815 protein-coding genes, 21 tRNA genes, 12 rRNA genes, 1 other RNA gene, 5 pseudogenes and 1 riboswitch (1 of these 855 only partly in view) are annotated in these 896,646 nt (G+C 62.4%); of the genes and pseudogenes, 350 read left to right on the top strand and 504 right to left on the bottom strand.

What is annotated here, in order from left to right:
• The 4 genes from trmD to ffh all read right to left on the bottom strand — a co-directional run.
• Nucleotides 1-710, bottom strand: the 5' portion of a protein-coding gene (gene trmD / locus PVT67_RS04270) for a tRNA (guanosine(37)-N1)-methyltransferase TrmD (protein WP_301498158.1). 37 nt of this gene lie to the left of the window's left edge; 710 of the gene's 747 nt are visible here — the first part of the coding sequence; the start codon lies at nucleotides 708-710; its stop codon lies off the left edge, out of view.
• Entirely contained in the window at nucleotides 710-1,228 is a 519-nt protein-coding gene (gene rimM / locus PVT67_RS04265; RefSeq protein WP_301498157.1) for a ribosome maturation factor RimM, read from the bottom strand. Before rimM ends, trmD begins: the two co-directional genes overlap by 1 nt.
• Nucleotides 1,229-1,262: 34 nt before the next feature.
• Complete coding sequence (gene rpsP / locus PVT67_RS04260) at nucleotides 1,263-1,505, bottom strand: 30S ribosomal protein S16 (RefSeq protein ID WP_301498156.1); 243 nt, start codon at nucleotides 1,503-1,505, stop codon at nucleotides 1,263-1,265.
• A 176-nt stretch (nucleotides 1,506-1,681) separates the two neighbouring features.
• Entirely contained in the window at nucleotides 1,682-3,049 is a 1,368-nt protein-coding gene (gene ffh / locus PVT67_RS04255; protein ID WP_301498155.1) for a signal recognition particle protein, read from the bottom strand.
• Nucleotides 3,050-3,179: 130 nt separating this feature from the next.
• Between ffh and PVT67_RS04250 the strand changes: the two genes are divergently transcribed.
• Together PVT67_RS04250 and PVT67_RS04245 are read left to right on the top strand one after the other, a co-directional pair.
• The gene (locus PVT67_RS04250) at nucleotides 3,180-3,980 is read left to right on the top strand and encodes a cytochrome C assembly family protein (RefSeq protein ID WP_301498154.1); all 801 of its coding nucleotides are present in this window, start codon (nucleotides 3,180-3,182) and stop codon (nucleotides 3,978-3,980) included.
• Nucleotides 3,981-4,040: 60 nt separating this feature from the next.
• Nucleotides 4,041-5,309, top strand: a complete 1,269-nt coding sequence (locus PVT67_RS04245) for an HlyC/CorC family transporter (RefSeq protein WP_301498153.1) — start codon at nucleotides 4,041-4,043, stop codon at nucleotides 5,307-5,309.
• A 30-nt stretch (nucleotides 5,310-5,339) separates the two neighbouring features.
• Here the strand turns inward: PVT67_RS04245 and PVT67_RS04240 are convergent, their stop codons facing one another.
• Nucleotides 5,340-5,939, bottom strand: coding sequence for a transglycosylase SLT domain-containing protein (locus PVT67_RS04240; protein WP_301498152.1), 600 nt, complete (start codon nucleotides 5,937-5,939; stop codon nucleotides 5,340-5,342).
• A gap of 304 nt (nucleotides 5,940-6,243) precedes the next feature.
• Between PVT67_RS04240 and PVT67_RS04235 the strand changes: the two genes are divergently transcribed.
• Nucleotides 6,244-7,371 (top strand): aminotransferase class I/II-fold pyridoxal phosphate-dependent enzyme, encoded by a 1,128-nt coding sequence (locus PVT67_RS04235; protein ID WP_301498151.1) that lies wholly within the window; start codon nucleotides 6,244-6,246, stop codon nucleotides 7,369-7,371.
• A gap of 30 nt (nucleotides 7,372-7,401) precedes the next feature.
• Here PVT67_RS04235 and gshA read toward each other — a convergent pair whose 3' ends face one another.
• Complete coding sequence (gene gshA / locus PVT67_RS04230; protein ID WP_301498150.1) at nucleotides 7,402-8,958, bottom strand: glutamate--cysteine ligase; 1,557 nt, start codon at nucleotides 8,956-8,958, stop codon at nucleotides 7,402-7,404.
• Between the two features lie 302 nt (nucleotides 8,959-9,260).
• Here gshA and PVT67_RS04225 point away from each other — a divergent pair, with 302 nt between their 5' ends.
• Nucleotides 9,261-9,437: a hypothetical protein gene (locus PVT67_RS04225; RefSeq protein WP_301498148.1), complete on the top strand. Its 177-nt coding sequence runs from the start codon at nucleotides 9,261-9,263 to the stop codon at nucleotides 9,435-9,437.
• A gap of 714 nt (nucleotides 9,438-10,151) precedes the next feature.
• Here the strand turns inward: PVT67_RS04225 and PVT67_RS04220 are convergent.
• The 12 genes and pseudogenes from PVT67_RS04220 to PVT67_RS04170 form a co-directional block, all read right to left on the bottom strand.
• Nucleotides 10,152-10,228 (bottom strand) — tRNA-Arg (locus tag PVT67_RS04220).
• 24 nt (nucleotides 10,229-10,252) lie between these two features.
• Nucleotides 10,253-10,329, bottom strand: a tRNA-Arg gene (locus PVT67_RS04215).
• Between the two features lie 56 nt (nucleotides 10,330-10,385).
• A tRNA-Arg gene (locus tag PVT67_RS04210) sits at nucleotides 10,386-10,462 on the bottom strand.
• Nucleotides 10,463-10,478: 16 nt separating this feature from the next.
• A tRNA-Ser gene (locus PVT67_RS04205) sits at nucleotides 10,479-10,569 on the bottom strand.
• 154 nt (nucleotides 10,570-10,723) lie between these two features.
• Nucleotides 10,724-10,918, bottom strand: coding sequence for a carbon storage regulator CsrA (gene csrA / locus PVT67_RS04200; RefSeq protein ID WP_301498146.1), 195 nt, complete (start codon nucleotides 10,916-10,918; stop codon nucleotides 10,724-10,726).
• Nucleotides 10,919-11,026: 108 nt separating this feature from the next.
• Nucleotides 11,027-12,235 carry an aspartate kinase gene (locus tag PVT67_RS04195; RefSeq protein WP_301498144.1) on the bottom strand — a complete coding sequence of 403 codons (1,209 nt, stop codon included), beginning with the start codon at nucleotides 12,233-12,235 and terminating at the stop codon, nucleotides 11,027-11,029.
• A complete protein-coding gene (alaS, locus tag PVT67_RS04190; protein ID WP_301498141.1) occupies nucleotides 12,236-14,857 on the bottom strand; it encodes an alanine--tRNA ligase in 2,622 nt (873 codons plus the stop codon).
• A 36-nt stretch (nucleotides 14,858-14,893) separates the two neighbouring features.
• Nucleotides 14,894-15,163: a regulatory protein RecX gene (locus PVT67_RS04185; protein ID WP_419181026.1), complete on the bottom strand. Its 270-nt coding sequence runs from the start codon at nucleotides 15,161-15,163 to the stop codon at nucleotides 14,894-14,896.
• 99 nt (nucleotides 15,164-15,262) lie between these two features.
• Nucleotides 15,263-15,307: pseudogene (locus PVT67_RS18815) on the bottom strand (hypothetical protein); the annotation flags it as partial.
• Nucleotides 15,308-15,336: 29 nt separating this feature from the next.
• Nucleotides 15,337-16,386 (bottom strand): recombinase RecA, encoded by a 1,050-nt coding sequence (recA, locus tag PVT67_RS04180; protein ID WP_301498139.1) that lies wholly within the window; start codon nucleotides 16,384-16,386, stop codon nucleotides 15,337-15,339.
• Between the two features lie 75 nt (nucleotides 16,387-16,461).
• Nucleotides 16,462-16,956 (bottom strand): CinA family protein, encoded by a 495-nt coding sequence (locus PVT67_RS04175; RefSeq protein WP_301498137.1) that lies wholly within the window; start codon nucleotides 16,954-16,956, stop codon nucleotides 16,462-16,464.
• Nucleotides 16,957-17,020: 64 nt separating this feature from the next.
• Nucleotides 17,021-18,889: a putative bifunctional diguanylate cyclase/phosphodiesterase gene (locus tag PVT67_RS04170; RefSeq protein WP_336407801.1), complete on the bottom strand. Its 1,869-nt coding sequence runs from the start codon at nucleotides 18,887-18,889 to the stop codon at nucleotides 17,021-17,023.
• A gap of 219 nt (nucleotides 18,890-19,108) precedes the next feature.
• Between PVT67_RS04170 and mutS the strand changes: the two genes are divergently transcribed.
• Entirely contained in the window at nucleotides 19,109-21,661 is a 2,553-nt protein-coding gene (mutS, locus tag PVT67_RS04165; RefSeq protein ID WP_301498135.1) for a DNA mismatch repair protein MutS, read from the top strand.
• On the opposite strand, the gene rpoS is transcribed toward mutS, so the two are convergent.
• From rpoS to rlmD, 17 genes are all read right to left on the bottom strand, one after another.
• Complete coding sequence (gene rpoS, locus PVT67_RS04160; RefSeq protein WP_336407835.1) at nucleotides 21,658-22,587, bottom strand: RNA polymerase sigma factor RpoS; 930 nt, start codon at nucleotides 22,585-22,587, stop codon at nucleotides 21,658-21,660. The genes mutS and rpoS overlap by 4 nt on opposite strands.
• 90 nt (nucleotides 22,588-22,677) lie before the next feature.
• Nucleotides 22,678-23,472, bottom strand: coding sequence for a peptidoglycan DD-metalloendopeptidase family protein (locus tag PVT67_RS04155; RefSeq protein ID WP_301498131.1), 795 nt, complete (start codon nucleotides 23,470-23,472; stop codon nucleotides 22,678-22,680).
• Between the two features lie 58 nt (nucleotides 23,473-23,530).
• Nucleotides 23,531-24,109, bottom strand: a complete 579-nt coding sequence (locus tag PVT67_RS04150; RefSeq protein WP_301498129.1) for a YqaA family protein — start codon at nucleotides 24,107-24,109, stop codon at nucleotides 23,531-23,533.
• On the bottom strand, nucleotides 24,106-24,744 hold the full coding sequence (locus PVT67_RS04145; RefSeq protein ID WP_301498127.1) for a protein-L-isoaspartate(D-aspartate) O-methyltransferase: 639 nt from the start codon (nucleotides 24,742-24,744) through the stop codon (nucleotides 24,106-24,108). Before PVT67_RS04145 ends, PVT67_RS04150 begins: the two co-directional genes overlap by 4 nt.
• Nucleotides 24,745-24,766: 22 nt before the next feature.
• Complete coding sequence (gene surE / locus PVT67_RS04140; protein WP_301498125.1) at nucleotides 24,767-25,522, bottom strand: 5'/3'-nucleotidase SurE; 756 nt, start codon at nucleotides 25,520-25,522, stop codon at nucleotides 24,767-24,769.
• Complete coding sequence (truD, locus tag PVT67_RS04135) at nucleotides 25,519-26,520, bottom strand: tRNA pseudouridine(13) synthase TruD (RefSeq protein ID WP_301498123.1); 1,002 nt, start codon at nucleotides 26,518-26,520, stop codon at nucleotides 25,519-25,521. The genes surE and truD overlap by 4 nt, the downstream gene beginning before the upstream one ends.
• Complete coding sequence (ispF, locus tag PVT67_RS04130; protein WP_301498121.1) at nucleotides 26,517-26,993, bottom strand: 2-C-methyl-D-erythritol 2,4-cyclodiphosphate synthase; 477 nt, start codon at nucleotides 26,991-26,993, stop codon at nucleotides 26,517-26,519. The genes truD and ispF overlap by 4 nt, the downstream gene beginning before the upstream one ends.
• Nucleotides 26,993-27,685, bottom strand: a complete 693-nt coding sequence (ispD, locus tag PVT67_RS04125) for a 2-C-methyl-D-erythritol 4-phosphate cytidylyltransferase (RefSeq protein WP_301498119.1) — start codon at nucleotides 27,683-27,685, stop codon at nucleotides 26,993-26,995. Before ispD ends, ispF begins: the two co-directional genes overlap by 1 nt.
• A complete protein-coding gene (gene ftsB, locus PVT67_RS04120) occupies nucleotides 27,678-27,986 on the bottom strand; it encodes a cell division protein FtsB (RefSeq protein ID WP_301498117.1) in 309 nt (102 codons plus the stop codon). Before ftsB ends, ispD begins: the two co-directional genes overlap by 8 nt.
• A 68-nt stretch (nucleotides 27,987-28,054) precedes the next feature.
• Entirely contained in the window at nucleotides 28,055-28,726 is a 672-nt protein-coding gene (locus tag PVT67_RS04115) for a glutathione S-transferase family protein (protein ID WP_301498115.1), read from the bottom strand.
• A 12-nt stretch (nucleotides 28,727-28,738) separates the two neighbouring features.
• A complete protein-coding gene (locus PVT67_RS04110) occupies nucleotides 28,739-29,767 on the bottom strand; it encodes a GGDEF domain-containing protein (RefSeq protein WP_301498113.1) in 1,029 nt (342 codons plus the stop codon).
• Between the two features lie 79 nt (nucleotides 29,768-29,846).
• The gene (locus PVT67_RS04105) at nucleotides 29,847-30,509 is read right to left on the bottom strand and encodes a hypothetical protein (RefSeq protein ID WP_301498111.1); all 663 of its coding nucleotides are present in this window, start codon (nucleotides 30,507-30,509) and stop codon (nucleotides 29,847-29,849) included.
• A gap of 45 nt (nucleotides 30,510-30,554) precedes the next feature.
• A complete protein-coding gene (gene eno, locus PVT67_RS04100) occupies nucleotides 30,555-31,850 on the bottom strand; it encodes a phosphopyruvate hydratase (RefSeq protein WP_301498109.1) in 1,296 nt (431 codons plus the stop codon).
• A gap of 63 nt (nucleotides 31,851-31,913) precedes the next feature.
• Nucleotides 31,914-33,551, bottom strand: a complete 1,638-nt coding sequence (locus PVT67_RS04095) for a CTP synthase (protein WP_301498107.1) — start codon at nucleotides 33,549-33,551, stop codon at nucleotides 31,914-31,916.
• 81 nt (nucleotides 33,552-33,632) lie between these two features.
• Nucleotides 33,633-34,412, bottom strand: coding sequence for a nucleoside triphosphate pyrophosphohydrolase (gene mazG, locus PVT67_RS04090; protein ID WP_301498105.1), 780 nt, complete (start codon nucleotides 34,410-34,412; stop codon nucleotides 33,633-33,635).
• 55 nt (nucleotides 34,413-34,467) lie between these two features.
• Nucleotides 34,468-36,645, bottom strand: a complete 2,178-nt coding sequence (relA, locus tag PVT67_RS04085) for a GTP diphosphokinase (RefSeq protein WP_301498103.1) — start codon at nucleotides 36,643-36,645, stop codon at nucleotides 34,468-34,470.
• A complete protein-coding gene (gene rlmD, locus PVT67_RS04080) occupies nucleotides 36,645-37,964 on the bottom strand; it encodes a 23S rRNA (uracil(1939)-C(5))-methyltransferase RlmD (RefSeq protein ID WP_301498101.1) in 1,320 nt (439 codons plus the stop codon). The genes relA and rlmD overlap by 1 nt, the downstream gene beginning before the upstream one ends.
• Nucleotides 37,965-38,051: 87 nt before the next feature.
• Between rlmD and barA the strand changes: the two genes are divergently transcribed.
• Nucleotides 38,052-40,742 carry a two-component sensor histidine kinase BarA gene (barA, locus tag PVT67_RS04075; RefSeq protein WP_301498099.1) on the top strand — a complete coding sequence of 897 codons (2,691 nt, stop codon included), beginning with the start codon at nucleotides 38,052-38,054 and terminating at the stop codon, nucleotides 40,740-40,742.
• Nucleotides 40,743-41,300: 558 nt separating this feature from the next.
• Complete coding sequence (locus tag PVT67_RS04070) at nucleotides 41,301-41,867, top strand: SRA domain-containing endonuclease (protein WP_301498097.1); 567 nt, start codon at nucleotides 41,301-41,303, stop codon at nucleotides 41,865-41,867.
• Here PVT67_RS04070 and PVT67_RS04065 read toward each other — a convergent pair.
• On the bottom strand, nucleotides 41,860-42,774 hold the full coding sequence (locus PVT67_RS04065; protein ID WP_301494219.1) for an IS5 family transposase: 915 nt from the start codon (nucleotides 42,772-42,774) through the stop codon (nucleotides 41,860-41,862). The genes PVT67_RS04070 and PVT67_RS04065 overlap by 8 nt on opposite strands.
• A gap of 117 nt (nucleotides 42,775-42,891) precedes the next feature.
• Here PVT67_RS04065 and PVT67_RS04060 point away from each other — a divergent pair, with 117 nt between their 5' ends.
• From PVT67_RS04060 to PVT67_RS04050, 3 genes are all read left to right on the top strand, one after another.
• Nucleotides 42,892-43,251, top strand: coding sequence for an HNH endonuclease (locus tag PVT67_RS04060; RefSeq protein ID WP_301498095.1), 360 nt, complete (start codon nucleotides 42,892-42,894; stop codon nucleotides 43,249-43,251).
• Complete coding sequence (locus tag PVT67_RS04055) at nucleotides 43,223-43,672, top strand: hypothetical protein (protein ID WP_301498093.1); 450 nt, start codon at nucleotides 43,223-43,225, stop codon at nucleotides 43,670-43,672. Before PVT67_RS04060 ends, PVT67_RS04055 begins: the two co-directional genes overlap by 29 nt.
• A gap of 1,102 nt (nucleotides 43,673-44,774) precedes the next feature.
• Nucleotides 44,775-45,191 (top strand): hypothetical protein, encoded by a 417-nt coding sequence (locus PVT67_RS04050; RefSeq protein WP_301498091.1) that lies wholly within the window; start codon nucleotides 44,775-44,777, stop codon nucleotides 45,189-45,191.
• Between the two features lie 14 nt (nucleotides 45,192-45,205).
• Here PVT67_RS04050 and PVT67_RS04045 read toward each other — a convergent pair whose 3' ends face one another.
• Entirely contained in the window at nucleotides 45,206-46,117 is a 912-nt protein-coding gene (locus PVT67_RS04045) for a LysR family transcriptional regulator (protein WP_301498089.1), read from the bottom strand.
• 104 nt (nucleotides 46,118-46,221) lie between these two features.
• Between PVT67_RS04045 and PVT67_RS04040 the strand changes: the two genes are divergently transcribed.
• The 3 genes from PVT67_RS04040 (at nucleotide 46,222) to PVT67_RS04030 (ending at nucleotide 48,222) form a co-directional block, all read left to right on the top strand.
• On the top strand, nucleotides 46,222-46,761 hold the full coding sequence (locus tag PVT67_RS04040; RefSeq protein WP_301498087.1) for a VOC family protein: 540 nt from the start codon (nucleotides 46,222-46,224) through the stop codon (nucleotides 46,759-46,761).
• A 171-nt stretch (nucleotides 46,762-46,932) separates the two neighbouring features.
• Nucleotides 46,933-47,484 (top strand): hypothetical protein, encoded by a 552-nt coding sequence (locus PVT67_RS04035; RefSeq protein WP_301498085.1) that lies wholly within the window; start codon nucleotides 46,933-46,935, stop codon nucleotides 47,482-47,484.
• Between the two features lie 183 nt (nucleotides 47,485-47,667).
• Entirely contained in the window at nucleotides 47,668-48,222 is a 555-nt protein-coding gene (locus PVT67_RS04030; protein ID WP_301498083.1) for a hypothetical protein, read from the top strand.
• 198 nt (nucleotides 48,223-48,420) lie between these two features.
• Here the strand turns inward: PVT67_RS04030 and PVT67_RS04025 are convergent, their stop codons facing one another.
• Complete coding sequence (locus tag PVT67_RS04025) at nucleotides 48,421-49,263, bottom strand: TIGR02285 family protein (protein WP_301499638.1); 843 nt, start codon at nucleotides 49,261-49,263, stop codon at nucleotides 48,421-48,423.
• 352 nt (nucleotides 49,264-49,615) lie between these two features.
• Here PVT67_RS04025 and PVT67_RS04020 point away from each other — a divergent pair, with 352 nt between their 5' ends.
• Complete coding sequence (locus PVT67_RS04020; protein WP_301498081.1) at nucleotides 49,616-50,446, top strand: undecaprenyl-diphosphate phosphatase; 831 nt, start codon at nucleotides 49,616-49,618, stop codon at nucleotides 50,444-50,446.
• Nucleotides 50,447-50,846: 400 nt separating this feature from the next.
• On the opposite strand, the gene acpS is transcribed toward PVT67_RS04020, so the two are convergent.
• The 12 genes from acpS to rpoE form a co-directional block, all read right to left on the bottom strand.
• Nucleotides 50,847-51,212, bottom strand: a complete 366-nt coding sequence (gene acpS, locus PVT67_RS04015) for a holo-ACP synthase (RefSeq protein ID WP_301498079.1) — start codon at nucleotides 51,210-51,212, stop codon at nucleotides 50,847-50,849.
• On the bottom strand, nucleotides 51,209-51,934 hold the full coding sequence (pdxJ, locus tag PVT67_RS04010) for a pyridoxine 5'-phosphate synthase (protein WP_301498077.1): 726 nt from the start codon (nucleotides 51,932-51,934) through the stop codon (nucleotides 51,209-51,211). The genes acpS and pdxJ overlap by 4 nt, the downstream gene beginning before the upstream one ends.
• Nucleotides 51,931-52,608 carry a DNA repair protein RecO gene (recO, locus tag PVT67_RS04005; RefSeq protein ID WP_301498075.1) on the bottom strand — a complete coding sequence of 226 codons (678 nt, stop codon included), beginning with the start codon at nucleotides 52,606-52,608 and terminating at the stop codon, nucleotides 51,931-51,933. The genes pdxJ and recO overlap by 4 nt, the downstream gene beginning before the upstream one ends.
• On the bottom strand, nucleotides 52,608-53,501 hold the full coding sequence (gene era, locus PVT67_RS04000) for a GTPase Era (RefSeq protein WP_301498073.1): 894 nt from the start codon (nucleotides 53,499-53,501) through the stop codon (nucleotides 52,608-52,610). The genes recO and era overlap by 1 nt, the downstream gene beginning before the upstream one ends.
• Entirely contained in the window at nucleotides 53,494-54,168 is a 675-nt protein-coding gene (gene rnc, locus PVT67_RS03995) for a ribonuclease III (RefSeq protein ID WP_301498071.1), read from the bottom strand. The genes era and rnc overlap by 8 nt, the downstream gene beginning before the upstream one ends.
• Nucleotides 54,169-54,213: 45 nt before the next feature.
• The gene (gene lepB, locus PVT67_RS03990) at nucleotides 54,214-55,128 is read right to left on the bottom strand and encodes a signal peptidase I (RefSeq protein WP_301498069.1); all 915 of its coding nucleotides are present in this window, start codon (nucleotides 55,126-55,128) and stop codon (nucleotides 54,214-54,216) included.
• Nucleotides 55,129-55,194: 66 nt separating this feature from the next.
• Nucleotides 55,195-56,115: a signal peptidase I gene (gene lepB / locus PVT67_RS03985; RefSeq protein WP_301498067.1), complete on the bottom strand. Its 921-nt coding sequence runs from the start codon at nucleotides 56,113-56,115 to the stop codon at nucleotides 55,195-55,197.
• Between the two features lie 9 nt (nucleotides 56,116-56,124).
• Complete coding sequence (gene lepA / locus PVT67_RS03980; protein ID WP_301498065.1) at nucleotides 56,125-57,915, bottom strand: translation elongation factor 4; 1,791 nt, start codon at nucleotides 57,913-57,915, stop codon at nucleotides 56,125-56,127.
• Nucleotides 57,916-57,985: 70 nt separating this feature from the next.
• A complete protein-coding gene (locus PVT67_RS03975; RefSeq protein ID WP_301498063.1) occupies nucleotides 57,986-58,456 on the bottom strand; it encodes a SoxR reducing system RseC family protein in 471 nt (156 codons plus the stop codon).
• Nucleotides 58,453-59,442, bottom strand: a complete 990-nt coding sequence (locus tag PVT67_RS03970; protein WP_301498061.1) for a MucB/RseB C-terminal domain-containing protein — start codon at nucleotides 59,440-59,442, stop codon at nucleotides 58,453-58,455. Before PVT67_RS03970 ends, PVT67_RS03975 begins: the two co-directional genes overlap by 4 nt.
• Nucleotides 59,439-60,020 (bottom strand): sigma-E factor negative regulatory protein, encoded by a 582-nt coding sequence (locus PVT67_RS03965; protein WP_301498059.1) that lies wholly within the window; start codon nucleotides 60,018-60,020, stop codon nucleotides 59,439-59,441. Before PVT67_RS03965 ends, PVT67_RS03970 begins: the two co-directional genes overlap by 4 nt.
• Nucleotides 60,021-60,031: 11 nt before the next feature.
• Nucleotides 60,032-60,616 carry an RNA polymerase sigma factor RpoE gene (rpoE, locus tag PVT67_RS03960; RefSeq protein ID WP_301498057.1) on the bottom strand — a complete coding sequence of 195 codons (585 nt, stop codon included), beginning with the start codon at nucleotides 60,614-60,616 and terminating at the stop codon, nucleotides 60,032-60,034.
• 178 nt (nucleotides 60,617-60,794) lie between these two features.
• Between rpoE and nadB the strand changes: the two genes are divergently transcribed.
• Complete coding sequence (gene nadB, locus PVT67_RS03955) at nucleotides 60,795-62,402, top strand: L-aspartate oxidase (protein ID WP_301498055.1); 1,608 nt, start codon at nucleotides 60,795-60,797, stop codon at nucleotides 62,400-62,402.
• Nucleotides 62,403-62,424: 22 nt separating this feature from the next.
• Here the strand turns inward: nadB and PVT67_RS03950 are convergent, their stop codons facing one another.
• Nucleotides 62,425-62,649 (bottom strand): hypothetical protein, encoded by a 225-nt coding sequence (locus PVT67_RS03950; protein WP_301498053.1) that lies wholly within the window; start codon nucleotides 62,647-62,649, stop codon nucleotides 62,425-62,427.
• Nucleotides 62,650-62,746: 97 nt separating this feature from the next.
• Complete coding sequence (locus PVT67_RS03945; protein WP_301498051.1) at nucleotides 62,747-63,010, bottom strand: FAD assembly factor SdhE; 264 nt, start codon at nucleotides 63,008-63,010, stop codon at nucleotides 62,747-62,749.
• Between the two features lie 115 nt (nucleotides 63,011-63,125).
• On the opposite strand from PVT67_RS03945, the gene ygfZ reads away from it, so the two are divergent.
• From ygfZ to PVT67_RS03900, 9 genes are all read left to right on the top strand, one after another.
• Nucleotides 63,126-64,088 (top strand): tRNA-modifying protein YgfZ, encoded by a 963-nt coding sequence (gene ygfZ / locus PVT67_RS03940; RefSeq protein ID WP_301498049.1) that lies wholly within the window; start codon nucleotides 63,126-63,128, stop codon nucleotides 64,086-64,088.
• Nucleotides 64,089-64,349: 261 nt separating this feature from the next.
• Nucleotides 64,350-64,709 carry a DUF3718 domain-containing protein gene (locus tag PVT67_RS03935; protein ID WP_301498047.1) on the top strand — a complete coding sequence of 120 codons (360 nt, stop codon included), beginning with the start codon at nucleotides 64,350-64,352 and terminating at the stop codon, nucleotides 64,707-64,709.
• Nucleotides 64,710-64,925: 216 nt separating this feature from the next.
• A complete protein-coding gene (locus PVT67_RS03930) occupies nucleotides 64,926-66,182 on the top strand; it encodes an NAD(P)/FAD-dependent oxidoreductase (protein WP_301498045.1) in 1,257 nt (418 codons plus the stop codon).
• Nucleotides 66,183-66,318: 136 nt separating this feature from the next.
• Nucleotides 66,319-67,365 (top strand): metalloprotease, encoded by a 1,047-nt coding sequence (locus PVT67_RS03925; protein ID WP_301498043.1) that lies wholly within the window; start codon nucleotides 66,319-66,321, stop codon nucleotides 67,363-67,365.
• A gap of 27 nt (nucleotides 67,366-67,392) precedes the next feature.
• The gene (locus PVT67_RS03920) at nucleotides 67,393-68,421 is read left to right on the top strand and encodes a sensor domain-containing diguanylate cyclase (RefSeq protein ID WP_301498041.1); all 1,029 of its coding nucleotides are present in this window, start codon (nucleotides 67,393-67,395) and stop codon (nucleotides 68,419-68,421) included.
• 403 nt (nucleotides 68,422-68,824) lie between these two features.
• Entirely contained in the window at nucleotides 68,825-69,235 is a 411-nt protein-coding gene (locus PVT67_RS03915) for a hypothetical protein (protein ID WP_301498039.1), read from the top strand.
• A 92-nt stretch (nucleotides 69,236-69,327) separates the two neighbouring features.
• The gene (locus PVT67_RS03910; protein ID WP_301498037.1) at nucleotides 69,328-70,143 is read left to right on the top strand and encodes a DUF2726 domain-containing protein; all 816 of its coding nucleotides are present in this window, start codon (nucleotides 69,328-69,330) and stop codon (nucleotides 70,141-70,143) included.
• A 142-nt stretch (nucleotides 70,144-70,285) separates the two neighbouring features.
• Nucleotides 70,286-71,863 (top strand): ABC-F family ATPase, encoded by a 1,578-nt coding sequence (locus PVT67_RS03905; protein WP_419181031.1) that lies wholly within the window; start codon nucleotides 70,286-70,288, stop codon nucleotides 71,861-71,863.
• A gap of 40 nt (nucleotides 71,864-71,903) precedes the next feature.
• Nucleotides 71,904-72,983, top strand: a complete 1,080-nt coding sequence (locus PVT67_RS03900) for a CapA family protein (protein WP_301498033.1) — start codon at nucleotides 71,904-71,906, stop codon at nucleotides 72,981-72,983.
• Here PVT67_RS03900 and PVT67_RS03895 read toward each other — a convergent pair.
• Nucleotides 72,980-73,339: a thiol-disulfide oxidoreductase DCC family protein gene (locus tag PVT67_RS03895; protein ID WP_301498031.1), complete on the bottom strand. Its 360-nt coding sequence runs from the start codon at nucleotides 73,337-73,339 to the stop codon at nucleotides 72,980-72,982. The genes PVT67_RS03900 and PVT67_RS03895 overlap by 4 nt on opposite strands.
• Before the next feature lie 125 nt (nucleotides 73,340-73,464).
• Here PVT67_RS03895 and PVT67_RS03890 point away from each other — a divergent pair, with 125 nt between their 5' ends.
• From PVT67_RS03890 to PVT67_RS03865, 6 genes are all read left to right on the top strand, one after another.
• Nucleotides 73,465-74,295, top strand: coding sequence for a tetratricopeptide repeat protein (locus PVT67_RS03890; protein WP_301498029.1), 831 nt, complete (start codon nucleotides 73,465-73,467; stop codon nucleotides 74,293-74,295).
• Between the two features lie 89 nt (nucleotides 74,296-74,384).
• Nucleotides 74,385-74,756 carry a GntR family transcriptional regulator gene (locus PVT67_RS03885; protein WP_301498026.1) on the top strand — a complete coding sequence of 124 codons (372 nt, stop codon included), beginning with the start codon at nucleotides 74,385-74,387 and terminating at the stop codon, nucleotides 74,754-74,756.
• Entirely contained in the window at nucleotides 74,749-75,492 is a 744-nt protein-coding gene (locus PVT67_RS03880; RefSeq protein WP_301498024.1) for an ABC transporter ATP-binding protein, read from the top strand. Before PVT67_RS03885 ends, PVT67_RS03880 begins: the two co-directional genes overlap by 8 nt.
• Nucleotides 75,489-76,805 carry a hypothetical protein gene (locus PVT67_RS03875; protein ID WP_301498022.1) on the top strand — a complete coding sequence of 439 codons (1,317 nt, stop codon included), beginning with the start codon at nucleotides 75,489-75,491 and terminating at the stop codon, nucleotides 76,803-76,805. Before PVT67_RS03880 ends, PVT67_RS03875 begins: the two co-directional genes overlap by 4 nt.
• On the top strand, nucleotides 76,805-77,251 hold the full coding sequence (locus tag PVT67_RS03870) for a hypothetical protein (RefSeq protein WP_301498020.1): 447 nt from the start codon (nucleotides 76,805-76,807) through the stop codon (nucleotides 77,249-77,251). Before PVT67_RS03875 ends, PVT67_RS03870 begins: the two co-directional genes overlap by 1 nt.
• A 33-nt stretch (nucleotides 77,252-77,284) precedes the next feature.
• Entirely contained in the window at nucleotides 77,285-77,443 is a 159-nt protein-coding gene (locus PVT67_RS03865; protein WP_301498018.1) for a hypothetical protein, read from the top strand.
• Here PVT67_RS03865 and PVT67_RS03860 read toward each other — a convergent pair.
• Nucleotides 77,440-79,764 (bottom strand): DNA polymerase II, encoded by a 2,325-nt coding sequence (locus PVT67_RS03860; RefSeq protein WP_301498016.1) that lies wholly within the window; start codon nucleotides 79,762-79,764, stop codon nucleotides 77,440-77,442. The two genes, PVT67_RS03865 and PVT67_RS03860, sit on opposite strands and share 4 nt — an antisense overlap.
• 169 nt (nucleotides 79,765-79,933) lie before the next feature.
• Between PVT67_RS03860 and PVT67_RS03855 the strand changes: the two genes are divergently transcribed.
• On the top strand, nucleotides 79,934-81,067 hold the full coding sequence (locus tag PVT67_RS03855; protein ID WP_301498014.1) for a sensor domain-containing diguanylate cyclase: 1,134 nt from the start codon (nucleotides 79,934-79,936) through the stop codon (nucleotides 81,065-81,067).
• Nucleotides 81,068-81,092: 25 nt separating this feature from the next.
• Here PVT67_RS03855 and PVT67_RS03850 read toward each other — a convergent pair whose 3' ends face one another.
• Nucleotides 81,093-83,012, bottom strand: a complete 1,920-nt coding sequence (locus PVT67_RS03850) for a methyl-accepting chemotaxis protein (protein ID WP_301498012.1) — start codon at nucleotides 83,010-83,012, stop codon at nucleotides 81,093-81,095.
• A gap of 133 nt (nucleotides 83,013-83,145) precedes the next feature.
• Nucleotides 83,146-84,138 (bottom strand): hypothetical protein, encoded by a 993-nt coding sequence (locus PVT67_RS03845; RefSeq protein WP_301498010.1) that lies wholly within the window; start codon nucleotides 84,136-84,138, stop codon nucleotides 83,146-83,148.
• Nucleotides 84,139-84,281: 143 nt separating this feature from the next.
• Between PVT67_RS03845 and PVT67_RS03840 the strand changes: the two genes are divergently transcribed.
• Entirely contained in the window at nucleotides 84,282-84,743 is a 462-nt protein-coding gene (locus PVT67_RS03840) for an Lrp/AsnC family transcriptional regulator (protein ID WP_301498008.1), read from the top strand.
• Here the strand turns inward: PVT67_RS03840 and PVT67_RS03835 are convergent, their stop codons facing one another.
• Complete coding sequence (locus PVT67_RS03835) at nucleotides 84,744-85,391, bottom strand: glutathione S-transferase family protein (RefSeq protein ID WP_301498006.1); 648 nt, start codon at nucleotides 85,389-85,391, stop codon at nucleotides 84,744-84,746.
• Between the two features lie 130 nt (nucleotides 85,392-85,521).
• Here PVT67_RS03835 and PVT67_RS03830 point away from each other — a divergent pair, with 130 nt between their 5' ends.
• From PVT67_RS03830 to PVT67_RS03820, 3 genes are all read left to right on the top strand, one after another.
• Nucleotides 85,522-86,004: a VOC family protein gene (locus tag PVT67_RS03830; protein WP_301498004.1), complete on the top strand. Its 483-nt coding sequence runs from the start codon at nucleotides 85,522-85,524 to the stop codon at nucleotides 86,002-86,004.
• 152 nt (nucleotides 86,005-86,156) lie between these two features.
• Nucleotides 86,157-87,998: a LodA/GoxA family CTQ-dependent oxidase gene (locus PVT67_RS03825; RefSeq protein ID WP_301498002.1), complete on the top strand. Its 1,842-nt coding sequence runs from the start codon at nucleotides 86,157-86,159 to the stop codon at nucleotides 87,996-87,998.
• A complete protein-coding gene (locus tag PVT67_RS03820) occupies nucleotides 87,998-89,086 on the top strand; it encodes an NAD(P)/FAD-dependent oxidoreductase (protein WP_301498000.1) in 1,089 nt (362 codons plus the stop codon). Before PVT67_RS03825 ends, PVT67_RS03820 begins: the two co-directional genes overlap by 1 nt.
• Before the next feature lie 64 nt (nucleotides 89,087-89,150).
• On the opposite strand, the gene PVT67_RS03815 is transcribed toward PVT67_RS03820, so the two are convergent.
• The 6 genes from PVT67_RS03815 to PVT67_RS03790 form a co-directional block, all read right to left on the bottom strand.
• Entirely contained in the window at nucleotides 89,151-89,591 is a 441-nt protein-coding gene (locus PVT67_RS03815) for a nuclear transport factor 2 family protein (protein WP_301497998.1), read from the bottom strand.
• Complete coding sequence (locus PVT67_RS03810; protein ID WP_301497996.1) at nucleotides 89,573-90,529, bottom strand: hypothetical protein; 957 nt, start codon at nucleotides 90,527-90,529, stop codon at nucleotides 89,573-89,575. The genes PVT67_RS03815 and PVT67_RS03810 overlap by 19 nt, the downstream gene beginning before the upstream one ends.
• A 219-nt stretch (nucleotides 90,530-90,748) precedes the next feature.
• Complete coding sequence (locus tag PVT67_RS03805) at nucleotides 90,749-91,084, bottom strand: nuclear transport factor 2 family protein (protein ID WP_301497993.1); 336 nt, start codon at nucleotides 91,082-91,084, stop codon at nucleotides 90,749-90,751.
• A 92-nt stretch (nucleotides 91,085-91,176) separates the two neighbouring features.
• The gene (locus PVT67_RS03800) at nucleotides 91,177-92,109 is read right to left on the bottom strand and encodes a hypothetical protein (RefSeq protein ID WP_301497990.1); all 933 of its coding nucleotides are present in this window, start codon (nucleotides 92,107-92,109) and stop codon (nucleotides 91,177-91,179) included.
• Nucleotides 92,110-92,373: 264 nt separating this feature from the next.
• Complete coding sequence (locus PVT67_RS03795) at nucleotides 92,374-92,784, bottom strand: nuclear transport factor 2 family protein (RefSeq protein ID WP_301497989.1); 411 nt, start codon at nucleotides 92,782-92,784, stop codon at nucleotides 92,374-92,376.
• Between the two features lie 14 nt (nucleotides 92,785-92,798).
• Nucleotides 92,799-93,749, bottom strand: coding sequence for a hypothetical protein (locus tag PVT67_RS03790; protein WP_301497986.1), 951 nt, complete (start codon nucleotides 93,747-93,749; stop codon nucleotides 92,799-92,801).
• Nucleotides 93,750-93,951: 202 nt separating this feature from the next.
• Between PVT67_RS03790 and PVT67_RS03785 the strand changes: the two genes are divergently transcribed.
• Entirely contained in the window at nucleotides 93,952-94,179 is a 228-nt protein-coding gene (locus tag PVT67_RS03785; RefSeq protein WP_301497984.1) for a hypothetical protein, read from the top strand.
• 897 nt (nucleotides 94,180-95,076) lie between these two features.
• Here the strand turns inward: PVT67_RS03785 and msrA are convergent.
• From msrA to xerD, 7 genes are all read right to left on the bottom strand, one after another.
• On the bottom strand, nucleotides 95,077-95,580 hold the full coding sequence (gene msrA, locus PVT67_RS03780) for a peptide-methionine (S)-S-oxide reductase MsrA (RefSeq protein ID WP_301497982.1): 504 nt from the start codon (nucleotides 95,578-95,580) through the stop codon (nucleotides 95,077-95,079).
• Between the two features lie 188 nt (nucleotides 95,581-95,768).
• Nucleotides 95,769-97,304 (bottom strand): FAD-dependent monooxygenase, encoded by a 1,536-nt coding sequence (locus PVT67_RS03775; RefSeq protein ID WP_301497980.1) that lies wholly within the window; start codon nucleotides 97,302-97,304, stop codon nucleotides 95,769-95,771.
• A gap of 317 nt (nucleotides 97,305-97,621) precedes the next feature.
• Nucleotides 97,622-99,130, bottom strand: coding sequence for a lysine--tRNA ligase (lysS, locus tag PVT67_RS03770; protein WP_301497978.1), 1,509 nt, complete (start codon nucleotides 99,128-99,130; stop codon nucleotides 97,622-97,624).
• Nucleotides 99,131-99,186: 56 nt separating this feature from the next.
• Nucleotides 99,187-100,285, bottom strand: a protein-coding gene (gene prfB / locus PVT67_RS03765) for a peptide chain release factor 2 (protein ID WP_301497976.1) whose coding sequence is annotated in 2 segments (ribosomal slippage) — nucleotides 99,187-100,209 and nucleotides 100,211-100,285 — 1,098 coding nt in all. Because the reading frame shifts where the segments join, the coding sequence is not laid out codon by codon here.
• Between the two features lie 211 nt (nucleotides 100,286-100,496).
• Entirely contained in the window at nucleotides 100,497-102,221 is a 1,725-nt protein-coding gene (gene recJ / locus PVT67_RS03760) for a single-stranded-DNA-specific exonuclease RecJ (RefSeq protein ID WP_301497974.1), read from the bottom strand.
• A gap of 173 nt (nucleotides 102,222-102,394) precedes the next feature.
• Complete coding sequence (dsbC, locus tag PVT67_RS03755) at nucleotides 102,395-103,102, bottom strand: bifunctional protein-disulfide isomerase/oxidoreductase DsbC (RefSeq protein WP_301497972.1); 708 nt, start codon at nucleotides 103,100-103,102, stop codon at nucleotides 102,395-102,397.
• Between the two features lie 90 nt (nucleotides 103,103-103,192).
• The gene (gene xerD, locus PVT67_RS03750; protein WP_419181030.1) at nucleotides 103,193-104,080 is read right to left on the bottom strand and encodes a site-specific tyrosine recombinase XerD; all 888 of its coding nucleotides are present in this window, start codon (nucleotides 104,078-104,080) and stop codon (nucleotides 103,193-103,195) included.
• 34 nt (nucleotides 104,081-104,114) lie between these two features.
• Here xerD and fldB point away from each other — a divergent pair, with 34 nt between their 5' ends.
• Nucleotides 104,115-104,636 carry a flavodoxin FldB gene (gene fldB / locus PVT67_RS03745; protein ID WP_301497968.1) on the top strand — a complete coding sequence of 174 codons (522 nt, stop codon included), beginning with the start codon at nucleotides 104,115-104,117 and terminating at the stop codon, nucleotides 104,634-104,636.
• Between the two features lie 43 nt (nucleotides 104,637-104,679).
• On the opposite strand, the gene brnQ is transcribed toward fldB, so the two are convergent.
• Both brnQ and PVT67_RS03735 read right to left on the bottom strand, forming a co-directional pair.
• Nucleotides 104,680-105,999, bottom strand: a complete 1,320-nt coding sequence (brnQ, locus tag PVT67_RS03740; RefSeq protein ID WP_301497966.1) for a branched-chain amino acid transport system II carrier protein — start codon at nucleotides 105,997-105,999, stop codon at nucleotides 104,680-104,682.
• A gap of 102 nt (nucleotides 106,000-106,101) precedes the next feature.
• Entirely contained in the window at nucleotides 106,102-106,800 is a 699-nt protein-coding gene (locus tag PVT67_RS03735; RefSeq protein ID WP_301497964.1) for a tRNA1(Val) (adenine(37)-N6)-methyltransferase, read from the bottom strand.
• 87 nt (nucleotides 106,801-106,887) lie between these two features.
• Here PVT67_RS03735 and srmB point away from each other — a divergent pair, with 87 nt between their 5' ends.
• On the top strand, nucleotides 106,888-108,228 hold the full coding sequence (gene srmB / locus PVT67_RS03730; protein WP_301497962.1) for an ATP-dependent RNA helicase SrmB: 1,341 nt from the start codon (nucleotides 106,888-106,890) through the stop codon (nucleotides 108,226-108,228).
• Between the two features lie 28 nt (nucleotides 108,229-108,256).
• On the opposite strand, the gene PVT67_RS03725 is transcribed toward srmB, so the two are convergent.
• The gene (locus PVT67_RS03725) at nucleotides 108,257-108,616 is read right to left on the bottom strand and encodes a YkgJ family cysteine cluster protein (protein ID WP_301497960.1); all 360 of its coding nucleotides are present in this window, start codon (nucleotides 108,614-108,616) and stop codon (nucleotides 108,257-108,259) included.
• 216 nt (nucleotides 108,617-108,832) lie between these two features.
• On the opposite strand from PVT67_RS03725, the gene PVT67_RS03720 reads away from it, so the two are divergent.
• Nucleotides 108,833-109,204 (top strand): DUF6491 family protein, encoded by a 372-nt coding sequence (locus tag PVT67_RS03720; RefSeq protein WP_301497958.1) that lies wholly within the window; start codon nucleotides 108,833-108,835, stop codon nucleotides 109,202-109,204.
• A gap of 5 nt (nucleotides 109,205-109,209) precedes the next feature.
• Here PVT67_RS03720 and PVT67_RS03715 read toward each other — a convergent pair whose 3' ends face one another.
• Nucleotides 109,210-111,144, bottom strand: a complete 1,935-nt coding sequence (locus tag PVT67_RS03715) for a bifunctional 2',3'-cyclic-nucleotide 2'-phosphodiesterase/3'-nucleotidase (protein WP_301497956.1) — start codon at nucleotides 111,142-111,144, stop codon at nucleotides 109,210-109,212.
• Nucleotides 111,145-111,351: 207 nt separating this feature from the next.
• On the opposite strand from PVT67_RS03715, the gene PVT67_RS03710 reads away from it, so the two are divergent.
• The gene (locus PVT67_RS03710) at nucleotides 111,352-112,938 is read left to right on the top strand and encodes an endonuclease (RefSeq protein ID WP_301497954.1); all 1,587 of its coding nucleotides are present in this window, start codon (nucleotides 111,352-111,354) and stop codon (nucleotides 112,936-112,938) included.
• Nucleotides 112,939-112,969: 31 nt separating this feature from the next.
• Here the strand turns inward: PVT67_RS03710 and yaaA are convergent, their stop codons facing one another.
• Nucleotides 112,970-113,746: a peroxide stress protein YaaA gene (gene yaaA / locus PVT67_RS03705; protein ID WP_301497952.1), complete on the bottom strand. Its 777-nt coding sequence runs from the start codon at nucleotides 113,744-113,746 to the stop codon at nucleotides 112,970-112,972.
• Nucleotides 113,747-113,831: 85 nt separating this feature from the next.
• Nucleotides 113,832-115,298 (bottom strand): alanine/glycine:cation symporter family protein, encoded by a 1,467-nt coding sequence (locus PVT67_RS03700; RefSeq protein WP_301497950.1) that lies wholly within the window; start codon nucleotides 115,296-115,298, stop codon nucleotides 113,832-113,834.
• A gap of 184 nt (nucleotides 115,299-115,482) precedes the next feature.
• Here PVT67_RS03700 and rdgC point away from each other — a divergent pair, with 184 nt between their 5' ends.
• On the top strand, nucleotides 115,483-116,394 hold the full coding sequence (gene rdgC, locus PVT67_RS03695) for a recombination-associated protein RdgC (RefSeq protein WP_301497948.1): 912 nt from the start codon (nucleotides 115,483-115,485) through the stop codon (nucleotides 116,392-116,394).
• A gap of 51 nt (nucleotides 116,395-116,445) precedes the next feature.
• Here rdgC and PVT67_RS03690 read toward each other — a convergent pair whose 3' ends face one another.
• Nucleotides 116,446-117,300, bottom strand: coding sequence for an HDOD domain-containing protein (locus tag PVT67_RS03690; RefSeq protein WP_301497946.1), 855 nt, complete (start codon nucleotides 117,298-117,300; stop codon nucleotides 116,446-116,448).
• Nucleotides 117,301-117,418: 118 nt separating this feature from the next.
• On the opposite strand from PVT67_RS03690, the gene trhP reads away from it, so the two are divergent.
• The 7 genes from trhP to PVT67_RS03655 all read left to right on the top strand — a co-directional run bounded on the left by trhP (nucleotide 117,419) and on the right by PVT67_RS03655 (nucleotide 124,425).
• Nucleotides 117,419-118,693 carry a prephenate-dependent tRNA uridine(34) hydroxylase TrhP gene (trhP, locus tag PVT67_RS03685; RefSeq protein ID WP_301497944.1) on the top strand — a complete coding sequence of 425 codons (1,275 nt, stop codon included), beginning with the start codon at nucleotides 117,419-117,421 and terminating at the stop codon, nucleotides 118,691-118,693.
• A 1-nt stretch (nucleotide 118,694) separates the two neighbouring features.
• Nucleotides 118,695-118,895 (top strand): YfhL family 4Fe-4S dicluster ferredoxin, encoded by a 201-nt coding sequence (locus PVT67_RS03680; protein ID WP_301497942.1) that lies wholly within the window; start codon nucleotides 118,695-118,697, stop codon nucleotides 118,893-118,895.
• A gap of 86 nt (nucleotides 118,896-118,981) precedes the next feature.
• Complete coding sequence (locus tag PVT67_RS03675) at nucleotides 118,982-120,361, top strand: YjiH family protein (RefSeq protein ID WP_301497940.1); 1,380 nt, start codon at nucleotides 118,982-118,984, stop codon at nucleotides 120,359-120,361.
• Nucleotides 120,362-120,432: 71 nt separating this feature from the next.
• Nucleotides 120,433-121,377 (top strand): hypothetical protein, encoded by a 945-nt coding sequence (locus PVT67_RS03670; protein ID WP_301497938.1) that lies wholly within the window; start codon nucleotides 120,433-120,435, stop codon nucleotides 121,375-121,377.
• Nucleotides 121,378-121,453: 76 nt separating this feature from the next.
• A complete protein-coding gene (locus tag PVT67_RS03665) occupies nucleotides 121,454-122,008 on the top strand; it encodes a lipid-binding SYLF domain-containing protein (protein WP_301497936.1) in 555 nt (184 codons plus the stop codon).
• A gap of 140 nt (nucleotides 122,009-122,148) precedes the next feature.
• Nucleotides 122,149-123,690: a methyl-accepting chemotaxis protein gene (locus tag PVT67_RS03660; RefSeq protein WP_301497934.1), complete on the top strand. Its 1,542-nt coding sequence runs from the start codon at nucleotides 122,149-122,151 to the stop codon at nucleotides 123,688-123,690.
• A gap of 81 nt (nucleotides 123,691-123,771) precedes the next feature.
• Nucleotides 123,772-124,425: an HAD family hydrolase gene (locus PVT67_RS03655; protein WP_301497932.1), complete on the top strand. Its 654-nt coding sequence runs from the start codon at nucleotides 123,772-123,774 to the stop codon at nucleotides 124,423-124,425.
• Between the two features lie 45 nt (nucleotides 124,426-124,470).
• Here PVT67_RS03655 and gpt read toward each other — a convergent pair whose 3' ends face one another.
• From gpt to pstS, 6 genes are all read right to left on the bottom strand, one after another.
• Complete coding sequence (gene gpt / locus PVT67_RS03650) at nucleotides 124,471-124,941, bottom strand: xanthine phosphoribosyltransferase (protein WP_301497930.1); 471 nt, start codon at nucleotides 124,939-124,941, stop codon at nucleotides 124,471-124,473.
• A 4-nt stretch (nucleotides 124,942-124,945) separates the two neighbouring features.
• The gene (locus PVT67_RS03645; RefSeq protein ID WP_301497928.1) at nucleotides 124,946-126,238 is read right to left on the bottom strand and encodes an NCS2 family permease; all 1,293 of its coding nucleotides are present in this window, start codon (nucleotides 126,236-126,238) and stop codon (nucleotides 124,946-124,948) included.
• 130 nt (nucleotides 126,239-126,368) lie between these two features.
• Nucleotides 126,369-127,157 carry a phosphate ABC transporter ATP-binding protein PstB gene (gene pstB, locus PVT67_RS03640; RefSeq protein ID WP_336407833.1) on the bottom strand — a complete coding sequence of 263 codons (789 nt, stop codon included), beginning with the start codon at nucleotides 127,155-127,157 and terminating at the stop codon, nucleotides 126,369-126,371.
• A gap of 14 nt (nucleotides 127,158-127,171) precedes the next feature.
• Nucleotides 127,172-128,014: a phosphate ABC transporter permease PstA gene (pstA, locus tag PVT67_RS03635; RefSeq protein ID WP_336407800.1), complete on the bottom strand. Its 843-nt coding sequence runs from the start codon at nucleotides 128,012-128,014 to the stop codon at nucleotides 127,172-127,174.
• A complete protein-coding gene (gene pstC / locus PVT67_RS03630; protein WP_301497923.1) occupies nucleotides 128,011-128,934 on the bottom strand; it encodes a phosphate ABC transporter permease subunit PstC in 924 nt (307 codons plus the stop codon). The genes pstA and pstC overlap by 4 nt, the downstream gene beginning before the upstream one ends.
• Nucleotides 128,935-129,018: 84 nt before the next feature.
• The gene (pstS, locus tag PVT67_RS03625) at nucleotides 129,019-130,068 is read right to left on the bottom strand and encodes a phosphate ABC transporter substrate-binding protein PstS (protein ID WP_301497920.1); all 1,050 of its coding nucleotides are present in this window, start codon (nucleotides 130,066-130,068) and stop codon (nucleotides 129,019-129,021) included.
• Between the two features lie 303 nt (nucleotides 130,069-130,371).
• Between pstS and PVT67_RS03620 the strand changes: the two genes are divergently transcribed.
• A complete protein-coding gene (locus tag PVT67_RS03620; RefSeq protein ID WP_301497918.1) occupies nucleotides 130,372-131,007 on the top strand; it encodes an RT0821/Lpp0805 family surface protein in 636 nt (211 codons plus the stop codon).
• Nucleotides 131,008-131,061: 54 nt separating this feature from the next.
• Here PVT67_RS03620 and PVT67_RS03615 read toward each other — a convergent pair whose 3' ends face one another.
• Entirely contained in the window at nucleotides 131,062-132,603 is a 1,542-nt protein-coding gene (locus tag PVT67_RS03615) for a M17 family metallopeptidase (RefSeq protein WP_301497916.1), read from the bottom strand.
• A gap of 92 nt (nucleotides 132,604-132,695) precedes the next feature.
• Nucleotides 132,696-133,748 (bottom strand): DNA polymerase IV, encoded by a 1,053-nt coding sequence (dinB, locus tag PVT67_RS03610; RefSeq protein ID WP_301499636.1) that lies wholly within the window; start codon nucleotides 133,746-133,748, stop codon nucleotides 132,696-132,698.
• Nucleotides 133,749-133,896: 148 nt separating this feature from the next.
• Here dinB and PVT67_RS03605 point away from each other — a divergent pair, with 148 nt between their 5' ends.
• On the top strand, nucleotides 133,897-134,637 hold the full coding sequence (locus PVT67_RS03605; protein ID WP_301497914.1) for an outer membrane protein OmpK: 741 nt from the start codon (nucleotides 133,897-133,899) through the stop codon (nucleotides 134,635-134,637).
• A 24-nt stretch (nucleotides 134,638-134,661) separates the two neighbouring features.
• Here the strand turns inward: PVT67_RS03605 and PVT67_RS03600 are convergent, their stop codons facing one another.
• The gene (locus tag PVT67_RS03600; RefSeq protein ID WP_301497912.1) at nucleotides 134,662-134,889 is read right to left on the bottom strand and encodes a hypothetical protein; all 228 of its coding nucleotides are present in this window, start codon (nucleotides 134,887-134,889) and stop codon (nucleotides 134,662-134,664) included.
• Between the two features lie 110 nt (nucleotides 134,890-134,999).
• Between PVT67_RS03600 and PVT67_RS03595 the strand changes: the two genes are divergently transcribed.
• The 5 genes from PVT67_RS03595 (at nucleotide 135,000) to PVT67_RS03575 (ending at nucleotide 141,714) form a co-directional block, all read left to right on the top strand.
• Complete coding sequence (locus PVT67_RS03595; protein WP_301497910.1) at nucleotides 135,000-137,219, top strand: heavy metal translocating P-type ATPase; 2,220 nt, start codon at nucleotides 135,000-135,002, stop codon at nucleotides 137,217-137,219.
• The gene (locus PVT67_RS03590; protein ID WP_301497908.1) at nucleotides 137,216-137,860 is read left to right on the top strand and encodes a class I SAM-dependent methyltransferase; all 645 of its coding nucleotides are present in this window, start codon (nucleotides 137,216-137,218) and stop codon (nucleotides 137,858-137,860) included. Before PVT67_RS03595 ends, PVT67_RS03590 begins: the two co-directional genes overlap by 4 nt.
• Nucleotides 137,854-138,210 carry a cupredoxin domain-containing protein gene (locus PVT67_RS03585; RefSeq protein ID WP_301497905.1) on the top strand — a complete coding sequence of 119 codons (357 nt, stop codon included), beginning with the start codon at nucleotides 137,854-137,856 and terminating at the stop codon, nucleotides 138,208-138,210. Before PVT67_RS03590 ends, PVT67_RS03585 begins: the two co-directional genes overlap by 7 nt.
• 137 nt (nucleotides 138,211-138,347) lie before the next feature.
• Nucleotides 138,348-140,819, top strand: coding sequence for a TonB-dependent receptor plug domain-containing protein (locus tag PVT67_RS03580; protein WP_301497903.1), 2,472 nt, complete (start codon nucleotides 138,348-138,350; stop codon nucleotides 140,817-140,819).
• A gap of 160 nt (nucleotides 140,820-140,979) precedes the next feature.
• Nucleotides 140,980-141,714 carry an EF-hand domain-containing protein gene (locus PVT67_RS03575; protein ID WP_301497901.1) on the top strand — a complete coding sequence of 245 codons (735 nt, stop codon included), beginning with the start codon at nucleotides 140,980-140,982 and terminating at the stop codon, nucleotides 141,712-141,714.
• 69 nt (nucleotides 141,715-141,783) lie between these two features.
• On the opposite strand, the gene PVT67_RS03570 is transcribed toward PVT67_RS03575, so the two are convergent.
• The 4 genes from PVT67_RS03570 to PVT67_RS03555 all read right to left on the bottom strand — a co-directional run bounded on the left by PVT67_RS03570 (nucleotide 141,784) and on the right by PVT67_RS03555 (nucleotide 148,075).
• Nucleotides 141,784-142,788, bottom strand: coding sequence for a hypothetical protein (locus PVT67_RS03570; RefSeq protein WP_301497899.1), 1,005 nt, complete (start codon nucleotides 142,786-142,788; stop codon nucleotides 141,784-141,786).
• A gap of 668 nt (nucleotides 142,789-143,456) precedes the next feature.
• Entirely contained in the window at nucleotides 143,457-144,146 is a 690-nt protein-coding gene (locus tag PVT67_RS03565) for a response regulator (protein ID WP_301497897.1), read from the bottom strand.
• Nucleotides 144,143-145,420, bottom strand: coding sequence for a sensor histidine kinase (locus PVT67_RS03560; RefSeq protein WP_301497895.1), 1,278 nt, complete (start codon nucleotides 145,418-145,420; stop codon nucleotides 144,143-144,145). Before PVT67_RS03560 ends, PVT67_RS03565 begins: the two co-directional genes overlap by 4 nt.
• Before the next feature lie 285 nt (nucleotides 145,421-145,705).
• A complete protein-coding gene (locus tag PVT67_RS03555; protein ID WP_301497892.1) occupies nucleotides 145,706-148,075 on the bottom strand; it encodes an ImpA family metalloprotease in 2,370 nt (789 codons plus the stop codon).
• Nucleotides 148,076-149,662: 1,587 nt separating this feature from the next.
• Here PVT67_RS03555 and PVT67_RS03550 point away from each other — a divergent pair.
• The 4 genes from PVT67_RS03550 (at nucleotide 149,663) to PVT67_RS18810 (ending at nucleotide 152,016) form a co-directional block, all read left to right on the top strand.
• On the top strand, nucleotides 149,663-150,235 hold the full coding sequence (locus tag PVT67_RS03550; RefSeq protein WP_301497890.1) for a hypothetical protein: 573 nt from the start codon (nucleotides 149,663-149,665) through the stop codon (nucleotides 150,233-150,235).
• Nucleotides 150,236-150,319: 84 nt separating this feature from the next.
• Nucleotides 150,320-150,682, top strand: a complete 363-nt coding sequence (locus tag PVT67_RS03545; RefSeq protein ID WP_301497888.1) for a transposase — start codon at nucleotides 150,320-150,322, stop codon at nucleotides 150,680-150,682.
• Complete coding sequence (locus tag PVT67_RS03540) at nucleotides 150,607-151,491, top strand: IS3 family transposase (RefSeq protein ID WP_301497885.1); 885 nt, start codon at nucleotides 150,607-150,609, stop codon at nucleotides 151,489-151,491. Before PVT67_RS03545 ends, PVT67_RS03540 begins: the two co-directional genes overlap by 76 nt.
• Nucleotides 151,492-151,566: 75 nt before the next feature.
• A complete protein-coding gene (locus tag PVT67_RS18810; RefSeq protein WP_301499635.1) occupies nucleotides 151,567-152,016 on the top strand; it encodes a GNAT family N-acetyltransferase in 450 nt (149 codons plus the stop codon).
• A gap of 183 nt (nucleotides 152,017-152,199) precedes the next feature.
• Here the strand turns inward: PVT67_RS18810 and PVT67_RS03530 are convergent, their stop codons facing one another.
• Entirely contained in the window at nucleotides 152,200-152,856 is a 657-nt protein-coding gene (locus tag PVT67_RS03530) for an FMN-dependent NADH-azoreductase (RefSeq protein ID WP_301497883.1), read from the bottom strand.
• Nucleotides 152,857-152,914: 58 nt separating this feature from the next.
• Here PVT67_RS03530 and PVT67_RS03525 point away from each other — a divergent pair, with 58 nt between their 5' ends.
• The 4 genes from PVT67_RS03525 (at nucleotide 152,915) to PVT67_RS03510 (ending at nucleotide 156,531) form a co-directional block, all read left to right on the top strand.
• Entirely contained in the window at nucleotides 152,915-153,892 is a 978-nt protein-coding gene (locus PVT67_RS03525) for a LysR substrate-binding domain-containing protein (RefSeq protein WP_301497881.1), read from the top strand.
• A gap of 458 nt (nucleotides 153,893-154,350) precedes the next feature.
• Complete coding sequence (locus PVT67_RS03520; RefSeq protein ID WP_301497879.1) at nucleotides 154,351-155,238, top strand: class I SAM-dependent methyltransferase; 888 nt, start codon at nucleotides 154,351-154,353, stop codon at nucleotides 155,236-155,238.
• A gap of 31 nt (nucleotides 155,239-155,269) precedes the next feature.
• Nucleotides 155,270-156,142 carry an N-acyl amino acid synthase FeeM domain-containing protein gene (locus PVT67_RS03515; RefSeq protein ID WP_301497877.1) on the top strand — a complete coding sequence of 291 codons (873 nt, stop codon included), beginning with the start codon at nucleotides 155,270-155,272 and terminating at the stop codon, nucleotides 156,140-156,142.
• Between the two features lie 215 nt (nucleotides 156,143-156,357).
• Nucleotides 156,358-156,531: a hypothetical protein gene (locus PVT67_RS03510; protein WP_301497875.1), complete on the top strand. Its 174-nt coding sequence runs from the start codon at nucleotides 156,358-156,360 to the stop codon at nucleotides 156,529-156,531.
• 32 nt (nucleotides 156,532-156,563) lie between these two features.
• Here the strand turns inward: PVT67_RS03510 and PVT67_RS03505 are convergent, their stop codons facing one another.
• Nucleotides 156,564-156,632, bottom strand: coding sequence for a hypothetical protein (locus PVT67_RS03505; RefSeq protein ID WP_301499634.1), 69 nt, complete (start codon nucleotides 156,630-156,632; stop codon nucleotides 156,564-156,566).
• 95 nt (nucleotides 156,633-156,727) lie between these two features.
• Between PVT67_RS03505 and PVT67_RS03500 the strand changes: the two genes are divergently transcribed.
• The 7 genes from PVT67_RS03500 (at nucleotide 156,728) to PVT67_RS03470 (ending at nucleotide 164,902) form a co-directional block, all read left to right on the top strand.
• Nucleotides 156,728-158,587, top strand: a complete 1,860-nt coding sequence (locus tag PVT67_RS03500) for a M48 family metallopeptidase (RefSeq protein ID WP_301497873.1) — start codon at nucleotides 156,728-156,730, stop codon at nucleotides 158,585-158,587.
• Nucleotides 158,588-158,669: 82 nt separating this feature from the next.
• The gene (locus tag PVT67_RS03495) at nucleotides 158,670-159,191 is read left to right on the top strand and encodes a hypothetical protein (protein ID WP_301497871.1); all 522 of its coding nucleotides are present in this window, start codon (nucleotides 158,670-158,672) and stop codon (nucleotides 159,189-159,191) included.
• Nucleotides 159,192-159,466: 275 nt separating this feature from the next.
• Nucleotides 159,467-160,390, top strand: coding sequence for a CHASE domain-containing protein (locus PVT67_RS03490; RefSeq protein WP_301497869.1), 924 nt, complete (start codon nucleotides 159,467-159,469; stop codon nucleotides 160,388-160,390).
• A 120-nt stretch (nucleotides 160,391-160,510) separates the two neighbouring features.
• Entirely contained in the window at nucleotides 160,511-161,422 is a 912-nt protein-coding gene (locus PVT67_RS03485; protein WP_301497868.1) for an N-acetylmuramoyl-L-alanine amidase, read from the top strand.
• Nucleotides 161,423-161,489: 67 nt separating this feature from the next.
• Nucleotides 161,490-161,915: a MarR family winged helix-turn-helix transcriptional regulator gene (locus PVT67_RS03480; protein ID WP_301497866.1), complete on the top strand. Its 426-nt coding sequence runs from the start codon at nucleotides 161,490-161,492 to the stop codon at nucleotides 161,913-161,915.
• 46 nt (nucleotides 161,916-161,961) lie between these two features.
• Nucleotides 161,962-163,329: an MATE family efflux transporter gene (locus tag PVT67_RS03475; protein WP_301497863.1), complete on the top strand. Its 1,368-nt coding sequence runs from the start codon at nucleotides 161,962-161,964 to the stop codon at nucleotides 163,327-163,329.
• A gap of 208 nt (nucleotides 163,330-163,537) precedes the next feature.
• On the top strand, nucleotides 163,538-164,902 hold the full coding sequence (locus PVT67_RS03470) for a C2 family cysteine protease (protein ID WP_301497861.1): 1,365 nt from the start codon (nucleotides 163,538-163,540) through the stop codon (nucleotides 164,900-164,902).
• A gap of 194 nt (nucleotides 164,903-165,096) precedes the next feature.
• Here the strand turns inward: PVT67_RS03470 and erpA are convergent, their stop codons facing one another.
• From erpA to clcA, 3 genes are read right to left on the bottom strand one after another with little or no spacing between them, the layout of a single operon-like run.
• The gene (gene erpA, locus PVT67_RS03465) at nucleotides 165,097-165,438 is read right to left on the bottom strand and encodes an iron-sulfur cluster insertion protein ErpA (protein WP_301497859.1); all 342 of its coding nucleotides are present in this window, start codon (nucleotides 165,436-165,438) and stop codon (nucleotides 165,097-165,099) included.
• Between the two features lie 30 nt (nucleotides 165,439-165,468).
• Entirely contained in the window at nucleotides 165,469-166,104 is a 636-nt protein-coding gene (locus PVT67_RS03460) for a DUF6776 family protein (RefSeq protein WP_301497857.1), read from the bottom strand.
• Nucleotides 166,091-167,485: a H(+)/Cl(-) exchange transporter ClcA gene (clcA, locus tag PVT67_RS03455; protein ID WP_301497854.1), complete on the bottom strand. Its 1,395-nt coding sequence runs from the start codon at nucleotides 167,483-167,485 to the stop codon at nucleotides 166,091-166,093. The genes PVT67_RS03460 and clcA overlap by 14 nt, the downstream gene beginning before the upstream one ends.
• Before the next feature lie 162 nt (nucleotides 167,486-167,647).
• On the opposite strand from clcA, the gene PVT67_RS03450 reads away from it, so the two are divergent.
• The 4 genes from PVT67_RS03450 to PVT67_RS03435 all read left to right on the top strand — a co-directional run bounded on the left by PVT67_RS03450 (nucleotide 167,648) and on the right by PVT67_RS03435 (nucleotide 172,933).
• Nucleotides 167,648-168,667: an aspartate carbamoyltransferase gene (locus PVT67_RS03450; RefSeq protein ID WP_301497852.1), complete on the top strand. Its 1,020-nt coding sequence runs from the start codon at nucleotides 167,648-167,650 to the stop codon at nucleotides 168,665-168,667.
• A gap of 12 nt (nucleotides 168,668-168,679) precedes the next feature.
• Nucleotides 168,680-169,960 (top strand): glutamate-1-semialdehyde 2,1-aminomutase, encoded by a 1,281-nt coding sequence (gene hemL / locus PVT67_RS03445; RefSeq protein ID WP_301497849.1) that lies wholly within the window; start codon nucleotides 168,680-168,682, stop codon nucleotides 169,958-169,960.
• Nucleotides 169,961-170,051: 91 nt separating this feature from the next.
• Nucleotides 170,052-171,098, top strand: a complete 1,047-nt coding sequence (locus PVT67_RS03440) for an FIST N-terminal domain-containing protein (RefSeq protein ID WP_301497847.1) — start codon at nucleotides 170,052-170,054, stop codon at nucleotides 171,096-171,098.
• Entirely contained in the window at nucleotides 171,092-172,933 is a 1,842-nt protein-coding gene (locus PVT67_RS03435) for a putative bifunctional diguanylate cyclase/phosphodiesterase (RefSeq protein ID WP_301497845.1), read from the top strand. Before PVT67_RS03440 ends, PVT67_RS03435 begins: the two co-directional genes overlap by 7 nt.
• Nucleotides 172,934-172,985: 52 nt before the next feature.
• On the opposite strand, the gene mrcB is transcribed toward PVT67_RS03435, so the two are convergent.
• Both mrcB and hrpB read right to left on the bottom strand, forming a co-directional pair.
• On the bottom strand, nucleotides 172,986-175,283 hold the full coding sequence (mrcB, locus tag PVT67_RS03430; RefSeq protein ID WP_301497843.1) for a penicillin-binding protein 1B: 2,298 nt from the start codon (nucleotides 175,281-175,283) through the stop codon (nucleotides 172,986-172,988).
• Nucleotides 175,280-177,715, bottom strand: a complete 2,436-nt coding sequence (gene hrpB, locus PVT67_RS03425) for an ATP-dependent helicase HrpB (RefSeq protein WP_301497841.1) — start codon at nucleotides 177,713-177,715, stop codon at nucleotides 175,280-175,282. Before hrpB ends, mrcB begins: the two co-directional genes overlap by 4 nt.
• 41 nt (nucleotides 177,716-177,756) lie before the next feature.
• On the opposite strand from hrpB, the gene thpR reads away from it, so the two are divergent.
• Nucleotides 177,757-178,275 (top strand): RNA 2',3'-cyclic phosphodiesterase, encoded by a 519-nt coding sequence (gene thpR / locus PVT67_RS03420; protein WP_301497839.1) that lies wholly within the window; start codon nucleotides 177,757-177,759, stop codon nucleotides 178,273-178,275.
• A 30-nt stretch (nucleotides 178,276-178,305) separates the two neighbouring features.
• Here the strand turns inward: thpR and PVT67_RS03415 are convergent, their stop codons facing one another.
• Both PVT67_RS03415 and pepB read right to left on the bottom strand, forming a co-directional pair.
• The gene (locus PVT67_RS03415) at nucleotides 178,306-180,252 is read right to left on the bottom strand and encodes an alpha/beta hydrolase family protein (protein ID WP_301497837.1); all 1,947 of its coding nucleotides are present in this window, start codon (nucleotides 180,250-180,252) and stop codon (nucleotides 178,306-178,308) included.
• Between the two features lie 79 nt (nucleotides 180,253-180,331).
• Nucleotides 180,332-181,600 (bottom strand): aminopeptidase PepB, encoded by a 1,269-nt coding sequence (gene pepB / locus PVT67_RS03410; RefSeq protein ID WP_336407799.1) that lies wholly within the window; start codon nucleotides 181,598-181,600, stop codon nucleotides 180,332-180,334.
• Nucleotides 181,601-181,687: 87 nt separating this feature from the next.
• Between pepB and sfsA the strand changes: the two genes are divergently transcribed.
• The 8 genes from sfsA to panD all read left to right on the top strand — a co-directional run bounded on the left by sfsA (nucleotide 181,688) and on the right by panD (nucleotide 187,870).
• Nucleotides 181,688-182,383 carry a DNA/RNA nuclease SfsA gene (gene sfsA / locus PVT67_RS03405; RefSeq protein WP_301497835.1) on the top strand — a complete coding sequence of 232 codons (696 nt, stop codon included), beginning with the start codon at nucleotides 181,688-181,690 and terminating at the stop codon, nucleotides 182,381-182,383.
• An 88-nt stretch (nucleotides 182,384-182,471) separates the two neighbouring features.
• Entirely contained in the window at nucleotides 182,472-182,921 is a 450-nt protein-coding gene (gene dksA / locus PVT67_RS03400; RefSeq protein ID WP_419181025.1) for an RNA polymerase-binding protein DksA, read from the top strand.
• The gene (gene gluQRS / locus PVT67_RS03395; RefSeq protein WP_301497833.1) at nucleotides 182,921-183,778 is read left to right on the top strand and encodes a tRNA glutamyl-Q(34) synthetase GluQRS; all 858 of its coding nucleotides are present in this window, start codon (nucleotides 182,921-182,923) and stop codon (nucleotides 183,776-183,778) included. The genes dksA and gluQRS overlap by 1 nt, the downstream gene beginning before the upstream one ends.
• Nucleotides 183,779-183,818: 40 nt before the next feature.
• On the top strand, nucleotides 183,819-185,168 hold the full coding sequence (gene pcnB / locus PVT67_RS03390; protein ID WP_336407832.1) for a polynucleotide adenylyltransferase PcnB: 1,350 nt from the start codon (nucleotides 183,819-183,821) through the stop codon (nucleotides 185,166-185,168).
• On the top strand, nucleotides 185,165-185,650 hold the full coding sequence (gene folK / locus PVT67_RS03385; protein ID WP_301497832.1) for a 2-amino-4-hydroxy-6-hydroxymethyldihydropteridine diphosphokinase: 486 nt from the start codon (nucleotides 185,165-185,167) through the stop codon (nucleotides 185,648-185,650). The genes pcnB and folK overlap by 4 nt, the downstream gene beginning before the upstream one ends.
• Nucleotides 185,651-185,706: 56 nt before the next feature.
• On the top strand, nucleotides 185,707-186,528 hold the full coding sequence (gene panB / locus PVT67_RS03380) for a 3-methyl-2-oxobutanoate hydroxymethyltransferase (RefSeq protein WP_301497829.1): 822 nt from the start codon (nucleotides 185,707-185,709) through the stop codon (nucleotides 186,526-186,528).
• A 12-nt stretch (nucleotides 186,529-186,540) separates the two neighbouring features.
• The gene (panC, locus tag PVT67_RS03375; RefSeq protein WP_301497825.1) at nucleotides 186,541-187,395 is read left to right on the top strand and encodes a pantoate--beta-alanine ligase; all 855 of its coding nucleotides are present in this window, start codon (nucleotides 186,541-186,543) and stop codon (nucleotides 187,393-187,395) included.
• 94 nt (nucleotides 187,396-187,489) lie between these two features.
• On the top strand, nucleotides 187,490-187,870 hold the full coding sequence (panD, locus tag PVT67_RS03370) for an aspartate 1-decarboxylase (RefSeq protein ID WP_301497821.1): 381 nt from the start codon (nucleotides 187,490-187,492) through the stop codon (nucleotides 187,868-187,870).
• 175 nt (nucleotides 187,871-188,045) lie between these two features.
• Here panD and trmB (PVT67_RS03365) read toward each other — a convergent pair whose 3' ends face one another.
• From trmB (PVT67_RS03365) to PVT67_RS03350, 4 genes are all read right to left on the bottom strand, one after another.
• Nucleotides 188,046-188,696: a tRNA (guanine(46)-N(7))-methyltransferase TrmB gene (gene trmB, locus PVT67_RS03365; protein WP_301497818.1), complete on the bottom strand. Its 651-nt coding sequence runs from the start codon at nucleotides 188,694-188,696 to the stop codon at nucleotides 188,046-188,048.
• Nucleotides 188,696-189,466 carry an ABC transporter permease gene (locus PVT67_RS03360; protein WP_301497817.1) on the bottom strand — a complete coding sequence of 257 codons (771 nt, stop codon included), beginning with the start codon at nucleotides 189,464-189,466 and terminating at the stop codon, nucleotides 188,696-188,698. Before PVT67_RS03360 ends, trmB (PVT67_RS03365) begins: the two co-directional genes overlap by 1 nt.
• Nucleotides 189,463-190,401 carry an ABC transporter ATP-binding protein gene (locus PVT67_RS03355; protein WP_301497814.1) on the bottom strand — a complete coding sequence of 313 codons (939 nt, stop codon included), beginning with the start codon at nucleotides 190,399-190,401 and terminating at the stop codon, nucleotides 189,463-189,465. Before PVT67_RS03355 ends, PVT67_RS03360 begins: the two co-directional genes overlap by 4 nt.
• Before the next feature lie 110 nt (nucleotides 190,402-190,511).
• Complete coding sequence (locus PVT67_RS03350) at nucleotides 190,512-193,253, bottom strand: EAL domain-containing protein (protein ID WP_301497812.1); 2,742 nt, start codon at nucleotides 193,251-193,253, stop codon at nucleotides 190,512-190,514.
• A 328-nt stretch (nucleotides 193,254-193,581) separates the two neighbouring features.
• On the opposite strand from PVT67_RS03350, the gene PVT67_RS03345 reads away from it, so the two are divergent.
• Entirely contained in the window at nucleotides 193,582-193,851 is a 270-nt protein-coding gene (locus tag PVT67_RS03345) for an RNA recognition motif domain-containing protein (RefSeq protein WP_301497810.1), read from the top strand.
• 112 nt (nucleotides 193,852-193,963) lie between these two features.
• Nucleotides 193,964-194,611: a carbonic anhydrase gene (locus tag PVT67_RS03340; RefSeq protein WP_301497808.1), complete on the top strand. Its 648-nt coding sequence runs from the start codon at nucleotides 193,964-193,966 to the stop codon at nucleotides 194,609-194,611.
• A gap of 39 nt (nucleotides 194,612-194,650) precedes the next feature.
• Here PVT67_RS03340 and hpt read toward each other — a convergent pair whose 3' ends face one another.
• The 3 genes from hpt to mpl are packed head-to-tail and all read right to left on the bottom strand — an operon-like array spanning nucleotide 194,651 to nucleotide 197,201.
• On the bottom strand, nucleotides 194,651-195,181 hold the full coding sequence (gene hpt / locus PVT67_RS03335; protein ID WP_301497806.1) for a hypoxanthine phosphoribosyltransferase: 531 nt from the start codon (nucleotides 195,179-195,181) through the stop codon (nucleotides 194,651-194,653).
• A 60-nt stretch (nucleotides 195,182-195,241) separates the two neighbouring features.
• Nucleotides 195,242-195,856 (bottom strand): flavin prenyltransferase UbiX, encoded by a 615-nt coding sequence (locus tag PVT67_RS03330; protein WP_301497804.1) that lies wholly within the window; start codon nucleotides 195,854-195,856, stop codon nucleotides 195,242-195,244.
• Nucleotides 195,849-197,201: a UDP-N-acetylmuramate:L-alanyl-gamma-D-glutamyl-meso-diaminopimelate ligase gene (mpl, locus tag PVT67_RS03325; RefSeq protein ID WP_301497802.1), complete on the bottom strand. Its 1,353-nt coding sequence runs from the start codon at nucleotides 197,199-197,201 to the stop codon at nucleotides 195,849-195,851. Before mpl ends, PVT67_RS03330 begins: the two co-directional genes overlap by 8 nt.
• A gap of 148 nt (nucleotides 197,202-197,349) precedes the next feature.
• On the opposite strand from mpl, the gene PVT67_RS03320 reads away from it, so the two are divergent.
• The 4 genes from PVT67_RS03320 (at nucleotide 197,350) to PVT67_RS03305 (ending at nucleotide 199,843) form a co-directional block, all read left to right on the top strand.
• Nucleotides 197,350-198,321, top strand: coding sequence for a class 1 fructose-bisphosphatase (locus PVT67_RS03320; protein WP_301497800.1), 972 nt, complete (start codon nucleotides 197,350-197,352; stop codon nucleotides 198,319-198,321).
• Between the two features lie 76 nt (nucleotides 198,322-198,397).
• Entirely contained in the window at nucleotides 198,398-198,928 is a 531-nt protein-coding gene (gene ppa, locus PVT67_RS03315) for an inorganic diphosphatase (RefSeq protein ID WP_301497798.1), read from the top strand.
• Nucleotides 198,929-199,044: 116 nt separating this feature from the next.
• Nucleotides 199,045-199,308: a hypothetical protein gene (locus tag PVT67_RS03310; protein WP_301497795.1), complete on the top strand. Its 264-nt coding sequence runs from the start codon at nucleotides 199,045-199,047 to the stop codon at nucleotides 199,306-199,308.
• Between the two features lie 97 nt (nucleotides 199,309-199,405).
• Nucleotides 199,406-199,843, top strand: a complete 438-nt coding sequence (locus PVT67_RS03305; protein ID WP_301497793.1) for an excinuclease ABC subunit A — start codon at nucleotides 199,406-199,408, stop codon at nucleotides 199,841-199,843.
• 24 nt (nucleotides 199,844-199,867) lie between these two features.
• On the opposite strand, the gene PVT67_RS03300 is transcribed toward PVT67_RS03305, so the two are convergent.
• The 5 genes from PVT67_RS03300 to PVT67_RS03280 all read right to left on the bottom strand — a co-directional run bounded on the left by PVT67_RS03300 (nucleotide 199,868) and on the right by PVT67_RS03280 (nucleotide 203,892).
• Nucleotides 199,868-201,016 (bottom strand): glutathionylspermidine synthase family protein, encoded by a 1,149-nt coding sequence (locus PVT67_RS03300; RefSeq protein WP_301497791.1) that lies wholly within the window; start codon nucleotides 201,014-201,016, stop codon nucleotides 199,868-199,870.
• Entirely contained in the window at nucleotides 201,016-201,555 is a 540-nt protein-coding gene (locus PVT67_RS03295; RefSeq protein ID WP_301497789.1) for a DUF1190 domain-containing protein, read from the bottom strand. The genes PVT67_RS03300 and PVT67_RS03295 overlap by 1 nt, the downstream gene beginning before the upstream one ends.
• Nucleotides 201,556-201,567: 12 nt before the next feature.
• Entirely contained in the window at nucleotides 201,568-201,978 is a 411-nt protein-coding gene (locus tag PVT67_RS03290; protein ID WP_301497787.1) for a DUF350 domain-containing protein, read from the bottom strand.
• Between the two features lie 3 nt (nucleotides 201,979-201,981).
• On the bottom strand, nucleotides 201,982-202,263 hold the full coding sequence (yfaE, locus tag PVT67_RS03285; RefSeq protein ID WP_301497785.1) for a class I ribonucleotide reductase maintenance protein YfaE: 282 nt from the start codon (nucleotides 202,261-202,263) through the stop codon (nucleotides 201,982-201,984).
• A gap of 81 nt (nucleotides 202,264-202,344) precedes the next feature.
• Nucleotides 202,345-203,892 (bottom strand): methyl-accepting chemotaxis protein, encoded by a 1,548-nt coding sequence (locus PVT67_RS03280; protein WP_301497783.1) that lies wholly within the window; start codon nucleotides 203,890-203,892, stop codon nucleotides 202,345-202,347.
• Nucleotides 203,893-204,084: 192 nt separating this feature from the next.
• On the opposite strand from PVT67_RS03280, the gene PVT67_RS03275 reads away from it, so the two are divergent.
• The gene (locus tag PVT67_RS03275) at nucleotides 204,085-205,035 is read left to right on the top strand and encodes a hypothetical protein (RefSeq protein ID WP_301497781.1); all 951 of its coding nucleotides are present in this window, start codon (nucleotides 204,085-204,087) and stop codon (nucleotides 205,033-205,035) included.
• 38 nt (nucleotides 205,036-205,073) lie between these two features.
• Here the strand turns inward: PVT67_RS03275 and PVT67_RS03270 are convergent, their stop codons facing one another.
• The 3 genes from PVT67_RS03270 to PVT67_RS03260 form a co-directional block, all read right to left on the bottom strand.
• Nucleotides 205,074-205,286 carry a hypothetical protein gene (locus PVT67_RS03270; RefSeq protein WP_301497779.1) on the bottom strand — a complete coding sequence of 71 codons (213 nt, stop codon included), beginning with the start codon at nucleotides 205,284-205,286 and terminating at the stop codon, nucleotides 205,074-205,076.
• A gap of 66 nt (nucleotides 205,287-205,352) precedes the next feature.
• A complete protein-coding gene (locus PVT67_RS03265) occupies nucleotides 205,353-207,083 on the bottom strand; it encodes a M24B family metallopeptidase (protein ID WP_301497776.1) in 1,731 nt (576 codons plus the stop codon).
• A gap of 10 nt (nucleotides 207,084-207,093) precedes the next feature.
• Nucleotides 207,094-209,346 carry a zinc-dependent metalloprotease gene (locus PVT67_RS03260; RefSeq protein ID WP_301497774.1) on the bottom strand — a complete coding sequence of 751 codons (2,253 nt, stop codon included), beginning with the start codon at nucleotides 209,344-209,346 and terminating at the stop codon, nucleotides 207,094-207,096.
• Nucleotides 209,347-209,492: 146 nt separating this feature from the next.
• Between PVT67_RS03260 and PVT67_RS03255 the strand changes: the two genes are divergently transcribed.
• On the top strand, nucleotides 209,493-210,047 hold the full coding sequence (locus tag PVT67_RS03255) for a YtfJ family protein (protein ID WP_301497772.1): 555 nt from the start codon (nucleotides 209,493-209,495) through the stop codon (nucleotides 210,045-210,047).
• 49 nt (nucleotides 210,048-210,096) lie between these two features.
• Here the strand turns inward: PVT67_RS03255 and mepK are convergent, their stop codons facing one another.
• On the bottom strand, nucleotides 210,097-210,645 hold the full coding sequence (gene mepK / locus PVT67_RS03250) for a peptidoglycan L,D-endopeptidase MepK (protein ID WP_301497770.1): 549 nt from the start codon (nucleotides 210,643-210,645) through the stop codon (nucleotides 210,097-210,099).
• Nucleotides 210,646-210,720: 75 nt separating this feature from the next.
• Nucleotides 210,721-211,827, bottom strand: a complete 1,107-nt coding sequence (locus PVT67_RS03245; protein WP_301497768.1) for a L,D-transpeptidase family protein — start codon at nucleotides 211,825-211,827, stop codon at nucleotides 210,721-210,723.
• Nucleotides 211,828-211,925: 98 nt separating this feature from the next.
• On the opposite strand from PVT67_RS03245, the gene PVT67_RS03240 reads away from it, so the two are divergent.
• Complete coding sequence (locus PVT67_RS03240; protein WP_301497766.1) at nucleotides 211,926-212,726, top strand: TIGR03899 family protein; 801 nt, start codon at nucleotides 211,926-211,928, stop codon at nucleotides 212,724-212,726.
• 22 nt (nucleotides 212,727-212,748) lie between these two features.
• On the opposite strand, the gene PVT67_RS03235 is transcribed toward PVT67_RS03240, so the two are convergent.
• From PVT67_RS03235 to PVT67_RS03195, 9 genes are read right to left on the bottom strand one after another with little or no spacing between them, the layout of a single operon-like run.
• A complete protein-coding gene (locus PVT67_RS03235) occupies nucleotides 212,749-213,063 on the bottom strand; it encodes a hypothetical protein (RefSeq protein WP_301497764.1) in 315 nt (104 codons plus the stop codon).
• Between the two features lie 37 nt (nucleotides 213,064-213,100).
• Nucleotides 213,101-213,841 carry a 3'(2'),5'-bisphosphate nucleotidase CysQ gene (cysQ, locus tag PVT67_RS03230; RefSeq protein ID WP_301497762.1) on the bottom strand — a complete coding sequence of 247 codons (741 nt, stop codon included), beginning with the start codon at nucleotides 213,839-213,841 and terminating at the stop codon, nucleotides 213,101-213,103.
• Nucleotides 213,825-214,430: an adenylyl-sulfate kinase gene (cysC, locus tag PVT67_RS03225; protein WP_301497760.1), complete on the bottom strand. Its 606-nt coding sequence runs from the start codon at nucleotides 214,428-214,430 to the stop codon at nucleotides 213,825-213,827. The genes cysQ (PVT67_RS03230) and cysC overlap by 17 nt, the downstream gene beginning before the upstream one ends.
• Nucleotides 214,430-215,758 carry a sulfate adenylyltransferase subunit 1 gene (locus PVT67_RS03220; protein ID WP_301497757.1) on the bottom strand — a complete coding sequence of 443 codons (1,329 nt, stop codon included), beginning with the start codon at nucleotides 215,756-215,758 and terminating at the stop codon, nucleotides 214,430-214,432. The genes cysC and PVT67_RS03220 overlap by 1 nt, the downstream gene beginning before the upstream one ends.
• Nucleotides 215,758-216,645: a sulfate adenylyltransferase subunit CysD gene (gene cysD, locus PVT67_RS03215; protein WP_301497755.1), complete on the bottom strand. Its 888-nt coding sequence runs from the start codon at nucleotides 216,643-216,645 to the stop codon at nucleotides 215,758-215,760. The genes PVT67_RS03220 and cysD overlap by 1 nt, the downstream gene beginning before the upstream one ends.
• The gene (gene cysG / locus PVT67_RS03210) at nucleotides 216,642-217,994 is read right to left on the bottom strand and encodes a siroheme synthase CysG (protein WP_301497753.1); all 1,353 of its coding nucleotides are present in this window, start codon (nucleotides 217,992-217,994) and stop codon (nucleotides 216,642-216,644) included. Before cysG ends, cysD begins: the two co-directional genes overlap by 4 nt.
• A 5-nt stretch (nucleotides 217,995-217,999) precedes the next feature.
• The gene (locus PVT67_RS03205) at nucleotides 218,000-218,689 is read right to left on the bottom strand and encodes a phosphoadenylyl-sulfate reductase (RefSeq protein ID WP_301497751.1); all 690 of its coding nucleotides are present in this window, start codon (nucleotides 218,687-218,689) and stop codon (nucleotides 218,000-218,002) included.
• Nucleotides 218,664-220,331, bottom strand: a complete 1,668-nt coding sequence (gene cysI, locus PVT67_RS03200) for an assimilatory sulfite reductase (NADPH) hemoprotein subunit (RefSeq protein ID WP_301497748.1) — start codon at nucleotides 220,329-220,331, stop codon at nucleotides 218,664-218,666. The genes PVT67_RS03205 and cysI overlap by 26 nt, the downstream gene beginning before the upstream one ends.
• Nucleotides 220,331-222,013 (bottom strand): diflavin oxidoreductase, encoded by a 1,683-nt coding sequence (locus tag PVT67_RS03195; protein WP_301497746.1) that lies wholly within the window; start codon nucleotides 222,011-222,013, stop codon nucleotides 220,331-220,333. The genes cysI and PVT67_RS03195 overlap by 1 nt, the downstream gene beginning before the upstream one ends.
• A gap of 168 nt (nucleotides 222,014-222,181) precedes the next feature.
• Between PVT67_RS03195 and PVT67_RS03190 the strand changes: the two genes are divergently transcribed.
• Entirely contained in the window at nucleotides 222,182-222,862 is a 681-nt protein-coding gene (locus tag PVT67_RS03190; protein ID WP_301497744.1) for a GAF domain-containing protein, read from the top strand.
• Nucleotides 222,863-222,921: 59 nt separating this feature from the next.
• On the opposite strand, the gene PVT67_RS03185 is transcribed toward PVT67_RS03190, so the two are convergent.
• The 3 genes from PVT67_RS03185 to PVT67_RS03175 form a co-directional block, all read right to left on the bottom strand.
• Complete coding sequence (locus PVT67_RS03185) at nucleotides 222,922-223,671, bottom strand: TIGR04219 family outer membrane beta-barrel protein (protein ID WP_301497742.1); 750 nt, start codon at nucleotides 223,669-223,671, stop codon at nucleotides 222,922-222,924.
• 158 nt (nucleotides 223,672-223,829) lie between these two features.
• Nucleotides 223,830-224,789 (bottom strand): DUF2333 family protein, encoded by a 960-nt coding sequence (locus PVT67_RS03180; protein WP_301497740.1) that lies wholly within the window; start codon nucleotides 224,787-224,789, stop codon nucleotides 223,830-223,832.
• Nucleotides 224,790-224,798: 9 nt separating this feature from the next.
• Nucleotides 224,799-225,242: a copper chaperone PCu(A)C gene (locus PVT67_RS03175; RefSeq protein WP_301497738.1), complete on the bottom strand. Its 444-nt coding sequence runs from the start codon at nucleotides 225,240-225,242 to the stop codon at nucleotides 224,799-224,801.
• 71 nt (nucleotides 225,243-225,313) lie between these two features.
• Between PVT67_RS03175 and PVT67_RS03170 the strand changes: the two genes are divergently transcribed.
• Entirely contained in the window at nucleotides 225,314-226,057 is a 744-nt protein-coding gene (locus PVT67_RS03170; RefSeq protein ID WP_301497735.1) for an enoyl-CoA hydratase-related protein, read from the top strand.
• Here the strand turns inward: PVT67_RS03170 and PVT67_RS03165 are convergent.
• From PVT67_RS03165 to dusA, 4 genes are all read right to left on the bottom strand, one after another.
• On the bottom strand, nucleotides 226,044-226,379 hold the full coding sequence (locus tag PVT67_RS03165) for a hypothetical protein (RefSeq protein WP_301497733.1): 336 nt from the start codon (nucleotides 226,377-226,379) through the stop codon (nucleotides 226,044-226,046). The two genes, PVT67_RS03170 and PVT67_RS03165, sit on opposite strands and share 14 nt — an antisense overlap.
• Nucleotides 226,361-226,579, bottom strand: a complete 219-nt coding sequence (locus tag PVT67_RS03160) for a PspC domain-containing protein (protein ID WP_301497730.1) — start codon at nucleotides 226,577-226,579, stop codon at nucleotides 226,361-226,363. The genes PVT67_RS03165 and PVT67_RS03160 overlap by 19 nt, the downstream gene beginning before the upstream one ends.
• Nucleotides 226,580-226,672: 93 nt before the next feature.
• Entirely contained in the window at nucleotides 226,673-226,948 is a 276-nt protein-coding gene (locus PVT67_RS03155) for a hypothetical protein (protein ID WP_301497728.1), read from the bottom strand.
• A gap of 173 nt (nucleotides 226,949-227,121) precedes the next feature.
• Nucleotides 227,122-228,099, bottom strand: a complete 978-nt coding sequence (gene dusA / locus PVT67_RS03150) for a tRNA dihydrouridine(20/20a) synthase DusA (RefSeq protein ID WP_301497726.1) — start codon at nucleotides 228,097-228,099, stop codon at nucleotides 227,122-227,124.
• Nucleotides 228,100-229,633: 1,534 nt separating this feature from the next.
• Here dusA and PVT67_RS03145 point away from each other — a divergent pair.
• Nucleotides 229,634-230,128, top strand: a complete 495-nt coding sequence (locus tag PVT67_RS03145; RefSeq protein WP_301497724.1) for an ImmA/IrrE family metallo-endopeptidase — start codon at nucleotides 229,634-229,636, stop codon at nucleotides 230,126-230,128.
• Nucleotides 230,128-230,487 carry a hypothetical protein gene (locus PVT67_RS03140; RefSeq protein WP_301497722.1) on the top strand — a complete coding sequence of 120 codons (360 nt, stop codon included), beginning with the start codon at nucleotides 230,128-230,130 and terminating at the stop codon, nucleotides 230,485-230,487. Before PVT67_RS03145 ends, PVT67_RS03140 begins: the two co-directional genes overlap by 1 nt.
• Nucleotides 230,488-230,823: 336 nt before the next feature.
• On the opposite strand, the gene PVT67_RS03135 is transcribed toward PVT67_RS03140, so the two are convergent.
• Both PVT67_RS03135 and PVT67_RS03130 read right to left on the bottom strand, forming a co-directional pair.
• A complete protein-coding gene (locus PVT67_RS03135) occupies nucleotides 230,824-231,351 on the bottom strand; it encodes a hypothetical protein (protein WP_301497720.1) in 528 nt (175 codons plus the stop codon).
• Nucleotides 231,352-231,549: 198 nt separating this feature from the next.
• Nucleotides 231,550-232,155 (bottom strand): TetR/AcrR family transcriptional regulator, encoded by a 606-nt coding sequence (locus PVT67_RS03130; protein WP_301497718.1) that lies wholly within the window; start codon nucleotides 232,153-232,155, stop codon nucleotides 231,550-231,552.
• A gap of 98 nt (nucleotides 232,156-232,253) precedes the next feature.
• Here PVT67_RS03130 and PVT67_RS03125 point away from each other — a divergent pair, with 98 nt between their 5' ends.
• Nucleotides 232,254-233,303, top strand: a complete 1,050-nt coding sequence (locus PVT67_RS03125; RefSeq protein ID WP_301497716.1) for an MBL fold metallo-hydrolase — start codon at nucleotides 232,254-232,256, stop codon at nucleotides 233,301-233,303.
• A 4-nt stretch (nucleotides 233,304-233,307) separates the two neighbouring features.
• Here the strand turns inward: PVT67_RS03125 and PVT67_RS03120 are convergent, their stop codons facing one another.
• Complete coding sequence (locus PVT67_RS03120) at nucleotides 233,308-233,826, bottom strand: hypothetical protein (protein WP_301497714.1); 519 nt, start codon at nucleotides 233,824-233,826, stop codon at nucleotides 233,308-233,310.
• A 318-nt stretch (nucleotides 233,827-234,144) separates the two neighbouring features.
• On the opposite strand from PVT67_RS03120, the gene PVT67_RS03115 reads away from it, so the two are divergent.
• The 3 genes from PVT67_RS03115 to PVT67_RS03105 all read left to right on the top strand — a co-directional run bounded on the left by PVT67_RS03115 (nucleotide 234,145) and on the right by PVT67_RS03105 (nucleotide 238,886).
• Entirely contained in the window at nucleotides 234,145-235,059 is a 915-nt protein-coding gene (locus tag PVT67_RS03115; protein ID WP_301494219.1) for an IS5 family transposase, read from the top strand.
• Between the two features lie 114 nt (nucleotides 235,060-235,173).
• On the top strand, nucleotides 235,174-238,437 hold the full coding sequence (locus tag PVT67_RS03110; RefSeq protein ID WP_301497711.1) for an nSTAND1 domain-containing NTPase: 3,264 nt from the start codon (nucleotides 235,174-235,176) through the stop codon (nucleotides 238,435-238,437).
• A gap of 2 nt (nucleotides 238,438-238,439) precedes the next feature.
• Nucleotides 238,440-238,886: a DP-EP family protein gene (locus PVT67_RS03105; RefSeq protein WP_301497709.1), complete on the top strand. Its 447-nt coding sequence runs from the start codon at nucleotides 238,440-238,442 to the stop codon at nucleotides 238,884-238,886.
• Between the two features lie 57 nt (nucleotides 238,887-238,943).
• Here PVT67_RS03105 and PVT67_RS03100 read toward each other — a convergent pair whose 3' ends face one another.
• The gene (locus PVT67_RS03100) at nucleotides 238,944-240,986 is read right to left on the bottom strand and encodes a TonB-dependent receptor (protein WP_301497707.1); all 2,043 of its coding nucleotides are present in this window, start codon (nucleotides 240,984-240,986) and stop codon (nucleotides 238,944-238,946) included.
• A gap of 265 nt (nucleotides 240,987-241,251) precedes the next feature.
• Between PVT67_RS03100 and PVT67_RS03095 the strand changes: the two genes are divergently transcribed.
• Nucleotides 241,252-242,202, top strand: coding sequence for a sensor domain-containing diguanylate cyclase (locus tag PVT67_RS03095; RefSeq protein WP_301497705.1), 951 nt, complete (start codon nucleotides 241,252-241,254; stop codon nucleotides 242,200-242,202).
• A 114-nt stretch (nucleotides 242,203-242,316) separates the two neighbouring features.
• A complete protein-coding gene (locus PVT67_RS03090; RefSeq protein ID WP_301497702.1) occupies nucleotides 242,317-243,078 on the top strand; it encodes a fascin domain-containing protein in 762 nt (253 codons plus the stop codon).
• Between the two features lie 45 nt (nucleotides 243,079-243,123).
• On the opposite strand, the gene PVT67_RS03085 is transcribed toward PVT67_RS03090, so the two are convergent.
• The 4 genes from PVT67_RS03085 to PVT67_RS03070 all read right to left on the bottom strand — a co-directional run bounded on the left by PVT67_RS03085 (nucleotide 243,124) and on the right by PVT67_RS03070 (nucleotide 247,196).
• Nucleotides 243,124-244,119, bottom strand: a complete 996-nt coding sequence (locus PVT67_RS03085) for an LLM class flavin-dependent oxidoreductase (protein WP_301497701.1) — start codon at nucleotides 244,117-244,119, stop codon at nucleotides 243,124-243,126.
• Nucleotides 244,120-244,263: 144 nt separating this feature from the next.
• On the bottom strand, nucleotides 244,264-245,547 hold the full coding sequence (gene dctM, locus PVT67_RS03080) for a C4-dicarboxylate TRAP transporter large permease protein DctM (protein WP_301497699.1): 1,284 nt from the start codon (nucleotides 245,545-245,547) through the stop codon (nucleotides 244,264-244,266).
• Complete coding sequence (locus PVT67_RS03075) at nucleotides 245,544-246,191, bottom strand: TRAP transporter small permease (RefSeq protein WP_301497697.1); 648 nt, start codon at nucleotides 246,189-246,191, stop codon at nucleotides 245,544-245,546. Before PVT67_RS03075 ends, dctM begins: the two co-directional genes overlap by 4 nt.
• 9 nt (nucleotides 246,192-246,200) lie before the next feature.
• Nucleotides 246,201-247,196, bottom strand: coding sequence for a TRAP transporter substrate-binding protein (locus tag PVT67_RS03070; protein WP_301497694.1), 996 nt, complete (start codon nucleotides 247,194-247,196; stop codon nucleotides 246,201-246,203).
• Nucleotides 247,197-247,368: 172 nt separating this feature from the next.
• On the opposite strand from PVT67_RS03070, the gene PVT67_RS03065 reads away from it, so the two are divergent.
• The 6 genes from PVT67_RS03065 (at nucleotide 247,369) to PVT67_RS03040 (ending at nucleotide 252,261) form a co-directional block, all read left to right on the top strand.
• The gene (locus PVT67_RS03065; RefSeq protein WP_301497691.1) at nucleotides 247,369-247,731 is read left to right on the top strand and encodes a winged helix-turn-helix transcriptional regulator; all 363 of its coding nucleotides are present in this window, start codon (nucleotides 247,369-247,371) and stop codon (nucleotides 247,729-247,731) included.
• Entirely contained in the window at nucleotides 247,731-248,150 is a 420-nt protein-coding gene (locus PVT67_RS03060) for a secondary thiamine-phosphate synthase enzyme YjbQ (RefSeq protein WP_301497689.1), read from the top strand. The genes PVT67_RS03065 and PVT67_RS03060 overlap by 1 nt, the downstream gene beginning before the upstream one ends.
• On the top strand, nucleotides 248,150-248,350 hold the full coding sequence (locus PVT67_RS03055) for a hypothetical protein (RefSeq protein ID WP_301497686.1): 201 nt from the start codon (nucleotides 248,150-248,152) through the stop codon (nucleotides 248,348-248,350). Before PVT67_RS03060 ends, PVT67_RS03055 begins: the two co-directional genes overlap by 1 nt.
• Nucleotides 248,351-248,460: 110 nt before the next feature.
• Nucleotides 248,461-250,191 carry a diguanylate cyclase gene (locus PVT67_RS03050; protein WP_301497684.1) on the top strand — a complete coding sequence of 577 codons (1,731 nt, stop codon included), beginning with the start codon at nucleotides 248,461-248,463 and terminating at the stop codon, nucleotides 250,189-250,191.
• Nucleotides 250,191-251,777 carry an EAL domain-containing protein gene (locus tag PVT67_RS03045; RefSeq protein WP_301497682.1) on the top strand — a complete coding sequence of 529 codons (1,587 nt, stop codon included), beginning with the start codon at nucleotides 250,191-250,193 and terminating at the stop codon, nucleotides 251,775-251,777. Before PVT67_RS03050 ends, PVT67_RS03045 begins: the two co-directional genes overlap by 1 nt.
• Before the next feature lie 76 nt (nucleotides 251,778-251,853).
• Complete coding sequence (locus tag PVT67_RS03040; RefSeq protein ID WP_301497680.1) at nucleotides 251,854-252,261, top strand: VOC family protein; 408 nt, start codon at nucleotides 251,854-251,856, stop codon at nucleotides 252,259-252,261.
• A 34-nt stretch (nucleotides 252,262-252,295) separates the two neighbouring features.
• Here the strand turns inward: PVT67_RS03040 and alr are convergent, their stop codons facing one another.
• Together alr and PVT67_RS03030 are read right to left on the bottom strand one after the other, a co-directional pair.
• The gene (gene alr, locus PVT67_RS03035; RefSeq protein ID WP_301497679.1) at nucleotides 252,296-253,369 is read right to left on the bottom strand and encodes an alanine racemase; all 1,074 of its coding nucleotides are present in this window, start codon (nucleotides 253,367-253,369) and stop codon (nucleotides 252,296-252,298) included.
• Between the two features lie 6 nt (nucleotides 253,370-253,375).
• Complete coding sequence (locus PVT67_RS03030; RefSeq protein ID WP_301497677.1) at nucleotides 253,376-254,776, bottom strand: replicative DNA helicase; 1,401 nt, start codon at nucleotides 254,774-254,776, stop codon at nucleotides 253,376-253,378.
• A gap of 77 nt (nucleotides 254,777-254,853) precedes the next feature.
• On the opposite strand from PVT67_RS03030, the gene PVT67_RS03025 reads away from it, so the two are divergent.
• The 3 genes from PVT67_RS03025 (at nucleotide 254,854) to PVT67_RS03015 (ending at nucleotide 259,658) form a co-directional block, all read left to right on the top strand.
• Nucleotides 254,854-255,801 (top strand): phospholipase A, encoded by a 948-nt coding sequence (locus PVT67_RS03025; protein ID WP_301497675.1) that lies wholly within the window; start codon nucleotides 254,854-254,856, stop codon nucleotides 255,799-255,801.
• A 126-nt stretch (nucleotides 255,802-255,927) separates the two neighbouring features.
• Nucleotides 255,928-257,976, top strand: a complete 2,049-nt coding sequence (locus PVT67_RS03020) for an AsmA family protein (protein WP_301497672.1) — start codon at nucleotides 255,928-255,930, stop codon at nucleotides 257,974-257,976.
• A 188-nt stretch (nucleotides 257,977-258,164) separates the two neighbouring features.
• The gene (locus tag PVT67_RS03015; protein WP_301497670.1) at nucleotides 258,165-259,658 is read left to right on the top strand and encodes a M4 family metallopeptidase; all 1,494 of its coding nucleotides are present in this window, start codon (nucleotides 258,165-258,167) and stop codon (nucleotides 259,656-259,658) included.
• Between the two features lie 44 nt (nucleotides 259,659-259,702).
• Here PVT67_RS03015 and PVT67_RS03010 read toward each other — a convergent pair whose 3' ends face one another.
• Complete coding sequence (locus PVT67_RS03010; protein WP_301497668.1) at nucleotides 259,703-260,938, bottom strand: SO_0444 family Cu/Zn efflux transporter; 1,236 nt, start codon at nucleotides 260,936-260,938, stop codon at nucleotides 259,703-259,705.
• Between the two features lie 163 nt (nucleotides 260,939-261,101).
• Here PVT67_RS03010 and purH point away from each other — a divergent pair, with 163 nt between their 5' ends.
• Together purH and purD are read left to right on the top strand one after the other, a co-directional pair.
• Nucleotides 261,102-262,664 carry a bifunctional phosphoribosylaminoimidazolecarboxamide formyltransferase/IMP cyclohydrolase gene (purH, locus tag PVT67_RS03005; RefSeq protein ID WP_301497666.1) on the top strand — a complete coding sequence of 521 codons (1,563 nt, stop codon included), beginning with the start codon at nucleotides 261,102-261,104 and terminating at the stop codon, nucleotides 262,662-262,664.
• 9 nt (nucleotides 262,665-262,673) lie between these two features.
• The gene (gene purD / locus PVT67_RS03000) at nucleotides 262,674-263,951 is read left to right on the top strand and encodes a phosphoribosylamine--glycine ligase (protein WP_301497664.1); all 1,278 of its coding nucleotides are present in this window, start codon (nucleotides 262,674-262,676) and stop codon (nucleotides 263,949-263,951) included.
• 44 nt (nucleotides 263,952-263,995) lie between these two features.
• Here purD and PVT67_RS02995 read toward each other — a convergent pair whose 3' ends face one another.
• A complete protein-coding gene (locus PVT67_RS02995; RefSeq protein WP_301497662.1) occupies nucleotides 263,996-264,973 on the bottom strand; it encodes a quinone oxidoreductase family protein in 978 nt (325 codons plus the stop codon).
• 136 nt (nucleotides 264,974-265,109) lie between these two features.
• Nucleotides 265,110-268,070: an FG-GAP-like repeat-containing protein gene (locus PVT67_RS02990; RefSeq protein WP_301497660.1), complete on the bottom strand. Its 2,961-nt coding sequence runs from the start codon at nucleotides 268,068-268,070 to the stop codon at nucleotides 265,110-265,112.
• A 332-nt stretch (nucleotides 268,071-268,402) separates the two neighbouring features.
• Between PVT67_RS02990 and PVT67_RS02985 the strand changes: the two genes are divergently transcribed.
• The gene (locus PVT67_RS02985) at nucleotides 268,403-269,095 is read left to right on the top strand and encodes a YebC/PmpR family DNA-binding transcriptional regulator (protein WP_301497658.1); all 693 of its coding nucleotides are present in this window, start codon (nucleotides 268,403-268,405) and stop codon (nucleotides 269,093-269,095) included.
• A 38-nt stretch (nucleotides 269,096-269,133) separates the two neighbouring features.
• Here the strand turns inward: PVT67_RS02985 and PVT67_RS02980 are convergent, their stop codons facing one another.
• From PVT67_RS02980 to PVT67_RS02970, 3 genes are all read right to left on the bottom strand, one after another.
• On the bottom strand, nucleotides 269,134-269,997 hold the full coding sequence (locus PVT67_RS02980) for a lipase secretion chaperone (protein ID WP_301497656.1): 864 nt from the start codon (nucleotides 269,995-269,997) through the stop codon (nucleotides 269,134-269,136).
• Nucleotides 269,997-270,932, bottom strand: a complete 936-nt coding sequence (locus PVT67_RS02975) for an esterase/lipase family protein (RefSeq protein ID WP_301497654.1) — start codon at nucleotides 270,930-270,932, stop codon at nucleotides 269,997-269,999. The genes PVT67_RS02980 and PVT67_RS02975 overlap by 1 nt, the downstream gene beginning before the upstream one ends.
• 140 nt (nucleotides 270,933-271,072) lie before the next feature.
• Complete coding sequence (locus PVT67_RS02970) at nucleotides 271,073-271,486, bottom strand: hypothetical protein (protein WP_301497652.1); 414 nt, start codon at nucleotides 271,484-271,486, stop codon at nucleotides 271,073-271,075.
• Between the two features lie 117 nt (nucleotides 271,487-271,603).
• Here PVT67_RS02970 and recC point away from each other — a divergent pair, with 117 nt between their 5' ends.
• Genes recC through recD form a run of 3 tightly spaced genes read left to right on the top strand, consistent with a single transcriptional unit; the run spans nucleotide 271,604 to nucleotide 280,489 of the window.
• On the top strand, nucleotides 271,604-274,975 hold the full coding sequence (recC, locus tag PVT67_RS02965; RefSeq protein ID WP_301497650.1) for an exodeoxyribonuclease V subunit gamma: 3,372 nt from the start codon (nucleotides 271,604-271,606) through the stop codon (nucleotides 274,973-274,975).
• Entirely contained in the window at nucleotides 274,972-278,595 is a 3,624-nt protein-coding gene (gene recB, locus PVT67_RS02960; protein ID WP_301497648.1) for an exodeoxyribonuclease V subunit beta, read from the top strand. The genes recC and recB overlap by 4 nt, the downstream gene beginning before the upstream one ends.
• Nucleotides 278,582-280,489 carry an exodeoxyribonuclease V subunit alpha gene (gene recD, locus PVT67_RS02955; RefSeq protein WP_301497647.1) on the top strand — a complete coding sequence of 636 codons (1,908 nt, stop codon included), beginning with the start codon at nucleotides 278,582-278,584 and terminating at the stop codon, nucleotides 280,487-280,489. The genes recB and recD overlap by 14 nt, the downstream gene beginning before the upstream one ends.
• A gap of 229 nt (nucleotides 280,490-280,718) precedes the next feature.
• Here the strand turns inward: recD and PVT67_RS02950 are convergent, their stop codons facing one another.
• The 7 genes from PVT67_RS02950 to PVT67_RS02920 all read right to left on the bottom strand — a co-directional run bounded on the left by PVT67_RS02950 (nucleotide 280,719) and on the right by PVT67_RS02920 (nucleotide 288,872).
• Entirely contained in the window at nucleotides 280,719-281,423 is a 705-nt protein-coding gene (locus tag PVT67_RS02950) for a hypothetical protein (RefSeq protein ID WP_301497645.1), read from the bottom strand.
• Nucleotides 281,424-282,215: 792 nt separating this feature from the next.
• A complete protein-coding gene (locus PVT67_RS02945; protein ID WP_301497643.1) occupies nucleotides 282,216-283,349 on the bottom strand; it encodes an acyltransferase family protein in 1,134 nt (377 codons plus the stop codon).
• Between the two features lie 559 nt (nucleotides 283,350-283,908).
• Nucleotides 283,909-284,646, bottom strand: coding sequence for an SIMPL domain-containing protein (locus PVT67_RS02940; RefSeq protein ID WP_301497641.1), 738 nt, complete (start codon nucleotides 284,644-284,646; stop codon nucleotides 283,909-283,911).
• Between the two features lie 604 nt (nucleotides 284,647-285,250).
• Nucleotides 285,251-285,757: a DUF4411 family protein gene (locus PVT67_RS02935; protein WP_301497639.1), complete on the bottom strand. Its 507-nt coding sequence runs from the start codon at nucleotides 285,755-285,757 to the stop codon at nucleotides 285,251-285,253.
• A 10-nt stretch (nucleotides 285,758-285,767) separates the two neighbouring features.
• Nucleotides 285,768-286,934: a helix-turn-helix domain-containing protein gene (locus tag PVT67_RS02930; RefSeq protein ID WP_301497637.1), complete on the bottom strand. Its 1,167-nt coding sequence runs from the start codon at nucleotides 286,932-286,934 to the stop codon at nucleotides 285,768-285,770.
• 225 nt (nucleotides 286,935-287,159) lie between these two features.
• Nucleotides 287,160-287,882 (bottom strand): phospholipase D family protein, encoded by a 723-nt coding sequence (locus PVT67_RS02925; RefSeq protein ID WP_301497634.1) that lies wholly within the window; start codon nucleotides 287,880-287,882, stop codon nucleotides 287,160-287,162.
• Nucleotides 287,883-288,428: 546 nt separating this feature from the next.
• Nucleotides 288,429-288,872, bottom strand: coding sequence for a hypothetical protein (locus PVT67_RS02920; protein ID WP_301497632.1), 444 nt, complete (start codon nucleotides 288,870-288,872; stop codon nucleotides 288,429-288,431).
• A 276-nt stretch (nucleotides 288,873-289,148) separates the two neighbouring features.
• On the opposite strand from PVT67_RS02920, the gene PVT67_RS02915 reads away from it, so the two are divergent.
• Nucleotides 289,149-289,712, top strand: a complete 564-nt coding sequence (locus tag PVT67_RS02915; RefSeq protein ID WP_301497630.1) for a hypothetical protein — start codon at nucleotides 289,149-289,151, stop codon at nucleotides 289,710-289,712.
• A 24-nt stretch (nucleotides 289,713-289,736) separates the two neighbouring features.
• The gene (locus PVT67_RS02910; protein WP_301497628.1) at nucleotides 289,737-290,435 is read left to right on the top strand and encodes a hypothetical protein; all 699 of its coding nucleotides are present in this window, start codon (nucleotides 289,737-289,739) and stop codon (nucleotides 290,433-290,435) included.
• A gap of 732 nt (nucleotides 290,436-291,167) precedes the next feature.
• Here the strand turns inward: PVT67_RS02910 and PVT67_RS02905 are convergent.
• On the bottom strand, nucleotides 291,168-291,530 hold the full coding sequence (locus PVT67_RS02905; protein WP_301497626.1) for a hypothetical protein: 363 nt from the start codon (nucleotides 291,528-291,530) through the stop codon (nucleotides 291,168-291,170).
• 301 nt (nucleotides 291,531-291,831) lie between these two features.
• Here PVT67_RS02905 and PVT67_RS02900 point away from each other — a divergent pair, with 301 nt between their 5' ends.
• Both PVT67_RS02900 and PVT67_RS02895 read left to right on the top strand, forming a co-directional pair.
• On the top strand, nucleotides 291,832-292,599 hold the full coding sequence (locus PVT67_RS02900) for a glycoside hydrolase family protein (protein ID WP_301497625.1): 768 nt from the start codon (nucleotides 291,832-291,834) through the stop codon (nucleotides 292,597-292,599).
• The gene (locus tag PVT67_RS02895; RefSeq protein ID WP_301497623.1) at nucleotides 292,593-293,042 is read left to right on the top strand and encodes a lysozyme inhibitor LprI family protein; all 450 of its coding nucleotides are present in this window, start codon (nucleotides 292,593-292,595) and stop codon (nucleotides 293,040-293,042) included. Before PVT67_RS02900 ends, PVT67_RS02895 begins: the two co-directional genes overlap by 7 nt.
• Before the next feature lie 40 nt (nucleotides 293,043-293,082).
• Here PVT67_RS02895 and PVT67_RS02890 read toward each other — a convergent pair whose 3' ends face one another.
• From PVT67_RS02890 to PVT67_RS02880, 3 genes are all read right to left on the bottom strand, one after another.
• Nucleotides 293,083-293,427, bottom strand: a complete 345-nt coding sequence (locus PVT67_RS02890) for a hypothetical protein (protein ID WP_301497621.1) — start codon at nucleotides 293,425-293,427, stop codon at nucleotides 293,083-293,085.
• A gap of 79 nt (nucleotides 293,428-293,506) precedes the next feature.
• Complete coding sequence (locus PVT67_RS02885) at nucleotides 293,507-294,049, bottom strand: hypothetical protein (RefSeq protein WP_301497620.1); 543 nt, start codon at nucleotides 294,047-294,049, stop codon at nucleotides 293,507-293,509.
• 321 nt (nucleotides 294,050-294,370) lie between these two features.
• Complete coding sequence (locus PVT67_RS02880) at nucleotides 294,371-294,703, bottom strand: hypothetical protein (protein ID WP_301497619.1); 333 nt, start codon at nucleotides 294,701-294,703, stop codon at nucleotides 294,371-294,373.
• Nucleotides 294,704-295,100: 397 nt separating this feature from the next.
• On the opposite strand from PVT67_RS02880, the gene PVT67_RS02875 reads away from it, so the two are divergent.
• The gene (locus PVT67_RS02875) at nucleotides 295,101-295,454 is read left to right on the top strand and encodes a hypothetical protein (protein ID WP_301497618.1); all 354 of its coding nucleotides are present in this window, start codon (nucleotides 295,101-295,103) and stop codon (nucleotides 295,452-295,454) included.
• 384 nt (nucleotides 295,455-295,838) lie between these two features.
• On the opposite strand, the gene PVT67_RS02870 is transcribed toward PVT67_RS02875, so the two are convergent.
• Nucleotides 295,839-297,167: a YHYH protein gene (locus PVT67_RS02870; protein WP_301497616.1), complete on the bottom strand. Its 1,329-nt coding sequence runs from the start codon at nucleotides 297,165-297,167 to the stop codon at nucleotides 295,839-295,841.
• A 240-nt stretch (nucleotides 297,168-297,407) separates the two neighbouring features.
• Here PVT67_RS02870 and PVT67_RS02865 point away from each other — a divergent pair, with 240 nt between their 5' ends.
• Nucleotides 297,408-297,908, top strand: coding sequence for a YgjP-like metallopeptidase domain-containing protein (locus PVT67_RS02865; RefSeq protein ID WP_301497613.1), 501 nt, complete (start codon nucleotides 297,408-297,410; stop codon nucleotides 297,906-297,908).
• Nucleotides 297,909-298,112: 204 nt separating this feature from the next.
• On the opposite strand, the gene PVT67_RS02860 is transcribed toward PVT67_RS02865, so the two are convergent.
• Entirely contained in the window at nucleotides 298,113-298,745 is a 633-nt protein-coding gene (locus PVT67_RS02860) for a thioredoxin domain-containing protein (RefSeq protein ID WP_301497611.1), read from the bottom strand.
• Between the two features lie 14 nt (nucleotides 298,746-298,759).
• On the opposite strand from PVT67_RS02860, the gene PVT67_RS02855 reads away from it, so the two are divergent.
• The 4 genes from PVT67_RS02855 to PVT67_RS02840 all read left to right on the top strand — a co-directional run bounded on the left by PVT67_RS02855 (nucleotide 298,760) and on the right by PVT67_RS02840 (nucleotide 301,288).
• The gene (locus PVT67_RS02855) at nucleotides 298,760-299,176 is read left to right on the top strand and encodes a GFA family protein (RefSeq protein WP_301497609.1); all 417 of its coding nucleotides are present in this window, start codon (nucleotides 298,760-298,762) and stop codon (nucleotides 299,174-299,176) included.
• A 108-nt stretch (nucleotides 299,177-299,284) separates the two neighbouring features.
• Nucleotides 299,285-300,667: an ATP-dependent RNA helicase DbpA gene (gene dbpA, locus PVT67_RS02850; RefSeq protein ID WP_301497607.1), complete on the top strand. Its 1,383-nt coding sequence runs from the start codon at nucleotides 299,285-299,287 to the stop codon at nucleotides 300,665-300,667.
• A gap of 74 nt (nucleotides 300,668-300,741) precedes the next feature.
• A complete protein-coding gene (locus PVT67_RS02845) occupies nucleotides 300,742-300,921 on the top strand; it encodes a hypothetical protein (RefSeq protein WP_301497605.1) in 180 nt (59 codons plus the stop codon).
• A gap of 115 nt (nucleotides 300,922-301,036) precedes the next feature.
• Nucleotides 301,037-301,288: a hypothetical protein gene (locus tag PVT67_RS02840; RefSeq protein ID WP_301497602.1), complete on the top strand. Its 252-nt coding sequence runs from the start codon at nucleotides 301,037-301,039 to the stop codon at nucleotides 301,286-301,288.
• A gap of 43 nt (nucleotides 301,289-301,331) precedes the next feature.
• Here the strand turns inward: PVT67_RS02840 and PVT67_RS02835 are convergent, their stop codons facing one another.
• A complete protein-coding gene (locus tag PVT67_RS02835; protein ID WP_301497600.1) occupies nucleotides 301,332-302,909 on the bottom strand; it encodes a DEAD/DEAH box helicase in 1,578 nt (525 codons plus the stop codon).
• A 131-nt stretch (nucleotides 302,910-303,040) separates the two neighbouring features.
• On the opposite strand from PVT67_RS02835, the gene PVT67_RS02830 reads away from it, so the two are divergent.
• A complete protein-coding gene (locus tag PVT67_RS02830) occupies nucleotides 303,041-303,553 on the top strand; it encodes a hypothetical protein (RefSeq protein ID WP_301497598.1) in 513 nt (170 codons plus the stop codon).
• A gap of 43 nt (nucleotides 303,554-303,596) precedes the next feature.
• Here the strand turns inward: PVT67_RS02830 and tpx are convergent, their stop codons facing one another.
• On the bottom strand, nucleotides 303,597-304,094 hold the full coding sequence (gene tpx / locus PVT67_RS02825) for a thiol peroxidase (RefSeq protein WP_301497596.1): 498 nt from the start codon (nucleotides 304,092-304,094) through the stop codon (nucleotides 303,597-303,599).
• A gap of 119 nt (nucleotides 304,095-304,213) precedes the next feature.
• On the opposite strand from tpx, the gene PVT67_RS02820 reads away from it, so the two are divergent.
• Complete coding sequence (locus PVT67_RS02820; RefSeq protein ID WP_301497594.1) at nucleotides 304,214-304,594, top strand: VOC family protein; 381 nt, start codon at nucleotides 304,214-304,216, stop codon at nucleotides 304,592-304,594.
• Here PVT67_RS02820 and sbcC read toward each other — a convergent pair.
• Both sbcC and sbcD read right to left on the bottom strand, forming a co-directional pair.
• Nucleotides 304,585-307,917, bottom strand: a complete 3,333-nt coding sequence (gene sbcC / locus PVT67_RS02815) for an exonuclease subunit SbcC (RefSeq protein WP_301497592.1) — start codon at nucleotides 307,915-307,917, stop codon at nucleotides 304,585-304,587. The two genes, PVT67_RS02820 and sbcC, sit on opposite strands and share 10 nt — an antisense overlap.
• Complete coding sequence (gene sbcD, locus PVT67_RS02810; protein ID WP_301497590.1) at nucleotides 307,914-309,110, bottom strand: exonuclease subunit SbcD; 1,197 nt, start codon at nucleotides 309,108-309,110, stop codon at nucleotides 307,914-307,916. Before sbcD ends, sbcC begins: the two co-directional genes overlap by 4 nt.
• 252 nt (nucleotides 309,111-309,362) lie before the next feature.
• On the opposite strand from sbcD, the gene PVT67_RS02805 reads away from it, so the two are divergent.
• Nucleotides 309,363-309,557 carry a heavy-metal-associated domain-containing protein gene (locus PVT67_RS02805; protein ID WP_301497588.1) on the top strand — a complete coding sequence of 65 codons (195 nt, stop codon included), beginning with the start codon at nucleotides 309,363-309,365 and terminating at the stop codon, nucleotides 309,555-309,557.
• A gap of 165 nt (nucleotides 309,558-309,722) precedes the next feature.
• The gene (locus PVT67_RS02800; protein ID WP_301497586.1) at nucleotides 309,723-310,520 is read left to right on the top strand and encodes a response regulator; all 798 of its coding nucleotides are present in this window, start codon (nucleotides 309,723-309,725) and stop codon (nucleotides 310,518-310,520) included.
• Between the two features lie 268 nt (nucleotides 310,521-310,788).
• On the opposite strand, the gene PVT67_RS02785 is transcribed toward PVT67_RS02800, so the two are convergent.
• The 3 genes from PVT67_RS02785 to PVT67_RS02775 form a co-directional block, all read right to left on the bottom strand.
• Nucleotides 310,789-311,361: a DUF922 domain-containing protein gene (locus tag PVT67_RS02785; RefSeq protein ID WP_301497584.1), complete on the bottom strand. Its 573-nt coding sequence runs from the start codon at nucleotides 311,359-311,361 to the stop codon at nucleotides 310,789-310,791.
• Between the two features lie 65 nt (nucleotides 311,362-311,426).
• The gene (gene fghA / locus PVT67_RS02780; protein ID WP_301497582.1) at nucleotides 311,427-312,251 is read right to left on the bottom strand and encodes an S-formylglutathione hydrolase; all 825 of its coding nucleotides are present in this window, start codon (nucleotides 312,249-312,251) and stop codon (nucleotides 311,427-311,429) included.
• Nucleotides 312,252-312,261: 10 nt separating this feature from the next.
• The gene (locus PVT67_RS02775; protein ID WP_301497580.1) at nucleotides 312,262-313,380 is read right to left on the bottom strand and encodes an S-(hydroxymethyl)glutathione dehydrogenase/class III alcohol dehydrogenase; all 1,119 of its coding nucleotides are present in this window, start codon (nucleotides 313,378-313,380) and stop codon (nucleotides 312,262-312,264) included.
• Nucleotides 313,381-313,467: 87 nt separating this feature from the next.
• Between PVT67_RS02775 and PVT67_RS02770 the strand changes: the two genes are divergently transcribed.
• Nucleotides 313,468-314,340 (top strand): LysR substrate-binding domain-containing protein, encoded by an 873-nt coding sequence (locus tag PVT67_RS02770; RefSeq protein WP_301497578.1) that lies wholly within the window; start codon nucleotides 313,468-313,470, stop codon nucleotides 314,338-314,340.
• Here PVT67_RS02770 and PVT67_RS02765 read toward each other — a convergent pair.
• On the bottom strand, nucleotides 314,337-314,927 hold the full coding sequence (locus PVT67_RS02765) for a hypothetical protein (protein WP_301497576.1): 591 nt from the start codon (nucleotides 314,925-314,927) through the stop codon (nucleotides 314,337-314,339). The genes PVT67_RS02770 and PVT67_RS02765 overlap by 4 nt on opposite strands.
• A complete protein-coding gene (locus tag PVT67_RS02760; protein ID WP_301497574.1) occupies nucleotides 314,924-315,088 on the bottom strand; it encodes a hypothetical protein in 165 nt (54 codons plus the stop codon). Before PVT67_RS02760 ends, PVT67_RS02765 begins: the two co-directional genes overlap by 4 nt.
• Between PVT67_RS02760 and PVT67_RS02755 the strand changes: the two genes are divergently transcribed.
• The 5 genes from PVT67_RS02755 (at nucleotide 315,078) to ruvX (ending at nucleotide 318,539) form a co-directional block, all read left to right on the top strand.
• Nucleotides 315,078-315,779 (top strand): endonuclease, encoded by a 702-nt coding sequence (locus tag PVT67_RS02755; protein ID WP_301497572.1) that lies wholly within the window; start codon nucleotides 315,078-315,080, stop codon nucleotides 315,777-315,779. The genes PVT67_RS02760 and PVT67_RS02755 overlap by 11 nt on opposite strands.
• Nucleotides 315,779-316,507, top strand: coding sequence for a 16S rRNA (uracil(1498)-N(3))-methyltransferase (gene rsmE / locus PVT67_RS02750; RefSeq protein ID WP_301497570.1), 729 nt, complete (start codon nucleotides 315,779-315,781; stop codon nucleotides 316,505-316,507). Before PVT67_RS02755 ends, rsmE begins: the two co-directional genes overlap by 1 nt.
• Before the next feature lie 9 nt (nucleotides 316,508-316,516).
• Nucleotides 316,517-317,449, top strand: coding sequence for a glutathione synthase (gene gshB, locus PVT67_RS02745; RefSeq protein ID WP_301497568.1), 933 nt, complete (start codon nucleotides 316,517-316,519; stop codon nucleotides 317,447-317,449).
• Between the two features lie 98 nt (nucleotides 317,450-317,547).
• Nucleotides 317,548-318,123 carry a YqgE/AlgH family protein gene (locus PVT67_RS02740; RefSeq protein ID WP_301497565.1) on the top strand — a complete coding sequence of 192 codons (576 nt, stop codon included), beginning with the start codon at nucleotides 317,548-317,550 and terminating at the stop codon, nucleotides 318,121-318,123.
• A complete protein-coding gene (gene ruvX, locus PVT67_RS02735; protein ID WP_419181024.1) occupies nucleotides 318,123-318,539 on the top strand; it encodes a Holliday junction resolvase RuvX in 417 nt (138 codons plus the stop codon). The genes PVT67_RS02740 and ruvX overlap by 1 nt, the downstream gene beginning before the upstream one ends.
• 47 nt (nucleotides 318,540-318,586) lie before the next feature.
• On the opposite strand, the gene PVT67_RS02730 is transcribed toward ruvX, so the two are convergent.
• Together PVT67_RS02730 and PVT67_RS02725 are read right to left on the bottom strand one after the other, a co-directional pair.
• Nucleotides 318,587-319,699 (bottom strand): PilT/PilU family type 4a pilus ATPase, encoded by a 1,113-nt coding sequence (locus PVT67_RS02730; RefSeq protein WP_301497563.1) that lies wholly within the window; start codon nucleotides 319,697-319,699, stop codon nucleotides 318,587-318,589.
• Between the two features lie 10 nt (nucleotides 319,700-319,709).
• Nucleotides 319,710-320,744 carry a type IV pilus twitching motility protein PilT gene (locus PVT67_RS02725; protein WP_301497560.1) on the bottom strand — a complete coding sequence of 345 codons (1,035 nt, stop codon included), beginning with the start codon at nucleotides 320,742-320,744 and terminating at the stop codon, nucleotides 319,710-319,712.
• Nucleotides 320,745-320,776: 32 nt separating this feature from the next.
• On the opposite strand from PVT67_RS02725, the gene PVT67_RS02720 reads away from it, so the two are divergent.
• From PVT67_RS02720 to chrA, 11 genes are all read left to right on the top strand, one after another.
• Entirely contained in the window at nucleotides 320,777-321,475 is a 699-nt protein-coding gene (locus tag PVT67_RS02720; protein WP_301497558.1) for a YggS family pyridoxal phosphate-dependent enzyme, read from the top strand.
• Between the two features lie 11 nt (nucleotides 321,476-321,486).
• On the top strand, nucleotides 321,487-322,302 hold the full coding sequence (gene proC, locus PVT67_RS02715; RefSeq protein WP_301497556.1) for a pyrroline-5-carboxylate reductase: 816 nt from the start codon (nucleotides 321,487-321,489) through the stop codon (nucleotides 322,300-322,302).
• The gene (locus PVT67_RS02710) at nucleotides 322,302-322,850 is read left to right on the top strand and encodes a YggT family protein (RefSeq protein ID WP_301497554.1); all 549 of its coding nucleotides are present in this window, start codon (nucleotides 322,302-322,304) and stop codon (nucleotides 322,848-322,850) included. Before proC ends, PVT67_RS02710 begins: the two co-directional genes overlap by 1 nt.
• Nucleotides 322,847-323,134 carry a DUF167 family protein YggU gene (gene yggU, locus PVT67_RS02705; protein WP_301497552.1) on the top strand — a complete coding sequence of 96 codons (288 nt, stop codon included), beginning with the start codon at nucleotides 322,847-322,849 and terminating at the stop codon, nucleotides 323,132-323,134. The genes PVT67_RS02710 and yggU overlap by 4 nt, the downstream gene beginning before the upstream one ends.
• A 63-nt stretch (nucleotides 323,135-323,197) precedes the next feature.
• Entirely contained in the window at nucleotides 323,198-323,629 is a 432-nt protein-coding gene (locus PVT67_RS02700; protein WP_301497550.1) for a DUF4426 domain-containing protein, read from the top strand.
• 52 nt (nucleotides 323,630-323,681) lie between these two features.
• Nucleotides 323,682-324,272 carry an XTP/dITP diphosphatase gene (locus PVT67_RS02695; protein ID WP_301497548.1) on the top strand — a complete coding sequence of 197 codons (591 nt, stop codon included), beginning with the start codon at nucleotides 323,682-323,684 and terminating at the stop codon, nucleotides 324,270-324,272.
• Nucleotides 324,273-324,276: 4 nt separating this feature from the next.
• The gene (gene hemW, locus PVT67_RS02690; protein ID WP_301499630.1) at nucleotides 324,277-325,404 is read left to right on the top strand and encodes a radical SAM family heme chaperone HemW; all 1,128 of its coding nucleotides are present in this window, start codon (nucleotides 324,277-324,279) and stop codon (nucleotides 325,402-325,404) included.
• 80 nt (nucleotides 325,405-325,484) lie between these two features.
• The gene (locus PVT67_RS02685; protein ID WP_301497545.1) at nucleotides 325,485-327,305 is read left to right on the top strand and encodes a DUF885 domain-containing protein; all 1,821 of its coding nucleotides are present in this window, start codon (nucleotides 325,485-325,487) and stop codon (nucleotides 327,303-327,305) included.
• A 131-nt stretch (nucleotides 327,306-327,436) separates the two neighbouring features.
• Nucleotides 327,437-327,991, top strand: coding sequence for a hypothetical protein (locus PVT67_RS02680; protein ID WP_301497543.1), 555 nt, complete (start codon nucleotides 327,437-327,439; stop codon nucleotides 327,989-327,991).
• Between the two features lie 58 nt (nucleotides 327,992-328,049).
• A complete protein-coding gene (locus PVT67_RS02675; RefSeq protein WP_301497541.1) occupies nucleotides 328,050-328,541 on the top strand; it encodes a hypothetical protein in 492 nt (163 codons plus the stop codon).
• A complete protein-coding gene (chrA, locus tag PVT67_RS02670; RefSeq protein WP_301497538.1) occupies nucleotides 328,522-329,649 on the top strand; it encodes a chromate efflux transporter in 1,128 nt (375 codons plus the stop codon). Before PVT67_RS02675 ends, chrA begins: the two co-directional genes overlap by 20 nt.
• Here chrA and PVT67_RS02665 read toward each other — a convergent pair.
• Nucleotides 329,642-330,421 carry a DUF2884 family protein gene (locus PVT67_RS02665; RefSeq protein ID WP_301497536.1) on the bottom strand — a complete coding sequence of 260 codons (780 nt, stop codon included), beginning with the start codon at nucleotides 330,419-330,421 and terminating at the stop codon, nucleotides 329,642-329,644. The two genes, chrA and PVT67_RS02665, sit on opposite strands and share 8 nt — an antisense overlap.
• 159 nt (nucleotides 330,422-330,580) lie before the next feature.
• Complete coding sequence (gene trmB, locus PVT67_RS02660) at nucleotides 330,581-331,285, bottom strand: tRNA (guanosine(46)-N7)-methyltransferase TrmB (RefSeq protein WP_301497534.1); 705 nt, start codon at nucleotides 331,283-331,285, stop codon at nucleotides 330,581-330,583.
• 71 nt (nucleotides 331,286-331,356) lie between these two features.
• On the opposite strand from trmB (PVT67_RS02660), the gene mutY reads away from it, so the two are divergent.
• From mutY to PVT67_RS02635, 5 genes are all read left to right on the top strand, one after another.
• Nucleotides 331,357-332,394: an A/G-specific adenine glycosylase gene (gene mutY / locus PVT67_RS02655; RefSeq protein ID WP_301497531.1), complete on the top strand. Its 1,038-nt coding sequence runs from the start codon at nucleotides 331,357-331,359 to the stop codon at nucleotides 332,392-332,394.
• Complete coding sequence (locus PVT67_RS02650; RefSeq protein WP_301497529.1) at nucleotides 332,391-332,663, top strand: oxidative damage protection protein; 273 nt, start codon at nucleotides 332,391-332,393, stop codon at nucleotides 332,661-332,663. The genes mutY and PVT67_RS02650 overlap by 4 nt, the downstream gene beginning before the upstream one ends.
• Nucleotides 332,664-332,761: 98 nt before the next feature.
• Nucleotides 332,762-332,837, top strand: a tRNA-Phe gene (locus tag PVT67_RS02645).
• A gap of 86 nt (nucleotides 332,838-332,923) precedes the next feature.
• A tRNA-Thr gene (locus tag PVT67_RS02640) sits at nucleotides 332,924-332,999 on the top strand.
• 10 nt (nucleotides 333,000-333,009) lie between these two features.
• Nucleotides 333,010-333,085, top strand: a tRNA-Phe gene (locus PVT67_RS02635).
• A 206-nt stretch (nucleotides 333,086-333,291) separates the two neighbouring features.
• Here PVT67_RS02635 and PVT67_RS02630 read toward each other — a convergent pair.
• Together PVT67_RS02630 and PVT67_RS02625 are read right to left on the bottom strand one after the other, a co-directional pair.
• Complete coding sequence (locus PVT67_RS02630) at nucleotides 333,292-334,053, bottom strand: slipin family protein (protein WP_301497527.1); 762 nt, start codon at nucleotides 334,051-334,053, stop codon at nucleotides 333,292-333,294.
• Complete coding sequence (locus tag PVT67_RS02625) at nucleotides 334,050-335,357, bottom strand: NfeD family protein (RefSeq protein WP_301497524.1); 1,308 nt, start codon at nucleotides 335,355-335,357, stop codon at nucleotides 334,050-334,052. Before PVT67_RS02625 ends, PVT67_RS02630 begins: the two co-directional genes overlap by 4 nt.
• 142 nt (nucleotides 335,358-335,499) lie before the next feature.
• Between PVT67_RS02625 and PVT67_RS02620 the strand changes: the two genes are divergently transcribed.
• From PVT67_RS02620 to PVT67_RS02600, 5 genes are all read left to right on the top strand, one after another.
• Nucleotides 335,500-336,516: a LacI family DNA-binding transcriptional regulator gene (locus tag PVT67_RS02620; protein WP_301497522.1), complete on the top strand. Its 1,017-nt coding sequence runs from the start codon at nucleotides 335,500-335,502 to the stop codon at nucleotides 336,514-336,516.
• A gap of 175 nt (nucleotides 336,517-336,691) precedes the next feature.
• Nucleotides 336,692-339,316, top strand: coding sequence for a TonB-dependent receptor (locus PVT67_RS02615; RefSeq protein ID WP_301497520.1), 2,625 nt, complete (start codon nucleotides 336,692-336,694; stop codon nucleotides 339,314-339,316).
• 99 nt (nucleotides 339,317-339,415) lie between these two features.
• Nucleotides 339,416-340,144, top strand: coding sequence for a SapC family protein (locus PVT67_RS02610; protein ID WP_301497518.1), 729 nt, complete (start codon nucleotides 339,416-339,418; stop codon nucleotides 340,142-340,144).
• Nucleotides 340,145-340,149: 5 nt separating this feature from the next.
• Nucleotides 340,150-341,697: a tryptophan halogenase family protein gene (locus tag PVT67_RS02605; protein ID WP_301497516.1), complete on the top strand. Its 1,548-nt coding sequence runs from the start codon at nucleotides 340,150-340,152 to the stop codon at nucleotides 341,695-341,697.
• Between the two features lie 15 nt (nucleotides 341,698-341,712).
• Complete coding sequence (locus PVT67_RS02600; protein WP_301497514.1) at nucleotides 341,713-343,221, top strand: tryptophan halogenase family protein; 1,509 nt, start codon at nucleotides 341,713-341,715, stop codon at nucleotides 343,219-343,221.
• Here the strand turns inward: PVT67_RS02600 and PVT67_RS02595 are convergent.
• Nucleotides 343,218-344,744, bottom strand: coding sequence for a tetratricopeptide repeat-containing sulfotransferase family protein (locus tag PVT67_RS02595; RefSeq protein ID WP_301497512.1), 1,527 nt, complete (start codon nucleotides 344,742-344,744; stop codon nucleotides 343,218-343,220). The two genes, PVT67_RS02600 and PVT67_RS02595, sit on opposite strands and share 4 nt — an antisense overlap.
• A 147-nt stretch (nucleotides 344,745-344,891) precedes the next feature.
• Here PVT67_RS02595 and PVT67_RS02590 point away from each other — a divergent pair, with 147 nt between their 5' ends.
• The 5 genes from PVT67_RS02590 (at nucleotide 344,892) to PVT67_RS02570 (ending at nucleotide 352,003) form a co-directional block, all read left to right on the top strand.
• Nucleotides 344,892-347,465, top strand: coding sequence for a family 20 glycosylhydrolase (locus PVT67_RS02590; protein ID WP_301497510.1), 2,574 nt, complete (start codon nucleotides 344,892-344,894; stop codon nucleotides 347,463-347,465).
• Nucleotides 347,466-347,635: 170 nt separating this feature from the next.
• Nucleotides 347,636-348,526 (top strand): N-acetylglucosamine kinase, encoded by an 891-nt coding sequence (gene nagK / locus PVT67_RS02585; RefSeq protein WP_336407797.1) that lies wholly within the window; start codon nucleotides 347,636-347,638, stop codon nucleotides 348,524-348,526.
• Nucleotides 348,523-349,515, top strand: a complete 993-nt coding sequence (nagB-II, locus tag PVT67_RS02580; protein WP_301497506.1) for a glucosamine-6-phosphate deaminase NagB-II — start codon at nucleotides 348,523-348,525, stop codon at nucleotides 349,513-349,515. Before nagK ends, nagB-II begins: the two co-directional genes overlap by 4 nt.
• Nucleotides 349,515-350,630, top strand: coding sequence for an N-acetylglucosamine-6-phosphate deacetylase (gene nagA, locus PVT67_RS02575; RefSeq protein WP_301497504.1), 1,116 nt, complete (start codon nucleotides 349,515-349,517; stop codon nucleotides 350,628-350,630). Before nagB-II ends, nagA (PVT67_RS02575) begins: the two co-directional genes overlap by 1 nt.
• 50 nt (nucleotides 350,631-350,680) lie before the next feature.
• A complete protein-coding gene (locus tag PVT67_RS02570; RefSeq protein ID WP_301497502.1) occupies nucleotides 350,681-352,003 on the top strand; it encodes a sugar MFS transporter in 1,323 nt (440 codons plus the stop codon).
• A gap of 161 nt (nucleotides 352,004-352,164) precedes the next feature.
• On the opposite strand, the gene PVT67_RS02565 is transcribed toward PVT67_RS02570, so the two are convergent.
• Entirely contained in the window at nucleotides 352,165-354,546 is a 2,382-nt protein-coding gene (locus tag PVT67_RS02565) for a putative bifunctional diguanylate cyclase/phosphodiesterase (protein ID WP_301497500.1), read from the bottom strand.
• A gap of 95 nt (nucleotides 354,547-354,641) precedes the next feature.
• Here PVT67_RS02565 and PVT67_RS02560 point away from each other — a divergent pair, with 95 nt between their 5' ends.
• From PVT67_RS02560 to PVT67_RS02545, 4 genes are all read left to right on the top strand, one after another.
• A complete protein-coding gene (locus tag PVT67_RS02560) occupies nucleotides 354,642-355,664 on the top strand; it encodes a methyltransferase (protein ID WP_301497498.1) in 1,023 nt (340 codons plus the stop codon).
• 46 nt (nucleotides 355,665-355,710) lie between these two features.
• Nucleotides 355,711-355,796: transfer RNA gene (locus PVT67_RS02555), tRNA-Leu, on the top strand.
• 163 nt (nucleotides 355,797-355,959) lie between these two features.
• A tRNA-Leu gene (locus PVT67_RS02550) sits at nucleotides 355,960-356,045 on the top strand.
• A 70-nt stretch (nucleotides 356,046-356,115) separates the two neighbouring features.
• Nucleotides 356,116-356,201: transfer RNA gene (locus tag PVT67_RS02545), tRNA-Leu, on the top strand.
• Nucleotides 356,202-356,244: 43 nt separating this feature from the next.
• On the opposite strand, the gene PVT67_RS02540 is transcribed toward PVT67_RS02545, so the two are convergent.
• Nucleotides 356,245-357,258: a GGDEF domain-containing protein gene (locus tag PVT67_RS02540; protein ID WP_301497496.1), complete on the bottom strand. Its 1,014-nt coding sequence runs from the start codon at nucleotides 357,256-357,258 to the stop codon at nucleotides 356,245-356,247.
• 82 nt (nucleotides 357,259-357,340) lie between these two features.
• On the opposite strand from PVT67_RS02540, the gene PVT67_RS02535 reads away from it, so the two are divergent.
• Complete coding sequence (locus PVT67_RS02535; protein ID WP_336407796.1) at nucleotides 357,341-357,559, top strand: DUF1289 domain-containing protein; 219 nt, start codon at nucleotides 357,341-357,343, stop codon at nucleotides 357,557-357,559.
• An 8-nt stretch (nucleotides 357,560-357,567) separates the two neighbouring features.
• Here the strand turns inward: PVT67_RS02535 and PVT67_RS02530 are convergent, their stop codons facing one another.
• A complete protein-coding gene (locus PVT67_RS02530; protein WP_301497494.1) occupies nucleotides 357,568-358,950 on the bottom strand; it encodes a PhoH family protein in 1,383 nt (460 codons plus the stop codon).
• 166 nt (nucleotides 358,951-359,116) lie between these two features.
• Here PVT67_RS02530 and rapA point away from each other — a divergent pair, with 166 nt between their 5' ends.
• Both rapA and PVT67_RS02520 read left to right on the top strand, forming a co-directional pair.
• On the top strand, nucleotides 359,117-361,987 hold the full coding sequence (rapA, locus tag PVT67_RS02525) for an RNA polymerase-associated protein RapA (RefSeq protein WP_301497492.1): 2,871 nt from the start codon (nucleotides 359,117-359,119) through the stop codon (nucleotides 361,985-361,987).
• A gap of 15 nt (nucleotides 361,988-362,002) precedes the next feature.
• Complete coding sequence (locus PVT67_RS02520) at nucleotides 362,003-362,563, top strand: hypothetical protein (RefSeq protein ID WP_301497490.1); 561 nt, start codon at nucleotides 362,003-362,005, stop codon at nucleotides 362,561-362,563.
• A gap of 29 nt (nucleotides 362,564-362,592) precedes the next feature.
• On the opposite strand, the gene djlA is transcribed toward PVT67_RS02520, so the two are convergent.
• Genes djlA through PVT67_RS02505 form a run of 3 tightly spaced genes read right to left on the bottom strand, consistent with a single transcriptional unit; the run spans nucleotide 362,593 to nucleotide 364,978 of the window.
• The gene (gene djlA / locus PVT67_RS02515; RefSeq protein ID WP_301497488.1) at nucleotides 362,593-363,393 is read right to left on the bottom strand and encodes a co-chaperone DjlA; all 801 of its coding nucleotides are present in this window, start codon (nucleotides 363,391-363,393) and stop codon (nucleotides 362,593-362,595) included.
• Nucleotides 363,393-364,049 carry an N-acetylmuramate alpha-1-phosphate uridylyltransferase MurU gene (gene murU / locus PVT67_RS02510; protein WP_301497486.1) on the bottom strand — a complete coding sequence of 219 codons (657 nt, stop codon included), beginning with the start codon at nucleotides 364,047-364,049 and terminating at the stop codon, nucleotides 363,393-363,395. Before murU ends, djlA begins: the two co-directional genes overlap by 1 nt.
• On the bottom strand, nucleotides 364,046-364,978 hold the full coding sequence (locus tag PVT67_RS02505) for an aminoglycoside phosphotransferase family protein (RefSeq protein WP_301497484.1): 933 nt from the start codon (nucleotides 364,976-364,978) through the stop codon (nucleotides 364,046-364,048). Before PVT67_RS02505 ends, murU begins: the two co-directional genes overlap by 4 nt.
• Nucleotides 364,979-365,090: 112 nt before the next feature.
• Here PVT67_RS02505 and lptD point away from each other — a divergent pair, with 112 nt between their 5' ends.
• The 8 genes from lptD (at nucleotide 365,091) to PVT67_RS02465 (ending at nucleotide 374,233) form a co-directional block, all read left to right on the top strand.
• Nucleotides 365,091-367,349, top strand: coding sequence for an LPS assembly protein LptD (gene lptD, locus PVT67_RS02500; RefSeq protein WP_301497482.1), 2,259 nt, complete (start codon nucleotides 365,091-365,093; stop codon nucleotides 367,347-367,349).
• 5 nt (nucleotides 367,350-367,354) lie between these two features.
• Nucleotides 367,355-368,653 carry a peptidylprolyl isomerase SurA gene (gene surA, locus PVT67_RS02495; RefSeq protein WP_336407795.1) on the top strand — a complete coding sequence of 433 codons (1,299 nt, stop codon included), beginning with the start codon at nucleotides 367,355-367,357 and terminating at the stop codon, nucleotides 368,651-368,653.
• Nucleotides 368,650-369,627: a 4-hydroxythreonine-4-phosphate dehydrogenase PdxA gene (gene pdxA / locus PVT67_RS02490; protein WP_301497479.1), complete on the top strand. Its 978-nt coding sequence runs from the start codon at nucleotides 368,650-368,652 to the stop codon at nucleotides 369,625-369,627. Before surA ends, pdxA begins: the two co-directional genes overlap by 4 nt.
• A 4-nt stretch (nucleotides 369,628-369,631) precedes the next feature.
• Nucleotides 369,632-370,432, top strand: a complete 801-nt coding sequence (gene rsmA / locus PVT67_RS02485) for a 16S rRNA (adenine(1518)-N(6)/adenine(1519)-N(6))-dimethyltransferase RsmA (RefSeq protein ID WP_301497477.1) — start codon at nucleotides 369,632-369,634, stop codon at nucleotides 370,430-370,432.
• Nucleotides 370,433-370,434: 2 nt separating this feature from the next.
• Nucleotides 370,435-370,803 carry a Co2+/Mg2+ efflux protein ApaG gene (gene apaG, locus PVT67_RS02480; protein WP_301497475.1) on the top strand — a complete coding sequence of 123 codons (369 nt, stop codon included), beginning with the start codon at nucleotides 370,435-370,437 and terminating at the stop codon, nucleotides 370,801-370,803.
• On the top strand, nucleotides 370,803-371,609 hold the full coding sequence (locus PVT67_RS02475; protein ID WP_301497473.1) for a symmetrical bis(5'-nucleosyl)-tetraphosphatase: 807 nt from the start codon (nucleotides 370,803-370,805) through the stop codon (nucleotides 371,607-371,609). Before apaG ends, PVT67_RS02475 begins: the two co-directional genes overlap by 1 nt.
• 150 nt (nucleotides 371,610-371,759) lie before the next feature.
• A complete protein-coding gene (locus tag PVT67_RS02470; protein WP_301497471.1) occupies nucleotides 371,760-373,763 on the top strand; it encodes a methyl-accepting chemotaxis protein in 2,004 nt (667 codons plus the stop codon).
• A gap of 56 nt (nucleotides 373,764-373,819) precedes the next feature.
• Nucleotides 373,820-374,233, top strand: a complete 414-nt coding sequence (locus PVT67_RS02465; protein ID WP_301497469.1) for a hypothetical protein — start codon at nucleotides 373,820-373,822, stop codon at nucleotides 374,231-374,233.
• Between the two features lie 44 nt (nucleotides 374,234-374,277).
• On the opposite strand, the gene PVT67_RS02460 is transcribed toward PVT67_RS02465, so the two are convergent.
• The 5 genes from PVT67_RS02460 to rplU all read right to left on the bottom strand — a co-directional run bounded on the left by PVT67_RS02460 (nucleotide 374,278) and on the right by rplU (nucleotide 377,154).
• A complete protein-coding gene (locus tag PVT67_RS02460; RefSeq protein ID WP_301497466.1) occupies nucleotides 374,278-374,661 on the bottom strand; it encodes a DUF3718 domain-containing protein in 384 nt (127 codons plus the stop codon).
• Nucleotides 374,662-374,758: 97 nt separating this feature from the next.
• Nucleotides 374,759-375,244 carry a type 3 dihydrofolate reductase gene (folA, locus tag PVT67_RS02455; RefSeq protein WP_301497464.1) on the bottom strand — a complete coding sequence of 162 codons (486 nt, stop codon included), beginning with the start codon at nucleotides 375,242-375,244 and terminating at the stop codon, nucleotides 374,759-374,761.
• Nucleotides 375,245-375,311: 67 nt separating this feature from the next.
• Nucleotides 375,312-376,478, bottom strand: coding sequence for an Obg family GTPase CgtA (gene cgtA / locus PVT67_RS02450; protein WP_301497461.1), 1,167 nt, complete (start codon nucleotides 376,476-376,478; stop codon nucleotides 375,312-375,314).
• A 91-nt stretch (nucleotides 376,479-376,569) separates the two neighbouring features.
• Complete coding sequence (rpmA, locus tag PVT67_RS02445) at nucleotides 376,570-376,827, bottom strand: 50S ribosomal protein L27 (RefSeq protein WP_301497459.1); 258 nt, start codon at nucleotides 376,825-376,827, stop codon at nucleotides 376,570-376,572.
• A 15-nt stretch (nucleotides 376,828-376,842) separates the two neighbouring features.
• The gene (rplU, locus tag PVT67_RS02440; RefSeq protein ID WP_301497457.1) at nucleotides 376,843-377,154 is read right to left on the bottom strand and encodes a 50S ribosomal protein L21; all 312 of its coding nucleotides are present in this window, start codon (nucleotides 377,152-377,154) and stop codon (nucleotides 376,843-376,845) included.
• Nucleotides 377,155-377,389: 235 nt separating this feature from the next.
• On the opposite strand from rplU, the gene ispB reads away from it, so the two are divergent.
• The 3 genes from ispB to PVT67_RS02425 all read left to right on the top strand — a co-directional run bounded on the left by ispB (nucleotide 377,390) and on the right by PVT67_RS02425 (nucleotide 379,544).
• Nucleotides 377,390-378,358 (top strand): octaprenyl diphosphate synthase, encoded by a 969-nt coding sequence (gene ispB, locus PVT67_RS02435; RefSeq protein ID WP_301497455.1) that lies wholly within the window; start codon nucleotides 377,390-377,392, stop codon nucleotides 378,356-378,358.
• Between the two features lie 49 nt (nucleotides 378,359-378,407).
• The gene (locus PVT67_RS02430; protein WP_301497454.1) at nucleotides 378,408-379,100 is read left to right on the top strand and encodes a helix-turn-helix transcriptional regulator; all 693 of its coding nucleotides are present in this window, start codon (nucleotides 378,408-378,410) and stop codon (nucleotides 379,098-379,100) included.
• Between the two features lie 75 nt (nucleotides 379,101-379,175).
• Nucleotides 379,176-379,544 (top strand): VOC family protein, encoded by a 369-nt coding sequence (locus PVT67_RS02425; RefSeq protein ID WP_301497452.1) that lies wholly within the window; start codon nucleotides 379,176-379,178, stop codon nucleotides 379,542-379,544.
• A 46-nt stretch (nucleotides 379,545-379,590) separates the two neighbouring features.
• Here PVT67_RS02425 and mdh read toward each other — a convergent pair whose 3' ends face one another.
• Both mdh and PVT67_RS02415 read right to left on the bottom strand, forming a co-directional pair.
• Nucleotides 379,591-380,532: a malate dehydrogenase gene (gene mdh, locus PVT67_RS02420; RefSeq protein ID WP_301497450.1), complete on the bottom strand. Its 942-nt coding sequence runs from the start codon at nucleotides 380,530-380,532 to the stop codon at nucleotides 379,591-379,593.
• A 121-nt stretch (nucleotides 380,533-380,653) separates the two neighbouring features.
• Nucleotides 380,654-381,322: a transporter substrate-binding domain-containing protein gene (locus PVT67_RS02415; protein WP_301497448.1), complete on the bottom strand. Its 669-nt coding sequence runs from the start codon at nucleotides 381,320-381,322 to the stop codon at nucleotides 380,654-380,656.
• 238 nt (nucleotides 381,323-381,560) lie between these two features.
• Between PVT67_RS02415 and argR the strand changes: the two genes are divergently transcribed.
• Nucleotides 381,561-382,019: a transcriptional regulator ArgR gene (argR, locus tag PVT67_RS02410; RefSeq protein WP_301497445.1), complete on the top strand. Its 459-nt coding sequence runs from the start codon at nucleotides 381,561-381,563 to the stop codon at nucleotides 382,017-382,019.
• Between the two features lie 42 nt (nucleotides 382,020-382,061).
• On the opposite strand, the gene PVT67_RS02405 is transcribed toward argR, so the two are convergent.
• The 9 genes from PVT67_RS02405 to PVT67_RS02365 form a co-directional block, all read right to left on the bottom strand.
• Nucleotides 382,062-383,318 (bottom strand): ammonium transporter, encoded by a 1,257-nt coding sequence (locus PVT67_RS02405; RefSeq protein ID WP_301497443.1) that lies wholly within the window; start codon nucleotides 383,316-383,318, stop codon nucleotides 382,062-382,064.
• A gap of 31 nt (nucleotides 383,319-383,349) precedes the next feature.
• Entirely contained in the window at nucleotides 383,350-383,688 is a 339-nt protein-coding gene (locus PVT67_RS02400) for a P-II family nitrogen regulator (RefSeq protein ID WP_301497441.1), read from the bottom strand.
• A 136-nt stretch (nucleotides 383,689-383,824) separates the two neighbouring features.
• Nucleotides 383,825-384,175 (bottom strand): YacL family protein, encoded by a 351-nt coding sequence (locus PVT67_RS02395; RefSeq protein ID WP_301497440.1) that lies wholly within the window; start codon nucleotides 384,173-384,175, stop codon nucleotides 383,825-383,827.
• Nucleotides 384,176-384,308: 133 nt separating this feature from the next.
• A complete protein-coding gene (acnB, locus tag PVT67_RS02390) occupies nucleotides 384,309-386,906 on the bottom strand; it encodes a bifunctional aconitate hydratase 2/2-methylisocitrate dehydratase (protein ID WP_301497438.1) in 2,598 nt (865 codons plus the stop codon).
• 172 nt (nucleotides 386,907-387,078) lie between these two features.
• Nucleotides 387,079-389,514, bottom strand: a complete 2,436-nt coding sequence (locus tag PVT67_RS02385; protein WP_301497436.1) for a prolyl oligopeptidase family serine peptidase — start codon at nucleotides 389,512-389,514, stop codon at nucleotides 387,079-387,081.
• A gap of 85 nt (nucleotides 389,515-389,599) precedes the next feature.
• A complete protein-coding gene (locus PVT67_RS02380; protein ID WP_301497433.1) occupies nucleotides 389,600-391,669 on the bottom strand; it encodes a M13 family metallopeptidase in 2,070 nt (689 codons plus the stop codon).
• Nucleotides 391,670-391,782: 113 nt separating this feature from the next.
• Nucleotides 391,783-396,132: an EAL domain-containing protein gene (locus tag PVT67_RS02375; RefSeq protein WP_336407794.1), complete on the bottom strand. Its 4,350-nt coding sequence runs from the start codon at nucleotides 396,130-396,132 to the stop codon at nucleotides 391,783-391,785.
• 118 nt (nucleotides 396,133-396,250) lie between these two features.
• Nucleotides 396,251-398,467 (bottom strand): patatin-like phospholipase family protein, encoded by a 2,217-nt coding sequence (locus tag PVT67_RS02370; RefSeq protein ID WP_301497430.1) that lies wholly within the window; start codon nucleotides 398,465-398,467, stop codon nucleotides 396,251-396,253.
• A gap of 62 nt (nucleotides 398,468-398,529) precedes the next feature.
• Nucleotides 398,530-399,438 (bottom strand): VirK/YbjX family protein, encoded by a 909-nt coding sequence (locus PVT67_RS02365; protein WP_301497429.1) that lies wholly within the window; start codon nucleotides 399,436-399,438, stop codon nucleotides 398,530-398,532.
• Between the two features lie 188 nt (nucleotides 399,439-399,626).
• Here PVT67_RS02365 and purE point away from each other — a divergent pair, with 188 nt between their 5' ends.
• Both purE and PVT67_RS02355 read left to right on the top strand, forming a co-directional pair.
• Entirely contained in the window at nucleotides 399,627-400,115 is a 489-nt protein-coding gene (gene purE / locus PVT67_RS02360) for a 5-(carboxyamino)imidazole ribonucleotide mutase (protein WP_301497428.1), read from the top strand.
• Complete coding sequence (locus tag PVT67_RS02355) at nucleotides 400,112-401,074, top strand: ATP-grasp domain-containing protein (RefSeq protein WP_301497426.1); 963 nt, start codon at nucleotides 400,112-400,114, stop codon at nucleotides 401,072-401,074. The genes purE and PVT67_RS02355 overlap by 4 nt, the downstream gene beginning before the upstream one ends.
• Before the next feature lie 145 nt (nucleotides 401,075-401,219).
• Here PVT67_RS02355 and lpdA read toward each other — a convergent pair whose 3' ends face one another.
• The 13 genes from lpdA to PVT67_RS02290 all read right to left on the bottom strand — a co-directional run bounded on the left by lpdA (nucleotide 401,220) and on the right by PVT67_RS02290 (nucleotide 415,553).
• On the bottom strand, nucleotides 401,220-402,641 hold the full coding sequence (gene lpdA / locus PVT67_RS02350) for a dihydrolipoyl dehydrogenase (RefSeq protein ID WP_301497424.1): 1,422 nt from the start codon (nucleotides 402,639-402,641) through the stop codon (nucleotides 401,220-401,222).
• 94 nt (nucleotides 402,642-402,735) lie between these two features.
• The gene (gene aceF, locus PVT67_RS02345; RefSeq protein ID WP_301497422.1) at nucleotides 402,736-404,652 is read right to left on the bottom strand and encodes a pyruvate dehydrogenase complex dihydrolipoyllysine-residue acetyltransferase; all 1,917 of its coding nucleotides are present in this window, start codon (nucleotides 404,650-404,652) and stop codon (nucleotides 402,736-402,738) included.
• Between the two features lie 10 nt (nucleotides 404,653-404,662).
• On the bottom strand, nucleotides 404,663-407,329 hold the full coding sequence (gene aceE, locus PVT67_RS02340) for a pyruvate dehydrogenase (acetyl-transferring), homodimeric type (RefSeq protein WP_301497419.1): 2,667 nt from the start codon (nucleotides 407,327-407,329) through the stop codon (nucleotides 404,663-404,665).
• 63 nt (nucleotides 407,330-407,392) lie between these two features.
• Nucleotides 407,393-408,172 (bottom strand): pyruvate dehydrogenase complex transcriptional repressor PdhR, encoded by a 780-nt coding sequence (gene pdhR / locus PVT67_RS02335; protein WP_301497417.1) that lies wholly within the window; start codon nucleotides 408,170-408,172, stop codon nucleotides 407,393-407,395.
• Between the two features lie 133 nt (nucleotides 408,173-408,305).
• On the bottom strand, nucleotides 408,306-409,106 hold the full coding sequence (ampE, locus tag PVT67_RS02330) for a regulatory signaling modulator protein AmpE (RefSeq protein ID WP_301497414.1): 801 nt from the start codon (nucleotides 409,104-409,106) through the stop codon (nucleotides 408,306-408,308).
• Complete coding sequence (gene ampD / locus PVT67_RS02325; RefSeq protein WP_301497412.1) at nucleotides 409,103-409,645, bottom strand: 1,6-anhydro-N-acetylmuramyl-L-alanine amidase AmpD; 543 nt, start codon at nucleotides 409,643-409,645, stop codon at nucleotides 409,103-409,105. The genes ampE and ampD overlap by 4 nt, the downstream gene beginning before the upstream one ends.
• A 59-nt stretch (nucleotides 409,646-409,704) precedes the next feature.
• The gene (gene yacG, locus PVT67_RS02320) at nucleotides 409,705-409,878 is read right to left on the bottom strand and encodes a DNA gyrase inhibitor YacG (protein ID WP_301497410.1); all 174 of its coding nucleotides are present in this window, start codon (nucleotides 409,876-409,878) and stop codon (nucleotides 409,705-409,707) included.
• Nucleotides 409,879-409,887: 9 nt separating this feature from the next.
• Nucleotides 409,888-410,625, bottom strand: coding sequence for a cell division protein ZapD (gene zapD / locus PVT67_RS02315; protein ID WP_301497408.1), 738 nt, complete (start codon nucleotides 410,623-410,625; stop codon nucleotides 409,888-409,890).
• 31 nt (nucleotides 410,626-410,656) lie between these two features.
• A complete protein-coding gene (gene coaE / locus PVT67_RS02310) occupies nucleotides 410,657-411,259 on the bottom strand; it encodes a dephospho-CoA kinase (RefSeq protein WP_301497406.1) in 603 nt (200 codons plus the stop codon).
• A complete protein-coding gene (locus PVT67_RS02305) occupies nucleotides 411,256-412,119 on the bottom strand; it encodes a prepilin peptidase (protein ID WP_301497404.1) in 864 nt (287 codons plus the stop codon). Before PVT67_RS02305 ends, coaE begins: the two co-directional genes overlap by 4 nt.
• Before the next feature lie 5 nt (nucleotides 412,120-412,124).
• Nucleotides 412,125-413,366, bottom strand: coding sequence for a type II secretion system F family protein (locus PVT67_RS02300; RefSeq protein ID WP_301497402.1), 1,242 nt, complete (start codon nucleotides 413,364-413,366; stop codon nucleotides 412,125-412,127).
• Between the two features lie 9 nt (nucleotides 413,367-413,375).
• The gene (gene pilB / locus PVT67_RS02295) at nucleotides 413,376-415,091 is read right to left on the bottom strand and encodes a type IV-A pilus assembly ATPase PilB (protein ID WP_301497400.1); all 1,716 of its coding nucleotides are present in this window, start codon (nucleotides 415,089-415,091) and stop codon (nucleotides 413,376-413,378) included.
• Nucleotides 415,092-415,148: 57 nt separating this feature from the next.
• Nucleotides 415,149-415,553 carry a pilin gene (locus tag PVT67_RS02290; RefSeq protein WP_301497398.1) on the bottom strand — a complete coding sequence of 135 codons (405 nt, stop codon included), beginning with the start codon at nucleotides 415,551-415,553 and terminating at the stop codon, nucleotides 415,149-415,151.
• 254 nt (nucleotides 415,554-415,807) lie between these two features.
• Between PVT67_RS02290 and nadC the strand changes: the two genes are divergently transcribed.
• Nucleotides 415,808-416,683, top strand: a complete 876-nt coding sequence (gene nadC / locus PVT67_RS02285) for a carboxylating nicotinate-nucleotide diphosphorylase (RefSeq protein ID WP_336407793.1) — start codon at nucleotides 415,808-415,810, stop codon at nucleotides 416,681-416,683.
• Between the two features lie 170 nt (nucleotides 416,684-416,853).
• On the opposite strand, the gene PVT67_RS02280 is transcribed toward nadC, so the two are convergent.
• The 7 genes from PVT67_RS02280 to PVT67_RS02250 all read right to left on the bottom strand — a co-directional run bounded on the left by PVT67_RS02280 (nucleotide 416,854) and on the right by PVT67_RS02250 (nucleotide 424,304).
• Nucleotides 416,854-417,702, bottom strand: a complete 849-nt coding sequence (locus tag PVT67_RS02280) for a universal stress protein (protein WP_301497394.1) — start codon at nucleotides 417,700-417,702, stop codon at nucleotides 416,854-416,856.
• A 10-nt stretch (nucleotides 417,703-417,712) separates the two neighbouring features.
• Entirely contained in the window at nucleotides 417,713-419,185 is a 1,473-nt protein-coding gene (locus tag PVT67_RS02275) for a SulP family inorganic anion transporter (protein ID WP_301497392.1), read from the bottom strand.
• Nucleotides 419,186-419,268: 83 nt separating this feature from the next.
• Complete coding sequence (locus tag PVT67_RS02270; protein ID WP_301497390.1) at nucleotides 419,269-419,793, bottom strand: cytochrome b; 525 nt, start codon at nucleotides 419,791-419,793, stop codon at nucleotides 419,269-419,271.
• Between the two features lie 53 nt (nucleotides 419,794-419,846).
• Complete coding sequence (trxC, locus tag PVT67_RS02265; RefSeq protein ID WP_301497388.1) at nucleotides 419,847-420,272, bottom strand: thioredoxin TrxC; 426 nt, start codon at nucleotides 420,270-420,272, stop codon at nucleotides 419,847-419,849.
• A gap of 27 nt (nucleotides 420,273-420,299) precedes the next feature.
• Complete coding sequence (gene mutT / locus PVT67_RS02260) at nucleotides 420,300-420,695, bottom strand: 8-oxo-dGTP diphosphatase MutT (protein ID WP_301497386.1); 396 nt, start codon at nucleotides 420,693-420,695, stop codon at nucleotides 420,300-420,302.
• A 60-nt stretch (nucleotides 420,696-420,755) separates the two neighbouring features.
• Nucleotides 420,756-423,464, bottom strand: coding sequence for a preprotein translocase subunit SecA (gene secA, locus PVT67_RS02255; protein ID WP_301497383.1), 2,709 nt, complete (start codon nucleotides 423,462-423,464; stop codon nucleotides 420,756-420,758).
• Between the two features lie 51 nt (nucleotides 423,465-423,515).
• Complete coding sequence (locus tag PVT67_RS02250; protein ID WP_301497381.1) at nucleotides 423,516-424,304, bottom strand: M23 family metallopeptidase; 789 nt, start codon at nucleotides 424,302-424,304, stop codon at nucleotides 423,516-423,518.
• Between PVT67_RS02250 and PVT67_RS02245 the strand changes: the two genes are divergently transcribed.
• Nucleotides 424,293-424,766: a DUF721 domain-containing protein gene (locus tag PVT67_RS02245; protein ID WP_301497378.1), complete on the top strand. Its 474-nt coding sequence runs from the start codon at nucleotides 424,293-424,295 to the stop codon at nucleotides 424,764-424,766. The genes PVT67_RS02250 and PVT67_RS02245 overlap by 12 nt on opposite strands.
• On the opposite strand, the gene lpxC is transcribed toward PVT67_RS02245, so the two are convergent.
• The 18 genes and pseudogenes from lpxC to rsmI form a co-directional block, all read right to left on the bottom strand.
• Nucleotides 424,763-425,683 carry a UDP-3-O-acyl-N-acetylglucosamine deacetylase gene (gene lpxC, locus PVT67_RS02240; RefSeq protein WP_301497376.1) on the bottom strand — a complete coding sequence of 307 codons (921 nt, stop codon included), beginning with the start codon at nucleotides 425,681-425,683 and terminating at the stop codon, nucleotides 424,763-424,765. The two genes, PVT67_RS02245 and lpxC, sit on opposite strands and share 4 nt — an antisense overlap.
• Before the next feature lie 161 nt (nucleotides 425,684-425,844).
• Nucleotides 425,845-427,038 carry a cell division protein FtsZ gene (gene ftsZ, locus PVT67_RS02235; protein ID WP_301497374.1) on the bottom strand — a complete coding sequence of 398 codons (1,194 nt, stop codon included), beginning with the start codon at nucleotides 427,036-427,038 and terminating at the stop codon, nucleotides 425,845-425,847.
• Nucleotides 427,039-427,071: 33 nt separating this feature from the next.
• A complete protein-coding gene (ftsA, locus tag PVT67_RS02230; RefSeq protein WP_301497372.1) occupies nucleotides 427,072-428,310 on the bottom strand; it encodes a cell division protein FtsA in 1,239 nt (412 codons plus the stop codon).
• Nucleotides 428,307-429,029, bottom strand: a complete 723-nt coding sequence (locus tag PVT67_RS02225) for a cell division protein FtsQ/DivIB (protein WP_301497370.1) — start codon at nucleotides 429,027-429,029, stop codon at nucleotides 428,307-428,309. The genes ftsA and PVT67_RS02225 overlap by 4 nt, the downstream gene beginning before the upstream one ends.
• 9 nt (nucleotides 429,030-429,038) lie before the next feature.
• On the bottom strand, nucleotides 429,039-429,938 hold the full coding sequence (locus PVT67_RS02220) for a D-alanine--D-alanine ligase (RefSeq protein WP_301497368.1): 900 nt from the start codon (nucleotides 429,936-429,938) through the stop codon (nucleotides 429,039-429,041).
• On the bottom strand, nucleotides 429,935-431,332 hold the full coding sequence (gene murC, locus PVT67_RS02215) for a UDP-N-acetylmuramate--L-alanine ligase (RefSeq protein WP_301497366.1): 1,398 nt from the start codon (nucleotides 431,330-431,332) through the stop codon (nucleotides 429,935-429,937). The genes PVT67_RS02220 and murC overlap by 4 nt, the downstream gene beginning before the upstream one ends.
• A 14-nt stretch (nucleotides 431,333-431,346) precedes the next feature.
• Complete coding sequence (murG, locus tag PVT67_RS02210) at nucleotides 431,347-432,411, bottom strand: undecaprenyldiphospho-muramoylpentapeptide beta-N-acetylglucosaminyltransferase (protein ID WP_301497364.1); 1,065 nt, start codon at nucleotides 432,409-432,411, stop codon at nucleotides 431,347-431,349.
• A 79-nt stretch (nucleotides 432,412-432,490) separates the two neighbouring features.
• Nucleotides 432,491-433,606: pseudogene (gene ftsW / locus PVT67_RS02205) on the bottom strand (cell division protein FtsW); the annotation flags it as partial.
• A 47-nt stretch (nucleotides 433,607-433,653) separates the two neighbouring features.
• Complete coding sequence (gene murD / locus PVT67_RS02200) at nucleotides 433,654-434,901, bottom strand: UDP-N-acetylmuramoyl-L-alanine--D-glutamate ligase (RefSeq protein ID WP_301497360.1); 1,248 nt, start codon at nucleotides 434,899-434,901, stop codon at nucleotides 433,654-433,656.
• Complete coding sequence (gene mraY / locus PVT67_RS02195; RefSeq protein ID WP_301497358.1) at nucleotides 434,901-435,980, bottom strand: phospho-N-acetylmuramoyl-pentapeptide-transferase; 1,080 nt, start codon at nucleotides 435,978-435,980, stop codon at nucleotides 434,901-434,903. Before mraY ends, murD begins: the two co-directional genes overlap by 1 nt.
• Nucleotides 435,974-437,383, bottom strand: coding sequence for a UDP-N-acetylmuramoyl-tripeptide--D-alanyl-D-alanine ligase (locus PVT67_RS02190; protein ID WP_301497355.1), 1,410 nt, complete (start codon nucleotides 437,381-437,383; stop codon nucleotides 435,974-435,976). The genes mraY and PVT67_RS02190 overlap by 7 nt, the downstream gene beginning before the upstream one ends.
• Nucleotides 437,377-438,858: a UDP-N-acetylmuramoyl-L-alanyl-D-glutamate--2,6-diaminopimelate ligase gene (locus PVT67_RS02185; protein ID WP_301497353.1), complete on the bottom strand. Its 1,482-nt coding sequence runs from the start codon at nucleotides 438,856-438,858 to the stop codon at nucleotides 437,377-437,379. The genes PVT67_RS02190 and PVT67_RS02185 overlap by 7 nt, the downstream gene beginning before the upstream one ends.
• Nucleotides 438,851-440,599, bottom strand: coding sequence for a peptidoglycan D,D-transpeptidase FtsI family protein (locus PVT67_RS02180; protein ID WP_301497351.1), 1,749 nt, complete (start codon nucleotides 440,597-440,599; stop codon nucleotides 438,851-438,853). Before PVT67_RS02180 ends, PVT67_RS02185 begins: the two co-directional genes overlap by 8 nt.
• On the bottom strand, nucleotides 440,596-440,910 hold the full coding sequence (gene ftsL / locus PVT67_RS02175; RefSeq protein ID WP_301497349.1) for a cell division protein FtsL: 315 nt from the start codon (nucleotides 440,908-440,910) through the stop codon (nucleotides 440,596-440,598). The genes PVT67_RS02180 and ftsL overlap by 4 nt, the downstream gene beginning before the upstream one ends.
• A complete protein-coding gene (rsmH, locus tag PVT67_RS02170; protein ID WP_301497346.1) occupies nucleotides 440,903-441,841 on the bottom strand; it encodes a 16S rRNA (cytosine(1402)-N(4))-methyltransferase RsmH in 939 nt (312 codons plus the stop codon). The genes ftsL and rsmH overlap by 8 nt, the downstream gene beginning before the upstream one ends.
• Complete coding sequence (gene mraZ / locus PVT67_RS02165) at nucleotides 441,838-442,299, bottom strand: division/cell wall cluster transcriptional repressor MraZ (protein ID WP_301497344.1); 462 nt, start codon at nucleotides 442,297-442,299, stop codon at nucleotides 441,838-441,840. The genes rsmH and mraZ overlap by 4 nt, the downstream gene beginning before the upstream one ends.
• 462 nt (nucleotides 442,300-442,761) lie before the next feature.
• Nucleotides 442,762-443,112: RNase P RNA component class A (gene rnpB / locus PVT67_RS02160), an RNA gene on the bottom strand.
• 28 nt (nucleotides 443,113-443,140) lie between these two features.
• Nucleotides 443,141-443,974: a 16S rRNA (cytidine(1402)-2'-O)-methyltransferase gene (gene rsmI, locus PVT67_RS02155; RefSeq protein WP_301497342.1), complete on the bottom strand. Its 834-nt coding sequence runs from the start codon at nucleotides 443,972-443,974 to the stop codon at nucleotides 443,141-443,143.
• Nucleotides 443,975-444,083: 109 nt separating this feature from the next.
• On the opposite strand from rsmI, the gene PVT67_RS02150 reads away from it, so the two are divergent.
• Genes PVT67_RS02150 through dolP form a run of 4 tightly spaced genes read left to right on the top strand, consistent with a single transcriptional unit; the run spans nucleotide 444,084 to nucleotide 447,361 of the window.
• Nucleotides 444,084-445,874: a penicillin-binding protein activator gene (locus tag PVT67_RS02150; protein ID WP_301497340.1), complete on the top strand. Its 1,791-nt coding sequence runs from the start codon at nucleotides 444,084-444,086 to the stop codon at nucleotides 445,872-445,874.
• Complete coding sequence (locus PVT67_RS02145; RefSeq protein ID WP_301497338.1) at nucleotides 445,825-446,196, top strand: YraN family protein; 372 nt, start codon at nucleotides 445,825-445,827, stop codon at nucleotides 446,194-446,196. The genes PVT67_RS02150 and PVT67_RS02145 overlap by 50 nt, the downstream gene beginning before the upstream one ends.
• A gap of 8 nt (nucleotides 446,197-446,204) precedes the next feature.
• Complete coding sequence (locus PVT67_RS02140) at nucleotides 446,205-446,792, top strand: D-sedoheptulose-7-phosphate isomerase (protein ID WP_301497336.1); 588 nt, start codon at nucleotides 446,205-446,207, stop codon at nucleotides 446,790-446,792.
• A 2-nt stretch (nucleotides 446,793-446,794) separates the two neighbouring features.
• Nucleotides 446,795-447,361 (top strand): division/outer membrane stress-associated lipid-binding lipoprotein, encoded by a 567-nt coding sequence (gene dolP, locus PVT67_RS02135; RefSeq protein WP_301497334.1) that lies wholly within the window; start codon nucleotides 446,795-446,797, stop codon nucleotides 447,359-447,361.
• Between the two features lie 39 nt (nucleotides 447,362-447,400).
• Here dolP and PVT67_RS02130 read toward each other — a convergent pair whose 3' ends face one another.
• The 8 genes from PVT67_RS02130 to zapE all read right to left on the bottom strand — a co-directional run bounded on the left by PVT67_RS02130 (nucleotide 447,401) and on the right by zapE (nucleotide 453,443).
• On the bottom strand, nucleotides 447,401-447,841 hold the full coding sequence (locus PVT67_RS02130) for a ClpXP protease specificity-enhancing factor (protein WP_301497332.1): 441 nt from the start codon (nucleotides 447,839-447,841) through the stop codon (nucleotides 447,401-447,403).
• A complete protein-coding gene (gene sspA / locus PVT67_RS02125) occupies nucleotides 447,831-448,460 on the bottom strand; it encodes a stringent starvation protein SspA (RefSeq protein WP_301497330.1) in 630 nt (209 codons plus the stop codon). Before sspA ends, PVT67_RS02130 begins: the two co-directional genes overlap by 11 nt.
• Nucleotides 448,461-448,530: 70 nt before the next feature.
• Nucleotides 448,531-449,265, bottom strand: a complete 735-nt coding sequence (locus PVT67_RS02120) for a cytochrome c1 (protein ID WP_301497327.1) — start codon at nucleotides 449,263-449,265, stop codon at nucleotides 448,531-448,533.
• Nucleotides 449,262-450,473: a cytochrome b gene (locus PVT67_RS02115; RefSeq protein ID WP_301497325.1), complete on the bottom strand. Its 1,212-nt coding sequence runs from the start codon at nucleotides 450,471-450,473 to the stop codon at nucleotides 449,262-449,264. Before PVT67_RS02115 ends, PVT67_RS02120 begins: the two co-directional genes overlap by 4 nt.
• Entirely contained in the window at nucleotides 450,470-451,066 is a 597-nt protein-coding gene (gene petA / locus PVT67_RS02110) for a ubiquinol-cytochrome c reductase iron-sulfur subunit (protein WP_301497322.1), read from the bottom strand. Before petA ends, PVT67_RS02115 begins: the two co-directional genes overlap by 4 nt.
• A 246-nt stretch (nucleotides 451,067-451,312) precedes the next feature.
• Nucleotides 451,313-451,705: a 30S ribosomal protein S9 gene (rpsI, locus tag PVT67_RS02105; RefSeq protein WP_301497320.1), complete on the bottom strand. Its 393-nt coding sequence runs from the start codon at nucleotides 451,703-451,705 to the stop codon at nucleotides 451,313-451,315.
• A 15-nt stretch (nucleotides 451,706-451,720) separates the two neighbouring features.
• Nucleotides 451,721-452,149 carry a 50S ribosomal protein L13 gene (rplM, locus tag PVT67_RS02100; protein WP_301497317.1) on the bottom strand — a complete coding sequence of 143 codons (429 nt, stop codon included), beginning with the start codon at nucleotides 452,147-452,149 and terminating at the stop codon, nucleotides 451,721-451,723.
• 196 nt (nucleotides 452,150-452,345) lie between these two features.
• Nucleotides 452,346-453,443 (bottom strand): cell division protein ZapE, encoded by a 1,098-nt coding sequence (gene zapE / locus PVT67_RS02095; RefSeq protein WP_301497315.1) that lies wholly within the window; start codon nucleotides 453,441-453,443, stop codon nucleotides 452,346-452,348.
• A 106-nt stretch (nucleotides 453,444-453,549) separates the two neighbouring features.
• Here zapE and PVT67_RS02090 point away from each other — a divergent pair, with 106 nt between their 5' ends.
• The 3 genes from PVT67_RS02090 to degS all read left to right on the top strand — a co-directional run bounded on the left by PVT67_RS02090 (nucleotide 453,550) and on the right by degS (nucleotide 456,526).
• A complete protein-coding gene (locus PVT67_RS02090; protein ID WP_301497313.1) occupies nucleotides 453,550-453,924 on the top strand; it encodes a Z-ring associated ZapG family protein in 375 nt (124 codons plus the stop codon).
• 85 nt (nucleotides 453,925-454,009) lie between these two features.
• Nucleotides 454,010-455,365 (top strand): Do family serine endopeptidase, encoded by a 1,356-nt coding sequence (locus PVT67_RS02085; RefSeq protein WP_301497311.1) that lies wholly within the window; start codon nucleotides 454,010-454,012, stop codon nucleotides 455,363-455,365.
• 99 nt (nucleotides 455,366-455,464) lie between these two features.
• On the top strand, nucleotides 455,465-456,526 hold the full coding sequence (gene degS, locus PVT67_RS02080) for an outer membrane-stress sensor serine endopeptidase DegS (RefSeq protein ID WP_301497309.1): 1,062 nt from the start codon (nucleotides 455,465-455,467) through the stop codon (nucleotides 456,524-456,526).
• Nucleotides 456,527-456,557: 31 nt separating this feature from the next.
• Here the strand turns inward: degS and murA are convergent, their stop codons facing one another.
• From murA to mlaF, 7 genes are read right to left on the bottom strand one after another with little or no spacing between them, the layout of a single operon-like run.
• Nucleotides 456,558-457,820, bottom strand: coding sequence for a UDP-N-acetylglucosamine 1-carboxyvinyltransferase (gene murA, locus PVT67_RS02075; RefSeq protein ID WP_301497307.1), 1,263 nt, complete (start codon nucleotides 457,818-457,820; stop codon nucleotides 456,558-456,560).
• Between the two features lie 11 nt (nucleotides 457,821-457,831).
• On the bottom strand, nucleotides 457,832-458,092 hold the full coding sequence (locus PVT67_RS02070) for a BolA family protein (protein ID WP_301497305.1): 261 nt from the start codon (nucleotides 458,090-458,092) through the stop codon (nucleotides 457,832-457,834).
• Nucleotides 458,089-458,367, bottom strand: a complete 279-nt coding sequence (locus PVT67_RS02065) for an STAS domain-containing protein (protein ID WP_301497303.1) — start codon at nucleotides 458,365-458,367, stop codon at nucleotides 458,089-458,091. The genes PVT67_RS02070 and PVT67_RS02065 overlap by 4 nt, the downstream gene beginning before the upstream one ends.
• Nucleotides 458,364-459,023 (bottom strand): ABC transporter substrate-binding protein, encoded by a 660-nt coding sequence (locus tag PVT67_RS02060; protein WP_301497300.1) that lies wholly within the window; start codon nucleotides 459,021-459,023, stop codon nucleotides 458,364-458,366. Before PVT67_RS02060 ends, PVT67_RS02065 begins: the two co-directional genes overlap by 4 nt.
• Before the next feature lie 9 nt (nucleotides 459,024-459,032).
• Nucleotides 459,033-459,503 carry an outer membrane lipid asymmetry maintenance protein MlaD gene (gene mlaD, locus PVT67_RS02055; protein ID WP_301497298.1) on the bottom strand — a complete coding sequence of 157 codons (471 nt, stop codon included), beginning with the start codon at nucleotides 459,501-459,503 and terminating at the stop codon, nucleotides 459,033-459,035.
• A gap of 2 nt (nucleotides 459,504-459,505) precedes the next feature.
• Complete coding sequence (mlaE, locus tag PVT67_RS02050) at nucleotides 459,506-460,282, bottom strand: lipid asymmetry maintenance ABC transporter permease subunit MlaE (protein ID WP_419181023.1); 777 nt, start codon at nucleotides 460,280-460,282, stop codon at nucleotides 459,506-459,508.
• Nucleotides 460,282-461,091 (bottom strand): phospholipid ABC transporter ATP-binding protein MlaF, encoded by an 810-nt coding sequence (mlaF, locus tag PVT67_RS02045; RefSeq protein WP_301497296.1) that lies wholly within the window; start codon nucleotides 461,089-461,091, stop codon nucleotides 460,282-460,284. The genes mlaE and mlaF overlap by 1 nt, the downstream gene beginning before the upstream one ends.
• A 313-nt stretch (nucleotides 461,092-461,404) precedes the next feature.
• On the opposite strand from mlaF, the gene PVT67_RS02040 reads away from it, so the two are divergent.
• The 11 genes from PVT67_RS02040 (at nucleotide 461,405) to mgtE (ending at nucleotide 469,820) form a co-directional block, all read left to right on the top strand.
• Nucleotides 461,405-462,376, top strand: a complete 972-nt coding sequence (locus PVT67_RS02040; RefSeq protein WP_301497294.1) for a KpsF/GutQ family sugar-phosphate isomerase — start codon at nucleotides 461,405-461,407, stop codon at nucleotides 462,374-462,376.
• Complete coding sequence (gene kdsC / locus PVT67_RS02035) at nucleotides 462,376-462,924, top strand: 3-deoxy-manno-octulosonate-8-phosphatase KdsC (RefSeq protein WP_301497292.1); 549 nt, start codon at nucleotides 462,376-462,378, stop codon at nucleotides 462,922-462,924. Before PVT67_RS02040 ends, kdsC begins: the two co-directional genes overlap by 1 nt.
• Nucleotides 462,921-463,478 carry an LPS export ABC transporter periplasmic protein LptC gene (gene lptC, locus PVT67_RS02030; RefSeq protein WP_301497290.1) on the top strand — a complete coding sequence of 186 codons (558 nt, stop codon included), beginning with the start codon at nucleotides 462,921-462,923 and terminating at the stop codon, nucleotides 463,476-463,478. Before kdsC ends, lptC begins: the two co-directional genes overlap by 4 nt.
• On the top strand, nucleotides 463,465-464,271 hold the full coding sequence (gene lptA / locus PVT67_RS02025; RefSeq protein ID WP_301497288.1) for a lipopolysaccharide transport periplasmic protein LptA: 807 nt from the start codon (nucleotides 463,465-463,467) through the stop codon (nucleotides 464,269-464,271). Before lptC ends, lptA begins: the two co-directional genes overlap by 14 nt.
• Nucleotides 464,271-464,996, top strand: a complete 726-nt coding sequence (lptB, locus tag PVT67_RS02020) for an LPS export ABC transporter ATP-binding protein (RefSeq protein WP_301497286.1) — start codon at nucleotides 464,271-464,273, stop codon at nucleotides 464,994-464,996. The genes lptA and lptB overlap by 1 nt, the downstream gene beginning before the upstream one ends.
• A gap of 52 nt (nucleotides 464,997-465,048) precedes the next feature.
• A complete protein-coding gene (locus tag PVT67_RS02015) occupies nucleotides 465,049-466,518 on the top strand; it encodes an RNA polymerase factor sigma-54 (protein WP_301499627.1) in 1,470 nt (489 codons plus the stop codon).
• Between the two features lie 24 nt (nucleotides 466,519-466,542).
• A complete protein-coding gene (gene hpf / locus PVT67_RS02010; RefSeq protein WP_301497284.1) occupies nucleotides 466,543-466,830 on the top strand; it encodes a ribosome hibernation promoting factor in 288 nt (95 codons plus the stop codon).
• Nucleotides 466,831-467,283 carry a PTS IIA-like nitrogen regulatory protein PtsN gene (gene ptsN, locus PVT67_RS02005; RefSeq protein ID WP_301497282.1) on the top strand — a complete coding sequence of 151 codons (453 nt, stop codon included), beginning with the start codon at nucleotides 466,831-466,833 and terminating at the stop codon, nucleotides 467,281-467,283.
• On the top strand, nucleotides 467,280-468,131 hold the full coding sequence (gene rapZ / locus PVT67_RS02000; protein WP_301497280.1) for an RNase adapter RapZ: 852 nt from the start codon (nucleotides 467,280-467,282) through the stop codon (nucleotides 468,129-468,131). Before ptsN ends, rapZ begins: the two co-directional genes overlap by 4 nt.
• Nucleotides 468,128-468,403: an HPr family phosphocarrier protein gene (locus PVT67_RS01995; RefSeq protein ID WP_301497278.1), complete on the top strand. Its 276-nt coding sequence runs from the start codon at nucleotides 468,128-468,130 to the stop codon at nucleotides 468,401-468,403. The genes rapZ and PVT67_RS01995 overlap by 4 nt, the downstream gene beginning before the upstream one ends.
• A gap of 67 nt (nucleotides 468,404-468,470) precedes the next feature.
• Nucleotides 468,471-469,820, top strand: coding sequence for a magnesium transporter (gene mgtE, locus PVT67_RS01990; protein ID WP_301497276.1), 1,350 nt, complete (start codon nucleotides 468,471-468,473; stop codon nucleotides 469,818-469,820).
• A 139-nt stretch (nucleotides 469,821-469,959) separates the two neighbouring features.
• Here mgtE and pmbA read toward each other — a convergent pair whose 3' ends face one another.
• Complete coding sequence (gene pmbA, locus PVT67_RS01985; RefSeq protein ID WP_301497274.1) at nucleotides 469,960-471,294, bottom strand: metalloprotease PmbA; 1,335 nt, start codon at nucleotides 471,292-471,294, stop codon at nucleotides 469,960-469,962.
• Between the two features lie 110 nt (nucleotides 471,295-471,404).
• On the opposite strand from pmbA, the gene yjgA reads away from it, so the two are divergent.
• Nucleotides 471,405-471,917, top strand: coding sequence for a ribosome biogenesis factor YjgA (yjgA, locus tag PVT67_RS01980; RefSeq protein ID WP_301497271.1), 513 nt, complete (start codon nucleotides 471,405-471,407; stop codon nucleotides 471,915-471,917).
• A 25-nt stretch (nucleotides 471,918-471,942) separates the two neighbouring features.
• Here the strand turns inward: yjgA and PVT67_RS01975 are convergent, their stop codons facing one another.
• Nucleotides 471,943-472,359: a helix-turn-helix domain-containing protein gene (locus tag PVT67_RS01975; RefSeq protein WP_301497269.1), complete on the bottom strand. Its 417-nt coding sequence runs from the start codon at nucleotides 472,357-472,359 to the stop codon at nucleotides 471,943-471,945.
• A gap of 106 nt (nucleotides 472,360-472,465) precedes the next feature.
• Between PVT67_RS01975 and tmpT the strand changes: the two genes are divergently transcribed.
• A complete protein-coding gene (tmpT, locus tag PVT67_RS01970) occupies nucleotides 472,466-473,107 on the top strand; it encodes a thiopurine S-methyltransferase (protein ID WP_301497267.1) in 642 nt (213 codons plus the stop codon).
• A gap of 575 nt (nucleotides 473,108-473,682) precedes the next feature.
• Here tmpT and PVT67_RS01965 read toward each other — a convergent pair.
• Nucleotides 473,683-474,279 (bottom strand): hypothetical protein, encoded by a 597-nt coding sequence (locus tag PVT67_RS01965; protein ID WP_301497265.1) that lies wholly within the window; start codon nucleotides 474,277-474,279, stop codon nucleotides 473,683-473,685.
• Between the two features lie 557 nt (nucleotides 474,280-474,836).
• Between PVT67_RS01965 and PVT67_RS01960 the strand changes: the two genes are divergently transcribed.
• From PVT67_RS01960 to PVT67_RS01950, 3 genes are all read left to right on the top strand, one after another.
• Entirely contained in the window at nucleotides 474,837-475,028 is a 192-nt protein-coding gene (locus PVT67_RS01960) for a hypothetical protein (RefSeq protein ID WP_301497262.1), read from the top strand.
• A 412-nt stretch (nucleotides 475,029-475,440) separates the two neighbouring features.
• Nucleotides 475,441-475,632: a hypothetical protein gene (locus PVT67_RS01955; RefSeq protein ID WP_301497262.1), complete on the top strand. Its 192-nt coding sequence runs from the start codon at nucleotides 475,441-475,443 to the stop codon at nucleotides 475,630-475,632.
• 422 nt (nucleotides 475,633-476,054) lie between these two features.
• Nucleotides 476,055-476,243, top strand: coding sequence for a hypothetical protein (locus PVT67_RS01950; RefSeq protein WP_301497261.1), 189 nt, complete (start codon nucleotides 476,055-476,057; stop codon nucleotides 476,241-476,243).
• 44 nt (nucleotides 476,244-476,287) lie between these two features.
• Here PVT67_RS01950 and tldD read toward each other — a convergent pair whose 3' ends face one another.
• The 25 genes from tldD to PVT67_RS01825 all read right to left on the bottom strand — a co-directional run bounded on the left by tldD (nucleotide 476,288) and on the right by PVT67_RS01825 (nucleotide 503,799).
• Nucleotides 476,288-477,736: a metalloprotease TldD gene (gene tldD / locus PVT67_RS01945; protein WP_301497259.1), complete on the bottom strand. Its 1,449-nt coding sequence runs from the start codon at nucleotides 477,734-477,736 to the stop codon at nucleotides 476,288-476,290.
• Nucleotides 477,736-478,566, bottom strand: coding sequence for a carbon-nitrogen hydrolase family protein (locus PVT67_RS01940; protein ID WP_301497257.1), 831 nt, complete (start codon nucleotides 478,564-478,566; stop codon nucleotides 477,736-477,738). The genes tldD and PVT67_RS01940 overlap by 1 nt, the downstream gene beginning before the upstream one ends.
• The gene (locus PVT67_RS01935; RefSeq protein ID WP_301497255.1) at nucleotides 478,566-482,474 is read right to left on the bottom strand and encodes a YhdP family protein; all 3,909 of its coding nucleotides are present in this window, start codon (nucleotides 482,472-482,474) and stop codon (nucleotides 478,566-478,568) included. Before PVT67_RS01935 ends, PVT67_RS01940 begins: the two co-directional genes overlap by 1 nt.
• Nucleotides 482,474-483,943 carry a ribonuclease G gene (rng, locus tag PVT67_RS01930; RefSeq protein ID WP_301497253.1) on the bottom strand — a complete coding sequence of 490 codons (1,470 nt, stop codon included), beginning with the start codon at nucleotides 483,941-483,943 and terminating at the stop codon, nucleotides 482,474-482,476. Before rng ends, PVT67_RS01935 begins: the two co-directional genes overlap by 1 nt.
• Nucleotides 483,940-484,521 (bottom strand): Maf family protein, encoded by a 582-nt coding sequence (locus PVT67_RS01925; protein ID WP_301497251.1) that lies wholly within the window; start codon nucleotides 484,519-484,521, stop codon nucleotides 483,940-483,942. The genes rng and PVT67_RS01925 overlap by 4 nt, the downstream gene beginning before the upstream one ends.
• A complete protein-coding gene (mreD, locus tag PVT67_RS01920; RefSeq protein WP_301497249.1) occupies nucleotides 484,521-484,991 on the bottom strand; it encodes a rod shape-determining protein MreD in 471 nt (156 codons plus the stop codon). Before mreD ends, PVT67_RS01925 begins: the two co-directional genes overlap by 1 nt.
• Nucleotides 484,988-485,854, bottom strand: a complete 867-nt coding sequence (gene mreC / locus PVT67_RS01915) for a rod shape-determining protein MreC (RefSeq protein ID WP_301497247.1) — start codon at nucleotides 485,852-485,854, stop codon at nucleotides 484,988-484,990. Before mreC ends, mreD begins: the two co-directional genes overlap by 4 nt.
• Before the next feature lie 34 nt (nucleotides 485,855-485,888).
• The gene (locus tag PVT67_RS01910; RefSeq protein WP_301497245.1) at nucleotides 485,889-486,932 is read right to left on the bottom strand and encodes a rod shape-determining protein; all 1,044 of its coding nucleotides are present in this window, start codon (nucleotides 486,930-486,932) and stop codon (nucleotides 485,889-485,891) included.
• Between the two features lie 145 nt (nucleotides 486,933-487,077).
• Nucleotides 487,078-490,689 (bottom strand): DUF6701 domain-containing protein, encoded by a 3,612-nt coding sequence (locus PVT67_RS01905; RefSeq protein WP_301497243.1) that lies wholly within the window; start codon nucleotides 490,687-490,689, stop codon nucleotides 487,078-487,080.
• The gene (locus tag PVT67_RS01900) at nucleotides 490,686-491,099 is read right to left on the bottom strand and encodes a type II secretory pathway component (protein WP_301497240.1); all 414 of its coding nucleotides are present in this window, start codon (nucleotides 491,097-491,099) and stop codon (nucleotides 490,686-490,688) included. The genes PVT67_RS01905 and PVT67_RS01900 overlap by 4 nt, the downstream gene beginning before the upstream one ends.
• On the bottom strand, nucleotides 491,089-491,916 hold the full coding sequence (locus tag PVT67_RS01895; protein ID WP_301497238.1) for a type II secretion system protein: 828 nt from the start codon (nucleotides 491,914-491,916) through the stop codon (nucleotides 491,089-491,091). Before PVT67_RS01895 ends, PVT67_RS01900 begins: the two co-directional genes overlap by 11 nt.
• The gene (locus PVT67_RS01890) at nucleotides 491,913-492,491 is read right to left on the bottom strand and encodes a type IV pilus modification PilV family protein (RefSeq protein ID WP_301497236.1); all 579 of its coding nucleotides are present in this window, start codon (nucleotides 492,489-492,491) and stop codon (nucleotides 491,913-491,915) included. Before PVT67_RS01890 ends, PVT67_RS01895 begins: the two co-directional genes overlap by 4 nt.
• Nucleotides 492,485-492,919 carry a hypothetical protein gene (locus PVT67_RS01885; protein WP_301497233.1) on the bottom strand — a complete coding sequence of 145 codons (435 nt, stop codon included), beginning with the start codon at nucleotides 492,917-492,919 and terminating at the stop codon, nucleotides 492,485-492,487. The genes PVT67_RS01890 and PVT67_RS01885 overlap by 7 nt, the downstream gene beginning before the upstream one ends.
• Nucleotides 492,920-492,986: 67 nt before the next feature.
• Nucleotides 492,987-493,427, bottom strand: a complete 441-nt coding sequence (locus tag PVT67_RS01880; RefSeq protein ID WP_301497231.1) for a type II secretion system protein — start codon at nucleotides 493,425-493,427, stop codon at nucleotides 492,987-492,989.
• 35 nt (nucleotides 493,428-493,462) lie between these two features.
• A complete protein-coding gene (locus PVT67_RS01875; RefSeq protein WP_301497229.1) occupies nucleotides 493,463-494,038 on the bottom strand; it encodes a type II secretion system protein in 576 nt (191 codons plus the stop codon).
• Nucleotides 494,035-494,445: a hypothetical protein gene (locus tag PVT67_RS01870; protein ID WP_301497227.1), complete on the bottom strand. Its 411-nt coding sequence runs from the start codon at nucleotides 494,443-494,445 to the stop codon at nucleotides 494,035-494,037. Before PVT67_RS01870 ends, PVT67_RS01875 begins: the two co-directional genes overlap by 4 nt.
• Before the next feature lie 497 nt (nucleotides 494,446-494,942).
• Complete coding sequence (locus PVT67_RS01865; protein WP_301497225.1) at nucleotides 494,943-496,154, bottom strand: type II secretion system F family protein; 1,212 nt, start codon at nucleotides 496,152-496,154, stop codon at nucleotides 494,943-494,945.
• Entirely contained in the window at nucleotides 496,151-497,872 is a 1,722-nt protein-coding gene (locus PVT67_RS01860; RefSeq protein ID WP_301497223.1) for a GspE/PulE family protein, read from the bottom strand. The genes PVT67_RS01865 and PVT67_RS01860 overlap by 4 nt, the downstream gene beginning before the upstream one ends.
• Complete coding sequence (locus tag PVT67_RS01855; RefSeq protein WP_301497221.1) at nucleotides 497,869-498,981, bottom strand: tetratricopeptide repeat protein; 1,113 nt, start codon at nucleotides 498,979-498,981, stop codon at nucleotides 497,869-497,871. Before PVT67_RS01855 ends, PVT67_RS01860 begins: the two co-directional genes overlap by 4 nt.
• Nucleotides 498,978-499,811 (bottom strand): ExeA family protein, encoded by an 834-nt coding sequence (locus PVT67_RS01850; RefSeq protein WP_336407792.1) that lies wholly within the window; start codon nucleotides 499,809-499,811, stop codon nucleotides 498,978-498,980. Before PVT67_RS01850 ends, PVT67_RS01855 begins: the two co-directional genes overlap by 4 nt.
• A complete protein-coding gene (mshL, locus tag PVT67_RS01845) occupies nucleotides 499,808-501,466 on the bottom strand; it encodes a pilus (MSHA type) biogenesis protein MshL (RefSeq protein WP_301497219.1) in 1,659 nt (552 codons plus the stop codon). Before mshL ends, PVT67_RS01850 begins: the two co-directional genes overlap by 4 nt.
• A gap of 8 nt (nucleotides 501,467-501,474) precedes the next feature.
• Nucleotides 501,475-501,774, bottom strand: a complete 300-nt coding sequence (locus PVT67_RS01840; protein ID WP_301497217.1) for an MSHA biogenesis protein MshK — start codon at nucleotides 501,772-501,774, stop codon at nucleotides 501,475-501,477.
• On the bottom strand, nucleotides 501,764-502,390 hold the full coding sequence (locus PVT67_RS01835; protein ID WP_301497214.1) for a hypothetical protein: 627 nt from the start codon (nucleotides 502,388-502,390) through the stop codon (nucleotides 501,764-501,766). The genes PVT67_RS01840 and PVT67_RS01835 overlap by 11 nt, the downstream gene beginning before the upstream one ends.
• Nucleotides 502,377-502,976 (bottom strand): hypothetical protein, encoded by a 600-nt coding sequence (locus PVT67_RS01830; RefSeq protein ID WP_301497212.1) that lies wholly within the window; start codon nucleotides 502,974-502,976, stop codon nucleotides 502,377-502,379. The genes PVT67_RS01835 and PVT67_RS01830 overlap by 14 nt, the downstream gene beginning before the upstream one ends.
• Entirely contained in the window at nucleotides 502,960-503,799 is an 840-nt protein-coding gene (locus PVT67_RS01825; RefSeq protein ID WP_301497210.1) for a hypothetical protein, read from the bottom strand. Before PVT67_RS01825 ends, PVT67_RS01830 begins: the two co-directional genes overlap by 17 nt.
• 84 nt (nucleotides 503,800-503,883) lie before the next feature.
• On the opposite strand from PVT67_RS01825, the gene PVT67_RS01820 reads away from it, so the two are divergent.
• Nucleotides 503,884-504,783, top strand: a complete 900-nt coding sequence (locus tag PVT67_RS01820; protein ID WP_301497208.1) for a 1-aminocyclopropane-1-carboxylate deaminase/D-cysteine desulfhydrase — start codon at nucleotides 503,884-503,886, stop codon at nucleotides 504,781-504,783.
• Here the strand turns inward: PVT67_RS01820 and PVT67_RS01815 are convergent.
• The 3 genes from PVT67_RS01815 to PVT67_RS01805 all read right to left on the bottom strand — a co-directional run bounded on the left by PVT67_RS01815 (nucleotide 504,780) and on the right by PVT67_RS01805 (nucleotide 508,846).
• Nucleotides 504,780-506,618, bottom strand: coding sequence for an EAL domain-containing protein (locus PVT67_RS01815; protein WP_301497206.1), 1,839 nt, complete (start codon nucleotides 506,616-506,618; stop codon nucleotides 504,780-504,782). The two genes, PVT67_RS01820 and PVT67_RS01815, sit on opposite strands and share 4 nt — an antisense overlap.
• 177 nt (nucleotides 506,619-506,795) lie before the next feature.
• Nucleotides 506,796-507,470 carry a single-stranded DNA-binding protein gene (gene ssb, locus PVT67_RS01810; RefSeq protein ID WP_301497204.1) on the bottom strand — a complete coding sequence of 225 codons (675 nt, stop codon included), beginning with the start codon at nucleotides 507,468-507,470 and terminating at the stop codon, nucleotides 506,796-506,798.
• An 8-nt stretch (nucleotides 507,471-507,478) separates the two neighbouring features.
• Nucleotides 507,479-508,846: an MFS transporter gene (locus tag PVT67_RS01805; RefSeq protein ID WP_301497202.1), complete on the bottom strand. Its 1,368-nt coding sequence runs from the start codon at nucleotides 508,844-508,846 to the stop codon at nucleotides 507,479-507,481.
• Nucleotides 508,847-508,955: 109 nt separating this feature from the next.
• Here PVT67_RS01805 and uvrA point away from each other — a divergent pair, with 109 nt between their 5' ends.
• Together uvrA and PVT67_RS01795 are read left to right on the top strand one after the other, a co-directional pair.
• Nucleotides 508,956-511,772 (top strand): excinuclease ABC subunit UvrA, encoded by a 2,817-nt coding sequence (gene uvrA / locus PVT67_RS01800; RefSeq protein WP_301497200.1) that lies wholly within the window; start codon nucleotides 508,956-508,958, stop codon nucleotides 511,770-511,772.
• Nucleotides 511,773-511,868: 96 nt separating this feature from the next.
• Nucleotides 511,869-512,501, top strand: coding sequence for an energy transducer TonB (locus tag PVT67_RS01795; RefSeq protein ID WP_301497198.1), 633 nt, complete (start codon nucleotides 511,869-511,871; stop codon nucleotides 512,499-512,501).
• 44 nt (nucleotides 512,502-512,545) lie between these two features.
• Here PVT67_RS01795 and PVT67_RS01790 read toward each other — a convergent pair whose 3' ends face one another.
• From PVT67_RS01790 to PVT67_RS01780, 3 genes are all read right to left on the bottom strand, one after another.
• Nucleotides 512,546-513,337 carry a putative porin gene (locus PVT67_RS01790; protein WP_301497196.1) on the bottom strand — a complete coding sequence of 264 codons (792 nt, stop codon included), beginning with the start codon at nucleotides 513,335-513,337 and terminating at the stop codon, nucleotides 512,546-512,548.
• 225 nt (nucleotides 513,338-513,562) lie between these two features.
• Nucleotides 513,563-514,228, bottom strand: coding sequence for a putative porin (locus tag PVT67_RS01785; protein WP_301497193.1), 666 nt, complete (start codon nucleotides 514,226-514,228; stop codon nucleotides 513,563-513,565).
• Nucleotides 514,229-514,381: 153 nt separating this feature from the next.
• A complete protein-coding gene (locus tag PVT67_RS01780) occupies nucleotides 514,382-514,768 on the bottom strand; it encodes an acyl-CoA thioesterase (protein ID WP_301497191.1) in 387 nt (128 codons plus the stop codon).
• 122 nt (nucleotides 514,769-514,890) lie between these two features.
• Between PVT67_RS01780 and PVT67_RS01775 the strand changes: the two genes are divergently transcribed.
• On the top strand, nucleotides 514,891-516,690 hold the full coding sequence (locus tag PVT67_RS01775) for a cation:proton antiporter (RefSeq protein WP_301497189.1): 1,800 nt from the start codon (nucleotides 514,891-514,893) through the stop codon (nucleotides 516,688-516,690).
• Between the two features lie 62 nt (nucleotides 516,691-516,752).
• On the opposite strand, the gene PVT67_RS01770 is transcribed toward PVT67_RS01775, so the two are convergent.
• Nucleotides 516,753-521,753: a S8 family serine peptidase gene (locus PVT67_RS01770; RefSeq protein WP_301497187.1), complete on the bottom strand. Its 5,001-nt coding sequence runs from the start codon at nucleotides 521,751-521,753 to the stop codon at nucleotides 516,753-516,755.
• An 883-nt stretch (nucleotides 521,754-522,636) separates the two neighbouring features.
• On the opposite strand from PVT67_RS01770, the gene PVT67_RS01765 reads away from it, so the two are divergent.
• Nucleotides 522,637-522,825, top strand: coding sequence for a hypothetical protein (locus PVT67_RS01765; RefSeq protein WP_301497185.1), 189 nt, complete (start codon nucleotides 522,637-522,639; stop codon nucleotides 522,823-522,825).
• Nucleotides 522,826-523,041: 216 nt separating this feature from the next.
• Here PVT67_RS01765 and rrf (PVT67_RS01760) read toward each other — a convergent pair.
• The 6 genes from rrf (PVT67_RS01760) to PVT67_RS01735 all read right to left on the bottom strand — a co-directional run bounded on the left by rrf (PVT67_RS01760) (nucleotide 523,042) and on the right by PVT67_RS01735 (nucleotide 528,327).
• Nucleotides 523,042-523,156 (bottom strand): 5S ribosomal RNA (rrf, locus tag PVT67_RS01760).
• A gap of 114 nt (nucleotides 523,157-523,270) precedes the next feature.
• A 23S ribosomal RNA gene (locus tag PVT67_RS01755) occupies nucleotides 523,271-526,162 on the bottom strand.
• Nucleotides 526,163-526,476: 314 nt separating this feature from the next.
• Nucleotides 526,477-526,552, bottom strand: a tRNA-Glu gene (locus PVT67_RS01750).
• Nucleotides 526,553-526,560: 8 nt separating this feature from the next.
• Nucleotides 526,561-526,636 (bottom strand) — tRNA-Ala (locus PVT67_RS01745).
• Nucleotides 526,637-526,644: 8 nt separating this feature from the next.
• Nucleotides 526,645-526,721 (bottom strand) — tRNA-Ile (locus PVT67_RS01740).
• Nucleotides 526,722-526,790: 69 nt separating this feature from the next.
• Nucleotides 526,791-528,327, bottom strand: a 16S ribosomal RNA gene (locus PVT67_RS01735).
• Together the 16S, 23S and 5S rRNA genes with 3 tRNA genes alongside form the textbook arrangement of a ribosomal RNA operon.
• 482 nt (nucleotides 528,328-528,809) lie before the next feature.
• On the opposite strand from PVT67_RS01735, the gene PVT67_RS01730 reads away from it, so the two are divergent.
• Complete coding sequence (locus PVT67_RS01730; protein ID WP_301497183.1) at nucleotides 528,810-529,403, top strand: hypothetical protein; 594 nt, start codon at nucleotides 528,810-528,812, stop codon at nucleotides 529,401-529,403.
• Between the two features lie 59 nt (nucleotides 529,404-529,462).
• On the opposite strand, the gene rplQ is transcribed toward PVT67_RS01730, so the two are convergent.
• From rplQ to PVT67_RS01455, 55 genes are all read right to left on the bottom strand, one after another.
• A complete protein-coding gene (gene rplQ / locus PVT67_RS01725; RefSeq protein ID WP_008486793.1) occupies nucleotides 529,463-529,861 on the bottom strand; it encodes a 50S ribosomal protein L17 in 399 nt (132 codons plus the stop codon).
• 42 nt (nucleotides 529,862-529,903) lie between these two features.
• Complete coding sequence (locus PVT67_RS01720; protein ID WP_301497180.1) at nucleotides 529,904-530,893, bottom strand: DNA-directed RNA polymerase subunit alpha; 990 nt, start codon at nucleotides 530,891-530,893, stop codon at nucleotides 529,904-529,906.
• A 25-nt stretch (nucleotides 530,894-530,918) separates the two neighbouring features.
• Nucleotides 530,919-531,539 (bottom strand): 30S ribosomal protein S4, encoded by a 621-nt coding sequence (gene rpsD, locus PVT67_RS01715; protein WP_301497178.1) that lies wholly within the window; start codon nucleotides 531,537-531,539, stop codon nucleotides 530,919-530,921.
• A 31-nt stretch (nucleotides 531,540-531,570) separates the two neighbouring features.
• Nucleotides 531,571-531,960: a 30S ribosomal protein S11 gene (gene rpsK / locus PVT67_RS01710; RefSeq protein WP_008486796.1), complete on the bottom strand. Its 390-nt coding sequence runs from the start codon at nucleotides 531,958-531,960 to the stop codon at nucleotides 531,571-531,573.
• A gap of 15 nt (nucleotides 531,961-531,975) precedes the next feature.
• Nucleotides 531,976-532,332, bottom strand: a complete 357-nt coding sequence (gene rpsM, locus PVT67_RS01705) for a 30S ribosomal protein S13 (protein WP_301497174.1) — start codon at nucleotides 532,330-532,332, stop codon at nucleotides 531,976-531,978.
• A 111-nt stretch (nucleotides 532,333-532,443) separates the two neighbouring features.
• The gene (gene rpmJ / locus PVT67_RS01700; RefSeq protein WP_301497172.1) at nucleotides 532,444-532,557 is read right to left on the bottom strand and encodes a 50S ribosomal protein L36; all 114 of its coding nucleotides are present in this window, start codon (nucleotides 532,555-532,557) and stop codon (nucleotides 532,444-532,446) included.
• 37 nt (nucleotides 532,558-532,594) lie between these two features.
• Nucleotides 532,595-533,917, bottom strand: a complete 1,323-nt coding sequence (gene secY / locus PVT67_RS01695; protein ID WP_301497170.1) for a preprotein translocase subunit SecY — start codon at nucleotides 533,915-533,917, stop codon at nucleotides 532,595-532,597.
• A 6-nt stretch (nucleotides 533,918-533,923) separates the two neighbouring features.
• Nucleotides 533,924-534,358 (bottom strand): 50S ribosomal protein L15, encoded by a 435-nt coding sequence (gene rplO, locus PVT67_RS01690; RefSeq protein ID WP_301497168.1) that lies wholly within the window; start codon nucleotides 534,356-534,358, stop codon nucleotides 533,924-533,926.
• Nucleotides 534,359-534,362: 4 nt separating this feature from the next.
• Nucleotides 534,363-534,545: a 50S ribosomal protein L30 gene (gene rpmD, locus PVT67_RS01685; protein WP_008486801.1), complete on the bottom strand. Its 183-nt coding sequence runs from the start codon at nucleotides 534,543-534,545 to the stop codon at nucleotides 534,363-534,365.
• Nucleotides 534,546-534,550: 5 nt separating this feature from the next.
• On the bottom strand, nucleotides 534,551-535,051 hold the full coding sequence (gene rpsE, locus PVT67_RS01680; protein ID WP_301497166.1) for a 30S ribosomal protein S5: 501 nt from the start codon (nucleotides 535,049-535,051) through the stop codon (nucleotides 534,551-534,553).
• Nucleotides 535,052-535,060: 9 nt separating this feature from the next.
• The gene (gene rplR, locus PVT67_RS01675) at nucleotides 535,061-535,414 is read right to left on the bottom strand and encodes a 50S ribosomal protein L18 (protein WP_301497163.1); all 354 of its coding nucleotides are present in this window, start codon (nucleotides 535,412-535,414) and stop codon (nucleotides 535,061-535,063) included.
• 9 nt (nucleotides 535,415-535,423) lie between these two features.
• Nucleotides 535,424-535,954: a 50S ribosomal protein L6 gene (gene rplF / locus PVT67_RS01670; protein WP_301497161.1), complete on the bottom strand. Its 531-nt coding sequence runs from the start codon at nucleotides 535,952-535,954 to the stop codon at nucleotides 535,424-535,426.
• Between the two features lie 12 nt (nucleotides 535,955-535,966).
• Nucleotides 535,967-536,359 (bottom strand): 30S ribosomal protein S8, encoded by a 393-nt coding sequence (gene rpsH, locus PVT67_RS01665; RefSeq protein WP_301497159.1) that lies wholly within the window; start codon nucleotides 536,357-536,359, stop codon nucleotides 535,967-535,969.
• 23 nt (nucleotides 536,360-536,382) lie between these two features.
• On the bottom strand, nucleotides 536,383-536,688 hold the full coding sequence (gene rpsN, locus PVT67_RS01660) for a 30S ribosomal protein S14 (RefSeq protein WP_301497157.1): 306 nt from the start codon (nucleotides 536,686-536,688) through the stop codon (nucleotides 536,383-536,385).
• Nucleotides 536,689-536,700: 12 nt separating this feature from the next.
• Entirely contained in the window at nucleotides 536,701-537,240 is a 540-nt protein-coding gene (gene rplE, locus PVT67_RS01655) for a 50S ribosomal protein L5 (RefSeq protein WP_301497155.1), read from the bottom strand.
• A 15-nt stretch (nucleotides 537,241-537,255) separates the two neighbouring features.
• Nucleotides 537,256-537,570: a 50S ribosomal protein L24 gene (rplX, locus tag PVT67_RS01650; protein ID WP_301497153.1), complete on the bottom strand. Its 315-nt coding sequence runs from the start codon at nucleotides 537,568-537,570 to the stop codon at nucleotides 537,256-537,258.
• Between the two features lie 11 nt (nucleotides 537,571-537,581).
• Nucleotides 537,582-537,950 carry a 50S ribosomal protein L14 gene (rplN, locus tag PVT67_RS01645; protein ID WP_008486809.1) on the bottom strand — a complete coding sequence of 123 codons (369 nt, stop codon included), beginning with the start codon at nucleotides 537,948-537,950 and terminating at the stop codon, nucleotides 537,582-537,584.
• A 175-nt stretch (nucleotides 537,951-538,125) separates the two neighbouring features.
• On the bottom strand, nucleotides 538,126-538,386 hold the full coding sequence (gene rpsQ / locus PVT67_RS01640; protein ID WP_301497150.1) for a 30S ribosomal protein S17: 261 nt from the start codon (nucleotides 538,384-538,386) through the stop codon (nucleotides 538,126-538,128).
• Nucleotides 538,386-538,577 carry a 50S ribosomal protein L29 gene (gene rpmC, locus PVT67_RS01635; protein ID WP_301497148.1) on the bottom strand — a complete coding sequence of 64 codons (192 nt, stop codon included), beginning with the start codon at nucleotides 538,575-538,577 and terminating at the stop codon, nucleotides 538,386-538,388. The genes rpsQ and rpmC overlap by 1 nt, the downstream gene beginning before the upstream one ends.
• A complete protein-coding gene (gene rplP, locus PVT67_RS01630) occupies nucleotides 538,577-538,990 on the bottom strand; it encodes a 50S ribosomal protein L16 (RefSeq protein ID WP_301497146.1) in 414 nt (137 codons plus the stop codon). Before rplP ends, rpmC begins: the two co-directional genes overlap by 1 nt.
• Nucleotides 538,991-539,002: 12 nt before the next feature.
• A complete protein-coding gene (gene rpsC, locus PVT67_RS01625) occupies nucleotides 539,003-539,689 on the bottom strand; it encodes a 30S ribosomal protein S3 (RefSeq protein WP_301497144.1) in 687 nt (228 codons plus the stop codon).
• 17 nt (nucleotides 539,690-539,706) lie between these two features.
• Complete coding sequence (gene rplV, locus PVT67_RS01620) at nucleotides 539,707-540,039, bottom strand: 50S ribosomal protein L22 (protein WP_301497142.1); 333 nt, start codon at nucleotides 540,037-540,039, stop codon at nucleotides 539,707-539,709.
• A gap of 10 nt (nucleotides 540,040-540,049) precedes the next feature.
• Nucleotides 540,050-540,328: a 30S ribosomal protein S19 gene (rpsS, locus tag PVT67_RS01615; protein WP_008486816.1), complete on the bottom strand. Its 279-nt coding sequence runs from the start codon at nucleotides 540,326-540,328 to the stop codon at nucleotides 540,050-540,052.
• A 19-nt stretch (nucleotides 540,329-540,347) separates the two neighbouring features.
• On the bottom strand, nucleotides 540,348-541,172 hold the full coding sequence (gene rplB / locus PVT67_RS01610; protein ID WP_301497137.1) for a 50S ribosomal protein L2: 825 nt from the start codon (nucleotides 541,170-541,172) through the stop codon (nucleotides 540,348-540,350).
• A gap of 17 nt (nucleotides 541,173-541,189) precedes the next feature.
• Nucleotides 541,190-541,489 carry a 50S ribosomal protein L23 gene (gene rplW, locus PVT67_RS01605; RefSeq protein ID WP_301497135.1) on the bottom strand — a complete coding sequence of 100 codons (300 nt, stop codon included), beginning with the start codon at nucleotides 541,487-541,489 and terminating at the stop codon, nucleotides 541,190-541,192.
• Nucleotides 541,486-542,091: a 50S ribosomal protein L4 gene (gene rplD, locus PVT67_RS01600; protein WP_301497133.1), complete on the bottom strand. Its 606-nt coding sequence runs from the start codon at nucleotides 542,089-542,091 to the stop codon at nucleotides 541,486-541,488. The genes rplW and rplD overlap by 4 nt, the downstream gene beginning before the upstream one ends.
• Nucleotides 542,092-542,109: 18 nt before the next feature.
• Nucleotides 542,110-542,748 (bottom strand): 50S ribosomal protein L3, encoded by a 639-nt coding sequence (rplC, locus tag PVT67_RS01595; RefSeq protein ID WP_301497131.1) that lies wholly within the window; start codon nucleotides 542,746-542,748, stop codon nucleotides 542,110-542,112.
• A gap of 42 nt (nucleotides 542,749-542,790) precedes the next feature.
• The gene (rpsJ, locus tag PVT67_RS01590; RefSeq protein ID WP_008486823.1) at nucleotides 542,791-543,102 is read right to left on the bottom strand and encodes a 30S ribosomal protein S10; all 312 of its coding nucleotides are present in this window, start codon (nucleotides 543,100-543,102) and stop codon (nucleotides 542,791-542,793) included.
• A 295-nt stretch (nucleotides 543,103-543,397) separates the two neighbouring features.
• Nucleotides 543,398-544,582: an elongation factor Tu gene (tuf, locus tag PVT67_RS01585; protein WP_301497127.1), complete on the bottom strand. Its 1,185-nt coding sequence runs from the start codon at nucleotides 544,580-544,582 to the stop codon at nucleotides 543,398-543,400.
• A gap of 61 nt (nucleotides 544,583-544,643) precedes the next feature.
• Nucleotides 544,644-546,746: an elongation factor G gene (gene fusA / locus PVT67_RS01580; RefSeq protein ID WP_301497125.1), complete on the bottom strand. Its 2,103-nt coding sequence runs from the start codon at nucleotides 546,744-546,746 to the stop codon at nucleotides 544,644-544,646.
• Between the two features lie 72 nt (nucleotides 546,747-546,818).
• Nucleotides 546,819-547,289: a 30S ribosomal protein S7 gene (gene rpsG, locus PVT67_RS01575; RefSeq protein ID WP_301497123.1), complete on the bottom strand. Its 471-nt coding sequence runs from the start codon at nucleotides 547,287-547,289 to the stop codon at nucleotides 546,819-546,821.
• A gap of 80 nt (nucleotides 547,290-547,369) precedes the next feature.
• The gene (rpsL, locus tag PVT67_RS01570) at nucleotides 547,370-547,744 is read right to left on the bottom strand and encodes a 30S ribosomal protein S12 (protein ID WP_008486781.1); all 375 of its coding nucleotides are present in this window, start codon (nucleotides 547,742-547,744) and stop codon (nucleotides 547,370-547,372) included.
• 153 nt (nucleotides 547,745-547,897) lie between these two features.
• A complete protein-coding gene (gene rpoC / locus PVT67_RS01565) occupies nucleotides 547,898-552,112 on the bottom strand; it encodes a DNA-directed RNA polymerase subunit beta' (RefSeq protein ID WP_301497120.1) in 4,215 nt (1,404 codons plus the stop codon).
• A gap of 82 nt (nucleotides 552,113-552,194) precedes the next feature.
• Nucleotides 552,195-556,223 (bottom strand): DNA-directed RNA polymerase subunit beta, encoded by a 4,029-nt coding sequence (gene rpoB / locus PVT67_RS01560; RefSeq protein ID WP_301497118.1) that lies wholly within the window; start codon nucleotides 556,221-556,223, stop codon nucleotides 552,195-552,197.
• A gap of 213 nt (nucleotides 556,224-556,436) precedes the next feature.
• The gene (gene rplL, locus PVT67_RS01555; RefSeq protein ID WP_301497116.1) at nucleotides 556,437-556,802 is read right to left on the bottom strand and encodes a 50S ribosomal protein L7/L12; all 366 of its coding nucleotides are present in this window, start codon (nucleotides 556,800-556,802) and stop codon (nucleotides 556,437-556,439) included.
• 47 nt (nucleotides 556,803-556,849) lie between these two features.
• Nucleotides 556,850-557,353: a 50S ribosomal protein L10 gene (gene rplJ / locus PVT67_RS01550; RefSeq protein ID WP_301497114.1), complete on the bottom strand. Its 504-nt coding sequence runs from the start codon at nucleotides 557,351-557,353 to the stop codon at nucleotides 556,850-556,852.
• Between the two features lie 250 nt (nucleotides 557,354-557,603).
• A complete protein-coding gene (gene rplA / locus PVT67_RS01545) occupies nucleotides 557,604-558,302 on the bottom strand; it encodes a 50S ribosomal protein L1 (RefSeq protein ID WP_301497112.1) in 699 nt (232 codons plus the stop codon).
• A 3-nt stretch (nucleotides 558,303-558,305) separates the two neighbouring features.
• Entirely contained in the window at nucleotides 558,306-558,734 is a 429-nt protein-coding gene (rplK, locus tag PVT67_RS01540) for a 50S ribosomal protein L11 (RefSeq protein WP_301497109.1), read from the bottom strand.
• A 127-nt stretch (nucleotides 558,735-558,861) separates the two neighbouring features.
• Entirely contained in the window at nucleotides 558,862-559,404 is a 543-nt protein-coding gene (gene nusG / locus PVT67_RS01535; RefSeq protein ID WP_301497107.1) for a transcription termination/antitermination protein NusG, read from the bottom strand.
• Between the two features lie 3 nt (nucleotides 559,405-559,407).
• Nucleotides 559,408-559,797, bottom strand: a complete 390-nt coding sequence (gene secE / locus PVT67_RS01530) for a preprotein translocase subunit SecE (RefSeq protein ID WP_301499625.1) — start codon at nucleotides 559,795-559,797, stop codon at nucleotides 559,408-559,410.
• A gap of 65 nt (nucleotides 559,798-559,862) precedes the next feature.
• Nucleotides 559,863-559,938: transfer RNA gene (locus PVT67_RS01525), tRNA-Trp, on the bottom strand.
• Between the two features lie 150 nt (nucleotides 559,939-560,088).
• Nucleotides 560,089-561,273, bottom strand: a complete 1,185-nt coding sequence (gene tuf / locus PVT67_RS01520; RefSeq protein ID WP_301497104.1) for an elongation factor Tu — start codon at nucleotides 561,271-561,273, stop codon at nucleotides 560,089-560,091.
• A 98-nt stretch (nucleotides 561,274-561,371) separates the two neighbouring features.
• Nucleotides 561,372-561,447, bottom strand: a tRNA-Thr gene (locus PVT67_RS01515).
• A gap of 14 nt (nucleotides 561,448-561,461) precedes the next feature.
• Nucleotides 561,462-561,536 (bottom strand) — tRNA-Gly (locus PVT67_RS01510).
• A gap of 37 nt (nucleotides 561,537-561,573) precedes the next feature.
• Nucleotides 561,574-561,658: transfer RNA gene (locus PVT67_RS01505), tRNA-Tyr, on the bottom strand.
• A gap of 151 nt (nucleotides 561,659-561,809) precedes the next feature.
• Nucleotides 561,810-562,538: a type III pantothenate kinase gene (locus PVT67_RS01500; RefSeq protein WP_301497102.1), complete on the bottom strand. Its 729-nt coding sequence runs from the start codon at nucleotides 562,536-562,538 to the stop codon at nucleotides 561,810-561,812.
• Nucleotides 562,519-563,493, bottom strand: coding sequence for a bifunctional biotin--[acetyl-CoA-carboxylase] ligase/biotin operon repressor BirA (birA, locus tag PVT67_RS01495; RefSeq protein WP_301497100.1), 975 nt, complete (start codon nucleotides 563,491-563,493; stop codon nucleotides 562,519-562,521). The genes PVT67_RS01500 and birA overlap by 20 nt, the downstream gene beginning before the upstream one ends.
• Before the next feature lie 17 nt (nucleotides 563,494-563,510).
• A complete protein-coding gene (gene murB, locus PVT67_RS01490; protein WP_301497098.1) occupies nucleotides 563,511-564,533 on the bottom strand; it encodes a UDP-N-acetylmuramate dehydrogenase in 1,023 nt (340 codons plus the stop codon).
• 89 nt (nucleotides 564,534-564,622) lie between these two features.
• Nucleotides 564,623-564,698 (bottom strand) — tRNA-Thr (locus PVT67_RS01485).
• A gap of 14 nt (nucleotides 564,699-564,712) precedes the next feature.
• Nucleotides 564,713-564,827, bottom strand: a 5S ribosomal RNA gene (gene rrf, locus PVT67_RS01480).
• Nucleotides 564,828-564,941: 114 nt separating this feature from the next.
• Nucleotides 564,942-567,830 (bottom strand): 23S ribosomal RNA (locus PVT67_RS01475).
• Between the two features lie 314 nt (nucleotides 567,831-568,144).
• Nucleotides 568,145-568,220, bottom strand: a tRNA-Glu gene (locus PVT67_RS01470).
• Between the two features lie 8 nt (nucleotides 568,221-568,228).
• Nucleotides 568,229-568,304: transfer RNA gene (locus PVT67_RS01465), tRNA-Ala, on the bottom strand.
• 8 nt (nucleotides 568,305-568,312) lie between these two features.
• A tRNA-OTHER gene (locus tag PVT67_RS01460) sits at nucleotides 568,313-568,388 on the bottom strand.
• Nucleotides 568,389-568,457: 69 nt separating this feature from the next.
• Nucleotides 568,458-569,994, bottom strand: a 16S ribosomal RNA gene (locus PVT67_RS01455).
• A gap of 512 nt (nucleotides 569,995-570,506) precedes the next feature.
• Here PVT67_RS01455 and PVT67_RS01450 point away from each other — a divergent pair.
• Nucleotides 570,507-570,947 (top strand): RNA recognition motif domain-containing protein, encoded by a 441-nt coding sequence (locus PVT67_RS01450; RefSeq protein WP_301497096.1) that lies wholly within the window; start codon nucleotides 570,507-570,509, stop codon nucleotides 570,945-570,947.
• On the opposite strand, the gene murI is transcribed toward PVT67_RS01450, so the two are convergent.
• Nucleotides 570,944-571,726, bottom strand: a complete 783-nt coding sequence (gene murI / locus PVT67_RS01445; RefSeq protein WP_301497094.1) for a glutamate racemase — start codon at nucleotides 571,724-571,726, stop codon at nucleotides 570,944-570,946. The genes PVT67_RS01450 and murI overlap by 4 nt on opposite strands.
• A 102-nt stretch (nucleotides 571,727-571,828) precedes the next feature.
• Here murI and trmA point away from each other — a divergent pair, with 102 nt between their 5' ends.
• The 3 genes from trmA (at nucleotide 571,829) to PVT67_RS01430 (ending at nucleotide 575,344) form a co-directional block, all read left to right on the top strand.
• Nucleotides 571,829-572,929, top strand: a complete 1,101-nt coding sequence (gene trmA, locus PVT67_RS01440; RefSeq protein ID WP_301497092.1) for a tRNA (uridine(54)-C5)-methyltransferase TrmA — start codon at nucleotides 571,829-571,831, stop codon at nucleotides 572,927-572,929.
• A gap of 99 nt (nucleotides 572,930-573,028) precedes the next feature.
• The gene (locus PVT67_RS01435; RefSeq protein WP_301497091.1) at nucleotides 573,029-573,649 is read left to right on the top strand and encodes an OB-fold-containig protein; all 621 of its coding nucleotides are present in this window, start codon (nucleotides 573,029-573,031) and stop codon (nucleotides 573,647-573,649) included.
• Nucleotides 573,650-573,664: 15 nt separating this feature from the next.
• Nucleotides 573,665-575,344 (top strand): flotillin domain-containing protein, encoded by a 1,680-nt coding sequence (locus PVT67_RS01430; protein WP_301497089.1) that lies wholly within the window; start codon nucleotides 573,665-573,667, stop codon nucleotides 575,342-575,344.
• Between the two features lie 30 nt (nucleotides 575,345-575,374).
• Here PVT67_RS01430 and fabR read toward each other — a convergent pair whose 3' ends face one another.
• Nucleotides 575,375-575,986, bottom strand: coding sequence for an HTH-type transcriptional repressor FabR (gene fabR, locus PVT67_RS01425; protein WP_301497086.1), 612 nt, complete (start codon nucleotides 575,984-575,986; stop codon nucleotides 575,375-575,377).
• A gap of 175 nt (nucleotides 575,987-576,161) precedes the next feature.
• Here fabR and PVT67_RS01420 point away from each other — a divergent pair, with 175 nt between their 5' ends.
• The 3 genes from PVT67_RS01420 to mnmH are packed head-to-tail and all read left to right on the top strand — an operon-like array spanning nucleotide 576,162 to nucleotide 579,452.
• A complete protein-coding gene (locus tag PVT67_RS01420) occupies nucleotides 576,162-577,271 on the top strand; it encodes a fatty acid desaturase (RefSeq protein ID WP_301497084.1) in 1,110 nt (369 codons plus the stop codon).
• Between the two features lie 58 nt (nucleotides 577,272-577,329).
• Nucleotides 577,330-578,358 carry a selenide, water dikinase SelD gene (gene selD, locus PVT67_RS01415; RefSeq protein WP_301497082.1) on the top strand — a complete coding sequence of 343 codons (1,029 nt, stop codon included), beginning with the start codon at nucleotides 577,330-577,332 and terminating at the stop codon, nucleotides 578,356-578,358.
• Nucleotides 578,343-579,452: a tRNA 2-selenouridine(34) synthase MnmH gene (gene mnmH / locus PVT67_RS01410; RefSeq protein ID WP_301497080.1), complete on the top strand. Its 1,110-nt coding sequence runs from the start codon at nucleotides 578,343-578,345 to the stop codon at nucleotides 579,450-579,452. Before selD ends, mnmH begins: the two co-directional genes overlap by 16 nt.
• Nucleotides 579,453-579,456: 4 nt before the next feature.
• Here the strand turns inward: mnmH and PVT67_RS01405 are convergent, their stop codons facing one another.
• Complete coding sequence (locus PVT67_RS01405; RefSeq protein ID WP_301497078.1) at nucleotides 579,457-580,626, bottom strand: multidrug effflux MFS transporter; 1,170 nt, start codon at nucleotides 580,624-580,626, stop codon at nucleotides 579,457-579,459.
• A gap of 94 nt (nucleotides 580,627-580,720) precedes the next feature.
• Between PVT67_RS01405 and PVT67_RS01400 the strand changes: the two genes are divergently transcribed.
• The 4 genes from PVT67_RS01400 to PVT67_RS01385 all read left to right on the top strand — a co-directional run bounded on the left by PVT67_RS01400 (nucleotide 580,721) and on the right by PVT67_RS01385 (nucleotide 586,083).
• A complete protein-coding gene (locus tag PVT67_RS01400) occupies nucleotides 580,721-581,650 on the top strand; it encodes a LysR family transcriptional regulator (RefSeq protein ID WP_301497076.1) in 930 nt (309 codons plus the stop codon).
• Between the two features lie 23 nt (nucleotides 581,651-581,673).
• The gene (sthA, locus tag PVT67_RS01395) at nucleotides 581,674-583,074 is read left to right on the top strand and encodes a Si-specific NAD(P)(+) transhydrogenase (RefSeq protein WP_301497074.1); all 1,401 of its coding nucleotides are present in this window, start codon (nucleotides 581,674-581,676) and stop codon (nucleotides 583,072-583,074) included.
• 9 nt (nucleotides 583,075-583,083) lie between these two features.
• Nucleotides 583,084-583,575, top strand: coding sequence for a TIGR00645 family protein (locus PVT67_RS01390; protein ID WP_301497071.1), 492 nt, complete (start codon nucleotides 583,084-583,086; stop codon nucleotides 583,573-583,575).
• A gap of 132 nt (nucleotides 583,576-583,707) precedes the next feature.
• On the top strand, nucleotides 583,708-586,083 hold the full coding sequence (locus PVT67_RS01385; RefSeq protein ID WP_301497068.1) for a TonB-dependent receptor plug domain-containing protein: 2,376 nt from the start codon (nucleotides 583,708-583,710) through the stop codon (nucleotides 586,081-586,083).
• A gap of 32 nt (nucleotides 586,084-586,115) precedes the next feature.
• Here PVT67_RS01385 and PVT67_RS01380 read toward each other — a convergent pair whose 3' ends face one another.
• The 3 genes from PVT67_RS01380 to PVT67_RS01370 form a co-directional block, all read right to left on the bottom strand.
• On the bottom strand, nucleotides 586,116-587,453 hold the full coding sequence (locus tag PVT67_RS01380; RefSeq protein ID WP_301497066.1) for an SH3 domain-containing protein: 1,338 nt from the start codon (nucleotides 587,451-587,453) through the stop codon (nucleotides 586,116-586,118).
• Nucleotides 587,454-587,538: 85 nt separating this feature from the next.
• Nucleotides 587,539-588,657 carry a S41 family peptidase gene (locus PVT67_RS01375; protein ID WP_301497064.1) on the bottom strand — a complete coding sequence of 373 codons (1,119 nt, stop codon included), beginning with the start codon at nucleotides 588,655-588,657 and terminating at the stop codon, nucleotides 587,539-587,541.
• A 106-nt stretch (nucleotides 588,658-588,763) separates the two neighbouring features.
• Complete coding sequence (locus PVT67_RS01370) at nucleotides 588,764-589,276, bottom strand: cysteine hydrolase family protein (protein ID WP_301497062.1); 513 nt, start codon at nucleotides 589,274-589,276, stop codon at nucleotides 588,764-588,766.
• A gap of 105 nt (nucleotides 589,277-589,381) precedes the next feature.
• Between PVT67_RS01370 and PVT67_RS01365 the strand changes: the two genes are divergently transcribed.
• Entirely contained in the window at nucleotides 589,382-590,320 is a 939-nt protein-coding gene (locus tag PVT67_RS01365; RefSeq protein ID WP_301497060.1) for a helix-turn-helix domain-containing protein, read from the top strand.
• Nucleotides 590,321-590,355: 35 nt separating this feature from the next.
• Here the strand turns inward: PVT67_RS01365 and PVT67_RS01360 are convergent, their stop codons facing one another.
• Both PVT67_RS01360 and PVT67_RS01355 read right to left on the bottom strand, forming a co-directional pair.
• Nucleotides 590,356-590,607 carry a hypothetical protein gene (locus tag PVT67_RS01360; RefSeq protein ID WP_301497058.1) on the bottom strand — a complete coding sequence of 84 codons (252 nt, stop codon included), beginning with the start codon at nucleotides 590,605-590,607 and terminating at the stop codon, nucleotides 590,356-590,358.
• Between the two features lie 15 nt (nucleotides 590,608-590,622).
• Nucleotides 590,623-591,966, bottom strand: coding sequence for a Na+/H+ antiporter NhaC family protein (locus PVT67_RS01355; RefSeq protein WP_336407791.1), 1,344 nt, complete (start codon nucleotides 591,964-591,966; stop codon nucleotides 590,623-590,625).
• A gap of 163 nt (nucleotides 591,967-592,129) precedes the next feature.
• Between PVT67_RS01355 and PVT67_RS01350 the strand changes: the two genes are divergently transcribed.
• Nucleotides 592,130-592,849 carry a L,D-transpeptidase family protein gene (locus PVT67_RS01350; RefSeq protein WP_301497053.1) on the top strand — a complete coding sequence of 240 codons (720 nt, stop codon included), beginning with the start codon at nucleotides 592,130-592,132 and terminating at the stop codon, nucleotides 592,847-592,849.
• A gap of 67 nt (nucleotides 592,850-592,916) precedes the next feature.
• On the top strand, nucleotides 592,917-594,644 hold the full coding sequence (locus tag PVT67_RS01345) for a potassium/proton antiporter (RefSeq protein ID WP_301499624.1): 1,728 nt from the start codon (nucleotides 592,917-592,919) through the stop codon (nucleotides 594,642-594,644).
• A gap of 40 nt (nucleotides 594,645-594,684) precedes the next feature.
• On the opposite strand, the gene PVT67_RS01340 is transcribed toward PVT67_RS01345, so the two are convergent.
• From PVT67_RS01340 to PVT67_RS01325, 4 genes are all read right to left on the bottom strand, one after another.
• Nucleotides 594,685-604,482, bottom strand: a complete 9,798-nt coding sequence (locus tag PVT67_RS01340; protein WP_301497051.1) for an Ig-like domain-containing protein — start codon at nucleotides 604,480-604,482, stop codon at nucleotides 594,685-594,687.
• A gap of 108 nt (nucleotides 604,483-604,590) precedes the next feature.
• The gene (locus PVT67_RS01335) at nucleotides 604,591-605,127 is read right to left on the bottom strand and encodes a phage tail protein (protein ID WP_301497049.1); all 537 of its coding nucleotides are present in this window, start codon (nucleotides 605,125-605,127) and stop codon (nucleotides 604,591-604,593) included.
• An 11-nt stretch (nucleotides 605,128-605,138) separates the two neighbouring features.
• Nucleotides 605,139-605,639 (bottom strand): phage tail protein, encoded by a 501-nt coding sequence (locus PVT67_RS01330; protein ID WP_301497047.1) that lies wholly within the window; start codon nucleotides 605,637-605,639, stop codon nucleotides 605,139-605,141.
• Between the two features lie 12 nt (nucleotides 605,640-605,651).
• Nucleotides 605,652-606,164 carry a phage tail protein gene (locus PVT67_RS01325; RefSeq protein ID WP_301497044.1) on the bottom strand — a complete coding sequence of 171 codons (513 nt, stop codon included), beginning with the start codon at nucleotides 606,162-606,164 and terminating at the stop codon, nucleotides 605,652-605,654.
• Nucleotides 606,165-606,228: 64 nt separating this feature from the next.
• On the opposite strand from PVT67_RS01325, the gene PVT67_RS01320 reads away from it, so the two are divergent.
• The gene (locus PVT67_RS01320) at nucleotides 606,229-606,714 is read left to right on the top strand and encodes a GNAT family N-acetyltransferase (protein ID WP_301497042.1); all 486 of its coding nucleotides are present in this window, start codon (nucleotides 606,229-606,231) and stop codon (nucleotides 606,712-606,714) included.
• On the opposite strand, the gene PVT67_RS01315 is transcribed toward PVT67_RS01320, so the two are convergent.
• From PVT67_RS01315 to nudE, 4 genes are all read right to left on the bottom strand, one after another.
• A complete protein-coding gene (locus tag PVT67_RS01315; protein ID WP_301497040.1) occupies nucleotides 606,687-607,010 on the bottom strand; it encodes a DUF6916 family protein in 324 nt (107 codons plus the stop codon). The two genes, PVT67_RS01320 and PVT67_RS01315, sit on opposite strands and share 28 nt — an antisense overlap.
• Nucleotides 607,011-607,195: 185 nt before the next feature.
• Nucleotides 607,196-607,522, bottom strand: a complete 327-nt coding sequence (locus tag PVT67_RS01310) for a hypothetical protein (RefSeq protein WP_301497038.1) — start codon at nucleotides 607,520-607,522, stop codon at nucleotides 607,196-607,198.
• A gap of 79 nt (nucleotides 607,523-607,601) precedes the next feature.
• Complete coding sequence (gene cysQ / locus PVT67_RS01305; protein WP_301497035.1) at nucleotides 607,602-608,375, bottom strand: 3'(2'),5'-bisphosphate nucleotidase CysQ; 774 nt, start codon at nucleotides 608,373-608,375, stop codon at nucleotides 607,602-607,604.
• On the bottom strand, nucleotides 608,372-608,935 hold the full coding sequence (gene nudE, locus PVT67_RS01300; RefSeq protein WP_301497033.1) for an ADP compounds hydrolase NudE: 564 nt from the start codon (nucleotides 608,933-608,935) through the stop codon (nucleotides 608,372-608,374). Before nudE ends, cysQ (PVT67_RS01305) begins: the two co-directional genes overlap by 4 nt.
• Nucleotides 608,936-608,996: 61 nt before the next feature.
• Here nudE and yrfG point away from each other — a divergent pair, with 61 nt between their 5' ends.
• Nucleotides 608,997-609,680, top strand: a complete 684-nt coding sequence (yrfG, locus tag PVT67_RS01295; RefSeq protein WP_301497031.1) for a GMP/IMP nucleotidase — start codon at nucleotides 608,997-608,999, stop codon at nucleotides 609,678-609,680.
• Between the two features lie 28 nt (nucleotides 609,681-609,708).
• Here yrfG and PVT67_RS01290 read toward each other — a convergent pair whose 3' ends face one another.
• The 12 genes from PVT67_RS01290 to gspC all read right to left on the bottom strand — a co-directional run bounded on the left by PVT67_RS01290 (nucleotide 609,709) and on the right by gspC (nucleotide 621,137).
• On the bottom strand, nucleotides 609,709-610,461 hold the full coding sequence (locus PVT67_RS01290; protein WP_301497029.1) for a type II secretion system protein N: 753 nt from the start codon (nucleotides 610,459-610,461) through the stop codon (nucleotides 609,709-609,711).
• Complete coding sequence (locus tag PVT67_RS01285; protein ID WP_301497027.1) at nucleotides 610,461-610,931, bottom strand: type II secretion system protein GspM; 471 nt, start codon at nucleotides 610,929-610,931, stop codon at nucleotides 610,461-610,463. Before PVT67_RS01285 ends, PVT67_RS01290 begins: the two co-directional genes overlap by 1 nt.
• Entirely contained in the window at nucleotides 610,928-612,112 is a 1,185-nt protein-coding gene (gene gspL, locus PVT67_RS01280) for a type II secretion system protein GspL (protein WP_301497025.1), read from the bottom strand. The genes PVT67_RS01285 and gspL overlap by 4 nt, the downstream gene beginning before the upstream one ends.
• A complete protein-coding gene (gspK, locus tag PVT67_RS01275; protein WP_301497023.1) occupies nucleotides 612,109-613,071 on the bottom strand; it encodes a type II secretion system minor pseudopilin GspK in 963 nt (320 codons plus the stop codon). Before gspK ends, gspL begins: the two co-directional genes overlap by 4 nt.
• On the bottom strand, nucleotides 613,068-613,802 hold the full coding sequence (gene gspJ, locus PVT67_RS01270; RefSeq protein ID WP_301497021.1) for a type II secretion system minor pseudopilin GspJ: 735 nt from the start codon (nucleotides 613,800-613,802) through the stop codon (nucleotides 613,068-613,070). Before gspJ ends, gspK begins: the two co-directional genes overlap by 4 nt.
• Nucleotides 613,799-614,155 carry a type II secretion system minor pseudopilin GspI gene (gene gspI, locus PVT67_RS01265; protein ID WP_301497018.1) on the bottom strand — a complete coding sequence of 119 codons (357 nt, stop codon included), beginning with the start codon at nucleotides 614,153-614,155 and terminating at the stop codon, nucleotides 613,799-613,801. The genes gspJ and gspI overlap by 4 nt, the downstream gene beginning before the upstream one ends.
• Nucleotides 614,152-614,838, bottom strand: a complete 687-nt coding sequence (gene gspH, locus PVT67_RS01260) for a type II secretion system minor pseudopilin GspH (protein WP_301497016.1) — start codon at nucleotides 614,836-614,838, stop codon at nucleotides 614,152-614,154. The genes gspI and gspH overlap by 4 nt, the downstream gene beginning before the upstream one ends.
• A gap of 2 nt (nucleotides 614,839-614,840) precedes the next feature.
• Nucleotides 614,841-615,275, bottom strand: coding sequence for a type II secretion system major pseudopilin GspG (gene gspG, locus PVT67_RS01255; protein WP_301497014.1), 435 nt, complete (start codon nucleotides 615,273-615,275; stop codon nucleotides 614,841-614,843).
• A 17-nt stretch (nucleotides 615,276-615,292) separates the two neighbouring features.
• The gene (gspF, locus tag PVT67_RS01250) at nucleotides 615,293-616,513 is read right to left on the bottom strand and encodes a type II secretion system inner membrane protein GspF (protein ID WP_301497011.1); all 1,221 of its coding nucleotides are present in this window, start codon (nucleotides 616,511-616,513) and stop codon (nucleotides 615,293-615,295) included.
• A 79-nt stretch (nucleotides 616,514-616,592) separates the two neighbouring features.
• Nucleotides 616,593-618,128, bottom strand: coding sequence for a type II secretion system ATPase GspE (gene gspE / locus PVT67_RS01245; protein ID WP_301497009.1), 1,536 nt, complete (start codon nucleotides 618,126-618,128; stop codon nucleotides 616,593-616,595).
• A complete protein-coding gene (gspD, locus tag PVT67_RS01240) occupies nucleotides 618,121-620,202 on the bottom strand; it encodes a type II secretion system secretin GspD (protein ID WP_301497007.1) in 2,082 nt (693 codons plus the stop codon). The genes gspE and gspD overlap by 8 nt, the downstream gene beginning before the upstream one ends.
• Before the next feature lie 26 nt (nucleotides 620,203-620,228).
• Nucleotides 620,229-621,137 carry a type II secretion system protein GspC gene (gene gspC / locus PVT67_RS01235; protein ID WP_301497005.1) on the bottom strand — a complete coding sequence of 303 codons (909 nt, stop codon included), beginning with the start codon at nucleotides 621,135-621,137 and terminating at the stop codon, nucleotides 620,229-620,231.
• A 292-nt stretch (nucleotides 621,138-621,429) separates the two neighbouring features.
• On the opposite strand from gspC, the gene hslR reads away from it, so the two are divergent.
• From hslR to PVT67_RS01190, 9 genes are all read left to right on the top strand, one after another.
• A complete protein-coding gene (gene hslR / locus PVT67_RS01230; protein WP_301497003.1) occupies nucleotides 621,430-621,828 on the top strand; it encodes a ribosome-associated heat shock protein Hsp15 in 399 nt (132 codons plus the stop codon).
• A 3-nt stretch (nucleotides 621,829-621,831) separates the two neighbouring features.
• The gene (hslO, locus tag PVT67_RS01225) at nucleotides 621,832-622,692 is read left to right on the top strand and encodes an Hsp33 family molecular chaperone HslO (protein WP_301497001.1); all 861 of its coding nucleotides are present in this window, start codon (nucleotides 621,832-621,834) and stop codon (nucleotides 622,690-622,692) included.
• A 235-nt stretch (nucleotides 622,693-622,927) separates the two neighbouring features.
• Nucleotides 622,928-624,178, top strand: a complete 1,251-nt coding sequence (locus PVT67_RS01220) for an HlyD family secretion protein (RefSeq protein ID WP_301496999.1) — start codon at nucleotides 622,928-622,930, stop codon at nucleotides 624,176-624,178.
• Nucleotides 624,179-624,243: 65 nt separating this feature from the next.
• The gene (locus tag PVT67_RS01215; protein ID WP_301496997.1) at nucleotides 624,244-624,435 is read left to right on the top strand and encodes a hypothetical protein; all 192 of its coding nucleotides are present in this window, start codon (nucleotides 624,244-624,246) and stop codon (nucleotides 624,433-624,435) included.
• A gap of 10 nt (nucleotides 624,436-624,445) precedes the next feature.
• On the top strand, nucleotides 624,446-624,640 hold the full coding sequence (locus PVT67_RS01210) for a hypothetical protein (RefSeq protein WP_301496995.1): 195 nt from the start codon (nucleotides 624,446-624,448) through the stop codon (nucleotides 624,638-624,640).
• A 404-nt stretch (nucleotides 624,641-625,044) separates the two neighbouring features.
• Nucleotides 625,045-627,084 carry a peptidase domain-containing ABC transporter gene (locus PVT67_RS01205; RefSeq protein WP_301496993.1) on the top strand — a complete coding sequence of 680 codons (2,040 nt, stop codon included), beginning with the start codon at nucleotides 625,045-625,047 and terminating at the stop codon, nucleotides 627,082-627,084.
• A gap of 10 nt (nucleotides 627,085-627,094) precedes the next feature.
• Nucleotides 627,095-627,997: an ATP-grasp domain-containing protein gene (locus tag PVT67_RS01200; RefSeq protein WP_301496990.1), complete on the top strand. Its 903-nt coding sequence runs from the start codon at nucleotides 627,095-627,097 to the stop codon at nucleotides 627,995-627,997.
• Nucleotides 627,998-628,033: 36 nt separating this feature from the next.
• Nucleotides 628,034-628,237 carry a hypothetical protein gene (locus PVT67_RS01195; RefSeq protein WP_301496989.1) on the top strand — a complete coding sequence of 68 codons (204 nt, stop codon included), beginning with the start codon at nucleotides 628,034-628,036 and terminating at the stop codon, nucleotides 628,235-628,237.
• 263 nt (nucleotides 628,238-628,500) lie between these two features.
• Nucleotides 628,501-628,692 carry a hypothetical protein gene (locus PVT67_RS01190; RefSeq protein WP_301496987.1) on the top strand — a complete coding sequence of 64 codons (192 nt, stop codon included), beginning with the start codon at nucleotides 628,501-628,503 and terminating at the stop codon, nucleotides 628,690-628,692.
• A gap of 159 nt (nucleotides 628,693-628,851) precedes the next feature.
• Here the strand turns inward: PVT67_RS01190 and PVT67_RS01185 are convergent, their stop codons facing one another.
• Nucleotides 628,852-632,478 carry a S8 family serine peptidase gene (locus PVT67_RS01185; protein ID WP_301496985.1) on the bottom strand — a complete coding sequence of 1,209 codons (3,627 nt, stop codon included), beginning with the start codon at nucleotides 632,476-632,478 and terminating at the stop codon, nucleotides 628,852-628,854.
• A 303-nt stretch (nucleotides 632,479-632,781) separates the two neighbouring features.
• Here PVT67_RS01185 and pckA point away from each other — a divergent pair, with 303 nt between their 5' ends.
• A complete protein-coding gene (gene pckA, locus PVT67_RS01180; protein ID WP_301496983.1) occupies nucleotides 632,782-634,383 on the top strand; it encodes a phosphoenolpyruvate carboxykinase (ATP) in 1,602 nt (533 codons plus the stop codon).
• Nucleotides 634,384-634,460: 77 nt separating this feature from the next.
• Here the strand turns inward: pckA and PVT67_RS01175 are convergent, their stop codons facing one another.
• The 6 genes from PVT67_RS01175 to PVT67_RS01150 all read right to left on the bottom strand — a co-directional run bounded on the left by PVT67_RS01175 (nucleotide 634,461) and on the right by PVT67_RS01150 (nucleotide 642,476).
• Nucleotides 634,461-635,702 (bottom strand): sensor histidine kinase, encoded by a 1,242-nt coding sequence (locus PVT67_RS01175; RefSeq protein ID WP_301496980.1) that lies wholly within the window; start codon nucleotides 635,700-635,702, stop codon nucleotides 634,461-634,463.
• The gene (locus PVT67_RS01170) at nucleotides 635,686-637,023 is read right to left on the bottom strand and encodes a sigma-54-dependent transcriptional regulator (RefSeq protein WP_301496978.1); all 1,338 of its coding nucleotides are present in this window, start codon (nucleotides 637,021-637,023) and stop codon (nucleotides 635,686-635,688) included. The genes PVT67_RS01175 and PVT67_RS01170 overlap by 17 nt, the downstream gene beginning before the upstream one ends.
• 7 nt (nucleotides 637,024-637,030) lie before the next feature.
• Entirely contained in the window at nucleotides 637,031-639,448 is a 2,418-nt protein-coding gene (locus tag PVT67_RS01165) for an ABC transporter permease (protein WP_301496976.1), read from the bottom strand.
• 9 nt (nucleotides 639,449-639,457) lie between these two features.
• Complete coding sequence (locus PVT67_RS01160) at nucleotides 639,458-640,144, bottom strand: ABC transporter ATP-binding protein (protein WP_301496973.1); 687 nt, start codon at nucleotides 640,142-640,144, stop codon at nucleotides 639,458-639,460.
• Nucleotides 640,145-640,161: 17 nt separating this feature from the next.
• Nucleotides 640,162-641,406, bottom strand: coding sequence for an efflux RND transporter periplasmic adaptor subunit (locus PVT67_RS01155; RefSeq protein ID WP_301496971.1), 1,245 nt, complete (start codon nucleotides 641,404-641,406; stop codon nucleotides 640,162-640,164).
• 182 nt (nucleotides 641,407-641,588) lie between these two features.
• The gene (locus PVT67_RS01150) at nucleotides 641,589-642,476 is read right to left on the bottom strand and encodes a LysR family transcriptional regulator (protein ID WP_301496969.1); all 888 of its coding nucleotides are present in this window, start codon (nucleotides 642,474-642,476) and stop codon (nucleotides 641,589-641,591) included.
• 108 nt (nucleotides 642,477-642,584) lie between these two features.
• On the opposite strand from PVT67_RS01150, the gene PVT67_RS01145 reads away from it, so the two are divergent.
• Nucleotides 642,585-643,226 (top strand): NAD(P)-dependent oxidoreductase, encoded by a 642-nt coding sequence (locus tag PVT67_RS01145; protein ID WP_301496961.1) that lies wholly within the window; start codon nucleotides 642,585-642,587, stop codon nucleotides 643,224-643,226.
• 41 nt (nucleotides 643,227-643,267) lie between these two features.
• Here PVT67_RS01145 and envZ read toward each other — a convergent pair whose 3' ends face one another.
• The 11 genes from envZ to agaR all read right to left on the bottom strand — a co-directional run bounded on the left by envZ (nucleotide 643,268) and on the right by agaR (nucleotide 657,161).
• Entirely contained in the window at nucleotides 643,268-644,596 is a 1,329-nt protein-coding gene (envZ, locus tag PVT67_RS01140; RefSeq protein WP_301496959.1) for a two-component system sensor histidine kinase EnvZ, read from the bottom strand.
• On the bottom strand, nucleotides 644,593-645,318 hold the full coding sequence (gene ompR / locus PVT67_RS01135) for an osmolarity response regulator transcription factor OmpR (protein ID WP_301496956.1): 726 nt from the start codon (nucleotides 645,316-645,318) through the stop codon (nucleotides 644,593-644,595). Before ompR ends, envZ begins: the two co-directional genes overlap by 4 nt.
• Nucleotides 645,319-645,383: 65 nt before the next feature.
• On the bottom strand, nucleotides 645,384-645,869 hold the full coding sequence (gene greB, locus PVT67_RS01130; RefSeq protein ID WP_301496954.1) for a transcription elongation factor GreB: 486 nt from the start codon (nucleotides 645,867-645,869) through the stop codon (nucleotides 645,384-645,386).
• Between the two features lie 64 nt (nucleotides 645,870-645,933).
• The gene (locus PVT67_RS01125) at nucleotides 645,934-647,223 is read right to left on the bottom strand and encodes an NAD(P)/FAD-dependent oxidoreductase (RefSeq protein WP_301496952.1); all 1,290 of its coding nucleotides are present in this window, start codon (nucleotides 647,221-647,223) and stop codon (nucleotides 645,934-645,936) included.
• A 109-nt stretch (nucleotides 647,224-647,332) separates the two neighbouring features.
• Nucleotides 647,333-648,652 carry a sugar MFS transporter gene (locus tag PVT67_RS01120; RefSeq protein ID WP_301496950.1) on the bottom strand — a complete coding sequence of 440 codons (1,320 nt, stop codon included), beginning with the start codon at nucleotides 648,650-648,652 and terminating at the stop codon, nucleotides 647,333-647,335.
• On the bottom strand, nucleotides 648,652-651,930 hold the full coding sequence (locus PVT67_RS01115; protein WP_301496948.1) for a TIM-barrel domain-containing protein: 3,279 nt from the start codon (nucleotides 651,928-651,930) through the stop codon (nucleotides 648,652-648,654). The genes PVT67_RS01120 and PVT67_RS01115 overlap by 1 nt, the downstream gene beginning before the upstream one ends.
• 16 nt (nucleotides 651,931-651,946) lie before the next feature.
• Nucleotides 651,947-653,119, bottom strand: coding sequence for an N-acetylglucosamine-6-phosphate deacetylase (gene nagA / locus PVT67_RS01110; RefSeq protein ID WP_301496946.1), 1,173 nt, complete (start codon nucleotides 653,117-653,119; stop codon nucleotides 651,947-651,949).
• Nucleotides 653,112-654,011, bottom strand: a complete 900-nt coding sequence (locus tag PVT67_RS01105) for an ROK family protein (RefSeq protein WP_301496944.1) — start codon at nucleotides 654,009-654,011, stop codon at nucleotides 653,112-653,114. Before PVT67_RS01105 ends, nagA (PVT67_RS01110) begins: the two co-directional genes overlap by 8 nt.
• 3 nt (nucleotides 654,012-654,014) lie before the next feature.
• Nucleotides 654,015-655,106, bottom strand: coding sequence for an SIS domain-containing protein (locus PVT67_RS01100; protein ID WP_301496941.1), 1,092 nt, complete (start codon nucleotides 655,104-655,106; stop codon nucleotides 654,015-654,017).
• A gap of 4 nt (nucleotides 655,107-655,110) precedes the next feature.
• Nucleotides 655,111-656,385, bottom strand: a complete 1,275-nt coding sequence (locus PVT67_RS01095) for a D-tagatose-bisphosphate aldolase, class II, non-catalytic subunit (RefSeq protein ID WP_301496938.1) — start codon at nucleotides 656,383-656,385, stop codon at nucleotides 655,111-655,113.
• Between the two features lie 8 nt (nucleotides 656,386-656,393).
• Nucleotides 656,394-657,161, bottom strand: coding sequence for a transcriptional repressor AgaR (gene agaR / locus PVT67_RS01090; RefSeq protein ID WP_301496936.1), 768 nt, complete (start codon nucleotides 657,159-657,161; stop codon nucleotides 656,394-656,396).
• A gap of 328 nt (nucleotides 657,162-657,489) precedes the next feature.
• Between agaR and PVT67_RS01085 the strand changes: the two genes are divergently transcribed.
• Together PVT67_RS01085 and PVT67_RS01080 are read left to right on the top strand one after the other, a co-directional pair.
• Entirely contained in the window at nucleotides 657,490-660,360 is a 2,871-nt protein-coding gene (locus PVT67_RS01085; protein ID WP_301496934.1) for a TonB-dependent receptor, read from the top strand.
• Nucleotides 660,361-660,473: 113 nt separating this feature from the next.
• Complete coding sequence (locus PVT67_RS01080) at nucleotides 660,474-662,774, top strand: Tex family protein (RefSeq protein ID WP_301496932.1); 2,301 nt, start codon at nucleotides 660,474-660,476, stop codon at nucleotides 662,772-662,774.
• Between the two features lie 29 nt (nucleotides 662,775-662,803).
• Here the strand turns inward: PVT67_RS01080 and PVT67_RS01075 are convergent, their stop codons facing one another.
• The gene (locus PVT67_RS01075; protein WP_301496930.1) at nucleotides 662,804-663,637 is read right to left on the bottom strand and encodes a LytTR family DNA-binding domain-containing protein; all 834 of its coding nucleotides are present in this window, start codon (nucleotides 663,635-663,637) and stop codon (nucleotides 662,804-662,806) included.
• 218 nt (nucleotides 663,638-663,855) lie between these two features.
• Here PVT67_RS01075 and PVT67_RS01070 point away from each other — a divergent pair, with 218 nt between their 5' ends.
• Nucleotides 663,856-665,094: an acyltransferase family protein gene (locus PVT67_RS01070; protein WP_301496928.1), complete on the top strand. Its 1,239-nt coding sequence runs from the start codon at nucleotides 663,856-663,858 to the stop codon at nucleotides 665,092-665,094.
• Nucleotides 665,095-665,145: 51 nt separating this feature from the next.
• On the opposite strand, the gene creD is transcribed toward PVT67_RS01070, so the two are convergent.
• Nucleotides 665,146-666,429, bottom strand: coding sequence for a cell envelope integrity protein CreD (gene creD, locus PVT67_RS01065; protein ID WP_301496926.1), 1,284 nt, complete (start codon nucleotides 666,427-666,429; stop codon nucleotides 665,146-665,148).
• Between the two features lie 72 nt (nucleotides 666,430-666,501).
• Complete coding sequence (locus tag PVT67_RS01060; RefSeq protein WP_301496924.1) at nucleotides 666,502-666,771, bottom strand: hypothetical protein; 270 nt, start codon at nucleotides 666,769-666,771, stop codon at nucleotides 666,502-666,504.
• A gap of 68 nt (nucleotides 666,772-666,839) precedes the next feature.
• On the opposite strand from PVT67_RS01060, the gene PVT67_RS01055 reads away from it, so the two are divergent.
• Complete coding sequence (locus tag PVT67_RS01055; protein WP_301496922.1) at nucleotides 666,840-667,163, top strand: PKD domain-containing protein; 324 nt, start codon at nucleotides 666,840-666,842, stop codon at nucleotides 667,161-667,163.
• Nucleotides 667,164-667,204: 41 nt separating this feature from the next.
• Here PVT67_RS01055 and PVT67_RS01050 read toward each other — a convergent pair whose 3' ends face one another.
• The 4 genes from PVT67_RS01050 to bioH form a co-directional block, all read right to left on the bottom strand.
• The gene (locus tag PVT67_RS01050; protein WP_301496920.1) at nucleotides 667,205-667,555 is read right to left on the bottom strand and encodes a hypothetical protein; all 351 of its coding nucleotides are present in this window, start codon (nucleotides 667,553-667,555) and stop codon (nucleotides 667,205-667,207) included.
• A 158-nt stretch (nucleotides 667,556-667,713) separates the two neighbouring features.
• The gene (dauA, locus tag PVT67_RS01045; protein WP_301496917.1) at nucleotides 667,714-669,423 is read right to left on the bottom strand and encodes a C4-dicarboxylic acid transporter DauA; all 1,710 of its coding nucleotides are present in this window, start codon (nucleotides 669,421-669,423) and stop codon (nucleotides 667,714-667,716) included.
• A 128-nt stretch (nucleotides 669,424-669,551) separates the two neighbouring features.
• Nucleotides 669,552-669,764 carry a flagellar biosynthesis protein FlgE gene (locus PVT67_RS01040; RefSeq protein ID WP_301496915.1) on the bottom strand — a complete coding sequence of 71 codons (213 nt, stop codon included), beginning with the start codon at nucleotides 669,762-669,764 and terminating at the stop codon, nucleotides 669,552-669,554.
• 70 nt (nucleotides 669,765-669,834) lie between these two features.
• Complete coding sequence (bioH, locus tag PVT67_RS01035; protein ID WP_301496913.1) at nucleotides 669,835-670,575, bottom strand: pimeloyl-ACP methyl ester esterase BioH; 741 nt, start codon at nucleotides 670,573-670,575, stop codon at nucleotides 669,835-669,837.
• Here bioH and PVT67_RS01030 point away from each other — a divergent pair, their 5' ends adjacent.
• Nucleotides 670,576-671,259 carry a ComF family protein gene (locus PVT67_RS01030; RefSeq protein ID WP_301496911.1) on the top strand — a complete coding sequence of 228 codons (684 nt, stop codon included), beginning with the start codon at nucleotides 670,576-670,578 and terminating at the stop codon, nucleotides 671,257-671,259.
• A gap of 54 nt (nucleotides 671,260-671,313) precedes the next feature.
• On the top strand, nucleotides 671,314-671,541 hold the full coding sequence (locus PVT67_RS01025) for a hypothetical protein (protein WP_301496909.1): 228 nt from the start codon (nucleotides 671,314-671,316) through the stop codon (nucleotides 671,539-671,541).
• Nucleotides 671,542-671,572: 31 nt separating this feature from the next.
• On the opposite strand, the gene PVT67_RS01020 is transcribed toward PVT67_RS01025, so the two are convergent.
• Nucleotides 671,573-674,065 (bottom strand): M14 family zinc carboxypeptidase, encoded by a 2,493-nt coding sequence (locus tag PVT67_RS01020; RefSeq protein ID WP_301496907.1) that lies wholly within the window; start codon nucleotides 674,063-674,065, stop codon nucleotides 671,573-671,575.
• Between the two features lie 172 nt (nucleotides 674,066-674,237).
• Between PVT67_RS01020 and nfuA the strand changes: the two genes are divergently transcribed.
• On the top strand, nucleotides 674,238-674,816 hold the full coding sequence (gene nfuA / locus PVT67_RS01015) for a Fe-S biogenesis protein NfuA (protein ID WP_301496905.1): 579 nt from the start codon (nucleotides 674,238-674,240) through the stop codon (nucleotides 674,814-674,816).
• Complete coding sequence (locus tag PVT67_RS01010; RefSeq protein ID WP_301496903.1) at nucleotides 674,816-675,046, top strand: hypothetical protein; 231 nt, start codon at nucleotides 674,816-674,818, stop codon at nucleotides 675,044-675,046. Before nfuA ends, PVT67_RS01010 begins: the two co-directional genes overlap by 1 nt.
• On the opposite strand, the gene dinF is transcribed toward PVT67_RS01010, so the two are convergent.
• Nucleotides 675,024-676,328, bottom strand: coding sequence for an MATE family efflux transporter DinF (gene dinF / locus PVT67_RS01005; RefSeq protein WP_301496901.1), 1,305 nt, complete (start codon nucleotides 676,326-676,328; stop codon nucleotides 675,024-675,026). The genes PVT67_RS01010 and dinF overlap by 23 nt on opposite strands.
• Before the next feature lie 94 nt (nucleotides 676,329-676,422).
• Between dinF and PVT67_RS01000 the strand changes: the two genes are divergently transcribed.
• The 3 genes from PVT67_RS01000 (at nucleotide 676,423) to PVT67_RS00990 (ending at nucleotide 679,872) form a co-directional block, all read left to right on the top strand.
• On the top strand, nucleotides 676,423-678,234 hold the full coding sequence (locus PVT67_RS01000) for a M1 family metallopeptidase (RefSeq protein ID WP_301496899.1): 1,812 nt from the start codon (nucleotides 676,423-676,425) through the stop codon (nucleotides 678,232-678,234).
• A gap of 46 nt (nucleotides 678,235-678,280) precedes the next feature.
• On the top strand, nucleotides 678,281-679,237 hold the full coding sequence (locus PVT67_RS00995; protein WP_301496897.1) for a polysaccharide deacetylase family protein: 957 nt from the start codon (nucleotides 678,281-678,283) through the stop codon (nucleotides 679,235-679,237).
• 269 nt (nucleotides 679,238-679,506) lie between these two features.
• Nucleotides 679,507-679,872: a Rieske (2Fe-2S) protein gene (locus PVT67_RS00990; RefSeq protein ID WP_301496895.1), complete on the top strand. Its 366-nt coding sequence runs from the start codon at nucleotides 679,507-679,509 to the stop codon at nucleotides 679,870-679,872.
• Nucleotides 679,873-679,897: 25 nt separating this feature from the next.
• Here PVT67_RS00990 and PVT67_RS00985 read toward each other — a convergent pair whose 3' ends face one another.
• The 13 genes from PVT67_RS00985 to PVT67_RS00925 form a co-directional block, all read right to left on the bottom strand.
• Nucleotides 679,898-680,212: a hypothetical protein gene (locus tag PVT67_RS00985; RefSeq protein ID WP_301496893.1), complete on the bottom strand. Its 315-nt coding sequence runs from the start codon at nucleotides 680,210-680,212 to the stop codon at nucleotides 679,898-679,900.
• A gap of 38 nt (nucleotides 680,213-680,250) precedes the next feature.
• On the bottom strand, nucleotides 680,251-681,030 hold the full coding sequence (locus PVT67_RS00980) for an SDR family NAD(P)-dependent oxidoreductase (protein WP_301496891.1): 780 nt from the start codon (nucleotides 681,028-681,030) through the stop codon (nucleotides 680,251-680,253).
• A 133-nt stretch (nucleotides 681,031-681,163) separates the two neighbouring features.
• On the bottom strand, nucleotides 681,164-682,600 hold the full coding sequence (locus PVT67_RS00975) for a patatin-like phospholipase family protein (protein WP_301496889.1): 1,437 nt from the start codon (nucleotides 682,598-682,600) through the stop codon (nucleotides 681,164-681,166).
• Nucleotides 682,597-682,812 carry a hypothetical protein gene (locus PVT67_RS00970; protein WP_301496887.1) on the bottom strand — a complete coding sequence of 72 codons (216 nt, stop codon included), beginning with the start codon at nucleotides 682,810-682,812 and terminating at the stop codon, nucleotides 682,597-682,599. The genes PVT67_RS00975 and PVT67_RS00970 overlap by 4 nt, the downstream gene beginning before the upstream one ends.
• Nucleotides 682,813-682,885: 73 nt before the next feature.
• The gene (locus tag PVT67_RS00965) at nucleotides 682,886-683,722 is read right to left on the bottom strand and encodes an alpha/beta hydrolase (RefSeq protein WP_301496884.1); all 837 of its coding nucleotides are present in this window, start codon (nucleotides 683,720-683,722) and stop codon (nucleotides 682,886-682,888) included.
• A 68-nt stretch (nucleotides 683,723-683,790) separates the two neighbouring features.
• The gene (locus PVT67_RS00960) at nucleotides 683,791-684,336 is read right to left on the bottom strand and encodes a DUF6624 domain-containing protein (RefSeq protein WP_301496882.1); all 546 of its coding nucleotides are present in this window, start codon (nucleotides 684,334-684,336) and stop codon (nucleotides 683,791-683,793) included.
• A gap of 31 nt (nucleotides 684,337-684,367) precedes the next feature.
• Nucleotides 684,368-684,748: a TonB-dependent receptor gene (locus PVT67_RS00955; protein ID WP_301496880.1), complete on the bottom strand. Its 381-nt coding sequence runs from the start codon at nucleotides 684,746-684,748 to the stop codon at nucleotides 684,368-684,370.
• Nucleotides 684,749-684,835: 87 nt separating this feature from the next.
• Nucleotides 684,836-685,636 carry a metal ABC transporter permease gene (locus tag PVT67_RS00950; RefSeq protein WP_301496878.1) on the bottom strand — a complete coding sequence of 267 codons (801 nt, stop codon included), beginning with the start codon at nucleotides 685,634-685,636 and terminating at the stop codon, nucleotides 684,836-684,838.
• Complete coding sequence (locus tag PVT67_RS00945) at nucleotides 685,633-686,535, bottom strand: metal ABC transporter substrate-binding protein (protein ID WP_301496875.1); 903 nt, start codon at nucleotides 686,533-686,535, stop codon at nucleotides 685,633-685,635. The genes PVT67_RS00950 and PVT67_RS00945 overlap by 4 nt, the downstream gene beginning before the upstream one ends.
• A gap of 12 nt (nucleotides 686,536-686,547) precedes the next feature.
• Nucleotides 686,548-687,879 (bottom strand): hypothetical protein, encoded by a 1,332-nt coding sequence (locus tag PVT67_RS00940; protein ID WP_301496873.1) that lies wholly within the window; start codon nucleotides 687,877-687,879, stop codon nucleotides 686,548-686,550.
• Nucleotides 687,880-687,954: 75 nt separating this feature from the next.
• Nucleotides 687,955-688,227, bottom strand: coding sequence for a hypothetical protein (locus PVT67_RS00935; RefSeq protein WP_301496871.1), 273 nt, complete (start codon nucleotides 688,225-688,227; stop codon nucleotides 687,955-687,957).
• 122 nt (nucleotides 688,228-688,349) lie between these two features.
• Nucleotides 688,350-689,312 (bottom strand): GGDEF domain-containing protein, encoded by a 963-nt coding sequence (locus tag PVT67_RS00930; protein ID WP_301496869.1) that lies wholly within the window; start codon nucleotides 689,310-689,312, stop codon nucleotides 688,350-688,352.
• Between the two features lie 194 nt (nucleotides 689,313-689,506).
• A complete protein-coding gene (locus tag PVT67_RS00925) occupies nucleotides 689,507-694,795 on the bottom strand; it encodes a S8 family serine peptidase (protein WP_301496867.1) in 5,289 nt (1,762 codons plus the stop codon).
• Between the two features lie 397 nt (nucleotides 694,796-695,192).
• Between PVT67_RS00925 and PVT67_RS00920 the strand changes: the two genes are divergently transcribed.
• From PVT67_RS00920 to PVT67_RS00890, 7 genes are all read left to right on the top strand, one after another.
• Nucleotides 695,193-696,044, top strand: coding sequence for a MipA/OmpV family protein (locus PVT67_RS00920; protein WP_301496865.1), 852 nt, complete (start codon nucleotides 695,193-695,195; stop codon nucleotides 696,042-696,044).
• A gap of 23 nt (nucleotides 696,045-696,067) precedes the next feature.
• Nucleotides 696,068-696,418 carry a DUF3019 domain-containing protein gene (locus PVT67_RS00915; RefSeq protein WP_301496863.1) on the top strand — a complete coding sequence of 117 codons (351 nt, stop codon included), beginning with the start codon at nucleotides 696,068-696,070 and terminating at the stop codon, nucleotides 696,416-696,418.
• Nucleotides 696,415-697,113, top strand: a complete 699-nt coding sequence (locus PVT67_RS00910) for a response regulator transcription factor (RefSeq protein ID WP_301496861.1) — start codon at nucleotides 696,415-696,417, stop codon at nucleotides 697,111-697,113. Before PVT67_RS00915 ends, PVT67_RS00910 begins: the two co-directional genes overlap by 4 nt.
• Nucleotides 697,091-698,356 carry a sensor histidine kinase gene (locus PVT67_RS00905; RefSeq protein ID WP_301496859.1) on the top strand — a complete coding sequence of 422 codons (1,266 nt, stop codon included), beginning with the start codon at nucleotides 697,091-697,093 and terminating at the stop codon, nucleotides 698,354-698,356. Before PVT67_RS00910 ends, PVT67_RS00905 begins: the two co-directional genes overlap by 23 nt.
• A 32-nt stretch (nucleotides 698,357-698,388) precedes the next feature.
• Complete coding sequence (purU, locus tag PVT67_RS00900) at nucleotides 698,389-699,225, top strand: formyltetrahydrofolate deformylase (protein WP_301496857.1); 837 nt, start codon at nucleotides 698,389-698,391, stop codon at nucleotides 699,223-699,225.
• Entirely contained in the window at nucleotides 699,222-699,611 is a 390-nt protein-coding gene (gloA2, locus tag PVT67_RS00895; RefSeq protein WP_301496855.1) for an SMU1112c/YaeR family gloxylase I-like metalloprotein, read from the top strand. The genes purU and gloA2 overlap by 4 nt, the downstream gene beginning before the upstream one ends.
• Nucleotides 699,612-699,777: 166 nt before the next feature.
• Nucleotides 699,778-701,289, top strand: coding sequence for a peptide MFS transporter (locus PVT67_RS00890; RefSeq protein WP_301496853.1), 1,512 nt, complete (start codon nucleotides 699,778-699,780; stop codon nucleotides 701,287-701,289).
• Nucleotides 701,290-701,336: 47 nt separating this feature from the next.
• Here PVT67_RS00890 and hmpA read toward each other — a convergent pair whose 3' ends face one another.
• Entirely contained in the window at nucleotides 701,337-702,521 is a 1,185-nt protein-coding gene (hmpA, locus tag PVT67_RS00885; protein ID WP_301496851.1) for an NO-inducible flavohemoprotein, read from the bottom strand.
• A 167-nt stretch (nucleotides 702,522-702,688) separates the two neighbouring features.
• On the opposite strand from hmpA, the gene norR reads away from it, so the two are divergent.
• Nucleotides 702,689-704,242: a nitric oxide reductase transcriptional regulator NorR gene (norR, locus tag PVT67_RS00880; protein ID WP_336407831.1), complete on the top strand. Its 1,554-nt coding sequence runs from the start codon at nucleotides 702,689-702,691 to the stop codon at nucleotides 704,240-704,242.
• A gap of 65 nt (nucleotides 704,243-704,307) precedes the next feature.
• On the opposite strand, the gene PVT67_RS00875 is transcribed toward norR, so the two are convergent.
• Genes PVT67_RS00875 through PVT67_RS00855 form a run of 5 tightly spaced genes read right to left on the bottom strand, consistent with a single transcriptional unit; the run spans nucleotide 704,308 to nucleotide 707,984 of the window.
• The gene (locus tag PVT67_RS00875) at nucleotides 704,308-704,919 is read right to left on the bottom strand and encodes an SCO family protein (protein WP_301496849.1); all 612 of its coding nucleotides are present in this window, start codon (nucleotides 704,917-704,919) and stop codon (nucleotides 704,308-704,310) included.
• A complete protein-coding gene (gene cyoE, locus PVT67_RS00870) occupies nucleotides 704,916-705,809 on the bottom strand; it encodes a heme o synthase (protein WP_301496847.1) in 894 nt (297 codons plus the stop codon). The genes PVT67_RS00875 and cyoE overlap by 4 nt, the downstream gene beginning before the upstream one ends.
• Nucleotides 705,806-706,789, bottom strand: coding sequence for a COX15/CtaA family protein (locus PVT67_RS00865; RefSeq protein ID WP_301496845.1), 984 nt, complete (start codon nucleotides 706,787-706,789; stop codon nucleotides 705,806-705,808). Before PVT67_RS00865 ends, cyoE begins: the two co-directional genes overlap by 4 nt.
• Nucleotides 706,790-706,794: 5 nt before the next feature.
• Entirely contained in the window at nucleotides 706,795-707,319 is a 525-nt protein-coding gene (locus PVT67_RS00860; protein ID WP_301496843.1) for a hypothetical protein, read from the bottom strand.
• Entirely contained in the window at nucleotides 707,316-707,984 is a 669-nt protein-coding gene (locus tag PVT67_RS00855; RefSeq protein ID WP_301496841.1) for an SURF1 family protein, read from the bottom strand. The genes PVT67_RS00860 and PVT67_RS00855 overlap by 4 nt, the downstream gene beginning before the upstream one ends.
• An 18-nt stretch (nucleotides 707,985-708,002) precedes the next feature.
• Here PVT67_RS00855 and PVT67_RS00850 point away from each other — a divergent pair, with 18 nt between their 5' ends.
• Entirely contained in the window at nucleotides 708,003-708,209 is a 207-nt protein-coding gene (locus PVT67_RS00850; RefSeq protein WP_301496839.1) for a DUF2909 family protein, read from the top strand.
• Between the two features lie 46 nt (nucleotides 708,210-708,255).
• Here PVT67_RS00850 and PVT67_RS00845 read toward each other — a convergent pair whose 3' ends face one another.
• The 6 genes from PVT67_RS00845 to yvcK form a co-directional block, all read right to left on the bottom strand.
• The gene (locus tag PVT67_RS00845; RefSeq protein ID WP_301496837.1) at nucleotides 708,256-709,128 is read right to left on the bottom strand and encodes a cytochrome c oxidase subunit 3; all 873 of its coding nucleotides are present in this window, start codon (nucleotides 709,126-709,128) and stop codon (nucleotides 708,256-708,258) included.
• The gene (locus PVT67_RS00840) at nucleotides 709,125-709,661 is read right to left on the bottom strand and encodes a cytochrome c oxidase assembly protein (protein ID WP_301496835.1); all 537 of its coding nucleotides are present in this window, start codon (nucleotides 709,659-709,661) and stop codon (nucleotides 709,125-709,127) included. The genes PVT67_RS00845 and PVT67_RS00840 overlap by 4 nt, the downstream gene beginning before the upstream one ends.
• Nucleotides 709,661-711,274 (bottom strand): cytochrome c oxidase subunit I, encoded by a 1,614-nt coding sequence (gene ctaD / locus PVT67_RS00835; RefSeq protein ID WP_336407790.1) that lies wholly within the window; start codon nucleotides 711,272-711,274, stop codon nucleotides 709,661-709,663. The genes PVT67_RS00840 and ctaD overlap by 1 nt, the downstream gene beginning before the upstream one ends.
• An 8-nt stretch (nucleotides 711,275-711,282) precedes the next feature.
• A complete protein-coding gene (coxB, locus tag PVT67_RS00830) occupies nucleotides 711,283-712,425 on the bottom strand; it encodes a cytochrome c oxidase subunit II (protein WP_336407789.1) in 1,143 nt (380 codons plus the stop codon).
• Between the two features lie 301 nt (nucleotides 712,426-712,726).
• Nucleotides 712,727-713,344 carry a transcriptional repressor LexA gene (gene lexA / locus PVT67_RS00825; RefSeq protein ID WP_301496833.1) on the bottom strand — a complete coding sequence of 206 codons (618 nt, stop codon included), beginning with the start codon at nucleotides 713,342-713,344 and terminating at the stop codon, nucleotides 712,727-712,729.
• Nucleotides 713,345-713,462: 118 nt separating this feature from the next.
• Complete coding sequence (gene yvcK, locus PVT67_RS00820; protein ID WP_301496830.1) at nucleotides 713,463-714,383, bottom strand: uridine diphosphate-N-acetylglucosamine-binding protein YvcK; 921 nt, start codon at nucleotides 714,381-714,383, stop codon at nucleotides 713,463-713,465.
• 122 nt (nucleotides 714,384-714,505) lie between these two features.
• Between yvcK and plsB the strand changes: the two genes are divergently transcribed.
• Nucleotides 714,506-716,968 (top strand): glycerol-3-phosphate 1-O-acyltransferase PlsB, encoded by a 2,463-nt coding sequence (plsB, locus tag PVT67_RS00815; RefSeq protein WP_301496828.1) that lies wholly within the window; start codon nucleotides 714,506-714,508, stop codon nucleotides 716,966-716,968.
• Nucleotides 716,969-717,082: 114 nt separating this feature from the next.
• Here plsB and PVT67_RS00810 read toward each other — a convergent pair whose 3' ends face one another.
• The 3 genes from PVT67_RS00810 to PVT67_RS00800 form a co-directional block, all read right to left on the bottom strand.
• Nucleotides 717,083-717,685, bottom strand: a complete 603-nt coding sequence (locus PVT67_RS00810) for a 2OG-Fe(II) oxygenase (protein WP_301496826.1) — start codon at nucleotides 717,683-717,685, stop codon at nucleotides 717,083-717,085.
• Nucleotides 717,686-717,776: 91 nt separating this feature from the next.
• On the bottom strand, nucleotides 717,777-718,634 hold the full coding sequence (gene ubiA, locus PVT67_RS00805) for a 4-hydroxybenzoate octaprenyltransferase (RefSeq protein ID WP_301496824.1): 858 nt from the start codon (nucleotides 718,632-718,634) through the stop codon (nucleotides 717,777-717,779).
• Nucleotides 718,635-718,641: 7 nt separating this feature from the next.
• Complete coding sequence (locus PVT67_RS00800) at nucleotides 718,642-719,148, bottom strand: chorismate--pyruvate lyase family protein (protein WP_301496822.1); 507 nt, start codon at nucleotides 719,146-719,148, stop codon at nucleotides 718,642-718,644.
• Between the two features lie 106 nt (nucleotides 719,149-719,254).
• On the opposite strand from PVT67_RS00800, the gene PVT67_RS00795 reads away from it, so the two are divergent.
• Entirely contained in the window at nucleotides 719,255-719,656 is a 402-nt protein-coding gene (locus PVT67_RS00795; RefSeq protein ID WP_301496820.1) for a flagellar basal body-associated protein FliL, read from the top strand.
• Here PVT67_RS00795 and glpG read toward each other — a convergent pair.
• A complete protein-coding gene (gene glpG / locus PVT67_RS00790) occupies nucleotides 719,650-720,468 on the bottom strand; it encodes a rhomboid family intramembrane serine protease GlpG (RefSeq protein WP_301496818.1) in 819 nt (272 codons plus the stop codon). The two genes, PVT67_RS00795 and glpG, sit on opposite strands and share 7 nt — an antisense overlap.
• Entirely contained in the window at nucleotides 720,434-720,772 is a 339-nt protein-coding gene (gene glpE, locus PVT67_RS00785; protein WP_301496815.1) for a thiosulfate sulfurtransferase GlpE, read from the bottom strand. Before glpE ends, glpG begins: the two co-directional genes overlap by 35 nt.
• A 110-nt stretch (nucleotides 720,773-720,882) precedes the next feature.
• Here glpE and PVT67_RS00780 point away from each other — a divergent pair, with 110 nt between their 5' ends.
• Nucleotides 720,883-721,887, top strand: coding sequence for a substrate-binding domain-containing protein (locus PVT67_RS00780; RefSeq protein ID WP_301496813.1), 1,005 nt, complete (start codon nucleotides 720,883-720,885; stop codon nucleotides 721,885-721,887).
• A gap of 110 nt (nucleotides 721,888-721,997) precedes the next feature.
• Here the strand turns inward: PVT67_RS00780 and PVT67_RS00775 are convergent, their stop codons facing one another.
• Nucleotides 721,998-722,993 carry a diguanylate cyclase domain-containing protein gene (locus PVT67_RS00775; protein ID WP_301496811.1) on the bottom strand — a complete coding sequence of 332 codons (996 nt, stop codon included), beginning with the start codon at nucleotides 722,991-722,993 and terminating at the stop codon, nucleotides 721,998-722,000.
• A 298-nt stretch (nucleotides 722,994-723,291) separates the two neighbouring features.
• Between PVT67_RS00775 and PVT67_RS00770 the strand changes: the two genes are divergently transcribed.
• From PVT67_RS00770 to PVT67_RS00760, 3 genes are all read left to right on the top strand, one after another.
• The gene (locus PVT67_RS00770; RefSeq protein ID WP_301496809.1) at nucleotides 723,292-723,465 is read left to right on the top strand and encodes a hypothetical protein; all 174 of its coding nucleotides are present in this window, start codon (nucleotides 723,292-723,294) and stop codon (nucleotides 723,463-723,465) included.
• Nucleotides 723,466-723,601: 136 nt separating this feature from the next.
• The gene (locus PVT67_RS00765; protein ID WP_301496807.1) at nucleotides 723,602-725,302 is read left to right on the top strand and encodes a TonB family protein; all 1,701 of its coding nucleotides are present in this window, start codon (nucleotides 723,602-723,604) and stop codon (nucleotides 725,300-725,302) included.
• Nucleotides 725,303-725,436: 134 nt separating this feature from the next.
• Complete coding sequence (locus tag PVT67_RS00760) at nucleotides 725,437-727,125, top strand: TonB family protein (protein ID WP_301496805.1); 1,689 nt, start codon at nucleotides 725,437-725,439, stop codon at nucleotides 727,123-727,125.
• Nucleotides 727,126-727,158: 33 nt separating this feature from the next.
• Here the strand turns inward: PVT67_RS00760 and PVT67_RS00755 are convergent, their stop codons facing one another.
• From PVT67_RS00755 to PVT67_RS00740, 4 genes are all read right to left on the bottom strand, one after another.
• On the bottom strand, nucleotides 727,159-727,911 hold the full coding sequence (locus tag PVT67_RS00755) for a MipA/OmpV family protein (RefSeq protein WP_301496803.1): 753 nt from the start codon (nucleotides 727,909-727,911) through the stop codon (nucleotides 727,159-727,161).
• Between the two features lie 84 nt (nucleotides 727,912-727,995).
• Nucleotides 727,996-729,021: an L-threonine 3-dehydrogenase gene (tdh, locus tag PVT67_RS00750; protein WP_301496801.1), complete on the bottom strand. Its 1,026-nt coding sequence runs from the start codon at nucleotides 729,019-729,021 to the stop codon at nucleotides 727,996-727,998.
• 36 nt (nucleotides 729,022-729,057) lie between these two features.
• On the bottom strand, nucleotides 729,058-730,248 hold the full coding sequence (locus tag PVT67_RS00745; protein ID WP_301496799.1) for a glycine C-acetyltransferase: 1,191 nt from the start codon (nucleotides 730,246-730,248) through the stop codon (nucleotides 729,058-729,060).
• A 99-nt stretch (nucleotides 730,249-730,347) separates the two neighbouring features.
• Nucleotides 730,348-730,989, bottom strand: a complete 642-nt coding sequence (locus PVT67_RS00740) for a TetR/AcrR family transcriptional regulator (RefSeq protein WP_301496797.1) — start codon at nucleotides 730,987-730,989, stop codon at nucleotides 730,348-730,350.
• A 77-nt stretch (nucleotides 730,990-731,066) separates the two neighbouring features.
• On the opposite strand from PVT67_RS00740, the gene rfaD reads away from it, so the two are divergent.
• Genes rfaD through PVT67_RS00725 form a run of 3 tightly spaced genes read left to right on the top strand, consistent with a single transcriptional unit; the run spans nucleotide 731,067 to nucleotide 733,770 of the window.
• Nucleotides 731,067-732,014, top strand: a complete 948-nt coding sequence (gene rfaD, locus PVT67_RS00735) for an ADP-glyceromanno-heptose 6-epimerase (protein ID WP_301496796.1) — start codon at nucleotides 731,067-731,069, stop codon at nucleotides 732,012-732,014.
• Complete coding sequence (waaF, locus tag PVT67_RS00730) at nucleotides 732,011-733,024, top strand: lipopolysaccharide heptosyltransferase II (protein WP_301496795.1); 1,014 nt, start codon at nucleotides 732,011-732,013, stop codon at nucleotides 733,022-733,024. The genes rfaD and waaF overlap by 4 nt, the downstream gene beginning before the upstream one ends.
• On the top strand, nucleotides 733,021-733,770 hold the full coding sequence (locus PVT67_RS00725) for a glycosyltransferase family 2 protein (RefSeq protein WP_301496794.1): 750 nt from the start codon (nucleotides 733,021-733,023) through the stop codon (nucleotides 733,768-733,770). The genes waaF and PVT67_RS00725 overlap by 4 nt, the downstream gene beginning before the upstream one ends.
• On the opposite strand, the gene PVT67_RS00720 is transcribed toward PVT67_RS00725, so the two are convergent.
• Complete coding sequence (locus tag PVT67_RS00720; protein ID WP_301496792.1) at nucleotides 733,754-734,848, bottom strand: glycosyltransferase; 1,095 nt, start codon at nucleotides 734,846-734,848, stop codon at nucleotides 733,754-733,756. The genes PVT67_RS00725 and PVT67_RS00720 overlap by 17 nt on opposite strands.
• A gap of 84 nt (nucleotides 734,849-734,932) precedes the next feature.
• On the opposite strand from PVT67_RS00720, the gene PVT67_RS00715 reads away from it, so the two are divergent.
• The 4 genes from PVT67_RS00715 (at nucleotide 734,933) to PVT67_RS00700 (ending at nucleotide 738,480) form a co-directional block, all read left to right on the top strand.
• On the top strand, nucleotides 734,933-735,958 hold the full coding sequence (locus tag PVT67_RS00715) for a glycosyltransferase family 4 protein (protein WP_301496790.1): 1,026 nt from the start codon (nucleotides 734,933-734,935) through the stop codon (nucleotides 735,956-735,958).
• 79 nt (nucleotides 735,959-736,037) lie between these two features.
• A complete protein-coding gene (coaD, locus tag PVT67_RS00710; protein WP_301496788.1) occupies nucleotides 736,038-736,529 on the top strand; it encodes a pantetheine-phosphate adenylyltransferase in 492 nt (163 codons plus the stop codon).
• 4 nt (nucleotides 736,530-736,533) lie between these two features.
• Nucleotides 736,534-737,952, top strand: coding sequence for a capsule assembly Wzi family protein (locus tag PVT67_RS00705; RefSeq protein WP_301496785.1), 1,419 nt, complete (start codon nucleotides 736,534-736,536; stop codon nucleotides 737,950-737,952).
• 9 nt (nucleotides 737,953-737,961) lie between these two features.
• Entirely contained in the window at nucleotides 737,962-738,480 is a 519-nt protein-coding gene (locus tag PVT67_RS00700; protein WP_301496783.1) for a hypothetical protein, read from the top strand.
• On the opposite strand, the gene PVT67_RS00695 is transcribed toward PVT67_RS00700, so the two are convergent.
• The 6 genes from PVT67_RS00695 to radC all read right to left on the bottom strand — a co-directional run bounded on the left by PVT67_RS00695 (nucleotide 738,468) and on the right by radC (nucleotide 742,538).
• On the bottom strand, nucleotides 738,468-739,424 hold the full coding sequence (locus PVT67_RS00695; RefSeq protein ID WP_301496781.1) for a glycosyltransferase family 4 protein: 957 nt from the start codon (nucleotides 739,422-739,424) through the stop codon (nucleotides 738,468-738,470). The genes PVT67_RS00700 and PVT67_RS00695 overlap by 13 nt on opposite strands.
• A 113-nt stretch (nucleotides 739,425-739,537) precedes the next feature.
• Nucleotides 739,538-740,347, bottom strand: a complete 810-nt coding sequence (gene mutM / locus PVT67_RS00690; RefSeq protein ID WP_301496779.1) for a bifunctional DNA-formamidopyrimidine glycosylase/DNA-(apurinic or apyrimidinic site) lyase — start codon at nucleotides 740,345-740,347, stop codon at nucleotides 739,538-739,540.
• 9 nt (nucleotides 740,348-740,356) lie between these two features.
• Entirely contained in the window at nucleotides 740,357-741,040 is a 684-nt protein-coding gene (locus tag PVT67_RS00685) for a glutathione S-transferase family protein (protein WP_301496777.1), read from the bottom strand.
• A 298-nt stretch (nucleotides 741,041-741,338) separates the two neighbouring features.
• Nucleotides 741,339-741,506, bottom strand: coding sequence for a 50S ribosomal protein L33 (gene rpmG / locus PVT67_RS00680; protein WP_050658901.1), 168 nt, complete (start codon nucleotides 741,504-741,506; stop codon nucleotides 741,339-741,341).
• A 10-nt stretch (nucleotides 741,507-741,516) separates the two neighbouring features.
• Nucleotides 741,517-741,753, bottom strand: coding sequence for a 50S ribosomal protein L28 (gene rpmB / locus PVT67_RS00675; protein ID WP_008482453.1), 237 nt, complete (start codon nucleotides 741,751-741,753; stop codon nucleotides 741,517-741,519).
• 110 nt (nucleotides 741,754-741,863) lie between these two features.
• Nucleotides 741,864-742,538: a RadC family protein gene (gene radC, locus PVT67_RS00670; RefSeq protein WP_301496765.1), complete on the bottom strand. Its 675-nt coding sequence runs from the start codon at nucleotides 742,536-742,538 to the stop codon at nucleotides 741,864-741,866.
• Nucleotides 742,539-742,633: 95 nt separating this feature from the next.
• Between radC and coaBC the strand changes: the two genes are divergently transcribed.
• The 4 genes from coaBC to PVT67_RS00650 all read left to right on the top strand — a co-directional run bounded on the left by coaBC (nucleotide 742,634) and on the right by PVT67_RS00650 (nucleotide 745,384).
• Nucleotides 742,634-743,833: a bifunctional phosphopantothenoylcysteine decarboxylase/phosphopantothenate--cysteine ligase CoaBC gene (coaBC, locus tag PVT67_RS00665; RefSeq protein WP_301496763.1), complete on the top strand. Its 1,200-nt coding sequence runs from the start codon at nucleotides 742,634-742,636 to the stop codon at nucleotides 743,831-743,833.
• Nucleotides 743,830-744,288, top strand: coding sequence for a dUTP diphosphatase (dut, locus tag PVT67_RS00660; protein ID WP_301496761.1), 459 nt, complete (start codon nucleotides 743,830-743,832; stop codon nucleotides 744,286-744,288). Before coaBC ends, dut begins: the two co-directional genes overlap by 4 nt.
• A 98-nt stretch (nucleotides 744,289-744,386) precedes the next feature.
• Complete coding sequence (gene slmA / locus PVT67_RS00655) at nucleotides 744,387-744,971, top strand: nucleoid occlusion factor SlmA (RefSeq protein WP_301496759.1); 585 nt, start codon at nucleotides 744,387-744,389, stop codon at nucleotides 744,969-744,971.
• Nucleotides 744,972-745,012: 41 nt separating this feature from the next.
• Nucleotides 745,013-745,384, top strand: a complete 372-nt coding sequence (locus tag PVT67_RS00650) for a DUF5362 domain-containing protein (protein ID WP_301496757.1) — start codon at nucleotides 745,013-745,015, stop codon at nucleotides 745,382-745,384.
• 28 nt (nucleotides 745,385-745,412) lie between these two features.
• Here the strand turns inward: PVT67_RS00650 and PVT67_RS00645 are convergent, their stop codons facing one another.
• From PVT67_RS00645 to rph, 3 genes are all read right to left on the bottom strand, one after another.
• On the bottom strand, nucleotides 745,413-747,476 hold the full coding sequence (locus PVT67_RS00645; protein WP_301496755.1) for a TonB-dependent siderophore receptor: 2,064 nt from the start codon (nucleotides 747,474-747,476) through the stop codon (nucleotides 745,413-745,415).
• 184 nt (nucleotides 747,477-747,660) lie between these two features.
• Entirely contained in the window at nucleotides 747,661-748,302 is a 642-nt protein-coding gene (gene pyrE, locus PVT67_RS00640; RefSeq protein ID WP_301496753.1) for an orotate phosphoribosyltransferase, read from the bottom strand.
• Nucleotides 748,303-748,348: 46 nt separating this feature from the next.
• Nucleotides 748,349-749,062 (bottom strand): ribonuclease PH, encoded by a 714-nt coding sequence (rph, locus tag PVT67_RS00635; protein WP_301496751.1) that lies wholly within the window; start codon nucleotides 749,060-749,062, stop codon nucleotides 748,349-748,351.
• Between the two features lie 125 nt (nucleotides 749,063-749,187).
• Here rph and PVT67_RS00630 point away from each other — a divergent pair, with 125 nt between their 5' ends.
• Nucleotides 749,188-750,051 (top strand): YicC/YloC family endoribonuclease, encoded by an 864-nt coding sequence (locus PVT67_RS00630; RefSeq protein ID WP_301496749.1) that lies wholly within the window; start codon nucleotides 749,188-749,190, stop codon nucleotides 750,049-750,051.
• Nucleotides 750,052-750,643: 592 nt separating this feature from the next.
• On the top strand, nucleotides 750,644-751,849 hold the full coding sequence (locus PVT67_RS00625) for a tyrosine-type recombinase/integrase (RefSeq protein WP_301496746.1): 1,206 nt from the start codon (nucleotides 750,644-750,646) through the stop codon (nucleotides 751,847-751,849).
• A gap of 9 nt (nucleotides 751,850-751,858) precedes the next feature.
• Here the strand turns inward: PVT67_RS00625 and PVT67_RS00620 are convergent, their stop codons facing one another.
• Nucleotides 751,859-752,131 carry a helix-turn-helix domain-containing protein gene (locus tag PVT67_RS00620; protein WP_301496744.1) on the bottom strand — a complete coding sequence of 91 codons (273 nt, stop codon included), beginning with the start codon at nucleotides 752,129-752,131 and terminating at the stop codon, nucleotides 751,859-751,861.
• Between the two features lie 141 nt (nucleotides 752,132-752,272).
• On the opposite strand from PVT67_RS00620, the gene PVT67_RS00615 reads away from it, so the two are divergent.
• From PVT67_RS00615 to PVT67_RS00595, 5 genes are all read left to right on the top strand, one after another.
• Entirely contained in the window at nucleotides 752,273-753,394 is a 1,122-nt protein-coding gene (locus tag PVT67_RS00615; protein ID WP_301496742.1) for a hypothetical protein, read from the top strand.
• Between the two features lie 10 nt (nucleotides 753,395-753,404).
• Nucleotides 753,405-753,920 carry a hypothetical protein gene (locus PVT67_RS00610; protein WP_301496740.1) on the top strand — a complete coding sequence of 172 codons (516 nt, stop codon included), beginning with the start codon at nucleotides 753,405-753,407 and terminating at the stop codon, nucleotides 753,918-753,920.
• An 89-nt stretch (nucleotides 753,921-754,009) separates the two neighbouring features.
• Nucleotides 754,010-755,389, top strand: a complete 1,380-nt coding sequence (locus PVT67_RS00605) for a hypothetical protein (protein ID WP_301496739.1) — start codon at nucleotides 754,010-754,012, stop codon at nucleotides 755,387-755,389.
• 51 nt (nucleotides 755,390-755,440) lie between these two features.
• Nucleotides 755,441-756,076 (top strand): hypothetical protein, encoded by a 636-nt coding sequence (locus PVT67_RS00600; RefSeq protein ID WP_301496737.1) that lies wholly within the window; start codon nucleotides 755,441-755,443, stop codon nucleotides 756,074-756,076.
• Between the two features lie 163 nt (nucleotides 756,077-756,239).
• On the top strand, nucleotides 756,240-756,425 hold the full coding sequence (locus PVT67_RS00595) for a helix-turn-helix transcriptional regulator (RefSeq protein ID WP_301496735.1): 186 nt from the start codon (nucleotides 756,240-756,242) through the stop codon (nucleotides 756,423-756,425).
• 236 nt (nucleotides 756,426-756,661) lie between these two features.
• On the opposite strand, the gene PVT67_RS00590 is transcribed toward PVT67_RS00595, so the two are convergent.
• The 9 genes and pseudogenes from PVT67_RS00590 to PVT67_RS00550 form a co-directional block, all read right to left on the bottom strand.
• The gene (locus PVT67_RS00590; protein WP_301496734.1) at nucleotides 756,662-757,492 is read right to left on the bottom strand and encodes a phospholipase D family protein; all 831 of its coding nucleotides are present in this window, start codon (nucleotides 757,490-757,492) and stop codon (nucleotides 756,662-756,664) included.
• Entirely contained in the window at nucleotides 757,458-759,728 is a 2,271-nt protein-coding gene (locus PVT67_RS00585; protein ID WP_301496733.1) for a hypothetical protein, read from the bottom strand. Before PVT67_RS00585 ends, PVT67_RS00590 begins: the two co-directional genes overlap by 35 nt.
• A gap of 35 nt (nucleotides 759,729-759,763) precedes the next feature.
• Complete coding sequence (locus PVT67_RS00580; RefSeq protein WP_301496731.1) at nucleotides 759,764-763,867, bottom strand: helicase-related protein; 4,104 nt, start codon at nucleotides 763,865-763,867, stop codon at nucleotides 759,764-759,766.
• The gene (locus tag PVT67_RS00575) at nucleotides 763,860-766,409 is read right to left on the bottom strand and encodes a hypothetical protein (RefSeq protein WP_301496730.1); all 2,550 of its coding nucleotides are present in this window, start codon (nucleotides 766,407-766,409) and stop codon (nucleotides 763,860-763,862) included. Before PVT67_RS00575 ends, PVT67_RS00580 begins: the two co-directional genes overlap by 8 nt.
• Nucleotides 766,406-768,067 (bottom strand): Eco57I restriction-modification methylase domain-containing protein, encoded by a 1,662-nt coding sequence (locus tag PVT67_RS00570; RefSeq protein ID WP_301496729.1) that lies wholly within the window; start codon nucleotides 768,065-768,067, stop codon nucleotides 766,406-766,408. The genes PVT67_RS00575 and PVT67_RS00570 overlap by 4 nt, the downstream gene beginning before the upstream one ends.
• Nucleotides 768,068-768,339: 272 nt before the next feature.
• Nucleotides 768,340-769,203: pseudogene (locus tag PVT67_RS00565) on the bottom strand (IS5 family transposase).
• Nucleotides 769,204-769,853: 650 nt separating this feature from the next.
• Nucleotides 769,854-773,018 carry an N-6 DNA methylase gene (locus PVT67_RS00560; protein ID WP_301496727.1) on the bottom strand — a complete coding sequence of 1,055 codons (3,165 nt, stop codon included), beginning with the start codon at nucleotides 773,016-773,018 and terminating at the stop codon, nucleotides 769,854-769,856.
• 4 nt (nucleotides 773,019-773,022) lie between these two features.
• Nucleotides 773,023-773,241, bottom strand: coding sequence for a DUF6471 domain-containing protein (locus PVT67_RS00555; RefSeq protein ID WP_301496725.1), 219 nt, complete (start codon nucleotides 773,239-773,241; stop codon nucleotides 773,023-773,025).
• A gap of 437 nt (nucleotides 773,242-773,678) precedes the next feature.
• Entirely contained in the window at nucleotides 773,679-774,536 is an 858-nt protein-coding gene (locus PVT67_RS00550; RefSeq protein WP_301496723.1) for a transglycosylase SLT domain-containing protein, read from the bottom strand.
• A gap of 261 nt (nucleotides 774,537-774,797) precedes the next feature.
• Between PVT67_RS00550 and PVT67_RS00545 the strand changes: the two genes are divergently transcribed.
• The 6 genes from PVT67_RS00545 (at nucleotide 774,798) to recG (ending at nucleotide 782,269) form a co-directional block, all read left to right on the top strand.
• Nucleotides 774,798-776,267: a peptide MFS transporter gene (locus PVT67_RS00545; RefSeq protein ID WP_301496722.1), complete on the top strand. Its 1,470-nt coding sequence runs from the start codon at nucleotides 774,798-774,800 to the stop codon at nucleotides 776,265-776,267.
• Nucleotides 776,268-776,411: 144 nt separating this feature from the next.
• Entirely contained in the window at nucleotides 776,412-777,041 is a 630-nt protein-coding gene (gene gmk, locus PVT67_RS00540; protein ID WP_301496721.1) for a guanylate kinase, read from the top strand.
• 49 nt (nucleotides 777,042-777,090) lie between these two features.
• Nucleotides 777,091-777,369: a DNA-directed RNA polymerase subunit omega gene (rpoZ, locus tag PVT67_RS00535; RefSeq protein ID WP_301496720.1), complete on the top strand. Its 279-nt coding sequence runs from the start codon at nucleotides 777,091-777,093 to the stop codon at nucleotides 777,367-777,369.
• A gap of 21 nt (nucleotides 777,370-777,390) precedes the next feature.
• The gene (spoT, locus tag PVT67_RS00530) at nucleotides 777,391-779,502 is read left to right on the top strand and encodes a bifunctional GTP diphosphokinase/guanosine-3',5'-bis pyrophosphate 3'-pyrophosphohydrolase (RefSeq protein WP_301496718.1); all 2,112 of its coding nucleotides are present in this window, start codon (nucleotides 777,391-777,393) and stop codon (nucleotides 779,500-779,502) included.
• Nucleotides 779,499-780,191, top strand: coding sequence for a tRNA (guanosine(18)-2'-O)-methyltransferase TrmH (gene trmH, locus PVT67_RS00525; protein WP_301496716.1), 693 nt, complete (start codon nucleotides 779,499-779,501; stop codon nucleotides 780,189-780,191). Before spoT ends, trmH begins: the two co-directional genes overlap by 4 nt.
• Nucleotides 780,191-782,269 carry an ATP-dependent DNA helicase RecG gene (gene recG / locus PVT67_RS00520; protein ID WP_301496713.1) on the top strand — a complete coding sequence of 693 codons (2,079 nt, stop codon included), beginning with the start codon at nucleotides 780,191-780,193 and terminating at the stop codon, nucleotides 782,267-782,269. The genes trmH and recG overlap by 1 nt, the downstream gene beginning before the upstream one ends.
• A 51-nt stretch (nucleotides 782,270-782,320) precedes the next feature.
• On the opposite strand, the gene PVT67_RS00515 is transcribed toward recG, so the two are convergent.
• Entirely contained in the window at nucleotides 782,321-785,161 is a 2,841-nt protein-coding gene (locus tag PVT67_RS00515) for an insulinase family protein (protein ID WP_301496711.1), read from the bottom strand.
• 127 nt (nucleotides 785,162-785,288) lie between these two features.
• On the opposite strand from PVT67_RS00515, the gene nfsA reads away from it, so the two are divergent.
• The 3 genes and pseudogenes from nfsA (at nucleotide 785,289) to PVT67_RS00500 (ending at nucleotide 787,439) form a co-directional block, all read left to right on the top strand.
• A complete protein-coding gene (gene nfsA, locus PVT67_RS00510) occupies nucleotides 785,289-786,014 on the top strand; it encodes an oxygen-insensitive NADPH nitroreductase (protein WP_301496709.1) in 726 nt (241 codons plus the stop codon).
• Nucleotides 786,015-786,090: 76 nt separating this feature from the next.
• Nucleotides 786,091-786,900: pseudogene (locus PVT67_RS18790) on the top strand (peptidoglycan DD-metalloendopeptidase family protein); the annotation flags it as partial.
• A gap of 167 nt (nucleotides 786,901-787,067) precedes the next feature.
• Nucleotides 787,068-787,439, top strand: coding sequence for a bactofilin family protein (locus PVT67_RS00500; protein ID WP_301496707.1), 372 nt, complete (start codon nucleotides 787,068-787,070; stop codon nucleotides 787,437-787,439).
• Nucleotide 787,440: 1 nt separating this feature from the next.
• Here the strand turns inward: PVT67_RS00500 and PVT67_RS00495 are convergent, their stop codons facing one another.
• The gene (locus PVT67_RS00495) at nucleotides 787,441-787,587 is read right to left on the bottom strand and encodes a hypothetical protein (protein ID WP_301496705.1); all 147 of its coding nucleotides are present in this window, start codon (nucleotides 787,585-787,587) and stop codon (nucleotides 787,441-787,443) included.
• A 99-nt stretch (nucleotides 787,588-787,686) separates the two neighbouring features.
• Here PVT67_RS00495 and PVT67_RS00490 point away from each other — a divergent pair, with 99 nt between their 5' ends.
• Nucleotides 787,687-788,601, top strand: coding sequence for a LysR family transcriptional regulator (locus tag PVT67_RS00490; protein WP_301496703.1), 915 nt, complete (start codon nucleotides 787,687-787,689; stop codon nucleotides 788,599-788,601).
• A 74-nt stretch (nucleotides 788,602-788,675) separates the two neighbouring features.
• On the top strand, nucleotides 788,676-789,263 hold the full coding sequence (locus PVT67_RS00485; protein WP_301496701.1) for a DUF2238 domain-containing protein: 588 nt from the start codon (nucleotides 788,676-788,678) through the stop codon (nucleotides 789,261-789,263).
• On the opposite strand, the gene PVT67_RS00480 is transcribed toward PVT67_RS00485, so the two are convergent.
• Complete coding sequence (locus tag PVT67_RS00480) at nucleotides 789,260-790,561, bottom strand: amidohydrolase (RefSeq protein ID WP_301496699.1); 1,302 nt, start codon at nucleotides 790,559-790,561, stop codon at nucleotides 789,260-789,262. The genes PVT67_RS00485 and PVT67_RS00480 overlap by 4 nt on opposite strands.
• A gap of 212 nt (nucleotides 790,562-790,773) precedes the next feature.
• Here PVT67_RS00480 and PVT67_RS00475 point away from each other — a divergent pair, with 212 nt between their 5' ends.
• On the top strand, nucleotides 790,774-793,026 hold the full coding sequence (locus PVT67_RS00475) for a TonB-dependent receptor (RefSeq protein WP_301496697.1): 2,253 nt from the start codon (nucleotides 790,774-790,776) through the stop codon (nucleotides 793,024-793,026).
• A 51-nt stretch (nucleotides 793,027-793,077) separates the two neighbouring features.
• On the opposite strand, the gene PVT67_RS00470 is transcribed toward PVT67_RS00475, so the two are convergent.
• Both PVT67_RS00470 and PVT67_RS00465 read right to left on the bottom strand, forming a co-directional pair.
• Nucleotides 793,078-793,563: a methylated-DNA--[protein]-cysteine S-methyltransferase gene (locus tag PVT67_RS00470; protein ID WP_301496694.1), complete on the bottom strand. Its 486-nt coding sequence runs from the start codon at nucleotides 793,561-793,563 to the stop codon at nucleotides 793,078-793,080.
• Nucleotides 793,564-793,630: 67 nt separating this feature from the next.
• The gene (locus PVT67_RS00465) at nucleotides 793,631-794,818 is read right to left on the bottom strand and encodes a BaiN/RdsA family NAD(P)/FAD-dependent oxidoreductase (protein WP_301496692.1); all 1,188 of its coding nucleotides are present in this window, start codon (nucleotides 794,816-794,818) and stop codon (nucleotides 793,631-793,633) included.
• A gap of 209 nt (nucleotides 794,819-795,027) precedes the next feature.
• Here PVT67_RS00465 and PVT67_RS00460 point away from each other — a divergent pair, with 209 nt between their 5' ends.
• Genes PVT67_RS00460 through PVT67_RS00450 form a run of 3 tightly spaced genes read left to right on the top strand, consistent with a single transcriptional unit; the run spans nucleotide 795,028 to nucleotide 797,939 of the window.
• A complete protein-coding gene (locus tag PVT67_RS00460) occupies nucleotides 795,028-795,786 on the top strand; it encodes a sensor histidine kinase (protein ID WP_301496690.1) in 759 nt (252 codons plus the stop codon).
• Nucleotides 795,783-796,199 (top strand): response regulator, encoded by a 417-nt coding sequence (locus PVT67_RS00455; protein ID WP_301496688.1) that lies wholly within the window; start codon nucleotides 795,783-795,785, stop codon nucleotides 796,197-796,199. The genes PVT67_RS00460 and PVT67_RS00455 overlap by 4 nt, the downstream gene beginning before the upstream one ends.
• A 12-nt stretch (nucleotides 796,200-796,211) precedes the next feature.
• Nucleotides 796,212-797,939 (top strand): putative bifunctional diguanylate cyclase/phosphodiesterase, encoded by a 1,728-nt coding sequence (locus PVT67_RS00450; protein WP_301496686.1) that lies wholly within the window; start codon nucleotides 796,212-796,214, stop codon nucleotides 797,937-797,939.
• A 31-nt stretch (nucleotides 797,940-797,970) separates the two neighbouring features.
• Here PVT67_RS00450 and PVT67_RS00445 read toward each other — a convergent pair whose 3' ends face one another.
• The 3 genes from PVT67_RS00445 to PVT67_RS00435 all read right to left on the bottom strand — a co-directional run bounded on the left by PVT67_RS00445 (nucleotide 797,971) and on the right by PVT67_RS00435 (nucleotide 800,340).
• Nucleotides 797,971-799,059, bottom strand: coding sequence for a mechanosensitive ion channel family protein (locus tag PVT67_RS00445; protein ID WP_301496684.1), 1,089 nt, complete (start codon nucleotides 799,057-799,059; stop codon nucleotides 797,971-797,973).
• Nucleotides 799,059-799,532 (bottom strand): peroxiredoxin, encoded by a 474-nt coding sequence (locus tag PVT67_RS00440; protein WP_301496682.1) that lies wholly within the window; start codon nucleotides 799,530-799,532, stop codon nucleotides 799,059-799,061. The genes PVT67_RS00445 and PVT67_RS00440 overlap by 1 nt, the downstream gene beginning before the upstream one ends.
• A 73-nt stretch (nucleotides 799,533-799,605) precedes the next feature.
• Nucleotides 799,606-800,340: a class I SAM-dependent methyltransferase gene (locus tag PVT67_RS00435; protein WP_301496680.1), complete on the bottom strand. Its 735-nt coding sequence runs from the start codon at nucleotides 800,338-800,340 to the stop codon at nucleotides 799,606-799,608.
• 146 nt (nucleotides 800,341-800,486) lie between these two features.
• Here PVT67_RS00435 and PVT67_RS00430 point away from each other — a divergent pair, with 146 nt between their 5' ends.
• Both PVT67_RS00430 and PVT67_RS00425 read left to right on the top strand, forming a co-directional pair.
• Complete coding sequence (locus PVT67_RS00430) at nucleotides 800,487-800,927, top strand: VOC family protein (RefSeq protein WP_301496678.1); 441 nt, start codon at nucleotides 800,487-800,489, stop codon at nucleotides 800,925-800,927.
• Nucleotides 800,928-801,023: 96 nt separating this feature from the next.
• Nucleotides 801,024-801,515, top strand: coding sequence for a flavodoxin family protein (locus PVT67_RS00425; RefSeq protein WP_301496675.1), 492 nt, complete (start codon nucleotides 801,024-801,026; stop codon nucleotides 801,513-801,515).
• Nucleotides 801,516-801,664: 149 nt separating this feature from the next.
• Here PVT67_RS00425 and PVT67_RS00420 read toward each other — a convergent pair whose 3' ends face one another.
• The 6 genes from PVT67_RS00420 to PVT67_RS00395 all read right to left on the bottom strand — a co-directional run bounded on the left by PVT67_RS00420 (nucleotide 801,665) and on the right by PVT67_RS00395 (nucleotide 806,992).
• The gene (locus PVT67_RS00420) at nucleotides 801,665-802,132 is read right to left on the bottom strand and encodes a hypothetical protein (protein ID WP_301496673.1); all 468 of its coding nucleotides are present in this window, start codon (nucleotides 802,130-802,132) and stop codon (nucleotides 801,665-801,667) included.
• Between the two features lie 233 nt (nucleotides 802,133-802,365).
• Entirely contained in the window at nucleotides 802,366-803,199 is an 834-nt protein-coding gene (locus PVT67_RS00415) for an immunity 49 family protein (protein WP_301496671.1), read from the bottom strand.
• A gap of 170 nt (nucleotides 803,200-803,369) precedes the next feature.
• Nucleotides 803,370-803,834 carry a hypothetical protein gene (locus PVT67_RS00410; protein WP_301496669.1) on the bottom strand — a complete coding sequence of 155 codons (465 nt, stop codon included), beginning with the start codon at nucleotides 803,832-803,834 and terminating at the stop codon, nucleotides 803,370-803,372.
• 47 nt (nucleotides 803,835-803,881) lie between these two features.
• On the bottom strand, nucleotides 803,882-804,250 hold the full coding sequence (locus PVT67_RS00405; protein ID WP_301496667.1) for a hypothetical protein: 369 nt from the start codon (nucleotides 804,248-804,250) through the stop codon (nucleotides 803,882-803,884).
• The gene (locus PVT67_RS00400) at nucleotides 804,247-805,029 is read right to left on the bottom strand and encodes a TNT domain-containing protein (RefSeq protein WP_301496665.1); all 783 of its coding nucleotides are present in this window, start codon (nucleotides 805,027-805,029) and stop codon (nucleotides 804,247-804,249) included. The genes PVT67_RS00405 and PVT67_RS00400 overlap by 4 nt, the downstream gene beginning before the upstream one ends.
• A 16-nt stretch (nucleotides 805,030-805,045) precedes the next feature.
• Nucleotides 805,046-806,992: a serine/threonine-protein kinase gene (locus tag PVT67_RS00395; protein WP_301496663.1), complete on the bottom strand. Its 1,947-nt coding sequence runs from the start codon at nucleotides 806,990-806,992 to the stop codon at nucleotides 805,046-805,048.
• 231 nt (nucleotides 806,993-807,223) lie between these two features.
• Here PVT67_RS00395 and tagH (PVT67_RS18805) point away from each other — a divergent pair.
• The 23 genes and pseudogenes from tagH (PVT67_RS18805) to PVT67_RS00285 form a co-directional block, all read left to right on the top strand.
• A pseudogene (gene tagH / locus PVT67_RS18805) lies at nucleotides 807,224-807,517 on the top strand (type VI secretion system-associated FHA domain protein TagH); the annotation flags it as partial.
• Between the two features lie 132 nt (nucleotides 807,518-807,649).
• Nucleotides 807,650-808,363: a type VI secretion system-associated FHA domain protein TagH gene (gene tagH / locus PVT67_RS00390; protein ID WP_301496661.1), complete on the top strand. Its 714-nt coding sequence runs from the start codon at nucleotides 807,650-807,652 to the stop codon at nucleotides 808,361-808,363.
• A gap of 8 nt (nucleotides 808,364-808,371) precedes the next feature.
• Nucleotides 808,372-808,833, top strand: a complete 462-nt coding sequence (gene tssJ, locus PVT67_RS00385; RefSeq protein WP_301496659.1) for a type VI secretion system lipoprotein TssJ — start codon at nucleotides 808,372-808,374, stop codon at nucleotides 808,831-808,833.
• A gap of 4 nt (nucleotides 808,834-808,837) precedes the next feature.
• Complete coding sequence (gene tssK, locus PVT67_RS00380; protein ID WP_301496657.1) at nucleotides 808,838-810,160, top strand: type VI secretion system baseplate subunit TssK; 1,323 nt, start codon at nucleotides 808,838-808,840, stop codon at nucleotides 810,158-810,160.
• Between the two features lie 26 nt (nucleotides 810,161-810,186).
• On the top strand, nucleotides 810,187-811,479 hold the full coding sequence (tssL, locus tag PVT67_RS00375; protein ID WP_301496655.1) for a type VI secretion system protein TssL, long form: 1,293 nt from the start codon (nucleotides 810,187-810,189) through the stop codon (nucleotides 811,477-811,479).
• 22 nt (nucleotides 811,480-811,501) lie between these two features.
• A complete protein-coding gene (gene tssM / locus PVT67_RS00370; protein ID WP_301496653.1) occupies nucleotides 811,502-815,011 on the top strand; it encodes a type VI secretion system membrane subunit TssM in 3,510 nt (1,169 codons plus the stop codon).
• Nucleotides 815,011-815,679 carry a type VI secretion system-associated protein TagF gene (tagF, locus tag PVT67_RS00365; protein WP_301496650.1) on the top strand — a complete coding sequence of 223 codons (669 nt, stop codon included), beginning with the start codon at nucleotides 815,011-815,013 and terminating at the stop codon, nucleotides 815,677-815,679. The genes tssM and tagF overlap by 1 nt, the downstream gene beginning before the upstream one ends.
• Before the next feature lie 4 nt (nucleotides 815,680-815,683).
• Nucleotides 815,684-816,463, top strand: coding sequence for a PP2C family protein-serine/threonine phosphatase (locus PVT67_RS00360; RefSeq protein ID WP_301496648.1), 780 nt, complete (start codon nucleotides 815,684-815,686; stop codon nucleotides 816,461-816,463).
• A gap of 30 nt (nucleotides 816,464-816,493) precedes the next feature.
• A complete protein-coding gene (gene tssA, locus PVT67_RS00355) occupies nucleotides 816,494-817,627 on the top strand; it encodes a type VI secretion system protein TssA (protein ID WP_301496645.1) in 1,134 nt (377 codons plus the stop codon).
• A gap of 38 nt (nucleotides 817,628-817,665) precedes the next feature.
• Complete coding sequence (gene tssB / locus PVT67_RS00350; RefSeq protein WP_301496643.1) at nucleotides 817,666-818,175, top strand: type VI secretion system contractile sheath small subunit; 510 nt, start codon at nucleotides 817,666-817,668, stop codon at nucleotides 818,173-818,175.
• Nucleotides 818,172-819,668, top strand: a complete 1,497-nt coding sequence (gene tssC / locus PVT67_RS00345) for a type VI secretion system contractile sheath large subunit (protein WP_301496640.1) — start codon at nucleotides 818,172-818,174, stop codon at nucleotides 819,666-819,668. Before tssB ends, tssC (PVT67_RS00345) begins: the two co-directional genes overlap by 4 nt.
• A 14-nt stretch (nucleotides 819,669-819,682) precedes the next feature.
• Nucleotides 819,683-821,182, top strand: coding sequence for a type VI secretion system contractile sheath large subunit (tssC, locus tag PVT67_RS00340; RefSeq protein ID WP_301496638.1), 1,500 nt, complete (start codon nucleotides 819,683-819,685; stop codon nucleotides 821,180-821,182).
• A gap of 10 nt (nucleotides 821,183-821,192) precedes the next feature.
• Nucleotides 821,193-821,993, top strand: coding sequence for a type VI secretion system accessory protein TagJ (locus PVT67_RS00335; protein WP_301496636.1), 801 nt, complete (start codon nucleotides 821,193-821,195; stop codon nucleotides 821,991-821,993).
• Nucleotides 821,983-822,441 (top strand): type VI secretion system baseplate subunit TssE, encoded by a 459-nt coding sequence (gene tssE / locus PVT67_RS00330; RefSeq protein ID WP_301496633.1) that lies wholly within the window; start codon nucleotides 821,983-821,985, stop codon nucleotides 822,439-822,441. The genes PVT67_RS00335 and tssE overlap by 11 nt, the downstream gene beginning before the upstream one ends.
• A complete protein-coding gene (tssF, locus tag PVT67_RS00325; RefSeq protein WP_301496631.1) occupies nucleotides 822,438-824,261 on the top strand; it encodes a type VI secretion system baseplate subunit TssF in 1,824 nt (607 codons plus the stop codon). The genes tssE and tssF overlap by 4 nt, the downstream gene beginning before the upstream one ends.
• Nucleotides 824,258-825,235 carry a type VI secretion system baseplate subunit TssG gene (tssG, locus tag PVT67_RS00320; RefSeq protein WP_301496629.1) on the top strand — a complete coding sequence of 326 codons (978 nt, stop codon included), beginning with the start codon at nucleotides 824,258-824,260 and terminating at the stop codon, nucleotides 825,233-825,235. Before tssF ends, tssG begins: the two co-directional genes overlap by 4 nt.
• The gene (tssH, locus tag PVT67_RS00315) at nucleotides 825,232-827,817 is read left to right on the top strand and encodes a type VI secretion system ATPase TssH (protein WP_336407788.1); all 2,586 of its coding nucleotides are present in this window, start codon (nucleotides 825,232-825,234) and stop codon (nucleotides 827,815-827,817) included. Before tssG ends, tssH begins: the two co-directional genes overlap by 4 nt.
• Nucleotides 827,818-827,902: 85 nt before the next feature.
• Nucleotides 827,903-828,382 (top strand): Hcp family type VI secretion system effector, encoded by a 480-nt coding sequence (locus tag PVT67_RS00310; RefSeq protein ID WP_301496626.1) that lies wholly within the window; start codon nucleotides 827,903-827,905, stop codon nucleotides 828,380-828,382.
• 66 nt (nucleotides 828,383-828,448) lie between these two features.
• Nucleotides 828,449-830,251, top strand: a complete 1,803-nt coding sequence (locus PVT67_RS00305; RefSeq protein ID WP_301496624.1) for a type VI secretion system Vgr family protein — start codon at nucleotides 828,449-828,451, stop codon at nucleotides 830,249-830,251.
• 3 nt (nucleotides 830,252-830,254) lie between these two features.
• The gene (locus tag PVT67_RS00300) at nucleotides 830,255-831,073 is read left to right on the top strand and encodes a hypothetical protein (protein ID WP_301496621.1); all 819 of its coding nucleotides are present in this window, start codon (nucleotides 830,255-830,257) and stop codon (nucleotides 831,071-831,073) included.
• Complete coding sequence (locus tag PVT67_RS00295; RefSeq protein ID WP_301496617.1) at nucleotides 831,058-831,768, top strand: hypothetical protein; 711 nt, start codon at nucleotides 831,058-831,060, stop codon at nucleotides 831,766-831,768. Before PVT67_RS00300 ends, PVT67_RS00295 begins: the two co-directional genes overlap by 16 nt.
• Nucleotides 831,765-835,709, top strand: coding sequence for an RHS repeat-associated core domain-containing protein (locus PVT67_RS00290; RefSeq protein WP_301496614.1), 3,945 nt, complete (start codon nucleotides 831,765-831,767; stop codon nucleotides 835,707-835,709). The genes PVT67_RS00295 and PVT67_RS00290 overlap by 4 nt, the downstream gene beginning before the upstream one ends.
• A 2-nt stretch (nucleotides 835,710-835,711) precedes the next feature.
• Nucleotides 835,712-836,056, top strand: a complete 345-nt coding sequence (locus tag PVT67_RS00285; protein WP_301496612.1) for a hypothetical protein — start codon at nucleotides 835,712-835,714, stop codon at nucleotides 836,054-836,056.
• Between the two features lie 122 nt (nucleotides 836,057-836,178).
• Here the strand turns inward: PVT67_RS00285 and PVT67_RS00280 are convergent, their stop codons facing one another.
• From PVT67_RS00280 to PVT67_RS00240, 9 genes are all read right to left on the bottom strand, one after another.
• Nucleotides 836,179-836,469, bottom strand: a complete 291-nt coding sequence (locus PVT67_RS00280; protein ID WP_301496609.1) for a PAAR domain-containing protein — start codon at nucleotides 836,467-836,469, stop codon at nucleotides 836,179-836,181.
• An 80-nt stretch (nucleotides 836,470-836,549) separates the two neighbouring features.
• Nucleotides 836,550-837,254 carry a DNA-3-methyladenine glycosylase I gene (locus PVT67_RS00275; protein ID WP_301496606.1) on the bottom strand — a complete coding sequence of 235 codons (705 nt, stop codon included), beginning with the start codon at nucleotides 837,252-837,254 and terminating at the stop codon, nucleotides 836,550-836,552.
• On the bottom strand, nucleotides 837,254-839,284 hold the full coding sequence (gene prlC, locus PVT67_RS00270) for an oligopeptidase A (protein WP_301496604.1): 2,031 nt from the start codon (nucleotides 839,282-839,284) through the stop codon (nucleotides 837,254-837,256). The genes PVT67_RS00275 and prlC overlap by 1 nt, the downstream gene beginning before the upstream one ends.
• Nucleotides 839,285-839,401: 117 nt before the next feature.
• On the bottom strand, nucleotides 839,402-839,611 hold the full coding sequence (locus tag PVT67_RS00265) for a hypothetical protein (protein ID WP_301496601.1): 210 nt from the start codon (nucleotides 839,609-839,611) through the stop codon (nucleotides 839,402-839,404).
• Nucleotides 839,612-839,683: 72 nt separating this feature from the next.
• Nucleotides 839,684-841,039: a glutathione-disulfide reductase gene (gene gorA, locus PVT67_RS00260; RefSeq protein ID WP_301496599.1), complete on the bottom strand. Its 1,356-nt coding sequence runs from the start codon at nucleotides 841,037-841,039 to the stop codon at nucleotides 839,684-839,686.
• Nucleotides 841,040-841,137: 98 nt separating this feature from the next.
• The gene (locus PVT67_RS00255) at nucleotides 841,138-841,836 is read right to left on the bottom strand and encodes a 2OG-Fe(II) oxygenase (RefSeq protein WP_301496597.1); all 699 of its coding nucleotides are present in this window, start codon (nucleotides 841,834-841,836) and stop codon (nucleotides 841,138-841,140) included.
• Between the two features lie 92 nt (nucleotides 841,837-841,928).
• On the bottom strand, nucleotides 841,929-842,762 hold the full coding sequence (locus PVT67_RS00250; protein ID WP_301496594.1) for a PDZ domain-containing protein: 834 nt from the start codon (nucleotides 842,760-842,762) through the stop codon (nucleotides 841,929-841,931).
• The gene (locus PVT67_RS00245) at nucleotides 842,759-843,103 is read right to left on the bottom strand and encodes a hypothetical protein (RefSeq protein WP_301496591.1); all 345 of its coding nucleotides are present in this window, start codon (nucleotides 843,101-843,103) and stop codon (nucleotides 842,759-842,761) included. The genes PVT67_RS00250 and PVT67_RS00245 overlap by 4 nt, the downstream gene beginning before the upstream one ends.
• A complete protein-coding gene (locus PVT67_RS00240) occupies nucleotides 843,093-843,647 on the bottom strand; it encodes an RNA polymerase sigma factor (RefSeq protein WP_301496587.1) in 555 nt (184 codons plus the stop codon). The genes PVT67_RS00245 and PVT67_RS00240 overlap by 11 nt, the downstream gene beginning before the upstream one ends.
• Nucleotides 843,648-843,783: 136 nt before the next feature.
• On the opposite strand from PVT67_RS00240, the gene PVT67_RS00235 reads away from it, so the two are divergent.
• Nucleotides 843,784-844,092: a hypothetical protein gene (locus PVT67_RS00235; protein WP_301496583.1), complete on the top strand. Its 309-nt coding sequence runs from the start codon at nucleotides 843,784-843,786 to the stop codon at nucleotides 844,090-844,092.
• Between the two features lie 155 nt (nucleotides 844,093-844,247).
• Nucleotides 844,248-844,736 carry a hypothetical protein gene (locus tag PVT67_RS00230; protein ID WP_301496578.1) on the top strand — a complete coding sequence of 163 codons (489 nt, stop codon included), beginning with the start codon at nucleotides 844,248-844,250 and terminating at the stop codon, nucleotides 844,734-844,736.
• A 635-nt stretch (nucleotides 844,737-845,371) separates the two neighbouring features.
• On the opposite strand, the gene rrf (PVT67_RS00225) is transcribed toward PVT67_RS00230, so the two are convergent.
• From rrf (PVT67_RS00225) to PVT67_RS00215, 3 genes are all read right to left on the bottom strand, one after another.
• Nucleotides 845,372-845,486, bottom strand: a 5S ribosomal RNA gene (gene rrf / locus PVT67_RS00225).
• A 114-nt stretch (nucleotides 845,487-845,600) separates the two neighbouring features.
• Nucleotides 845,601-848,493 (bottom strand): 23S ribosomal RNA (locus tag PVT67_RS00220).
• A 331-nt stretch (nucleotides 848,494-848,824) separates the two neighbouring features.
• Nucleotides 848,825-850,360, bottom strand: a 16S ribosomal RNA gene (locus PVT67_RS00215).
• A gap of 488 nt (nucleotides 850,361-850,848) precedes the next feature.
• A riboswitch (TPP riboswitch) is annotated at nucleotides 850,849-850,951 on the top strand.
• Nucleotides 850,952-851,048: 97 nt separating this feature from the next.
• On the opposite strand from PVT67_RS00215, the gene thiC reads away from it, so the two are divergent.
• Genes thiC through PVT67_RS00185 form a run of 6 tightly spaced genes read left to right on the top strand, consistent with a single transcriptional unit; the run spans nucleotide 851,049 to nucleotide 856,284 of the window.
• Entirely contained in the window at nucleotides 851,049-852,848 is a 1,800-nt protein-coding gene (gene thiC, locus PVT67_RS00210; RefSeq protein ID WP_301496574.1) for a phosphomethylpyrimidine synthase ThiC, read from the top strand.
• A complete protein-coding gene (locus PVT67_RS00205) occupies nucleotides 852,832-853,788 on the top strand; it encodes an FAD-dependent oxidoreductase (RefSeq protein ID WP_301496571.1) in 957 nt (318 codons plus the stop codon). The genes thiC and PVT67_RS00205 overlap by 17 nt, the downstream gene beginning before the upstream one ends.
• The gene (gene thiS, locus PVT67_RS00200) at nucleotides 853,778-853,975 is read left to right on the top strand and encodes a sulfur carrier protein ThiS (protein WP_301496569.1); all 198 of its coding nucleotides are present in this window, start codon (nucleotides 853,778-853,780) and stop codon (nucleotides 853,973-853,975) included. The genes PVT67_RS00205 and thiS overlap by 11 nt, the downstream gene beginning before the upstream one ends.
• The gene (locus PVT67_RS00195; RefSeq protein WP_301496567.1) at nucleotides 853,975-854,736 is read left to right on the top strand and encodes a thiazole synthase; all 762 of its coding nucleotides are present in this window, start codon (nucleotides 853,975-853,977) and stop codon (nucleotides 854,734-854,736) included. The genes thiS and PVT67_RS00195 overlap by 1 nt, the downstream gene beginning before the upstream one ends.
• An 8-nt stretch (nucleotides 854,737-854,744) precedes the next feature.
• Nucleotides 854,745-855,581, top strand: coding sequence for a thiamine phosphate synthase (gene thiE, locus PVT67_RS00190; RefSeq protein ID WP_301496564.1), 837 nt, complete (start codon nucleotides 854,745-854,747; stop codon nucleotides 855,579-855,581).
• A 1-nt stretch (nucleotide 855,582) separates the two neighbouring features.
• The gene (locus tag PVT67_RS00185) at nucleotides 855,583-856,284 is read left to right on the top strand and encodes a HesA/MoeB/ThiF family protein (RefSeq protein WP_301496562.1); all 702 of its coding nucleotides are present in this window, start codon (nucleotides 855,583-855,585) and stop codon (nucleotides 856,282-856,284) included.
• A gap of 312 nt (nucleotides 856,285-856,596) precedes the next feature.
• Here the strand turns inward: PVT67_RS00185 and crcB are convergent, their stop codons facing one another.
• Together crcB and yjeH are read right to left on the bottom strand one after the other, a co-directional pair.
• Nucleotides 856,597-856,989: a fluoride efflux transporter CrcB gene (gene crcB / locus PVT67_RS00180; protein WP_301496560.1), complete on the bottom strand. Its 393-nt coding sequence runs from the start codon at nucleotides 856,987-856,989 to the stop codon at nucleotides 856,597-856,599.
• Between the two features lie 91 nt (nucleotides 856,990-857,080).
• Nucleotides 857,081-858,343, bottom strand: a complete 1,263-nt coding sequence (gene yjeH, locus PVT67_RS00175) for an L-methionine/branched-chain amino acid transporter (protein ID WP_301496558.1) — start codon at nucleotides 858,341-858,343, stop codon at nucleotides 857,081-857,083.
• Nucleotides 858,344-858,539: 196 nt separating this feature from the next.
• Between yjeH and PVT67_RS00170 the strand changes: the two genes are divergently transcribed.
• Entirely contained in the window at nucleotides 858,540-858,959 is a 420-nt protein-coding gene (locus PVT67_RS00170; protein WP_301496555.1) for an Lrp/AsnC family transcriptional regulator, read from the top strand.
• A gap of 52 nt (nucleotides 858,960-859,011) precedes the next feature.
• Nucleotides 859,012-859,626: a hypothetical protein gene (locus tag PVT67_RS00165; protein WP_301496553.1), complete on the top strand. Its 615-nt coding sequence runs from the start codon at nucleotides 859,012-859,014 to the stop codon at nucleotides 859,624-859,626.
• Between the two features lie 605 nt (nucleotides 859,627-860,231).
• On the opposite strand, the gene rrf (PVT67_RS00160) is transcribed toward PVT67_RS00165, so the two are convergent.
• The 3 genes from rrf (PVT67_RS00160) to PVT67_RS00150 form a co-directional block, all read right to left on the bottom strand.
• Nucleotides 860,232-860,346, bottom strand: a 5S ribosomal RNA gene (gene rrf, locus PVT67_RS00160).
• 114 nt (nucleotides 860,347-860,460) lie between these two features.
• Nucleotides 860,461-863,350, bottom strand: a 23S ribosomal RNA gene (locus PVT67_RS00155).
• 336 nt (nucleotides 863,351-863,686) lie between these two features.
• Nucleotides 863,687-865,223: ribosomal RNA gene (locus PVT67_RS00150) — 16S ribosomal RNA — on the bottom strand.
• Nucleotides 865,224-865,624: 401 nt separating this feature from the next.
• Here PVT67_RS00150 and PVT67_RS00145 point away from each other — a divergent pair.
• The gene (locus PVT67_RS00145; RefSeq protein ID WP_301496550.1) at nucleotides 865,625-866,152 is read left to right on the top strand and encodes a gamma carbonic anhydrase family protein; all 528 of its coding nucleotides are present in this window, start codon (nucleotides 865,625-865,627) and stop codon (nucleotides 866,150-866,152) included.
• On the opposite strand, the gene PVT67_RS00140 is transcribed toward PVT67_RS00145, so the two are convergent.
• Nucleotides 866,149-866,400, bottom strand: a complete 252-nt coding sequence (locus PVT67_RS00140) for a hypothetical protein (protein ID WP_301496548.1) — start codon at nucleotides 866,398-866,400, stop codon at nucleotides 866,149-866,151. The two genes, PVT67_RS00145 and PVT67_RS00140, sit on opposite strands and share 4 nt — an antisense overlap.
• The gene (gene aroE / locus PVT67_RS00135) at nucleotides 866,397-867,200 is read right to left on the bottom strand and encodes a shikimate dehydrogenase (RefSeq protein WP_301496546.1); all 804 of its coding nucleotides are present in this window, start codon (nucleotides 867,198-867,200) and stop codon (nucleotides 866,397-866,399) included. The genes PVT67_RS00140 and aroE overlap by 4 nt, the downstream gene beginning before the upstream one ends.
• A 32-nt stretch (nucleotides 867,201-867,232) precedes the next feature.
• Here aroE and PVT67_RS00130 point away from each other — a divergent pair, with 32 nt between their 5' ends.
• On the top strand, nucleotides 867,233-867,634 hold the full coding sequence (locus PVT67_RS00130) for a group II truncated hemoglobin (protein ID WP_301496544.1): 402 nt from the start codon (nucleotides 867,233-867,235) through the stop codon (nucleotides 867,632-867,634).
• Nucleotides 867,635-867,667: 33 nt separating this feature from the next.
• Here the strand turns inward: PVT67_RS00130 and hemF are convergent, their stop codons facing one another.
• The 3 genes from hemF to PVT67_RS00115 are packed head-to-tail and all read right to left on the bottom strand — an operon-like array spanning nucleotide 867,668 to nucleotide 869,756.
• A complete protein-coding gene (gene hemF / locus PVT67_RS00125; RefSeq protein WP_301496542.1) occupies nucleotides 867,668-868,579 on the bottom strand; it encodes an oxygen-dependent coproporphyrinogen oxidase in 912 nt (303 codons plus the stop codon).
• Nucleotide 868,580: 1 nt separating this feature from the next.
• Nucleotides 868,581-869,135 (bottom strand): L-threonylcarbamoyladenylate synthase type 1 TsaC, encoded by a 555-nt coding sequence (gene tsaC, locus PVT67_RS00120; protein ID WP_301496540.1) that lies wholly within the window; start codon nucleotides 869,133-869,135, stop codon nucleotides 868,581-868,583.
• A gap of 54 nt (nucleotides 869,136-869,189) precedes the next feature.
• Nucleotides 869,190-869,756 (bottom strand): DNA topoisomerase family protein, encoded by a 567-nt coding sequence (locus tag PVT67_RS00115; protein ID WP_301496538.1) that lies wholly within the window; start codon nucleotides 869,754-869,756, stop codon nucleotides 869,190-869,192.
• A gap of 69 nt (nucleotides 869,757-869,825) precedes the next feature.
• Between PVT67_RS00115 and PVT67_RS00110 the strand changes: the two genes are divergently transcribed.
• On the top strand, nucleotides 869,826-870,923 hold the full coding sequence (locus PVT67_RS00110; protein ID WP_301496535.1) for a 2OG-Fe(II) oxygenase: 1,098 nt from the start codon (nucleotides 869,826-869,828) through the stop codon (nucleotides 870,921-870,923).
• On the opposite strand, the gene PVT67_RS00105 is transcribed toward PVT67_RS00110, so the two are convergent.
• The 3 genes from PVT67_RS00105 to PVT67_RS00095 are packed head-to-tail and all read right to left on the bottom strand — an operon-like array spanning nucleotide 870,915 to nucleotide 873,560.
• Complete coding sequence (locus tag PVT67_RS00105; RefSeq protein WP_301496533.1) at nucleotides 870,915-871,388, bottom strand: DUF494 family protein; 474 nt, start codon at nucleotides 871,386-871,388, stop codon at nucleotides 870,915-870,917. The two genes, PVT67_RS00110 and PVT67_RS00105, sit on opposite strands and share 9 nt — an antisense overlap.
• The gene (dprA, locus tag PVT67_RS00100) at nucleotides 871,381-872,457 is read right to left on the bottom strand and encodes a DNA-processing protein DprA (RefSeq protein WP_301496531.1); all 1,077 of its coding nucleotides are present in this window, start codon (nucleotides 872,455-872,457) and stop codon (nucleotides 871,381-871,383) included. The genes PVT67_RS00105 and dprA overlap by 8 nt, the downstream gene beginning before the upstream one ends.
• Before the next feature lie 2 nt (nucleotides 872,458-872,459).
• Nucleotides 872,460-873,560, bottom strand: a complete 1,101-nt coding sequence (locus PVT67_RS00095; protein ID WP_301496529.1) for a LysM peptidoglycan-binding domain-containing protein — start codon at nucleotides 873,558-873,560, stop codon at nucleotides 872,460-872,462.
• Nucleotides 873,561-873,703: 143 nt separating this feature from the next.
• Between PVT67_RS00095 and def the strand changes: the two genes are divergently transcribed.
• The 5 genes from def to PVT67_RS00070 are packed head-to-tail and all read left to right on the top strand — an operon-like array spanning nucleotide 873,704 to nucleotide 879,330.
• Nucleotides 873,704-874,225, top strand: a complete 522-nt coding sequence (gene def, locus PVT67_RS00090) for a peptide deformylase (protein ID WP_301496527.1) — start codon at nucleotides 873,704-873,706, stop codon at nucleotides 874,223-874,225.
• Nucleotides 874,226-874,234: 9 nt separating this feature from the next.
• Nucleotides 874,235-875,173: a methionyl-tRNA formyltransferase gene (fmt, locus tag PVT67_RS00085; protein WP_301496525.1), complete on the top strand. Its 939-nt coding sequence runs from the start codon at nucleotides 874,235-874,237 to the stop codon at nucleotides 875,171-875,173.
• Nucleotides 875,170-876,465 carry a 16S rRNA (cytosine(967)-C(5))-methyltransferase RsmB gene (gene rsmB / locus PVT67_RS00080; protein WP_301496522.1) on the top strand — a complete coding sequence of 432 codons (1,296 nt, stop codon included), beginning with the start codon at nucleotides 875,170-875,172 and terminating at the stop codon, nucleotides 876,463-876,465. Before fmt ends, rsmB begins: the two co-directional genes overlap by 4 nt.
• Before the next feature lie 38 nt (nucleotides 876,466-876,503).
• The gene (gene trkA / locus PVT67_RS00075) at nucleotides 876,504-877,880 is read left to right on the top strand and encodes a Trk system potassium transporter TrkA (protein ID WP_301496520.1); all 1,377 of its coding nucleotides are present in this window, start codon (nucleotides 876,504-876,506) and stop codon (nucleotides 877,878-877,880) included.
• A 7-nt stretch (nucleotides 877,881-877,887) separates the two neighbouring features.
• Entirely contained in the window at nucleotides 877,888-879,330 is a 1,443-nt protein-coding gene (locus PVT67_RS00070) for a TrkH family potassium uptake protein (protein ID WP_301496518.1), read from the top strand.
• On the opposite strand, the gene hemG is transcribed toward PVT67_RS00070, so the two are convergent.
• From hemG to pepQ, 3 genes are read right to left on the bottom strand one after another with little or no spacing between them, the layout of a single operon-like run.
• Complete coding sequence (gene hemG / locus PVT67_RS00065) at nucleotides 879,305-879,850, bottom strand: menaquinone-dependent protoporphyrinogen IX dehydrogenase (RefSeq protein WP_301496516.1); 546 nt, start codon at nucleotides 879,848-879,850, stop codon at nucleotides 879,305-879,307. The genes PVT67_RS00070 and hemG overlap by 26 nt on opposite strands.
• A gap of 11 nt (nucleotides 879,851-879,861) precedes the next feature.
• Nucleotides 879,862-880,467 (bottom strand): YigZ family protein, encoded by a 606-nt coding sequence (locus PVT67_RS00060; RefSeq protein WP_419181043.1) that lies wholly within the window; start codon nucleotides 880,465-880,467, stop codon nucleotides 879,862-879,864.
• 40 nt (nucleotides 880,468-880,507) lie between these two features.
• A complete protein-coding gene (gene pepQ / locus PVT67_RS00055) occupies nucleotides 880,508-881,827 on the bottom strand; it encodes a Xaa-Pro dipeptidase (RefSeq protein WP_301496512.1) in 1,320 nt (439 codons plus the stop codon).
• 224 nt (nucleotides 881,828-882,051) lie between these two features.
• On the opposite strand from pepQ, the gene fadB reads away from it, so the two are divergent.
• The 6 genes from fadB (at nucleotide 882,052) to PVT67_RS00025 (ending at nucleotide 890,539) form a co-directional block, all read left to right on the top strand.
• A complete protein-coding gene (gene fadB / locus PVT67_RS00050) occupies nucleotides 882,052-884,202 on the top strand; it encodes a fatty acid oxidation complex subunit alpha FadB (protein WP_301496510.1) in 2,151 nt (716 codons plus the stop codon).
• Between the two features lie 18 nt (nucleotides 884,203-884,220).
• On the top strand, nucleotides 884,221-885,384 hold the full coding sequence (gene fadA / locus PVT67_RS00045; RefSeq protein WP_301499737.1) for an acetyl-CoA C-acyltransferase FadA: 1,164 nt from the start codon (nucleotides 884,221-884,223) through the stop codon (nucleotides 885,382-885,384).
• An 84-nt stretch (nucleotides 885,385-885,468) separates the two neighbouring features.
• On the top strand, nucleotides 885,469-885,711 hold the full coding sequence (gene tusA / locus PVT67_RS00040; protein ID WP_301496508.1) for a sulfurtransferase TusA: 243 nt from the start codon (nucleotides 885,469-885,471) through the stop codon (nucleotides 885,709-885,711).
• A 133-nt stretch (nucleotides 885,712-885,844) separates the two neighbouring features.
• Nucleotides 885,845-886,756 (top strand): glycine--tRNA ligase subunit alpha, encoded by a 912-nt coding sequence (gene glyQ, locus PVT67_RS00035; RefSeq protein ID WP_336407786.1) that lies wholly within the window; start codon nucleotides 885,845-885,847, stop codon nucleotides 886,754-886,756.
• The gene (gene glyS, locus PVT67_RS00030) at nucleotides 886,753-888,822 is read left to right on the top strand and encodes a glycine--tRNA ligase subunit beta (RefSeq protein WP_301499735.1); all 2,070 of its coding nucleotides are present in this window, start codon (nucleotides 886,753-886,755) and stop codon (nucleotides 888,820-888,822) included. The genes glyQ and glyS overlap by 4 nt, the downstream gene beginning before the upstream one ends.
• Nucleotides 888,823-889,021: 199 nt before the next feature.
• Complete coding sequence (locus PVT67_RS00025; RefSeq protein WP_301496505.1) at nucleotides 889,022-890,539, top strand: dipeptidase; 1,518 nt, start codon at nucleotides 889,022-889,024, stop codon at nucleotides 890,537-890,539.
• Nucleotides 890,540-890,598: 59 nt separating this feature from the next.
• Here the strand turns inward: PVT67_RS00025 and gyrB are convergent, their stop codons facing one another.
• The 4 genes from gyrB to dnaA are packed head-to-tail and all read right to left on the bottom strand — an operon-like array spanning nucleotide 890,599 to nucleotide 896,646.
• The gene (gyrB, locus tag PVT67_RS00020) at nucleotides 890,599-893,010 is read right to left on the bottom strand and encodes a DNA topoisomerase (ATP-hydrolyzing) subunit B (RefSeq protein WP_301496501.1); all 2,412 of its coding nucleotides are present in this window, start codon (nucleotides 893,008-893,010) and stop codon (nucleotides 890,599-890,601) included.
• Between the two features lie 15 nt (nucleotides 893,011-893,025).
• Entirely contained in the window at nucleotides 893,026-894,117 is a 1,092-nt protein-coding gene (gene recF / locus PVT67_RS00015; RefSeq protein ID WP_301496499.1) for a DNA replication/repair protein RecF, read from the bottom strand.
• A 12-nt stretch (nucleotides 894,118-894,129) separates the two neighbouring features.
• Nucleotides 894,130-895,233 (bottom strand): DNA polymerase III subunit beta, encoded by a 1,104-nt coding sequence (gene dnaN / locus PVT67_RS00010; protein WP_301496496.1) that lies wholly within the window; start codon nucleotides 895,231-895,233, stop codon nucleotides 894,130-894,132.
• A gap of 15 nt (nucleotides 895,234-895,248) precedes the next feature.
• Nucleotides 895,249-896,646: a chromosomal replication initiator protein DnaA gene (dnaA, locus tag PVT67_RS00005; RefSeq protein WP_301496494.1), complete on the bottom strand. Its 1,398-nt coding sequence runs from the start codon at nucleotides 896,644-896,646 to the stop codon at nucleotides 895,249-895,251.

The following is an 896,646-nucleotide window of genomic DNA, read 5'->3' as shown; positions in this document are numbered from 1 at the left end:
AGAAGTAGTTCCTGCTCGTCAGTCAGAGCTAGGTTGTCCAGCAGATCCGGACGCCTTTGCCAAGTCCGGCCCAGTGACGCCTTGAGGCGCCAACGGCGGATGGCCTGGTGATCACCGCTCAGAAGGACTTCTGGTACCGTCATGCCGTCGAGTACCTCAGGCCGCGTATAGTGGGGGCAGTCGAGCAGCCCCGTCGCGAAAGAGTCCTCTTCGGCTGACTGATCATGACCCAGTACTCCCGGCACCAGCCGGGCGACAGCGTCAATCAGCACCATGGCAGGGAGTTCCCCGCCGGACAGCACGTAATCACCTATAGACCATTCTTCGTCTACCAGCGACGTTATCACGCGCTCGTCTATGCCTTCGTAACGGCCGCACACCAATACCAAGGCTTCGGCCTTGGCCAGGGTTCGGACGCCTTGTTGGTCCAGCCTTCGGCCCTGGGGCGAAAGGTAAACCACCTTAGCCTGCGCACCTGCTGCGGCCTTGGCTACAGCAATGGCGTCTTGCAGCGGCTCGACCTTCATCAGCATGCCGGGACCACCGCCGTAAGGCCTGTCGTCCACGGTGCGATGCTTGTCGGTGGTGAAATCACGGGGATTCACGCACTCAAGCCGCAATAAACCCTTGTCTATGGCTCGCCCCATCACCCCGTGTTCGGTCAATGCCCGGAACATGTCGGGGAAAAGGGTGACAACCGCCAGCTTCATCAGAAGCTGGGATCCCAGTCCACCTCGATGACACCACCAGGGATGTCGACCTTCTTGATGAACTGTTCTGTGACGAAGGGGATCAATCGTTCACGTTGACCAAAACTGTCTCGGCTGTTGGCCTTGACCACCAGCACGTCGTTGGAACCGGTCTCCATCAGGTGGTCCACCTGGCCCAGGTCATAGCCCTGGAGGTTGACCACGCGAAGCCCTTCCAGGTCGCGCCAGTAGTAGTCGCCATCAGCAAGCTCCGGCAGTTGAGAGGCTTCGACTGCGATGTCCATGCCATTCAACAGCTCGGCGCCGTTGCGATCGGTAACTTGGTCCAAGAGCACTACCAGGCCCTTGTTGTGGCGTCGCCATTTGACGATGCCTCTCTCCTGCCAGTCCCCATCACGGCCCAAGAGCCAGGGTTGGTAGGAGAAGATGTTTTCCGGATCGTCGGTAAAGGAATTCACCTTGACCCAGCCACGGATACCGTAAGGGGCGCCGAGTCGGCCAACAGTGATCTTTTCCATGAAAAGCCTTTACCTCTGGGAAAACGGTGGCTAATTAAGCCTTGTTGCTCTTGACCAGTTGAGCTACGCGATCGGTCATGGCCGCACCCTGGGAAACCCAGTGGTTGATGCGATCCACGTCCAGGCGCAGTTTCTCTTCCTGGCCACGGGCGACGGGGTTGAAGAAGCCAACGCGCTCGATGAAACGCCCGTCACGGGAGTTACGGCTGTCAGCAACGACAACTTGATAGAACGGACGCTTTTTAGCGCCGCCACGTGCCAAACGAATGGTAACCATACCGTCCTCTTGGTTGATACAAGTGAATGGCGGGCCCGGAGGGGGCCCATGCTGTAAAGCCCGGCAATTTTACTCAGATTGCACTTGAATGCAAGAAAAGGCGGCGGCGGGATAGACAATAGTAGAGGCGGCCCGGGCCGCCTCTCAAAACGCGCAGAGAAAAGGAAGGGATTAGCTCAGAGCTTGGGCATGCCGCCAGGGGGCATCATGCCCTTCATGGAGCGCATCATCTTCATCATGCCGCCCTTGCCGGACATCTTCTTCATCATCTTCTGCATCTGGGTGAACTGCTTGAGCAGCTTGTTCACTTCATGCACCTCGACACCGGCGCCCATGGCGATGCGGCGCTTGCGCGAGCCCTTGATGACCTCGGGCTGGCGGCGCTCACCGGGGGTCATGGAGCTGATGATGGCCCCCATGCGCTTGGTGAGTTTGTCGTCCATCTGGCCTTTGATCTGCTCGGAGATCTGGCCCATGCCTGGCAGCTTGGTGAGCAGGCCCATCATGCCGCCCATGTTGTTCATCTGCTCAAGCTGCTCGCGGAAGTCTTCGAGGTCGAAGCCTTTGCCCTTCTTGACCTTGTCGGCCAGCTTGGCGGCTTTTTCCTTGTCGACGGTGCGCTCCACTTCCTCGATGAGGGACAGCACGTCACCCATGCCGAGGATGCGGGACGCCACCCGGTCGGGGTGGAAGGGCTCCAGGGCGTCGGTCTTCTCGCCCATACCCAAGAACTTGATGGGCTTGCCGGTGATGGCGCGGATGGACAGGGCGGCACCGCCGCGAGCATCACCGTCGACCTTGGTGAGGATGACGCCGGTCAGCGGCAGGGCCTCGTGGAAGGCCTTGGCGGTGTTGGCGGCGTCCTGGCCGGTCATGGCGTCCACCACGAACAGGGTTTCCACCGGCTTGACGGCGCCGTGCAGGCGCTGGATCTCGGCCATCATGTCGCCGTCGATGTGCAGGCGGCCGGCGGTGTCCAGCAGCAGCACGTCATAGAAGCCTTTCTTGGCGGCGTCGATGGCACCCTGGGCTATGGCAACCGGGTCCTGGGAGATGTCGGAAGGATGGAAGCTGACCCCCACCTCGCCGGCCAGGGTCTCGAGCTGCTTGATGGCCGCCGGACGGTAGATGTCGGCACTGACCACCATCACCTTTTTCTTGTGGCGTTCCTTGAGGAAACGGGCCAGCTTGGCGACGGAGGTGGTCTTACCGGCGCCCTGCAGGCCCGCCATCAACACCACGGCCGGCGGCTGGGCCGCCAGGTTCAGGGCCTCGTTGGCCTCGCCCATGGCCGCTTCCAGCTCGTCGCGTACTATCTTGATAAAGACCTGGCCCGGAGTCAGGGACTTGGTGACCTCGGCCCCCAGGGCCCGCTCCTTGACCTTGGCCACGAAGTCGCGCACCACCGGCAAGGCCACGTCGGCCTCCAGCAGGGCCATGCGGACTTCGCGCAGGGTGTCCTTGATGTTGTCTTCGGTCAGGCGCCCACGGCCGCTGATATTTTTCAGGGTACGCGTCAGCCTGTCGCTCAGATTTTCGAACATCTGTCTTTATCTCTGGATATCGGGTTGCAGGCAGTATACCCCAAAGAGGGGGGCGCCCCGAAAGACCGCTATTCACTTTTGCAAAAGCCTGCCCTTAGAATGGGGCAACTCCAAGGACGCCCCAGGACCCATGCTGACCTCTATCTTCTCCCTCGCCGCCACCTTGCTCTACGCCCTGTCCGCCGTGCTGGCGGCCGGCCGCCTGTTCAAGCACGAGGGGCCGAACCGGGTACAGACGGTGTCCCTGGGCTTTGCCGCCGCCGGCGCCCATTTGGCCAGCCTGATGGTGCTGGTGATGACAGGGGACGGCGAGAACCTCGGGGTGCTGAACGTGGCGTCCATGTCGGCCTGGGTGGTGGTGATGCTGATGACGACGGCGGCCATGCGCCTGCCGGTGCTGCAGCTGATGCCCATAGTCCACGGCTTTGCCGCCCTGGTGGTGCTGGTGGCCTGGCAGGTGCCGGTCAAATGGGTGCTGCACCTCAACGCCGAGCCCGAGGTGGTGATCCACATCACCCTGAGCCTCATCGCCTACGCCGTGATGGTGATAGCGGCCATCTATGCCCTGGAGCTGGCCTTCATCAACCGCCAGCTCAAACACCGCCGGCTGTCCGCCCTGCCCGCCTTCCTCCCGCCGCTGATGACGGTGGAGCGCCAGTTGTTCCAGCTGATGCTGGTGGGCCTTATCGTGCTGAGCCTGGCCCTGGCCTCCGGCTTCGTGTTCGTGGACGGCATGTTCGCCCGGGCCCAGATCCACAAAACGGTCTTTTCTCTGCTGGCCTGGCTGGTCTACGCCCTGGCCCTCTACGCCCATTACCGCCATGGCTGGCGGGGCCGCGGCGCCGTTTGGGCCAGCCTCGGCGGGGCCGTATTGCTGACCTTGGCCTATTTCGGCAGCAGATTCGTCCAGGAAGTCATACTGCGGTCTTGATCACAGCCCCCCCTTCGCGTAGTAAAATGGGGATTCCTATTTTGATAAAGGACGCCCCTTTTGGACGACATATCGACGAGTACCTTATGGATAGCCTTGCTGGTACTCATCATCCTCTCGGCCTTCTTCTCCAGTTCCGAGACCGCCATGATGTCGCTGAACCGTTACCGGCTTCGACATCTCACCAAGGAAGGACACAAGGGCGCCCGACGCGCCAGTGACCTTCTGGACCGCACCGACCGCCTTATCGGCCTGATCCTTATTGGCAACAACCTGGCCAATAACGCCGCCGCCACCATCGCCTCCATCATAGGCCTGCGCCTGCTGGGCGACCTGGGCGTGGCCCTGACTCCCTTCGTGCTGACCCTGGGCATGCTGCTGCTGGCCGAGGTCACTCCCAAGACCCTGGCGGCCCTCTACCCCGAGAAGGTGGCCTTCCCTTCGGCCTGGTTCCTCAAGGGGCTGATGAAAGTCTTCTACCCCGTGGTCTGGGTGGTGAACGGCATCACCAACGGCCTGCTGGCCCTGCTGCACATCAAGCCGGAAAGCAGCGGCGCTGACGCCCTATCCAGCGAAGAGCTGCGCACTGTGGTGGCCGAGGCCGGGGCCATGATCCCGCGCCGCCACAAGGACATGCTGGTCTCTATCCTGGATCTGGAAAAGGTGCAGGTGGAGGACGTCATGACCCCCAGATCCGACATCAAGGGCATCGACATCAACGACGACTGGAGCGATATCGTCAAGCAGCTGACCCATGCCCAGCACACCCGGCTGCTGCTGTACCGGGACAACATCGACGACGCCGTCGGTTTCGTCCATGCCCGCGATGCCCTGCGCCTGCTGTCCAAAAACCAGTTCACCAAGTCGGCGCTGCTGCGGGCGGTGCGGGAGATCTACTTCATCCCCGAAGGCACGCCCCTCAACGTCCAGCTGCTGAAGTTCCAGCGCAACAAGGAGCGTATCGGCCTGGTAGTGGACGAATACGGCGACATCCAAGGCCTGGTGACCCTGGAAGACATCCTCGAAGAGATAGTGGGTGACTTCACCACAGACCAGGCGCCGGCCCCCCACGAGGAGATCGTGCCCCAGCCGGATGGCTCCTACCTGGTGGAAGGTTCCATCTCGCTGCGCGAACTCAACAAGGAGATGAGCTGGGACTTCCCCACCGACGGGCCCAAGACCCTCAACGGCCTGATCCTCGAGCACCTGGAGGAGATCCCCGAGGCCAACATCTCCATCCGCCTGGCCGGCTACCCGCTGGAGATCATCGACGTCAAAGACAACATGGTGAAGACGGCGCGGATACTGCCGCAGTACAAGAAGGATTAAAAAAGGCCGCGCAAGCGGCCTTTTTCTTGGCTAGAACCAGTCCCAGAAGCCCTTGTCCAGGTCGTCCTTGCAGCCTTTGTACTGCTTGGAGAAGGCCCAGGCCCGGCTCTGCACCTTCTTGGCCACCTGCTTCAGCCAGGGCTTCCTCTCGTAGCTCTTCTGGCGGTAGCCGCCCCAGCCCTCGTGGTAGTTGAGGTAAAGGCCATAGGCGTCCCACTTGGAGACGCCGTTGAGCTTGTGGGTCTTGGCGATGTACCAGCCCATGAAGTCCAGGGCGTCGTCGAAGTCGTCGCGGTCGGCGCCCCAGTTGTCGGTCTCGCGCATATAGTCTTCCCAGGTATCGTCCTTGGCCTGGGCGTAGCCGTAAGCGCTGGAGACCCGGCCCCAGGGAATGAAACCCAGCAGGTAGTCACGGGGTGGCAAGGCGTCATGGTGGAAGCTCGATTCCTGGTAGAGGATGGCGAAAGGTACCTGCACCGGCACGCCCCACTTCTTCTGCACGTCCAGGGCCGCCTGGTACCAGTCGTCCTTCTCCTTGAAGATGGCGCAGAGGTTATCAGGGTCCTTGGGAGGCGCCGTAGCACAGCCGGCCAGCCAAAGGGCCGGAAGCAAAAAAAGAATTCGCATCATTTACAACATCTTCCGTCATCCACGCCACAAAAGTGCCAGAGCCTGTGAACTTTCACAAGGCGCCCCCCTCTAATCTTTCGCAAGCAGCAAGACTTTTCATGTCACATCCCTGTATGGGGAGGCCTCCAAAGCCTCCCCTTTTTTTATCCGCTTTTCAGTCACCTGGAACTATTCATCGACCTTGCTCTCGAAGAGTAGCGTGCAGCGACGGCTGCCGCCCATCCGAAGACGTCAGACTCCCAAAGGAGGCCCTTGGCCTCCTCTTTTTTTGCCCTAAGCTTGGGACAGGAAAAAGGAGGGCATCATGCGCAAGAAAACCCGCCTGCTCCACGGCGCCGGCAGCACGGATCAGGCCAGCGGCGCCCTGGCCGTGCCCATCTACCAGGTCAGTACCTTCGACCAACGGGAAAAGCGGCCTTACCAGTACAGCCGCGCCGCCAACCCCACCCGCAGCGCCCTGGAGGCGCGGATAGCCGAGCTGGAAGGCGGCTGCCGCGGCTTTGCCTTCGCCTCCGGCATGGCCGCCATCACCACTGTGATGATGCTGCTGAGCCCAGGGGACAAGGTGCTGATGACGGCCGATCTCTACGGCGGCACCTACCGGCTGGTCAGCCAGGTATTGAAGCGCTTCCAGATAGCGGTGCAGTTCGTCGACAGCAGCGACAGCCAGGCCGTGGCCGCCGCCCTGGGGCCCGACATCGCCATGCTCTACGTGGAAACCCCGGCCAACCCCCTGCTCAGCGTCACGGACCTGCGGGCCATGGCCGGCCTGGCCCAGGCGTCCGGCGCCCTGCTGGTGGTGGACAACACCTTCGCCACCCCCTACTGGCAGAATCCCCTGGCCCTGGGGGCCGACCTGGTGCTGCACAGCGCCACCAAGTACATCGGCGGCCATTCCGACGTATTGGCCGGCCTGGCGGTGGTGCGGGATGAAAGCCTTGGCCACCGGTTGCACCGGCTTCAGGCCAGCACCGGCGCCGTGCTGGGGCCCCAGGACAGCTTCCTGCTGCTGCGCGGCCTCAAGACACTGGGAGTACGAATGGAGGCCATAGAAGAAACGACCGAGATCCTGGCCGGTTGGCTAAACCAACACCCGGCCGTGCAGCGCCTCTATTACCCGGGCCTGGCGGTGCCTACCCAGCGCGCCGTGCACGACAGCCAGTGCGGCGGCTACGGCGGCATCATCAGCCTGGAGCTGGGGGACGCGGCCAGGGCCCAGGCCCTGGCCAGGAATTGCCGCTATTTCACCCTGGCGGACAGCCTGGGGGCCGTGGAGAGCCTGGTCAACCTGCCGGCCAGCATGAGCCACGGCGCCTTGCCGGCCGAACTCAGGGCCCGTCTCGGCATCACCGACAGCCTGGTCCGCTTGTCCATCGGCCTGGAGGACGTGGAAGACCTGCGGGAGGATTTGGCCCAGGCCCTGGGTGGATAAAACAAACCCCGGCAAGCCGGGGTTTGTCATTCAGGCGGCGCCGGCCTTGGCCGGGGCGAAATAATCCACCAGGAAGTCGTCAAAGCTTTGCTCGTCGGCCGCTTCCCCTGCCGCCTGGGCGGCCAGGGAGCGTGCCGCTTCGGCCTCGAAGAAGTGGCTGTCCCAGCGCCGGTAGGGGGTTTCCAGCAAGGCCTGGCGATGCCGGGCTGCCAGTTGCTGGCCCAGCTTGCCTGTGCCCTGGTCCTCGCTAAGGGCGGCCAAAACGCGCGCCGAAGGGGTCAAACTGGGGTCCGCTACCTTGGCGGCCTGGACCGCCAGGCTCTGCTGGTAGCTGTCCCCGCCCTGCTGGGCATCCAGGCCCTCGGCGATGCGCTGCCAGACCGGCATCAGTTCGGCAAACCAGTCGACCATGGCGACGGCCTGGCCCTGTCGGCTCAGCATCAGGCCCGGCTTGCGCCCTTCCAATACCGTGGCTTGGAAGTTCTTGAGATTCTCGCTCCACTGGACGTCGTCCAGCACAGGGGCATCCAACAGCAGGCAGGACAGCAGGAAGACGTCCATGAAGCGGGCCGTGTCCACCGAGAGCCCCAGGGGGCTGAAGGGGTCCACGTCCAGGGCCCTGACTTCCACGTACTGAACGCCACCGCGCTCCAGGGCATCGGTGGGCTTCTCGCCGCTCAGGGTGACCCGCTTGGGCCTGATGGGAGCGTAGAGCTCGTTCTCGATCTGCAGGAGGTTGGCGTTGAGCTGGCGGTATTGACCGTCCACCTTGACGCCTATCTTGGCGAAATCACTGCTGGGGGTGGCGATCACCTCGCGCAGGTCGCGGATATAGTGCCCTATGCTGTTGTGGTCGATGCGCAGTCCGGCCTGAGCCGAGCTGGTGTAACCGAGGTCCGAGAGCCGCAGCGAGGTGGCGTGGGGCAGGTAGAGGGTCTTGCCCAGCCTCTCGAAGGGCAAGTGGTGCTCCTTACCACAGAGGAAGGAGCCACAGAGGGCCGGGGAGGCGCCGAACAGGTAGGGCAGCACCCAGACCAGGCGCCGATAGTTGCGCAGCAACCCCATGTAGGCGCTGGAGGCGTCCCCTTCCGGCCAATGGGCCCAGATAGCCTCGGGCAGGGAGAAGTTGTAATGGACGCCGGCGATGAGCTGCATGATGGCGCCGTAGCGGTTCTTGAGCCCCTCCCGGTAGACCCGCTTCATACGGCCTATGTTGGAGGTGCCGTAGTAGGCCAGGGGGACCTTGTCCGGATCGGCGACATAGCAAGGCATGGACAGGGGCCAAAGGCTCTCCCCGTCCAGGTGCTTGAGGCTGAACACGTGGATATCCGACAAGGAGGCCATCAGCTCCTCGGCAGAGGCCGTGACTGGCGTGATGAACTCCAGCAGGTTCTCGGCGAAATCCGTGGTGATGAATTCGTGGGTAAGGGTCGAGCCCAGGGCCCTGGGGTGAGGCGTCATCGCCATCTGGCCGTCGGCTGTGATGCGTAGCGCTTCGCGTTCGACCCCCCGCAGCGGATGGAACAATAAAGGCAATGCGTTCTGGGCCGCCAAAGCATCGAGGCGGCGTTGCAACTGGTTCAGCAAAGAAAACCCTTCCCTTCCAAGCCGGGGGACCTGACCAATCTAGTCGAGGGCGACAGCCCCTGGCAAACCCGGCATGCCTTGACCAAGGAGCTAAGCGTAATGGCTGAGCGGGGATGGATGCAAAAACTTTGTGATTTAGATCACTGATGAGGTTCATTACCGCCACCGCCTTCACCGCCATTGGCGCCCCCGGACAGCCGGGCCTAGACCCCTTTTGTTGCACCAGCTCGGCACTTCCCTGGCGACACCGGAAATAGGGCTGTAAGCTGTTGTGCAACCGACCTTATTTGCGGCCAAGGACAATGAGCAGACTCTTTCTCCTCCCCCTGGTGCTGTGCCTGCTGTGGTGGCTGGCCATCAACTACTTCCGCATTCCCCTCAGCCGTGGCAAGGTCGGCTTCTACTGGATCCTCGGCCTCTCCGCCTTACTGATCGCCTTCATGTCGCTGATGCTGTGGGTGACGAGTTACCAACAGTAGCCAGCCCAGGCAGGCCAATTGGGCCCAAACGCAAAAAGCCCGCTCGATAAGCGGGCTTTTCCATCGATGGTGCGGCTTAAAGCGGCTTTGCCCTGCACGAAGGGTCGCAGGCAGCCTAAAACGAGAAAGGCCCGCTATGAAAGCGGGCCTTTGACATATGGCGCGACCGGGAGGGCGAACCTCGAAGTCAAGGCGCTGCCTTGACGCCGGTGAGCGGCCGCCTCTGGATGGGCGGCCTGGACGTTCCACCAGGGAAGGTCTCCCCACCATCCTCTCCGAGCATGGGACTGGCCTGCCTGACCGCTAGGAGCGGACTAAGGCCAATCGCCATGGGAAACCGGATCTCAACATCAAAGCAAAGCGAAGAGTGCCCAGAGGGATCTGCAATGGGCCCTAGAACGAGAAAGGCCCGCTATGAAAGCGGGCCTTTGATATATGGCGCGACCGGGAGGGCGAACCTCGAAGTCAAGGCGCTGCCTTGACGCCGGTGAGCGGCCGCCTCTGGATGGGTGGCCTGGACGTTCCACCAGGGAAGGTCTCCCCACCATCCTCTCCGAGCATGGGACCGGCCTGCCTGACCGCTAGGGGCGGACTAAGGCCAATCGCCATGGGAAACCGGATCTCAACATCAAAGCAAAGCGAAGAGTGCCCAGAGGGATCTGCAATGGGCCCTAGAACGAGAAAGGCCCGCTATGAAAGCGGGCCTTTGATATATGGCGCGACCGGGAGGACTCGAACCTCCAACCGCCTGGTTCGTAGCCAGGTACTCTATCCAGTTGAGCTACGGTCGCAGATGTCGGATTGTGTTGTCTGAATGGCGCGACCAGGAGGACTCGAACCTCCAACCGCCTGGTTCGTAGCCAGGTACTCTATCCAGTTGAGCTATGGTCGCAGTCTTCAGACAAAAAACGCTTACCAATGGTAAGCGCTATTCGACACATTTCAAGATGGCGCGACCAGGAGGACTCGAACCTCCAACCGCCTGGTTCGTAGCCAGGTACTCTATCCAGTTGAGCTATGGTCGCATCTTGAAAGTGTCGATGGCGGTGAGGGGGGGATTCGAACCCCCGATGGGCTTTTGACCCATACTCCCTTAGCAGGGGAGCGCCTTCAGCCTCTCGGCCACCTCACCTCGACGGATGCGAATACTACCGGAACGACTTGGCAAGTCAAACACTTTTTCCAGGCAGACCGGCCAGTTGCACAGCCTTTAAACAGACCGTATAGAAAAGCGGCAACCTGGGTCACAGGTTGCCGCTTCAGGGAATCGACTATCCGGAAAACGATCAGTAGTTGCCGTCGAGATCGTTGGGATCTTTCTCAGCCTGGATACGCTGGTAGATCTCTTCACGGTGGACCGAGACTTCCTTGGGTGCGTTGACGCCTATACGCACCTGGTTGCCTTTCACGCCCAGGACGGTAACGGTGACTTCATCTCCGATCATCAGGGTTTCGCCGACACGGCGGGTCAGAATCAGCATCGCTTTGCTCCTTGCAATGAAAGCCGCTCAATAGCTTCATTTTCAGCTTAGTATAAAGCCAACCCCTTGAAGCTCAAGAAAATTGGCCGAATATTCGCCCGCAGGCCATCAGGCTGTTATTTCCGGTATCAGGGCGCGGTGCAAAAGCCGCACGCTTTGCTCCATCTCATCCCTCGCCACCAGCAGCGAAAAACGCCGCGGCGAGGTGTGAAAAAGCCGCATCCCAATCCCTTCTTCGCCCAGTACCTGCGAGATCTTGGACGCTATGTCGGCATGGCTGTCGAAGCCCATGCCGATCACTGAAACCTTGGCCAGCCCCTGGTCGCACCTGACCCTGGCGTTACCAAGGTCGATGGCGCTGGCGTTTACCATGGGTAACACCTGGCCGAGGTCGCCCAAGGGTACCGTAAATGAAAGTTTTTTGCCCGGCTCATTGGCGTCGCTCAGCAGATCGGCATCGATGCCGGCGTCTTGGAGAGGAGACAACAGCCTGGCCGAGGCCCCCAGGAGATGCTCCCCATCCACCTCGATGAAGGCCGACTGGGCGCAACAGGCCACGCCGCAGACACCGAGAGGATCCTGGCCTTCGCCGTAGGTGATGAGGGTGCCCTCCCCTTCATGGAAGCTGGACAACACCCGCAGCGGCACCCGAAACTGGCCGGCGAACTCCACGGAGCGCACCTGCAGCACCTTGGCGCCCTGGGCGGCCAGGGCCAGCATGGACTCGAAACCGATCTGGCCCAGCTTGCGGGCCTTGGGCTCGATACGCGGGTCCGTGGTGTAGATGCCGTCCACGTCGGTGAAGATCTGACACTCGGCGGCCTTCAAGGCCGCAGCCAGGGCCACGGCCGTGGTGTCGGAGCCGCCCCTGCCCAGGGTGGTGATGGCGTTGTCCGGCCCCCTGCCCTGGAAACCGGCCACCACCACTACCTGGCCCCGGGCAAGGGCCTGGTCCAGCATGGTGGTGTCGACTTTGAGGATACGGGCCCGGCCGTGGCGATGGTCGGTGTGGATACGCACCTGATCGCCGGTCAGGGACAGAGCCGGCTGGCCCCGCTTTTTCAAGGCCATGGCCAGCAGGGCTATGGTGGTCTGCTCGCCGGTGGCCAGCAGCACGTCCAGCTCCCTGGGGTCGGGCTCCGGCGTCAGAGCCCTGGCCAGGGCGATAAGGCGATTGGTTTCTCCAGCCATGGCGGAGACCACCACCACCACGTCGTGGCCGGCCTTGCGGGTCGCGATGATGCGATCGGCGACAGCCTCGATACGGGGGAGATCCCCCACAGAGGTGCCGCCGTACTTCTGGACGACAAGGGCCATTTAGAGGCGGGCCTGCACCCAATCCTTGACGGAGGCCAGGGCCCCCTTGAGGGCCGCCACGTCACTGCCGCCGGCCTGGGCCATGTCGGGGCGACCGCCGCCCTTGCCGCCGACCTGGGCGGCGACCATGCCGATCAGTTCACCGGCCTTGACCTTGGCGGTAAGGTTCTTGGAGACACCGGCGATCAGGCTGACCTTGTCGTCACCGGGCACACCCAGCACCACCACGGCCTCGCCCAGCTTGTCCTTGAGCTTGTCCACCAGTTCCCGTAGGGACTTGGGATCGGCACCAGGCAGCTCAGCCACCAGCAGCTTGACGCCGCCAAGGTCCTCGGCCTGCTCGGCCAGGGCGCTGCCGGCCTGGGCCGCCAGTTGGGCCTTGGCCTTCTCCAGTTCTTTTTCCAACTGCTTGGTGCGGTCCAGCTGCTGGCCGAAGCGTTCGCTAAGGCCGGCCACGTCGGTCTTGAGGCTGCCGGCCAACTCACACAGCAGCTGCTCACGGCCCTGCAGCCAAGCCAGGGCGGCTTCGCCGGTCACGGCTTCGATACGGCGCACGCCGGCGGCGATGCCGCCTTCGGACACTACCTTGAACAGGCCTATGTCACCGGTCCTGCCCACGTGGGTACCGCCGCAGAGCTCGACGGAGAAATCCCCCATCTGCACCACCCGTACCTCGTCGTCGTACTTCTCACCGAACAGGGCCATGGCGCCGGCTTCCTTGGCCTGGTCGATCTGCATCAGGCGGGTGCCGACGGCGTTGTTGGCGCGGATCTCGCTGTTGACCAGGCGCTCAATCTCGGCCAGCTCGGCGGCCTTGATGCCTTCGAAGTGGGAGAAGTCGAAACGCAGGCGTTCGCTATCCACCAGGGAGCCCTTCTGGCTCACGTGCTCGCCAAGCACCTTGCGCAGGGCGGCGTGGAGCAGGTGGGTGGCGCTGTGGTTGAGGCGGATGGCGTCACGGCGGACCTTGTCCACCTCGGCTTTGAGCTTGTCACCGACCTTGACGCTGCCGCTGAGCACCTTGGCGTGGTGGACGAAAGCATCGCCACTCTTGGTGGTGTTGTGGACCCGGATCTGGACGCCGTCGGCGCTCAGCTCGCCGGTGTCTCCCACCTGGCCGCCGGACTCGCCGTAGAAGGGGGTGCGTTCCAGCACCACCAGCACCTCGTCGCCGGCCAGGGCCTCTTCAATGGCGTCGCCGCCCTTGAACAGGGCCACCACCGGGGACACGTCGCGGACACCGTCGTAGCCGGAGAACTGGGTCTGGCTGTCGATCTCCAGGCGGGTGTTGTAGTCGGCACCGAAGTTGGAGGCCTGCTTGGCGCGCTGGCGCTGGGCTTCCATGGCGGCTTCGAAGCCGGCGTGATCGACGCTCAGCATGCGCTCGCGGGCCACGTCGGCGGTGAGATCGGCGGGGAAGCCGTAGGTGTCATAGAGCTTGAACACCAGCTCGCCAGGGATGAGATCTGTCTTGAGGCCGGCCAGCTCTTCATCCAACAGCTTGAGGCCGCGCTCCAAGGTCTTGCGGAACTGTTCCTCTTCCAGCAGCAACGCCTTCTCGATGATGGCCTGCTTGTCCTTGAGCTCGGGGTAGGCTTCGCCCATCACGTCGATGAGGGCGACCACCAGCTTGTGGAAGAAGGGTTCGCTTGCGCCCAGCTGGGCACCGTGGCGCACGGCGCGGCGGATGATGCGGCGCAGCACATAGCCACGGCCTTCGTTGGAAGGCATGACGCCGTCCACCACCAGGAAGGAGCAGGAACGGATATGGTCCGCCACCACCCGCAGGGACTTGTTGTCGAGGTCGTCGGTGCCGATGGCGGCGGCGGCGGCCTTGATCAGGTGCTGGAAGATGTCGATTTCGTAGTTGGAATGGACGTGCTGCAGTATGGCGCTGATGCGCTCCAGGCCCATGCCGGTGTCGACGCTGGGCTTGGGCAGCGGCTCCATGCGGCCGTCGGCGTGACGGTTGAACTGCATGAAGACGATGTTCCAGATCTCGATGTAGCGGTCGCCGTCTTCTTCGGGGCTGCCCGGAGGACCACCCCAGATGTCGGCGCCGTGATCGTAGAAGATCTCGGTGCAGGGGCCGCAGGGGCCGGTATCGCCCATGGACCAGAAGTTGTCTGAGGCGTAAGGCGCGCCCTTGTTGTCACCGATGCGGATGATGCGCTCGCTCGGCACGCCCATGTCCTTGGCCCAGATGTCGTAGGCTTCGTCGTCGGTCTCGTAGACGGTGACCCAGAGCTTCTCGGCCGGCAGCTTGACCACTTGGGTCAGGAATTCCCAGGCGTACTTGATGGCCCCTTCCTTGAAGTAGTCGCCGAAGCTGAAGTTGCCCAGCATCTCGAAGAAGGTGTGGTGACGGGCGGTGTAGCCGACGTTTTCCAGGTCGTTGTGCTTGCCGCCGGCACGGACGCAGCGCTGGGAGCTGGCGGCGCGGCTGTAGGCGCGCTTGTCAGAGCCAAGGAACACATCCTTGAATTGCACCATACCCGCGTTGGTGAACAGCAGGGTCGGGTCGTTGCCCGGGATCAGGGAACTGGAGGGCACAATCTGGTGGCCCTTGTCCTTGAAGTAATTCAAGAAGGCGTCACGTATGTCAGCGCTGGTCATGCTCATGGAAAATCCTGTGGTTGTCGTCCTGGGTGCGGCGGTTCAGGGGCGGTCGGCTTTGGCCAGCACGGCGCGGATCTGCGCAGGTTCGAAGCCCCTGCTGGCCAGATACCTTGCCCGCTTGGCCCAGTCATTCTTGTCCTGGATGGCGGCGTCACGGAATCGCCTATTATAGGCATTTTGCGCCTGCTCCAACCAGTCGGGGGCAGCCTCTTCGAGCGCCGCCTTGCCGACGGGGCCGGGAATGCCTTTCTGGCCCAGTTCCGCCTGGATGCGCAGAGGGCCGTAGCCCTTGTGCAATAAGCGCCGCACGGCACTTTCGGCATAACGGTAATGATCCAGCCAGCCTTGCGCAAGCAGCTTGTCTATCAGGGGCTGAATTTCAGATGAAGAAAAGCCCCGGCGGGCCAGCTTGTCGGCTAACTCGCGGGGGCTGTGTTCACGAAGGGCAAGCAGCCTCAGGGCTGCTTGCTTTAACTCATCGCTCAGAACTCGTCTCCCTCGGCCAGGGCCTCGGGCTGTTCTGCGTCGTTACCGGCAGGGGCACCGCTCACCAGCAGTATGTCCCGCAGCTTGGTTTCCAGCTCGCCGGCCACGTCCTTGTTTTCCAGCAGGAACTTGACGGCGTTGGCCTTGCCCTGGCCGATCTTGTCGCCCTGGTAGCTGTACCAGGCGCCGGCCTTGTCCACCAGCTTCTGGGCCACGCCCAGGTCGATGAGCTCGGCTTCCTTGGAGGTGCCCTGGCCGTACATGATCTGGAACTCGGCCTGTTTGAAGGGCGGGGCCACCTTGTTCTTGACCACCTTGACGCGGGTCTCGTTGCCCACCACTTCGTCCCCTTCCTTGACGGCGCCGGTACGGCGGATGTCCAGGCGCACTGAGGCGTAGAACTTGAGGGCGTTACCGCCGGTGGTGGTCTCGGGGTTGCCGAACATGACGCCGATCTTCATGCGGATCTGGTTGATGAAGATGCAGAGGGTGTTGGACTTCTTGATGTTGGCGGTGAGCTTACGCAGGGCCTGGGACATCAGGCGGGCCTGCAGGCCCACGTGGGAGTCGCCCATCTCGCCTTCGATCTCGGCCTTGGGGGTCAGGGCGGCGACGGAGTCGACGATGACCACGTCAACGGCGCCGGAGCGCACCAGCATGTCGCAGATCTCCAGGGCCTGCTCGCCTGTGTCGGGCTGGGACACCAGCAGGTCGTCCACGTTGACACCCAGCTTGCGGGCATAGATGGGGTCCAGGGCGTGTTCGGCGTCGATGAAGGCACAGGTCTTGCCTTTCTTCTGGGCCTCGGCGATCACCTGCAACGTCAGGGTGGTCTTACCGGAGGATTCAGGGCCGAAGATCTCGACGATACGGCCGAAGGGCAGGCCGCCGATGCCAAGGGCGATGTCCAAGCCCAAGGAGCCGGTGGACACTGAGTCGATGCTCAGCACCTGGGAATCACCCATGCGCATGATGGAACCCTTGCCAAACTGGCGCTCGATTTGACCCAGTGCTGCCGCAAGGGCTTTCTGTTTGTTGTCGTCCATTGTCGGCTCCTGCCACGAATTCTGAAATAAGATGCTGGAAGTATACTGTATGGTCGTACAGTATCAACCCCTGGATCAGGGGATTTTTTGCAAAAGACCCTCGAGGGCGGTGAAAACGGCCTGCAGCCTGACGTCCTGGCGGTCACCCTGGAAATGGACGCAGCGGGCCTGGGTGCCGTCCGGGCCGGCCCAGGCCAGCCAGACGGTGCCCACCGGCTTCTCTGGACTACCGCCGTCGGGGCCAGCGATGCCGCTGCTGGCAACGGCCAGGTCGGCGCCACTGGCCACCCTGGCCCCTTCAGCCATCTCGCGGACCACGGCCTCGGAGACGGCGCCGAAGCGCGCCAGGCTCTCTTCACTCACCCCCAGGCGGCGCATCTTGGCGGCATTGGCGTAGGTGATGAAGGCCTCGTCGAACCAGTTGGAACTGCCGGCGATCTCGGTGATGGCGCCGGCAATAAGGCCGCCAGTGCAGGACTCGGCGCTGGACAGCCGCAGCCCTGCGGCCTTGGCCTTGGCACCGAGTTCGGCGGCAAGGGTGCGGATGGCATCCCAATCCGGGTTGGTCATGATGGCTCGCAGCTGTGAATGGCTCTCCATTATGCAAAGCCAGGCGGCCAGCGGCCAGAGCCACTTAGCCTTTTTGGCAGCAGCAGTGCCTGGCGTCTTCCCGCCAGGCCGACACGAAGTCCTCCGGGGCCATGGCCTGGGCGAAATAAAAGCCCTGACCTTCGTCGCAGCCCTGGCGGCACAGGAAGTCCAGCTGCTCCCGGGTCTCCACCCCTTCTGCCGTGATCCTCAGGTTGAGGCTGTGCCCCATGTTGATGATGGCATCCACCAGGGCGGCGTCGTTGCTGTCGGTACTGATATCCCGGACAAAGGACTGGTCGATCTTCAGGGCGTCGACCGAGAAGCGCTTGAGGTAGCTCAAGCTGGAATAGCCGGTGCCGAAGTCGTCTATGGCGAGCCGGACTCCCATCTCCTTGAGGGTCTGCAATATGGACAGGGTCGAAGCCACGTCCAGCATCAGCACCCGTTCGGTGATCTCCAGCTCAAGGCTGTGGGGCGCCAGCCCCGTCTCGGCCAGCACCGCCTTGATATTGTCCACGAAGTGCTTGTGCCGAAACTCGACGGCGGAGATGTTGACCGCCATCGTCAGCAGGGGCAGCCCGGCGTCCTGCCAGGCCCTTGCCTGTTGGCAGGCCTGGTGCAGCACCCAGCGGCTGATGGGGACTATCAGGCCGCTGTCCTCAGCTATGGGAACAAACTGGGCCGGCGAGATGAACCCCCGCTCGGGCTGCCGCCACCTCAGCAATGCCTCGGCACCGATCAAGGCGCCTGTGGCCAGTTCGATCTTGGGCTGGTAGTAGACGACAAGCTCACTCTGCAACAGGGCGTGGTGCAGCGCCGATTCGATGGACTGCATCTCCCTGGCCTGCTGGTTGATGCCGGTGATGAAGTAGCGGAACAGGTCAGGGCCCTGCACCTTGGCGCTGTGCATGGCCACTTCTGACTTTTTCAGCAGTACATCGACCTCCTCGCCGTCGTCGGGGTAGATGCTGATCCCCAGGCTTGCCGTGACGCTCAGACTGTGGCCCGCCACATCCTGGGGCTCCCTGAAGGCCTTGAGCAGCTTCTCCGCTATGACGGTGGTCTGCTTGGGGTGGCTGACGTCGGTCAGCAGCAACACGAAGACGTCGGAGCCGACCCTGAACAGGGAATCCGATCGGCGAATAGTCCCTTGCAGTTGCTGGGCGATCAGCTTGAGAAGCTCGTTGCTGGTGGCACTGCCGAGGGCATGGCTGATGCGGTCGAAGCGGTCCAGGCCGGCGAAGACCACGGCCAGTTGCTTGCGGTGACGGCGGGCCGTGGCTATGGCCTGGGACAGTCGGTCAGGGATCAACGAGCTGTTGGGCAGATCGGTCAGGGGATCGTGCTGAAGCAGGTGGGACATCTCCACCAGTTCTTTGGCCCTGTCCTCCACTGCCTGCTCCAGGCTGTGAATGCGGGAGAGGCTGTCTTCCGTCATCTGCCACTTGGCTGCCAGGGTGCAGGCCATCTGGTGTGCTTCGATGGCGTCGAAGGGTTTCCTCAGGATCAACAGGCGGTCGGGCCTTTCCAGGTACCTTGCTATATCGCTCCAACGGGCATCCAGGGAGGTGATGCAAAGCACCACCTGCAACCGCTGATCACATTGCCAGAGGCGGCGGATGGTCTCCAAGCCGTCCCAGCCGGGAGGCAGGCGCAGGTCGATAAAGGCCACCGCATAAGGCCTGTCCTCATCCAAGGCGCGCTGCAGCATGGCCAGCGCCTGCTGCCCATGAGAGGCCGCATCCAACTCGAACGGGGGGCTGGGCCACAGGCTTTGCTCGTTAGCAAAGGCGGCGCTGAAGTCCTGATGGACGTCGGGGTTGTCGTCGACGATGAGGATACGCCTGTTGACAGCACCTTCCTTCTGGTAGGGCAGCCGTTGCGCCTTCATTTCCTCTGCCGGCATATCCATATGCTGATCCTTTGCGGGTGGCCTTTCCTGACTCGTATCCAAAGAGAGGCGCCCACAGGCGCCTCTTTCCGGGGAGTTCCGCTTCCCAGTATAGGCACTAAGCCCCCCCGCCGCCCCTGGCCAAGGCGCCCAGCAGCACATAAGATCCCGCCCCTGATGAATGCCGGGCCCGGCTGTGGTGAAATAGCCGCGTCGTCCGAAGAGAAGAAGAGATCCCCCATGGAAAACCTCGACCTGTCTGCACACACCCCCATGATGCAGCAGTACCTGCGTATCAAGGCCCAGCACCCGGAAGTGCTGCTCTTCTATCGGATGGGGGATTTTTACGAGCTCTTCTATGACGATGCCAAGAAGGCTTCTCAGCTGCTGGACATCTCCCTGACCGCCCGCGGCCAAAGCGGCGGCGACAAGATCCCCATGGCCGGGGTGCCCTACCACGCCGTTGAAGGCTACCTGGCCAAGCTGGTGGCCCTCGGCGAATCCGTGGCCATCTGCGAACAGATAGGGGATCCGGCCACCAGCAAGGGCCCTGTGGAACGCAAGGTGGTGCGCATCGTCACCCCCGGCACCATCAGCGACGAGGCGCTGCTGGCCGAGAAGCGCGACAACCTGCTGGCCACCGTCTTTGGCAAGGACGGCCGCTTCGGCTACGCCACCCTGGATATCGGCTCGGGCCGCTTCCTGGTGTCCGAGCCCCAGGGCGTGGAGGCCTTGAAGGCGGAGCTGCAACGCACCAACCCGGCGGAGCTGCTCTACCCCGAGGACTTCGACCTGGCCCTGCTGGGGGACCGTAAGGGCCTGCGCCGCCGCCCCTTGTGGGAGTTCGATCTCGACACGGCCAGGCGCACCCTCACCCAGCAGTTCGGCACCCGTGACCTCATCGGCTTCGGGGTAGAACAGGCCAAGCAGGCCCTCTGCGCCGCCGGCTGCCTGCTCCAGTACCTTAAAGACACCCAGCGCACCGCCCTGCCCCACATCAAGGCCATCAAGCTGGAGGCCGAAGACGAAGCCGTGGTGCTGGACGCCGCCACCCGCCGCAACCTGGAGCTGACCCAGAGCCTGGCCGGCGGCACCGACAACACCCTTTACTCGGTGCTGGACAACTGCGCCACCCCCATGGGCTCGCGCCTGCTGGCCCGCTGGATCCACAGACCGCTGCGGGATATCCCCGTTCTGGAAGGCCGCCTCGATGCCATAGACCAGCTGGCAGGCGCCATGCTGGAGGCCAGCCTGAGCGAGCAGATGAAGCAAGTGGGGGATCTGGAGCGGGTCATGGCTCGGGTGGCGCTGCGCTCGGCAAGGCCGCGGGACCTGGTGCGGCTGCGCAGCGCCCTGGCGGTGCTGCCGGCGCTGGATGCCCTGCTGACGGATCGCCAAGGCCGGCTCGCCGAACTGCGCTCAGCCTGTGCCCCCCGCCCTGCCCTGCACCAGTTGCTTTGCGATGCCATCATCGACAACCCGCCGGTGCTCATTCGCGACGGCGGCGTGATCCGCCCCGGTTACAACGCCGAGCTGGACGAATACAGGGCCCTGTCCAAGGGCGCCACCGACTTCCTGGAGCACATAGAGGCGCGGGAGCGCCAGCGCACCGGCATCAGCACCCTCAAGGTCGGCTTCAACAGGGTCCACGGCTACTTCATCGAGCTGACCCGGGCCCAGTCCCACCTGGCCCCCAGCGATTACCAGCGCCGCCAGACCCTGAAGAACACAGAGCGCTACATCATCCCCGAACTCAAGGAGTACGAGGACAAGGTGCTGACCAGCCAGGGCAAGGCCCTGGCCCTGGAAAAGCAGCTCTTCGACGCCCTCTTCGACGCCCTGCATCCGGAACTGGACGCCCTGCTGCAACTGGCGGCGGCCTGCGCCGAGCTGGATCTGCTGGCCAACCTCTGCGAGCGCAGCCAGAGCCTCGGCTACTGCCGCCCGACCCTTAGCGAGCAGCGCGGCATCCGCATCGACGGCGGCCGCCACCCTGTGGTGGAAGTGGTGCTGGACGCCCCCTTTATCGCCAACCCGGTGGCCCTCAGCGACCAGCACCAGATGCTGATGGTCACGGGCCCCAACATGGGCGGTAAGTCCACCTACATGCGCCAGACGGCCCTCATCACCCTGATGGCCCACATGGGCTGCCCGGTGCCGGCCGAAAGCGCCGAGATAGGCCTGGTAGACCGCATTTTCACCCGCATCGGCGCCGCAGACGATCTCGCCTCCGGCCGCTCCACCTTCATGGTGGAGATGACCGAGACGGCCACCATACTCAACAACGCCACAGACCGCAGCCTGGTGCTGATGGACGAGATAGGCCGCGGCACCTCCACCTACGACGGCCTGTCCCTGGCCTGGGCCGTGGCCGAGTTCCTCGCGCGCCAAAGCCGCAGCCTGACCCTCTTCGCCACCCACTACTTCGAACTGACGGCCCTGGCCGAGCAGCTCGAGGGTGTGGATAACGTCCACCTGGACGCCGTGGAGCACGGCGATACCGTCACCTTCATGCACGCCGTGCAGAGCGGACCGGCCAGCAAGAGCTTCGGCCTGCAGGTGGCGCTGCTGGCTGGTGTTCCCAAGGCGGTGGTCAAGGCGGCAAGGCAAAAGCTGCACGAACTGGAAGGCCAGGCCCCGAGCCCGGCGCCGGTGGCCGAACGGCAGATGAGCCTGAGCCTCAATGAAGAGCCGGCTGTGGTCAGCCGGCTCAAGTCACTGGATGTGGATGCCCTTAGTCCCCGCGAGGCGCTGCTGCTGCTCTATCGCCTCAAGGAGGAAGCGGGGCTTTAATCGCTGAACAGGGATTCGGCGTTCAGCCCTTCCTGGAAGAGCCGTTCTTTGAGGCGGCGCAGGGCTTCCACCTGGATCTGCCTGACCCGTTCGCGGGTCAGGCCAATCTCGTGGCCCACCTCTTCGAGGGTGGCAGGCTCGTAGCCCAGCAGGCCAAAGCGCCTGGCCAGCACTTCCCGCTGCTTGTCGGACAGTTCGTCCAGCCACTTCATCAGGCTGGAGCGGATGTCGTCGTCCTGCAGCTCGAACTCGGGGCCCATCTCCTTCTCATCGGCGATGACGTCCAGCAACGCCTTGTCGGAGTCGCCGCCGATGGGAGTGTCCACCGAGCTGATGCGTTCGTTGAGCCTCAGCATCTTGGCCACGTCGTCCACCGGCTTGTCCAGCTTGGTGGCGATCTCTTCCACCGTCGGCTCATGGTCCAGCTTGTGGGCCAGCTCGCGGGCGGTGCGCAGGTAGACGTTGAGTTCCTTGACCACGTGGATGGGCAGGCGGATGGTGCGGGTCTGGTTCATGATGGCCCGCTCTATGGTCTGGCGGATCCACCAGGTGGCATAGGTGGAGAAGCGGAAACCCCGTTCGGGATCGAATTTTTCGACGGCGCGGATCAGGCCCAGGTTGCCTTCTTCGATGAGATCGAGGAGGGCCAGGCCCCTGTTGTTGTAGCGGCGGGCTATCTTGACCACAAGGCGGAGGTTGCTTTCGATCATGCGCTTGCGGGAGGCGGCGCAGCCCCGGAGGGCTTTGCGGGAGTAGAAGACTTCTTCCTCGGCACTCAAGAGAGGAGAGAAACCAATCTCGCTCAAGTACATCTGGGTGGCATCAAGGCTTTTCTGGAAATCATCCCCCAGGGTGATTTCTTCCTGCTGGCTTTCAGCCTCAGCCTCGACCGCCTGCATTTCCTTGTCCATGTCTTGTGATTCCATGTCAAGGACGTCGTCGTTGTCACCTTTTTTGCGGGCCATAGAGCCTCCTGTCAACTTGTAGTAGACACTCCGCTTACACAGTCATTCTTGTTATCCTCGCTTGGGTAGCTTCAAGAGCGGGTTGATGGCCTCACCCCGGCGGCGGATCTCAAAATGGAGCTTCACACCGTTACTGCCGGAATCCCCCTTGCGGGCGATCAATTGGCCTGCCTTCACCCACTGCTGCTCCTTGACCAGCAATTCCGCGTTGTGTGCATAGGCACTGAGGTATTGGTCATCATGCTTGATGATGATGAGCTTCCCGTAGCCCCTCAGCGCACTGCCCGCGTAAACCACCTTTCCCGGAGCCGCTGCAACAACAGAGTCCCCCCTGTCGCCACCTATGTCTAGCCCTTTGTTTCCATTTTGGTTTGCTGAAAAGCCCAATAATACCGGGCCCTGCGTCGGCCATTGCCAGGCATAATCCTGGCTGCCAGAAGTTGATGTAACATTTTTGTTAACGAATACACCCTTGTTTTGACTGTACTGCGACGCCTCAGCCTTGGCAATCGTTTTCTCGCCAATTTTTTGACGAGGCCTCACAGTTTTCGATTCCACCCTAGTGGGGACAGATGACAACTTGATGATTTGCCCGGGGTAGATGGTGAAAGGGGGTCGGAGGTGGTTGCGGCTGGCCAGCTCCCGGTAGTCCCAGCCGGCACGGAAGGCGATGGCATAGAGGGTGTCGCCCTTGTGCACCCGGTAACGGCTGCCCTTGATGGGCTCGTAATCCACCACGGGAACAACGGGGCTGTTGCTGGACAGGGAGATCACCGGGGCCGGCCTGTCGGCCGTACAGGCCGACAGCAGCAGTACCAATAACGAGGTTACCAGCCGTCCCTTCATCATCCTCTCTTGGCGCCCAGCCACCTTGCGAAGGCGCACCCCTTTATCTATCAAACCTTTAGCGCAGCATCCAGTAGGCCGCCACCGCCAGCAGCACAGTCGCCCAGCCCAGCCAGTCGATGGAGCTGCGCAGTTTCTCCGCCATGGGGGCGCCGCCCAGGCGCATCAGGCCGGCCACCAGGAAGAAACGGGCGGCCCGCCCCACCAAGGACACCGCCATGAAGGGCAGGAACAGCATCTGCATCACCCCGGCGGTGACGGTGAACACCTTGTAGGGCAGGGGCGAGAAGCTGGCCAGCAGCACCACCCAGATGCCGTAATGATCGAACCAGCTCTTGGCCGTCTCCATCTGGTGCTGATAGCCCATGAAGTCGACGAAGGGCATCACCACCGGCTCGAACAGCAACCAACCCAGGGCAAAACCCACGGCGCCGCCCAGCACCGAGGCCAGGGTCGCGAAGAGGGCGAAACGCCAGGCCTGGCGGGGCTGGGTCAGGGCCATGGGGGCCAGCATCACGTCGGTGGGGATCGGCCAGAAGATGGACTCGGCAAAGCTCATGGCCACCAGGTAACGGGGGGCATGGGGGTGCACGGCCCAGCGCAGCACCTTGTCGTAAAAGGGGGAAAAGATCTTCACAGCAAACTTCCTGCAACCAGGGGTACGAACCGTACCCACTCCACATCCTCGACCCTGTAGGTCATGCCTTGGCGTTCTATCACTTTCAGTACCTGTTGTTCTTCCCCGACCGGGATCACCATGATGCCGCCGTCCGCCAACTGGCCCAGCAGGGCATCGGGGATGGCAGCCGGGGCCGCCGTCACCACTATGGCGTCGAAGGGTCCCTTGCTGGCCCAGCCCTGCCAACCGTCGCCGTGCTTCATCTGCACGTTGTGCAGATCCAGCCGCTGCAGCCGGCGCCGCGCCTGATATTGCAGGTTCTTGATCCGCTCCACGCTGAACACCTGGCCACAAAGTTGCGCCAGCACCGCCGTCTGGTAGCCGGAACCTGTGCCGATCTCCAGCACCTTGGCAGGGCTGCACCCGCGCAGCAGCAGCTCCGTCATGCGTGCCACTATGTAGGGCTGGGAGATGGTCTGGCCCTCCCCTATGGGCAGGGCCGTGTTGTCATAGGCCTTATGGCCCAGGACGTCGTCCACGAACCAGTGCCTGGGCACGGCACCCATGGCCGCCAGTACCCTTTCGTTACTGATCCCTTCCTGCCGCAGCTGAGCGATGAGGCGGGATCGCTGTCCAGTGCCGTCGATGGCCATAGTCTCCCTTTCTTCTGTTTCGCTAGGGTTGCAGGTTTTCCAACCAGCCGGCAAGGGGGGCCAGCATGCGGTGGGCGGTGAGATCGATCTGCAGCGGCGTGACCGACACCCGGCCCTGGCCGACGGCATGGAAATCGGTGCCGGGGCCGGCGTCAGCTTCCTTGCCCACTGGGCCCAGCCAGTAGATGGGACGGCCTGCCGGATCTGTCGTCGCCACCATGCTCTCGGCCCTGTGCCTGTTGCCGAGGCGGGTCACTTCCACGCCCTTGAGCGCTTCCCGCGGCAGGTCCGGCACATTGATGTTGAGGATATGCAGCGGCGGCAGCGGGTGATCCTTGAGGCCGGCGACGATCTCGGCGGCCACTTCGGCCGCCGCCTGGTAATGCTTGAGGCTGCGCCCCACCAGGCTGACGGCGACGGCCGGCAGGCCCAGGTGACGCCCTTCGGTGGCGGCCGCCACTGTGCCGGAATAGAGCACGTCATCCCCCAGGTTGGCGCCGGCGTTGACCCCGGCCACCACCAGGTCGGGGTGCCAATCGTCCCAGAGGCCATTGATGGCGAGATGCACGCAGTCGGTGGGGGTGCCTTTGACGGCGTAGAAGCCGTTCTCCAGCTGCTGGACCCGCAGCGGGTTCTCCAGCGTCAGGCTGTTGGAGGCGCCGGAGCAGTTACGGTCCGGCGCCACCACCCGTACCTCGCCGAGGCCGGAAAGGGCCTGAGCCAGGGCCGCTATGCCGGGGGCATGGACGCCGTCGTCGTTGCTGACCAGTATCTTCATGCCTGGGCCTCGCTGAACCTGTCCGGCTCTACCAGCTCGGCCAGGTTGCCGAGCAGGGCAGTGGCGAAACTGCCGGTGGGCAGGGTGAATTCGAGCAGCAGGTCGCCACCGTCCCAGTGCCACTGGATCTCCGGCTTAAGCCAGAGGGGGCGGCGGGCGCCGTTGGCCAGCTTCTCGAGGCCGGCACAGCGCTCGCCCTCAGCGGCCACGGCCGCCAGTTCCAAGGCCAGTGCGTCACCTTGCGGGCCGACCCCCCCCTTGCCCCAGAGGGGGCCTGTGAGCTGGACATCACCTTCGGCAAGGCGTTGCTGCAGGCTGTCGAGTTCCGCTTCTTCTGCGACGAAAACGGAGTGGGAGCCGGCCAGCATCAGCACGTCGCCGGGCAGCACCTGCCTCATCAGCCCCTGGGTTTGACGATGCTCGGCCACCCGATTGAACAGGTGGGAGCGGGCCGCCGAGATGGCCATGGCCTGGCGCGGTTTCTTCATGCGCTTGCCGGCCAGCACGGCGTCGAAGATCTCCAGGTTGCGTTCCCCCTGGCCGAAGCGCTGATCGCCGAAGATATTGGCAAAGCCCTCGGCGGCGACTTTTTGCAGCCGCTCTTCCACCAGGGCCGGCTCGCTGACCTCGCGCAGGCGGATGCGAAAGCCGTTGGCCTTGTGGGTGCCGATACGCAGCTTGCGGTTGTGGCGGCGGGCCTTGAGGATGTGCAGATCAATGCTTTCGAGGCCGGCCAGATCCGGGGTCTCCTTGCCCGGCAGCCAGACCGACAGCCACTGGCGGGTGACGGCGTGGCGGTCCTTGAGGCCGGAGTGGGAGACATCCCGCTCCTTGACGCCACAGGCCTCGCCCAGCAGCTTGGCGGCCCACTGGGTATTCATGCCGCGCTTTTCGATATGGACGAAGAGGTGCTCCCCTTCGCCCTCGGGTTCGAAGCCCAGCACTTCCTCGACGAAGAAGTCCTCAGGCTGGGTCTTGAACAGGGCCTTGGCCGTCATGCATTTTTCTCCAGCAGTACTACGGCTTCCACCGCTATGCCCTCTTCCCGGCCTACGAAGCCGAGCCGCTCCGTGGTGGTGGCCTTGACGTTGATGCGCTCCAGTTCGCTCTCGAGATCCGCTGCCAGGTTTTCCACCATGGCCGCCACATGGGGGGCCATCTTGGGGGCCTGGGCCATGATGGTCACGTCTAGGTTGCCGAGGCGGTAGCCCTTGGCCTTGACCAGGGCAAAGCCATGGCGCAGCAGGGCACGGCTGTCGGCGTCCTTGAAGGCCGGATCGTTGTCGGGGAAATGGCGGCCTATGTCACCGAGGGCGACGGCGCCCAGCAGGGCGTCGGTGACGGCATGCAGCACCACGTCGCCGTCGGAATGGGCGATAAGGCCACTGTGGTGGGGTACCACCACGCCGCCGAGGATAAGGTCGCGCTCGGCGCCAAACTTGTGTACGTCAAAGCCGTGGCCGATGCGCATCAGCTTATCTCCTGTTGGCTCAGGAGCCAGCGGGCCAAGGGAAGGTCCGCAGGCTCGGTGATCTTGATGTTGTCGGCCCTGCCCTTGACCAGCGCCACCTTGAGGCCGAGGCGCTCCATGGCGGAGGCCTCGTCGGTGATGGCGGCGCCCTCCATCAGGGCCTCGGCCAGGGCCTGGCGCAGCAGGGCCGTGGGGAAGCACTGGGGGGTCAGGGCCCGCCACAAATGCTGGCGCGGCACCGTCTCTTCGATGCTGCGGCCGTCGCCGGACCATTTGACGGTGTCCACCAGGGGCGCCGCCAATATGGCGCCCTGCCCGGCCTTGGCCGCCTTGACCAGGGCCTGGACGTCCCCCTCGGTAATGAGGGGCCGGGCGGCGTCATGCACCAGCACCCAGGGGGCTATGTCGGGATTGACGGCATTGAGGCAGGCCAGCACCGAATCGGCCCGCTCCTCGCCGCCGACGACGGTGCGCAGGCGCGGGTGATGGGACTCGGCCATGGCGAAGAAATAGGGGTCGTCCTCGGCCAGGGCCACCACCACCTCGCTGACGGTCTCCATGGCCAGCAGCCGGCTGAGGGTCTCGCCGAGGATGCTCTTGTCGGTCAGAGTCAGGTATTGCTTGGGCTTGTCGCCGCCCATGCGGCGGCCAATGCCGGCCGCCGGTACCAGGGCAACCAGTTTGTCAGTCATTGCTTGATGCCGGTTCGTTCTTGTCGTCGCGGGAGCCGATCACCCTGAAGAAGGTCTCGCCGTCACGGATCAGGCCCAGCTCGTTGCGGGCCCGCTCTTCGACGGCGGCGCCGCCCTTGCGTAGATCCTTGACGTCGGCATACATCAGGGCGTTGCGCTTCTTGAGCTGGGCGTTCTGGGCCTTGATCCGCGCTATGTCGGCATGCAGTTGCCAGTGGTCCCTGAGGGCGTTGTCACCGAACCAGAGACGGTATTGCAACGACCCCAGCAGCACCAGCAGCACTATCATCACACGTGCCATGCTGTCTCCCGTCTGTCTTGGGGTCCTATTATGGTGGGGCGGGCGCCCTTTGGGAATGCCCTTGCCGCCTAGGCTCCGACTTTCATGCCGCGTTGACTGGCCGGGCGGGCCATGCAGCGTTCGAACCAGGCCATGACGGCGGGAAAATCGTCCAGCGCCACCACCTGGTAACCGTCGTAGTGCCAGCCCAGGCAATCGATCCAGGGGAAGGTGGCGATGTCGGCGATGCTGTAGTCGTCCCCCATCAGGTAAAGGCTGCCCTCAAGGCGCTGCTCCAGCACCGCCAGCAGGCGCCGCACTTCCTTGCGGTAGCGCTCCTTGGGATAGGGGTCCAGGCACTGGTCGGCGGCGTAGCGGTGGAAATGGCCGAACTGGCCGAACATGGGGCCGACATTGGCCATCTGGAAGAAGAGCCACTGGATGCACTCGATACGCCTGGCCGGGTCGGCGGGCAACAGCTGGCCTGTCTTCTCGGCGAGGTACCAAAGGATGGCGCCCGACTCGAACAGCTTGAGTTCCCCTTGTGGGCCATTGGGGTCCACTATGGCCGGGATCTTGTTGTTGGGGTTGATGGCCAGGAACTCAGGCGAATGCTGCTGGCCGTCCCTGAAGCTGACGCAGTGGACTTCGTAGGGGATCCCCAGCTCCTCCAGGGCCACAGAGACCTTCTGGCCGTTGGGGGTGTCGAGGGTATAGAGCTGCAGGCGCTCCGGGTACTGGATGGGCCAAAGTGATGCCATGTCGACTCCTTTCTAGGCCACCACAAAACCGTTGCGGCCTCCATTTTTTGCCTGGTAGAGGGCTTGATCGGCCCGCAGCAGCAGGCTGCGGCGATCGTCCTCCGTCCTGGCCAGGGTAACACCGACGCTGACACTGACAAAGCCGCCCCCGGGGTGGGGCAGCCTGAGGGCGCGGGCCTGGTCCACCAGCCGCTGCCCCAGTCGCTCGGCGCTGCCCTCCCCGCTCGGCGTCATCCAGGCCACCAGCTCCTCGCCGCCGTAGCGGGCCAGGTGCCCCTCCATCGCCTCGCTAAGGCCATAAGCCAGCTGCTGCAGGCAGCGGTCCCCTTCCAGATGGCCAGCCAAATCATTGAAGCCCTTGAAGTTGTCGATGTCGATCAGGGCCAGCAGCAAAGGCTTGCCGTCGGCCAGCAGCTGGTCCAGGCGGCGCTCGAAGGCGTAGCGGTTGTCGATGCCGGTGAGGGCGTCCGTCTCCGACAGGGCCCGCAGCCGCCGGGTCTGCTCCACTATGGCGTGGTGCATGGCGTCCTGCTGGCGGGCCGACAAGGTGCCCACCCCCACCAGAATGCCGAGGTAGATGAGCTGGCTGTTCCAGTCCGGGTGGCCTATCCAGGCGGCCAGCCCCAATTGGGTGGCGGTGACGATAAGGCCGGCGGCCAGCTTCTTGCGCCAGGGCAGCTGGGTCAGGAAGAAGCCGTAGAGCATCAGGATGAACTGGCCCTTGGCGGTCAGCGGCGCCAGGCTGTAGAAGGTCGGCAGTATGGAAATGATGGCGTTGCCGAGCCCCACCATCACCCAGGCCCACCAGAGCCAGCGGTGGAACTGGCGCACCGAGACCTCCCTGATGGTCTCCACCAGCAACACCAGCACCGGCAGCCATTGCAGCAGGGCGCGGGTGACCAGCATCGGGTAGAGCAGCGGATGATCCAGCCCCAGCCAGGCGATGTCCCAGAGGCTGAAGATGGCCAGCACCAGGAGGGCGGCCAGTACCACGTTGCGGCGCATGCGCCAGGAGGCCTGTAGGGGCAGTGAAATATCCATAGGGCAGCAGTTTCGGGACAGTCTCTTGATCTTAGGCTTTGTTCCCCAACAATGCCTGACCGCCCAGAGGGCGTCTACCCTAGTCCCGCTGCTGGCGCTTCTTGATGAAGTCGCGGAAATCCGGACCTTTTTCCTGGCAGAGGCTGGTACTGAGCCAACGGGTTTCCTTGCCCTGCAGGCCGTCCACCTCCTGGAGCAAGGCGCACTCGCCGTTGGGGCCATGGTAAAGCCGCTGGCCGCCACCGAGATCGATCATCTCCTCGTGGTGGGGCTGGGCCTTGGGCCTGGGCAGGGCATCGGTGCCGGCGCTGCGGCTGTCCAGCCACTGCTGCTGGCGCCGGGCGTTGAGCCTGTCCAGGCTCTGCTGCAGGGCGCTGCCGAGATCCCGGGCCGGGGCGGGATTGGGGCTCTCCACTAGGGTGCCCGGCGCCTTGGGGGCAGGCTTGGCCTGGCCTTGGGGCTGGGTCTTGGTGCCTTGCCGGGGTTCGGGCTTGTCTGCCGGTTTGTCGGGCAGCACCTCGGCCTTGCTGCCGGCATTGCTGCTCTGGGGCTGCGGCTTGGGCCTGGCGTAGAAGAGGTGGGCCTTGAGAGGCGGCGGCGCCTTGATGGCCTTGGGGATATGGACCCCCAGGCCTAGCTGCCACAACAGCAGGGCGTGCAGCGCCAGCACCAGGCCACCCCAGAAGAGGTAACGGTGCTGTTGGTTCGGCTTGTTGTCCGGAAGTTCTGCTGCCTGCATCATGAAAAAAGCCGCCCTGGCGGGCGGCTTGTCAGTCCTTTGAGGGGATCAGCCCTGGCCCTTGATTTCGCTCAGACCACGGTAAACCGCTTTTTCTCCCAGCTGTTCTTCGATGCGCAGCAGCTGGTTGTACTTGGCGACGCGATCGGAGCGGCACAGGGAGCCGGTCTTGATCTGGCCGGCGGCGGTGCCCACGGCCAGATCGGCGATGGTGGCGTCCTCGGTCTCGCCACTGCGGTGGGAGATGACGGCGGTGTAACCGGCGGCCTTGGCCATGGCGATGGCCTCCAGGGTCTCGGTCAGGGAGCCGATCTGGTTGAACTTGATCAGTATGCTGTTGCCGATGCCCTTGTCGATGCCTTCCTTGAGGATCTTGGTGTTGGTGACGAAGAGGTCGTCGCCCACCAGCTGCAGCTTGGTGCCCAGCTTGTCGGTCAGCACCTTCCAGCCGGCCCAGTCGGACTCGTCCAGGCCGTCTTCGATGGAGACGATGGGGTACTGGGCGGCAAGGCCGGCCAGGTAGTCGGCGAAGCCTTCTGAGCTGAAGGACTTGCCTTCACCGCCCAGCACGTACTGGCCGTCCTTGTAGAACTCGGAGGCGGCGCAGTCCAGGGCCAGGGTCACGTCCTTGCCAAGCTCGTAGCCGGCGGCGGCAACGGCTTCTTTGATGACGGCCAGGGCGTCGGCGTTGGACGCCAGGTTGGGGGCGAAACCGCCTTCGTCACCGACGGCAGTGCTCAGGCCCTTGGCCTGCAGCACTTTCTTCAGGCTGTGGAAGATTTCGGCGCCCATGCGCAACGCTTCACGGAAGCTCGGCGCTGAGACGGGCTGAACCATGAACTCCTGGATGTCGACGTTGTTGTCGGCATGCTCGCCACCGTTGAGGATGTTCATCATCGGCACCGGCATGGAGTAGACACCAGGGGTGCCGTTGAGCTCGGCTATCCAGACGTAGAGCGGCTTCTTCTGGCTGGCGGCGGCGGCCTTGGCGTTGGCCAGGGACACGGCCAGTATGGCGTTGGCGCCCAACTTGGCCTTGTTGTCGGTGCCGTCCAGTTCGATCATGACGGCGTCGATGGCCTTCTGATCCAGGGCGCTCTTGCCCACCAGGGCGGCCTTGATGGGGCCGTTGATGTTGGCAACGGCAGTCAGTACGCCTTTACCCAGGTAGCGGGCCTTGTCGCCGTCGCGCAGTTCCAGGGCCTCGCGGGTGCCGGTGGAAGCGCCGGAGGGGGCGCAGGCCAGGGCGACGGTGCCGTCGGCCAGGTGAACTTCGGCTTCGACTGTGGGGTTGCCGCGAGAATCCAGGACTTCGCGACCAATGATGTTGGCAATGGTGGTCATGGCTTTACTGTTCCTTCTCGTAAAAACAAAGGCCGTGCCCCAGGGGCACGGCCAATTTCCAAATCAGGCTTTCTGCTTGTGCCCTTCCCAGGCCGCCTTCACGAAGCCGCCGAAGAGGGGGTGGCCGTCACGGGGCGTGGAGGTGAACTCGGGGTGGAACTGCCCGGCCACGAACCAGGGATGGCTGGGGATCTCGACGATCTCCACCAGCTTCTTGTCGGCGGAGAGGCCGGTGAAGGCCATGCCGGCCTTTTCCAACGCCGGGCGGTATTTGTTGTTGACCTCGTAGCGATGGCGGTGACGCTCGAAGATGGTGTCGGCGCCGTAGAGGTCATGGGCCTTGGAGCCGGGGATCAGGTGGCAGAGCTGGCTGCCCAGGCGCATGGTGCCGCCAAGGTCGGAGGCCTCGGAGCGCACTTCCACTTCCCCTTCTTCGTCCACCCACTCGGTGATGAGGCCCACCACGGGATCGGCGGCGTCCTTCTTGAATTCGGTGGAATGGGCGCCGGGCAGGCCGGCGACGTTGCGGGCGAACTCGATCAGCGCCACCTGCATGCCGAGGCAGATACCCAGGTAAGGCACCTTGTGCTCACGGGCGTACTGGGCGGCCAGGATCTTGCCTTCCACGCCGCGCTCGCCGAAGCCGCCGGGCACCAGTATGCCGTCGACGTTTTCCAGCAGCTCAGTGCCTTTGGTCTCGATGTCCTGGGAATCGATGTACTTGATGTGGACTGTGACGCGGTTCTTGAGACCGGCGTGTTTGAGGGCCTCATTGACGGACTTGTAGGCGTCCGGCAGTTCCACGTACTTGCCGACCATGGCGATGGTGATCTCGCCCTGGGGGTTGGCTTCTTCGTAGACCACCTGTTCCCACTCGGACAGGTCGGCCTCGGGGCAGCTCAGGCCAAAGCGCTTGACGATCAGCTCGTCCAGGCCCTGGGACTTGAGCAGGGCCGGGATCTTGTAGATGGAGTCCACGTCCTTGAGGCTGATGACGGCCTTCTCTTCGACGTTGGTGAACAGCGCGATCTTGGAGCGCTCGGACGCCGGCAGGGCGGCACGGTCGGTACGGCAGATGAGGATGTCGGGCTGGATACCGATGGAGCGCAGTTCCTTGACGGAGTGCTGGGTCGGCTTGGTCTTGACCTCGCCGGACGCGCCCAGGTAGGGCACCAGGGTCAGGTGCATGAACATGGCATGGTCGCGGCCCACTTCGGTACCCATCTGGCGGATGGCTTCCAGGAAGGGCTGGGACTCGATGTCGCCGACGGTGCCGCCGATCTCGACGATGGCCACGTCATGGCCAGCGGCGCCGGCGATGACCCGCTCTTTGATCTCGTTGGTGATATGGGGGATCACCTGGATGGTGGCGCCCAGGTAGTCGCCACGGCGCTCCTTGCGCAGCACGTCGGCGTAGATGCGGCCCGTGGTGAAGTTGTTGCGGCGGGTCATCTTGGTGCGGATGAAACGCTCGTAGTGACCCAGGTCCAGGTCGGTCTCGGCGCCGTCTTCGGTGACGAAGACTTCCCCGTGCTGGTAGGGGCTCATGGTGCCGGGGTCGACGTTGATGTAGGGGTCGAGCTTCATCATGGTCACTTTCAGACCACGGGCTTCAAGGATGGCAGCCAGGGAAGCAGCAGCAATACCCTTACCGAGGGAGGATACAACACCACCCGTCACAAAGATGTAATTTGTCGTCATGTAGGACCTGAGCGCGTTAAGAAATGGGGATCTTAGGACGGGAAGACATTATAGAGGAAAAGCCCCCATTCCCACAACGCGCTATTCGTCCTCTTTGACCGCCTGCCAGTGGGCCTCCAGTTTGTCAAGCCCTTGCTCGGCCAGCACTTCGCCCGCATCGCTGACCCTTTTCTCGATGGCGCGAAAACGCCGCTCGAACTTGTGGTTGGCGCGGCGCAAGGCCGCCTCCGGGTCCACGTCCAGGTGGCGGGCCAGGTTGCTGACGGCGAACAGCAGATCCCCCATCTCGTCTTCCAGCCGGGCCGCATCGCCCCCCGCCACCTCGGCTTTGACCTCGTCGATCTCCTCGTGGATCTTGTCGAACACCGGGGTCAGCTCGTCCCAGTCGAAGCCGACCCGGGCGGCCCGCTTCTGCAGCTTGATGGCGCGGATCAGCGCCGGCAGCGCCAAGGGCAGATCGGCCAGCACCGAAACGTCGGCATCCTTGTGGGCCCGCTCGGCGGCCTTGATGGCTTCCCAGTTGGCCTTGAGCCGCTCCGGGTCTGACTCCTCTGACTCGCCGAAGACATGGGGATGGCGGTGCACCAGCTTGTCGCTGATGGCGCGGGCGATGTCGTTGAGGTCGAAGGCCCCTTCCTCCTTGCCCAGTTGGGCATAGAAGACCACCTGGAACAGCAGATCCCCCACCTCGTTCTTGATGGCTTCCCTGTCGCCCCCTTCGATGGCGTCCGCCACCTCGTAGGCCTCCTCCAGGGTGTGGGGCACTATGGTCTGGAAGTTCTGGGCCAGATCCCAGGGACAGCCGTTTTGCGGGTCCCGCAGCCGGCTCATGATGCCGACCAGGCGTTCGAGTTCTTTCATCTCCACAGTCTCCTTTTGACGGCACCGAAGTCCCTTGTCCACTGGCGCTGGGCCGTCATTTCTGGGTGATCCGCTTGGCCTCGAAGACGTCCGCTATCTGGTTGATGCGGGCCAGCACCTTGCCCAGGGTATCGAGCTTTTGCAGGCTGACCTGCACCTCTATGGTGGCCACGTTGTTCGAGTAGTCGGTGTGGCTGCGCATGGCCTCCACGTTGACCCGCTCGTTGGCGAGGATGGCGGTGATGTCCCGCAGCAGGCCGTTGCGGTCGGCGGCCTGGATGCGCAAGGTGGCGCCGAAGCTCTGGCCCGGGGTCTCGCCCCAGTCCACTTCCACCACCCGCTCGCCATGCTTGCGGGCCAGCTTCAGCAGTTCCTCGCAGTCGGTGCGGTGCACCGAGATGCCGCGGCCCTGGGTGATGAAGCCGACGATGTCGTCCCCCGGCACCGGCTGGCAGCAGCCGGCGATGTTGGTGAGCAGGTTGCCCACCCCCTGCACCACGAAGGGGCTCTTGCCGGACTTGCGGGCTGTGCTTGATTTCTGGCTGATGAGCTCGGCCACCGCCTCGTCGTCGCTCACTTCCCGCTTGAAGTAGTGGCTGTTGAGGTAGTTGACCACCTGGTTGAGCTTGATGTCGCCGCCGCCGATGGCCGCCAGCAGGTCGTCCAGGGTGCCCATGTTGAACTTGTCCACCGCCACCTGGGCCTGGGACAGGTCCAGATCCAGGCGGGCCAGCTCCCGCTCCAGCATCTCCCGGCCGGCGGCCAGGTTCTTGTCGCGGTCCAGCTGCTTGAACCAGTGCTGCACCTTGGCGCGGGCCCGGCTGGAGCGCACATAGCCCAGGTGCGGGTTCAGCCAGTCACGGCTGGGATTGGGCTCCTTGCCGGTGAGGATCTCCACCTGGTCGCCGGTCTGCAGCTGGTAGGTGAAGGGCACTATGCGCCCGGAGATCTTGGCGCCGATGCAGCGGTGGCCGACCATGGAATGGATGTTGTAGGCAAAATCCAGGGGCGTGGCGCCGGCGGGCAAGTCCACCACGTCGCCCTTGGGGGTGAAGACGTAGACGCGGTCTTCCACCACCTGGTGCTTGAGCTCCTCGACGAGATCGCCGGCGTCGGCCATCTCCTCCTGCCATTGCAGTATCTTCCTGAGCCAGGCCACCTTGCCTTCGAGGCCGGCGTCCTTGCCGCCGGCGCCCCCTTCCTTGTAGGCCCAGTGCGCCGCCACCCCCAGTTCGGCCTCGTCGTGCATGGCCTGGGTGCGGATCTGGATCTCCACCGTCTTGCCCTTGGGCCCCACCACCACCGTATGGATGGAGCGGTAACCGTTGGGCTTGGGGTTGGCCACGTAGTCGTCGAATTCCTTGGGGATGTGGTGATACTGGGTATGCACCACCCCCAGGGCCCCGTAACAGTCCTGCAGGCGCGGCACTATGATGCGCACCGCCCGCACGTCGAACAGCTCGTCGAAGGCCAGGTGCTTGCGGCTCATCTTCTTCCAGATGGAATAAATGTGCTTGGGCCTGCCGTAGACCTGGGCGTCCACGCCCTCGGCCTTGAGGGCCTGTCGGAGGTTGGCCACGAAGTCGCGGATATAGTCTTCGCGGTCGATGCGGCGCTCGTCCAGCAGCTTGGCGATGCGCTTGTAGGTGTCGGGATGCAGGTAGCGGAAGGCGAGGTCTTCCAGCTCCCACTTGAGCTGGCCTATGCCGAGGCGGTTGGCGAGCGGCGCATAGAGGTTGGCGGCGGCCTTGGCCACCAGCACCCGGGTTTCCTCGTCGGCGTCCTTGACGGCGCGCAGCTCCACTATGGCCTCGGCCAGTTTGATCACCACGGCCCGCACGTCGTTGACCATGGACAGCACCATGCGCCTGACCCTGTCCACCTGGGTGCTGGAAGCGGCCCCCTGGTGCAGGGTGCGGATGGCGTCCATGTCGACGACAGAATCCAGCAGCGCCGCCAGGGTGGTGCCGTACTGGTCAACCACCTGGTCGCGGGGCAGGGTCTTGCGGCGGTAAGGCTGGAGCAGCAGCGCCGTCAGCAGGGTGTCGCCGTCCATGGCGAGATCGACGAGGATCTCCACCATCTCCTGGGCCTGGGCCCTGTCCTGCCCGGCCAGCGCCTCACAGGCCTGGGCCAGGCGCGGAATGTCCTGCTCGCGGACCTTGAGGCCCGCCAGCCATGTCTGGGTGTCCAAGGCCCCTTGCCCCTGGTGCGTACCGCGGATGGAAACCATCACCCCTCCCGGATAAAAAGTGCCATCAGTTCCACGTGGGCTGTCTGGCTGAACATGTCCATCAGCCCCAGACGCGCCAGGGAATAGCCGCCCGCCACCAGCAGTGCGGCGTCCCTTTTCCAGGTGGAAGGATTACAGGATACATAGAGCACCCGGCTCGGACCAGCCTTGCCCTGACCCGCCTTGCCGGCCAGGGCCTGGCAGAGCGCCTCGGCGCCGGGGCGGGCCGGGTCCAGCAGCACGGCGTCAGGCCTCTGGGCCAGCAGCGCCGCCACCGCCTGCTCGTCGTCGAGATCCAGGGTGCGGGCCTCCAGGTTGGCGATGCCGTTGGCGGCGGCGTTGGCGAGGTTACGCTCGCTCATGGCCGCCACCCCTTCGGCGGCCAGCACGGCCCTGGCCCTCTTGGCCAGCGGCAGGCTGAAGTTGCCGAGGCCGGCGTAGGCGTCCAGCACCAGCTCTTCGGCCTTTGGCGCCAGCCAGGCCAGGGCCTGGTCCACCATGGCGGCGTTGACGGTGCCGTTGACCTGAATGAAGTCGGCCGGCCCGACGGTGAATTCAAGGCCGTCCAGCTCGTAGCCCAACTGCACGGCCTCTTGTGGCCAGTGCTGGTGGATGCCGTCCTGCTGGGTAAAGAGCGCCACCTGCTGCGCCTCGGCCCAATGGATGAGCTTGGCCAGATCGCCCTTGGGCAAGGGCCCGGTCAGGCGCCACAGCGCCGCCCTATGGGGCGGCAGGTGCAGGAGCTCCAGGTGGCCCAGCAGCCGCTGGCCCTTGAGGCTCGGCAGCAGTGCCTGCAATGACGGCAGCAGCTTTGACAGCTCGGGTTCGGCAACGGCGCAATGGCTGATGGGGATGATGTTCTGGGAGCCGACGGCGCGAAAGCCGAGCTTGCCCTCATGGATGGCCAGGCGCAAGGTGCGGCGGTAGCCGAAGGCCGGGCCTTTGATGGCCGGCGCCCACTGGGCAGGGCTGATGCCGGCCCTTTCGAGATCGGCCTTGAGGGCCGCTTCCTTGTAATGAAGCTGGCGCTCCCGCTCCAGGTGCTGGAGCTGGCAGCCGCCGCAGCGGCCCACGTATTCGCAGCGGGGCGCTATGCGCTCGGGGCTCGCTTCCAGCACCTTCTGCAGCCGCCCCTGGGCCAGCTTGCCTTTGGCCACCAGCTTGGCCCGCACCTTCTCGCCGGGCAGGGCGCCGGGCACGAAGCAGACCAGGCCCTGGCTGCGCCCCACCCCCTGGCCGTGGAGATCCAGGTCCTGGATGCTAAGGTCTTGAACGGCGGACTGTTGCTGGCGTTGCTTGGGCTTGTATATCTGAACCATGGGAGACCTTGGGGATCGGCAAAAGGCTGTGCCATTATAGCGGCGGGAAAAGGACGCTCTACTGAACAGGGGACGCTAGTCACCGGCATGACCAAATTTGGCCTTCGCGCCTGGGTACTGATACTGACACTGGCACCAACGTTGCTCATCGGCACCTTGTTGGGCGGGTATTTTACCCTGCAACGTTACCAAGAGGTACTGCAACACCTCAAAGATCAGGGGCTTGCCGTCATAGCGCCGCTGACGGTGGCGGCCGAGCCCGGCCTGGTGCTGGAAGACCGCGAGCAGCTCAAGCGCCTGGTCAGCGCCGTGCACAGGCGTAATACCGAAGCCATCCGCAACATCGCCGTCTACGACAAGCAGGGCACCCCCATGGTGTCCTCCACCTTCCACCGCGATTTCCCGCTGATGAAGCTGCCCCCGGGCGAGCCCATACCCCAGATCCCCACCTTCGCCTATGTCGAAGGGCGGCTGATGCTGCGGGCGCCGATCATGGCCGACACCAGCTTCTACGCCAGTTACCGCGACAAGATCGATCCCAAGGATCCGGTGCTGGGCTATGTGGCCATCCAGCTCAACCAGGATTCCACCATAGTGGCCCAGCACGAGGCCCTGTTCCGCACCTTGCTGATCGTCTTCATCGGCGTCATGGTGCACCTGCTCTTCACCTGGCGCCTGCTCAAGCACGTCACCGACCCCATCTCCAACATGGTGCACGCGGTGGACCGCATCCGCGAAGGCAAGCTGGACACCCGGGTCCAAGGCATCCTCATCGGCGAGCTCGACACCCTCAAGAGCGGCATCAACGCCATGGCCAAGTCCCTGGACGAATACCATGCCGACATGCAGCACAACATCGACCAGGCCACCTACGACCTGCGCATGACCTTGGAGCAGGTGGAGATCCAGAACATCGAACTGGACAAGGCCCGCAAGCGCGCCCAGGAGGCCAGCCAGGTCAAATCCGAATTCCTGGCCAACATGAGCCACGAGCTGCGCACCCCGCTCAACGGCGTGCTGGGCTTTGCCCGCCAGCTGATGAAGACCCAGCTCACCCCCAGCCAGACCGACTACCTGCAGACCATAGAGCGCTCGGCCCAGCACCTGCTGGCGATCATCAACGACGTGCTGGACTTCTCCAAGCTCGAGGCCGGCAAGCTCAAGCTGGACAACACCCCCTACAGCTTCCACGACGCCCTCTACGAGGTAGTGGACATGATGGGGGCCAACGCCCGCGACAAGGGCCTGGAGCTGTGCCTGCACCTGCCCCCCGACACCCCCGACTCCCTGATGGGCGACGCCTTGCGCCTTAAGCAGGTGCTCACCAATCTGGTGGGTAACGCCGTCAAGTTCACCCAGGCCGGCGGCGTCGACATCATCGTCAGCCACGACTGCCAGGAAGACGAGGGCTGCGAGATCCGCGTCACCGTCACCGACACCGGGGTCGGCATCGATCCCAAGCAGCAGCAGTACCTCTTCAGCGCCTTCGCCCAGGCCGACGCCTCCATCACCCGCCGCTTCGGCGGCACCGGCCTCGGCCTCATCATCTCCAAGACCTTGGTCAACCAGATGAAGGGCCAGATGGACATGGAGAGCCAGGTGGGCAAGGGCTCCACCTTCTGGTTCAGCCTGCCGGTGAAAAAGGCCGCCATGGTCTTCCACGACCCCTTGCCCATGGCCCCCCTGGAAGGCAAGACGGTGGCGCTGGTGGGCGGCAGCCGCCGCACCCGCCGCATGCTGACCTTGCTGATGGAAAGCTGGCCCTTCAGCCTCCAGACCACCGAGGATCCGGCCCTGATGCCCGAGGCCGACTTCGTGCTGCTGGACCAGCTTGAGCAGCAGGATCTGACCGCCCTGCTGGCCCGCCTCGACAAGCCCGCAGAGGCCAGGATCATCGGCCTGTCCAACCACGCCGATCCCCAGGTGCGGGAACGGATGCTGGCCCAGGGCCTGGACATCTGCCTGGTCAAGCCCTTGACGGCGCCGCGCCTCTACCGGGCCCTGGTGGGAGAGCAGCCCAGCCAGCAGTTGCCGGCGCTGCGCCATCCCAGCGCCCTGCCCCCCCTGCCGCCGGGGCGCATCCTGGTGGTGGACGACAACAGCCCCAACCTCAAGCTGATGAGCGCCCTGCTGGAAGACAGCCCCTGCGAGGTCCATTGCGCCAACAGCGGCCTCCAGGCCCTGGAAGCGGTGGAGAAGTGGCCCTTCGACGCCATCTTCATGGATATCCAGATGCCGGGCATGGACGGGGTCACGGCCATGGGCCATATCCGCGAGCGCCTCGGCCAGGGCTGCCCGCCCATCATCGCCGTCACCGCCCACGCCATGGCCGGGGAGCGGGAGAAGCTGCTGGAAAAGGGCATGGACGACTACCTCACCAAGCCCATCGACGAGCGCACCCTGCACGCCACCCTGCTGCGCTGGCTGAAAAAGCCGGTGGTGCTGGACTGGGACCAGGCCCTGCGCCAGGCCGGCGGCCGCGAGGCCCTGGCCAAGGACATGGTCAAGATGCTCATCGACAGCCTGCCCCAGACCCGGGAGGGCCTGGAAAAGGCCCTGGCCGAGGCCGACTTTGATGCCCTCTACCAGGCGGTGCACAAGTTCAACGGCGCCCTGGCCTATACCGGTACGCCCCGCCTCAAGAACCTCGCCCACGAGATAGAGACCCAACTCAAGAAAGGCGCCGCCACCTCGGACGTCGAGCCCGAGGTGTTTGAGCTGATCGACGAGATGGATAAGTTGGATGAAGAGGTTGGGCGGCAAGGGCTGGTGGGGTGAGGCTCGAAGTGAAAGCACGGCTTTCGCGCAGCCGAACGCGAGCACACAGGACGTGCGAGCCGGAATGCGCCGCCAGGATGGCTTCACTCTGCGGACCCATTTAGCTCTTTTGCTGCCGCAGGCTTTGGCTTTCTTCTTAACCTTGGGTGGTTAACCGCTAATTCCTTTATACGCAGGGGGGCGCCCCTGCACGCGCCCTACTTTTGAGGTCAAAAGTAGGCAAAACCCTTGCCCACGTTTCGCTTTTTCTTCGCCTCTGGTCGTTCCCAGTGCACCGGTTCATACGCGTATCCCGACGCGTACTCACCTGCCTCGACATCCCTGTCTCGGCTGCCCCTCCACTCCCGCCAGCTCAGCGCTGCACTTAACGGGCGGAAGAGCAGCATCACTCAGCACTATTGGTAACCCAATCCCACCAGCTTCGTTGTTGCTAGCTGCTGGGAATAGAGCGTCAGGGGATTCTATGGAGATCAACCCCAAGAAAATTAACCTTTACTTATCATCGCCTTATGCCTCAAATTAGTACTCAGGAGATGGCTAAACAAACTGAGACAAGGGATGTTTACCGTAGGGCAGATCTACAAACGCAAGGAAGAAATACACGGTCGTTTTGGTGGCCAAACACAAGGCGGGATAAGCACACCCAAGGCCCACCCTTGCGTATTCCTCTTTACCAGCGACTCAGGCGCCAGCTATGGCTACAGCGATAGGTTCAATGAGGAAGATGGCACCTTCTGGTATACAGGAGAAGGCCAATCAGGAGATATGCAGCTGGTTAAAGGCAACTTGGCTATTCAAAATCACCAAGAAAACGGCAAGACACTGCATCTCTTTGAATACGTCAGGCGAGGCCACGTCTGCTATCAAGGGCAAGCGATCTGCGTTGGTTCACACAAAGAGCAACGCCCAGATAAAGACAACGAACTGAGAGAAGTCATCATCTTTCACCTCGCTTTACAGTCGAGCTCAGATACCTCAGTTCATGAGCCCAGCGGCACACTGGATAGCTTCTATAAACCAACCTCTAAGACATCATTAAAAGATCTTCGACACCTCGCACTGGCGTTGTTGATCAAATCAGAGCCTGGAAAGCCTGCTCCTAAAGGGCTTGCTGCCCTTAACTGACCTGGCGAACAGGCATGCCGAGGCCCAGCATTTTGTTCATCACCTTCACCCCAGCCAAAGCCTCTGCCACTTGGCCGTTGTAGTCGCGCAGACTCAGCTTCGGGCTGATGAGCTGCTTGTATCGCGACATAGCCGTTTCCGCTTTTGAGCGTTGGTGATAGCCGCTTTCCCTTTTCCACTCGGCCAGTTGCCCGGCTTTCAGCGCCGCCACTGCCTCGTTCCTTGGGTGACCTTGCTCCCAGTACCCCGCTGTCTTGCGAGGCGGGATGCTGGCTTTGGCGCCTTTTCTTTGCAGTAGCCGGTGGCAGGCTCTGCTGTCGTAAGCCCCGTCGGCGCTGACTTGGTCGATACGGCGGCGCAGAGGATTGAGCAGGCCGGGCAGTACCTCGCTATCACCGACGTTTTCCAGGCTGACTTCGGCGGCGATAGCCTCATGGGTCTGCGCATCGACGGCCAGGTGTAGCTTGCGCCAGACACGGCGCTTCTCCTTGCCGTACTTGCGTTGCTTCCACTCGCCTTCGCCATAGACCTTGAGCCCGGTGGCGTCGATAACCAGGTGGGCAACTGGGCCCTTGCTGGGCAGGCGGTAGCGGATGTTGACCGTCTTGGCGCGCTTGCTGATGCAGCTGTAACTGGGCGAGGTCAACGGCAGTTCCATCAACTGGAATAGCGAGTTGATAAAGCCTTCCAAGGCACGCAGCGGCAGGTCGAACAGGCCCTTGAGCATCAGCGCTGTCTCGATGGCGGTGTCGCTGTATTCGAAACCACGACCCCGACCGCCGTGATGCTGTTGGCAATGCCAATGGCGGGTAGCCGCTTCATCCATCCAGAAGGTTAATGAGCCTCGGTTAACCAAGGCGCGGTTGTAGTCTGCCCAATTGGTGATAGTGCGTTTAGCCTGACCCATCTGCTGTTCCCCATCGATACGTCGGGGATCGGATCACAGTCAGGCGGATTGGTTCACCGGATTTGGGAAACAACGCCCCTCGCACTGCAATCCAGCACCACAAGTAACAAAGCGGCAGTGCTTCGTAACACTAGTCTTAGGGCTACAGCCATTCGACTCTACGCCCTTAAAAGAGCCAATGGTCGTTGTGAGGGATGTGAAAAGCCCGCTCCTTTCGATGGGAAGTTTGGACCCTTTCTCGAGGTTCATCACTTGCACCGATTAGGTGATGGCGGACCGGACCATCCAGGAAATGTCATTGCTCTTTGTCCGAACTGTCATAGGGAAGTGCATTTCGGAAAGAAAGGACAAAAGTACAACCTAGCTCTAACTGAAAGAATCATGCGACTGGAAAACGAACAATTCTATTACACACAGGAAAGACCAGCTTTCATTCTAGGGCCGGTTGATGAAGACCCGAGAGCGCCAGAGGCTTAGAAAAAGAGACGCAGCTTTTAGGAGGAATAAATCAATAATGCTTGTATATGAATATTATCCCTACGTGGCTCCGGTTATCTTTCTGAGTTCGTTACTTGTCCTGCTGATCGGGCAATACAGGACAACTGACACAGAACGGTTCAAGAAGATCTCACTCTCCCTGTTTGTCTTTATCATGTTGAGCAACTTGGGGGAGATCACAGAGATCACCAACCCTTATGTCTACCACTGGTTTGATTGCCTAGGTGGTGTCCTCATCATCCTGACCGCCTGGTCTCTGGCGGTGATGACCGCAAGGTACATAGATTCAAAATACGTCAGAGCACTCTACGTCCCCTGCATCCTCATCACCTTCATTTACGTCTTTAACGTCCTGCATCACAACTTAGGTCTGAACCTCATTTCAGCTTGGATACGCTAGAGGCAGATATAGGGCGCCCCTAAAGATGGAAGGGTTTATTTAAAAAGGAGCAAAAAAAATCATCTACCTACAAGAGAAGGAAAAAGCAAAAGCCATTCAGGGCATCAACAACTCCATCCTCAATTTAGGAAGACCATTTTTTCAACTTGAGATAGAGGTATATCCAAGAGACATTGCCAGCATTGCATAGAACAAGGCCATTTCCTTCTTATGAGGAAATGACAATTCGACACACAACCACATTATTAATCTGGAAATCTTTGTTCTTTCATCAAGGAAGTAAGCCGAGGTAAAAATGATGCTAACAATGAAAAGTATGTATTCCCCATGAAAGTCGGCTGATTTCCTAATTGGGATAGTGCCACTATCCTTAATTAAAAAGGTCATGCAGGCTGTAACAATGAAGAAGAGTAAAAAATTAATCAGCTTCCTTTTACCCATTTAATTCGCCTCCACTGCGTAAAAATTGATCTACTGACGACTCCAAATACTCTGAAGTCATTGACCTAATGGCCTTCAAACAGGTCGAGGTCAACTATTCATAGGTTAAAGCTACTGTAACCATCATCCGCTTCCACAACAAGGAACCCAGACCTGCTGGTGAGACCCCGGAGCCCGTTAAGTGGAGCGCTGAGGCGACGGGGTGAGCGCGTTAAGAAATCAGTCCAGTGGACTGATTTTAGCTGGCGAGCGAGAGCGGCTTGCCGCGAACTGATTGGGTGAGCGGGCGCGAGGCAGGGAGGCCGAGCGAGCGGAAGAAGGGCAGGATGCCCGCGACCAGAGGCGAAGGAGAAGCGACAAAATCGCAGGACGCGATTTTGAACATCGATGCCTGTGACGATGGCCCGTAGGGCGAGGACCAGGGAGGGGCCGAGTAAACGTGGGCGGTGCCTTTGCCTACTTTGTGCGACAAAATGGTCTGGAACCATTTTGAACATCGGAGCTTGCGACGATGGCCCGTTGGGCGAGGACCAGGGAAGGTCCGAGTAAAACAAAGTAGGCCGCCCGCCGGTGCGGGAACCGGCATTTAAAGGAATGAATGGTTAACCACCCAAGGTTAAGATGAAGACCTAACCTACGGCGGCGAAGCCAAGGAACCGTTATGTTGGATTGGACAATAACAATGGCAACTCTGGTACTGGGGATCCTGGCCTTCCTGGGATTAAGGGACAACGGCCTACCCAAGGCCTACCAGGATAGGAACTGCCAAGGTGCCCAGTGGCGGCAGGCTTTCCCGCAGGCGTCTAAGGACGCCATCCGCCGCTTCCTCGGCTTGTTCACGGATGCCTTCGCCATCGGCGCCGGGCAGGGGCTGAAACTCAGCCCGGAGGACCCACTGCTCGCCATCTACCGCGCCCGCTACCCGTCCCGGATGACGCCAGATGTCATGGAGTTCGAGACCCTGGCAGCGGATCTCGCCAGGCACCATGGCCTGCAACTCTCTGCTCTTTGGCATGAAGGCCTGACCCTGGGAGAGCTGTTCCAGGCAACGAGACCCAAGGGTGTTGGCAAGCGTTAAATTCAACCGCCCCCTCAAATCGCCGGATAGCGCGTCGCGAAATACCCTTTCAAGAAGGCCACCAGCGCCGCCAACTTGCGCGACTGGGTGGCCCCAGGCGGGTAGACGGCGTAGATCTGGATAACGGGCAGGCGGTAGTCCGGCAGCAGCTCCACCAACTCGCCCCTGGCCAACTGCTCCCTGACCACATAACCGGGCAGGCGGCCCAGGCCTTCGCCGGCCAGGACGAAGGCGGTGCGGGCCGCGGCGTTGTCGGTTTCCACCATGCCGCTCATCTTGATACGCCACTGGCGGCCCCCCTTCTCCAGGAGCAGCTGGGGCGACGTCCGCTTGTAGAGCACCCACTGGTGCCCTTCGAGATCGTCGGGGGTGCGGGGCTGGCCGTGGCGGGCAAGATAGGCAGGGGAGGCGCAGATGATGGGGCGCAGCTCCGTGAGGGGGGTGGCGATGAGGCTGGAGTCCGGCAGCTGCCCCTGGGTGCCGCGAATGGCCAGGTCCAGGCCCTGCTCCACCAGATCCAGCACCTCGTCGGTCAGCGAAAAGGTGATGCCGATCTTCGGGTAGCGGCGGCGGAACTCGCTGAGGGCCGGCACTATGAAGTCGCTGCCGAGGTGGGTGGGGGCCGAGAGGCGAAGCTGCCCCTGGGGCTCGTCGCGCAGCTGCTCCAGCCGCCACTGGGCCAGATCCGCCTCCTCGGCGATGCGCTGGCAGCTCTCGAAGAACTGCGTCCCCACCTCGGTGAGGCTCAGGGAACGGGTGGTCCTGTTCAGCAGCCGCACCGCCAGCTGCGCCTCCAGGCGCTTGACGTGGTAGCTGACCACGGCCCTGGACAGGCCCAGCTGCCTGGCCGCCTCGGCAAAGCTGCCCGCCTTGACCACGGCCGAGAAGACCATCATGTTCTTCAGCTGTTCGAAGGAAAGGGTCATGGCTTTGTCAAAGTTATTGGTTCAGTGAGTTGGAATAGTACCTTATTGTCAAATCCACTCAAGGTCCCTAGAGTGGGGCCTCCCAGATCAACAAGGACCAAGGGATGACCCAGACCGGCACTGCCCCCCTGCCCACATTGCGCCTCGGCCATATCGAACTGCTGGCCACCGACATCGACGCCATGGAGGCCTTCTACCGCCTGGTGCTTGGGCTGGTGGTCACCGACAGGGGCAACGGCATGGTGTTCCTGAGCCGGCACCCCGACGAGCACCACCAGATAGTGCTGAGCCCGGGGGCCGGGACCAGGGGCGCCGACAGCCCCCTCGACCATATCGCCTTCAGGGTCGACTCCCTGGCCCAGCTCCGCCAGTACCACGGCGGCCTGGTGGCCGCCGGCCAGGCCTTCAGCGCCGTCTCCCACGGCAACAGCTGGTCCCTCTACTTCCTGGACCCCGAAGGCAACCGCCTGGAGATCTACTGCCCCACCCCCTGGCATGTCAGCCAGCCCTGCCGCTTCCCCATCGACCTCAGCCTGGACGACACTCAGCTGCTGGCCTACTGCCGGGCCAAGGTGCAGGACCTGCCCGGCTTCACCGAGCTGGCGCGCTGGGCCGGGCCGCACCAGGCACTGCTGGAAAGCTGAATGGCGCGCTGAACTTTAACAATGGACCTCAATCCCCTATGGCGTCCGCATCACCAGAAAACATTACCACTTGATTAGTAAGTTACTTCTTAAATTTATTTGTCCTACAGCATTTCTAAGCAGCTATGCTAGCCTGACCTTGAAAGATGATTGAGAGATAAGGAGATCCTCATGCCGAGCCTGCCTAAAATAGCCGACTTACCCTATCACCTGCCGACTGACGCCAAAGGACAACTGCGTGAGTTGGCTAAAATTATCAGCATTCCCCAACCAGTGATTGAAAGTAGTGGCCCAGAAGCCATTGATGCTATCTGCGCCACCATACTGTATCGCCATCTCGGCCAAGCACAACGTCAAGAAGCCATGGCATTGATCCGAGCACTTCCCAATAGGCAATTGACAGGTATCCTTATCACCAGGGCCTTGGATACCACTTTCGTCAACCCACAATGGGGAATGTGGTCTTTGACCAATAAAGAGCTACTTGAAGAAGAGGCCTTTCACAGCACCATTGATGACTATGCGTCCTATCTAGGTATCAGCGTGTCGGCACTTGGCGCAAAAGATTTCCTTCAAACTTTATGGAAACAGCGAAAGGTTACAAGGGGAGGCATAGCGACACTGGTCATTTGGGTTGCTATTGCGGCTAACAAGAGCCACCTCAATGAGATCAGAGAAGAGAAAGACCGACGTTCGCAACTTAAAGGCTCTTCCTTTTACTAATGACACGAGCAAGAATTATCAACCTTATTGTCTACCTTGGCATTTTTTCCGCCGTCATATGGCGGTGGGAAACTGCCAGTCCTAGGTTGCAGGAGAACATATTCTTCGTGCTAATACCTGTCGTCTTCAGTCAAGGCCTATATCTTCGACATCGCTATGCCAAGCTAAAGGAGGGTAAGAACCATGAAAATGGCTAATGCTGTCATGATAGCGCTAGTCTCTCTGGTCTATATCCCTTGGGCTGAAGCCAATGAGTTAGCCTGTACTGTCAATAGCCTATCCTTTGATGATGCCTATGTAAGCCACAGTCGTATCGATAACGTGGACAAGTTCAACTACAGCTTTACCTACAAGGGAGGGTATTGGACAGCAGTGGTATATATTTTCAATCACTTACCAAGTAAAAGCCCACTACTTCACGGTATCCATGTTAACGAAGATATTCATCAACTGGCCAAAAAGCTCTATACCAATACAAAAAGGGCTTTATTGCAGGAAAAGGTAACAAGTCATGTCGACGCCCCAAACTACTTAAAATACAAGGATGGGGAAGTCGTTTTCTTTACTACGGGCTCTTCCTTTGGCAAGGATGGGTACAGCCTAATGGGGAAAAAAGATAAGCAAGGGCTGACTATCTACCGCACTTACTACATTCCAGAGAAGCCAGGAAAAATCACAGTGAACGGTCAAGATTTCAAGGCCGTCACTCAGGCATTAGTCGAAAGTTGTAGTCCATGAGTAGGAAGTTTTTAGGCACGGCACTTTATGTAGGCATTTATCTCGTGGCAGTGTTGCTTTGGTTTGGGATGGGCTCTCACTTTAGGAGCGAAATTTTCTATCTCGTTTTCATCATTTCATTTTCCTACAACGCCTATCTAGGCCACCAATGCGCTAAGCTAGAGGATCCCGACTGAATCCGTATTTTCACTTCAGATATCACTCCTTGATAAAGACCTCGTCGTAGGCCTGGCGGACCACCTGCTGCTCGTCCGGGGTCAACCAGGTTTCCAGCATGCGCCGGTAGGCCTCGCTGCCGCGGTCGGCCAGGATGATGGCGTCGATACGCGCGATCATCTGCTGCCCCCAGGCCGTCTTGGGGCAGGCCACATGCACCACCTGGATGGGCGGGGCTTCGCTGGCCGCCAGGCTGAGGGTGCTGCCTTCCTTGCCCAGCAGTCGCTCGAAATAGGCCGCCACATGGGGGTACTCGATGATGTAGTCGAGGCGGCCGGCTTCGAGCATGCGGAACAGGGACAGGCCCAGATCGCCGCCGCTCTGGGCGTAGAGATTGGCCTTGGGATGGTCGCGGAGCACGGCGTCCAGCTCCTTGCCGTAGGAGCGCTGGCTGATGATGCCGCCCTTGAGCTGGGGGTTGTCCAGCAAGGTCGCCAGGGACAAGGGACCGGCCAAGCCCAGGGCCGCCGCCCTGTCCTTTAGCATCACCACATGGTTGGACAGCACCAGGCCGTCGGGCAGGGAGAAATAGGCGAAACGCTCACGGGCCGGGGTCTGGACAGAGCCCACGTAGCAGAAGTGCTCGCCGCTCTTGAGGTAATCCCAGAAGCGCCTGGTGTTGGCCACCACCACTTGGTGCTGGTAGCCGGGCAGCCGCTGCTGGAAGTGCTGCATCACCTTGTCGAAGGTGCCCTGCCCTTTTTCGGGCCCCGCCACTATGTGCATGGGCGGCCAGTCGAAGACGCCCCATTTCACGGTTTCCTCGGCCGAGGCCTTGGGCCCGGCGCTCAGCAGGAACAGCAACAGGACGGCAACAGCCTTCATCACCAGTACACCTCGGTAAAGCACTTCAGACCCTAGCTATAACCTCCCCTGGGCAGGAAAGGAACCTTAGTTGGGCACTCCAGCGGCTTGGGTGTTGCATCCATGATCCAGATCCCATCCCAGGCCCGGCGACGCCTTGGCTGCTGGCGACGGCCTGGCCAGCGGTATCAAGCCGATCCGGCGCCACTGGCTGAACCTCAGCCAAGACAGCGGGAAAAAAATCCCTCGATAAGGCCATCCTGAAGGTAAAAAAATCCCGAAACTTTGTTAGCATCTGCGCTCTAACACTGGGCCCCAAACCGCGGGCAACAAGAACTATGACAGCAGCGGCTTGTCCGCCTTAGGAGTACGGATGGAACTGTGGGTTGCCTTTCAGGCATTTATCCTGGGTCTGGTGGAAGGGGTGACGGAGTTCCTGCCCATCTCCAGCACAGGGCACCAGATCATCGTCGCCGACCTCATCGACTTCACCGGCGACAGGGCCATGGCCTTCAACATCATCATCCAGCTTGGCGCCATACTGGCGGTGATCTGGGAATACAGAGTGACTGTGCTGAGCGTCATCACGGGCCTGCCGACCCGCAAGCCGGCCCAGCGCTTTACCGCCAACCTGCTGGTGGCCTTCTTCCCGGCCGTGATCCTGGGCCTGGCCTTCGCCGACGACATCCACAAGTACCTGTTCAACCCCATTACCGTCGCCACCGCCCTGGTGATCGGCGGCTTCGTGATGCTCTGGGCCGAGAAGCGCGACCATAAGATCAGCGCCCACAGCGTCGACGACATGACCTGGCAGCAGGCCCTCAAGGTCGGCCTGGCCCAGTGCCTGGCGCTGATCCCCGGCACCTCCCGCTCCGGCTCCACCATCATCGGCGGCCTGCTGTTCGGCATGTCCCGCAAGGCAGCGACCGAGTTCTCCTTCTTCCTGGCCATGCCCACCATGACCGGCGCCGCCGTCTACTCGGCCTACAAGTACCGCCACCTCTTCCAGATGAGCGACCTGCCGGTCTTCGCCCTGGGTTTCCTGTTCTCCTTCATCTTCGCCATGATAGCGGTGAAGGCGCTGCTGAAATTCATCGGCAACCACAGCTACGCCGTCTTCGCCTGGTACCGCATCGGCTTCGGCGCCCTGATCCTGCTCAGCTGGCAGCTGAACTGGGTGGACTGGAGCACGGCCCAGCCTTAAACAATCCCACTAAAAAAGGGGCCGCAAGGCCCCTTTTTTAGTGGCTGGATGAAATCACAGGATCTTACTCCAGCCCGATGTTGATGAAGCAAAAGACCCCTTCCCCCTTGGAGCCGCCGAGCCGCAGAGAGTGGGAGCAGGCTCGAGGCAGGGATGCCGAGAGAGCTGAGTACGTGGTTGGACCCGCGTACGAAGCGGTCTGCGGCAAACGAACGGAGGTGAGGGTACCGCGAAGCGGCGGCGGAACCGGGGGTGCACTCTTTGGCCTTGGTGGCCCCGTCCTTTCTCTTGCACAGAGAGAAAGTAACCCGCCTGCCGGGGCGGGACCCGGCATTTAAAGGCAATGGTCATGGTTGCATGGCTGGCTGGAAAACCCAGATCGTAACCGCAGTGACACCAGTCAGGATTCGAGGATAACCGTCGCCATGGCGTAGTCCCGTTCGTCGGACAGCGCCAGGTGGCAGTGCGTCACGCCCATGGCCTTGGCCAGCTCCAGGGCCCGGCCGGACAGGGCCAGGGAGGGCTTGCCGGCGCCGTTGTTGCTTATCTCGAAGTCCTGGAAGGTGACGCCGTCGGCTATGCCGGTGCCCAGCGCCTTGGCCGCCGCTTCCTTGGCGGCCCAGCGCTTGGCGAGGAAGGACAGGGGCTTGCCCCTGTGCTCAAACTGGGCCAGCTCCGCCGGGGTCAGCACCCGCTTGGCAAAGCCGGCGGCGGCCTTGCCGAAGCGCTCTATGCGGACCAGGTCGTTGCCGAGGCCGAGGATCACCTGGCGGCCACCATCAGCGCCTTCATGTCGCGCACCGCCTTGTCCAGGCCGTCGAACAGGGCCCGGGCGATGAGGGCGTGGCCGATGTTGAGCTCGTGGATCTGCGGCATGGCGGCGATGGGCTGGACGTTGTGGTAGTGCAGGCCGTGGCCGGCGTTGACGATGATGCCGGCATTAAAGGCCAGCTCGACGCCGGCGCGGATCCGCTCCAGCTCCTTGAGCTGGGCCCGGCCGTGGCTCTCGGCGTAGTGGCCGGTGTGGATCTCGATATAAGGGGCCTGGCACTGAGCGGCCGCCTCTATCTGGCGCGGGTCGGCGTCGATGAACAGCGACACCGCTATGCCGAGGTTGGCCATGCGCTCACAGGCGGCCTTGATGCGGGGCAGCTGGCCGGCCACGTCCAGGCCGCCTTCGGTGGTCAGCTCCTCGCGCTTCTCGGGCACCAGGCAGACGAAGGCGGGGCGTACCTTTTCGGCGATGCCCAGCATCTCCTCGGTGACGGCCATCTCCAGGTTCATGCGGGTCTGGATGGTGTCTTTCAAGAGGAAGACGTCGCGGTCCCGGATGTGGCGGCGGTCTTCGCGCAGGTGCACCGTGATGCCGTCGGCGCCGGCCCGCTCGGCCACGAAGGCCGCTTCCACAGGGTCGGGGTACTGGCTGCCGCGGGCGTTACGCACTGTCGCTATGTGGTCGATGTTGACGCCGAGATAGATGGGGTTCATTGGACTCCTCCTGCGAGTCGGAAAAGCTCCCTGCTCTTCAATGGCTTGTCCCCCAACAAGGGGGCCAGCAGGGCGCGGCAGAATTGTTTGGCGGTGCGGCGTACGGCCTCCTCCTGCCAGTGGTCCTGGGCCATGGCCAGCAGCTGCTGGCCGGCATAGGGACCCTTGAGGTCGGCCACCAGCCCCAGCTCCGGCTGCAACTGGTAGCGGCCTTCGGGGGTCAGGGGCCTGCCTTCGCTGTCACGCCACAAGTCTATGCCATAGCCGAGGCGATGGCAGAGGCTGAGTTCGAAACGGCGCAGCACCGGCTCCACCTCCCCTGTGGCCAGGGCCAGCAAGGTCTGTTGGTAGAGGGCGAAGAGGCCGTCGGTGTCCGCGCCTCTCGGCACCAGCCGCACCAGCAGCTCGTTGATGTAGAAGCCGGCGTAGAGGGCGTTGCCGGCCAGCCCATGGGGGCGCTTGACCTCGATGGCGCGGGCGTTCTTGAGATCCCCCTGGCCTGCCAGGCTCAGTTCCAGCAGCACAAAGGGCTGCATGGCAGCCCTCTTATGACTCTTCTTGGCGGCCATGCCCCGCACCACGGCCCCGGCCCTGCTGTCGTCGTCCAGCAGCAGTTCGGCAAGGGCCGCATCGTCCAGGTAGGGACGGCGGTGCAGCACATAGGCCAGGGCCATCAATCGTCCCCGTAACCCAGGGAACGCAGGGCCCGTTCGTCGTCGGCCCAGCCGGACTTGACCTTGACCCACAGCTCCAGGTGCACCGGGTAGTTGAAGAGGCGCTGCATGTCCTGGCGGGCGTCGGTGCCGATACGCTTGAGCTTCTCGCCCTTGTGGCCTATGACCATCTTCTTCTGGCCTTCCCGCTCGACCAGGATGAGGCCGTTGATGTGGAAGCGGCCCTCTTCTTCCTTGAACTGCTCGATTTCCACCGTCACCGAATAAGGCACCTCGTCACCGAGGTTGCGCATCAGCTTCTCGCGGATGATCTCGGCGGCCATGAAGCGGCTGGATCTGTCGGTGATGTGGTCGTCGGGGAAGATGTGCTCGCATTCGGGGATGCGCTTTTCCACCTCGCTGCGCAGGGCCTCCACCTGGGTGCCCTTCTCGGCGCTGATCGGCACTATGGCGGCGAAGTCATGCTGCTTGGACAGCCATTCCAGGTGCGGGAAGAGGCTGTTCTTGTCCTTGACGTTGTCGACCTTGTTGACGGCCAGGATCACCGGCTTCTTCTCGGCCTTGAGCTTGTCCAGCACCATCTGGTCGTCGTCGGTCCAATGGCTGCCTTCGACCACGAAGATCACCGCTTCCACGTCCCCCAGGGAGCTGGCGGCGGCGCGGTTCATCAGGCGGTTGATGGCGCGCTTCTCGTCCTTGTGCAGGCCGGGGGTGTCCACGTAGATCACCTGCAGCTGGTCCTGGGTGTCGATGCCGAGGATGCGGTGGCGGGTGGTCTGGGCCTTCTTGGAGGTGATGGACACCTTCTGGCCCAGCAGTTTGTTCAGCAACGTGGACTTGCCGACGTTAGGGCGGCCCACTATGGCCACGAAACCGCAGCGTTGTTCAGTCATTGAGATGCTCCAGAGCTTGCTCGGCGGCGGCCTGCTCTGCCTTGCGGCGGCTGGAGCCTACGCCCATAAAGGGGTTTTCCAGGCCTTCCACCAGGCAGGAAACGGTGAAGGTCTGCTGGTGGGCTTCCCCTTCCACTTTTTCCACCTGGTAGTGCGGCAGGGGTTGGCGCTTGCCCTGCAGGTGTTCCTGCAGGCGGGTCTTGGGATCCTTCTGGGCCACGCCGGGCTGGATGGCGCCCAGGCGCTTCTCATACCACTTGAGGATGAGGTCGCGGATGCTGGCCAAGTCCGAGTCCAGGTAGATGGCGCCGATCAGCGCCTCGACGCCGTCGGCGAGGATGGATTCGCGGCGAAAGCCCCCGGATTTCAATTCACCCGGGCCCAGGCGCAGGAAGTCGCCGAGGCCAAATTCCGCGCCCAGCTCCGCCAGCGTCTTGCCCTTGACCAGGGTGGCGCGCATCCGCGACATGTCCCCTTCGTTGGCCTTGGGGAAGCGGTGGTAGAGGGCGTCGGCAATGACGAAGCTCAAAATGGAGTCGCCCAGGTATTCCAGCCGCTCGTTGTGCTGGGAGCCGGCACTGCGGTGGGTCAGGGCCTGGCGCACCTGCTTTTCGTCATTGAAGCTGTAGCCGAGGCGGCGATACAGGGTCTCAAGGGAATAGGTCATCTGTCTTCCAATAAAGAGGGCGGTCAATCCGCCCTGCTCGAATACTTATTTTATGGGACCCAGGCGTCCAAATCTAACCCCGGTTGGTACCCAACTGGGTAACCAGCTGTCAGGGCCGCGGTCCATCTTGAAACTCATCCAGATGAAAACGGCCCTGCCCTCCAGGCTCTGTTCGGGCACGAAGCCCCAGTAGCGCGAGTCGCTGCTGTTGTCGCGGTTGTCGCCCATGGCGAAATAATGCCCCGCCGGCACTATCCATTCGTCCGCCTGCCCGCCGGGGTGGGGATAGTAACTCCCCACCTGGTCGAGGAAGACGGGGCTGCGCAGTATGTCGTGCTTGACACCGCCCAGCACCTCGCTGCGCCTCTCCAAAGGTACCTGGCCCATGGAATAGGGGCTCTTGCCTTCACTGACGCTGGCCACCTCTTCCAGGCCAGGGCAGGGGCTTTGCCCTTGCTTGCAGGCCGGCTGGATGTAGAGGTGCTTGTTGCGGTAGACAATCTTGTCCCCCGGCAAACCCACCACCCTCTTGATCATGTCGATCTCGGGGTGCTGGGGGTGCTTGAACACGAACACCTGGCCCCGCTTGGGTTCCCCCGTGGCCAGGAACTTCTTGCGAAAGAGCGGCTCCTTGAGGCCGTAGGCGAACTTCTCCACCAGGATGAAGTCCCCCTTCAGCAGGGTCGGCATCATGGAGCCGGACGGGATCTGGAAGGGCTCGAAGATAAAGGAGCGCAGTACCAGCACCGCCGCTATCACCGGGAAGGCGCCGCGGCAGCTTTCCACCCAGCCAGGCCCCGCCAGCAGCTTGTCGCGGCTGTCCTGGTCCAGGCCGCCGGCCGCGCCGGCCTCGGCCAGGGCCTCCTTGCGCCGGGGTGCCAGCTTCCACCTGTCCAGGGCCCAGACCAGGCCCGTGGCCAAGGTGATCATCACCAGCACTATGGAAAAATACTGCGCCACCTATCCTCCTTGATCCCGTGATGCGAAGGGAGCGCCAGGCGCTCCCTCAATGTTCCATCGTTGTTGTCAGTGGATGGGCCCCAGGCGGCCGAAGCGCACCCCGGTCGGCACCCAGTTGGGCAGCCAGCTGTCGGGGCTGCGATCCATGTCGAAGCTCATCCAGATGAATACCGCCTTGCCCACCAGGTTGGCCTCGGGCACGAAGCCCCAGAAGCGAGAGTCCCGGCTGTTGTCGCGGTTGTCGCCCATGGCGAAGTAATGGCCGGCTGGCACTATCCATTCGTCAGGGCGGGTGCCCGGTTGGTTGTAGTAGTCGCCAACCCTGTCCGGGAAAACGGGGGCCAGCAGTATGTCGTGCTTGACGTCGCCCAGGGTCTCGGTGCGCCTGTCCTGGGGGAAGTTGCCCAGGCTGAACTCGCCCCGGCCCTTGTCGACGCTGCCCACCTCGGTCAGGCCCGGGCAGGGGCTTTGCCCTTCCTGACAGGCCGGCTGGATATAGAGGTGCTTGTTGCGGTAGATGATGCGGTCGCCAGGCAGGCCCACCACCCGCTTGATGTAGTCGACGCTGGGATCTTCGGGGTACTTGAAGACGAAGATGTCGCCGCGCTTGGGCTCACCTGTCTTCAGGAACTTCTTGGCGAAGACCGGATCCTTGAGGCCGTAGGCGAATTTCTCCACCAAGATGAAGTCCCCTACCAGCAGGGTCGGCATCATGGAGCCGGACGGGATCTGGAAGGGCTCGAAAATAAAGGAGCGCAGTACCAGCACCGCCGCTATCACCGGGAAGGCGCCGCGGCAGCTCTCCACCCAGCCGGGTTCGGCCAGCAGCTTGTTGCGGCTGGCCTGGTCCAGGTCACCGCCGGCACTGGCCTCGGCACGGGCCAGGGCGGCCCGGCGCCTGGGGGCCAGCAGCCACCTGTCCAGGGCCCAAACCAGGCCGGTACCCAGGGTGATCAGTACCAGGAGGATGGAGAAATACTGCGCCATGAATAGTCCTTATTTTCCTACTTTCAAGATGGCGAGGAAGGCTTCCTGGGGCACTTCCACGTTCCCCAGCTGCTTCATCCGCTTCTTACCTTCCTTCTGTTTCTGAAGGAGTTTCTTCTTACGGCTGACGTCACCACCGTAGCACTTGGCCGTTACGTCCTTACGCAGCGCCTTGACGGTGCTGCGGGCTATGACGTGGTTGCCGATGGCGGCCTGGATGGCGATATCGAACATCTGGCGGGGGATCAGCTCTTTCATCTTCTCCACCAGTTCGCGGCCCCGGTACTGGGCGTTGTCCTTGTGGGTGATGATGGCCAGGGCGTCGACCCGGTCGCCGTTGATCATCACGTCCAGGCGCACCATGTCGGCGGTCTGGAAGCGTTTGAAGTTGTAGTCCAGGGAGGCGTAGCCGCGGCTGGTGGATTTGAGGCGGTCAAAGAAATCCAGCACCACTTCGGCCATGGGCAGCTCATAGGTCAGGGCCACCTGCTTGCCGTGGTAGACCATGTTGGTCTGCATGCCACGCTTCTCGATACAGAGGGTGATGACGTTGCCGAGATAGTCGGCGGGCACCAGTATGTGGGCCTCGACTATGGGCTCGCCTATCTCTTCGATGTTCTGGATCGGCGGCAGGGCCGAGGGGTTGTCCACCAGTATGGTTTCGCCGTCGGTCTTCTTGACCTCGTAGACCACGGTCGGGGCCGTGGTGATGAGGTCCAGATCGTACTCCCGCTCCAGGCGCTCCTGGATGATCTCCATGTGCAGCATGCCGAGGAAGCCGAGGCGGAAGCCGAAGCCCAGCGCCGTTGAGGTCTCGGGCTCGTAGAAGAGGGAGGCGTCGTTCAAGGACAGCTTGCCGAGGGCGTCACGGAAGGACTCGTAGTCGTCGGAGCTGATCGGGAAGAGGCCGGCATAGACCTGGGGCTTGACCTTCTTGAAGCCCGGCAGGGGCTTGTCGGCGCCGTGCTTGGCCAACGTCAGGGTGTCGCCCACGGGGGCGCCGTGGATGTCCTTGATGCCGCACACTACCCAACCCACCTCGCCGCATTGCAGGCCGGCGGTGTCCTTCTGCTTGGGGGTGAAGATGCCGAGGCGGTCCACGTCCCAGTTCTGGCCTGTGCTCATCACCTTGATCTTGTCGCCCTTCTTGAGGGAACCGTTCTTGATGCGCACCAGGGAGACGACACCGAGGTAGGAGTCGAACCAGGAGTCGATGATCAGGGCCTGCAAGGGGGCGTCAGGGTCGCCGACCGGAGCCGGTATGGCCTGGACTATGCGCTCCAGCACTTCATCGACGCCGATGCCGGTCTTGGCGGAGCAGCGCACAGCGTCTATGGCCTCGATGCCGACGATGTCTTCGATCTCTTCGGCGACGCGCTCGGGCTCGGCCTGGGGCAGGTCAATCTTGTTGAGGACAGGCACCACTTCCAGGTTCATGTCCAGGGCCGTGTAGCAGTTGGCCAGGGTCTGGGCTTCCACCCCTTGGCCGGCGTCCACCACCAGCAGGGCACCCTCACAGGCGGCCAGGGAGCGGGACACCTCGTAGGAGAAATCCACGTGTCCGGGAGTGTCGATGAAGTTGAGCTGGTAGGTCTCGCCGTCCTGGGCTTTGTAATTGAGGGTGACGCTCTGGGCCTTGATGGTGATGCCGCGCTCGCGCTCCAAGTCCATGGAGTCCAGCACCTGCTGTTGCATTTCGCGGTCGGTCAGGCCACCACACACCTGGATCAGGCGGTCGGACAGGGTAGATTTGCCGTGGTCGATGTGGGCAATGATGGAGAAGTTACGAATATGCTTCATGAGGCTTGGGATGATCCAATTGACTGCTGGGTCGCAAATGCGGGGATTTTACGCTAAAGCGCAAGGCAAATCATCCGCCGGAAACAGCGACGCTCAAACGCTCCTTTTCACGGCTCAGCACCTTGATGAGCTTCGGCTCTTCCACCAGTGAGGTGGCCAGGTGGCCGGCCCACTTGAAACCGCCATAGCCGCCGGCAACCAGGGCCGGCAAGACCCAGAGTTCGGAGAGCTGCCAGGCGTCCACCAGGCTGGAAGCCAGCAGGGCGGCGCCGATAAGGCAGAGCAGCGGCAAGAGGTAGAGCACCAGGGTGCCCCGCACCAGGCTCTGCTCGGAAATGCCGACCCGCACGAAATCGCCCTTGGCCACAGGTTCGAAGCAGCTCAGCTCCAGTCTTTCCAGGCGGTTGCTCAGCGCCTTGGACAGCTGGCCTGAGCCGCAGTCGTCCTGGTTGTGGCAGCCGTCACAGCTGGACTGGCGGCGGAACTGCACCTGGATGCGCTCCTTGGCCACCGCCACCACTTCCACGTCCCGCTCTATCATGGCCGCACCAGGGTGACCTGGCTGGCCACCCGCTCCAGGGCTTCGGTGGGCACAGTGCCTACCGCCATCACTTCGACGCCGCCGTGGTTGATGCCCACCAGGTTGTAGAAACCGCTCTGGCGCATGGTCAGCTCCTGGGAAGGGGCGCTGGGATTGATGTAGACGGCGATCTCGGCGAGGCCGTCGGAATAAAGCCAGTAGTCCACCCCTTCCCCCAACTGGGCCAGGCGGTGGTAGTTGGCCACCACGGGGTGGAAGCCGGGGGGCAGCCAGGTGACCTTGCCGAGGGTCAGGGGCCTGGCCTGGGGGTTGAGGCTGGGGGCCGGGAACTGCACGGCGGCGACCCGCTGCAGGTGATCGGACGGCGCCTTGAGCTCGTCGAGATCCACCACCATCAGCTGTTCCACCACGGCGGCGTCCTGGGCGACCCTGTCCACCCGCAGCGGCAGGTGGCTGTCCTTGTCTATCCAGATCCAGTAGCCGTGACGGTAGTTGTCCTTGGGCACTATGCGCAGCAGCTGGGCAGGGTGGCCGGCGATGCGGGAAATACCGGCCAGCACCAGGTCGTAGTGCTGGGCAAGATCAGCCGGCGGCGACAAGAGGGCGTCGGGAATGGGGCCGCGGATGCTGTCGGCCTTGTAGGAAAAGGGGCTGTGCTCCATGTCCAGCAGGGTGACCACGCCGCCCTTGCGCACCACTTCACGGGGCGGGCCGTTGAGGAACACCAGGTGTTCCACTTCCTGGCCGTCGATGACGCCGTGTTCGTAGCGGAAGGGTTGGACCCGGCCTTCCTGGACCTTGACCAGGGACAAGACGTAGTTGCCTTGGGTCAGGGCCTTGGACAGGTCACTGAGCCAGTCCATGGCCTGTTGGCTGTCGGCGCTGGCCTCCTGGGCGGGAGGCTGGGCGCCGGGGTCTTGCGGGCTGGCGGCTGGGCTGGCAGGGGTGGCTGTCAGTGCCGCCAGCACCAACCAGGTCGACATCATTGCGGATTGGCCTCGCTGGCTTGCTGTTGGGCCTCTTCTTCGTCCTGCAGCCTCAGCTGCTGGGCGTGATCCTGCAGGTAGGCGTTGACCCTGCGCTGCTGCTCGGCCTGTACCAGACGGCCCTGCTGCTGGCCGCCGCGGGGAGCCGCTTCCAGGCTGACAGGGGCGGCGGTGCCGAGGGCCGGCAGGGTGGACAGCACTGGGCTGGCCGGCTGGGGCAGGTCGTCCTTGCCACTGAACTGCTGGACGCCGACGACGGCGACCAGGGCCACGGAGGCGGCCACCGCCAGCTGCGCCACTGGGCGCCAGAAGCCCTGCAGGCCTCGGGGCTTGGCCTTCTCGACTGCCTTGGGTGCCAGCAGGGCCGGCTCCTCGTCCAGGGCGGCAGCCACCTTGGCAGTGATGTCGAAGGACAACTGGCCGGGCAGCTCGCCGCGCAGGGCGTCACCGATCAGGTGATAGCGGTGCCAGCGCGCCTGCGCCTCGGGATCCGTCTTGAGTTCTTCCAACAGGTGGTCGTCCAGCCCATGCTGGTTGTCGACCAATGCCGAGAAGAGTTCGTCACGATGCTGTGCCATAGTCATTACCCTTAACGCCTAAGCAAAGGTTGCAGCCTTTTGTCGATAGCCTCACGAGCCCTGAAGATACGGGACCTTACCGTCCCCACCGGACATTCCATCACGGTGGCGATCTCCTCGTAGCTGAGCCCTTCCATCTCGCGCAGTGTAATGGCGGAACGCAAATCGTCCGGCAAGGACTCAATGGTTTCGAACACCACCCGCTTTATTTCCTCGGACAGCAACATCCTCTCGGGGCTGTCCACTTCCCGCAGCGCGTCGGCACCGTCGTAGAATTCCGCTTCGTCGGCATCCACGTCGTTGGCCGGCGGCCGGCGGCCCTGGGCCACCAAATAATTCTTGGCGCTGTTGACGGCGATGCGGTACAGCCAAGTGTAGAAGGCGCTCTCCCCACGGAAGTTGGGCAGCGCCCTGTAGGCCTTGATAAAGGCCTCCTGGACCACATCGGGGACGTCCCCGGCATTTTTCACGTAACGGCCCACCAAATTGGCCAGCCGGTGCTGATACTTGGCAACCAGCAGATTGAACGCCTGTTTGTCGCCACGCTGCACGCGTTCGACCAATGCCAGGTCGTTATCCACGGTCTGCTCAGTCATCCGAGCCTGTTCTCCCAACATGTTTTTCTCAAATCTGCGTTGTGACTCGGTACAAGCGCCACCTCTATGACGCAGCGATGCAAGGGAAGTTCAACGACTCTCCAAGTTTTTGACTCTGCCCGAGCTTGGAGGGATACTGCGCCGCACCTGACACTTGCCCTGCCCGCCATCATACTGTATGCACGCAGACACTGACCATCTCTGTGACGTCCTCGTCATCGGCAGCGGCGCTGCCGGCCTGACCCTGGCCCTGAAACTGGCCGACCATGCCCAAGTGATGGTGCTGGCCAAGGGTCCCCTCAAGGAAGGCTCCACCTACTATGCCCAGGGTGGCATAGCGGCCGTCTTCGACGAGACCGACACCATCGAATCCCATGTGGACGACACCCTGGTAGCCGGCGGCGGCATCTGCGACGTCGAAGCGGTGCGCTTTACCGCCAGCCACGCCAAGGAAGCCCTGGAGTGGCTGATCTCGCTGGGCGTGCCCTTCGACAAGGAAGAAGGGGAAGACGGCGAGCCCCGCTACCACCTGACCCGCGAAGGGGGCCACAGCCACCGCCGCATTCTCCACGCCGCCGACGCCACGGGCCGGGCCGTGCAGCTGACCTTGGTGGAGCAGGTGCGCCGCCACCCCAACATCCAGTTGCTGGAAGCCCATAACGCCGTGGACTTGCTGACCGGTCGCAAGTTCGGCCTGGACACCGAGCGCTGCTTCGGCGCCTATGTCTGGAACCGCAACCAGGCCAGGGTGGAAACGGTGCGAGCCAAGGCGGTGGTGCTGGCCACTGGCGGCGCTTCCAAGGTCTACCAGTACACCTCCAACCCGGACGTGGCCTCGGGCGACGGCATCGCCATGGCCTGGCGGGCCGGCTGCCGGGTCGCCAACATGGAATTCAACCAGTTCCACCCCACCTGTCTCTACCACCCCCAGGCCAGGAACTTCCTGGTCACCGAGGCCTTGCGCGGCGAAGGCGCCGTGCTGCGCCGCCCCGACGGCAGCCGCTTCATGGACCAGTACCACGAGATGGGGGAACTGGCGCCGCGGGACGTGGTGGCCCGCGCCATAGACCATGAGATGAAAAAACTGGGGGCCGACTGCGTCTATCTGGACATTTCCCACAAGGACGCCGATTTCGTCACCAAGCACTTCCCCACCATCCATGAGAAGCTGCTGGGCCTCGGCATCGACATCACCAAAGAGCCCATACCCGTGGTGCCGGCCGCCCACTACACCTGTGGCGGCGTGGTGACCGATCTCAACGGCCAGACCGACCTACCCGGCCTCTACGCCATAGGCGAGGTGGCCTACACAGGCTTGCACGGCGCCAACCGCATGGCGTCCAATTCCCTGCTGGAATGCCTGGTATTCGGCAACGCCGCCGCCGACAAGATCCGAGGCGAGCTGGCCAGCCTCGGCGACCTGCCAAGGGCCCCGGCCTGGGACGAATCCAAGGTCACAGACTCGGACGAGGAAGTGGTGATAGCCCACAACTGGCATGAGCTCAGGCTCTTCATGTGGGACTACGTGGGGATAGTGCGCACCAACAAGCGCCTGGAGCGGGCCCTGCACCGCATCGAGCTGCTCAAGCAGGAAATCCAGGATTACTACGCCAATTTCCGGGTGTCCAACAACCTGCTGGAACTGCGCAACCTGGTGCTGGTGTCCGAGCTTATCGTGCGCTGCGCCATGGAAAGGAAGGAGTCCCGTGGCCTGCACTACAACCTGGACTACCCGGACCAACTGCCCCAGTCCGGCCCCACAGTGCTGAACCCGGACAAGCCCTGAAGCCCCAGCGCCAGGGCCGGCGCTACCTCAGGCAACGTTTGAGGCGGCGCCAGTCCGCCTCGGCAAACTCCGCCCGGTAGAGCCAGTACCAGCGCCCGCCCGCCTTGAGCATCACCAGCAGCGGGCTTTTCATCACCCTCTGCGCTGTCAGGACCTGGCCGTCCAGGCGCAGGCAGCCCGCCTCGTCGACCCAGATAAGTCTGGGGAGCGGCGGTAACCTGACCCACCAGAGGGGAATGAGCAGCAACAGCGCCCGCCAGCCCAGCCAGGGGATGGCGGGCAAGAAAAGCAGCAGCGGCGCCCTCTCCAACCAGGGGCGCCAGCGCCAGGGATGGGGCTGAAGGTTATGACTGGATGCGGGCGTGGACACGGTCGACGATGAACTTGACCATGGCGGCCAGCTCGGGATCCGGGCAGATCTGGTGGCCCATGACCCAGGCGAAGAGATCCGGGTCGTCCTGGGTCAGCAGGCGCTCGAAGGTGGCCTTGTCCTGATCGTTGAGATCGTCATAGGCCTCGTCCACGAAGGGCTCGAACAGCACGTCCAGCTCCAGCATGCCGCGGCGGCAGGCCCATTTGAGACGCGCCTTGTGAATGCGATCTGTCATCAGGCAAATACTCCGGGGAATTTAACTGGCGGCAAGTTTACCCCCTTTCGCGTCGCTATTCAGCCTCCGCGCCTCCTTGCAGTATCATGTAGGCAACGATTTTAGGAGCTTATCGATGTCATCCTGGCAATCCATCCTCGGCACTCTTCCCAGCAAGGCCCTGCCAAAGGCCCTGCCGCCCCTGGCCCTGATCCCCCTTACCGAGCTGGGCCTGGTGCGCCTGGCCGGTATAGAGGCGGCCAAGTTCCTGCAAGGCCAGATCACGGCCGACATCCAGGCCCTGGCCAAAGACAGGGCCAGCCTCGCCGCCCAGTGCGACCCCAAGGGCAAGATGCTGGGCCTGTTCACGGCACTGTGGCAAGGCGAGGATCTGCTACTGCTCCAGGCAAGGGACGCCATCCCCCAGCAACTGCCCGGCATGGCCAAGTACGCCGTCTTCAACAAGGTCACCCTGAGCGACGCCTCCGAGGAGCTGTTGCTGCTGGGCCTGGCAGGCAGCCAGGCAAGCGCGGCCCTGACGGCAGCCGGCGTTCCAGTGCCCCAGGAGGTAATGGAGGTCACCCAGCTGGAGAATGGCCTGGTGCTGAACCAGGGGGGCCGCTACCTGCTGGCCCTGCCCTTAGAGGCCATGCAGGCCCTGGTGGCCAAGCTGGACGGAGCCTGGTTCGAGCCCGCCGCCTGGCAAGGCCTGGACGTACTGGCCGGCCAGCCATGGCTGCCGGCCGCCTTGCAAGGGGAATACATACCCCAGCAGCTGAACCTCGACGGCCTCGGCGGCATCAGCTTCGAAAAAGGCTGCTACACGGGCCAGGAAGTGGTGGCTCGCATGCATTACCGTGGCGGCAACAAGCGTACCCTCTGGCACCTGGCCGGCAAAGCCGCAACCAGCCCCAAGGCCAGTGACGAGCTGGAGCTGAAACTGGGGGACAGCTATCGCCGCGGTGGTGTTGTGGTGGCCGCCTACCGCTTTGCCGAAGGCGAGCTGCACCTGCTCGCCGTGGCGGCCAACGACCTTGAGCCAGACAGCCAGTTCCGCCTCAAGGGCGACGAGGCCAGCCAACTGGCCCTGGCCCCCTGAAAAAGCCCGCCGCCAGGCGGGCTTTTTGTAAGGAAATATGGCTAGCAGTCTCTCGCCTTTAACGGGCCAACGGCTTTTTCCGCCCGGATTTCAGAGATCTGCCTTTACCTTTTCTGCCCCCTGCCAACCTTGCACCCCTTCCCAGTCATGCCCTGTTACATTCGTTGTACCTTGCCCGCTAAAGCGTGGGCCCAGACTGTGATTTAGCCTTGGCTACGACTGGCCAGGCAGTCTCATCCAAAAAGAACCAAGGAGTCGACCATGACCAGAGTATCCATTGCTACGGTCGCCCTGTTACTGGCGGCCGCGCTGCCCAGCCAGGCCACCACTTACAAGGCCGGCGACAACAGCGAGGCCACCCGGATCTGCATGAGCACCCTCTCCAACAGCCCGGCACGGGTGCTGATGGCCGCCCGTGGCAGCGGCCTCGGCTACAACTTCATCGCCAACTACATCAGCTGCAATAACATGCCCATATCCCACTTCGCCCTGATGGTGGGCAGCGACAAGGTCGCCTTCCAGTTGCAAAGGCGCTTCCACCAGAGGACCCGCGTCGAGATCCGCGACCTTGGCTACCAGCCGAAGAAAGACGGTACCATCTTGGTAGCGGGCAGTTTTTGACCCCGCCCAGCTCCACTGACAAGGCGTCCCAGGGCGCCTTGATTTTTTCCGGCCAGACCACACAAAAACCGGGCCCCTTGAGGCTACATTTTCTCCACCTTTACGCCAGGCCGACAACAGCCTCGATACAGCTTTCAACCCACATTAACAGACCATTTTTCCCTCACTGACAAGGACTTGGCTTTGGTAAAGTAGCGGGCAGTCTAAGGAGGATTTATGAAGCGTATCGTCATTGTCGGCGGCGGCGCCGGGGGCCTGGAGCTTGCCTGCCGCCTGGGCCGCAGCTTGGGCAGGAAACACCTGGCCCAGGTGCTGCTCATCGACCAGCACCGACAGCATGTATGGAAGCCGCTCTTGCACGAGGTCGCCACCGGCGCCTTCAACCCCGAGCTGGGCGGCGCCGACTACCTGAACCTGGCCCGCCTCAACGGCTTCCAGTTCGTCCAGGGCCGGCTCACCGAGCTGGACAAGGAACAGCGCCAGCTGACCCTGGCCCCCAGCCGCGACGGCAAGGGCCGCTTCCTGTCCAGCAACCAGCACCTGACCTATGACCAACTGGTACTGGCGGTGGGTAGCCAGAGCGCCGACTTCGGCACCAAGGGGGTGGCGGAGCACGCCTTCTTCCTGGATAGCCCCGAACAGGCCAACGTCTTCCACGACCACCTGCTGGCCCGGATCCAGGCCCAGACCCTCACCGAAAAGCCGGAGCGGCTGCGCATCGCCATCGTCGGTGCCGGTGCCACCGGCGTCGAACTCTCGGCCGAGCTCAACAGCGCCGAACGGGTCTTCCGCCGCTACGGCGCCCATCACCTGAGCCTGGATCTGACCCTGCTGGAGGCGGGCCCGCGCATTTTGCCGGCCCTCAACGAGAAGATCGCCGCCAAGGCCCAGCGCGAACTCAACAAGTTGGGGGTCAAGGTACGCACCAGCGCCAAGGTGGTGGAAGCCACCAAGGATGCCTTCATCCTGGACGGCGACGAGCGCCTGGAGGCGGGTCTGCTGGTCTGGGCCGCCGGCATCAAGGGCGCCGACTGGCTGACTACCCTGGGTCTGGAAACCTCCAGGCGCAACCAGTTCGTGGTGAACGAGCAGCTGCGCACCTCCGACGAGCATATCTATGCCCTCGGCGACTGCTGCGACGCCGCCCCGCCCCGGGCCCAGGCAGCCAACCAGCAGGCCATCTACCTGGACAAGCTGCTGAGCGCCCTGACCAAAAGCGAGGCCTTCGACCACCCCTTCCAATACAAGGACTACGGTTCCCTGGTGTCCCTGGCCGAACACAGCGCCGTGGGCGGCCTGATGGGTAGCCTTGCCAAGGGCACCCTCTTCGTGGAAGGCCACCTGGCCCGTTGGATGTACATCTCCCTCTACCGCAAGCACCAGTTGGCCCTGTTCGGCTTCTGGCGCACCCTGGGGCTGATGATCGCCGACAAGCTCAACGGCTGGGTCAGGCCCCGCCTCAAGCTGCACTGAGCCCAGTGCCAGCCACCAAGACGCCAGGCCTGCCTGGCGTCTTGCATTTTAGGCCCGTGATTTCTTTGCTCTGGTATTGGCCGGGCAAGGCCGTTAGCCTGCCCTTAACACCCCGACAGCGAGTCCCCTTTTCACCATGGAACTGACTTTTCAATGCGGCCCTTATCATTTCAGCCTGAGCCGCCAGGGTGGCAGCGAACAGCTGCGGGTCGATCACAAGCCCGTCAGCGTCCGCGCCGCCCAGGGCAACCTCAGCGAGCACCGCTTCCTGCTGGACGGCCAGGACTGGCAGCTGCAATTGAGCCTGCACCCGGAGCAAGGCCACTTCCGCTACCGGCTGCTGTCGGGGGATGCCCTGGCCGGTGAAGGCCAGGCGCCGCTGGCCATGGCCCAGCCTCAGGGTGAAGCTGAATCCCACACCGAGCGCCACGGCAAGGGTTTTGGCTGGCTGGCCCTGGGCCTCAAGCTGTTCAAGAGCGCCAGCGCCATCAAGGTAGTGCTGGCCGGGGCCAGCTTTGCCTCCTACGCCTACCTCTTCAACTGGAAGCTGGCCCTGGTGCTGATCGCCATACTGGTGTTCCACGAGTACGGCCACTTGCGTGCCATGCAGCGCTTCAATATCCCCACCAAAGGCATCTACCTGATCCCCTTCTTCGGCGGCGCCGCCGTCTCGTCGGAGCGGTTCAAGACCCAGTGGCAGGAAGTTTTCGTGGCCATGGCCGGCCCGACGGCGGGGCTCTTGATGTGCCTGCTGGCCTGGGTCGGCTGGCGCCTGTCCGCCAGCCCCTGGCTGGGGGCAGTGGTGTCTTTGGGGGCCTTCTTGAACCTCTTCAACCTGCTGCCCATCCACCCTTTGGACGGCGGCCGGGTGCTGAAGGCGGTGATGGCCTCCAGCCGCAACCCTATCGCCTTTTACGCCGTGCTGGCCCTGTCGGCCCTGGGGTTTGCCCTGAGCCTCTATTTCGGCTTCATGCTGCTGGCGATACTGCTGGTGGCGGGCCTTGCCGATCTGTTGGGGGAGCGCAACAACCCGAGCCAACAGTTGGCCATGAACAAATGGGGTATGATGGTGAGTGGCGCCTGGTACCTGGCGGTGTTCCTGGCCCTGCTGGGGCTGGTTGTGCTGATGGCCAACAGCGGCCTGCCGGGAACCGAGATCCCCCATCTGCTATTGTCATCCTGAAGGCTCCCCGACAGAGGCAAGGCCCCTATGCAGGTACCGCCCAGGCCCGAGATAGAGACCCAAAGGCTCCATGCCCTGGGCAAGTCCCTGATGATGAACAGCGAGCGGGATCCGCGCTTCGACCGCATCGTCAAGCTGGCCAGCCGTATCTTTGCCACCCCCGTGGCCTTTGTCTCCCTGATCAGCGATGACAGCCAGTGGTTCAAGGCCACAGTCGGCCTGGAGCTCACCAGCACACCCAGGACCGTCTCCTTCTGCGGCCATGCCGTGGCTGCCCGCCAGCCGCTGATCGTCACCGACGCCGGCAAGGATCCCCGCTTCTTCGACAACCCCCTGGTGCTGGGCCCGCCCTTCCTCCGCTTCTACGCCGGCTATCCCCTCTTCTTCGACAACCAGGCCATAGGCACCCTCTGTATCTCCGCCGACAAACCCAGGAGCTTTGACGAAGAAGATCTGGAGACCCTGGCCAGCCTGGCGGCCTGGGCCGAGAACGAGGTCAGGCTGCACGTCCTGACCCACCGCCACCAGGAGCTGATGAGCAAGCTCGACCAAGCCCGCCAGGAAGCCCTGACCGACCCCCTGACCGGCGCCTGGACCCGGCGCATCATCGACGAACAGCTGGCCAGGGATCTGGCCCGCCACCAGGCAGCCGGCCAGGAAAGCTCGGTGCTGCTGGTGGACATGGACCATTTCAAGGCAGTCAACGACCAGTTCGGCCACGACGTGGGGGACGCCGTGCTGATCGAGCTGGTCCAGCGCATGAACCACAGCCTGAGGCCAAACGATCTGGTGATCCGGCTGGGGGGCGACGAATTCCTGGTCTACCTCGGCGCCTGTAGCGCCGAGGATGCCGAGAAGCTGGCAGAGCGCCTGCTGGAGGCGGCCAGGAGCCAAGCCTATGTCAGCCCCCAGGGGCAAAGCCTGCCACTGGGCCTGACCATAGGGGTGGGCACCGCCAATCACCTCGACATGGAGCAACTGATGGCCCTGGCCGACGACGCCCTCTACGACGGCAAGGCCGCCGGCCGCGGCTGCTGGGCCAGCCGGCGAGGTTGACAAGGCAAGAGCCAGGCCAGCCCATCGCCATCCGCTCTTTTTCCCTGCACATAGCCTCCCTATGCTGAAGGCGTTTCGTTCCTTGATTGGGCAGGGACGCCTTCTTTTCGAAACACCCGACTTTACCAGGAGCCGGCCCAGCACCGGCGGTGCCACTGCCGATCAGGCAAAAACCACATTGACAAACAAAGAGTTGCCCATTGACAGCTCAGTTTTTGAACGGCAATCTGGACAATTCAGAGGCCTCTGATACAGCCATTGCTGTAGGAAAAGGCCGACAACAGGGCCCTGGCGCCGTTTGCCAACGAGACCCGATCACTCCGGCCACTGAGGGCCGGGAGAAGAAAGAGTGAGCCGTCTTGTCCGGCAGGGGCGAGGGGGCCAAGGTTGGAAGAATCGACTTATGCGCACTTTCAAAGGCTCGGACAAACTCTATGTCAGTCAGGCCGCCGGCACCCTGGCATTGGTCGCCAGCGCCCTTATCCTTCGTAACCAGGACTTCAGCCTCAACGGTGGCCTCTGGCTACTGGCCGGGCTGCTGGGCCTGTTCCTGCTGGCCCGCTGGTTCCTCGACGAGCGGGTCCATGGCCTGTCCTTCGACGAGGACGGCCTGGAGATCCAGTACCGCCGCCGCCGTGTCAGGCTCAAGGCAGAGCAGATACAGCGCATCGAGTCGGTGGGCAGCGTCAAAGTGCCAGCCTGGTTCGTCTATGCCGACAACCAGCGCTATCTGGTGCAGACCCAAAGCTTTCCCCATTGGATCCGCCTGCAGATCCTCGACCAGATGCAGAAATTCCGCACCCGCCTGGGCTGAAGCCTTGCCGACGGGGTGGCGCTGTGTTTTGCTCAGCTAATTGACAGCCAGGGCCGGCTAGAGTCGGCCCAAGCCCATCGGAATGCCATCCCATGCCCAGTGACGACCTGCAATTCCTGCTGCCCTTTATCCTGGCCGGTGCCGGCCTGCTGCTGCTGTCCCTGCTGATCTGGCTGCTGAGCCTGCTGCGGCTGCGCCGCCCCTATGAACGCCAGCCGCTGTTGACCGAAGCCGAGATGGCCTTCCTGCCCCTGCTGGATGCCGCCTGCGACCCCGACTACCGCGTCTTCACCAAGGTACGCTGGGCCGATGTCATAGGGGTGCAGCCCAGGTTCAAGGGCAGCGATCACCGCCGCGCCTTCGAGAAGATCTGCGCCAAGCGCCTCGACTTCGTGCTCTGCCGCCGCAGTGATCTGGCCGTCAGCCTGGTGCTGGAGCTGGCCCCCCAAGATAAGGTCAGCCGCGCCCGCAAACAGCGCGACAAGCAACTGGCCCGGATCTGCCAACAGATAGGCCTGCCGCTGCTGGTGGTGAAAAGCGACAGCGCCCTCACCGCCCTGCACCTGCGCGAGCGTATCGAAAAGACCCTGCGTGGCCAGCCTTTGCCCGCCTCCCCGGCGGCGGCGCTGCAAGCTCAGGAAACACCCGATCCCGGGCTGCCCAGCCTGAGCGCCGTCGAGGCGCCGGTTGCCGGCGGCAAGCACTGTCCCAAATGCGACGCCCTGATGAGCCAACGCCAGGTCAGTAAAGGCAAATACGCCGGCCAGCGCTTCTGGACCTGCTCCGCCTACCCGCTGTGTAAGACGGTGCTGCCCCTGGACGAGCCTCGGCCCCAGGCGCAGCCCGAAGCCAAGCCGCGAGCCGAGGTGGTCCAGGAAGGCCTCTTCACCCTCAAGGCCAGCCGCTGAGCCAAAAGAAAAAGGCGCTCCAGGCGCCTTTTTTCATGGCGAAAATTCCGCCAGCCCCATTGCCTCCGCCAGGCAAAGCCAGTAGGCTTGCCCCCCTCATAACCCAGGGGGCCCCAAGGTGCTGTCTACCGCCAATATCACCATGCAGTTCGGCGATAAGCCGCTTTTCGAAAACATCTCCGTCAAGTTCGGCGAGGGCAATCGCTACGGCCTCATCGGCGCCAACGGCTGCGGCAAGTCCACCTTCATGAAGATCCTCAACGGCGAGCTGGAACCCAGCGCCGGCAACGTCTTCCTGCCCCCCCACACCCGCATGGCCAAATTGGGCCAGGACCAGTTCGCCTTCGAAGAATATTCCGTGGTCGACACCGTCGTGATGGGCCATGCCGAGCTGTGGGCGGTCAAGTCCGAGCGCGACCGCATCTATGCCCTGCCGGAGATGAGCGAAGACGACGGCATGAAGGTGGCTGACCTGGAAGTGCAGTTCGCCGAGATGGACGGCTACAGCGCCGAGGCCCGCGCCGGCGAGCTGCTGCTGGGCTTGGGCATACCCCAGGAACAGCACTACGGCCCCATGGCCGCCGTGGCCCCCGGCCTCAAGGTGCGGGTGCTGCTGGCCCAGGTGCTGTTCTCAGACCCGGACGTGATGCTGCTGGACGAACCCACCAACAACCTGGACATCCACACCATCCGCTGGCTGGAAGGGGTGCTGACCGAACGGGGCAGCACCATGATCATCATCTCCCACGACCGTCACTTCCTGAACGCCGTCTGTACCCACATGGCCGACCTTGACTACGGCGAGCTGCGCCTCTTCCCGGGGAACTACGACGAGTACATGACGGCCGCCACCCAGGCCCGCGAGCGCCTCCTGGCCGACAACGCCAAGAAGAAGGCCCAGATAGCCGAGCTGCAGACCTTCGTCAGCCGCTTCTCCGCCAACGCCTCCAAGGCCAAACAGGCCACCAGCCGCGCCAAGCTGATCGACAAGATCCAGCTGGAAGAGGTCAAGCCCTCTTCCCGCCAGAGCCCCTTCATCCGCTTCGAGCAGGCCAAGCAGCTCTACCGCCAGGCCCTGGAAGTCACAGATCTGGCCCAAGGCTACGACGACGACCTGCTGTTCAAGGGTTTCAAGCTCAACGTGGAAGTGGGTGAGCGCATCGCCATCATCGGCGCCAACGGCGTCGGCAAGTCCACGTTGCTCAACACCCTGGCCGGGGTGATGGAGCCCAAGGACGGCAACGTCAAGTGGTCCGAGAATTCCAACATCGGCTTCTACGCCCAGGACCATGCCGACGACTTCGCCATGGACCTCAACCTGATGGATTGGATGGCCCAATGGCAGCAGGAAGGGGACGACGAGCAGACGCTGCGCTCCATCCTCGGCCGCATGCTGTTCAGCCAGAACGACATCAAGAAGAAGGTCAAAGTGCTGTCGGGTGGTGAGCAGGGCCGGATGCTGATCGGCAAGATCATGATGCACAAGCCCAACATCCTCTTGATGGACGAGCCCACCAACCACATGGACATGGAGTCCATCGAGGCACTGAACCTGGCGCTCGAGCACTACAAGGGCACCTTGCTGTTCGTGTCCCACGACCGCCAGTTCGTCAGCTCCCTGGCCACCCGTATCATCGAAGTGACCCCCACCGGTATCAACGACTACCTGGGCAGTTACGACGACTACCTCAAGGCCCAGGGCGTAGTGGAAATGCACTGACAGCTGCCACGCTTCAGGGAGGCCCTCTGGAGCATGGCTTATGTTGCGCCTCTTCCTCGCCGGCGATCTCATGCTGGGGCGGGGCATTGATCAGATACTGCCCCACCCCTGCCCGCCCGGCCTCTTCGAGCCCTGGGTCAAGGACGCCCGCGACTACCTGCGCCTGATGGAACGCCGCCAGGGCCCCTTGGCCCTGCCGGTTTCCCCTGCCTATCCCTGGGGCTTCACCCTCAAGCTGCTCTCCCGCCTCAAGCCCCAACTGCGCCTTGCCAACCTGGAGACGGCCGTCACTGCCAGGGGCAGCCCCTGGCCCGGCAAGGACATCCACTACCGCCTCAATACCGCCAACCTGGCCGTGCTCCAGGCCGCCAGGCCCAGCGCCCTGACCCTGGCCAACAACCATGTGCTGGACTGGGGCCTGCTAGGCCTCGAGGACAGTCTGGCCGCCCTGAAGAAAGCCGGGATCCCGGCCTTGGGTGCCGGCGAGGATCTGGCCCAGGCCCAGGCGCCGGCCATCTTCCCCCTGGAGCAAGGGCGGCTGCTCTGCTTCGGCTGCGCTCTGGCCGACAGCGGTGTGCCGCAAGACTGGGCCGCCACCGACAGCAGGCCAGGCGTCTGGCGCCTGCCCAGCCTGGATACCGCCAGCCTGGCAGAAGTGACAGGGGCGATCGGCGCCTGGCGGCGCCCGGGAGATCGGGTGCTGCTGTCCATCCATTGGGGCGGCAACTGGGGCTATGGAATAGAGCCGGCGCAGCGGAACTTCGCCCATGGCCTGGTGGAGGCCGGGGTAGATCTGGTCCACGGCCATTCCAGCCACCACCCCAAGGCCATGGAGCTTTACCAGGGCCGGCTCATCCTCTACGGCTGTGGCGACCTCATCAACGACTACGAGGGCATAACGACTGGCCTGCCCTACAGGGACGACCTGGGGCTGCTCTATTTCCCCGAGTTGGCTGCCGATGGCCGGCTGAGCGCCCTGCTGGCGGTGCCGACCAGGCTCAGGCGCTTCCAACTACAGCCGGCCAGCAAGGCGGAGAGCCAGTTCCTGCAAGGCATAGTGGAAGGCCAAGGCCTCAGGTTCCGGACGGGCGCCAAGGGCTGGCTACGGCTCTTGCCTTAACCCCTGCCCTGCCGGCAGAGGCGCCTGTCCACCCAACGCCGGTACCAGGCCGTCAGCAGGGGCTTGATGCCCGGCAGGGTGATCAGCCAGCCCAGGGGCCTTAGCCACCAGACATGCCGCATCAGCAGGGCATAGGCGTCCATGCCCTGATGGAGCAGACCATCAGGCATGCGCACGTGGAGGCTGCGCAAGGCAAGGCCAGGGTCAACGCCCTCTGCACTCAGCGCTTCCTCTTGGCCAGTGATGTCGAACCAGGTAACCGGCGCCCTCGGCGCCCAGCGCTCGAAGCGGGCCTTGTCGGCCCGGCAGAGGGGGCAGGCACCGTCGTAGTAAACGATCAGGGGGCCAGACTTCATGGCATTCTCCTCCTCCCGCTTCAGTGCGGCGCCATTAAAGTCGCCTTATCTCATTATTACAATTTGGTACAAATTCGGTTAAAGTCTGCGCCCTCCGGTACGTCGCGAGGTACCGGGCATGACGCATGGACCAACTCACCGGGATAGTGATGATGTTTAAGAAGGCTTTTCTCGCCCTCAATTGTGCCCTTGTTGCCGGCTGCGCCAGCCACGTCGCCCCCCAACAGGCCCTCCTTGGCGACTACCACTCGACCCAGCCCCAGGCGATCAGGGGAAGGTCATTGCCCGATGCCGATCCCGGCCTGAACAAGGCGATACAGGTACTGAAGGCGCAGGCCGCCCTGCAGGCCCGTACCCAAGAGGCAAGGCTAGGGGACGCCGCCACCCGGGCCAGGCTGGCCCGGGATCTCAGCCAAGGCCAGGCCCCCCTCAACCAGGACTTCCAGTTGGCCGCCTACTGGGCCGGCCTTGCGGCCAGCCAGGGGGATGCCTCTGGTCAATACCAGTTGGCCTACCTCTATGAAAACGGCATGGGGTTGCGCCTGGATCTCGACAAGGCCGCCTTCTGGTACAAAGCCGCCGCCGAGCAAGGACTGGTGGAGGCCCAGTTACGCCTGGGCCATCTCTATGAGGCCGGTCAATGGCAACACCAGGATCCGGCTCAAGCCGCCCACTGGTACGGCCTTGCCGCCAACGCCGGGGATGCCCGCGCCCAACTGGCCCTGGGCCGCCTCTATGCCAGGGGCCAGGGACTGGAAAGAGACGACCAGCAAGCAGCCCACTGGTTCGAAGCGGCCGCCGAGGCAGGCCTGGCGGAAGCCCAGTACCGCCTGGCCAGCCTCTACCACCAACAGCAAGGCCTGCCCTGGAATGACCCCAAGCCGCTCTATTGGCTGAAAAAAGCCGCCGCCCAGCGCAACGTCCAGGCCATGGACGCCCTCTCCACCCTGCTCTGAGAAAAGGCCGCCCAGCGGCCTTTTTCTTTACTGTTGCCGGCTCGCTCAAAGTGTATTAGTGTAAATATACACTCATATGGAGAGCGGCCTTGTTCAGCCTCAACCCACAATCGGGTATCCCCCTCTACCGCCAGTTGGTCGACCAGGTGAAGCTGTTGGTGGCAGGCGGCCAACTCAAGGCAGGGGCTCCCCTGCCCTCGGTACGGGAGCTGGCCGATAAGCACGCCGTCAACCCCATGACCATCTCCAAGGCTTACAGCCTGTTGGAGGCGGAAGGGGTGCTGCTGCGCCAACGGGGCAAACCCATGACGGTGGCGGCCCACAACCGCCAAGGTCCAGAGGCCCAGATCCTGCTGGCCCCCCTTATCCATCAATTGATCCAAAGCGCCCGCCAACTGGCGCTCGGCGACGACGACATCATCCAGGCAGTACGCCAAGGACTGGAGCAACACCATGACTGAGACATTGGTAAGGCTGGACCATCTGTGCCAGCAATTCGGCAAGGAACTGGTGCTGGACAGCATCAACGCAGAGGTAAAAAAAGGGGACGTCATAGGCCTCTTGGGCCTGAACGGCGCCGGCAAGACCACTTTGCTGGAGACCCTGCTGGGCTTTGCCCTGCCAAGCCGCGGCCACAGCCTGTTGTTCGGCGAACCGGCTAGCCAGCTCAATGACCAAGGCAAGGCCCGCATCGGTTTCGTGCCCCAACAGGACGAACTGCTGGCCAACCTGACCGGCCAGCAGAACCTGGACCTGCTCTCTGCCTTCTACCCCGACTGGGACAAGGCCAAGGTGGCGGAGCTCGCCAAGGACTGGGACATCCCCCTCAACAAAAGGGTGCAGGCCCTCTCCCTTGGCCAGCGCCAGAAGCTGTCCATACTGGCCGCCCTGGCCCACAACCCCGACTTTTTGATCCTCGACGAGCCCGTGGCCAGCCTGGATCCCCTGGCCCGCCGCCGCTTCCTGCAGACCCTGGTGGAGCTCATCGGCGATAGGGGCTGCACCCTCATCTTCTCCACCCATATCGTCTCGGATCTGGAGCGCATCGCCGACCGCATCTGGATCCTCAAAGAAGGCCGGCTGGTGGTGGACAGCACCCTGGATGAGCTCAAGGAAAGCGCCTTGCAAGGCAATGGCACAGACGGCTTTCAACAACCCAAGGGCCTGGAAGAGATCTTCCTGGAACTCCACGCATGAAAGCCTATTTCACTGTTCTTAAACATTATTTCGCCTCGGTGCCGCTGCAGCGCTGGATAAGCTACCTGGGGTTGGCGCTGCTTGCCGCCAGCCTGCTGCCTTTTGATGGGGCCCGGGTGATCAGAATAGCGGGCATGGAAGTACTGTTTTTCATCCCTGTCATTATGGGGGGTTACCTCTTCCGCCAACTGGTCAGCAATCCCCGCCTTACCCTGGCCCCCAACGCCAGGCAGGCGTCGCTCTTGGCCCTGGTGACTGTCGCCCTGCTGGCCGCCTTGGCGGCGACTTGGTTGAAACCCCAGGCCGCCGTCTTCGGCTGGAGTTTGCTGGCCATCAGCTCCTACCTGCTGCTGAGCCAGTGGGCTATCTGCTACCGCTTCGGCTCCTTACTATTCTTCTGGGCAATGATGTTTGTATCCCACCTGCTGCCAGACAAGCAGGACCCACAGCTACAGGCGCTTTTCCATGACGGCTGGCCTTTAGCGCTGCTGCTGGCCCTGGCCGCCTGGACTTGGCTGTACTGGTGGCTGCCGAGGCAAAGAAAGCTGCGCCAGCCCTTAGCCTTCAAGGGCGGCCTGGCACAGGCCATGACCAAAGATAAAGACGCTAAGGCCGTCAGCAGCTACGGCGATCCCGTGCTGGTGATGCTGCTTGGCGGCAAGGCCGGCCTTGGCCGAGCCTTCTTCATCTATACCCTGCTTTTCTTCGGCTTCCCGGCGTTCTTGGGGCTAGTTCTTTGCCTGCAGAGCTGGAGCCTGGCACCGGTCCTTGAGCTGCTGCGGGATCCCGACGGCGTCTTTATGTTCTTGCTCTACGGCGTGCTGATGGCGCCCATGGTCAGCCTGGATCCGGTTGCCAGGCTGCGCTACCTCTGGCTGCGGTTGCCGGGCGATAGACACAGCCTCTGGCAGAGGCTGGATGACCTCCTCCGGCGCCAAGCCCTGATCGGCTCTGTGTTGCTGGCAGCGGCCACCTTCGTTATCGGCCTCAGCGTGCAGGCGGCACCGAGGACGCTATTGATCATGGCGCTGTGCGGCTGCAGCTACCTCTGGGCCATGCAACTACTGGTGTGCTGGCTGCGCCAGCGCCATTGGCCAGGCCTCGCCGCAGTGTTGGCCGGATTGACCTTGATGGGGCTCTCCTTGGGACTGGGTATCCACTGGTACATTACCGGCACCCAGGCCTGGCTGGCGCCGACCTACAACCTGCTGCTGGGGCTCCTGGCCCGCCAGGGCGTCAAGCACAGCCTGCTGGGCCAGGACTGGATCCGCCTCAAGCCGCGAAGGCTGCAACAATGGCAAAGGGGTTTCTGATGCTGAGCTATCGCTGGCAACGCTATTGGCTGCCCGCCTTTCTCATTGCCCTGCTGGAAACGGGGCTCTGCCTCTGGTGGGGACGCTCTGCTTTATTCGCCGCCCTGATGGCCATAAACCTCGGCGCCTGGACCTTTTTCAGCTGGCGGGGAGCCGATCCCAGGTCACGCATCCAAGTTAAAGAAGGGGTGCTCTGGATGGCAGGTAAGGCGACAGTGCCCCTGAGTGAACTCAATGCCGTGGTGGTGAGCAAGGGCTACTTCTCGCTCCATGACCGTTATGTCGACGGCCGGGTGCCGGAACTGCGTTTCGATCCTCTCCACGACCAGGATCTGATCGCCCACCTGCAAACCATCAAGCCGGGGCTCAGGATCATCAACAGCCTGGTGCCGGTGCCGCTCAAGACCTTGAGCGCCGCCAAGGACGGGCAGGAAAAGCCGCAATAAAAAACGCCAGTTAAACGCCTAGAAGGAGGCAATATGAGTCCAACCAAACCTAGCAAGTACAGTGCCTACCTGGCCATCGGCATCGGCTGTGGGCTCGCCATAGGTGCTGCCAACGGCCATATCGGGGCAGGCCTCGCTTTCGGTATCGCCTTTGGCGTGATCCTGGCCCAGGTCAAAAGCCGCAAGGGCTAGAAAAGCCCCAACTGGCCGCCCACCAGCCGCTCGAACTCCAGGTCCACGAAAGGCAATATGGCCTCGGCCACCGGCTTTAACTGGCGGTCTATGTAGTGCTGATAGTCGATGGGGCTCTGGCGGTACTCGAGGGGCTCAGGGCCGGACAGGGTCATCAGGTAGCTGATACTGCCCTTGCCCTGGTACTTGAGGGTTTTGCCGGCCTTCTTGTTGTGTTCGTCGGCCAGGCGCGCCGCCCGCACATGGGGCGGCACGTTCTTGACGTACTGGTCGAGCCGCCTCCTGAGGCGTTTGCGGTAGACCAGCTCCTCATCCCGCTGGCCGGCCAGGGTTTCTTCCACAGTCCGGCGCACGAAGTCGGACGGGTCCTGATCCTCGAACACCAGCCGGTAGAGCTCGGTCTGGAAATGCTTGGCCAGGGGCGTCCAGTCGGTGCGCACCGTCTCCAGCCCTTTGAATACAAGCTCGCCGCCGGCCTTCATGCCGGCATAGCGCTTCTTGGAGCCGGCCTCTGAGCCACGGATGGTGGGCATCAGGAAGCGCTGGTAATGGGTCTCGTATTCCAGCTCCAAGAAGCAGTCCAAGTCGAACTCCTCCCTGAGCTTTTGGCGCCAGCGCTCGTTGATGTCGGCGGCCAGGGCCCTCCCTATGGCGTCGGCCTCATCGCTGCCGAGGTTTTCGTCCAGCAGCACGAAGGTGGAGTCGGTGTCGCCGTAGATCACCTGGTGGCCGGCGTCCCTCACCCACTGGGCCGTCTGCTGCATGATGGCGTGGCCGCGCAAGGTGATGGAGCTGGCAAGGCGGGTGTCGTAGAAGCGGCAGCCTCCCGAGCCCAGCACCCCGTAGAAGGAGTTCATCAGGATCTTGATGGCCTGGGAGCGGGGGCCGTCCTGCTGGCGCTTGGCCTGGTCCCTGGCCTGCCAGAGCTCGGTGATGATGGCCGGCAGGAAGTGCTGGGCGCGGGAGAACTTGGCCTCGCGAAAGCCGGGGATGGCGTCCTCTTCTTCCAGGCCCGTGATAAGGCCGAGGGGATCGATCTTGAAGGTACGGATGATGCTGGGATAGAGGCTCTTAAAATCCAGCACCAGCACGTTGCGGTACAGGCCGGGCCTGGAGTCCATCACGTAACCGCCGGGGCTCGCCAGGCCGCCGCCGGCCGGCAGGTTGGGGGCCACGAAACCGGCCCTGTGCAGCCTTGGCAGGTAGAGGTTGGTGAAGGCCGCCACTGAGCCGCCGGCCCTGTCCAGCTCCAGGCCGGTGAGCTGGCTGCGCAGCACCAGGAAGTCCAGCAGCTTGGTGTGGGCGAAGATGTCCCAGACCAGGACGCAGTCCTCCAGGTTGTAGGCCGCCAGTTTGGGCTTGTCATGACGGAAGTCGTGCTCTATCTGGGCCAGGCGGTTGTCCACGTCCTCGGTCTTCTTGCCGCGGCCCAGCAGCGCCTGGGAGACGGACTCGAGGCTGAAGCTTTCGAAGTTGTAGGTGGCTATCTTGAGGCCGTCGATGCCGTCTATGGCCACCCGGCCCGGCAGGGAGGCAAAGGCCTGGCCGTCTCCAGTGCCGTCACGAAGCCAGAGCGGCTCACCGCCGCGGCCCAGGCGCAGTGTCAGGCCGTGGCGTTCGGCCCGCTTGGCCAGCAGCCGGATGTCGAAGGCCACTAGGGACCAGCCGATGAGGATGTCCGGATCCAGGCGGGCGATCTCCACCTCCAGGCGCCTGAGCAGCGCCTTCTCGTCTTCCACCCAGAGGATGTCCAGCTCGGCTTCCTGGGGCTGGCCCACCATGATGACGCTGGCCACGCCGTGGCCATAAAGGCCGGCGCTGTAGAGCTCACCCTTGGCGGAGCATTCCAGATCCAGGCTCAGCACCTTGAGTTTGGGGTGGTAATCGCAGCCCTTGAGGCGCACCTGGCGCCACTCGGTATAGCCGGGCTTCTGAATAGGCTGGCCCTCGAAGGCGATGCCGCCGCGGGCGAAGCGCTCCATCAGGAAGCGGTCCTGGAGCTTGATGTCCGCCTCCAGCACCTCCAGGCCATTGCTGGTGAGGATGGCCTGGCCCTGCTTGTGAGCCTCCAGGGTCGGGAAATAAAGCATGGCGACGCCCTGCCGACCGAAGTCCTTGAACCCCAGGTCCCGGCTTTCGACCAGCAAGTTGCCGAGCAGGGCCTTGGCCTTTTCCAGCTTGGCGGCGGCCACCATCAGCACCGGCCGCTCGCCTTCGATCACCAGCCTGGCCGGGCCCTGATCTGTGCTGAGCCAGAGCACTATCTCGGTGGCGCCCTGCTGGTCGCGGCTGTGGCGGCTAAGTAGAAAACCCTGGGGCACCCTGTATTCCTCTTGCTGGCATGGCCACAGTGTACTGTTTAAATAACCAGTACACCAAGTTCTGCTAAAAAGAGATTGTTGCCCCCCTTCAGGGCAATGTTAGTCTTTGGTTAAGTAAGGTGACGCTTGGAGCCGGCCCGGTTTGGGCCAAGAACAGAAGGCGAGGCAGGTGACAGCGCTACAGACGACCCTCTTCGAAGTCCTGATCCTGCTCTGCGCCACCGCCGTGCTGGGTTGGCTGGTGCTGGCCCTGGTCATGAAACTGGTGCCGGCGGCCTCCTGGCGCTTCGCCCTGGGCAACAGCAGCCTGATGGTAGGCGTGATGATGCTGTTGCTGCGAGGCGGCGACCCCAGTCCCTGGCTCTGGCTTTGCAGCGACTTCCTGGTGATCAGTGCCTTCGTGCTGGTACGCAGCGGCGTCCAGGCCTTGTTCGCTTTGCCTGCCAGCCGCCTCGAGCATAGCCTGGTGCTGGGCCTCTACGGCCTGGGGCTACTGGTGCTTGGCGCCGGCCCAAGGCAGCAGATCCCCCTGGGGGTTTGGTTCAGCCTGGCCGCTTTTTATGTCTTTACCCGCCTATTGATGGAGATCTTCCAGGCCAGCCGCCAATGGTTCAAGCCCGGCATCGCCCTCTGGATCAACTGGCCCTTCGTGATGCTCTGCCTGTTCATGCTGGTACGGCTGCTGATGCTGCTGACAGCGGGTCGCCCTGGCCAGCCACCGCCGGACGACACCAGCAGCACCTGGTTCTACCTGCTGCTGTTCCTGCTGCTCAACCTCAGCCTTATCGGCTGCGCCATGGGCCAGCTTCTTAGCCGTATCCGTATGCTGGCCGACCAGGATCCCCTGACCGGCCTCGCCAACAGGCGGGTCTTCAACCAGCATTTCCAGGCCCAACAAGGAGGGGATTTTGCACTTATCCTCTTCGATCTGGACGACTTCAAACTGCTCAACGACAACCATGGCCACCAGCTGGGGGACCTGGCCCTGGAACACGTGGCCAGGCTGCTGGAAGGGGAGCTGCGCCACCAGGACACCTTTACCCGCCAGGGCGGCGAGGAATTCGCCATCTTGCTGCCGGGCCTGGGACTGGAGGAAGGGCGGCGGGTGGCGGAGCGGCTCAAGGACAAGCTGAAGGCGCATCCGCTCAATCACGCAGGGCAGCCTATCCCGGTGACCGCCAGTTTCGGGGTGGTATCAAGCAGGGACGCCCCCTTTCCCCACCTCTACCACCTGGCCGACCAGGCCATGTACAGGGCCAAGCAAGCGGGAAAATGCCAGGTGGCGGCCAAGCTGGCGCCATAAACAAGGCAGCCTCGGGCCGCCCTCTTTAAATCTTGAACCTGGCCACCAGGCCCTGCAATTCGCCACCGAGGCCTGCCAGGCCCTCGGTGGCATTGGCCGTTTCCTCCGAGGCGGCCGCCGCCTGCTCGGCGATCTCCCGTACCCGCACCACGCTTTGGTTGATGTCCTCGGCCACCGTGCTCTGCTCTTCGGCGGCGGTGGCGATCTGGTGGTTCATGTCCTGGATCCGCGACACGGCGTTGGCGATCTCGCCGAGCATGGTGCCGGCCTCCTGGGCCAGGGCCACAGTGTCTTCTGAGATGCCACGGCTCTTCTCCATCATCAGCAAGGAGGACTGGCTGCCTTGCTGCAGGTTGGCGATCAGGGCTTCGATCTCCTGGGTGGATTGCTGGGTACGGCCCGCCAGGCCACGGACCTCGTCGGCCACCACCGCGAAGCCACGCCCGGCCTCGCCGGCCCTGGCCGCCTCTATGGCGGCGTTGAGGGCCAGCAGGTTGGTCTGCTCGGCCACCGCCTTGATCACGTCCAGCACCTTGCCGATGCTGTCGGTCTCGCTCTTGAGCTGCTCCATGGACTGGGCAGAGCTCCCCACCTCCCTGGCCAGCAACTCTATCTGCTGGACGGCCCTGGCCACCACCTGGTTGCCCTGCTGGGTGGTGTGGTCGGCTTCGCTGGCGGCCACGGCGGCCAGTTCGGCGTTGCGGGCCACTTCCTGGACTGTGGCGGTCATTTCGTTGATGGCGGTCGCCACTTGATCGGTCTCGCTGCGCTGGCGCTGCATGCCGGCGCTGTTCTGCTCGGCCACCGCCGACAACTGCCCGGCGGAAGCCGCCAGTTGGGAGACGCTGGCGCCGATCTGACCCATCAGCTCGCGCAGGGTGTCGTTCATGTGGGCCATGGCCAGCATCAGCTCACCCAGTTCGTCCTTGCGCTGGCTGTGGATACGGGTGGCCAGGTTGCCGTCCGCTATGGTCTGGGCCACCTTCACCGTCTCGCGCAGCGGCCGCACTATCTGGCGGCTGATGCTCCAGGCGGCAAAGACGCCAAGCAGCAAGGCGGCCAGGCTCACCCCCAACAGCAGCCAGGTGGCCTGCCGGCCGTCGGCCAGGCGCTTTTGCGACTGCCCCTGGACCAACTCGTCCATCTGCTCGGTCAACTGCTTGGCGTCGCCGTCAAGGCGCCGGTGCAGCTCGGCCATCTGGTCCACCACCTTGTTGAGCCGCTTCACATGGTCGCGATAACCGGACAGGGCCTGCAGGGCCTGGTCCAGGGTGGCCTGATCACCGCCGCCGATGTTGAGGGTGGCGGCCGACTTCTCGATGGCGGCCATGGTGCTGACGGCGGCGTCCAGGTTCTTGGCGCTGCCGTCGAAGATGTAGCCGCGCATGTGGTAGCGCAGCATGGCGACCTGCTGGTTGATCTGGCCGGCGATAAGGGCGTTGCGGACCAGGGCCTCGTCGGCGGTAAGTTCGGCCATCTGGCTGAGACTGGCATTGAGGTCGTTGAGCTTGCCGACCATGGTGTTGCCCACCTTGACCCAACTGCCGCGGATGGCCGCCTTGTCCTTGAACAGCTGCTTGAGCTGGCCGAAATCCTGGCGGTATTGGCCGGCCAGCTTGTCGACGGCGGCCAGGCGGGCCTTGTCTTGGGGAACGCTGAAGAGCCCGGCCTTGGCGTCCACTTCCTGCTTGATACGCGTCACGGCACCGTCAAGGCGGTCGGCGTCTTCCTGGCTGCCCGACACAAGGAAGTCGCGGCGGCTGAGTTCGGCGTCCATCAACATCTTGTTGAGCTGGCCGCCGATCCCCACTTTTTCGCTGCGATCCATGACGGCGCCCAGGCCCCGGCTACCGGCCCCGGCCACCACTATGGTCAGCAGCAGCACTATGCCGAAGCCCCAGCCCAACTTGGCCGCGACCGACAGGTTTTCCAAAAAACGGCTCATGTGCTTTGCCCAAATCGAAGAGGGATCCTGTCAACAAGAGTCGGCCACATCGGGCGTTTCTTGAAATAAAAGAGACAAAATGCCGCTCCGGCCAGCCCAGGGGCGCGCGCTTAACAGCCTGGCAAAACCAGCATCACCCTTCGCTTTCAAGCTTAACGGGACTGTCCAATTCGGCGGATGCGGGCACCCGGCGCCGTCCCGGCCAAGGCAGCCTGGCCAGCAGGCTGACCACCAGCACAGCAAAGGCCAGCCTGGCCCAGAGGATGCCGCTGAGATCGGCCCCCACCAGCAGCACCAGCAGGGTGTCTTCGATGACGCTGTGGCAAAGCCCCAGGAAGGCCAAGGTCAGCATGACGTCGCGCCGGCTCAGTTTGCCGGAACGGGCCTCCTCGATCAGCATGCCGGCACCGTAGGTCAGCCCCAGGGTCACCCCGACTATGGTGACATTGGCCGCCGCCCGGCCTATGCCCATCAGCCGCAACAGCGGGAACAGCAGCCAATGGATGGCCTTCTCTATGCCCAAGAGATGAAGCAGCCGAAGCAGGGTCAGCAGCGCCGCTATGGTGGGCAATATCCACAGCAGGGTTTTGAGCTGACCCAGCCCCCAGGCCACCAGGCCCGCCTCGCCGCCGTCCCGGAAGGGCCAAAGCACGGTGCCCGGCTCCTGCAGCCAACCGGTGGCGGAATAAAGGGCGTTGAGCAGGCTGCCGAGCAACAGGGCGCCGCCGATGCGCAGCATCAGGGTCAGGTGCCAGGGCACGCCGGCGCGCCTGGCCACGGCCCCTTCCACCGGCAGGAAGTGGGCCAGCAGCATCAGGCTGCCCAGCACTGTGAGTTGGGCCGTGGTCAAAGGCTCGCTGCCCGCCACTTGGAAGAACACCACCATGGCGGTGTAGATGTTGGTGAGCATGACAGTGGCCCAGACCACACCCAGGCTGTCGGGCAGGCCCATCAGCTGCATCAGCGGCGACAGTAGCCAGGCCAGCCACTGGGTGCATCCCAGCAGATCCAGGGCCTTGATGATCACCAGGGCCGGCACCATGATCTTCAGCAGCATCAGGTAGAGGCTGGCGGCACGGCGCCCTATGGCGAAGGCTTCTGAGAACACGGACTTGAGCAGGGGCATGGGATCTTCCTAGTGGCAGCCAGGGGCCTGGGAGAGATCGCTATTCTAGGAAGGAGGCCGAAAAATATGTCGTCAAAAACGCCCTTCCCTTTTTCTTAAATTCTTTTATAAAGACAAAAAAGAAACTTTATTAACCCACTCCTATGCCATTGGACCGTATCGACAAAGCCATCCTCAGCAGCCTGCAAAGCGACTGCAGCCAGACCAACCTGCAACTGGCCCAGCAGGTGGGGCTGTCGCCGCCGGCCTGCCTGAAGCGGGTGAAACGCCTTAAGGCTCAGGGCTATATCCAGAAAGAGGTGGCACTGTTGGTGCCGGAGAAGTTCGGGCCCTACCTGCACATGGTGGTGGAGGTGGAGATGGAGCGGGACAACAAGGCCATGAACCAGCGCTTCTTGCAGCGGGCCCTGGCCTCCCCCGAGGTCAAGCAATGCTACCAGGTCACGGGGGAGGTGGATTTCGTGCTGATCTGCATGGTGCCGGACATGCCTTCCTACGAGGCCTTCTGCGACAGGGTGCTGTACGCCGAGGCCAACCTCAAGAAGTTCCGCACCCTGATCTCCTTGAAAAGGGAGAAGTTCGACACCCGCATCAACACCGGCTGATCAGGCCATGGCGAAGGCCTGGGCCTCCAGCTCCATCTGCGCCTGCATCAAGGGCAGGGCCCAGAGGCGGGCCTTGAAGTCCGCCAGCTTGGGCCAGCGGGCCGGGCTGATGTCGTAGTCGCAGTAGTGGAGGTTGGCCAGGTTGGAGGCCAGGGCCAGATCGGCCACGCTGAGTTCGTCCCCCACCAGCCAGGCCCCTTGCCTGAGTTGGGACTCCATGTAGTCCAGCACCGCCGGCACCAGCTTTTCGCTCAGCTCCCTGACCCGCTCCGGATCCGTCGTATGGCCGAAGTAGGCCGGGCCTATGACCTTCTGGAAGTAGAGCCCGCCGGTGGCCTCCATCATCCTGGTGTCGCCGTATTCTTCCAGCCAGAGGGCCCAGGCATAGTCGTTGGCCGCCGCCGGATAGAGGCTGTTGTTGCTGTTCGTCTTCTCCAGGTAGGCGATGATCACCGAAGAGTCGGCAAAGCCGAAACCGTCGTCGGTACGGAACGCCGGCACCTTGCCGAGGGGGCTGGCCTCCCGGAAGTCAGCATCGTCACTGCCGGGAATGGCGGGCTGGAAGCGGTAGGAAATGCCTTTATGGGTCAGGGCCAGCATGGCCTTGCGCACAAAGGATGACATGGGTACACCGTAAAGAATGGGCATGGTCTCGTCCTTGTGGTTGGAAAGCCACCCCAGCATAGCCAAAAGCGAGCGGGCCAGGGATGGCATCTGCGCACCGCACTGTTTCTTTTCTGCGCTACCCTTAAATGCCCGCTTTGAGAAAGGAACTCCCATGGCACAGCTCCAATCCATAGTCCCCTGCCTCTGGTTCGATGATCAGGCCGAAACGGCCGCCCGCTTCTACTGCAGCGTCTTTCCCAATGCCGCCCTGACTGCCATTACCCGTTATCCCGACGCAGGCCAGGAGATCCACCACAGGCCAGCAGGGAGTGTCATGACAGTTGCCTTTGAACTGGACGGCCAGGCCTTTACGGCGCTGAACGGCGGGCCCGCCTTCAAACTCAACGAGGCCATTTCCCTGCAGCTGTGCTGCGACACCCAGCAGGAGATCGATTATTTCTGGGAGGCCCTTGGCCAGGATGGCCCTGTTGAGTCCCAACAATGTGGCTGGCTGAAGGACCGCTTCGGACTCAGCTGGCAGGTGGTGCCGAGGCGCCTACCGGAACTGATGGCGGACCCCACCCGGGCCCCCAGGGTGATGCAGGCCCTGCTGCAAATGAAGAAGCTCGACATCGCCGGGCTGGAACAGGCTTGAAATACGGATAGACAAGACTTTGTTTTATCGTATCTTTTTATAAAACCCACCTCTGAACCGTCAGGCTGTCGCTTTCAGGGATGACCAGGGCTTAGGCCTGTGCCCGCAGGGCCAAGGCCAAGCCGGAAACCACCAGGACAAAGGAGTGACAGATGGGCGAAATAGCCTACGCCAAGATCCACCCCGCTATCGGCATAGCCCGGGTCGGCAATTCCAAGGACACCAACGGCTTCTACCTGGGCCCCCAAGTTACGGAGCCCTACCCCCAGGAGCCCGGTTTCTATCGGGACGCCAGCGGTGCACTCAAGCGCGAGGTGGCCCAGTTCCGCATCTACGGCTACGACGGCCAAGGCAAGGTGGTGCGGGAACTGACCATGGACGAGTCCACCCAGATCACCTGGTCGGTGGAACTGGCCAACCACAAGGCCGCCTGGTACAACTTCGAACTGGCCTTGGATATCCCGGAGGCAGCGGCGGCGGCCCCCTCCACCCGCCGTAACGCCAAGATCCCGCTGCCAGAAAGGCACCAGCTGGCCATCACCCCAGGCCCGCGCAGCATCAACATGGCCTCCGACATGGGCCCCGAATACCTGTTCAACGGTGGCACCTTCATGGGCACCGAAGTGCCCCTGGGGGAGCTGCGCACCGACCCCCAGGGCCGGCTGCTGGTTTTCGGCGGCCACGGCAAGTCCGCCTCTTATCTGGGCCAGGCCCCCACCACTTTCGCCAACAACGACGGCTGGTATGACGACACCAGCGACGGCCCTGTGACGGCCAAGGTGGTGGTGGATGGCCGGACACTGGAAGTGGCTCCTGCCTGGGTAGTAGTAGCCCCTCCCAACTACGGCCCCCAGCAGAAATCGGTGCGCACCCTCTATGCGCTGATGACGGACGTCGCCATCCAGGCCGGCCAGCTGCCGGCCCCGGTCAGGCCCTCCTTCACCGACGACATCCTTCCCATCCTCAAGGCCATGTGCGATCTGCAGTGGATGAACGCCGGTTTCAACGCCGGCTTCGGGTACGGCATGCCCCAGCATTTCCTCGAGCCCCGCTACCTCCACCAGTTGGCCGAGCCGGGGGATAACTATGCCGAATTGCGGCGCACCGTCGCCAACAGCTTCCGCAACCCGGACGATGGCGACATCTCCATGAAGCCCTGGCCCTGGGTCTACGGCGATGCCATGAACATCCCCATGCCGCCGGTGCCGGCCGCCATGAACGCCCTCACCCGCACCCAGTTGGCCCTCTTGGACAAGTGGGCAGAAGGGGACTTTGAGGCGGACTACGACCCCAACCACCAGCCGCCGCACAGCATCGATCAGGTGCCCTTGGCCGAGCAGCCGGCCATGCTGGACAAGGCGGCCCTGGAATTCTGCATCGCCGACGCCTTCCACCCCGGCTGCGAGATGACCTGGCCGGTGCGGCACAGCACCCTGTACATGGAACCCTACCGGCTGCGCCACCGCGACGGCCGTGACCCTGAGCCGGATTATGGCACCACCCTGACCCCGGCCATGGCCCTGTCCTATAACGGCCCGCTGTACGGCCAGTCGCCGGGCTCCATCACCCGTTGGATGGCCATCCCCTGGCAGACCGATACCGCCAGCTGCCGCTCCGGCTACGACAGGGAATACGACCCCTACCTGCCCACCTTCTGGCCGGCCCGGGTGCCCAACCAGGTGCTGAGCGAACAGAACTACCTCAAGGTGATCGACAGTTCGCTGCCGCGAGCCGAGCGCCTGGCGGCCTACCAACAAAGGGCCGACTGGGACCGCACCCTGGGGGTGGGCTACCAGAACCAGCTCGCCAACATGGTGGCCCACTTCGACGACATGGGGGTGGTGGAAGTACGTCCCGGGGTGCAGGGCGACCCCGACTTCCCGCCGGTGATGCAGGTGGAAGACAGGGGCGGCCAGGCCATGACAGCCCAGGAACGCCATGACACCGACAAGGGCATGCGCAAGCTGCTGATCAACCAGCGGCGCCGCGATTGATGGCAGGCCAAGGCCACTTCGACGCCATCATCGTCGGGGCTGGCCCGGCCGGCCTGGCCCTGGCCACCATGCTCAGGCCGGAGCTGCGGGTGCTGGTGCTGGAGCGCCGCGCCCAGCCGGCCAAGGCCCCGCCCATCGGCGAATCCCTGCCCGGCGCCACGGCCGTGCTGTTGCAGCGCCTGCAACTCTGGGAGCGCTTCCAGCAGGCGGGGCACAGGGAAAGGGGCGGCGCCGTTGCCGTCTGGGACCAGGAGAGCCCGGTGTGGCAGGACGCCATCCGCGACCCGGCCGGCCCAGGCTGGCACCTGGACAGGGGCCGTTTCGAAGCCATGCTGCGCCAACGGGCCCTGGAGGCCGGTGCTGACTTGTTGGAAGGCTGCGCCCCGAGCGACATCCGCCACCACCAGGGCCTATGGCAACTGGCAACACCCCAAGGCCGGTTCCAGGCCCCAGTGCTGGTGGACGCCACCGGCCGCAGCGGCAGCCTGGGGCGCCAGCTGGGGCTCAAGCGCCAGTCAGGGGATCCCCTGCTCTGCCTCTACAGCTTCCTGGAGCAAGGATCTCAACGCCAGGACAGCACCCTGCGCCTCCAGGCCGATGCCCAGGGCTGGTGGTACACAGTGCCCCTGCCACAAGGGCAACGGGTGCTGGCCTACCACCTGGACGGGGATGATCCCCAAGGCCGCCAGTTGCGCCGCCCCGAGGCCTTCCTCGCCAAGGCCAGGCAGCACCCGCTGCTGGCCGAGGTGCTGGCAGATCTCCCCCCGGCCCAGCTGCGCTGCCGGGCAGCTGGCACTTCCCTGTTGCCGGTAGAGGAATTGCCCAAGGCTGGGCCCGGTTTTTTGGCCATAGGAGATGCGCTGTTGGCCTTCGACCCCATCGCCTCCCAGGGGATCTTCCACTCCCTCGCGTCGGCGGCCAGCGCCACTAAGGCGATCAAGGCCGGCCTGGATCATCCCGACCTTGGCCTCGGCGCCTACCAACAGGAGATGCAGGCGGTAACCCAGCGCTACCTCTGGCACCTCAAGGCCAGCTACCAGGGCCCCAGGCGATTCAGCCAGGAGCCCTTCTGGCAACGCCGGCAGTAAAGCCCAACAGCAAAAGCCAGTAAAAAAGGACCCAAGGGTCCTTTTTTCAATGCTGCCCCCCGCCTCACGGGGACTCGAAGCGTACCCGCAGCTGCCAGTCCTTACCCTTGGGCACCCAGACATCCACCAGGTGGCGGTCGCTGGCGTCGCGGGCGGACAGGGTCAGGTAGGCGATGGCATTGGGCCCCACCTCGTACACCTTGAGGCTGGAGAGGCTCCATTGGTGCTGGCTCTGCTGTTTCAGCATCTCGGGCCTGTACAGCGTGGCGCCGCTGGCGAAGTTGGCCTCGAAGAGCGGGTCCAGCAGCTGGCCGAGATGCTCACCGTCGCCAGACAGTTGCGCGGCCAGCAGGCGGTTTTCCAGCTCACCGAAGACTTTCATGTAGCGGGTCATCACATTGACCCCCTTCCCACCGGGAAGGGGATCGCTTTGAGCCAGGGCGGCAGGCCCCAAAAGGCAGGCCGCCAACAGCAGCGGCTTGGTTATCAGTAGGACAGTGCGCATAGGCCTCCATTGGCATTGACCCAGTTGCGCTGCAACAGCCAGTCACGGTTACCCAAACTGACGTTGGCTGTGGCGCCATTGCTGGTGGTGTAGGTGCTGCCAAAGGTCCAGGCGCACTTGTCGGCGTTCTCATAGCCGCGCCTGTCGTACCAGGCGTTCAATTCGGGGTCTGTGACCGCCTCTGAGAGCTCATGGAAGATGACGCTGGCCATGGCATCGGCGCCGCCATCACCGTTCGGCGACGGACTATTCACACCGCAGCCGGAGGGCGCCTGGGTTACGGGGTTGCCCACGAAGGAATACTTGATGGTTTTGCCCTTGATGGTACCTCTGGTGTGCCAGCCGCAGTACTGGGTGCCGAAGCCGCTGGTTTCCTTCACATCGGGCGCCGTCAGCACGAAGTAAACGCCGCTGGTATCCAGAGGCAACCCCAGGTTATTGATGGCATTGGCTACTATGGTCTGGATGTCGGCATCTCCCAGCACAGCCCCCAGGGAGCCGCTGTCAGTCACCTGCCCGGCCAGGGTGACCTGGTTGGACACATTTTGATTGTTGCCGTCGTAATAAGTGGTGTTGATGTTGTAGATGGGCGAGCCGGACAACCCTGTGATGAGGTCGGGCAGTATGCCTTCTGCCGCACTGTAGTTACTCCAGTTGCCATACCAGATGTAGTAGACATGGTTGGTGCCCAGCATCACGGGTCCACCGTGGTAGAAGATGCCGTTGTTGCTACCGCCGCCACCGCCACTGTGCTTGCCCCCTTTGGCATAACCGGCTTGGCTATGAAGCGCACTGGGGGGTACCAGCTCTCCCCAGCCTTTCCCCGTGGGGCGATAAACGGAATTGGCGTCGGTTTTGACAACGCCGGCCTGGCCGGCAAACGCCAGGCAAGTTCCCAAGGCAAGGAGAACCGCTTTCAGGACATTCTGCTTATTCATGACGAGATCCCACTGTTTATGGTTATGCCGGTGCTGCAGCACGGCTAAGGAGAGGCATTGGCTACTATTGCAGCAAATGCGAGCAATGCCTTAGGCATAGCAGCGAACCTTGGGTGGGTAAAGTTGGTCCCACCGTGTTGCGGGCCAGGTCAACAATCGACTGCGGGAGGGAGACAGAACGGGTCTGGGATACCAACAAAAAAGGACCGGTCCTTTCTCTCAATGGGATTCGAAGCGCACGCGCAATTGCCAGTCCTTGCCATGGGGAACCCAGACATCCACCAGGTGGCGGTCACTGGCGTCACGGGCTGAAAGCGTCAGGTAGGCGATGGCATTGGGGCCGACCTCATAGACCTTGAGGCTGGAGAGGCTCCACTGCCGGGTGCCGGCTTTTTGCTTCAGCATGTCAGGCTTGTGCAGGGAAGGCGCTCCGCTGGTGAAATTGGCCTCGAAGAGGGGATCCAGAAGTTGGCCGATACGCTGACTGTCGCCAGACAGCTGGGCGGCCAGCAGGGTGTTTTCCAGCTCGCCGAAGACCTTCATGTAGCGGGTCATCACATTGACCCCCTTCCCGGCGGGAAGGGGATCAGTTTGTGCCATGGCAGCCGGCCCCATCAGGCAGGCTGCCAACAGCAGACGCCTACCTGTCAGTAGGACAGGGTGCATAGGCCTCCATTGGCGTTCAGCCAGTTCTGTTGCAGCAGCCAGTCGCGGCCGCCCAGGTTGACGTTGGCGGTGGCGCCGTTGCCGGTGGTGTAAGTGCTGCCGAAGGTCCAGGCACACTTGTCGGCGTTCTCGTAGCCGCGGGTATCATACCAGGCGTTCAGCTCGGGGTCGGTCACCGCCTCGGACAACTCGTGGAAAATGACGCTGGCCATGGCATCGGCGCCGCCGTCACCGTTGGGCGAAGGATTGTTGACGCCGCAGCCGCTCGGTGCCTGGGTCACGGCGTCGCCCACGAAGGAGTACTTAATGGTCTGGCCGTTGATGGTGCCCTTGGTGTGCCAACCGCAGTACTGGCTACCGAAGCCGCTGGTTTCCTGGACGTCAGGGGCTGTCAGTACGAAGTAGACGGCGTTGGTGTCTTGAGGCAGACCCAGGTTGTTGATGGCATTGGCCACTATCGCCTGGATGTCAGAATCCCCCAGCACTGTGCCCCTGGAGCCGCTGTCATTCACCTGGCCGGCCAGGTTGACGCTGTTGGACACATGGTTGTTGTTGCCGTCGTAATAGCTGTTGTTGATGTTGTAGATGGATGACCCGTTCAGGCCGGTGATGAGGTCGGGCAGTATGTTCTTGGCGCTGTTGTAGCCGCTCCAGTTGCCGTACCAGATGTAGTAGGCGTTGACTGTCCCCAGCATCACGGGGCCGCCGTGGTAGGAGATGCCGTTACCGCTGCCACCACCGCCGTGCTTGCCCCCTCTGGCCTTCCCGGATTGGCTATGGATGACACTGGGAGGTACCAGTTCCCCCCAACCCTTACCTGTGGGGCGATAAACGGAATTGCTGTCGCTCTTGACGACGCCGGCGTAGCTGGAGAGAGCCAGGCCGCAGCCCAGAGCGAGGAGTACTGCGTTCATAACGTTCTGCTTCTTCATGGAGTGAGTCCACCCTTGAATATTTTGAGATTGGTTTGGTTCGAAATGAACAGCTATTCGAGAGGTATCACAACAGCAGCTCGTGCTTGCGATGCACTAGGCATAGCAGCGAACTTCAGAAGGGGATAGTCGGGCTTACAGAGTTGCAAGACAGGTCAAAAAATCACCATTAGACAAGCAATTACGGCATTAGACAAACAATTACGGCATTAGAAAAGGACCTCAAGGGTCCTTTTCTACCTCCCCTCATGGGGACTCAAACCTCAGCCTCAGCTGCCAATCCTTGCCATGGGGAACCCAGACATCCACCAGGTGACGGTCGCTGGCGTCGCGGGCAGAGAGGGTCAGGTAGGCGATGGCGTTGGGCCCGACCTCATAGACCTTGAGGCTGGAGAGGCTCCACTGCCGGGCGCTGGCTTTTTGCTTCAGCATGTCAGGCTTGTGCAGGGACGGCGCTCCGCTGGTGAAATTGGCCTCGAAGAGGGGATCCAGCAGTTGGCCGATACGCTGACTGTCGCCAGACAGCTGGGCGGCCAGCAGGGTGTTTTCCAGCTCGCCGAAGACTTTCATGTAGCGCGTCATGATGTTGATCCCCTTCCCAGCGGGAAGGGGATCTGCCTGGGTGGTGGCAGCCAGCAACAGGCTGGCTGCCAACATCAGACGCCTACCTATTAGTAGGACAGGACGCATGAACCACCGTTAGCGTTCAGCCAGTTCTGCTGCAGCAGCCAGTCGCGGCCGCCCAGGTTGACGTTGGCTTTGGCGCCGTTGCTGGTGGTGTAAGTGGTACCGAAGGTCCAAGCACACTTGTCAGCGTTTTCGTTGCCGCGGGTGTCATACCAGGCGTTCAGCTCGGGATCGGTAACCGTTTCGGACAGCTCGTGGAACATGATACTGGCCATGGCGTCAGCGCCGGCGTCGCCGTTCGGGGAGGGATTGTTCGCGCCGCAACCAGAGGGAGCCTGGGTAACGGGGTTGCCCACGAAGGAGTACTTGACAGTCTGGCCGTTGATGGTGCCCTTGGTGTGCCAGCCGCAATACTGAGAACCGAAGCCGCTGGTTTCCTGGACGTCAGGAGCGGTCAGCACGAAGTAGAGGGCGTTGGTGTCCATGGGCAAGCCCAGGTTGTTGATGGCGTTGGCCACGATGGTCTGGACGGCATTGTCATCCAGCACTGTGCCCTGGGAGCCGCTGTCGCTTACCTGGCTGACCAGGTTGACGCTGTTGGCTACGTGGTTGTTGTTGCCATCGTAGTAGCTGGTGTTGATGTTGAAGATCGGAGAGCCGGACAGGCCAGGCATCAGATCAGGCAGTATGGTCTTGGCAGCGCTGTAACCGCTCCAGTTGCCGTACCAGATGTAGTAGATGTTGGTGGTGCCCAGCATCACGGGGCCACCGTGGTAAGAGATGCCGTTGGTTGTACCACCACCGCCATGCTTGGAGGCACGGGCCTGGGAGGCTTCGTTGTGGAGATAGTTGGGGGGAACCAGCTCGCCCCAGCCTTTACCGGTCGGCTTGTAGGTAGAGTTGGCGTCGGCCTTGATGGCACCAGCGTAGCTGGACATGGCAAGGCCGCAGCCCAAAGCGAGGAGAACTGCGTTCAAGACGTTCTTCTTATTCATGGAGTTAATCCACCCTTAATGTTTTCTTAATGTTGTTTTGATTCGGAAGAACTGCTATCCGATAGTGGTCGCAACTGCAGCGCACTTCGCTTACGACGGCAATATGGATAGCACCGAACTTTTAACAGGTAAAGATCAATTTATTTTCATAACCCAATGAAGATGATCCGCATTTTTTGACGAAAGTCACATTTGAACGATATTGAAAAAGACCCCAAAATCCTGCTCAAAAGCCAACGACAAACGCAGCAACGGCAAGGCCAAAAGCCTTTTAAAAGCCCCCGCAAAAACCCGCCCCCAAGATAAAACCAAAAATAACAAAATGGAACATAAAAACAAAAAAAACTTCAAAAAAGTTCTAAACAAATACACACCAAGCAGCCAGCACGGCAACAACCAAGCAAATCAGCAATCACTTAATAAAGTATAAGCCAATAAAAATCACTTGGAATACAACAACTAAACAGTCATCAACACTACCACCCTCTAGTTGATGAGGGTAAGGCCAGCCAACCCCATCGCCAGGATGAAGATGGGAGGATCAAGCAGTCGCAGAACAAACACCACCTTGATTTAAAAATAAAGGCCCTATTATCTATAGAGAATTTGACGACAAAAAGGCCAATGAAATTTACAAGAATTAAAATCCGCATCGAGGAAAATAAAAGAAAGTCGATATAGAAACGATACCTGATACACTGGTCATACTAGTGACGTCATTCGTCAGACAAATGAAACATGGCAAATATAATAAAAAGATATTCTTTAACTTTTAAATCAGGCGACTCTTCTAAACGAGAACAGCGAAATAAATGTAAGTCACTGTTTATAAAGGATAAGCAAAATCCCTTTCCGCTATCAGAAAAAATACACCCCCACTAAACCTCCAAGGCACGCCGCCCGGAGCGAGCCGGAAGCACTCCAGCCTCCAGACGCTCAGGGAATACCTCCAGCTAGCCAAGGAAAAACCTTACCGATGGAGGACGGCACAGTCAAAAGACACAAAACAGCAACATAACAGCATCAGTGACGGTACAAATTCATACAAATAATTCATTGCGTATCTCGGCACTACGCTAGCCAATGACCCAGCCGTTCTTTTGATGAGTGAAGCCTCGGCCCCCTAATAAGTACTTATCAGGCCAATGGGCGACCGGGCGCAGGCAATAAAAAAGGCCCCAAAGGGGCCCCCTTCCGGCATGCACTGGCGCCGGTGTGGGCACAGCATCGACAGTTGGCTGATGCCGAGAGTCAAGCCCGCTATCGGCTGCAGCTCCGGTACAGACCGATGGCCAGGCCCACCCTGGCCAAGCCAAGGCAGAGGTGGTTAACGTTTGGGCAGCACCCATCCAGGTCTCACGAAATGGCATGTATAGCCATTAGGAATGCGCTCCAGGTAATCCTGGTGCTCTGGTTCGGCTTCCCAGAAATCCCCCGCTGGCGCCACCTCTGTCATCGCCTTGCCCGGCCAAAGGCCGGAGGCGTCCACGTCCGCTATGGTGTCTTCGGCAATGGCCTGCTGCTCATCGCTCAGGTAGAAAATCGCGGAGCGGTAACTGGTGCCGACGTCATTGCCCTGGCGGTTGAGGGTACTGGGATCGTGGATCTGGAAGAAAAACTCCAGCAGTTGGCGAAAGCTGAGCTGGCTGGGGTCGAAGATCACTTCGATGGCCTCGGCATGGCTGCCGTGGTTGCGGTAGGTGGCATTGGGTATGTCACCACCACTGTAGCCCACCCGGGTGGAGATCACCCCGGGATAGCGGCGAAGCAGATCCTGCATGCCCCAGAAGCAGCCGCCGGCCAGAATGGCCCTCTCTGCTTGTACTGTCATCATCACTCCCCATTTCGTACTCTTCTCTACAGGCCCTACTCTAGCAGCCTGCCGAGAGCACAGCGACAGCCTGCAATAGGGGCGCGTCAACCCTGGGCTAGTGGCACTTCGCAATGGGCCATCCGCTGTTATTGGCGCACCCACACAGCCCCGGATAGGCCACAAAAAAGGGCCCTGAGGCCCTTTTCTTAGCTGAGACATGCCGCTTGCTGCCAGGCCTCCCGTAATACCCTGACCGCATCGGCAGGCATCTCTCGGCAGCGCCAGGCGATGATACCGTCGGGGCGCACCAGAGCGGCGCCGCTTTCAAGGCCAAAGGCCTTACCAAGCGCCGCCTTGTCATCACTGCCTAGTTCAGTCCCTTGAACCGGCAATGCCAACCGCAATTGCCGGGCAGCGGTGTCGCCAATGTCGCGCCAACGGCCATCCGGCGCCACCAGTACAAAGCCATATCCAAACCAGTCGAGACTGGACTGGTTATTGCCAAGCCACAGGTGCGGCGCCCTGACGCCGGGCTGGCCGGCCCAATCCTGAGGATGCTGCGCAGCCGGCAGCTCGTCACCGGCCCCAAGGACCACGGCCGAGCGATACAATTGGCCCAGCTCCATGGCCTTCTCGCCCAGCAGGGGGCAATGGAGAGGTTGGGCCAGATACCTGGCATAGTCGGGGCGGGCGAAGGTCTGCTGATGGCGCAGCCAACCTATAGGCTGCCGCTCTGGGTTGTAGCTGTCCAGCAGCGCCGGCGACGACCGGCCGGCCAGCACCCAGGCCAGCTTCCAGCTCAAGTTGGCCACGTCCTCGATGCCGGTATTGGCACCAAAGCCGCCACGGGTCGGCGGCAACTGGTGGGCGGCGTCACCGGCCAAAAACACCCTTCCCTGCTGATAGCTGTCGGCGATAAGCCCCGCAAGCTGCCATTGGCCTGTGGTGATGATGCTAAAGGGCACTGCCTTGCCCAGGGCTCTGGCTATGGCGTCGGTCAGCTCGGCGTCGTTGCGAGCCTTGTCGTCGGTGAACATCAGCACCCAGCGGCCATCACCGTAGGACGTCAGAAAGGCGTCGAGCCCCGGTTGGCTGATATCAAACTGCTGCACGCCTTTGGCCAGCATGGCGTCGGCTGCCGGGCAGGAAAAGATCACACTGCGCACCTTTTGCAAGGCACCGCAGCCTTGGCGCCCTATACCCAGCGCCTCACGCACCGCGCTTTTGGCGCCGTCGGCGGCGATCAGGTAGGCCCCCCGGATGGACTGCACCTCGCCGCTGCCGGCCTTGCGCACCCGCAAGGTGACCTGGTCCTGGCCTTGCTGAAAATCCAGCATCTCCCAGCCCAGCCACAGCTCGCTACCCAGCTCCACGGCACGCTCACGCAACAGGGGTTCCAGCTTGTCCTGAGCGATGGCGGCACCGGTACAGGGCGACAGTGATTCTGTGACCACGGCCTGCCCAGGTGTCCACAGGCTTTCCTGGTGCCAGGAGCCAAAGAGGCTTTCGGCCTTGACCCTTCTGAGCCTGGCATCGGCCGGTATCTGAGGCACCTCGTCGGCCAAGCCGACCATGCGAAAGTACTCCAGAGTTCGCTCGGTAAAGCCCATGGCCCTGGGGTGGGCCAGGCTGGCCCCGTGCTTTTCAATCACCACATTGGCCACGCCGCGCCAGGATAAAAACACCGAGGCACAGAGCCCGACCAGGCTGCCGCCGAGGATAATGACAGGGACTTCTTTCATGTTCGCTCCGTTCAATCACAAGAATGAAAGGCGCGTCGTACAGGAGCTGAAGGGGTCTTGGGGATGGCCACAGCCCGACAGAAAAACGACAAACGCCCGTTTTCTGTCGTGGTCCGCGGCCCGGGAAAGGGCTGGAATTGAAGTAGCACCGGAAGTGCTGCTTTGACCGGGGCTCACCACGCCGGTCCACCTTTTTCGACGCTGCCGTTATACCACAGCACCGAGCAGGCCCCAAGCGGTGCCTTGTCAGCGTTGCGCTGAGACGCGGCCAACAAAAAAGCCCCTTTCGGGGCTTTTTGTCATTCACACCATGGCACTTACTTGTGGCGCATGTGCGGGAAGAGCAGCACATCGCGGATGGAGGCACTGTCGGTCAGCAGCATCACCAGGCGGTCGATGCCGATGCCCTCACCGGCCGTCGGCGGCAGGCCGTGCTCCAGGGCGGTGACGTAGTCGGCGTCGTAGAACATGGCCTCGTCGTCACCCGCTTCCTTGGCTTCCACCTGGGAGCGGAAACGCTCGGCCTGGTCTTCGGCGTCGTTAAGCTCGCTGAAACCGTTGGCCAACTCACGGCCGCCCACGAAGAACTCGAAGCGGTCGGTGATGAAGGGGTTGTCGTCGTTGCGGCGTGCCAGCGGGCTCACCTCAGCCGGGTAGGCGGTGATGAAGGTCGGCTGGATCAGCTGGGCTTCGGCCACTTCTTCGAAGATGTAGGTCTGCAGCTTGCCGAGGCCGTCGGTCTTGCTGACCTTCATGCCCAGGGATTGTGCGATGGCCTTGGCCTTGTCGAAGTCACCCAGGTCCGCTTCCGTGATGTCGGGGCGGTACTTGATGATGGCCTGGGTCATGGTCAGGCGCTCGAAGGGTTTGGCGAAGTCGTAGTCCACGCCTTGGCTGTGGAAGGCGGTGGTGCCCAGCACATCTTCAGCCACGTGACGCAGCAGCGCCTCGGTGAAGTCCATCAGGTCCTGGTAGTCCGCGTAGGCCCAGTAGAACTCCATCATGGTGAACTCGGGGTTGTGGCGGGTGGACAGGCCTTCGTTACGGAAGTTGCGGTTGATCTCGAACACCTTCTCGAAACCACCGACCACCAGGCGCTTGAGGTAGAGCTCGGGCGCGATGCGCAGGAAGAGCTCCATGTCCAGGGCGTTGTGGTGGGTGACGAAGGGCCGGGCAGAGGCACCACCGGGGATGGTGTGCATCATGGGGGTTTCCACTTCCAGGAACTCGCTGCCGGTCATGAAGTTGCGGATGGCATTGATGATCTTGGAGCGCACCATGAAGGTCCTGCGGGACTCTTCGTTGGCGATGAGATCCAGGTAACGCTGGCGGTAGCGGGTCTCCTGGTCGGACAGGCCGTGGAACTTGTCCGGCAGGGGGCGCAGGGCCTTGGTCAGCAGCTCTATGTGGTCCACCTGGATGGACAGCTCGCCGGTGTTGGTCTTGAAGAGGGTACCCTCGGCGCCGATGATGTCGCCCAGATCCCACTTCTTGAACTCGTCGTTGTAGAAGCCTTCGGGCAGGTTGTCGCGGGCCACATAGACCTGGATCTTGCCGCTGCCGTCCTGGATGGTGGCGAAGCTCGCCTTGCCCATGATACGGCGAGTCATGATCCGGCCAGCCACTTTGACCCGCACCGGCTCGGCTTCGGCCAGGGCTTCCTTGGAAACCTCACCGTATTTGTCCTGCAGGGCCTGGGCGTGGCTGTCCTTGCGGAAGCGGTTGGGGAAGGCGTTGCCCTTGGCGCGCAGGGCGTCGAGCTTTTCCTTGCGCACTTTGAGCTGTTCGTTGAGGTCCAGTTCCGGGCTTTGGTTCTGTTCGGTCATGACTGTTCAAACCATATGAAAGGCTAAAAGGGGGGAGCGCGGCTCCCCACCCAAATTTAGAGGCCGGCCTTGAGGCTGGCTTCGATAAAACGATCCAGGTCGCCGTCCAACACCGCCTGGGTGTTGCGGGTTTCCACACCGGTACGCAGGTCCTTGATGCGGGAGTCGTCCAGCACGTAGGAGCGGATCTGGCTGCCCCAGCCGATGTCGGACTTGGACTCTTCCAGCTTCTGCTGCTCGGCCATGCGCTTCTGCATCTCCAGCTCGTAGAGCTTGGCCTTGAGCTGCTTCATGGCGTAGTCCTTGTTCTGGTGCTGGGACCGGCCCTGCTGGCACGCCACTACGGTGTTGGTGGGCAAGTGGGTGATCCGCACCGCCGACTCGGTCCTGTTGACGTGCTGACCACCGGCACCGGAGGCGCGGTAGACGTCGATCCGCAGGTCCGCCGGGTTGATCTCGATATTCACCGAGTCATCCACTTCCGGGCTCAGGAACACGGACGCAAAAGACGTATGGCGGCGGCCGCCGGAGTCGAAGGGGGATTTGCGCACCAGGCGATGCACGCCGATCTCGGTACGCAGCCAACCGAAGGCGTAGTCGCCCTGCACATGGATGGTGGCGGACTTGATGCCGGCCACGTCCCCTTCGGACAGTTCGGTGATCTCGGCCTTGAAGCCGTGGGCGTCGGCCCAGCGCAGGTACATGCGCAGCATGATGTTGGCCCAGTCCTGGGCTTCGGTACCGCCGGAGCCGGCCTGGATGTCGAGATAGGCGTTGGACGGGTCCATCTCGCCGGAGAACATGCGGCGGAATTCCAGGGCTTCGAGCTTCTTGGTCAGCTCGTCCAGCTCCGGCTGAATTTCGTTGAAGGTGTCTTCGTCTTCGGCTTCGACGGCCAGCTCCAACAGGCCCAGCACGTCTTCCAGGCCTTGGGTCATGGTGTCGATGGTTTCCACCACCATTTCCAGGGCGGCGCGTTCCTTACCCAGGGCCTGGGCTTTTTCCGGATCGTTCCAGATGCCGGGCTGTTCCAGTTCGGCGTTGACCTCTTCTAGACGCTCTTTCTTGGCGTCGTAGTCAAAGGTACCCCCTAAGAACAGCTGTCCGCTCAGACAGGTCCTGCACTTGGGTCTTGATCGGGTTCACTTCAAACATGGCGTTTGGGTTCTCTTCAAATCAACCGTCGCAAAAGAGGCAGAATTTTAGCCTATTTGTGGCCTCTGTTCCTAGGTCTAAAGGCTTTGCTCTCACACCGAACAGGATTTGGCCGCCCCCCAAAAGTGCGCGGCCAAGGCGGCAACCGCTGGCCCTAGTCGGTCTATAGCCAAGGCCGCCAACGCCGGCAGCGAATTTTTGGGGGCGCGGCCTAGGCCTGTTCCAGGTGATCCACCAATAACTGCACCGACTGGCGGCCCTTGTACTCGTTGATGTCCAGCTTGAAGGCCGCCCGTACCCATTGGATAGCCGGATTGGGCCAGAGGTTCAGGTCGGCGTTGAAGTGGATGGCGTCCAGCATGGGCTCGCCGCCACTCGGGCTCAGCACCAGTTTCAAATGCTTCTGGCCCACCAGCCGCTGGCTCACCACCTTGAAGTGGCCATCGAACACCGGCTCGGGGAAGGCCTGGCCCCAGGGGCCACCGTCACGCAGCAGCTGGGCCGTCTCCAGGTTGAACTCGGTGGGCAACAGCTCGCCGTCGGAGAGGATCTCGCCGGTCAGCATATGGGGCTCGAGTTTGAGCTCAGCCACGGCCTGGAAGGCAGCGTTGAAGCGCTCGAAATCAGTCGGCCTGATGGAGAGCCCCGCCGCCATGGCATGGCCGCCGAACTTCAAGATAAGGCCGGGGTTGGCGGTGTCCAGCTCGTCCAGCAAGTCACGCAGGTGCAGGCCGGGAATGGAGCGGCCAGAGCCCTTGAGCTCGGTATCATTTGCCGGGGCGAAGGCGAACACGGGCCTGTGGAAGCGTTCCTTGATGCGGGACGCCAAAATGCCGATCACTCCCTGGTGCCAGTCCTCCCGGTAGAGGGCGATGCCGGCCGGCACCTCGCCCAGCTCTATCTTGCCGAGCTCGGCCAGGGCCTCCTGCTGCATGGACGACTCTATCTCCCGGCGCTCGCGGTTGAGGCTGTCGAGGCGGGCGGCGATGAGCCTGGCCTGATGCAGATCGTCGGTGGCCAGCAGGCTGACCCCCAGGGACATCTCGTCCAGGCGGCCGGCGGCGTTGAGGCGCGGCCCCAGGAAAAAGCCGAGATCGCTGGCCACCAGCCGGGCCGGCTCACGGCCCGCCACTTCGCACAGCGCCAAGATGCCCGGGCGGCAGCGGCGGGCACGGATACGGTTCAGGCCCTGGTGCACCAGGATGCGGTTGTTGGCGTCGAGCGGCACCACGTCCGCCACTGTACCCAGCGCCACTATGTCCAGCAGCTCCGCCAGGTTGGGCTCGGTACGGCCGGGCGCGGCACCGTCGGCAAACCAGCCGCTCTCCCGCAGCTTGGCCCGCAGGGCCAGCATCAGGTAGAAGGCCACCCCGACCCCGGCCAGGGCCTTGGAGGGGAAGGCGCAGCCTTCGAGGTTGGGGTTGACCATGGCGTCGGCGTCCGGCAGCCGTTCCCCGGGCAGGTGGTGGTCTGTGACCAGCACCGCCATGCCTGCGGCCTTGGCCGCCGCCACCCCCTCTATGCTGGAGATGCCGTTGTCCACGGTGATGAGCAGCTCGGCGCCCCGTTCCACCGCCACCGCCACTATCTCGGGGGACAGGCCGTAGCCGTATTCGAAGCGGTTGGGCACCAGGAAGTCCACCTGCTCTGCCCCCAGGGCCTTGAGTGCCAGCAGGCAGAGGGCCGAACTGGTGGCGCCGTCGGCGTCGAAATCGCCGACGATGAGGATACGCTTCTGGGCTTCCAAGGCGGCGGCCAGCAGCCTGACCGCTTCGGCCATGCCCTTGAGGCTGTCAAAGGGGGCCAAGGCCTTGGCCCCTTTTTCCAGCTCGGCCAGGCTCTGAACGCCCCGGCTCCGGTAGATACGAGCCAGCAACGGCGGCAAGGGCCAATCGGTCGGCGCTGCCTCTATGATTCTTCTGGTGATTTTTGGCATGGACAAAAAAGGGCGGCTTGCGCCGCCCCTTTGCTTCGTTCTCGATGGCCACAGTCTAAGCAAAGTGGCCCGCTATCTCTAGCCGTTATTGATTGCCCGGCGAGGCTTTCAGGCCAGCGCTGCCAATAACAAGGGGCACCGAAGGTGCCCCTTGCGAGTATGAGACCAGGGCCTTACTCGTGGTCCAGGGCCTGCTCCAGGCGCTGGGGATCCAGGTAACCGGGCACCATGGCGCCGTTGTCGAGGATCAGGGCCGGGGTGCCGTTGACGTTCAGTTCGCGGCCCAGCTTGTAGTGGGCCGGCACAGGGTTGTTGGCGCACTGCAGGGGCGGTACCTGGTGGCGGGTCTTGGCCATGTTCATGGCGGCCTGCTGGTCCTTGGCGCACCAGACGGACTCAAGCTTGTCGGCCGAGCTGGAGTTCAGGCCGGCACGGGGGAAGGCCAGGTAACGCACGGTAATGCCCAGATCGTTGTACTCCTTCATGTGGGAGTGCAGGCGCTGGCAGTAGCCGCAGTCGGTGTCGGTAAAGACGGTGACCACGTGCTTCTGTTTCTTGGCCGGGAAGACGATCATGGATTTTTCAAAGGGCTTGATGGCCGCCAGGCGGATGTCGTCCAGGCGCTGCTGGGTCAGGCTGGTGACCTGCTTGCCCTTGAGGCTGAACAGGCTGCCCGACAGCACATAGTTGCCGTCTTCGGAGGCATAGATGACGTTGTTGGCCGCCACCACCTCAAAGAGACCCTTGACCGGGGTGGCCTTGACGCTCTCCACCTTGACCCCCAGGCCTTCCTCGACCTTCTTCTTGATGTCGGCGTCGGATGCAGAGGCCCCTGTTGCCACCAGGGCCAGCAGCAGGGCGCCCCACTTCAGCTTGTTCATAATGATTCCTTAGCTTGGGTCCAGGTGATTAGACCCGAACAACTGCTCAAAAGTTACAAAGAGCATGGCGCAAGTGCAACAGCATTGCGACTAACCGCGGGGATGATGCTGCTCATGAAAGCGCTTGAGCCGTTCCCGGGCCACCTGGGTGTAGATCTGGGTGGTGGAGAGGTCGGCATGGCCCAGCAACATCTGCACCACCCGCAGGTCGGCGCCGTGGTTGACGAGGTGGGTGGCAAAGGCGTGGCGCAGGGTGTGGGGCGACAAGTCGGACTTGAGCCCGGCGACCTGGCCGTGGAGCTTGATGCGGTGCCAGAAGGTCTGGCGGGTCATCTGCTGGCCGCGCTGGGAAGGAAAGAGCACGTCGCCGTCCCGGATAAGCTCGGGCCTGCCGTATTTGAGGTATTGGTCCAGCCAATGGAGGGCTTCCTCCCCCATGGGCACTATGCGCTCCTTGTCGCCCTTGCCGATGACCCGCACCAGGCCCTGGCGCAGGTTGACGCAATCACGGCTCAGCCCCACCAGTTCACTGATGCGAAGGCCGGCGGCATAGAGCAGCTCCAGCATGGCCTTGTCCCTAAGGCCCAGGGGGTCTTCGAGGTTGGGAGCCGCCAGCAGCGCCTCCACGTCGGCCTCGCTGATGCTCTTGGGCAATGGCCTTGCCAGGCGGGGCCGCAGCAGCGGCGCCGTGGGGTCGTCGCCGCGCTGCTTTTCCTGGAGCAGGAAGCCGTAGTAACGCTTGGCCGCCGTCATCAGCCTGGCGGTGGATGATGCCTTGTAACCGGCGCTGGCCCGCCAGTCCAGGTGGCAGCGCAGCGCCTCCGTATCCAGCTGCTCCAGGGCCAGACCCTGGCCTTGGGCCCAGTCGTTGAGGGCCTTGAGATCCCGGCCGTAGGAGTCGATGGTGCGGGCCGACAGCCTTTCCACCAGCAGCAGGTGGTCCAGAAAGGGCTGATACGGGGGGAGGCTTTTTGCTATGCTGCCCTCCTCTTTTTGCTTGCCGGTTTTTGTCATGCGTATCGGCCTTTTTTACGGCTCCACCAATTGCCACACCGAGATGGTCGCAGAAAAGATCCGCGACGTCATCGGCGCGGAGCTGGTGGAACTCAACAACCTCAAAGACGTGCCCGTCGCCCTGATGGCCGATTACGATCTGCTGATCCTCGGCATTCCCACCTGGGATTTCGGCCAGCTCCAGGAAGACTGGGAAGATCAGTGGGACGCCCTGGACAGCGTCGAGCTGGACGGCAAGGTCATAGCCCTCTTCGGCATGGGCGACCAGCTCGGCTACGGCGACTGGTTCCTGGACGCCATGGGCATACTCAAGGAAAAGCTGGCCCAGCACCAGGTGAGCTTCATCGGTGCCTGGCCCAACCAGGGCTACGACTTCGAGGCGTCCAAGGCCCTCAATGAGGACGGCAGCCAGTTCGTGGGCCTGGCCCTGGACGACGACAACCAGTGGAAGGAAACGGACCCGCGGCTCCAGGCCTGGTGCGTGCAGATACTGGAAGAATACGCGGCCCAGATTGGCTAAGCGGACAACGACAAAAAAGGCGCCCTGGGGCGCCTTTTCTTTTTTAGCCTTCCACCGCTTCGGCCAAGGCCTGGCCGCGATTGCGGCCAAGGGCCATCACCACCAGGGCGGCGCTGGCCGGCAGCAGCCAGCCCATGCCGGCGTCGAACAACGGCAAGCTGGACAACAGGGCCGGCATGGTGACGCCGGCCGCCTTGAGGCCGTCGAAGAGGGCGAAGGCGGCCGTCACCGCCACCACCAGCTGTTGGCCCCAGCGCTGCTGGCCCACCGGCCCCGCCAAGAGGCGCAGCGCCACCAGGGCGATGGCCACGGGATAGACGAAAAAGAGCACAGGCACCGAGATGGCGATCAGCTGGGCCAGGCCGACGTTGGCCACCAGCGCCGAACCGGCCGCCACCACGGCCGCCACCTGGACATGGCCAAGGCGCGGGAAGGTCAGGGAGAAGTACTCGGCGCAGGCCGAGGTCAGGCCCACGGCCGTGGTCAGGCAGGCCAGGGTCACGACGGCGGCCAGCACATAGAGGCCGGCGGCGCCGAACAGGGCCTGGATGGCGGGCACCAGCACGTCGCTGCCGGCCTTGGGGTTGCTGACCAGGGAGCCGCTGTCGGCCCCCAGGTGGAAGAGGGTGACGTAGACCAGGGCCAGGCCGGTGGCGGCGATCCCCCCTGCCATGCACAGGTAGCGGAACTGGTCACGGCGGTCCTCGACCCCCTTGGCCTTGAGGGCGTTGACGATCACCAGGCCGAACAGCAGGGCGCCCAGGGTATCCATGGTCATGTAGCCTTCCAGGAAGCCCTTGGCGAAGGGCGCCTGGTGCCAGGCCTCAACGCTGGCGCCGGCAACGCCCGGGGGCGCCACCATCAGCGTCAGGGCTATGGCCCCCAAGAGCAGCAGCAGCACAGGGGTGATCACCTTGCCCACCACCGCCAGCAACTTGCCGGGGCGGATGGCCAGGTAAAAGGTCAGGCCGAAGAAGGCCAGGCTGTAGAGAGCCTGGGCCAGGGGGCCGGGGGCGCTGATGAAGGGGGCAAAGCCCAGCTCATAGGCCACCAGGGCGGTACGAGGAGTGGCGAAGAAGGGGCCCAGGATCAGGTAGAGGGCCACGCACAGCAGCAGTGCCAGCCCCTTGGGCAGCACCCGCGCCAGGGCTTCCAGGCCGCCGCCGGCCAGGGCCACGGCGATGATGGTCAGCAGCGGCAGGCCCACGGCGGTAAGCAGGAAGCCGATGGTGGCAAGGCCAAGATCCCCAGCCGCCTGCAGTCCCGCCAGAGGCGGAAATATCATGTTGCCCGCCCCCAGGAAGAAGGCGAAGGTCATGAACCCCAGGGCCAGTATGTCGGCCCCTTTCAATTTTGTCGTCACGGCACACCCCGATGGCACGCTCTTGGGCGCGCGCTTTGTTTTGGTTCAAAGGATACAAAGGCCAAAGGGGTAACACGTCGGGCGCCCAGGCTCAACCCCTGATCAGAAGTGCAGGTAGAAATCCCGGCCCAACGCACGGAACTGCGCCGTCCATTGCCCGTCCTGGTCCCGCAGCACCAGTTGGCTTTCCTCGAAAGGCTTTGGCTCCTTGCTCCATTGCAGCAAGGCCCGCACCGGGCTGGGTTTGCCGGCCACCGAATAGAGGGCGCAGCGCCGGTAAAGCCGGTAGCCCAGGGCTTCCAGAGGCTCTGCCCAGAGCTGCTGCCCCTCCCAGGGCAGCACCAGCGCCACTTCCCTGGCTTGGACGCGGGCGCAGGCCGCCGCCAGTTCTTCCGGAGGCAGGGCCGCCACGTGCCGGGCCTGGTGGCGCCTGGGGTCTGGGGAGTGCACGTCCGGGGTAAAAAAGGGCGGGTTGCTGACCACCAGCTCGAAGGGGCCGCCGTCGAAGTGGCAGGCATCGCCGCCCTGGAGCTGGATGCGGTCGCTAAAGGGGCTGGCTGCCAGGTTCTGCCGGGCCTGGGCCAGGGCGGCGGCGTCCAGCTCCAGGGCCTGGACGGCGAGATCTGGCCCGCGCTGGGCCAGCATCAAGGCGATAAGGCCGGTACCGGTGCCGAGATCCAGCACCCTGCCCCGCCCCGGCAGCGCCGCCCAGAGGCCCAGCACCACGCCGTCCGTGCCCACTTTCATGGCACAGCCCTGGTGGCCGACGAAAAATTGTTTGAACTGGAAACCCTTACTCATAGGTGACAGATTGTACCTCAGGGCCACTTTGCCTAAAATCACCGCCCCCCCAAGTCCCGCTGGTCGGGCAAACCCTGAGGAAAGTTCATGGCTTTTAGCAAACTGGAACTGGACCCGGCCCTGTTGGCTGCGGTGAACGAACTAGGCTACACCAAGCCCACCGCCATACAGAGCCAGGCCATACCGGCGGCCATGGACGGTCACGACCTGCTGGCCATGAGCCCCACCGGCACCGGCAAGACCGCCGCCTTCCTGCTGCCGGCCCTGCAGCACCTGCTGGACTACCCCAAGAAGCGCAAAGAGCCACCCAGGGTGCTGATCCTCACCCCCACCCGTGAGCTGGCCCTGCAGATAGAGGCGGACGCCAAGGCCCTGGCCGGCAAGACCCCGGTCGGCATCGGCTCCATCACCGGCGGCGTGGACTACAAGGTGCACGGCAAGGCCCTGGGGGGCGAGGTGGATCTGGTGGTGGCCACCCCGGGCCGCCTGGTGGAGTACATAGAGCGGGAGCTGTTCGACTGCATCGCCGTCGAGATCCTGGTGCTGGACGAAGCCGACCGCATGCTGGAGATGGGCTTCCAGAAGGACATGGAGCTGATCCTCGAGAAATGCGAACAGCGCCGCCAGACCCTGCTGTTCTCCGCCACCCTGGAAGGCCACAACCTGGAGCAGTTTGCCGAGAAGGCGCTGACCGATCCGGTCGAACTCAGTGCCGATCCGTCCCGGCGCGAGCGCAAGAAGATCCACCAGTGGGCCTACTTCTGCGACGACAAGCCCCACAAGGTCAAGCTGCTGCTGGCCCACCTGCGCCACCCCGAGACCGAGAAGGCCCTGGTGTTCGTGCGCACCCGCGAGAAGCTGGCCGAGCTGCGCGACCAACTGGCCTCGGAGAAGATCAACTGCGTCTGGCTCCAGGGTGAGATGGCCCAGGACAAGCGCAACAACGCCGTCGCCCGCTTCAAGGACGGCCGCGCCAAGGTGCTGATCGCCACCGACGTGGCGGCCCGTGGCCTGCACATCGATGACATCAGCCACGTCATCAACTTCGACATGCCCCGCACCGCCGACATCTATGTGCACCGTATCGGCCGCACCGGCCGGGCCGGCGCCAAGGGCACCGCCATCAACCTGGTGGAAGCCCATGACCTGCCGCTGCTGCGCCGCATCGAGCGCTACCAGGGCGAGCCGATCAAGGTGCGGGTCGTCGACGAGCTGAGGCCCAAGTCCAAGTTCAAGGAGCCGGTGAAGAAGAAAAAGGACAAGGACAAGAAGAAGCCCAGCGCCAAGAAGGCCCAGGCCCAGAAGAAGGCCAAGGACGACGCCAAGGCCAAAAAGCAGGCCGACCGCAAGAAGCTGCGCCACCGCGATACCAAGAACAAGGGCGCTCCAAGGCGCAAACCCCGCGAAGAAGGGGCGGCAACGGAATAAAGAAAAGGGCAGCCCAGGCTGCCCTTTTTCATGCCGCCGGCTCCACCCAGATGATGGGCAGGGCCGCCAGGCCGTGATGGGCCCTGGCCTTGTCGCAGTCCGGGTTGGGCACGCCAAGGTAGCCCGAATACTCGAACTCCCGGCAGGGGCTGGGCCGCTTTTCGTACATGGAGCAGGCGGTGGCCTGCCCTATCTCGCCGGACAGCGCCACGCAACGGCAACCGTTGCGGCTTTCTGTCCCCTTCATGCAACTCAGATGAGGGTTGACCTGGGAGGTCAGTTCATCGGGCACCAGGCCGCCGCCCACTTCCGCTTCGGCCCAATAGAAGGACACCCGGAAATAGGCACAGCAGGCACCACAGGTAATGCACGGATTAGCCACAGTCATGCTGCAAAAGCTCCGCACCTGATAAGGTAAGATTCTGAAATTGTTGAGAACACAAAAGACATGGCCGGACGGCCAGCCTGGCGCCGAGGAACGGCGAAAGGCGCGCCATTATCACCTGGCGGATAATGGCCGGGAAGCACCCCCAGAAAATATTTTTGTCACGGCAGGCGGGCCTGCCACGTCACCAATGCAGGCTCCAAATCCCGGGAGGACGCCATGAGAATACTCAGCCTAGGCCTGACCCTGCTGCTGGCCGCCTGCGCCAGCCAGGGGGACAAGGCCACCATCGACTGGCAGCACTATGCCCAGGCCGACACCCTGGATATCTTCAGCCCCAGCTTCAGCCACTTCGAGGTGGTGAACCCGGACCAGGTAGTGCTCTGGCAAAGCCCCAACCGCGCCGTGCTGGTGACGGTGATCGGCGCCTGCTTCTTCAACGACAGCAGCCCGGTGCTGCGCTTCACCTCCGGCATGAGCCAGGTAAGGCGCGACCATGACGCCATCCTCTACGACAACCAGCGCTGCCCCATCAGCCGCATCCAGCCCCTGGACATCCGCAAGATGAAAAAGGATGGCGTCCTCAAGTAACAGGGCTAGAAGCGGTAGCGGTAGCGGCCGTAGCCTTTGTCGTTGACCTCGCCCCTGGGCTCCAGGTGACCGCTGCGCTGGGCCGCCGCCCTGGCTTTGGGATCGGCCGAGGACCAGAACCTCAGATCCGGCTTGGCGCCGCCGGCGCTGAGCTGCCAGTTACCGTCCGCCTCGGGCTGGTAACCGGGGTGGCTCTGCAAGAAGTCGGTGAGGATCTGGCGGTTCTCGTCGGGACTGGCCATCACCAGGTGACGGCTGTCCGCCCCCGGGAAGTGGCCGCCGCCTCCGGCGCGATAGTTGTTGGTGATCAGCAGGAAGTGCTGCCGCGGATCAATTGGCTTGCCCTTGAAGCTCAAGGCCTGGATGCGATGGGCATCGGGCGCCACCAGCTTGCCGTCCAGGTCGTAGCGGCTGGGCTGGCTGAGGTCGATGCGGTAGCTGACACCGTCGATGACATCGAAGTTGAAGCTGGGGTAGCGGGGGTCGAGCAGCTCCTGGGGGGCCAGCTTGGCACCGTCCACCTGGTTGAAGAGCCCGGCCGAGCGCTCCAACCATTCCCGGACCTCGGCGCCGCTCAGCTCCAGCACCGCCGCCGTGTTGGGGTAGAGGTAGAGATCGGCCACGTTGCGGTAGGCGATGTCCCCCTTGGGCACGAAGCTGTAGTCGTTGGGCCCGCTGCTGCCGGCCCGGAAAGGGGCCGCCGCCGACAGTATGGGCAACCCGGCCAGCTTGCCACCCTTGAGCTGGCGCGCCAGGTACCAACGCTGGGCGTCATTGACCAGCTGCACCGCAGGGGAATCCTGGACCAACGCGAAGTAGCTCTGGATATCGCCGTCGACATGGCTTAAGGGCTGTGCCACCCAGGCCTGGGTGGCGGCATGCACCTTGGCCACCGCCTGGGCCACCGCCTTGTCTTCCGGTACCAGGCAGACCAGCTCACCCTGTTCGCGCCGGGAAATGGCCCGCAGGGAAGACTGGCTGTCCAGCACCCGCCAGCCTTGCGGGCCCTTGTCCAGGGTCAGGTCCAGCACCCCCAGATGATTGCCCCAGAAGCCCGGCATCACCGCCGCCACCCCGTTGATGGTGCCCTTGACCATGTCCACACCGGGCAGCCCGGCATAACGCGGCCCTGGGAAGTCGGCATGGGCGTGGCCCAGCAGCAGGGCGTCGATACCCGGCACCTGGCTGAGGTAGTAACCGGCGTTCTCGTCCAGGCCCTGGCGGGGAGCGGCATTGAGGCCGGCATGGGGAATGGCGATGATGATGTCGGCGCCTTGTGCCTTCATCTTCGGCACCAGTTCCCTGGCCACGTCCACCATGTCCCGCACTTCGACCTTGCCTTTGAGGTTGGCGGCGTCCCACTGCAGGATCTGCGGCGGCACGAAGCCGATGAAGCCCACCTTGAGGTGCTGGGGCTGGCCCGCCTCGTCGATAAAGGCGTAGTCCTTGATCAGGTATTGGCGCAGCAGCGGCTTGTCGTTGGCCGGGTTGCCGTCGCCGTCGTCCACAAAGAGGTTGGCGCTAATGTAGGGAAAATTGGCCCCCCTGAGGCTTTGCAGGAGGAAAGGCAGGCCGAAATTGAAGTCGTGGTTACCGAGGTTGCCCACCTGGTAGTCCAGCAGGTTGAGGGCCTTGAAGACGGGATGTACTTCTCCCGGTTTGAGCCCCGCCACCTTGGCCACGTAATCGCCAAGGGCAGTGCCTTGCAGCAGGTCGCCATTTTCCACCAGGAGGCTGTTCTTGGCCTCGGCCCTGGCACGGCGAATGAGGGTCGCCGTCTTGACGAAGCCCAGGGTGTCGTCTGTCTCACCCGTGAAGTAATTGAAATTCATCATGTTGGCGTGGAGATCGGCTGTCTCCAGCAGGCGCAGCTTGAGGGTTTCTCCCTGGGCCGAGCAAGCCAACAACAGAGCCAGTGCCCCTGTCAGGGTCTTATTCATATGCTGGTTCCTGTTCCAAAAGCCCCTCAATGTTAACACCGGCCTAAGGCCCCAAAGCCCCCTGTTCGCCCCCCTTTTATGAATTTTTGAAGATCCTTCACGCAAAATTGCCTAAAAAGGTCCCCGTGCTCTTGCCGAAAGGTTAACAACTGGTTATCAAGTGCCCCCGGTGCATAAGCACCTGAGGACATAACAGGAACTAAGACAATGAAAACAAAATGGCTTTTGGGAATGAGCCTGGGGCTGCTGGCAAGCGCGGCCCAGGCACAACTGATGCTGAGCGAAGTGCTCTACGACGCTCCGAACAACGACAATACCGAGGAATTCGTTGAGCTCTTCAACAGCGGCTGCAGCGATATCGACCTGAGTGCCTACGCCCTTAGGGACAACAACACCACCTTCGCCCTGGGCGGCACCCTGGCCCCCGGCGCCTACCTGACCGTAGCCCGTGACAGTGCCGGCTTCGCCGCCCTCTTCGGCCAGCAGCCGGACATCAGCGGCATGACCCTGGCGCTCGGCAACTCCGGCGACTATGTGCAGCTGCTGCAAGGCAGCGCCGTAGTGGATCAGGTGGCCTGGGAAGGCGGCCTCTCCGGCTGGACCCTCAACGCGACCAACGTCGCCCTCTACCGCAGCCAGTTCACGGCCGCCAGCACCCAGAGTGACTGGCAAGTGGCCAGCAACGCCGGCAGCCCCGGCACAGGCCCCCTGGCCAGCGACTGCGGCGGTAGCGGCCAGCAGTCAGGCCAGGCCCTGGACAACGGCGTGGCCAAGACAAACCTGGCCGCCAGCACAGGCCAAAGCCTGAGCTTCTATATCGACGTGACCCAGGCCCCGGTGACCATCACCAGCAGTGGCGGCAGCGGCGATGCCGACCTTTACGTCAAGGCCGGCTCCGCCCCCACCACCAACGACTATGACTGCCGCTCCATCTCCGACACCACCAACGAGAGCTGCCAGGTCAACGCTACCGGCCGTGTCTATGTCGAGCTCTACTCCTATGCCAGCTACAGTGGCGTGAGCCTCACCGCCAGCTTCGATGCCGGCAGCACTGGTGGCAGCACTGGCGGAACCGGTGGCAGCACCGACGACTACTACGCTCCCGTGCTCGGCAAGACCGGCAACGATCTGCGCGTCGCCCTGAATGCCCTGCTGCAACAGAACCAGGTGCATTTCACCTACACCCAGGTCTGGGACCAGCTGGAATACACCGACGAGGATCCCAACAACACCAACAACGTCATACTGCTCTACTCCGGTCGCTCCGAGCCCAAGAGCATGCGCGCCGGCCAAAGCAATGACCCCGACGCCTGGAACCGCGAACACGTCTGGGCCAAGAGCCACGGCTTCCCCGATTCCAGTCAATGGGCCTACACCGACATCAACCACCTGCGCCCGGCCGACGTCACCATCAACAGCGCCCGCTCCAACAAGGACTTCGACATGGGCGGCACGCCGCTCGCCGAATCCCCCAGCAACAAGACCGACGACGACAGCTTCGAGCCGTCCGACAACGTCAAGGGCGACGTGGCGCGGATGCTGTTCTACATGGACGTGCGCTATGAGGGTAACGACGGCTCCGGGGTTCCGGATCTGACCCTGGTAGACCACACCGGCACCAGCGGCGCCGAACTGGGCAAGCTCTGCACCCTGGTGCAGTGGGCCGCCCAGGATCCGGTCTCCGATTGGGAGCGCCGCCGCAACGCCCGCGTCTTCGAGCGCCAGCACAACCGCAACCCCTTCATCGACCACCCCGAGTGGATCCAAAGCATCTTCGGGGCCAGCTGCCCCTGAGTACAAAAAAGCCGGCTGATGCCGGCTTTTTTTAATCCTGCTGGTGCCGCAGGAAGACCCAGGTGTCGCCCTTGGACTGCTCCGGGCTGTAGCAGTAGCCGCCGTAGTCGAAGGCCTTGAGCGCCTCGGCCTGCTGGACGTTGTTGTCGGCGGCGTAGCGCACCATCATGCCCCTCGCCTTCTTGGCGTAGAAGCTGATGATCTTATACTTCCCGTTCTTCTCGTCCTTGAACACTGGGGTGATAAGCCTGCCCTGCACCTGCCTGGGTTTGACCGACTTGAAGTACTCGGTGGAGGCCAGGTTCACCAGCTCAATGTTGCCGCTCTGGGCCAAAGCCTCGTTGACCTTGGCGGTGATCAGCTCGCCCCAGAAGGCATAGAGATCCTTGCCGCGGGGGTTTTTGAGGCTGGTGCCCATCTCCAGGCGGTAGGCCTGGATGAGGTCCAGAGGCTTCAAGAGCCCGTAGAGGCCGGAGAGGATGCGCAGGTGTTTCTGCACATAGGCCTGGCCCTTGTCGTCGAGGCTACCTGCGTCCAGGCCGGTGTAGACGTCGCCGGTGAAGGCCAGCATGGCCTGCTTGGCGTTGGCCGGGGTGAAGGGCAGCTGCCAGTCGGCGAAGCGGGCGGCGTTGAGGCCGGCCAGCTTGTCGGAGATGCTCATCAGGCTGGAGAGCTGGGCCGGGGTCAGGGTACGGCAGACCTCGATCAATGCCTGCGAATGGTCCAGCAGCTCGGGCTGGCTGGCATGATCGGTGGTGGGGGGCGTCTCGAAATCCAGGGACTTGGCCGGGGATACCAGCATCAACATGGGGCAACTCCGTTGAAAACAGCGCTGGCACTATAACAAAAAAGGCGGCCCATCATGGGCCGCCTTTGTCGATTGCCGCCTTCGCTCAGGGCTTTTCCTGTTCCCAGACACCGGGAGCCAGGCGGCTCTTGAGCTCGGGGAACTTGCGCACGTCGAAGAAGGGGGTCTTGCCGGCGGCGCGCTGGCAGTTGTAGTCCCGGGCCAGTTTGAAGGCGATGCCGGACAGCAGCAGTATGGCCACCAGGTTGACGATGGCCATCAGCGCCATGGCCACGTCCGCCATGGCCCAGACGATGGGCAGCTCGCCGATGGCGCCGAACATCACCATCCCCAGGGCCAGGAAACGGTAGACGCGGATGGCGTTGTCGGAGCCGGGGGCCAGGAAGCTGACGTTGATCTCGGCGTAGTAGTAGTTGGCCATGATCGAGGTGAAGGCGAAGAAGAACAGCGCCACGGCCACGAAGCCGTTGCCCCAGTTGCCCACCTGGGAACTCAGGGCCGTCTGGGTCAGGGTCACCCCTTCCATGCCGCCGCTGATATCCACCCCGGAGGTGAGGATGATGGCGGCGGTGGCGGTGCAGATCACCAGGGTGTCGACGAAGACCCCCAGCATCTGTACATAGCCCTGGGAGGCCGGGTGCGGTGGTGTCGGGCTGGCGGTGGCGGCAGCGTTGGGAGCGGAACCCATGCCCGCCTCGTTGGAAAAGAGGCCGCGCTTCATGCCCTGCATCATGGCCTGGGCCATGCCGTAACCGGCTGCGCCGGCCGTCGCTTCCTTGAGGCCGAAGGCGGACTTGATGATGAGGCTGAACACCGCCGGCACTTCATGGATGTTCATGGCCACCACCACCAGGGCCACGGCCAGGTAGCCGAAGGCCATGAAGGGCACCACTATCTCGGCGACGCCGGCGATGGTGCGCAGGCCGCCGAAGATCACCAAGGCGGTCAGGGCCACCACGGCCACGCCCACGGCCCAGCGGGGCATGTCGAAGGCGGCGTGGGCGGCCTGGGCTATGGAGTTGGACTGGACGGCGCAGAACACCAGGCCGAAGGCCAGGATCAGGCAGAAGGCGAAGAGCACGCCCATCCAGCGGGCCTTGAGGCCGCGCTCCATGTAGTAGGCGGGGCCGCCGCGGAAGGCGCCGTGGCTGTCCTTCTGTTTGAACAGCTGGGCCAGGGTGCTTTCCACAAAGCTGGTGCTCATGCCGATGAAGGCGATCAGCCACATCCAGAAGATGGCGCCGGGGCCGCCCAGGGTCAGGGCCACGGCCACGCCGGCCAGGTTGCCGGTGCCGACCCGGGCCGCCAGGGAGGTGCAGAGGGCCTGGAAGGAGGAGACGCCGTTCTTGTCGCCGTGGCGGGAGTGGCGCAGCACCGAGAACATGTGGCCGAAATGGCGCAGCTGGATGAACTTGAGGCGCAGGGTGAAGTAGAGGCCGACACCGATCAGCAGGTAGATCAGTACAGAGCCCCAGAGCAGGCCGTTGAGCCAGTCGATGGCGCTGCTGAGGTAGGAAAACGCCGACGTCAGCAGATCGTGATTCTTGTCCATGGCTGTCATGCTTGTTGTCAAAGAAGCCGCGCGCCGCCAGGGACGGCGCAAAGGGCGGCAGTCTAGCACCGGCCGCCGGGCAGCCAAACCGCAAAAATGTGACCTGCATGGCATTTAGAAACGCTTTTACCCGGCAGTCCCCTTCCCTATACTCAGGCCCTTCGCCCCCAGCCAAGGACAAGCCATGTGGTTTAAGAATCTGCTGTTGTACCGTCTCACCAAGCCCCTGGCCCTGGACGGCGGCTTTCCCGACCAGCTCGCCGCCAACCGCTTCAGCCCCTGCGGTAGCCAGGACATCGCCCGCTACGGCTTCGTGAACCCGGTCAACCGCCGCGAGAACGGCGAGCTGGCCCACTTTGGGGACGGCAGCTGGCTGATCTGCGTGCGCCAGGAAGAAAAACTGCTGCCCGGCGGCGTGGTCAAGGAAGCCCTGGACGAGAAGGTGGCCGAGATAGAGCAGGCCCAGGGCCGCCCCGTGGGCCGCAAGGAAAAGCAGGCCATGAAGGAAGAGATCATGACCAGCCTGCTGCCGCGGGCCTTCGTGCGCTCCCGCTTCACCTATGCCTATATCAGCGAGAAGCTGGGCCTGGTGGTGGTGGACAGCTCCGCCGCCGCCCGCGCCGAGGAAGTGCTGGGACTGCTGCGCAAGTCCATCGGCTCCCTGCCGGTCACCCCGCTCGCCGCCGCCACGCCTGTGGCCGCCAGCCTCACCGACTGGCTCAAGACCCAGGCCCCGGCCCCCTTCGAGGTGGAAGACGAGGCCGAGTTCAAGTCCCTGCTGGAAGAAGGCGGGGTGATCCGCACCAAGAAGCAGGCCCTCAATGACGAGGAGATCAGCACCATCCTCGACAACCAGCGGCTGGTGTCCAAGCTGGCCCTGTCCTACCCGGACAAGCTGTCCTTCGTGCTGGACGAGAACCTGGCCATCAAGAGGGTGAAGTTCGCCGACCTGCTGCGGGAAGAGAACGACGACATCGACGGCGCTGACAAGGCTGCCCGCCTCGACGCCGACTTCCTGCTGATGACCCGCACCTTCGAGGAATTCATCCCGGAATTGATCAATGCCCTGGGCGGCGAAGCCGACCAATTGGCGTAAGGCGGGCCTTGCTCCAGTGACAAGAAACGCGGCCTGGGCCGCGTTTTTTATTTAGAGGTCGAAGGCTTCCTTCAACTCGTTGAAGGGCTCGGTGAAGGCCGGCTCGTCGAAGTAGGTCTCGCTGCGCAGCAACCCCTTGGCCACGGCGTCCTTGGTCAGGGCTTCGGTATCCAGGCCATGGCGCTGCAAGAGGCCACAGGCCAGGGCGCCGAGGCGCACGAAGCTGGCATAGTCGGGTTCGCTGGCGTCGTAGGCCCCGTCCTTCCAGTATTTCACCACCTTGAGCTGGTCTTCGCCGAAGCCCCAGTTGCGCAGTATGTTGAGCCCCAGGGGCTGGGCCAGGCGGTTGAGCACCTTCTTGAGCAGGTAGGGGCTGGTGATGGCGTCCGGCATCTCCTCGGCTTCCGCCAGTATCGGCAGCACCCCTATGTTATGGATAAGGCCGGACAGCTGGGCGCCGTCCACCGTCAGGTTCCTGGGGTTGGCGCCGCCGCGGGCCAGGTAGTCCTTGAGCAGCAGGCAGGCAGCTGAGGAGACGCAGACGCTCTCCTCCCACTCGCCCATCATCACATCCTCGATGATGGGGTGGGTGCAGATGAAGAGCTGCTGCATGGCCGCCGCCGTCACCAGGGAACGGATCTGCTGCATGCCGATGCGCGCCAGGGCGCCTTGGATGGAATCCACCGGCATGGCGCGGCGGTAATGGGCGCTGTTGGCGACCTTGATCACGCGGGCGGCCAGGGCCGGATCCTGGCGGATGATGTCCGCCAGCTCTTCCATGGAGATCTCGTTTTTCTCGGTGGCAGTGCGTACCTGCAGGGCCACTTCCGGCAGTGTGGGGAGTATCAGGGCATTCTTCTTGATCTTGTCGATCAAGGATGCAAGCAAGTCATTTTCGTTGGCCATGGGTCCATGCCAGTGGGTTTTTGGATGCCATCTCACTATACCTTAAGGCAGATCAAATGCACTTCCCTTGGGCGGCGCTAGCATCCGCCCTCTTTAATTTTCCTGCCCTTTTTTTGCCATGACAGCCCCGGAACTGCTCTGCCCCGCCGGCAGCCTCAAACACCTGGAATACGCCTTCGCCTATGGCGCCGACGCCGTCTATGCCGGCCTGCCCCGCTATTCGCTGCGGGTGCGCAACAACAGCTTCAACGCCCACAACCTAAAGGCCGGCATCGACCGCGCCCATGAACTTGGCAAGAAGTTCTACCTGGTGGCCAACATCCAGCCCCACAACGCCAAGGTCGACAGCTTCCTCAAGGACATGGCACCCCTCATCGAGATGGGCCCGGACGCCCTCATCATGTCCGACCCCGGCCTCATCATGCTGGTGCGCGAAGCCTTCCCCGAGATGCCAATCCACCTCTCGGTGCAGGCCAACGCCATCAACCATGCCAGCGTCCGCTTCTGGGCCAGGCAAGGCATAGAGCGGGTGATACTGTCGCGGGAGCTGTCCCTGAACGAGATAGCCGTCATCCGCGAGCGCTGCCCCGATGTGGAGCTGGAGGTCTTCGTCCACGGCGCCCTGTGCATGGCCTTTTCCGGGCGCTGCCTGCTGTCGGGCTACATCAACAGGCGCGACCCCAACCAGGGGGCCTGCACCAACGCCTGCCGCTGGCAGTACCAGGCCGCCCCGGCCAGCGAGGACGGCTGCGGCCAGGCGGTGCAGCTGGCCGAGCCCCGGCTGATGCTGCTGGAAGAAAAGAGCCGCCCCGGCGAGCTGATGGCCGCCGAAGAGGACGAGCACGGCAGCTACATCTTCAACTCCAAGGATCTGCGGGCCGTGCAGCACGTGGCGGCCCTCACCGCCATGGGCGTCCATTCCCTGAAGATAGAGGGCCGCACCAAGAGCCACTATTATGTGGCCCGCACCGCCCAGATCTACCGCCGCGCCATCGACGACGCCGTCGCCGGCCTGCCCTTCGACGACCAGTACCTACAAGATCTTGAGCACCTGGCCAACCGCGGCTATACGGAAGGCTTCTTGAACCGCCACGGCGACGCCGCCATGCAGAACTACCAGAGCGGCGCCCCCAGCTCCCCCCACCAGTTCGTCGGGGAAGTGACAAGCGACGAAGGCGGTTGGCTGCAAATAGCCGTCAAGAACCGCTTCGCCCTCGGCGACCAGCTGCTGCTGGTGACCCCCAAGGGCAACCACGGCTTCATTCTGGAGACTCTGCAGAACCACAAGGGCGAGCCCATGGCCGTGGCACCGGGGGACGGCCACCAGGTGCAGATCCCAAGGCCCGAAGGAGCCGACGGCCAGATGGGCCTGCTGGTGCGGCTGGAGGCCTGAGATGGCGCTGCGCATCACAATGGAGTGCATCAACTGCGAGATGTGCGAGCCCGAATGCCCCAACGGCGCCATCACATTGGGCGAGAGCATCTTCGAGATAGACCCGGCCCTCTGCACCCGCTGCGAGGGCTATTATGCCGAGCCACAGTGCATCAGGGTCTGCCCTTTGGACTGCATCGAGGAAGCAGCGGCAGATCCGTGATCCAGGCCCCAAGGCTGCTATTGCCAGGCCGCCTGGGCCGTGCTTCACTTGCGCCCTTTCTTTTCGGGACCCGCAGGTAAAGCCCCATGGAAAACGCCATCACAGCCGCAGCCCAGGCGCCCCAGCGCTCGCGGCTTCGCAACTATTTGATGTTCCTCGTCCCTTCCCTGATCGGCATCAGCCTCTTCATGACGCCGCTCCGTTACCAGGGGGACATCACCATCGCCATCGCCGTGGTGGCCAAGAGCTTCAAGGCCCTGCTGGCCGCCATCATGCCGCAACTGCTGACGACGGTGATCAGCCTGTCGGCCGTGCTGACCCTGGTCTTTTCCCTGGCGAAACCGGCCAAAGTCATGGCCTCGCCTTTCCTCAGGGGCCTCTTCTGCCCCAGTTGGCCCTGGGTGCTGATCCGGCTCTTGGGCGCCGTCTTCGCGGTGCTCATCTTTACCGGCACCGGTCCTGCGGCCCTGCTCAGCGACAGCACCGGCGGCCTGGTGTTCGGCGACCTGCTGCCCACCCTCTTCTCGGTGTTCATCTTCGCCGGCCTGCTGCTGCCGCTGCTGCTGGATTTTGGCCTGCTGGAGTTCGTCGGCACCCTGATGACCAAGATCATGAGGCCGGTGTTCCAGCTGCCGGGGCGCAGCGCCGTGGACTGCTTCGCCTCCTGGCTGGGTGACGGCTCAGTCGGCATATTACTCACCGGCAAGCAGTACGAAGGCGGCTTCTACACCCAGAAGGAAGCGGCCATCATAGGCACCACCTTCTCCGCCGTCTCCATCACCTTCTCCCTGGTGGTGCTGGCCCAGGTCAAGCTGGAGAGCTACTTCCTGCCCTTCTACGGCGCCATCTGCCTGGCGGGCGTGGTAGCGGCCATCATCATTCCCCGGCTGCCCCCCCTGCGCGGCAAGCAGGACCACTTCATCTGCGGCACCCCCCGCACCGGCGAGGAAGAGAGTATCCCCGGCCACCACGGCGTCTTCAGCTTCGGCCTGGAAAGGGCTTTGCACCGGGCCGACAACATCGACAGCCTCAAGAAACCGCTGACCGACGGCATCAAGAACGCCGTAGACATGCTGCTGGGGGTCTTGCCGGTGGTGATGGCCGTGGGCACAGTGGCGCTGCTGATCGCCGAGTACAGCCCCGTCTTCGAATACCTGGGCAAGCCCTTCGTGCCCTACCTCAAGCTGCTGGGCATACCGGAAGCGGTGGAAGCCTCCAAGACGGTGATGGTGGGCTTTGCCGACATGTTCATCCCCTCGGTGCTGATAACGGGCGTGGACAACGACATGACCCGCTTCGTGGTGGCGGCCATGTCGGTGACCCAGCTCATCTACCTGTCCGAGGTGGGCGCCCTGCTGCTGGGCAGCCGCATCCCGGTCAACTTCATCGAGCTGCTGGCGATCTTCATCCTTCGCACCCTGGTCACCCTGCCGGTCATCGCCGGCGTCGCCCACCTGGTGTTCTGACGGCGCTGGCATTTACGTCGAGGCGCCCCTATCATGGGGCGCTTTTTTATTCTCAGGAAAAGGACTTCAGCATGAAGAAAATCCTCGTCGGCACCGCCGTGGTCGCCGTCCTCGCCGCCGGTGGCCTTTATGGCGCCAACCACTACGCCACCGCCAAGCTCGAGGCGCAGCTGGACAAGAGCCGCCCCGACCTCCAGGCCCAGGGCATGGACTTCCAGTACCAGGGCGCCTCCGTCAACCTGCTGACCCACAGCTGGCAGCTCAAGGGGCTGACCGTCACCAGCCATGAACAGGGTGAACTGGTCCATATCCAGAGCGTCAGCAGCGACAACTTCGACTTCGACAAGCTGCCCGCCGACAGCACCATGGAATTGAAAGGCCTGACCCTGGGCCAGGCCATGCTGGACGCGGCCCCTGCCGAGCTCCAAGACAAGCTGGCCAGGCTCAAGGTCGACGCCCACTCCGAAAGCCATTTCGACAAGGCCAAAGGCACCCTGGTCGCCGACAGCCTGATCCAGGCCCCGGAGTTCGGCGAGTTCCAGATGAGTTTCGACACCGCCGGCGCCACCCCCTTCCTGGAGTGGGTCCAGCAGTACAGCAAGGAAAACCGCGAACATCCCAAAACCATGGACGCCGCCACCGAGCAGGCCTTGATGCAGGAAGTGATGCCCAAGTTCCAGCAGCTGCAGATCCAGGGCCTGACCCTGCGCTTCAAGGACCAGGGCCTGCTGGACAGCCTCTACGGCCTCAAGGCCAAGCTCACCGGCATGGACAAGGCCAAGCAACAGGCCCAGCTGCTGCAGGCGGTGAACGGCAACCCGCTGCTGAGCGACGCCCACCGCCAGGCCCTGGCGGACTTCATCCATGGCGGCCACCAGCTGCTGGTCAAGGCGGCCCCTACCGAGAAGCTGTCCTTTGGCGACATGATGACCCCGGCCTTCCAAAACCGGGTCCGGGATCCCAAGGCCCTGCTGGCCTACCTGGGCGTGACCTTGAACGGCCAGGGCTTCAACTGAGCAGAAGGCGCCGCGAGGCGCCTTTTTTCTTGGCCTCCATCTATAGTGAAGGGCGGACTCCCCAAGGAGGCATGCCATGCAAGCCCTCAAGCCCTTCCTGCTGTGCCTGTTGCTGGCCGCCTGCACCAGCACCGGCAACACCCCGGCCGAGAAACGCCACTCGGTGCTGGCCATGCGCGACCAGACCCTGACCCGGCTCTACCAGGCCCATCCGGCCGCCCGCGCCAAGGTGGCCGCCGCCTACGGCTACGGCGTCTTCGACCTGGCCAACCAGAACCTGATCCTGCTCTCCACCTCCGGCGGTTACGGGGTCCTCACCGACAGGGCCGGCCACCACACCTACATGCGCATGGCGGCAGGCGGTATCGGCCTGGGTCTCGGCATCAAGGACTACCGGCAAGTGCTGATCTTCAAGAAACAGAAGGACTTCGAGTGGTTCCGCGACCACGGCTGGGACGCCAGCGCCCAGGCCGAGGCCACCGCCAAGGCCAACAACAGCGGCGGCGAGGCGGCCGCCAACCAGTCGGTGGATCTCGACGTCACCAGCTACCAGCTCACCGATTCCGGCGTCGCCCTCCAAGCCACCATAGGGGCCGCCAAGTACTGGCGCTGGGACGAACTCAACCAATAAGCGGTGGCCCCGTCCGGGCGGCGCCCTGGCGCGCCGTCTTTCAAAGGCCAGGGCATTTCCCTTATCCTTATGAACCCTAAGGCTAAAGGGTGCGGACCTTTGGCCGATAACAAAGCACCAATGGACAGGGACCTTGCCCCATGCGTAGAAATTTGCCTGTTGTCGACAGTGAAGTCCTTTTCTCCGATCACGAAGAACTGGTATCGACGACAGACCTCCGCGGCATCATCACCTATGCCAACGACGTCTTCATCAAGGTTGCCGGCTTCAGCGAAGAAGAATTGCTGGGCCAGCCCCACAACCTGGTGCGCCATCCCGACATGCCGGAAGCGGCCTTCCAGGATCTTTGGACCAAACTCAAGGCGGGTCGCCCCTGGCGCGGCCTGGTCAAGAACCGCTGCAAGGATGGCCGTTTCTACTGGGTGGACGCCTATGTCACCCCCATCATGGAAGGCAAGCATTGCGTCGGCTACCAGTCGGTGCGCCGCAAGCCCAGCCGCCACTTGGTGGAGAAGGCCGAGAAGGCCTATGCCCGCATCAACAAGGGTGAAACCGTCAAGCGCCTGGTGGATCTGCGCGGCTACCTCTACGGCGGCCTGCCGGTAGCGGCCCTGAGCCTCATTGCCCTGCTGGCCTTCGGTTGGACGGCCGCCATCGCTACAGGCCTGGGCGGCCTGGTCGCCTCCCTCGGCATCTTCGCCTGGCTGCGCCCCCTGTGGAAACTGGACGAACAGGCCAGCGCCTACCATGACCTCAAGCTGTCCCAGGCCATCTACGTCGGCAACGGCTTCGGCAGCGGCATGCGCTTCGACGCCATGATGAACTGGTCCCGCAACGGCGCCGTGCTGGGCCGCACCAAGGACGCCACCCATGCCCTGACCCAGGTCTCAGACGACCTGGTGCGCCACGTCACTCATACCCGCGGCGAGGTGCAGGCCCAGGAGGATGAGGCCAACAAGATGGCGGTGGCCATCAACCAGCTCACCACCACCATCCAGGAGATAGCCCGCTCCAGCCAGAACACCTCTGACGAGGTGCGCGACACCCACCAGCAGTGCCACACGGCCCGCAGCGCCCTCAAGGACTCCTCCGGCCGCATCAACAAGCTGCAGAGCGACGTGGAAGAATCCGCCCGCGCCGCCCTGGCGTTGCAGAAGGAGACCGAGAAGGTCACCGCCATCATGGGCGAGATCGAAGGCATCGCCGACCAGACCAACCTGCTGGCCCTCAACGCCGCCATAGAGGCGGCCAGGGCCGGCGAGCACGGCCGCGGCTTCGCGGTGGTGGCCGACGAAGTGCGGGCCCTGTCCTCCCGCACCCAGCAGTCCGCCGGCGACATCCGCACCAGCCTCACCGGCATGCGCCGCATGCTCGACTCCTGGCGTGACCTGATGGACCGCAACCGCGAGCACGCCCAGAGCTGCGTGGATGGCACCCAGGAGGTGACCCTGACCCTGGACGACATCTTCAAGCGGGTGGCCGACATCAACGACCTGGCCGCCCAGATCGCCACCGCCGCCGAGGAACAGGGCGCCGTGGCCACAGAGGTCAACGACAACATACTGCGCCTCAAGGAACTGGCGGAAAGCACCTCCAGCGCCATGGACGAGTTGGAGCAGAGCGGCCTGCAACTCAGCCAGAACACGGCCCGCATCGAAGGCCTGGCCAAGACCTTCGGCTGACGGAAAAGGCGGGCCTGGCCCGCCTTTTCTTTTGCCCCTGCCAAGTTAAGATGGGGCCCCTTACCTTCACGGAGCCGTTGCGTGAACCAAGCCAACAGGGTCGCCGTCTTCGACCTGGACCACACCCTTATCGACACCGACAGCGCCAATGGTTTCGGCCTCTGGGCCCACCGCCAGGGCCTCTGGCAGGTGGCTGACCTGGAGGGTCAGCTCGCCCATTGGCACCGCCTCTACGTGGCCGGCGCCCTGCCGGTGGCCCAGTATCTCGAGTTCATCATCAGCCCCCTGGCCGGCAAGTCGGTGGCCGAGGTGGCGGCCTGGGTCGAGGCCTTCGCCAGGGAAGAGGTGCTGCCCAAGGTCAGGCCCCAGGCCATGGCGGCCCTGGAGGCGCACCGGGCGGCCGGGGAGCGGGTGCTGGTGGCCTCGGCCACCATAGCCCCCATAGTGGCCGGCATCTGCGCCCTGCTGGGAGTGGAAGAGCTGATCGCCACAGAGCTGGCGGTGATGGACGGCCGCTACACGGGCCAGGGCATGGGCGTACCCAGCATAGGGCCGGGCAAGGCCTGGCGCCTCGGCCAGCTGCTCGGTGGCAAGCCGGCCTTCCTCACCGCCTATTCCGACTCCATCAACGATCTGGCCCTGCTCAGCCTGGCCGACAGCCCCCAGGTGGTGACCCCGGACGCCCGCCTGGCCGCCGTGGCCGAGGTCAACGGCTGGCCCGTCCATCATTGGTAGGCAAAGCCCAGGCATGAAAAAACCGGCCCTTGGGCCGGTTTTTTATCAGTCGCGCCCGGACAGGGGCGGCTGGAAGGCGGGAGCCATGTCCCAGGGCTGCTCTATCCAGGTGTCCTGGGCGATGTCGATGACGTACTCGTCCACCAGGGGTTTGCCCTGGGGTTTGGCGAAGACGGTCACCAGCTTGGCCTTGGGGAACAGCTCACGCAGCGCCCTGGCGGTGTCGCCGCTGTCCACCAGATCGTCCACCACCAGGTAACCTTCACCGTCGCCGACGCCCTTGTCGGCGTCCTTGAGCACCCGCAGGGACCGCTGCTGGTCGTGGTCGTAGGACGAGATGCAGATGGTGTCGATATGGTGGATGCCGAGCTCACGGGCCAGCACCAGGGCCGGGGCCATGCCGCCCCGGGTCACGGCGATGATGCCCTTCCACTGTTCGGCCGGCAGTTGCCGGGCCGCCAGTTCACGGGCGGCGGAGTGGAAGGCTTCCCAGGTCACCAGGTATTTCTTAGTCATAGCATCATCCCGCAAAAGCAAATTTCACAACGAAGAGCGTCGCCAGCACCCAGACGGCGGGGCTCACTTCCCGGAAACGGCCGGCCAGGGCCTTGACCAGGGCGTAACTGATAAAGCCAAAAGCAATACCAGAAGCGATGGAAAAAGTCAGGGGCATCATCACCAGCACCACGACGGCAGGCACAGTTTCGGTGATGTCTTTCCAGTCCAGGTGCTTGAGGCTGCCCATCATCAGCACAGCTACGTAGACCAGGGCGCCGGCGGTGGCGAAGGCCGGCACCATGCCGGCCAGGGGCGCGAAGAAGAGCGCCGCCAGGAAGAGGATGCCCACCACCACAGCGGTCAGGCCGCTGCGGCCACCGGCGGCGACACCGGCGGTGCTTTCCACGTAGGAGGTGGTGGTGCTGGTGCCGAGGGTAGCGCCGACGATGGTGGCGGTGCTGTCGGCCAGCAGGGCACGGCTCAGGCGCGGCAGGTTGCCCTTCCTATCCAGCAGATCCGCTTCCTGGGCCACCGCCAGCAGGGTGCCGGAGGTGTCGAAGAGATCCACGAACAGGAAGGCGAAGATGACGGACAGCATGCCGATGCTCAGCGCCCCTTCGAGGTCCATCTGGGCCAGGGTCGGCAACAGCGAAGGCGGCGCAGAGACGATACCGTGATACTGACTTTGGCCTGTCACCAGGCCCAGGGCGGTGATCAGCAAGATGGCGATCAGCACCCCGCCCTTCACCTTGCGGGCCTCCAGGGCGACGATCAGGAAGAAGCCGAGGATGGCCAGCAGCACCGGCAGGCTGGTCACCTTACCCAGGGTCACCAGGGTGGCGGTGCTGCCCACCACCAGGCCGGCGTTCTTGAGGCCGATCAGGGCCAGGAAGAGGCCGATACCGGCGGCGATGCCGATCTTGAGGGCACCGGGGATGGCGTTGATGATCCATTCCCGGATCTTGAACAGGGACAGGCAGACGAAGATGCAGCCGCTGAAGAAAACGGCGCCGAGGGCCGCCTGCCAGCTGTAGCCGTCGCCCAGCACCACCGTGTAGGTGAAGAAGGCGTTGAGGCCCATGCCGGGGGCCAGGGCTATGGGGTAGTTGGCCCAGAGGCCCATCACCAGGCAGCCGAAGGCGGCGGCCATGCAGGTAGCCACGAAGACGGCGCCGTGGTCCATGCCGGCCTGGGCCAGGACGGAAGGGTTGACGAAGATGATGTAGGCCATGGTCAGGAAGGTGGTGAGACCTGCCACCACTTCCTGGCGCACATTGGTGCCCAGCTCCTGGAGCTTGAACAGTTTTTCCAGCATGGGAAGCCACTCGACAAGGGGGAATGGCGCGCGATTATCCCGGCAGGGAAAACGTTTTGCAAGGCGGGATACCCGACTTTGGGGCCCTAATCCAGATATGAAAAAGGCCGCTTACGCGGCCTTTACCTTTTTAACCGAAAGTACCCTGGACGTAGTCCTTGGTACGCTGGTTCTGGGGCTGGTTGAAGACCTTGTAGGTCTCTTCGAACTCCACCAGTTCGCCCAGGTACATGAAGGCGGTGTAGTCGGAGATCCGCGACGCCTGCTGCATGTTGTGGGTGACGATGACGATGGTGTACTGCTTGCGCAGTTCCATGATCAGCTCTTCGATACCCTGGGTAGCGATGGGATCCAGGGCCGAGGTCGGCTCATCCATCAGGATCACTTCGGGCTTGAGGGCTATGGTACGGGCGATGCAAAGGCGCTGCTGCTGGCCACCGGACAGGCCGGAAGCGTCGCTGTGCAGCTTGTCCTTGACCTCGTTCCACAGCTGGGCCTGCTCCAGGGCTTCCTGTACCCGCTTGTCCATCTCCTTCTTGTTCAGCTTCTCGTAGAGCTTGATGCCGAAGGCGATGTTGTCATAGATGGTCATGGGGAAAGGGGTCGGCTTCTGGAACACCATGCCCACCTTGGCCCGCAGGTCATTGAGGTCCATCTTGTTGGTCAGCACGCACTCGCCGTCCAGCAGGATCTCGCCCTCGGCGCGCTGGCCGGGGTAGAGCTCATAGATGCGGTTCAGGCAGCGCAGCAGGGTGGACTTGCCACAGCCGGAAGGCCCTATCATCGCCGTTACCCTGTTCTGGTAGATGGGCATGTTGATGTTGGTCAGGGCCTGCTTGTCCTTGCCGTAGAAGAAGTTCAGCCCTTTGACATCCATGCGGTGGACCAGGGGAGTGGGATCTGTCTTGTAGGCTTTCATATGGGCGACCTGGTTCATGCGGACCTCCGCTTTTTCAGACGGGGCAGAACCCGTGACAAAACATTAAGAATCAAAATAGACATGGTGATCAGCAGAGCGCCGGACCAGGCCAACTGGTTCCAGGACTCATAGGGGCTCATGGCGAACTGGTAAATGGTTACCGGCAGGTTGGCCATGGGCTCGTTGGGATTGGTGGTCATGAAGCTGGAGTTCAGCGCCGTGAACAGCAAAGGCGCCGTCTCGCCGCTGATACGGGCCACCGACAGCAGTATACCAGTAATGATACCGGTACCCACAGCGCGGTAGCTCAGCTTGACGGTGACCTTCCAGCGCGGCGTGCCGAGGCCGGCACCGGCCTCACGCAGGCTGGTGGGCACCAGTTTGAGCATCTCTTCGGTGGTGCTGATGATCACCGGCAGGGCGATGATGGCCAGGGCGATGCTGCCGGCCCAGCCGGAGAAGTGACCCATGGTCACCACCACCATCTGGTAGACGAAGAGGCCGATCAGGATGGAAGGGGCGCTCATCAGCATGCCGTTGAGGAAGCGGATGGTATCGGCCGTCTTGGATTGCTGGCCGTATTCCGCCAGCCAGGTACCGGCCAGTACGCCGATGGGGGTGGCGATCAGGATACCCAGCAAGGTCATCATGACGCTGCCCACTATGGCATTGGCCAGGCCACCGCCTTGGGCATCAGGGCCTGGGGTGACTTCGGTGAACAGGGCCCAGTTGAGGCCGGCCAGGCCCTTCTGGAAGAGGGTGAAAAGGATCACTACCAGTATGCCCACCCCCAACAGGGTGGCGGCCAGGCAGAGCCCCTTGAAAATGCCGTTCTTCAGCTTGCGGGTCGCGATCATTTACGGTTCCTCCGCAACAGCACGCGGGCCGTACCCATCACCACGAAGGTGATCATGAACAGCACCAGGCCGAGGCCGATCAGGGAAGAGATATGCAGTTGGCCCGTGGCCTCGTTGAACTGCTCGGCAATGGTAGCCGAAATCGAGGTGGCCGGCATGAAAAGTGACGTCTCTATGGTCTGGGCACCGCCGATCACGAAGGTGATGGCCATGGTTTCACCCAGGGCCCGGCCCAGGGCCAGGATCAGGGCGCCGAAGATGGGGCCCTTGACGGCAGGCAACAGCACCTTGGCGATGACTTCGAACTGGGTGGCACCGATGCCGTAAGTGGCCTCGCGCAGCACGTTGGGCACAGTGCTCAGGGCTTCCTTGATGAGGGAAGTGAGGATCGGCAGGATCATGAATGCCAGTATGATGCCGGAGGTCAGCAGGCCCACGCCCATGGGCGGCCCCTGGAACAGGGTGCCCACCACCGGCAGGTCCGCCAGGTGGTCGCTGGCCCAGACCTGGAAGCTCTCGCCGAACCAGGGGGCGAACACGAACAGGCCCCACATGCCGTAGATGATGCTGGGCACGGCGGCCAGCAGCTCTATGGCGATGGACAGAGGCCGGGACAGCCACTGGGGGCAGAGTTCGGACAGGAAGATGGACACCGCCAGGCCGACCGGCAGGGCCAGCAAGACAGCGATGAAGGAGGACACCAGGGTGCCGTAAAGGGCATTGGCGGCGCCGAACTGTTCGGTGACGGGGTTCCAATCGTCGCTGAAGAAGAATCCTGGGCCGAACTTATGCAGGGCCGGCCAGGCACCTACCACCAGTGACGCCATCAAGGCGAACATCAACACGGAGATGAGGCCTGCGCTGGCAAAGCTGGCGCGGCGGAAGAAGTTGTCCCCGTCCCTTGGTAGGGCCCTGAGCATTAGTGCTTTCATAGTCAAAACTGCAAGTTCCACAAACGACTAAGCCCCTGCGCACTGCAGGGGCTGGATTTTTCGGCTTGGCGCTTATTGATAAACGGCCTGGCCTTTGTCGGACTTGATGTCACCGCGCCACATGTCTTCAACCATTTTGACGACGTTGTCGGGCATGGGTACATATTCCAGCTCGGAAGCCAGGTTGTCACCCTTCTCGTAGCCCCACTTGAAGAACTTCAGAACTTCTTTAGCGGTGGCGGGGTTAGCCTGCTCTTTGTGCATCAGGATGAAGGTAGCGGCAGTCATGGGCCAGGAAGCGGCACCAGGCTGGTCGTTCAGAATCAGCTTGAAGCCAGGAGCGTGGGCCCAGTCGGCGTTGGCAGCGGCAGCCATGAAGGCTTCCATGGTCGGCATGACGAAGGCGCCGGCCTTGTTCTGCATCTGGGTGTAGGTCAGGTTGTTGGTCTTGGCGTAAGCGAACTCAACGTAACCGATGGCACCCTTGGTGCGCTTGACGAAGTTGGCTACACCGGCGTTGCCTTTGCCGCCCAGCTGGTGAGCTTCTTTCGGCCAGGCCACTTCTTTACCGGTACCTACGGTCTTACTCCAGTCGGCGCTGACGCGGGTCAGGTAGTCGGAGAAGTTGTAGGTGGTGCCGGAACCGTCAGAGCGGTGAACGGCGTAGATGGGGGTGTGGGGCAGCTTCAGGCCAGCGTTCAGCTTGGCGATTTCAGCGGCGTCCCAGAACTTCACTTTGCCCATGTAGATGTCAGCCAGCACGGAACCGGACAGCTTCATCTCACCGGCTTTGATGCCTTGCAGGTTGACGACGGGTACGATGGAACCCATGACGGCCGGGAACTGTACCAGGCCTTCCTTGTCCAGTTGGGCCTTGTCCAGGGGGGCGTCGGAGGCGCCGAAATCAACGGTGTTGGCAACGATCTGCTTGATACCACCGCCGGAACCGATAGCTTGGTAGTTCAGTTTGACGCCGGTTTCCTTGTTGTATTGCTCAGCCCATTTGGCGTAAACGGGGTAAGGGAAAGTAGCACCGGCACCGTTGATTACAGTGTCTGCCATAGCAGCGCCAGAACCGACAACCGCACAGCTCAGCACAACACCTTTAAGCAATTGCTTCATACTGAATTCCTAAGTTTTTGTCAGGAGGGCGAGGCGGCGCCAAGCCCTTGTTCATCAGGTCGAGGCATTTTTTAGCACCGCAAGATGACGCCAATGTTACAGGGCAAAATCCACCGCGAAAAAATCCCGCCGCCTAGCGCAGCCCCCTGCCACAGTCCCCTTTCAAGCCCCTGTTTGTATAGGCTTTATTAGCATTTCCTGCCAGTCGGAATGCGGGCAAAAAAAATTTGCCCTGCAAGGCGCTTTTTTTCGCTTGCTGCGTCCTACCTATACTTTTGTGACAGCATCTCAAGGAGAACACCGATGAACAGCGTCCCCTACCCCCGCCTGGCCGCCGTCGCCCTGCTGGGCCTGGCGCTGGCCAGCCAAGGGGCCCTGGCCGGCCCTGGCCCGGCCAACGAAAGGTCAAAAGAGGTCCACAAGGAACACAAGGAGAAGAAGGAACACAAGGACAACAGGGCCTATCCCAGGCCCATCTACCGCCACGACGACAGGGACGGCCACCAGGACCGCGACCGCCACGACTGGCCGGCCCACCCCGACCGCTACCGCCGTTACCATCACATCACCATAGTGCGCCCCTACGGGCCCTGGTACCTGGGCTACGGCCACTACCACAGCGACGGCGACGCCTGGAAATGGCTGGCCTTCACCGCCATCACCTTGGCGATACTGGACAGCCTCAACGAGGCCCAGGTCCGCGCCCACGAAGAAGCGCAGATCCGCGCCACCACGGCCCCCATCAACGAGTCCATCCAGTGGAGCCAGGGCAACGCCTCGGGATCTGTGACCCCCATTCGCGAGGGCACCAGCACCAGTGGCCGCTACTGCCGTGAATTCCAGCAGCAGGTGCAGGTGGGGGGGCGTAGCCAACAGGCCTACGGCACCGCCTGCCGCAATGCCGACGGCTCCTGGGAGATCGTCTCCACCGGCAATTGACTGCCCAAAAGAAAAAGCCCGCCAAAAAGGCGGGCTTCTTTTTTATCACTTGGCTCAGAGCAGGTAGCTGGCGGCCAGGGTGATCACAGGGGCCGCCGAAGGGCTGCCGTGTTGCCAGTCGCCCCCTTCCACGCCGGAGCCTGCGATATCCAGATGGCTGTAGGGGATGGGCTTGGCGCTGTCCAGGCCGTGCTTGTCGAGGCCCGCCGCCACGTCCAGGAAGGCCATGGGGAACTGGTGACCACGGGGAGTCACGGAGGAAGGCGCGTTGTTGCAGCTCAGCACGTCGTCAGCCTTGGTGCGCGGGGCTATGAAGTCGTAGTCCTCGCGGCGTACCCGGGAGATCTCGAAGGGATCGCCGTAGCGGTCGCCAAGCATGCTGAAGGTGGCGCCGGTACGCAGCTCGCGGGCCGGGCCGTTTTCCACGACGGCGGTGTAGGGGCCGACGGCGCGGGCGGCGTGGCCGGTGAGGGTGGCGATGGAGAAGATCTCCGGCTCCACGGCGTCCACGGCGTCCTCACGCAGGTGGGAGAGCAGGTCGGCCAGCACCAGGCGGCCTTCGGCGTCGGTGTTGCCGATGCGGACCCGCACCCCGGCGTGGCTGGGGATGATCTCGTCCGGCACGAAGCTGTCGGAGCCGATGGAGTTGCGCACTGCGCCTATCTCGGCGATGGCCTTGATGCCCTTGGGCTTGAGCAGCGCCAGTGTCTTCATGAAGCCGGCCACGGCGGCGGCGCCGCCCTTGTCACGGCTCATGCCGGCCATGTGGCCGCCCACCTTGAGGTCGGCACCGCCGGTGTCGTAGGTCAGGCCCTTGCCGGCGAACAGCAGGGTCTTCTCGATCTCCCCCTCCCCTTCGTATTCGAGGCGAATGACGCAGGGCACGTGACGCTCCACCACCAGGGAGGCGCGGGCCACGGCCATCAGCAGCGGGTAGTCGCGCTTGAGGCGGTCGGTGTCACGCAGCACCGAGACCTTGACGTCGGTGCCGGCGAACAGCTGCTCACAGTATTCGGCGAACTTGAGGGGTGCCATGCGCTCCGGCTCGGTGCCGCAGAGGTCGCGGCCGGCGCGGCGGCCCGCCTCTATGGCGGCGGCGGCGTCGATGTCCAAGCTCTCGGACAGCACGCCCACCAGGGCCACCGGCTCCACGGCTTCTTCGCCCAGGGCTTCGCGGGCTTCCAGAGGCTGCCAGAGGCCCTGGTAGAAGCCCAACAGGGCCACCAGTTCGGCCTGCTCGTAGCGCGCCTCGGCAGGGATGCCAGCTACCAGCAGCAGCGGCTTAGTGGCACCTGCGTCGCGGGCCAGGGCGGCGGCTTTCTTGCCGGCGTCGTAGAAACGGCGCACGTCGTCAAAGTCGCGCTTCAGAGAACCGGTGGCGGCGGCCACCAGGCGGCCACCGGGGGCGGCCTGGGTCGGGATCAGCAGGCAGCCGGAGGCCAGGCGCGCATCCAGGCGGCCGTAGTCAGCCAGGGCCTCGGCCAGGCTGCCCGGCAGCTCGGCGCCAGGGCCATGGATAAGGATAAGGGCGTCATACTGGCCGCTCTCGAGGGCGGCTTGGAAGTCGGTTTCACGTTGGGGTTTGGCAAAGGCCATGTCATTGTCCTGTTTAGGTAGGATGGGGTCATTCTAGGCCAGGGGCGCCTTGCCACCAAGTCGGCTGGCAGCCACCACTGGTCCGCTCAGCCTCAGTCGCCGTCCTCGAACGGCAGGGCCAGTTGGCAGGCCTGGCGCGGCGGCGCCAGCCCCACGAAGAGCCCAACCAGCCGCACGCCGCGGCCCTGGCCGCGCTGGTAAGCCCCTTCCAGCAGCACCTCGAAGAGGCCCTGCTCCAGGGCCGGGCTGATGTGCTCCATGGTGGTCTGGGTAAAGTCGGCGAACTTGAGTTTGACCCCCAGCTTGGCGATGGGCCTGTCCCCCAGGCGCCGCTCCAGCTCGGGCCTCAGCTCGGCGGCAAGGGCCCTCACCTCGGCCAGGCTCAAGAGATCCTTGGGCACTGTGGTCTCCACCCCCACCGACTTGCGCTCCCGGCTCAGCACCAGGGGCCGCTCGTCCCGGCCGAAGGCCCGCTCATAGAGGGCGGCGCCGAACTTGCCGGTCTGCTTGAGGAACCAGTCACGGTCACAGGCCTGGATGTCGGCGCAGCTCTTGAGGCCGAGGCTGGCCAGCTGCGCCTCTGTGGCGGGGCCGACGCCTGGGATCTTGCGAAGGGGCAATTCCCGCACGAAGTCCGCCACCTGTTCGGGACGGATCACGAAGAGGCCGTCCGGCTTGTTCTCTTCGGACGCTATCTTGGCCAGGAACTTGTTGGGAGCCACCCCGGCCGAGGCGGTCAGATCCAGCTCGCGGCGGATGTCGGCGCGGATGGCCTCGGCGATCAGCGAGGCCGAGCCGCGGCAATGGGGGCTGTCGGTGACGTCCAGGTAGGCTTCGTCCAGGGACAAAGGCTCGATAAGGTCGGTATAGCGGGCAAAGATGGCGCGGATCTGCTGGCTGACCGTCTTGTAGAGGGCCATGCGCCCCGGCAACAGCACCAGCTGCGGGCAGAGCTGCTGCGCCTTGTGGGTACTCATGGCCGAGCGCACCCCGTACTTGCGGGCCTCGTAGTTACAGGTGGCGATGACACCACGGCGCTCCGCCGCCCCCCCTATGGCCAGGGGCACAGTCTTGAGGGCCGGGTTGTCCCGCATCTCCACGGCAGCGAAGAAGCAGTCCATGTCCACATGAATGATCTTGCGCACCACAAACCTGTATGGATAACCAGTACAAGAGCCATTCTAGCGCCGCTGATGTGATCCGGGGAAGACTTGTATGGAAAGGTTCTGGAAATCGATTGCCTTTTCAGGCGCCATCAATAGACTTAGCGCCGTTTTCACTGAGGAGAGATCCATGCGCAAACTGCTTCTGGCCGGCCTGGTGGCCGCCCCGGCAATGGCCGGCCCCCTGCAATGGCAGGACAACAGCCTGAGCTACCTCTACGGGCAAAACTATAAGGTCACCCCCGGCACCCAGCAGACCCTGACCGTCGAGCACGCCTCCGGCTGGAACTTCGGCGATCTCTTCTTCTTTACCGACTTCACCCATTTCAACGGCACCAGCGGCGACAGCAACACCTATTACGGTGAATTCAGCCCCCGCTTCAGCGCCGGCAAGCTGCTGGGCAAGGACCTCGCCTTCGGCCCCGTCACCGACGTACTGCTGGCCACCACCTACGAGTTCGGCGAAGGCAACGTGGAAACCCTGCTGGCCGGCCCCGGCTTCGATCTCAAGCTGCCCGGTTTCGATTTCTTCCAACTGAACTTCTACCAGCGCATGCCCCGCAACGGCCGTGACGGCCACACCGTGCAGGTGACTCCGGTATGGAAGATGCGCTTCCCGGTGGGCGACAGCCAGGTCGTCTTCGACGGCTTCATGGACTGGGTCGTGAACAGCGACGGCGTCTACCACGCCAACCTGCACTTCAACCCCCAGCTCAAGTACGACCTGGGCCCGGCCCTTGGCCTGCACAAGGACAAGCTGTTCGTCGGTCTCGAGTACGATTACTGGAAGAACCGCTTCGGTATCAAGGACAGCCCGGCCTTCCGTACCAACCAGAACACCGCCAGCCTGCTGGTCAAATACCACTTCTGAAAAAGGGCCCACCAGGGCCCTTTTTTATCGGCACAGCCGCACCAGCCCCAGGCTCAGCCAGGGCAACAGCAGCCAGCTCAGCAGCAGCCACCAGCTCCCCTGGGGCGCCAACTCCAGCCAGAGCCCGGTCAGGGCCAAAAGCGCCATCACAAACAGCCAGGGTCTGTCCCCCTGCTCTCGCCGCCGGCATCCCTGGTGCAGCGGCAAAAGCCAGCAGCCCAGCAACAAAAAACGCAGTGCTATCCAAAACATAAGCCCTCCTTGGCCGGCCACAAGGCTACCCAAGTGCGGGGCTTTGCTCAATGCCTTGACCTTGAAGTAACTCCAGGGTTTAGCCTATAGACAGCAACCAAGGAGGAACCATGAGCCAAGCCGTACATCTTGCCTTGCTGGGGGTCAGTTGCGCCGGTTGTGTGCGCAGCATCGAAAAAGCCCTGGGCACTGTCGAAGGAGTCGAGAAGGCCAGCGTCAACCTGGCCGATCGCAGCGCCCATATCGAAGGCAGCGCCGAACCCCAGGCCATGATCGAGGCCATCCAGGCCGCCGGCTACGACGCCCGGCTGCTGAGCGGTGACGACGAGAGCGATCTCGACACCCAACAGGCCGCCGAAAACGCCCACCTCAAGAAACTCTGGTGGCAGAGCGCCGCCGGCCTGGCCCTGGGCGTACCGCTGATGGCCTGGGGCCTGCTCGGTGGCGAGATGATGGTCACTACTCCCGGCTCCCGCCTGGCCTGGGCGGCGGTGGCGCTGCTCTGCCTGGCTGTTATGGTGCTGGCCGGCGGCCACTTCTACCGTGGCGCCGCCAAGGCCCTCGGCCACCACCAGGCCAACATGGACAGCCTCATCGCCCTGGGCACCGGCGCCGCCTGGCTCTATTCGGTGGCGGTGCTGGCCTTCCCCGCCCTCTTCCCCGCCAATGCCCGCCATCTCTATTTCGAGGCCGGCGTCATGATCATCGGCCTCATCAACCTGGGCCAGGCCCTGGAAGTGCGGGCCAGGGGCAAGACCTCCCTGGCGCTGCGCCGGCTGCTGGACCTCAAGCCCAAGACGGCCAGGGTGCTGAGGAAGGGCAAGGAGTGGGACATACCGGCAGCGGCGGTGCTGCTGGACGATCAGATCCGGGTCCGTCCCGGCGAGACCTTGGCGGTGGACGGCAAGGTATTGGAAGGCACAGGCCTCGTCGACGAGAGCATGCTCACCGGCGAGCCTGTCCCCGTAGCCAAGGCCGAGGGTGACAAGCTGCACGCCGGTACCTTGCTGCAACAGGGCAGCCTCATCTTCGAAGCCACAGGCGTGGGCAAGGACACGGCCCTGGCCCGCATCATAGCCCAGGTGAAAAAGGCCCAGGGCTCCAAGCCCCCCATAGGCCGGCTGGCCGACAACATCGCCGCCGTCTTCGTGCCGGCCGTGATGGTAGTCGCCTTGGTGGCGGCCCTCGTCTGGTACAACCTGGGGCCGGCCCCGGCCGTCAGCCACATGCTGGTGGTGGCCACCTCGGTGCTGATCATCGCCTGCCCCTGCGCCCTGGGCCTGGCCACCCCCATCTCCATCATGGTGGGGGTGGGCAAGGCTGCCGAGGCAGGGGTGCTGATCCGTAGCGGTAGCGCCCTGCAAAAGCTCTGCGAAGTGGACACCCTGGTGCTGGACAAGACCGGCACCCTGACCCAGGGCAAGCCCAAGGTAGTGGACGCCAAGTTGCTGTTGGAAGGGGAGATCAAGGCCTGGGTCAAGGCCCTGGAACAGGGCTCTGAGCACCCCTTGGCGGCCGCTTTGCTGGACTGGGCAGGTAGCTCCGCCCCCGCCCCCATCACCGGCTTCGACACCCTCGCCGGCCACGGCGTCAAGGCGATGCTGGACGGCGAGCCCCTGCTGCTGGGCAACCAGCGGCTGATGGCGGAGCAAGGCATAGACCTGGCCGCCGTAGAGACCGACAGCGAAGCCCTGATGGCCAAGGGCGCCACCCCAGTTTACCTCGCCAAGGGCGGGCAGCTGGCCGCCCTCTTCGCCCTGGCCGACCCCCTCAAGCCCGACAGCGCCGCCGCCGTGGCCGCCCTCAAGAAGCAGGGGCTGCGCCTGGTGCTGCTGTCCGGCGATCGCCAGCAAACGGTCCAGGCCCTGGCCGACGAACTGGGCATAGCCGAGGTCATCGCCGAGGTGCTGCCGGAGCAGAAGGCCGAGGTGATCCGCCGCCTCCAGTCCCAGGGCCGCCAGGTGGCCATGGTGGGAGACGGCATCAACGACGCCCCGGCCCTGGCCGCCGCCGACGTCGGCCTCGCCATGGGTGGCGGCACCGACGTGGCCATGGAGGCGGCCGACCTGACCCTGATGCGCGGCTCCCTGGCCGTCGTCGAGGACGCCATGGCCCTGTCCAGGGCCACCATCGCCAACATCAAGCAGAACCTGGCCGGCGCCTTCCTCTACAACAGCCTCGGCATTCCGGTGGCGGCCGGGGTCCTCTACCCCTTCACCGGCTGGCTGCTGAGCCCCATCATCGCCGGCCTGGCCATGGCCCTGTCCTCGGTAACCGTGGTCAGCAACGCCAACCGGCTGCGCTTCTTCAAGCCAGGAGGCAAGGCATGAGCGTGGATTTCCTGGAGCTAGGCCGCCAGCTCAGGACCCCCAGCGGCGCCTTTGGGCTCAAGGTGGCCGAGGTCATGAACGAGAACAACGCCACCCACATCGGCTATTGCCTGGAGGCCCTGGCCCTGGCCGGCGGCGAATCCTTGCTGGAAGTGGGGCCGGGCAACGGCCGCCATGTGCCGGCCCTGCTGCAAGGCCGCCCCCAGGCCCGCTACCTGGGGCTGGACCTGTCCCCAGACATGGTGGCGGCGGCCCGCGCCCTCTTGGTGCCCGGCGCCGACTTTCGCCAGGGGAACCTACTGGACTTCGACGCCGAGACTCCCTTCGACAAGGCCCTGGCCGTCAACGTCGCCTACTTCTGGCAGCCCTTGGCACCGGCCCTGGCGCGGCTGCACCAAACTTTGAAAGTGGGCGGCACCCTGGTGCTGGGGGTGCGCTCCAAGCGGGTCATGGCCGGCCTGCCCCAGTTTGCCAAGGGCTTCAACTTCTTCGAAGGCCCCGAGCTGGCCAAGGCCCTGGAGGACGCCGGCTTCGGCTCGGTGCGCTGGCAGCGCCGGCCCGAGCCCAGCCTGATGGTGCTGGGCCAGTCGATGGAATTGGAAAGCCTTATCTTCACCGCCATTAAGGAGGACGCATGTTAGTCAATCTGCTGGGCCTGGTGCTGATCGCCCTGGTGATCTACTGGTTCTGGCCCCGCCACCCCAAGGCCACCAAGGCCACCAAGGCCAGCGGCGAGCAGACCATAGTGGTGGACGGCGGCGTCTACGAGCCCGAAAGGCCGGTGCGCCCCGCCGGCCAGCCGATCCGCCTGACCTTCCTGCGCCAGGATCCTTCCCCCTGCGCCCAATGGGTGCAGTTCGAGGGTCTCGACGTCGCCGCCGAGCTGCCGGTGGACAAGGCCTTCACCTTGGAACTGCCGCCCCTGGCGCCGGGAGAATACCCCTTCCACTGCCAGATGAAGATGTACCGCGGCACCCTGGTCGTAAATTAGCCAAAGGCGAAATAAAAAAGCAAAAAGTTCGGCCTGCTCTCCCGCAGGCCGACGAGCCCCCGCTAGATTGTTAATCGTATGTTTTACGCCAGTGAAAAATACCCATAACAAAACGAGCGATCATTCAGGGGGACACCATGTCATATCGGCTTTCCAGCCTGGCCTTGGCCAGCCTCGGCATACTGCTGAACCCACAGGCCCTGGCCGAGGGGAACAAGGACAAGAAAAACGCCGACCAGGACGTTGAACACATCGTCACCGTCGGCTCGCGCTTCTCCACCCGCACCGCCACCGAGACACCGGCCCCCGTGGATCTGCTTTCCGCGGATGACCTCAAGAAAACCGGCGCCACCGAACTGGGCAAGGCCTTGCAGGCCCTGGCCCCCAGCTTCAACTTCTCCTCCACCACCGTCTCCGACGGCTCCGACATCATCCGCCCGGCCACCTTGCGCGGCCTGGGGCCTGACCAGGTACTGGTGCTGGTCAACGGCAAGCGCCGCCACCAGCAGGCCCTGGTCAACGTCCAGGAGACCATCGGCAAGGGCAGCGCCGGTTATGACATCAACGCCATTCCCATGAGCGCCGTCTCCCGCATCGAGATACTGCGCGACGGCGCCGCCGCCCAGTACGGCTCAGACGCTATCGCCGGCGTCATCAACATAGTGCTCAAGGACGGCGTGGACCGCACCGAAGTGGGCCTGGAGACGGGCCAGACCTACAAGGGCGACGGCGAGACCCAGGTGGCCTCGGTCAACCACGGCATCGACATCGGCGGCAAGGGCTTTATCAACCTCACCGCCGAGTACCGCCACAGGGGCGACACCAACCGCGCCTCCCCCGCCACCTTGGAGTCCACCGGCGGCGAGCTGATCGGCAAGTGGTGGGACGAGAACAACCAGCCGGTGACAAGGCTTCGCATCGGCGACGCCGACAGCAAGAACAAGTACCTATGGGCCAACGCCGGCTACAACCTGGGCCAGGATCTCGACTTCTACGCCTTCGGCGGCTGGTCCAAGCGTGAAGGCCAGAGCTATGGCTTCTACCGCGGTGTGGGCCACCCCCGCGTCATCCCCGAGCTCTATCCCCAGGGCTTCCTGCCCCAGCTCAACACCGAGGTGACGGACGCCTCCCTGGCCGTCGGCATCAAGGGCGGTATCGGCACCGAGTGGACCTGGGACACCTCCCTGGTGCGCGGCCAGTCCCAGTTCCGCTTCAACTCCGCCAATTCCGCCAACGTCTCCTGGTACTACGAGCCCAAGCAAGGCGGCGGCATCTATGGTGAGACCCCCACCAGCGCCTTCGACGGCGAGCTCAAGTTCACCCAGACCACCTTCAACCTGGATCTGGCCGGCCCCGTCGACATCGGCGCCACCAACCCGCTGATGCTGGCCATGGGCCTGGAGGCCAGGCGCGACAACTACCAGATCAAGAAAGGGGATCTCTGGTCCTACGCTTACGGCCGTACCGACGATGGCAGCATCGATATCGTCAACACCGACGTCGGCGGCACAGCCGATCCCGGTATTCAGGGCTTCCCCGGCTTCAAGCCCAGCACCGAAGTGGACGCCAACCGCGACAGTTACGGCCTCTACCTGGACAGCCAGTACGACGTCAACGACGACTGGCTGGTGGCCGGCGCCCTGCGCTTCGAGCATTACGACATCGCCGGCGACAACCTCACCTACAAGCTGTCCAGCCGCTACGCCATCAACGACAAGCTGTCGCTGCGCGGCACCCTATCCAGCGGCTTCCGCGCCCCAGGCGTGCAGCAGATCTACTACAGCCAGGTGCTCACCAATCTGGTCAACGGCACCCTGGTGGAAACCGGCACCGTCGCCAACAATTCCCAGCTGGCCCGTGACTTCGGCATAGACCAGCTCAAGGAAGAGACCTCCAAGGATCTCAGCCTGGGCCTGGTGGCCAGCCCCCTGGACGGCCTCAACATCACCCTCGATGCTTACCGCATCAAGATCAACGACCGCATAGTGCTGTCCGAGGCCATCAGCGGCGGCAGCGCCGCCATCAACCAGCTGCTGGCCGACAACCGCCTGGGGGCCGCCCAGTTCTTCACCAACGCCATCGACACCACCACCAAGGGAGTGGATCTGGTCACCGACTACAGCAAGGACCTGGACGGGGGTGACCGCTGGAACCTCAACCTGGCCCTGAGCTGGGTGGACACCAGCGTCGGCGCCGTCCACTCCACCTCCTCGCTGATCCCAGCCGACCAGCTCTACTCCGACACCCAGAAACTGCGGATCGAGAAGGGCCAGCCCAGCAAGACGGCGACCATCACCAACAACTACAGCCACGACGACTGGGACTTCAACCTGGCTTTCCACTACTACGGCCCCGTGTCGGGCTCGGCCTTTACCGGCATCAAGAAGACCTGGGGCGGCAAGTGGCTCACCGATCTCTATATCCGCTACCACTTCACCAACGACCTGTCGCTGACCGTCGGCGCCAACAACCTCTTCGACCAGTACCCGGACAAATGGGGTGAGGAAGGGGGCGTCTTCGCCGAGGCCGGCTTCCAGTACGGCTGGGAAACCCTGCCCTTCGGCATCAACGGCGGTTACTACTACGGCCGCCTCAACTGGACCTTCTAAGGCAAAAGCCCGGCAAGCGCCGGGCTTTTTCTTGCAAGACGTTAAACCGGCCAGCGCTTTTGGCAACAAAGCGCAAATCTTGGCCTATGCTCTTGAATGCACAATCTTTTGCCGACCCAACAAGCAGCCAGGGCCGGTACCACACCAAGAGGAAAACCCGATGAAGATGCGTTATTCCCTGATAGCCCTGGCCCTGCTGGCGGCTCCCGCTGTCATGGCCAAAGGCTGGTCCTTCAAGGACTACGACAAGGACGGCAACGGCATGATCAGCCAAGCCGAGTACGACGCCATGCAACAGATGCACATGGCCGGCAAGGACAAGGAAGGCAAGATGAAGCAGGGTTGGATGATGCCCAGCTTCCAGGAGATGGACAAAAACGGCGACGGCAACCTCAGCAAGGAAGAGTTCGCTGCCGGCCGCAAGATGATGCACGACCAGAAGGCCAAGGATAAGGGCAAGATGAAGGGCGATATGAAGGACAAGGGCCAGATGATGGAAAAAGGCCAGATGTCCGGCGGCATGATGGAGAAGGACAAGATGCATGAGCGCATGCAGGACAAGGACAAGACGATGGAAAAAGGCCAGATGTCCGGCGGCATGATGGAGAAGGACAAGATGCATGAGCGCATGCAGGACAAGGACAAGGACAAGATGATGAAGGGCAAGCGCGGCATGCCCTCCTTCGCCGCCTTCGACAAGGACGGCAACGGCATGATCTCCCGTGACGAGTTCAACATGGCCCACGCCAGCAAGAAAAAGGTGAGCGAAGACAAGGCCAAGATGATGGAGAAGCAGCAGGACGAGCGCTTCAAGGCCATGGACAGCAACGGCGACGGCCAGATCTCCAAGGAAGAGTTCGAGGCCTACCACGCCCAGAAGGGCAAGAAGTGGTGAGCGGCCCCTTTCACCAAAAGCCCCGGCAACTGCCGGGGCTTTTTCTTGGGCAAAGCTCTGGGCCTGTGACTAGCGCCGTACTATATCGCCGCGGAAATAGATCTCCAGGCGCAGCTTGATCTCCCAACTGGGGTCGAAGTTGACCTCCCTCGGGAAATGCAGAGAGGGCGCCACGTCCACATAGAGGAAGCCGTGATGGATGTTGCGCCGGTACAGCGCCTCCAGGTAGTAGTCGTCGATCTGCGGGTTGTGGGCCCCCTCTCCCAGCAGCACGGCCGAGTAGCGCATGGCGCTGCGCCTGCCCAGCAGCTGGTTGTATTCGGCCCTTTGGTAGAACTCCAGCCGGTCGTAGTCCTCCTGCCACTGGAACTGGGTCACGAAACGCAGGAAGCGCTTGTCGTTCAGGGGCCGGCCCAGGTCCCACAGGGTCCGCGCCGAGTAGCCCTTGGAATTGAACCAGGACAGGCGGTTGTCCACCTCCAAGGTCCAGGGAGAGTTGCCCAGTTGCCAGAGCCGCTCGTTGGTGAAACGCACATAGGGGTCTACAGGCAGGTGCAGTTTGATACCGCCGGACAGCCGGTTCTCCCAGCCCATCGTCTTGTCGTTGGCGCCCTTGCCCTCCAGGCCGATAACGGCCCCCTTGGCGCCGTCGAAGCGGCCGGTGCGAAAGTCCTGGGCTGCCTGCTGTTCCAGGGTGCCCAGGCCCTCTTCGGGATCACTCTCGATGATCAGCTTGAGCCTTTCCTGGGTGGTGGGCAGTTGCAGCTTGTAGCGGATCCCCAGGTCGTTCTCGTCGGAGCGGTGCTGGCGTAGCACCAATTCCTCGCTGAGCCGCAGGTAGGAATGGTTCTCCACCTTGAGGTAATCGTCCGAGCCGAAGTAGCTGTCGATATTGCGGGATACGTCATTCACCCAGCCTGAGACCGTGTCGACCACAGGGGTGATCTTGTCGATGGCCCAGGGCGGCAGGTCCGAGTCCTTGTCACCCTGGTCGTCCGTCCCCCCCTCCGCCAGGGCCGGCGCCGCCAGCAGCAGTATGAGCCACAACAACCAACGCTTGAGGGATGGGGACATGGCGAGGCTCACGATAAGTGTCTGATTACCAGATTATTGCACCTGTCTGGCGCCCTGGCCTGATTGGGATCACATTGGTGGCGGATATTTTTGCCGAGGGGCCTGCGAGGCCAGTAACGGCCTATTCCCTTAGTTTTCCCTAATGCTTTGCCTCTTGAGATCAGGGCTTATGGTGGGTAGCAGTTTGACTGCTAGTGGGTAAGCCTTGAGGCTAAAGCACTGCTTTGACGCAGGCGAACGCGAACAGCCGGTTCCCGCACCGGCGGGCGGGTTCCTTTCTTGCTTGGCCAAAGAAAGGAACCGAAAGAAGGCCACCCCAGCGTTACGCTCGATCCGTGCTGTAAGCCGCTTACCGGGTACCAGCTCGTACGCGTGTCCCGACACGTACTCGCCTGTTTCGCCATCCTTGGCTCAACTGCCCTCTCGCGACTTCCATCCCGGCGCTTCACTTAAAGGGGCCCCAAGAGCAAGCCCCCGACAAGTTCGGCTGGTTGTGAAAAGGTCGCCGACGCCGTTCAGAGTTTCGGAAGGGCATAGAGCGTATCTATCGGTTCCGGTCATTCGGGAGCTTTGTGACAGCCAGCAGTGCCTGCTTTGTCCGATCTGACCAGTTATAAGAGACTGCCCCCGTTACCCCGAATGCGGCTTTTGCTTCCCCGACGCTCATGTCACACCAACTCAAGCTTGTATCCCACCCCATATACAGACTGGATCGGATTCATGTCTTCGGGCAGGTGCTTGCTTATCTTCTTGCGCAGATTCTTGATATGCGTATCGATGGCCCGGTCGCCGACGTCTCGGCCGGCTTCATGCACGGCGCCGAGCAGTTCATCCCGGGAATAGACGCGGCCCGGTGAGCGGGCCAGGTGATGCAGCAGACGGAATTCAAGCGGCGTGAGATCCAGTTCCTGGCCGTTCACCGAGGCGCGGTAGCGTTCGCCGTCGATCTGCAGTGCCTTGTTCTGCGCATCAAAGCCGTCCGGCAAGGTTCGGCGCAGCACGGCTTTGACGCGGGCAACCACTTCACGCGGGCGGACCGGTTTGCAGATGTAGTCGTCGGCACCGATCTCCAACCCCAGCAGGCGGTCAATCTCTTCCACCCGTGCGGTGATCATGATGATGGGCACAGTGGAGAACGCACGCACCTTGCGGCAGAGGGTGAGGCCGTCAACGCCGGGCAACATCAGGTCGAGTAAGACCATCTGCGGCGGCCGTTCGCGGATGGCCTCGACGACGCCATCGCCGCTGTGGCGCATTTCCACTTCGCAGCCTTCGTGCACCAGGTAATCGCGCAGCAGTTCGGCCAGTTCGACTTCGTCCTCGACCAGTAGCACGCGCACAGTGTCGAGCCGCTTCATGACAGTACTCCCGCATGCCGGTGTAGGGGTAAGGTGAGCCGGATCTCGAGGCCGCCCTCCATGGCGCGAACCGCTTCGACGCTGCCGCCCTGGGCTTCCGTGAAGGCCTTGACCAGCGACAGGCCCAGGCCGGCGCCGCCGGATTTGCGGCTTCTCGACGCCTCGGCACGGTAGAAGCGGTCAAACAGCATGTCTTTGATCTGGTCATCGACGCCGGGACCGTCGTCGCTGACGACAAGACGTGCCTGCCGGCTGGTGGTGGTCAGGGAAATATTCACACTGCAGCCGGCAGGACAGTAGCGAAGGCAATTACCGAGCAGGTTGTCCAGGGTCTGGCGCAGGCGTTTTTCATCACCGAGCACCATGACCTTGTCTTCGAGATTGACCTGCAGCGCCAGCGCTTTTTCCCGGAATTGTTCGCGGCTGGCCTCAATCGATTCGAACACTGTATCTGTCCAGTTGACCGGTTCGCTGCCGCAATGCAAGGCGCCGGCGTCGGCCAGGGTGAGTTGGTAAAGATCGTCGACTAGGCCGTTGAGGTGCTCCATGGAGCGCGACAGTTTTTCAAACTGGGCGTCATCACGTGGCCGTATCCCTTCGCGCATGGCTTCCGCCTGGGCCAGTAGCATGGCCAGTGGCGTGCGCAGCTCGTGTGACACGCTGGCCATACCCTCACGGCGGAGCTGTTCGCGTTGTGATAATTGCTGCTGCTGGACACTGACGATGCGCATGAAAATGGCGGAGAAAAGGCTGACCGCGATCAGCGTCACGGTAAAGCGAATGGCGAGGCCGGGCTCGATCAGCAGCCAGGCACTGGGGAGCATGGCACATAGCAGGATCAGGTTGGCGCCCCACGCCTGGCGTTCACTCAGCATGAAGTAAAAAGCCAATACGGCCGGATAACACCAGAAGGCGGCGACCAGCCCCTGGCGCAGAAAGGCGGTAACAAAAAACGCCACTATGGCAGGGATCAGTACGAACAGGGTGATCGCCGGGTAATGACGTCCGCGCCCGGCAGTCCAGGCGTTGATGCCAAGGATCACACCAATCACCACCGAGAGCACACCGACCAGGGTTCGCCCCTGAACGAAATTGTTTACCGCAAAGGGCGTGATCAGGACGATGGTGGCAATGGCCAGAGCCTGGGTCGCTTTCGTCTGAACTGACGAAATGCTTTGCCCGGACAGTATTGTCTGCCGGACCGGGCCGTCAGTGACTGCGGGGTGGGGCCTGGCCTGTGAGTCGGGGGAGCGCATAGTGGTTTGTTCTGTCATGTCTGGCCGCGCCTGCCTGGCCGGGGCCGCCAATGCCGGCCCTCTCCCTGTCCGGCGATTCAATATGGAATATACCAACAAGGGGGCCAAGGATGACATCGGGATAACGTCGAGGACGCCATGCCATCGGCACCCACCATGAAGGTTCCCTTCGGCATTGGCGCGGGCCGCAACACCTTGCTGGTAGCGAAAATCGCTCAACATCCCGTGCTGGTGTTCGGCTCGAAGTAAAGCGGCAAACACGATTTCGATGACCCCGCCCGCCCTTGTAGTGGATGCCACCCACTACAAGGGCCAGGCCGATACCCCATCGATGGCGACGCTGGGGGCGGCGAAGGTATCGCACGATTGCTGGTTGCTCAGGGCGTAGTACACCAGCGGCGCCTCCGCATAACCCAGAGAGCCGACCAGCGTCTTCGCCGTATCACTGAGCTGAACTCCCCAAATTTCCAGCCACGCCGACAGATCCCGGTTCTCGACTTTCGACAGCATGATCAGCAGCAGGTCGTTGTCGGAAAGGGCGGCGGCATCGCTGCGTGACAGGGTGCCGAACCCCAGTGCCGCAGCCTTTTCTGCCCACAGCGCATCAGAGGTGACGGCGCCGTCGTATTCACGCTCGACGATCTGCCATTCCGGCAGCATGTCCCAACCATCCGCCAGGGTGCCTTCGTTCTGTGCCATGGCCATCAGCTGCTGGAACACCATCAGGCCATGCACGTCATTGGACTGGATATCCGCGCGCATGGTGGCACCGGGGTCGGCGTCGCCGCGGCTGGCCTGGACCAGATTGAACAGGCCCTGGTAGTCGTAGGAGTAGCAACCATAGACGGCGCCCACGCCGCTGTCCCGGGTGCGGTACTCGGTGTAGTTGCCGTACAGATCCGTGGTGGCGTGCAGGTACGACCCGGCGAAGCGGCGCTCCGGTTCAATCGAATGCCCCAGCTCATGAATATCGGTGGTGACGCCGTAGGGGTCGAATGAGGCATCAAGGTCGATGAGAGGGCCGCCACAGGCGGAACTGCACGCGGCCTGATCGGCGTTCAGGTGCTGCACCCGGTCGAAAGGTGTCACCGTCAGGCCGTTGTTGCCGGCAAAGGTCTGTACCTCGGCGATGGTGCCGATGCGCTCGTCCTGGTAGCCGGCCAGCATCAGCGGGTAGTACAGGTAGCTGTTGACGATCCTGTCGTACAGGGTATCCGGGTCGCCGGTCCAGGGTTTACCCAGGGTGACCTGCATGTAATTGGTCGGCGTATGCAGTTCGAAATCCGGGGTCACGAATTCGGCCCAGTCGTACTGATCTGCGGCCAGGGCGGCGAGGAAGGTGGCGGTATCGGCCGGGCCGCTCCAGAAGGGATGGTGGCCAATATGGCTGAACGTCAGGGCCACCGGCTGGTCGTTGCTGTCGAACGAGACTTCTACCGGACCGCCGTAGGGGGACGTGATGCGAATGGTTTCGCCGGGATCGATCTCGATCCACGGAGACTGCAGGTACTTGGGACGGTTGTAGCCGCGCTTGCCGGCGCGATCAAGGGTGGCGAATTCGCGCACGGCGAGGGAGCGCACCGAGTTGATACCGATTTTCACCGTCACCGGGGCGGCGTCGTGGCGGGTGATCTCCAGGGTTTGCCCGGGCAGGGCGTAGACGCCGGCTGCGCGGAACGGCTTGCGGCTGCTGATATTGACGTCGGCGCTGCTGGGCGTGATGGCGCTGAAGTCCGAGCGGCTGAAGTTGCCGAGGTCGGGCTGGGCGGGGTTGATGTCACGGTAGACATGCACCAGATGGTCGGCGAACTCGGCACGCAGGAAGTCGTGCTGGTTGCCGATCGATACCGGCAGGCTGATGGTCGAGCGGATATGGTCGGCCAGCAACAGCACCAGCTTCTGGTAGCGCGGTGCGTCGGCATGGGCGAACAGGTCGTATTTGGCGGTATCGTAGCCGTCGAAAATCGTTTTCAACCAGCTGACAGTGTTGCCGAATTCGCTGCGGTAAGTGGCATCGGTACAGCTGTTGCCGTCGCGGCCAATGCCGTAGCAGGCCGAGACCAGATCGAAGCTGAAGGTGTCATTCTCGAGGTTTTTCACCAGCGTCTTGACCGCCAGTTCGTTGGCGCCATAGCCGCTGCTGGCAACGCCGGTGTCGATGGCGTCGTACAGCGCCTGCACATAGACGCTTTCGTCCGTTTCGAAGCGGTGATCCCCGGTCAGGACGGCCTCTTCGAGAGCATTGGTGGCGGTGACGATGCTGTACTTGGTGGTGACGGTATTGGTGCCGTCACTGACGGTGAAGCTGATATCGGTGTAGACGCCCTGGTCGGCTGCGGTGGGCGTGCCGGAGAACTGGCCGCTGGCGGTGTCGAAAGCGAGCCAGCCGGGCAGGTTGGCGGCGGAAAAGGTCAGCGCATCCCCTTCCGGGTCGACCACGGTCGGTGTGAAGGTGAAGAGGGAGTCGGCCTGGGCAAACGCCGGCGTGCCTGTGATGGTTGGCGGAAGGTTCGTGCTGCCGCCGGAGCCGCCTGTGGAGCCGCCGCCTGAACCTGTCCCGGTACTGCCCCCGGAAGGGTCGGAGGCCGTCGGGGCCGTTTGGCCGGAGCCCCCGCCACCGCATGCCGTCAGGAGCAAGACAAGAACCAGAATAAACCCGTTACGACCCTTCATGGCAGATACCGCTCGTTATTGTTGTGGCGAGACTGTAGCGGTTTGGCACCGCTATTCACCAGGCAGGATGGCAGATAAATGTGAGGGAAATATGAGCCTCGGTGAGTCGACGCATCTGCTGTACCGCTGCGGTCGACGGCAGCAAGCTGAAGCCTTCCTCTATGGACTAGTCAGGGTAAGAGCGTGAAGAATAGGCCCGTGAACCGTTTTAAGCTGAGGACCGCCAGGGAGGGGTAAAACTCGAAGCGGAAGCACTGCTTTCGCGCAGTTTTACGCGACAAAATCGTCTGGAACGGTTGGGGCCGCCGAGGCTTGAACATCGGAGCTTGCGACGATGGCCCGTAGGGTGAAGACCATGGAAGGTCTGAGTATCACCGGATGGCCGAGCCGGAAGGCCCACCAGGGATGGGTCATAAGTCGGGATCTGTTGAGGAACTTGTCCAGGGAGTCAGACAACAAGGACTGTTAGGGAGTGGAGGCCCGTCATCTCAAGGGCGGTAGCGTGTCTTGATGGTGCCTGCGGCACGGCTTTTTGTTTGCGGGGGGCGCCCCGCTGGCGCGGTACTTTTGCGGCAAAAGTACCCAAAACCCGGCCCCACGCTGCGCTTGTTCTTCGCCTCTGGTCGCTTGCCGCTGACCGCTGCATACGCGGGTCCAACCACGTATTCCGCTCGCTCGGCGTCCCTAGTTACTCGGACCTTCCTGGTCCTCGCCCTAACGGGCCATCGTCGCAGGTTCCGATGTTCAAATTTGCTCCCGGCAAATTTGTCGCGCCAGCTCACGCTCCCGGCGCCTCAGCGCTGCGCTTAACGGGGCGAAAGCGCCATCACCATTGGCTTAAGCTTCTGGCCTGAGGTCCCGCAACTCCGTTCGTGCTTCTGCACAACGCAAGGAAGAAACAAGAGCCCAGTACAGCTAACCGAGCTGGCAGGTGAGACCCCGGAGCCCCTTTTAAGTGGAGCGCCTTACCGCCGGGAGTGAAAGGCCAGCCGAGACAGGACGGCAGGGGGCCGCCCAGGTGCAGGCGAATACGTGCCGGGAGCGCGTATGAGCCGGTGGCCTCCGAGCGACCAGAGGTAAGGACATCGCGTAACGCCAGGGGCGGTGCCTTTGGATGGGCAGCCCCGCTGACTTTGTGCGAAAACAAAGTATCCCGCCCGCCGGGGCGGGACCCGGCAAGCAATAAGCCATGCCGCATGGCATATCATCCGCCCTTTTGGCTAAGTCAAGACGGCTTGCCACGGTTGGCCGTTGGACAGCGGCCAGCTCCCTTCAGGTTTTATGGATGGGCATACAGTATGAACGGCATTGTAGGCAGGCGGATGCGTACTATCCTTCCCGACCAATGCGCGTTTTCACACCTCCAACCAGTAGCAAGTGGTTCATGCGGCGGGTTTTATCGTGATCCGATGAGTAGATAGTCGAGCCGGGGATGGAATGATAACGCGCATGCTCGTTTTCATCCTTGGACATATTATGACAATAGAGAAATGTAATGGGAGATCAGTACCTTGCTTGAAGTTTATGGTGCTGGTCTAATGAGACAAAGCGAGCATGCGCACTATTACACTGTTATAAGCCAGAAGCATGAATGCAGCCCACCTTATCGAACTGAGCCACTCTGAAAGCTTTCTTAGCAATGCGCTTGCTCAGTCGCTACGAGTCAGTGTCGATATTTTGGAATTCAGAACCGCAGACGAGGGTCTGTGCTCGGTAAACTTATTTGCCTGCAGCAAAAATGAAGTTCCAAATGAGGCCGTAGCATTTTTTACACTCTTAAATCATGCGCTTCATTTCTATGAGGAATGGCCCATGAACGAGACAAGCGCTAGTGACCTTAAGTTAATAGCCAACAAGTGGCTTACACCAGAAGTCCAAAAAGCCCAAGACACGTCACATAGCGATGCATTAATTCAAATTGAAGACATAACATCTTCAATCCATTCTCGCATCAAAGAAAAAATCAACTCTAGCCGAATGTACAACCCTGATCGCTGGGGAGTATTTTTAAATGGAGAGAAGTTATCAGCCCCTCATGAGGCCTGGACGCCCTTGCCGAACTGTAATGTCATTGCTTTGGCAAACGAGTGGAACGAGATGGAGTTTTTGTACGAAGCTTCAAACCACTTCATTCTGTTCTCATGGGGCACAGGTGCATAATGGCTCATAACAATTGGTTCAAGCCGTTCGTGGACCTCACCCGCTTTAACGGACACGCATCGCTAACTCACTGAGAGGAAGTCGATGCCCGCTTACAAGACCGGAAAACGGACCCCGCAGTACAGCCTTGAGTTCAAGGTCAAGGCCGTGCTGTGGAGCCATGAGTCCCATCGCAGTGTCAAGGACGTGGCCGAGGCGCTGGACATTCACCCCTTCATGTTGTCTCGTTGGCGCAAGGAATTTCGTGAAGGTAAGTACGGCATGGCCAACAAGACGTCCAAGCCCGAGGGCAAGCTCAAAGAGCAGGATGAAGTCAAACAGCTCAAGAAGCGCATTGCCGAACTGGAGATGGAGAACGACATCCTAAAAAAGTGGCAACGTTTCCAGGCGGAGGAACGGCGCAACGGTATCGCTTCATCCAGCGGCACCAAGGGCCAATCCCGGTAAAGGCACTGTGCGCCAGGCTGAAGGTGTCGCGCAGCGGCTACTACGACTGGCTCAAACGCCAACCGAGCCAACGCCAGCAGCAGGACCAGGCCTTACTGGTCGATGTCCGCCGCCTGTTTGCGCAGGCCAAGTCACGCTATGGCAGCCCTAAAATCCATCGCGCCCTGCGCCTGGAAGGCATCCGAGTTGGCGTAAAACGGGTGGCGAGGTTGATGCGTGAAGCTGGCCTCAAGGCCCGTGTTGAACGGGTTTACCGGCGCATGAATAAGCGCCGTGCCGAGCTGAAAGTGCTGCCCAATCATCGTCTGGACATGGCCAAGCCAAGTGGCGCCAACCAGCAATGGTCCAGCGACGTCACCTACATCCGCTTTGGCCGTCGGCATGTGTTTCTGGCCGTAATAGTGGACCTGTGGTCACGGAAAATCGTCGGCTGGGCACTGCATGAAACCCTCAATGCCGAACTGACCACGGTGGCGCTCTACAAAGCGCTAAAGCATCGCAAGCCCAAGCCAGGGCTGATACTGCACACAGACCGGGGTGTGGAGTTCCGGGCCAAAGCCATGCAGAAATGGCTGACGAAATACGGCATACGCCACAGCATGAATCGCCCAGGGCAATGTACGGATAATGCGGAAGTGGAGTCGTTCTTCAAGACGCTAAAAGCCGAACTGATCCACGACAGCCACTTCGGTACTGTCGATTCACTGCGCCAGCAGGTTGGCCATTACATCCAGCATTTTTACAACAAGGTGCGGCTGCACAGTAGCCTCGATTACGTATCGCCGATACAGTACGAGCAAGCCGCTTAACAACAACGCGTGTCCGATTTATCGGGTGAACATCACGCGGTAACGCGCCGCTGCTTTGGGCGCTATGTGAACGGTATGAAATTCAGACACAGAAAAGTTGAAGCAAATAATTGTGACTTTTTGTCCTTAGTGCAAGAGTTGAATTATTCTCTTAACCAGATAACCAGTGATTCTGGTGAAAGTTCGTTTTCATCTGAGACTTTTGACTCTTCTTTAGACGGTTGTATTGTGGTTTATTCAAATCGGATCCCTGTAGCATGCGGGATATTTAGATATCACGCTAATGAGGTTTGCGAATTGAAGCGCATGTATTCAAATTTACCCGGCGCAGGAACATACCTTATAAAACAACTTGAACTGTATGCGATTACAAAAGGGTACCGAAAAGCAGTGTTATCTACGCGTAGAGTTAACTCAAAAGCAGTACGTTTTTACGAGCGCCATTCTTACTTAGAATCCGAGGCGTATGGTAAGTACCTTGGTGTGGAAAGGTCAATTTGCTTTAGCAAGGTGTTAACCACATAACAAGGCCGGTCCGTCTCACCCACGATGTGGGCTGCCGCTGCTGGCGGCGTTATGTCTTAAGGTAATATTTTGAAAGCCGGTATTATCATAAGCTTGGATCAGGTCCCAGCAGCCAAAGGATTCGCGTTGGTTTTGGTGTTTAAGGTGCTTTGCGCGTTGCGTGCCTGCCCCCTTGAGGTGGCGTTAGGTGTAGCCAAGCCTTGCAGTCACTTGGTTGATCACGCCAGGAATTGCCTCATAAGCTATTTCCAGGGATCGTTCATGCCGAGCATCACCGAACTCTTGATATTCGACTCTGACTTCGTACATCTCATCTACTCCAAGGTACTTGCTCACCGTCCGAAGATGGGGGCCAAGATGATTCATATCTTGTCTTGTTTCATTTTCTCCGAAGCCAAATTCGCCAGAGGATGTTAAGAGCACGAGTGACTTTCCCGACATGGTTGGCTCCAATGGAAAATCACCACGACTCAAGTCAAAAGTAAATGTTTTATTCACTCTGACAACCTGATCAATCCATGCTTTCAGTGCTGCAGGCATGCCGTAATTGTACATCGGGGAGGATATGATAATGATGTCGGCTTCAGAAAGTTCCTCGATCAACAAATCAGACAATGTCAATAGTGATTTTTGTTCATTCGTTCTTCTTTCTTCGCGGGTAAAAACTGCCGCGATCCAATTCTCAGAGATAAAGTCTGGTGGTGCACTACCGACATCTCTATATATGAATTTATCCCCTGGCTTTATCGAGCGCCATTGGCTCTTAAATGCCTCACCCAAGGCCCTTGAAATAGAGCGTTCCTTTCGTGCACTTGCATCGATATGCAGTAAGACCGTCATATAGTTCTCCTTAAATTTAACCTCTCTACGCAGGAAACTATTCGGCAAAGCAGACTCCTTGACAAATGGTAAAAAATCACTCATAGATGAAAAATCATCATCTATGAGCGATAGGTATATGTTTTCTCGCTTACCTCAACTAAGCCAAATCCGAGGGTTTGAGGCTGCAGCACGATTAGGCAGCTTTAAGGCAGCGGGAGAGGAATTAAACATCTCTCCAACAGCAATATCTCACCAAATATCCAATTTAGAGGATAAACTAGGGGTATTGCTATTCGAGCGAAAAACGCGTTCAGTGAGCCTAACTCAGGAAGGTCACAGGCTCGCCCAGGCTGCTCATCAAGCGTTGAAGCAATTGACAACTGCAGTTGAAGAAATGTCTGACACGCAATCTGTCTTGAGAGTTTCCACAACCGCATCTTTTGCAGCAATGTGGCTTATCCCAAGTCTGTCGCGTTTTCAAAACAAACATCCAGAAATCAAAACAGAGATAATAACAAGCGAAGAAGTCATCGATATAAATCGAGATCGACGCGTTGATCTCGCAATCAGATATGGCTGTCATGATGAGAATAATAAAAACAAAACAGTGTTGATAAATGAGAGTTTTTCCGCCTACGCAACGGAGGATTACCTAGACAGATTGAAGGATTTGAAAGACGCAGTATTTATTGAGACGAAGTGGAAGAACAAGAATTTGCCTTCGGTAGCATTGAGCCATTACTTGCAGAAAATAAATAAAGATATTTCTGCTCCTAGAATATGCAGTTTTGACCAAGAGCACCATGTTATTCAGGCTGCTTTAGCTGGCCAAGGCATTGCGTTTGTCAGTTCTGTGTTGGCTGACATGGCCTTGCAGAAAGGTTGGTTGAAACCTTTGGATGAGAGTTTCTCTTTGCCGGGTCTTACGTACTCTTTACTGGTGTCTCCATTTAGCGAGGGCTTGCGAAAAGTTGCTGTCTTTAAAGAGTGGATAGCCGAAGAACTATCAAAATACCCGAGCAAACACATCGAAAATAGAATGCGCTCCACATGATAATCCAGTTTATAAGGTAGCGCTGACCAGGACGCGCAACCCGAGCGCACCCGTAACGAGACATTAAATTCAAGAAATTTCCAATGACATCACAACAGATATCAAGCTACTTTGACGCTTCGGAATTCAGGGACACTCGTGACGATGGAACATAGAAAATCTGGAAAGGCGCCTGGCGGCAGTCAGCACGGCTGGCACCTTTACTCGGTAGTTGCGCAAAAGAAATTGAACAAAGCAATACGCACGACAGGTGTGTGATGGGAGCGTTGTCGGACAAGGCCGTTGGGGCATGGGCCATGTCATTGACGCCGCCAATCACAGCGTCGGCTTTGCCGGGTACAACAGGGGCTGGATAGCGCCGCCATCTCCGACCACTGAAAACTCTCGGATAAAGTTCACAACAACAGGCTTACAATGGCGCCCGCCGCATTGAGGGAATGCGTAAGCCTGAGAAAAATATGAAGAAAAACAGCGCAAGTTCAACGGCCTATACGGTACTGCAAGGGTTGCTGCACACCGCTGGGCAGGAAAGGTTCAAGACCTTCATCGACGAAGAAACCAAAGAGACGGCCAAGCTGATACTGGCCAACACCGAGGAAGGCCGGCGGCGGCTCAGGCAGTTGGCCAACCCCGCCTCCCTGCTGCTGTTGAAGACCATGGAAAAGGCGATGCTGCCGGGGATCAGCGCCCACTACGCCTTGCGCAAGCACTTCATCGAGCGCCAGGTCATCAACAGGCTCACCGAGGGCACCACCCAGATCGTCAACCTGGGGGCGGGCTTCGACACCCTGGCTTGGCGCCTGCACAGGCGCTACCCGGGTGTCACCTTTATCGAGATAGACCACCCGGCCACCAACGCTGAAAAGCGCGACGCCCTAAGCCAGGCGGGGCAGCCCGCTGCCAACCTCCATCTGATCGCCGCAGACCTTGCCGAGCAGAGCCTGGCCGAGGTGCTGGGCGACTTTGCCGGTTTCGAGCGGGCGCGGGAGACCCTGTTCATCTGCGAGGGGGTGCTGATGTACCTGGAGGCCGATGCCGTCCAGAGCCTCTTCGCCAGCCTGAAGGCGCTGACGGACAGCAAGCCCCACCTGGTCTTCACGGCGGCGGCGCCCTTCGCCTCGGCCGAGAGCCAGGTAGGCTGGCTGCTGAAGCTGTACCTGAAAGTCCGTGGCGAACCCCTGAAGTGGAGCATCAGCAAGGCGGACATAGGCCCCTTCCTGCAGGATCAGGGTTATGAACTGGCGGATCTCGCCGACGGGCCGGAAATGAACACCCGCTTCCTGGACCAGCCCCTGGCCAATCCCCACCGCGGCGAGTTTGCCGTGGCCTGCCGGGTCTCCCCATGATGGCTGGCCGCACTTCGGTAAAGGACGCCCCATGCCCCTCATCATAAAGACTGCTGACAGCCCCGAGTTGCTGGACGAGATATACCGGCTGCGCCACAGGGTGTTCTGCGAAGAAGAAGGCTGCATGGAGGCCACTGCGGATGGGCGGATCCAGGATCGCTTCGACGCCTCGCCCTTTTCCCACCAACTGGTGGTGTTGGTAGGCGGCAAGGTGGTGGGCGCCATGCGCATCACCGAGGACTCGCCGGCCGGCATGCCGGCGGACGATTACTTCCCTTTCCGCGCGTTGGTGCCACAAGGCAGCATCCTCGTCAGCGGCGGCATGCTGTGCATAGAGCGGGCCTTCCGCGGCCCCCGAACAGCCATCGGCCTCACCCTGATGTCCACCTACCTGGCGGTGTCCAAGGGGATGGACCATATCGCCGCCCCCATCAATCCGGCCGCAGCAAGGTTTTTCAAGAGGATAGGCTTCAGGCAACTGGGAGAAGCCACCTTTGCCCCCCACATGAAGGGCCCCTTCCTGCCCATGCTGCTGGCCCGGGATGAGCTCAACGACTTCGTCAAAGGCTTCATCCGGCTAAACGAACGCCATAATCCCTTGGGCTCCACCGAGTGCCACTTCTATACCGACGGCGATCCCATAGCGCTGCGCGCTGAAACACCCGGCAGGGCCTGGCTGGTCGTGGACGGGGCGGTGGCACTGCTGGACGCAGCCGGTCGCCACACCGCCACCTTGGGCGCAGGAGAGCGCATCGGCGGCCAGGCCGACAGCCTGCTGGCGAAAGGGGAAACCAAACTGATGGTCATCAAGGACGCCATGCAGCCGCACCCCGCCGAACGCCCTAAAGGAGCTGCCAACAAAGAGGCTTTGGCCAAGGAGCTGTCTGCGGCGGAGATGGTTTAACGGCTTACTGCCTGTCCTAGCACTTGGCCAGGAGAGCTTGGCTGGCCCTTGTCCTAGGCCCCTATAGTTAGGGTCCAGAGCCAGGCTGAAAAGAGGAAAGCGTGAACCAATGGTATTGCTTCGATCTCGGTGATGCCCTTCTGGCAGGGCCCAGGTTGGCAGAATTGGGGCGGCGCCTTTCGGCGCTTTATGAGCAGGCAGGAAAGCCGGCCGAAATGACGGCATGTTACCGCCATGACTCCCAGGGCCTGCACTGCCAGCTGATGCTCTTCCTGACCGCCGAACTCCAAGCCTTGGCGCAACTGGAAGGGGCCAAGGCTTGCAGCCCGCCTTCGCCGAGCGGCTTGGGGTTCCTGGTAGGAGAAAAGGCCTGCCTGAGGGAGCCTTGATACTTTCTGGGGCAGCAGGCAAGAAAAGAGGCCTAACCGCACACCACCCTGTTGCGGCCTGCCTGCTTGGCTTGGTAGAGGGCCTGGTCGGCGCGGCCGATCAGGCTTTCCAGGCTGTCATCCTGCCGCTCCCTTGTCTTTTACGCCCTCCCCTGGCAGCCTTTGGCGTTTTGGAGCCGCAGCAAGGACAGCCTCTATGACCGCCTTCAAGGAAGAAACCTTTGTCGCCCTGGTCGAACGCTCGGAAAAGGACGCAGCCCGAGACATCAAGGCCTACCGGCTCAAGCTGGCCGCTTTTGCGCTGCTGGGCTACGGGGTCATCTTTTCCCTGGTGGCGCTGCTGGTGCTGTTGCTGGGCGGCACCCTCTGGGTTGCCTTCCTCAGTTCCGGCCTCTTCCTGCTGCTGCTCAGCAAGAAGATCATCTTCCTCATAGCGGCGGCCATCTGGACGCTGCTGCGGGCCCTCTGGGTTCCCTTCGATGCCCCTTCCGGCTACCGCCTGGAGCGCCGGCATTTTCCCAAACTTTTTGCCCAGATAGATGAACTGGCCACCACACTGAGCGCCCTCAGGATCCATCAGGTGATACTGGAGGACAGCCTCAACGCCGCCGTGGTCCAGCACCCCAGGTTCGGCCTCTTGGGCGGGCAGCGCAACAGCCTCATATTGGGGCTGCAACTGCTGCTGGTGCTGTCGCCGCAGGAGATGCGCTCCGTGCTGGCCCATGAATTCGGCCACCTCTCAGGAAACCACAGCCGCTTCAACGCCTGGATCTACAGGGTCAGGCTGAGCTGGCAGCGCATCATGGACGGCTTCGAGGAACAGGGCGCCTGGGGGGCCAAGCTGCTGCGCCGCTTCTTCGATTGGTACAGCCCCACCTTTTCCGCCTATTCCTTTGCCCTGGCCAGGCGTAACGAGTACGAGTCGGATCAGGTGGCGGCCCAGCTGACCTCGGCCGAGACCGCCGCCAAGGCCCTGCTGCGAAGCTACACCACGGCCAGTTTCCTCGAGGAGCGCTATTGGCAGCCCTTCCACGACCAGGCCGACTTGGAGCCCCAGCCGCCAGTGCCGCCTTTCCGGGGCCTGGCGGACTTTCTCAAGACCTCACCGCCGCCGGCGGAGGAACTGTCGGCCAGGACGGCCGGCGAACTGGCCCAGCAAACCCATTACGCCGACACCCATCCCGCCCTCAAGGACAGGCTGGCGGCCCTGGTGCCGGCGCCGCCCCCCCTGGCGGCCAGCGGCCAGAGCGCGGCCGAGGCCTGGCTGGGAGAGCGGTTCGACGCCCTGATCGCCCACTTCGACGAACAATGGCAACGGGCCTACCTGCCCCATTGGCAGCGGCGGCACCAGCGGGTCCAGGAGGCCAAGGTGAAGCTGGCCGAGCTGAGGCAACAGGCGCCTCAGGCCCTGTCCGACGATCAGTTCTGGGATTTGGCCACCGCCACCAACGAGTTGGAAGGCGACGCGGCCGCCCAGCCCCTCTACCTGTCTTACCTGGAGCGGGACCCGGGCAGCATAGGCGCGGCCTACCAACTGGGCCGGATCCTGGCGGCAGAGGGGGATGAAGCGGCCCTGCCCTACCTGGAGAAGGCCTTTGACCACCCCCATACCCTCGGCGACGCGGCTCGCTGGGGCTACCAGTTGCTGCTGGACAAGGGCAAGGAAGAAGAAGCGCAGCTGTGGTGGGCCAAGGCCCTCGGCAAGGAAGAACAGCAACAAGCCGCTGCCGAGGCCGCCGCCAGCCTCAGCCTGGACGACGCCCTGGAAGCCCCCAGCCTCAGCGCCCCGCAGTTGGCTCAGCTGCGCCAGATCCTCAGTGAGTACCGGCATTTGGGGCCTATCTGGCTGGCCCAGAAGCCGGTACCAGGCCAGGCCTACCCGACCTTGGTCTTCGCCTATGGCCGCAAGGGACTGTTCGGGCGGGCGGAAAAGCTGTTGGACTACCTGGTCCAGCGCCTCGACTGGGACGCCCAGTTCTTCATGGTGGGCCTGTGGAGCAAAGGCCGCCGCCTGGCCAAACGCGTGCGGGAGGCCGGGATCCAGGTGCTTGATTGAGCACCCAATACGTTGACTAAAGAGTGAATTTCACCCACATTACCGGACTGCGAAGGAACGCCATCCCAGACAAGGAGATCCCATGGCCCCCGTTTCCAAAACGCTGCTTTTCACCACCCTGCTGCTCGCCTCCCAGGCCGGCAAGGCCGCCGAGTTCCACTTTTCCATCGGCGGGGGCTTCCCCTACCTGGCGGTGCCGGAAGTCTCCCTCGCCAACGGCGACAGCCAGCGCTGGTACGCCAACTACAAGCTGGGGGTGGACGACGGCTTTTCTCTTGGCTTCGAGCAGGGCCTGGGCGAGGATGACCACCACGCCCTGGGGCTCTTTGCCGGTGCCGTCGGCATCCGTCATAACGACCCCGACATCTGCAAGGAACCCAGCTCCGGTGACCTGGGCCAGGATCTCGGCAATGCCCTCAGCTGCGCCTATGCCTCCGGCTTCAGCTGGGAGACGGTCAACGGCGTCGGCCTGAGCTACAGCTACAACCGCCACGGCCTCAACCAGCGCGGCTTTCGCATCCGCTTTGAGTTCGGCTACGGTGAAGGCCACCGCAGCCACAACAAAAAGGCCGCCGGCAACCTGATGTTCAGCTACCAGTTCTAAAAAGCCGCCCCTGGCCATGGTGCTACAATACGCCATGGCCTGGATGCCACCATGCCCTAAGGGCCTGAAACCCTGGCTAAAGTCCGCACCCCTGCCGCTGCAGCGACACTTTGATACATTCCGCCGCCATGCCGTCACGTTAAAATTTTGTTTCCAGGGCACCAGCCCCAGCAAGGTTCCGGAGGTCACCCCCTTGCCAAGCCAGCCCCTACAGTCGAAACAAGGAACCAGCCTTGGGCGCCCAGGCCCAGGGCTGATTGCGGCCCTTTGACACCATGCCCCTGCTCGCCCCCCTGAAGCGGCTGCAGAATTCCAGGTCCCAGGCAGCCCTGGTTTTCCTCGGCATGCTGGCCCTCACCAGCTATGGCCTCTACAGCAACAGCCAGCGTGTCAAACAGGAGCAGGAATTGCTGCTGGGCAGGCTGGCCAGGGCCCAGGCCTCCGCCATCGAAAGGCGCATCAACCAGTCCCTGTCCACCACCTATGCCCTGGCCCAGGAACTGCAGCGTAAAGGCGGCACCCTGGAGGACTTTCCCGCCTTCGCCAAGCAACTGATCGCCTCCACCGGCCTGGTCAACAACCTGCAGTTGGCTCCCCAGGGGGTGGTTACCGAGATCTATCCCCTGGCTGGCAATGAGCCGGCCATCGGCTTCCACATCTTCGACGACAGAAGCCGCTGGAACGAGGCGCACTTGGCCGTCACGCGAAGAAGCCTAGCCCTGATCGGCCCCTTCGACCTGATCCAGGGCGGCGGCATGGCGGTGATAGGCCATTACCCCGTCTTCCTGAAAAGCCAGGAAGGCGAGCGCTTCTGGGGCTTCACGTCCGCCGTGATCATGCTGGCCGACCTCGTCAAGGTGACCGAGCTGGACCGGCTCGAAGGCCAAGGCTACGCCTACCGCCTGAGCCGGGTCAGGCCAGATGACGGCAAGAAACAGGTGTTCAGCCGCTCTGAGGCCGAACTCGGCCAGCCGGTGGTGTCCGAGAACATCCACCTGCCCAACGCCACCTGGACCCTCAGCCTCGGCCTGGTCAAGACCTCCCCCTGGCGGCATGGGCTCTTCAACCTGCTGCTGGAACTGGCCATCCTCTCCCTGGCCTCTGTCCTGCTGGTGCGCATCCTCCGCGAACCAGAGCGGCTGCAGCAGCTGGCGCCATGGCCCTTTCCTCATTCCACCAGGTCTCGACTCTCAGGCTAAAGGGTCAGGTGGGGAAGCTGTGGCCGGCAAGGTGTGGCCGGCGACGTGCAACCGATGAAAGAGCACGGCTGCGGCTTTTCTCTACACTGGGAAAATAAGGCGCGGAAAAGGCAGGACTTCATGTCGAGGTTCAGGTACTGGCTGCTGGCCCTGTTGCTGGCCGGTTGCTCCAAGCTGCCGCTGGAGCAGCTGCCGTCGGCCAACCACAACGACAGGGTGCAGTTCCTGGTGCTGCATTTCACCGCCGAGGACTTCGCCACCTCCGTGGCCATATTGGTCAAAGGCAACCAGGTCAGCAGCCATTACCTCATCCCCCAGGACGGCGATCCCAGCTATCCCTACCGGCAACTCAAGGTGTTCCAACTGGTGGACGAGCAGCAACGGGCCTGGCACGCCGGCGCCAGCTACTGGCAGGGCCGGCGCAACCTCAACGACATCTCGGTGGGGGTGGAGCTGGTCAACCTGCCCCGCTGCCAGCCGCCCCCCTACCCCGACGGCCGCCGCCAGTGCCAGTATCCTGACTTCGACCCAGCGCAGATCAGTCTGCTGGTCCGCCTGGCCAAGGCCATATTGGCCCGTCACCCCGACATAGGCCCCACCCAAGTGGTGGGCCATGGCGACGTAGCCCCCAGCCGCAAGGACGATCCCGGCCCCCGCTTCCCCTGGCAGCAACTGGCCGAGGCCGGCATAGGCGCCTGGTACGACGAAGAGGTGGTCGGCCGTTACCAGCAGGCCTTTGCGCAGCAGCCACCCAGCCTGGCCCTGGTGCAGGCCGCCCTGGGCGCTTACGGCTACGGGGTCTTGGAGACGGGGCTGGTGGACCGCCAGACCGAGGATACCCTGCTGGCCTTCCAGCGCCATTTCCTGCCCCAAGAGTTGGGAAGCGGCCCCAGCCCCAGGACGGTAGCGGTACTCTTCGCCCTCCTGGAGAGATACTTTCCGGACCAGGGCAGCGCCCTCTGGGCCCGTTACCAGCAGGGGGAGCCCCAGGCCGTGCCGCAACAAGATTGCAGCTGCGCGCAGAAAAAATAGCCAAGGCCGTTGACAAGGCCCTCGGCCCGATCAATTATTTGCGCACTCAAACATAATTCAAACACCAATGAACCAGAACCAGACACTGCTACTCAGCCTCTTCGCCCTGCAAGGCCAGCTCACCAAGAAGCTGGAGCGGCGCCTCAGCCTCCATGGCCTGAGCTTTACCGAACTGCAGGTGATGCTGCACCTGGCCCAAGCCCCGCAGCAGAGCCTGAGGCGCATCGACCTGGCCGAACTGGCGGGCCTCAGCGCGTCGGGCGTCACCCGGCTGCTGCTGCCCATGGAAAAACTGCACCTGGTGGAGCGGGAAGCCAACCCCAGGGACGCCAGGGTCAGCCTGGTCAAGCTGTCGGAGGCCGGCGCAGAGCGCCTGACCGAAGCCATGGCCACCTTCGAACTGGCCGCCGACGAGCTGCTGGCGCCCCTGGCGCCGGCGCAACAAGCACAGCTCCAGGCGCTGACCGAGCGTCTGCTGCAAGGCACCAACTGAATCGACCAACCATGAACAAGGGCCCGCAGGCCCAGGCGAGGAAGCCATGCGCGATTTAACACAAGGATCCATCAGCGGCCATGTCATCAAGATGGCCATCCCCATCATGGTCGGCATGCTGGTGCAAACCCTCTACCTGATGGTGGATCTCTACTTCGTCTCCCGGCTCGGCAGCGACGCCCTGGCCGGGGTCAACGCCGCCGCCAACGCCGCCATGCTGGTGATGGCCCTGACCCAGATGCTGAGCGTCGGCACTGTGGCGCTGCTGTCCCATGCGGTGGGGGCCAAACAGACTGAACAGGCCAACCTGGTGTTCAACCAGGCCATGACCATAGCCCTGGCCCTGATGTTGGGCACCCTGGTGGTGGGTTACGCCGCCGTGGGCCATTACATGGGAACACTGGCCGCCGACCAGGCCAGCCGGGATGCCGGCATCCTCTACCTGCACTGGTACCTGCCGGGCCTGGCGCTGCAGTTCGTCATCGCCGCCATAGCAGCCGCCCTGCGCGGCACCGGCATCGTCAAGCCCACCATGACGGTGCAACTGTTCACAGTGCTGGTGAACATGGTGCTGACCCCCATCATGACCGCCGGCTGGCTCACCGGCCATCCTCTGGGGGTCAAGGGCGCCGCCCTGTCCAGCACCATCGCCGTGGTGGTGGGCACCCTGATGCTGGCCTGGTATTTCCTGCGCCTGGAGCACCTGGTCAAGGTTCAGCCCAGCCTGATGAAACCCCATTGGCTGACCTGGCGGAAGCTGTTCAACATCGGGCTGCCGTCCGGCGGTGAGTTCATCATGCTGTTCCTGTCCGCCGCCCTCGCCTACTGGGCCATCAGGGGCTTCGGCGCCGAGGCCCAGGCGGCTCTCGGCATCGGCGGCAGGGTGATGCAGCTCTTCTTCCTGCCGGCTTTGGCCATGTCCTTCGCCCTGCCGGCCATCGCCGGCCAGAACCTCGGCGCCCGCCAGGGGCAGCGGATCCGTGAGAGCTTCAAGGTGACCCTGGTGATGGAGCTGGGGCTGATGCTGGTGATGATGCTGCTGTGCCGCTGGAAGCCGGAATTGCTGCTGCCCTGGTTCAGCCAGGACGCCGCCGTGCTGGATTTCGCCAGCCAGTACCTGGCCATCGCCTCCTTCACCTTCCTGGCCAGCGGCGTGATCTTCACCTGCTCCGCCCTCTTCCAGGGCCTGGGCAATACCTGGCCGGCGCTGCTGAGCTCTGCAGCCAAGCTGGTGGTCTACGCCATGGGGGTCTTCTACCTGGTGGGCCTGGGGCACTTCGAACTGGCCCAGCTCTGGTACTGGATGGTGGCGGTGAACATTGCCCAGGCCCTGTTCAGCTTTTACCTGGTGCGCCGGGAAATGGGCCGCAAGCTGGGCGCCCTGGCCCCTGTTCCGGAGGTGGAGCCGGCCTGAGGGCCCTGCCCTTGACGCCAAACTGAACCGGCCCGCCATTTCCCCAGAGGCCGGTTCGACCTTGCCTATACTCACTCCGCATTTGGCCCGCGCACAGGAGCACAAGCGCCGGGCCAGGTGCTTCCCAGCCTCAGGGCACCCCGCCGTTTTTTTGCCGTCAGCCTGGAGCCCTGGGTCTACCCCAACCTCTTGATTCAGGAGTCTCGCTATGGACGCTAGACAATTGAAATCCAATCCCGAAGCTGCCCAGAAGACCGGTGTCATCAACCCCTACGCCCTGGCCGAATACCTGTCGGGCCGCAAGATCAACTGGCAGCAGGTGGAGAACATCCCGGAACTGCTGGAGAACATCCTCCAGACCCCCTACCAGGAACTCTTCGATCCCAAGCACGAAGGCCCCCTCTACACCGGCCTCAAGCTGACCAGCAAGGGCACCCTGGACAGGTTCCACTCCCCCATCTTCTCTGCCAAGGTGGAGATGGCCAAGGACGACCTGGACATTCCCATAGAGCATCTGGACAAGGTGCAGATGCTGGGGGATCTGGGCAGCCGCTTCCAGGTGGAAGACGTCGCCAAGATCCAGGTACAGCGGGCCGAGCTGTGCAACCCGAACCTCATCACCCTCCATATCCGCCTGCCGGAGAAAGACCGCATCCAGACCCTGGCCAGGGTCTTCACGCCGGAGATGGCCCGCTCCATCGCCCTGGACCCGGAACTGGGCACCAGCAACCAGGACTGGACCCCCACCAACGCCAGTTGGCAGGACAAGGGCCGCTTCTTCAACGAAGCCACAGAGTTCTTCGACCCCGTCCAGGGGGCCGTGGCCAACTGCTACTTCATCGCCGCCCTCTCCGCCGTGGCCTGGTCCAAACCCTACGACATCGCCAACATGACCAGATCCAAGGGCGTCGGCCAGCAGCAGTTCACCAATATGGTGCAGTTCTACAAGCCCGACAGTAACGGCCAGGTGGACAAGCAGATAGAAGTGACCGACACGGTGCCGGTCAACAACGTGTCCGGCAACTTCATCTACTGCCGCTCCAGCGAGGATGGCGAACTCTGGCCCGCCCTCTATGAGAAGGCCTTCGCCAAGCTGGTGACAGGCACCAGCACCGACCATCCGCAGATCACCGCCACCGCCTACGGCGATCCCGTTCATGCCACTGCCCTGCTCACCGGCAAGCATTGCCATTACTATGGCAACACCAGCCTGAGCGCCGATCAGATCTGGGATCTGGTACGCAGCAACTCCCTGAGCCGGAGCACCATGAATCCCATGACCTGCTGGACCTACGGCACGGCCCCCGATGGCCTGAGCTACAGCGACGCCAACATCGTAGGCAACCACGCCTATACGGTGCTGGGTTGGGACTATTACTGCGGCAAGAAGTACCTGGTGCTGCGCAACCCCTGGGGCGTCAAGGACGCCACAGTCCACACCCACGGCGGCACCCTCTACATGAGGGACGTGGATTGGTGGCGGCCCATACTGCTGACCAAGCCCGACGGCGTCTTCGCCATAGAGGCGGCCACCTTCAAGCAGTATTTCGCCGGCTTCGGCGTCGTCAAATAAGGCCGAACGCCCATCTATTCCTGGCAATAAAAAAGCAGGCCCTTGGGCCTGCTTTTTTCTGGATAACTGCGGTGCTTAGATGGAAAAGCTGGAACCGCAGGTGGTGGTGGCGTTGGCGATACATGAGCACACCCCTGGTGGAACAAAAAAGCAGGCTTCGATGGCCTGCTTTTTTTATGGGGCAACGACAATGCTTAGATGGAGAAGCTGGAACCGCAGCCGCAGGTGGTGGTGGCGTTGGGGTTCTCCACCAGGAAACGGGAACCCTGCAGGCCTTCGGTGTAGTCGACGGTGCCGCCCACCAGGTACTGGAGGCTCATGGGGTCCACCACCAGGGTCACCCCTTCCTTCTCGATCAGGGTGTCGCCTTCGTTGGCCTTCTCGTCGAAGGTGAAGCCGTACTGGAAACCGGAGCAGCCGCCACCAGTCACATAGACCCGCAGCTTCAGCTCGGGGTTCTGCTCTTCCTCGATCAACACCCGGACCTTCTTGGCCGCGGCGTCGGTGAAGTTGATGGGCAGGGGTGCGTCGCTCATGGATGGCTCCAAACTACAGGGGAGTAAGCATTATCCCCCTGTGCCGGGCTCCTGTGCAAGTTCCGCCCAAGGGTAGTGGCGCAGGCTCTCGCTCATGCCCTTGACCTTGAGGCGCAGGTCCAGGGTCTGGGGGACGAAGCCGTCCGGCAGCCAGAAGCGGCCGGAGAGGGTGTCGAGGTTACGCAGGGTGAAGTCCTGCCAGTCGGTGCCTTTCTTGCCGTTGTCGCCCTGGGCCGCTTCCACCAGGTCCAGGCTGAACGGCAGGCCGTTGAGGGTGCCGGAAAGCAACAGCCCCAGTTTGCCCTTGAGGTCGCGGCCCCCTATGCCCATCAGCTCCAGCTCGTAGCGCCAGGCCCCCTGGCCTTCCGGCACCATGTGCAGGGACTGCACCTTGACCAGGGCGTCCTGGGGGCTCAGGGCCTGGTTGAGACGGTCGAGATCCTCGGCCAGGCGCTGGTGTTTCTCGATGCTGGCCGCCAGCTGCTGGCGCAGGACCTGGTTGGTGGCCTGCTGGGCCTCGCTGCTGGCCTGGGCCAGGGCGCTTTCGGTGCGGGCCTTGCCGAGGGCCGCCACCAGCTCGGGGTTGCTGAGCTTGCTGAGGCGGCCAAAGGCGAAACCCATCACCAGGCAGAGCCCGGCGGCTATCCAGGGTTCATGCCGTTTCACACTGGGCCTCTGCCTCGCGTTTGGCGTCGGCCTCGCGCTTGGCCTGGGCGTCCGCCGCCAGGGTGCGGCCCAGCAATTGGCCGTAGAGCGGTTGGCCCCCCAGGGCCTGGGCCACCATGGTGGCGCCCAGACAGGTGATCAGCAGCGGCAGGATCAGCAGGTAGTTGTTGGTCATCTCTATGACCAGGATGATGCCGGTCAGCGGCGCCCGCACAGTGGCGGCAAAGAGGGCCCCCATGCCGGCGATGGCGAAGGTGCCGGGCTGGATGGCCATGCCCGGCAACAATGCCTGGCAGAGCACGCCAAAGCCCATGCCGAAGAGGGTACCGAGGGCCAGCATGGGCGCGAAGATCCCCCCAGGCGCGCCTGAGCCGAAGCACAGCAATGTGGTGAGCACCCGGCCCACGAACAAGAGCAGCAGGGCGCCGACGGTATAGCTGCCGACGGTGACGGCCGGGATCAGCTCGATGCCGCCACCGGTGAGATCGGGCCCGTAGACGGTCATCAGCCCCAGCGCCGCCCCCAAAATGCCTCCGATCACCAGGCGCCGGTCAAGGCGCCCCTGGTGGTAGTTGGCGTACCAGTCCTGGGTCTTGAGGATCGCTTTGTTGAAGAGGATGCCGAAGGCGCCGAAGAGGCCGCCCAGCAGCAGGTAGAGGGCCAGGCTGTCGAGCTCAGGCGGGCTGTAGCTGGGCATTTCGATGGAGGCGTCCTGGCCGATGAAGGTGCGGTAGACCACGTTGGCCACCACTGTGCCGATGAAGACGCACTTGATGGAGATAAGGCCGTAACGGAACTGGGGCCGCATCTCCTCGATGACGAACATGACCCCGGCCAGGGGGGCGTTGAAGGCCGCCGAGAGGCCGCCGGCGGCGCCGGCCGCCAGCAGCGCATGGGCGTTGTCCTTGGAGACCCTGAAGAGATCGGCCACCATCTTGCCGGCGGCGCCGCCCAGTTGCACCGTCGGGCCTTCACGGCCCAGCACCAGGCCGCCGCCCTGGGCCAGGAAGCCGCCGAAGATCTTCACCGGCAGCACCCGCCACCAGCGCACCGGCCGCAGGTTGTCCAGGGCCCCTTCGATCTCGGGGATGCCGGAGCCCGCCGCCTCGGGGGCGAAACGAAAGGTCATCCAGAGGGAGAGCACCGTCATCACCGCCGTCACCAGCATGGCCAGCAGCCAGCGAGGCAGGCCCCATTGGGCCCAGTGGCTGAGCCCTTCGACCCGCCAGGCCAGGATCTGGTGCAGCCCGAATTGGAAGCCGGTGGCCAGCATACCGGCCACTACCCCCACGACGGCGGAGAGCGTTAACAGCCATAGCGGTACCTTGTCGGCTGCGAGGAATAGCCGGACCAGGCTGCTTGACTGTGCTCTCGATTGCATGGCGTTGGAAGACAGTGAGTTACGAAGGCCTGGCAGTATAACAAAAGTGCTGAAAAAGTTGGCTTTTGTGTGGGCACCTTAGCCTCTATAATGTCGGTCCAGCCAGGCCAGTCCCTTCCCAAGGCTGGACGGCGCCCTTCCCCCCTGCCAATGAGGACGCCCATGAACTTCACCGGAGCCAATATCCTTTCCGTCAAACAGCTGGACAGAGACGCCATCGGCGAGATCTTTGCAGTGGCGGACCGGATGGAACCCTATGCCCACCGCCGCAAGCGCACCACTGTGCTGGACGGCGCCATCCTCGGCAACCTCTTCTTCGAACCCAGCACTCGCACCCGGGTCAGCTTCGGCTGCGCCTTCAACCTGCTGGGCGGCATGGTGCGGGAAACCGTCGGCCTGGCCAGCTCGTCCCTCTCCAAGGGCGAGAGCCTCTTCGACACGGCCCGGGTGCTGTCGAGCTACTCCGACGTCATCGCCATGCGCCACCCGGACGCCGGCTCCGTAGCCGAGTTCGCCAAGGGCTCCAGGGTGCCTGTCATCAACGGCGGCGACGGCGCCAACGAACACCCCACCCAGGCGCTGCTGGACCTCTACACCATAGAGAAGGAGCTGCAGGGCCGGGGCCAGGGCATAGACGGCATGCACATCGCCATGGTCGGCGACCTCAAGCACGGCCGCACCGTCCATTCACTGGCGAAACTGCTGCGCCTCTACAAGCACATCCGTTTCACCCTGGTGTCGCCGCCCGAGCTGGCCATGCCCGACGAGGTGCTGGCCATCCTCGACGACGCAGGCCACAGCTTCACCATCACCGACCGTCTGGAAGGCAGCCTGTCGGACGCCGACATCTGCTACCTGACCCGCATCCAGGAGGAGCGCTTCCCCTCCCTGGAAGACGCCCGCCAATACCGCGGCCGTTTCCGCCTCAACCAGGCCATCTACACCCAGCACGCCAAGTCCAATACCGTCATCATGCACCCCCTGCCTAGGGATTCCAGGGCCGAGGCCAACGAGCTGGACAACGACCTCAACGAGCACCCCAGCCTCGCCATCTTCCGCCAGGCCGACAACGGCGTGCTCATTCGCATGGCCCTGTTCGCCCTGACGTTGGGGGTCGACCACCTGCTGGAAAAATACGACGCCCCCGTGCTCTGGCACTCCACCAAGGCCGAGGGCCTTTGAGAAGGAAATCCCATGTCCCGTTCTGACGATCTCTTCAGCAAAGCCCGCCGCCTGATCCCCGGCGGCGTCAACTCGCCGGTGCGCGCCTTCAACGGCGTCGGCGGCACCCCGCTCTTCATCGAGCACGCCGAAGGCGCCTACATCTATGATGCCGACGGCAAGCGCTACATCGACTACGTGGGCTCCTGGGGCCCCATGATCCTGGGCCACAACCACAGCGCCATCCGCGACGCCGTGATCCAGGCCGCCCAGAAGGGCCTCTCCTTCGGCGCTCCTACCGAACTGGAAGTGGCCATGGCCGAGAAGGTCTGCGCCCTGGTGCCCAGCATGGACATGGTGCGCATGGTCAACTCCGGCACCGAAGCCACCATGAGCGCCATCCGCCTGGCCCGCGGCTACACGGGCCGCAACAAGATACTGAAGTTCGAAGGCAACTATCACGGCCATGCCGACACCCTGCTGGTCAAGGCCGGCTCCGGCATGCTGACCATGGGCGTGCCCACCTCCCCCGGCGTGCCGGCCGAGTTCGCCCAGCACACCCTGACCGCCACCTATAACGACCTCGACTCGGTCAAGGCCATCTTCGAGGAAGTCGGCGAGGACATGGCGGCCATCATAGTGGAGCCGGTGGCGGGTAACATGAACTGCATCCCACCCCAGCCGGGCTTCCTGGAAGGGCTGCGCGCCATCTGTGACAGGTACGGCAGCGTGCTGATCTTCGACGAAGTCATGACCGGCTTTAGGGTAGCCCTGGGCGGTGCCCAGGCGTATTACGGCGTCAAACCGGATCTCACCACCCTCGGCAAGGTCATAGGCGGCGGCATGCCGGTGGGCGCCTTCGGCGGCAAGCGCGCCATCATGGAATTCCTGGCCCCCATAGGCCCCGTCTACCAGGCCGGCACTTTGTCCGGCAACCCTGTGGCCATGTCCGCCGGCCTCGCCGCCTTGGGCGCTTTGGACCAACCCGGTAACGAAGAGAAGCTGGCCAAGCTCACCGAGCAGCTGGCCCTGGGCCTCAAGGCCGCCGCCGACAAGGCCGGTGTGCCCCTCACCGTCAACTATGCCGGCGGCATGTTCGGCTTCTTCTTCACCGCAGAAAAGCAGGTGACCAACTTCGCCCAGGCCTGCGGCTGTGACGTGGACAAGTTCAAGCGCTTCTTCCACCTGATGCTGGACAAGGGCGTTTATCTGGCCCCCAGCGCCTTCGAGGCGGGCTTCCTGTCCCTGGCCCATTCCGAGGCCGACATAGAGGCGACCCTGGCCGCCGCCACTGAGGCCTTCGCCGCACTTTGATGAAGACCCCAAAGGGGCTGTTGCTACAGCCCCTTTACATTTCCCCTGGCCAGGGTCTAGATTGGCCTCTCCTAATCCTATCCATCTGGTCATGTTTCACACGAGCTGGAGTTTGGCACCGGACAGTCGTCTGGCCGCCGTTGAATTGGTCCGGTATCAGCCGGAAAGCCACAAGGCCCAGTGGGGACTGCTCTTTGCCAGCGGTTTTCACCAGCCTGACGGTCTCTTGGCGGAAACCCGCCGCCAGTTGGGCGGCATTCCCCTCTTCGGCGGCAGCTGCTGCGGCATCATCACCCCGGCCGGTGTGGAGTACGGCGGCTTCGAAGCCTTGCTGATGCTGTTCGACAGCCCCCCTGACAGCCTCTGCCTGGACCAGGCGAGCCCCGAACCCCTGGCGCCCTGGCTGGGCCGGGACCATGCCCTCTGCTTCTTCGATCTGCTGGGCAGCCCCCTGCCCCTGGAAACCCTGGTACCGGACGGCCGCCTGCACGGCGCCGCCCTGCTGGGGGACTTCGGCCTGGAAAACAGCTTCGTGTTCTGTGGCGATCAGGTGACCAGGAACCAACTGGTGGCGGTGAAGGTGCCGGCACCGGCATTGAGCGGCATCAGCCACGGCGCCCTGCCGATCAGCGATCCCCTGACCGTCACCCAGGCCAGTGGCCAGCAGGTGCTGACGTTGGACGGCGAGCCGGCCCTGGACAAACTCATGGCCATCACCGGCCTCGACGAGGCCCAGCTCAAAGGCAGCATGCTGCGCCAACTGTCCTTGGGCCTGCCCTGGGGAGAGCGCTATTCCAGCCACATCATGGTGGCCACCGATAGCCAGGCACGCAGCCTGACCCTGGCCACCGGTCAGTTCCTTGAGGGCCAGCCGGTGGTGCTGATGAGCCGCAGCACCGACAGCACCTTCGAGGACATGGCCAACCAGCTTGAGCATTTCACCAAGGACAGACCCAGCTTCTACATCAACTGTGCCGGCCGCGCAGGCGCCTTCAGCTGCGCCATCCGCGAGGAAGCCCAGTTGGTACGCCAGCACCAGGGCAAGGCCCTGGCCGGCATCTTCTCCGGCGCCGAGCTGGCCGGCACCCAGGCCGGCCTGCGGCTGATGAACTGGACCGGGGTACTGCTGCAATGGTAGAGCAGGGCCTGCGCCAACAGTTGGCCGCCGCCTTGGCAGCCCAGACGGAGCTGACCCGGGAAGTCCGCTATTCCCGGGTGCTGGCGCTGTTGGTACGGGAAGGCTACCGGGGGGCGGCCGAAGCCGAGGAAGAATCGGCCCTCATTCGCAACCTGCTGCACCTCTTGCTCAAGAGCGGCCTGCTGGATGGCGCCGCCCTCTTTCGCAACCTGGCCGGGCGCTGGCGCTGCGCCGGCCAGCTGGGCCATTGGCAAGGGGGCCTGCCGCCCCTGGAAGGTGGCAACGCCAGCCACTGCTGGCAGCAGGGCGAGCCCCTGCCGCCCACCCTGACGCCCCTGGCCGGGCAAGACAACTTCAAGCGCCTGATGTTCCTCGGCAGCGGCGACTGGGCCCTGCTGCTGGGCCTGCGCAGCAACGAAGGCTCGGGCCTGCGCCTGGCCCTGGACGACCTGCCCTTCGTGGAGGCGGCCCTGTCGCTGTTCTCGGAGCTTATCCATCGCTTTCGCTTAGGCCAGAGCCTCAAGGAACAGACCACCCAGGATCCCCTGACCGGCCTGCCCAACCGCCTGCTGGCCTTCGACCGCCTGCAGCAGGCCCTGGTGGCCCACGAGGACCGCGACGGCCATGTCATGGTGCTGTTCGCCGACATCGACAGGTTCAAGGACATCAACGACAGCTACGGCCACTGGCTGGGGGATCACCTGCTGGCCGCCGTGGCCGGGCGCTGGCGGGCCGTGCTGCGCCCCGCCGACACCCTGGCGCGCCTCGCCTCGGACCAGTTTCTGATCATCCTGGAGCGGGCCTCCAAGGCCAAGACCGCCGAAGTGGTGGCCGAGAAGCTGCTGGCCTGCCTGGACCAGCCCTTCCAGCTCCAGGGCAAGCTGCTCAAGGTGGATGCCCATGTCGGCATCGCCATGTACCCCGAAGACGGCGCCGACCCCTCTGTGCTGATCCGCAACGCCGACGCCGCCCGCATCCAGGCCCGGGATCTCGGCGACAGCCGCTACCGCTTCTTCACCGCCGCCCTCAACGAATCCCTGTCGCGGCGCCTGGCCATGGAGAGCGCCCTGCGCCGGGCCCTGGAAAGAAACGAGTTCGAGCTGCTCTACCAGCCCCAGGTGCGGCTGCCGGGCAATGAGCTGGTGGGGGTGGAGGCGCTGCTGCGCTGGCACAACCCCCGCCTGGGCTCGGTGCCGCCAGACCAGTTCATCCCCCTGGCCGAGGAAGACGGCCAGATCCTGCCCATAGGCCACTGGGTGCTGGAGCAGGCCTGCAAGCAGCTGGCCGATTGGCAGACCAGGGGTTTCAGGCCCAGCATGGCGGTCAACATCTCGGCCCGCCAGCTGCGCGCCGCCGATTTCGTGCCCCAACTGGCCGGGTTGCTGGAACAATACGCCCTGGCCCCCGGCCAGCTGGAGCTGGAGCTGACCGAGCGGGTGGCCCTGGACGAAGCCAACCCTCAGATGCGCGCCTCGCTGCTGGCCCTCCAGCAGTTGGGTGTCCGCCTGGCCCTGGACGACTTCGGCACCGGTTATTCGTCATTGCGTTACCTCTCAGACCACCCTTTCGGGGTGTTGAAGATAGACAAGAGCTTCGTCCAGGCCCTCCCTTCCCGCGGCAAGGAATACACCCTGGTCGCCTCCCTGATCGCCGTGGGCCAGAAGCTGGGCCTGGAGGTGGTGGCCGAAGGGGTGGAGACGGCCGAGCAGCTGGAGTTGGTGGCCGGCCTGCAATGCCAGCTGGTGCAGGGTTACTACTTCAGCAAGCCCCTGGCGGCGGACGAGTTGAGCGCCCGCCTCAGCCGCCAGGACGGCCACTGGCAACTGCATTCCTGACACATAAAAAAACCGGCGCCGAGGCGCCGGTTTTGCTTAGCCAATCTCAGCCTTAGCCCCCGAAGAGCCTGTCCAGGAAACCTTTCAAGCCGTCGCATTTCACGTCGGGCAGGTTGCGGCTGTCGGCGGGCAGCAGCCGGCCGCCGTGGCCGCAATCTCCCAGGTATTGGCCATCGGCGTCGAACTGGGCGTCCACCACATCCTTGGGCGGGCGCAGCCGCAGGCTGATCGGGTGGCGGTAGTCCAGGTAGCGGCTGTAGAGGCGCAGGGCGCCGCTGGAGCCGGTAAGGCCTGAGCTGCCGTTGTCGTCCTGGCCCACCCAGAAGGTAGCCACGTCGCGGGCGTCGAAGCCGGAAAACCAGGAGTCGCGCAGATCGTCTGTGGTCCCCGTTTTACCGGCCAGTACCTTGTCCGGGAAGCGCCGGCCCAGGCTCTTGGCGGTGCCGCTGCTCACCACCTGGGTCAGGGCGTAGTCCACCAGGTAGGCCGCTTGGGGACTGACATTCTGCACCGCCTTGTCGCTGCGCTGCCAAAGCAGCTTGCCGTCGCCGCCGGTCACCTCGGACACCGCCGCCAGGGGCACCTCGGCGCCGCCCTTGGCCAGGCTCAGGTACATCTGGTTGACCTGCCAGGGCGACAAGGCCGCCGTGCCCAGGAACAGCGACGGATAAGGCGGCAGGTCGCCTGTCACCCCCAGGGCGCGGAAGCTGTCCTGCACCGCCGGCACCCCCAGCTTCATGCCGAGGTTGACGGTCGGCACGTTCAGGGACTGGGCCAGGGCGTCCATCAGGGCCACCTGGCCACGGAACTGGTGGTCGTAGTTCTGGGGTTCCCAGTCGTCACCGTTGCTCGATTGCAGCTTGATGGGCTGGTCCGGCAAGGGGGTGGCCAGGTTGAAGTCGGGCTCGGACAGGGCCGTCAGGTAGACGGCGGGCTTGGCCAGGGAGCCGATTTGGCGCCGGGCGTCCAGGGCCCTGTTGAAGCCGGCAAAATCCACCGTCTTGCCGCCGGCCATGGCCTTGGCGAGGCCGGTACGGGGGTCTGAGATCACCGCGGCCATCTCCAGGGGCTTGTTGCCGGCCACTTCCGGGAAGCCCACCGCTATGGCCTTCTCCAGGGCCTTCTGGGCCAAGGGTTCGAGGCCGGTGAAGACCCGCACCCCCTGCTGGTCGGCGATGAAGGGCTGGATGGTGCCGGCCAGCTCGCGGCGCACCTCCTGCATGTAGGCCGGCACTGTGGTGCTGAGCACCGATTTTTCCTTGGTCACCCCCAGGGGCGCCGAGACGGCGCGCTGGTAGACACCTTGATCGATAAGGCCCTGTTCCAGCATCACCTTGAGCACCAGGTCGCGGCGCTCACGGGCCCGCTCGGGGTGGCGGCGCGGATCATAATAGGAGGGGCCCTTGATGATGCCCACCAGCAGGGCGACCTGCTCGGGGGTCAGCTCGGAAACGGGGCGGGCGAAATAGAAGCGGGACGCCAGGCCCATGCCGTGCACCGCCTGGGCGCTGGCCTGGCCCAGGAAGATCTCGTTGAGATAGGCCTCGAGGATGCGGTCCTTGTCGTAGCGCAGGTCGATGATGAGGGCCATCAAGGCCTCGTTGGCCTTGCGCCACAGGCTCTTTTCCCGGGTCAGGAAGAAGTTCTTGGCCAGCTGCTGGGTCAGGGTGGAGCCGCCCTGGACGGCGTGGCCGGCCTTGAGATTGGTCCAGAAGGCCCGGGCTATGGACAGCGGCGCTATGCCGATGTGGTCGTAGAACTTGCGGTCTTCCACCTGGATCAAGGTCTTGGGCAGTAGCGGCGGCATGCCTTCCAGGGGGACGAAGATGCGCTCCTCGTCGTCGCTGCCCTGGCTCAGCAGCTCCACCAGGGCCGGCTCCACCCGTTCCACCGCCAGGGGCTGGCGGCTCTGGCTGTCGTAGACCTCGTCGATACGGTCGCCGTCGAAGGCCACCAGGATGCGCCTGGCCTGCTCCTGGCCTTCGGGGAAGAGGAAGGCGCGGCGGTACAGCTCCACCTTGGTGGCGGAGGCGGAAAACTCGCCGGGCTGGTCGGGGTTGGCCACCTTGCGGTACTTGAGCAGCTTGAGCTCTTCGATGAGCTGGTCACGGCTCAGCGGCGCCCCGGCATAGAGCGGCAGGGGGCGGGCGTAGATCTGGGCCGGCAGCTGGAAGGTCTGGCCTTCGAAGCGGTGGCGAACCACGCCGTCCAAGTAGACGCAGTAAAGGCCCAGGGCCGCCAACAGGGCCAGGCTCAGCTTGAGCAGGGTCGGCCAGAGGCGGCGCTTACCGCTGCCGGCCTTGGGCTTGGCGGTCTTCTTGGGGGCGGGCTGGCCTTTCTTCCTAGTCACTGGTTCTCACTCTGTTGCCGTTTCTTGGTGAAGCGGGTCGGTTTGGCATTGGCCGGATCTTCGGGCCAGTCGTGTTTGGGATAGCGGCCCCGCATCTCCTTGCGTACCTCGCTGTAACTGCCGGCCCAGAAGCCGGCCAGGTCCCTGGTCACCTGCAAGGGCCGGCGCGCCGGGGACAGCAAGGCGCAGGTGACGGTCACGGCCCCGTCGCAGAGGGTGGGAGAGGCCAATTGACCATAAAGGGCCTGAATCGGCACTGACAGTACCGGCGGCTCGTCCGGCCTGTACTCCAGGGCGAAGTGCTGGCCGGTGGGCACCAGCAGCTTGGAGGGCAGCTTGTCGTCCAGCAGCTTGGGCAGCGGCCAAGGCAAGAGCCCCCGCAGGGCCTGGGCCAGGTCCAGCTTGGCCAGGGCCCCCTTGCTGCGGATCTCCCCAAGGTAAGGGCCCAGCCAGTCCTCCAGGGCGGCCATCAGGCTGTCGTCGTCCACCAAGGGCCAGGGCTCCCCCGGCAACCACAGGGCGGCGCACTGGATACGCAGCTGCAGCTGGCGGGCGCCCTCGTCCCAGGGCAGGGACTGGCTGCCCTGGCGGCGCAGCCAGTCACAAAGGGCCTTGACCTTGTCCTCGCGGCTCAGATCCGCCAGCGGTTTGCTGGCCAGCACCAGGGCACCGTAACGCTCTTCCTGCTGGGCCACCAGCCTTTCGCCTTCCCAGTCGAGGCGCGGCTGCCAGCGGATGTGGCGCTCGTGCAGCGCCCGCCAGTCGTCCTCGTCGACGGGGGCGGCCAGGCGAATGAGGGCATCGCCCTTGTCGCCGCTCATCTGCGCCACCACCAGCCAGGGGCAGCCCCAGAGCCTGTCCCCTTCGGCCAGCACGGCGCCCCGGCCCATGGCCAGGCGGTAGCGGCCCGGCGCCACCTGGCGGGCGATGCGCTCCGGGTAGGCCAGGCTCAGCATGGCCCCCAGGGACCAGTCGGCGTCCCCCTGGGCCTTGAGCTGGCGCTGGTAGCGCTCGGCCTGGCGGGCTATGGCATGCTTGCCCAGCATCGGCAGGCGGCTGGCGATGTCGCTGTCCCAGCTGGCGAAGGGATCCCGCTCTTCCAGCAAAGCGGCCAGCAGGCAGGCTTCCTTGAGGTCCCTAGCCGCCTCCTGGGCGACCTGGGTCAGCATGTGGGCAAGGCGGGGGTGGCAGCCGAGGCGGGCCATGGCCCTGCCGGCCGCCGTAATCTTGCCGGCCTCCAAGGCGTCGAGCTGGTCCAGCAGCTGCTGGGCCTCGCGCCAGGGCTTGGCCGGGGGGCTGTCCAGCCAATGGAGCTGGCCGGGCTCCGTGCCCCATTGGGCCAGCTCCAGGGCCAGGGGCCCCAGATCCGCCTCCAGTATCTCCGGCGGGCTATGCTGGGCCAGGCTCTGCTGCTGGCTCTCGCCCCAGAGGCGGATGGCGATGCCGGGTTCGAGGCGGCCGGCCCGGCCGGCCCTCTGGGTGGCCGAAGCCTGGCTGATGCGGCAGAGCTTCAACTGGCTCATGCCGGTGGCGCCGTCGAGCATGGGCCTGCGGCACCAGCCCGCGTCCACCACCAGGCGGATCCCTTCGATGGTCAGGGAGGTCTCGGCGATGGGGGTGGCCAGCACCAGTTTGCGCCGGCCAGGCTTGGGCGGCGCTATGGCGGCGTCCTGCAGGCCCTTGTCCAAGTCGCCGTAGAGGGGGTAGCAGTCGATGTCCTCTGCCAGCCGGCCCTCGAGGTTCTGGGCCAGGCGGCGGATCTCGCCGCCCCCCGGCAGGAACACCAGCATGGAGCCGGGCTCTGCTGCCAGGGTGTTGAGCACCACCGACTCGCAAAGCCCCAGCCAGGGCTGGTTGGGCTTTGGGGCCTGGTAGCGGATATCGACGGGGAAGCTGCGGCCCTGGCTCTGCACCCGGGCGCAGGGTTCGAGGAAGCGGCGCAGCCGCTCCCCTTCCAGGGTCGCGGACATCACCAGCAGCTTGAGATCGTCCCGCAGCCCTTCCTGTACGTCCAGGGCCAGGGCCAGGGCCAGGTCGCCGACCAGGTTGCGCTCATGGAATTCGTCGAAGATGACCAGGGAGATGCCGTCCAGCTCGGGATCGTTTTGCAGGCGGCGCACCAGTATGCCTTCGGTGACGATCTCCAGGCGGGTGCCCGGTCCCACGGCGCTGTCGGTACGGGTGCGGTAGCCGATGGTCTGGCCGGGCTTTTCCCCCAGCCTTGATGCCAGGTAGCGGGCCAAGCTGCGGGCCGCCAGCCGCCGGGGTTCGAGCATCAGGATGCGGCCAGGGAGCTTTGGCAGCAGGAACAAGGGCACCTGGGTGGACTTGCCGGCACCGGGAGGCGCCTCCAGTATCACCCTGTTGCCTCCCTCAAGGGCGGCCCAGAGCTCGGGCAGGACTTCATCGACAGGCAGGGATAGCAATGCCAAAGTCTTCCAATAACCAGTGATGGAGGCATTGTAACACGGTGATGAAGCGACTCTTCTTCGGCCTGAGCCTCGGCGAGGCGGACAAGACGGCCCTGGCCCAGTGGCGGGAACAAGCCCTGCCGGCCATCCGCAAGCCGGTGCCGGTGGCCAACTTCCACCTGACCCTGGCCTTCGTCGGCGGCCTCTCACCAGCGGCCATGGCCGGGGCCCTGGCATTGGCCGCCGCCTTGCCCTTCGCCCCTTTCGACCTGGTGCTGGACAGCTTCGGCCAGTGGCCAAGGTCCGGCATCGCCTTCCTAGCCCCCAGCCAGCCACCGGAGGCACTGATGGCCTTGGCGGCCGAGCTGCAGGCCATATCCAATAACGTGGGGGGCTTTGCCGACCATCGCCGCTACCAGCCCCACCTGACCCTGGCCAGGGGCGCCCACAGGCCCATGGAACCGCTGCTGCCCCCGCCGGCTTTGCACCTCAGGGCTGAGCACTTTGCCCTCTTCGAGTCTGCCGCCGGTCGCTACCAGGAGATCGCCAGCTTGCCACAAGCACAAAAAAAGGAGGGTTGACGCCCTCCTTTTCGCATCATGGACAGAGGCTTAGTGGCCGATGTTCTTGTCCAAGAAGGCCAATACCTTCTTGAACAGCTTTTCCCTGTGCTCCGGCAGGTAGAAACCATGGCCTTCGGTGGGCTCTTCATACCACTCGAAGGGCTTGCCGGCCGCCTTCATGGCATCCCTCAGCTCTTCGGCATGATCTATGGGGGCTATATCGTCCTGACCGCCGGCGATGATCAACACCGGCCCCTTGAGCCTGTCCACCAGATGGATGGGTGATTGCGCCTTGAGGGCGGCCTCATCCTCACCCAGCACTTTCTTGCGGTAGTTCTCGGCGCCCTGGCCGGTGAAGAGGCCGGGGTTGTCGAACAGCAGCGGCAGATCGTAGATGCCCACATAGCCGATGGCGCAACGGTAGAGCTCCGGCTCCCTTTCCGCGCTCATCACAGCCGCATAGCCGCCGAAGGAGCCCCCCAGGCTGCAGACCCTGGAGCCGTCCACGGTACCGTCCTTGATGAGCTGGCGGACACCGTCTGTCATGTCGTCTATGACCAGGCTGCCCCAATGACGGTAACCCGCCTGCTGGAAAGCCTTGCCATAACCACCTGAGCCGCGGAAGTTGGGCTGGAAGACGGCATAACCTCGGCTGGCCAGTACCTGCACCATGCTGTTGTAACCCCAGCCGACTCTCACCTCGTCTGGGCCACCATGGGCCATCAGCACCAGAGGCAGCGCCTTGTCCTCGCCTTTGGGCAGGGTCAGGTAGCCTTGTATCTCCTGGCCATCACGGGCCCGATAATGGATGAGACGGGTCTTGGCCAACTGCCCTGCCTCAAGCCAGGGTCTGGCGCTGAGCAGGAAGCTGACCTCCTTGGCCTTGCGTTCGAAGAGGTAGAAGTCCCCTGGCGTCCTGTCCCCGCTCACCGCCACCACCAGCACCTGGCCGTCCCGGGTGGCCGAGGTGATATCCACCCGGCTGCCAGGAAAGGCAGCCATCAAAGCATCGAGGTCCCGGGCGTAATCGCTATTACCGCCGCCGTCGAAGAAGACCACTTGGGGGAGCTTATCCTCCACCCTGGCCCCTATAACCCCACCTGGCAGGCTGCCCTGGAAGTCGAACAGCGGTTCGGCATCCACCTTGGGGTTGCGGTAGAGCAACTGCTCCTTGCCGGTGGCGGGGTCGTAGATCACCAGACCCCGGGTCTGGGCGCCCCTGTCGGACAAGCCCAGCACCCGCTTGTCATCGGCCATGAAGCGCAGGGGGATAAAGCCCCCTTCGGCCTCGTTGAAGGACACCAGCCTCTGCCATTCATCGCCGTTCTTGTCCCGGTAAGCCACCAGGGTTTCATTGTCATGGGCCAGGTCGGCCCCCACGGCGAAGCGCACGTTGCCCTGGTGGTCGGCCACCAGGTGGGTGCCCTTGACCGGGGGCCGGGTCACCTGGATCTGGCGTCCTGAATAGATGTTGAGGCGGTAGACGGTGGGATAGGACAGATCCCCTGTCTTGAAGGGCTGGGCTGCTACCAGTATCTGTTCGGGATCCTTGGGCAACCAGTCGATGATCTCGGCCCAGGCCTTCAGCGGTTGGCGGGGAGCGCGTTCCCCAAAGAGCATCAGCCGCCGGGAGCCGTCGGCATTCATGGCGTAGATCTCACCCGTCTCCAAGGGCCTGTCCAGGGAACCGTCCGCATGGGTTAAGGTCATCACCAGGCGTTCGTCGTTGGCCCAGTAGAAATGGGCCAGGGAATCCCGGCCGTTGAAGTCCAGGCGAGACAACACCTTCCTGGGTTCCTTGCGGGTCAGCACCACCAGGCCGACGGTACCGTCGTCCTTCTCCATGGCGGCGGCCAGGTATTGGCCCCCTGGGGAGATCTTGATGTTCTGGAATCGGGCTTGACGGGCAAAGTCGCCCAAACTGGGAGGCGGCGCTGCTGGCGCCGCCAATACGGCAGGGCACAGCAACGCCAAAAACAGCAGCATCCTTGTCATGAATTTTTCCCTGTAAAACAACAACTCAGGGAAATTAACAAAAACAAGGGAAACAATCCCTTGTTTTTTAACAACTCAATCAAGCGAGATCCAGCAGGCTGCGGGCGACTGTCCTGATCCCCCGGGCGGTGGCGCCGGCGGCCCAGAGGCCGTTCTCGTTGTTGTTGAAGCAAGCTGCCAGATCCAGGTGCACCCAGCCCTTGCCGCCATTGGGTACGAAGCGGGACAGGAAGCCGGCGGCATTGGAGGCCCCACCGGCGCCGCCCCCCTTGACCGGGCGGCTGTTGGCGGTGTCGGCGTAGTTGCTGGGGCACTCGTTCTGGTGGAAGGGCTCCAGGGGCAGGGGCCAGGCCGGCTCGGCTTCGCCGCTGGCGATGGCCAGCACCTTGCCGGCAACCTCCTGGTCCAGGGCAAAGAGGGCGTTGTAGTTGCTGCCGACGGCGGTCATGGCGGCGCCGGTCAGGGTGGCGGCATCCATGATCAGTGGCGCGCCGGACTCGCCGGCCATCAGCAGGCCGTCCGCCAGCACCAAACGGCCTTCTGCGTCGGTGTTGACTATCTCGACAGTGGTGCCGTTCTTGTAGGTGAAGATGTCACCCAGCTTGTAGGCGTGGCCGGAAATGAGGTTCTCGGCGCAGCAGAGGATGAGCCGCACCCGCTTGTCCAGACCGCGCAGGATCGACAGGGCCAGGCCACCGGTGACCATGGCGGCGCCGCCCATGTCGGCCTTCATGTTGAGCATGCCCTCGGAGGCCTTGATGGAGTAGCCGCCGGAGTCGAAGGTGATGCCTTTACCCACCAGGGCGGCGGCCACGGGAGCTTCTTCACCGCCGGGATTGTAATCCAGCACCAGCATCACCGGCGGGCGCACAGAGCCGCGGCCCACGTTGTAAAGGCCTGTCCAGCCGGCGTCCTTGAGGGCCTCGCCGGAGATCATCTTGTAGCTGACCTTGTCGCCGCCCAGGGCGCTGATAAAGGAAGCGGCCTCGGAAGCCAGCACCTGGGGAGACTTCTGCTCAGGGCCCTTGTTGGTGATGTCCCTTACCCAGCGGGCCACCTTGAGGCGGGCGTCCAGTTCGGCATCGTCGCCGGCCCAGCGGATCTGCTCGCCACCCAGGGTGGACATGAAGCCTTCGGCGAAGGCCCACTGCAGTTCCTGGTCGAAGCCCTCCCCCAGCTGTACCTGGGTGATGCCCTGGCTGCGCAGACGGCGGCCGGCCTGCTGGACGCGGCGGCGCTCGGTGGCATGCACAGTGGCGGTATTGCCGGTAAAGCTCAGCAGCGCCTTGTCGCCCCAGTGGGCTTCGGCAGCATCTTTGGTCAGGTTAACCTTCAACCAGTCACTCATCGGGTTACTCCTTCTGGACGGCGAACGGGGTAAATAGGAAGGGCAAAGATAATACACTAGCGGCAAAGACGAACCCAGAGAGGCCACATGAAGTTTCAGCCCCCCCTGGAAAGGGCCACACTGCAAAAGCGCTACAAGCGCTTCCTGGCCGACATCGACGGCGAACGTGGCCAGCTCACCATCCACTGCGCCAACACCGGCGCCATGACCGGCTGCGGCGAAACGGGCGACACCATCTGGTATCGCCATGACCCCAGCCCCAGAAAGAAGCTGCCGGGCAGCTGGGAGCTGACCGAAAAGGATGGCGACCTGATTTGCATCAACACGGCCCGGGCCAACGCCTTGGTAAAAGAAGCCTTGCAGGCGGGTCGCATCAAGGAGCTGGCCTGGGCCGAGCGTATCCTGCCCGAACAGCCCGACGGCGCCGGCAGCCGGGTCGACTTTCTATTGGAAGGCCAAAGCCGGCGCCTCTGGCTGGAAGTCAAAAGCGTAACCCTGCATCTGGGCGACGGCATGGGCGCCTTTCCCGACGCCGTCAGCCAGCGCGCCCTCAAGCATCTGGACGCCCTGGCCGCCAAGGTAGAGGCAGGGGAAGAAGCGGCACTTTTGTTTACGGTGATGCACACCGGTATTACCCAGGTCAGGGCGGCTGAACATATCGATCCGGTCTATGCTCAAAGGCTTAAGGAGGTGATACAGAGAGGCGTTAAGGTGCTGGCATACAAGGCGAGGATCACCACCGAAGGCATGGACCTTGACAAAGCGGTTAAAGTCGTCGTCTAGGCGTTGTCCTGACGGTGACTATCTGTTATAGATAGCCGCCTTAAACGAGCTGAAGGCTCACATCATCCTGATGATTAGGAGAGTCAGCATGGCTGAAACCAAGAAGAAAAGCTCCCTGGGGGTCCTGTCGATCGCCGGTGTAGAGCCTTATCAAGAGAAGCCAGGCGAAGAGTACATGGGCGAGGCTCAACTTGCGCATTTCCGCAAGATCCTCGAAGCATGGCGTCGCCAGCTCAGGGAAGAAGTGGATCGCACCGTGACCCACATGAAGGATGAAGCAGCCAACTTCGCCGATCCGGCCGATCGTGCCTCCCAGGAAGAAGAGTTCAGCCTGGAGCTGCGCACCCGCGACCGCGAGCGCAAGCTGATCAAGAAGATCGAGAAGACACTGCAAATCATCGAAGACGGTGACTACGGCTTCTGCGAATCCTGTGGCGTCGAGATCGGCATCCGCCGCCTTGAAGCCCGTCCCACCGCCGAGCTGTGCATCGACTGCAAGACCCTGGCGGAGATCCGCGAGAAACAGATGGCCGGTTGATGACCGGCTATGTGGGGCGTTTCGCCCCCAGCCCCTCAGGGCCGCTGCACCTGGGTTCCCTGGTCGCGGCCCTTGGTTCTTTTCTGGATGCCCGCGCCCATGGCGGCCGCTGGCTGGTCCGCATCGAAGACATAGATCCTCCCCGCGAAATGCCCGGCGCCAGCAGCGCCATACTCCGCACCCTTGAGGCCTTCGGCCTGCACTGGGACGGCGAGGTGCGCTACCAGAGCCGCCACCATCAGGACTACGACGCCCTCTTGGCCAGGCTCGGCAGCCAGGGGCACCTCTACCGCTGCGCCTGCACCCGTAAACAGCTCAAGGAGCAGGGCCTGCACCTGCGTGCCACCTGCAACCCACCGGCTCAAGGCGCGCCCGCCGCCCTGCGTTTTCGCAACGACGCCCCTATCACCGGCTTCTGGGACAGAGCCCAGGGTCAGGTGACGGTGCCACAGGCACTGGCCGCCGAGGACTTCATCATCCACCGCAAGGACGGCCTTTATGCCTATCAGTTGGCGGTGGTGGCGGACGACATCGACCAGGGCATGACCCACATAGTGCGGGGCAGCGATCTGGTGGAAGCCTCCGTCTGGCAGCTGCAACTGTATCGGGCCCTTGGGGCCGCCCCCTGTAGCTACCTGCACCTGCCATTGGTGCTGGGAGAAGACGGCCAGAAGCTCTCCAAGCAGAACCACGCCGCCCCCATAGACGACGCCAACCCCCTGCCGGCCCTGCGCCAGGCCCTTTGGCATTTGGGGCAACAGGTGCCGCAAGCCGACAGCGTCGAAGACCTGCTCAAGGCCGCCGTCACACAATGGTCGCACCTGGATGATTCTCAACCGGCCCAGGCTCGGGTATGATTTGCGGCCTGAATATCAGGTTCCACGTTAGGTGAACGCCATTATTTCCCGAGTGATAGACTTTTGCCGCCGTATGGTCGGGGGCAAGGAAAGCGAGCCCAGTGCCGTCATTCCCCGCGACGAGCACAACATCAGCCGCAAGGACATCAGCGACAACGCCCTCAAGGTGCTCTACCGCCTCAACAAGGCCGGTTACGAGGCCTACCTGGTGGGCGGCGGTGTGCGCGACCTGCTGCTGGGGCTGCACCCCAAAGATTTCGACATCGTCACCAATGCCCACCCCGACGATATCAAGAAACTGTTCCGCAACTGCCGCCTGGTGGGCCGCCGCTTCCGCCTGGCCCATATCCTCTTCGGCCGTGACGTCATCGAAGTCGCCACCTTCCGCGGCAGCCTCACCGACAACCCGGACGCCGCCCGCTCCGAAGAAGGCATGCTGCTGCGGGACAACGCCTACAGCGACTCGGTGGAAGAAGACGCCCTGCGCCGCGACTTTTCCATCAACGCCCTCTACTACAACATCGCCGACTACAGCATCGTCGATTTCGCCGGCGGCATGCAGGCCCTGGAAGAACGCCGTATCGAGCTGATCGGCGATCCGGCCACCCGCTACCGTGAAGATCCGGTGCGGATGCTGAGGGCCGTGCGCTTCGCCACCAAGCTGGACATGGACATAGCCCCGGATACGGCCAACCCCATCCGCGAGCTGGCGCCACTGCTGGACGACATCCCCGCCGCCCGCCTCTTCGAGGAGTGCCTCAAGCTGTTCATGGCCGGCCATGGCCTGGACAACTTCCGCATGCTGGCCGACTACGGCCTGCTGCAACGGCTCTTCCCGAGCCTGGCCCCCTACCTGGACGATGCCAAGGCCCGCCGCCTCATGGAACTGGCCCTGGACAACACCGATCAGCGGGTCCGCACCGACCAGAAGAGCACCCCGGCCTTCCTCTTTGCCGCCCTGCTCTGGCCTGTGCTGGACATCCGCGCCCAGGACATACTGCTGGAATCCGGCCTGCCCAGTAACGACGCTTACCAGTTGGCCATGAACGAGGTGCTGGACGACCAGTGCCGGCGCATCGCCATACCGCGCCGCTTCACCACTACCATCCGCGAGATCTGGACACTGCAGCTGCGCCTGGACAAGCGCGCCGGCCGCCGTGCCGAACGGCTCTTCGAACACCCACGCTTTCGCGCCGCCTTCGACTTCCTGGAGATGCGCGGCGAGGTGGAAGGCAAGGAGATCAAGGCCCTGGCCCAGTGGTGGCAGCAGTACCAGCTTGAGGATGAGTCCGGCCGCCGCCACCTGGTATCCGGCCTCTTCGAGGCCAAGGGACCCAAGCGCCGCAAGCCCCGCAAACGCCGCCCCAGGGCTCCCCAGACCCAGGCATGAGTAGCCTCGCTTTTATCGGGCTGGGGGCCAACTTGGACGCCCCGGCCCGCCAGCTCTGGCAGGCCTTGCACCACCTGGCGGCCCTGCCACAAAGCCGCCTGCTCCAATGCTCCAGTTTCTATGCCTCCAAGCCCATGGGCCCCCAGGACCAACCCGATTACGTCAACGCCGTGGCAGTCCTGGAAACCGGGCTGGAGCCTCTGGCCCTGCTGGACGCCCTGCAGGCCATAGAAGAGCGCCAAGGCCGGGTGCGCCAGCGCCGCTGGGGGGAACGCACCCTGGATCTGGACCTGCTGCTCTTCGGCGACCAACGGCTCGATCTGCCCAGGCTCCAAGTGCCACACTATGGGCTCAAGGACAGGGACTTCGTGCTGCTGCCGCTCTGGGAACTGGCTCCCGAACTGGTACTACCAGATGGACAACCCTTGGCAGCCCTGGTGCCCGAAGCCGAGGCCCTGGCCAAGGTCGCCGAGCCCCTTTGACAAGGGGACGCCTTGGGTTAGAGTAATCGCCCTAATTTCGCTCTGAAGGTCATGTCATGAGCAAAGTCAACGAAGCCGCGCTGCGAAAGCGCATCTCCACCGCCAGCCTCCTGAAGATGAAGGAGAAGGGGGAGAAGTTCTCCAGCCTCACCGCCTACGACGCCAGCTTCGCCAAACTCTTCGACGAACAGGGTGTGCAGGTGCTGCTGGTCGGCGACTCCCTGGGCAACGTCATCCAGGGCAAGGACGACACCCTCGGCGTCACCATCGAGGAGCTGGCCTACCACACCCGCTGCGTGCGCGCCGCCAGCCAGAGCGCGCTGCTGGTTACCGACATGCCCTTCATGAGCTACGCCACCCCTCAGCAGGCCTGCGAGAACGCCGCCACCCTGATGCGCGCCGGCGCCCAGATGGTCAAGCTGGAAGGGGGCGAGTGGCTCTGTGACACCATCAAAACCCTGGTGGAGCGCAGCGTCCCTGTCTGTGCCCATATCGGCCTGATGCCCCAGTCCGTACACCTGATGGGCGGCTACAAGGTGCAGGGCAAGACGGTGGAAGATGCCGAGCGCATATTGCGTGAAGCCAAGGCCCTGGAAGCGGCCGGCGCCCAGCTGCTGGTCATAGAGTGTGTCAGCCAGAAGGTGGCAAAGGCCGTGACCCAGGCCCTGCGGATCCCGGTGATCGGCATAGGCGCCGGCCCCGATACCGACGGCCAGGTGCTGGTGATGCACGACCTCTTCGGCATCAGCGCCGGCCATATTCCCAAGTTCTCCAAGAATTTCCTGATCGAAACCGGTGACATGCAAAGCGCCGTCAGCCGTTTCGTCACCGACGTGGCCGAGGGGCGTTTCCCTGCGGCCGAGCATTCGTTTGATTGAGGTAGCCGTCGAATGCGCACAGTGCATTCCGTTAAGGATCTGCGCGCCCAGGTAAAGGCCTGGCGCCAGAAAGGTGAGCGAGTCGCCCTGGTCCCCACCATGGGCAACCTCCACGAAGGCCACCTGACCCTGGTCAGGGAAGCCAAGCTCCAGGCCGACCGGGTGGTGGTCTCCATCTTCGTCAACCCCCTGCAGTTTGGGGCCGGTGAAGATCTGTCCTCCTATCCCCGCACCCCGGAGGAAGACAGCGCCGCCCTCTTCGAAGAGGGGGTCGACCTGCTGTTCATGCCCGGTGTCGAGGTGCTCTACCCCCATGGCATGGACGGCCACACCAAGGTGGAAGTGCCCGGGATCTCCGAACTGTACTGTGGCCAGACCCGTCCCGGCCATTTCCGCGGCGTGGCCACCGTCGTCTGCAAGCTGCTCAACCTGGTCCAACCCGACATCGCCTGCTTCGGCATGAAGGACTACCAGCAGCTGGCCGTCATCCGCCACATGGTGGACGACCTGGCCATGCCGGTGGACATAGTGGGTGTGCCGACGGTACGGGCCGACAGCGGCCTGGCCCTGAGCTCCCGCAACGGTTACCTGACCGCCGAAGAGCTGGCCAAGGCTCCGGCCCTCTACGCCACCCTGGAAGGCCTTGGCGCCAGCCTGGCCGACGGGAACAAGGATTTTGCCGCCCTGGTCGCCCAGGGCCGTGAAAAGCTGGAGCAGGCCGGCCTCAAGCCGGACTACCTCCATATCCTCAATGCCGACTCCCTGGCCCCTGCCGATACGCAGGACCAGACACTGGTGATACTGGTGGCCGCCTATCTGGGCAAGGCCCGTCTCATCGACAACCTGCTGGTGGATTTGCAGGCATAAGGCATTTGGTTTATATTGCGCCGACTTTCTGGCAAGCGTGGTAAAATGGTCACGTTTTAGCCAAGGGCGCGATGAGAAATAGGGTTTTGAAGCCATGCAAAGAGTGATGCTGCAAGGCAAGCTGCACCAGGCCCGGGTTACCCACTCGGTACTGGAATACGAAGGGTCCTGCGCCATCGACCAGGACTTTTTGGACGCTGCCGGCATTCTGGAATACGAAGAGATCCAGATCTACAACATCGACAACGGTGAGCGCTTTACCACCTACGCCATCAGCGGCGAGCGTGGCTCCAAGGTGATCTCCGTCAACGGTGCCGCCGCCCACAAGGCCAAGCAGGGTGACCGAGTCATCATCTGTGCCTACGTGCGCCTGGACACCGACGAAGCGCTGAAGCACAAGCCCAGCCTGGTCTACCTGGACGCCCAGAACAACATAGTGCGGACCAGCAAGGACATCCCCGTCCAAGTCGCCTGATAAGGGCCCTGGACCATGAAAAACGCCGGCTTCCTGCCGGCGTTTTTTATTATTCCATCATGGCCCAGAGATAGACCCCCTCCAAGGCCAGCAATACCGAGATCCCCCAAAACAGGACCAGGATCTTCACTTTTATCAAGTCTTTCATAGTGCCTCCCCTGTTCTTACCCCAAGGCTAGCCTCGGGACAGGTCGGCGTCCAATCGCCAGCACTGCTGGCCAGCCGCCAGGTATTTGCGCTCGAAGGGAGTGATGGGTGCCTCCAGCACCTCCGACAGCCGGCTGGCGATGCCGGCCAGCTCGAGGGCGGCGGCGAACTCCTCCACGTAGAGGAGCCAGTTGGAGCGCAGCTGCAACTGACCACCCAGGGCCAGCAACGCCGGGAAGCCGGGGCCGCCATGCCAACGCCTTTGCAAATGGGCGGCCTTGGGCCAGGGATTGGGATAGAGCAGGTAGTGGTGGGAGGGCCTGACGCCCTCCTCGGCCAGCAGCCGCCAGAGATCGTTGAGATCGGCCCTCAGCAGCAACAGGTCGCCCTCATCCCCGCCATGGCGGTGCTTGGCCAGGCGGTGGGCGGACTTGTCCACCCCCAGCACCTGTGCCCCTGGATGACGAGCCGCCAGCAGGGCCGTGCTCTCCCCTACCCCGCAGCAGCTGTCCAGCACCAGTGGCCGGGTTGGATCCCGCCAGGCTCTGAAAGCCGCCAGGGCCGCCAGGCTGTGCTGGGCAAAGGGTTTTTGAAAGGGCGTATCCAGGTGGCGGCGCACCAGCTCCAGCAGCCGTTCATGCAGGCTCTGCTGGTTGCTGGTGACCGCCCGGGCCGGCATCAGTGACGAAGTCCGACGCCGTTCTTGATCAGGTAGTGGGCCAGGGCATACATGGCCACTATCATCACCCCCAGCACCGAGAAGGCCTGCCAGAGGGCGATATCGGCGGTGCCGAGAAAGCCGTAACGGAAGGCGTTGACCATGTAGAGGATGGGGTTGATGTGGCTCAGGCCCTGCCAGAAGGCCGGCAGCAGGCTGATGGAATAGAAGACGCCGCCCAGGTAGGTCAGGGGCGTCAGGATGAAGGTGGGCACTATGGAGATGTCGTCGAAGCTCTTGGCGAAGACGGCGTTGAGCAGCCCTCCCAGGGAGAACAGCAAGGAGGTGAGGATGACGGTGATCACCACCACCAGCGGATGCTGGATCTGGATGTGGGCGAAGAACAGCGACACCATTGTCACTATGGCCCCCACCAGCAAACCACGGGCCATGCCGCCGGCCACGAAGCCGAGAATGATGATGCTGTTGGGCACAGGTGCCACCAGCATCTCCTCGATGAAGCGCTGGAACTTGGCGGAGAAGAAGCTCGACGCCACATTGGAATAGGAGTTGGTGATCACCGACATCATGATGAGGCCGGGCACTATGAACTCCATGTAGTCATAACCGCCCATCTTGCCCACCCGGCTGCCGATCAGGCTGCCGAAGATGATGAAGTAGAGGGTCATGGTGATGGCCGGCGGCACCAGGGTCTGCACCCAGATGCGCATGAAGCGGTTGATTTCCTTGTAGACGATGGACGTAAGGGCGATACGGTTGCGGCTGTTCATGCCTGACCTCCACTGCGGCCGTTCTCGACCAGGCTGACAAAGAGTTCTTCGAGGCGATTGGCCTTGTTACGCATGGAAAGCACTTCCACCCCCTGGGCCGAGAGCTGCGCAAAGAGGGGGTTGAGGCCGGCGCTCTTCTCCACCTGCACCTCCAGGGTGTGGTCATCCAGCAGCTTGGCTTCGAAACCTTCCAGCTTGGGCGCGGCTTCAACCTGAGCCAGATCCAGGATGAAGGTCTCGGTGTTGAGCTTGGACAAGAGCCCTTTCATGCTGGTGTTCTCGATGATACGGCCGTGATCGATGATGGCGATGTTGCGGCACAGCATCTCGGCTTCTTCGAGGTAATGGGTGGTGAGGATGATGGTCAGCCCTTCCTCGTTGAGCTGGCGCAGGTAACGCCACATGGAGCGGCGGATCTCGATGTCGACGCCGGCGGTGGGCTCGTCGAGGATCAGCAGCTTGGGCTCGTGGACCAGGGCCCTGGCTATCATCAGCCGGCGCTTCATGCCGCCGGACAGTTCGCGGGTGCGGGCGTCCTTCTTGCCCCAGAGATCCAGCTCCTTGAGCAGCTGCTCGGCCTTGGCCAGCGCCTTAGCGCGGGGCACACCGTAGTAGCCGGCCTGGTTGACCACCACCTGCAGCACCGTCTCGAACTGGTTGAAGTTGAATTCCTGGGGCACCAGGCCCAGGGCGCTCTTGGCCGAGACGGGGTCCTGGACCAGATCATGGCCGAAGATGTGCACCTGGCCCTCTGTCTTGTTGACCAGGGATGCCAGTATGCCGATGGTGGTGGACTTGCCGGCACCGTTGGGGCCCAGCAGGGCGAAGAAGTCCCCCTGGTTCACCTTGAGATCGATGCCCTTGAGGGCCTGGGTGCCGCTCTTGTAGGTCTTTTTGAGGCCGCTGATATCCAGCGCAATGGGACTTGAAGACATGGTTCCTCCCGATTGAATGCGGCCATTATACGCATATCTATCGATGAAAGGAGGCAAGGGAAAGCGACGCCGACAAGGGCCGGCCCAAGGTACACCATACCAGTTTGCCCCTATTGCAATGCCGGCAGGGGCAGCAACTGGCTGGCAAGTAGTTCACTGAGAGCCTCGGCCGCCATGGGCCTGCCCAGCAGGTAGCCCTGGGCCACATCGACCTTCTCGGCTTTGAGAATAGCCAGTTGTTCCTTGGTCTCCACCCCTTCGGCCACCACTTGCAGGTCCAGGCTGTGGGCCATCTGGACTATGGCCCTGACCAGGGAACGGGCCTGGCCCTCATCGGAGAGGCCCTTGATGAAACTCTGGTCGATCTTGAGGTTGTCCACGGCAAAGCGCTTGAGGTAGCTCAGGCTGGAATAACCGGTGCCGAAGTCGTCGATGGAGAGGGTGACATCCAGGGCCTTGAGCCGGCGCACCACCTCCAGGCTGGCCTCCACGTTGTCCATCATCAGGCTCTCGGTCAGTTCCAGCTCCAGGCGGTCGGCAGGGAGGCCACTCTGGGCCAGGGCCGCCTCCAGCAGGTCGAAGAAATCGGGACGGATCAACTGGCGCACCGAGATGTTGACGGCCATGGTGCCGTCAAAGCCCTGCAAGCGCCAGGTGGCCAGCTGCCGGCAGGCTTCCTGCAACGACCAGGCCCCCAGGGGCATGATGAGGCCGGTGTCTTCGGCAAGGGGGATGAACTTGGCGGGGGATACCTGGCCCAGGGTGGGGCTGTTCCAGCGCATCAGCGCCTCGACGCCGATGATCTGGCCGCTGGCGATGTGGATCTGCGGCTGGTAGTGGAGACACAGCTGGTCGGTGCCTATGGCGTCCTTGAGGGCGGACTCCAACTGCAGCCGGTCGGAAAGATCCTTGTCCATGTCCCGGGTGAAGAAGCTGAAAGTACTGCGGCCGCTGTCCTTGGCATGGTAGAGGGCGGTGTCGGCCTTGCGCAGCAGTTGCGAGACGTTGTCCCCATCGTCCGGGTAGACGGCGACCCCGATGGAGGTGCTGATCCAGAGCCGGTGGCCACCGACGAGGAAAGGCTCGCTCATGGCCGCCAGGATCCGCTCCACCACCAGTTCCACCTGGCTGGTTTCATTGATGCGCGGCAGCAACAGCAGGAACTCATCCCCCCCTTGGCGAGAGAGGGTGTCCCCGTCCCGGCACAACGGCTGGATGCGCGCAACCACCTCATTCAACAGGGTGTCCCCAATGTCATGGCCCAGGCTGTCGTTGACGGCCTTGAACCTGTCCAGATCCAGGTAGATGAGGGCCAGGCAATGGCCGTCCCTTTTGGCCTGCAGCAAGGCCTGTTCGCACCTGTCCACCAGCAGGGTCCTGTTGGGCAGGCCGGTCAGGGGGTCATGGAAGGCCAGGAAGGCGATGCGGTCCTCGGCCGCCTTGCGATCGCTGAGATCCGAGAAGACCCCCACATAATGCAGCACCTCGCCCTGGTCGTCCTTGACGGCCCTGATGCTCAGCCATTGGGGATAGACGTCACCCGACTTGCGCTTGTTCCAGATCTCCCCTTGCCAGAGCCCATCCAGGTTAATCTTTTCCCACATGGTCTGGTAAAAGGCCTGGTCCTGGATGCCGGAATTGAGGATGTTCGGCAGTTGGCCTATGACCTCCTCGGGGGCGTAGCCGGTGATGCAGCTGAAGGCGCTGTTGACCGCCAATATGTGCTGGTTGGCGTCGGTGATCATGACCCCGTCCAGGCTCACCTCCACCACCTGGGCCAGGAGCCGCAGATCCCGCTCCTTGCGCAGCCGCTCGCCGATGTCCCGAAAGGACAACAACAGGTAAGACTCCCCCTGCTCCTCGAAGACACAGCCAGAGGCCTCCACCTCGACCAAGTCCCCCCAGCGGTTCAGGAAATTGAACCTGCAGCTTTGCATGAGCTTGTCCTTGAGCTGCAACATCAGCTGCTGGCGCTCGGCCGGGCTCCGCCAGAGCCCCAGCGCCAGGGTGGTATGGCCCAAGGCCTCTTCCCGGCGCCAGCCTGTCACCTGTTCCCAGCGCTCGTTGACGTTGATAAGGCGGCCATCGGAAAGGCGGGTGATGGAGACCAAGTCCGGCATGATCTTGAAAATGCGCCTGAACAGTATCTCCTGTTCCTCGCTTTGCAGCCTGATCTGCTGCAACCTGTTCTCGACCTCCTGCTCCTCTTCCAGCACCTTGTCCAGCCACAACCCCAGCAGGCCCAGCTCCCCCTCCTCCAGGGCACCGACCCTGGCATCATGGTCCCCCGCCACCCGTCGGTGTAGGGTCTCCAACAGCTTTTCGAGGGGTTGGAACAAGGTCCTGCGCAGGCTGATGAGCATGACCAACGCCGCCAGCAGGCTGACGCCGGCGACGATAGACAGTAAGGAGGCGGTGCCGCGCTCGGCCAGGGGCGCCGTATCCGTCCACAGCAGCAGGCTGACGCCGGCCGCCAAGGGCCTCACGAAGAGGGATTGGTTATCCAGGTGAAAGGTCTTGGCACCGGCCTGGGGCAAGGATGGCAGTGGGCCCAGCCCCTCGGGCAACTGGTCCAGCGCCTGGCCTTGAAGGTTGCCTTGCAGGCTGGCCAGCACCAGGCCGTTCTTGACCAGCAACGCCTGGCGGGCCGTGCCGCCGGCCGCGTTCAAGGCCTGCTGGTATTGCCTTGGAGACAGTGCCAGGACTTTATCTACGGCCAAGGCGACCAGGTCGGCCACCTGCTCGCCATGGCGCTGGCTGGTCTTTTGTTCCAAGCGGAGGTCGGCGTGGTGCTGTAGCCAGGCGGTGAGCAGGGAAATGGCAAAGGCCAGCAGCAGCAACGGCAATACCAATCTGGTTTTCGTCTGCCGCTGTAGCCGCGTGCCTACCATGGCCTTACCTCCGTGGTGAAATGAAACTGGTACGGCTGTACCTGTCAACCGGCTGAGCCAAGCATAGCATCTACCCCAAAAGCCGCCGGGAATGCCCACAGGACGGGGCCTGGCGCGCCGCGGCCCGGACCCCAAATATTCATTTTGACGGCCTGATATTTGAGCTATATTAGGCCTGACGCCGCCGCCCCAGGGCCTTGGCGGTGTTCATCCTTTCCGGACATTGGCGTGCTATTGGTCGGGACTGCGATGGTACAGATGCAATAGCGCGACTTTGTGAGATTGATCGATGAACCTGTTCGTATCCAACCTGTCCTTCCGCGTGGAAGCCGACGCCCTGGCTCAACTTTTCAGCCAGTACGGTGAAGTACAGCGTGCCCATATCGTGAAAGACAAGGAAACCGGCCGCTCCCGTGGTTTCGGTTTCGTAGAAATGGCCGACAAAGCCATGGGCGAAGCTGCCATCAAGGCCCTCAACGGCCAGGAATTCGAAGGCCGCAGCCTGGTGGTCAACGAAGCCAAGCCCCGCGAGCAACAAAGTCGCCCCCGCCGTTTCTGATGATCCCTGTTCGGGCGCCCTAGGCGCCCGACTGTTGTAAATAGCACTGCTCGGCTTTGTTCGATGGCGTCCTGTCAGTACACTGGCCCGACCGTGCTGACGAGAGATCCCGATGAAAGATCCACAAACCCTGCTTGCCAACAACAGGGAATGGGCGCACCAGATGCGCCAGAGCGACCCCGCTTTCTTCGAACGCCTGGCTGAACGTCAGAATCCCCATCTGCTGTGGATAGGCTGCGCCGACTCTCGCGTGCCTGCCGAACAGCTGACCGGCCTGCTGCCGGGCGAGCTTTTCGTGCACCGCAACGTGGCCAACCAGGTGCTGACCACCGACATCAACTGCCAGGCGGTGATCGACTTTGCCGTCGGCGCCCTCAAGGTCAGCAACGTGATCGTCTGTGGCCACTACGGCTGTGGTGGCGTCATGGCCGCCCTGCAAGGCGGCGCCGAAGGTAGCCTCGGCCAGTGGCTGCTGGATCTCAAGGAAGTGGCCGAGCGCCACAGTGCCCTGCTGGAAGGCCTGACCTTGGCCGAACAGGCCAACCGGCTCTGCGAGCTGAATGTGCTGGAAGCGGTGTGCCGCGTCGCCCGCTCACCGGCGGTGCAAAAGGCCTGGTCCGAAGGCCAGAAGCTGTCGGTTCACGGCTGGATCTATGGCGTGGCAGACGGCGAGCTGGCGGAGCTTGGCCTGACCATCAAGAGCCAGGACGACATAGTGCCGGCCCGCGACAAGGTGCTGGGCAGCTACTTCAGCGAGTAAGCCCCCATAAGAAAAGGCCGCTCGATGAGCGGCCTTTTTTCATTCCAGCAGGGTAACCATGCCGATATAGGGCAGGTTCCGGTATTTCTGGGCCCAGTCGATGCCGTAGCCCACCACGAACTGGTCGGGGATGGAGAAACCGATGAAGTCCACCGGCACTTCCACCTCGCGGCGGGAAGGTTTGTCCAGCAGGGTACAGAGCCGGATGCTCTTGGGATCGCGGGTCTGAAGCACCTTGACCACCTTGGACAACGTGTTGCCGGTGTCGATGATGTCCTCGACGATCAGCACATGGCGGCCGGCGATGTCTTCGTCCAGATCCTTCTTGATCTTGACGTCGCGGCTGGACTCCATGGAACTGCCGTAGCTGGACACCGTCATGAAATCGAATTCGCAGGGGAGCTTCAGTTCGCGGGCCAAGTCCGCCAGGAATACCACAGAGCCGCGCAGCAGCCCCACCAGCAGTATCTCTTCGTCCGGGCCGTAGCAGGCTTCAATTTCCCTGGCCATGGCCACAACGCGGGCCTTGACGTCCGCTTCGCTGATAAGCCTTTCCAACCTGTGTTTCATCTCTGTCTCCCAAGGTTCGGGGGCGGCAAGGATACGCCAATGCGGGCCGCCACCAAAGCCCTATTGCCCGTGGCCGTAGCCCCAGCGGGGCACCAGCCCCTGTTCTATGCCGATGTGATCGAGGATCCTGGCCACCATGAAATCCACCAGATCCTTGATCTCCTTGGGCTCATGGTAGAAACCGGGCGCCGCCGGCATGATGCAGACCCCCAGCCTGGCCAGTTTGAGCATGTTCTCCAGGTGGATGGCGGACAGGGGCGTTTCCCTCGGCACCAGGATCAGCTTGCCCTGCTCCTTGAGCACCACGTCGGCGGCCCGCTCGATGAGGTTGTCCGAAGCGCCCTGGGCTATGGCAGAGAGGGTGCCGGTGGAACAGGGCAGCACCACCATCTGTTTTGGCGCCGCCGAGCCCGAGGCCACGGGGGAGAACCAGTCGTCCTTGCCATAGACCTTGAGCTGGCCGGGCCGGGCCTGGAAATGCTCGGTCAGGAAGGCCTCAGCGCCTTCGGGCTTGGCCGGGATCTTGAGATCGGTCTCGGTGGCCAGCACCACCTTGGCCGCCGACGAGATCAAGAGGTGCAGCTGCCAGCCGGCGGCCAGCACGCACTCGATGAGGCGCAGCGCATAGGGTGCCCCCGAGGCACCGGTGATGGCCAACGTCAGGGCCTTAGTCATGGCCGGCCTCCAGGGCGTCGAGCAGTTTCTGGTGGATGCCGCCGAAGCCGCCGTTGCTCATCACCAGTATGTGGTCCCCTGCCCTGGCTTCCCGCACCAGCATGGCCACCAGTTCGTCGACGCTGTCGCTGTAGCTGGCCGGCACCTGGGAGTCACGGCAGAGATCCTTGATGGACCATTTGAGGCCCTGGGGCTCGAACCAGAACACCCTGTCGGCGGCCTTGACGGCGGCGTTGAGCTGGTCGGCATGGACCCCGGCCTTCATGGTGTTGGAGCGCGGCTCCAGCACCGCCAGAATGCGCTGGCCCCCCACCTTGCGGCGCAGGCCATCGAGGGTGGTGGCGATGGCGGTGGGGTGGTGGGCGAAATCATCAAAAACGCTGACCCCGGCCCGCTCGCCGCGCAGCTCCAGGCGCCGGGCCACGTTCTCAAAGCGCCCCAGGCTCTCGGCCGCCACCTTGAGCGGCACCCCGGCATGGCGGGCCGCGGCCAGGGCCGCCAGGGCGTTATGGACGTTGTGCATGCCCACCAGTTCCCACTGCACTTCCACCCGCTCCTCGCCGCCCAGCACTGTGAACTGGCTACCGTCGCCCTTGATCAGCTCGGCCTTGAGGTCTTCCCCCAGCTTGAGGAAGGGGGTCCAGCAGCCTTGGGCCAGGGTGTCGGCCAGGTTGGCGTCGTCCGCCGGCCCTATCACCAGGCCCTGGCCCGGCACCATCCGCAGCAGGTGGTTGAACTGGCGCTGGATGGCGGCCAAATCCGGGAATATGTCGGCGTGGTCGAATTCCAGGTTGTTGATGATGAGGGTGCGGGGCCTGTAGTGGACGAACTTGGATCTTTTGTCGAAGAAGGCGGTGTCGTACTCGTCCGCCTCCACCACGAAGAAGGGAGCGTCGCCGAGGCGAGCAGAGAAGCCGAAGTTGGCCGGCACCCCGCCCACCAGGAAGCCGGGCTTGAGGCCGGCTTCTTCCAGTATCCAGGCCAGCATGGAGGTGGTGGTGGTCTTGCCGTGGGTGCCGCTCACGGCCAGCACCCAGCGGTCCTTGAGCACCGCCTCATAGAGCCACTGGGGGCCTGACACATAGGGGATACCCTTGTTGAGCACCGCCTCCACACAGGGGTTGCCGCGGCTCATGGCGTTGCCGATCACCACCAGGTCCGGGGCCGGCTCGAGCTGGGCCACGTCATAACCTTCGGTGAGGCTGATGCCGGCCGCCTCCAGTTGGGTGCTCATGGGGGGATAGACGTTCTGGTCAGAGCCTGTGACCTTGTGGCCCAGCTCCCTGGCCAGTTGCGCCAGGCCGCCCATGAAGGTGCCGCAGATCCCGAGGATATGTATGTGCATGCTGCTTTTCGACAAAGGAAGACTGGCGCTTAGTGTACCAGCAAGGGGCTTGGGGGGAAGCTGAACCACCACCGCAAGGCCCACCCTGTGAGGGGCAAACGAAATCGTTTATCATGGCCGCGCCTCAATTCAGCCTGAGAATCTGTCCATGCAACGTTTGGTTAGCGTCCTCCGCCAGGACGGCGTCGATAAAGACCTCATCCACCTGGTCAACGTACTGGGTGCCGCCTGCAAAGAGATCAACTTCCGCCTGCACCAGGGCGCCCTGGCCGGGGTGCTGGGCTCCACCCAGGACGAGAACGTCCAAGGGGAAGTGCAGAAGAAGCTGGACGTCATCTCCAACACCCTGCTCAAGGATCTGTTGCTGGACAGCGGCCTGGTCCGGGCCCTGGCCTCCGAAGAGGAAGACGACATAGTCCCTGGCCCCGAGAGTGGCCAGTTCCTGGTGTCCTTCGACCCCCTGGACGGCTCTTCCAACATCGACATCAACGCCATGGTCGGCACCATCTTCTCCATCTACAAGGCAGAAGCCGGTGAAGTGAGCCAGCAGAGCTTCCTGCGCCCCGGCCGCGAGCAGGTCGCCGCCGGCTACGTCGTCTACGGCCCCGCCACCCTGATGGTGCTGACCACGGGCCAAGGCGTGAAGATGTACACCCTGGACCAGACCATAGGCGAGTACCTGCTGACGGTGCCCCACGTCAAGATCAACAGCGACACCCAGGAATTCGCCATCAACATGTCCAACCAAAGGCACTGGGCCAAGCCCATGCAGGACTACATCGACGACCTGCTCCAGGGCGCCGAAGGCCCCCGCGGCAAGAACTTCAACATGCGCTGGGTGGCGGCCATGGTGGCCGACGTGCACCGCATCCTCTGCCGCGGCGGCATCTTCACCTACCCCTGGGACAGGCGCGCCCCGGAAAAAGCGGGCAAGCTGCGGCTGATGTACGAGGCCAACCCCATGGCCCTGCTGATCGAGCAGGCCGGCGGCAAGGCCAGCACCGGCACAGAGCGCATCCTCGACATCCAGCCCGAACAGATCCACCAGCGGGTGGCCGTGGTACTGGGCGCCGCCAACGAGGTGGACACCGTCGAGCAATACTATCGCCACCAACGCTAAGGCGACGCTAGTCACTGCGGGTCAGGCCGCTATAATAGGCGCCTGACCCAATCCTAGAGCTGAAAGGACTGTCCCAATGAGCCTGAACCAGGTACCTGCTGGCAAGAACCTGCCGGAAGAGATCAACGTCATCATCGAGATCCCGGCCAACGCCAGCCCCATCAAATACGAAGTGGACAAGGACAGCGGGGCCATCTTCGTGGACCGTTTCATGTCCACCCCCATGTTCTACCCCTGCAACTACGGCTACGTGAACCACACCCTGAGCCTGGACGGCGACCCCGTGGACGTACTGGTGCCCACCCCCTACCCGCTGATCCCCGGCGCCGTGATCCGCTGCCGCCCCGTAGGCGTGCTGAAGATGACCGACGAGTCCGGTGAAGACGCCAAGGTTGTTGCAGTACCCGTTTCCAAGCTCACCAAGATCTACGACGACGTCAAAGACGTGACCGATCTGCCCGAGCTGCTGAAGAACCAGATCACCCACTTCTTCGAGCGTTACAAAGAACTCGAACCCGGCAAATGGGTGAAAGTGGAAGGCTGGGCCGACGCCGCCGCCGCCAAGGCCGAGATCCAAAGCTCCTTCGAGCGCGCCCAGCAAAAATAAGGCGCCTCGAGAGCCATAAAAAACCCGCCGGCCGGCGGGTTTTTTATTGCCGGCATGCCAGGCATGGGTCTGGTGGGGCTGTTGCTTATACTTTCAAGGTAAGCCGAGGAGGTTTCATGAATATCGAACAAGCCCTTCAGAACCCGAGCGGCGCCTTCAGGAAACCTGACGATGTGCTGGCCGAGCCTGGTCTGAGCCGGGCCCAGAAGATCCAGGTATTGCGGCGCTGGGAATACGACGCCCGGGAGCTGGAGGTGGCAGAGGAAGAGAACATGGGCGGCGGCCCAGAGAGCCAACTGGCGGAGGTCATTGAAGCCCTGCACCGCCTGGGTGAAAGCCCGGATCTGCGCCACGGCAGTGGCAAGCAGGGTGGGCATTGAGGGAGTAAAGGTTTGCGAAACAATACCTTGTTACTTAGAGTGGGCATCTTTGGCCAAGCCGCCGCTGGCTACCGGCCCACATCAGCAAGGAAGACACATGTTCAAGAAAGCCAGCTTCGCCACCCTGGCCCTGGTGCTGCTCAGCCCCCCGGCCCTGGCCCGCAATACCATAGCCGACCACGCCATCAAGAATGCCCTGGCCCATCCCAAGGCAGAGCAGGTGCTGGGCCACGACATCAAGTTCTTCTTCGGCAAGCAGCCCCACGGCAAGGTCGCCAAGGATATCGGCAATTTCCGAACCAACCAGAAGACCAACGCTTTCGGCAAGAGTGACGAAGCCGCCTGCCAATGGGCCTTCCTGTCCGCCATGAAATCCCTGCGCCAAAGGGCCGAAGCCGAAGGCGGCAATGCCGTCATCAACATCAGGTCCAACTACCAGAACAGTCTGAGCACCAGTGAAGACAGCTACAAGTGCGGCGCCGGCACAGTGATGGCTGGAGTCGCCTTGGTCGGGGACGTGGTCGTCATCAAATAAAAAAGCGGGCCCAGGCCCGCTTTTTCAATCCAGCAGTATATGGGGCAAGAAGCGGGCGCTGTCCTTGGTGATGGGGCCGCTGTCCTCGCGGATCCCCATGCCGCAGGCCTGATCCCCCACCACCCAGCTGCCGACGAGGACATGGTTGCCGTCGAACACCGGTAAGGGCGCCAAGGCCTGGCGCACGAAACGGCCACCGCCGTAGGGGCCCGGCTCGACCAGGGCACTGCCGTTCGGCAGCACCAGCTCCACATTGGCCCCTTCCCTTGAAAACAATGGCTTGCGCGCCCAGCCAGGCTTGAGGCTGCTGCCATCGTCGAAGCAGGCCTCCAGCAGGTTGGGGTGGCCGGGATGGGCCTGCCACAGCAGCGGCAATATGCCCTTGTTGGCCAACACCAGCTTCCAGGGCGGCTCCAGCCAACGGGTGGGGCTGCCGGGAATGAAGCGGGCAAACTCTTCCTCCAACATGAACTCCCAGGGGTAGAGCTTGAAGAGCGCCTCTATGGGGGTGTCGTCCCTGTCCAGGAACTGGCCGTCCAGGAAGCCTATCTGCTCCATGGGCACATAGGCCGTCTCCAGGCCCGCCTGGGCGGCGATGTCTTGGAGGTAGCGCACTGTGCCCAGATCCTCGTCGCTGTGCCAGACGCTGGCAAAGTGCAGCCTGGAACCCAAGTTCAAAGCCCTGAAACGGCTCTCCAGCTGCTCCTGGATGCCGTTGTACTGGTCGGCCCCTGCCGGCACCATGTCGTGCCGCAGGGCATCCTCCAGCCAGAGCCACTGGAAGAACCCGGACTCGTAAAGGGAGGTGGGGGTGTCGTAGTTGAGCTCCAGCAGCTTGGCAGGCCCGGCGCCGCCGTAGGAAAAGTCCAGGCGGCCGTAGAGATGGGGCTCCCTGTTTTTCCAGCTCTGGCTGACCAGATCCCAATAGGCCTCGGGAATGTCCAGCAGGGCCAGCTTCTCCTCGCTGGCCACCACCTGGTCCACCAGATCCAGGGCCATGGCGTGGAGCTCTGCCGTGGGATCTTCGATCCGGGTTTCGACCTCTTCCAGGCTGAAACTGTAGTAGGCGGACTCGTCCCAGTACTTCTCACCCTCTATGGTGTGGAACTGGAAGCCCAGCTCCTCGGCCTGCTCACGCCACCAGGGGCGCTCTTCGATACGCACCCTCTCCATCAGCCGCCCCAGCTCGAACGGCGGGCCGCCGCTGCCCCGAAACCGCCGCGGCGCACAGTGCCGACCGGTGCCACCTTGACGGCAGAGGGGCGAACCTTGACCAGGCCTTCGCCCCGGCTCACCGGCACGTTCTGGGCGGTGCGGTAGGTGTTGGGGTCGTCCTTGGAGCGGTAGAGGGGCTGGGTCTGCACGTTACGGCTCCCCCCCAGCATCTGGCCGGCCATGAAGCCCATCATCATCGGCATGAAGGAGCCGCCGCTGTGGTACTGCTGCTGTTGCTGCTGATCCGGGGTGGCGCAATGGCCGGCGCCGAAATCGGCTTCGCAGGCGGCCAGGCTGGTGTAGCGGGGTGCCGTCTGTTCACTGACCTTCTCGGCCTGTTTGAACTGCTGTTCGCAGTTGCTGCGGTCGTAGTAACCGGCGCATTGGTCGACGCTCTTGAAGACGGCGGCGTCCACCGGCGGCTCACTGCAACCGGCCACGAAGAGGACGCTGACGGGGGCCATCAGGGTCAGAGCCACCTTACTGCTGCGTTTCATCAATCTTCCTTCTTAATAAGTCATACAGGCGGCGTTGAGCAGGCCCACCGCCACCGACGCCAGGCCCACGAAGAGGCCGGGAGCCATTTCGTCCCTGGTGATGCGCGCCGAGAGCTCCCCCAGCAGCCATTGCAGGGCCTTGAAGGTCAGCAGCTGCACCAGCAGCGCCACCAGCCCCCAGGCAGCGGCATCCAGCCAGTTCATGGAGTTGGCCACGGCGCTGGCCATGGGCAGGGCAAAACCCAGCAGGGCACCACCGAAGGCCAAGCTGGCGGCGATATTGTTCTGGCGGATAAGGGCCAGCTCGTCATGAGGGGTGACCCAGGTGTAGATGAGGCAGAACAGCCACAACAACCCTATGGCCAGGGCGAAATAGCCGGCGAAGGCCCCCAGGTATTGGGCGTGGAGGGGAAAGCTGTCCAAGGGTCACTCCTTCTTGAGGTAATCGGCTTCCAGCTCGACGATGCTGCTAGCCGGCACTGTGCAACAGGTCAGCACCTCCCCTTCACTCAAGTAGGCGATGGGGCTTTCCAGGTAGCGGACCTCGCCGCTCTTGAGGTTCATCCGGCAGGCGCCACAGAAGCCGGCCCGGCACTGATATTCCACGGGAATACCGCGCAGCAGCAGCTGGTCGAGAATGGGCTGGTCGGGCGCCGCCGGTATGATGTGGTCCCCTACCACCAGGGCGCGTTTGGTGCTGTCCACCATGGCATCCGTATCGAGAGAAATTCCGGCCCCGACTATAACCCAAAGCAGGGCGGCAAGGGACAGAAAGCGGCGGCGCCCCGCTCAGCCACCGTCGCTGAACTGGGCGATCAACTGCAGCTGCCGCTGCCCCTGTTGCTCCAGCTCGGCGGTGGCCTCCCCGGCGCGCTGCATGTTGTCCTCCAGCACCACGGCGCTGGCCTGGAGCTGGGCCATGCCCTGGGCTATGGCCGTCATGGCCACGGCCTGTTGTTCGGAAAGGGCCGCCATCTCGTCGCTGCCGCCGCTCAGGTCGGCCATGCCCCGGCGCACCGTATCCAGGCATTGCAGGGCCTCCTCCATCACCTGGCGAAGGGCGTCGCTGGTATCCCTGGTGCTGTCGGTTTTGGTCAGCAGCAGCGCCATTTCCTTGTTGATCTCGCCGATGATGCCCTGGATCCGCTGGGTCGAACTGGCCGTGCTGCTGGCCAGGGCCCTGACCTCCTCGGCCACCACCGCAAAGCCCCGCCCCTTGTCGCCGGCGCGGGCGGCCTCGACGGCCGCGTTCAGCGACAGCAGGTTGGTGCGCTCGGCGACGCTGGAGATGAAATCCAGCACTTCATTGATCTGGTCGCAACGCCGGTGCAGCCCCGCCATGTCCTGGTGCAGTGCCACTGTGGCCTGGTTCAGGTCGCGCAGCGCGGCCATGCCGCCGGTAACCAGGATCATGGCGTGCTGCATCTGGGCGTTGACCCCCTGCATCTGCTCCGCGGCCAGCTGCAACTGCTGGCTGACGTGGTGGTTGGCGGCTTCACCCTCGTCCAGCCCCTGGCGCTGGCTGTCCAGCTCCCGGCGCTGGCGGCTCAGCTCCTGGTTGGCATGGTGTTGCAGGCTGAAGGCGCTGTTGATCTGGGTCATCAGGATCTTCGCCGAGTCCTGGACCCTGGCCAGCACCGCCACCAGCTCGGCCTGGCGGTAGAGGCGCCCCGTGGCCTGAATGGCCAGGTCGTCGCGGCCCGCCTGGTAGAGGTAAGGCGACAGGGCCGGCAGGGGCACCTGCTCCCCATGGCGCAGCGGCTGCAACCTGCGGTGCAGGCTGAAGGCGGCCAGGCCCATGCCCAGGCAGGCCACCACCACCCCGGCCGAGGCCGACACCACGGTCGCGGCCAGGGTGCTGAGCAGCAGCGGCGTGAAGAGGCGGACGGCCACAGGCGTACCTTGACGGCGAAAGCGCCTGGGCAGTCGGTCGTCGAGCAGCTGCCGGTAGAGGGACTCGGCCCTGGCGATCTGCTCCCTGTTGGCCATGGTGCGCACCGACTGGTACTCCACCACCTGGCCCCCTTCGCGGATCGGCGTCACGAAGGCATTGACCCAGTAGTAGCCGCCATCCTTGCGGCGGTTTTTGACCAGCCCCATCCAGGGACGCCCCGCCTTGAGGTGCTGCCAGAGATCGGCAAAGAGCGCCGGCGGCATGTCAGGATGGCGGATCAGGTTGTGGGGCTTGCCCAGCAGCTCTTCCTCGGAGAAGCCGCAGAGGCGACAGAACTCCTGGTTGACGTAGGTGATCCGCCCCTTGAGATCGGTGGTGGAGATCAACCGCTGTTGCGGCTCCAACTCGGTTTCGGCCTGGGTGACCGGATGATTGACGCGCATGAGGCTCCCTGCCCTCAAGAAAGACCAGGGGAGTTTCCTTAAAAAGGGGTTGGTTAATTTTGACGCAAATCAAGCCTGCTCCGGATCCCTGGAGGCACCGCCTTGAGCAGTAATGGCGGGACATCTTGCAGTGGGCCATCCCCGTCCCTACAATCGCACCGGGACCCAAGTTGTTCAAAAAAAGCTAAGAAAATGAAAAACAAGACTCTGTTATTGCTTGCAAGCCTGCTGATCCTCGGCTGTCAGACCACCAAACGCCAGGCCCTGGCGCCACAAGACAACGCCAACCTCAAGGACAGCATCGTCATCCAGGACCAGGATGCCAACCTGCTGGGAGCCCGCTACGGCGGCGACACCACAGAAACAGCGGCCATCCAGACCCTGGCCCCGGTGCAAGGCGCCCTCAAGGACTTCATGTTCCAGACCAGCTTCAAACACAAGCTGCGCCAGGCCTTCTGGGACCATGAACAGCTGCGGGGCAACCGCATCATCGAAGTGGAGGACAGCCACCAGCTGGAAGACCTCTACTCGGTGCCCGGCACCGAAGGGCACCAGGTGCTCAAGCTGACCCCCAGCTACACTTTGAGCAGCGACCGCCACCACCTGCAACTGCGCCTGCAGGCCCAGTACTACGCACCGCCCGCCAAGAAAGGGGCCAAGCCCAAGCTGCTCTATCGCAACAGCTTCTTCTACCAGTCCCCGGCGCTGGACTTCAGCCCTCGCCTGGAGCGCAACGCCGACGAGTTGGCCGCGGAACGCAAGGTGGTGGAAGAGAAGTATTACAAGCTGATGGATCAGGCCACCGATGGCTACCAGCGGCTGCAGCTGACCAAGGAAAAGGCACAGAAGCTCCAGGATATCCCCAGCATGCAGGACCAGGCCGGCATCAGCCGCCAGTACGCCGACTTCCTGCAGGGTCAAAAGCAGTGGCTGATGGACCAGGCCAACCAGGGCATGGCCGAAGTCATCGACATGCTGCTCTATGACATCAACACCCCGGCCCTGCCGGACATGGACGAGGCCAGCCACTTCCCGGCCCCCCAAGGGCGCCAGTGGCAGCGGCTCAGCAAGCGCGAAGGCCGCAAACTGTTGTCCGTGGCCCAAGGCGACAGTTACGACTGGGGCGACCTGGCCCAGGAATGAAAAAAGGCGCGGGGAACCGCGCCTTTTTTATTGGGGCTTCAGCCTTGTGCCGTCCTGCGGGCCCGGATGCCAGTGACCACCATGAAACCCAAGAACCCCAGCCAGGAAGCGAAGAGGCAGGCCAGGACCCAGAGGACCTTTTCTGTGCCTTGGCTGCGGCGGGAAACGAGGACCAGCAAGGCCGGCAACAACACAAAAAGGACCAGGGCGACAAAGGCCCCCATCCCTATCAAGGTGGCGTTAATGCTCACGAGTTTTCCTTAACATCTTGTCGTTAGAGGCAGCCTGGACGGCCGCCTCCCTCTTGCCAACAGGCGTCAGAGTGGCGCACAGGCCGTTTCCAGCCAGGCCAGGCTTTCCCCTTCCAGCCTGGGGCCTATCTTTTCCAGCACCTCGCCGTGGTAGCGGTTCCACCATCCCTTCTCTTCTTCGCTCAGCAGGCTGAGATCCAGCAGGCGGCGGTCCATGGGGATGAAGGTGAGGTTGTCGAAGCCGTAGACGGGCCTGTCACCCTCTGCCTGGCGCTCGCTGACCACCACCAGGTTCTCGACGCGGATCCCGAAGGCCCCTTCCCGGTAGTAGCCCGGCTCGTTGGACAGCACCATGCCCGGCAGCAGCGGGTGGTTGTTGGCCGCCTTGCCGATGCGCTGTGGCCCTTCGTGGACGCTCAGGCACTGGCCGACGCCATGGCCGGTGCCGTGGTCGTAGTCGTAACCCTGGGCCCAGAGCGGTGCCCTAGCCAGCAGGTCCAACTGGTGCCCGCAGGTGCCTTTGACGAAACGGGCGCTCCCCAGGGCGATATGGCCCTTGAGCACCAGGGTGAAGAGCCGCTTCTGCTCCGCCGTCACCTGGCCTATGGCCAGCGTCCGGGTGACGTCCGTGGTGCCAAGCGGATACTGGCCGCCGGAATCCACCAGGTAGAGGCCGTCCTGCGGCAGCGGCGCCGGAGCGCCGTTGCGGAAGTTGTAATGGGGCAACGCGGCGTTGGCGCCGGCGGCGGAGATGGTGTCGAAGCTCGGCTCCAGGTAGTCGGCCTGGGCCAGGCGGAAGCTCTCCAGCTTGTCGGCCAGGGTCGATTCGTCCGGGCGCTGGCCTTTGGCGACTATGGCGTCCAGCCAACAGAGGAACTGGCTGACGGCGGCGCCGTCGCGCAGGTGCGCCTCACGCATGCCGGCCAGTTCTTCGGCGTTCTTGCAGGCCTTGGGTACCAGGGTCGGCTCCAGGCCCTTGACGATGACGGCGCCCGCGTCCTTGAGGGCCAGCGCCAGGGCGGCCGGGGTCAGGGCCTCGTCCACCAGCACCTTCTGGCCCTTGAGGGCCGCCAGCTCGTAGTGGAGGGTATCGGGGGCCAGCACTTCTACGCCGTCACCCAGTTCGGCCTCGGCGGGCAGCCGGGCCTGGTCGACGAAGAGCTTGAGGCGGCCATCCTTGTGCAGCAGGCCACGCATCAGCAGTACCGGCAGCCGCGGCACGTCGCCGCCGCGCAGGTTGGTGAGCCAGCCCAGGCTGTCGGGCTGGGCCAGCAGGGCCCAGTCGGCACGGGCGGCAAAGGCCTGGCCCAGGGCTTGGCGCTTGTCCTGGCAGCTCCGGCCTGTGATGGCCACGGGCAAGGCAAAGCCGGGGCTGTGGGGCAAGGCCGGGCGGCCTTCCCAGAGGGCATCCACCAGGTTGGCCTGGTGGACGAACTCGACCTGGGGCGCCGCTTCCTGCCAGGCCGCCAGTTGACGGGCGCTGACGCAGAAGCTGTCGAAACCGATGCGGGCCCCTTGCGGCAGGGCCGAGAAGTAGTCGCCGATAGGCTCCTCCACCAGGTGGTGGATCTGGGTGCCGGCCGGCACCTGGCTGCGCACCTGCACCCTGTAGCGGCCGTCCACCCAGATGTGGAGGGCCTCTTGGGTCACCAGGGCGATACCGGCCGAGCCGGTGAAGCCGGTCACATGGGCCAGGCGCTCGTTGGCGGCAGGCAGGTATTCGTTGAGGTAGTCGTCGTCATGGGGCAGGAGCCAGCCGTGCAGCTCCCCCAGTTTGGCTTGTATGGCGCTTATCACCGACATCTCCTTAAATGGGTGAACCCGGCGGAATGGTGCTCTGGGCCGGCAGTGGCGTCTTGGGATCGGCCAGGAAGGCCGTCAACCAGAGCCCGGCTTCACGCTGCTGGCGTGGCCAGTTGGCATCCCCTCGGCGGCCCTGCAGCCAGCTCGCCGCCTGGCGCAGCTCGCTGCGCAAAAGGGCGCCGGCCGGGGCTGAGAGCTTGGGCAGGGTCTTGGCGATTTCTGCCAGGCCCTGCCAGGCCACCGCCTGCTGCGCTTGGCTCTGCTCGCCTTGGCGCCAGCGGTTGAGCACCAGCGTATTGATGACCTCCAGCATATCAGGGCCCTTGGCCTGCTGATAGAGGCGCTCCAGCCGCGCCGGCGCCAGGGCCGGGGCCAGCACCAGTTGCGCCGCCGCTTCCTCGGATGCCTGAGGGTCGAACAAGAGGCCAAGGCGGCTGGGTAGCCATTCGGCTTTAAGCTCCAGGTCCTGCCCGGATGGCGGCATGGCCCGCACCAGGCTCTGGGGCAAGTCCAGCACGGCGTCATCCAGCAAGCCGTCCAGGGCCTTGAGGGCCGCCTGCTGACGCTCGGCGGAGATGGGCTGGGCACCGAGATCGGCCTCCCCCTGGCGGCCGTAGCGGTAACTGACGCCGCCAAGTAACCTGGCCACGGCTTCGGCCTGGTAGCGGTGCAGCAGGTAGAGGGGGCTGAGCTTGCGCTGCCAGTCGTCGCCGCGCTCGCCGTCACCGACGGCCTCCTTGGCGAAGTGGGCCAGGGCCAACTTGCGCACGGCCAGCAACTGGTCCAGGGCTTTCAGGGGATCGCTGCCGAAATCCCAGAGGTTGGCACTGCCTTCGGCGCTGGCAAAGCCGCGGGCCCCTTCGTCGGAGATGTAGGCCAGGGACTGGTTGTCCTCGATGAGTTTGGCCCTTTCGGCATCGTCCTTGGCGTAGGCGTAGTGCACCACATAGTGGTCCCAGTGGCCGACGCCGACGGCATAGGCGTCAGCCAGGCTCACCTGGCCGTCCTTGAGGTGCACCTTGGGATGGGGATAGTCCATCACGGACGCGTCCCCCTGGGTGCTGGCGGCGAAGTTGTGCTGGAAGCCAAGGGTATGGCCCACCTCGTGGGCGGCCAACTGGCGCAGCCTGGCCAGGGCCATCTGCAAGGCCTCTTGCTTGTGGGCCTTGCCCACCAGGGCCTCGGCGATGCGCAGATCCTGGCGCACCCGCAAGGAGCCCAGGCTCACCTGGCCCTTCAAGATCTCGCCGGTGCGCGGGTCGGCCACGGCGGCGCCGTAGGACCAGCCCCTTGTCGCCCTGTGCACCCAGTTGATGACGTTGTAACGGATGTCCATGGGATCGGCGTCTTCGGGCAGCACCTTGACCTCGAAGTCGATACCCACTTCTTTGAAGGCGGCGCTCCACCAGCGGGCACCGTCCAGCAAGGCCGAACGCACCGGCTCAGGGGTGCCGTTGTCCAAGTAATAGATGATGGGCTTGTCAGGCCCTGCCCTGTGGCGCAGCTGGTAGGCCTTCTCGATGGGCTGGTCCAGGGGGGTGGCGTAGTCCTGGAAGCTGATGGAAAAGGCGCCGCTCCTGGGGTGGTAGGGCAGCGGCCGGTAGCCGTCGTCCGGCAGGCGGATAAGGGAGATGCGCTGCACCAGGGTCAGGTGCTTGGGATCCGGCACGGCCCAGCGGATGGCGTCACCCGCCGGCTCACCGCTGAAGGTGAGGATGGCCTGCAACTCGGTGTTGTCCGGGAAGCTCTTGTTGCTCTGCCAGTCCATGGCCGAGAGGCCGCCGTCCAGGCTGTAGCTGCCCTGCCCTGCGCCCTTGATGCGCTGGGCAAGGTCCTGGCGGTCGCTCAGCACCAGGGAGCTGACGTCCAGGTACTTGCCGTCTTTGAGCTGCCCCTGCCAGATCACCGAGCGGGCGAAGGCTTCCTCGACGGAGCGGCGCTCGTCGGCCGAGCCTTCAGGGGCCCGGAAGTTGAGGTTGTCCCTGACCAGCTGCACCTGGTTGCCCTGGCGGGAGAAGTGCACCAGTACGGCTTCGGTCACCTGGTTGCGGTCCAGCCCCACCTCGTTGGCCCCCAGGCCCCAGGGCAGGCTGGCATGGAGCAGGAAAGGCTCGTCGAAGCGGGGCGCCAGCCAAAGCACCCCCTTGGCGGGGTCGGGGTAAAGGGTATAGAACCCCTTGCGGGCGGTCAGGCCGTCCACCACGGCGGCCTGGGCCAGGCCCATCCATAGGACGGCCAGCAAGGCGATGAAACGCATGGGCTGAGACTCCATTGTTGTAAAAAGCGGCAACTGTGATCATTGCGCCTTTTTTAACAGCCTGTTGCAACCGGCATCAGCTTGAACGCCTGACAAGTCCGACAAGTTACTGCACAATGGTTGGACCACATAAGAGGAGCAGCACCATGCAAGTACGTACCCTGGCTCTGGCCGCCCTGCTGGCCTTCCCGGCCCTGGCCCACAATATCCAGACCAATGCCCCGGTACCGGAAGTCGCCATCCAGAAGGACGGCGCCATCACCCTGGAAGGCAAGAAGTTCGGCTACCAGCCTTTCAACACCGACAGCCTCACCGGCAAGGTCAGGGTGATCCAGCACTTCGCCGGCCGCACCAGCGCCAAGGAGATCAACGAGCCGCTGATCGACGCCATCAAGGCCGCCCACCTGCCGGCAGACAAGTACCAGACGGTGACCATCATCAACGTCGACGACGCCATCTGGGGTACCGGTGGCTTCGTGCGCAGCTCCGCCAAGGACGCCAAGAAAGACTACCCCTGGTCCGAGATAGTGCTGGACGAGAATGGCCTGGTGAAAAAGGCCTGGGATCTCCAGCCCAAGAGCTCCGCCATCGTCGTGGTCGACCCCAGCGGCAAGGTCCGCTTCGCCAAAGACGGCAAGCTGAGCAGCGACGAGGTCAAGCAGGTGATGACCCTGGTAAAGCAGCTGCTGGCCAGCGCCTGAAAGTAAGAATGACCGAATCAAAAAAGGCGCCTCAGGGCGCCTTTTTCGTTCAACCGTTCCAGCGCCTTACCGGCCCGGTGTCGATATGGATGAAGTTGTCGTGGGGATAGTAGCCCACGCCGCCGGCCTTCATGGACAGGGCCGCCCTGTGGGCGTCGGCCAGCTTGATGCCGGGCAGGCGGATGTCGATGGCCCGGCCCATGGTGTGGAAGGAATGGGTCGCCACATGGTGGCCGGCCTTCTTCATGGCGGCGTTGGACGCGGGGGAACGGTAGCCGGAGATGACCTGGATGGTGCCCTCGAAACCCAGTTTGCCGGTGAGGTGGGTCAGCTGATCGAAGAGCACCGGATCCATGTGGGTGACATCGCCGCTGCGGTGGTCTTTGAGAACCTGGTTGAAGCTTTGCAGCGTATCCTGCTGGTAAAGGCCGTTTTGCCAGTAAATGCCGTCGGCCTGGTCGCCGGTATGGAGGTTGACCAGGCTCAGGGCCCGCTTGTGGCCTACGCTGGCCATGGCCTTACCGGGAATGACGCTGGCGGCTGCCAGGGCGCCGACACCAAACAGAAAATGGCGACGAGAGAGCACTTTCCCCTGCATTTCACCTCCTACGGCTGGGTGTTTCGGGTATTTGTCGTCAAACGGTCACCAAACTACAGGCTGCGCAAAAAATGTTCAATCCTTATGCAGCGCAAATTGTGAACCTGGCCCCAGATCCAGGCCGTAGAGGTCGTCCCGCAGCTGCAGCTGGCCCTGGTCGTCCACCCAGGCGGTCCAGTACACCAGGGCTATGGGCAGGGGTTTGTCGAGGAAGATCTTCTGGCGCTCGCCGCTTTCCACCTGTTGCTGCCAGTCCGGGTGACCCATCAGCAACTGGTCGGCCAGGTTGTAGGCCATCTGTACCCGCACGCAGCCCGAGCTGTAAGCCCTTCTCGCCCTGTGGAAGAGCTCCGGCTGGTTGGTGTCGTGCAGGTAGACGGCATGGTTGTTGGGCAAGATGAACTTGATACGGCCGAGGGCGTTGTATACACCGGCGCGCTGGCGCAACCGCCAGGTCGGTGGCCAGGGGGACGGCAGCTGCTCCGGCATGGGGATCACCTGGGTCTGGCTGCCGTAGCCTTCCACTATGTCGATATGGTGGCGCAGCAGCTCTTCCACCCCCAGGCGCCTGACCTTGGGCAGGTAGTCCTTGCGAAAGATGCTGTAGGGCACGTTCCAGTAAGGGTTGAGCTCCACGGCCACCAGCTCGCTCTCGAACTGGGGCGTGGGCCTCGATGGCCTGCCCACCACTATCTTGGAGCTGAGCCGTACCTGGTCGCCGTCGAACCAGGTCAGGGTGAAGGCGGGGATATTGACCACCAGTTGCTCGGGGGCCGGGCTGAAGTCGGCCATCCGCGCCAGGGTGGCCTGGATCTGCTGGAGCCGCTGGGCAGGTTTGACGTTGAGGGCGGCGCGGGTGGCCTTGCCCACCACGCCGTCGGCATCCAGGCCGAGGCGCTGCTGGAAGCGCTTCACCGCCGCCACCAGGGCAGGGTCTAAGACATCGCTCCGGCCTTGTTCGGGGAGATCGCCGGTCAGCCACAGCATCTCCCGCAGCTCGGCCACGGCCGGGGCCTTGTCGCCCGGGCGCAACGTGTCGCTGTCGAGCTGCGGCCAGCGCCCCATCTGCGCCAGCATCTCCATCTGCTGGGCGGCCTGGGTCAGGGCCTGGCGCTGCTGGGCCAGCCAGTCGGCGTTGGCCGGCGAGCCCCACAGCAGCAACAACAGCAACATCCACCTCATGCCAAGGCACCTCCCTTACCTAGTATGGTTACTACGCCGGCGACAGTCACAGGGATTTGGGCTAGGCTGGTGCCAACTTCTATCTAGGCAGTACGGACATGGACAAGACCCAACCCCTGGAACGCCTCGGCTACAGCCCCCAGGACAGGCTGCGCCAGTTGGCCCAGCAACAGGGCCTGGAAGGATCCCTCTACAGCGAGGAGAAAGGCGACGCCCTGGACAGGGCCCGCCGCCGCGCCGCCATAGGGGTGACCCGCCGCCAGAAGAACCTGGAAGCCATCTTGAGGCGCGCCCTGTTGCAGTCCGATAACAGCACGGCGGTGGATGAGCTGGACGGCGACTGGTTCTATCACTTCAGCCGCCTCTCTGAGAACATCGGCAACAACCGCATGCAGGGCCTCTGGGCCAACATTCTGCTCAAGGAACTGGAACAGCCGGGCAGCTTTTCGCGCCGGGCCCTGGAGACCCTGGAAAAGCTGTCGGTGAAGGAAACCATGCTCTTCGCCAAGGCGGTGAACATGGCCATGCAGGTGGGCAGCGAATACCGGCTGGTGATAGGGCTCTACCGACGCCACACCCTGGGGGGCAGCCAGACCCGCCTGCTGCCCCTGGGCCAGTTCGGCCTGCCCTACTCGGCCCTGGCCAGCCTGATGGAGGTGGGCCTGCTGCAAAGCTCAGAGCTGGTCAGCGCCGACCTGCGCCAGCACCCTGTCCATTTCAGCATGGGCGGCCACAGAGGCCTTTTGGCCGGCACCCGGCGGCGGGTGCACCTCACCTATTACCGCTTCAGCGCCATCGGCGACGAACTGGCCCGGCTGGTGGCCACCGAGCCGGACAACAAATTCGAGACCGAACTCACTAAGCTGGCCGAAGGGGAGCTGAGCCTAAGCTGGCAATAAAGGTCCCCGGCGGCGGTGCGACTCACGCCTGCCACCCATCCAGCCGCTTCAGCGCCATCGGCGACGAACTGGCCCGGCTGGTGGCCACCGAGCCGGACAACAAATTCGAGACCGAACTCACTAAGCTGGCCGAAGGGGAGCTGAGCCTGAGCTGGCAATAAAGGTCCCCGGCGGCGGTGCGACTCACGCCTGCCACCCATCCAGCCGCTTCAGCGCCATCGGCGACGAACTGGCCCGGCTGGTGGCCACCGAGCCGGACAACAAATTCGAGACCGAACTGAAAAAGCTGGCCGAAGGGGAGCTGAGCCTGAGCTGGCAATAAGGCGTTCTTTACCAAAAAAAAGCCCGGCGCTCGGCCGGGCTTTTTGTTGCCGTCAGGGCAATGGCAGGGCCCCGGCGCTGGCGATAAAGGCCGGGTTGCGCAGCGCTTCCCTGTGGTAGCTCAAAGGCTCGCCATCCAGGGTCAGCACCTGGCCACCGGCCGCTTCCAGCACCGCCTGGCCCGCCGCCGTGTCCCACATCATGGTGGGGTTGAAGCGGGGATAAAGCTGGGCCTGGCCTTCGGCTATGGCGCAGAACTTGAGGCTGGAGCCGCGGTTGGCCAACTGGTGCTCGCCAAGCGCCGCCAGCCAGGGCACCAGCTCAGGGACAGGGTGGGAGCGGGAGGCCAGCACCACGGGCGGCGTCGCCTCGCGCACCGCTATGGCGCGGCGCTGCCCCGCCACTTCCACGTAAGCCCCCTTGCCTTGCTCGCCCACGTAGAGGTGATCCGTGGCCGGCACATAGACCAGCCCCAGCACGGGCCTGCCCTTGTCGATCAGGGCGACATTGACGGTGAACTCGTCCCGGCCGGCCAGGAATTCCTTGGTGCCGTCCAGGGGATCCACCAGCCAGTAGCGGCCCCAGTGCCGGCGCACCGCCCAGGGGGTATGGGCCCCTTCCTCGGAGAGCACAGGGTAGTCCCGCGCCTCCAGGGCCGCCATCAGGATCTGGTGGGCGGCGCGGTCGGCCAGGGTGACAGGAGAGCCGTCCGCCTTGTCTTCGCTTCTTACCTTTCCTTGGTAACTCAGGGCCTTAAGGCCTGCGGCCTTGACCGCCTCAATCAGTTGCTGCATCCAGTCCCACCTTGTCCACCAGCCAGATCAGTACCCTGGCCACCGCCTCGTCCGGCGACAGTTGCTGGGTGTTGATCACCAGATCGGGATTCTCTGGCACCTCGAAGGGGGAGTCCAGCCCTGTCATCCGCTTGATCTCGCCGCGACGGGCCTTGGCGTAGAGGCCCTTGGGATCCCGGGCCTCGCAGGTGGAGAGATCCGCGTCCACATGGATCTCGAAAAAGCGCTCCCCAAGACGGTCCCGCAGCAACTGGCGGTCCGCCTTGAAGGGGGAAACGAAGGCCGCCAGCACGATGAGGCCGGCGTCCAGCATCAGGGCCGCCACCTCGCCGACCCGGCGCAGGTTCTCGGTGCGATCGCCGTCGCTGAAACCGAGATCCTTGCAGAGGCCATGGCGGACATTGTCGCCGTCCAGCAAAAAGGCGTGCTTACCCAGCTCCGCCAGGGCCTGCTCGACGCCGTTGGCCAGGGTCGACTTACCGGCCCCGGACAGGCCGGTGAACCAGAGCACCAGCGGCTTCTGCTTGAGGGCCTTGGCGCGGCTTTGGGCATCCACGGCGTGGTGGTGCCAGGTCAGGTTGCTCGTCATCACCAGTCGCTCAGGTCCAGGGCCTGCCAATGGGGGTAGTGGCGGCGGATATAGGCGTTCAGCTCCTTCTCTACGGCGCTGACGGCCGGCCTGTTGGCAGCGCTCTCCTCGACCGCTTCCTCGGCCATGAAAGCCGCCACCGTCTGCTGGGTGTCAGGGTCCACCAGCAACAGGCTGCCGGTGTGGCGGCTGTTGCTGTAGTGGTCCAGGGCCTGGGCTTCCTCCAGCTGCAGCGTCACCTGGCCTATGGCGTTGGTGTCCAGGGCCGTCTCGCCACTGATGGAAAGGTCATCCACGTTGAGCTGGCCAGAAACCTCGGCCACAGTGCCCCAGGTCCAGCGGCTGGCCGCCTTGATTCTGTAGCGCTTGCCCAGCTGGTGGGCGGCATCGTCCAGCCACACCAGCCAGCCTTTCCACTGGCGGCTATTGGTCACGGGGCCATTGGTCAGCCAGTCGCCACGGCTGATGTCCAGCTCGCGGTCCAGCTGCACCGAGACGGCCTCACCGGCCTGGACCTTGTCCACGGCGGCGCCGCTCCTCCACAGCTGCTGGACCACGGCCTCCTTGCCGGACGGCCAGTGGTAGAGGTGCTCGCCCTGGGTGATGTTGCCGGCAAAGAGGGTACCGGCGAAGGCACGCAGATCCTGGTTGGGGCGGATCACCAGCTGCACCGGCAGCCGGGTGCCGACCGCTTCAGGGCGGCTCACTTCGGCCTCCTCCAAGGCGGCAAGCAGGGTCGGCCCCTGGTACCAGGGCATCTTGGCAGAATGCTGGGCCAGGTTGTCGCCCTTGAGGGCGGACACCGGCAGCAGCTGGATGTTGGCCCCCGGCATGCGCTGGGCCAGGGCCCGGTACTGGGTCTCGATATCCCTGAACACCGCCTCGTCATAACCCACGGCGTCCATCTTGTTCACCGCCACCACGAACTGGCGGATGCCGAGCAGGTGGCAGAGGAAGCTGTGGCGCCGGGTCTGGCGGATGATGCCCTTGCGGGCGTCCACCAGGATGATCGCCAGGTCGCAGTGGGAGGCCCCCGTCACCATGTTGCGGGTGTACTGCTCGTGGCCCGGGGTGTCGGCGATGATGAGGTGGCGGCGGCCCGCCTCGGCGAAGCGCCAGGCCACGTCTATGGTGATGCCCTGGCTGCGCTCGGCCTCCAGGCCGTCCAGCAGGTTGGCGAAGGGCAGCTCGCCGTTCTCATCGGGCTCGCCCAGGGCCTTGAGCTGATCGGCATAGAGTTGGCCCGTCTCGAACAGGAAGCGGCCGATCAGGGTGGACTTGCCGTCGTCCACCGAGCCGCAGGTGAGGAGTTTCAAAGTCTGCTGCATCAGAAGTACCCCTGGCGTTTCTTACGTTCCATGGCGGCGGCCTGGTCTTTGTCGATGAGGCGGCCGGAGCGCTCGCTGGCCCCCAGCTGGCCCAGCTCCTCCAGTACCTGCTCCAAGGTTTCGGCCTCGGATTCGATGGCGGCGGTCAGCGGGTAGCAGCCCAAAGTGCGGAAGCGCACCTTGCGCCTTTCGATCACCTCGCCGGGCTCGAGGCGGAAACGGGCGTCGTCCACCATGAACAACTGGCCGTCCCGCTTTACCACGGGCCGCTCGGCGGCGAAGTAGAGGGGCACCAGCTCTATGTCTTCGGCCTGGATGTAGGCCCAGATGTCCCGCTCCGTCCAGTTGGACAGGGGGAAGACCCTCATGCTTTCGTCCTTGGCCAGGGCGCTGTTGACGTGGCTCCACAGCTCGGGCCGCTGACGGCGCGGCTCCCAGCGCTGGAAGGCGTCGCGGTGGGAGAAGACCCGCTCCTTGGCACGGGAGGCCTCCTCGTCGCGGCGGGCCCCGCCGAAGGCGGCGTCGTACTTGCCGCGGGCCAGCTCCCCTTTCAGGGCCTCGGTCTTCATCACGTCTGTGTAGCGGCTGCCGTGCTCGAAGGGATTGAGCCTGTCCGGGTGCTGCACCACTTTCAGATCCAGGCCGAATTTCTGGGCCTGCTTGTCGCGGAACTCGTACATGGCCTGGAACTTCCAGCCGGTGTCGATGTGCAGCACTGGGAAAGGCACTGGCCCCGGCAGGAAGGCCTTGCGGATCAGGTGCAGCAGCACGCTCGAGTCCTTGCCGATGGAATAGAGCATCAGCGGCCTTTCAAACTCGGCGGCCGTCTCCCTGATGATGTGCAGGGACTCGGCTTCCAGGGCCTGGAGATGGGGGCTGAGGGTCATGATGCCTCCTGATACAAGGTCACTGTGTCTCCGACGATCAGCAGTGCAGGTGACTGTACCTGTGCTGTCGCTATGGTGTCACTCAAGCCCTGGAGATCGGTGCGAAAGCGCCGCTCCTGTGGCCTGGTGCCGTTCTCCACCACCAACACAGGGGTGCGGGGGGAGAGGCCGCCCGCCACCAGCTCGGCGGCGATATGGCTGCTCTGGGTCAGGCCCATGTAGACGGCCAGGGTGCTCTGCGCCCTGGCCAGGGCGCGCCAGTCCGGCTCATCGCCGCCCGGCTGGCAGTGGCCCGTGACCAGGGTCATCTGGTTGGCAAGGCCCCTGTGGGTCAGCGGCACCTGGCTGCTGGCCGAACAGGCCGCCGCCGCCGTGATGCCGGGCACCACTTCGGCGCCGATGCCGGCGGCGCGGGCGGCCAGCACTTCCTCGCCGCCGCGGCCGAACACGAAGGGGTCACCGCCCTTGAGGCGCACTACCCGCTGGCCGGCCAGGGCCTCGCGGACCAGGATCGCCTCTATCTCGGATTGGGGCACCGAATGGCAGCCCTTCTCCTTGCCCACCGGTATAAAGCGGGCGTCGCGCCGGGCCAAATCCAGCACCGCCTCGGACACCAGCCGGTCATAGACCACCACGTCGGCGGCCTGCAGGGCCTGCAAGGCCTTGAGGGTCAGGAGATCCGGGTCCCCCGGGCCTGCCCCCACCAGCTTCAGCCAACCGGGCTGGACGGCGCCCTGTTCCAGCTGGACCAAGGCCTTGGCTTCGGCCTTGCCGGCGTCGTTGGCGGCGAGATCCTGGCTGACATCGCTGTCCAGCAAGGCCTCATAGAAGCGGCGGCGCTCGTCGAAGGAAACGAAGCGCTGGGCCACCTTGTCGCGCAGCCGGCCCAGCAAGGCCGCCAGGGCGCCCGTCCACTGGGGCGTTTGCGCCTCCAGCTGTTCACGGATGCGCCTGGCCAGCACCGGGGCCTGGCCGTCGGAGGAGATGGCGATGGTCACGGGCTTGCGGTCCACTACGGCCGGCACTATGGCCGAGCAGAGCTCGCGCTGGTCCACCACGTTGACCCAGAGGCGCCGCTCGTTGGCGGCCTGGGCCACAGTGGCGTTCAGTTCGCCGTCGTCGGTGGCCGCTATGGCCAGCCAGACATCGTCCAGCTGGGCCGGATCGAAGGCCTCGGCGAGGTGGGCGGCGCCGCTGGCCGCCAGCTCGGGGCAGAGTTCGAGGGCAACCACCCGCACCTCGGCGCCGGCCTTGTGCAGGGCCTGGACCTTTCGCCAGGCCACCTGGCCACCGCCCACCACCAGTACGGCCTTGCCGTGCAGATCTAAAAACAACGGAAAATCGTGCATGGCGTTCACCCGTGCAGGCCGCATTCGCGCTTGAGGCCGCCGAAGCGGGTGTCTTCCTCCAGCATGCCTTCGGACAGCGGCACTGTGGAGTGCCAGTCCCCCACCGACACATAGCCCTGTTCCCAGAGCGGGTGGTAGGGCAAGCCGTTGGCCGTCAGGTACTGGTGCACGTCGCGGTTGCTCCAGTCGATGAGCGGATAGACCTTGGTGCGGCCGTCCTGTACCTCCAGCACGGCGCGCTCGGCGCGACTGCCGGACTGCTGGCGCCGCAGGCCGGCGAACCAGTTTTGCACCTGCAGTTCATCCAGGGCCCGCTGCATGGGCTCGACCTTGTTGTCCTGGTTGTAAGCCTCGATGCCGGCGAGATCCTGCTCCCAGCGCTTGCCGAAACGGACCTCCTGCCAGGCGGCGGAGGTCCTGGGGCCGTAGACCTTGAGGTTGAGGCCGAGCCGCTCTGTGAGCCGGTCCACGAAGCCGTAGGTCTCTGGAAAGTGGTAGCCGGTGTCGATGAAGATCACCGGTATCCCCGGCGCCTCTGTGCTGACCAGGTGCAGCATGACGGCGCTCTGGATGCCGAAGCTGGAGCTCAGGGCGAAGTGGCCGTCGAGGTTGTCCAGCGCCCAGCGCACCCGGCCCCTGGCGTCCAGGGACTCGAGCAGCGCCTGGTCGTCAGGCGTGAAAATCGACTTGGGCATCTCTCACCTCTTTGACTATGCCGCCGCGGACCACGAAGTCGCCGAAGCGCTCCGCCTCCAGGCCCTCTGCCTTGTAACGGGCCAGCACCGGTTTGAGTTCGGCCAGGATCTCGGCCTCGGTCTGGTTCTCGCGGTACAGCTTGTTGACCCTCAGGCCGCGGCCATCGGCGCCCAGGTACAGGTTGTAGCGGCCGGGGGCCTTGCCCACCAGGCCTATTTCGGCCAGGAAGGGCCTGGCGCAGCCGTTGGGGCAGCCGGTGATGCGGGTGACGATGTCCTGGTCCCCCAGCCCCACTTCGTCCAGCAGTGTCTGCACCTTGGCCACGAAGTCCTCAAGGTAACGCTCGGCCTCGGCCATGGCCAGGCCGCAGGTGGGCAGGGCCACACAGGCCATGGCGTTTTCACGCAGGCGGCTGGTGGGCACCTTGAGGCCATATTCGGCCACCAGGGCGTCAATCTGGGCTTTTTGCGCCTGGGGGACGCCGGCGATGATGAGGTTCTGGTTGGCGGTCATGCGGAAATCGCCCTGGTGCACCTGGGCTATGGCCCTCAGCCCTTCCAGCCAGCGCTGCTCGCCCTTGTCGATGAGACGGCCTTCGGGCACGAAGAGGGTCAGGTGTTCCTTGCCGTCTATGCCCTGCACCCAGCCGAACCTGTCACCCTGCTGGGTGAAGACAACAGGCACCTCCGGCAGGAAGGTGACGCCGCTGCGCTTTTCCACCTCGGCCCTGAAGGCATCGACGCCCAGGCGGTCCAAGGTGTACTTGAGGCGGGCGTTCTTGCGGTCGTCACGGTTGCCGAAATCGCGCTGGGTGGTGAGCACGGCTTCGGCCACTACGTTCATCTGCTCCGGGCTGATGAAGCCCAGGGCGCTGGCGGCACGGGGGTAAGTGGCGGTGTCGCCATGGGTGGTGCCCATGCCGCCGCCCACCAGCACGTTGTAGCCGCGCAGCTTGCCGTTCTCGGCGATGGCCACGAAGCCCAGATCGTTGGCATAGACGTCCACGTCGTTGTGGGGCGGTATGGCCACGGCCGTCTTGAACTTGCGGGGCAGGTAGGTATCGCCGTAGATGGGCTCTTCCGAATGGGCCACCTTCTCCTCGTCCAGCCAGATCTCATGGTAGGCGCGGGTGCCCGGCAGCAGGTGCTCGGACAGCAAAACAGTCTGGCGGTAGACCTCGGCGTGCAGGCTGGAGTCCACGGGGTTGGTGTTGCAGAGCACGTTGCGGTTGACGTCGCCGCAGGCGGCGATGGAGTCCAGCAAGGCGCTGTGCAGCCCCTGGATCAAGGGCTTGAGGCCTTCCTTCAAAATGCCGTGGTACTGGAAGGTCTGGCGGGTGGTCAGGCGCACGCTGCCGCCACTGAGCTCCCGGCCGAGGCGGTCGATGACAAGCCACTGCTGTGGGGTGACCACGCCGCCCGGCACCCTTGCACGCAGCATGAAGCTGTAGAGGGGCTCGAGCTTGCGCTTGGCCCGCTCGGCGCGGACGTCGCGGTCGTCCTGCTGGTAGAAGCCGTGGAACTTGGACAGCTGGGTGTCGTTAGCGCGCAGGGCGCCGGTGTGGCCGTCACCCAGGCTCTCGGCCAGGGTGCCACGCAGGTGCTGGCTGTCTTTCTTGATACGTTCGTTGGGAGAGGCCATCAGTAAACATCCCTCAGGTAGCGGCCCTGGGCGCGCAGTTCATTCAAATAGGTTTCGCCATCGGTCTTGCCGTGGGTCTCGATGAGTTCGGCCAGGGCCTTGTGCACGTCCTTGGCCATGGGGTCGGCGCTGCCGCACACGTAGAGGTGGGCTCCCTGCTCCAGCCATTGCCAGAGCTCGCTTCCCTCTTCCTTGAGGCGCTGCTGGACATAGATCTTCTCGGCCTGGTCGCGGCTGAAGGCCAGGCTCAGGCGGCTCAGCTGCCCCTCTGCCAGCCAGCGCTGCCACTCGGTCTGGTAGAGGAAGTCCTTGCGCAGGTAGCGGCTGCCGAAGAAGAGCCAGTTACGGCCTGTGGCCTCAGCCGCTTCCCGCTCCTGCAGGAAGGCGCGGAAGGGGGCCACGCCGGTGCCGGGCCCTATCATGATCACGTCTTTATCGGCGGCCGGCAGGCGGAATCGGTTGTTGGCCTGCACATAGACCCGCACCACATCGCCAGGCTGCAGGCGGGAGACGAAACCGGAGGCGGCGCCGAAGCGGCTCTGGCCATCGGCGTCGAAGGCCACCAGGGCCACGGTCAGGTGCACTTCCTCACCCACTTCGCGCTGGGCGGAGGCGATGGAATAGAGGCGCGGCACCAGGGGCTTCAAGGCGTCGATGAGTTGCTGGGCGCTCAGGGACTCGCTGCGGGTGCGGATACGCTCCGGCAGCTGGCCCTGCCCTTCGCTGAGCCCCAGGGCCTTGACGGTCTGGGGATGCAGCTCGGTCAGCTCCTTGAGCTTGAGGGCGTCGAAGAGGCGCAGCTGTTTGCCGTCCAGGCTGACCGGCTCGTCGGCGCCGAGCTGGGTGGCGGCCAGCACCGCTTCCACCAGGGCCTCGCTCTGCTCGGGCCAGATACCCAAGGCGTCGCCGGGCTGGTATTGCAGGCCGGGAGCGTCCAGCTCCAGGTGGAAGACCTCGTGGCCGGCGTCCAGGGTCAGGGGATGCACGGCCAACACCTCGGCCAGCAGCGGATTGGACCTCGTCGGCTGGGCGGCGGCCTGCACGGCAGGGGCGGCGGTCACGGCAGCAGCCTGGGCGGGAGCCGCCAGCAGCTTGCTGAGCAGGGCTTCCTGGAAGGCCTGGGCAGAAGCGGCGAACTCCACATCGGCGTCGATGCGAGCGAAGAGGCGCTGGCCACCGGCGGCGGCCAGACGCTCGTCGAAGTCCTTGCCGGTCTGGCAGAACAGCGGGTAGGAGCTGTCCCCCAGGGCCAGCACGGCGAAGCGCGCCTGGCTCAGGTCCGGAGCCCGCTTGGAGCCCAGCAGTTGGTGCAGCTCATGGGCGTCGTCCGGCGCCTCGCCGTCGCCGTGGGTGGACACCACCAGGGCCATGTCCTGGGCACCGGCCAGTTTCTTGGCCTTGAAGCCGGCCATGGAAGCCAGGGTCACCTCGATGCCGGCCGCTTCTGCGGCGGCGGCCAGGGCCTGGGCTATGCCTTCGGCGTTGCCGGTCTGGGAGCCGTAGAGCACCAGCAGCGGGCGGCGGGAGGCGGCCGGGGCTGCGACTTGGGCCACTTGGCCGGCGGGGGCCTTGGCGTCGGCCAGGCCGGCCAGGTAGCCGCTCAGCCAGCGCAGATCGTCGCTGCCGAGCTGGGTCAATTGTTCCCTGAGCGCCTGGCTCAGCAAGGTCAGTGTTTGGGTCATGGGCACACAATGCTGGACTATGATGATGGCCGCATAGTAGGCGGCTGGACGTCCAAACCGAAAGATTAAAATTGGCTTTTGTATGCCATTACGGAATAAGCGGTTCGTTGTGATGTGTGAAAGCGGCGCAGTAGAATGCCTGCCTCTGCCATCTTCGAGGAGCGTGCCATGAATGCCGCCCGTTATGCCGAACTGTCCGGCCTGAGCCTGGGTGCCGCCGGCCTGGCCGCCGCCGAGGCGACCGCCGCCGCCCTGGACATCTTGGCGCCCCTGGCCCCGGCCGAGCCCCTGGGCCATTACCGCTACCAGATTCCCGAGCTGGGGGAAGGCGGTGCCTGCTCCCTGTTCGGCCAACTGGCCGAGGAACCTTACGACCTGCGCCCCATCCTCGGCGGCCAGACTGACGCCAATGACGCCCTGCTGGCCCGCCTCAACGCCGCCGTCGAGGCCATCACCGGCCAGACCCAGGTCGACTGGCTGGGTCTCTACCCCGCCAAGGTCAATCCGGCCGGTGAAAAGGTGCTGGTCAAGTTCGCCTACCGCGGCGCCCCTTCCCGCCCTGAATTTCCCCTGACGCCCGAGTTCGCCGCCATCTCCAACAACGCCACCGTCGGCCTGAGTGGCAAGGGCCGCCTGATCCAGGACGTGGCCGCCTACCTGAAAGAAGGTGGCGAGTACTACACCTGCGATCCCAAGGTGCAGGCCGAGCTCTGCATCCCCCTCTATGACGAGGCGGGTAACACCATCGGCATCCTGGACGCCGAGGCCTTCAGCCCCCACTACTTCGACGACGAGAAGCTCGGCGTCTTCGTGGGCCTGGCGCTGTGGACGGCAACCCAGGTTGGCTGAGGCACAACCCCAAAACAAAAAACCGGCCAGTTGGCCGGTTTTTTCATGCCTGAAAAGGCTTAGAAGTGCATGGTGACGTTGGCGAAGGCGCCATCCAGCTTGACGTCGGCGTCGAAGTCGCCGATGTCCTTGAGTTTCAGTTCAAGGGCGCGGTAGCCCAGCTGCACGCCCACATCCACTGGGCCTGTGATGTCGAAGTCATAGCCGACGAAGGCGCTGAAGTCGGTCAGGCGGTTGCCGCTGTAGGTGATGCCGTTGCCCTGGGCGCCGGCGTAGAAGCCGGTCATGGGCAGGTCGATACGGGCGTTGACGTAGACCAGGGGCACCCATTGGTCCACCTTCTCTTCACCGCTGCCCACCAGGTCGTTGGACAGCCTGGCGTGGCCGTTCATGCGACGGGCGGTCAGGCCCAGGTCCAGGTCGCCGCCTGTGTCCCAGAGCTCGTAGTAGAAGGTGGCGTCGGTCATCTTGATCTGCAGATCGCTGCCGATCTGGGTGCCGGCGGGATAGGTGTTGCCGTCGAAATCGACGTTCTGGGTCAGCTGGCCGTTGCCGCTCTCGGAAATGTTGCTGTAGGCCAGGCGCAGGTTGGGCAGCACCGGCACTGGGTGTTCGATGTTGACGTACCACTGGGTGAGGTCGGCGCTCTTGAGGCCAAGCTCATCCTTGACGCTGACCTGCTCGGACAGCAGGTTGCCGGAGAAGTTGTTCTGCCACTGGCCGATGCCGGCGTAGATGCCGACGTTGTCGGCGAAGGCGGGCACGGAAAGGCTGCCCAGCAGGGCCGTTGCAAGCAGTATTTTTTTCATTGTTGTCTCTCTCCTCGGAAACTGAGTTCCCTGAGGGTAGCCTCTGGCCAGGATGGCGGGCAAGACATGTCATGATGATTCCTTGATTCCCGGCCGCGGCCGCCGCTTTTTTGGCCGGGAGTCAGGCAAAGAAAAGGCCGCCCAAGGCGACCTCGCTTTTAGCCGTTGTCCAGCAGCTGTTCCAGGTCCACCACGGCGGCGTTGGCCCTGGAGATGTAGTTGGCCATCACCAGGGAATGGTTGGCCAGCAGGCCGAAGCCGGAACCGTTGAGGATAATAGGGCTCCACACCGTCTGCTGGGTGGATTCCAGCTCACGGATGATCTGGCGCAGGCTCACCTCGGCATGCTTGTTCTCGAGGATGGGCGCGAAATCCACCTCGGCGGCCTTGAGGATATGTAGCAGGCCCCAGCTGTAACCGCGGGCCTCGTAAAAGACGTCGTCCAGCTGCCACCAGGAAGTCCGCACCCTGTCGGCGCCCTTGGGGTCGCTGCCTTCCGGCACGTCCAGGCTTTCCTGGCCCACGGAGGCGGCCAGGCGCTGGCTGTAGCTACCCAGGCGTTTTTCCACCAGGCGCAGCAGTTCCTTGAGGTTGTCGGCGCGGGCGTAGAACTCGGCCTTGTCGGGGCCCTGCTTGCCGAGGCGGGCGCGGTAGGCCACCAGGTGGTTGATGCCGTTCTGGTAGGCGCTTTCGGCCCTCGGCATGACCCAGGAGCGGCGGTCCACGTTGAACAGCGGCTGGGCTTCCTTGAGATCCTTGTCCTCGCTGGACTGGGACTGGGAGCGGGACAGCTCGTTACGCATCACCAGGGTGGTGTCGCGCAGCAACTCCAAGTTGCCAAATTCCCAGGCCGGCATGTTGTCCAGGAAGACGTAAGGGGGCAGGACGTCGTTGGAGATGAAGCCACCGGGCTTGTCCAGCAAGGTCTGGGCTATGGTGATGACGGTGGTGGTAAGGGTGCTGCCGGTCTGGTCGGGCAGGTTATCCTTGGCCAGGGCCTGGCTGGTCACCGCCTTGACGTCGAAACGGTCAGGCTCCATGGACCAGTAAACCCCCAGCAGGTAACCCACCAACAGCAGGCCGACGATACTCCAGGTGACGATTCTTCCTCTCGCCATAACGACTCCTTATTGAGGTGCACGGGGCTCGGCCAGGATCTGCTGGCTCTGCCCGTCCGAATAATACAGGGTGAGGGTCAGGGGCTGACCTTCACTCAGGCCGTGGGTGAGGCCCATCAGCATCAGGTGCAGGGCGCCGGGTTCCAGGCTGACCACCTCGCCAGGGGCCAGGGTCAGGCTGTCCATGGGCACCATGTGCAGCTTGTCACCGTCGTTGCGGTAACCGTGCAGCATCACCTTGCCGGCATCCGTGCTTTCCACTTTCTGGATGGTAACCGCTTTGCTGCCCTGGTTGCGCAGTTTCATGTAGGCCGCGGTCGTGGCCACGCCGGGAGGCATCAGCCGTACCCAGGGGTTTTCCACTTCCAGCTCGCCAGCCCAGAGGGCCGTAGAGGCTGTCACCGAGGCCGTCGCCAAGGCCAGCCACAGCAGCGTCGAGATTGCGTATTTCACCCACCCCTCCTTGCTTTACTGGTTGTACCAGTCTAACGTACCGAAGCCATTACAAGATACAGGAAATCCAGATGACTGAATTCGTCACTACTGCGCTGGAAGACGGCGTCCTGGTGGTCAAACTGGCCAGGGCCGACAAGAAAAACGCCCTGACCCAGGCCATGTACAGTGCCCTGACCGACGCCCTAAGCCAAGCCGAGTCCGACCTGGCTGTCAAAGCCGTGCTGCTGCAGGGTAACGATCAGGTGTTCTGCGCCGGCAACGATCTGGAAGATTTCCTGAGCCTCAAGGATCTGGGGCAGGACAGCCCCATACTGCGTTTCCTGACCACCCTGGTGCGCTTCAAGAAACCGCTGCTGGCCGCCGTCGCAGGCCCTGCCGTCGGCATAGGCACCACAGTGCTGCTGCACTGCGATCTGGTCGTGGCCCAGCAGGGCGCCCGCTTCCAGCTGCCCTTCGTGGCCCTGGGGCTCTGCGCCGAAGCCGGCTCCAGTGTGCTGCTGGCCCAGCGTGTCGGCCAGGCCAAGGCCAACGAGTGGCTGCTGACCGGCAAGGCCTACAGCAGCGAAGAGGCCCTGGCCCAGGGCCTTATCAACCAGGTAGTGGAAAAGGACGTCTGCGCTACCGGCCTTGCCATGGCCAAGCAGCTGGCCCAGCTGCCCAGCGACGCCCTGGTCACCACCAAGGCGTTGATCCGCGCCCCTTTCCAGGCCGAGGCGGAAAAGGCCATCTTCGACGAGGCCCGTGAATTCGTGCGCCTGCTGCAAGGGGATGAGTGCAAGGGCGCCATCCGCGCCTTCTTCAGCCGGCGCTAGGCCTGCCCGGCCGCACCAGCAGCCAAAGCACCAGGATCGGGAGCCAGACCGGCACGGACACGAAGGCCAGTCCAAGGAAGAGGCTCCCGCCTATCAATGCCAGCAGGACCAGGACGCCCAGCAGGGTACCCCCTACCGTCAACAGCGCCACCGCCAGCACCAGGCCTACTACGACCAAGGCGCCCAGATGGGAATTCGAATGCCAGGCCCAGTCGTCACCGCTCAGCATCACCACCTGGTGGTGCCAATGGCCGGTGAAGGCGAAGAGGCACCAGGCGATGACCAGCAGCACCAGGCCGGCTGTCAGGATTTTCTTTGCCATTCGCCCTCCAGGTAGGGTTTGACCGGCAGCAGCCAGACGGCAACGCCGTAGATGACGACCGTGGTCAGAGGGGAGATCAGCAGCGCCACCAGGGCGGCCAGCCTGACCCAGGCCTTGTCCAGGCCAATTACAGGTGCCAGGCCGGCACAGACGCCGAACAGCAATTTCTGGGTAGTATCCCTATACCAGCGCTCACGCATGGTCGCCTCCTATCAGGGTGATAACGGCGCCGCCCAGGACTACCACCAAGGGCGGCAACAACCAGTACAGCAGCAGTACGCTCATGCTCAACATCAGTGCTGGTCCTTGTCCTGCGTGGCAGGGGCATCGACCTTGGCAGGGGCCTGAGGCGCGTCTTCAGCGACATCCATGCTGAAGCTCATGTTGGCCATGGCGGCATCCAGTTTCTTGGACAGCTCATCGCTCAACTTGGCCTGGATGGTATCCAGGGCCTTGGCACTTTGCTCCACCACCATGTTGGTGACGGTATTGGTCAGATCTTCTTGGGCGGCAACAGGTGTAGACAACGTAACAACACCGGCCAGAACAACGATACTCAGGGTTTTCATGGCCAACTCCTTGTTGGGGTCATCGAATACACCTGGGTTATTACAAGGCCCGTGCCAACCCGACAGATATTTTTATCTCATTGATTTTTAATGATTTAAACAAAAAGACCACCCTGAAGGTGGCCTGATATGGGGACAGGGGTGAGCAAATGCGCCACCCCTTGTGGCGAATTTCACCACTCCTCTTCGACGCGCTCGGTCAGGGCCAGGGCGGCTTCCACCACCTCCAAGCCGGCACCGGGCTTATGGGCATTCTCCGACAGGTAACGGCGCCAACGGCGGCCGCCGGTCTGGCCGTTGAAGAGCCCCAGCATGTGGCGGCTGATATGGCCAAGGCGGGCGCCGGCGGCCAGCTCCCGCTCTATATAGGGGAAGAGGGATTCCACAACCTGGCGGCGGCTGGGGGCCTGGTGGCTGGCGTCGTAGAGGGCGGCGTCCACTTCGGCCAGCAGGTAAGGGTTTTGGTAGGCCTCGCGCCCCACCATCACGGAGTCGATGTGCGCCAGGTGGCCCTTCATCTCGTCCAAGGTCTTGATGCCGCCGTTGATACCTATGTGCAGCGCCGGGAAGTCCTGCTTGAGCTGGTAGACACGGGGGTAGTCCAGGGGCGGGATCTCACGGTTTTCCTTGGGGCTCAGGCCGTTGAGCCAGGCCTTGCGGGCGTGGATCACGAAGGTGTCGCAGCCAGCGGCGCTGACCTTTTCCACGAAATCCACCAGGAAGCCGTAGCTGTCCTGGTCGTCGATACCGATGCGGGTCTTGACCGTCACCGGTATGGAGACCACATCCTTCATGGCCTTGACGCAATCCGCCACCAGGGCCGGCTCGGCCATCAGGCAGGCGCCGAAGCGGCCGTTCTGCACCCGGTCCGAGGGGCAGCCGACGTTGATGTTCACCTCGTCGTAGCCCCGTTCCTCGGCCAGTTTCGCGCAGTGGGCCAGATCGGCCGGGTTGGCGCCCCCCAGCTGCAGCGCCACCGGGTGCTCCTCCTCGCTGAAGGCCAGGTAGTCACCCTTGCCGTGGATGATGGCGCCCGTGGTCACCATCTCGGTATAGAGCAGGGCATGGCGGCTCAGCTGCCGGGCAAAGACCCGGTAGTGGCGGTCAGTCCAATCGAGCATGGGGGCAACGGAGAAGGTACGGTCCAGCATGGGGCGCTCTTACATCTAGGGGGCGCAAAGTTTACTCAATGGCCGCCCCAGCGGCAAACCTTAGGCTTGTAGTCGGCAATGGCGCTACGGCACCGTCACCCTCCTGTTTCGGCATATAACAACGGAGCTTATCGAAGCTGCCCGTTTTTGGAGCCCCTGTAAGTGGAGCGCCTCCGGGAGCCTGAGCTGGCGCGGCAAATTTGCCTGGAGCAAATTTGAATATCGGAGTGTGCGAAGATCACCCGTTAGGGCGAGGGCCATGGATGGCCCGAGTCGACAGGGATGTCGGCGACCGGTTAGGTAGCGAGCGGAGGACGCGTCGGGGCGAAGCTTGCGCATCAAAGCACTGCTTTGATGCTGCTGGGCGCGAGCACAGGATGTGCGAGCCGGTCACAACCACCAGGGAGGGTTCCAAAGGCCCTCGTCTACCTATTGCACGGAACGACCAGAGGTAAGGACATCGCGTAACGTCGGGGCGATTCTTTTGGTTACTTTTGCCGACAAAATCGTCTGGAACGGTTTTGAACATCGGAGCATAGCGACGATGACCCGGAGGGCGAGGACCAGGAAAGGTCCAAGTAAAAAAAAGTAACCCGGCTGCCGGGACGGGACCCGGCAAGTGAAAAGCTTGCCCTGGATTTAAGAGCCTTCCGACGCCCTAACGGGCACCGGGTCACTTTCTCTCTACGCAAGAGAAAGTAACCAAAGAGTGCACCCCCTGGACGCCGCCCCTGCGGGGTTCCCGCTCGTCCAACTGCTTACCGAGAACCGGTTCGTACGCGTGTCCAGACACGTACTCACCTGTCTCGGCATCCCTGCCTCGACTTCTCTCACGCAGTTTCCCTCCCGGCGGCTTTAAGGGGGCAACAGAGCAGCTCTGCTCCGACTCCAGCTTCCCAACTGATAATCCGCAACTTTCAAGAGCCCAGAGAAAAGCTGATCACACAGGATCCAATCGAAGCTGCCCGTTTTGGGAGCCCCTTTAAGTGGAGCGCCTTACCGCCGGGAGCCTGAGCTGGCGCGAGACAGGGATGTCGAGCGAGCGGAGGACGCGTCGGGAACCGTACGCAGCGGTCAGCGGCAAGCGACCAGAGGTAAGGACATCGCGAAACGTCGGGGCGGTGCTTTTGGTTACTTTGTGCGAAAACAAAGTAACCCGGCTGCCGGGCCGGGACCCGGCGAATAAAGTAGCCTGAAAGAAAATCAGGAAATAAAAACACCGCTTCAGCCACAAGATACTGCAACCTCCAGCTTTCCCAAGCAGTGCTGTATGCATAGCTGCCCGCGGTGATCAGCCCGGACCTGCCGACCAAGGTGGAGGTGTTCAAGATGGAGATAGACGAGGCAAAAAGGACGCTGCCCGCGTGGTACACAGCATCACCGACGGCAGCTACACCAACCAGGTGGAACTGGAAGTAAACGTTTAGGAGTTTACACGGCAGTGTTGCCTTTACACTATGTTATAAGACACACTGGCGTTGCAGCGGGGCTTTACTTAGGTATAAGCTCCGCGCACTTTTTCAGGGGGGGCATAATGCAACTCAATCCAGAAGCAGAAGCAGGAAAAGTCCTGGCAAACGTGTGGCAAAACCGGGGGTTTCCGGTCGATCCTGTCACCATTGCCAAAGCTTTGGGCCTTCAGGTGCTCGACACCGAATTGCCAGAGATGATATCTGGGGCCCTGATCAAGGAAGCGGGGAAAGATCCGATAATCGCGCTGCATCACGCTGACCACCCCAACCGCAAGCGTTTCTCGTGCGCTCATGAGCTGGGCCACTACGTTTCTAGAGTCGAGTCTATGGACCCAGACCAGGAATATGAGTATGTGGATCTGCGCGGGCCTTCTGCGTCTATGGGAACTGACCCTGAAGAACGCTTTGCAAATGCTTTTGCAGCCAGTCTGCTGATGCCTCAATTTGCTGTCATGGATTTGGTTGAAAGTGACATGCCAATTTTCCAGATTTCGAGATTTTTTGGCGTATCTAATGAAGCGTTGAAGAATAGGTTGAGAAGCTTGGGCCTGGCTTAATGGAAGATAGAACCACTTTATTTAAGGGAAACGCTACCAAGCTTTTAGATGAAGAGCTAAAGAAGATTAAAGCTAATCTTCAAGACAAAAGCTTAACGTCACCAACTCATCCCATGCTAAATCAGCAAGTGCTAGATGCTGAAGCAGACCGTAAATTAAAGAAGAGCTACGCCAACTGGTTCATCGGCATTTTGATTTGCCAGTTAATCATGATGAATATCACTTTTTTCTGCGTTGGATTGGGAAAGCTAAAATTTTCAGAGTGGTCACTCAACCTCTATATGGGCGGAACGCTCGCGGAGGTATTCGGCGTTATCCTGGTTATCACCAAGAACCTTTTCCCGAAGAAATCGGGGTGACAAAGCTCAGCGCATTAAAAATTCCATCCGGGCCTTTTTTATATCCAGCAATAGGTAAAAGCTTCTTGTACTCGGGATAATTGTCCAGCATGAAGCCCAAGACTGGCGGAACACTTCACAGCCCCAAAGCAGCGAGGAGCCAGTCCCAAGCACCAGACAACATCCCGTAAACCAGAGCAGCGATTGCCAACAAACCAACCACCAGTCCAATCAAGGACACACCGGGATTTTTAACACCACAGTGCGGACACTTATCGGCGCTGGTAGAGACCTAATTGCCACACTCTTTGCAAGTGGTCAGGGCCATTTTTTAGCCTCCTTGTTTTGTCGTTACGTCTAAGCCGAAAGGGTCTCAGCGGTGTAGTGGAACTCATCATCATGCTCGGGGATCTCGCCGGTCTCCAGCATGGCACGGAACTGGCTTTCGCTTAGGATCAGCACCCCGGCCAGCCGAGATTTCTCCAGCTTGACCGGCCCGGCATTGACACCGCAGCACAGGAAACTGAGCTGGCCAGAAACGCCCGTCCGCAACGCCAAGCCATTGCCTTCTGCCAGGTCTGAGAGTTCTGCTTTGATATCCTTCTTAAAGCCGGTGAAGCAGATGGTGGGGCTTCGCTCTTCCCAGGGAACACCAGTGGCTTTCGGTGCTGCTGCGTCTTCCGGGAGTATGAAGTGGGTGGGAATATTGGCCTCGGCATCGGCCAAGGTGTCGAAGTATTGGATCACCCTGTCCTTGCGGAAAGTGCGAATGCCGCCACCGCTGGCTAGAAAGCCTTGGTAGTGGGCTTCCGTCTCGGAGAAGTTGCCAAGCTCGTAGGCACCGATATGCCCGCGGGCATTGCAGTAGGTAAAAGCCTTTTTCACTTTGCCGCCTCCTTGCTTTGCTGTCCTTACCGCATCCTGCGTCTGAACTTCCGGTGTTCCACCATGATGGTGATGGGGACACCTCAGAACTGATAATGGTGTACCTGTCGCTGAATGGCACCAGTTCGGATACTACAGCGCCGCCGGCGACATCTACCAAACTATAGGGAAAACAGACGAGGGCCAAGTCGATATTCGTCAACTTTCATAGCACGCCAAAAACATATCCAAGGCGCCATCCACCACCTTGTCGGCTTCGGCCGGGCTTAAAACCCCCTGGCCCAAGGTCAGCTGCGGCCAGAAGGCGAAGGCCTTGATCATGCCCATCAGCTGTTGGGCGGCGAATTCCGGCTCTACTTCCTTGAGGCGGCCGTCGGCTTTGGCGGCGGCCAGCCATTGACCCAGGCCCTGCTCCTTTTCCCCCAGGCGCGCCACCATGTCCCTGGCCCTTTGCGGCGAGTGGATGGTTTCGGCCAGCAGCACCCTGGCCAGGCTCAGGAAATTGGGGTCGGCCAGCATGGTCATCTTGGCCGCCAGCAGCGCCTTGAGCTGGGGGCGCAGCGGCTGGTCCCGGCGGTAGCCCCGCTCCTCACTGGGCTGGCAGCTTTGCCAGAGCTGGTCGAGGATCTCGGCGAACAGCAGATCCTTACCGGCAAAGTGGTTGTATAAGGTACGTTTGGAGACCCCGGCCCTGGCCGCGACGGCGTCCATGCTGGTGGCATCGAAGCCGTTCTCGCGGAATTCGTCGATGGCGGCCTGGATGATGGCATGGCGTTTGAGGTCGGTGAGGCGGGTCTTGGTCATGGGGGCTCCGGGCTAGATAAGTAAATTTTACACTCACCAGTTTACTTTCCACAAATCGAAAACTACACTGTGCAGTGTAATTTATGGAGGAGCCGTCCATGTCCCACAATGCCCCCTTGCCAGATGACCTGCCCCGCTACCGCCGCCAGGGCAAGCAGTACCGCAACGCCGCCCCCATGCCCAAGGCCGGCCTCGGCAAGACCCTCAAGATCTTCTGGGACTTCTTCTTCAACAAACCCCGCCATACCCAGCCGGCCAGGGGTTTCGAGGTGGAAAAGCTGAGCCAGGCGCAGCTGCTGGCGGCGCCGGATCACAGCCTCTGGCGCCTGGGCCACTCCACGGTGCTGCTGAAATTGCACGGTCTGTTCTGGCTCACCGATCCGGTCTTTTCCGAACGGGCCTCGCCGGTGCAATGGCTGGGGCCCAAGCGCTTCCACCAGGTGCCCATCGGCATCAACGAGCTGCCGCCCATCGAGGCGGTGATCCTCTCCCACGATCATTACGATCACCTGGACAAGGCCGCGGTGCTGGCCCTGGAAGCCAAGACCAAGCACTTCCTGACCCCGACCGGAGTCGGTGACCTGCTGGTGGCATGGGGGCTGCCGGCGGGGAAGATCCGGCAGTTGGACTGGTGGCAGCAGACCCAGGTGGGGGACGTCAGCCTGGTGGCCACCCCCAGCCAGCATTTCTCGGGCCGGGGCCTTGGTGACGGCAACAGCCGGCTCTGGTGTTCCTGGGTCATCGACAGCGGCCGGCAACGGCTCTTCTTCAGCGGCGACTCGGGCTATTTCGACGGCTTCAAGGCCATAGGGGAGCAGTACGGCCCCTTCGACCTGACCCTGATGGAGACCGGCGCCTACGACGCCAACTGGCCCGGCGTGCATATGCAGCCCAGGGAGAGCCTGCAGGCCCACTTGGATCTCCAGGGCCACTGGCTGCTGCCCATCCACAACGGCACTTTCGACCTGGCCATGCACGCCTGGTACGACCCTTTCGAGCAGATCCAGGCCCTGGGATTGGCCAAGGGGGTGCCGGTGAGTACCCCGGCCATGTCGGAGCGGCTGGAGCTGGCCAGCCCCCACCGCGGCTCCGCCTGGTGGCGGGAGCTGGCCGAGGTTGAACCGGCCTGGGAAGCCAGTTCGGGCTGAGTGCTCAGCCCCCCATCAGGCATGCCGGCAGTTTGCCGCCATTCCTCTTGAGCTGCTCACGGGCCAGCTTCATCTGGTGGCTGTGCAGCTCATCCTTGTGCTGGCGGTAAAAAGCCAGGTTCTGGGGGCTGACGGCGGGACCGTCGTCATCGGTCTCCATCATGCCGGGATGCTGGGCTGCCATGTCCTTCATAGCCGCCCCCATCAGGGCCGACATGCCGAGGATGGCCTCGCGGGCCGTCAGGCCGACTTTGGACAAGGCCGCATGGACGCCGGGCTTGGCGTCGAAAGCGCCGATGGCCTGGTCCAGGCTTTGGGCCTCGTCCTGGTCCTTGAGCAGCACCATGGGCGAGAGCTGGCAAGGCTTTTCGGCCGCCAGCTCCTGGTAGCTTTCCCATTTCTTGAGGAAATCACCGGTCAGCTTGAAGTGGCTGACGGCGGCCATATCAGCGGGGCCTGCGGCGCCGGCACCGGCGTTGACGGAAGCCAGCAGCATGCTGGCGAAGAAGGTAGCGATGCGCATCTTTCTCACTCCTTGAAAGGTGGATGGCGATCTGTGGCCTAGCCTTTATCCCCTTGTCCTGCCGGGGCGACAGCCAGCTTCACCGGCCTTGAAGGCCAGCGCGCAACCATTGTTCACCTCTCGGGCAGCAACAGCAAGAGCAAGCCTCTTGATAAGCTGGGCTGCAGCCGTTCAACTGGGCTTTTACATTTCACACAAATAAATGGTTGCCTAGTAACAAGGCTAAGGTAGGCTGGAAACCGGCGTTGTTTCCCAAATCCGGTGAACCAATCCGCCTGACTGTGATCCGATCCCCGACGTATCGATGGGGAACAGCAGATGGGTCAGGCTAAACGCACTATCACCAATTGGGCAGACTACAACCGCGCCTTGGTTAACCGAGGCTCATTAACCTTCTGGATGGATGAAGCGGCTACCCGCCATTGGCATTGCCAACAGCATCACGGCGGTCGGGGTCGTGGTTTCGAATACAGCGACACCGCCATCGAGACAGCGCTGATGCTCAAGGGCCTGTTCGACCTGCCGCTGCGTGCCTTGGAAGGCTTTATCAACTCGCTATTCCAGTTGATGGAACTGCCGTTGACCTCGCCCAGTTACAGCTGCATCAGCAAGCGCGCCAAGACGGTCAACATCCGCTACCGCCTGCCCAGCAAGGGCCCAGTTGCCCACCTGGTTATCGACGCCACCGGGCTCAAGGTCTATGGCGAAGGCGAGTGGAAGCAACGCAAGTACGGCAAGGAGAAGCGCCGTGTCTGGCGCAAGCTACACCTGGCCGTCGATGCGCAGACCCATGAGGCTATCGCCGCCGAAGTCAGCCTGGAAAACGTCGGTGATAGCGAGGTACTGCCCGGCCTGCTCAATCCTCTGCGCCGCCGTATCGACCAAGTCAGCGCCGACGGGGCTTACGACAGCAGAGCCTGCCACCGGCTACTGCAAAGAAAAGGCGCCAAAGCCAGCATCCCGCCTCGCAAGACAGCGGGGTACTGGGAGCAAGGTCACCCAAGGAACGAGGCAGTGGCGGCGCTGAAAGCCGGGCAACTGGCCGAGTGGAAAAGGGAAAGCGGCTATCACCAACGCTCAAAAGCGGAAACGGCTATGTCGCGATACAAGCAGCTCATCAGCCCGAAGCTGAGTCTGCGCGACTACAACGGCCAAGTGGCAGAGGCTTTGGCTGGGGTGAAGGTGATGAACAAAATGCTGGGCCTCGGCATGCCTGTTCGCCAGGTCAGTTAAGGGCAGCAAGCCCTTTAGGAGCAGGCTTTCCAGGCTCTGATTTGATCAACAACGCCGTAACAAGGCTAAGGTAGGCTGGAAACCAAGACGGAAAACAACAAGCGCTCCAGGATCATGGGCAACAACCACTTTTTCTTCGGGGACTGGCAGGTTACCCCCAAGGCCAACAGCCTGCGCCAAGGCCAGCGCGTCAAGCAGCTGGAGCCCAAGGCCATGGACGTGCTGCTCTACCTCTGCCGCCACCCCGGCCAGGTGGTGGGCAGCGAGGAGCTGCTGGCCAAGTGCTGGCCGAACATAGAGACCGGCGACAACCCCCTGCACAAGACCATCACCCAGTTGCGCGCCGCCCTGGGCGACAAGGCCACGGCCCCCCGCTATATCGAGACCATCCGCAAGCGCGGTTACCGTACCCTGGCCGACGTGCGCTTCCCCCTGGGCGACGAGAAGGCTGCCGAGGTGGCGAACTGGCAGGGCGGCTCCCCCTTCCCCGGCCTGCAGCCCTACGACGCCAAGCATGCCGGCGTCTTCTATGGCCGCGGCAACCAGATCCATACCCTGCTGGAGCGCATCCACCACCAGGTGAAATTCGGCCGCGACTTCTGCCTGGTGCTGGGCCCCAGCGGCTGCGGCAAGTCCTCCCTTATCCAGGCCGGCATCATCCCCAACCTCACCACGCCCCAGGGCTACAACGGCCTGGGCCTGGTCAGCGACACCAGCCTGGACTTGGCCGACGTCAGCCAGGGCCTGCTGCTGCCATCCCTGGCCAGCGCCTTGCTGGATTGGGAGCTGGGTGGCCAGCCGCTCTTCGAGAACGAGAGCGCCGAGAGCCTCGCCGCCAAGCTGGCGGCCGAGCCCGACGCCCTGCTGGCCGGGCTCAAGGCCGCCCTGCCCCAGGGCCCTTATGCCCTGCCCCGCTACTGCCTCTTTATCGACCGCCTGGAAGTGCTGCTGTCCTCGCCGCTCTTTGGCGAGGCCGAGCGCCAGGGCTTTATCGCCTTGCTGGACGCCTTTGCCCGCAGCAACGCCGTACTGGTGCTGGCGGCCTGCCGCAACGACTTCTACCCCCAGTTGGTGAGCCACCCCAGCCTGATGGCCGGCAAGCAGAGTGGCGCCCATTTCGACCTGGAGCCCCCTGGGCGCAGCGAGCTGCTGCAGATGATCCGGCTGCCGGCCCAGGCCGCTGGCCTGACGTTCGAGCAGGACCCAGACAGCGCCCAGCCCCTGGACGAGCTGCTCTGCTTCGACGCCGCCGCCAACCCCGACGTGCTGCCCATGCTGCAATACATGTTGCAGCAGCTCTACCTGGCCCGGAGCGAAGCGGGCCTGCTGAAGGTCGCCGTCTACCGCGGCCTTGGCGGCATCGAAGGGGCCATAGGCCGGGCCGCCGAAGAAGCCCTTGGCCAGCTCAGCCAGGGCCAGCGCGACGCCCTGCCCAGGGTGCTCTCCTTGTTGGTCACCCTGCGGGAGGACGAGCAGTCCATCACCAGCCGCAGCGCCCGCCTCTCCCAGCTCGGCAGCGCCGAGGAAAGGGCCCTGGTACAGGCCATGGTGGAGAAAAGGCTCTTCGTCTCCCATCTGCAACAGGGGGAGCCCAGCTTCGGCATAGCCCACGAGGCCCTGCTGCGCCGCTGGCCCAGGGCCAGCCAATGGATAGCCGACCACAAGGACAGCCTGGCCCAGCAGGCCCGCCTGGGGCACCAGGCCAGGCGCTGGCAGCAGGAAGCCAAGGCCCCCGCCTACCTGCTGCCCGAGGGCAAACCCCTGGCCCAGGCCCAGGCCCTGGCAACCAACCCCCTGTTCAGCCTCGAGGAGTCGGAAAAGGCGCTGATCGCAGCTTCTGCCAAGAAGGCCAGGGGCCGCCGCGCCCTCAAGACGGGCACAGTGCTGCTGCTGGGCTGCCTGGCCCTGGTGGCCAGCCTGATGAGCCTGCGCAGCGTCCAGGCCGAGAAGCAGGCCACGGAGCGGCGGCTGGCGGCGGAAAAGCTGCTGGGTTTCATGGTGGGGGATTTCGCCGACAAACTGAGGGGCATAGGCCGCATGGATCTGCTGGACGGCATCTCCAGCAAGGCCCTGGAATACTTCACCAGTACCGGTAGTGACGACGACAACCTCGGCTTCGACGGCCGCTTCCAGCACGGCCAGACCCTGGAGGCCATGGCCGAAGTGGCCTATTCCCGGGGCAAGACGGAGGAAGCCAAGAGCGCCCTGCTGGCCGCCCAGAAAGAACTGCTACCGCTACAAAAAAGCCAGCCCCATAACCTGGAACTGCTGAAGTCCCTGGGGGCCAATGCCTACTGGCTGGGCCAGCTCCGCTACGATCAGGCCGACTGGCCGGGGGCCGCCGGCTGGTTCAGCCAGTACCTGACCTACAGCCAGGCCATGTTCGACCAGGCCCCCCAGGACGGCAACGCCCTGATGGAGCTGTCCTACGCCCTTAACAGCCTGGGCTCGGTGCAGATGAAGGAGCAGAACTTCGGCGAGGCGCGCCAACACTTCGAACGTTCCCTGGCCCTTAAGGAGCAGGCCCTGAAGCAGGACCCCACCAATGTCCAGCGGATGGCCGATGTGGTCGATACCCGCTCCTGGCTGGCCAGCGCAAATAGCGCTGAAGGTAGGGTCAAAGAAGCCCTGATCATCTATGAAAAAAATCGGCAGGAATTTAGCACTGAACATTTTTTGACAAATGGTTACATGCTGCATCGATTGGAAGCAACATTAAGACAACAAGCATTGCTGCTTTCTGGTTCAGGAAACAATGCTGAAGCAATAAGTGTGATAAAAGAAGCGTTAAAAGCAACACATGCAGCTCTGTCGCAAGACAAAAAAAATAAAACATGGAAAACACAAGAGCTATTGGCTCGCCTTTACTTATTTAATTTTTGCACTATCAGTTCATGTAGCAGCAATTACGACACACCACAATCATTACATAGATCAATTTTAGATTTCGCAAAAGATTCAAACGAACAACGCTCAACAGAATTGCTTTCAATTTTTTATAAGACGATCGCGCTCTATAGTCTCAATAATCATCCAGAGCTTGCTGATAATAACATAAGTATGGCTATTGAGCTTTATGAAAAACGTTATAAAGCAGAAAACAAAAAAGTAGCAGTATCGCTCGGATTAGCAGAAAGCTACTTAACAAGGAGTTCCATCCACCTCAATTTAGGCGAAAAGCTGCTGTCTAGTCACGACTGCAAAAAGGCTTTGTCTCTTCTATATCCTTTAGTGGCAAATAATAAATCACCAAGCATTATCACTCCCTACGCAAGAGCATTGGACTGCGTTGGAAAGTTATCAAATGAACAAGCGCTCTTACTCTTACTTAAGCAAGAGAACATACCAGCCAACTTTTACACCATGACAAGGAAATAGCAATGTCAATATCAGAAACCAACCCCAATTACCCGACCAAGCAGATCAACGTCATTATCAGCGGTGACGAGCAGAACGGCTTTAATTTTATTTACGAGGCCGAAGGCCAAAGCTGCGAATGCGTGATCGCAACTGGCCCTTGCTACCTGGAATATACCATCGTAGACAACGCCACCCAGCGGGACTACGGCTTTGCCTTTAACGGCGTCGCCTTCAGCAACCCCTTCAACAACGTGATCACCGAGGCCCAGATCATTAACGGCGGCCAGACCCTGGTGCTGACCAACCCCTATGACGTCAGCAAGGCCACTTCTGACCAATACAGCGTCGGCTTCCAGTTCGGCTTCAGCTTTAAAAACGCCCCTGGCGGCAGCAAGGCCAAGAACCTGTTGCTATTGAGTGCCGATCCGCAGGTCATCAATGACGACGAGGCAACTCTTCCTGGTTAATATCCTTGCCTAAAAAAAGGCGCCCTTAGGCGCCTTTTTTCTTTCCACTAGCCGTCCTTAAAACGCATACCTCAGCCCCAGGTCCACGGAGCGGCCTTGGCCTTTAAGCTGGCTAAAGCCCTGGCTCTTGTCCTGCTTGTACTGGGCGATGTTGACGCCGCCGAGCGGCAGTTGGTAGTCCCGGTCCAGCAGGTTGGTGACGGCGAGGCTCAGGGTCAGGGCCTTGGCCTGCCACTGGCTGGAGAGGTTCAGCAGGCCGTAGCCGGCCGTCTCGTTTTCCAGGCGCCGGGCGTCCACCCTATGCTTGCGGCCGGACCAGGCCCACTCGAGCTTGTTGGTCCAACTCCCAAACTGCTGGCTCAGGGCCAGGCTGCCCTGGATAGGGGCCAACTGGTAGAGGGCGCCGCCGCCGTCGCGCTCGCCGTGGCGGTAGCCGGCCTTGGCGGGCAGCTGCCACTGGCCAAGGGCCTGGCTGCTGGCCAGGGTCAGGGCGGCGGCGGCGTCCAGGCCGTAGAGGCGGGCATCGACATTGGTGAACTGCAACTGGTGACGGGTGGCGGCGCCGCTACCCAGGGTGCCTATGACGTCGGCGTCGATAAAGTCCTGAACCCGGGTGTAGTAAGGGCTCAGGCTCGCCTGCCAGTCGGCCCCCTGGTACTGGTACTTGAGGCTGGCGGTGTAGGCCGTTTCCGGCTTGAGGTTTATGTCGCCCACATAGCCGTTGCCGTCGCCGAACCAGCCGATCATGGTGCTGGCCATGGGGCTGCGGCCCCAGGAATAGCGCTCGTAGAGGTTGGGGGCGCGGTTCTTGCGGGCCAGGCCCAGTTGCAGCTGCTGCTCGCCGTCCAGCTGAACGCTTGCCAGCAGGCTAGCGTCCAATAGGTTGTCCGTCTTGCTGCGGTCGCGGCCGTTGAAGGCTTGGGCGGCGGCGCTGTCCATGGCCATCATCATGGAGCCGTAACCCTGCACTGGCCCTGTGTCGGTATGCACCTGTTCGAAGCGCAGACCGTAGTTGAGCTGCCAGGCGGCAAGGGCCAGTTCCTGCTCGGCGAAGGCGGCGATGCGCTGGCGCTTGCCGCCGTTGATGTTGAGGTAGTCGTTGGGGCCCATCATCATCGAGCCCGGCACGGCCGGCCAGCCGTCGTCGAGGCGAAAATCAAAGTACTCCTGGCCCAGCTTCAGGGTGCCGCCGCCGGCCAGGGGCTGGGTCCAGTGCAGCTGGTAGCCGCGATCAATGCCTTTGGTCTCCATGGGCATGGTGCCGGGTTTTTCCGCTGTGAAGAAGCCCATCTCGTGCTTGACCCCGTGCCAGTTGAGGCGCGCCTCCAGCTCCCCCGCCGCGAAGCGGCGCCGGTAGAGGGCGTTGGCCCCGAAGCTGCGGTTCTTGGTCATGTCCATGTACTGGTTGGGGAAGCCCTGGAAGGGGATATATTGGTGGCTGAGCTTGAGGGCCAGCAGCTGCTTTTCGCCTCTGTAGGCGGCGGTCAGGGCATGGTTCTGGGCCCGGTAGAGGGTGTCCAGCACCTTGTCGCCTTTGCCGTCATGGTAGCTGTCGGCGTCTTCGAAGGCGCCGTCGTACTTGAGGCTGAGGTCCTGGCTGGCAAGCTCGGCACCCAGGCCCAGGGTCTTGGTGCTGCTCACACTCTTGAAGCCGCCGCTCAGATAGCCCTGCCGCCAGCCGAGGCTGTCGCCACCGCCGAAATGGGGGTCGAGGGTGGTGACATTGATGACACCGGCGATGTTGTCGCCCCCCAGGCTCACCGGCGAGACCCCGGCCAGCACCTGGGCGCTGCCGATCTGGTTGCCGGACACATAGGAAAGCGGCGGGTTCATCTGGTTGGCGCAGGCGCTGCTGATGTCGGCGCCGTCCAGCTGCACCTTGACCCTGTCCCCCATCAGGCCGTTCAGCACCGGCAAGGCGGAGACGCCGCCGGCGGCGGAAAAATCTACCCCTTGCCCCAGCAGCTGGTCAAAGGTCGAGCCGCTCTGCTGGCCGGGCTGCTGGCCGTGGACTTCGATGATTTCGACGTCGTCTGCGAAGGCGGCGGTGGACAGGAGGGTGGCGATCAGCAGGGCCAGGGGCTTGGGGGAAAGAGGCATGGGCCGGGGTTCCTTCAGGGCAAAAATCTGGCGCGAGTATAGGGATGCGCGCCTGTCCTTGGGATGCGGCAAATTGTCGCACCCCAGCCTCGGCGGGGCCGCCCAGGGCGCTGCGAAGCGTCGAAAGGGCTGCGGCGAAGCCCCGGAAGGCAGAAGAATAACCCTTTAAAAACAAAGGATTGAACCGAAAGGTTAGCAGAAGGCAATAAAGAGGCCCGGCTTATAAGGTTATTGCCAACAACGGAACTGCCTGACGGATATAACAATGACAACCCGGCCTCCCCTCGGTACCGCCCTGCCGGCTGACGTCCTCGACGCGCCCGCCTCCAGCGCCGCCAACGAGGACGATCTGCTGGCGCTGATGCTGGAGCAGATGCAAGACCCCATGCTGCGCCTGGATCTGGCCGGCCAGGTCAATTTCGCCAACAGCGCCGCCCTGGCCTTGCTTGGCAGCGACATGGACGCGCTGCTGGAGAGGCCCTGGCAAGACTGGCTGACGCCGCCCTGGCAGGCCGACTTCAATGAGCGCCTGGCGGCCGGCCCCAGGGCCTTGGTCCAGGGCCCCACCGAGATGCTGGTAAAGCACTGGGGGGAGCACCTGCTGCCGGCCAACGTCTCGGTGTCCTACATGCCGGCCGGCACCCCCTGCCTGGTGGTCGGCATCCAGGACCTCAGCGCCCAGAAGGCCGAGATCAAGGCGCTCCAGCAACTGGCCGCCACCGACTGCCTGACCGGCCTTGCCAACCGCCGCACCTTCGCCGCCGCCCTGGACGAGCAGTGGGCCCAATGCACCAGCAAGCGCCGCCCCATCAGCCTGCTGGTGATAGACGTGGACTACTTCAAGCTCTTCAACGACCAGTACGGCCACATGCAGGGCGACAAGTGCCTGAAAAGGGTGGCCCAGCAGATAGCGGCGGCCCTGCCCGGCGGCCATTGCCTGGCCGCCCGCTACGGCGGCGAGGAGTTCGCGGTGCTGCTGCCCGGCTGCAACGGCGAGATGGCCAGGAGCGTGGCCGAGGTGATACGCCGCCACATCAACGACCTGGAGTTCCAGGGAGAAGGCCTGCCCTTTGAGGTGCGAGTCAGCGTCAGCCAGGGCATCGCCACCGAGGCCAGCGGCCAGTTCCGCACCGCCGAAGCCCTTTTGTTCGCCGCCGACACCGCCCTCTATAGGGCCAAGACCGACGGCAGGGACAGGATCAAGGTCTCCTGCTGAGCCGGGCTGCTTGCAACAGCCACCTCAGCGGGGACCGCCTTATCGAGCGGGGTTCCCGGCTCCCCCCAAAAGCCGGACGACTCACCAGCAGGGAAACACAAAGGGGAAAGGAAAATGACGACACCAAACGGCTTTAACCTGGAATCCACCCAGTTTGTCGACAACTACCTGAGGACGGACGGCAATATCGTCAATTGCCAATTCAAGGCGGGGCCCTGGGAAAGGTGGCAGTTCCTGCCCCAGGCCGGCGGCACCAGCTACCTGATGGAGTCGGTGCAGTTTCCCGGCACCTTCCTGACGGTGATGGCGGGCAAGGTGGGCACAGTCCACGCCCAGGCCGAGGCGACGCTCTTCCAACTGGAGGTCTGCGACGTCAGCGACACCCGCAGGGTCGCCTTGCGGGCACCGTCCGGCGACTACGTCACCATCACCAGCGGCATGGACGCGCCCTACGGCCCCGGCGGCGGCCAGGTGCAGTTGCAGCCCTACTCCAGCAAGTCGGTGTTCATCCTGATGCCCGCCTACGCCGGGGACCAGCCGGAAGTGGTGCAGGTGGACGTCAGCGAGCACCCGGCCATGCCCAGCGACCTCAAGGCCAGCTTCCTGGTGGGCCCGGACAACCTGGAAAGCGCCAGCCGCTGCGACGTCATCAAGTACAACGAGCTGACCTACTGGGCCTACTCCTACATCGACAACAGGGTGGGCATGGCCATAGTCGCCTACGACGCCAAGGGCCAGCAGGTCAAACGCTGGGACATGAGCGGCGCCCGCTACCAGTGGAAGATCACCACCGACGCCCAGGCCAAGACGGTGACCTTCCTGGGCCAGGCCTCCAACAGCATCACCATGAGCTGGGCCCAACTTGCCGACACCTGAGCCCCATGGCCGATAACAAAGCCGCCCACCAGGGCGGCTTTTTGTTCAGTCCTTCACCGACATCAGCAGCGCCAGGGCCCGCAGGCGCTGGCCTTCGTCATAGAGGTCATTGGTGAACATCAGCTCGTCCACCTCCAGCTCCCTGACCAGGGCCTCCAGGCGGGCCTTGAGGCTGGCCGGGCCGCCCGCCACTTTCAGCCCCAGGAAGGCGTTGACCGAGGCCTGTTCGGCCGGGCTCCAAAGGCCGTCCATGCTCTGCACCGGCGGCTTGAGCCAAAGCGGCTCGCCGCGCATCAGCGCCAGGATCCGCTGCAAGGAACTGGTGCCGATGAAGGCCGCCTCTTCGTCCGTTTCGGCGGCGACCAGGGGCAGCCCCAGCATCACATAGGGCTTGGCCAACGCGGCGCTGGGCTGGAACTGGCTGCGGTAGAGGCGGACGGCGTCATAGACGAAACGGGGGGCGAAGTGGCCGGCAAAGGCGTAGGGCAGGCCCCTGGCCGCCGCCAGCTGGGCGGAAAAGAGGCTGGAGCCCAGCAGCCAGATGGGCAGGCCGCTGCCCTCCCCCGGTATGGCCCTGACCTTCTTGGCCGGGTCCCTCGGGCCCAGCAGCCGCTGCAACTCGGCCACTTCCTCGGGAAACTGCTCGGCGCGCCGCTCGTCCCGGCGCAGGGCGCGGGCGGTCAAGGGGTCCGAACCCGGCGCCCGGCCCAGGCCCAGGTCGATACGGCCGGGGTAGAGGGCGTCCAGGGTGCCGAACTGCTCGGCCACCACCAGCGGCGGGTGGTTGGGCAGCATGATGCCGCCGGAGCCGACCCGGATGCGCGCCGTGCCGCCGGCGATATGGCCGATCAGCACGGCGGTGGCGGCGCTGGCGATGCCTTCCATGTTGTGGTGTTCGGCCAGCCAGAAGCGGTTGAAGCCGAGGCGTTCCGCCTCCTGGGCGTAGCGCAGGCTGTGGGCCAGGGTGGCGCCGACAGTGCCGCCCTGGCGCACCGGCGCCAGCTCCAGCAACGAAAAGGGGGTATCAGCGAGCAACGACATAAGGCCTCCTGTTCAGTGGCGCCAGTCTAAGCCGCTGGGGGCCGCCGCAACAGTAGGCACGCTTTGGGGAGCTGGGCACCAAAAGGTGACTTTTGCCAAAAACAAAAGCCGCCCGCAGGCGGCTTTCTTTGGCGACTTTATGCCTCAGGGCATGCCCAGGTAGTTGGGCAGCCAGAGGGACACGGCCGGCACATAGGTGACGATCATCAGGAAGCCCAGCAGCAGCACCAGCCAGGGCAAGGCCGCCCTGATGGTCTGGCCAAGGGGCATGCCGGTCACCGCCGAAGTGACGAAGAGGTTGAGGCCCACAGGCGGGGTGATGAGGCCTATCTCCATGTTCACCACCATCACCACCCCCAGGTGGATGGGATCTATGCCCATCTGGATGGCGATGGGGAAGAGGATGGGGGCCAGGATCAGGATGATGGCCGAGGGCTCCATGAAGTTGCCCGCTACCAGCAGCACCAGGTTGACGATCAGCAGGAACATCCAGGGTGACAGCCCCAGGCCCGCCACCCAGGCGGCTATGGTCTGGGGGATCTGCTCCGTGGTCAGCACGAAGGCGAAGACCATGGCGTTGGCGATGATGAACATCAGCATGATGGTCAGCTTGCCCGCCTCCAGCAGCACCTCGGGGCATTCCCTGACCTTCATGTCCTTGTAGACGAAGAGCGCCACGAAGCCGGCGTAGACGGCCGCCACCGCCGCCGCCTCGGTGGGGGTGAACATGCCCGAATAGATGCCGCCGAGGATGATCACCATCAGCAGCAGGCCCCAGATGGCCTGGCGGCCGCTCCCCAGCCATTGGCGCAGGGTGGCCCTGGGCATGGCCGGCAGCTGTTTCTTGCGGGCCACCAGGTAGATGGCCACCATCAGCAGCAGGCCCAGCAAGGCCCCAGGTACCACGCCGGCCATGAACAGCTTGCCCACCGAGCTGTCGGTGGCGGCGGCATAGACCACCATGACGATGGAGGGCGGGATCAGGATGCCCAGGGTGCCGGCGTTGCAGACGATACCGGCGCCGAATTCCTTGGGGTAGCCGGAGCGCACCATGCCGGCGATGGCGATGGAGCCCACCGCCGCCACCGTCGCCGGCGAGGAGCCGGACAGGGCCGCGAACAGCATACAGGCCAGCACCGCCGCTATGGCGAGGCCGCCTCGTATATGGCCGACGGTGGCGTTGGCGAAGTCGATGAGGCGCCGCGCCACGCCGCCGCTGGTCATGAAGGCCCCGGACAGCAGGAAGAAGGGGATGGCCAGCAGGGTGTAATGCTCCGAGGTCTCGAACAGCTTGATCACCAAAGAGCGCACCGAATCCTGGCTGAAGAAGAAAATGGTCAAGGCCCCTGACAGCCCCAGGGAGATGGCGATGGGCACGCCGATCAGCATCAGCAGGAACAGCATGAAGAAGAGGAAGAGGATGGTCATTGGTGGTGCTCCCCGTCCATCATGTGCTTGAGGGCGTCACCGGCCTCGTCGGCCAGGCCCAGGCCCGTTTGCAGGCCGCGGATGATGCGGATGAACACCTCCACGAAGCGCAGGGTCAGCAAGGCAAAGCCCACAGGCACCACGGCGCCTATGGCCCAGAGCTTGATGCCCACCTTCTCCAGATCTTCGGCATAGACGCCGGCCCTGTAGAGGGTGGCCACCCAGTCGTAGCTGGCGTAGCAGAGCATCAGGCCGTAGAGCAGGCAGGCCAGGCAGGCGATGATGCCGATCACCTTCTGCAGCGGCTTGTTGAAGAGCCTGACCACCACATCAACGCCGATATGACCGGCGGTGCGCACCCCGTAAGCCATGCCCAGGAAGATGAGCCAGGCGAAGAGCGCCTTGGTCAGGGCCGTGCTCCAGGTCATGGCCTGGGCCAGGCCGATGAAGAAGTCCCCTATCTTCAGGCAGAAATCGCTGCTGCCCTGCCAGCCCTTGTCCGCCAGCCAGTCCGACAGGTCGTAGAAGGGGGTGTAGAGGTTGTTGAGCATCACGTAGACGAAAGTCACCAGGGTCATCAAGGCCAAAAGGAAGGCGATGACGCCTTCCTCCAGCTTGGCCCAAACCCGCATCAGTACTGCCATGCTGGGCCCTTATTGCGCTTCGTTGGCGGCCAGGGCGGCTTTGATGAGGTCGGGGCCTATCTGGGCCTCAAACTTGCTCCACACCGGCTTCATGGCCTTGACCCAGTCGGCGCGCTGGGCCGGGGTCAGTTCGATGATCTCGGAGGTCTTGGCGTCGATCACCTTCTGCTTGGCCTCCTGGTTCAGGGCCCAGGCGTGCTCGTTCACCTTGGTGGTCACTTCCTCGAGGATGGACTCGAGCTGGCTGCGGATGTCGGGGGGCAGGCCGTTCCAGAACTTGGTGTTGGTGATCACCATGTAGTCCAGCACGCCGTGGTTGGACTCTGTGATGTACTTCTGCACCTCGTTGAATTTCTGGGAATAAATGTTGGACCAGGGGTTCTCGGCACCGTTGACCACGCCGGTCTGCAGGCCCTGGTAGACCTCGGCGAAGCTCATCTTGCGGGGGTTGGCCCGCACGGCCTTGAACTGCTCTTCCAGCACGTCCGAGGCCTGCACCCTGAACTTGAGGCCGCGGGCGTCACGGGGCTCGCGCAGTGGCTTGTTGGCGGAGAGCTGCTTCATGCCGTTATGCCAGTAGGCCAGGCCGGTGATGTTGTTGTTTTCCATGGTTTTGAGCAGGCCTTTGCCGGCCGGGCTGTGCTGGAAGCGGTCCACGGCCTTGATGTCCTTGAACAGGAAAGGCAGGTCGAAGATCTGCAGCTTCTTGGTGTACTGGCCGAACTTGGCCAGGGAGGGGGCTATCATCTGCACGTCCCCCAGCAGCAGGGCCTCCATCTCCTTGCCGTCACCATAGAGGGAGGAGTTGGAGTAGACCTGCACCTCCACCTTGCCCTTGAGGCGCTCATCCACCAGCTTCTTGAAGAGCAGGGCGCCCTGACCCTTGGGCGTGCTGTCCGCCACCACATGGGAAAACTTGATGACGATGGGCTCGGCCGCCTGGGCCAGGCCGGCAAGGCCGATGGACAAGGCACAGAGCAGCGCTTTGGCAGTGAACTTGAGCATGTGGAACCCTCATGAATGGTGGTAGCCCTGGACGGGAAAAGGAACAGCTTTCAAAGATTAACAACAGCGTAGCAGTTGTATCACAGGGCCGACATTCGACCTTCGGCTGAGGCATTTGCACGGCGGGGCTTTTCGCAGTTCAATAGGCCCAAGAGCCGCCCCGGATAGCCCCATGCCACAGGAAAAACCCTTCGTCTTCATCGAGACCTGCACCCCCAGGCGGGTGCTGGAACTGTTCAGCACCAAGTGGACCTCCATGGTGCTCTACGCCCTCAAGTGCGGCAGGCTGCGCACCGGCGAGCTGCAGCGCTGCCTGCCGGGGATCAGCAAGAAGATGCTGACCCAGACCCTGCGCGAGCTGGAGGCGGACGGCCTTATCCTGCGCACCGTCTACCCCCAGGTGCCCCCCAAGGTGGAGTACCAGCTCACCGACAACGGCGCCCTGCTGATCGAACCCATAGAGATGCTCTACGACTGGGGCCGCCGCCACAGCGAGCTGTTGGCCAGCCTCAAGTTGCGCCGGGGGAAAGACTGATGTGGCAGCAAAGCACCCTGACCCTGGCGCCAAGGCCAAGGGGTTTCCACCTGATAACAGACGAGGTGCTGGCCGCCCTGCCCCAGCTCAAGGCGGTGCAGACCGGGCTGCTCCATGTCTTCATCCAGCACACGTCGGCCAGCCTCACCCTCAACGAGAACGCCGACCCTACGGTGCGCGGCGACATGGAAAGGCACTTCAACATGGCCGTGCCCCAAGGGGCCCCTTACTACCGGCACGACTACGAGGGGGACGACGACATGCCGGCCCATATCAAGGCGTCCCTGCTGGGGGCCAGCCTGAGCCTCCCCGTCACCAATGGGCGTCTGGCCCTTGGCACCTGGCAGGGGATCTGGCTCGGGGAACACCGTGACCAGGGCGGCAGCCGCCGCCTGGTGCTGACGTTGATGGGGGAATGATGGATTTTTCCAGGCTCAACAAGGCGAGCGCCAAGTCCTTCAACGACCAGAAGGCGCTGATCAAGAAGCTGATGCAGGGCCGCACCGTGCCCTGCCCCCACTGCGGCCAGCCGTTGCAGCTGCACCTGCCGGGCTCAGGCCAGCCCCCCGGGATCCGCTGTAAAAAAGGTTGCACCGATATTGCGCTGGAATTCGACTAAAGTCGCCGAAAGGCCGTGGATGTAACGCTGTTGTTACGTTATGCTGCTAGGCTGTCAGAGTGGCACAGGGACGGGGCCACGGAACGCCAACAATAACTAGAGAAACGGCCTTGCAGATAACCCGAGCCTCCCTTGCCATCTTCGTTTGCCTGCTCTGCCTGCTCGCCCCCAGAGCCCAGGCCGCTGCGCCTGTTGCCCAGGTAAGCAACCAGACAGGGGAACTCAACCTGGTTCCCTACCTGGAACTGTTGGACGACAAGGACGCCAGCCAGAGCTTCCAGCAGATCCTCAAACCGGCCTTCAATTCCCGCTTCGAGCCTTTGGGGGGCTCCCCCAACTTCGGTTTCACCACCTCGGCCTGGTGGGTCAAGGTGACCTTGGGCAACAGCACCGACAAACCGGCCCACCTGGTGCTGCGCCAGGACTATCCCCTTATCGATCACCTGGACTTCTGGTCACCGGACGGCAAAGGCGGCTGGCAGCATATCGCCACGGGCGACAGGACCCCCTTCCATAGCCGCCCCCTGAACCACAGGTTGTTCCTCTTCCCCGTCCAGTTGCCGCCGGACAGCCAGCAGAGCTTCTACTTCCGCTTCCAGACCCAGGGTGCGCTCAACATAGGCCTCTTCGCCCACGGCACCAGCAACATGATGGAGCTGGCCAGCGAGGAATACCTGGCGCTCGGCATCTACTACGGCGGCTTCATGGTGCTGCTGGTCTACAACTTCATCATGTTCCTGTCGGTGCGGGAAAAGACCTTCGCCTATTACCTGCTGTACCTGCTCTCCTACGGCCTCTACATGTCGGTGCACAACGGCCTGAGCTTCCAGTACCTCTGGCCCGACAACCCCTGGCTGGCCAACCAGAGCCTGCTGGTGCTGCTGGCCTCTTCCCTCTACTGGGCGCTGCGCTTTACCCGCACCATCCTCTCCAGCGCCACCGTTTCCCCCAGGGCCGACAAGGTGGCCCAGTGGCTGGAATGGCTGATGCTGGCCTGCCTGGTGCTGTCCCCCTTCATGGCCTACCACCAGTTGATACTGCCGCTGGCGGTACTGACCCTGGTGATCTGCTCCCATTTCATGGTGATGGCGGTACTGGCGCTGCTGCGCGGCTCCGGCTCGGCCCGCTACTACATGGTGGCCTTCTCGACGCTGCTGCTGGGAGTGGTGGTCTACATGCTGAAAAGCTTCGGGATACTGCCCCACAACTTCTATACCCAGAACGCCTTCCAGATAGGCTCGTTGATCGAGATGGTGCTGCTGAGCCTGGCCGTGGCCAGCCGCCTGGCCGAGCTGAAGAGGAGCTCCTACGCCGACGCCCTGACCCGTCTCTACAACAGGCGTTTCTTCGACGAGCGCATGGTGGTGGAATTCCACAAGGCCAAGGTCCAGGGCCTGCCCCTGTCCCTGGTGGTGATAGACGTGGATCTGTTCAAGGCCTTCAACGACCAGCACGGCCATGCCAAGGGCGATAACGCCCTCAAGGCAGTGGCCAATATCCTGAGCGCCACGGTGCGCAGGCCCAATTACCCCTGCCGCTACGGCGGTGAAGAGTTCGTGCTGGTCTTGCCCGGTACCGACCAGGCCGCCGCCGCCGTGCTGGCCGAGCGGATCCGCGCCAAGGTCGCCAAGGACACGGCCGCCACCTTCAAGCTGACCGTCAGCCTGGGCCATGCCACCCTGGAAAGCGGCAACTTCGAATGCCCTGAAGATCTCTTCGAGGCCGCCGACTTCGCCCTCTACCAGGCCAAGCAGCAAGGCCGCAACAGGGTGACCCCCTTCCAGCCCGACGAGGCCCTCCAACAGGAAAAACGCGGCCTGCCACTCCAGGCGGGCGGCTGATGCAGCTCGGCAACGGCGTCCGCCTGGTCCGGCGCCACCACCGGCTGCTGTTGCTGCTGGCGGTGCTGGTGCTGGCGGCCGCCCCCACCCTGAGCGCCTTCTACTTCGCCAACCAGCAGGGCCTGGAAGCGGAGCGTGACCAGGTGCTGCACTACGCCCGGGAAGCGCTGCGCCGCTCCGACGCCATCGCCGACCAGATCTACCAGGCCACCGACAAACTGGAGGCCGCGGGGGCAACCGAGCCCTGCTCCGCCGCCAACCTGGCCCTGATGCGCAAACTGGATCTCGCCGCCAGCTATATCCAGGCCCTGGGCTTTGTGGCCGACGACCAGCTCAAATGCTCCTCCCTGGGTGGCCAGGAGATGGCCCTGCCCCTGGGGCCGGCGGCCGTGGTCACCTCCACAGGATCGGCCATCCGTTACCATGTGCTGCTACCCCAGGCGCCAGGCACCCGCTTTACGGTGGTGCAGCGGGGCCTCTATGCGGCCCTGGTCCACAGCGACATCGCCATCGACACCGACGACGACGAACCCGGCCTGGCCCTGGCCATCTTCACCCCGGACGACCACAGGCTGCGGACCTCCCGTGGCCAGGTCAGCCCAGGCTGGCCGGAACGGCTGACCCTGGCGCCGCAACAGAGCTTCATCGACCAGGGTTATCTGGTGGCCCTGGTCCGCTCGCCCCGCTACGCCACCGTCGCCCTGGCCGCCTTGCCCCTGTCCTATGCCCAGGCACGGAGCCGGGATTTCATGAAGATGCTGCTGCCCATCAGCCTGGTGGCCGGTTTCCTGCTGGTGATGGCCACCCTCTACCTGGCCCGCCAGCAGCTGTCGCTGCAAGGGCTGCTGCGGGCAGCGCTGAAACGCAGGGAATTCTTCCTGCAATACCAGCCGGTGGTGGAACTGGAGACGGGCCGGGTGGTGGGCGCCGAGGCCCTGGTGCGCTGGCGCCGGCCCAACGGCGACTTCATGGCACCCCATATCTTCATACCGGCGGCGGAGGCCATGGGCCTGATCCACAGGATCACGGCGCAGGTGATGGAGCAGGTGGCCGAAGACGCCGAGGGGCTCTTCAGGGGCCATCCCGACTTCCACCTGGCCATCAACCTCTCTTCCCAGGATCTGCACCGGCCTGAAACCCTGGAAAGGCTCAAGGAGCTGGTGGAAGCCACAGGGGCCAGCCCCGGCAATCTGGTGGTGGAAGCCACGGAGAGCGGCTTCCTCAACGCCGACCAGGTCCGTCAGCTGGTGCAGCAGATCCGTGAGCAGGGCATACAGGTGGCCATCGACGACTTCGGCACCGGCTATTCGAGCCTGGCCTACCTGGAGCGCTTCGACATCGACAGCCTCAAGATAGACAAGTCCTTCGTCGAGACCATAGGCACAGAAGCCCCCACCAGCCAGGTGGTGACCCATATCATCGACATGGCCAAGGCCCTCAAGCTGGAGATGGTGGCCGAAGGGGTGGAGAGCCAGGCCCAGGCGGACTTCCTCAAGGCCAAGGGGGTGCGGCTGGCCCAGGGCTGGCTGTTCGGCAAGCCCATGGCCTTCAAGGAACTGCTGGCGCTGCTGGAGCGCCGCGACTAAGTCCCCTTCCTGTTGCACCTGCCGGCCTTTCCCATTAGCTTGAATGCCTTTCGCCCTTTCTATGACAGGAGTCTCTATGTTCAAGATCCGCCAGATCGATCACCTGGTGCTGAGGGTGGTCGACGTCCAGGCCATGATGGCCTTCTATCAGCAGGTGCTGGGTTGCGGCCTGGAAAAGGTCCAGGAAGGGATAGGCCTCTACCAGCTGAGGGCCGGCAGCTCCCTCATCGACCTGGTGCCGGTGGACGGCAAGCTGGGTAAGGCAGGCGGCGCCGCGCCAGGCAGGGAGGGCCGCAACCTGGACCACCTCTGCCTGCGCATAGAGCCTTTCGACGGCGACGCCCTCATCGCCTACCTCAAGGCCAAGGGCTGTGAGCCCAGCCAGGTGGAATCCCGCTACGGCGCCGAAGGGGAAGGCCCCTCCGTCTACGTCACAGACCCAGAAGGCAATGTGGTGGAGCTGAAGGGGCCGCCCGACGCCTGAACCAGAAAAAAGGCCGCTTGATGCGGCCTTTTCTTCAGATGAATTCGTACCTGACCCGCTGGGCGATATTGCACAGCAGCTCGTAAGAGATGGTGTCGGCGCATTGTGCCACCTGCTCCACCGGCACCTGGGTGCCCCAGAGTTCCACCTCGTCCCCCACCTGGTCGGTCGCGTCCGGCCCCAGATCCACCGTCACCATGTCCATGGACACCCGGCCCACCAGGGGCACGATACGGCCGTTGACGAAGACCGGCGTGCCGGCGCGGGCATGGCGGGGGTAGCCGTCACCATAGCCCATGGCCACCACCCCGATCTGGGTATCCTGCCGGGCCTGCCAGATGGCGCCGTAGCCCACCGTCTCCCCCTGCTTGACCTGCTTGACCGAGATGAGGCTGGAGACCAGGCGCATGGCGGGCTTGAGGTCGTAGTCGGCACCGACCTGGCCGACCATGGGGCAGGAGCCATAGAGCATCAGGCCGGGGCGCACCCAGTCGAAATGGGCCGCCGGCAGGCTCAGCACGGCGGCGGAGTTGGACATGGACACGGGGCCCTGCCAGGCCGCCGCCAGGGGCGCGAAACGCGCGAGCTGCGCCTGGTTGAGGGGGTGGCCAGGCTCGTCGGCACAGGCGAAATGGCTGATAAGACCCACCTCCTCCTCCACCTTGCCGGTGGCCTTGAGGGCGGCCAGGTAGTCAGGCACCGCCGCCGGCGCCAGGCCGATGCGGTGCATGCCGGTGTCCACCTTCACCCAGGCCTTGATGGGCTTGGGCATGGCCACGGCCTGGAGCATGGCCAGCTGCTCCTGAGTGTGGAAGATGGCCTGCACCCCAGAGCTGGCCATCACCGCCAGGTCGGAGGCGTTGAAGCAACCTTCCAGCATCACCAGCGGCTGGGTGATGCCGGCGGAGCGCAGGGCCAGGGCCTCGTTGAGGCGGGCCACGGCGAAGGCGTCGGCCCCGGCCAGGGCCTTGGCCACTTCCACCTGGTTGTGGCCGTAGGCGTTGGCCTTGAGCACGGCCATCACCTGGGCGCCGGGGGCGTGGCGGCGTACCACCGCCAGGTTGTGCTTGAGGGCCTTGGTGTCTATTACTGCGGTTGCGACTTTCATGGCGCCTTAGTATTCGTCGTCGTAGGCCGGGCCTGCGTAGTTGTCGAAGCGGGAGAAATGGCCCTGGAAGGTCAGCCGCACCCTGCCTATGGGGCCGTTACGCTGCTTGCCGATGATGATCTCCGCCACCCCCTTGTCCGCCGTCTCCGGGTGATAGACCTCGTCCCGGTAGATGAACATGATGAGGTCGGCGTCCTGCTCGATGGAGCCCGATTCCCTAAGGTCGGAGTTGACGGGCCTCTTGTCGGCCCGCTGTTCCAGTGAACGGTTGAGCTGGGACAGGGCGATGACGGGACATTGCAGCTCCTTGGCCAGGGCCTTGAGGGAGCGGGAGATCTCGGCGATCTCCAAGGTCCTGTTGTCCTGCATGCCGGGCACCGTCATCAGCTGCAGGTAGTCCACCATGATAAGGGAAATGCCGCCGTGCTCACGGGCGATACGCCGGGCGCGGGAGCGCACTTCGGTGGGGGTCAGGCCCGAGGCGTCGTCGATGTACATCTGGCCCTTTTCCATCAGCAGCCCCATGGTGGAGCTCAGGCGGGCCCAATCGTCGTCGTCCAGCTGGCCGGTCCGGATCTTGGTCTGGTCGATGCGGCCCAGGGAGGCCAGCATACGCATCATGATCTGTTCCGAGGGCATCTCCAGGCTGTAGATCAGCACCGGCTTGTCCTGGGTCATGGCCGCGTATTCGGCCAGGTTCATGGCGAAGGTCGTCTTACCCATGGAGGGACGGGCCGCCACTATGATGAGGTCCGAGCCTTGCAGGCCGGCCGTCATCTTGTCGAGATCGTTGAAGCCGGTGGACACCCCCGTGACGCCGTCATGGGGCTGGCCGAACAGCTTCTCGATGCGGTCCACCGTCTTTTCCAGCACGTTTTTGATGTTCTGGGGGCCTTCGTTGGCGCTGGAGCGGCTCTCGGCGATGTTGAAGACCTTGCTCTCGGCCATATCCAGCAGCTCGGCGGAGCTGCGGCCCTGAGGGTCGAAGCAGGCCTCGGCTATCTCGTTGGCGGTGCCCAGCAGCTCCCGCACCACGGCCCGCTCGCGGACTATCTCGGCGTAGGCGTGGATGTTGGCGGCGCTGGGGGTGTTGCGGGCGATTTCGCCGAGGTAGGCGAAGCCGCCGGCCTCTTCCAACTGGTTGTCCCGCTCCAGTTGCTCGGAGACGGTGATCAAGTCCAGCGGCTTGTTGGCGGCGGCCAGTATGGTCATGCCCTTGAAGATGAGCCGGTGCGCACGGGAGTAGAAGTCCTGCTCCACCACCTTTTCCGCCACCCTGTCCCAGGCCTGGTTGTCCAGCAGCAGGCCGCCCAGCACGCTTTGCTCGGCTTCCAGGGAATGGGGGGGAACTTTCAGGGCGGCGACCTTGCTGTCACCTTCTTTGCTGGCTTTGCGCTTTTCCGCCATGAGGTCAGTATCGGTTCAAATAAAGGCCCACTATTATGGGGCTAAAGTCTCATAAGCTGAAGGATCACGGAAGAACCATGACAAGAGCCTGTCTGACACTGCTGTTTTTGGCCCTGCCGGCCCTGGCAGCCGACCCAACAGAGCAAAAAAAGACCGAACCCACCCAGAGCGAGGCCAGCGTCGAACCGCCGGCGCCCCAGAGCATCGAGGGCCGCGCCGCCAAGGACAAGGGCCTGGTGGAGCAGCGGGTGAACCGGGAGCTGTCCACCACCGAGAACCCCTTCGTCATCACACCGCACCTGCCCAACTACGTGTTGCCGGTCAACTACAGCTCCAACCTGGACGCCGCCAGCTATGCCGACAAGCTCGAACCGGGGGAGACCCTCGACCATGTGGAAGTGAAGTTCCAGGTCAGCCTCAAGTTTCCCCTGGCCTTCAATCTCTTCGGCGGCAAGAACAGCATCTGGATGGCCTACAGCCAGCAATCCTTCTGGCAGGCCTACAACTCCGGGCTCTCCTCCCCCTTCAGGGAGACCAACTACGAGCCGGAGGTGTTCATGGCCTTCGACGTCAGCCACGACTGGTTCGGCATCAAGCCCAAGTACGTGACCCTGGGGCTGATCCACCAGTCCAACGGCCGCTCCGACCCCTACTCCCGTTCCTGGAACAGGGCCTACCTGGATCTCATCTTCGAGGCCGGCAACGCCGTCTTCCAGGTCAAGCCCTGGTACCGCATTCCCGAAGCCAGAAGCGACGACAACAACCCCGACATCGAGAAGTACCTGGGCTACGGCGAGCTGACCGGCGTCTACGTCATGGGCAACACCAGCCTGGACTTCATGCTCAGGAACAACCTGCGCTCAAACGGCAACAAGGGCGCCTTGCAACTGGGCTTTACCTTCCCACTCTGGGGCAAGCTGCGCGGCTATGTGCAGTACTTCAACGGCTACGGCGAGTCCCTCATCGACTATAACCACAGCACCCAGAGCCTGGGCTTAGGCATCATGCTGACAAACTGGCTCTGAAATGGCCTTGCTTTAATGAGAAGATAATAAGGTCTTGATTCAGCCTGCTTTTGGCGGCCTGAGTTGCTAACTTTGAGAATGAGTTGATTGCCTAACCCGGCCCGGCCGGGTGCACAAGGAGACAGCATGAAAGCAGGCAAAATCCTGGCCATAGTCCTTGGCCTGGTGGTGCTGGTGATAGCGGGGCTGGTCGCCTTCGTCCTCACCATAGACCCCAACAGCTACAAGGGCGAGATCCAGAAAGTGGTGGCCGACAACACAGGCCGCGAACTGCGCCTGGACGGCGACCTCGGCTGGACCTTCTTCCCCTCGGTCGGCCTGTCCATCCAGCGGGCGGCCCTGTCCGAACCCAAGGGCTTCGCCAACGGCACCACCGCCGAGATAGGTGACGCCAAGGTGTCGGTGAAACTGATGCCGCTGCTCTCCGGCAAAGCCGAGGTGGACGGCGTCGCCTTGAGCAACGTGGTGGTCAACCTCAAGCCGGGGGCCGAACCGCCGGCCGGCCAGAAGGCGCCTGAAGGTGCCCCAGCCGGCGCCCCCGACCTCAGCGGCCTGCAGAAGCTGGATCTCGGCAGCATCAGCCTCAACAACATCCAGGTCAACCTCCTGGACAAGGCCGGCAAGACCAGCCAGCAACTGGTGCTGGACGAGCTGACATTGGACGGCTTCGGCGCCGGCAAGACCTCCACCCTGCACAGCCGGCTGCACAGCACCGGCGCCCAGCAGGCGGTGGCCACCCTGGACGCCCAGCTCAAGTTTGACGATCAGCTGGCCCATATCGACCTGCCCCGCCTGGCCGTCACCGCCAAGCTGCAAGGCCAGGGTTTCGCCAAACCCATGGAACTGGAGCTGGCCGCCAAGGGCAACACCGACCTCAAGGCCGCCACCCTGGATCTGGACAGCCTGCAGCTGGACATCGCCAACATGGTGCTCAAGGGCCAACTGGCCGCCAAACAGCTGTTCACGGCCCCTACCGCCAGCGGCCAGCTCAGCATCGAGAAGACCGATCTGCGCGGCCTGGCCGACCGCCTTGGCATGGTACTGCCGGCACGGGCCGACCAGAACACCCTGGCCGCCTTCGAGCTGGGCTTTGACTGGCAGTACGGCGACAACAAGGCCAGCCTCACCAACCTCAAAGGCAAGCTGGACGACACCCAGCTGAGCGGCAGCGCCGCCCTGGCCCTGGGGGCGGTGCCGGATCTGGACCTGACCCTGGCGCTGGACAAGTTCGACGCCGACCGCTACCTGCCGCCCAAGAGCGACAAGCCCCAGGCCGCCGCCGACGAGCAGGCCGCCGGCCCTGAGCTGGAGCCGGATCTCTCCGCCCTCAAGGGCTTCAGGGCCAAGGCGGACCTCAGCCTCGGCTGGCTGCGCCTCAGCCACCTGGTGATGGAGAAGATAGCCGTCAAGGCCAGCAACGATCGCGGCCAGATCGCCCTGGCCCCCTTCAGCGCCAACCTCTACCAGGGCAACGTCAAGCTCAACGCCCAGGTCGACGCCCGCAAGCAGCCGGCCCGATTGGCGGTTCAGGAAGACATGGCAGGGGTGCAGATAGAGCCGCTGCTCAAGGACTTCATGCAGTCCGACAAGCCGCTGCTGGCCGGTACCACCAGCGCCAAGGCGGACATCACCGCCACAGGCCTGACCCCCACCAGCCTCACCGACAGCCTCAATGGCACCGCCAACTTCCAGTTCCGTGACGGCGCCGTCTACGGCGTCAACATCGCCCACGAACTGCGCAAGGCCGGCGCCATCCTCAAGGGCGAGAGCGCCCCGGCCGAGGACGTCAAGAAGACCGACTTCGCCGAGCTCTCCGGCTCCGCCACCTTCAAGGACGGCCTGATGCACAACCCCGACCTGCTGCTGGCCTCGCCACTGCTGCGAGTCACGGGGGAAGGGGATATCAACCTGGCCAAGAAGGAGCTGGACTACAAGGTGGCCGCCAAGGTGGTGGGTTCCCTCACCGGCCAGGACGGCAAGCCCATGGACCAGCTGAACGGCGTCACCCTGCCCATCAAGATCAGCGGCCCCTTCAGCGATCCCAAGGTACGTCCGGACATGGACGCCCTGCTCAAGGGCAAGGCCCAGGAGAAGCTGGACAAGGAGAAGGACAAGCTCAAAGACAAGCTGAAGAACAAGCTGGGCGACCTCTTCAAGAAGAAGACCGGCAATTGAACAAGAGGCCCCGTCAGGGGCCTTTTTTACGTCTGGCAACCCCTGCCGAAGAGCCATTTCCCAGCTTGTGCGCCCCGTCACAAAGGATAGAAATGAAAAACAATTGTTAATTCATTGTTTAAATTTTTCAGGTAAAAATGGCCCCGGCCTCAGAGCCATAGACCTATTAAAAATAACGGGACCACATAATGAAAAAATCCACTTTGACTCTGCTGCTGGGCGGCTGCCTGGCAGTTGGGGGGACACAAGCCGCCAACCTGCAACACGTCGACAAGGCCATGAACAACCAGGGCCTGGGCAAGGCCCTGGGCCTGAACAAGGATTACGGCTTCAAAGAAGGCCGGGCCATGAAGACCGCCAAGGGCACCACCAAGGTCCGCGCCCAGCAGCTCTACCAGGGCATCCCCGTCTTCGGCCAACACCTGGTGGTCGAGAAGGACGCCCAGGGCCGCAGCCTGCATGCCCAAGGCCGTATCGCCAAGGATCTGCACATCGACACCACTCCCGGCATCAGCGCCGCCCAGGCCCTGACCCTGGTCCAGGCCCACTTCGGTGACGCCCTGGTGATGAAAGACGCCCAGGCCGTGCAGCGCAGCGCCGTCAGCCTGATGATCCTCGGCGACCGCCTGGCCTACCAGGTGGACTACCTGGTGGAAGGTGACAAGGGCGCCAGCCGCCCCAATGCCTTCGTCGACGCCCACACCGGCGAGCTGCTCAAGAGCTGGGACGCCCTGGCCTTCAGAGGCAAGCCCGGCAGCGGCGGCTCCTCCGGCGGCACCCCCTTCGACGCTACAGGCCCAGGCGGTAACCAGAAGACCGGCATCTACTACTACGGCACCGACTACGGTCCGCTGAAAGTCACCGCCAGCTCCAACACCTGTTCCATGGAGAACGCCGACGTCCGCACCCTGGACATGGGTGGCAGCACCCGCCGCGGCACCCTCTACAGCTTCACCTGCCCGGAAAACACCGACCAGCCCGTCAACGGTGCCTACTCCCCGATCAACGACGCCCATTTCTTCGGTGGCGTGATCGTGGACATGTACCGCAACTGGTTCGGGGTCAATCCCATCAGCCAGAAGCTGGAGATGCGCGTCCACTACGGCCGCAACTACGAGAACGCCTTCTGGGACGGTTCTGCCATGAACTTCGGCGACGGTGCCAGCACCTTCTATCCGCTGGTGAGCCTGGACGTGTCCGCCCACGAAGTCTCCCACGGGGTGACAGAGCAGAACTCCGGCCTGACCTACTCAGGCATGAGCGGTGGCATGAACGAGGCCTTCTCCGACATGGCCGGCGAGGCTGCCGAGTTCTACAGCCGTGGCCACAACGACTGGCAGGTGGGTGCGGAGATCTTCAAGTCCAGCGGCGCCCTGCGTTACATGGACGACCCGACCCGCGACGGTCGCTCCATCGCCAACGCCGCCGACTACAGCTCCAGCCTGGACGTACACTACAGCTCCGGCGTCTATAACAAGGCCTTCTACCTGCTGGCCACCACCACCGGCTGGGACACCCACAAGGCCTTCGAAGCCTTCTACCGCGCCAACGTCCTCTACTGGAGCGCCGACGCCACCTTCAACAGCGGCGCCTGCGGTGTAGAACAGGCCGCCAACGACCTGGGTTACGACTTCACCGCCGTGACCAACGCCTTCTCCAAGGTCGGCGTCCACTGCCAATAAGCCTGGCAACCTGAAGCGAAAAGGCCCTCAACCGAGGGCCTTTTTTAATGAGCATGCACCGGCACCGGCCGCAAGCTTCGGTAGAAACTGGCCAACATCAACCCCGCCAGCAGCAGCGCCGACACCAGCTCCAGCCACAACGGCAGCAGCTCGTGGGCGCCACCGGCCGCCGCTATGCCGCCAGGCCAGAGCCCGGCCAAGTAGTTGGTGAGGTAGCCAAAGGCGATGGCCGTCACTATGACGCCGGCGAGATAGGCCAGCAGCGCCCTGCCCCCCAGTTCCTTGCGCACCAGCCCCAGGGCGGCGGCGTGGGTGGCGGGGCCCGCCAACAGGAACACCAGCACGGCGCCGGGGGACACGCCACCCAGCAGCAGCCCCGCCGCGATCGGGGTGCTGGCGGTGGCGCAGATGTACATGGGAATGCCGATAAGGATCATCACCAGCATCGCCGCCAGGCCGCCGCCCCACTGGGCCAGGAAGCCGGCCGGCACATAGGCCGCCACCAGGGCCGCGAAGAAGAGGCCGATCAGCAGCCACTTGGCCGAGTCGTCCACCAGATCCTTGACCGCAAAGTCCCAGCCCTGGCGCCACTTGCTGCGGCCTTTTGGCGCCGGGGCGCAGCAGGAGGACGCCTCAGCGCAACCGCCTTGGGGTTCCGGTGCCTTGGCCTCGCTACCACAACAACTGGTCGCAGGGGCCGTTTTCACCTCGCCGGCACAGCAGCTGGACGCCGCCACAGGCGCTTCACTGGCGCAGCAGCTCTCCACCTTGGGCGCAGCTTCTGCGGCGCAGCAAGAACTCTCGGCTTTGACGGTTTCACTACCGCAACAGCCGGCCTCCGCTTTGGCCGCCAGTACACCTCTTTCGGCCTCGGCCTGATGCCCCGCCTGGCGCCCCGCCAGCAGCCCCGCCGCCATGGCCGAGACCAGGGCCGCCACCGGCCGGACTATGGCCATCAGCGGCCCCAGCAGGCCGTAGGACACGGCCACAGAGTCCACCCCCGTCTCGGGAGTGGAGACCAGGAAGGAAATGGTCGCGCCCTTGGAGGCTCCGGCCCTGCGCAGGCCCATGGCCGCCGGCAACACGCCGCAGGAACAGAGCGGCAGCGGCGCCCCGAACAGCGCCGCCTTGGCCACGGCCCCAGGGCCTTCGCTGCCCAGATGTCTGGCCAGCCAATCGGCCGGCAGCCAGACCTTGATCAGCGCCGCCGCCAGGTAGCCCAGCAGCAGCCAGGGGGCCGCTTCCATGAAGAGGACGATAAAATGGCTCAAGAAGCTCAAAACAGGACTCCGTCTGGACTTTGGGCCAAGCCTAACCCTGGAGCCCTATCCAGGGTCAAGATGGGGGCCGCAAAATCGGGTGCCCGCGCTCCCTTCGGAAACGTTTTCGTGTAGAATACGGCCCGCTTTTTCCGATCCACTTGCCAGCCATAGAGACCAACTGATGCAAGCTGCCCGCCCCATCCGCCGCGCCCTTATCAGCGTGTCCGACAAGACCGGTATCACCGACTTCGCCCAGGCCCTCACCCAGCGCGGTGTGGAGCTGCTGTCCACCGGCGGTACCTACCGCCTGCTCAAAGACAACGGCATCCCCGTCACCGAAGTGTCCGACTACACCGGTTTCCCCGAGATGATGGACGGCCGGGTCAAGACCCTGCACCCCAAGGTCCACGGTGGCATCCTCGGCCGCCGCGGCACTGACGACGCCATCATGGGCGAGCACGGCATCCAGCCCATCGACATGGTGGTGGTGAACCTCTACCCCTTCGCGGCGACCGTGGCCAAGCCCGACTGCAGCATGGAAGACGCCGTCGAGAACATCGACATCGGCGGCCCCACCATGGTCCGCTCCGCCGCCAAGAACCACAAAGACGTGGCTATAGTGGTGAGCGCCCATGACTATGGCCGCGTTATCGAAGAAATGGACAAGCACCAAGGCGGCCTGACCTTCGAGACCCGCTTCGACTTGGCCATCCGCGCCTTCGAGCACACCGCCGGCTACGACGGCATGATCGCCAACCACTTCGGCGCCATGTTTGCCGACAGCAAGTTCCCCCGCACCTTCAACACCCAGTTTGTGAAGAAGCAGGATCTGCGCTACGGCGAGAACAGCCACCAGCAGGCCGCCTTCTACATTGATGCCGAGCCCAAGGAAGCGTCCATCGCCACCGCCACCCAGCTGCAGGGCAAGGAACTGTCCTACAACAACATCGCCGACACCGATGCGGCCCTGGAGTGCGTCAAGGAATTCAGCGAGCCGGCCTGCGTCATCGTCAAGCACGCCAACCCCTGCGGCGTGGCCGTGGGCGCCAGCATCCTCGAAGCCTATGACCGCGCCTTCAAGACGGACCCCACCAGCGCCTTCGGCGGCATCATCGCCTTCAACCAGGAGCTGGACGGCGACACCGCCAAGGCCATCATAGAGCGCCAGTTCGTGGAAGTGATCATCGCCCCCAGCGTGTCCCAGGGCGCCCGCGAAGTCTGTAGCGCCAAGGCCAATGTGCGCCTGCTGGAATGCGGCTTCTGGTCCGAGCGCCCCGCGGCTCTCGACTACAAGCGCGTCAACGGCGGCCTGCTGGTCCAGGACAAGGACCAGGGCATGGTTTCTGAGGGCGACCTCAAGGTGGTCACCCAGCGCGCCCCGACAGCAGAGGAAATGAAGGATCTGCTGTTCGCCTGGAAGGTGGCCAAGTTCGTCAAGTCCAACGCCATCGTCTACGTCAAGAACGAGATGACCATTGGCGTCGGCGCCGGCCAGATGAGCCGCGTCTACAGCGCCAAGATAGCCGGCATCAAGGCCGAGGACGAAGGCCTGGAAGTGCCCGGCTCCGTCATGGCCTCCGACGCCTTCTTCCCCTTCCGTGACGGCATCGACGCCGCAGCCAAGGCCGGCATCACCGCCGTCATCCAACCCGGTGGTTCCATCCGCGACGACGAAGTCATCAAGGCCGCCGACGAAGCCGGCATCGCCATGGTCTTCACCAACATGCGTCACTTCCGCCACTAAGGAGCAGCCATGAAAGTCCTGGTTATCGGCGGCGGCGGCCGCGAACATGCCCTGGCCTGGAAGGCCGCCCAGAGCCCCGACGTGGAACTGGTCTACGTGGCCCCCGGCAACGCCGGCACCGCCCTTGAACCCAAGCTGGAGAACGTCGCCGTTTCTGGCAACGAGGCCCTGGTGGCCTTCGCCAAGGAAAAGGGCGTGGCGCTGACCATAGTGGGCCCGGAAGCGCCATTGGTGGAGGGCGTCGTCGACGCCTTCCAGGCAGCGGGCCTCCCCATCTTCGGCCCCAAGGCGGCAGCGGCCCAGTTGGAAGGCTCCAAGGCCTTCGCCAAGGACTTCCTGGCCCGCCACGCCATCCCCACGGCCCAGTACCGCACCTTCTCACAGGTTGACGAGGCCCTCGCCTACCTCGACGAGCGCGGCGCCCCTATCGTCATCAAGGCCGACGGCCTGGCCGCCGGCAAGGGCGTCATAGTCGCCATGACGCTCAAAGAGGCCAAGGACGCCGTCAACGACATGCTGTCCGGCAACGCCTTCGGCGACGCCGGCGCCCGCGTCGTCATCGAGGACTTCCTGGAAGGGGAAGAGGCCAGCTTCATCGTCATGGTGGACGGCAACAACGTCCTCTCCATGGCCACCAGCCAGGACCACAAGCGGGTCGGCGACGGCGACACTGGCCCCAACACCGGCGGCATGGGCGCCTACAGCCCGGCTCCCGTGGTCACGAGCGAGATCCACCAGCGCATCATGGACGAGGTCATCTACCCGACGGTCAACGGCATGAAGGCCGACGGTGTGCCCTACACCGGCTTCCTCTACGCCGGCCTGATGATAGACGGCAGCGGCGCCCCCAAGGTCATCGAGTTCAATTGCCGTTTCGGCGACCCCGAGACCCAGCCGATCATGATGCGCCTGCAGTCCGACCTGGTGGCCCTCTGCCTGGCCGCCACCCGTGGCGAGCTGGACAAGGTGGAAGCGAAGTGGGACCCCCGCCCCGCCGTCGGCGTGGTGATGGCCGCCGCCAACTACCCCGGTACGCCCCAGAAGGGTGACGCCATCGAGGGCCTGGACGCCGTGCCCCAAGGGGTCAAGGTGTTCCACGCCGGCACCAAGGAGAAGGACGGCCAGGTGGTCACCTCCGGCGGCCGGGTGCTCTGCGTCACGGCGCTGGGTGAGACCGTCTCCCAGGCCCAAAAGGCTGCTTATGAAGGGGTCAAGGCCATCGCCTGGGACGGCGCCTTCTACCGCACCGACATCGCCTACAGGGCCATAGCCCGCGAAGCGAAGTAAGAAAACCAGCGAGAAAAAAGCCGCCCTTGGGGCGGCTTTTTTGTTCAGGGGATCAGGACAGTGGAGCCCGTGGTCTGGCGGCTGGCCAGGGCCTGGTGGGCCTTGGCGGCGTCCTTCAAGGCGAAGCGCTGGCCTATGTTGATCCGTACCTGGCCGCTTTGCACCACCTCGAAGAGGTCGGTGGCCATCATCTGCAGCCGTTCCGGGGTGTCGGCGTAGCCGTTGAGGCTGGGGCGGGTCACGAACAGGGAGCCTTTCTGGTTGAGGATGCCGAGGTTGACCCCTGTCACCGGGCCCGAGGCGTTGCCGAAGCTCACCATCAGGCCGCGGGGCTTGAGGCAGTCCAGGGACGTCTCCCAGGTGTCCTTGCCCACCGAATCGAAGACGACGTCGCACATCTTGCCGCCGGTCAGCTCGCGGACCCTTTCCACCACGTTCTCATGGCTGTAGTTGACGGTGGCCCAGGCGCCATTGGCGCGGGCCAGTGCCGCCTTTTCGTCTGTGCTGACGGTGCCGATCAGTTTCACCCCCAGGGCCTTGGCCCACTGGCAGGCGATGGAGCCGACGCCGCCGGCGGCGGCGTGGAAGAGGATGACATCCCTGGCCTTGAGCTGGGCCGTCTGGCGAAGCAGGTACTGCACCGTCAAGCCCTTGAGCATCATGGCGGCGGCGGTGTCGAAGCCGATGGCCTCAGGCAGGGCCACCAGCTTGCTGGCCGGCAGCACATGGTACTCGCCGTAGGCGCCCAGGGGCCCCTGGGCATAGGCGACGCGGTCCCCCACCTTGAAGCCGGTTACCCCTTCCCCCACCGCATCCACCTGGCCTGCCCCTTCGGTGCCCAGGCTGGTGGGGAAGGCCGGCACGGGGTAGAGGCCGTCCCGGAAGTAGATGTCGATGAAATTGACGCCGACGGCCTTGTTGTGGACCCGCACCTCGCCCGGGCCGGGCTCGGCCTTGGCCACCTCCACCCACTGCAGGACCTCGGGTCCGCCGTTCTTCTCAATCTGAATGCGCTTGGCCATGGCTGGCTCCTTATTGGCAATGCCCCAGTATATCCAGCCTGCACACTGCTGGGCATTGCGACCAAGGTCTTAATGCCCCGAGACAGGCACAAAAAAGGCCTGGATATCCCAGGCCTTGGTTATTCAGTTGGCGTGCTCAATGGCGACGGCGCAGACCCGCCAGTGCCAGCAATGCCAGGGCGCCGAAGCCCAGGCTACCGCCACCGGACTTGGACTTGCCTTTGATGTCTATGGATACCGTCTGGGGCGCCGAGCTGGCGAACTTATCCTTGGCTACATAGCTGAAGCTGATCTTCTGATCACCTTCGCCAGCAGGCTGGTAGGTGAAGAGGCCAGTATCGCTTTCCAGCGACACCTTGCCTGCAGAGGGCTGGCTGACCAGTTCATAACTGATGGCGTCGCCATCGGCATCGGTACCTTTCAGCCTGCCGTTGACCGGCGTCTCATAGGAAGAGGTGTAGCTGAGCGCCTGGGCCAGTGGAGCCTGGTTGGTCAAGGTGATGGTCACGTTCTTGACCTCGGTCTCATCCAGGCTGTCTTTGGCGCTGAAGCTGAAAGACACCGCATCCATGCTGTCACCGCCTGGCACAAAGCTCACCTTACCTGTGGCCGCATCCAGCAAAGTAACATGACCATGGGCAGGCTGGCTGTAAAGTTTAAAGGCCAAGGGCTCCTGGTCCGCATCTGTTGCCGGCAGGGTGATCTCCACAGGCGTGTTCCAGGGGGTGCTCACAGAAAGATTGTCAGCAACCGGGGCCTGGTTGGTCACATCAAGGGTCAGATCTGTCAGGGGAGATACAGATGCGCCTTTGACAGCATAGAACTGCACCTTTTCGGTACCCACTGTGCCATTGGGCTGGTAAGTAAAGGTGCCTGTCTTGCGATCAGTGAAACTAAAACGCCCATACTGTGGCTGTCCTTCAAGCACCACATAGTCCACATCTTGATCCAGTTGCAGCGTTTCGGTCAGCGGCTTCAGCACATGGGTCGTGAAGGACTGGGCGGCTGGTTGCAGCAGGGGCGAGGCGGCGGCACTGGAGTAGACGGTGACCTTGTCTCCTCCCGCCATGTAGAAATCGGCCCCGCCTAGAGTCGAAAGAATAGGAGCGCTGGTAACATGACTAAGCTCCTTAAAAAACTGTTGCGCCTGGCTATCCAGATCGTACTCACCGAAGCCGCTGCCGCAGCTGTAAAGCAGACGGCCGCCAGACGCTGATTTCAAATCCACAAAACTACTGTCGCAGAGCTTGCCCAAGGCAGTCGCGGAACCATCCAGCCCCAACTGGTAAAGGTTGCCGCTGTTGTCCCCGGCAAGCAGCGTCTTTTCGCCGTTGATGGTCGCGGCAGTCAAGGCGCTAAAGTAGGTACCGAAACTGTAGCTCTTGACGATATTGTTGGCATAGTCATAGCTGTAGACTTTGCCGTTCATCAAGCCAAAGATATCCAAGGCTGAAGTCTCGGGCAGATCAAAAACCGTCAACCCTTTGAGACCATTCCAATCGCTCCCCAAGCTGGGGGATGTTTTCAGCACCTCGCCGGTACGGCCGTTCAACACCTTGAAAACGGTCCCAGCTGACATCGAAGAAAGCGTTTTGTTGCCAACCACCAGCTCTTGGTAACCGTCGCCGTCCAAGTCAACCGGCAATATATCGGTAATGGCATCACCATTTCCCAGCAGGGTGCTGTAACGCTCTGTACCGTCTTTACCGTTGAGTACCCTGAGCTGAGGTTTGTCAATCTTGGTATCACCTACGATGATATCTGGCTGACCATCCTTATCTAAATCAGCCGTTTTCAAGATCACTGTCCCACCCCAGTTATCTGGATTCGTGGCTTCCCACAGTTGCGCTTTGCTCTCAGGATCAACGGCTTTGATCACGGTACTGCTTGAGATGACATTGGCGTACAAAGCTTCAAGCTTGCCATCGCCATTGATATCCGCCAATCCGACCGCATTGACGGGGAAGCCAACATTCTTGCTGACCCATTTGGCGGTTTGACTGGCAACATCGTAAACGTGGTAATTTTCGTTATCTGAAAAACTGCCGCCCCAGCCGATGTCCAGCTTGCCGTCGCTGTCCAGATCGGCCACGACCAGACTGCTAACCCCATAGCCTGAGCTGGCAAGACTCCAGAATTCGTCACCTGTGGTCAGAGCCAGCCCATGGAGGCTTCCCCCCCATTGGCCATCGCCATAAACGACATCCAGTTTTCCATCACCGTTCAGGTCGAAAACCTGCAGGGCGCTGATATTCTGACCCGGTGTATGTGACCAAAGAATAGAATCCGTTGCCGGGCTTATCATGCTGATGGTTGTCCAGCCGCTCGACGTGACAACTTCGTCCAGCCCATCGCCATCCATATCGACAACTTGGCTATATGTCCCAATGGGAGAGGCAATGGTCTTCTGCAGTGTCAGCCATCCAGAGGTAAATCGGTAGATTTGGCCGTTGTCGAGCAGGAGTTCATGGACTCCTTTCTCGGTAAAGGAGCCTGCAAGCAGATGATTGCTTGAAATACCGCTGAAGGTTCTTTGCAATGCTCCGGTTACGGCATCATAAACTTGGATATAGCCGCCAGAGGTCTCAACCAACAATTGCGGCTGACTGTCATCGCTGGTCTGGGCAACCAGAAGCGTCCTGGCGCTGTCGATCCCAGTCAAGGTCTCTACAGTACGAGTGATTAAGTTAATGCGGGATACTTTTCCGTCTGAGCTCGCCACAAAGAGGTAATGACCATCGGCCTTAAGATCATGAAAATAGGCCGTAGATGAAACCCCCACCTTGAAGTTGAACTGGCTTACAGGCTCAAATTTCCCGCCTTTGATTTGTACGATACTGACATTGTTGTATTGTGCCAGTACCAGCTCTTTATTGCCGTCGCCATTGTAGTCGCCGCTGTAAGCACCATAGCGCCCAACATTGTTTCCCATGGAAAACAAGTCCAGGACCGGCGTCAGCGTTTTACCTTGACTGGCCTGCATGACAATCACATTGCCTGCATTGCTTTTAACGAATTGATTTGGTGTCTGGGTAGCAGCAGTGGCTTGCCAGGCACAGAGTCCCAGCAACGCCAGCGGCTTGAGTTTGAATTGCATAGGAATCCTTTTCCTTTCATTCCAATGAAGTGAGGGCCCCTCAACCGTCGTCAGCACCGAAGGCATACAAAGGGGGGTAGCTTAAATATCAGACCAGTCATTGCAAGGCAAGGTGATTGGCAATATGCCTAGTCATGAACTGACTGGGGCACCTCGATTAATGCCGAACAAGGTCTCTCGCATATTCTTGGCATCACACTCAGTGCCTGAACGCATCAAAACGTAGCCACTATCCGCAAGGGAATAGCAGCTGACTGGTCACCACCTCAGCACCTATAATCGCCCCAATCCAGGCCCTTAGGGCCCCAACACAGATAAGAGCGAGCAGAGCCATGGGCGCACAGTGGAAGGCCAAGCACAAGACGGCGGCGGCCAATGCCAAGGGTAAGATCTTCACCAAACTGACCCGCGAGATCATGGTGGCGGCCCGCGCCGGCGCCGATCCGGACATGAATGCCCGGCTGCGCCTGGCCATCGAAGCGGCCAAGAAGGCCTCCATGCCCAAAGACACCCTGGAGCGGGCCATCAAGAAGGGCGCCGGCCTGCTGGACGAGGTGATCCACTACGAGCTGGTGACCTACGAGGGCTTCGGCCCCCACCAGGTGCCCGTCATCGTCGAGTGCCTGACCGACAACAAGAACCGCACCTTCTCCGAGATGCGGGTCGGCTTTCGCGGCGGCCAGCTGGGCAATTCCGGTTCGGTGTCCTGGGATTTTGACTACCTGGGCTTTATCGAGGCGGTGGGCACCGCCAATGCCGAGGAAGCGGCCATCGAAGCCGGCGCCCAGGATCTCGAAGAGGGCGAGGACGGCCTGGTGACCTTCTACACCGATCCCAAGGATCTCGACGCCGTCAGCCGCGCCCTGCCAGGCTTCGGCTTCGAGGTGCAGTCCGCCAAGCTGGGCTACAAGCCCAAGAACCCGGTGAGCCTGGACGGCACGGCCCTCGAAGAAGTGGAAGCCTTCCTGGAAAAGCTGGACGCCGTCGACGACGTCCAGGAGATCTACGTCGGCCTGGCCGGTTAAGCGCTGCCAAAGAAAAAGCCGCCCTAGGGCGGCTTTTTTCATTTCAGGCCGCTGCGCAGCCAGGCGTCCAGGCGCCGCCCCTCCAGAGCCGTGAAGTGGCCGGCCCTGTATTGAGCCAGGGCCTGGTCCCGCTGCTCGGGGGGCAGTTCCGCCAGGCGGTTGGCCTCGGCGCGGTAGGCCGCCACCTTGTCCTTCCAGCCCTGCTCCCTGGCCTTGGCCGCCTCCAACCGGTCCGCCGCTTCGTCCCCGAAACGGGCCGCCAACTGGTCGCGGCTGGCGCCGGCCATCTGATCCAGCCTGTCCAGCTGCTGGCTGGGGGCAAAGGCCTTCTGCACCTCGGGCGGCGCCTTGGCCAGTTCGTCGTCCAGCCAGTCGGCCCGTTCGGCGGGGCTCAGGCCCAGCTCGTTGATCTCCAGGCGCCTCAGGGTGAATTCCTCCAGGGCCTTGTCCTGGCCCCAGAGGGCCTGGCGCTCGGCCTCGGAAAAATAACGGGCCCGTACCGCGTCCCGCTCGGCCCAGGCGGCCTTGAGGTCGGCGGCCTTGGCCGAGGCGGGCTTGGCGACCTGGGCCAAGGCCTTGAGGTACCCCTGGTAGCGGCCGAAGGCGGCCAGGGCCGCCTGGATGTCGCCATCACGCCAGCCGTCGGCCTTGAGGGAGTCCGCCAACTTGGCCTTGAGGGCTTCGTCCGGCAGCTCGCCCCTGGCGCTCAGCCAATAGTCGAAGCGCTCCATCAGGGCCTGGTCCAGGGCGAAGCCTTGGCCGAGGGCGCCGTCGGCCTGGGTCTTGGCCAGGCTCGCCGGCTTGGCTTCCACCGACGTAACCGCCTGATGCTGAGCTGGCCAGAAGCCGTAGCCGAGGGCCGCCCCCAACAGCAAGGGGGGCAGCCAGTAGCGGAACTTCATCAAAGCCCCAGGTTTTTCAGGCGGTTGGCCTGGGCCCGGTAGAGGGTCTTGGGGTTGGTCTCGAAGAGGTTCACCAAGCCGAAGGCCTGGTTCACTTCGTCCAGGTGGTTCATGCCGTAGTTGTCACGGATCACCATGCCCAGGTGGCTGGAACAGCTGGAGACCAGGCCGTCGTTGGGCTCGTTGAAGACCAAGGAGGTGGCCAGCAGGCCGGCGTCGCTGACGTCCAGCAGGTTGGTGACCTTGCTGGCGCCGCTCCAGGAGAAGTAGTAGACGCCGTTGCTGGCCTTCATGGGGCCCTGGCCGCAGTAATGGTCGGGCATGCCCTCGGGGTAGAGGCCGTTGAAGCGCACAGTGTCGGCCGTGGTCAGGGAGTTCAGGGCCGCTATCGAGTCGCTGGGGTCGGCCGGGCTGCCGGACAGGAACTCGATGATGGACGAGAAGCCGTTGGCGGCGCCGGCCACTATGTCTTCGGCCAGCGAGCCTTCAGGCAGGGTGCCGCGCACGGCGTCGGCAAAGCGCGAGCCCCAGTTGACGCCCCCCACGGAGGTGACGGAAGCCACCAGATCCGGCCGCATGGAGGCGGCATAGCGGGCGGTGGGGCCGCCGTGGGAATGGCCGATGAGGTTTACCTTCTTGGCGCCGGTCAGGGCCAGGATCGATTGGATCTGGTCCAGCAGCTGCTCACCCCGCACTTCGGTGCTGTTGGCGGCGGACACATTGACCACATAGACCTGGGCGCCGTCTTTGCTGAGCGCCGAGGGTATGCCGTACCAGTAGTCCACCCCGGCCAGGGAATCGAAGCCGAAGAGGCCGTGCACCAGCACTATGGGATACTGGGTCTGGGTGTAGCCGCTGCCCGTGGCCTGGGCTTCCTGGCTGACGCTTGCGGTGCCCAGCAGTGCCAGGCCCAATACCATTGCGTTGAGTTTCATATCTCCCCCTTGTCTGTGAGTTGGCTGGCGGGCCTTATCAACTGGCCCGTCCAGTTAACAAAAATTACACATCAGACCAGTATCGGCAACAGCAAAAGTGAAGTTTGCTGTTGTTTATTTGCCAACCAATTGAAAAGGGGTCAGTGATCGGGGTGGATGATGGCCTCGCGGCCGTAGCGGTGGCGGATCCAGTTCACCGCCTTGAACACAGCGTCCTGGCGGATCACGGCTTTCTCCAGCTGGTACTTGCCGGGGAAGTCCGACACCACCAGGGAGATGAGGATGGTCAGCAGCCCCTGGCCGGGCAGGAACAGCATCAGGAAGCCGGCGGCGAAGAGCACCAGGGCCAGCAGGTTGCGCAGCAGCCACCAACTGGCGGTGAAGGCCGTCCAGTGCCTGGGCCTGTACTCACGCACGAAGTAAGTGGCGGGCATGCGCAGGATAAGCCAGGGGATCACCAGCATGGAGGCCAGCACCATGACGGCGCCGACCACGGCTATGGCCGGCAGGTAGGGTTCGAGAAGGGTGCCAAGCTGCTGCAACCATTCCGGCATAAAGGCCACTCCTTGAGGTGATGGGCCCAGTTGACGGCATTTTCGCTTTTCAGGCAAGGGCTTCGCCCAGTCTCCCTTCGCCGTTAAGATAGGGCAAAACCCCTCGTCAGGACGACCATGCAAGGCCTTTCCGTTATTCATGCCAACAAGCTCGAGGATCTGCGGGACCTGCTGCTCCAGTTTCTCAAGGCCAATCCCTTGCCGGTGCTGGAAAACGAGACCTTCCTGGTCCAGTCCAACGGCATGGCCCAGTGGCTCAAGCTGGCCCTGGCCCACGACGAAGGGCTGGGTGTCTGCGCCGCCGTGGACATGCAGATGCCGGGCCGCTTCCTGTGGCAGGCCTACAGGGCCGTGCTGGGTGCCGATGCAGTGCCGCCCAGCTCCGCCTACGACAAGCCCAGGCTGCGCTGGCGGCTGCTGCGGCTGCTGCCCGGTCTCCTTGCCGACCCCGATTTCGCCCCGCTGCGCCGCTTCCTGGCCGAGGACGACGATTGCCGCAAGCGCTGGCAGCTGGCCGAGAAGCTGGCCGACCTCTTCGACCAGTACCAGGTCTACAGGGCCGACTGGCTGAACGCCTGGGCCAGGGGGGAGGATGTCATCCTCGGCGCCAGGGGCCAGGCCAGGCCCCTGGATGCCGACCAGCGCTGGCAGGCCAAGCTGTGGCGGACCCTGGAAGCGGACCTGCCGGCACAGCTTCGCAGCACCAGCAGGGCCGGCCTGCACCAGGGCTTCCTGGACGCCTGCGCCGCCCTAACCGAGCGCCCCGCCGCCCTGCCCCGCCGGGTGCTGGTGTTCGGGATCTCCTCCCTGCCCAAGCAGGTGCTGGAGATGCTGAGCGCCATCAGCCGCCACTGCCAGGTGCTGCTGCTGGTCAACAACCCCTGCCGCCACTACTGGGGCGACATCATCGACGGCCGCGAGCTGCTGCGCATCGAGAGGCGCCGCCACCAGGACAAGCCCGGCCTGCCGATGGGCGAAGCGCTGCACAGCCAGACCAACCCGCTGCTGGCCTCCTGGGGCAAGCAGGGCCGGGACTACATAGGCCTGCTCTACCAATACGACGAGCCCGAGTCCTACCAGGACAACTTCCAGAAGATCGATCTCTTCGACGACTACCAGGGCCGGCACCTGCTGGCCCAGCTGCAGCAGGACATCCTCGACCTGGAGCCACTGCCGGTCGCGCCCAGATCCTTGGCGGACGACGACCGGTCGCTGCAGTTCCACGTCGCCCACAGCCGCCAGCGGGAGCTGGAGGTGCTGCACGACCAGTTGCTGGCGCTCTTCGAGGCCTACCAGGCCAGGGGCGAGCCGCTGCGGCCGCGGGACGTCATCGTCATGGTGCCGGACATAGCCCAGTACGCGCCCCATGTGGAGGCGGTCTTCGGCCAACTGGACAGGCGCGATCCCCGCTTCATCCCCTATACGTTGTCGGACCGCACCGAGCGCAGCTTCAACCCCATGCTGCTGGCCCTGGAAAAGCTGATGGAGCTGCCCCGCTGGCGCTTCGGGGTCTCGGAGATCCTCGACTTGCTGGACGTGCCGGCGGTGCGGGCCCGCTTCGACCTGGCCGAGAGCCAGCTGCCGCTGCTGCGCCAATGGGTGGAGGGGGCTGGGGTCCGCTGGGGCCTCAGCGGCGAGCAGCGGGCGGCCCTGGCCCTGCCCGCCTGGGAGGAGAACGGCTGGCTGTTTGGCCTCAAGCGCATGCTGCTGGGCTACGCCGTGGGCGACAGCGCCCCGCTGGCCGGCATAGAGCCCTACGACGAAGTGGCCGGCCTGGACGCCGCCCTGGTGGGCTCGCTTTCCGACCTCTTGGCCGTGCTGCAAAGGCACTGGCAGGCCCTGGCCGAACCGGCTCCAGTGGCGGACTGGTGCCAGCGGCTCAAGGCCCTGCTGGCCGACTGCTTCGTCCCCCAGTCCGACCAGGATCGCCATACCCACGCCAGGCTGCTGGAACTGCTGGAAGACTGGCAGGCCGACTGCGACCAGGCCGGACTCACCGAGGCCCTGCCGTTGAACGTGGTGCGCGAGGCCTGGCTGGCCGGCCTGGACGACAGTGGCCTCAGCCAGCGTTTCCTGGCCGGGGCCGTCAACTTCGCCACCCTGATGCCGATGCGGGCCATCCCCTTCAAGGTGGTCTGCCTGCTGGGCCTCAACGACGGCGACTACCCCCGCAGCCAGCAGCCGGTGGATTTCGACCTGATGCACCTGCCCGGCCAGTACAGGCCAGGGGACAGATCCCGCCGCGAGGACGACCGCTACCTCTTCCTGGAAGCCCTGCTCTCGGCCAGGGACTGCCTCTACCTCTCCTGGCTCGGCCGCAGCGAGCAGGACAACACGGAACGGCCGCCCTCTGTGCTGCTGGGCCAGCTGCGCGACCATGTCCAGGCCGGCTGGCAGCATCCCGAAGGGGTGCTGGCGAGGCTGACCCAGGAGCACCCTCTGCAGCCCTTCAGCCGCCGCTACTTCGACGGCTCTGGCCCCTTCACCTATGCCGCCGAATGGCGGGCCCAGCTGGAGGCCCAGGCCGCTGAAGGCCAGGAGCGACTGGCAGCCCAGGCACTCACCACCCAGGCACTGACCGAGCCCCTGACCCTCAAGGCCCTCGGCGCTTTCCTGCGCCAACCGGTCAGGCTCTTCTTCAACGAGCGGCTGAAGATCTGGTTCGAAGACATGGACCAGGGCCACGGCGACGAAGAGCCCTTCGCCCTGGACGGCCTGGCCCGCTACCAGCTGATGGACGAGTTGCTGGCCGAGGCCCTGGACGCCGGCCAGGAGGCCATAGGCACCACCCTGGCCCGCCAGCGCCGCCGCGGCCAGCTGCCTGCCGCCGCCTTCGCCGAGCTGGCCATGGAGGCCCTGGCCGAACCTGCCGCCGAGGCCCATGGCAACGCCAGCGCCCTGCTGGCCCGCTTTGACCAGGCGGTGCCGGCCCTGGAGCTGGACCTGGAGCTGGGCGACGGCCTCAAGCTTGAGGACTGGCAGGGGGAGCTGCGCAAAGACAATAGCGGCCGGCTGGCCCAGCTGCTGCTGCGCCCAGGGGAGCTGGCCCCCAAGGGCAAGGTAAAATACCACCACCTGGTCCGCCCCTGGGTCCGCCACCTGGCCCTCTGCGCCGCCGGCCACCCGGTGACGACCCTGGTCAGCGGCGCCGACACTGTGCTGAACATCCAGCCCCTGGCCCAGGGCCTGGCCCTGGGCCACCTCCAGGCCTTGGCCAAGGCCTACCAGGACGGCCTGAACGCCCCCCTGCCCCTGCCCCAGGCCGCCGCCTTCGCCTTCCTCGAAGCCCTGCCCAAAGGCGAGGAAGAGGCCCTGACCAAGGCCGCCGCCCGCTATGACGGCAGCGACTTCCAGGCCGGCGAAAAGGGTCAGGACCCTTACCTGACCAGGGCCTTCCCCACCTTCGCGCAGCTGGACCAAGGCGCCTTCCAGGCCCTGGCCCGGGCCCTTTACCAACCCCTTTTCGACGCCATGGAGGCCCAGCAGTGAAATTCCAGCAGCTCGACCCCCTGGCTTTTCCCCTGCACGGCAGCCGCCTCATCGAGGCCAGCGCCGGCACCGGCAAGACCTACACCATAGCCGCCCTCTACCTGCGGCTGGTGCTGGGCTCCCCCGACGGCCAGGAGGCGCCCCTGACACCGCCGCAGATCCTGGTGGTGACCTTCACCGAGGCCGCCACCCAGGAGCTCAAGGATCGCATCCGCGCCCGCCTCACTGAGGCGGGCGCCGTCTTCGCCGGCGCCGGCACCGACGACGCCCTGCTGCAGAGCCTCAAGGCCGGCTTTGCCGAGCCGCACTGGCCGGGCTGCGCCCATCGCCTGGCCCTGGCCGCCCAGTGGATGGACGAGGCCGCCATCCACACCATCCACGGCTGGTGCAACCGCATGCTGAGGGCCCACGCCTTCGCCAGCGGCAGCCTCTTCGACCTCCGCCTGGAAACGGATCTCTCGGCGCTGCTGGATCAGGCCGTCAAGGACTATTGGCGCCGCCATTACTATCCGTTGCCCTCCCGGCAGCTGCTGGGGGTGTTGGACCATTGGCCCGGCCCCGAGGCCCTCAAGGCCAAGATCAAGCCCTGGCTGGAGCTGGCCGAGCCCCAAAGCGGCGACCTGGGCCAGTTGCTGGCCGAGCAGCAGGCCCAGCGCCTGGCGGCCCTGGCGCCGCTCAAGGCCCAGTGGCGCCAGTGGCTGCCGGAGCTGGCCGAACTGCTGACCCAGGCCCTGGACGCCAAGGTGCTCTCCGGCACCTATGTCAAAAGGCCCACCCTGGAGAAGTTCCTGAACGGCCTCGGCGACTGGCTGGCCGACGAGCCGCAGCTGGCGCCGGAGCTCCCCGACAGCGCCTGGAGCCGCTTCACCCCAGAGGGCCTGGCCGGCGCCGTCGCCAAGGGCAAGGCCCCGCCCCAGCACCCGGCCTTCGCCGCCCTGGCCCAGTTGCCCGCCCAACTGGCGGCCCTGCCCCAGGACAGGGAGCTGCTGATCCGCCACGCCGCCACTTGGATACAGCAGCGCCTGGAGCAGGAGAAGCACCAGAGCGCCACCCTCGGCTTCGACGACCTGCTGGGCCGCCTCAAGGCCGCCCTCGACGGCGACCAGGGCCCAACACTGGCCCAGGTGATCCGCGGCGAATACCCGGTGGCGCTGATCGACGAATTCCAGGACACGGACCCCACCCAGTACGGCATCTTCGCCAAGGTCTACGGCCTGGGCCAGGAGCAACCTGAGCCGGCGGCCAACGCCGTATCGGCGAGCGCAGCAGGCAGAACTGGGGTCTTTTTGATCGGCGACCCCAAACAGGCCATCTACGCCTTCCGCGGCGCCGACATCTACACCTATCTGCAGGCCAAGCAGGACACCGCCGGCCGCCACTACACCCTCGGCAAGAACTACCGCTCCACAAAGGAGCTGGTGGCCGCCGTCAACGGCCTCTTCCTGCAAGGGGAGCAGCAGCCGGAGGGCGCCTTCCTGTTCAAGGACGCCATCCCCTTTATCGAGGTGGAGGCCAACGGCCGCAAAGAGGTCCTGCGCATCGACGGCCAGCCCCAGGCGCCGCTCACCTGCTGGCAGCTGCAGAGCGACAAGCCGGTTTCGACCGGCGGCTACAGGGCCGCCCTGGCCGAGGCCTGCGCCAGCGAGATGGTGCGGCTGCTGAACCTCGGCCAGCAAGGCAAGGCCGGCTTCGAGAAGGACGGCCAGCTGGAAGCACTGCGGCCGGAACACATGGCGGTGCTGGTGCGCGCCAAGGCCGAGGCCGACGCCATCCGCGCCGCCCTCGCCAGGCGCGGCGTCCAGTCTGTCTACCTCTCCGACAAGGAATCTGTCTACGCCAGCGCCGAGGCGGCCGATCTGCTGGCCTGGCTGAGGGCCAGCGCCGAGCCGGAAAACCACCGGCTGCTGCGGGCCGCCCTGGCCAGCCCCAGCCTGAGCCTGGGCTGGGCTGAGCTGGACAGGCTCAACCATGACGAGCTGGCCCTGGAAGCGGAAGTGGAGCGGCTCAAGGGCTACCAGCAGCTGTGGCGCCGCCAGGGGCCTTTGCCCCTGGTCAGGGCCTGGCTCAAGGACTTCCGGCTGCCGGCCCGGCTGCTGGCCGGGGTCAACGGTGAGCGGGCGCTGACCAACCTGCTGCACCTGGCCGAGCTGCTGCAGCAGGCCGCCACCGGCCTGGACGGCGAGCAGGCGCTGATCCGCCACCTGGAAGGGCACCTGGGCGGCAACGGCGGCGAGGAGCAGATACTGCGCCTCGAATCCGACGCCGACCTGGTCAAGGTGGTCACCATCCACAAGTCCAAGGGCCTGGAATACCCCCTGGTGTTCCTGCCCTTCATCTGCAGCTTCCGCCCCGAAGAGGGCAAGGGCGAGTACGTCAGCTACCACCAAGACGGCAAGCGCCGCCTGGACCCCGACAAGCAGCCCAGCAGCATCGAGAAGGCGGACAGGGAACGGCTGGCCGAGGATCTGCGCCTGCTCTACGTGGCCCTGACCCGGCCCCGCCACGCCTGCTGGCTGGGCCTGGCCGCCATCAAGAAGGGCAACGCCAGGGACAGCAACCTGCACCGCAGCGCCATAGGCCAGCTCCTTGGCGGCGGCGAGCCCCTGAGTGCCGAGGCCCTGACCGGGCGCCTGCAGGCCTGGCAGGCCGCCATCCCCGGCCTCGAGGTACTGCCGTTGCCAGAGGCCACGGACGACAGCTACCGCCCGGCCGGCCAGGAAGAGCCCCTGGGCCAGGCCCGCCATTTCAAGGGCCCTGTGGCCGAGGCCTGGTGGATCTCCTCCTACTCGGCCCTCAAGCTGGCGGAGGGGGAGCGCATCGCCGCCGACACGGCCCAGGGCGACCAGCTGCAGGAGGACAGGGAAGAGCCCCAGAGCCGCCCCAGCGCCAGGGCCGGCGCCGGCATGCACCACTTCCCCCGCGGACCCGAGCCCGGCACCTTCCTGCACGGCCTGCTGGAGTGGGCCGCCGGCCAGGGCTTCAAGCCGGACCCAGCTGAGCTGGCCGAGCTGCTGGCCCGCCGCTGCAACCTGCGTGGCTGGGGCGACTGGGCCCCCAGGCTGGGCCTGTGGCTGCAGGAACTGCTGGCCGCCCCCCTGACCCTGCCGGTGGGCGAGCCTGTGGCGCTCAGCGCCCTGGACGGCCACCAGGCGGAGATGGAGTTCTGGTTCGACGCCCACCAGGTGCCCCTTGGCGCGCTGGACCACCTGGTCGCCGGCGCCGTGCTGCCCGGCCGGCCTCGGCCGGCCCTGACCCCTGGGCTGCTCAACGGCATGCTCAAGGGCTTTATCGACCTGGTGTTCGAGCACCAGGGCCGCTTCTACCTGGCCGACTACAAGTCCAACTGGCTGGGGGAGAACGACGGCGCCTACAGCCGCGAGGCCATGGAGCAGGTGGTGCTGGAAAAGCGCTACGACCTCCAGTACCTGCTCTACTGCCTGGCCCTGCACCGGCTGCTGAAGGCCCGCCTGGGCCAAGGCTATGACCACGAGCGCCACTTCGGCGGCGCCCTCTACCTCTTCCTGCGCGGCCAAGGCTGCTTCACCGACAGGCCCTCCAGGGCACTGCTGGAGCGCCTGGACGCCCTCTTCGCCAAGGAGGCCGGCGATGCCGCTCGATAACCTGGAACCCCTGCTGGACGCCTGGGTGGAAAGGGGCTGGCTGCGCCGCCTGGACAGGGCCCTTGGCCGCTTCCTCGGCGAGCTGCTGCCAGGCGCCGATCCCCGGGTGCTGCTGGCCGCCTGCCTCTGCTCCCACCAACTGGGCAGGGGCCATATCTGCCTGGACTTGGCCGCCACCCTGGCCGACCCCGACGGCGCCCTCAGCCTGCCCCCGGAGGGGGACTTTGGCGAGGAGCTGCCCGCCCTGCCCTCGGCGCTGCTGGCCGGCCTGAGCCTGGACGCCTGGCTGGCGGCCCTGGCCGCCTCCCCCCTGGTGGACCAGGGCCCCGGGGAGCAGCCCCTGGTGCTGGGCGGCGGCCGCCTCTACCTGCGCCGCTACTGGCAGTACGAGCAGCAGCTGGCCGGGCAGATCCGCGCCCGCCTGGCCCAGCGCCTGGCCTTACCTTCAGATCTCGGCCCCCGCCTGGACGCCCTCTTCCCGGCCGGCAAGGGGCCGGACTGGCAGCGCATCGCCTGCGCCCTGGCGGTGAGGGGCAACTTCACGGTGATCACGGGGGGCCCAGGCACCGGCAAGACCACCACAGTGGTGCGCCTGCTGGGCCTGCTGCAACAGCTGGCCATGGACGGCGGCCAGAAGCTGCGCATCCAGCTGGCCGCCCCCACCGGCAAGGCCGCCGCCCGCCTCACCGAATCCATCGGCGGCGCCCTGGCGCAGCTGGCGGTGCCACAGGCGGTGCGCGCCGCCATCCCCACCCAGGTCAGCACTGTGCACCGCCTCCTTGGCAGCATCCCCGGCAGCCGCCATTTCCGCCACGACGCCGCCAGCCCCCTGCACCTGGACCTGCTGGTGGTGGACGAGGCCTCCATGGTGGACCTGGAGCTGATGGCCCAGCTGCTGGACGCCCTGCCCGGCCAGGCTCGGCTGATCCTGCTGGGAGACAAGGACCAGCTGGCCTCGGTGGAAGCCGGCGCCGTGCTTGGCGATCTCTGTGAAGGGGCCGAGGCCGGCGGCTACGACGCCGAGACCCTGGCCTGGCTGGCGCCCCTGGCCGGCGCCGATCTGGGCGACTTCGGCAGCGCCGGCACGGCCCTGGCCCAGCACAGGGCCATGCTCAGGCAGAGCCACCGCTTCGGCGAGCACTCCGGCATAGGCCAGCTGGCCAGGGCCGTCAACGCCGGCGAGCCCGATCAGGTGCGCGCCGTGCTGGCCGCCGGCTATGGCGACCTGGCCCGCCTCGACCTCACCAAACCCCAGGCCCTGGCAAGGCTGGTGGTCTCAGGCCACAACGGCGGCCAGGGCCATGGCCATTACCTTGAGGTGCTGCGCCAGCACCCCAAGGACGACAAAGACGCCTGGGCCAAGGCGGTGCTGGCCGCCTTCGCCAGCTTCCAGTTGCTGAGCGCCCTGCGCAAGGGCCCATGGGGGGTGGAAGGGCTCAACGCCCTGGCCGCCGAGGCGTTGCACGGCGCCGGCCTTATCCCCGCCACCCAGGGTTGGTACCAGGGCAGGCCAGTGCTGGTCAGCCGCAACGACTACCACCTGGGGCTGATGAACGGCGACATCGGCATCTGCCTGGAGCTGGAGGGGGCCCTGAGGGTGGCTTTCCTGATGCCGGACGGCAGCGTCAAATGGGTGCTGCCCTCAAGGCTTTCCGACGTGGACAGCGTCTACGCCATGACGGTGCACAAGTCCCAGGGCTCGGAGTTCGCCCACTGCGCCCTGGTGCTGCCCGAGTCCCTGAATCCTGTGCTGACCCGGGAGCTGGTCTATACGGGCATCACCCGCGCCCGCGAGCGCTTTACCCTGGTGGCGCCCGTGCCCGGCCTCTTGGCCGCCGCCGTGGAGCGGCGGGTGCTGCGGTCTTCGGGGTTGAGGGAGGCGCTCAGGGACTGAGCGCGCCAGCCTGGCTGCGGCTTTCTTCGCTCGGCCTTCAGCCTTTGCCGTTGCCCAGATGGATACCCTGATGGACAACGATAACGACAAGCGTCAGGAAAAAGGGCAATGGGCAGGCTCAAGCCTAATGTTGAGAAAGTCGCCGTCTATTTGGAAGCGGCTAAAATCCAGAGCGAAAATGCACGAAACGCCATTGCGGAACCGAACCAATCTAAAACCCTGTGACGGATCAAAACCAGGCCCGACAGAATTTCCACGCGCTTCTAAGCAGTTGTTTCATTGATACGGGAATAATGACAAAGAGGGCGACGCCCGAGTGGAAATCCGGGTTGAGGCGGCAATAACAGGCGATCTCCGGCTTGGCACTGCTTTTAAGGGCGTTCAATGCCGTCTCGTCATAGGCGGTGAAACGCCCGGTATCCACAAGACAGAGCGCCTTATAGTGCGGCGAGATGCGGCCGTCCGGGTTGAACGTCTCGAACAGTCCGGCGGTAGCTGCGTCCGGTTCGGGTGAGTGCGGTGACGGGTAGGCGATCGCCGTGTGTTTTACGATGGCGCGGTACATGGCCGGGCTCAACATGGTGTCTGCGTAATAGAGCCTTTCGAACGGGTGGCGAAGCCAGTAGCCGAATGCCCTTGTCAGCGAAAAACCCAGGGTGCGACCGCCCTTGCGATATTCGGGTAGAAAGGCTGCCGAGGCGCCAATCACGACCAGGCTTTTGCCGCCAAGCTCCCTTCGGGTAAAGGTCAGCAGGCAATAGCCGACGCAACTGCCCTCCGCAAAATAGAGCCTCAGCGTGCGTGCGAAGGGGCCGTCGGCGAGAAAATATTTCGTCAGGTAGGCCCTTGCATCTACGCCGCCGAAACTCGCCGCTATAACCCGGACAAGTTGTGCCTGGAGCCCGGGGGAGAGCCAGTCCTTTTCCTGGTTCATGTCCACTATCTCAAGCTTTGACACCAACCCCGTCCTTTCTTGTTGTCTTTACGAATAACTCATTAGACCAGTTTGAAAGAACATTATCCAGCCGGCTTAACGCCTTGCCCGATAGCGGCCAGCACTTAACGGACAGGGATAAAAAACAGCGAAGATAAAACTCCATTTTCGAATACGGATAAGATCAACGGCTCAAAACCGGATAAATTAAAATTATTTTCCCTTGTTGCCGAAGGTGGCGGACAAAGGGGGATATTGACCGCGGCTATACAGGAGCCGTTTCTCGACGGCGGAAACGGATATTTGCAGGGGGCGCCTGCATGCTCATTCTTTTAGTTTCGACGCTAAGGTGAGCCCCGCAGCCCGAAGCACTGCTTTGAGCGCAGGCGAACACTAGACCCAGGACGGCCGAACCGTAATGGTGAGCGCGTCAAGGAAAGAGTCCGGTGGACCCTTTTCAGCAGGCGAACGAGAGCAGCTTGACTGCGAACTGTATGCACCAGGGACTAGGGATCTCAACGAGGCTTCGTCTTTTTTTAAATGCAGGGGGGCGCCCCTGCATGCGCCCTACTTTCTTGATGGCCAAGAAAGTAGGCAAAGAAGCCACCCCCTGGACGCCGCCGCTGCGCGGTCCCCTCGTTGCGAGCTGCTTACCGGGCATCGAGTCGTACGTGTGTCCCGACGAATACTCCTCTACCTCGGCATCCTTGCCGAGGTTACCCTCTCACAGCTCTCCACTCGGCGGCTTTAAGGGGGGAAAGCAGGCAGCTTCGTTCGGGTTTTGACTTGAGCCTAACAGCCGATCAGCAGGCGGCTTTTCTTACCCAAGCGGGGTTTAAGCCAGCGGATCAGCAGCACTGTGCCGTAGAGCTGGAAGAGGAAGAGGCCGAGGGACAGGGCCAGGCTCTCACCGAGGCCGTGGCCGAACTGGACCAGGCCCTGGTGGGCCAGGAAATACTTGGTGTTGCCCCAGATCATCCCCACCAGGGGGTGCAGGAAGAAGAGGCCGAAGCTGATCTCGGCCAGCATGCACAGCTGCCGCGACAGGGCCGGCCACACGGCCTGGCCGCAGGCCCCCACCAGCACTATGCAGAGCCCCACCTTCTGGATGAACTGCAGATCGATGCCGCCCCACTGGAAGGGGTGCTTGTGGTAGTTGCCGACATGGACGAAGACCTCGGACTGCAACCACACCGTCAGCACCACGGCCACCAGGGCCGGCCAGAAGAAGGCGTTGTAATGTTCCCGCAGCCAGGGCAGGTACTGGGAGTAGAGGATGCCCATCAGGTAGAAAGGGCTGAAGTAGATAAGGGATTGCAGCGGATCCTGGACCCCCATGGGCCTTTGCATCAGCACCGCCACCAGGCAGGAGCCCAGCAGCAGCGCCAGTTGGCTGCCGAGCCCCAGGCGGATATAGGCCCTGTGCAGCGGCGAGCAGAGGAAGGTCAGCATGATGAAGGGGATATACCAGTGGGGGAAGAGCACATAGCCCCCCTTGACCAGCTCCCAGCCGTTGCCGAGGGCCTTGGCCCAGCCGTCGCCGTCGATAAGGCGCCAGCCCAGCAGCTTGACGGCCAGCCCCACCGCCGACACCACAATGAAGGGCAGGAAGACGTTGGCCAGCTTCTTCCCCATGAAGGCCTTGAAGTCGAAGTTCCGGTAGAAGATGCGGTGGAAGAAGAAGCCGGAGATGAACACGAAGACCCCGGTGCCGCCCCGCAGCAGGTTCTCCAGCCAGAGCGGGAAGCCGGCGTTGGAGTTGACGATGGAATGGCCCAGCAGGATCAGGGCTATGGCGACGCCCCGCAGGTGGTCGAACTCCAGCATCCGCTCACCCCTGGTCGAGGCCATGGCTTCGCCGACCTGGACCGAAGGGTTGCTGCTGTGGGTTTTTGCCAGGGTGATGGCGCCGTCGGGGCTGGACATGGGGCGGGATCCCGCGCAATGAGATGGCTCATCTTACTGCAATGGTTGGGGCTCGCAAGGGCCTCTGACGGGTTTATCAGGGTTTGTTTAACTTGTTGATTTTGTTTGTCTAAACCTAGGATTTGACTGCGAGTTTTGGCCCTTGGTTTGGCGCCAGTCGCCTGGAGCTGGGAGCGGTGTTCTTTTTGGGGTGGGTGATTGCATCAAGCTGGTTTGAATGCCGGTTCCCGCACCGGCGGGCGGGTTACTTTGTTTTCGCACAAAGTAACCAAAAGCATCGCCCTGCGCTCCGCTCCATCCTCGCCTCTGGTCGCTTGCCGCTGACCGCTGCGTACGGTTCCCGACGCGTCCTCCGCTCGCTCGACATCCCTATCGACTCGGACCATCCGTGGCCCTCGCCCTTCGGGTAATCGTCGCAAGCTCCGATATTCAAATTTGCTCCAGGCAAATTTGTCGCGCCAGCTAGCCCTCCCGACGGCTCGGCGCTGCGCTTAACGGGCTGAAGAGCGGGCCGCTTCGATAGGGTTAGGGCCCTCGTTGAAGAGCGGGTCCACTAGGCTCATTTAACCGTCAAGGTGAAGACGGCGTCGACCGTGGCGGTGAAGGTGACTGTGGCTTGCAGGTAGCGGCCTGGGGCCAGGTCGTCGGGGTCGATGCGCGAACCTGTTACCTCGATCCGTTCGATGCCTCCACTCCGGTACCCGTATCCCTGGAACCCGTAATGACGGGAGCTGGAGGAGGAATTGATGCTGTAGACCTTGCCCAGATCGGCGCCGAAAGCCGCCGCCAGGGACTGGCCCTGATCCTTGGCATCTTTCACCGCCAACAGGGTCGCCTTGTGCTGCATCTCGTCCGCCTTGGACGACTGCAAGGTGATGTCCTTGACCTCGTTGATGCCGACACCCAAGGCGAAATTGATGAAGTCGTTCAGATGGCTGATGCCATTCAGGGTGACGGTCAGGGTGCGGGTCGCCACATAGCCGTCTTTGACATCTTTGCCGTCGCTATCGAAGACATTGGGCTCGGTCAGCAGGTTCGACGCCATGACCCCATGGTCGCCGACACCATAGTCAGAGACCCCTTTCAGCAAGGCGTTGACCTCCTTATCCACTTCCTTCTTGGCCGCCAAGGCATCGGGCTTGATGCTCTTCACTTCCAGCCTCACCTCGGCGATATCCGGCTTGGCGGTAACGGACGCCTCGCCCCTCACCACGATATGAGGCCCATCTGGCAAGCTCCCCTCGGCCCAACCCAGGCAGGGAATTGCCAACACCAGCAACGTAACCAGAGACTTCATCCTAACTCCTTGTCATACAACTAAAACCCAGTCCAGTAACGCCAACTATCGCATAGCTTGGAGGAATGTAAATGCCGTGCTTTGAAGGTTTCGCCTTGACGAGGCGGGGGGGCTTTAAGAAGGTTTCAGCTCTTAACTGAAGGTTGCTTTGAATGCAGGGGGGCGCCCCTGCACGCGCAGTCCTTTTGTTTACTCAGGCCATCCCTGTCCTTCGCCCTGTGGGCCATCGCCGCAAGCGCCGATGTTCAACCTTGTTCCAGACAATGTTGTCGGCAAAAGGACTCAAAACCATTCCCCCTGGACACCGCCGCTGCGCGGTTCCCTCATTTCCAGTCGCTTGCCGGTCACCGGCTCATACGCGCTCCAGGCACGTATTCACCTGCACCTGGGCGGCCCCCTGCCATCCTTGTCTCGGCTGACCTCCCACTCCCTGCAATTCGGCGGCTTTAAGGGAGGGGGGGAATTGGCAGCTTCGATAAGGCTGTCTTTAAGGTTTAATGCTGCAGTTATCTGCAAAAATGATAACTTACCACCTTTTAAATTGCTTGTTGGTAGGGGAATTTATAATTATAAGACGCAAAGAAAAGTACGCTTATGTACCTCATCATTTCAAATGAAATGATGCATTGAATTGTCGTAAAAGGTTGAAGGTGTCAATGTAAGATACCCCAAAATGTTCACACAAACTCGCCATTGGAACGCTTTTTTTTGTATTAGCTGGTTTAGGCTTTTCAAGCGTGACTATTGTATCACCACTTACCATTCCGTGAGCGATAAGCCAAGGGTCAGCTACTTCTTCACGAAAAAAGTCATCCAAGGCAGCAGGCATGTAGCCCTGTGACATTACATACTCTTGCACTTCTCTAAATTTTTCTATTACATGAAAGTCATCAGACTCAGCAAACCAATGGTTTTGCTTTTTTTCCCTCAACCATACTGCCAAAGTGTCTTTCTTTTGCTTTTCTAACTCTCGCTTTACCAGATCAATACTTTTTATTTTAGACGAGTTGAATGAGTACTCCATCCATTCCCAAAAACCCGGGCAAATAGATGGATCATAGTAAAAATTTTTCGCTGTTATGAGAACGTTGGAGTCTATAAGGTAGCTCATAAGTAATCCTTTACAATCTAGAAGCCAGTTGCATCATTGTTGGCACAGAACAGCCTAACAATCGAGATGCAGACTGAAGCAATGTTTCACCGCTAACAGCACTATTTACTATGCATTTAGTGAAGACCTTCCCATACCTTGACGGCACAGTTTTGTAAGGTGAAGGTCCACCATCATTTCCCTTCAACTTGTCCTTTGCCTGCTTCCATCTTTCTTTTTCAGAAGCGTAGAAAACAAAGAATTCATTCCTAGATACCAACCCACAATCCAACAGCCTACGTGCGATTACGATGGGACTCACATGGAAGTGTCTTCTTAAATTATTTACCGTACTGAATATGTCAACAACTTTACCTGATAAGTCTCTCAGCTCCTCCTCGGGAACAAGAATTTCAGCAGCTATTGCATTACATAGCTTTTCTAATCTAGAATCCGTCATGGATGATTCCGGGTTTAAACTAGGATTAGATATTCCGGACTCTCCAATCCAGATATGAACAAGCTCATGAGCGAGAGTAAATAACTGAGCCCCTTTGGCATCGGCAGAGTTTACAAAAATTGTCGGTAATATTTCATCACTAATAGCAAATCCGCGAAACTCATCAACATCCAATGGTCGTCGATTATTACTCCGAACATAGCTACTTTTGACAATCCAAACACCCGCAGTTTCTAGTTTACTAGAAAATCCATTTAGGTATTCATCTTGATATGAAAAAGAGGTTCTAAACTTCAAACCAATATCAAAAAAGTCAGAGATAGACTTTGCAATATCTCTAACACTCCCATCAGCTTGAATTTTCTGAGAAGAAAATGACGGTACAATACCGTTGTCTATCCTAAACTGTTTATACCAGTCATGTTTTCTTTGGATATCATAAATTGTCTCCCTCAGATCAACACTTATAGATCTTGGGGGCATATCTTCCTTTGTTCTAAAATCAGGAAGAGGCAATTCCTCTTCGGGAGGATTCTCTAAAAAAAGATAACCGAACGGAACATGAAGCACATGACTTAATTTTAAGAGCTGATTAAACGTTGGCTGCTTATCTCCCTGCTCCCAACCTAGATACCTTTCCAGGTCCACAGGAACCTTCTCTGCAACTTCCTGCTCATCAAGTGCGGCCCTTACTCTTGCCCACTTTATAAGCTCTGGTTGAACTTTTACTTTGCTCATCGCTTAATCCCTTACATTCCCTGTAAACTCATATGGTTATTATTCTTAGCATGTACTTCTAGTCTAGCTCACGCTAGCTTGAGCAGAGCATTGTAAGCGAACGTCGTAATCCCATCTACTAACCTACCAAGTAGAAACATTTGGATTCGCCATTTCATTCTACTTATCAGCATCTTACGGTATTTATGCTTTGTTCCACACCATGAACAACCAAGACTGCATTCTTCATCCTAACGAAACATCCTCTGGCCACAGGAAGTAGCCACCAAAGCGTTTACTCATGCGGAATTCGCCGCCGGCTTCTTTGCCTTTTTCGGTGAGGTAGTGCTTGTCGGCTTTGAATTCGAGGTAACCGACGGTTACCAGCTTGTCGAGGAGTTCGGCGGTGCGCAGGCCGTGCTTTTGGGCCAGCTTGGAGGTGGTGAGCTTGGTGTGCTCTTCCTCTTCACCTTCTTCGCTGCCCTCTTCCACCTTGTCGGCCTTGGGCTGGTCCTGGGCTACTATCTTCTCCAATGACATCCGCACTTCGTCGCTGATGCGGATGATGCGCTGGGCTTCTTCGTAGGCGTCCTTGAACAACTCGGCGTCGTCGTCCCGTTCGATAAGGATGCCCATTTCGTTGTTGTTGATCTGGCTGAACTCGTAGAGGTTGAGGCTGGTGACGATGCACATCTGCTCGTTGAGGTAGCACTTGGCGTGCAGGTTCTTGCAGAAGCTGGTACGCACAAAGTCCAGCTTGTTGAGCCAGCTGATCTCTTCGGGCTGGAGTTCCACCTTGCCGTAGACGATACGCACATCGATCTTGAGCCGGTTCTTGTCTTCCAGCAGTTCCTTGATGCGGTCGTTGAGCTTGAGGTAGGGGCTGATCAGGATCAGGCGATCACGGGCCGTCTTGATCAGTTCTTCCAGGAAGTAGTTGGTCGCGCTGGTATTGAGGAATTTGGCCATGGCATCTCTCGGATACAGGCCAGGGAGGGGGGTGATTACTGCTGCCGGTCCCTGGCAAACGATTGCTAGGCACTAGTATTGGCAAGACTTCGGCGAAAAGGCAAGCAAGAGCTTATACAGCAAGGGACAGCGGCACTAGGCACGGCTAGAAGCCCAAGCAACAACGAAGCTGCCCGCTCTCCCCCCTAAAGCCGCCGAGGTGCAGGGAGTGGGAGCGGACTCGACAAATCTGTCTGGAACAGATTTGAACATCGGAGTTTACGACGATGGCCCGTCAGGGTGAGGACCAAGGATGGCCCGAGTAACCAGGGATGCCGAGAGAGCTGAGTACGTGGTCGGACACGCGTACGAACCGGTGCCCAGGAACGACCAGAGGCGAGGATCGAGCGAAGCGCAGGGCGATGGTTTTGACCACTTTTGCCGAAACAAAAGTGGGACGCCCGCCGGTGCGGGAACCGGCTTCAAAAGGACTATGGAAACACTCCGGGCTCGAAAAGAACTCTGCGCCAGCAGCACAAAAAAATCACTACCGTCCGCCAAGACAACCTACTCCGCCTTCCCAACACCCCAAATCTCATGGACCTCCGCCGGTCCGGCGATCGGCGTCCATTCCTCCAGACGCCCAAGATAGTGGAGGCTGTAGGAAACAGGGTAACGGGGCTCTTCGGGTTCACTCCACACCAAGAAGTCGCAGGCACAGGGCATATAATCGACCGGCACCAGTTCCGCGATTTTGGGCTCCCGGTTCCGACCGGTATTAGCCTTCTCCAAACGCCCCAACAGCGACGCCGTCATGGCATCCGCCTGCCGCGCCATGGCCTGCTGGGCATCATCCAATCCGGCAGCCGACAACGGCCACGCAACTGCCGCCAGCAAGACAGCACCCAAGAAGAAGGAGTATTGCTTAAGCATCTGGTCTTCCTTGAAAAGCCTGCCCCAATAAAGCAACAGCGGCCAGAGCTGGTCAAGCCCTGTCGACTTCCAGCTCAAGCAAAACGAAGCTACCTGCGATTGTGCCCGTTAAGCGCAACGCCGAGCCGCCGGGAGCGTTAGCTGACGCGACAAATTTGCCTGGAGCAAATTTGAATATCGGAGCTTGCGACGATTACCCGAAGGGCGAGGGCCATGGATGGTCCGAGTCGATAGGGATACCTAGCGAGCGAATGCTAATCGCCTTGCAATCTGGCCAGCACTCCGCCCCTTCGGTACCATGAACGGCGCCGTCTTTTGGCGGCCATCAAAACCCTTGAAGTTGAAGGAACGACAATGAAAAAAATAATTCTCCCCCTCGCCAGCCTGCTGCTGAGCGCCTGCGCCATGGACCGCGTGGACTACGCCAAGACCACCCCCATAGCCAACGGCGCCACACTAGAACTGATGTCCGAAGGGATGCGCGATTACCATGAAGTGCCCCTCTTCTATGTGCGCCAGATGCACGTGGATCTCTTTTCCGAGAAAGGAGCCTGCCCCGACTTTGCCGAGCGTAAGCACGGCTACCTGTTCAGCGACGACCTGACCAAGGTTGACTGGAAAAAATCCGTCCAGATCCCGCAAGGCCAGGAAGTCTATGTGCTGTTCAACCATGTGGTGAACAACTACACCTACAGCTCAGGCCTCAAGTTCGTACCCGAGCAGGGCAAGACCTACAGGGTCAATATCCAGCCCAAGCGTGAAAGGGGCTATGACAAGAAATTCGATTTCGATTTCTTCGTCGTCACAGGCGATCAGAAGGTGGTCCCCGCCAAGTACAAGCCCGTCGCCATAGAGCAAAGTACTGAGTTTGGTACTCACCCGGAAGGCCGAATAGCCGCCGCCAGCTGCCAGTTCTAAGGCCCCAGACAAGGACGTCATAAAATGCTGAAAAAAATAGCGATACTGGCCCTCGCCCTCAGCACCCCGCTCCATGCCGAGCTGTTTGAGGCCATCGACTGCGCCTCAAATCAGGCTCTCAGCATGGAGCCAAACAAGAGACATCAGCTGCCCAAAGTTGATTTCCACTACGACAAAAGCGGTTACACCGCTTTTATGGCGAAGTTCGGCGATGATGCCAGGATAAGGCGGGTTGAAATTCACATCACAGATACCGCAACGGGCAGCTATCAAGTCACCCAAGTCCACATGCCTCCCTACGATTATTCCGTAAAGGAGTTGGAGCACTACAGCGTCACCCCTTTCGTGACCTTGCGTCTTGGCAACATCCTGCTGACTGGAGCCAATTTCGGGGAAAAGGGGGGAGAGTTGATGTGGCTAAGTGACACAGGGCAAGCAAGGCGCCTGGCTGAGATGCGAGTAGACGATATCTATCAGATGCCTTTCGGCGTTGTCGTGACCAGCAGCGACCCAGGCATACGCTCTGATAAGGGCGATATCTGGCTACTCGATAAGGACTTCCTGCTAACGCCACTGTTCAGCCTGCTTGGCCCCCCTCTTGATAGCCACCTGCTGCCCACTGGTGACCTCTTGATACATGGCGACCATGACAGCTACCAAGTTCTAACCAAGAGTGGAATGCTGAAAAGAGTGACCTGCGCCAACCAAAACAAAGTGAACTGAACGAAGCTACCCGCTCTTGTGCCCGTTAAGCGCAGCGCCGAGCCGCCGGGAGAGGCTACGAGGGGCAACGTGGTAAAGCGGAAGACGAGGCAGGGCGAAGCTTGCACATGGAAGCACTGCTTTCATGCTGCTTCGCGCGAGGCCTTGGACGGCCGAGCCGGAACGCGCCGCCAGGGAAGGCTTCACCAGCAGGACTGACTTATGTGGCCGGGTTGAGGCGAGGATCGAGCGAAGCGCAGGGCGATGGTTTTGACCACTTTTGCCGAAACAAAAGTGGGACGCCCGCCGGTGCGGGAACCGGCTTCAAAAGAACTATGGAAACACTCCGTGCTCGAAAAGAACCCAGCGCCAGCAGCACAAAACCACTGACCAGGACAAGCTACTCCGCCTTGCCAACGCTCCAGATCTCACTGACCTGGGTTTTCCCCTCCAAAGGCGTGAACTCCTCCAAGCGACCCAGATACTGGACTGTGTAGGAAACCGGATAGCGGGGCGGCTCGGGTGTTCTGAGGCATGGGCAACCACAGTCATCGTTGGACAACCTAAAGTCCAGGGGCAACAGCATTGGCAGAGACGGCCCCTGAGCGCTGCTGGCATTCATCTTCTCCAACTGCCCCAACAGCGACGCCGTCATGGCGTCCGCCTTCGATGCCATAACCGCCTGGGCCCCACCCACCCCAGCCGCCAACGACGGCCACGAAACCAGGGCACAGAGCACCAAGAGGTAAAGCCTCAAACCGCAGTCCCCATGATCAGGGCCGGCAGGAAGATCCCCAGGGAAAGCAAGGAACCGGTCAGGAAGGTGGCGAAGAGGCAACAGGCGACATGGCCGAGATAGACGGGGGGCCGCGCCAGTTGGGAATGCCCCAAGGCCAGGCGCAGTACCTCAAGCCGTGGCCCCAGCCTGGTAGCGAGGGTGGCCAAGAGCGGGCCCAGCTGCACGGCGAAGGCCAGGAACAAGAGATCCATGCCGCCGAGCTGGCCGAGGTAAGCCAGCTCAGGGAGCATGATGGCGGCGACCAGGAAGATGAGGCCGAGAACCAGCTTCTGCCAGCGCGGCAGCTTTTGCCAACTGGTGGCGATGCGGTGTTGCACTTTGCGTTACTCCGTCCTTGGGTGGACTCCTAATAAAGCAAAGTTTCCTCAGCCAAATCAATCTATTTGTGGACAGCAGTAAAAGGCCCAACGAGACAGGAGTCCTGTTGTAGCCATCTTGCTAGGCAATCTCTAAACCAGAATAAGGCACACAATCAAATGGCGAATCCTGCGAAGCCAAAGCATCAGGCTGTTCAGTAACGTATTTTATTGATGCGCCATAATGCACAGCTAAGCCCAAGCCTAAAGAGTAAGCAGTAGGCGAACTGGCCACGTACCACAACTACAGGGAAGTTTGATCATGAAGATCTCCGCATCAGTTGGCCGCAGTGGAGCCAACCGTCCAATGGACGTAAAAACCGTCCAAAATGCACTTAATGCCTGGAACAAGTCCTCCGCAAGCAAGCTAAAGGAGGACGGTCTGATTGGGCCTCTGACTATCCAACGGATAGAGCAATTCCAGAGAGACCAGCTCAAGATGCACCGCCCCGACGGTCGTATCGATCCTAACGGCAGGACCGCCAGCAAACTTGCCGGTGGTAATGCCAACGCCACCAAGCCATCTTCAGGCAAGCATTTCCAACCGAGCCCTCAGGCCCTGGCCTTGCTCAAGGGAATAGAACAGCTGGCACTGCGCCCCTACGATGACCAGACTGGCAACGACATTACAGCCTGGGTCGAAGGCGCAACCATAGGTTATGGTCATCTAATCGCAAAGGCTGAATGGGATAAGTTCAAGAATGGTATTACAGAGGTCGAAGCGGGAACCCTCTTCCAGCGAGATCTGACCCCTTACAGCCTTGCGGTGAACCAAAAAGTGACAGGCAGCCTCACCCAAAGCCAGTTCGACGCCATGGTCATACTGGCCTTTAACATAGGTCTCGACAGTTTCAGTAAGTCTTCGGTGTTGAAATTGATTAACGATCCTAAGGCGGTTACTTCATACCCCAGCCTGGAGGCGGCATGGAAATCCTGGAACAAATCACAGGGTAAGGTTAACAACGGTCTTATCAACAGGCGTAATGCCGAATGGAAGATCTATTCACAAGGGAAATATGAGAGATGGTAACCCGCAACAAGGGCTTAGTTACCCTATTGTCGTCAGTCGTACTGGTATTTTCACTGAACGCCTGCGCCATAGATAACCCCGACAGCCCAGACTACCTTGGCCAGTTCCAGGAAAAGGTGGCTCAGTATGAAGAGCAGGGCCAAAACCTCACCGGCAACAGGGAGATGGCCCAGTACTATAGTCGGTACCTGGCGTTCTTGGATGAAGAACTCAACGACGCCTACAAGGAACTGATCCCACACCTGGGAAGCGAAGAAAAAGAGAAATTGAAGAAGTCGCAACTGGCTTGGATTAAATACCGGGATGCCGAATTCGCCTTCGTGGACCAGAACTGGAACAGGGCCAACTTCGGCAGCTCCTACCTGCTATCAAGAGGGGGCTACAAGGCCTCTATCATCAAGGAAAGGGTAAAGACCCTGCTCTACTACCTCAAAAATTACTGAAAAATGGGCCTGATGGCCCTTTTTCATGCCCGCAGCAACCTCACCAAAGTATCCCCAGCACCACCAGGAAGAGAGTGAAGAACAGCAGCTGCAGCACCATCAGCGCCTTGTCGAAGGCCGTCACTTTGCCCTGCAGGTAGCGGGGGTCGAAAAGCCTCTCCCTGCGCCCTGCCTTTGCGAAATGGGCCGGCCAGAAGCCGGCCCACATATAGAGCCCCACCCTGCCCCAGCGGATATCAAAGCTGGCCGGGCTGTTGCCATGCTCTTCCAGCACCCTGTCTATCTTACGCACCGTCAGCAGCCAGTAGAGAAGATGGAAGATCCCCGTCAGCGCCAAGCTGGCCAGCATCAGGGAGCAAGCAAAAATAAATTGGTTATCCGTCACCAGTCGGCCCCCTGCCAAGACACTTCCCCCTGAATTCATGGGTGGAAGAACGGTCAATATGGGTAAATCGAGAAACGGCCTATTGCCTAGCTTGCTTCTCTATATATTGATTGGCTTCATCAATCTCTTGGTGACTGCCGCGCGTCAATATTCTTACGACGTCAGGGTCGTCACAATAGTAAATATCTTTGGCCCACGCAGTGTAGTGGAGGCGGTTCACAAGCAACGTCATGGATGGGCAGCGCTGGTATCCGGCCTTTTGAGCTCGTACTTCCCAATAATGAGTCACCCCCCAAGGCCCCCAGAAAAGAGATGACAGAGATAATAAACATGCGAATACCATAAGCTTATTTAAAGCATTTGCAGTTTTTCCATCGTCTCGACCTTTCAGCTTGAAATAAGCATTTCCGGGAACAAAGATCAAACCCGGCGCGAATAGTAGGAACGCTGCCACACAATAACCTGTGGTACTGTCAATAACAATCAACGATGCCTTTTTTTCCAAAAGTGAGTTGACGTAAGCACTATCATAAAAAGAATACCATAAACAAAAGGCAAGCAAGATGGAGAAAGCTATGAACAAAGCAATCGACGAAAATATCAACTTCAGGCCTTTACTCATCGTAAAAGCACTCCATTATTCAGTCTAGACAAGAATCCATTTATATAACAAGAAATAGCCCAAGAAAGCTCCTTCCTAACAGCTTTCGCGAAAGAATCAACCATATACTCTATTTTCTTTCCAATGTCTCGTTTCTTTCCAGCTTCATAGTCATTCAACTTGGCTATAAGAGATGGCGTAACGCCATAACAATTATCTATTACACTAGAAAAAACCAACAGCCTCTCCTACGAAAATGGAAACTGTCGTGGGAATTATGGCCACCGCTGTAACTATTCTCGCCAGATCTCGATGTTGACCACTTGGATATAAAATAGAATCCTATAGCGATGACATTAACTCTTCAGCATCTTTGGCCAATTGCTCGCAGCCCTCTCTGGAAAGCAGTGGATCGTCCATGCTCTTTATTCCCCGTTCCTGATATTTTTCAATCGCTCTATCGAAGGAGTTATAGAAATAATCTTTTAAGCCTGGCTTTTTCATCACCTCACCCTTCATTTTCGACGCCAAGAGCAAGTACTTATCAGACCTTTCTACGTCCTTTCTCACTTCGGCTTCGACATTGACACACAAATTCAAATGAAGGTAGGTCGAGGCATATCTATCATCAATAGCATCACCAATGCCCAAAGCTAAATAAACAAGAGCTAACATTGAATCAATCCTTGAACATTGTTTGACATCACACTTTATTTTGATAGTTTACCATCTAACCTCACCTTAGCAACAAGGATAGTGCTATGAATAATCTCAAATAAGCCACCGACAGATACGTTACAACAGATTTAAAGAACACACCCGTCCTAGCGCTAGCGGACCTGATGGGGCTGGGCTCGTATAAGAAAATCATTTCATCTTCTATAGACACTTATGCGCCTATACTTACCGGCATAGCCCTATATCGTCATCTACCTCGCTTGGAAAGGCCCTCTGTTAACAGAAGCATACTTGAACTGAAAGGAAGCCCGTTGCAATCTAGATTGATGGGGTTACTTGCTGATTTAAGTGTTCACCTTATTGGTATATGTGGAGTCTGTCTAATGACGAGCTGATGGAATTTTTTAGCTTCAACAGTAAAGTAGAATCAGCAACAGGACAGTTTAATCCACTTTCCTTTGCTGATATCAACGTTGCAAACGTCGCACTCGCCACTTACTCGGTATCCAGACTAGGCCTAGCTGGGGCGCTCAAACATTCCCTGGCGGAGACGGCTAATGCCGTTATCAAGTCGGATCTCCTTTCGGCGGTAGCAGGGAAACTTGGACTAAGCCCGGCAGCACTGGGAAGAGCCTCATTGGCAGCATTGGTAGTAATATCAGGAATCAATATCATGGCTAAGTACAGCTCTGAGCAGGCCAAAAAGGAACTCCTTGCTCGTGGCTTACTTGCCTATTCAGAGATCTAACCTTGTTTATCAGCATCCTTATTTCAGCAGCAGGTTTTTTCATTATATGGGTAGCTCTAAAAGAGCTACCCAAAAGTTATGCTGAGGGAAAATTTAGACGGTCCCCACGAAGCTGGTTTGATCGCGTTTTACTGCTCAGCATCTTTGCAACATCTTGTTCATCCACTTTGATCTACTTTTTAATAAGTCCTCCTTCAAGGTTAGAGGTAAGCCTTATTGGCTTTGCGTTCCTTGTGATATTCGATGGCATATATCGAGGTGTCACTAGGGAGAAAAAAAGCTGATGAATTTTAGATAGAAAGCCGTTTAATAATTCTGCGAACTCTCGAGCAATATCCTGCCGGCCGCAGGCCAAAGAAAAGGCCCCTTTTGGGGCCTTGGCATTCAGTGGTCATCGTCGTCGTTGAGGCCGGCGACATGCTGCTGGCCGTAGCCGAGCCCGTGGCCGTGCAGGCGGTTGGCGAGGGCGGCGCCCGTCTTGGTGAAGGAGCTGTCGGGGGTGCCCTTGAAGCAGTTCATCACGTAGGGGAAGCCCTGGCTGATGTAGTAGCCGTACTGGCCGTCCACCGTCATGCCGTTGCATTCGTCCAGGTCCCCGGCGCCGGCCACATATTCGTAGTCGTCGCGGTAGGTGCCGTCATAGCTGCCGCCCGGACCCTCGCTGCCGCCTGGCCTGGTGCCGGCCTTGAGCTGGTAGCTGGAGCGCACCGCCACTATCTGGCCGTTCTTCTCGATATAGGGGCCGAAGACGGGGAAGCCGTCGGCGGCGAAGCCGATCAGGGGCGATGGGGCGTCCCCCGCCTCGCCGTAGAGGGCCCTGGGATCGCCGTGGTAGTGGTAGGTGCCGTTGGGCTGGGCGTGGGCGTGGTGGCTGTCGGTGCCGAAGTCGGCCAGGGGGTTGTCGGGGTCGTAGCGCCAGGGGGTGGCGTCGTCGTTGCAGCCTATCTTGCCGTCCCCCACGCCCCAGCAGGCCGCCGGCAGCAGGTCGACGACGGCGCCGTTGAGCAGCATGGCGTTGGTGGTCTCCAGCGTCAGGGCCGTGGTGCTGGCGGCGAAGGCCGGGTGCCTGGGCACCGCATACTGGTCGTCCTGGGCGCTGACGTTGTTGGCGAAGGCGCGGTCGCCGTCGTCGAAGTCGTGGTTGGGGATGACGTTGGTGGCGAAGTGGCATTTGTCGGCGTCGGCGCTGATGGTCAGGCTGGCCGTGAAGTCCAGGCTGCGGTGGAAGTCCTGGACATGGGCCGTATAGCTGCCGGCATAGCTGGCGCAGTCGGCGTCCCTGCTGGTGAGTATGGCATTGGTCAGATCCACGGGGCCCGAGGCCGGGCTGCTGGCCGTGACCAGCACCTCGTCGGGGCTCGAATCCAGCTGGCCGTCGCTCACCACCAGGGTCAGCTGGTAGTCCCCGGCCAGGTCGGCCACGAAGCTGGCGCTGACGCTGCCGGCCCCGGCCAGGGTCGCGGTGCTGCCGGCCGGCTTCTGGCTCAGCTGCCAGTGGTAGCTCAGGGCGTCACCGTCCGGGTCATGGCTGGCGGCGCCGGAAAGCTGGGCCGTGGCGCCTGTGGTCAGGCTCTGGTCGCTGCCGGCATCGGCGACGGGGGCCTGGTTGGGACCGGGATCAGGGCTGGCAACGGCGCTGTCCGAGCCGCCGCCACCGCCGCAGCCGGCCAGCAGCAAAGGCAGCAGCAGGCAGGCAAGGGCCTTGTTGTCCATCTTCTTCTCCTTTTTTCCACTTTGACTGCCTCTTTATAACCAAGGGGCGGCAAAGCAACGTAAAGGCAAGGTAAAGCTATGTCTGGCCCGGCCAGTAGCGCCTTCATCTCCCTGACACCGCACCGTCAACCGAGTCAGAGGAAGCCAGCTCCACCTGGGTCAACTTCTAAAGACAAAGGGGCGGGCAACCGCCCCTTCTTTCCCCTCCCCTTGGCCGCCGCCAGCCCTTACAATGGCGCCATGCAGGACCTCAAATATCTCAGCGGCTACCCCGAACATATCCTGGCCCAGGTGCGCGATCTCATCGCCAGCGGCCGGCTGGGGGCCTATCTCGACAACAAATACCCCCACCGCCACCCAATCCAGAGTGACAAGGCCTTGTTCCAGGAGGCCAAGAGCCTCAAGGAACGGCACATGCGCAATGCCCCGCCCCTGGCGTCGGCCCGTTATGACGCCAAGCTGAGCCCGGTCAAGCACACATTGGGGCTGCACAGCTACAAGGCACAGGTGCAGGGGGCCAAGCTGAAGATGAAGAACAGCCTGACCATAGCGGCGCTGTTCCGCGAAGGGCCGCCGGAGTTCCTGCGCATGATCCTGGCCCACGAGCTGGCCCACTTCCAGGAGAAGGACCACAACAAGCGCTTCTACCAGCTGTGCTGCCACATAGAGCCCGCCTACCACCAGCTGGAGCTGGACACCCGACTCTGGCTGACGTGGCGGGAGCTGGGTGATAAGGAATAACCGGCCACAGCTGGAGCTGCCAAATAGCCGACTCTGGCTGACGTGGCGGGAGCTGGGTGACAAGGAATAACCGGCCACAGCTGGCGCTGCCAAATAGCCGGCCCTGGCTGACGTGGCGGGAGCTGGGTGACAAGGAATGACCGGCTACAGCTGGCGCTGCTAAATAGCCAGGATTGAAAAAGGCGCCCAAGGGCGCCTTTTTTTTCAGGAGCTGGCTTTGGCCAGCAGGTAGTCGATCAGGGCAAAGTAGCGCTTGGCCTGGTCCTCTTTGCCTTCGTGGGGCGCCAGCACCAGGTACTTGCCCGCCACTACAATGGTCGGCACCAGGTGCACCCCTATGGTCTCTTCGTCCTTGAGGTCCCGCTCCAGCTTGGCCATGGTGGCGTCGCTGTCCATGGCCTTGACGAAGGCCTGGCTGTCGACGCCGTGCTTGTCCAGGTAGTCCTTGATGTCGTCGAGATCCGGCAGCTTCTTGTCCGCCAGGCGCTTGGCCTTGTAGAAGTCGAGGAAGTCGTTGAACAGGCTGCCGTGGCCCGTTTCCATCAGGGCGTAGAAGACGTGGGCGTCCCAGACCCAGCGCGGCCCCCCTATGGCGGGCCTGTGGATGACGCGGGTGCCGGGATGGGCCTTTTCGAAGTCCATCATCAGGGGATTGAGGGCCTGGCAGTGGGGGCAGCCCAGCCAGAAGTACTCGATGAGAAAAGGCTGCTTACCCTTGACCACTATGGGCTCGGCCAGGGTCTTGTAATCCTTGCCTTCGCTGAAACCTTGGCTGGCCGAAAAGGCCTGGCCGCACAGGGCCAGCAGGAAGCCAGCCAGCAAGAGCTTGAGTTTCATGGTGAAATCCCTTGATGAAAAAGCCTATGCTGCCCAAAGCCGCCCCCAGGGGCAAGAGCCAGGAGACCAGGATGACAACCCAGTACCAGGGCCGCTGCCATTGCGGCGCCGTGCGCTTTTCCCTCTATTGCGCCCCCATCAGCCAGGCCCTGCAGTGCAACTGCTCCCTGTGCATCCGCCGCAACGCCATCATGTCCGAGCCCTATTTCGGCCCTGACGCCTTCCAGCTGCTGCAAGGCCAGGAGGCCCTGCACTGCTACCAATGGAACGACCTTGTGATAAGCAACTGGTTTTGCCGCCACTGCGGCATCTACGTCTTTCACGAGCTGGTGCAGAAGCCGGGGCACGTCAGGCTCAATCTCGGCTGTATCGAGGGCCTCGATCCCAGGGCCCTGGCCATCCGGCACTTCGACGGCGCCACCTTGATCTGAATTGGCGACTTGGGCCCGTTCTGGGCCCAGTTCCTTTGACAAAGGCGCAAAGCTGTATATTATTCGCGCTCCCCGCCGGGGCCCCTTCAGCAGCAGTAGGATCTTCCCTTGAGCCAGACCGCCTTCTCCACCTTGCCCCTGGGCGACGCCCTGGTGGCCAACCTCGCCAGCCTCGGCTACCACAGCATGACCCCCATCCAGGCCCAGAGCCTGCCGTTGATGCTGGCCGGCAAGGACGTCATAGCCCAGGGCAAGACCGGCTCCGGCAAGACAGCCGCCTTCGGCCTCGGCCTGCTGCACCGCCTGGAAGTGAAGAAATTCCGCATCCAGGCCCTGGTGCTCTGCCCCACCCGGGAGCTGGCCGACCAGGTGGCCACCGAGATCCGCAAGCTGGCCCGCGCCGTCCACAACATCAAGGTGTTGACGCTCTGCGGCGGCATGCCCTTCGGGCCCCAGGTCGGCTCCCTGGAACACGGCGCCCATATCATAGTGGGCACCCCGGGCCGGGTGGCGGACCACCTGGACAGGGGCACGATGCGCCTCGACCACCTCAACTGCCTGGTGCTGGACGAGGCGGACCGCATGCTCGACATGGGCTTCCAGGACGTCATCGACGGCATCATCCAGCGCGCCCCAGGTAACCGCCAGACCTTGCTGTTCTCCGCCACCTTCCCCGACCAGATCGAAGCGGTGGCCAGGCGCATCCTGGTGGACCCGGTGCGGGTGACCGTCGAAGGCGGCCACAGCCAGGCCAGCATAGCCCAGCGTTTCCATCTGGTGGCCGACGACGCCCAGCGCCGCCAGGCGGTGCAACTGCTGCTGCAACAGTACCAGCCGGAATCGGCGGTGGTGTTCTGCAACACCAAGCGCGAAACCCAGGACCTGGCCGACAGCCTGGCGGCCAAGGGCTTCAGCGCCCTGGCCTTGCACGGCGACCTGGAGCAGAAGGACCGCGACCAGACGCTGGTCAGCTTCGCCAACCGCAGCACCACAGTGCTGGTGGCCACGGACGTGGCGGCCAGGGGCCTGGACATCGACGCCCTGGACCTGGTGGTGAACTACCAGCTAGCCCATGACCCCGAAGTGCATGTGCACCGCATCGGCCGTACCGGCCGCGCCGGCAGCAAGGGCCTGGCCTGCACCTTGTTCAGCCCCAAGGACGGCCAGCGGCTGCTGGCGTTGGAGGAATACCTCCAGCTGCGGGTTGAAGAAAACCCCCTGCCGCCCCAATCCCTGCTACTCCAGGCGCCCTACCAGGCGGTGATGAGCACCTTGCAGATCGACGCCGGCAAGCGCCAGAAGCTGCGCCCCGGCGACATCCTCGGCGCCCTCACCGCCAAGGGTGGCCTGGAAGGCAACCAGGTGGGCAAGATCCAGATCGCCGAAGACTGGGCCTTCGTGGCCGTCAGCAAGGAAGCGGCGCAGCGGGCCCTCAAGCAGCTGGGCCAGGGCATCAAGGGCCGCAACTTCCGGGCCCGCTTGTTGAGGTAAGACTTTTTTAAGCAGGCTGTACCACACTTACGGCTGGCACCAATGCCGGTGCCAAAGAGCAATGGGTAAGCCTTATGAACGTCAACTCAGCAAGCTCCATCCTGGCCCAGCAGGCGGCCGTCCAGGCCAGCCAGGCCAGGGATCAGGTGGAAGGCAACAAACCGGACGGCGACGGCGACAAGGACGACGGCGTCCAAGTCAGCACCGCCAAACCCCAGGGGCCGCTGGGCAATAACATCGACACCCAGGCCTGAAAAAGAGCGGCGCTAGCGCCGCTTTTTCATGCCCGGCCGGCGCCCTCGGCTGTTGACCTGCCCTGTGGGCTGCCATTAAGGTCGGAGTCCTTCCAGGCTGATTAGGGAAAGATCGATGAAAGACAAAGTGCTACTGGCCCTGGCCGCCCTGGCGCTGGCCGGCTGCGCCGAAATGCCCGAGAGCGCCAACCAGGGCCTGGGCCCCGCCACCGACAACTGCACCCCGGTACAGCCTTCTTCCAAGCCCACCGCCAGGGGCACGGACCCGGCCGCCGTGCCCTGCCCCGAACCCAAGCTGGAGATGGTCATATATCCCCCGGAAGACGGCATAGTGCCACCCCAGCTGCCGAAGAAGAGCCAGCCATAAGAAAAGGCGCCCTGGGGCGCCTTTTTGCTGTCTGGGGTTTGGCTCAACGGTTGCCGTTGACGTCGCCGCGGTTGCCGCCCTGACGGTTGCCGCTGCGCTGGCCACCTTGGCGCTGGCCGCCACTGTTACCGCTGCGCTGGCCGCCCTGGCGCTGGCCGCTGCGGTTACCCTCGGCACTGCGGCGGTCGCCATCGCGGTTACCGTCACGCTGGCCCTGACCTTCGCCGCGGCGTTGGCCCTGACCCTGGCGGCGGCCTTCACCGCCCTGGCGTTCGCCCTGGCGCCCCTCGGTGCGGCGCTGGCCTTCGCCGCGGCCTTGGCCTTGGCCCTGGCGGCGGCCTTCGCCGTCCTGGCCGCTGTGACGGCCCTGGGAGGGGCCGTCGTGGGCAGGGGCACGCTGGCCATCCAGGTGTTGCTTGGGCTTCTTGGGTTTCTTGGGCTTGGCAGGCCTGTTGTCCGGGGTCGATTCCCCCAGGTCGTTGACCGGCTCGAAGCCCGGCTCCTGGACCCGCGGCAACTGCAGGCGGATCAGCCGCTCTATGCCGCGCAGTTCCTTGTCTTCGTCGGCGCAGACCAGGGAGATGGCCTTGCCGCTGGCTCCGGCCCGGCCGGTACGGCCGATGCGGTGCACATAGTCCTCGGCCACATGGGGCAGCTCGAAGTTCACCACCTGGGGCAGCTGGTCGATGTCGAGGCCGCGAGCGGCGATGTCGGTGGCCACCAGTACCCGGATGGCGCCGCTCTTGAAGTCGGCCAGGGCCTTGGTGCGGGCACCCTGGCTCTTGTTGCCGTGGATGGCGGCGGCGGTGATGCCGTCGTCTTCCAACTGGCGGCTCAGCTTGTTGGCGCCGTGCTTGGTCTTGGTGAACACCAGCACCTGCTGCCAGTCGTTGTCATGGATGAGCTTGCACAGCAGTGCCGGCTTGCGCTTCTTGTCCACCGGGTAGATGGCCTGCTCGACCCGTTCGGCGGTGCTGTTGGGCGGCGTCACAGAGACTTCGACAGGATCGTGGATCAGGCCCTTGGCCAGGGCGCGGATCTCGTCGCTGAAGGTGGCGCTGAACAGCAGGTTCTGGCGCTTGGGCGGCAGGACCGCCAGCACCTTCTTGATGTCGTGGATAAAGCCCATGTCCAGCATGCGGTCGGCTTCGTCCAGCACCAGCACTTCGAGCTGGCTGAAACGGACGGCGTTCTGCTGGTAGAGGTCCAGCAGGCGGCCGGGGGTGGCCACCAGCACGTCGGCGCCGCGGCGCAGGCCCATCATCTGGGGATTGATCTTGACGCCCCCGAACACCACCTGGCAGCGCAGGGGCAGGTTCTTACCGTAAGTGGTGACGCTCTCGGCCACCTGGGCCGCCAGTTCGCGGGTGGGGGTCAGCACCAGGGCCCTGACCTGATTGCCCTGGACCTTGGGGCCGCCGCTCAGGCGCTGCAGCAAAGGCAGGGTGAAGCCGGCGGTCTTGCCGGTGCCGGTCTGGGCGGCAGCCATGACGTCACGGCCTTCCAACACCGCCGGTATGGCCTGGGCCTGGATGGGAGAGGGGTGCTCATAGCCCTGTTCGGCAACGGCGTCCAGCAAAGCCTTGCTGAGGCCGAGATCGGCGAAGGTGGTGTCGGTCATGGTGGGGCCCTAATTCAGAAGAGGGCGGATAGTAGCATCAGTGCAGGGTCGCTGGGAAAGCCAATCGGCCAGTCTTGCGTCAGCCAAGAGCCCCGTGCCATCCTGGCCAGCCATCGACAAGGAGGTCAAAGATGCAACAACATCCTTCCAGCGGCCGCGCCAAGGGCGCCCTGATCATGGCCCTGTTCGGCAGCGCCTGGCTGCTGCTCGCTTGCAACCAGCTCGGGGAACTCGGCCTACCGGCCCTGGCCGCCGTCGCCGCCGTCACCCTGTTGCTGCTGGCCGGCCCCTTAAAAACCCTTCGTGCCGGTGCCAACAGGCCCATGGACGCCGACGCCCGCCGCGGCTTCCTCTGGGTCAACCTGGTGCAATGGCTGGCGCTGGTGGTAGGAGGCAACCTGCTGAGCCTCGGCGGCCACCCCCAATGGCTGGTGCCCTTCGCCCTGCTGGTGATAGGGCTGCATTTCCTGCCCCTGGCGCGGCTGCTGCGCTACAGGCCCCATTACCTGACCGGCGCCGCCCTGGTGCTGCTGGCCCTGCTGGTGCCGGTGCTGGCCGGCCCGGCCAGCCCCCTGGCTTCCCTGGGCGCCGGCCTGGTGCTCTGGCTGAGCGCCCTCGGCGCCGGTGCCAAGGCCAGCGCATGAAAAAAGGCAGCCCAGTGGCTGCCTTTTTTGAGCTTGTTTGCCCTTAGAGCACGGCCAGGGCGGCGGCGTAGTCGGGCTCGTTGGCTATTTCCGGCACCAGCTCGCTGTGCAACACCTTGTCGTGCTCGTCCAGCACCACAACGGCGCGGGCGGCCAGGCCCACCAGGGGGCCGTCGGCGATGGCCACGCCGTAGTCCTTGAGGAAGCTGCTGCCGCGCATCATCGACAGGTTGGTGACCCCTTCGATGCCTTCGGCGCCGCAGAAGCGGGCCTGGGCGAACGGCAGGTCGGCGCTGATGCAGAGCACCACAGTGTTGTTGAGGGCAGCGGCCTGCTCGTTGAACTTGCGCACCGAGGCGGCGCAGGTGGGGGTGTCGACGCTGGGGAAGATGTTGAGGATCTTGCGCTTACCGGCGAAGTCCTCAAGCCCGAGGTCGGCCAGGTTGCCGGCCACCAGGCGGAAGGCGGGGGCCTGCTGGCCCTTGGTGGGCAGTTCGCCCTCGACGGTGACGGGGTTGCCCTGGAGGCTTACTGTTGCCATCTGTACTCCTTGTGTCGGGTCCATGCCCGTGGGAAAGTCGTTGCCCGGCCCATGCCGGGTCAGCCCAGAGTCTGGCCCAGGGCGGCCCCGGGGGCAAGGCGGGAGAGAGGAGCCTATAGATGGAAATCAGCCATTTGGATCACCTGGTGCTGACGGTGGCCGACATCGACGCCAGCTGCACCTTCTACCGGCGCGTGCTGGGCTTCGAGGTGGTCACCTTCAAAGGAGACCGCAAGGCCCTGGCCTTCGGCCAACAGAAGATCAACCTCCACCAGGCCGGTCGGGAATTCGAACCCAAGGCCAAGGCCCCCACGCCGGGCTCGGCGGACCTCTGTTTCATCACCAGCACGCCCCTGGCCCAGGTGCAGGCGGAGCTGGCCGCCCTCGGCGTCGCCCTGGAAGAAGGGCCTGTGGCGCGCACCGGCGCTACTGGCCCCCTGCTGTCCCTCTACATCCGCGACCCGGACCAGAACCTCATCGAGCTAGCCAATCAGGGCTGAGCCATGGCAAAGCGCCCGTCCAGGCGCGAATAGCCCATGCCGGCGCCCTTGTGCACCTTGACCTGCACCGGGATCCGCTCCTTGAGGGCCTCGACGTGGCTGATCACGCCGATCATCTTGCCGCTGGCGTTGAGGTTGTCCAGGGCGTCCAGGGCCACCTCCAGGGTGTCGGCGTCCAGGGTGCCGAAGCCCTCGTCCAGGAACAAGGAATCGATGGCGGTCTTCTGGCTGACCAGGTCCGACAGGGCCAAGGCCAGGGCCAGACTGACCAGGAAGCTCTCGCCGCCGGACAGGGTGCGGGTGTCCCTGGCCACGTCCGCCTGCCAGCAGTCCCGCACCTCCAGTTCCAGCTCGGCTCCTTCCTTGCGGGCCAGCTGGTAACGGCCGTGCAGCCGCTGCAGTTGGCGGTTGGCCAGCAGGATCAGGTGATCCAAGGTCAGGCCCTGGGCGAAGCGGCGGAAGTTGTCGCCGCTGCGCGATCCTATCAGGCCGTTGAGGTGCTGTTGCAGGGCCAGTTCGCCCCGCCTGGCTTCCAGCTCCTGGCCCAGCTCACCCAGGGCGGCCCTGGCCTCGGCATCGGCCTTGAGGCGGGTGTCCAGGGCGCCGTCCTGGCTGGCCAGGGCGCGCAGCTGTTCGCGCAGCCCCTGTTCCCTGGCCTTGAGTTCGTCCAGGCTCGCCTCCCCTTGGCGGTCTCGGCCCAGCAGTTGAACCCTGGCCTTGAGATCCGCCGCCCGGCTCTGGGCGGCGACCAGGGCATCGTGGAGGCGCTGCTCCAGCTCGGCCAGGCGTTGCTGCTCCTCGATGGGCAGCAGGGCGTCGTGGAAGGCGGCCTCGTCCTTGAAGGGGCTGGCCTTGAGCTCTTGCTGCCACTGGCCCAGGGCCTGGCTTTGCTGCTCGGCCAGCTCTGCTGAGCGCTGGCGGCGCGCCTTGAGTTCGGCCCTCCCTTCCTTGAGGGCGTCGCCGGCCTCGCTGAAGCGCCGCTCCAGTTCCTCCAACGCCAACCCGGGCACTTCCTGCTGCCAGGGGGCCAGTTCCCCCAGGCGCTGGCGCCACAGCTCACGCTGCTGCTGCCAGCGCTCCAGGTGGTGGCCGCCCAACTCCAACGCCTTGTCCAGCTCCGCCAGCCGCTGCTGGGCGCCCTGGTGGGCCTGAATACGGGCCTGGCACTGGGCTTGCCAGTCCTCGCCTGCCTGCAAACCAAAGGCGGCCAGGGCGTCATTGAAGTGCTGCTCGGCGGCCACCAGCTGTTCGGCCAGTTGGCCCTGGCGCTCACCGGCCTCGGCCAATTGGCGCCGCTGCTCGGCCAGCTGCTGCTGGCCGAAGGCGGCCTTGTCCCTGGCCTTCTCGGCGTCGAAGTGGGCCCGCTGCCAATCCTGTTGTTGCTGGTCACGGGCCTTGGCGGCCGCCTCTATGGCGGCCATGGTCTCTTCCAAGCGGCCCAGCTCCGCCAGCAAGGCCTGGTAGCTTTTGCCGGCCAGTTGCTGGCCGCGCTCGGCCATGGCCGCCGCCAGCTGCTGCTGCTCCTGGCGGTATTGGCCAAGCAGCTTGCCGTATTCCTCGATGCGTACCCCCAGGCTGGTGCCCTGGGACTCGATGGCGGCCAGCTCCTCGGTCAGCCGCGCCAGGGCCTCCTCGGTGCCGCTGCTGTCCAGGGACTCATAGTCCCTGATGCCGGGATGCTCGGCGGCGCCGCACAAGGGGCAGGGCTCGCCGGGCTTGAGGCGGCTGCGGTAGTGGGCCAGCTCAAAGATGGTCTTTTCCTGGGCCAGCAGCCTTTCCTTGTCCTTTTGCTGCTCGCGCAGCAGCTTGAAGCGCTCCCGCAGGGCCAGGCGCTGTTGTTCGAGCTCCCGGATGGCCTGCTCCGTCTGGCCCTGGGTGGCGGCCAGCTCTCCCTGGCGGTCTTCGGCCTGCTGCTGGGCCTGGGCCAGGGGCAGCAGCTTCTGCTGCCCCTGCCAATGACTGCGCCAGTCGTCGAGGCTGTGGCCGTCCAGCAAGGCGCCGAGTTGTTGCTCGGCCTGCTGGAGGCGCTGCTCGGCCTGGCGGGCCTCGCCCTGGGCCAGATTGGCCTGCTGCTCCAGCCTGGCCAGGCCCTGCTGGGCCTCGGTAAGACTGTCCAGCAGGCGCTGGCGGCGCGCCTCTTCCTGCTGGCCGCTGCGGCGCTCGGCCTCCAATTGGCGCTGCCACTGCTGCCAACCGCTGAGCTGGGCCGCCAGCTCGCCGTCCTGCTGGTGCTGGGCCAGCCACTGCTGGCGCTCAGTCCTTTCGCCCTGCTGGCGCTGAAGTTCGGCCCGGAGCTGCTGGTGTTGGGTCCTGGCCAGGGCCTCCCCCTGGCGGGCCGCCTCTCCCTGGCGGGCCTCGAGTTCGGCCAGGCGCGTGGCCAGCACCGTCTCGGCCTGGTGGTTGGTGGCCAGTTCCTCCCCCAGCTGCTGCCAGCGGCGGTAGAGGGGGCGCAACGCTTCGGCGGGCTTGGCGGCCTTGAGCCTCTTCAACTGGGGCTCGGCCTGTTGCCAGTGCTGGCTGGCTTCGGCCAGCTGGGCCTCTGCGGCCTTGAGTTCCTGGCCGGCCGCGTCCAGCTGCCGGCGCCAGTCGAGCTGGGTGGCGACCTTGAGCAACTGGTCGTTGAGGGTCTTTTCCTCGGCGCGCAGCGCCTCCAGCTGCGTGGCCAGATCCGCCCGCTCCTCGTCCGGCAGCACCGCTATCTGACCGGCCTTGGCCTCCAGCACCTTGACGACCTGCTCCAGGTTGCGGGTGTCTTCGAAGACCCTTTGGGAGATCTGGCCGTAGATCTCGGTGCCGGTCAGCTCTTCGAGCAGTTCGGCGCGCTTGTTGGCGTCGGCGTTGAGGAAGGCGGCGAAGCCCCCCTGGGCCAGCAGCATGGACATGGTGAAGCGGCCGAAGTCGAGGCCGGTCAGCTCCTCGGTGAGCCTGAGCTTGTCGTTGATCTTGTCGGTGAGGATCTCACCGTCCAGCCGCGCCAGCTCCACCCTGGGAGGCTGGAGCTTGCCGTCGGCCTTGTCGCGGGCCCGGCGCTGCTGCCAGAAGGCGCGGTAGCCCTGGCCCTTGACCTCGAATTCCACCTCGGCCAGGGCCTCGCTGGTGTGGCGGGTCATGAGTTCGTTGCTGGACTGGGACACCGTCTTCATGCGCGGCGTCTCGTGGTAGAGGGCCAGGCAGATGGCGTCCAGCAGCGTGGTCTTGCCGGCCCCGGTGGCACCTGTGATGGCGAAGAGGCCGTTGTCCCTGAAGGGGGGCTGGCGAAAATCGATATGCCACTCCCCCTTGAGGGAGTTGAGGTTCTTGAGGCGCAGGCTGAGGATCTTCATTGCCCTTCCTCCAGGCTGGCCAGGGTCTGGCGGTAGAGGCCGGTGAGGCTGTCGGCCAGGGCCGGTTCCAGTTCCTCGCAGGCCAGGCGCCGGGCGAAGACGTCCAGGGGGTCCAGCTCGTCCAGGGTTTCGCCGGCCTCCCGGCCCAGGGCGGCACCCTGGTTGCTGCGCACCCGGCGCAGCCGCAGCAGTTCCACCGGCAGCCCTTCCAGCTGCTCGGCCACCCTGGCCTGCAGATCGGCGAGGTGCTCTTCCCCTTCCAGCTGCACTTCCAGCCAGAGGCTGTCGATACCTTCGCAGAGGGCCGCCACCTGGGCCCGCAGCTCCTCCAGGCGGCCCCGCACGCTGGCCAGGGCCTGGAAGCTCGGCACGGGCAGGGAGCTCACCTGGCACTGGCCGGGGGCCAGCTCCACCAGCAGCACTTCTTTTTGCTGGCGGGCCTCGTCGAAGCTCAGGGGGATGGGGGAGCCGCTGTAGCGGACATGGTCCTGGCCGCCGACCTTCTGGGGCCTGTGGATATGGCCGAGGGCGATGTAGTCCGCCGGCGGGAAGCCGTTGCTGGGATAGGCCTCCAGGCTGCCCACGTAGATCTCGCGCACCGACTCGGAGGCGCTGGCCCCGACAGTGGTGAGGTGGCCGGTCATGACGATGGGCAACTCCAAACCCAGCTCGGCCCGGCGGGCCAGGGCCCGCTGGTAGAGATGCTGGTAATGGTCCTGGATGGCCTGCTGCAGGCCGCGCTGCTTGTCTTCCTGGCTCTGGCCGGCCTCGCTTTGCAGCAAGTCCCGGGCCCGCAGGAAGGGAATGGCGCAGAGGATGGCCCCCGGCTGGCCCTGGCCGTCTTTGAGCACCAGCAGCTGGTCGTCCCCCGGGCTTGCCACCACCAGGGTGTCCAGGGCCCCCAGCAGCGCTTTGGACTCCTCCAGCATGGCCACAGAATCGTGGTTGCCGGCCAACACCACCAGCTGAACGCCGGCGCCCTTCAGGGCCAGCACCAGACGGTTGTAAAGCTCCCTGGCGTAGCTGGGCGGGGTGCCGGTATCGAAGATGTCGCCGGCCAGCAGCACGGCGTCCACCTGCTGGGCCTGGGCCTCGGCCAGCAGCCAGTCGATCAGGGCCTGGTGTTCGGCCTGGCGGGTCTTGCCCATGAAGTGCTGGCCCAGGTGCCAGTCGGAGCTGTGGAGGATGCGCATGAGAATCGGGGCTGTGCGGTTTGAGGCTACTTTACTTGGCTTTGGCCGGGCTTGCAGCCCTTGAGCACCGAGGCCCCGAGGCGCCGCCGGGCCATCAATAAGCCATTGGTTTTCATAAAGTTGTGACCGATGTCAGCCTTGCCGGCCTGAATAATTCATTAGAAACCAAATAAAAAATTAGAGTCTTAGCTTGAATTTACGTCAACGAACGGCTGAAATAGATAGGGCACTAACAAACTAAGGAGCCTTGTTTTGTACCACTTCCAAGTACGCAACATCCTTGGCGATCATTGCGTCTCACGGATCCAGCAGGCGGTATTGACCCGCGACGCCGAAGCTTTGCTGCGCGTCGACCGCGATCACAACCAGATCACCATCATCAGTGACCAGAGTCGCCAGGCCTTCAGCCAGGTGCTCGAAGACAGCGGTTACCCCGCACTCAACTGAAGTGAGAGCTATGGTTAGTCTTCTGGCAAATCGTTAGAAGCCTGACAATAGCTGTTACGGCCGCCCCTGGGGCGGCTTTTTTGTGGCCGCCGAAACCCCTTGCCAAGGTGGCCTAAAAGGCGACAATGCCTGTTAGTAGTTTGTGATGAAAAAGAAGAATAAAAGATGGTATCCCTGTCCCCCGCCGATCTGTCCCTGCTGCTGGTAGAGCCCTCCGAGACCCAGAGAAGGGTGATACTGCGCCACCTCAATGACGAAGGCATAGCCCAGGTGGACGGGGCCGACGGCGTCCAGAGCGCCCTGGATTACCTGCGCAGCCGCCGCCCCGACCTGGTGCTGAGCGCCCTGCATTTCACCGACGGCACCGCCCTGGAACTGGTCCAGGCCCTGCGCGGCGACCCTCTCCTCAAGGACACCCCCTTCGTGCTGGTGTCCAGCGAGCGCCGCCCCACAGAGCTGGAGGCCTTCAAGCAGTCCGGGGTGGCCGCCATCTTGCCCAAGCCTTTTTCCCGCGATCAGCTGGGCCTGGCCATCAATGCCACCCTGGATCTGCTCTCTCCCCAGGAACTGGAGCTGAGCCATTTCGACGCCCGCGCCCTGCGGGTGCTGGTGGTGGACGACAGCCGCATGGCCAGGCGTCACATAGTGCGGGTGCTGGAAAACCTCGGCATCACCCAGCTCACAGAGGCGGCCGACGGCGACCAGGCCATAGCCCTGCTGCAGGAGCAGATGTTCGACCTGGTGGTCACCGACTACAACATGCCCAACATCAACGGCCGGGAGCTGACCGAGTACATCCGCCAGCACTCGGTGCAGTCCCATATCCCCGTGCTGATGGTGACCAGCGAGGCCAGCGGCGCCCACCTGGCCAACATCGCCCAGTCGGGTGTGGATGCCATCTGTGACAAGCCCTTCGAGCCCGCCGAAGTCAGGGCCATGCTCTACCGGCTGCTGGAGCAATAAGGCCAGGGCCAATATCGCACCTAAACCCGGCGTCGACGCCATCTGCGACAAGCCCTTCGAGCCCGCCGAAGTCAGGGCCATGCTCTACCGGCTGCTGGAGCAATAAGGCCGGGGCCAATATCGCACCTAAACCCGGCGTCGACGCCATCTGCGACAAGCCCTTCGAGCCCGCCGAAGTCAGGGCCATGCTCTACCGGCTGCTGGAGCAATAAGGCCGGGGCCAAGAGCACCCAACAAAAAGCCCGCCATTTGGCGGGCTTTTCGCTGCTTAGCGGCGGTGCCGCTGCTCCGCTTCCTGCCAGAGCCTGTCCTGGCGATCGAGGATGCGGTCGTCCTGGTCACGCCGGGCATCCTCGGCGGCCCTGATGCGCTGGTAGCCGGCCTTGAGGCGGTCGCAGTCGGCGGCTTCCGGCAGCGCCAGGACCTTGCGGCGCAGCCGCTTTACCATCTCGATGACGTTCTGGCGGTGGCTGAGTTCATGGCGCAGTATGTGGTCGCTGTAGAGGTGCCAGCGGTTTTTCAGGGCCTGGGGGGGGTTGTCCCAGAGCGGCAGGGTGATCACCAGTTTCAGCTTGACCTCCATGCCCACCAGGCGGCAATGGTCTGTGCCATAGGCGAAGTTGAGCCGGTAGTGGGCGTCCCAATGGGTCTGGGCCCAGGCGTGTTCACCCTTGCCGGGGCGGCGCAGCAAGGCGGCCCGCAACTGGGCCCAGCTGTTGGCCTGGATGTGGTAGTAGTCGCGGCTTTCAATGAACTGCACGGCCGGATCGGCAAAGGGGGAGTCGGCCCGCAGCGGCAGGCAGAGCAACAGGAACGGCAGGGCGAGCAGGAGCTTGGCCATAAGCCAAAGATAGCCTCGAAAATGGGCCGCAAAAGCGGCCCTCGAGTGCATTAAGGCAAAGGGTGTCAGCGCCCCAGGTGGCGGGCGTGGAAGCGCAGCTGTTCTTCCATGAAGCTGGCCACGAAGAAGTAGGAGTGGTCGTAACCGGCGTGGCGGCTGAGCTCCAGGGCAGAACCGCTTTGCAGGGCCGCCCGCTCCAGGGTTTCCGGCTTGAGCTGCTCGGCCAGGAAGTTGTCGGCCAGGCCGATGTCGACCCGGATCGGCCAGGGGGCGGTGCGGCCCGCCAGCAGCAGGCTGGCGTCATGGTTGCGCCAGGCCTCTGGCTCCTCCCCCAGGTAGGCGCCCAGGGCCTTCTGGCCCCAGGGGCAGTCGCTGGGGTGGGCTATGGGGGAGAAGGCCGACACCGACTGGTAGAGCTCGGGGTAGCGCAGGGCCAGCACCAGGGCGCCGTGGCCGCCCATGGAATGGCCGAAGATGCCGCGCTGTTCGCCGAGGCCAAGGCCGACCACCAGCTCGGGCAGTTCCCGCACCACGTAGTCTTCCATGTGGTAATGGCTGGCCCAGGGAGCCTGGGTGGCGTTGACGTAGAAGCCGGCGCCCTGGCCCAGGTCATAGCCCTCGTCGTCTGCCACCCCCATGCCGCGGGGGCTGGTGTCCGGTGCCACCAGGGCCAGGCCAAGCTCGGCGGCGATACGCTGAGCCCCCGCCTTCTGCACGAAGTTTTCGTCGGTGCAGGTCAGCCCCGACAGCCAGTAGAGCACAGGGGTATCCCTGCCGGCGTCCGGGGGCAGGAACACCGAGAAGTGCATGGTGCAGCCCAGCACCTGGGAGTGGTGCCTGTAGCGGCGCTGCTCGCCGCCGAAGCAGAGATGGTTTTCAACCAGTTCCATGGGCCTGCCCTCAATAGATGATCACCGAGCGGATGCTCTTGCCTTCGTGCATCAGGTCGAAGGCCTCGTTGATGTCCTCGAGACCCATGGTGTGGGTGACGAAGTCGTCCATGGGGATCTCGCCCTTGAGGTAGCGCTCGACGTAGCCCGGCAGCTGACTGCGGCCCTTGACGCCACCGAAGGCGCTGCCCCGCCAGACCCGGCCCGTGACCAGTTGGAAGGGTCTGGTGCGGATCTCCTGGCCGGCGCCGGCCACACCGATGATCACCGACTCGCCCCAGCCCTTATGGCAGCACTCCAGGGCGCTGCGCATAACGTCGACGTTGCCGATGCACTCGAAGGAGTAATCGACGCCGCCGTCGGTGAGATCCACTATCACCTGTTGGATGGGGTCGGCATAGTCCTTGGGGTTGATGCAGTCGGTGGCGCCCAATTTCTTGGCCATCTCGAACTTGGACTCGTTGATGTCGATGCCGATGATGCGCCCGGCACCGGCCATCTTGGCGCCGATGATGGCGCTAAGGCCGATGCCGCCGAGGCCGAAGATGGCGACGGTGCTGCCCGGCTCCACCTTGGCGGTGTTCATCACGGCGCCTATGCCGGTGGTGACGCCACAGCCCAGCAGGCAGACCTTGTCGAGCGGCGCCTCCTTGCTGATCACCGCCACTGCGATTTCCGGCAGCACTGTGTATTCGCTGAAGGTGGAGGTGCCCATGTAGTGGAACAGCGGCTTGCCGTCCAGGCTGAAGCGGCTGGTGCCGTCCGGCATCAGGCCTTGGCCCTGGGTGGCACGGATGGCCTGGCAGAGGTTGGTCTTGCCGGACAGGCAGAATTTGCACTTGCCGCATTCGGGGGTGTAGAGCGGAATGACGTGATCCCCCACCTTCACCGAGGTCACCCCAGGGCCCACGGCCTCCACTACCCCTGCCCCTTCATGGCCGAGGATGGCCGGGAACAGGCCTTCGGGATCGGCGCCGGAAAGGGTATAAGCGTCGGTGTGGCAGACCCCGGTCGCCACCAGCCGTACCAGCACTTCCCCTTCTTTGGGCGGCGCCACGTCCACCAGGGCTATCTCCAGGGGTTTGCCGGCGGCCACGGCCACCGCTGCACGGGACTTGATCATCTCCATCTCCTTACTGATTTTTCAGCCATTGTATTGTGGCCGAAGCCGGGGATAATCACTCAATATGCAAAACAGCTTTTCATAAAGGTAAAGATGAGCCGCTTCGACGGTATGGAGGCCCTGGTGGCCGTGGTGGAGCAGCGCAGCCTGTCTGGGGCCGCCCTGGCGCTTGGGGTGTCGGTGGCCCATGTCAGCCGCCAGCTCAAGGCCCTGGAACAGCGCCTGGGCAGCCAGCTCATCAAGCGCAGCACCCGCCAGCTCAACGTCACCGACTCCGGCGAGCTCTATTACCGCCACGCCCGGGCCCTGCTGGACGGCCTGGCCCAGGCCGAAGACGCCGTGGCCACCCTCGAAGGGCGCCTACAGGGCCGGCTGCGGGTGACGGCGGCCACCGCCTTCGGCGAACGCTACGTGGCCCCGGCCCTGATGGACTTCCTGGCCCTGCACCCGGCCCTGAAGGTGGACCTCATCCTCAGCAACGCCAACCTGGACCTGGTGGCGGACGGCATCGATCTGGCCATCCGTCTCGGCCGCCTGGAGGATTCCAGCCTCATCGCCCGCAAGCTGGCCCCCCGGCGCCTCTACATCTGCGCCTCGCCGGCCTACCTGCAAAGGGCAGGGGTGCCGGCCAGCCTCAACGACCTCAAGGAACACAGCTGCCTGCTGGGCACCCAGGACCATTGGCTGGGCAAGGGCGGTCCTATCAGGCCAGACGCCAGGCTGAGGATGAACTCGGGGGAACTGCTGCTCAAGGCGGCCCTGGACGGCCTGGGGCTGGTGCAGTTGCCGGACTACTACGTGCTGGAGCACCTGCAAAGCGGCGCCCTGGTTGAGGTGCTGGCCGAGCTGCGGCCCCCAGACAGCGCCGTCTGGGCCCTCTACCCTGCCCGCCTGCAACAGGCCCCCAGGGTGGCCAGGCTGGTGGAACATCTCCAGGCCCACCTGGACCAGCACCTGCCCCGCTAGGCGGGATTCTTGCGGTGGTGGCGCACGTAGGAGCGCAGCAGCAAGGTCTCGCAGGCCACCAGCACCCCCAGGTTGAGGTGGAAGAGGCTGTTGGCCTGATCTTGTGGCAGGGCCGGCAACAGCGGCAGCAGGGTCATGAACCCCAGGGACAGCACCGTCAGGTAGAAGGGGCCCATGTTGGGGTAGTTCAGCATCTGCTTGCCCACCAACGCCATCAGCAGCACCGACACCGACTCGGTGAGCAGCGGCAGGCCCAGGGCCAGGTTGATAAGGCCGGCCCCGCCCAGCACCAGGATCAGGTAGCGCATGTCCTGCTTTCGGGCATTGAACTGCCAGGCCAGCAGCGCCACCAGCAGCACCATGGCCAGGCGCTTGGCCAGGAACAGCATGTCACCGTAATAAGGCACCAGGCTGTCGTAGCCGGAGAAGCAGAGCAGGCCGAAACAGGCGGTCAGCACCAGCAGCAGCAAGGTCAGCAGGAACAACTGGCGCACCCCCCTGCGCAGCGGCTGGCGGTAGAGCGCCAGTATGCACAGCAGCAGTATGGCGACCAACAGCAGTTCGGACAGCAAGGAGTAGAGTTTCATCCGGCGCGGGGCTTCTTATCAGCCAGTCCAAGGCTCTTGCCCTCAGTGTAGGCAAAAGCGGCCGCCTTGCCGCCGGGCCACGAAACACTTGAGCCGAGCCGGCCAGTTACCGACAATGGCCCCATCATAACCATGACAAGTTCGTAGTAGATGCGCTTCAAATACCTGCTCCTGTTGCTGGCCCTGGCCAGCAACGCCAGCTGGGCCGTGGACAGCTTCCGCCAGGCCAAGGTGCTGGCGGCCAAACTGTACCAAGAACACCCCAACACCTTCTATTGCGGCTGCGCCATCGACTGGCACGGCAAGAAAGGGGTACCGGACCTCAAGAGTTGCGGCTACCAGGTGCGCAAACAGCAACGCCGCGCCAACCGCATCGAATGGGAACACATAATGCCGGCCTGGGAATTCGGCCACCAACTGCAATGCTGGCAGAAGGGCGGCCGCAAGCAATGCACCAAGGACAAGACCTTCGAGCGCATGGAAGGGGATCTGCACAACCTGGCCCCGGCCATAGGGGAAGTGAACGGCGACAGGTCCAACTTCCGTTACTCGGCCCTCACCGACAAGCCGCACCAGTACGGCCAGTGCGCCATGGTGGTGGACTTCAAGGCCAACCGCGCCATGCCCCCGGAACGGGCCCGCGGCACCATAGCCCGCACCTATTTCTACATGGAGAAGCAATACGGTATCCGCATCTCCCGCCAGCAACGCCAGTTGTTCACCGCCTGGGACAGGCTCTACCCTGTTACCAGTTGGGAATGTCAGCGTAACGACAAGATCAAGGGCCTGCAGGGCAACGACAACCCCTTTGTGACCCAGGCCTGCCTCAAGCTGGCCCGGAAGGAGCATTGATGCGAAACCCCAGGATTTTCGAACCCCAGCCCCTGACCAAGGGCCAGGAACTCAACCTGAGCGAAGACGGCGCCAACCACGTGGGCCGGGTGCTGCGCATGCAGCCCGGCCAGACCCTGCGCCTCTTCAACGGTGACGGCCACGACTATGACGCCGAGATCCTCGAGGCCGGCAAGAAGCAGGTCAGAGTCGGCATCACAGCCGCCAACACCCTCGGCAACGAGTCGCCCCTGGCCATCCACCTCGGCCAGGTGATCTCCCGCGGCGAGCGCATGGAATTCGTGATCCAGAAGGCGGTGGAGCTGGGGGTCACTGAAATCACCCCGCTCTTCTCCGAGCGCTGCGGCGTCAAGCTCCAGGGGGAACGGCTGGACAAGAAGGTGGGCCAATGGCAGAAGATCGCCATCAGCGCCTGCGAACAATGCGGCCGCGCCTTGGTGCCCAAGGTCAACGAGGTGGCCCTGCTGGCCGACTGGGTGCAGTTGCCTTTTGCCGGCCACAGCCTGACCCTGAGCCCCTACGCCGACGGCGGCATCAGCAGCCTGGCCAAGGTGGATGCCGCCCGCCTGCTGATCGGCCCCGAAGGGGGCTTTACCGACGACGAAGTGAAGCTTGCCAGCCAGGCAGGCTTCAAGGATGTACTCTTGGGCCCCAGGGTGCTGCGCACCGAAACCGCCGCCCTGGCCGCCATTACCGCCCTGCAGCTGAGCCTGGGCGATCTCGGATAAGGAGAGAGGATGAAAGTCGGCATAGTGATGGACCCCATAACGGCCATCAACACCAAGAAAGACACCAGCTTCGCCCTGGCCCTGGAAGCCCAGCGCCGCGGCCATCAGCTCTACTACCTGGAAATGCAGGACCTGATGCTGGAAGACGGCGAGCCCCTGGGGCACATGGCCGAACTGACGGTGCGCGACGATCCCAAGGACTACTTCAGCCTGGAAAAGGCCCAGACGGTGCCCCTCAAGGAGCTGGACATCATCTTGATGCGCAAGGATCCGCCCTTCGACGGCGAGTTCCTCTACGCCACCCAGATCCTCGAACTGGCCGAGCGCCATGGGGTCAGGGTGATCAACAAGCCCCAGAGCCTGCGCGACTGCAACGAGAAGCTGTTCACCGCCTGGTTCCCCCAGTTCACGCCGCCAACCCTGGTGACCCGCCGCAGCGACCGGCTGCGCGCCTTCCACGCCGAACACGGCGACGTCATCTTCAAGCCCCTGGACGGCATGGGCGGCGCCTCCATCTTCCGCTTGAAGCCAGACGAGGCCAACCTGGGGGTCATCATCGAGACCCTGACCCAGCACGGCAGCCGCTACTGCATGGCCCAGCAATACCTGCCGGCCATCAAGGACGGCGACAAGCGGGTGCTGGTGGTGGCCGGCAAGCCGGTGGAACATGTGCTGGCCCGCATTCCCCAGGGCGGCGAGAGCCGCGGCAATCTGGCCGCCGGCGGCCGGGGCGAAGTGCGGCCCATAAGCCCTGCCGAGCGCCAGATCGCCGAAACGGTGGGCCCTGAGCTGATGAAGCGCGGCCTCTACTTCGTGGGCCTGGATGTCATCGGCGACAAGCTCACCGAGATCAACGTCACCTCCCCCACCTGCGTGCGGGAGATCGAAGCGGCCACCGGCATCAACATCTGTGCCCGCCTCTTCGACGCCCTCGGGGCCTGAGCCTGGGCCCGGCCTTGAAAAAGGCCGGGCCAGTCCCCACATTTCACACATCAGCCGTTCTTGCCATAATTGGGGAAACGCCACCTTCGGTGCCGCTTATGCGTAGTCTGCAAAATCACTTCCTGATAGCGACTCCCGCCATGCGGGATCCTTTCTTCGCCCGCAGTGTCACCTACCTGTGCGAACACAACGACGAGGGCGCCATGGGCCTGGTGGTCAACCACCCGGTCAACATCACCCTCGTCGAGATGCTGCGCCAGCTGCAACTGGTGGACGAGCAGGAGGAGCCAGAACAGCTCCATGGCCGCTACGTCTATTCGGGCGGGCCCGTGAATCCCGAGAGGGGTTTCGTGATCCACAGTCCCAAGCGCGGCTTCAACGCCAGCCTGGAACTGGGGGGCGACATCATGGTCACCACCTCGGTGGACATCCTCTCCACCCTGGGCGGCGACCAGGGCCCAGAGCGCTTCATGGTGACCCTGGGCTACGCCGGCTGGGAGCCGGGCCAGTTGGAGAAGGAGCTGAACGACAATTCCTGGCTGTTGGTGCCGGCCGAACCGGGTTTTGCCCAGGAACTGCTGTTCAATACCCCGCCCTCCAAGCGCTGGGAGAAAGCCTGTGAGGAGCTGGGTTTCGACATCTGGCACCTTTCCAACGACGTAGGTCACGCCTGATGCCAAAGACCCTTATCGCCTTCGATCACGGTGCCAAGAGCATAGGTGTCGCCGTGGGCCAGGACATCACCGCCTCGGCCCAGCCCCTGGCCGCCCTCAAGGCCACTGACGGCCAGCCCAATTGGGAACAGGTGGAGAAAGTGCTCAAGGAATGGCAGCCGGACCTGCTGGTGGTGGGCCTGCCGCTGAACATGGACGGCACCGAGCAGAACACCACGGCCGCCGCCCGCAAGTTCGCCGGCCGCCTCCATGGCCGCTTCGGCCTGCCGGTAGAGACCCAGGACGAACGCTTGACCACGGCCTCGGCCCGGGAATGGCTGTTCGAGAACGGCGGCTTCCAGGCCCTGGAAAAAGGCAAGGTGGACTCGGTGTCGGCCTGTTTGATCCTCGAGTCCTGGTTCGAAAGCCAGTATTGAAAAAGCACTACTGAATGAGAAAGGGCGCCGGATGGCGCCCTTTTTGTTCAACGCTTGTCGATGGTGACGTTGTCGAGGGAGGTGGTCTTGCCGGTCTCGTTCTGGCTGAGCTTGATCATCAGGCGCAGATCGTTGGGGGAGTCGGCATAGTGCAGGGCGTCGGCATAGGTGATATCGCCGTGGGCATAGAGCTCGAACAGGCTGCGGTCGAAGGTCATCATGCCCAGCTCACGGGAACGCTCCATGGTGTCCTTGAGGAGATGGATGTCGCCCTTGCGGATCTGCTCAGACACCAGGGGCGAATGCAGCAGTACCTCTGTAGCCACCACCCGGCCTGTGCCGTCCCTTTTCGGGATCAACTGCTGGGCCACCACCGCCTTGAGGTTGAGGCTCATGTCGAACAGGAACTGGTCGTGCTTTTCCTTGGGCACCAGGTGCAACACCCGCTCCAACGCCTGGTTGGCGTTGTTGGCGTGCAGTGTGGCCATACAGAGGTGGCCCGTCTCGGCGAAGGCCAGGGCGAACTCCATGGTCTCCTGGCTGCGGATCTCCCCCAGCAGTATCACGTCAGGGGCCTGGCGCAGGCTGTTCTTCAGGGCCACATCGAAGGAGTCACAGTCGATGCCCACCTCCCTTTGGGTGATGATGCTGCGCTTGTGCTCATGGACGAATTCGATGGGGTCCTCGATGGTGACGATGTGGCCGCGGCTGTTCTCGTTGCGATAGCCGATCATGGCCGCCAGGGAGGTGGACTTACCCGTACCTGTGGCCCCCACCATCAACACCAGGCCGCGCTTGGTCATGACGATGTCCTTGAGGATGGGGGGCAGCCCCAGTTCCTCTATGGTGGGGATCTGGGTCTGGATGCGGCGCAGCACCATGCCGTCAGCGTCACGCTGGACGAAGGCCGACACCCGGAAGCGGCCTATGCCCTTGGCGGCGATGGCGAAGTTGGCGTCCTTGTGTTCATGGTATTGCGCCAGCTGCTTCTCGTTCATGACGCTCTCCACCATGGCCTTGGCCTCGGCCGCCGTCAGGCGCTGGTCCGCCACCGGGCGGATCTCGCCGTTGACCTTGACGCAGGGCGGCAGCCCAGAGGTGATGAAGAGATCCGAAGCGTTCAGTTCGCAGACGCGTTGCAGCAGGCTTTTCATGTCCATGGCCGGATCCTCAGAAGGCGTTCTTGTCTACCGCCTTGGCGCGGGCATCCAAGCGGTTGATCTGGTTGCGGCTGACCAGTTCCTTGAGGCACTGGTCCAGGGTCTGCATGCCGTGGGTCATACCGGTCTGGATGGCGGAATACATCTGGGCCACCTTGTCCTCGCGGATAAGGTTACGGATGGCCGGGGTGCCGATCATGATCTCGTGGGCCGCGATCCGGCCGCCGCCGGTCTTCTTCAGCAGCGTCTGGGAGATGACCGCCTGCAGGGATTCGGACAGCATGGAACGAACCATGGATTTCTCACCGGCAGGGAAGACGTCGATGATACGGTCGATGGTCTTGGCCGCGGAACTGGTGTGCAGGGTGCCGAACACCAGGTGGCCGGTTTCGGCGGCGGTCAGGGCCAGGCGGATGGTTTCCAAGTCCCGCATTTCACCGACTAGCACCACGTCCGGGTCTTCACGGAGCGCCGAGCGCAGGGCGTTGGAGAAGCTGTGGGTGTCGCGGTGTACTTCCCGCTGGTTGATCAGGCACTTCTTGTTTTCATGCACGAATTCGATGGGATCCTCGATGGTGAGGATATGGTCGTGGCGGTTGTCGTTGACATAGTCGATCATGGCCGCCAGGGTGGTGGACTTACCGGAGCCGGTGGGGCCCGTCACCAGCACCAGGCCACGCGGCTTGGTGACGATGTCCTTGAAGATGGCCGGGGCGCCCAGTTGGTCCAGCGTCAGCACCTTGGAAGGGATGGTCCTGAACACGGCGGCGGCGCCGCGGTTCTGGTTGTAGGCGTTGACACGGAAACGGGCCACGCCGGGGACTTCGAAGGAGAAGTCCACTTCCAGGGTTTCCTCGTAATCCTTGCGCTGCTTGTCATTCATGATGTCGTAGATCAGCGCATGCACTTCCTTGTGTTCCAAGGCAGGCAGGTTGATACGGCGCACGTCGCCGTCAACACGGATCATGGGCGGCACGCCCGCAGAGATGTGCAGGTCAGAGGCATTATGCTTGACGCTGAACGCCAGGAGTTCGGTAATATCCATCTTCTTGTTTTCACTCTAGACTGCGGGCCAACATGACAACCATAGCAGAACGCCTGAGCGCCGTTTCCCAGCGCATCAAAGCGGCGGCCCAGGATGCCGGCAGAAACCCGGATTCCGTAACCTTGCTTGCGGTCAGCAAGCGTAAACCCCTCAAGGATATAGAGGCGGCCCTGGCACTGGGGCTGAGGGCCTTCGGGGAAAATTATGTGCGCGAAGGCGTGGAAAAGATCCAAGGCCTTGCGCAATCCCGTCCCGGCCATGGTGCCCAGTGGCATTACATAGGCCCCATCCAGTCCAACAAGACAGCCCCCATAGCAGAGCATTTCGACTGGGTGCAGAGCCTGGACCGCGCCAAGCTGGCCCAGCGGCTGAACGACCAGCGGCCAAGCCACCTTAACCCCCTGCAGATCTGCATACAAGTGAACATCAGCGGCGAGTCAAGCAAGTCAGGCCTGGCCCCGGAAGAGGTGGAAACACTGGCCGCCCTGGTGGCTTCGCTGCCGCACCTTGAGCTACGCGGCTTGATGGCCATCCCCAAGGCGACGGACGACCAGGAAGAGCAGCATCGGCAGTTCGCCGCCATGAAAGCGCTCTTCGACAGGCTCAAGGAAAAGCACCCCCAGATAGACACTCTGTCCATGGGGATGAGTGGCGACCTGGAAGCGGCTATCATGGAGGGCGCCACTATGGTTCGCCTGGGTACCGCCCTCTTCGGCACCCGAACAGACTGAAAAGGTTGAACATGGAACAAAAACGCATCGCATTCATCGGCGCCGGCAACATGGCCGGGGCCATCATCGGCGGCCTGGTCGGCTCCGGCTATCCCGCCAGCCTCATCACCGCGTCCAACAGATCCGAGGGCAAGCTGGAAGCCCTGGCCGGCGAGTATGGCACCAACACCACCACCGACAACCTGGCGGCCGCCGCCGGCGCCGATGTGGTGGTGCTGGGGGTCAAGCCCAACATCATGGAAAAGGTCTGCCAGCAGCTGGCGGAGCTCAACGACGGCAAGCGCCTCTTCATCTCCATCGCCGCCGGCGTCACCCTGGACCACTTCGAGCGTTGGTTCGGCCGCCCCGTGCCGCTCATTCGCACCATGCCCAATACCCCTTCCCTGGTGGGCCTCGGCATGACCGGCCTCTACGCCGGCCAGGGTACCAACCAGGAAGACAAGGCCCTGGCCGACATGCTGATGCGGGCCGTGGGCAAGACCGCCTGGGTCAAGACAGAGCCTGAGCTGGACCACATCATCGCCGTGGCCGGCTCGGCCCCCGCCTATTTCTTCCTGTTCATGGAAGCCATGGAGGCCAAGGCCATAGAACTGGGCTTCGACCATGTCACGGCCCGCGAACTGGTCCAGCAGACCGCCTCCGGCGCCAGCGAGATGGTGCGCAGGCGCGACATGCCGATCCGCGAGCTGCGCCGCCAGGTCACCTCCCCGGGCGGCACCACCGCCAAGGCCATAGAGTCCTTCCAGGCCGCCGGCCTCGAAAAACTGGTGTCCGACGCCATGGACGCCGCCATATCCCGTGCCCGTGAAATGGCCAAGGAGCTTTAATGAATCCTTTTGTCTTCTTGATCGAAAGCCTCTTTGACCTCTATATCATGGTGGTGCTGCTGCGCATCTGGCTGCAATGGGCCAGGGCCGATTTCTACAACCCCTTCAGCCAGTTCGTGGTCAAGGCCACCCAGCCGGTAGTGCGCCCGCTGCGTAGGGTCATCCCAGCCCTGGGGCCCATAGACACCGCCTCGGTGCTTTTCGCCCTGGTTCTGATGGTCGTCAAGATTAGCCTGCTTACCCTGATTCAAAGCGGTGCTCTACTGCCCTTGATGCCGTTGCTGCTGGCCTCAGTGTTCAAGTTGGTCCATGATGCTTTTCAGCTCATTTTTTATGTTGTATTGGCAGGCGTGATCATGTCCTGGATCATGCAGGGCTACCATCCGGTGGCCGCCGCCCTCTACCAGCTCACAGAACCGCTGCTCAGGCCCATCCGCCGCATACTCCCCACCATGGGCGGCCTGGATTTCTCCCCCATGGTGTTGCTGTTTGGCTTGCAGTTCCTGCAATACGCCCTTGGTTACCTCCTCAGCTACGCCTTCCGATGAAGGCCTTCGAATGGCAGGGCCAGGATCTGGTCCTGCAGCTTTACGTCCAGCCCAAGGCCAGCCGGGATGCCTTCGCCGGCATCCATGGCGAGGAGCTGAAGCTGGCCATCACGGCGCCGCCGGTGGACGGCAAGGCCAACGAGCACATCCGCAAGTACCTGGCCAAGCAGTGCAAGATCGCCAAGGGCCAGGTGGAGATCGAAAAGGGGGAGCTGGGCCGGCACAAGCGCGTCAGGCTCAAAGGCCCCCTTCAGGTGCCCAAAGACTGGGATTGGCTTGAGTAAATCGCGCAAGCTGGCCGGTCTTATCCATACTAATGGACAGCTTAAGCACCATTGGAGGCTACCATGACCCTCTTCAGAGCCCTGGCCGTGATACTGCTGCTGGCCTGGCAGCTGCCGGCCAGCGCCGAGCAGATGATGAAGTTCGGCCAATATGATGTGCACTATCAGGCCCTGCCCACCACCTTCCTAACCCCCCAAGTCGCCTCGACCTACCATATAGAGCGCAGCCGTTATCAGGGGCTGGTGAACATAGCGGTGCTGGACTCAGGCAACAACCAGGCAGCGGTAGCCGCCGACCTCAAGGGCGAGGCCCGCAACCTGCTGGGCAATGTCATAGAGTTGAAGTTCAAGGAGATCAGGGAAGGCAACGCCATCTACTACATCGCCACCCTGCCCTACACCAACGAAGAGCGTTTCCGCTTCAGCATCGACATCACCCCGCCAGGGGGCAAGACCTTCACCCTCAAGTTCGAACAGCAGTTCTACGTGGACTGAGGTCAGGCAGGCTGCCTTATGCTATAGTGGCGCCCCGATTTTTGGAGGCGCCATGAGCAAGATTGTACTGGCAACCGGTAACGCCGGTAAGGTTCGCGAGCTGGATGCCATGCTCGCCCCGTTGAAACTGCACGTCGTCGCCCAGAGCGAATTCGAGGTGCCGGAAGTGGCCGAGACCGGCACCACTTTCGTGGAAAACGCCATCATCAAAGCCCGCCATGCCGCCCGTATCACAGGCCTGCCGGCCATCGCCGACGATTCCGGCCTGGTGGTGGACGCCCTGGGTGGCGCCCCCGGTATCTACAGCTCCCGTTACAGTGGCGAAGGCGCCACCGATGCGCGCAACATCGACAAGCTGATAGGGGAAATGCAGGACCTGCCCCAGGACGCCCGCAGCGCCCGCTTCTTCTGCTGCCTGGTCTACCTGCGCCACGCCGACGATCCCACCCCCATCATCTGCGAAGGGGCCTGGGAAGGCCGCATCGCCAGCAAGGCTCATGGCCAGGGCGGCTTCGGCTATGACCCCGTCTTCTTCGTGCCCAGCCTCGGCAAGACAGCCGCTGAGCTGAGCAAGGAAGAAAAGAACGCCGTCAGCCACCGCGGCCAGGCCTTGCGGGCCCTGCTGGCCCGCTTGGAGGCCTGAGTTGCTGCCGCCGCTGTCCCTCTATATCCACATCCCCTGGTGTGTGCAGAAGTGCCCTTACTGCGACTTCAACTCCCACGCCATCAAAGAGGGCATTCCCGAAGACGCCTACGTAGACGCCCTGCTCCATGACCTGGAGCAGGATCTGCCCCTGGCCGGCGGCCGGGCACTGCAAAGCATCTTCATCGGCGGCGGCACGCCCAGCGTCTTTTCGGCCCAAAGCATCGCCAGGCTGCTGGCCGGGGTCCGTGAGCGCATCGGCTTTAGCGACGACATCGAGATCACCCTGGAAGCCAACCCCGGCACTGTGGAAGCGGCCAAGTTCGAGGGTTTTGCCCAAGGTGGGGTGAACCGCCTCTCCATAGGGGTCCAGAGCCTGCAAAAAGACAAGCTCAACCTGCTGGGCCGCATCCATGGCCCGGATGAGGCTCTGAAAGCCGCCGCCTTGGCGGCCCAGTGCGGGGTCAGGAGCTTCAACCTCGACCTGATGCACGGCCTGCCGAACCAGCGCCTGGAAGATGCCCTGGAGGATCTCAAGCAAGCCATCGCCTGCAACCCAGCCCACCTCTCCTGGTACCAGCTCACCATAGAGCCCAATACCCTCTTCGCCAGCAAGCCGCCGGTGCTGCCTGACGACGATACCCTCTGGGCCATTCAGGAGGCGGGCCACGAGCTGCTGCTGGCCGCCGGTTACCGCCAGTACGAGATCTCCGCCTACGCCAAGCCGGGTTTCGAGGCCCGCCATAACCTCAACTACTGGCGCTTCGGGGACTACCTGGGCATCGGCTGCGGCGCCCATGGCAAGCTGACCCAGGAGGGCGGCGAGATCCTGCGTACCGTCAAGGTCCGCCACCCCAAGGGCTACCTGGACCCCAGCCGCGACTTCATGGATCAGCTCAACAAGGTGGAGGCCGAGGATCTGCCCTTCGAGTACTTCATGAACCGGCTGCGGCTCTTCGAAGACGTACCCAAGGCCGAGTTCGAGGCCCGCACAGGCCTGCCGCTGGCCGAGGCCCAGGTGCTGCTGGCAGATGCCGTCAAGCGCGGCATGATGGTGGAGACCGACAGCCATTGGCAGGTCACGGAACAGGGCCACCGCTACCTGAACCAACTGCTCGCCTCATTTCTGTAACTTTTCATATACCGAGGTCAACAAAGGGCGGTGCCATGGGTTAACATGGCGCCAGTCCCAGCCTTGAGATCGGAGCCCAGATGTCCTTCACCAAGAGCCTGCCTGCCCTGGCACTGACCGCCCTATTGGCCGGCTGCGCCCAAAGCCCTGCCCGGCCCCCTGTACCCAAGGTGCTGACCACCGCGCAGACCCACGAGAAGGCCCAGGCCCTGTTCCAGGCCTATTTCGACGCCGAAGTGGCCGCCAGCCCCATGTGGCAGACCGAGCTGGGCATGAACTCCAACAAGGACAAATGGGACGATATCTCCGATCACGCCGACAACGACAAGGTGGCCAGGGCCAAACTGATGCTGGACCGGCTTGGGCAACTGGACGCGGGCAAGCTGGACGACCAGGACAGGCTCAGCCTGGCTTTGCTCCAGCAGCAGCTCAAGGACACCCTAGCCGGGGACAAGTGGCGCCACTACGATTACCCCGTCAACCAGATGTATGGCTGGCAGAGCGAGCCCGTCGCGTTCCTCATCAATTCCCACAACATCGAGAACAAGGAAGACGCCCTCGCCTATATCCGCCGCCTCAACAGGCTGCCCTTCCTGTTCAAGCAACTCGAGGCCCAGCTCAAGGAACGGGCCGACGAGGGCATCATAGCCCCGGCCTTCGTCTTCCAGCATGTGGAGGATGACATCCAGAACCTGCTGAAGGGGGTGCCCTTCGAACGCGAAGGCGAGGACAACGTCATACTGGCCGACTTCAAGGCCAAGGTGGCCAAGGTGGACGGCCTCAACCCATTCCGCCTCACCTCCGATGTCAGCCTGGCCCTGAGGGCCAAGGTGGGGCCGGCCTACCGGCACCTGCTGGGGGTCGTCAAGGAGCTGGCCGCCAAGGCCGACGACAGGGATGGGGTCTGGAAGCTGCCCGATGGCGACGCCTTCTACGACTGGCGCCTCAAGGAGATCACCACCACCAATCTCAGCGCCCAGCAGATCCACGACCTGGGGCTCAAGCAGGTGGCCCGGATCCAGAAGGAGATGGAAGCCATCAAGGACAAGGTGGGCTTCAGAGGGGATCTCAAGGCCTTCTTCGAGCACATGCGCACCGATCCGCGCTTCTATTACCCCAATGACGAGGCCGGTCGCGCCCGCTACCTCAAGGAAGCCACCGCCCTTATCGACGACATGAAAGGCCGGCTGCCCCAGCTGTTCGGGCTGATGCCCAAGGCCGAAATCGACGTCAAGGCGGTGGAAGCCTTCCGGGAGAAGAGCGCCGGCAAGGCCTTCTACCAAGGCCCTGCGCCGGACGGCTCCCGCCCCGGCCGCTACTACGTCAACCTCTACAACATGAAGGACATGCCCAGCTACCAGATGGCGGCCCTGGCCTACCATGAGGGCATTCCCGGCCACCACATGCAGATCGCCCTGGCCCAGGAACTCAAAGGCATCCCCATGTTCCGCCGTTACGGCGACTACACCGCCTATATCGAAGGTTGGGGCCTCTATGCCGAGGAAGTGCCCAAGGAGATCGGCCTCTACCAGGATCCCTATGCCGATTTCGGCCGCCTGGCCATGGAGCTGTGGCGGGCCTGCCGCCTGGTGGTGGATACCGGTATCCACCGCCAGCACTGGAGCCGCCAGCAGGCCATCGACTACCTGCTGGCCAACACCCCCAATCCCAAAGGGGACGTGGTCAAGGCGGTGGAACGCTACATAGTGATGCCGGGCCAGGCCACCGCCTACATGGTAGGCAAGCTCAAGATCATGGCCCTGAGGAACAAGGCCCGCCAGGCCCTGGGTGACAAGTTCGACATCCGCGCCTTCCACGACCAGGTGTTGATGAACGGCCCCTTGCCTCTCAATGTGCTGGAGCAGCGGATAGACGCCTGGATCGCCAAACAAATCCATTGATTTGTAATGGTTTTTCAGTAAGCTCGGACAGGCAAAAGGCAAGATAAGGAGCAGTAAGATGCCTGGGACACCGCAGGAAAACCAACAACCAGAACCGGATCAGCCGGGAGATAAGCAGCCGGGCTGAGTCAGTGGCATTCCATCTCGATCCAGGCTCCATAGTGGGCCTGTTCAATGACAGTGCGCTGGGGTTTATCACCCTGGCGCTGCTTTGCTCTAGGACCGAGCGGCGGCTGGCGCTGCTGATCCTGGGCAACTACCTGCTCTACTACCTGGTGCTCTTCTGCCTAGTCCATTTCGTCAATGGCTCCCTGATCCCGAAGATCAGCCCCTCGGGCTATTACCTGGCCAATGCCGGCCGGGAGGTGGTGATACTGGCCTTCCTGCTGGATGCCTTAATGCACCGTCCACAGAGGTCTCTATGGTACCAAGCTTACCTCGGAGTCTTGGGCACCTCCCTTGGCGCCAACATGATAATGGCGTTGGTGGCCGCCCAAGAGTTGAGCCCAGGCATGGCCTGGGCTGGCGGCTTCAGGGCCATCCACTACCATATCAACCAGTGCATTCCCTTGGCAGAAATCATCATAGCCTGGGGCAGCAGCGACAACCCCATCAGCCGCTACCTGGGCCGGTGCAGGGCAAACAAAAAAGCCGTCCAGGCCACAATGCCTGACAGTCCCCGTTGACCGGGGACGGGATAATCAAGAGACTAGGGGCAGTTTAGTCCCTGCTTATGGAGCCCCCTTGGGCGATTACCTGAACCTGATGGCCGTGTGCCTGGTTGGCCTGGCGGCCCTGACCGCCAGGAAAGAGCGCCGCCTGCCGCTGATGATCCTGGCCAACTACGCCATTTACGGCCTGCTGGTGCTGCTGTCCGACGACTATGAGAACGGCGTGCTCTTTGGCGATCAGGATGTCTTCGGGCTCTGGTACCTGGCCAACGCCCTGCGGGACCTGGTGATCCTGGCCTTCGTCTTCGAAGGTTTGCTCAAGGCCCACCAAGGGCGCCTGCCCTACTGGGGCTATCTGGGGGTGGTCTCCCTGTCCCTGGCCACCAGCCTGGTGCTGACCCTCTCCGACCTCACCGACAACGAATACCTGGGGGACATGATCTTCAAGGTCCTCTACCTGACTCCCTTTGCCGAGATAGCCCTGGCCTGGTGGGGCAGTGACAACATCCTCAACCGCAACTACAGCACCCGCCCGGCAGGACGCCATGCCGTGGCTATTCAGTGAGTTCCTGAAACTCGGCCTTATCGCCTTCGGCGGCCCCGCCGCCCATATCGCCTGGTTCCAGCGCCGCTTCGTCCAGGAACTGGGCTGGCTTTCACAAGAACGCTTCAACGAGTTGCTGGCCCTCTGCCAGTTGCTGCCAGGGCCCACCTCCAGCCAGTTGGGCATGGCCATAGGCCATGAAAGGCAAGACTGGCCAGGAGCTATCGCCGCCTTTATCGGTTTCACCCTGCCCAGCGCCCTGCTGATGCTGGCCGCAGGCTCGGGGCTATCCTGGCTGCTGGGCTGGCCAGGGGCCTTGGGCCTGGTCCAGGGCCTCAAGCTGCTGGCGGTGCTGATCGTCGCCCAGGCCCTCGCCGCCATGGCAAGGAGCCTGCTCCAGGGAACCTTGGCCCAATGCCTGATGTTGGGCTGCCTGGCGGTGCTACTGCTCAAGGGGGCCGCCTGGCAGCTGCCGCTGCTGGCCCTTTGCGCCTTGGCAGGGGCCCTCTGGTTGCGGCAAGGAGAGCAAGCTAGCCAGGCGTCGTTTCGCCTGGATTGGCGCCTGCCGGTGGCCCTGGCACTGGTCACGGCGCTGGCAATGCTGCCCCTGGCCGGCACCGGCGAGCTGGTGCGCACCGGCGCCCTGGTCTTCGGTGGCGGCCATGTGGTGCTGCCGCTGCTGGCTGACACCGCCATGGTCCGCGACGGCATGAACGAGTCCGGCTTCCTGGCCGGCTATGGCCTGGCCCAGGCCCTGCCCGGGCCGCTCTTTTCCTTCGCGGCCTATATCGGCAGCGCCTCGAGCATGGGACCGGGCGGCTTGGCCGGTGGCCTGCTGGCGCTGCTGGCCATCTACCTGCCGTCCTTCCTGCTGCTCTGGGGCTTGCTGCCCAACTGGCAACAGCTGCGCCGCCTTACCTGGCTGCAAGGGGCCATCAGGGGCGCCAATGCCGCCGTCATCGCCTTCCTCGGCCAGGTCTGGTACCAGAGCCTGCTCCAAGGCAGCGTCACCGACAACAAAAGCGCCGCCCTGCTGGTGGCGGGGGCGGCGCTCTTGTATGTGCTCAAACTGCCGGCCTGGTTGATGGCATTGCTGGCCGGCCTGGCGGGCGCTGCGCTTCTTAGTTGAGGATCTCCACCCAACCGTTGAAGCTCTGCTTGAAGCCTTCCTCCTGGGCATCCAGGGCAGTGATCTGGGTACAGAGGGCGTCGCCCTGGGCGCCCAGCTCGTCACCCATGGCATCGGCTTCCTTCTCAATCTTATCGGCCTTGGCTTGGATGCCATCGGCCCAGGCCTGGACATTCTCTTCCATGCTGCCGTCGCCGCTGGCCATGGCTTTGCCCAGCTGCATGAAGATGTTGCCCATGGACTTCTTGACGGCGCTCTCGATGCGCGCATCGAAGTCCTTGCCCAGGAAATTGTCCTCGTCGCCATCCCAGGCGCCGGCCTTGATGTGCCAGCTGCCGTCCTGCTGGTAGAGCTGGCCCTTGAGGTGGGTCCTGGCCTCGGCCAGCCCCTCGCCCACTTCATCGGCGGCGTCCTGGCCGGCAATGTCATGCAGCACGTTTTGGGTCACCTTGTCCGCCAGGTCGATGGCCTTGAGCGCCAGCTCGGCCCCTTTGCTGGCGCTGTCGGCCAGGCTGTGGCTGAAGCTCTCCAGCTGCTGGCGCTGGCTGTCGCTCAAGGGCTGGTCCTTGCCGTCTATGGTCAGCTTGCCCTGTTCGAACACCATCAGCGGCCGGCTCTTGTCCTCGACCCGGAAGCCTTTGCCGGACAGCACCAGATCATGGGCAATGCTGAGGTTGCAGACCTTGCCGTCGTCGGTATCGATATGGTGGGACTTGGCACTGGCGAGGGTGCTCAGAGCCAGTAAAGGCAGGGCAATTATCATCTTGTTCATGTCGCGCTCCTTGGCTATTTACCCTTGGTCTCAATCAAGGGCCGTGCCAACAGATAAAACGCATTTAAAACATAATGTTGAAATAAGAACCTCGCATGACAGCTGGCGAAGTTCACCAGTTTTTAGCGAAATAAAAAAGGGAGGCATAGCCTCCCTTTGTCAGTCGATGCGCTCGAACATCAGGTCCCAGACCCCGTGGCCCAGGCGTTCCCCCCTGGCCTCGAACTTGGTCTTGGGCCTGTAGTCCGGGCAGGGCACATAGTCGCCACTGGCCGATTGGTTCTTGAAGCCGGGCGCCGCGCTCATCACTTCCAGCATATGCTCGGCATAGTTCTCCCAGTCGGTCGCCATGTGGAAGACGCCGCCTATGGCCAGCTTGCCTCTCAGGGCCTGGACGAATTCGGGCTGCACTATGCGGCGCTTGTGGTGGCGCTTCTTGTGCCAGGGGTCGGGGAAGAACAGCTGCACCCGCTGCAGGCTGGCGTCGGGGATGTTGTCGGCCAGCACTTCCACGGCATCGTGCTCGAACACCCGCAGGTTGCTGATGCCGGCCTCGCTTGCTGCCATCAGGCAGGCGCCGACGCCGGGCTTGTGCACCTCTATACCGATGAAGTTCAGATCGGGGGCGGCCTGGGCCATTTCCACCAGGCTCTTGCCCATACCGAAGCCGATCTCCAGCACCACGGGGTTGGCGTTGCCGAAGACCTCGGCCAGGTCCAAGAGGCCCATGCCATGTTCCAGCCCTATGGCCGGCCACTGGCTTTCCAGGGCGTGGGACTGGCCCTTGGTCAGGCGCCCTTCACGGCGCACGAAGCTGCGGATCTTACGCAGGTAAGGCGTACTTTCGGCGTTTTGCTCGGACATGGAGGGCTCCTGTGTTTTGGGGCCGGCATTATCGCTACAATACGGGCCCATTTCCAGACTGAAGATCCGCCATGACCTTTGCCGAGCGGGTGGTTGCCTGGTACCACCAACATGGCCGCAAGACCCTGCCCTGGCAGCAGCAAAAGACCCCTTACAAGGTCTGGGTGTCCGAGATCATGCTGCAGCAGACCCAGGTGGCCACCGTCATCCCTTATTTCGAGCGTTTCATGGCCCGTTTTCCGGACCTGAACACCCTGGCCGACGCCCCCCAGGACGAGGTGCTGCATCACTGGACAGGCCTGGGCTACTACGCCCGGGCCCGCAACCTGCACAAGGCCGCCCAGGCCATCCGCGACCAGTACGGCGGCCAGTTCCCGCAAAGCATAGAAGCAGTGCAGGCCCTGCCCGGGGTGGGGCGCTCCACCGCCGGCGCCATCCTGTCCCTGTCCCTGGGCCAGGACCACGCCATACTGGATGGCAACGTCAAGCGGGTGCTGGCCCGCCATCAGCAGGTGGATGGCTGGCCCGGCAACAAGAAAGTGCATGACGGACTCTGGGACATCGCCGAGGCTTTCACTCCCAGTAAAGAGGTCACGGCCTACAACCAGGCCATGATGGACCTGGGGGCCATGATCTGCACCCGCTCCAAACCCCAGTGCGAAGCCTGCCCTGTGGCCGCCGACTGCGGCGCCCGCCAGCAGGGCCGCCAGGCCGACTACCCCGGCAAAAAACCCAAGAAGAGCCTGCCGGTCAGGACCACCACCATGCTGCTGCTGAAGAAGGGCGGCGAGATACTGCTGTTGCAAAGGCCCCCCGCCGGCCTCTGGGGCGGCCTCTACTGCCCGCCGGAAAGCGAGGACATCGGCGCCTGGCTGGATGACCATCAACTGGTGGCCAGCCGCCAGCAGCCGCTGGCGCCCTTCCGCCACACCTTCAGCCACTTCCACCTGGACATCAGCCCTGTGCTGCTGGAAGTGGAAGAAGCCCCCGGGGCCGTCATGGAAGCCGATGGCAGCCTCTGGTATAACTTGGCCCAGCCGCAGGCCGTGGGCCTGGCCGCCCCTACCAGCAAACTGCTGACGCTACTGAGAACAGAGGAAAGCCGATGAGCCGCACCCTATTTTGCGCCTATCTCAACAAAGAAGCCGAAGGCCTGGACTTCCAGCTCTACCCCGGCGAACTGGGCAAGCGCATCTTCGACAACATCTCCAAGGAGGCCTGGGCGCTCTGGCAGAAAAAACAGACCATGCTGATCAACGAGAAGAAGTTGAACATGATGGATGCCGAGCACCGCAAGTTCCTGGAGCAGGCCATGATCGGCTTCCTGTTCGAGGGCAAGGACCCGGAAATCGAGGGTTATACCCCCCCTTCCGCCTGATTTTGCTCAGCCTTTGAGCAAACAGTCTGGAGGCGGTAGAAAAGCCCCTCCAGGCCGGTTGACTTGCCCCCCAAAGATCTATTTAATTAGCGCCCGTCGCCTCGATAGCTCAGTCGGTAGAGCAGCGGATTGAAAATCCGCGTGTCGCTGGTTCGATTCCGGCTCGAGGCACCAAAATTTGTTCGGGATAAGTCATTAAGGCTTGTCTAGTGTTGGAAATTTAAGATAAATTTCCGACCTTCAACACAGAGTGTTAGGTTGCCGGCTTAGCTCAGTTGGTAGAGCAACTGACTTGTAATCAGTAGGTCGCGGGTTCGACTCCTGCAGCCGGCACCACTTAAAATTTGCCTCGATAGCTCAGTCGGTAGAGCAGCGGATTGAAAATCCGCGTGTCGCTGGTTCGATTCCGGCTCGAGGCACCATACGAAGAAACCCAGCCTAGTGCTGGGTTTTCTTTTTTCGACCCTTCATCGAACGGGTTCGATTGCCAAGTCCCTCCCTGGACTTGGCCCTGCGGGGCATCGCAAAGCGATGTCCCAAAACGTTCCCGACGTTTTGGTCCGGCTCGAGGCACCATACGAAGAAACCCAGCCTAGTGCTGGGTTTTCTTTTATCCGGCCCTGCCCTTTCAATCTTCCTTCCTGGCCCGGCCAAAGGCCTGCAACAGCTCCATGGGCAGCGGGAATATGACGGTGGAATTGTGCTCGCCGCTGATCTCGGTGAGGGTCTGCAGGTAACGCAGTTGTATGGCCTGGGGTTCCTTGGCCAGCACTTCCGCCGCTTCCAGCAATTTCTTGGACGCCTCCAGTTCGCCGCTGGCATGGATCACCTTGGCCCTGCGCACCCTTTCCGCCTCGGCCTGGCGGGCTATGGCGCGGATCATGGAGTCGTCCAGGTCCACGTGTTTGATCTCCACAGTGCTGACCTTGATGCCCCAGGCGTCGGTGCTGGCGTCAAGGATGCGCTGCAGATCCAGGTTCAGGGTATCCCTTTCCGCCAGCAATTCATCCAGTTCGTGCTGGCCCAGCACGGAGCGCAGCGTGGTCTGGGCCAGCTGGCTGGTGGCTTCCAGGTAGTTCTCCACGTTGATGATGGCCTTCTGGGGATCCACCACCCGGAAGTAGAGCACGGCATTGACCTTGATGGTGACGTTGTCGCGGGTGATCACGTCCTGGCTGGGCACGTCCATGGTGACGGTGCGCAGCCCTACCCTCACCATCTGCTGCACGAAGGGCACTATCATGATGAGCCCGGGCCCCTTGACCCTGTAAAAGCGGCCCAACAGAAAGACCACGGCCCGCTCATACTCGCGCATGACGCGGAACATGCTGACCACCATGAAGATCACGAAGATGGCGACCAGCACCGGGAAGTAGGCGGCGGGGATCATGGCTTGGTTTCCTTTTGGTTGGCGGAGACATGGAGCAGCAGGCCATCCACGGCCTCGACTCTGACTTTTTGGCCCGACTTCAAGGGCTCGCTGCAGGCGGCATTCCACAGTTCCCCCTGCAACCGGACGCGCCCGGCCCCCACTACTTCGGCCTCCATGCCGATCAGGGCGTTAAGCCCTGACACGGCGGCCCTGTGGCGCAGCCCCAGCAGCATCCGCACCACCACCAGCAGCAACAGCAGCGAGCTGGTGGCGAAGGCGGCGATCAGTGGCCAGGCCACCCTGAAGGCCTGGTCCGGGGTTTCGAACAGCAGCACTGAGCCGACACAGAAGGCCACCAGGCCTCCTATGCCGAGCACGCCGAAACTGGGGATCATGGCCTCGGCCAGCAGCAGCCCCAGCCCCACCAGCACCAGCCCCAGGCCGGCGTAGCTGATGGGCAGCATCTGGAAGGCCAGCATGGCCAGCAGCAGGCAGATCACCCCGACGGTGCCGGACACCCCGAAACCGGGGCTGTAAAACTCCAGCAGCAGGCCGTAGATGCCCAGCAGCATCAGTATGTAGGCGACGTTGGGGTCTGTGATGGTCATGATGAAGCGTTGGCGCCAGTCGGGGGCCTTCTCCACCACCACCAGATCTCGGGTATGGAGCACCAACTTGCCGGCATGGGTCTCGACGGTGCGGCCGTCGAGCTTGGCCAGCAGCTCGCGCCTGTCCTTGGCCAGCACCTCTATCACCTTCTTGTCCAGGGCCTCGCTGGCGGTGAGGGTGGCGGCATCCTTGACGGCCGCTTCGCCCCAGTCGGCGTTACGGCCGCGAAGTTGGGCCAGGGCGCGGATATCGGCCACGGCATCGTTCATCTGTTTGTGGGCCAGGGTCTTCTGGTTTTGGTCCTCATCCTTCTTCTCGCCGCCGGGGGACAGGCCCCCGATCTGGATGGGGCTGGCGGCGCCCAGGTGGGTGGCGGGGGCCATGGCCGCCAGGTGGCTGGCATAGAGGATAAAGGTACCGGCAGAGGCGGCGCGGGCCCCTGGCGGCGACACGTAGACCACGACGGGAATGGCCGAGCCCAGTATGGCCCTGTTGATGTCATGGGTGGCGGAGGAGAGGCCCCCAGGGGTATCCATGACGATCAGCAGCAATACCGGCGGCGCCGGGGCCTGGTTGGCCCGTTCTATCTCGCCAGCCAGGTAGTCGGCCGTACCGGGGCCTATGGCGCCCTTGATATCCAACTGCCAATAGGTCCCCTGGGCCAGGACGGCGCCGGAGCACAGCAGCAGTATCCAAAACAGCAGCGTTTTCATGGGGAAGGCTCCCCGCCTGCACATGCTTCAAGCTTAGTTGATGACAAAACAGGCAAAAGGGGTATCGACAAAGCAGCCAGGTTGAGACTTTGACTTCCTTGGTGTTAACTGGAGGCCACCACCTCCCCTGAAGCCCAGTACCTTGAAGACAGCCACCATCAACGACGTCGCCCGCCTGGCCGGGGTATCCATCAAGACGGTTTCCCGCGTCATCAACCGCGAACCCAGGGTCAGGGAGGAGACGGTGGCCAGGGTAATGGAGGCGGCCCGCCAGCTGGATTACCAGCCCAACCAGGCGGCCCGCAGCCTGGCGGGGGTCAAGTCCTTCAACATCGGCTACCTCTACGACAACCCCAACGCCTACTACGTCATCGACATGCAGAACGGCCTCTTGGCCGCCTGCCGCGACCACGGCTACGAACTTCTGATCCACCCCTGCGACGCCTTCACCGGCCACATCGCCGAGGAGCTGACCGCCACCATCAAGCGGGCCCGGCTGGCCGGGGTGGTGCTGACACCGCCGCTCTCCGAGCTGCCGGAAGTGGTGGCCACCCTCGCCGAACAGCAGGTGCCTCTGGTGCGGATCCTCTCCGGCAGCCAGGCGCCGGACCAACTCAGTCCCTGCGTCATGGTGGACGACAGGGGCGCCGCCTTCGAGATCACGGAACACCTGCTCAACCAGGGCCACCGCAAGCTGGCCTTCTTCTGCGGCGACACCAGCCACCAGTCCACCGCCGAACGCCAGGCAGGCTTCGAGGAAGCCCTCAAGGCCCAGGGCCTGGCACCGAGCGCGGCGCAGATCCTGCCCGGCCGCTACGCCTTCGACTCGGGGGTGGCCAACGCCCGCCAGGTGCTGCAAGGCCCCGACAGGCCCACCGCCATAGTGGCCGCCAACGACGAGATAGCCGCCGGCGCCCTCTTCGCCTGCCGCCTCGAAGGGGTGCAGGTGCCCCAGGAGATCGCCATCGCCGGCTTCGAGGACTCCCCCTTCTCCCGCCAGACCTGGCCGCCCCTGACCACGGCCCAGCAGCCCAACAGCCTGATCGCCCGCCGCGCCGCCGAGCTGCTGCTGGCCGGACTGCGCGGAGAGAAGAAAGATAAGAGCCTGATCTTCAAGCCAAAACTACTCGTCCGCGAATCCACCCAACAGCCAGGCTGAGCCCCAAAAGCCGGCCTTTGGCTGAGATCCAAGTCATCTTTACGCAAAAAAGGCTTTGCAAGTCGTTCACAATTTGGCTAGTTTTGCCAAAGTATGACAACGCTGTCATGTCAATAACAGAGCTCCAGCGGTAAGGAGCCAATGCAGAAAACCAAGACATCAGGATGGAACTTCCATGGAAATTCGCAAACTGAGCTCGTGCGCTCTCGCTGTGAAGTTGGCCTTCTTGGGTGCGCTCAGCCTGCCTGCCTGGGCCGCCGACGACGCCTCGGCCCAGCAGGACACAGCCGCCACGGCCACCGCCAAGAACAAGAATGACGACGTCGAGCGTATCGAGGTCAGAGGGATCCGTGCCAGTTCGGCCGCCAACCTCAACGACAAGCGCTTCTCCGATGCCGTCGTCGACTCCATCACCGCCGAAGACATCGGCAAGTTCCCCGACCGGAACGTGGCCGAGTCCCTGCAGCGGGTGCCCGGCGTCACCATACAGCGCCAGTTCGGCGAAGGCTCCTCGGTGTCCATCCGCGGCGCCGGCCCCGACTTCACCCTGACCACCCTCAACGGCCAGAACGTCGCCTCCACCGGCTGGTTCGTGCTGGAGCCGGCCAAGCGCAGCTTCAACTACGAGCTGCTGCCCTCCGAACTGGTGGGCAACCTGGAAGTGTACAAGAGCTCCCAGGCCGATCTCGCCGAAGGCGGCGTCGGCGGTACCGTCATCATCAATACCCGCAAGCCCCTGGATCTGGATCCCCTGACCCTGTTCGGCTCTGTCGAAGGCCTCTACACCAGCGACTCCGGCAAGACGGATCCCCAGTACTCGGGCCTGGTCAGCTGGAAGAACAAGGACGAGAACCTGGGTATCCTGGTCAGCGGCGTGCAGCAGACCCGCCACCTGCAGCGCCAGGGCAACGAGGCCTTCTGGCAGTGGGGCGCCGGCCCTGTCGGTTTCATCCAGGACCGCGACCGCTCCGCCATCAACGCCACTGTCCAGTACGACCCCACCGAGAACCTCGACTTCGTCTTGAACTACATCAAGATGGAGATGAAGGCCGACAACACCAACTACGCCCTCTGGCTGACCCAGGCCGACACCACCTGGGGTTCCGGCACCACCGAGCAATTCCTGGGCTCGGGTGACAACATCACCCCCGTCAAAGGCCCCCTCAACGTCGCCTTCTGGCAGGCCCGCCCCCGGGAGGCCACCATGAATTCCGACGTGCTGGACCTGGTGATGAACTTCACCGGCGACAGCTACAAGCTGAAGCTGCAGGCCGGCCGCACCACTTCCTCCGGCGGCACCGACTTCGAGATGGCCGTGGACGACGGTACCGGCGGCACCGCCATCAACAACGGCACCTACGACTTCACCCATGGCCACCAGAGCTGGAGCTTCGACGGCATAGGTCCCAACAACCAGACCTACTCCACCTACGATCCCGGCTCCTTGACCATGCAGCAGGGTGCCAACTTCAACCGCACCCCCAAGACCGACGACGAGACCTACTACCAGGGTGATATCGACTTCGACGTCGATCTCGGCCCCATCTATGCCGTCAAGACCGGTGCCAAGTACAGCCACCACACCAGTAGCAGCTTGCAGTACACCCAGCTCCAGGACCCGAACTTCAACCCCACCATCTCCACCGCCGACCTCAACGACGGCCTCATCGATGTGGGCTCGGGCAACTACCAGATCATCAAGTTCGATGCCGGCAAGCTCAAAGACTGGGCCAAGGCCAGCATCATCGGCGAGCAGGAGGTACTGGGTTCCCACAGCGAGATAGAGGAGAACAACACCGCGGCCTATGTGATGGCCAAGTACCACGGCGACAACTTCCGCGGTAACTTCGGCCTGCGCTACGTGCACACCGACGCCACCTCCATCTACTACCTCAACGACGCGCGCACCAACAGCAAGGCCAGCTATGCCGAATGGCTGCCCAGCTTCAACCTGGTGCTGGACCTGCGCGACGACCTCCTGATGCGTTTCGCCGCCGCCCGGGTGATGGCCCGTCCCCAGTACGTGGACATGTACGTCAACCCCAGCGCCCTCGGCGCCAACGACGAGAAGCCCAACAACCAGTACTGGGTAGTGGGTAACGTCGGCCTCAAGCCCTTCATTTCCGACCAGTTCGACGTCAGCCTGGAGTGGTACTTCGACGACAGCTCCATGGCCTCTGTGGCGCTGTTCAAGAAGGACGTGAAGAACTTCGTGACCTACAGCGAATACCAGGCCTCAGCCGCCGATATCCCCTACGACCTGCCGGCGGCCGAACAGCCCTACGGCTGGACTGTCCAGGAGAAATCCAACGGCAAGGATGCGGCCATCGAAGGTATCGAGCTGCAATACCAGCAGGACTTCGGCAACGGCTTCGGTACCCAGCTCAACTACACCTACACCGACACCTCCACGGATCCGGATACCTTCCCGACCGACGGTAACGGTGTGCTGACCGACAGCTCGCCCAACGCCTACAACATCACCGGCTATTACGAGAACGACGCCTTCCAGGTCCGCCTGGCCTACAACTGGCGCGACAAGTACATGGTGCGTGAGGCCGGTTCCTACGGTAATCGCCTGCACGATTCCTACGGCAGCCTGGATCTCAGCATGGTCTACCACCTGACCGACAACATCGACCTCAAGCTGGACGGCACCAACCTCACCGAATCCAAATCCAAGGAATTCGGCAACAACAACGGCACCCCCAGCTACTACAGCGGCTTCGCCAAAGGCTTCCCGCTGTACGAGTACGAGATGGCCCGCATGATCACCTTCGGCGTCAGCGCCAAGTTCTGATCCTGCGCCAAATTGGAAAAGGGGCCCGGGCCCCTTTTTCATATCCAAGGCCGGTCCAGTTAAGGCATGCTTGGGCAAACACCCAAGCCGGAGTAACAAATGTCTAACAGTCCCCAAGTCAATTTCGTTCCCCTCAACAGCAACAGCCACGGCTACCTCAAGGTCGACAGCCAGCCCCGCTTCCAGAGCTTCGCCGGCGACCACCTGGTGCCCCTGGTGCTGCGTGAGTTTGTCGGCGCCGCCTGCGAATTCCCGGTGATCTTCGTCAAGCACGGTCAGAGCGGCCAGCTCAACGCCGTGGCCATGATGGGGCTGCGCGCCGGTGAGAACCTCTACTGCCAGGGCGAGGATTTCGACTCCCCCTTCGTGCCCCTGGCCCTGCGCAACCCGCCCTTCGCCGTCAGCTTCCAGGACGAAGAAAGGGAAAACGCCCTCATCTGCATCGACGAGAACAGCGAACTGGTCAGCGCCCACCAGGGTGAAGCCCTGTTCGACGAAAACGGCGAACAGAGCCCCTACCTGCAGGACCGCGTCCAGGCCCTGATGCAGTACGTCAACGACAGCGACATGACGGAGCTCTTCATCAAGGCCCTGGCCGACAAGGATCTGCTGATCGGCCGCGAACTGACGCTCCGCTTAGAAAGCGGTGAGAACGTGATGGTGAACGGCATCTACGTCGTCGACGAGGCCCGCCTCAACGCCCTTAGCGCCGAAGACTTCGAGTGGTTCCGCTCCCGCGGCCTGCTGGCGCCCATCTACGCCCATCTCTGCTCCATGAATCAGATCCACCGCCTGAGTCGCAAATACCAGGCGCTGCAGCAGGGCTGATCGACATGGGCCAGGGACTGCGCAAGGTACTGGTGGTGGGAGGCGGCACCGCCGGCTGGCTGGCCGCCAACCACCTGGCCAAGCGGCTGCAAAGCCGGCTGCCGCAGGGCGTCAGGGTTTGCCTGGTGGAAGCCCCCGACATCCCCACCATAGGGGTGGGGGAAGGCACTGTACCGGCCATCCGCAACAGCCTGGCCTACCTGGGGATCAGCGAAACCGAGCTGATCCGCCAGTGCGACGCCACCTTCAAGCAGAGCATCCAGTTCATCGACTGGGAGCAGGACCCGGCCCGCCACGGCAGCAACAGCTACCACCACCTCTTCGACTACCCGGAGATCCTCGGCGGCGATCCCACCCCCTTCTGGCTGGCCGATCCCCAAGGCAGCTATGCCGACGCCGTCGCCATCCAGGGCCGGCTTATCGAAGCGGGCCTGGGGCCCAAGCTGGCCACCCAGGCCGAATACCAGGGGGTCTGCCAATACGCCTACCACCTGGACGCCGCCAAGTTCGGTGCCCTGCTGGCCCGCCACGGCACCGGCAAACTGGGGGTGGAGTACATCCGCGCCAAGGTGCTGGACATCGGCTACCACCCCGACGGCAGCATCCGCTGCCTCCATACCGACAGCGCCGGCGCCCTGGAGGCGGATCTCTTCGTGGACGCCAGCGGCTTCGGCGCCCTGCTGCTGGGCCAGGGGCTGAAGGTGCCCTTGAAGGACCAGCGCCAGTTCCTGCTCTGCGACCAGGCCCTGGCGGTACAACTGCCCTACCAGGATCCGGCCCAGCCCATCCCCTGCGCCACCCTGGCCACCGCCAAGGAAGCGGGCTGGATCTGGGACATAGGCCTGACCGGCCGGCGCGGCCTGGGCTACGTCTACTCCTCGGCCCACAGCAGCCATGAGCAGGCCGAGGCGGTGCTGCGCCAATATATGGGCCCAGGGGGCGACGACCTGGTCCTGAGGCGCATCCCCATGCAGGTGGGTTACCGGGAGAGATTCTGGGAGAAAAACTGCGTCGCCATAGGGCTGTCCCAGGGCTTCGTGGAGCCCCTGGAAGCCACGGGCCTGCTGATGTTCGACATCACGGCCCGGATGCTGGCCGACCAGTTCCCCGCCAGCCAGGCCCAGATCCCGGCCGCGGCCCGCCGCTTCAACCAAAGGGTCGGCTACGCCTGGGAAAGGGTCATCGACTTCGTCAAGCTGCACTACTGCCTGTCGAAGCGTGACGACAGCGCCTTCTGGCTGGACAACCGCAGCGCCGCCACCATCCCCGACAGCCTGGCGGACAACCTGGCCTACTGGCGCCACCAGTTGCCCAGCCACTACGACTTCACCGACATTTCCGCCGTCTTCGGCCTGGAGAACTACCTCTACGTGCTGTACGGCATGCACTACCCCACCGATCTGGCCGGCCGCCCCGACTTGCTGGCGGACCCAGCCGGCGCCCGCCACACCCAGGCAAGGCTCTCGGCACGGTTGCAGCAGGCCGGCAGCCAGCTGCTGCCCCACCGCCAGCTACTGGACCGTATCCGCCAACATGGCCTGCAAAAGATCTGATAGAAGGACAGCCCCATGGCCCCCAGCATCACCCTAGTCGGCGGCGGCGCCGCCGGTTGGATGACCGCCATCTACCTCAACCGCTACTTCAACCAGCAGCCGGGCAGCCGCCAAATACGGGTGGTGGAGAGCCCCGACATCGGCATCATCGGCGTCGGCGAGTCGACGGTGCACAGCATCCGCTATTTCTTCGCCGCCATGGGCCTGGACGAGAACGAACTGCTCAAAGAAGCCAACGGCACCCTCAAATCCGGCATCCTGTTCCGCAACTGGATGAAGCCGGTGGCCGGCCAGATGCACCAGTACTTCCACCCCTTCGAGGCCAACCTCTCCGGCGCCAACATCGACATTTCCTCCACCTGGCTGGCGATGCAGGACAGGCCCCCTGGCCGTTACGACGAGGCGGTCTGCACCAGCAGCCACCTGGTGGCCGAAGGCCGCTGCGCCAAGGGTAAGAATTCCGCCCCCTACCAGGGCCTGGTGCCCTACGGCTACCACCTGGACGCCACCCTGATGGCCCGCTTCCTGCGCCGCAAGGCGGTGGAGGCCGGGGTCGAGCATATCGAGGCCACCGTCTCTGACGTCGACGTGGTGGACGGCAACATAGTGGCGGTGCAGACCGACAAGGGCCGCGTCGGCGGGGACATCTTCATCGACTGCACCGGCTTTCGCGGCCTGCTGATGGAAAAGCTCAGCCCCGGCAACTGGCGCTCCTTCGCCGAGGCGCTACCGGTGAACCGCGCCGTCGCCATCCAGAAAGCCTATGAAGGGGACGTCAAACCCAAGCCCTACACCCAGGCCACGGCCCTGGACCACGGCTGGGTCTGGGAAATCGATCTGGTCAACCGCCAGGGCACCGGCTACGTCTACGACGGCAACGCCCTGACCCGGGAAGAAGCGGAGCAGGCACTGCGCGACTACCTGGGCCCCCAGGCCGAGGTGCTCAAGGCCGTGCACCTGGACATGAAAGTCGGCTGCCGCCAGCGGTTCTGGGTGGGCAACTGCATCGCCATGGGCCTGGCCGGGGGTTTTATCGAGCCCCTGGAGTCAACGGGGCTGCACGTCATCAACATGGGCGCCCGGCTGCTGGCCACCCACCTCTCGGCCAAGACGCTGGACCAGCCGGTGCGGGACTCCTACAACCGCCTGATGCTGGGGATCTACGAGGATCTCAAACAGTTCATCGTGCTGCACTACTGCCTGACCGACAGGGACGACACCCCCTTCTGGCGCCGGGCCAGGGAGTCGGTGCGCCACTGCCCGGCCCTGGCCACTCAGCTGGACGCCTGGAAGCACAAGGTCTGCGAATACCTGGATCTCGCCGGCGGCTACAGCACCACCTTCACCGACGAGAACTACCGCTACGTGCTCTACGGCATGCAGCACTATCCCGAGCTGGGGTTGAACCTCGATGAGCAGCAGGCCCAGGCCCTGTTCCGGCGCCTGGCCCGGCAATACGAACAGGCCCGCCACCAGGCCCTGGACCATCGCCATTACCTGGAGCTGCTGGGCAACCTGGGTTAATCGACCGCAATACCGCCCGCTTCCAGGCGGGCCCGCAAGGGCGCGAGCTGGGGGGCAAAACGCCGCCAGCGGCCTATGCCCCCTGCCGACAGCCCCTGGCGCAGCTGGCTGGCGCTCAAGGTCGGCACGGCGCCGCCGCCGTGGTGGAAGTCGAGGCACTGGCCGATGCGCTCCTCGCTGGGCCCGAGGCCGACGAAGCGCAAGATGCCGACCAGGGTCTGGTGGGGTTCACGCACCAGGGTCTCGTACTGCACGTCCAGAATTTGCCCCGGCAGCAGCCGGTGCCAGTGGGCCATCAGCTGTTCATAGGCCAGGTAATAGTCGGCCAGATCCTCAAGGCCGTAGCTGAAGGCGGCGCCGTCGGCGAACAGCTGCTTGTAGCAGCCCCAGAGGTTGTCCATGGGGGCGCGCCTGCAGTGCAAGATCCTGGCCTGGGGCAGGGCCTGCTTGATAAGGCCTATGGCCTTGAAATTCATCGGCATCTTGTCGGTGGCCCAGCCCCCCTCGCAGCGCGGCCCTATGCGCTGCAGATAAGCGTCCCCCAGGGCCTGCCAGTCGGCCTTGTCCAATGCCGCCACCCAGTCGGGAAAGGGCTGCGCCAGGCCTTTGGCCAACAACAGCTGCTGGCTGGCCTGGGCCATTTCCACCGTTTCCCCCAGGGCGCTCACCTCCGGCAGGGCCGAAAGCAACTGTTCCAGCAACGAAGTACCGCTGCGCGGCAGGCCGCAGATGAAGATGGGCATAGGCCCCTGCCCCGCCTCGGCCTGGGACAAAGCCTGCCCCAAAGGAAAGGCCGCCTGGATCTTTGCCAGCTCAGCCCTGGCCGCCTCGCCGTCATAGGGCTGCACCTGGCGCCTGGCCCTGGCCCCCTTCTGGTACCAGGAAAAGGCCGGCTCCGCCTGCCCGAGGCGCTCCCAGCCTTGGCCGAGGGCGTAGCAGAGCTGGGCCTCGGCCTGGGGCGGCCAGGGGCGGCTCTGGTACAGCTCGGCCATGGCCGCCAGCTCCCTCTCCTCCGGCACGCCGAGGTCGGCCTTGCTCCAGTAGGCCTCGGTCATCTCGGGCCGCGCCGCCAGGCAGAGGTCGAAGTTGGCCTTGGCCTCGGCCAGCAGGCCAAGCTCCTTTTGCAGCACTCCCAGTTGGTGGCGCAGGGCCAGCTTTTCGGCCTCGCCAAAGCCGCCGTCCTCAAGCCAATTCTCCAGCAGCTCGCAGGCCTCGAGATGGGCGTGGCGGTAACGCAGGGCCAGGCAGAGGCCGAGGCAGGCGGGCATCAAGTGCGGGAAGAGGGCCAGCGCCCTCCTGGCCTGGCGCTCCAGGCCGGCAAAATCGCTGCCCAGCAGCAGCTGCCTAAGCAGCGACACCTGGACGCTGGGCTCGTCGGGGGCCTGCTCGGCCAGGGCCTGGGCCAAGGCCTGGGCCTGCAGGGGCTTGCCGCCCTGCATCAGGCCGCTCAGCAGCCGCAGGGCCTGGTGCAGGCCCAGGCTCAGCGGCTGGGGATCAGGAGGCAGGGAAAAGGTGATGACCAAGGGGGCTCCTTGACGGGGCTGCAGGGAACTTCCTGACCCTACAAAAGATTTTCATCAGGTAAAAGCTTTGTTAGCATGAAATGACAACGCTGTCACTGCTACTGATAGAAGCGCGCCCAAGAGGGCCCTTGAGGATAGAGGTATCGCATGAGGATTGGTCAGCACCTGCCCCGGCTCTGCCGCCTGTGGTTCGCCGCCCTGGCGCTTTGCGCACCGGCCCTGGCCCAGCCCCTGGTCCAGCAGGAACTGGATAGCCTGGCCCGCCAACTCCAAGTGCAATACCGGGTCGAGGACAACCTCCAGGCCCGGGGCTGCGATCCCAAGGAGGGCAACGGCCACTGCTTCGACGCCAGCCTGAGCCTTGAGCTGCCGGTGGATCTGCCGGCCAGCGGCTGGCGGCTTTACTTCTCCAGCACTGTGCCCATCGAGTCAGACGGCAGCGCGCTCTTCGACATCCAGCACCTCAACGGCGACCTGCACCGCCTGGTGCCGACGGCCGCCTTCAAGGGCTTCAAGGCCCACCAGCGCTATCGCATCCCGTTCAAGGCCGCCTTCTGGTCGGTGTCCGAATCCGACGTGATGCCCAACTATTTCCTGGCGGCTCCCGGCTTGGCGCCGCGGACAGTGACCTCCACCGAGGAGCGCATCGACCCCGACAGCGGCCTGCACTATCTGCCCCATGCAGCCCCTTTCACAATGCCGGCCCAGCAGCGCCGCAACCCGGAAGATCAGATCCCCCAGGCCACGGCGGCCTGGCTTTACCACCAGAACCAAACCCTGGCGGCAGCTCCGGCCAAGGCCGGTGAGCGCATCATCCCGGCCATGGCCTCCAGCCAGCCCAATGGCCAGCGCCTGAGCCTGGCCGGCGGCATCCGCCTGGTGGCGACGCCGGCGGTGGAAGCGGCCCTGGCGCGGCTGGCCAAGCTGGGGGTGAAGGACGACCCGGCCGGGATGCCGGTGCAACTGGCCCCGTCCGCCACCCTGCACGCAGAGGCCTACCGGCTCGACATCGACGATGGGGGCGTCAAGGTTTCGGCCGGCAGCGGCGCCGGTTACTTCTACGGCCTGGAAAGCCTTGCCTCGTTGCTGGACCCCGCCACCAGGACAGTGCCCCAGGGCCATTTCGAGGACGCCCCCCGCTACGGCTTTCGCGGCGTCCACCTGGACATCGCCCGCAACTTCCACAGCAAGGCCATGATCCTGGGGCTGCTGGACAGCATGGCCAGCCTCAAGCTCAACAAGCTGCACCTGCACCTGGCCGACGACGAAGGCTGGCGGTTGCAGATCCCGGGCCTGCCGGAGCTGACCGACCTCGGCGCCTACCGCTGCTTCGACCCCAAGGAGCAGCAATGCCTGCTGCCCATGCTGGGCAGCGGCCCAAGCCGCAACACCCCGGTCAACGGCTACCTGAGCGTGGCCGACTACCAGCAGATCCTGCTCTACGCCCAGGCCCGCCATATCGAGGTGATCCCCTCCCTGGACATGCCAGGCCACTCCCGCGCCGCCATCAAGGCCATGCTGGCCCGCTACCGCCAGCTGATGCGCGCCGAGAAACCAGAACAAGCCAACCGCTACCTGCTCAGCGACTTCGACGACAAGACGGTCTACAGCTCGGTGCAGTACTACGACGACAACACCCTCAACCCCTGCCTGGACAGCACCTACAACTTCATCCAGAAGGTGTTGTCCGAAGTCCAGGCCATGCACCAGGCCGTGGGAGTGCCGCTGCGCCGCTACCACATCGGCGCCGACGAGACGGCCGGGGCCTGGAAGAACTCCCCCCGCTGCCAGGCGCTGATGAAGCAGGAAGGCCTGGCCGACGCCGAGCAGCTGACCGGCTACTTCGTGCAGCGGATCACCCACATGGTCAACGACATGGGCATCACGGCGGCGGCCTGGAGCGACGGCCTCAGCCATGTCAAACGCCAGGCCCTGGCACCCCGGATCCAGGCCAACATCTGGGACACCCTCTACTGGGGCGGCCACAACAAGGCCCAGGATTTCGCCAACCGCGGCTGGGATACGGTGCTGTCCCTGCCGGACGTGCTCTACTTCGACTTCCCCTACCAGGCCGATCCCAAGGAGCCCGGCTACTACTGGGGCTCCCGCGCCACCGACAGCTTCCAGGTGTTCCAGTTCATGCCCGACAACCTGCCGGCCCTGGCCGAACTCTGGACTGACCGCATGGGCCACCCTTACCAGGCGGACGACGCCAGCCCCCTCAAGGACGGCCAGCAGATCACCGGCTTCCAGGCCCAGCTGTGGAGCGAAACGGTGCGCAGCGACAGCCGCGCCCAGTACATGCTCTTCCCCCGCCTGTTCGCCTTCGCCGAACGGGCCTGGCACAAAGCCCCCTGGGAACTGCCCTATGTGCCTGGCCGCCACTACGACCAGCACAGCGGCCACTTCGACGCCGCCCGCCGCCAGCAGCAGCTGGCCGATTGGCAGGGCTTTGCCGCCGCCCTGGTCCACAAGGCGCTGCCGGAGCTGGCCCGAAGCCAGGTGATGTTCCGCCTGCCTCCCCCAGGCGCCGTCATCGAAGGTGGCCAGCTGCACGCCAACCTGCCCTGGCCAGGGCTGACCATCCAATACCGCCAGGACGGCGGCCCCTGGCTGCCCTACCGGGCGGGAGTCGCCGTCAAAGGCAAGGTGGAAGTGCGCAGCCGCCTGCCGGGCTGGCCCCGCGGCAGCCGTCCCCTGGCGGTGGCCAGCGGCCACTGACTGCTGGCCGGCCGAGCTTCATCACATTTTTGGCAACGTTGTAACGAGAATTTTAAATTGGCGCCGAGAATAAAATGACAACGCTGTCATTTCTCTGTTAGGCTCAATCCCAAGCTGGTTGATTTCTGTTCCGAAAGGGGCTGGCGGCAAGACAAGGTACGGATGGAATGATGAGTGACGAGAAGCTTTACCTGGGCATTGACGGCGGCGGCAGCAAGTGCCGGGCCCTGCTTTACAGCCCGGCCGGCGGCATACTGGGAGAAGGCCTGGCGGGCCCGGCCAACCCGGTGCAGGGCCTGGAAAGGGCCCAGGAGGCGGTACTGGCCAGCGCCAGCAGCGCCCTGGCGTCGGCCGGCCTGTCCCAGAACCTGCTGGGGCACCTGATAGTGGGGGCAGGCCTTGCCGGCATCAACGCCCCCCGCACCCACAGCGCCATGTTGGCCTGGGCCCACCCCTTCGCCGCCTTCTTCCTGACCACGGATCTGCACATCGCCTGCCTCGGCGCCCACCAGGGCGAGGAAGGCGCCGTCATCATCACCGGCACCGGCTCCAGCGGCTTCGCCCAGGACGGCGATGAGCAACAGTTTCTGGGCGGGCACGGCTTCCCCCTAGGTGACAAGGCAAGCGGCGCCTGGCTGGGGCTGGCCGCCGTGCAGGCCACCTTGCTGGCCCTGGATGGGCTGGGCCCGGATACCTCCCTGGTCGAGAGGGTGCTGGAAAGCACCGGCACCCAGGACGCCACTGCCCTGATGGACCAGTTCTCCGGCCAACCGTCCGCCGTCTTCGCCCGCCTGGCGGGCCTGGTCTTTGCCGAGGCCAAGGCCGGCGACGCCCTGGCCGGCGGCCTCATCAATGAGGGCGCCGCCTACCTGGACGCCCTGGCCCAGAAGCTGAGCCCGGCCGGCCGGCTCCGGCTGTCGATGATCGGTGGCCTGGCGCCGCTCTGGCAGCCGCATCTGTCTTCCCAAACCGCGGCGCTGTTGTCCCCGGCGCTGCAAGAGCCCGAAATGGGCGCCATTTTCTTTGCCCAACAACGCTCGGCAGGAGGAAAAGCCGTATGACCACCCTGATGGCTACCGAGGCCCGTGAAAGCGCCCAGCGCATCGCCGAACAACTGAGCCACAACGCCACATTGGCGGCCATGCTGGGAGAGCGGATCCGCAAGCTCAAGCCCAGGCTGGTGATGATGGTGGGGCGCGGCTCTTCCGACCATGCCGGCGTCTTCGCCAAGTACTTGATTGAAATAGAAACCGGGGTACCTGTCTGCGCAGCGGCCCCCAGCGTGACCAGCGTCTATGGCCGCCAGCTGCAGCTCAAGGACGCCCTGGTGCTGGTGATCTCCCAGAGCGGCCGCAGCCCCGATATCCTGGCCCAGGCCGAAGCGGCCAAGGCCGCCGGCGCCATGGTGCTGGCCCTGGTCAACGACGAACGCTCGCCCCTGGCCGAACTGGCCGACGCCGTGTTGCCACTGAAGGCCGGCCCCGAGACGGCGGTGGCCGCCACCAAGAGCTACCTCTGCACCCTCTCGGCCATCGCCCAATTGGTGGCAGCCTGGACCCGCAACAAGGAGCTGGAACAGGCCCTCACCGCCCTGCCCCAGGTGCTGGACAAGGTCTGCAAGGGCCAGCCCCAGCTGCGCCTGGACGACCTCAAGGCGCTGCGCCACGGCATAGTGCTGGGGCGTGGCCTCGGCTACGCCATCTCCCGGGAGCTGGCCCTCAAGCTCAAGGAGGTCTGCGGCATCCAGGCCGAGGCCTTCTCCAGCGCCGAGTTCCTCCACGGCCCCGTGACCCTGGCCTCCAGGCCCCTGACCGTCATCGAACTGCAGGTAGACGACGAGTCGGCCGCCAACCACCAAGCCCAGATAGCGGACGTGGAAGGTCGCGGCGCCAAGGTGCTGCACCTCAAGGTGGAAGAAGCCGTGCACCCCAGGCTGGCGCCGCTCTGCCTGCTGCAACGCTTCTACCTGGACATCGCCGAGGTGGCGGTGCAGCTGGGCCTGAACCCGGACGCGCCGGCCGGCCTCAACAAGGTGACGAGGACCCTCTGATGCTGCGCAGCTACCGCGTCTCCCGGCTCTTCGACGGCCACCAGTGGCACCAGGACTGCACCATCAGCCTGAGTGGCGACAAGGTGGTGGCCCTGGGCCTGGACAACTCAAGCGGCGCCGAGAAGCTGGACGGCATGCTGGTGCCGGGCTTTGTCGATATCCAGGTCAACGGCGGTGGCGGCCAGCTCTTCAACGAAAGCCCAGATCTCCATTGCCTGGCGGCCATGGTGGCCGCCCATGCCCGCTTCGGCACCACAGCCATGCTGCCGACCCTGATCACCGACGATCTGGCCAAGATGGCAGCCGCCGCCGCCGCCGTCAGCCAGGCCCTGGCCCAAAAACTGCCCGGGGTGCTGGGCATCCATTTCGAAGGGCCGCACCTGTCCGAGCCCCGCAAGGGCATCCACAAGCGCGAGCATATCCGCCGCCTTGGCCAGGCCGAGATGGCCCTCTACTGCCGGGAGGATCTGGGAGTGAGGCTGCTGACGGTGGCGCCAGAGACTGTCCATCCCGAAGACATCCGCCAGCTGGTGCAGGCCGGGGTCAAGGTATGCCTGGGCCACAGCGACGCCGACTTCGATACCGTCCAGGCCGCCCTGGCCGCCGGTGCCGACGGCTTCACCCACCTCTTCAACGCCATGTCGCAGCTGGGTTCGCGCAGCCCCGGCATGGTGGGCGCTGCCCTGGCCGGTGACGCCCGCTGCGGCATCATCCTCGACGGCTACCACCTGCACCCGGCCTGCGCCCGCCTGGCCTTCAAGGCCAAGGGCGTGGAGGGGCTGATGCTGGTGACGGACGCCATGGCCGCCGTCGGCAGCAGCGAGCGCCACTATCCCTATTTCGGGGACGTCCTCTACCGGGACGGCGACCGCATGACAGACAAGGACGGCCGCCTGGCCGGCTCGGCCCTGGACATGGCCACGGCGGTGCGCAACGCCATGGCCCAGATGGGCGCCAGCCTGGAGCAGGCGTTGCAAATGGCCGGCCTGACCCCGGCCCGCTATCTGGGCCTGGACGGCGGCGGCCTGCTGCAACCGGGCATGAAGGCCGACATGGTATTGCTCAGCAACGACCTGGAAGTAAAACAAAGCTGGATAGGCGGCCAAATGGCCTGATCCGTCCCGACAAGCGCCGTCAGGCGCAGACAACCACTGAAGGTAAACCCATGGACGCAACTATGAGTACGCCAGTCAACACCCGCAGCAGCCTGGTGCCCATGGCCATCATCGGCACCTTGTTCTTCATCTTCGGCTTCATCACCTGGTTGAACGGGGCCCTGATCCCCTTCCTGCAGATCGTCTGCGATCTGTCGAGTACCCAGTCGCTGTTCGTGGCCTTCTCCTTCTATATCGCCTACACGGTCACGGCCCTGCCCATGGCCTGGCTCCTGGAGCGCACCGGCTACAAGAAGGGCATGAGCCTGGGCCTGGGGCTGATCGCCCTGGGCTGCCTGGGCTTTATCCCGGCCGCCCTCAGTCAGACCTTCGCCATCTTCCTGGTCTCCCAGTTCGTGGTGGGCACGGGCCTGACCATACTGCAGACCGCTTCCAACCCCTACATAGTGCACATAGGGCCCAAGGAAAGTGCCGCCGCCCGCATCTCGGTGATGGGGCTGCTCAACAAGGGCGCCGGCGTGGCGGCGCCCATCGTCTTCACCGCCCTGGTGCTGGGAGATTTCCAGGGCATCACCGCCAAGACGGTGGCGGCCCTGGAGCCGGCGGCCAGGGCGGCCCAGGTGGCGTCCCTGGCCCACGGCCTTATCCTGCCCTACCTCGGCATGGGCCTGGCGTTGCTGGTGCTGGCGGTGGCCATGAACTTCTCACCCTTGCCGGAGCTGGAAATCGAGCACGAGCAGGCCGAGCTGCACGACCACGGCGATAAGCACTCGGTGCTGCACTTCCCGCAGCTGGTGCTGGGCGCCCTGACCCTCTTCTTCTATGTGGGGGTGGAAGTGATAGCGGGGGACACCATAGGGCTCTTCGGTTCCAAGCTGGGAGTGGCCAATGCCACCTCCCTGACCTCCTACACCATGGCCTTCATGGTGCTGGGCTACCTGCTGGGACTGGCGCTGATCCCGAGGGTCATCAAGCAGGCCCAGGCCCTGACCCTGTCGGCACTGCTGGGGGTGGTGCTCTGCCTGTCGGTGGTGTTCTCAAGCCCAGACCATCACTGGCTGTCCAGTCTGCTCTGGGGCTGGCTGGGCCTGCCGCCCCTGCCCAATACGGTCACCTTCGTGGCCCTGCTGGGCCTGGCCAACGCCCTGGTCTGGCCGGCCGTCTGGCCCCTGGCCCTGGACGGCCTCGGCAAATTCACGGCGAGAGGTTCGGCGCTGCTGATCATGGGGATCGCCGGCGGCGCCTTGGTGCCGCTGCTCTACGGCCTGCTGTCGGATCTCTTCAGCAACCAGCAGGCCTACCTGCTGATGCTGCCCTGTTATGCCTTCATCCTCCATTTCGCCCTGGTGGGCCACAAGAAACGCCGCTGGTGATCTGAACTCGGGCCGGGACGCCGGCCCGCTCAGCAGCGCCATTCACCCGCAACCCCTGGCTCCTTTCCCTGGAGGCGCCATGCATGGCGGGTGCCTCTGCCCCGTTCCGTAGCCGGGGTAGACCAGGCGGCAGGGCCATTCTCCGTCAGGCCCTGCCGCCGTCAATCCTCCCTTACCCGGCCCAGCCGGGCTTTTTTTGGCCTGATGATGGGCAGTTCGTGCAACTCGGGCCCCAGGCGGCGCAGCAGCTGGGCCTCGGACAAGGGCGGCCCCAACAGCAGGCCCTGGCCGAGGTCGCAGCCCAGGTCGGTCAAGACCCGCAGCTGCTGCTGTGTCTCTATGCCCTCGGCCACCACCTCGCCGCCCAGGTTGTGAACCAGCTCGACCAGGCTCTGCACTATCTGGCCTGTCATCTCGTCCTGGCCCAGGCCTATGACGAAGCTGCGATCGATCTTCACCACGTCGAAGGGCAGCTTGCGCAGGTAGCTCAAGGACGAATAGCCGGTCCCGAAGTCGTCTATGGCCACAGTCACACCCAGGGCCTTGACGGCCTCCAGGGAGGCGACGGCATTGTCGAAGTGGTCCACCAGGCTCGATTCGGTGACTTCCAGCTCCAGGCGGCTGGCGTCCAGCTGGTGGCGGCGCAGCGCCGAAGCCACGAAGGTGGGCAGGGAGGCGTCGAGGAACTGGCGGCAGGCCAGGTTCACCGCCAGGTGGCAGTCCCGCAGCCCCGAGGCTTCGAGCCTTGCCAACATGGCCAGGGCCTCTTCGATGACCCAGTAGCCGAGATCGATGATCCTGTCGGTGCTTTCCAGTTGGGGAATGAAGGCCTGGGGACTCACCAGTCCCTTCTTAGGATGGTGCCAGCGGATCAAGCCCTCGAAGCCGGCCAGGGTGCCGTCATCCAGCCGGTACTTGGGCTGGAGGTGCAGCTCGAACTGTTGCAGCTTGAGGGCATCAATCAGGTCCCGCTCCAGCTCCAACCTGGCCTTGAGCCTGTCCTGCATGTCGCTGTTGTAATAGCCCTGGCTGCGGCCTGCCGCCTTGGCATGGTGCAGGGCCAACTCGGCCCGGCGCAGCAGTTCAGAGGGGTTGAGGGGTTCGTCCTTGATGACCGCCACCCCCATCACCGCCGCCACCTGGCAGCTGATGCCGGGCAACACTATGGGGGACTGGAGGTGCCAGTGCAGCTGCTGCAGCATCAGCTTGAGCTGCTCCCTTTCCCGAAAACGCAGCAACACCACGAACTTGTCGGCACTGAAGCGCCCCAGCCCCTGGCAGCTGCCGGCCGCCTCCCGCAGCCGCTTGGCCACCTCCTGCAGCAGCAGATCTCCCTGCTCGTAGCCCAGGCTGTCGTTGATCGCCTTGAACTGCTGGATATCGGCGAAGATCACCGCCAGCTCTTCCCCGTCGTTGTGGCTGAGCAGCAAGGTCAGCTTTTCTTCCAGGTGGTTGCGGTTGGCAAGGCCGGTCAGGGGATCGTAGCGCAGCCGGTACTCCAGCATCTCCAACTGGTTCTGCATCTTGGCGTCCATCGCCGCCAGCTGCCCGGCCAGTTCCTGGTTGGCATCGGCCAGTTCGTCCAGTTCGTCCCGGCTGCGCCCCGGCTTCCTGGCCGGCAGGGCCTGGGGCTGCTGAGCCAGGCAAGGCAACAGGGCCACCTGGCCGGCCAGGCGCCGCCGCAGGTGCCAGCCCCAGAGGCTGATGCCGATGGCGAAGAGGCCACCCAGCAGCCACCACAGCACCTGGCCCTGCCAGACCAGGGCGTCGGCCGCTTCCAGACTGAGATCGACACCCACCAGCAGGCCGGCGGCGGGCAACTGCTCCAGGGGCAGCCACCAGGTCAGCCAGCGCCGGTTGGCGCCCCGGATCTGCTGTTCGCTGAAGGGATGACTGCCTGTCAATTGCTGGAGGTGGGTCATCAGGGCGGGGCTGGCCGCCGACTCGGCCACCCCCAGGCCCCAGACTCGGGCGCCTGCCCCCGGCCTCAGCAGCAGCAGGTCCAGGTCCAATTGGCTGTGGATCTGCGCCAGTACGGCCTGCAGCGGCAGCACCAGCTCCAGTTGCAGCCCGTCCTGCAACGGCAAGGTCAGCTGCTGTACGCAACGCACCAGGCAATAGAGGCCGCCGTCCTCGTCAAGGGTTGTGGCCACAGGCCGGGGAGTACCGAGGTTCATCAGGATCTGGTTGCCCCGGCGCAAGGTCAGGCGCTGCCACTGCCCCTGTTGCTGGAGGCGGGGCCAGCGCTCTGCCAGCCGGGCCCGGATGGCGTCCGCGCCCAGGGACTCATCGCCCAGCAGGGCGTAAACCAACTGTTCGGCCTGTTGCCGCTGTGCCTGGAGGTAGCCGTTGAAGAGCCGGGTGACGCCTTGGTTAGCCCTGGCCTGGCGTTCGTCCAGCAGGGACTGTTGTTGCTGCAGCGTCCACCAGTACTGGGCCAGGGCGAAACCCGCCAGCAGCACCAGCAAGATCAGGCTGAGCTTGAGTTGCAGGCTGATGAAGGGGGGATCCTGGTTGCGGGCTGGAGCTATGCGCCTGGACATCGAGAAAGGGCCTCCCTGGCAGGTCGACGGCATTGATGCTCAGACTTGAGTATAGCCAGTGCTATACTGGCCGCTTCACGCCAAGGACCCATTCCATGCTTCACAACGTCAGCCAGCTCCTGCTCCGCAATCAGCCCCATTTCGACGACGCCCCCCTCCTCATCAGCCAGTCCCCCCGGGATCAACTGGCCAGGGAATGGGAGGCTGAACTCCTGACCCACAACACCGATTTCGTGGCCTGGCAGTTGGCGGCCAAGGTCCTGGGCGAGCGCGCCCAGTTCGGGCCGGCCCCCCAGGGGGTCGAGGTGGAGCAGGCGGTGCTGGTGATGCCGAAAAGCAAGGACGAAGCCCGGATGCTGTTGGCCGCCCTGGCCGCCCTGCTGCCGGTGGGCGGCAGGCTGCTGCTGGCCGGCGAGAACAAGGCCGGCATCAAGTCCGCCGCCAAGTTGCTGGAACCCTATGGCGCGCCCATGAAGATCGACAGCGCCCGTCATTGCAGCCTTTTTGAGGTGACCCTCACCGAGAAGGCCCCTGCCTTCGACCTCGCCGACTGGCAGCAGCAGTTCGAGCTGGAGGTGGCGGGTGAAAGCCTCAAGGTGGTCAGCCTGCCCGGTGTCTTCAGTCACGGCGAACTGGACACCGGCACCCGCTTGCTGCTGGAGAGCCTGCCCAGGGTCAAGACAGGCCGTATCCTCGATTTCGGCTGCGGTGCCGGCGTCATAGGTACCTATCTGGCCAAGAAGGCGCCCCAGGCCCAGGTGGAGATGCTGGATGTCTCGGCACTGGCCATCAAGGCCTCGGAACTGACCCTCGAGGCCAACGGCATCACCAACGCCAAGGTGACCCCCTCGGACGGCCTTTCCGCCCTGACCGGCCGCTTCCACCAGATCATCAGCAACCCGCCCTTCCACACAGGGGTGGGTACCGACTACAGCGCCACAGAGCAGCTTATCGCCGAGGCCCCCAAACGGCTGGTGCAGGGGGGCGATCTGGTGCTGGTGGCCAACCGCTTCCTCAAGTACGAGCCGCTGCTGGCCGCCGGCTTCAACAACAAGGTGGACACCCTGGCCACCAGCAGCCAGTTCAAGATCCTCTACTGCCGGGGCTCGGGCCGATAAAAAGCCTTGACCTTTGGCCGCGCATCCATACAATGCAGCTCCACACGCAGATGTGGCGGAATTGGTAGACGCGCTAGCTTCAGGTGTTAGTGACCTCTGGTCGTGGGAGTTCAAGTCTCCCCATCTGCACCAAATTCGAGAAACCCGGCTCAGGCCGGGTTTTTTGTTGCCTGGATGTGGCCGCTGCTCAGCTTTCGCGCAAACAGTCGCAGGCCGCTAAAAAAACCGTTGACGAGGCAGCCGGTATAAGTAGAATGCCTCCCCGTGGAAAGCGATGCTTCCCATGACAATTTGTGCAGATGTGGCGGAATTGGTAGACGCGCTAGCTTCAGGTGTTAGTGACCTCTGGTCGTGGGAGTTCAAGTCTCCCCATCTGCACCACAAATTTTAAGACCTCGGTAAGCCGAGGTTTTTTTAGCCCGGGACGCGGCTTAAAAGGGTCCGACAATTTGCAGATGTGGCGGAATTGGTAGACGCGCTAGCTTCAGGTGTTAGTGACCTCTGGTCGTGGGAGTTCAAGTCTCCCCATCTGCACCACCTTAGAGAAAAGGTCGGCTTTTTAGCCGGCCTTTTTTCATGCCTAAAACAGGGTCACGCCGCCGTCGACCACCTCTTTTACGCTGGCCAGCCCGGCCGCCAGCAGATCGTCGAAGAAGGTCACCCTGTTCTTGCCCGACTTCTTGCTGTGGTAAAGCGCCTGGTCGGCGTAATCCAGCAGGGTGACGGGAAAGACGTCCCGCGCCAGGCGGGCAACGCCTATGCTGACCGTCACCACCCCTATCTGCGGGAAAGTGCGCTCCTCGACGGCCCGGCGAAACCGCTCCAGGCAGACCCTGCAGGCCGCCTGGCCCTCGCAGCGCAATATGACGACAAACTCCTCCCCGCCGAAGCGAAAGACCAGATCCCCCTCCCGGAACAGCCCCGTCATCAACTGCGCCATCAGCAGCAGCACCTCGTCGCCATAGAGATGACCGAACCTGTCGTTGACCGCCTTGAAGTTGTCGATGTCGATCATGGCCAGCCACAGCTCCCGGCCTGGCTGGGCCCGCCTTTCCTCTGGGACCTCGTCGGGCAACGGTTGCTGGCTGAAGGCCCTTTGCAGCCTGTCATCGAAGCTCTTGCGGTTGGCAAGGCCAGTCAGGGGATCCCGCTGCGATTCCTCCAGCAGGTTGCAGAAGTTGCGGTAGATCTGCAGCAGGCCGGACACCAGGTGGGCATTGAGCTTGGATACCGGTTCGGACACCTCCACCACCAGGTAGCTGCGGCTGCTGCGGCTGGCGTGGAGGGCATAAGCCACCAGGAATCCTTCGGCACAGGGATGGGTGAACTCCCCGTCCCTGGCCATGCCGATGCGCTCTATGGCCGTGGTGACCTCCTCGGCGAGGCTGATCTGGTCACGGTTGAGCAGGTATTTGTCGTGGCGGTAGGCGATCTGCAGCAGCGGCCTGGCCTTGGTGTCCAGGGTCAGCAGTTGCATGCCGCTCGGCGTCAGGAACTTGCCCACCGTTTTCAGCAGGCTGAAATCCAACAGCTCCTGGTCGCGCAACGCCGTCAGGTCGACCAGTTCATCGACCACCAAATGGGCATTAGCCATGAGATTGGTGCTCCCACTCTCTTCCCTGTGGAGGCTTTCAGTATAGATGCGAGCCCCCCCTGACAACTGCTATGCTGCCTCCATGGAACAGCTGGAATTCTTCGAGATCCCCTCCCCCTGCATCGGGGTCTGCCAGGCAGACAGCCGCGGTTATTGCCTGGGCTGCATGCGTTCCCGGGACGAGCGCTTCAACTGGAACCAGCTGTCCGACGCCGAGAAGCGCAAAGTCATAGAACTCTGCCAGCAGCGCAAGAAAAGGCGGGCCCTGAAGGCCCGCCTGCAATCCGAAGACGATCTCTAAGCTTTCCCCTAGAGGTTCTCCTCCGCGAAGGACGCCAGCCGGCTCCGCACCACACCGTCCAGATAGACATTGGCGCTGCCCGGGAAGTCCTTGAACTTCTCGACGATGTAGGTCAGGCCCGAGGTCACCGGGCTGAGGTAGTTGGAGTCGATCTGCGCCAGGTTGCCCGAACAGATCATCTTGGTGCCCTCGCCGCAGCGGGTGAGTATGGTCTTGAGCTGGCTGGCGGTGAGGTTCTGGCTCTCGTCTATCAGCACTATGGCGTTCTGGATGGAGCGCCCCCGCATGAAGTTGACCGATTTGAACTGGATATTGGCCTTGTCCATGATGTATTGCAGGCTGCCGGACGGGTGGGCGTCTGAGCCGTGCAGCACCTCCAGGGTGTCGGTGATGGCGGCCAGCCAGGGCAGCATCTTCTCCTCCTCGGTGCCGGGCAAAAAACCGATGCTCTCCGCTATCTCAGGGGTGTTGCGGGTCACTATCACCTTGTCGTAGAGGCCCCTTTCGATCACCAGCTCCAGGGCGGCGGCCATGGCCAGCAGCGTCTTGCCGGAGCCCGCCGGGCCGGTCAGCATCACCAGATCCAGGCTGGGATCCATCAAGGCATGCAGGGCCAGGCCCTGGTAGATGTTCTTCGGGCTTATGCCCCAGGCGTGCTGGGCCAGCAGCCTGTCACGGCCCAAGTCCAGCAGCTTGACCCCTTTGTCGTTGTGCTCCAGCACCCGGGCGGCGAAGTCGTCGCTGGCGTCCAGCAGGTATTCGTTGGTGTAGAGGTTTTCCAGCACACCGGCGGCGATGCTGTGGATGGTGTCGCGGCCCTGGGTCGCCGTTTCCACCTTGCTGACCTTGTCCCAGAGCTTGCCGTCGATCTCCTGGTAGCCCTTGGCCAGGTAGCGGATGTCGTCCACCAGCTGGTCGGTGCGGTAGTCCTCCACATGGCGCAGCCCGGCACCCTTGGCCTTGAGCCGCATGTTGATGTCTTTGGTGACCAGCACCACCTTGGTGGGTGCCTTCTCCTTCTGCAGGTGCAGGGCGGCGTTGATGATCTTGTTGTCCGCCTCCGAGCCCGGCACATGGGCCAGCTCGCCCTTGACCTCGTGGTCGGCGAAGATGGAGATGTGGCCGCGGTTGCCTTCCAGGTCGTGGCTGGGCAGGGGCACGCCGGCAGTGATCTCCTCCGGGCTGGTGTTCTTGAAGACATCGTCCAAGGCGCGGATGGCAGCCCTGGCGTCACGGGAAATGTCGGTGCGCCTGTCCTTTATGTTGTCCAGCTCTTCCAGCACTGTCATGGGGATCAGAACGTCGTGTTCGTCGAAGGAGTAGATGGCGAGGGGTTCGTGCAGCAGGATGTTGGTGTCGAGGATATAGACTTTCTTTTCGTCTGGAGCCATAGCGCTCTCCCTAACTGACGGCCAATGAAGGTGTTTTCACCTCAATGTCACTTTAACCATAGTTCCGTGACAAAAGGGAGACCAGGATCAAGTCTTCTCGCTTTTGCCTCCCTCCATGCTCTTGGGTAACATACGCCGCCTTTCCCCGCCTTCGGAGCTTTGTTTGATGTCTCTTGCCCTTGGCCAACGCTTTATCGCCGATGCTGAATCCGACCTGGGTCTGGGTACCGTCGTCGCCCTCGACAACCGTACCCTCACCGTCCTCTTCCCGGCCAGCGGGGAAACCCGCCTCTACAGCCGGGTGGACGCCCCCATCACCAGGGTCAGCTTCCGCGAGGGCGACAAGGTACAGAGCCACGACGGCTGGGGCCTCATCGTCGAACAGGTGGAAGAGAACGGCGGCCTGCTGACCTACCACGGCCCCCGCCAGGACAACGGCGAGCCCGCCAGCCTGCGCGAGACCTTCATCGACGGCGTCATCAACCTCAACAAGCCCCAGGACCGCCTCTTCGCCGGCCAGCTGGACCGTACCGACTGGTTCACCTTGCGCTACCAGACGTTGGAGCAGATGCACCAGTTGTCCCAGAGCCCGCTGCGCGGCCTGCTGGGCGCCCGCATGGACCTCATCCCCCACCAGCTCTACATCGCCAACGAAGTAGGCAACCGCCAAGCCCCCAGGGTGCTGCTGGCCGACGAAGTGGGCCTCGGCAAGACGGTGGAAGCGGGCATGATAGTGCACCAGCAGCTGCGCGCCGGCCACGCCGAGCGGGTACTGCTGCTGCTGCCCGAGAACCTGATGCACCAGTGGCTGGTGGAGATGCGCCGCCGCTTCAACCTCAACTTCGCCCTCTTCGACGAGAGCCGCCTGGAAGAGGCCGAGCACGACGCCGACAACCCCTTCGACACCGCCCAGCTGGTGATGGTGAGCCTGGATCTGATCGCCAAGCGCAAGGCCCGTTTCGACCAGCTGCTGGAGGCGGACTGGGACATGCTGGTGGTGGACGAAGCCCATCACCTGGCCTGGGAAGACGGCAAGGCCAGCCGCGAATACCAGGTGGTGGAAGCCCTGGCCGAAGCCATTCCCTCTGTGCTGCTGCTGACCGCCACCCCGGACCAGCTCGGCCACCAGAGCCACTTCGCCCGGCTGCGCCTCTTGGACGGCGAACGCTTCCACGACTACGAGGCCTTCTGCGCCGAAGAAGCCCAGTACCAGCCCCTGGCCGCCCTGGCCCAGAAGCTGCTGGACGGCGAAACCCTGGCTGATGCCGACCTCGCCCTGGTGGCCGAACTGGGCGACGAGCTGGCCGCCCTGGCCGGTGGCAGCGACAGCGATCGCCGCAAGCTGGTGGGCGCCCTCATCGACCGCCACGGCACCAGCCGGGTGCTGCTGCGCAACACCCGCGCCGCCGTCCAGGGCTTCCCGGGCCGCCAGCTGGTCAGCCTGCCCCTGGCCATGCCCACCGCCTACGCCACGGCTGTGCGGGTCGGCAAGATGATGGCCGGCCGCAAGAGCGAAGCGGAAAAACTCGAAGAGCTGCTCAACCCCGAGCTCATCTACCAGGCCTTCGAAGGGGACGATGGCAACAGCTGGTGCCAGCACGACCCTCGGGTGCAGTGGCTGGTGGAGCACCTCCAGGGCAACGGCGGCGACAAGGTGGTGCTGATCGCCCACAAGAAGCGCCAGGTGCAGGCCATCTGTGACCACCTGCGCGAGAAGCACGGCATCCAGGCCGCCGTCTTCCATGAGGACCTGTCCATCATAGAGCGTGACCGCGCCGCCGCCTTCTTCGCCGACGAGGAAGGCTCGCAGATCCTGCTTTGCTCCGAAATAGGCTCCGAAGGCCGCAACTTCCAGTTTGCCCATCAACTGGTGCTGTTCGACCTGCCCCTGAACCCCGATCTCCTCGAGCAGCGCATCGGCCGCCTGGACCGCATCGGCCAGGAGCGGGTGGTACGGATCTACTGCCCCCACCTGGCAGGTACCGCCCAGCAGCGCCTCCAGGATTGGTACCACCAGGGCCTGAACGCCTTCGAGGCCACCTGCCCGGTCGGCGCCCCCCTCTTCGAAGCCCAGGAAGCCGAACTCAAGGCCGCCTTGCTGGCCGAGGAGGCCGACGCCATGGCCGGTCTCATCGACGCCGCCAAGGCCCGCTACACCGAGCTGATGGCGCAGCTGGAGCAGGGCCGCGACCGCCTGCTGGAGCTGGCCTCCCAGGGCAACGGCCAGGGCGAGAAGCTGGCCGGGCAGATAGCCACCCTCGACTATGATCCCAAGCTGCCCATCTTCCTGACCCAGGTGCTGGACGTGTTCGGCGTCGACCAGGAAGATCTGGACGACTACACCCAGCTGCTGCGCCCCGGCGAGCGCATGCTCACCGCCCTGCCCGGCCTCGAAGAAGACGGTATTCAGACCACCTTCGACCGGGAATACGCCCTGTCCCGTGACCATGTGCAGTTCCTGACCTGGGACCATCCTTTGGTGATCTCCGCCATGGACGCCGTGCTGACCGGCGACATGGGCAACGCCTCTGTGGCGCTTTTGAAGAACAAGGCGCTGCCGGCCGGCACCACCTTCGTGGAGCTGGTGTTCGTCACCGAGCACCAGGCGCCCAAGCAGCTGCAGCTGGACCGCTACCTGCCCCTGACACCGATCCGCCTGCTGCTGGACAAGACCGGCAAGGATCTGGCGCCCAAGGTGGCCTTCGACAACTTCAACCGCCAGCTCACCCCCATCAAGCGCCACACCGCCTCCAAGCTGGCGGTGGCCTCCCAGGGCCTGATCCATGGCCTGATCCAACAGGCCCAGGCCCAGGTGGAGCCCCAGGTGGCCGATCTGGTGAGCGAGGCACGCGCGCGCATAGAGCAGGAGCTGGGCGGCGAGCTGGCCCGCCTCAAGGCCCTCAAGGCCGTCAACCCCAGCATCCGCGACGACGAGCTGGAAGCCCTGGAGGCTAGGTGCCAGGCCCTGCTCAAACACGTCGGCGAGGCCAGCTTGCGCCTCGACATGGTGCGCCTCATAGTGGTGGTCAACGAGTAAAGAGGGAGTACGGGCATGAAGCTTGCCCTGGCGGCATTGCTGTTGGCTTCCCAGGCAGGAACCCCGGCCGAACCGGCTGGGGGTAGGACCCAGGATGCCCCTGCAGGCATCCCGGCCGGCGCTCCTGCCCCCAACTACCAGCCGGCGGGCGGCGCTACGGCGCAGCTGCTGCTGGTGGGCAGCCTGCACCCGGCCCTGGGCAAGGCGCTGTCGGAGCTGGGCCTGGGCGTGGAAAGCCGCCCGGAGCTGCCCCAGGACGGCACGGCCGGCAAGGTGCTGGTCAGCAACGACGGCCGCCTCTTCGAGCCCTGCCAGCAAGGGGCCTTCGAGGCCTGCATCTTCATCAATGCCGACTTCAAACCTGAGACCCTCGGCAAGCCGACCCTGGATCTGGTCAACGCCCCCAGGCTGCCTCTGTCCGACGACCTGCGGCTACGCCGCCAGCGCATAGCAGGCCAGCCCCAGAGCCGCTTCCAGGCCCTGGCCCTGCGCGGCGACACCAAGGGAGAGGAGCAGGAGCAGGCGGAGCTGATCCAGGGCTGGCTGAAGAGTCTCAAGGCGCCTCTAGCACCATGAAAAGCGCCGGGCATTGCCCGGCGTTTTCTTTAGGTCCCTTCCCTGTGGGCCTTGATCTGCCGATAGGCGGCCTGGATGGCCTGGGTCCGCTCCTTGGCCAGCTCCTGCATCTCCGGCGGCAGGCCCTTGGCCATCAGCTTGTCCGGGTGATGTTCAGCCATGGCCTTCTTGTAGGCTCGGCGCACCGCTGCCATGTCCGCTTCGGGGCTCAGGCCCAGCAGTTCGTAAGCCTGGCCCAGGCGGCCATAGCGGGACTGCTCAGGCGCTTGGGTGAAGGCCTGTCCGGCCTTGGCCATGCGAATGAGGCCGTCCAACATCCGTTCCGGCAGTCCCAGGCTCTTGCGGACCCTCTCCAGCACCTTGCGCTCGGCGACCTGCAGCTTGCCGTCGGCCAGGGCCAGGGCCACCTGGATCTCCATGAACAGCTGCAGGAGGTCATGCTGGCCGGCCAGGGCCTCACCCATGGCCTGCACCGCCGCTTCCAGGGGGTAGCCGGCGGCCTTGCCTTCGCGGAAAGCCTCCTGGGCGGCGCGGCGCTTGGCGCCGGATAGATGCAGCCTGTCCATCAGGGCGCTGGCGGCGGCGATGTCCTCCTCCCGCACCCGGCCCTTGGCCTTGGCCAGATGGCCCATCACCGCGAAGCTGGTGTGGAAGAAGAGCTGTTCCCGCCCGGCCTCGTCCAGGCGGTGCCAGAGCTTACCGAAACCGGCGCCGCGAAAATCCCGGGCCAGGGCCCTGTCGAACCACCAGCCCACCACAAAACCCAGGATGGCGCCCGGCAGCCAGGCAAAGGCCAGCCCCAGCAGCAATCCGATGATGCGGCCCCACATCAGCGCCGCTCCTTGAGAAAAGCATCGAGGGCCTCGAGCCGCTCTGGCGTCCCCACGTCCTGCCAGTAGCCACCGTGGTAGAGGCCGCCGAGGCGCCCTTCATCGGCCCAGCGGCGCAGCAGGGGCCCCAGGGCGCCATGGCCCTCTGGCAGCGCCACGAAGAGCCGGCTGTCCAGCTTGGCGATGCCGGCATAGGTGTACTGGCGGGGTTCGTTGGCCACCAGTCCGCCCACCAGGCCGAAGTCGCCGCCAGGATGCTGGGGCGGGTTGTCCACCAGCAGCAGGCTGGGGGCCTTGGCCGCCGCCACGGCCTCAAAATCACAGTCGCAGTAGACGTCGCCATTGACCAGCAGGAAGTCCCCCTCGCCGAGGAGCGGCAAGGCGCGGCGGATACCGCCGGCCGTTTCCAAAGCCGTGCCCTCGTGGGAATACTGGATGTTGACCCCGAAGGCGCGGCCGTCCCCCAAGGCAGCGGGGAACTGCTCCCCCAGCCAGGCGGTGTTGATCACCAGCTCCTGGATGCCGGCGGCGCGCAGCCTCTCGATATGGTGGACTATCAGGGGCTTACCGCCGGCGCTCAGCAGCGGCTTGGGGCAACGGTCGGTGAGGGGCCGCATCCGCTCGCCGCGGCCGGCGGCCAGGATCATGGCCTTCATGAGTTGGCATCCAACAATGCCACCAGAGGCGCCAGTTCGGGATAACCCCTTGCCACCCGCAGCAGTTTGTCGCGGGTGGGGACCAGATCCTGGAGGTAGCCGGATTTACCGTCCTGGTAGTGGAGGCGGCAGAAGATCCCCAGCACCTTGAGCTGGCGCAGCACCCCGGTGAGATCCAGCCAACGGCGAAACTGGGCCTGGTCGCCGGTTTTGGCCTGCTGGGCAAAGGCCTGGGCGATGAGGGCTTCTTCCTCTTCCAGGCTCAGGGCCACGTAGCTGTCGCGGATCAGGGAGACGGCGTCGTAGGCCAGAGGCAGCAACTGCATGTCCTGGAAGTCGATCACCGCCAGTTCCTGCCCCACCAAGTGCAAGTTGCGACCGTGGTAGTCACGGTGGGCCGGCACCAAGGGTTGGGCAAAGAAGTTGTCGAAGAGCAGGGCGAAGACCCCGTCCAGGCGGCCCGGGGCCAGTTCGACGCCGAGATGGCGGCCCAGGTACCAATCCTGGAACAAATCCCGCTTGCGCTGGACAAAGGCCATGCCGGCCTGGGGCAGCTCCAGCGTCAGGCCCTGCACCTTGGCAAGCAGCGCCACCGCCTTCCGGTACCAGGGGCCGCGTTCGCTGGGCGCCAGGCCGCTGAGAAGCCTGTCGCCGAGGTCGGGCAGCAGCATGGCGTTGTCGGTAGCGGCCAGGGGCTCTGGTACCAGCACGCCGGCCTCGGCCAGGGCCTTGGCTATCCGGGTGAAGGCGGCCATGGCGGCCTGCTCCCCCTGGGGGTAGCTCACCAGTATGGCGCTGTCGTCGCCGCCACCGAGGCGCCAGTAACGGCGGCTGCCGGCATCGCCAGCCAGGGGCGTGAAGGGGCAGCCCTTCAGGCCGAGCTGGCCGCAGGCCCAGTCTTGCAGGGTTGGGATAGGGGCTTGTCGCATAGTGGCGGCCAATATAGCTCAATAGCCCGGGCGGGAAAATTGCATTATGATTCGCCTCTCCGGATAAACCGGCCGAGAGGGCCAACAGAGCGAGAGCGACATGGGAAGGAGCGTGACCAAAGTCCGCCATTGGTTGCTGATATCAGCCGTAGCCGCCAGCGTCAGTCAGGCCCTGGCCGCAGAAGGAACAGGCAGTAGCTGCCCCCCTCCCCCGCCCAAGGCCCAAGAACAGGCCAGTGGCAAACCCCTGAGCCAGGAGGCCATCGAGGCTTCCGCCAAGAAGGCCACCCTCGACGGCCAGCAGCACGCCACCCTGGAAGGGGACGTAAAGCTGCGCCAGGGCGATCGCCTCGTCACCGCCGATCAGGCGGAAGTAGATCGTAGCAAGGGCCAACTCAGGGCCAAGGGCCAAGTCAGCTTCCAGGACGGTCAGCTGCGCCTGTCCAGCCACACCCTGGAAGCCCACTCCGACGACGACAGCGCCAAGCTGGACACCGTCCAGTACCAGATCCTCGGCACCAACGCCCATGGCAAGGCCAAGCGCATGTCGTTGTCCAAGGAGAAGGGTTTCACCCTCGAAGGCGGCAGCTTCACCACCTGCCCGGCGGACAACCCCGCCTGGCAGCTGGACGCAGACAAGATAGAGGCCGACCCCAACGAGGGCTGGGGCAGTGCCAAGGGCGCCAAGTTCAGGCTCTTCGGGGTACCCGTTTTCTATTTCCCCTACCTGAGCTTCCCGATCAACAACGAGCGTAAGAGCGGCCTGCTCTACCCGACCCTGGGGACCAGCGACAAGCGCGGCCTGGAATATGCCCAACCCATCTACTGGAACATAGCCCCCAACCTGGATCTGACCCTCACACCCCGTTACATGTCGGAGCGCGGTACCCAGCTCAATACCGAGTTCCGCTACCTCTATGGCGAAGACAGGGGCGAGCTCAACCTCGAATACCTGCCCAACGACAAGAAGTTCAACGGCGACAACAGCAAGCGCTACCTCTTCAACTGGCAGCACAACGGCCGCTTCAGCGACCACTGGCGCTACAACGCCAACTACACCACCGTCAGCGACGACGCCTATTTCGTGGATCTCAACTCCAACCGGGGTTCCTCCACCGATACCCAGATAGTGCGCAGCGGCGCCATCGCCTACCTGTCTGACGACTGGAACTTCACCGCCGAGGTCAAGAACTTCGAGGTGCTGGGCGCCTACCCCGACCCCTACCAGGCCATGCCGCGCCTGACCTTGTCCAGGGAGGACAAGGATTTCTGGGAAGGGCTGGATTTCAATTTCTATTCCGAACTGACCGCCTTCGACAACCAGGACCCGACCAAGCCCACGGCCGAGCGCCTGCACATAGAGCCGACCCTGGCCTTCCCCCTGGAAAGCCCCTCCGGCAGCCTGACCACGGAACTCAAGCTCTACCAGACCTTCTACCAGCAGCACGACAACAGCGGCCAGTTGGCCGACAGCGTCTCCCGGACACTGCCCCAGCTGCGGATCTACGGCCAGCTCAACTTCGAGCGGGACATGAAACTGGACGGGCGCAACTACCGCCAGACCCTGGAGCCCCAGTTCCAGTACCTCTTCATTCCCAAGGAAGATCAGAGCAAGATCGGCCTCTACGACACCAGCCTGCTCCGTGAGGACTACCACGCCCTGTTCCGCAACCGCCGCTACTCGGGGCTGGACAGGATCACGGACGCCAACCAGGTCACCCTGGGTGTCACCAGCCGCCTCTTCGACCAGCACAACGAGGAACGGCTGCGGGCCTCCCTCGGCGAAGTCCTCTACCTGCAGGACTCGGAAGTCGGCCTGGACAACACCACTGGCCAGGTCAGCCGCTCCACCTCGGCCCTGGCCGGTGAACTGGACCTGCGCATCGACCGCAGCTGGGGGATTTCCGGCTCAATGCTGTTCGATACCGACAGCGGCCAGACCCGCCGTGGGAACTTAACGGTGGATTACAGGGTCAGTGACGATAAGCTGTTGCAGTTCACCCACCGTTACGTGCGCGACATCACCGATAACGAGAACATCGACCAGGCCGGCATCAGCGGCTCCTGGAAGCTGGATGAGCAGTGGCAGGTCTTTGCCTCGCACTATGAGGATCTGCGGCTGCACAGGACCGAGGAAACCTACGCCGGTTTCGAGTACGAGGCCTGTTGCTTTGCCGTCAGGATGACGGTCAGGCGCCGGCTCAACCCCATACTGTCGGACGGCCCCGAATTCACGGGCCAGTCCACCTTCGATAACAGCATCAGCCTGGAGTTTATCTTCAAGGGCCTGGGCGGGGGCGGCAGCAGCGGCGACAAACTATTAAGCAAAGGGCTTTTCAGCTATCGTGAGCCCTATAACCTGAGTTACTAAAAACGATGAGAATGCACGTGAAACTCCTTGCCGCCATGGCTGGCGGCCTCTTGATGATGGGCCAGGCCCAGGCCAAACCCGAGCTGCTGGACAAGGTAGCCGTGATCGTGGACCAAGGGGTGATACTCCAGTCCGACGTCGACGACATGATGCGCGACATCAAGAGCAGCGCCCTCCAGGCCCATCAGGAGCTGCCCTCCGACCGGGTGCTGCGCAAGCAGGTGCTGGACCGGCTGATCAACCAGGAACTGGAGATGCAGACCGCCAAGCGCATCGGCATGCAGATCTCCGACGCCCAGTTGGACCAGACCATCGCCAATATCGCCGGCGACCAGAAGATGTCGGTGGAAGAGCTCAAGCGCCAGATCGAGAAAGAAGGCGGCAACTTCGAAAGCTACCGCGAGCATGTGCGCACCGAACTGACGGTCGGCGAAGTGCGCCGCATCGCCGTGGGCCGCCGCATCCAGGTCAGCCCCCAGGAAGTGGACGCCATGGTCAAGCAGCTCAACGCCCAGGGTAACCAGAACGTCGAGCTGCACCTGCGCCACATCCTCATCGAAGTGCCCCAGAACGCCGACAGCAAGCAGTTGGCCGACGCCAAGGACAGGGCCGACAAGGTGCTGGCCCGCCTCAACAAGGGCGAGGACTTCGCCCAGCTGGCCATCATCGCCTCCTCCGGCGCCCACGCCCTGGAAGGGGGTGATCTGGGCTGGATCAACGCCAACGAAGTGCCCACCCTCTTCGCCGACGCCCTCAAGGGCGCCACCAAGGGCCAGATCATCGGGCCCCTGCGCTCCGGCGCCGGCTTCCACATCGTCAAGGTCGACGACATCCGCGGCCAGAAGACGGTGGAGCTCAAAGAGGTCCATGCCCGCCACATCCTGATCAAGCCTTCCATCATCCTCAGCGAGGACAAGGCCAAGGAAGAGCTGAGCCAGTGGCGCCAGGAGATCCTGGACGGCAAGAAGAAGTTTGAAGACCTGGCCACCGCCAACTCCGAAGATCCCGGTTCAGCCAGCCAGGGCGGCGACCTGGGCTGGGCCGACCCCAGCATCTACGATCCGGCCTTCAAGGACGCCCTGTCCCGCCTCAAGGACGGCCAGATCTCCCAGCCTTTCCGGACCAGCTTCGGCTGGCACATAGTGCAGCTGCTGGGCGAGCGCACCACTGACGCCACCGCCAAGGCCAAGGAAGACAGGGCCTACCGCATCCTCTTCAACCGCAAGTTCAACGAAGAAGCGGTCGCTTGGCAGCGCGAGATGCGCAACCAGGCCTACATCGATGTGCTGGAAGACGATAAATGATCCATCGCGTTGCCCTGACCCCAGGTGAGCCGGCCGGCATAGGCCCTGACCTGGCGGTCATGCTGGCCCAGCAGGACTGGCCGGTGGAAGTGGTGGTCTGCGCCGATGGCGACCTCCTCAAGGCCCGGGCTAAAAGCCTGGGCCTGCCTTTAGAGCTGCGCCCCTTTGAGCCCTGGACGCCGGCTCGGCCCCAGGAAAAAGGCAGCCTGACCCTGGCCCCCTTCCAAGTCCGCGAGGACGTGGTACCAGGCCAGCTCAGCGAAGCCAACGCCCACTATGTGCTGGAGACCCTGGCCTTCGCCGGCGAGGGCAACATGGACGGCCGTTTCGCCGCCGTGGTGACGGGTCCCGTGCACAAGGGCATCATCAACCGCGCCGGCATCGCCTTCTCCGGCCACACCGAATTCTTCGCCCAGCAGGCCAATGCCAGCGACGTGGTGATGATGCTGGCCACCGAAGGGCTGCGGGTGGCCCTGGTCACCACCCATATTCCCCTGGCCTACGTGGCCAAGGCCATCACCCCGGAGCGCCTGAGCAAGGTGATCCGGGTGCTGCACGAGGATCTGGTGGGCAAGTTCGGCCTGGAAAAGCCCCGCATCTACGTCTGCGGCCTCAACCCCCATGCCGGGGAAGGCGGCCACCTGGGCCGGGAGGAGATCGACGTCATAGCCCCGACCCTGGAGATGCTGAGGGAAGAGGGCATCCAGCTGATAGGCCCCCTGCCCGCCGACACCCTCTTCCAACCCAAGTATCTGGATGACGCTGATGCGGTGCTGGCGATGTATCATGATCAGGGGTTGCCGGTGCTCAAGTACAAGGGCTTCGGCAAGTCCGTCAACATCACCCTGGGCCTGCCCTTCATCAGGACCTCGGTGGATCATGGTACCGCCCTGGATCTGGCCGGTACCGGTAAGGCAGACGCAGGCAGCATGAGACTGGCCCTGTCCGAAGCCATAGCCCTAGCTAATCGTTGAATTCATGACTGACAATGTTCATCTGGGCCACCGCGCCCGCAAGCGCTTCGGCCAGAACTTCCTCAATGACGCCGAAGTGATCGGCAACATAGTCCGCGCCATCAACCCCCAGCCCGACGACGTGCTGGTGGAGATAGGCCCCGGCCTCGGCGCCCTCACCGAGCCGGTGCTGGAAGCGGCCGGCCAGCTGCAGGTAGTGGAGCTGGACCGCGACCTGGCGGCGCGCCTGCGCCAGCGGGGCGACATCGTCGTCCACGAAGGGGACGCCCTCAAGTTCGATTTCGGCAGCCTCCATCAGCCGGGCAAGACCTTCAAGGTGTTCGGCAACCTGCCCTACAACATCTCCACCCCGCTGCTGTTCCACCTCTTCCGCTGGTCCGACTGCATCGACCAGATGCACTTCATGCTGCAAAAGGAAGTGGTGGAACGCATGGCTGCCGGCCCCAACAGCAAGCAATACGGCCGCCTGTCGGTGATGACCCAGTATTTCTGCCAGGTGATCCCGGTGCTGGAAGTCCCGCCCCATGCCTTCAAGCCGGCCCCCAAGGTGGACTCGGCTGTGGTGCGGCTGGTGCCCCACAAGGTCAAGCCCTATCCGGTGAAGGACGAGAAGCGCCTCAGCCAGATCCTCACCGAGGCCTTCAACCAGCGCCGCAAGACGGTACGCAACACCTTCAAGGCCCATTTCACAGCCGAGCAGCTGGAAGCCCTGGGTGTCGATCCCAATGCCAGGCCGGAAAACCTCAGCCTGCCCCAGTACGTCAAGCTGGCCGACGCCCTGACCGAGCAGCTGACCGAGGAGTAACCATGCTGCGCTTTCAGATCCATGTGGACAGCCGTTACCTGGAAGACAGATCCCTGCCGGAAGAAGACAAGTACGTCTTCGCCTACACCATCACCATCCGCAACCTGGACACCAAGGCGGCGAAGCTGCTCAACCGCTACTGGCTGATCACGGACGGCAACGGCAAGACCACAGAGGTGGCCGGCGCCGGCGTGGTGGGCCAACAGCCCACCATCCAGCCCGGCGGCCAGTACAGCTACACCTCAGGCGCCGTGCTGGAAACCCCGGTGGGTACCATGGAAGGCCACTACGAGATGGAAGAAGAAAGCGGGGCCAAGTCCAAGACCCCTATTCCCGTCTTCCGCCTGGCGGTGCCCAAGGTACTGAACTAGTGCGCTACGTGGTGGGGGACATCCAGGGCTGCTTTGACGAGCTGCAGGCCCTGCTGGACAGGGTCGGTTTCCAGCCGGGCCGCGACTGCCTCTACAGCGTCGGCGACCTGGTGGCCCGGGGTCCCAAGTCATTGGAAGTGCTACGGCTCTTCATGTCCCTGGAAGGCAGCGCCAAGATGGTGCTGGGCAACCACGACCTGCATCTGTTGGCCGTGCTCTGCGGCTTCCATAAGGCCAAGAAAGGGGACCAGCTGGAGGCCGTGCTGGCCGCCCCCGAGCGCAATGCCATCGTCGACTACCTGCGCCGCCAGCCCCTGGCGCTCTGGCTGGAGGCCCCTGGCGTCCTCGTCACCCATGCCGGCCTGCCGCCCCACTGGGGCATCGCAGATTGCCTGACGGCCAGCACCGAGGTCGAAGCCGCCCTGCAAGGCCCAGACTGGCAGCAGATGCTCGAAGCCATGTACGGCAACGAGCCCAACAGTTGGAGCCCGGGGCTGCAGGGCCAGGACCGCCTTCGCTACATCATCAACGCCCTGACCCGGATGCGCTTCTGCTATCCGGACGGCGCCCTGGAACTCAAGTGCAAGTCTTCCCCCCAGGAAGGCCTCAAGGCCGGCCTCAGGCCCTGGTACCAGTTCCACCCCCAGCTACCTTTCCAGCTGGCCTTCGGCCACTGGGCCGCCCTCAACGGCCAGTTGTCCCGTTCCGACATCAAGGCACTGGACACCGGCTGCGTCTGGGGCAACAAATTGACGCTCTGGTGCCTGGAAACCGGCGAACTGTTGCAGCAGGCTGCTCTTTCCTAAAGCATTTCAATTTTTTGTCGATAGATCCCTGTAACCTGGGTTGCGTCACTGTCGCGGATGGGATTTCACCATTAAACTAGGCAACCCATGTTTTTGGGCAAGCATTTTGCATAAGTCCACGCCGTCAAGCATTTGTCAGAGGGAAGCTTCATGAATCTCACTGTCGCCAAGCGAATCGTTTTTGGCTTTGTGATTATCGCCCTGCTGTTGTTGGTCAACGGCTTCAGTTCTTTCGTTGGCTTTACCAATGTCCAGAAAAGCGTCCAGCGGGCCACCTCGCTGGCAGTGGGCTCGGTGATCGATGTCGGCCAGCTGCAGCAGAGCAGCGCCGTTCTCAGCGAGCTGGGCCTCAAGGCCTACCACAGCCAGGAGATCAAGGAGATCCAAGGCTTCCAGGAAAAAGCTGAGACGACCGCCGGCAGTCTCCAGAAGTCCCTGACCAGCTTCAAGCAGCTGATCAAGGACGAGACATCCCTGGTGGCCACCAGCAAGGACGTGGAAGGCAGCTTCAGTGCCCTGCAAGGGGCTCAGCAACGCCTCTTCACCGCCAAGCTGGCCAGCCTCAAGCTGCGCGACCAGATAAAGAAGCAGCAGTCCGACGTGGCCGACACTTCTGACGATGCCAGCAGCACCATTTTGGATCTCATCGATTCCGGCCTGGACAGCGGCACCACCGCGACTGCCAACAAGCTGGAAAACATGTTCCTTTCCCTGTCCACCAGCATCATCGAATTCACCAAGGTGACTGACGACACCAAGGCCGACACCATCGCCGGTGAGATCAAGTTCGCCCTGGGGGATATCGACGCCAACCTGGCCACCATCGCCAAGGCCAAGGGTGAAGACGACAAGTACATCAAGTCCCTGAAGGACAAGGTTGCCACCCTGCGCCAGGCCATCACCGGCTCCGGCAGCGGTATCATCGACCAGCTCAAGGCCAAACTGGGCGAGAACCAGAAGGCCGCCGGCGCCCTGATGGAAGAGCAGATCAACCTGGAAGGCCTGCGCGGCTCCCTGGCCAAGCTGCAGAAGGCTTCCAAGCAGATCGCCGACGACACCAAGAGCGACATCGACGGCGCCGTCACCACCGCCAACACCTTCACCGGCCTGGTGATGCTGGCCTGCTTGGTTGCCGCCGTGCTGATCAGCATCTACGTGGTGCGTTCCATCACCAAACCCCTGGACAAGGTCAACGAGATGCTCAAAGTATTGGCCTCGGGCGATCTCAGTCGCCGCCTGGAGGACAGTGCCACAGACGAATTCGGCACCCTGGCCCGCAACACCAACAGCCTGATCGACTCCCTGCGTAACCTCATCGACGGCATCTCCCAGGGCTCCACCCAGCTGGCCGCCAGCGCCGAGGAAACCTCTGCCATCACTGCCCAGACCAAGGTTGCCATCCAGCAGCAGAAGGGCCAGGTGGATCAGGTGGCTACCGCCACCACCCAGATGTCCGCCAGCGCCGATCAGGTCACCCACAGCGCCGCAGACACCCTGTCCTCTGTGCTGCGCGCCGAGAGCGAAGCCGATCGGGTCCGCCAGCTGTCCGCCGACACCAAGAGCACCATCCAGATGCTGGCCGCCGAAGTCGAGGCCGCATCCCAGGTCATCAACAAGCTGCACCAGGACAGCGCCAACATCGGCTCCATCCTGGACGTGATCCGCGGCATCGCCGAACAGACCAACCTGTTGGCCCTTAACGCCGCCATAGAGGCGGCCAGGGCCGGCGAACAGGGCCGCGGCTTCGCCGTGGTGGCCGACGAGGTCAGGACCTTGGCGTCCCGCACCCAGCAGTCCACCCAGGAGATCCAGGCCATGATCGAAGCCCTGCAGCAGGGTGCCGAGCAGGCCGTAGCCGCAATGGAGCAAGGCAAGTTCCAGGCCGAGAGCTGCGTGTCCAAGTCCATGGAGTCCGACGTGGCCCTGACCCACATCACCGAAGCCGTACACGAGGCCCGTGACAAGAGCGAGCACATCGCCCAGGCAGCCCAGGAGCAAGGCATAGTGGCCCAGGAGATCAGCGAAAAGCTGTCCTCCATCGTCAACATCGCCGAGGAAACCGCCCAGGGTGCCGAGCAGACTGCCGTCTCCAGCGAAGAAGTGGCCAGGCTTTCCGAAGATCTGCGCAACTCCATCCGCCGTTTCCGCATCTGAGGATAAGGAAAAAGCAAGCGCGGCCAGGGGCCGCGCTTTTTTTTTGAGGAAAAAACATGAAGAAGTTCTGGCTGGCCACCCTGCTGTTCCTGGCCGCCTGCAGCCCCTCAGGCCCAAGCCAAACGGAGCTGGAAAGGGCCGCCGCCTTGGCCGAAGGCGCCGTCGGCAAAGATGCCTTCCTCAGGACAGACAAGGTTCGGCTGCTCGACTCCAGGCTTCTGGATAAAGACAGGCTGGAAGTGGCCCTGGCCTACGACATCGTCTTCACCAAGGACTTTCCCGAGGCGGCCCACGACCTCGGCGCAGGCCTGGCACCGGACCTCTTTGCCCGTTTCGGCTCCAGCCTGGCCGCCATGTCCCTGAAGATGGAATACGGGCTCTTCCGTAAGGGAGAGCGGCGCCAACGCCAGCAGCACCTATTGCTGGAGAAAGGTAAAGAGGGCTGGCAGCTGGCCGACAAACAGCAATAAAAAACCCTGCCTCCTGGGCAGGGTTTTGCCTTGGCAAGAGCTTCTTAGAGGCGCTCTTTCACGGCGGCGATGGTGGCGCTGCCACCGAAGCCGTTGGCATCGGCCCAGGCGACGATGGTCTTGCCATCAGCCTCGGGGGCGTTCAGGGAAGAGCCGGACAGCTGCTTGGCGATGAATTCGCCGGTGTCGTCGGCACCTGAGGTCAGGGCGAAACGCAGCAGGCTCATGCCATTGCACTTGATACCGTCATAGATGTTGCGCAAGCGGATACCGGAGTCGGACAGCTTGGAACGCAGACGGTTCTTGTCGTTGGCAGCGACGTAGTCGCAAATACTGGCAACCAATTGTTCAGCATTGGCGCTGGCGGGGGTGGGATGATAGGTAAACGCCAACAACAGCGCTACAGCACCCATTTTCAATACTTTCATTACGTCAACCACTCCTAACAGGCAAGCAAGGACAGCACTTAAATGCTAACAATTTAGGCATTGCCCCTCAATCGGGATCCGGTGAAATGCCTGGATCTCAACGCTCAAAGGTGACAAAGGTCAAATTGTGCTCATTATGTAGATCGGCCAAAAACTCACTTTCTTGAATTTTGCGCCAAGTATTTTCACCTTCCCAATCCGGGAAGCGGGTATCGCCCTCGATGTCGGCATCGATGAAGGTCAGATAGAGGCGTTTGGCCCGGGGCAGGGCCTGTTGGTAGATCTGCCCTCCGCCAATCACCATCACTTCCTCCACCTCGGCGACGGCGGCGAGGGCTTCATCCAGGCAGGCGAAGACCTCGACCCCTTCAGGCCTGAAATCTGACTGACGGGAGATCACCAGGTTACGCCGTCCCGGCAGGGGGCGCCCTATGCTTTCGAAGGTCCTGCGCCCCATCACCACCGGCTTGCCCAGGGTCACGGCCTTGAAGTGCTTGAGGTCGGCGGGCAGGTGCCAGGGCATGTCGTTGTCGCGCCCTATCACCCTGTTGTTGGCCATGGCGGCCACCAGGGACAGTATCATCTTGAGGTTCCCGGCAGGAAAAAGGCGAGCTTAACAAAAAGCCGTGCCCCAGGGCACGGCTTTGGCGTTAACGCTCGTAGATCACTTCGACATCGTAGTCGTCGTCATCCCAATCATCGTCGTCCAGGTCATCGTCATCGGACTCATGCTCGGCGACCGCCTTCAGGTGGTAGTCGTCCCACTTGAAGTCGACATTGACCTTGTCTTCGGCCTTCTCTTCTTCCGGCGGCAGGCTGTCGATGAAGGTCATCAGCTCGCGGGCGACCTCTTCGGTACCCTCGCCCAGCACGGCGCAGATCTGGAAGTGGGGGCCTTCAAAATCCAGGGCCTCCATGATCTCCTCGATACGCTCTTGCAGTTCATCCTCTTCCAGCAGGTCGCACTTGTTGAACACCAGCCAGCGGGGCTTGGCCGCCACCTTGGGCGAGTACTTGTCCAACTCGTCGATGATCACCAGGGCGTTCTCGACCGGATCCGAGCCGTCGAAGGGGTTGACGTCTATGACGTGCAGCAGGATACGGCAGCGTTCCAGGTGGCGCAGGAACTGGAAGCCGAGGCCGGCTCCTTCCGCCGCTCCTTCGATGAGGCCGGGGATGTCGGCAATGACGAAGCTCTTGCCCGGGAAGGGGTTGACCACGCCCAGGTTGGGAACCAGGGTGGTGAAGGGGTAGTCGGCAACCTTGGGCTTGGCCTTGGACACGGCGCGGATGAAGCTGGATTTACCGGCATTGGGCAGGCCCAACAGGCCCACGTCCGCCAGCAGCAACAGTTCCAGCATCAGGTTGCGTACTTCACCCTTGGTACCCAGGGTACGCTGGCGCGGTGCCCTGTTGACCGAGGACTTGAAGCGGGTGTTGCCAAGGCCGTGGAATCCACCTTTGGCCACCATCAGGCGCTGGCCGTGCTTGGTGACTTCACCCACCAGTTCGCCGGTGTCGTCATCGCTGGCGCGGGTACCCACAGGCACGCGCAGCACCAGATCCTGGCCACGCTTACCGGTACAGTTCTTGGCACCGCCGTTCTCACCACGCTCGGCCTTGTAGAAGCGCTCGAAACGGTAGTCGATCAAGGTATTGAGGTTTTCGTCCGCCTCTATGTAGACATCGCCGCCGTCGCCGCCGTCACCACCGTCAGGGCCGCCATTGGGGATAAACTTCTCACGACGAAAACCGACGACACCGTTGCCGCCGTCCCCCGCTTCGACGCGGACCAAGGCTTCATCTACGAACTTCATTGCGACTTTTCTCCTGCCTGAGGTTTAAGCATAGGACGGCTCTGCAATAAAAAACCCCGCGCTGGGCGGGGCTTTCAAGTACGGCTTCAGCTTACTCAGTGATGATGCTGACGTACTTGCGGTTTTTCGGGCCTTTCACCTCGAACTTCACCTTGCCTTCGGCAGTGGCGAACAGGGTGTGGTCCTTACCGATGCCCACGTTGTCACCAGCGTGGAATTTGGTGCCGCGTTGACGGACGATGATGTTGCCAGCCAGGACAGACTCACCACCGTAGCGCTTTACACCCAGGCGTTTGCTTTCGGAATCACGGCCGTTACGAGTAGAACCGGCTGCCTTTTTGTGTGCCATGGATACTTCTCCTTATCAGGCGCTGATGCCAGTGATTTTGACTTCGGTGAACCACTGACGGTGGCCCATCTGCTTACGATGGTGCTTACGGCGACGGAACTTGACGATCTTCACCTTGTCGCCACGGCCGTGAGCAACTACCTCAGCAACAACTTTGCCGCCGTCAACGTAGGGGGCACCTACTTTGACGTCGTCGCCAGTGGCGACCATCAGCACCTTGTCGAACTCGACAACGGCACCGGCTTCCAGATCCAGCTTCTCCAGACGAACGACTTCGCCTTCAGCTACACGGTGTTGCTTACCGCCACTTAGGATAACCGCGTACATGGTTTTTCTCCGTTATTCTCCGCACCGGCCTGAGGCGGGTGCGCAATAAACCTGACAATAGGGCGCGTATTCTAATGAAAAGGACCAGGCACAGCAACCCGATCATCCATAAAAAGTAGAAAAATTGCGCAAAAGCCTGAACCCATTGTGACTATGTCCCGGGCCAGGGCTTTTAGTGTAAGATCGGCGGCACCAGACACACAAGACAAGGGCCTGGCGGCCACCATCTTTTTATATGGATCTCGCCCAAATACGCCAACTCTGCGCCACTGACATGGACTCGGTCAACGAGACCATCCAGCAGCAGCTCGCTTCCGACGTGGCCCTCATCAACCAGCTCGGCTTCTATATCATCAGCGCCGGCGGCAAGCGGCTGCGCCCCATGCTGACGGTGCTGGCAGCCCGCGCCCTGGGCTATGAGGGCGACAAGCATGTACGCCTGGCCACCCTGGTGGAGTTCATCCACACCTCCACCCTGCTGCACGACGACGTGGTGGACGAGTCCACCCTGCGCCGCGGCCGTGAAACCGCCAATGCCCTGTTCGGCAACCAGGCGTCGGTGCTGGTGGGGGACTTCCTCTACAGCCGCGCCTTCCAGTTGATGGTGGATCTGGACTCCATGAAGGTGATGCGGGTGCTGGCGGACGCCACCAACGTCATCGCCGAAGGGGAAGTGATGCAGCTGATGAACTGCAACGACCCCGACACCACCGAAGAACGCTACTTCAAGGTCATCTACTGCAAGACCGCCAAGCTCTTCGAGGCAGCCACAGGTCTGTCCGCCACCATCGCCGGCCGGCCAGAGCTGGAAAAGGCCATGACCGACTACGGCATGTACCTGGGCACCGCCTTCCAGCTCATCGACGATCTCCTCGATTACGAGGCGGACGCCGAGGAACTGGGCAAGAACCTCGGGGACGATCTCGCCGAAGGCAAGCCCACCCTGCCGCTGCTGCACGCCATGCATAACGGCAACCCGGAAGAAGCGGCCCTGATCCGCCAAGCCATAGAGCAAGGGGACGGCCGCGACAAGCTGGAGACGGTGCTGGCCACCATGCATCGCCTGGGCTCCCTGGACTACACCTACCAGCGCGCCCTGGAAGAGGCCGACAAGGCCATAGCGGCCCTGGCCGAAGTGCCGGACAGCCCCTACAAGGAAGCCCTGATCGGCCTGGCCCACGTGGCGGTCGAGCGCAAGAGCTAAGAAAGGATACAAGGCCCGGTCAAACCGGGCCTTTTCTCAGGAGGAGCCGATGTCCAGAGCCGAACGCCTCCTGCAGCTGATGCAGCAGCTGCGCCTGCACCGTTTCCCCGTCAGCGGCCAGGCCCTGGCCACCACCCTTGGCATCAGCCTGCGCACCCTCTACCGCGATATCGCCAGCCTCCAGGCCCAGGGCGCCGACATCCGGGGTGAAGCCGGCCTTGGCTATGTGCTCAAGCCAGGCTACCAGTTGCCGCCCCTGATGCTGGCCGAAGAGGAGATAGAGGCCCTGATGCTGGGCACCCGCTGGGTAGCCCGCCATGGCGACAACGACCTGGCCGAAGCCGCCCGCCACCTCACCGCCAAGATAGAGGCGGTGTTGCCCCAGAAGCTCCAGGACTACCTGGCCGGCGCCCCCTTGCTGGTGGCGGCCCCAAGGGCTCCTCTGCCCTGCCAGGTGGACGTGGCCCAGATCCGCGAAGCCATACGCCGGGAGCGCAAACTGCGGATCCGCTACCAGGACCAGCAGGGCCAGGAGAGCCAACGGCTGATCTGGCCCATCGCCATCGGCTTTTTCGAGCAGGTCAGGATAGTCGCCGCCTGGTGCGAGAGCCGCCAGGCCTTCCGCCATTTCCGCACCGACCGGTTGCTGGCCATAGAACTCCTGGCAGAGCCCTACCCCGGCCGCCGCCAGCTGATGCACCAGTGGCGCCAGGTCCATGGACAGCCCCCACAAGGCTACTGACAGAAACTGTCAGTGCCCTGCCCTAATCTCCTTGTCGTGGCCAAGCCTGGCCAAAGGCAAACCAAGGAGAACCCCATGCTCAACCCCGGTATCGTCATGCTCTACGTCGCCGATCCCATAGGCTCATCCCGCTTCTACCAGCAACTGCTGGGCAGGCAACCCGTAGAACAGTCGGAGACCTTTGCCCTCTTCGTCTGGGAGTCAGGGCTCAAGCTCGGCCTCTGGCGCCAGGACCAGGTGGCTCCGGTCGTCACGGCGCCCCAGGGCAGCGGCGAACTCGGCATCCCCCTGGACTCTCGTCACGAGGTGGACAATCTCTACCAGGACTGGACCAACCTGGGCCTGGAGATACTGCAGACACCGGAGGCTATGGATTTTGGCTACACCCTGGTGGCGGCCGACCCCGACGGCAACCGCATCCGCGCCTACCACTTGGAAGCGTGAATAAAAAAGGGAGCCTTAAGGCTCCCTTTTTCGTTTCGTGCCGGCCTTATTTGCCGTTCACGAACTCCTCACCCAGGGCGATGTCGCCCTTCAGGGTGGGCAGCATGCCGTCCAGGGCGGCCTGCTCGAAGGCAGAGATCTCGCCGTAGCCCAGCACTTCTTCGACGCCGTTCTTGCCCAGGCGGATAGGTTGGGCGAAGAAGCGGGCGTGCTCGGAGCCGCCGTCAACGTAGGCGCACTCGATGACGTTGGCTTCGCCGTTCAGGCCACGGATCAGGGACAGGCCGAAACGGGCGGCAGCCTGGCCCATGGACAGGGTGGCGGAGCCGCCACCGGCCTTGGCTTCAACCACTTCGGTGCCGGCGTTCTGGATACGCTTGGTCATGGCGGCGATTTCGTCGTCAGACAGCTTCAGGCCTTCGACCTGGGACAGCAGCGGCAGAATGGTCACGCCGGAGTGGCCGCCGATGACGTTGATCTGTACGTCGGCGGGGTTTTTGCCCATGGCTTCACCGATGAAGGTCTCGGCGCGGATCACGTCCAGGGTGGTCACGCCGAACAGGCGGGCCTTGTCGTAAACGCCTTTGGCCTTCAGCACTTCTGCGGCGATGGCCACAGTGGTGTTGACGGGGTTGGTGATGATACCGATCAGCGCCTTGGGGCAGTTGTCGGCGATGGCTTCCACCAGGGCGCGCACTATGCCGGCGTTGACGTTGAAGAGGTCGGAACGGTCCATGCCGGGCTTGCGGGGCACGCCGGCGGGGATCAACACAACGTCGGCACCGGTCAGGGCTTCGGCCAGCTTGTCTTGACCGAAACCAGCTACCTTGACGGCGGTGGGGATGTGGCTCAGATCAACGGCAACACCGGGAACAACCGGGGCAACGTCATAGAGGGCCAGTTCGGAACCGGCGGGCAGCTGGGTTTTAAGCAGCAGAGACAGAGCCTGACCGATACCACCGGCGGCGCCAAGAACGGCAACTTTCATCGCATTTTCTCCCTATTGTCTGACCTGTTCAGGTGTGCGCTGCACCTTAGCCCAAGAGCGGTCAAAAAACAATTGGCGCCAGGCTAAGCGGCGCTGGGAGCTGGCCCGGTGGGCGTCAAGATCAGTGGACTTTCAGGTAGTGGGCGAGGATGTGGTCAAGCTGGTTGCGCTGGCGCAGTCCTTCGAGGGCCTTGTTGATGCTCTCCAACAGGGCGTCCTGGCTGCGCCCCTTGGCCAAGGCTATGCCCATGCCGCGGCCGAAGTAGCGAAGGTCGCGCACCGGGCTGCCCATCAGGCGCAGGTCGCTGTTGTTGGGGTCGGACAGCCAGGCGTTGGCCACGGCCGAGTCCACGAAGATGGCGCTGATCCGGCCCTGGCGCAGTTCGTTAAGGGCGCCGTTCAGCTCGTCGTAGCTGGTGAGCTGCCACTGGCGTTGGTCGATGAGGTACTGCTGGTGGCTGGAGCCGTTCTGCACCCCTATGTAGCCGGAGTGGGCGACACGGTCCGTGGAGCTCTTGAGGGTCACGTAGACGGCGGCGTTGCGGTAGTAAGGGTCGGAGAAACGGATGTCGTTGTCATAGTGTGAAGAAATGTCCAAGGCCGCTATGACGGCGTCCAGGTCCCCACCTTCCAACTCGTCCAGCAGGCTGTCGAAGGGGTGCTCGATGATGATGCAGGGCCGCTGCAACTCTTCACAGATGGCATGGGCGATATCCACGTCGACCCCCACCAGCTGGCCGGCGTCGTCGCGGTATTCGAAGGGGGGATAGGTGGCTTCGGTGCCGAACACGAGTGGCTTCCCTTGTTCAGGCATGTCCTTCGCCTCGGCCGCGCTCCAGGTACAGCAGTACAACAGGCCAAGCCAAACCGCCTCGCGTATCACCTTTAACTACCACTCCAAGCTGAATTATTGCCACCAAGACTGACAGCGAAAGCCCCGGGATGCAAGCTGCCAAAGCCCGGCGCCCATGCTACCATGCAGGTTGTGCATGAATATGCAGGTACCCTGCCTGTAGGACACAAAAACAATGACCCAAAGCAATCAAGAAGCCCTGATAAAATCCTTCAAGCAGCTCCTCAAGGAAGAACGTTGCGGTTCCCAGAGCGAGATTGTGACCGCCCTGCAGGGCCAGGGATTTGAAAACATAAGCCAGTCCAAGGTCTCGCGGATGCTCACCAAGTTCGGTGCCGTCCGTACCCGCAACGCCCGCCAAGAGATGGTCTACTGCCTGCCTGCGGAACTGGGGGTACCCACCGCCAGCAGCCAGCTCAAGCACCTGGTGGTGGACGTGGACCACAACGAGTCGATGATCGTCATCAAGACCAGCCCCGGCTCGGCCCAGCTGATCGCCCGGCTGCTGGACTCCTTTACCAAGGCCGACGGCATCATGGGCACCATAGCGGGGGACGATACCATACTGGTGATCCCCACCCGCCTCAGCCACATCCGCGACACATTGAAGATGATCAACGATCTCTTCCGCTGAAAACCAGGCTGACAAATAGAGGGCGCTTAGGCGCCCTTTCTCTTATTTGCTGACCTTGAATTCCGGGTAGGCTTCCATGCCGCACTCGGCCATGTCCACCCCTTCGTACTCTTCCTCTTCGGATACCCGCAGCCCAACCACTTTCTTGAGCAAGAACCAGACGACAAAGGAAGTACCGAAGACCCAGCCGAAAATGCTGGCCACCCCTATGGCCTGGACGCCGAAGCTGCTGCCGCCGTTGGCAAAAGGCACGGCCATCAGGCCCCAGATGCCGGCGACGCCGTGGACAGAGATGGCACCGACAGGATCGTCTATGCGCAGCTTGTCGAGGCCCACCACAGAGAACACCACCAGCACGCCGCCGATGACGCCGACCAGGGTGGCCCAGAGCGGGCTGGGGGCCAGGGGCTCGGCGGTGATGGCCACCAGGCCGGCCAGGGCGCCGTTCACGGCCATGGTCAGGTCGGCCTTGCCGAACAGCCACTTGGCGGTGATGAGGGCGGCGATCAGGCCACCGGCCGCAGCCATGTTGGTGTTGACGAAGACCTTGGCCACGTTGTTGGCCTCACCGATGTTGGAGATCTTCAGTTCTGAGCCGCCGTTGAAGCCGAACCAGCCCAGCCAGAGGATGAACATGCCGAGGGTGGCCAGGGGCAGATTGGAGCCGGGGAAAGCGTTGATCTCGCCGTTCTTGCCGTACTTGCCTTTGCGGGGGCCCAGCAGCAGCACCCCGGCCAGGGCGGCGGAGGCACCGGTGAGGTGCACTATGCCGGAGCCGGCAAAGTCCAGGAAGCCCAGCTTGTCCAAGAAGCCGTGGCCCCATTTCCAGTAACCCTCTATGGGGTAGATGAAGGCGGTCAGCACCACGGCAAAGCCCAGGAAGACCCAGAGCTTCATGCGTTCGGCCACGGCGCCGGACACCACCGACATGGCGGTGGCCACGAACACCACCTGGAAGAAGAAGTCGGCCATGGCGGAATAGACGGGGGCACCGTCGCCACCGGCCAGCACGCTTTCCACGCTGTGGTCGCCACTACCCAGCAGGAAGTGGATACCGGGCCAGATGCTGTTCACGGCTTCGGCCGGGTACATGATGTTGTAGCCACAGAGCATGTACATGACGCAGGCCACGGCGTAGAGCACCATGTTCTTGGTCAGTATCTCTGTGGTGTTCTTGGCCCGCACCAGGCCCGCTTCCAGCATGGCGAAACCGGCCGCCATCCACATGACGAAAGCACCCGACACCAGCAGGTAGAAGGTGTCGAGGGCATAGGCAATTTGTACTGATGGTTGATCCATTATCCTCTCCTCAAAAGTTGCTTGGCATCGCTCAGATGGCGTCTTCGTCACGCTCTTCGGTACGGATGCGGACCACGGTCTCCAGGTCCTGGACCCAGATCTTGCCGTCGCCGACCTTGCCGGTCTGGGCGGCCTTGAGGATGGCGTCGATCACCAGGTCCACCTGGCTGGCAGTGACCAGGATGTCCAGCTGCACCTTGGGTAGGAAATCGATACGGTATTCGGCCCCACGATAGAGTTCGGTGTGGCCGCGCTGACGGCCGAAGCCGCGCACTTCGCAGACGGTGAGTCCGTGTACCCCGGCTTCGGTCAGGGCTTCACGAACATCATCGAGCTTGAAGGGCTTGATGATGGCGGTGACTTTTTTCATCGCCTTTCCTCCTTGTTGAGATGACAAGGCTTTATCAAGCCCTGTGCCAATCAGGAAAAGGCAATGTAATCAATATGTTGATATTTAGAGTAAATATTCAGGCGGGTAAACTGCACCAGAGCGGCGCGGCGCTGCACTAAGCTGGTGCAACGAAGTCCAGCCAGGCGGCCAACAACTTGAGGCCATCCTCCAGGCCGCAGCGGGCTTCCAGGCTGCTGTCGTCGAGGTCCAGATCCGGGTCCCATTCACCCGCATCCAGACCCAGGCTGTGGTGTTGCACCAGCAGCTCGCCCTCTTCGCTATGCAGGCCCCATTCGCGGCCTTCAAAGTGGCAAGAGCCCCCTTGCAGCTGGCTGATGAGGGCCTTCAGTTTGGTGCCGTCCCGGCCCAGCTCATCCTCGATAAAGCGGCCAAGGGCCTCGAAGCCGTATTCCATACGGATCTGATGACGGCCTGTGAAGGGGTCGAGTCTGAACTGGTATTCCATGGCACCTCCTGAAGGGGGCGCCATTGTAGACAATAAAAAGCCCCTTTGACGAGAGGGCAGCCTGCCGTCACAGCCAGAGTACGGGCGTAAAAAAACCCCGCCGAAGCGGGGTTTTTAGCACTCATTCCTGACCTTAGACGGCGGTCTGAACTATGACCTCTTCTGCCTTCTTGGTGTACTGAGGCAGCTGGTCGAAGTTCAGGTAGCGGTAGGTGTCGGCGGCGGTGGCGTCCAGCTCGCGGGCGTATTCCAGGTACTCGGCCGGGGTCGGCAGTTTACCCAGGATGGCGGCCACGGCAGCCAGCTCGGCGGAAGCCAGGTAGACGTTGGCGCCCTTACCCAGACGGTTGGGGAAGTTACGGGTGGAGGTGGACACCACTGTGGTGTTGTCGCCTACACGCGCCTGGTTACCCATGCACAGGGAGCAGCCGGGGATCTCGATGCGGGCACCGGAGCGGCCGAAGATGCTGTAGTAGCCTTCTTCGGTCAGCTGGTCGCGGTCCATCTTGGTGGGTGGCGCCACCCAGAGGCGGGTCTTGAGCTGGCCGTTGAACTTCTCGAGCAGCTTACCGGCGGCACGGAAGTGGCCGATGTTGGTCATGCAGGAACCGATGAAGACTTCGTCGATGGCGTCGCCGGTCACGGTGGACAGCAGGCGGGCATCGTCGGGGTCGTTCGGGGCGCAGAGGATCGGCTCTTTGATCTCGTTCAGATCGATCTCGATGATCTCGGCGTACTCGGCGTCCTTGTCGGCTTCCATCAGGTCGGGGCTCGCGATCCAGTCTTCCATGGCGCTGATGCGGCGCTCGATGGTGCGGCGGTCGCCGTAGCCTTCGCTGATCATCCACTTCAGCATCACGATGTTGGACTGCAGGTACTCGATGATCGGCTCTTTATCCAGCTTGATGGTACAGCCGGCAGCGGAACGCTCGGCGGTGGCATCGGCCAGTTCGAACGCTTGCTCTACCTTCAGGGTCGGCAGGCCTTCGATCTCCAGGACGCGGCCGGAGAAGACGTTCTTCTTGCCCTGCTTCTCGACGGTCAGCAGGCCCTTCTGGATGGCGACATAGGGGATGGCATGGACCAGATCACGCAAGGTGATGCCGGGCTGCATTTCGCCCTTGAAGCGAACCAGTACGGACTCGGGCATGTCCAGGGGCATGACGCCGGTAGCGGCGGCGAAGGCCACCAGGCCGGAGCCGGCCGGGAAGGAGATGCCGATGGGGAAGCGGGTGTGGGAGTCACCGCCGGTGCCGACAGTGTCGGGCAGCAGCATGCGGTTCAGCCAGGAGTGGATAACACCGTCGCCGGGGCGCAGGGACACGCCACCACGGTTCATGATGAAGTCGGGCAGGGTGTGGTGGGTCTCGACGTCAACCGGCTTGGGATAAGCGGCGGTGTGGCAGAAGGACTGCATGGTCAGATCGGCGGAAAAGCCCAGGCAGGCCAGGTCTTTCAGTTCGTCACGGGTCATGGGGCCAGTGGTGTCCTGGGAGCCGACGGTGGTCATCTTGGGCTCGCAGTACTGACCGGGACGCACACCTTTGACGCCACAGGCCTTGCCGACCATCTTCTGGGCCAACGTGTAACCCTTGGAAGAATCGGCAACGGCGGCGGGGCGGCGGAACTCGGCGGAGTGACCCAGGCCCAGGGCCTCACGGGCCTTGTCGGTCAGGCCGCGGCCGATGATCAGCGGGATACGGCCGCCGGCGCGGACTTCGTCCAGCAGCACGTCGGTCTTGAGGCCGAACTCGGCCAGCACTTCGTCGGTGCCGTGGCGCTTGATCTTGCCTTCATAGGGGAAGATGTCGATGACATCGCCCATGTTCAGCTTGGACACGTCCACTTCGATGGGAAGGGCGCCGGCATCTTCCATGGTGTTGAAGAAGATGGGGGCGATTTTGCCGCCCAGGCAGACGCCGCCGGCGCGCTTGTTGGGGACAAAGGGGATGTCGTCGCCCATGAACCAGAGCACGGAGTTGGTGGCGGACTTACGGCTGGAGCCGGTGCCCACGACGTCGCCCACGTAGGCCAGGGGGAAGCCCTGCTCCTTGAGCTTGTCGATGGTGGTGATGGGGCCGATTTCGCCGTCTTTGTCCGGGTCGATGCCGGGACGGGCCATCTTCAGCATGGCCAGGGCGTGCAGCGGGATGTCCGGGCGGGACCAGGCGTCCTGGGCCGGGGACAGATCGTCGGTGTTGGTTTCGCCAGGCACCTTGAAGACGGTGACGGTGATCTTGTCGGCGACGCCGTTGCGCGCCTTGAACCACTCGGCCTCGGCCCAGGATTCAACGACCTGTTTGGCGACGGCATTGCCGGCCTTCATCTTCTCGACCACGTCGTGGAAGGCGTCGAACATCAGCAGGGTGTGGGACAGGGCCTTGCCGGCGATGGCGGCCAGGGCGCTGTCGTCCAGCAGTTCGACCAGGGGAGCTATGTTGTAGCCGCCTTGCATGGTGCCCAGCAGCTCAACGGCCTTTTCCTTGGAAACGATGGGGGATTGGGCTTCGCCCTTGGCCACGGCGGCCAGGAAACCGGCTTTGACGTAGGCGGCTTCGTCTACACCCGGGGGAATGCGGTTTTCCAGCAGGTCCAGCAGGAAGGCTTCTTCGCCTGCGGGAGGATTCTTCAGCAAATCAACCAGTTGGGAAACTTGCTCGGCGGAAAGGGGCTTGGGCACCACGCCTTGGGCGGCGCGTTCTTCAACATGCTTGCGATAGGCTTCTAGCACGACTCTATCCTCTTGTGTAACAGGCGTTGGGGGCCTGCCGGTTTATCATTCGGGGCAGCCCCGATGAGGTGCGCCGATTATAGCGATTTTGTGACCAGATTTGAATTTCTACCTCTGCATAAAAAAGCCGCCCAAGGGCGGCTTTTGTCATCAAGTTGCAGGCCGGGGCCCCTTACTTGAGGTTGGCTTCCATCAGATTCAGGATGCGCTGGTATTCGTCCAGCCAGCTGGAGGGCTCACGGAAACCGTGGTGCTCCACCGGGTAGGGCGCCATGCTGAAGTTGTTGGTCTTATGCAGCTCGATGAGGTGCTGCACCATGCGCACCGAATCCTGGAAGAAGACGTTGTCGTCCAGGATGCCGGACATGATCAAGAGCTGGCTCTTGAGGTTCTGGGCATGGTAGATGGGCGAGCTGCGGTGGTAGGCGATGGGATCGTTACCGGGCAGGTTGAGGATGTTGGAGGTGTAGGGGGCGTTGTAGTTGGCCCAGTCCGCCACGGGGCGCAGGGCGGCGCCGGCCTTGAACAGATCAGGGGCCGTGTAGAGGCTCATGAAGGTCAGGAAGCCGCCGTAGGAACCGCCGTAGGTCCCTACCCTGCTCTTGTCCACGCCGTAGTGGCTGGCGATGTAGTTGACGCCGTCCTGCAGATCCTGCACCTCGGGGGTGCCCATCTGGCGATAGATGGCGGTACGCCAGTCGCGGCCGTAGCCCTCTGAGGCCCGGTAGTCCATGTCCATCACCACGTAACCCTTGGTGGTCAGCAGGCTGTTGAACATGAATTCGCGGAAGTAGTCGCTCCAGCCCATGTGCACTTCGTGCAGGTAGCCGGCACCGTGGTTGAACACCACGGCCGGGTAGTGCTTGGCCGGATCGAAGCCCTTGGGCAGGTAGATCTTGGCGTAGATGGGCTGATCGCCGTGGGTGGAGGGCACCGCCACTATCTTGGGGGCCGTCCAGGGCGCCTTGGCGAAGGCATCGGAGACGGTGTGGGTCAGCTGCTTGGGCTCGCCGCCGGCCGTGCTCAGGCTGTAAAGCTCGGGCGGGTTCAGCACCTTGGAGTGGGTCAGCACCAGGGTCTTCTCGTCCGGGCTCAGCACGAAGTCGGTCATGCCGTTAAGGTCAGTCAGGGCCGTCTGCTTGCCGCTGTCGATATCCAGCTTGTAGATCTCGTAGATGCCGGGGTGCTTGACGTTGGCCTTGAAGTAGAAGCTCTTCTGGTCCTTGGACAGCACGGGGGCGTTCACTTCCCAGGCGCCATGGGTGAGCTGGCGGGCCTTGCCGTTCAGGGTCTTGAGGTAGAGGTGGCTGTAGCCGCTCTCCTCGGATTGGTACCAGAGGCTGTCGTTCTTCAGCCAGCCGAAGTCGTTGAACTGGTAGTTGACCCAAGCGTCGTCGTGCAGGCGGTTCTGGGTGCTCAGCTTGCCGCTGGTAAGATCGGCGGTGACCAGCCAGCGGTCCTTGTTGTCTTCGGCCTCGAGCATCAGTGCCAGCTTGCCGCTGTCACTCCACTGGATGGCGGACTGGTTCCAGCTCCAGTCTTCAATCAGGTGTACGGCGCGGGGGCCCTTGAAGTCGTCGACCTTGTAGCCGGCCTTGCGGTTCTCTTCCCGCACCTTGGCCAGGGGATCGGTGTTGATACCGGGCAGGTCGGCCAGCTTCAGCTCGGTCTGCTTGCGGCTCTTGAGGTCGATAAGAGTAAAGGCCTGGGGGTTGGGCTTCCAGTCGGCTACCCGCTGGCGCACTTCGCGAACTTCGATCTCACCGCCGTTGCCCAGGTAGTTGGGCATCACGTCCTTGTCTTCGCGTTCTTTCTGGTCGGCCTCGGTCACCACCACCAGGTGTTCGCCGTCCTTGGACAGGCTCAGCTCCACCAGGCGGCGGCCTTCACCCAGGTAGAAGGGCTGGGGGTTGGCGTCGGGGGTAGCGGCTTGGAGCTGCTCTTCTTCCAGCACCTGGGCCTTCTTCTGGTCCTGCTTCTTGGCCACCCACTTGATCAGCTTGCGCTGCTCGGTGGCCAGGTAGCCCTTGGGCTCATAGTACTTCTCGGGAGCCTTCTTCATCTCCACCTGGGCCAACAGGCGCACCAGGCCGGTATCGGGCTCGACGCTGTAGAGGGCCTGGCCCCGTTGGAAGGCGATGCGGCCGTCATTGAGGAACTGGGGATTGCTGTCGCTGTCGCTGGAACCGGTCAGCTGGCGTACCTGGCCGCTGCGCTCCAGGTAGAGGTTGCCTTCGAAGCTGTAGGCGTAGCGGTCGCCGCTCCAGACACCGCCAGCCACGTGCTGGTAACGGTCCTTGTCGGCCACCTTCTGGAGCTGGCCGCCGTTCAGGGTCATCAGGTCGTAGAGGCTGCTGTTCTCGCGCTGCTGCCAGAAATAGATCTTGCCGTCAGCACCGACGAAAGGCTGCTGGGGGCTGCGGGCTATCCACTGGGGATCGGCCATGATCTGGGCCAGGGTCGGGTGGCCGCTGGCATCAACCTGGGGGGCGGCCGGTACCTGGTAGTCAGGCTTGGCGGCGGGCGCCGGGGTCTGGGCGCTCTGCCCTGTGGTGGCGCAAGCGGCCAGCACCACGGACAGCGCCAGGGGAATAAGGGCTTTTCTCATTGTTCTCTCCCGGGGGACAAATAAAACAGCCTCCCGAGGGAGGCTGTCTGCCTTCAGCTGAAGGCCCTTTTTACCATCTTTTGGCTTACCAGATCTTCACGCGTTTGTCGGGCGCGATATACATCTTGTCGCCTGGCTGGATGTCGAAGGCCTTGTAGAAGGCCGGGACGTTGCCGACGGTGCCGTTGGCGCGGTATTGGCTGGGGCTGTGCGGGTCTGTGTTCAGACGCATGCGCAGGTTGGCTTCGCGGTAGTTGCGGCGCCAGACCTGGGCCCAGCCGATGAAGAAGCGCTGGTCGCCGGTGAAACCGTCGATGACAGGGGCTTCTTTGCCGTTCAGGCTCATCTGGTAGGCCTTGTAGGCCATGGTCAGGCCGCCGAGGTCACCGATGTTTTCACCCAGGGTGAAGTTGCCGTTGACGTGGGCATCGCTGAAGGGGGCGTAGCTGGAGTACTGGGCCGCCAGCTGGCCGGTGCGCTCCTTGAATTTCTTCAGGTCTTCCTTGGTCCACCAGTTGCGCAGGTTGCCGTCGCCGTCGAAGTTGGCGCCAGAGTCGTCGAAGCCGTGGCCGATCTCGTGGCCGATAACGGCACCGATACCACCGTAGTTGACGGCGTCGTCAGCATCCATGTTGAAGAAAGGCGGCTGCAGTATGGCGGCCGGGAAGACGATCTCGTTGGCCAGCGGGTTGTAGTAGGCGTTGATGGTCTGCGGCGTCATGCCCCACTCGCTGCGATCCACAGGCTTGTCCAGCTTGTTGAGCATGTCCTGGTATTCGAAGGCGGCATAACGGCGGAAGTTGCCCACCAGATCGTCAGCCTTGATGGTCAGGCCGTCGTAGGACTTCCACTTGTCGGGATAGCCGACCTTGGGGGTGAACTTGGCCAGCTTGGCCTTGGCGGCTTCCTTGGTCGCGGGGCTCATCCACTCCAGCTCGTCAATGGACTCGCCGTAGGCTTTCAGCAGGTTCTGTACCAGCTTCTCCATGCGGGCTTTGGCTTCGGGCTTGAAGTAACGGGCCACGTATTCCTTGCCCACCATCATGCCCAGCACGCCGTCGGTGGCGTCTACGGCCTGCTTCCAGCGGGGGGATTGCTCTTCGGTACCGGACAGCAGCTTGCCGTGGAAGTCGAAGTGGCGGTCGGCGATGGCCTTGGGCAGCACGTCACCGTAGTTGTCCACCAGGTGGAAGGCCAGGTAGGACTTCCAGGTTTCGACCGGCACCTTGCCGAACAGCTTGCCGAAGTCTTCGAAGTAGGACGGCTGGCCGACGATCACCTCGTGGGCCTTGTCCAGGCCGGAAGCCTGGGCGTACTGGTCGAAGTAGAAGGTCTTGAGGGTCTTGCCCAGTTCGGCGGCAGAGACCTTGTTGTAGGTGGCGTTGGGGTCACGGTTCTTGACCTTGTCCCACTGGGCCTTGGCCAGCTGGGTTTCCAGGGCCAGGATGGACTTGGCGCGCTTCTCGGTGTTGTCGAAGCCGGCGTTCTTCAGCTGGTCGCTGATGTAGCTGACATAGGCGTCGCGGATCTTCTGGTACTTGTCGGACTTGTCCAGGTAGTAGTCACGGTTGGGCAGGCCCAGGCCGCTTTGGTCTACATAGGCGGCGTTCTTCAGGGAGTCCTTGGCGTCGGCACCGACGTAGAAACCGAAGGGCTCGCGCACGCCTTCCAGGGCCAGTTTGCCCATCAGGGCGGAGACGCCGGCCAGGCTGTCCAGATCGCGGATGGCGTTCAGTTCAGGCTCGATGGGGGACAGGCCCAGCTTTTCCACCAGGTCGGTGTTCATGTAGGACTTGTAGAAGTCACCGATCTTCTGGTCGTTGGAACCGTCAGCGGCGCCCTGCTTGGCAGCCGCTTCCTCGATGATGGTCTTCATCGCCTGCTGGCTGTCGTCATAAAGCTTGGAGAAGGAGCCGTAGTTGGACTTGTCGGCTGGGATGGGGGTGTTCTTCAGCCAGGTCCCATCCACGTAGTGGTAGAAGTCATTCTTGGGGGAAACGCTCTTGTCGAAGTTGGCCAGGTCGATACCTGAAACCAGTTGCTTCTGGGCGGGAGCCGCTGCTTGCGGGGCCTGTGCAGTTTCAGTCTGCTGGGCACAGGCACCGAGGCCAAGGCCGAGCGCCACGGCCAAAGCCAGGTGACTCAGTTTTGTCATGTCGTTTTTCCTTGGTGAACTTATCCAATGTCAACGGGCCATGTTACAAAGGCAGGGCAGACCCGCAAAGCATCTCTTCTTTAGCAAATGTTTCAGGATATTGCGCCTTTATTTCAGCCGGCCTGCCGCTGTTGCCAGTCGAGCAGCCAGGCCTGGAAGGGGGCCAGTTCCATGGGTTTGGCGTAGTAGAAGCCCTGCACTCTGTAGCAGCCGAGGGCCAGACAGAGGTCGAGCTGCTCCTCGGTTTCCACCCCTTCGGCCACCACCTTGAGGCCAAGGTTGCGGGCCAAGTCCACCACGGAACGCACTATGGCGGCATCGGCCTCGCTGCCGGTGAGGTCGTGGACGAAGGACTTGTCCACCTTGAGCTCGTTGACGGCGAACTGCTTGAGGTAGGCCAGGGACGAATAGCCGGTGCCGAAATCGTCCACCGCTACCGCCACCCCCAGCTCGCGCAGGGCCGCCAGGTGCTCGCGGGCCGTGCCCACTTCCCGCATCAGGGTGGATTCGGTGATCTCCAGGCACAGCAGGGACGGCCTGAGCCCGGTGCCGGTCAGCACCTCCCTGACCTGGGCCACGAAGTCGTGCTGGCGGAAGTGAGCCGCGGAGATGTTCACGCTCAGGGTCATTGGCTTGGTGCGGCCGGTGTTGATGGCCTTGATATCCTGGGCCGCACGGCGCAGCACCAGATCGTCCACCGCCGCCACCAGGCCGGTGTTCTCCGCCACCTTGATGAAGATGTCGGGGCTGATCAGGCCCTCTGTGGGGTGGCGCCAGCGCACCAGGGCCTCCACCGCCACCACTATCTCCCCTTCCAGCACGTCCACCTGGGGCTGGTAGACCACGAAGAACTCGTCGCGCTCCAGGGCCTGGCGCAGGTCAGATTCGAGCTGGATCAGGCGCATAGCCTCCTGGTTGCGCTCATGGCAGTAGAACTGCATGTTGTTCCGGCCTTCGTCCTTGGCGTGGTACATGGCCATGTCGGCGTTGCGCAGCAGGGCTTCTGGCTGCTTGCCGTCGTCGGGGAAGAGGCTGATGCCGATACTGGTGGACAGGAAGAATTCCCGGCCGTAGATGTTGAAGGGCCTGGCCAGGGCCGCCAGCAAGGCTTCACAGAGGGGGATCAGCTGCTCTGGCTTGTCCACCTCGTGGACTATCACCACGAACTCGTCGCCACCCAGGCGGGCCAGGGTGTCGCGCTCACCCACCACCTGCTGGAGGCGGTTTGCCGCTTCGATGAGCAGGCCATCCCCTACCCTGTGGCCGTAAGTGTCGTTGACCGTCTTGAAGCGGTCGAGATCCATGAACAGCAGGGCCAGGCGCTGCTCCTGGCTCTTGGCCGTCGCCAGGGCCTGGCTGAGGCGCTGCATGAACATGCCGCGGTTGGGCAGGCCGGTCAGGACGTCATAATTGGCCAGGCGGCGCAGCTCGAACTCGGCGGCTTTGCGCTCCGTCATATCCGAGAACACGGCCACCAGGTGGCGGCTGGCGGAAGCGGGATCGTCCATCACGGAGATGTTGAGCCAGAGGGCGCAGTTGCTGCCGTCCTTACGGCGCAGGCTGGTCTCCCCCGTCCAGGCACCGTTCTGCTCCACCTGCTGCCAGACATCGACGTCGAGGAATTCCTCGGGCAGCAGGAAGGCCAGGGGCTTGTCCTGCAGCTCCTCCCGCTCGAAACCGGAGATCCGCTCCACGGCCGGGTTGCCGGACAGGATCGCTTTCTGGGCGTTGAGGATCAGTACCCCTTCGGCGGTGTTCTCGAAGGCGCGGGCATAGAGGGTGACCTCCCCTTCCAGCTGCTTGCGCTCTGTGATGTCCTGGTAAATGCCGGAGATCCGCAGGGCTCGGCCCGTCTCGTCCCTTTCTACGGCCCGGCCTATGACGTGCATCCAGCGGGCCTGGCTACCAATCATGATCCTGTATTCCACGTCGTAGCGGGCAGCACGCCCTTCCAGGTGCTCCATCCAGACCTTGTAGACCCGCTCCCTGTCGTCCGGGTGCAACGGCACCTCGGCGAGGTTGACGTCGACTGTGCCGTCTTCCCTGGCCAGCTCGCTTTCAGGGCGGCTGATGGTGAAACGGTCGGTATCGGCATGCCAGTCCCAACTGTTCGCGTTGGCGCCGAAAATAGCCAAGCGCAGTTGTTGTTCCGACTCGCTGGCCCTCTTGTAGGCCAGGCGCAACCGCTGCTGTTGGCTGCGGCGCAGCTGGGCCACGAACAGGGTCAGCAGCAGCAACGCCAGGCCCAGGGCGCTGAAGAAGAGATAACTGCGGTACCAGGGCGTGGCGATGTCGATCACCAGTTGCTGGGGCTGATCCCGCCAACGGCCGCCCTGGCTGTACCAGAGCTTGATCTGGTGCCGGCCATGGCCCAGGTTGCCCAGCACTATGGGCGCCTCAGACAACAAAGGCACGGCTTCACTGTCGCCGCTCAGCTGGTAACGAAAGCGTGGCAGCCGCTCTGAGGCATAGTTTTGTGAACCGGGTTGGATGCTGATCACCCCGACGTCGGCCGGCAGTTGCGGCAGCTTGTCCGGGTCCCAGTAAAGCAGGCTGCTGCCGTCCGCCAGCCTCGCCTGGACGTAAACGACTCCGCCACCTTCCGATACCACCCTGTGGTGCAGCTGGCCCCAGCCAAAGGCGGCCACCCCTTTGGCGGTACCTACCCAAAGGGTGCCGTCCGGCATCATCTGGGCGGCGCCCTCGTTGAGCTCGTCGTCCGGCAGGCCGTCTTCGTCGAAGTAGGCGTCGACCTGGGGCTTGTCCCCCAGTACCACCCGGATCAAGGTGCTTTGCATGCCGACGTAGAGCTTGTTGCCCTGGCTGCGGATGAAGAACACCGATTGGGAAGGTAGGCCCCAGCGCTGGCTCAGGTTTTCCCAACGGGGCTTAGGTCCGGACAGATCCAGCTGCCAGAGCCCTTCCTTGTCGAAGCCCACCAGCAGGTGCTGGTCATCCAGGGCGTGGATGGCGTTGATCTTGATGCCAGGCAGCTGGGGCTGGCTGACCCAGGCATCGTCCTGGAAACGCAAGAGCCCTGCCCCGCCGGCTGCCCAGAGCCGTTGGCCCTGGCGGGCAAAGACCTTGACCGAGCCCAGGGCCCTGTCTTTGTTGTCTTTGAGCCAGCCTTGGATCTTGTCCCCCTCCAGCCGCACCATGCCGTCGGTGCCGCCGACCATCAGCGCCTCACCGTCCTTCCACATTCCCATGCAGGCACGCCCGACCCAGGGGGTGCCGGTCAGGGGATGGGAAAAGGTTTCGGTATTGGGATCGAAGAGATAGAGACCGCTCCAGCCACAGGTTGCCAACTTACCCTGGAAAGGCTGGACCGCGTAAAAGCCGTCGTTGAGGTTGAAATCGGCGGGCCTGAACAGCTGGTGTTTGTCGCCATCCACCTTTTCCAAACCGGCGTCTGTGGTCAGCCAGAGCAGCCCATTGTCCTGCTTGAGGATGCCCCAGACAGTGTCGGAGGACAGGGCGGGATTGGAGTGGCGGCTATAGGCCACAAGGGGAGGGGTGGCCTTGGGCACCAAGGCCAGCACCCCTTCACCCAAGGCGCCGCCCCAGACCAGGCCGTTGCGGTCCACCATGATGGGGATCAGGCCTTCTATCTGGGTCTTGCTTTGAATGGTGTCGGTGTAGTCGATCAGGGAATTGTCGGCAGGCCGGTAATACTGGATGCCGTAGCGACCCGTGATATAGAAGCCCCCCTTGTCATCTTCGGCCATCTCGCGGAAGTAATGCCCAAGGAGCTGCGATTCTATCCCCCATCCCAGGCCCTGGTGGGCCAGCCGGAAGAGCCCTTTCTCGCTGGTGATCCAGAGCTGCTGCTGGCTGTCGACATAGAGGGCCTTGGACGCGCCGTACTGGGCTTTGCGCCAGGGGATAGTCACCTGGCTGCCGCTGGCCGGGTCGAATACCAGCAGTTGGCCTTCCGAGAGCAGGTAAAGCAACCGCTCACCGGCGGCCAGCACCTTCCAGCCTTCCTTGCTGTTGATGCGATTGTCCTTGTGGAGCTGGCCACCCTGCCAATAGGCCAGAGAGTGTGACCCCAGCAGCAGCCAGAGCTTGCCTTGCAGCAAGCGCCCGTCCCTCACACCGCCCGGTATCAGCAAGGGTTGCGTCTTGCTGCTGGTCAGCAACTGCACCCCCTGGTCCCTGGACCATCTCAGCAGGGCATTGGAGGTACCTATATAGAAGGCGTCACCGTCAGGGACAAGGGTGGACACGTTTTGGTCCACCCCATCGGGGAAAGGCACCACCAGCGCCTTGGACTGGGTCAGGCGATAGAGGCCATCATCGGAGGCCGCCCAGACGTTGCCCTGGGCGTCTTCCATCAGCGTACTGATCCACCCGTTCGGCAAGCCTTGCTGAGCAGTCCACTGGCGTAATACCACATCGTTGCTTATAGCCTGGACAGCGGTACTGAACACCAGCGCCAAACCGAATAGCCATCGCCACATCTTTGGGGGCCCTATGGGGGCAGAAGCATAGGAAAAGTTTACCATTCTTTGTAACCAAACATTAGGCCACAAGTAAGCCAAAGGCATCGAGAAGGTCACAAAAGAGTAAAGGCGACATTCAAAAGTCAGCCCCCAGCGAGAAGTAGAAGCTGGACTCGTTCTCGGAGTTGCGCCCGAAGGACAAGAACAGCGGCCCTATTGGGCTGTCCACCCCGGCATAGAGGCTGCCTGCCTTGATGAGATCCCCAAAGCTGACGTCCGCCCGGCGATCCCAGACATTGCCCGCTTCCAGGGTCATGCCCAGGTAGACGGGGCTCTTGAAGAAGCCGAAGTCGTTTTCGAACAACCGGTAGCTGTAGTCCAGGGACGCAAAACGCATGTGCTTGCCGGACAGGGTCAGGCGGCCAAAGCCGGAGAGATTGCGAAAGCCCCCCAGCTCGAAGCTGTCCAGGGGCTGGGCCTGGTCGTTGAGGTAGGAGCCGGCCTTGAGGGTCAAGGCCAGGGCATGGTCGCCGCCGGACAGGGCCAGTCGCCACTTGCCAAGGTAATAGCTGTTGGTACTGCTACTGCCAAGCAGCTGGTCCCGGCTGCGGCGCAGCTCCAGGGCCCAGCGCTGACCCTGGCGGGGAAAATCGCGGCTGTCCAGAGTGTCGTGTTCCCACAGCAGGAAAGGCCCACTCTGGCGGTAATTGAGGTTACGGCTGCCCAACAGCGGCGGCAGGAAGAGGCCATTGTCGTCGTGTAGGCCACCGTCCACGTAGCGCCAGCCCAGTTGCAGCACCGACCAGCGGCTGAAGTTGGTGCCCAGGGCCAGCTTGTAGGTGATGCCGCTCCTGTCCAGTTCGACAATGGTGGACAGCGCCTTGCTGATGTCCCGCACCGGCTGCTTGCGGTACTCGATGTTGGCCAGGCTGAAAAAGTCCTGGTCGGCGTCAAAGGGCCAGTAGAGCTCTGTCATGGCCCGCTTCACCAGGCCCAGCTCCAACTCGTTGTGCCACTCGGCGCCATAGGAAGAGAGTTGGGTGCGACTGTAGGAGGCCCCCAGCTGGTAATTGGAGGTGTCTGTGAAGTTGTCTTCCACAGCGACCCGGAAGTTGAGGTAGCCCGGCCCCCAGGAGCGCTGCCTGGCCCGAACCTTGAGCACCTCTTGGCCGCCCTGCTCTTGCAGCTCGTAATCCACCCGCTCGAACAGCTCTGTGGCGTAGAGGCGCTGGACGCCCTTGTCTATCTTGTGCTGGTCGAAGCGGTCGCCGGCCTTGACCCCCAGTTGCTCCCTGACCCAGCGCGGGTCCAGATCGCCGTCACTGTCGATATCCACGGCATCGATGCGCAACCGCTGCGGCGCCAGGCGGTGCTGTTGGCGCCAGCTGGCGTACTGGGCCGGCGGCAGAGCCAGGGCCCTGAGCCTCGGCAGCAATGCCCTGGCCGCGGCTTCCCCGGCCGCCATGGCGCTGCCCACCTGGGCAAAATCCAGCATGGATACCGACGCCAGTTCGGGCTTGATGAGGATGTCCTTGGCGCCCAGCAGGGCTGTCTGGCGGTCCATGTTGTCCCTGACCAGGAAACGGGACAGCTGATCCATGATGGCCAGGGCCGAATCCAGCTCCTTGCGGTCTCTGAATGGGGAATTGACGTCCACGGCGATGACGATGTCGGCCCCGAGGGCCTTGGCCAGGTCCACCGGCATGTTGTTGACCACGCCGCCGTCCACCAGCAGCAGGCCGTCCCGCTCCACAGGCCGCACTATGCCGGGCACAGCCATGGAGGCCTGCAGGGCCTGGGCCAGGTTGCCCTTGTCCATGACCACGGCCTGGTGGGTCTCGATGTTGGTGGCGACGCAGCGGAAGGGAATGGGGAGATCGTCGAAACTGCCAAGGTCGGGCAGATCCCCCAGGCTCTGGCGGATCAGGGAGATCATGGCCTGGCCCTGCAAGAGGCCCTTGGGCAGCTTGATCTGCCCCTGGTCGCTGAGCCCCAGGTTGACCCCCAGTTGGAAGCGGTCCCGCTGTTCCTTCTTGCGCAGGCTCTGGGCGCCGCGCTCCGGCCTTTCGCGGTAACCGCTGTTCCAGTCCAGGTGTTGCATCAGGGCCGCTATCTGGTCGGCATCCTTGCCCGACGCATAGAGGCCCCCGACAAAGGCGCCCATGGAAGTACCCGTCACCAGGTCGACCGGGATACGGTGCTCCTCCAGTACCTTGAGCACCCCTACGTGGGCGGCACCTCTGGCACCGCCACCGGCCAGCACCAGGGCGATTTTCGGCCTGGTCTCCCCGCTGGCAGGGGCCTGGGCCAAACACAGCAGGGGCAGTAGGCAGAGCAGCAACAGACGGTACATGGCGTTATTCCCTTCAACGGCACTCCGTCAGGGTAGTGAGCACCACCGGGAAAACCAAGCCCTCAGCCCAGGCTTTGGCGGCAGTCTTCTTGCAGGGCGTCCAGCCACTCGTAGCGCTTGCGGTACTGGCTGCGTTTCTTGCTTGCCACTTCTTCCAGGGGCTTGCGGGGCACCACCAGCGGCAATTGCCACAGCCTGGCTTCCAGGGCTTCGCCGCCGTATTCCGCCCAGAGGCTGTCGTAGTCGGTCTTCAGCTTCTGCTTGCGGCGGTAGCGCCGGCTGGCAAAGACATGGCCTTCGTTGGACACCGCATGGATGAAGTCGCAGCCCCAGGCCTGGGCCAGGATGCTCAGCAGCTGCACCATCAGCGCCTTGGGCCTCACCCCGTGGCAGTGGCGGGTGACGTCACGGATATAGGCCTCGTCCAGAGCGCTGCCCCGCACCGGCCCCTGCAGGCCGCCCACCAGCAGGCCAGTCCGGCCCTGCTCGTCTTCTCCCAGGATAAAGGTAGAGGAATAAAAGACCTCTCCCTCCACCACCAGGGTCAACGTCAGCTCACCCTCCCGCTGGAAGCTGCTGAGGTATTGCAGGCGCACCTCAAGAGGCCTTCCGTCCGGCCCCTCGATGCTGGCCAGGGTGACACCGTCCTTGAGGAAGGCGGTCAGCTGGGCGCTGTCCCAGTGCTGGGCCAGCAGCCGGTAATGGCTCGCCAACCGGGCAAAGCGCCTTCCCGGGCTCAGGCCCCGCATCAGGTAGGGGCGGAACGCCTTCTCCACCGTCTTGGGGTGGAACTGCAACACGGGCTGGAAGTGCGGCGAGTTCGAAAGCGCCAGGGTCTGACGATAGGCGCGGCCAAACACCAAGCTACGGCCACAAAAAAGGAGCCGTTTCTTGAATGCGTAGAATGTGGTGCCAGGGTAGATCAGCCTGGCCAGGGCGGAACGCCCCGAAAATTGGGATAAGTACTGCATCGGCGAAGAGTAAAATTCCATTTTTAACGAAACATTAATTCGGCATGACTTTACCACGGCCAGCCGTTCGGCGCTCTGCCAGAGCACCTACGCCGCGCTCTGCATCAGGGGGAGGCGAATTGCATCAACAGCAGGTATAATGCCGCCCCGCAACCGTTTTCCATCGACATCAAACTGCCGGAGTTGCTATGAAAGTCGCTATCGTGATGGGGTCCCGTTCCGACTGGGAAACCATGAAGGGAGCATCCGAAGTCCTCGACAGCCTGGGCGTCACCCACCACGTGGAAGTGGTGTCAGCCCACCGAACCCCGGAGAAGCTGGTGGATTTCGCCAAGTCCGCCAAGGATAAGGGCTTTCACGTCATCATCGGCGGGGCCGGCGGCGCCGCCCACCTGCCCGGCATGATAGCCTCGATGACCCCGTTGCCGGTACTGGGTGTGCCCGTGCAGAGCAAGGCCCTGAACGGCATGGACAGCCTGCTGTCCATAGTGCAGATGCCCAAGGGCATCGCCGTCGGCACCCTGGCCATAGGCGCCGCCGGCGCCGCCAACGCTGGCCTGCTGGCCGCCCAGATAGTGGCCCTGCACGACAAGGCCGTGGCCGAGAAGCTCGATGCCTTCCGCACCGCCCAGACCGACACCGTGCTGGCCAACCCGGATCCGAGGCTGCCCGCATGAGGGGCCTGGTCCTCGGCGCCGGCCAGCTGGGCGCCATGATGGGCGAGGTGGCCAGCCGCCTCGGCGTCGAGCTGTGGCGCTACTGCCCCGACACCCACCGCTATTTCTTCGGCACCGAGATGGACAGCTGCGGTGACAAGGGCCCCGACGGCTTCGACTGGGTGACCGCCGAGCGCGAGCTGCTGCCCCAGACCCCCTTCCACGGCGAGCTGCTGAACCTCTCCACCTACCAGTTGGTGAGCGATCGCCTGCCCCAGAAAAAGCTCTACGACGAGCTGGATCTCCCCACAGCCCCCTGGGGGGAGCTGAAGAAGGGCGACAGCGCAGACGCCCTGCTGGCCAAGATAGGCACTTCCCTGGTGGTCAAGGCCCGCCAGGGCGGCTATGACGGCAAGGGCCAGTGGCGGGTCAAGGAGCCGGGCTTCGTCAGTGAAGCCGACTGCATCGCCGAGGCCATGATCCCCTTCCAGCGGGAAGTGTCCCTGGTGGGCGTGCGGGCCAAAGACGGCCGCAAGCTCTTCTACCCCCTGGTGGAGAACTTCCACAAGGACGGCATACTGGTGGAGACCAAGGCCCCGGCCCCCGACATGCACCAGTGGCAGGGCGAAGCCGAGCGCATCCTCGGCGCCCTGATGGACCACCTGGGCTACGTAGGGGTGATGGCGGTGGAGCTGTTCGACTGCGGCGACAAGCTGCTGATCAACGAGATGGCCCCCCGCGTCCACAACTCAGGACACTGGACCCAGGACGGCGCCAACATCTGCCAGTTCGAGCTGCACCTGAGGGCCGTGGCCGGCCTGCCGCTGCCGGCCGAGCTCTTGTGGCGTCCCACCATCATGGACAACCTCATCGGCGTCGCCTTCGATCCGAATTGGCTGGCCGGTGAAGGCAAGGTCCATTGGTACAACAAGGAACCCAGGCCGGGACGTAAGGTCGGCCATATCAACCGCTGGCTCTAGGGAAAGCGGCTGCACTTGCTGATACGGTTCAAAGAGCCCCGCTTACGGGGCTTTTCCTTTTCTGGCCCAGTCAGCACTTTCTGCTCCAAGCGCCAGGCAATAAAAAAGCCCGCCATTCGGCGGGCTTTTTCGCGCCAGAAGAAGCTTACTTCTTCTTGGCCTTGGGGTTCGGCAAGTCGGTGATGGACCCTTCGTACACCTCGGCAGCCAGGCCCACGGACTCGTGCAGGGTCGGGTGGGCATGGATGGTCAGGGCCAGATCTTCGGCGTCGCAACCCATCTCGATGGCCAGGCCGATCTCACCCAGCAGCTCGCCGGCGTTGGAGCCGACGGTGGCGCCGCCCAGGATGCGGTGGGTCTTCTTGTCGAAGATCAGCTTGGTCATGCCGTCGGAAGTGTCGGAGGCGATGGCACGGCCGCTGGCAGCCCAGGGGAAGTTGGCGGTTTCAACTTCGATGCCCTTCTCCTTGGCTTCCTTCTCGGTCAGGCCAACCCAGGCCAGTTCCGGATCGGTGTAGGCGATGGAGGGGATGACCTTGGGATCGAAGTAGTGCTTGAGGCCGGAGGCCACTTCGGCGGCCACGTGGCCTTCGTGCACACCCTTGTGGGCCAGCATGGGCTGACCGACAACGTCGCCGATGGCGAAGATGTGGGGCACGTTGGTGCGCATCTGCTTGTCGACGTTGATGAAGCCACGCTCGTCGACGTTGACGCCGGCCTTGTCGGCATCGATCAGCTTGCCGTTGGGGGTACGGCCGATGGCCACCAGCACGGCGTCGTAACGGACAGGCTCAGCCGGGGCGTTCTTGCCTTCCATGGTGACGTAGATGCCGTCTTCCTTGGCTTCGACGGCGGTCACCTTGGTTTCCAGCATCAGCTTCATCTTCTTGGAGATGCGCTTGGTGAAGATGCGGATCATGTCCTTGTCGGCGGCGGGGACCAGCTGGTCGAACATTTCAACCACTTCGATCTCGGAACCCAGGGCCTTGTAGACGGTACCCATCTCCAGGCCGATGATGCCGCCACCCATGACCAGCATCTTCTTGGGCACGAAGCGCATTTCCAGGGCGCCGGTGCTGTCCCAGATACGCTCGTCCTGGGGGATGAAGGGCAGGTTGATGGGGCGGGAGCCGGCGGCGATGATGGCCTGGTCGAAGGTGACGGTGGTCTTGCCTTCGGCACCTTCCACTTCGATGCTGTTGGGGCCGGTGAACTTGCCGTAGCCGTTGACCACTTTCACCTTACGCATCTTGGCCATACCGGCCAGGCCGCCGGTCAGCTGGCCGATAACCTTTTCTTTGTGAGCGCGGAGCTTGTCCAGGTCGACCTGGGGGGCACCGAAGGTCACACCGTGGCTTTCCATGGTGCTGGCTTCGTCGATGACCTTGGCCACGTGCAGCAGGGCCTTGGAGGGGATGCAGCCCACGTTCAGGCAGACGCCGCCCAGGGTGCTGTAACGCTCGATGATCACGGTTTCCAGACCGAGATCGGCGGCACGGAAAGCAGCGGAGTAGCCCGCCGGACCTGAACCCAGCACAACCAGTTGTGCCTTGATTTCGTTGCTCATTGCTTAACCTCGTTATTCTTTGGCGCGATGCCGCTCCTGTAGGGCACCGCAAGTGTAACTGCATAAAAAGGAGGGGGCAAAGCCCCCCCATTGTTTAAAGAATGAGTTGACGCAGGTCACCCAGAATATCGGACAGGGTGGTGACGAAGCGGGCACCGTCGGCACCGTCTATGACGCGGTGGTCATAGGACAGGGCCAGGGGCACCATCAGGCGGGCTTCGAAGTCCTTGCCGTTCCACTTGGGTTTGAAGTCGGACTTGGACACACCCAGGATAGCCACGTCAGGGGCGTTGACTATGGGGGTGAACTGGGTACCACCGATGCCGCCCAGGCTGGAGATGGTGAAGCTCGACCCCTGCATGTCGGCCGCGGTCAGCTTGCCGGCGCGGGCCTTGGCGGAGATCTCGCCCAGCTCCTTGGACAGCTCGTAGATGCCCTTCTTGTTCACGTCGCGCACCACGGGCACCACCAGGCCGTTGGGGGTGTCCACGGCGATGCCGATGTGGACGAACTTCTTCATCACCAGGGACTCGCCGTCCTCGCCGATGGAGCAGTTGAACTTGGGATGGAGCTCCAGGGCCTTGGCCGCCGCCTTCATGATGAACACCAGCGGGGAGATCTTGAAGCCCAGCTGCTGCTTGGTGGCGACGTCGTTCTGGCTCTTGCGGAAGGCTTCCAGCTCGGTGATGTCCGCCTCGTCAAACTGGGTGACGTGGGGGATCTGGACCCAGTTGCGGTGCAGGTTGGGGCCGGAGATCTTCTGGATGCGGCTCATCTTGACCACTTCCACTTCCCCGAACTTGCTCCAGTCGACCTTGGGCCAGTCGATGACGGAGACGTTACCGCCGCCGCTGGTGGCACCGGCGGCCGCCTTGGGCCTGGCCAGCTCGGCCTTCACATAGGCCTGGACGTCTTCCTTGAGGATACGGCCCTTACGGCCAGTACCGGAAACCAGGCTCAGATCGACGCCGAACTCACGGCCCAGACGGCGCACCGAGGGGCTGGCGTGGACCTTGCCGCTGGGCTCGCGGACCCCGGCAGAGGGATGGTGCGGTACCGGCGGCGGCTTGGCGGCGCTCGCAGAGGCGGCCACGGGGGCGGCGCTGGGCGCGGCGGCAGGCGCAGCGGCCTGGGGCGCAGGGGCCGCTTCAACGGTTTCAATACGGGCGATCAGGGTGCCTTCGCTGATGGCGTCACCAGTCTTGACCAGCACTTCGATGACGGTGCCGGCAAAAGGTGCCGGGACTTCCATGGCGGCCTTGTCGCCTTCCACGGAGATCAGGCCCTGCTCGGCCTCCACCACATCACCCACGGCCACCAGGATCTCCACCACCTGCACTTCGCCGCCGGCGTCGGGCAGGGTGACGTCCTTGACCGCCTTGGCGGCAGGCGCGGCAGCGACGGGGGCTACGGTCTCAACGGCGGCGCTGGCGGCCGGAGCAGCAGCGACCGCTCCCGTTTCGATGACGGCGATCAGGCTGCCTTCGGAGACCTTGTCACCGGTCTTGACCTTGATCTCGACGATCTTGCCGGCCAGGGGGCTGGGCACTTCCATGGCGGCCTTGTCGCCTTCCACGGACACCAGGCCCTGCTCGGCCTCGACCATGTCGCCTACGGCCACCAGTATCTCCACCACTTCCACTTCGCCACCGGCGTCGGGCAGCAGCACTTCCTGGCGGGCGCCGGCGGCGGCAGGTGCAGGGGCGGCTTCTACCTGGGCAGCAGGGGCCACGGGTGCAGCTTCGGCTGCGCCCGCAGCCGCACCTTCGGCCGAACCCACTTCGATGGAGCCGATCACGTCGCCGGTGCTGACCTTGTCACCCACCTTGACGCTCAGGCTCTTGATGGTGCCGGCGAAGGGGGCCGGCACTTCCATGGCGGCCTTGTCCCCTTCCACGGAGATCAGGCCCTGTTCTTCTTCTACGCTGTCGCCCACGGCCACCAGCAGCTCAGTGACATCCACAGCGTCGCTGCCGATATCGGGCACGATCAGATCACGAGTCTCTGCCATTGCTCTTTCCTTACGCGTACAGCGGGTTCAGTTTGTCGGCGTCGATACCGAAGCGGGCAATGGCCTCGGCCACCAGCTTCTTGTCGACCTTGCCGGCCTTGGCCAGTTCGAAGAGCGCGGCCACCACCACGTAGTGGGCGTTGACTTCGAAGTGACGGCGCAGGTTGTCGCGGCTGTCGGAGCGGCCGAAACCGTCTGTGCCCAGTACGCGGTAGGGGCCGGGCACGAAGGCGCGGACCTGATCGGCGTAGAGCTTCATGTAGTCGGTGACGGCGACGGCCGGCACGTCCTTGGCAAGGGCGCTGGTGATGAAGGGCACCTGCTCGGCGGCTTCGGGGTGCAGCATGTTGTGGCGCTCGGCGGCCAGGCCGTCACGGGCCAGCTCGTTGAAGCTGGTCACGGAGAAGACGTCCACGTCCACGCCGAAGTCGTTGGCCAGGATCTGGGCCGCCTCGCGGGCCTGCAGCAGTATGGTGCCGGAGCCCATCAGCTGAACCTGGGCCTTGCCCTTGCCTTTGACGGTCTCGAGCTTGTAGATACCCTTGCGGATACCTTCCTCGGCGCCTTCCGGCATGGCCGGGTGGTGATAGGACTCGTTCATCACCGTCAGGTAGTAGTAGATGTTTTCCTGCTCGGGACCGTACATGCGGCGGATGCCGTCCTGCACTATGACAGCCACTTCGTAACCGTAGGTGGGGTCATAGGTGATGCAGTTGGGGATGGTGCCGGCCAGGATATGGCTGTGACCGTCTTCGTGCTGCAGGCCTTCACCGTTGAGGGTGGTACGGCCGGCGGTGCCGCCGATCAGGAAACCGCGCGCCTGCTGGTCGCCCGCGGCCCAGGCCATGTCGCCCACGCGCTGGAAGCCGAACATGGAGTAGTAGACGTAGAAGGGGATCATCGGCTCGTTGTTGGTGCTGTAGCTGGTAGCGGCAGCAACCCAGTCGGACATGGCGCCCAGCTCGTTGATACCTTCCTGCAGCACCTGGCCCTGCTTGTCTTCCTTGTAGTAGGCGACTTGGTCGGCGTCCTGCGGGGTGTATTTCTGGCCTTCACGGCTGTAGATACCCACCTGGCGGAACAGGCCTTCCATACCGAAGGTACGGGCCTCGTCGGGGATGATCGGCACTATGCGCTTGCCAAGGCTCTTGTCCTTGAGCAGGTTGGTCAGTACCCGCACGAAGGCCAGAGTGGTGGAGATCTCGCGATCACCGCTGCCCTTGAGCACGGCGTCGAAGGCCTCGACGGCCGGGATATCCAGTTCACCGTTGAAACGCACCTGGCGGCGCGGCATGAAGCCGTGCAGCGCCTCGCGGCGGGCCTTGAGGTACTTGACCTCTTCGGAGTCCTCACCGGGATGGTAGTAAGGCAGGTCGGCCAGCTTGTCGTCGCTGATCGGGATGTTGAAGCGGTCACGGAAGTACTTGATGGCCTCGATGTCCATCTTCTTGACCTGGTGGGCAATGTTCTTGCCTTCACCGGCGTCGCCCATGCCGTAACCCTTGACGGTCTTGGCCAGGATGACGGTGGGGCGGCCCTTGGTGTTCACGGCGCGATGGTAGGCGGCGTACACCTTGTAGGGATCGTGGCCACCACGGTTGAGGCGCCAGATGTCATCGTCGGACATGTTGGCGACCATTTCCTTGGTCTCGGGGTACTTGCCGAAGAAGTTGTCACGGGTGTACTTGCCACCCTTGGCCTTGCAGTTCTGGTACTCGCCGTCGACGGTCTCTTCCATCAGCTGCAGCAGCTTGCCGGAGGTGTCGCGGGCCAGCAGCGGATCCCAGTAGCGGCCCCAGATCACCTTCAGCACTTCCCAGCCGGCGCCGCGGAAGGTGCCTTCCAGTTCCTGGATGATCTTGGAGTTGCCGCGGACGGGGCCGTCCAGGCGCTGCAGGTTGCAGTTGATGATGAAGGTCAGGTTGTCCAGCTTCTCGCGGGAGGCCATGGCGATGGCGCCCAGGGCTTCCGGCTCGTCACACTCACCGTCCCCCAGGAAGCAGTAGACGCGCTGCTCGGAGCAATCCTTGATGCCGCGGTCGGTCAGGTACTTGAGGAAACGCGCCTGATAGATGGCGGCGATGGGGCCCAGGCCCATGGACACGGTGGGGAACTGCCAGTAGTCCGGCATCAGCTTGGGGTGCGGATAGGAGGACAGGCCCTTGCCGTCCACCTCCTGGCGGAAGCTGTCGAGATCGGCTTCGCTGAAGCGGCCTTCCAGGAAGGAGCGGGCATAGATGCCGGGGGAAATATGGCCCTGGAAGTAGATCAGGTCGCCGCCGTCTTTTTCGTTGGGGGCGCGGAAGAAGTGGTTGAAGCCCACGTCATAGAGGGTGGCGCTGGAGGCAAAAGAGGAGATATGGCCACCCAGCTCCAGGTTCTTCTTGGAACCGCGCAGCACCATGGCCAGGGCGTTCCAACGAATGATGGAGCGGATGCGGCGTTCCATGCCTTGGTCGCCCGGCATTTCCGGTTCCTGGCCAGCAGGAATGGTATTCACATAGGCGGTGGTGGCATCGAAAGGCAGGTGAGCGCCGTTACGACGAGCCTGATCGGTCAGGGATTCCAGCAGGAAGTGGGCACGTTCGGCACCTTCTTCATCCATGACGGCCTGGAGGGCGTCCAGCCATTCACGGGTTTCCTGCGGGTCCACGTCATGCATAACCTTCTCTGACATGGCTTTTTCCTTATCTTGCTCTGTTTGTGATTAAAGGGATCCGTCTGCGCTCTAAACCATAGACTAGGTTTTGTTGCCAGACGGCTTGCTTTGCAAACGCCGCAAAGACCGCTGCAGGCGGCTCTGTTCCCGGCGGATATCCAACAAGGTTTCTTCCAGGTAGGCCAGGTGCTGCTCACAGGCAACCCTGGCATCCTGGGGTTTGCCGGAGACGATACACTCCAGCAAATGCTTGCGATGCTGCCCTACCCGCTCCGGCGCGCTAGAGCGCTGGTACAGCATCTCCAGGTTTTGTTGCACGTTTTGGATGAGCAGCGGTTTCATGACCCTGAACAGGTGCAGTATCACCACGTTGTGGCTGGCCTGGGCCACCAGCTCGTGGAAACGGGTGATGGCCTTGGCTTCCAGGGGCAGATCATCTGTGCTGTGGGCCTTCTCCACGTCCACGTAGGCGGTGCGGATCTCGGCAAAATCGGCCTCTGTGCCGCGCAGGGCGGCATAGTAGGCGGCCATGGCTTCCAGGGCGTAGCGGAACTCCAGCAGATCCAGCTGGCCCTCGGAATGGTGGGTCAACATCTCGAACAGGGGATTGGCCAGCTCGCCGTAGATGTCCTGGCTGACATAGGTGCCGCCGCCCTGGCGGCGCACCAGCAAGCCCTTGGCTTCCAGCTTCTGGATGGCTTCCCTGACCGAGGGGCGGGACACCTCGAACTGGGTAGCCAGCTCCCGCTCCGGCGGCAGCTTCTGCCCGGGAGCCAGGGTGCCCTCGAGGATCAGGGTTTCCAATTGTTCCTGAATGACATCCGCCAATCGCGGTTGTCTTATCCGTTGGTAACCAGCCATGGTGTCAATTGGTAAGACCAATAGCGTAAAAAGTGCCCACACCTTAGCAAAAGCCAAAGGGGCTGTCCATTAGCCCAAGGTAGATAGGCGTATCGCCCGGCTGTGAAGCCGGGCTGACGGGGCTTTAAATTGGTCAGACCAGGAGGCCGAAGAGGATAAGGGCGGCCACCAGGGCCAGGAAGAAGAGCAGGTTGCGCTTGGCCAGGGCCACCATGTAGAGGGAGGGCTTTTCCGAACAGGGGTCGGAACAGTCCACTTCCTCTGCGGCCATGGCCACCTCCCCCAGGTAGTCTTCGTTGTCGTTGGGGTGGCGCAGCAGCCCCTCCAAGTATTTGGGCATGGCCCTTGAGTAGTGGCCGACAAAGGCAAAACCCAGGGCAGTGAAGCGCACCGGCAGCCAGTCCACCAGCTTGATGAGTTTACGGGCCTCGGCCACTTCCTGCTCGTGCCAGTAGCGGAGCAGCCCATAGGCCAGGGCCGGCCCCACGCCCCCCACCACATAGAAGAAGAGTACGGCACAGTAGTGGCGGTAGTTGGCCCAGAGCAGGGCCATCAGGGTACGCTCGCGGCCGCTGTACTGGGCCGAGGTCAGGGGCTGCTCCAGGCATTCGGAGCAGATATCCGCCGCTTCCAGGTCGCCCCGGGTGAAGGCGTTGAGCATGCGCCTGTATTGCTGGCGGATCTCGGTGCTGTCGAGGCAGACCCAGAGCAGCAACACCCCTATGGGCCAGGCCAGAATGCCGGGCAGGGCCAGCAAAATGGCGTCCAGCACCAAAGCCAGGGCAATGAGCATCGCCAACAGTACGGGCCAGGCAAAGGCCGGACGCTGTACCTGGGGCGGCAGCTTGGCCAGCAAGTTATCCAGTTGCCAGGCGGGGGACAGCATGGTGACCCTGTCCAGGGCGAGCAGGACCAGCAGGGTGAGCAGCATCATGGGCGAGACTCCAGTTCTCGATAATAGGTGAGCCAGTCGAACAAGGGACCGGGATCGCTTTTCCTGAAGGGGGCTATGGTTTCATGGGCCGTGACCTGCCCTGGTCCGATCTCGCTGTGCTCAAACAGCCAGCCGCTCAGCCCAGCCAAGGCCCGGTACTGCTCGGCGGTAAAGGGCAGGTGGTCGGCCCCTTCCAGTTCGACGCCGACACTGTAGTCATTGAGGCGCTCACGGCCCTGAAAATAGGAAAGGCCGGCATGCCAGGCCCGCTTGGACAGGGGCACGAACTGGGTGATGGCGCCGCTACGCTCGATAAGGAAATGGGCCGACACCCGCACGCCATTGAGGCGTTCGAACCAGGGGTGGCAGGTGCTATCCAGGGAGCCAGCAAAAAAACGCTGGATATGGCCGGCCCCAAAGGCGTTGGGGGGCAGGCTGATGTTGTGCAGCACAAGCAGATCGGCGGCTGCCCCGGCAGGCCTGTCGTCCTGGTGGGGGCTTGGTTGCCTAACGGCCTTGGGGTACCAGTCGCTGCTCATGGGAGACTCCAAGCTATCTTGGCCCAATGTAGCATAGCAACTGCTTGAAAATAAGCCGATTACTCGAACTCGTCCGGCTCGGAGGGGGATTCTTCCTCGGCAGGTATGGCACGCTCTCCAGAGGCCCATTCACCCAGATCGATCAACTGGCATCGCTTGGAACAGAAAGGCCTGAAGGGGCTCTTTTCTGACCACTCGACGTCCTTGCCACAGATGGGACACTTGATTACCAAAACGCTCTCCTACTGCCAACTGCAATGACAAAGTGTCAGGGGCAGATCCTCGGCCAGGGCCCTGGACTCACCGTCGTCGCCCAGCTTCATCAGCCTTACCGTGTAGCGGCCCCTGCTTCCGGAGACGCTAGGGTAGATGTCCTGAGGCAGGCCGGCAAGCTGCAGCAGCACCAGATGTTCACTGCTGGCCTGGAAAAAGCCGTTGCGGGCCACCACCTCTTCCTCTCGCCCTCCTTCCCTGACCAGATGTAGGAAGAGGCCCAAGGCGCGGGCAAAAGGCTCAACCTTGTCCAGCCAAGCCGCAACGTCTGCCTGGCGCAACACGGCACTGCGCTGCTGCCAGCAGCAGAGTTGGGGCAGGTCAAAGGGGGCATCGCCACCGGCCACGCTGAAACGGGCCCTCAAGCCCATCAACAGGGGATCATCCCGCCAGGACGGCGGCAAGCGCGCTTGGCCCAGCAGCCATTGGCGGTGACACTGCAACTCTTGACTGAGGCCCGTCAGACGCTCGGCATCGACCCCAGGCAAAGCAGCCCAACGGTTCAGTTGTTCAGTAACCCTTTCAAGATCCTTGATGAGATCGGCCTTGATGTCGCCCCGTTCCAATACGTCCAGGAGATCGAAAAGGGCGGTAAAGAAGGGCCACTCGGCATTGTCGGCCGCCTTGAACAGGCGCCGCAGCAGGTAGTCCAGCCTCAGGTAGGCGCGAAACTTCTCGGAAAGGGGAAACTCGAACTGGCGTTCCATGAATAAGGCATTATGAAAAAGGTCGGATTAATCATAGCCTTTTTTGCTGGGCCATCGACAGGTATTGGCGATGTAGAAGCTGAACTTGCGCTTTCAACTGGACCAGATCGCCGCTGTTGTCCAACACCTGGGTGGCGTGCTTGAGGCGTTCGTTCCTCTCCAACTGGCGGGCCATGATGGCCTCGGCGTCCGCCGTCTTGTCACGGGCCAAGACCCGCTGACGCTGCAACTCGGGAGAAGCGTCCACCACCAGCACCTGGTCACAGTCCTGGTAGAGACCGTTTTCGATCAGCAGCGGCACAACCCAGAGCACATAGGGGCTTTGGGCAGCACCCAACTGGTGGGCCATCTCCTCGCGGATCAGGGGATGCAGCAGGGCGTTGAGCCAGAGCCGTTCACTCTCATTACTGAACACCAATTGGCGTAGAGCGGCCCTGTCGAGGTGGCCGTCAGCCTGCAATACACGGGTGCCGAAATGTTCCACTATGGCCTCAAGGCCAGGGGTGCCGGGTTCCACCACCTGGCGGGCGACGATGTCGGCATCCACCAGGGTTATCCCCAACTCGGCAAAGAGGTCGGCGACAGTACTCTTGCCCGAGCCAATGCCGCCGGTGAGGCCGACGACGAAGCTCAATGCAACATCCCCAGGTACCAGTCGTTGATGGCCTGGCCCCAGATCAAGGCCACCCAGCCGGCGGCAGCCAGGAAGGGCCCGAAAGGCATGGGCATGCTGCCGCTGCTCTTGCGCACCATGCTGTAGATGCCCCAGAGCACACCAAAGATGGAAGACAGCAAGATGATCTGCGGCAACATCCAAGGCCCAAGCCAGGCCCCCAAGGCCGCCAGCAGCTTGAAGTCGCCGTAGCCCATGCCTTCCTTGCCGGTCAGCAGTTTGAAGGCCCAGTAAACGGACCAAAGAGAAAGGTAGCCCAGGCTGGCACCCAGAATCGCCTGTTGGGGGGTCACCAAGCCGCCGTAGAGGCTCAGCAGTAGGCCACCCCAGAGCAGCGGCAGGGTAAGGTCATCCGGCAGCAACATGGTGTCGGCATCGATAAAGGTCAGGGCTACCAATATCCAGGTAAAGAGCAGTGCAGCCAAGGTCAGCCAGTTTGGGCCAAAATACCAGGCCACGGCCCCTGACATCAGGCCAGTCACCAGCTCCACCAGGGGATAGCGTACCGGTATGGCCACCTTGCAGTGGCGGCAACGGCCCCTGAGGATAAGCCAGCTGAGCAGCGGCACATTGTCGTACCAGGCAACGGAAGCATGGCACTTGGGGCAGTGGCTCTGGGGCACCATCAGGTTGAAAGGGGCCTGGTCGGCCAAAGGCTCCAATGCCAAAAGCTCCCGGCTCTCCCTCTGCCAGCGCCGCTCCAGCATCACCGGCAGGCGGTAGATGACTACATTGAGGAAACTGCCCACCAAGAGGCCGAATACCAAAACAAAGACCGTGAACCAGAGTGGCTCACGGCCCAGGAATTCCATCAACTGCATAGCTATCAATGCACCACTTGTCCCAACTGGAAGATCGGCAGATACATTGCCACGACCAGGCCGCCGATGATAGGACCCAGTACTATCATGATGGCTGGCTCCAGCAGGCTCATCAGGCCGTCCACGGCATCGTCCACTTCCCGCTCATAGATGCTGGCCACCTTGGACATCATCTCGTCTATGGAGCCGGACTCCTCCCCGATCATCACCATCTGGATGATCATCTCTGGAAAGACCTGGGTGGTGCGCATGGCCACGTTCATTTGCATGCCGGTCTCCACTTCCCGGCGCACCTTGAGGATGGCGTCCCGGTAAAGTGCATTGCCGGAAGCGCCGGCACTGGAGGCCAGGCCATCAATCAGGGGCACGCCTGCAGCAAAGGTCGTAGCCAGGGTACGAGCAAAACGGGCAAGGGAGGCCTTGTGCAATATGGGACCCACTATGGGGATCCGCAGTATGAACCTGTCTGTCTTGTCCCTGACATCCTGGGACTTGCGATGCATGGAGCGGAAGGCAAAAGCAATCGCCAGGATCACGGCCAAAATGATATACCAGGAACTCTGCACCGCATGGGATAGGCTTATCCAGAGGCGGGTAAAGGCCGGCAGCTCGGCACCGAAGGAATGGAAGATATCCTCAAACTGAGGTACCACGAAGATCAGCAGTATGGCCATTACCACTATGGCGACGAAGACGATGGCGGAAGGATAGAAGAGCGCCTTCTTGATCTTGGCCTTCAGCTCCTCCTGTTTCTCCTTGTAGGTGGCAATGCGATCGAACATGGTCTCCATGGCACCGGCATGCTCCCCCGCTGCCACCAGATCTCGATAGAGTGAATCGAAATAGAGGGGGTACTTGGCCAGGGCTTCAGAGAGCAGGGTCCCGCCCTGGACGTCGGCGCTGATCTTGACCATCATCTCCCGCACAGCGTCCTTCTTGTTGCCCTTGGCGATGATATCCAATGACTGCACCAGGGGCACACCAGCCCCCAGCATGGTGGAGAGCTGGCGGGTCATGGCCGCGATGTCGGCCATGTCTATCTTCTGGCCAAAGGAAAACAGTGACTTGGGTTTGCGCTTGACTTCCTTGGGGGTAATGCCCTGGGCACGGAGCTGGGCCTTGATGTCGTTGATCCTGACCCCTGTCATCTCCCCTTCGACCTTTTCGCCTCGGCGGTTGAGGCCTTTCCAGACGAAGATCTCCAGCTTCTGGGTATCAATCTTTCTCTTGGCTGCTGCGGTTGCCATGGCAATTCCTTAGTAGCTGGTGATGCGATTAACCTCGGCCAGGGAAGTCACCCCCTGCCGGGCCTTTTCCAAACCGGCCTGGCGCAGGTTCCTGACCCCTTCCCGCTGGGCCTGGGCGGCGATGTCCAGGGAGTTGCCTCCCTCCATGATGATCTTGGCGATGGCTTCGGTCATGGGCATGGTCTCGTAGATACCCACCCTTCCCTTGTAGCCGCCTGTGCACTCGCTGCAGCCTACAGGACGGAAGAGGGTAAAGCCTTCTTCGATCTGCTTGGGGCTGAAGCCTTGGCGGAACAGCTCATCTTTCGGTAGTTGCTCCGCCTGCTTGCAAACGGGACAGAGCCGGCGTCCAAGGCGCTGGGCTATGACCAGGGTCACGCTGGAGGCGATGTTGTATGGCGGCACCCCCATGTTCATCAAACGGGTCAGGGTCTCTGATGCCGAGTTGGTATGCAGGGTCGAGAGCACCAGGTGGCCTGTCTGGGCCGCCTTGATGGAGATCTCCGCCGTTTCCAGGTCCCTTATTTCCCCTACCATGATGACGTCAGGATCCTGGCGCAAAAAAGCCCGTAGGGCAGAGGCGAAGGTCATACCGGCCTTGGCGTGGATCTGCACTTGGTTGACCCCGGGCAGGTTGATCTCCACCGGATCTTCGGCCGTGGAGATGTTGCGTTCCTCGGTGTTGAGGATATTGAGGCCCGTATAAAGGGAGACCGTCTTACCTGACCCTGTAGGGCCCGTCACCAGTATCATGCCCTGGGGCTTGGCAAGGGCCTCGAGGTACATTTTCTTTTGGTCCGGCTCGTAGCCCAGCATGTCGATACCGAGCTGTGCCGAGCTGGAGTCGAGGATACGCATGACGATCTTCTCACCCCAGAGGGTGGGTAGGGTCGAGACGCGGAAATCGATGGCCTTCTTGCGACTCAGGCGCAGTTTGATACGGCCATCCTGTGGAATACGCCGCTCGGCGATGTCGAGCTTGGACATGACCTTGATGCGGGCTGCCAGCCGGTTGGCAACGGATACGGGAGGCGCCGCCACTTCATGCAAGATACCGTCGATGCGAAAGCGGACCCGGTAGCTCTTCTCGTAGGGTTCGAAGTGAAGGTCAGAGGCGCCTTTGCGGATGGCATCCATCAGCAATTTATTGACATAGATGACGATAGGGGCATCGTCTTCCTTGCCTGTGGCGCTGAGGTCCTGGTCCCTGTCCTCGCTGTCATCCACCACCAGGTCCGCCAGCTCGGAGTCCTTGACGTCCCCCACGTCCAGCATGTTGCCGCCGGTCCGCTCCAAGAGCTTGTCGATGGCCTTTGCCAGTTCGTCGGCATTGACCAACACGGGCTCTGTTGGCAGACGTAGGTTGAAACGGAAATCTTCCAGGGCCGACTGGTTGCTGGGATCGGCGGTAGCGATAAAGATACGGTTTTGGCGCTTGAAGAGCGGCAGCACAGAATGCTTTTGAATAAGCTGCTCATTCAAAAGCGTACTGGGGATGGTGTCGAGGTCGAACTTGCTCAAGTCGAAGATGGGCAAGCCGTACTGCTCTGAGAGGAAACCGGCAAAGGCCTCGCTGCTCAGCTCGGATTTCTTGAGGACGTCGAAGAGGGGAAGCAGCCCGGAATGGTTTTCCTTAAGCAGTTCCTCGGCCTTGGCCTGGGTGATCTTGCCTCGCCTAAGCAGCAGGGCAAGGGTGCCTTTGGCAACAGGTAAGAATCCGGACATTTAAAAGAGTGGCCAGGTTAATGGAGAAGGGAGTAAAACTCCCTTCTCCTGATAACATTACTGGTTACAGAGGCCTTGGGTAAGGCAGGTTGAACTAGCATCTACAGCCCATGTTACAGAATTATTTGCGGTCTGAGTGGCTTTGAGATTGTAAGTAGCACTACCAACATCTGCAGTGCCAACTGCTTTAATCATGGCGTTAGCCGCATCCCAGTCGACTGAAGCCACATGCGTAGCATCTGCAGCTCCAGTGTTGCTTGCAGAACAAGAAGCGATTGCTGTACCTGTTTGGACGCATACTTCAACCTGGGTTTTGAGAGCACCAGTTGCTGCTACGACTTCAGAGAATTTAGCCTTTTCCGTATAGGTTTTGTAAGCCGGCAGGGCGATGGCGGCCAGGATACCGACGATCGCTACTACGATCATCAATTCGATCAAGGTAAAGCCTTGTTGTTTCTTCATGGTGGGATCCCCTCTCGTACATTCAATGTTTTTACATGCCCGCAAGCTGGGCTGAACGAAGTATTAACGATAATCACCTCGAGCGGCAAGGCGGCAGTCAATTTTTTGTCGCCCCTGTGAGGTTGCTAACATCCTCCGCTAGGCCTTTACACTCAACCAGAGCATTAACGGCCTAGCAACATGAAAAAATGCTTAACAAGCGTTAAACGCTTTAAGGTCTTGGTCCTCGCCCCTTGCTGCCAGGCTGCGCTAGAATGCCGCCAACTCGATTAAAGGTAGAACAGATGCAACAAGATATCACCCGGCAGGTCCGGGACGCCCTGGCAGAAGACCTGGGCGGCCAGCTGGATCCAGCCCTGGACATCACGGCCCAACTGGTGCCTGCCGACGAGCGCAAGAAGGCCAGGGTCATCACCCGCGAGGAGATGGTCTTCTGTGGCAAGGCCTGGGTGGAGGAGACTTTCAAGACCCTAGGCGACGAAGTGGTAGTGACATTCGAGGTCGCAGACGGTGACTGGGTTGCCGCCGGCAGCACCCTCTTTACCTTGGAAGGGCCGGCCCGGGCCCTCTTAACGGGAGAGCGCACTGCGCTTAACTTCGTGCAACTGCTTTCCGGCACCGCCACAGTCACCCATTTTTACGCCCAGAAGCTGGCCGGCACCCAGACCAAGCTGCTGGATACCCGCAAGACCATCCCCGGCTTGCGCCTGGCCCAGAAGTACGCCGTCACCTGCGGCGGAGGCCAAAACCATCGCATCGGCCTCTTCGATGCCTTCCTGATCAAGGAAAACCACATCATGGCGGCCGGCTCCATCGCCAAGGCCGTATCCAAGGCCCAGCTGCTGGCCCCAGGCAAGCCGGTGGAAGTGGAAGTGGAGAGCCTGGATGAGCTGGACCAAGCCCTGGAGGCGGGCGCCGACATCGTCATGCTGGATAACTTCAGCAATGAGGACATGGTCAAGGCTGTGACCCTTCGCAACCAGCAACGCACGGCCACCAAGCTGGAAGTATCAGGCAATGTCACTGACGAGTCTTTGGCCGCCATCGCCGCTACTGGCGTTGACTTCATCTCCAGCGGCGCCCTGACCAAGCATGTCAGAGCCATCGACCTGTCGATGCGGATTGAGTAGGGCGCCATAACTGCAAGGCATTGCGCCAAGGGGCATGGCCCCGGTTGCCAGGCCTGCCAAAGCATTGCGCCCAAAAGGTATAGCCCGAAGGCCCATGGTGGGTTCGCTTCGCTTAACCCACCCTACAGGCCCCTTTGATAGATAAAAAACGCGGCCCCTGGCCGCGCTTTTTATCTCAGCAACAACACCGGCACCTGGCTTTGCCTCAGCATGGTCGTGGTGGTGGAACCCAGCAGGAGCTGGCGAATACGCGAGTGGCCGTAGGCCCCCATCACCAGCAGGTCCAAGGCGTTTTCATCCCGGTATTGGTGCAGCACCTTGTCCACCTCACCCTTGATGACAGCCCCTTGGCACTGGTGCCCTTCGAGGGTCAGCTGGGCCAGGGCCCACTTGAGCTGTACCTGATGGTCTTCGCTGTCGTCACCGACCATCACTACATGGCAAGGCAACCCCTTGAACAGCGGGCTGCGGGCCACCACTTCCACCAGCTTACGGGTGGTGGCGGAGCCGTCGAAGGCGATCAACACCGACTGGGGCGCCTTGAAGCTATCGGGGGCCAGCAGCACCGGCTGGCTCAGGGCGCGGACGATACGTTCGACATGCACGCCAAGGCCTTCAGCCTCTTCTGAGGCGCCATGCTTGCCCAGCACCCAGAGCCGGGTCTGGGGTTCCAGCTCCTTGAGGCTGGCCACCAGCTCACCGTGGCGCTGGCGCACCGAGACGTCTGCCAGCCCTTGGCCTGTCAGCTGCTCCCTGGCGGCTTCCAGCATCAGCTTGCCCTGCTCCATGGCCAGTTTTGAGCGCTGCTCGTCGAGCCTAGCCATTTCTTCGATGAGACTTTCCTGGGCACCCAGGCCAATGGCACCGCTGAAATCGCCGCCGTGTTGGCCATGGCTGTGATCCAGTACGTGCAGCAGGGTCAGGGGAGCGGACAACTGCCCGGCCGACCAGGCCGCATATTGGCAGATACTGTCGCTGTGCCGGGCACCGTCGATGCAGGCCATGACTTCTGTGGTCATCATTCTCTCCTTAGTGCCCCATCAGTTTTTCAACGTCGCTCGCCTTGTCGTGGACGGCGAACCTGTCCACCAGGGTGGCGCTGGCTTCATTGAGGCCAATCACTTCCACCTGGGCGCCTTCACGGCGCAGCTTCAGCACTATCTTGTCCAAGGCGCCAACGGCGGTCAGATCCCAGAAATGGGCACGGCTGACGTCGATACGCACCTTGGCCACCGCTTCCTTGAAGTCGAAGGCCCTGACGAAGGCGTCGCTGGAGGCGAAGAACACCTGCCCTACTACGTCATACTCGCGCAGCTCGCCTTCTTGGCGACTGCCCACATGCAACACCTTGCCGACCTTGTTGGCAAAGAACAAGGCAGACAGCAACACCCCCAGTAGCACTCCTATGGCCAGGTTGTGAGTGGCCACTACGGCAGCTACCGTCGCCAGCATTACGATGGAGGTGCTGGGCGGGTTCTTCTTCAGATCGCGGATGGAGGCCCAGCTGAAGGTACCGATAGACACCATGATCATGACGGCCACCAGGGCGGCCATGGGGATCTTGGCCACCCAGTCACCGAGGAAGACCACCAGGATCAGCAAAAAGACACCGGCCACCAGGGTCGAGAGCCGGGTACGGCCGCCGGACTTCACGTTGATGACCGACTGGCCAATCATGGCGCAGCCGGCCATGCCGCCTAAAAAGCCGGCCACTATGTTGGCCATGCCTTGGCCGCGGCATTCGCGGTTCTTGTCGCTGTCGGTATCGGTGAAATCGTCCACTATGGTGGCGGTCATCATGGATTCCAGCAGTCCCACCACAGCCAGGGCCAAGGCGTAGGGCGCAATGATGGCCAGGGTGTCCAGGTTGAAAGGCACGTTCGGCAGCAGGAACACCGGCAGGCTGTCCGGCAGGGCGCCCATGTCACCGACGGTATGGATGTCCAGCCCCAGGTAGATGGACAGGGCCGTCAGCACCAGGATACAGACCAGGGGCGACGGCACCGCCTTGGTGACGTAGGGGAAGAGGTAGATGATGGCCAGGCCACCCGCCGTCATGGCGTAGACCACCCAGGTCACATGGGTCAGCTCAGGCAGCTGGGCCATGAAGATGAGGATAGCCAGGGCGTTGACGAAACCTGTGACCACGGCGCGGGACACGAAGCGCATCAAGGAGCCCAGCTTGAGCATGCCGGCCACTATCTGGAAGACGCCAGTCAGCAAGGTGGTCGCCAGCAGGTACTGGAGGCCATGGTCCTTGACCAGGGTGGTCATCACCAGGGCCATGGCTCCTGTGGCAGCGGAGATCATGGCCGGACGGCCACCGGCAAAGGCGGTGGTCACGGCGATACAGAAGGAAGCGTAGAGGCCCACCTTGGGGTCGACACCGGCGATGATGGAGAAGGCGATGGCCTCCGGTATCAGCGCCAGGGCCACCACCAGGCCGGAGAGAATATCGTTACGGGGGTTGGAGAACCATTGCTGGCGCCAGCTCGAGCCCATTGCACGCTTCCTGTAGCAGTTGCTGAAAGATGAAGCGCGGCATTGTACAGATTTTGGCTGGCCCCTCCTACCCCGAATGGCCCTTAACGGCCCAGCATGCCCCGCTGGGAGGCGTCACCTTGCAGCTTGTGCACCACCGCCATCAGAACATGGCCCAGCAGCACCGCCAGCAGGGTCCAGGCCAATGTCTCGTGAGCCTCTTCCAGTGCCTTGTGCCAGGAACCGCCAAAGCCTGGCAGTTCGAATCCCCACCAGAGCGGCGTGGGGTTGGTGCGGGTCATCACTATGGCCAGACCGGCCAGCACCTGCAGGGCCAGCAAGGCATAGATCAGCAGGTGGCCCCAATGGGCCAGGCGGGCATTGAGAGGAGAAAGCCCCGCCACAGGCACGGGGTTGAAGCTCCGCCAAAGGACACGCAGCACCAGCAAAGCAAAGGTCAGGGTACCCAGGTTGATATGGCTGCCCTGGATCAGGGCCCGCAAGGCGCTGCCCTTTTCCGGTATCCCCATGGTGAAGCCCAGGGCGAACATGGCGATGATCAGCAGCGCCATCAGCCAGTGCAGGGCCCTGGCCAAAGAGCCGTATTGGGAAGGGGTATTCTTGAGCATGTCTTTCTCCTTAAAAACCAGTCCCAGTATGGCCTGCCTTTATGAAGGTATCCTTAGCGCAGCTGCTGTGCCAGCCAGGTCTTGAGCTGGGAAGCCTGCAGGGCACCGCTGACCCGGGCCAGTTCCTGGCCGTCCTTGAAGAGGATCAGGGTGGGGATGGAGCGGATGCCGAAGCTGCCACTGGCCGCCGGCGCCTGCATGGTATCCACCTTGGCGAAGCTGACCTGGCCGGCCAGCTCCTTCGCCACTTGACTGAAGACAGGCGCCATCATCTTGCAGGGGCCACACCAGTCGGCCCAGAAATCCAGCAGCAGCGGCAGGCCATGGCGGCTGACGGCCTGGCGCAGGTTGCCGTCGTCAAGGTTGGCGACGGTGCCGCCCAGCAGCGGCGCCTTGCAGGCGCCGCACTTGGGGCCGTCCCCCAGACGTTCATCGGGAATGCGGTTAAAGCGTTTACAGGAAGGGCAGAGAATTTCCATGGCAGCCTCCAGATACCCATAGGGGTATTAATTTAGCGCCTTTACCGCGTCCAGGATAGGGCCATTGGCGTCGGGAAACTCGAGGCTGTCCAGATCCTTGATGGCGACCCAGCGCCCTTCCTGGCCTTCCAGGCCCCTGGGCTGGCCGACGAAGCCCCGCACCAGCCAGACGTCCAGCTTGACGGCCTTGTCGCCGTAGTCGTGTTCCACCAGCAGCAGCGGTTCGGCCGCCACCACGTTGATGCCGACTTCCTCGCACAACTCTCTGTCCAGGGCGTGGAGCAGAGACTCCCCCTCCTCCACCTTGCCGCCAGGGAACTCCCACTTGCCACCCTGGTGTTGGTGGTCCAGGCGTTTGGTGAGGAACACCTCGCCGCGGCCGTTCTCTATGACACCGACGGCCACATGCACCAGCTTTTTCATCTTGTTACCTCAAAAACCAAAGTGGCCCTGCCGGGCCACTTTTTTGTCTGCTGCTTTGCCTTAGCTCAGTTTGCCGTGGCACTGCTTGTATTTCTTGCCAGAACCACAGGGGCAGGGATCGTTACGGCCGATCTTGGGGCCTTCGCGCATCACGGTCGTGACTTCGGCCTGGTCGCCGGCGTCCGCCAGGGCATGGCTCTCGTCGTGCTGGTACTGGTGAGGCACGGCTTCGGCGCGGCGGCGCTGTTCTTCAACCGCTTCCACGTCTTCCTCGGCCTGGACCCGTACCTTGCAGAGGATGCTGACCACGTCGTGTTTGAGGCTTTCCAGCATCTCGGTGAAGAGCTCGAAGGCTTCGCGCTTGTATTCCTGCTTGGGGTTCTTCTGGGCATAGCCGCGCAGGTGGATACCCTGGCGCAGGTGGTCCATGGCGGCCAGGTGTTCTTTCCAGAGGCCGTCCAGGGTCTGCAGCATCACCGCCTTCTCGAAGTGGCGGATCACCTCTGGGCCAACGGCTTCTTCCTTGTCACGGTAGCTGGTTTCCACCGCCTGCTGGATGCGCTCGCGCAGGCCGTCTTCGTCCAGCTTGTCGTCCTCGTCCAGCCACTGCTGCACCGGCAAGGCGACCATGAAGTCGCTGCGCAGGCGGGCCTCGAGGCCAGCCACGTCCCACATCTCCGCCAGGGACTGGGGCGGGATATAGGCACTGATGGTGCTGTCGATGACGTCTTCGCGGATGGCGTCGATGGTTTCCTGGATGCTCTGGGCGTCCATCAGCTCGTTGCGCTGTTCGTAGATCACCCGGCGCTGGTCGTTGGCGACGTCGTCGTATTCCAGCAGCTGCTTACGGATGTCGAAGTTGCGGCCTTCCACCTTGCGCTGGGCGTTTTCGATGGCGCGGTTGACCCAGGGGTGCTCTATGGCTTCGCCGTGCTGCATGCCGAGGCGCTTCATCATGTTGGTGACGCGGTCGGAGGCGAAGATGCGCATCAGGGCATCTTCCATGGACAGGTAGAAGCGGCTGGAGCCGGGGTCGCCCTGACGGCCGGAACGGCCACGAAGCTGGTTGTCGATACGGCGGGACTCGTGGCGCTCGGTGCCGATGATATGCAGGCCGCCGGCATCCAGCACCGCCTGGTGGCGGGCCTTCCACTGTTCCTTGATCTGGCCAACCTGCTCTTCGGTAGGCTCTTCCAGCTTGTCCACCTCGGACTGCCAGTTGCCGCCGAGGATGATGTCGGTACCACGGCCGGCCATGTTGGTGGCGATGGTGACGGCGCCCGGCTGGCCAGCCTGGGCGACGATGTCGGCTTCCATGGCGTGGAACTTGGCGTTCAGCACCTGGTGGGGGATGCCCTCTTTCTTCAGATAGCGCGACAGCAGCTCGGAAGACTCGATGGAGATGGTACCCACCAGGGAGGGGCGGCCCTTGTCACGCTGGGTCTTGATGTCGGTGATGATGGCTTCGTACTTTTCCTCGGCGGAGAGGTAGACCTGGTCCGGCATGTCGTCGCGGATCATCGGCTTGTTGGTGGGGATGACGACGGTTTCCAGACCATAGATATGGTTGAACTCGAAGGCCTCGGTGTCGGCGGTACCTGTCATGCCGGACAGCTTGTCGTAGAGGCGGAAATAGTTCTGGAAGGTGATGGAGGCCAGGGTCTGGTTTTCGTTCTGGATGGAGACCCCTTCCTTGGCTTCCATGGCCTGGTGCAGGCCTTCGGACCAGCGGCGGCCCGGCATGGTGCGGCCGGTGTGCTCGTCGACGATGACGATCTCGCCGTCAGCCACTATGTAGTCCACGTCTTTATGGAAGAGGTGGTGGGCACGCAGGGCGGCGTTGACGTGGTGCAGCAGGCTGATGGAGCTGGCGCTGAACAGGCTGTCGTCTTGTGCCAGCAGGCCCTTCTCCTTGAAGATGTCTTCAATATGGATCTGGCCACGCTCGGTCAGGTAGAGCTGCTTGGCCTTTTCGTCGATGGTGAAGTCACCATCGCCCATCTCCCCTTCCTTGTCCTCTTCCGCCTGGCGCTGGAGCTTGGGCACTATGGCGTTGATCTGGCGATAGAGCTCGGAAGAGTCCTCGGCGGGGCCTGAGATGATCAGCGGGGTACGGGCTTCGTCGATGAGGATGGAGTCCACCTCGTCCACCACCGCGAAGGCCAGCTTGCGCTGCACCCGTTCGGCCGGGCTGAAGGCCATGTTGTCGCGCAGGTAGTCGAAGCCGAATTCGTTGTTGGTGCCGTAGAGGATGTCGGCCGCGTAGGCTTCCTTCTTCTCCATGGGCGCCATGCCGGGGACGTTGACGCCGACGGTCAGGCCCAGGAAGTTGAACAGGGGGCCGTTGGTGGCGGCGTCACGCTTGGCCAGATAGTCGTTCACCGTCACCACGTGCACGGGGCCAGTCAGGGCATTGAGGTAGGCCGGCAAGGTGGCGGTCAGGGTCTTACCTTCACCGGTGCGCATCTCGGCGATCTTGCCGTTGTGCAGCACCATGCCGCCGATCATCTGCACGTCGAAGTGGCGCATGCCGAAGATCCGCTTGGAGGCTTCACGCACCAGGGCGAAGGCTTCCGGCAGAATGTCGTCCAGGCTCTCACCCTTCTCAAGGCGCCCCTTGAATTCGTCGGTCTTGGCACGGAGCGCCTGGTCGTCCAGCGCCTCGAACTGAGGCTCCAGGGCATTGATTTGGGCCACGACCTTGCCGAGGCGTTTGATAGTGCGATCGTTGCGACTACCGATGATCTTGGTGAGCAGTTGTGTGAACATAATCCTGTCTTTTCTTCTACGTGGCCCGGCTAGGGTGCCGGCTATTATTCCTTAAAGCCCGCCCGGGCGATACACAAAATGCGCGGGGTCCCTGGGCTGATTCAGTGCCAGCACTTCGAAGTGCAGGTGGGGTCCGGTGGCTCTGCCACTCTGCCCTACCCTGGCGATAACCTGACCTTTTTTGACCTTGTCTCCCCTTTTGACCAGCAGCTGGCTGTTGTGGCCATAGCGGCTTTTAATGCCGTCGCCGTGGTCGATCTCCACCAGCTCGCCGTAGCCGGCGTAACTGCCGGCGAAGGTCACCAGGCCGTCGCCACTGGCCTTGACCTCTGTGCCTTTGGGGGCGGCCAGGTCCAGGCCGCTGTGCCAACGGGGCTTGCCGGTGATGGGGTCCAGGCGGTAGCCGAAACCGGACGCCTTGCGGCTCTTGTCCAAGGGAACTGCCATGGATGTCATATGGTGACGCCCCTGCCAGCTTTCAAGGCGGGCCAGCACTTCCTCGAGTTGCTTGAGCTCACCTTCCCCTGCCAGGGGCTTGACGGGCCCCAGTCCCAGCTGGCGTGACAGCAGCTCGGCCCTGACCTTGAGGCCGGCCAGCTGCCCTTCGGCCTGGGCCAAGCGCTGCTGCATTTCCTGCCAGCGGGCCGTATCCAGCCTTGCCTGGGGGTCGGCCACAGGCACCTGGGCTTCGGCCTTGGGCAACAGGCTCCAGAACAGCAGCAGCGCTGTCCATACCGACATCAGCAGCAGCCAAAGCGGCAGCCGCCATTGCCGTTGCCGCCCTTGGGCGTCGATAATGAGGGTCAACGTCATGGTGAAGGCCTTGTTATGTCCGAGCATCCCAGCGATCTTGAGAGCCTGCTCAACCAGAGCCTGTCCGGCCTGGCAGAGCTGTCGCGCAAGGCCGGCAAGCTCAATGCCCTGCAGCAACACTATCAGGAACTGGTGCAGGGGCCCCTCGGCCAACATAGCCGGGTCGCCAACCTGCGTGGCGGTGTGCTGGTCATAGAGGTCTCCAGTGGAGCCTGGCTGAGCCAGCTGCGCCTGCAGCGGTCGTTATTGTTAAGCCAGATGCGGCAAATCGTCCCCAGCCTAACCAGCCTTGATGTGCGGATCAACCCAGGCCTGGTGAAATCCCGGCAGCAAGTTGTTAACAAGCCCCGCAACCAGAGGCGCATCAGCGCCAACACCGCCAAAGAGCTGGAAGCCCTGGCGGAGCGCACCGGTGGCAAGCTGAGTGAGAGCCTGAAAAAACTGGCGGCGCTCAGTGAGCGCCGCCAGGATGGTTCGGAGACTGATTAGACCAGGCTGAGGCCGGGCGCAAAGTAGGAGATGGGTGAAGTGTCTCCCTCGTCCTCATAGGTCACCAGCTCCCAGCATTCCTGGTTGGCCAGGATCTCCCTGACCAGCAGGTTGTTGAGGGCATGGCCCGACTTGAAGGACTTGAACTCACCTACGATGGAATGGCCCGCCAGGTAGAGATCGCCCACCGCATCCAGGAGCTTGTGCTTGACGAATTCGTCTTCGTAGCGCAGCCCCTCGGCGTTGAGGATCTTGTACTCGTCCAGCACCACGGCGTTCTCCATGGAGCCCCCCAACGCCAGGTTGTTGGCGCGCAGGGTCTCGATGTCTTTCATGAAGCCGAAGGTGCGGGCACGGCTGACTTCCTTGACGAAGGAGGTGGTGGAGAAATCCATCACCAGGCGCTGGTTGCGCCCTTCCATCGCCGGATGGTTGAAGTCGATGGCCACATCCATCTTGAAGCCCTGGTAAGGACGGAACTCGGCCCACTTGTCGCCCATTTCCACCCGGATCACATCCTTGATACGGATGAACTTCTTGGCGGCGTGCTGTTCCTCTATGCCGGCAGACTGCAGGAGGAACACGAAGGGGCTGGAGCTGCCGTCCATGATCGGGATCTCGGGGGAGTCGATTTCAACATAGAGGTTGTCGACGCCGAGGCCCGCCAGGGCAGCGCACAGATGCTCGATGGTCGCCACCTTGACACCGGCTTCGCCGTGCAGGCAGGTGCACAGCATGGTGTCTTGGACCAGGCGACCGTCCGCCGGGATCTCGACCACGGGGTCGAGGTCGACGCGACGGAAAACGATACCGGTATTGACGGGCGCAGGCTTCAGGCACAGCGACACTTTATCGCCGCTGTGCAAGCCTACGCCGGTGGCGCGGATGGCGCTCTTCAAGGTACGTTGCCGAATCATCTGTGGCCTCGCTCAGGCAGGGACTGGCCCTACCAGTGTAAAAAAGGTGCAGTAGTATAACACTTCACCATTGATATACCAAAACCCTTGGACAGGACCAGAGGGCAATTGCGCAAATACTGCGGCAATCGCCTTGGCGGCTGTCCGGGCGCAGGCCGAACTTAGTCGGCCTGACGGCGCAGGAAGGCCGGTATATCCAGGTAGTCCAGGTCGGCCTGGCTCTTGCGCTTGGGCGCAGCCATGGCAGGCTCCTCGGCCTTGCGCAGCTCGGGCTGCGGCGCCGGGGCCGGCTGGGCGGCAGGCATACGACCATGGGTACCGTCGCCGCTGGCCTGCTGGAGGCTGGGGCGCACCGGCTCAGGGTTCTTCTGCACCAGGGTGATCTCCGGCTTGCGCTCGGTGCCGCCGATACCGGTGGCCACGACGGTGACGCGGATATCGTCTTCCATCTCGGGGTCTATGGTCGTACCCACCACCACGGTGGCGTGTTCGGAAGCAAAGCCCTGGACGGCGTTACCGACGGTCTCGAACTCTTCGATGGTCAGGTTCATGCCGGCGGTGATGTTCACCAGTATGCCGCGGGCACCGGCCAGATCCACGTCTTCCAGCAGCGGGCTGGAGATGGCCAGTTCGGCCGCTTCCTGGGCACGGTCTTCGCCGCTGGCGACGCCGGAACCCATCATGGCCTTGCCCATCTCGCTCATCACGGTACGGACGTCGGCGAAGTCGACGTTGATCATGCCCGGCTGGGTGATCAGCTCGGCGATGCCCTTGACGGCGCCCAGCAGCACATCGTTGGCGGCCTTGAAGGCGGCCAGCAGGCTGGTGGACTTGCCCAGCACCTTCAGCAACTTCTCGTTGGGGATGGTGATCAGGGAGTCGACATGCTGTTCCAGCTGGTTGATCCCTTCCTGGGCGAAGGCCATGCGCTTCTTACCCTCGAAGGGGAAGGGCTTGGTGACCACGGCCACGGTCAGGATCCCCAGCTCCTTGGCCACTTCCGCCACTATGGGGGCAGCGCCGGTACCGGTACCACCGCCCATGCCGGCGGCGATGAAGACCATGTCGGCCCCTTCCAGCACTTCGCGGATCTGTTCGCGCTCTTCCTCGGCGGCCTGGCGGCCCACCTGGGGATTGGCGCCGGCACCCAGGCCCTTGGTCACGCTGGACCCGAGCTGGATGGTGACGTGGGCGTTGGAATTTTTCAGCGCCTGGGCATCGGTGTTGGCGGCGATGAATTCGACCCCTTCAATGGTCTGCTCCACCATGTGCTGGACGGCGTTGCCACCGCCACCACCAACGCCGATGACTTTGATTACGGCCTCATCGGTAGGGCCATCGACAAATTCAAACATTTTTTCAGTCTCCAATCGTCTGCCTGTTCGTCCTTAAAAATTCCCCTTGAACCAGCCCTGCAGCTTGGTCCAGAGGCCACTGACACCTTCCCCCACCGAGATCCGCTCCACCTTGCGGCCGGCACTGTCATCCTTGCCGTAGTGCAACAGGCCCATGGCGGTGGCGAAACGGGGGTCGGCGACGTAGTCGCTCAAGCCCTTGACCGGCAGCGGCATACCGAGCCGCACCGGCATCTGGAAGATCTCTTCAGCGAACTGAATGGCGCCTTCCATCTGGGCTGTACCGCCGGTCAAGACTATGCCGGCGGCGATCTGTTCTTCGAGCCCGCTCTTGCGCAGCTCTTCCTGCACCAGTTCAAAGAGCTCCTGGTAGCGGGGTTCCACCACTTCCGCCAGGGTGTGGCGGCTCATGGTGCGTGAAGGCCGGCCACCCACGGACGGCACTTCGATGTTCTCTTCCTTGCTCACCAGGCTCTTGATGGCACAGGCGTAGCGGGTCTTGATCTCTTCGGCATGGCTGAGCGGCGTACGGAAGATCTTGGCGATGTCCGAGGTCACCTGGTTGCCGGCCGCCGGTATCACGGCGGTGTGGCGGATGGCGCCATTGGTGTAGACCACCATGTCCATGGTGCCGGCGCCCATGTCCACCACGCAGACCCCCAGTTCCTTTTCGTCGTCGGTGAGGACGGCATAGCTGGAGGCCAGGGCCGAGAAGATCAACTGGTCGGCGCGCAGGTCGCAGCGCTCCACGCACTTGATGATGTTGCGGGCCATGTCGTTGGCACAGGTCACCAGGTGCACGTTGGCGGTCAGGCGCACGCCGCTCATGCCGATGGGGCTCTTGATGCCTTCCTGGGTGTCGATGCTGAATTCCTGGGGCAGCACATGGAGGATGCGGCGGCCTTCGGGGATCTGCACCGACTTGGCGGTGTGGATCACGGCGTCCACGTCGTCCTGGGAGACCTCGGCGTCGTTGATGGGCACCATGCCGGACTCGTTGCGGCAATCGACATGGCGGCCGGAGATCGCCAGGTAAACGGCGCTGACCTGGCAGTCAGCCATCATCTCGGCCTCGTCCACGGCCCGCTGCACCGACTGGGCCACGGAGTCCAGATCGTTGACGCCGCCCTTGTCCATGCCACGGGACTGGTGGTTGCCGACGCCGAGTACATTGATCTGGCCGTCGGGCAAGGCCTCGCCCACCACCGCCACTATCTTGGAGGTGCCGATGTCGAGCCCAACGATAAGCTTTCTGTCCGTTGCCTTGGTCATGGCTTCTCTTTCTTTTCCTCTTCCTGCCAACCCACCGCGAAACCGGTGTCATACCGCATGTCCAGATAGGCTGGCTGCCTTTGCTCCCCCTTCAGGAAGGGGAAGCTGTCGATAAAGCGCTGCACCCTTCTCAGGGTGTCTTCCCGGCCCAGTACTATCTTCAGGCCGTCTTTGAGCTGCAGATCCCAGCTGTTACGGTCCGAACACCAGGCCGCCGCCAGCTGGTAACCGCTGCCTTCCAGCAGGGTGGCCAGGCCCTGGTAGCCCGCCAGCACCTCGGCGGCATTGTCGTCATCGCCGTAGAGGTGCACCAGCTGCTGCTCGGCCTCCCCCATGGCGGCCTTGAACACCTGGCCCTGGTCGTTCAACAGGGCCTTGTCGTTCCATACCGCCACCGGATGCTGCTCCACCAGGAACAGCTGCAACTTCCTGGGCCAGGCCTTGCGCACCGCCGCCTGGTAGATCCAGGGCAGGGCCTCGAGCCTTTGCTGCACCTGGTTCACGTCCACCGTGAAGAAACTGCCCAGGGGCTTCTGGTTGAGGGCGGCGCGGATCTGTGCGGCCGAGGTGTGGGGATGCTCCCCTTTCACCTCTATGCTCTCAACCGGCAACTTGCCCTGGTCCTGCATGGTGTGCCACAGGGCCAGACCACCGGCCATGAACCCCAGGCACACCAGGGCAAAAAAGCCGAGCCCCAGCCAAAAACCCCAACCGCGCACCCGCTGTCCTCAGCGGGCCGAAGCCAGGATGCGGCAAACCAGGGCGGAAAAATCCAGCCCTGTGGCGGCCGCGGCCTTGGGTACCAGGCTCTTCTCGGTCATGCCCGGCACCGTATTCACTTCCAGCAACTGGAATTGGCCATGCTCGTCCAGCATGGCGTCCACCCGGCCCCAGCCCTCGGCGCCCACGGCAGCAAAGGCCTTCATGGCCAGCTGCTTGAGCTCCTCCTCCCGCGCCGGCTCAAGGCCGCAGGGGATCAGGTACTGGGTGGTGTTGGATTTGTACTTGGCCTCATAGTCATAGAAGCAATTGGGGGTCTTCATCTGGATCACCGGCAGCGGCTGGTTGTCCAGGACGCCGACGGTAAATTCGGGGCCATTGATCCAGCGTTCCACCAGCACCACCTGGTCCAGGGCCGCCGCCGCGGCCACCGCTTCTTTCAATTCATCCACAGTGCTGGCCTTGCGCATGCCAAGGCTGGAACCTTCACGGGAGGGCTTGACCATAACGGGGCCGGCCATGATAGCAGCGGCCATTTCCTCGTCCAACTGGCCGTCGCCCAAGATCCAGAAATCCGCGGTAGGCAGACCCAGGCTTTGCCAGATCTGCTTGGTGCGCACCTTGTCCATGGCCAGGGCCGAGCCCAGCACCCGGCTGCCCGTGTAGGGCAGGCCCAGCCATTCCAGGGCGCCCTGGACAGTGCCGTCCTCGCCGCCACGGCCGTGGAGGGCGATGAAAACCTTGTCGAAGCCTTCCTTCTTGAGATCTTCCAGGGGCTTTTCGGCCGGGTCGAAGGCATGGGCGTCGACGCCGCCGGCCACCAGGCCGCGCAGCACGGCGTTTCCGGACAACAGGGAGATGTCCCTTTCGGCGGAACGGCCGCCCAGCAAGACTGCAACTTTGCTCATGACTGCACCTCCAGGCCGGCGTCGGCCAGGGTCTTGGCCAGGGCGCCGACGTTACCGGCTCCCTGGGTAATGACGAGATCCCCATCCTGCATCAGCTCATGCAGCACCCGCGGCACGTCCTCGAGGCTGGAGACGAACACCGGTTCGAGCTTGGAGCGGGAGCGGATGGTGCGGCACAGGGAACGGCTGTCGGCACCGGCAATGGGGGCTTCGCCGGCGCTGTAGACGTCCAGCATCACCAGGGCGTCCACCTGGCTCAGCACCTCGGCGAAATCTTCGTAGAGGTCGCGGGTACGGGTATAGCGGTGAGGCTGGAACACCATCACCAGGCGCTTTTCCGGCCAGCCGGCACGGGCCGCCTTGATGGTGACGTCCACCTCGGAGGGGTGGTGGCCATAGTCGTCCACCAGCATCACCTTGCCCTTGCTGGTAGCGAAGTCGCCGTAATGCTGGAAGCGGCGGCCTATGCCCTGGAACTTGGCCAGGGCGGCCTGGATGGCGGCGTCGCTGATGCCGAGATCGGTGGCGATGGCGATGGCGGCCAGGGCGTTCTGGGCATTGTGGCGGCCAGGCAGGTTGAGGGTCACCTGCAGGGGGTCATGGCCGGCGCGCTCCACCACGAAGCGGCTCTGGTTGGCGTTCTGGGAGAAATCCCGGCCGCGCACGTCGGCGCTCTCATGGAAGCCGTAGGTGATGTACTGGCGGCCCAGCTCGGGGCTGGCCAGATCACGCACCACGGGATCGTCCATGCACAGCACGGCCAGGCCGTAGAAAGGCAGGTTGTGCAGGAAGTCGACGAAGGTGGCTTTGAGCTTCTCGAAGTCACCGCCATAGGTGTCCATGTGGTCTGGCTCTATGTTGGTGACCACCGCCATCAGCGGTTGCAGGTGCAAGAAAGAGGCGTCTGACTCGTCCGCCTCCGCCACCAGGTAGTTGCCGGTCCCCAGCTTGGCGTTGGTGCCGTGGGAGTTAAGCTTGCCGCCGATGACGAAGGTCGGATCCAGGCCTCCTTCGAAGAGCAGGCTGGACACCAGGCTGGTGGTGGTGGTCTTGCCGTGGGTACCGGCCACGGCTATGCCCTGGCGAAAGCGCATCAGCTCGGCCAGCATCTCGGCGCGGCGCACCACGGGAATGCGGCGCTCACGGGCGGCCAGCACCTCGGGGTTGTCACCCTTGATGGCGCTGGAGACCACCACTACAGAGGCGTCCTGGACCTGTTCCGCCTTGTGCTCAGGCCAGATGATGGCACCCAGGCTGGCCAGCCTGTCGGTCACGGCGTTGCGGCTCAGGTCGGAGCCTGTCACTTCGTACCCTTCGCCCAGCAGGACTTCGGCGATACCCCCCATGCCGGCACCACCGATGCCGACAAAGTGGATCCGCTCAACGCGGCGCATTGGGCCTGTTCTGGTCATAGTCTTTCACTCTTCTCATAGCCGGCTAAGTGCCGGCAGACCGAGGCCACGGCCTCGGTCGCATCGGGTTTGGCCTGGCGGTGGGCCTGCTCGCCCATCGTCGCCAGCTGTTCTGGGTCGTAGTGCCACTCCCGCAACAGGGAAGCGACACGTTCGGCATTCAATTGGGGCTGCGGCAGCAGCAGGGCCCCATGGTGTTCGGTGAGGAAGCGGGCATTTTGGGTCTGGTGGTCGTCCACCGCAATAGGCAGGGGCACCAGTATCGACGGCAGCCCCACTGCGGCCAGTTCTGAGACCGTCAGGGCGCCGGCCCGGCAGATGGCCACATCGGCCCAGCCGTAGGCGGCGGCCATGTCGTCCACGAAGTCCGAGACCTTGGCCTCGAAGCCCAGCTCGTCGTAGCGCTGCTGCACCGCTTGGCTGCGGCCCTTGCCGGTCTGGTGGAAGACATCCAGCGGCACCCCGGCCTTGGCGAAGGCCTCTGGCAGCACCTCGTTGAAGACCTGGGCGCCCAGGCTGCCGCCGATCACCAGCACCCGCAGCGGGCCGCTGTGGCGGTGGCGCTCGATCTTGAACAGCAGCTCGCGGATGGGGTTGCCCACCACAGGAGCCTTGTCGAAGGCGCCGGGGAAGGCCTGCAGCACCTTGCTGGCCACCTTGGCCAGGTACCTGTTGGTGACACCGGCCACGGCGTTTTGTTCATGGAGCACCAGGGGAATGCCACGCAATCTGGCGGCGATGCCGCCGGGGCCTGAGGCAAAGCCGCCCATGCCCAGCACCACGGCCGGTTGCAGGCGGCCGAAGAGGCGCCAGGCATCCCAGACCGCCTTGACCAGCTTGAAGGGGGTGACCAGCAGCCGCTTGAGGCCATTGCCGCGCACCCCTTCGATGTGTACGAAATGCAGGGGGATGTCGTACTTGGGTACCAGATCGGCTTCCATGCGGCTGGGGGTGCCCAGCCAATCCACCAACCAGCCTTCCTTCTGTAGCTGCTGGGCCACGGCCAGGGCCGGGAATATGTGCCCGCCGGTACCACCGGCCATCACCATCAGACGTTTCATGAGCGGCCTCCCCTGGCTTCGTTTAGCCCTGCCAGGCGGCGGCCGCCGCTGATACCCACTGGCATCACCATCAGTCTTTTCATGAGCGGCCTCCCCTGGCCTGCTGGCCGGCCAGGCGGCCTTCATGGTCGATACGCACCAGCACCATCAGGGCTATGGTCATGATCCAGAGGCTGGAGCCGCCGTAACTCACCAGCGGCATGGTCAGGCCCTTGGTGGGGAAGGCACCGGCCGCCACCCCCAGGTTCACGGCCGCCTGGAAGGCGACCCAGATGGCGATGGCGTAGGCGAAGAAGCCCTCGAAGAAGCGCTCGTTGGCCATGGCGTCGCGGCCTATCTTCAGGGCCCGCAGCACCACCCAGAAGACGACCAGCATCAGCAGGGCTATGGCCACGAAACCCAGCTCCTCGGCCACTATGGCCATGATGAAGTCGGTGTGGGCCTCGGGCAGGTATTCCATCTTGAGGATGGAGTTGCCGAGACCCTGGCCGGTCAGGCCGCCGCGGCCGAAGGCCATCAAGGACTGGGTCAGCTGGTAGCCGGTGCCGAAGGGGTCGGCCCAGGGGTCGAGGAAGCCGGTGACCCGCTTCATGCGGTAGGGCTCGGTGACCACCAGCAGCACCAGGGCCGCGACCCCCATGATGATCATGGCGATGAACTGCCAGACCCGGGCGCCGGCCAGGAACAACAGGCCCAGGGTGGTGACCAGCATCACCACTACGGTGCCGAGGTCGGGCTGCATCAGCAGCATCAGCGCCATCAGGAAGAAGACCCCCAGGGGCTTCAAGAAGCCCACTAGGTTTTCCCGCACTTCCTGGTGGCGGCGCACCAGGTAGCCGGAGAGATAGGCGAAGAGGAACAGCTTGGCCGGCTCGGCGGCCTGGAGGTGTATGGGGCCTATGGCTATCCAGCGGGTGGCGCCGTTCACCGAGTGGCCCACCACCAGCACCACCGCCAGCATGCCCATGGCCGCCAGCAGCAGGTAGCCGTTGAACCTGGCCCAGACAGCGATGGGGATCTGCAGGGTGATCACCGCCAGCACCAGGGCCCCCAGCACGAAGGCCGTCTCGCGGTAGATGAAATGGAAAGGATCGCCGGTGAGGCGGGTCGCCTCCGGCATGGAGGCCGAGGCGATCATCACCCAGCCGAAGGCCATCAGCCCCAGCACTACTGCGATAAGGCCGCGGTCGTAGAGGGCCGGTTCGGCCTCGCTCTGGAAGAAGCGCTCACGCAGCATGGCGATCATAGGGCCTCCACCAGTTCGCGAAAGCGCGCGCCCCGCGCCTCGAAGTTCTTGAACTGGTCCAGGCTGGCACAGGCCGGAGACAGCAGCACCAGGTCGCCTGCCTTGGCCAGGCTGGCGGCCAGGGGCACCGCCTCGTCGAGGCTCGCCACCAGGTGGCAGCCGGCCTTGAGGGCGGCGATGGCGGCGCCGTCCTTGCCGAAGCAGATAAGCTCGCGCACCTTGCCGAGGCGCGCCTTGAGCGGGCTGAGATCCGCGCCCTTGGCGTCACCGCCGGCCAGCAGGATGATGTCGCCAGGGATATCGGCAAAGCCGTCCAGGGCCGCCTCGGTGGAGCCGAGGTTGGTGGCCTTGGAGTCGTTGACGAAGCGCACCCCGCCCTTGTCGGCCACCGGCTCGCAGCGGTGTGGCAGGCCGCCGAAGTGCTTGAGGCTCTCCAGCATGGCGGCCAGGGGAATGCCGGCCGCCTCTCCCAAGGCCAGGGCCGCCAGGGCGTTGAAGTGGTTGTGGCGGCCCAGCAAGCACACATCGGAACTGCGGATAAGGGGCGTCTCGCCCTTGCTCAGCCAGCCGTCGGCCAGGTGGTACTGGCCCTGTTCGCCGAAGCTGACGCCGCCCTTGGCAGGCCGGGTCGCCTTGTCGTCGCTGTTGTAGATGCAGTGCTCGGCATGCTCATAGATGCGCTGCTTGGCGCGAGCGTAACCGGCCATGCCGTCGTAACGGTCCAGGTGATCCGGGCTCAGGTTGAGGATGGTGGCCGCCACCGCCTTGAGGCTGGAGGTGGTCTCCAACTGGAAGCTGGACAGCTCCAGCACATAGAGCTCGGCGTCCATGGGCAGGGCCAGCACGGGCACCCCTATGTTGCCCCCTACCGCCACCTTGATGCCGGCCCTGGCCGCCATGTCCCCCACCAGGGTGGTGACTGTGCTCTTGCCGTTGGAGCCGGTGATGGCGATGACGGGGGCCTCGACCGAGCGGGCGAAAAGCTCCACGTCCCCCAGCACCTCGACGCCGGCATCTTGGATGGCTGGCACGTCCTTGGCCAGGCCCGGGCTCAGCACCAGGTAATGGCACTGGCTGAGCTTGGCGGCGTCCAGGGGCCCCAAAGTGACGGGCACGTCGCTCGGCAGCTGGGCCAGGCCCGGCGGATTGTCGCGGGTGTCGAAGGCATGCACGGCCAGGCCCCTGGCCTTCAGCCAGGAGATGGTCGCCATACCGCTCAGTCCCAGACCCACGACCCCTATCATCAGCGCACCTTCAAGGTTGCCAGGCCGATCAGCACCAGGATCAGGGAGATTATCCAGAAACGGACTATCACCCTGGGCTCAGGCCAGCCTTTGAGTTCGTAATGGTGGTGGATGGGCGCCATACGGAAGATGCGCTGGCCGCGCAGCTTGTAGGAGCCCACCTGCAGGATCACCGACACCGTCTCCATGACGAAGACGCCGCCCATGATCACCAGCAAAATTTCCTGGCGCACCAGCACGGCGATGATGCCGAGGGTGCCGCCCAAGGCCAGGGAACCCACGTCCCCCATGAACACCTGGGCCGGGTAGGTGTTGAACCAGAGGAAGCCGAGGCCGGCTCCCACCAGGGCGGTGCAGAGGATCACCAGCTCGGAGGCCTGGGGCACATAGGGGATGTGCAGGTAATTGGCGAAGTTGACGTTGCCGGTGACATAGGCGATGAGGGCGAAGGCCGCCGCCACCATGACGGTGGGCATGATGGCCAGGCCGTCCAGGCCGTCGGTGAGGTTGACGGCGTTGGAGGTGCCCACCATCACGAAGTAGGTCAGCACTATGTAGAAGAGCCCGAGCTGGGGCATCACGTCCTTGAGGAAGGGCAGCACCAGCTGGGTTTCCTCGGGCCTGGCCTGGACATAGAGGAAGAAAGCCACGCCCAGGGCCACCACCGACTGCCAGAAGTACTTCCAACGGGCGATGAGGCCCTTGGGATCCTTGCGCACCACCTTGCGGTAGTCGTCCACGAAGCCGATGGCGCCGTAGGAGAGCAGCACGAAGAGCACCACCCAGACATAGACGTTGTCCAGGTTGGCCCAGGCCAAGGCAGCCACCGTCACCGACAGCAGTATCATGATGCCGCCCATGGTGGGGGTACCGGACTTGGAGAGGTGGGACTGGGGGCCGTCGTCGCGGACCGTCTGGCCCACCTGCAGGCGCACCAGGGCCTTGATGAGGCGCGGCCCCATGTAGACGGACAGGATCAGCGCCGTCAGGGCACTCAAGATGGCCCTGAACGTCAGGTAGGAAAAGACATGGAACCCATTGATGTAATGGGCGAGGTATTCCGCCAGCCAGACTAACATGCCAGGCCCTCAGGAGCCGCCAACCGGCTCGCCGCTATCAAATCCACTACCAACTCCATGCGCGAACTGCGCGCGCCTTTAACCAAGATGCTGACCTCGGCCGTCTCTGCCGCCAAGGCCTGGGCCAGGCTGGAGACCAGCCCTTCCCTGTTGTCGTAATGCCCGGCCCCAAGGCCGAAGGCGTCGCTGGCCGCCTGGCTCAGCACCCCCAGGGTGAAGAGGTTGTCTATGCCCATTTCCTTGGCGTAGTGGCCCAGTTCGGCATGGTAGTGCCGGGCCTTTTCCCCCAGCTCGCCGAGATCCCCCAGCACCAGCACCCGCCGGCCCGGGTAGCGGGCCAGGGCGTCGATAGCGGCGCGCACGGCCCCCACAGAGGCGTTGTAGGTGTCGTCGATGAGGCGGCCGTGGGCCAGGGCCCTGATGTTGAGGCGACCGGGAACGGGCCTGACCTGAGCCAGCCCCGCCGCTATGGCCTTGGCGTCGATGCCCAGGGCATAGGCGCAGGCCGCCGCGGCCATGGCGTTGGCCACGTTGTGCAGGCCGGGCAGCGGCATGGTCACTGCCAGGCTTTGGCCGGGCAGCGGCATGGTCACTGCCAGGCTTTGGCCGGGCAGGTGCAGCTCGAAACGGCTGCCGCCGTCCAGCAGGTCGACGATGTTCGAGGCGCTGACATCGGCCCCGGCCTTGTGGCCGAAGGTCAGCACCTTGTGGTCCTTGAGCTGGGCCAGCCAATCGGGGGCAAAGTCGTCGTCCAGGTTGACGACGGCGGTGCCGCCGGCCCTGAGGGCGCCGTAGATCTCGCCCTTGGCGCGGGCTATGCCGGCCAGGGTGCCGAAGCCTTGCAGATGGGTGGGGGCCACGTTGTTGACCAGCACCACGTCGGCGTTGACCAGGGAGGCGGTGTAGGCGATCTCCCCTTCGTGGTTGGCACCCAGCTCGAAGACGCCGAACCGGTGCTGTGGCTCGAGGCGCAGCAGCGTCAGGGGCACGCCTATGTCGTTGTTGAAGTTGCCCTGGGTGGCCAGTACGGGGCCGACCTGGGCCAGGATGGCGGCCAGCATCTCCTTGACGGTGGTCTTGCCGCAGGAGCCGGTCAAGGCCACGGACTGGGGATGCAGCTTGTCCTTGAGGTACTGGCCCAGGCGGCCCAGGGCCAGGCGGGTGTCCTTGACCAGCAGCTGGGGCTGGACACTGTCCACGGGCCGGCTCACCACCAATGCCGCGGCTTTGCGGGCGTCCTGGATGAAGTCGTGGGCGTCAAAGCGCTCACCCTGCAAGGCGATGAACAGCTCGCCGCCCTGCAGATTGCGGGTGTCGGTGCTGACCAGGCTGATGGTCAGGTCCTGGCCCACCAGCTCGGCGTCCAGGGCCTTGGCAATTTCCGACAGGGGCAGGTTCAGCATGACGCCTCCTCGTCCAGCACTCGCTGGACTTCCTCGATATCGCTAAAGGGCAGGCGGCGGCCTCGGATCTCCTGGTAATCCTCGTGGCCCTTGCCGGCCACCAACACCAGGTCCCCCGGCGCCGCCATTGAGATGGCATGGCGGATGGCGTCCCGACGGTCCGCCACCACCTGCATGGCGTCACCATAATGGCCGCCTGCCAACATCTGCTGAATGATGGCCATGGGATCCTCGGAGCGGGGATTGTCCGCCGTCAGCACGCCGATATCGGCGCCCCTGGCCACGGCTTGGGTCATCAGGGGGCGCTTGCCCGGATCCCTGTCGCCGCCGCAGCCGAAGACGCACCAGAGCTTGCCCTTGGTGTGGAAGCGCAATGCCTTGAGGGCCACTTCCAGAGCGTCGGGGGTGTGGGCATAGTCCACCACCACCAGCGGCTTTCCTGGTTTCTCAATGGTCTGCATGCGGCCTGTGACGGCCTTGACGAAGGTGGCGGCGGCGCAGAGTTCGTCCAAAGGCAGGCCCAGGGCCAGGCCGGCGGCGATGGCCGCCAGCAGGTTGGAGAGGTTGAACAGGCCCAGCAGCGGCGAGGCCAGCTCGGCCTCGCCGAAGCTGCCCAGCACCCGGGCCCGCACGCCGCCCAAATGGGGGCGCACGTCGGTCACAAAGAGCACCTGGTCGGCGATGTCGGGATCCAACGGCGAAAGACCGAAGGCGATGCAGTGCTGGCGGCCTTTGCGCTCACGTAGCCAGGCTTCCCCCAGGGGGTCGTCGGCGTTGATGACGGAGGCGTCCAAGGTCGGCCAGTCGAAGAGCTGGGCCTTGGCGGCGGCATAGGCCCCCAGGGTGCCGTGGTAGTCCAGGTGATCGCGGCTGAGGTTGGTGAAAACCGCCACCTTGTATGGCACTGCGCTGACCCGGCCCTGCATCAGGGCGTGGCTGGACACTTCCATGGCCGCCACCTGGCAACCCTGGGCGGCAAGGCCGGCCAGGGTCCTGGCCACCCCTATGGCGTCCGGGGTGGTGTTGAGGGCTGGCTCGAGGGCGTTGAAGCGGCCCGCGCCCAGGGTGCCGACGATGCCGGCCGGCCTGTCCAGCTTGTCACAGAGCTGGGCCAACAATTGCGAAGTGGTGGTCTTGCCGTTGGTGCCGGTGATGCCCACCGGCAGGATGGCCGGCTCGCCGAAGAAGCGCCAGGCGATGGCGGACAGCCGCCGGCGCAGGTCGGGCAGGGTCACCAGGGGCTTGCCGCCACGCAGGCTGAGGCCAGCTTCTTCCCCTTCCGCCAGCACGGCACTGGCGCCCCGCTCCAGGGCCTGGTCGATGAAGTCGCGGCCGTCCACCTGGTGGCCGGGTATGGCGACAAAGAGGCAGCCGGGGCCGGCCTGGCGGGAATCCAGGCTCAGGTCGGTCACGGCCACCTGGCTGTCCAGGTCACACCAGGGCGAAAGCAGTTGCTGCAGGGTCCAATCAGCCACGGTGCATCTCCTTGTCGCTTGCGGCCACCCTCATGTCGGGTGTGATGGCGTCCGGTGTGACGTTGAGCAGCGACAAGGCGCCGCCCATGACGCTGGAGAACACCGGAGCCGCCACGTCGCCGCCGTAATAGAGGTCGCCGCTGGGTTCGTTGATCATCACCACTATGGCCAGCTTGGGATGGGAGGCCGGCGCCAGGCCGGCAAAGCTGGCCACGTATTCGTTGCCGTAGCCGCCGGCCACGGCCTTGCGGGCCGTGCCCGTCTTGCCCGCCACCCGGTAACCGGGTACGGCGGCCTTGGGCGCCGTGCCGCCTGGGCGCACCACGGACTCCATCATGTGCAGCACTTCCCTGGCCACCTTGGGCTTGACCACCTGCTCGGCCGGAGGATGGGGCAGGCCCTTGATGATGGACAGGGGCAGGCGGCGGCCTTCGTTGCCCAGGGTGGCGTAGGCGCGGGCCAGTTGGGCCGGGGTGACGCTGATGGAGTAGCCGAAAGCCAGGGTGGCCAGCTCGAATTCGGACCAGCGCGGCCTGTCGTACTGGAAGAGGCCGGCAGATTCCCCCACCAGGTCGATGCCGGTTTCGGAGCCGAAGCCGAACTTGGTGTAGGTGCCCAGCAGCTCTTCCTTGGGCAGGGCCAGGGCCAGCTTGGCGATGCCCATGTTGGAGGACTTCTCGATGATGGTGGTGAGATCGATGACGCCGAGGTTGCGGTGGTCCTGCACCCGGCGACCGCCCAGGCGCATCCAGCCCGGGTTGGTGTCTATCTTCTGGTCCAGCTTGACGGCGCCGTTGTCCAGGGCCGCCATCATGGCCAGGGGCTTGGCGGTGGAGCCGGGTTCGAAAACGTCGGTGATGGCGCGGTTGCGCAGCTGATAGGCTTTGACGTCGGTGCGGTTGTTGGGGTTGTAGGAGGGCACGTTGGCCATGGCCAGCACCTCGCCGGTAGGCACGTCCACCACCACTACTGAGCCGCTGGTGGCCTCGTAGTAGCTGACCGCCTTCTTCAGCTCCCGGTAGGCCAGGGCCTGGATGCGCTGGTCTATGGTCAGTTGCAGTTCCTGGGGCTTCTCCGCCGCCTGCAGGGTGCCGAGGGATTCCACCACCCGGCCCAGGCCGTCCTTGCGCACCTTGCGCTTGCCGGGAGTGCCGGTCAGCAGATCGTCATAGGTCCGCTCTATGCCTTCCAGGCCATGGTCGTCGATGTTGGTGAAGCCGATGATGTGGGCGTCCACTTCCCCCGTGGGGTAGTAGCGCTTGGATTCCCGCTTCAGGCCGATGCCGGGGATCTTCAGTTCCTTGACGTAGTGGGCCATGGCCGGGGTCACCTGGCGCTGCAGGTAGACGAAGCGGCGGCTGGGGTCGGAGCTTATCTTGTCCATCAGGTCATGGGCGTCGGTACCCAGCACCTCGGCCAGGGCCTGCCAGCGGCGTTTGTCCTGCAGGCCGCCCTTGTCCAGCACCACTTTGGGATCGGCGTAGATGGCATCCACCGGCACCGACACCGCCAGTTCCTCGCCGTTGCGGTCTGTGATGAGGCCCCTCGGCACCTGGGTGGAGGTCACCCGCAGGGAGCGGTTGTCCCCTTCCTGGCGCAGCCGGTCGGGGGAGATCACCTGGATATAGGCAGCACGGGCCACCAGCGCCGTGAAGACGGCGCCCATCACAGCGATGGCGAACAAGTGGCGCCAGTTGATGACGCCGGGCTTGACGCGGTTACGTGCGTGCCTCTTGCTCATTTGAGCTCTATGACCTTTTCGTCGGTGCGGGCGACCCGCTTCATGTTCATCTGGCGCTGGGCTATGCCTTCGACCCTGCTGTGCTCACCCAGGGCCCCTTCCTCCAGGTTGAGGTGGCGCCACTCCACGTCCAGGCTTTCCCGCTCCACCATCAGCTGCTCCTTCTCGGCGGTGAGCAGGCGATTGCCCTGGGCCAGGTCGACCACGGCAAAGGCCGAAGCGATAACCGCAAAAAAGAGCAAAAGCAGCCACTTGGACTGCCAGAGTTCAGCTGCGATAAGGGCGGCAAGCCGGGGCTGGCGTTCAGCCATGGGGCGCCTCCGTCCGCTCCGCCACCCGCAGCACCGAGCTGCGGGCGCGGGGGTTGGCCTGGGTCTCTTCTTCGCTGGGGAAGATGGGCTTGCCCAGGGACTTCAATTTCTTGTGGTGCTTGATCTGGTCCTGGGTCACCGGCAGGCCGGGGGGCAGCTCTGGGCCCTTTTCCTGGGCGCGGATGAACTGCTTGACCAGGCGGTCTTCCAGGCTGTGGAAGCTGATCACCGCCAGCCGGCCGCCGGGCTTGAGGACGCGCAGGGCGCCATCCAGGGCCTTTTTCACCTCGTCCAGCTCGCTGTTGATGTAGATGCGGATGGCCTGGAAGGAGCGGGTAGCAGGGTGCTTGTGCTTTTCCTTGCTGGGGGCGGCCTTGGCGATAAGGTCGGCCAGTTCGTTGGTACGGGACAGGGGCGCCTGGTTGCGGCGTTCCACTATGGCGCGGGCGATGCGCCTGGCGTAGCGCTCCTCGCCGAAGGTCTTGAGCACGAAGGCGATGTCATCGGCCTCGGCGCGGTTGAGCCAATCGGCGGCGCTTTCACCGCTGGTGGGATCCATGCGCATGTCCAAAGGCCCGTCGCGCAGGAAGCTGAAACCCCGCTCGGCGTCGTCCAGCTGGGGCGAAGAAACCCCGAGATCCAGCAGCAGGCCGTCCACCTGGCCGGCGACACCTGCCTCGGTCAGGTACTCGGCGAGACCAGAGAAAGGCCCCTGGATGATGGAAAAGCGCGGATCGGCCATGGCCTTGGCGGCGGCTATGGCGGTGGGATCCCGGTCGATGGCGATGAGGCGGCCTTCCGGCCCCAGCTTTGCCAGGATGGCGCGGGAATGGCCGCCACGGCCAAAGGTGCCGTCCACGTAGAGGCCATCCGGCTTGATGGCCAAGGCCTCGATGCTTTCGCCCAGCAGTACGCTAACGTGTTCGGTCACAGTGAAAAGTCCTTCAGGGCGTCGGTGAGTTCCAAGTCGGCACCATCGCCGATGGCGGCCATGTCGGCGGCGATCTGCGCCTGCCAGGCCGTATCCGACCAGATCTCGAATTTGTTGAACTGGCCCACCAGCATCACCTTGCCGTCCAGGCCGGCATGGTTGCGAAGGGGACCGGTGAGGAGCACCCGTCCCTGGTTGTCCAGGTCCAGTTCGGTGGCGTGGCCGAGCAGCATGCGCTGCATGCGGCGCTCGGCGGGTTTCATGGAGGAGAGGCGGCTGAGCTTGCGCTCTATCAGTTCCCATTCCGCCAGGGGGTAGAGCAAGAGGCAGGGTTGGTGGATATCTATGGTGCAGACCAGCTGGCCTTCGCAGTCAGCAAGGAGCCGATCGCGATACCGCTTGGGTATCGCGAGCCGTCCTTTGCTGTCCAGGCTCACTTCGCTCGCACCACGAAACATCGTTCTTATTCTTCCCTTGGGTTAGCAATTTTTGCCACAATTTCCCACAATTCCCCACGAAGCCAAGTCTAGGGGGTGGCCTTCAAGCTTGTCAAGCAAGGGAAAATCCAGTTGTGACGCGGCCTGCAGCCTTATTGCAACAGGCTGAAAAGCAAGTGTTTTAAAGCCCGGCATTTAACCCGCATTGAAGCTCCAGCCCTGGAAAATTAAACAAGGCCCCAATAGCGTGGTGAATTGTGGTGGTGAAGCCCGACAAATCTGCCAGGAGCAGATTTGAACATCGGAGCCTGGCGACGATGGCCCTTAGGGCGAGGACCAGGAGGGTCCGAGTAAGCCGGGGCGCAGCCAGACGCGAGCCTCAGGACGAGCGAGCCGGGCGTGGCGCCAGGGACGGCTTCCAACACCGCTCACCCAAAAACAAAGAAGCCGCCCCAAGGCGGCTTCTTTGTTCAAGAATCAAGTCCGCAGAGCCGGCCTGTAAGCCGGGTTCTGTCTTGAACGGTCATTCGTCTAGGCCAGCAATCACTCACTGGCTCAAGCAACCTACCCGCCCCCCGCGCGGGCCACGCGTATTGGGGGCCTATTTGGTCTTGCTCCGGGTGGAGTTTACCGTGCCACGAACTGTTGCCAGCCGCGCGGTGCGCTCTTACCGCACCCTTTCACCCTTACCTGTGCCCTAAGGCCATCGGCGGTCTACTCTCTGTTGCACTGGTCGTCGGCTTGCGCCGCCCAGGCGTTACCTGGCACCCTGCCCTGCGGAGCCCGGACTTTCCTCCCCCCACTTGCGTGGGCAGCGACCGTCCGGCCGACTCTGCGGAGGCGCAGTATACATGGGCCCGCCTCAGCCCTCCAGTCCCAGGTTATAGAGGGCGTTCTTCTTCAGATCGAAGGCGTCGGCCACCAGAGTTGCCGCTTTCTTGCGGGGCAGCTCCTCGGCCAGGGCCAGGAAGAGCTTCACCGCCGCCTTGGGCAGTTCCGCCGCCTTGGGAGCGGGCGCCACCATCAGCACCATCTCCCCCTTCTGGCGATCCTCGTCTTCCTGCAACCAGGTGATGAGTTCGGCGGCAGGGGCGCCATGAAGGGTCTCGAAAGTCTTGGTCAGCTCCTTGGCCAGCACCACCTGGCGCTCTGGGCCGAAGACCTGCGCCATGTCCTTGAGGCAGTCCAGCGCCCGGCGGGGTGACTCGTAGAAGACCAGGGTGCGGGGCTCCTCGGCCAGGGCCTCCAACTGGGCCAGGCGGGCGCTCTGCTTGGCGGGCAGGAAACCTTCGAAAGCAAAGCGGTCCGTGGGCAGGCCAGAGGCGGACAGGGCCGTGATGGCGGCGCAGGGGCCCGGCAGCGGTACCACCTTGATCCCCGCCTCACGGCACTGGCTGACCAGGGTATAGCCGGGGTCCGAGATAAGCGGCGTGCCGGCGTCCGACACCAGGGCCACGTCCATGCCCCCTTCCAGCTTGCCGATGATAAAGCCGGCTTTCTGCTTCTCGTTGTGGTCATGCAGGGACTGGGTGGGAGTGCGGATGGCGAAATGGTGCAGCAGCTGCCCTGTGTGGCGGGTGTCCTCGGCACAGATCAGCGCTACTTCGCCCAGCACGTTCAGGGCCCGTTGGCTGATATCCCCCAGATTACCCAGGGGCGTGGGGACTATGTAAAGGGTGCCTTTGGTGTCATTCATGGGAGTGGGCCCTCTGTTTGTGTCGCTATGGCCCCTCGCATACACTAGGCACAGTTTCAGCGAGGACGTAAGACGGCAAATGACCAGGATTCTAACACGGAGCGCAGCCATGCTGTGCCTGGCGTTGGCACTCAGCCACTGCGCCAGCACAGGCCCCAGGGATGAATGGAGCGGCAGGCTGGCCAGCCCGGTCTACGCCAAGGCCAGCGAATACCTGGACAAGGCCCGCCAGGCAGAGGGCCAGGACAAGCTGCTGTGGCAACTGCAGGCCGGTCGCGCCTATGCCCAGGCTGCGGATTGGGCCAAGGTGGACAGCGTCTTGGCGGCTCTCAAGGGTCAGCTGACCCAGCCGGCAGCCTTGGCCGCCTACCAGTTGCTGGCCGCCCAGGCGACCATGGCCCGTGAAGACTACGCCGCCGCCGCCGCCCTCCTCGCGAGCCCCATGCCCCAGGCCTTCGAGACCCAGCGCCTGCGCCTCAAGTCCCGCCTGGCCGAGCTCTCCGGCGACGTCAACGCCCAGATCCAGGCCCTGGCCCAACTGGCCGAGGCCAGCAGTGACTCCGTCCAACAGGCCCGCATTAGCGATCGCATCTGGAGCCTGCTGCCCAAGGCCGACACCAGCCAACTGGATGCCAGCTGGGCCCCCTGGCTCAGCCTGCAGCAACTGGCCAAGGAAAAGCGCGGCCCGGCCCTCAAGGACGCCATCAGCGCCTGGCAGCAGCAGTATCCCAACTCCCTGCCGGGCCGTTACCTGCCCCAATCCCTGGAGCAATTGACCCAGATCACCGAGTACCAGCCCACCAAGGTCGCCCTGCTGCTGCCTTTGACCGGCAGCTTCGCCGCCCAGGGCCAGGCCATCCGTGACGGCTTCGTCGCCGCCTGGCTGGACAGCGGCCAGCCGGCCCAGCTGGTGGTGCTGGACAGTGCCAATGACGCCGTTGCCGCTTGGCAGCAGGCCAAGAGCGAAGGCGCCGACATGCTGGTGGGCCCCCTGCTCAGGCCCCAGGTGGAGGCCCTGCAGCAAAGCGGCAATGTCGACGTGCCCTGGCTGGCCCTGAACCGGGTGTTCCGCCCCGGCGTTGCCGACAGCTATTTCTTCGCCCTGGCGCCGGAAGACGAAGCGGCCCAGGCCGCCGAGGAGGCGGTGGACCGCAAGGCAGAACACCCGCTGCTGATCGGCCTGGACAGCGCCACCAACAACCGCCAGGCCCAGGCTTTCATCGAGCGCTGGCGCCAATACGGCCATGAAGAGCCGGTGGATATGCGCCTTTTCGGCAACCGCCAGCAGTTGGAACAGGGGATCCGCGATCTGCTCAAGATCAACGACTCCAAGGCCCGCATCGGCCAGGTGGAAGATCTGCTTGGCCACGATCTGGTCGCCGAGGCCCGCTCCCGCCGTGACGTGGATTTCCTCTACCTGCTGGGGGACAAGGAAGAAGTGGGGCTGATGAAAGCCTTCATCGACGTCACCATCAGCCCCTTCGCGGACCCCATTGCCGCCTATACCTCGTCGCGGGGCCACCCCGATCTGGAGAACCCGGCCGGCCTGCGCGATTTCAACGGCCTGAGTTTCTCGGAGATGCCCTATTTCGTCAGCCAGCAGGGGCCGGCCCTGGCCATGCGCCAGTTGCTGACCCAGCTCCGCCCCCATTGGCCCAGCGCCTTGGAACGGCTGTTCGCCATGGGCTATGATGCCGCCCGCCTGCTGCCGCGCATGGCCACCCTGCGCATCGAAGGCAGCGAACCGGTACAAGGCATTTCCGGCAGCATCGGCATCGACGGCAACGGCGTCATCCACCGCCGCCTGCAATGGGTCACCATCAGGGGCGGCAACACCCAGGTTCAGGACCATGTCATTCCGCCTCTTCCCGAGCAGGACAGCCAAGGGCCGGCACTTTGAGCAGGACGCCGAACGCTGGTTAAAGCAGCAGGGGCTGAGCCCCGTCGCCCGCAACGTGCGCTACCGCGGTGGCGAGCTTGACCTGGTGATGAAGGAAGGACCTCTGTGGGTGTTCGTGGAGGTCAAATACCGTAGCCAGACCGGCTTCGGCGGCGCCGTCCACGCCATCAGCCGCGCCCAGCAGGCCCGGCTTTGGCAAAGCGCCAGGCGCTTCCTCAAGGAACAAGGCCTCAACGAGTGGGACTGCCAGTGCCGCTTCGACGTGGTGATTTATGAAGGTGAACAGGGGCCCCTCTGGTTGAAGGGGGCCTTTGGCATTTAGGAGTATTCATGCTGGATCGGATCAAAGACAGTTTTACCGAGAGCATTCAAACCAAGATAGTGGCCAGCGAAGCCCTGCCCGACGCCATAGCCCAGGGGGCCATGATGCTGGTCAACTGCCTGCTGGCCGGCAACAAGATCCTGGCCTGCGGCAATGGTGGCAGCGGCCTGCACGCCCAGCACTTCGTCAACCTGCTGATGCACCACTTCGAAACCGAGCGCCCCAGCCTGCCGGCCCTGGCCTTGGGTGGCGGCAGCGGCATGCTGACCGCCGTCAGCAACGACGACAGCTTCAACGAAGTCTTCAGCAAGCAGGTCAGGGCCCTTGGCCAGCCTGGGGATGTGCTGCTGGTCATCTCCACGTCAGGCAACTCCCGTAATCTCATCAAGACCATGGAAGCCGCCCTGTCCCGCGACATGACCATACTGGCCCTGACCGGCATGGATGGCGGCGAGATGGCCGGCCTGCTGGGCCCGAATGACGTGGAGATCCGGGTTCCCGGCTACAGGCCGGCCCGTACTCAGGAAGTCCACATCCTGGTGCTGCACGCCCTGTGCGACGCCATCGACTCCACCCTCTTCAGCCAGGAAGACTGACCATGAACAAAGCCGTGATGACAGCCTGCCTGATGGCAACAATGCTGCTCCAAGGATGCGCCGTCGCCTTGGTGGCCGGCGCCGCCGGCACCGCCAGCGTCGCCAACGACAGGCGCACCGTCGGTGCCTACATCGACGACGAAAGCATAGAGTTGAAGATAACCGGCATCATCAGCAGCGACCCCGAGCTGCGCAGCAACACCCACGTCAGCGTCGTGTCCATGAACGGCGAGGTGCTGCTGGTGGGCCAGGCCCCCGGCGAGGCACTGCGCACCCGCATCGTCAGCCAGGCCCAGAAGGTTCCGGGCGTAAGCAAGGTCAACAACCAGATCCGGCTGATGACCCCGACCCGCCTGTCCACCCGCACCCATGACACCTGGCTCACCTCAGTGGTCAAGGGCAAGCTCATCGCCAGCGATCTCGACAGCTCCGCCGTCAAGGTGGTCACCGAGAACGCCGAGGTGTTCCTGATGGGCCTGGTCAGCCACCAGGAGGGCGACAGCGCCGCCAACATCGCCCGCAACGTCTCGGGCGTGACCCGGGTGGTCAAGGTCTTCCAATACCGCTGAGGCGAACCCCAATAAAAAAACCGGCAGATGCCGGTTTTTTTATTTCACTACCTTGAGGAAAGGCGCCTTCTTGCCCGGCTTGGGCGGCTCCGGATCGTCATCCGGCCCTTCCCCTTCCAAGGCGACCTTGCCTTCGCGCAGGGCCTGGTAGAAAGGCTCGTCGTCGAAGGCGGTACCAGCCCCGTTTTCACGGGCATAGATGGCCAGCACGGCAGCCATGGGCACCACCAGGCGCCTGGGCACGCCGCCAAAGCGGGCGTTGAACACCAGGTCGTTGTCACCCATGTTCAGGTTGGCCACGGCACCGGGGCCAATGTTCAAGACGATCTGGCCGTCCCGCACGTGCTCCTGGGGCACTTCGACCCCGTCCTGGGTGGCGTCCACCACTAAGTGCGGGGTCAGGTCGTTATCCAGCAACCATTCGTAGTAGGCCCGCAGCAGGTGGGGCCTACAGGGTTTCATCAGGCGCTCAGGCGCCATGGCTCATTTCCCGTTCGGCGTCGGACAGGGAAGCCTGGAAGGACTCGCGTTCGAAGATGCGCGCCATATAGGTACGGATCTCCTTGGCGCCACGGCCGGACAGTTCCACACCCAGGTGGCCAAGGCGCCACAGCAGCGGCGCCAGCACGCAGTCCATCAGGCCGAATTCTTCGCTCAGGAAGAAGGGCGTGTCGGCAAAGAGCGGCGCCAGGGCCAGCAGGCCTTCGCGCAGTTCCTGGCGGGCTTCGTCGGCCTTGTCGCCACGCTCGATGCGCTCGGCCAGGGCGTACCAGTCCTTCTGGATGCGGTACATGGTCTGGCGGGCATTGCCGCGCATCACAGGGTAGACCGGCATCAGGGGCGGGTGCGGGAAACGCTCGTCCAGGTATTCGTTGATGATGTCGGCGCGATACAGGGTGACTTCCCTGTCCACCAGGGTGGGCACGCTGACGTCGGGATTCAGTTCGACCAGATCCTCCGGGGGATTGGACAGATCCACTTCGACGATGTCGAAGGTCACGCCTTTCTCGGCCAGTACGATACGAACCTGGTGGCTGTACATGTCGGTACCACCACCAAAAAGAGTCATCACAGAGCGTTTGTTGGCTGCCAACGCCATCTTAAGCCTCCAGAAAAAAACGCAAAAAACAGCAATGGAGGCCGCTGCCCCCATTGCTGTGGGAAAATCCTCAGTGGACGTCGCGCCAGTATTCTTTCTTCAAGAAGTAGGCAATCACAAAGAAGATGGCCAAGAACACCAGCACCTTCCAGCCGATGCTCTCGGCTTCCAGTCGCATGGGTTCACCGGTATACACGAGGAAGTTGACCAGGTCCAGTACAGCCTTGTCATACTCCTCGGCGCTGAGCTCACCGGTACCGTCGGCTTTGATGCCGGCGTAGACCTCTTTCTCTTCGCCGTCCACCAGGCGTGTTTCGTAGGTCTTGCGCGGTACGCCCTGCAGTTCCTGCAGCACGTGCGGCATGCCTACGTCTTTGAATACCTCGTTGTTTACCCCCCAGGGACGGGATTCGTCCACATAGAAGGAACGCAGGTAGGTGTAGATCCAATCTGGGCCGCGCACCCTGGCAACCAGGGTCAGATCCGGCGGCACCTTGCCAAACCAAACGGCCGCTTTCTCGGCCGGCATGGCATTTTTCATATGATCGCCTATTTTGGCGCCAGTGAAAATCAGATTTTGTTCCATCAGGTCATGAGGTATGCCCAAATCGTCGGCAGTACGCACATAACGCTGGTACTGCATCTGGTGGCAACCGAAGCAGTAGTTCATGAACATCCGGGCGCCGCGCTGCAAGGACGCCTTATCGGTGAGGTCGTAATGGGCCTTGTCCAGATGGACCTCACCTTCCTCGGCCAGGGCCACAAGCGGCAGCATCGCCAGCAGGGCTATCAGCAATCTTTTCATTGGGTCACCCTCTCCGGAACCGGCTTGGTCTTCTCGTTCTTGCTGTAGAACCACAGGAGAGCGAAGTAGCCGAAGTAAGTCACAGAGCAGATCTGCGCCACCAGGGTGTGGGTCGGGGTGGCCGGCTGGGTTCCCAGGTAACCGAGGATCAGGCAGGAAACGGCGAACTGGATGAGGTTGAGCCGGTGCAGCACGCTTCGGTAGCGCACCGACTTGACCTTGCCCCTGTCAAACCAGGGCAGCAGGAACAGCACTATGATCGCCGAGAACATGGCGATGACCCCGGCCAGCTTGTTGGGCACGGCCCGCAGGATGGCGTAGAAGGGGGTGAAGTACCAGACCGGCGCTATGTGCGGCGGTGTGGTCAAGGGGTCGGCCGGTTGGAAGTTGGGCGCCTCCAGGAAGATGCCGCCCCCTTCCGGTTTGAAGAAGATGATGTAGCAGAAGATGAACAGGAAACCTGCCACACCCACTATGTCCTTGACGGTGTAGTAGGGATGGAAGGGGATGGCGTCTTTGGGCCAGCCGTTTTCATCCTTGTTCTTCTTCACTTCGATGCCGTCGGGGTTATTGGAACCCACTTCGTGCAGGGCGATGATGTGCAGGAACACCAGCACCACCAGCACCAGCGGCAGCGCTATGACGTGCAGGGCGAAGAAGCGGTTCAAGGTGGCACCGCTGATCACGTAGTCGCCGCGGATCCACAGGGTCAGGTCGTCCCCTATGACGGGGATGGCCCCGAACAGGGAGATGATGACCTGGGCGCCCCAGTAGGACATCTGGCCCCAGGGCAACAGGTAGCCCATGAAGGCTTCGGCCATCAGGCATAGGAAGATCAGCATGCCAAAGAGCCACAGCAGTTCCCGCGGTTTCTGGTAGGAGCCGTACATCAGGCCCCGGAACATGTGCAGGTAGACCACAATGAAGAAGGCGGACGCGCCCGTACTGTGCAGGTAGCGCAGCAGCCAGCCGTAGTCCACGTCCCGCATGATGTATTCGATGGAGGCGAAGGCCCCTTCGGCGCTGGGGTTATAGTCCATGGTCAACCAGATACCGGTGAGGATCTGGTTGACCAGCACCAGCATGGCCAGGGAGCCGAAGAAGTACCAGAAGTTGAAGTTCTTGGGGGCAGGATACTTGCCGACGTGCTTGTCCCAGGTCGCCGTCATGGGAATGCGTTCGTCTATCCAGGCGATGAATCTGTTCATGCTTGGGCCTCCCCTTCGCTCATGCCCACCAATATGGTCCGCTCATCCACGTAATAGTGGGGCGGCACCACCAGGTTCAAAGGCGCCGGCACATTCTGGAAGACGCGGCCGGCCATGTCGTACTTGGAACCGTGGCAGGGGCAGAAGAAGCCATAGTTGACCCCCACCTCCTGCTGGGCGAAGTCGCCCTTGAGGTAGCTGGGGGAACAGCCAAGGTGGGTGCAGATCCCCACAGCCACCAGGATATGGGGCTTGATGGAGCGGGTGGGATTCTTGGCGTAGTCGGGCTGCTGGGCCTCTTCGGAATTAGGGTCTTTCAACCTGTCGTTGAGGGTGGCCATCTTGTCCAGCACCTCCTGGGTGCGGCTGACCACCCAGACAGGTTTGCCACGCCACTTCACCAGGATCAACTGCCCTGGCTCGAGCTTGGTGATATCCACTTCCACAGGCGCACCGGCGATCTTGGCCCTAGCGCTGGGATTCCAGGATTCGATGAAGGGAACTGCCGCGAAACCGGCACCCACTGCGCCCACTACGGCAGTGGTCCAGGTCAGGAATCGTCTACGGCCGGTATCTACAGGCGCATTACTCATCCATTTGTCTCCAGTCGTGGAACAGAAGCCGCGCCGTTTTTATATAGTCTCGCGGCCTGTGGCTCACAAGATCTCCCCGGCAAGTGGGTGCTGCTTCCTTGGAGAGGGGACCTGATTCTGGTTAGTTATTCGCCTCAAAGCATAAAGAAAACCCCCTATAAAAACAAGGAAAAGGGATTTTTTGAGCAGAGACGCGGGCAAAAAAAAGCCCGGCAATGCCGGGCTTTTTGAGCAGTCTGAAGCGTATTAACGCTTGGAGAACTGCGGACGACGACGGGCTTTGCGCAGACCGACTTTCTTACGCTCAACCTGACGGGCGTCACGAGTGACGAAGCCAGCTTTACGCAGGGTCGGACGCAGGGACTCGTCGTACTCCATCAGGGCGCGGGTGATGCCGTGGCGGATAGCGCCAGCCTGACCGGAGATACCACCGCCAGAAACGGTGATGTACAGGTCCAGCTTCTCGGTCATCTCAACCAGCTCCAGCGGCTGACGAACTACCATGCGGGCAGTTTCGCGGCCGAAGTACTCTTCCAGAGAGCGTTGGTTGACGGTGATGGAACCACTGCCTTGCTTGATGAAAACACGGGCGGTGGAGCTTTTGCGACGGCCAGTGCCGTAGTATTGATTGTCTGCCATTTCTTGAATTCCGTATTAGATGTCAAGGACCTGAGGTTGTTGTGCAGCGTGCTTGTGTTCAGCACCGGCAAAAACCTTCAGCTTACGGAACATGGCACGACCCAGCGGACCACGGGGCAGCATGCCTTTAACGGCCGCTTCGATGATCATTTCCGGCTTCTTGGCTTGCAGCTTTTCGAAGCTGATGGACTTCAGGCCACCCGGGTAACCGGAGTGAGCGTGATACATCTTGTCCTTGGACTTCGCGCCAGTTACAACCACTTTCTCGGCGTTGATAACGACGATGTAGTCGCCAGTGTCAACGTGAGGAGTGTATTCCGGCTTGTGCTTGCCACGCAGGCGCGAGGCGATCTCGGTGGCGATGCGACCCAAGGTTTTGCCTTCGGCGTCAACCACATACCAGTCACGTTTTACGGTTTCTGGCTTAGCTACGAAAGTTTTCATTCAAATAACCCAAGTTCGTATTGTTACATACCCGTGCGGGCTTCTTTGCCCGCACCATGTGCAAAACCTGCCACGACATCCCTTCGAATGCTGGCGGGTGACATATGCGCTGCCCTTGTTGGGCAGGTTGTAACGTGGGGCTGCGCGGATTATACGCATGTCAATCCGCCAGGTCACGTCCAATTTGTACTCAAAATCAGGGTTTGTGGGGCCTGGCCAGGTATTCCGTGGACTGCATTTCCTGCAGCCTGGACAGGCAACGCTGGAACTCGAAGCGCAGCCGTTCGCCGGCATAGAGCTCGAACATCCCAACCTCGGCCAAGATGATCAGCTTGACGCCACGCTCGTAGAACTCGTCCACCATGGCGATGAAACGCCTGGCCACGTCCTCCTGGTTGGCCCCCATCTGAAAGCCGCCGCTGACCAGCACCGAGTGGTAGAGCCTGGCCAGTTCCATGTAGTCGGCCTGGCTACGGGGGCCGTCGCAGAGGGCCCTGAAGTCCAGCCAGAGTACGCCGTCGGCCTCCAGCAGCGCCGGAATGGGGCGCCCTTCGATGCTCAGCACCGGGTTCTCCTGGCCGGGCTCAACGGCCAGCTTGCCGAAATAGTCGCGGAATTGGGCCAGGCCCTTTTCGTCGCAGGGATAGTGGTAAAGCTCGGCCTGCTCCAGGGTGCGCAGCCGGTAGTCGATACCGGAATCCACGTTGACCACCTCGCAGTTGGCCTTGATATGGGCGATGGCGGGCAGGAAGCGGGCCCGCTGCAGGCCGTTGCGGTAAAGCTCGTCGGGAATGATGTTGGAGGTGGCCACCAGCACCAGGCCGCGCTCGAACAACGCCTCGAAAAGGGTGCCCAGCAGCATGGCGTCGGTAATGTCAGAGACGAAGAACTCATCGAAACAGATGATGTCGGTCTCGCCGGCAATCTTGTCGGCTATCTTCAGCAGCGGATCCTGCTCGCCCTTGAAGAGCTTGAGCTCCTGATGGATGCGGTGCATGAAGCGGTGAAAGTGGGCCCGCAGCTTGCGCTCTGTCGGCAGGCAGTCAAAGAAGGTGTCTACCAGGTAGGTCTTGCCGCGCCCTACCCCACCCCAGAAATAGAGGCCCTTGACGGCAGCCTTGGGCTTGCCTGCCAATTTCTGCCAGAGCCCTTTCAATCCCTTGGTCTGCTGCTGGTCCCTGGCACAGAAATCCTCATAGAGGCGTTGCAAGTGGCGGACGGCATTTTCCTGGGCCGCGTCATGCATGAAATCCGGGCGGGCAAGGTCGGCTTGATAGCGCTGCCAGGGAGTCATCGGATCAGGGTCTCTTCAGGGATAATTGGGGGCCGGCATGGTACCACGGACCCAGTGTTGCAGGTATATTGTTCGCCAACAGCAAAGGACAGGAGTGGCAAGGTCCATGATAAATTTCGCAATAGGTGTAGTCGTAGGGATAGTGGTTGGCCTGCTGATAGGCCGCGTCCGTGGCACTACGCCCCTGGGTGAGGACAAGCTGCGCCAGGATCTGGAACAAGCCCAGCTGGATCTGGAGCAGTACAAGGAAGAAGTGAAGGATTACTTCGAAGAAAGCGCCGAGATGATGAAACAGCTGGCCCGTGACTACGACAAGCTGGCCCGCCATGTCAGCGACGGCGCCGGTAACCTGCTGAGCCTGGACGCGGACGCCCTGTCACTGCGTATCGGCGAAGAGGCCTTGGAAGAGCAGCAACTGGAGCTGCTGACCGAGCCGCCCCGCGACTATTCCCACGAGCGCCATGGCCTCATCAAAAAATAATTCTGGAACTTTTTAACAATCCGCAAGGTCAGTGATTGAGCCAAGACTGAAACAGCCTTCTGTATTTATAGGAGATTCAGTAAGAATGAAGCCTCTCGCAATCCTTGTATCCGCGGCCCTGATGGGTACCGCATCCCTGGCCAGCCTGCCTGCCACCGCCGCCCTGCCTAGCAGTGTCGAAGGGCAGGCCATGCCCAGCCTGGCCCCCATGCTGGAAAAAGTGACCCCAGCCGTCGTCAGCATCAACGTCGCCGGCACCCATGTGTCCCGCCAACGCATCCCCGATGCTTTCCGCTTCTTCTTTGGCCCCAATATGCCTCAGGAGCAGACCCGTGAGCAGCCCTTCGAAGGGCTCGGCTCAGGGGTCATCATCGACGCCAAGAACGGCTATGTGGTGACCAACAACCATGTGGTGGACGAAGCGGACAAGATCGAAGTCACCCTCACCGATGGCCGCACCTTCAAGGCCAAGAAGATCGGCGTCGACAAGGACGTGGACATCGCCCTGCTCAAGATAGACGCCGACGGCCTCACCCAGATCAAGGAAGCCGACTCAGACAACCTGCGGGTCGGTGACTACGCTGTCGCCATCGGCAACCCCCTGGGCCTGGGCCAGACCGTCACCTCAGGTATCGTCTCGGCCCTGGGCCGCAGCGACCTGCAGGTCGAGCACCTGGAAAACTTCATCCAAACCGACGCCGCCATCAACCGCGGCAACTCCGGCGGCGCCCTGGTCAACCTGCGCGGCGAGCTGATCGGCATCAACACCGCCATCATAGGCCCCAACGGCGGCAACATCGGTATCGGCTTCGCCATACCGGTGAACATGATGAAAAACCTGGTCAAGCAGATCATCGACCACGGTGAGGTGCGCCGCGGCTACCTCGGCATCATGGGCGGCGAGCTGACCCATGAGCTGGCCAAGGCCATGGGCTACAAGTCGGGCCAGGGCGCCTTCGTGTCCCAGGTGCAGGAAGACTCCGCCGCCGCCAAGGCCGGCATCAAGGCCGGTGACATCATCACCAGCCTGGACGGCAAAGCGATCAAGAGCTTCGGTGAGCTGCGCGCCAAGGTCGCCACCCTGGGGCAGGACGCCAAGATCACGTTGGGCCTGGTACGGGACGGCGAAGAGAAGACGGTGACCGTCAAGCTGCAAGGCCAGGCCGACGTCAAGGAAGCCTCTGGTGAGGCCCTGCATCCGCGTCTCGACGGCGCCGAGTTTGAAAACAGCAGCCAGGGCGTCAAGGTGACCAAGGTTGCCGAGCGCTCCCCTGCCGCTTTCACCGGCCTGCAGGAAGGGGACATCATCATAGGCGTCAACCGCCAACCTGTGAAAACCGTCAAGGATCTCAAGAAGATACTGGATGCCAATGACGAAGGCGGCGTACTGGCCCTGAACGTCATCCGCGGCCACTCCAGCCTCTACCTGGTGATCCGCTAAAAGTCTTTGTAAGACTAAGTAAAGGGGCCCCCGGGCCCCTTTTTGCTGCCTGGAAAAAGCTGTTATGCTCAGGCCTCTATCAACTGCAGGGCATTGTCAATGGCGCGGCTTTTCAAAGACTTGGGTAAAGCCATCCTGCTGGGATTGATCCTGGCGGCAGTGCTGCTCACCTTCTTCCCCAGCCTGCGCAAGGGCAGCGACGACAGCCAGGGACTTTTCCGCAAGGAAAACAACTACGCCCCCCTGCTGTCCTTCTCCTCGGCCGTGCGCCGCGCCGCCCCGGCCGTGGTCAACATCTATTCGGTGAGCAATGTCGGCAAGGATCTCTACGAGCAACGCGGCACCATCAAGGGCCTGGGCTCCGGGGTGATCATGACCGCCAAGGGTCATATCCTCACCAACTTCCACGTCATCCACGATGCCGACCAGATAGTGGTGGCGTTGCAGGACGGCCGGGTCTCCTATGCCGAGCTGGTGGGCACAGATCCCCTGACCGACCTGGCGGTACTGCAGGTGGATCTGGATAACCTGCCGGTCATTCCCCAGGACCCCCACAACCAGGCCCAGGTGGGTGACGTGGTGCTGGCCATAGGCAACCCCTACAACATCGGCCAGACCATCACCCAGGGCATCATCTCCGCCACCGGCCGCTCCGGCATGAGTTCCACCGGCTACCAGGACTTCCTGCAGACCGACGCAGCCATCAACGCCGGCAACTCCGGCGGCGCCCTGGTCAACAGCAACGGCGTGCTGGTGGGCATCAACACCGCCCTCTTCCACGTCTCGGAACGCATGGACGCGCCCGGCATCAGCTTCGCCATCCCCTATACCCTGGCCGCCAAGATCCTCAAGGAGCTGGTGGAGAACGGCCGGGTGATCCGCGGCTACTTCGGGGTCAACTACCAGCAGCCCAGGGTGCCGATCATGACCCAGCCGCCGCTGATCACGGCCGTGGACAAGGACTCACCGGCAGAGAAAGGCGGCATCAAGGTGGGGGATCTCATCGTCGGCATCGACGGCAAGCCGATCCGCAACGGCCTGGAGGCCATGGACCTGGTGGCAGAGACCAAACCAGGCACCCAGATCGAGGTGACAGTGGTACGGGACGGCAAACAGCTCAAGCTCAAGGTGACGGTGGGGGAAAGGCCCCCGGGTTACTGAGCAGAAGAAAAGGCGCCCTGAGGCGCCTTTCTTATTTGACCCGGCGGATGCTGGCGCCGAGATTGGAGAACTTGTCCTCGATGCGCTCGTAGCCGCGGTCTATGTGGTAGATGCGGTCCACCAGGGTCTCGCCCTGGGCCACCAAACCGGCGATCACCAGGCTGGCCGAGGCCCGCAAGTCGGTGGCCATCACCTGGGCACCGGACAGGCCGTCCACCCCTTTGACCAGGGCGTTGTTGCCGTCGAGGCTGATGTCGGCCCCCATGCGACTGAGCTCCGGTACGTGCATGAAACGGTTCTCGAAGATGGTTTCCTTGATCCGGGCTGTGCCCTGGGCCACGGAATTCAGCACTGTGAACTGGGCCTGCATGTCGGTGGGGAAGGCCGGATAGGGGGCAGTGGTGACATCCACCGCCTTGGGCCTCTTGCCGTGCATGTCCAGCTTGATCCAGTCAGGGCCTGTGGTCACCTCGGCGCCTGTCTCTTCCAGCTTCACCAGCACCGCTTCCAGGAGGCTGGGATCGGTGTTGGTGCAGGTCACGCTGCCACGGGTGACGGCGGCGGCCACCAGGAAGGTGCCGGTTTCGATGCGGTCGGGCTGGACGCTGTAAGCCACGCCATCCAGGCGCTCGACGCCGTCGACCACCAGCTTGGAGGTGCCTATGCCCTGGATCTTGGCCCCCATGGCCACCAGGCAGTTGGCCAGATCCACCACTTCGGGTTCGCGGGCCGCGTTCTCGATGACGGTGCGGCCATCGGCCAGGGTCGCGGCCATCAGCAGGTTCTCGGTGCCGGTCACCGACACCATGTCCATCAGGATATGGGCACCCTTGAGGCGGCCACCCGGCACCTTGGCCTTGATGTAGCCGTGCTCGACGAGGATCTCGGCCCCCATCAGCTCCAGGCCATGGATGTGCAGGTTGACCGGACGCGCCCCTATGGCGCAGCCGCCGGGCAGGGACACTTCCCCCTTGCCGAAGCGGGCCACCAGGGGCCCCAGGGCCAGGATGGAGGCGCGCATGGTACGTACCAGTTCATAGGGCGCCACGTGCTGGTCGACGGAACGGGGGTCCACCTCCACTTCCATGTTGTCGCCCAAGGTGATCTTGGCCCCCAGCTTGCCCAGCAGGGCCATGGTGGTGGTGACATCGTTGAGGTGCGGAATATTGGTCAGGATGACGGGCCCGTCCGCCAGCAGGGTGGAGAACAGGATCGGCAGAGCCGCGTTCTTGGCGCCGCTGATGGCAACGCTACCGGCCAGGGGGCTGCCACCGGTGATAAGCAGTTTATCCATGGAGTTCTTCTTTACTGGCCGAGGTTGAGCAGCTTCTTGTCGCGTGCCCAGTTGGCGGGGGTGTAGGTCTTGATGGAGACGGCGTGCATGCTGTTGTTGGCAATGGCCTCCATCAGCGGCCCGTAGACGAGCTGTTGGCACTTCACCGGCCGCAGGCCTTCGAAACAGCTGCCAACGGCGATGATGTTGTAGTGACTGCCTTCGCTCTTGACGATCGCTTCGTCCAGGGAAAGGCTGTCGCGCAGTAGTTGTTCGATCTCTTGGTTGGTCATGCGTGCTCTATGGGCAGAATGGCGTCCAGATCGCCCAATTCTGCCAGCTTTTTGAGCCGGCCAGAAGCCCCAATGACCTTGGTGTCCGGGTATTGTTCACATAGCTCGAGCAGCATAGCCAGGCCGGCCGTGTCCACCTTGTCGAGCCCGGACACCGCCAGGGTGTCCAGGCCCTTGAAGCCGGCACGGCGCTGCCAGAGGGCCGGCACAGTGTTGCGGTCGAGGATCCCGGCCAGGGTCAACACAGGCGCCTGCCACTGGATCTCCAGGCTCATGCGGCCTTTTCCTCTTTCTTGAGGGTGATGGCGACGTTGGCCTTGTCCTTGAGCATCTGGGTCACTTCATCGATGCCTTTCTGGCGAATGAGGCCTTCCAGCTCGGCCTGCTTGGAGGACAGCAGGCTGATGCCCTCGGCCACCATGTCGTAGACACCCCAGGAGCCTGTCTTGCTGTTGAGGCGGGCCTTGAAGATCAGGTTGATCTCAGGGCGGCCCTCTTCGATGATGCGCGCCTTGACGGAGGCGATCTTCTGCTGGTGGCCCTCGTCCATGGGGGAGCGCTCGAAGATCACCTGCTGGTCGTGATACTGGGTGAAGGCCTGGGCATAGGTGGTCACCAGGTAGTTCTTGAACACGGCGATGAAGCGGTCGCGCTGATCGGATGTGGTCTTGGGCAGGTTGCGGCCTATCACCTTCAGGGAGGCGTAACGGTAGTCCACGTAGGGCAGCAGCTCTTCACGGACGATCTCCTTGATGACGTTGGGATCCTTCTGGATCTGCGGCTGCTCCGCCTTGAACCTTTCGAACGCCAGGTTGGCCGCCTTCTCCACCATGTTGAAGGGATCGCTGCGGTCAATGGCGGTGGTCTGGGCCAAGGCCGAGCCCATCATGCCCACCATCAACAGGGCGGCGGTCATCATTCGCTTGATCATATCGACTCCTTATTCGTGGGACTTGCCAAAGAGGAACTGGCCAATCAACTCTTCCAGCACCAGGGCGGACTTGGTGTCCTCAATGTAGTCACCGTTCTTGAGGATGGAAATGGAATCATCCTTAAAGCCGGGCTGCAGCCCAATGTACTGCTCCCCCAATAAACCGGAGGTGAGTATGGCGGCAGAACTGGTCTCGGGGAACTTGTCGTACTCCGAGTTGATGGACATGGCCACCAGCGGGGTGAAGTCCTTGGTATCCAGCTTGATGTTCTCGACCCGGCCCACTACGACGCCGCCCACCTTGATGGGGGAGCGGACCTTGAGGCCGCCGACATTGTCGAACTTGGCGTAGAGGGTATAGGTGGAGCCATCGCCGCCGGCGCTGCCGTTGGCGACCCGCAGGGCCAGCACCGACATGGCCAATATGCCCAGCAGGATGAAGAAGCCCACCAACAATTCAATTTTGCGACTGTTCTGCATAATCAGTTTCCAAACATCAAAGCCGTCAGAATAAAGTCCAGACCCAGCACCGCCAGGGAGGAGTGCACTACCGTCTGGGTCGTGGCCCTGCTGATCCCTTCCGAGTTAGGTACAGCATCGTAACCGTTGAACACCGCTATCCAGGTCACCACCAGGGCGAAGGCAATGCTCTTGATAAAGCCGTTGAGGATGTCGTCGTAGAGGTCCACGGCGGATTGCATCACCGACCAATAGGTACCGGCGTCCACGCCCAGCCAGTCGACACCCACTATTTTGCCGCCCCAGATGCCGACGGCGCAGAAGATGGCGGTCAGCAGCGGCATGGCGATGACGCCGGCCCAGAAACGGGGGGCTATCACCCGCTTGAGGGGATCGACGGCCATCATCTCCAGGCTGGAAAGCTGTTCGGTGGCCTTCATCAGGCCTATCTCGGCGGTCAGGGCCGAACCGGCGCGGCCGGCAAAGAGCAGGGCCGTGACCACGGGGCCCAGTTCACGCAATATGCTCAGGGCCACCATGGGCCCCAGGGATGCCTCGGCACCGTAGTCCACCAGGATGGTGTAGCCCTGCAGGCCCAGCACCATGCCGATGAAGAGGCCGGATACCACTATGATCAGCAGGGATTGCACCCCCACCACGTAAATCTGTTTCACCAGCAGGTGGAAACTGCGCAGCCGCGGCCAGCAGAGCACGGCCGACAGCATCATCAACAGGGCCCGTCCCATGGCGCTGGTCAGGGACAGTCCCAGACGCCCCAGGTGGGCAAGGGAATCAAACATCAGCGCGCTTCTCCTTTGAGATCGGTCCTGTAATCCGGCGCCGGGAAGTGGAACCGCACAGGGCCGTCCGGCTCGCCGTTGAGGAACTGCTTGAGCTGCTCGGAACTGCTGTCCTTGAGCTGGGCCGGCGTGCCCTGCCCTATGACCTTCTTGTCCGCCACCACATAGACGTAGTCGGCGATGGACAACACCTCTTCCACGTCGTGGGAAACCACCACTGAGGTGAGGCCCAGGGCGTCGTTGAGGCGGCGGATCAGCTTGACGATGACCCCCATGGAGATGGGGTCCTGGCCGGCAAAGGGTTCGTCATACATGATCATGTCCGGGTCCAGGGCTATGGCCCTGGCCAGGGCGGCGCGGCGCGCCATGCCGCCGGACAGCTCGCCAGGCATCAGTCCGTGGGCGCCCCTCAGCCCCACCGCCTCCAATTTCATCAGCACTATCTTGCGGATGATGGCCTCGGAGAGGTCGGTATGTTCGCGCAGCGGGAAGGCGACGTTGTCGAACACCGTCATGTCGGTGAACAAGGCACCGCTCTGGAACAGCATGCTCATCCGCTTGCGGACCGTGAACAGCTGGTTGCGTGACAAGGACGGGATATTCTGGCCGTCGAAGAGGATCTCCCCCTGCTCCGGGTGCAACTGGCCGCCGATCAGGCGCAGCAGCGTGGTCTTGCCGATGCCGCTGGGCCCCATGATGGCGGTGACCTTGCCGACCGGTATGGTCAGGTTGATATCGTCATAGATGACCCTGTCGCCACGACTGAAGGTCATGTTCTTGATTTCGACAAGAGGGCTGCTTGGGTTCATCTGGATTGTCCTGAACTCGTACGGGTCGGTATTGTAACAAAGGGCGCCGATGGCAAGGCAATGCCAATAAATGAAACAAAACGTTCGAAAGGGTAAGGAAGGGTCTCTGAATTGCCCCTGAATTCGGGGGGCGGGGGGAGGTCCTGGCCATCCATGCCGGCATTCCCTGGCTCATCTGCATCCTGCCTAGATTTCATTAATGCCATATTGGTGATGACGAATTCTTCCTTTTTGACTGTTCAGCGCACCTTGCCTTGGTCGCTTATCTTGTCGGCCTTTCTTATAATCGCGCCAGTTTAGCAAAGGAGTCCCCATGGTTCAGCGAGACTTTTCCCGGTTCGGGCGCACCGTCCTCGAAATAGAAAGAGACGCCATCGAAGGGCTGTTTCAGTCGCTGGGCCCGGCCTTCGACCGCGCCTGCCAGATATTGTTCGACTGCCAGGGCAAGGTTATTGTCACAGGAATGGGCAAGTCTGGCCATATCGGCGGCAAGATTGCCGCCACCCTGGCCTCCACCGGTACCCCCGCCTTCTTCGTGCATCCCGGCGAGGCCTCCCACGGCGATCTGGGCATGATCACCGACCGCGACGTGGTGGTGGCCATCTCCAACTCCGGTGAAACCCAGGAAGTGCTGACCTTGCTGCCGGTGCTCAAACGCATCGGCGTCGCCACCATCGCCATGACCGGCAAGCCCGACTCCACCTTGGCCCGTCACAGCGACGTACATCTGTGCGTGGCGGTGGAGAAGGAAGCCTGCCCCCTGAACCTGGCTCCCACCGCCTCCACCACCGCCACCCTGGTCATGGGCGATGCCCTGGCGGTTGCCCTGCTGCACGCCCGCGGCTTCACCGCCGACGACTTCGCCCTCTCCCACCCCGGCGGCAGCCTCGGCAAACGGCTGCTGCTGCGCATTGAGGACCTGATGCATGGCGGCGACCAGGTGCCGCTGGTGAATGAGGACATCTTGCTGCGCGACGCCTTGCTGGAAATGACCCGCAAGGGCCTGGGCATGACCGCCGTAGTGGACGGCGACGGCAAGCTGGCCGGGCTCTTCACCGACGGCGATCTGCGCCGGGTGCTGGACGCAGGCCATGACGTGCGCACCGTATCCATAGCCCAGGTGATGACCAAAGGCGGCGTCACAGTGGGTCCCGACATGCTGGCCGCCGAAGCCCTGCACCTGATGGAAGGCAAGAAAATCAACGGCCTTATCGTAGTGGACGGGAACAACAGGCCCATAGGCGCACTCAATACTCAAGATCTGATGCGCGCAGGAGTATTTTGATGCAGAACAGCCTCTACGGCCCCATGGCCCCCGACCTTTGGCAACGCTTCCAGCAGGTAAGGCTGCTGGTGTGCGACGTGGACGGGGTCTTCTCCGACGGCCGCATCTACCTGGGCAATGACGGCGAGGAACTCAAGGCCTTCCACACCAGAGACGGCTTCGGGGTCAAGGCGCTGCGCGCCGCCGGCATCGAAGTGGCGGTGATCACAGGCCGCCAGAGCCGCATCGTCGCCGACCGCTTCCAGGCCCTGGGTGTCCCCCATGTCTACCAGGGCCAGCACGACAAGGCCTGCGCCTTTGGCGAGCTGCTGGACAGCCTCAAGCTGCACGGCAACCAAGTCGCCTACATCGGCGACGACATCCCCGACCTTGGCCTTATCGAGGCGGCAGGCCTGGGCCTGGCGGTGGCGGATGCCCACCCCTTGGTACGCCAAGCTGCCGACTACGTGACCAGCCTGCCCGGTGGCTTCGGCGCCGTGCGGGAAGTCTGCGACCTGCTGCTGGAAAGCCAGGGCCACAGCCTGCGCCCGGCGGGGGCCAGCCTATGAACCGCGCCCTGCTTTTCATACTGCTGCTGTTCACGGCCACCCTGGCCCTGGTCTATTGGCCCAGCAAGAACCAGGACCAGGCCCAGGCAGATCCGGCCCTGCTGGCGCAGCAGCCGGACGGCATCGCCGAAGATCTGCAGGTCCGCCAGTTCGACGACAATGGCCAGCTCAGCATGCAGGTCAACGCCGATTCCATGACCCACTTCAGCAGCAAGCAGGAAACGCTGCTGACCTCGCCCCGTTTCGAGCTCTACGACAAAGAGCAGCACAAGCCCTGGCAAATCCGTGCCGAAAGGGCCATCGTTTCACAGCAACGTCTGGTCGACTTGCGAAACGATGTTATTATCCAGAGCCTTACGGAAGACGCCCCCGTCAGGCGTGTGGACACAGACAACCTTCGATTGGATCTGGCGTCCAAGACCATGGATACGGAAGCGCCTGTGACCATCATAGGCCCGGGTTACATCACCAGGGGCATTGGCCTCGAAGCCAAGCTGGAAGGACAACAGGTCCGCATCAAGAGTCAGGTCAGTACCGAATATGAACAGCCTTAAGATCATCAGCAGCGCCTTCCTGGCCCTCGCCCTGCCCCTGCTGGCGGTGGCGGCGGACGGCGACTTCAACAAGAAGATCGAAGTCTCGGCCCAGAAGAACTATGCCGACGGCATCAAGAAGCGCGTCATCTACGAAGACAAGGTCCAGATCAACCAGGGCAGCCTGAAGATCCAGGCCAGCCGGGTGGAGATCGACGCCAGCGGCAACGAGCGCATCTTCATCGCCACCGGCAAGCCGGTGCGTTTCCAGCAAAAACTCAACGACGGCACCTGGGTCAAGGCCGAGGCCTTTGAGATCCGCTACTACGACACCAAACGCCTGGTCGTCATGAAGGGCAATGCCCAGATAGAACAGCAAGGCAGCCTGGCCAAGGGCGACACCATAGAGTACGACCTCAATGCCCAACGCCTGGTGGCCGAGGCCAAGGACGACAACAGCAGGGTCGTGACCATCTTCGAACCCGGCAAGTTCCAGCAGCCCAAGGAACCCAAGGTCCAGGAGCCCAAGGCCAAGGAAGACCAGGAACCCCAGCCCAATCCCGAGCAGCAGCCCCAGCCCCTGCCCCAGACGCAAAGCCAGGCGGCCGCCACCTTCGACCAGCAGGGCCAGGCGCAACCTGCCGCCCAGCAACAAGGCCAGGAACTGCCTGCCCCCCAGCCAGCTAAGCCAGAGCCGAAGAAAGAAGACCACAAGCCGCAGCCCCAAGAGCCGGAGCACCAGGCTGCCGCCACCCAGCCCACCACCGAAGCGCCCCAGCCGGCCAGCAGCGCCGCCCAGGGGGGCCAGCACTGATGGCCGAGCTTAAAGCGCAACACCTGGCCAAGAGCTATAAGCGCCGCAACGTGGTCAAGGACGTCTCCCTGTCCGTCAAGACAGGGCAGATAGTGGGCCTGCTGGGCCCCAACGGCGCCGGCAAGACCACCACCTTCTACATGGTGGTGGGGCTGGTATTGGCCGACAAGGGCCGGGTGCTGATCGACGACCGGGACCTCAGCCTGGAGCCCATGCACGTGCGGGCCCGCGCCGGCATCGGCTACCTGCCCCAGGAAGCCAGCATCTTCCGCAAGCTCAGCGTCCACGACAACATCATGGCGGTGCTGGAGCGGCGCAAGGATCTCGACAAGAACGGCCGCGAGGACGCCCTCGAGGCCCTGCTCGACGAGTTCCACGTCAGCCACCTGCGCGACAGCCTGGGCGCCAGCCTCTCCGGCGGCGAGCGACGCCGGGTGGAGATAGCCCGGGCCCTGGCCGCCAACCCCGAATTCATACTGCTGGACGAACCTTTTGCCGGCGTCGATCCCATCTCGGTGATCGACATCAAGAAAATCATCGAGCATCTGCGCGATCGTGGCCTTGGGGTCCTCATCACCGACCACAACGTCCGTGAGACCCTGTCGGTCTGCGAACACGCCTATATCGTCAGTCACGGCGAGCTCATCGCCAGCGGTACGCCCCAGGCCATACTGGACAACAAGCAGGTCAGGGACGTCTATCTGGGCGAGCAGTTCCAACTATAGTTAGCCAAGAGGCGGCGCCATGTACGCCGCCCGGAGGGAAGTCACTCTCGTGTTGAAACCGAGCCTGCAACTACGCATTGGACAGCAACTGACCATGACGCCGCAGCTGCAGCAGGCCATCCGCCTGCTACAGCTGTCGTCCCTGGAACTGCAGCAGGAAATTCAGGCCGCCCTGGACGCCAACCCCCTGCTGGAAGACGGCCTGGACGAGGAGTTCGACGAGCCCCAGGCCCAGGAAGAGCACGCCAAGGACAGCGACGCCGGTGACGACTACGACGAGCCCCAGGCCGAACCCGACACCGCCGACATCATGGAAGAGCGCAAGCTGGACGAGGACCTGCCGGTGGACGCCAGCTGGGACGAGGTCTATTCCGCCGGCACCGGCAGTGCGGGACCGGTCAGCGTCGACGACGACAGCCTCTACCAGGGCGAGACGGTGGACGACATCCAGCAGCACCTGCTGTGGCAGATGCGCCTGACCCCCTTCACCGAGACAGACCAGGCCGTGGCCGTGGCCATCATCGACGCCATAGACCCCGACGGTTATCTGCGCCAAAGCTGCGAGGAGATCCTCGACAGCCTGGCCATAGAAGATCTCGAACTGGACGAAGTGCAGGCGGTGCTCAAACGCATCCAGCATTTCGACCCCATAGGGGTGGCCGCCCGCGACCTCAAGGAATGCCTGCTGATCCAGCTGGCCCAGTTCGCCCCCGACACTCCCTGGCTGCTTGAGGCTCGGCGCCTCATCGACGAGCACATCGACCTGCTCGGCAACCGCGACTACCGCACCCTGATGCGGGTGACTAAGCTCAAGGAAGACGAACTGCGCGAGGCCCTTCGCCTGATCCAGGGGCTCAACCCCAGGCCAGGCTCGGTAGTCAGCAATGAAGAACCCCAATACATCATTCCCGACCTGTCGGTGACCAAGAAAAACGGGCGCTGGACTGTGGAATTGAATCCCGACTCTATGCCCAGGGTGCGCATCAACCAGCAGTACGCGGCCATGAGCCGCAATGCCCGCAACCCGGCCGACAGCCAGTTCATCCGCTCCCACCTTCAGGAAGCCAAGTGGTTCCTCAAGAGCCTGGAATCGCGGAACGACACCCTGCTCAAGGTGGCCCGCTGCATAGTGCAGTTCCAGCAGGGTTTCTTCGAATACGGCGAGGAGTACATGAAACCCATGGTGCTCAACGACATCGCCGAGGCCGTGGACATGCACGAGTCCACCATCTCCAGGGTCACCACCCAGAAGTACCTGCACACCCCCAGGGGGATTTTCGAACTCAAGTATTTCTTCTCCAGCCACGTCGCCACCGACGACGGCGGAGAATGCTCTTCCACCGCCATCCGCGCCTTCATCAAGAAGCTGGTGGCAGAGGAAAACAGTGCCAAACCGTTGAGCGACAGCAAGATGGTTGAGTTGTTGGCCGACCAGGGCATACAGGTTGCCCGGCGCACCATCGCCAAGTACCGCGAAGCGCTGGGGATCCCGCCCTCGAATCAACGCAAGAGTCTGCTATAGGCTTCGCAACATAAGGACGAAACCATGCAAATCAATCTCACTGGCAACCATATCGAAATCACCGACCCCCTGCGGAGCTACGTCTCGGAGAAGTTCACCAAGCTGGAGCGCCATTTCAACCACATCAGCAACGTCCATGTGGTGCTCAACGTCGAGAAGATCCGCCAGATTGCCGAAGCCAAGCTCAATGTCAGCGGCGGCGAGATCCACGCCTCATCGGAACACGCAGACATGTACGCCGCCATCGATGGCTTGATTGATAAGCTCGACAGGCAGATCATTAAGCACAAAGAGAAGCTCAACCAACACTAAATGAACCTCAACCAGCTGCTGAGCCCGGAGGCCGTGGTAACACTGGCCCCGGGCCTTTCCAAAAAACGGGTACTGGAAATGATCGGCGAAGTCGCCGCCCGCCAGTGCCCCCAGATCAACGCCCATGCCGCCTTCGACGCCATGTTGGCCAGGGAACGCCTGGGGTCCACCGGCATCGGCTGCGGCATAGCCCTGCCCCATGGCCGGATGCAGGACACGGACCGGGTGGTGGCGGTGGTGGCCAGGCTCAGCCAGCCCATCGACTTCGACGCCATCGACAACCAGCCCGTGGATCTGCTGGTGGCCCTCTTGGTGCCGGCCGACCAGTGCCAGGCCCACCTCTCCACCCTGGCGGCCATCGCCAAGCGCTTGTCAGACAAAGAAACCTTGAAACGGCTGCGCGGTGCCAGCGATGATACCGAGGTCTATCGCATCCTCGTAGAAGCAGCATGAACCTGGTCATCGTCAGCGGCACTTCCGGTGCCGGCAAGTCCGTCGCCCTCAAGGTCCTGGAAGACCTTGGCTACTACTGTGTCGACAACCTGCCCCTGAACCTGCTGCCGGCGCTGATCGAGAGCCTGCGCGGCGACGTGTTCAAGGTGGCGGTCAGCATCGACATCCGCAACCTGCCGGAAGACGAGGCCGCCCTGCCCGAAGAGCTGGAGTGGCTGCCCGACGACATCACCAAGACCATCCTCTACCTGGACGCCGACCAGAGCATCTTGCTGCGCCGCTTCTCCGAGAGCCGCCGCCTGCACCCCCTGTCCCGGCACACCAACCGCAGCCTGGAAGAGGCCCTGGAGCTGGAACGCAAGCGCCTGATGCCCCTGACGGCCCTGGCCGACCTGCGCATCGACACCTCTGGCCTGTCCATCCACCAGTTGGCGGAGCTGGTGCGCGAACGCATCCTCGGCAAGAAGGAAGGGCCCCTGATCCTGGTGTTCGAATCCTTCGGCTTCAAACACGGCCTGCCCAAGGACGCCGACTACGTCTTCGACGTACGCTTCCTGCCCAATCCCCACTGGATCCCCGAGCTCAAGCCGCTGACGGGCCTGGACCAGCCGGTCAAGGACTTCTTCACCTCCGAGCCCGACGTGCTGCGCCTGGTGCTGCAGCTGGACGGCCTGCTGGACAGCTGGCTGCCGCTGCTGGAGCGCAACAACAGGGCCTACGTGACGGTAGCCATCGGCTGCACCGGCGGCCAGCACCGCTCTGTCTACATCGCCGAACAGCTGGCGGAGCGCTTCGCCGCCCGCGGCAAGGACGTGCAGCGCCAGCACAGGGACATCAAACCCGCATGAGCCGCCAGAGCCGTACCCTGACCCTCAAGAACAAGCTGGGCCTGCACGCCAGGGCCGCCACCGCCCTGGTCAAGCTCAGCCAGCAATTCGACGCCACCATCATCCTCGAGGCCAAGGGCCGGGAGGCCAACGCCGACTCGGTGCTGGGCCTGCTGCTGCTGGAAGGCCACCAGGGCCAGCCTGTCACCCTGCACTGCGAAGGCCCTGACGCCGTCCTGGCCCTGGACGCCGTGGCCGCCCTTATCGACGCCGGTTTCGACGAAGACCAATAACGCTGACTAAGCGCCTCATTCTCATCAATAATTCACCCATGACTCCCATGGGCCCAGGCGCAGCACCATGATCGAAGAAAAGGCCCCGGCTTTCGACCAGATCAGCACCCTGCTGGCCCGCGGCAAGTTCGTGCGGGCCAGGGAACTGCTGCACGCCATGGACCCGGCCGACGTCGCCCACCTGCTCGAGTCCAGTCCCTCCAAGGCGCGCCTGGCCCTCTGGCAGCTGGTGGATCCCGACCAGGAGGTGGACATCCTCGACGAGCTGTCAGAGGACGTGCAGCGCGGCATCCTCAAATTGATGGACGCCGAGAAACTGGCCGCCGCCACCGAGGGCATGGAAACGGACGACCTCGCCTACGTGCTGCGCGGCCTGCCGGACGCCCTCTACCGCCAGGTGCTGGGGGCCATGGACACCCAGGACAGGTCCCGCATCGAGCAGGTGCTCTCCTACCCCGACGGCACGGCCGGCGCCGTGATGAACACCGACACCGTCACCCTGAGGCCGGACGTGACCGTCGACGTGGTGCTGCGCTACCTGCGCCGCCGGGGCGAGCTGCCCCAGGGCACCGACAGCCTCTACGTGGTCAACAAGGCCGACAAACTGGTGGGGGAAGTGCCGCTGTCGGTGCTGGTCACCGCCAACCCCGCCCTCAAGGTCAAGGAGGTGATGGACACCGAGCCCGAGCCGGTGGCCGCCACGTTGGCCGAGACCGAAGTGGCCCAGCTCTTCGCCCGCTACGACTGGTACTCGGCCCCTGTGGTGGACGATGAAGGGCGGCTGCTGGGCCGGATCACCGTCGACGACGTGGTGGACATCATCCGCGAGGACGCCAGCCACAACCTGATGAGCATGGCGGGCCTGGACGACGAGGAAGACACCTTCGCCCCGGTGCTGAAATCCACGGGCAGGCGCACCCTCTGGCTGGGGGTCAACCTGCTCACCGCCCTGGCCGCCGCCGCCGTCTCCAACCTCTTCGAGGCCACATTGGCCCAGCTGGCCACGTTGGCGGTGCTGATGACCATAGTGCCCTCCATGGGCGGCATCGCCGGCTCCCAGACGCTAACCTTGGTGATCCGCGGCATGGCCCTCGGCCACGTGGGGCCGCAAAACGCCCGCTTCCTGTTCAGCAAAGAGATGGCCATAGGGCTCTTGAACGGCCTGATCTGGGCCCTGTTCATCGCCGCCATCGTCGGCATCTGGAAGGAAAGCTGGCTGCTGGCCGAGATCATCGCCTTCGCCATGGCCGTCAACCTGGTGGCGCCCGCCGCCGCCGGCGTCACGGTGCCGTTGGTGATGAAGCGTCTGAAGATAGATCCGGCCCTGGCCGGCGGCGTGGTGCTGACGACAGTGACAGATGTGGTAGGCCTCTTTGCCTTCCTGGGTTCGGCCACCCTCTTGCTGCACAACGTTTGACGCACCTGGTGCTGACTATCAGCAGTAACAGACGTAGTAGGCCTCTTCGCCTTCTTGGGTTCGGCCACCTTGCTGCGCCATAACGTCTGACAGCCCATGAAAAACCCGGCCTTGGCCGGGTCTTTTATTGGGCGCCGGGTCAGTCCCCCGCCACCGTCATGCGGTCGATCAGCACCGAGCCGGTATGGATGCCGCCGCGGCGCTCCAGGTCGGAGCCTATGGCCCCTATGCCCATCATCATGTCCTTGAGGTTGCCGGCTATGGTGATCTCGGACACGGGATACTGGATCTCGCCGTTCTCCACCCAGTAGCCGGCGGCGCCGCGGGAGTAGTCACCGGTCACCATGTTGATGCCCTGCCCCATCAGCTCTGTCACCACCAGGCCGCGGTCCAGGCGCTTGACCATGGCGGCGAAGTCGTCGCCGTTGCCCTTCACGTACCAGTTGTGGATGCCGCCGGCATGGCCTGTGGTCTGCATGCCGAGGCGCCGGCCCGAGTAGCTGGTCAGGAGGTAAGTCTGCAGCACCCCGCCTTCGACGATGTTGCGCTTGAGGGTGCGCACCCCTTCGCTGTCGAAGGGCGTGGAGGCCAGGGCGCCCAAGACGTGGGGGTCTTCCAGGATCTCCACGAAGTCCGGCAGTATCCGGGTACCCAGGCTGTCCAGCAGGAAGCTGGAACGGCGGTAGAGGCTGCCACCGCTGATGGCGCCCACCAGGTGGCCCCAGAGGCCGGTGGCCACGTCGGCCTGGAACAGCACAGGCACCTGCATGGTGCCGAGCTTGCGGGCATTGAGGCGGGCCAGGGTGTTGCGGGCCGCGCTCTGGCCGAGCAGGGCGGCGTCGTCCAGGTCGCCGAGGCGGCGGGCTATGGAATAGTCGTAGTCCCGCTCCATCTGCTCCCCGTCCTTGGCGATCACCACGCAGGAGAGGCTGTGGCGGCTGGACGGGTAGCTGCCCAGCATGCCGGCCGTGTTGCCGTAGACCTTGAAGCCGGCATGGGAGGCGAAGCTGGCGCCGTCGGAATTGGTGATGCGGGGGTCGGCCGCCAGGGCCGCCTCTTCGCAGCGCTTGGCCAGCAGTATGGCCTGGTCAGGGTCCAGGTCGGCCGGGTGGTAGAGATCCAGATCCGGGTAGTCCAGGGCCAGCATCTGTGGCTCGGCCATGCCGGCGGCCTCGTCTTCCGAGGTCAGGCGGGCGATGCGGTCTGCCGCTTCCAGGGCCTCACGGATGGCCTGGGGGCGCAGATCCGAGGTGGAGGCGGAGCCCTTGGCCTTGCCGCGGAACACCGTCAGCCCCAGGGCACCGTCCTTGTTGAACTCGATGTTTTCCACTTCGCCGAGGCGGGTCGAGACGCTGATGCCGGTCTGGCGGCTGATGGCCATCTCGGCCCCTGTCACCCCCAGTTTGCGGGCATGATCCAGGCCCTCTGCCACCAGGGCTTCCACCGCCTTCATGTCTTGGAGAATGTCGCTCACCTTGAGCCCCTTTCAATAGCGCTTTAGGCCCGAGCATAACACAGACGCCACCCTTCGGAGGGCGCCGGCAAACTGCTATCATAGGGGAAATTTACCTAGATCCCCCGACCATGCATCACCAAGACGACGACGAAGAGATCATCTACATCAGCAAATCCGAGCTCAAGCGCGAGGCCAACGAAGCGGCCGACCTCGGCAAGGAGCTGATGGACCTGGCCCCGGCCCAGCTGGACAAGATCCCGCTCAGCGACGATCTGCGCGAGGCCATCGATCTCGCCCACAAGATCCGCAACAAGCACGAAGGCTTCCGCCGCCAGCGCCAATACGTCGCCAAGCTGGTGCGCCAGGAAGATCCCGAGCCCATCATCGAGGCCCTGAACAAGCTCAAGAACCTCCATAACCAGGAGACCCTCAAGCTGCACCTGGCCGAGCAGTGGCGCGACCGCTTCATGAAGGAAGGCAACGACGCCGTCCAGGCCTTCATCGACGAGTTTCCCGGTGTCGACATCCAGCACCTGCGCCAGGTGCTGCGCCAGGCCCTCAAGGAAAAGGCGGCCAACAAGGCGCCCAAGTTCTACCGGGAGCTGTTCCAGATCGTCAAGGAACAGCTGGCGTTCGACTGATCCCCAGGGCGGGCCAGGCCCGCCCTTATCCTTTCAGTCCCCTGCTCCCCTGGCCCTTGGGCCCTAACTTGCCCTTGCCCGCCAGCTTCAGCAGCAGCTGGAACTTGGGGCACTCGAGGTGGCTGGGGGCCTGGCATTGGGCCGCATGGCGCAGGCCGTCGCGCATGGCCGTCAGCTCCGCTATCCGCGCGTCCAATTCTTGCGCCTTGGCCAGCAGCCTCTGCCTGTCTATCTCCCCCTGGCTGAACAGCGCCCCTATCTCGTCCAGAGAAAAGCCGGCGCTGCGCCCCAAGGTTATCAGCGCCAACCGCTCCAAGACCTCGGCCGGGAACTGGCGCCGCAGGCCGTTGCGGCCAAGGGAGCGGATCAGCCCCTTCTCCTCGTAATACCTCAACGTCGAGGCCGGCAGCCCCGACGCCCTGGCGACGTCCCCTATGTCCACAGCAACCCCTTGACTTGAAGTCCACTTGAACTTGTATCCTGCCCCCAGTCAGCAACAGTCACAAGGCCAGGCCCTGGGCCAGGCGATGGAAAAGCGAGGTAGGAAGATGGAAGCCAATTACTGGCATCGCAAGTGGGCCCAGGGGGATATCGGTTTCCACCAGGGCGAGGTCAACCCGCAACTGGCCGCCCACCTCGATAAGCTGGCCCTGGCCCAGGGAGCCCGCCTCTTCCTGCCGCTCTGCGGCAAGAGCCTGGATATCCACTGGCTGCTGGCCCAGGGCTACCGGGTGGCCGGCGCCGAGCTGAGCCCCCTGGCCATCAGCCAGCTCTTCGAGGAACTGGGCGTCGAGCCCGTCATTACCGAACAGGGCCCGCTGCACCGCTACAGCGCCGAGGGCATCGACATCTGGGTCGGGGATATCTTCACACTCAGCGCCGAGCTGCTGGGCCCAGTTGACGCCGTCTATGACCGCGCCGCCCTGGTGGCGCTGCCTCTGGAGATGCGCCGCCGCTACGCCGCCCACCTCCAGACCATTACCGGCGGCGCGCCGCAGCTACTGGTGACTTTCGACTACGACCAGCAGGCACTGGCCGGTCCGCCGTTTTCGGTGAGTTTTGACGAGGTGTCGTCGCTCTATGGTGGCGGTTATCGGGTGGAGCTGCTTTCTCGGGAGGGGATGGGTAATGGCCTTAGGGGCCAAGTTAGCTGTGATGTGTTGAGCATGCTGCTCAGGCCAGTGGCGTAGGCTTTCTGTCGGGGTACAGTGAGCTTCAAGGTCTCGTGCTACCCCGGCCTGGCTCGTTTCACTATCCACTGACCCGCTACTACTTTGTCGTCCAGCTTTTACTGAATGTTGTTTTACATGCCGGTTCCCGCACCGGCGGGCGGGGTACTTTGTTTTCGCACAAAGTACCCAAAAGCACCGCCCACGTTTCGCTTCCTCTTCGCCTCTGGTCGCTCCCGGTGCACCGGTTCATACGCGGGTCCAACCACGTATTCACCTGCCTCGACATCCCTGTCTCGGCCGCCCCTCCGCTCTCGCCGCCTCAGCGCTTCACTTAACGGGCTCCTGGGCTTCATCAACAGAATCAGGGATACATACCAAGTTTCTGCTTCGCCCACTTAGTGATAATAAGAGACTCAATATGCGTGCCCTGATAGTACTTTTGGCCAGCTCTTTAAGCTGAGTAAGTTCTAAGGCCCTAACCGCTTTTATTGCTGGGTCTTTAGCTCTTGATGAGCAGGCTAGGCTTACGATAGCATCATCGATTCTCATGGCTTTACACTAAATAATCCATCGACGTAGCTACTTATAAAACTTTAAAATTTCCTCATGCGATTTCTAATCTTTCTAATAAATTCATTTGCTTCTATCAAAGAATCTTTGCTCTCCAAGTTACTCAGTGAATCTTGAGCCGACTTATTAAAGTCATCGAAATTTATCTTTCTAAGCTTTCTCCGAGCATTTATTATTCCATACCCACAGCCAACGCCGTAATCCCGGAGAGCCTCATCATATGGCTTAACTATTGAAATCACGGCCATTAATTCGTAAAGTCTTTCTGTAAGCTCCACCAGCTCACCCTTGACATCTTCCTTTGAAATTCCGTCTCTAAAATGGCCAATATTATCAATGTCCTCAATAATCTTTTCCAAACCGAAATGAAGGCGCCAAGCTAATTCAACAAGCTCTACTCTTTTATTGTATAAATGTCGCCTTTTATATTCATTAGCAGCGGCTATTGCACCATAACCAGTCATTACCAAGCCTATGACCGCTAACCAACCTTGAATGTCATCTGTCGACCAGAAAAGATATCTATCCTGAACAAAAATAGATATCAGAAGAGCAAGTAATAACAAGCCTGGTTTGAAATATTTGAATTTAACCAAACGTCTCATTGAATCAATATTCATACAAGTAGCCTAAATTCCCTTTGAGCCATCCTACTCTGCTTTCTAGGCAACGCTCAAGCTGTTCCTTATGCAAGCTCGTGCAGCTTGAAACAGATCAACTTGAGGCTGGGAATTTGGATCTTATCGCCTGCCTTGGCTTTTAGCTTGATGTGAGAGTGTCCCTAATTGAGTTGGTAAGGGTGGCACTGCTCCCAACGAAACTGCCGATTGCATTGGACCAGATGGTAAGAGGCTCTTCTGCCCGTTAAGTGCAGCGCCGAGGTGGCGGGAGCGTGAGCGGGCACGAGGCAGGGAGGCCGAGTGAGCGGAAGAAGGGCAGGATGCCCGTGTGCAGCGACCGCGGCAAGCGACCAGAAGCGAGGATCAAGCGAAACGCAGGGCAATGCTTTTGCCTACTTTGGGCGAAACCAAAGTAGGCCGGCCGCCGGGCCGGGACCCGGCAAACAACAAGCCCGCCCGCAGGGCGTTCCTATTTCATGGCGCCACCAAGGCAAAGGGGTTTCCGGAGAGGCCGAGAGCTACACTGGTAGATGGGAAACCAACCACTGGGAGGTCCCATGGACTACAGCAAACTCCACCAGGGGGCGCTGTGCGCCACCCGCCAGGGAAACGGCTGGATCGTCAGCGTCGACTGGAAACGCCACAAGATCAAACTGCAAGACCAGAAGGACAGGCACGAATTCGAAGCCGACTTCTCCGCCCTGCTGGACGAACCCCAGGTCCACAACCCCGAAGACGGTTACTACTGATCCCCCAAGCCCAGCCCTGTCCCGGCTGGGCTTTTTGTTCCCCCACCAGATCGAAGCTAGCGACGGCGCCGAACCCGATGGCTAGGTGCATTGCGCCCGTTAAGTGCAGCGCCGAGCCGGCGGGAGCGATAGCGGGCACGAGGCAGGGATGCCGAGTGAGCGGAAGAAGGGCAGGATGCCCGTGTGCAGCGACCGCGGCAAGCGACCAAAGGCGAGGATCAAGCGAAACGCAGGGCAATGCTTTTGCCTACTTTGGGCGAAACCAAAGTAGGCCGGCCGCCGGGCCGGGACCCGGCAAACAACAAGCCCGCCCGCAGGGCGTTCCTATTTCATGGCGCCACCAAGGCAAAGGGGTTTCCGGAGAGGCCGAGAGCTACACTGGTAGATGGGAAACCAACCACTGGGAGGTCCCATGGACTACAGCAAACTCCACCAGGGGGCGCTGTGCGCCACCCGCCAGGGAAACGGCTGGATCGTCAGCGTCGACTGGAAACGCCACAAGATCAAACTGCAAGACCAGAAGGACAGGCACGAATTCGAAGCCGACTTCTCCGCCCTGCTGGACGAACCCCAGGTCCACAACCCCGAAGACGGTTACTACTGATCCCCCAAGCCCAGCCCTGTCCCGGCTGGGCTTTTTGTTCCCCCACCAGATCGAAGCTAGCGACGGCGCCGAACCCGATGGCTAGGTGCATTGCGCCCGTTAAGTGCAGCGCCGAGCCGGCGGGAGCGATAGCGGGCACGAGGCAGGGATGCCGAGTGAGCGGAAGAAGGGCAGGATGCCCGTGTGCAGCGACCGCGGCAAGCGACCAAAGGCGAGGATCAAGCGAAACGCAGGGCAATGCTTTTGCCTACTTTGGGCGAAACCAAAGTAGGCCGGCCGCCGGGCCGGGACCCGGCAAACATCAAACCTGCCCGCTGGGTAAACCTTATCCCACCACCCCGACCAGGAAGGTCAAACCCAAGCCCGGCGCGCCAGCGCCAACTAAACTTAGCGGTCGGGAACCCAGCGATCAGGGAGGGCCCATGGATACCAACTGGCTGCACCAGGGTACGCTCTGCTGTACCCAGGCAGGAACAGGCTGGATCATGAAGGTGGACAGGGAACACCACACCCTGCGCCTGCGGAACCAACTGGACGGTCACGAGTTCGAAGTGGATTTTGACGAGGTCATAGACGAGCGCCCCACCCAGGACCCGGATCTCGGCCTCTGAAGTACCCACAAAAGGCCCGGCTCAGGCCGGGCTTTTTGTATGCCTCATTCGGTACCGCCGACGGTGATGCCGTCGATCTTCAGGGTCGGCTGGCCGACACCGACCGGCACCGACTGGCCGTCCTTGCCGCAGACGCCGACACCGGGATCGAGGCGGGCGTCGTTGCCGATCATGGAGATCTTCTGCATCACCTCGGGGCCCATGCCGATCAGGGTGGCGCCGCGGATGGGGCGGGTCACCTTGCCCTTCTCGATGAGGTAGGCCTCGGAGGCGGAGAACACGAACTTGCCGGAGGTGATGTCCACCTGGCCGCCGCCGAAGTTGGGGGCGTAGATCCCCTTGTCCACAGAGGCGATGATCTCGTCGGGATCAAACTGGCCGCCCAGCATGTAGGTGTTGGTCATGCGCGGCATCGGCAGGTGGGCGTAGGACTCGCGGCGGCCGTTGCCGGTGGGGCTCATGCCCATCAGCCGGGCGTTGAGCTTGTCCTGCATGTAGCCCTTGAGGATGCCGTCCTCGATGAGGATGTTCTCCTGGGTGGGGGTGCCTTCGTCGTCCACCGTCAGGGAGCCACGCCTGTCCTTGAGGGCGCCGTTGTCGACGACGGTGACGCCCTTGGCCGCCACCTGCTGGCCGATGCGGCCGCTGAAGGCGGAGCTGCCCTTGCGGTTGAAGTCCCCTTCCAGGCCGTGGCCCACCGCCTCGTGCAGCAGCACCCCCGGCCAGCCGGAGCCCAGCACCACCGTCATCTGGCCGGCCGGGGCCGGGCTGGCGTCGAGGTTGGTGAGCGCCATGCGCACCGCCTCGCGGACATAGCCAAGGGCCCGCTTCTCGCCGCCTTCGTTCTCCAGGAAGTAGTCGTAGCCGAAACGGCCGCCGCCACCGGCGCCGCCCCGCTCGCGGCGACCGTCTTTTTCCACCAGCACAGAGCAATTGAGGCGCACCAGGGGGCGGATGTCGGCGGCCAGGGTGCCGTCTGAGCCGGCCACCAATATTTCTTCGTAGACGCCGGCCATGGAGACGATCACCTGGCTGACGCGGCTGTCGAGCTTGCGGGCGAACTGGTCCAGCTCCCGCAGCAGCGCCAGCTTGTCCAGCTGGCTGAGGCTGTCCAGGGGGTTGGCGTCACCGTAGAGGGCGCTGATATGGAAGGGCGAGGCCACCTTGACCCTGCCCTCGCCGCCCAGGGCGGCGATGGAGCGGGCGGCGACGGCGGCGTCCTTGAGGGTATGGGGATTGAGATCCTCGGCATAGGCGAAGCCGGTCTTCTCGCCGCTGACGGCCCTGACCCCGACACCCCGCTCCAGGTTGAAGCTGCCGTCCTTGATGATGCCGTCTTCCAGCACCCAGGATTCGTGGGCCGAGCCCTGGAAGTAGAGGTCGGCGTAATCCAGTTGGTGCTGGTGCATCAGGCCCAGGGTGTCCTGCAGGCTACGGGCGTCCAGGCCGGCGGGGGCCAGCAGGCGCCCGGCGACGGTATCGAAAAGGCTCATCACGACTCCTTGGGCGGCACTATGGCAAAGCGGCGATGCTTGTCCATGGGCATGCGGCTGCGCACCGCCTCCGTTATTTGGTGGTCGAGGGCGGCGCTGACGCTGCCCTCCCCCAGTTCCATTTCTTCCAGCACTTCGCCCCAGGGATCGACGATCAGCGACCGGCCCCAGGTCTCGCGGCCGTTGGCGTGGGTGCCGCCCTGGTTGGCGGCCACCAGGTAACACTGGCCTTCGATGGCCCGGGCCCGGCACAGCACCTGCCAGTGGGCCTCGCCGGTGCGGGCCGTGAAGGCCGCCGGCAGCACCAGCAACTTGACGTCCTGCTGGCGGTACCAGGCGAAGAGTTCGGCGAAGCGCACATCATAGCAGACGGCCATGCCGATGCGGCCGAAGGGGCTGTCCACCACAGTCGGGCCCTTGCCAGGCACAGTCACGGCCGATTCCAGGTAGGTGCCGGTGGCGTCCGCCACCTGGACGTCGAACATGTGCATCTTGTCGAAGCGGCCCCGCACCTGGCCCTGGTCGTCGATGACCAGGGAGGCGGCGCTGAAGCGCTCCGGGTTGGCGCTGAGGATAGGGAAGGTACCGCTCACCATCCAGACCCCGTACTTGACGCAAAGGGCCTTGAGGGCGTCCTGGATGGGGCCGGCGCCGAAGGGCTCGGCCACCGTCAGCTGCTGCTTGTCCTTGCCGCCGAAGAAGGCGAAGCACTCGGGCAGCACCACCAGCCGCTGGGCCGGAGCCAGGTCCGCCAGCTGGCGTTCGACGGCGGCCAGGTTGGCCTTAAGGTCGGGCACTGACACCAGCTGCAGGGCGGTCACGATACTCATCAATGGGGCTCCTTGGTCGGGGAAACGGCGACCTTCTTCTCGACTGTAGCAGGCTTTGCCGTGACAGCAGGGCCTGGCTGGGGCGCCTGCCCCTGGGGCTGGGCTTGGCCCTGGCCTTGGGTGGCTTGGCCCTGTGGCGGCTTCTGCTGCGGGTCCTGTTGCTGCTGTGGCTGATCGGGTTCCTGGTCAGGGGGCGGCTTGGGCAAGGCCACCGAGCCCTTGGAGCGGGACACCTCGGTCAGCACGGGGTTGTCGATGGCGCCGGTGAGGTTGAAGCGGATCTCGGTGACCACGTCGATGACGGGGCCGAAGATCTTGGTCAGGGCGTAGACGGCCACCCCCGTGATGGGGGTGACGGCAAAGGCGGCCAGCACCGGCAGGTTGCCGGTGACGTTGGGCTTGAAGCTGATGTCGTAGGCCAGTTGGCGGTGCACCAGGTCGGTCCAGCCCGAGGCCTTCATGTCCCCCACCACCCCATCGAGGGCTATCTGGTTGGAGGTCAGCACCCCTTTCTTGAGCTCGCCGCCGGCGTCGATCTTGTCGAAGAAGAGGCCCTTGTCGAAGAGGTCGCGGAAATCCAGGGCCAGCTTGCGGCGCAGGGAGTCGAAGCTGAACACCGTCAGCAGCCGGGCGCCCTTGTCGGAAAGATCCGCCACATAGCCCTGGCCCAGCTTGACCTGCACCTTGCCGTCGACGTTGGCCAGCTTGAACTCCTGGGGGCCGCCGGGCCAGGTCAACTTCAGCTCCCCTTTCATGGGGGCGTCGCGCAGGCTGGTGGCCAGCCCCAGGTCGTCGAGCCAATTGCCGATGTTCTGGACGTCGGCGGCCAGGTCCAGGTCGGTGTAATCGCCCTTGGCCAGCCAGGTGCCGGAGCCCTGGATGCCGCCGTCCTTGCCCTGCTGGCGGATGATGGGCAGCAGCAGGTCCTCACCCTGGGGCCGCCCTTCCAGGGTCAGCTGGCCGAGGTTGATGCCCAGCACTTTGCAGCTGGCGCAGAAGAACTTGAAGGGGGGTATGTCGGCCGGCGCCAGGGCCTCGCCCTGGCCGCCTTGCTCCGGGGTCTCCCACTTGGGCAGCTCCAGGCGTTTGAGGCTCACCAGCAGCGGCTCGCGGCCCCAGTCCAGGGGCAGCCAGATCTGGCCGTCCAGGGCCGGGCTGCTGGCGTCCACCTGCCAGCTGTCGCTGCCGGGGTGGGCCACCATCTTGACGTCGTCGAGGCTCTGGCCGAAGGCCAGCAGCTTGCCGGCCTGGAGCCGGGCTTCGCCGAGAGGCGGCAGCAGGCCGCCCTCACCGCCCAGCTTGCCGGCCAGGGCCCTTATCCAGGCTTCCAGATCCACGGCGCTGAGCTCGGCGGCCAGCTTGCCCTGGCCCTGCTGCTGGGCCAAAGGCTTGGCGTCGCCAATCCCTAAGGACCAGGATTGGACCTTGCCGCCCTGGAAGAGGGCCTGGCCCCGGGCCCGTTTGCCGAGATCCAGGTCGATGGCCACTCCCTGGCCGTTGCCCTTGGCGCTGACCTTGAGGGGCCAGGCCTCGGCGGCGTCCTTGCGGCCCGGGAAGGGGAAACTGGCGGCCAGGCCCTTGAGGGCGCTCTGGGCCTTGAGGCTCAGGTCGAAGTCCCCTTCCTTGAGCAGCAGGTCCAGGTGGCCGTTCCAGGGGCTGGCGCCTTGGACCTGCCACCAGGGCGCCTGCACCTTGGCGGCGTCGAAGCGGCCGCTCATGTCCAGGCCCACCTGGTAGCCCTGCTCGCCCTGGCTGCTGGCGAGGGTCAGGGTCAGCGGCTGGTCATAGAGCCTGGCCCTGAGGGCCTTGGCGCTGAGCTTGTCGTTGTCGAAGCCCAGCTCCCCCGAGACCTGGGTGAGGTCGAAGGCGTCCAGCACCCTGACGCTGTTGCCCGCCAGCTTGACCAGGCCCTGGACCCTGGGCTCGCCTCCGGCCAGGGGAATGGACAGGTCCAGGTGGCCGGCGACATCCCCCTGGATCTTCAGCTCGTCCAGGGCCTTGCCCACGGAGCCCGCCAGGGGCGAGGCCTGCATCAGGGCGGCGATGTCAGGGCCCGGGGCCTGGGTGTCGGCGTGGATACCCAGGGTGGCGCCGTCGCCGAGGTTGGGGATGACGGCGCTCAAGTCATGTACCGGCAGGCCGGCCAGCTGGGCGCTGTCGCCCGCCACCACCATGGCGGCGTCTTCGAAACGGGCCGAGAGCTGGGCCTGAGTCAGGGCCGGCCAGGCCGGGTCGAACTGGAAGTCGAGATCCTTGAGGTCAGCCTGGGCCAGGAAGCTGCCGCTGTTGTCGCTGTAGGGATAGTCGGCGAAGGCGCCCTGCCAGAGGACCAGGCCCTGGCCGCTGCCGCCCTTGAGGGCCGCCGTCAGGTACTGGGCCACGGGGGCCGGCATGGCGGTCAGGGGCAGGTAGGCCCCCACCTTGCCGGCGTCCAGGTGCTGGATCTCGGCCTTGAGGCTCATGGCCGCCTTGTCGCCCAGGTCGAGCTTGCCGCGCAGGTCCAGGGCCAGGTCGGTAGTGGCCAGTGCCAGTTGGCCGGTGCGCAGCTGCCAGTGGTCACCGAGGTCCAGCAGCCAGAGATCCCCCTTGAGGGTGCTGAGCTGGAAGGGGGCCTTGAAATGGGGGCCGGGATCGATGCGCAGGTCGCCGCCGGCGAGGCGGGCAATACCCTTGTCGCCGGCCCAGGACAGGTCGAGCTTGAGGCCCTTGAGGCCAGGCAGCTGGTCCCTGGCGGTCCAGCCCAGCTCCAGCTTGGCGTCACCGGCCAGCTTCTGGCCGGCGCTCTGGGCCAGGTAGAGGTCGGAGATGGTGCCGTTGGGCCTGGCCACGGCCAGCCAGTGCTTGAGGGGCGGCGGCAGTTCCCGCCAGATGTTGAGCAACGGGCTCAGGGGCGCCAGCTTGATCTGCTTGGCGAAGAGCAGCTGGTCGCCGCCCTGCTGGCGGAATTGCATGGGCCCCAGGTGCCAGGGCTTGCCGTCTGTGCTGATCTTGGCCTTGCGGCTGTCCAGCTGCCAGCCGTCCTTGGTGGACGCGAAGGTGGCCACCCAGTCGTCCACCTTGATGTCGTGGTGGTCGAAGGCCAGGGAGCTGTCGGTCAGGTGCAGCTGGCCGCCGGTGAGGCGGCCCTGTTCGAAGTCCATCCAGACCTTGGTGTTGACCAGGCCCTTGTCGACGGTCAGGGAATCCCCCAGGAAGGTGTTGACCCAGGGGTCCAGGTGCAGGTCTTTGGCGTCGACGAAGAGGCGGGCGTCCAGCTCCGAGAGGCGGTCGGACAGGCCGTAGAGGTCGAGGATGAAGCGGGCCTGCTGCTGGCCGTATTCACGGATGCTGCCCTGGCCCACCGCCTGGTGGCGGTAGTCGCCGCCCAGCCAGGAGACCTTGCTCACCTCGACGGTCCGGGGCCCGTAGCGGGAAGGCAACACCAGCTCGGCGTTGGTGATGCCGGCCTTGCCCAGCTGCTTGAGGAAGAGCTTCTCCAGCTGGCGCCAGTCGATGCTGTCCTTGCTGCCCTGGCCGGGCTTGGGCCAGGCGGCCAGCTTAAGCTTGAGGCCGTCGCCGCTCAAGTAGGCCAGGCGTGGCTCCATGTCGTAGAGGCTGCCCCAGAAGCGCAGCCCCACGGACAGGGAGTCCAGGTGCAGGTCCAGCTGCTGGGCCGGATCCGAGAGATGGATGTCCTTGAAGCTGAAGCTGGGGCCCAGGCCCCGCCAGTCGCCTTGGGCCTGGCCTATGGAGAGGTTGAGGCCCAACTGCTTGTTGGCCTGCTGCACCAGCCAGGGGCGCACGTCGTCGAGGCGGTGGATCAGCAGGCGGCCGGCGGATACCAGCAGGGCGGCCAGCAGCAACGCCACCGCCAGCAACAGCCAGATCTTGCGGGCCAGCCAGCCCAGTGCCGCCAGCAGCCTGTCCACTACATCATCACCACGTCGAACTGGTCTTGGTTATAGAGAGGCTCGCCCTGGATCTTGACCTGCTTGCCCATGAACACCTCCAGCTCGGCCAGGGCATGGGACTCGTCGTCCGCCAGGGCCTCGGCCACCTTGGGGGAGGCGTAGACCACGAACTTGTCGGCGTCATAGGCGCGGTTGACCCTCAGGATCTCCCGCAGCACCTCGAAGCAGACGGTCTCCACTGTCTTGACCCGGCCGCGGCCCTTGCAGGCCGGGCATTCGCCGCAGAGGATGTGCTCCAGGCTCTCGCGGGTGCGCTTGCGGGTCATCTCCACCAGGCCGAGGGCCGAGAAGCCGTTGACCGAGGTCTTGGCCCTGTCCTTGACCAGCGCCTGCTCCAGGCTCTGCAGCACCCGGCGCTTGTGGTCGTCGTCCTGCATGTCGATGAAGTCGATGATGATGATGCCGCCGAGGTTGCGCAGCCGCAGCTGGCGGGCTATGGCCTGGGTGGCCTCGACGTTGGTGTTGAAGATGGTCTCTTCCAGGTTGCGCCTGCCCACGAAAGCACCGGTGTTGATGTCGATGGTGGTCATGGCTTCGGTCTGGTCGATGATCAGGTAGCCGCCGGATTTGAGCTCCACCTTGCGGTCCAGGGCCCGCTGTATCTCGTTCTCCACGTCGAAGAGGTCGAAGATGGGCCGCTCGCCGGCGTAGTACTCCAGCACCCGGCCAAGCTCGGGCACGAACTCGTCGCAGAAGGCCTTGAGGCTCTCGAAGGTGAGCTTGGAATCGACGCGGATCCTGTCCATCTCTGTGCCCACGAAGTCGCGCAGTATGCGGTGGGCCAGGCTCAGCTCCTCGTAGAGCATGGTGCGGGTGCTGCTGCGGGCGCGGCGCTCTTCGATCTTCTTCCAGAGCCGGCGCAGGAAGGCGGCGTCTTCCTTGAATTCCCGCTCCCCTACCCCTTCGGCGGCGGTGCGGACTATGAAGCCGCCGCTGCCGTCACAGAAGGGCTCCACCAGCTCCTTGAGGCGGGTGCGCTCCTCTTCGTTCTCGATGCGCTGGGACACCCCCACATGGGTAGCGCCGGGCATGAACACCAGGTAGCGGGACGGCAGCGTGATGTCGGTGGTGAGGCGGGCGCCCTTGGTGCCCAGGGGATCCTTGACCACCTGCACCACTATGTCCTGGCCCTCGTGCACCAACCGGGCTATGTCGCCGGTCTGGAAGGGGCGCAGGTCTTCTTCGTCCAGGCCGACCCCGGGGGGAATGATGTCGGAGGCGTGGAGGAAGGCGGCCTTGTCCAGGCCTATGTCGACGAAGGCGGCCTGCATGCCGGGCAGCACCCGGCTGACCCGCCCCTTATAGATGTTGCCCACCAGGCCGCGCTTGGCGGCCCGCTCTATGTGCAGCTCCTGCAGTATGCCGGTCTCCACCAGGGCGACCCGGGTCTCCGAGGGGGTGGTGTTGATCAGCAACTCGACTGTCATGGGTTCTCCTTGCCGAGGAAGGCCTGGAGCAGGCGCTCCGTTTCCATCAAGGGTAAGCCTACCACGGCGAAATAGCTGCCGGCCAAGTGGCTGACGAAGCGCCCGCCCCGGCCCTGGATGCCGTAGCCGCCGGCCTTGTCGGCGGGTTCGCCGCTGTGCCAGTAGGTGGCGATTTCGCTGTCGCTCAGTTCCCTAAAAGTCACTGTGCTGGTGACCACCTGGGACAGGGTGCGCTTGCCGTCAGAAAAGGCGATGGCGGTGTGGATCAGGTGGCTGCGCCCGGACATGGATTTCATCATGCGGGTGAAGTCGGCCTGGTCCTCGGGCTTGACCAGCAACACACCGTCCAGTTCCCCCAGGGTGTCCGAGCCCAGTACTGGCCGGGGTTCGGGGGCGACGGCGGCGCCGGCCTCGGCCTTCAAGCGGGCCAGCCGCTCCACCAGGGCCAGGGGGGCCTCGCCAGGCAACGGGCGCTCGTCCACCGCCACCGGCAACACCTCGAAGGGGTGGTCGAGCAAGGTCAGCAAGGACTGGCGCCGGGGCGAGCTGGACGCCAGGTACAGGGCTTCTTTGGTCATCAGCGGATCCGGAAACGGCGGCGCAGGCGGCGCAGCAGGGGGAAGAGCCAGAACCACATGGCGGCGCTGGTCAGCATGGGCCAGAAATACTGGCCGGTGATCACCACGCCGTTGATCAGGTGCTCTGCCCAAAACACCAGCAGCAGCTTGATGCCCGCCAGCATCGCCACTATGGCGGACTGCTGCCAGAGGGAAAAGTTGCGGATCTTCTGGAAATTGAGGGCCGCCAGGTAGATCACCAGGCTCAGGGCCATGGCGTGGATGCCCAGGGTCGAGCCCAGCAGTATGTCCATCACCAGGCCACAGAGCCAGGCGCTGCCGACGCTGACCCTGTGCGGCAGCGCCATGGTCCAGTAGAGCAGCACCAACAGCAGCCAGTCGGGCCTGAAGGGGTCCACCAGCAGGGGCATGGGCAGCATGGCCAGCACCATGGCCGCCAGCAGGGAAAGCCCTATCACCAGCAGGTTCATTGGCTGGCCTCCTTGCCGTCACCGCCCTTGGCCTGGACCTGTTGCTGGCCTGGCCAGATCAGCAGCAGGTAACGCAGCCTGTCCAGTTGGGCCAGGGGCTCGGCCAGTACCTGGGCGAAGGGCTTGCCCTCGTCGGAATAGACGGAGGTGACCTTGGCCACGGGGTAGCCCTCGGGGAAGCGGCCGCCGAGGCCTGAGGACAGCAGCAGGTCACCGGTCTTGATGTCGGAGCGGTGGGGCACATGGTTGAGGCTGAGCTCGTCCAGCTGGCCCGTGCCCGAGGCGATGGCGCGGATGCCGTTACGGGCCACCCGCACCGGTATGGCGTGGGTGGCGTCGGTGATCAACAGCACCCGGCTGGAGCTGGGGCCGACGTTGATCACCTGCCCCACCAATCCCTGGGCGTCCAGCACAGGTTGGCCTTCGAAGACGCCGTCGTTGCGGCCCTTGTTGAGCATGATCTGCTGGCTGAAGGGGTCCGAGTCCACCGTCATCACCTCGGCCACCAGCTTGCGCGCCTCGGCCCTGGCCTGGGAGCCCAGCAGGGCCCGCAGCTGGTTGTTTTCTTCCTGCAGGAAGGCCAGGTGCTGGAGCCGCTCGGATTGCAGCAACAGCTGTTCCTTAAGGCTGGCGTTCTCCTCCTGGAGGTGGCGGCGGCTGGTGAGGGCCTCTGAGCTCCAGCGCAACAGGCGGCTGGGGGCGTCGGCCAGGTACTGGATGGGGGTGACCAGGGAATTGAGGTAGAAGCGGGCCCCATCGAAGCGATGCTGCCAATGGTCGAGGAAAATGATGGCGAAGGAGGCCAGAACCAGCAGCAGCACACGCCACTGCAGGGATGGCCCCCGGGAGAATATCGGCTTCATAAGGGGCAATGGGCGCCCTGGGGCGCCCTATTCATCATTCTTCGCTGAAGATGTCGCCGCCGTGGATGTCGATCATCTCCAGGGCCTTGCCGCCGCCACGGGCCACACAGGTCAGGGGATCGTCGGCCACCACCACGGGGATGCCGGTCTCTTCCATCAGCAGGCGGTCGAGGTCCTTCAAGAGGGCACCACCGCCGGTCAGCACCATGCCGCGCTCGGAGATGTCGGAGGCCAGTTCGGGGGGGCATTGCTCCAAAGCCACCATGACGGCGCTGACGATGCCGGTCAGGGGCTCTTGCAGGGCCTCGAGGATCTCGTTGGAGTTGAGGGTGAAGCTGCGGGGCACGCCCTCGGCCAGGTTACGGCCGCGCACTTCGATCTCCACCATCTCCTCGCCGGGGTAGGCGGCGCCGATCTCATGCTTGATGCGCTCGGCGGTGGCCTCGCCGATCAGGGAGCCGTAGTTGCGGCGCACATAGTTGATGATGGCTTCGTCGAAGCGGTCACCGCCGATGCGCACCGAGGAGCTGTAGACGACGCCGTTCAGGGAGATGACGGCCACTTCTGTGGTACCACCACCGATGTCCACCACCATGGAGCCGGTGGCCTCGGATACCGGCAGGCCGGCACCTATGGCGGCGGCCATGGGTTCTTCGATGAGGAACACCTCGCGGGCACCCGCGCTCATGGCCGATTCGCGGATGGCGCGGCGCTCCACCTGGGTGGCACCGACCGGCACGCACACCAGCACACGGGGGCTGGGGCGCAGGAAGTTGTTCTCGTGCACCTGCTTGATGAAGTGCTGCAGCATCTTCTCGGTGACGTAGAAGTCGGCGATGACGCCGTCCTTCATGGGGCGGATCGCCTTGATGTTGCCGGGGGTACGGCCCAGCATCTGCTTGGCGGCATGGCCGACGGCGGCGACCGACTTGGGCCCACCGGCACGTTCCTGGCGGATGGCGACGACTGAGGGCTCGTTGAGGACTATGCCTTTTTCACGGACGTAGATAAGGGTGTTGGCGGTACCGAGATCGATGGAGAGATCGTTGGAGAAAAGACCGCGGAGTTTTTTGAACATGGAAAGGCCGATCCTGTTTTCTGCGCAAACGGACGCTTTGCTAATCGGTCAACTTTACCAACGGCCTGGGGTATCCACAAGCGTGTAACAGGTTGGCCGGCCTCCCTATTCAGCATTAATTTCGCCAAAGGCGCGGTCAGTTCCTTCAGGGCGGGCTGCCGCCCCACTTTTCCTGCCAGTAGATCTGCCTGTCGTTGCCCCGGAAGCGGCCGAAATAACCTGTGGCCGTCGGGTCCTGCTGGCCGCCGGCCGGATCCCAGGCATATTGCAGCCAGGCCGCCACCGCCGCCTTGATAGTCACCTGACCCTGGCTGCCCGGCGCCGTCAGCTTGAGGGCGCCATAGGGGCTGATGCCCGCCGCCAAGGTGCCGCCGGCCCCGCCCGGGCTGGTGGCCAGGCTATCGGGGTTGGCTGTGATGCTGATGTCGGCCGGGGCCACGGCGGTGCAGCTGTCGTCGAGGTTGGCCACGAAGTGGCCGGCGTTCCAGTACTGGGTGCCCAGTTGCAGCGGCAAGTCCTCGTCCTCAGGGCCACTGGCGTCTTCCAGCAGGGCCCTGCCATAACGCAGTGAGGCGATGGCGCCCCATGCTTGGCCGCCGGTAAGGCTCATGTCCGGGCTGGCCATGGCCGTCTTGCGGCTGATGCTGCCTTCACCGTCGTCAAACAGCACCCCCAGGGGCACATCGCTGAAGGGGCCGTCCGGGCTGTTGTCCGCCAGCCTGTCCAGTTGCTGGGGCAGGTCGTTGACCAGGGCCTGGCCCTGGCTCCAGGCCAGCACGCCTGTCGTCGGCGAAGGAATGCGGGCCGATTGGTCGGCGCCAGCGAATTCGCTGACGAAGGTCAGGCCGCCCTTGGCGAAGTCTCCTTCATAGTTATGGACCTGGCCACCGGTGGCGCTTTGGGCCGTCAGGGTGCCCCCCAGCAGCACCGGCTGGCCCATGTAGGTGAAGGTGCCGCAGCCCTCGGCCAGGGTGGCGCCGCTCAGCGCCACCGTCTTGGGCACGAAGCGGCCGACCGGCTGGCTCTGGCCAACGGGAATGGTGGTGCCGAAATAGCTGGGGGGGGTGGCGGTGAAGCGGAAGACCCCCACTTCGCTCACGCTCTGCTGCACGCTGGCCTTGGCGTCGCTGGCCATGGGGTGGTCATAGCTAGCGATGGCGACACTGCCGGCGCTGCCGCCGCTTGGGGCCAGCAGCGTCGCCCCCAAGGTGATGCCGCTCTGCCGGTAGCTCGGCGTGACGGCGCCGTTGTCGCAGTAGTCGCTATCACCGTCCTGCTGCCAGGCCATGGCGGTCACCGTCAAGGGGAAGGCCTCCCCTGCGTAACGGAACACATTACAGCTGGCGTCCCCTGCCGCACACTCCCCTGCCAGGTCCTGGGGGCGGACACAGAGTCCGGCCGGGCGGCTGACGAACTGATCTGAGCCCGTCATCACCAGGCCGGCGTCGCTGCCACTGCCGTCATAACGGGCGTTAAGCTGCATCAGGCCGGCATCGGGGTAGCGGACGCTGATGCTGGCCTGGCCCTGGCTGTCGAAACTGAGCGGCAGGGCCGTGGCGCCGGCCTGGCTGGTGCCGACGTTCGTATCGTTCACCGCCACCGGCAGGCTGGCCACCCTGTCGCTGCTGCCCGGGTCCACATAGTCGGACCAGAAGGCCAAGGTCTTGGTGGTGCTGGCGAAGGCCGCCACGCACTGCTGGCTGCTGTCGTCCTTCTTCACCGCCTTGACCAGGATGTTGCCCTGGGGCCGGCCCGCGACCAGATCCGGCACATCGAAGATGAAGCCGCTGTCGGCGAAGCTGAGGCTGCAACTGGGGTCGGGCATGCCGTCGCGCAGGCAGCTAAGAGGCGCCGAGGGGCTGGCACCGGCCAGGCCCAGCTGCACCGTGCCGGCCGTGGTCTGGGTGAGGCTGATCTGGGCCTCGCCACTGCTGCCGAGGCTCACAGGGTCGGCGCCCCATTGCCCGACCGGGGTCAGGGAGAGGCTGGCGCCGCCCTCAAAGAAGGCGCTGCAGTCCGCGTCCAGGCAGGCCTGCACCTTCACCGTGGCGGGGGAGCAGGTCAGGGCCTGGCTGCTGTAGACCAGCCGGTAATGGTCGACGCTGGCCGTGTTGTCGCAACTGGGGTAGTGGCTGCTGTCGATCACCGAGCCATAACCCAGGCTGATGTCCCTGGCACTGATGCGGCCGAACAGGTAGGAGGCAGGGCCGAAGCTGATGCTGTTCTGGTTACTGTTGGGGTTGTCCATCTGGTAGACCAGGCCGGTCAGGGTGGAGCCGTCGCCCGCGGTCAGGGAGTCGTAGACCACCATCAACAACTGGCCTGGGTTGCCGGATTGCTGGCGGCCAGGACTGTTGAGGTAGCTGGCCGAACTCAGGGTCACCTTGTTGACGAAGAGGCGCACCGGGCCTGCCAGCTCGATGCGGGTGTCGCCCTGCATCGTCAGGTTTTCAATCCAGTAGTCCCCCGAGGCCAGCTTCACCGTATAGTCGTTGCCGCCACGGCCGCTGCCGAGGTTCAGGTTCTTGATTTTCAGCCCCGATTGTTGGATGTCCAAGGTCGATTGATAGGCGGTACTGATGTTGTTGTATTGGCTGGGATCCCCCGCCTTGATGACCTTGCTCTGCTGGTAGCCAACGCTGAGATCCTGGCCGCCACTGAGGGGGAAGGGGGAATCGGGGAAGCCCAACTCGTCGGTGATGCCGGCGGCGTAGCAGGCGTCGCCGTCACAGCTCTGGCTATTGGCCTGCTTGATCTGCCCCTGTTTGTAGCCGATGGCACCGCCGTCGCTGCCGAGGATTTGGTTGCTGCTGGATGAAAAGCTGATGCTGTGGCTGTTCCTGCGGCCCTGGGCCGGGTAAGGCAAGGCTATCTGGCAGGCGTTGAGGATGCCGGTGCCGGTGTCGATGGGGCTGTAGCTGAGGACGATATCGTCCCAGCTGATGTCGTCGTAGTCGCCCTTGCTCTTATGACTAACCACGTAGAGCAGGTAGTTGCCCGCATCCAGTTTCATGCTCGCATCGAAGGTAAGGTCGCCATTGTCGTACAGATAGCCTCGAGCCAGTTCTACGCCACTATCAGCGTTCACCAATTTCACATAGTCGCCATTAGCGCTGTCCAGGTCCCGCACATTGAACAGCCGCAACTGGTCAAGTTCGACCTGCTGGCTCAGGGAAAAGTCGTTGACGCTGTAGGTACCGGACGGCGCTGATGGGAACCAGCGGCTGGCGTCTGTGCTGTCGCCGATATGGCGCCGTTCTATGAAATGGAAATTGTTGCTGCCAGCGCTTGCGGTCAGGCGCACCGAGTCGAAGCTGAAATCGTCCCAGTCATAGCAGTTACTCTTGTAACGGCTATTCACATAGCCGCTGCTGTTGAAGCACTGGCCCCAGATGGCCATCTGGTAGTCGCCGGCCGGCAGCGTCCAGCTCCCCGAGATGCTGTCGCGGCTGCCGGCACTGTCGCTGGCCAACTGGCTTATCACCAGGTTGCCGGAGGGGTCCCAGACCACGAAGCTGGCCCCCGCATCCAACCCCTGCTCCCCCACCAGGCTGATGCCGGTCACCGTCAAGGCCTGGCTGAGGGTGAAATGGATGGGGTGATTGGCGACAAAGCTGCCGCCTGAGACGCTGACCAAGGTGGTGGGCGACAAGGCATTGGTGCCATTGTCACCCACCTCCATGGGCCCTTCGAGGACCACGTCGGCCCTGGCCGCCAGGGCCAGCACCGACAACAAGGCAGCCAAGAAGCGTCTCATTCCCCCACCTCCATGACCAGGGTGCGGCTGGTGCTGACGGTGCCGGCCTGGCAGGAGCCCGTGCTGGTCAACTGGGCCACCTTGCCCGGCAGGCTGCTGTCAGAAGAACCTTGCTCCTGGCAGCTCAGAGTAAAGCTGCAACCCTCCAAGCCGCTTCCCTTCAAGGGCTGGCTGTAGTGGGCGAAGCAGGCCTGGGGAGCCTGGTCCAGGGGGAAGAGCTTGACCAGCCCCTCTTGCAGGCCCGTCTGGGCGGCCAGGAAGGCGCGGCTGCCCAGCACTTCGTAGACGACAGTGCCAGATTGGCGGCCGAGCAGGGCCGCCATGCCCGCCACCAGCAGGGACATCACCACTATGATGAAGACGGCCACCACCAGGGCGCTGCCTTGCTGTCGCTTAGGCTCAGGGCACATTGGGGAGCTGGATCTCCAGGTTGAAGAACATGTCGTCCTCGCTGATGGCGCGAAAGCGCAGCAGCACATGGACGACGGCGTTCCGCTGCAAGATGGGGGCGTCGATGCTGAAAGGCGCATTGCCGGCGCTGAGCCCCTCGGCCATCAAGACGCCGTCGCCGAGGCCGGCGCCGGGTTGGGGCTGGCTGGCCTGGAAGCCGTAGCCCTGATAACGGTATAGCGCACCGCCCTGCTGGCAGAAGCTGACAGGCTGGCCGCCGAAATAGAGGCGGCGGCTGGGGCTGTCCTTGGCGAAGCTGACGGTGTCGGCCAGGGTCAGGTTGTAGTAGCCATGGGTCTTATCATAAGCGCTGCCATTCAGGGGCACGATACGCCCTGGATCCTGGCTATAGAGTTGGCCACTTTGGGTAGGATTGACTATCACCCAAAGCTCGGAGCCAAAGAAGCCGCTGTCCCATTGGATGGGATCGCCATCTGCTGGCGTGGCCCCGCTCGGTGTTATCCAGAGGGCCTTAATGCTGTCGCCCTTGTCAGGGCTCATGGGGGCATCCAGGTAACGCATGGCGGCGGCCATGGGCACGAACTCGATGCAGCTGCCCGAGACCCGCAGGCTGTTGGGCACGGCGTTACGCAGCTCACGGCTGAGCCGCTCTACCACGAAACGGCCCTGGTTCAACGCCTGCTCCCTGGCGGCCGTATCCACGTAGAACTGGCTGCCGAAGCGCAGGTAGCCGTAGCCCCCCAGGCCCACCACCGCCAGCACCATGATCACCGCCACCAGCTCGATCAGGGTAAAGCCCTTGAATGCCCTGCTCACCAGTTCCCCCTGTAGGCAGAGAAGACGATGGCCTGGCCGCCCGGGGTGGTGACGGTAACTGTGATGCGCTTGGCCAGTCGTTCTTCGGCGCCGGCCTCGTTGAGGACGCCGTTGTGGTTGCCGTCGTAGCCCACCGCCACCTGGATGCGGTATTGGCGGTACTGGCTGAGCAGCTGCTGGTCGAGGATGTTGGTGATGGCGTCACCGGTCAGGTCCAGGCCGTTGTAGTCGTCCACGTCGTCATAATCGCTGCGGCCCTCGCCGCCGTCCGGCCCCAGGGCGGCGACGTCGGTACAGGCCGGGGCGCCGCTCTCGTCGCAGCGCTTCTGCCCGCCCAGGGGGCTGTTCTCGTCGAAACGCTTGCCGAGGATCTCGTTCATCAGGCTCTGGCCCAGTTCGGCGGCCCTGACCTGGTGCCAGGGGTCGACGCTGCGCTGGCCGAGCGGCAGCAGGCTGGAGGTGATCAGGACTATGGCTATGCCCAGCACCAGCATGCCGATCACCAGCTCGATCAGGGTGACGCCTCGCTGGAAGCCGCGCTGAAGGCAGCGCTGGCGCTGGTGCTGCCTCAACATGGGTGTATATAGCCCTGGGCTTCGATGCAGAGGGCGGCCTTGCCCTGCCCCGCTATCTGGAGGCTGCAACCCTGGGCGCAGAGAGGGACGTTGCCGAGGCCATCGAAGGCCAGGGTCTGGGGCAGGCTTAAAACGGTGCCGCCGGCGGACAGCTGGAACTGGCCGCTCGCCAGCGACAGGGAAAGATCGGTGACCTGGTTGACGCCGCCCTTTGTGCAGGCGGCCAGGTCTGAAAGGGCCAGGCTCTTGGCCGAGACCAGCAGCTGGTGACAGGCGCTGTCGTCCGCCTGCTGCATGGCCTGGGTCTGGACCCGGCGCAGCAGGGACAGGGCATTGTCCCTGTCCACCACTTCCGTCACCCCGGCGTTGCCCATAAAGCGGCTGCCAAAGGCGACGGCCAGGATCCCCAGGATAACGATGACGGCCACCAGCTCCACCAGGGTGAAGCCGGATGGCCGTTTATTTCCAGATCCTGCACTCAAAGCGAGTTAGGTATTAGCAGCTGGAAGAAGCTGTAGCAGCAGCAGCTGAAGTCGCCTCGGAATAGGTCACGCTACAAGAGGAATCGCCGTTGTATTGGACAACATAGGTACCAGAAGCGGCACTTGCATTGCTTTTCCAGATGCTGGTATCGATGTCGATGACCTTGGCAATGCCGTCGGCACTGGCTTCAGGATAACCATAAACGGTATTGACGCTGCCAATAGTAGAGACAGCAACGGATGCAGTCGCATCTTTGTCCACGCCACCGATCAGTGCCTTGGCGTAGACCATCTGCAAGGCACCTTTCATGGAAGCCGCTACGCCCTTGGCGGTAGCGGCCTTGGCATCGTCCTGCAGGTTGATGAACTTGGGTACTGCGGTCACCGCCAGTATGCCGAGGATGATGATCACCACCACCAGCTCGATCAGGGTAAAGCCTTGTTGTTGTTTCATGTTTCGTACTCCCATCAAAATAAAGCCATTAGCGCTTAGTTGTTATTGAATACCATCACCTTACCCGTGCTGGGCTGGTAGGTGAAGCTGTTGCCCACACCGGCATTGGCGTAATCCCCTGCCGCTGGAAGCGAACTCTTGTTGAGGGTGGCGATGAGGTAGTAGACGCAGCGGTCGCCGCTGCCGTCGCTCTGCATCCGCACCAGGTATTTGTTGCTGCCGATGTCGGCGTCGCTGGTGGTGGACCTGGGGGAGCTCTGCATGATGGCGTCCATCACCGCCAGGCAGGCATCGCTGCTCATGCCTGTGTCATGGGCGCCGGCTATCCCCACAGGGTAACCATTGTCGCCGTCCACGTAGACTGTCTCGTTGTCGAAGGTGATGGCGGCATTGGCGCCGTTGAGGCCGCCCTTGGGCCGGCCCTCCACTTCCCATTCGGCCCGCACCATGCCCACGGCGCTGGCAAAGCCGCCGGCCACCCCTTCGACACTGGCGTCCTGGGCGTCGTTGGTGACATCCAGGAAACGGGGCAGCGCCACCGCGGCCAAGAGGCCGAGGATGACGATGACGATCACCAACTCGATAAATGAAAAGCCCTTCTGCGCTTTCATTTCTGTTCTCCTTGTCGAAAATCTTTCACCTGGCCCGTCTGCGGCCAGTAATCAAAACCGGCGCCCTGCCAGCTGAACCGGCAGTGGCCCTGGTGCCAGCTGGCGTCCACCTGGCTCCCTTCCACCTCCAGGGGCAACCCCATCGCCTGCCACAGGGCATAGCAGGGAGGTTGGGCCCAGCCTCTGGCGTTTACCGCCAGCCAGCGGCCCTGCCATTGGACGCTGGTGCCGCCGTCCCGCTGCCAGAGCACCTGCACCTGGGCCAGCTCCAGCGCAAAGCGCTGCCTGGCCTCGGCCATGTAGGTGCCGCCCAGCTCCGCAGGGCTTGGGCTCCTGGCCAGCAACAGGCCCCAGAACAGCGCCGTCAGGAACAGCGTCGCCAGCAGGATGAAAAGCCGCCTGCTCATGGTGCCTTAGGGCACCTTAAAGGACCCATCACGATTGCCCCTTGTAAGCACGCATCAGGTCCCGCAACTTGGGCCAGGACGATGCCCACGGCTTGGCGTTGATGGCTCATCCCTGCCCCTTGTAAGCACGCATCAGGTCCCGCCACTTGGGCCAGGATGATGCCCACGGCTTGGCATTGATGGCTCATCCCTGCCCCTTGTACGCGCGCATCAGATCCCACCACTTGGGCCAGGACGATGCCCACGGTTTGGCATTGATGGCTCATCCCTGCCCCTTGTAAGCACGCAATCAGATCCCGCCACTTGGGCCAGGACGATGCCCACGGCTCGGCATTGATGGCTCATCCCTGCCCCTTGTAAGCACGCATCAGGTCCCGCCACTTGGGCCAGGACGATGCCCACGGTTTGGCATTGATGGCTCATCCCTGCCCCTTGTAAGCACGCATCAGGTCCCGCCACTTGGGCCAGGATGATGCCCACGGCTTGGCATTGATGGTTCATCCCTGCCCCTTGTACGCGCGCATCAGATCCCACATCGGCAGGAAGATGCCCAGGGCCAGCAGCAGCACCATGGCCCCCACTATGACGATCAGGATAGGCTCGATGCGTGCCGTGAGGCTGGCCAGATCGTAGTCCACTTCCCGCTCGTAAAAGCCTGCCGCTTCCACCAGCATCTCGTCGATATTGCCCGTCTCCTCCCCCACCGCGAACATCTGCAGGATCAGCGGCGAGAAAAGCCCGGACTGGTGGCCTGTGCGCAGCAGGGTGTCGCCCCCTTCGATGCCTTGGCGCATAGCCAGGATCTTCAGCTTCATTAGGGCATTGCCCACGGCGTCCGCCACCAGGTTCAGGGCCTGGGGCAGCGGCACCCCGGCCTGGAGCATCATCCCCAGGCTGCGGGCAAAGCGGGCCAGCAAGGTCCTGTTGATGATGGAGCCCATGATCGGCAGCCGCAGCTTACGGTCGTCCCAGAACAGCCGGCCTCGCTCAGTGGCCAGCCAGCGCCACCAACCTATCGCCAGGGCCAGCAGCACCGCCAGCATCCAGGGCCAGTAATGGACGAAGAAATCCGAGGTGCCGATGAGGATGCGGGTCGGCAGGGGCAGTTCGGCCTTGAAGCGGGCGAAGACCTTGGCGAACTGGGGTATCACCTTGAGGTTGACGATGACCATTGCCACGACGATGGCCGCCACCACGAACAGGGGGTAGCGCACTGCCGCCTTGAGCCGGCGCTTGGTCTCCTGTTCCTGGGTCAGGTATTCGGTGAGCTGCAAGAAGGCCTGGTCGAGCCGGCCCGTGTTTTCGCCGACATGGATGACGCTGACGTAGAGGCTGGAAAAGATCCTGGGGTGGCGGCTCATGGCGGTGGACAGGGTCCGCCCCCCTTCCAGCTGCTGGGTGAGATCGGCCAAGGCGGCGCGCAGCACCTTGGAGGGGCTGGTCTCGGCCAGGCCGGCGATGGCCCTCAATATGGGGATGCCGGCCTTGGTCAGGGAATACATCTGGCGGCTGAACATCAGCATCTCGTCCAGGGTCACCCTTTTTTGCAGCCAGTCGAGCTGGATGGCCTGGCGGGCCGGGCGCAAGGACTCGGCACGGATGCGCCGGCCCAGCAGCAGGTCGAAGGCGGCGTCCTGGCTGGCCGCCTCGATAAAGCCCTTCACCGCCCTGCCGCCGCTGTCGCGGCCCCTGTAGTAGAACTGGCTCAAGACAGGGTCTCCTCAGGCAGGTCCCAGAGCTTGAGCACTTCGTCCACTGAGGTGACCCCCTGGCGGGCATAGTCCAGGGCCATCATCACCAGGGGCCGGTAATGGGGGTGGCTCTCGGCGGCGGCGGTGAAGCCCTGGGGGTCCTGGTTGCGCATGGCCTCCGTCATGGCGCTGTCCAGCTCCAGCAGTTCGAAGACGCCGATCCGGCCCCGGTAGCCACTGTGGTTGCAGGACTGGCAACCGTGGGGCGCCCTGAAGGGCACCCCAGCCAAGTCATGGCCGGCCAGCCGCTCCAACAGCAGCAGATCCTGGGGCTCGGGTACCTGGGGCCTGGCGCACTTGGGGCAGAGCCGGCGCACCAGGCGCTGGGCCAGGACAGCCCTCAGGGCGCTGGCCACCAGATAGCCCTGGGCGCCCATGTCCAAGAGGCGCAGGGCGCAGGTGACGGCGTCGTTGGTGTGCAAGGTGGACAGCACCAGGTGGCCGGTGATGGCGCCCCTCAGCCCTATCTCCACCGTTTCCTCGTCCCGCATCTCGCCGACCATCAGGATATCGGGGTCATGGCGCAAGGTGGAACGCAGCACCTGGGAGAAATCCAGGCCTATCTTGTGGTTGATCTGCACCTGATTGATGCGGGGCAGCCGGTATTCCACCGGATCTTCGACTGTGATGATCTTCTTGGCCGCCTCGTTCAGTTCCGACAGGGCGCCGTAGAGGGTGGTGGTCTTGCCCGAACCGGTAGGCCCCGTCACCAGCACCATGCCATGGGGGCGCTTGAGGGTGCGGCGGAAATGGCCCAGCAGCTCGGCGGGCATGCCGGTGTCTTCCAGGCGCAGCAGGCCGGCGGACTGGTCGAGGAGACGCATGACAACGGCTTCGCCGTACTGCACCGGCATGGTGGACAGGCGCACGTCTATGCCGTGGCCCCGCACCTGCACGTGGAAACGGCCGTCCTGGGGCAGGCGTTTCTCTGAGATGTCCAACCCCGCCATCAATTTCAGGCGCAGCACCAGGGCCGCTGCCACCCGCGCTTCCTTGAGCACGTTCTCGTGCAACACCCCGTCTATGCGCTGGCGGATACGCAGCAGCTGCTGCTCCGGCTCGATGTGGATATCCGAGGCCCGCATCTGTACGGCGTCCTCGAACAGGGACTGCAGCAGCCGCGCCACGGTAGCGCCACCTTCGCTGTCGTCCTGGGCCAGGGCGCCGAAGTCGAAATCGGCCGTCTCCTGGTGTTCCTCCTCCAACTGGGAGGCGTAGGAGGCGATCTCCTGGGTCCGGCGGTAGAGGCTGTCGAAGGCGTTGAGGAGCTGGGCCTCTTCCACCACCGCCAGGCGGATCTCCCTAGGCGCCAGGCGCTCTTCGAGGGCGTCCAGGGCCTGGAGATCGGCCGGATCCGACATGCCGATAAAGACGCTTTCGGCGTCGGCCTCCAACACCAGGGCCCGGTAACGGCGGGCCAGCACTTCCGGCAGCAGCGTCACCAGCTGCGGGTCCAGGCGCCGCTCGTTGATGTCCAGGTAGGGGATCTTCAGCTGCTGGGACAGAAAGCCCAGCAGCTGCTGCTCCGAGAGGTAGCCCAGTTCCACCAGGGTCCGGCCCAGCTTGCGGCCGATGCGCTTCTGGCTGGCCAGGGCCTGGTGCAGTTGTTCCTCGGAGATGATCTTCTCGGTGACCAGCAGGTCACCGAGGCGCATCTTCAGTCTGGGTTGGCTCATCGTGCACCTCCGAGGGCCTGCTGGCGGGCCAGGGCATAACGGCGCGCCTCCTGTGACAACTGGGCAGAGGCCGCCGCCTTGCCAAACGCCTGGGCGGCCCCGGATTTGTCCCCCTGCCCTTCCAGGCTCAGGCCCAGGGCCAGCCAGAGCCGGCCGTCTGCCGGGTAATGCTCCACCAGGGCCCGGTAGAGCTGGACGGCCGCCTGGCCGTGGCCGGTGAGGCGGGCCAGCTCGGCGCGCAGCTGCTGGCCTTCACGGCTGGTGGGGGGCAGCAGGTTCAACTGCCGGTAGGCCGCCGCCAGGTCGCGCTTTTGCACCAGTACCCTGGCCAGGGCCAGGTTGACGGCGGGGGAGCTGGCGCTCATCGGCAGCAGCACGGCGGCTGCCTCGTCCAAACGGCCTTGCTGTTGGTAGAGGCCGGCCAGGGCCAGGGTGGCCTCCTGGTGGCTGGCCTCGGCGGCCAGGGCCTGCCGCCAGCGATGTTCGGCCTCGGCCCAGTCGCCGTCCTGCCAGGCCAAGAGGCCGGCCTGGTAAGACTGCTCCGCCTGCTGGGCCGGGGTCAGCAGCTCGCGCTGCACCTTGGGCTCGCCCTTGGTTTCACCCTGGGAATGGGTCTTGGTTACGGGGATCTTGGCCGGCTTTTTTTCGGCCAGCGGCTTGAGTTCCTGAGCCTTGATGGGTGGTGGCAGTGCCGCCTCAGTCCGGACCTTGACCGGCATGAGTTCCGCCGGTTTATTGGCCTTAGCGGCTGGCAGGGTGCCGGGCTTATCGGCCGAGATCATGGGAGTCAGGCGCCGCTCCTGCACCTTGGGCAGGGCCGGGGGCGGCGGCGGGATCGCCTTGGCCGGTGTGCTTTGGGTAGCGGCCCCTTGAGCCTGGGCCAGCCGGCCGGCTGCAGTGGGCACCTTGGCGGCTGGCCTGGCTTCTGCCTGCTGGCGGCCCAGCCACCAGGCCAGGGCCAGCAGCAGGCACAGGAGCAGCGCCAGCAGCAGTATCCGCTGCCAGCCCCAGTTGCGGCCTTGAGGCAAGGCCAGGGGCGCTTCCCCGGCCTCCAGGGGCACGGCGCCGCGTTTGTCGAGATCCTTGAGCATCTGGTTGAGCACGCTCACAGCGCCACCCCCAGGGTCCGCCTGCTGGACTCTGTGTCCTTGATGGCGGCGCGCATCTGCCACCAGTTGGCCTTCTTGCGGCCCCGGCCGTAGGCCAGCAGCAGCGCCTTGTGGCAGAGGATGTTGACCAGGCGGGGAATGCCGCCGCTGGCCCGGTAGAGGGCGCCGAGGGCCGGGCCGCTGAAGAGGGCGCCCTGGCCGCCGGCACAGTCCAGGCGGTGGCGGACATAGCGTTCCAGTTCGGCGCGGTTCATGGGCCGAAGCCGGTAGTGGAAGCTGATGCGCTGGGCCAGCTGGCGGAACTGGTGGCGGCGCAGCCGCTGGTCCAGCTCGGGCTGGCCCAGCAGCACCACCTGCAACAGCTTGCGGGATTCGGTTTCCAGGTTGGTGAGCAGGCGCAGCGCCTCCAACGTCTCGTCCGGCAGTGCCTGGGCCTCGTCGATGATCACCACCGGCAACCGGCCGTTGGCGGCCAGGCCGATGAGCTGGCGCTGCAACAGGTGGCCCAGCTGCTGCTGGTCGATGTTGCCGGCCTGCTTGAGCCCCAGCTCCATGGCCAGGGCCCAGCGCAGCTCGCCTGGGCTGAGATCAGGGTTGGGCAGGTAGGCCAGGGCGAAATGCTCTGGCAGGGAGGAGAGCAGTTGGCGGCACAGCAGCGTCTTGCCGGTGCCCACCTCGCCGGTGATCTTGATGAAACCTTCGCCTTCGGCCAACGCCAGGGACAGCACCGCCAGCGCCTCGCTGTGCATGGGCAGGGCACAGTAGAAGGCGGTGCTGGGGGTCAGCCCGAAGGGCTTGTCGCGCAAACCGAAGTGCTGCAGGTACATCATCTGGCCTTGGGGTACCACTGGTCGAGGACGGCCTTGGAGCGGTCAAGCTCCGGCTGCCAGCCCTGGCCGCCCACTATGGTGGGCTTGATCAGTATCACCAGCTCGGTCTTCTGCTTGACGTTGCGGCGGCTGGTGAAGAGCTGGCCGATGCCGGGGATGTCACCCAGCCAGGGGGTCTTGGAGACCTGCTGCTTGGTGTTGGTGCGCATCAGGCCGCCGATCACCACCACATCGCCGTTGTGGGCCCGCACCACTGTGTCGGACTCGCGGATGTCGCTGTGGGCCAGCGGCAAGGTGGTGGGCTCGCTGGAGCCGGACAGGCTCAGAGTCTTGGTCTGTTCTTCCACGTCGGTCACCGAAGGGTGCACGTGCAGCAGCACCTGGCCGTCCTTGCCGATCTGCGGCGTCACGTCCAGGGCTATGCCGGAGAAGAAGGGGGTCAGCTCGACGTTGGAGCTGGTGACGGCGCTGCTGCCGGTGTTGTTGAGCTGGGAGCTGACATCGGTGACGAAATACTCGTCGCTGCCCACCTTGATCACCGCCTTCTGGTTGTTGGTGGCGGTGATGCGGGGGCTGGACAGCACCTGGGTGTCACCCTGGGTATCGAGCAGGTTGATGACGGCCTTGAAGTCGGCGCTGTTGAAGGTCAGGGAGCTGACGCCGCCCAGGGCAGCGGTCAGGCTGTTGGCCGGGATCACGGCGCTGGTGGCCAGCTTCAACGTAGTATTGCCAGGGGCGGCCAGCAACGCCTGGGTCCAGTTGATGCCTTGCTGGTAGTCCTTGTTGAGGGTGACCTCCACTATCTTGGCCTCCAGTATCACCTGGCGCTGCAGGTGGTCCTGGGTCTGCTGCAGGAAGTCCTTGACGCTGCGCAGCTCGTCCGGGAAGGCCCGCACCGTCACCAGGCCGGCCATGGGGTCCACCGCCACCATGCGGCCCTCCCCCTTGCCCACCAGGGAGCCCAGCACCTTCTCGAGGCCTTTCCAGAAGTCGGTCTCGGAACGGGACTCGACCTTGGTCCCCGAGGTCATCTGGTTGTTGTTATTGAGGTCGTTCTGGCCGTTCTGGCCGTTGTTGTTGAGGTTGTTCTGGTTGTTGTAATAGCCGTTGTTATTGCCGTTGTTGTTGCTGAGGCGCCCCGAGGTGATGGTGGTCAGCGACAGGCCCTTGCGGGTCATCAGCAGGTAATCGACGGGAAGAGTCTCGGTGCGCAGCCCTGCCGGGTAGACCTGCACCAGGTTGCCCTGGCGGCGGATGTCGTAACCGTAGAGGTCTTCCAGCACCGTAAACACCTGGTCCAGGGTGACGTTGTGCAGGTCCAGGCTGACCTGGCCCTTGACGTCGGGGTGCAGGGCCAGGGAATAAGGGGTGCCCTTGACCAGGCCGGCCAGCAGGTCCCGCACTTCGGTGTCCTTGGCCGAGACGTTGATGCGCTGCTCCGGCAAGGGCGGCGGCGCCACCAGGCCGGCCAGCAGCTCCTGCTCGACGGCGGCGGGCGGGGTCTGGGCCTGCTGGGCCTGGGCCGAGGCCTCGGCCAACTGCTTCTTGAGCGCCTTCACTTCGCGGTTGGCATGGTGCTGGGACGGCGTCTGGCAGGCCGCCAACAGTACCGTCAGCGCCAAGAGGCCGTATTTGATGGTGCTTCCCTTGGACATGATTCCCCTCAATGCCCCGCCTTGGCGGCCGGCGTCACCACGCCGCCCTGGAACAGGGTCAACATTTTGCGGCGCTGCCCCTGGGCCAGGGTGACAACGTCGTCCTTAATCTGTATGAGCCGCCAGCCCTGGATGCTGTCTCCCACCGCCAGCACCTGGCCATTGATGATGACCCTGGCCGGCTTGCTGCCCAGCACCGCCGACAGCTTGAGGCTGGCGGCAGGCGTGGCCTTGGCGGCGACCTTGGCCTGGGGCGGCGCCGTGGGGTCCTGGAGTTCGGCGGCCAGGGCCGGTGCGCTAAGCGCCAAGGTAATGAGGACTGGTACCCAGGGTGTAGACATGGATCAGTATCTCGGCGTCAGGATAGGTGGTCTGGCGAAAGCTCAGGCTTTGCCAGTAGAACTGCCAGGGCAGCTGCTCGGCCTGGCTCAGGAATTTCAGGGTGGGCAGGAAGCCACCCTTGAACTTCAACTCCAGGTCGTGTCGGTAGAGGCCCTGGGGCATCTTGTCCCCCAACAGGGGTTGGGCCGGCAGGGTGCTCAGGCTGACCAACTGCAGATCCCCCCTGCCCTTGAGCAGGGCCTCCAGCAGAGGGGCCATGGCATCGGCCGGCACCAGGGCCTTGGTCTTGGCATAGATCGCTTGCTGCTGGGTCTGGCGCAGCGCCTTGAGCCGCCCTATCTCGGCCTGCAGCTGGGCATTGGGATCTTCGGCCAGCTTGGCCTCGAGGGCTGCAATACTCTGGGCCAGGTTGGCCAGCTCGGCCGCCATCTTGCCATTGGCCCTGGCCCTGGTCTGGTTGTCCGCCAGCAGCGGTTGCAGCCAGCTCAGGCCCACCAGGGTCACCAGCAGCACCAGGCCGGCCAGCAGCACCAGCAGCCGTTCGCGCAGGCTCAAGGACTCCAGCCGTTCAGTGATGTTCATCCTGGCCTCCTTCGCTGTCCAAGCGGAACGCCAGGTAACCGTCCTCACCCTGGGTGATCTTGACCTGGCCGAAGGCCTGGGCGGCCAGGGCGGGTTCCTTGGCGAACCCCTGCAGCCACTGCGGCACCAGTTCGGCCTTGCTGGCCTTGCCGCCGAGGGCCAGGCGCCCCTGGTCGATATCGATCTGCGACAGCCAGAGGCCAGGGGTGCTGGACTGGGCCAGGGCGGTCAGCAGGCCGGAAAAGCCCTGCTGCCCCTGCCGATCCAGCTCTTCTACCCGGGCCAGCAGCGTCTTGTTGTTGTCGGTGTCACTCTTGAGGCTATCGCGTTGGGCCACCAGGGCCATGTCCGGCTGGTGCTCCTTGAACCTGGCCTCCAGGGTGGCCAGCCGCTGCTGGGCCTGCAGCTGGCGGGCCTTGAGCTGCTGCTGGGCCACGGCCAACTGCTGGCGCTGCCAATAACCCCAACCCAGCCCCAGGGCCAGCAGCAAGGCGGCCAGCAGCAGCAGCCGTATCATGGCGGCCACCGTCAGGGGTTGGCGGGGCGGCAGCAGCTCTGCCGTCAGCAGGTTAAGCCAGTGTTTCATTCAACTCCCTTGCCGCCGCATAGGCGACCCAATCCCGCCCCAGGGGAAGGCCGTCATTCAAGGACGTCACCGGCAGGGCCAAGCTGTCGGCCAGCAGCGGCGCCAGGGCTTCATCCAGCACGGCGGACAACGCCAGCTTGATGCTGTCTATGGGCGGCTGGCGCAGCTGGCTTTCCAGGTAATCCAGGGCGCGCTGGATATCCAAGGCCAGGCGCTCGGACAGCAGGTAAGGATCCAGTTCGTCCTGCTGCAACCGGTAGCCCTGCAACCAGCGGGAAAAATAAAGCATGCCCTGGCGGTAGATGGCCAGCAGCAGTTCGCCATCCCGGTTGAGGTGCAGCAGCAATGCCGGCCTGTCTTCCTCGGTCCCGGGGAAGAGGCCACGCAGCACCATGTCTTCGTTGCCTATGGCCACCGGCTTGGCCGGCAGGGCCTGGCAAAGGGTCTTGAGCTGCGCCTTGCTGGCACAGACCACGTTGACCCTGTCGCTGCCCATGGGCTGGGCCGGCGGCTCGTAGTAGTCGAATTGGAGATCCTGGGGCGCCAGGGGCACGGCGTCCTTGAGGGCCCAGAAGAGGTCTTCGCCGACGGACTCGCTCTTGGGTTTATCCAGGGAAAGGCTGTGCAGTTCGCTGTGTGGCAGGATAAGCTGGACCTGGTCGTTCGGCTCCAGCGGCAGGGCGGCCAGTTGCTGTGGCCATTGGGCGACACCCTGGCAGGGAAAAAACTGCTGATGACCCTGGGCATCGGACAGGCAGATCCCCTGCTGGTAGAGGGCCAATCCCCAGTTTTTTGCGGTGTTTTTACGGAAAAACCACTGCATCAATGCATGTATCCCTGTTCATTGTTCTGAAGCCGGACCCCAACTAGGCATTAGTGTCACTTAAATCCAAAACTCTGCCAAGCGATGAAAGTCAGAATTCCGTCACCAGTCTACCCTGTCCTTGCTCCCATCCTACTGGAAAGGAACATAAAATTAACCATAAAAAGGGATGATCTCATCCATCCCCTGATCTCGGGCAATAAGTGGCGAAAACTCAAGCATCCCCTGGCTGCTGCCCTCCAGGCCAAGAAGCCTGGCGTCTTGAGCCTGGGCGGCCCCTATTCCAACCACCTGCTGGCCCTGGCCGCCGCCTGCCATGAACTGGGCCTGGCCAGCGCCGCCCTGGTGCGGGGCCATGAGCAAAGCACCCCTACCCTGGCCCATTGCCAGGCCCTGGGCATGGCCCTGCACTTCGTCAGCCGCCAAGACTACCGCTGCCGCCATGACCCAGACTGGCTGGCCCAATGGCAGGCCCTTTATCCGGATTGGCTGCTGCTGCCGGAAGGGGGCTCGGCACCCGAAGCCCTGACCGGGGTGGCCGAACTGGTGGCGGAACTCCCGCCCGGCTGGGATCAGATCTGGACGCCGGTGGGCTCGGGGGGCACCTTGGCCGGCCTGGTGCTGGGTGCCCAAGGCCAGGGCGAGATAGTGGGGGTACCGACTGTGAAGGACGCCGAGCTGCCGGCCCGTATCCAGGGGCTGCTCGCCGCCCGCCACTGCTCCCATCAGAACTACCGGCTGCTCTGGGGGCACGAAGGGCCGGGCTTTGGCAAGTTCAGCCCCGCCATGGGCGAGGCGATAAGGGCCCTGGAGGCGGAGCTGGGGGTACCCCTTGAGCCCCTCTACAGCGGCAAGCTGATGCTGGCCCTGTGGCAGGCCGTGGAGAGCGGCGAGCTGGACGGCAAGCAGATCGTCATGCTGCACACCGGCGGCCTGCAGAGCCTGGACGGGCTGCGCGCCCAGGGGCGCTGGCCAGACGCCTAGAGGGGATCCTGGGCACCGCGGCCGAACAGGGGGCCTTCCCCGCCGCTGACCCCGAGCCGCAACAGGCAGCGCCGCTCTTCGTTGCTGGTGATGCCGGCGGCCAGCACTTCGGCATTGAGATCCACCGCCTGCTGCACCAGGCGCTGCACCCAGAGCTGCTGTTCGCTGTTGCGGTCGATATGGCGGGCCAGGGAGCTGTGCAGCTTGATGGCCCTGGGCGCCAGGGCCTGCCAGTCCACCGGCTGTGGGTGCTGGCCCAGCCGCTCCACCATGATCCCGGCCCCCAAGGCCCCCAGTTGCTTGAGGGCCTCCGCCAGGGGCTGGCCATGTTGGGCCAGCTCGAACTCGGTCACCGTCAGCAGCAAGTTGGGCAGGGCATCCCGCACTTCCATCATCGCCAGCCGCAGCCAACGCTGCAGCCCGGGTTTGAGCAGGGCGTCGACACAGATGCGAAAAGCCAGGCGCTGGCCCCTGGCCCTGGCGGCGCCCAGCTTGGCCAGCAGCAGTTCCAGGCAGAGCCTGGACAGGGCCTCCTCCTGGCCGACCCGGCAGGCCATGGGCATGAAGACGCTGTCGTCGATCTCCTTACCCTTGGGATCCAGGATCAGGGCCCGTACCCGCCAATGGTGCAAGTCCCCTTCCAAGCCATGCACAGGTTCGGTGACCAGCTTGAGGCTGTGCCTGGCCAGCACCTGCTCCAGCAGGGTCCGCCAGCGCACGCTGCCGGTCTCCAGCTGGGGCATGCCTTCCACCCCGGCGGCCATGACGGCGTTCTCTCCTTGCAACTGGGCGGCGCGCAAGGCCATGGCGGCCTGTTCCAGCAGGGCCTGGCTGTCGTCCCCGGCCTGGTAGGGGCTCCAACCCAGGTGCAGCCAGTCGCCGTCGTCCAGGCCCTTGGGCAGGGGCAGGCGGCTGATGTCCTTGAGCAGCTGCTGGGCGAACAGCTGGCCGTCCTTGCCGGCCATCTGCGGCAGCAGCAGGCCGTATTCGTCTTCATCCAGGCGGCCCAGCACGGCGTCTGGCCATTGGCCAAGCTTGTCCTGCATCAGGGCCAGCAACTGGCTGCGCCAGGCCTGGCTTTGGGCTTCATCCAGGTCTGCCAGCTCCTTGTGTTCCAGCAACACCAGGCAGCCGACGCGGTTGCCTTCCATCTCCTGCAGCCAGGTGGCCAGGTGCTGTTCGAAGAAGAGGCGGTTGCCAAGGCCGGTGCCGGCATCCAACCAGGCGGCGCTGTGCAGCAGGCTGTCCATCTGCCGTTGTTGGCATTCCAGGGTATGGATGCGTTGCTGCTGGCTGGCCAGCAGTTCGCCTGTCTTTGGCAGCAGGGGCTCGGACTTCGTCTGCCCCTTGGCGCTGGCCTCTTCGAGCCCCTTGACCGCCAGCCGCAGCCGCCGGTAGCGGCTGCCCAGCATCAGGCTCAGCTGCAGCAGCCAGACCAAACCGATCAGCAAGGGGGCGAAACTGGGCCAGAGCTGGGCCCAAGGCAGGGGATGGCGGTCGAACAGCAGGCTGAGGCGCCTTTGGCCGGGCAGCTGCAGTTCCACGAATTGGCGGTCGCCGGCCGGCAGCTGGCCATGGCGGGACTGCAGGCGCAGTTGGCCCCGCACGTAGAGGCGGGCTTCGATGACATCGGCGTCCGCCGTCAGGGCCTCCCAGAGCGGCAGTGGGGGCAGGTCGGGATAGAGGGAGGTTACCCTCGCCAGCTGCCTGGCCTTGGCCAGCATGTGGCTGTCGTGCTGCTGATGGGAAAGGACTGACATCATCAGCCAGGAGCCCAGCAGGGTCAGGGCCAAAGCGAGCAGGGTACTGCCGAGAAAGGGAAGGCGCTTTTCCATAAGCCGTTCGTTCTGAAAATGCTGGCCCCATTAAAACGGAAGCGGCTGCAAAGACCAAGCGCCAGGCAGGGGTTTATCCGCTGCTCCCTTAAGAAAAACCTGCTTTTGCGGCCAAGGTCATGGTGGGCCGGCGCCACTGGCGAAAAAAAAGCTGCCCTGAGGCAGCTTTTTCTTTCTTTAGAACGGGATGTCGTCGTCGAAATCCATGGGCGGCTCGTCGGCACCGTAACCCCCTTGTTGGGGCTTGGGCGCGTTGAAGTTGCCCTGGGCGGCCGGCCTGTTGCCAGCGAAGTTGCCTTGCTGCTGGCCGCCGAAGCCGCCCTGCTGGGCACCTTGGGCGCCGCCACCGAAGCCACCCTGGGCTTGCTGTTGGGCGGGCTTCTGGAAGCCACCCTGCTGTTGCTGCTGGCCGCCACCGAAGCCGCCTTGCTGGCCGCCCTGGGGAGCGAAACCACCTTGGCCACCCTGGGCACCACCGCCGAAGCCGCCGCCCTGGCCGCCTTGGCCACTGCCACGGCTGTCGAGCATCTGCATCTCGCTGACGATGATCTCGGTGGTGTACTTGTCCTGGCCGTCCTGCCCCTGCCATTTGCGGGTGCGCAGGCTGCCTTCCAGATAGACCTTGGAGCCCTTGCGCAGGTACTCGCCGGCGATCTCGGCCAGGCGGCCGTAGATCACCATGCGGTGCCACTCGGTGAGCTCTTTCTGCTCGCCGGTCTGCTTGTCTTTCCAGCTTTCGCTGGTAGCAACGGTGAAGTTGGCGACGGCATTGCCGTTGGGCATGTAACGCACTTCCGGGTCACCGCCCAGGTTGCCGACGATAATGACTTTGTTAATGCCTCGACTGGCCATCTCTGCTCCTAACCGGCCTCGGCCAGCAATGCTCTGGCCTTGGCTAATTCAAACTCTTGAGTGTTCACTTTCAGGTAAATGGCCGACTCTTTGGCCATCAGGTTGACTTCCAGCACCCCCGGCAGCGCCGACAGGCCTGCCGCCAGTTGCTCTTCACGCCCCGCCATATAGGGGGCACTGAGGCTGACCGACTTGAGGTTGCTGGGATGGCGCATGCCACGGCTCATCCAGAGCCACAACAGCACCAGCATGGCGGACATGATCAGCACGCCTTCCTTATCCGCATACTGTGCCATGGCGCCGGCCAGGCTGCCACCAAAAAAGGCGCCCAGGAACTGGCTGGAGGAATAGATCCCCATGGCGCTGCCCTTGTCGCCAGCCGGGGCTATGCGGGCGATCAGTGCCGGCAATGTCGCCTCCAGGTAGTTGAAGGCGATGAAGAACAGCAGCAGCGCCGCGATCAGGCCCCAGAGCCAGTGCTGCAGGTACCAGGTGGCGGCCAGGCTGCCGAGCATCACCACCAGCGCTATCTGCACCATCTGCCGGCTCATGTGCTTCTTCTCGGCGATGATGATCATCGGCACCATGCCGAAGAAGGCCACCACCACTATGGGGAAGTAGAGTTCCCAGTGCTTGTCGGACGGCAGGCCGGCGTTCACCAGCATGGCCGGCATGATCACGAAAGTGGCTGTGAGCAGGAAATGCAGCAGGAAGATGCCGAGATCCAGGCGGATCAGCTGGGGATCCTTGAGCATCTTGCCCAGGCGCTGAGGCGCCGGCAAGGTGTCGCCCTTGGGCGCCTTGTGCACCACCTGCGGTACCGCGAACTTGACCACCAGTATGCCGCACAGGGCCAGGACGGCGGTCAGCCAGAAGAGGCCGGACAGCCCCCACTGGGCCGCCAGCACCGGCCCTACCACCATGGCCAGGGCGAAGGACAGGCCGATGGAGACGCCGATAATGGCCATCACCTTGGGGCGCTGCTCGTCGCGGCTCAAGTCGGCGGCCATGGCCAGCACCGCCGAGGCGATGGCGCCGGCCCCCTGCAGGGCACGGCCGGCCACCACCCAGAGGATATGGTGGGCCAGGGCGGCCACCGCCGAGCCGGCACTGAACATCAGCAGGCCCAGGACGATGATCTTGCGCCGCCCGAAGCGGTCGGAGGCCATGCCCATGGGGATCTGCAACACCGCCTGGGTCAGGCCGTAGGCGCCGATGGCGATGCCGACCCAGAGCGGGGAGTAACCCTGGAGATGTTGGCCGTAGAGGGCGAATACCGGCAGTATCATGAAGAGTCCCAGCATTCGCAGGGAGAAGACCGATGCCAGTGAGAAGGCGGCACGCAGTTCGGTGCGCGTAAGACCTGATTGCGACATGACTCTGAAACTGTGGCTGGCTGAGCGGGCATCATAGCACAGCCATTGGGCAATGCGGACGGCTGTGCGATACTTGAGCGCTTAATCTGAGTGGTGGAAGCAGGACTCTATGGACAAGATCTCGGTACGCGGCGCCCGTACCCATAACCTCAAGAACATCAGCCTGGATATCCCCAGGGACAAGCTCATCGTCATCACGGGCCTGTCCGGCTCCGGCAAGTCGTCCCTGGCGTTCGACACCCTCTATGCCGAGGGCCAGCGCCGCTACGTGGAGTCCCTCTCAGCCTACGCCCGCCAGTTCCTCTCCTTGATGGAGAAGCCGGACGTGGACCACATCGAAGGCTTGTCGCCGGCCATCTCCATCGAGCAGAAGTCTACCTCTCACAACCCCAGATCCACCGTCGGCACCATCACCGAGATCCACGACTACCTGCGCCTGCTGTTCGCCCGGGTCGGCGAGCCCCGCTGCCCCACCCACGACGTGCCCCTGGCCGCCCAGACCATCAGCCAGATGGTGGACAGGGTCTTGGCCGAACCCGAAGACAGCAAGCTGATGCTGCTGGCGCCGGTGATCAAGGATCGCAAGGGCGAGCATGCCAAGCTGCTGGCCAACCTGGCGGCCCAGGGTTATATCCGCGCCGTCATCGACGGTGAGGTCTGCGACCTGTCCGATCCGCCGGCCCTGGAGCTGCACAAGAAGCACAACATCGAGGTGGTGGTGGACCGCTTCAAGGTGCGCCCCGACCTGCAGCAGCGCCTGGCCGAAAGCTTCGAGACGGCCCTGGCCCTGTCCGGCGGCACGGCCAAGGTCACCAGCATGGACGACGACAGCGTCGACCTGGTGTTCTCCGCCAACTTCGCCTGCCCCCACTGCGGCTATTCCATGACCGAGCTGGAGCCCAGGCTCTTCTCCTTCAACAACCCGGCCGGCGCCTGCCCCAGCTGTGACGGCCTGGGGGTACAGCAGTTTTTCGACGAATCCCGGGTGGTGGTAAACGGCGAGATCTCCCTGTCCGGCGGCGCCATCCGCGGCTGGGACAAGCGCAACTTCTACTACTACCAGATGCTCAAGTCCCTGGCCGAACAGTTCGAGTTCGCCCTGGACCAGCCCTTCGACAGCCTGCCCCGCAAGGCCAAGGACATAGTCCTCTACGGCTCAGGCAAGCAGGAAGTGGCCTTCAAGTACGTCAACGACCGCGGCGACATCGTCATCCGCAAGCACCCCTTCGAAGGGGTGATCCCCAACATGGAGCGCCGCTACAAGGAGACCGACTCCAACACGGTGCGCGAAGAGCTGGCCAAGTACCTGGCCAACCAGGCCTGCCCCAGCTGTAAGGGCACCCGGCTGCGCCAGGAAGCCCGGCACGTGTTCGTGGCCAGCCGCAACCTGCCGGCGGTGGCCGAGCTCAGCATCGGCGAGTGCCTGGACTTCTTCGAGGGCTTGGAACTGGAAGGCCAGCGGGCCCAGATCGCCGACAAGATCCTCAAGGAGATCCGCGACCGCCTCAACTTCCTGGTCAACGTCGGCCTCAACTACCTCAGTTTGTCCCGCAGCGCCGACACCCTCTCCGGCGGCGAGGCCCAGCGCATCCGCCTGGCCTCCCAGATCGGCGCCGGCCTGGTGGGGGTCATGTACGTGCTGGACGAACCCAGCATAGGCCTGCACCAGCGCGACAACGAGCGGCTGCTGCACACCCTCATCCACCTGCGGGATCTCGGCAATACGGTGCTGGTGGTGGAGCACGACGAGGACGCCATCCGCGCCGCCGACCATGTCATCGACATAGGCCCGGGGGCCGGCGTCCATGGCGGCGAGATCATCGCCGCCGGCACCCCGGAAGAAGTGGCCAATAATGAGCACTCACTGACCGGCCAGTACCTGTCTGGCCGCAAGAAGATAGCGGTACCCGAGCTACGCCAGGCCCCGGAGAAGGGCTGGATCGAACTCAAGGGCGCCACCGGCAACAACCTCAAGGGCGTCGACCTGCAGATCCCGGTTGGGCTCTTCACCTGCGTCACAGGGGTGTCCGGCTCCGGCAAGTCCACCCTCATCAACGACACCCTGTTCCGCCTGGCCCACCAGAAACTCAACGGCGCCGCCGGCGAAGAGCCGGCGCCCTTTAAGGAGCTGCTTGGCCTGGAGCAATGCGACAAGGTGGTGGACATCGACCAGAGTCCCATAGGCCGCACCCCCCGTTCCAACCCGGCCACCTACACCGGCATCTTTACCCCGGTGCGGGAGCTGTTCGCCGGCACCCAGGAAGCCCGCGCCCGCGGCTACCAGCCGGGCCGCTTCAGCTTCAACGTCCGCGGCGGCCGCTGCGAGGCCTGCCAGGGGGACGGCGTCATCAAGGTGGAGATGCACTTCCTGCCCGACGTCTACGTGCCCTGCGACCTCTGCAAGGGCAAGCGCTACAACCGCGAGACCCTGGAGGTCACCTACAAGGGCAAGAACATCCACCAGGTGCTGGAAATGACCATCGAAGAGGCCCGCGACTTCTTCGACCCCATACCGGCCGTGGCCCGCAAGCTGCAAACCCTGATGGATGTGGGCCTGTCCTACATCCGCCTTGGCCAGAGCGCCACCACCCTGTCGGGCGGCGAAGCCCAGCGGGTGAAGCTGGCCCGGGAGCTGTCCAAGCGCGACACCGGCCAGACCCTCTACATCCTCGACGAGCCCACCACAGGGCTGCACTTCGCCGACATCCAACTGCTGCTGGACGTGCTGCACCGCCTGCGCGATCACGGCAACACCATAGTGGTCATCGAGCACAACCTGGACGTGATCAAGACCGCCGACTGGATAGTGGACCTGGGCCCGGAAGGGGGCAGCGGCGGCGGCCAGATCCTCACCACCGGCACCCCCGAGCAGGTGGCGGAACACCCGGGCTCACACACGGCCCGCTTCCTCAAACCCTTGTTGTGAGCAAAGGGGCGCCGAGGCGCCCCTTTTCATAACCCCTTGACACTTTTGCCGAAATAACGCTTCCTGAATAAGAATCTTGACTGCAATGGAGGCGCTATGAGCAGATTCTTCGGTGCTGTGCTGTTGGCGATAGTGGTGACCCTGGGTTGTCTCTATTTCATGTCCCAATTGGCCAAATCCCCGGCGCCACCGCCGGACGCGGCCAGCCAGACGTCCCCCGACCTGACCCCGGTCAGCCTCCCCCCTCCCGAGCGCGCCAAGCCGCCCCAGGACCCCAAACCCGAACCTCAGCCCAAGGCCACCAAGATGCCGGCCGTGGAAAGCGTGCAGCCGACCGCTCCCGCCACCACCCAGGCACCTCCTTCGGGCACCGGCCCCGTAGTTGGGCAGTTCAACCCCATGGGCGGCAAGCTTGAGATGACGGCGCCGGGCGGGATGGGCGGCCAAGGCCAGGAGGCCACGCCCCTGGTGCGGATGGACCCCCGTTACCCCATAGAGGCCGCCCGTGACGGCAAGGAGGGCTGGGTCAAGCTGCGCTTCACCGTCACCGCCGCCGGCACAGTGGATCAGGTCCAGGTGCTGGACGCGGAACCCAAGCGCCTCTTCGACAAGGCCGCCGTGGACGCCCTGCGCAAATGGCGCTACCAACCCAAGGTGGTGGACGGCAAGGCCATAGCGCAGCCGGACCAGGAAGTGGTGCTGGCCTTCAAGCTCGACAAGAAGGCATGAAAAAGGCGCCGATAGGCGCCTTTTTTTCTTTCGCGAGCAGTAAGTTAGAAGCGGTAACTGCCCTTGATACCCCAGCCCATGCCGGTCACCCCTTCGGTCTTGCTGACGTCCATCTTGACGTTGGCACGGGGGTTGAACCAGTAGCTGGCATTGGCGCTGTAGGTATTGGCGCTGACATCGTTCAGGCCGTAGGCCAGCGCTTCGTTGTCGCTGTCCACCAGGGTCACGCCCAGGCCGGCTGACAACTGGCGGTTGAAGAAGTAATCGCCGCTGGCCGCCAGCACGAAGACGTCGTCGCCCTGGTCGGCATCGGTGTTGCTGATGTCGCCCTGGAGGTGCAGGCCGGTCTGGCCGGCCAGCGGCAGGTAATGCTCGACGCGGGCACCCAGGGTGTCGGCGTCGAAGTTACCCCAGTCCAGGCGGCTGTAGTAGCCGGTCAGCAGGGTGCTGTCGTTCAGATAACGGCCGGCCTCGATGCGGTACAGATCGGCGCTCTTGCCTTGGTCCGGGTCGATGTTCTGGTAGCTGGCACCCAGCACCCAGTCGCCTGTGGCGATGAAGCGGCCACCCAGGCCCAGGGTGTCGACGTTGTCGTTGAAGCTGGCACCGGCCTCCAGGTAGCTGGCGTGGCTCAGGAAGCCGTTCAGCTCGAAGGGGCCATTGTCGGTGGAAACGGGGGTCAGGTATTGGCGCACACCCAGGCCCCAGACATCGGCGTTGTCGAAGGTGGAGTGGTCACTGTAACCGGCGGACACTTCCGTCTGGTAGCTGTCGGCGAAAGAAGGGGCGGCCAACATCAGGGCGGACAAAGAGAGGGGGAAAAGCATGGTTTTCATACTGCACTCCTTTTGTGTTGCAAAGCAGCGCCGCCACCATAAAGCCGCCAAGCCCTGCCCCACAACGGATCCCGCGTCCTGATTTAGCCAACCTTCAGATAAAAATCAAAGCCTTAACAAGGCTGAACCCCGGCAAAACAAGACCCTTCCCACTTCAGGTCAGGCTTAACGGCAGGCAAACAAAAAAGGCGCCGAGCGGCGCCTTCATATCATCCCGAGCCCGGCTTAGAAGCGCAGTGAGCCTTGGATGCGCCAGGCATAACCGGGGCTGTTTTCCGCATCGCCATAGCTCAGCTTGACGTTGGCCTGGTCGTTGAACCAGTAGGAGCTGCTCAGTCCCCAGCCAAAATCGTCGGATTGGTCGTTCCAGTTGAGGTCGGCACCGACAGACCAGCTGCGATCGAAGAAGTAGTCGCCACCAAGATCGTAAACCCAGACATTGTCGCCGTAGTCGGGGTCGACATTGGTGACGCTGGCCTTCAGCAGCAGGCCTTCACTGCCGGCCACGGGCAGCAGGTGTTCCAGACCCAGCCTATAGCTGTCAGCGTCACCGTTGTTGCCATAGTTGAAGCGCAGCAAGGTACCCTGGGCCAGGTATTTGCCCAGGCCGATACTCCAGGCATCGTCGCTGGCACCATGGTCAGGATCCAGGTAGCTGTAACTGGCTTCCAGCACCCAATCACTTTGGGTGACGAAGCGGCCGCCCAGTTGGTATGCGTCGCCCAGGTTGTGGTTGTCATAAGCACCTTCGACCCAGGAGGCATGGTTCAGGAAGGGGATCAGGTCGTAAGGGTGTTGCGCGTTGCTCTGGCTGTCCAGGTAGTAGCGGTAGCCCAGATCCCAAACGTCGGCCTGGTCCAGCTTGGTATGGTCGCTGTAACCGGCTTTCACCTCCTGTTAGAAGCTGCCGGCGGCAAAGGAAGGGGCTGAGAGAGCGGCCAGGACGGCCAGGGATACAACTGCTTTTTTCACGTAGAACTCCATTTCGCTAAATAAAAAGCGCCGGCATCCTAGCGGCGCTTTACTTCCCGGAACAGAGCACATTCACAGATGCTGTTCCAAGCTACTCCTGATGCTGCCCGGCAAAGGGACCGACTTCTTGGCCTGGTGGTCGAAATGCACCAGGGTGGTCTCCCCTTCGACGCAGAGCTGGCCGTTCTGGTAAGCACGCTGCAGCAGTCGGAAGGAGCTGTTGCCGATATGGGACACCTGGGTGCTGATGCTGACCTCTGCCCCGTAGAGCAGCTCCGCCTTGAACTGGATCTGGTAGCCCGCCACTATCAGATGCCAGTTCTTGATGTCCAGGTCCGGGGTGAAGAAGCGGAATATCGGATCCCTGGCCTGCTCGAACCAGACGGCCGGCACCGTATTGTTGATGTGGCCCAGAGCATCGGTTTCCTGGAACCGGGGCATCAGCGTCATTTCAAACATCTTGTCTTCCTAACGGCAAAGTCCCGCACAGCATAAGCCGAACCCGGGTCGCCGGTCATTAAGCCTTTCCCTGCCTGGGGTGATGTCCTAGGATTTGCCAGTACCCCGCAAGAGCCAATCGCATGAAGGACCTCGCACTGGCGCTCTCGATGATCGCTGCCATCTCCCTTGCCGCCCAGTGGCTGGCCTGGCGCCTGAAACTCCCCGCCATCCTCTTCCTGCTGCTGGCTGGCCTGCTGTTGGGGCCCGGCACCGGCATCCTCAACCCGGACCAATTGCTGGGCGAGGTGCTCTTCCCGCTGGTATCCATTTCCGTGGCCATCATCCTCTTCGAAGGTGCCCTGACCCTGCGCTTCCATGAGATCCACGGCCTGGTCAATGTAGTGCGCAACCTGGTCACCCTGGGAATGCTGGCCACCTTCGCGGTGCTGGCCGCCGCCTGCCACTGGCTGCTGGGGATCTCCCTGGAAGTATCCCTGCTGTTTGGCGCCGTCATGGTGGTGACGGGGCCGACGGTGGTGGCCCCGCTGCTGCGCACCATCAAGCCTCGCTTGGAGCTGGACCGGATACTGCGCTGGGAAGGCATCATCATCGATCCCCTGGGAGCCATCTTCGCGGTGCTGATGTATGAACTGGTCAGTAGCCAGGCCTCCCACGGCCTGGCGGCCCACAGCCTCTGGCTGCTTTGCAAAACCATATTGCTGGGCGGCGTGCTGGGCCTGGGGGCCGGGGTGGCTGTGGCCAATGCCCTCAAGAAAGGCTGGCTGCCCCTTTACCTGCGCAAGATAGGGGTGCTGGCGGCGGTGCTGGTGGCCTACGCCCTCTCCGAGCAGTTGCAGCACGAGTCCGGCCTGCTGACGGTGACGGTGCTGGGCATGTACCTGGCCAACAAAGAAGCCCTGGATATCGACGACATCATAGAATTCAAGGAAGACCTCTCCGTCATATTGATCTCGGCGCTCTTCATCCTGCTGGCGGCCAGGGTGGATGTGCATGGCCTGCTGGCCCTGGGTTGGCCGCTGCTGGCCCTGCTGCTGGTGGTGCAGCTGGTGGCCAGGCCCCTGGGGGTGCTTATCTCCTCCTTCACCCGCAAGCTCACTTGGCGGGACAGGACCTTCCTCTCCTGGATAGCCCCCCGCGGCATAGTGGCGGCAGCGGTCAGCTCCCTGTTCGCCCTGCGCCTGCAACAGGCAGGGGTGGCGGATGCCGACAAACTGGTCTCCTTGTCCTTTGCCGTCATCATCGCCACTGTCGTGCTGCAAAGCCTGACGGCCAGGCCGGTGGCCCACCTCTTGGGGGTGGTGCGGGACAAGCCCAAAGGGGTGCTGATCATCGGCGCCAACAGCCTGGCCAGGGCCATGGCCCTGGCATTGAAGAAGGCCGACTTGCCGGTGCTGCTGGCCGACCCTGTCTGGGAAAACTACCGCCTGGCCCGCATGGAAGGGTTGGATGTCTATTACGGCAACCCGCAATCGGAGCAGGCGGAAGCGGTGCTGGATCTCTCATCCATCCGCCAGGTCTACGCCTTGTCCCCCAACCGCCACCAGAATGCCAACGCCATAGCCCACTTTGCCGACCTGTTCAGTGCCGCCAAGGTGTTCTCCATCCGTTCGTCCCAAGGCAAGGGTTTTGCCAACCAGGAAAGCGCCGCCTTCAGGGCCCGGCAGATCCTCTTTTCCGAGGATTGCACCTTCACCAAGCTCAACAGCCTCTTGACCCAGGGCTGGCAGATAAAAGGCACCAAGCTCAAGGAGGCCTTCGACTGGTCTGCCTACCAGGAGCTGCAGAAAGAAGCGCTGCCCCTGTTCATCGTCGACAAGAAAGGCCTTCTCAACCCCATTGTCAACGGTGACCAGAAGCCGGACGTGGACGAGACCATCATCGCCCTGCTGCCCCCCCAGGAAAAGGACGCGGCCGGCTGACGATGACCATTAAAAAGGCCTTCCGAAGAAGGCCTTTTGCTTACCGAGAGATGGACTGAGGCTCAGTGGCGCCTGCGGCGTCCAGCCAGGGCGGCAAGGCCAAGCAAGCCAAACAGGCCCATTGAACCACCGCCACCGTTATCACTGGACTGGGTCTCAGTCGGCGCGGCATTTACCGTCACTGTGACATTGGCGCTGCTGCTCAGCTGGCCGTCGGAGACGGTCAGGGTGAACTCATGCTCGCCAGCGCTCAGGCCTTCGACAGTGATGCTGCTGCCGGTACCGCTGGCGTTGTCGCCGGCCCAGCTGTAGGTCAGGGCGTCGCCGTCCACATCCATGGAGCCGGAGGCGTCCAGGGTCAGGCTGTCGCCTTCGGTGATGCTGGTGGCGGAGGCCGTCAGGGAGGCCACTGGGGCATCCTCGACCGGGGTCACAGACAGCATGAAGCTGGTGTTGGCTGCATCACCGGCATTGGCCGTGTCGCGTACCGTCACCGTCACTTCGGTTTCACCGTTGAAGTCGGCATCGGGGATCAGGTTGAAGCTGTCACCCTCCACTTCGGCAGTGACATGCTCACCACTGACTTCGATGCTGTCGGGCACCTTGTCGACATCGACATAGGCGACATTGATGCCGTCCAGGCGACCGTCTTCAGCCACCGTCATATCCTGCAGAGCCGCCACCTTGATGTTGCTGTTGACGGTCAGGGTGTGGTGCTCTGTGACAGTGTCCTGGCCCTGGAGGGCGTGTTCAAAACTGATGTCCAGATCCTTACCGATGGCTTCCGGCTGGACGGCGGCCAGGAAGGAGATATTCACCTCGCTCTTCTCGGGGCCGTCGTAGTCGAAGCACACGACCAGGTCGTTCTTCAGTTTTTCATCCAGGTTGTCAAAGCCCAGCACCTCGTGGAGGTTACCGCCTTTGGGGCCGGCGTTACTGGAGTAGGGAGAGTCGAAGCCTTCGACAAAGACAGCGCCCTTGGCCAGGTTGGCTCCCAGGTTGTCATAGGCGTAGATGATTTCCGGCATGTTCTTGTGGAAGTCGATACCACTGCGCAGGATCATCTCGAAGTCGTACTCGTCACCGGTGCTTGAGTCGGTGATGTTGTCAAACTCCATGAAGGCCAGGTCACCCAGGTCAGGACGCTCGGCGGCATACTGGTCGGCGATGGTCAGGCCCCAGGGCTCAGAAGGATCACGACGGTACTTGGCTTCAAAGGTGCCACGCCAGAAGGGAGACAGGGCTTCATCCAAAAAGCCAGGTCCACGATGGGCGTTCATCAGCCAGTAGCCGGTGTTGAACCTAAAGGCCCCAACGGGGTACATCCTCAGGAAACCACCATTGTCTTGGTTGTACATCTTGAACTCGGCACCTGCCTTGTAGAAGAGGTACTCGATGGGCACGTCGAAGTAGTTGCGGTAATTACCCACGAACCAGCCTTCCATCGGCTGCAGGCCAAACTCGCCGTGCAGGTCGATGTAGCCACCGGTGGACTTGTCATCGATCAGTGGCGTATGGCACTGCTTGTCTGTCAGGTTGGTGGTCATGATGTAGTCACGCTGGACCCCGCGGGTGCTGAGCTGGGTGCCGCTGATATGCAAGCCATGCTCGTCAGCCACGATAGCCGCCGCCACCTCTTCGTTGTTGGAAGTGATGGTCGCCGGTGCCAGGCGCATCCCCTCGGGCAGGGTCAGGTTCCAGTCATAGCTGCGGTCATCGGTCTCCAGATTGGGTTGGAGCTTGAGATTGACCTTGATGACGTCCATGACCTTGGCCTTGTCCTGGCTGACGGTCCAGGACACGTCATCCACCCCACGGTTGATGTTGACCGAGGTAAAGCCCATGTCGCCTTCGGCGCCCGGCGCCGAGCCCGCGTCAAAGCCGCCAAACAGCAGGTCGCCATCCTTGGTGGCTTCCGGCAGTTGCCAGTTCAGGCTGATATTGTAGTCACCATTACCATCGTGGCTCGCAGGGGCGTCGATGCTGAGGTTTCCTTCATCGTCACCGTCTTTGATGATGGCGTAGCCCACCTTGGCCCGCACACCCGTTTCACCGCCGGTATAGAGGGTGGAGATGTAGTAGGTGCCAGGGGTCGGATCGACGATGGAGCAGAGGTTCTCCTCGGCGCCGCTCAGGGACTGGCAGACCATCTCGTCCCAATACTCGCTCATCATCTCCTGCTGCGTCGCCCCTTCAGAGATGAAGCCGCCATTGCCGTTCTTGTCGCGGCCCAGCATCAGCCAGGGGATCGCTTTCCAGTAACGGGGGTTGGGGTTGTCCAGAGTGCTGGTCTTCTCGGAAGAGAGCACCTTCACCATCAGGCGTTTGGTGCCTTCGGGTACTTCGATCACCTGCTGGTCCCAGTCATTCTTCACCCTGGTAGGATTCAAGAACACTGACGTGTGTGGCAGCTCCACATCATAGGTCGTGGGTTTGACCAGGCCATAATAACGGGGCCTGAACTGGCTGTAGGCGTCGGTGTTGACGCGGATGGTTTCGTGGCCCTGGTTGCGGTGCACATCCAGATCAAGGGAGACCGGCATCTGGTCTTGGATCTGGACGGCCACGACGGGCAGGTGGGCATCCGGCGCCTTACCGTTGACTTCGGTCAGTTTGACCTGACCGTTGAAGAGCGCGCCGTTGTTTTGATCCACGGACCAAGGAGCACCCGTCTCGGAGGGGTCGACCTTGTACTGGTTGATGCTCGGCAATTGAGCCGTAACCATCAACGCCTGGCTCTCCCCCTTCTTCAGCGTGAAATGGCTCGGGGTAACGGTGATTTCCACGCCCTCTTCCTTGCCCACCCCTTCGGCGTTCCAGACACCGTCTTGGGTGGCGGTGACGGTGCGCATCCAGGTACAACTGCTTTGGCAGCGCATCTGGACCATGGAGGCGGTGTTCAGCCAGGTCTCATCACCACCGTTATGGGGGTTGGCATCGACGTAGTTCTCGTAGGTCTCATCCATGACCAAGCCGGCCTTGGCGGCCGACTCCACATTGATGGCGCCGGCACCAGCCATGATGTTATAGGGCGTTTCAACGACTTGGCCGGACACCTGAACCTTGACCGGCTCAGCCGTCATCATCAGTGCGGACTGGATCTCGGCCGGCGTCCAATCCTTGTGCAATTCCATCAGCAAGGTCATGGCGCCAGTGACATGGGGGGTCGCCATCGAGGTGCCGCTCATGAAGGTCCAATCGGAGGCTGACGGGTAGTTGGTAAAGGGCTGGTCGATGGAGTTGGCCGCGTAGATGTCAACACCGGGAGCGGTCAGGTCAGGCACCAGGGAACTGATATAACGGCTTGGTCCCATGGAGCTGAAGCTGGCCAGCATGTTGCCTTTGCTGGCATCGAACTCGTAGGTGTTACTGGAGGCAGAAATGGTGGCGCGGGCAGTACCCTTGGCGCTGTACTTCACCCAGTTACGCAGTGTGTAACGGGCAGAAGAAGCCACGTTGATGCCGGGGATGACGAAGTTGTCCGCCACCAGGGCGTCACTGTAGTTCAGATTCTGCAGCACCAAGCCACCGGCGCCACCGGCTGCGACGTTCTTCGCCTTGTCGACACGGGCTATATCGCCCCGCTCGCAGATAACCACCTGGTCAGCGGTAAAGGTACCGGCAGGGAAAGGCGCGTTGCAGGAAGCCACAGTGTAGCCGTCTGAGGGATTGGGGTCTGGATAGTCTTCGGCCAGTACGAACTCACCACTGACGCCGTCCCCATAGCCTTTGCCATTGATGGGAGTAGAGGGGATACGGTAAGAAGGCGCATCGCCTTCAAAGGCATCTATGGTCTTGTCACCTACGCTCATCACACGGTCATGGGTGCTGGCACCGACGGTGGTCACCCAGGGAGAGCTGTGGTCGGCTGTGAAAAAGCTTGGCCCGGAGTTTCCGGCCGCGGCGGCAACCGAAATACCGGCCTTGCGGGCCGCCAGGAACGCCAGCTCCATGGGGTCGTCCCAAGGGAAGGACTCGCCACCGCCTATGGAGAAGTTGATGGCATCCACACCGTCGTTGATGGCGTCCTCGAAAGCCGACAAGATGGCGGATTCAGGACAACCCACGAACTGATCGGCGCCGCCTTTTCCGGGCAAGCAGACCTGGTAGGCAATGATATGCGCCTTGGGTGCCACACCGCTGGTGTGCGGGAACTGGAAAGGTAGATCGATACCGTGGCTGGTTGCTGAACCATCACTGGTTTGCAGAGGCGTGTCGGTAAGGTAGTTACCCGCTACGGTGCTTGCCGTGTGGGAGCCATGGCCATTATGGTCGACCGCGTTGGCGGGGCGGCGATTGCTGTACCCCATCTGGGTATAGGTGTCAGTGATCTCGGCATAGTGGCGAAGGCCTACCAGCTTGTTGTTACAGAGGCTGGCATCTTCCTCACAGTCCCCAATAAAGTGGTCGGCACCAAAGGGGTTGGTCGCCGCGTAGGAACCATCGTCAGCAAAAGCAGGGTGTTCGGTATTGATACCAGTATCGATGATGCCGACCAGCATCCCCTCGCCCTGGACGCTCACACCATCAGGAGAGGTAGTGCCATCCCAGAGCTTATCGGCGTGGATAAACTCTGGGCCCCTATCCGTCTGCACATGCAGTATGCGGTTGGGTGTAATGCGTTTGACGCCGGCCTGCTTCGCCATCTTGATGGCGTCGTCCTGGGTCATTTCAACAACCATGCTGTTGCTGGCCAGGGAAAACTGCCGCTTGAGCTTGGCTTGGATACCGACAGACTGCGCCTTGCTCATGAAGCTCTGCTGCTTGTCCAGCAGGTAACTCTTGTAAGCCTGAGCATTGGTTGACTGGGCATCTACCCGGCCGCGGACCATCATCGAGTGGAGCTGGGGAGCGGCAGTGGCGGAAAAGCCTTTCACTCCTCCTTCATAAGCGGCTATCGGCTGGTCGACCAACTGCACTATGTAGGACTGAATGCCCGTGACGCCTTTTTCCGGCTGGAAGACCTTGGAAACAGAGCTGTTGTAGGAAAGGTTGTTCAGTTTGCCGATGGCGCTGCGGGGGGCCAGATCGCCACTTTCCTGGGCCTGGTGCGCTTGGGTCAAAGCGGCGATCTCTGCCCTATCGAATTGCGGAACGTGGAAACCACCGTCTCTTGGCGCACTGGCTGCGGCAGCAAGGCCGGCTGAACCGACATAGGCCGCGGCAAGAGAAGCGATAATGCTTTTCTTGAAGGCGACCCTCGGAGCACTTCTTTTCATGTGGTAATTCTCCATTTCACCCCATCCCCTTCTCCTGTTGGTAACTGCCTCTCATGGGCTCAGTGGAAGGGGGGGATTGTTATGACTTTCGAGACGTCAGATAAGGGCTCTCACAGCCCCAACAAAACGCAACAACAGAGAAATACCAACAGAACAATTCAGCAACGCTCGGGGCGTAGCATTATGTATGTGCTTGCATGGACTAGCATTTTTGAAAGTGCGGGTCGACGCGGATGTATGAATTTGTAGGGTTAGGCTGATGCAGCCTATTGCGCTTCGAACTTGGAAAAGGCTTAAAAAGAAGGTCCAACGAGGTGTATTCAGCCGTACGAGCGAACAGCTGGGGATGACCAGGTCGGTCTTTAAAGGGGTGGCTATTGATTCAAGTTGCTGCTCTGGAACAGAGCAAAAGCCGCTAAGGAAGCCAGCTTAGGGATAAGCGCTTGGATTTGGAAAGCATGACCAACTGACTCGGCGTCCCCCACACAGGGCGACAAGCGCGCAGGAGCAAGCGCTTGGACGTGCGCCAGCACGGTCCGAAGGGTGAGCCTCGAAGTGAAAGCGCGGCTTTCACGCAGGCGAACGCGAGGCCCAGGATGGCCGAGCCGGGTGACTGGCCAGGGATGGTTTTCAAGGAGGGACCGACTTATGGAAATTGACCCCAAAGCAAAGAGCCAGAGCTGCTAATGAAGCCTGGCGGTGGCCAGCTCAGGGCAAGTCCAGGACGATGCAGAGCACCGTCCGCTACGCCGGGCGGCATGAAGCCGTTCATGCCGCTATCTCCGGCTTCGCCCTTCGCGCTGCCAGCCTGAGCCAGTGCCACCGGCACTGCCTCTCGCTGCGCGACCGGCTTTCCGCCCTCCTCTCACATGGTATTGAAGCGGCCGTTGGCCGCGCTGTTGATGTCGCCATGTGAGCTTGTCGAAGCTGCATCACATGGCGACAAGCGCGTCGGGAACCGGCGCTTGGACGTGCGGCAGCACGGTCCGAAGGACGGTTGGCAGGGAGGCCAACCGCCATGCCACACGCGTAGCGCGGTGGCCGTGATGGGAGGGTAGGTCACCGCCGGGCGTAGCCCAAAATGCAAAAACCCCCGGCCTTTCGGTCGGGGGTTTTGCGTTTCGTGTTAGGTGCCTGGCGGTGACCTACTCTCACATGGCGAATGCCACACTACCATCGGCGCGGCTGCGTTTCACTTCTGAGTTCGGAATGGGTTCAGGTGGTTCCACAGCGCTATTGCCGCCAGGCGAATTCATTTAAGTCCGCCCTTGCGGGCCAACTTATTCAATTCGGATTAGCTGATAACAATGCTTTGAGTTTCTCGCCTTCTTTGGCGTCCTACAAAACCCTTTGGGTGTTGTATGGTTAAGCCGCACGGGCAATTAGTACTGGTTAGCTCAACGTATCACTACGCTTACACACCCAGCCTATCAACGTCGTAGTCTTCAACGACCCTTTAGGAGACTCGAAGTCTCAGGGATGACTCATCTCAGGGCTCGCTTCCCGCTTAGATGCTTTCAGCGGTTATCGATTCCGAACTTAGCTACCGGGCAGTGCCACTGGCGTGACAACCCGAACACCAGAGGTTCGTTCACTCCGGTCCTCTCGTACTAGGAGCAACTCCCTTCAATCATCCAACGCCCACGGCAGATAGGGACCGAACTGTCTCACGACGTTCTGAACCCAGCTCGCGTACCACTTTAAATGGCGAACAGCCATACCCTTGGGACCGACTTCAGCCCCAGGATGTGATGAGCCGACATCGAGGTGCCAAACACCGCCGTCGATATGAACTCTTGGGCGGTATCAGCCTGTTATCCCCGGAGTACCTTTTATCCGTTGAGCGATGGCCCTTCCATTCAGAACCACCGGATCACTATGACCTACTTTCGTACCTGCTCGACGTGTCAGTCTCGCAGTTAAGCTGGCTTATGCCATTGCACTAACCTCCTGATGTCCGACCAGGATTAGCCAACCTTCGTGCTCCTCCGTTACTCTTTGGGAGGAGACCGCCCCAGTCAAACTACCCACCAGACACTGTCCTCAACCCGGATAACGGGTCTAAGTTAGAACATCAAACATACCAGGGTGGTATTTCAAGGTTGGCTCCACCAGAACTGGCGTCCTGGTTTCATAGCCTCCCACCTATCCTACACAAGTAGGCTCAATGTTCAGTGTCAAGCTGTAGTAAAGGTTCACGGGGTCTTTCCGTCTAGCCGCGGGTACACTGCATCTTCACAGCGAATTCAATTTCACTGAGTCTCGGGTGGAGACAGCGTGGCCATGGTTACACCATTCGTGCAGGTCGGAACTTACCCGACAAGGAATTTCGCTACCTTAGGACCGTTATAGTTACGGCCGCCGTTTACCGGGGCTTCGATCAAGAGCTTCACCTTACGGCTAACCCCATCAATTAACCTTCCGGCACCGGGCAGGTGTCACACCGTATACGTCCTCTTTCGAGTTTGCACAGTGCTGTGTTTTTGATAAACAGTCCCAGCCACCTGGTCACTGCGACTCTCGTCTGCTTACGGAGCAAGTCCTTCACAAACAAGAGCGTACCTTCTCCCGAAGTTACGGTACTATTTTGCCTAGTTCCTTCACCCGAGTTCTCTCAAGCGCCTTGGTATTCTCTACCTGACCACCAGTGTTGGTTTGGGGTACGGTTCCTATGCAACTGAAGCTTAGAGGCTTTTCCTGGAAGCGTGGCATCAACAGCTTCGTCACCGTAGTGACTCGTCTCGTGTCTCGACTTATAGGGACCCGGATTTGCCTAAGTCCCCAGCCTACGCACTTTCACATGGACAACCAACGCCATGCCTGCCTAGCCTTCTCCGTCCGCCCATCCCATTGCATAGAAGTACAGAAATATTAATCTGTTTCCCATCGACTACGGCTTTCGCCCTCGCCTTAGGAGCCGACTCACCCTGCCCCGATTAACGTTGGACAGGAACCCTTGGTCTTCCGGCGAGCGGGTTTTTCACCCGCTTTAACGTTACTCATGTCAGCATTCGCACTTCTGATACCTCCAGCATGCCTCCCGACACACCTTCACAGGCTTACAGAACGCTCCTCTACCGCTCACACAGTGTGTGAACCCGTAGCTTCGGTGCATAGCTTAGCCCCGTTACATCTTCCGCGCAGACCGACTCGACTAGTGAGCTATTACGCTTTCTTTAAAGGGTGGCTGCTTCTAAGCCAACCTCCTAGCTGTCTAAGCCTTTCCACATCGTTTCCCACTTAGCTATGACTTTGGGACCTTAGCTGACGGTCTGGGTTGTTTCCCTTTTGACGACGGACGTTAGCACCCGCCGTCTGTCTCCCGGATAGTACTCTTGGGTATTCGTGTGTGCATGGGTTTGGTAAGTCGGGATGACCCCCTAGCCCAAACAGTGCTCTACCCCCCAAGGTATTCGTCCGAGGCGCTACCTAAATAGCTTTCGAGGAGAACCAGCTATCTCCCGGTTTGATTGGCCTTTCACCCCTAATCACAGGTCATCCCCTACTTTTGCAACAGTAGTGGGTTCGGTCCTCCAGTACCTGTTACGGCACCTTCAACCTGCCCATGACTAGATCACCGGGTTTCGGGTCTATACCTTGCGACTGGACGCCCAGTTAAGACTCGGTTTCCCTACGGCTCCCCTATTCGGTTAACCTCGCCACAAAATATAAGTCGCTGACCCATTATACAAAGGTACGCAGTCACCCCGAAGGGCTCCTACTGCTTGTACGTACAGGGTTTCAGGTTCTATTTCACTCCCCTCGCCGGGGTTCTTTTCGCCTTTCCCTCACGGTACTGGTTCACTATCGGTCAGTTGGGAGTATTTAGCCTTGGAGGATGGTCCCCCCATATTCAGTCAAGATACCACGTGTCCCGACCTACTCATCGTATGCAACAATACCTGGCATTTCATGTACGGGACTATCACCCTGTGTCGTCGGCCTTTCCATACCGTTCCACTATACCAAGCACTGATAAACACACTGGGCTCTTTCCCGTTCGCTCGCCGCTACTGAGGAAATCTCGTTTGATTTCTTTTCCTCGGGGTACTTAGATGTTTCAGTTCTCCCGGTTCGCCTCATTACGCTATGTATTCACGTAATGATACTTGCTTATGCAAGTGGGTTTCCCCATTCGGAAATCATTGGCTCAATCGGTTCTTATCACCTCACCAATGCTTATCGCAGATTAGCACGTCCTTCATCGCCTCCAACTGCCTAGGCATCCACCCTGTACGCTTAGTCACTTAACCATACAACCCCGAAGGGTTTCGCTTGGTCTTTCGTTTTCATGCGGCCTTGTCTTCCTCGCTCAGGCGGTCATGTACCGAAGTACACTTCCTTCTTCGCTCGTCGACGGCGTTGCCTGAAATCGAAATCCCGGCGCGAACATATTTCCCGTTAATGGAAATATCCGTATGTGACTAACACCTGGTTTTCGCCGGACGCTCAAAGTAAATTGAGAATCTCGTTTAAATTGCAGTGTTATCAGCTTTCCGAATTGTTAAAGAGCAAGGCTTAAAAAAGCCTAAGGTAAATTCTTCAATTTAACTTAGGCATTTCAAAATGGCGTCCCCTAGGGGATTCGAACCCCTGTTACCGCCGTGAAAGGGCGGTGTCCTAGGCCTCTAGACGAAGGGGACATCTATTATGGTGGAGCTAAGCGGGATCGAACCGCTGACCTCCTGCGTGCAAAGCAGGCGCTCTCCCAGCTGAGCTATAGCCCCATAAAGTGTGGTGGGTCTGAGTGGACTTGAACCACCGACCTCACCCTTATCAGGGGTGCGCTCTAACCAGCTGAGCTACAGACCCACACTTGTATTCGCTCTTACCTGATCCAAGTAATCTGTGTGGACACTGCGCAGCGGCAGTCTCTTTTAGTAAGGAGGTGATCCAGCCGCAGGTTCCCCTACGGCTACCTTGTTACGACTTCACCCCAGTCATGAACCACACCGTGGTAAACGCCCTCCCGAAGGTTAAGCTATCTACTTCTGGTGCAGCCCACTCCCATGGTGTGACGGGCGGTGTGTACAAGGCCCGGGAACGTATTCACCGCAGCATTCTGATCTGCGATTACTAGCGATTCCGACTTCACGGAGTCGAGTTGCAGACTCCGATCCGGACTACGACGCGCTTTATGAGATCCGCTCACTGTCGCCAGCTTGCATCCCTCTGTACGCGCCATTGTAGCACGTGTGTAGCCCTACTCGTAAGGGCCATGATGACTTGACGTCGTCCCCACCTTCCTCCGGTTTATCACCGGCAGTCTCCTTTGAGTTCCCGCCATTACGCGCTGGCAACAAAGGACAAGGGTTGCGCTCGTTGCGGGACTTAACCCAACATTTCACAACACGAGCTGACGACAGCCATGCAGCACCTGTCTCAGAGTTCCCGAAGGCACCAATCCATCTCTGGAAAGTTCTCTGGATGTCAAGAGTAGGTAAGGTTCTTCGCGTTGCATCGAATTAAACCACATGCTCCACCGCTTGTGCGGGCCCCCGTCAATTCATTTGAGTTTTAACCTTGCGGCCGTACCCCCCAGGCGGTCAACTTAACGCGTTAGCTCCGGAGTCCACGTTTCAAGAACACAAACTCCAAGTTGACATCGTTTACGGCGTGGACTACCAGGGTATCTAATCCTGTTTGCTCCCCACGCTTTCGCACCTGAGCGTCAGTCTTTGACCAGGGGGTCGCCTTCGCCACTGATGTTCCTTCCGATCTCTACGCATTTCACCGCTACACCGGAAATTCCACCCCCCTCTCCAAGACTCTAGTTAGCCAGTCTTAAATGCAATTCCCAGGTTAAGCCCGGGGCTTTCACATCTAACTTAACTAACCGCCTGCGTGCGCTTTACGCCCAGTAATTCCGATTAACGCTTGCACCCTCCGTATTACCGCGGCTGCTGGCACGGAGTTAGCCGGTGCTTCTTCTGCGAGTAACGTCACAGGAACCAGGTATTAACTAGCCCCCTTTCCTCCTCGCTGAAAGTGCTTTACAACCCGAAGGCCTTCTTCACACACGCGGCATGGCTGGATCAGGCTTGCGCCCATTGTCCAATATTCCCCACTGCTGCCTCCCGTAGGAGTCTGGGCCGTGTCTCAGTCCCAGTGTGGCTGATCATCCTCTCAGACCAGCTAGGGATCGTCGCCTTGGTGAGCCGTTACCTCACCAACTAGCTAATCCCACGTAGGCGCATCCGATAGCAAGAGGCCCGAAGGTCCCCCTCTTTGGTCCGTAGACATCATGCGGTATTAGCCATCGTTTCCAATGGTTATCCCCCACTATCGGGCAGCTCCCTACGCATTACTCACCCGTCCGCCGCTCTCAAGGGAAGCAAGCTCCCCTCTACCGCTCGACTTGCATGTGTTAAGCCTGCCGCCAGCGTTCAATCTGAGCCATGATCAAACTCTTCAATTAAAAGCGTTTGATGCTCAATGAATTGCTGAAGTGTTGAACACTCAACTTCATCGAGTAAATCTCAATATTTTGAGAACTTACCCTCTGCGAGTGCCCACACAGATTACTTGGATTCTATTGTTAAAGAGCGTCGCTCTGCTCGAGCGAGGAGGCGCATTCTACCGCCTCCATATTCAGTGTCAAGCCCTTTCGCTTCACACCCAAACTTCCGATTTCGAGGCTTTCGACTCAATCTCCGAAGCGGACCGCCATTCTACTCGCTTATCTCTTCCGGTCAAGGGCCTTTTTGACCCGGCTTTACAGCCTTCCCTTCAGCGCTTTCCCTTGGCGACGGAGCGGCATTATAGGGACCTTGCTTCAGATCACAAGATCTTTTTTATCTGCTAGCCGATCTTTTTTAAAGAGGCTAAAACATATTCAAAGGAACTTAAGTTCTTGCTTGCGGACAAAAGCTATAACGACATAGAGGGGGAAGAATGGGCATGCGATATGCAGGTTGTATTGCCTTGTTCTGTTTGTCAGCCGCTTATGCCAGTGAACCTTCACTGCATGATTTGGTTGAGAGTCAGGTCAACTCAAACAACTCAGCACCCAAGGCGATAGCCGTGCTGCTTCAAAGTTATCCTCAGGCATCCCAGGAGATCCTGGCCGAGGCCTTCCGAAGTTATCCATCCCAGATCCCCCAGATCATCCAGGCGGTTGTCCATCAGCAGCCGGCCATGGCTGCCTTGGCTGTCGATCAGGCCCTGAAACTCCCAGGCGTTAAGACCGCTGCAATAGTCGAGGCGGCCATCAGTGCCGACCCGGCCTGTTCCGATCTGGTTGTAGGGTCGGCCATGAAAGATGAACCGGACCAGTTCCATGACATTATCAGTGTCGCGCTCTCTACTGAGCCACTGGCCGTGGACGGTATCGTCCAGTCAGCCGCCAAACAGCGGCCAGAACGTATCGATGAGCTGATGTCCTTGGTCAAGGAGCTGGTACCCGACCAGCTTGAAGAAGCCATGGCGACTATCAAGGCCCTGTTTCCCCATCGGGAAGAAGAAGAGGTTCAAGTCCAAGCCAACAACAACTGACGTTCTTCGGGCATAAAAAAAGCCGAGGCAGATGCCTCGGCTTTTTCGTTGTCCTTTACTTACTCAGCAGCAGCTTCTTCAGCAGCAGCTTCGGTCGCAACAGGACGGTCAACCAGTTCTACGAATGCCATGGGGGCGTTGTCGCCAGCACGGAAACCGCATTTCAGAATGCGAAGGTAACCGCCGGGACGATCTTGATAACGCGGGCCCAGTTCGTTGAACAGCTTGCCTACAACCTCTTTATCGCGGGTGCGGGCAAAGGCCAGACGACGGTTAGCAACGCTGTCGGTCTTGGCCAGGGTGATCAACGGCTCAACAACGCGACGCAGCTCTTTCGCCTTCGGCACGGTCGTCTTGATAACTTCATGACGAACCAGGGAGCTGGCCATGTTGCGGAACATGGCCTGGCGGTGGCTGCTGTTGCGATTTAGTTGACGACCACTCTTACGATGGCGCATGGGAGTTTCCTTTTAACTAAATCAGTTGACACTTAACCTGGTTCAGTCTCTATCGACCAGACTGGCGGGCGGCCAGTTCTCAAGGCGCATGCCCAGAGACAGACCACGGGACGCCAATACGTCTTTGATCTCAGTGAGAGACTTCTTACCAAGGTTAGGCGTTTTGAGGAGCTCTACCTCGGTACGCTGTACCAGGTCACCGATGTAGTGGATGGCTTCTGCCTTGAGGCAGTTAGCCGAACGCACGGTCAGCTCCAGATCATCAACAGGACGCAGCAGGATCGGATCGAACTCGGGCTTCTCTTCTTTCTGCTCGGGCTCGCTCATGTCGCGCAGCTCGACAAAGGCCTCCAACTGCTCAGCCAGGATAGTGGCAGCGCGGCGGATAGCCTCTTCGGGATCGATGGTACCGTTGGTTTCCATGTCGATCACGAGCTTGTCGAGGTCGGTGCGTTGTTCAACACGAGCGCGCTCTACGTTGTAGGCAATACGCTCAACGGGAGAGAAACCGGCGTCGACCAGCAGGCGGCCAACAGGACGGTCATCCTCTTCCAGAGAAAGACGAGAAGACGCGGGAACATAGCCACGGCCGCGCCCTACCATGATGCGCATGGTAATTTGCGCATCACCGGTCAGGGTGCAGATGTGGTGTTCAGGGTTCATGATTTCCACATCACCATCAGTGGTGATATCCGCCGCTACAACCGGACCAGCGCCGCTCTTGCTGAGCGTCAGGATAGCTTCGTCCTTGCCGTGCAGTTTAACGGCCAGACCTTTAAGGTTCAGGAGGATTTCAATGACGTCCTCTTGAACGCCTTCCTTGCTGGAGTACTCATGCAGCACGCCGTCAATCTCTACTTCCGTGACGGCACAGCCGGGCATGGAAGACAGAAGAATGCGACGCAGTGCATTGCCAAGCGTGTGCCCAAAACCGCGCTCAAGCGGTTCCAGGGTCACCTTGGCTCGAGTCGGGCTGAGGCTTTCAATGTCCACCAGCCGCGGCTTGAGAAAATCGGTAACAGAACCCTGCATATAGTCCTCTCTAGTGCGTTAAGCTTTACTTGGAGTAAAGCTCGACGATCAGCTGTTCGTTGATGTCGGCGGACAGATCAGTACGCTCAGGAAGACGCTTGTAGGTGCCTTCCATCTTGTCTTTGTCAACTTCCAGCCAGGTCGGCTTTTCACGCTGCTCGGCCAGTTCCAGGGCCGCTTTGATACGGGCCTGCTTCTTGGCCTTCTCACGGATGGAGACGACATCGTTCACAGACACCTGGAAAGAGGCAACGTTAACCACTTTGCCATTTACCAGGACTGCCTTATGGCTGACCAGCTGGCGAGCTTCGGCGCGGGTAGCACCAAAACCCATGCGGTAGACCACGTTATCCAGACGCCCTTCCAGCAACTGCAGCAGGTTTTCACCTGTGTTGCCTTTCAGACGAGCTGCTTCTTGGTAGTAGTTACGGAATTGCTTCTCGAGCACACCGTAAATGCGACGAACCTTTTGCTTCTCGCGCAGCTGAACACCGTAGTCGGACAGGCGGGGCTTGCGAGCACCGTGCTGGCCCGGAGGCTGCTCGAGTTTGCACTTGGAATCAATCGCGCGGACGCCGCTTTTCAGGAACAGATCAGTACCTTCGCGGCGGCTGAGCTTGAGCTTAGGACCCAAATATCTTGCCATCTTCTTTCTCCACTATCCTCTGGAAGCGAACTTAAACGCGACGCTTCTTCGGCGGACGACAGCCGTTGTGCGGGATCGGCGTAACGTCGGTGATGTTGGTGATCCGGAAGCCGGCAGCATTCAGTGCGCGGATTGCGGATTCACGGCCCGGGCCAGGGCCCTTCACATTCACTTCCAGGTTTTTCACGCCATATTCGGCAGCAACGACACCCGCGCGCTCTGCAGCAACCTGCGCAGCGAACGGAGTTGACTTACGGGAACCACGGAAGCCGGAGCCACCAGCAGTTGCCCAAGACAGGGCGTTACCCTGACGGTCAGTGATCGTCACGATAGTGTTGTTGAAAGAAGCATGTACGTGGGCAATGCCATCAACAACTTGCTTTTTGACGCGCTTACGGGCGCGAGTCGGAGTCTTAGCCATCGTTTACCTTCCCAATTATTTCTTGATCGGTTTACGAGGACCCTTACGGGTACGCGCGTTGGTCTTAGTGCGCTGACCACGTACGGGCAGACCGCGACGGTGGCGCAGACCACGATAGCAGCCCAGGTCCATCAAACGCTTGATAGACAGGGTCACTTCACGGCGCAGGTCACCTTCAACGGTGTACTTACCGACTTCGTCACGAAGCTTGTCGATTTGCGCTTCATCCAACTCGCGGATTTTCACGCTTTCTTCAATACCGGCCGCGGCACAAATGGCCTTGGCGCGGGTACGTCCGACGCCATAAATGGCAGTCAGAGCGATCACAGCATGTTTATGATCAGGAATGTTAATGCCGGCTATACGGGCCATCAACTGCACTCCTAAAGTAAGTGGCTATCTGCGGAAAGCCCGTAAGGATACCCAACAGAAAGCCTGTTTTCAATTAAGCTGACCAGCTTATTTGTGCTGGTCAGCCCCGGATTAGCCTTGCCGTTGCTTGTGCTTCGGCTCAGTGCAAATCACACGCACCACACCGTGGCGCTTGATGACTTTGCAGTTGCGGCAAATTTTCTTAACGGATGCACGAACTTTCATTGCTTACTCCGTACGTTCACGACACCAAAGGCCGGGCTTAGCGCCCGTAGCCCTTGAGGTTCGCCTTCTTCAGGACAGACTCATATTGATGGGTCATCATATGGGTCTGCACCTGGGCCATGAAGTCCATGATGACTACGACGATAATCAGCAGTGAAGTACCACCGAAGTAGAACTGCACATTGAACGCCACCATCATGAACTCAGGGATCAGACACACCAGGGTGATGTAGATCGCACCAGCCAAAGTCAGGCGGGTCATCACTTTGTCGATGTAGCGAGCAGTCTGCTCGCCCGGGCGAATACCCGGAATAAAGGCACCGCTCTTCTTCAGGTTTTCTGCCGTTTCACGCGGGTTGAATACCAGCCCGGTGTAGAAGAAACAGAAGAAGATAATGGCTGCTGAATACAGCATCACGTACAACGGCTGACCTGGTGACAGCGCCAGTGAAATATCCTGCAACCAGGACAGTGAGGCATTCTGGCCGAACCATTTTGCCACTGTACCGGGGAACAGGATGATTGAGCTGGCGAAGATCGGCGGTATAACACCAGCCATGTTGATCTTCAGCGGCAAGTGAGTGCTTTGCGCAGCGAAGACGCGACGGCCCTGCTGGCGCTTGGCGTAGTTGACGACGATGCGGCGTTGGCCACGCTCGACAAAAACCACAGCAAAAGTCACTGCCACAACAACAACTGCAATCAGCACTGCGACCAGGAAATTCAAATCCCCTTGACGCGCCTGCTCTATTGTCCTGCCGATAGCCGGGGCCAGGCCCGCGACGATACCGGAAAAGATCAGAAGGGAGATACCGTTGCCGATACCCCTTTCGGTGATCTGCTCACCCAGCCACATCAGGAACATGGTACCGGTTACCAGGCTTACTACCGCAGTAAAGTAGAAAGCCGGGCCCGGATTCAGCACCAGGCCATTCACCAGATTGGGAAGACCAGTTGCGATCCCGAAGGACTGAACAATCGCCAGCGCCAAAGTGCCCCACCGCGTGTATTGACTGATCTTGCGACGCCCTGCTTCACCTTCCTTCTTCAGTTCGGCGAGAGCGGGATGGACCACAGTCAACAGCTGCACGATGATCGACGCCGAGATGTACGGCATGATCCCCAGTGCAAACACAGAGGCACGAGACAAGGCACCACCGCTGAACATGTTAAACATGGCAACGATGGTGTCTTTTTGCTGTGCAAACAGATCGGCAAGAACAGCAGCGTCAATACCAGGAATGGGGACGAAGGAGCCGGCCCGGAACACGATAATTGCTCCGAGCACGAAGAGCAGCCGGCGTTTGAGTTCCGACAGCCCACCTTGTGCCTTATTAGTATCCAGTCCTGGTTTAGCCATTGCCTATTATTCCTCGACCTTTCCGCCAGCGGCTTCAATGGCAGCGCGGGCACCTTTGGTGACACGCAGACCACGTACAGTCACAGGACGCTCGATGGCGCCGGACAGTACAACCTTGGCGAATTCAATGTTACGGGTGATGACGTTAGCGTCTTTCAGGCTGTTCAGATCAACCACATCACCTTCTACCTTGGCCAGTTCGGACAGGCGCACTTCAGAAGTCACCAGGGACTTACGAGAAGTGAAACCGAACTTAGGCAGACGGCGTTGCAGCGGCATCTGACCGCCTTCAAAGCCTGCACGTACTTTACCACCACTACGGCTCTTTTGACCTTTATGGCCACGGCCACCGGTTTTACCCAGGCCGGAACCGATACCGCGACCTACGCGCTTAGGAGCGCTTTTGGCACCAGCGGCAGGGGACAGGGTATTCAGTTTCATCCGATTAGCCCTCCACCTTCACCATGTAATAGACCTGGTTGATCATGCCACGGACGGCCGGAGTGTCTTCCAGCTCGACGGTGTGGTTGATCTTGCGCAGGCCAAGACCGCGCAGCGTGGCTTTGTGCTTAGGCAGGCGGCCAATGGAGCTGCGAGTTTGGGTTACTTTTACTGTCTTGTTAGCCATTGTGATTACCCCAGAATTTCTTCAACGGTGAGACCACGTTTGGCGGCCACGGCTTCCGGAGACTTAACGTCTACCAGGGCGCCGATGGTTGCACGAACCACGTTGATCGGGTTGGTGGAACCGTAGCATTTGGACAGCACGTTGTGTACGCCAGCCACTTCCAGGACGGCACGCATGGCGCCGCCGGCGATGATACCGGTACCCTCAGAGGCGGGCTGCATGTACACCTGGGAGCCGGAGTGACGGCCCTTGACAGGGTGATGCAGGGTAGTGCCGTTCAGGGACACGGTAACCATGTTGCGGCGAGCTTGTTCCATGGCCTTTTGAATGGCGGCAGGAACTTCGCGGGCTTTACCGTAACCGAAACCGATGCGACCGTTGCCGTCGCCCACTACAGTCAGTGCAGTGAAGCTGAAGATACGGCCGCCCTTAACTACTTTAGAAACACGGTTGACGCTGATCAGCTTTTCGATCAGGTCACCGGCTTGCTTTTCTACGTTCGCCATGACTGCTCCTTAGAACTTCAGGCCGGCTTCACGGGCAGCGTCAGCCAAGGCGGCGACACGACCGTGATATTTGAAACCGGAACGATCGAATGCAACGCTGGTGACACCTTTCTCAAGGGCACGCTCGGCGATGGCTTTACCCACAGCCTTGGCGGCGTCGACGTTGCCGGTGTATTTCAGTTGCTCGGCCAGTGCCTTATCCAGAGTGGAGGCAGAGGCGATGACTTCAGAACCGTTGGCTGCGATCAGCTGCGCATAAATGTGGCGCGGTGTACGGTGAACCACCAGACGATTCGCACCCAGTTCTTTAATCTGCTTGCGTACGCGCAGAGCGCGACGAAGACGAGATGCTTTCTTGTCCATAGTGTTACCTTACTTCTTCTTAGCCTCTTTACGCAGGACGTTTTCGTCGGAGTAACGCACACCTTTGCCTTTGTAAGGCTCGGGCGGACGGTAACCGCGAATGTTGGCGGCAACTTGGCCAACCAACTGCTTGTCTGCGCCTTTGATAACTACTTCAGTTTGGCTCGGGCACTCGGCAGTGATGCCTTGCGGCAGTTCATACTCTACCGGGTGAGAGAAGCCCAGGCTCAGGTTCAGTTTCTGACCTTGAGCTTGAACCTTGTAACCCACGCCAATCAGTTGCAGCTTACGGCTGAAGCCTTCAGTAACACCGATGACCATGTTGTTGAGCAGGGCGCGGGCAGTACCGGCCTGAGCAACTTCAGCAGCACCGTCTTTCAGGCTGACTTTCAGCTGGTTCTCTTCTTGGTTAACGGCAACGGCAGCGTTCAGAACGCGGCTCAGGGTGCCGTTTTTACCTTTTACTGTGACTTCCTGGCCGTTAAAGGAAACTTCAACGCCGGCAGGAATGACCACAGGTGCTTTAGCGACACGAGACATTATTCTACCCCCTTACGCTACGTAGCAGATGATTTCGCCACCCATACCGGCTTTACGCGCGGCACGGTCGCTCATCACGCCCTTGGACGTAGAGACGATAGCAACGCCCAGACCACCCATGACTTTCGGCAGCTCATCTTTCTTCTTGTAGATGCGCAGACCGGGGCGGGAGACGCGTTGAATGCTCTCAACAACCGGCTTACCCTGGAAGTACTTCAGGGTAACTTCCAGCACAGGCTTGACGTCACCGGTAACGTTGTAGTCGGCGATGTAACCTTCTTTCTTCAGCGTTTCGGCGATAGCCACCTTCAGCTTGGAAGAAGGCATGGAGACTGCAACCTTGCGGGCCTGTTGGCCGTTGCGGATGCGAGTCAGCATGTCAGCGATAGGATCTTGCATGCTCATAATGCTTCACTCCCGTAAGTGGCTTACCAGCTGGCCTTGCGAAGGCCAGGAATCTCACCGCGCATAGCAGCTTCACGCACCTTGATACGGCTCAGGCCGAACTTGCGCAGGAAGGCATGCGGACGACCAGTCACGCGGCAGCGGTTACGCTGACGGCTGCGGCTGGAATCACGCGGGAGGGCTTGCAGTTTGAGCACGGCGTCCCAACGCTCTTCATCAGAGCTGTTGACGTTGCTGATGATAGCTTTCAGCGTCGCACGCTTCTCAGCGTACTGGGCTACCAGCTTGGCACGCTTGGCTTCGCGGGCCTTCATTGATTGCTTTGCCATAACCCTACATCCTTACTTTTTGAACGGGAAGTTAAAGGCAGCCAGCAGAGCACGACCTTCCTCGTCAGAGTTCGCGCTGGTGGTAATGGTGATATCCAGACCACGTACGCGATCGACTTTGTCATAGTCGATTTCAGGGAAGATGATTTGCTCGCGAACACCCATGCTGTAGTTGCCACGACCGTCGAAAGATTTCGGGTTGAGGCCACGGAAGTCACGGATACGCGGGATAGAGATCGAGACCAGACGCTCGAAGAACTCCCACATACGTTCGCCGCGCAGGGTTACTTTGCAACCAATAGGATAACCTTCACGGATCTTGAAGCCCGCTACGGATTTGCGTGCTTTGGTGATCAGCGGCTTCTGACCGGAAATGGCTGCCAGATCGGCAGAGGCATTATCCAGCAGCTTTTTGTCAGCCACAGCTTCACCTACACCCATGTTCAGGGTGATTTTCTCAATCCGAGGGACTTGCATGACTGTCTTGTAGCCGAACTGTTCAACCAGCCCAGGCACTACAGTCTCTTTGTAGAAATCATGCAGTTTCGCCATCGTTTACTCCAAAAATCAGTTGATGACTTCGTTATTGGACTTGAAGAAACGGACCTTTTGGCCTTCTTCAAGACGGAAACCGACACGGTCAGCCTTGCCAGTTTTGGGGTTGTAGATGGCCACGTTGGAAGCCTGAATAGGGGCTTCTTTCTCGATGATGCCACCCTGAACACCCAGGTAGGGGTTGGGCTTTTGGTGCTTTTTGATGACGTTTACGCCTTCAACGATCAGCTTGCCGGTAGCCAGGACCTTGGTGACTTTGCCACGCTTGCCCTTGTCTTTGCCGGTCAGCACGATCACTTCATCGTCACGACGAATTTTCGCTGCCATTGGGATACTCCTTACAGTACTTCCGGCGCCAGAGAGATGATCTTCATGAACTTCTCAGAACGCAGCTCACGAGTCACAGGGCCGAAGATACGGGTGCCAATGGGTTCCTGCTTGGCATTCAGCAGTACCGCAGCGTTACGATCGAAACGGATCAGAGAACCGTCAGGACGACGCACACCTTTTTTGGTACGCACTACCACCGCGTTAACCACATCACCTTTTTTAACCTTACCGCGCGGAATTGCTTCCTTAACGGTAACTTTGATGATGTCGCCAACAGCGGCATAACGGCGGTGCGAACCACCCAGAACCTTAATACACATTACGCTGCGAGCGCCGCTGTTATCAGCAACGTCGAGCATACTTTGCATTTGGATCATGTTAGTGCTCCGCTAATAAAAAACTACAGCCCAAAACCTTGGGCCACCTTTGGCTGCCTATAGCAAAGGCGCGACAGTTTAACACCATCACCTTGCAATGGGTAGCGCTCAGGCCAATAAAAATACAATGACCCCGTTGCCGGGGTCATTGTGGTTTTGCGCTGGCTAAGGCCGATTAGACCTTGGCCGGACGCTCAACGATTTGCACCAGAGTCCAGGACTTGGTCTTGGACAACGGGCGGCACTCGCGAATAGTCACGACGTCGCCAGTCTGGCACTCGTTGTTCTCGTCATGCACGTGCAGCTTGGTAGTACGCTTGATGAACTTACCGTAGATCGGGTGCTTCACCATGCGCTCGATAGCGACAGTGATGGACTTGTCCATCTTGTCGCTGACCACGCGGCCCTGCAGTGTACGAACAGTCTTCTCAGTCATTACGCACCTGCCTTCTCGTTGAGAACAGTCTTAACGCGCGCAATATTGCGACGCACTTTCTTGAGCTCGTGGCTCTGAGACAGCTGACCGGTCGCCGCTTGCATGCGCAGGTTGAATTGCTCACGCAGCAGGTTGATCAGTTCAGCGTTCAGGTCCTCAACGCTTTTGTTACGCAGTTCAGTCGCTTTCATCACAGCACCGTCCGAGTCACAAAGGTGGTCTTAAAGGGCAGTTTGGCGGCCGCCAGGGCGAACGCTTCACGAGCCAGCTCTTCAGATACACCATCCATCTCGTACAGGACTTTGCCGGGCTTGATCTCGGCAACCCAATACTCAACGGAACCCTTACCTTTACCCATCCGCACTTCCAGAGGCTTCTCGGTGATCGGCTTGTCGGGGAAAACCCGGATCCAGATCTTACCTTGACGCTTGACGTGACGGGTCATGGCACGACGGGCAGCTTCGATTTGACGGGCAGTCATACGACCACGACCAACGGCTTTCAGGCCGAAGGTGCCGAAGGAGACCTTGGCACCGGCTTGCGCCAAACCGCGGTTGCGCATCTTGTGCTGCTTGCGGAATTTTGTACGTTTCGGTTGCAACATCGCTGGAACTCCTTACTTGCCACCTTTGCCTTTCTTCTTCGGCTCGGGCTGCACTTCGGCTACCGGCATGCCGCCCAGAACTTCACCTTTGAAGACCCAGACTTTAGTGCCGATCACGCCGTAAGTGGTGTGAGCTTCGGAAGTGGCATAATCGATGTCAGCGCGCAGGGTGTGCAGCGGCACACGGCCTTCACGGTACCATTCGGTGCGAGCGATCTCGGCGCCACCCAGGCGGCCGTTCACTTCTACCTTGATACCCTTGGCACCCAGGCGCATGGCGTTTTGTACAGCACGCTTCATAGCGCGACGGAACATAACGCGGCGCTCCAGCTGGCTGCTGATGCTGTCGGCAACCAGTTGCGCGTCCAGCTCAGGCTTGCGCACTTCGCTGATGTTGATTTGCGCGGGCACGCCGGCAATCTTGGCAACGGCTTTGCGCAGCTTCTCGACGTCTTCGCCTTTCTTGCCGATCACCACACCCGGACGAGCGGTGTGAATGGTGACACGGATAGACTTGGCAGGACGCTCGATAACGATGCGGGATACGGAGGCGGCTTTCAGTTCCTTTTTCAGGAACTGGCGCACTTCGTGATCGCCATGCAGGTTGTCAGCAAAATCTTTGGTGTCCGCATACCAGGTAGCGTTCCAAGGCTTCACGATGCCCAGGCGGATACCATTAGGATGTACTTTCTGTCCCATTGCTTATCTCCTGGTCATTAACGCTCAGCGACAACCACAGTAATGTGGCTGGTGCGCTTCATGATACGGTCCGCACGACCTTTGGCACGGGGCATGATGCGCTTCATGGTCGGACCTTCGTCAACGAAGATCTTGGCCACTTTAAGCTCATCGATGTCCAGGCCGAAGTTGTGCTCGGCATTGGCAATGGCAGACTCCAGTACCTTCTTGACCAGACCGGCAGCTTTTTTATCGCTGAAGGTCAGAGTGTCAATGGCCTTGGCCACGGGCAGACCGCGAACCTGATCAGCAACCAGGCGAGCCTTCTGCGCAGAGGTACGGGCAAAACGATGTTTAGCGATAGCTTCCATCTTTTACTCCTTAACGCTTCTTGGCTTTCTTGTCCGCGGCGTGACCACGGTAAGTACGGGTCGGCGCGAACTCGCCCAGTTTGTGACCGATCATTTCATCGGAAACGTATACCGGAACGTGCTGACGACCATTATGGACAGCGATGGTCAAACCGATCATGTTCGGAATGATCATTGAACGACGGGACCAAGTCTTGATAGGTTTCTTGTCCCCGCTTTCCACCGCTTTCTCTACCTTCTTCAGCAAGTGCAGGTCGATAAACGGACCTTTCTTGAGAGAACGTGGCATGGTGATTCCTCTACCTTAGTTACTTGCTACGACGGCGTACGATGAACTTGTCAGTACGCTTGTTCTTACGGGTCTTGGCACCTTTGGTCGGCTTGCCCCACGGAGAAACCGGGTGACGGCCACCAGAGGTACGGCCTTCACCACCACCGTGCGGGTGGTCGACGGGGTTCATGACCACACCGCGGACGGTGGGACGAACACCACGCCAGCGCTTGGCACCAGCTTTACCCAGTTGACGCAGCATGTGCTCGGCATTGCCTACTTCGCCGATAGTGGCGCGGCAGTCAGCCGGAACTTTGCGCATTTCGCCGCTACGCAGACGGATAGTCACGTAGGCACCGTCACGGGCAACGATCTGCACGTAGGCACCGGCGGAACGGGCGATCTGAGCGCCTTTACCGGGCTTCATTTCGACAGCGTGAACGGTGGAACCGACCGGGATGTTGCGCATCGGCAGGCTGTTGCCGGCCTTGATGGGCGCATCTACACCGGACTGAACCTTGTCGCCAGCCTGCAGGCCTTTGGGGGCCAGGATGTAGCGACGCTCACCGTCTGCGTACAGAACCAGCGCGATGTTGGCGCTGCGGTTCGGATCGTATTCCAGGCGCTCAACGGTGGCAGGAATGCCATCTTTGGTACGCTTGAAGTCGATGATCCGGTAGTGCTGCTTGTGACCACCGCCGATGTGACGGGTGGTGATACGACCAGCATTGTTACGACCGCCAGTTTTGGACTTTTTGTCCAGCAGTGCGGCGTGAGGCTTGCCTTTGTGCAGCTCAGGGTTAACCACTTTAACAACGTGGCGGCGACCCGGAGATGTGGGCTTACACTTAACGATAGCCATAGCTCTGAATCCTCCCCTTACTCAGCGCCGCCGAAGTCGATCTGTTGACCGGCCTTCAGGGTCACATAGGCTTTTTTCCAATCGCTGCGGCGGCCGCTACGGGCGCCATGACGCTTGGTTTTGCCTTTGACGTTGACGGTGCGGACTGCGTCCACTTCCACTTCGAAGAGCTTCTCCACGGCGGCTTTCACTTCAGCCTTGGTGGAGTCGGTAGCGACCTTGAAGACAACAGTGTTGAACTTCTCGGCAACCAGAGTGCTCTTTTCAGAGACGTGAGGGGCGCGAATCACTTTCAGAATGCGTTCTTCACGGATCATGCCAGCATCTCCTCAAGCTGCTTCACAGCACCAGTGGTCATCAGCACCTTTTCGAAGGCGATCAGAGATACCGGATCGATACCAGCTACGTCGCGTACGTCGACCTTGTACAGGTTGCGTGCGGCCAGGAACAGGTTCTCATCGACTTCTTGAGTCACGATCAGAACGTCTTTCAGCTCCAGCTCGCCCAGCTTGGCAACCAGTTCTTTGGTCTTGGGTGCGGAAACACCGAAGTTCTCGACAACAACCAGGCGGTCCTGACGAACGAGTTCAGACAGGATGCTCTTGATCGCGCCGCGATACATTTTCTTGTTTACTTTCTGCTCGTAGTTTTGCGGCTTGGCAGCAAAACTCACGCCACCGGCGCGCCAGATCGGGCTGCGGGTGGAGCCGGCACGAGCGCGGCCGGTGCCTTTCTGACGGAAGGGCTTCTTGCCGCCGCCGGATACTTCAGAGCGGGTCTTCTGAGCACGGGTACCTTGACGGGCAGCAGCGGCGTAAGCCACAACCACCTGGTGTACCAGGGCTTCATTCAGCTCACGCCCAAAGGTAGCTTCGGAAACTTCAAGAGCGCCTTGCGCGTCTTTCAATACCAATTCCATCACCTATCTCCTCAGACGTTACGCTTTCACAGCGGGTTTAACGATGAGGTCACCGCCGGTAGCGCCGGGAACGGCACCTTTTACCAGCAGCAGGCCACGCTCGGCGTCTACACGAACCAGTTCCAGGTTCTGGGTAGTAACGCGCTCGTCGCCCATGTGACCAGCCATCTTCTTGCCCTTGAACACCTTACCCGGGGATTGGTTTTGACCAATGGAACCGTGTACGCGGTGGGACAGAGAGTTACCGTGAGTAGCGTCTTGAGTGCGGAAGTTCCAACGCTTAACGGCGCCTGCAAAACCTTTACCTTTGGAGGTGCCGGTCACGTCAACTTTCTTGACGTCTTCGAACAGGGATACGCTCAGCTCGGCACCCAGCTCCAGGCCTTCGCCTTCGCCGTCTGCCAGACGGAATTCCCACAGGCCGCGACCGGCTTCAACGCCAGCTTTGGCAAAGTGACCCGCTTGCGGCTTGGTAACGCGGTTGGCTTTCTTGGAGCCAGTAGTTACCTGCAGTGCGCGGTAGCCGTCGGTCTCCAGGCTCTTAACCTGGGTCACGCGGTTGCTTTCAACTTGGATTACGGTTACGGGAATGGAAACGCCGTCTTCAGTGAAGATACGGGTCATCCCGACTTTTTTACCGATAAGACCAATAGCCATTATTAACCTCTAAGACTGTTCAGTGTGTTGCCACGCAGAGGATCAGCCCAAGCTGATCTGTACGTCGACGCCAGCAGCCAGATCCAGGCGCATCAAGGCGTCAACAGTCTTGTCGGTGGGTTCTACGATATCCACCAGACGCTTATGGGTGCGGATTTCATACTGATCACGCGCGTCTTTGTTGACGTGCGGGGAGATCAGCACGGTAAAACGCTCTTTGCGGGTCGGCAGCGGGATAGGACCGCGAACCTGGGCGCCAGTGCGTTTGGCCGTTTCCACGATTTCCGCAGTAGACTGGTCGATCAAGCGGTGATCGAAAGCCTTCAGGCGGATACGGATACGCTGATTAGCCATTTATTTTGACTCCAGTAAAGAACTAAAGAGCTACAGATAAAAAAATACGCCCCAACCACATCCCGAGAGGGATGGGAGAGGAGTTCTCTTATCCGTCGACCCCAAATCGGGGTCACTGTATTTGATGAGCCTATTGCCCATCTTTTCAGCAAGAGCATTGCCTTCGCATGGAAGGCCCGACGATTATACGCAGGCGCCGTGAAAAGACAACCCCGACGCACAAAAATCCACCACCCTGCCCTTCTGGCAAAAAGAAGGGGCGCCGAGGCGCCCCTTCTTCTGGCAATCACCGCGATTAGGCGATGATTTTGGCTACTACGCCGGCGCCTACGGTACGGCCACCTTCGCGGATAGCGAAGCGCAGACCTTCATCCATGGCGATCGGGCAGATCAGCTCAACTACCATCTGGATGTTGTCACCAGGCATTACCATCTCTACGCCTTCCGGCAGCTCGATGGTGCCAGTCACGTCAGTGGTACGGAAGTAGAACTGCGGACGGTAGCCTTTGAAGAACGGGGTGTGACGACCACCTTCTTCTTTGCTCAGCACGTACACTTCGGATTCGAACTTGGTGTGCGGCTTGATGGAGCCCGGCTTACACAGAACCTGACCACGCTCTACTTCGTCACGCTTGGTACCACGCAGCAGAACACCTACGTTCTCACCAGCGCGGCCTTCGTCCAGCAGCTTGCGGAACATTTCAACGCCGGTACAAGTGGTCTTGGTGGTCGGGTTGATACCGACGATTTCCACTTCTTCACCAACCTTGATGATGCCTTGCTCTACACGACCGGTAACAACGGTACCACGGCCAGAGATGGAGAAGACGTCTTCCACGGGCAGGATGAACGGCTTGTCGATAGCGCGCTCCGGCTCGGGGATGTAGGTGTCCAGGGCTTCGCCCAGCTCAATGATCTTCTTCTCCCACTCGGCGTCGCCTTCCAGGGCTTTCAGGGCAGAGCCCCTGATGACCGGCAGGTCGTCACCGGGGAAGTCGTAGGCGGACAGCAGCTCGCGCACTTCCATCTCGACCAGCTCTTGCAGCTCTTCGTCATCAACCATGTCGCACTTGTTCATGAACACGATGATGTAAGGAACGCCTACCTGACGGGCCAGCAGGATGTGCTCGCGGGTCTGGGGCATCGGGCCGTCGGTAGCAGCAACCACCAGGATAGCGCCGTCCATCTGGGCAGCACCGGTGATCATGTTTTTGACGTAGTCGGCGTGGCCGGGGCAGTCAACGTGAGCGTAGTGACGGGTCGGGGTGTCGTACTCAACGTGAGAGGTGTTGATGGTGATACCACGCGCCTTTTCTTCCGGGGCGTTGTCGATCTGGTCGAACGCCTTGGCGGAACCACCGTAGGTCTTGGCCAGTACGGAGGTGATGGCGGCAGTCAGGGTGGTTTTACCGTGGTCAACGTGACCGATGGTACCTACGTTGACGTGGGGTTTTGTACGTTCAAATTTTTCTTTAGACACGGCTAAAATCCTTCATTTCAAAAGGGGGGGCCTGCAGTTGGACAGGCCCTTTCGCTAAGTGTTACTCGCCGGATTTGCGAGCTTCGATAACGTCTTTGGCGATGTTGGTCGGACACTCTTGGTACTTCAAGAACTCCATGGAGTAAGAAGCACGACCTTGGGTCGCAGAGCGCAGGTCGGTAGCGTAGCCGAACATTTCGGACAGCGGTACCTGACCACGGACGATCTTGCCGGACGGGCCGTCATCCATACCTTCAATCAGACCACGACGACGGTTGATGTCGCCGATCACGTCACCCATGTTCTCTTCCGGAGTCTCGACTTCCACCTTCATGATGGGTTCGAGCAGAACCGGGTTGGCTTTCATGAAGCCAGCCTTGAAGCCCATGGACGCAGCGATTTTGAACGCCATCTCGTTGGAGTCAACGTCGTGGTAGGAGCCATCGTACAGAGTGACTTTCATGTCCTCGATGGGGAAGCCGGCAAGAACACCGTTCTTCATCTGCTCCTGAATACCTTTATCGACAGCCGGGATGTATTCCTTGGGAACCACACCGCCCACGATGGCGTTGACGAACTCGTAGCCTTTGCCCTCTTCAACTGGCTCCATGCGCAGCCAAACGTGACCGAACTGACCACGACCACCGGACTGACGTACGAATTTACCTTCCACTTCAACGCTGTTACGGATGGTTTCACGGTAGGAAACCTGAGGCTTACCTACGTTGGCTTCAACCTTGAATTCACGTTTCATACGGTCAACGAGAATTTCCAGGTGCAGCTCGCCCATACCGGCGATGATGGTCTGGCCAGACTCTTCGTCGGTCCAAACGCGGAAGGAGGGGTCTTCCTTGGCCAGACGGCCCAGGGCCAGGCCCATTTTTTCCTGGTCAGACTTGGTCTTGGGTTCAACGGCAACGGAGATAACCGGCTCGGGGAACTCCATGCGCTCCAGGATGATGGGGGCAGCTTCGGTACAGAGGGTTTCACCGGTGGTGACGTCCTTCAGACCGATGGCAGCAGCGATGTCGCCGGCACGTACTTCAGTGATTTCGTCACGCTTGTTGGCGTGCATCTGAACGATACGGCCGATACGCTCGCGCTTGTCCTTGGTGGCGTTCAGCACGGCGTCACCGGAGTTAACCACACCGGAGTAGACGCGGAAGAAGGTCAGAGAGCCAACGAAGGGGTCGGTGGCAATCTTGAACGCCAGAGCAGAGAAGGGTTCTTCGTCGCTGGACTTACGAACAGCGGCTTCACCGTTGGGCAGTTCACCCTTGATCGGCGGAACGTCGGTCGGAGCAGGCAGGAACTCGATAACAGCGTCGAGCATGGCCTGAACGCCCTTGTTCTTGAACGCGGAACCCAGGGTACAAAGGATGATGTCGGTGCTCAGCACGCGGGCGCGCAGACCAGTCTTGATTTCCTCTTCGGTCAGCTCTTCGCCGCCGAGGTACTTTTCCATCAGCTCTTCGTTGGCTTCAGCGGCAGCTTCCACCATGTTCATGCGCCATTCTTCGGCGAGATCCTGCATGTCGGCAGGGATATCTTCGTAGGTGAAGGTGGTGCCCATATCTTCTTCGGACCAGTTGATGGCCTTCATCTTGATAAGGTCGATTACACCCTTGAAGTTTTCCTCAGCGCCGATGGGCAGCTGGATCGGAACCGGAGTGGCCTTCAGGCGGGTTTTGATCTGATCAACAACGCGCAGGAAGTTGGCACCGGTACGGTCCATCTTGTTGACGAAGGCGATACGGGGTACGTGGTACTTGTTCGCCTGACGCCATACAGTTTCGGACTGGGGCTGAACACCGCCAACAGCGCAGTAAACCATTACGGCACCATCCAGTACACGCATGGAGCGCTCTACCTCGATGGTAAAGTCCACGTGTCCAGGGGTGTCGATGATGTTGATGCGATGCTCAGGGAACTGCTGGCCCATGCCGCTCCAGAAGGCGGTGGTGGCAGCGGAGGTGATGGTGATACCACGCTCCTGCTCCTGCTCCATCCAGTCCATGGTGGCAGCGCCATCATGCACTTCACCGATCTTGTGAGATACACCGGTGTAGAACAGAACCCGCTCGGTGGTGGTCGTTTTACCTGCATCGATGTGAGCGCTGATACCGATGTTACGGTAACGCTCGATAGGTGTTTTGCGAGCCACGATAGCTTTCCTCTATTTACGAAGCTTGTGGTGATACTGCAAGTGTGGCCCCAAAGAGGGGCCACAGCGGCATTACCAGCGGTAGTGAGCGAATGCTTTGTTCGCCTCTGCCATGCGGTGCACGTCTTCGCGCTTCTTAACGGCAGAACCTTTGTTTTCGGCAGCGTCCAGCAGTTCACCGGCCAGACGGGCAGCCATAGATTTTTCACCGCGCTTACGGGCAGCATCTACCAGCCAGCGCATAGCCAGGGTGTTACGACGCACGGGGCGTACTTCAACAGGAACCTGGTAAGTGGAGCCGCCCACACGGCGGGACTTCACCTCGACAGCCGGGCGGACGTTGTCCAGGGCGGCTTCGAACAGTTCCATGTGACCTTTACCTGACTTCTCGTTCATGATGTCCAGGGCACCATAAACGATCTTCTCGGCGGTTGACTTCTTACCGTCAACCATCACGACGTTTACAAACTTGGCAATGACCTCAGATCCGAACTTGGGATCGGGCAGGATCTTGCGTTGACCAATCACGCGACGTCTTGGCATGACTCTATCTCCGTATGCTTCAGGGGTTACCCAAAACCTAAAAATGAATACTTAGCTTGGCCTTACTTAACGGAGAACCATTAAGACTTGGGCCGCTTGGCGCCGTACTTGGAACGGGCTTGCTTACGATCTTTAACGCCAGCACAGTCGAGGGTGCCGCGCACGGTGTGATAACGCACACCTGGCAGGTCTTTAACACGGCCGCCGCGGATCAGCACGACGGAGTGTTCCTGCAGGTTGTGGCCTTCACCACCGATGTAGGAAGTGACTTCGAAACCGTTGGTCAGACGCACACGGCAAACTTTGCGCAGTGCGGAGTTCGGCTTCTTGGGGGTGGTGGTGTACACGCGAGTACAAACACCACGCTTTTGGGGGCAGGCTTCCAGCGCCGGAACGTTGCTCTTGGCAACTTTCTTGACGCGGGGCTTGCGCACCAGCTGGTTAATTGTAGCCATTAGCTTGCTACTCCTGATTTAGATGCTTTTTTCAAACGGTGAAAAATCGCCCCAATAAAGGGCCGCGGCATTCTAAATGCCGCTCAAAAAAGTGTCAAGACAACACAGGCCGCCCACTATGGGGACGGCCTGTGAAACTGTCATGACAGCCTTTTACTCTTCGCTGCCCAGATCGGCGTTCAACAGATCGGTCAGCGCTTTCTCTGCGTCATCGGCAGTCATCTGCGGCTCGGCTACAGCCACGCCTTTGGCGCGCTGACGGTTACGTTCCTGGTGATAGGAGTAACCGGTACCGGCCGGGATCAGACGGCCAACGATGACGTTTTCTTTCAGGCCGCGCAGGTCGTCGGCCTTGCCGGAAACCGCCGCTTCGGTCAGGACGCGGGTGGTTTCCTGGAAGGAGGCTGCCGATATGAAAGACTCGGTTGCCAGGGACGCCTTGGTGATACCCAGCAGCTGGCGCTCGAAGGAGGCAGGCTGCTTGCCGGCGTTTTCCAGGTCGCGGTTGGCGATCTTGACGCGCGCCACTTCCACTGTTTCGCCTTCCAGGAGCTCGGAGTCACCCGGGTTGGTGATGGTGCACTTACGCAGCATCTGGCGAACGATGGTTTCGATGTGCTTGTCGTTGATCTTAACGCCCTGCAGACGGTAAACGTCCTGCACTTCGTTAACGATGTAACGGGCCACAGCCTCGATGCCACGCAGGCGCAGTATGTCCTGAGGTGCTTCCGGACCGTCGGCGATGACTTCACCGCGCTGGACCTGTTCACCTTCGAAGACGTTCAGCTGACGCCATTTCGGGATCATCTCTTCGTAGGCGTTGCCTTCGGAAGGTGTGATCACCAGACGACGCTTGCCTTTGGTCTCCTTGCCGAAAGAGATGGTACCGCTGATCTCGGCCAGGATTGCCGGCTCTTTCGGACGGCGGGCTTCGAACAGGTCGGCAACGCGGGGCAGACCACCAGTGATGTCGCGGGTCTTGGAGGTTTCCTGCGGGATACGCGCCAGGGCGTCACCCACGTTCACCATGACACCGTCGTCCAGGTTGACGATGGCGTTACCGGGCAGGAAGTACTGGGCCGGGATATCGGTGCCAGCGATGTTGACGTCCTTACCCTTCTCGTCCACCAGTTTCACCATGGGACGCATCTCTTTGCCCGCGGTCGGACGCTGAGAGGGCTCAAGGATAACGATGCTGGACAGACCGGTCAGTTCGTCGGTCTGGCGGCTCATGGTCACGCCATCCAGCATGTCCACGAACTTAATCTGACCCTTCACCTCGGTGATGATCGGGTGGGTGTGCGGATCCCAGTTGGCAACGATGTCGCCAGCGGCAACGGCTTCACCGTCCTGCTTGGTCAATACGGCACCGTAGGGCAGCTTGTAACGCTCGCGCTCACGGCCGTTCTCGTCGGTCACGGTCAGCTCGGTGGAGCGAGAGGTGATGACGATCTTGCCGTCGCTGTTCACAACGAACTTGGCGTTGTGCAGCTTCAGTGAGCCGCTGTTCTTGACCTGTACGGAGTTTTCCGCGGTGGCCCGGGAGGCCGCACCACCGATGTGGAAGGTACGCATGGTCAGCTGGGTGCCGGGTTCACCGATGGACTGGGCGGCGATAACACCAATGGCCTCACCGCCGTTGATGATGTGGCCACGGGCCAAGTCACGGCCGTAACAGTGGGCACAGACGCCGAAGTCGGTGTCACAGGTGATGACGGAACGCACTTTCACCTGGTCGATGGAGTGGGCTTCCAGCAGGTCGACCTTAGCTTCGTCCAGCAGGGTGTTGCGGGGCAGCAGCACTTCATCAGAACCGGGGATCATGACGTCTTCGCAGACGACACGGCCCAGCACGCGCTCGCGCAGCGGCTCGACCACGTCACCGCCTTCAATCAGCGGGGTCATCCACAGACCTTCGAGGGTGCCACAGTCGGACTCGGTGATCACCAGATCCTGGGCCACGTCGACCAGACGACGGGTCAGGTAACCGGAGTTCGCGGTCTTCAGAGCGGTATCCGCCAGACCCTTACGAGCACCGTGGGTGGAGATGAAGTACTGCAGTACGTTCAGACCTTCACGGAAGTTCGCGGTGATGGGGGTCTCGATGATGGAGCCGTCGGGCTTGGCCATCAGGCCCCGCATACCGGCCAACTGACGGATCTGGGCAGCACTACCCCGGGCACCGGAGTCGGCCATCATGTAGATGGAGTTGAAGGAGGCCTGGGTCTCCATCTCACCGTCGCGGTTTTCCACCTCTTCAGTGGACAGGTTGCTCATCATGGCCTTGGACACCCGCTCGTTGGCGGTGGACCAGATGTCGATAACCTTGTTGTAGCGTTCGCCGGCGGTCACCAGACCGGAGGAGAACTGCTCCTGGATCTCGGCAACTTCTGCTTCCGCTTCCGCGATAATGGCGGCCTTGGCATCGGGGATGACCATGTCGTCAATACCGACGGAGGCACCGGCCAGGGTGGCGTAATGGAAACCGGTGTACATCAGCTGGTCAGCGAAGATGACGGAGTCCTTCAGGCCCAGGCGACGGTAACAGGCGTTCAGCAGACGGGAAATCTGCTTCTTACCCATATTCTGGTTGATCAGCTCGAAGGGCATGCCCTTGGGCAGGATCAGGCTCAGAATGGCGCGGCCGACAGTAGTGTCAGTCAGACGGATGTCTTCGACGTAGTCGCCGTCTTCGGTTTCCACCCAATGGCTGATACGGGCCTTGACGCGAGCGTGCAGGTCAGCCAGGCCGGCGCGGTAGACCTTCTCGGCTTCCTTGGGACCACGCAGCACCATGCCTTCACCTTTGGCATTGATGCGCTCGCGGCTCATGTAATAGAGGCCCAGTACCACGTCCTGAGAGGGAACGATGATAGGTTCACCGTTGGCCGGAGACAGGATGTTGTTGGTGGACATCATCAGCGCACGGGCTTCGAGCTGGGCTTCCAGGGTCAGCGGTACGTGGACCGCCATCTGGTCACCGTCGAAGTCGGCGTTGTACGCGGCACAGACCAGGGGGTGCAGCTGGATGGCCTTACCTTCGATAAGGACGGGCTCAAACGCCTGGATACCCAGACGGTGCAGGGTCGGTGCACGGTTCAGCAGCACGGGGTGTTCGCGGATCACTTCGTCCAGAACGTCCCACACCTCGGCCACTTCGCGCTCGACCATTTTCTTGGCGGCTTTGATGGTGGTGGCGAGGCCACGGGCTTCCAGCTTGCCGTAGATGAAGGGCTTGAACAGCTCAAGGGCCATCTTCTTGGGCAGGCCGCACTGATGCAGGCGCAGGGTCGGACCTACGGTGATAACGGAACGACCGGAGTAGTCGACACGTTTACCCAGCAGGTTCTGACGGAAACGACCTTGCTTACCCTTGATCATGTCGGCAAGGGATTTGAGCGGACGGCGGTTGGAGCCGGTGATAGCACGGCCACGACGGCCGTTATCCAGCAGCGCGTCGACCGCTTCCTGCAGCATGCGCTTTTCGTTACGCACGATGATGTCAGGCGCGGCCAGGTCCAGCAGGCGCTTGAGACGGTTGTTACGGTTGATGACGCGGCGGTACAGATCGTTCAGATCGGAAGTCGCGAAACGGCCACCGTCCAGGGGGACCAGGGGGCGCAGATCCGGCGGCAGCACCGGCAGCACGGCCATGATCATCCACTCCGGCTTGTTGCCGGACTTGAAGAAGGCTTCCATCAGCTTGAGACGCTTGGTCACCTTCTTACGGCGGGTCTCGGAGTTGATGGAGGGCAGCTCTTCACGCATCTGCTCGATTTCTTTCTCGAGTTCGATACGCTTGAGAAGCTCCTGCACGGCTTCGGCACCCATGCGGGCGTCGAACTCGTCGCCCCACTGCTCGAGGGCATCCAGATACTGATCTTCGGTCAGCATGGCGCCTTTTTCGAGGTTGGTCATACCCGGCTCGATGACGACGTAGCTTTCGAAATAAAGCACGCGCTCGATATCACGCAGGGTCATGTCCAGCAGCAGGCCGATCCGGGACGGCAGGGACTTGAGGAACCAGATGTGGGCAACGGGGCTGGCCAGCTCGATGTGACCCATGCGCTCACGGCGCACTTTGGTCAGAGTGACTTCAACACCACATTTTTCACAGATCACGCCACGGTGCTTGAGGCGCTTGTACTTACCGCACAGGCACTCGTAGTCCTTCACGGGCCCGAAGATACGGGCACAGAAAAGACCGTCACGCTCCGGCTTGAAGGTACGGTAGTTGATGGTCTCCGGCTTTTTCACTTCGCCGTAAGACCAAGAGCGAATCATGTCAGGAGAAGCAAGACCGATGCGGATGGCATCGAATTCTTCGGTCTTGTTCTGCTGTTTCAAAAACTTGAGTAAGTCTTTCACGCTTTTCTCCTATCGGAGTTAAACCCTGCGGGGCGGCGGCAAGCCGCCGCCCCAGAACCTCGATTCACTTCGGCCTTGCGGCTTACTCTTCGTCCAGCTCGATGTTGATACCCAAAGAGCGGATTTCCTTCAGCAGTACGTTGAAGGACTCGGGCATGCCCGGCTCCATGGAGTAGTCGCCATCCACGATGTTCTTGTACATCTTGGTACGGCCGTTCACATCGTCAGACTTGACGGTGAGCATTTCCTGCAGGGTGTAGGCGGCGCCGTAGGCCTCCAGGGCCCAGACTTCCATCTCCCCGAAACGCTGGCCACCGAACTGGGCCTTACCACCCAGCGGCTGCTGGGTAACCAGGCTGTAGGAGCCGGTGGAACGGGCGTGCATCTTGTCGTCGACCAGGTGGTTCAGCTTCAGCATGTACATGTAACCGACGGTTACAGCACGCTCGAAGGCGTTACCGGTGCGGCCGTCATGCAGCACGATCTGACCAGAACGGGGCAGACCAGCCAGTTCCAGCATGTCCTTGATGGTGGCTTCGGCGCAGCCATCGAAGGCAGGAGTAGCGATCGGCACACCGCCTTTCAGATGCTGAGCCAGACGGATCACTTCGTCGTCGCTGAAGCTGTCGATGTCCACTTCCTGGCGGTAGTTGCCCAGGGCATAGACCTTCTTCAGGAAGTCGCGCAGCTCGGCGAGCTCTCGCTGTTCCTGGAGCATCTCGTTGATGCGCTCACCTACCCCTTTGGCCGCCAAGCCCAGGTGGGTTTCCAGGATCTGACCGATGTTCATACGGGAAGGTACGCCCAGCGGGTTCAGCACGATGTCGACCGGGTTGCCGTTCTCGTCGTAAGGCATGTCTTCCACGGGCACTATGGTGGAGATAACACCTTTGTTACCGTGGCGACCGGCCATCTTATCGCCGGGCTGCACGCGGCGCTTGACGGCCAGGTAGACCTTGACGATCTTCAGGACGCCAGGAGCCAGGTCATCGCCTTGAATGATCTTGGCGCGCTTGGCTTCGAACTTCTTGTCGAAGTCGGCTTTGATCTCGATGAGCTGCTCGGCAATCTTCTCGAGTTCAACCTGCTTGGCTTCGTCGTCGATGGATTGCTCCAGCAACTTGGCCTTGTCGAGCTTGGCCAGCTTGGCTTCGTCGAAACCGGAGGACAGCAGCAGGTTCTTGGCGCGGTCGTAGATACCGGCTTCGAGGATCTGGAACTCTTCGGTCAGGTCCTTCTTGGCCTGCTTGAGTTGCATCTCTTCGATTTCAAGAGCGCGCTTGTCCTTCTCTACGCCGTCACGGGTAAAGACCTGAACGTCGATAACGGTACCGTAGGTGGAACCGGGTACGCGCAGGGAGGTGTCCTTAACGTCGGACGCCTTCTCACCGAAGATGGCACGCAGCAGCTTCTCTTCCGGAGTCAGCTGAGTTTCACCTTTGGGGGTGACCTTACCGACCAGGATGTCGCCAGGCTTCACTTCGGCACCGATGTAGACGATACCGGACTCATCCAGCTTGCTCAGGGCAGACTCACCGACGTTGGGGATATCGGCGGTGATCTCTTCCGGCCCCAGCTTGGTGTCACGAGCCACACAGGACAGTTCCTGGATGTGGATGGTGGTGAAGCGGTCTTCCTGCACCACGCGCTCGGAGATGAGGATGGAGTCCTCGAAGTTGTAGCCGTTCCAGGGCATGAAGGCGACGCGCATGTTCTGGCCCAGGGCCAGGTCGCCCAGGTCGGTGGACGGGCCGTCGGCCAGTACGTCACCGCGGACGATGGGGTCACCAACGTTACACACCGGCTTCTGGTTGATGCAGGTGTTCTGGTTGGAACGGGTGTATTTGATGAGGTTGTAGATGTCGATACCGGCTTCGCCAGGCAGCATCTCTTCCTCGTTGACCTTGACCACGATACGGGAGGCATCGACATAGTCGATGGTACCACCGCGCTTGGCCACCACGCAGACGCCGGAGTCGACCGCTACGGTGCGCTCCATGCCGGTACCCACCAGCGGCTTGTCGGCGCGCAGGGTCGGAACGGCCTGACGTTGCATGTTCGAACCCATCAGGGCGCGGTTGGCGTCGTCGTGCTCAAGGAAGGGGATCAGGGACGCGGCCACGGACACGATCTGCTGCGGGCTTACATCCATCAGCTGGATGTCGCTGGCATTCATGTAGGTGGATTCGCCCTTGTGGCGGCAGGGAACCAGCTCGTCCAGCAGGCGATTGTTTTCGTCCACGGAGGCGTTGGCCTGGGCCACCACGTACTGGCCTTCTTCGATGGCGGACAGGTACTCGACGTCGTCGGTGACCTGGCCATCCACTACCTTGCGGTAGGGGGTTTCCAGGAAGCCGTACTCGTTGGTCCGGGCGAAGCAGGACAGGGAGTTGATCAGACCGATGTTCGGACCTTCAGGAGTCTCGATGGGGCACAGGCGACCGTAGTGGGTCGGGTGTACGTCACGGACTTCGAAGCCGGCGCGCTCACGGGTCAGACCGCCGGGGCCCAGGGCCGAAATACGGCGCTTGTGGGTAACCTCGGACAGGGGGTTGTTCTGGTCCATGAACTGGGACAGCTGGCTGGAACCGAAGAATTCCTTGACGGCGGCACTGATCGGCTTAGCGTTGATCAGGTCCTGCGGCATCAGGCCTTCCATGTCGCCCAGGGACAGGCGCTCGCGCACGGCACGCTCGACACGCACCAGGCCGACACGGAACTGGTTCTCGGCCATTTCGCCCACGGAGCGGATACGGCGGTTGCCCAGGTGGTCGATATCGTCCACTTCACCGCGACCATTACGGATCTCGATGAGGGTCTTCATGACGTCGATGATGTCCTGGTTGTCCAGTACACCACTGCCTTCGATGCTGTCACGGCCGACACGGCGGTTGAACTTCATCCGGCCGACGGTGGACAGATCATAACGCTCTTCGGAGAAGAAGAGGTTATTGAACAGGGCTTCGGCCGCTTCGCGGGTCGGCGGCTCACCGGGACGCATCATGCGGTAGATCTCGACCAGCGCCTCGAGGCGGCTGTTGGTGGAGTCGACGCGCAGAGTCTCGGACATGTAGGCTCCATGGTCGAGATCGTTGAAGTACAGGGTCTCGATGGCCTTGTAGCCGGCTTGGGACAGCTTGGCCAGCAGGTCCAGGGACAGTTCCTGGTTGGCAACGGCGATCACTTCACCGCTGGACTGGTCTACGTAGTCCTTGGACAGTACCTTGCCGATGATGTAATCGGTGGGCACTTCCAGCTTGTCCATGCCGTCCTTTTCCATCTGACGGACATGGCGGGCGGTGACGCGGCGGCCTTTTTCGACCAGCACTTCACCTTTGGCATCTTTGATGTCGAAGGTGGCGGTGTCGCCACGCAGGCGTTCCGGCACCAGGGTCATCATCAACTTGTCTTTCTTGATCTCGAAAGTCACCTTCTCGAAGAACAGATCAAGAATGTCCTCGGCGCTGTAATCCAAGGCGCGCAGGATGATGGACGCCGGCAGCTTGCGGCGACGGTCGATACGGACAAAGAGGTTGTCTTTGGGATCGAACTCAAAATCCAACCAGGACCCACGGTAGGGGATGATGCGAGCGTTGTAGAGGACCTTACCAGAGGAGTGGGTCTTACCACGGTCGTGATCGAAAAACACGCCAGGAGAACGGTGCAGCTGAGACACGATGACGCGCTCGGTACCGTTGATGACAAAGGTACCGTTGTCGGTCATCAAGGGGATCTCCCCCATGTAGACTTCCTGCTCGCGGATATCCTTGACGGTACCAGGAGCAGCTTCTCTATCGAACAGCACCAGGCGCAGCTTCACGCGCAGCGGAGCTGCGTAGGTGACACCACGGATCTGGCACTCTTGCACGTCAAAGACGGGCTCGCCCAGACGGTAGCTGACGTATTGGAGCTCGGCGTTGCCGGAATAGCTCTTGATCGGGAAAACAGAACGGAAAGCGGCTTCCAGGCCGTTTTGCCCGTCTGGATCCATCTCGATGAACTTCGTGAAGGAGTCCAACTGGATGGAGAGAAGGAAAGGCACGTCCAGTACTTGGGAACGTTTACCGAAATCCTTACGAATGCGTTTTTTCTCTGTGTAAGAGTACACCATGGGGTTCCTCAGCTCGCGAAAGTGTGACCCACTAATGTCCGACAGGACAGTCTCAGCGCAACGTCGTTTTGTCGTTGGCAGCCTGGGTGATCAAGCCGCCGGAATCGGCAAAATAAACGACGCGAAATTTTGCCGATTCCTACAGCGCGAAAAGGCCGGTGGCTCTACGCCACCAGCCTCAGCCCCCGAAGGGACGCTAACCTAGAGTCTAGGTTATTTGATCTCAACAGAAGCACCAGCTTCTTCGAGTTCTTTCTTCAGCGCTTCGGCTTCGCCTTTGGAAATGCCTTCCTTAACGGTGGCAGGAGCGGCTTCAACCAGATCTTTGGCTTCTTTCAGGCCCAGACCGGTAGCGCCACGGACAGCTTTGATGGCGGCAACTTTGTTGGCGCCAGCAGCGGTCAGGATGACGTTGAATTCGGTTTGCTCTTCTACGGCAGCAGCGGCTTCACCGGCTACGGCAACAGCGGCAGCGGCAGAAACACCGAACTTCTCTTCCATGGCTTCAACCAGCTCAACCACTTCCATTACGGACATGGCGGCTACGGCTTCGAGGATTTGCTCTTTAGTTACGGACATGACTCAGTTTCCTAATGTTCTGAAGTATTCGATAGTCGGCCGGAAGCTTAGGCAGCTTCGGCTTCTTTCTTGTCGCGCAGGGCGGCCAGAGTACGAACCAGTTTGCCAGCGGCGGCTTCTTTCATAGTCGCCATCAGCTTGGCCAGTGCTTCTTCGTAAGTTGGCAGCTTTGCGAGACGGTCAATCTGGGCTGCAGGGATGAACTCCCCGTTAAAGGCAGCACCTTTCACCTCGAACTTGTCGTTTTCCTTGGCGAAGTCTTTGAACAGACGCGCCGCAGCACCGGGGTGCTCTTTAGAGAAAGCGATCAAGGTCGGGCCAACGAAGACGTCAGTCAGGCACGCGTAATCGGTGCCTTCAACAGCGCGACGAGCGAGGGTGTTACGAACCACCTTCATGTAGATGCCCTGAGAACGGGCATTCGCGCGCAGCTGAGTCATCGCTCCTACAGTTACACCGCGTGAATCGGCTACAACTGCAGACAGTGCGCCTTTGGCAGCTTCGCTGACTTCAGCAACAATTGCTTTTTTGTCGTCGAGTCTTAATGCCATTGGCTTAACTCCTGGATATTGCCGGTTTTACCGGCAGTTACACTCACTCAGGCGAGCCTGAGCGCCTTACGGTGAAGCATCCAAGAGAGAAAAATCTCTTAGGGCCTACACCGTCTGCGTAGGAAGATTTAAGCCTTGCGGCTCCTACGGTCTTGGACGAACGCCCCTTAAGGGGGCGTCGACCCATGCGAAAGCGCCAGATATTAACATATGCCGACGCTTTCGCCAATCTCTCTCAAAGCGGCTTGGATTACTGAACGTCCAGGCTGCCTTGATCGATAGAAACGCCAGCACCCATGGTGGTGGACAGGCTGACTTTCTTGATGTACTGACCTTTGGAAGTAGCGGGTTTCGCTTTCTTCAGGGCAGCCAGCAGAGCTTCCAGGTTTTCCTTCAGCTTGCCTTCTTCGAAATCAACCTTACCGATGGTGCTGTGGATGATGCCGTTCTTGTCGTTGCGGTAACGCACCTGACCAGCCTTGGCGTTCTTGACAGCCTCGGCAACGTTGGGGGTTACAGTACCGACTTTGGGGTTCGGCATCAGGCCACGGGGACCCAGGATCTGGCCCAGCATACCCACTACGCGCATGGCGTCAGGGGAAGCGATAACCACATCGAAGTCCATTTGACCGGCTTTAACCTGCTCAGCCAAATCTTCCATGCCGATGATGTCGGCACCGGCTTCTTTGGCGGCTTCGGCGTTGGCGCCTTGGGTGAACACGGCTACACGCACGCTGCGGCCAGTACCGTGGGGCAGCACGGTGGCGCCACGAACGTTCTGGTCGGATTTACGTGCGTCGATGCCCAGGTTCACGGCAACGTCAACGCTTTCAACGAACTTGGCAGTGGCCAGCTCTTTGAGCAGGGCAACGGCTTCGTTGATGGAGTAGTCTTGGGTGGCGTTGACTTTCTCACGGATGAGACGCATACGCTTGGTCAGCTTAGCCATGTCTTAGTCCTCCACTACCAGGCCCATGGAACGGGCAGAACCGGCGATGGTACGCACAGCGGCGTCCAGGTCGGAAGCGGTCAGGTCCGGCTCTTTCAGCTTGGCAATTTCTTCCAGCTGAGCACGGGTAACCTTGCCCACTTTATCAACGTGCGGCTTCTTGGAACCGCTCTTGATACCGGCAGCCTTCTTCAGCAGGAAGCTGGCAGGCGGGGTCTTGGTGATGAAAGTGAAGGAGCGGTCGCTGTAAACAGTGATGACCACAGGCAGCGGCATGCCTTTTTCCAGGGAATCGGTACGGGCGTTGAAGGCCTTACAGAATTCCATGATGTTGACGCCGTGCTGACCCAGAGCCGGGCCGATCGGCGGGCTGGGGTTAGCCATACCAGCTGCAACCTGCAGCTTGATGTAGGCCGATACTTTCTTAGCCATGATATACCTCGTTATTGGGTTCAAGCGCCTCAAAGAGGCTCCCCGTTAGGGCCCCTAAAGAAATTAGGGCAGCGAATTCTACTGAATCTCGCTGCCCCTGCCAAGCAAATTGCCGAATTTTCGTTCGTCAGCCTTTCTCGACCTGACCGAAGTCCAGCTCCACCGGGGTGGAACGACCGAAGATCATGACGGAGACCTTCAGGCGGCTCTTCTCGTAGTCCACTTCCTCGACCACGCCGTTGAAGTCGGCAAAGGGACCGTCGTTGACCCGCACCACTTCGCCGGGTTCGAACAGGGTCTTGTGGCGCGGCTTGTCCACCGCTTCCTGCAGGCGGTTGAGAATGGCGTCGGCTTCCTTGTCGGAAATCGGCGCAGGGCGGTCAGAGGTACCGCCGATGAAGCCCATGACGCGGGGAATGGAACGCACCAAGTGCCAAGACTCGTCATTCATCACCATGTGCACCAGCACATAGCCGGGGAAGAACTTGCGCTCGGACTTGCGTTTCTGGCCAGCACGCATCTCCACCACTTCTTCAGTGGGGACCAGTACATCGCCGAAGTACTCTTCCATGCCGTGCATCTTGATGTGTTCGCGCAGGGACTGGGCGACGCGGGACTCGAAGCCAGAAAAGGCCTGTACCACGTACCAACGTTTTTTCTGCTCAGACATGGGTTAAACCCTCAAACCAGTGAACCAACCGATCACACGGACCAGGATGCCGTCCATCATCCACAGCAGCAGGCCCATGACGGCCACGGCAGCCATGATGATGAGGGTAGTGTGGACAGTTTCCTGGCGGGTCGGCCAAACAACCTTACGTACCTCGGTGCGGGATTCCTTAGCAAAAGCCAGGGCTTCCTTACCCTTGCGGGTCAGAGAGGCCAGGCCAATGGCAACGGCAAAAGCCGCCACACCGACAACGGCACGGATCAGCATGGAAGCGTCTTGACCAAAGAAGTGGTTAACCACGACCAGGCCACCCAGCAGGGCTGCTATCAGTACCCACAAAACCACATCCAGCGCACTCTTCGGCTGCTGTTGATGTTCAGTATTCACATTCATCATGACCAACCTAATCAACATCCGTCGATACGAAAACCCCGCTCACAGCGGGGTCGTTCGGCAGTTGGCAGGGCAGGAGGGACTCGAACCCCCAACACCCGGTTTTGGAGACCGGTGCTCTACCAATTGAACTACTGCCCTATCCTAATCTTGCGACCTCATTAAGGCGAGGTGCCGATACTAACAGAAGCTGAAGAATATTTCCCGCAGGATCTTGGCGGGATGACTCTTTTTCTGTCGCATCAGAAAGAAGGGGCGCCGAGGCGCCCCTTCTTCTGGCAATCACCGCGATTAGGCGATGATTTTGGCTACTACGCCGGCGCCTACGGTACGGCCACCTTCGCGGATAGCGAAGCGCAGACCTTCATCCATGGCGATCGGGCAGATCAGCTCAACTACCATCTGGATGTTGTCACCAGGCATTACCATCTCTACGCCTTCCGGCAGCTCGATGGTGCCAGTCACGTCAGTGGTACGGAAGTAGAACTGCGGACGGTAGCCTTTGAAGAACGGGGTGTGACGACCACCTTCTTCTTTGCTCAGCACGTACACTTCGGATTCGAACTTGGTGTGCGGCTTGATGGAGCCCGGCTTACACAGAACCTGACCACGCTCTACTTCGTCACGCTTGGTACCACGCAGCAGAACACCTACGTTCTCACCAGCGCGGCCTTCGTCCAGCAGCTTGCGGAACATTTCAACGCCGGTACAAGTGGTCTTGGTGGTCGGGTTGATACCGACGATTTCCACTTCTTCACCAACCTTGATGATGCCTTGCTCTACACGACCGGTAACAACGGTACCACGGCCAGAGATGGAGAAGACGTCTTCCACGGGCAGGATGAACGGCTTGTCGATAGCGCGCTCCGGCTCGGGGATGTAGGTGTCCAGGGCTTCGCCCAGCTCGATGATCTTCTTCTCCCACTCGGCGTCGCCTTCCAGGGCCTTCAGGGCAGAGCCCTTGATGACCGGCAGGTCGTCACCGGGGAAGTCGTAGGCGGACAGCAGCTCGCGCACTTCCATCTCGACCAGCTCTTGCAGCTCTTCGTCATCAACCATGTCGCACTTGTTCATGAACACGATGATGTAAGGAACGCCTACCTGACGGGCCAGCAGGATGTGCTCGCGGGTCTGGGGCATCGGGCCGTCGGTAGCAGCAACCACCAGGATAGCGCCGTCCATCTGGGCAGCACCGGTGATCATGTTTTTGACGTAGTCGGCGTGGCCGGGGCAGTCAACGTGAGCGTAGTGACGGGTCGGGGTGTCGTACTCAACGTGAGAGGTGTTGATGGTGATACCACGCGCCTTTTCTTCCGGGGCGTTGTCGATCTGGTCGAACGCCTTGGCGGAACCACCGTAGGTCTTGGCCAGTACGGAGGTGATGGCGGCAGTCAGGGTGGTTTTACCGTGGTCAACGTGACCGATGGTACCCACGTTGACGTGCGGTTTCGTACGTTCAAATTTTTCTTTAGACATGATAGTCCCTCGGTTCACAGTGTGACGGACCCAGAGCCCGCCTTTAAAGTTGCATGCTTAAGAAAGTTATTATGGCTTGAAAGGCAGGGAGGGAAAAGTGGTGCTGATAGGCAGATTCGAACTGCCGACCTCACCCTTACCAAGGGTGCGCTCTACCAACTGAGCTATATCAGCGCACATTTTTTGATTGGAGCGGGCAGCGGGAATCGAACCCGCATCATCAGCTTGGAAGGCTGAGGTAATAGCCATTATACGATGCCCGCTAATTGTCCCTTGAGAGGCTACCTCAAACCATGAATATGGTGGTGGGGGAAGGATTCGAACCTTCGAAGGCTGAGCCGTCAGATTTACAGTCTGATCCCTTTGGCCACTCGGGAACCCCACCAAATTGTCCTGGCCTGATTTGAGCGTTTGCTACGCTTCGGGCCGGTCAGAAGCCCTTTAAGTGGAGCGCATTCTAAGAGAAGGAGGAAGTGAGGGCAATAGGCAGGGGGCGCATTTATGTTGCAAAAGCACCCATTTGAGCAAATTTCACACTACCGAGAATGGCTGTAGAGGGCCAATCCTTCCAAGACCAGATCCGGCCTTCGCTCGCCCAGGCTCAAGCTGGATGGAGGCAAATGGCGTAGGCCGCCTCCCGTCATCAGCACCCTGACTGATTGCCTCAGGCTGTCCTCGGCAACCTTGATGGCCTCATGGACGAAGCCAGCAACCATGGCCTGGCAGCCACCGTTCAGTCCTAGTCCGGTGTTAATCCCGAATGCCAGTTCACCTTGGCTCGCCTCGTAGTCGAGCACCTTGGCGGTGTGGCTCAGTACGGCCTCTGTCATCATGGCGAATCCCGGCGCTATCCAACCGCCTCGATGGCGCCCCTGGTCATCCACCAGGTCGGCCGTGGCGGCAGTGCCGATATCGAGCACCAGGCTGGCCTTATGACCCTCATTAAAAGCGGCAAGCATGGCCAGCCAACGATCGACGCCCAGGCGCCCAGCCTCGGGATAGGCGTTGGTAACCCCAAAGGCTGAAGCTTCAGCAACCACACGCCTGGCATCCAGCCCCAACGCCCTGGCAAATGCCTCCAGCTCACCGGCGACTGTTTCCTGCCCTACACAGGCGTAACAGAGTCGCTCGCTGTCAGGAGGCAGGCTGGCTTCAAGCTTCGCCAGCTCTCCATACCCAAAACGTCCCAAAGGAAGGAGTTGCCTCCCCTCCTCCAGAGCTGCTTTCAGATAGCTGTTGCCAACTTCAACCAGTAGCGCTGTCATAGCTCCTCATAGAGAGTTCGCCGCCATAGATGCGGCTGACCTTGCCGCCTGCCTCCAACAGCAGGGCCCCGTCGCTTTCGATACCACGGCAGATCCCCACCTGCTGACTCTGCTCGTTCTTGAGCACCACGGCCTGCCCCCAGAAACAGTCCAGGCGGTTCCAGTCATCCACAAAAGCAGCCAGCCCTTTCTCAGAGAAGAGGGTCAAGGACTGGCGCAGGCGGCTGATCACATCTACGGCCAGTTGAGTCCTATCGATAGGCTGGTTGTAGATCTGTTGCAGATCTGTCCAAGGCTGGTCCACCTGCCTAGCCGCCTCCATGGGCATGGCGACATTGAGGCCAACGCCAATGATAATGTTCACCGGGCCGTTAGCCTGCCCAACCAGCTCAACCAGGATGCCACCCAATTTACGGCCGTTGTGATAGAGATCATTAGGCCATTTCAGGCGGACACCGTCACCCAGGCTGTCATTGATGGCATTAGCCACAGCAACACCGGCAACCAGGCTGAGCCCCTGTAGTGCAGCATGACCACTGTCCAGCTGCCAGAACAGGCTGAAGTATAGATGGGCACCAAAGGGGGATACCCAGTTATGGCCCCTCCTGCCGCGCCCCGCAGTCTGGCATTCAGCCAGTACGACAGCGCCATTCTGCACCGCGCCTTCGGCTTTCAGCACATCGTTGGTAGAGCCTACCTCAGACCAGAGCCAAAGCGGTTCGCCCAGGCTCTCCTTGAGCTTTGCTTCATCAAGCAAGGACAAGGGGGATGCCAGGCGGTAACCTTTTCCTTTAACGCTGAAGATATCAAGACCGAGTCGGCGCAATTCTGCCATTCGCTTAGAGATGGAAGCGCGGGAAAGGGACAGCATCTCCCCCAACTCCTCACCTGAGTGGAAACGCCCATCAGCAAGCTGACTCAACAGCAGCTGATTGGCGGGATCGAGTTTTTTCATTTGGACGCATCTAAATTTTAAAGTGTGATTTCCCCCGAAGCGCCGATCAGTCTTATTTCGGGTGTCAGCAGTACGCCGAACTTGGCTTGGACATCCATCCTGATGCTCCTGGCCAGTTCCAATACCTCTGCCGCCTTGGCCTGGCCATGATTGACCAGTACCAGTGCCTGATGCTCATGCACACCGGCACCACCCAGACGTTGCCCTTTCCAGCCTGCCTTGTCGATAAACCAGGCAGCAGGAACCTTGACTTGGTTCGGACCTGTCACGAATCCCGGCAGATCGGGATGGAGCTCTTTAAGCGCTTCGAATGATGTTCTTGTTATTGTTGGATTTTTATAGAAACTACCGGCATTACCCAATTGAGAGGGATCAGGTAATTTGGTCGTTCTCACCGTCTTTACCAGCTCGCTAACCTGGTGCGGTGTGACCTCATCATAAGCCAGTTGTGTCAGTGGTGCATAGTCCAGCACCGCCTGCCAGGCTTTCTCCAGTCGCAAACCGACCGCCGTGATCAGCGTTTGCCCCTTAAGTTCCTGTTTGAAAATAGAGTCCCGGTAACCAAAGTGGCATTCGCTGGCGGTCAGGCGGCGCTGTTCGCCTGTCGTCAGATCCAGGAAATCCACGTAGTCGCAGCGCGGGGCCAGTTCCAGGCCATAGGCCCCAATGTTCTGGATGGGAGCCGCCCCGACAGTGCCGGGAATAAGGGTTAGGTTTTCCAAGCCACCCATCCCCTTAGCAAGGGTCCAGTCAACCAAAGCAGGCCAGGACTCCCCCGCTGCTACATGCAGCAGCCAGGCCTCTTCGGTTTCACGGACCTCAATCCCCTTCAGCCGGTTCAGCAGTACTGCCCCTTGGAAATCCTCGCAGAACAGCACATTGGAACCACCCCCCAAAGGCAGTAAAGGCTCATCCTTCTCGATGACAGCCGGCAGTGCGTCCAACTGCGCCTTGTCATCGAGGATCAGGAGCTTTTTTGCCTGGGCATCCAAGCCAAAGGTATTGAGGTGGCTCAGGGGGGCGTTGTTGAGGATCTGCATCGTTACGGCCGGCAGTCAAAGGGCGTCCAGTGTATCCAAGAGTCGGAAAACGAAAAAGCCCCGGTCATAGACCGGGGCTTGCTCGTTTATGGTGCTGATAGGCAGATTCGAACTGCCGACCTCACCCTTACCAAGGGTGCGCTCTACCAACTGAGCTATATCAGCACACTCAATTAGGTGCCTGGCGGTGACCTACTCTCACATGGCGAATGCCACACTACCATCGGCGCGGCTGCGTTTCACTTCTGAGTTCGGAATGGGTTCAGGTGGTTCCACAGCGCTATTGCCGCCAGGCGAATTCATTTAAGTCCGCCCTTGCGGGCCAACTTATTCAATTCGGATTAGCTGATAACAATGCTTTGAGTTTCTCGCCTTCTTTGGCGTCCTACAAAACCCTTTGGGTGTTGTATGGTTAAGCCGCACGGGCAATTAGTACTGGTTAGCTCAACGTATCACTACGCTTACACACCCAGCCTATCAACGTCGTAGTCTTCAACGACCCTTTAGGAGACTCGAAGTCTCAGGGATGACTCATCTCAGGGCTCGCTTCCCGCTTAGATGCTTTCAGCGGTTATCGATTCCGAACTTAGCTACCGGGCAGTGCCACTGGCGTGACAACCCGAACACCAGAGGTTCGTTCACTCCGGTCCTCTCGTACTAGGAGCAACACCCTCAATCATCCAACGCCCACGGCAGATAGGGACCGAACTGTCTCACGACGTTCTGAACCCAGCTCGCGTACCACTTTAAATGGCGAACAGCCATACCCTTGGGACCGACTTCAGCCCCAGGATGTGATGAGCCGACATCGAGGTGCCAAACACCGCCGTCGATATGAACTCTTGGGCGGTATCAGCCTGTTATCCCCGGAGTACCTTTTATCCGTTGAGCGATGGCCCTTCCATTCAGAACCACCGGATCACTATGACCTACTTTCGTACCTGCTCGACGTGTCAGTCTCGCAGTTAAGCTGGCTTATGCCATTGCACTAACCTCCTGATGTCCGACCAGGATTAGCCAACCTTCGTGCTCCTCCGTTACTCTTTGGGAGGAGACCGCCCCAGTCAAACTACCCACCAGACACTGTCCTCAACCCGGATAACGGGTCTAAGTTAGAACATCAAACATACCAGGGTGGTATTTCAAGGTTGGCTCCACCAGAACTGGCGTCCTGGTTTCATAGCCTCCCACCTATCCTACACAAGTAGGCTCAATGTTCAGTGTCAAGCTGTAGTAAAGGTTCACGGGGTCTTTCCGTCTAGCCGCGGGTACACTGCATCTTCACAGCGAATTCAATTTCACTGAGTCTCGGGTGGAGACAGCGTGGCCATGGTTACACCATTCGTGCAGGTCGGAACTTACCCGACAAGGAATTTCGCTACCTTAGGACCGTTATAGTTACGGCCGCCGTTTACCGGGGCTTCGATCAAGAGCTTCACCTTACGGCTAACCCCATCAATTAACCTTCCGGCACCGGGCAGGTGTCACACCGTATACGTCCTCTTTCGAGTTTGCACAGTGCTGTGTTTTTGATAAACAGTCCCAGCCACCTGGTCACTGCGACTCTCGTCTGCTTACGGAGCAAGTCCTTCACAAACAAGAGCGTACCTTCTCCCGAAGTTACGGTACTATTTTGCCTAGTTCCTTCACCCGAGTTCTCTCAAGCGCCTTGGTATTCTCTACCTGACCACCAGTGTTGGTTTGGGGTACGGTTCCTATGCAACTGAAGCTTAGAGGCTTTTCCTGGAAGCGTGGCATCAACAGCTTCGTCACCGTAGTGACTCGTCTCGTGTCTCGACTTATAGGGACCCGGATTTGCCTAAGTCCCCAGCCTACGCACTTTCACATGGACAACCAACGCCATGCCTGCCTAGCCTTCTCCGTCCCCCATCGCATTGCATAGAAGTACAGAAATATTAATCTGTTTCCCATCGACTACGGCTTTCGCCCTCGCCTTAGGACGACTCACCCTGCCCCGATTAACGTTGGACAGGAACCCTTGGTCTTCCGGCGAGCGGGTTTTTCACCCGCTTTAACGTTACTCATGTCAGCATTCGCACTTCTGATACCTCCAGCATGCCTCCCGACACACCTTCACAGGCTTACAGAACGCTCCTCTACCGCTCACACAGTGTGTGAACCCGTAGCTTCGGTGCATAGCTTAGCCCCGTTACATCTTCCGCGCAGACCGACTCGACTAGTGAGCTATTACGCTTTCTTTAAAGGGTGGCTGCTTCTAAGCCAACCTCCTAGCTGTCTAAGCCTTTCCACATCGTTTCCCACTTAGCTATGACTTTGGGACCTTAGCTGACGGTCTGGGTTGTTTCCCTTTTGACGACGGACGTTAGCACCCGCCGTCTGTCTCCCGGATAGTACTCTTGGGTATTCGGAGTTTGCATGGGTTTGGTAAGTCGGGATGACCCCCTAGCCCAAACAGTGCTCTACCCCCCAAGGTATTCGTCCGAGGCGCTACCTAAATAGCTTTCGAGGAGAACCAGCTATCTCCCGGTTTGATTGGCCTTTCACCCCTAATCACAGGTCATCCCCTACTTTTGCAACAGTAGTGGGTTCGGTCCTCCAGTACCTGTTACGGCACCTTCAACCTGCCCATGACTAGATCACCGGGTTTCGGGTCTATACCTTGCGACTGGACGCCCAGTTAAGACTCGGTTTCCCTACGGCTCCCTATTCGGTTAACCTCGCCACAAAATATAAGTCGCTGACCCATTATACAAAAGGTACGCAGTCACCCCGAAGGGCTCCTACTGCTTGTACGTACAGGGTTTCAGGTTCTATTTCACTCCCCTCGCCGGGGTTCTTTTCGCCTTTCCCTCACGGTACTGGTTCACTATCGGTCAGTTGGGAGTATTTAGCCTTGGAGGATGGTCCCCCCATATTCAGTCAAGATACCACGTGTCCCGACCTACTCATCGTATGCAACAATACCTGGCATTTCATGTACGGGACTATCACCCTGTGTCGTCGGCCTTTCCATACCGTTCCACTATACCAAGCACTGATAAACACACTGGGCTCTTTCCCGTTCGCTCGCCGCTACTGAGGAAATCTCGTTTGATTTCTTTTCCTCGGGGTACTTAGATGTTTCAGTTCTCCCGGTTCGCCTCATTACGCTATGTATTCACGTAATGATACTTGCTTATGCAAGTGGGTTTCCCCATTCGGAAATCATTGGCTCAAGCGGTTCTTATCACCTCACCAATGCTTATCGCAGATTAGCACGTCCTTCATCGCCTCCAACTGCCTAGGCATCCACCCTGTACGCTTAGTCACTTAACCATACAACCCCGAAGGGTTTCGCTTGGTCTTTCGTTTTCATGCGGCCTTGTCTTCCTCGCTCAGGCGGTCATGTACCGAAGTACACTTCCTTCTTCGCTCGTCGACGGCGTTGCCTGAAATCGAAATCCCGGCGCGAACATATTTCCCGTTAATGGAAATATCCGTATGTGACTAACACCTGGTTTTCGCCGGACGCTCAAAGTAAATTGAGAATCTCGTTTAAATTGCAGTGTTATCAGCTTTCCGAATTGTTAAAGAGCAAGGCTTAAAAAAGCCTAAGGTAAATTCTTCAATTTAACTTAGGCATTTCAAAATGGCGTCCCCTAGGGGATTCGAACCCCTGTTACCGCCGTGAAAGGGCGGTGTCCTAGGCCTCTAGACGAAGGGGACATCTATTATGGTGGAGCTAAGCGGGATCGAACCGCTGACCTCCTGCGTGCAAAGCAGGCGCTCTCCCAGCTGAGCTATAGCCCCATAAAGTGTGGTGGGTCTGAGTGGACTTGAACCACCGACCTCACCCTTATCAGGGTGCGCTCTAACCAGCTGAGCTACAGACCCACACTTGTATTCGCTCTTACCTGATCCAAGTAATCTGTGTGGACACTGCGCAGCGGCAGTCTCTTTTAGTAAGGAGGTGATCCAGCCGCAGGTTCCCCTACGGCTACCTTGTTACGACTTCACCCCAGTCATGAACCACACCGTGGTAAACGCCCTCCCGAAGGTTAAGCTATCTACTTCTGGTGCAGCCCACTCCCATGGTGTGACGGGCGGTGTGTACAAGGCCCGGGAACGTATTCACCGCAGCATTCTGATCTGCGATTACTAGCGATTCCGACTTCACGGAGTCGAGTTGCAGACTCCGATCCGGACTACGACGCGCTTTATGAGATCCGCTCACTGTCGCCAGCTTGCATCCCTCTGTACGCGCCATTGTAGCACGTGTGTAGCCCTACTCGTAAGGGCCATGATGACTTGACGTCGTCCCCACCTTCCTCCGGTTTATCACCGGCAGTCTCCTTTGAGTTCCCGCCATTACGCGCTGGCAACAAAGGACAAGGGTTGCGCTCGTTGCGGGACTTAACCCAACATTTCACAACACGAGCTGACGACAGCCATGCAGCACCTGTCTCAGAGTTCCCGAAGGCACCAATCCATCTCTGGAAAGTTCTCTGGATGTCAAGAGTAGGTAAGGTTCTTCGCGTTGCATCGAATTAAACCACATGCTCCACCGCTTGTGCGGGCCCCCGTCAATTCATTTGAGTTTTAACCTTGCGGCCGTACTCCCCAGGCGGTCAACTTAACGCGTTAGCTCCGGAGTCCACGTTTCAAGAACACAAACTCCAAGTTGACATCGTTTACGGCGTGGACTACCAGGGTATCTAATCCTGTTTGCTCCCCACGCTTTCGCACCTGAGCGTCAGTCTTTGGCCAGGGGGTCGCCTTCGCCACTGATGTTCCTTCCGATCTCTACGCATTTCACCGCTACACCGGAAATTCCACCCCCCTCTCCAAGACTCTAGTTAGCCAGTCTTAAATGCAATTCCCAGGTTAAGCCCGGGGCTTTCACATCTAACTTAACTAACCGCCTGCGTGCGCTTTACGCCCAGTAATTCCGATTAACGCTTGCACCCTCCGTATTACCGCGGCTGCTGGCACGGAGTTAGCCGGTGCTTCTTCTGCGAGTAACGTCACAGGAACCAGGTATTAACTAGCCCCCTTTCCTCCTCGCTGAAAGTGCTTTACAACCCGAAGGCCTTCTTCACACACGCGGCATGGCTGGATCAGGCTTGCGCCCATTGTCCAATATTCCCCACTGCTGCCTCCCGTAGGAGTCTGGGCCGTGTCTCAGTCCCAGTGTGGCTGATCATCCTCTCAGACCAGCTAGGGATCGTCGCCTTGGTGAGCCGTTACCTCACCAACTAGCTAATCCCACGTAGGCGCATCCGATAGCAAGAGGCCCGAAGGTCCCCCTCTTTGGTCCGTAGACATCATGCGGTATTAGCCATCGTTTCCAATGGTTATCCCCCACTATCGGGCAGCTCCCTACGCATTACTCACCCGTCCGCCGCTCTCAAGGGAAGCAAGCTCCCCTCTACCGCTCGACTTGCATGTGTTAAGCCTGCCGCCAGCGTTCAATCTGAGCCATGATCAAACTCTTCAATTAAAAGCGTTTGATGCTCAATGAATTGCTGAAGTGTTGAACACTCAACTTCATCGAGTAAATCTCAATATTTCGAGAACTTACCCTCTGCGAGTGCCCACACAGATTACTTGGATTCTATTGTTAAAGAGCGTCGCTCTGCTCGAGCGAGGAGGCGCATTCTACCGCCTCCATATTCAGTGTCAAGCCCTTTCGCTTCACACCCAAACTTCCGATTTCGAGGCTTTCGACTCAATCTCCGAAGCGGACCGCCATTCTACTCGCTTATCTCTTCCGGTCAAGGGCCTTTTTGACCCGGCTTCACAGCCTTCCCTTCAGCGCTTTCCCTTGGCGACGGAGCGGCATTATAGGGAGGCCGTTTTCATTCGCAAGATCTTTTTGAGCCACTTGAATCGATCGCCGAAAACTTCGCCTAAGGGCCTCTTCTTTGCGCATCGATGTAAATAAAGTTAACATCTGCCGCGTTATCTTTATCAACGCTGCTGTATCCATATACATAATCAATGAGCCAAACCATGCCTTCTATCATTATTCTTATCGTGCTTGCCGTCCTGGGATACTTCCTGTCGCTCCTTATCCCGGCCGGTTCCGCCCCTCAAGGCCTTTTCTTTGCCGCTGGCATCCTCTTGGGTGGCCTGGCAATGTACCTGCTCACCCGCCCCAAGACCCAAGCCAGCGGTACCGAGGACGCCACCACTGTCACTCTTTATGTAGGTAACCTGCCCTACCGAGCCAATGAGCAAGCGGTGCAACAGGCCTTCGAGCGTTTCGGCAAAGTCGTCTCAGTACGACTGATGAAAGACCGGCAGACGGGCCGCCGCCGTGGCTTCGGTTTTGTCGAGATGCTCAAGGAAGATGCCCAGGCCGCCATCAAGGGCCTGAACGATGCCCAGTTCCAAGACAGGACCCTAAAGGTCAGGGAAGCCAAGGATCGCAAGGAGCAAGAAGAAGATTAAAGCGGCAAATACTCGGGTACGGCATCCGGGAGGAGCCAATCCTTGAGTAGCGCCAGCCCTTTGGGCTGTGGTGCCGTGTGATAAAGGTGGCTAAGGCCACCTTTTTTTATGCCAGCCCCAGCCCCCAGCAAGCTCTGTACCCGCCGGGCTATGGCCTCTCCGGAATCCACCAGCACCACTTCAGGTCCCAACACCAGGCTCAACTCTTCCTTTAATAGAGGAAAGTGGGTGCAGCCCAGTATGACGGTGTCAGGCCCCTGTTCACCAAGCCAGGGGGCCATTATGGCTTCGAGTCTTTGCAAGTCCAGGGTTTCACCACGCAGTTTCTGCTCCGCCATCAACACCAGCTCACTGGAGCCGAGGCGTAACATGGCTTTGCCCTGGGCGAAGTCCTTTTCCAGTTGCCGGGTATAGGGCCTGTTGACGGTGCCGGGCGTGGCCAGGAGGCCGATACGGCCGGAGCGAGTCAGCAGCGCCGCCGGCTTGATGGCCGGTACCACGCCGACGATGGGGAAGTCGAAACGGGCACGCAAGGCAGGAAGCACCAGGGTGGAGGCCGTGTTACAGGCCACCACGGCCAGCTTGACGGCGTGGCGGTTCAGGACCTGTTCGAATACCGCCAGCACCCGGGCCACCAGCACCTCCTCTGCCAGCTCTCCATAAGGAAAGGCGGCATCGTCCATGGCATAGATGGCTTCTTCTTCCGGCAGGCGCTGGTGCACCTCCTGCCAGACGGAAAGACCGCCAACACCGGAATCGAAGAAGAAAAGCTGGCTCATGCGCTGTTGTTTTGAAAACCCTGTCGAATGGCGCCCAGTTTATCAGGACTGGACATTGAGTGCGCCTTGCCTATTATTTGCCTCCCGATAGAGGAGGCAAGCATGCAAAAGCCGGGTGCGGTATACCCCGAACACTATGACGCCCAACTGGCGGACAAGGCCCAGCGCCTGAGCGCCCTGATGGCCCCCTTCGGCGCCCCAGCGCCCGAAGTCTTTGCCTCCAGGCCCAGCCACTACCGGATGCGGGCCGAGTTCAGGGTCTGGCACCAAGGAGACGACCTCTACTACATCATGTTCGACCAGGAAAACCATGAGCGGATCCGGGTCGACCACTATCCCATGGGCAGCCAGCTCATCAACGCGCTGATGCCCGCCGTCATCGAACTGCTCAAGCCCAATACCCTGTTACGCAAGAAGCTGTTCCAAGTGGAGTTCCTCACCAGCCAGAGCGGCGAAGCCGTGATCAGCCTGCTCTACCACAAGCCACTGACAGATGAATGGGAAGTGGAAGCCAGGCAGCTGAGGGACAAACTGCAGCAGTATGGCCGGGTGGACCTCATCGGCCGCGCCAAGAAGCAGAAGAAGGTACTGGACCGGGACTTCGTGGTGGAGAAGCTGGACGTCAAGGGCCGCACTTGGACCTTCCAGCAGGTGGAGAACAGCTTCACCCAACCCAACGCCGGCATCAATGAAAAGATGCTGGGCTGGGCGCTGGACTGCACGGCCGGCATCGGCGGCGATCTGCTGGAACTCTATTGCGGCAACGGCAACTTCACCCTGCCGCTGGCCAGCCAATTTGACAAGGTGCTGGCCACGGAGATCGCCACCACGTCGGTGGCCTCCGCCCAGTACAACATGCGCGCCAACGGCGTGGACAACGTCACGGTAGCCCGCCTGGCTGCCGAGGAATTCACCGAGGCCATGGAAGGGAAAAGGGAGTTCCGCCGCCTCAAGGGTGTCGATCTCAAGGCCTTCGATTGCCGCACCATAGTGGTGGATCCGCCCCGCGCCGGTCTGGACCCGGCCACCGAGCAACTGGTGTCGGGCTACCAGTACATCCTCTATATCTCCTGCAACCCGGAGACCCTGGCCAAGAACCTGGAGACCCTCTGCAAGACCCACCAGGTGGCCAGACTGGCACTCTTCGACCAGTTCCCCTACAGCCACCATATGGAATCCGGCGTCTGGCTGGTCAAACGCTGAGCAAAAAGGCCGGTTGACCCCGGCCTTTTTTGTTAAGCATTTGACCCTCAAGCAACTGCGTAATAGCTTGGTGCCATTGTCACCAAAGGGATATGGGCCATGTGGGACTTTTTTCTGGCCAACGCCAACCTGCCTTTCAGCCTCGCCTTCACGCTGCTCTGCGCCCTGGGCCTGATCCAGGTCTTGGGCCTGGTATTGGGTTTCAGTGCCGGCGAAGCCATGGACTCCAGCCTTCCCGACCTGGACATCGACGATCCCGGCATCCTCAGCCAAGCCTTTGGCTGGCTCTGCTTCGGACGCCTCCCTTTCCTCATCTGGTTGATGCTCTGGTTGCTGCTGTTCGCCCTACTGGGCTGGGGCCTGCAATGGCTGGCGCTGGACCTGCGCGGCGCCTACCTGCCCCGCATATTGTCCGGCCTGGGCGCCCTGCTGCTGTCCCTGCCCTTGCAACGCTCCCTGGGCCAGGCCCTGGCCAGGGTGCTACCCAACAGCGAATCCTCTGCCGTTTCCCAACAGGAGCTCATCGGCCTGGTGGGTGAAATAGTGCTGGGCTCTGCCAGCCGCAGTCAGGCCGCCGAAGTGGCGGTGGTGGACAAACAAGGGCTCAAACACTACGTCATGGCCAAGCCCTATGACGATCTGCTGCTGGAACAGGGGGAACAGGTTTTGCTGTTCGACCTGGAAGACGGCATTTATCTGGTAAGCCCTTATCCGGGCTGAGTACAAGGAAGACCCATGGAAAACCTCAACTTCATACTGACGGTGGCCGGTGCCTCCGTCGTAGGCCTGCTCTTCATCGGCCTCATTTTCGCCAAGCTCTATCACAGGGCGTCCAAGGAGGTGGCCTTCGTGCGCACCGGCATGGGCGGCGAGAAGGTGGTCAAGGACGGCGGCGCCCTGGTACTGCCGGTGCTGCAGGAAGTCATCAACGTCAACATGAACACGTTGCGCCTGGAAGTGCGCCGCGCCAACGAGGCGGCCCTGATCACCCGCGACCGGATGCGGGTGGACGTGACAGCCGAATTCTACGTGCGGGTGGCCCCGACAGTGGAAGCGATCAGCGTCGCCGCCCAGACCCTGGGTAACCGCACCCTGGAAGTGGATAGCCTCAAATCCCTGATCGAAGGCAAGTTCGTCGACGTGCTGCGGGCCGTGGCCGCCGAGATGGCCATGGAAGAGCTGCATGAAAAGCGGTCCGACTTCGTACAGCGGGTGCAGAACAATGTGCGGGTGGACCTGGAGAAGAACGGCCTGGAGCTGGAGTCGGTATCCCTGACCGGCCTGGACCAGACGGATCCCAAGTACTTCCGCCTGGACAACGCCTTCGACGCCGAGGGCCTGACCCAGCTTACCAAGATCACCGAGTCGCGCCGCAAGCAGCGCAACGACATAGAGCGGGAAACCGAGGTGCAGATCCAGGAGCGCAATCTGGAATCGGAACAGCGCTCCCTGGCCATCAAGCGCGAGAGCGAATACGCCCGCCTCCAGCAGGAGAAGGAAGTCGAACTGCGCCGCGCCGAGCAAGGCACTGAGCTGGCCAAGGAGCGAGCCGACAAGAACCGCGAAGCCGAGCTGGCCACCATAGAGGCCGACCGCGCCATCGAAGAGGCCCGCATCTCCAAGGAGCGGGAAGTGGAAGCCAAGGAGATCGAAAAGCGCCGCCAGTTGGAGGAAGCCGAGATAGTCCGTAAGCGTACTCTGGAGCTGGCCGAGCAGGAAAAGGCCATAGCCCTGGCCCGCAAGTCCGAGGAAGAATCCGCCGCCCGCGCCAAGGCCTCAGAGGCCGAAGCCCTGTCGGTAGCCGCCTCGGAGAACGTCCGTACCGTCCAGGAGACGGCCGCCGCCGAGCGTGACAAGCAGATCGAGATCATCGAGGCCAGCAAGGCCGCCGAGATGGACGCCGTCAAGATCCGGGTCGCCGCCCAGACCGAAAAGGCCGCCGCCGAGGACAGGGCCCAGGCCCTGCTGACCGAGGCCAAGGCCAAGGCCGAACAGGCGGAGATCCAGGCCCAGGCGGAAGCCGAGGCCGAGAAGACCCGCGCCGAAGCCAAGGCCAAGAGCTACGAGGTGGAAGCGGCCGGCCAACGCGCCCTGCACGAAGCCAGCAACGTGCTGTCCACAGAGCAGGTGGAGATGCAGCTGAAAATGGCCCTCTACAAGTACCTGCCTGACATCATCCGCGAGTCGGTCAAGCCCATGGAGAACATCGACGGCATCAAGATAGTGCAGATGGACGGTTTTGCCGGCCAGGCCATGGGTGGCGGCGAAGTCAAACGCGAAGGCAGCGGCAACCTGGCCGACTCGGTGGCGGAAGCGGCCTTGCGCTACCGCACCCAGGCGCCCCTGGTGGACGCCCTCTTGGAAGAGATAGGCTTGAAGGACGGCATCACCCGCCTCGACAAGCTCAATTCCTGATAAAGAAAAGCGGCCACAGGGCCGCTTTTTTCATGGCTTGGCTTTCAGGCTGGCGGCGCCCCTCGCCACCATCCGCAGCTGCAGTATCACCTTGTCCGCCAAGCCCTTACGGGCGGTGCGGGACAGGTCCAAGGCCTCGGCGCCGGCCGAGAACACCAGGGTCACCATGGCGTCGGCCTGGACCCTGGCTTCCTCCTCGCCGAAGTCCAGTTCCTTTTGCAGATAGTCGGCCAGCTCGGCGATGAAGTGCTGGATCTCCCGGCTCACTGCCGCCCTGAAAGCGGCCGAGGTGCCGGAGCGCTCCCGCAGCAGCAGCCTGAAAACGTTGCCGTTGTCGTTGATGAACTCCATGAAGGTGTCCACCGAGGTGCGGATGATGGAGCCGCCGCTGGAGCCGGCAATGCGGGCCCTGGCCTGGCGCATCAGCTGGCGCAGGGTCAGGCCGGCCTCGTCCACCAAGGTCAGGCCCAGCTCATCCATGTCCTTGAAATGGCGGTAGAAAGAGGTAGGCGCTATGCCCGCTTCCCGGGTCACCTCCCGCAAGGAGAGGTTGGAGAAGCTGGTCTCGGCGCAGAGCTGGCTGAGGGCCGCGTCTATGATGGTGCGGCGGGTCTTGAATTTCTGTTGCGCACGAGGCCCCATGCAACACTACTCCCTGGTTAGAGGGGCCTATTCTAGCGCCATTTCCCCCCGGCGCCAGCCAACGCCAAAACAGCTCAAAATTTAGACAAAGATCCAGATCCGACTTTTTGCCGATTGACACAGAGGAGCCCCGCCTCTTAAATAGCGCACAGTTGTAAGCTGAAGTGGAAGTACCATGACCAAACCCCGCCTGCTCTGGGTCAACGTGACCTTCTTTACCGTTTCGACCCTGATGGCCCTGGTGGCAGCACCTCTGTGGGGATATTTCCACGGCTTTGAGACCTGGCAATGGCTGACATTGATTGTGCTGTTCAGCTACTGCAACCTGTCCATCACCGCCGGCTACCACAGGCTCTGGTCCCACAAGACCTACCAGGCCCACCCGGCCCTGCGCTGGCTGTTCGCCCTGGGTGGCGCCCTGGCAATCCAGAACTCCGTCATCCACTGGTCTTCCGATCACCGTGTCCACCACCGCCACGTGGATGACAACAAGGTCGACCCCTATTCCGCCGGCCGCGGCTTCTGGTTCTCCCACATCGGCTGGATGCTGCGCGAATACCAGCCTGACCGCTATGACGACTACGGCAACGTCCGTGACCTGCAGAAGGACCCCGTGGTGGCCTTCCAGCACAAGCATTACCTGGCCCTGACCCTGGTGATGAACTTCGGCATTCCCCTGCTGCTGGGCATGGTCTTCGGTGACGTCATTGGCGCCTTGCTGCTGGTGGGCTTCGTGCGCATCTTCCTGACCCATCACACCACCTTCTTCATCAACTCCCTGGCCCATATCTGGGGCAAGCGCACCTACAGCGACAAGCACACGGCCCGCGACAACGGCTTCCTGGCGCTGCTCACCTTCGGCGAGGGCTACCACAACTTCCATCACAGCTTCGAGAACGACTACCGCAACGGCATCCGTTGGTTCGACTACGACCCCACCAAGTGGCTGATCAAGGGCGCCAGCCTGCTGGGCCTGGCCCAAGGCCTGCGCAAGACCCCCGAAGAGCTGATCGTCAAGGCCAGGCTGACCCGCCAGTTGGAAGAGACCAAGGTCCGCGCCCAGGCCAAGGGCCTCTGCTTCAACGAACTGCACCGCCATTACGAAGAGACCCTGGCCGCCGCCCAGCACTACTATCAGCTGCGCAAGCGCTGGCTGCAGATGAAGAAGGCCAAACTGATGCAGTCGGTCGAGGCCCTGGAGCTGCGCCGCCAGCTGGAGGAAATGGGCGAGAAATTCCGCCAGATGCAGAGCCACTGGCAGCAGCTAAGGCTGCAACTGGCATGACCAAAGGCGCCTTCGGGCGCCTTTTTTCGTATCATAGGGCCTTCTCGACGGAGGTGACATGAGCAAGATCCGCTTGACCCAATACAGCCACGGCGCCGGCTGTGGCTGCAAGATCTCCCCCAAGGTGCTGGACGCCATACTGGCCGGCTCCAAGAGCCAGATGGTCTTCCCCGACCTGCTGGTGGGTAACGACAGCAAGGATGACGCCGCCGTGGTGGACCTCGGTGACGGCACCGGCATCGTCTCCACCACCGACTTCTTCATGCCCATAGTGGACGACCCGGCCGACTTCGGCCGCATCGCCGCCACCAACGCCATCTCCGACATCTACGCCATGGGCGGCACGCCCTTGATGGCCATCGCCATCCTCGGCTGGCCGGTCAACCAGATCCCCGCCGAGGTGGCGGGCCAGGTGGTGGCCGGCGGCCGCGAGGTCTGCGAGGCGGCCGGTATTCCCCTGGCCGGGGGCCACAGCATAGACGCCCCCGAGCCCATCTTCGGCCTGGCCGTCACGGGCCGGGTGCCCCTCAACCGCCTCAAGCGCAACGGCGGCGCCCAGCCCGGCGACCGCCTCTACCTCAGCAAGGCGCTGGGGGTGGGGGTGCTGACCACGGCCGAGAAGAAGGGCCTGCTGCAACCCCAGCACCAGACCCTGGCCCGGGACCAGATGGTGATCCTCAACAGCTTCGGCGCCAAGGCCGCCGACCTGGCCGGCGTGCGGGCCATGACAGACGTCACCGGCTTCGGCCTGGCCGGCCACCTGCTGGAAATGCTGGAAGCCTCCGGCTGCTCGGCCCGCCTGGACTTCGACAGCCTGCCGCTGCTGGACGGCCTGGACCATTACCTGGCCCTCGGCGCCGTGCCGGGCGGCACCCACCGCAACCTGGACGCCTACGGCCACAAGCTGCCGGAGCTGCCGGAGCGGTTGCGCCAGATCCTGGCCGACCCCCAGACCTCAGGTGGCCTGCTGATCGCCGTGGCCGAAGAAGCGGCGGCCGAGCTGGAGCAGTTGGCAACCGAAGCCGGGCAGGCGCTGCACGCCGTTGGCCGTATCGAAACCAAGGGTGCGCAATGGCTGGCCCTGTAATTCCTCAATCCCGTTTCGACGAACTGCTGCTGGCCGGCACCCCTCTGATGGACGTGCGGGCACCGGTGGAGTTTGCCAAGGGCGCCATCCCCAACGCCTGCAACCTGCCGCTGATGACGGACGGTGAGCGGGCCAAGGTGGGCACCCGCTACAAGGAAGAGGGCCAGCAGGCCGCCATCGCCCTGGGCCATGAGCTGGTCAGGGGCAAGACCAAGGCGGAACGCGTCCAGGCCTGGCGGGCCTTCGCCGAGGCCAACCCCCAGGGGGCCCTCTATTGCTTCCGTGGCGGCCTGCGTTCGCAGATCACCCAGCAGTGGTTGGCCGAAGCGGGGGTCGAGCTGCCCTACGTGGAAGGGGGCTACAAGGCGCTGCGCCAGCACCTCATCGACATAGCGGAAGCGGCGGCACGCCAGCCGCTGTTCCTGGTGGCAGGCTGCACCGGGGTCGGCAAGACCGGCTTTATCGAAGGCTTCGAAGAGAGCGTGGATCTGGAAGGCCTGGCTCGGCACCGGGGTTCGGCTTTCGGCAAACGGGTAGCGCCCCAGCCCAGCCCCATCGATTTCGAGAACCAGCTGGCCCTGGCGCTGCTGAAAAAGCGCCGGGCCGGCTTCAAGGCCCTGCTGCTGGAGGACGAATCCCGGCTGATCGGCGCCGTCTCGCTGCCGCTGCCACTGTTCGAGGCCATGAAGGAAGCACCGCTCTTCCTGCTCGAAGAACCCTTCGAGGCCAGGGCAGCGCGCATCCACCACCAGTACATCCAGAGCAACCTGGCCGACTTCCAGGCCGAGCTGGGGGCCGAAGCGGGTTTCGCGGCTTTCGCCGAGGGGCTGCGCAGCAGCTTCAAGGGGATCAGCAGGCGCCTGGGGGACAGGCGCTACCGGGAGCTGGCCGCCATCCTGGAAGAGGCCCTGGCCGCCCAGGAAAAGGGCGACGGCGAAGGCCACCTCAGCTGGATAAGGGCCCTGTTGCAGGACTACTACGACCCCATGTACCAGTACCAGTTGGGCAAGGTGCAGGGGCGGGTGCTGGCCCGGGGTGACGCCGAGAGCCTGGCCCCAAAAATCAGGGCCGTACTGGACGCCGCCGCGGGCTAGAACCTCAGGCCAGGGCTTCCAGGCGCCGGGCCGCCCGCAGGGCCCGGTAAACCAGCAACACCGCCAGGGCCATGGCCCCCGTCAAGGCCCACTGGGGCGCCAGGGGCAGGGCCACCGCCGCCAGGGAAATGCAGGACCCCAGGGCCATCTGCACGAAGAGCACCAGGGAGGCGGCCACCCCGGCCTCTTCACCGAAGGGCGCCAGGGCCAGGCCGGTGGCGGGCCCCAGGCTGGCAGCGAAGCCGGCACAGGCCAGGGCCACCGGCAGCATGTAGCCCCAGGGGCTGGCGCCCAGCAGGCCGAAGTTGAAGCCAAGGGTCAAGGCCCCCAGCAGCAACCAGGCGCCGGCCACTCCCAGGCAGGCCACCTGGCCGAAGCGGCGGATCACCCAGTTGGCCTTGAGGCTGGCCGTCAGTATCCAGAGGGCGTTGACCCCAAACACCAGGGCGAAGGCCAGAGGCTCCAGGCCCCCCTCCTCCATCAGCACAGTCGGCGCCAGGGACACGTAAGTGGTGACCATACCCATGCCGGCGGCATTGACCAGGGCGAAGCGCAGGAAGTTGGGGCTACGCAGGATGCGCCAGTATTGGCCGAAGGGAATACCGGCCGTGACCTTGGTGCCCGGTGGCCGGGTCTCCGGCAGAAAACGCCACACCACCGCCAGCATCAGCAGCGCATAACCGGCCAGGAAGGCGAAGGGCGCCTGCCAGCCGTAATGCTGGGCCAGGATACCGCCGATCAGCGGCGCCAGGGCCGGTACTATGTTGAGGGCGCCGTTGAGGAAGGAATAGGCCTGGGCGCTTTCCTCGCCGTCCAGGCGATCGCGGACGGCGGAAAAGGCCACTACGGAAGTACCGCACACGGCCGTGCCCTGGATCAGGCGGGAAGCGACGAAAAGCCAGCCGCTGTCGGCCACCATGGCCAGCAAGGCGCCGCCCAGGTAGAGCAGTATGCCGGCCATGGCCACAGGCCTGCGGCCGAAGCGGTCCGCCAGGGGCCCCGCCACCAATTGGCCCAGGCCCATCATCAACAGGAAGAGGCTGACGGTACTCTGCACCAGGGCCTGGGGCGTAGCCAGCCCGGATGCGATCTCAGGAATGGCCGGCAGGTAGATATCGATACCCAAGGGGCTGAACAACACCAGAAACAACAACAACCACTTCAACCAGGCCATGCACCCTCCAACAGCGAGGGCGCCACCTTAACGGCGGCCAGTCATGAATTCCAATGATATGATTTCAACAAAGCCATTCCTTTGAGGCATAGCCATGGATCTCAACCGCCTGGCCAAGGTGGACCTCAACCTGCTGGTGAGCCTGGAGGCGCTGCTGGCCACCGGCTCGGTCTCCCAAGCCGCCGGCCAGCTGCACCTTACCCAATCGGCCCTGTCCAAGGCCCTGGCCAGGCTGCGGGTCCTCTTCGACGACCCCCTGCTGGTCCGCCACGGCCAGGGCATGAGGCCCACGGCCAGGGCCGAGGCGCTGCGGGCCCAGTTGGCGGAGCTGTTGCCGCGGCTCAGCCAGTTGCTGGAACCCGAAGGCTTCGACCCGGCCAACAGCGAGCGCAGCTTCCGGCTCAGCGTCATCGACGGCGCCTACACCCTCTTCCTGCACCACTGGCTGCCGCAGCTGCGGGCAGAGGCGCCGGGCGTCCGCCTGGAATGCTTCCCAGCCCAGGAGGACATGCTCGAAGCCCTGGCCAGCGGCCGCCAGGAGCTGGCCGTCACCGCCAGGGACGAGCCCATAGCCCCGCTGCCGCCGGGCTTTCGCAGCCAACTGCTGATGACGGACCACTATGTGTGCGTGTCCGCCAGGGACAACCCCCGCCTGGCCAGGCCCTGGGACCTGGCTGCCTTCCTGGATTGGCCCCAGGTCCATATCCACTGCGACTGGAACGGCGACTGGCTGCTGGACGTGGAGCTGGCCCGGCTTGGTCACCGCCGCCAGCTGATGATGCAGGTGGCCAGCCTGCAGGCGGCGCTGCAATCGGTGCTCTGTTCGGATCTGCTGACCATATTGCCGGCGGCCTACGCCAGGGAAGTGGCCCAGCGCTATCCCATAGCCCAGCGCGAGCTACCCCTGGCCCTGCCCATCGGCCTGCCGCCCTTGCAGCAACGGCTGGTCTGGCACCAACGCAGCGACGGCGACCCCGGCCTCCATTGGCTGATCGGCTTTTTTCAGGCGGCTGTGCCAAAATAGGCGCGCAAAATTCGGAGGTAGCAGTGGCCAAATACCAGTACGACACCCTGATCATCGGCACGGGCCCGGGCGGCGAAGGGGCCGCCATGCAGCTGGCCAAGCACGGCCAGAAGGTCGCCGTCATAGAGCGGCACCACGAGGTGGGGGGCGGCTGCACCCACTGGGGCACCATTCCCTCCAAGGCGTTGCGCCATTCGGTGTCGCGGCTGGTGGAATACAACCAGAGCCCGCTCTTTGCCGAGGTCCAGCCCGCCGGCCGCCTGACCTTCACCCACATACTGCGCCACGCCGAGTCGGTGATCGGCAAGCAGGTCAAGCTGCGTTCCGGCTTCTACAACCGCAACCAGGTGCAGGTGATCCGCGGCGAGGCCCGCTTCCAGGACCCCCACCACCTGCTGGTGCGCCAGCCGGACGGCGCCGATGAGGTGCTGAGCGCCGCCAATATCGTCATCGCTACCGGCTCCCGGCCCTACCGGCCGGCGGACATCGACTTCAGCCACCCCAGGGTCTACGACTCCGACAGCATCCTCAGCCTCAAGCACGAGCCCCGCTCCGTCATCATCTACGGCGCCGGCGTCATCGGCTGCGAGTACGCCTCCATCTTCCGCGGCCTGTCGGTGAAGGTGGACCTCATCAACACCCGCGACCGGCTGCTGTCCTTCCTGGACGCCGAGATCTCCGACGCCCTCTCCTACCACCTGCGCAGCTCCGGCACCGTGATCCGCCACAACGAGGAATACGAGCGGGTGGAGCCCCAGGACGACGGCGTAGTGATGCACTTCAAGTCCGGCAAGAAGCTCAAGGCCGACTGCCTGCTGTTCGCCAACGGCCGCACCGGCAACACCGACCGCCTCAACTTGGATGCCGTCGGGCTCGAGGCCAACAGCCGCGGCCAGTTGGAGGTCAACGGCCGCTACCAGACGGCCCAGCCCCACATAGTGGCGGTGGGGGACGTCATCGGTTACCCCTCCCTGGCCTCGGCGGCCTACGACCAAGGCCGCATCGCCGCCAGCGCCATACTGCACGGCGAGGCCTGCCTGGATAATCTCATCAGCGACATCCCCACCGGCATCTACACCATTCCCGAGATCAGCTCGGTCGGTAAGACAGAGGAGGAGCTGACCGCCGCCAAGGTGCCCTACGAAGTGGGCCGCGCCCAGTTCCAGCACCTGGCCCGGGCCCAGATCGCCGGCTCCCCCATCGGCTGCCTGAAACTGCTCTTCCATCGCGACACCAAGGCCATCCTCGGCATCCACTGCTTCGGCGAGCGGGCCTCGGAGATCATCCACATCGGCCAGGCGATCATGGAGCAGAAGGGGGAAGGCAACAGCGTCGAGTATTTCGTCAACACCACCTTCAACTATCCCACCATGGCCGAAGCCTTCCGGGTGGCGGCCCTTAACGGACTCAACAGGCTTTTCTGAGGAAAGACAATGGAACGTGCGCTCGAGAAACTGATGTACAGCTCCCGCTGGCTGCTGGCCCCTATCTACATGGGCCTGAGCTTGGTGCTGCTGGCCCTGGCCGTGAAGTTCTTCCAGGAGATAATCCACCTGGCTCCTTCCATGCTGGAGATGACCGAGACCAACCTGATCCTGGCCATACTGACCCTCATCGACGTGGCCCTGGTGGGGGGCCTTATCGTGATGGTGATGCTGTCGGGCTATGAGAACTTCGTCTCCCAACTGGACTTGAGCGAAGGCAGCGAGAAGCTGGGCTGGCTGGGCAAGATGGATTCTGGCAGCCTCAAGACCAAGGTCTCCGCCTCCATCGTCGCCATCTCCGCCATCCACCTGCTCAAGGTGTTCATGAACGCCAAGGACATCGATGACAACAAGCTGATGTGGTACTGCCTTATCCACCTCACCTTCGTGGTATCGGCCTTCGGCATGGGCGTGCTGGACAAGATCAGCCAGAAGAAATAACGAGAGGCGCCCCAGGGCGCCTTTTTTGCGCCTCCACTTATAACCTCCCGTTATGGATTAGCAGTTTTTGATAGGTGAGTTTGGGGAACTTTCCTCCCAAAATGCACCACAGCGACTTCCAGGAGGTTACTCATGCGCTTTTCCCTTTTGACGCTGGCCCTTTCCAGCACCCTGGCCGCCCCCCTTTGGGCCGCCGACAACAACGATCAGACCGAAACCATCGAGGTGGTGGGCTCGCGCATCGCCCTGCGCACCGCCACCGACAGCGCCGCCCCGGTGGACATCATCACCGGCGAGCAGCTGGCCGCCACCGGCATGACAGAGACGGCCAGGGCCCTGCAGTTCGCGGCGCCCAGCTACAACTTCCCCTTTTCCGCCGTGACCGACGGCTCTGACGCCGTGCGCCCCGCCACCCTGCGCGGCATGAGCCCGGATCACACCCTGGTGCTGGTCAACGGCAAGCGCCGCCACGGCTCGGCCCTGGTGCACCTGTCCGGCACCGTCGGCAAGGGCGCCTCCAACGTCGACCTCAACGCCATTCCCGTCACCGCCATCAAGCGCATCGAGATCCTCCGTGACGGCGCCTCGGCCCAGTACGGCTCAGACGCCATCGCCGGTGTCATCAACATAGTGCTCAAGGACGACGCCGAAGGCGGCGCCCTCAACGTCCAGGGCGGCCAGACCTACCAGGGCGACGGCGAGCAGTGGCGGGTCGGCTGGAACCAGGGGCTGCGCTTCCTGGACGACGGCTTCGTCAACCTTTCCTTCGAGGCCCAGCACAAGAACAAGACCAACAGGGCCGGTCCGGACCCGCGCCAGCAGTACCCTCTGCTCGCCGATGGTTCGCCGGATCCCCGCGAGGCCACCTTCAACCGCAAGAGCCACCACGTGGGCGACGCCCAGTACGACAACATCGGCCTCTTCGTCAACGCCGCCAAGCCGCTCGACAACGGCAAGCTCTACGCCTTCGGCGGCATCTCCAACCGCGAGACCAAGTCCGGCGCCTTCTACCGCCGCGCCCTGGACAGCCGCAACCTGCCACAGGTCTACCCGGACGGCTTCCTGCCGAAGCTGGCCCCAGAGATCCGCGACCAGTCCCTGAACCTCGGCTACCAGTTCGAACTGGGCGACTGGCAGTTCGACAGCTCGGTCGGCTTCGGCAAGAACCGCTTCAAGTACAAGGTCAAGGACAGCCTCAACACCAGCCTGGGCGCCGACACCCCCACCGACTTCTACGCCGGGGCCCTGTCCACCAGCGAGACTAACCTCAACCTGGACGCCTCCCGCGACATCGCCTTCTTCAACGACTCCAACCTGATGCTGGCCTTGGGCGCCGCCTGGCGCAAGAACCAGTACCAGGTGGAAGCGGGCGAACCCGACTCCTACTTCGGCAGCGGCAGCCAGGGCTTCATGGGCTTCACCCCCGAGTCCGCCACCAAGGAAAGCCGCCACAACCTGGGGCTCTACCTGGAGCTGGAAAACCAGCTGACCGATGACTTCTACTGGGCGGCGGCGCTGCGCCACGAGGACTACTCCGACTTCGGCACCAACAACAGCTGGAAGCTGGCCGGCCGCTATGAGCTGAGCAGCCAGTTCGCTGTGCGGGCCACGGCCAACACCGGCTTCCGCGCCCCCAGCGTGCAGCAGCTCTACTTCACCAACATCTCCACCTTGTTCAATCCGGACCCCGTCACCGGCGACCTGGTGCCCACCGAGTCCGGCACCTTTAACAACCTGGCTCCCATCACCCAGGCCCTGGGCGTCGGCAAGCTGCGGCCGGAGCGATCCAAGTCCTACAGCATGGGCCTGGTCTACACAGGCGACGACGGCCTGGCCGTGACCCTGGACGCCTACCAGATCAAGGTGGACGACCGCATAGTGCTGTCCTCCTCCCTGAGCAGCAAGGACGCCAGCCTGCCGCAAAACGTGCGCGACCTCATCGGTGCCACAGGCGCCGAGGCGGCCCGCTTCTTCGTCAACGCCGTGGACACCAAGACCCAGGGCCTCGATCTGGTGGTGACCCAGGACTGGGATCTCGGCGGCTACGGTTCCCTCAAGGGCAACCTGGCCTGGGGTTACAACAAGACGGACATCGAGGACGTGCACCTGCCGCAGCTGCTGGGCGGCCTTGAGGGGCGGCTGTTCGACGACATAGAACGGACCCGGATGACGGCGGCCAACCCCCGCAACACCGGCAGCCTGGGCCTGACCCACAGGCTGGGCGACTTCCAGACCACGGCCAGGGTCAACTACTTCGGCACCTACAGCATTGGCTACAGCAGTGGCCCGGTGAAATACGACCACAGATGGGTGGCCGACCTGGCGGTGAAATACTTCGCCACCGATCACCTGGCCCTGACATTGGGCGCCCAGAACCTCTTCGACACCTACCCGGAGAAGCGGCCGGAGGACAACAACTTCAACGGCATCTTCGTCTACCCGCTGACCAACTCGCCCTTCGGCTTCAACGGCGGCTACTACTACCTGGAAGCCGAATACCGCTACTGATGAAAAAGGCGCCCTTGGGCGCCTTTTTTCTTTCAGCGGATCCGTTTGAGGTTGTAGAGGGCCTCGACATAGCTGCGCTTGGCGTCCAGCATCAGCGGCTGCAGCGGCGTCACCGAGACGCCGTTCAGCATTCCCTGGTAGAGGCGGCCGCCTTTGAGGTAACGCAGGGCAGTGACGTCGTGGATCACCCAGGGCTTGCCGCCCTCGAAGCCCAGCACCAGCATCACGTGCCCCGGCAGGTAGAGGAGATCCCCCACCTGGGCCTTGGCCAGCAACGCCGCCCGCTGGGCCTGGCCCTTGGGCATAGCCTGGTTGCGGCCGTAGTCCCCCCTGCCCTGCTGGCCTGTGTTGCGGGGCATCAAGATGCCGAAGCTGCGGTAGACCTCGCCGACGAAACCGGTGCAGTCGCGGCCGTCGTAGTCATGGCCCCAGCCGTAACGCTCGCCGAGGAACTTGAAGGCCTGGCGGACCAGGTTGCTTTGGGTAAAGGGCAAGTAGCCCTGATGCACATCCTGGTTGCGGGGTATAAGGGCCGCCTTGAAGGCGAGCTGGCCATTGGACCCCCGCACCGGCAGCTTGACCACCCAGCCCATGGCCGTGTTCTGGCCGTAGAGGCGATGGCCGGCGTCCATCAGCGGCAGCCGCAGGCCCATGTCCAGCTTCAGCTCCGAGACCCTGGGTTCTTGTGGGTTGAAGGCGGTCAGCACCCGGCTGCCGGTGGTGACCAGGAAGGGCTCGACCTTACCGTAAGCCAGCACCGCCGATTTGGTTCCGAGGGCGATGTCCGACAGCTTTACCCAGGCCCTGTAGTCCCGCGATTGGGCGAAGGCCCAGCGGCCGTCGCGGCTCAGGTGCAGCACCGCCAGGGCCTGGCCGGGGAAGAGACCCGTTTCCTGGAAGCGGTCGAGGTCGGTATCCAAGCCCTTATTGAAGACCCTGTCAGAAGTGGGGAAAGTGCGCATGGCGGTGCGCCGCACCACCAGGGCGTAGCGCAGCGGTTGGGGCCCTTGCAGGGTCTCCAGGTTGAGGGCGGCCCGGTAGCGGGCCCAGTCGGCGGCGCCAAGCAAACTGCCGTCGGCCCTAAAGCGCTCTTTGGCCTGGCTGACGGCTTCTATCTGCCGGCGGACAAGGGCGCCGTCCAGGGACTTGGGCAGCCTGGCAAGATCCACCATTTCCGGCAGCCGGTAGAGCCCCTGGTTGAAGGCCGCTATGGCCTTGGGGGACATCAGCACCCTATCCGGCGCCTTCAGCTTGGTCAGCCAGTGGCCGGGCGCCAGTTGCGCCTCGGTCAGCCCCGGCACGTCCGACTGCCAGCCCCAGGCCGGCAGGGCCAGCAGCAGGGCTGTCAGCCAGGTCGCTATTTTTTTCATTCTTGCCCCCCTTTCAGTTCCGCCCTTTGTAGCGTCGGCGGCCCGGGCCCTTCAAGCAAAAGCGCGCCCTGGGGCGCGCTTTTTGTCAGAGGTCGCCCCCTTCCAGCCAGCCCTGGACCTGCTTCACCTGGGCCCTTGCCGCTTCGTCGCTCTCTGCCTTTGGCAGGTAGATGTCCGGGATGACGCCGGCCAGGTCAACCGGCATGGCCGGCAACCGCAGGCTGCGGGAGGTGGCGTAGTGGATCTCGAACTGGCCGGACGGCAGCACATGGGCCCTCAGGTTGGAATAATCCAGGCTGCCGTAACTGCGCTGGCCCAGCAGCTTGACGCTGTAGCTCTGGCGCACCGCCAGCAGGAACTCCTCGCAGGAGCTGCCGCACTGGCCGTCCACCAGCACCGCCACCTTGGCCGGGCGCTTGGGCTCCACCTTGTCGACATGCTCGTAGTTGACCGCCTTGGGCTGGGTCCTGGCATAGCTGCCGTTGGGCACCTTCTTCATGGCCGTCACTACCTTGTCCACCCAGGCCTTGCAGTCGGCATCGCCCGGGGCGTAGCGGTCACAGATCGCCAATTGGCCCTGGATGTTGTCCGGGGTCACCAGCCATTCGGCCCCCACATCCTGCCAGCCGGCGCCCATCAGCCAGGGCATCAGGGCGCCATAGGTGCTGTCGGAGCCACCGCCGTTGTGGCGCACGTCGACTATCCAGTTGGGCCTCGCCGCCAGCTGGTCATGGTTGTCCTTGAGCAGCTTTTCCACCGTTTGCCGGTACTGGGGAGCAAAGCTCGGCAGCGTCAGCAGCAGCGTTTTGTCGGACAGCAGCTCCAGGCTGGGGATGTCGGGATCCTGGGCGGGCTTGGCCTTTGTATCGGCCTTTACCTTGGCCTTGTCGCCTGCCTCTTTCTTTTCCGACTGCCAGGCAGGCCCTACCGACAGGTGGCCATGGCGCCAGGCCTTGAGGTAGTGGCGGATAACCGGCTGGCATTGCTCGGCATTCTCGACCTTGGCGGCCGCCGCCAGGGCCTCGGCCATGGCGGCCTTGAAGTGTTTCTCGCCCTTCTGCTGCCAATGCGCGGGCGCACCTGTGTCGTTCTCCAGCAGGAAGCCGGGCAGGGACTGGATGTCCTTGGCGCAATCGGCGCCGTCGTAGGCCAGGGCCAGGGGGCTGGCCAGCAGGCCGAGCAAGGGGAGGAGCTTGAGTTTCATGATCTTCCTTGACTTGTTTTTGTTATCAGCAGGTTAATGGACCGAAACCATCGCACAGATCGGTTTGAATTACCAATAAAGACCCCGCCCAAAGGCGGGGTCTTGCTCAGAGCTCCCCTGAGTTCACCAAAATATCCCTGTTGGACAGAGCGCTGAGGGCAATCTTGTGCAGCAGCTCGGTCTGGGTGGTGCAGCAATCCCCCACCAGTTGGATGGCGAAGGCATCAGCGGCCCTGGACAGGGCCGTGTGGGTCAGGCAGTTCTGGGTCATCATGCCGCTCAGCAGCAGCCTGCGGATGCCAAGCTCCGCCAGCAGCGCCTTGAGCTCTGTGCCTTCGAAGCTGTCAGCATGGTGCTTGACCACCAGGGGGGCGTCAGGGAAGGCGGCCAGGACATCGGTATGGATCTCGGCGCCAGGGGTGCCGGGATTGAAGAAGGGAGCCGGCCCCTTGGCCAAGTGCTGCACCAGTATCACCAGGCCACCGGCGGCCTGGACCCGGGCCCCCAGGGCCAGGATCCTGTCCTTGGTTTCCTCCGCCTGCCAGAGGGGGAGGTTGCCGCCTTCGAAGTAGTCGTTCTGCACGTCGATGATCACCAGGGCGGTAGCTGAAGCTGTCATGCTCTTATCTCCAGGGTTGTCGTTGGCGCCATTCTCGGCCTCCCCTGGACAGGGCGACAGCGGCCTGATTAACTGATAACGATGAAATCGGGCCAAAGGAATCTTATGGACAAGCCCCTGGTGGCGGTGCTGGCCCTGCCCGGCATCAGCCTCTTCCACCTGGCCATCCCCTCTGTGGTGCTGGAGGATCTCTCCGATCTCTACCAGGTCAGGCATTTCGCCGAGCAGCCCGGCACCCTGGCAGTGCAGTCGGGGCCGGCGCTGCTGGTGGAGCAGGGCCTCGACCTCTGCGAATCGGCCGATATCCTCATCATCCCCAGCTGGCACAGCCCCTACAGACCCCCCTCTGAGGCGTTGGTGGCAACGTTGAAGGCGGCTCACGGCCGCGGCGCCCTGGTGGTGGGGCTTTGCCTGGGGGCCTATGCGCTGGCGGCGGCCGGCCTATTGGACGGCAGGCACGCCACCACCCACTGGGCCTACGCGGACGACTTCAGCAACCGCTTCCCGCAGGTGTTGCTGGACCCGGCCGTGCTCTACCTGGACCACGGCGACGTCATGACCTCGGCCGGCACCGCCGCCGCCATGGACTGCTGCCTGCACCTGCTGCGCCAGCGCCACGGCAGCTCTGTGGCCAACCAGGTGGCGAGGCGACTGGTGATGCCGCCCCACAGGGACGGCGGCCAGCAACAGTTCCTGCAGAGCCCGGTGCCCGAGAACCGCGGCGAGCACCGGCTGGTGGCACTGCTGGACTGGGTGCTGGCCAACCTGGCCCTGCCCCACAGCATCGACAGCCTGGCCTCCAAGGCCGCCATGAGCCGGCGCCACTTCACCCGCCAGTTCCAGGCCATCACGGGCCTGCCCCTGGGAGCCTGGCTGCTGGAGAGGCGCATCAACCAGGCCCAGCAGCTGCTGGAGGGCACTGCCCTGCCCATGGAGCAGGTGGCGGAGCAGGCCGGCTTCGGCTCGGCCGTCACCTTCCGGCAGCAGTTCAGGAAGGCGGTGGGGCTGGCCCCCAGGGAATGGCGACAACGCTTCCGGGGATAAGAAAAGGCGGCACCAGGCCGCCTTTTTTGTGTTCCTCAGGGCCAGGTGGCCCAGCAGGTGAGCAAGGCGCCCACCCAGGCCACCAAGGCCGTGACAAGGACCCAAGGGCTGCCGTCGAGCCAGCGCCACCGCAACCAGGTGATAGCTGCAAAGGCTCCCAGTTGGATGCTGGGGATCAAGTAGAGGGGCCTGATAACGGTCATCAGCGTCAGGGGCGCCACGGCCGTCACCAGCAGCAGGTAGTAAAGGCTTCTCCGTTTTTCATCCAGGCTTTGCAGGTCCTTCATCTCGCCTGTCCTCCCTTAAATCATAAAAAGCCCGGCCACGAAATAGAGCACCAGGCTGATGCCCCCCGCGACCAGGGCGTAGGGGAGCTGGGTGCGCACGTGCTCCAAGAGGTCGCAGCCTGAGGCGATAGAGGAGACCGCAGTGGTGTCGGAAATGGGGGAGCAGTGGTCGCCGAAGATGCCGCCACCGAGGATGGCCGCCAGCAGCAGTTGTGGTGGCAGGCCCAGGCTCTGGGTCAGAGGCATCCCCAGCGGGATCAGGATGGCGAAGGTGCCCCAGGAAGTGCCTGTGGTGAAGGAGATCACCGAGCCGGTCAGGAAGAGCACAGGTGCCACCAGCAGCAGCGGCAGGTAGCTGCCCACCAGGCCGGCGATGTAATGGCCTGTGCCCAGCACCTTGAGGCTGGCGCCCAGGGCGATGGACAGCAGCACAATGGCCACCAGGGGCAGCAGTTCCCCCATGCCCTCGAAGCAAAGCCCCACCAGCCGCTTGTGGTCGAAGCCAGGCTCGAACAGCATCAGGGTGTAGGCCACCAGCATGCCGCAGAGGGTGGCGTAGAGCATGGACTGGGAGCCGTTGCCCTGGGTGATGTCGCCGCCGCCGCTCAGCACCATGAAGGTGGCCATGCCCCCCACCAGGGTGACCAGGGGCAGCAGCATGTAACGCACCTTGGTGGCCGGCACAGTGCGCAGCCCCTCCAGGCCCTGTTCCAGGCGCCGCTCGCTGGCCTTCATGGGGCCGAACACCTTGCCGGTCCAGGCCACGTAGAAGGCGATGCCGACAGTGACCAGGGCGTAGAAATTGAGCGGCACCGTGCCCCAGAGCACCTTGACGGCGCCTCCGGGCAGTTGGTAGTCGGAGAGCAGGCCGAGGATGTAGGCGCCCCAGGCGTTGAGCAGGATCAGGATGCAGATGGGGGCCGAGGTGGAATCCAGCAGGTAGGCCAGCTGGGCCCGGCTCATCTTGAACTTGTCGAACAGGCCCCTGGCCAGTATGCCGGCCGTCAGCACCGAGAGGTTGGATTCGACGAACACCGCCACCCCGGTCAGCATGGTGATGAGGCGGGCGCGCCTGGCCGTCTTGGCCAGGCCCTTGCCCACCAGCCACTGCACTGTGGCGGCCACGCCGCCTGATTCCCGTACCAGGGCCAGGAAGGCACCGATGAGGATGCTGAACATCAGCAGCTGGGCGTTGCCGCCTGAGTTGAATACGGCCACCACCCGGTCGGCAGCCCCGGCGCCTGTGCTCCAGAGACTGAAGTGCCCTTGGGCGAAGAGCTGCAACCCTTCCGAGGCCACTATGGCCAGCACCAGGGCGGCGATAACGTCCTTTTTCCACAACACGAAAAGGATGGCCACCAGGGGCGGCAAAACGGCATACCAGTGCACTCTTATTCTCGCTATGGTTATGGCTGGTCTGCGCCCATTGTTAACAAAAAGCCCAGGCACTGGAAACAAATTACGGTGGGCCGGCCCAGGGCCGGGACCAAGACGCCCAGGGACAAGCGCCAAGGAGCCACGCATGCCCAGAATACTGATCCTCGCCCTGCTGCTGGCCTGGCCTGCCTTTGCCCAAGAGCACCGCCAGCTGGTGCTGGTGACCAGCCCCGGCTGGCAAGCGACCCAGGGCTTGCTGCAAAGCTTCGAGAAGGTCGGCGGCCAGTGGCGGCCTGGGCCCGTCAGTACCGCTGTGGTGCTGGGGCGCAGCGGCATGGCCTGGGGCCTGGGCCTCTACCCCACCCATGCCCTGGCCCCCGCCAAGGTGGAAGGGGACGGCAAGACCCCGGCCGGCGTCTTCGCCCTGGGCAGCGCCTTCGGTTACGGCAAGACGCTGGACAGCGCCCTGCCCTACCTCGCCACTACCGCCAGCAGCTACTGCATGGACGTACCGGCCTCCCCCTATTACAACCAGCTGGTGGACGCCGCCGAGCTGGGCCCGCAGGCCGTGGCCGGTTCCAGCGAGCCGCTGCGCCTCGACCTCAGAACACCGGGGGACCTGCGCTATCAGCTGGCGCTGCAGGTGCTGCACAACCCCGCCAATATCCCCGGCGCCGGCAGCTGCATCTTCCTGCACCGCTGGGGTGGCCCCAAGGTGACCACCTCGGGCTGCACCGCCATGGCGCCAGGGCCCTTGGCGGCGCTGCTGCGCTGGCTGGATCCGGCCAAGATGCCGCTGCTGGTGGTGGTTCCCAAAGCGCAATACCCCAGGCTCGCCAGGGAATGGGGGCTGCCGCCGGGCTGAGCCTGGCCAGGGGGCATTCAGCCGGGCTATGGTAGAAGCAGCCCCCGCCCAGCCGCAAGGAGAGCCCTTGGACGCCATCAGCATCAACAGTCTCTACATCATCGGCGCCCTGCTGGTGGGCGCCAGCGTCCTGGTCAGCTCCCTTTCGTCCCGCCTCGGCATCCCCATACTGGTGATCTTCCTGGCCGTGGGCATGTTGGCCGGGGAAGACGGCCCCGGCGGTATCCTCTTCGACAACTACCCGGCCGCCTATCTGGTCAGCAACCTGGCCCTGGCGGTGATCTTGCTGGACGGCGGCCTGCGCACCAAGGTGGCCACCTTCAGGGTGGCGCTCTGGCCGGCGCTGTCCCTGGCCACCCTGGGGGTGGCCGTCACCACGGCCCTGACCGGGCTCGCCGCCGCCTACCTCTTCGACTTCAACTGGATGGAGGGCCTGCTGGTAGGGGCCATAGTGGGCTCCACCGACGCCGCCGCCGTGTTCAGCCTGCTGGGGGGGCGCAGCCTAAACCAGCGGGTGGGGGCCAGCCTGGAGATAGAGTCCGGCAGCAACGACCCCATGGCGGTGTTCCTGACCCTGACCTTGATCGCCCTGATCGCCGGCCGGCAAGAGGTCGACGCCGGCCTGCTGCTGAGCCTGGTGCGCCAGTTCGGCCTCGGCATAGTGTTGGGGCTGGCCGGGGGCTGGGGCCTGTGGCAACTGGTGAACCGCAGCCAACTGGCCGGCGGCCTCTACCCCATACTGGTGGTGAGTGGCGGCCTGCTGCTGTTCGCCCTGACCAACGCCCTGGGGGGCAGCGGCATCCTCGCCATCTATCTCTGCGGCCTCTTCCTCGGCAACAGGCCACTGCGCAGCCGCACCGGCATCCTCAACGTGCTGGACGCCCTGGCCTGGCTGGCCCAGATCGGCATGTTCCTGGTGCTGGGGCTGCTGGTCACCCCCTCGCAGCTGCTGCCCATAGCCCTGCCGGGCCTGGCCCTGGCGCTGTGGATGATACTGGTGGCAAGGCCGGTGGCGGTCTGGGCCAGCCTGGGCTTCTTCCGCGGCTTCAAGGCCAGGGAGCGCTGGTTCATGTCCTGGGTGGGGCTGCGCGGCGCCGTGCCCATCATCCTCGCCGTCTTCCCGATGATGGCCGGCCTCGAACACGCCCAGCTGTTCTTCAACCTGGCCTTCTTCGTGGTGCTGGTGTCGTTGCTTTTGCAGGGCAGCACATTGCCCTTGGCCACCCGCTTGGCCAAGGTGGAGGTGCCGGCCAAGCCGGCGCCCCTGTCCAGGGCCGGCCTTGAGATCTACCCCACCAGCCAGTGGGAACTCTTCGTCTACCATCTGGGCGCCGAGAAATGGTTTATCGGCGCCCCCCTGAAGGAGCTGCGGATGCCAGAAGATACCCGCATCGCCGCCCTCTTTCGTGGCAAGAGCCTGCTGCACCCCTCAGGCAGCACCCGGCTGGAAGCCGGCGACATCCTCTGCGTGGTCGGCAAGGAAAGCCACCTCGATGCCCTCAGCCAACTGTTCAGCGAGCCGCCCATGCAGGCATTGGACAACCGTTTCTTCGGCGACTTCGTGCTGGACGGCCTGGCTCCCCTGGCCGACATAGCGCCCCTTTACGGCCTGGCCCTGGAGCCCGAGCACCAGGGCCTGACCCTGGCCCAGTTCCTGGCCCAGGCCTTGGGGGGCCAGGCGGTAGAGGGAGACCAGCTGGACTGGCAGGGTCTGCGCTGGACAGTGGTGGCGGAAGAAGCCGGCCAGATCCAGAAGGTCGGCCTGGCCCTGGAGGCAGCAGAAGCCACCGGCTAAGTTGCCCCAAAGAAAAAGGCGCCCTAGGGCGCCTTTTTTGTCAGCGGCGACGCCGCCAGCCCAGCAGGACCAGCAGCAGCCAGGGCCAGCCCAGGGCACCGCCGTGGTGCTCCACATGGTAGTGGACCCAGGCCTCGCCGAACTGGTTGTTGACGCTGTTGTTGTCCGGGTTGTTGTCGGCGGCGGAGCCGTCGACCCGGGCATAGAGCGCTGCCTTTTCCATGGCGGCGGTGCCGGTCAGGGTCAAGGTCAGGCTGCTGTCGGCGCCACTTTCCAGGCTGCCCAGGGGACACTGCCAGAAGGCGCTCTGCTGCACGCAGCCTGCCGGCAGGCCCTGCACCTCGCTGCCTGCCGGCAGCATCAAGGTCAGGGTCACAGCATCGGCAAGGTCCGGCCCCTGGTTATGGACCTTCAGCTGGTAGCGGCTCTGGTAGGGAGTCTCGGTACTGGCCAGGCTGGCGCTCAAGCCCAGGTCCGCCTGGGGCCCCAGCGCCAGGGTCGCCTTACCGTCGTAGATGGCGACAGTGCCATCGTCGGCGTTGGCCAGCAGTATGTCGGCCATGCCGTCGCCGTTCAGATCCGCCACCAGACCCAGGCTGTCAGGGTGGAAGAGGCTCTGGGGCTGGGCTTTGAAGTTGCTGGCGCCGCCCTGGTTGGCCAGCAGCTGCCAGCTGCCGTTGTCGTGCTGCACCAGCAGGTCCAAGTCGCCGTCGCCGTCATAGTCGGCCACCAGTATGTCGCCGACCCCGGCTTCACCGACATGGGCCATCTCCTGGAAGTCGCCGCCGGCATCGGGGGCCATGATGGTCACGCCACCGCCCTTGCCGTCTTGGTCGAGGCCATAACTGGCCACGGCCTCGCTGTGGCCGTCGCCGTCCAGATCCGCCACATGCAAGGTGCGGATGCTGGCCAGGCTGCTGTCGGTGCTGGCGGCTGTGGCCATGATGCCGACCTTGGCACCGACGGAGGCGATGCTCTGGTCGGCCACCGTCTTCAGATCGATGAGGCGCAGCTGCTGGCCGTCGGTCACCAGGATGCGGCCGTCGGGCCAGAGCTCGAACTCGCTGGTCACGAAGGGCGCCTGCACCACCTGCAAGGTAGCGGCGCTGCCGCCACTGCTGCCGGGGTAGAAGTAGAGGCCCTGGCCGCCGATCAGCAGATCCTTGTAGCCGTCGTGGTTGAGGTCGGCCACCCTGACCTTGCGGCCATAAGGCAGGCTCTGCAGGGCGCTGAAGTGGAGGTTGCCCTGGTTGAGGTAGAGACCGGAGGCGTCACCCTCGTCGTTCACCACTACCAAGTCTTCCAGGCCGTCCTGGTTCCAGTCCAGGGCCGCCAGGGCACGGGTGTCGCCCAGGTTGTCCAGGGTCGCCAGGGCGCTGAGGCTGGTGGTGGTGAAGTTGTAGAGGGTCACCCCTTCACCGCTGCTGGTGCCCACCACCAACAGGGGTTGGCCACCGTCGTGCAGCAAGGTCAGGGCCGTGGCCTTGGCGATCACCGCCGCCCTGTCGCCCTGGGACAGGCTGTCCGGGGTGACGGTGACGTCTGTGGTGAGCTCGGCCAGCACCTGGCCCTGGCTGTCCAGCAACCTGGCCGCCACCGTCTGGTCACCCTGGTTCTGGGTGCTGACCGGCAGGCTGAACTGCTGCTGGGCACCGGCCGCCAGGTTGACGCTGCACTGCTGCACCCCGTTCTGCTGGCTACAGCCGGGGATGGTCTCCATGGTGGCGCCTTGCAGGCTCAGTTCCAGGGTGGCGCCACTCAGGGCGGGGCCGCCCTGATGCTGGGCACTCAGCACCAGGCTCAGGGGTTTGCCGACCTTGGCCGGCAGGCCCTGCCAGTTGGCGGTAAGGGCCACCAGGCTCTGCTGGGGCGCGGCCAGTTGCAGGTCGAAGCGCTGGGTCGCCTGCTTCAGGCCGTCGCTGGCCAGCAGCTCGACTGTGACGCTGCCGCTGGCGTCCAAGGGCGCTGTGCCGCTCAGCATGTCATCGTTCAAGGTCAGCCAGTCCGGGGCCTGGACCAAGGTCAGGCTGACGGCGCTGTCGGGATCGACCGTCTGCACCTTGTAGTTCAGGCTACTGCCGGCCACCAGGCTGGAGGGCGGTGTGCTGGTGAAGACGGGAGCATCGTCCACCGGCGTGATGGCCAGGCTGACGACAGCGGTGGCGCTGCCGCCCTGGCCGTCGCTGACGCTGTAGCTGAAGCTGTCGGCCTGGGTTTCGCTGCCATCATGCTGGTAGCTGAAGCTGCCATCGGCATTGAGGCTGAAGCTCTGGGCATGCAGCGGGCCCACCAGCAACTGGACCGCCAGGGGGTCCTGGTCGGGGTCGCTGTCGTTGGCCAGCACGCCCTGGGCGGCACTCTCCACCAGCAGGCCACCTTCGTCCAGGCCATAGCTGTCGTCCACCGCCACTGGGGCATCGTTGACGTTGACCACTTCGATGCTGAAGGCAGGCAGGCTGCTGCTGAGGATACCGTCGCTGACGCTGATGACGATGTTCTCAAAGAGGCCCACGTCGGCATTGCCGGGCTGGCCGCTCAAGGTGCCTGTGCTGGTATCGAAACTGGCCCAGGCCGGCTTGTTCTGGATGCTGAAGCTTAAGGGATCGTTGTCGGCATCCGAGGCGCTGGGCACGAAGCTGTAGCTGGCGTCCTGCTGCACCGAGCTCGCCGGGCTGCCGCTGATGACGGGCGCCTGGTCGGTCTGCAGCACCCGCACCGAGACCTGGGCCTCGTTGGACAGGGCGCCTTGGTTGTCCGCCACCTGGTAGGCGAAGCTGTCGCTGCCGTGGAAGTCGGTGGCCGGGCTGTATTTCAGCTTCCCGGATTCCAGCACCACGCTGCCGTGGGCAGGCTGGCTGGTCACCGCCAGGCTGTTCACGTCCAAGCTGCCGTCATGGTCGCTGTCATTGGCCAGCACGTCGATGGCCAATGGCTGGTTCTCGTCGGTCTGGGCACTGTCGTCCACCGCCAGGGGCGCCTCGTTGGGCACCATGTTGGTAATGGTGACGGTAGCCGCCGCCGAGACGGCGCCGGACGGATCCTTGAGGCGGTAGGTGAAGCTGACGTCACCGCTCAGGCTGCCGCTGGGGGTATAGCGCACCAGATCGCCGTTGACGGCGGCGCTACCCTGGGCCGGCTGGGTCAGGATCTCGACGGTGAGGGTGCTGTTGGCGTTGTCCACGTCACCATCGTTGCCCTTGACGTTGATGTCGATGGGCTGACTGCCGGTGAGCACTGCAGTGTCGGCGTTAGCCACGGGTGCGTCATTGACCGGGTTGATGGTCAGGCTGACGGCGGCGGCGTTGGAGCCCTGGCCGGTGCCGTCCTGCACCAGGTAGCTGAAGCTGTCGGCACCGTTATAGTCGGCGACCGGCACATAGTTCAGCTTGCCGGCCGCCAGGGTCACCTGGCCGTGGGCCGGTGGCACCACCACCTGCAAGGTGCTGGCATCCAGGCCTGCACCGCTGTCGTTGGCCAGCACATCCAGGCTCAGGCTGGAGTCTTCATCCAGGGTGCCACTGTCGGCGTTAGCGACGGGAGCATCGGCGTTCTGGACGCTCAGGGTGACGCTAGCCTCGTTGGAGAGGGCGCCGTTGCTGGTGTCCGCCACCTGGTAGCTCAGGGTGACGGTGCCGACATAGTCGCTGGCGGCCTGGTAGTGGATCTTGCCGGCCTGCACGGTAGCGGTGCCGTGGGCGGGGCTGGTCACCAGGGCCAGGCTGTTCACATTCAGGCTGTCGCCGCTGTCTACATCCACATCGTTGGCCAGCACGTCCAGGTCCAGGGTGGCGCCGGCCTGCAGGCTGGCGGTGTCGTCCTGGGCCCTGGGGGCATCATTGACGGCCGCCAGGGTCAGGGTGACGGTGCCAAGGCTGGAAAGATCGCCGTAGCTGTCCTGCACCTGGTAGCTGAAGCTGTCGGCGCCGTTATAGTCGGCGGCCGGGTTGTAGGTCAGCACGCCGGTGCCGGTGTTGAGGGACAGGCTGCCGTGCTGGGGCTGGGTCACTATGGTCAGGCTGGCCTTGTTGAAGCTGCCCCTGACCAGGGTGTCGTTGTCCAGCACCGACAGCTGGGCCGGCTGGTCCTCTGTGAGGCTGTAGCTATCGGCATTGGCGCTGGGCGCGGCGCTCTGGGCGGTGAAGCTAAGCACATTGCCGCCGGCGTAGGGGTTGCCCGCCAGGTCGGTAAAGGCGTCGCTGCCCACGGCCAGCTGGTGCACCAGGGTCGGCACCAGGTCCTGGGACAACGTCAGGCTGGCGGTGTCGCCGGCGAGGGCCACAGCGCTGCCGTCGGCGGCGCTGTCGAACACAGCAGTGCTGTCAGAGGCGGTCAGGGTCAGGTGGTTGCTGCCGCTGGTGCCGGCCTGGATGGCCTCACTGAACTGCAGGCTGATGCCGGTGTTCAAGGCCACCTTGGTGGCACCACTGCTGGGGCTGGTGCTTTGCAGGGTCGGCGCCACAGTGTCCTTGGTGATGTTGGCTGTGGCAGCGGTGCCGGCGTTGCCGGCACTGTCTGTCAGCACCAGGGACAGGCTGAGGCTGCCGTCCGCCAGACCGCTGAGATCCAGGCTGCTGATGCTCTGGCTAGCGCTGGCCAGAGTGCCGGAGCGGCTGACAGTGCCGCTGCCATCGCTGATGGTGAGCTGGTAGCTGGCTCCCACTTCGCCGCTCAGAGTCACCGACTGGCTGGCCTGGTTGGCGATGTTGACATAACTGGCATCAAAGCTGGCGCCATAGCCGCTGGGAGCAGTGGTGTCCTTGGTGACGTTGGCGCTGGCGGCAGTGCCGGCATTGCCGGCGGTGTCGGTCAGCACCAGGCTGTAGCTCAGGGTGCCGTCGGGAAGACCGCTGACATCTATGCCGGTGAGCTGCTGGTTGGCGGCACTGATGCTGCCGGTGGCCACCACAGGGCTGCCGCCGCCGCTGCTGGAGACGGTCAGGCTGTAGCTGGTACCCACTTCGGCGCCGGACAGGGTGACGGAGGTCGCCCCCTGGTTGGCGGCGTTGACCGGGCTTTGATCCACCACCAGGCCGTAACCGGCCGGCGCAGTGGCGTCTATGGTCAGGGCCAGGGCACCGGAGGCGCTGGACAGGTTACCGGCGCCATCCTGCTGCTTGGCGGTCAGGCTGTGGCTGCCGTCCGCCAGGGTACTGGTAGCCAGGCTCCAGTTGCCGCTGCCGTCGACGCTGGCGCTGCCGACCTGGCTGGCGCCGTCGAAGATCAGCACCTGGGCACTGGCTTCGCCGGTACCGGTCAGGGTGGGGGTGTTGTCGTTGGTGATGCCATCACCCAGGGTGCCGCCATCGGAACCGGCGTCGAGCACGGGGGTGGAAGGTGCAGCAGGCGCTACGGTATCGACAGTAGCATTGCTGCTGTCGCTGGTAGTGCTGGCGTTGCCGGCATCGTCGGTGGCGGTCACCGAGATATTGAGGTTGCTGCCCTCTATGCTGCCGGCCACCAGGGTATAGGTAGCGGTCCAGGTGCCGGCGCTGTTGCTGGCGGTAACAGCGCTGCCGCCGCCGAAGGCGGAGAAGTTCACGGTGACGCCGGCGATGTCGCCGTTGTTGTCACCTGCCCCTGTGTTGTTCCAGGTGGCGGTGACGGTGTCGCCGACCTTAAAGGCCCCGCCGGTGCCGCTGGCGCCGGAGATAGTGATGTTGGCGTCGGTGACGGTGGGCGCCTGGCTATCCACAGTGGCGTTGCTGGTGTCACTGGTGGTCTGGGTGTTGCCGGCGTTGTCGGTGGCGCTCACCGAGATATTGCGGTTAGTGGCGTCGACGCTGCCGGCGGTAAGGGTGTAGGTCGCCGTCCAGGTGCCGCCGCTGTTGCTGGCGGCTACGCTGGAGCCGCCGCCGAAGGCGGAGAAGTTCACAGTGACGCCAGCGATGGTGTCGCTGTTGTTGTCACCTGTGCCGGTATTGTCCCAGGTGGCGGTGACGGTATCGCCTATCTTGTAGGCGCCGCCGGTGCCGCTGGCGCCGGAGATAGAAATATGGGCGTCGGTGACTGTGGGCGCGACGTTGTCGACAGTGGCGTTGCTGCTGTCCACCGTGGTCTGGGTGTTGCCGGCGTTGTCGGTGGCCGTCACGGACACATTGCGATTGATGGCGTCTATGGCACCGGCGGTGATGGTGTAAGTGGCGGTCCAGGTGCCGGCGCTGTTGCTGGCGGCAACGCTGCTGCCGCCGCCGAAGGCGGAGAAGTTCACGGTGACGCCGGCGATGTCGCCGTTGTTGTCGCCGCCGACGGTGTTGTTCCAAGTGGCAGTGACAGTATCGCCAATGACATAGGCGCCGCCGGTGCCGCTCGCGCCGGAGATAGCCATGTTGGCGTCGGTGACGGTGGGCGCCTGGTTGTCCACTGTGGCATTGCTAGTATCGCTGGTCGCAGTGACGTTGCCGGCATCGTCGGTGGCGGTCACCGAGATATTGAGGTTGCTGCCCTCTATGCTGCCGGCCACCAGGGTATAGGTAGCGGTCCAGGTACCGCTGCTGTTGCTGGCGGCAACGCTGGAGCCGCCGCCGAACTGGCTGAAGTCGACGGTGACGCCGGTGATGGTGTCGCTGTTGTTGTCACCTGCCCCTGTGTTGTTCCAGGTGGCGGTGACGGTGTCGCCGACCTTAAAGGCTCCACCGGTGCCGCTGGCGCCGGAGATAGTGATGTTGGCGTCGGTGACGGTGGGCGCCTGGCTATCCACAGTGGCGTTGGTGGTGTCCGTGGTGGTCTTGGTGTTGCCGGCGTTGTCGGTGGCGCTCACCGAGATATTGCGGTTAGTGGCGTCGACGCTGCCGGCGGTAAGGGTGTAGGTCGCCGTCCAGGTGCCGCCGCTGTTGCTGGCGGCTACGCTGGAGCCGCCGCCGAAGGCGGAGAAGTTCACAGTGACGCCAGCGATGGTGTCGCTGTTGTTGTCCCCTGTGCCGGTATTGTCCCAGGTGGCGGTGACGGTATCGCCTATCTTGTAGGCGCCGCCGGTGCCGCTGGCGCCGGAGATAGAAATATGGGCGTCGGTGACTGTGGGCGCGACGTTGTCGACAGTGGCGTTGCTGCTGTCCACCGTGGTCTGGGTGTTACCGGCGTTGTCGGTGGCCGTCACGGACACATTGCGATTGATGGCATCTATGGCCCCGGCGGTGATGGTGTAAGTGGCGGTCCAGGTGCCGGCGCTGTTGCTGGCGGCAACGCTGCTGCCGCCGCCGAAGGCGGAGAAGTTCACGGTGACGCCGGCGATGGTGTCACTGTTGTTGTCACCGCTGCCGGTATTGTTCCAAGTGGCAGTGACAGTATCGCCAATGACATAGGCGCCGCCGGTGCCGCTGGCGCCGGAGATCGAGACATTAGCGTCGGTGACGGTAGGGGCGATGCTGTCGACGGTGGCGTTGGTGGTATCGGCCGTGGTTTTGGTGCCGTTGGCGTTGGTGGCAGAGACGCTGACGTTGCGGTTGGTGGCGTCGATACTGCCGGCGTTGATGGTGTAGGTCGCAGTCCAGGTACCGGCGCTGTTGCTGGCGGTCACGCTTGAGCCGCCGCCGAACTGGCTGAAATCGACGGTGACGCCGGTAATGCCGCTGTTGTTGTCACCGCCGGCGGTGTTGTTCCAGGTGGCGGTGACAGTATCACCGATGATGTAGGCGCCCCCTGTGCCGGTGGCGCCGCTGATGGAGATATTGCCGTCGGTAACGACAGGCACGGCGGCGGAAATGATGGTGGTGCTGTTGGCGGTGCTCAGGCCTCCCGATGCCGCGTGCAGGGCAATACTGTCGGTGCTGGCGCTATTGGTGTATTGCAGTTGCAGGCCACTGAAGGTGGCGCTGCCGCTGCTTGGGGTCAGGGTGACGGTGATGCCATTGCCGTCGGTGTCCCCGGTGCCGCTCAGGCTGTTGACGGTACCGGCCGGCAGGCCGCCGGAGGTGTTGGTCACCGACAACACCAGGTCGGTGCTGTAGCCGGTATCGAGGGTGTTGTTGGCGTCCACCGCCTTGACCACGGGCACAGTGCTGAAGCTGGTGGCCGACCCGCTGCTGATGCTGGTGGGGGCCGGCTGGGTGGTGAAGATCAGCTTGGTGGCCACCACGTCGGAGGTGACGGGGCTGGCGGTGCCGTCGGTCAGGCCGGTGGCGGCGGCGGTCAGGGTGAAGGCTTCCTGATCGGCCGATGCCGTGTAAACCAGGTTGCTGAAGGTGACCACGCCGCTGCTGGCCGCGACTGTGGTGGTGCCGCTCAAGGCACCGGCGCTGGCCTCGCTCAGGCTGACGTTGCTGGTGAAGCCGGTATCGGTATTGCCAAAGGCATCTTGGGCCGTGACCACGGGCTGGGTGATGAGGGCGCTGCCGGAGACGGAGCCGGCCGGCTGGGTGGTGAAGGCCAGCTTGGTGGCAGTGACGCTGGTGGCAAATCCCGACCCGTTGGTCACCGCCGTGGTGGTGCCCATCTGGGTACCGGAGCCGCCTATCGTCAGGTCGGTATCGCCGTCCAGGCTGAGAATAAAGGTGTGACCCTCGGTCATGCCGCTGTGGCCCAGGTCGGCGTTGACCGTATAGGTCTCGCTGCCACCGTCGGCAACGCTGATGGAGAGGCCGGAGAAGGTGACGACGCCGCCGCTGTAGCTGCCGGTGACAGAGCCGCTGATGTCGGGCCCGGTCAGGGTCCAGACGGCGTTGCCACGCTCGGTGGCTGTGCTGGTACCTGAGACATGAACCTGCACCTGGGACACCGTCATGGCCACGCCGTCACTGGTGCCACCGTCGCTCAGGGTGAAGTCCAGGGCCGCTGTAGCGCCTGCGTTGGTGGCGATGCTGCCGGGTTCGCTGCCGCCGCCTGCGGTGAGGTTGCCGTCGCTGTTATAGGGCAGCACGGGGGCCGACACGTTGATATTGTCGATGCTGATATCGACAGGTTGACCGTCGTTTGAGGTGATCCTGATTTCGTCGATGTTATCGAAGGCACTGATCCCACTGAAACTGCTAGTACCAAACTGGGTGCTGGAGTAATCGACGTTGGTGCTGCCTTGCGAGGCGCCATTGCGGTAAGCGGTGATGGTTAGCTTTTGGGCCAAACCGCCGAGACCGACATCGATATAAAGGGAGTTGAGCTTGAACTCGCTGCCGTCAGTGCTTTTAACGGTAACCGTTGTTACATCACCGTTATAGCCAGTAACGTAAAGCTCCTTGGTACCACTATTGGTATTACTGCTAGCCAAGACCCAAAGGCCAGGGGTGCTCGCGGCATTGGAAGAGATGGTAAAGGCGCCAAAGTCGTGGCTATTGCCCGGATAGTTTGGCGACGAAGATGAAGCAGCGAAGCTTTCAAAGTCCTGACTGTCCGAACTGCTCAGCAACAGCTGGTGCAACAAGGCAAGAGGCGCGCTGTCCGGCACCCGGCCCTGGCCGTATTCCAGGCGCAGGTTGCCGCCGAGGCTGGCAGGGCCAGTGGCGTCGATGGAGGCCAGCACCGGCCGGCCCAGGGCCGCCGAAAGGCTGTCCACCAGGTTATGGCCCTGGCCTTTTGCCAGATCACAGCCCCAGAGCTCAAGCTGGGCGCCCGCCGTCAGTTGATTTCGCCAGGCGTCCAGGAAGCCGGGATGTTGGGCAAGAAAAGCCTGGTCGAGGCGCTGGCCGCCAAGCAGCAGGGCGCCGGGCCGGCCGTGGCTGACCAGGCTGACCCTGTCCCACTGGCCGCCGGCCAGGGCCCCTGGCAGTTGGCCCAGGCTGCGGATGGCCCTGACCTCGGCGCCAGGTTCGGCTTTAAGCTGTGGCGCAAGTTCGGCATCCACCAGCACCAGTTCCTTGGCGCTGCCCGCAAAGGCAACCAGTAATCCCAACCACAGCCAGGCTCGACTCATGGCAACATCCTCAATTCAACGCAGGCCCCAGGGGCCCTTTGGATAACACAAAGGCGAAAGGCCGCCCCCTTAAAGGGGCAGCCTTGGCCAAGCTCGGGCGACGCCAGCTCAGGGGCGCGGCGGATATTCGCCATAGAGGCTGATGATGAAATTCAACCCCAGGTAGGGCTGCATATTGTTGTGGGGCTGGGTGCCACCCGTCACACCCAGGGCCAGGGGCGACATGGTCGTCTTGTCGGTGCCACTGCCGTAGGCCGAAAGGCTTTTACGCCCACCGGCGGCACCGCTCTTTGCCCAGTAGGCCCCCTCCGGCCCTTGGCCGGACTGCCCTAGGGTCGCCACAGCGTTGGCCAGGTGGTTGTGGCCGGGCATCTCGGATTGAATAAGGGTAACGGTTTCGGTGCCGGCCCTCTCCCCCAGCACCCTTGGGGTCAGGCCGGGCCCATTGCCCCAGTGCATAGGCGCCTGGCCGCGCAGATCCGGCAGGGCGAAGTTGCTGGTGCCGTTACCGCCGTAGGTGGTGCCGAGCAGGGAAAAGAGCGCCGTGTTTTGCGAAATGGGCAGCAACTGGCCATCACAGAAGGCCCAGTCCCTGGGAGCGAAGTTACCCGCGAAGATGCGGATCTCACCGATATAGGAATCCATTTGTGCGCTCCTCAGTTGCGACTCGGGAAAATGCCCTGGACGGCGATACAGAAATTGGCCACCAGGAAGGGCTGCATGTTGTTGTGGGGCTGGCTGCCGCCGGCGCCGGCGATGGCATTGGCCGCCAGGGTGGTAGTGGCCTGGGCCGCATAGGGGCTGGCCTCGGTGCTGGCCGCCCAGTAGCCGTCGTCCGGGGAGGCGCTGGTGGCATTGGCCGAGTCCGCCACCACCTGGTGGTTGTGGGCAGGCATCTCCGGGACCGTCAGGGTATGGGTTTCCTCGCCGGCGCTTTCTCCCAGGGAGACGCCATTGCCGACATGCACAGGTGCCCGCCCTTGGAGGTTGGGCAGGGCGAAGTTGGTGGTGCCGTTGCCGCCGTAGGTGGTGCCGAGGATGGCATAAAGGGCCTGGTTCTGGTTCAGGGGCAGCAACTGGCCGTTGCAGGCCGCCCAGCCTTTGGGGACCACATTGGAGGCGAAGACACGTACTTCGCCGATAAAGGGTTCAGCCATGACAGATCCTCCTTAACTGGGTGTCGGGTAGATGCCGAAAAGGGCGATGATGAAGCTCAACGCCTGGGTCGGCATCATGTTCTCATGGGGCTGGTTGCCGCCGGCCAGGGACAGGGCCTGGGGCGCCATGGTGGTGCTGGGGGTCGCCTTGGAGTAACCCAAAGCGTCACCAAAACCTGCCCAGAAGGCGTTGGTGGGGCTCTCTACACCGCCGCTGGCGGCCGCCAGGGCCTGGTGGCTGTGCTGGGGCAGTTGGGTCGAGAGCAGGGTGACCTCCTCGGCGCCGGCCTGCTCGCCCAATACATAGTGGCTGCCAGTGGTGGAGCTGCCCATGTGCAGCGGCAGGCGGCCACGCAGGTCGGGCAGGCCAAAGGTGGTCTGGCCGTTGCCGCCGTAGGTGGTGCCGATCAGGGCAAAGAGTGATTCGTACTGGCTGATGGCCATTATTTGGCCGTTACAAAAGGCCCAGCCCGCCGGGGCAAAATTGCCGCCGAAGATCCGGATCTCTCCGATGTAAGGTTCCATGGCGTTTCCTTTCCTCTTCCGTTATTGATATGTCATCCCCATGCCAAGGACAGGAGTCAGACTCATGCAACACCCATTGCCCGCTGGGGCCACCCTGCGCCCCATCAGGGACGACGACAGGGCCTTCATGGCGGCCCTCTATGGCGCCGGCCGCCAGGCCGAACTGGCGGCTTTTCCCTTCGACGAACAACAAAAAGCGCTGTTCCTGCAAAGCCAGTTCGAGGCCCAGTACCGGCAGTACTTCGGCCAGTACGACAGCAGCCGCTATTGCCTTGTGGAGCTGGGCGGCGAGCCCATAGGCCGCTGGTTGCCCACAGAGACCCCTCAGCATTTCCGGCTGGTGGACATAGCCCTCTTGCCCCGCCACCAGGGCCTTGGCATCGGCAGCGCCCTGCTCAGGGCCCTGCAGGCCGAAGCCCGCCAAAAACAAAAAACCATACAGCTGCAGGTTGAAAGCCACAGCAGGGCCAGGGCCCTCTACGATCGCCTCGGTTTCGAACCCCAAGGCGAGGGGAACGGCCTTTACCTTCCCATGGCCTGGGCGCCTTGAGCCCTGGCCTGCTGAATACGAATGCGGTAACGGCCAGCGGCATGGGTGGTCATGAAGAAGAGGAAGTCCCCAAGCTGGTCGTGGGAAAAGGAATAAGTGCCCTGGGCCAGGGCGGCGCCGGGATCGCCCTCCAGGTCCATCGAAAAGTCGTCCAGAGGGTCTTGCGGTGCGCTGTGCTGGGTCACATCGACCAGGCGCAGGGCCTGGACAGGGGTATCGTCATGAAGGAGATGGAAATAGCTGTGAAGATGGGGCTGAAGCCCGGTAGCGGAGAGGCATCCCTGTGATAGTTCCATGACCAATCCTGGTACTACTAAGACGTGACTAGCCTAGTTCAGCTTTCGACTTACCGATAGAGGGGGGGCTGGTAGTACCACTGAGGAACAAAAGGTAACCTATTGAAAAACAACATCATTCACAAATGTATCAATAGTGAGCACTTTGTTCACTATGTGATCGCCATCACAAGGCATTTCGATATTCACTTCAACTCCACCTGCCCTTTTTCATCCAGGCTGCAGTGCAGTTCCTCCTGTTGCTGACCCAGGGTCAGCTGGTAGCGCCCAGGTCCTAACTCCTTGACCCGGAAGCCTTCGGTAGTGCCGTAGCGAGCCTGGATGGCATTGAGGCAATAGGTGCGCAGCATGTTGGCGTCCAGGTTTTTCTTCGTCTTGGTGAGGGTACCGGCAGGCCCCTGCTGGTTGGCCAGGGTGGCCTGGCTCTGGGCCTGGTCGGGGTTGAGCAGCACAGTGCGCACCACCAGGGCGAGCACGGCCACCACCAGCAGTACCATCAGAATGCGGATCATGGCTTACCTCCAAAAGGGTTTGGCTTCAGCATAGCCTCGGCCATGAAAGGATGGTGAGCTGCGGTGTCGAGAGAGGGTCCTAAAAGAGCTGCTCAGGTTTCAGCTGGCCCAATACCGCATAGTTCGGGTTCTCCAGGCTCTCGCCCTGGTTGAAGGTCAGGGGCTGGCCCTTGAGATCCACCAGGGCGCCGCCGGCCTCCACCACTATGGCCCAGCTGGCCGCCGTGTCCCATTCGCCGGTGGGGCCTATACGCACATAGGCGTCGGCTACCCCTTCGGCCACCAGGCAGGACTTGAGGCTGGCCGAGCCGAAGGGCATGGCCTGGAAATCCAGCTCCGGCTTGAGGTGGGCCTGGAGGGTTTCCCTGGCCTGGTGCCTGGACACGGCCAGCAGCGGCACCGCCGGGGCCGGGCGGCTATGAATGGGCTGGCCGTTCTTGAAGACGCCCCTGCCCTTGATTGCCCAGTAGCAATCGCCGGAAACGGGGGCATGGATCACCCCCAGCACCGGCTCGTTGGCCACCACCAGGGCGATATTGACGGCGAAATCCGGGGAGCCACCGACAAATTCGCGGGTACCGTCCAGGGGGTCCACCAGCCAATAGGCCTGCCAGAGCCTGCGCTCGGCAAAGGGCCTGTGGCCGGATTCTTCGGAAAGGATGGGAATGTCCGGGGTCAGGGCCTTGAGGCCCTTGAGGATCACCTTGTTGGCGGCGATGTCGGCGTTGGTGACGGGGCTGTCGTCGGCCTTCTGCTCGGTGATCAACTCCTCGGAGCGGAACCAAGGCATGATGGCCTCACCGGCCAGCTGGGCCAGGGCTATGACATCGTCGAGCAAGGGTTCAGGATTCATAGCAGCGCCTGTTCCTCCAGCCAGTCACGCGCCAACAGGAGGGCGGTCAGGCTACGGGCCTCGGAAAAATCCTTCTGATAGCGTAGCGCATTGAGTTCCTTAAGCGGCCAGGGCACCACTTCGATGGGCTCTGGCTCGTCCCCTTCCAGGCGGGAGGGATAGAGATCCCGGGCGATCAGCAGCGTCATCTTGGCGCTGAAATATCCCGGCGCCATGGACACCTCGCGCAGCACAGTCCAGTCGCGGGCGCCGTAGCCTATCTCCTCCTGCAACTCGCGATTGGCCGCCTCTATGGCGTCCTCACCGGGGTCGATGAGGCCCTTGGGGAAGCCCAGCTCGTAGGCATGCAGGCCGGCGGCATATTCCCGGGCCAAGAGCAGGGTGTCGTCACCCAGGATGGGCACCACCATCACAGAGCCACGGCCCGAGCCCTTCATCCGCTCGTAGTGGCGCTCGGCGCCGTTGGTGAAGCGCAGGTGCAGCTGTTCGACCCTGAACAGCCGGCTTTCGGCGACGATGCGGGCATCGATCACTTCCGGCAGCTTGGTGGATTTCGTCATGGCGGTACCGCTGGCTTAGAATGGCCCCTCCATTACACCCAATCACAGGGACAGATGCCAGATGCTTGATGACCAGGGCCTTAATTGGGCCGCTATTGATACCGTGCTGCTGGACATGGACGGCACCCTGCTGGATCTCCATTTCGACAACCATTTCTGGTTGGACAGGGTGCCGTTGCTGCTGGCCGAAAAAGACGGCATCAGCCTGGATGAAGCGAGGAAGCGCATAGACGCCGAGTACCAGGCCGTGTTCGGCACCTTGAGCTGGTACTGCTACGACTACTGGACAGAGCGCCTGGGGCTCGACATCGACGTCGCCAGCCGCGAGATCCAGCACCTGATCAGCCTTAGGGAAGACACCCTGCCCTTCCTGGACGCCCTGCGCCAAAGCGGCCGCCAGGTGGTGCTGCTGACCAACGCCCACCCCAAGAGCCTGTCGCTGAAGGTGGAGCGCACCGCCCTGGACCAGCACCTGGACCAGCTGATCTCCACCCACAGTTACCGGGTTTCCAAGGAATCACAGCAGCTGTGGCAGCAAGTGCGGCAGGACTTGGGTTTCGACCCGGCCCGCACCCTCTTCGTGGACGACTCCCAGCCGATCCTGGAGGCGGCCAGGCGCTTTGGGATCCGCTACCTGCTGGGGGTGGAAAACCCCGACTCCAAACGCCCCCACAAGGCCTTCGACGGCTTTGCCTCCACCAAGGACTACCGCACCCTGCTGGCCGCCATCCGCCAGCCGCGCTGACAAAAAAGCCCTCTTGCGAGGGCTTTCTTCAGCGGGGGATGGGCCCCTTGAACTGCACCGGGTAGCGGCCGTCGCTGCCGGCCTTGCCGAAGAAGGCGAAGGCGTCCTGCAGGGATTTGGGCTGGTCGGCGGCGGGCTTGGCGAAGCCGCGCACCTGGTAATGGCTGGCGTCGACCCTGGCTTCCAGCTCCAGGCCCAGGCGCGGCGGCGTGTCCCTGACCACGGCCGTGAGGGCGCCCTTGTCGCAGCCGAGATCGGCGTCGATACGCCCGAGATCGAAATCGCCGAAACGGTTGGTGACGCCGGCATCCAGCCACTGGGCCTTGCCGGCCAGGGCCTCACACCAGGGCTTGCCGAGGCGGAACTCGGGAATGGCTAACGACAGCTCGCCGCTGACCTGGCTCGGTACCGGCAGCCGCACATTGGCCACCAGCGGCGCCACAGGCGCCTTCATCACCAGATTCTCCACCGCCAGCTTGCCGCCAAGACCCAGGGTCAGGCTGGCGGCAAGGCGGGTGGCGCCGGGCCTCGAATGCAGGCTGACGCCGAGCTTGCCGGTCAGCAGCTGCCAGGGATGGGCCTGCCATTGCAGCTGGTCAAAGGCGATGTCGCCCAACTGCAACTTGGCCACGCTGCCCTGCCAGAGGCTGCCCTCCACCCCGCTCAGCTGCACCTGGGGCGGCAACTGCACCCGGGCCAGCACGGCCGAGGCCGGCACTTGCCAGATCAGGGCCACCAGGAACAACAGCAGCCCCAGCAATGTCCACCTCACGACCTTCATCAGGCTCCCCTCAGTTCGAGGCGGCGCACCTTGACCATGCCGGGGGTGCCGGTGCTGGCAAAGTCCGCCTGGCCCACCGTCAGGCCTTCCTTGAGCTGGAGCTGGGTCAGCCACAGGCTCAGTTTCTCGAAGGGCACTTCGTCCACCCAGACATTGATGTTGCCGCTGCCGGGCTGGAGCCGGGAGATGCGGATGCTGAGCTGGTTGGCGCTGCGGGTCACGCGGTCGGTGAGGCTGCCTGAGCCCGAGGCCAGCTTGCCGCCCTTGGCCGCCAGTATGGCGCTGCCCTGCTTGTGGAGGTAGGCGAGATCCGCCTGGCGGCTGTGCAGGCGCTGGCGGGCCGCTTCCTCGGCATGGCTGAGCGGCTGCCAGAGGGCGAAATAGAAGAGCCCCAGGGCCATGAAGGGCGCCGCCCAGGTCAGCACCTGGCGATCGCGAGGGGCCAGGTTGTTCCAGTAATCCTTGATCATCCTTTACTCCTCAGCACCAGGGTGCCGGACACGCCACCGTCCACCTGGCTCTGGCCGCCGGTTTCCACCTGGTAGCGGCTGCCCAGCTCCTGTTTGAGCTTCTCGAAGGCGGCATAGTCGGGGGCCAGGGTCAGTATCCGCAGCTCGCCGCGGTCGGCGTCGAAGCGCAGGTTGTCGGGCTTGATGCTGCCCACCTTGGCGAAAGTCAGGGAAAGGTCGTTGAGCATGGTCAGCAGGCTGGCGTTGCTGCCGGCGCTGCCCAGGGTCTTGAGCTTGCCGCGCAGCTGGCTCTTGAGGGAGCCGGCGCTGACCAGGTGCTCGCCCGGGAAGAGGCGCCCGTAATCGGCCTTGATCTGCTGCTCCAGCCCCCCTGCCCTGGCAGACAGTTGGTGGATGGCCAGGCCCTTGGAGACGAGGGTCACCAGCAGCAAGGCGCTGGCGGCCACCGCCACCGGCAGCCAGCGTCGCAAGGCGCCGGAACCTTTCTTCTTCTGCTTGTAGGGACCTTGCAGCAGGTTGAGGGTATTGGCGGCGCCGCCCTTGGCCAACACGGCCAGGGGCAGGTCTGTGCCCAGATGGGTCAGGGTGCAATTGTCCGGCAGTCGGACCTCGCCGTAGGCCTCCACCGGCTGGACCTTGTCGGCCACCAGGGGGCCCACGACCCACTCGGCCAGGGCCGCGTCAGCCGCCAGGCCGGCGACCTCACCGGTGCGCAGCAGCAGCTCGCCGTCCAGCTCCAGGGCCGACCAACTCTCCTGGCGCCAGGGCAGGGCCAGGAAATCGGGCTGCATCTTCCAGGGTTCGAGGCCGGCGTCCGCCAGCCAGGACAACCAGTCCTGCATCAGGCGGTGGTTCACCGCCAGCACCGCCACCTGCTCGCCCTGGGGCTGGAGCAGGAAGTGCAGGTTGTCCACGTCATCGGCCAGCTCTTCTTCGAGCATGAAAGGCACGGCGCGCAGGAACTGGCGGCCCTTGCCGCTCTGTTTGACGGCGCCGTTGTAGCAGCAGCTGCCCGGCACCAGCGCCAGCAGGCGGCCGTCGAGGCCGGCCAGCTGGGCCAGTTCATCGGCGCCCTTTAGGGTACCGCTGGCCAGCACCACCTGGTCGCTGTCGGACCAGTGCAGCCAGGGGATGGCGCCCTCGGCGCCCTGGGGCAGCCGGATCACCAAAGTGTTGCTCACAAGCGTCCTCCCAGACGGCGCCAGAGCGTCGTCAGCTTGTAGTTCTCGTCTGATTTCAAGAGGCTCTCCATGTACATGGGCCTGTCTTGGAAACGCCCTTCCAAGGCCACGAAGAAGCGGTCCGATTGGATGACCAGTTCTTCCTTGGCGCCGGGCTGTAGGTTCTGGAGGCCGGACAGGCTTGGGTCCTGCCAGGCATCGTCGATACTGTCGTAACCGTCCTTGGGGCGACCGCCCAGGACCGACTCGGCGTCGGACTTGGTCATGGGGGTCAGCACCGCCGCCAGCACCACGGCCTTGTCTTGGGGCAAGGTGTTGATGTTCAGTTTGAGGCTGGCGTCATCCAGGGTGCACACATAGGGCGCCACCTTGTTGTAGATGTCGGCGGTGACGCCGTTCACCAGCCGCAGCTCGGACTTGTCCACCATCAGGCCGTTGGCCGCCAGGTAGGGGATCTCCCGGCTTTGGTATTCGGGATCTTCGGCGCCGAAGCTGCCGCTCATCTCGCTGTTGTCGTCCAGCCAGTCCGACAGGGAATAGGCTATGGTTTCCGCCGCCAGGCTGTCCACGTCCAGCATCTCCAGCAGCGCCTGGAACTGGGTGCGGCTGGTCTTGGCGTCCTGGGGCTTGTCGGCCCGCAGGGCATTGAGGTTGAAGCAGGCGCGGCCGTCGCTGATCTTGCCACGGATACCGCCCCCTTCCACCGGGAATTTCTGCTCTTTGGCCCAGTCTTGGCTGAGATTGATCTTGCCGTCCTTGTCCTTGAGCAGCTTGTGCAACGCCAGCTTGGCGAAGGCCTCACCGGACAGGGCATAGAAATAGGCCTGGTGCTGGCCGAGCTGGTTGCCGGTGCGGCGGATGTTGATGCCGAGGCGGCCGCTCATGTTGGCCGCCAGCACCACCACTATGGCCAGGATCAGCAAGACCGTGATCAGGGCCACGCCCCTCTGCCGCCTCATGTCTTGCTCCTGCCGCTGCCCTTGCCGGGGTCATGGGGCTGGCCTGGCAGGCCTATGCCGGGGTTGCCGGACTGGCCATCTGACTTGCTGCCACCCTTGGCCTCGTCCTTGTCGGGGCCGGGGATGGCGAAGCGCCGGGTGATCTCGCCGTAGTCCTTGAGCTTGAGCCTGAGCTCTATGGCCCGCGGCAGCTCGCTGGCGTCCCAGCTTTCCTGCCAGCTGTCGCCGTCGAAGTAACGGACCTTGAAGGCCTCGACCTTGGTCAGCAGCACCAGGCTCTGGGGCTCTGCGCCCACCTCGGGGTCGGGGTAGAAGTGGTAATCCTTGATCAGCTTGCCTTCTGCCAGGCGGTAGGCCGCCAGCTGCACCTCGGAACGGGGCAGCATGGCTGCCGGGTTCTGCCAGCCGCGTCTCGTAAAGAGCAGGCCGTCGTCTTCGGAGTCCAGGAAGAAATGCTGGCCCTTGAGCACGCTCGCCTGCTTCTCACCGGCGGGGAAACGCACCTGGCGGTTGGTCAGCTGCAGCATGTCCCGCTCTATGGTCAACATGGCCTGCTGCAACTCGGCCAGCCGGGCCGACTTGCCCTGGCTGACTTTGTCGGCCTGCATCACCTGGTTCAGCACCCGGTAGGCGTAGAGGGCGATCATGGCGAAGATGGCCATGGCCACCAGCACTTCCAGCAACGTAAAGCCCTTGCTGTTGCTGCGCCGCCCCAGCGTGAACAGGCTCATGACTGCACCTCGAAATAGCTGCGCAGCACCGCCTCGGGGTGGCTGAAGTCGCTGCTGCGCGACACCGTCACCTCCAGGGCGGAGAAGTCCTTGTCTTCCGTCTTGAGTTTCTTGATGCGCCAATACCATTCGACGCCGGCCTGGGTCTCGGTGCCCTGGGCGCCGTCTTTGAGGTCCTGGTACTGGGCGTCGTTGAGCTTGTTGGCGGCCACCCAGTCGGCCAATGTCTTCTGCTCCAATATCGACAGGCTGTGGATGTTGGAGGTGGTGGCGTTGATGACGGCGATGGCGGCCAGGGCGAAGATCGCCATGGCCACCAGCACTTCGATAAGGGTGAAACCGCGACTTCTCACCAGCGCAGCTCCCCTTGGCGCCAGGCCAGATCGGGATTTTCGGCCCTGTCCAGGCTGCCGTTGGCGTGGCCCTGGATGCAGGTCTCCAGCACCAGGTCGGGGTTGTTGCCGGCCAGCACCCGGGTGTCGTCGCCGCCCAGGGTATCCAGGGCGGAGCTCTTGACCTTGTAGAGGCAAAGCTCGAAGGGCAGGAATTCCCCGGAGGAGAGGAAGAAGAGGTGCGGGGTCAGCCGCTTCTTGTTGTCCTTGGTTTCATCCTCGGCCTTGAAGGCGTCTTCGGGAATGAGGCTCTGGCCCAGGGATAGGCCTTCCAGGCGCAGGGTGCCGTGGATGCCCTGGGCCCCCTGCCAGTTCTTCAGCACGCCGTCGTCGTCCAGGGCCACCCAGGCGCCCTTGGGGCCGTCCGGGTCGTCTTCGGCGCCGGGGGCCGGGGCGTCGGGGTCGAAGCGCATCACCTCGACGCCGCCGTCCTCCTTGAACTTCAGGCCCAGCTCTTCGCCGCGCATTATGGCTTCGTCATGCATCAAGGCGAACCTGGCCTGCCATTTCTGGGCTTCGTTTTCCAAGCGGCTGCCGTCGCTGGGCCCGCCGAAAGACAGGCTGACCATGGCCACCATCATGCCGACGATGAACAGGACCACCAGTATTTCGAGCAGGGTAAAGCCCAGGGCACGGCGCTTCATGGTTACTTCTGGAAGTCCTTGAGGTTCCAGTTGCCGATGTCGGCGTTCAGCTCTTCACCGCCTTCCTGGCCGTCGGCGCCCAGGGTGAAGAGGTCGTATTTGCCGTGCTCGCCGGGGGCTATGTAGAGATAGTCGTTACCCCAGGGATCCTTGGGCAGGCGCTTGATGTAACCGCCCTCACGCCAGTTGCGGGGCGCCGGCACCGGCTCTTCCACCAGGGCGTTGAGGCCCTGTTCGGTGGTGGGCAGGGTGCTGTTGTCCAGGTAGTACATCTCCAGGGCGGACTCCAGGCCGCTGATGTCGGCCACGGCCTTCTGCACCATGGCCTTGTCCTTGTTGCCCAGCACGTTGGGCGCGACTATGGCGATCAACATGCCGAGGATCACCACCACCACCATGATTTCGATAAGGGTAAAACCCTGTTGCCTTTGTTTCATGACTGCTCCTTGGCGGTTCAGGCCACCATGTTGTTCATTTCCAGAATGGGTTGCAGGATAGAGATAACGATAAAGAAGACGATACCCGCCATGGCCACCACCATGGTCGGGGTCAGGATCCCCAGGGCCACCGTGACCAGGTTGGAGAATTCCCTGTCCTGGTTGTCGGCGGCCCGCTCCAGCATCTGGGTCAGCTCACCGGACTTTTCCCCCGAGGCTATCATGTGCAGCATCATGGGAGGGAACAGCTTGGTCTGGGTCAGGGCCTGACGCAGGCTGGCCCCCTCCCGCACCCTGGTGGTGGCTTCCGCCACCGCCTCCTGCATCACGTTGTTGGTCAGCACCTCGCCGCTGATGCGCATCCCTTCCAGCAACGGCACGGCGGACGCCGAGCAGATAGAGAGGGTGCGGGCGAAACGGGCGGTGTTGATGCCCCGCACCACCTTGCCCAGCACCGGCATCCGCATCCAGACGCCGTGCACCTTCTTGCGAAAGGCGGCGCCCTGCATGGCGCGGTTGAAGCCCACCAGCGCCACTATGAAGCCGGCCAGGATCAGCAGCCCCCAGTGGCGGATGAAGTCGGAGGCGGCGATCAAGAAGCGGGTGGTGGCCGGCAGCGTGGCCTTCATGTGTTCGAACTGGCCCACCACCTGCGGCACCACAGTGGTGAGCAGCATGGTGATGACGCCTATGGCCACCAAGGTCAGGATGATGGGGTAGATCATGGCCTGCTGCACCTGTTGCTTCACCACCTGGCGCTGCTCCGTGTAGTCGGCCAGGCGGTTCAGTACCGTGTCCAGGTGGCCGGACTTTTCACCGGCGCTGACCATGGCGCAGAACAGCTCGTCGAAGACGTGGGGGAACTCGCCCATGGAGTCGGCCAGGGTATAGCCTTCCACCACCTTGGACCGCACCGCCATCAGGATGCGCTTGAGACGCGGCTTCTCGGTCTGCTCGGCCACCGCCTTGAGGCATTCTTCCAGCGGCAACGCCGATTGCACCAGGGTGGAGAGCTGGCGGGTGATAAGGGCAAGATCCGGCACCGAGATGCGCCGGCTGCTGCCGAAGCCCCGGCTTTTGCCCTGGGCCTTTTCCTTCTGGACGCTGGCTTCGAGGGTCACCGGCATCAGCCCCTGCTCGCGCAGGGCGTTGCGGGCGGCGCGGGGGCTGTCGGCTTCCAGTATGCCTTTCTTCTGCTTGCCCTTGGCGTCGAGGGCGACGTATTCAAAGGCGGCCATTAATCCTCCCCAGCCCCAGCCAGGATCTGCCCTTGGCGCTGGCTTCCGGCCACGGCGACGTATTCACAGGCCATCATCGTCAATCCTCCCGGGTCACGCGCAGCACTTCTTCCAGTGAGGTAACGCCGTCGCGCACCTTGGCAAAGCCGTCGTCACGGATGCTGGGCACGGACTTGCGCACCTGCTTGATGACAGCCTGCTCGCCGCGGCCGTTGTGGATGATGTCCCGCAGCTTCTCGTCGATGATGATGAATTCGTGGATGCCGGTCCGGCCGCGATAGCCGGTCATGTTGCATTCCGGGCAGCCCTGGGGATGGAAGAGGGTCAGCTTCTTCTCGCCTTCCATGCCCATCAGCTCCATCTCGCCCTTGCTGGCCTGGTAAGGCTGGCGGCAATGGGGGCAGAGGCGGCGCACCAGGCGCTGGGCCAGCACCCCCAGCAGGGAGCTGGAGATGAGGAAAGGCTCGACGCCCATGTCCTCGAGGCGGGTGATGGCGCCGGCGGCGGTGTTGGTGTGCAGGGTGGACAGCACCAGGTGGCCGGTCAATGAGGCCTGCACCGCGATCTGGGCCGTTTCGAGGTCCCGTATTTCCCCCACCATCACCACGTCGGGGTCCTGGCGGAGTATGGCGCGCAGGCCGCGGGCGAAGGTCATGTCCACCTTGGGGTTGACCTGGGTCTGGCCTATGCCTTCCAGGTCGTATTCGATGGGGTCTTCCACCGTCAGTATGTTGCGGTCCTTGGAGTTGATCTCCGAGAGGCCGGCGTAGAGGGTGGTGGACTTGCCCGAGCCGGTGGGGCCCGTCACCAGTATGATGCCATGGGGCTTGCGGATGAGGGCCTCGAACTGGTCGCGCACCGATTTGATCATGCCCAGGTCTTCGAGATCCAGGCGCACGGCGTTCTTGTCCAGCAGACGCAACACCACCCGCTCGCCGTGGTTGGACGGCATGGTCGAGACCCGCACGTCCACGGCCCGGCCGGCGATGCGCAGGCTGATACGGCCGTCCTGGGGCACCCGCTTCTCGGCGATGTCCATCTTGGACATGACCTTGATCCGGGACACCAGCAGGTTGGCCAGCTTGCGGCTGGGCTTGAGGATCTCCTTGAGCACGCCGTCGATGCGAAAACGCACCACCAGGGCCTGCTCGAAGGTTTCGATATGGATATCCGAGGCCCCTTCCTTGATGGCTTCCGAGAGCAGGGCGTTGATCAGGCGGATGACAGGGGCGTCGTCGTCCGAGTCGAGGAGGTCCTCGGTCTGGGGCAGCTCCTCGGCCAGGGCGTTGAGATCGAGATCGGCGCCGATGTCTTCCATCAGCTGGCGGGCGGCGCTGGAGTCGCGCTGGTAGGCGGCCACCAGCTGCTCTTCGAAGTCGTGCTGGTTGAGGGGCGACGGCGCCACCGCCTCACCCAAGGCGCGCCAGGCTTCCAACAGCGCCGCAGGGGCGGCCCCTTCACGCAGGTAGAGGCGGCCCTCGGTAAAGAGCACGCCGTGGCGCTTGGCGAAGGCGAAGGGCAGCCGGCCCTCGGCCAGCTCCTGCTCGGGGCTCAGCTCGGCCTCGAGCTCTTCCTGGGCCTCGGTTTCGAGGCCCTTGAGGCTCTCGTCAGTCATCCTTCTGCTCTCGTTCTTTCTTGACGATGGTCTCCACCAGGCCGGGCGGGCGAGCCAGGTTGTCGTCCCAGGCCGGCATCTGCGGCGGATCCATGAAGGGCATCAGGCTGATACCGTCCTGGCGGCGCTTCTCCTCGGCGTCGTACATCAGGTTGTACTTGGTGTGGCTGATCTCACGCATGGTGTCCGGGTCCCGCACTATGGTGGGATGGATGAACACCATCAACTTACGCTTGCGCTTGGAGGTGGAAGTGGAGCTGAACAGGTGGCCTATGACGGGGATGTCGCCCAGGATCGGCACCTTGGAGACGGACTCCTGCACGTCCTCGTCGATGAGGCCGCCCAGCACTATGGTGTCGCCGTCCTGCACCAGCACTGTGGTGTTCACTTCGCGCTTGTTGAGGGTGATGTCCACCGCCGTGTTACCGGCGCGGCTGGACACTTCCTGCTTGATGGCCAACTGCACGGCATCGCCCTTGTTGATCTGGGGAGTGACGTTCAGCTTCACACCCAGCTGTTCACGCTGGATGGTCTGGAAGGGGTTGTTGTTGCCGGAGCTGGGGGTGGAACCTGTCAGCAGCGGCACGTCCTCACCGGCCACGAAGGAGGCTTCCTTGTTGTCCAGGGTGGTGACGGAGGGGGTCGAGAGGATGTTGGCCTTGGTGTTGGAACTCACGGCCTGGACCACGGCGCCCCAGTTGTTCTTGATCACGCCCCACATGGCGCCGTTGACGCTGCCCAGCACCTGGGCCAGCAGGCTGTAGTCGCCCTTGGTGTCGGGGGTGGAACTGGTGGTCTTGGAACCGTCAGCTGACACAACGGTAGTACTGGTGCCCTTCTGGCCCTGGGCGCTGATGGCGGCGGCGCCGATCTGGGTCAGGCTGGGGAAGCTGCCGTTGGAGAACTGCTGCATGCCGTACTTACTGGACACCCACTGGACACCGAGGTCGGTGCCGTCGCCGTCGTAGATCTCGACGATCATGGCTTCCACATGCACCTGGGCGCGGCGGATATCGAGCTTGGCCACCACATTGGCCAGGTTGTTGATGAGGTCCGGCTGGCCGGTGATGACCAGGGCGTTGGTCTCCTCATGGGCCTTGATGGACACCTGCTGGCGGCCGCCTCGGGCGGCACCCTTGGCCTGGCCCTGGGCCTGCTGGTCCTCGGCCTGGATGGAGTCGGACACGCCCTGCAGCACGTCCACCAGATCTTTGGCCTTGGCGTACTGGAGGTAGATGACGCGGGTGTTGCCGGTGGTCTGCTGGTCGGTATCCAGCTCGGAAATGGTCTTGGCGATGCGGTCGCGGGCCTTGGCCTCGCCGGACAGCACCACAGAGTTGGTGCGCTCGTCCGCCACCACCTTCACCGCCAGGGGGTTGTTGCCCTGGTTGGTGCCTGAGCCCTTGTTAAGGTCGTTGATGATGCTCACCACCTGGGTGGCGGAGGCGTACTTGAGCTTGATGACCTGCACTTCCTGGTCACCGGCCTTGTCGGCGCGACGCACTATCTGGTCGATGCGGTCCACCACGGCGCTGCGGCCTGTGACGATCAGCACGTTGGAGTCGTCGTAATGGACCACGTTGCCGGCACCGGCGTTGTCCACCAGCTGGCGCAGCAGGGGCGAGAGTTCCCGCACAGGCACGTTATGCACCTGGATGACGCGGGTGATCATCTCGTCGCCGCCTTCCTTCTTGAGCTTGTCCTCGACCACGGGGATGGCGCCGGTCTTGGCGTCCTTGGCCTTGACCACCTTGAGCACGCCGTTGGGCATTTCCACCACGGCGAAACCGTAGACGTCCAGCACGTTCTGGAAGAAGCCGTAGTACTCCTCGGGGGTCATCTGCTCGTAGGAGCGGACATCGATCTTACCGCGCACCGAGGGGTCGACGATGATGGTCTTCTTCAGCACGGCCGACACAGTGGAGATGAACTCGTTGATGTCGGTGTCCTTGAACTGGGCGGAATAGGTGGCGGGCTGCTCGGCCGCCTGCGTAGGCAGCAAGGGGGAGCCGGCCAGCAACGCTGCCAGCAGGGCGGCAGCCAGGGTCGGCTTGGCGCCTTTGGTGATGGCCATATCTTTTCCTTTGTTCTGCATGGCGGTCATTGCTCCACACCTATGTTGAGGCTCATGGCCTGGCCGTTCCGCTCCAGATCGAGGGTCAGGCTGTCGAGGGTGCCGAGCTGACTGAGGATATCCAGGGCCTGGGCCGGGTCGGTGAGGTCATAGCCGTTGATGGCCTTGACCAGGTCGCCGTTCTGCAATCCCAGGGTCTTGAAGAGTTGCGGCTTGTTGCCGGGCGTCACCAGGTAGCCGGTAATGCCGTCCTTGCCGCGCAGCGGCGTCAGGTGCACCAGGTCATTGATGCTGTCGGGATCGGCCTTGGCCTTGGCCAGGGTGTCCTGGACCTCCCTCGAGGAGACCTTGCTCCTGGCCAAGCCAGGCCTGGCACTGCCAAAGCCCGGACGAGTCCGCGGTTGAGGGCCCTGCACCTTGAGGGGCTGGTAGTCCTTGCCCTCCAGCATCAGGGCTTCGGTCTGGTTGCGGTTTTTCAGCAGCACCCGGTCGGCCAGGATGCGCTCGACCTTGGCGGAGGTGCCCTTGATGTCGTCACCGACCCGGTAGGCCGCCTGGCTGCCCTGGCTTTCGATGATGGCGACCCCGGAACCGGTATTGCTCTCGGCCACCAGGCCGCTCAGTTTGAGCTGGAGGCGGGTCTCGGGGGCGTCCACCACCTCGGTCTGCACAGGGGCAGGGGCTTCATTGGGGGCCGAGCCGAACAGGGGGTGGGCCTTGAGGCCGTTCAGGTCAAGCTGCGCCTGGCCATTGCCTGCCGCCGTCGGGGTCCAGGGCTTGACCGGCTCCACCGGGGTGGCCAATTGCCAGCACAGGCCGGCCAGCAGCCAAATGGCGGGCACCGCCAGGGCCAGGGTCAGGACCTTTCTGATCAAAGGCTCGGGAAGGCGCCGGGCCATGTCGCCGGCGCGCTCGAGGAATAATTCTGGATTCATTCTAATGACAGCCCCTTAAAAGCACCTGTCCCTGGTGAGGGCTGCTACCCCTTTAATAATGTAAGGCACAGCTAATGTGCAAAATCTGTTTCAATGTCGATCTTTCATTTAACGCAGCTAGTTAAAACCAAGGCAGATGTAAATGCAACGGCAGTATCAGCCAGGTAGGACTTAGGTCTCCTAATGAAGCCTAAGTTGCACTCTGGAGGCAAAGTGCCTTTTTGTGCACTTTTGTAGCAATGTCGCATCCCTCGGGCCCCTCGGCCATAATGGGCGCCGCGTGGAGGTGCTTATGAGAGACAAGCAAGAAGAGCAAAAAGTTCGCCTGGACAAATGGCTCTGGGCGGCACGCTTCTTCAAGACCCGCTCCCTGGCCAGGGCCCAGGTGGAAGGGGGTAAGGTCCATTACAACGGCAACAGGGTCAAGGCGGCCAAGGTAGTGGAGCTGGGCGCCCAGATCCGGCTCTGGGCCGGCAGCGACGAGAAAGAAGTGGTAGTGCTGGCCCTCTCCGAGCAGCGGGGCCCGGCCGCCAAGGCCCAGCTGCTCTATGAAGAGACGGCCGAAAGCGCCGAAAAAAGAGCCAAAAATGCCGAGGCAAGGCGCCTCAATGCCTTGTACAATCCGCACCCCGACAGCAAGCCGGACAAGAAACAGCGCCGGCAACTGAGAGATTTCAAGCACCAGGAGTAAGCCATGGCCCAGGACAAGCTGCATCGCTTTATCTTCGAAGACGCCCAGGTCAGGGGCGAGCTGGTCCAGTTGGACCAGAGCTTCCAGGCCATAGTGGAGAACCACGACTATCCGCCCCAGGTCCAGCGCCTGCTGGGCGAGCTGATGGCCGCCACCAGCCTGCTCACCGCCACCCTCAAGTTCGAAGGGGACATCACAGTGCAGGTGCAGGGCGACGGCCCCCTGAACCTGATGGTGATCAACGGCAACAACAACCAGGTACTGCGCGGCGTGGCCCGCTACCAGGGCGAGCTGCCGGACGGCGGCCTTCATGAACTGGTGGGCAAGGGTTACCTGGTGATCACCATCACCCCCAACGGCGGTGAGCGTTACCAGGGTGTGGTCAGCCTCGAAGGGGGCAACCTGACCCAGGTACTGGAGAACTACTTCGCCAACTCCGAACAGCTGCCCACCCGCCTCTGGCTCTTCGCCGAGGGCCAAAAGGCGGCCGGCATGCTGCTGCAGGTACTGCCCGGCGGCGACAAGGAAGCGGATTTCGAGCACCTGTCCACCCTCACCGACACCATCAAGGCCGAGGAACTGTTCGGCCTTGAAGCCGAAGAAGTGCTGCACCGCCTCTACCACCAGGAGCAGGTCAGGCTCTTCGAGCCCCAGGGCGTCAGCTTCAGCTGCACCTGCTCCCGCGAACGCTGTGAAGGGGGCCTATTGTCTCTGGGCCAGGTGGAAGTGACCGGTCTGCTGGAGGAGAGCGGTGGCAAACTCGAGATGGATTGCGAATACTGCCGCAAGCGCTACCTCTTCGACGCCGTAGACGTGGCCGCCCTCTTTGCCGGCGCCAGCCAGGGTCCAGGCAGCACCCAATAAGACTGGCATATAAAAAAAGGCGGCCTTAGGCCGCCTTTTTTTATATGCCGCCCCTCAAAGACAGGGAACTGAGCCGCCATGCCGCCTCAGCGCGAGTTTCATCCCCCCTTACCACCGCACACTTGATCAAATAATAGGCATTTGAAAGGTTCATTGTTGACACTACGCCTTCTTGACGTTAAAAAAACAAAAACACACCGCTTTCGTGTTTAATTTTTAGTGACAGGGATGTTGTATGTCAGAGCAAGGATTGTTCAGACAAGAAGCCGTCAAAAACCAATCTAATCGTCTCGACGGTGAGGTATTGGTTGCACAGCCCGTCAGCGCTTCTCTGCTGATATTACTGCTGTTGATACTGGCCGCGTCCTTAATCACTTTCCTTTGCCTCTCCTCTTTCACTCGAAAAGAAACAGTACAGGGCTACCTTAAGCCAGATTCAGGCCTGGCCAAAATCGTCTCGCCACGCGAAGGCATTATTTCCAATGTTTATGTGGAAGAGGGGCAACTGGTAAAAGCGGGCGACAAGCTGGCTTTGATTACAGTACCCGACTACCTCAGCGAGGGGAAAAGTGTTTCCCACTCTCTGCTCCAGGCGCTTAAGGCACAATTCGATTTACTGGACGCAAGAAAAAAAGAGTTGAAAGAACAATTCGCCCAGCAGAAACAAGAGCTGACCGACCGCCTTTCTGCATTGGGTAAACAGCTGTCCGATACCGATACCCAGCTCAAGTTGGCGAATGAGCGCCTTGTATTGAACAAGAAGCGGCTGGAAACGTACAAAAGGCTCAATGCCAAGGGGCACATTTCCAAACTGGAAATGGACAAACAGCAAGAGCTGGTGCTTGGCCAGGAACAGCAGCTGGCCGAACTCCAAGCCACTTACAGCCTGAACCTATCTCAGCACTCGCAAGCCGAAGGCCAGCTGAAACGGCTGCCGATGGAAAAGGCCCAACAGATAGCCCAGCTGGACGGCGAAAGGTCGCGTTTGGAGCAGCAGAAAACCGAGCTGCAAGCCAGGGGAACTGTGCTTATCACGGCGCCCATATCAGGCCGCGTCACCAACCTGGTTACCGATGCCGGCAATACGGTCACCACCAGGGACCACCTGATGACCATACTGCCGGACCACAGCAAACTCTATGCGGTACTGCTGGTACCGACCAGGGCCTATGGTTTTATCAAGGCAGGGCAAAGCACCCGCATCCGCTTCGACGCCTTTCCCTACCAGCGCTTTGGCCTTTATTCAGGCCGGGTAGCAAAGGCCGGCAAGGCGGTGATGCTGCCTGGGGAAGTCAGTTCACCCGTGGCCTTCCGAGAACCCATGTACAGGGTGGATGTCAAGCTGGACAAGCAAGAGGTCAATGCTTATGGAGCCCAGATGCCGCTCAAGGCAGGGATGCTCCTAAGCGCCGATATCGTACTCGAGAAGCGCAGCCTGATGGCCTGGCTGCTCGAGCCAATACTAAGCCTGAAAGGGCAATTGTAAAAAGCTGGTATTTACCTGCTGCACGGAAGCCTTCAAGGAAGGCTAATTTAACCAAGGAGTATAAAATGCAAGAACTGTCTTTTGAACAAGCACAAGAAGTAAATGGTGCTAGCGCCTGTACAACAGCATTTCAGATGAGCTATTCATTTATGGGGGGAGCATTAGGAGCCATTCTGGGGCCGGCTGGTGCGGGCGCCGGTGCCACTGTCGGATTCGCTGCAGGTGACATTTTGGCAAGCTACGTTTGCAGTAAGTGAGGACTATGTGATGCAAGAAATTAAGCTTGAAAAACTTCAAGATATTCAAGGTGGCAGCTTTTGTGAGGGTACAACACGCCTTGCTGGAGCATTGATCGGAGGGGCGATTGGAGGATATTTTTCCGGAGGATTTGCTGCCGCCACCGGGGTCGGGATTGGCGAACAAATCGGCGCCTGGGCTGGTGACATGGTTTGTAGCAAATAATACATAACCAGTAGTGCATTACTTTTCACCAAGTAATGCACTACTACAAGAGGTCATAATTATGCTCCCCATAATTAATATCATCATGCTCTTTTTAATTTTGATTTTAGCTATTACAGATAGACGTTTTAAAGAAAAACAAACAAATTTTATAGTTTCACTAATGATTAGTATCATCGCCACATCAATTTTCCATGAATATCTTGGAGCCATGTCTAGCACGATACTGACAGCATCTATTTTATTGATCCTTATATTTTCTAGAAAACATAAGAGTAAGGAGTAAATCTCAAATAATCAATTTCAAAATATAGTCTTGTCTTAATAATTAATAACGTGATTTATGTGGTATGCAGTTGATATTACAATCCGAAGCCGCTGAATGTGGCCTGGCTTGCCTGGCCATGGTCGCCAACCATCATGGTCATAAGCTGGATCTCCAGACCCTGCGCCACCGCTATTCCATTTCCCTGAAAGGCGCCAACCTCCAGCAGCTGATACAGCTCGGTAATCAATTGGGCCTGGCCGGCCGCGCCTTGCGCCTTGAGCTGGAAGACATGGCCAAGCTGCGGCTGCCCTGCATACTGCATTGGAACATGAACCACTTTGTGGTGCTGAAGAAGGTCGGCAAAAACCACATTGTGATCCTGGACCCGGCTCTGGGTGAGCGCCGTGTGGCCATGGCCGAGGTGTCCAAGTCCTTCACAGGCGTAGCCCTGGAGCTGACCCCCACCAAGGAGTTCAAGAAGCTAGATGAACGCGTCCAACTGGGGCTGACCGCCTTCTGGAGCCGCATCCAGGGGCTTGGCAGTTCGCTGGTGAAGATCTTCACCCTGTCGCTGCTGCTGCAACTCTTCCTGCTGGCCGCCCCCTACTATATGCAGTTGGTGGTGGACGAAGTGATCGTCAGCCAGGACAAGCCCTTGTTGGTGGTACTGGCCTTGGGCTTCGGCCTCTTGATGGCGGTAAGGACCCTGACCCAGGCGTTGCGCGGTTGGGTTATCTTGCATCTGGGGTCCATGATGAACCTGCAGATGGCGACCAACCTGTTCCGCCACCTGCTGCACCTCCCCTTGGGTTATTTCGAGAAGCGCCATATGGGCGATATCGTTTCCCGCTTCGGCTCCCTCACCCAGATTCGGGAACTCCTTACCACCAGCCTGGTGGAGGGCCTTATCGACGGCATCATGGCCATTACCGTCATGGTCATGATGCTGCTCTACAGCCCCAAGCTGGCCCTCGTCGTCACCCTTGCCGTCTTGGTCTATAGCCTGCTGCGCCTGGCGCTGTTCAAGCCGTTACGGGAGCGCACCGAAGCCAGCATAGTGGCCAAGGCCAAAGAGCAATCCAATTTCATGGAAACGGTCCGCGGTATCCAGAGCATCAAGCTCTTCGGGCAACAGAGCCAGCGCCTGAACCTATGGCAAAACCGCATGGCCGAGGCCATCAGCGAAGAATTCCGCTTGGGCAAGTGGAATGTCTCCTACCAGACCATCAACCAGCTGGTGTTCGGCATAGAAAACATCGTAGTGGTCTATCTGGCAGCCCTCGCCGTCATGGATGGTGCTATCAGCGTCGGTATGTTGTTCGCCTTCATGTCCTACAAAGGGCAGTTTACCGATCGCACCGCTGCCCTCATCGACAAGCTGGTCCAGCTCAAAATGACCAAGCTGCACCTCAGCCGCCTCGCCGATATTGCCTTGACCGAGCAGGAAGATGAGGGACACGACGCCCATGCCGTATCCCTAAAAGGGCACCTGAAGCTGGACGGCATCCGGTACCGCTACTCCAACACAGATCCCCTCCTCTTCGATCACTTGAACTTCGAATTCAGGCCAGGGGAAAGCGTAGCCATCGTCGGCCCCTCTGGCGTGGGCAAGACCACCCTGATGAAATTGATGTTAGGGCTACTCCCTGCGGAGAGTGGCAAGGTGTTGGCGGATGGGGTTGATATACGCCATATGGGCTTGCGTCAATACCGCCAGCAGGTGGCGGCAGTAATGCAGGATGACCAATTAATGTCGGGCTCCATTGCCGAGAACATCGCCTTCTTCGACAGCCCTACCAATATGGAACTGGTGATCCATTGTGCGCAGCTAGCTGGCATCCACCAGGACATTGCCGCCATGCCTATGGGGTATAACGCCCTGATTGGCGATATGGGCAGTTCGCTTTCAGGCGGCCAGAAGCAACGTGTACTGCTGGCCAGGGCGCTTTACAGGCAACCTAAGGTCCTGTTCCTTGACGAAGCAACCAGCCACCTGGATGTCCAGCTTGAGCATCATGTCAACACAGCGATAGGTCAATTAAATATGACCCGTATCATCATTGCCCATCGGCCGGAAACCATCCAAAGCGCCGACAGGGTAGTGCAGTTGTTTCAAGGAAAGATGACCGACATTACAGAACAGGTGAAAGGTCTTCAAAAAGCGGCCAACCAGTAGGAAGTAGAAGATGATTATATTGATGGGTGAAAAGGAAGATTTACAAATTGGCTTGGTAGCAAAGCAACTATCGAATAAGAACATCAATTTCAAGATCCTTGATTCGAGGCAGTTCCCGCTGGAGATCCAACTGAGCTACAAGCCTGCTAACCAGGCTATGCAGTTGCGCTTAGGTGAAAAAGTCTTCGTCACTGATGACGTGAAAGGGCTCTATTGGAGGAATTTTCAGGTCGCCCCGGTGAAACAAAACCCATCTAACTGGATTGCCACCCGTGACAGCCAAAGCTTGTTAAAGTCATTCCTAAAAAAGCTTGGCAGAAAGGCCATCAACTCGTGGGATGCCATCGAATTCCACCAGGAAAAACCAAGACAATTGGAGGCAGTGTTCCAAGCCGGCGTCACCATTCCCTCAACTTGGGTAGGTAACGACAAAGATGGACTCAGGAATTTTGTCGCCAAGACCGGACGATGCATATTCAAGCCGGTGGTTGGTGGTGACCATACGGGGTTCGTTACCGAGAAACATTTGGAAGAAGAGCACCTGACCAAGGCTCTCGGACAAGCTCCCGTCACTGTTCAGCAGTGTATAGATGGAACCAACATCCGGACTTACGTCATTGGTGACAGGCAATTTTCCGCTGAAATCGCCAGTGATAGCCTGGATTTCAGGGAAGATACCAATGCCAGGCTGATCCCCATGACACCACCAACCGAGATACAGCAACAAGCCCAGACCATCAGGAAGGTGTTGGGCCTGGCTTGGACTGCCATCGACTGGCGCCGTGACGAACAGGGTCGCTATTTTTACCTGGAAGCCAACCCCAGTCCCATGTTTTATCACTTTGAAAAATTGACTGGCCATCCGGTCAGTCTAGCCCTGTCCGAACTGCTGCAAAACCCTGGAAAGGACTAAATAGCAGCAAGGACAAATACGCATAAGGAGCGTGAAATGAAACACCCATTCAAGGAAATCGAAGCTCAGGAACAAACCCAAGTCACCGGCGGTAGCCTGATCGATATGATTATTGGTGGCGGCGATGTAAAGCCCATCACCACCTTTAAAAATGAAGACGGCTATGTCACATCTATGAACACCGAGGAAGAAGGCGGCATGCCCGTTTACACCTTCGAAAATGGTGCAACTATTGGCTGAACACCAGTTTAGCAATAAGCACTTTGTCACGATAGTCAAAGAAATGCTCCTCTGAAAGTACCTTTTAGAGCAAACATCTTTCTTTACTCGCAATACAGTTCTTCCCTCCAAGAGGGAAGAACTGTATTTTTTGAAAATGACTAAGTTGGTGTTACGTGCGTGAATATGTTGAATGATGAATCAACATTCCCTATTCAAACGGCTGTAACAATCTAGCGCAAAATCAGTAATCGTAAGTAGAAAATTACCATAAGGAGCGTGAAATGAAACACCCTTTCAAGGAAATCGCAACTCAAGATCAGGACCAAGTCACCGGCGGTAGCGTGACAAAACTAGGCGACTTTAAAATCACCGGGTATGACGTAGAGACTGGTATTTACACCACCATGAGCACTGGGGAAGAGGGTGGTATGATTCTCCCTTTTCCTAATTTGCTTGATGGCATCACCAACTGATATCTGCTGCTTGAAGCAGGTTAGTTGCTAACAAAAGCAGTAAACCTCGCAAAAAAAGAAGCGCCAGCTCAAATAGCGGCGCTTCTTAATATCTAGCCTTTCTCAGAAAGCAAAAGAAAAGAGGCCTCAAAGGGCCTCTTTTAGTTGCCAGTTTAGCTGTCAGCGCTTACGACGGCGCTGCCAGGCCAAGGGGGCGGCCAGCAACAAGCCAAACAAGCCGAAGGCGCCACCACCACCGTGGCTAGCTGCCGCAGGGGCTGGCTTAGCGTTGACGGTCACGGTGACAGTTCCCTCAGAACTCTGAGTACCACCCTCATCGGTCAGCACGTAGCTGAAGCTGTCGGTGCCAGTGAAACCTTCGTTCGCTGTATAGGTCACGAGGCCTGTCTTGTTGACTATGACGACACCGTTGGCAGCATCTTTGGTGATAACAACGCCGTCGCCGACAGCCTCCCCTTTAGGTTCAACCTGCACCAGAGATAACGCCTCGGCGTCACGGGTATCGGAGCTGACGGTCGAATCGATCAGCTGACTAGAGCCACTTAGCTTAGGCAACAAGTTCAGGGTCACGGCAGAACGCTCTTGCGTACTTACCGCGACATTTTCCGCCTTTATAGCCGTGGAGTTTAAGTCGTAGCTCAACGTCAGAGTGCCAGCGTTTTGGTATTCAACCTGGTAAGAAGTCCCTGAGGCTGGAGCAGTGCCGGTGCCATCTAAATAGAGAACACTCCCCTTGACGCCTTGGGCATCTTGAACGCCAGCTGTGACATATTGGGGCATAGGCGCCATGTTCACGTAATGCACATAGACCTCATCCGAACCCAGCTTGAAGAGGGTCTGGAAGGTGTAGACGTTCCCGCTATTGTCGCCATAGACAGAGACATCTTTCCACTCAAATACCAAGTAGTCGGCGGTGCCATCGTTCAAGATGCTGTAGTACCACTGCCCCGTTTTCGTCATGTCCAGATCGGTCCAGAAAGGTGCCAATACAGCACCGTTGGCCTTACTGGTAGGCATGTCATCGTTGTAGTAGGACGCGGCAACAGTAGCGCCATCAAAGGTGATAAAACCGTTGGTATTCAGGGTTAGACTGCTGATCGCTTTCCCCATGAAATGGAGGTTATAGGTAGATACGTCCAAGGTCACAGAACCCTCATCGCAATCGCTACCACAACTCACCACACTGGGGCTGTATCCGTCTGTAAGGGACGGCAAGGAATCGATCCAGGTAGAGCCTGCCCCTAAGCGGCCATAAGGCTTGCTCAGGGTACCGGCCCAAGTAGCAGTATTGGTGCCAGCATCAAAACTCATACTGCTCTGGCTGCCATCAGTCACAACGGCCACGGGATCCGCAGCCAAGTGCAAGCCGACAGGGAACTTAACCTTAACAGTAGCCAGACCATCGATGTCAGTGTTGGTCAAGCGTGTTTGGGCTTTCAAGCTGTCACCCGCGACCAGAGTACCGCCTGTAGAAGTCAACAACCTGGCGTCGGTACTGTTGCCTGAGTAGATGGCGACAGGCATATGGGCACTTGGCATTTTACCTGAGCTATCCGTCCAGGTTACTTGGCCGAAATGCCACTCTTCCTTGGCGGCATTACGTGCGTCCACATTCAGTGTAAAGCTGCCAGAAGCCCCTTTGGCCAGGGACAATTCATTAGTGGAAAGAGTGGCGTCGATGCCGCTGTCGTCAAAGGTGACACTGCCTTTCCAAGTCGCGTCGCCAGCAGCCAAACTACTTGCCGCCACCTCGAAGCTGCAACGGCTGACGCAGTTGGGACCTGAAACGGAAACCGGGGCCACTGCCAAGCCGGCATTGATGGCATTGGCCACATCCAAACGACCGGCCCCCATGGCGAAGGGACCTGCAGGCGTCACACCGTCATCATCTTTGACGTTGGTGTTACTTGTGGTGGTGAGGGCCGCTTTAACCTGCGCAGGGCTCCAGCCGGGATGAGCCGCCAATACCAAGGCAGCAGCACCGGCCACATGAGGGCTGGCCATGGAGGTACCGGTCAGGACAGCAAACTGGACACTGGGATCACCTGCTTCATCCGGCGAGAAGGCAGACAGGATATTAGTCCCTGGCGCAGCCAGATCTGGCTTGATGAAGCTGTTATCGCCATTGGGGCCGCGAGATGAGGAACTGTTCATCACGTCGACCAGGCTGTCATCCACAAAGGATTTAAGAGCGGGATCCAAAGTCAATGCCAGTGGGCCAGCCGCCAAGGCCTTCTCAAGCTTGGCACCGTCAGTATTGCTGACCATAACCCCTGGGATTTTGGCGGTGTCCATTGCCATTGGGAAAGGAGCACCGACTTGGTTGTTGTAGACGACGATACCCTTGGCACCTGCAGCCTCTACGTTGGCAGCCTTGACCGTGAAAGTGCAGCTCCCACGAGAGATCAGGGCATAGCTGTCCTTGAAACTGTCCTTGGCAAAGGCATTACAGCCTTCGACATTGGCAGCATCCACAGTACTACCAGCTATCAGCTGGCTCTTGAGGCTGGCTGCATCCAAACTCGAAAGCTGTACGGACGAGGAGCCTTCCACAGCAAACAAGTTGCCCACGTCCTGAACGTCGATCATATTGACGAAGCTTCTGCCGGTTTGGGTATTGGCTACCGTAATACCGGACTCAACACAGCCGGGACAGCCAATGCTTTGAGGATCATTACCATCGTTGCCTGCGGCGCTGACCACAACTACACCGGCAGCCTCGGCATTTTCGAAGACTGTCTTGTAAGCGCTTTCGTTGGGATCGCCTCCCGGCCCGCCGCCCCAGGAGTTGTTGATAACGTCGGCCCCGTCTTTTACCGCGTCATCAACGGCGGCGATCAGACTGGACCCTAGGCCGGAAGCCGTAGTGTCATTCTCATAGAGGGCCTTGTAGGCCATCAAATATGCGCCTGGCGCCACCCCGGAGATTTTATAGTCACTGCCTTGGTAAGTGGCGGTGATCGGCACACCCACTGCAGTACCAGCCACGTGCGTACCATGACCATCGTAGCCAAGTGGACTGTCGGTGTGTTCGTCCTTAATGGTGTCAGACGGGGCATCATAATAACGGGCCACAATCAGTTTGTTATTACAAAAGCTGGGATCTGCCTTATGGCAATAGTCGTCATTGGGCAAGTTGTCGGGCGCGGTCATGCCTGCATCATCAAACATCGGATTCTCTGGTCTGATGCCAGAATCCACTACCGCGACCCTGATTCCTTTCCCCGCCGTAGCTTGCCCCCCCAAGGCCGTCCAAGCAGCGGGAGCCTGGATGATTGGCAGGGATACGTCCATCTTTATCTGGATAAGTTCATCCCTAAAGACCCTGCTCACGTTGGGCAGTTTTTTGAGGGCCTCGATATCCAGACCGTTGCCTTCAACAGCTACACCATTGAAGACCACGTTATAGTCGTGGGTGACCTTGGCTGAAGGAAACCGGCTATGCAGAGCGTTGACGGCCTCGTTACGTTCAGCAGCCAACTGGTTCCAGACAGCTTTGGTAGCACTGGCACCGAAATCGATCTTGCCTTTTGTATTATGAGCCGCGGTTTTGACTCCTTTGACGGCACCATATGCAGCCAAGGGCCTACCCTTGAACTCTATGATATAGCGATCAGGAACAACCCGGTGGAGGGGGCCTAAATGGGACTTATCCGCTTTAGTGCCTGCTAGCTTAGGATTGTCAAAGACGCCTTGTTTCTCGCTGACCACCAAGGTGGCAGACGAAGAGACCGACGCCAGTACAAGCATCAACGGGCTCAACTTGAACAGGGATTGGGTTTTCAAGGTTTCATTCCTTCTAGTGAAAAGGTGGCGGCTCTTCGTCCGCTCACGACGTCCGTTCAAGAGAGAGGGAGGCGTAGATTATTAACACCAACCAAAACCCACAGCAACAAAAGACCAAAAAACACCCCTAATGATCACATTTCCCCGCAGCTCATCTCCAACCGCCATTTATGTAACCCATCCTGAAAGTCTTTCATTTTCGTGACTGCTAAGCGTTCTTTCAGAGGCCTCCTTACGCTACAATGCGCGCCAATAAAAGCTAGATATCCCTACAGTACCCAAATCCTCAGGAGCCAGTTACCCATGAGCAAGCTCGACCTGGGCCAGTACGGCATCAACGATGTCCGTGAAGTCATCTACAACCCCTCTTACGAACAGCTTTTCATCGAAGAAACCCGCGAGGATCTCGAAGGCTACGAGAAAGGGGCCGTCACCCAGTTGGGCGCCGTCGCCGTGGACACCGGCATCTTCACCGGCCGCTCCCCCAAGGATAAGTACATAGTCCGTGACGACACCACCCGTGACACCGTCTGGTGGAGCGATCAGGGCAAGAACGACAACAAGCCGATCAGCACCGAGACCTGGAACCACCTCAAGGGCCTGGTCACCCAGCAGCTGTCCGGCAAGCGCCTGTTCGTGGTCGACACCTATTGCGGTGCCAACGCCGACACCCGCCTGAAGGTGCGCTTCATCACCGAAGTGGCCTGGCAGGCCCACTTCGTCAAGAACATGTTCATCCGCCCGACCGAAGAAGAGCTGGCCGATTTCGAGCCCGACTTCATCGTCATGAACGGTGCCAAGACCACCAACCCCGACTTCGAGCAGCATGGCCTGAACAGCGAAAACTTCGTCGCCTTCAACCTTACCGAGCGCATGCAGCTGATCGGCGGCACCTGGTACGGCGGCGAGATGAAGAAAGGCATGTTCTCCATGATGAACTACCTGCTGCCGCTGAAAGGCATCGCCTCCATGCACTGCTCCGCCAACGTCGGTGAAGACGGCGACGTGGCCGTCTTCTTCGGCCTCTCCGGCACCGGCAAGACCACCCTCTCCACCGATCCCAAGCGCCAGCTGATCGGCGACGACGAGCACGGTTGGGACGACGACGGCGTCTTCAACTTCGAAGGCGGCTGCTACGCCAAGACCATCAACCTGTCCAAGGAAGCCGAGCCGGACATCTACAACGCCATCCGCCGCGACGCCCTGCTGGAAAACGTGACAGTGCTGGCAAGCGGCGAGATCGACTTCAACGACGGCTCCAAGACCGAGAACACCCGCGTCTCCTACCCCATCCACCACATCGACAATATCGTCAAGCCGGTGTCCAAGGCAGGCCACGCCAAGAAGGTGATCTTCCTGACCGCCGACGCCTTCGGCGTGCTGCCCCCGGTCTCCAAGCTGACCAAGGCCCAGGCCGAGTACTACTTCCTGTCCGGCTTCACCGCCAAGCTGGCCGGCACCGAGCGCGGCATCACAGAGCCGACCCCCACCTTCTCCAGCTGCTTCGGCGCGGCCTTCCTGAGCCTGCACCCCACCAAGTACGCCGAAGTGCTGGTCAAGCGCATGGAAGCGGCAGGCGCCGAGGCCTACCTGGTCAACACCGGCTGGAACGGCACCGGCAAGCGGATCTCCATCAAGGCCACCCGCGCCATCATCGACGCCATCCTCGACGGCAGCATCGAGAACACCGAGTTCCACACCCTGCCCTACTTCAACCTGGCCGTGCCCCACGCCCTGCCCGGTGTCGAGGACCACAGCATCCTGGATCCCCGCAACACCTACGCCGAGCACGCCCACTGGGAAGAAAAAGCCCTGGATCTGGCCAAGCGTTTCGTGGACAACTTCGAGAAGTTCACCGACAACGAAGAAGGCAAGGCCCTGGTAGCCGCCGGCCCCAAGCTCTAAGCTGACGCCGTTCATGAAAAACCCCGCCAAGGTGGGGTTTTTTATTGCCTCGAGCGGCACAAAGTCCCGTGAGGTGACTAAGGCAGCGGCCAGTAGCACCGCACCTGGGCACCACCCTGGTGGTTGCCCAGCTCCATACGGCCGCCGTGGTTCATCAGGATCTGCCGGCACAGGGCCAGGCCAATGCCGGAGCCCTTCGGCTTGGTGCTGTAGAGCGGCACCATCAGGTTGTCCAGGTTGGCAAAGCCGGGCCCCTGATCTTCCACCAGCAGGCACTGCATCTCTTCCTGATGGCGATAGTGAATGGTCACCGGCTTGCCCAGCGCCGCTTCCTGGGCGTTGTGCAACAGGTTCAGCAGCAGCTGTTCCAGCTGTTTGCCGTCCCCCAGCAGTTCTTCTGCGTCGAGCAGCAGCCGGCACTCCAGATCCGGCAGCAGGGCGCAGATCCCCTGCAGCCAGTCCCTGGCCGCCAGGGTCCCCCATTGGGGCGGCGGCAGCTTGGCCAGGCGGGCGTAACCTTCAACGAAGCTCAGCAGCCCCCTGGCCCGCCTGTCGATGATGGCCAGTATGCCCCTGAGTTCCTCAGGGGAACCCGGCGGCCCTTCCAGCAGCGCCTCGCAGTAGCTCTGGATGGGGGTCATGGAGTTGCGCACCTCATGGCTGAACACCCGGATCAGCCGCTGCCAGGCCTGGACCTCCTGCCGGGCCAGCTGCTGGGACACCGGGAACAGCATCAGCAGCTGACCCTGCTGGTGGACCTTGAGGCATTGCACCTGGGTGCCGGTGTCGCCGCTGACAAGGCCCTGTGGGCTCCGGCTCAGCTTGAAGTCCGCTAGCCCCAGCCCGGGTCGCCACTGGCCCAGGCCGCCTAGCAGCAGGGCGGCATCATTGCAGGCCAATACGCTGTCGTCGCCGTCCAGCCACAGCAGCGGCTGGCGGCTGCGCCGGAACAGCTCATCGAACAGCAGGTGCTGCTGGGCCCGGCGCTGGCCCTGGTCCAATTCCCTGTTGCTCAGCTGCTCCAGCGCTCTTGCCACCTGGGCCAAGTGGCCCTGGCGGTAAGGCCAATTGAGCCGGTAGCTGGCGTCCCCTTGGTTGATGCCTTCCACCAGGGTCTGCAGACCGGGCCAGGGCTCGACGCTGGCCTGGTAGAGGCGCCTGGCCAGCCAGAACTGGCCCAGGCCCAGGAAGACGATGCCGTTGAGCCAGGCCAGCAGGCTCCAGCCCATCTGCCAGCCCAGCACGGCAAAGAGGCCCCATGCCGGCAGGCAGAGGACCAGCAGCAGCCTGCCCAGGCGGCGCTCAAAGCTCGATGTCATGTTTCTCCAAACGCCTGGACAGGGCGTGGCGGGACAGGCCGAGGCGATCGGCGGCCAGGCCTATGCTGTTGCCGGTCTGGGCCAGGGCCTGGAGGATCAGTTGCTTCTCCACCTGGGCCAAGGGCGCCAGGGCCAGCTCCCCCTGGGGTACAGGGGCGCTGGCGGTAAGGGCGAGATCGACGGCCCCCAGGCTGTCGCCCCTTGCCATCAGCACCGCCCTCTCCATCACATGGCTGAGTTCACGCACATTGCCGGGCCAGGCATAGGCGGCCAGGGCCCGCAGCGCCTCGGACTCCAGGCGCAGGCTTTCCCTGCCGTAGCGGCGGCCGTGTTTGGCCAGGAAGTGCTCTGCCAGCAGCGGTATGTCTTCAGGCCTTTCCCTGAGGAGCGGCAGCCGCAGCTCCACCGTATTGAGCCGGAAGTAGAGGTCGCGGCGAAAGTCTCCTTCTGCCATGGCCTGGGCCAGCTCGGCATTGGTGGCGGCGATAAGGCGCACGTCCGCCTTCTGGGTATGGCTGTCGCCAAGCACCTCGTAGTCGCCGCTTTCCAGCACCCGCAGCAGCTTGACCTGCTGGACCGGTGGCAGTGTCGCTACCTCGTCCAGGAAAAGGGTGCCGCCCTCGGCCATGGCGAAGCGGCCCAGGCGTTCGGCCTTGGCGTCGGTGAAGGCGCCCTTGCGGTGGCCGAACAGCTCGCTCTCGAAGAGGGTCTCGGGAATGGCGCCCATGTTGACGGAGACAAAAGCCTGGTCGGCCCTGTCGGAATGGCCGTGCAGGTACTGGGCCAGCAACGACTTGCCGGTCCCGTTCTCGCCGGTGATCAGCACATTGGCCTTGGTCGGGGCCACCTGCCTGGCCATGGCCAGCAGCTCTGTCATGGCCTTGCTCTGGCCCAGGGGCTGGTCGGGGCTGTCCAGCTGCTTGAGCTGGCGGTTTTCCGCCTCCAGCCGCCGGGCGCGGCCGTGCTTGTCCACCAGCTCCAGCAGCCTGGCGTTGTTCCAGGGCTTCTCGATGAAATCCGCGGCCCCGGCCTGCATGGCCTGCACGGCCAGGGCCACATTGGCCCAGGCCGTCATGGCGATGGTGGCAGGCCGCAGTTCCTGGGTGGCCTGGAGGAAATCCAGGCCTTCCTGGCCGGAAGTGGTGTCCCGGCTCAGGTTCATGTCCAGCAGCAGCAGGTCGAAGCCGCCCTTGGCCAGTTGCCCCCTGGCCGTTTCCAGGTCGTGACAGAGAACCAGGGCGTGGCCCTGGCGGCCCAGCAGGAAACGGGCCGCCTCGGCGATGTCCTGGTCGTCTTCGACCACCAAAATACGTAGGCTCATCCTGTGCTCACAACTCCCTGAGCAGTGTCATGGGTCTCTTCTTCAGCAATTGCCGTACCGGCACCAGCAACGCCGTGGTGGCGATGAGCAACAGTATCAGGGCCAGGGCCACCAGGCCAGGCCAGCTGGGCTCGGGCAGGCCTTCCAACTGCTGCCTGGCCCACTGGTAGCCAGCCACCCCCAAACCCAGCCCGGCCAAGGCGCCCCAGAAGATGGACCAGAGCCCCTGGCCGCTGTAGTGGCGCAGCAACTGGCCGTCGCTGGCGCCCAGGGCCTGGCGGATGCCGAGGTCATGGCTGCGCTGCTGTACCGAGAAGCTGGTGTTGCCAAACAGGCTCAGGGCCATCACCATCAGGGTCAGGGCGCTGGTAAAGAGTGCCAGGCCGGCCTTGAGGTAGAGGGGCTCCAGGCGTTTCTTCTGTACCTCGGCCAGGGATTCGGTCTCTACATGGACCACCGGCAGGGCGTCCTTGAGGCGCTGCTCAAGTTGCTTCAGATCCGGCTGGCCTTGGCTCTTGATGGCCAGGTACAGGCTGCTGTCCATGCCCATAGGCATGGGGGGGATCAGCATCCAGTTGTTGATGCCCATCTCAGCCAAGGGCGAGTTGATGACAGCCAGCACCTGGCCCTGCTGAGGCAGCTTGTCTTTGCCCAGGGTCCAGCTCAGGCGGCGACCCAGCACCTGGCCATTACCGGTCCTGGCCAGCTTGTCGGCCAGCCCCTTGGTGACCACCAGTGGCTGCAGGTCACCCTGGTAGTCCGCCGGCTTGGGCGCCCTGCCCGCCAGCAGCTCGATGTCGTAGAAGTCCACGAAGCCAGGGCCTGTCCAAGAGGCGGCCACAGACTTAAGGGATTCGCCGTCCTGGGTGGTGATGTCCAGCCCCTGTATGCTGGTGCTGTAGGGCGCCACCTGGCCAAGCTGGCTGGCCTCTATGCCGGGCTGGGTGCCGACCACCTGCTCGATGGCCGCCAGCAGCGGCTTCATCGATTGATCCTTTCCGCCCTCTTTGGCCAGGGCCTCGTCGAGCTGGAGGTTGAGCAGGTAGCGGTGCTCATAGGCCATAGCCGGCTTGCGCCACAGCAAATCCAGGTTGGCGCTGAGGTTGGTCCAGAGGCCCACCAGCAGCAGGCAGCTCATGGCCACCTGCAGCAGGTTCATCCACTGCTGGCGGCGGCCGCTCAAGCGGCCACCACCGCCCTTGCCGCTCTGCTGCAGGCTGGCGGCCAGGGACAGTTTCCAGCCCTGCAGGCCGGACAGCAGCGCCAGCAGCAGCGCCGCCGCCAGGGCGATGGCCGCCGTCATGGCCATGGCCGGGGCATTGAGCCTGGCCTCCTTCAGCACCTGCATGGCGCCACCGAACAGGGACTGGGCTCCGCCCAGCAGCAACTGGCCCAGCCAGAGGCCCATCAGGGTGCTCAGGCCAAACAGCACCAGGTAGCAGCCGGCGAAGACCAGCAGCCGCTGCCACCAGTGGCCGCCCAGCAGCTGGTGCAGGGCTTCGTCCTTGTGGCGCTTGCCCTGGTGGATCAGCAGCAGGTGGCCAAGGTTGGACAGGCTGATCATCAGCAGTATGGCCACGGAGATGGCCAGCACCGCCACCGCCAGCTTGTCGTCGGCGCTGACCAGGCGATCGCTTATGGGTGCCAGCTTCATGTGCAGGTTGAACTGGTTGCTGATGTCTACTCCTTTGCTCAGGAAGACCTCACCCAAATCCTTCAGCATGGTGGTAGTCAGCTCGTCCAAGGGGCTACCTACCGCCAGCTTGGCCAGGAAGAGGGTGCTGTCGTCGGTGCTGATACTTTCACTCAGCTCCAGAGCCTTGGCCGGCAGGCTGAGGAACAGCTCCGGGGCCTTGGGTGCCAGGCCCTTGGGATAGACCAGTTCGGCCGGCGCCACCCCTATGATGCGGTAGGCCTTGCCGCCCAGGGTCAGGCTCTTGCCCAGCACGGCCGGGTCGCCATGCCAGCGCTTTTCCCAGAAGTCGTGGCTGAGGATCAGCTCGCCGGCGGCGGCGCTGTCTGGGCCGAAGCCCCGGCCCAGCACAGGCACCACCTCAAGCATTTTGAAGTAGTTGGCGGACACCGCCAGGGCCGGATGGCTGTCGCCGTCCTTGCCTTCCATCAGCGTCTCCCTCTTCTGCACGGCCAGGGCGTCGCGGCCCAGGTGCTTGCTGAAGGGTTCGTAGAAATTGGTGACGGAGAAGGGCACCTTCATGCCGCCCATGTCGGCCTGGAGATCCAGCACATAGAGGTTGTCCCGCTTGGCCAGCAGGTCGCCTCGGTTCAGCAGCGGCTGGCTGACGGCGGCCACCGTAGCGACCAGGGCCAGGGTCAGGCCGAAGCTCACCACCAGGGTCAGCAGCAGCAGGGGCCTGTTGAAGAAGCCGGCCAGTTCCTGGCGCAGCCAATAGAAATAATGCTTCATGGTCTCTCCTTAGACGGCTTGGCGCAGGGCTTCGCTGGCGATCAGCTTGCCGTCCAAGAGGTGCAGCTGGCGCCTGGCGCGGCGGGCGAAGCTGTTGTCGTGGGTGACCATGACGATGGTGCAGCCCTGGGCGTTGAGTTGGTCCAGCAGCGCCATGATCGCCTCGCCGTTCTGGCTGTCCAGGTTACCCGTGGGTTCGTCCACCAGCAGCAGGTCGGGCTGGGTGACTATGGCCCTGGCTATGGCCACCCTCTGCTGCTGGCCGCCGGAGAGCTGGGCCGGCTTGTGGCCTGCCCTGTGGCCCAGCTGCACCGCCTCCAGGCACTCCTGGACCCTGGCCTGGATCTTGTCCATGGCCAGGCCCTGGTAACGCAGCGGCAGAGCCACGTTGTCGAAGACGCTCAGCTCGTCGATGAGGTTGAAGGACTGGAACACGAAGCCGATGCGGTCGCGGCGGACCCTTGTCTTGTCGGCCCGGCTCAGGGCGCTGATCTCCACCTCGCCGAGGCGGTAGCTGCCCTCGCTGGGGTCGTCCATCAGCCCCAGCACCGACAACAAGGTGGACTTGCCGCAGCCGGAAGGACCGTTGATGGACACATAGTCGCCCTGGGCTATGGTCAGGCTGACGCCCCTCAAGGCCAGGGTCTCCAAGGTGTCGGTATGGTAGGACTTGTGGATGTCGGTCAGGGTGATCATGGAAAACTCCTTTTTCATCATTGTATTAGTAACCAATCAAGTTGCTGTTGCAACCAACGGCTGCTGTCGGAGGCGATGATCCTGTCGCCGGCTTTGAGGCCGTCGAGGATCTGGATCTGCTCGTCGCTGCCGGCGCCGAAACGCACCGGTACCAGTTGGGCCTTACCGTCCTTGCCGAGGCGATAGAGGCGGCCGCGCTGGCCTTCATAGGCGTTGGTGGGACGGCTGACATAGAGGCTGTGATGGAGGGTGGCGGTGTGGATGCTGGCCTGGATGTGCATCTGGGGCCTGGCGTCAGCAGGGAGCTTGTCGTCCAGGGCCACTTCCACCCTGATGGTGCCGCCCTTGACCAGGGGCTCGATGCGGCTGACGCTGCCCTTGACCTTGGTGCCCCTGATGTCGATGTCGACGGCGTCACCGAGGGCCAGGGCCCCGGCCTGGCCTTGGGGAATGTCCACCTTGGCCAGCATTTCGTCCTGGGCGCCGACCTGGGCCAGGCGCTCGCCAAGCTGCAGGCTCTGGCCCACTTCCACCGGCAGGGACTGCAGGACGCCGTCCAGGCCGGCCCTTACCTTGAGGGCCGCCTTGCGATCGCTCACCAGGGCCAGTTGGCGGTTGAGGCGTTCCACCTGGTTGGCCTGGATCTGGCGACGCTGTTTCAGCAAGTCGGCCAGCTCCTCGAGGCGCTGCTTTTCGAAGCGCCATTGGCGCTGAAGCTGCTCGTGGTGCAACTTGGCCTTGGCCTGCTCCAGCTTGGAAACCACGCCCTTCTTGGCCAGGTCGTCTTTGGCCTTGAACTCCAGGGCCGCCAGTTCCATCTCGCCCTTGAGCCTCAGCACTTCCTGGCGCTGGCGGGACAGGTCGACCCCCTGCTCCAGCTTCAAGGCCGCCAGGGCGGACTCTTCCTTTTCCAGGGCCAGCTTGGCGTCCTGGTATTGTTGCTCCAGCTCGGGGTCGCTCAAGGTCAGCAGCAGGGTGTCGGCCTTGACCTGGGCGCCGGGGCGCACGGCAATCTGCTCCACCACCCCTTTGACCTGGGCCGTGACCACCCGCTGCCTGGCCGAGGCCAGGGTACCGAAACCCTGCACCAGCACCTGGAAGTCGCCTTTCTGCACGGTGGCGATATCGACGTCGGCCCTGGCCACCCGGCGCTTGGCCGACGGCCCTTGCAGGCCCCAACCCAGGCCCAGCACGGCCACCAATGCCGGCAGCAGCAGCCACTTCTTGTTCCAGCCTTTCTTCGCTTGTTTTGCAATGTCCATTGCCAACCCTCTTCTACTTCGTAGAGTGACAATGGCAAAAGCGATGCCAAAAAATATCTCTATGTTTTTACTGAAATTAATTGAAAATTACTGACCGAAAGCAGGGGCGTTTTCGCGCCTAGGCGCGAAAACGCGCATAAAAAAGCGCGCTTGGGGCGGGGAGCGGAGCGAGCGGCCTGGCCTTATGGTGCCTTGGCCAACCAGTCCCGGTAGAAATCCACAAAGGCGCGGACCTTGGCAGGCACGAAGGCGCCGGGGGGAAAGACGGCGTAGACGCCGCCACTGGGCAGGCGCCAGTCGGGCAGTAGCCGCACCAGCTCGCCCTCCCCCTGGGCGCCGAAGCGGGCCATCACAGAGAGGCCGGCGCCGGCCAGCAGCAGGCTGCGCAGGGCGCCGGTGCCGTCCACCTTGATGCGGCTGTGCATCTGCACCTGCAGCTTTTCGTCGCCCTTCTCGAAGGTCCAGGTCAGGGAACTGGGCAGGGGGCTGAACTCCAGCCAGCGGTGGCGGCCGAGTTCGGACGGGTGCCTGGGCTCCCCCATTTCCTTCAGGTAGCCCTTTGAAGCCAGCAGCACCTGCTCGAACTCCCCCAGCTTCTGGGCCCGCAGGCTGGAGTCCTTGAGCCAGCCCATGCGTATCGCCAGATCAATGCCTTCGCGCACCATGTCCGCCACCTTGTCGCCGCTGCGCAGCTCCAGGTTGAGATCGGGATGGCGCTTGGCGAAGGCGGCCGCCGCCGGGGCCAGGCTCAAGGCCATGTGGTCGGCCGGGGCCGTGATGCGCAAGGTGCCGCTCAGGGCCTGGGCGCTGGCCCCCGCTTCCCCCAATGTCTCGCCGAGCCTCGCCAGCAGCGGCTGGCAGCCCTGGTAGAGCTGTTGGCCGGCCTCGGTCAGGGTCACCTGGCGGGTCGTGCGGGTGAAAAGGGCCAAGCCGAGGTTCTGCTCCAGGGCCTTGATGGCCAGGCTGACCTTGGTCTTGGTGCAGCCGAAGCGGTCGGCGGCGGCCGTGAAGCTGCCCGCCTCCACCACGGCAAGGAACAGCGGCAGGCTGTTGAGATCCAGCTCTTTCATGACTTTGTCGTTGAATTGATAACAATGAATTATTGAATGCGCTGTTTTTCGAATCAATAAGGCGACGCAGAATGGCCCCCGTCAACCCATTCCACAGAGGAAAACAGCATGAAGATCGCCCTTATCGGTGCCAGCGGTTTTATCGGTTCCGCATTGCGTGAAGAAGCCCTGAGCCGTGGCCACAGTGTCACCGCCCTGGTCAGCAACCCCGGCCGCTTGGCCGACACCCCAGGCCTTAGCATCCAGCAGGTGGACGTGCAGGACAGCGAGGCCCTCGCCACCAAGCTGCAGGGTTTCGATGCCGTGCTGAGCGCCTTCTCCGGCCACGCCCAGGCGGATGTGGCCGGCTACTACGCCAAGGGTTTCGACAGCATCCTCGCCGCCGCCAGGGCCGCCCAGGTCAAAAGGTTGCTGGTGGTTGGTGGCGCCGGCTCCCTGGAAGTGGCCCCGGGCCAGCTGCTGATCGACACCCCCGACTTCCCTGCCCAGTACAAGGCCAGCGCCGAGGGTGCCCGCTATGCCCTCAACAAGCTGCGCGGCCAAGGCGAAGTCAACTGGACCATGCTGTCGCCGGCGGCCTACATCTTCCCGGGCGAGCGCACCGGCCAGTACCGCCTGGGCACCGACCAGCTGCTCAAAGACGGTGAAGGTAAGAGCCAGATCTCGGTGCAGGACTACGCCAAGGCCATGATCGACGAGTTGGAAGAGGCCAAGCACCCCAACGGCCGCTTCACCCTGGCCTACGCCTGATAACAAAACCGCAGCCTCGGCTGCGGTTTTACTTTTTGGGCTCAGCCCATCTTCTGCAGGGACGACAGGGGCAGGCGCATTTCCACCTGCAGGCCGCCGAGGGTCGAATCCCCCAGCAGCACCTGGCCGTGGTAGGAATCGACGATCTTCTTGATGATGGCCAGGCCCAGCCCTGAGCCCTGGGTACTGCGGGCCCGCTCGCCCCGTTCGAAGGGCTGGAAGAGCCTGACCCGCTCGGCTTCAGGTATGCCTGGGCCGTTGTCCCCCACCCGCAACACCAGGTACTGGCCGTCGGCCGACATCCGGCCCTCGACCCTGGCCTCGCCACGGCCGTAGCGCTCGGCATTTTCCAGCAGGTTGTAGATGAGCCGCTTGATGGACAGGGGCCGCAGCCAAAGCTCGGGGATGTTGTCGTAGAGCAAGCTGGTCTTGAGGGGCCTGTCGGCAAAGGCGCTGACGGCGTCTTCCAGGAGGGCGCTGACGTCCGTGGCCTCGGCCTGGTCCTCCCTGTCCTGGCGCACATAGGCGATGAACTGGTCGATGATGGCGTTCATGTCTTCGATGTCGTCCACTATCCCTTCCTTGAGATAGTTTTCGTCGCTCTTCATCATCTCGGTGGCCAGGCGGATCCGCGTCAAAGGCGTGCGCAGGTCATGGGAAATGCCCGCCATCAGCAGCGCCCTGTCTTCCTCCAGCTGGGCCACGCCCTTGGCCATCTGGTTGAAGGCGCTGGTCACCGCCTGCACCTCGCTCGAGCCCACGTCTTCGGGCAGCCGTTCCGGGTGTTCCCCCAGGCCCACCTTGCGGGCCGCCAGTTGCAGGCCCTTGAGCGGCCTGTTGAGGCGCCGGGCGAAGAGCCAGCCCCCCAGCACCGAGAGGATGCCGATCACGGCCAGGTAGATGGGCAATGGCGAGAAGCGGGCACCCTCGAAACCGGTGAGGGGCACCTTCAGCCAGTACTGGGGCGCCATGGGCGGCTTGATCCAAATGTCGAAGTCCTTGCCCTCGTTGATGCGCACTTCGGTGGGGCCGCCCAGTTCCTTGCCCAGCTCTTCCGAGAAGTAGTTGTAATAGATGGCGTCGCCCAGGCCGGCCTTCATGGCCGCCTTTTCGGTGTAGATCTCGATGCCGGTGGCCTCGAAGAAGCGCTTGCGCATCTCGTCGGGCAGCTCGAGGCGCTTGCGGCCCCCCAGGGGTTCGTCGATGAAGACCACCTTGACCTGCTTGGCCAGCAGGTCGTTGATCTGGTCGTAGCTGGGCTTGAGCACATAGAGGGTGACCATCAGGTAGCTGACCAGCTGGTTGATCAGCAGCAGGCTGGCCAGCAGCATCACCGTCTGGCCGAAGGCGCTGCGGGGCAGCAGCTTCATGCCCCGGCGCTACCGTCGGGCACGAAGACGTAGCCCAGGCCCCAGACGGTCTGGATATAGCGAGGATGGGAAGGGTCCGGCTCTATCATGCGGCGCAGGCGCGACACCTGCACGTCTATGCTGCGCTCCAGGGCCGAGTAGTCGCGGCCGCGAGCCAGGTTCATCAGCTTGTCGCGGGACAGGGGCTCGCGGGGATGGCTGACCAGGGCCTTGAGCACGGCGAACTCGCCGGAGGTCAGGGGCATGGCTTCCTCGCCCCTGAACATCTCCCTCGTGGCCAGGTTGAGGCGGAACTGGCCGAAGGCCACTTCCTGTTCCGCCGTGGCCGGGGCGCCGGGCAGCTCACTGGTGCGGCGGCGCAGCACGGCGCGGATCCGCGCCAGCAGTTCGCGGGGGTTGAAGGGTTTGGCCAGGTAGTCGTCGGCCCCCAGCTCCAGGCCTATGATGCGGTCCACCTCGTCGCCCTTGGCGGTGAGCATGATGATGGGCAGCTGCTCGCCCCTGGCCCGCAGCCGCTTGCAGATGGCCAGGCCGTCTTCGCCGGGCAGCATCAGGTCCAGCACCATCAGGTGGAAGTTCTCACGTTCCAGCAGCCGGTCCATCTGCTCGCCGTTGGGCACGGCCCGCACCTGGAAATTCTGCTCGATAAGGTAGCGTTCCAGCAGGGAACGCAACCGCATGTCGTCGTCCACCACCAGGATCTTGGTGCTTTCCTGTCCCATATTCTTCTCTCCAACTGGCTGACGACACTATAAAAAGTTAGGCGGCGCCCTGCCTCTTCCCTTTGTTACAATTCGTTTCCCGGCCCGTACTGGATGCTGATCACGTACCAGAGCTTGCGGCCTTCGGGAGTGGGTACCGACACCTCGTCGTCCACTTCCTTCTTCAAGAGGGCCCTGGCCATGGGGGCGTCTATGGAAATGTAGTCCTTGCGGCCGTAGATCTCGTCGGGGCCGACGATACGGAAACGCTTGATATCCCCCGCTTCGTTCTCCACCTCCACCCAGGCACCGAAGAAGACCTTACCGTCCTGCTGGGGGCTATAGTCCACCACCTTCAGCACCTCCAGGCGCTTGCGCAGGAAGCGCACCCGCCTGTCGATCTCCCGCAGGCGCTTCTTGTTGTACTGGTAGTCGGCGTTTTCGCTGCGATCCCCCAGGCTGGCCGCCCAGGCCACCTTCTTGGTGACCTCGGGGCGCTCGGTACGCCAGAGGAAATCCAGCTCTTCTTTGAGGGCGTTGTAGCCCTCGCGGGTAATAAGGTCGGTTCTCATGAAAAGCGAAAGCCCCGGTGGTTAACCAGGGCTTTGTAGCCTCAGGAGGCCTTGCCGATCAAGCCTATTCCTTCTCCTTCTCTTCTTCCTTGAGCCTGTGGATCCCCAGGGCCGACATCACGTACTTCTCGTAGACGGGCTCAGAGGTGCCGTGGCGCACCTTATAGAGGAAGTACTTCTCGAAGGCCACCTTGGCCAGCTGCACCCATTTACCCTTGCTGGTCCAGTTGGTGTTGCGGGGCGGGTTCTGGGGCAAGGCCACGAAGGCGGCCCCGGTGTCCCCCATGTCCGCCAGGCAGACGGCGTTGAGGGTGGGATGGGCATGGGGTTCCTCCCCTCGCTCCAGCTGCAGCAGGTTCTCCACTATGGCGGTGGTCATGGACTCGATCATGAAACCGGTCTTGGGCACCCCGGTCGGCACAGGCGTCGCCTCCGGCGGCGCTATGGCCACGCAGACCCCGGCGGCGAAGATCTCGGGGTAGCGGGGGGAGCGCTGGCAGTCGTCGGTGATCACGAAGCCCTTGGGATTGCAGAGCCCGGGCACGGCCGCCACCGCCTCAGTGCCCTTGAAGGGGGGCAGGAACATGGCCAGTTTGAAGGGCCGTTCATGGCTGAACTCCACCTCGCCCTTGCGGTTCAGCTCCTCGATATTGGCCTTGCCGTCCTCGAATGCCTTGACCCTGGCGTTGCAGATCCACTGTATGCCCCGCTCCCGGAACTCGTGCTCCATCAGCCCCTTGGAGTCCCCCACGCCGCCCAGGCCCAGGTGGCCAAGGTAAGGTTCAGAGGTCACGAAGGTGATGGGCACCTTTTCCTTGAGCTTCTTCTTGCGCAGCGCCGCCTCCAGGGTCAGCACGTATTCGTAGGCGGGCCCGAAGCAGCTGGCCCCCTGCAGGGCGCCCACCAGCACGGGGCCGGGGTTTTCCAGCAATGCCTGGTAGGCAAGGTAGGCCTGCTCGGCGTGGTCCACAGTGCAGATGGACTGGGTGAAACCTTCAGGCCCAGCCCCGGGCACGGCGGCGAAATCCAGCCTGGGGCCTGTGCAGAGCACCAGGTAGTCGTAGTCGAGCTTGCCGTCGTCCCCCAACGTCAGCTGGCGCTGCTCGGCGTCTATGGCCTTGACCCCTTCGGGGGAGAAGCGGATCTGGCGCGGCTCCAGCTGCTCGGCCACCGGCAGGCAGATCTGGTCGCGGCGCCGCTCTCCCATGGCCACCCAGGGATTGGAGGGCACGAACTGGAAGTCGGGCCCTTCCCCCACCACTGTTACCTGGTAGGACGCCGGCATCCGCTGGCGCAGTTCCAGGGCAACCGACATGCCGCCCAGGCCGGCCCCCACTACCACTATGTGTTTCATCCGCCCCTCCTAATACCCCCATGGGTATGCAAACTGTAGAAAGGCAATCCGGTACTGGCAAGTCAGCCTCCATGAAAAAAGGCGCCTGCGGCGCCTTCCTTGTTCCAGCTCAACCCCAGCTGCGCATCTTGTGCCCCTTGAGGGCGTAGAAGGCGATCATCAGGTAGCAGGGCAGCGCCAGGGCGTAGGCCAGCTGCATGTTGCCGAGGTATTGGGCCAGGTGGCCGAAGGCCAAAGGCAGCAGGGCGCCCCCCGCTATGCCCATGATCAGCAGCGCCGAGCCCTGGGCCGTGTGGCGGCCGAGGCCGTCCAGGGCCAGTGGCCAGACGGCAGGCCACACCAGGGCGTGGGCCAGGCCCATCATGGCCACGAAGAGCACCGGATCCGGCACCGTCGGTATGCCGCTCCAGCCGAAGAGCCAGGCCGAGACGGCGCTGCTGCCTGGATTGCTGAAAAGCGCCGCCAGCACGCAGGCCAGGCCGGCGAGGCCGGACAGCAGCAAGGCCCTGCCCTGGCTCAGCCAACGGGGGATAAGCAACACCCCCAGGCTGTAGCCCAGCACCATGAACACCATGGTGTAGCTGGTCAGGGAGGCGTAGCGGGCCACCCCCAACCTCTCGCCGAAGAGGCCTATGGTGTCGGCGGCGATCACCTCCAGGCCCACGTAGGCGAAGAGGGTCAGGGCGCCCAGGATCAGCTGGGGATAGCGCAGCAATTCAGCCAGCCGGCCGCCCTGGCCGCGCTCGTCCCTGGGGTGGATGTCCGGCAACGGCGAGAAGCGCACCAGGGCGATGAGCGCCAGCAGGGCCCCGGCCATGTAGAGGTAGGGCAGCACCAGGCGCTGGGCGATGGCCCCCAGCTGCCGGGCCCGCTCTGCATCCGGCAACAGGCTGAGGCTGGCCTGGCTGACGTGGCTGAGATCGGCCAGCACCAGTGAGGTGAACAGCAGCGGCACCAGCACCCCGGCCGTCTTGTTGATGATGCCCATGATGCTGATGCGCATGGCGGCGCTGTCGCTGGGGCCCAAGAGCACCACATAGGGGTTGGAGGCGGTCTGCAGCAGCGTCAGGCCGGTGCCCAGCACGAACAAGGCCAGCAGGAAGAGGCCGTACTGGGCGGTGAGGGCCGCCGGTATGAACAGCAGGGCGCCCAGCGCCATGATGCCCAGGCCCCAGGCCATGCCGCTGCGGTAGCCGAGGCGCTCCAACAGCGCCGCCATGGGCAGCGCCATCACGGTGTAGGCGATGTAGAAGGCGAAGGCCACCAGCAGCGCCTCGGCGTCGTTGAGTTCGCAGATCAGCTTCAAGAAGGGGATCAGGGAACCGTTCAGCCAGGTGACGAAGCCGAAGATGAAGAACAGCAGGCCTATGATGGCCATGGGGACAAGGGCGCTGGCGCGCCCTTTTTCCTGTTGTGCGGCCAGCTCCATCAGGGTTTCTCCTCGAACTTGGCGCCGGCCAGGCCGGTGACGGCGGCGTTGGCCCAGTTGCCGCAGCGGCCCTTGCCGAGGGTGCGCAGGCTCAGCAGGCGCACGCCGCGGATGTCCAGCTCCGGCTTGACCACGGCCGGGGCCGCCACCAGGCCGCTGTCATAGAGCAGGCGGCCGTCGCCCCAGACCTGGAAGTGCAGGCCCTGGCCCTTGCAGCTGTCGTCTATGCCCACGTCCGCCTTGAAGCCCTGCCAGGGGCCGGACAGGCCGTAGTCCACCCGGCTTTGGCCTGCCACACCCAGGCCCTTGGCGAAGCCGAGGCCGTTCATGCGCATGGCGCCGCCGCCCTTGGCCTTGTCCTTGGCCGCGCCCTGGGGCGCCGCCAGCCAGGGGTGATCCGAGAGGTATTGGCGCTTGGCCTCGCCCCCCGGCAGCTGCTGGTGCAGCACGAACTCGCTGATGGTGATGGGGGCGACCTTGACCGGCTCCAGGGCGTTGAAGGGGGCATCCTGGACCTTGGCGGTGGCCTCCTCCTTCATGGCGTCACCCTGGCCGTCGTGGGAACTCAGGATCCTAAAGCGCAGCAGCCTGCCCACCAGGGGCTTGTCGAAGCGCACCTGCTGCATCCCTTCCTTGAGGGCCAGGGTCCCCTTGTAGGCGGGTTCACCCCACTGGCCGTTGACGTCGGCCATGTAGATCTCGAAGTCCTTCACCTGGCCGTAGCGCCAATGCTTGTCGTTGCGCGGGGCTATGTCGAAGCCGGTGATGGCCTTGCGATCGCCGAGATAAAGCACGAACTCCGGCGGCCCGTAGGCCAGGGCCTGGTCGCGGGAGGTGCGGAACCAAGTGCCGGGGTTGCCGTCCAGGGCGTTCTCGAAGGGCTGGCCCGGCTCCTCCAGGGGGCGGGACACCAGCTTGAGGCTGTCGGCGGCGACGGCGGTGCCGAGCTTTGGCATCTTGGGGTAGGCCGGGGTGGCGGCCAGGGCCTTGCCGGCGGCCGTTTCCACCAGCAGGCGGTGGCCGGTGCGCACCGAGCCCTTGGGGATCCGCACCTGGAGGGTGCCGAACTTGTCCTTGGCGTCGAAGAACCAGCCGCTGCCGGCCTTGTCCAGCGCCTCGAGGCTGTCCCGCTTGGCAAGCCGGCTGCCGTCCAGGCTCAGGCTGTCCGGGGCGACGCGGGTGCGCAGCATCAGCTTGTAGCGGCGCTGGGGCTCCATGCCCTGGTAGTCGCCGTCCACGGCGCCCAGCTTCACCTCGATGTCGCCGGCCTTGCCTTCGGGGGCGCTGACCTCGATGCGCTGCTGGCTGAAGGCGCCCTGCTGGTACTGGCGGCTGTTGCCGTCGTCTTCGTAGAGGCTGAAGTCGGAATCGCCATAGGGGTAGATGTCCAGGGTCAGCTCGTCCTTGGGCACCTGGCCGTCGAAGAGCGCCGGCGGGTACATGGGGATGATGGCCCCGGCCCGCACCAGCACCGGCAGCTTGTCCAGGGTCACCGGCATGTCGATGACCTTGCCGCCGGCCCCGGCCTCTGTGACCCGGCCATCCCAGTAGTCGATCCACTGGCCTTTGGGCAGGTAGATGCCGGCACGCCAGCCCTTGGAGGCCTCCTGGCTGCGGTAGACGGGGGCCACCAGGAAGTCCTTGCCCAGGAAGAACTGGTACTTGTGGCTCTCGTCATAGGCGTGGGGGTTCTGGGGGTGGTCCCACATCAGGCCCCGCACCAGGGGGGCGCCGCTTTCGGCCGCCTCATGGGCGTAGGTGTAGATGTAGGGCATCAGCCGCATCTTCAGCTTGAGGTACTTGCGGTTGATGGATCGGTAGGGTTCGTCGAACCACCAGGGGTGCTTGCGCTCGGCCTTGGACCAGCCGGACATGCCCATGAAGACGGGGGTGAAGGCCTTCCACTGCAGGTCCCGGGTGTAGGTCTCGGGGCTGCCGCCGAAGATGCCGTCCACGTCGCCGGTGGCGTAGGCCTGGCCGGAGAGGCCGGAGCCGATCAGGGTCGGGATATGCCAGCGGATGTAGTCCCAGCTGCCGCTCTGGTCACCTGTCCAGGTGACGGCGTAGCGCTGGATACCGGCCCAGCCCATGACGGTCCAGATGAAGGGCCTGGAGTCGGAATTTTTGAGGATGCCCTCGGCGGCGTCGTGGTTGGCGTCCAGGGCGAACTGGTAGCCCTTGCCGGTCCAGGCCACGTCCAGCTTCTGGGCCCGGGTGCCGGCCGTGCCCACTTCCCAGGCGATCTTCTCGACGCCGCTCTCGGTCCAGAGGCCGGTGTGGAAGCCGTATTTCTTGAGGCCCGCCACCACCTTGGGCAGGTCTGTGTAGCCGCAGCCGTAGCCGTCGTTGGGCAGTATCCAGCCCCCCGGCATGTCGTACTGGCGGTACTTGGCGGCGACGCTCTCGATGACGTCGGGGGTGGTGCCGGTGGGACCGTCAGACCAACCTTCCGGGACCGTGCCCGGCTTCTTGACGTTGTCGCCGTCGTTGTAGCAGTCGGCGTCGCCGTATTCGAAGGCCCAGCGGGGCAGCAGCGGCGGCCGGCCGGTGAGCTGGGTGTACTGGTCCAGCACCTGGTGGATGCCGTCGCCGAAGAAGTAGTAGGCGTCGAAGCGGTCTTCGTCGTGGCGGGTGCTGATATAGCCCTCGGAGCGGAAGTCGTACTGGCCGTTGCTCCAGGTGTTGCGCAGCACCCCGTAGCCCTTGCTGCTCATGTAGAAGGGGGCCGGGCTGGGCCTGTCGAATTCCTCCCAGCCGCCGGAGTAGGAGACATCCAGCACCTTGCCCTTGAACTCGAACTGGCCGTTCTGCTGGCCGCCGCCGAAGAAGTGCTCGTCGCCGCTGGCCGAGAGGGTCTGTTCGCTGGCCTTGCCGAGATCCAGGGGCTTTTCTTCGCGCCAGTAGGGGGTGCGATTGTCGGCGTGGTAGACGGCGAAATGCAGCGGCTTGGGATAGATACGCACCGCTATCTTGCCTGTGCTGAGCAGTTGGTAGCCGTCCTGCTGGCTGAGCTTGAAGGCCACCTTGGGGTGCTGCTGGTCCAAGACTATGGGCGCCTTGCCGTTGCCTGGCCCTGTCAGTTCGCCGTGCTGGCCCGCTTCAAGGTGCAGCAGGCCATCACCCAGCAGGCTGAGGCGGACCTTCTCCTTGTCCAGGGTCTGGATCTCGACGCCGTCGTCCGTGGGGCTCAGGCTCGCCAGCGCCCCCAATTCCTTCGCCTGGAGCGGTGCCGCCAGCATCGCCAGCGTCAGCAGCCCCAAGGTGCCTTTCTTGTCCATTCTCTTTCCCCCAATGTCATGGCGCTGGCCAGGGGAGGTCCGGGTGCCGATGGAGCACCCGGCCCTTGCCGAGGCACAGCATGGTTTCTGCGTTGTTGTTGAGTAGCGCCAGGTCGGCGACTTTGCCGACGGTGATGGAGCCGGTCTGGCCGTCCAGGCCCAGGAAGCGGGCCGGCGACAGGCTGGCCATGTGCACGGCGTCACGAAAAGCGACCCCGGCCAGTTGGTGCATGGACTGCACCGCCTTCTCCAGGGTCAGGGTGCTGCCGGCCAGGGAACCGCCGTCGGTGCGGGCTATGCCCTGGCTGACGTTGACGTCCAGTTGGCCCAGGCGGTAACGACCGTCGGCCAGGCCGCCGGCGTTGATGCAGTCGCTGATGAGGTGGATGCCGGCCGCGCCCTTGAGGCGGTAGACCAGGTCCAGGATGGCCGGGTGCAGGTGCACCCCGTCCGCTATCACCTCCACGGGGCAGGGTTCGAGCAGCACGGCGCCGGTGCAGCCGGGCTCGCGGTGGTGCAGGCCGCGCATGCCGTTGAAGACGTGGACGCCGCCGCAGGCGCCGGCCGCCAGGGCCTCTTTGGTGCGCTGGTAGTCGGCGTTGGTGTGGCCCAGCATTACCCTGACGCCCTTCTCCTTCAGGTAGGGAATGGCCGCCAGGGCGCCGTCCAGCTCGGGCGCCAGGGCCAGCACCTTGAGCTGGCCGCCGGCCGCCGCCATCAGGGCGTCCAGCCGCGCCGGCTCCAGGGGCAGGAAGTAGTCCTCGTTATGGGCGCCCTTGTGGTCGGCGGTGAAGAAGAGCCCTTCGCTGTAGGCCCCCAACAGGGCGGCGCCCGGCAGGCCTGAATCCATGCAGCAAGCCACGTTGGCCATGGCCGCCAAGGTTTGGGCCCAGCTGCTGGTGACGGTAGTGGCCAGGAAGCCGGTCACCCCATGGCGGGCCAAGGAGCCGGAGATGGTGGCCAGGGCCGCTGGGGTGGCGTCCATGACGTCGGCCCCTTCCCGGCCGTGGATATGGAGATCGATAAGGCCGGGGATCAGGGTGCAGCCGGGGGCCTCCAGCAGGGGCGCGCCTTGGGGCGCCTGGGGGCTGATGGCCTGGATGCGGCCTTCGTCCAACCAGAGCCAGTGGTCGACATAGTCCCTGTCTTCGGCGACAAGGCGCGAGGCCTTGATGGCGAGATCAGTCATGGGCCGCCGCCAACAGCGCTATGCCGCGGGCACCGCTGGCGTCGCCGAAGCGGGCCGGCACCAGGGGCGGGGCCTTGAAGCCGCCGAACAACAACGCATTCATGCGCGGCGGCAGCAGCGTATAAAATTCCTCCACCTTGGACAGGCCGCCCCCCAGCACCAGAATGTCGGGGTCATAGGCCAGCACCAGGGCGGTGAAGCAGGCCGCCAGCAGGTCCAGGTGGCAATCCAGGGTCCTCTGGGCAACGGCGTCGCCTTGGCGCCACAGGGCCAGCACCGCCTCGGCGTCCGATGCCACACCACCGAAATGGCGGTGCAGCCGCACCAGGCCGGGGCCGGCCACATAGGCCTCGAAGCAGCCCATCTGGCCGCAGCCGCAGCGCCAGAGCGGCAGGCCGTGGTGGGCCAGGGCGGCGGCCGGGGCCGGCTGGTGGCCGTATTCGCCGGCGATGCCTTGGCGGCCCTGGTAGAGCTTGCCGTCCACCACCAGGCCGCCGGCGGCGCCCGTGCCCAGCACGGCGCCGAACACCCGGCGTTGCCCCTGGCCGGCGCCACCATGGGCCTCGGACAGGGCGAAGCAGCGGCAGTCGTTGCCGAGGGTGACGGCCTGGCCCAGGCGCCGGGCCAGGTCCTGGCCCAAGGGCTTGCCGGTGGCGAAGGGCAGGTTGGCGCAGAGGCTGCGGCCCTCGCTGTCCACCAGGCCAGGCAGGGCTATGCCCACGGGGCCTGGGCCGAACTGCTGCTGGGCGTCTTGCACCAGGGTGGCCACGGCGTCCAGCAGGCTCTCGTAGCTGCCCGGGGTGGGGATGCGGCGGCGGCCCAGGTCGTTGAGCTGGTCGTCGAAACAGCCCAACTCCATCTTGGTGCCGCCGATATCCAGGCCGTAGTTCATGGCTCAGCCCTCGAAGGGGTGGATGCGCACCCCCTGCACCACCCGGTTCACCTCCCCTGTCGGGCAGGGGTTGTCCGGGCTGATGCCGAGGGCCAGTGATCGGTAGAAGGCCAGCAGCTGGGCCAACAGCACCGAAGGCAGGGCCCGCCAGCCGTCGCCGGCGCCGCCTGCCAGCCAGTCGCCGCTGCGCAGCAGGGCGCCGGCCTTGCCGTCCCGCTCAAGCTCCTCGAAGAGGTCCTGGTCGTAACGGTTGCTGTGGGTCTCGCCGCTGTCCAGCAGCACCACCAGGGTGTCGCCGTCCACCATGGACTTGGGCCCGTGGCGAAAGCCGAGCGGTGTCTCGGCGTAGGCGTCCACCCGGCCGGCGGAGAGCTCCAGCATCTTCAGCGCCGCCTCGGTGGCGATGCCCTTGAGGGGGCCGGCGCCAAGGAAGGCCACCCGCTTGAAGGGCTTTTGCCCCAGGGCCTGGAGGGCCGGCAGGGCGCCGGCCAGCAGCTGGCGGCCCTGGGCCACGGCCCAGTCTTTGCCTTCGCTGGCGCCGAACAGCAGCCAGGTGGCCAGCAGCATGGTGCTGAAGGAGCTGGTCATGGCGAAGCTCTGGTCCAGGGTCTGGGGCGGCATCAGCAGGCAGCGGCTGCCTTTTTCCTCGGCGGCCAGCCGGGCCAGGGCGCCCTTGGCATTGCAGCTGATCACCAGGTGATGGCAGCCGGGGCAGAGTTGGCTGGCCAGTTCCAGGGCCGCCACGCTCTCTGGGCTGTTGCCGGAGCGGGCGTAGGACACCAGCAGGGTCGGCACCCCGGGCAGCAGGTACTGGTCGGGGTTGGCCACCAGGTCGGTGGTGGAGATGGCCTCCACCAGCCGGCCCAGCTGGCGGGTCAGCAGCGGCGCCGCGGTCAGGCCCACGTAGGCGGAGGTGCCGGCGCCGGTGAGGATGATGCGAAGCTTGGGCACCGCCAGCAGCGTCTCCAACCAGGCGCGGACCTCGGGGTCCGCCTCCAGGGCGGCCCAGGTGTCCGGCTGCTGGGCTATCTCGGTGGCCGTCCAGTAGGCGCCCAGCGCCTTGAGGCGGGCAGTTTCGACATTCAGTACTGACATCTTTTTAACCTCGGGTGGCGCTGCCGTAGTCGCGCAGCACCGCTTTGATCTTGTCTTTGGCCAGGGCCCTGGCGTCGTTGGCCAGGTGCCCCTGGCGCAGGGCCTGGAACTGCAGCGGCAGGTACTGGCTGAGAAGGGGCAGCGGCAAGGGACCGGCCAGGTTGGCAAAGAGCCTGTCCTCGGCGGCCTTGAGGGCCGGCTCCGGCCAGTAGTAGCGGATGCGGTCGCTGAAGCTGAAGGGGCGCAGCAGCCGCAGCTGGGCTTCATCGCCTTTGTAGAACTTCTGCCAATGGCCGGGCCTCTGGCACATCAGGGCCTCGGCCTGCTGGCGCAGCCCTGAGCACTGCCCTTGGGGCAGCAACGCCTCTTCCATGTGGGCCAGGGCGAAGAGGGCCTCGCGCAGGGCGAAGGTCAGGGCCGGGCCCACCTTGAGGATGGCGAAGTGGTCCGCCACCAGGGCGCCGTAGGCCTGGGGCAGCTGGTAGTCGGTGGAGTGGGCCTCGAAGACGATGCCGGGCTGCTCCGGGATCAGCCCCTTGAGGGATTGGGCCGCCTCTGGCCGGTAGTCGATGACCCCCAGGTGGTCGAACTCGACCCCGGGCTGCACCACCAGGGCTATGACCCGCTGCCAGGCAGCCTCCAGCCCCAGGGCGGCGAAGGCCTGGCGGTGGGCGGCCAATGTCTGGCGGGCCGCCGCCACCGGCGTGACCTCCAGGGATTCGATGGCCTCGCTGGCCCCGCCCGGGGGCGGCACCTCTGTGCCCACCACGTAGCAGAGGTCGCTGTGGCCGAACTGCTTGAGCGCCGTTTCCTCGGCCACCCGGCAGAGGCGGGCGGCGCGGGCCGCTATGGTGGCGTCGTCCAGGACCGGCGGATCGCCGGCGCAGGCCATGGAACAGTCCAGGTGGATTTTCTTGAAGCCGGCCGCCACATAGGCGCGGATCAGCGCCTCGGCCTTGGCCATGGCGGCATCAGCCCCTTCGGCCAGCCAGCAGACGGGGCCCAGGTGGTCGCCCCCCAGCACCAGCCGCTGCTGGGGCAGGCCCACCCGCTCGGCCAACGCCAGCAGGTAGTCGCGAAAATCGGCCGGCGTCATGCCGGTGTAGCCGCCGAACTGGTTGACCTGGTTGGCGGTGGCCTCCACCAGCAGCGGGCCGCCCTGGGCCAGGGCCTCCTCCATGGCCGCCTCCAGCACCAGGGGATGGGCCGAGCAGACGGCATGGAGGCCGGCCTGCTGCCCCGCCCTGTTGCGTTCGATGATGTCCTGGATGACCTGCATCCTGCCTCCTAGTCCACTATCACCAGCTTGACCCCGGCGTCCTTGAGGGCCTGGGCGAAGCTGTCGGGAATGCCGCTGTCGGTCACCAAGGTGTCTATCTCGCCGAAGGCGCGGATCTGGTGCACCCCTGCCCTGTTGAACTTGGAGGAGTCGGTGACCACCACTATCTCCCTGGCCAGGTCGCACATCTGGCGGTTGAGGATGGCCTCGTACTCGAAGTGGGTGGTGATGCCGGCGTGGAAGTCGAAGCCGTCCACCCCCAGCACCACCTTGTCGAATCGGTAGCGCAGCAGGCTTTCCTCGGCCTGGCGACCGTAGAAGGACATGGATTTCTTGCGCAGGGTGCCGCCCGTCATCAGCACCTCGACGCCGGGGGCGTCCACCAGGTTCTGGGCGACGTTGAGGCCGTTGGTCATCACCACCAGCCGTTTGAAGTGGTGCAGGCAGAGGGCCACCTCGGCGGTGGTGGTGCCGGAGTCGAGGATGATGGCCTCCCCTTCGCGGATCTCCTTGGCCGCGGCCAGGGCCAGGCGGCGCTTGGTGTCGAGCCGCTCCTGGTGTTTCTCGCTGACCGAGAGTTCGCGGGTGATCTTGTTGCTGGCCACGGCGCCGCCGCGGGCCCGCACCAGCAGCCCCTTGTCGTGGAGCTGGTTGAGATCGGTCCTGATGGTGACTGTGCTGACGCCGTAGCGGGCCGCCAGGGCCTCCACTTCCACCCGTCCTTCCTTCAGTGCCCACTGCACTATGTCGTGTCGCCGTTCGATGCTGTTCATCAAGGCTGGATACCCAAATCGTTCATTGCCTGATCACCTTAGCCAACTTTCATTTCCTTTCAAAGTAAAATTTCTGAAAATTTTTTCGGCGGATCTTTCGAATGACGAAAGCGGCTGAAAACACTGGAGCGGACGGCTTCAAAGCCTTATCCGTAGCGGTTTTTCCGCATTAAAACGAAAGGTTTTACGCCATTTACCCCCTTGAATCCCTCGCTCGACTCGTTAAAAGATTTAACAAATGAAAGACAATGAAAGGCGCATGCCGAGCCCAGGTCTTCCGGCAGTGGCCGGCTCCCAGGCGCGCCCCTTACCACCACGGAGACAGCACGCCATGCACCGCAAGAACCAGATCCGCTACCTGAGCCTGTTGATCGGGGCCCTGCTCTATTCGGGCCAGCACCAGGCCTGGGCCCAGGACCAGAACACCCAGGCCGAGGACAGCCAGCAGCAGGACAAGAAGAAAAACAAGGACAAGGACAAGGACAAGCAGGACCAGCAGGCCGACGAGGTGATCGAGGTCAGGGGGATCCGCAGCTCCATCAAGGAGTCCCTGTTCATCAAGCAGAACGCCGTCAACGTGGTGGACGCCATAGTGGCGGAGGACATCGGCAAGTTTCCCGACCAGAACATCGCCGAGGCCTTGCAGCGGATGACGGGGGTGACCATCACCCGCAACGGCGGCGAAGGCCAGAACATCATGGTCCGCGGCCTGGGCGGCGACTACAACGTCACCACCATCAACGGCAGGCGCATGGCCTCGGAAGACAGCAGCCGCAACTTCAACTATGACCTCATCGCCGCCGAGCTGGTGTCCGGGGTGGAGGTGGCCAAGTCGCCCCTGGCCATCTACCCGGAGGGGGGCATAGGCTCAGTGGTGGACATCAAGACCCGCCGCCCCCTGGATTTCGACGGCTTCACCCTGTCCGGCTCCGCCAAGACCATCTATGAGGAGCGCACCGGCGACTACAGCCCCCAGGCCTCCTTCCTGATCAGCGACACTTTCGCCGACAACAGCTTCGGGGTGCTGCTCACCGGCGCCTACTCCGAGCGCACCATGCGTATCGACTCCTACCAGGGGGAAGGCTTCTTCGACCCGGCCGAGGGCATAGACGTGCAGGTGCCGGTGGACAGCAACCACAACGGCGTGCTGGACAACGGCGAGCAGAGCTACGAGTCGATGATCCCCGGCTATGTGCGCTACTCCAACTGGCAGGACACCCGCAAGCGCATCGGCGCCAGCCTGGCCATGCAGTGGCGGCCCAGAGACGACCTGGAGTTCAACTTCGACAGCATCTATTCGAGCTACGACACCAACGGCAGCCAGTCCCAGATCTCCTTCGTCACCTACGACGAGCCCTGGACCCCGGGCATTCCCTCTGTCGGCAACCTCAAGTTCGACGAGAACGGCAGGGTCAACTACCTGGAGCTCAACAACGGCGCCATGGCCGAGTTGCTGAACGTCTCCACCCCCCGCAACACCACCACCTACCAGGCCGGCCTCAACACCGTCTGGCACGCCACCGACCGGCTGAGCTTCGAGCTGGATCTGTCCCAGTCCGAAGCCGAGAGCAAGAACAGCGGCGACAACCGCTACGTGGTGGCCAGGGGCTTCGTGGACAGCATCACCATAGACCAGACGGGCGGCAACCTGCTGCCCGACGTCACCATGAGCCCGGCCCTGACCGCCGACCAGCCCTTCGGCGCCCACTACAGCTACAACTACGGCACCAACATCAAGGACAAGGTGGACGAGGTGCGCCTGGCCGGCAAGTTCGTGCCCGACGACGGCCTGATGTCCAGCCTGGATTTCGGCCTGCACTACGCCAAGCAGACCAAGACCCGCACCCAGTACAGATCCAAGAACCCCTCCATGTTCAGTAACGGCGGGGCCTACTTCAAGAACTCCCCCTATGCCAGCTACGACGACTCCAGCGTCCAGCAGCTGGGGGGCCTGAGCCTGTTCCGCCTGCCCGCCGACGTGCTGATCCCGGCCAACTTCGACCACTTCCTGGAAGGGGAACCCGGTAAGCATCCGGCGCCCTGGGCCAGCTTCGACTACGACAAGCTCTACGCCTTCTACCAGACCATCAACGCCCAGGCCGCCGAGGAACAGATCAAGGCGACCCTGCAGCCCAAGGACTCCTACGCCGTCAGCGAAAAGACCCTGGCCGCCTATGTCCAGGCCAACCTGGAAGGGGAGCTGTTCGCCCTGCCCTACGGCCTCAACCTGGGGGTGAGGGCCGTCAAGACCACAGTCACCTCCGACGGCTACACCCTGGACCTGGACGCCCTCAAGTTCGAGGAAGTGGACAAGAACGGCACCAAGGTGGTGCGCCCCGTCGGCAACCTGAGCGACTACTACGGCCAGTACTCGGTGCAGGGCGACTACACGGACGTGCTGCCCAGCCTCAACTTCAAGCTGCACCTCACCGACACCCTGCTGTACCGCTTCAGCGCCGCCAAGGTGCTGACCAGGCCCAACCTGGACTACCTGACCCCCTACAGCTCGGTGGACCTCAACCAGTTCAAGTACAACACCTCCAACCCCGGCCTCAAGCCGCTGCGGGCCAACCAGGCCGACACCACCCTGGAATGGTACTTCTCCGACTACGGTGCCCTGACCGGCGCCCTCTACTACAAGGACATCCAGTCCTTCATCAGCTATGGCCCCCAAGGCCATATGGACATCGGCGGCTACAACTTCGAGGTCAACGGCCCCACCAACGACCGGTACGGCGCCACCATCAAGGGCGCAGAGCTGGCCTACCAGCAGTCCATGGAAGATCTGCTGCCCGGTTGGTTGGGGGGCTTCGGGGTGCAGCTCAACTACACCTACACCGACAGCAACTACGAGGACCCCGAGAAGAAGGCCGCCGGCCTGCCCTTCGAGGGCATGTCCAAGGACTCCTACAACGCCGTGCTCTACTACGAGAAGTACGACCTGCAGGCGCGCCTGGCCTACAACTGGCGCAGCAAGTACCTGCTCTACCCCGACGCCTGGGGCGGCCCCCAGTGGATGTCGGCCTACGGCCAGTACGACTTCAGCGCCGGCTACTACCTCACCGACAAGGTCTCCCTGCACTTCGAGGTCAGCAACCTGACCAACGAGCGCCATTGGGGCTACATCAAGCGCCCCGAGCAGGTGGCCGAACTGTCCCGCTACGGGCGCCAGTTCGCCCTTGGCATCAGCGCCTCCTTCTAAGCCCAGGGGCTGCCACCGGCAGCCCCTTTTTTCATCCCTGCAAGACGCCATTGCCACAGCCCCAGGCCGTGGCACAATGGCAGGCCATTGCCCCAAGACCGCGAGTTGTAAGGATGATCAATAAGAAAATTGCCGAGGAACTGGGCGTCCGCGAAGCCCAGGTCAGCGCCGCCGTCGCCCTGCTGGACGAAGGGTCCACAGTGCCCTTCATCGCCCGCTACCGTAAGGAAGCCACAGAGGGCCTGGACGACACCCAGCTGCGTAACCTCGAGTCCCGCCTGGGTTACCTGCGCGAATTGGAAGAGCGCCGCCAGGCCATCCTCAAGAGCATCGAAGAGCAGGGCAAACTCACAGATCCCCTGAAGCGGGACATCCTCGGCGCCGACACCAAGACGGTGCTGGAAGAACTCTACCTGCCCTACAAGCCCAAGCGCCGCACCAAGGGCCAGATCGCCATCGAAAACGGCCTGGAACCCCTGGCCGAAGAGCTGCTCGGCAACGCCGGCGCCAACCCTGAGCTTCTCGCCGCCCAGTACCTCACAGAAGAGGTCGCCGACACCAAGGCCGCCCTGGAAGGGGCCCGCTACATCCTCATGGAGCGCTTCGCCGAAGACGCGGGCCTGCTGGAAAAGGTGCGCAATTACATCTGGGGCAACGCCCAGATCGAAGCCAAGGTCATGGCCGGCAAGGAAGTGGAAGGCGCCAAGTTCAGCGACTATTTCGCCCATGCCGAGCCCCTGGCCAAGGTGCCGTCGCACCGGGCCCTGGCCATGCTGCGCGGCCGTAACGAGGGCATACTGGCGCTCGCCATCAACGCCGACCCGGGCCAGGAAGAGGCGGTCAAGAGCAGCTACTGCGAGCTCATCATCGCCAAGCACCTGGGCCTTTCCTTAAGTGACAGCCCGCGCGATCAATGGCTCAGGCAGGTGATCAGCTGGACCTGGCGCATCAAGATCCTGATGTACATGGAAACCGAGCTGATGGGCCGCATCCGCGAGGCCGCGGAAGCCGAGGCCATCAAGGTGTTCGGCGACAACCTCAAGGATCTCTTGATGGCCGCCCCCGCCGGGCCCAAGGTGGTGATGGGCCTGGATCCCGGCATCCGCACCGGCTGCAAGGTGGCCCTGGTGGACCAGACCGGCAAGCTGCTGGGCACCACCACCATCTACCCCTTCGAACCCAAGCGCCAGTACGCCCAGTCCGTCGAGGCCCTGGAGCTCTTGTGCCGCAAGTTCAAGGTGGATTTGATTGCCATCGGTAACGGCACCGCCAGCCGCGAGACCGACCGCCTGGTGGCGGACATGTTCAAGAAGGCCCCGGACCTCAAGGCCACCAAGGTGGTGGTGAGCGAAGCGGGCGCCTCCGTCTATTCCGCTTCCGAGTTCGCCGCCGCCGAGTTCCCGGATCTGGACGTATCCCTGCGCGGCGCCGTCTCCATAGCCCGCCGCCTCCAGGACCCCCTGGCCGAGTTGGTGAAGATCGACCCCAAGTCCATCGGCGTGGGCCAGTACCAGCACGACGTCAACCAGGGCCAGTTGGCCAAGACCCTGGACGCCGTGGTGGAGGACTGCGTCAACGGCGTCGGCGTCGATCTCAACACCGCCTCCATACCGCTGCTGGCCAGGGTGTCCGGCCTCAACAAGACCTTGGCCACCAACCTGGTGGCCTGGCGTGACGAGAACGGCGCCTTCAAGAGCCGCAAGCAGCTGCTCAAGGTGCCGCGCCTGGGGCCCAAGGCCTTCGAACAGTGCGCCGGCTTCCTGCGCATCATGAACGGCGACAACCCCCTGGACGCCTCAGGGGTGCACCCCGAGGCCTACCCCGTGGTGGAACGGATCAAGGCCGCCACCGGCAAGGTCGAGTCGGCGCTGATCGGCAACTCGGACGTGCTGCGCCGCCTCAAGCCCGGCGACTTCGTTGACCAGCAGTTCGGCCTGCCCACAGTCACCGACATCTTGAAGGAACTGGACAAGCCGGGCCGTGACCCACGCCCCGAGTTCAAGACTGCCGCCTTCGCCGACGGCGTCGAGACCCTCAACGACCTCAAGCCCGGCATGGTGCTGGAAGGGGTGGTGACCAACGTCACCAACTTCGGCGCCTTCGTGGACATCGGCGTCCACCAGGACGGCCTGGTGCACATCAGCGCCATGAGCGAGAAGCGCATCAACGATCCCCGCGAGGTGGTCAAAGCCGGCCTGGTGGTCAAGGTCAAGGTGATGGAGGTGGACATCCCCCGCAAACGCATCGGCCTGTCCATGCGCCTTAACGATCAGCCCGGCCAGCAAGGCGGTGGCCAAGCCCGCGGCAACGGCGGCGGCCGCCCCGAGCGGAGCAGCCCCAAGGCCAGGCCCGTGGCCCAGGACAGCGGCAACTCGGCCATGGCCGACGCCTTGAAGGCGGCGCTGAAACGCTGATAAACAAGCCGGGGCTATGCCCCGGCTTTTTATTGCCCTATCACCGCTTCGAGCCCCGCCCGGTAACGGCGGCTGGCACGCAGCTGATGTCCCCCTTTGAGCGTCAGCTGCAGGTCGCCACCGGGCAGGGGGTCGAGCTTCTGGATGGCGGCGCTGTTGACCAGCACCGATCTGTGCACCCGGGTGGCCGCCACCCCTTTTGCTGCCAGCTTCTCCTCCAGCTCCTTGAGGGTGACGCGGGCCAGGCTTTCCCCCGTGGCAGTGATTATCTCGGCATAGTTGGCCGCCCCCCGCGCAAACAAAAACTCGGCCGGATCGAGCAGGATGCGCGTAGCCCCGCTCCTCAATTCCACCAGGGTGCCTTTCGTCTTGGCTTGGCGTGCGGCCAGGGCGTCCCTCATCAGGAAAAAGCAGGCCAGCAGCATGATGAAGGTGCGGACATCCTTCCAATACTCATAGGGGATGGCGCCGTAGCCGCCGCCGAAAAAGTGATAACTGCCACCGAAGAGGGGGCCGAACAGCAGGTCCCGCATCAGCACCATCAGGGTGACGTGCCCGGCCGAGAAGGCGAAGCTTGCCAGGAGGTAACGCGGCAACTGCCTGAACCAGGCGGCTTTGGTCAGCGGCCAGGCCTCCCCCAGCCAGATGATAAGGGGCAGCATGATGAGAATGGCAGTGGCGCTGGTGCTCTCGAAAAGCACAGGCTCGCCCCAGGGGATGGGGTGGCCGGCCCTGGCATGGTCGCTGATGTAGGAGAGGCTGTTGACGACGGTAAAGAGCCCCGTCAGCGCCAGGGTGGCGATGACGAAGCGCATGTTGCGCCGGTAACAGCCGGCATAGGCGTTGAGTGCTGTCCTTATCATTCCCGCAGTCTAGTACGGCATCCGATACCCGCATAGCCCTTTCAAATAAAGGCCTTTACCGCTTATCCCTGGCCGACTCCCGCTTATCCCAAGCCTTCAAAAAGCCGCTACCGCTTGTCCCAGGGAGCCCAGTACAGGCCCCAAGGCGCTGGCGGCCCGGATGCGGCTCGGCCAGGCTCTTGGTCATCACTGAACAGGACCTTCGGGAGACCCCAAGCATGCAAACCACCGATATCAACCGGCGCCGCTACGACCTGGATTGGCTGCGCGTCATCGCCTTCGGTCTGCTGATCTTCTACCACGTCGGCATGTTCTACGTGCCCTGGGATTGGCACGTCAAAAGCACCTACGTCACCACGGCGCCCGAGGGGCCCATGATGTTGCTCAACCCCTGGCGGCTGTCCCTGCTGTTCTTGATTTCCGGGGTGGCGTTGCGCTACGCCGCCGACAAGGTGCCGGCGCTGCGTTTCACCGCCAGCCGCTTTTTCAAGCTGTTCATTCCCCTTGTCTTCGGCATGGCGGTGATAGTGGCGCCCCAGTCTTACTTTCAGCTGCTGCGACTGCACGAGATAGGGCCCGGTTTCCTGGCCTTCTGGCCCCGTTACCTGGGCCATGAGCATTTCAGCGTCATGGTGCCGACCTGGAACCACCTCTGGTATGTGGCCTATCTCATCGTCTATACCCTGGTCGCCATGGCACTGATGCCGGCCTTGAGGCGCCTGGCCAAGTGGCTCGACAGGGACAGCGTCGAAAGGGCGTTGTCGGGGGGGCGCATACTGGTGCTGCCGCTGCTGCCCTTCATCCTCTACCGCTTCACCACCGACTACTGGTTCCCGACGACCCACGCCCTGGTGGACGACTGGAATGCCCACGCCAACTTCTTCACCATCTTCCTCTACGGCCTGCTGTTGGCCAAGAACGGGGCCTTCTGGCGGGCGGTGCAAAGCCAGTGGCGGCTGTGCCTGGCGGTAGCGGTGGGCCTCGGCGTGGTGCTGACACCGGTCTGGAGCCATTGGGACGCCTGGATGCAAGACAAGCCCGTCTTGATCGTCATCGCCCAGGCGGCCCGCGTCTTCTATGCCTGGGCGGCCATCCTCAGCCTGCTGGGGGCGGCACAGGCCTATCTCAACAGGCCCAGCCCCCTGCTCTCCTACCTCACCAGGGCCATATTCCCCTTCTACATACTGCACCAGACGCTGATCGTGGTCTTCGGTGTCTGGCTCAGCCGCTACCAGCTGGGCGCAGTGCCGGAATTCCTGGCGCTGGTGGGCCTCACCAGCCTCGGCTGCATCGGCCTCTACGAGTACCTGATCCGGCCCCTGCCCTGGCTCAGGCCGCTGTTCGGCGTCTTCGGTGAGGCCCCTTCCCTGAAGGCGCTCAGGGCCAAGGCACTGGGCCAGAAGGCCCCGGCCGCCGGCACGGCCTGGCAGGGAGCTTCAACGGAAGAAAGGAGTTGAATCTGGGCACCAAAAAAAACGGGGCAATGCCCCGGTTTTTCCTGCCGGCTATCAGTCCAGGGCGTACCAGTCCAGGCGGCGGGTCAGATACATCACCAGCGCCAGCACGGCGAACAGGCCGACGGCCCCCATCAGCAGCGCCATGTCTTCGAGCTGCAGGATGACGTAGATGTAGCCGTAGAGCAGCGTCAGTACCCCCGCCACCAGGGCGGCCAACCGCCGGCTGCCCAGCACCGCCAGGCTATAGCAGCCGATGAGGGTGATGGTGGCCAGGCTGGCGACCAGGTAGGCGGGGCCAAAGCCGATATGCTCGCTGAAGGCCAGCAGCAGTATGTAGAAGACCCCCAAGGCCAGCCCCACCAGCAGGTACTGGAGGGGATGAACCCGGCGTTTCAACAGGGCTTCGACGAAGAAGAGGGTCATGAAGGTCAGGGCGATCACCAGTATGGCGTATTTGCTGATGCGCATGGCCTGCTGGTAGCTGTCGGCGGTGACCAGGAAGCTGACCCCGAAGTCGCTGCCGCCGAGCTGGTATTGGCCCGCCTGGAAAAACTGGGGGTAGTTGCGGTTGAAGTGCAGCACCTGCCAGTGGGCCTCGAAGCCCTGGCTGCTCAGGGTCCGCTCCGCAGGCAGGAAGGCGCCGTCGAAGCTGGGACTGGGCCAACTGGAGCTGACCTGGACCTGGGTCTGCTCTCCCACCGGCAGGAAGCTCAGCCGGCTGGAGCCCCGCAAGGACAGCTTGAGGTCGAAGGGCAAGGCGCCGGCCTTGCCGCTGAGATCCAGGGGGGCGGCCACCCCTGAGTGCACTGGGCCGCTGCTCACCCCAGGGGTCAGGGGCAGCTTATCGCCGCCCAAGACCAGCTGGATATTGTCCTTGACCCCTTTCATGTCGGTGATGCCGAACAACAGCTCCGCCTTCTGCGGCATCAGCTCGGGGTTGTCGCCCAGGTGACGGGCCAATTCATCCAGGTCGAACTGGCCCTGGATCTTGAGGTCGGCGGCATAGACAGCGGTCTCGTAGAGGCTGCGCCGGCGCAGCTCCGGGGAAACCTCGGCATTCAGCCGCAGGGTCTTGGGCAGGAAGTAGCTGGTGTAGGCCTGGCTTTGCCAGGTGCCGTCCTGGCGCTGCACGCGGTGCTCGCCCGGTATGGCCAGCACAGGCCCGGTCAGCTGCTGGGCCCGGCCCCAGGTGGAGGCAATCTCGTTGACCACCTGGTTGCGGCGGTCGGCCCGCTCGCTGATCACCAGCTGCACCAGGAAGACGGGGATCAACAGCAGTATGGCCAGGAGCCCGACGGCCAGGGCCTTGGAGGTAATGGAAGGGGGTCTAGACATGGCGGTTCGTCCTTGATGGCAGTACCGCTGTTATAGCCCTTCCCGGCTGCCTGGGAAATGAACGCCTCGGCGCTAGTGGGTGTGCTCCGGGTAAAGGGCGTAGATGTCTGCCTGGCCCTTGCCCAGCAAGGTCAGGATCAGCTGGCCGTTTTCCCCCAGGGCCAGGGATCTGTTGCCCTTGAGGCTGTGGTAGGGCAAGGAGGCCAGCAGCTGGGTGGCGCCTGTCTTGAAGTCGAGGCGCACCACTTCGTCGGCCTTCTCGGCGCGGTGGACATAGATGAGGCCCCCTTCCACCACATTGAAGTTGCCCCAGTCGCCCACGGCCGTGTCCTTGACCAGCAACGCCTTCTTGCCTGTGGCGAGATCCAGGCGCCAGATCCCCTGCTCCGTGTCCTTGGTGAAAAGGCAATGTGGTCACCCTCAGTGCCGCCCAGAGCAGTTCACCGGTGTCTGGTGACAGCCTGAGCTACCAGTGGCGCCAGACGACGGGCCCTTCCGTGACATTGAGCAGCGCCACGGCGTCGAGCCTCTCCTTCACGGCTCCTACCGTCAGCAGCGACACCCAGCTCAGCTTCGAACTGGTGGTCAGCAACGGCAGGGTAGCCAGCAAGGCGGCCCAGGCCAACATCAGTGTCCAGCACAAGGCACCGGCCAAGTCCGGCGGTGGCGGCGGTGCCATGGGTTGGTTGCTGTTGCTGCTGGGCGGAGCCCTGGCAGCGAGAAGAAAGGCTTGATAGCCAGATGAAGAAACCGGGGCCTTGCCCCGGTTTTTTTATCAGCGGCCGTCTTCGAAGCTGGCCGTTGCCGAGACGTCTGTGGTGGTGCCGGCATCCAGGTCGATGAGGGTCGCCGAAGCCTGGAAGGTACGGAAGGCCCTGATCACGGCGGTGCAGGTGGTGGCGTTGGCGGCGCAGTTGGGGTTGTGCCAATCGATGTAGTAACGGCTGGGCAGGTTGTCGATGCGGAACACGGCCGTGGCCTGGGTGGCGCCATAAACCAGGGCAGAGCAATCGTTGGGGGTGAATTGGTCGTAGGCCTTGGTGTCGATGTAGCAGCTCATGCCGGACGCGAAGGCGGAACCTGTACCCAGCAGCAGTGTGGCGGCGACGATAGTGCGCATTTTCATTCTTTCTCTCCGTGAATTTCCTTGAATGTGAAGGCGTTACCAAACTCCGTTGGTACTGCAAACGCCACCCCATTGAACGAAACAGAAGAGCAAAATACAACCTAAAGGAAACTTATAGAGCATTAGCTGAATTAAAGCCGGGCCTGGGCCCGGCTTGGTCAGGCCAGGGCCGCCTCCAGGCTGGGGTGGAAGGAAAGGGCGCCTTCGATGGGCTTCATGCCGGCCCTGGCCAGGGTGCGCAGAGGCTGGAACTGCAGTTCGGCGACCCGGATCTCGGTGTCGGCCTTGCGGCAGCTGCTGATGAAGCGGTTGAAGGCGGCCAGGCCGCCGGCATCGAGGATGGGCACGGCATCCAGCTGCAAGACCACGACCTTGGCGTCCCTGGCCAGCAGGGACAATTCTCCGAACACCTTGTCGGCGGCCGCGAAGAAGAGGGGGCCGCTGACCTTGTAGGCCAGCCAGCCTTCCGGCAGCGGCGCCGGCACCAGCTTGCGGTTCTGGCTGAGGTCGCTGACCTTGGTCATCTCGGCGATCTCCTTCATGAAGAGCACCGCCGCCAGCAGTATGCCGGCGGTGATGGCGATCACCATGTCCATCAGCACCGTCAGGGAGAAACAGGTCAGCAGCACCCAGAGATCCCCTTTGGGAGCCGTCCTCAGCATGTGCAAGGACTTGGGCGCCTCGCTCATGTTCCAGGCCACCAGCATCAAGAGCGCCGCCATGGCCGGCATGGGCAGGAAAGCCAGCCAGGGCGCCAGGGCCACCAGCCCCAACAGCACCACCCCGGCATGGATCATGGCCGACAACGGCGAGGTGGCGCCGGCCTTGAAGTTGGCGGCGGAGCGGGCGATGGCGGCCGTGGCGGTGATGCCGCCGAAGAAGGGGGTGACGATGTTGCCGATGCCCTGGCCAAGCAACTCGCTGTTGGCACTGTGGCGCCGGCCCGTCATGCCGTCCAGCACCACGGCGCAGAGCAGGGATTCGATGGCACCCAGCATGGCGATGGCAAAGGCCGCCGGCAGCAGATCCCGCACCAGTTGCCAGCTCAGCACCAGGGGTTTGCCGTCGGCGCCGGCCTGCTGCCAGGGCCATTCGAAATAGGGCAGCACAGGGGGTATGCCGGCGCCGCTGCTGCCGTCCGGCAGCAGGTAGCTGAAGCGCGAACCTATGGTCTCGACGCCAAGGCCAGCCTGGTTGAGGCCGTAGGCCAGCAGGGTGCCGAGCAGCACCGCCGGCAGGTGCGGCGGCACCGGCGTCTTGAGCCTGGGCCAGAGCAGCAGCACGGCCAGGGTGCTGAGCGCCACCAGCAGGCTGGGCCAATGCACCGTCGGTAGAGCCTGGCCCAGGGCCAACAGCTTGTGCAGGTAGTCCTCCGGCATGGGGCCCAGCTTGAGGCCAAGGAAGTCCTTGATCTGCAAGGTGGCGATCACCACGGCGATACCGCCGGTGAAGCCCAGGGTCACCGCCTCCGGAATGTATTCGATGAAACGCCCGAGCCGCAGCAGTGCCATGGCCACCAGCAGCACACCGGCCAGGATAGAGGCCAGCAGCAGGCCGCCCAGGCCGTATTGCTGGGCTATGGGGTAGAGGATCACCACGAAGGCGGCCGTGGGCCCCGAGATGGAGAAACGGGAGCCGCCGGTGAGGGCGATCAGGAAGCCGGCGATGATCGCCGTATAGAGGCCGTGCTGGGGCGCCACGCCACTGGCGATGGCCAGGGCCATGGACAGGGGTATGGCGATGATGCCGACGGTGAGCCCCGCCAGCAGATCCTTGCCGAAGCGGGCCTTGGAATAGGCTTCCTGCAGGCAGGCTTCCCGCAGGGCATGGGCGATACGGAGTGAAAAGAGATGGGCGCGATGGGCCAAGAGGTCCTCCCAAGGGCAGGGGACAGAGAGCGCCATTATAGGACTGGTAGGAGCTGTTGCAATATCCCTGCTGTAAAAAGGGTTTTGAGGCAATAAAAAAGCCACCTGGCGGTGGCTTGGTGCGGCGCTTAGGCCGTGGTGTCGATGATGGTGCCCAGCATCTCGTCGGCGGTCTTGATCACCTTGGCGGCGGCGCCGGATTCCTGCTTGGCCACTTCCAACTGCATCAGGGGCTCCACGTCCACGTTGCCACGGGCCAGGGTATAGGCGGCGTCACTGGCCCGCTGCTGGGCGGTGAGCTGCAGGTTGATACCGCTTTGGATGGCTGAAGTCGACGTCATGGCTGCCTCCTTGTTGGTCTGCTGAGTGTACGCCATTTGGCCACCACGGCCAAATTTTGCCCATCTTCCCTTAGAGCCCGGTCACAAAGTCCCGTATGGCCTTGGCCGTTTCTTGTGGATGGGAGATGAAAGGGGCATGGGAGGCGTGCTCGAACACTAGGCTCTGGCTCTGGGGGGCCAGGGCGTCCACCAGGGGCTGCTGCTTGCCGGGCACCAGGGCGTCGAGGCGGCCGTAGAGGCGCAGGAAAGGCTGCTCGACCTCTTCTAGCCGGCCGCGCAGGTCGGTCTCTTCGAGGATCTTGAGGCCGCCGGCCAGGGCGGCGTGGCTGGGCAGGGGCCGCTCCACTACCCTCTGGCGCAGCGCCTTGATGTCGGCCTTGGCACTGGGGGCACCCATGGCCTGGATGGCCAGGAAGCGGTCTATCACCACCCCTATGTCGCCATCTAGGGCATCGGCGAACTGCGCCAATACCAGGGGCTTGATGCCGGGCCAGCCGCTATCTGCCAGGAAGGCCGGGCTGGAGGCCAGGGTGATCAAGGCCCTTGGGTTGCCATGGCCTTCCAACGCCGCCTGGGTCGCCACCAGGCCCCCCAGGGACCAGCCCAACCAGACGGCCCCATCCGGCACCTTGGCGGCCACGGCCCTGGCCAGGGCGTCGATCTGGTCATGGGCGGGCTCATGGGCGGCGTCGCCAAAACCGGGCAGATCGACCACCCTTAGATCCAGGCCCTGCAGATGGGGCAGAAGGGAAGAAAAGACTGCACCGTTGACCCCCCAACCGTGCAGCATCACCAAGGTGGGTGCTGACATATGTCCTCCGAAATCGCCCGCATCCTAGCCCGGCTGGCCCGCCAAGCCAAGCCCGGCGGCCGCTGCTGGCTCTGCCTGGAGCCGAGCCCAGACCCGCTCTGCCCCCATTGCCTGGCGGATCTGCCCAAGCCGGGGCGCCGTTGCCAGCGCTGCGGCGAGCCGGGGCCCGATCCCTGCCGCCGCTGCCTGGCCAAACCGCCACCCTTCGACGCCGTCCACTACGGCTGCCCCTACGGCCCGCCTCTTGACGCCCTGATCCACAGCTTCAAGTACCAACGCCAATGGTGGTTGGACGCCGCCCTATGCCAGCCGCTGCTGGCAGCCCTGGGCGGCGCCGAGATGCCCGACTGCCTGCTGCCGGTGCCATTGCACTGGTCGCGGCAGCTGTGGCGGGGCTTCAACCAGGCAGAGCTCATCGCCTGGCAGTTGGGAAAGGCCCTGCAATTACCGGTACGCTGTGACCTGCTGCGCCGCCCAAGGCGTACCCGCAGCCAGCAAGGGCTGACCAGGACGGCCCGCCTCAGAAATCTCAAGGGGGCCTTCGCCCTCAAGGGCAGTCCCCCCGGCCATGTGGCTTTGGTGGACGACGTCATGACCACCGGCAGCACGGCCGCCGCCCTGGCCCGGCTGCTCAAGGCGGCGGGTTGTCACAAGGTGCAGCTCTGGTGCCTGGCCAGGGCGTGACAAAAGGAAGCGGCTGCGTTAAAAAGAGGCCCCGCTTTACCCCTTGTTGCCGTCGTGAACCTGTACAACATACTGCTCAGCTCCCTGTTCGCCCTCTGCGCCCTGGTGTGCCTGCACCTCTTGAGCCAGCTGGTGGGCCTGCTGCTGTTCCGTGCCAAGGGAGATACGGGCAAGCGGCTGGACCGGCTGCTCTGGTCATTGTCCCTGACCCTGACGGTGCTGCTGATGCTGGTGACCTTGCCCCAGGTGCTGGACCCCGACGCCCTGCAGCTGCTGGATTGAGCAAAGCCGCCCAAGAGGCGGCTTTTTCAGATCAGAAATCGAGGTAGAGGGCGTTGCTCAGCCAGCGCTCCGAATCCCGCTGCACGCCCCTGAAGCTGACGTCGTCGAGAAAGGCCACCACGCTGCCCCTGCCCAGGTGCTGGGCCACGGTGGCCGGGGTGCCGGCCAGGAAGTCCTGGTTGGCCTTGGCCATGAAGCCCGCCAGCAGCGGCTTGGCGTCATAGCGGGCCAGGACGCTGAAATCCCCTTCCACCTTGTCCAGCATGACGGCCTGATCCCGCATCAGCGGCAGGGTGGCGCTGCCCAGGCCGGCATTGAGGGGGTGGCTGACGTCGAGATCCGCCAGCACCTGGGTGCCGGCGATCAGGGTCTGGGCCCGGTGCCGGCCCTGGTCACCATAGCCCAGGCCCTCGGTGGGGAAGCGGGCCAGGCGTGCCTTGTCGTCCACCAGGGTGGCGGCCAGCAGGCCGTTGTCTATGGCCCAGGGCACGGCGTCTGCCATCAGGATCAGGCGGCCACCCCGCTCCACCCAGGCTCGGATGCGCTGGCTCTGGGCCGCATCCAAAGCCAGGGGCGCGGCCGAGGGGATGATGAGGTGGCTGAACTCGTCGAGATCCAACTTCGCCAGCACGCTGTCTTCCAGCAAGGTCAGGGCCACCCCGGCCTGGACGTCCAGGCTCTGCCAGACGCCCCCGGCCTTGGTCGCGCCGATGTCGCGGCCCACCAGCAGCGCCGCCCTGGGCTGGTGGATCCGTTGCAGCCCGGGGCTGCCGAGATCGGCACCGCTTTGAGACAGGCCCGAGTCCAGCCCCAGCAAAGGCACCCCATGGGCTTGGGACAGGCGGGCCAGGGTGGCCAGCAAGTAGGCCGGCTGCTGGGTACCGGCGGGGATCAGCATGTCCCCCGCCGCCAGCTCCACGCCGCTGTTGTCGCTCTCGGACCCCGTCCTGAACACCTTGATGCCGGCCCGCAGCAAGTCCGCCAGCAGCGCCGGGGCCCGGCTGTCGTTCCAATGGAAGGCCCAGGCATAGGCCGGCTCGACAGGCGGCAGCTTGGGCAGCAGCGGGTGCCAGGGCTCGCCGCCCAGATCGGCATTGCGGCTGGGCTGGAAGGGGACGTTGTAGGCATAGGCCAGGTTCCAGGCGGAGACATCGTAGAAGCTGTCGTCCTTGAACTGGGTGTCGGTGCCGAACACCGACTTGACCAGCCGGTACTGGGGCTGGTCCAGGGGCACATAGAGGTCGCTGCCGGCCTTGAAAGCCTGACCCCCTTCCTTGGTGTCCTTGGCCAGCAGTTGCACCTCGATGCCGTGGCTGGTGAGCACCCGGGCCAGATCGTCGAGCCTTGCCTGGTCACCGGGGTTCTTGAGGAGGATGCCCTTGGTCCTGTCGTCGTCCGCCAGCTTGCGGGCGTCCTTGAAGAAGGCGGCCTGGTAGCTGGCCAGGCGCTGCTTGTCCTGCACCACCCCGGCCAGCAGCCGGCGGCTGGCCGTGAGTTGGTTCTCGATGGAAAAGGCGAAGCTCAGCTCGCCGAAAGGGGTGGCGGCCTTCTGGCCACGGGGCCTCGCCTGCTCGTAGAGGATGCCGACGGCGCCCTGGGCGTCGGCATAGCTGGAGGCCTTGCCCCAGTAGAAGTCGTCGAAGGACTCGCCGGTGAAGTAGAGCCGCCCCTGCTTATCCAGGCCCTTGGCCACGGCCTTGGCCAGTTCCTTGGTGATGGCCTGGTTTTCCTTGGGTGTCAGGGGGTTGACCCTGCTGGGGATGCCGGGCTGGAAGAAGAAGGTGCCGTCGGTCTCCATCTCGTGGAAGTCGCCGAACACGGCCGGCATCCAGGACTGCCAGAAGCGGACCCTGTTGCGGGAGGCCGGCTGGCTCAGCAGCAGCCAGTCGCGGTTGAGGTCGAAGCCGTAGTGGTTGAGGCGCCCGGCCGGGAAGCCCTGCCAGCGGGATCTGTGGGCCAGGGAGTCGGAGTTGTGCCTGGACTGCATGTTGTTGGCGAAGTTGGCGTAGCGGTCCAGGCCGTCCGGGTTCAGGGCCGGGTCCATCAGCACTATGCAGTTGTCGAGTATGGCCTTGACCGCCTCGCTGTCGCTGGCCGCCAGCCAATAGGCCACCAGGGGAGCGGCATTGGCCCCCGAGGGCTCGTCGCCGTGGATGGAATAGCCGAGCCAGACGATGGTGGGCAGTTCGGGGTGGGCCTTGCCGCCCAGCACCTCCAGGTGCTGTTTGCGGATTTGCTCCAGCCTGGCCAGGTTCGCCGGGCTGGAGATGGCCAGCAGCTTCTGCTCACGAAGCTCGGTGGTGCGCCCTATGCTGATGAGCTTGATGCGGTCCGAGCCTTGGGCCAGGGCGCCGAGGTATTGCTGCTGCTGGTCGAAGCGCAGGTGCCAGTCCCCTATGCCGAAGCCCAGGACGGATTCGGGTGTGGGGCGGGCGGCGTCGAAAGTCTCGCCAGGGAAATAGTCGGCCGTGGGCTGGGCCTGGGCCGCCAGGGGCAACAGCAGCAAAGGGAGCAGGGCTTTCATGGGCACGCCTTGTTGGACTTTTCCTTAGGCTAGCCAAGGCCGCCGCCCTGCGACAGGCCCGTCAACGGCTCTGGACCACCTCTGGTCGCTGGTGCCGACGGTAAGCCACTAGGCGACGGCGGCGCGGCGCGTTATCATACCCGAGTAAAGTAGTCAGGTTTTGAGAGGCTCCATGATCCGCATCTCCGAGGCCGCCCAGGCCCATTTCTGCAAACTGCTGGCCGATCAACCGGATGGCACCAATATCCGGGTATTCGTAGTCAACCCCGGTACCGCCAATGCCGAGTGCGGCGTCTCCTACTGCCCGCCCGATGCGGTCGAAGGCAGCGACATCCGCCTGCCCTTCTCCGGCTTCGACGCCGTGGTGGACGAGAGCTCTTCCCCCTTCCTGCAGGACGCTGAAATCGACTTCGTCACCGACCAGATGGGTTCCCAGCTGACCCTCAAGGCCCCCAACGCCAAGGTGCGCAAGGTGGCCGACGACGCCCCCCTCATCGAACGGGTCGACTATGTGCTGCAATCCCAGATCAACCCCCAGCTGGCCAACCATGGCGGCAAGGTGGCGGTGATGGAAATCACCGGTGAGGGCGTGGCCGTGCTGCAATTCGGCGGCGGCTGCAACGGCTGCTCCATGGTGGACGTGACCCTCAAGGAAGGCATCGAGAAAGAGCTGCTGGCCGCCTTCCCCGGTGAGCTGAATGGCGTCAGGGACGTCACCGAGCACCAGGCCGGCGAGCACTCCTACTACTGATGAGGCAGCTGCTCTATCGCCTGGGGAGCAACCCCAGGCGATCCCTGCGCCGCTTCCTGAGTGGCTTCGGCCTCTTCATGCTGGGGCTCTTCTTCATCTACATGGGCGCCAAGGGCCAGCCCCTGTTGCAGGTACCGGGCCTGGTGTTGGGCGGGGGCGGTTTCGGCCTGGCCGCCTGGGGTTACCTCGGCATCTTCTGCAACCGCCTCAGCCAATTCCTGGACCGCTGACGAACCCCGGCTTGCGGTAAAGCCACCAGAGCCCCAGGCCGCGCATGGCAAGGAAGGCGCTGAGCGCCAACCAGAGCCCGTGGTTGCCGAGCCCCTGGGCCAAAAACCAGACCGGGAAAAAGACCCCGAAGGTGGCCAGCACCATGGTGTTGCGCATGTCCCGCCCCCTGGTCGCCCCCACGAAGACCCCGTCAAACAGATAACACCAGAAGGCCAGCAGCGGCAGGGCCACCACCCAGCCCAGGTACTGGGCCGCCACCTCACGTATGGCCGGCAGGTCGGTCAGCAGCGCCACCAGGGCCTTGCCGGCGACGGCGAAGAAGAGGCTGAACCCCAGGGCGAAGGCAGCCGACCATTGGCCGCAGCGCCACACCCAGAGACGCAGGGCCTTTTCGTCCCCCTCCCCCATGGCCTTGCCGGTCAATGCCTCTGCGGCATAGGCGATGCCGTCCAGGGCATAGGAGATCACCAGCAGGAAGTTGAGCAGCACGGCGTTGGCCGCCACCACCTGGTCCCCCAGCCTGGCCCCCTGGAAGGTGACGAACAGGAAGCAGATCTCCAGGCAGAGGGTGCGCAGCAGTATGTCCTTGTTGAGATGCAGCAGCCGCCCCCAGCCGGGGTGGCCGAGGGCTGCCTTGAGGTGCAAGTCCGGCAGCCGCCTCGCCACCAGCCAGGCCCCCAGGGCCAGGGCGCTGTAGTCGGCGATCACCGAGGCAAAAGCCACCCCCTTGACCTGCCAGCCCAGCCCCATCACGAACACCAGATCCAGCAGGATATTGAGGCTGTTACCGAGGATCAGCATGGCCATGGGGCCGCGGCTGTCCTGGCGCCCCACCAAAAAGCCCAGCAGCACCAGGTTGCCGAGGGCCGCCGGCGCCCCCCAGACCCGCACGTAGAAATAGTCCGCCGCGCTCTGCTGCACTTCGTGCGAGGCGCCGCTCAGCCAGAGGCCCAACTCCCCCAGTGGCCATTGCAGCAGGATTAGGCCCAGGCCTATGGCCAGGGCCAGGGCGCCGCCTTTGGCCAGCCAGGCTGCCAGTTCCTCGCCGCTGCCCCGGCCGTGGGCCTGGGCGATAAGGCCGGTGGTGGACATGCGCAGGAAGCCGCACAGCCAGAACAGGAAGGTGATCAGCATGTTGCCCACCGCCACCCCGCCCAGGAAGGCGGGGTTGGGCAGGTGGCCTATGACGGCCGTATCCACCAGCCCCAGCAGCGGCACTGTGATGTTGGAGAGGATCATGGGCCAGGCCAGGGCCAGGACCCGGCGATGCTCAGAAGACAAGGGTGACTCTCGGTTAACGGACCTGTTGCCGAGTCTGCCGGCCTGTGAAAGTCCAGGCAAGGCCGTTACACTTGGGCCTTTCCAGACAAAGGGAATGAACAGAATGAAAGGGGCACTTTGCAGCCTGGCCCTGCTGTCGGCGTCCGCCACAGCTGCCGACATCAACTCCTACGCCAACATCGACCAGGTGAAGATCACCCACCTGGACCTGGATCTCAGCGTCGATTTCGACAAGAAAGAGCTGGCCGGCAGTGCCACCCTGGACTTCAAGCGCCTGGATCCCAAGGCCGACGAACTGGTGCTGGACAGCCGCGCCCTGGTGATCGGCAAGGTGGAACAGCACCTCGACGGCCAATGGACCAGCGCCAACTGGAGCTGGGGCCAGCAGAGCGAAGCCTTCGGCAAGGCCATCAAAATCAGCCTGGCCCCCCAGGCCGACCAGGTACGGATCAGCTACCACACCACCGACGGCGCCACAGGCCTGCAATGGCTGACCCCGGCCCAGACCGCCGGCAAGCAGCACCCCTTCCTGTTCACCCAGGCCGAAGCCATCCAGGCCCGCAGCTTCATCCCGCTGCAGGACAGTCCCTCGGTGCGCATTCCCTATGACGCCACCATCCGCGTGCCCAAGGGCCTGATGGCGGTGATGAGCGCCGAGAACAGCCAGAGCCTGAGCCCGGACGGGGTCTACCACTTCCACATGCCCCAGGCCATCCCCACCTACCTCATCGCACTGGGCGTGGGTGATCTTAAGTTCAAGGCCCTGGGCAAGCGCACCGGCGTCTACGCCGAACCCTCGGTGCTGGATGCGGCCGCCAAGGAATTCGAAGACACCGAGTCCATGGTCAAGACAGTGGAGAAGATCTACGGGCCCTACGCCTGGGGCCGCTATGATCTCTTGATCCTGCCCCCCAGCTTCCCCTTCGGCGGCATGGAAAACCCGCGCCTGTCCTTCATCACCCCCACCGTCATCGCCGGTGACAAGTCCCTGGTGTCCCTGATCGCCCACGAACTGGCCCACTCCTGGTCCGGCAACCTGGTCACCAACGCCAGTTGGCAGGACTTCTGGCTCAACGAAGGCTTCACCACCTACCTGACCTACCGCATCGTCGAGGCCCTCTACGGCGTTGACCGTGAGCGCATGGAAGCGGTGATCGGCTACAAGGACCTCCAGGAAGATCTGGCCAGCCTGCCGGCCGGCGACACCCGCCTGGTACCGGACCTGACCGGCCGCGACCCGGACGACGCCTACTCCGACATCCCCTACGAGAAAGGCTCCCTGATGCTCACCGAGATCGAGCACAAGCTGGGTCGTGAGAAGATGGACGAGTTCCTGCGCGGTTACTTCAAGCGCTTCAGCTTCCAGTCCATCTCCACCCAGGACTTCCTGGACTACGCCGCCAAGGCCGGCCTGGACATAGCCCGCCTCAAGGAATGGATCGACAAGCCAGGCCTGCCCAACGGCGCCCCCCACCCGCTGTCCGACGCCTTCAACAAGGTGCTGGCCGCCCAGACCAAGTGGCTGCGCCATGAGATCAAGGCCAAGGACCTGCCCTTCAAGGCCTGGAACGCCCAGCAACAGATCTACTTCATCACCGAGCTGCCCGAGCACCTGAGCCGCGCCCAGATGAAGGAGCTGGACGAGACCTTCGGCCTGACCGGCACCCGCAACGCCGAAGTGGCCCACGTCTGGTACCGCCAGGCCATCAGCCACGACTATGATCCCGCCTTCGGGGCCATGGCCGACTACCTCAAGAGCATCGGCCGCCGCAAGCTGGTCGTGCCCCTCTACGAGCTGATGATGAAGCAGCCCCAATACCAGGACATGGCCAAGAAGATCTACGCCGAGGCCCGCCCCGGCTACCATCCCCTTGCCCAGAACACCCTGGATGCTATCGTCAAGTGATTGAACGGCCGCCCGCTCCCGGGCGGCCTTTTCTCAGGTAATGCCCATGCGCCTCCTGCTGTTGCTGCTGTCCCTGGCCTGGCTGCCCTGCCAGGGCGCCGTTATTCTGCTCTACCACCATGTGGCGACGGACACGCCCCCCAGCACCACCACCAGCCCTAAGGTCTTCGAGAGCCACCTGCAATACCTCAAGGACAACGGCTTCCAGGTGCTCCCCCTGGCCGACGCCGTCGCCGAAGCCAAGGGTGAAAAGGTACTGCCCGACAGGGCTGTGGCCATCACCTTCGACGACGGCTACCAGGACATCGCCGACAACGCCGCCCCCCTGCTGGCCCGTTTCGGTTACCCCTTTACCCTCTTCGTCAATCCCGACAGCCTGGGCCGCCACGGCATGATGTCCCTGGCCACCGCCAAGGGCCTCAAGGGCGCCACAGTCGCCAACCATACCGCCGGCCACCCCCACCTGACCGAACTCAGCCTGGACCAGGCCAAGGCGGCCATAGAGGCCGGCCAGCTGCCCGGCAGCCCGCAGTGGCTGGCCTGGCCCTACGGCGAATACAGCCCGGCCCTGGAGAAACTGGCGGCCCAGCTCGGCTATGTGGCCTTCGGCCAGCAGTCCGGCGCCAGCGGCCCCTGGAGCAGCCTCACGGCCCTGCCCCGCTTCCCCGCCGCCGGCCCTTACGCCAGCCTGTCCAGCCTCAAGATCAAGCTGCTCAGCCTGCACATGCCGCTGCAAAGCTCCGACACCGGCATGGTGCAGGGCGACAAGTCGCCGCCCCTGACCCTGGCGCTGAAGAGCGACGACGTCAGGCACGACCGCTTCGCCTGCTACTTCCTCGGCAGCAGGGTGGAGATCGAAGTCACAGGAGACCAGGTCAAGGTGCCGGCCATAGCCCTGCCGCCGGGCCGCTCGCGCATCAACTGCACTGCCCCCAGCCTCAGCAAGCCGGGCCGGTACTACTGGTGGTCACAGGCCTGGCTCTCCGGGACACCTTTGGATTAAGAATGGCCCAAGAGCCGGCCAGGCCGACCCAATACTGCGGTCACAGGCCTGGCTCTCCGGGACGCCTTTGGATTAAGAATGGCCCAAGAGCCGGCCAGGCCGACCCAATACTGCGGTCACAGGCCTGGCTCTCCGGGACGCCGCTAGACTAAACGAGGGCCTTGGGCAGGCCAGCTGGATTAAGAAAGGCTCAAGAGCCGGCCAGGCCGACCTATCACTGCGGCCACAAGCCTGGCTATCAAGTACGCCTTTGGATTGAATAAAGAAGAATGAGCAAACCCGAACCCTTCCGCCGGCTCAAGGCCGGCCACCGCCTCTGCGTCCTGGCCGACCTCAAGGATCCCGGCAGCAAGAGCTTCTATTTCGAGAGCCCGGGCGGCGAGCTGCTGTCCATCTTCCTGGTGCGCCGGGGCCACGACATCAAGGGCTACGTCAACCGTTGCCCGCACATGGGGGTGCCGCTCGGCCGGGTGCCGGACTCCCTGCTGACCCTGGACGGCCGCCAGATCCTCTGCGACAAGCACGGCGCCCTCTTCGACATCGACACCGGCCTCTGCACCGTGGGCCCCTGCCGCTACGCCTACCTGCAGCCGGTGCCGGTGCGGCTGCAAGGGGACGAGATCCTCACCGCCTGAAAAAGCCCGCGACAGCGGGCTTTTTTCAGGCCTTGCGGCCAAGGCCGGCCAGCCAGAAGGCCAGCAGGTGCAGGGCCAGCCACAGCAGCGGCAAGGCGGCCCAGCCGTAACCCAGCCAGGGGGCCTCATTGCCATAGTCGCGCCAGAGCAGCGCCGTGCCAACCAGGGCCGACAGCGGCAAGGTGAAGATGCCGCTCTGGAAGACCCTCTCCTGGGCCTGGGGCGTAGGGCCCGCTTGGCCGTTGGCGTAGCCGCAGACCCCGAATATCCAGCCTAAGGTGGCGAAGCCGGTGAACGCCAGCAGGCCGAAGTTGCTAAGCAGGGTATAACCCAAGGTCATCCTTTACCTCCTATCAAAATGTCCATCGCAAAAGGCGCTCAGGCGGGCCTGGACAGCCTGGCCACCAGGGCCGTCACCAGCCGCCTGGGGCTGAGCCGTAGCCCCTGCACCATCAGCTTGTTCAGGAGACCGGGCACCAGCAGCCGGCGCCCCGCCATCATGGCCCTATAACCGGCCCTGGCCACCTCATCGGCGTCCGCCAACGCCAGGTGCTTGAGGCTGTTGCCCAGCTTCATCCTGGCCCCGGCCTGAAAGCCGGAGGCCGTAGGCCCTGGGCAGAGGGCGGTGACGGTCACGCCGTTGCCCTTGAGTTCCTCGGCCATGGCTTCGGACAGGGACAATACATAGGCCTTGGTGGCGTAGTAAACGGCCATGTAGGGGCCGGGCTGGAAGGCGGCGGTGGAAGCGACATTGAGGATGCGGCCCTCGCCCCTTGCCAGCATGGCCGGCAGGCACAGCTTGCAGAGCCGGGTCAGGGCCATGATGTTAAGCTCCACCATGGCCTCTTCCTCGGCCAGGGCCGTGTCCTGGAACCTGCCGTAGAGGCCGACCCCGGCGTTGTTGACCAGATACGAAGGCGCCGCCACCAGCTGGCCGAAAACGGCATCGGCGGCCCCGGGCTGGGCCAGGTCGGCGGCGATCACCTGGACGGCGATGCCGTAGCGGGGCCGCCAGTTGGCCGCCAGGGCCTCCAGCTTGTCCTGGGAACGGGCCACCAGCATCAGGTTGCAGCCATCCTCGGCAAAGCAGCGGGCCAGGGCCTCCCCTATGCCGCCACTGGCTCCCGTGACCAGGGCCCAGGGCGTCTCCGTCGCCATATCCACCTCTTGATTGAAAATTTTTCCCTTTATAACCCATTTCCCTTCAGCTACTTAGCGTCCGAGTACCGATCAAGTGACCAAAAGGGTGTTCGCTTTATAAAGAGAAACCCCGGCCGATTGGCCGGGGTTTTTATTTGCCTTGGCTGGCGCCTATGTCCCGCACCAGGGCCTGGTAGTCGGGGTTGGCCTCAAGCAGTTGCTGACCGGCGGCGATCAGCTTGTCCACCGTGGCGGGGGGCAGGTTGAAGTTGGTGGGCAGGTTCTTGAACCAGTGGCGCAGGGCCGGGTCGGTGACGGCGTCGAAAGAGACGGTGCTGATGTAGCTGTCCAGGCCATAGGGGGCCGGCAAGGGGCTGGCCGCCAGGCAACTGGCGGCCAGCCTCGCATTGCACTGCCCCACCAGCTTGACGTCCTGGTCGACGGTACGCAGGGCCCCTTTGATCCTCGCCACCGTATCGGCGGTGTAGTTGTCCAGCGGCACCGTGGCCGAGGTCAGTACCGTGGTGAAGACGCCGGGCACGGACTTGGACTGGTCCAGGCCGTTTTCGGGATCGGTGGCGGCATTGACCAGGATGAACACCAGCTTCTTGATCTTCTGCTGGTTGATGCGCCTGAGCAGGCTGTAGCCGGGCCCGGTGTTTTCCAGGCCGAACACCAGGCTGCGCAGCCCCAGGTTGTCGGCTACGCCGCCGTCCATCAGGTGCGGGTGGGGCCGGGGCGGGTTGTAGGGGGCCTGGAAGTAATAGGAACGGCGGTCGTCGATGAACTGCACAGCCCCCGGGTTGGTGGCGCCGTCAGCAGCGCCGTTTGCTACCCAGAGCGGCTCCTGGTAGCCACAGCCGCCGGCGAAGTTGTCGTAGGTCAGGGGCGTCAACAGGCCCGGGAAGGCCGAGGAGGTGGCCACGGCCCGCGACAGGGGGTAGCTGGCGAGGTCAGAACAGAGCAGATCGAACTGGTCCTGGATGAAGGGAAACTGGCCGCCGGTGCTCATGTCGGTGCCGTTGATCATCAGGAAGGGTTTGCCGAGGCGCTGAAGGTCGGCGAAGGTCTTGTGGCCGAAGAGGTGCTGCTGGTAGTACTGGTTGGCGAGATCGCTGCGCCCGAAGCCGGGGGACATCAGCTTGAACCAGCTGGCCGGGTTCATCAGCTTCCAGAAGAGATCCCTCTCCACGTCGTGCTTGAGGTAGCCCTGCTCGTAGTCGCCGTCGAAGATGGCGTCCCTGTTGAGGCCGTAATAGGCCGAGGTGAAGCTGCCCCCGGACACCGACGAGATGATGTCCACTTCGTCCAGCAGCCGCTTGTCCTTGCCTTCCCAGCGAATTTTGGTGTCCCGCAACTGCTTGAGCACCCCGTAGGCCAGGGCGGCGGCGCGGGTGCCGCCACCGGAGAAGCTGACCACCACGAAGAGGCTGTCGCTGTTGTCCGGGCTGGCTTGGTCCACCACTTGGTAGCGGTAGCCGGCGTCCTTGTCAAAATGGGCCAGGGGGGCGTTGCCCTCGTAACCGGCGCAGCCGGCCAGCAGAAGGCCCAGCAAGAAGGCAGGCAGGCGCCTGCGCCAGGGGCTCATGAGGCCGCCTCGAAGGTGATCACCTTGGGTTGCAGCACCGAGGTGTTGCTGATGGTCGCGGTCACCGCCTGGGGGCTGAAGTCCGGCTGGCCCCCCAGGGAGAAACTGTGGCGACCCGCCCCAACCCTCAGTACCTCGTTGGTGGCGCCATTGGGCTGCTCATCGATCAGCACTTCCCGGCTGCCGGGAAAGGAAACGACGACGTATTCCATCTGGTCCTCCTTGACGGGCTGGGTTCAAAGAGGCCCCGCCGGGGGCCTGGGGCAAGTCTAGACCAGGGGCGGCTCAGTGCAGCGCGGCCACGAAATCCCTGACCTTGGCCAGGGCCTGGTCGTCCGCCAGGGCGTTGCCGTGGCGGCGGCCCTTGGCGATCACCAGCTGTTTCTGGCTCGAGGCACTTTCGGCGTAGAGCTTACGGGCCAGTTCGGGAGGCGTGGTCTTGTCTTGATCCCCCACCAGCACCAGCAAGGGGCCCTTGTAGCGCTCGACCACCTTCTCGTTGCCGGCACCCTTGAGGCTGGCCGCCACCTTCACGTCGGTGAAGGGCTTGAAGTACCAGGGCATCACCTCATCCACCCAGTCGTCGACGTTGGTGGCGGAGGATTCGAGGACCAGCCCCTGGCTTGGCCTGTCCAGGGCCAGCTGGCCGGCGATGAAGCTGCCGAGGGACAGGCCGTAAAGCACCACCGGCTTTTGGCTGTGAGCAGCGACATAGTCGTAGGTCTGGTCGGCGTCGCGCATCAGGGCAGCCAGGGTACCGGGCCCTTCGCTGCCTCCCAGGCCCCTGTGGTCCACCCAGACGAGATCGGTACCCAACGTCAGCAGTTTGGGCAGCACCTTGTCGGCCTCCTCGGCCAGGCGCATGTTGTTGCCGGAGAAGTAGAGCAGCACCTGGCGGCTGCCGGCCTGGTGCACCCAGATGCCACGAGCTTCCTTGCCGTCATCGCGTTTGAGGTCCAGCTTTTCCACCTTCAGGCCCGGCCTGAGCCCTTCCAGCTGAGCCAGCTGCTGGCTGGAGAGCAGCTTGGGCTCCTTGTCGTTGACGATGAAGTTGGATTCCTTGATATGGGCGGCGCAGCCTTGGAGCAGGCAGAGGGCGAGGATTGGCAGAAGCTTTTTCATTTTTCCTTCCATGGGGTTGTTAAGTCACTCTTGCGACAGCAATTTAACAAAACAGTTTCAATCTTTCCTCAGGGCTTCCTGTGGCACATGTGGCGGCTGGCCATGTCCGCGTAATCCTTGAAGCTCATCATGCCGACCGCCTTGCGCCTGGCCTCGACCCCTGCCGGATCCTCCATCTCGAAGGGCACGAAGCTGTCCCCCTGGCAGCCGCCCTGGGTGCCGTAGCGCTGGGGCTTGTGGGTGCGGTCATAGAGGTAGGCGTAGTTGGCACCGTCTATGTCCCCCTTTTCGGCCAGGGGGGCCATCAGCGCCAGCATCCGCTGCTGGAAGGCCTTGTCCTGGTCGGCGTGCTGCACCAGCAGCCAGGCGGCCTGGGAGGCCTTTTTCCCCACCAGGGGAATGGTCGGCCAGCCGATTTGCGCCACTATCTCTTCCACCCTGGCCTGGTGGCGCCGGAACATCTGGTCCTTATCCTCGCCCTTGATCTCCCCCTTCATCACCCCCTGGTCCTGCGCCATCATGGCCAGCAGTTCGTCGCCTATGGCCTGGTAGTCCGGGGTGGCGGCCATCAGGCCGAGGGGAAAGAGGGCAGTGATCAGGTAACGGAATTTCATGGGTCTTCCTTGAGTGGTTTGCCTTGGCACCCTAGCTTGAGGTGCCTTTGGGCGCCTTCAACACCAGCGCCAACATCAGCACCATGCCCGCGAGCACGGCCAGGGAGGCGCTGGCCAACACGGGTTCCAGCTTCTCCCCCGGCACGAAATTACCATAAAGAAGGAAAAGGCCCACCACCAGCACCGCCACTCCGACCTGGTGCAGGTAGAACTGCACCTGGGCCATGGGGCCTGGGCTACCCAGCCAGAGCTTGTGGCAGAGGCCATAGACGAAGGACACCACGAAGCCGGCCAGCATGATGTGGGCGTGGGTGACCAGTTGGCCGTGGTCCTGGGAGATGGCCATGGCGATGCCCAGCAACATGCCGATGATGGCGTAGCTAAGGGCGATGACGATGAATTTCCTGTCCACGAGGAACTCCGCTGGATGGGGGTTTATTAGAGATTAGGCGGAGCCTGAACAGGCGGCAGAAAAAAGGGCCCCGCAGGGCCCTTTGGGTCAGTGGTGGGAGGCCACCATGGGCCTCTCGGCCTTGGCCGACGGGAAGTAGCGCACCAGGTAGCCGCCCACTATGCCCATCACCGCCAGGGTCCAGACGATGACGGCGCCGGACGGCAGGTCGAACAGGGCCGAAGCCACCAGCCCCAGCACATAGCCGGCGGCCCCCAGCAGGTAGGCCACCGCCAGGCCAGGCCTGGCCTTGTAGTTGCGGGCCCCCAGGGCCGGGATGATGAGGCTGGCAAACACCAGGTAGACCCCCACCAGCTGCACAGAGGCCGTCACCGTCACCGCGAACAGCAGGTAGAACAGCAGGCGGTGGGCCTTGGGTACGTCGAAGCGGAACCAGATCACCAGCACCAGGGCGTAGAGCACGGCCACCGGGATCAGCTGGGAGAAGGAGACCCAGAGGATCTGCCCGACCAGGAGATCCTTGAGTTCCTCGCCGCCGTGGGGGTTGTTGGCCAGCAGCAGCAGGCCCATGGTGGCGCCCAGGGCGAACACCACCCCGATCAGGGCTTCCTGGATCTCCGGGAAACGCTTCTCTGTCCAGTGCAGGAAGAGGGCCCCCAGCATGGCCGCCGACACGGCGGCCACCTGGATCATCCAGCCGTCGGTCTCCCAACCGAAGACGTTGGCGGCGATCACCCCCAGGCCCGCGATCTGGGCTATGGCCAGGTCGATGAAGATGATGCCGCGGCTCAGTACGGAGCGGCCCAGCGGCACATGGGTGGCCACCACCAGCAGGCCCGCCACCAGCGCCGGGCCCAGTATGCTCAGGTCGAGGGCGGCCCAGTTCATGACTTCACCGCCGCCAGCAGCCGCTTGAAGGTGTCGTCATAGAGGCTGAACAGATCCTTGGCCTCTGGCGTGCCGCCGATGGTGAAAGGCAGGGTCACGGTGGGTATGCCGGTCTTGTCCGCCAGCCACTGGGCCGGCTTCTCGCTCTGGTAGGCGGCGTGGATGATGACCTTGGCCGGCTGCTCCTTCATCTGGGTGAGGATCTGGGCCAGGTGACCGCTGGTGGGTGGAATGCCGGGCTTGTCTTCCAGGGTCGCCACCTGGTTGAGCTTCAGCCAGTCTTCCAGGTAGAGCCAGCTCTCGTGGTGCACCACCACCATGGCGTGGCGCAGCGGCCTGGTCTCGGCCTTCCACTTCTTCATGGCTTCTTTCCAGCGGCCTTCGAAGTCGCCCAGGCGCTGCTGGTAGTAGCCGGTGTTGGCCGGGTCCAGCTGGCCCAGGTGCTCGGCCATGGCGCGGGCCACCGGCAGCATGTTGGCCGGGCTGGTCTGGATGTGGGGGTTGCCGGCGGCATGGACGTCGCCCTGGCTGCGGTCGATCTGCTTGGGAATGCCCAGCAGGCGCACGTAGTTGGCGGCCATGAAGTAGCCGGGCTTGCCCTTCTGCAGGTCGGGGTTGGAAGCCCTTTGCAGCAGCAGCGGCAGCCAGCCCACCTCCAGGTCGGCGCCGGTACAGGCCACCATGTCGGCGTCACGGACCTTGGCGATCAGGCTGGGACGAGCCTGGATATGGTGGGGGTCCTGCAGGCCAGTGGTGGCGGCGAAGGCCTCCACCTTGTCACCACCCACCTCAACGGCCACTGCGGCCCACTCGGGTTCACAGGCAAAGATCTGCACCTTGGCCTGGGCACCGGCGGCGGCCATCAACAGGGGCAGGGCGAGGTATTTGAAGACTTTCATCTGGGCTCTCCCTTAGAAGACGTGGGCGCCGTGGGCGCCGAAGGCTGCGATGTACTGCAGCGTGAAGAGGTTGGCGGCCTGGGGCGAGGCCTGGTCGCGGCTGTACTGGAAGCGGATGCGGCTGAACTCGCTGTTGCTCCAGTCCACCATCATGCTCCACTGTCGCGGGTCATGGTCGAGGTTGTCCAGGGCAGTGCCGTCGAAGGTCATGGGCAGCTTGTCGGCCTTGAGCTCTTCGTAGCGCAGGCCGGCCCGCCACTGAGGCATGAACTGGTAGACACCCTGCACGTACCAGCCGTCCTGCTTGCTGTTCAACGGCAGCAGGCTGGTATCCAGGGTGGTGAAGTCGCCCTGCTCCTTGCGGTGGAAATACTCGGCCTGGATCTTGGCGTTGTGGACAGTGGTGTTGCCGCTGGGGGCCCATTTCCAGACCATGTCGGCTATGTAGAGGTCGCTCTTGCCGCTGAAGCTCTCGGCGGTGTCTGCCACCGTGCGGCCGTCGGCCTTGGCGTGGAGCCAGGACAGGCCGGCCCGCCAGCTCCAGCTGTCACCGAGATCGCTGCCGACGTGGGTGAAGAGGGTGTGGGTGCCCTTGCCGCTGTTGGCGCTACCGGCCGCCGGGTAGCTGTCGCCCTTGTACCATTCGGCGCCGCTCTCCCAGAACAGCTTGGTGGGGGCCAACCAGGTCAGCTGGACGCCGTCGTCACCGAAGCTTTCGCCGCCCAGGAAGGCCTGGTAGACCAGGGGCCTGACGGCGAAATCGTCGGTGTGGGTATGGTGGTTGTTGAGGTAGCCGATGCTGGAGAAGAAGCGGCCGAACTTGACCGCCAGGCCGTCGGGCAAGGTCAGGGTCTGGAGGAAGGCCTCCTCCACGCTGACGCCGTCACCGAAGGACAGCGTCAGGTTGCCGTAGAACTTGTCGTCGACGTTGGCGGACAGGTTGATCTCGGACTCGCCCAGTTGGAAGCCCTTGTCGCCGGGGCCACCTTCACCGCCGAGGGGGAAGCCCGGCAGGCTGAACTGGTAGTCGGCCGGGGCCTGCACGAACTTGCCGTTCAGCACCACCCCTATGCCGGGGTTGAAGGTGTTGGCGGCGGTGCGGTTGGACTGCTGGCTCAGATCGATGGCCAGCTGCTGGGTCTGGTCGTTGAGCTCGTCCTGGGCGTCCTCGGCGTCGCTGATGCGCTGCTCCAGCTCCGCTATCTTGTCTTCGTTCTGCTTCTTGAGGGCCGCCAACTCTGCACGCAGGGCGGCGATTTCCTTGTCTTTATCCTTGTCCGCCGCATGGGACGGCAGGGCAGCGCCGGCCAAGAGGGCCAGCAGCAGCGAATGGGCTACTTTCATCCGGTAGTCTCCGAAAAACACGGTTCAATAACCCCAGTCCCGAACCCGGGGCTGAGTGATTGTTTGAAAGGGTGATCAGAGAACGGCTGGAGGGGCGCGGCTGCGGGGGATGACGGGGAAGGCGCGGACGGCCTCCACCCTGGCCGCCACGTATTCCAGGGGCGCTGGGCTGACCTTGGCCAACTCCGGCAGGGTCGCCGCCAGGGCGTTGCCGAGGTTGATGGAGGACACGCAGAGGGCGCAGTGGTTGTCTTTTTGCAGCAGGTGGGCCGGCTCTTCGCCGACGCTGAACTGGAGCAGGCTCCAGCCGAACAACAACAGCATCGCCAGCGCGCATCTGAACTGCACGCTGCGTTTGCGAAGCTGATGAAGGGGCTGCATTTTCATGGCGGCATCATAGCATCGCCGTAAATCACAAGTGAATTTGTGTTACGACCGACCGCCGGGGAGGGCCGCCGGAACGCCCTGCCCTATTGCTTGGCCCTCTTGCACTCGTACATCAGGCCGTCGGCCTCGGCCAAGAGGTCCTGCAGGGAATCGTGGACCCGAGGGTCGTACTGCACCAGGCCGGCGTCGAAGTGAATGCCATGGCACAGCCGTTGTTCCTCGGCCAGTTGGCGCAGCTGCCGTTCCAGGCTGCGCACCAGCGCCCTGGCCTGCACCTCGAAGGCATCGCTGAGCAGCAACGCGAACTCGTCTCCCCCCAGGCGCCCCAGGACGTCGGTACTGCGGGTAAAGGACTGCAGCCCCTGCACGAAGAGCCGCAAGGCCTGATCACCCTGGCTGTGGCCGAAGCTGTCGTTGATGGCCTTGAAGTCGGTGAGGTCGAAGACCAGGGCGCAGAGGGGGCGCCCGGTACGGGCGCTGAACTCCAGGCTGACGGGCCCCTGCAGCAACAGGCCCCGGCGGTTGTAGACGCCGGTCAGCTCGTCCACCAGGCTGGTCTCGGTCGCGGCAAGCAGGTCTTCCAGGGTGGCGGCCAGGTCGTGCAAGGCTCCCAGTTGGGCGGCCGTCGGCTGCCTGGGCTGGGCGTCACAGACACAGAGGGAGCCCACCGGCAGGCCGTTTTTCGCCCTGATCACATGGCCGGCGTAAAAGCGGATACCGGGCTGGGCCAAGACCAGGGGATTGTCCCTAAACCTGTCGTCTTCCAGGGCATCCGGCACCACCAGCAAGCCGTCTTCCTGCAGCAGGGTATGGCCACAAAAGGAGAGATCCCTGGGGGTTTCCTTGATGGTCAGACCCTGCTTGGACTTGAACCATTGGCGCTTGGCGTCCACCAGGCTGAAAAAGGCGTAGGGGGCCTCGAACAGGGTCATGGCGATGCGGGTCAGGCGATCGAAACGCGCTTCGGCGGCGCTGTCCAGCAGGCCAAGGCCATGAAGGGCGCGCAGTCGCTGTGCTTCCTGGGGATGCTCTGAGGGGCTGATCATGGGCTTCTGTTACCAAGGGCTTGACGTCTTAACCACCGCTCCACCGACAGTGAAGCAGTACGAAAAATAAGCGGGCGGAAAATTAGCACCAAGGCCAATCAATGAATGTACGTTTCTGTATCAGCGTGGACTGGGTCCAAAAAAACACCCCGCCGAGGCGGGGTGTTTTAACCAGGGTTGGATTTCAGGCCGGCTTAGGCTGCCTTGCGGCGGCGCAACCAGGCCAGGGGCGCTGCCAGCAGTAACAGCAGGCCGCCGGCACCACCGCCACCAGACTTGCCGTTGACGTGGACAGTCATGTTGGCGGAGCTGGAGCCGTTGGCGTTGCTGACGGTCAAGGTGAAGCTGTGGTCACCGGCGCTCAGGCCGGAGACGCTGGCCACGGCTTGGTCACCGTTGCTGATGCTGCCGTCGCTGCCTGTCCAGCTGTAACTCAGCACGCCGCCGTCCGGATCCACGGAAGCGGAGCCGTCCAGGGTGGCGCTGTCCCCTTCGGTGATGGTGACGGTGCTGCCGGCGTTGGCCAGGGGGGCGTCGGCCACCGGGGTCACGTTCAGCGCGAAGCTGGTGCTGGCCGCGTCGCTGGGGTTCTTGCTGTCGGCCACCGTGATGGTGACGGTGGTGGTGCCGTTGAAGTTGGCTTCGGGCACGATAGTGACAGTAGAGCCAGGGGTGTTGCCGTTGGCCACGCCGGTCACATGATCGCCAGAGACAGTGATGATGTTGGCGACCTGGTTCTCGTCGGAGTAAGCCACCATCAGGCCGTCCAGCTGGGTGTCCTCGGCGATGGTCTGGTCACCGATGGCGCCCACAGTGATGTTGGAAGGCACGTTGAGGTTGTGCTCCAACGTCTCGGTGGGCAGGCCGCTGCGGTCGACGTTGACCTTGATCGGCTCTTCGGTACCGGAAGCGTCGTTCTTCACCATGACCTGGAAGTCGATGTCGAACTGGCTGCTCTCGGGGCCTACGTAGTCGTAACAGACGGCGAGATCGCTCTTGACCTTGTCCTTGAGGTTGTCCAGGGCGTACTGGCTGCCCAGGTAATCGCCTTCGGGGCCGAAGGAGCCGCGGTAGCCTTCAAAGCCGTGGATGCCGATGGAGCCCTGGCCGCCTTGGGTGCCGAAGTCGATGTTCTGGTAACCCATGATCACTTCGTACTGGCCGTCGCCGTAGCGGTAGTTGAGGTTGTAGACGGTTTCGAAGTCGTAGCTGTCGTCACGGTCCACGTCCACCCAGCCGCTGGACTGCGGGCTGGCGCCCACCGAGCCGATGCCGATGCCGATGCCACCGGAGGCCTCCTGCATATAGGTACGGGCCTTGTCCCATTCCATGATGACGGTGCCGTCGGCGGTGAAGCCCATGCTGATACCGGAAGTATTGGCCTCGGAGAAGAGGTCGACATTCAGCGGGGTATGGAGCTGGCTCCAGTCGATACCGCTCTCGGTCACGGCGATACCGCGCATGAAGGGCGCGATGAAGGCATCCGGGAAGCCCTGGTAATCCGCGGGCAGGGCCTCCGGATAGAACAGCGGCATCTCGTCCAGTTGCAGGTAGCCCATGGGGCTGATGGTCAGGTTCGGGAACCTGGCGGTCTGGTCGAAGTTGTGGAAGACGGTGGCATAAGCGCCATCACCGTAGTACCAGCTCAACGGCACTACAGTGTTGTCGTTCCACTCGCCACCGATCTGCGGCCTAAAGCCGAAGTCCCAGAGGTTCACGTAGTTGCGATCCGCCTGGCCGTAGTTGGGCATATGGCACAGGGGGTCGTTGTCGCTGGTGGTGACCTTGTAGCCACGCTGCCAGTCGGCGCTGTTGGGCTGGTTGGAGGTCAGGGTGAAGCCGTTGTCGGTCTCCTCCAGGCCCTCGGCGTTGATGGCCTTGGACAGCTTCACCGAGCCGGGCACCAGGGCCAGGTTGCCCGGCAGCGTGGAGCTGATGTTGATGTCGTGGTCGTAACCGTCGAGGTTTTCCATCACATGCAGGTGCATGTCGATGACGTCACCGGCACGGGCCTGGGTCTGGGAGCCTTCCAGGGTCACATCGTTGTTGCCACGCTCGATGCGCACCGGGATCTGGGCGATGTTGGCCGGCTGGCTGGCATCACTGCCCACGGTCAGCATGGAGTAGTAGACGTCACCCTTGACGGCGTCCGGCAGGTCCCAGTTCAGCTTGACGTCGGCCGGGGTCAGGCCGTCCAGCATGGCGGGGCCTTCGGCGGTCAGGGCGTTGGAGCCGTCCTTGCCGACAACGGCGCTGGCTACCTTGTAGGTGTCGAAGGTGTTGGCCGGGTCAATGAAGTTGTGCTGATAGTTGCTGATCACCACCCAGTACTTGCCGGGCTGGGGGTTGTTGATGTTGCAGTAGTCGGTGATGCCCTCGGAGGTGGACATGCAGATGGCTTCGCTGTCCCAGTCGGGCTGGCCGTCACCATTGGCGTCGTAACCTATGAAGACGTCGGCGTCACCGGCCATCCACATGTTGGCGGCGCCCTTGATGGTAGTGGCGGTGCGGGCCAGCACTTCCACCATCAGGCGGGAGGCACCTTCAGGCACGTCGATGGTGGTGACGTCGGTGGAGGCGTCCGGTACATGGCTACAGGCAAAGCTGCAATAGTTAACGGACTGAGGCAGGGTCACTTCCCGCAGCTGGGCCTTGACCGGGGTGGCGGCGCTGTACACAGGGGCGTCCGCCTGCGGCAGCATCAGGTTGCCGAGGTTGTGGATACCCTGGTCACGGTTGCTGGTAAAGCCAACGCTGTCAGGCAGGTTGCGGTTGTCGAAGGTGACAGCCACCGGCATGAACACGGAGGGGATATCCGGCTGGTCGGGTACCAGGCGCACCGAGCCGTGAACCTCGGACTCGGAATTGTAGTTCTTGGCTTGGCTGTTGAGGATCTTGGCGGTAAAGACCACAGACTGGGTCTGGCCGGCCTTGAGGCTGAAGCTGGAGGGCGTGGCTTCCAGCTGAAAGCTGAACTCGCCGGTCTTGGGCTCCACAGTCCAGGAACCGTCGCGAGTGGCCTTGAAGGTACGGACCCAGGTGCAGCTCTCGGCGCAGTGCATGTTGACCAGTTCGGGCAGGTTGAGGTTGTGCACCACACCGCCGTTGGCCGGGTCGGCATTGCGGAAGTTCTCCACGGACTCGTCCATCAGCAGGCCGCTGTTGACGGCGGCGTTGACGTCCACCCGGCCGGAACCGGCGCGGTAGATGTCGGCATCCTGCAGGGGGGACCAGGGATTGGGCAGGTAGCGGACGTCCTGGACTGAGGTCATCTGCATGGCGCTCTGCACTTCCGAGACGGTCCAGTCCGGGTGGGCCTGGCGCACCAGGGTCATGGCACCGGCCACATGGGGGCTGGCCATGGAGGTACCGCTCATGATGGTCCAGTCGCTGGCGTTGGGGCCCATGGTGAAGGGTTGATCGTCGGAGTTGGCGGCGTAGATGTTGACTCCGGGCGCCGTGATCATGGGGATCAGGTGCTCGGGCGCATAGTAGCTGGGGCCACGGGACGAGAAGCTGGCCAGGATGTCGGCTTGGTTCTCGTCTATGGTCCGCTCCACGTGGGAAGCGGTGATCTCGCCCTTGTGGTAGCTGCCGTCGGCCAGCCAGTTCTTCAGGTAATAGGCGTCGCCGGCGCTGATCTGGATGCCCGGCAACGAGTAGATGTCGTTGAAGATCATGCCGTCAGGCGAGCTGGTGTCGTAGCTCATGTTGGCCAGCACGAAACCGCCGGCGCCACCGGCCTTGACGTTGTCGGCCTTGGCCTTGCGGGCGATGTCGCCGCGGTCACAGACGACGATGTCGGTAGGCTGGAAGGTACCGGCCGGGAAAGGCACGTTACAGGTCTCGGGCCCAAAGGCGTCGCTGGTGTCCGGGTCGGGGTAGTTCTTGGCGTAGACGACGTCACCGACTATGCCGCCGCTCAGGCTGCCGCCACTGATGGTAGTGGGGACATACATAGTACTGTCGCTGTCGAAGTTGGTCAGGCTCTTGCCCACCACGCCGATGTTGCGGCCGTCGGAAGCGGCGGCCACGTTGACCAGCCAGGGAGAGCTGTGATCGATGTAACCGAAGACCTCGTTGCCGCTGGCATTCTGGCCGGAGTTGCCGGCGGCCACGGCCACGGCGATGCCGGCTTCGTGGGCCTGCAGGAAGGCCTGTTCCATGGGGCTTTCCCAGGGAGAGCTTTCCTGACCACCGATGGAGAAGTTGATGACGTCGACGCCGGTGGCGACAGCGTCTTCGATACCGGCCAGGATGGCGTCACCGGGACAGCCGGCGTAGGGGTCGCCACTTTCGCCGGGGAAACAGACCTGGAAGGCGACGATGTTGGCGTGGGGCGCCATGCCGGAAACGCGGTCGAAGGTGAAGCCGGTGTCAATACCGTGGCCGGTGGCTGTGGGGCTCGCCGCCTGGAAGGGGGCGTTCTTGATGACGTTACCGGCGACGGTACTGGCGGTGTGGGAGCCGTGGCCTACGTAATCCTCACCGAAGCGGGGGCGAATTTCGACGTTGGGCTCGTACCAGGGTTTGGACGGATCCTGGAATGCGTCGGCGGAATAGGCGTCGGTGATCCTCTCGTAACTGAAGACACCGATCAGCTTGTCGTTACAGCGGTCGGCAAACTCAGCCTGGGTACAGTCGCCCAGGTAGTTGCCGTGGCCCAGTGGGTTTTGGACGGTATAACCGTCGTCACCAGTGGGCTGGAAGCTGGGGTGGTCGGTGTTGATACCCGTATCGACGATACCGACGACCATGCCTTCACCCTGGTAAGGGGTGTTGGTGACGTTGTCACCGCTCCAGACCTTGTCGGCACCGATATGGATGGGGCCGTAGTCGGTCTGCAGGTGGTACATCTGGTTCTTGGTGATGCGCTTGACCTGAGGCAGGCTGGCCATGCGTTGGGCCTCGGCCTGGGTCATCTTGAGGCTGAAGCCGTTCAGCACCTTGGTATAACGCAGCTTGGGATCCAGCTGACGGCCGATCAGGGCGCTGGCGGCGGACAGTACGCTGTCCTGGCCCTGGGTGACCTTGAGCTGCTGGCTGGCGGCGGTGGGGCTGCGCAGGGCGGCACCTGTGACGCGCATGGCGCTGGCATCGTTCAGGGTCTTGGCGGGGATGGCACCGCTGGCGACCTGCTGAACCAGCATGGCGCGCTGCTGTTCGATGACAGTATCACCGTACAGCTCAACGATGTAGTCGTGCTCGCCCTGGGCATCGGCCTTGGAGGCCTTGAACTTGTCGGCGATGGTATTGCGCTTGAGCTGGATGTTCTGGCCGTTATTGCGCTTGACGGCGTTACCGCTGGTCTTGTTGCGCAGCTGCTGCTGGGCCATGAATTCGGCGCTGGGCAGCTTCATTTCCTGGAGCTTGGCGACAGGCGCTGCGCCCGTCGCCATGCTGGGTGCAGCCAGCACAGTAGTAGCGACGCCGGCGCTGTAAAGCGCTGACAAAGTCGCCAGGGTAAGGGACTTGAGTTTCACGTGACCTCCAAATTTTACAAATGTCGCACCAGGGTTTGTTACCCCGTCAGGTGCGAGCTGTATCTGTATCCTTGGAGGCAGGATGAAATGTGCCCACAGGCCTTGCCGCTTGCGCAGCCAGCACAATAGTGGCAATGCCGGCGCCAGGCAGCGCAGGCAAGGTCGCCATGGTGTGGGGCTGAATGTTTCACTTGACCTCCAAGTTTACATTCGCAGCACGAACCGTAAAAAAGTTCGTTACATGCGAGAGGCGTATCTATATCCCCAGCCCATGGATGAAATGCGTACAAAAGTGTGCAGACTGTTAACAGAGATCTGGTTGTAAGTTGCGACCTTGATATGATGTGGATGCCTAACCGGCTAGCCGTAGAGGCCGGTTGTAGTCTTGGAAATCAGAATGATGCGACCCCCCCTGTTGTCACTGCTGTACTGCTGCCTGTTGAGCCTGGTCCTGTTATGGTCAGACCTGGCTTTGGCTGCCGAATCCACCGAAGGGGGTGCCGATTGGCGGCTGTCGATGGCCGTGGGGGTGGGCCGTTACGGTTCGGTATTGCGGGATGGTGAAGACATCCCCCTCTACGTGCTGCCCCGCTGGTCTTTTTATTACAAACGCTTTTACGTCGAGGACCTGGACCTGGGTTTTAACCTGCTGCAAAGCGGACATTGGTCTTTCGACCTGACCACCAAGCAAAGCTTCGACGCTCTGCTGCTGCGAGGCAGCTCATTGGGCAACGCCTTCTTCAGTGGCCTGGCGAGTGCGAATATCCCCATAGGGGTGCCTTTCGGTGTTGACCCCAAAAAGCTGATCCACCCGGCAAAACGCACCATGAGCTACCTGGGGGGTGCCACCCTCTATTGGCAGAACCAGGACTGGCAACTGAGCAGCGCCTGGCATACCGACATCAGCGGCGTGCATCGGGGCAGCGAATGGGAAAACAAGGTCCGCTACCAGCAGCATTTAGGCCCCTTGGATCTCGCCCTGACGGCCGGGGCCAGGCGCCTGAGCAGCAGTTACAGCAATTACTATTTCGGCGTCCACAAGCAGGACAACGACTTTCACTACCAATACGAGCCAGGGGCCCAATGGCTGCCTTCCCTCAAGATGGAAAGCCGTTTCCCTCTGGGCAAGGACAAGCAGCTGGTGGCCAGTTGGAAGCGCGAGTGGCTGCCAAAAGCCTATGACAAGAACTTGTTTTTCGACCAACGACATCAGGACATCTGGTTTGTAGGGGTCAGCTGGGCATGGTGATCAGGCGGCTGGCATTGACAGGCATGCTGCTGCTCCCCTTCACGGCGGGAGCGGCCGAGATGCTGCTGGATGTCAGGCCACTTGTCTGTGTCGGCAAGGCCGATGAGCCCTGCCCCCTCAATGCCAAGGTCAGCTGGCACGCCGACCGCCAGCTCTGCCTGGTCTTGGCAAGGGACCCAGGGCACCCCTTTACCTGCCAACAGCAGACAAGCGACTTCCCACTGAAGCTGTCCCTGAACGGCAACATCCGGCTGCAACTGCTGGACGCCGTCAGCCTGGAACCGGTGGCGGAAAGGGAGATCCGCTATCTCCAGTCGTCGTCGCAATCCTCAGCACTGATCCACCGACGCCTGGAATGGAGCCTCTTCCGATGAGCAGCCACATCCTTCTACTGGAAGACGACGCCGAGTTGTCGCGCCTGATCAAGGGCTTCCTGATGTCCAAGGGCTACGAGATCACGGCCTGCCGCAGCGCCAACCGCGCCCAGCAGCTGGTCGCCCAGCAACATTTCGACCTGCTGCTCTGTGACGTCATGCTGCCGGGGGAAAGCGGTTTTGACTTCGTGGCGGCCATCAGGGACGGTTTCCCCGGCCCCATCATCTTCATGACGGCCCAGACCCAGCTGCAACACCAGCTGCACGGCTTTTCCCTGGGTGCCCAGGATTACCTGCTCAAGCCGGTGGACCCCAGGCTGCTCCACGCCAAGATCCAGGTCTTCCTGCCCAAGGAGGAAGACACCAAAGCGGCGCCGCCGGCCCACTTCAAGCAGTTCAACCTGACCCTGGATCACCAGGCCGGGGTGGCCACCCTGGCCGGCCAGGCCCTGCAACTGACCACGGCGGAGCTGCGGCTGCTCAGCGCCCTGCTGGAGCAATACGGCAAGGTGGTCAGCCGTGAGTGGCTGTTCCAACACCAGCTGGGGCGTGATTACGACGGCATGGACAGGACCATGGACGGCAGGGCGTCGCGGCTGAGGAAGAAGCTGCAAACCATAGATCCCCAATGGACAATAGGCACCGTCTGGGGCCAGGGCTACAGGCTCATCTATGAAGCTGCGATGCAAGCTTAAATCGCCCCTGGTCCGTTACTACCTGGCCCTGGTACTGACGGTACTGCTGCTGTCCTTCAGCCTCAACGAGGTCCATGCCTGGCTGACCATAGAACAGGCCCCGCAGGTGAACGCCAAGGAGGTGCTGACAGCAGTGCAACAGCGCCGCGAGCGGGGTGAGCGCCTCGGTTGCTCGGCCGACAGCGACCCTGACTGCAATAAGGCCCTCTTCGTTCGTTACCCGTCTGGTTACTGGGGTGGACAGCCTCTGGGGGAGCCGGGGGCCGTCATTCCCCTTCATGACAACAAGGGGAACAGCCTGCTCTGCCACATCGACCACCAGGGCGGCCTGCTCTGCCTCAACCAGCTCAACTGGCCCAAGCACGAGGAGCCAGCCCTGGATTTTGCTTATATCTTCTACCTGGTGCTGCTGCTGGGGCTCTTCTTTGTCAGCAGGGGCATCTTCCGCGACATAGAGACATTGCGGGCCAGCGCCATCAAGGAGATCCGCTTCGGCAAATTCCCCCGTTTCACCCTGAGCCGTCGCTCCTACCTGGCCCCCCTGGCACAGTCGCTGCACAACCTCACTGGCCGCATAGCGCAGCTCAATCGCTTCCAGGCCGAGGTGGCCGAGACCGTCTGCCACGACATCAAGACCCCCTTGGCCAGGATGCGCTTCCTCTGCCAGATGCTGGAAGACTATCCCCCCGAAGAGCTGGAAAGGATGCTGGAGCAGAACATCAAGGAGATCGAAGCCAACGTCTACGACTACCTGCGCCTGGCCCAGAACGACTACAACCCCCAGGAGCCCAGCCGCCAGCGCCTGCAGCTGCGCTCCTACCTGGAATCGGTGATCCGGCCCTTCACCGAGCTGGGCGACAAGCCCATCCAGCTCTGTGTCGACCACGACAGTCCCTTCGTGGCCGACGCCACCCTGCTGACCCGGGCCCTCAACAACCTGCTGGCCAATGCGCTGCGTTTCGCCCACAGCCAGGTCAGGGTCGAGGCCAGCCTCAGCCAGCAGGAGCTGGTGATCCAGGTGATCGACGACGGCCCTGGCTGGCAGGAAGAGGAAGAAGAACAAGCCGAGAGCCAGGACAACATAGCCCACCACGGCATAGGCCTGGCCATAGTGCGGCGGGTGGCCGAGCAGCACCGGGGCCGGTTGCAGATGGCCAGGGACGGCGCCGCTGGCACCCGCGCCAGCCTCTACCTGCCCCAGGGCCAGCAGCAAGGGGCTTCCCAAAACGCCACGACCGGCTAAGATGGACTGCCAGCCATCCAGAAGTCGTGCCCATGGAAAAGAAGATCCTGCTCACCCAGTGCCCTGACGCCAAGGGCCTGATCGCCAAGATCACCAACCTCTGCTACAAGCACCAGCTCAACATCACCCGCAACCACGAGTTCGTGGACAGGGAGCATGGCCGCTTCTTCATGCGCACCGAGCTGAACGGCATCTTCAACGACAGCACCCTGCTGGCCGACTTGGACGAGGCCCTGCCCAAGGGCGCCATCCGGCGCCTGGTGCCTTCAGGGCGCAAGCGCATCGTCATATTGGTCACCCGTGAGGCCCACGCCCTGGGCGACATCCTGATGAAGTGTTTCGAAGGGGCCCTGGAGGTGGAGATAGCGGCGGTGATCGGCAACCACGGGGACCTCGGCGACCTGGTGACCCGCTTTGGCATCCCCTTCCACCAGGTGCCTCACCAGGGGCTGAGCCGCCCCGAGCACGAAGCGGCCCTCCAGGCCATCATCGACGACTACGGCCCCGACTACCTGGTGCTGGCCAAGTTCATGCGCATCCTGACCCCGGACTTCGTGGCCCAGTACCCCCACAAGATCATCAACATCCACCACAGCTTCCTGCCCGCCTTCATCGGCGCCAACCCTTACCGCCAGGCCTTCGAGCGGGGGGTGAAGATGATCGGCGCCACCGCCCATTTCGTCACCGACGACCTGGACGAAGGCCCCATCATCGAGCAGGACGTGATCCACGTCAGCCACGCCCAGTCCGCCACCGACATGGCCAAGGCCGGCCGGGACGTGGAGAAATCGGTGCTGAGCCGGGCCCTGCAGCTGGTGCTGGAAGAGCGGGTCTTCGTCCACGGCAACAAGACGGTGGTGTTCAAGTGAGCCACCTCAAGGCCATCCACCATGTCGCCCTCATCTGCAGCGATTATCAGCGCTCCAAGGCCTTCTATACCCAGGTCCTGGAGCTGGCGGTGTTGGCCGAGCAGTACAGGGCCGAGCGGGACTCCTGGAAGCTGGATCTGGCCCTGCCGGACGGCGGCCAGCTGGAGCTGTTCAGCTTCCCAAGCGCCCCGGCCAGGCCCAGCTACCCCGAGGCCCAGGGGCTGCGCCACCTGGCCTTTGCCGTAGCGGACGTGGCGGCCACCGCCGCCTGGCTCCAGGCCAAGGGAATAGCGGTGGAGCCCATACGCCAGGACCCGGCAACCGGGCGCTTGTTCACATTTTTCGAAGATCCCGACCGGCTGCCCCTGGAGCTATACCAGACCTGAAAATCCCCACAAATTCAGTCTCTTTCGGGTAAAACCCAGGTTTTTTCATCATAAATTCAACAAAAACCTAAAGAGCTGCTCACTTTTGCCACAGTCGCCTTGTGGAAAGGCGCGGCCAATATCGGTATAACAAGCCGCGTACTCTTAAAATAAGACGGATCACACTATGACAACCACCGCTTCCCTTGAAGCCATCAAGGCCGAGGAGTCGAAGAAGCGCCGTGCCTTTATGGCCCTCTTCATGATCGAGATGTGGGAGCGTTTCGGCTTCTACGGCATGCAAGTCCTTATCGTCATGTTTGCCACCAGCTACCTGGGCTTTGACGATACCCGCGCCAACCTCACCTGGGGCGCCTTCGCCGCCATGATCTACTTAGCCCCCGTGGCCGGTGGCTGGATCGGCGACAAGGTGCTGGGGGCGCGGCGCACCACCATGCTGGGCGGCATAGTGCTGGCCCTGGGCTATGGCCTGCTGTCCGTGCCCTGGGACCAGGTCATGGGCGGTACCGGCCACGCCATGGTGTTTTTCTCCATGGGCGTCATCGCCGTCGGTAACGGCCTCTTCAAGGCCAACCCCAACAACCTGGTGGCCAAGCTCTACGAAGACGACGAGTCCAAGCTGGACGGCGCCTTCACCATGTATTACATGTCCATCAACCTGGGCGCCTTCCTGTCCCAGACCCTGACCCCCATCATCCGTGTCCACTACGGTTGGCACTGGGCCTTCCTGGTCTGCTCCCTGGGCCTGGTGTTCGGCGTGGCCCAGTACATAGTGCAGGGCAAATACCTCAAGCACATCGGCTCCGATCCCGACTTCAAGCCCATGCACCTCGGCAAGCTGCTGGGCGTACTGGCAGGCACCCTGGTCGCCGCCGTGCTGGTGGGCCTGGTGGTCCAGAACCTGGAACTGGCCAACCTGGTGGTTAATATCGCCGGTGCCGGCCTGGCCGCCTTCTTCATATTTCTGGTGTGGCGCGCCAACAGCGCCGAGCGCAGCGGCCTGATCGCCATGATCATCCTGACGCTCCAGACCATCCTCTTCTTCATCTTCTACCAGCAGATGTCCACCTCCCTGACGTTCTTTGCAAAAAACAACGTCATGCTGGACCTCTTCGGCTACCAGATCCCCCCTGAGCAGTTCCAGGTGCTGAATCCCTTCTGGATAGCGGTGATGAGCCCTGTACTGGCCTGGATGTACGCTTCCATGGGCAGCAAGGACAAGGACCTGTCCCTGGCCGGCAAGTACGCCTGGGGCTTCATACTGCTGGCCGTCGGCTTCTTCCTCTATGCCGTCAGCGGCAACTTCGCCACCGCCGGCCTGGTTTCCCCCTGGTGGATGGTGTCCGGCTATTTCTTCCAGTCCGTGGGCGAACTGCTGATCTCCGGCCTAGGCCTGGGCATGGTGGCCCGTTACGTGGCCCCCAATCTGCGCGGCCTGATGATGGGCGCCTGGCTGCTGGCCACCGGCCTGTCCCAGTACCTGGGTTCCATAGTGGCCAACTACGCCAGCGTACCGGAAAGCATCACAGAGCCGACCCAGACCCTGCCGCTCTACACCCACCTCTTCCAGAACCTGGGCTGGGTGGCCCTGGCCGGCGCCGTTGTCGCCGTGCTGCTGGTGCCCTACCTCAAGAAACTGGACGCCCACTGCAAGGAAGCCCTGGCCGCCGCGGCCTGATAGGACTTCCCAAGAAAAAGCCCCCGCAGTGCGGGGGCTTTTTTTATTCAGAGAGCCACATGGGGGCCGAAGGCCTCGTAGTGGATACGGCCCTCATCCACCCCCGCTTCCAACAGCTGGCTCTTCGCCGAGGCCATAAAGGGCATCGGGCCGCAGAGGTAGAAGTCGCCGTCGGCGATAGGCAGGGTCGCTTTGACCTTGGCGATATCCATCAGGCCGCTGTGCTGCAGCGCCTCCCCTTCCCGGTACCAGACCTGGGTGTTGACGCCGTGGCGCCCGGCCAGTTCGACCACCCTGTCTTTGAAGCTGTGCTGGGCCGCGTTTTCGCAGGCGTGCAGGAAGTGGACGGGGCGGGGGCTGTTGCCGGCGCAGAGGGTCTCCAGCATGGCCATCATGGGGGTCAGGCCGACACCGGCGCTGACCAGCACCACAGGGCTTTGGCTTTCCTGGTCCAGGAAGAAATCCCCTGCCGGCGGGATCAGCGCCACCTCGTCACCCACCTGGACCTGGTCATGCAGGTGGTTGGACACCAGGCCCTGTTGCTCACCATTACCCTCACGCTTGACGCTGATGCGGTAGCGGCGGCCGTCGGACTTGTCCGACAGGCTGTATTGGCGGATCTCGTTGTAGTCGCTGCCAGCCGGATGCACCTTGATACCGATATACTGGCCCGGTTCGAAGCTCAGCACGGCGCCGCCGTCTACTGGCTCCCAGACGAAGCTGGTCACCCGTTCGGATTCCGGCGTCTTTGCCACCAGGCGGAAGCGGCGCTCTCCTGCCCAACCGCCCTGGGCCTGGCGGCGCACCTCGTAGAGGGTGCCTTCGCGGTCGATGAAGATCCCGGCCAGGAAATGGTAGGCCTCGGCCCAGGCGGCGGTGGTGGCCTCGTCGAAGACCTCGGGGGCCAGCTCCTGCAAGGTGGCCAGCAGGTGCCCGCCGACGATGGCGTAATGCTCGGGTTTGACCACGAAACTGGTGTGCTTCTGGGCGATACGCTCCACGGCCCCGGCCAGCACCTCCGGGGTTTCGATGTGTTTGGCGTAGGCGGCGATGGCCTCGAACAGCGCTACCTGCTGGCGGCCCGTCTGCTGGTTGGTCAGGTTGAAGATGTCCTTCAGCTCGGGATTATGGCTGAACATCCGCTGGTAAAAGTGGGCGGTGATAGCCGGGCCCGCCTGCTCCAGGACGGGGATGGTGGCTTTGACATGGGCTATGGTGCTGGCACTCAGCATGGTACTACTCCTTGGATATGAAAGGCTGCCTTGCCTCTATCAAAGGTCATGCCAGTTGAAATACTACTTATATATCAATGCATTAAATATTAAGCATTGCCTTTGCAGTAAAAATGACACACCATCCTTACGGTCATTTACACTCCATGGAGTCATATAGACACATGATGGGTCTCAACCAGGGGCTACTGCTGGAGATAGCCCTGGATCTGGCATCCAGCCTGGCCAACAAGGACAGGTTCGACCGCTTGCTGACGGCCCTGCGCAAGGCCATTCCCTGTGACGCCATAGCCCTGCTGGCCTACCAGGCCCCGGACGCCGTGCCCCTGGCCATACAGGGGCTCTCCGCCGACACCAGGGGCAGGCGCTTCCATCTGGATCACCACCCCCGCTTCAAGGCCATGGCCGAGGCCGGACGGCCGGTGCGCTTCAAGGAAGACGCCGAGCTCCCCGACCCTTACGACGGCCTGCTGCTGGCTGATGCCAGCGACCTGCAGATCCACGCCTGCATGGGCCTGCCACTGCACAGCGATGGCAGGCTGTTGGGCTTCCTGACCTTCGACAGCCTGGCCCCCGGCAGTTTCGATGCCATAACAGACAGGACCCTCGACGTGGTGTCGGCCCTGGCGGCGGCCACCCTCAAGGCGGCCATCCAGCTGGACAGCCTGGAACAGCGGGCCCAGCACAACCAGCAGGTCATGCAGGAACTGGCGTCGGAGGCCCTGAGCCGGGACGGCAGCCGCCTGCTGGGCGACAGCCCGGTGATGGAACGCCTCAAGCAGGAGCTGGCGCTGGTGGCCCCCTCGGATTTCACCGTGCTCATCCAGGGTGAGACGGGGGTCGGCAAGGAGCTGGTGGCTCGTACCCTGCACGCCCAGTCCAAGCGCGCCCAGGCGCCGCTGGTACACATCAACTGCGCCGCCCTGCCCGAGCAGCTGATCGAAAGCGAACTGTTCGGCCATACCAAGGGCGCCTTCACCGGTGCCGACAGTGCCAGGCCGGGCAAATTCCTGCTGGCCGACGGCGGCACCCTCTTCCTGGACGAAGTGGGGGAGCTGTCCCTGGCGACCCAGAGCAAGCTGCTGCGCACCCTGCAAAGCGGCGAGATCCAGACCCTGGGCCAGGACCAGAGCCGCCAGGTGGACGTGCGGGTGCTGGCCGCCACCAACCGCGACCTCAAGGCGGAGGTGGCGGCCGGCCGCTTCCGTGCCGACCTCTACCACCGCCTCAGCGTCTACCCCGTGGCCGTGCCGCCGCTGCGGGAAAGGGGTACCGACATACTGCTGCTGGCCGGTTTTTTCCTGGAGAACACCCGGCGCCGCCTGGGCCTGGCCCAGCTCAAGCTGGCTCCCGCCACCGAACAACTGATGCTCAGCTATGACTGGCCAGGCAACGTGCGGGAGCTGGAGCACTGCGTCAGCCGCAGTGCCCTGAAGGCGGTGCGCGAGCAGGGCCCTCAGGGATTCGTCACCATAGAGCCACAGCACTGCGACCTGGACGGCGCCGCCCCCGCCAAGCCGGCGCTGACGCCTTTGGTGAAGACCCAGCAGCTCAGCCTCAAGGCCGCCGTGGACAGCTATCAGCGGCAGCTGATCGGCGAGGTACTGGAACAGGAAGGGCACAACTGGTCGGCGGCGGCGCGGCGCCTGGAACTGGACAGGGCCAACCTGCAACGGCTGGCCAAACGGTTGGGGCTGACGCTGAAGAAAAAGCTGGCCTGAAAGGGCGCTTGGGGTCAGGCAAGAGCAGGCCAGAAGGCCAGGGCTGGAAAACTGAAACCGGCGCCCTAGGAACGGGCGTCGGCGATCACCTCGAAGTCGCTGAGCAGCTGCTTGGTATCAACTAAAGGCAGCCGGCCAGACGCCGGCCTGAACATCGCTTCTATGGCGCCGTCCGGGTTCACCAGCACCAGGTCGGCCGAGTGGCCGACACTGCCGTCCTCGTCGTACTGGTACATCAGCCCCAGCTGGCGGCTCAGGGGGAAGAGCTGGTCCTGGCCGCCGCGCACGGCAATGAACTCGGGCCCAAAGAAGCGGATGTAGTCCTTGAGGCGGGCCTGGGTGTCGCGCTTGGGGTCGGCGGTGAGGAAGATCACCTGCACCGGCTGCTCGCTCTCCGCTTCCAGCTTGGGGTAGACGGCGGACAGCCGGCTCAGGGTGGCGGGGCAGATGTCGGGGCAGGAGGTATAGCCCAGGAACACCAGGCTCCACTTGCCCTTGAGGTTGGCCTGGGTAAAGGCCTTGCCGTCCTGGTCGCTGAGCTTGAAGGGGGCCAGGGGCCTGGGTTGGGGATACCAGAGGGCCTGCACCTGGGGCGGCTGGGACAGCCAGAAATAGAGCCCCAGGCCCACGCAAAGAAAAAGGGCCGCCACCAGGCTCCACATGGCCTTGACTTTCATCTACCCACTCCATGGTCAATCAGCAACAACAGGAACAATAACATGAGTTGCCAGATGCTGACCCTGAAGGTGCGCATGGCCTGGCCTTCCCTGTCTCGCCACTTGAGCAGGGCGGCGTGCCAGAGGAACCAGGTCCCCAGCACCAGGGCACCCGCCAGGTAGAGCAGGCCCGCCAGGCCGGTGAGGTACGGCAACAACAGCACCGCCAGCAGCAGCACCGTGTAGAGCAGTATGCAGGTCTTGGTGAAATCCACCCCATGGGTCACCGGCAGCATGGGAATGCCGGCGCGCTGGTAGTCGGCCCGCCGCGCTATGGCCAGGGCCCAGAAATGGGGCGGCGTCCAGGTGAAGATGATCATCACCAGCAGCCAGGCGTCGCCATGCAGGCTACCTGTCACCGCCGTCCAGCCCAGCAGCGGCGGCGCCGCCCCGGCCAGGCCACCGATGACGATGTTCTGGGGGGTGGCCCGCTTCAGAAAGACGGTATAGAGGACGGCGTAGCCCAGCATGGCGAGAAAGGTCAGCAGAGCCGTCAGTGGGTTCACCAGCAAGGCCAGCTGCGCCAGCCCCAGCACCGCCAGCAGGGCAGCGAAAGCCAAAGCCCTGGTGGTGCTGACCCTGCCCCTGGCCACCGGCCTCATGTAGGTGCGGGCCATCTTGAGGTCGATGCGCTGGTCCAGCACATGGTTGATGGCTGCCGCCGCCGCCGACACCAGCCCTATGCCACAAAGGCCGTTGAGCACAGTCCAGAGCGGCGGCCAACCGGGGCTCGCCAACACCATGCCCACCAAGGCGGTGAGCAGCAGCAGCGCAACCACCCTGGGCTTGGTCAGCTCCAGGTAGTCCCGCCAGGCCAGGCCCTGCCGCCAGATCAGGCTGAGGCTGTTCATGCTTTGCGCCAGAGGCCGTAGTTGAGGGTGACCAGGCTGAGCAGCAGCACCAGGGCCGTGAGGTTATGGGCCAGGGCCACCCCCAGGGGCAACATCAGGGTGACGTTGGCGATGCCGAGGCCCAGTTGCACCAGCAGCAGCGTCAGCAGCAACCAGCCCAGCTGCTTGAAGGTCCTGGATTGGGCGCCGCGCAGCAACTGTACCGCCAGGGCCGACACCAACAGGGCCGTGACCAGGGCCCAGAACCTGTGGGTCACCTGTATGGTCATACGTGCCTCGTAGCCCAGCACCCCGTACTGGTAGTTTTCGGCAGGCGGCGACAAGGGGTTGAAGGCCTCCAGGGGATGCAGGTGGTTCCACCACTGGCCCTCGCAGACCGGCAACTGGGTACAGGCCAGGGCCGCGTAGTTGCTGGAAGTCCAACCGCCAAGGGCTACCTGCAGCACCACGGCCACCAGCACCAGGCCGGCCAGGCCCCGGTAGCGGCGCAGCGCCCTCTCCCCGCCCGGCACCCGCCAGCCCGACAGCCTCAGCCCCATCAGCCACAGCAGCGCCAGGGTGGTGAAGCCTCCCAGCAGGTGGCCCATGACGATGGCGGGCCTCAGACTCATGGTCACAGTCCACATGCCAAGGGCCGCCTGGAACACCACCATGGCCAGCAGGGCCAGGGCCAGGCCCCTTTGCCGAGCCCGTTGCCAGCAGGCCAGGCTGAACAAGCCGAAGATGCAGAGCCCCAGGGTGCCGGCGAAGTAGCGGTGCACCATCTCGTTCCAGGCCTTGTGGGCCTCGATGGGCCGGCCGGGATAGGCCGTGGGGGCCTCGGCGTTGGCCAGGTGGTGGACGGCGCTCGGCACCGTCAGCTGGCCATAGCAGCCGGGCCAGTCCGGGCAACCCAGGCCGGCGTCGGTGAGCCGGGTGTAAGCCCCCAGGGCTATGACCCCGAAGGCCAGCACTATCCCTATCCAGGTCAATGTCTTCATGGCCGTCATCCTATCTGGGACTGCTTGAGCAGCTTCTTGAGATCGGTGAGCATGTCCTTGCCCAGCAGCAGGCTCTCGGCCCGCACCGCCCTGGGCTGGTAGCGCAGCATCACGAAACCGCGGGGGTCGGCGATGTAGATCCGGTCGCCGGAAAGGGGGACTGTGGCCGCCAGCCGCCGGAAATTTAAGGCGGGATAGGCCGCCTCCAGCCCGTCTGGCCAGGGAGCCTGGGCCAGCACCAGGGGCTGGACCCTGGCCATTTCCTTGCCCAGCGCCAGGTGGGCCTGGCCCAGGATGTAGAGGCTCTCGCGGCAGGCGGCGCCACATTGGGCCGGCATCACGTAGACCAGGCGCCAGTGGTGGTCGTCCGCAAACAGGGCCTGGGCGGAGAGCGGCGGGCTGAGCAGCTCGCCCTTGTTGGTGGTGGGTCCGCCCTTGAGCCAGCCCTGCATGAAGGCCAGTTGGGCCAGGGCTATGGGCAGGATGAACAGGGCCAGGAAGCCCAGCAGCAGGCGTTTTTCACGGGTCACGGCGCCCTCCTTTGCTTGCGTAGCCAGAAACCGAACACCACCACCAGGGCCAGGGCCATCAGCGCCCATTGCACGGCATAGGCCCGGTGTTTTTCCGGCGGCATCACCACCGGGGCCCAGTGGGGTACCAGGCCGTCGGCGCCCTGCCCCAGGTTCAGCACCACCGGCAGCAGTTTGAGTTTGAGGGCAGGGGCCAGGTCAGCCGGCAGGGGCTCCTGGATACGCCAGGCCCCCTTGATGGCTTCAGGGCTGTTGGCCCCCAGCAGCAGGCCGCGCTCCGGCAGCCGCAGGTGGCCAAGCAGCAGCGCTTCGCCCGAGGCCAGGGGCAAGGTCGGCAGCTGGTCGCGGTGCTCGGGGGCCGCCAGGAAGCCCCTGTCCACCAGCAGTGTGCCCTCGTCGGTTTCAAAAGGCTGCAGCAGGTCGTAGCCCACCTTGGCGCCCAGGGTGCGGTTGTCCCAGAGCACCGCCTGGGGCAGCCAGCGGCCGCGCACCCTCACCGGCCAGTCGTTGGGTTCGGCCTGGTTCAGGGCCTCGGCCAGGCTGAGCTGGGGGCGGCTCACCATCAGCGCCAGGCGGGCTTCCTTCTCCCCGGCCCGCTGCCATTGCCACCAGGCCAGCTTGCAGAAAAGCCCCAGCAGGGCCATTGTGATTAACCAAGGCACCACCAACCTCACCTTGCCTCCATGCTGATAAAGCTTCTGATCGTCCTGCTGCTGGCCGTCGTCATCTTCAACCTGTTCCGGGCACTCTTTTCCATGCTGCGCCAGGGGGAAGAGGGGCAGATGAGCAAACACCTGGGCCGGCGGCTGTTGTTCTCCGCCCTGGTGCTGGCCCTGATCATCCTGCTGCTGGTGACCGGCGTCATAGTCCCCCACCACAGGCCCTACTAAGGGGTCTTGCTGCTCCTGCACCGCCACGGCTTCCCCTCCCCGCCCTTCAGAGCACGTAGACGAAGGTGAAGAGGCAGAGCCAGACCACGTCCACGAAGTGCCAGTACCAACTGGCCGCCATGAAGCCGAAATGCTTGTGGGGGCTGAAGTGCCCCTTGAGGATCCGCAGCCACATGATGGTCAGCATCAGGGTGCCAAGGGTCACGTGCAGGCCGTGGAAGCCGGTGAGCATGAAGAAGGTGTTGCCGTAGATGCCGGCGTTGAGCTTCAGCCCCATTTCCGTATAGGCGTGGATATATTCGTGGCCCTGCATGTAGAGGAAGCTGGCCCCCAGCACTATGGTCAGTCCCAACCACAGCTTGAGGGCCAGGCGCTGGTTCTTCTCCAGCGAGATGTGGGCCAGGTGCACGGTAACGGAGGAGCTCAGCAGGATCAGGGTGTTGATAAGGGGTATGCCCTGCCAGGGCATGATCTCGGTGCTCTTGCCCCCAGGGGTGGTGGCCACGGGCCAGGTGCCGGAGAAATCGGGCCAGAGCAGTTCGTGGGTGAAGATGTTGTTGGAGGCCCCGCCCAGCCAGGGCACGGCGAAGATGCGGGCGTAGAAGAGGGCCCCGAAGAAGGCCCCGAAGAACATCACCTCTGAGAAGATGAACCAGCTCATGCCTTGGCGGAAAGACCTGTCCATCTGCGCCGAATAGAGGCCTTTCATGGACTCGTGGATGACGGTGCCGAACCAGCCGAAACACATCAGCACCAAGGTGGTGAAGCCGGCCAGCATCAACCAGCCGCCGAAGCCGTCCTTGCCCTGGGTGGCCTGGGGCACGTAGTGGCCGGCGCCGAAGGCGATCAGAAAGAGGCTCAAGGCACCCATGATGGGCCAGATGGAACTGGCCGGCACGTAATACCGTTCTTGGCTCATGTGTCCTTCCTCGCGCTGAGGTTGTAGAGGGTGTAGGAGAGGGTCAGGGTATCGATGTCCTTGGGCAGCTCAGGGTCCAGGAAGAACAACAGCTTCATCTCGGTCTGCTGCCCCGCCGCCAAGGTTTCCTGGTGAAAGCAGAAGCATTCGATCTTGTGGAAATACTTGGCCCCTATGCCGGGAGCCACCGAAGGTATGGCCTGGATGGTGACGGCCTTGTCGGCCAGGTTCTTGGCGAAGAAGTGCACCTGTTTGCGTTCACCGGGATGCACCACCACCTGGGTGACGTCGGGGTGGAACTGCCAGGGCAGGCCGTCCGTCACATAGGCCACGAACTGCACCGTCACCGTGCGGCTGTGGTCTTCGATGTCGTTGATGGGGGCCGCCACAGGACCCCCCGTCTTGCCGTTGATGCCGGTGACTTGGCAAAAGACGTTGTAGAGCGGCACCAGAGCGAAGGCGAAGCCGGACATCGCCACCACCAGCAGCACCAGCCGCTTGACCAGTTTGCTGTGGTCCTTTGCCTCGGCCATCAGTCCACCTCCGGCGGTTCCTGGAAGCTGTGGTAAGGGGGCGGGCTGGACAGTGTCCATTCCAGGCCATCGGCGCCGTCCCAGGGTTTGGCCGGTGCCGGCTTACCGCCGCGGATGCACTTGATCACCACCCACAGGAAGATCAGCTGGCTGGCGCCGAAGGCGAAGCCGCCGATGGACACCAGCTTGTTGAGGTCGGCGAACTGCAGGGCGTAATCGGGAATACGCCTCGGCATGCCCGCCAGCCCCAGGAAGTGCATGGGGAAGAAGAGCACGTTCACCGAGATCAGCGAGCACCAGAAATGGGCCTTGCCCAAGGTCTCGTCGAACATGTGCCCCGTCCACTTGGGTATCCAATAATAAGTGGCGGCCATGATCGAGAAGATGGCCCCCGTCACCAGCACGTAGTGGAAGTGGGCCACCACGAAGTAGGTGTCCTGGTACTGGAAGTCGGCCGGAGTCATGGCCAGCATCAGCCCCGAGAAGCCCCCTATGGTGAAGAGCACCAGGAAGGCCAGGGCGAACAGCATGGGCACCTCGAAGCTGATGGAGCCACGCCAGAGGGTCGCCACCCAGTTGAATACCTTCACCCCGGTCGGCACCGCTATCAGCATGGTGCAGTACATGAAGAACAGTTCGCCGAAGAGCGGCATGCCGGTGGTGAACATGTGGTGGGCCCAGACCACGAAGGACAGGCCGGCGATGCTGGAGGTGGCGTACACCATGCTTGAATAGCCGAACAGTTTCTTGCGGGCGAAGGTGGGCAGGATGGCGCTGATGATGCCGAAGCTCGGCAAGATCATGATGTAGACCTCGGGGTGCCCGAAGAACCAGAAGATGTGCTGGAACATCACGGGATCGCCGCCGCCGGCGGCGTTGAAGAAGTCGGTGCCGAAGTACTTGTCGGTGAGCACCATGGTCACGGCCCCGGCCAGCACCGGCATCACGGCGATCAGCAGGAAGGCGGTGATCAGCCAGGTCCAGACGAAGAGCGGCAGCTTCATCCACTTCATGCCCGGCGCCCGCAGGTTGAAGATGGTGACGATGATGTTCATGGCCCCCATGATGGAGCTGATCCCCATCAGGTGGACCGAGAACACGAACAGGGCAGTGGAGTCAGATGAATAGGTGGTGGACAGGGGCGCGTAGAAGGTCCAGCCGAAGGCCGGGCCACCCCCTTCCATGAAGAGGCTGGACAGCAGTATGGAAAAGGCGAAGGGCAGTATCCAGAAGCTCCAGTTGTTCATCCGCGGCAGGGCCATGTCCGGCGCCCCTATCATCATGGGGATCAACCAGTTGGCCAGGCCGACGAAGCCCGGCATCACGGCACCGAACACCATGATCAGGCCATGGACAGTGGTCATCTGGTTGAAGAACTGCGGCTCCACCAGCTGCAGCCCTGGCTCGAACAGCTCGGCACGGATCACCATGGCCATGGAGCCGCCGATCAGGAACATGATGAAGCTGAACCAGAGGTAGAGGGTGCCGATGTCCTTGTGGTTGGTGGTGGTCAGCCAGCGCATCACCCCCTTGGCGGGGCCGTGGTGAGCATGATCCTGGTGCTGTTCGTTGGCGCCGACGCCTTCGGCGTCCATTTCCCTTGTGACCTGCATGCTGCCTCCTACTTTTCCCCGCCTTGGATGAAGTTGTGCAGATCCGCTGCCTGCACCATGTCGCCCGTGTTGTTGCCCCAGGCGTTGCGCTCATAAGTGATGATGGCGGCCAGCTCCGACAGGCCCAACTGCTTGCCAAAGGCCTGCATGGCAGTGCCGGTGCGGCCGTTGAGGACCACCCTCATGTGCTCCTTGACGTCGCCCGTGGTGACGGGGCTGCCCTTGAGGGCCGGTATGGCGCCTGGCAGGCCTTCCCCTGTGGGCTGGTGGCACATGGCGCAGTGCCCTTCATAGAGCCGCTTGCCCTCGGTCATCAGCTCGTCCATGGACTTGTTCATGGCCAGCAGTTTCTGCTCTTCGGCCTTCTTGGCCTTGATGCGCTGGTCCTCGGCGGCCAGCCAGTGGTCGAAGTCGTCCGGTTTCTTGGCGATCACCACTATCGGCATGAAGCCGTGGCCCTTGCCGCACAGCTCGGCGCACTGGCCACGGTAGACGCCGGGCTCCTTGATGCGGGTCTGCACCTGGTTGATGAAGCCGGGGTTGGCGTCTTTCTTGATGGCGAAATCCGGTACCCACCAGGAATGGATCACGTCTTCGGAGGTGATGACGAAGCGGATGTTGCGGTCTGTGGGCAGCACCAGGGGCCTGTCAACCTCACGCAGGTAGTTCTGGTCCTTGGGCAAGCGGTTATGAGTCTGGTCATCTGTGGTGGCCAGCAGCGAGTAGAAACCCACGTCGGTGCCCAGGTACTGGTAATGCCATTTCCACTGGGAGCCGGTGATCTGCACCGTGAGATCCGCCTTGCCCGAACCGTCGTCGTCGCCGCTGACCAGCACCTGGGTGGCCGGTACCGCCATGGCGATAAGGATGAGGAAGGGAATGATAGTCCAGAGGATCTCCACCTTGGTGGACTCGTGGAATTCGGCGGCCTTGGCGCCCCGGGAGCGACGATGGCGGATCAGGCTGTAGAACATGACCCCGAACACCGCCAGGGCTATGGCACAGCAGATCCAGAAGATGGTCATGTGCAGGCCGTAGACCTGATGGCTGAAATCCGTGACCCCTTTGGTCATGTTGTAGTGGCTGGCCCAGGCGGGCCAGCAGAGGAACGCCGTGGCCAGCGCCCCTGATGCGAGATGACTCCTGCTCACACGCTTCTCCTCCGTCCATTTGCTTACCGCAAACGTCTGGAAAAGAGCCTTGCACAGTACGGCCAAGCTCTATGAAAGCTCTCCCCCGCCAACCCGCATCTACGTCATGAATACGGCTTTGCTTTCTGGATGCGGGGAGTACCCTTTCTGGTTGTTTTTTTGAACAACTTTTTTTCGCTACGTTAACACTTAACGAATTTCCGGCGATCCGTCCAGTCGCCGGCAAAGATAAAAATCAAAAGCGCCGCCCGGCGTGGTTTCCAGGTGGCGCTTTGGCTAAGTGCTTTAGCAGATTGGGAAATCAGAACTGGTTGTTGCGGATCACCCCGACCGCCAACCCTTCGATAGTCACAGGAGTTTCGCGCAGATCCACCAGTATGTCCTTGAAGTCGTCGTTTTCGGCGATCAGCCTCAACTGGTGGCCGTTTTGCTGCAGCCGCTTGACCGTGACCTCGTCCTCGACCCTGGCCACCACCACCTGGCCATTGCGGGCCTGGCTGGTGCTGTGCACGGCCAGCAGGTCACCGTCCATGATGCCGATCTTCTTCATGCTCTCGCCCTTCACCCGCAGCAGGAAATCGGCATGGGGATGGAAGAGAGCGGGATCCAGCTGGTAGTGGGACTCGATGTGCTGGGTGGCAAGGATGGGCTCGCCAGCCGCCACCTGGCCCACCAGGGGCAGGCCGGGCTCGTCGTTGGCACTCTCCTCTTCCAGCAGGCGGATGCCACGGGAGGTGCCGGCCAGTATTTCTATGACCCCTTTCTTGGCCAGGGCCTTGAGGTGTTCCTCGGCGGCGTTGGCCGATTTAAAGCCCAGCTGCTGGGCTATCTCTGCCCGGGTCGGTGGCATACCGCTGGCAGAGATGCGGTCTCGGATCAGATCCAGGATCTGTTGCTGGCGGGGAGTAAGGGGACGCATGGCTGCCTCAACTGGGTTTATTTACAGTAACTGTCAGTATATCCAGTTCCCTGGGGATGGCAAGGCGCCTGGCCTGCGGAAGGGTCGGCCCACAGCCCTTACAGAAAAATGCACAGACTTATCCACAACTGGCGAGGATCTTTTCCAGGCCGTCCGCCAGGGCACCCCTGTCGTGGCGGTAGAAGATCTGGTCGGAGGCCAGGGGTTGCTCGAGGCGGCGCACCCCGGCCGGCACGTTTTGCCAGTCAAGCCCTGGCGGGCAGAGCACCCAGTCCACCACCGGAAAGTCCAGCCGCTCATGAAGCCAGGCCAGGCGCGCACCGGCACTCAATTGACGTACCGGGCTCTGCTCCGGGGCCAGGTTTTCCACCCAGACCTTGAGGGCCTTGCTTTGGCGAAAAGCGGCGGCCAGATCCGGCAGCAGCAGCGGCGGCAACACAGAGGTGAGGAAGCTGCCCGGCCCCAAGATCAGCAGGTCCGCCTCGCGCACCGCATCCAAAGCCTCACGGGTGGCGGCCACCTGGGGGGAAAGGCTCAGCTGGCTGGGCATGGCCTTGAGGCCGTCCACCGACAGCTCTCCCAGGTGCCGGCGGCCGTCGGCCCCCAGGGCCAGCAGATCGGCCGGGCTCTCGGTCATGGGCAGAAGCCCGCATTTCACCCTCAGCACCTGGCGCACCAGGTTGATGGCCTCCACCGGCCGCACACAGAGGTCATCCAGGGCCAGCAGTATCAGGTTGCCGAGATTGTGGCCCTTGAGCTCGTCCTCACCGCCAAAGCGGTACTCGAAGAGGCGGCTGCCGGTGGAATCCTGGGTGATCAGCTGGTTCAGGCAGTTGCGCACGTCACCCCAGGCGATGCATTGGCGGCTCTGGCGCAACCGGCCCGTGGAGCCGCCGTTGTCTGTGGTGGTGACTATGCCGGTCAGGCGCGGACCGAGGAAGCTTAATGCTGAGAGGGTGCGGCCAAGGCCGTGGCCACCCCCCAGGGCAACGACACGTTCCAGGGCGGCCAGGTGCGGGCGATAGGGATGTTCGGTCATGCAGGGGCCAACAAAGGGATAGCCCCCTGAGGTTAACGCCCAGTCGTACAAGGTTGCAAAGACTTTGATGACGACTTCTGCTAAGCTAGCCGGCCGGCTAACTTTCACCGGGATCCCTATCCGTGCTGCCGAATTTTCTGTTAAAGGCCCTCAAGTGGCCCATCTCCCTCAGCGTCAAAAGCAAGCTGGTTCCGCAGGACCCCATCAAGGAACTGCAGTTGGACCCGGCCAAGCCCATCGTCTACGCCTTCAAGACTGCGTCCGCCTCGGACCTGCTGGCGGTGCGTCGGCTCTGCTTCCAACTGGGGTTGCCTGACCCGACCGAGCCCTTGCGCCTGAACGGCGAGATCCTGCCCCGCAGCCTCTTCCTGGACAGGCCAGTGGCACTGCTGACCCGCAGCCGCAAGTCAGGCAACTTCCGCACCGACCTGGCCAAGCTGTTGGACGCCCTGAACACCGATGAGCACCAGGAGATCCAGCTGCTGCCAATCTCCCTGTTCTGGGGCCGCCAGCCCGGCCACGAGAACCCCTCGCTGCTGGGCTCGATGCTGTCGGACTACGACTCCCCGTCCTGGCTCCGGAAGGCACTGATCATCGCCCGCTACGGCCGCGACAACTTCGTGCGTTTCGCCCGCCCCGTGTCCCTGCGCACCCTGCTGGCGGACAGGCCCAATGCCTCCCTCGACGAACTGGGCCACAAGCTGGCCAGGGTCGCCCGGGTGCATTTTTCCCGCCAGCGCCTGGTGATGACAGGCCCACGCCTACCCGACCGCGAGACCATGCTGGCGGCGCTCTTGAAGACAGAGCCCATGAAGCGGGCCATCGAAGACGAAGCCAAGGGCCGCAAGGAGGCCTACGGCCAGGCCGAGAAGCGCGCCGCCCAGTACCTGGACGAGATCGCCGCCAAGTTCTCCCCCGGCTTCGTACGCATCCTCGACCGGCTGCTGACCTGGATCTGGAACCGCATCTACAACGGCATCCAGGTCACCAACGCCGAGGTGGTGCGCCAGCTGGCCCATGACGGCCACGAGATCGTCTATGTGCCCTGCCATAGATCCCACATGGACTACCTGCTGCTGTCCTACGTCATCTACCAGCAGGGCATGGTGCCGCCCCACATCGCCGCCGGGGTCAACCTCAACTTCTTCCCGGCCGGCCCCATGTTCCGCCGCGGCGGCGCCTTCTTCATCCGCCGCAGCTTCAAGGGCAACAAGCTCTATTCCACCGTCTTCCGCGAGTACCTCTACAGCCTCTTCGAGAAGGGCTACGCGGTGGAATACTTCACCGAAGGTGGCCGTTCCCGCACCGGCCGGTTGTTGCCCCCCAAGACCGGCATGCTGGCCATGACGGTACAGAGCATGCTGCGCAAGGCCGAGCGGCCCATCACCCTGGTGCCCGTCTACATCGGCTACGAGCACGTGATGGAAGTGGGTTCCTACCTCAAGGAGCTGCGTGGCAACTCCAAGGAGAAGGAATCCGGCTGGCAGGCCTTCAAGTCCAGCATCCAGGCGTTGCGCCAGGACTTCGGCCAGGGCTTCGTCAACTTCGGCCAGCCCATACCCCTGACCCAGTACTTGGGCGAGCAGGTACCGGACTGGCGCCAGGCCTCAGAGAGCCCGGACGCCAAGCCCAGCTGGCTGACCCCCCTGGTCAACAAGCTGGGTGACGAGGTGCTGACCCGCATCAACGATGCGGCCGCCCTCAACGGCACCACCCTCACCGCCCTGGCCCTGCTGAGCGCCGAACACAGGGCCCTGACCCGGGAAGTGCTGGAGGCCCAGCTCGACCTGTTGCTGGCCCTGGCCAAGGCGGCCCCCTACTCGGCGCAGATGACGGTGCCGGAGCTGGACGGCAAGGCGCTGCTGGCCCAGACCCTCAAGGGCGACAAGTTCCTGGTCAGCCAGGACGGCCTGGGGGAACTGGTGAGCCTGGACGAGCACCGCGCCATCGCCATGACCTACTACCGCAACAACATACTGCACCTCTATGTGCTGCCGGCCCTGGTGGCCAAGCTGCTGCTGGGCCAGAGCTTCTCCAGCCAGCAGCTCAAGGACAAGGTGCGCGCCCTTTATCCGCTGCTGAAGGCCGAGCTGTTCATGGGCCTGGACGAGGCGCAACTGGACGCCTACCTGGACCAGATACTGGCCGGCCTGGCCGCCCAGGAGCTTATCAGCGGCGACGAAGCCGGCTGGCAGGCCATGGATGCGCGCCGGCCCGGCCACCGCAAACTGTGGCTGCTGGCAGGCGTCATCTCGGAGTCCCTGCAGCGTTACGCCATAGTGCTGACCTTGCTACGCAGCCCAGAGCCCCTGGGCCGCGCCGAGCTGGAGAGCCGCGCCCAGGCCGTGGCCGAACGCCTCTCCGCCCTCTACGGCATCAACGCCCCCGAGTTCTTCGACAAGAAGCTGATCGCCACCCTGATCGCCACCTTGCGGGAAGCCGACTTGGTGGAGCTGGGAGAACAGAGCGAACTGCTGCCCAACCAGGCCGCAGCCGAACTGGACGAGCTGGTACTGGGGATGCTGGACGCCGAGGTGGCAGACACCATCCGCAACCTCCTTTGCAAGGAAGGTTGCGCCCAATAAAAAAGGCCCGCAAGGGCCTTTTTTATTGGCGTCAGTGCCCTAGGACAAAGGACGGCCGTCGCGCCTGAACCAGCCCGCGATGCCGGGCAACAGCAGGTCAGCCCCGCCGCTTCATCAGGACAATGGACCGCCATCGCGCCTGAACCAGCCGGCGATGGAGTAGCGGTCAGCCCCGGCCGGCAGCACCTCGTGGGGGAAGTCTTCAGAGAGGAAGCAGACCAGGGTGCCGGGCTCAGGGCTGACCTTGGCCAGCAGTTGGTCCTTGTCGTCGTAGATGGCCAGCTCGCCGCCGGCACCAGCCGGCCAGTATTCGTTGAGGTAGAGCACAGTGGACACGACCCTGTTGGAGCGGCCACGGAAAGCGTCGAGGTGCTTCTGGTAGTAGTGGCCTGGGCCATAGTGGGCAAAATGGCACTCGTAGTCGTTGAGCCCCAGGAAGAGATTGCGGTTAAGGGCGAGGCGCAGCTCCTCCATCAGCCCCAGGAAGCGCTGCTGCTGGCCGGAGAGGCCGTCCAGCCAGAGGGTCTGGTCGTTGCGGATATCCAGTTGCTGCTGGTGGTCGCCGCCGCGGCCTATGCCGGCCCGGCTCAGCTCATCGGCACGCACCAACAGCTCGGCACGCAGCTCGGCACGCAGTGTCTCGTCCAGCCAACCCGGCAACACCACATGGCCCTGCCCGGCCAGGCCTTCGACCACGGCCTCCAATTTCTGCTCCATAGGCACCCCACAACAATAAGGCCCCGCAAGCTAGTGCCTGCGGGGCCTGGTCACAATTCAATTTGCTTATCGAGACGACAAGCCGAAGTCGTCAATGCATCAGGTAGTCGACGTAGAGCCCGACCGCCACCACCATGCCGGCCTGGTTGTTGGCCAGGAAGGCCTTGAAACAGGCCATGCGCTCGCGGTTGCGGATCAGCCACTGCTGGTGAACGAAGAGCACGCCCATGGTCAGCACACCCAGGTAGTAGGGCAGGCCCAGGGCGGCACTTTCCCCTGCCTTGAGCAGCAACAGCAGGGTGCAGAGTTGCAGCAGGCCGGTGATCAGCTTGTCGAAGCGGCCGAAGAGGATGGCCGTGGATTTGACGCCGATGCGCAAGTCGTCGTCCCTGTCCACCATGGCGTAGAAGGTGTCGTAGGCCATGGTCCAGGCGATGTTGGCGGCGAAAAGCCACCAGATGGACTCGTCGATACGGTTGGCCTGGGCGGCGGCGGCCATGGGCACGCCCCAGCCGAAGGCCATGCCCAGCACCAGTTGCGGCAGGTGGGTGAAACGCTTCATGAAGGGGTAGGCCACGGCCAGCCCCAGGGCCACCAGCGACAGCGCTATGGTGAAGAAGTTGAGGGTCAGCACAAGGCCGAAGGACACCAGGCAGAGCACGGCGAAGAGCACCAGGGCCTCGCGGCTGCTGACGGCGCCCGTGGCCAGGGGCCTGTCCTTGGTGCGTTTGACCTGGCCGTCGACCTTGCGGTCGGCAAAATCGTTGATCACGCAGCCGGCGGAGCGCATCAGGAAGACCCCGACGAAGAAGACGGCGGTGATCCAGGGATCGGGCCTGCCATCACTGGCCACCAGCAGCGCCCAGAAAGTGGGCCAGAACAGCAGCAGTGAGCCTATGGGTTTATCGGCCCGCATCAGCCGCAGATAATTTCGCAAGGTTTCGGTCATGAACTTCTCAAAGGGTGTCGAGCTGGTAGATGGCCGGCAGCAGGACCTCCATCACCCAGACGGGGCCCTGGGCCTGGGCTTCGAAAGCCGAGCAGCGGGCCCAGAGATCCTGCGTGGGCAGTGCCAGGCCAGGCAAAGGGTCCTTAACCCTGGCCAGGCGGATGGGGCCGCGGCGCCAGTTGCCGCCGACAAACAGCTGCTCGCCCAGGGGCTGCTCCCCCAAGTTGGCGAAGGGATGCTGCTGTCCGGCCCAGAGGCTCTTGGCGTAGACGCAGGGAACGCCGTCGGCCAGCAGCAGCACGGTGCGCTCTGTGACGTCGTCTTCCAGCCCCAGCCAGCGGCGCTGGCTCTCGCCCAGCTGCACACTGTCCAGCCCCAGCAGCTGGACCCTGAACTGCTCGCAACGCCCCTTGAGGCGCCGGGTCATGGAGCCCTCGGCCAGCAGCCACTGCCGCTGTTCGGGCGTCAAATCACCGGCCTCGCTTGCCGACATCCACTGCCAGTCAGACCACATGCAGGATAGTGCTCGTTTCAAAAGTGCCTCATGATAGCACCGCCATCTGGCGAGCCAAGTGCTTTACTGGCAAAGTAATGCGTTCCAAATATCGAGGGAGAATCCGATGCGCTACCTGCTGCCGTTGCTGCTTGCCCTTTGCGGTTTCCTCAGTCCTGCCATGGCGGCAGAACAGGACAAGGCGGACAACTACGGCTACTACGAGCTGGAGCCGGACATCATCACCAACTACGTGGGCCAGGCCGGGCACCTGGGTTATATCAAGGTGACGGTGCAGCTGATGCTCAAGGACAAGGACAAGCTGGACCTGGTGGACCACCATGCGCCGCTGATCCGCGACGCCCTCATCGAGATCCTCGGCAAGCAGAATGCGGACGACATCCGTTCCCTGCAGGGCCGGGAGCAGATCCGCAAGGCCTGCCTCAAGGCTACCCAGGACCTGTTACAAAAAGAGGCCGGCGAGCCCCTGGTCGCCGACCTCCTGTTCACCAAGTACCTCTACTACTGACGCCTGAACGGCAGCGCCGCCAGGGCGCAACCGGCGATAAGGCCCCAGAGGTGGGCCTGGTTGGCGATGGGCAGGCCTATGCCCACGAAGCCCATCACCAGCCAGGCCAGCATGAAGATCACCAGTGACCCCGGCAGCATCAGCCCTCGCCTGGGGTAGAGCAGCCCCGAGATCCAGAAGTAACCGAAGAGGCCGTAGACCACCCCGGACAGGCCGCCGAAATTGGGCCCCGATGCCAGGAACTGGGCCAGGTTGCCGGCAAAGCCGGTGACCAACGTCACCAGCAGCAGGTGCAGGCTGCCTTCCCGCTTCTCCAAGACGCCACCCAGTTGCCACCACCACAACAGGTTGAAACCTATGTGCAGCAGCGAGAAGTGCAACAGTATGGGAGTCACCAGCCGATAGGCGTTGCCGACGCTCACCATGTCCAGTGACGGCGGGAAGGAAAGGGCCTGGTAGAGGCCGCCGAAGCCCATCAGGGCCGACAGGTATACCAGTATGCAGGCGCCCATCAGCCCCCAGGTCAGAGGGCCGGCCACCAACCGCAGCCGGGTGGGCGCGGCCTGGTAACGCAACCGGCCGGCGTCACCGGACTGCCAGCTGGCCGCCTGGTAGCGGCTGTTGCCAGGATCGGAAAGGAAGGTCTGCCAGGCCGACTCCAGCCAGTCAGGGGCCGGCAGGGCCACTTCCACCATCACGTCGCTGTCGGTAGGCACCAGCCTGGCCCTGACCCCACGGCCACCCAGGTAGTCGACAAAACCCTGGGCCAGGCGCGGATCAGGAAAGTGACCCAGTATCTTGGTCGCGGACATAGGGATACACCTTGCGCCAGGCTTCGAAACCACCGTCCAGGCTGTAGACTTCCTCGAAGCCCTGTTGCAGCAGGTATTGGGCTGCCCCCTGGCTGGAAACGCCGTGGTAGCAGCAGACGATGAGGGGAGTGTCGAGGTCCGCTTCGCCCATGAAGCGGTTCAATGAACCGTTGGTCAGATGGTAGGCCCCTGCCACGTGGCCGGCGCCAAAACTCTGCTCGTCGCGGATATCCACCAGCCTGGCCTGGCCGTCATTGAGCTTTTGGAAGGCTTCATCGATTGATATATGGGCGAACTGCTCCATACAATACCTCTCTTAATTTGCTGCCATAGCATACCCCTTATTGGCATCGGACGTTAACTTGGCCACTGGTTTTGGTTAAGCTTTAGTCGGAGCCCCTGCAGGAACACTTCATGGCCACGATCAAAGATGTCGCGAACAAAGCCGGCGTCAGCATTTCCACCGTCTCTCACGTCCTGAACAGCACCAGGTTCGTGGCCGAGGCCACCAAAGAGCGGGTCTTCCAGGCCATCAAAGAGCTCAATTACGCCCCCTCCGCCGTGGCCCGCAGCCTCAAGGTCAACCGCACCCGCACCCTGGGGATGCTGGTCACCACCTCCACCAACCCCTTCTTCGCCGAGGTGATCCGCGGTGTCGAAGAGACCTGCGCCGAGCAGGGTTATACGCTGATCCTCTGCAACTCGGGCGGCGAGACCGAGCGCCAGCAGGCCAGCCTGCGCATGCTCATCGAAAAGCGGGTGGACGGCATACTGGTGATGCTCTCCGAGGACGCCTCCGAACTCTACAACCTGCTGGGCACCCACCCCGAGCTGCCCCAGGTGCTGATGGAGTGGGGCGACACCCAGGGCGATATCTACCGCATCCAGGACAACGCCGAACAGGGGGGTTACCTGGCCACCCGGCACCTGATTGACAAGGGCCACAAGGCAATCGGTTGCATCACGGGGCCGGCCGACAAGAGCCTCACCGTAGAGCGCCTGGCCGGCTACCGCCGTGCCATGAAGGAAGCCGGCCTTAAGGAAAACCCGGCCTGGATCATCGCAGGGGACTTCGAACCTGAGGGCGGTCATGCCGCCATGGAACAGCTGCTCAAACTCAAGGACAAGCCGACGGCGCTCTTCGTCTTCTCCGACCCCATGGCCCTGGGGGCCATCAGCGCCGCCCACCAGGCCGGAGTGCGGGTACCGGACGACCTGTCCGTCATCGGCTACGACGATGTGCCCATGGCCAACTTCTTCAGCCCGCCCCTGACCACCATCCACCAGCCCAAATACCGGCTGGGCCAGAAGGCCGCCAAGATACTGCTGGCCAAGGTCAACAAGGAAGAGAGCGACAGCAAGGTGCTGACCTTGCACCCCGAGCTTATCGAGCGGAGTTCGGTGCGTGGGCTGGCTTAAGGGGCTCTTGGCCCGTTACGACGCCTGGGCCTTGAAGTGGGGGTTGCACCCCGTCTACAAACGCAGCTGCGTGCCCATCAAAAAAGAGCGGGATTGACCCGCTCTTTTTGTCACAGCGCCATGGGCATGACGCGGTTGCGGCCCAGGCGCTTGGCCTCGTAGAGCTGCTGGTCGGCTTTTTCCACCAGTTGCTCCGCCTGGCTGCCGCCCTTGCCTTCCGCCACCCCCAAAGAAGCGGTGATATTGCCGATCTTCTGATCGGTTCGCCTGTCGGTCACCATCACCTTGGACACCAGCATCCGCAGGCTTTCGGCCCTGCGCCTGGCTACCGACAGGGATTCCGGCACCAGCACCGCAAACTCCTCGCCGCCGTAGCGGAAGGCCTGGGCACCGTCACGGATGAAGCTGTTGAGCTGCTTGGCCGTGGCCTTGAGCACCTGGTCCCCCAGCAGATGGCCGAAGCTGTCGTTGACCTGCTTGAAGTGGTCAAGGTCCAACAAGATCAGGGACACGGGCCCCTGGATGGAAGCCAGTTCCATGTCGAAGGCGCGGCGGTTGCGAAGGCCCGTCAGCACGTCCACCAGGGCCTCTTCCTGGCTCTTGGCCAAGGCCTCACGCAGCCGGTTGACTTCGCCCTCGGCATTCTGCAGCCGGTCTTGCAGGTGTTCGGCGCTGCCCTCCATCAGGTGGGCATCCTTGACCAGGTTACGCACCTCGTCCAGCAGCATTTCCAGGGAGACATTGCCGTCCTGGATACCGCTCAGGCGGTTGAACCTGTCGCTGAGTATTTGTTGGAACTGGGCCGCATCCTGGCGGGTGTCGTGGAGGGTCGAAACCAGCTCCTGGCTAAGGGCCGAGAGGCTGGCGCCCAGGGCCTGGCTGTCGCGCCAGCGGCTGTCGGCCAGGTGCGCCTGGTAGAGCAGGGCCGCCGAGCTGGGGCCAATCTGATCGGCCTTGCCCAGGGTCTTGTCGACGGCGGCATTCAGTTCCGGGTTTTCTTCACTGACATAGACATACCAAAGGCTGTAATGCTCTGGCGTAGGAGGCAGCTTGTACTTGCTGAGCAGTCCAAGGGTCTTCTTGAAAATGTCGTAAACCGGGCTCATGGTCCATCGCTTGAAAAAGTTTTCCCTATCCTAAACCAGCTTAGATGGCCTTTCCCGAAAAGATCGATTTTCCCTCCGCTCTTTTAACAACCAGCACGCCCCCACGAAGCAGTCCAGATCCTGTTGTTTTTATTCCCTGTGACGACCGCCCGGTAAGGCCTGAACCCTGATCGTACAAAATTGAACACTTTCAAAATTCACACCAAATCAACATCTGGTTCCGATGAGGCGGCTCTGCCTTGGTGAGGCGAGGTCTCAGCCCCACTTTAAATATCGGGTCTGTGGCCGTAGCTGCGTGGTGGACAGGCGCAAGGGCCTGGACTGGCTGACCTATGCCGCCCAGCAGGGCCAGGTTGAAGCCCAGGAACTGCTTGGCATGGAGCAGGTCAAGGGCGGCGAGACCGAGCGCGACTGGGCCAAGGGCAGGGGTTGGGATGTCACCAGCTACCAGACCAAACTGGATTCGCTTTAAGCACCCTAGTGTCCGTAAACGGCGTAATTCGCAAGCCGTTGCAACATATTGGAAATAAATGAATAGTATGCCCCAAGCCCCGGCAGGACAGTCGGGGTAAAGGTCAACTACGCCACCCCATGTGAGGGATACACAGATGCGCCGATGGCTCCTTAGCACCTCTTTGCTGCTTGCAGCCAGCCCGGCTTTTGCCGACTTCAACGATGGCCTCAAGGCCTACCTGGCTAAGGACTACCCCAAGGCCCTGGCCGAATTCCAGGCCGCCGCCCAGCTTGGCCACCCCAATGCCCAATTTGATCTGGGCGCCATGTACTTCAACGGCGAGGGGATGTCCAAGAACCTGGTGGAAGCCTATGCCTGGTTCAGCGTGGCCGCTGACAACGGCTTTGCTGGCGCCGATAATGCCAAAACCCAGGTACTGGAGAGACTGACGCAGCCCCAGCGCCAAGCTGCTCTAGACCTCGCCCACCACCGCCTGGCAAAAGCCGGTCACCAGGCCCTGGTCCAGTCGCTGCTGCCCGAGATCAGGATCACCACAGACGCCCCGGACGCCAAGCCTGTGGCGCGGGTGGACCCAATCTACCCTATCAGCGCCGCGCGTAAGGGCCTGATGGGATTCAACAAGGTCATCTTCGATATCAACGAGGCCGGGGGCGTGGAAAACGCAAGGGTATTTGAGGCGGTACCCCAGGGACTGTTCGAGGAGGCCACACTGAAGGCCATCCGCCAATGGCGTTACGCTCCGCCCAAAGACAAGGATGGTAAACCCAGCCGCATTCAGGGTACTACGGTGAGCCTGGACTATGAGCTGGCCGGTTACGGCATTAATGACCAGTCCTTTGAAAAATTAACGCAGCCGCTGGAGCAAAAGGCCAATGCCGGCGATCCGGCTGCCCAGTTCCAACTGGCCGGCGTGCTGGAATGGCAGAATAGCATCGACGGCTGGCGCTCAGCCCAAACTCAGGGCGAGGAGCATTACGGCGCCACAGCTCTACTCCCCTACAGCCGCCGATTGGCCCGGCCCCAAGGGATCCCCAAAGTCAGCAGTCATTACTTCAAGACCCTGTCTTGGATCTTCGCCTTCCGCCTCGACAAGGAAGGCGTGCCCCAGGACTTGCGATTGGTCACTGGACCAGGGGAGGAAAAAAAGGATGCGCAGCAAGCCAGCTGGACCACCGCTTTGACGGCGCAGATCACCAAGCGTCATTACCGCTTCAAGCACCCCAACGACGGTCAGGGGCTCTACGTCCTCAAGTACCAGGTCTTCAACAACAGCGATGAAGAGGAAAGCACCCTGCCGGCCCTGGCCCCCAAGCTGTCAGCCAAGGAGATGATGGTCAAAGCGGCCCAGGGCGGCCTGGCCCTGGCCCAGTACCAGGTGGGCAGCGATCTGCTCTATGGCCGCAGCTGCGTGGTGGACAGGCGCAAAGGCCTGGACTGGCTGACCTATGCCGCCCAGCAGGGCCAGGTTGAAGCCCAAGAACTCTTGGGCATGGAGCTGGTCAAGGGCGGCGAGACCGAGCGCGACTGGGCCAAGGCCAAGGTCTGGCTGGAAAAAGCGGCCGCCCAGGGCAGCTGGCTCGCCAAGCGGGAACTGGCCAGGGTGCTGGCCACCGCCGACGCCGCCAGCCTGCGCGACCCTGACCGCGCCCTGGCACTGGCCCAGGAGGTGATCAAGGACCATGAAGATCCCAACAGCTACGGGGTGCTGGCCGATGCCTGGCAGGCCAAGGGCGACAAGAAGAAAGCCCGTCATTACCTGAAAGAGGCGCTGGACGAAGCAGATGACAGGGGTTGGGACATAGGCCCCTACCAAGCAAGGCTAAAGTCGCTCTAGGGGATGCATCCAAAAGGACGCATTTTGGCCTTTTGTTGCAACCATTGGGAAATATCAGGATAGTACAGGCCCAATCTGCAGCAGGATTGCCCGGGTTGGGCCTGACGATAGAATCCAATGTGAGGGATACACAGATGCGCCAATGGCTACTCGCCACTTCCCTGCTGGCCGCCGCCAGCCCCGCCTTCGCCGATTTCAACGACGGTTTAAAAGCCTACCTGGCTAAAGACTACCCCAAGGCCCTGGCGGAATTTCGTGCCAGCGCCCAGCTTGGCCAACCCAACGCCCAGTTCAACCTGGGAGTCATGTACTTCAACGGTGAAGGGGTGACCAGGGACCCCGAAGAGGCCTATGCCTGGTTCGCCGCCGCCGAAGACAACGGCCTGGCCGGCGCCGACAAGGCCAAGCTCAAAGCGCTAAGCCAACTGGGTAAGGGTCAACTGAAGGCCGCCTCCAACCTGGCCCAGCAGCGCCTGTCATTACTGGGGCAGACAGCCTTGGAAAAGACCCTGCTGCCGGAGATCCGGGTCACCACCGACAATCCCGAGGCGCACCCCCTGAAAAGAAGGGATCCCCGCTATCCCCAAAATGCCGCCCGTAATATGGAGATGGGCTTCACTAAAGTCATTTTCGATATCAACGAGGCCGGCGGCGTCGAAAACGCCAGAGTGGTTAGCGCCATGCCACCCCAAGTTTTCAACAAAGCCAGTCTCGATGCCGTCAGTTCATGGAAGTACGCCCCGCCCAAGGATAAAGACGGCCACCCCAGCCGTATTCAAGGCGCCGCAGTGGTACTGGACTATCGCCTGGTCGGAGCCCAGATCGACGACAAGGCTTTCGACAAGTTGACTGACGCCCTGGCGCAGAAAGCCCAAACCGGCAACCCCGCAGCCCAGTTTCAGCTGGCCGGCATACTGGAATGGCAACAGAACATCGACGGCTGGCGCTTCACCGAGATCCAAGGTAAAGAGCATTATGGTGCCCCCGAGCTGAGCGCCAAGCCATCAAGTTTGAAGAGGCCCAAAGGGCTGCCCCAGGGTCGAGATTCAGGCTTCAAATACCGGCACTGGCGCTTTGCCTTCCGTTTGGACGAGAAAGGCAAGCCGGTAGGCATACGGCAACTGGACATCCACAAACAAAGCGCAGAGGATGCCGGCTGGAACCGCGAGTTGATGGAACAGATCGCCAAGCGTCATTATCACAGACCCCATGACAGCGATAACCAAGGACTCTACGTCCTCAGCTACAACGTCTACCGCAATTCCGAGGAAGAGACGGTTAGGCCCGCCCTGCCGCCTCAGCAGTCGGCCCGTGACATGGTGTTGAAGGCCGCCCAAGGCGGCCTGGCCCTGGCCCAATATCAGGTGGGGAGCGATCTGCTCTATGGCCGCAGCTGCGTGGTGGACAGACGCAAGGGCCTGGACTGGCTGACCTACGCCGCCCAGCAGGGCCAGGTGGAGGCCCAGGAGCTCTTGGGCATGGAATTGGTCAAGGGCGGCGAGACCCAGCGCGACTGGGCCAAGGCCAAGGCCTGGCTGGAAAAAGCCGCCGCCCAGGGCAGTTGGCTGGCCAAGCGGGAACTGGCCAGGGTGTTGGCCACGGCCGATGCCGCCAGCCTGCGTGACCCGAGCCGTTCCCTGGCGCTGGCCCAGGAAGTGGTCAAGGACCATGAGGACCCCAACAGCTACGACGTGCTGGCCGACGCCTGGCTGGCAAAAGGCGATAAGCGAGAAGCCCGACATTACCTGGAGGAGGCCCTGGCTGAGGCCAAGGACAGGGGTTGGGATGCAAGCCCCTATCAGCAGCGACTGAACACCTTTTAAGACAAGCCGGCCCCAGGGCCGGCTTTTTCTTGGCTAGAAGATGCGGGCCAGGGCGACACCGGCATAGAGGCTGCTGTGGCTTTTGACCAGGGGGCTGTCTTCGAAGCTGGCGCCGTCGATGCGGTAATAGCGGGAGAAAAAGCCCAACCACCACTGCTGGCGGCGCACCGTGAAACTGGCCGAGAGGCGCCAGCCGGCGTAGCCGGCGCCGGCCTGGTAGGCCGGCCTGCCCAGCTGCGCATCCTGCTCCTCGACACCATAAAGATACTGGTGCAGCTGCCGGCTGCCCCAACGCGCCCCCAGGCTCAACTGAGGTTTGATGGTCCAGTCGCCACGCTGGTAGGCCTGGCGCCACACCAGCTGCAGCTCCGATTCCAGGCCTCGGCCGTGGCTGCGACCATGGTCCAGGGAAACGGCGGCACGCAGCGGCCATTCTAGGTAGAGGCTCTGGTCGCTGTCGGCATCCCCCTTGATGTAATACTGCAGCGCCGGCCCGGCCATGCCCAGCCAGCCCAGGTCGTCCATGCCGTGGCGGGCGTCGTTCTTGTCACTGTTGACCGGCACCTGGCCGCTCAAGGACAGATCCAGGCGCCAGCGCCCCTTGGCCGCCAGCTTGCCCCTGATGATGTTCCTGTCGATGCTGAGCTTGTCGGAGTGGTAGTAGATGTAGGGGAAAGGCAGCAGGTAATAGCGCCCCTGCCCCGCCCCCACATAATCTTCCAGGTAGGTGGCTGTACCCCCCAGGCCGAATTCAAAGACGGCGGCCGCCGCCAAGGCCGTCAGCATAGGCATGAACTCCGAAAAAGTACTTCCCCCGGATACTAACAGGGCCATAAAAAAAGACCACCGAAGTGGTCTTTTTTCAGAGACTTAGCTCCAGTCGAGGATGACCTTGCCGCTTTGGCCGGAGCCCATGGCGTCGAAGCCTTTCTGGAAGTCCTCCACCTTGAAGTGGTGGGTGATGATGGGGCTGAGATCCAGGCCGGACTGCACCAGTGAGGCCATCTTGTACCAGGTCTCGAACATCTCGCGGCCGTAGATACCCTTGATCACCAGGCCCTTGAAGATCACCTGGTTCCAGTCGATGGCCATATCGGAGGGCGGTATGCCGAGCATGGCTATCTTGCCGCCGTGATTCATGGTGTCCAGCATCTGGCGGAAGGCCTGGGGTACGCCCGACACTTCCAGGCCCACGTCGAAGCCTTCGGTCATGCCCAGTTCTTTCATCACGTCCTTGAGGTTTTCCTTGGCGACGTTGACGGCGCGGGTGGCGCCCATCTGCTTGGCCAGATCCAGGCGGTAGTCGTTGACGTCGGTGATCACCACATGACGGGCACCGACATGGCGGGCCACGGCGGCGGCCATGATGCCGATGGGGCCGGCGCCCGTGATCAGCACGTCTTCACCCACCAGGTCGAAGCTCAGGGCAGTGTGGACGGCGTTGCCGAAGGGGTCGAAGATGGCAGCCACGTCGTCCGGGATGTTGTCCGGCAGCTTGAAGACGTTGTAGGCGGGGATCACCAGGTACTCGGCGAAGGCACCGGTACGGTTGACGCCCACCCCCGTGGTGTTGCGGCACAGGTGCACCCGGCCGGCACGGCAGTTACGGCAATGGCCACAGGTGATGTGGCCTTCACCTGAGACCCTGTCACCGATCTGGTAGCCGCGCACTTCCTGGCCCATGGCGACGATCTCGCCCACGTACTCGTGGCCCACCACCATGGGCACGGGAATGGTGTTCTGCGCCCATTCGTCCCACTTGTAGATGTGCATGTCGGTACCGCAGATGGCGGTCTTCTTAATCTTGATCATGACGTCGTTGTGGCCCATTTCGGGTTTCTCCACATCGACCAGCCAGATCCCTTCTTTGGCGTACTGTTTGGCGAGCGCTTTCATCTTTACACTCCAGAACCCTTGCGGGCACAAATTCGGTTAAATCACGCCCAGTTCTTGGCCGACGGCGATAAAGGCGTCGATGGCCTGGTCCAGCTGCTCGCGGCTGTGGGCGGCAGACATCTGGGTGCGGATCCGGGCCTGGCCCTTGGGCACCACGGGGAAGCTGAAGCCCACCACATAGATGCCGCGTTCCAGCATCTTGTCGGCGAAGGCCTTGGCCAGCTTGGCGTCGCCCAGCATCACAGGGATGATGGCGTGGTCGGCACCGGCCAGGTTGAAGCCGGCGGCGCTCATGCGCTCGCGGAAGTATTTGCTGTTGTCCCACAGCTTCTGGCGCAGCTCACCACCGTCCGCCAGCATGTCCAGCACCTTGATGGAAGCATGGACTATGGCCGGGGCCAGGGAGTTGGAGAAGAGGTAGGGGCGGCTGCGGTTGCGCAGCATGTCCACCACTTCCTTCTTGGCGGCGGTGTAGCCGCCGGAGGCGCCGCCCAGGGCCTTGCCCAGGGTACCGGTGATGATGTGGACGCGGTCCAGGCAGTTGTGGAATTCGTGGACGCCGCGACCGCCTTGGCCGACGAAGCCGACGGCGTGGGAGTCGTCCACCATCACCAGGGCGTCGTATTTCTCGGCCAGATCGCAGACGCCGGGCAGGTTGGCGATGATGCCATCCATGGAAAAGACGCCGTCAGTGGCGATCAGCTTGAAGCGGGCACCGGCCTCGTCGGCGGCCTTGAGCTGCTCTTCGAGGCTGGCCATGTCGTTGTTCTTGTAGCGGAAACGCTTGGCCTTGCAGAGGCGCACGCCGTCGATGATGGAGGCGTGGTTGAGCTCGTCGGAGATGATGGCGTCTTCCGGGCCAAGGATGGTCTCGAAGAGGCCGGCGTTGGCGTCGAAGCAGGAGCTGTAGAGGATGGCGTCTTCCATGTTCAGGAAGGCGGCGATCTTCTGTTCCAGCACCTTGTGGCTGTCCTGGGTGCCGCAGATGAAGCGCACCGAGGCCATGCCGAAACCGTGGGTATCCAGGCCTTCTTTGGCGGCTTGGATCAGGTCGGGATGGTTGGCCAGGCCCAGGTAGTTGTTGGCGCAGAAGTTCAGCACGTCCCTGTTGCCGACATGGATGGCGGCCTGTTGGGCACTGGTGATGATGCGCTCGTCCTTGTACAGCCCTTCTTCTTTGAGGGTGGCAAGTTCCTGGCGCAGGTGGTCGAACAGCTTGGCACTCATGGGTGGCTCCGCGAAAACGATTTGGGCGCTATTGTAGCGAATCGCGGGCCAGGAAACAGTCGGACCTCTTTAACTTGCTTGACGTTTGCGTCAAGCCGCTCAGCGGGTGCGGGTCGCCAGGCGCCGGTAATGGTCTTCCAGGCGGGCTATGGTGTCCTTGGCCTCTGGCGCCAAGTAGGGGCGAATGAGGAAGAGCACCTTCAAGACCCCCTGGTAGATGACAGGCCTGGTGATGGCCGCCTCTATGGCCTGGGTGGTCTGGTAGCTGATCCAGAAGGTGACCATGATCTTCACCGTGTGGGCCAGATCCGGCAGGGACTCCTCGTCGATGTTGAGGATGCCCTCCTCCTTCAGGGAGCGGAAGATGGCCACTACCCTGTCCGCCAGCTGGGTCTGAACCTGGAAATACTCTTGGTGCAGTGCCGGGTTGCGGGCCAGGATGTCAGGCAGGCTGGCGTAGAAGAAGCGGAACTCCCACATGGTGTAGAAGACGCCGTCCATGTAGCTCATCAGGGCGTCCAGGGTGGGGCCGTTTTCCCTGGGCGTGAAGGCCGTTTCCAGGTGGCGGACATACTCGCCGAAGATGGCGTGGACAATGTCCTCCTTGTTGCGGAAATGGTAGTATAGGTTCCCTGGACTGATGCCCAGGTGAGCGGCGATATGGTTGGTAGTGACGTTCCGCTCACCCTTCTCGTTGAAGAGGGCCAGGCTGGCTTTCAGGATTTTGTCTCGGGTCTTCACGCTGCTTTTTTAAGCCTTCAAGGCGGTTTTTCCCGAGTCTATCACGGTGCCGGCATCCTTGGCACAAAGGGGAATTGATGATCATCGTAACAGGCGGCGCCGGCTTCATCGGCGCCAATCTGGTCAAGGCGCTGAACGAGCGTGGCCACAAAGACATACTGGTGGTGGACGACCTCACCGACGGCACCAAGTTCAAGAACCTGGCTGACCTCGACATCGCCGATTACATGGACAAGGACGACTTCATCGCCCGCATCGTCTCCGGTGACGAGTTCGGCCCCGTCGACGCCGTCTTCCATCAGGGCGCCTGCTCCGACACCACCGAGTGGGACGGCAAGTTCATGATGGAGAACAACTACGAGTACTCCAAGGAACTGCTGCACTGGTGCCTGGACCGGGAAGTCCCCTTCATCTACGCCTCCAGCGCCGCCGTTTACGGCGCCGGCACCGAGTTCCGTGAAGACCGCGAATGCGAAGGCCCGCTCAACGTCTACGGCTACTCCAAGTGGCAGTTCGACCAGTACGTGCGCCGCATCCTGCCCGAGGCCGAGAGCCAGGTGGTGGGCTTCCGCTACTTCAACGTCTACGGCCCCCGCGAACAGCACAAGGGCAAGATGGCGTCCGTGGCCTTCCACCTCCACAACCAGCTCAAAGACGGCAAGAACCCCCGCCTCTTCGAAGGCTGCGACGGCTACCCCAACGGCGGCCAGCAACGGGACTTCGTCTATGTGGGCGACGTCTGCAAGGTCAACCTCTGGTTCATGGACCACCCGCACCTGTCCGGCATCTTCAACCTGGGCACAGGCTCCGCCGAACCCTTCCAGGCCGTGGCCGAGGCGGTGATCCAGCACCACGGCAAGGGCGAGGTGGAATACATCCCCTTCCCCGACGAACTCAAGGGCCGCTACCAGAGCTTCACCCAGGCCGACATGAGCAAGCTGCGCACCGTCGGCTACAAGGACCCCTTCCGCACCGTCGCCCAAGGGGTGGCCGAATACCTGCAATGGCTTGACGCCAGGGCATGAAGGTATTGGTCGTAGGGCCGTCCTGGGTCGGTGACATGGTCATGGCCCAGGCGCTGTTCATCCGCCTGCAGCAGGAACACCCTGGCGCCACCATAGACGTACTGGCGCCGGGCTGGTCATTGCCGATCATCCAGCGCATGCCCCAGGTGCGCCGCGGCATAGCCGCGCCCTGGGGCCATGGCAAGCTCAATCCCAGGGCCCAGTGGCAACTGGCCAGGGAGCTGGCCCGCGAAGGTTACGACAAGGCCATCATATTGCCCCGCTCCTTCAAGTCGGCCCTCATCCCCTTCCTGGCTCGGATCCCCGAACGGGTGGGCTTCAGTGGCGAAGGCCGCAGCCTGCTGCTGACCGACGCCCGCAAGCGCCGCCCCACCCGGGACGGCAACCAGATCACCGACAAGACGGTGTGGCGTTACCTGGGCCTGGGGGTTAGCCGTGCCGACTATCGGCGCTACCAGTTCGAGGTGCCCTTCCCGGCCCTTGACACCGACCAGGCCAATATCGCCTCTGTGATGGCAAAGCTGGCGTTGCCCACCGACAAGCCGGCCGTGGCACTCTGCCCCGGCGCCGAATACGGCCCCTCCAAGCAGTGGCCCTTGGCAAACCACAGGGCCCTGGCCGGCGCGCTCGCCGAGCGCGGCTACCAAGTCTGGGTGATGGGCGGCCCCAAGGACGTGGAAGCGGGCGACACCATAGCCCAAGGCCAGGACGGGGTTTACAACCTCTGCGGCAAGACGCGGCTGGAAGACACAGTCGACCTCTTTGCCCACTGCCAGAGCGTCGTCAGCCACGACTCAGGGCTGATGCACGTGGCCGCCGCCAGCGGCGCCAAGGTGGTGGCCATCTACGGCTCCACCAGCCCCGACTTCACCCCGCCGCTCACCGATAAGGCCATCATCTTGCGCCACCCCATCGAATGCAGCCCTTGTTTCGAACGGACCTGCCGCTTCGGCCACTACCGCTGCCTGACGGAGATCACCGTCCAGCAGGTGCTGGAGGCACTGGCATGAAGCTGTCCGCCGTCATCATCACCAAGAACGTGGCCGCCGATCTGCCCAACTGCCTGAAAAGCCTGGATTTCGTCGACGAGATCGTGGTGCTGGATTCGGGCTCCACCGACGGCACGCTCAAGATCGCCGAGGCCGCCGGCGCCAAGGTCTTCGAGAGCACCGACTGGCCGGGCTTCGGCCCCCAGCGCCAGCGTGCCCAGCAGCACGCCCAAGGGGACTGGCTGTTCTGGATAGACGCCGACGAGGTGGTAACCGAGGAGCTGAAGGCGGGGATCTTGGCGGCCATCGAAGAGCAGCGGCCACAGGTGGTGTACAGGGCCAATCGTCTCACCGATTTCTTCGGCCGCTTCATCAAACACTCCGGCTGGTACCCGGACCGCATAGTGCGGCTGCACAGGAGCGGCGAGTACCGTTATGACGACGCCCTGGTACATGAAAAAGTGGACTGCAAGGGGGCTTTGGTCCTGGATCTGCCTGGCCACCTGCTGCACTACACCACAGGGGATTTCACGTCCTACCTGCAGAAGTCGGTGCGCTACGCCGGTGACTGGGCTGAAGACAGGGCCAAGCGCGGCAAGAAGGCGGGGCTGCTGTCCGCCAGCCTGCGCAGCTTCGTGGCTTTTCTTCGCAAGTACCTGTTGCAGAGGGGTTTTTTGGACGGTAAACACGGCCTGCTACTGGCCATCTTCACCGCCCACTACACCTTCAACAAATACGCGGCGCTCTGGATCAGAAGCCGCCGCTGACCGTCTCAAAGAGCACCCGCGCCAGCGCCGCTGAGGACTGGCGCACATTGAAGTGCTGGTCGATGCGCGCCCTGGCCCGTTGGCCCATGGCCTTGCACAGTTCCCTGTCCTCGTAGAGTTTCTGGATGCCGGCCGCTATGGCCTTGGCGTCCCCCGGCTGAACCTTGATGCCACTGGTCCCGTCCTCGATAAGCTCGGCGCTGCCGCCGGTGTCGGAGACGATGGGCGCCACCCCATAGACCATGGCCTCGATCACCGTCTTGGGCAGGCCCTCGCGCTTGGTGGAAGCCAGCACAGAGACGTCACAGGCGGCGATGACGGCGGGGGCGTCCTTGCGAAAGCCAGCCAAATGGATGCGGCCCTTCATGGGGCTGGCTTCGATGAGTTTCTTGACTTCAGGGGTGTCCATGCCGCCCCCTACCAGCAGCAGGTGGATGTCGGCGTCCTTTGACAACAGGTGGGTGGCGGCCAGCAGCACCGGCAGGCCTTTACGAGGACGGGCATTGGCCACGGCCCCCACCACGAAGGCTCCCGATGGGATGCCTAACTGACCAAGGTCAGCGGGCTGGTCCTGGTACCAAGCCAGGTCATGACCCTTGTAGACGGTGCAGACCTTGGCCTTGTTACCCCAGACGTGCTGGCGCAGATCAACCTCGGTGGCCTTGGCCACGCAGAGGATGCGGTCCACCCTGGGGCTCAGGTGGGTCAGGTAGCAGCTGAGGTCCCACTTGCTGATGTTGCCGGTCTGGCCCCGGTAAGTGAGCACTTTCACCGGCAGGCCCATGGCGGCAATGTTGACGTTGGCGATGGCCTTGTTGTTGAAACTGTAGACGGCCTCAAAGCCGCCTTCTTTCAACAAGGCACGGATACGCTTGATGGCGTCCCAGCTCAGCTTCTTCTTGGGGTGATAGGGGTGGACCCTGACGCCGGCATCGACGAAGCGGCGCACATAGTCGGCGTCTCCTTCGGTCATCACCTCGAGATCTATGCCATGGGCCTTGAGGCCGATCAGCATTTCCGCCTCAGGCCGCACCGAATTCCAGGTGTCTTTGTACGAGCTCACCACCAGGACTTTCATCAGTTACCCCTCCCCAAAAATCGGCGCCAACATAACACAGGCCAGGCAAATCCCGTACAATCGCGCCATCAACGGGGGGCTTACATGCACATCTGTCATATCAACCTGGCCAAGGGCTTTTCCGGCGGTGAGCGCCAGACCCTGAACCTGATCCAGAGCCTGGCCGGGCAAGGCGTTCGCCAGAGCCTGGTGGCGCAACCTCATGGCCCGCTGGCCAGGGAAGTCGCCAAGCTGGGCATCCCGATCAAGGGGGTCAGGCACTTCCTGAAGGGCCACAGCCAGGGGGGTGCCTGGGATCTGCTGCACTGCCACGACGGCAAGGCGGTGTATTGGGCCTTTATCGAACACCTGCTGCGCCGCACGCCCTACGTGATCACCCGGCGGGTGGACAACCCCTTGAGTGCGGGCGCCCTGACCCGTAATGCTTACCAAAAAGCGGCGGCCGTGGTCTGCTTGAGCCGGGCCATAGAAGCGGTCGTGAAAAGCACGGTCCCCCAGGCTCAGACCTGCCGTATCCCCGACAGCTGTTCTGACTTTACCGCCGACCCCGCCACCGTATCCGATATCCGTTCCCGTTATCCTGGCAAGGTGCTGATAGGCCAGGTCGGCAGGCTTTTACACCACAAGGGATACCAGGTCAGCATCGAAGCGGCCAGGCAGCTCCAGGCGACCCATCCCGACTGGCAGTTCCTGTTCCTGGGTGAAGGCCCTGAGAAAGAGACACTGGAAGCCCAGGCCCAAGATCTGCCCAACGTGGCCTTCCTCGGTCACCAGAGCGACATAGGCAACTGGCTGGCCGCCTTGGATCTGTTGATCTTCCCCTCGCTGACGGAAGGCATGGGTTCCACCATCTTGGAGGCCATGCAGCAAAAAGTGCCTGTCATCGGCAGCAACGCCGGCGGCATTCCCGACATCATTGAAGACGGGGAAAACGGTATTCTGGTACCGCCTGGCGACGCAAAAGCCCTTGCAATAGCCATGGAGGCCTTGCTGGGCGACCAGGCCCAGTGCCAAAGGCTGGTTTCCCATGCAAGAAAGACCCTGGCTCGCTTCAGTCCCCAGGCAATAAAGCAGGCCTACCTAGACCTTTATAAGACAGTCAGTCCTTGACCTATAAGGTACTGGAAAGCTGTAGTATCCTTTGCGCCTTGAAGGGGCCACTGTCGGCGAACATCAGCAGGAGCTAATCATGAGCATCAGGGTGATCTACCCCGGAACCTTCGACCCCATCACCAACGGCCATACCGACCTGGTGAACAGGGCCGCCAGGCTCTTCAGCCACGTGCTCGTCGGCGTGGCTGCCAATCCATCCAAGAAACCCATGTTCAGCCTGGAAGAGAGGGTGACCTTGGCCAGGAAAGTGGTGTCGCACCTGGACAACGTCGAAGTGGTGGGCTTCTCCGGCCTGCTGGTGGACTTTGCCAGCCAGCAGCGCGCCACTGTGCTCATTCGCGGCCTGCGCGCCGTCTCCGACTTCGAATATGAGTTCCAGTTGGCCAACATGAACCGGCGCCTCAAGCCCGATTTGGAATCGGTCTTCCTGACGCCGGCAGAGGAAAACTCCTTCATTTCTTCCACCCTGGTCAAAGAAGTCGCCATCCATAGCGGCGACGTCTCCCAGTTCGTTCATCCCGAAGTGGCCCAGGCCCTGTTAGAGAAAGTCCAACAGCGACAAGGATAAATTCATGGTTGTACGTTTGAGCGCCTTGGCCTCACTGGTGCTGATGAGCAGCACCGTCATGGCCCGCGGTGTCAGTCCCTACCTGTCCCTTTCACTTTCCCCGGAAATAGAGCACCAGGTGGAACGAGTGATGGTGCTGGCCGACAAGCCCATCATGACCAGGCCCATCGCCGCCGCCACAGTGCTGGAAGCCCTGCCCAAGGCCTGCGAAAAGGATGCCGTGCTCTGCGGCCAGGTCAAACGCTACCTTCGGCGGTTGATGGGCAGCGCTGGCGTCAGCCATGCCAGCCTGGAAGCCAGCCTGGCCAACAACAACAGCACCACCCTGGCCAACCGCCACGGCATGGCTGCAGACAGCAATTACCAGGCCTCAGTCAGCGCCTATTGGCAACCCAGCGACTACCTGCTGCTGAACGCCGGCCTGGTCAGCGACGAGAACAATACGACCCTCACCAACACCTTGGTCAGCCTGGGTGTCGATTACGCCCAGTTGGATATCGGCTATCGGGACCACTGGCTGTCTCCCATGACCGACAGCTCACTGCTGCTCAGTACCAACGCCAGGACAATGCCCTCCATTACCCTGTCCAACTACCAGCCCATCAGCTCCTGGAACGTCCAGTACGAGCTGTTCCTGGCAGAGATGGCCAGCTCCGACCATATCAGTTACCAAGGCGGCTATACCTCAGGCCACCCCATGCTGGCCGGTTTGCATCTGTCCTTCCAGCCACTACCCGGTTGGGCCCTGGGAGTCAACAGGGTGATGCAGTACGGTGGCGGCGCCCGCGGCGGCAAAGGCCTGAGTGATATCTTTAGTGCCTTTTTCCGCCCGGGCCATTCAGACAATACCAGCAACGGTGGACTCACCACTGACCAGGAGTTCGGCAACCAAGCCGCCTCCATCACCAGCCGCTTCATCTTCCCAGGCGAAACGCCCTTCTCCGTCTATTTCGAATATGGCGGCGAAGACACCTCTGGCGGCTCAAACTTCCGCCTGGGTAACGCTGCCCTGTCGGGGGGCATCCATTTTCCCCGCCTCTGGCAAGACTTCGACCTGACTTTGGAACTGTCGGAATGGCAGAACGGCTGGTATGTACACCATATCTACCAGGACGGCCTGACCAACGACGGCGCAGTCATCGGCCATTGGGGCGCAAACCAGCGCCAGTTCAATGATGGGGTCGGCGGCCAGAGCCTGATGCTCAACCTCGGTTGGCAACCGGAGTTCGGTGGCTTGGCCCAGGCTCGTTACCGTACCGTAAACAACCAAAGCTATGGCCAGCGTCACTATGACCGCAGCCAAGAACTGATCCTGAGTTATTCCGTACCCTGGCGCCTCTACCTGGTAGGAGGTGAACTGCAAATTGGGCGGGACGCCCTGGGTGAGAACTACAACAGGCTGACCGCCTTTATCCGTTTCTAGGAGAGAACCATGAAGTATGCATTGACGCTGCTGGCCGCATTGACGGTATTGCCCGCCCAAGCCGAGATCTTCATGGATGTCGGGATCAACGGTGCCAAGATCAGTCGCAACTTAGCCGGCGACCACAGCCACTACAGCAGCACAGGGGCGCATCTGGGGCTGGGCGCCAGACGTGAGGCCAGCGACCACAGCGACATCGGTGTTCGAATGGAGTTGGACAATGTCGACAACCATAACTTCTTTGCGGTCAGGGCCTTGGATTACCGTTACCGATTCAACGACAAGCTGGCCATCAGCGCCTTTGTCGGCGCCGCCCGCTATGATCTGGCCACCCCCGCCTATGGTTATTATCTCGGCACCGGCATCCAGTATCGGGACATCATGCCCCATTGGGATCTTGGTATGGACTTGCGCTACGGCGACAATGTGGCCAGGGACAAGCTGCTACCCAGCGATCCCCAGGGCAATAGCCCCGATTACTTCTACAACATCGCCGGGCTCAGCCTCTACCTGAGCTACCGCTTCTGAGTGAGGATGGTCTTGAGGGTGGTGTCGATGTAATAGGCTTGGTCAAAACGGCCTATGGACGTCACCCCTGCTTCGGCCAGTGTATGCTGGGCGGCAGGGTCTGCCAGCAGCGCCAGGGCCTTGTCGGCTAATCCTTCAGCCACTGGCTCTTCCAGCAGCCAATCCTGATAAGGGGCCGGCAGGCATTCTGAGGCCCCAACCCTTCTTGATGTCAGTACAGGAATGCCCATGGCTTGCGCCTCTGACACCACCATGCCGAACTCTTCAAAGCGGGCCGGATAGAGGAATATATCCAGGGCCGCCAGCCACCGTTGAGGAAGCCCGCTTTTGGGCCTGTATCGCACCAGCCCTTCCTTTATAAGGGGATGCGCTACGGCCCAGGCAGGCAGCTTCTTGGATCCCACTACAAAGAAACGGACATCAGGTCGCTGCCGCAATATCAGTGCAGCGCTCCCCAGCAGCAGATCCAGACCCCGTTTATGGAAATCCCCAGAGGTTACAAAACCCAGCACCGGCTCGTCAGTAAAACCCAAGGCCTTACGGCTGCTATCACGCCATTTGTCCCGAGCAGCCAGGTTGAAACGTTTGTCATCAAAGCCTGGGTACTGAACCAACACCTGCCGCCCCGACAGGCCGAAGTGTCGCTCAAGTGCCGCCTTTACCAACTGGGAGTTGGCTATCACCAAAGTGTCGGAAGACAGCTCAGCGAAGAACCGTTTCTCCAAGGCAACTTCCGCTTCAAAATCGGCGCGGTGCAGGAAGCCATTGGCCTCTGTCACCAAGTTATGCACGAAGAGGATATCGGCGTAGGGTAGTCGCATGCCATGGTCGACCACCAGCATGGGCTCCTTTTTCAGCCGCTGTGCCAGTTGAGCCTGAGACAGGGCCGCCGCCTTGACACCACTGCCGAAGAAGAACTTCCAAACGCCGCTGCCGGCTACCACCTTGAAGGGCTCGCCGCGGGCCTTAAGAGCCTTGGCTTGCATCCTTATCAGCTGGCCAGCGCCGCTTTTCAGATTGAGGTTGTGACGGTACAAACAGATAGTCATGGTCATCCTTAGCGCTGACAAATTCCACAATAAACGGTGCTGCGCCCACCGATGCGTACTTCCCGTAATTCGGCGCCGCAGGCCTGGCAGGGTTGGCCCTTGCGGCCATAGACCTGCAGCTCCTGGGCGAAATAGCCGGGCTTGCCGTCGGCGGCGGTGAAGTCCTTCAAGGTAGTGCCTCCTTGCTCTATGGCTCTGGCCAGCACCGTCTTGATGGCGTCCGCCAGCTTCAGGTAGCGCTCCCTGGCGATGGCGCCGGCAGGGCGGCGCGGGTCTATGCCGGCCATGAACAGCGCCTCGTTGGCGTAGATGTTACCCACCCCTACCACTATCGCATTATCCATGATGAAGGTCTTGACCGGGACCTGGCGTTTGCGGCTCAAGCTAAAGAGCCGTTCGCCGTCGAAATCCTCGGTCAGCGGCTCGGGGCCCAGTTTCTTCAGCTGCTCCGGTTCTTCCCCCGGCGGCACATAGAGCCAGGCGCCGAAACGGCGTGGGTCCGTGTAACGCAGTACCTTGCCCGTTGCCAGCACCAGGTCCACATGGTCGTGCTTACCGGGCGGTACAGGCTCGCCGAGGATGCGCAGGGCGCCGCTCATACCCAGGTGCACCAGGGCACTGCCCATGGCCGTCTCGATCAAGAGGTACTTGGCACGGCGGCTGACCTTGTCGATGACCTGGCCTTCCAGCAAGGCCAGGGCCTCGGGCACAGGCCAGCGCAGGCCGCGCTGGCGCACCTCGATGCGGGCTATGCACTGCCCGACCAAAAAAGGGGCCACGCCGCGGCGGGTGGTTTCGACCTCCGGCAATTCCGGCATCTCGGCTCCTTACAGCTGGTACTGGAAACGATAATCGGCCAGGCCAGGGAAACGGGCGGCCAGGCGAGCCCGCCAGGCCTTGAGCACAGGTTGGTCGCTCAGCGGATCCTGATCCCAGCTGGCGGCGGCCCAGAGCAGGGAACCGAGCAGCGACAAGTCGCTGTAGCCCGGCTCAAAGCCGGCAAAGAAGGGCTGGCTCCCCAACTGTTCGGCAAATCCGCCTAGCACCGACGCCAGCGCCGCCCTGTCGGCCTTCTGGCTGCAGTCTTCCAGACGCATGCCCAGTTGGGCCTCGCGGCTCTGGCGGAAATAGACCTGGTCACCCGGGGTCAACAAGGGGTGGATCACCGGCAACAGAAACCAACGGACGGCCGGGTTGAACTCGCTGTCACAGCGGTTCATGAAGGCCTTGGCCTGCACTGCCCCCTCGGGAAAGAGCGATGGGGCCTGAGGATAACGGTCTTCCAGGTAAAGGGCGATATCCCAGGACTCGTGGAGTATCTGGTCGCCGTCGACAAGCACCGGGACCTTGCCCTGGCCGGAAGCGGCGATGAGAGCCTTGTCGTTGTAGCGCCAGGGCAGCGCCTGGAAATCCAGGCCCTTGTGCCAGAGGGCGAGATGGCTACGCCAGCAATAGGGGCTGAAACGGCGCTCTGGGCTGGCACCGGCCAGTTCGAAAAGGGTGATGGGCATGGCTTCCTCCTTGCGGGGCCCAGCATAGCCAGGTGCCGGCCAGAAGGGAACGCCAGAGGCCGCTTTTGCATAACCCGTGGAGTGACCGACAGGAAAGTCGCCCACAACAAAGTCTCAGGAACACTTTTTGACGCCGCGTGCGGCGGCCCAGGAGGTGCCTCTCCGGACGTGAGGCACAACAGAAGCGCCAGGAGCGCTTCGCTACATCGCGCCAGCGATGGCCCGAAGGGTAGGAGGCAGGGATGCCAGATACAAAAAAACCCGACCGAAGTCGGGTTTTTTTGCAAGAGGCCTGATCTTATTTGATCTTGGCTTCTTTGTAGAGAACGTGCTGACGAACAACCGGATCGAACTTTTTGATTTCCATCTTTTCCGGCATGTTGCGCTTGTTCTTGTCGGTGGTGTAGAAGTGACCGGTGCCGGCAGAGGAAACCAGCTTGATCTTCTCACGAATACCTTTTGCCATGGTTTACCCCTTAGATCTTCTCACCGCGGGCACGCAGGTCAGCCAGTACGGCGTCGATGCCCTTCTTGTCGATAATACGCATACCCTTGGTGGACAGGCGCAGCTTCACGAAACGGTTTTCGCTGGCTACCCAGAAACGGTGGGTTTGCAGGTTAGGCAGAAAACGGCGACGGGTCTTGTTGTTAGCGTGGGATACGTTGTTACCCACGACCGGACCCTTACCGGTTACTTGGCATACTCGGGACATGTAAATTCTCCAAAAAACATCAGCTCGAGCGATTATCACCTCGAGGCCGTCGCCTCAGGCGCAGAGAGGGCGCAATTTATACAGAAAAGCGGCGGCAAGATCAAGAAAGATCAGAGCCATCCCCGCTCGGCGAAGGAAACCGCCTCGCCGTCCCCCACCACCAGGTGGTCCAACAGCCGCACATCCACCAGTCCCAGGGCCGCACCGAGGCGCTCGGTGAGCTGTCTGTCGGCCCGGCTTGGCTCGGCGATACCAGACGGGTGGTTGTGCGCCAGTATCACCGCAGCTGCATTGGCCGCCAGCACCGCCCGTACCACTTCCCGGGGATAGACGGCGGCCGCGTCCAGGGTGCCGTGGAAGAGTTCCAGCAGCCTGATCACCCTATGCTGGCTGTCCAGCAGTAACAGGCAGAAGACCTCCCGGGGCCGGTCGCGCAGCTTGCCGATCAGGTAACGGCGCACCTCGTCCGGGCAGGTCAGGGCCCCTTCCCGTTGCAGTTTCTCTCCCTGTACCCGCACCGCCAGTTCCAGGGCCGCTTGGAGTTGCACGTACTTGGCGCTGCCGAGGCCGGGGCCCTGGCAAAAACGGGCCAGGTCGGCATTGAGCAGGGCCCGCAGGCCACCAAATTGCCCCAGCAGCTCGCGGGCCAGGGCCAAGGCGTCTTTGCCGGGCAGGCCCACCCGCAGCAGTATGGCCAGTAGCTCGGCGTCGCTCAGGGCACCGGCGCCAAGCGTCAGCAGCTTCTCCCTGGGCCTTTCCCCTTCGGGCCAATGCCGTATCCCCATGGCGCCTCCCTGCCCGTTGCCGGTAATTAAGGGTAGTCCAGGGCCGGGGGCAAATATGCTATCTTAGCGGCCTTCCACCGGCGGAGCCCTTGACCATGAGCCTATCTGACAAACGCATCCTGCTTGGCATCAGCGGCGGCATTGCCGCCTACAAGAGCGCCGATCTGGTGCGCCGCCTCAAGGAGCGCGGCGCCGAGGTACGGGTGGTGATGACGGCCTCCGCCAAGGAGTTCATCACTCCCCTGACCCTGCAGGCCCTGTCCGGCAACCCTGTGGGCGACAGCCTGCTCGACCCCAACGCCGAGGCGGCCATGGGCCATATCGAGCTGGCCAAATGGGCCGACCTGATACTGGTGGCCCCGGCCAGCGCCAATGTGCTGGCCCGCATCAATGCCGGCCTGGCCGACGACCTGCTGACCACCTTGATCCTGGCCTCGGCCGCTCCCTTGGCGGTGGCCCCGGCCATGAACCAGCAGATGTACAGGGCCGCCGCCACCCAGGCCAACCTCGAGGCCCTGGCCCGCCGCGGCGTCGCCATCTGGGGCCCCAACGGCGGCGAGCAGGCCTGCGGTGACGTGGGCCCGGGGCGGATGAAGGAACCCCTGGAGCTGGTGGCGGAAGTAGAGCGCCATTTCGGCCCCAAACCGCTGGCCGGCCGCAAGCTGGTGATCACCGCCGGCCCTACCCGCGAGCCATTGGACCCGGTGCGTTACCTGTCCAACCACAGCTCCGGCAAGATGGGCTTTGCCCTGGCGCAGGCCGCCGCCGAGCTGGGCGCCGACGTCACCCTGGTCAGCGGCCCGGTCAGCCTGGCAACCCCGCTTGGGGTCCGGCGTCTGGATGTGGAATCGGCCCTGGAGATGCACGAAGCGGCCCTGATTGAGGCGGCCGGCTGCGATCTCTTCATCGGCTGCGCCGCCGTTGCCGACTACAGGCCGGCCCAGCACGCCGAGCACAAGATCAAGAAAGACAACGACAAACTGGTGGTGGAGATGGTCAAGAACCCCGACATCATCAGCGACGTAGCGGCCATGGCCCAGCGCCCTGGCCTGGTAGTGGGCTTCGCCGCCGAGACCCGTGACGTGGAGCATTACGCCCGCGACAAGCTGGCCCGCAAGAAGCTCGACTGGATAGCGGCCAACGCCGTCGGCAGGGGCCTGGCCTTCGGCCAGGACGACAACCAGCTGACCCTGATCGGCCACAGCACCACCCTTCCCCTGCCCCAGGCAGACAAACTGACACTGGCCAGGCAAATGCTGGCGCACCTGGCCACCCAGCTCAGCGAGGCAAAATGAAGACCCCCATCCAACTGAAGATCCTCGACTCCCGAGTCGGTACCGAATTCCCCCTGCCCGCCTACGCCACCGACGGCTCGGCCGGCCTGGATCTGCGCGCCGTCATCGACGGCCCCATAGAACTGGCCCCGGGCGAAACCACCTTGGTGCCCACTGGCCTTGCTATCTACATCGCCGACCCCGGCCTCTGCGCCACCATCCTGCCGCGCTCCGGCCTCGGTCATAAGCACGGCATAGTCCTTGGCAACCTGGTGGGCCTTATCGATTCCGACTATCAGGGCCAGCTGATGGTATCCGTATGGAACCGCGGCCAGGACGCCTTCACAGTCCAGCCCGGCGAGCGCATTGCCCAACTGGTGTTCCTGCCCGTAGTGCAGGCCCGCTTTGACCTGGTGGACGACTTCGCGGCCACCAAACGCGGTGAAGGGGGCTTCGGACACTCCGGACGGCACTGACCGCGCTTTTTTCCTGCCTGAACACAAGATAAACTTGTGTCTACCTATCAAGGGGCCGCACTGCGGCCCCTGCTTTATCCTGCAGGGAAGTTGTAACCATGGCCAACGCCAAGACCAGCCGCCGCGAACAAATACTCCAAAGCCTTGCCCAGATGCTGGAAACCCAAGCCGGACAGCGGATCACCACCGCCAAGCTGGCCGCCCAGGTCGGGGTATCCGAAGCCGCCCTCTACCGGCACTTCCCCTCCAAGGCGCGGATGTTCGAAGGCCTTATCGATTTCATCGAAGACTCCCTGGTCTCCCGCATCAACTTGATCCTCAAGGATGAAAAGGACACCCTGACTCGTATCCACCATATGCTGCACCTGTTGCTGGCCTTCGCCGAGAAAAACCCCGGCCTGACCCGTATCATCAACGGCGACGCCCTGCAGGGCGAACAGGAAAGGCTGCGCGACCGCATCGAGTTGCTGTTCCAGAAGCTGGAAACCCAGCTCAAGCAGGTGCTGCGGGAACGCCGCCTGCGCGAAGGCAAGGGCTTCGCCGTGGACGAAGGGGTGCTGGCCAACCTGCTGCTGGCCTTCACCGAAGGCCGTATCGGCCAGTTCGTGCGGTCCGGCTTCAAACATAAACCCACAGACGGCTTCGCCGCCCAGTGGCAGCTGATCGAACAACAGCTGCTTTGATGTCGGCCGGCAGGGCGTCCCAACCTCAAGATGGAGATGTCATGCAGGAAGAACAATCTGAACTGGTCAGCCGCCTCAGCCTACCGCTGTTCCAGGCCAGGGGCTGGCTGCGGCTGGTGGGCGTCATGGCCATCATCGGCGGCGTCGCCCAGGCCCTGTCCATCGTCGGGCTGCTGGTGGCCTGGCTGCCGATCTGGATGGGGGTGCTGCTGTTCCAGTCCGCCGGTGCCCTGGAAGGGGCCCAGCTCGGCTCCGAGCAGGCCATGCAGGACGCCATGGCCAAGCTCAAGACCTACTTCACCATCATGGGCATCCTCACCCTGATCGGCATCATCTTCGTGGCCATCTTCCTGTTGATGGGCGGCGCCGCCGTCTTCATGGGCTGGGGCGGCCACATGATGAAAGACTTCTGAAAAAAGGCGCCTTGGGGCGCCTTTTTTGTCAGAAGCGGTAGCTGGCCGTCAGGTAGAGGCGCCTGTGCTCCCCGGCGAACTGACCGGTGCGGTCGATAAGGCCGCTCACCGCATAAGTCTTGTCGAAAAGGTTCTTGAGGTTGAGCTGGACCAGCCAGGCCCGCCAGCGGCTCTGCCAGGAGGCGTCGAAGACGGTGTAAGCCTTGATGCGTTGCCCCTCCTGGTTGACCTGCTCGCTGACATGGTCGGCACCGAAGGCGATGGCCGAATCCCAGGCGCTGATGTCGTAGCGGGTCCAGAGCCCCAGCTGGTGGCGCGGCGCATTGGCGAAACGGTCGCCAAAGGCGCGGCTGATGCCGCTGCTGGCCTCCAGCACCCGGGTGTCGTTGTAGGCGTAGCTCAGGTTCAGTACCCAGTTGTCACTCAAGTCGCCCAGCAGATCCATCTCCAATCCCTGGCTGCGCACCTTGCCCAGGGCCTGCAGCTTGTCCGTATCTTGTGGATCGGTCTGCAATATGTTCCGGCGGACTATGCGGTAGGCCGCCAGGTTGAGGTTGATGGCGCCGTCCAGCCAGTAGCTGCGCAGCCCTGCCTCCCACTGCCGGCTCTGCTCCGGCTCGAAGGGCCCGCCCTTGGCCGCCAGCTGGTTGCCGGGAGCCTGGGGTACAAAGCCGGTGGACCAGCTCAGGTAGGGGTGCAGCCGGTCGCTGAGCCTATAGGTGCTGCCCAGCCGGTAGGAGAAGCCGCTGTCGTCATGCTGCTGGGCCTCGCCGCTTTTCCTGTCCAGTACCCTGTCGTTGAAACCGTCCAGGCGCAGGCTGCCGGTGATGTCCCAGGCCGGGGTCAGGCGCCACTGGTCCTGCAGGGAAAGGCCGTAGCGCAGGGCCCTGGTGTCCGAATCTGTGATGAGGTGCAGCCGGTACTCGACGGGATCGGTGACGCCGTATTGGGGGTCGCCGTAACTCAGCCCCAGCACCCCGTCCGCCTTGTTGGCCCGCTGGTAATGGAATCCTTCCTCCTGGCGATAGCCGTCGGCCCCCAGCAACAGGGTGTGGTCGCCCAACTCCGCCACCAACCGGCCGGTCACGGAGGCGGCCTGGGTGTTGCGTTCCTGGTCCCGGTACTGGCGCTCCGTCCAGTCGGCCAGGCCGTCGCCGTCGCTGTCGGTCATGCTGGCCGGCTCGTGGTAGCGCTGCAGCTCGCTGTTCTCGAAGTAACGCAGCGTCAGCTGGCCCGACAGCCAGGCATTGAAGTCGTGGTCCAGGCGGGCCTGGAGCACATCGGCCTTCAGCTGCTGCACGTCAGAGGCCTCGTTGGCGTTCCAGCGGCGGTCGGCCAGGAAGTTACCCTGGCTGTCGGCGGGAATGCCCCGCAGCCGGGCGCCGCCCAGGTGCTGGTCGATATGGCGCCACTGCAAGGTCAGGGTGCTGTCGCCAAAGTCGACGGCGTAACCGGCGTCCAGGATGCGGTTGCGGTCGTCGGTGTTGAAGCGGTAGGGGTTCTGGTGGTCCTGGTAGAGGCCAAGGCGGTAACGCTGGCCGGCGTCTGTCGTCAGGGGCCCGGACAGCTCCAGGCCCAGGCCGGCGAAGTCGTCGTTGCCGAGGCGCAGCTGCAGGCGGTTGTCCCGCTCATAACCGGGCTGCTTGGTCACGTAGTTGATCAGGCCCCCCGGCTCGCCGGCACCGTAAAGGGCGGCGCTGGGGCCCTTCAACACCTGCACCTGCGCTATGCCGAACAGCTGGGGGATGGCGAAGCCGTTGAAAGGGTCGCCCCGCACGCCGTCGTAACGGATCTCGTCCTGGCGGAAGCCGCGGAAGGTCACCGCCGAGTAGGCGTTCTGGCTGACACCGCTGATGGAGCGGTAGAGGTCGGTGATCTGCAGCGCCGCCTGGTCCTCGATCAGCGCCTGGGGCAGGATCTGCAGCGACTGGGGCGTACGGGCCAGGGGAGTAGGGGTGCCGGTGGCCAGCTCGCCGTCGTCGACCCGGTAAAGGGACTGGGCGCGGCCGACGACGGTGATGCGCTCCAGGTCGCTGTCGTCGGCGGCAAGGGCTGACATGGCCGCCAGGGCCAGCAGGGAGAGAGACTTCATCTGGGACTTCCTGTGTGCCACCAACGGCGGCCTGGTCAAATCACAGGGCGCACCTTAAATGAAATCAATTCTCATTTCAATAATGCGTTCGAGCGAAAGAAAGGCCGGCTGAGCCGGCCACAAGTCTTGCAGACATCAAAAAGGCTTAACGCCTCGAACATCCTTGTCCTCTTTGCAACGGCTATCAGACGCCGTATTGCTCGCGATAGTTCCGTACCGCCTGTAAAGAATCTGCCATCTCCGGCTGCTGCTCCAGGTAGCTGATGAGGTCGGCCAGGGTGATGATGGAGATCACCTGGCAGCCGAAGTCCCGCTCCACTTCCTGGATGGCGGACAGCTCGCCCTTGCCCTTCTCCTGGCGGTCCAGGGCGATCAGCACACCGGCAAGGGTGGCGCCGGCGGCCTGGATGATGTCCATGGACTCGCGGATGGCGGTGCCGGCGGTGATCACGTCGTCCACCAGCATCACCCGCCCTTCCAGGGGGCTGCCCACCAGGCTGCCGCCTTCGCCGTGGTCCTTCTTCTCCTTGCGGTTGAAGCAGTAGGGGTAGTCGCGGTCATGGTGGTCGGCCAGGGCCACGGCCGTGGTGGTGGCGATGGGGATGCCCTTGTAGGCGGGGCCGAACAGCAGGTCGAAGTCGATGCCGGCGTCCACCAGGGCGTCGGCGTAGAAGCGGCCCAGCTTGGCCAAGTCGCGGCCGGTGTTGAAGAGGCCGGCGTTGAAGAAGTAGGGGCTCTGGCGGCCGGATTTGAGGGTAAAGCTGCCGAAACGCAGCACCTGGCGCTCGATGGCGAATTCGATAAAGGCTTTCTGGTAGGCTTTCATGGGGTCGCTTCCATAAAAAAGCGGGGCCCTGGCCCCGCCATTGCACTCACACCAGCGCGGCGCGCTGGGCGTTGAAGAGTTCGCGGATGCCGTTCTCGGCCAGCTCCAGCATGGCGTTCAGCTCCTGGCGGCTGAAGGGTTCGGCCTCGGCGGTGCCCTGCACTTCGATCATGCGGCCGTCTTCAGTCATCACCACGTTCATGTCGGTCTCGGCGCTGGAGTCTTCCTCGTAGTCGAGGTCGCAGACCGGCTCGCCGCCGACCATGCCCACCGACAGGGCCGCCACCATCTGCTTGAAGGGGTTGGCCTTGATGAGCTTCTTCTCGACCATCCAGGAGAGGGCGTCGTGGAGGGCCACACAGCCGCCGGTGATGGAGGCGGTGCGGGTGCCGCCGTCGGCCTGGATGACGTCGCAATCCACGGTGATGGTGAAGTCGCCGAGGGCGCCGAGATCCACGGCGGCGCGCAGGCTGCGGGCGATGAGGCGCTGGATCTCCATGGTCCGGCCGGACTGCTTGCCACGGGCCGCCTCGCGGTCGTTGCGGCTGTGGGTGGCGCGGGGCAGCATGCCGTACTCGGCGGTCACCCAGCCCTGGCCCTTGCCCTTCAGCCAGCGGGGCGCCCCTTCCACAACAGAAGCGGTGCAGAGCACCTTGGTGTGGCCGAATTCCACCAACACGGCGCCTTCGGCGTGCCTGGTGTAGTTGCGGGTCAGGGTGACGGTACGGGTCTGGCTGGCTGTTCTGCCGCTGTGTCGCATGGCAAGTCCTGGCAATAAGAAGTGGCGGCCATTATAGGGGATGGGCACCCGGGGGGCCAGGCGGCGGCAGCAATGGCGGCCACTTGCCTGTATACTGGATGCCTATTTGGTAAGGACCACCCCCTATGACCTACAGCATGACCGCCTTTGCCCGTAAAGATGTGCGGGCCGACTGGGGCAACGCCTCCTGGGAGATCCGCTCCGTCAACCAGCGCTACCTCGAGACCTACCTGCGCCTGCCCGAGTCCTTCCGGGGCCTGGACCCCGTGCTGCGCGACAAGCTGCGCGCCCGGCTCAACCGCGGCAAGGTGGAGGTGCAGCTGCGCTTCGAGGCGGCCGCCGCCGACGCCAACACCCTGGCCTTCAACGCCTCCCTGGCCGAGATGCTGATGGCCCGCGCCGGCGAGCTGGCCGCCAAGGTGCCCGGCGCCCAGGTCAACGTGGTGGACGTGCTGCGCTGGCCCGGCGTCATGAACGCCCCTGAGGCGGATCTCGACGCCATCAGCGAAGATCTGCTGAAGGCCTTCGACGACACCTTGCAGGACTTCATCGACGCCCGCGCCCGTGAAGGGGCCAACCTCAAGGAACTGATCGAGGCCCGCCTGGCCGGCGTGCTGGAAGAAGTGGCCAAGGTCCGCACCCGCATGCCGGAAGTGCTGGCCTGGCAAAGGGAGCGGATGCAGAACCGCTTCGAGGAAGCCAAGGTCGAATTGGACCCCGCCCGCCTCGAGCAGGAGATGGTGATGCTGGCCAGCCGCGTCGACGTGGCCGAAGAGCTGGACCGCCTCGAATCCCACGTCAAGGAAACCCGCGCCGCCCTCAAGAAAGGCGGTGCCATAGGCCGCCGCCTGGACTTCATGATGCAGGAGTTCAACCGCGAGGCGAACACCCTGGGCTCCAAATCCATCAACGCCGACATCACCGCCAGCTCGGTGGAGCTCAAGGTGCTGATAGAGCAGATGCGCGAGCAGATCCAGAATATCGAATAAGCGACATCAAGCGATTGAACTGTCTACAAGGCCCTGATAAAAGGGCCTTTTTTGTAGGCGCGTTGTCTATGAAAGTCTTTGTCCATCTCACCAAAGCCACCTCTTTATGGGTAGTACCGTGGGTAGTACTACCCAACAAAATCGCCCGCTAGTGATAAATTTCTGCCGGTACTACCCACCTCTGCTCCGTCTATCCAAACCCCATGAACCACTACACTACGACCCGCCAACCAAACAGCGTTGAGCCTGTTCCAGCAGCACGCCAAGAAGGTAAGTATCCACCACCGCTTGCACAGCAAGGGGTCTCGCACCATCTGAAAAACCGGCGGCAAACTTTCCCCTGTACTACCCACGCTTTTTTTGCTGAAGTCGAGTGACTACATCTGGGCGGTGATACCCCCCAGAAGAGCTGACCAACAACAACCCCCACACCACAAAACCCTGACTTCGCGGCTCCATGAGCCCGGCGAAGTGTTTCCCTATGGCTGGAAAACAGAAAGGAGGCTGAAGCCTCCTTTCTGTGTATCGGTGTGTCTGCGGTTCGCCTGGTCAGCATCAACTCATGGGCATCAACAAGAGGAGATGTGTCGCTATGGGCAAACTCACGGCGAAGACTGTTCAGTCTTTGATTAAAGAAGGAAAACCCAACAGGTACAGTGATGGCGATGGGCTAAACCTGATACTCCCCCGTAAAGGCTCAGCCTACTGGGCACTCAGATATACGCTGCGCGGCAAACGCCAAGAGTTCACCCTCGGAAAAGAAAAGCATTTGTCGCTTTCTGAAGCCCGTTCAAAGGCAGAGGATGCAAGGAGGATGGTACGTAGCGGCAACAACCCGATTGTCGAAAGAAAACGGGAATCAGATGTCACCATCCGCACGCTGGATGAACTCTTCAGCGACTGGCATCAGGAACGATGCCGGTGGTTGAAGCATCCAGAAATTCCTAAGCGAATTTACTGTAAAGACATATCACTCAAGTTGGGCTTATATCCCCTAGCAACGATCACCCCGTTGGAGATCAGGGCTGTACTCCGGAGCATTATCGACCGTCCAAGCATCGCCAATGACGCTCTGATGTACCTGAAGCAGCTGTTCAATCACGGCATAAAGTTGGGGCTACTCAGCAACAACCCAGCCGCCGCTTTGAAGGTTACAGACGCTGGAGGTATCGAAAAGAGTCGCGACAGGGCGTTAAGCTTGGAAGAGTTGCACAAGGCTTTTCAAATATTCAGGGAGCAAAGCGATCAATTCACCAGGGACAACTACCTCGCCTGTGCTCTACTTCTTCTGCTGGGTGTTCGGAAAAGTGAACTGATCGAAGCGACTTGGGCCGAGTTCGATCTTGAACGTTCGACTTGGGAGTTGCCTGCTGGCCGAAGCAAGACAGGCATAGGGTTCACCATACCACTGCCTCGGCTAGCCCTGACTTGGCTAGAAGAACTTCAGGTGCGTGCCTGTGGTTCGGATCACGTCTTCCCGAACCGCCGCTCAAGCAAGCGCCAGCACATGGGCAAAGATACCCTCAACAGGGCGATTGCAAAGTTGTTTGGTAGAGAAAAAGCCAAGAACGGCATGTCAGAAAACCGGATGGGAGATCTCGAATACTTCACGGTCCACGACCTACGCAGAACCTGTCGAAGCCTGTTGGCCGCTGCCGGTGTGTCTGGAGATGTCGCCGAACGTTGCCTCAACCACAAACTTAAGGGCTCTGAGGCCATCTACAACAGGCACGATTACTTGGAAGAACGCAGAGATGCACTGGAGAAGCTTGCCGCCATGGTTACACCTCTACTTTAAGGGCAAAGTTCAGAACCTGCCTTGCTGCCAAACTTTGATCATCTCGGCCAGTTCCTCTTCCTCACAATAGAAGAAGGCTGTAGGAAGGTTCAAAACCCTGGCTATCGCCCTGACAGTCAGGAAATCGGGAGCATGGACTCCGCGTTCATACTGATTCATGCGTGCAGACGCAGCAAACTCGTCAATCCCAGCTGCAATCCCTAAGGATTTCTGAGAGTAACCGCTCGCTAACCTTGCCTCTTTGAGGCGACGGGAGAAAGGGGATTCGTCCTTAGCTTGCATGTACCTGAGTGGTTCAGCTTGAAAGCTAAGATTCTCTGAGCTTACACTCGTCACAGATACTAAGGATTACTTAGTTAACTAAAGGACGCAGGCCAGCCTGACAAAAAACGGCTTATGTTTAACCGGAAAAGGAGAAGTCAAATGAAAGTAAAAGTCTCAAAATTAAAAATTGTTCTTTTATCAATAATAATGATTGCCTTATGTTCTCTTGTAGTTCTTTCGGTTTCGTTTCCTAGCCTTTTCGAAGAAGTTCATAATGAACATTCCTATCATCATGCCAATCCTTTTGAACAGTTATCTCAAATACTTTTCTATTCCTTTCAAGTAATTATTTATCCGCTTGCTTGTATAACAATAGCATTCCTTGTTTCAATGATGATAAATATTTCCTATTCATCTAACTCCTATGCTTACAAGAGCAATGGATATTTAATATATCCAACGTTCTTAAGTAAAATTCCATTAACGATAAAACTATCAGAAATAAGCAGCATTACTTACGATCCGAAGCAAGTTAAGATTGTAAGGGAAGGCGGTCAAGAGTTACTTCTATCAAGCACGGCATTTGGAGACACTGAAAAACTAAGGGGGCTTATTGAGAGTGTAAAAGCAGATATTAATAAGCACTACTCATTATATCTGAACAAGTCATCCATAAAGACAAGGGAAGCGCTACAGAAGGCCATTACTATAGCCGAACGGTCGTTTTCAATAGGTAAGGAAAAATTTCTATCAGAGTTTAAGAAAGGCGATGTATTACTTACTAAAGGCATAGCGAAAGAAAAAGCAGATGAAATATCGGAAAGAATTTCCAAAATAGGTTTGCAGACCTATTCAAAAGAGAGAATTAATCGATCAAGTTTAATAGGAAACTTTGGATATTCGATTCCTTCTCTTGTTTATCTATCTGGAACATACAACGTTCCCGGATTTTTTCTCGCCTGGGTTTTCTACATCAATTATCGCCTTCAAGGCTGGGGAGCAAAAAAGCTTGGCCTCGGTTTCATCATTCTTGCCATGGTAGCCGAAACGATACAACAGGTTGGAAACATGGAGAGTAGTGATAACAGCAGCGTTCTTGTAATACTATTTCTACTAGACTACATGATTTCAATAATCTTATCTTTGCAAATACTTAAAAACCTGGAGGGAACTGGTATCAAGTATTCGAAACCTTTGGCAGTTCTGCTCGGAAGTGTCTACGCGAACTATAAAATCAACCGTCTTGGAAATGATGAATTCCGTCGTGCCACCGAATCATAAGGAGAGAACTATGAAAAGGCAGCTACTTGTCGTTACTGTAGCTCTTTCTTTGGCCGCATGCTCGAACGAAGCGGTACAGCTCGTTAAGAACTACGAACCAGAGGATTACGGCAACAAGACCGGTCCAGCATTTGAAGCGACCTTCAATTCACCAGAATGGACTTCTGAAACGTCACCCAAGGGGTACTCGATCGTGACCTTCACCGGCTACATATCCGAAGAAACGCACCAAGCCGTAGTCGATGATTATCTATCCATGTTTGACGAAACTCCTATGTACAGATCACATGTGATTGGAAGCGCCTGCAAAATGATGTTTCTCGGCCCCGCCTTCAACTTACTGGAGAAAGGCGAAGACGTAGCCAGAAACGCTTTGATAGAGTGCTTGAAGAATGAATGGAAGGCTGGTGAAGCGGTAGAGGTTCAGTGGTCCGTGTCAGGCGGTGAAGTCACGCTAGAAAGTATGAACAGCCACGCTTGGGTAGGCCAGCCTTTTACTAACATCAACGATTATATCTATAACTAAGGCCTGCGCAACCACGTCCAGCCACATGACGCTCTGTAAAACGAAAATCTGTAAATACGGTTAGTCACCAACATCATCAGGAGGAAAGGATGACTAACCATACAGAACTTCTGTTCAGCATTGACGAAGTAGCGAAAAAACTCTCAGTTCAACCGACTACAATCAAGAAATGGATACGATACAGAAAGCATCCAGGCCTGACCAAGCACTTCAACAGTGTTGGTATCACCCGAAAGAACTTTGATATCCATGGCTTCATTACCAAGAAAAAACTCGATCGGTACCTGAGGAGTAAGGATGGACTCAAGTTGCTTGAACAGGCAAAGAGAAAGCAAAGCGGCCCCTCTAATAGCAGAGCATTAGAAGCTATAAGCAATAATGTACCTTTGAATGATAGTAGAAGCATATGCAATCATAGCTTCAAGCACCTCTCTCACCCTATCTACCTAAGTAACCGTCCATACATGAAGAAAATAAGAGAGGGCAATAGTAAATTCCAAAAGTTTATCTTCGACAAAGAAAAGTTCTACGTCATTTTCGATAAATTGAGTGTGGTAGGGGAAATTGAGCAGATTGCAATGACCAAACTGAGACAGGGTCTCTTTGATGGTCTGAAAAGATGCTTCGGCAAAAAGGCTAAAGTAAGACGAGAATTCAAAAATGGTAATCTCTATCTGTATGCATACTGCGTTGAGGTAAAGTCACAAGTAATACATCTATCATTATACAACAAAAAAAGAAACCCTAACCAAATACGATTAGAGTTCAACCCTGACAAGCTTCAGCCACGGCATCTTATCAAGTTACTAACGTTCATAAAGAAAAAAATTGGCTCTGAGAGTTATTGTGATTTCTACGACAGCCTTAAGGTTACTAGGGTAGATATCGCCATAGATATTAAGGATGCCCCTATCCACAGTGTTATATCGAATAGTCGTAGCAATGAAATAATGAAATTCTCTGGTAGTAACAAACCAGATCCCGAAACACCTATGAATAGAATAACAGAGACAAGGACTCTGGGCTCCAAGCATGGATGCCAGCTAAAAATATACGATAAGGCTACAGAATTACTTTCTACTCAGGGGATAGATTTCGGTCATTTCTTAACCCGCATTGAGTGGAAGATCATCCCAGGAAAGAGCCCTCTTTTAAAAAGGCTAGCATCGCGTAAGTTAAGTAAGTTCAAAGTTCCAAGAGAATATTTCATGGGTACGAAGTTTTATAACATTGGGATCATAGATCACGTAAAAAGGAAGGAGCAACGTCAAAAGATTTTGAACGATGGATTGGACAGCTACTTAGATACTATCAGGGATAAAAAATATCTGAGGAGGTTCAGAAATCGCTTGAACAACTACTTGATAGAGTTTCCCTATCTCCAACTATCTAAAGAGGCGAATCTTCATATCAAGGAATGGGCCACCTTCTTTCGATACCCAGTTTTGTCATCAGGTGACGATGCTTGATGTCTTCATCAAACTCAACAAAGCGAAGAGGCAGACACTCGTATGCCAAACATGCACATCATTGAACCGCTGTCGGTAGTTCACTTCTCTCCGTATAACCCGGAACTTTCGATGCACCTCAGGCAGGGGGACCTGGATGGTGCATGCTCGCTCTATGCCGTGGTTACGGCGCTGATACTTCTCGGCAAAGTTGATCTGTTCGAAGTGAAGTATGGCCATCGGTTCGATGGCCGTACACGTTTCGGGAAACTTCTTTCCTGGTGGAACCGAAGCGACCTCCTCCTGCGTGAAGGCCAGGAGATACATGTCGTTGAACATGCGCTCCATAGTTCTTACGGCAAGGAACTTTCGGTAGAACTACAGAACTTCTGCCACCTCGATCCAAAGTTCCTAATCGATACTTTGAAGTCGAACGCCCCGATTCTACTGGCCTACACGGCAGTAGAGAACTTTGCACACATGACCTGCGCGGTCGGCTTCTGCGAAACCGATAGTTCTGTGGACATACTTTGCCTGGACCCCAGTTTCGCTTCGCCAGTCCTGTGTTGCTGGAACGAAGTCATCCGCATACCGAAGGCCAAAAGAACTTTGGCACGGTCGTTCGCATCCGGTCACAAGTTGCAGACCATCAGCGCAATCGCCCTGAAGCGGTTCAATAGTTCTGACCCGCTCTCCTTGGCTTCGTGAATCTGTAAACGGAAGGAACAGGGGCATTCCGCTCCTGCTGACGAGCGAGCTGACACCAAGAACTCTTCGCTCGTCAGAACTTCCAGTTCACCAGTCCGCCCTTAGCAGATCCGAATCTGTAAACGGGAGAGGTCAACGGTGACATCATTTCAGAGATACAACTATGGCCAAGAAACTGATAAAACTTCCTCAGGTAATGAGCATGACCGCACTGTCTCGTCCAACCATATACAATTACATGAAAGATGGAAGATTTCCGCGTCAGGCTAAGTTAGGCCCAAGGAACGTTGCGTGGAATCAAGAGGAGGTCGAAGCTTGGATAGTTGAGAAATTAAACCAGCGAATTTAAAAACACTACAAAATAAGATTTTTCTATTTTTCAACTTTTTCGGCACTTACGTATAAATTCCCGCTAGGAGTAGCGTTTCGGAGATAGTAAAACAAAAAATTTCACCATCCTAATCAAACAAATCTTAATATTTTTATATTACTTTTCAAAGATACGCTCAGATGAGGAAACTTAGAATAGCAAAGTTTAACTCCGAAATCATTCAAGATGCAACAACAATAACTTGCCTATTAATTTTATTCGATAGCTTCTGAGATTCCCCAGAGCACATCCGCTAACTGAAATACTGTTTCTGCGCTTCTGCTCTTGAGATGAATACCTAGTTCCGCACTTATTCCAAGAGATGCGCGGGTTAAATTGGCGGATCCAACATACGCTGATGTGTTGTGGGCTACCAGCTTTGCATGAAATGTCTCATATCCTTTCTCGGCTGCTCGCTGATATATTCTAATGGTTAGTAGATGTTTAGCCTTGGATTGTAGATCCTTGAGCCTTAACTCGTCCTCAATCTGCTGGACACGGGTAATGAGTCGGATTTTAGAGCCTTCCGGAACATGTCTGGTAAGCTCACCTAAGAAACACAGCCCTTCCTCGTCAAAGAACGGCATGACAAAATAAACCGGACTGCCTTTTGGGGTGGTAGATACCATCTCGCGGAATAGCTCATCGGTACGAAGGATCGGCGAACATGGTACACAGGTAGAGATCGCATCGCGAAGCGCTCGTGCATGCGAGCCCTGAGTAAGGACTATATCAGCCTGTTCATTTTCCCGAGATGCTAGAGCTTGTAAGGCCCCTGTGAGCCGCCATCGCAGTGTCGGTTCAAACCTCTTAGTCCGTTGCCAATAGCCGTCGCGCTCTATCAGCCAATTTTGTCTAGCGAGTATCTGCAAGACTCGAAAAACATCCTGACGGCGTGCCAGAGGTATGCCTGCTTCACTAATCAGACGATCCAACCGAATCCCACTTGATCTCGTAGACTCCATCACGGACAAAAGAACTACAGCAGTACTTCCTACTGGAATCAAAGCCTCAAGCAACAGATCTGGTTTTGGCGACAGCAGCATGCGCGATTTCCAAATAACCTGGCATCTCGTCCTGGGCGGAAATCTGCCAAGGTACTGGACCGCCACACAGATAGGCCCGAGAGAGGAGGCGATTCTGGGCAAGACAGGCTGTTTCAGGGATCATCAGACAGTCGGGACAAGCGCCACCACCCTCGTCGCACAAACTTCCAGCACCACACTCTGTGGTATGAGAAGCCAGGAGTTCTTTCAGGATGTCTTTGTTATCATTGCGCCATACGGAAGAAAGGTTACCTAAATCCAGGGTTGTACCATTGCGATAGATGACAAACGCAAGATCTGCCGGGAAGATGTATTCGCCCATCGACCCTAGATCTAACCCTGAGCGTTCTGCCACAACTTTCATTAGCACATGAGCATAGCTATGCAGCAGGCCATACACGAGTGGATAGACCTGGCTCATCTGCTCAGCACCGATATTGTCTAAGAATCGCCCAAAAGGAACAGCATTCTCAAGCAACCGCCCGCCGAATCGAATTGTGTCGCTCGGTGACCAAGCAAAACTATCCGCTGGTGTTGGGTTAATGGCCTGAAGCCAGTCGTACACTAGACTTGGCTTTAGTCGGAAATAATACGCTTCATTAGTCTGGTCGATGATGTAGATCGGCGAACGGAAACGGCCCTTAATGTTCTTCTCTAGAGGGAACAGATTCAGCTTCACAGGCATTCCCCCCGGGCCAAAGCGGTCGCGCTCTAAGATTGGCTGATTGCCGACGCGGGTGAAGCCAAATGTCATGCGGCATAGGTTGAATTCGCGAATTAATCCGCAATCGACCAGACCCAGTCGTGGAAGTAACGCCTTGATGCACTCTATCTGATCAGCACGAGCATCAGGATCGCGCGGTGCAAGATCAGCGTCTGGGGCTGCAAAGGAGACGTAGGGCCGTCGACCCGCCTTTCCTGGGTGCCTAAGGACACTGACTTCTAGGGCCTCATGCTCGACTGCAAGACGGAAGGGATCGAAACGCATCGAGAATTTTGCACGTTGGGCGAATACGGCTTCCGCTTCTGCACTCAGCGCGTGTTGCTCAGGGAATAGATCAGGATGTTGGTTTAATAAAGTATCCATGCTGATACGGAGTTTGTCGGCCTGCTCGTCCACAGAGACCTGAAGCACCGGGCGAATTGTTTCAGGCACTAGTGCCAGCGCATCACGGGCATCGGTAAAGCGCTTGGCCTCACCTTCCAAAGTATCGGCATCCTGGGCAAAGCCGCGCTCACGCAGCGCTAGAGCTAACTCTTCGAATGTCGGTCGTTCACCGTGACCAAAACCGAATTGAGTCGCGATAAAGTGGACGAGATCTGATTCACGACTTTGATCCAGCAGGCTCATGATCTCGGGATTGTCTCGGCCAAACAGTACGAACTGGTCGCTTTGAGCGTAATGAGCCGCCGATGCACGATATGAGATTGCTTCCATACGCGCATAACCTGGGCGACTTTGGACTTGGTCCTTCAGACTCTCGAGCGTAACAGGATCATTCTGTCGCATCTGAGCGAAATCAGGGGTGTTACAGTTTGCACAAACAAACCGCCAATGACTTAATCCACGCGGATCCATAACCAAACGAAAAGAGTCATTACTGCATTGAGCACAGTAGGATCTCGGGCGTTGCAGGTAACCTTGACCATCCTCTCCAACACGCCAGTCGTACCGTCCGGGACGAAGAGGCTCCCAATGACCAGATGGATGGACATGAATGACATCCAACTGTCGCCAACGAGCAGGACGATGACAGTTTGGGCATTGGATGAGATTCTCCATCTCCTTCCGTGTCTGTTTTACAGTGTCAAATCCTCGATATAAGCCGCATCCCTCGTGTTCGCAAACGAATGTTAATGGAGCAAGGGTGTAACCCATATTGACTGGTTTCACGAGCATGAATCGGTCAAGTGTGACCTTCCCCAGCTGTCCTTGATTCAAAATCCAATCGGATACACACATTGACGCCATTGGCACGGAATCAGAGGCAGTCTGCGCACGCCGCACCCATGATTGAATGGCCTCATCCAAGCGCAGGCTGATCTGTGCACGCACTGATGGAGTCGGCTCATATAGGTTGTAATGCGTCTGAGGGAGTGGAAGCGCCATGCACGCCCCAAGGCCACCTTCAAACGGAAAAAACACACCCGGAGCATATGATCCTGCCAACTGGCTCTGAGAACGGTTCATACTTTTGGCCTTGGATTCCTTTTGCCGCTCAGAATCCACTTCCATTTGGTTTGGGCGATAGACCACGAGTATCTCCTTATTCAGAGTCCTTTACGGATCAGGTCCATAAGAGCACGCACATCCGCATCTTTCAGGCTTTGGTCTTTGTAGTCATGATTAGCCTTAACGATGACTCCCCCGGTATCGACGTCACGAAGTGACGTCATAGGGGCATGGCCCAAAGGACAAGTCGCCATATAACTTTCGAATGAGTTTGGGCAGTGGTGCTCCATTTGCATGCCATTGATGAGCTCATCGACTGTCTCACGAATCATTGCTCGGTAATGTGGCTCAGCAGCCGGCTCGAATCCATTATCCAAGCCAATGGCCTCGCTCAGGAAGTTCACCATGTCGCTTCGAAATGTTACTGGCTGGCGTTTATATGCCTGCAGTATGCTTGAGACAAGGCGATCACTCTGCCAACCATCCTTATCGTCGTCGAGATTAAGAAAGTTCATCATCGGGCGTACACCCGCGAGATACCCCATAACCATACTGGGCAACGACCGAACGATGGCCTGCTCGGCCCAGCGATCTATTGCTGCGGGTTGCACCATTCGCTCCAAAAAACGATGGAAACCGTCAAATACCTCGACAACGTAACGGTCTCTTCTTTGCTGTGGGGTGGGGATCAATACACAAAAGCCGGTATGCGTCCTTCCTACACGTGAAGACGCCTGAATATATTCAGCAATGTCTGATGGCATGCCAGCAAAGAACATCGAATTAAACTCATCCACATCCACACCATGCGACACTGCCGATGTGGCGATGATCGAGCGCATCTGATCCACTATCGGTGGAAACTCCTGGCCAGTGTCAACACGACGCTGAGCATCTTCAATAATGCTCTGGATCTCTCCTTGTTCGACTTCGGATGTTATCAGGCGGGTAGGCATTGGTGAGTAGTCTGACTTCTCATAGGCATGGATACGTTTCGCCTCAGGCCATTCGGCTGCTTGAACCTGATCTCCCCCTTTTTTATTGGTCACATAAGTCAAAGCAATGCGATGAAGGTCTACCAAAGTTAATAACTGCGAGGCATTTGCTTCAGCCAGCTGGGCATCGAAATAAAGCCCGTTTGGACTTTCCGGATCCAGACTATTCCTCATCAAGGACCTGACTTCTTCAAGATCTCCTTGCCTCAATCCTTCATAATAAAGCGTGATAGTACGGTGGAAGTGACCAAGGATTGCCACTGTAGTTGTTGTATGTGGTCGACCATTGGTCAGGAAAGCAATATAAATGCGTGACCAACTTGTGCGATGCTCTTCAAGATCCTGGGCATCCTGGATGTCTGGCATTACTGCATCCTCACGAAGTAATGGTTCGGCATAGAAGGATCGGTAGATGTCTGGGCCCGGATGGGGGAAAAGGACGGTAGGAGTACTCCGCTGGTACAGATGTTCCATCTGCCTATCCGGCTGAGAAACAGTGGCTGAAGCCGCAATGACTTTGGCCCTTCTACGCAGACCATCTGGGGCAACAGCCATACCAGCCGAAGCAAGTCGCGTACTTCCCAGGCAGTCCAGCATTGCCTCGAATAAAGTCTCGAACAGACCAGCAAAGGTCCCTAGCGACTCATCCAGAAGGTGAGCCTCATCCTGGATAAGCATTGATGGAAAAGGATCGTGAAAGAGGGGGACACCAGAAGGATACGCAGGGGCAAGTGGGTAGTTTTCATCCTCACCAGCAGCACTTTGTGGACCGGGGTTTTGAATTTGCGGTGGGGCTAAACGGCCTGTTGAAGAGTCTCGGGTTGCGGCTGCGCCAAACATACTAAATAGATGTCGGATAGTACGAGTGCTCTGGCCAATAAGGGCCAACTTGTCTACGGTGCCAAGCAGTACGGAAGGTGCAAAGGCGTAAATATCCTCATCGCAGATATAAAAGGGAAGTGCCTTGTAGGGTGTACCACAATGGGAAATGCACGACTTACTGGTGCATACATGTGCAAGTGTCCCCCCTGATGCTCGCACCCTCCGGAGAACAGTTTTTGAGCTACAAAAGGGGCAGTGGGTCAACTTACGCCAATCGACTTCAGCCTGCTTGTAATTATCCTTCAGACCAGCAGGAATCGGCCTTTCTACACCAACATCCTCAAGGTAAGGAATGTTCTGAATCTTCGGGTCACTGTGCCAGTTCGGCGTTCCTGTACTCCCCACCCAGAAACCAATGCTGAATGGCTCGCCAGAGTATTCTCTTTTGATACGAATGGTTTCGGCGAATGCCATTGCCTTAGCTGTACGAACGGCCTGCTGTATGGTCAGCAGCCGCAACGGGTAGCGCATCATTGCGGTCACCCCGAAAGCCTTACCTCGTAAACGATCTAGAAATAGATTAAAAAGCAGCAGACCAAGGAAGGCTTCAGATTTACCTCCGCCAGTAGAGAAGTAAAGCAACGTGACAGCCTCATCCCTGTTGCGCTGAAAGCTGTGCTTGAAATCACTCATTCTGGTAACAAGCGAGGGCAGACTGGCCAGAATGAATGCAACCTGGAATAGGCGCCATGCCCCATCATCATTCTTGAGCTTGTCCTTCATCATGTCGGCCATTGCTTCATTCATAGCCAACCATGCCTCATAAGGTGCACCTCTTGAGTCACTTTGAGGACCTCGGCCGGACCAGTGCTTGCGTGAGATTTCCAGTATAACTAGACCGTCGCGAATACCATCCAATTCACGTCGCCAACCAAGGTCCCTGTCTCTTTCGAAAGCGTCTAGCTCTGCTTGATGATTCGCATTGTTCCTTTGACTCTCGCTTCGCGAGAATTCAGCATCAACTTCTCGGATCCAATTAACATAAGCCTGAACCATAGGCATAAGACTTTCATGGCCATCAGCTTGAGCAAGGTGGCGAAATCTTCGGTTTATGCCTTCATGGTCTCGAGCCCGCATGCGTGGTTGATGGAAGCGTGGTGCCCAAGTTGTGCGCAGCCTCAATTCGCCAGGATTGGCTGGTAGGCGTTCAACGCCTCCGTTGAACCCCATGGCTGGGTAATTCAGGAAACGCTCTACTGCGTAGGATCTCTTTACTCGCGACATGGGCAGCGGCAAATGTGCATTTTTTGGCAATATCACGGTAATACTTACGCCAAACAACGCCGGATCGTAGGCATCAATGTCCTGTGCCGGAGGACGTGTACGATTCTCGACCAAAAGTGTCAGATTAGTCTGGCCATCAACTTGCCAATCGTCGGTAACCCTGCAAATCAGGACGGGCTCAAGGGGTGGTAGAACCATTGGATCGTCGCTTTGTGCTGTTCGCTCCAAAAACTGACTCCAGTCCAGCAAATCTGCAACCTTGCATTTCAGACCTTTTCGATAGACTCGCCCAGCTTGCTCTGGCGCCTGACTCCAGGCCACTAGCTCTGAGGCCAATTGTTCTTTCAAAGTTACTGAAAAGGCTTGGGTGATATTCGGCCAGGTAGATATATTCTCAAGGTCCAGGTCTAACTCGGGGAATGGCAAGTCCACCCGTTCCCAACGATGAGGAACAGGAAGGGGATCAAACAGCGCATTTATCTGAGTTGTGTCCGCAAGATTTGTTGTGCCTGACTGACCACCCATGGCTGTAGCTTCGTCCTGCTTGCTTTCATTTTCTGGGCCAGGATCAAGGTCCGAAAGGCTGACATGTGGGAATAAAGCTGGTGGAACACCATGCTCAATCAACCAGATCTCACGTAATTTCAATGCACGTTCTTCTCGCGAGATTCCATTAACATCATCTGGAGGAGTAGATAGTCGGCTACTCACCCATTCTCGCATGGAATTCTGCGCTTCCCGAGACAACACAGGTACAGGACGCACACCTGGACGCATCAAATCCTCATTCTTAGGAAGCATCCTTACATAGGCTGAAACCTGGATCTGAAGTTTCAAATTTCCGGGAACCGACTTTTGAAGTTTTAAACGAATACCGTGCGAAGAAATCACAATATTGCGACGAGTCTCATCCAAGTCAGCTTCACGTGTCGGTGGAAGCAGAAATCCCGACACCAGCTGATCCTGAGGGCGTACGCGGAAGAGTACCTTACCGGATTCACCCCCACCGGAAATCCGCTGGTACACTTGGCCCAAGAGAGCCTCGGATACTGCCTCCTTAAGTGATGCGTCTATCTTTAAAGGCGCAATACGCTCAGGCACGGGTAGCCTCCTTAGTGTGGATAGCATTCAGAGTGAAAAGTTGACTAAGAGCAACATGATGCAAGTCAGACAAAGCCTGGGCTTCACTGCCACAATAGGCTGCCGCACTCTCTGGATGAAGAAGACACTGCAGTAACACGGCATGACGTTCGCGGCCTTTAACACGCCTTGCCCCACGATAGCGGACAATGCCCTTCCAATACGTCGGCACAAACAGCTCCGGGAGTCCTACTGCACGCGCAAACTCTTGAAATATGTCGTACCTTTGAGGAGCATGGGATCGGCCATGGAGATTGTCTGGCTGCAGTATGGGCGAGAGCCAGTCTTTGATATTGCTCAGCTCGATGTCCGTCCGGAGTGCTTCCGACATAGCCTGACGTATGATTTCTGGCCGAAGTTCTGGTTTGGCAGGGTGTCTGGCGTAAGCAGTTCTCAAATTGTCGTGGTACGCTTTTAGACAGTCGACGAATGTTTTGGCCACCATCATTCGAGCCAATGCATCTTCGGACAGTACCTGATTCATGGCCATCTCGAGGACCTCGTCGGGCCACAAGATGACATCCCCAACCTCTAATCGGCGAGCTACGACCGGTTCAAGATTCAAGCTAGAGACTAGACCTTTAGAACGATAGACCGTCTGATTTCCCCACAAGCTTCGCGTAGATCCATCATCCAAGGTCACCCGAATAGTTCCGTCGGAAAAAGAACCGGGGCTGGAATATGCTGGCAAGGTGTCTTCAAGTAGGTCGAAGATCTCTGGGGATGGACGATGCATAAACAGATCCATGCCAGGTTGTTCCAACACAGCTTTGACAACATCGCGCAGTCCCGTTACCCGCACTTCTAGAGGCCCCAAACCTGGGGCCTCTAGCAGACCATCTAGGTAACGTTTCATCCAGCGTAGAGTTCGTGGCGTTAATAACCATTCGAACGGAGTAGAATCCGTCTTAAAAAGGAGATGATCGAGCCATGGCTTGTTCATGTCTGTGAATAAAACGGGCTCATGAAAAATTTCGCTCCCCAAGATCTTTAATTCTGAGGAACGATGAAAATGGACGCCGCAATTCGCGTAATCGTGTGCGAGCAATTCTTTTTCTAGAAAGGTCTTCACAACGACATGTACATTTCTATCCTGCTGCAATGTAATTCGGTCAAGAGAACTCTTGAAGGCGTAAACCATAGGCTGCCCATGGGCGATCCAATGCTTATGGAGCGTATCCATCGACGTCACTAGGTAATGGAGTTCATCGTGTAGTGGACCGGCTTGCCCCTTTTGCAGAACTTCAATTAGTCCTTTCTTCGCCTCCAGGGCATCCCATTGGCGGTGGATACGACGCTGATCAGGATGTTCAACCAGCCAGTTTTCAACTGAACGCAAAGGAATTGTGAGATTTGACACCCCTGTTATCCAAAGGTAGGCGCGCCAAAGACTGGGTTCCAAGCTCCCCCCACAATCTGGATGCTGAATCAATCCTATTATCTTGGATGCAAGCCGCGTAGTTTCATTATCCACTGCATAGGGTTGTGGCCAGCCGATTGGAGTCGATGGTGGCGTTTCACTTATCGTGGTATTGAGCCAATTACCTGTATGGATATGCATGGCTGCGTCTGAAAGAAGTTCTCGAAGCCAGCGGACTTCAAGATCACTTAAGTCGTCGAGTAAGGCCAATCGTTGACGAACGCGGATCCTGAAATCTAGCCAATCATCCGGCTGATCAAAGAAAACCCATAAACCAGGAGGTTTGGCGTGTTTAGGGAAGGATTCCGCCAGAGATTGCACAAAGTGAATCAGCTGTTCGGGACAGATATTTAGCCCATTCAGGACCTTCCGTCGCCCATCTAAAATAACAAGGTCTGGTGACATTACTTTGGCACCGAACGCTTCAATTAACCGTCTAATTCGGTGCTTTCGATCCAATCGGCCGCCCAAACCTATTACTGCGGAAGGTGCTTTGGCCCACGCATTGTAGGCCTGGATATTCTGGCGAATTGCTTTCCGGCGGGAACGGGCCACGGAACGGATCGTATCTCTCATGACTCTAGGGTCAGTTCCAGGCCACTCCATTTCATTGTCTAGAATTTGAAAAACAGGGATCAAATCGCGCATCGGCGGATGAAAGCGCGGAACATCAGGGCGGTCCTCAACCGAAGCCGGGTCGAAGAGGAACTGAGTCACTGCTGATGTAAACATGCCTTGTGAACACAAGTATTGACCCTGGTTCTTTAGCCTGTCTCTATCTACGCAATATCGGTGCAGATCTGACAAGCCGCGATCCATTACTGGGTAGATCAAGGTTCGAAAACCTTGAAAGTCACCATGACCTCGACGGCGAAGATTAGCCATAGCATGCAGGAGCGCGGGGTGTTCGGTCAGGCCGGGCCACACAAGGTCACTTTTTGCCTGACTGGATCCAGCAAGAGAGTCTATCGCCAAACATAACACTTCAGTCGCCTGAGCAGGGACTAGCCAGTGATGCTCCACCGCCGTGCAAAACTGTAAATCTAGCTGCTGTATGTTGTTTTGTTTTGAAGTGTCAGTCATAGAACCTCCGCAGCGCCGATAAACCCGGTCAGCGCGGAGACATCTGGAAGGCGAAGATACTGGAGCTCGTATATCGAAACGTTAGTGGATGAAGCACGCATAGAGAACAAGCGATCAACTGTGGGGTGGTTTAGCAATTGAGCCAGCCGCTCGGGGGTAATCTTGGGATCGATAGCCTCCAATACAATTACGTGATTCTCCGCAATGAAACCCCGATGTTCCTTTATAAAGGCCCCGCTCAGCGCGGCGCAGACCAAACGCTTTGATTGCTCGGGGGAGGATACTCGTTGGATTAGTACTGCTGGCCGGCAAATTACACCCTGCGCACCGTTCGCAACCTCAACCCAAGAGGGGCGCTCCTTTGTACCTATGGGTGTCCATCGAAGGGCCCCGGCTCGCACGTGACTGTCCCAGAGCAAAGGGACGATGTCGGCCTTGTCTGGAGGACGCTCAACATGTCTCGGTCGAGGGTCGCGATAGTTGACAAGATTGCCAACCCGAATGCTGTAACCATAATCCTTGAGAGATAAATGCCATCTGGACGATTCTTGTAGTACAGCAAGATCCTCCGAGCGACGTGGTAGGACCCAAGGCATATCCTGGTCTTCAATTTTTACAGCACCTAGACTCAAAGATTTGCCATCTTTGGAGATAGCACTGATGCGTGCTTGGCCCTGTTTGGCGCCCTTGTGCAATATGGTTAGTACCGCATCCTGTTCGGCACCATAGAAAACCCCGCCTTTCTGGTGAACCAAGGCCAAGTCTGTCACCGCAGCCTCTGCAATCAACCTTGACCTTAGATGCGAGAAAGTTTTCCCAGACAAATAGCTCATAGGAGTTACTAGTCCGGCGTGTCCGCCTGGTCGAAGCAAGTCAAGTGCTCGGCCCATGAACAGACCATACAAATTGAACTGTCCGGCACACAATGACCGAAGCCTCTGGTCAGCTAAAGTTTCGATTTCCGTGCGGATGAGTTTGCGATAGGGAGGGTTGCTGACAACCAAGTCCACTTTGCCATTCAGATCGTCAAATGCATTTAGGCCATCTTCCACGCGAAGATCCCACTGAGGAAATTGACCTGTCACCCGGATGTCCTTGGCCATGCTTCGATCGAGCAGCCGACGAGTTATCTCGATTAAGTGTGGGTCAATATCTGCGCCATGTATGTGCTTCTCGACATGGCTCATGCGTGCTTCAGGGCTCATGGCCTTCAAAGCTGGAAGCCTAAGTACGACCTCCAAAACCGGCACGAGGAACGCAGCTCCGCCACAAGCTGGATCTACAATGTGGCCTAACAAAACTTTGGGCGCCATATTACGGATGCGCCAAAGCACGGGTTCGGTCAGCAATGGAGGGGTAAAATAGACTGCTTGGTGCTTGCGTTGCTCTGCGGGCAGGAGGTGGGCGTAAAGGCATCCAAGCCAATAGGCCGCATTCTCGTGGTCTAAAGTTTGAAGCCAGGTCAGAAAGTCCGTCACAGCTCTTTCCCAAGAGACTTCGGATTCGCAGATTCCACGCTCTAAAGGTTCTTCACTACAGCTCCAACATTCCAGAATTTCCTGGATTAGACTTGACGGGTCACGCTGCTTCCCATTTAAGCGCGACAGGGTTTGAGCATGAGAGGAGAACGCTCTGAGATAATCCTGGTGAGAGCTCAATGTTTTTCTATCCCTTGAGTTAATACTGGGCCGCCATTCACCGAGTTAACTTAGTCACACCCAGATTGATTTGGATGGGTCACGACATCCACCCCGGTCGTGGGAGTACTTTAAGTGGTAGGCGACCAATTCTCATTTCCTTGAGTATCAAGTCTTAACGTATAACGAAACCCATGCATCTGGTAACCTTTTTCTACATCCAGTGCAGTGCCCATCGGCGTTGTTGATTAAATCAGCCCCTGGAAAGCCTGCTCCTAAAGGGCTTGCTGCCCTTAGCTGGCCTGGCGAATAGGCATGCCGAGGCCCAACATCTTGTTCATCACCTTCACTCCAGCCAAAGCCTCTGCTACTTACCCATTGTAGTCGCGCAAACTCAGCTTCGGGCTGATGAGCTGCTTGTGGCGGGACATCGCCGTTTCAGCTTTTGAGCGTTGGTGATAGCGGCTTTCTCTTGTCCACTCGGCCAGTTGCCCGGCTTTCAGCGCAGCGACGGCCTTATTCCGAGGGTGTCCTTCCTCCCAGTGCTCAGCTGTTTTGCGAGGTGGGATAGTCGCCTTGACGCCTCTCCTTTTCGGTAGCCGATGACAGACTTTGCTGTCATAAACACCGTCGGCGCTGACCTGCCCGATTCGGCGGCGCAGTGGATTCAGCAAGTTGGGGAATACTTCACTGTCACTGACGTTTTCCAGGCTCACTTCGGCAGCGATGGCCTCATGGGTGTGGGTATCTACGGCCAGATGCAGCTTGCACCAGATCCAACGCTTCTCCTTACCGTGCTTGTGTTGCTTCCATTCGCCTTCGCCATAGGGCTTGAGGCCGGAGACGTCGACGACGAGATGGGTAACAGGGCTTTTACTGGGTAGGCGATAACTGATGTTGACCGTCTTGACCCGCTTGCAGATGCAGCTATAACTGGGCTAGGCCAGTGGTAGGGTCATCAACTGAAACAGCGAGTTGATAAAGCCTTCCTGGGCGCGCAACGGCAGGCCGAACAAGCCCTTGAGCATCAGCGCTGTCTCGATGGCGGTGTCGCTGTATTCGAAGCCTCGCCCTCGGCTGCCGTGGTGGTGCTGACAATGCCAATGGCGGATGGCCGCCTCATCCATCCAGAAGGTCAACGAGCCTCGGTTGACCAAGGCGCGGTTGTAGTCTGCCCAGTTGCTGGCGTTGTGCTTGGCCTAGCCAATTTGGCTTTTCCCCATCGATACGTCGGGGATCGGATCACAGCTAAGCAGAATGGTTCAGTGCATTTAGGAAACAACGCCCCCTCAGGCTGCCAGTGAAGTGGAAGTGACCGTTTGCCTGCCCCAAAAACTACTGGCCAAGAACCCGGTTGGTAGCTGGACAGAGCCTTCAACCAAGCCAATCTCAAGTGGGTAGTACGTCGGGTAGTATGATCTTCAAGAGCAGGTAAGACCCACGGCTAACCTATTGTTTTAAAGAGAAGTAGCCAGCATAGTCGACAAACAGATCCAGAATATCGAGTGATGCCGAGGCCTTCTGCCTGATAACAAAAACCCCGCTCAGGCGGGGTTTTGTATAGATGACTCAGCTTGTCCACTGCGTGGCATGTGTAGCAGATAACCACCTCATATTCGCCGGTCTTACTCCGGCCTTCCCAGGCCTTCCCAGGCCTTCTTCCTGACGGGCCATCCTTGCAGGCTCCGAACTTCACTGAAAGAGACCAGAAACCTCCATAATCAGACTAGAGGACATGTCCACAAGAACTCATACTTCACCATAAAATTTAAAAATCAATCGTCATACTTAAATAAGCAATGATGTCTTATGAAAGCAGGCTACAACCGAGGTCACTGATTTTCGTCAGCAGCACCTGTCGCTTTCCCTGGTTGGGTTCTGCATGCGCCTGCTCAACCAGCATGGACAACTCTTGATGTCCTTGATTCGTAGCGTCGAATTGCGGCACGCTCAGATGCTTGAACACGTTACCTATTTGGGTCTTGATGACATGGCTTTCGATAAACTGGCGCACTTTCACGGTATTCAGCATACCACACAGGAAGTACGCTGGTTCTGGCGCATCAAAATCCACAAAAAACAACTTATGGTCGGGTACGACAACCCGCTCGCCAGCACCCGGAACTGAGGCGGTTGACACCACTGCGGCGCAAAAATCCTTCTGCTCCGCCCAGATCACCTTCCATGGCGCGAAGGTATAATCTCCAACGTTGTAGACAGCGTAGTAAGGCGCGTTAGGCATTCGCCCACGATAGGTTGAACGACTAACTAGCAACGAACGGAATGAAGCGAAATAGCGGCCCAACAGTGGCATATTGGCATCGATCAGTGCTTCAGCACCACCATACTCTTCCTTAGTAATGCCACGGTTAGGCACTAAAGCATACAACTCGTCTTTCGGGCTGACGTAGCAAGCCGAGAAGTCACTGGCTCCTTTTAACAACGGGAATAGCATGCCCGGCTCAATCCAATAGCGCTGCTTTGGCCCAATGTTGGTCTTACCTGCCTCCGGACGGGTTTCAACCTGCACCAAGTTGCCGTCTTCGCTGACGCGGGGGATGGACACGAAATAGATTCCGTTCAAGTCAACAGTAATGCCTTTGCGCCCTTTTGCCCACTCGCTTTGTCCAGTCAGGGAGGCCATTGAGGCAAACTCCCCAATCGGTAGAACCGCCCAAGGTGAGCCTTCACCACCAACGGGCGTTGCTTCCTGCCGGTCAATGACCACTCCAGACAACGCGGCGACCTTGTCCAGTGATGCCGAAATGACTTTCTTGGCTCCCGGTGCGGCATTCCACACATAGTAAGGCAGAGGAAAGTTCGGCACACGAGAACGGCTTTTGCTGGCAACGAAAATGGCTGTCTTGTTGGCTGCATCCGGAAAGGGTTTCAGCGACTTGAGATCGTCTACCGACTCGGGGATCAGGTTATAGCCATCCTTGATGCGGAAGCGCCGAAAGCCTTCCGATGAAGGGGACTGAAACAGGGTTTGTGTAACCAAGAAGGCTAGTCGGCCTTCTTCCTTTAGCCACTTATCGGATACCGTGTACGAAATCATCGCTGAAATATCCAACTCGTTGCCGCCATGACGTGGTGTACTGGAGAAAATGTCATAGTCGCGGCAGGTTGGCATGACACGCTCCCTATACAGCTCGGGTAGCTTTGACCAACGAACCCACGGAGGGTTGCCAATCACCACTTCAAACTCACCGGCAGTGGCCGACCAGAAAAAGTTGCGCACGATACGGAACCAGATGCCATTCCAATTCTTGCGATGCAGTTCAAGCACTCGTCCATAGGTTTCCGACAGAGGAAAACGCCAGGAATCGGCTTCCTCCTGGCTGAGCTGGTTACGAGCCGTCAACCTCCGCTCAACATCAGGGTAGTCAGTATCCTCTTCTACCAGTTCACCCATGGTCGAAAACACTGCGTCGAGGCGCTTGCGATCCATCGCCAGCGCCGCAGGCAAGGTTACTTTCAGGTTGGCAACCTGGCTGCCGACTGTGTACTCCACAGTGTCTTGATCGCTATCTGGATTGCGAGCAGGGGAATACACCGCATCAGCCAGTAGAACTGGCAATTCAATACGAGAACCAGGGCATGCCGATAGTAAATCAGTAATGGAAATAAGCAGATTGACCCGTGCCGCCTGCACGGCCAAGGGATTAAGGTCGAAACCCCACACGCTGCGGGTGATATGTTCTAGCGTGGCTTTCTTCGACCATCCCGCCGCCTCAGCCTGTTTACGAATGCGCTTGATCGTTGCCAGCAGGAACGATCCGGAACCACAAGTCGGGTCGAGAAAACGTTTATCAGTCCAGTCATCCACTCCAGTTTTGTCGAGGGTAACCTCTACCAACCAGTCAGGGGTATAGAACTCGCCCAGGCTCTTACGCAGTGCATCGGGCACCAAGCCTTGATAAAAATGCTTGAGAACGTCCCTTGAACGGGCAACAGTTAGATTGTCGGTGCGGTACATCGCCAGGCCAACCAGAACTTGCCGCAGGCCACTGCAGATGTTGGCCCCATGTGCTGGAGAGGCAGCCGCATCGAGATACCAACTGAAAATAGCCTCTTCAACGAATCCCAGAATCCCTGCACGGCTAAAGAATTCACCACGTTCGATATCTGTGGCCATGCGCTGAATTAGCTCGTCATCGTCAAGCGCCGATGCAGCCTCGGCAAATCCCTTGTAAGCGGTATTGTCGCCAAGCATGGAGACAATTTCGGCACCGAGCAGCTTGATGAGGAGAGAATCATAGGTGTGAATGACAAATAGCAAGGCCGGAATAATACTGTTGCTTGCTTGCTTGCAGGTCAGGTGAAAGCCAATACTACGTAAGATGTCATTGATCTGATTAGCTGATAGATCGGCCACTTGGCCGTACAGATGACGCCATTCTTCGAATAGCATTTTGATCTTGTTCGGGCCTGTCTCGGCCAACTGGCTCATAAGCGCATCAGCCAGCACCTGCATCATGCCCTTGCCAGCTGGCGACTGGTGACCGAAATCTTCTATCAGGTTTTCTGGGGTAACAGCTCGACGCTTAGCGTCTTTCAGTGCCTGTGCGACCAATGATACCGACGACTCGCAGACCGGCATCAGGTGGCGATGCATAATTTGGTCGTCCTGAATGAAAGCAAAGGCAACATGGCAGCCGTCAGTCGCAATCCCAATGTAGTCTGCCGGATCTTCTCCCTCAAGCTCTGAACGGCGCTTTATGTACTTATCTAATCGGTCGTACACCGCCTCCTTGAATGCGGAGCTATTGGTATTTCCACCAAACAGGCCCGCATTCTTGAATTCTATGACAACACCGTTGTAGTAGGCATCGTTACGTTCGCGCTCAGCCTGAAAACGCACGGAAAGTGCGTTTTTTAGTTCACTTAACCATAGGAAACGAACTTCTTCTTCTGTGACACAGTTTACTATACCGCTGGTCAGTCGGTTTGTTAGTTCTAGATACATCATCGACTCACAGTCGCATTTCGTTAACGCCCAGTACCTTCATGCACTGCATGAAAAACACGAAACTGAACGCTCCTCGGTTGATCTTGTTAGCAATACCCTTGTAACTTTCGTCTACGCCAATTGCAGCGAGGCGCTCTATAAGCCCCTCGTAACTCACCCCAGCCAGTACCATCTGTGACTTCAGCAGGTTGGTGGCGCGTTGATTCCAAGTTTGTTCAGCCATGACTGTTTCACCATCCATGGGGAAGACTCTACCATGAAGTGGATTATTCTCTGAATTCAAGTTTTCAGTCGAAGCAGGTGGGCAGGGGACCGACCGGACTCAGGTGATACGTGCCGAGGCAGAGCTTGTAGTGAAAGCATTGATTTCATACTGCCGAGCGGAGCACCATGGAAAGCTTCATCACCTAGATCCACTAAGCATATAGGTACACTCTTTGGCCTGGGCAGCCCCGTCCTTTTTCTTGCACAGAGAGAAAGTGACCCGCCCGCAGGGTCGACAACATTGTCAGGAACAATGTTGAACATCGGAGCCTTGCGACGATGGCCCGCAGGGCGAGGGCCAGGGGTGGTCCGAGTAAACCCGGCATTCAAAGCAACTCTAAAGAGAAAGCGAGCCTGGCCCAAGTCACCTTGCTCGAACTCAACACCAGGCACCACTCACCGCCCATCGGGAGAAAGACCCTCCCCATACCAAAGCCCCTTCTCCTTCAGCATCTGCTTCTCAAGCTCAGTGACATCGGGGTTGCTGAGTTCCAGCACTGTCCTGTCCTTGGGGTGGAGCTCGCGGATGGCGGGGCCGAAGTAGCGGTCGAAGAGGCGGTCGAAGTCGCCGTCTTGGCGGGCCATGTCCAGGCCCTTGTGGATGCGCTCGGCCAGCCTCGGGTACTTGGGGGAGACAAAGTAGAGCAGGGTCAGGGGGTAGCGCAGCACCAGGTGGCGTTCTATGGCCAGCTCGGGATGGCGGTGGGCCTCGTCCAGGATCTCCACGGCGGCGCGGGGAAAGCAGTCGAAGCGGCCGCCGGCCAGCATGGGGAAGAGGTTTTCGTAGCGGCTGCTGGTCAGCACCTTGAGGCGGTTGGCCTGGAGTATGGGGGTGTCGGGCCAGTGCTTGAGTTGGCCCAGGCTAAGGCCGCTGGCCTGCCAGTCCTTGAGGCTGTGGATGGCGTCGAAACGGCCCTGGTCGCCCTGGCGGATAAAGCAGAGCCGCCAGCCCAGCAGGCCCTTGGCCAGGGGCACAGGCACCGCCAAAAGCTGTTTCACCCGCTGCGGGTCCGGGGCGAAGACCCCTATCTGGACCTTGGCGCCGCTGGCCAGCTCATGGACCACCCTGCCCTGCTCCATGGGCTCGGACAGCTTGATGCTGTAGTCCCCGTATTCCGCCTTGGTGTTGTCCAGGGCCAGGCGCAGCAGCTGGTAGATGGCGGGGTTGGGGTAGTTCACCAACTGGTCCCAGACGATGATTTCCTCACCCTTGGCGGCGAAACCCAGGAGCAACAACCAGCACCCGACTTTCATGGCCCTTCCTCTTTTTCTGCTTGGCCTTGTTTTCTTATAGCTGCTCCGGCCCAGGCCGATCCCCGTCACAGTTTCGGCACCGAGGTGCCACCCTCCGGCTCATCGAGTGAACCCAGGCGCCGGTCCGGGGGTCAGATCCGCTGGCAGTCAGCGGTCGCCACGGCTTTTTGGCCTGGGTATGCGTCATGCAGCGCCGGCCCCTGCCCAGGTGGTTCCCCAGGTTCCATGCCAATATAAAGCCAACAACATAAGTAGTTTGCCATGCTCGATACCAAGTCAAAGCAATTGGGTAATGTGGCCGCCATTACCTTCTGGGGGCAGTTCGCCACCTACACCTTCAACGCCATACTGATCGTCTTCATGACCATGCCCCTGGTGAAGGCCGGGCTGGGGCTGAGCGAGCACGACGCCTATTTGCTGTATGGGGTGATCCAGGCCCTGGGCTACATACTGCCTGTGGCCGGGGGCTACCTGGCGGACCGGGTGCTGGGGCTGCGGCGCTCCATCCTCTACGGGTCCCTGTTGCTGGCCCTGTCCTTCCTGGCCCTGGTGCTGGCCAGCTACCTGTTCAAGGACAACCCCAAAGCGGCCTTCATGTTCACCTATCCCCTGGTTCCCATCGGCAGCAGCCTGCTGCTGGGCACCGCCTCGGCGCTGATCGGCCGCATCTACCAGGAGGATGACCACAAGGCCAAGCGGGGCATGACCCTCTACTACATCACCATCAACCTCGGCTCCATGCTGGGCCTGGCCCTGGCCCCCTGGCTGCTGCACAGCGCCCTGGGCCCCATGTCGGTGTTCCTGGTGGCCTTTGCCGGCAAGTTCCTGGCCTGGCTCAACTTCCGGCTGCGCAAGGACCTCTACCTGGACGTGATCCAGGGTGCCGACCAGCTGCCCATGACGGGCGCCAAGCTGGCCCTGGTACTGGGCTATGTCGTCGGCGCCTATCTGGTGGTGACCTTCCTCTTCGCCCACCCTGAGTTGTCGGTCTACCTCATCAGCGCCGGCATCCTCTTCGCCATAGGCCTGTTCACCGCCCGCACCCTCAAGCTGGAAGGTGAAGTGCGCCACAGGCAGCTGTTCGCCATCTACCTGCTGGCCATCGGCTTCCTGTTCTTCGTGCTCTACGCCCAGATGAACACCAGCATCATCCTCTTCACCAAGAACAATTCTGACCTGAAGCTGCTGGGCTTCTCCCTCTACCCCTCGTCCTTCCAGTTGATCAACCCCATCGCCATAGTGCTGATCGGCAGCTTCATCTCCCGCTTCTACAAGCGCTACCCACGCTTCAACGTGCCCTACCAGTTCCCGGTGGGCATCTTCATCGGCGGCATCGGCATGCTGGTGCTCTACCTGGCGGCGCTGAACCAGCACGGCGGCATCGTCAGCGGCGACTACATTGGCCTGTCCTACCTGCTGTTGACGGTGGCCGAACTGCTGGTCAGCGCCCTGGGCCTGAGCATGATCTCCCTTTACTGCGACGGCAGCATGCTGGGCTTCGCCATGGGGGTCTGGTTCCTCACCACCTCCCTCGGCAACCTGGCCTCGGGGGAACTGAGCGAGTTCGTGGCCCTGCCGGCCAAGAAGCTGTCGCCCGAAACCACCTTGCCCATCTACAGCCACTACTACCTGGATCTCGCCCTGGCCTCCCTCGCCTTCGGGGTGATTTTCCTGCTGATCTCCAAGGCACTCAGCAGCCACTACCGCAGCAACGGCATAGCCCTGCCCTGACAGACCAAGGCCCTCCGCACGGAGGGCTTTTTGTTACGCGCCCCCAGCTGACAGAGGGCGGCTCTGGCAATTTGCCCCCTGGTACAGCCAGGGGCCGCCACTTGGTGCTAAAATGGGCCAACTTTTTGACCAGAACAGATTTCCATGAGACGCGGCAACCTCTTCATCCTTTCCGCCCCCAGCGGCGCCGGCAAATCGAGCCTGATCAAGGCCCTGTTGGAAAAGCACGGCCAGGACGGCAGCCTGGCGGTGTCCGTTTCCCACACCACCAGGGCCATGAGGCCTGGGGAGGAAAATGCCGTCCATTACCATTTCGTCGAGGTGCCGGCCTTCAAGGCGCTGATCGAAGAGAATGCCTTCTTCGAATGGGCCGAGGTGTTTGGCAACTATTACGGCACCTCCCGCCTGGCCGTGGAACAGCAGCTGGCCAAAGGCGTGGACGTCTTCCTGGACATCGACTGGCAGGGCGCCCGCCAGGTGCGGGAGATGATGCCGGAGGCCATCGGCATCTTCATACTGCCGCCGAGCCGCGAGGAGCTGGAGCGCCGCCTGGTGGGCCGCGGCCAGGACAGCCTTGATACCATCGCCAAGCGCATGGCCGAGGCTGTCTCGGAGATGTCCCACTATGACGAATACGACTACCTGTTGATCAACGACGACTTCGACGACAGCCTGCAAAAGCTGTACGCCGTGGTGGTCTCGGCCCGCCAGAAGCTGGCCAGCCAGCGCCAGGCCCATGGCGCCCTGCTGGACGCCTTGTTGGCGGTTAAGTAAACTAGCAGGCTACCTTCGAAAGACCTGTTTTGCCTGATGGGAGTGATCCATGGCTCGTGTAACCGTTGAAGACGCTGTAGATAAAGTAGGTAACCGCTTTGACCTGGTGCTGCTGGCCGCCCGCCGCGCCCGCCAGATCAGCACCCAGGGTAAAGACGCCCTGGTGGCCCCCGAGAACGACAAGGCCACCGTCATCGCCCTGCGCGAGATCGAAAAGGGCCTGATCGACGCCGCCAAGCTGGACGCCGAAGACGCCCGCATGCAGAAAGAGCAGGAAGCCGCTGAACTGGCCGCTGTCTCCGCCATCGCCAACGGCGGCCTGGAATAAGCCACAAACCAAGGGGTGGCCGTGTATCTGTTTGAGGGCTTGAAGGAGCGCCTGACCAGCTATCTGGATCCGGCGCATGTGGAACTCATCAGGCAGGCCTACATACTGGCCCGCGATGCCCACGAGGGGCAGACCCGGTCTTCGGGCGAGCCTTACATCACCCACCCCGTGGCGGTGACCGGCATCTTGGCGGACATGAGGCTCGACCACGAGACCCTCTGCGCCGCCCTGATGCACGACACCATAGAGGACACCCCCGTCACCAAGGAGCAGATCGCCAGCCAATTCGGCGACTCGGTCTCCGAACTGGTGGAAGGGGTGTCCAAGCTCGACAAGATCCAGTTCAACTCCAAGGAAGAGGCCCAGGCCGAGAACTTCCGCAAGATGATCCTGGCCATGACCCAGGACATCCGCGTCATCCTCATCAAGCTGGCCGACCGTACCCACAACATGCGGACCCTGGGCGCCCTGCGCCCGGACAAGAAGCGCCGCATCGCCAGGGAAACCCTGGAGATCTACGCGCCGCTCGCCAACCGCCTGGGTATCCACAACATCAAGAACGAGTTGGAAGAGCTGGGTTTCGAGGCCCTCTATCCCATGCGCCAGCGGGTGTTGCGCGAATCGGTCAAGCGCGCCACCGGCAACCGCAAGCAGCTCATCGACAACATCAGGGACGGCATCAGCGCCCGCCTCGAAGAGCAGCATATCCCCGGCCTGGTCAAAGGCAGGGAGAAGCACCTCTATTCCCTGTACAACAAGATGCGCAACAAGGAACTGCAGTTCCACGAGGTGATGGACATCATCGCCTTCCGCATCATCGTCAAGGATCTCGACACCTGCTACCGGGTGCTGGGGGCCATGCACAACCTCTACAAGCCCAAGCCCGGCCGCTTCAAGGACTACATCGCCATTCCCAAGGCCAACGGCTACCAGTCCCTGCACACCACATTGGTGGGGCCCCATGGGGTGCCCATCGAGATCCAGGTGCGCACCGAGGACATGGATCTCATGGCCGACCGCGGCGTAGCGGCCCACTGGCTCTACAAGAAGGACGGCGAGGGATCAGGCACCACGGCCCAGGTGCGGGCCAGACGCTGGATGCAAAGCCTGCTGGACCTGCAGCAGAGCGCCGGCAACTCCTTCGAATTCATCGAGAACGTCAAGAGCGACCTCTTCCCTGACGAGATCTACGTCTTCACCCCCGACGGCCGCATCCTCGAGCTGCCGGCCGGCGCCACCGCCGTGGACTTTGCCTACGCCGTCCATACCGACGTGGGCCACGGCTGCGTCGGCGCCCGGGTGGACCGCCAGCCCTATCCCTTGTCCATGCCGCTGGAAAACGGCCAGACGGTGGAAGTCATCACCAGCCCGGGGGCCAGGCCCAACGCCGCCTGGCTCAACTTCGTGGTCACTTCCAAGGCCCGCGCCAAGATCCGCTCCCACCTCAAGCTGCTGAAATCCGAAGAGGCCATAGTGCTGGGCAAGCGGCTGCTCAACCACGCCCTGGGCGGGGTCAAGGTCGAGGATCTCGACCAGGCCAAGGTCAAGGCGGTGCTGGAGAGCACCCACAGCACCAGCATCGACGACCTGCTGGCCAACGTCGGCCTCGGCAACGCCATGAGCATAGTGGTGGCCAGGCGCCTGCTGGGTATGGGCGAGGAAGAACCCAAGAAGGCCGTGGCCGGCCGCAACAGGCTGCCGATCCGCGGCGCCGAGGGCATGCTTGTGACCTTCGCCAAGTGCTGCCGCCCCATCCCCGGCGACCCCATAGTGGCCCACATGAGTCCAGGCAAGGGCCTGGTGGTGCACCAGGAATCCTGTGGCAACATCGCCGGCTACCAGGCCGACCCGGTGCGCTACGTGCCGGTGCAGTGGGAAGAAGGCATCGACGGCGAATTCGTCACCGAGGTGCGGGTGGACATCCTCAACCACCAGGGGGCCCTGGCCACCCTGACCTCGGCCATCAGCGGCGCCGGCGCCTCCATCCAGAACCTGAGCACCGAAGAGCGCGACAGCCGCCTCTATTCCATCTACGTGCAGCTCACCACCCATAACAGGGTGCACCTGGCCAATGTCATGCGCCGCATCCGCAAGGTGCCGGAAGTGGTGCGCATTGCCAGGGCCAAGCGATGAGCCCGGAGCGTTTCGAACGTATCCAGCAGGTACTGGACAGCCGCCAGCCGGACCTGACCCTCTGCATGGACCAGGTCCACAAGGGCCATAACCTTTCCGCCGTGGTGCGCACCGCCGACGCCATCGGCATCCACGAGGTGCACGGCGTCTTTCCCGAGAAAGGGGTGCGGATGCGCCCCCACACGGCCGGCGGCAGCCTGGGCTGGGTGCGGCTGCACCGCCACCGCACCATCGCCGAGGCCGTGGCCGCCTTGCGCGCCCAGGGCATGCAGATAGTGGTAACCAACCTCTCCGACCAGGCCAAAGACTTCCGCGACATCGACTACACCAGGCCCACGGCGCTGCTGGTGGGCCAGGAGCTGCAAGGCATCAGCCAGGAGGCCCTGGATCTCGCCGACCACCAGGTGGTGATCCCCATGCTGGGCATGGTGCAGTCCCTCAACGTCTCGGTGGCCAGCGCCCTCATCCTCTACGAGGCCCAGCGCCAGCGCCAGAACGCCGGCCTCTACCGCCAGCCCAGGCTATCCGTTGAGGAGCGCAACAGGGTGCTCTTCGAACAGGGCTACCCGGCCCTGGCCCGGCAATGCAAACGCAAGGCCCTGCCCTACCCCCTGATAGACGCCGAGGGCCAGGTGCAGGCCGATGACGACTGGTGGCAGGCCATGCGCCTAAGTGGGGCCAGCGACTGATGGCGGCCCCGGATCTTGGCCTGGCGACCCCCGTCGCCGCCCTCAAGGGCGTGGGGCCCAAGGTGGCCGAGAAGCTGGAACGCCTGGGGCTGCGCACCGTGCCCGACCTCTGGTTCCACCTGCCGCTGCGTTATGAAGACCGCACCCGGGTCTGCCCCATAGCAGACCTCCTGCCCGGCATGCACATCGCCATCCTCGCCGAGGTCATCAAGGCCGAGGTGATCTTCGGCCGCCGCCGCATGCTGGTGGTGACGGTGGCGGACGGCACCGGCTCGGCTAGCTTACGCTTCTTCAACTTCAGCGCCGCCCAGAAAGCCAGCTTCGTGCCCGGCAAGGCCATCCGCGCCTTCGGTGAAGTCAGGGCCGGCAAGGCCCGCTGTGAAATCATCCACCCCGAATACAAGCTGATGGCCGAGGGCAGCGAACCCGAGCTCGAAGAGGCCCTCACCGCCGTCTACCCCACCACCGAAGGGCTGCGCCAACAGACGCTCCGCGCCGTGGTGGAGCAGGGCCTGGATTACCTGCCGGCCCAGCTGCCGGAACTGTTGCCGCCGTTGCTCAACCCCCACCGTATTCCCCTGGCCGAGGCCCTGCGCACCCTGCACAGGCCGCCGCCGGAAGTGGCCTTGAGCGAACTGGAGGCAGGGCAGCACCCGGTACAGCAGCGCCTGGCCCTGGAGGAACTGCTGGCCCAGCAGCTGTCGCTCTTGAAGCTGCGCGCCCATCATCAGCACCACCAGGCCATCGCCATGGGGGAGAAGGGCGACCTGGAGCAGCGCTTCCTGGCCGCCCTGCCCTACAGCCCCACAGGCGCCCAGAGCCGGGTAGTGGCCGACATCCACCAGGATCTGGCCCTCAGCAGGCCCATGATGCGGCTGGTGCAGGGGGACGTGGGCGCCGGCAAGACCTTGGTGGCGGCCCTGGCGGCGCTGCGCGCCATCGCCAACGGCTACCAGGTGGCGCTGATGGCCCCCACCGAGATCCTGGCCGAACAGCATGCGCTGAACTTCAGCCAGTGGCTGGAGCCCCTTGGACTGCAGGTGGCCTGGCTGGCTGGAAAGCTCAAGGCCAAGGCCAGGAACCAGGCCCTGGCGGACATCCAAAGCGGCGCCTGCCAACTGGTGGTGGGCACCCACGCCCTTTTCCAGGCCGAGGTGGCATTTGCCAACCTGGCGCTGGTGATCATCGACGAGCAGCACCGCTTCGGGGTGCACCAGCGGCTGACGCTGCGCGAGAAGGGCCGCCAGGGCGAGCATTACCCCCACCAGCTGATCATGACCGCCACCCCCATACCCCGCACCCTGGCCATGGCCGCCTATGCCGATCTGGACAGCTCCGTCATCGACGAGCTGCCTCCCGGCCGTACCCCCGTCACCACTGTGGCGGTGCCGGACGGGCGGCGGGAACAGGTGATAGCCCGGGTGCGCCAGGCCTGCCTGGAAGGCCGCCAGGCCTACTGGGTCTGCACCCTGGTGGAAGAATCCGAGGTGCTGGAGGCCCAGGCCGCCGAGGCCACCCTGGAGGCGCTGCGCCAGGCCCTGCCGGAAGTCAGCATCGGCCTGGTGCACGGCCGCATGAAGGCGGAAGAGAAGCAGCAGGTGATGGCCGCCTTCAAGGCCGGCACCCTGAGCCTGCTGGTGGCCACCACCGTCATCGAAGTGGGGGTTGACGTGCCCAACGCCTCATTGATGATCATCGAGAACCCGGAGCGCCTGGGCCTGGCCCAGCTGCACCAGCTGCGCGGCCGTGTGGGCCGGGGCGCCCTGGCCTCCCACTGCGTGCTGCTCTACCACGCGCCCCTCTCCCCCACCGCCACGGCCCGCCTGGGGGTGCTGCGTGACTCCAACGACGGCTTCGTCATAGCCCAGCGGGACTTGGAGATCCGCGGCCCCGGCGAACTGCTGGGCACCCGCCAGACCGGCATCGCCGAGCTGCGCATCGCCGACCTGGTGCGCGACGCCCACCTGATCCCCAAGGTCCAGCACGCCGCCCAGCAACTGTTGAAGGACAGCCCGGAGCAGGCCGAGGCCCTGATCAACCGCTGGCTGGCCGGCCGCGAGAGCTACGCCAACGCCTGAGCCCCAAGGCCGCCCATAAAAAAGCCCCCATCCGGGGGCTTTTTTGCAGCCTTATTCGGCCTGGTAATGCCAGAGCCTGTCCAGGCAGGCCTGGTCGGTGCAGGCCTTGGGCATGGGCCCGGTACTGGGCTGCTGGCCCTGGCTCCAGATCACGAAGCGGCCTGTGCCCTTGTCGAGGATGGCCTGCTGGTAGAAGGCCAGCAGCTGCTCCTTGGTGAGCATCTGCACCGCCTGGGCCAGCTGCACACGCCAGTTGAAAGGCCTGTTGCCCGCCACATAGCCCCAGTAACGGTCGGCCTTGTCGCCCAGCTGCTTGTCGGCCTGGGTGATGCTGTTGATAAGGCCCGCCTTCTGGCCGGCGAACTGCTCGTCGGTCATGGCCTCAAGCTCGGCCTTGAAGTCGCCGCCGAAGGCGTCGATGTGGCTGAGCAGGGCATGGGGGTCGGCGGCCGGTGACTGGATCAGCATCAGCAGCGCCGGGTCGCGGCCCAGGGCGCTGTAGGCGGCCTGAACCACATAGCCCAGCTGCTGTTCGGTGCGCAGCTTGGCGAAGAAGGCCGGCCCCATGATGTGCCCCAAGAGGGCGAAGCGGGCCTGGGCCTCGGCGTCCTGCCCGTGGCCCTGGTAGACAAGGGCGATGGCGCTGTCATGGTGGTCCACCTTGAAGAAGCGGTCTACCTCCTGGCCCTTGGGCAGCTGGGCGTAGTGGATCTGCGGCTTGTCGATGCGCCTGGCCGTACGCAGCAGCAGGTTGTCCAGGGACTTGCCCCAGCTGCCGGCCTCGGCGTCGGTGAGGTTGCCGAGCGCCATGGCCTGCACGTGGAGCTGGTCGAAATACTGGTCCACGAAGCCGCGGAACTGCCGGAAGTTGACCTTGGCCAGGGCGCCGGCCTTGTCCGCCGGCGGGTAGGCCTCCTGCAGGAAGGCGCTACCCACCGAGGTCATCAGCTGCTTGATGGGCCACTCCTGGCGGACGTTACGCCAGTCCCGCACCAGGTTGTCGCGGTATTGCTGGAACTTGGCCTGGGTCAGGCCGGGCAGGGCCAGGGCCGTCCAGATCTTGTCCTCCAGCAGCGGCTGCTTCTCGTCGTAGCCCGACAGGCTGTAGCTCAGGCCGCGGGCCGTGGCGTCCAGGTTGAAGTAGAGCCCGGCCTGGCCGGCGGGATAGGACTCGGACTCCAGGGCCTCGTTGACCAGGGCCGCATAGAGGCTGTTCATGGCGCTGTCGGTGAGGTTGCCGATGGGCCTGAAGATCCCCACCCGCTTCTCCACCTTGGGCACCCGGAACTCGCCGTCCTGCAACGCCCAGACTTCCAGGCCCGGCTGGTCCATCACCTTGACCGGTTCACTGCGGTTGCTAGCCATGGCCTTGAGCCTGGGGTCATCCGGCAGGTAGGGATTGGGCGGCGGCAGCTTGAGGTCGGACTGGGCGCCGGCCCAGTCTGCCAGCAGCTTGGGCGACAGCGCCTGGATGGCGTAGGGGGCCTGGTAGTGGGGCTCCACCTTGTCGGTCTTGGCGCCGGGCAGCACCACCAGCTGGCGCAGGTTGTCCGGCACCAGCCGGCCCAGGTAGCGCTGGATCAGTTCAGGCTCGAAGTCCTGGTAGACGAAGCCGGCGTTCATCAGGTTGGCCGGGGCCACCCTTTGCAGGTTGCTGGCCAGGTAGTTGGCCAGGCTCACCGGCTCGGCCTTCTCCTGGAAGCGGAAGTCGAGGTTGCCGGCCTTGCGCAGCTCGTCGAAATACTGGGCCGTCACCCCCTGCTTGGCCAGCTTGTGGATATAACCGAAACTGGCCAGGGTGATCTCGTCGATGTGCTTGGCCCCTTCCTCGGTGAGGCTGTAGTCCAGGTAGAAGACCTCGTAGTCGTCCGGGCCGTAATGGTAGGCCGACATGTTGTCCACCCAGCCCTTCTGCTTGAGGCTGGTGTAGAGGCCGCCCGGGGCGGCGTTGGACAGCAGCTGGGCTATGTAGTCCAGGGGCTTGGCCAGGTAGTAGGACTGGCTGTTGGGCACCGGGAACTGCAACGACAGGCTGCGCTGGTCCTTGAGGGGGGACTGGTCGATGCGGACCCCCAGCTGGTCGGGCAGGAAGGGCCTGGCACTGGGGTTCACCGGGTTGGGCTTGCCGGCGGGGATGGCGCTGAAGGTCTTGCGGGCCAGGGCTTCCAGCTGGTCGAGGCTGCCCTTGCCCACCAGAGCCAGGGTCATGTTGCCGGCATGGTAGTACTTGTCGTGAAAGGCCTTGAGGTCGCTCCACACCTTGTCACCGGGCCTGTCGGCCAGGGTCTTGAGATCCCCCACCGAGAACTGGGAGGCGGGATTGGCGGGGTTGGCCGTGGCCTTGAGCACCTCGTTGATGCGGCGGCCGTCGTCCTTCTTCTTGAGCTCGTACTCGGAGTAGACGGCGTGCTTCTCCCGCTCCACATACTTGGGATCCAGGGTCGGAGCTATGAAGAACTGGGCGAAGCGGTCCAGGGCCGGGGCGAACTGGTCCGGGGCTATGTCGAAGTAGAAATTGGTGTCCACCTGGCCGGTGCCGGCGTTGGTGCTGCCGCCATGGGCCTCCACGAACTTGGCGTAGTCATCCACTATCGGGTACTTGGCAGTGGAGATGAACAGCATGTGCTCCAGGAAGTGGGCCAGGCCCTCACGGTCCTTGGGATCGGCGGTGGAACCCACATGCACCACCAGGGAGGCCGCGGCCTTGTCGGCGTTGGGGTCCGAGGCCAGCACTACCCGCAGGCCGTTGTCCAGGCGCAGGTAACGGTAGCTCAGGGTGTCGGCGGGGCTGGTGATGATCTGGTTGGGGTCCTGGGCCTGCTGGGTGCTCTGGCAACCGCCCAGCAGGGCCAGGCCCAGCATGGCGGCCAGGGGCAGGGTTCTAAACCGCATGGCATAGTCCTAATTAACGCTCAAAATCCCTATGACCATGCCACAGCCCAAAAGCTCAATCCATTGTCACGATTGTCATTGCGGTAAACAGCTGCAATGCTGCGGCCCAGATGTAGAGGAGCCCCAGATGAACCCGACCCTGGACCTGATCCACAACCACAAGTCCATCCGCAAATTCACCGGCCAGCCCATAGCGCCCGAGCAGCTGGACGCCATCTTCCAGGCCGCCCAGGCCGCCTCCAGCTCCAGCTTCCTGCAGGCGGGCTCCGTCATCCGCGTCACAGACCAAGCCAAGCGCGCCAAGCTGGTGGAATTGACCGGCGGCCAGCCCTGGGTGGGCTCGGCGGCCGAGTTCCTGGTCTGGTGCGCCGACTTCCACCGCCACCAGCAGGTGGCCCCCGAGGCCAAACTGGGCTACACAGAGCAGCTGCTGATCGGTGCCATAGACACGGCGCTGATGGCCGAAAACGCCCTGGTGGCCGCCGAATCCCTGGGCCTGGGCGGCGTCTTCATCGGCGGCATCCGCAACCACCCGGACGAAGTGGTGAAGCTGCTGGGCCTGCCCCGGCAGGTCATCCCCCTGTTCGGCATGTGCCTGGGCCACCCCGACCAGGCTCCCAGCCTGCGTCCGCGCCTGCCCCAGGCCCTGGTGGTCCATGAAAATAGTTACCAGCAGGAACTGGATCGTGCCCTGCTGGCTAAATATGACGAGCAAGTACGTCGCTATTACCAAACAAGGCCTGGCAGCGCCAAGGTGATGACCTGGAGCGAGCAGGTTGCCGCCACCCTGAAAAAGGAATCCAGGCCACATATTCGTGCTTTCCTTGAATCTCAAGGCTTTATCCAGAAATAAGCATGACGTATTGTTAGCCCCTTGTTACTGCTCTGGCCACTGACGGCCAGCACTTGGATAGTGCCCTTACCCATGGATGGGGCCAGCCGACACAACTGATAATGACACTGGCAAAAACCCATTTGGCATGAAAGACATACTGCATATCACCGTCAGCGGCACCAGCGGCACCCGCCACCTGGCCCTGACCGTCAGACGCCGTAATGCCTTGCTCGGCTTTCTGGTGGGCTTTGCCGTCTTTCTGTTGGCCATGTTCGGCTACATCCGTTTCTTGCAGTGGCAGGCCGACGACGCCGGCAGCCGCCTTGCCAAGAACCGGGAAGCGCTGGCGACCCTCAGCCAGGACCTGGAGACCGCCAAGGCGGCCTACCGGGACGTTGAGGAGCAGCGCGCCTTACTGGAAACCAGTATTGCCCGGAAGACCGAAGAATTGACCGCGGCCTCGGATCGCCTCGACAGCCTGGAAGACAAGCTGGCCACAGGCACACCGGCCAGCCTGGAAACAGGTGACCTGGCCCAGCGCCTGGACCTGGCCTCCATCGCCATGAGCAGCCGCGAAGTAACACTGAACCTGATCCCCAACGGCCATCCGTTGGACTACGCCTACGTCAGTTCGGGGTTCGGCAAGCGGATGCATCCCATCAAGGATCGCATCATCGAGCATGCCGGCATCGACCTGGTGGCCCACAGGGGCACGGCCGTGCATGCCACGGCCGACGGCGTGGTGGAAATGGTGAGCCGCTCCAAGAGCGGCTACGGCAACATGATCCTGATCAGCCATGCCTTCGGCTTCAAGACCCGCTACGCCCACCTCAAGAGCATAGAGGTGAAGCGCGGCGCCTTTGTCCACAAGGGGGACGTCATTGCCCATTCGGGCAATACCGGGAGCAGCACGGGGCCGCATCTGCACTATGAAGTGACCTATGCCGGCATACCGCTCAACCCCAAACCCTTCGTGGACTGGCAACTGGACCACTACGAACAGCTTTTTGACTCGGAGAGCCAAGTGCCATGGCCATCTTTACTAGCGACAATCGAAAGCCTGCGGACCCTATGGCAACCACCGTTATCGCAGCAGGAACCCTACTCACTGGCGAACTTGAACTCGCCTGCAACCTCCACCTCGACGGCCAGATCCACGGCGGCATCAGGGCCGACCACGCCATCCGTGTTGGCCGAGACGGCCAGATAAAGGGCGAGATCCAGGCCGAGAGCCTGACCGTGGCCGGCAAGGTAGAGGGTAATATCCAGGCCAAGCTGGTCGAGATCGTCGAGGGCGGCCTGGTACAGGGCACTGTCCACTGCGAAGAACTCATCATCGGCAAGGGCGGCCGCTTCTTCGGCGAATCCAAGCCGCTCAAGACCAACATCACCCCCTTCAAGGGCGAGGAGCCAAGCCAGGAAGACCTGGCCGCTCAAGGCTGACTCAGCAGCACCCCTTGCAGCAGGGCTGCGGCGCCTGGCCGTGGCCCTGTTTTTCCTTGACCGCCTTGCTCGCGACGGCGGTGGGCAGCCTGTAGCCCTGCACTTCCAGCAGACCCAAGTAGACCTTGCTCAGCATCTTGATAAACATCGCGTTTTCTCCGACTGTGGGAACTGATGTCAGTTTACTGTTTCCATTTGTTTTGATTAGATGGCAACAAGTGAAATTGGTGTTTACCAAGAGGGCATAATGGGGCTTATCGAAAGGCTCAGCGACATGGCCGTCTACGCCAAGGTGGTGGAGCTGGGCAGCTTCAGCCAGGCCGCCGGCAGCCTGGGGCTGTCCAAGGGCGCCGTCAGCAAGGCGGTGAGTCGGCTGGAAGACCACCTGGACCTCCAGCTGCTGCACCGCAGCACCCGCCAGCTGCGCCTCACCACAGAAGGCCAGGCCTTCTACGACTACTGCACCCAGGTGGTGGACAGCGCCCAGGCGGCGGAAGAACACCTGGGGGAGCTGCGCAGCGAGCCCCAGGGCCTGGTGCGGATCAGCGCCCCCTTCACCCTGGGTTCGCTGCAGGTGGCGCCGCTGCTGCCGGGGCTCCTGGAACGCCATCCCTGCCTGCAACTGGACCTGGCCATGAACGACAGCCAGGTAGATCTGGTGCAGGAACGCATCGACATAGCGGTGCGCTGCGGCCCCCTCGCCAACTCGTCGCTGATCGCCAGGCCCGTCAAACCCCTGGCCATCTGCCTGGTGGCCACGCCGGGCTATTTCGAGCGCCACGGCAAACCCAACCATCCCCAGGAGCTGGCGGCCAGTGCCGGCCAGCATCAATGCCTGACCTACAGCAGCCATCCCGGCAGCCTGCTCTGGCGTTTCTATCAGCAACAGCAGTTGCTCGAGGTAAGGGTGAAAAGCCTGGTGGCGGTCAACAACAACCTGGCCCTGAGGCACAGCCTGCTGGCAGGCCTGGGCATGGCCTACATGCCCCGCTATTCGTTGGAAAAAGAGCTGGAGACGGGGGTTCTGGAAACGGCCCTGGAGGCGTTCATGCCACCGCCTCAGCCCATGCACTTGGTCTACCCGGAGCGCAAGCACCTGAGTTCGGCGGTGCGGGCCACCCTGGACTACCTGCAGGAGACCCTTGGGGAGGCCCACTACTGAGGCAAGGGGCGGCCTCTGGCCCTGGCGGCAAACTTGGGCAAGACTGGAATGGACTGACCAAAATGAGGGGCGCCATGGACAGAGGCTATTTTCCCGAGGCCCTGGCGGCCCTCTATGCCCTGCTCTTTACCTGGCTGGGCTGGACGGTGGCGGACCGCGCCGTCTGGTACGCCGAGGTCACGCCGCTGGTGCTGGCCTACCTGGGGCTGCTGCTGACGGCAGGGCGCTTTCGTTTTTCCAACCTCTCCTACCTGGCCGTCTTCATCGCCCTGATGTGGCACACGGTGGGGGCCCACTACACCTTTTCCCTGGTGCCCATGGGCTGGCTGGTGGAGGCGTTGGGATTGGCGCGTAATCCCTATGACCGCATCGGCCATGTGCTGCTGGGGCTGCTGGTGTTGCCGGTGATGGAAGTGTTGCTGCGCAAGAGACTGTGCGGCCTGGCCCTGGCGTCCTGGTTCGCCGTCTTCACCATAGGCGCAGTGGGTGCCCTCTACGAGATCATCGAGTGGGCCTATGCGGTGCTGGAGGGGGGCGGGGCCGGCATCGGCTTTTTGGGCGCCCAGGGGGATCCCTGGGACGCCCAGGCCGACATGGCCTGCAACCTGGCCGGCGCCTTGCTGGCCCTGCCCCTCTACTGGCGCTTCGGGCCCAGGGGTTAGGCCTTGCCGTGGCTGTTGAGGTAATCCACGGCCAGGCCGGACAGGGCCCTGACCCCGGTTTCCAGCGCCTTCTCGTTGACGATGAAATGGGGGGAATGGTTGGGGGCCACCTGGTCCAGGGGCACGCCGTCCGGCGCCACGCCCAGGAAGAAGAAGACCCCGGGCACCTGCTGCTGGAAGTAGGAGAAGTCCTCGGCGCCCGTGATGGGCTTGAGGCTGCCCACGCCCTTGTTCCCCGCCGCCCAGGCCAGGCTGGGCTCGGCCCAGTCGGTAAGCTTGGCGTCGTTCCAGGTGACGGCGGCGCCGCTGCTGATCTCCATGCTGGCGGTGGCGCCGCTGGCCTCGGCCACGTGCTGGACGGTGCGCTGCATCTTGTCGATGAGATCCAGGCGCATCTTGGCGTCGAAGGTGCGGATGGTGCCCACCAGGGTCACCTCGTCGGGGATGATGTTGTAGCGCACCCCGCCCTGCACCATGCCGATGGACAGCACGGTCGGCGCCTGGGTCACGTCCACCTGGCGGGACGGGATCAGCTCCAGGGCCTGGATCATGGAGCCGGCCACCGTCACGGGGTCAACGCCGCGCCAGGGGCTGGAGCCGTGGGTCTGCTGGCCCTTGATGTGCACTTCGAAACGGTCAGAGGCGGCCATGGTGCCCTCGGGGCGCACATAGAGCTTGCCCGCTTCCATGGGCCAGACGTGCAGGCCGAAGATGGCGTCGGGCTTGGGATCGGTGAAGACCCCTTCCTTGATCATCAGGGCCGCGCCCCCTTCCTCACCCTTGGGCGCACCTTCCTCCGACGGTTGGAACACGAACATCACGGTGCCGCTGAGCTCCTTGCGCAGCTTGGACAGGGCCTCTGCGGCCCCCAGCAGCATGGCGGTATGGGCATCATGGCCGCAGGCGTGCATCACCCCCACCTTCTGGCCGTTGTACTGGCTGGTGAGCTTGGAGGCGAAAGGCAGGCCCGTCTGCTCGGCGACCGGCAGGGCGTCCATGTCGGCGCGCAGCGCCACCACAGGCCCAGGCTTGGCCCCTTTGAGCAGCCCCACCACCCCGTGATGGGCGATGCCGGTGCGCACCTCCAGGCCCCAGCTCTTGAGCTTGGCCGCCACCAGTTCGCTGGTGCGCACCTCGCGGTTGGACAGCTCGGGATGCTGGTGGATGTCACGGCGCCAATCGATCACCTGGGGCATCAGCTGGTGGATCTGGGTGGCCAGCTCGGCCTTGATGTCCTGGGCCTGGAGGGAGGGAGCCAGGCCGGCCAGCACGGCCGCCAAGAGCAGGAATTTTTTCATCTCGGGTCCTGTTGAGAAGGGAGTCTGTTGCCACTTTTAACACAACTGGCCCGAATGCAGATCCCTGGCGTCAAAGACTTAGCCGTCGACAGTCACAATTTTGCACTGAATGACTTCCACAAATGTTATCCAGGCATTAAATTGCGCGGCGCAAACCTTTTCATAACAACAAAAATGCAGCATTACTTCTTTTCTTGGACAGGGACACACTGATGACGATGAACAAATCCAGGCTCTTCTGGGCTGTACAGGCCGCCCTCCTGGCCACCTCTTCACTGGCCTTTGCCGCCGACAAAAAAGATGACAGCAAGAAGGACGAGGACCCCCAACTGGAGAAGATCCTGGTCACCGCCCAGAAGCGGGTCCAGAACGCCCAGGAAGTGCCGGTGTCCATCACCTCCCTCAAGGGTGACGCCCTGGATGCCTTCAGCGCCTCGGGCATGGACGTGCGCTTCATGTCGGCCCGGGTGCCCAGCCTGCTGATCGAATCCTCTTTCGGCCGCACCTTCCCGCGCTTCTACATCCGCGGCCTCGGCAACACCGACTTCGACCTCAACGCCTCCCAGCCGGTGTCCCTGATCTTCGACGATGTTGTCCAGGAAAACCCCATCCTCAAGGGCTTCCCGGTGTTCGACACCGACCGCGTCGAAGTGCTGCGCGGCCCCCAGGGCTCCTTGTTCGGCCGCAACACCACTGCCGGTATCGTCAAGTTCGACTCCAAGAAGCCGTCCCAGGCCTTCGACGCCTATGTCTCCGGCTCCTACGGCACCTATAACAGCACCAACCTGGAGGGCGCCGTGGGCGGCGGCCTGACCGACAGCCTCTCGGCCCGCATCTCCCTGCTGGACCAACGCCGTGACGACTGGGTGGACAACAAGGCCCCCGGTTACGAGCAGGACAACCAACTCGAGGGTTACCACGACCAGGCCGGCCGCCTGCAGCTTTTGTGGGAGCCCAGCGAAGACTTCAAGGCCCTGTTCAACGCCCACTTCCGCGAGCTGGACGGCACCCCCCGCGTCTTCCGCGCCAACATCATCAAGAAGGGCAGCAGCGACTTCTCCCAATACTATGACCGCAACACCGTCTACCAAGACGCCGCCGCCCGCGCCAAGCAGACGGTCTCCAACCGCGGTGGCAGCATCAAGCTCGAATACAACACCGGCGACTACACCCTGACCTCCATCACCGGCTACGAGAGCGCCGATGCCTTCTCCCGCGGTGATATCGACGGCGGCTACGGCGCCTCCTACCTGCCCACCATGGGCCCGGGCTTCATCCCCTTCACCTCCGAGTCCGCCGACGGCCTGCCCGACCACAGCCAGTGGACCCAGGAGCTGCGCCTGGCCAGCAACGAGCTGGGCCGCCTCGACTACCAGGCCGGTGTCTTCTATTTCGACGAGTCTGTCACCATCGACAGCTTCAGCTACGACGAAAAAGGGGTGCAGAACGGCTACGCGGTGCAGAATCAGGACACCAAGGCCTGGGCCGTCTTCGGCTCCGCCGACTATGACCTGACCGACGACTTCAAGGTCACCGGCGGCCTGCGCTACTCCCACGACAAGAAGGACTTCACCGCCAAGCGCCTGCAGTCCCCCATGGGCGCCGGCCCCATTGGGCCCCTGACCGCCAACCCCAGTGACGCCAAGCTGAGCTGGGATCTGAGCGGCCTCTACACCCTCAACGACGACGTCAACCTCTATGGCCGCCTGGCCAAGGGCTTCCGCGCCCCCTCCATCCAGGGCCGGCTGCTGTTCGGCGACGTGGTGACGGTGGCGGACTCCGAGACCCTCTACAGCGGTGAGGTCGGCATCAAGTCCGACATTCTCAACAACCGCGGCCGCATCAACTTCGACACCTTCTACTACCGGCTCAACAACCAGCAGCTGACGGCCGTCGGCGGCGGCGCCAACTTCAACCGCCTGATCAACGCCGACAAGACCATCGGCTACGGCTTCGAGCTGGACAGCCAGTTCGCCGTCACCCATGACCTGCTGGTCACCGCCGGCCTGAGCTACAACAAGACCGAGATCAAGGACCCGGGCCTGGCCGTGGCGCCCTGCGGCAGCGGCTGTACCGTCACCGATCCCCTCGACGCCAACGGCAACGCCATCATCGACGGCAACCCCCTGCCCCACGCGCCCAAGTGGATCGCCAACATCACCGCCACCTACAGCCACCCCCTGGGCGGCGGCGAGGTCTTCCTGTTCACCGACTGGGCCTACAGATCCAAGGTCAACTTCTTCCTCTACGAGTCCAAGGAATATCAGGACGACTACCAGCTGGAAGGCGGCCTGAGGCTGGGTTACCGCTGGAGCAGCGGCGACACCGACTACGAAGTGGCCGCCTACGGCCGCAACATCACCAACGACAACAGCATGACCGGCGGTGTCGACTTCGATAACCTCACCGGCTACGTCAACGATCCCCGCATCCTGGGTATCGAATTCAAGGCCAGCTTCTACTGAGCAGCCCCAAGACCAAAAAAGCCCCGCTTCGGCGGGGCTTTTTCATGTTACTTAGAAGAGATCCAGCTGGGGCCCGGGGTTCTCCAGCGCCAACAACTGCTGCTTGATGGCGAGGCCGCCGCCGAAGCCCACCAGGGAACCGTCGGCCCCTATCACCCTGTGGCAGGGCACTATCAGCGGCAAGGGGTTGCGGTTGTTGGCCAGGCCTACGGCCCTGGAGGCACCAGGCTGGCCAAGGGCCCTGGCAATATCGCCGTAGCTGCGGGTCTCCCCATAGGGGATGAGGGACAGCTGCGCCCAGACCGCCAGTTGAAAAGCCGTGCCCTTGGGGGCCAGGGGCACTGAGAAGTGGCGCAAGGTGCCGGCGAAGTAGGCGCCTACCTCCTCGGCTGCCAGTTCCAGGATGGGGTTGCTGTCACCAGCCGCCATGGCCGGCGCCGCCCCCAGGAAGCGCAGCTGCTGCAGCGCCTGGTCGTCGGCGACCAGGCCCAGGGCCCCTATGGGGGTATCGGGTATCAGCAGTTGGTAGAAGGACATGGGTTCTTTTCCTCGGACACTGGCCCCAGGATACGCCAACAAAAAAGCCCCGCAATGCGGGGCTTTTTCACACCGCCTGGCCGGCGGCCCAGCCGCTGGCCCAGGCCCATTGGAAGTTGTAGCCCCCCAGCCAGCCGGTGACGTCCATCACCTCGCCGATGAAATAGAGGCCCGGCACCTGCTTGGCTTCCAACGTCTTGGAGGACAGCTCGTCGGTGTCCACCCCGCCCAGGGTCACCTCGGCGGTGCGGTAACCCTCGGTGCCGTTGGGATGGACCCGGTAGGCGCTCAGCATCTGGACCAGCTTCTTCATCCGTCCCTCGTCCAGGGCCTTGAGGGGCAGCTCGCCGTCGATGCTCCCCTGCTCCGCCAGCACCTCCACCAGCCTCTTCGGCAGCAGCCTGGCCAGGGCTGTCTTCAGGGTCTGGTTGGGGTGCTTGGCGCCCATGGCGGTGAGCACCTGGGCCAGGTCGGTGTCGGGCAACAGGTTGAGGCTGACGTCTTCACCGGGCTGCCAAAAACTGGAGATCTGCAAGATGGCCGGGCCGGACAGGCCGCGGTGGGTGAAGAGCATGGCCTCCTTGAAGAGGGTACCGTCTTGGCTTTGGGCCGTTACCGGCAGGGAGACGCCGGCCAGCTCAGCCAGGGGTTCGAGATCCGGCTTGTCCAAGGTGAAAGGCACCAGGCCGGCCCGGGTCGGCAGCACCTTGAGGCCGAACTGCTGGGCTATCTGGTAGCCCAGGGGAGTGGCGCAGAGCTTGGGCATGGACAGGCCGCCGCAGGCCACCACCAGGCTCTGGCAGTGGATGGTTTCGCCGTTGGCGCTGAGGCTGAAGCCGCTGCCGGTCTTCTGGATGTCCGCCACATGGCTGCGCAGCCGCACCGTCACCCCGGCCCAGTCGCACTCGGTGAGCAGCAGCTGCACTATGTCCTTGGCTGAGTCGTCGCAGAACAGCTGGCCCAGGGTCTTCTCGTGGTAGGCGACGCCGTGGCGTTCCACCAGCTCGATGAAGTCCTGGGCCTTGTAGCGGGCCAGGGCCGATTTCACGAAATGGGGGTTGCTGCAGAGGTAGTTGGCCGGGCTGGCGTTGATGTTGGTGAAATTGCAGCGGCCACCGCCGCTGATCAGGATCTTCTTGCCGGCCTGCTTGGCATGGTCCAGCACCAGCACGGAACGGCCCCGGTAACCGGCCTGGGCGGCACACATCAATCCGGCGGCACCGGCGCCGATGATCACAACGTCGAACTGGGCCATGGCTCCCCCTGTGATTTGGGCCGCTAGTCTAACCGGCCAAAGGCTATCCCGCCAGCGGAGCCAGGGCGGCTCGACTAAGCTGTTAAGTGATACCTCCACCGAAGATGGACACTTCATGACACTAAGGCTTTCAGGGAAGAGCCAGCCGCAGCCCAACTTCCCCTTTCCGCCATCAGCTGCAACAGATCTTGCCCACCTGGGAGGCCCCTATGGCTGACCAGCAAAAGCTTTCCTCGGATGCAGGCCTGCAAAGCCTGGAACGGGAGATCGCCGCCCTGCGCGCCGAGCTGGAAGCCCTGAGTTACGCGGTATCCCACGACTTGCGCGCCCCGCTGCGAGCCATGGACGGTTTCAGCCTGGCGCTGATGGAAGAATACGGCCCAGGCCTCGATGACAGGGGCAGGGATTACCTGGAAAGGATAAGGAAGGCGGCGCAGCGCATGGGCCTGCAAATGGACGACCTGCTGACCCTGTCCCGGGCAGGCCGCGCCGACTTGGTCATGCAGCCCCTGGATCTGAGCGCCATGGCCGACCAGGTGCTGAACGAGCTGCGCCAGGCCCAGCCTGAACGACACCCGGAGATCCAGATAGCACCCGGCCTCAGTGGCTGGGGGGACCAGCGCCAGATCAAGACGGTGCTGGAGCAGCTGCTGGGCAACGCCTGGAAGTTCAGCGCCAATACCCCCACTCCCAGCATCGGCTTCGGCAAAGGCCCTGACCAGGGCCAGCCCTGCTTTCAGGTGGTGGACAACGGCGTCGGCTTCGACATGGCCAGGGCCGGCAAGCTGTTCGGCGCCTTCCAGCGGCTGCATGACGCCAGGGACTACCCTGGCCGGGGCCTGGGCCTGGCCCTGGTGCAGCGCATCATCCACCGCCATGGCGGCCGCGTCTGGGCCGAGGCGGCTCCACAGCAGGGTGCGACCTTCTACTTCAGCCTGCCGGGCCAGGAGCCAGGAGCATGCTCATGACCGACAGACCCATACTGCTGGTGGAGGACAACCCGGACGACGAATTCCTGGTGCTGATGGCCTTCAGGAAAAGCACAGTGCAGAACGAGATCCTGGTCAAGAGGAACGGGCTGGACGCCCTGGACTATCTCCATGAGCTGCCTCAGGACAGGCAGCCTGCACTGATGTTGCTGGACCTCAAGCTGCCGGGAATGGATGGCCTGGAACTGCTGCGCCGGCTGCGGACAACAGCCCGGACCAGCACCCTGCCGGTGGTGGTGTTGACCTCGTCCAAGGAGGACGAGGACCTGGTGCGCAGCTATGAGCTGGGCGCCAACAGTTTTGTGCGCAAACCGGTGGATTTCAACGACTTCGTCGAGGCGGTCAGGCAGTTGGGCCTCTATTGGTTGCTGCTCAACGAACAGCCTGGTTGAGGAGGATGGGAAATGGACAAGTTACCCCTGAAGGCACTGCTCGTAGAGGACGACCAGGACGACAGCCTGCTGCTGGTGCATGAGCTGGAGCGCCACGGCTACGAGCCGGACTACCTCTGCGTGGACAACGAGCAAGATCTGCGCGAGGCGCTACAGCACCCCTGGCAGATCGTCTTCTCCGACTTCACCATGCCCACCTTCAACGGCCTGGACGCGCTGCGGGTGGTCAGGGAGCTGGACCCCGACGTTCCTTTCATCTTCGTGTCCGGCACCATAGGGGAAGAGCGCGCCGTCGAGGCCGTCAAGTCGGGCGCCCAGGACTATGTCCTCAAGGGCCACCTGGGAAGGGTACCGGCCGTGGTCTCGCGGGAACTGCGGGATTCCCTGATACGCCAGGAGCGCCGCAAGGCCCAGCAACGGCTCAGTTTCCTGGCCAACTACGACGAGCTGACCGAACTGCCCAACCGCAGCTTCTTCGAAGCCCGGCTGCAACAAGCCCTGGAGCAGGCCATGCATCACGGGACCATGGTGGCGGTGGCACACCTCAACCTGGACAGGTTCCGCGACATCAACAACAGCATGGGCCACCAGGCCGGCGACCAATTGCTCAAGGCCATAGCCCAACGGCTGACCGGCAACACCAACGCCTCAGACACCCTGGCCCGGCTTTACAGCGACGAGTTCACCTTGGTGCTGCCGCACATCGGCAGCCGTAGCCAGCTGCTGGCCAAGATCCAGCAACTGCACCGCAACTTCGCCATCCCCTTTCACCTCGGCGGCTATAGCCTGCATGTGCATGCCAGCATCGGCGTCAGCCTCTACCCGGACGACGGCCAGAACAGCGAAGAGCTGCGGCGCCACGCCACCATGGCCATGGAGAAGGTCAAGCAGGAAGGGGGCAACGGCTGCCGCTTCTTCCAGCCGGAACTGCGGGAAAGCCTGGTGCAAAGGGTCAACCTGGAGCGGGACCTGGTGCAAGCCGTGGAAAAACAGGGCCTGGCGCTCCACTACCAGCCCCAGGTGGAACTGTCCACGGGCCGCATCGCCGCCGTGGAGGCACTGCTGCGCTGGCCCCACCCCGAGCGCGGCCTGATCCCGCCGGACAGCTTCATTCCCATCGCCGAGATGTCGGGGCTGATACTGCCCATGGGCCAATGGGTGTTGGAGCAGGCCTGCCAGCAGCTCCATCAATGGCAAGCCCTGGCTGGCCAGCGCACGCCCAGGCTGGCCATCAACGTCTCGCCTTTCCAGTTCCGGCAGCGGAGCCTGGTGGACAACGTCAGGAAGGCCCTGGCCCAGCACCAGCTCAACCCCGAGTTGCTGGAGGTGGAGATCACCGAGTCGGCCTTGATGCAGGACCCGGACAGCACCTTCAAGATCCTCTGCCGGCTGCGCGACCTGGGGGTGTCCATCGCCCTGGACGACTTCGGCACCGGCTATTCCAGCCTGAGCTACCTCAAACGTTTCCCGGTCAACGTGCTGAAAATCGACAAGTCCTTCGTCTCGGACCTGCCGGGGGACAAGAACGACATGGCCATCACCAGGGCCATCATCGCCATGGCCGAGCGGCTGCGGGTGGAAGTGGTGGCCGAAGGGGTGGAAACCTGGGATCAGATGCAGTTCCTGCACCAGGAAGGCTGCTATCTGGTGCAGGGTTACTACTTCCAAAAACCCCTGCCCGAGGAGGAGCTGTCCCCCCTGGTCGCCAGGCCCGCCCCTTACGCCCACAAGCTGTCCTGAGACGACAACGCCGGCTGATGCCGGCGCTGTTTTATCTCGCCTGGGCAGGCAAGGACTCGATATGGAGCGTCTGGGTGGGGAAGGCGCAGTCCGCCCCCAGTTCATGGATGAGGTGGATGATCTTCAGCAGCACGTCCTGCTTCACCTTGTGGTATTCCATCCAGCCGGTGGTCTTGGTGAAGCAGTAGATGAAGAAGTCCAGGCTGGAAGGCCCGAAGGCGTTGAAGTTGACGATCAGGGTCTGTTCCTGGTCTATCTCCTCATGCTGCTCCAGCATGGCCCGCACCCCGGCGATCACCTTTTCCATCAGGGCCGCGTCCTGATAGCGGATGCCGATGGTTTCATAGATGCGGCGGTTGAGCATCCGAGACGGGTTCTCCACCGAGACCTGGGTAAAGACCGAATTGGGCACATAGAGGGGGCGCTTGTCGAAGGTGCGGATCTGGGTGACCCTGAAGCCGATGCGCTCGACTGTGCCTTCTATTTGACGGTCGGGGCTGCGGATCCAGTCCCCCACCTTGAAGGGCTTGTCCAGGTAGACCACCAGGGCGCCGAAGAAGTTGGCCAGCAGATCCTTGGCAGCCATACCGATCACCAGGCCACCGACGCCGCCGAAGGCCAGCAGGCCGGAGATGCTGACCCCCAGGCTCTGGAACACCGTCAGCAGGAAGATGACGATGATGCTGGCCCTGAGCAGCTTGCCCACCGCCTGTACCGTGGTGATGTCCCTTTCCTGGCGGATGAACTCCTTCTCGCCACCGCCCACCAGGCGCCAGGCGCCCCAGGCCAGCAGCAGCTCCATCAACACCTTGCGCATCACCGGCAGGTAGGCCGCCAGGTTGGAGTCGATGCGCTCGGCCACCGTATCGGCGACCAGGCTGACCCCCACCAGCAATATCAGCCAGTTGACCGGGCCGTTGAGGGCGTCCCAGAGGATGTCGTCCCACTTGGTGGTGGACCTGTCCGCCAGCCGGAAGAGGCGTTTGGCCAGCAGCCGCCACAGCAGGGTCACCACCAGGGTCAGGCCGACGATCAGCAACACGTCCACCAGCCAGCCTTCCCCCAGCCAGCCGGTCAGGGCGCCATAGAGGGTGCGCCACCCCGATTGCAGTTGAGTCATCAGAGCGCCGCCAGCACCACCTCGGCCTTGGAGCCTTCAAAGGTCTTGGGCGGCTCGACGTTGAGCAGGGTCACCACGCCGTCGTCCACCACCATGGCGTAACGCCTGGAGCGCAGGCCGCCGAAGGCGCCGGTGTCCATGTCCAGGCCCAAGGCCTTGGTGAAGCTGCCGTCGCCGTCACCCCACATGTGGATGGCTTCGGCGTTCTGGGCCTTGCCCCAGGCCCCCATCACGAAGGCGTCGTTGACGGCCAGGCAGACGACGGCGTCCACGCCTTTGGCCTTGAACCGGTCGGCCGATACCACGTAGCCGGGCAGGTGCGCCTCGGAGCAGGTGGGAGTGAAGGCGCCGGGTACGGCGAACAGCACGACCTTGCGACCGGCGAAGAAGTCCTGGGTTTTCACTTCCACCGGCTTACCATCCTGCATTTCCTGCACGCTGGCTGCGGGGATCTTGTCGCCTACCTGGATCATGGTCATCTCCTTGAAAATGGTTCTGGTCAGCCTAACCCCTGCCGGGGCGGCGCTCAACCAGCTTGGCCCCGCCCTATTGCGGGTAGATGTCGAAACGGTTCTTTTTGGTGGGCACGCTGGAAGCGGGCTTGGCACCGGCCAGGGGCTCGGCGTAATCGGGGCGCTTCACCACCACCTTAAGGCGCGCCGCCTGCCTGGCCGCCGCCAAGAGGGCGTCGGCGTCGGGGTCGCTGCCCACCAGGGTCTGAAAGATGCGCATCTCCTTCTTGACCAGGGCCGACTTGTCCCGGTGCGGGAACATGGGGTCCAGGTAGACCACATCGGCGCTCATGGTCGGCAGCAGTTCCACCGCCACCCCGTGGTGCAGGCTCATGCGCATGGCTATCGGCGCCACGTCCAGGTCCAGGGCGGCCCTGGCCAGGCCGTCCTCCAGCAAGGCAGCCACCGCCGGGTGGCGTTCGATGAGCTGCACCTCGCAGCCGAGGCTCGCCAGCACGAAGGCATCCCGGCCCAGGCCGGCGGTAGCGTCTATGACGGTCGGGTTGGCGCCCTTCTTGAGGCCCACCGCCTTGGCGATGGCCTGGCCACGGCCGCCGCCGAACTTGCGCCTGTGGGCCATGGCCCCTTCCACGAAATCCACATAAACGGCGCCCAGCTTGGGCTCGTCTGTCTTGCGCAGTTCCAGGCGCTCGGCGGTCAGCACCAAGGCGCAGGGAGACTGCCCAGCTTCGACAAAGCCGTAGCGGGCCCGCAGCTGTGCGGCCTCTTGCTGGCGCTCTGGGCATTGGCAGATCAGGGGAATGGCCATGGGGTTCTCCTCTTGGGCGAGGCAAGTCTACTGCCCACCAGGCCTTGCCACAAAGACCCGCCCTATTAAATAAACAAATAACTTTACAAAAAGAGGGCTCTGGGCCAGATTAAATAAACAATTAACTTTGTAAATGGAATTGCACCATGCTCAATCCCTACGTTGAACACCAGAACCTGACAGTCCCCGACCTGGATCTGGCCATCGCCAGGGTGCTGGCCCTGATCCCCCAATGGCGGCTGCGCGCCCGCCGCAAGGAATACATGCAGTCCACCTTCGGCGACAAACCCTTCTCCCTCGACTGGGCTCACCTGGGGGACGACCACAGCTACATCGCCCTGCAGGCCCCCTCGGACGGCGAAGCCTTCATCGCCAATCCCCAACCTTATTTCAACCACCTGGGCATAGTGGTGCCCGATCTCGCCAGCTGCCTGGAAAGGGCTGCCGAACTGGGCCTGGAGGCCAAGGCCTCACCCGCCCATCCCGCCAGGCGCAGGGCCTACGTCAAGGTGGTGGAAGGCCTGATGCTGGAGCTGATCCAGTACCTCGATGAGGACCCGGCCCAGCGCCACAGCTATGGGGCATGAGAGTTGGCCATGGAGAGCTTATATCAGCGCGGCTTGAAAGAATGGCTGAGCACTGTCCAGGGAAACAGCTCTGGCACCGATCCTAGGAGTTACGTAATGAACACCATCACCCTGTTGGGCAGCGCCCGCGGCAACGGCTACACCGCCACCCTGGCCGAGGCCCTGGGCTTCAAGACCCTCAACCTCAACGACTTCAACATCAGGCCCTACGACTACCGCAGCGACGGCCGCGGCGACGACTTCCTGCCGCTGGTGGAGCAACTGCTGGGCTACGACCGTATCCTCTTCGCCAGCCCCCTCTACTGGTACAGCATGAGCGGCCAGATGAAGCTGTTCCTGGACAGGATCACCGACCTGCTCGACCACCATAAGGAGTTGGGCCGGCGCCTTCGGGGCAAACAGGCCGGGGTGGTGGCCACGGGCGGCGCCAGGGTGCCGCCCCCCTGCTTCGAAGAGCCCTTCCGGCTGACCTTCGGTTACCTCGGCATGGACTACCAGGGCATGGTCTACCTGGACAGCAGCCAGGGCCTGGACGCCGCCTCCCTGGCCCTGGCCGCCCGGGACTTCCACCAGCGGCAGGCAAGCTGAAAAAAAGCCCAGGCCAAGGCCTGGGCAAAGGATGGGACTAAAACTTCCGCAGGGCGTTACCCTTACAACACATACTGGCCTGAGCACAGCCAGGCCGGTATGGGATCCTAGGCAGCGGGGGGCCCGGCTGTTGGCGTTGCTGGCAACGACTAGCTGCGGGCTAGGGCCCTGAACTTCTCCACCAAGCCGACCGCGCGCATCACTTCGTCAGTAAACTCAAAGTACTGCTCTCTTTTTCTCTTCGTCGTTTGGAAGTATCTCGATCTGTTCTTTATTTCGAAACCCGGCTCACCACTCCCTCTGGTGTTGGCCAGGCGGCAGACTTGGATGGTCTCGCCGTCGAACTCCTGCGCCACCAAAGCGGTGCCTACCGGAAGGCCGCCATCGTTTGGCGTCCAGCCCAGTTGCACATCGATAACGTCGGCAAGCCATGCCAGCGCGGATATTGGCAGCTCGGTTTGTAAACGGAATTTGGAATCAGCATCCCCGGTAACCACAATCAGGAAGTCATCCCTATAGGTAAAGAAGGTGTAAAGACTCCGATCCCGGTAGCACAGCACTTCTGTGAAGCCTTGGGGCGGAGATGATAACGAAGCGAGCACCGGTATATCGTTCATGGGATTTCCTTCAATACATCACTGACATCGACCGAGGGTTTGGCCCCGCTTTTCATCTCGCCGAAAGTCTTGGGGTTCCTTTCGTAGGCAAAGGTCTCGACAGCCCCGTATTGCCTGTCCGGTGGGAGTCCAGAGAGCACTTCCACCGAACTTCAGGAGGTGGCTGGCCGTCTGAAAAAAGCCCAGGCCAAGGCCTGGGCAAAGGATGGGACTAAAACTTCCGCAGGGCCGCCTTACAACACATACTGGCCTGAGCACAGCCAGGCCGGTATGTAGTCAGACTCGATGTCCAGCCGCCAGTCCTTGTTGTCATGGACCAGGGACAGCAGCGCCACCAGCTCCAGTGAGATCCAACCGGCCCTTTCCATGGGGTCATCGGCCCAGTAAGTCTTGTGTAGCTCCAGGGCTTCCTGAAGCTTCTCCTTGAACTCGGCCTCATCGTCGCTCAGGAAGCAACGGTAAAGGCTCAACAAAGGTACCTGGTTGTAGGTGAGGTAGCGATCGCGGGCAGCACTGATATCAGGCCCACTGGTGGCATCCAGGGCATTGAATAGCAGCTCACCGATGTCCGAATCAGGGTCGAGTAGGCCCTTCAAGAAGTCCACATAACTGTACGCTGCTTCATCGGTCTCTGTTTCTGCCTGTCGCATGGCGTCTGTCGATACTTGGCAAAGGATGGCCAGCGCCTGGTGGTCGCGGAGTATTAAAGCCAGGCTGAAAACCGACAGCCAAGAAGTAGGATCCGTTGAATAGTTTGTCCTTCCGATTGCATAAGGATAGTGCTGGCCCAAGTATTCCAGCTCATAGGTCACCGGCAGGGCCAGGGCGCTGACGAAGTGGGCCACCCCCAACGACAATGCCAACTGCAGGTACTGAATGCTCAACTCGTCAGGCTCACCCAGGGCATCCGCCGTAATAGCCACTTCTGTAGCCCTATCAAAGCGGGCTAGATTCTCCGGCCTCTCCTGAAAGGAGTTCAGCAACTTATCCAGTCGTCCTTCGAAGTGAGCTATGTCGTCTTCTTCCATGCCCCTGTGCTTTATTTCAGGCCTGATGCGTTTTTCCATGTGACTTACCTCTCCATCTCGTATTTCGAGCCCCTGACCTCAGGTGGCCTTTTTACTTCCCTGTACCTACTGCCCATTACGCCACAAGAGGTATTGGCCTGACACCAGCCAGGCCGAGCATGGGCTCTTAGACAGCAGCTGGGCTCGGCTATTGGAGTTGCTGGCAACTGTCAGCAGCCGGCTAGGGCCCTGAACTTCTCCACCAAGCCGACCGCGCGCATCACTTCATCGGTGAACTCAAAGCCCTGCATATCATCTTCATCAACGTTGCAGTGCCTTGAACGGTTCATAACCTCGAAACCCGGCTCTCCACCCCCTCTGGTGTTGGCCAGGCGGCAGACTTGTATGATTTCGCCATCGAACTCCTGCGCCACCAATGCGGTGCCTACAGGCAGGCCGCCGTCGTTTGGCGCCTTGCCCAGTTGCACATCGATAACATCGGCAAGCCATGACATCGCCTGCTTCGGTAGTTCTATCTGCAAATAGAAGCCATCATCGGGTTCACCTGAAAGTAAAACTACGATCTTATCTTTGTAGGAAAAGAGGGTATGAACATCGCCGTCTTGATATCGAAAGAGCTCTTTGAAGGCCTCAGGTGGTGAAGCAAGTGAAGTGACTATGGGTATGTCGTTCATGAGCTATGCACTCAACATGATGAACCCAATACCCTTAGCTTGAGAAGCTAAAGGTCTATTACACCTTCAAGAATACAAATAAATCGCCCAGGCTGATATTCGCCATAAGACATCACTGCCAATTTATTTTTAGTTTTACCACTAAGAAGGCAATATGTCAGCTTCAATCCCTGCATGCTCCCGTGATAAATCAACACCTCCCCAAGACTTGTTTTCTTTAGCCCTAAACACGAAGAAATTTCGTCTGCATCAAGCTCACTAGATACGGAGGCTATATTATTAATAGGTACTATGTCTTTGAGGCCAACCTTGTAATCATATAGTTCAAGGCTCACCGTTATCCCTGATGACATTAGCTCAGTGTCTGTACCATCAAACACCTTCTTCGAAAACAGTTTCATTCGATGCCTAATCATGAAATTTCCTTAAGGAAGCCATAGGAAACAAGCTCTTCAACCGAAAGAGGCAGTTCATACTGCATCCCTTTCCCCGGTTGTCCAAACCATGGCACTGCTTTGCCAGCTTGGGTTCCCATAATATCCTTCTCTACGCGATAACGCCTGTATGGCTTTTCTAGAGTACTCTCGGGCAGAGCTCGGTTCTCGAAGGGTTCGTCCGCCTTAGCTACGAATGTTCCCAAGTCTCTGAACTTGCCGGTATCATTATCTATAAAGCCTCCGTAGCGATCAATGACCTCCCCAACCTGTAACGATACTTCTTTGGAGCAGATCGCTCCCCGATTGGGAGGCCAACCCCCATTCAGAGAATTCTTAGAGAAAAACTGTTCAAGCTCTTCCCATTGCTGGTCACGGAAAAGCTTGAATGCTTCTTCCGCTTGGGGACCTTTATTATTGAATTCATCGACTGACTGACAGAAGTCTTCGAACGTTACGCTGACGGTGCTATCAAAATCGTATACTGTCTCAGAATCTTGATCCGTCAGTAGAGACAAGTCAGTCGAAGGCTTCGCCCTTCTTGGTTTGACACCATCATCTTTGATTTTCGATGACGCGGGCTGCCTATGCCGACTTTGCTCCGAAAAATTACTAGACTTTATAAGTCCAGATGTAGCGGCAACGGAGCTCTTTTTAACAAGAACGCCATTGAGCGAGGGCCTTGCCTGTAAGTCTTTGGTGACGGCGGCATGGCTTTCCTTGCCGCCTTGGCCCAGTTGGGTCCTGTCCAGGGGTGACATCCTTGTGCCCTCGCCGTCAGTCCGACATCAGTTCGTTGGCGCGCTGCATCAGCGGGGCTGCGGCCACGACGCGGCGGTGCGCTATCAGGTCGTTGGCCTGGCTGATGTAGGCGTTGGCCAGGTTGTGGCGCAGTGCCTTGAGGGACGGCAGGTCTACCGGCAGGGTGGCGGCGAAGGCCTTCTCGGCCTCGAAGACAGCGTCCAGGGCCTGGCCGTCCTTGGCCGCCGCTATGCCGTCGTTCCAGACGCCAATCTTGCGGGCATAGAAGGCTTCGGCGGCGTCCACCGGGTAGTCGGCGGTGCCACCCTCGGCCACGGCCTTGTCGTAGTTGGCCAGGGCCGCTATGGCACTTTCCTGCTGCTTGGCGGCCTTGATGGTGTCGGCGGCGCCTTGCTCCTGGCCGTAGAAAGTCTCGCCTATGGCCAGCAGCCGGGCGATTGCCGGGGCATCGTCCTGGTCGATGGCGGCGCTCATCTGGCCCTTGTAGGTGGTGATGGCCTGGTCACCCAGGGCCGGCAGCTGCTTGCCGAGGAAGAGGAGGTCGGCCTTGAGGCCGGTCAGCTCGTCGACGGCGCCCTGGGAGCCGAAATCCCCCTGCACCAACCGGGCCCGCAATTCTTCTGCCAGGGCGTTGTAAAGCCCCAGGCGGCGCTGGTTGAGCTGGGCCTCCAGGGTGCGCAGGCTGTCGTCGTTGGGGAAGTAGGACAGGGCTTCCACCAGCACCTTGGCCGCCGCCGGGAAGTTGGGCAGGTCGGCCCGGGCCGGTGCCTTGAGAGCCTCGTCCACCTTTTGCCCGAAGTGGTCGATGATGCGGTCCCTGTTGCTCATCAGCAGGCCGGCCCGCTCCAGGGGGCTGAAGCCGCCCAGGCCGGCCAGCAGCTGGGTGACGGGCCGGGAGGACAGTTCCGCCAAGGCGGCCTGGTGGTCGCTCTGGGCCTTCAATTCCTCCCGGGCGGCGGCCACTTCCTTGCCGCCCTGTTGCCAGGCGTAGAAGGCCGAGCCCAGGGCGGCGGCCACCACCAGCGGGTAGATCAGGTGGGCCCAGGGTAGGGGCCGCGTCGTCTTTTCTATCTCGGCCAGGCTGGGGCGGCGGGCTTCTTCCTTGAGCAGGCGGCGGAAGCAGCCCCAGAGCCGCCCCGGCATGTTGCCTGGCCTGGCCAGCTTGAAGGCCTTGCGCTGCTGCTCGTCCAGGCGCTGGCGGTCGAAGGGATGGCGGGACGACAGCAGTTCATAGCTGACGCAGGCCAGGGCGTAGAGGTCGTCCTCCACCTGCGGCTCCTTGCCGGCGATGAGAGAGGTGGAGGCGTAGGCCGGCGTATAGCCGTAGACGGTGGTCTCGTCCCCCAGGGACTGGTTGAGGAAATCTTCCTGGTGGCCTGGCCGCAGGGCCTGGGCCACGCCGAAGTCGAGGATCTTGATGCTGCCCTGGCGGGTCACGAAGATATTGGACGGCTTGAGGTCGGCATGGACTATGCCGCGCTGGTGGGAGTAGGCCAGCGCCTGGATGATCTGGTCCAGCACCGCCTTGGCGCCCTTCCACTTCAGGCCCTGGGGCTTGGCCCGCTGTATGACCTTGGACAGCGGCTCCCCTTCCAGCAGCTCCATCACCATGAACCAGACGTCACCGTCATGGTCCAGATCGTAGACGCGGATGATGTTGGGGTGGGCCAGGCATTTGGACTTGGCCGCTTCCTTGGCCAGCAGCCCCAAGGCATTGCCGTCGCGGGTCAGCTCGCTGCGCAGTATCTTGACGGCGACCTGGGCGTCCTTGGCACCGGCTTCCTCCAGGTGCAGGTCGGTGGCACGGTAGACGTCGCTCATGCCCCCGGACCCCAGCAGCGAGGCGATGCGGTAACGGCCCTTGAGCACCTTGCCCTGCCAGTCCATGGGGGCCTGGGCCTCGACGGGCAGATCCTGTTCAGGACAACTCTGCCCGGGCACTGTAGTGCGGGTCTGGGTCATTGCATCCATGCGTTATTCTCCCGTTATTTGATTTTTGCTAATTAAAGAGAATCTGTATTTCCCTATATTCCCGGCTAAATGATAACGGCTTTTTTCACTTAACAACAAGAAAACTGAACCTGAAAGTCATGACGCGTTGACACTAAATGCAACGAATAATATCTTTAGCCTGCTCTTGAGAATGGAGCAGTGCTTCTAGGCAAATTCGTTTACTAGGGAAAGGTAATTGCCATGGAACTGGAGCTTGAAATCACAAGCTATCACCGCTTATCGCCAACCGTTCAGGCAAAAAAGGTTTTTTCAAAAGGAAATCATACACTTGGAAGGTCAGAAGAGTGCGAATGGCAGCTCCCTGATCCCGACAGGGTAATTTCCTCCCGTCATGCGGAAATATCCTTTAAAGACAATGAATTCTGGCTTAAGGATATCTCAACAAATGGTGTTTTCATCAATAACACCGGCCAGCCACTGGGTCGGGATCGGGAAGAAAGAATTAAAGAAGGCGACCAGATCCGCATCGGTGACTATGAAATATCAGTGAAAGAAATAGGCATTTCAGGCACCCCTGAAAAACAGGAAATGCCTACCCTTAATTCCCAACCTGATGAAATAAAAATCCGTCAGAAAAAGCCGCTCGATTTAGCCATTCCCCAGCCGGTGCAAAACACCCAGAAGCCGGTTGAGACCCTGGCCTCGGGGCTGACCGAACACAGGGTGGACGATGCCCATGTGGCCCTGCCGGCCAGCGGCATTCCCACCGAATGGGGTTGGAGCAATCCGGCCCCCGCCCAGGCCGAGGAGCCCACCAGGAACGACGCCTTGTTCGAGGCCCTGGTCGAAGGCATGGGCATGGCCCAGCAGTTCAAGGACAAGGCCCCGGATCCGGCACTGATGCGCGATCTCGGCAACCTGACCCGGGTGCTGCTGGAGCGGCTGCTGGACCTGCTGCACATGCGCGCCGAGCAGAAGCAGAAGCTGCGGGTGCAGCAGACCACCTTCCGCCGCCAGGAAAACAACCCCCTGAAATTCTCGGCCACGGCCCAGGACGCCATAGAGTCCCTGCTGCTGCGCCCCCACAACTCCTTCCTGGGCCCGGACGCCGCCGTGGACGAGGCCTTCGCCGACATCCAGGCCCATGAGCGCGCCCTGCTCGCCGGGGTCGAGCGGGTGGTGGCCGAGTTGCTGGGCGGCGAGGCCGGCCAAGGCGCCGACACCCTGGACAAGCTTCCCGTCATCGGCAAGGCCCGCGCCTTCGACCGTTGGCAACAACAACGTCAGCACCTGCTCAGCGAATACGGTGAAAGCGACCGCATGCTCAGGAGCGACACCTTTGTCGAGGCCTACGAAGCGGCCATTCGCACCCACAGATAGGAGTCACCATGTTTTCCTACATACGCCTGCTGCTGTTATCCACGCTGCTGGCCCTCGGCGGCTGCGCCGTGGCCAACAAGGTGGTTGCGCCCTACACCGACCTGGACATCCAGGTCGCCAAGGATCTCAACCCCGACATCTCGGGCCGCCCCTCACCGGCCGTCATTCGCATCTTCGAACTGAGCGGCCGCAGCAAGTTCGAGTCCAGCGACTTCTTCCAGCTCTACGAATCCCCCAAGGCCAACCTGGGCCAGGAGCTGGTGGCGGTGCAGGACGTGGAGGTCCAGCCCGGCCAGCACCTGGTGCACCGCATGCGCCTGGGCACCAAGACCCGTTTCATCGGCGTGGTGGTGGCCTTCAGGGATATCGAGAAAGCCGACTGGCGGCTGGTGATACCGGCCGACCCCGAGGACTACGACACCCTGGCCCTGGCCCTGGACTCCCTGACCATCCACAAGACCAAGGGTTAACGACATGGAAAGATTGGCAAAAGTCGCCTGGTCCGAAGGCATGCTGCTGCGCCCCCAGCACTTCCAGCAGCAGGACCGCTTCCTCTACCAGGTCTCCAACAAGCGGCACGTCAAGCTCAATCCCCACGGCTACGGCATCACGGAGCTGATGCTGGACGAGCAGGCCCTGGGCCTGGGCCAGGTCAACCTGGTGCGCGCCGCCGGCCTCTTCCCCGACGGCATGCCCTTCAGCTTCGACCAGCAGGAATCCCTGAGCCTCAGCATACCGGCCGACGCCCGCGACGAGCTGCTCTACCTGGCCCTGCCCCTGGAGAAGCAGGCCGGCGTCAATATCGCCGACAGGGACAGCGCCCAGATCGCCCGCTACGTGTTGCAGGACGTCTCCGTGATGGACGACTCCCTGGAGGACGGCCTCGAGGAAGACCTGGGCCTGGCCTACCTCAACCCCTGCCTGCGCCTGGAGCGGGAGGACAAGGCCGGCTTCGTGTCCCTGCCCATAGCCCGCATCGTCGAGGTGCTCAACGAGCAGGAGGTGAAGCTGGACCGCTCCTTCATCGCCCCCTGCCTGGACATGGGCGCCGTCCAGCCCCTGGCCAACCTGCTGCGCGAACTGCTGGCCATGGTCAAACAGCGCGCCGGCGCCCTGGCGATGCGCATGCAAAAGGGCAACGAACAGGCCTCCACCCTGTTGGACGTGCTGATGCTGCAGGCCCTCAACCGCTGGCAGCCACTGCTGGAGCACCTCAAGGAAAGCAAAGGCGTGCACCCGGAGCGGGGCTACGAGCTGCTGATCACCCTGGCCGGCGAGATGGCCACCTTCACCCGCGCCGAGAAGCGCCCGCCGCAGCTGCCCGGCTACCGCCACGACAACCTGACCGCCACCTTCGGCGACCTGGCCGCCGTGCTGAGCCAGTCCCTGAGCACGGTACTGGAGCAGACGGCCGTGGCCCTCAAGCTGGAAGAGGCCCAGTTCGGCATCAAGGTTGCCCCCCTGGCGGACAAGAGCCTGCTGGAAGCGGCGCAGCTGGTGTTGGCGGTCAAAGCCGACCTCACCACCGAAGAGATCCGCCGCCGGCTGCCGGCTCAGATCAAGCTGGGCGCCGTCGAACATATCCGCGATCTGGTCAACAACCACCTGCCCGGCATCGCCGTCAGCGCCCTACCGGTGGCCCCGCGCCAGATCCCCTACCACGCCGGCTACCACTACTTCCTGCTCGACAGCCACAGCGACCGTTGGCAGCAACTCAGGCAGAGCGGCGGCCTGGCCGTCCACGTCTCGGGCCACTACCCGGGCCTGGCCCTGGAACTCTGGGCCATACGCCAGTAACGCCAAATTGCACAGGGATGTGACAGATGAACGACAGCACCATCATCAAGCCCCGCCCCGGCGCCCGCCAGGCGCCACCCCGGCCCCAACCCCGGGCGGCGGCGGAGGACAAGACGGCCCTCTCCACCCCGGCCGACGACGGCATTCGTGGCCGCTTCCGGCTGCCGGAGACCAAGCTGGGGCCCCTGGTGGACCAGGCCTCCAAGCTGTTGTCCCTGGCCTGCCGTCTGGCCGAGATCCGCCAGGTGGACGACACGGCCAACCTGCGCCGCCAGGCCATGGAGCTGGTGCGCGAATACCAGCGCGCCCTCCAGGGCCAGCAGTGCAGCCCGGCCAGCGTCGACATGGCCTCCTACTGCCTCTGCGCCTTGCTGGACGAAATCGTCCTCAACAGCGAGTGGGGCCAGAACGGCCAGTGGGCCGCCAGCTCGCTGCTGTCGGAATTCCACGCCGAGACCTGGGCCGGCACCCACTTCTTCGAACTGGTGGAGAAGGCCCAGCGCACCAACGACCAGGCGCTGCTGACCTTGCAATACCTCTGCCTGGCCATCGGCTTCAAGGGCAAGTACCGCATCGAGGAACGGGGCCAGGAACAGCTGGACGCCCTGCGCGACGGCCTCTACCAGCAGCTCTGCGCCGACCAGGGCCGGGTCAGCTCCCCCTTCGACGGCAACTGGCGCGACCGCCTGGTGCCCGGCAACGAACTGGCCCAGCGCTTCCCGCTCTGGGTGCTGGCCGCCCTCTGCGCCGTGGCGTTGCTGCTGGTCTACATGGGTTTTGCCTACCGCATCAACCAGCAGGCCCAGCCGGTGTTCCTGGACATAGCCCGGATGGCGGTCAAGCCCCAGGCCGGCCCCGAGGCCGGCACCAGCAGCCTGGCCGACTCCCGTGACGGCAAATACCTGCAGCAGATACTGCAGACCGAAGTGGACAAGGGCCTGTTGGAGCTGATTTTCCTCAAGGACCGCATCCGGCTGCGCATCGGCAACGAGGCCCTCTTCGCCTCCGGCTCGGCGGCCATCCGCGAGGACATCAAGCCGGTGCTGATGAAGATAGGCCGGGCCCTGGAGAGCACCCAGGGGCGCATCCAGATCACGGGCCATACCGACGACCAGCCGATCTTCACCAGCAAGTACCCGTCCAACTGGCACCTGTCCCTGGCCCGCGCCACGACGGTCGCCAACTTCCTGGCCGGCACCGGCGACCTGACCGGCCGCCTCTGGCCAGAGGGCAAAGGCGAGGCGGAGCCTCTCTTCGCCAACGACAGCAACGAGCACCGCGCCCGCAACCGCCGGGTAGAAATCGACCTCATACCCTGAGCAGGACTGAACAATGAGTGGCATGACATGGATACGTCGCCTGGGCGCCGGCCTGGGTTCACGCAAGGTGATACTGGCCCTGGGCGCCCTGGCCATCATACTGCTGACCTGGTTCGGCGGCCCCCTGGTGGCCATCGCCGGCTGGGAACCCCTGGCCAGCGTGGCCGCCCGCATCCTCTTCCTGGTAACGCTGGCGCTGCTGGTGCTGGGCTGGCAGCTGTGGCGCCTGAAGCGGGAGAAGCAGGCCAACGAACTGGTGGTCAACGAGATGCTGACCCCCAGCAGCAACGACGACGCCCTGCTCAGCGAGGAAGTGGAGGCGCTGCGCAACAACATGAAGGACGCCCTGGCGCTGGTGAAGAAGTGGCGCCCCGGGCGCTTCAAGTCCGTCTATGAGCTGCCCTGGTACATGATCATCGGCGCCCCCGGCTCCGGCAAATCCACGGCCCTGCTCAACTCCGGCCTGGAGTTCCCCCTCAAGGACGAGATGGGCATAGACGCCGTCAAGGGCGTCGGCGGTACCCGCCACTGCGACTGGTGGTTCACGAACAAGGCGGTGCTGATCGACACGGCCGGCCGCTACACCACCCAGGACAGCGCCGACAAGCGCGACGCCAAGGGCTGGAACTCCTTCCTCGGCCTGCTCAAGAAGAACAGGCCCCGCCGCCCCATCAACGGCGTACTGCTGGCCGTCAGCGTCGCCGACCTGCTGGAGCAGACCCCCACCGAACGGCTGCTGCACGCCCGCGCCATCAAGCAACGGGTGCAGGAACTGAAGAACCGCCTGGGGCTGGTGTTTCCCGTCTACGTGGTGCTGACCAAGTTCGACCTGCTGGAAGGCTTCAACGAGACCTTCGGCCTGCTCAGCGAACAGGAACGCCAGGAAGCCTTCGGCATCACCTTCCCGCTGCAGGCGGTGCGCAGCCCCCAGACACTGCCCCAGGCCTTCGAGGCCGAGTTCGACGCCCTGCAGCAGCGCCTCGGCCGCTTCGTGCTGCACAAGATGCAGCAGGAGCGTAACCCGGCCGCCCAGCGCCGCATCTACCAGTTCCCCAAACAGCTGGCCCTGCTGCAGGCGCCGCTCTGGGACCTGCTCAAGGAGGTGTTCTTCCCCTCCGCCTACGAAGAGGTGCCGCTGCTGCGCGGCATCTACCTGGTCTCCTCCGAGCAGAGCGGCCAGGCCATGGACAAGATCGCCAAGCTGGTGGACAACCACTACCGGCTGCAGCCGGCCCCGGCCAAAACGGCCATGGCCAGCCACGACAGCTTCTTCCTGCGCCGGCTCTTCGACGACATCGTCTTCTCCGAGCACAACCTGGCCAGCGCCGATCTCAACCACGAGAAGAAATTCATCTGGGTGCGCCGCGCCGCCATGGCCAGCGCCCTGCTGGCCACCGTCGGCCTGACCAGCGGCTGGTACCTGAGTTACGGCTGGAACAGCCGGCTGATCCAGGCCTACCAGGCCCAGCTGTCGGCCCTGTCCCTGGACCTGCAGGACAAGGACCTGGACTGGGTCAAACTCAACCGGCTGCTGGGAGGCGTCGCCTCCATGCCCGGCGTGCTGCACCAGCCCATGCCGGCCGGCGGCCCGCAGCAGCTGGGGCTCTTCCAGGGTGAACGCCTGGGCCAGGCCGCCGAGGGCGCCTACGGCCGCCTGCTGCAGGGCCAGTTCGCCGACGCCCTCAAGGCCTCCCTGGAGCAGGAGATCGCCGGCAACCTCAACCACCTCGAATACCTCTACGAGACCCTCAAGACCTACCTGATGTTGGCCGACCGCAGCCACCTGGACGAAGACCAGGTCCACGCCTGGTTCGAGCTGATGCTGGAGCGGCGGCTGCCTGGGCAGATCAACGAGCCCATCCGCAACCAGCTCAACGAGCACCTGCGCCGCTACCTGAAGATGTCGCCGCCCCTGGCCCTGGACCAGAAACTGGTGGCCGACGCCAGGGCCGAGCTGACCGCCCTGCCCCTGGCCGAGCGCGCCTACCAGCGCATCAAGGTGGACTCCGACGCCAGCCGCCTGCCCGACTTCCGCCTGCCCCTGGCCCTGGGCTCCGTGGCCGAAGGGGTCTTCGAGCGCCGCAGCGGCACCAGCCTGCAACAGGGTATCCCCGGCCTCTATACCCGCAACGGTTACCAGGCGGTGTTCCTGCCGGAGAAGGACAAGATCGTCAAACGCCTGATCGAGGACTCCTGGGTCTACGGCGAGAATGACGCCGACTTCCGCAACCTGGACGAGGACGTCATAGAGGCCGGGGTCTCTGAGCGCTACTTCCGCGACTACATCTACGTCTGGAACAACTTCCTCGACGACCTGCGCCTCAAGCCCTTCAACTCGGCCCTGGACGGCGCCCGCATCGCCGGCCTGCTGTCGGGCCCAGAGGCCCCCATCGGCCGCCTCTTCGCCCTGGTCAAGAAGAACACCCAGCTCACCGACCCCGAGCAGAGCAAGGTGGGCGCCGTCGCCGACAAGGCCAAGGACGCCGCCCTCAACCGCCTCAGCCAGCGCAAGCGCGAGCTGAGCGGCCTGGTGGACCTGGCCGCAAACGACAACGCTCAGCCCCAGAAGACGCCGGTGGAGAAGGCCTTCGAGGCGCTCAACCGCGTCAAGCCTGAGACCTTCGACCGCCTCCAGGCCGACACCAAAGTAGCGGCCCGCTACTTCGAGCAGCAGGGCGGCATGACCCGCGCCCACGCCATCGCCACCGTCGACCGCGGCCAGTTCGACGACGCCCTGCGCGACTTCTACAGCGCCATCCGCGACTCCGAATCCGACCGCCTCGACCACCTGGCCGGCGACTTCCTGGGCGACTCCCGCCAGGTGGTGAAGCTGTCGGAAACCCGCCAGATCAACGACATCTGGCGCGGCAGCGTCTACGGCGACTACCGCCGCGCCATCGCCGGCAAGTACCCCTTCCGCCGCCAGGCCAAGTCGGAAGTGGCGCTGCAGGACTTCGGCGACTTCTTCGGCTACGGCGGCGTGCTGGACAAGTTCTTCCAGGAACACCTGAGCAGCTACGTGGACACCAGCCGCAGCCCCTGGCGCCTGACCAAGGATCTGGGCATCAGCGAGCAGAGCCTGCACCTCTTCGAGGAGGCCCAGAAGATCCGCGAGGTGTTCTTCCCCCCCGGCAGCCGCACCCCCAGGCTCAGTTTCAGCCTCAAGCCCCGTAGCCTGGACCAGAGGGTCAGCCAGTTCATGCTGGAGATCGACGGCCAGAACCTGACCTACCGCCACGGCCCGACCCGCCTGACCAAGTTCAACTGGCCGGAAAACGCCGGTGAGCAGATGACCCGGGTGGTGTTCAACCCCAGCCAGGAAACGACGCCGGTGGCGGCCAGCTACCAGGGCCCCTGGGCCATCTTCCGGATGCTGCAGGACGCCGGCCATATCAGCTCCCAGGACAGGCACCAGATAGTGCAGCTCCAGGTCAAGGACTTCGAGGCCAAGCTGGAGCTGGTCACCAGTTCGGTGAAGAACCCCTTCACCACGGCGCTGCTGGAAAGCTTCCAGCTGCCAAGGACCCTCTGATGCAGTGGGGCTACATGGGCAAGGTGCCCAACAGGGGCGACTTCCTCTGCCACAACCTGGCGCCCCAGGTCAGAGACCTGTTCTTCGAGTGGTGCCAGGCGGGCCTGGCGGTGAGCCGGGAACAGCTGGGCGAGGATTGGACCGACGCCTACCTGACCTCGCCGGTCTGGCATTTCGCCGCCGCCCCCGGTCTGCTGGCCGAGTCCGGCCTGCTGGGCACCCTGATCCCTTCCGTGGACAAGGTGGGCCGGCACTTCCCCTTCCTGGCCCTGGGGGAGTTCCAGGGTTCGGCCCTGCAGGCCTGGCGGGAGGGTCAATGGTCGGCTGAGCTGGAGGAGCTGGTGCCGGCGGTGCTGGACGATCACTGGCAGGAAGGGGACTGGCGCAGCCGCCTGGCCGCCGTGCCTCTGCCCCAGGGCCAGGGGCGGCGCCTGCATTGGCCCCAGGCCCAGGGCAACCTGGTGCTGCCGGCCGCCTCCGAGGCCGAGCTCTTGCAGAGCCTGGTGGCCAGGGAAGGGGAACCCATGATCTGGTGGACCCAGGGCTCCGCCTTCGTGGAGCCGGTGATGCTGATGACCCGGGGATTGCCCCAGGTAGGGCAGTTCGCCGCCATGCTGGCCGCCCAGTGGCAGCAGCATGGTTGGCAGCAGGGAATGCTAACGGAGTAAATAAATGCGTATAAATTCAACCGGTTTTACTCACAGGGGTGGAACCCGGGATCATAACGAAGATGCATTCCTGGAATTCAGGGAATTAAATGTCTGGGTTGTTGCAGACGGCATGGGTGGATATCAAGCTGGTGATGTTGCCAGCCAGTTAATTTGCGACACCGTCGATTCGGAAATAAGGCAATTAGAAAAAGGCAAATTAACGCCACTCAAAATTACCGATGCATTAAAAAAGGCAAATCAGAAAATACGACTATACGGAAAGCAATTTCTTGACGACCAAACCGTCGGCTCCACCGTCGTATCCTTGATGATAAATGAGGGTGAATTTCACCTCTTCTGGGTCGGCGACAGCCGCTGCTACCTGCTCAGGGACGGCCAACTCCGCCAGCTCAGCCGCGACCACAGCCAGGTGGCAGACATGGTCGAAGAGGGCGTCATCACTGAGGATCAGGCCGAGTCGCACCCCCTGGCCCACGTCATCACCAGGGCCGTTGGCGTCGACGAAGATCTGGAGGTGGACAGCCTCAGCGGCCCCCTCCAGGAAGGGGATGTTTTCCTCCTTTGCAGCGACGGAATTTCCAAAGAATTTAAAACCTTGGAACTCGAATCCTTTATCCGGGAAGGCAAATTAGATGAAGCTTCTATGGCAATAATGCATGCGGCTTTGGTCAAGAAATCGAAAGACAACATCACCTGTATTCTTGTTAAAGTAGAAAATGATTGTTACCCTGTTTCGGCACTGAATCAGAATGACGATGTGACGGTTCCCGTTTTTAGATAACGGTGGACTTTTTTTGGCTAAGGATGGCTCGTGAATTCCACTTCCCTTTTTGACATAGAGGCGTTGTTGGCGCCTGTTTCGGATGAAAACCCCTGCGGTGACGATACCCGCGAGGATGTTTCGCCCGAGTCTCCTTATTTCACCCTCAAAGACATCCGCAACCAGGCCCGTGCCCAGGAACGCCACAAGCTGATGGACGACGACTTCCAGTCGCCCGAGCAGTGGCGGGAGCTGGTCCGCCAGGTGCCGGCCATACTCCAGGGCCGTTCCAAGGACCTGGAGCTGGTGGCCTGGCTGATCGAGGGCCTGTGCCGCGAGTACGGCTTTGCCGGCCTGGCCGCCGGCTTCGACCTGGCCCACCAGCTCATCGAACAGCACTGGGACGCCCTGCACCCCATGCCGGACGAGGACGGCGTCGCCACCCGCCTGGCGGCCCTGGCCGGCCTCAACGGCCTGGACGGCGACGGCACCCTGATCCAGCCCATCCTCAGCGTCCCCCTCTTCCACAGCGGTGACGGCGAGGCCTTGGCCGCCTGGCACTGCGAGCAGGCCGCCGAGATAGGCCGCCTGAGCGCCGACAAGGCCGAGCAGCGCGTCAAGGCCGGCGCCGTCAGCAACGAGATGCTGACCCAGGCGGTGCGCGAGACCCCCGACGGCGAGCTGCTGGGCAACTACCGCCAGCTGCAAGCGGCCATCGCCGCCTACCAGGCCCTGGCCCAGGTGCTGGACGACCGAAGCGGCGAACCCCAGCCCACCACCCGCATCGCCAAGGCACTGCAGCGCTGCCTGGACGCCTTCAATTTCCAGGGCGGCGAACGGCTCAAGGAGCTGCTGGCCTCGGCCGCCCCGGCCCAGGAACTGGCGCAGCCCGAGGACGGCGGCGAGGCTGCGGCCGAACCAGGGCAGGCCCCTGCCGCCAGCGACCTGGACCCGATCCGGGTCGCCATCCAGAGCCGCGACCAGGCCGTGGAGCAGCTGCGCAAGCTGGCCGATTTTTTCCGCCAGACCGAACCCCATTCCCCCGTGTCCTACGCCATAGAGCAGGCCATCCGCTGGAGCCGGCTGTCGTTGCCCGAGCTGATGAACGAGCTGATCGACGACAACGGCGCCCGCCAGGGCTTCTGCCGTTTGACCGGCGTACCGGCCTCGGAGGCCCAGGGCTAGGCCCGTTTTTTCTGTGAACTGCTTAAGGAGACGAAGACATGGACAGCATTCACAACAAGCTCGCCCGGGTCCGCAAGCCTCGGGTCCACATCACCTACGACGTCGAGACCGAAGGCGCCATGGTCAAGAAGGAATTGCCCTTCGTGGTCGGCGTCATGGGCGACTTCTCGGGTAACAACAACAACGACCTCAAGCCGCTCAAGGACAGGCGTTTCATCCAGATCGACCGCGACAACTTCGACGACGTGCTGCGCCGCATGGCGCCGCAGATCCAGTTCAAGGTCGACAACAAGCTGTCCGGCGACGACTCGCAGATGGCCGTGGAACTCAGGTTCAACGCCATGGCCGATTTCGAACCGGCGGCCGTGGTCAACCAGGTGGAGCCGCTGCGCCAGCTGATGGAAACCCGCAACAAGCTGCGGGACCTGATGACCAAGGTCGACCGCTCCGAAGAGCTGGAGAACCTGCTGGAGCGGGTGCTCAACAACTCTGACGAACTGCAGAAACTGGCCCAGGAACTGGCCACCGAAGGGGAGGACAAGGAATGAGCGCAGAACAGCAAGTCGCTGCCGAAGCCCTGGTCGAGGAAGGCGTCAACCTGTCGCTGCTGGAACAGGCCATAGGTGCCACCAAGCAGACAGAGTCCAGCCGTGCCGAGGAGCTGATCCGCACCCTCGCCGAGGAGGCGATGAAAGGCACCGTCACTTGGAACAAGAACCTCACCGTCACCTTCAACGAGGCCATCAAGCAGCTGGACCAGATGATCTCCGGCCAGCTGTCCGAGATCATGCACCACGAGGAGTTCCAGAAGCTGGAAGGCTCCTGGCGCGGCCTCAACCACCTGGTGATGAACAGCGAGACCAGCGCCACCCTCAAGATCCGCATGCTCAACATGAGCAAGAAGGAGCTGCACAAGGATCTCTCCAAGGCCGTCGAGTTCGACCAGAGCCAGGTGTTCAAGAAGGTCTACGAGTCCGAGTTCGGCACCCCGGGCGGCGAGCCCTACGGCGCCATCATCGGCGACTACGAGTTCAGCAACCACCCCAACGACATCGAGACCCTGGGCCTGATGTCCAACGTGGCGGCCGCCGGCTTCTGCCCCTTCCTGTCCTCGGCTTCCCCCTCCCTGTTCGGCTTCGACGCCTGGACGGAGCTGAGCAAGCCCCGCGACCTGGAGAAGGTGTTCGAGTCCCTCGAATACACCAAGTGGCGCTCCTTCCGCGACTCCGAAGACGCCCGCTTCGTGACCCTGACCATGCCGCGGGTGCTGGCGCGCCTGCCCTACGGCGAGGCCACCAGGCCCATAGAGGAATTCGGCTTCGAGGAATTCGAGGTGGACGCCAAGTCCGGCATGTCGGTCAACACGGCCCACGACGACTACTGCTGGATGAACGCCGCCTACGTCATGGGTACCCGCATGACCCAGGCCTTCGCCAAGTACGGCTTCTGCACCGCCATCCGCGGCGCCGAGGGCGGTGGCAAGGTCGAGGGCCTGCCGACCCACGTCTTCACCAGCGACGACGGCGACCCGGACCTGATGTGCCCCACCGAGATCGGCATCACCGACCGCCGCGAGGCCGAACTGGGCAAGCTGGGCTTCCTGCCCCTGTGCCACTACAAGAACACCGACTACGCGGTCTTCTTCGGTGCCCAGAGCTGCCAGAAGCCCAAGAAGTACGATAACCCGGACGCCACCGCCAACGCCGCTATCTCGGCCAGGCTGCCCTACATGATGGCCACTTCCCGCTTCGCCCATTACCTCAAGGTGATGGCCCGCGACAAGATCGGCTCCTTCATGGAGGCCCAGGACGTGGAATCCTGGCTGAACCGCTGGATCCTCGGCTACGTCAACGCCTCAGAGGGCGGTGGCCAGGAGATCCGCGCCAAGTACCCCCTGGCCGACGCCAAGGTCCAGGTCCGGGAGATCCCCGGCCAGCCCGGCTCCTACAACGCCGTGGCCTGGCTGCGCCCCTGGCTGCAGATGGAGGAACTGACCACCTCCCTGCGCCTGGTGGCCAAGATCCCCGAGATAGGCGGTTAAGGCAGGAAAGCAGCATGTCAGCGGCATTGCAGTTCGTCGCCAAGGATTACTTCGCCACCCCCGAAGCCAGGCCGGCCCTGCCGGACCTGGCCTTCATGAAGCGGGTCTCGGCGGAGCACGACGCCCTGCAGGCACTGCTGCTGTGGCTTGGCCGGGTAGATCCGGCCAAGCGCTGGCGCCAGCAAGGGGTCAAGGCCCTGCTGGCGACCAGCCTCAACCTGCTGGACGACCTTCTCAATGAGCAGCTCAACGCCATCCTGCACCAGTCTGACTTCCAGGCCCTGGAAGCCAACTGGCGCGGCCTTTGGCTGCTGACTGAGCAGGCCGCACAGGACGACGGCGACGACCAGGTCAAGGTCAAGGTGCTGGATCTGGACTGGCAGGAACTGTCCAAGGACCTGCACAAGGCCATGGAGTTCGACCAGTCCCGGCTCTTCGCCAAGATCTATTCGGACGAATTCGGCACCCCGGGGGGCGAACCCTTCGGGCTGCTGCTGGGGGCCTACGCCGTCAGCCACCGCAACCAGGGCGGCGTCACCAACCTGGACAGCCTCAAGGAACTGAGCCGGGTGGCGGCGGCGGCCTTCGCGCCGCTGATATTGAACGCCGACCCCAGCCTGTTCGGGGTGGACAGCTTCCAGGATCTGACCGGGGTGCGGGAGCTGGAGAGCCACTTCAACGCCCCCGAGCTGGCCAAGTGGCGCTCGCTCAGGGATATGGAGGAGGCCCGTTTCCTGGGGCTGGCCCTGCCCGGCATCCTGATGCGCCCGCCCTACCGGGAGCGGGGCCAGGGGCCAGAGGGCTTTCGCTTTCGCGAGCATCAGGAGCGCGAAGCCGATCACCTCTGGGGGCCGGCCTGTTTCGGGGTCGGCACTGTGGCGATCCGCGCCTTCTGCCAGTCCGGCTGGTTCTCGCAGATCCGCGGCTACCGCGCCGGCCAGGTGGCCCACGGCGTCATCGACAACCTGCCGGCCCTTAGCGCCGTCACCGGCGGCTTCCACCCCGGGCGCAGCCCGGTGAACTGGCAGGTGACGGACCGCATGGAAAAGATACTGGCCGACGAGGGCTTCCTGCCGCTGCTGCCCCTGGCCAACACCGGCATGCTGCTGATGCCCTCTGTGCCCTCGGTGCAGCGGCCGGCCCGCTACCAGGAGGCCGGCGCCCAGATCAGCGCCAGGCTGTCGGCGATGCTGCACTACACGCTGTGCGTGTCGCGCTTCGCCCACTACCTCAAGGTGATGGGGCGGGACAGGGTCGGCGGCTACCGCACCCCCCAGGAGTGCGAGAGCCAGCTGCAGCGCTGGCTGCATGGCTACACCATGGCCAGCGAGGGCGCCACGGACGAGATGCGCTCCCGCTTCCCGCTGCGGGAGGCCAGGGTCCAGGTCAAGGAGCGGGCCGGCGAGCCGGGCCGCTATTACTCGGTGATCCGGCTGCAGCCCCACTTCCAGCTCGATCAGATGGTGACCGGCGTCAAGCTGGTGACGGAATTGACACCGGCACAGGGTGCCTAGGGAAAGGACGATGAAAGTAATCAAGGATTTGCTGGCCAAGGGCCAACTCAACAGCGCCATAGAGGCCCTGCAACAGGCGATACGCCACAACCCGGCCCAGGTCGAGCTGCGCGCCGCCCTGGTGGAACTGCTGTGCCTGGCAGGCGACTTGGAGCGGGCCGACGACGCCCTGGCGGTGCTGGTCAAGCGCAACCCCGACTGGATCCCCGGCGCCCTCAACCTGCGCCAGCTGATCCGCGCCCAACAGGCCCGCCTGGCCCTGCGCGAAGGCCGCCTTGCCGACGGCGTCAAGGCCGAGCCCAGCCCGGCCCTGGAGGCGTTGCTGGCCCTCAACCTGCACCTGCACCAGGGCGAGCTGGACCAGGCCGCCGAGGCCGCCGAAGCCCTGGAACAGGCCCGCCAGCCCGTCCATTTCCAGGCCGGCGACGCCAAGGGCGAGATCCGCGACTGCGACGACAGCCTGGGCCCCTTCGTCGAAGGCCTGGGCACCGACGGCCACTACTACCTCTGGCAGTGGCACCAGATCCGGCTGCTGGAGCTGCACGCCCCCGCCTCGCCGGTGGAGATGATCTGGCGCCGCGCCACCGTCACATTGGCCGACGAGCGCCAGGGCGAGGTCTTCCTGCCCCTGGTCTATGTGGCCAACCAGAACGAAGACCAGCAGCTCGGCCGCGAGACCGACTGGCAGGAGCACGGCCCGGCCCTGGTCACGGGCCTCGGCCAGAAGCTGCTGCTGCTGGGGGACGAGGCCCTGCCCCTGGGTTCACTGCGCAGCCTGGAGAGGCTGGAAGAGGCTGCCCATGCCGGCTGAACAGGCAGTGCACCTGAGCCTGCTGGACAGGCTGGTGGACGGCGAAAGCCGCCGCCAGAACCTGGCCCTGCTGCGCCAGGCGCTGCGCCGGGACCTGGAGAACCTGCTTAACGCCAGGCGCTCCTGGTTGCCGCTCGGCAAGCAATACCCCGAGCTGGCCAAGTCCACCCTGGGCTACGGCCTGCCCGACTTCACCGTCATGGAGATGAGCACCGAGGACGGCCGCCGCTGGCTGTGCGAAGAGGTGCAGGAAACCATAGGCCGCTTCGAGCCGCGCCTGGCCCAGGTGCAGGTGTCGCTGCGCGACAAGGACGCGCCCCTGGACAGGGTGCTGCGGCTGCGCATCGACGCCGTGCTGCTGGCCGCACCCGTGCCGACGCCGGTGTCCTTCGACTCCGAGCTGGAGCCCTTGAACCTGTCCGTGACACTGCAGGATAACGAGCGATGAGCGAGACGCTGCTCAAGTATTACAACCGCGAATTGGCCTACCTGCGCCGCCAGGGGGCCGAGTTTGCCCGCCAGTACCCCAAGGTGGCCGGCCGCCTGCGCATCAGCGAGGAGGCGGTGGAGGATCCCCATGTCTCCCGGCTGCTGGAGGGCGTCGCCTTCCTGACCGCCCAGATCCGCCAGCGCCTGGACGACGATTTCTCCGAGCTCAGCGACATACTGCTGGGCAACCTGCACCCCGATTACCAGGCCCCCATCCCCTCCATGTCGGTGGTCAGCCTCAAGCCCACCGGCGCCCTGGGGGAGGCCTTGGAGCTGCCGAGGGGCACCCGCCTCAAGAGCTACGGCGAACAGGTGCCGCGCTGCGAATTCAGCACAGGCGCCAGCGCCCTGCTGGCCCCCATAGAGGTGGCCGAGGCCAAGTTCGAGAACGCCCCCTTCCAGGCGCCGCGCCCGGCCGGCATGCAGGACGCCCAGGCGGTGCTCAGGCTGAGGCTGCGCTGTACCGGCCTCAACGCCACCCTGGCCACCCTGGACCTGCCGGTGCTGCAGTACTTCCTGAGCGGCCAGACCCACTTGAGCCACGAACTCTACGAGCTGCTGCACCAGCAGGCCCTGGGCTTCGCCCTGGTGCCCCTGTCCGACGGCCGCAAGCTGGCCAGCTTCCCGGCCAGCCGGATCCGGCCCCTGGGCTTCTCCGACGAGGAGGCCCTGGTGCCTTACGGCGACCGCAGTTTTTCCGGCTACCGGCTGCTGGTGGAGCATTTCCTCTTCCCCGAGAAGTTCCTGTTCGGCGAGCTTTCCGATCTGGCCGGCCATTGGCCCGACGAGAAGGAAGCGGACCTCTACATCTACCTGCGCCAGGGCTCCGAGGAGCAGGAGAAGAACCTGCGCCCCGAGCACCTGCGGCTCTGCTGCGCCCCCGTCATCAACCTCTTCCAGGACATACTGGAGCCGGTGCCCCTGGCCGACAACGAGCACGAATACCAGCTGGTGCGCCAGTACGAGGGTGCCGAGCAGAGCGAGGTGATCCGCATCGACAGGGTCGAGCTGGTCAAGGGTGAGCAGGTGCGGGAACTGGCCCCCTTCTACGGCATGGGCCATCCCCGCTGGCAGGGCGGCGACCACCTCTACTGGCACAGCCGCAGGCGCAGCGCCGACTGGGCCGGCGGCCAATACGAGCCGGGCACCGAGACCTACCTGAGCCTGGTGGACAGGCGCCTGGAGGCCCAGGGCCTGGACGAGTTGCCGGAAGACGAGCGGCTGCTGGTGCGGGCCTGGTGCTCCAACCGCAACCAGCCCACCCACCTGCCCTTCGGCGGCGGCCAGCCGGAATTCAGCGCCCCCGAGGAGTCCATGGTGGCCTCGGCCCAGGGCCTGGTGGCGCCGACGGCGCCGGTCCGCCCCGAGCTGGACGGCGCCAGCCGCTGGCAGCTGCTGCGCCACCTGACCCTGGACCATTTCGACGGCGACCAGGCCACCCAGCGCCTCAAGGAGGTGCTGCGCCTGCACGACTTCCGCCAGAGCCCCGAGTCCCAGGCGCTGATCGACGGCATCGAGAAGGTCAGCATCAGCCCGGCCGTGGCCAGGGTCGGCAGCGGCGTGCGCCGCGGCCTCTGCCAGGGCAACGACATACTGGTGCAGTTCTCCAAACCGCGCTATGCCGGGGCCAGCGTCTTCCTGTTCTCGGCCGTGCTGGACCATTTCTTCGCCCAGTTCGCCCAGGTCAACAGCTTCACCCGGCTCAAGATCCGCCTCACCGGCCACAACAGCGACTACCACGTCTGGCCGGCCCGGGTCGGCGAGAGGGCCCTGCTATGACCCGCAACCCGGCCTTCGGCAACTGGCACAACTTCTACCGGCAGATCTGGCGCATAGAGCGGCAGATCCCCGAAGGCCGTGGCCAGTACCACAGGGTCGGCCACGACGGCTGGCCGGACAAGGAGCTGGTGCGCTTCAAGACCAGCCAGCACATGGGTTTCGCCGGCCAGGACATAGCCCAGGCCCGCTTCGACCGTAACGACCAGGGGCTGGTCACGGCCGAGCTGGCCGTCAACACCTTGGGGCTGACCGGCGCCCGCGGCGCCCTGCCCAGCCACTACACAGAGCTGGTGCTGACCCAGCTCAAGGACAAGGCGCCCGAGCTCAAGGACTTCCTGGACATCTTCAACCACAGGCTGCTGTCGCTCTTCTACCGCGCCTGGGAGAAGACCCAGCCGGCCGTGCACCAGGAGCGGGAGCAACAGGACATCTTCACCACCCTGCTGCGCACCCTGACCGGCGCCGATCAGCACTGGCAGCTGCTCTACGGCGGCGCCCAGGCCCGCCAGGCCTGCTCGGGCCAGACCTTGTGCCGGGCGTTGCGCCACCTGACCGGCATGGCGGTCACCCTCAAACCCCTGGTGGGTGGCTGGAAGCCCGTCGCCGCCGAAGAGCAGTCCGCCCTGCCCAGCCGCCGGGCGCCGCTGGGCCAACATGCCCGCCTCGGCGAGGCCATGGTCGGCAGCCGCGCCTGGGTGGCGGACCAGGGCATAGCCCTCTGCTTCCACCCCAAGGACGGCAAGGCCCTGGCCGAGCTGCTGCCGGGCGGCCGCTTGAGCGCCGCCGTCGGCGCCCTGGTGGGACGCCTGGCCGGCCGCCAGCTCAGCGTCGGCTACCGGATGCAGGTCCGCGCCGGCGACCTCAATGGCAGCCGCCTCGGCCAATTGGGCCGCCTCGGGGAAGACAGTTTTATCGCCGCCCTGGCGCGGCCAGACCAACAGCTGACCCTCAGCTTCAAGCCAAGGAAAGGATGAACAAGATGTCATCGATGACGTTGAAAGCCCTGGTCGAGAAAATGACCGACTCCGCCCGCAACGCCCTGGAGCGGGCCGTGGGGCTTTGCTACCAGCGCACCCATCACAGCGTGGAGGTGGAGCATTACCTCAAGGCGCTGCTGGAGGCCGAGGACCAGGACCTGCTGACGGTGCTGGCCCGCTTCGGCCTCAGCCGCGAACGCCTGGCCGCCGAGCTGGACCAGGCCCTGGCCAGCTTCAAGACAGGCAACGGCGCCACCCCGGCCCTGTCGCCGCGGCTGGTGGACCTGCTGCGCCAGTGCTGGCTGGACACCAGCATCGAGTTCGGCGAGCCGCTGATGCGCGGCGCCACCTTGCTCTACAGCCTGCTCAATGACGCCGCCATGGCCGCCCTCTGCACCCGCCACGCCAAGGAGCTGGACAAGCTGGACCCGCAGCGGCTGCTGGGGGACTGGGACGCCATCAAGGCCGAGCTGGGCCAGGCCGCCCCCCGTCCCGGCCAGGGGCCCCGCAAGGAACAGGCCCTGGGCCAGTTCACCATCGACCTCACCCAACAGGCCAGAGACGGCCTGCTGGACCCGGTGCTGGGCCGGGATGACGAAATCCGCCAGATGGTAGACATCCTCAGCCGCCGCCGCCAGAACAACCCCATCCTCACCGGCGAGGCCGGGGTCGGCAAGACGGCCGTGGTGGAAGGCCTGGCCCAGCGCATCGCCGCCGGCCTGGTGCCCGACGCCCTCAAGAAGGCCAGGCTGCTGACCCTGGACCTGGCCCTGCTGCAGGCCGGCGCCGGTGTCAAAGGCGAGTTCGAGAACCGCCTCAAGGGCGTCATCGAGGAGGTGAAGGCCTCCATCGATCCTGTGCTGCTGTTCATCGACGAGGCCCACAACATGGTGGGAGCCGGCGGCAGCGCCGGCCAGAACGACGCCGCCAACCTGCTCAAGCCGGCCTTGGCCCGCGGCGAGCTGCGCACCATAGCGGCCACCACCTGGGCCGAATACAAGAAGTACTTCGAGAAGGACGCCGCCCTGACCCGCCGCTTCCAGGTGGTCAAGGTGGAGGAGCCCAGCGAGGAAGTGGCGGTACAGATACTTCGCGGCCTGCTGCCGACCTTGGAAGCCCACCACGGCGTCAGCATCGGCGACGACGCCGCCCGCGCCACCGTCACCCTGTCCAAGCGCTACCTGGCCGACCGCCAGCTGCCGGACAAGGCGGTGGCCCTGCTGGACACCGCCTGCGCCCGGGTGGCCATGAGCCAGGCCGGCATCCCCACCGCCCTGGAGCGGGTCCAGGCCAGGCTGCAGGCCCTGGAGACGGAGGCGGCCGTGCTGGACAAGGAAGCCCGCGCCGGCATCGACCACAGCCAGCGCCGCGACCAGCTGGGCGGCCAGATCGCGGGAGCCCAGGCCAAGGTGGCCGAACTGCAGACCGCCTGGGAAGCCGAACAGGCCCTGGTGATGGAAGCCAGCGCCCTGCGCGACCAGCTGGGGAAAGAGGAGAACCAGGAGCTGCTGGCCCGCCTCAACGCCCTGCGTGCCCAGCTCTCAGAGCGGGTCGAGCCCATGGTGCACTGGCAGGTGGACGAACAGCTGGTGGCCGAGGTGCTGGCCGACTGGACCGGCATCCCCCTGGGCCGCATGCAGGCCGACGAGGTGGCCAGCATCCTGGCCCTGGACGGCCGGCTCAAGGAACGGGTGCGCGGCCAGGACCACGCCTTGGACGAGATAGCCCGCACGGTGCGCATCGCCCGCGCCAACCTCGGCGACGAGAAGAAACCCATGGGGGTCTTCCTGCTGGCCGGCCCCAGCGGCGTCGGCAAGACGGAGACGGCCCTGGCCCTGGCCGAGCAGGTCTACGGCAGCGAAGCCAACATCACCGTCATCAACATGTCGGAGTTCAAGGAAGAGCACAAGGTGTCCCAGCTGCTGGGCTCGCCGGCCGGCTACGTCGGCTACGGCGAGGGCGGCGTCCTCACCAACGCCGTGCGCCGCAAGCCCTACAGCGTGATCCTGCTGGACGAGATGGAGAAGGCCCACCCCGGCGTCCAGGACATCTTCTACCAGGTGTTCGACAAGGGGGTGCTGCGGGACGGCGAGGGCCAGGACGTGGACTTCAAGAACACCCTGATCCTGATGACCTCCAACGCCGCCAGCGAGACCATCAGCGACCTCTTTGCCGATCCGCTGACGGCGCCGGCCCCGGACAAGCTCAAGGAAGCCATCTGGGACGACCTGCTGGCCATCTTCAAACCCGCCTTCCTGGGCCGCACCACAGTGCTGCCCTACCAGCCCCTGGGCCAGGAGCAGCTGGCCGAGATCACCGGCCTCCAGCTGGCCAGGGTGGCGGACCGCGTCCGCCGGCACCACGGCGCCGAACTGCACCATGGCCCCGAGGTGGTGGAGGCCATAGTGGCCCGCTGCCAGGAGGCCAGCAGCGGCGCCCGCAACATCCAACAGATACTGCAGCGGGAGCTGCTGCCCGGCATGTCCGAGCAGATCCTGGCCAAGGTGGCCGGGGACAGCCCCGTTGTCAGGGTGGAACTATCGGTGGAGGACGACCAACTCAGGGTCGCCGTCCACTGATCAGTAAGATTCCGTGCGGCAAGGGGCCAAACGGATCAACTTGTCCTCATTACAGGACGTAACTCGCACTGAAAGGAGCAATACCATGCAAGCCAATACTTACCTGGACTACGAAGGCGTCAAAGGCGAAGCCACTGCTGATCAGTACAAGGACATGATCACAGTGCTGTCCATGGACTTCAACGTTCACCGTGAGATCTCCTCCTACACCGGTACCGCCATGGACCGCGAGGCCTCCGCCACCCGTCTGGGCGACATCACCATCACCAAACTGCAGGACAAGGCCTCCACCGACCTGTTCAAGGAAGCCACTGTCGGCAAGGGCAAGAAGGCCACCTTCCACGTCACCAAGCAGGGCGAGAAGATCGAAGAAATCATGAAGATCGAGCTGACCGACGCCATGATCTCCAACTACTCCGTCTCCATCTCCGGTGACCGCCCGGTGGAAACCATGACCATCTCCTACACCGAGATGACCATGACCGTCACCCCGACCGACGACAAAAACAACGTCCAGGCTCCGCTGGTCTACGGCTACAGCGGCGTCAAAGGCCAGCAGATCTAAATCTGCTCGTCTTCGTCTCCCGGGAGGGCTTCGGCCCTCCCACCTTCAACGGATGGCAGAGTCACCATGAGCAAGGAACAGCAATACCATTACCTGAAGATGCACAGCTCCCTGGGTAAGGACGCCCTGGTGCTGGAGAGGGTGCAGGTCGAGGAGCGGCTTTGCGCGCTGTTCGCCATCACCGTCACCTTCGTCGCCAACCAGCGGCTGCCCAAGCTGGACGCCCTGATCGGCGAAGGGGTCACCATCAGCCTGGCCCTGAGCGACCAGGCCGGCGCCAAGGAGCGCTTTTTCCACGGTCACATCAACAGGATCCGCGAGCTGGGCAGGCCCATGCACAACAGCGAAGGGCTGCGCTACGAGGCCAGCCTGGTGCCCCGCGCCTGGTTCGCCACCCAGAGGGTCAACTGCCGCATCTTCCAGCAGCTAAGCTCGGTGGCGATCGTGAAAAAAGTGCTTGGGGAACACGGGGTCAAACTCAACACCGCCAAGCTGGGGTCCTACCCCAATTACGACTACTGCGTGCAATACAACGAGTCCGACTGGGACTTCTGTAGGCGGCTGCTGGCCAAGGAAGGGATCTTCAGCTTCTTCCGCCACGACCAGGGCAGCCACGAGCTGGTGCTGGCCGACCAGACAGAGGCCTACGCCAAGGCCCTGGAAGAAAAGGTGGACTACCGCAGCGGCGACCACGGCGAGGCCCACGTCTACCAGTGGTTCTGCGGCGCCGGCGCCACAGTCGCCAGCCTGGTGCAGCGCAGCTTCGACTTCACCAAGCCCAGCCAGTACAACATCGGCAACGCCAAGGCCAAGGTGCCGGGGGCCAGCCTGCAGCCCAGGGAGCTGTTCGAATACCTGGGCGAGGATCCCCTCAAGGACAAGACGGAGGCCCTGGCCCCGGTGCAGCTCAACGCCCTGGCCCAGGACGCCGAGAGTTTTACCGGCACCTCCAACTGCCGCTCCTTCGGCGCCGGCCTCAAGTTCAGCTTCGACGAGCACGAGAACAAGGCCATGGAGGGCAAGGCCTTCGTCATCACCGACTATGTGATGACGGCGTCCGTGCCCTCCAACAGCGAGGCGGGGGATCACGGCGGCGAGCACTACTTCGCCAACCAGTTCCAGGCCATGCCGGCCGAGGTGCTCTACCGCCCCCGCCAGCTGCAGAAGCCGCTGATCGCCGGCGCCCAGACCGCCAAGGTCACGGGGCTCAAGGGCGAGGAGATCCACACCGACGAGTTCGGCCGCATCAAGGTGCAGTTCCACTGGGACAGGGAAGGCAAGTTCGACGAGAACAGCTCCTGCTGGATCCGGGTCGCCCAGGGCTGGGCCGGCAAGGGCTTCGGCGCCCAGTTTCTGCCACGGGTCGGCCAGGAGGTGCTGGTGGAGTTCCTCGGCGGCGACCCCGACCAGCCGATCATCACCGGCTCCGTCTACAACGGCGAAAACGCCCTGCCCTACGCCACAAAGGCCAACAAGGAGCACTCGGGGATCCGCAGCCGCTCCACCAAGGGCGGCGGCGACGCCAACTTCAACGAGATCCGTTTCGTCGACACCAAGGGCAAGGAACAGCTGATCATCCATGCCGAGAAGGACCAGGCCGTCCACGTCGAGAACGACCACAGCGAACAGGTAGACAACGACCGCAAGGCCAAGGTCGGCAACGACGACAGCCTGGAAGTGACGGGCCTGCAGAAGGTCAAGGTCGGCAAGACCATCACCATAGAGGCCGGCGACAAGATCACCATCAAGTGTGGCTCCTCCAGCCTGACCATGGACTCCAGCGGCAAGATCGACCTCAAGGGGGCCAACGTCAGCGTCAACGGCAGCGCCCTGGTGGCGATCAAGGCCCCGGCCGTCAAGCTCAACTAAGCCATGGACCTGGATTGCTTCTTCACCCAGCGCCGCACCCTGTTGGCAAGCCCAGCCGCCAGCAAGGCCATGCTCTGCCAGCTGGACAGGGAGCTGATCCGGGCCCAGCCACCGGCGGAAGAAGACCGCCCCTTCGAAGAGGCCCTGCTGCTGGCACAGGCGGCGGACCCGGCCCAGGGCACGGCTCTCAAGGCCTTCTTCGCCGCAAGCGACAGCGAGCGGCAATGGCAACTGGCGGCCCTGCTGCCCTGGCTGCCGCTGCCCCAGGCCGAGGCCGCCGACACTTGGCTGATGGCCAGGGCCCAGCTGCTGGCCCCGGCCCGCGCCATCGCCCTGCCCGCTCCCTGGGACGGCTGGTGGCAGGCATGGCAAGGGGGCGCCACGGCGGCCCAGCTGCTGACGCTGTATGAACAACTGGCCGAGCACGCCCAGGAAAGGCTGGCGCCGCTGCTGGTGCGGACAGAGCCGGCCGAGCTGGTGCGCTTCATCAACGCCCTGGCGGCCAGGCTGCCGGCCCTGGAACTGCTACCCTGGCTGGGGCTAAGCGGCCTCGGCCGTTTCGTGCCCTGGCTGCGGGACTTCGCCGCCAACCCCGAGCTGGCAGAGGCGGCCCGGCAGGAACTCAACTGGCTGACCGGCGGCCGCGACACAGAGCGCCATGAGCGCCAACTCTGGGGCCAGGCGGCGACACCTGAGCTGCTGCCCCAACTCAGCCAGGGCCTGGCCCTGGCCTGGCAGCCCAGGCTTTGGGCCTGGTTGCAGCCCGGCGGCAGCGGCGACCATTGGACACTGTTCGGAGGCCGGCTATGCCCTGGCAACTGAGCCTGCACGGCGGCCGGCTTGGCGCCCTACCCTGGCCTGACGCCCTGGCCGGCCTGCCCCAACCGCAGGAGCCGGCTACCTTGGCAGGCTGGCAACAGGCCCTGCTTGAGGGCCAGACCTGGCTGCTGCTGCCCCAGGACGAGCGCCCCCGCCAGGCCCAGTGGCAGGCCTGGGGCCAGGTTAACCTCCAGTTTGGCCGCGCCGGCCTAGCCTGGGTCCTGGCCCAGTTGGACAAGGCCAAGGCGCCGGCCCGGCTGCTGGCCCTGGCGCCGAAGCGGCCGGCCTGGCTGGCCATCGACTGGACACCAGCCGCCAGCGGCCTCCGCCTCGAACACCTGGCCCTGGACGGCCAGCCCCAAGGCCAGCTGGATCTCGGCGCCCTGTTGGAAAAGGGCCAGGCCGCCTGCCCCAGGCCGGCACTGCTGAGCTGCCCCGGCATGGGCCGGGAAGCGGATCTCGGCTGGCTCTGGCCCTGCCTCGGCAAGCTGGGGGACTGGAGCCAGGCCCAGTGGCAGTTTGCGGAGGCATCTTTAGGGGAGCTGGACGTCGTCGGCAGCCTCTACCGCCTCTGGCAGCTGCATCAAGACTTTATGGAAGGGGCCCTGCCAGGAAAGGCGGTGACCCTGGAGCTGGACTCGAGCCCCATGGCCGCCTTGGCCGTGCTGGGTTGGACGCATGAGCAAGGGATAGCATGAGCAAGGACACGCACATTCAGATCCAGGGCGCCGGCGGCAGCTACCGTTTCAGCCCCGCCCAGGGAGCCCAGGCCCAGGGTCAGCCGATCCGCCACGGCAACAGGCGCGACTGGCGCCAGTGGCTGTCCGACGTCTTCGGCTTCACTTTCGGCGGCCAGGAAGGCCGCTGGCAGCAGTTGCCCAAACTCTGGGACAGCGAAGAGCTGCTGGGCAACAACCCAGACCATGTCTTCGCCGGCGTCGCCGAGGCCCTGAGCCTGGGCAAGCTGGCCGTGGCCAAGGTTCCGGCCCAGCCGACCCCCGCCAAGAAGGCCAGCGCCGCCCCTGGGGCGGCCGAGACGGGCCGCAGCCAGCAAGGCGCCGCCCAGGCCAAGGCCCCTGCTCCTGCCCCGGCCGGCGGTGCCACCAGTGCCGGGGTCGACGCCACAGTGCCGGCCGCCGACATCCAGGCCCAGCAATGCCAGGGCGACCCCGTCTCCCCCAGCACGGGGGAGGAGATCCTGGCCCTCACCGACTTCGAAGCCCGCGCCGCCCTGCCCCTGCGCTGGCAGCGCCTCTACCGCTCCGGCCTCAGCGACCAGGACTGGGGCCTGGGCCACGGCTGGTACAACCCGCTGCTGCGCCGCCTCTGGCAGGACGAAGAGCACTGCTGGGTGGAAGATCAGGAAGGCAGGGCCGTCCGCTTCCCGCGGCTCGCCCCTGGCCAGTTCGGCTGGCAGGCCGCCACTGGCCAGCGCCTGGAATACAAGGCAGACGGCCGGCTGCTGCTGTCCGACCCCGACGGCAGCGTCTGGACCTTCCTCCTCTTTGAGGACGGCTTCGGCCGCCTCGACTCCCGGCTGGACCGCCAGGGCCGGCAATGGCTCTTCTACTACGACGACAAGGCCCGCCTGACCCGCATCGACCTGGGCCCCGATCACTGGCTGGAGCTGGGCTACCAGGGCCGCCACATATCGGGCGTATTGCTGCGTCGCCAGGACCATAAGGAAGTGCTGGCCCGCTACCGTTACGACGCCAAGGGCGACCTGCAGAGCGCCAGCGCCAACGGCGGCAGCGAACGCTACGGCTACGACGGCCACCTGCTGGTGGTGCGCCGTCGCCCCTCCGGCTACCGCCTCTTCTTCCAGTGGCAGGGCCAGGGGCCAGAGGCCCGCTGCCTGCGCAGCTGGGGCGAGGACGGCCGCCACGAGGTGCGGCTGGACTACCAGGACGGCCAAACCCTAGTCACCCAGGCCGGTGGCGCCCAACAGCTGTTCGCCTTCGACGCCGCCGGCCGCGTCACCGAACGCATGGACGCCGACGGCTCCCGCCAACAGTGGCATTTCGACGAGCTGGGCCGGCTGCGCGAACACCGCCTGGCCGACGGCCGCAGCCACCGCTTCGACTTCGACGCCAAGGGCAGGCCCGCCTGCGACTGGCTGCCGGACGGCCGCTGCCACAGGCGCTTCTTCAACGATCTCGGCTTCTGCATCGCCGAGCGGCTGCCGGACGGCCGCTACCTCAGCCGCCGCCTGGACGCCATGGGTCGGCTGCTGGAGGAGCGCCGCGCCGACGGCAGCCATTGGCATTACCGCTACGACAGCGCCGGCTGGCTCAAGGAAGGCTACAGCGACCAGGGTCAGCAACGGCTCCAGGGCTGGGATGGCGAAGGCCGGCTGCTGGCCAGCCAGGCCCAGGGCGAACTGGTGCGCTACGCCTACGACGGCGCCGGCCGCCTGCGCGGCGCCCTGGTCCAGGACCTGGTGATAGAGCGGGAATACCAGGGCGACAAGCTGGTCGCCGAGCACCGCTACCCCGAGCAATCCCCCCAACAGAAGGCCAGCCGCCACTACCGCTACGACCAGGGCGGCCGCCTCGTCCAATTCCAAAGCGCCACGGGCCGGCAGCACGGCTTCGACTACGCCGGCATCGACAAACCGCTGCGCTACCACAGGCCGGACGGCAAGACGGTCCACTACGGCTACGACCAGGCCGAGCGCCTGACCGAGGTGGTGCGCCCCGACGGCGGCCGCTGGCAGCTGGGCTACGACCAACAAGGCCGGGTGGAGCGCTGCCAGGCCCCGGACGGCCGGGACATCCGCTTCCGCTACGACGCCGCCGGCCAGGTGGTGCACCGGGAGCAGCCCGGCACCTGGGTCCAGCACCTCAAACGCGACGCCGGTGGCCGGGTGCAGCAGCAGGCCAGCCAGGGCAAGGGCCGCCAGCCGGTCACCAAGCGTTTTCAGCACGACCACCTGGGCCGGCTGGTGCGCGCCACCACCGAGGGGCGGCGCCTGGACTGGCAGTACGATGGCCAGGGCAATGTCAGCCGCCACGGCCAGGACCAGTTTGCCGTCCACTACCGCCACCAGGCCGGTCGCCTGGAGGCCATGACGCTGCCGGACGGCACCCAGATCCAGTACCGCCATGACGACCAGGGCCGTTGGCAGCAGCTGCTGGTGAACGGCGAGCCGATGATCGACCGCCGCTTCGACGGCCGCGGCCAGGAGCAGCAGCGCCAGGCCAGCCACAACGTCCAGCACCAGGTCTGGGACCGCAACAAGCTGCTGGTCAGCCGCCAATGGCAGGGCCAGGAGGCGGTGACCCGCCGCTACAGCTGGGACGACGACAACCGCCTGGAATGGCTGGAAGACAGCCGCCTGGGCGAACGCCGCTTCCAGCGCGACGCCGCCGGCCAGCTGCTGGGCGACGGTCGGGGCCAATACCGTTATGACGACGGCGGCAACCGCCTGGAGGCGGACGGCCAGAAGCTGTTCCTAGACAGGCTGGCCGGCAAGCGGCGCTTCGACGAGCTGGGCGCCGAAATCGCCTGGCGCGGCGAGGAAGAAGAGCGGCGCCGCTTCGACGCCGAAGGCTGCCTGGTGGCCTTCGACAAGGGCGGCATGCAGCTGCGCTACGGCTATGACGCCCTGGGCCGCCGCGCCTGGCGCCAGGGCCCGGACGGCCAGGTCAACTACCTCTGGGACGGCGACCTGTTGCTGGGGGAAGAGCGGGGCGGCGCCTGGCAATGGTTCCTGCGTGACCCCGAGACCGGCGAGCCGCTGCTGACCCTGGTGGACGGCAAGCCCTACTACTATGAGCTGGACTGGCGGGCCCTGCCGGTGCGGCTCTGGTCCGGCGACGGCCAAGTGGCCTGGCAGGGCGACAGCGACGCCTGGGGCCAAGTCACAGAGAGCGGCGACATCCGCCAGCCATTGCGCCTGCCCGGCCAGTTCGCCGACGAGCTCTCCGGCCTCTATTTCAACCGCTTCAGGGACTACGACCCCAGGACGGGCCGCTACCTGACCCCCGACCCCCTGGGCATCAAGGGCGGCCTCAACAGCTACCGCTACACCCCCAACCCGGTGGACTATATAGATCCCCTGGGCCTCTGCGAGGTGAGCAGTAGCCTTTCTCAGACTAGAGGTGGAAGCGCCGGTAACTCTGATGCCCTGCCGGCCATGCAGGAATTGAAGCTTGCCAACTCTAAAGAGCTAAATGACTCACTCAATTACGACACCATCTTCGCTGGACATGGCTCGGTTGATCTAAAGGGTCCCAAGAGGACTGTACCCGAAGGTGCATCATTGACCGTCTATGCTGTAGCAGGAGCATCCATATCAGATTCCCTTGGTGTAGCAATTGAAACGCGGAATGTACCTGAAGATGTCTTCAGGAGAACCTTCCAAGCCGGCGAGGAAATGCCGGATATTTGGCTTTGGGCGCCTGATGGGGACGTCTCTGCGCAACCCTCGTCAGTCACTGTAGACAGACCCATACCCGTCACTGATTTGATGGAAGCCGGTGGCGGCGACTATCACTTCGCGGCTTGCCTCCACAGCCAAGGTCATGAAAACAATAAAGTTGTTCACGATGATTCAGGTACTTACCACTATGACAGACAGACGAAGGAGATCTTCAAGCACGATGGTCAGCAGTGGCAAAAAGAGGAGGACATCTAGCCATGATATTCAAAAAAGAAAAAGATGATTTTGTCGTCGACATCGAGACCAAAAACGGGAAGCAGCTAGGCAAAGAAGAGGCTATTGGTTTTGCTAAAAGCTTACTCAAGCTCTATAAAGAAGGGAAAAAAATCTGGGTTGTCAGAAGATACCCTCTATGTCCCTTTTGCAACCAACTAGTTAGTGGATGTTCATTTTCTGAAAATGCTATTTTAGAAAGTCACATCCCTATTCAATGCGGGAACAAGAGGTATTTAATTCCTTCTATCGCAGTTCACTATGCCGATTGCCATGAGATCACGCTAGAAAAAGGAGTCTACGAAGAACTTTCAGCTATATTTCAATAATTCAGAATCAAGCTCACCATCCATCAAAGCAAGAGCCCTGAATTACCAGACTGTCGTCCCACAGGTACATAGAGTACTAAAGGGCGGCAAAGCCGCCCCTGATCTCATCTCGAATAAAGGCCTTAGCCCCCTATCAGCACAGTCGGGTTCCCTACCACCAGCTTGCCGCCGTGGTCGGTGTCGTCGCCGAGACGAGCTGCAGCCTTGCCGTCTATGGTGACGGAACTGGAGCCCTTGCTGACCTTGTCCGGCGGGCCGACGCAGACGCACATGTCGCCGACCCGGGCAGCGGGGATGCCGCCGATAAAGACGCTGGAAGAACCCATGGCGACGGGGCCACCCACATGGGGGACGTTACCCGTGACCTTGGGGCAGACATGCATTGAGCCGATGACGGCGGCGGGCTTACCCATGACAACTCCTTGTCGTTGATTCCTTGACCGACAGTGTACCCCAGGGGGCCGGCGGCCCCCCAAAGCGCATTAACTTTTAGTCAATGGCTCTCTGCCTCGGCCATCACCCTGTTGTCGCCGACGCTGTAGCCGATGCACTGGCTGAGCTCGTTGAAAGACAGCCCCGTCTCTGCCTGCCAGGCGTTGAAGGCGGCCTGGACGGCGTCCAGGGCCTTCTTGCTGGTGAGGCCCCCTTCGAGGATGCCGGTGTGGCGCAGGTAGTGCTCCACGTCCTGGCTGAGCAGGAAGCTGTCCAGGCCCACCCGGCGTAGCGCCACAGGGCCAGTGTTGCCGCCCAGGCGGGCGCCATGCTTCTTGAGGTACTGCCAGAGCCCCACCAGGTCGTCCTTGGGCCAGGCCCGCAGCCAGGCGGCTGCGCTGCCGTGCCGCTCGGCCAGATCCTGGAGCATCTGGGCGTTGTGGCGGATGGTCATCACCTTGGTGGCATTGCGGATGATGCGCGGATCCTGGGCCTTCTGGCCCCAGATCTCGTCCGGCAACAGCAGCATCTTCTCGACGTCGAAGCCGAAGAAGACCTCCTCGAAGTCCGGCCATTTCTGCTCCACCACCCGCCAGACGAAGCCGCTCTGAAAGACCTGCTTGGTGAAGGCCGCCAGCAGGCGGTCGTCGGTCAGCTTGTCCAGGTCGCCGAAATAGGCAGGGGGGCGCAGCAGCGCCTTGAGGGCGGCGTCGCCGCCCTTGCGCTCGGCGGCGCGGGCCCAGATCTTGTCGAAGGGCTCACGCATCAGGCGGCTATCCCGCTGTGACGCAGCAGCGGCTCCACCGAGGGCTCGCGGCCGCGGAAGGCCTTGAAGAGTTCCATGGGCTCACGGGAACCGCCCTGGCTGAGGATGCAGTCCAGGAAGTCCTGGCCCGTCTGGGCGTTGAAGACGCCTTCCTCCTCGAAGCGGCCGAAGGCGTCGGCGCTCAACACCTCGGCCCACTTGTAGGAGTAGTAACCGGCCGCGTAGCCGCCGGCGAAGATGTGGGCGAAGCCGTGCTGGAACCTGTTGTAGGCCGGGGGCCTGGCCACCGCCACCTGGTCGCGCACCTGGTCGAGGATGGCCTGGATGCGGCCGCCCTGGGCCGGGTCGTATTCCCGATGCAGGCGGAAGTCGAAGAGGGCGAATTCCAGCTGGCGCACCATCTGCATGGCGCTCTGGAAGTTGCGTGCCGCCAGCAGGTTGTCCAGCAAGGCCTGGGGCAGGGGCTCGCCGCTGTCCACATGGCCGGAGATGATGGCCAGGGCCTCTGGGGCCCAGCACCAGTTCTCCAGGAACTGGCTGGGCAGCTCGACGGCGTCCCAGGGCACGCCGTTGATGCCGGCCACCTCAGACACCTCGATGCGGGTCAGCATGTGATGCAGGCCGTGGCCAAACTCGTGGAACAAGGTCAGCACCTCGTCGTGGGTGAAGAGGGCCGGCTTGCCGCCTATGGGCCTGGAGAAGTTGCAGGTGAGGTAGGCCACCGGCTTCTGGTGGCTGCCGTCAGGAAGAACGCGGCTGCCGCGGCAGTCGTCCATCCAGGCGCCGCCTCGCTTGCCTTCCCGGGCATAGAGATCCAGGTAGAAGCTGCCGAGGTGTTTGCCGGCCTGGTGGATGTCGAAGAAGCGCACCTCCGGGTGGTAGAGATCCACGTCCCGGCGCTCGCTGATGTCGATGCCGAACAGCTTGTTCACCACCTGGAAGAGACCGGGCACCACCTTGGTCTCGGGGAAGTAGGGCTTGAGCTTCTCGTCGCTCACCGCGTAACGGGCTTCCTTGAGTTTCTCGCCGTAGTAGCCGAGATCCCAGGACTGCAGATCGTCACAGCCCAGCTTGGCGGCGAAGGCCTTGAGCTCGTCGAGATCGGCCTGGGCCTGGTGCCTGGACTTGGCGGCCAGGTCGTTCAGGAAGCCCAGCACCTGGTCCGGGCTCTCTGCCATCTTGGTGGCCAGGCTCAGCTCGGCATAGTTGCCGAAGCCCAGCAGCTGGGCCAGCTCATGGCGCAGGGCCAGGGTCTCTTCCATGATGGCGCTGTTGTCGAACTGGGCATCTCCCTGGTCTGAGGCGCGGGTGCAGTAAGCCTTGTACATCTCCTCGCGCAGGGCGCGGTCATCGGCGTAGGTCATCACCGCCAGGTAGACGGGCACGTCCAACGTCAGCAGCCAGCCGGCCTTTTCCTTGCCCTGGGCGATCTCGGCCAGCATGGCCTTGGCGTCCACCGGCAGGCCGGCCAGGATGGATTCGTCCTCGATATGCTTCTGCCAGGCCTGGGTGGCGTCCAGCAGGTTGTTGGAATACTTGGAGGCCAGTTCTGACTGGCGGGCCCGGATCTCGCCGAAGCGCTGCTGCTTGTCCGCCGGCAGGTCGACACCGGAAAGGTGGAAGTCGCGCAGGCTGTTGTTGACGGCCTTCTGCTGGGCCCCGGAAAGGGTTGCAAAGGCGGGGCTTTCGGCCAGTTTCTTGTAGGCGGCGAAGAGCCCCTGGTGCTGGCCCACCCAGGTGGAGAATTCACTTAAGTGAGGCAGGCAGGACTCGTAGGCCTCGCGCCATTCGAGGCTGCTCTTCACAGAATTGATGTGGGAGACGGGAGACCAGGCCTTGGCCAGGCGGTCGTTGCTCTCCTCCAGGGGCAGGATCAGGCTCTCCCAGCTGGGCTCGGCCGTGCTGGCCACCACCGACTCCACGGCGGCGCGGCAGTCGGCCAGCAGGGCCTCGACGGCAGGCTTGATGTGCTCGGGCAGGATGGCGCTGAAAGGAGGCAGGACGGCATTGTCCAGCAGGGGGTTCGACATGACGATTACTCTTGGTCCGGGTATGAGGAGAGGATGGGGCCACAGCCGCAAAAATCAAGGGCCAGGGGTTCGCCGGGAAGGCGCTGGCCCGGAAACAAAAAAGGGGCCCTTGGCCCCTTAGAGTTTTTCGAAGTCCCTTTTCAGCTGGAACTCGCTGTCGGTGACGATGCGCTCCAGCGCCGCCACCCTGGCCTTGAGCTCGGCCAGCTCCTGGTCCAGGGCTGCGTCCTTCTGCGGCTGTTGCTGTTTGTGTTTCATCCAGTTGTTGAGGATACCCGCTACCAGGCTGGCCACCACTATCAGGAAAATAAAGGTAAAAACGTTCATCCATGCCTCCTCGAGGTTATGGCAACACTTTACCTCAGTTTAAAAAAACACGAACAGTTCCGACATAAATCCTTACGCTTTCGCCGGGGTACGCATGGTCACGAATTCTTCGGCCGCCGTGGGATGGATGCCGATGGTGGCGTCGAACGCCGCCTTGGTGGCGCCGGCCTTCATGGCCACGGCAAAGCCCTGGGTGATTTCACCCGCTTCTGCGCCCACCATGTGCAACCCCACCACCCGGTCTGAGGCCTTGTCCACCACCAGCTTCATGAAGGTGCGCTCCTGGCTGCCGGACAAGGTGTGCTTGAGGGCCCTGAACTCGGACTTGAAGACAATCACCTCACCGTACTTGTCCCTGGCTTCGGCCTCGGTCAAGCCGACTGTGCCGATGTTGGGATGGGTGAAGACGGCGGTGGGGATGTACTCGTAATCCATGGTGCGGCTGCCGTCGCCAAAGAGCTGGTTGACCAACGTCATGGCCTCGGCCAGGGCCACTGGGGTCAGCTGGAAACGGTTGATGACATCCCCCAGGGCATAGATGCTGGGCACGCTGCTCTGAAAGTGGTCGTTCACCACTATGGCGCCGTGGCGGTCCAACTCGACGCCGGCCTCAACCAGGCCCAAGTCATGGGTGCGGGGCACCCGGCCCGTGGCGAAGAGCACCTGGTCCACTTCCAGCTGCTCGCCGTCTTCCAGCTGCAGCAGCAGGCCATTGGGCGTCTGCTCTATGGCGGTGACGTTGTTGTTGAAGCGGAATTCCACCCCGGCCTTGGCCATCTCGTTGGTCACGAAGCCGCGGATGTCGTCGTCGAAGCCGCGCAGCAGCTTTTCCTTGCGGTAGATCTGCACCACCTGGCTGCCGAGGCCGGCGAAGATGGAGGCGAACTCGGAGGCGATATAGCCGCCCCCCACCACCGCCAGGCGCTGGGGGAAGGTGGCCAGATCGAAGATCTCGTTGGAGGTGATGGCCAGCTCGCGGCCGGGGATCTGCGGCACATAGGGCCAGCCGCCCACGGCCACCAGGATGCGCTCGGCGCTGATGTCCTGGCCGCCGACGCTGACGGTATGGGCGTCCTTGATGCGGGCGAAGTCGCGGTAGACGCTGACCTTGGCGCCGTCCATCAGGCCATCGTAGATACCGTTGAGGCGGCCTATCTCATTGGCGCGGTTGCTCTTGAGCTTACCCCAGTCCAGGGCCGGCCTTTCACTCTGCCAGCCAAAGCCCTGGGCCTCCTCGAAGCCGTGGCCGTACTCGGCGGCATAGGCATAGAGCTTCTTGGGGATGCAGCCCAGGTTGACGCAGGTGCCGCCCATGGCGCTGCCTTCGGCCACCGCCACCCTGGCACCTGTGGCAGCCGCCATGCGGCTGGCCCGCACGCCGCCAGAGCCGGCGCCGATGACGAAGAGGTCGTACTGATACTGGAACATGCTCTACTCCAAACTGCGGGGCGGCCTTGCCGCCTGGGTCATGGGCGCATTATGCCCAAAAGCGGCGCCCGTGGTGGCCCCCGATTGTGGCAATCGCCTCAGCCCTTGGGGGCGTAAAGCTGCTCGGCCCTGTTGAACATCACCCAGGAGGTGAGGATGTACTTGTCGCCGGACAGGGGGGCATTACCCCTGTGGGTGTGGGTGAAACCGGCCGGGGCTATCACCATGCGCCCCTTCTTGGGCTTAACCCTGTGGCGCTGGTAGAAGAATTCGGTTTCACCCCCTTCTTCCACGTCGTTGAGGTAGAACATCCACAACAGCACCCGGTGCAGGGGCTCGTTGTGGGGAGCCTGGGGGAAGATCTCCGAATGCCAGTGCGGGTAGCCGCCGCTCTGCTGCGGGTAATGTTGCAGGTTGATGTAGCCGCAGCGGTAGAAGTGGCGCACCAGGGCGTCCAGGTTCGGGCGGCCCGCTTCCAGGTAGTTTTCCGGAGTCAGGGTCACCGGCTGGCCTGTCCTGGGGTGGAACACCTGGGGCGAGACGGCCCCCATCAGCAGCATGTTGTGCTTGTCCAGGTAGTTGCGGATATGGGGGTAGCTGTACTCGATGATGGCCCTGTGCAGATCTTTCCACTGGGGGTGGCTGTCCAGGGTGAGGTCCCGGCTGCGCTTCTTGGATTCATCCACGCCGGCACCGGTACGGCCCGGGGCCACCGCCGGCTCCTGGGCGAAACGGGCCAGCAGGGTGTCGCAGAAGTCGTCCGGCAGGGCCTGGTCTATGACGTCGATAAATTGCATAAATGTTAAGGGCTGTTGGAAGAGCCCCTACCTTGCCCTTGGCGGCGCCAAAAGAAAAGTAAAAGGCGGCAAAACGCCGCCTTTCATTGATCTCAGTCGCAGGCCTTGGTGGCCACCTTCCACACCACCGGCTCCCAGTATTCGTCCCTGTAGGTCTTGAACCTTTTCTCGGGGATGAACTTGGCGGCCAGGTAATAGATGTTGTTGGCTTCCACATGGATCTTGATGTGCTTGGCCAGCTCCATGCCACCACCTCGGTAAGTCAGCCGGTAGTCGTTGATCAGCTCATGGATGGCGACGTCGTGGTCACCGGGGCTCAGCTTGAAAGAATCCTTGGTGCGCAGCACACCCTCACCGTCGATGGTATTGACGAAGGCCGGGTAGAGGTCATGGGCCTGGGGCGGGGTGAAGAACACCGAGATACGGCCGCACTGGCCTGTGGCCTTGGGTTCGCTCGCGGCGGTGTTGTCCTTGGGCTGGATCTCCAGGCGCCAGGCCGGCATCACCTGGAAATGCACCTTGCTGGAAAAGCTCAGCTTGTCCTTGCCCCTTTGCACCATGACGCTGAGCACGTCGCCGTCGTCCAGGTCGCTGAACTGGGCCAGCACTTCCTTGAGGTCACGGCGCTCGGTGAGCTTGCCGTTGATGGACAGCACCTGGTCGCCCTTCTGGATGCCCATCTTGGCGGCATCGGACGTAGGAGTGACGGCCATCACCTCGAAGCTCTTGTTGAGCACGGCGCCCCAGTCGTAGTAACGCCTGGCCGGTTCTTCGATGATCTTCGGCTTGAGGTTGTCCCCCTGCTCCGCCGCCATCACCGCCGCCCTGGCCCGCTCCCGGGCCAGCTGCTCGTCACCGTTGTTTGCCAGGGCCTGGGCCAGCGGCAGCATGGCTGCCAGGGCCAGTATCCAGATCGGTTTCTTCATTTCGACTCCCCGTGGCCTTGGGCCATCTCATCCATCAAAGCGTTGCGCTGCCGCCAGAGGGCAGCCAGCTGTTGGTCGTTGGCGTCATCCAGGTAGGCCTGCTGCAGCTGCCTGTCCTGGGCCAGCAATTCGTAAGGGGTAAAGAGGGGCGCGACGGGAGCGCCGGCCGGCCATTCCTGCACCAGCAGCAGGCCCAGCACGGCGGCGCTGCCCAGCCAGGGCCAAAGGTGGCGCCTGGGCCTGGCCACCTCGATACGGCGCCAGAGCTCGTCGTCCGGCGCCAGGGCCTGGGCCCTGAGCCTGGCGGTCAACTTGTCCTCGAAGCGCTTTTCAGCCTGCATCTTGCCAACCTCTTCGTTGAGCGGCCACGGCCAGCTTGGCCAGGGCCCGGCGGTAACGCTGGCGCACCGCCGCCTCTTTCATCTCCAGCATCGACGCCAGCTCCCTGTGCTCGAAGCCTTCCACCGAGTGGAGCCAGACCAGGGCCCGCTCCAACTGCGGTAACGTCATCAGCAAGGCCTCCAGGTCGTCCAGCCTAGCCAGGCCGTCGGCGCTGGCGTCCCAATCCGGCAGCAGCACCTCGTCGTCCAGGGCCAGGGTCGGCTTGTGCCCCCTCAGCCTGTCCATGGCCAGGTTCAGGGCCAATGTCTTGAGCCAGGGGCCGAAACGCGTCGCGTCCTTCAGTTCCTCCAGGTGGTCGAAGGCCTTGATGAAGGCGTCCTGCACCAGGTCACGGGCGTCGTCGGGATTGAGGGCCACCGCCAGGGCCAATTGCATCACGGGGCTGTAGAAAGCCTCATAGAGCCGCCGCTGCGCCATCCTCTTGCCCTTGGCGGCAAGGAGGACCGTCTGGCTGTCGATGTTCAGGGCGAAAGCTGAGGCCACCTTGGCTCCTTGCTGTTTTGTATTAAGACGGGAAAGTCAGTAAAACTGTGACAAGAAAATCCGTGGGCCGCTCGGCGGACGGCGAAGAATGTGATCGCCAAGACGGCCCAGGTTCAGCAACAGCCCAGGAGATGCCATGGAAGCCACCCTCACTTATCTATACCACCATCCCTGGCTGATGGTGGGGCTGATCAGCCTCACCAGCGTCGGCCTGGCCCTGACCCTGATGGCCTGGCTGGCCCTGATGACCACAGCCCTCGGCCGCCGCCAGTGGCTCTGGGGCCTGGGCGTGCTGCTGCTCTATATCCCCGTCGCCCCCGCCTTCGCCCTGCGCTACCCCAAGCTCAACCCCTGGGCCAACAGGCTCTGCTGGTACGGGCTGCTGCTGATGGTGCCTGTGCTGGTGTTGCAGTGCCTGCTGTTGCTTAAAAGCAGGGGCGCGTAGCAGATAAGGGGAGTCAGGCGCCACTATTTGCCGGCTCTCCAACCAAGATCGCAGTTTTCGCAGCAAAGGGGAGCTATGGACTTCGGCCGGGCCCTGCCGGACTAAACTTGATCAGCCCCAGAAGGGGCATGGATCGGTAAGTAAAAGGAGTTCCCATGACCAGCAAGCACGAAAACAGCCTCACCTTGGACGCCGCCGACTTTCAGGTGGTGAACTATGTCCCCGACTCCCTGGTGATCACCGAAGGCCAGCCCTCGGACCAACCCGCCTCCATCACCCACAAGGCTCCCAAGTGGCTGCTGTCCATCAACTGCGGCCGCAAGAACAGCAGCCAGGTCGCCTCCCAGTGGGTGCAGGCGACGGGCGGCGCCGACAACAGCTACGCCCCCGACGGCGGCGCCAACCCGCCCCCCAAGGAGCTGAACTTCTACTACGCCGTGGACATCACCACCTACGGCGGTAACAAGACCCGCCTCTACCTGGGCCAAGGCCATTATTCCACCACCAACAATTGGTGGCTGGGTGGCGTCGACGTGGTCGCCATCGACAACAAGGCCGTGCTGGCCATCGGCAGCGGCGCCAGCCGCGAAAGCTTCGACCTCAGCGGCAACCACGATTACTTCATCTTTAAGAAAAGGCGTTAGGGCCGGGTAACCCGACGACCCCAGGTGCGGCTTAGGCCGCACCTTTCTTGTATCTGAGATCGGCAATGCAGCGGTTATAGGCCTACCTCTGCACCTAGCTTCTTGCATGAAGGCAGTGAAGATGGGCGAAGCTCGAAGCCAAGGCGCTGCCTTGGTGCAGCTGAGCGCGAGCACAGAGGATGTGCGAGCCGGGTGTCTCGCCAGGGATGGTTTCCAAGGGGGGACGCGTTAATGGGAACAAACCCCAAAGCCAAAGCCACTGATGAAGCCAGGCGGTGGCCAGCTCAGGGGCAAGCCCTTCGCGCTACCAGCCTGAGCCAGTGCCACCGGCACTGCCTCTCGCTGCGCGACCGGCTTTGCGCCCTCCTCTCACATGGTATTGAAGCGGCCGTTGGCCGCGCTGTTGATGTCACCATGTGAGCTTGTCGAAGCTGCATCACAGGGCGACCAAATCGTCGGGAACGATTTGGAACATCGGCGCTTGCGACGATGGCCCGTAGGGCGAGCGCCAGGGATGGCGCGCGTCATGCCACACCGCGCTAGCGGCGGTGGCCGTGATGTGAGAGGTGGGCGCCGTCAGGCGCTATAAACGAAAAAACCCCAGCCATTAGGCTGGGGTTCTTCGTTTATTAGGTGCCTGGCGGTGACCTACTCTCACATGGCGAATGCCACACTACCATCGGCGCGGCTGCGTTTCACTTCTGAGTTCGGAATGGGTTCAGGTGGTTCCACAGCGCTATTGCCGCCAGGCGAATTCATTTAAGTCCGCCCTTGCGGGCCAACTTATTCAATTCGGATTAGCTGATAACAATGCTTTGAGTTTCTCGCCTTCTTTGGCGTCCTACAAAACCCTTTGGGTGTTGTATGGTTAAGCCGCACGGGCAATTAGTACTGGTTAGCTCAACGTATCACTACGCTTACACACCCAGCCTATCAACGTCGTAGTCTTCAACGACCCTTTAGGAGACTCGAAGTCTCAGGGATGACTCATCTCAGGGCTCGCTTCCCGCTTAGATGCTTTCAGCGGTTATCGATTCCGAACTTAGCTACCGGGCAGTGCCACTGGCGTGACAACCCGAACACCAGAGGTTCGTTCACTCCGGTCCTCTCGTACTAGGAGCAACTCCCTTCAATCATCCAACGCCCACGGCAGATAGGGACCGAACTGTCTCACGACGTTCTGAACCCAGCTCGCGTACCACTTTAAATGGCGAACAGCCATACCCTTGGGACCGACTTCAGCCCCAGGATGTGATGAGCCGACATCGAGGTGCCAAACACCGCCGTCGATATGAACTCTTGGGCGGTATCAGCCTGTTATCCCCGGAGTACCTTTTATCCGTTGAGCGATGGCCCTTCCATTCAGAACCACCGGATCACTATGACCTACTTTCGTACCTGCTCGACGTGTCAGTCTCGCAGTTAAGCTGGCTTATGCCATTGCACTAACCTCCTGATGTCCGACCAGGATTAGCCAACCTTCGTGCTCCTCCGTTACTCTTTGGGAGGAGACCGCCCCAGTCAAACTACCCACCAGACACTGTCCTCAACCCGGATAACGGGTCTAAGTTAGAACATCAAACATACCAGGGTGGTATTTCAAGGTTGGCTCCACCAGAACTGGCGTCCTGGTTTCATAGCCTCCCACCTATCCTACACAAGTAGGCTCAATGTTCAGTGTCAAGCTGTAGTAAAGGTTCACGGGGTCTTTCCGTCTAGCCGCGGGTACACTGCATCTTCACAGCGAATTCAATTTCACTGAGTCTCGGGTGGAGACAGCGTGGCCATGGTTACACCATTCGTGCAGGTCGGAACTTACCCGACAAGGAATTTCGCTACCTTAGGACCGTTATAGTTACGGCCGCCGTTTACCGGGGCTTCGATCAAGAGCTTCACCTTACGGCTAACCCCATCAATTAACCTTCCGGCACCGGGCAGGTGTCACACCGTATACGTCCTCTTTCGAGTTTGCACAGTGCTGTGTTTTTGATAAACAGTCCCAGCCACCTGGTCACTGCGACTCTCGTCTGCTTACGGAGCAAGTCCTTCACAAACAAGAGCGTACCTTCTCCCGAAGTTACGGTACTATTTTGCCTAGTTCCTTCACCCGAGTTCTCTCAAGCGCCTTGGTATTCTCTACCTGACCACCAGTGTTGGTTTGGGGTACGGTTCCTATGCAACTGAAGCTTAGAGGCTTTTCCTGGAAGCGTGGCATCAACAGCTTCGTCACCGTAGTGACTCGTCTCGTGTCTCGACTTATAGGGACCCGGATTTGCCTAAGTCCCCAGCCTACGCACTTTCACATGGACAACCAACGCCATGCCTGCCTAGCCTTCTCCGTCCCCCATCGCATTGCATAGAAGTACAGAAATATTAATCTGTTTCCCATCGACTACGGCTTTCGCCCTCGCCTTAGGAGCCGACTCACCCTGCCCCGATTAACGTTGGACAGGAACCCTTGGTCTTCCGGCGAGCGGGTTTTTCACCCGCTTTAACGTTACTCATGTCAGCATTCGCACTTCTGATACCTCCAGCATGCCTCCCGACACACCTTCACAGGCTTACAGAACGCTCCTCTACCGCTCACACAGTGTGTGAACCCGTAGCTTCGGTGCATAGCTTAGCCCCGTTACATCTTCCGCGCAGACCGACTCGACTAGTGAGCTATTACGCTTTCTTTAAAGGGTGGCTGCTTCTAAGCCAACCTCCTAGCTGTCTAAGCCTTTCCACATCGTTTCCCACTTAGCTATGACTTTGGGACCTTAGCTGACGGTCTGGGTTGTTTCCCTTTTGACGACGGACGTTAGCACCCGCCGTCTGTCTCCCGGATAGTACTCTTGGGTATTCGGAGTTTGCATGGGTTTGGTAAGTCGGGATGACCCCCTAGCCCAAACAGTGCTCTACCCCCCAAGGTATTCGTCCGAGGCGCTACCTAAATAGCTTTCGAGGAGAACCAGCTATCTCCCGGTTTGATTGGCCTTTCACCCCTAATCACAGGTCATCCCCTACTTTTGCAACAGTAGTGGGTTCGGTCCTCCAGTACCTGTTACGGCACCTTCAACCTGCCCATGACTAGATCACCGGGTTTCGGGTCTATACCTTGCGACTGGACGCCCAGTTAAGACTCGGTTTCCCTACGGCTCCCCTATTCGGTTAACCTCGCCACAAAATATAAGTCGCTGACCCATTATACAAAAGGTACGCAGTCACCCCGAAGGGCTCCTACTGCTTGTACGTACAGGGTTTCAGGTTCTATTTCACTCCCCTCGCCGGGGTTCTTTTCGCCTTTCCCTCACGGTACTGGTTCACTATCGGTCAGTTGGGAGTATTTAGCCTTGGAGGATGGTCCCCCCATATTCAGTCAAGATACCACGTGTCCCGACCTACTCATCGTATGCAACAATACCTGGCATTTCATGTACGGGACTATCACCCTGTGTCGTCGGCCTTTCCATACCGTTCCACTATACCAAGCACTGATAAACACACTGGGCTCTTTCCCGTTCGCTCGCCGCTACTGAGGAAATCTCGTTTGATTTCTTTTCCTCGGGGTACTTAGATGTTTCAGTTCTCCCGGTTCGCCTCATTACGCTATGTATTCACGTAATGATACTTGCTTATGCAAGTGGGTTTCCCCATTCGGAAATCATTGGCTCAAGCGGTTCTTATCACCTCACCAATGCTTATCGCAGATTAGCACGTCCTTCATCGCCTCCAACTGCCTAGGCATCCACCCTGTACGCTTAGTCACTTAACCATACAACCCCGAAGGGTTTCGCTTGGTCTTTCGTTTTCATGCGGCCTTGTCTTCCTCGCTCAGGCGGTCATGTACCGAAGTACACTTCCTTCTTCGCTCGTCGACGGCGTTGCCTGAAATCGAAATCCCGGCGCGAACATATTTCCCGTTAATGGAAATATCCGTATGTGACTAACACCTGGTTTTCGCCGGACGCTCAAAGTAAATTGAGAATCTCGTTTAAATTGCAGTGTTATCAGCTTTCCGAATTGTTAAAGAACAAGAAAGCCTGCTCGAGAGCAGGCTTTCCAAGTAATCTGTGTGGACACTGCGCAGCGGCAGTCTCTTTTAGTAAGGAGGTGATCCAGCCGCAGGTTCCCCTACGGCTACCTTGTTACGACTTCACCCCAGTCATGAACCACACCGTGGTAAACGCCCTCCCGAAGGTTAAGCTATCTACTTCTGGTGCAGCCCACTCCCATGGTGTGACGGGCGGTGTGTACAAGGCCCGGGAACGTATTCACCGCAGCATTCTGATCTGCGATTACTAGCGATTCCGACTTCACGGAGTCGAGTTGCAGACTCCGATCCGGACTACGACGCGCTTTATGAGATCCGCTCACTGTCGCCAGCTTGCATCCCTCTGTACGCGCCATTGTAGCACGTGTGTAGCCCTACTCGTAAGGGCCATGATGACTTGACGTCGTCCCCACCTTCCTCCGGTTTATCACCGGCAGTCTCCTTTGAGTTCCCGCCATTACGCGCTGGCAACAAAGGACAAGGGTTGCGCTCGTTGCGGGACTTAACCCAACATTTCACAACACGAGCTGACGACAGCCATGCAGCACCTGTCTCAGAGTTCCCGAAGGCACCAATCCATCTCTGGAAAGTTCTCTGGATGTCAAGAGTAGGTAAGGTTCTTCGCGTTGCATCGAATTAAACCACATGCTCCACCGCTTGTGCGGGCCCCCGTCAATTCATTTGAGTTTTAACCTTGCGGCCGTACTCCCCAGGCGGTCAACTTAACGCGTTAGCTCCGGAGTCCACGTTTCAAGAACACAAACTCCAAGTTGACATCGTTTACGGCGTGGACTACCAGGGTATCTAATCCTGTTTGCTCCCCACGCTTTCGCACCTGAGCGTCAGTCTTTGGCCAGGGGGTCGCCTTCGCCACTGATGTTCCTTCCGATCTCTACGCATTTCACCGCTACACCGGAAATTCCACCCCCCTCTCCAAGACTCTAGTTAGCCAGTCTTAAATGCAATTCCCAGGTTAAGCCCGGGGCTTTCACATCTAACTTAACTAACCGCCTGCGTGCGCTTTACGCCCAGTAATTCCGATTAACGCTTGCACCCTCCGTATTACCGCGGCTGCTGGCACGGAGTTAGCCGGTGCTTCTTCTGCGAGTAACGTCACAGGAACCAGGTATTAACTAGCCCCCTTTCCTCCTCGCTGAAAGTGCTTTACAACCCGAAGGCCTTCTTCACACACGCGGCATGGCTGGATCAGGCTTGCGCCCATTGTCCAATATTCCCCACTGCTGCCTCCCGTAGGAGTCTGGGCCGTGTCTCAGTCCCAGTGTGGCTGATCATCCTCTCAGACCAGCTAGGGATCGTCGCCTTGGTGAGCCGTTACCTCACCAACTAGCTAATCCCACGTAGGCGCATCCGATAGCAAGAGGCCCGAAGGTCCCCCTCTTTGGTCCGTAGACATCATGCGGTATTAGCCATCGTTTCCAATGGTTATCCCCCACTATCGGGCAGCTCCCTACGCATTACTCACCCGTCCGCCGCTCTCAAGGGAAGCAGGCTCCCTCTACCGCTCGACTTGCATGTGTTAAGCCTGCCGCCAGCGTTCAATCTGAGCCATGATCAAACTCTTCAATTAAAAGCGTTTGATGCTCAATGAATTGCTGAAGTGTTGAACACTCAACTTCATCGAGTAAATCTCAATATTTCGAGAACTTACCCTCTGCGAGTGCCCACACAGATTACTTGGATTCTATTGTTAAAGAGCGTCGCTCTGCTCGAGCGAGGAGGCGCATTCTACCGCCTCCATATTCAGTGTCAAGCCCTTTCGCTTCACACCCAAACTTCCGATTTCAAGGCTTTCGACTCAATCTCCGAAGCGGACCGCCATTCTACTCGCTTATCTCTTCCGGTCAAGGGCCTTTTTGACCCGGCTTCACAGCCTTCCCTTCAGCGCTTTCCCTTGGCGACGGAGCGGCATTATAGGGATCGCAGCGGCGCCCGCAAGGGATTTTGGCAGAAAAATGCGAATACCGGCTTTCACACACCTAACGCACCAGTTAGGCACAACTTATCCACAAAAACATGGCCCTTTACAGGATGGATGCTTTGCGTTTAGCCTAAAAATCGTTCTTGTCGGAGTGCCTTAGGGCTGAGATCACGCCATAGCGTGGGATCCGTGGAACCTGATCGGGGTAATGCCTGCGCAGGGAACAAGTGAGACCTTACAATCTGAAACCGTCTCCCGGATGGGGCGCCTACTGGCGCCTCTCTCACCGTGCACATCGGCCAGCAACGTTTTTGGTGTTTCGAAAACGAGGTTAGCCATGTCTACATCTTCATCCTTACTCCAGGGCCAAGTCAGCCCTGAAATGGCCCAGCCCCTGCCGGGCTCCCATAAGGCCTACCTGGCCGGCAGCAGGGCCGACATCCAGGTCCCGGTGCGCCATGTGCTGGCCAGCAACGGCAGCGGCCAACTGCTGGCCAGCCTTTACGACAGCTCGGGGCCCTTCACCGACGCAGAGATCCAGGTGGATATCGCCAAGGGCCTGCCCGCCCTGAGGGCGGCTTGGATAGCGGAACGGGGCGACAGCGAGCAGCTGGCCGGCCTGAGTTCCAACTTTGCCCGGCAGATGGCCGAGGAAGAAAGCACCATGCCCCGCTTCCAGCGGACCCAGGCACCACTCAAGGCCAAGGCCGGCAAACGGGTCACCCAACTGCACTACGCCAGGGCCGGCATCATCACCCCCGAGATGGAATACATCGCCATCAGGGAGAACATCGGTCTGGCCGAAGACGAGGCCTGCCACCCGGGCCAGGACTTCGGCGCTACCATCCCAGCCGCCATCAGCCCTGAGTTCGTACGCCGGGAAGTGGCAGAGGGGCGGGCCATCATCCCCGCCAACATCAACCACCCCGAAGCCGAGCCTATGATCATCGGCCGCAACTTCCGGGTGAAGGTCAACGCCAACATCGGCAACTCGTCGGTGTCCAGCGGCGTGGAAGAGGAAGTGGAGAAGCTGATCTGGGCCAGCCGCTGGGGCGCCGATACGGTTATGGATCTCTCCACCGGCCGCAACATCCACCATATCCGCGAATGGATAGTGCGCAACTCGCCGGTGCCCATAGGCACGGTACCCATCTACCAGGCCCTGGAGAAGGTCAAAGGCATAGCGGAGAACCTGACCTGGGACGTATTCCGCGACACCCTGATCGAGCAGGCCGAGCAGGGGGTGGACTACTTCACCATCCACGCCGGCGTCCGGCTGCCTTTCGTGCCCCTGACGGTGGACAGGGTCACCGGCATCGTCTCCCGCGGCGGCGCCATCATGGCCAAGTGGTGCCTGGCCCATCACGAGGAGAACTTCCTCTATACCCACTTCCGGGAGATCTGCGAGATCTGCGCCGCCTACGACGTGTCCCTGTCCCTGGGTGACGGCCTGAGGCCAGGCTCCATCGCCGATGCCAACGACGAGGCCCAATTCGCCGAGCTGCGCACCCTCGGGGAGCTGACCAAGATCGCCTGGGAATATGATGTGCAGGTGATGATAGAAGGCCCAGGCCATGTGCCCATGCAGCTCATCAAAGAGAACATGGACATGCAGCTTAAGCATTGCCATGAGGCGCCCTTCTATACCCTGGGCCCCCTGACCACCGACATAGCCCCCGGTTACGACCACATCACCTCGGGCATAGGGGCGGCGCTCATCGGCTGGTATGGCTGCGCCATGCTCTGCTACGTCACCCCCAAGGAGCACCTGGGCCTGCCCGACAAGGAAGACGTGAAGGAAGGCCTCATCGCCTACCGCATCGCCGCCCATGCCGCGGATCTCGCCAAGGGTCACCCGGCGGCTCAGGCCTGGGACAACGCCCTGTCCCGGGCCCGCTTCGAATTCCGCTGGGAAGACCAGTTCAACCTGGGGCTGGATCCGGTGAGGGCCCGGGAATACCACGACGAGACCATTCCCAGCCCAGCCGGCAAGGTAGCCCACTTCTGTTCCATGTGCGGACCCAAGTTCTGCTCCATGAAGCTGAGCCAGGAACTGTCGGCCGACAAGGAAGGCTTCAGGGCCCAGGCGGAACGCTTCAAGGCACAGGGAGCACAGCTCTATGTCAGCCAGGATTGACGTCCAGGTCCGCGGCTTCGGGCTGATGGGGCGCCTGCTGTGCTGGCGCCTCAAACAGGCCGGACTCAGGGTGGCCTGGACGGATCCCCACCCCCAGCAGGCGGCCGCCCATGTGCCCCCCGCCATGCTGGCCCCCCTGGCCGAGGCGGTGCACAGCGGCGAGGCCCTCTACCGGATGGGCCTCGATGCCCTGCCCCTCTGGCAGGCCTGGTTGGCCGAGCTGGGTGATATCCAGCACGGCTTCGACGGCACCCTGGTGCTGAGCCACGCCCAGGATCAGGGGCTGATGCGGGAATTCGAACAGCGCCTGCCTGCAGGCGGCGCCAGGCCCTGCCAGGCCGCCGAGCTGGAGCCGGCCCTGGCCGGCCGCTTTGGCCGGGGGCTCTGGCTGGCCGGCGAGGGCTACCTGGACAACGGCGCCCTGATGAACCGCCTGGCCGAACTGGCGGCAGAGGACCAAGGGGAAAGGGAGGCCCCCATACAGGTGGATTGCACCGGTGCCGGCGCCCCCCTGCCTGGCCTACGCGCCGTGCGCGGCGAGGTGGCGAGGCTCCACGCCCCTGAGGTCAAACTCAGCCGGCCGGTACGGCTGCTGCACCCCCGCTACCCCCTTTATATAGTGCCGAGGCCCAAGGGCCAGTTCGTGGTGGGAGCGACCCAGTTGGAAACCGATGACCGGAGCCCGGTGTCGGTGCAGTCGGCCCTGGAGCTGCTGTCCGCCGCCCACAGCCTGCATCCCGCCTTTGCCGAAGCCCGCATCGAGGCCTTGCAGGTGGGGCTGCGCCCGGCCTTCGCCGACAACCAGCCCCGGCTGGACTGGCGGGGCCGGCAGCTGTCCATCAACGGTCTATACCGCCATGGCTTCATGGTGGGGCCCGTCATCGCCGAACGGGCGGTGCAGGAGATAGTGGCCAGGTTGGGAGGCGTGCATGGACATTGAGATCAACGGCAAGCAACGGACACTGGCCGCCGGAACCTCGCTGCAGGCGGCCCTGGATGAGATCCAGGCCAGGCCGCCCTTTGCGGTCGCCGTCAACGGCCGCTTTGTGCCGCGGAGCCAGTACGACGCCACTCCCCTAAAGGAAGGGGACAGCATCGAAGTGCTGTCTCCCATGGAGGGCGGTTGATGCGCCTCTACGACACCGACCTTCCCAGCCGATTCTGGCTGGGTACCGCCGGCTATCCGTCCCCACAGGCCCTGCTGGACTGCATCTGCGGCGCCCGGCCTGGCCTTATCACCTGCTCGTTGCGCCGCCAGGGCCAGGGGGGAGAGGGCTTCTGGCATCTGCTCAAAGAAGCGCAGGTGCCGCTGCTGCCCAACACCGCCGGCTGCCGCACCGTGGACGAAGCCGTCAACCTGGCCTGGATGGCCAGGGAACTGTTCGACACCCCTTGGCTGAAGCTGGAGATCACCGGCGATGACTACAACCTGCAACCCAACCCCTTCGCCCTGGTGGACGCCTGCCGGGAGCTGAGCCGCGAGGGCTTCCAGATCTTCCCCTACTGCACCACTGACCTGGTGCTGTGCCGCAAACTGCTGGACACCGGCGCCCAGGTGCTGATGCCCTGGGGGGCCCCCATAGGCTCAGGCCAGGGGCTATGCGACCTCAACGGCCTGCGCACCCTGCGCCAGCGGCTGCCCGCCGTGCCTATGGTGGTGGACGCCGGCATAGGCCGCCCTTCCCATGCCTGCCAGGCCATGGAGCTGGGCTTTGACGCCGTGCTGGCCAACACCGCCGTGGCCCAGGCCGCCGATCCCCTGGCCATGGCCAAGGCCATGGCCCAGGCCGTGGAGGCCGGGCGCCAGGGCTACCTGGCCGGCCCCATCAACCCCAGGGATCTGGCTCAGGCCAGCACACCTGTGGTGGGCACCCCCTTTTGGCACTAGGAGGCACCATGACGGCGACCTGCACAACACCGGCAACAGCCGGCTTGAGGCTGGGGGCCAAGCAGGACCAGCTGCTGCTGGCCGGCAAGTCCTTGCTGCTGGCCCATGGCCAGGAACAGCTCCCGGCCCAGCCGCAAAGCCTCGACGCCTGGATAGCCCTACGTGCCCGGCGCTGGCCGGCAAGGCAGAGGGAGGACCTTCCCAGGCTGTTGGGGGAGACCCCGTCCAGGCCCTTCGGGCGCTGCCCACAGCAACTGGGCTTCTACCCCGTGGTACCGGATGCCGACTGGGTCAAGCGGCTGCTGGATCTGGGGGTCAAGACCATACAACTGCGCCTCAAGAGCGATGACAGGGTCCAGGTAGACAGGGCGGTGCGGGACGCCGTGGTGGCCGGGGAGGCCCACGGCGCCCGGCTCTTCATCAACGACCATTGGCAGGCGGCCCTGCATGCCGGTGCCTATGGTGTCCACCTGGGCCAGGAAGATCTGCACGGCACCGATCTCGAAAGGCTGAGCCTGTCCGGCATCCGCCTCGGCATCAGCAACCACGGCGACTTCGAACTGGTCAGGGCCCTGGCACTGCGCCCCTCCTATATTGCCTTCGGCGCCATCTTCGCCACCCCCACTAAACAGATGCCGACGGCACCCCAGGGGCTGAGGCGGCTGCGCCATTTCTGCCGCCTGCTGGACGGCCTGCCGACGGTGGCCATAGGCGGTATCGACCTCGGCAACGCCGAGGCGGTGCTGGCCCAGGGGCCCGGCAGCCTGGCTGTGGTGCGGGCCGTCACCGAGAGCAGCAACCTCAAGGCCGAGGTTGGGCGCTGGCTGGCACTCTGTGGAAGTTGAGATGCGCCACAGCCGCCAGACCCTGCTTTGGGGAAGCGAAGGCCAGCAAAAGTTGGCCAGCGCCAGGGTGGCCATAGTGGGGCTGGGGGGCCTGGGGTGCCCAGCAGCCCTCTATCTGGCCGCGGCCGGCGTCGGCACTCTGCGCCTGATCGACGCCGACCAGGTGGAGCTCAGCAACCTGCACCGCCAGGTACTCTACCGCAGCCAGCACCTGGGCAGGCCCAAAGCAGAGATGGCCAGGCGCCAGCTCCAGGCCCTGGACCCGCAGTGCCAGGTGGAAGAAGAAGCTCAGTTCCTCGATGAAGGGAACGTCGACAGGCTGCTCAAGGGGGTCGACCTGGTGCTGGACTGCGTCGACGGCCTGGCCACCAAGCTGCTGCTGAACCGCTTCTGCGTCACCAAGGGCATTCCCCTGGTGACGGCCAGCGCCAACCGCTGGCAGTGCCGGGTGCAACTGGTGGATGGCGGCCCTTGCCTGGCCTGCCTTCATGGCGCCGAAGCCAGGGCCAACGGGAGCTGTGACAGCCTGGGGGTGGCCGGCCCCTTGCTGGGCATGGCCGGCAGTTTCCAGGCCTTGCTGGCCCAGCGCCGCTTGGTGGGGCTGGCGCCTGCTGCCGATCAGTTGCACCTTTTCGACGGGGAAAGCCTGGCCTGGCGGCAGTGGCAGCTGCAGCCGGACCCCGACTGCCCCCACTGCCAGTAAAAAACCACCTTCTTAGAAGGTGGCTTTGCAAAAAGGCCCCCTAGAAGGGGGCTTTCGTATTTATGAGATCTTCTAGGACTTTGATTGCTGCTGCACTCATCAACAGGTCTTGCCAGACCCTGCCTCTCTTAGCTGGAGCCCTCGTATTACCTCGGTTAAAAGACAACTTCGTCTTCTTACGAGACAGAGAGAAAAAGTTACATGGTGTCTAGCGACGGCTCTCTACGGGCATAGCCCCGACTTGATGATCACCACCTCCATAGGAGGTGGTTTAACGCTGAAAACAAAAAGGCCGCTGAATGCGGCCTTTCTTCATTGAATGGCGTACCCCAGGGTCTGCCGGACTAGCGCCATGCCGCCCAGGGCCAGGAGTATGGTCAAGGTGAGGTTGAGGAAGATGTTGAGCCCGGCCTTGAAGAAGTCCCCTTGCTGCAGCAAGAGCACGTTATCCATGGCGAAGGAGGAGAAGGTAGTCAGGGCCCCCAGGAAACCCAGGCCAACCAGCTGTCGCCAGGGATGGGCCTCGATATGGCCTGTGAATACCAGCCCCATCAGTATCCCCATCATGAAGGAGCCTAGGGTATTGACCACCAGGGTGCCGAAGGGAAAACCCCGGCCCAGCAGCCAGATACAGAGCTCGTTGATCCCAAACCGCAGCATGGCCCCAAAGGCCCCGCCAAAGGCGACAAACAAAAGCCCCTGCATTCTTGTTCTCTCACCAAAATCATCGAAGAAAGTCCAAGCCTACCGGGGCCAGGGCCCGGACACCAGCCCTGATGCCTGCCGCCGCCCGGGATCAGGTCTCCACCAGGGGGCTTTGCCTGCGAGAGCGCAAGCGCCCCAGTACCAAGAAGAGTGCTAAGAAGCTCAAGGCGTAGAACATCTGCCAGCCCAGCACCACCAAGGTCAGGACGCAAAGCAGGGTGCTGAAGCCTGCCAGCCAGCGCCATACCCCATCCAGCAAAACCCAGCCTGCCGCCATGCTCAGCAGGTAAACCAGGATAAAGTTGCCGTTGGCGTAGCGGATGAGCTCGGCGATGGACAGGGACTGCCACCAGGCCAGGACCGTGAAGAGGCAACTGGCCAGTATCACCACCATCAAAGCCCGGGCCGGGACGCCGCTGCTGTTGCGGCTGGCCAGCGCGGCAGGCAACTTACCCTCGTCGGCCAGGCTCCACAGCAATCGGGCAAAGCCCTGCATGTAAATGTTGATGGAGGCAAAGCAGGCCAGGTAGCCGACCAGGGCGGCCAGCCACTTGGCCTTCTCCCCCAATAGCAGGCTGACGAGCTGCGGTAGTGAGGTGCCGTTGGCCTGCTCGTCGCCGAAGGTGCCAAAACTCAATACCGCCACCGAACAGGCCCAATAGACCAGGCCGGCCAGCAGCACACCGCACAGCAGTGCCAGGGGGAAATCCCGCTGGGGGTTCTTGAACTCTTCTCCCAGGTGGGCGAAGGCTTCGATGCCGACAAAACACCAGAACATCACGGCCAGGGCGGCCGGGATGGCCTGCCAGTCAATGCCCACAACGGGTAACAGCGGTTGCTGGGCCTTGGGCAAGTCACCAAACCACCAGAAGCTGGCCACCATGGCCAGGATCAGGATGGCGATAGCCGTCTGCACCAGGCCTGAGGCCCGGGCCGGATGCAGGCCCAGCAGCCACATCAAACCCAGGGTGCCCAGCTGCACCAAGAGCACCATGGCCGGGGGCAGATCGAAGAGCGCATGGAGGAAACCGGTAGCAATATTGAGGGCTGCTGGCAGCCCCACCGGCATCACAGCCAGGAACAGAAAAGCGACCGCCTGTTCCATCCGGCCTCCAAAGGCCCTGCCGATCAGGTGTGGCGCGCCGCCGGCATGGGGATAGCGCCTGCCCAACTGGGCGAAGGTAAAGGCGATAGGCAGCACCAAGAAGATCAACAGCAGCCAGGCCCAGAGGGATGCCTGCCCCGCTATGGCTGCCGCTACTGCCGGCACTATGAAGATGCCCGTTCCCAGCAGGGATGTGGTCAACAGCCCTACGCCCTGTGGCAGGCTCAATTCCTTGTTCAAACGGCTCATGGCTGGACTCCTTGGTAGGCCTGAAACAAACAACGGGAAAGGCACGGCCGCCTCCCGTATTCCGATCTGGGGTGCTGCTATAGTAATCGCCTTGCCAGACCCAAGGTGCTGGCAGAGCGTCGGCAATGGCCGGCATAGTGACGGAAAAGGCCGGCAGGATGAACAGGCCAACCGGGACAAAAGCCGAAGGAAGACCATGGATAAATTCGACCAGCAGATCATCGCCCTCCTGCGCAAAGACGCCAGGATGGCTGTAACCCAGATAGCCAGGGAAGTCAGCCTGTCCCGCAGCGCCGTCAGCGAACGCATCCAACAGTTGGAAAGCCAGGGCATCATCCTTGGCTACCATGCCCAGGTAGCGGCACCGGGGCAACCGACGGTCAAAGCCTACCTGGAGCTCTTTTATAAGGAGCACCGCTGCGAAGACTATGTCGCCCTGATGCGAGCCCACCCCGAGATCAAGCGCTGCAGGGCCATCAGTGGCGAAACCGACATGCTGGTCTACGTCGAAGCCGCCACCATGGAACGCCTGATCGAGGTCCGCGCCGTCATCGAGCAATACCCGAAGATGCAGCGGGTCAAAACCCACATGGTGATGAAGGAGTGGGAGTTTTAACGCCTCCCTTCCTTCAACGCACGAGTAAAGCGACACAAATAAGAAGAATGGAATGACACTGATGAAAGGAAAAATCGCCGTGGCAGCCATAATGCTGACTACCTCGGCCAACGTTACAGCAGATGTGACCGCCCCCCAGCCTCAGTATGAAGAATTTTTCCGAGGCAGCTACTACCTCCTGCTACCTAAAGGCTGGGAACTGAAGCAATACAAGAATACCCCCGTTTACAGTTCCCCCTCTGATGATAAAGGTCTTTATGTCTTCACAATGAAGTCCCCTAGTACCGATCAGGGAGACTTCATCCAAGAACGCTACCAAGCCTTTTTAAAGCATAATGAGGCATGTTGTAGCGCCAGCCAACTCGCGGTAAAGCGTATCCCCGGGCAGGGGTTCAGCAGCTATGTATTCAGCGCCCATAGCAAGCCGAACGGCAAGTTGGGCGATTATCGCGAAGTAGAATTGGGTTACAAAATAAAAGATCATTTCATACTGCTTTCCTACGCAGATTATGATTGCCAAAGCCCTAGCTGCTCAGATGACATTATCGCGTTGCTGTCTGAGAAATTTGAGGTTTATCAGGAGGGTAAGATTTATAACCTCAAAGGCAAGACCAATAAGGAATACCTGCCTGCCCCGGCAGATAAGCTTTTCATTCCCAGTAAGTAGCCCCCCTTGCGGCTTCTACTCCGCCAGAAGCCGCATCAAGACAATTTCCAACCACTTGCACTGGTCCCCATGGCCGCTATTGAAAGCAAGGAAGTAGCCAGCTGCAGGCTAAGATTTTTGTTTTGTGAGGCAGACCGGCTCTCCCATGACGACAACGGTGCCGGAGTATGCGCTTGGACGTGAGTAGCATGTGGTTGTTCGCAGGGGGAGTTCTTGGAGCAGAATAACCGAAGCACTACCAGGCGGTGGCCTGCTCAGGGGCAAGCCCTTCGCGCGGCAAGCCTGAGCCAGTGCCACCGGCACTGCCTCTCGCTGCGCGACCGGCTTTGCGCCCTCCTCTCACATGGTATTGAAGCGGCCGTTGGCCGCGCTGTTGATGTCACCATGTGAGCTTGTCGAAGCTGCATCACAGGGCGACCAAATCGTCGGGAACGATTTGGAACATCGGCGCTTGCGACGATGGCCCGTAGGGCGAGCGCCAGGGATGGCGCGCGTCATGCCACACCGCGCTAGCGGCGGTGGCCGTGATGTGAGAGGTGGGCGCCGTCAGGCGCTATAAACGAAAAAACCCCAGCCATTAGGCTGGGGTTCTTCGTTTATTAGGTGCCTGGCGGTGACCTACTCTCACATGGCGAATGCCACACTACCATCGGCGCGGCTGCGTTTCACTTCTGAGTTCGGAATGGGTTCAGGTGGTTCCACAGCGCTATTGCCGCCAGGCGAATTCATTTAAGTCCGCCCTTGCGGGCCAACTTATTCAATTCGGATTAGCTGATAACAATGCTTTGAGTTTCTCGCCTTCTTTGGCGTCCTACAAAACCCTTTGGGTGTTGTATGGTTAAGCCGCACGGGCAATTAGTACTGGTTAGCTCAACGTATCACTACGCTTACACACCCAGCCTATCAACGTCGTAGTCTTCAACGACCCTTTAGGAGACTCGAAGTCTCAGGGATGACTCATCTCAGGGCTCGCTTCCCGCTTAGATGCTTTCAGCGGTTATCGATTCCGAACTTAGCTACCGGGCAGTGCCACTGGCGTGACAACCCGAACACCAGAGGTTCGTTCACTCCGGTCCTCTCGTACTAGGAGCAACTCCCTTCAATCATCCAACGCCCACGGCAGATAGGGACCGAACTGTCTCACGACGTTCTGAACCCAGCTCGCGTACCACTTTAAATGGCGAACAGCCATACCCTTGGGACCGACTTCAGCCCCAGGATGTGATGAGCCGACATCGAGGTGCCAAACACCGCCGTCGATATGAACTCTTGGGCGGTATCAGCCTGTTATCCCCGGAGTACCTTTTATCCGTTGAGCGATGGCCCTTCCATTCAGAACCACCGGATCACTATGACCTACTTTCGTACCTGCTCGACGTGTCAGTCTCGCAGTTAAGCTGGCTTATGCCATTGCACTAACCTCCTGATGTCCGACCAGGATTAGCCAACCTTCGTGCTCCTCCGTTACTCTTTGGGAGGAGACCGCCCCAGTCAAACTACCCACCAGACACTGTCCTCAACCCGGATAACGGGTCTAAGTTAGAACATCAAACATACCAGGGTGGTATTTCAAGGTTGGCTCCACCAGAACTGGCGTCCTGGTTTCATAGCCTCCCACCTATCCTACACAAGTAGGCTCAATGTTCAGTGTCAAGCTGTAGTAAAGGTTCACGGGGTCTTTCCGTCTAGCCGCGGGTACACTGCATCTTCACAGCGAATTCAATTTCACTGAGTCTCGGGTGGAGACAGCGTGGCCATGGTTACACCATTCGTGCAGGTCGGAACTTACCCGACAAGGAATTTCGCTACCTTAGGACCGTTATAGTTACGGCCGCCGTTTACCGGGGCTTCGATCAAGAGCTTCACCTTACGGCTAACCCCATCAATTAACCTTCCGGCACCGGGCAGGTGTCACACCGTATACGTCCTCTTTCGAGTTTGCACAGTGCTGTGTTTTTGATAAACAGTCCCAGCCACCTGGTCACTGCGACTCTCGTCTGCTTACGGAGCAAGTCCTTCACAAACAAGAGCGTACCTTCTCCCGAAGTTACGGTACTATTTTGCCTAGTTCCTTCACCCGAGTTCTCTCAAGCGCCTTGGTATTCTCTACCTGACCACCAGTGTTGGTTTGGGGTACGGTTCCTATGCAACTGAAGCTTAGAGGCTTTTCCTGGAAGCGTGGCATCAACAGCTTCGTCACCGTAGTGACTCGTCTCGTGTCTCGACTTATAGGGACCCGGATTTGCCTAAGTCCCCAGCCTACGCACTTTCACATGGACAACCAACGCCATGCCTGCCTAGCCTTCTCCGTCCCCCATCGCATTGCATAGAAGTACAGAAATATTAATCTGTTTCCCATCGACTACGGCTTTCGCCCTCGCCTTAGGAGCCGACTCACCCTGCCCCGATTAACGTTGGACAGGAACCCTTGGTCTTCCGGCGAGCGGGTTTTTCACCCGCTTTAACGTTACTCATGTCAGCATTCGCACTTCTGATACCTCCAGCATGCCTCCCGACACACCTTCACAGGCTTACAGAACGCTCCTCTACCGCTCACACAGTGTGTGAACCCGTAGCTTCGGTGCATAGCTTAGCCCCGTTACATCTTCCGCGCAGACCGACTCGACTAGTGAGCTATTACGCTTTCTTTAAAGGGTGGCTGCTTCTAAGCCAACCTCCTAGCTGTCTAAGCCTTTCCACATCGTTTCCCACTTAGCTATGACTTTGGGACCTTAGCTGACGGTCTGGGTTGTTTCCCTTTTGACGACGGACGTTAGCACCCGCCGTCTGTCTCCCGGATAGTACTCTTGGGTATTCGGAGTTTGCATGGGTTTGGTAAGTCGGGATGACCCCCTAGCCCAAACAGTGCTCTACCCCCCAAGGTATTCGTCCGAGGCGCTACCTAAATAGCTTTCGAGGAGAACCAGCTATCTCCCGGTTTGATTGGCCTTTCACCCCTAATCACAGGTCATCCCCTACTTTTGCAACAGTAGTGGGTTCGGTCCTCCAGTACCTGTTACGGCACCTTCAACCTGCCCATGACTAGATCACCGGGTTTCGGGTCTATACCTTGCGACTGGACGCCCAGTTAAGACTCGGTTTCCCTACGGCTCCCTATTCGGTTAACCTCGCCACAAACTGTGAGTCCCTGACCCTTTATACAAAGGGTACCCAGTCACCCCGAAGGGCTCCTACTGCTTGTACGTACAGGGTTTCAGGTTCTATTTCACTCCCCTCGCCGGGGTTCTTTTCGCCTTTCCCTCACGGTACTGGTTCACTATCGGTCAGTTGGGAGTATTTAGCCTTGGAGGATGGTCCCCATATTCAGTCAAGATACCACGTGTCCCGACCTACTCATCGTATGCAACAATACCTGGCATTTCATGTACGGGACTATCACCCTGTGTCGTCGGCCTTTCCATACCGTTCCACTATACCAAGCACTGATAAACACACTGGGCTCTTTCCCGTTCGCTCGCCGCTACTGAGGAAATCTCGTTTGATTTCTTTTCCTCGGGGTACTTAGATGTTTCAGTTCTCCCGGTTCGCCTCATTACGCTATGTATTCACGTAATGATACTTGCTTATGCAAGTGGGTTTCCCCATTCGGAAATCATTGGCTCAAGCGGTTCTTATCACCTCACCAATGCTTATCGCAGATTAGCACGTCCTTCATCGCCTCCAACTGCCTAGGCATCCACCCTGTACGCTTAGTCACTTAACCATACAACCCCGAAGGGTTTCGCTGCGCCTGCCTCGTCTCTGACGGCGTTGGCTTCCTCATTTGGTCAGTCATGTACCGAAGTACATTCCCTCCCGCATTCGTCGCCGGCCTTGTCAGACCCGGGCAATGCTTGCGAACCATAAACAGCAACGTTAATGCCGTTATGTCGTATGTGACTAACACCTGGTTTTCGCCGGACGCTCAAAGTAAATTGAGAATCTCGTTTAAATTGCAGTGTTATCAGCTTTCCGAATTGTTAAAGAACAAGAAAGCCTGCTCGAGAGCAGGCTTTCCAAGTAATCTGTGTGGACACTGCGCAGCGGCAGTCTCTTTTAGTAAGGAGGTGATCCAGCCGCAGGTTCCCCTACGGCTACCTTGTTACGACTTCACCCCAGTCATGAACCACACCGTGGTAAACGCCCTCCCGAAGGTTAAGCTATCTACTTCTGGTGCAGCCCACTCCCATGGTGTGACGGGCGGTGTGTACAAGGCCCGGGAACGTATTCACCGCAGCATTCTGATCTGCGATTACTAGCGATTCCGACTTCACGGAGTCGAGTTGCAGACTCCGATCCGGACTACGACGCGCTTTATGAGATCCGCTCACTGTCGCCAGCTTGCATCCCTCTGTACGCGCCATTGTAGCACGTGTGTAGCCCTACTCGTAAGGGCCATGATGACTTGACGTCGTCCCCACCTTCCTCCGGTTTATCACCGGCAGTCTCCTTTGAGTTCCCGCCATTACGCGCTGGCAACAAAGGACAAGGGTTGCGCTCGTTGCGGGACTTAACCCAACATTTCACAACACGAGCTGACGACAGCCATGCAGCACCTGTCTCAGAGTTCCCGAAGGCACCAATCCATCTCTGGAAAGTTCTCTGGATGTCAAGAGTAGGTAAGGTTCTTCGCGTTGCATCGAATTAAACCACATGCTCCACCGCTTGTGCGGGCCCCCGTCAATTCATTTGAGTTTTAACCTTGCGGCCGTACTCCCCAGGCGGTCAACTTAACGCGTTAGCTCCGGAGTCCACGTTTCAAGAACACAAACTCCAAGTTGACATCGTTTACGGCGTGGACTACCAGGGTATCTAATCCTGTTTGCTCCCCACGCTTTCGCACCTGAGCGTCAGTCTTTGGCCAGGGGGTCGCCTTCGCCACTGATGTTCCTTCCGATCTCTACGCATTTCACCGCTACACCGGAAATTCCACCCCCCTCTCCAAGACTCTAGTTAGCCAGTCTTAAATGCAATTCCCAGGTTAAGCCCGGGGCTTTCACATCTAACTTAACTAACCGCCTGCGTGCGCTTTACGCCCAGTAATTCCGATTAACGCTTGCACCCTCCGTATTACCGCGGCTGCTGGCACGGAGTTAGCCGGTGCTTCTTCTGCGAGTAACGTCACAGGAACCAGGTATTAACTAGCACCCTTTCCTCCTCGCTGAAAGTGCTTTACAACCCGAAGGCCTTCTTCACACACGCGGCATGGCTGGATCAGGCTTGCGCCCATTGTCCAATATTCCCCACTGCTGCCTCCCGTAGGAGTCTGGGCCGTGTCTCAGTCCCAGTGTGGCTGATCATCCTCTCAGACCAGCTAGGGATCGTCGCCTTGGTGAGCCGTTACCTCACCAACTAGCTAATCCCACGTAGGCGCATCCGATAGCAAGAGGCCCGAAGGTCCCCCTCTTTGGTCCGTAGACATCATGCGGTATTAGCCATCGTTTCCAATGGTTATCCCCCACTATCGGGCAGCTCCCTACGCATTACTCACCCGTCCGCCGCTCTCAAGGGAAGCAAGCTCCCCTCTACCGCTCGACTTGCATGTGTTAAGCCTGCCGCCAGCGTTCAATCTGAGCCATGATCAAACTCTTCAATTAAAAGCGTTTGATGCTCAATGAATTGCTGAAGTGTTGAACACTCAACTTCATCGAGTAAATCTCAATATTTCGAGAACTTACCCTCTGCGAGTGCCCACACAGATTACTTGGATTCTATTGTTAAAGAGCGTCGCTCTGCTCGAGCGAGGAGGTGTATCTTACACCCCTGAGATTCGATGTCAATACCTGAATCTCAAAAAAACTTAAGTTAACACGTTGTTATCTCTCAAGTTTTTTACCTTTGGGATTCGGCTTTCTTCGCTGACGTCCCGCTGGTGGAGTGGCATTATAGGGAGCGCGCGCGGCGCTGCAAGGGCTATTTGAAAGTTTTCTTTCAACCGCTGCTTTATTGAACGAAGCACCGCAAAATCGTCGTTATTTCCATCAAAGAAGGGGCCTTTATGAGCCTGGAAGCCTACAAGGGCATAGTGCCCAGCCTGTCTGAAGGCGTTTTTGTCCACGAAAGTGCCGTACTGGTGGGCGACATCCATATAGGAAAGGACAGTTCCATCTGGCCATTGGTGGCCGGCCGGGGCGACGTCAACCATATCCACATCGGTGAACGCTCCAATGTGCAGGACGGCTCAGTGCTGCATGTGACCCGTAAACATAAGGAAGTGCCGGAAGGTTATCCCCTCATCATCGGAGACGATGTCACTGTCGGGCATAAGTGCATGCTGCACGGCTGCCAGCTCGGCAACCGCATACTGGTGGGCATGGGTGCCATCGTCATGGACGGTGTCGTGGTAGAAGATGATGTGATCATCGGCGCCGGCAGCCTGGTACCGCCAGGCAAGCGCCTGGCGTCCGGCTATCTCTATGTGGGCTCACCGGTAAAACAAGCCAGGCCGCTGAACGAGGGGGAGCGCACTTTCCTGGCTGTCTCCGCCGACAACTATGTGCGCCTCAAGGATGAGTACCTCGGTTAATCGAAGTGCAGTTCGCCCTGGACGTCCAGGGCCTCTGCGCCTATGGCCTCTTCTATGACTTCTTCCATGCGCAGTTGCTCGCGGTTGATGAGGTCTTCCGCTTGGGCAACCACCAGTTGGCTTTCATCAAACCAGCTGGGGTGGAAGTAACAGGGCACCCGCCAGCCGTTGATGGTGACATCCAGGCGAATGGCGCCACTGGCTTCGTCGAAGACGGCAGACTCCAGGAACTGGATGGACTGGTTCATAGGCTCTCCTTCATTTCTGCCAGCACTTGTTGCCAGTCTGGGCGAACCCCGCGCCATTGATAGAAGCTCTCGGCTCCCTGGGCTACCAGCATGCCAAGACCATCGGCGCTGGCCTTGGCCCCCTGTGCCCTGGCCCAGTGCTCAAAGGCAGTGCCGCCTTTGCGGTACACCAAATCATAGGCCAGGCTGGCGCCCATCATGGCATCGGCAGGGACAGCTGGCACTTCGTCATGGAGGGAACTGGAGGTGGCGTTGATGACCAGGTCAAAATGTTGGCCAGCCAAGCCAGCATAAGAAGAAGCCTGAATGGGGAACTGTTCTGCCAGGCGCCGCGCCTTGTCAAAGGTGCGATTGGCCAAGATCAGCCTGGCCGGCTGCCTTTCTAGCAAAGGCCCCAAGATGCCGCGGCTGGCCCCACCCGCACCCAGTACCAGTACCCTCTTACCCTTGGGGTCGGCGCCCAGGCGCAGCAGATCCGCGACCAAACCTACGCCATCGGTGTTGTCCCCCAGCCAAGTGCCGTCAGCCCGGCGAATCAAGGTGTTGACCGCCCCTGCCTGGCGGGCCCTGGCCGTCAGGCCATCCGCCAGCGCAAAGGCCTCCTCCTTGAAGGGCACTGTGACGTTGGCCCCTTTGAGGCCTGCCGCCGCCAGCGCCGTCAGGGTCTGACCGAAGCCGTCCAGGGGTGCCAGGGTACGGTCATACTTGATATGCTGCCCGGCCAGTTCAGCAAACCTGGCCTGCATCCAAGGGGAGCGGCTGTGCTCCACCGGGTTGCCGATCACTGTGTAGAGGTCCATTGCTAAGCATGTTCAAGTGGTTGAAACGCAAGATGAGCATACCAGAACATCCGACGCCGGAGCGTACCCCTTACCAGATGCTGGGGGGCGAAGCGGCGGTGCGCCGCCTGGCCAACCGCTTTTACGACATCATGGAAACGGATCCAGTAGCCACCGAGCTGCTGGCCATCCACCCCCAGCCGCTGGATGCCATACGCCAGAAGTTCTTCGAGTTTCTGTCCGGCTGGCTGGGCGGCCCTGCCCTCTTCGAAGAAAAATACGGCCACCCCAGGCTGCGGGCACGGCACCTGCCTTTCACCGTCAACCAGCAACTGCGCGATCAATGGATGCACTGCATGGACAAGGCCATGGCAGAGGTGGTGGAGAACCCTCAGTTGCGTGAAGCTCTACACAACGCCCTCGCCCCTCTGGCAACCCACATGATCAACCAGTAAAGAAGGCGGCCTGGGCCGCCTTCTTTATCTTCTTTATTCCGACAACCAATCGCGGGGGCGCAGGTAGTCCTGCAAGGCCGCCTCTGGACTGCCCGGCGCAGGCTGGTAGCAGTATTCCCAGCGCGCCAAGGGCGGCATGGACATCAGTATGCTCTCGGTGCGGCCGCCGGTTTGTAGGCCGAAGAGGGTCCCCCTGTCCCAAACCAGGTTGAACTCCACGTAGCGGCCACGGCGGTAAAGCTGGAACTGCCGCTCGGCCTCGCCGTAAGGGGTGTCCTTGCGCTTTTCGATGATCGGCAGGTAGGCCTGGCAATAACCCTTGCCCACCGCCTGCATGAAGGCAAAGCAGCGCTCGAAGTCCCATTGGTTGAGGTCGTCAAAGAAGAGCCCCCCTACCCCACGGGTCTCCCCCCTGTGCTTGAGGGAGAAGTAGTCATCACACCAGGCCTTGTACCTGGGGTAGACGGCTTCGCCGAAGGGCGCGCAGAGGTCCTTAGCCACCTGGTGCCAATGCTTGACGTCCTCCAGCACCGGGTAGAAAGGGGTGAGGTCGAAGCCGCCACCGAACCACCAGATAGGCTCCTCTCCTTCCTTCTCGGCGATAAAGAAACGGACATTGGCATGGCTGGTGGGCACATGGGGGTTGTGGGGGTGGATCACCAGGCTGACACCGACGGCGTGGAAGCTGCGTCCCTCAAGCTCTGGCCTGTGGGCCGTTGCCGAGGCCGGCATGTTGTCACCAAAGACGTGGGAGAAATTGACCCCCCCTTGCTCTATGACGGCACCGCCGCTCAGCACCCGGGTGCGGCCACCGCCGCCGCCCGGCCTTTCCCAGCTATCTTCGATGAAACGGGCCTGGCCGTCGGCGGATTCCAGCTGGGCACAGATATCGTCCTGCAAGGCCAGCAGAAAGGCCTTGACCTCTTCCAGTCGCGGATGGCTCATCTCACCCCCTCAGTTGTTCACCTGTGATGGCGTCAAAGATGGAGGTAGGCTTGTCCAGGCCGCCCACTTCACCATCCACCACCAGCACGGCGTCACCAAACTGCTGGCGAACGGCCTCGGCGGTCAGCAGCGGCGGCTCGCCGGCCTTGTTGCAGCTGGTGGAGACCAGGGGCTTGCCGTAGGCGTCACAGAGGCTGCGAACCAGGGGATGATCACTGACGCGCACGGCCAGGCTGTCATGATCGCCCTTGAGCCAGAAAGGCACCTCAGCCTTGGCCGGCATGACCCAGGTCACAGGCCCGGGCCAGCGGGAGAAGACGGCGAAACGGCGGTCCTGGGGAATGTCGTTGTCACGGATAAACCTCAAGGCCTGGGAATAGCTGGCCGCCACCAGGATCAAGCCCTTGGCCGGGTCCCGTTCCTTGAGCGCCAACAGCGCCCGTACCGCCTCCTCATTGTCCGGATCGCAACCAAGGCCAAACACGGCCTCGGTGGGGTAGGCGATAAGGCCGCCGTTTTGCAGGTGTTCGATAACAGCGTCGTACATGGTCAGCATCTGGTTGAATGATGATGCCTCATTCTAACCGCGACTGCGCCGCCGTTGCAGGGCTCAGTTGCTTTCCTCGACGATGTGGCCGCAGCCCTTGGCCGGGCATTGCAGCACGGCTTTGCCTCTAAGCGTCTTCTTCACCATCAACCCCCAGCCGCATTTCGGGCAGGACTGGGCCACGGGCGGGTCGTTCAGCACGTACTTGCAATGGGGGTATTGGTCGCAGCTGTAGAAGGTCTTGCCGAAGCGGTTAACCCGCTCCAAGAGTTCGCCTTTGTGGCAGGAAGGGCAAGGGGTGTCCGTATCCTTCTCGTCCTGATCCTCGGCGATGTAGTGGCAGGCAGGAAAGGCGGTGCAACCGATAAACATGCCGTAACGGCCCTGCTTCACCGCCAGGGGAGCGCCGCATTGTGGGCAGGACGCCTGGTCCAGCACCTTGAGGATGCTGGACTCCTGGCCCTTGAGGGGCTTGCTGTAATCGCAGGCAGGATAAGAGCTGCAGCCGATGAAACTGTGCTTGCCCACATGCCTTATCACCAACTTGCCACCACATTGAGGGCAGGGTCCGGCCACCTGGTCCAAGGCATGGGCCGAGGCGTCGAAGAGACTGTGGTCGATTTTGGACATGCACCACCTTTTAACAATGCCGTGACAAAGGTAAGGTTGAGGCTTGTTTGCCAAGATGCCTGCACAGCCATGCTCGACGCCCCAATACCGCCCCACATTCTAAACCAGATCCTGGCCCAAGCCGATGCTGGGGATACCAAGGCGCGGCAGCAGGCGGCCATGTTGTTGTCCTGCGCCCCTTTCGTGCCAGCTGACCTTCCGGCAGCCAAACGCTACCTGGCCGGGCAACCGATGCCGCCGGCCATCACCCTGAAAGTGGCCTATGGCACCAGCGACTGGGATGACGACAGGCTGTGCCAGGAGCTGCTGGCAAGCCAGAACCCGGAAATGACGCTCTTGGCGGCCTTGGTACTGGATTGCAGGGGGCAGCAAGATGAAGCCAGGACCCTCCTAAAAAGCTTGAACCCGAGTCAACTGCCGTTGCTTGGCTACCTGTTGTCCCATGTCGAGGATGACGCTGAAACCTGGCTGGCCAAGAGCCCGGCCCAGCATCCATTGGTACAAAGGCAGCGAGAGCTGTTGAAGACAGCCTTGCCGCAGCAAGCCGAAACCACTTCCCTGCCGGAAGGCATGTTGTTGTTGCCGGGCTTCATCAGCTCCATGGCCTGCGCCTACCTGCGCTGGACGGCAGCCCCCTGGCTGGCCCCGGCCCAGACCCTGGATCCGACCACTGGCCAACCCCTCAAGCATTTGGTACGCACCAATGGTTCCATGAGCTTCAGCTCAGGACTGGCCTGCCCTTTCGTGATCTGGCTGGAGCGACGTATCGCCACGGCGGTGGACCTGCCTGCCGACAGGCAGGAGAGCACAGGGGTATTGCACTACCAGCCGGGCCAGGCCTTCAAGCCCCACTTCGATGCCTTCGACACCAGCCAGGCTGGCGCCGAGCGGCTGCTGGCCGACGGCGGTCAACGGGCCAAGACGGTGCTGATCTACCTCAACGAGGACTTCACGGGGGGTGAAACGGACTTCCCCCGCCTGGACTTTCGCGTTCGGGGGCGGACGGGTGACCTGTTGGCCTTCGACAACGTCGACGCCGACGGCCAGCGGGAGGCGTTATCCCTTCATCAGGGACTGTCGACCGAAGCCGGTACCAAGTGGCTGCTGTCCAAGTGGATCAGGCAGCAAGCCACCGATCATGGCAGGCGCCTACACGGCTCAGTGTAAGTGCTCGCCCGGCTCTTCAAAGAGCAGGTTTTCCATCTTGGCGTAGGCATTTTCCTGGCCGGGTACGTTGAACAGCACCATCAGCACCACCCACTTGAGATCCTCGAGTGAGATGCTGGACTGTTCCAAGTCCATCAGCCGGTCGATGGCCATTTCCCGGGTTTCACCACTCAGCACCTGGATCTGCTCCAGGAACATCAGGAAACCGCGACACTGGGTGTCCAAGCGCAGCATTTCGTCCTGGGTGTAGACGCGGATGCTGTGCTGGGGAAGATTGACCAGGAAAGGGTGATCGCCGTTTTCTTGCAGTGCGGCCAAACGTTCCAACCAGGCCAGCGCCTTGAAGATCTCTTCATGGCGAAAGCCAGCCCTGGAAAGCTCGTCGGTGAGTTGCTCGTGGTCCATCATGACTTCCACTTCGGAATGGACATAGTTTTCGAACAAATACATGAGGACATCAAACATGCGACTGCCTCCTCTGTCTGACATACCCGCCCGGGACACGGCTCACAAGGCCAAGCATCTCCAGCTCGAGCAAATATGAGAGGACGACATCCACTTCCAACCGGGACCGTTCGACGATCAGGTCCAGCGGGGTGGTGTCATCTCCTACAGTATCCAGAACCGGATGTTCTGGCAACAACTCCACTTCGCTCACCTTCTGGATCGGCCGCTGCGCCCAGCCCTTGAGGGCCAGCAGCAGATCTTCGGGTTCCGTCACCAGGCCAGCGCCCTCCTTGAGCAACTGGTGGCACCCTTGAGCCTGGGGATTGAAAGGCGTTCCCGGTACCGCCAGGACCTCTCGACCGGCATCCGCCGCCAGGCGGGCCGTTATCAGGGACCCGGACTTTAGTCCCGCCTCCACCACCAGGGTCGCCAGAGACAGACCGGCGATGATGCGGTTGCGTTGCGGAAAGAGGGCCGGCAGTGCCGCCGTACCGGGTGGCATCTCGCTGACCAGCGCGCCCTGCGCGGCGATCTGCTCGAAAAGCGCTTGATGGCGCCTGGGGTAACACTGGTCCAGCCCCGTGGCCAAGACGGCGACGGTGGGAGCGCCCACCTTGAGAGCCAACTGGTGAGCCAGGCCGTCTATGCCAAGAGCCATGCCCGAGGTCAGGATCAGGCCGGCGGCCAGCAGCGGTTCCACTAGGCCCAGGGCACTTCGGCCGGCGGGGCTCGGCTTGCGGGTGCCCACCACCGCCAGTTGCGGGCTATCAAGCAGTTCAACCCGGCCCTTTACAAAGAGCCTGACCGGCGGCCAGGGACTCTCGGCCAGCAAGGCCGGATAATCGCTGTCGCCCAAGAACAGCAGCTGTACACCATCTCGCGCCATCCATGTCAGGATGTCGTCCACCCGCTGCCAGTCCAGTTGCCGACGCTTGGCCAGGAAAGCAGGAGGGACGCCGGCATCCAAGAGCTCGGCTTCGGACGCAGAAAGCAAAAACGCCGGTGACCAAGAGGCCAACCGGCGCCAGTTTGCAGCCCGGATGCCGGGCAGCAGGGACAAGGCCAACTGCTGCCTGGCACCGTTCATGGTCACTCCGGGTTGGTGGCCAGATCCATCTCCCGGATCGGCTTCTCAGCCTTGAGGATCAACGCCAGGCTCAGCTTGTCGAAGGTGCGGAACACCATCATCTGGCCTATGGCCTCGCTGGGCTGGGTCACTGTTTCTTCGTCAGAAGAGAACCAGCGGTCGAAGACACTGGCGTCTTCCTCGTACTCGGTCTTGTCTTTGACCAGCACCTTGGCCCCGTCCCGCTTCGCTTCAAGGACCATGCCGGGGTCGATGCCGTCGCGAGCCCCCTTGTCGAGGACCACCACGTCGTACTTGCCCAAGGCCCTGGTCTTGCGGGAAGAGTCGATGATACGGGCTTCCACCAGGGCACCTGGAGCATGAGGCTGGAAGTAGACCGGCAGGCTGTGATCGTCCAAGGGCAGCAGGTAATCGCCCTGGCTTATCTCACGCTCCACCTGCTCCACCTTCAAGGAAGCCAACTGGAAGCTCTGGGCATCTTCGTCGTCGCTGACCTTAAGGGTACGGACATCCATGGCCTTGACCACGGACACCAGTATCGCTTCGGTACCCAGGTCCTCGCCGGTCTTGGGATCGACGTAGCTGTTGCCCTTACGATAGACGCCATAGAGGCGGCCTTCGTCAATCTTGTCGCCCTTGGCGTACATCTCCATGCTGTCGGTCAGGCGCTTGGTACGGTCAGCACCACCTGTCACCCTGGGAGCCCCTTTCAGCAGGTCGTCGTCCACTATCTGCTGGTGGGTCAGGAAGGTACGGATCTGGTTTGTAGGCAGGGTGGGAATGGCCTTGTCCTTCTCTATCACCCGAGCGGTGGGCGACAGCTTGACCATGGGCTTGCGTACCAGTTGCGGCACACCATCGATGATCACCAGGCTCAGCTTATCGCCCGGGTAAATAAGGTGGGGGTTGTCCACCTGCTCGTTGGATTGCCAGAGTTTTGGCCAGAGCCAGGGGTTTTTCAGGTACTTGGCGGAGATGTCCCAGAGGGTATCCCCCTTCTTCACCACATAGGTCTTGGGAAAGTCATTCTTGAGTTGCAATTCGTCGGCGAAGGCAAGCCAGGCAACGGCCGCCGCAGCCAGTGCAAGCAGGATTTTTTTCATTTTTTTCGTCCTTTTACCAGCCCCTCGCTGGCAGCTGAGAACCTTGGTTGATTATTATGGCTGTCATTGCCAGGTTCAAATGGCTAAAATTACAGCATATCTATCTGGCTTCACACTCATATTAGCGCAGTAATCAGAAACTTATGGCAGTTCTTAACGTTTTGCACTACCCGGATGAGCGTCTTCGCACTGTGGCTAAACCGGTCGCCGAGGTCAATGATGCCATCCGCGAACTGGTCAGTGACATGTTCGACACCATGTATGACGAAAACGGTGTAGGCCTGGCCGCGACCCAGGTCAACGTCCATCTGCAGGTGGTGGTAATGGACGTTTCCGAAGAACGCAATGAGCGCCGCGTCTTCATCAATCCCCAGATCATATCCAAAGATGGCCAAGCCATGGGTGACGAGGGCTGCCTGTCCGTGCCCGGCAACTATGCCGAAGTGGAAAGGGCCGAGCACGTGGTGGTGAAGGCCCTGGACGAAAACGGCCAGGAGTTCACTCTGGAAGCCGAAGGCCTGCTGGCCGTCTGTGTCCAGCACGAGCTTGACCACCTCAAAGGCAAACTCTTCATCGACTACCTGTCTCCGCTCAAGCGCGAACGTATCCGCAAGAAGCTGGAGAAGGAAGCCCGCCAAGTAGCCCGTCAATCCATCAACGCCTGAGGGGCTCCCTTGGAAAAATTGCGCATCGTCTTCGCGGGCACGCCGGATTTCGCGGCCCGCCATTTGGCATCCCTGCTGGACAGCCAGCATCAAGTAGTGGCCGTCTTCACTCAACCCGACAGGCCGGCAGGCCGCGGCAAGAAGCTGACCCCCAGCCCAGTCAAGGTTCTGGCCGAGCAGCACAACATTCCCGTGCATCAACCCCAGAGCCTGAAAAAACCGGAAGGGCAGCTGGAGCTGGCCCAGTACCAGGCCGACGTCATGGTGGTGGTGGCCTACGGCCTGATCCTGCCCCAAGCGGTGCTGGACATGCCGCGCCTCGGCTGCCTCAATGTCCATGGCTCACTGCTGCCGCGTTGGCGCGGCGCCGCCCCCATCCAAAGGGCCATCTGGGCCGGCGACCTTGAGACAGGCGTCACCATAATGCAGATGGACAAGGGCCTGGATACCGGCGCCATGCTGGCCAAGGCCAGCCTGCCAATCACCGCCACCGACACTTCAGCCAGCCTCTACGACAAGCTGGCCGAGCTGGGCCCCAAGGCCCTGCTGGAGACCCTGGACCAGCTGGAAGGCCTCAAGGCCGAGCCCCAGGACGACAGTCAGGCCAACTATGCCGAGAAGCTCAGCAAGGAAGAGGCCCAGATCGACTGGCACCAGGGTGCCGCCTTCATCGAACGCAGCGTAAGGGCCTTCAACCCCTGGCCGGTCAGCCACTTCCAGTACCAGGATCAGTCCATCAAGGTATGGCAAGCCCAGGTACTGGACCAACAAAGCGACAAGGCCCCGGGCACTGTGCTGGCTGCCAGCAAGGCCGGCATCGATGTGGCAACGGGTGATGGCGTGCTGCGTATCACCCAACTGCAACTGCCGAACAAGAAGGCCATGGCCGCCGCCGATGTGCTCAACGCCCGCCAGGACTGGTTCCAAGCCGGAACAGTGCTGTCATGAGCGCCAAACTCCGCGCCCAGGGGGCCAGAGTGCTGGCCGCCGTGCTGGACGAGGGCCGCTCCCTGTCTGAGGCCCTGCCCCAGGCACAAAGCCAGTTGGCCAACCCCAAGGACAAGGCCCTGTTGCAGGCCCTCTGCTTTGGTACCCTTCGTCAGTACCGGCTGCTGGATGCCGCCCTCGGCAAGCTGATGGACAAACCCCTCAAGGGCAAGACCCGCATCCTGCACCAATTGCTGGTGCTGGGTCTCTACCAGCTGTTCTTCAGCCGCATCCCTGCCCACGCCGCCGTCGGCGAGACCGTTTCCGCCGCGCCGCTGCTGGGCCAGGCCAAGCTCAAGGGCCTGGTCAACGGTGTACTGCGCAACGCTGAACGCCAGGGTCAGACCCTGCTGGACGAGGCTGCCCGCAACAAGGCCGTGGCCAGCCTCCATCCGGACTGGCTGCTGGGCCGGCTGCGCAAGGCCTACCCCGACAGCTGGCAGGCCATCATCGACGCCAACAACAACCAGGCACCGCTCTGGCTGCGCTGTAACCAACGCAAGACCCAACGTGACCCATACCTGGCCAGGCTCAATGAAGCCGGGATTGAGACTGTAAGCGAAGACTCACTCCAAAATGCCTTTTACCTTGCAGAGGCCCAGGACGTCACTGCCCTGCCCGGCTTCAAGGATGGCGAAGTGAGCGTCCAGGACGGTGCCGCCCAACATGCCGCCGAGCTGCTGGCGCCCCAGGATGGGGAACGCATCCTCGACGCCTGCGCCGCCCCCGGCGGCAAGACGGCCCACCTGCTGGAACTGGCCGACGTGAAGGTCACTGCCCTTGATGTCAGCGAAAGCCGGCTGGTGCGGGTCCGCGAGAACTTGGACCGCCTGGGCTTCGAAGCCCGTCTGGTAACGGCCGACGCCAGCCAACAGGATTGGTGGGACGGCCAAGCCTTCGACCGTATCCTGCTGGACGCCCCCTGCTCCGCCACCGGCGTCATCCGCCGCCACCCGGACATCCGCTGGCTGCGCCGCGATAACGACATCAGGGAACTGGCGACCCTGCAGGCGCGTATTCTGGATAACTGCTGGACCATGCTGAAGCCGGGCGGCACCCTGCTCTACGCCACCTGCTCAGTGCTGCCGGAAGAAAACCGGGAGCAGATCAAAGCCTTCCTGGCCCGCACCCCGGACGCCCAGCTCCAGCCCATCCATGAGGGCGAAAGCGAGACGGCACCCGGCTGGCAACTGTTGCCAGGCGAGAGACAGATGGATGGCTTCTTCTATGCAAGGGTGCTAAAAAAGCCCTAGTCCAACCATATAAGCCCTTTTGAAACGGGAATTTGGGCATGAAAATCATCATTCTGGGTGCCGGCCAGGTTGGCGGCACCCTGGTGGAAAACCTGGTAGGCGAACAAAACGACATCACTTTGGTGGAACAGAACCTGGACAGGCTGCGTGAATTGCAGGACAGGTTCGATATCCAGGTGATCCACGGCCATGCCGCCCACCCCGAGACATTGAGGCGGGCCGGTGCCGAAGACGCCGACATGCTGATCGCCGTCACCAACAGTGACGAGACCAACATGATCGCCTGCCAGGTGGCCTACAGCCTCTTCCACACCCCCACCAAGATCGCCCGCATCCGCGCCGACCAGTACCTCAAGTACAAGGGCGACCTGTTCGGCGACAATGCCATTCCCGTCGACCACATCATCTCCCCCGAGTCCCTGGTCACCAACTACATCCGCCGCCTGGTGGACTACCCCGGCGCCTTGCAGGTACTGGACTTTGCCGACGGCAAAGTAGGATTGGTGGCGGTCAAGGCCTATTACGGCGGCCCCCTGGTGGGCAACGCCCTGTCCACCCTGCGCGAGCACATGCCCAACGTGGACACCCGGGTGGCGGCCATCTTCCGCCAGGGCCGGGCCATCAAACCCCAGGGCACCACTGTCATCGAGGCGGACGACGAGGTCTTCTTCATCGCCGCCTCCGGCCATATCCGCGCCGTGATGAGCGAGCTGCAGCGCCTGGAACAACCCTACCGCAAGGTGATGATCGCAGGCGGCGGCAACATAGGGGCCGGCCTCGCCAAACAGCTGGAGAAGAAATACGCCGTCAAGCTCATCGAGCGCAGCCCGGCCCGGGCGGCCTACCTGTCCGAGAAGCTCAGCAACACCATCGTCTTTACCGGTGACGCCTCCGACCAGGAGCTGCTCCAGGAAGAGCATATCGACCAGACCGACGTCTTCATCGCCGTCACCAACGACGACGAGGTGAACATCATGTCGGCCATGCTGGCCAAGCAGCTGGGCGCCCACAAGGTGATGGTGCTGATCCAGCGCAGCGCCTACGTGGACCTGGTGCAGGGCGGCACCATCGACATCGCCATATCGCCCCAGACCGCCACCATATCGGCGCTGCTGACCCATATCCGCCGCGCCGACATCGTCAACGTCTACAGCCTGCGCCGCGGCGCCGCCGAGGCCATCGAAGCAGTGGCCCACGGTGACGCCGGCACCTCCCACGTGGTGGGCCGGGCCGTGGCCGACATCAAGCTGCCCCCCGGGGCCAGCATCGGCGCCATAGTTCGGGGGGAAGAGGTGCTGATCGCCCACGACAGGACAGTGATAGAGAGCGGCGACCATGTGATCCTGTTCCTGGTGAACAAGCAGCACATCACCGCCGTCGAGAAGCTCTTCCAACCCAGCGCCCTCTTCTTCTAGGCCCGCCATGTTCAACTACAAACCCGTGCTCTTCATCATCGGTGTCTTCCTGAACGTACTGGCGGTGATGATGCTGCTGCCCACGGCCCTGGCCTTCTGGGACGGTGAGCACGGCACCATGCAGTTCCTGGAGTCGGCCATCATCACCTATGCCGCTGCCTTGATTTGCATGGCAAAAGGCAGCAAGGAAATAGGCCGCTTCAAGGTGCGGGACATGTTCCTGCTCACCTCCATGACCTGGCTGCTGGTGTCCGGCTTCTCGGCCCTACCCCTGGTGTTCGTGGAGCACATTACCTACACCGACGCCTTCTTCGAGACCATGTCCGGCATCACCACCACCGGCTCGACCGTGCTGTCGGGGCTGGACACCATGGCCCGCTCCATCCTCTTGTGGAGGTCCCTGCTGCAATGGCTGGGGGGGGTAGGCTTCATCGTCATGGGGGTAGCGGTACTGCCCTTCCTGGGGGTGGGCGGCATGCGGCTGTTCCGCACCGAGTCCTCGGAGTGGAGCGACAAGAGCGCGCCCCGTACCGCCACCCTGGCCAGGGATATCCTTTGGGTCTACCTGACCCTGACCGGCCTCTGCCTGCTCTGCTACTGGCTGTCCGGCATGACTTGGTTCGAGGCCATCAACCACGCCATGACCACCGTCTCCACCGGCGGTTACTCCACCTCAGACGCCTCCATGGCCCATTTCGGCCCGGCCAGCCACTGGGTGGGTACCTTCTTCATGATGGCGGGGGGCATGCCCTTCCTGCTGCTGGTGAACGCGGTGCGTAAGAACCAGTGGAACCTGTGGCGTGACGAGCAGTTCAGGGGCTACGTGGTTTTCCTGACCACGGTGTCGGTGATCCTGGCCATCTGGCTGAGCCTGAGATCCGGGCAGCCCTTCCTGGACGCCCTGCGGATGTCGGCCTTCAACGTGGTATCTGTGGTGACCACCACCGGCTACGCCCTCACCGACTACAGCCTCTGGGGCCCCTTCGCGGTCACGGCCTTCCTGCTGCTGATGTTCGTTGGGGGCTGCTCCGGCTCCACCGCCGGCGGCATCAAGATCTTCCGCTTCCAGTTGGCGGCGGGCATGCTGCACCTGCAGCTCAAGCAGCTGATCCACCCCAATGCGGTCTTCGTGCAGAACTACAACCGCAGGCCTGTGGCGGACGACATCATCCGCTCCCTGGTAGCCTTCTCCCTGGCCTTCTTCCTGACGGTGGCGCTGATCACCCTGGGCCTGGGCCTGATGGACCTGGACCTGGTGACCTCCTTTACCGCCTCCATCACGGCGGTGACCAACGTGGGCCCGGGTCTTGGCAGCATAGTGGGCCCGGCCGGCAACTTCGAGAGCCTGCCGGACGGCGCCAAATGGCTGTTGTCTTTGGGGATGCTGCTGGGCCGCCTGGAGATCCTGACGGTGGTAACGGTACTTACGCCGTCCTTCTGGCGCCAATGAGGGCTTTGGCAAAGGCCCTGACGGCAGCCCAGTCGGTCAGGTCGACGTTCTGGCGGGTGTCGGTGGGGCCCTTGGTGAGCCACATGATGAAGCGGATCATGGTCTTGTCGAAAAGGCCGTACCTGTCCCATTTGAGAGCCCCTGCAAAGACCGCCAAGCGCTGCGGGTGCCAGGGGCTCTTCTCCAGGAATTTTTGCATATAGCGGGACCCTTCAGGGGTGTCCTTACCCGCCTTCCTGGCCGTCATGTTGACGCTGAAAAAGGCGTTGGGCCTGGCAGTCAGTTCCACCACCTGGGCCTTGACGAAGTCATAGAGCCCGGGCCGGTGATCGCCGTAGCGCACGGCACCGCCCACCACCACCTGGTCTATCCCTTCCCACTCGGGCTCGGCATTGCGTTCTATGTCGCAGAACCGTACCTGGTAGCCGGCCTCGTGCAACTCCTCGGCGATGGCCTGCATGATGGCGCGGGTCTGGCCGTCCACGGACGAATAGGCCAGGAGGAAAGTCTGTTGGCTCATTGGGTTTCCTTTCAGGAGAGCGCCTTGGCGCACAGGAGATCCTTTTGCAGACCTGCCCAGGCCAGGAAGCGCCCTAGGCCCTGCTCCGGGATCTGCACCCGCATTTGTACCTGCTGTTGGAAGCATTCTTCAAGCACCTGGCCGTCACAAATGCCTAATTGGTAACGCAGATCCGCCGTCAGGCTGTACGGCAGCGTGAGATCCAGGGCCTGGTAGGACAGCATCAGGCGGGTTTCCAACTGCTTGAGAGCGACACCCACACCGCCGCCGTAGGCCCGCACCAGGCCACCTGTTCCCAGCTTGACGCCACCGTAGTAACGCACCACCACGGCGCTGATCTCCCCCAGGCCAGATCCCAACAACTGCGCCAGCATGGGCTTGCCGGCGGTACCGGCCGGCTCGCCGTCATCGCTCATGGCATATTGCTGGCCGTCCTGGGGCTTGCCCGCCACGGCGGCAAAACACCAGTGGCGGGCATTGGGATGCAGGTCGCGGCACTGCTGCCAGAAGGCACGGGCAGCCCCCAGCCCAGGGGTATGGGCCAGCAAGGTAATGAAGCGGCTTTTCCTGATGGTCTCTTCGACCACCAGGTTATGGGCAGGAATGGGGTAGGACATGGAGGTAAGGCGGGGTTCCACGTGGAACCCCGCCTGGAGATCACTCGAGGCCGAGCTTGCGGGTCATGTTCTCGACGCCGTCGGCATGGACTATTACGTCGTCCTCGATGCGGATGCCGCCGAAGGGCTTGAGGGTTTCCACCTTGTCCCAGTTCACCAGGTCAGCGTGGTCACCGGCCTTGACGTCGGCCAGCAGGCTGTCGATGAAGTAGAGGCCAGGCTCTATGGTCAGCACGTTGCCCGCTTCCACCACCCTGGTGGTACGCAGGAAAGGATGCTGGGCAGGGGCCGGCTCCCGGTCACCATAATCGTTGGCCATGAAGCCGCCCATGTCATGCACCTGCAGGCCGAGATGGTGGCCCAGGCCATGAGGGAAGAAGGCACGGTTGACGCCGGTGGCCAGGGCGGTTTCACCGTCGCAGCGGATGATGCCGAAGTCCTTGAGGATCTTGGCGATGCCGAGGTGGCACTGGTGGTGCAGTTCGGCGTACTTGAGGCCGGGCTTGAGGCCGGCCACCAGTTCCCGCTCCAGCCCGTCCATGGCCTTGACCAGGTCGGCGAACTCACCGGGGGCCCTGGCGTAGGTGCGGGTGATGTCGGCGGCATAGCCGTTGAAGCTGGCGCCGGCATCGATCAGGAAGCTGCGCTGCTCGGCAGGCACGGTGCGTTCGAAATGCATGTAGTGGAGGATGGCGGCATTGCGGTTGAGGGCCACTATGTTGCCGTAGGGCATGTCGTTGTCGCCCTGCTCCGTGGCACTCAGGTAGGCCTGGTTGATGGCGAACTCGCTCTTGCCGGTAAAGAAGGCCTCCTTGGCGGCCAGGTGGCCCTTGACGGCGATGGCGTTGGCCTTGCGCATACAAGCCAGTTCCCACTCGGTCTTGTAGGCCCTGTGGTAATGCAGGTAGTTGAGCACGGGGGTGGGGTTGCAGTCGCCAAAGCCCAGGCGCTTGGCATAGTCCAGGTGTTCACCCAGGTAGGCGACCCTGGCCTTGTCCTGCGGCAGGGCGGCAGCGGCCGCTTCCGGCGAGTCGATCAGCACTATGTCGAAATGCTCGGCCCAGTAATCGCTGGGGACATCAGCCACCTTGTGCCAGAAATCCACGGGACGGAAGAACAGCAGCTTGGGCTTATCCTCGCCGTTGACGATCACCCAGCAGTGGGGGTTGTCGATGACAGGCACCCAATGCTTGAAGTGGGGATTGGGCTTGAACGGATAGTGCATGTCGTCCAGGAACACGTCCAGCTGCTGACCGCCGTGAATGGCCAGGGCCTGGTAGCCGGTACGGGCGAGCACCGCTTGGGTGCGCTTTTGCAATTCGGCTATGTGGTCGGGGTAAAGGCGTGCCAGATGTTCCATACTGTTCACCGTCAATCTGCTGAGAAAGACGCCATCCTATCATCGCCGGCCTGTCGGGCCCAAGGCGGCCCACCGACCAGGTCCCAACGCTGGACGCACCGCCACTTCAAACAATCAAATCAAACGGCCGTTTGAAAATGTTATTGCATTCCGTGCATTTTGCTACCATGATGCTGTAGCTGGTTTGACCACCTATGCCAAGAGGCACAAAGGGAGAACGCCAAATGCTTTACCAAGGTGACAACCTCAAGGTGGCGCTGGAGTCTGACGGCATCGCCGTATTGACCTTCGACGCTCCGGGTTCCGTAAACAAATTCGACCGCCAGACCCTGTCCGAGCTGGACGCGGCCCTGGACGTCATCCAAGGCAACCAGGACATCAAGGCCCTGGTACTGGCCTCCGGCAAAGATACTTTCATCGTCGGCGCCGACATCACCGAATTCCTCGAGACCTTCAAGCTGCCCGAGCCCGATCTGCTGGCCTGGGTCCAGAAGGCCAATGCCATCTTCAACAAGCTCGAAGATCTGCCCTTCCCCAGCATCTCCGCCGTGAGGGGCTTTGCCCTGGGCGGCGGCTGCGAGTGCATCCTGGCTACCGACCTGCGCGTCGCCGACAGCACCGCCAAGGTAGGCCTGCCGGAAGTGAAACTGGGCCTTATTCCCGGCTTCGGCGGCACAGTGCGCCTGCCCCGCGTTGTCGGTGCCGACAACGCCATGGAATTGATCACCACCGGCAAGGACAACCGCGCCGACGCCGCCCTGAAACTGGGCCTGGTGGACGCCGTTGTCGCCCCCGAGAAGCTGCATGACGCCGCCATCACCATGGCCAAGAGCGCCATCGGCGGCAAGCTGGACTGGCAAGGCCGCCGCGAGGCCAAGAAGTCCGCCCTCAAGCTGGACAAGCTGGAAGCGGCCATGAGCTTCAGCACCGCCACCGGCATGGTGGCTGCCCAGGCCGGCAAGCACTACCCGGCCCCCATGACCGCCGTCAAAGGTATCGAAGCTGCAGCCCGCATGGGCCGCGACGAGGCCCTGGCCATCGAGAACCAAGGCTTCGTGAAACTGGCCAAGACAGAGGTAGCCACCGCCCTGATCGGTATCTTCCTCAACGACCAGTTCATCAAGGGCAAGGCCAAGAAGGCCGGCAAAGCCGCCCACGCCGTCGACAAGGCCGCCGTGCTGGGCGCCGGCATCATGGGTGGCGGTATCGCTTACCAGTCCGCCTCCACCGGCACCCCCATCATCATGAAGGACATCAACGACAAAGCCCTGCACCTGGGCTTGTCCGAGGCGTCCAAGCTGCTGGGCAAGCAGCTCGAGCGCGGCCGTATCAACGGCGCCAAGATGGCCGGTGTGCTCAACAACATAGTGCCCAGCCTGAGCTACGACAGCGTCAAGGACGTGAACATCGTCGTTGAAGCCGTGGTGGAAAACCCCAAGGTCAAAGCCAGTGTGCTGGCCGAGGTCGAAGGCGTGGTGGGCGACAACGCCGTCATCACTTCCAACACCTCCACCATCTCCATCAACCAGTTGGCCAAGAGCCTGAAGAAGCCCGAGCGCTTCTGTGGCATGCACTTCTTCAACCCCGTGCACCGCATGCCGCTGGTGGAAGTCATTCGTGGCGAGAACACCTCCGACGAAACCGTAGCTACCGTAGTGGCCTACGCCGCCAAGATGGGCAAGTCCCCCATCGTCGTCAACGACTGCCCCGGCTTCTTCGTCAACCGCGTGCTTTTCCCCTACTTCGCCGGCTTCAGCCTGCTGGTACGTGACGGCGCCGACTTCCAGGCCGTAGACAAGGTCATGGAGAAGCAGTTCGGTTGGCCCATGGGCCCGGCCTACCTGCTGGACGTGGTGGGTATCGACACCGGCCACCATGCCCAGGCGGTGATGGCCGAAGGCTTCCCGACCCGCATGAGCAAGACCGAGAAAGACGCCATCGACGTCATGTTCGAGAACCAGCGTTTCGGCCAGAAGAACGGCAAAGGCTTCTACGTCTACACCGAAGACAAGCGCGGCAAGCCCAAGAAAGAAGCCAGCGCCGAGAGCTATGAGCTGCTCAAGGCAGTAGTGAAGGCCCAAGGCGAGTTCAGCCCGGACGAGATCATCAACCGCACCATGCTGCCGATGATCATCGAAACCGTGCGCTGCCTGGAAGAAGGCATCATCAATAGCCCGGCCGAAGCCGACATGGGCCTGGTCTATGGCCTGGGCTTCCCTCCCTTCCGTGGTGGTGTTTTCCGCTACATCGACACCGTCGGCCTCGACAAGATAGTGGCCCTGGCCGACCAGTACGCCCACCTCGGTGAGCTCTACCAGGTCACCGCCACCATGCGTGACATGGCGGCCAGCGGCAAAACCTATTACGGCCAATAAGGACGGAGAACGAACATGATTAAAGAAGCTGTCATCGTCGACTGCATCCGCACCCCCATGGGCCGTTCCAAGGGCGGCGTGTTCCGCAACGTCCGCGCCGAAGAGCTTTCTGCCCACCTGATGAAGGGCCTGCTGGCGCGCAACAGCGCCGTCAACCCGGCCGAGATCGAAGACGTGATCTGGGGCTGCGTGCAGCAGACCCTGGAGCAGGGCTTCAACATCGCCCGTAACGCCTCCCTGCTGGCCGGCCTGCCCAAGACGGTCGCCGCCACCACCATCAACCGCCTGTGCGGCTCCTCCATGGACGCCCTGCACCACGCCGCCCGTGCCATCATGGTCGGCCAGGGCGACATCTTCATCATCGGCGGTGTCGAGCACATGGGCCACGTGCCCATGAGCCACGGCGTGGACTTCCACCCCGGCCTCTCCAAGAACGTGGCCAAGGCCGCCGGCATGATGGGCCTGACCGCCGAGATGCTGGCCCGCCTGCACGGCATCACCCGTGAGCAGCAGGACGCTTTCGGCGCCCGTTCCCACCAGCGCGCCTGGGCCGCCACCCAGGAAGGCCGCTTCAAGAACGAAATACTGCCGACCCTGGGCCACAACGCCGACGGCGTGCTGGAACTGATCGACTTCGACGAGGTGATCCGTCCCGAGACCACGGTTGAATCCCTGGCCGCCCTGCGCCCCGTGTTTGACCCGGTCAACGGCACCGTCACCGCCGGCACCTCCTCCGCCCTGTCCGACGGCGCCAGCGCCATGCTGGTGATGTCCGCCGGCAAAGCCAAGGAACTTGGCCTCAAGCCCCGCGCCAAGATCCGCTCCATGGCCGTGGCCGGCTGCGATCCGTCCATCATGGGTTACGGCCCTGTGCCCGCCACCCAGAAGGCCCTGAAGCGCGCCGGCCTGACCGTGGGCGACATCGACCTGTTCGAGCTGAACGAGGCCTTCGCCGCCCAGTCCCTGCCCTGCGTGAAGGATCTGGGCCTGGCCGACAAGGTGGACGACAAGGTCAACCTCAACGGCGGCGCCATCGCCCTGGGTCATCCCCTGGGCTGCTCAGGTGCGCGGATCTCCACCACCCTGCTGAACCTCATGGAAGCCAAGGACGCCACCCTGGGCGTGGCCACCATGTGTATCGGCCTGGGCCAGGGTATCGCCACCGTCTTCGAACGCGTCTAAGCCGCGCGATTGGAAAAGCCGGCCCTGGTGGCCGGCTTTTTGTTTTTCAGGTAGAATCCGCACACTTTTTCACCGGAGTTTGCCATGAGCTGTTTTGCCAATCCCGACCACGAACTGGACGTCCTGGGCCTGCGTTGCCCCGAGCCGGTGATGCTGGTACGCGGCAAGATCCGCAAACTGGGTGAAGGGGAAACTCTGCTGGTATTGGCGGATGACCCGGCCACCACCCGCGACATCCCCTCTTTCTGCCGCTTCATGGACCACACCCTGGTCGCCTCGGAAACGGTGCAGGCGCCTTACCGCTACCTTATTCGTAAAGGCCTGTAGAAAAAGCAAGCAATCACTTACTTGCCATCCCTTCTGCCTGGTCAAGAATGCTGCAAACTTGCCGCCAAAGCGCGTTATACTGGCGGTCTTACTCAGGAAATTAGGCTGTTAAAGCCCTCTTAGCGCTAACATCATGCAAAACTACGATCTCAAGACCTTTCAAGGGCTGATCCTCGCCTTGCAGGATTACTGGGCCCGCCAAGGCTGCGCCGTGATCCAGCCCCTGGATATGGAAGTCGGTGCCGGCACCTTCCACCCCATGACCTTCCTGCGCGCCGTGGGCCCCGAGCCCATCTCCAGCGCCTATGTGCAGCCGTCCCGCCGTCCTACCGACGGCCGTTACGGCGAGAACCCCAACCGCCTGCAGCATTACTACCAGTTCCAGGTGATGCTCAAGCCTTCCCCCGACAACATCCAGGAGCTCTACCTGGGTTCCTTGCGGGCACTGGGTATCGACACCCAGGTGCACGATATCCGTTTCGTGGAAGACAACTGGGAGTCCCCCACCCTGGGCGCCTGGGGTCTGGGTTGGGAAGTCTGGCTCAACGGCATGGAAGTGACCCAGTTCACCTACTTCCAACAGGTTGGCGGCCTGGAGTGCAGCCCCGTTACCGGCGAGATCACCTACGGCCTTGAGCGCCTGGCCATGTACATCCAGGGCGTGGATTCCGTCTACGACCTGGTGTGGACCGACGGCCCCCTCGGCCGCATCACTTACGGTGACGTCTTCCACCAGAATGAAGTGGAACAGTCCACCTACAACTTCGAGCACGCCAACGTCGACTTCCTGTTCCAGGTCTTCGACGAGTGCGAACGCCAGTGCCAGGCTCTGCTGGCCCTGGAGAAGCCCCTGCCCCTTCCCGCCTATGAGCAGGTAATGAAAGCCTCCCATGCCTTCAACCTGCTGGATGCCCGCCACGCTATTTCAGTGACCGAGCGTCAGCGTTACATACTGCGGGTGCGCGCCCTGTCCAAGGCCTGCGCCGAGGCTTACTACGCGGCCCGTGAGGCCCTGGGCTTCCCCATGTGCAAGGAGGCAAAATAATGGCTCAAAACCTTCTGATCGAGATCGGCACCGAAGAGCTGCCTCCCAAGGCTCTGCGCAGTCTGGCCGAAGCTTTCGCCGCCAACCTGGATGCCGAACTGACCCAGGCCGAGCTGGCCTTCGACGCCATCCAGTGGCACGCCGCGCCCCGCCGCCTAGCCCTGACCATCAAGGCCCTGGCCGCCCAGCAACCCGATAAGGTGGTTGAAAAGCGCGGCCCTGCCGTGCAGGCCGCCTTCGATGGCGAAGGCAATCCCACCAAGGGCGCCCTGGGTTGGGCCGCCGGTTGCGGTATCGACATCAAAGACGCAGACCGTATGGTTACCGACAAGGGTGAATGGCTGCTGCACAAGGCCCTGGTCAAAGGCCAGCCTGTACAGCAACTGGTGCCCGCCATGGTGGAAGGTGCCCTCAAGAAGCTGCCCATTCCCAAGCCCATGCGCTGGGGCAGCAAACGCACCCAGTTCATCCGCCCCGTGCATACCATCACCGCCCTCTATGGCGAGGAGCTGATCGCCGGCAGCGTGCTGGATATCAACATCGACAGGATAGTGCGCGGCCACCGTTTCATGGGTGAAGCCGAGTTCAGCCTGGCCCATGCCGACCACTACCTGGAAGACCTCAAGGCCAAGGGCAAGGTCCTGGCCGACTTCGAGGCCCGCAAGGCGCAGATCAAGGGTGCCGTCGAGGCCAAGGCCAAGGAACTGGGCGGCAAGGCCGACTTGGAAGATGGCCTGCTGGAAGAAGTGGCGTCCCTGGTGGAATGGCCTGTGGTACTGGTGGCAAGCTTCGAAGAGAAGTTCCTGACCGTGCCCCCCGAGGCCCTGGTCTACACCATGAAGGGCGACCAGAAGTACTTCCCCGTCTACGGCAACGACGGCAAGCTGCTTAACAAGTTCATCTTCGTCGCCAACGTCGAGTCCAAGGACCCGCAGCAGATCATCAGCGGTAACGAGAAGGTGGTTCGCCCCCGACTGGCGGACGCCGAGTTCTTCTTCAACACCGACCGTAAGCAGAAGCTTTCCGACCGCCTGGACAGCCTGAGCACAGTGCTGTTCCAGAAGGAACTGGGCACGCTCCGCGACAAGGTGGAGCGCATCAGCGCCCTGGCCGGCTTCATCGCTGCCGAGCTGGGTGCCAACGTCAGCGAGGCCCAGCGGGCCGGCCTGCTGTCCAAGTGCGACCTCATGACCCAGATGGTCATGGAGTTCACCGACACCCAGGGCACCATGGGCATGCACTATGCGCGCCTTGACGGTGAACCCGAAGCCGTGGCCCAGGCCCTGGAAGACCAGTACCTGCCCCGCTTCGCCGGCGACGCCCTGCCCTCTGCCCCCGTTTCCTGCGCCCTGGCATTGGCCGACAAGCTCGACACCCTGGTGGGTATTTTCGGCATAGGCCAGGCGCCCAAAGGCGACAAGGACCCCTTTGCCCTGCGTCGCGCCGCCCTGGGTGCCCTGCGCATCATCAAGGAAAACGCCCTCAAGCTGGATCTGACCGATCTCATTCGCGAAGCCAAGGCCCTGCTGGGTACCAAAGTCAGCAATGCCAAGGTGGAAGAAGACGTCCTGGAGTTCATGTTGGGCCGCTTCAAGGCCTGGTACCAGGATGAAGGCTTCGGCGGTGACGTGATCAACGCCGTGCTGGCTCGCCGCCCCACCAAGCCGGTGGACTTTGACCAGCGCGTGAAAGCCGTGTCCGCCTTCCGCGCCCTGGACGCCGCCGAGGCCCTGGCTGCCGCCAACAAGCGGGTGGGTAATATCCTGTCCAAAGTCGACGGCGAGCTACCTACAGAGGTTGTCAAAGAACGCCTGGTGGAAGCTGCCGAAGTGGCTCTGTTCGCTGAGGTAAGCCGCCTGGAAGAAGAATTAGCGCCGCTGTTTGCAGCAGGTGACTACACCCCTGCCCTGACCGCCCTGGCCGCCCTGCGCGAGCCGGTGGACGCCTTCTTCGACGGCGTGATGGTGATGGCCGAGGATGCCGCCCTGAAGCAGAACCGCCTGGCTATCCTCAATCGCCTGCGTGGCCTCTTCCTGCAGGTAGCGGATATCTCAGTACTCCAGTAAGCGCAGTGTGAATAGAAAGAGGCGCCTCAGGGCGCCTTTTTTGTTTCACGTGAAACTCATCCTATTCCTCAGGTATCGGGTTTCACGTGAAACAGCACTGTTGTCTCTATTGGGGAAACATCGCTTTTCCCTCGGCCCCCTTACTCAAGATGTCCTAGGTCTTTAGACTGGCTCCATCACCTCGATTCAAGGAAAGACCATGACTGCCAAGCTAATCCCCTCCCTGCTGGCCCTGGGCTTGTCGGCTGGCGCCTGGGCCACGACGCCCATTCCAACCCAGGCCGAGAAGACGGCCTGCTATGCCGTCAGCCATTATGACGATGCCCAGGTGGAACTGCTGGCGGACCTGGTGGCCTACAAGACGGTGCACCAAGACGGCATCGACAACTGGCAGGCTCCCCAGTTCAAGGCACTCAAGGCCAAGCTCAAGGACACGGCCAGCCGCTTCGGCCTGGACTTCAAGGACATGGGCGCCGTGGTCGTCATAGGTCTTGGAGACGGTAAGGAGCGGCTGGGTATCGTCACCCACGGTGACGTCCAGCCGGCTGATGCCAGCAAGTGGACCCAGTCTCCTTTCAGCTTGGACAGCACATCCGAGCCGGGCCGTTTGATCGGTCGTGGCACCGAGGACGACAAGGCCCCCATCGCCACCGCCCTCTACGCCATGAAGGCCATCAAGGACCAGAAACTGCCCTTGAAACGCCGCATCGAGCTGATCGTCTCCCTGACAGAAGAATCCGATTGGGCCCCCTTCGAAGCCGTGCTCAAGGAATGGCAGCCACCGCAGCTCAATGTCGCCATCGACTCCGAATACCCGGTTGTGGTGGCAGAAAAAGGCTGGGGTGGCCTGTGGCTGGGCTTCCAGGGCAAAGAGGCCGCCACGCCATCCACCTTGCCCCGCCTGGTGGATTTCCACGGAGGCGCCTTTGTCAGCCAGGTACCGGAAGACGCCGTTCTGGTCGTAGAGCGTTCGACGCCAGCCCTAGTCGCACGTCTCCGGAAGCGGATGCAAAAGCTGGACGGCAAGGCCCATTTCGACCTCAGCCAGCAAGGCGACAAGCTGATCATCAAGGTCAAGGGCAAAGCCGCACATTCCATGGAACCCGAGCAAGGCGTCAACGCCATAGGCTACGGAGCCCAACTGCTCAAAGGCGAAGAACTGGCTCCCAACGGCCCCCAGGCGGTACTGGACTTCATCAATGACCAGATAGGGTTGGACTACTATGGCCGTCATTTTGGCAAGGTGGCCTACAGCAATGACTTCATGGGACCTCTGACGGTCAACCTCAGCACCCTGGCCGTCAAGGATGGCAAGGCAGAGCTGGCCATCAACCTGAGGGCACCGGCGGGCAAAAGCCCTGAGCAACTGGAGCAGGATATCCGTACCGCCATCGCTGCCTGGGCCAGCAATACAGGTGAGCCTTCCCCCACCGAGAAGTTCAGCCTGACCGCCGCCTATTACCCACAGCAGCCCAAACACGCCGATGTGCTGCTGGACGTGTTCCGCCATTACACCGGCCAGGAACAAGCCAAGGCCGTGAGCATAGGGGGCGGCACCAATGCCAGGTTGCTGCCGGGTGGCATCAACTTCGGCCCCTCCATGCCAGGCGTCGCCTACTCGGGACATTCGGAACACGAGTTCGTCACCCGTGCCCAGATGACCCTCAACCTCAAGATGTACACGGCCATGATGGCCTGGTTGGGTACCCGAGGCTAAAAGCGGATATGAAAAAGGCCAGCATCTGCTGGCCTTTTTTTGTGGGCACTTCCTCGACGTCAGACGTCCAGGTTAGCCACCTTGAGGGCGTTGGTCTCGATGAACTCGCGGCGCGGCTCGACGTGGTCCCCCATCAGGGTGGTGAACAGCTGGTCGGCGGCGACAGCGTCTTCGATCTTCACACGCAGCATGCGACGCACTTCCGGGTCCATGGTGGTTTCCCAAAGCTGGTCCGGGTTCATCTCGCCCAGACCTTTGTAACGCTGCACATAGAGACCACGGCGGCCTTCGTTCATCAGCCAGTTCAGGGCTTGCTCGAAGGTCTTGACCGGCTGCTTACGCTCGCCACGCTGGACGTAGCCCCCCTCTTCGATGAGGTTGTGGATAGCCTCACCCAAGGCCACCAGCTTGCCGTATTCGGCTGACGCGAAGAAGTCGGGCCCGAAGCGATACTCGTGATCCACACCGTGGGTACGGATGGTGAAGCGCGGTATCCAGAGGCTGCGCTCCTGGTCTTCCACCAAGTCGGCCAGGTAAGTGGAGCCGGACAGTTCCTTGCCATTGAGGATGGCGACCAGGGCGGCCAGCCATTGTTCTGCCTTGGCCTTGTCCTTGAGTTCCTCCGCCTTGAGGGCGTCGTGATAGATGAGCTCGCGGGTCACGGCAGTGGGGTACTTACGGGCCAGACGATCGATCATCTTTTCCACATCCCGGAACTGGGTCACCATGTTTTCCAAAGCCAGGCCGGCAATGGCAGGCGCTTCAGCGTTGACGTGCAGCTCGGCGTTTTCCAAGGCGATGGTGGTCAGGTACTGGGTCATGGCCGGATCGTCCTTGATGTACTGCTCCTGCTTACCCTTCTTGACCTTGTACAGCGGCGGCTGGGCGATGTAGATGTAGCCACGCTCGATGAGCTCCGGCATCTGCCGGTAGAAGAAGGTCAGCAGCAGGGTACGGATGTGGGAGCCGTCCACGTCGGCATCGGTCATGATGATGATGCTGTGGTAACGCAGCTTGTCCGGGTCGTACTCGTCACGGCCTATGCCGCAGCCAAGGGCGGTGATCAGTGTGGCCACTTCCTGCGAAGACAGCATCTTGTCGAAACGGGCCTTTTCGACGTTCAGGATCTTACCCTTGAGCGGCAGTATGGCCTGGTTCTTACGGTTGCGCCCCTGCTTGGCGGAACCGCCCGCAGAGTCACCCTCCACTATGTAGAGTTCGGAAAGGGCCGGGTCCTTCTCCTGGCAGTCGGCCAGTTTACCGGGCAGGCCGGCCAGGTCCAGGGCGCCCTTACGGCGGGTCATTTCGCGGGCCTTGCGGGCCGCTTCCCGGGCGCGGGCGGCATCGATGATCTTGCCGACTACCGTTTTGGCGTCGGTGGGGTTTTCCAGCAGGTATTCCTGGAACTTCTCGGCCATGGCCGATTCCACCGCCGATTTGACCTCGGAGGAGACCAGCTTGTCCTTGGTTTGGCTGGAGAACTTGGGATCCGGCACCTTGACGGAGATGACGGCGGTCAAACCTTCGCGGGAGTCGTCACCTGTGGTGTTGATCTTGGCCTTCTTGGCGTGCCCTTCGGCTTCCATGTAGTTGTTCATGGTACGAGTCAGGGCGGCCCGGAAGCCGGCCAGGTGGGTACCACCGTCGCGCTGGGGAATGTTGTTGGTAAAGCAGTAGAGGTTCTCCTGGAAGGAGTCGTTCCACTGCATGGCCACCTCCACCGAAATACCGTCTTCACGCTCAGTAGAGAAATGGAAAACCTTGGGGTGGATCGGGGTCTTATTGCGGTTCAGGTAGTTGACGAAGGCCTGGATGCCACCTTCGTACATGAAATGGTCGTTGCGGTCGTCGCGCTCGTCCTGGAGGCGGATGGAGACGCCGGAGTTCAGGAAGGACAGTTCGCGCAGGCGCTTGGCCAGGATGTCGTAGTGGAAGAGGGTGTCGGAGAAGATGGTAGGGCTCGGCCAGAAGCGGATCTCGGTGCCGGTACCCTGGGCATCGCCGATGACGCCCAGCGGCGCTTGTGGCTCTCCCAAATGGTAGACCTGCTGATGCACCTTGCCCTTGCGGCGGATGGTCAGTTCCAGCTTATCAGACAGGGCGTTTACAACAGATACGCCCACGCCGTGCAGGCCGCCGGACACCTTGTAGGAGTTGTCGTCGAACTTACCTCCGGCATGCAGCACCGTCATGATGACCTCGGCGGCACTCTTGCCCTCTTCGTGCTGCTCGGTGGGGATGCCACGGCCGTCGTCGCGTACGGAGACAGAGCCGTCGGCATGTATGGTCACCACTATGTCGGAACAGTGGCCCGCCAGGGCTTCGTCGATGGAGTTGTCAACGACCTCGAAAACCATGTGGTGCAGGCCTGAGCCGTCATCGGTGTCACCGATGTACATGCCGGGGCGCTTGCGCACCGCATCCAGGCCCTTGAGGACCTTAATACTCGAGGAATCGTACTCGTTCGCCATTATCCGTCTCTCTTGTTATCCGTTAGCCGTCTCCAGCCGCCCCTGTTTCACGTGGAACAGTCGGGCGTCGCTCAGAGGCGCCACCATGTCATTTACTTTGTCGGCGTCGATCGCCGTGACAAAGACCTGGGCCTGGGTTTCGGCCAGGGCGCTGGTCAAGGCCAGCCGCTTCTCTGCATCCAATTCTGCCGGCAGGTCGTCGATAAGGAAACTGACCCGCCTTTGCTTCTTGTCCTTGAGCAAGGCTGCCTGGGCCAGCTTGAGGGCACAGACCAGCAGCTTGAGCTCTCCCCGGGAGAACAGTTCCTGCACCGGGATGCCGTCTACCTTGATGCGCAGATCGGCCTTGTGGGGACCGGACTGGGTGAAGCCCAACATCTGGTCCCGTTCGAACTGGTTGGCCAGCACCGCATCCAGTGACTGGCTCTTGTCCCACCCTTGGGCAAATTCCAAGGTGACCTGGTAACGCGGTAGTAGCCGCTGCAGCATAGGCTCCAGGGCCGGTATCAGGTCAGCCACATAGGCCTGCCGTAATGCCGTCAACTGGCCGCTGTAGCGGGCCAGTTCGCTATCCCAGTAGGACAGTTCATCATACCTTTTTGGGCGCCGTTTGAGCAGGGCATTTCGCTGTTTAAGGAGCCTTTTTACCCTGCCCCAACAGCCCAGGAAGCCGCTCTCCACATGGAAGACGCCCCAATCGAGGAATTGACGCCTGTGAGCGGGGCCGCCGGTCAGCAGCTCGAAGCTCTCGGGGGTGATGAGCTGCAGCGGCAACACCTCGGCAAAGGCGGCCAACCGTTCCGGCGTTTCACCGTCCAGGCGCAGGCTGAGGTTACCAGTCCTGTCTCGCTGCATGCCAAGCTGATGCACCCTGCCCTGCTCTTCCTTGCGGGCAAAGAGCAGGAAGTCGTTCTGGCCGTCCTGGATGGCACGGGCGGGTTGGTTGGTACGGAAGGAGCGGCCGAGGCCGAGAAAGTGCAGGGCCTCAAGAATGGCCGTCTTGCCGCTGCCATTGGGGCCCAGAATACAGTTGAAGCCCGGTCCGGGCTCCAACTGCAGGGTGTCGATATTGCGAAAGCGGTTCAGTACCAGCTGGGTGACGCTCAAGGGCAACCCCGATCAGAGCCGCATGGGCATGACCACGTAGACGGCCTCGTCGGAGGCGGCATCCTCGATCAGGGTACTGGAGTTGGCGTCACCGAAGTTCAGCCGCACAGTATCGCACTTGAGGGTATTGAGTACGTCCAGCAGGTAGCTGACGTTGAAGCCGATCTCCAGAAGAGCGCCTCTGTAGTCCACTTCCAGGATCTCTTCAGCCTCTTCCTGTTCCGGGTTGTTGGCCGTGATCTTGAGCTCGTTGCCGTCGAGGTTCAGGCGCACACCGCGGAACTTCTCGTTCGACAGTATGGAGGCGCGGGCAAAAGCCTGGCGCAGCACTTCCCGGTCCGATTCCAACTTGTTGTCGGCCTGGCGCGGCAACACCCGGCGGTAATCGGGGAAGCGGCCGTCCACCAGCTTGGAGGTGAAGGTAAAGTCGTCGGTGATGACACGGATATGGTTGGCGCCGATCTGTACCTTGACCAGGGCATCGTCGTGGTTCAGCAGCCTGACCAGCTCCAGCACCCCCTTGCGGGGCACTATCACCTGGTGTTCCGGCAGGCTGACTCCTTCGATGACCTGGTAGGCCAATGCCAGGCGGTGGCCGTCTGTAGAGACGGTGCGCAGCCTGTCCCCTTCGGTCTCGAACAGCATGCCGTTGAGATAGTAACGGACATCTTGGTTGGCCATGGAGAAATGGGTGGAATCGATCAGCTTGCGCAGGTTGCTCTGGGCCGTCACGAACTCTATGTCGCTCTGCCAGGCATCGATATTGGGATAATCTTCGGCAGCCAGGGTTGACAGGGAAAAGCGGCTGCGCCCGGAGCGAATAAGTAAGCGCTCACCATCGACATCAACCTTGATTTCAGCGCCATCAGGCAGGCCACGGATGATATCAACCAGCTTCTTGGCCGGCACTGTGATGCGGCCGTTCTGGCTGGCCTCAAGCAGGGTCAGCTGGCCAATGAGCTCCACTTCGAGGTCGGTACCGGTCAGCGACAGCAGGCCGTCGTTGACCTCGATCAGCACGTTGGCCAGGATCGGCAAGGTATGGCGGCGTTCCACAGCCCCGGCCACTTGTTGTAGTGGGCGGAGCAGTTGTTCCCTGTTTATGACAAATTTCATGACCGATTTCCGCTATCAGGAAGACAAGGTTCGGATCAGGTTGGCGTAGTCTTCTTTTATATCGTGGGAGCTCTCTCTAAGCTCCTGAATTTTACGGCAGGCATGGAGCACTGTCGTATGGTCCCGCCCACCGAAGGCGTCCCCTATTTCGGGGAGGCTGTGGTTGGTCAGCTCTTTGGCAAGGGCCATGGCCAACTGCCTGGGCCGGGCTACAGAGCGAGAGCGCCGTTTGGAGAGCAGATCCGCCACCTTGATCTTGTAATACTCTGCAACGGTTTTCTGTATGTTGTCGATGGTGACCAGCTTTTCCTGCAGCGCCAGCAGATCGCGCAATGCTTCGCGCACGAAGTCGATGGTGATGGCGCGGCCGGTAAAGTTAGCGTTGGCAATGACCCTGTTCAGGGCCCCTTCCAGTTCCCGCACGTTGGAACGCAGCCGCTTGGCGATGAAGAAGGCCACCTCGTCGGAGAGGTGCACGCCGTGTTCCTCGGCCTTGCGCATCAGGATCGCTACCCGGGTTTCCAGTTCCGGTGGCTCTATGGCCACCGTCAGGCCCCAGCCGAAGCGGGACTTGAGCCTGTCCTCAACGCCGTCGATCTCCTTGGGATAACGATCCGAGGTCAGGATGATCTGCTGGTTACCTTCCAAGAGGGCGTTGAAGGTGTGGAAGAACTCCTCCTGGGAGCGTTCCTTGTTGGCGAAGAACTGGATGTCGTCGATCAAGAGAGCATCGACGCTGCGGTAGTAGCGTTTGAATTCTTCGATGGCGTTGTTCTGCAGCGCCCGCACCATGTCCTGCACGAAGCGCTCGGAATGCATGTACACCACCTTGGCGCCGGGCTTGTTGGCGAGGATGGTGTTACCCACGGAATAAAGGAGGTGGGTCTTGCCAAGGCCGGTGCCGCCATAGAGGAACAACGGGTTGTAGGCCTTGCCGGGGTTGTCGGCCACCTGGCCGGCAGCGGCGCGGGCCAACTGGTTCGACTTACCCTCGACGAAATTGTCGAAGGTGTAGACGGGGTTGATGTTGGATCTGTACTGAACGTCCGGGTCGGCCTTTTCAGCCGGTTGCTGCCAGCTGGGCACCACCTTGGGTTTGGCTGCGGCCTGCTTGGGCGCCGGGGCCGGGGCGGCGGCTTGGCTGACAGGTGCAGGCTCAGCGGCTGCCTTGCGGGAACCTACTTCAAAGAAGAGAGAAGGGGCATCCTGGCCACAGAGTTCACCGAGCAATTCGTTGATGCGCCCCATGTATTTGTCGCGCACCCAGTCCAGCACGAAACGGTTCGGGGCAAAGAGGGTCAGGACTTCGTCACCCAGCTCAACCTGAAGAGGACGGATCCACATGCTGAACTGCTGAGTCGGCAGTTCATCCTGCAGCCTTTCCAGGCATTGCTGCCAAAGCGACGCTCCCAC

The organism is Gallaecimonas kandeliae (assembly GCF_030450055.1).
GTDB lineage: Bacteria > Pseudomonadota > Gammaproteobacteria > Enterobacterales > Gallaecimonadaceae > Gallaecimonas > Gallaecimonas kandeliae.
The sequence above is the reverse complement of the archived record's forward strand: the minus strand, read 5'-3'. Positions and strand labels throughout refer to the sequence as shown.

What these genes read in the sequence shown, in the direction of transcription:
- rimM (WP_301498157.1), bottom strand. Translation starts at nt 1,228, where the DNA reads ATGGAAAAGATCACTGTTGGCCGACTCGGCGCCCCTTACGGTATCCGT.
- rpsP (WP_301498156.1), bottom strand. Translation starts at nt 1,505, where the DNA reads ATGGTTACCATTCGTTTGGCACGTGGCGGCGCTAAAAAGCGTCCGTTC.
- ffh (WP_301498155.1), bottom strand. Translation starts at nt 3,049, where the DNA reads ATGTTCGAAAATCTGAGCGACAGGCTGACGCGTACCCTGAAAAATATC.
- PVT67_RS04250 (WP_301498154.1), top strand. Translation starts at nt 3,180, where the DNA reads ATGCTGACCTCTATCTTCTCCCTCGCCGCCACCTTGCTCTACGCCCTG.
- PVT67_RS04240 (WP_301498152.1), bottom strand. Translation starts at nt 5,939, where the DNA reads ATGATGCGAATTCTTTTTTTGCTTCCGGCCCTTTGGCTGGCCGGCTGT.
- PVT67_RS04235 (WP_301498151.1), top strand. Translation starts at nt 6,244, where the DNA reads ATGCGCAAGAAAACCCGCCTGCTCCACGGCGCCGGCAGCACGGATCAG.
- PVT67_RS04225 (WP_301498148.1), top strand. Translation starts at nt 9,261, where the DNA reads ATGAGCAGACTCTTTCTCCTCCCCCTGGTGCTGTGCCTGCTGTGGTGG.
- csrA (WP_301498146.1), bottom strand. Translation starts at nt 10,918, where the DNA reads ATGCTGATTCTGACCCGCCGTGTCGGCGAAACCCTGATGATCGGAGAT.
- PVT67_RS04195 (WP_301498144.1), bottom strand. Translation starts at nt 12,235, where the DNA reads ATGGCCCTTGTCGTCCAGAAGTACGGCGGCACCTCTGTGGGGGATCTC.
- alaS (WP_301498141.1), bottom strand. Translation starts at nt 14,857, where the DNA reads ATGAGCATGACCAGCGCTGACATACGTGACGCCTTCTTGAATTACTTC.
- recA (WP_301498139.1), bottom strand. Translation starts at nt 16,386, where the DNA reads ATGGACGACAACAAACAGAAAGCCCTTGCGGCAGCACTGGGTCAAATC.
- PVT67_RS04175 (WP_301498137.1), bottom strand. Translation starts at nt 16,956, where the DNA reads ATGACCAACCCGGATTGGGATGCCATCCGCACCCTTGCCGCCGAACTC.
- PVT67_RS04170 (WP_336407801.1), bottom strand. Translation starts at nt 18,889, where the DNA reads ATGGATATGCCGGCAGAGGAAATGAAGGCGCAACGGCTGCCCTACCAG.
- mutS (WP_301498135.1), top strand. Translation starts at nt 19,109, where the DNA reads ATGGAAAACCTCGACCTGTCTGCACACACCCCCATGATGCAGCAGTAC.
- rpoS (WP_336407835.1), bottom strand. Translation starts at nt 22,587, where the DNA reads ATGGAATCACAAGACATGGACAAGGAAATGCAGGCGGTCGAGGCTGAG.
- PVT67_RS04155 (WP_301498131.1), bottom strand. Translation starts at nt 23,472, where the DNA reads ATGAAGGGACGGCTGGTAACCTCGTTATTGGTACTGCTGCTGTCGGCC.
- PVT67_RS04145 (WP_301498127.1), bottom strand. Translation starts at nt 24,744, where the DNA reads ATGGCCATCGACGGCACTGGACAGCGATCCCGCCTCATCGCTCAGCTG.
- surE (WP_301498125.1), bottom strand. Translation starts at nt 25,522, where the DNA reads ATGAAGATACTGGTCAGCAACGACGACGGCGTCCATGCCCCCGGCATA.
- truD (WP_301498123.1), bottom strand. Translation starts at nt 26,520, where the DNA reads ATGACGGCCAAGGCCCTGTTCAAGACCCAGCCTGAGGACTTCTTCGTC.
- ispF (WP_301498121.1), bottom strand. Translation starts at nt 26,993, where the DNA reads ATGCGCATCGGCCACGGCTTTGACGTACACAAGTTTGGCGCCGAGCGC.
- ispD (WP_301498119.1), bottom strand. Translation starts at nt 27,685, where the DNA reads ATGACTGACAAACTGGTTGCCCTGGTACCGGCGGCCGGCATTGGCCGC.
- ftsB (WP_301498117.1), bottom strand. Translation starts at nt 27,986, where the DNA reads ATGGCACGTGTGATGATAGTGCTGCTGGTGCTGCTGGGGTCGTTGCAA.
- PVT67_RS04115 (WP_301498115.1), bottom strand. Translation starts at nt 28,726, where the DNA reads ATGGCATCACTTTGGCCCATCCAGTACCCGGAGCGCCTGCAGCTCTAT.
- PVT67_RS04110 (WP_301498113.1), bottom strand. Translation starts at nt 29,767, where the DNA reads ATGGATATTTCACTGCCCCTACAGGCCTCCTGGCGCATGCGCCGCAAC.
- PVT67_RS04105 (WP_301498111.1), bottom strand. Translation starts at nt 30,509, where the DNA reads ATGATGCAGGCAGCAGAACTTCCGGACAACAAGCCGAACCAACAGCAC.
- eno (WP_301498109.1), bottom strand. Translation starts at nt 31,850, where the DNA reads ATGACCACCATTGCCAACATCATTGGTCGCGAAGTCCTGGATTCTCGC.
- PVT67_RS04095 (WP_301498107.1), bottom strand. Translation starts at nt 33,551, where the DNA reads ATGACGACAAATTACATCTTTGTGACGGGTGGTGTTGTATCCTCCCTC.
- mazG (WP_301498105.1), bottom strand. Translation starts at nt 34,412, where the DNA reads ATGAAAGAACTCGAACGCCTGGTCGGCATCATGAGCCGGCTGCGGGAC.
- relA (WP_301498103.1), bottom strand. Translation starts at nt 36,645, where the DNA reads ATGGTTTCCATCCGCGGTACGCACCAGGGGCAAGGGGCCTTGGACACC.
- rlmD (WP_301498101.1), bottom strand. Translation starts at nt 37,964, where the DNA reads ATGGTTCAGATATACAAGCCCAAGCAACGCCAGCAACAGTCCGCCGTT.
- barA (WP_301498099.1), top strand. Translation starts at nt 38,052, where the DNA reads ATGACCAAATTTGGCCTTCGCGCCTGGGTACTGATACTGACACTGGCA.
- PVT67_RS04070 (WP_301498097.1), top strand. Translation starts at nt 41,301, where the DNA reads ATGTTTACCGTAGGGCAGATCTACAAACGCAAGGAAGAAATACACGGT.
- PVT67_RS04065 (WP_301494219.1), bottom strand. Translation starts at nt 42,774, where the DNA reads ATGGGTCAGGCTAAACGCACTATCACCAATTGGGCAGACTACAACCGC.
- PVT67_RS04055 (WP_301498093.1), top strand. Translation starts at nt 43,223, where the DNA reads ATGAAGACCCGAGAGCGCCAGAGGCTTAGAAAAAGAGACGCAGCTTTT.
- PVT67_RS04050 (WP_301498091.1), top strand. Translation starts at nt 44,775, where the DNA reads ATGTTGGATTGGACAATAACAATGGCAACTCTGGTACTGGGGATCCTG.
- PVT67_RS04045 (WP_301498089.1), bottom strand. Translation starts at nt 46,117, where the DNA reads ATGACCCTTTCCTTCGAACAGCTGAAGAACATGATGGTCTTCTCGGCC.
- PVT67_RS04040 (WP_301498087.1), top strand. Translation starts at nt 46,222, where the DNA reads ATGACCCAGACCGGCACTGCCCCCCTGCCCACATTGCGCCTCGGCCAT.
- PVT67_RS04035 (WP_301498085.1), top strand. Translation starts at nt 46,933, where the DNA reads ATGCCGAGCCTGCCTAAAATAGCCGACTTACCCTATCACCTGCCGACT.
- PVT67_RS04030 (WP_301498083.1), top strand. Translation starts at nt 47,668, where the DNA reads ATGAAAATGGCTAATGCTGTCATGATAGCGCTAGTCTCTCTGGTCTAT.
- PVT67_RS04025 (WP_301499638.1), bottom strand. Translation starts at nt 49,263, where the DNA reads ATGAAGGCTGTTGCCGTCCTGTTGCTGTTCCTGCTGAGCGCCGGGCCC.
- PVT67_RS04020 (WP_301498081.1), top strand. Translation starts at nt 49,616, where the DNA reads ATGGAACTGTGGGTTGCCTTTCAGGCATTTATCCTGGGTCTGGTGGAA.
- pdxJ (WP_301498077.1), bottom strand. Translation starts at nt 51,934, where the DNA reads ATGAACCCCATCTATCTCGGCGTCAACATCGACCACATAGCGACAGTG.
- recO (WP_301498075.1), bottom strand. Translation starts at nt 52,608, where the DNA reads ATGGCCCTGGCCTATGTGCTGCACCGCCGTCCCTACCTGGACGATGCG.
- era (WP_301498073.1), bottom strand. Translation starts at nt 53,501, where the DNA reads ATGACTGAACAACGCTGCGGTTTCGTGGCCATAGTGGGCCGCCCTAAC.
- rnc (WP_301498071.1), bottom strand. Translation starts at nt 54,168, where the DNA reads ATGACCTATTCCCTTGAGACCCTGTATCGCCGCCTCGGCTACAGCTTC.
- lepB (WP_301498067.1), bottom strand. Translation starts at nt 56,115, where the DNA reads ATGGCGCAGTATTTCTCCATCCTCCTGGTACTGATCACCCTGGGTACC.
- lepA (WP_301498065.1), bottom strand. Translation starts at nt 57,915, where the DNA reads ATGAAGCATATTCGTAACTTCTCCATCATTGCCCACATCGACCACGGC.
- PVT67_RS03975 (WP_301498063.1), bottom strand. Translation starts at nt 58,456, where the DNA reads ATGATAGAGCGGGACGTGGAAGTGGTGGCGGTGGCCAAGGAGCGCATC.
- PVT67_RS03970 (WP_301498061.1), bottom strand. Translation starts at nt 59,442, where the DNA reads ATGATGTCGACCTGGTTGGTGCTGGCGGCACTGACAGCCACCCCTGCC.
- PVT67_RS03965 (WP_301498059.1), bottom strand. Translation starts at nt 60,020, where the DNA reads ATGGCACAGCATCGTGACGAACTCTTCTCGGCATTGGTCGACAACCAG.
- rpoE (WP_301498057.1), bottom strand. Translation starts at nt 60,616, where the DNA reads ATGACTGAGCAGACCGTGGATAACGACCTGGCATTGGTCGAACGCGTG.
- nadB (WP_301498055.1), top strand. Translation starts at nt 60,795, where the DNA reads ATGCACGCAGACACTGACCATCTCTGTGACGTCCTCGTCATCGGCAGC.
- PVT67_RS03945 (WP_301498051.1), bottom strand. Translation starts at nt 63,010, where the DNA reads ATGACAGATCGCATTCACAAGGCGCGTCTCAAATGGGCCTGCCGCCGC.
- ygfZ (WP_301498049.1), top strand. Translation starts at nt 63,126, where the DNA reads ATGTCATCCTGGCAATCCATCCTCGGCACTCTTCCCAGCAAGGCCCTG.
- PVT67_RS03935 (WP_301498047.1), top strand. Translation starts at nt 64,350, where the DNA reads ATGACCAGAGTATCCATTGCTACGGTCGCCCTGTTACTGGCGGCCGCG.
- PVT67_RS03930 (WP_301498045.1), top strand. Translation starts at nt 64,926, where the DNA reads ATGAAGCGTATCGTCATTGTCGGCGGCGGCGCCGGGGGCCTGGAGCTT.
- PVT67_RS03925 (WP_301498043.1), top strand. Translation starts at nt 66,319, where the DNA reads ATGGAACTGACTTTTCAATGCGGCCCTTATCATTTCAGCCTGAGCCGC.
- PVT67_RS03920 (WP_301498041.1), top strand. Translation starts at nt 67,393, where the DNA reads ATGCAGGTACCGCCCAGGCCCGAGATAGAGACCCAAAGGCTCCATGCC.
- PVT67_RS03915 (WP_301498039.1), top strand. Translation starts at nt 68,825, where the DNA reads ATGCGCACTTTCAAAGGCTCGGACAAACTCTATGTCAGTCAGGCCGCC.
- PVT67_RS03910 (WP_301498037.1), top strand. Translation starts at nt 69,328, where the DNA reads ATGCCCAGTGACGACCTGCAATTCCTGCTGCCCTTTATCCTGGCCGGT.
- PVT67_RS03905 (WP_419181031.1), top strand. Translation starts at nt 70,286, where the DNA reads ATGCAGTTCGGCGATAAGCCGCTTTTCGAAAACATCTCCGTCAAGTTC.
- PVT67_RS03900 (WP_301498033.1), top strand. Translation starts at nt 71,904, where the DNA reads ATGTTGCGCCTCTTCCTCGCCGGCGATCTCATGCTGGGGCGGGGCATT.
- PVT67_RS03895 (WP_301498031.1), bottom strand. Translation starts at nt 73,339, where the DNA reads ATGAAGTCTGGCCCCCTGATCGTTTACTACGACGGTGCCTGCCCCCTC.
- PVT67_RS03890 (WP_301498029.1), top strand. Translation starts at nt 73,465, where the DNA reads ATGGACCAACTCACCGGGATAGTGATGATGTTTAAGAAGGCTTTTCTC.
- PVT67_RS03880 (WP_301498024.1), top strand. Translation starts at nt 74,749, where the DNA reads ATGACTGAGACATTGGTAAGGCTGGACCATCTGTGCCAGCAATTCGGC.
- PVT67_RS03875 (WP_301498022.1), top strand. Translation starts at nt 75,489, where the DNA reads ATGAAAGCCTATTTCACTGTTCTTAAACATTATTTCGCCTCGGTGCCG.
- PVT67_RS03870 (WP_301498020.1), top strand. Translation starts at nt 76,805, where the DNA reads ATGCTGAGCTATCGCTGGCAACGCTATTGGCTGCCCGCCTTTCTCATT.
- PVT67_RS03865 (WP_301498018.1), top strand. Translation starts at nt 77,285, where the DNA reads ATGAGTCCAACCAAACCTAGCAAGTACAGTGCCTACCTGGCCATCGGC.
- PVT67_RS03850 (WP_301498012.1), bottom strand. Translation starts at nt 83,012, where the DNA reads ATGAGCCGTTTTTTGGAAAACCTGTCGGTCGCGGCCAAGTTGGGCTGG.
- PVT67_RS03845 (WP_301498010.1), bottom strand. Translation starts at nt 84,138, where the DNA reads ATGCCCCTGCTCAAGTCCGTGTTCTCAGAAGCCTTCGCCATAGGGCGC.
- PVT67_RS03840 (WP_301498008.1), top strand. Translation starts at nt 84,282, where the DNA reads ATGCCATTGGACCGTATCGACAAAGCCATCCTCAGCAGCCTGCAAAGC.
- PVT67_RS03835 (WP_301498006.1), bottom strand. Translation starts at nt 85,391, where the DNA reads ATGCCCATTCTTTACGGTGTACCCATGTCATCCTTTGTGCGCAAGGCC.
- PVT67_RS03830 (WP_301498004.1), top strand. Translation starts at nt 85,522, where the DNA reads ATGGCACAGCTCCAATCCATAGTCCCCTGCCTCTGGTTCGATGATCAG.
- PVT67_RS03825 (WP_301498002.1), top strand. Translation starts at nt 86,157, where the DNA reads ATGGGCGAAATAGCCTACGCCAAGATCCACCCCGCTATCGGCATAGCC.
- PVT67_RS03820 (WP_301498000.1), top strand. Translation starts at nt 87,998, where the DNA reads ATGGCAGGCCAAGGCCACTTCGACGCCATCATCGTCGGGGCTGGCCCG.
- PVT67_RS03815 (WP_301497998.1), bottom strand. Translation starts at nt 89,591, where the DNA reads ATGCGCACTGTCCTACTGATAACCAAGCCGCTGCTGTTGGCGGCCTGC.
- PVT67_RS03810 (WP_301497996.1), bottom strand. Translation starts at nt 90,529, where the DNA reads ATGAATAAGCAGAATGTCCTGAAAGCGGTTCTCCTTGCCTTGGGAACT.
- PVT67_RS03805 (WP_301497993.1), bottom strand. Translation starts at nt 91,084, where the DNA reads ATGACCCGCTACATGAAGGTCTTCGGCGAGCTGGAAAACACCCTGCTG.
- PVT67_RS03800 (WP_301497990.1), bottom strand. Translation starts at nt 92,109, where the DNA reads ATGAACGCAGTACTCCTCGCTCTGGGCTGCGGCCTGGCTCTCTCCAGC.
- PVT67_RS03795 (WP_301497989.1), bottom strand. Translation starts at nt 92,784, where the DNA reads ATGTTGGCAGCCAGCCTGTTGCTGGCTGCCACCACCCAGGCAGATCCC.
- PVT67_RS03790 (WP_301497986.1), bottom strand. Translation starts at nt 93,749, where the DNA reads ATGAATAAGAAGAACGTCTTGAACGCAGTTCTCCTCGCTTTGGGCTGC.
- msrA (WP_301497982.1), bottom strand. Translation starts at nt 95,580, where the DNA reads ATGACAGTACAAGCAGAGAGGGCCATTCTGGCCGGCGGCTGCTTCTGG.
- PVT67_RS03775 (WP_301497980.1), bottom strand. Translation starts at nt 97,304, where the DNA reads ATGAAAGAAGTCCCTGTCATTATCCTCGGCGGCAGCCTGGTCGGGCTC.
- lysS (WP_301497978.1), bottom strand. Translation starts at nt 99,130, where the DNA reads ATGACCGAACAGAACCAAAGCCCGGAACTGGACCTCAACGAACAGCTC.
- recJ (WP_301497974.1), bottom strand. Translation starts at nt 102,221, where the DNA reads ATGCCAAAAATCACCAGAAGAATCATAGAGGCAGCGCCGACCGATTGG.
- dsbC (WP_301497972.1), bottom strand. Translation starts at nt 103,102, where the DNA reads ATGAACAAGCTGAAGTGGGGCGCCCTGCTGCTGGCCCTGGTGGCAACA.
- fldB (WP_301497968.1), top strand. Translation starts at nt 104,115, where the DNA reads ATGCGTATCGGCCTTTTTTACGGCTCCACCAATTGCCACACCGAGATG.
- PVT67_RS03735 (WP_301497964.1), bottom strand. Translation starts at nt 106,800, where the DNA reads ATGAGTAAGGGTTTCCAGTTCAAACAATTTTTCGTCGGCCACCAGGGC.
- srmB (WP_301497962.1), top strand. Translation starts at nt 106,888, where the DNA reads ATGGCTTTTAGCAAACTGGAACTGGACCCGGCCCTGTTGGCTGCGGTG.
- PVT67_RS03725 (WP_301497960.1), bottom strand. Translation starts at nt 108,616, where the DNA reads ATGACTGTGGCTAATCCGTGCATTACCTGTGGTGCCTGCTGTGCCTAT.
- PVT67_RS03720 (WP_301497958.1), top strand. Translation starts at nt 108,833, where the DNA reads ATGAGAATACTCAGCCTAGGCCTGACCCTGCTGCTGGCCGCCTGCGCC.
- PVT67_RS03715 (WP_301497956.1), bottom strand. Translation starts at nt 111,144, where the DNA reads ATGAATAAGACCCTGACAGGGGCACTGGCTCTGTTGTTGGCTTGCTCG.
- PVT67_RS03710 (WP_301497954.1), top strand. Translation starts at nt 111,352, where the DNA reads ATGAAAACAAAATGGCTTTTGGGAATGAGCCTGGGGCTGCTGGCAAGC.
- yaaA (WP_301497952.1), bottom strand. Translation starts at nt 113,746, where the DNA reads ATGTTGATGCTGGTATCCCCGGCCAAGTCCCTGGATTTCGAGACGCCC.
- PVT67_RS03700 (WP_301497950.1), bottom strand. Translation starts at nt 115,298, where the DNA reads ATGGACAAGAATCACGATCTGCTGACGTCGGCGTTTTCCTACCTCAGC.
- rdgC (WP_301497948.1), top strand. Translation starts at nt 115,483, where the DNA reads ATGTGGTTTAAGAATCTGCTGTTGTACCGTCTCACCAAGCCCCTGGCC.
- PVT67_RS03690 (WP_301497946.1), bottom strand. Translation starts at nt 117,300, where the DNA reads ATGGCCAACGAAAATGACTTGCTTGCATCCTTGATCGACAAGATCAAG.
- trhP (WP_301497944.1), top strand. Translation starts at nt 117,419, where the DNA reads ATGACAGCCCCGGAACTGCTCTGCCCCGCCGGCAGCCTCAAACACCTG.
- PVT67_RS03680 (WP_301497942.1), top strand. Translation starts at nt 118,695, where the DNA reads ATGGCGCTGCGCATCACAATGGAGTGCATCAACTGCGAGATGTGCGAG.
- PVT67_RS03675 (WP_301497940.1), top strand. Translation starts at nt 118,982, where the DNA reads ATGGAAAACGCCATCACAGCCGCAGCCCAGGCGCCCCAGCGCTCGCGG.
- PVT67_RS03670 (WP_301497938.1), top strand. Translation starts at nt 120,433, where the DNA reads ATGAAGAAAATCCTCGTCGGCACCGCCGTGGTCGCCGTCCTCGCCGCC.
- PVT67_RS03665 (WP_301497936.1), top strand. Translation starts at nt 121,454, where the DNA reads ATGCAAGCCCTCAAGCCCTTCCTGCTGTGCCTGTTGCTGGCCGCCTGC.
- PVT67_RS03660 (WP_301497934.1), top strand. Translation starts at nt 122,149, where the DNA reads ATGCGTAGAAATTTGCCTGTTGTCGACAGTGAAGTCCTTTTCTCCGAT.
- gpt (WP_301497930.1), bottom strand. Translation starts at nt 124,941, where the DNA reads ATGACTAAGAAATACCTGGTGACCTGGGAAGCCTTCCACTCCGCCGCC.
- PVT67_RS03645 (WP_301497928.1), bottom strand. Translation starts at nt 126,238, where the DNA reads ATGCTGGAAAAACTGTTCAAGCTCCAGGAGCTGGGCACCAATGTGCGC.
- pstB (WP_336407833.1), bottom strand. Translation starts at nt 127,157, where the DNA reads ATGAAAGCCTACAAGACAGATCCCACTCCCCTGGTCCACCGCATGGAT.
- pstA (WP_336407800.1), bottom strand. Translation starts at nt 128,014, where the DNA reads ATGATCGCGACCCGCAAGCTGAAGAACGGCATTTTCAAGGGGCTCTGC.
- pstC (WP_301497923.1), bottom strand. Translation starts at nt 128,934, where the DNA reads ATGCTCAGGGCCCTACCAAGGGACGGGGACAACTTCTTCCGCCGCGCC.
- pstS (WP_301497920.1), bottom strand. Translation starts at nt 130,068, where the DNA reads ATGAAGCAATTGCTTAAAGGTGTTGTGCTGAGCTGTGCGGTTGTCGGT.
- PVT67_RS03620 (WP_301497918.1), top strand. Translation starts at nt 130,372, where the DNA reads ATGAACAGCGTCCCCTACCCCCGCCTGGCCGCCGTCGCCCTGCTGGGC.
- PVT67_RS03615 (WP_301497916.1), bottom strand. Translation starts at nt 132,603, where the DNA reads ATGGCCTTTGCCAAACCCCAACGTGAAACCGACTTCCAAGCCGCCCTC.
- PVT67_RS03605 (WP_301497914.1), top strand. Translation starts at nt 133,897, where the DNA reads ATGCGCAAACTGCTTCTGGCCGGCCTGGTGGCCGCCCCGGCAATGGCC.
- PVT67_RS03600 (WP_301497912.1), bottom strand. Translation starts at nt 134,889, where the DNA reads ATGTTTTGGATAGCACTGCGTTTTTTGTTGCTGGGCTGCTGGCTTTTG.
- PVT67_RS03595 (WP_301497910.1), top strand. Translation starts at nt 135,000, where the DNA reads ATGAGCCAAGCCGTACATCTTGCCTTGCTGGGGGTCAGTTGCGCCGGT.
- PVT67_RS03590 (WP_301497908.1), top strand. Translation starts at nt 137,216, where the DNA reads ATGAGCGTGGATTTCCTGGAGCTAGGCCGCCAGCTCAGGACCCCCAGC.
- PVT67_RS03585 (WP_301497905.1), top strand. Translation starts at nt 137,854, where the DNA reads ATGTTAGTCAATCTGCTGGGCCTGGTGCTGATCGCCCTGGTGATCTAC.
- PVT67_RS03580 (WP_301497903.1), top strand. Translation starts at nt 138,348, where the DNA reads ATGTCATATCGGCTTTCCAGCCTGGCCTTGGCCAGCCTCGGCATACTG.
- PVT67_RS03575 (WP_301497901.1), top strand. Translation starts at nt 140,980, where the DNA reads ATGAAGATGCGTTATTCCCTGATAGCCCTGGCCCTGCTGGCGGCTCCC.
- PVT67_RS03570 (WP_301497899.1), bottom strand. Translation starts at nt 142,788, where the DNA reads ATGTCCCCATCCCTCAAGCGTTGGTTGTTGTGGCTCATACTGCTGCTG.
- PVT67_RS03565 (WP_301497897.1), bottom strand. Translation starts at nt 144,146, where the DNA reads ATGAAGCGGCTCGACACTGTGCGCGTGCTACTGGTCGAGGACGAAGTC.
- PVT67_RS03560 (WP_301497895.1), bottom strand. Translation starts at nt 145,420, where the DNA reads ATGACAGAACAAACCACTATGCGCTCCCCCGACTCACAGGCCAGGCCC.
- PVT67_RS03555 (WP_301497892.1), bottom strand. Translation starts at nt 148,075, where the DNA reads ATGAAGGGTCGTAACGGGTTTATTCTGGTTCTTGTCTTGCTCCTGACG.
- PVT67_RS03550 (WP_301497890.1), top strand. Translation starts at nt 149,663, where the DNA reads ATGAATGCAGCCCACCTTATCGAACTGAGCCACTCTGAAAGCTTTCTT.
- PVT67_RS03545 (WP_301497888.1), top strand. Translation starts at nt 150,320, where the DNA reads ATGCCCGCTTACAAGACCGGAAAACGGACCCCGCAGTACAGCCTTGAG.
- PVT67_RS18810 (WP_301499635.1), top strand. Translation starts at nt 151,567, where the DNA reads ATGAAATTCAGACACAGAAAAGTTGAAGCAAATAATTGTGACTTTTTG.
- PVT67_RS03530 (WP_301497883.1), bottom strand. Translation starts at nt 152,856, where the DNA reads ATGACGGTCTTACTGCATATCGATGCAAGTGCACGAAAGGAACGCTCT.
- PVT67_RS03520 (WP_301497879.1), top strand. Translation starts at nt 154,351, where the DNA reads ATGAAGAAAAACAGCGCAAGTTCAACGGCCTATACGGTACTGCAAGGG.
- PVT67_RS03515 (WP_301497877.1), top strand. Translation starts at nt 155,270, where the DNA reads ATGCCCCTCATCATAAAGACTGCTGACAGCCCCGAGTTGCTGGACGAG.
- PVT67_RS03510 (WP_301497875.1), top strand. Translation starts at nt 156,358, where the DNA reads ATGACGGCATGTTACCGCCATGACTCCCAGGGCCTGCACTGCCAGCTG.
- PVT67_RS03500 (WP_301497873.1), top strand. Translation starts at nt 156,728, where the DNA reads ATGACCGCCTTCAAGGAAGAAACCTTTGTCGCCCTGGTCGAACGCTCG.
- PVT67_RS03495 (WP_301497871.1), top strand. Translation starts at nt 158,670, where the DNA reads ATGGCCCCCGTTTCCAAAACGCTGCTTTTCACCACCCTGCTGCTCGCC.
- PVT67_RS03490 (WP_301497869.1), top strand. Translation starts at nt 159,467, where the DNA reads ATGCCCCTGCTCGCCCCCCTGAAGCGGCTGCAGAATTCCAGGTCCCAG.
- PVT67_RS03485 (WP_301497868.1), top strand. Translation starts at nt 160,511, where the DNA reads ATGTCGAGGTTCAGGTACTGGCTGCTGGCCCTGTTGCTGGCCGGTTGC.
- PVT67_RS03480 (WP_301497866.1), top strand. Translation starts at nt 161,490, where the DNA reads ATGAACCAGAACCAGACACTGCTACTCAGCCTCTTCGCCCTGCAAGGC.
- PVT67_RS03475 (WP_301497863.1), top strand. Translation starts at nt 161,962, where the DNA reads ATGCGCGATTTAACACAAGGATCCATCAGCGGCCATGTCATCAAGATG.
- PVT67_RS03470 (WP_301497861.1), top strand. Translation starts at nt 163,538, where the DNA reads ATGGACGCTAGACAATTGAAATCCAATCCCGAAGCTGCCCAGAAGACC.
- erpA (WP_301497859.1), bottom strand. Translation starts at nt 165,438, where the DNA reads ATGAGCGACGCACCCCTGCCCATCAACTTCACCGACGCCGCGGCCAAG.
- clcA (WP_301497854.1), bottom strand. Translation starts at nt 167,485, where the DNA reads ATGCAATCGAGAGCACAGTCAAGCAGCCTGGTCCGGCTATTCCTCGCA.
- PVT67_RS03450 (WP_301497852.1), top strand. Translation starts at nt 167,648, where the DNA reads ATGAACTTCACCGGAGCCAATATCCTTTCCGTCAAACAGCTGGACAGA.
- hemL (WP_301497849.1), top strand. Translation starts at nt 168,680, where the DNA reads ATGTCCCGTTCTGACGATCTCTTCAGCAAAGCCCGCCGCCTGATCCCC.
- PVT67_RS03440 (WP_301497847.1), top strand. Translation starts at nt 170,052, where the DNA reads ATGTTTCACACGAGCTGGAGTTTGGCACCGGACAGTCGTCTGGCCGCC.
- PVT67_RS03435 (WP_301497845.1), top strand. Translation starts at nt 171,092, where the DNA reads ATGGTAGAGCAGGGCCTGCGCCAACAGTTGGCCGCCGCCTTGGCAGCC.
- thpR (WP_301497839.1), top strand. Translation starts at nt 177,757, where the DNA reads ATGAAGCGACTCTTCTTCGGCCTGAGCCTCGGCGAGGCGGACAAGACG.
- PVT67_RS03415 (WP_301497837.1), bottom strand. Translation starts at nt 180,252, where the DNA reads ATGACAAGGATGCTGCTGTTTTTGGCGTTGCTGTGCCCTGCCGTATTG.
- pepB (WP_336407799.1), bottom strand. Translation starts at nt 181,600, where the DNA reads ATGAGTGACTGGTTGAAGGTTAACCTGACCAAAGATGCTGCCGAAGCC.
- sfsA (WP_301497835.1), top strand. Translation starts at nt 181,688, where the DNA reads ATGAAGTTTCAGCCCCCCCTGGAAAGGGCCACACTGCAAAAGCGCTAC.
- dksA (WP_419181025.1), top strand. Translation starts at nt 182,472, where the DNA reads ATGGCTGAAACCAAGAAGAAAAGCTCCCTGGGGGTCCTGTCGATCGCC.
- gluQRS (WP_301497833.1), top strand. Translation starts at nt 182,921, where the DNA reads ATGACCGGCTATGTGGGGCGTTTCGCCCCCAGCCCCTCAGGGCCGCTG.
- folK (WP_301497832.1), top strand. Translation starts at nt 185,165, where the DNA reads ATGAGTAGCCTCGCTTTTATCGGGCTGGGGGCCAACTTGGACGCCCCG.
- panB (WP_301497829.1), top strand. Translation starts at nt 185,707, where the DNA reads ATGAGCAAAGTCAACGAAGCCGCGCTGCGAAAGCGCATCTCCACCGCC.
- panC (WP_301497825.1), top strand. Translation starts at nt 186,541, where the DNA reads ATGCGCACAGTGCATTCCGTTAAGGATCTGCGCGCCCAGGTAAAGGCC.
- panD (WP_301497821.1), top strand. Translation starts at nt 187,490, where the DNA reads ATGCAAAGAGTGATGCTGCAAGGCAAGCTGCACCAGGCCCGGGTTACC.
- trmB (WP_301497818.1), bottom strand. Translation starts at nt 188,696, where the DNA reads ATGCCGGCCCGGGCGGTCACCAGCAACCAGCAGAGCCTGCATGAACGG.
- PVT67_RS03360 (WP_301497817.1), bottom strand. Translation starts at nt 189,466, where the DNA reads ATGAACAGCCGCAACCGTATCGCCCTTACGTCCATCGTCTACAAGGAA.
- PVT67_RS03355 (WP_301497814.1), bottom strand. Translation starts at nt 190,401, where the DNA reads ATGTCTTCAAGTCCCATTGCGCTGGATATCAGCGGCCTCAAAAAGACC.
- PVT67_RS03345 (WP_301497810.1), top strand. Translation starts at nt 193,582, where the DNA reads ATGAACCTGTTCGTATCCAACCTGTCCTTCCGCGTGGAAGCCGACGCC.
- PVT67_RS03340 (WP_301497808.1), top strand. Translation starts at nt 193,964, where the DNA reads ATGAAAGATCCACAAACCCTGCTTGCCAACAACAGGGAATGGGCGCAC.
- hpt (WP_301497806.1), bottom strand. Translation starts at nt 195,181, where the DNA reads ATGAAACACAGGTTGGAAAGGCTTATCAGCGAAGCGGACGTCAAGGCC.
- PVT67_RS03330 (WP_301497804.1), bottom strand. Translation starts at nt 195,856, where the DNA reads ATGACTAAGGCCCTGACGTTGGCCATCACCGGTGCCTCGGGGGCACCC.
- mpl (WP_301497802.1), bottom strand. Translation starts at nt 197,201, where the DNA reads ATGCACATACATATCCTCGGGATCTGCGGCACCTTCATGGGCGGCCTG.
- PVT67_RS03320 (WP_301497800.1), top strand. Translation starts at nt 197,350, where the DNA reads ATGCAACGTTTGGTTAGCGTCCTCCGCCAGGACGGCGTCGATAAAGAC.
- ppa (WP_301497798.1), top strand. Translation starts at nt 198,398, where the DNA reads ATGAGCCTGAACCAGGTACCTGCTGGCAAGAACCTGCCGGAAGAGATC.
- PVT67_RS03310 (WP_301497795.1), top strand. Translation starts at nt 199,045, where the DNA reads ATGAATATCGAACAAGCCCTTCAGAACCCGAGCGGCGCCTTCAGGAAA.
- PVT67_RS03305 (WP_301497793.1), top strand. Translation starts at nt 199,406, where the DNA reads ATGTTCAAGAAAGCCAGCTTCGCCACCCTGGCCCTGGTGCTGCTCAGC.
- PVT67_RS03300 (WP_301497791.1), bottom strand. Translation starts at nt 201,016, where the DNA reads ATGGAGAGGGTGCGTATCGAAGAGCGCCCCTGGTGGCGTGAGCAGGCC.
- PVT67_RS03295 (WP_301497789.1), bottom strand. Translation starts at nt 201,555, where the DNA reads ATGAAACGCAGCAGTAAGGTGGCTCTGACCCTGATGGCCCCCGTCAGC.
- yfaE (WP_301497785.1), bottom strand. Translation starts at nt 202,263, where the DNA reads ATGGTGGACAGCACCAAACGCGCCCTGGTGGTAGGGGACCACATCATA.
- PVT67_RS03280 (WP_301497783.1), bottom strand. Translation starts at nt 203,892, where the DNA reads ATGCGCGTCAATCATCCGGTCACCCAGGCCGAAACCGAGTTGGAGCCG.
- PVT67_RS03275 (WP_301497781.1), top strand. Translation starts at nt 204,085, where the DNA reads ATGAAAAACAAGACTCTGTTATTGCTTGCAAGCCTGCTGATCCTCGGC.
- PVT67_RS03260 (WP_301497774.1), bottom strand. Translation starts at nt 209,346, where the DNA reads ATGCGTTTCATCGCCTTGCTGGCCGTCCTATGGATGGGCCTGGCCCAG.
- PVT67_RS03255 (WP_301497772.1), top strand. Translation starts at nt 209,493, where the DNA reads ATGCAAGTACGTACCCTGGCTCTGGCCGCCCTGCTGGCCTTCCCGGCC.
- mepK (WP_301497770.1), bottom strand. Translation starts at nt 210,645, where the DNA reads ATGCAGGGGAAAGTGCTCTCTCGTCGCCATTTTCTGTTTGGTGTCGGC.
- PVT67_RS03245 (WP_301497768.1), bottom strand. Translation starts at nt 211,827, where the DNA reads ATGAGGTGGATGTTGCTGTTGTTGCTGCTGTGGGGCTCGCCGGCCAAC.
- PVT67_RS03240 (WP_301497766.1), top strand. Translation starts at nt 211,926, where the DNA reads ATGGACAAGACCCAACCCCTGGAACGCCTCGGCTACAGCCCCCAGGAC.
- cysQ (WP_301497762.1), bottom strand. Translation starts at nt 213,841, where the DNA reads ATGCAGCAACTGATTGAGGCGGTCAAGGCCGCAGGCCTTAAGGCCCTG.
- cysC (WP_301497760.1), bottom strand. Translation starts at nt 214,430, where the DNA reads ATGACGAGCAACCTGACCTGGCACCACCACGCCGTGGATGCCCAAAGC.
- PVT67_RS03220 (WP_301497757.1), bottom strand. Translation starts at nt 215,758, where the DNA reads ATGCAGCAGACTTTGAAACTCCTCACCTGCGGCTCGGTGGACGACGGC.
- cysD (WP_301497755.1), bottom strand. Translation starts at nt 216,645, where the DNA reads ATGACCCTCAGCCCCCATCTCCAGGCCCTGGAAGCCGAGTCCCTGCAC.
- cysG (WP_301497753.1), bottom strand. Translation starts at nt 217,994, where the DNA reads ATGCACGATTTTCCGTTGTTTTTAGATCTGCACGGCAAGGCCGTACTG.
- PVT67_RS03205 (WP_301497751.1), bottom strand. Translation starts at nt 218,689, where the DNA reads ATGCCCAAGTCGATTTTCACGCCTGACGACCAGGCGCTGCTCGAGTCC.
- cysI (WP_301497748.1), bottom strand. Translation starts at nt 220,331, where the DNA reads ATGGCCTCTCCCAACGAACGTATCAAGAAAGACAGCCAGCACCTGCGT.
- PVT67_RS03195 (WP_301497746.1), bottom strand. Translation starts at nt 222,013, where the DNA reads ATGACCCAAACACTGACCTTGCTGAGCCAGGCGCTCAGGGAACAATTG.
- PVT67_RS03190 (WP_301497744.1), top strand. Translation starts at nt 222,182, where the DNA reads ATGAATGCCGCCCGTTATGCCGAACTGTCCGGCCTGAGCCTGGGTGCC.
- PVT67_RS03185 (WP_301497742.1), bottom strand. Translation starts at nt 223,671, where the DNA reads ATGAAAAAAATACTGCTTGCAACGGCCCTGCTGGGCAGCCTTTCCGTG.
- PVT67_RS03180 (WP_301497740.1), bottom strand. Translation starts at nt 224,789, where the DNA reads ATGGCGAGAGGAAGAATCGTCACCTGGAGTATCGTCGGCCTGCTGTTG.
- PVT67_RS03170 (WP_301497735.1), top strand. Translation starts at nt 225,314, where the DNA reads ATGACTGAATTCGTCACTACTGCGCTGGAAGACGGCGTCCTGGTGGTC.
- PVT67_RS03165 (WP_301497733.1), bottom strand. Translation starts at nt 226,379, where the DNA reads ATGGCAAAGAAAATCCTGACAGCCGGCCTGGTGCTGCTGGTCATCGCC.
- PVT67_RS03160 (WP_301497730.1), bottom strand. Translation starts at nt 226,579, where the DNA reads ATGCGTGAGCGCTGGTATAGGGATACTACCCAGAAATTGCTGTTCGGC.
- PVT67_RS03155 (WP_301497728.1), bottom strand. Translation starts at nt 226,948, where the DNA reads ATGAAAACCCTGAGTATCGTTGTTCTGGCCGGTGTTGTTACGTTGTCT.
- dusA (WP_301497726.1), bottom strand. Translation starts at nt 228,099, where the DNA reads ATGCTGGACCGTACCTTCTCCGTTGCCCCCATGCTCGATTGGACTGAC.
- PVT67_RS03145 (WP_301497724.1), top strand. Translation starts at nt 229,634, where the DNA reads ATGCAACTCAATCCAGAAGCAGAAGCAGGAAAAGTCCTGGCAAACGTG.
- PVT67_RS03140 (WP_301497722.1), top strand. Translation starts at nt 230,128, where the DNA reads ATGGAAGATAGAACCACTTTATTTAAGGGAAACGCTACCAAGCTTTTA.
- PVT67_RS03130 (WP_301497718.1), bottom strand. Translation starts at nt 232,155, where the DNA reads ATGACCAAGACCCGCCTCACCGACCTCAAACGCCATGCCATCATCCAG.
- PVT67_RS03125 (WP_301497716.1), top strand. Translation starts at nt 232,254, where the DNA reads ATGTCCCACAATGCCCCCTTGCCAGATGACCTGCCCCGCTACCGCCGC.
- PVT67_RS03120 (WP_301497714.1), bottom strand. Translation starts at nt 233,826, where the DNA reads ATGCGCATCGCTACCTTCTTCGCCAGCATGCTGCTGGCTTCCGTCAAC.
- PVT67_RS03115 (WP_301494219.1), top strand. Translation starts at nt 234,145, where the DNA reads ATGGGTCAGGCTAAACGCACTATCACCAATTGGGCAGACTACAACCGC.
- PVT67_RS03110 (WP_301497711.1), top strand. Translation starts at nt 235,174, where the DNA reads ATGGGCAACAACCACTTTTTCTTCGGGGACTGGCAGGTTACCCCCAAG.
- PVT67_RS03105 (WP_301497709.1), top strand. Translation starts at nt 238,440, where the DNA reads ATGTCAATATCAGAAACCAACCCCAATTACCCGACCAAGCAGATCAAC.
- PVT67_RS03100 (WP_301497707.1), bottom strand. Translation starts at nt 240,986, where the DNA reads ATGCCTCTTTCCCCCAAGCCCCTGGCCCTGCTGATCGCCACCCTCCTG.
- PVT67_RS03095 (WP_301497705.1), top strand. Translation starts at nt 241,252, where the DNA reads ATGACAACCCGGCCTCCCCTCGGTACCGCCCTGCCGGCTGACGTCCTC.
- PVT67_RS03090 (WP_301497702.1), top strand. Translation starts at nt 242,317, where the DNA reads ATGACGACACCAAACGGCTTTAACCTGGAATCCACCCAGTTTGTCGAC.
- PVT67_RS03085 (WP_301497701.1), bottom strand. Translation starts at nt 244,119, where the DNA reads ATGTCGTTGCTCGCTGATACCCCCTTTTCGTTGCTGGAGCTGGCGCCG.
- dctM (WP_301497699.1), bottom strand. Translation starts at nt 245,547, where the DNA reads ATGACCATCCTCTTCCTCTTCTTCATGCTGTTCCTGCTGATGCTGATC.
- PVT67_RS03075 (WP_301497697.1), bottom strand. Translation starts at nt 246,191, where the DNA reads ATGGCAGTACTGATGCGGGTTTGGGCCAAGCTGGAGGAAGGCGTCATC.
- PVT67_RS03070 (WP_301497694.1), bottom strand. Translation starts at nt 247,196, where the DNA reads ATGCTCAAGTTCACTGCCAAAGCGCTGCTCTGTGCCTTGTCCATCGGC.
- PVT67_RS03065 (WP_301497691.1), top strand. Translation starts at nt 247,369, where the DNA reads ATGCCACAGGAAAAACCCTTCGTCTTCATCGAGACCTGCACCCCCAGG.
- PVT67_RS03060 (WP_301497689.1), top strand. Translation starts at nt 247,731, where the DNA reads ATGTGGCAGCAAAGCACCCTGACCCTGGCGCCAAGGCCAAGGGGTTTC.
- PVT67_RS03055 (WP_301497686.1), top strand. Translation starts at nt 248,150, where the DNA reads ATGGATTTTTCCAGGCTCAACAAGGCGAGCGCCAAGTCCTTCAACGAC.
- PVT67_RS03045 (WP_301497682.1), top strand. Translation starts at nt 250,191, where the DNA reads ATGCAGCTCGGCAACGGCGTCCGCCTGGTCCGGCGCCACCACCGGCTG.
- PVT67_RS03040 (WP_301497680.1), top strand. Translation starts at nt 251,854, where the DNA reads ATGTTCAAGATCCGCCAGATCGATCACCTGGTGCTGAGGGTGGTCGAC.
- alr (WP_301497679.1), bottom strand. Translation starts at nt 253,369, where the DNA reads ATGAAAGTCGCAACCGCAGTAATAGACACCAAGGCCCTCAAGCACAAC.
- PVT67_RS03030 (WP_301497677.1), bottom strand. Translation starts at nt 254,776, where the DNA reads ATGGCGGAAAAGCGCAAAGCCAGCAAAGAAGGTGACAGCAAGGTCGCC.
- PVT67_RS03025 (WP_301497675.1), top strand. Translation starts at nt 254,854, where the DNA reads ATGACAAGAGCCTGTCTGACACTGCTGTTTTTGGCCCTGCCGGCCCTG.
- PVT67_RS03020 (WP_301497672.1), top strand. Translation starts at nt 255,928, where the DNA reads ATGAAAGCAGGCAAAATCCTGGCCATAGTCCTTGGCCTGGTGGTGCTG.
- PVT67_RS03015 (WP_301497670.1), top strand. Translation starts at nt 258,165, where the DNA reads ATGAAAAAATCCACTTTGACTCTGCTGCTGGGCGGCTGCCTGGCAGTT.
- purH (WP_301497666.1), top strand. Translation starts at nt 261,102, where the DNA reads ATGCAAGCTGCCCGCCCCATCCGCCGCGCCCTTATCAGCGTGTCCGAC.
- purD (WP_301497664.1), top strand. Translation starts at nt 262,674, where the DNA reads ATGAAAGTCCTGGTTATCGGCGGCGGCGGCCGCGAACATGCCCTGGCC.
- PVT67_RS02995 (WP_301497662.1), bottom strand. Translation starts at nt 264,973, where the DNA reads ATGGCCAAGCGCATTCAGATTGAGAAGAACGGCGGACCCGAGGTCCTG.
- PVT67_RS02990 (WP_301497660.1), bottom strand. Translation starts at nt 268,070, where the DNA reads ATGCAATTCAAACTCAAGCCGCTGGCGTTGCTGGGACTCTGTGCCTGG.
- PVT67_RS02985 (WP_301497658.1), top strand. Translation starts at nt 268,403, where the DNA reads ATGGGCGCACAGTGGAAGGCCAAGCACAAGACGGCGGCGGCCAATGCC.
- PVT67_RS02980 (WP_301497656.1), bottom strand. Translation starts at nt 269,997, where the DNA reads ATGAAGTTCCGCTACTGGCTGCCCCCCTTGCTGTTGGGGGCGGCCCTC.
- PVT67_RS02975 (WP_301497654.1), bottom strand. Translation starts at nt 270,932, where the DNA reads ATGAAACTCAACGCAATGGTATTGGGCCTGGCACTGCTGGGCACCGCA.
- PVT67_RS02970 (WP_301497652.1), bottom strand. Translation starts at nt 271,486, where the DNA reads ATGCCGGAATGGTTGCAGCAGCTTGGCACCCTTCTCGAACCCTACCTG.
- recC (WP_301497650.1), top strand. Translation starts at nt 271,604, where the DNA reads ATGCAAGGCCTTTCCGTTATTCATGCCAACAAGCTCGAGGATCTGCGG.
- recD (WP_301497647.1), top strand. Translation starts at nt 278,582, where the DNA reads ATGCCGCTCGATAACCTGGAACCCCTGCTGGACGCCTGGGTGGAAAGG.
- PVT67_RS02950 (WP_301497645.1), bottom strand. Translation starts at nt 281,423, where the DNA reads ATGAACCAGGAAAAGGACTGGCTCTCCCCCGGGCTCCAGGCACAACTT.
- PVT67_RS02945 (WP_301497643.1), bottom strand. Translation starts at nt 283,349, where the DNA reads ATGTCCAGCCCCGACGGCGCCATCACCCTGGCAAAAACCCACAGCAGC.
- PVT67_RS02940 (WP_301497641.1), bottom strand. Translation starts at nt 284,646, where the DNA reads ATGAAGTCTCTGGTTACGTTGCTGGTGTTGGCAATTCCCTGCCTGGGT.
- PVT67_RS02935 (WP_301497639.1), bottom strand. Translation starts at nt 285,757, where the DNA reads ATGAGCTACCTTATAGACTCCAACGTTCTCATAACAGCGAAAAATTTT.
- PVT67_RS02930 (WP_301497637.1), bottom strand. Translation starts at nt 286,934, where the DNA reads ATGAGCAAAGTAAAAGTTCAACCAGAGCTTATAAAGTGGGCAAGAGTA.
- PVT67_RS02925 (WP_301497634.1), bottom strand. Translation starts at nt 287,882, where the DNA reads ATGGCCAAATTCCTCAATACCAGCGCGACCAACTACTTCCTGGAAGAA.
- PVT67_RS02915 (WP_301497630.1), top strand. Translation starts at nt 289,149, where the DNA reads ATGAAAAAAATAATTCTCCCCCTCGCCAGCCTGCTGCTGAGCGCCTGC.
- PVT67_RS02910 (WP_301497628.1), top strand. Translation starts at nt 289,737, where the DNA reads ATGCTGAAAAAAATAGCGATACTGGCCCTCGCCCTCAGCACCCCGCTC.
- PVT67_RS02900 (WP_301497625.1), top strand. Translation starts at nt 291,832, where the DNA reads ATGAAGATCTCCGCATCAGTTGGCCGCAGTGGAGCCAACCGTCCAATG.
- PVT67_RS02895 (WP_301497623.1), top strand. Translation starts at nt 292,593, where the DNA reads ATGGTAACCCGCAACAAGGGCTTAGTTACCCTATTGTCGTCAGTCGTA.
- PVT67_RS02885 (WP_301497620.1), bottom strand. Translation starts at nt 294,049, where the DNA reads ATGAGTAAAGGCCTGAAGTTGATATTTTCGTCGATTGCTTTGTTCATA.
- PVT67_RS02880 (WP_301497619.1), bottom strand. Translation starts at nt 294,703, where the DNA reads ATGTTAGCTCTTGTTTATTTAGCTTTGGGCATTGGTGATGCTATTGAT.
- PVT67_RS02875 (WP_301497618.1), top strand. Translation starts at nt 295,101, where the DNA reads ATGGAATTTTTTAGCTTCAACAGTAAAGTAGAATCAGCAACAGGACAG.
- PVT67_RS02870 (WP_301497616.1), bottom strand. Translation starts at nt 297,167, where the DNA reads ATGGACAACAAGGCCCTTGCCTGCCTGCTGCTGCCTTTGCTGCTGGCC.
- PVT67_RS02865 (WP_301497613.1), top strand. Translation starts at nt 297,408, where the DNA reads ATGCAGGACCTCAAATATCTCAGCGGCTACCCCGAACATATCCTGGCC.
- PVT67_RS02860 (WP_301497611.1), bottom strand. Translation starts at nt 298,745, where the DNA reads ATGAAACTCAAGCTCTTGCTGGCTGGCTTCCTGCTGGCCCTGTGCGGC.
- PVT67_RS02855 (WP_301497609.1), top strand. Translation starts at nt 298,760, where the DNA reads ATGAAAAAGCCTATGCTGCCCAAAGCCGCCCCCAGGGGCAAGAGCCAG.
- PVT67_RS02845 (WP_301497605.1), top strand. Translation starts at nt 300,742, where the DNA reads ATGAACGTCAACTCAGCAAGCTCCATCCTGGCCCAGCAGGCGGCCGTC.
- PVT67_RS02840 (WP_301497602.1), top strand. Translation starts at nt 301,037, where the DNA reads ATGAAAGACAAAGTGCTACTGGCCCTGGCCGCCCTGGCGCTGGCCGGC.
- PVT67_RS02835 (WP_301497600.1), bottom strand. Translation starts at nt 302,909, where the DNA reads ATGACCGACACCACCTTCGCCGATCTCGGCCTCAGCAAGGCTTTGCTG.
- PVT67_RS02830 (WP_301497598.1), top strand. Translation starts at nt 303,041, where the DNA reads ATGCAACAACATCCTTCCAGCGGCCGCGCCAAGGGCGCCCTGATCATG.
- tpx (WP_301497596.1), bottom strand. Translation starts at nt 304,094, where the DNA reads ATGGCAACAGTAAGCCTCCAGGGCAACCCCGTCACCGTCGAGGGCGAA.
- PVT67_RS02820 (WP_301497594.1), top strand. Translation starts at nt 304,214, where the DNA reads ATGGAAATCAGCCATTTGGATCACCTGGTGCTGACGGTGGCCGACATC.
- sbcC (WP_301497592.1), bottom strand. Translation starts at nt 307,917, where the DNA reads ATGAAGATCCTCAGCCTGCGCCTCAAGAACCTCAACTCCCTCAAGGGG.
- sbcD (WP_301497590.1), bottom strand. Translation starts at nt 309,110, where the DNA reads ATGCGCATCCTCCACAGCTCCGACTGGCACCTGGGCCAGCACTTCATG.
- PVT67_RS02800 (WP_301497586.1), top strand. Translation starts at nt 309,723, where the DNA reads ATGGTATCCCTGTCCCCCGCCGATCTGTCCCTGCTGCTGGTAGAGCCC.
- PVT67_RS02785 (WP_301497584.1), bottom strand. Translation starts at nt 311,361, where the DNA reads ATGGCCAAGCTCCTGCTCGCCCTGCCGTTCCTGTTGCTCTGCCTGCCG.
- fghA (WP_301497582.1), bottom strand. Translation starts at nt 312,251, where the DNA reads ATGGAACTGGTTGAAAACCATCTCTGCTTCGGCGGCGAGCAGCGCCGC.
- PVT67_RS02775 (WP_301497580.1), bottom strand. Translation starts at nt 313,380, where the DNA reads ATGGAGATGATCAAGTCCCGTGCAGCGGTGGCCGTGGCCGCCGGCAAA.
- PVT67_RS02770 (WP_301497578.1), top strand. Translation starts at nt 313,468, where the DNA reads ATGAGCCGCTTCGACGGTATGGAGGCCCTGGTGGCCGTGGTGGAGCAG.
- PVT67_RS02765 (WP_301497576.1), bottom strand. Translation starts at nt 314,927, where the DNA reads ATGAAACTCTACTCCTTGCTGTCCGAACTGCTGTTGGTCGCCATACTG.
- PVT67_RS02755 (WP_301497572.1), top strand. Translation starts at nt 315,078, where the DNA reads ATGCGCTTCAAATACCTGCTCCTGTTGCTGGCCCTGGCCAGCAACGCC.
- rsmE (WP_301497570.1), top strand. Translation starts at nt 315,779, where the DNA reads ATGCGAAACCCCAGGATTTTCGAACCCCAGCCCCTGACCAAGGGCCAG.
- gshB (WP_301497568.1), top strand. Translation starts at nt 316,517, where the DNA reads ATGAAAGTCGGCATAGTGATGGACCCCATAACGGCCATCAACACCAAG.
- PVT67_RS02740 (WP_301497565.1), top strand. Translation starts at nt 317,548, where the DNA reads ATGCGTAGTCTGCAAAATCACTTCCTGATAGCGACTCCCGCCATGCGG.
- ruvX (WP_419181024.1), top strand. Translation starts at nt 318,123, where the DNA reads ATGCCAAAGACCCTTATCGCCTTCGATCACGGTGCCAAGAGCATAGGT.
- PVT67_RS02730 (WP_301497563.1), bottom strand. Translation starts at nt 319,699, where the DNA reads ATGGACATGAAAAGCCTGCTGCAACGCGTCTGCGAACTGAACGCTTCG.
- PVT67_RS02725 (WP_301497560.1), bottom strand. Translation starts at nt 320,744, where the DNA reads ATGGATATTACCGAACTCCTGGCGTTCAGCGTCAAGCATAATGCCTCT.
- PVT67_RS02720 (WP_301497558.1), top strand. Translation starts at nt 320,777, where the DNA reads ATGACAACCATAGCAGAACGCCTGAGCGCCGTTTCCCAGCGCATCAAA.
- proC (WP_301497556.1), top strand. Translation starts at nt 321,487, where the DNA reads ATGGAACAAAAACGCATCGCATTCATCGGCGCCGGCAACATGGCCGGG.
- PVT67_RS02710 (WP_301497554.1), top strand. Translation starts at nt 322,302, where the DNA reads ATGAATCCTTTTGTCTTCTTGATCGAAAGCCTCTTTGACCTCTATATC.
- yggU (WP_301497552.1), top strand. Translation starts at nt 322,847, where the DNA reads ATGAAGGCCTTCGAATGGCAGGGCCAGGATCTGGTCCTGCAGCTTTAC.
- PVT67_RS02700 (WP_301497550.1), top strand. Translation starts at nt 323,198, where the DNA reads ATGACCCTCTTCAGAGCCCTGGCCGTGATACTGCTGCTGGCCTGGCAG.
- PVT67_RS02695 (WP_301497548.1), top strand. Translation starts at nt 323,682, where the DNA reads ATGAGCAAGATTGTACTGGCAACCGGTAACGCCGGTAAGGTTCGCGAG.
- PVT67_RS02685 (WP_301497545.1), top strand. Translation starts at nt 325,485, where the DNA reads ATGTCCTTCACCAAGAGCCTGCCTGCCCTGGCACTGACCGCCCTATTG.
- chrA (WP_301497538.1), top strand. Translation starts at nt 328,522, where the DNA reads ATGCCGTGGCTATTCAGTGAGTTCCTGAAACTCGGCCTTATCGCCTTC.
- PVT67_RS02665 (WP_301497536.1), bottom strand. Translation starts at nt 330,421, where the DNA reads ATGAACAAGATGATAATTGCCCTGCCTTTACTGGCTCTGAGCACCCTC.
- trmB (WP_301497534.1), bottom strand. Translation starts at nt 331,285, where the DNA reads ATGTCCGAGCAAAACGCCGAAAGTACGCCTTACCTGCGTAAGATCCGC.
- mutY (WP_301497531.1), top strand. Translation starts at nt 331,357, where the DNA reads ATGACCTTTGCCGAGCGGGTGGTTGCCTGGTACCACCAACATGGCCGC.
- PVT67_RS02650 (WP_301497529.1), top strand. Translation starts at nt 332,391, where the DNA reads ATGAGCCGCACCCTATTTTGCGCCTATCTCAACAAAGAAGCCGAAGGC.
- PVT67_RS02630 (WP_301497527.1), bottom strand. Translation starts at nt 334,053, where the DNA reads ATGATCCCCGCCGCCTACTTCCCGGTGCTGGTCGCCATCTTCGTGATC.
- PVT67_RS02625 (WP_301497524.1), bottom strand. Translation starts at nt 335,357, where the DNA reads ATGAAAACGCTGCTGTTTTGGATACTGCTGCTGTGCTCCGGCGCCGTC.
- PVT67_RS02615 (WP_301497520.1), top strand. Translation starts at nt 336,692, where the DNA reads ATGGAAATTCGCAAACTGAGCTCGTGCGCTCTCGCTGTGAAGTTGGCC.
- PVT67_RS02610 (WP_301497518.1), top strand. Translation starts at nt 339,416, where the DNA reads ATGTCTAACAGTCCCCAAGTCAATTTCGTTCCCCTCAACAGCAACAGC.
- PVT67_RS02605 (WP_301497516.1), top strand. Translation starts at nt 340,150, where the DNA reads ATGGGCCAGGGACTGCGCAAGGTACTGGTGGTGGGAGGCGGCACCGCC.
- PVT67_RS02600 (WP_301497514.1), top strand. Translation starts at nt 341,713, where the DNA reads ATGGCCCCCAGCATCACCCTAGTCGGCGGCGGCGCCGCCGGTTGGATG.
- PVT67_RS02590 (WP_301497510.1), top strand. Translation starts at nt 344,892, where the DNA reads ATGAGGATTGGTCAGCACCTGCCCCGGCTCTGCCGCCTGTGGTTCGCC.
- nagK (WP_336407797.1), top strand. Translation starts at nt 347,636, where the DNA reads ATGAGTGACGAGAAGCTTTACCTGGGCATTGACGGCGGCGGCAGCAAG.
- nagB-II (WP_301497506.1), top strand. Translation starts at nt 348,523, where the DNA reads ATGACCACCCTGATGGCTACCGAGGCCCGTGAAAGCGCCCAGCGCATC.
- nagA (WP_301497504.1), top strand. Translation starts at nt 349,515, where the DNA reads ATGCTGCGCAGCTACCGCGTCTCCCGGCTCTTCGACGGCCACCAGTGG.
- PVT67_RS02570 (WP_301497502.1), top strand. Translation starts at nt 350,681, where the DNA reads ATGGACGCAACTATGAGTACGCCAGTCAACACCCGCAGCAGCCTGGTG.
- PVT67_RS02565 (WP_301497500.1), bottom strand. Translation starts at nt 354,546, where the DNA reads ATGTCCAGGCGCATAGCTCCAGCCCGCAACCAGGATCCCCCCTTCATC.
- PVT67_RS02560 (WP_301497498.1), top strand. Translation starts at nt 354,642, where the DNA reads ATGCTTCACAACGTCAGCCAGCTCCTGCTCCGCAATCAGCCCCATTTC.
- PVT67_RS02540 (WP_301497496.1), bottom strand. Translation starts at nt 357,258, where the DNA reads ATGGCTAATGCCCATTTGGTGGTCGATGAACTGGTCGACCTGACGGCG.
- PVT67_RS02535 (WP_336407796.1), top strand. Translation starts at nt 357,341, where the DNA reads ATGGAACAGCTGGAATTCTTCGAGATCCCCTCCCCCTGCATCGGGGTC.
- PVT67_RS02530 (WP_301497494.1), bottom strand. Translation starts at nt 358,950, where the DNA reads ATGGCTCCAGACGAAAAGAAAGTCTATATCCTCGACACCAACATCCTG.
- rapA (WP_301497492.1), top strand. Translation starts at nt 359,117, where the DNA reads ATGTCTCTTGCCCTTGGCCAACGCTTTATCGCCGATGCTGAATCCGAC.
- PVT67_RS02520 (WP_301497490.1), top strand. Translation starts at nt 362,003, where the DNA reads ATGAAGCTTGCCCTGGCGGCATTGCTGTTGGCTTCCCAGGCAGGAACC.
- djlA (WP_301497488.1), bottom strand. Translation starts at nt 363,393, where the DNA reads ATGTGGGGCCGCATCATCGGATTGCTGCTGGGGCTGGCCTTTGCCTGG.
- murU (WP_301497486.1), bottom strand. Translation starts at nt 364,049, where the DNA reads ATGAAGGCCATGATCCTGGCCGCCGGCCGCGGCGAGCGGATGCGGCCC.
- PVT67_RS02505 (WP_301497484.1), bottom strand. Translation starts at nt 364,978, where the DNA reads ATGCGACAAGCCCCTATCCCAACCCTGCAAGACTGGGCCTGCGGCCAG.
- surA (WP_336407795.1), top strand. Translation starts at nt 367,355, where the DNA reads ATGAGAATGCACGTGAAACTCCTTGCCGCCATGGCTGGCGGCCTCTTG.
- pdxA (WP_301497479.1), top strand. Translation starts at nt 368,650, where the DNA reads ATGATCCATCGCGTTGCCCTGACCCCAGGTGAGCCGGCCGGCATAGGC.
- rsmA (WP_301497477.1), top strand. Translation starts at nt 369,632, where the DNA reads ATGACTGACAATGTTCATCTGGGCCACCGCGCCCGCAAGCGCTTCGGC.
- apaG (WP_301497475.1), top strand. Translation starts at nt 370,435, where the DNA reads ATGCTGCGCTTTCAGATCCATGTGGACAGCCGTTACCTGGAAGACAGA.
- PVT67_RS02470 (WP_301497471.1), top strand. Translation starts at nt 371,760, where the DNA reads ATGAATCTCACTGTCGCCAAGCGAATCGTTTTTGGCTTTGTGATTATC.
- PVT67_RS02465 (WP_301497469.1), top strand. Translation starts at nt 373,820, where the DNA reads ATGAAGAAGTTCTGGCTGGCCACCCTGCTGTTCCTGGCCGCCTGCAGC.
- PVT67_RS02460 (WP_301497466.1), bottom strand. Translation starts at nt 374,661, where the DNA reads ATGAAAGTATTGAAAATGGGTGCTGTAGCGCTGTTGTTGGCGTTTACC.
- folA (WP_301497464.1), bottom strand. Translation starts at nt 375,244, where the DNA reads ATGATACTGTCCCTGGTGGCCGCCATGGCCAACAACAGGGTGATAGGG.
- cgtA (WP_301497461.1), bottom strand. Translation starts at nt 376,478, where the DNA reads ATGAAGTTCGTAGATGAAGCCTTGGTCCGCGTCGAAGCGGGGGACGGC.
- rpmA (WP_301497459.1), bottom strand. Translation starts at nt 376,827, where the DNA reads ATGGCACACAAAAAGGCAGCCGGTTCTACTCGTAACGGCCGTGATTCC.
- rplU (WP_301497457.1), bottom strand. Translation starts at nt 377,154, where the DNA reads ATGTACGCGGTTATCCTAAGTGGCGGTAAGCAACACCGTGTAGCTGAA.
- ispB (WP_301497455.1), top strand. Translation starts at nt 377,390, where the DNA reads ATGGATCTCGCCCAAATACGCCAACTCTGCGCCACTGACATGGACTCG.
- PVT67_RS02430 (WP_301497454.1), top strand. Translation starts at nt 378,408, where the DNA reads ATGTCCAGAGCCGAACGCCTCCTGCAGCTGATGCAGCAGCTGCGCCTG.
- PVT67_RS02425 (WP_301497452.1), top strand. Translation starts at nt 379,176, where the DNA reads ATGCTCAACCCCGGTATCGTCATGCTCTACGTCGCCGATCCCATAGGC.
- mdh (WP_301497450.1), bottom strand. Translation starts at nt 380,532, where the DNA reads ATGAAAGTTGCCGTTCTTGGCGCCGCCGGTGGTATCGGTCAGGCTCTG.
- argR (WP_301497445.1), top strand. Translation starts at nt 381,561, where the DNA reads ATGACCCAAAGCAATCAAGAAGCCCTGATAAAATCCTTCAAGCAGCTC.
- PVT67_RS02405 (WP_301497443.1), bottom strand. Translation starts at nt 383,318, where the DNA reads ATGGATCAACCATCAGTACAAATTGCCTATGCCCTCGACACCTTCTAC.
- PVT67_RS02400 (WP_301497441.1), bottom strand. Translation starts at nt 383,688, where the DNA reads ATGAAAAAAGTCACCGCCATCATCAAGCCCTTCAAGCTCGATGATGTT.
- PVT67_RS02395 (WP_301497440.1), bottom strand. Translation starts at nt 384,175, where the DNA reads ATGGAATACCAGTTCAGACTCGACCCCTTCACAGGCCGTCATCAGATC.
- PVT67_RS02385 (WP_301497436.1), bottom strand. Translation starts at nt 389,514, where the DNA reads ATGAGAAAAGCCCTTATTCCCCTGGCGCTGTCCGTGGTGCTGGCCGCT.
- PVT67_RS02380 (WP_301497433.1), bottom strand. Translation starts at nt 391,669, where the DNA reads ATGACAAAACTGAGTCACCTGGCTTTGGCCGTGGCGCTCGGCCTTGGC.
- PVT67_RS02375 (WP_336407794.1), bottom strand. Translation starts at nt 396,132, where the DNA reads ATGTGGCGATGGCTATTCGGTTTGGCGCTGGTGTTCAGTACCGCTGTC.
- PVT67_RS02370 (WP_301497430.1), bottom strand. Translation starts at nt 398,467, where the DNA reads ATGTACCGTCTGTTGCTGCTCTGCCTACTGCCCCTGCTGTGTTTGGCC.
- PVT67_RS02365 (WP_301497429.1), bottom strand. Translation starts at nt 399,438, where the DNA reads ATGCAGTACTTATCCCAATTTTCGGGGCGTTCCGCCCTGGCCAGGCTG.
- purE (WP_301497428.1), top strand. Translation starts at nt 399,627, where the DNA reads ATGAAAGTCGCTATCGTGATGGGGTCCCGTTCCGACTGGGAAACCATG.
- PVT67_RS02355 (WP_301497426.1), top strand. Translation starts at nt 400,112, where the DNA reads ATGAGGGGCCTGGTCCTCGGCGCCGGCCAGCTGGGCGCCATGATGGGC.
- lpdA (WP_301497424.1), bottom strand. Translation starts at nt 402,641, where the DNA reads ATGAGCAACGAAATCAAGGCACAACTGGTTGTGCTGGGTTCAGGTCCG.
- aceF (WP_301497422.1), bottom strand. Translation starts at nt 404,652, where the DNA reads ATGGCAGAGACTCGTGATCTGATCGTGCCCGATATCGGCAGCGACGCT.
- aceE (WP_301497419.1), bottom strand. Translation starts at nt 407,329, where the DNA reads ATGTCAGAGAAGGTTATGCATGACGTGGACCCGCAGGAAACCCGTGAA.
- pdhR (WP_301497417.1), bottom strand. Translation starts at nt 408,172, where the DNA reads ATGGCTGGTTACCAACGGATAAGACAACCGCGATTGGCGGATGTCATT.
- ampE (WP_301497414.1), bottom strand. Translation starts at nt 409,106, where the DNA reads ATGATGCTGCTCACCCTGCTGGTCCTGCTCGCCCTGGACAGGGTCACC.
- ampD (WP_301497412.1), bottom strand. Translation starts at nt 409,645, where the DNA reads ATGAGCAGCGACTGGTACCCCAAGGCCGTTAGGCAACCAAGCCCCCAC.
- zapD (WP_301497408.1), bottom strand. Translation starts at nt 410,625, where the DNA reads ATGGAACGCCAGTTCGAGTTTCCCCTTTCCGAGAAGTTTCGCGCCTAC.
- PVT67_RS02305 (WP_301497404.1), bottom strand. Translation starts at nt 412,119, where the DNA reads ATGCAGTTGATGGAATTCCTGGGCCGTGAGCCACTCTGGTTCACGGTC.
- PVT67_RS02300 (WP_301497402.1), bottom strand. Translation starts at nt 413,366, where the DNA reads ATGGCAACCGCAGCAGCCAAGAGAAAGATTGATACCCAGAAGCTGGAG.
- pilB (WP_301497400.1), bottom strand. Translation starts at nt 415,091, where the DNA reads ATGTCCGGATTCTTACCTGTTGCCAAAGGCACCCTTGCCCTGCTGCTT.
- PVT67_RS02290 (WP_301497398.1), bottom strand. Translation starts at nt 415,553, where the DNA reads ATGAAGAAACAACAAGGCTTTACCTTGATCGAATTGATGATCGTAGTA.
- nadC (WP_336407793.1), top strand. Translation starts at nt 415,808, where the DNA reads ATGCCGCCAACTCGATTAAAGGTAGAACAGATGCAACAAGATATCACC.
- PVT67_RS02280 (WP_301497394.1), bottom strand. Translation starts at nt 417,702, where the DNA reads ATGACCACAGAAGTCATGGCCTGCATCGACGGTGCCCGGCACAGCGAC.
- PVT67_RS02275 (WP_301497392.1), bottom strand. Translation starts at nt 419,185, where the DNA reads ATGGGCTCGAGCTGGCGCCAGCAATGGTTCTCCAACCCCCGTAACGAT.
- PVT67_RS02270 (WP_301497390.1), bottom strand. Translation starts at nt 419,793, where the DNA reads ATGCTCAAGAATACCCCTTCCCAATACGGCTCTTTGGCCAGGGCCCTG.
- trxC (WP_301497388.1), bottom strand. Translation starts at nt 420,272, where the DNA reads ATGGAAATTCTCTGCCCTTCCTGTAAACGCTTTAACCGCATTCCCGAT.
- mutT (WP_301497386.1), bottom strand. Translation starts at nt 420,695, where the DNA reads ATGAAAAAGCTGGTGCATGTGGCCGTCGGTGTCATAGAGAACGGCCGC.
- secA (WP_301497383.1), bottom strand. Translation starts at nt 423,464, where the DNA reads ATGTTCACACAACTGCTCACCAAGATCATCGGTAGTCGCAACGATCGC.
- PVT67_RS02245 (WP_301497378.1), top strand. Translation starts at nt 424,293, where the DNA reads ATGTCCGAGCATCCCAGCGATCTTGAGAGCCTGCTCAACCAGAGCCTG.
- PVT67_RS02250 (WP_301497381.1), bottom strand. Translation starts at nt 424,304, where the DNA reads ATGCTCGGACATAACAAGGCCTTCACCATGACGTTGACCCTCATTATC.
- lpxC (WP_301497376.1), bottom strand. Translation starts at nt 425,683, where the DNA reads ATGATTCGGCAACGTACCTTGAAGAGCGCCATCCGCGCCACCGGCGTA.
- ftsZ (WP_301497374.1), bottom strand. Translation starts at nt 427,038, where the DNA reads ATGTTTGAATTTGTCGATGGCCCTACCGATGAGGCCGTAATCAAAGTC.
- ftsA (WP_301497372.1), bottom strand. Translation starts at nt 428,310, where the DNA reads ATGACCAAGGCAACGGACAGAAAGCTTATCGTTGGGCTCGACATCGGC.
- PVT67_RS02220 (WP_301497368.1), bottom strand. Translation starts at nt 429,938, where the DNA reads ATGAGCAAAGTTGCAGTCTTGCTGGGCGGCCGTTCCGCCGAAAGGGAC.
- murC (WP_301497366.1), bottom strand. Translation starts at nt 431,332, where the DNA reads ATGCGCCGCGTTGAGCGGATCCACTTTGTCGGCATCGGTGGTGCCGGC.
- murG (WP_301497364.1), bottom strand. Translation starts at nt 432,411, where the DNA reads ATGAAACGTCTGATGGTGATGGCCGGTGGTACCGGCGGGCACATATTC.
- murD (WP_301497360.1), bottom strand. Translation starts at nt 434,901, where the DNA reads ATGATAGGGGTCGTGGGTCTGGGACTGAGCGGTATGGCGACCATCTCC.
- mraY (WP_301497358.1), bottom strand. Translation starts at nt 435,980, where the DNA reads ATGTTAGTCTGGCTGGCGGAATACCTCGCCCATTACATCAATGGGTTC.
- PVT67_RS02190 (WP_301497355.1), bottom strand. Translation starts at nt 437,383, where the DNA reads ATGCTGAACCTGCCCCTGTCGGAAATTGCCAAGGCCCTGGACGCCGAG.
- PVT67_RS02180 (WP_301497351.1), bottom strand. Translation starts at nt 440,599, where the DNA reads ATGAGCAAGAGGCACGCACGTAACCGCGTCAAGCCCGGCGTCATCAAC.
- ftsL (WP_301497349.1), bottom strand. Translation starts at nt 440,910, where the DNA reads ATGGCTGAACGCCAGCCCCGGCTTGCCGCCCTTATCGCAGCTGAACTC.
- mraZ (WP_301497344.1), bottom strand. Translation starts at nt 442,299, where the DNA reads ATGTTTCGTGGTGCGAGCGAAGTGAGCCTGGACAGCAAAGGACGGCTC.
- rsmI (WP_301497342.1), bottom strand. Translation starts at nt 443,974, where the DNA reads ATGAATGACACCAAAGGCACCCTTTACATAGTCCCCACGCCCCTGGGT.
- PVT67_RS02150 (WP_301497340.1), top strand. Translation starts at nt 444,084, where the DNA reads ATGCTGTGCCTGGCGTTGGCACTCAGCCACTGCGCCAGCACAGGCCCC.
- PVT67_RS02145 (WP_301497338.1), top strand. Translation starts at nt 445,825, where the DNA reads ATGTCATTCCGCCTCTTCCCGAGCAGGACAGCCAAGGGCCGGCACTTT.
- PVT67_RS02140 (WP_301497336.1), top strand. Translation starts at nt 446,205, where the DNA reads ATGCTGGATCGGATCAAAGACAGTTTTACCGAGAGCATTCAAACCAAG.
- dolP (WP_301497334.1), top strand. Translation starts at nt 446,795, where the DNA reads ATGAACAAAGCCGTGATGACAGCCTGCCTGATGGCAACAATGCTGCTC.
- PVT67_RS02130 (WP_301497332.1), bottom strand. Translation starts at nt 447,841, where the DNA reads ATGGCGCCTGAGCGCCTGATGAAACCCTGTAGGCCCCACCTGCTGCGG.
- sspA (WP_301497330.1), bottom strand. Translation starts at nt 448,460, where the DNA reads ATGGCGTTGGCAGCCAACAAACGCTCTGTGATGACTCTTTTTGGTGGT.
- PVT67_RS02120 (WP_301497327.1), bottom strand. Translation starts at nt 449,265, where the DNA reads ATGAAAAGATTGCTGATAGCCCTGCTGGCGATGCTGCCGCTTGTGGCC.
- PVT67_RS02115 (WP_301497325.1), bottom strand. Translation starts at nt 450,473, where the DNA reads ATGAACAGATTCATCGCCTGGATAGACGAACGCATTCCCATGACGGCG.
- petA (WP_301497322.1), bottom strand. Translation starts at nt 451,066, where the DNA reads ATGAGTAATGCGCCTGTAGATACCGGCCGTAGACGATTCCTGACCTGG.
- rpsI (WP_301497320.1), bottom strand. Translation starts at nt 451,705, where the DNA reads ATGGCAGACAATCAATACTACGGCACTGGCCGTCGCAAAAGCTCCACC.
- rplM (WP_301497317.1), bottom strand. Translation starts at nt 452,149, where the DNA reads ATGAAAACTTTCGTAGCTAAGCCAGAAACCGTAAAACGTGACTGGTAT.
- zapE (WP_301497315.1), bottom strand. Translation starts at nt 453,443, where the DNA reads ATGACTCCCTGGCAGCGCTATCAAGCCGACCTTGCCCGCCCGGATTTC.
- PVT67_RS02090 (WP_301497313.1), top strand. Translation starts at nt 453,550, where the DNA reads ATGATAAATTTCGCAATAGGTGTAGTCGTAGGGATAGTGGTTGGCCTG.
- PVT67_RS02085 (WP_301497311.1), top strand. Translation starts at nt 454,010, where the DNA reads ATGAAGCCTCTCGCAATCCTTGTATCCGCGGCCCTGATGGGTACCGCA.
- degS (WP_301497309.1), top strand. Translation starts at nt 455,465, where the DNA reads ATGGCGCGGCTTTTCAAAGACTTGGGTAAAGCCATCCTGCTGGGATTG.
- murA (WP_301497307.1), bottom strand. Translation starts at nt 457,820, where the DNA reads ATGGATAAACTGCTTATCACCGGTGGCAGCCCCCTGGCCGGTAGCGTT.
- PVT67_RS02070 (WP_301497305.1), bottom strand. Translation starts at nt 458,092, where the DNA reads ATGACCAACCAAGAGATCGAACAACTACTGCGCGACAGCCTTTCCCTG.
- PVT67_RS02065 (WP_301497303.1), bottom strand. Translation starts at nt 458,367, where the DNA reads ATGAGCCTGGAGATCCAGTGGCAGGCGCCTGTGTTGACCCTGGCCGGG.
- PVT67_RS02060 (WP_301497300.1), bottom strand. Translation starts at nt 459,023, where the DNA reads ATGATCAAGCGAATGATGACCGCCGCCCTGTTGATGGTGGGCATGATG.
- mlaD (WP_301497298.1), bottom strand. Translation starts at nt 459,503, where the DNA reads ATGCAGAACAGTCGCAAAATTGAATTGTTGGTGGGCTTCTTCATCCTG.
- mlaE (WP_419181023.1), bottom strand. Translation starts at nt 460,282, where the DNA reads ATGTTTGATTCCCTTGCCCACCTGGGGCGTCTGGGACTGTCCCTGACC.
- mlaF (WP_301497296.1), bottom strand. Translation starts at nt 461,091, where the DNA reads ATGAACCCAAGCAGCCCTCTTGTCGAAATCAAGAACATGACCTTCAGT.
- PVT67_RS02040 (WP_301497294.1), top strand. Translation starts at nt 461,405, where the DNA reads ATGGTTCAGCGAGACTTTTCCCGGTTCGGGCGCACCGTCCTCGAAATA.
- kdsC (WP_301497292.1), top strand. Translation starts at nt 462,376, where the DNA reads ATGCAGAACAGCCTCTACGGCCCCATGGCCCCCGACCTTTGGCAACGC.
- lptC (WP_301497290.1), top strand. Translation starts at nt 462,921, where the DNA reads ATGAACCGCGCCCTGCTTTTCATACTGCTGCTGTTCACGGCCACCCTG.
- lptA (WP_301497288.1), top strand. Translation starts at nt 463,465, where the DNA reads ATGAACAGCCTTAAGATCATCAGCAGCGCCTTCCTGGCCCTCGCCCTG.
- lptB (WP_301497286.1), top strand. Translation starts at nt 464,271, where the DNA reads ATGGCCGAGCTTAAAGCGCAACACCTGGCCAAGAGCTATAAGCGCCGC.
- hpf (WP_301497284.1), top strand. Translation starts at nt 466,543, where the DNA reads ATGCAAATCAATCTCACTGGCAACCATATCGAAATCACCGACCCCCTG.
- ptsN (WP_301497282.1), top strand. Translation starts at nt 466,831, where the DNA reads ATGAACCTCAACCAGCTGCTGAGCCCGGAGGCCGTGGTAACACTGGCC.
- rapZ (WP_301497280.1), top strand. Translation starts at nt 467,280, where the DNA reads ATGAACCTGGTCATCGTCAGCGGCACTTCCGGTGCCGGCAAGTCCGTC.
- PVT67_RS01995 (WP_301497278.1), top strand. Translation starts at nt 468,128, where the DNA reads ATGAGCCGCCAGAGCCGTACCCTGACCCTCAAGAACAAGCTGGGCCTG.
- mgtE (WP_301497276.1), top strand. Translation starts at nt 468,471, where the DNA reads ATGATCGAAGAAAAGGCCCCGGCTTTCGACCAGATCAGCACCCTGCTG.
- yjgA (WP_301497271.1), top strand. Translation starts at nt 471,405, where the DNA reads ATGCATCACCAAGACGACGACGAAGAGATCATCTACATCAGCAAATCC.
- tmpT (WP_301497267.1), top strand. Translation starts at nt 472,466, where the DNA reads ATGGAAGCCAATTACTGGCATCGCAAGTGGGCCCAGGGGGATATCGGT.
- PVT67_RS01965 (WP_301497265.1), bottom strand. Translation starts at nt 474,279, where the DNA reads ATGAATATTGATTCAATGAGACGTTTGGTTAAATTCAAATATTTCAAA.
- PVT67_RS01960 (WP_301497262.1), top strand. Translation starts at nt 474,837, where the DNA reads ATGGACTACAGCAAACTCCACCAGGGGGCGCTGTGCGCCACCCGCCAG.
- PVT67_RS01955 (WP_301497262.1), top strand. Translation starts at nt 475,441, where the DNA reads ATGGACTACAGCAAACTCCACCAGGGGGCGCTGTGCGCCACCCGCCAG.
- PVT67_RS01950 (WP_301497261.1), top strand. Translation starts at nt 476,055, where the DNA reads ATGGATACCAACTGGCTGCACCAGGGTACGCTCTGCTGTACCCAGGCA.
- tldD (WP_301497259.1), bottom strand. Translation starts at nt 477,736, where the DNA reads ATGAGCCTTTTCGATACCGTCGCCGGGCGCCTGCTGGCCCCCGCCGGC.
- PVT67_RS01940 (WP_301497257.1), bottom strand. Translation starts at nt 478,566, where the DNA reads ATGAGTATCGTGACCGCCCTGCAGCTGGTGTCAGTGCCCGACCTTAAG.
- rng (WP_301497253.1), bottom strand. Translation starts at nt 483,943, where the DNA reads ATGACAGTCGAGTTGCTGATCAACACCACCCCCTCGGAGACCCGGGTC.
- PVT67_RS01925 (WP_301497251.1), bottom strand. Translation starts at nt 484,521, where the DNA reads ATGACCAAAGAAGCCCTGTACCTGGCGTCCAGCTCGCCCCGGCGCCAG.
- mreD (WP_301497249.1), bottom strand. Translation starts at nt 484,991, where the DNA reads ATGAACCTGCTGGTGATAGGGCTTTCCCTGCTGGCGGCCATGGTGCTG.
- mreC (WP_301497247.1), bottom strand. Translation starts at nt 485,854, where the DNA reads ATGAAGCCGATATTCTCCCGGGGGCCATCCCTGCAGTGGCGTGTGCTG.
- PVT67_RS01910 (WP_301497245.1), bottom strand. Translation starts at nt 486,932, where the DNA reads ATGTTCAAAAAACTCCGCGGTCTTTTCTCCAACGATCTCTCCATCGAT.
- PVT67_RS01905 (WP_301497243.1), bottom strand. Translation starts at nt 490,689, where the DNA reads ATGAGACGCTTCTTGGCTGCCTTGTTGTCGGTGCTGGCCCTGGCGGCC.
- PVT67_RS01900 (WP_301497240.1), bottom strand. Translation starts at nt 491,099, where the DNA reads ATGTGCCCTGAGCCTAAGCGACAGCAAGGCAGCGCCCTGGTGGTGGCC.
- PVT67_RS01890 (WP_301497236.1), bottom strand. Translation starts at nt 492,491, where the DNA reads ATGTTGAGGCAGCACCAGCGCCAGCGCTGCCTTCAGCGCGGCTTCCAG.
- PVT67_RS01880 (WP_301497231.1), bottom strand. Translation starts at nt 493,427, where the DNA reads ATGAAACAACAACAAGGCTTTACCCTGATCGAGCTGGTGGTGGTGATC.
- PVT67_RS01875 (WP_301497229.1), bottom strand. Translation starts at nt 494,038, where the DNA reads ATGAAAGCGCAGAAGGGCTTTTCATTTATCGAGTTGGTGATCGTCATC.
- PVT67_RS01870 (WP_301497227.1), bottom strand. Translation starts at nt 494,445, where the DNA reads ATGAGCAGGCGGCTTTTCATCCTGCTGGCGACGCTGTTCCTGACGGCG.
- PVT67_RS01860 (WP_301497223.1), bottom strand. Translation starts at nt 497,872, where the DNA reads ATGAGCCAACCCAGACTGAAGATGCGCCTCGGTGACCTGCTGGTCACC.
- PVT67_RS01850 (WP_336407792.1), bottom strand. Translation starts at nt 499,811, where the DNA reads ATGATGTACCTGCAGCACTTCGGTTTGCGCGACAAGCCCTTCGGGCTG.
- mshL (WP_301497219.1), bottom strand. Translation starts at nt 501,466, where the DNA reads ATGTCCAAGGGAAGCACCATCAAATACGGCCTCTTGGCGCTGACGGTA.
- PVT67_RS01835 (WP_301497214.1), bottom strand. Translation starts at nt 502,390, where the DNA reads ATGAACATCACTGAACGGCTGGAGTCCTTGAGCCTGCGCGAACGGCTG.
- PVT67_RS01830 (WP_301497212.1), bottom strand. Translation starts at nt 502,976, where the DNA reads ATGAAACACTGGCTTAACCTGCTGACGGCAGAGCTGCTGCCGCCCCGC.
- PVT67_RS01825 (WP_301497210.1), bottom strand. Translation starts at nt 503,799, where the DNA reads ATGCAGTGGTTTTTCCGTAAAAACACCGCAAAAAACTGGGGATTGGCC.
- PVT67_RS01820 (WP_301497208.1), top strand. Translation starts at nt 503,884, where the DNA reads ATGAAAGTCAGAATTCCGTCACCAGTCTACCCTGTCCTTGCTCCCATC.
- PVT67_RS01815 (WP_301497206.1), bottom strand. Translation starts at nt 506,618, where the DNA reads ATGGAAAAGCGCCTTCCCTTTCTCGGCAGTACCCTGCTCGCTTTGGCC.
- ssb (WP_301497204.1), bottom strand. Translation starts at nt 507,470, where the DNA reads ATGGCCAGTCGAGGCATTAACAAAGTCATTATCGTCGGCAACCTGGGC.
- PVT67_RS01805 (WP_301497202.1), bottom strand. Translation starts at nt 508,846, where the DNA reads ATGTCGCAATCAGGTCTTACGCGCACCGAACTGCGTGCCGCCTTCTCA.
- uvrA (WP_301497200.1), top strand. Translation starts at nt 508,956, where the DNA reads ATGGACAAGATCTCGGTACGCGGCGCCCGTACCCATAACCTCAAGAAC.
- PVT67_RS01795 (WP_301497198.1), top strand. Translation starts at nt 511,869, where the DNA reads ATGAGCAGATTCTTCGGTGCTGTGCTGTTGGCGATAGTGGTGACCCTG.
- PVT67_RS01790 (WP_301497196.1), bottom strand. Translation starts at nt 513,337, where the DNA reads ATGAAAACCATGCTTTTCCCCCTCTCTTTGTCCGCCCTGATGTTGGCC.
- PVT67_RS01780 (WP_301497191.1), bottom strand. Translation starts at nt 514,768, where the DNA reads ATGTTTGAAATGACGCTGATGCCCCGGTTCCAGGAAACCGATGCTCTG.
- PVT67_RS01775 (WP_301497189.1), top strand. Translation starts at nt 514,891, where the DNA reads ATGAAGGACCTCGCACTGGCGCTCTCGATGATCGCTGCCATCTCCCTT.
- PVT67_RS01765 (WP_301497185.1), top strand. Translation starts at nt 522,637, where the DNA reads ATGCAGAGCACCGTCCGCTACGCCGGGCGGCATGAAGCCGTTCATGCC.
- PVT67_RS01730 (WP_301497183.1), top strand. Translation starts at nt 528,810, where the DNA reads ATGCGATATGCAGGTTGTATTGCCTTGTTCTGTTTGTCAGCCGCTTAT.
- rplQ (WP_008486793.1), bottom strand. Translation starts at nt 529,861, where the DNA reads ATGCGCCATCGTAAGAGTGGTCGTCAACTAAATCGCAACAGCAGCCAC.
- PVT67_RS01720 (WP_301497180.1), bottom strand. Translation starts at nt 530,893, where the DNA reads ATGCAGGGTTCTGTTACCGATTTTCTCAAGCCGCGGCTGGTGGACATT.
- rpsD (WP_301497178.1), bottom strand. Translation starts at nt 531,539, where the DNA reads ATGGCAAGATATTTGGGTCCTAAGCTCAAGCTCAGCCGCCGCGAAGGT.
- rpsK (WP_008486796.1), bottom strand. Translation starts at nt 531,960, where the DNA reads ATGGCTAAGACTCCGACTCGCGCCCGTAAGCGCGTCAAAAAGCAAGTT.
- rpsM (WP_301497174.1), bottom strand. Translation starts at nt 532,332, where the DNA reads ATGGCCCGTATAGCCGGCATTAACATTCCTGATCATAAACATGCTGTG.
- rpmJ (WP_301497172.1), bottom strand. Translation starts at nt 532,557, where the DNA reads ATGAAAGTTCGTGCATCCGTTAAGAAAATTTGCCGCAACTGCAAAGTC.
- secY (WP_301497170.1), bottom strand. Translation starts at nt 533,917, where the DNA reads ATGGCTAAACCAGGACTGGATACTAATAAGGCACAAGGTGGGCTGTCG.
- rplO (WP_301497168.1), bottom strand. Translation starts at nt 534,358, where the DNA reads ATGAAACTGAATACCCTGTCCCCTGCCGCTGGTGCCAAAAGCGCTCCT.
- rpmD (WP_008486801.1), bottom strand. Translation starts at nt 534,545, where the DNA reads ATGGCTAACAAGACAGTAAAAGTAACCCAAACTCGCAGCTCCATTGGC.
- rpsE (WP_301497166.1), bottom strand. Translation starts at nt 535,051, where the DNA reads ATGGCGAACGTAGAAAAGCAAGCCGGTGACCTGATCGAAAAGCTGATC.
- rplR (WP_301497163.1), bottom strand. Translation starts at nt 535,414, where the DNA reads ATGGACAAGAAAGCATCTCGTCTTCGTCGCGCTCTGCGCGTACGCAAG.
- rplF (WP_301497161.1), bottom strand. Translation starts at nt 535,954, where the DNA reads ATGTCTCGTGTCGCTAAAGCACCTGTGGTCATTCCTGCCGGCGTTGAA.
- rpsH (WP_301497159.1), bottom strand. Translation starts at nt 536,359, where the DNA reads ATGAGCATGCAAGATCCTATCGCTGACATGCTGACTCGCATCCGCAAC.
- rpsN (WP_301497157.1), bottom strand. Translation starts at nt 536,688, where the DNA reads ATGGCAAAGCAATCAATGAAGGCCCGCGAAGCCAAGCGTGCCAAGCTG.
- rplE (WP_301497155.1), bottom strand. Translation starts at nt 537,240, where the DNA reads ATGGCGAAACTGCATGATTTCTACAAAGAGACTGTAGTGCCTGGGCTG.
- rplX (WP_301497153.1), bottom strand. Translation starts at nt 537,570, where the DNA reads ATGGCAGCGAAAATTCGTCGTGACGATGAAGTGATCGTGCTGACCGGC.
- rplN (WP_008486809.1), bottom strand. Translation starts at nt 537,950, where the DNA reads ATGATCCAAATGCAAAGTATGCTCGACGTTGCTGATAACAGCGGCGCT.
- rpsQ (WP_301497150.1), bottom strand. Translation starts at nt 538,386, where the DNA reads ATGACTGAGAAGACTGTTCGTACACTGCAGGGCCGCGTGGTCAGCGAC.
- rpmC (WP_301497148.1), bottom strand. Translation starts at nt 538,577, where the DNA reads ATGAAAGCGACTGAACTGCGTAACAAAAGCGTTGAGGACCTGAACGCT.
- rplP (WP_301497146.1), bottom strand. Translation starts at nt 538,990, where the DNA reads ATGTTGCAACCGAAACGTACAAAATTCCGCAAGCAGCACAAGATGCGC.
- rpsC (WP_301497144.1), bottom strand. Translation starts at nt 539,689, where the DNA reads ATGGGACAGAAAGTACATCCTAATGGTATCCGCCTGGGCATCGTGAAG.
- rplV (WP_301497142.1), bottom strand. Translation starts at nt 540,039, where the DNA reads ATGGAAGCTATCGCTAAACATCGTTTTGCCCGTACCTCTGCGCAGAAG.
- rpsS (WP_008486816.1), bottom strand. Translation starts at nt 540,328, where the DNA reads ATGCCACGTTCTCTCAAGAAAGGTCCGTTTATCGACCTGCACTTGCTG.
- rplB (WP_301497137.1), bottom strand. Translation starts at nt 541,172, where the DNA reads ATGGCTATCGTTAAGTGTAAGCCCACATCTCCGGGTCGCCGCCACGTT.
- rplW (WP_301497135.1), bottom strand. Translation starts at nt 541,489, where the DNA reads ATGATCCGTGAAGAACGCATTCTGAAAGTGATTCGCGCCCCTCACGTC.
- rplD (WP_301497133.1), bottom strand. Translation starts at nt 542,091, where the DNA reads ATGGAATTGGTATTGAAAGACGCGCAAGGCGCTCTTGAAGTTTCCGAA.
- rplC (WP_301497131.1), bottom strand. Translation starts at nt 542,748, where the DNA reads ATGGCTATTGGTCTTATCGGTAAAAAAGTCGGGATGACCCGTATCTTC.
- rpsJ (WP_008486823.1), bottom strand. Translation starts at nt 543,102, where the DNA reads ATGGCTAATCAGCGTATCCGTATCCGCCTGAAGGCTTTCGATCACCGC.
- rpsG (WP_301497123.1), bottom strand. Translation starts at nt 547,289, where the DNA reads ATGCCAAGACGTCGCGTGATTGGTCAACGCAAGATCCTGCCCGATCCC.
- rpsL (WP_008486781.1), bottom strand. Translation starts at nt 547,744, where the DNA reads ATGGCTACAATTAACCAGCTGGTGCGCAAGCCCCGCGTCAAGAAAGTT.
- rpoB (WP_301497118.1), bottom strand. Translation starts at nt 556,223, where the DNA reads ATGGTGTACTCTTACACAGAGAAAAAACGCATTCGTAAGGATTTCGGT.
- rplL (WP_301497116.1), bottom strand. Translation starts at nt 556,802, where the DNA reads ATGTCCGTAACTAAAGAGCAAATCCTCGAAGCCGTAGCCGCCATGTCC.
- rplJ (WP_301497114.1), bottom strand. Translation starts at nt 557,353, where the DNA reads ATGGCATTAAGACTCGACGACAAAAAAGCAATTGTTGCTGAAGTCAGC.
- rplA (WP_301497112.1), bottom strand. Translation starts at nt 558,302, where the DNA reads ATGGCTAAGCTGACCAAGCGTATGCGTCTCATCCGTGAGAAAGTCAAC.
- rplK (WP_301497109.1), bottom strand. Translation starts at nt 558,734, where the DNA reads ATGGCTAAGAAAGTATCGGCCTACATCAAGCTGCAGGTTGCAGCTGGT.
- nusG (WP_301497107.1), bottom strand. Translation starts at nt 559,404, where the DNA reads ATGTCTGAGCAGAAAAAACGTTGGTACGTGGTACAGGCCTTTTCTGGC.
- secE (WP_301499625.1), bottom strand. Translation starts at nt 559,797, where the DNA reads ATGAATGTGAATACTGAACATCAACAGCAGCCGAAGAGTGCGCTGGAT.
- tuf (WP_301497104.1), bottom strand. Translation starts at nt 561,273, where the DNA reads ATGTCTAAAGAAAAATTTGAACGTACGAAACCGCACGTCAACGTGGGT.
- PVT67_RS01500 (WP_301497102.1), bottom strand. Translation starts at nt 562,538, where the DNA reads ATGACAGCGCTACTGGTTGAAGTTGGCAACAGCTATCTGAAAGCAGCT.
- birA (WP_301497100.1), bottom strand. Translation starts at nt 563,493, where the DNA reads ATGAAAAAACTCGATCCCGCCAATCAGCTGCTGTTGAGTCAGCTTGCT.
- murB (WP_301497098.1), bottom strand. Translation starts at nt 564,533, where the DNA reads ATGCAGATCCTCAACAACGCCCCCCTGAGCCACCTCAATACCTTTGGC.
- PVT67_RS01450 (WP_301497096.1), top strand. Translation starts at nt 570,507, where the DNA reads ATGCCTTCTATCATTATTCTTATCGTGCTTGCCGTCCTGGGATACTTC.
- murI (WP_301497094.1), bottom strand. Translation starts at nt 571,726, where the DNA reads ATGAGCCAGCTTTTCTTCTTCGATTCCGGTGTTGGCGGTCTTTCCGTC.
- trmA (WP_301497092.1), top strand. Translation starts at nt 571,829, where the DNA reads ATGCAAAAGCCGGGTGCGGTATACCCCGAACACTATGACGCCCAACTG.
- PVT67_RS01435 (WP_301497091.1), top strand. Translation starts at nt 573,029, where the DNA reads ATGTGGGACTTTTTTCTGGCCAACGCCAACCTGCCTTTCAGCCTCGCC.
- PVT67_RS01430 (WP_301497089.1), top strand. Translation starts at nt 573,665, where the DNA reads ATGGAAAACCTCAACTTCATACTGACGGTGGCCGGTGCCTCCGTCGTA.
- fabR (WP_301497086.1), bottom strand. Translation starts at nt 575,986, where the DNA reads ATGGGGCCTCGTGCGCAACAGAAATTCAAGACCCGCCGCACCATCATA.
- PVT67_RS01420 (WP_301497084.1), top strand. Translation starts at nt 576,162, where the DNA reads ATGACCAAACCCCGCCTGCTCTGGGTCAACGTGACCTTCTTTACCGTT.
- selD (WP_301497082.1), top strand. Translation starts at nt 577,330, where the DNA reads ATGAGCAAGATCCGCTTGACCCAATACAGCCACGGCGCCGGCTGTGGC.
- mnmH (WP_301497080.1), top strand. Translation starts at nt 578,343, where the DNA reads ATGGCTGGCCCTGTAATTCCTCAATCCCGTTTCGACGAACTGCTGCTG.
- PVT67_RS01405 (WP_301497078.1), bottom strand. Translation starts at nt 580,626, where the DNA reads ATGGCCTGGTTGAAGTGGTTGTTGTTGTTTCTGGTGTTGTTCAGCCCC.
- PVT67_RS01400 (WP_301497076.1), top strand. Translation starts at nt 580,721, where the DNA reads ATGGATCTCAACCGCCTGGCCAAGGTGGACCTCAACCTGCTGGTGAGC.
- PVT67_RS01390 (WP_301497071.1), top strand. Translation starts at nt 583,084, where the DNA reads ATGGAACGTGCGCTCGAGAAACTGATGTACAGCTCCCGCTGGCTGCTG.
- PVT67_RS01385 (WP_301497068.1), top strand. Translation starts at nt 583,708, where the DNA reads ATGCGCTTTTCCCTTTTGACGCTGGCCCTTTCCAGCACCCTGGCCGCC.
- PVT67_RS01380 (WP_301497066.1), bottom strand. Translation starts at nt 587,453, where the DNA reads ATGAAAAAAATAGCGACCTGGCTGACAGCCCTGCTGCTGGCCCTGCCG.
- PVT67_RS01375 (WP_301497064.1), bottom strand. Translation starts at nt 588,657, where the DNA reads ATGAAACTCAAGCTCCTCCCCTTGCTCGGCCTGCTGGCCAGCCCCCTG.
- PVT67_RS01370 (WP_301497062.1), bottom strand. Translation starts at nt 589,276, where the DNA reads ATGACAGCTTCAGCTACCGCCCTGGTGATCATCGACGTGCAGAACGAC.
- PVT67_RS01365 (WP_301497060.1), top strand. Translation starts at nt 589,382, where the DNA reads ATGGACAAGCCCCTGGTGGCGGTGCTGGCCCTGCCCGGCATCAGCCTC.
- PVT67_RS01360 (WP_301497058.1), bottom strand. Translation starts at nt 590,607, where the DNA reads ATGAAGGACCTGCAAAGCCTGGATGAAAAACGGAGAAGCCTTTACTAC.
- PVT67_RS01350 (WP_301497053.1), top strand. Translation starts at nt 592,130, where the DNA reads ATGCCCAGAATACTGATCCTCGCCCTGCTGCTGGCCTGGCCTGCCTTT.
- PVT67_RS01340 (WP_301497051.1), bottom strand. Translation starts at nt 604,482, where the DNA reads ATGAGTCGAGCCTGGCTGTGGTTGGGATTACTGGTTGCCTTTGCGGGC.
- PVT67_RS01335 (WP_301497049.1), bottom strand. Translation starts at nt 605,127, where the DNA reads ATGGATTCCTATATCGGTGAGATCCGCATCTTCGCGGGTAACTTCGCT.
- PVT67_RS01330 (WP_301497047.1), bottom strand. Translation starts at nt 605,639, where the DNA reads ATGGCTGAACCCTTTATCGGCGAAGTACGTGTCTTCGCCTCCAATGTG.
- PVT67_RS01325 (WP_301497044.1), bottom strand. Translation starts at nt 606,164, where the DNA reads ATGGAACCTTACATCGGAGAGATCCGGATCTTCGGCGGCAATTTTGCC.
- PVT67_RS01320 (WP_301497042.1), top strand. Translation starts at nt 606,229, where the DNA reads ATGCAACACCCATTGCCCGCTGGGGCCACCCTGCGCCCCATCAGGGAC.
- PVT67_RS01315 (WP_301497040.1), bottom strand. Translation starts at nt 607,010, where the DNA reads ATGGAACTATCACAGGGATGCCTCTCCGCTACCGGGCTTCAGCCCCAT.
- PVT67_RS01310 (WP_301497038.1), bottom strand. Translation starts at nt 607,522, where the DNA reads ATGATCCGCATTCTGATGGTACTGCTGGTGGTGGCCGTGCTCGCCCTG.
- cysQ (WP_301497035.1), bottom strand. Translation starts at nt 608,375, where the DNA reads ATGAATCCTGAACCCTTGCTCGACGATGTCATAGCCCTGGCCCAGCTG.
- nudE (WP_301497033.1), bottom strand. Translation starts at nt 608,935, where the DNA reads ATGACGAAATCCACCAAGCTGCCGGAAGTGATCGATGCCCGCATCGTC.
- yrfG (WP_301497031.1), top strand. Translation starts at nt 608,997, where the DNA reads ATGCTTGATGACCAGGGCCTTAATTGGGCCGCTATTGATACCGTGCTG.
- PVT67_RS01290 (WP_301497029.1), bottom strand. Translation starts at nt 610,461, where the DNA reads ATGAAGGTCGTGAGGTGGACATTGCTGGGGCTGCTGTTGTTCCTGGTG.
- PVT67_RS01285 (WP_301497027.1), bottom strand. Translation starts at nt 610,931, where the DNA reads ATGATCAAGGATTACTGGAACAACCTGGCCCCTCGCGATCGCCAGGTG.
- gspK (WP_301497023.1), bottom strand. Translation starts at nt 613,071, where the DNA reads ATGAGGCGGCAGAGGGGCGTGGCCCTGATCACGGTCTTGCTGATCCTG.
- gspJ (WP_301497021.1), bottom strand. Translation starts at nt 613,802, where the DNA reads ATGAGCCTGTTCACGCTGGGGCGGCGCAGCAACAGCAAGGGCTTTACG.
- gspH (WP_301497016.1), bottom strand. Translation starts at nt 614,838, where the DNA reads ATGAAGCGCCGTGCCCTGGGCTTTACCCTGCTCGAAATACTGGTGGTC.
- gspG (WP_301497014.1), bottom strand. Translation starts at nt 615,275, where the DNA reads ATGAAACAAAGGCAACAGGGTTTTACCCTTATCGAAATCATGGTGGTG.
- gspF (WP_301497011.1), bottom strand. Translation starts at nt 616,513, where the DNA reads ATGGCCGCCTTTGAATACGTCGCCCTCGACGCCAAGGGCAAGCAGAAG.
- gspE (WP_301497009.1), bottom strand. Translation starts at nt 618,128, where the DNA reads ATGACTGACGAGAGCCTCAAGGGCCTCGAAACCGAGGCCCAGGAAGAG.
- gspD (WP_301497007.1), bottom strand. Translation starts at nt 620,202, where the DNA reads ATGGCCATCACCAAAGGCGCCAAGCCGACCCTGGCTGCCGCCCTGCTG.
- gspC (WP_301497005.1), bottom strand. Translation starts at nt 621,137, where the DNA reads ATGAATCCAGAATTATTCCTCGAGCGCGCCGGCGACATGGCCCGGCGC.
- hslR (WP_301497003.1), top strand. Translation starts at nt 621,430, where the DNA reads ATGAGAGACAAGCAAGAAGAGCAAAAAGTTCGCCTGGACAAATGGCTC.
- hslO (WP_301497001.1), top strand. Translation starts at nt 621,832, where the DNA reads ATGGCCCAGGACAAGCTGCATCGCTTTATCTTCGAAGACGCCCAGGTC.
- PVT67_RS01220 (WP_301496999.1), top strand. Translation starts at nt 622,928, where the DNA reads ATGTCAGAGCAAGGATTGTTCAGACAAGAAGCCGTCAAAAACCAATCT.
- PVT67_RS01215 (WP_301496997.1), top strand. Translation starts at nt 624,244, where the DNA reads ATGCAAGAACTGTCTTTTGAACAAGCACAAGAAGTAAATGGTGCTAGC.
- PVT67_RS01210 (WP_301496995.1), top strand. Translation starts at nt 624,446, where the DNA reads ATGCAAGAAATTAAGCTTGAAAAACTTCAAGATATTCAAGGTGGCAGC.
- PVT67_RS01205 (WP_301496993.1), top strand. Translation starts at nt 625,045, where the DNA reads ATGGTCGCCAACCATCATGGTCATAAGCTGGATCTCCAGACCCTGCGC.
- PVT67_RS01200 (WP_301496990.1), top strand. Translation starts at nt 627,095, where the DNA reads ATGATTATATTGATGGGTGAAAAGGAAGATTTACAAATTGGCTTGGTA.
- PVT67_RS01195 (WP_301496989.1), top strand. Translation starts at nt 628,034, where the DNA reads ATGAAACACCCATTCAAGGAAATCGAAGCTCAGGAACAAACCCAAGTC.
- PVT67_RS01190 (WP_301496987.1), top strand. Translation starts at nt 628,501, where the DNA reads ATGAAACACCCTTTCAAGGAAATCGCAACTCAAGATCAGGACCAAGTC.
- pckA (WP_301496983.1), top strand. Translation starts at nt 632,782, where the DNA reads ATGAGCAAGCTCGACCTGGGCCAGTACGGCATCAACGATGTCCGTGAA.
- PVT67_RS01175 (WP_301496980.1), bottom strand. Translation starts at nt 635,702, where the DNA reads ATGACATCGAGCTTTGAGCGCCGCCTGGGCAGGCTGCTGCTGGTCCTC.
- PVT67_RS01170 (WP_301496978.1), bottom strand. Translation starts at nt 637,023, where the DNA reads ATGAGCCTACGTATTTTGGTGGTCGAAGACGACCAGGACATCGCCGAG.
- PVT67_RS01165 (WP_301496976.1), bottom strand. Translation starts at nt 639,448, where the DNA reads ATGAAGCATTATTTCTATTGGCTGCGCCAGGAACTGGCCGGCTTCTTC.
- PVT67_RS01160 (WP_301496973.1), bottom strand. Translation starts at nt 640,144, where the DNA reads ATGATCACCCTGACCGACATCCACAAGTCCTACCATACCGACACCTTG.
- PVT67_RS01155 (WP_301496971.1), bottom strand. Translation starts at nt 641,406, where the DNA reads ATGGACATTGCAAAACAAGCGAAGAAAGGCTGGAACAAGAAGTGGCTG.
- PVT67_RS01150 (WP_301496969.1), bottom strand. Translation starts at nt 642,476, where the DNA reads ATGAAAGAGCTGGATCTCAACAGCCTGCCGCTGTTCCTTGCCGTGGTG.
- PVT67_RS01145 (WP_301496961.1), top strand. Translation starts at nt 642,585, where the DNA reads ATGAAGATCGCCCTTATCGGTGCCAGCGGTTTTATCGGTTCCGCATTG.
- envZ (WP_301496959.1), bottom strand. Translation starts at nt 644,596, where the DNA reads ATGAAGCTGCTGCCCCGCAGCGCCTTCGGCCAGACGGTGATGCTGCTG.
- ompR (WP_301496956.1), bottom strand. Translation starts at nt 645,318, where the DNA reads ATGGGACAGGAAAGCACCAAGATCCTGGTGGTGGACGACGACATGCGG.
- greB (WP_301496954.1), bottom strand. Translation starts at nt 645,869, where the DNA reads ATGAGAACCGACCTTATTACCCGCGAGGGCTACAACGCCCTCAAAGAA.
- PVT67_RS01125 (WP_301496952.1), bottom strand. Translation starts at nt 647,223, where the DNA reads ATGAAACACATAGTGGTAGTGGGGGCCGGCCTGGGCGGCATGTCGGTT.
- PVT67_RS01120 (WP_301496950.1), bottom strand. Translation starts at nt 648,652, where the DNA reads ATGGAGCTGGCCGCACAACAGGAAAAAGGGCGCGCCAGCGCCCTTGTC.
- PVT67_RS01115 (WP_301496948.1), bottom strand. Translation starts at nt 651,930, where the DNA reads ATGGACAAGAAAGGCACCTTGGGGCTGCTGACGCTGGCGATGCTGGCG.
- nagA (WP_301496946.1), bottom strand. Translation starts at nt 653,119, where the DNA reads ATGACTGATCTCGCCATCAAGGCCTCGCGCCTTGTCGCCGAAGACAGG.
- PVT67_RS01105 (WP_301496944.1), bottom strand. Translation starts at nt 654,011, where the DNA reads ATGAACTACGGCCTGGATATCGGCGGCACCAAGATGGAGTTGGGCTGT.
- PVT67_RS01100 (WP_301496941.1), bottom strand. Translation starts at nt 655,106, where the DNA reads ATGTCAGTACTGAATGTCGAAACTGCCCGCCTCAAGGCGCTGGGCGCC.
- PVT67_RS01095 (WP_301496938.1), bottom strand. Translation starts at nt 656,385, where the DNA reads ATGCAGGTCATCCAGGACATCATCGAACGCAACAGGGCGGGGCAGCAG.
- PVT67_RS01085 (WP_301496934.1), top strand. Translation starts at nt 657,490, where the DNA reads ATGCACCGCAAGAACCAGATCCGCTACCTGAGCCTGTTGATCGGGGCC.
- PVT67_RS01080 (WP_301496932.1), top strand. Translation starts at nt 660,474, where the DNA reads ATGATCAATAAGAAAATTGCCGAGGAACTGGGCGTCCGCGAAGCCCAG.
- PVT67_RS01075 (WP_301496930.1), bottom strand. Translation starts at nt 663,637, where the DNA reads ATGATAAGGACAGCACTCAACGCCTATGCCGGCTGTTACCGGCGCAAC.
- PVT67_RS01070 (WP_301496928.1), top strand. Translation starts at nt 663,856, where the DNA reads ATGCAAACCACCGATATCAACCGGCGCCGCTACGACCTGGATTGGCTG.
- creD (WP_301496926.1), bottom strand. Translation starts at nt 666,429, where the DNA reads ATGTCTAGACCCCCTTCCATTACCTCCAAGGCCCTGGCCGTCGGGCTC.
- PVT67_RS01050 (WP_301496920.1), bottom strand. Translation starts at nt 667,555, where the DNA reads ATGAAAATGCGCACTATCGTCGCCGCCACACTGCTGCTGGGTACAGGT.
- PVT67_RS01040 (WP_301496915.1), bottom strand. Translation starts at nt 669,764, where the DNA reads ATGACGTCGACTTCAGCCATCCAAAGCGGTATCAACCTGCAGCTCACC.
- bioH (WP_301496913.1), bottom strand. Translation starts at nt 670,575, where the DNA reads ATGTCAGCACCCACCTTGGTGATGCTGCACGGTTGGGGGGTCAACGGT.
- PVT67_RS01030 (WP_301496911.1), top strand. Translation starts at nt 670,576, where the DNA reads ATGTCCTCCGAAATCGCCCGCATCCTAGCCCGGCTGGCCCGCCAAGCC.
- PVT67_RS01020 (WP_301496907.1), bottom strand. Translation starts at nt 674,065, where the DNA reads ATGAAAGCCCTGCTCCCTTTGCTGCTGTTGCCCCTGGCGGCCCAGGCC.
- nfuA (WP_301496905.1), top strand. Translation starts at nt 674,238, where the DNA reads ATGATCCGCATCTCCGAGGCCGCCCAGGCCCATTTCTGCAAACTGCTG.
- PVT67_RS01010 (WP_301496903.1), top strand. Translation starts at nt 674,816, where the DNA reads ATGAGGCAGCTGCTCTATCGCCTGGGGAGCAACCCCAGGCGATCCCTG.
- PVT67_RS01000 (WP_301496899.1), top strand. Translation starts at nt 676,423, where the DNA reads ATGAACAGAATGAAAGGGGCACTTTGCAGCCTGGCCCTGCTGTCGGCG.
- PVT67_RS00995 (WP_301496897.1), top strand. Translation starts at nt 678,281, where the DNA reads ATGCGCCTCCTGCTGTTGCTGCTGTCCCTGGCCTGGCTGCCCTGCCAG.
- PVT67_RS00990 (WP_301496895.1), top strand. Translation starts at nt 679,507, where the DNA reads ATGAGCAAACCCGAACCCTTCCGCCGGCTCAAGGCCGGCCACCGCCTC.
- PVT67_RS00985 (WP_301496893.1), bottom strand. Translation starts at nt 680,212, where the DNA reads ATGACCTTGGGTTATACCCTGCTTAGCAACTTCGGCCTGCTGGCGTTC.
- PVT67_RS00980 (WP_301496891.1), bottom strand. Translation starts at nt 681,030, where the DNA reads ATGGCGACGGAGACGCCCTGGGCCCTGGTCACGGGAGCCAGTGGCGGC.
- PVT67_RS00975 (WP_301496889.1), bottom strand. Translation starts at nt 682,600, where the DNA reads ATGAGCCCCTGGCGCAGGCGCCTGCCTGCCTTCTTGCTGGGCCTTCTG.
- PVT67_RS00970 (WP_301496887.1), bottom strand. Translation starts at nt 682,812, where the DNA reads ATGGAATACGTCGTCGTTTCCTTTCCCGGCAGCCGGGAAGTGCTGATC.
- PVT67_RS00965 (WP_301496884.1), bottom strand. Translation starts at nt 683,722, where the DNA reads ATGAAAAAGCTTCTGCCAATCCTCGCCCTCTGCCTGCTCCAAGGCTGC.
- PVT67_RS00960 (WP_301496882.1), bottom strand. Translation starts at nt 684,336, where the DNA reads ATGAAATTCCGTTACCTGATCACTGCCCTCTTTCCCCTCGGCCTGATG.
- PVT67_RS00950 (WP_301496878.1), bottom strand. Translation starts at nt 685,636, where the DNA reads ATGAACTGGGCCGCCCTCGACCTGAGCATACTGGGCCCGGCGCTGGTG.
- PVT67_RS00945 (WP_301496875.1), bottom strand. Translation starts at nt 686,535, where the DNA reads ATGAAAGTCTTCAAATACCTCGCCCTGCCCCTGTTGATGGCCGCCGCC.
- PVT67_RS00940 (WP_301496873.1), bottom strand. Translation starts at nt 687,879, where the DNA reads ATGAAAGTAGCCCATTCGCTGCTGCTGGCCCTCTTGGCCGGCGCTGCC.
- PVT67_RS00930 (WP_301496869.1), bottom strand. Translation starts at nt 689,312, where the DNA reads ATGATCAGCCCCTCAGAGCATCCCCAGGAAGCACAGCGACTGCGCGCC.
- PVT67_RS00920 (WP_301496865.1), top strand. Translation starts at nt 695,193, where the DNA reads ATGATGCGACCCCCCCTGTTGTCACTGCTGTACTGCTGCCTGTTGAGC.
- PVT67_RS00915 (WP_301496863.1), top strand. Translation starts at nt 696,068, where the DNA reads ATGCTGCTGCTCCCCTTCACGGCGGGAGCGGCCGAGATGCTGCTGGAT.
- PVT67_RS00910 (WP_301496861.1), top strand. Translation starts at nt 696,415, where the DNA reads ATGAGCAGCCACATCCTTCTACTGGAAGACGACGCCGAGTTGTCGCGC.
- PVT67_RS00905 (WP_301496859.1), top strand. Translation starts at nt 697,091, where the DNA reads ATGAAGCTGCGATGCAAGCTTAAATCGCCCCTGGTCCGTTACTACCTG.
- purU (WP_301496857.1), top strand. Translation starts at nt 698,389, where the DNA reads ATGGAAAAGAAGATCCTGCTCACCCAGTGCCCTGACGCCAAGGGCCTG.
- PVT67_RS00890 (WP_301496853.1), top strand. Translation starts at nt 699,778, where the DNA reads ATGACAACCACCGCTTCCCTTGAAGCCATCAAGGCCGAGGAGTCGAAG.
- hmpA (WP_301496851.1), bottom strand. Translation starts at nt 702,521, where the DNA reads ATGCTGAGTGCCAGCACCATAGCCCATGTCAAAGCCACCATCCCCGTC.
- norR (WP_336407831.1), top strand. Translation starts at nt 702,689, where the DNA reads ATGGGTCTCAACCAGGGGCTACTGCTGGAGATAGCCCTGGATCTGGCA.
- PVT67_RS00875 (WP_301496849.1), bottom strand. Translation starts at nt 704,919, where the DNA reads ATGAAAGTCAAGGCCATGTGGAGCCTGGTGGCGGCCCTTTTTCTTTGC.
- cyoE (WP_301496847.1), bottom strand. Translation starts at nt 705,809, where the DNA reads ATGAACAGCCTCAGCCTGATCTGGCGGCAGGGCCTGGCCTGGCGGGAC.
- PVT67_RS00865 (WP_301496845.1), bottom strand. Translation starts at nt 706,789, where the DNA reads ATGAAGACATTGACCTGGATAGGGATAGTGCTGGCCTTCGGGGTCATA.
- PVT67_RS00850 (WP_301496839.1), top strand. Translation starts at nt 708,003, where the DNA reads ATGCTGATAAAGCTTCTGATCGTCCTGCTGCTGGCCGTCGTCATCTTC.
- PVT67_RS00845 (WP_301496837.1), bottom strand. Translation starts at nt 709,128, where the DNA reads ATGAGCCAAGAACGGTATTACGTGCCGGCCAGTTCCATCTGGCCCATC.
- PVT67_RS00840 (WP_301496835.1), bottom strand. Translation starts at nt 709,661, where the DNA reads ATGGCCGAGGCAAAGGACCACAGCAAACTGGTCAAGCGGCTGGTGCTG.
- ctaD (WP_336407790.1), bottom strand. Translation starts at nt 711,274, where the DNA reads ATGCAGGTCACAAGGGAAATGGACGCCGAAGGCGTCGGCGCCAACGAA.
- lexA (WP_301496833.1), bottom strand. Translation starts at nt 713,344, where the DNA reads ATGCGTCCCCTTACTCCCCGCCAGCAACAGATCCTGGATCTGATCCGA.
- yvcK (WP_301496830.1), bottom strand. Translation starts at nt 714,383, where the DNA reads ATGACCGAACATCCCTATCGCCCGCACCTGGCCGCCCTGGAACGTGTC.
- PVT67_RS00810 (WP_301496826.1), bottom strand. Translation starts at nt 717,685, where the DNA reads ATGGAGCAGAAATTGGAGGCCGTGGTCGAAGGCCTGGCCGGGCAGGGC.
- ubiA (WP_301496824.1), bottom strand. Translation starts at nt 718,634, where the DNA reads ATGACCGAAACCTTGCGAAATTATCTGCGGCTGATGCGGGCCGATAAA.
- PVT67_RS00800 (WP_301496822.1), bottom strand. Translation starts at nt 719,148, where the DNA reads ATGTGGTCTGACTGGCAGTGGATGTCGGCAAGCGAGGCCGGTGATTTG.
- PVT67_RS00795 (WP_301496820.1), top strand. Translation starts at nt 719,255, where the DNA reads ATGCGCTACCTGCTGCCGTTGCTGCTTGCCCTTTGCGGTTTCCTCAGT.
- glpG (WP_301496818.1), bottom strand. Translation starts at nt 720,468, where the DNA reads ATGTCCGCGACCAAGATACTGGGTCACTTTCCTGATCCGCGCCTGGCC.
- glpE (WP_301496815.1), bottom strand. Translation starts at nt 720,772, where the DNA reads ATGGAGCAGTTCGCCCATATATCAATCGATGAAGCCTTCCAAAAGCTC.
- PVT67_RS00780 (WP_301496813.1), top strand. Translation starts at nt 720,883, where the DNA reads ATGGCCACGATCAAAGATGTCGCGAACAAAGCCGGCGTCAGCATTTCC.
- PVT67_RS00775 (WP_301496811.1), bottom strand. Translation starts at nt 722,993, where the DNA reads ATGAGCCCGGTTTACGACATTTTCAAGAAGACCCTTGGACTGCTCAGC.
- PVT67_RS00765 (WP_301496807.1), top strand. Translation starts at nt 723,602, where the DNA reads ATGCGCCGATGGCTCCTTAGCACCTCTTTGCTGCTTGCAGCCAGCCCG.
- PVT67_RS00760 (WP_301496805.1), top strand. Translation starts at nt 725,437, where the DNA reads ATGCGCCAATGGCTACTCGCCACTTCCCTGCTGGCCGCCGCCAGCCCC.
- PVT67_RS00755 (WP_301496803.1), bottom strand. Translation starts at nt 727,911, where the DNA reads ATGCTGACGGCCTTGGCGGCGGCCGCCGTCTTTGAATTCGGCCTGGGG.
- tdh (WP_301496801.1), bottom strand. Translation starts at nt 729,021, where the DNA reads ATGAAAGCGCTCGCCAAACAGTACGCCAAAGAAGGGATCTGGCTGGTC.
- PVT67_RS00745 (WP_301496799.1), bottom strand. Translation starts at nt 730,248, where the DNA reads ATGAGTGCCAAGCTGTTCGACCACCTGCGCCAGGAACTTGCCACCCTC.
- rfaD (WP_301496796.1), top strand. Translation starts at nt 731,067, where the DNA reads ATGATCATCGTAACAGGCGGCGCCGGCTTCATCGGCGCCAATCTGGTC.
- waaF (WP_301496795.1), top strand. Translation starts at nt 732,011, where the DNA reads ATGAAGGTATTGGTCGTAGGGCCGTCCTGGGTCGGTGACATGGTCATG.
- PVT67_RS00725 (WP_301496794.1), top strand. Translation starts at nt 733,021, where the DNA reads ATGAAGCTGTCCGCCGTCATCATCACCAAGAACGTGGCCGCCGATCTG.
- PVT67_RS00720 (WP_301496792.1), bottom strand. Translation starts at nt 734,848, where the DNA reads ATGAAAGTCCTGGTGGTGAGCTCGTACAAAGACACCTGGAATTCGGTG.
- PVT67_RS00715 (WP_301496790.1), top strand. Translation starts at nt 734,933, where the DNA reads ATGCACATCTGTCATATCAACCTGGCCAAGGGCTTTTCCGGCGGTGAG.
- coaD (WP_301496788.1), top strand. Translation starts at nt 736,038, where the DNA reads ATGAGCATCAGGGTGATCTACCCCGGAACCTTCGACCCCATCACCAAC.
- PVT67_RS00705 (WP_301496785.1), top strand. Translation starts at nt 736,534, where the DNA reads ATGGTTGTACGTTTGAGCGCCTTGGCCTCACTGGTGCTGATGAGCAGC.
- PVT67_RS00700 (WP_301496783.1), top strand. Translation starts at nt 737,962, where the DNA reads ATGAAGTATGCATTGACGCTGCTGGCCGCATTGACGGTATTGCCCGCC.
- mutM (WP_301496779.1), bottom strand. Translation starts at nt 740,347, where the DNA reads ATGCCGGAATTGCCGGAGGTCGAAACCACCCGCCGCGGCGTGGCCCCT.
- PVT67_RS00685 (WP_301496777.1), bottom strand. Translation starts at nt 741,040, where the DNA reads ATGCCCATCACCCTTTTCGAACTGGCCGGTGCCAGCCCAGAGCGCCGT.
- rpmG (WP_050658901.1), bottom strand. Translation starts at nt 741,506, where the DNA reads ATGGCAAAAGGTATTCGTGAGAAGATCAAGCTGGTTTCCTCTGCCGGC.
- rpmB (WP_008482453.1), bottom strand. Translation starts at nt 741,753, where the DNA reads ATGTCCCGAGTATGCCAAGTAACCGGTAAGGGTCCGGTCGTGGGTAAC.
- radC (WP_301496765.1), bottom strand. Translation starts at nt 742,538, where the DNA reads ATGGGGATACGGCATTGGCCCGAAGGGGAAAGGCCCAGGGAGAAGCTG.
- coaBC (WP_301496763.1), top strand. Translation starts at nt 742,634, where the DNA reads ATGAGCCTATCTGACAAACGCATCCTGCTTGGCATCAGCGGCGGCATT.
- dut (WP_301496761.1), top strand. Translation starts at nt 743,830, where the DNA reads ATGAAGACCCCCATCCAACTGAAGATCCTCGACTCCCGAGTCGGTACC.
- slmA (WP_301496759.1), top strand. Translation starts at nt 744,387, where the DNA reads ATGGCCAACGCCAAGACCAGCCGCCGCGAACAAATACTCCAAAGCCTT.
- PVT67_RS00650 (WP_301496757.1), top strand. Translation starts at nt 745,013, where the DNA reads ATGCAGGAAGAACAATCTGAACTGGTCAGCCGCCTCAGCCTACCGCTG.
- PVT67_RS00645 (WP_301496755.1), bottom strand. Translation starts at nt 747,476, where the DNA reads ATGAAGTCTCTCTCCCTGCTGGCCCTGGCGGCCATGTCAGCCCTTGCC.
- pyrE (WP_301496753.1), bottom strand. Translation starts at nt 748,302, where the DNA reads ATGAAAGCCTACCAGAAAGCCTTTATCGAATTCGCCATCGAGCGCCAG.
- rph (WP_301496751.1), bottom strand. Translation starts at nt 749,062, where the DNA reads ATGCGACACAGCGGCAGAACAGCCAGCCAGACCCGTACCGTCACCCTG.
- PVT67_RS00630 (WP_301496749.1), top strand. Translation starts at nt 749,188, where the DNA reads ATGACCTACAGCATGACCGCCTTTGCCCGTAAAGATGTGCGGGCCGAC.
- PVT67_RS00625 (WP_301496746.1), top strand. Translation starts at nt 750,644, where the DNA reads ATGGGCAAACTCACGGCGAAGACTGTTCAGTCTTTGATTAAAGAAGGA.
- PVT67_RS00620 (WP_301496744.1), bottom strand. Translation starts at nt 752,131, where the DNA reads ATGCAAGCTAAGGACGAATCCCCTTTCTCCCGTCGCCTCAAAGAGGCA.
- PVT67_RS00615 (WP_301496742.1), top strand. Translation starts at nt 752,273, where the DNA reads ATGAAAGTAAAAGTCTCAAAATTAAAAATTGTTCTTTTATCAATAATA.
- PVT67_RS00610 (WP_301496740.1), top strand. Translation starts at nt 753,405, where the DNA reads ATGAAAAGGCAGCTACTTGTCGTTACTGTAGCTCTTTCTTTGGCCGCA.
- PVT67_RS00605 (WP_301496739.1), top strand. Translation starts at nt 754,010, where the DNA reads ATGACTAACCATACAGAACTTCTGTTCAGCATTGACGAAGTAGCGAAA.
- PVT67_RS00600 (WP_301496737.1), top strand. Translation starts at nt 755,441, where the DNA reads ATGCACATCATTGAACCGCTGTCGGTAGTTCACTTCTCTCCGTATAAC.
- PVT67_RS00595 (WP_301496735.1), top strand. Translation starts at nt 756,240, where the DNA reads ATGGCCAAGAAACTGATAAAACTTCCTCAGGTAATGAGCATGACCGCA.
- PVT67_RS00590 (WP_301496734.1), bottom strand. Translation starts at nt 757,492, where the DNA reads ATGCTGCTGTCGCCAAAACCAGATCTGTTGCTTGAGGCTTTGATTCCA.
- PVT67_RS00585 (WP_301496733.1), bottom strand. Translation starts at nt 759,728, where the DNA reads ATGGAAGTGGATTCTGAGCGGCAAAAGGAATCCAAGGCCAAAAGTATG.
- PVT67_RS00575 (WP_301496730.1), bottom strand. Translation starts at nt 766,409, where the DNA reads ATGACTGACACTTCAAAACAAAACAACATACAGCAGCTAGATTTACAG.
- PVT67_RS00560 (WP_301496727.1), bottom strand. Translation starts at nt 773,018, where the DNA reads ATGATGTATCTAGAACTAACAAACCGACTGACCAGCGGTATAGTAAAC.
- PVT67_RS00555 (WP_301496725.1), bottom strand. Translation starts at nt 773,241, where the DNA reads ATGGCTGAACAAACTTGGAATCAACGCGCCACCAACCTGCTGAAGTCA.
- PVT67_RS00550 (WP_301496723.1), bottom strand. Translation starts at nt 774,536, where the DNA reads ATGAAAGTCGGGTGCTGGTTGTTGCTCCTGGGTTTCGCCGCCAAGGGT.
- PVT67_RS00545 (WP_301496722.1), top strand. Translation starts at nt 774,798, where the DNA reads ATGCTCGATACCAAGTCAAAGCAATTGGGTAATGTGGCCGCCATTACC.
- gmk (WP_301496721.1), top strand. Translation starts at nt 776,412, where the DNA reads ATGAGACGCGGCAACCTCTTCATCCTTTCCGCCCCCAGCGGCGCCGGC.
- rpoZ (WP_301496720.1), top strand. Translation starts at nt 777,091, where the DNA reads ATGGCTCGTGTAACCGTTGAAGACGCTGTAGATAAAGTAGGTAACCGC.
- trmH (WP_301496716.1), top strand. Translation starts at nt 779,499, where the DNA reads ATGAGCCCGGAGCGTTTCGAACGTATCCAGCAGGTACTGGACAGCCGC.
- recG (WP_301496713.1), top strand. Translation starts at nt 780,191, where the DNA reads ATGGCGGCCCCGGATCTTGGCCTGGCGACCCCCGTCGCCGCCCTCAAG.
- PVT67_RS00515 (WP_301496711.1), bottom strand. Translation starts at nt 785,161, where the DNA reads ATGCGGTTTAGAACCCTGCCCCTGGCCGCCATGCTGGGCCTGGCCCTG.
- nfsA (WP_301496709.1), top strand. Translation starts at nt 785,289, where the DNA reads ATGAACCCGACCCTGGACCTGATCCACAACCACAAGTCCATCCGCAAA.
- PVT67_RS00500 (WP_301496707.1), top strand. Translation starts at nt 787,068, where the DNA reads ATGGCAACCACCGTTATCGCAGCAGGAACCCTACTCACTGGCGAACTT.
- PVT67_RS00495 (WP_301496705.1), bottom strand. Translation starts at nt 787,587, where the DNA reads ATGTTTATCAAGATGCTGAGCAAGGTCTACTTGGGTCTGCTGGAAGTG.
- PVT67_RS00490 (WP_301496703.1), top strand. Translation starts at nt 787,687, where the DNA reads ATGGGGCTTATCGAAAGGCTCAGCGACATGGCCGTCTACGCCAAGGTG.
- PVT67_RS00485 (WP_301496701.1), top strand. Translation starts at nt 788,676, where the DNA reads ATGGACAGAGGCTATTTTCCCGAGGCCCTGGCGGCCCTCTATGCCCTG.
- PVT67_RS00480 (WP_301496699.1), bottom strand. Translation starts at nt 790,561, where the DNA reads ATGAAAAAATTCCTGCTCTTGGCGGCCGTGCTGGCCGGCCTGGCTCCC.
- PVT67_RS00475 (WP_301496697.1), top strand. Translation starts at nt 790,774, where the DNA reads ATGACGATGAACAAATCCAGGCTCTTCTGGGCTGTACAGGCCGCCCTC.
- PVT67_RS00470 (WP_301496694.1), bottom strand. Translation starts at nt 793,563, where the DNA reads ATGTCCTTCTACCAACTGCTGATACCCGATACCCCCATAGGGGCCCTG.
- PVT67_RS00465 (WP_301496692.1), bottom strand. Translation starts at nt 794,818, where the DNA reads ATGGCCCAGTTCGACGTTGTGATCATCGGCGCCGGTGCCGCCGGATTG.
- PVT67_RS00460 (WP_301496690.1), top strand. Translation starts at nt 795,028, where the DNA reads ATGGCTGACCAGCAAAAGCTTTCCTCGGATGCAGGCCTGCAAAGCCTG.
- PVT67_RS00455 (WP_301496688.1), top strand. Translation starts at nt 795,783, where the DNA reads ATGACCGACAGACCCATACTGCTGGTGGAGGACAACCCGGACGACGAA.
- PVT67_RS00450 (WP_301496686.1), top strand. Translation starts at nt 796,212, where the DNA reads ATGGACAAGTTACCCCTGAAGGCACTGCTCGTAGAGGACGACCAGGAC.
- PVT67_RS00445 (WP_301496684.1), bottom strand. Translation starts at nt 799,059, where the DNA reads ATGACTCAACTGCAATCGGGGTGGCGCACCCTCTATGGCGCCCTGACC.
- PVT67_RS00440 (WP_301496682.1), bottom strand. Translation starts at nt 799,532, where the DNA reads ATGATCCAGGTAGGCGACAAGATCCCCGCAGCCAGCGTGCAGGAAATG.
- PVT67_RS00435 (WP_301496680.1), bottom strand. Translation starts at nt 800,340, where the DNA reads ATGGCCATTCCCCTGATCTGCCAATGCCCAGAGCGCCAGCAAGAGGCC.
- PVT67_RS00430 (WP_301496678.1), top strand. Translation starts at nt 800,487, where the DNA reads ATGCTCAATCCCTACGTTGAACACCAGAACCTGACAGTCCCCGACCTG.
- PVT67_RS00425 (WP_301496675.1), top strand. Translation starts at nt 801,024, where the DNA reads ATGAACACCATCACCCTGTTGGGCAGCGCCCGCGGCAACGGCTACACC.
- PVT67_RS00420 (WP_301496673.1), bottom strand. Translation starts at nt 802,132, where the DNA reads ATGAACGATATACCGGTGCTCGCTTCGTTATCATCTCCGCCCCAAGGC.
- PVT67_RS00415 (WP_301496671.1), bottom strand. Translation starts at nt 803,199, where the DNA reads ATGGAAAAACGCATCAGGCCTGAAATAAAGCACAGGGGCATGGAAGAA.
- PVT67_RS00410 (WP_301496669.1), bottom strand. Translation starts at nt 803,834, where the DNA reads ATGAACGACATACCCATAGTCACTTCACTTGCTTCACCACCTGAGGCC.
- PVT67_RS00405 (WP_301496667.1), bottom strand. Translation starts at nt 804,250, where the DNA reads ATGATTAGGCATCGAATGAAACTGTTTTCGAAGAAGGTGTTTGATGGT.
- PVT67_RS00400 (WP_301496665.1), bottom strand. Translation starts at nt 805,029, where the DNA reads ATGTCACCCCTGGACAGGACCCAACTGGGCCAAGGCGGCAAGGAAAGC.
- PVT67_RS00395 (WP_301496663.1), bottom strand. Translation starts at nt 806,992, where the DNA reads ATGACCCAGACCCGCACTACAGTGCCCGGGCAGAGTTGTCCTGAACAG.
- tssJ (WP_301496659.1), top strand. Translation starts at nt 808,372, where the DNA reads ATGTTTTCCTACATACGCCTGCTGCTGTTATCCACGCTGCTGGCCCTC.
- tssK (WP_301496657.1), top strand. Translation starts at nt 808,838, where the DNA reads ATGGAAAGATTGGCAAAAGTCGCCTGGTCCGAAGGCATGCTGCTGCGC.
- tssL (WP_301496655.1), top strand. Translation starts at nt 810,187, where the DNA reads ATGAACGACAGCACCATCATCAAGCCCCGCCCCGGCGCCCGCCAGGCG.
- tssM (WP_301496653.1), top strand. Translation starts at nt 811,502, where the DNA reads ATGACATGGATACGTCGCCTGGGCGCCGGCCTGGGTTCACGCAAGGTG.
- tagF (WP_301496650.1), top strand. Translation starts at nt 815,011, where the DNA reads ATGCAGTGGGGCTACATGGGCAAGGTGCCCAACAGGGGCGACTTCCTC.
- PVT67_RS00360 (WP_301496648.1), top strand. Translation starts at nt 815,684, where the DNA reads ATGCGTATAAATTCAACCGGTTTTACTCACAGGGGTGGAACCCGGGAT.
- tssB (WP_301496643.1), top strand. Translation starts at nt 817,666, where the DNA reads ATGGACAGCATTCACAACAAGCTCGCCCGGGTCCGCAAGCCTCGGGTC.
- tssC (WP_301496640.1), top strand. Translation starts at nt 818,172, where the DNA reads ATGAGCGCAGAACAGCAAGTCGCTGCCGAAGCCCTGGTCGAGGAAGGC.
- tssC (WP_301496638.1), top strand. Translation starts at nt 819,683, where the DNA reads ATGTCAGCGGCATTGCAGTTCGTCGCCAAGGATTACTTCGCCACCCCC.
- PVT67_RS00335 (WP_301496636.1), top strand. Translation starts at nt 821,193, where the DNA reads ATGAAAGTAATCAAGGATTTGCTGGCCAAGGGCCAACTCAACAGCGCC.
- tssE (WP_301496633.1), top strand. Translation starts at nt 821,983, where the DNA reads ATGCCGGCTGAACAGGCAGTGCACCTGAGCCTGCTGGACAGGCTGGTG.
- tssF (WP_301496631.1), top strand. Translation starts at nt 822,438, where the DNA reads ATGAGCGAGACGCTGCTCAAGTATTACAACCGCGAATTGGCCTACCTG.
- tssG (WP_301496629.1), top strand. Translation starts at nt 824,258, where the DNA reads ATGACCCGCAACCCGGCCTTCGGCAACTGGCACAACTTCTACCGGCAG.
- tssH (WP_336407788.1), top strand. Translation starts at nt 825,232, where the DNA reads ATGAACAAGATGTCATCGATGACGTTGAAAGCCCTGGTCGAGAAAATG.
- PVT67_RS00310 (WP_301496626.1), top strand. Translation starts at nt 827,903, where the DNA reads ATGCAAGCCAATACTTACCTGGACTACGAAGGCGTCAAAGGCGAAGCC.
- PVT67_RS00305 (WP_301496624.1), top strand. Translation starts at nt 828,449, where the DNA reads ATGAGCAAGGAACAGCAATACCATTACCTGAAGATGCACAGCTCCCTG.
- PVT67_RS00300 (WP_301496621.1), top strand. Translation starts at nt 830,255, where the DNA reads ATGGACCTGGATTGCTTCTTCACCCAGCGCCGCACCCTGTTGGCAAGC.
- PVT67_RS00295 (WP_301496617.1), top strand. Translation starts at nt 831,058, where the DNA reads ATGCCCTGGCAACTGAGCCTGCACGGCGGCCGGCTTGGCGCCCTACCC.
- PVT67_RS00290 (WP_301496614.1), top strand. Translation starts at nt 831,765, where the DNA reads ATGAGCAAGGACACGCACATTCAGATCCAGGGCGCCGGCGGCAGCTAC.
- PVT67_RS00285 (WP_301496612.1), top strand. Translation starts at nt 835,712, where the DNA reads ATGATATTCAAAAAAGAAAAAGATGATTTTGTCGTCGACATCGAGACC.
- PVT67_RS00280 (WP_301496609.1), bottom strand. Translation starts at nt 836,469, where the DNA reads ATGGGTAAGCCCGCCGCCGTCATCGGCTCAATGCATGTCTGCCCCAAG.
- PVT67_RS00275 (WP_301496606.1), bottom strand. Translation starts at nt 837,254, where the DNA reads ATGCGTGAGCCCTTCGACAAGATCTGGGCCCGCGCCGCCGAGCGCAAG.
- prlC (WP_301496604.1), bottom strand. Translation starts at nt 839,284, where the DNA reads ATGTCGAACCCCCTGCTGGACAATGCCGTCCTGCCTCCTTTCAGCGCC.
- PVT67_RS00265 (WP_301496601.1), bottom strand. Translation starts at nt 839,611, where the DNA reads ATGAACGTTTTTACCTTTATTTTCCTGATAGTGGTGGCCAGCCTGGTA.
- gorA (WP_301496599.1), bottom strand. Translation starts at nt 841,039, where the DNA reads ATGTTCCAGTATCAGTACGACCTCTTCGTCATCGGCGCCGGCTCTGGC.
- PVT67_RS00255 (WP_301496597.1), bottom strand. Translation starts at nt 841,836, where the DNA reads ATGCAATTTATCGACGTCATAGACCAGGCCCTGCCGGACGACTTCTGC.
- PVT67_RS00250 (WP_301496594.1), bottom strand. Translation starts at nt 842,762, where the DNA reads ATGAAGAAACCGATCTGGATACTGGCCCTGGCAGCCATGCTGCCGCTG.
- PVT67_RS00245 (WP_301496591.1), bottom strand. Translation starts at nt 843,103, where the DNA reads ATGCAGGCTGAAAAGCGCTTCGAGGACAAGTTGACCGCCAGGCTCAGG.
- PVT67_RS00235 (WP_301496583.1), top strand. Translation starts at nt 843,784, where the DNA reads ATGGAAGCCACCCTCACTTATCTATACCACCATCCCTGGCTGATGGTG.
- PVT67_RS00230 (WP_301496578.1), top strand. Translation starts at nt 844,248, where the DNA reads ATGACCAGCAAGCACGAAAACAGCCTCACCTTGGACGCCGCCGACTTT.
- thiC (WP_301496574.1), top strand. Translation starts at nt 851,049, where the DNA reads ATGTCTACATCTTCATCCTTACTCCAGGGCCAAGTCAGCCCTGAAATG.
- PVT67_RS00205 (WP_301496571.1), top strand. Translation starts at nt 852,832, where the DNA reads ATGTCAGCCAGGATTGACGTCCAGGTCCGCGGCTTCGGGCTGATGGGG.
- thiS (WP_301496569.1), top strand. Translation starts at nt 853,778, where the DNA reads ATGGACATTGAGATCAACGGCAAGCAACGGACACTGGCCGCCGGAACC.
- PVT67_RS00195 (WP_301496567.1), top strand. Translation starts at nt 853,975, where the DNA reads ATGCGCCTCTACGACACCGACCTTCCCAGCCGATTCTGGCTGGGTACC.
- thiE (WP_301496564.1), top strand. Translation starts at nt 854,745, where the DNA reads ATGACGGCGACCTGCACAACACCGGCAACAGCCGGCTTGAGGCTGGGG.
- PVT67_RS00185 (WP_301496562.1), top strand. Translation starts at nt 855,583, where the DNA reads ATGCGCCACAGCCGCCAGACCCTGCTTTGGGGAAGCGAAGGCCAGCAA.
- crcB (WP_301496560.1), bottom strand. Translation starts at nt 856,989, where the DNA reads ATGCAGGGGCTTTTGTTTGTCGCCTTTGGCGGGGCCTTTGGGGCCATG.
- yjeH (WP_301496558.1), bottom strand. Translation starts at nt 858,343, where the DNA reads ATGAGCCGTTTGAACAAGGAATTGAGCCTGCCACAGGGCGTAGGGCTG.
- PVT67_RS00170 (WP_301496555.1), top strand. Translation starts at nt 858,540, where the DNA reads ATGGATAAATTCGACCAGCAGATCATCGCCCTCCTGCGCAAAGACGCC.
- PVT67_RS00165 (WP_301496553.1), top strand. Translation starts at nt 859,012, where the DNA reads ATGACACTGATGAAAGGAAAAATCGCCGTGGCAGCCATAATGCTGACT.
- PVT67_RS00145 (WP_301496550.1), top strand. Translation starts at nt 865,625, where the DNA reads ATGAGCCTGGAAGCCTACAAGGGCATAGTGCCCAGCCTGTCTGAAGGC.
- PVT67_RS00140 (WP_301496548.1), bottom strand. Translation starts at nt 866,400, where the DNA reads ATGAACCAGTCCATCCAGTTCCTGGAGTCTGCCGTCTTCGACGAAGCC.
- aroE (WP_301496546.1), bottom strand. Translation starts at nt 867,200, where the DNA reads ATGGACCTCTACACAGTGATCGGCAACCCGGTGGAGCACAGCCGCTCC.
- PVT67_RS00130 (WP_301496544.1), top strand. Translation starts at nt 867,233, where the DNA reads ATGAGCATACCAGAACATCCGACGCCGGAGCGTACCCCTTACCAGATG.
- hemF (WP_301496542.1), bottom strand. Translation starts at nt 868,579, where the DNA reads ATGAGCCATCCGCGACTGGAAGAGGTCAAGGCCTTTCTGCTGGCCTTG.
- tsaC (WP_301496540.1), bottom strand. Translation starts at nt 869,135, where the DNA reads ATGCTGACCATGTACGACGCTGTTATCGAACACCTGCAAAACGGCGGC.
- PVT67_RS00115 (WP_301496538.1), bottom strand. Translation starts at nt 869,756, where the DNA reads ATGTCCAAAATCGACCACAGTCTCTTCGACGCCTCGGCCCATGCCTTG.
- PVT67_RS00110 (WP_301496535.1), top strand. Translation starts at nt 869,826, where the DNA reads ATGCTCGACGCCCCAATACCGCCCCACATTCTAAACCAGATCCTGGCC.
- PVT67_RS00105 (WP_301496533.1), bottom strand. Translation starts at nt 871,388, where the DNA reads ATGTTTGATGTCCTCATGTATTTGTTCGAAAACTATGTCCATTCCGAA.
- dprA (WP_301496531.1), bottom strand. Translation starts at nt 872,457, where the DNA reads ATGAACGGTGCCAGGCAGCAGTTGGCCTTGTCCCTGCTGCCCGGCATC.
- PVT67_RS00095 (WP_301496529.1), bottom strand. Translation starts at nt 873,560, where the DNA reads ATGAAAAAAATCCTGCTTGCACTGGCTGCGGCGGCCGTTGCCTGGCTT.
- def (WP_301496527.1), top strand. Translation starts at nt 873,704, where the DNA reads ATGGCAGTTCTTAACGTTTTGCACTACCCGGATGAGCGTCTTCGCACT.
- rsmB (WP_301496522.1), top strand. Translation starts at nt 875,170, where the DNA reads ATGAGCGCCAAACTCCGCGCCCAGGGGGCCAGAGTGCTGGCCGCCGTG.
- trkA (WP_301496520.1), top strand. Translation starts at nt 876,504, where the DNA reads ATGAAAATCATCATTCTGGGTGCCGGCCAGGTTGGCGGCACCCTGGTG.
- PVT67_RS00070 (WP_301496518.1), top strand. Translation starts at nt 877,888, where the DNA reads ATGTTCAACTACAAACCCGTGCTCTTCATCATCGGTGTCTTCCTGAAC.
- hemG (WP_301496516.1), bottom strand. Translation starts at nt 879,850, where the DNA reads ATGAGCCAACAGACTTTCCTCCTGGCCTATTCGTCCGTGGACGGCCAG.
- PVT67_RS00060 (WP_419181043.1), bottom strand. Translation starts at nt 880,467, where the DNA reads ATGTCCTACCCCATTCCTGCCCATAACCTGGTGGTCGAAGAGACCATC.
- pepQ (WP_301496512.1), bottom strand. Translation starts at nt 881,827, where the DNA reads ATGGAACATCTGGCACGCCTTTACCCCGACCACATAGCCGAATTGCAA.
- fadB (WP_301496510.1), top strand. Translation starts at nt 882,052, where the DNA reads ATGCTTTACCAAGGTGACAACCTCAAGGTGGCGCTGGAGTCTGACGGC.
- tusA (WP_301496508.1), top strand. Translation starts at nt 885,469, where the DNA reads ATGAGCTGTTTTGCCAATCCCGACCACGAACTGGACGTCCTGGGCCTG.
- glyQ (WP_336407786.1), top strand. Translation starts at nt 885,845, where the DNA reads ATGCAAAACTACGATCTCAAGACCTTTCAAGGGCTGATCCTCGCCTTG.
- PVT67_RS00025 (WP_301496505.1), top strand. Translation starts at nt 889,022, where the DNA reads ATGACTGCCAAGCTAATCCCCTCCCTGCTGGCCCTGGGCTTGTCGGCT.
- gyrB (WP_301496501.1), bottom strand. Translation starts at nt 893,010, where the DNA reads ATGGCGAACGAGTACGATTCCTCGAGTATTAAGGTCCTCAAGGGCCTG.
- dnaN (WP_301496496.1), bottom strand. Translation starts at nt 895,233, where the DNA reads ATGAAATTTGTCATAAACAGGGAACAACTGCTCCGCCCACTACAACAA.